The following is a 915,556-nucleotide window of genomic DNA, read 5'->3' as shown; positions in this document are numbered from 1 at the left end:
GGCATAGGCGAAGGCGGACAGCCCCAATGCCAGCGCGTGGGAACTCATGTGCCAGCCATCGGCCAGCACCGCCATCGAGTTGAACCACCAGCCGCCGCCGATCTCGACGACCATCATGGCCAGGGTGAGCCACATCGCGCGCCGCGCGCCACGCTCGGCCAGCGCATTGCCGCCGTCGAAGACGTGGGAATGCCGCCGATCGGCGGCCAGGACATCGAGTTGCATGCCGGCAAGGACCCCATTCGATTGATACCCCCCCAGGGTATATCATCCGGATCATGTCGCACACTTCCCACGCCAAGCAGGCATTGCTGAAACGCGTCCGGCGCATCGCCGGCCAGGTCGCCGCACTGGAGAAGGCGCTGCAGGCTGACGAGGACTGCGGCAAGGTGCTGGTTCAGATGGCCGCCGCCAAGGGTGCGATGCAGGGCCTGATGATGGAGGTGCTGGCCGGGCAGATCAGCGGGCACCTGGCCGATGAGGCCGATGCCGAGCGGCGGCGCCAGGAGGCGCAGGCGCTGGTCAAACTGCTGCAGACCCACCTGAAATAGCCGGGCGCGATGGCGCCTGCACGCGGGAACGGCGAGCCGGGCCGGTCCTGCCGCATGGCTTCCGTCGCGGCCATCGGCCCACATCGGCGCGCTGGCTGCCTCGCCGGCGAAGCCCGCGACGAGCCCCGCCGTCCGGAGCAGATGTTGCGTGCGGATTCCGCGCCGGTATTCCTCATGCAAGGCGACGGCATCGCGGTTGCGCGTCACGCCATGCGCCCTGGCCTTTTCGACGCAGCTCCGTCGCCGGCCGCGCATGCGACCTGCCGGCAACATGCCGTCTGCCGCCGCGGCCAGGCCGAGCGGGATCATTGAAGGTTGAAGGAAAGGCAGGAAACCACGGCGAACGAGCGCAGGAATTCCGCGGCATCGCCCCCCGATGCCCCGTAGCGTCTGGCGGCGAGGACGCCAGCCTGAAGGAACAGGCGATCATGCCGTGCGGCGACCGCATCCCATTGCCTGCCGGCAACGCCCCACGGCCGTGCCACGACGGCAGCAAACGGGCGATGCGGGGACCTGGTGCCGGAGGTGGGACTCGAACCCACACGCTTTTAAGGGCGGCGGATTTTGAGTCCGCTGCGTCTACCGATTCCGCCACTCCGGCGCGGCCGCGCAGTATAGCCCAGGCGCCTGCGCCGACAACATGCTGAATCGTTCAACGAGCCGTTGCCGAAAGTGCTTCCGGTGGGGGCCCATGGCGCTTTTATACTCAGACGTCGCAAGCATGAATGGGCAGGAAGGTCCGGATGGCGCTGCAAGGGTTGCGGGTGCTGGTGGTGGAAAACGACGAGATGAACGCCACGCTGCTGGAGCTGCAACTGGCCCAGTTCGGTGCCCAGGTCCTGGGCCCGGCGGGTACGGTCGCTGCGGCCCTGCAGCTGGCCGGCAGCGGCAATCCCGATCTGGCCGTCCTCGATTTTCGCCTCGGCGGCGGCGAGACCAGCGAGGCGGTGGCCACGCACCTGGTCACCGCCGGCATCCCGTTCGTGCTGGCCACCGGGCTGGCTGCCGATGCCCTGCCCCGCACCTTCGGTGCCGGCGTCGTGCTCGCCAAGCCCTACGACAGTGCCGAGCTGCGCCAGGCCCTTGTCGACGCCCTCGCCTGGCGCACGCCTTCGGCGAACTGACGGTCGGCATCCGCTTGCCGAGGCGAGGCCGCGACGCACGGCGATTTCCGTGCGGTCGCGGGTCGTGGGCGGCGGCATGCTGGCGGGCCGGCTTCCGGATACGGCCGTGCCGCTGAACGCGACAATCTCTTCCAACGTTCCGGACCGTCCCCGGTCTTGCCTGCAACCTTTGCTCCGGCCACCCCGGCACGTTCACGCACCCCGGCGCGGGAATGCGCCTGTCCGGACTCTGCGCTGCAAGGCTTCGCCCCCTCCAATACCGGCTCGACGATGGCGTTGCCCCGGCTTTCGCACCGGCGCACCAAGGCCCGGTAGTCCGCGCCCATGCCGGCGTCTGCCACCCGGCACGTCCCGACCCACGTACGGTCCTCGAGGCTGGCCGCATCCCGCCGCGCCCCTTTCCTCCAGGGCGGCGCGGCACGCCGCCGCCCTGGAGGAAGCTCAGCCCTTGCGCGCCCGCGCGAAGGCCTGGGCCAGGGCGTTGTCCGGAGGCGGTGCGGCGGTACGCGGCTTGCCGCCACCGTCACCGCCCGCGCCGCGGCCGGAAGTGCGCCCATCGGGGCGCGCACGGTCGGCCATGGGGCGCTCGCCCGCACGCGAGGTCGGCGCACCTGGCTCGTCGCTCATGCGCCGGGTCAGGGCGATGCGCTTGCGCGCCACGTCCACCTCCAGCACCTTCACCTTGACGATGTCGCCGGCCTTGACCACGTCGCGCGGATCCTTGACGTAGCTGTCCGACAACGCGGAGATGTGCACCAGCCCGTCCTGGTGCACGCCGATGTCCACGAACGCGCCGAACGCGGCGACGTTGCTGACCACGCCCTCCAGCACCATGCCGGGGCGCAGGTCCTTGATGTCCTCCACGCCCTCGGCGAACTGCGCGGCCTTGAACTCCGGGCGCGGGTCGCGGCCGGGCTTCTCCAGCTCCTTGAGGATGTCGCGCACGGTCGGCACGCCGAAGCGCGCGTCGGTGAACTGCTCCGGCTTGAGCGCGCGCACGAAGCCGCCGTCGCCGATCAGCGCCTTGATCGGCTTGCCGGTCGCCGCGACGATGCGCTCGACCACCGGATAGGCCTCCGGGTGCACCGCCGAGGCGTCCAGCGGCTCGTCGCCGTCGGCGATGCGCAGGAAGCCGGCGCACTGCTCGAAGGTCTTCTCGCCCAGCCGCGGCACCTTCAGCAGGTCCTTGCGGCGCTTGAACGGCCCGTTCTCGTCGCGATGGCGCACGATGTTCTCGGCCACTCCGGAGGAAAGCCCGGACACGCGCGCCAGCAATGCGGCCGAGGCGGTGTTGACGTAGACGCCGACGGCGTTGACGCAGTCCTCGACCCGCGCCTCCAGGGCGCGCGCCAGGCGGAACTGGTCCACGTCGTGCTGGTACTGGCCCACGCCGATGGCCTTGGGCTCGATCTTGACCAGCTCGGCCAGCGGATCCTGCAGGCGCCTGGCGATGGATACCGCGCCGCGCAGCGACACGTCCAGGCCGGGGAATTCCCGGGCCGCGAACTCGGAGGCCGAGTACACCGAGGCGCCGGCCTCGCTGACCACCACCTTCTGCAGCTTCAGTTCCGGCGCCGCCTTCATCAGGTCGGCCACCAGCCGGTCGCTCTCGCGGCTGGCGGTGCCGTTGCCGATGGCGACCAGCGCCACCGCGTGCCTGGCGCACAGCGCCTTGAGCACGGCCAGCGAACGGTCCCACTCGCGGCGCGGCTCGTGCGGATAGATGGTGGCGGTATCGACCAGCTTGCCGGTGGCATCGACCACGGCGATCTTGCAGCCGGTGCGGATGCCCGGGTCCAGCCCCAGGACCACGCGCGGGCCGGCCGGCGCGGCCAGCAGCAGGTCCTTGAGGTTGTCGCCGAACACGGCGATGGCCTCGGCCTCGGCCTTCTCGCGGGCCTGGTTGAACAGGTCCAGCAGCAGGTGCATGTGCAGCTTGGCGCGCCAGGTCAGGCGCGCGGCCTGCAGCAGCCAGGCATCGGCCGGGCGCCCGCGGTCGGCGACGCCGGCGCGTGCGGCCACCCGTCCCTCGGCCTGGCGGTGGCCGGCCTCGGGGTCGCCGCCCGGCTCCAGGTCCAGGTACAGCACCTCCTCGCGGCGGCCGCGGAACAGCGCCAGCAGGCGGTGCGAGGGGATCTTCGCCAACGGTTCGGCATGGTCGAAGTAGTCGCGGTACTTGGCGCCGGCCTCTTCCTTGCCCTCGGCCACGCGGGCCCGGATCATGCCGCACTCGCCCAGCCACTGGCGCAATTGGCCGACCAGCTCGGCATCCTCGCCCCAGCGCTCCATCAGGATCGCGCGCGCGCCCTCCAGCGCCGCCTTGGCGTCGGCCACGCCCTTGCCGGCATCGACGAAACCGGCGGCGAACGCCTCCGGCACCCGGGTCGGGTCCTGCAGCAGGCCGTCGGCCAGCGGCTCCAGCCCGGCCTCGCGGGCGATCTGCGCCTTGGTGCGGCGCTTGGGCTTGTACGGCAGGTACAGGTCTTCCAGCCGCGACTTGCTGTCGGCGGCGGCGATCTCGGCCGCCAGTTCGTCGCTGAGCTTGCCCTGCTCGGCGATGCTGGCCAGGATCGCGGCGCGGCGCTCCTCCAGCTCGCGCAGGTAGGTCAGGCGCACTTCCAGGTTGCGCAGCTGGGTATCGTCTAGGCCGCCGGTGACCTCCTTGCGGTAGCGGGCGATGAACGGCACCGTCGCGCCTTCGTCCAGCAACGCGACGGCGGCGTTGACCTGGGCGGGCTGGGCGCCGATCTCGGCGGCGATGGTCTGGGCGATCTGCTGGGCGAGCTTCCTGTCTTCTTGCATTGCGACAACCGGTACCACGGGAGGAAAGCCGCCATTCTGGCAGCCCCCTCCCCGGCACGCACCGGTTGACAGGCGCGTGCGGGCCGGTCCGGCCTCAGGCCGGGCGCTGGCGGTGACGGCGCAGGTGCTCGCGCACGCCGTCCTCGTCCAGGGTTTCCAGCGCCATCACCCGCAGTCGCGGGCCGCCATGCACCTGCAATCGCCGCTCCACGTAGATCTCCCGGCCGGCCTCGCCCTCGGTCATCGACTTGGTGAAGCCGTAGGGCATCACCCCCTTCTCGCCGTCCCGGCTGCCGCCCACGTAGAGCACGATCGACATGAATACACTCCCGTTCCAACTACGGAGGACAGGGTAGGCGAGCGATCGTTACAGCTGCATGCAAATTGCCTCAGCAGCCCGTAAAGCTCACGGCCGTTTCACCCTGGAGTGGGCCTGATGGGTTCATGGACCTGAAGAGCGGCTATCCCTTCTGGGCGGTCAGGAACGGCCTGATGCTGGCCTTCCCGCCCCTGGAACACGACCTCGCCTGCGACGTGGCGGTGATCGGCGCAGGCATCACCGGCGCCCTGGTGGCGGACGAGCTGGTCCGGCACGGCCACGATGTGGCGGTACTGGAACAGCGCGACGTCGGCTGGGGCAGCACGTGTGCCAGCACGGCGCTGCTGCAGTACGAGATCGACGTGCCGATGACCGGGCTGGCCGAGCGCCACGGCGAGGCGGCCGCGGCCCAGGCCTACCTGGCCTGCCTGCACGCCCTGGACGAGCTGGCCGAACGGGTCCGCCCGTTCCGCGACGTGGATTTCGCCCGTTGCCACAGCCTGTACTTCGCCAGCCGCGGGCGCGATGTCCCCGGCCTGGCCGACGAGCTCGCCCTGCGCCGGCGCCACGGCATCGCCGTGGCCGGGTGCGACCGCGGCGAGCTGCACGAGCGCTTCGGGGTGGCAGCGCCCGCCGGCCTGCTCAGCCGCGACGCGGCCCGGGTCGATCCGTACCGGTTGACCTACCGGCTGCTGGCGCGCTGCCGGCGCGCCGGTGCCCACGTCCACGACCGCACCGAGGTGGTGGAGGTGCGTCCCGGGCGCGGCTGCATGCACCTGCGCACCGCAGAGGGCGTGAACCTGCGCGCCGGCCACGTCGTGGTGGCGGCCGGCTACGCCGCCCAGCACTGGCTGCCGCGGCCGGTCGCGCGCAACCGCAGCAGCTATGCCTATGTCACCGATCCCCTGCCCGCCGCGCGGCTGGGCGCGCTGTCGCGGACCATGATGTGGGAGACCGCCCGGCCCTACCTGTACCTGCGCAGCACCGGCGACGGCCGCCTGGTGGTGGGCGGGGAGGACGATGCGGTGGACATCCCCGCGCGCCGCGACCGGCGCGTCGCGCGCAAGGCGGCACGGCTGGAACGCAAGCTCGCGCGGCGGTTGCCGGGACTGGAGGCGGAACCGGCCTTCGCCTGGGCCGGCACCTTCGCCGAGACCGATGACGGCCTGCCGTTCTTCGGCGCCCACCCCGCGCTGCCGCGACGGATCCTGTTCGCCATGGCCTACGGCGGCAACGGCATCACCTACAGCACGATCGGCGCCGGCATGCTGCGCGCGGCGATCGAGCGCCGCCGCCATCCGCTGGAACGCCTATTCGGCTTCGCCCGTCTCGGCTGAGCCGGCCCCGGGCCACCAGCCGCGCCCGATGAGTGCGTAGCGGTCGGCCGCGCGCTCGAACGGATTGCGCACGTGGGCCCCGCCGCACGCCAGGTACACCGGCACGAACAGCGGGCCGAGCACCAGGTACTGGAAGACATGGGCACGCTCGTGGTCGCCCAGCCGCACCCGCGGGTGGCGGCAGCGCCCCGCGCGGTGCTCGTAGGTCGCGCAGGCCATATCCAGGCTGGCGCCCTTGAGCAGGATCACGTTGCCCAGGGTCATCGCCCCGCCCGGCCCCCACGGCCAGTGCCGGAATACCAGCGCGCACTCGCGCGGCTGCCAGCCCACGCGCGCACCGGCGGCCATGCCAGCCACGCCCAGCAGCAGGCCGGCCAGCGTGTTCGGCAGGGTCCACAGCGCGCCCAGCACCTGCGCCGTGCGCAGGACGCTCAGGCGCATCGCCGCCGCTCCCGGCGCCGCCTCCGGTGCCGGATCGGCCCATGCCGGCACGCCGTCGCCAGGGAAAACGGAGGGGTGCCTGTCATCGTCGATACCCGTGGCGGCAAGCGCCGGCCTCAACCGTCGTGGCGGCGCAGCCAGGCGTGGATGGCCGGCGGCACCTCGCGCTGGGCGCGCCCGGAGACATAGATGCCGATGTGGCCGCCGCGAAAGCCCAGCTCGGCATAGTCGTCGCTGCCCACCAGTCCGCCCAGGGCACGCGAGGCGTCCGGCGGCACCAGGTGGTCCTGCTCGGCGTAGATGTTCAGGATCGGCATGTCCAGCGCCTGCAGATCGACCGCCTGCCCGGCGATGCGCACGTCGCCGGCGACGAAGCCGTTGTGCTGGTAGAAGGTCTGGATGAACTCGCGGAAGGCCTCGCCGGCCAGGTCGGGCGAATCGAAGATCCATTTCTCCATGCGCAGGAAATCCTCCAGCGCCTCGCGGTCGTCGAGGATGTCCAGCATGCCCACGTACTTCTGCAGGTTGAGCCGGAACGGCTTGAGCATCAGGTAGCTGGCATTCATCAGGTCGGCCGGGATGTTGCCCAGCGTGTCGACCATCAGGTCCGCGTCCAGCGCCCGTGCCCAGTGCCCGAGCATGTTGTCGGGGGTGTGGAAGTCCACCGGCGTGACCATGGTGACGAGGTTGCGCACGCGCGGGCGGCGCAGGGCCGCATAGCACAGCGCGAACACGCCGCCCTGGCAGATGCCCATCAGGTCGATCGCCGGCAACCCGGCATGGCGGCACAGCCAGCGTACCGCCCCGTCCAGGTAGCCCAGCAGGTAGTCCTCCAGGGTCAGGTAGCGCTCGGACCGGTCGGGATAGCCCCAGTCCAGCACGTACACGTCCTCGCCCTGCTCCAGCAGGCGCCGCACCAGCGAGCGGTCGGCCTGCAGGTCCACCATGTACGGGCGGTTGACCAGGGCATAGACGATCAGCAACGGCACCCGCGCGCTCGGCGGGCGCTCGCCGACGAAACGGTAGAGGACGACCTTGCCGTCGCGCCAGACTTCCTGGCGCGCGGTGGCGCCGTAGTCCACCTCGCCCACCTGCGCCAGCAGGCGCAACCCTTCGCCCAGTCGCCGCTGGGCCCGCAATGCCTCCGCCAGCAGGCGCTCGGGGTCCAGGTCCAGGGGGCCGTTCATGGCGCCGGCTTGCGCCGGGCCGGCCGGCGCGGCGCAGCCCCCTTGGGCGCCGCGGGCGGAACCGTCCGGCGCGTACGCCGCCGCGGCCTGGGCTCGGGCGGCGGCGGTGGCGGTTCGTTCCGTTCGAGCTGGTCGCGCAGGCGCCGCAGTTCGCGTTCCAGTTCGGTGATGCGCCGGTGCGCGCTGTCCATCTCGGTGCGGGTCGGCACGCCCAGCGGCTCGGCGATGCGTTCGACCTCGGCCTGGATGGCCGCGCGCAGGCGCATCTGCGCGTGGGCGAAATCGGCATGGGCCTGCTGGAAGCGTGGCGACAGCGCGACCTGGGCGTAGGCTTCCTCGGCCGCGTCGATCCACAGGTCGAACAGGGCGCGCACGCTGTCCAGCCGCGTGCCCGGTGCCTCGTGCTCGGCCAGGCGCCGCTCGAACAGGGCGAAGCCGGCCTCCAGCGCCTGCCGCAGCTGTTCCAGGTAGGCATCGGCCGCGGACTGGTAGGCCTTCTGCGCGTCGGCCAGGCGTTGCCAGCGCGCATGGTCGTTGCGTCCCAGCCCCAGTCCCGGCAGGTCCAGCCAGGGCGCGCCGGCGGCGCGCCATTGCGCCAGCCAGCGCGACATGCGTTCCAGCCAGGGGTCCCAGCTGGCCTGGCCGGCCTGGCCCAGCCAGCGCAGCCAGTCGGCCTCCTGGCCGCGCACCGCCTGGCGCCAGGCCGCGGCGATCTCGGCACCGGAAGCCTCGCGGCCGGCGAAGCGCGAGGCCACCTGCTGCATCAGCGCGAACCAGTGCGCGGCGGGCCCGCCCAGGCCCTCGGCGGCGGCCTCCGCCCCGGGCGTGCCGAGCTGCTGCAACAGCTCGCGCCAGGTCCGGAACATCGCCTCCCAGTCCGGCGCGCCTTCGCCCGCCGGTGCGGCGGCCGAAGGCGGCTCGCGCAACGCACTGGTCCACGCGCCCCAGTACTGGCGCGCGAGCGCTTCCCAATCGACAGGACCGTCGGATTCGTGGCTGGCCATCGTCACCCTCCCAGGCAGGCCTGCCCGATCATAGCAACCGTGGCCGCCATCACCACGTTCAGGGCTTGGGAATGTGCAGGGTCTTGCTGACCATCAGCGACCCGGACAGCGCGAACAGCAGGACCAGCGGGTGCAGCTGCCATGGCCCCAGCTGCCATTGTCCCCACCACAGCGCCTGGCCGACGTGGCCCCCCGCGGCGGCGGCGGCCAGCACCAGCACCAGCACCAGGCTGGTCGGGATCGGCGTGCCCTCGAAGTAGTGCACCTTGCCGTCCTCGCCGGCCAGGTCCTCGGCGGTGACGTTGTAGCGTGCCAGGCGGCTGACCCCGCAGCAGACGAAGTAGCTCAGCACCAGCCAGTCCCAGCCGCCGTCCATGCCGCAGGCATAGGCCAGCGCCGCCGGCGCCACCCCGAAGGAGATCACGTCGGCCAGCGAATCGAGCTCGCGGCCCAGCGTGGAGGAGGACTTGCGCCAGCGCGCCACGCGCCCGTCCAGGGCGTCGAACACGAACGCCAGCGGGATCAGCGCCATGCCCAGCAGCAGGTCGTGGCGCTGGCCTTCGTGGAGGAAGCGCAGCGCGGCGAACACCGCGCCGGTGCCGCAGAACGCGTTGCCCAGCGTGAACCAGTCGGCGAGCTGGAACTCGCGGAGCATCGAGAAGTGCCGTTTCATCGCAGGCCTGCATCCTTGGGGTGGCACAGGTTAGCGCGACACCGGCATGCGGGGGCGCAGCGCCCTGGCCATTTTTTCGCCAACCCGCGGGAGAGGACGCCGCCGCGCGGGTCGCGCGGATCTGTCCACAGGCTTGTCCCGCAATCATCCACACCGGCTGTGGAGAACCTCGCACGCCGCTGGCGAAAAAATCGCCACCGCAAAAGTCGTCCCTTGCCCATCAAGCGGTTGCGGTGCTTGTCCACAGCTTTGCCGGCGACGCATCCACACCGGCGGTGGACAACCTCACAGGCGCGAATACGACCAGGACACCATGTGCCCGTCGCGGTACGGCATGACCCCGTGGAACGGGCGCGGGTCCTCGTCGAACACCAGCGGCAGGAACTGGCGGTCGCCGTCCCACAGCGGCAGCTCGAGGATGCGCCCGCGCTCGACCCACTGCAGCGTGCCCTCGGGATTGGCGTGCAGCGGGGTGCCGGTGTAGCCGTCGATCAGGAACACGAAACCGAGCCAGTCCTCGCCATGCTTGCCGAAACCCGGCCAGCTGATCGTGCCGCGCAGGCGCATCGGCCCGCACTCGATGCCGGCCTCCTCGCGGATCTCGCGGCGCATCCCGGCCAGCACGTCCTCGTCGCGTTCGACCTTGCCGCCCAGGCCGTTGTACTTGCCCAGGTGCAGGTCGCCCGGGCGGGTGTTGCGGTGGATCATCAGGACCTGGCGGCGGTCTTCGGACAGCACGTAGCCGAGCGTGGCCACGATCGGGGTATAGGGCATCTTCTTCGGGTTTCCGGGAAAGCAGGGGCTGGCGCGGATCAGCGGCCCGGCAGGCCGCTCGCCAGCGGCATCGGGCTGGCATGCAGCGTGGCCACGCCGTGGCCGCGCTCGGCCAGGTATTCCAGCCACTTGCCCAGGAAGGTGTTCATGCGCATGCGGTGGCTGATCAGCTCGGCCGGCGGCGGGTACAGGCCGACCACGTCCTGCCAGCGGCGGCCGACGTAGCAGTGCGTGGTCTCGGCCTGGCGCGCGTCCCGGTACACGCGCACGTGCGCGGAGGGATCGGGCTCGCCGGTGACCGGATCGACCAGCTCGTAGGTCAGGCGCAGCTCCACCGTGTAGGCATGCTGCTCGATCACGTCCAGGCGCACGTCCAGGCCATCGCCGATCGAGGAGACATAGCGGCCCGCGGGCAGGCACGCCGGCGCGAACAGCCGGTTGATGTGCAGGAAGTTCTCCGCGTACAGCCCCATGAGCCAGCCGAAGCGGCTCAGGCGGGGAACGCGGCGGACCGGGGAGGTGGCGGATTCCATGCCCCCGATCCTACACGCTGCCCACCCCGTTGCTGCAAGCGCCGCTCAGAACATCTCCCGGCGCAGGCCGAGCGTGCCCAGCACCTTGCTGGAGATTTCCTCGATCGAGGTATGGGTGGTGCTCAGCGTGGGGATGCGTTCCATGCGGAACATCGTCTCGGCCGCGCCGACCTCGCGCCGGCAGGTCTCCAGGTCGGCATAGCGCGAGCCGGGGCGGCGCTCCTCGCGGATCTGGTGCAGGCGCTCGGGGTCGATGGTCAGCCCGAACAGCTTGTGCCGGTAGGCGCGCAGGCGCGGCGGCAGGCGGTCGGACTCCAGGTCCTCGTCGGTGAGCGGGTAGTTGGCCGCCTTCACCCCGTAGTGCAGCGCCAGGTAGATGCAGGTCGGCGTCTTGCCCGCCCGCGACACCGCCACCAGCACCACGTCGGCCTCGTCGTAGGTCAACGCGATGCCGTCGTCGTGGGTGAGCGCGAAGTTCATCGCGTTGATGCGGCGGTGGTAGGTGTCGAAATCGACGATGCCGTGCGCGCGGCCCACCTGCGACAGCCGCGGCGCGTTGAGCTCGCGCTCCAGCGGCTCGATGAACGGCGCGAACACGTCGAGCATCATCGCGCCGCTCTCGGCGATGATCAGGCTCAGTTCGGTATCAACGCAGGAATTGACCACGATCGGCCGCACCTGGTAGCGCTCGCCGGCGGCACGGATGCGCTCGGCCGCCGCGCGCGCCTTGGCCGGATCGTCGATGAACGGCATGCGGTCGGTGACGAAGTTGAACCCGTTGAACTGGGTGAGCAGGCTGTGGCCAATGGTTTCGGCGGTGATACCGGTTCCATCGGAAACGTAGAACACCGGCCGGATGGTGGTCATGGCCGAAGACTCCCTGTTTACGGGCTGAAAGCTTGATGCATCAAGCTTGTGCGGGTGGGATGCGCGCTGCATCATAACGGCTTCTTCCCATGGACGTGGCCTGCAGCCCGCCTCGGGCGATGGCCCAAACGGAGCATCGCGCTTGAACGAGAACATCCTCTGGCTGCACGAGCTTGGCCTGGGCGATCTCGCCCGCGTCGGCGGCAAGAATTCGTCCCTCGGCGAAATGATCGGCCACCTGGCCGAGCTGGGCGTGTCGGTTCCGGGCGGCTTCGCCACCACCGCCGAGGCGTTCAAGGCGTTCATCGCCTACAACGACCTGTCCAAGCGCATCTTCGACCGCCTGGCCACGCTGGACGTGGAGGACGTCGGCGCGCTGACCGCCGCCGGCAAGGACATCCGCGGCTGGGTCATCGACGCGCCGCTGCAGCCGGACCTGGACAAGGACATCCGCAGCGCCTACGCCCAGCTGTCGGCCGACAACGGTGGCGCCGACGTGGCCGTGGCGGTACGTTCCTCGGCCACCGCCGAGGACCTGCCCGACGCGTCCTTCGCCGGCCAGCAGGAGACCTTCCTCAACGTGACCGGTGCCGACGACGTCGTGCACAAGGTCAAGGAAGTGTTCGCCAGCCTCTACAACGACCGCGCCATCGCCTACCGCGTCCACCACGGCTTCAAGCACGAGGACGTGTTCCTCTCGGCCGGCGTGCAGCTGATGGTGCGCTCGGACGTGGGCGCCTCCGGCGTGCTGTTCACCCTGGACACCGAATCCGGCTTCCGCGACGTGGTGTTCATCACAGCCAGCTACGGCCTGGGCGAGATGGTCGTGCAGGGCGCGGTGAACCCCGACGAGTTCTACGTCTACAAGCCCACGCTCGAGGCCGGCAAGCCGGCGATCCTGCGCCGTTCGCTCGGCAGCAAGGCGGTGCGCATGGTCTATTCGGACACCCCCGGCGAGCGCGTGCGCATCGAGGACACGCCGGCCGAGCTGCGCAACCGCTTCTCCATCTCCGATGCCGATGTGCAGGAGCTGGCCAAGCAGGCGCTGGTCATCGAGAAGCACTACGGCCGGCCGATGGACATCGAGTGGGCCAAGGACGGCAAGAGCGGCAAGCTGTTCATCGTCCAGGCGCGGCCGGAGACGGTGAAATCGCGCGGCCATGCCACCCAGATCGAACGCTACACGCTGGACAAGCGCGGCCCGGTGCTGGCCGAGGGCCGTGCCATCGGCCAGAAGATCGGCGCCGGCGTGGCGCGCGTGGTGCGTTCGCTGGAGGACATGAACCGGGTCCAGCCCGGCGACGTCCTGGTCGCCGACATGACCGATCCGGACTGGGAGCCGGTGATGAAGCGTGCCGCGGCGATCGTGACCAACCGTGGCGGGCGCACCTGCCACGCGGCGATCATCGCCCGCGAGCTGGGCGTGCCGGCCGTGGTCGGCACCGGCAACGCGATGCAGGAGATCAAGGACGGCCAGGAAGTGACCGTCAGCTGCGCCGAGGGCGACACCGGCTACATTTACGAGGGCAAGCTGCCGTTCGAGCGCACCACCACCGACCTGTCGCACATGCCGCCGGCGCCGCTGAAGATCATGATGAACGTGGCCAACCCCGAGCGCGCGTTCGATTTCGGCCAGCTGCCCAACAACGGCATCGGCCTGGCACGCCTGGAGATGATCATCGCCAGCCACATCGGCGTGCATCCCAATGCCCTGCTGGAATACGACAAGCAGGACGCCGAGACGAAGAAGAAGATCGACGCCAAGATCGCCGGCTACAGCGATCCGGTGGGTTTCTACGTGGACCGCCTGGCCGAGGGCATCGCCACGCTGACCGCCTCGGTGCGGCCGAACCCGGTGATCGTGCGCCTGTCGGACTTCAAGTCCAACGAGTACGCCAACCTGATCGGCGGCGCGAACTACGAGCCGCACGAAGAGAACCCGATGATCGGCTTCCGCGGTGCCAGCCGCTACGTCGATCCGTCCTTCGCCGCGGCCTTCGGCCTGGAGTGCAAGGCCGTGCTGCGCGTGCGCAACGAGATGGGCCTGGACAACCTGTGGGTGATGATCCCGTTCGTGCGCACCCTGGAGGAAGGCCGCAAGGTCGTCGAGGTGCTCGAGCAGAACGGGCTCAAGCAGGGCGAGAACGGCCTGAAGATCATCATGATGTGCGAGGTGCCGTCCAACGCGCTGCTGGCCGACGAGTTCCTCGACATCTTCGACGGCTTCTCGATCGGCTCCAACGACCTGACCCAGCTGACCCTGGGCCTGGACCGCGACTCGTCCATCGTCGCCCACCTGTTCGACGAGCGGAACCCGGCGGTCAAGAAGCTGCTGTCGATGGCGATCAAGTCCGCGCGCGCCAAGGGCAAGTACGTGGGCATCTGCGGCCAGGGCCCGTCGGACCATCCCGACCTGGCGCAGTGGCTGATGGACGAGGGCATCGAGTCGGTCTCGCTCAACCCCGACACCGTGGTCGATACCTGGCTGCGGCTGGCCAAGAGCAAGGCCGGGGCTTGACGTCGCCTCGACCGCGCCGCGGTCAGCATGACGACCCACGCGGGGCCCCGTTTCGGCGGGGCCCCGCTTTTTCATCCCGCTCGTTCATCCCTCTCGTCCCCGCCCCCAAGGAGGCTGCCGTGAACCCGATCGCCATCGATTCCCTGCACTGGAAGCAACTGCTGCTGCTGTGGGGCCCCACCCTGCTCAAGGCCGCGCTGGTCCTGCTGATCGGCCTGTGGCTGGCACGCCGGCTCACCAACCTGCTGCCGCGGGCGCTGCTGCGCTTCCACATCGACACGATGCTGGGCGACTTCCTGCGCAACGTGGCCTACATCGCCGCCGTGGTGCTGGTGGTCGTCGCCACGCTGCAGCAGCTCGGCGTGGCCACCGCGCCGTTGCTGGCGGTGATCGGCACGGCCGGCCTGGCCATCGGCCTGGCGCTGAAGGATTCCCTGTCCAACATCGCCGCCGGCGTGATGCTGGTGACCCTGCGCCCGTTCCGCGAGGGCGATGCGGTCACCGTGGCCGGGCTGAGCGGCACGGTGACCCAGGTGGGCATCTTCCAGACCGTGCTGGAAGGGGCGGACAAGGAGATCCTGACCATCCCCAACAACCTGATCACCTCCGGCCCGATCACCAACCTGAGCACCCTGCCGCTGCGCCGCATCGCGCTGGTGGTGGGCGTCGGCTACGGCGACGACCTCGCCCGCGCGCGCCAGGTGGCGCTGGACGTGGTGCGCGCCGACGCACGCGTGCAGGCGAGCCCGGCACCCGGGGCCGCGGTCGACACCCTGGCCGACAGCAGCGTCAACCTGGCCATCACCTGCTACGTGGCGAACGCGGACTGGGCGGCGACGCGCGCGGAGCTGCTGGAGCGGATCAAGACCGGCTTCGACGCGGCCGGCATCAGCATCCCGTTCCCCCAGCGTGACGCGCACGTGTACCTCTACGGCGGCTCCGGCAAGCCGCTGGACGACGGGACGCTGGTGGCCGGCGGCCAGGCCGCCCTGCCCGATCCGCGCCAGGACGCCTGAGCAGGCCGGGGCCGGGACGGCCGTGCGGGCGGTTCAGTCCGCCGGCGCGGCCAGCCCGGCCAGCTCGCCCATGAAGTTGCGGTAGTAGCGCAGCTCCTCGATCGAATCGTGCACGTCGCTCAGCGCGGTATGCGAGGAGGTCTTGGCCACGCCCGCGGCGATCCCTGGCGCCCAGCGCCGCGCCAGCTCCTTGAGCGTGCTCACGTCCAGGTTGCGGTAGTGGAAATAGCGCTCCAGGCGCGGCATCAGGCGGTGCATGAAGCGCCGGTCCTGGCAGATGGAGTTGCCGCACATCGGCGAGGTGCCGGGCTTGACCCAGCGATCGAGGAAGGCCACGGTCATCGCCTCGGCCTGGGCGATGCCGACCTGGCTGTCGAGCACGCGCTGCCACAGGCCCGAGTGGCGGTGCTGGTGGCGGTTCCACTCGTCCATGGCCTGCAGCGTGTCCAGCGGATGGGCGATGGCCAGTTCCGGGCCCTCGGCGAGCACGTTGAGCTGCGCGTCGGTGACCACGGTCGCGATCTCGATGATCGAATCCCGGTCGGTGTCCAGCCCGGTCATCTCCAGGTCGATCCAGATCAGCCGATCATTGCCCATTGCCTTTCCCACCTCTGTCTCGCGCCGGCCAGCCGGCAAGCCCGACATGATAGCGCGGCGCCCACCTCAGGCCGGCGGCTCGGGCAGTGGCGCGCGCCCGCGCTTGCGCCGGAAATAGTTGCTCAGCCGGGTCCCGGCCGCCTCGGCGAGCACTCCGCCATGCACCTGCACGCGATGGTTGTGGCGCGGATCGGCGAGCAGGTCGAAGACGCTGCCGCAGGCGCCGGTCTTGGGATCGGCCGCGGCGTACACCACCCGCTGCAGCCGGGCGTGCACGATCGCCATCGCGCACATCGCGCACGGCTCCAGGGTCACGTACAGGGTGCAACCGACCAGGCGATGGTTGCGCAGCGCCTGGCCAGCCGCGCGCAGGGCCACGATCTCCGCGTGCGCGGACGGGTCGTGGCCGGCGATATTGTGGTTCCAGCCCTCGCCCAGCAGCTGCCCGTCCGGGCCCACCACGACCGCTCCGACCGGGATCTCGTCGAACTCGCGCTCGGCACGCTCGGCCAGCGCCAGCGCATGGCGCATCCAGCGCGCGTCGTCGGCCGCCTGCCGTTGCGGCGCCTGCTCGCTCAATGCGCCTCCGTGCGGGCGGCGAAGGCCTCGAACGCGGCCAGCGTGGCTTCGCTGACGTGGTGCTCGATGCCCTCCGCATCGCGGCGCGCGGTGTCCTCGTCCACGCCGAGCGCGCGCAGGAAGCGGTACACCGTCTGGTGGCGCTCGCGGCTGGCCTCGGCCAGCGCCTTGCCCTCCGGGGTGAGGAACACGCCGCGATACGGGCGCTGGATCACCCAGCCGCCCTGCACCAGCCGCTTGAGCATCTTGGCCACGGTCGGCTGGGCCACGCCCAGGCGCGCGGCGATGTCCACCTGGCGCGCTTCGCCGCCGTCGGCGAGCAGGTCGGAAATCAGCTCGACGTAGTCCTCGACCAGTTCCTGCCGGCGCGCCTGGCGTACCTGGCGGAAGCCCTCCGAATGCAGCCGGGCCTCGGGCAGGCCGGAAGCGGATGCATCGTCGGACTTTTCGTCTTTGCCCACGGACAACTCCTCGTAAATCGCGCGCGCATGATCGCCCAAGGCGATGGCGCCGGTCCAATCTGGGATCAATGGTTCGCCCCTGCTCAATGAGATAGCAATTGCTATATAGTGGCCGGGTCAACCCTCACCCGTTGCCATGAAGACCCCCGATTCCTCTCCTCCTTCCGCCACCCCGGCCTCGGCCCCAAGTACGGACTTCCGCAGCCTCGGCGAAATGAACGCCAGCGTCCCGGTGCCGGCCGCCGGCGGGGCGTGGTGGCGCAAGCTTCTGGCCTTCGTGGGGCCGGGCTACATGATCTCGGTCGGCTACATGGACCCGGGCAACTGGGCCACCGACCTGGCCGGCGGCTCGCAGTTCGGCTACCTGCTGCTGTCGGTGATCCTGCTGTCAAACCTGATGGCGATCCTGCTGCAGGGCCTGGCGGCGCGGCTGGGCATCGCCACCGGCCTAGACCTGGCGCAGGCCTGCCGCGAACGCTACGGCAAGGCCGCCAACGTGGTGCTGTGGCTGTTGTGCGAGGCGGCGATCGTGGCCTGCGACCTGGCCGAGGTGATCGGCACCGCGATCGCGCTGAAGCTTCTATTCGGCATCCCGCTGCTGGCCGGCGCGATCATCACCGTGGTCGACGTGCTGCTGGTACTGGTGCTCATGCATCGCGGCTTCCGCCGCCTGGAAGCGTTCGTCATCGCCCTGCTGACGGTGATCTTCGTGTGTTTCGCGGTGCAGATGGCGATGGCCGCCCCGCCGCTGCGCGACGTACTGGCCGGCTTCATCCCCAGCGCGCGCATCGTCACCTCGCCCGAGGCGCTGTACTTGGCCATCGGCATCGTCGGCGCCACGGTGATGCCGCACAACCTGTACCTGCACTCGTCCATCGTGCAGACCCGCGCCTACCCGCGCACCGACGCCGGGCGACGCTCGGCGCTGCGCTGGGCGACGCTGGACAGCACGGTCGCCCTGTCGCTGGCGCTGTTCGTCAACGCGGCCATCCTGATCCTGGCCGCGGCGGTGTTCCATACCCAGGGACGCACCGACGTGGCCGAGATCGAGCAGGCCTACGAGCTGCTGGCGCCGATGCTGGGCGTGAGCGTGGCGGCGACGCTGTTCGCGGTGGCCCTGCTCGCCTCGGGCATCAACTCCACGGTCACCGCCACGCTGGCCGGACAGATCGTGATGGAAGGCTTCCTGCACCTGCGCATCCCGGTGTGGGTGCGGCGCCTGCTGACCCGCGGTCTGGCGATCGTGCCGGTGGTGGTGGTCACCGCGCTCTACGGCGAGGGCGGCACCGCGCGGCTGCTGGTATTCAGCCAGGTGCTGCTGTCGATGCAGCTGCCGTTCGCGGTGATCCCGCTGGTGCACTTCGTCGGCGATCGCCGCCGCATGGGCGCGCTGGTGGCGCCGCGCTGGTTGCTGGCCCTGGCCTGGACGGTGGCCGGGATCATCGTGGTGCTCAACGTCAAGCTGTTGGTCGACACCCTGCGGATGTGAACCTCAGGCGGGCGGCACGGTGCGCTCGCCGGCCAGCTGCAGCCAGGCACGCGCGGCATGCGAGAGGAAGGCGCCGCGGCGCCAGATCAACGCCATGTGCCAGACCAGGTCGTTCTCGTCGAGCAGCACCCGCGGCAGGTGCTGCACGTGGCGCTCGGCGATCATCCGCGGCAGCACCGCCACGCCCATGCCGGCCGCCACCAGCGCGGCGATGAAGTAGATCTGGCTGCTGCGCGCCACCTCGCGCGGGGCGAACCCGTACTTGGCGCAGGCCGCGATGACACGCCGGTTCAGGGCGAAGCCGCGCTCGAACATGACGAAGGGCGCCTCGCGCAGGCTGTCCAGGCGCAACGAGGAGCTTCCGGCCAGCCGGTGCCCGGGCGGCAGCACCACCACCATCGGCTCGCGTCGCACCGGTTGCCACTCGAACTCGTCGCCCACCGGCAGCAGACTGCCGACCAGCTCGACGTCGCCGGCGCGCAGGCTGTCCTCGAGCGCCTGGCTGCCCAGTTCCAGCAGCCGCAGCTGCACGCCCGGGTAGCGCTCGCGGTAGGCGGCGAACAGCGGCGCGAACAGGATGTCGCTGCCCAGCAACGGCAGGCCCAGGTTGAGCTCGCCGCTGCGCAGGCCGCGCAGGTCGTCCAGCTCGGCCTCCAGGCTGTCGCGCTCGGCCAGCAGGGTCAGCGCGCGCCGGTAGATGATCTCGCCGGCCGGGGTCAGCCGTACCCCCTGACGGGAGCGATCCAGCAGCGGCAGGCCGGCCTGCTCCTCCAGCTGCTTCACCGTCTTGCTGATGTTGGGCTGGGTGGTGTGCAAGGTCTCGGCCGCCGCGGAAAAGCCGCCGCGCCTGACCACCTCCACCAGGGCCTTGAGCTGCTTCAGTTCCATTCCTAAATAGAATCCACCGAGTCACCAGGATTCATTTTACTTATGAAATGGCAGGCGCAATATACTGCTCCATGAACATACCTGATCGTTCTTTCCTGCGCCCGGTGATGCCGCTTGCGCGCCGCCACCTGCGCGGCAGCCGCGTGGCCCAGATCGCGCTGATCGTGCTGGTCTGGGGCGGCGCCGAGTGGGCGGTGCGCCGCTTCGACCTGCCGATCCCCTCGGGCATCCTCGGCATGGTCCTGCTGCTGGTGCTGCTGCTGCGGCACTGGCTCTCGCCCCATACCCTGACCCGCGGCGCCAACTGGCTGCTGGCCGAGATGCTGCTGTTCTTCGTGCCGGCCGCGATGATCCTGCTGGACAACCGGCAGATGCTCGGCTGGCTGGGCATCAAGCTGCTGGCCGTGGTGCTGGGCGGTACCGTGCTGGTGATGGCCAGCACCGCGCTGACCGTGGACCTGCTTTATCGCTGGAGTCGCCGTCGTGAACAGTGAACCGTTGATCCCGCTCATCCAGGGCATGGGCTGGCCGGTGTTCTGGGCGCTGGCCACCATCGCCGCCTACTACGCGGGCAAGGCCCTTTACGCGCGCTTCCACGCCACCCTGGTCTCGCCGCTGATCTTCGCGCCGCTGGTGCTGCTGTTGCTGGCCGTGCTACTGCATGCCAACTACCACGACTACACGCGTGGCACCCACTGGCTGATGGCCATGCTCGGGCCGGTCACCGTGGCCTTCGCCATCCCGATCTACCAGCAGCGCGAACTGATCCGCCGCCACTGGAAGATCCTCGGCGCCGGCGTGTTGGTCGGCAGCACCGTGGCCATCGTCAGCGCCTGGTACCTGTCCACGCTGCTGAACCTGTCCTCGGAACTGCGCCTGAGCCTGACTCCGCGCTCGATCACCACCCCGCTGGCGATGGAGGTGTCCGACGAGGTCGGCGGCGTCGCCGAGCTGACCGCCGTGTTCGTCATCCTCACCGGCATCTGCGGTTCGCTGGTGGGCCAGGTCATCCTCAAGGTGCTGCCGGTGAAAAGCTCCATGGCGCGCGGCGCGCTGCTGGGCATGGGCGCCCACGGCATGGGCGTGGCCAAGGCGCGCGAGATCGGCGACGAGGAAGGCGCGATCGCCGGCCTGGTCATGGTCATGGCCGGCCTGATCAACGTGATGGTGGCGCCGCTGCTGATCCGCCTGCTGTGAAGGCGTACGCCGCCGACGCGCAAAAAGGTGTTGGCAGATTCCGGGACCGCCTGTAGAATGCAGCCCATCCCAAGCGGGAATAGCTCAGTTGGTAGAGCACGACCTTGCCAAGGTCGGGGTCGCGAGTTCGAGTCTCGTTTCCCGCTCCAGATACATCACAAAGCCCCGCATGCGGGGCTTTGTTCTAGAGGCCGCCGCCGGCGGATCAGCTAGAGTCGCTCACCGGCCTGGTGGCAGAGTGGTTATGCAGCGGACTGCAAATCCGCGTACGCCGGTTCAATTCCGACCCAGGCCTCCAGACAGACCCCCGACGCGTCGGGGGTTTTTTGTTGCCGGCCCGGCGACGGAAGGCGGGTGCCCTCTTCCTCCGATGTCCGACGATCGCGGATCGGAGGCGAGTGCCAAGAGCGCGAATACCGAATGCATGGAGCCGGCGCACGCCGGAGCCAATCCTGCCCCGGCCCGCCTCCGAGGCCACCCAATCGGAGCCATCGACCTCCAGGCCGCCCGCAGCCGGATTGCGGTAGCGGTAGCCGCAGTCTCCCTGCCAGAGCGTCATCGCCACGCGCGCGGAGACCACTGCGTCCGATCCAGCCACGCACGTCTGATTGGCCATCGTCCAGCCCAGGACGTCCGTTTTTGCGGGAAGGGCACGAACGATTCGCCAGGCTCGGGAGTGGGCGCCAAGGCACGCCGGAACCGCTCCCGCCCCCGCTTCCGGAGGGCCGGTTCGCGGCATGGTGTAGCATGGACCCACAGGCCACCGCCTGTTCCGTGCGCTCCGCGCAGCCGCCCCGGCAGTTGCCCGATCCGCTCCCCCTTCATGCGTCACCCGCCCCACGCCGTACCGGGGAGGACGCCCCAACGGGAGCGCATCATGCCCGGCTACTCCGTACGCCACGAACAGGTCACCGTCGGCGGCCACCTCTACCGCCTGCGCGTGCTCAGCGACAGGCAGCAGTTCTCCGACCCGGACGGGCATGGCGCCCGCCTGGGCATTTCCTCGGCGCAATGGAGCCTGTTCGGCCAGCTGTGGCCGGCCGAGCGCCTGCTGGCGCAGGCGATGACGCAGTTCGACGTGCAGGGCAAGCGCATCCTGGAGCTGGGCTGCGGCATCGGCCTGGCGAGCCTGGTGCTGCAGCATCGCGAGGCCGACGTGGTCGCCTCCGATGTGCATCCGCTCGCCGAGCCGTTCCTGGCCTACAACGCCGCCCTCAACGCGCTGCCGGCCGTGCACTACCGCCAGCTGCGCTGGGACATGCCCTTGCCGACGCTGGGACAGTTCGACGTGATCATCGCCAGCGACGTGCTCTACGAGATCGACCACGCGCTGCTGCTCGCCGGCGTGGTGGAACGCCATGCGCTGCCCACGGCCGAGGTGGTGCTGACCGATCCCGGCCGCGGCAACAGCACGCGGTTCAGCCGGCTGATGGCCGACCAGGGATTCCACGCGCTCGAGGAACGCTGCCCGATGAACGACAAGGACCTCCCGCCCTTCCGCGGGCGCCTGCTGCGCTATGCGCGCGGTGCCAGCGCGTGAGCCGTGCCGGAGGGCCGGTCCAGTGCTCGTCCTGCGATGCGGTGTGCTGCCGGTTGACGGTGGTCCTGGACGAGGACGACCACGTACCGGCGCACCTGACCACCTACCTGCCCGGCGGCCTGCACGTGATGGCACGCGACGAGGAAGGCTGGTGCGTGGCCATCGACGGCGCGCACATGAATTGCGGCATCTACGGAAGCCGCCCCTCGGCCTGCCGGCGCTTCGTCATGGCCGGCCCCTACTGCAGAGCGGTACGCGAGGAATACGCCACATCGCGCGACCGCGACATTCGACTGAGTACCCCTTGAGGAGATGTCGTTGATGACCGGAAAAACCACGCCCAAGCCTGCGCAGAAGCAGGCGGCCCCCGCTCCCCGGCAGACCACCGGTCATTTCGGCGCTCCCGGCCAGCAGCGCGGCCTCACCCGCGAGCGCATCGCCGCCGATCTTGCCGCCTTCAGCAAGGCCGGCGGGGAAATCGAAGTCCTGGGCAACTCGCCGCTGCGCCAGACGCCGGCGAAGGCCGCGTCGCCGCGCAAGCGGCGCGGCGAAGGCCCGGCCACCGCCGACGCCGAGCCGGCAACGGCAGCGAAGGAATAACCGCGTCAACCATTCACGTTTCCCTCCCGTCCCAACGAGGTCCATCCTTGGCAAAGATCAATTATTCGTTCGAGAAGCGTCAGCGCGAGCTGGCCAAGAAAAAGCAGAAGGAAGAAAAGCTGGCCAAGAAGAAGGCCGCACGGGGCGACGACAAGCCCGCCGACGAGGGGAAGGCCCCGTCCGCGTGACTTGCGCGCAAGCGCGGTCGATGCCTGCCGGTTTCGGCATGCGTAGCCGATCGACCCGGGCACGTGCTGCCTGCCCGGTCGCATGGTTGCGCATGTCCAGGACGTGTCCACGAGAGTCAGAGTCCTGGGCGGGCCCGGGCCGCGATCGGCCCGGCCGGGGGTCCCGTACGCCGTGGATGCATGCCACATCCCTGATCGATGCTGTTCGTCGACGACGCACGGACGAGTGGCCCGGTGATCCCTCCGCCAGGAGGAAGCCCGGGTCCATGCGACTGCCTCGGTGGGGAAAGCCCCGGTCACGGCCTTTGGCGAACGCGGCCATGGACCGGCGCCGGCGCGGCCCCTGCTCGCGCTGCCCTCGGAGCGTGTCATGCACACCCGCAGTGCAGGGAAAGCGGCCGTGTCGCGCCCCCGTCGCGGGGCCCTGCGCGTCCTGCCGCCCGGTCGGATCCCCGGCCGCAGCGCCTGATGCGGGCAATGACCGCGGGCAACAAAAAAGCCCGGCATCAAGCCGGGCTTTTGTTCAGAAGACGGCGGCCCTCAGAGGACCTGCACGTTCTCCGCCTGCGGGCCCTTCTGGCCCTGGGTGACGGAGAAGGAAACCTTCTGGCCTTCCTGCAGGCTCTTGAAGCCCGAGGACTGGATGGCGCGGAAATGCACGAAGGCATCCGGCGCACCGTTGTCACGGGTGACGAAGCCGAAGCCCTTTGCATCGTTGAACCACTTCACGGTACCCGTTTCATTGTCGGACATGGAATTGCTCCTTGGTAATGGATGAAGCCGGCCGCACGGCGACCGGAGATGCTGGCTGCAAGGAGAAATTTAGGAAGCGGGTACAACGATGTAGTGAATGCTTGTCTACAGCATCAGGCCACGATTCAAGGTGACCCTTGTAACTCAGCCCGGCCACGGTATGCCCTGCACCGGGCGAAAGCAAATCCCGGGAATCCTGCGGTTCAGGAAACGTCGCGGCGGCGCATGGTCGCCCTCTCGACAATACCCGAACGATTCCTCCAGGCGACCGATATTCCGGCAGCCCATCAGCGGGTATCCCATGCGCGCGCGACCGGCGCCAGTGCGGCCGCGGTCGCCGGTACGGGCAGGCCGGCGCACGTGGCCACCGCATGCCAATGCTGACATACGCACGCATCGGACATCGCGGGGAACACGGGACAATGCCCGCCGGTCGAAGTCGACGACCGTTCTGCCTGCCGGATTCCCCGTTGCTGTCCGATGAAAACCGTCCGCGCCTGTTCGCAGGCCTGGGCACCCTCCTGATCATGGGCCTGCTGGCATCGCTGCTGCTGCGCCTGCCAGCGGCCTCCGGCCCGGCAGCCCGCGCCGGCGATACCGGCATGCGCCTGGTGCTGTTGCCGCCGCCACAGGTCGCGCCGCCGCCATCGTCGCCCCGCCCCGCCCTGCCGGTGCCGCCTGCCCCCACGCGATCCCGCCCGGACACCCTGCCTCCCCCCGCCCTCCCGAAACGGCATCGCCGGCCTCGCGGCTCTACACGTCGGACGGACGGATCCGCATCGCCGCGGATGCCAATGTCACCGGGTTGCCGCCAGGCACCGCACCCGGCCTGGAAAGCGCGCGCGACCAGGAGAAGGCGCGCCGCATCCTCGAACGTCCCGATCCGATCGACTACCACCCCACGCGCTTCGACAAGGACTGGAAGTCCGACGGCAACCTGTTCCAGCTCGCCGACCAGGCCCTGGGCGGGGCGATGAAGAAGCTCAAGGGCAAGCATGGCGGCGACCAGCCCGCCATTGCCCGGCCGCCGCCGCAGGTGCGCTTCAATCCGGCCCTGCACGAGCGCCAGGAGGACCTCGGCAGCGAAGCCACCGGCGATGCCTACAACGCCGCGCCGATCGCGTTCGAAAAAGCGCCCGACCTCAAGGGCGGCGCCAGCGCCGCCATCGTCGCGGCGATGGCCGAGCTGGAACGGGATTTCCCCGGCTGCGCCGCGCAGCGCAAGGCCTTGCTGGGCCCGGTACGAGAGCGCCTGCAGGCCCTGCAGCACATCGAGCACGCCTTGGCGCACGGCGCCGATCCGGTGATGGCCGAGCACCTGCTGCCGCAGCAGGCCGACCAGGCCTACGACATGGCCCGCCGGGCGCTGTGGTACGCCCGCGACCGGCTCGCGCGGGCGGCCACGTGCCGTGGCGGCGCCGGTGCCTAGCACGCCTCCTGCCACGGCACGCACGGGGAAAGCGAAGCCGCCCGGTCCCGCGGGGCGCGCGGCGCAACAGCGTGCGCATGGCGGTCGCGACGCGGCTGGCCGGGGTCTTTCGCCCATCGAGGGCGGCCGCGCCTCGGCCGCGTCGGCACGCCCCCAGAAACGACAAGGCCCCGCGGTGCGGGGCCTTGTCTTGAATACTGGAGCGGGAAACGAGACTCGAACTCGCGACCCCGACCTTGGCAAGGTCGTGCTCTACCAACTGAGCTATTCCCGCTCGGGAGCGCGAAATTCTACATGCGGCCGGCGAAGTGTCAACCGTTGCCGTCGGCCTTCTTGCGTGCCTGCACCAGCGCCTGCTCGTCGGCGCGCAGGCTCGGCCAGGCCGCGTGCAGGTACTGGAACCCGGACCACAGGGTGAGCAGCGCGGCCACCGCCAGCATCCAGTCGCCGACGTGGAACAGGTAGATGCCCATCCAGATCTGCCCGGTGGGTACCTGGCCAGGCGTCACCGAGTACAGCAGGCACAACAGGGCGACCATCTGCGCGGTGGTCTTGATCTTGCCGATCATGGCGACCTTCACCTTGGCGCGCTGGCCGATCTCGGCCATCCACTCGCGCAGGGCGGAAACGGCGATCTCGCGGCCGACGATCACCGCGGCCCAGAACGCCATCCACGGCGTGGGATGGCCCTGCACGATCAGGAACAGCGCCACGGCCACCATCAGCTTGTCGGCCACCGGGTCCAGGAACGCACCGAAGGCAGAACTCTGGTGGTAGCGCCGCGCGATCCAGCCGTCGAGCCAGTCGGTGATCGAGGCCAGCGCGAAGATCGCCGCGGAAGCGAAGTTGGTCCACCTGTAGGGCAGATAGAACACGACCACCAGCACCGGGATCATCACGATCCGCAGCAGGGTCAGCCAGGTGGGAATCGTCAGCTTCATCGCACGTCCTTACTCGCCCGCGGCGTCGGGCATGGGCAACCCATGCAGGTTAGCGTAGATGCGCGCGGCCAGGGCCGCGTTGATGCCTTCCACGCGCGCGATTTCGGTCTCGCCGGCGGCCTTGAGGCCGATCATGCCGCCGAAGTGCTTGAGCAGCGCGGCGCGCCGGCGCGGACCGATGCCGGGGATGTCCTCGAGCCGGCTGGTCATGCGTGCCTTCTGGCGTCGCGCGCGATGGCCGGTGATGGCGAAGCGGTGGGCCTCGTCGCGCACCTGCTGGATGAACTGCAGCGCCGGCGAGGCCGGGCCCGGGCGCAGCTCGCGTCCGTCCGGCAGCACCAGGGCCTCCGCGCCGGGCCGGCGCTCCTCGCCCTTGGCCACGCCGACCAGGGTGACGCCGTTGACGCCGAGGTCGGCGAGCACGTCCTCGGCCTGCCTGAGCTGGCCGGCGCCGCCGTCGATCAGCAGCACGTCCGGCAGCGGGCCGTCCTCCTCCACCGCGCGGCGGAAGCGGCGCTCCAGCGCCTGGTGCATGGCCGCGTAGTCGTCGCCGGGCTCGATGCCGGTGATGTTGAAGCGCCGGTACTGGCTGCTCACCGGCCCCTTGCTGTCGAACACCACGCACGAGGCCACGGTCAGCTCGCCGAGGGTGTGGCTGATGTCGAAGCATTCCACGCGCTTGACCGGCTCTTCCAGGCCGAGCATCTGCCGCATGGCCTCGCTGCGTGCCTGCTGGGCGTTGCGGCTGTCCAGTTCGCCGGCCAGGGTCATCTGCGCGTTGCGGCTGGCCAGGGCGACATAGCCGGCCCGTTCGCCGCGCACGTTCCATTTCAGCGCCACGCGGTGGCCCACCGAGGCGGCCAGCGCCGCCTCGATCAGCTCGGCCTCGGCGATCTCCCGGTCGAGCACGATCTCCGAGGGCGGCACGTGCTCGGCGTAGTACTGGGAGACGAACGCCCCGAGCACTTCCTCGGCGCTGTCCTCGCCGTTGGTCCTGGGGTAGAAGGCACGCGTGCCCAGGTTGCGGCCATCGCGGAAGGCCAGCAGCAGCACGCAGGCCTGGCTGCCCTGCATCGCACACGCCAGCACGTCCAGGTCGGCCGCACGGCCATCGACGAACTGGCGCGCCTGGATGCTGCGCAGCGAGGACAGCAGGTCGCGCAGGCGCGCGGCGCGTTCGAACTCCAGTTGCTCGCTGGCCGCCTGCATCGCCCCGGTCAGCTCGTCGGCAAGCTGGTCGCTGCGCCCCTCCAGGAACAGCGAGGCCCGGCGGACCGACTCGGCGTAGTCGGCCGGTTCCACCAGGCCCACGCACGGGGCGCTGCAGCGGCCGATCTGGTACTGCAGGCACGGCCGCGAGCGGTTGCGGAACACGCTGTCCTCGCAGCTGCGCAGGCGGAACAGCTTGTGCATGGCGTTGAGCGTCTCGCGTACCGCCATCGCGCTGGGATAGGGCCCGAAATAGCGCCCGGGCACCGCGCGCGGGCCGCGGTGGAAGGCGATGCGCGGCCACTGCTCGCGCGTCAGCAGCACGTAGGGGTAGCTCTTGTCGTCGCGCAGGGCCACGTTGTAGCGCGGAGTGAGCGACTTGATCAGCTGGTTTTCCAGCAGCAGCGCTTCGGCCTCGGTGCGGGTGACGGTGACTTCCATGCGCACCACCTGCGAGAGCATGGACATGATCCGCGCGCTCTTGGGGGTGCCGTTGAAGTAGCTGGAGACCCGGTTGCGCAGCGCCCGCGCCTTGCCCACGTACAGCAGGACGTCCTCGGCCGCGTACATGCGGTACACGCCCGGGGCGGTGCTCAGGTTGGCGGCGAACGCCTTTCCGTCGAATCCGTCTGCAGTGGCCGGGGTCATGCTTCGATCGTCACTTCGCTCAGCAGCCCGCTCGCGGGCTCGTAGCGAAGCAACATGTGGGCGTCGGTCTCGCTTATCCAGACCGCGTCCTCGCCGGCGGCCAGCCCGGTGGGCCCGTGCAGCGGCCGCGGCAGGGCCACCGTGGACAGCTCGCCGCCGCCCAGGCGCAGCACCCGCAGGCTGCCGTTGCCGGCATCGGCGATCCACAGCAGCGGGGCGGACGGGCTCAATGCCAGCGCCTGCGGGAACTGCAGGCTGGCCTGGTTGCGCGGGCCGTCGTCGTGGCCGAACTCCCAGTTGCTGCGCTGGCCCAGGGTCGTCTGCACCAGGTCGCCGGCCAGCTGCATGGTGCGCACCGAGGAGGACAGCGCATCGCCCACGTACAGGGCGTGCTGCACGGCCGCCAGCGCCCAGGGCTGGGCGAAGGCGGCCAGGTGGCCGCTGCCGTCGCGCGATTCCAGGGCGCCGCTGCCGGCGCGCCAGCCGAGCGCATGCCGGCCCAGGTCGTAGCCCCAGATCCGGTTGTCGCCGGCCATCGCCACCAGCAGCACGTTGCCGGCCAGCGCCAGGCCGGCCGGATGGTGCAGCGGCACCTGCGCCGGATCCTCGACCACGCCCTCGCGCGGCTCGCCCGGGCGGCCGTTGCCGACCAGCGTGGAGACCTGGCCGCTGCCCAGGTGCACGCGCCGCAGCGCATGGTTGCCGGTGTCGGCCACGTACAGCTCGCCGCGCGCCAGGGCCAGGCCCTGCGGCCGGTTGAAGGCGCTCTCCTCCGGCATGCCGTCGTTGAAACCGGCCACGCCGGTGCCGAACGTGCGCAGCACGCGTCCGCCCAGGGTGCACTCGAGCACGCGGTGGTGGCCGCTGTCGGCCACGTACAGGCGATCGCCAGCCACCGCCAGGCCGGCGGGAAAGCGCAGCGGGCGGCGCGCCTCGGCATCGAGCCCGCCCAGCGAGGCCAGTTCCTCGTCCAGGATCGGCGGCGCGCCGGCCACCAGGGCGTCCAGGGCGCGATCGAGCGGCTCGCCGTCGCCCACCAGCCGGCCGCGCTCGCGGCCGTCGGCGCCCAGCAGCAGCAGCGTCGGCCAGGCGTCGATGCCGAAACCGCGCCAGGCCTGCCAGTCCCGGTCCAGCACCGCCGGCAACGGGATGCCCTGCCGGCGCAGCAGGGCGAGCGACTGCACCGGCTCGCGCTCGAAGTCGAAGCGCGGGACCTGCACGACGATCGCCTGGACCGCACCGGGGTGCCGCTGGCACCAGCCGGCCAGTTCCGCGGCGCGCTGCATGCACCAGGCCGAGGCGGCGTTGACGAAGGCCAGCACCACCGGCCGCCCGCGCAGGTCGGCCAGGCGCAGGGGCCGGGCGTTGAGCCAGGTGCAGGTGGCCGGTAGTTCCGGTGCGTCGTCGCGTGGGGTATCCATGGCCGGGGATTATGCCGGATGCCCGGTGGCGGCGAGCCGGCGCACCGTGCCCGCGGCGGCGGCGTGCACGTCGCGCCAGGTGGTCTCGAAGGCCTCGTGGCCGCCGGCATAGGGATCGGCGATCTCGTCCGCGTCCGCCACGCCGGCCCAGGGCAGCCACAGCGATACCCCGGCGCGGGCGGTTGCAGGCCGCAGGCGCTGCAGGTCGTGCAGGTTCATGCGGTCGGCGCACAGGATCCAGTCGAAATCGAGGAAATCGCCGCGCCGCAGCTGGCGTGCGCGCAGCCCGGCGATGTCCACGCCATGGGCACGGGCACAGGCGATCGCGCGCCGGTCCGGCGCCTGGCCGACATGCCAGTCGCCGGTGCCGGCCGAATCCACTTCCACCCGCCCGGCCAGGCCAGCCGCCTGCAGGGCGTCCCGCAGCGCGCCCTCGCCCATCGGCGAGCGGCAGATGTTGCCCAGGCAGACGATCAACAGCCTCATGCGCGCCCGGCGAGGAAGGCCTTGGCCCGCGCCAGGTCCTCGGCGGTGTCGATGCCGGGCGGGAACGCGGCCGGTGTCAGTCCCACCGCGATGCGGTGGCCGGCCTCCAGCGCGCGCAGTTGTTCCAGCGACTCGACCTGCTCGAGCGCCCCAGGCGCCATCGCCGCGAACCGGCGCAGGAAGTCGGCGCGGTAGGCGTAGATGCCGATATGGCGCAGCCACGGCACCGGCGCCGGTGGCAGCACCGTGCGGTCGGCGGCGAAGGCGTCGCGGTGCCAGGGCACCGGCGCGCGGCTGAAGTACAGCGCATCGCCGTCGTGGCGGCGCACCACTTTCACCACGTTGGGATCGAACAGCTCCGCGCCGGTCTCCATCGGCGTGGCCAGGGTGGCCATGGCCGCGCCCCCTTCCTCCAGCAGGCGCGCCACCGCGCGGATGCCTTCCACCGGGGCGAAGGGCTCGTCGCCCTGCAGGTTCACCACCACGGTGGACGGGGCCCAGCCGGCCACCTCGGCACAGGCTGCCAGGCGGTCGGTCCCGGAGGCCAGGCCGGAATCGGTCATCGCCACGGCGACGCCTTCCATCCCGGCCACGGCCTCGGCGATGCGGGCATCGTCGGTGGCCACCCAGACCTGGGCGGCGCCGGCGGCGAGCGCGCGCTCGGCCACCCGCCTCACCAGCGGCAGGCCGCCGAGCAGCCGCAGCGGCTTGCCCGGCAGGCGCGTGGAGGCATGGCGCGCCGGGATGGCCACGACGAAGCCGGCCGGCCCGCTCATCGGCGGCCTCCGCCGGCGATCGGGCACGGGACGGGGAACGGTCGGATCTGCATGCCCACCTCTTCGGTCAGGAGTTCTCTTCCCGGAAAGCCGGTCGCCCGTGGCCACCGTTCCGGCGCATTGCCGGCATTTTACGGCGCCCCTCCCTCGACCGAGGTCCCGGCGCGGCGCGGGCGAAGGGGGACGCAAGCGCAGCAACGCCCCGTTCGCCGCCCGGCTCCCGGCAATGGCGCCGGATTCGCCGACAGCAACCGCCGCCATTGCCTGCTCCCCGGCATCGGCGCGGCGATCACGCCTTGGAGAGCTTGCCCAGCCGGTCCAGCACCGCGACCCAGAACGCGGCCGGCAGTTCGGCCTGCAGCGGCACCGCATAGCACCAGGCATTGGCGAACGCGGCGCACTTGACCGCGTCCTTCTCGGTCATCAGCACCGGCAACGCGCTGCCCAGGTCCAGGTCGGAGGGCTGGTAGCGGTGATGGTCGGGGAACGCGTGCGGCACCACCGCGATGCCCTTGTCGCGCAGCATCTGGAAGAAGCGCTGCGGATGGGCGATGCCGGCCAGCGCATGCACGCGCTGGCCGGCGAAGGCCGACAGCGGGCATGGCCGGCGCCCGTCCAGCGGCACCGCCGTGTCGATGTCCAGCGCCATCGGCCACTGGCCGAATTCGGGCTCCGCCAGGGCGGTGCCGGCACCGAGGTTGAGCACGTGGAAGTCGCAGTCCCGGGCGCGTGCGGCGGGTTCGCGCAGCGGTCCGGCCGGCAGCAGCCGGCCGTTGCCGTAGCGGCGCCGCGCATCCACCACCTCGATCTCCAGGTCGCGCGCCAGCCGGTAGTGCTGCAGGCCGTCGTCGCACACGACCACGTCGCAGCCGGCGTCCACCAGCGCGCGCGCGGCGGCGACGCGGTCGCGGTCCACCCGCACCGGCGCACCGGTCTTGGCGGCGATCAACACCGGCTCGTCCCCGCCCAGCGATGTCGGCGTGTCGGCCTGCACCCAGCGCGCCGCGTCGGCCTGCTCGCGGCCGTAGCCGCGGCTGGCCACGCCCGGCTTCCAACCGGCCTGCTGCAGGTGCTGCACCAGCGCGATGACCAGCGGGGTCTTGCCGGTGCCGCCCGCGGTGATGTTGCCGACCACCACGACCGGCACCGGCACCGCGATGCTGCGCCGCCAGCCGCGCCGGTACAGGCGCCGGCGCAGGCCGATCACGGCGCCGTACAGGCCCGCCAGCAGGCGCATGGCCAGCGGCACCGGGCCCTGGCCATACCAGTAGTCGGGCGCCTGCCGCCCCGTGGCCCGGCTCATGGGGCCGGCGCTTCCCGGAACTGCATGCCGTACAGGTGGGCGTACAGGCCGCCGCGCGCCAGCAATTGGGCATGGGTGCCCTGCTCCACCAGGCGGCCATGGTCGAGCACCAGCACCTGGTCGGCGTGCTCGATCGTGGACAGGCGGTGGGCGATGACCAGCGTGGTGCGGTCGGGCATCAGCCGCTCCAGTGCGTCCTGCACCAGCCGCTCGGACTCGTTGTCCAGCGCGGCAGTGGCCTCGTCGAGGATCAGGATCGGGGCGTCCTTGAGCATCGCCCGGGCGATCGCCAGGCGCTGGCGCTGGCCGCCGGACAGGCGCCCGCCCTTGCTGCCGATCGCGGCCTGCATGCCCTCGGGCAGGGTCTGCACGAACTCCATCGCGTTGGCACCGTGCACGGCGCGTTCCATGGCCTCGGCCGGGGCCTCGCGCAGCTCGCCATAGGCGACGTTGTCGGCCACCGTGCCGTCGAACAGCATCACCTGCTGGCCGACCAGGGCGATCTGCCGGCGCAGGTCGGCCAGCGGGTATTCCTCCACCGGGTGGCCGTCGAGCAGGATCTGCCCGGCTTCGTGCGCGTAGAAGCGCGGGATCAGCTTGACCAGGGTGGACTTGCCGCTGCCGGAACGACCGACGATCGCGGTCACCGTGCCCGGCCGGGCGACGAAGCTCACGTCGGACAGCGCCGGCTGCGTCGCCCCGGGATAGCGCGCGGTGACATGGCGGAACTCGACCAGGCCGTGCGCCCGCGCCAGCGGCCGGGTGCCGGCATCGCACTCGTCGTCCACGTCCAGCACCGCGAACAGCCGCTCGGCCGAGGCCACGCCACGCTGCAGCATGTTCTGCACGTTGGTCAGGTTCTTCAGTGCCGGGATCATGCCGATCATCGCGGTCATCAGCGCCACGAAACCGCCGGCGCTGAGGTGGCCGGACAGCGCCTGCCCGCCGGCCAGGTACAGCAGCAGCGCCAGGCCGACGGCGCCCATGATCTGCACCAGCGAGGAGGAGATGCCGCGGGTGGCCTCCACCTTCATGGCCAGCTCCAGGTTGCGGTCGGCCAGGGCCCGGTAGCGCTCCTGCTCCAGCGCCTGGGCACCGTAGATCTTCACTTCCTGCTGGTTGTTGAGCACCTCGTCGGCGGCCTGGAACAGCGCCGCGCTGCTCTCCTGGATGCGGTGGCTGACGCGGCGGTAGCGTCGCGCGACCTTGTTCATCACCCAGGCCAGCGGCGGGCCGAGCACCAGGATGGCCAGGGTCACCTGCCAGCTGGTGATCAGCATCACCACCAGCGCGGCGACAATCTGCAGGAAGTTCTGCAGCATCACCTTCATCGAGTCCACCGCGGCCTGGGCGACCTGGTCGCTGTCCGAGCCCAGCCGCACCAGCATCGCCGGCACCGGCTCGCTGTCGAAGCGCAGGCCCGGCTGGCGCAGGTACTTGCCCAGCACCGAGACGCGGAAGTCGCGGGCCACGCTGCGCGCGGCGCGGCCGATGCTGATGTCGGTCAGGTAGCCGGCCAGGCCGCGCAGCACGAACAGGCCGATGATCGCCAGCGGCAGCAGGAAGCTCACTTCGCGGTTCTTCTCCACGAAGGTGATGTTGATCACCGGCTCCATCAGCTTGCTGAAGGCGCCGCCCGCGGCGGCCTCCAGCACCATGCCGACCGCGGCCAGCACCAGCAGGGTGCGGTACGGCCGCGCGTAGGCCAGCAGGCGCCGGTACACCTGCAGTACCGGGGTCTTACCGATGCCGCGGCCGGGCTTGGCGCCGATGGCCTGCGCGTTCACGGCCGGGCCCCCGCGGCCGGCGCCTGCTCGGGCGCGGTGGCGATGGCGATGCGGCGGAAACCGAGCTGGCCCAGCGCGTCCTGGGCGGTCACCACCGCCTGGTAGGGCGTGCGCGCGTCGGCGCGCAGCAGCACGGTCTGGTCGCGGTCGCTGCCGGCCACCTCGGCCAGGGTGCGCTTGACCGATTCCACGTCGCCGCGCAATACCTCGCGGTCGTTGATGAAGTACTGCCCGTCCGCGTTGATCAGCACGCTCAGGGTACGCGGCGGTGCCGGCGTGTTGCGTTCGCTGGCGGTGGGCAGCTGCAGCTGCAGGGTCGAGCGCGCATCGAAGGTGGTGGTCACCACGAAGAAGATGATCAATACCAGGATCACGTCGATCAGCGGCACCAGCTCGATGCCCGGCTCATCGCCGGCGCCGTCGTTGCCGATGCGCATCAGGCGCGTCCCTTGGCCAGGCGCGCGTCGGCGGCAGCGGACGGCGGACGGGCCGCGGCACCGGCCTTGCCGCTTTCCATCGCGTCCAGCAGCGCCGTGGCCTCCTGCTCCATCTCCACCACGTAGCCGGCGATGCGGCCGCGGAAGTAGCGGTACATGATCAGCGAAGGCACGGCGATCACCATGCCGGCGGCGGTGCACACCAGGGCCTTGCCGATGCCGCCGGCCAGCTGGTTCACGTCGCCCACGCCGTGGTCGAGGATGCCCAGGAACATCTGGATCATGCCCACCACCGTGCCGAACAGGCCCAGCAGCGGGCCGGCCGAGGCGATCGTCCCCAGGGCGTTGAGATGGCGGTCCATGCGGTGGACCAGGTGCCGGCCGGTGTCCTCGATGCGCTCGCGCACCAGGTCGCGCGGCTTGCCGCGCACGTCCAGCGCCGCGGCCAGCAGGGCGCCCAGCGGCGAGCTGGCGCGCAGGGATTGGATATGCGAGGCATCCAGCCGGCCACGTACCGCCCAGTTGCGCACTTCCTGCCCCAGTCCCGGTGGCAGCACCTCGTTACGGCGCAGGGTCCACAGGCGTTCCAGGATGATTGCCAGCGCCAGCACGCCCAGCAGCACCAACGGCACCATCGGCCAGCCGCCGGCCTTGACCAGTTCCCACACGTCGCAAATCCTCCGGCCATGACGCCGAACCGATACCGGCCGATAGGATAGCAGCGCCACGCGCGGCTTCCGCATGCGCGACGGCGTCCCAGAGATGCGGGCGCCAGCGCCGGCGCTCGCGTACCTGCAGGCCCCGCGGCCCCAGCCAGACCCGCACCGCGCCGGAGGCGGCCGTGTCCAGCGTCTCGGCCCCGGCCCGCTGCCAGCGCTGCACCACCGCCGGGCGCGGATGGCCGAAGCGGTTGCCGTGGCCGGTGGAAAGCAGGGCCAGCCGTGTCCCGGTGGCCGCCACGAGGCCCGGCGTGGAGGCGCCGCCGCTGCCGTGGTGGGGCACCACCACGACCTCGGCACGCAGGTCCGCGGCCGCCGAGCGCAGCAGGCGCGCCTCGATCACCTCGCCGATGTCGCCGGTGAACAGCAGCGCACCGCCGGCCGTCTCCACCCGCAGCACGCAGCTGGATTCGTTGCCCAGGTAGGGAAAGCCGTCGCCCGGATGCAGGAACCGGAACCGCACCCCGTCCCAGGTCCAGCCCTGGCCGGCAAGACAGGCCTCGGCGCCCGCCACCGGCGAGCCGGCCGGTGCCAGCAGGCGGGCGGGCACGAATGCGCGCCGTACCGCTTCGAGGCCGCCGGCATGATCGGAATCGCCATGGCTGACGACCACCGCATCGAGCCGTGGCCGCGCCAATGCATGCAGCGCCGGCACCACCACCCGCTCGCCGGCGTCGAAGCCTTCCGGCAGCGCGGGGCCGGTGTCGTACAGCAGCGTGTGGCCGGCGGTGCGGACCACTACCGCCAGCCCCTGCCCCACGTCCAGCACGTGCAGGTCCACGCCACCAGGAGGCGGGGCCTCCGTGCGCGGCCACAGCATCGGCAGCCACAGCAGCACGGCCACGGGACGTGCGGGAATGCCGCGCGGCAGCATCAACCAGAACGCGCCGGCCATGGCCAGCAGCAGCGCCACGGTGCCGGACTCGGGCAGCCACCACAGCGCCGCCGGCGAATCGGCCAGGCGAGCGAACAGCGCCCAGCTCGGGGCAAAGCAGCGATCGGCCAACTGCCAGGCCCATGCCCCCGTACCGGGCACCACCGCCTCGAGCACCAGGCCCAGCAGCGACAGCGGCACCACCACCAACGACCACCAGGGGATGGCCAGCAGGTTGGCCAGCGGCCCGGCCACGGAGGCCTGCCCGAACAGGGCCACGGTCAGCGGCAGCAGTCCTACCGTGGCCACGCCCTGGGCGGAGAGGAAACCGCGCAGCCATCCACGCCATCCGGGCGTGCCGCCGCCGCCCGGCAGGCACCACACCAGCCAGGCCACCCCGGCGAAGCTGAGCCAGAAGCCCGCGGTGAGCAGGCCGAGGGGATCCACCAGCAGCAGGACGATCAACGCCAGCGCCAGTGCGTCGGCCACGCTGCAACGTCTTCGCGACACGCGCGCCAGGGCGGCCACGGCGATCATCAACACGGTGCGCACCGTGGGCAAGGCGAAGCCGGCGACCCCCGCATAGACGGCCGCGCCGGCCAGGGCCACGATCGCCATCGCCTGCGGGCGCGGCATGCGCCGCCCGCCCCGCCGCGCTGCCGACCATGCCCACGTGGGAGCCGGAGATCGCGATCAGATGGGTCAGGCCGACCGCTCGCAGGCGTTCCCAGTCGCGATCGTCGAGCTGGCGGGTATCGCCCAGCGCCAGGGCCTGCACGAAGCGCGCGCCGCCATCCGGGACCACCTGCGCGATCCGCGCGGCCATGCCCTCGCGCCAGGCGGTGAGGCCGGACGCCGGCGCCAGCCGCGATGCCGTGTCCGGCGCACGTACCGTGCCGCTTCCGGCCAGGTGCAGCGCCAGGGCCTGCCGTTCGGCGTCGTAGCCGCCGGGATTGGCAAGTCCGCGCGGGGCCCGCACGCGCAGGCGCAGACGCCAGCGCTCGCCCCCCTTCACCTGCATTCTCGGACCGGGCGACTGCGCGCCGTAATCGTCGTACCACGCCACCTGCAGGCGTCGCCCCCGCAGCGCAGGCGGCGTGGCCGGCTCGGACGCAACCGCCAGCAGGAAGCGCGTGCGCCGGGCCTGGTGGTCCGGCAGGTCCACGATGCGCCCGGCGACCTGGACTTCCCGTCCTTCCAATGCCGGCGGCACGTTCCGTTCCAGCGTCCACCCCGCGTACAGGCTGGCCCAGGCGCCCCCGCACAGGAACAGTGCGGCCGCGCACAGCCAGGATGTCCGGCCGCGTGCCATCCACCAACCCCACACGCCGGCCACGAACGCGGCCACGGCGGCCGGCCACGGCACCGCCCACGGCGCCCACAGCGCCGCGGTAGCTCCGGCCAGCAATGCTCCCGCCATGCCGATGCCCGGCTGTGCGAAGGCGCCGCCACCTTGGTGCAGCGGACCCACAGGCAGGAGACTCGGGAAAACAGGCAGGCGTGGCATCGATGCAGCCTGCATCACCGGTTGCATTCCCGTGCGCGCAATGCCCTCGCCGGGATGTGGGGAAACGCCGGCTGCCGCTATCGGCAAACGCCAAAGGGATCCGCTTCCTCATGCCCGGAGGTGGTGGTACCCCCACTGCGGGCCTACGGATATTGGCGGGGGGCGGCGATGCCTTCGGCACCCGGGATCATGGGTGAAGGCTGTGGTCCCGACGGCTTTCCATCTTCGGAAAGGGAGAGCGGCGACACGATCCAGCGCCCCTGAAAATCCTTGCGCTCTCCGAAAGCAGCTGCGCCGACGAACCAGAACCTCAGGCCAGTTCACGGGAATTACTCCCTCTGCCTAGCATTCATGAAGACAGCCATGTCGCCACCAGTAAAGGGGAAGGATGCGCACGCCCCTGGTCACTGACGACAAGACCACCTGACCGGGACGCCGGATAAAACATGCAACCCAATCGGGCAGGCAAACGCCACGATCGGAACGCGAGCTTTCCCCTGCTCCTTCCCAGTCGGCACGGATCCATCGCGGCGATCCCACGGGGTCCAACGCCCGGCATCGTCGCGGCATGTCCGGCGCACGGCACGAACGGCGATGGTCCTGCCCCTCTCCTCTATCCAATCTCTTCCGACCTCATGCCGGCGAAGCGAACCACTGCCGGAAACCGGCGATCGCCGCGGGCATCACGCCACGCGCGCGGGCAACCAGCCGGGCCTCGGCATCGCCCATCGCGCGCGGCCAATCGGCGCCCGAACACAGTGCGGTCGCCACGTCCGCGGCATCGAGCATGGCGAGATTGACGCCCAGGCCCACGGGGGGCATGAGGTGCGCCGCATCCCCGATGAGCGTGATGCCCTCCTTCGGCGTCCACCCGAAATCCGGGGGCAAGGCATGGATCGGTCGCGCCACGAAATCGCCGCATGCCTCCAGGAGCTGGCGCAGGTTGGCCGCCCAGTCCCGGTAGCGGGCCAGGACCAGTTCGCCCGCTCCCACGCGCTGGGTCCCACGCCCACGCGCTCCTCCGGGATTTTTGAGCGCGGCATAGACACAGATGCGCCCGCGTCCGTTGCGCTGGGCGAAGACCGCCTCCGGTCCGCCGAAGGCGAACAGCGCACCCCGGCCGACCAGATCATCCACCTGCCGCGACGGCGTCTCGATCCAGCCCTCGAAGAACGTGATGCCCGTATAGCGCAGCTGGATGCCGGTCAGGCACGCCCTGACCCGCGACCAGGCCCCGTCCGCCCCGACGACCGCGTCGGCCTCGACCTGCGAGCCGTCCGCGAAGTGCAATCCATGCTTGCGCGTAACGCCGACGTCGATACGGATCAGGCGGTGACCCCACTGCACCACCTTGGCGGGCAAGGCATCCAGCAACAGACTGCGCAGCACGCCGCGGTCGATTTCCGGCCGGTCCAAGTGCTCGTCGGGCCTGGGAGTACCGGCAATGGCTTGTCCGGAGAAGGGATCGACATTGCGCTCGCCCTGGTCCTCGTGGCGGGCTATCGCCCGGAACGCCTCGAGCAGGCCCGCACGCTCGAGCGCGACCTGCCCCTTGTCCTCGTGCAGGTCCAGGGTCCCGCCCTGCGTGCGGTGGGCGGCCGATGGATCGCGCTCGTACACCCGCACCCGGCAGCCACCGCGATGCAGAACGACCGCAGCAGTCAGCCCGGCAGGGCCACCCCCGACGACGACGACATCCGGACGGAAAGACATTGCGGGGACCTCCTGCGCGATTTACATTGGGTGCAATGTAATTTCCATCGGAGACAATGTAAATGCCCGAGAACACCGCCGGCCGCGCCCCGGCCGGAAACCCCGGCTTCCGCCTCAACGTGGTATCGCGCCAGCTCACCCGGTACTTCGACCGCCGCCTCGGCGAGCTCGGCGTCAACGTGTCCTACCTGCCGGTCCTGGGCGCGCTGCGCGAGTCCAAGCGCCTTTCGCAGAAGGAACTGGTCCAGGCCGGCCGTATCGGCCAGCCCGCTATGGCGCAGATGCTGGAACGGATGGTCAAGGAGGGCCTGCTGGTCCGCACGCCGGACGCCACCGATGGCCGCAAGGTCCTGTTCGGCCTGTCGAAAAAGGCTGAAACCAAAATGACGGACATCCGCTCGACGCTGGCCGACGGCAACGACCGGATCTTCTCCACGCTCGCGGACGCTGAATTCGAAGCGTTCATCGCGAGCCTGGAGAAGATCGAAGCCCGACTGGAAGCGCTTCTGGAAGCCGGGGAATAAGCGCGCTATCGCCGGGGGATTCCCAGGCACTCGCTCACTTGGACAATCGTGGACTCAAGGGCAACAAACACGTGAGTTTTCCAATAGCTGGCCATAGCCCCTCCTCCGAAAGACGCTCCGTCATTCCCACTCTGTCATCAACGGGCCTCGTAAGCCCATGTGATTAAATGGATTTTTCTGATCGACACAAACCATACCGTCGCCATCTACCGTCAAAATCAGGCGCTTAATGCTGGTGCGGGTGATGGAGCTCTTTTGCGAGGCGTCGATTCTTTCGGGCTCATAGTCAATCAATTTGCATCTTAGCGCAGCGTAGATTGCCTGAGACAACTGGATTCAACCATCAAACGGCTACACCGCGATTTCTCGACGCATGCCTCGATGCAATTTGGCTGCCGTAGACTCCGGGACACCGGCTTGATCCGCATAGCGCATCCAGTCTTCGACACGCTGATGGATGTCGGCCACGATGTCTCGCGCCTTCTTCGGCTTCATGCCGCAGAAGGCACCGAACGCAACCAGATCATCTATTTCGAAGTGATCGCGTTTGCCGTTGAGGCTCATCTGATGCTGGTGCGTCCAACTGCCTCCCGGGTTGTAGGCATAGCTCACATCGAATGCTGGCGAGAGTCGCCACTCGCCGCGGCGGTTCATCAGGAACGCAATGTTCTTGACGTGGTCGTCCTGGTTGCGGATCAGTGCGTTCAACACCGCCCGCCGGAACTGCTGTTCGATGTCCAAGGCAGGTAGAGCGAGGCGGCGGATCGTCTCCACCGCTTGCTCATAGGAATAGGCACCCGCCGCGTTGAAGTCGAAATGACGCATGGCTGCCAAGGATTGCATATGCAGCTTACGGCCTGCCGCATCACGGTCGAACCTGCGCGTCATGAAATGCGCGCGTCCACCTTCGCGATGGATCCGGCTCTGGCTCATGTCGATGCCGGCATCGACCGCCAACAGATAGAAGGCGTATTCGATCAGCCCGAAGCCTTGTGGGTCAGCCAGTTCCTTGTCGCGATTGTCGGCGATGCCGTCGAACTTCATCAGCCAGTAGGTGAAGCCCTCACCTGCCTTGACCTGGCCCGAGCGAAATTCCCCGGTCTTTTCGTTCCAGGCCAGCACCGCCTTGGCGCGTGCCCCGCCCGCAGAAGTCCCCACCCGCAGGATGTCTTCCAGCGCCTCCCGGTCGTCCTCGCCATGCAACGCGCCGGCAAGCCGTTCGCGATGGCTGAGCACGTCATTGGCCAGCCGGGTGAGCGCATCGATCTCGACCTTGCGTGACCGTCGCCCCCCCGCCCCAAGAGACGGATGGAACTCCAACGCCCCCATGCCCCGCGTGCCGATGTAGCACAACCGTTCCACCGGGTTGAAGCTGCTGGCTGCCCTGCCCTGCGTCACCAGCCACGCATCTATCAGGGCATTGCCGAACTTGTCCGGCAATGAGTCGGCCAGCAAACCAGGCAAGCCCTTGAATGCCTCTCGCGGCAAGCCGGGGAATTCGTAAGGATCGGACCCGAGCGGCATCGTCAACGGCGCCAGCTCGATCCGGCTTTGCGCAAAGTCGGGCATGTACTGGAACACCGCCAGTTGGCGATCTTCCAGCCAGCTCACCGCGCCGATCTCCTTGCCCCACAGACGGACGGTGGCATTGGTCACGCGTCGTCCTCCTCACCCCAGGCCCAGTCCGTGGCCTTGGCCGTCGTTGTGCTCTGCTCACGTGCACGGCGCCGTTCGCGGTCGCCATGGCGAATACGTTCGACCGGCCGGATATCCGGGTCTGGCAGGCATTCAAGCAGTCGCCCTTCCAGCCCCAGTACGCTCAACACTCGCAGCAACGTCTCCAGCGAGGTGTTCTCACCCGCTTCCAGACGTTTGACGCTGCTGATGGAAGCCCCCGACTCGCGCGCCACATGCGCCTGGGTCAGGTTCCTGCTCAGGCGCAACTTGGCAACCCGCATCCCCAAGGAATGCAGACTGGCTGCCAATGTAGAAGGCGAATTCTCATAATATTTCATATATGGAACCATATCACGCACATGCGCCAACAGTAGCTCTAATAAGAGCCTTTTACGAAGAATTAATTTAGTATCATATAAGAGCTATAAAATGCCATAATCCAGCGTTATAGCCCATATATGAACTTCAATTCCACTCCAGTAAGCGTACCTCTCGCGGCGTCGGACAACAGCCATACCGGCTGATCGCGTCGATTAGCGCCAGCGCCCGCGGGACCCAGGATCCACCGGACAGTGATGCCCGGACTTCATGCCCACAGCGTCCGACGATGCACGGACAACGATCCAGCCAACTTCGCCACGTTGCGCCAGACCTGCCTTGGCGGCAGGTGCGCACGCGAGGCCGCCTCTTCCACGGCCATCACGACGATGGGCACAGGCGCCTCGTCGAGTAGATGTGCCAGGTGCGGGGCAAATGGAGCAGGCACTTCGCCACTCGCCAGAACCTGCTCCAGCACCTCGGGCGCCAGTTCACGTGCATAGCTGACGCTCACCGTTTTGGCCGCCATCCACAGGCCGCGCTTCTTGTGCCTCGCCTGCGTATCGAGCTTGGGACTGTCCAAGCCCAGTACCGCCGTCACCTGCCCCACACGGTTGACACCAAGATCGCTCAGCGTGCCATTTTCCAGGCCGACCAGGGTCTGGCGAGACAGTCCGCTCAGGTGTGCCAACTGCGCCTGGGACAGGCCCAGCTCAGTGCGCCGGATCCGCACGGCATGGCCGATATCGATGAGGTTCATGGCAGACGCGATAGTTGGATGAAATGTCCAAAATTTTAGACATCATTCACCCACCTATCACCACCTGCAAGAAGGCAGATTTTTCAGTCCGTCCTCCCTATTTCGCTGCGATGGCTCTTATCTTGCCGAAATCTCTGGCAACTGGCGCTAATATCCTGGTAGGGCGTAACAGGGCGTAATGCACGTTACGACAGGGCACTACAGGGGATTCCATGGACGAGACACAACCGGACGGTTCGGCCACCGCTGCCGAGCTGAAAATCGACCTTACCCTGGCCGCCAAATTGAACTTGGCGGACTTCCAGAATGCGATCCCGCTGCTCCGGGATCTCTGGCTGATCAACGAGACCGACCAGACGCATGAGCAGGTCGAGTTGATCCTGACGTCCGATCCGCCCTTCTTGAAGTCGCGTCGTTGGCGGATCGACGCGCTGGCCGCGGGCTCCCGCTATCAGATCCGCGACCTGGATCTAAATCTGGACGGCGGATTGCTGGCGCGGCTAACCGAGGCCGAGACGGCCACGGTCTCGCTGGCCTTGCGCTCCGTGGGCGCGGATGCATCCACCCCGGCCCTTGCGCAGCGCGACAGCCATCTGGAGCTGCTGCCACGCAATCAATGGGGTGGCATCTCGCATCTGCCGGACTTGGTCGCCGCCTTCGTCCAACCCAACGATCCGGCCGTGGATCGGCTGCTCAAGCGAACCGCCGAGGTGTTGCGGCAGAATGATCGCAACCCCGCACTGGATGGCTACACCGGCGGTGCCAAACGCGCCTGGGAACTGGCCTCGGCCCTCTGGGGGGCCACTGCTGGTATGCAGTTGGACTATGCTCTGCCCCCGGCCAGCTTCGAGCAGTCAGGCCAGAAGGTACGCAGTCCCAGCCAGATCGAAAGCTCGGGCCTGGGGACGTGTTTCGACCTCACGTTGCTGTTCTGCGCCGCACTCGAGCAGGCAGGGTTGAACCCCCTGTTGGTCTTCACAGAGGGCCATGCCTTTGCAGGTGTCTGGCTGCAACCGGAGGAGTTTTCCAACACGGTCGTCGACGACGTGACCGCCTTGCGCAAGCGCCTCAGGCTCAAGGAACTGGTGCTGTTCGAGACCACCCTGATCACCCAGCGCCCCACCGTCCCTTTCAGCTATGCCACCGAACGCGGTGCTCAGCAGGTTGATGAATCTCAGGATGCGGGATTTCGCCTGGCCGTGGACATCCGCAGGGCGCGGCTGCAGCGCATCAAGCCATTGGCCAGTGCGGAGGCGGGAGTTGCTACGGCGTCGGACACCGAAGGGTCACCGTCCGCACCCGCCGTGCCAAAGATCGAAGACGCGCCTGACCTGCCCGACAACGCGCCGGCCAATGCGGAAGATGCCAGCCAGCTTGATCCCAAGGACCGGCTGCTGCGCTGGCAGCGCAAGCTGCTGGATCTGTCGCTGCGCAACAACCTGCTCAACTTCAAGGCCGGCAAGAAAGCACTCAAGCTGGAAGCGCCGGACCCTGGCGCGCTGGAAGACCTGCTGGCCAGCGGCCAGTCCCTGAAGCTGCGCCCGCGTCCGGACCTGATGGACGGTGCCGATCCGCGCGATCAGGCCATCTACGAGGCCCGCGAGCGCGAAAACGTGCGCTGGGCGCACGCGCTGGAAGCCCTGCAGAAACGCGAGGTTTTCGTTGGCGTTCCTGAAACCGAGCTCGATACACGTCTGACCGATCTGTTCCGCAGTGCCCGCACGACCTTGCAGGAAGGTGGTGCCAACACGCTGTATCTCGCCCTGGGCTTTCTGTCCTGGACCCGCGAAGACCGTGGCGGCCAACGCTATCGCGCCCCCTTGATCCTGGTGCCGGTCAGCCTGCAGCGTAAGAGTGCCCGTTCGGGCTTCACGCTCAGCCTGCATGACGACGAGCCCCGCTTCAATCCGACCCTGATCGAGATGCTGCGCCAGGACTTCGAACTGAACCTGAGCACGCTCGAGGGCGAACTGCCGCGCGACGATGCCGGCCTGGATATCGCCGCGGTCTGGAAGGCTGTCGGCCACGCCATCAAGGACATCAAGGGCTGGGAAGTGACCGAGGACGTGGTGTTGTCCATGTTCTCGTTCGCCAAGTACCTGATGTGGAAAGACCTGGCCGAGCACAGCGAACAGTTGCGCGAGAACCCGGTCGTGCGCCACCTGCTGGACACCCCGCGCGATGCCTATCCTCCGGGTGCTCCGTTCCCGCAAGTGCCCGAACTGGACCAACACTTCGACCCCAAGCAGGTGTTCTGCCCCTTGCCGGCGGATTCCTCGCAGTTGTCGGCCGTGCTGGCCGCCTCGCAGGGCAAGGACTTCGTCCTGATCGGTCCACCGGGGACGGGCAAGAGCCAGACCATCGCTAACCTGATCGCCCAATCCCTGGCACAGGGCCGGCGCGTCCTCTTCGTATCCGAGAAAATCGCGGCACTGGACGTCGTCTACCGGCGCCTGCGCGAAATCGGCCTCGGCGAGTTCTGCCTGGAGCTGCACTCGAGCAAGGCCCGCAAACTTGACGTACTGGCCCAATTGCAGTCCGCCTGGTCCAGCAGCGGCCAAGCCGACGCCGAGCAGTGGCGGGCAGAAGCCGACAAACTCAAACGTCTGCGCGATGCGCTGAACATCTATGTGGAACGCCTTCACCAGCGTCGCCGCAACGGCTTGAGCCTGTTCGATGCCATCGGCACCGTCAGCGCGGGACACGACGTCCCGATACTCGCCCTGGGCTGGCCCTCGGCCGATCAGCACGATCATGCGGGCATCGAACAGTTGCGCAACGCCGTGGACCGGCTGGAAGTCAATGCGCAAGCCATTGGCCATGCCGCGCTGGCGCAGCACCCCTTGGCGCTGGTTGGCCAGGGAGACTGGTCGCCCACTTGGCAGCAACAACTGATCGCCACTGCGCGTGATGTGCTTCCCGCCGCCCAGGCGACGATCGAATCCGCCCAGGCGTTCGTCCAGGCCATCGACCTGCCCTCGCCCACGTTGACGCCCGAAACCTGCGAAGCGCTGCTGCTGCTCGCTCAACGCCTGCCTTTGGCGGCGGGACATGATTGGCGCTTTGTCCTGCGGCCCGACGCACGCAGCCTGAGCCAACGCTTGCTGGAAGGTGCGGCACTGGTGCGCCGCCATGCGGAACTGAACATGCAGTTGTCCACGCCGTGGCCAACCTCTGTCATGACCGCCTGCATCGACGGGCTGGCCCTGCTCACCGAACATCGGCAGACTCATGGCGAGCTTAGCGAGCCCTGGCCGGTACGCATCACCGTCCAGCTCAACCAGGCAATAGGCCTGCTGACCCAGCTCAGCGAGCATCATGCTGCCCTGTCGGCTCCCTACGGCGAGACGATCGAACAGCTCGACGTCGCCCAGTTGCAGCAAATGTGGGAACAGGCCGAGCAGGCGTTCTGGCCAAAGTCGTGGCTGGGTAAACGCAAGGTCACAGCTCAACTGTCCAGCGCCACTACAGGCGGCTCGCAGCCAGACGTCGCCAACGATCTGCAGCATTGGAATGCCATCCGCGTCTTGCGCCAGCAGATCCAGGCCATCGCTCCAAGCGCGGAATGTGCGGACGTTTGGACGGGACTGGACACAGAACAGGACAAGGTGCGCACGGCCCTGCGCTGGCAAACCGCCCTGGCTGCCGTACGCGAAGGCCAGGCCTGGGAGGACGACGGCTTCGACGCCATCGCCAGCGGCCAATGCGGAGCCGCCCTGCAGGCCGATCTGCAGCGGGCACGGCGACTGCGGCAGCTCGATCAGGACATTGCGGCACAGGCATCGCTGGAAACGGCGACCGACGGCCTATGGGCAGGCCATGCCACGCAAGTCGACCGCCTGCGTGCGGCCCTCGACTTCCTTAGCGACTGGCGCAGCCATGCCCAGCAAGGTGCATTGGACGCCCATACCTTGGTTGAGGAAGGCGCTTGCGGCCCCACGCTGGCACGCGACCACCAGACGCTTCGCCAGCGAGCCGATACGGAACAGGCGCTGGCTGCCCTGGACGACTTGCGCGAGTCCACCGCAGGCTTGTGGAAAGGTCTCGCCACCAATCTGGATGACCTCGAACAGGCCTGCCAGCTCCGAGAGGATCTGGCAGCCGTGCTGGCCCGCCTGGCCACTACGCCCGAACAGATTTCTGCCTGCAAGGCACCGCTGCATACGTTATTGGGCGATGCCAATGCACTGCTGGAGCCAGGTGGTCGAATCGCGCTGGCCGGCGCCCGATATGTGGAGAAATGGGAACAGCTGCTACCCCGGCGCGAGGCACTCGCGACAACTGGACATTTTGCCGAGGCCGCCCAGACGCAGTGGCAGTCCATGTCACTCGACGGGCTGATCGAGCAAAGCCAGTCCATCGTGCGCGCCGAACACAGACTGCGCAGCTGGTGCGCATGGCGCCAGGCGCGCGACGAGGCGCTGGCACTCGGGCTGGCCACGCTGGTCCAGGGCATCGAGCAAGGCCAGGTCGGCCCGGACCAGGCACGCCGAACTTTCGAGACCAACTACGCACGCTGGTGGCTCAACGCCGTGGTCGATCACGAGCCGGTCATCCGCAGCTTCGTCAGCGCCGAGCACGAACAGCGCATCCGCGATTTCCGCGAGCTCGACGAGCGCTTCACCGCCCTGACCCGGGACTGGCTGCGCGCCCGCCTGTGCGCCGACCTGCCCTCGCAGGACAACGTCAGCCGCAACTCCGAATGGGGGCTGCTACGGCACGAGATGGGCAAGAAGCGTGCGCACCTGCCCTTGCGCGAACTGATGGCCCAGATTCCCGAGGCGCTGACCAAACTCACGCCCTGCCTGCTGATGAGCCCCCTGTCCATCGCGCAGTACCTGCAGGCCGGAGCCAACGCGTTCGACCTGGTGATCTTCGACGAAGCCTCGCAGATCCCAGTCTGGGATGCGATCGGCGCCATCGCCCGCGGCCGCCAAGTCGTCATGGTCGGCGACCCCAAGCAGTTGCCTCCGACTTCCTTCTTCGACCGCGCCGAATCCGGGCTGGACGACGAAGACGTCGAGGCCGACCTGGAGAGCATCCTCGACGAGTGCATCGGCGCGAATCTGCCGACACGAAATCTGAACTGGCACTACCGCTCCCGTCATGAAAGCCTGATCGCGTTCTCCAACCATGCCTACTACGACGGCGGACTGGTCACCTTTCCTTCCCCCGTCACCAACGATCGCGCGGTCAGCCTGCAGCCGATCTCAGGCACCTACCAGAAAGGCGGTACACGGACCAACCCGGCCGAAGCGAAGGCGCTGGTCGCCGACGTGGTGGCGCGCCTGACGGCGCCTGGCTTCCGCGAAAGCGGGCTCACGATTGGGGTAGTCACCTTCAATGCCGAACAGCAGAAGCTGATCGAGGACCTGCTCGACGAGGCGCGCCGCCAGGATCCAAGGCTAGAGCCCTATTTCGCCGAGAGCGAACTGGAGCCGCTGTTCGTCAAGAACCTGGAGAGCGTGCAGGGCGACGAGCGCGATCTCATCTATTTCTCCATCACCTACGGCCCGGACCCCGCAGGCCAACTGGCCATGAACTTCGGCCCGCTCAACCGTCAGGGTGGCGAGCGCCGGCTCAACGTGGCCATCACCCGCGCGCGTCATGAGTTGCGCGTGTTCGCCAGCTTCCGCGCGGAGCAGATGGATTTGGCGCGAACGCAAGCCATCGGCGTGCGCGACCTCAAGCACTTCCTGGAATTCGCCGAACGCGGTGCACGTGCGCTGGCAGAAGCCAACCGCGGCAGCCTGGGCGGCTTCGACAGTCCGTTTGAACAGGCCGTGGCCACCGCCCTGGCCCAGCGCGGCTGGCACGTCCAGCCGCAGATCGGCGCCTCTTCGTTCCGTGTCGACCTCGGCATCGTCGATCCCGACGCCCCCGGATGCTACCTGGCCGGTGTGGAATGCGATGGCGCCACCTACCACCGCAGCGCCACTGCACGCGACCGCGACAAACTGCGCGAGCAGGTTCTGCGCGGCCTGGGATGGGACATCGTGCGGGTCTGGTCCACCGACTGGTGGATCGATCCGGCCGGCACGCTCGACAGGCTGGATGCCCGGCTGCAAGCCGTGCTCACGGCCCAGCGCGAGCGGCGCGCCGAACAGGCCGAGCGCGAAGCCGAGGCCGAGCGCCTGGCGCAAGCGGCCATCGCGCAGGCCGTGGCATCGGTGACGAAGCCAGACGAGGAAACGGCGACCCCAGTCCAGGACGCGGCCCCGATCGCACCGGAAGTCCCGGCGACAGCTCCATCACAGCAAGTTGAGGAAGTCTTTGCTCGCCAGATCTCTGCGGGAGTAGCCCATGCCGATCCCGAAGAAACAACGCCACCGGAAGCCTCGCTCTATCGGATCACCGATCCCACCGAATTTGTCACCGGCGCCAATCCCGATCGCTTTTTCGACGGTGAGTACAACGACATCCTGTCGGCCATGATCGCTCACGTCGTCGATCAAGAAGGCCCCGTGCTCGACACGCTGCTGGCCCGTCGCATCGCCCGTGCCCACGGCTGGCTGCGCACGGGCGGACGGATCCGCGAGCGCGTGTTCCAACTTGCTCGGGCCCGCTATCGGACGACCGATGAAGAGGTCGGCACGTTCTACTGGCCCGAACATCTTGACCCTGCAACGGAACCGCCTTTCCGGGCGCCTGCCGACGAGGACAGCGTGCGGGCCGCAGACGAGATCAGCCTGCAGGAACTGACTTCGCTGGCCCGCACCGTGCTCATCCAGAGCGCGCAAGGCGAGCAGGTGTATTACGCGATGGCGCGCGCACTCGGACTGCAGAAGTTGGGCGCTGCGAGCCGGGCGCGTTTGGCGCTGGCCTTGCAATCCGTATCGCCCAGCCCGTGAGATGACGCTCCCGGCAGCCACCCAAGCCGATCTGTTTCGCCACGTCAGTGCGGAGAAGGCCGCTCTGTATCGCTGCGTCATGGATTGCTTCGCTGCAGCCAAGCGGCAGTTCCGGCTGCATCTTCGCCCCGACGAGGTACTGGAAGACGGCGACTGGTCGACATTGGCCAGCCCGGCCACGCCGCGGTTGGAAGAGATCCAAGCGGCTCTGGCGCAGTTGGCCGAATGGGGCAACCTCGAATCCCAGCCAGACACGGCCCGCGTCGCCAGCATCAGCGACTTCTACCGCGCGCGCTTCGTCTACCGGCTCTCGCTGGGCGGCGAGGCGGTGGAAGCCGCGCTGGCGACCTTCAGCCGCACGCTGCGTCGGCGTGCCGAACTGCAGAGCGTCGCGCTAGAGGACATCGCCCTGCGCCTGAAGGCTTTGCTGGCCCTGGCCGACAGCGCCGAACCCGATGCCGTCAAGGTGCACGAAACCCTGCGCGACCTGGTGCGCGTATTCGAGAGCCTGGCCGACAACGCGCAGGCCTTCATGGCCGGCGTCGCCCGCGGCATCGAATTGCAACAGGCCGACGCCGCGGCCGTGCTCGCCTACAAGAAGCGGCTGATCGACTACCTGGAGCGCTTCATCGGCGACCTGGTCGCGCGTTCCGGCGGCATCGCCCAGCACATTCTCACGCTGCAGCCGCGCATCGACACGCTGCTGTGGCTGGCCGCCCAGCGCCAGGCCCGCGACAGCGCGCCGGGCGACGAAACCGAACAACTCGATGCAATCACGCGCGGCTGGCAGGCCTGGCGCGAACGCTGGACGGGGCTGCGCCGCTGGTTCCTGGCCACCGGACACGCACCCGCGCAGTCCGAATTGCTGCGCGCCAAGGCACGCGCGGCGATCCCGCAGTTGCTGTCAGCCGTGGCCACGATCAATGAGCGCCGCAGCGGACGCAGCGACCGCTCTGCGGACTTCCGCATGCTTGCCGGCTGGTTCGCCGCCTGCGAGGACGATGCCCAGGCCCATCGCCTGGCGCGCGCAGCATTCGCGCTCAACCCGGCCCGCCACTTCTCGTTGAACCCCGAACTGGCGTCCGGGGCGCAGGACTTGCCCGCCAGCACGCCTTGGGCCGACGCGCCGCCGCTGCGCATCCATCCGCGCCTGCGCGAATACGGCCAGGCATCGCCACGCGGCGCACTGCCACGGGTGCAGGCGCGCGATGCCGAGCGCCAATTGCTCGCCGCCCGGTTGCACGAGGAACATGCGCAAATCGAAGCCGCTCGCCAGCGCCTGGCCAACGGCCGCAGCACGCGCCTGTCCGAGTTCGGCACACTCGACCCGCATGCCTTCACCCTGTTCCTCGGGCTGCTGGGCGAGGCGCTGACCGCGCAATCCTCGCCCGACGCCGAGGTGGACGTGCCCAGCGGCGACGGCCTGCTGCGCATCCGCATGCAGCCGCTGGCCGCGGACAGCCGGGCCACCATCCACACCGCCACCGGCGCGTTCAGCGGCCGCGACCACCTGATCACCATCACCCGCACGGACGCAACACCATGAGCCCCAGCGACAACCGCGCGAACAGCCACAGCATCGGCCGCCAGCAGGCCCGCCACCGCGACGACGAACGCCGCCAGGCGCTGCGCGCCCTGCTGATGTCGCCGCTGATGACCCCGGCGCACGAGGGCTTCGCCGCTGTGCGCCGCCACGCCGACGAGCTGCGCGCCTGGTTCGCGCGCGAGACCGGCTGGACGCTGCACATCGAGCGCGACTGCGCGCGCCTGTACAAGCGGCCGGCCGACCTGCGCGACGCCAGCCGCGGCCTGCCCGGTTACGACTACAGGCGCTACGTGCTGCTGTGCCTGGCCTGCGCAGTTCTCGAACGCGCCGACCCGCAGATCACCCTGCGTGTCCTCGGCGAGCGGCTGCTGACGCTGGCCACCGACCCCGCGCTGGAATCGCGCGGCTTTCGTTTCACCCTCGGCGCCGCGCACGAGCGCCGCGAACTGGTCGCCGTCTGCCGCAGCCTGCTGGAACTCGGCGTGCTGCAGCGCGTCGCCGGCGACGAAGAAGGCTACGTGCGCAGCAGCGGCGAGGCGGCCGAGGGCGCGGACGCCTTGTATGACGTGCGCCGCCGGGTACTGGCCGGGGTGCTCGCCGCGGTCCGTGGCCCGTCCACCTGGCCCGCCGAGCAGGCCCCGGTGGACCTGGACGCACGCCTGGCCTCGCTGGTCACCGAGCACCAGCCGGACAGCGAGGAAGGCCGGCGCACGGCTCTGCGCCACCACCTCGCGCGCCGCCTGCTGGACGACCCCGTGGTCTATCTGGATACCCTCGACGCCGAATTGCGCGCCTATTTCGTCAACCAGCGTGGCGCGATGGCCAGCCGCCTGTGCGAGGCCGCCGGTCTGATCGCCGAGCAGCGTGCCGAAGGCCTGGCCCTGGCCGACGAGGACGGCGAGCTGACCGACATCGCCATGCCCGCCGAAGGCACCGAAGCCCATGCCACCCTGCTGGTCGCCGAGTTCCTGTCCCGTCCGCGCGACGCCGCCGATGCGATCGGCCGCGAGGAAGTGGTGGCCTTCCTTGGCACCGCCCGTGAAGAACATGGCAGCTACTGGCGCAAATCGGCGCGCGAACCCGGTGCCGAACGCGAACTGGCCGACCTGGCACTTGAGCGCCTGCAGAAACTGCAGCTCGCGGCATGCGACGAGACCCACGTCCAGCCCCTGCCCGCACTGACGCGCTTCGCCCTGGGCGAGGCCGATATCCGCCAGCCGGCCGCGCCCGCGGCCGCCCATCCGTCCCTGTTCGAATGACCGACACCGCTCTCCCCACCCTGCCCATCCCCACCCTCGCACGCTGGCAGCCACTGCGGCTGGGGTTGGTCGAGCTGTTCCACTACGACAGCGAGGAGTTCTGGTTCCGCGACGGCCACCTGCTGCTGCGCGGCAACAATGGCACCGGCAAGTCCAAGGTGCTCTCGCTGACCCTGCCGTTCCTGTTCGACGCCCAGATCAAGCCCTCGCGCATCGAACCCGACGGCGACGCCAGCAAGAAGATGGCCTGGAACCTGCTGCTGGGCCGCCACGACCGCCGCATGGGCTACGCCTGGCTGGAGCTGGGCCGGCTCGGCGCCGACGGCCAGCCGCACTACCTCACGCTGGGCTGCGGGCTGCTCGCCGTGGCCGCGCGCCCCCAGGTCGACAGCTGGTTCTTCGTGCTGGAACAGCAGCGCATCGGCCAGGACCTCTGGCTGATGAGTCCTTCGCGTGTGGTGCTCACGCGCGAGCGCCTGCGCGACGCGCTGCAGGACCATGGGCAGGTGTTCGATACCGCAACCGCCTACCGACGCGCGGTCGACGAGCGTCTGTTCCACCTGGGGCCGCAGCGCTACACAGCGCTGATGGATACGCTGATTCAGCTGCGCCAGCCGCAGCTCTCCAAGAAACCGGACGAGACCAACCTCTCCAACGCGCTGACTGAAGCACTGCCGCCGATCTCCACCGACCTGCTGGCCGACGTCGCCGACGCCCTGAACCAGCTCGAGGAATACCGCCGCGAGCTGGAAGAATACGAGGCGCTGGAGCGCGCCGTCGGCCAGTTCAACCAGCGTTACCAGCGCTATGCCGCCACCCAGGCCCGGCGCCGTGCGCGCAGCCTGCGCAGCGCGCAGACCGGCTTCGACAACGCCAGCCGCGAACTCAACGAAGGCCGCCTCGCCCTTGAAACCGCACGCGCCGACGAAACCGGCGCGACGCAGGCGCAACAGCGGGCGGAAACCACGCTGGCCGGCCACCGCACACGGCTCGACGAGTTGCAGAACGACCCGGCCATGACCGACGCCAAGGCCTTGGACAAGGCGGCGGCCGATGCCGAGCGGCAGCAGCGCGACGCCGCGGATGCCCACACTGAACGGCAACGCCGACAGACCCGCTTCGAGCAGGAACAGCAGGCAACCCGGCAGCGTGCCCGGCGCGCCGAGGACGCGAGCCGCACACTGGCCGATACACGCACCCAGGCCAGCGAAGCAGCCGAAGCAGCCGGCCTGGCGCCCGACTACGGCGCCAGCCCGCTGGCCCACAACGAGGTGGCCACCTTGACGCCGTCGGCGCTGGCATCGGCACAGCAGGACCTGCGCCACGCCACCGCCGCCCGCCGCGAACAGGTCGCCCACCTGCAGCGCCGCTGCGAGGAAGCCGAGCAGGCGGCCCAGGCTCGGATCCGCGCGCAGGATGTGCGCGATGAACGCGCCGACGAGGCCGACGCCGCCGCCACCCGCCGCGAAGAGGCCGACGCCGCCGTCGAACAGCACGGCCAGCACTTGCTCGAAGCCTGGCAACAGCACCTGGATGGAGCGCAGCAGTTGCAGGTGCCCGACAGCGGCGACGTCCTCGAAACGCTGGCCGCCTGGACCGCGAGCCTGCACGGCGACAACCCCGCGCGCGCCGCCCTGCACCGCGCCCAGCAGGCCGCGAGCCTGCGGCTGGCCCAGCGCCAGGCCATGTTGCAGACCGAACAACAAGCCCTGGAACAGGAACAGGCCACGCTGCACGCGGAGCGCACGCGCCTGCAATCCGGCGAAGACGCCCTGCCCCCACCACAGGCATGGCGCGCGCCCGGCGCGCGGGAAGGCCGGGCCGGCGCGCCGCTGTGGCAACTGGTCGAATTCCGCCCGACGGTGGCGGCCGATCTCCAGGCCAGCCTCGAAGCCGCGCTGCAGGCCTCGGGCCTGCTCGACGCCTGGGTGACGCCCGACGGAGAACTGCTGGATTCCGGCGGCGCGCCCCTGCCGTACGATGTCCAGTGGCTGGTCCGGCCAGCGCACCGGGATTCGCTGGCCGCGTGGTTGCAGCCGGCGGCCCCGGCCGACACCACTTCGATGGTTTCCCCCGCCCTGCTGCAACGCCTGCTCGAAGGCGTCGCCTGCGGCGAGCAGGACGACCCGGGCGCCGAAGCCTGGATCGGACCCGGCGGCCGCTTCCGACTGGGCGCATTGGCCGGCGCCTGGCACAAGCCCCGCGCCGAGTTCATCGGTTACGCGGCACGCGCTGCCGCCCGCGCGCGCCGCCTGGCCGAGATCGCCCAGCGACTGGAGGAACTCGACCTAGCACATGCGCAGCTGCAGGCTGGCTCCGCCCAACTCGCTGCCGACCAGCGCCAGGCTGCCAGCGAATGGCAGTCCGCGCCCACCGACGACACCCTGCGCGCCGCGCACCTGCAAGCAAGCACGCGCGTGCGCGAGCTCGATGCGGCCAGGCTGCGCCTGGACCAGGCCGAGCATGCCCTGCGCAGTGCCATCCAGCAATGGGAAGCGGCCAGCCAGACCCTGGAACAGGACGCCCGGGATCTTGCGCTGCCGCCAGCGCGCGACGCCCTGCGCACCATCGATCGGGCGCTGCTCGCCTTCGGCGATCGGCTGCATGCGCTGACCAGTGCCGCGCGCGCCTGCCACGACGCCTTGGCCGAACACCGCCAACAAGTCGAACGCGAACAGCAAGCACGGACCGATGCCGAACACGCGACCGAGCAAGCGGCCGAACGCGACCTCCTGGCCGAAGAAGCCCGTATCCGCCTGCAGACGCTGCGTGAATCCGTCGGCGCCAAGGTCGAGGAACTGCAGCAGCGCATCCGCGATGCCCGACAGGCCGTCAGCAGTGCAGATCTGGAACTCAAGTCGAGCAACGAAGCGCTTCGCCTTGCAGGCGAAACGCGGGCCCGGGCCGAACAGAAAGTCGAGGCGGCCGACGCCATCCTGAGCGAGCGCATCGCCTCGCGCCAGCAAGCCATCGAGCACTGGCAGGGCTTCGCCGCCACCGGCCTGCTCGAAATCGCGCTGCCCGATGCCGAACTGCCGCCGCAGGCTGCGCCCTGGACCATCGAACCCGCCCTGGCCCTGGCACGCCGCGCCGAACAGGCGCTGCTGCAGGTCAAGGACGACGACGACGCCTGGAACCGCGTGCAGAACCAGGTGTCGCAGGACTACACCGAACTCGGCCGCGCGCTGGCCGCACTCAGCCACCGCGCCCAGGCCGAAACCAGCGATTTCGGCCTGATCGTCAGCATCGTCTACCAGAACCGGCCCGAGCGCCCCGACCAACTGGGCACGCGCCTGGCCAGCGAAATCGCGCAGCGCCGGGAACTGCTGACCGCCGGCGAACGCGAGGTGCTGGAGAACCACCTGCAGGCCGAAATCGCCAGCGCCATCCACAAGCTGCTGCGCGACGCCGAGCAACAGGTGCTGGCGATCAACGCAGAACTGGCCAAGCGCCCGACCTCCACCGGCGTGCGCTTCCGGCTGCTGTGGGAGACCCTGCCCGAAAGCGGCGATAGCGGCGCCCCGGTCGGCCTCAAGGCCGCCCGCCAGCGCCTGCTCAACACCAGCACCGATCTGTGGAGCGCCGAGGACCGCCGCGTGGTCGGCGAAATGCTGCAACAGCGCATCGCCGCCGAGCGCAGCCGCGCCGACGCCGACCAGGGCGGCAGCCTGCACGAACAACTGGCGCGCGCACTCGACTATCGCCGCTGGCACCGTTTCCGCGTCCAGCGCTGGGATGGACAATGGCGCCCGTTGTCCGGTCCGGCCTCCAGCGGCGAACGCGCCCTGGGCCTGACCGTACCGCTGTTCGCCGCCGTCTCCAGCTACTACTCCCAGGCCGGCCACGCGCATGCGCCGCGACTGGTGCTGCTCGATGAGGTCTTCGCCGGCATCGATGACGCCGCACGCCATCACTGCTGGGCGCTGATCCGCGAATTCGACCTCGACTTCGTGGTCACCAGCGAACGCGAATGGGCCTGCTCGGCCGAATTGCCCGGGGTGGCGATCGCCCAATTGCAACGCCACGAAGGCATCGACGCCGTGCACGTCTCACGCTGGACCTGGGACGGCCGCGCCAAACGCCAGGAACCCGACCCCGATCGCCGATTCCCGCCTGCCGCCTGATCTGCCCCACTTGAACCCGACCTGCATGTGCGCCGACGACACACTCTCATCCGATCCGCGCCTACAACGCCTGCTGGGCAACGACGCCCTCGCCACGCTGCGCCAGCGGCTGCGCCGCTACTTCGAGCGCATCGGCCCCGATGGCACCGCATCGACGCTGCGGCTGGACGGACTCGAACCCGCCGCACACCAAGCGCTCTGCCAAATGAGTGGCAGACCCGCACGACCGGCGCGCTCGATGACCCTGGACATTCGCCAACTGGACATGGCATTGCGCGAAGCCGGCCTTGCGAACTCACTGCGCGACGCCCTGGAACGCCTGGACGGTCCCATCGTCGACAAGACGCTGCAGCGCCTGGAACTGAAAGCACGCTGGGTCGCCGCGACCGCCTCGGTCGATGCGTGCCCACTGCTGCAGGATTGGTTGAACACATCGTCAGCCCCGCCGCTGCTCAAGCGCCTGAGTCGTGCCCCGGAAAATGCCATGCCATTGTTGAACGCCGCCGACAGCGTGCTGCGTGCCCTTCCAGGACAGGGGCAGCCCCGCTCACAATTGGCGGCCAGCCTGCTCGGCGACGCCCATGCCCTCGACGCTGGGCGACCGGTGGCCACCCTCGTGCTCGCCGCTTGGCGGCATTACGAACGGCAACACCCAACAAACCACGAAACCAGGGAGAACCCAGAAGATGCTCCAAAAGCAGAAGGCACGGAGGAGCGTCAACGCGACATCTGGGCACGTGCCGGCATCCTGGTCAACGAATTGGCCAGGCCCGCACTCTTCCTCAATCTGCCGGTGGCCACCTCCCAAGGAGCGCTGGGGCATCCAGGCGAACCGTCGTACATTTCGCTGCGGCAATTACTTCGAGCCAGCCCGATCTGGTCCGTCGCCGATCGCGTCGTCCATATCTGCGAGAACCCCAACTTCCTCGCCATCGCAGCCGATCAGTTGGGCGCTAGCTGCGCTCCACTGGTCTGCACGGACGGCATGCCATCGGCCGCGCAACGTATCCTGCTAGATCAATTGCAGGCCGCCGGCGCAAAGCTGCTCTATCACGGAGACTTCGATTGGCCGGGCATCGGCATCGCGAATTTCGTGATCCGCACCTGGAATGCAAACCCTTGGCGAATGAGTGCCCAAGACTACGAAGCTGCCGCAAGTTCCACTACACGCGTGAGGCATGAACTTGATGCCATACCTATCAACGCCGACTGGGATATTCATCTCGCAACCGCAATGCAGAACCGTGGCACTGCCATCGCAGAGGAAGCCGTAGCAACCATTCTGATTGAAGATCTACGCATACCGGGTCTGGCAGAAAGCTGATTGGCCTTCACCGGATTATGTCGATTCACCGATTATTTTCTCCAACCTGATGATCCACGCCATAGCACGACGACTTACGCTGGGGCCCTACCCGCCCACTCGATCATCAACGGGTCTCGTAAGTCCCTATGATTAAAGGGATCTACGATGATCGACATAAGCTTTACCGTCGCCATATACCGTCAAAAAACCGCGCTTAGAATTGGCGCGGGTTATGGAGCGATTTGCGCGGCGTCGACACCTTCTGGCTCATAGTCAATCAAGTTGCATCTTAGCGCAGCATAGATTGCCTGAGAACACCAACGTTCACTGCCGACATACAGACGCACTGCCCACAATCGGAACACCCCTATAAACGATATATCTGGGCGTCGGCTAAGCAATGACTACGCGCCGATTTCCCAACGCATAGCTCAATAGAAATCGGCTGTGTCAATTCTGAGACACCGGCCCTATCGGGCACAGGGCATCCGGTTTCGACAGACATCATGGATGCCAGCCAGGATGTCTCGGACCCTCTTCGATTTCGCACCACAGAAAACATCGAGCGCAACCAAGGTATCAAGATCAAATTTTATCGCGATTGCTGTGGGAACTCACCTGAGTATGGTGTTCCAGGGTCCAGAGTAAGGTTAAAAATGGCTTTCGGCGTACCAATGCGAAGCGCAAAACGGCCCCCTTAACTCTGGATTCCAGCGCTGTTCCAGATTTTGAGACTGCTTGCTAGACCGTGCCGGATTACTAGCATGCATAACTTGGCGGAGCAGCATAATGAATCCTCTGTGCACATCGGTCGACCAACGTTCATCGCAGAAATGGTCGGCGATAACCATCGTTAATACAGACATATAATCCATTTGTGGCGTCGGGATTCGAAGGTCACGCATAGGCGTATCCAGCGCTCGATCCAACACAAGCTTGTCAGGACGAATGTCGCCCAGCTCGCAAACGATTTCGGTAATAACGTCTTGCTCGATTCTTTTAGACTTCCCGAATTGGACATGAAACATCGGATGGAAAGCTGTCTGGTTCACCGAGTGCTCGAAGTCAAAATGCATTGTATCGAGAAGAGTCATCCTCAGGTACCCGTCGTCCGTCTTCCTGGTTGTCTCGTAGACTTCCAAATGAACTCCACCGCTGCTAAAGATGCCACCACTGAAATCAAAATGACCATCGATAAGGATGGCACGCCGAATACGGCTGTCCCGCCCCGTCTTTCTCAAGGGCGCATCCCAAAGTACGGCAGGCTTGTCAAAGGCAATGCACTTTCCACCTTCGCCGTCCGCATCTTCCTTCAGCACTGGCCAACGCGCCTTTGCATTTCGCTTCTGTATGATGACGTTGGCGGCTTTGTGCACATCGCTCAGATGCCGCTTGAACTTTGCGAAATCAGTCATCTCAGATACCTGCAAGTGGGCCAAGTTCGTCGAGCACTTCTTCCTTGATCTTTGCCTCACTCGCGCCGGAAGGGACCCAGTCTGGATTAGGTGCGGCCTGCCCCTGAGTAATCGCCTCGCCGGAAATCATACAAATGAAAGCCTGCACCGCGTGCTCATCGGGGTCTACTCGAGGCAGTTGAAGTGCTTGCAAATGTTCATGTTTAGTGATGTCGCCACCGACCTCATCTGCCAGGTCCACCAGCTTCGTGCGCCAGTAGTATGGCTCTACTTCAGAGAAAGGTCCGCTGTATCTGGCATATTCCAACACTTCAGTGAACGCTTCCCACTGGCTCGCGTCGCCAGGCATCACGTTCAAAAAGGCAGCCGCTCCCCTGCAAGTTAGGACTGGACCTGGGAACATCAAAATGTAGTTGAATAGCCAGTATCCCAACTGTGTCGCATACCGTTTGGCCTGAGAAATCAGATGCTCCGCGTCACCTTCTTCAGGCTTTGCGAAATAGACTAGATTTTGAGCGGCGTATCCGAGAAATTCGAACGATAGATTTTCATCGCCCAACACTGCGGCCAGAACTTCCGCCGGACTGTGCTTGGGACTTAGGAGCTCGGGCCTCGCTTCCAATGCAGCCTCAATTTTCTCGAACGCTTGGCTTATTGCAATAAGCCTTGGAACAAGATTCTCGCGACCTTCATCATCATCACTGACTAACGTCCTTGGGATCCAAATTGCGGATGCTCCATCACGGATCGTGCGCTGCAATTGAGGCAACATTGCTAGCCGGACGGCCTTGCCTCCCTTCTGATATCGGCAGACAGGCATTCCAATATCACGGAGAGCAGCCTTGTAGCTAGAGTGCGTCTCAAGCTCGGGCTGTCTTGCAAGATCTGTGTCTAGCAACACCAGATCGATCGCATGTTTGCCGATAGTTGTCTTCAAAAACTCGGCAAGCTGTCCTTCGATAGCCCCCCCCTCCTCATTTCTCTGCTGATCGGTCAGACTGACTTCATCTGGAGATAAAAACGTCAACCCTGTGCCCTCAGCATAGCTCTTGAATCTCTCAATCGCATCTTTCTGATCTTCAATGATCAAAACATTACACACTCTAGCCTCCTTTAATCCTTTGCTAGCGGAAATGAAGCTCTAAATGCTGTATTGAATCCTGAAGGAGGCGTCTTCATCAATTCGACCTTCCCCCCCACTCCCTCGATCACCCGTTTAATCACGGGCAGGCCAAGCCCCAAGCCAGAGTTGAGCGGGTTGGCATCATCTGCAGTCTCGGTGGTGGTGAACAACGGATCCCAAACACGATCCCGCAGGTACTCAGGAATCCCGATGCCATTGTCGGCACACACCAAGATATGGCGCGCAGCATCGTTAGTGGCATAAATCTTAATCTTGCGATCAGATGTCGTCGATCTCGCCACCAGAGCCTTCATAGCATTTGAGACCAAATTGATAGTCACACCGTGGTAGGCTGCAAGTGGAACACCCGGCCCTGCCAGCTTGGAGTTGGCATCGATCTCGATCTCGATCCCATGCTCCTTAGCCAGAGCTTCTACCGTTCTAATGACCACCGCCAGTTGCGAGCGGGCCTTGAACGGAGTCACCGTCATGTTCCGGGACGCACCAACAAATAGGCGCATGTACTCAGCTTGCTCGGCTAGCGCTTCCTCGTTGCGCAGAACAATCTCGGTTTCGCCTGCGATCTCAGGGTGCTTCTTCGCCAAACGCTGCAAGGTCTCTCCGACGCGATGGATTGCCTCCAGCGTCTTTTCAAATTCGTGTGTCATGAAACCTGCCATGACGCCCATGGTCGACATTAGCTCCAGAGACATTCTGATGCTCTTGTCGTATCCCTCTGCGATTGTTAGCTGTTCTTCGGCTTCTTCCAACTGGCGCAGCATGACGCGCTTATGGTCGAAGTTGATCTCCTGAGAGGATCGGATCTCAGAGATGGTTGCCGCCAATGCGGTCCTGGCCTTCTTTCGAGCCTCTTCCTCTCTTGCTGCCTCATCCTGTATGCGGAAGGATCGATCGAAGTGCGCGAGAGCTTCGACTGCAAATCGAACCAAATGCCACATCAGACGGTAGGCGCCGTTGTCGCGCAGTTGCTCACGATCCATGTTTGGCATCAGCCAACCGTCTTCCTCGTGGGAGTTGACCACCCCTTTTCGTGTAGCCACGTGAACCCGACCGATCAGTTGCGGAATTCTCGGAAGCGCCAGCATCGGATTGAGTCCGGGATTCTTCTTGGCCAAAGGATCCATCGGGTAGAACATTGGCGTAATGACAGATTGCCAGTTTCGTTCATTCACCGACTTGGACGACTCGATTGCTAGCCAGTCACTGTTCTCATCTGCATAGGCAGGCATTGCAAAGCCGTTGTCGACAACGGCGACGCCGGAATTGTCTTTGACCCATGTCATCGCTCGTCTACCGTTAACAGGGAGGTCGACGAACGTACCTTGGCGATTTGGGAAGAACCGGATATCGATAAAGATTGGGCTGTTCAAAGTGGCTGCCAACGGCAAGTGAGGTACTCCCTCCAACTCTGCAGGCAGGCCCCGCGCGTCCTTTTCTCCATCCACCTCAGACAGTGCCTTGGCGCTGTATGTCTTCGCGATTCTGTCGAGGCGGAACGATTTCTTCTCCACAGGCGTGCTCTGGCCCCTCCAGTAAACACGGAAGTCGACGACACCCTCGATATTGACGCTTACGCGGGCTCGCGCTACGTACCGGTTAAGGATTTGGCCAGCCAGCTCCACTTCATCGCCATCGCTCTCTTCGTCAGCGAAGTACACACGGAATCCGGGATCCTCTGCAGTGTCCGCGGCCGTGGCGAATTCAAACTCTGGTTGCTCAAGCCCTCCATCAGCCTTTACCAGTTTAAGAACGTCAGTACGAACCCTCGACACCGGCAAGTCCGAGACATGCTCCCGCAACTTGCGCATCGTCAACCGCGTACCTACCTGCTCGCCTCGTGTAGCTGCACGAACGGTGTACTGAATCTTGATGTCGGCGACATCGGCTTTCTTGGATATCTCGATCCAGTTAAATGTCGCCGTCAGCGTTGTCCGAGCGCCAGTTTTTGGATTCTCGGTCGTCGACTCGACAACTAGGACAGTACCAAGGAACCGAGCTGAAAAGCGGCCAACACCCTTTGAGCCTGCCATGTGTCGTTGATACAGCCGAGAATGGCGGCGTTTGACTTTGTTGGTACTGCTTACGACCATCCAGTTGTGAAGAAACTCAAGCTCGGTCAAACCGTGCCCGTCGTCAGACACGACGACCTCATCCGCGCCAATCTTGACTTCGCAATAAGATGCATCAGCGTCGTAGCTATTCTTAATCAGTTCCGCAAGCGCAATTTCCGGCTTACTGACCAATCGCTCACCCAGCTCTTCAAAAAGCGCAGCGCTGATGTGGAACTGGGCGGTTTTAACCTTGTTCGGATCGTCCTTTTTTTCCATAGCCTCTGCGCTCATATCCTGATGCCTCAATCCGGAAGTAAGTCGGCTAGTACAGTGTTGAGCTGGCGCACCTCAACCTTCTTCAGCCCATTCGAATGATGTACCAAGCGGCGTTCGAAGTCATAGGCTCGAAGGCCATTGAAAACTTGTTCAACAGCTTTGGGTCCTGCCGATTGATCAACCAACACCCCATAGACGGATCCAGCAGCAATCGCTCCGACATCGTTGATCAAGCTTTTGGGTCTCTTACCCGTGAAGCCTGATGCGAGCAGCAATGCCGGGACCGGATGAGGACGGTACCGCCACCATACGGCCCGACTTGTACAAGTACTGTACCGTCCCCATGACGACTCCGGGACACTAGCCAAATATCGCTGCAGCTGCGGGGACAGACGATCCTTGTCGCTACGAATCAGCCAGCAGCGCACACCTCGGCCAACAAAAAAATCATCAAAGGTCTGCGTATCCAGTCGTTGCACGTCCTCTCTTACAGCTCGGAGGGAAGTGACGCATGGCCGGACATCGACACCTTTTTTCAGTGAATGAAACAAACGCTCTTCTTCGGTCAGTACAAAGATATCTTGTCCGCCGGGGCTAAGTCCGCGAATACCCTTGCAGGACTGATCACCATCCCTGTAGCCGATGACATGAGACGTTGTTCCGGACGCTTTCCCGGAAACCCTAATCTTCCCATCACGAGTAATTGACCCGTACCTCCACTCTCCCGTCTTGACACTCTTATCAATAACAGTAATGGAGGCAGTGGTTAAAACTGTCGGAAAAATGTTTGACTCAAATCGATATACTGAGACACTCCAACCATTTGATCGAATGAAATCCCGAAGCTCGCTCGCACTTGGTCTAGACACCCATTCGTAAGGAATAACCTGAGCAACTAGACCATCCTCACTCGTCCGAAGAAGGGCCTGAGCTAAAAAAATGATGAATGCATTCGCAGTCTTCTTAAGCTTCGGCCCGCCATCATCAGCTATGGACCTGAGCGCAAAATCTCTCCACCCACCATCTAGGCCATGATGGCGTATATATGGCGGATTACCCACGCAAACTGAATAACCACTTTCCTTCCACGCGAGAGCGTCAGCGACCACTAGCTTTGCATTTTTCGGGAGCTTCGCAGCGTCAACCTTTGAACGATCGCACTCAATTCCTGTGTACTCCCCATACACGCCCGAAATCTGGCTAAATCGACCATCACCCGCACCAAGATCCAGCACGGAATCAAAGACCCCAATTTTCCGCACACCTGACACCAATGACCAAACAAGCCGAACAACGTCCGGGGGAGTTTCCACTTGGCAGCGTTTGAGATGTGTACTTTTCATTCTTAAAACATAATCACGCGGCTTTAATCGGAATATTTATTATAAACTTTGTTAGCCATCATGAATCCTTACTACTTAACAGCCGCCTTGGAAAACAGGAACCATATAAGGAAATAGCAAGAGAAAACCACATCACGCGGCGTTGTGTCCGACAGCTGAACAGCGGCCACCAACCTAACATGCCATCATAGCTCATAGGCTTGGCAGCGTCGAAGCATTGGACCGGTCAGCCTTCCGTAGAGGCTCGGAAACGGCAACTGATCGGCAAAGACCGAGGTATTTATGGAATCCTCAATTTGCCTTCAGGAACTCAGTCTTGTTCACGCCGCCCCGTTCTTGAATCCCCGATCCCCTGCCATGAACGCCTCCAGCATGTGCGGGATCAGCGTCACGGCATCGACAGTCTCGCCATACGCCTGCGCGTGCAGCGCGGCGTAGCGGTCGAGGTCGGCTTTCAGGCTGGCCGGGCAGGCAAAGGTCAGCTTGATGCTCTCGGTCTTGGGCAGCAGCCCCAGCCGCAGCTTTTTGGTCGTGCTCATCGTGAAGTCCCCCGATTGAAGAACAGCGGCTGGTACGGCCGCAGCACTAGATCCCGGTTGACGATGATGCGCACCGGCAGGCCCGGCCGCTCCGTCAGCGTGGGCTGGATGTTGAGGTTGCGCCGGGTCATCTCCTGGCCGACCTGATTGATGCTGTCCTGCGCGCTGTCGCGCCCGGCGACAATGATGCGATCGCCGTCCTGGCGGTTTTCCGGCGCGGCCAGCTCGGCGCCAACGCCCAGCAGCGTGGTCAGCATCGCACCGGAGAAAATGCGATCCCAATGCCAATCGACGCCATCCTCCAGGCCGGCATAGCCTGCCGGGTCGGTACCAGCCAGGTTGTCGAGCGTCAGCGAGGACGTGTCGGGCAGGATGATCCGATTCCAGACGACTTGAACGCGACTCTGCCCGTAGCTGACCTGGCTGTTGTAGCGGCCGAGGATGCGCGAGCCCTGCGGGATCAGCAGGAAGCGCCCGGTGGCTGTGTCATAGACCGGCTCGGTCACCGTGGCGATCACATCGCCCGGCAAGTCCGACTTGATGCCTGTGACCAGCGCCCCGGCGACCACCGTTCCGGCCATCACCTGATACGGCGATGCGGGCATTTGCAGGTTGCCGGAATTACGAGTTTCCGTGGTTACGGCTTGCTGGAACGCCTCTTTCTGGTCTTGCCTGTTCTGCACGGCCGTCGGGTCGGCGGGCTGGGCCGCCGTCGAGGCCTGCCCGCCCGCCATCGGGTCGAAGGCCGCATTGGCGGCGAAGTCCGGCGCGGCGGCCACCTGCGACTGCACCATCGGCGCGGCCTGCTGGGTGCCGGTGCGGAAGAATACCGACGACGCAGCCGCTTTCTCGGCCTCCTTCAACCGCGCCAAGCGTTCCGCCTCGGCCGGGTCGTGACCGGGGGCAGCGTAGGCGGCCACGGCCGGCTGCTGCGAGTTCACGATGGCCGGCCCAAGATCGCCCGGCAGCGGCGGCCCCAGCTCGGGCACGTCGGGGGGCAAGGTCGGCGGCAGCTTGGAATAGTCGGTCGGAAGCTGGTCGAGTCCTTCCGAGCGAGAAACGCGATCCACGTTGTAAAGCTCGGTCTGCTCGTTGGCCGCGCGCCGCTGCGGTTGCAACGACCACATCAGCGCGCCCAACACAGCGACCGACAGGCCGCCGGCGAGGATGGCCAGCGTGCGCCGGTTCAGCCGTGTGACCGGCCGAGGCTGGGCGCGCAGCGCCACCGCGTCGGGTTCGACCTTCGCCTGCGGCACGGCAACGTCGGGAGTGTCGTCCTGACTCATGGTCAGTTCCTCCGCGTGCCATCCGTGCGCTCGATGCGCACCACGTCGCCACCGTCCCCGCCCAAGCGCAGTTCAGCCGCACCGAACAGCCGATCGACGATGTAGTACGGCGAGCGGAAGCGGTAGTTCACCAGTTGCCCGTCGCCCTGCGCGCCGATGACGAACAGCGGCGGCAGCTCGCCTTGGGCGATGCCCGGCGGAAACTGGATATATACCTTTTCGCCGTCGTCGAAAGCGCGCAGCGGCTTCCACGGCGGATTGCTGCCGCTGATCGCGTAGCGGAAGCGGATGCGCTCAAGCGACAGGCCGGTATCGACCGGCGCGGTCGCCTGCGCGGCCTGCGCCTGGCGCTGCAAGGCAAGCATCCGATCTCTCGGGTAATCCCAGGACACCGATGCCATCCAGGCGCGTTCGGTCGAAGTCAGTTCCAGCAGGTACGTCCGGCGGCTGGTGGTGATGACCAGGTTCGTCTTCAACCCGGAACGGATCGGCTTGACCAGGACATTGATGCGCAGCTCTTCGCCGCTGCCGCTGGACGTGTCGCCGACGATCCAGCGCACGGTATCGCCGGCGGCGACCGTCACCAGTTCTTCGCCGGGCTGGAGCGAAACCACGGTGACGCGCCCCGGCGCGGCATAGACCTGATACAGCGCGCCGTCGGTGTACGGCCAGACTTGAATCGCGTTGACGTAGCCCTCGCGCGTGGGCGCAATGCGCGCCTCGGCATTGGCCTTCGATACGCGCACGGTTTCGTCGGCCGGCTCCGGCGCCGGCGGCGCTTCGTCCACCTCGGGCAGCGGTTTCAACTGCGCCGGCATCGGCAGCACCGTTGGCACCTCCACCACTTCGACCGGCTTGGGCGGTTCAGGCAACGGCTGGGCCTGCACGGGTTCATCGAGCGAAATGGTCGGCGGCGGCTTGCCCTGAGTGGCGCAGCCCGCCAGGACAAGAAGCATGAACGGCAAAGCGTAAAAGCGGAAAGGCAGGTTCATGGCTTGGCTCCTTCGGAAGAATCCAGCTCGCGGCTCCACGACAGGCCGTTGACGTAGATGCCCAGCGGGTTGTGGCGCAGACGTTCCTCGGTGCGCGGGGTTTGCAGCACGATGGACACCACGGCCGTCCACCGCTCCAGCCCGGCGGCCGCGCCATTGACGTAGCGGCGTTCCGTCCAGCGCACGTTGAAAGATGTGTCGCTGGCGCGCACGACACTGGTGATCTGCACCGTCACCGACTCGCGGCCGATGCGTGCGAACGGGTCGTTGGTGCGGGCGTGGTCGTTGAGCACGGCCGCGCCCCTGTCGGTGGTGTAGTCGTAGGCATCCAGCCAGTTCTGCCGCACCACGATGGGGTCGATGGACAGCGACCGAACCAGCGTGATGAAGCGCGCGATGTGGTGCGCCGTCTGCGCGTCGTTGGGCCGGTACGGCGTGGCCGCTTCACCCACTGCGCGTACCTGGCCGGCGTTGTCCACTTCCACTACATAGGGCGTCACGAAGGACTGCGCCGAACGCCAGACCAGGCCGCCGGCCATCAGCAGCGCCAGCGCCAGGCAGCCGAAGGCCATCAGACGCCAGTTCTTCGCCTGCACGCGGGCCGAGCCGATACGGTCGTCCCACACCTGCGCGGCGGCTTGATAGGGAGTGGCAGGCTGCGGCGTATCGGCATAGCGCACCTGCGGTCGCTTGAATCGCATGGTCGTCTCTCCTTATGAATCGGAATCGCGCAGGCTCGGGCCTTGCCCGGAGCCGCCACCATCGCCACCATCGCCACCGCGCAGCGTGTGAGCGGTGGTGGTCGCGGCATGGGTCATCTGCTGGCGGCGGTGCAGGCGCTTGGCCCAGGCCGGTTGCTTCTGCCCGGCGGTGGCCGGGGCATCGCCTTCGGCTGCGCTCCCTTGGGCGGCAGACGCGCTGGTTGCTGCGGTACCACCGCCAGAAGCCGGCGCCGCGCCATCGGCGCGGAAAGCGGCGGCTGTCCGATCTTTGAGCGAGCGCGCCCCGGCGGCGGCCTTCTGGCCGGCCGCCTGCGCGCCGGTCTTGGCGACGTTGCCCAGGCCCGCCATCGCGCCTTTGGCCCCGCCACCGGCTGCGGCGGAACCGGCCTGGAACGCCGAACGGGCACTGCCGGCCGTCGAGGCAGCAGCACGCGCACCGCTGCCAGCCAGCTTGGCGGCGGCCGGCGCCATACGCGCCCCGGCCATGACCGCACCGCCCACACCAGTCGCGGCGGCGCCAATGGCAACGCCCGTGCCAACAGCGCCGACAGCGGCACCGGCCATCGCGCCCGCGCCAAGCTGCGGCGCACCGGACACCAGGCCCGTGGCGATGCCTGGCCCGAAGATGCCCAGTGCCAGCAGCGCAAGCGAGGCGAGCATCACGACCAGGGCATGGTCGATGGACGGTTCATCCGGCACGGTCTGGAACTCGGCGAACAGGCCCGAACCGATGCCGACGATCACGGCCAGCACCAGTACCTTGACGCCAGACGACACCACGTTGCCGAGCACCTTTTCCGCGAGGAACGAGGTCTTGTTCCAGAGCGCGAACGGCACCAGCACGAAGCCGGCGAGCGTGGTCAGCTTGAACTCGATCAACGTGATGAAAAGCTGCACCGCCAGCACGAAGAAGCAGAGGATCACCACCAGCCAGGCGAGGAACATCACCACGATGGGGTCGATGTTCACGAACACCTCGGGGAACCCGGCCATGTCCCCGATCTGCTCCAGAATCGGCGCACCCGCGTCGATGCCGGTCTTCGCCAACCGCCCCGGTTGCAGGAAGTTCTCCATCGTGATGGCCGAGCCGGCGGCCGTCAGGCCCAGGCCGGCGAACGAGCGGAATACGATGCCGGCCAGCCAATTGAAGTTGCCGATGATGTAGGCGAAGGCACCGACGTAGAGCACCTTGCGCAGCAGCTTGGCGATCACGTCTTCGCCCTGGCCTGTGGCGTGGCTCATGGCCCAATACAGGCCGGCGATGGTCATGTCGATGACGATGAGCGTGGCGGTCAGGAACGCCACTTCGCCTTGCAGTAGCCCGAAGCCGGAGTCGATGTAGCGCGAGAACGTGTCCAGAAAGCGGTCGATGATGGTCACGTCGTTCATGGCGTGTCCTCGGATGCAGGCGAAGCCGGTGTTTCGCCGCCATCGGCGGGTTCATCGAAGCTCGGTGGAATCGGCGGCAGGTCTGCCAACGTCCGGTATTCATCCGGCCCGGTATGACCGGCGAAAAAGCACCGCCGGAACGCTTCGGCGGCAGCGCGGCAGGCGTCCTCGCCCACGGCTTGCCGGTCGGCTGCGCATTGCGTGCGCAGCGGCTTGAGCCGCGCGGGATCGGCGGTCAAGGCGTCGGCCAGGTCTTCGGCCTGCTGCTGGCCGCACGCGGTCAGCAGCAGGGCCAGCAGCGAAGCCGACAGGGCGAGGACGCATCGCATGGCTGTCTCCCGTCAGTTGGAATAGAAATCCACGCGCTGCGGCGTATACGGCGTGCCGGTGCCGAGGAAGCGCCGCCGCACTTCGCGGGCGCGCTCGGTGGCCGCCGCTTGCCGCGCCAGTTCTAGCGAGGCCGCACGGTCTTGCGTGATCTGGAGCTGCTGCGCCTGGATGGACTGCTTGGCCTGCAAGGCAAGGAGCTGGTTCGTCGCCTGCATCGCTTGCAGCGCGCCGGTGGCGGACTGGCTCTGGCTGACCAGATCGGCCAGCGCGCTTTCGTCTTGGGTCAGGTTCTGCGACACCTGGGCTTGCATCCGCATGGCGGTGTGCAGGCCGTTCAAGCTGTTCTGCCAGCGTTCGCGGGCGTCCTGCGCCATGCGGTCGCCGCTGACGGTGGCGGCGTACTGTTCGGGATACAGGCGCGCGAACTCCCGATCCATGCTCGTCACGTCGTAGGCCAGCCCCTGCGCCTCGGCGATCAGGCGTTCGGTGGTGGCAAGCGTTGAGCGCAGGCGGTTGACGATGTTGAAGTCCAGACGCGCCAGGTTGCGCGCCTGGTTCATCAGCATCTGTGCTTCGTTCTGGAGCTGGTTGATCTGGTTGTTGATCTGCTCCAGCGTGCGCACGGCCGTCAGCGTGTTCTGCACGAAGTTCGACGGGTCGAACACGGTGATGGCGGCCGCCGGCTGTGCGAGCATCAGCGAGACAGACAGCGCGGCAGCGAGCGAGGCGGACAGCAAACGGGGCTTGGTCTTCATGGTGAAACCTCCAGCGGTTGGACGTTGAGGAACGAAGCGGCCGCCGGTGCGGACGGCAGCAGGTCGGCGGCCCAATCAAGGCCGCGATGGCGCAGCCACGCGCCGGCGAAGCCGGGTGCGCCGGCCTGCGTCAGCACGCGGTCGATGTCGCGTTGGTCTTGCGGTGTGGATGCGCCCGCGAACGCGAGCGCGGCTGGCCCCAGGTCGAGGTCGAACAGGCGATTGCCGAGGCGCGATTGGTAGTAGTAGTCGCGCTTGGGCTGCGCGGTGGCGACGATTTCGATTTGCCGGCTGTTGAGGCCGAAGCCCTCGTAAATCGTGCGAATCTGCGGCTCGGTGGCCTGCGGGTTAGGTAAGAAAATCCTGCTCGCGCAGCTTTCGATGATTGCGGGCGCGATGGTCGAATCCTTGATGTCGGCCAGCGACTGCGTGGCGAAGATGACGCTGACGTTCTTTTTCCTGAGCGTCTTGAGCCATTGGCGGATGCGGGCCGCAAAGGACGGCTCATCGAGGAACAGCCACGCCTCATCGAGAATCAGCAGCGTGGGTGCGCCATCGAAACGCTCGTCGAAGCGGGCGAACAGGTAGCGCAGCACCGCTTGCACGGCGGCGGGGCTGTGCATCAGTTCTTCCATCTCGAAGCCCTGCACGTCGCCGAATCCGAGGCGGTCGGCGTCCGCATCCAGCAGCTTTCCGTGCGCACCGCCCAGGACATAAGGCGCGAGTGCCTGGCGCAGCGCGTTCGATTGCAGCAGCACGGAAAGCCCGGTCATCGTGCGCTGTTCCTGCGGCGCACCGGCGAGGCTGCCGAGCGCCGACCAGATGGCCACCTTCTCGTCCGGGCCGACGGTCACGCCTTCATGCAGCAGACGACCTTCCACCCATTCGGCGGCCCAGGAGCGGTAGCCCTCATGGTCGATGCGGGCGAGCGGCTGGAACGCGATGCCGCCATCGGCGCCGAGGTCGTAGTGCTCGCCGCCTAGGCCCAACACCGTCGCCCGCATGGATCGCCCCATGTCGAAGGCGAAGATCCGCGAGCCGGGGTAGCGCCGGAACTGCATCGCCAGGATGGCGAGCAGTACCGACTTGCCCATGCCGGTCGGCCCGGCGACCAGTGTGTGGCCCACGTCGCCGATGTGCGTGACCAAGCGAAAAGGCGTCGCGCCATCGGTGCGGGTGACGATCAGCGGCGGGCCGTCGAGGTGGTCGTTCTTCTCCGGCCCGGCCCATACCGCTGACAGCGGCATCATGTGCGCCAGGTTCAGCGTCGAGACGATGGGCTGGCGCACATTCGCATAGGCATTGCCGGGAATGGACGACAGCCACGCATCGACGGCATTGAGGCTCTCAGGGATGGTGACGAAGCCCCGCCCCTGGATGACGCGCTCCACCATGCGCAGCTTTTCGTCGGCCACGGCCGGGTCGTCATCGAGCACCGTCACCGTGGCGGTGAGGTAGCCGAAGGCGACCTGATCGCTGCCCAACTCTTGTAAGGCCGCGTCTGCGTCGGCTGCCTTGTTGCTGGCATCCGTGTCCACCAGGGGCGATTCCTGCTGGAAGATGGTTTCGCGCAGCAGCGCCACCACGTTCTTGCGCTTGGCGAACCACTGACGGCGCAGGCGGCCCAGCTCCTTTTCCGCCTCGGCTTTGTCCATGCAGACGAAGCGCGTACTCCAGCGGTAGCCAAAGCCCAGGCGGTTGAGGTCGTCCAGCAGGCCCGGCCAGGTCGAGGTCGGGAAGCCTCGTACCGACACCACGCGCAGGTGCTGGTCGCCCAGCATCGGCGCGAGGCCGCCGACCAGGGCGGAATCGGCCAGCAGCGCGTCGATATGAAACGGCACTTCGGGCACGCCCACGCGGTAGCGCCGCGCGGACACCGTGGCGTGCAGGTAGGTCAGCGTTTCGGCGTCATCGAGCCAGGCGATTTCCGGCATCACGCCATCGAGCAGATCGAACACCCGATCGGTTTCCGCCACGAAGGCATCGAGCCGTCCGCGCCAGTCCACGCCATCGCCAGGCGCGTGCTCGTAGAGCAGCTTGGCGGCGCGGGCGCGGGATTCCTCTGGCGGCAGGTAGGCCAGCGTCAGGTGATAGCCGCTCTCGAAGTGATGGCCGGACTCCTCCAAGGCAGAGCGGCGTTCCTCGTCCACCAGCCACGACAGCGGTTCGGGAAAGTCGGAATGCGGATAGTCCGCCGCTGGCCGGCGCTCGGCCTCGATGAACAAGGCCCAGCTCGAACCCAGGCGGCGCAGCGCGTTGTTGAGCCGCGCCGACGTGGCGATCAGTTCGCCTTGCGTGGCGCTGTCCAAGTCCGGCCCGCGAAAGCGAGCCGTGCGCTGGAAAGAACCGTCCTTGTTCAAGACGATGCCCGGCGCGATCAACCCGGCCCAGGGCAGCCAGTCGGCCAGCAGCGCGGGCCGCTGGCGGTATTCGGCAAGGTTCAGCATGGCATCCCTCTCACACGTCCAGCAGCGGCTTGTGCTTGATGTGCCGGGCGAAGACCGGCATGAACTGCGGATCGACGCGCGCGCCCCAGACGGCCAGCGAATGGCCGACGATCCAGAGCACCACGCCGGGAATCCACAGTTGCAGGCCCAGCCCGACGGCGGCGGCCAGCGTGCCGTTGGCGATTGCCACGGTGCGCGGCGCACCGCCCAGCAGGATCGGTTCGGTCAGCGAGCGATGCAGCGGGATCTCGAAGCCGGGCGCGAAACCCGGTGTGCCTTCGTTGACGGCACTCATACGACCGCCCCGCCGGAGAAGCTGAAGAACGACAGGAAGAAGCTCGAAGCCGCGAACGCGATGGACAGACCGAAGACGATCTGGATCAGCTTGCGGAATCCGCCGGACGTGTCGCCGAAGGCGAGCGCCAGGCCGGTGGCGATGATGATGATCACCGCCACGATGCGCGCCACCGGCCCCTGGATCGACTCCAGGATGGATTGCAGCGGCCCTTCCCAGGGCATCGAGGAACCGGCGGCCTGCGCCGTGCCGGCCGTCATCAGCATGATGGCCGCCAGCATCAGGCCCCGATGGGCAGGCCGGGCCAGGCGCCGCAGGCGTGCAAGGATGGGCGCCGGATTTACGGAAGTACGGAAAGCATGGGCGTGCGTCATGGCAGTTCTCCAGATTGGTCAGGGGACGGGAAAGGCGCAGCAGCGGCGGCTGCGAGGGAAACCGGCGGCAGTTCGGGAAACGGCGTTTCCAGCACGTCCGCCAGTTGGTAGCCGGCGGCGTCGAAGCCATTGAGGCGAGCGATGCTTTCGACGCGGCGCTTGCGGCCACGTCCGGCGATATGGATGACGACATTGACCGCCTCGGCGATCAGCGCACGCGGCGGGTTCACCGCGACTTCGAGAATCAGTTGCTCCAGCCGCAGCAGCGCGCCCAGCGCGGAGCCGGCGTGGATCGTGGCAATGCCGCCGGGGTGGCCGGTGCCCCACACCTTGATGAGGTCGAGGGCTTCGCCGCCGCGCACTTCGCCGACGATCACGCGGTCGGGCCGCAGGCGCATCGTGGCGCGCACCAACTCCTGCATCGACACCACGCCCGCACGGGTGCGCAGCGGTACATGGTCACGCGCCGCGCATTGCAACTCGATGGTGTCCTCCAGCACCAGCACGCGGTCGCCCGTCGCGGCAATCTCCGCCAGCAAGGCATTGGCGAGCGTGGTCTTGCCGCTACTGGTCGCGCCCGCGATCAGGATGTTCTGCCGCTCGCGCACGGCGCGGCGCAGGAAGTCCGCCTGGCCGGCGGTCAGGATGCCGTCGGCCACGTAGCGATCCAGGCCGATGATGCTCACGGCGCGCTTGCGCAGCGCGAACGCCGGGCCGGGCGCGGCAGGCGGCAAGATGCCCTCGAAGCGTTCGCCCGTCTCCGGCAGCTCGGCGGTCAGCAGCGGCTGGCCGCGATGCACTTCCGCGCCGACGTGCGCCGCGACCAGGCGGATGATGCGTTCGCCATCGGCTTCGGGCAGTTCGACGCCCAGCGGTGCGCGGCCCGACGACAGCCGATCCACCCATAGGGTGCGGTCGGGATTGAGCATGATTTCCACCACGTCCGGGTCTTCCAGCGCGGTGGCGATCAGCGGCCCCATTGCCGTGCGCAACATCTGGATGCGGCGATCTAGCGAAGTCGCGGACGACGAACGCGGTTCGGGTGGAAGTTGCGGAACGGCGCTCATGACGCACGCTCCGCGGTACGTTCATGGGCGGAAGACATTGCCGCTGCGTCATCCATCCGCATGGGGTCGGGGTGCAGTTCCTCCACCACATCGCGCACCAGGCTGCGCCCGCGCAGCAGGTGGCGGCCGAGCTGTTCGACGAACTGCTCGAAGCGCGCTTTGCCTTGGGCGCGGGCGGCGTCCTGATGGGCTTCGGGAACCGGCGTGCTGACGGTCAGGAAGTAGCGGATGAACAGCGCCAGGGTTTCGATCTGGATGTTCTGGTCGCGCTCCAGGCGCTCGGCCTGTCGCGACAGGCGATCCAGCCGTTTGGCGATCGCCGCCTCGCGCTGGTCGCCAGCGTCCGGTGACAGCCAGGACGCCAGCGCCGCCGCGACGATGGACGATTTGGACACGCCTTTCTTGGCGGCCAGCTCGTCCAGGCGCTTGGCGTGCTCGTGCTGGATGAACAGATTGAGGCGGTATTGGCTCATAAGTCGATTCCGTCGTTGGGGTTCAGCGATGCCAGCCGGGCCGTGCGCTGCATGGCCGGGTCGAGCTGGCCAGGGAGCGGCAGCGGCAGGTCGTCGTCGTCATCGAGCAGCCCCAGGTCGTTGCCTGACGACAGCGGTTCGGGGCTGTATTCGGTGACTTCGGTTAGCTCCGGCTGGCGGCGCGGGCCGCCGTCATCGGGGCCGCCCAAGGCATCGGCGGATACCGTGGCCGGCGCGGCGGGTACGGCAGGGATCGCCAGGCCGCTCCAGTCGTCGGGCCGCGATGGCGGCGCGTCGGCGTACTGCCCGGACGCCAGCACGGGCGACGGCAGTACGCGCTGCTTGAAATTGGCGTCGGCGTAGTAGCGCAGCTTCTTCGCCTTGATCGGTGCGACGCTGGACACCATCACCACGGCTTCATCGGGCGGAAGCTGCATCACTTCGCCCGGCGTCAGCAGCGGCCGGGCTGTCTCCTGCCGCGACACCATCAGGTGCCCCAGCCACGGTGCGAGCCGGTGGCCGGCGTAGTTGCGCTGCGCACGCAACTCGGTTGCCGTGCCCAGCGTCTCGGAAATGCGTTTGGCCGTGCGTTCGTCGTTCGTGGCGAACGTCACGCGCACATGGCAGTTGTCGAGGATGGAATGGTTCTGCCCATACGCCTTGTCGATCTGATTCAGGCTCTGCGCGATCAGGAAACTGCGGATGCCATAGCCCGCCATGAAGGCCAGCGCCGTCTCGAAGAAGTCCAGCCGCCCCAGCGCCGGGAACTCATCAAGCATCAGCAGCAGCTTGTGGCGGCGCGCGATGCCGTCGCTGCCATCCAGCGATTCGGTGAGCCGTCGCCCGATCTGGTTGAGGATCAAACGGATCAGCGGCTTGGTGCGCGAAATGTCCGAAGGCGGCACCACCAGATACAGCGACACCGGATGCTTGGACGCGATCAGGTCAGCGATGCGCCAGTCGCAGCGCGACGTGACTGCGGCCACGGTCGGATCGCGGTACAGGCCGAGGAACGACATGGCGGTGCTCAACACGCCGGAACGCTCGTTGTCCGACTTGTTGAGCACTTCGCGCGCAGCAGACGCGACAACCGGGTGCGGTGCGTCGCCCAGGTGCTTCGTCGTCATCATCCGGTGCAAGGTCAGCTCGAACGGGCAAGCCGGGTCGCTGAGGAAGTTCGCCACGCCGCGCAGCGTCTTGTCTTCGCCCGCGTACAGCACATGCAGGATCGCGCCGACCAGCAGCGCGTGGCTGGTCTTCTCCCAGTGGTTGCGCTTCTCCAGCGCGCCTTCGGGATCGACCAGGATGTCCGCGATGTTCTGCACGTCGCGCACTTCATGCGCGCCGCGCCGTACCTCCAGCAGCGGGTTGTAGGCCGCCGACTGCGCATCGGTCGGGTTGAACAGCAGGCAATGCGAGAAACGCGAACGCCAGCCGGCCGTGATCTGCCAGTTCTCGCCCTTGATGTCGTGGATGACGGCGGACGCAGGCCAGCTCAACAAGGTGGGAACGACCAGGCCGACGCCTTTGCCGCTGCGGGTCGGCGCAAAGGTCAAGACGTGTTCCGGGCCTTCGTGGCGCAGGTATTGGTCGCGGTGCAGGCCGAGGAAGACGCCGGCCGGCTGAGTCAGCCCAGCCTTGCGGATGTCGGCGGCATCAGCCCAGCGCGCCGAGCCGTAGGTCGTGACCAGCTTGGCCTGCCGCGAGCGCCACACCGACATGGCGATGGCGACCACCACGGCCAGCAGTCCGCTGCCGCCCGCAATCGCGCCGCCGGTGTCGAAGACATGCGGCGCATAGGCGTCGAAGAAGAACCACCACTCGAACAGCCGCCAAGGGTGATAAACCGGCGTGCCGAAGAAATCGAACCAGGGCGAGCCAAGGCGTAGCTGATAGCCCAGGGCGGCGGCTGTCCATTGCGTGGCACCCCACACACCGGCGATCACGATGCCGAAGACGGCGGCGATCTGCCCGAACAATACGCCCTGACCTTGCATAGACTGGCCTCCGATTCCTCTGCGCTGATTCCTCGTTCAAGCGCGGCACATGGACGTGCCGAATGACCTGAGAATCAGTGCCGGGTCAGTGCCGGTCAAAGACCGTTATCGGAAGAAAGGTCGAGTAATTGGAAAGAATTGGGGCTGCATCGCGCCAAAGAAAAACGCCGCAAGCGAAGGCGCGCTGCGGCGCGTCGGGCAGAAAATCAGAAGTTTCGTGGCGTATCGCCTGCGATCAGAACTTGGGCGGATTTTCCGGCGGCGTATATGGCGCCTTGCCGTCGCCATAGAACCGCTTGCGCGTGGCTTCGGCCACCCGGTTGCACAGCACGTCGCCCAGCGTGGCGCGATCAGTCTTGCATTGCTGGCGCAGCTCTTTCAGGCGCGAGGGATCGGACGCCAGTTCGTCAACGGTCGGCACGTTCTTGTTCTCTGGCGCTTCGTTCGGGCCGCAGCCAGTCAGTATCGCAGCCAACAAGAATGGGATGGTCTTCTTCATGGTTCGGCGTCCTCCAGGGAGTCGGGATCGTCGTCCGGTGTTGGCCCTGTGTCTTCCGGTGACTCGATGGCCTGTACGCGCTCGATGAAACGGGCCAGCGTTTCCGAAGGTTCGCTAACCAGGCGCAGCAGGTAGGTCGTGAGCATCGGCGAGCGGCCGACCAACGGCCGCGCGACAACGCCCTGTTCTCGGCTGGCCGCGATGTGCGCGGCGCCGGTTAGGCCCAATGCAAAGCCGGCCGAAACCAGCGCCATCATCAGGTCGCACGACACCACCCGCTCGGCCACCAGCGGTTCCATGTCCACGCGACGCAGCACGCGCTCGACCTGCCGCGCATGGCCTTCGCATGCCTGCTGATCGCACAGCACCAGCGGGTAGCGCAGCAGCTCTTCGAGCGGGATGCGTTTGTGGGCCAGCAAGGGATGCCGCGCGGGCACGGCCACCATCAGCGGATCGTTCCAGACGGGCATTGCAACGATGCCATCGCCGACTTCATCGGCACGGGCAAAGCCCACGTCGTACAGGTCGTCGTGCAGGCCCTTAATTTGTTGCGCCAGCGGCACTTCCGTCAGGCGGATTTCGACTTCCGGTTCTTCCTGCCGGCACAGCGCCAGCAAGGCGGGTAGCCGCGACGGCGTGATGCCGTCGGACAACGCGATGCGCAACTGGCCGTGGAAGCCGTTGGCGGCCGCCTTCACGCTGTCGCGCGCCTGCTGCAAAGCGGCGAAGACGCGCGGCACATGATCCAGGAACAGCTTGCCGGCGCGGGTCAGCCGCGTGCTGCGCGTGGTACGGGCGAACAGCACCACGCCCAGCTCTTCCTCCAGTTCCTTGATGGCTCGTGACAGCGGCGACTGCTCGATATGCAGTCGCTCGGCTGCACGCGCGAAGTGCAATTCTTCGGCAACGGCCAGGAAGCAGCGAAGGTGTCGTAGTTCCATCGCAACCCTCCGTGCTCGTCACGTTGCGTGTAGCGCCAAGCGCAAGGCTTCGCCGGCTTCGCGCAACGCCGTTTCCGCATCGGCGATGCGGTCTGCCATCAGCGTGAAGTCGTGAATCAGCCCGTCCCAGCGTTTGCAGTGAACCGGAACACCCGCTCGCCGCAGGGCGGCCCCGTAGGCTTCGCCCTCGTCGCGCAGCACGTCGTACTCGGCGGTAAAGATCGTCGCCGGGGTGACCCCGGCCAGATCGCTCTGAAGCAGCGGCGATGTGCGCGGATCGGCCGCCTGGTTGGTCACTGGCAGGTAGTGCCGCCGGAACCAGCGCATCATGTCCGCCGTCAGTAAGTAGCCGTTGGCGAACGCGGCGTGGGATGCGGATTCTCGGCTGAGGTCGGTGACCGGAAACAGCAGAAGCTGGTGTCGCAAAGCGATCTGCTCGCCACGCGCCCATTGCGCCACGACCGCTGCGAAGTTCCCGCCGGAGCTGTTCCCCGCCACCGCCAGGCGCGTGGCATCGCCCCCGAAGGACTCAGCGTGCCGGGCCACCCACGCCATGCTGTCCTGCGCGTCGTCCACGCCGGCCGGGAACGGCGCTTCGGGTGCCAGACGATAGTCCACCGACACCACGATGCTACGCGAATGGACGGCCAGACTGCGGCACACGCTGTCGGTCGTCTCCAGATCGCCGATGCAGAAGCCGCCGCCGTGGAAGAACACCGTGACCGGCTGCGGCCCGGCAGCCGCCGGGACGTACAGGCGTGCGCCGATGTCGCCTGCGTGTGTCGGGACGCGCCGATCCTCGACCCGCAGCGACCCGGTTCCCGCTGGAGGCGGGCTGGCCGGGATGGCGAACGCCGCACGCAGTTCGGCCGCGCTGATCCGGCGATAGTCGATGCCGGGATCGGCCTGATCGCGTGCATCGAGAAAGGCGCGAACCTGGGGATGCAAGGTCATGGCTGCGCCCCTTGCTCGGCTGTCGCCGGTGCGCCGAAGCGCATCGACGGCAGGCGTCGCTGCCAACCCAACGCCACCAGGGCCAATAGCGCCACCACCAGCCCGACCCAGGCCAGGCTGGTCAGGCCCCAGTGTGCGAGGCTGGCCGCCCCCAGCATCGAGCCGACGACCACGCCGGCATTGAAGGCCGCGATGTTCAGCCCGGACGCCACGTCCAGCGCCTGCGGCCGATGGCGGCGTGCCAGGCCCAGGATGCGCGATTGCAGCGGCGGAATGGCGCCGTAGGTGGTCAAGCCCAGCGCCATGACCAGGATCACCATCAACGCGAAGCTGTCCTGCGCCAAGCCGATCAGCGCCAGCACGGCAGCGATGCCCGCCAGCAGCCAGAGCGAGGCGCGATCCATACCGATGCGATCGGTCATCCGTCCGCCCACGACATTGCCGATCGCCGCGCCGATGCCATAGGCCAGCAGGATCACGCTCGCACCACGGATGTCGGTATGCGTCACCTGCAACAGCAAGGGTGTGATGAAGGTGTAGAGGACGAAGGCGCCGGTATAGGACAGCAGCGGCAGGCTGGCCCCCGCCAGCAGGCGGCGGTCGAACAGGACTGGTAACTGGCGCCAGCCTGGGCCGCTGCTGGCAATGTCGCCCGCGCCCGCAGGCATCCAACGGGCAACGCCCAGCACGCCCGCAAGTCCGCACAGCGCGATCAGCGCGAAGATCCACTGCCAGGGCAGCACGCTGCCCAGCCAGGTGCCCGCCGGCACGCCCAGCGCCATTGCCACGGTCACGCCGCCGAACACCAGCGACAGTGCCGCACCCGCTCGCTCTGGCGCGACCAGCCGCGTCGCCACACTGGACGCCACAGCGAAGAACACGCCATGCGCCAGACCCGACAGCAGGCGCGCCGCCAACAGCAGCGGTAGAGCGGTGGACAGCGCCGCCAGCACGTTGCCAGCGGTGAAGGCGAGCATGGCAACCAGCAGCAGGCGCTTGCGTGACCATCCCGACGCCAGCGCAGTCAAGATCGGCGCACCGATCACCACGCCGGCGGCATACAGCGTGACCGCCAGCCCCACTTGCGCGGCGCTCGCTTGCAGGCTGTCGGCCAGGGAAGCCGCCAGACCGATGCTGATGAACTCGGTGAAGCCGATGGCGAAGGCGCAAAGGGTGAAGACATAGATGGCAACGGGCATGTGGCGACTCCAGGGCGGGGCTCGTCGCCTGATGGCGTGACGAACGCAGTGATCCAGCCCTCATTCTGGAAAGGTCACATGCTTCCAAAAAGGAGTAGATTGGCTAAACATCTGTGATGGATCGGAATAAATGGCGATACGCAATCTGGATGATCTGACGGTGTTCCTGAAGGTCGTGGACTGCGGCGGCTTCTCGGCCGCTGCCCGCGCGCTGGACCTGGCACCGGCCACGGTGAGCAAGCAGATCGCACGCTTGGAACAGGCGCTGGGCGCGCGGCTGTTCGAGCGCAGCACGCGGCAACTGCGCATCACCGACGAAGGCCGAGCCGTCGCCGAGCGCGCCCGTCCCGCGTTGGCGCTGCTGGATGAGGCTGCCGATGTCGCCCGGAAAGGCGTGCAGACCTTGACGGGTACGCTGCGTATCACGGCGCCGGTGACGCTGGGCGCGCGTTACCTCGCGTCGGCGGCCGCCGCGTTCCGCGAGCGCCATCCGCAGCTTGGGTTCGACCTGCAATTGAGCGATCATGTCGTCAATCTCTACGACAGTGATCTCGACTTGGCGATCCGGGTTGGGCGGCTGGCCGATTCGCGTCTTTTCAGTCAACGGCTGGCACAGAACAGACGCATCTTGGTGGCGGCTCCGGCGTACCTGCGGCGCCTGGGCATCCCGGACCACCCACGTGAACTGCTGCGCTACCAATGCCTGCTGTTCGCCTACCCGGGGCTGCGTCCGCTCCGGTGGACGCTCAGGCACTCCACCCGGCGCGGTGCGATCGAGCAGGTGGAGTTGCCCGGTGAGCTGCGCAGCGACAATGGCGAAGCGCTGCGTACTTGGTGCCGGGCCGGCTTGGGCATCGCGCTGCGTGAGACCTGGGACGTGGCGGAGGAGCTGCGCAGCGGCGACCTGGTGCGCGTGCTCCCCGACTGGGCCGAACCCGCGGTGCCGATCCAGGCGGTACGCGTGCAGCGTGCGCCTGTCCCGCGCCGGGTCAGCGCGTTCGTGGAGTTTCTTGCCGGACAGTGGCGGCAGGCACCTTGGGAAGCCTGACATTCTCATCCCTCCATGTATCCATGCAGGTTTGAGCGCCACGGCTTTCTGGCCAGCACGGCAGCCATCGCCAACGCCGCAAACAACCAGCCGCTCCAAACCGTTCCCTGCATCCCTATTGCTTCGATGAAGCCGCCGCCGGCCGCCGCCCCCAGCACCACGCCGAGGTTGGCCGCCGAGACATAGAGGCTGGTGGCGAACTCGGGCGCATCCGGCGCCGCCGAGGTCATCCACATCTGGCTGACGATCAAACCGCTGGTGTGCGCCGCGCCCCACAGCAGGCAGATCGGCAGCATGGCCACGAACGACGGCGAAGCGAACAGCAGCAGCACGCCATAGGCGACTGCCAGCGCCACGGGGTAGCCCAGCACGGTCCAGGCGAGCCGGCGTCCCAGCGCGCGCCCGGCCAGCAGGTTGCCCAGCACACCGCCCACGCCGAAGACCGCCAGCAGCACGCTGATCGCCTCGCCACCCAGGCGCGCCTGCTGCGCCAGATATTCAGCGGCATAGCTGTAGACGGAGAACATGGCGGCGAACACGCACACCGCCATCGCGATCGACAGCCACACCGTCGGCCTGCGTAGAACGGCCAGCGGACGTCCCGGCATGGCCGCCTGCGCTTCGGGCCTGGATGGCAGCATGGTCCAAAGCCCGGCGGCAGCGATCAGGCTCATCGCCGCGCAGAAGTAGAACGCCGCCTCGTAAGACACCCTGGCCTCGATCCAGGTCGCCAGCGGGACGCCCAGCACCAGCCCCAGCGTGGTGCCGAGGAAGGCCATCGAGGTGGCGTGCGCGGCACGTTCCGGCGGGTACAGCGACACGGCCGCAGCGAAGGCCACCGAGAAGAACACCGGATGCAGCAGGGCCGACGGCACGCGCAGCACCATCAGCACCCCGAAGCTGGGCGCCCAGGCCGACAGCAGGCTGCACAGGCTGAAGACCAGCAACGAGCTGGCCAGCACCTTGCGCCGGTCGAAGCGAGACAGCCACAGCACCATGGCCGGCCCGCACACCGCGACCACGCCCGCGAACAGTGCGACCAGCCAACCCGCTTGGGCCACGCTGACGCCATGGCGCTGGACGATGGCCGGAAGGATGCCGACCACGCCGAACTCGACGGCATACAGGCTGAACAACCCCAGTGCGATGAAGAACAGTGCGCGCGCGCCGTTCATGGCTGCGCCTCTGTCTGCCGTTCGGGCGTGGTTGCCGGTCATGACCCGGCCGCATCCGCCGGAGCGGGAAAGCCATGCCGCCTGGCCGCCCACACCACCACCAGCGTCGCCGCCAGCAACCCCAGCAAGGCCGGTGCGAAGGCGCCGACGCCCAGCCGTTCGAGCAGCACGCCGCCGACGATGCCGCCACCGGCAATCGCCGTGTTCCAGGCGGTGACCAGCATGGACTGGGCGACGTCCGCCGCTTCGCCCGCCGTCTTGGCCAGGGCCGTCTGGAACAGCGTCGCGGCACCACCGAAGGCCAGGCCCCAGGCGGCCACCGCCACATAGACCACGACAGGCGCATCGCCCGCCACGGTGAGCGCCAGCGCGGATATCCCGAACACGACGGTGCTGGCGAGCGTCAGCACACGCAGATGGCGGTCGATCAGCACGCCGATGATCCAGATGCCCAGCAGCGAGGTCACGCCGAACACCAGTAGCACCAGGTCCGTGCGCTCGCCCATGCCCGCCGCCGCCAGGAACGGCGCGATGTAGGTATAGAGAATGTTGTGCGCCAGTACGAAGGCCAGCACCACGAACAGGACCGGGCGCACCCCGGCGATGGTGAAAACACGGCCCAGCGACAGCCGCTTGCCCGCCGCCTGCCCGGCGAAGTCCGGCACCTGGACGCGCACCCACACCATGAGCACCAGCGCCAACGCGCTCATGATGCCGAAGCACGTCCGCCAGCCGACCAGGTTGCCCAGGAAGGTGCCGGCCGGCACGCCCAGCGACAGTGCCAGCGGCGTGCCGACCATCGCAATGGCGATGGCGCGTCCCTTCTGGTGCTCGGGGACCATGCGCGCGGCATAGCCCGCCAGCAGCGCCCACAGCAGTCCGGCCGACACACCCGCCAGAAAGCGCGCCACCATCGTCAGGAGATAGCTGCCGGAGAACGTCGTGACGGTATTGGCGACGACGAAACCGGCAATGGCCGCCAGCAGCAACGGGCGGCGGCGCACGCCCTGCGTGGCGGCGGTCAGCGGAATCGCCGCCACCAGCGAACCGATGGCGTAGATCGTCACGGTCTGGCCGACCCAGGCTTCGGATACCGCCAATCCCTGCGCCATCTGCGGCAGCAGTCCGGCCGGCAGCGCCTCGGTCAGGATAGTGATGAAGGCCGCCGTCGCCAGGGCCAGCAGCGACGCCAGCGGCAGGCGGTCATGGGCAACGGCGCTCATCGTCCGGCCTCCCGCGCGGGTTGCACCGCGTCATCCTTGGCGCGGGCCACGACCACCTTGCCGGCCATGCCACCGCCTTCCACCAGCCGATGGGCTTCGATCAGGCGGGCCGCGTCCAGCGGATGCAGCACGTGGCTGGCGGTCGAGCGCAGCACGCCCGCGTCCACCAGCGCGGCCACTTCGTCGAGGATGCGGTGCTGCGCGACCAGGTCCGGCGTGCGGTACAGCGGACGGGTGAACACCATCTCCCAATGCAGCGACACGCTCTTGGCCTTGAACGGCGCTGCGTCCAAGCTGTCGTGGTCGTCGATGATCGCCAGCCGGCCCTGCGGCGCGATCAGTTCCGCCAGCTCATGCAGATGCTCGGCGGTGTGCGACAGCGCGGCGATGTGGGTGACCGGTGGCGCCGGCAATGCGCCGACCTGTGCCACCAGCGGCTGCCGGTGGTCGATGACATGGTGGGCGCCCAGGGCGAGGCACCAATCGCGGCTCGGCGCGCGCGAGGCCGTGGCGATCACCGTCAGGCCGGTCAGCCGCCGCGCGAGCTGGATCAGCATGGAGCCGACGCCGCCGGCGCCGCCCAGCACCAGCAGGCTGCCGGCATCGGCCGGCTTGCCGGGTGCCACCCCCAGGCGGTCGAACAGCAGTTGCCAGGCCGTCAGTGAAGTCAGCGGCAGCGCCGCCGCCTCGGCGAAGCTCAGCGTCCGGGGCATGTGGCCGACGATGCGCTCGTCCACCAGGTGGAACTGCGCATTGCTGCCGCTGCGATCGAAGGAGCCGGCGTAGTAGACCTGCTGGCCCGGCTGGAACAATGAGACCGCTTCGCCGACGGCGTCGACGATGCCCGCGGCATCCCAGCCCAGCGAGCGGATGCCATCGGGCACCGCGACGCGGCCGGCCCGGATCTTGGTGTCCACCGGATTGACCGAGACGGCATGCACCGCGACGCGCACGTCGTGCGGCCCCGGCTCGGGACGCTCGGTTTCGACATCGGTCAGGCAGTCGGGATCGTCCAGCGTGGAACCGCGGCGAAACGCGATGGCCGCCATGCGTGCGGGACTCGTCTTCATCACCGCACCTCCAGCGCGCCATAGACGGCATCGCGCAGGTCGGTGACGAAGCGGCCGGACATGTCTTCGTACAGCGTGTTGGTGAAGGCCACGACGCTCAGGCCCTGTGCCCGATCCACGAACCAGGAATGGCCGTAGGCGCCGCCCCAGCGCCAGGTGCCCACCGATTCCGGGGAAGCGGCCAGCACCGGGTCGCGCAAGACCGAGAATCCCAGTCCGAAGCCGAAGCCCGGCGCATCGGGCAGTTCCCGACCCTCCGTTTGATCCCGCGCCATCTCCACGATCCATTCGTTGGGCAGCAGCACACCGCAGCCCTGGCGCAAAGCTTCCAGCAGGCGCAGCAGGTCTTGCGCTGTCCCCGCCATGCCTGCACCGCCCGAAGGAAATGCCTGCGAATTGAAGATGCGGGACGGGTTGTAGGTGATGCCCGCGGCGCCCTCGAAGGCCGAGACCGTCTCCCCCTCGGCCAGCCGATGCGGCTGCGGCGCGTCGTTCACATAGGCGGTCGCCACGCGCTGGGGATCGCGCGCGACAAAGCCGGTATCGACCATGCGCAGCGGGCCGGTCACGAGCTGGCGCACCGCCTCGTCCAGCGGCATGCCGTGGACGCGCGCGATCAGCGCGCCCAGCACGTCCGTCGCCAATGAATAGCCCCAGGCCGTGCCCGGTTCGTACAGCAGCGGCACGCTGGCGAGGCGGCGCAGGTTCTCCTCCAGGCTGATGCCGGACGCATCCATACCGTCCGACACGCCGGCCCGTGCGTAGGGGCCGGCTGCGTCGGCCTCGAAGAAGCGGTAGCCGAGACCGGCCGTATGACTGAGCAGTTGCCGCACCGTGATGCGTGCCGAGCGGCCGTCGGCCAGCCGGGGTTGGAATTCGGGCAACCAGCGCTCGATGCCCGCGTCCAGGTCGAGCCGGCCTTGCGCCACCAGCACCAGGGCCGCAGCGGAGACGATGGGCTTGCTCACCGAGGCCAGCCGGAACACCGTCTCCAAGGTCATCGGCCGCGCGCTTTCGCGGTCGGCGAAGCCGGCGGCCTGCTGGTGGATCAGTTCGCCGTCACGCGCCACGAGGATGACGGCACCGACCAGCCGCTGGTCGTCGAGCGCCTGCTGCACGGTGTTGTGAATGCGCGTACCGAGGTGCGCCGGCGGAACGCCTTGGCGCAGGAAAAGTGGGGGATTCGTCATGGCAACTCGCTCGCCTCGATGAGTGAAGCCTTGACGATAGAAAGCCTGCAATTAAAGAAAAAGCAGGCTACAGTTCCTGTTTGTGCGGAGCTATGTGCCCGCAATAGAGGTGTGGAATGGACAGCCTGAACGGCTTCGTGGTGTTCGTGCAGGTGGCCGAGACGCGCAGCTTCGTCGCCGCCGGCCGGCTGCTGGGCGTGTCGGCCTCGGCCGTGGGCAAGAGCGTGGCGCGCCTGGAAGAGAAGCTGGGGGTACGCCTGTTTCACCGCAGCACGCGCAGCGTCACGCTGACCGCCGAGGGCGCGCTGTTCCTGGAACGCAGCCGCCGCATCCTGGCCGAGATCGAGGCGGCGGAACTGGAGTTGTCGCAAGCCACCGCCGCACCGCGCGGGCGCCTGCGGGTGAGCCTGCCGCTTGTCAGCTCGCTGGTGCTGCCGGTCCTCGGCGAGTTCATGCGCGAGTACCCCGAGATCGAGTTGGACCTGGACTTCACCGACCGGATGGTCGATGTGATCGAGGAAGGTTTCGACGCGGTGGTACGCACGGGCGAGCCGACCGACTCTCGCCTCACTGCGCGCAGGTTGGGCACCTTCCGCTCGGTACTGGTCGCCTCGCCTGGCTACCTGGAACTGCGGGGGACACCCCAAGTACCTGCCGATCTTCTGCTGCACACCTGCCTGCATTACCGCTTCCCCAACAGCGGCAAGCTGGAGACCTGGGCATTGCGACAGGAACCTGGCGCGCCGGAACTGCAATTGCCCACCTCGATGATCTGCAACAACATCGAGACGCGCGTGTGCTTTGCGCTGCATGGACTGGGGATCGCCTACCTGCCGGACTTCGCTATCCGCGAGCCATTGGCCGACGGCCGGCTTCAGCCCATCCTCGCTGACCATGTGGAGCGCGCCGGCGTCTTCCACGTGCTTTGGCCGGCGAGCAAGCACCCCTTGCCGAAGGTGCGGGCGCTGGTGGACTTCCTTGGCGCGAGGGTGTTTCCGGCCACCAAGAGCAAGACCCCGAGCCCCAGAGGTCAGCGCAGTCGATAACGAGACGTGGGCCATGCCGCCTCCAAAGTTCAGTGCTCTCGAACAGCGTTCGAGAGCACTGAACCTGCCCCCTCTCTGCGGTCGAGCCAGCCACTCCACAAGGTCAGCAGCAGACCGGCACCGACCATGATGGCGCCGACCCAAGGCGTCGCGCCTAGCCCCAGCCTGGATTCCGCCACCAGCCCGCCGATGACAGCGCCGAGCGCGATGCCGGCATTGGCGGCCGACACGTTGAGGGTGGAAGCGATGTCCACGTTGCCGGGCCGATGCCGCTGGGCGAGCTGCACGACGTAGAGCGCCAGGCCCGGCACGTTGCAGAACATGAGCGCGCCCAGCACGCCGAGCGTCAGGATCGCGCCGAGCATTGACGACGCGGTGAAAGTGAAGATCAGCAGCACCGCCGCCTGCGCACCGAGCATCAACGCCAGCGCCGGCACAACCTTCTTGTCGGAGACGCGTCCGCCAAGGAAATTGCCGACGATCACTGACACGCCGTAGAGGGCCAGCATCCACGCCACGCCGTTCGGGCCGAAGCCGGTGATGTCGGCCAGGATGCTGGGCAGATAGGCGAAGGCGACGAAGGTGCCGCCCCAGGCGCAGAAGTTCATGCCGAACGCGATCAGCAGGCGTCCGCTGCCCAGCACCTTGACCTGCTCGATGAGACTGCCGGCTGGCGCGATGTCGATCTTGCGCGGCAAGGTGGCTGCCATCGCCATCAGTGACACCAGACCGATGGCCGCAACGAACCAGTAGGACATCGGCCAACCCAGGCGCTGGCCGATGACGGTCGCAATCGGCACACCTGCCGCGACCGCGATCGTCAAGCCACCGAACACGATCGCCACCGCCGAGGCTCGCCGGTCTTCCCCCACCAGACTCGCGGCGATCGCGGCGCCGACGCCGAAGAAGATGCCATGCGGCAACGCCGAGACGATGCGCGCGACGATGAGGAATTCATAGCTCGCGCTCAACGCGGCCGCCGCATTGGCGAGGACGAACAAGGCCATCACCGCCAGCATCAGCGTCTTGCGCGACAGCCTTCCTGTCAGCGCCGCGAGGATCGGCGACCCAAAGCTGACGCCCAGCGCATAGCCGCTAACGACCAGCCCGGCGCGCGCCAGGTTGACCCCGAAATCTTCGGCGATCTGCGGCAGCACCCCGACGCTCGCGTACTCGGTGGTGCCAATGGCGAAGCCCCCGACCATCATGGACAACAAGGCGGGCAAGGTGCCGCGCTGGGTGGAAGCAGCCTGCATGAAACGCTCCGAATAGGTCTGATTGATCGACCTTTCCGAGCGTAGATGGAACGACTATGATGAAATAGATGCTCTAGTTCAATTCACCATTGAAATGGATTCCTTGAATGTCTCGGCAAAACATCAACCGCGCCTTCGAGATGGAAGTGTTCATCGCGGTGGTCGCGGCCGAAGGCTTCACTGCGGCCGCCGAGCCGTTGGGCATGACGGCCTCTGCCGTCAGCAAGCTCATCAATCGGCTGGAAACGCGCCTGGGGACAAAGCTGCTGCATCGCACCACGCGCAAGCTGCAACTCACGCCCGAAGGAAGTGCCTTCCATGAACGCTGCCTGCGCATCCTCGACGACATCGACTGCGCTGAGCACGAGGCCGCGCAGGTGGGATCGCCGCGCGGGCGCGTGCGGATCAACAGCCATGTGGCCTTCGGCGTCCATTACCTGCTGCCGCGCGTGCCGGAGTTTCTGGAACGCTACCCGGACGTGCAACTGGACGTGACGCTGAGCGACATCGTGGTCGATCTGCTGGACGACCGCAGCGACGTGGCGATCCGCACCGGGCCACTGCCGGACTCGCGGCTGACCCAACGGCGAATTGGCGCCAGCGGCCTGGTGGTGGTGGCCTCGCCCGACTACCTGCGGCGCACAAACACCCCCGAACGACCCGAAGACCTGCGCCAGCATCGGCGCCTGGGCTTCAACTACGCCCGGCATGTCGATGCATGGCCCTTCATCGACGGTGACGGCGCGCGGATCGCCATCGCACCGTCGGGCGACCTGCGCCTGGGCGACGGCGAGAGCATGCGCCAGATGGCGCTGGCCGGGGTCGGTGTGGCTCGGCTGGCGCGCTACCACGTCGGGGCCGATCTCGCCGCTGGCAGGCTGGTGGCCTTGCTGGAAAATTACGATGCTGGCGCCGTGGAAGACATCAATGCGGTCTTCGTCGGGCCCGGCCGCCATGTGCCCGCAAGAGTCAGGGTTCTGCTCGATTTCCTGGCCGAACGGGTTGCGCAGGATTTGGCTTGAAGCCTCGGCAGAACGGCTATCCGATGGTTGGCCCGCGCTGCCTTCCAATCTCCCACGACACCCCGCCGCCGCGCACCGTCGCGACGAGTTGCTGCCCCAGCCGCTGTTCGATCACCGGCCGCCATGGCACCAGACTGAATCCCATGCCGTCATCGAGCATTGCGTAACGCCCGCTGGCGAGCATGACGGAACGCCGGTAGATGCCGGCCACGCGCTGCCCTTCGGCTACCGGGCGATGCTCCAGGCCGGTTTCGGCAGCAATGTCCTTGGCGACCTGCGCCAGCTCCCGATTGCGCAGCGTGCCCAGCAGGTTGCGCGCCAGGATCACGCGCTGCCCACGCCGCTGCGCCAGCCCCTGTTCTTCGAGGAAGTCGGCTCGCTGCTGCATGGCCTGCTTCGCATCGCCGCCAAAGCCCAGGTCGCCCAGTCCACGGCCGCCGCCGATCAGTTGCTGGTCAAGCCAGGTCGCGCCGATCACGCGGGCCTGCCGCTCGATGGGAAGATGGGACTTCATTTCCACGGCCACGCCACCCAGGCGCTGCGCGTCGTACTGGCGGCCACGCACGGCCAGGTCGTCCGGCACCTTCCATAGCCCTTCGGCCACGCGCTCCACGATGCCTGCCCGGCGCAGGGCTTCCAGCCGCCGAACGTGGGCGGCGACAACCTCCTGCGGGTCGCGTCCGGGCTTGGCCCGGCCCTGTTCAATGGCCAAGTGATGATCGGCGCGGTACAGGCCATCGCTCGCCAGCGCAGTGATGTTCTTGTCGGCCGCACGCACGTCGGCCGAACCTTTCACCTCCACTACCGCGCCCGTAGGGTAGTTCGCCAGCTCGTCGCGGGGGTTCAGCGCGACGTAGTGGGCCTTGCCGTCCACACCGTCGATGACCAGATAGCCGCGGTCATGCAGCTCGTCGGCCAGCCCCTTGGCAGCCACGCGGCCGATGACGGTTCGGCCATCCTCACCCGGCTCGAACACCGCCAGCTCGCGCGGCTGACCGCTCATGGCCCGCTGCATGGTGCGGATGATGTCGCCACGCTCGCCCAGGCCGCGCAAGGTCTTCTCCGCGTCCGCATGGACAGCCCAGGTGCCGGGCTGCATCTCGTCGGCCAGGCCCAGGCGCTGCAAGCGTTGCAGGCGGCCGATCAGCAGCAGGCGCTGGCGTTGCAGCCGGGGTTCGTTGAAGCGTTCGACCTGCACCCGGCCATCCTCGCCGGCCTCGCGTTGCAGCGTGCGGTCGAGGCTTGTCCACCGCTCCTGTTCCACTTCGCGCCCCAAGGTTTGCTGGATCTCCAGTTCGGTGCGCGGCCCCAGCCATTCGGTCGCCAGTTCGGCAGCGCGATGGCGGAAGCCTTGGGCGATGTAGTCGCCCGCGATGATGAGATCTTTGCCGGTATCGTCGCGTCCGCGCACGATCAGGTGTGTGTGCGGGTTGTCGGTGTTCCAGTGATCGACCGCCACCCAATCCAGTCGCGTGCCCAGGTCGGCTTCCATACGGTTCACCAGATGCCGGGTGTAGGTGCGCAGGTCGTCCAGCTCGGCGCCGTCCTCCGGGGAGACGATGAAGCGGAAATGGTGTCGGTCGTCGGCGCAGCGTTCCTTGAAGGTATTGAGGTCGGCTTCGTCGGTCTGCGACCCGTAGGCCCGCCCAGGTTCGCCATCGCGGCCGGCGCCGTCGCGCTCGATGTAGCGCAGGTGCTTGGCGAGCGATTGCGGGCTGGCGTTGCGCTGTTTGACCAGCAGCGTCTTGATGGTCACGCGCCGCGACATGGGCGTGAGCTTCGCGCCCGCGAAGCGCGCCGCTGTGTGGCCGCGCCCGAGGCGCGAGCCTGGGCGCTGGCCAGCGCGTGCGCCGCTGCCGCTCGATGCGGGACGGCGCACCGAGGACTTGCCGCTGCTGGCTTTGCCCGCCTGCTTGAGCACCTTGGAGATGAAGCCCTGGCTCCGGTTCTTCGGGGCGCTGGGACGCACGCGGAAATCATCGTCGCGGCGGTCGGTCATGGTTGCACTCCCTGCAAGCTCTGGCGTGTCCGGTCGTGCGAAGCACGCGGACATGCTTGCATTGGCGCGGGCCTCGCGCCCCACGCGGCACGGCGGCGAAGCCGCTCCGTGCCGCGCCCCCCCATGTGCAGACAGGCTTTCGACGCGGCCCGGTGCCGCGTCCTTTTGTCTTGCCTTCCGCCTTTGCCCCTCGCTGGCGCTCCGGGCAGCGGCGGCCCTGCGACGCTGCTGCGCGAGCAGTCAGCGCGCCGGCGAACGCGGCGACGGCCACAGGCCGGGCGCGTTCGAGGCAAGACGCCTGCACATAGGAAGGCAGCGCAAAGTGCAGCGCGGATGCGCTGGCACTGCACGCGCGACGACACGCGGAGAACCACCGGATCGGCACGCCCGATGGCACGATGAGATGCACGGCAAAGTGCAGCGAATCGGTCGCCATCATGGGCGTGACTCCAGCCAGACCGGATGCGCAATGCCGATCACGGCGGACGCGCGCACCGGCCCGAAGTACCTGCTGTCGAACGACGCCGGGTTGGTCACACTGAGCAGGAACAGTTCGCCGGGTTGAAGGCGACGGCATTGCTGCCAGGATGGCAGCAGCCGGCCCCATCGGTCGGCAGGCAGCACGGCGGCCGAAGGCACACCGTCGATGCGGACGATGCGACCAGTGATGCACACCTCCTGCGGCGCGACGGCGCCCACGCGCTTGAGCAGCGGCACGCGCGCCGGCAGGTAGCCGCGCTGTGCGGCCAACGCGGCGGCATCTGGCGGCAGCGTGGTCAGCACGATGCTGTCCACGGACAACGGACGTGGCAGCGAGCCGTCACCGGGGCCCAGCGGATCGACGCGATACCAGCCGACCGCCACACTGTCGGACGGGTTGTAGATCAGGCGCGGCAGCGGATGCACGAAGGACGCCCAGGCCAGCGCAGCGAGGCCGCAGGCGGACAGGCCCGCCAGCACGATGCGAGCGCGCAGGCGCGAGCGAGGATGCGGCGCGGTGCCGGCAGCACAAGTGGCGGTCATGGCAGCGCCCTCCCGGTCAGCCAAGCGGCGTGCCGTTCGGTGGTGTACTCGGGCAGCGGCAAGCGCGCGGCGAGCCGATTTGCGAGCGTGCGCCAGTATGCGAGCGAGGCGCCGCCGGGCGCGATACCCAGCGCCTCGATGGCGTCGATGCGCTCCAGCACCGCGCGCACCTGGTTCTCGCCCTCGGCGTGCAACAACAGGCGCGCGCCCGGCTGCACGCCGGGGATGCGCTGCGCCGTATCGAGCGGTGTGCAAGCCTGCATCACCATGAGCTGCCAGCGCACAGTGCCGTAGTCGTTGGCTTGCCAGCGGATGCGGCAGAACATCGCGCCCGGCAGGAACACCGCGCAGCGCCGCCAGCGGTCGAGCTGGAGGGTGCGCGCGGGTTCACCGAAGCGCAGATAGAGCTTGAAACGCGGTTCGATGTAGGCCAGCGCCACGCGCGTCAGCGGCGCGCTGGCAGGCTGGCCGGCAGGTGCTGCGAGTGCAGCCGTGGCCGTGCCAGTGGCCGGCGAAGCGGATGCAGTCATGGTGTGTTCTCCCTGCGGTTCTCTGGAAACTCCCGCTCCAGCAGGCCACGCAGCAGGTCGGCCACGGTCACGCCTTGCGTGAAGGCTGATACCTTGATGCGCGCCCGCATCGCGGGCGTGATGTCGAGAGTGAGGCGAGCCGTGTAGAGGTCGCCCTTGCCCAGCGCATCGGCATCGCCCTGGCGAATCCACGCCTCGGCGTGCGGATTCGCGGGCGGACGCGCGCCGATGCCGACGCGCTTTGCGCGTGGTGGCGGCTTCGCTGTCATGACGGCCACCGCAGCAGTTCATCGACCAGCGCGGTGATTTCACGCGCGGCCGCGCTGTCCGGCGCCGTCTCGCGTGCAAGCCGACCAGCGGCCACGCTGTCGGCGAACACGATGCGCTGATGCACTTCCGCGCGCAGCGCAGGAAGCGGCTGGTCGGCGAGCGCCTGACGCGCTTCACGCCCGATCACGGTGGTGCTGACGCGCCGATTGATGACGAAGGCCGCGCGCAGCGCAGGCCGAAAGACTTGCGCCTCGCGGATCAGCGCCACCATCTCGGCGCTGGCCCACAGGTCGTAGGGGCTGGGCTGCACCGGGATCAGCACGCGCTCGGCCGCCAGCAGCGCGGAGCGCGCCAAGGCGGCGATGCGCGGCGGGCCGTCGATGATGACGTGATCGGCCCGCTTGGCGAGTTCCGGCGCCTCTTGGTGCAGCGTTTCGCGGGCGAGGCCCACGGCGCTGAACAGCCGTGGCAAGCCTTGCTGGCTTCGGCGCTGCGTCCAGTCCAGCGATGAACCCTGCGGGTCGGCGTCCAGCAGCATGACGTGCTGGCCGCGCATCGCCAGCTCGCCGGCAATGTGCGTGGCGAGCGTGGTCTTGCCTACGCCGCCTTTCTGGTTGAGCAGAGCGACGATCATGGCCTGGCCCTCCATGCTGGAAAGCCGGGCTTTTGCTGCTGCGTTTGTGGCCGCGTGGTGGTTGTCCACCGCAGCGGCGTTTCTCTACTAAAAGTTAGAGAAATGAAGTTAGGGAAGTTAGAGGGCGAGGAAACCCAGTGCTGGCGCGGGTTTGCGGTCGATCGGTACGCCTGATAGCACGATAGTCCCACGCCTGATAGCACGATACCCCGCACGCCTGATAGCACGACTCCATCCACAGGCTCTCCCGAAGTTATCCCCGTGCCGTCTGCGGCACGGGCCGGAACGTCAGCAGTTCCATGCCGTTGTCCGGCATCCGCTCGATGCCCAGGACGTAGCCGGGCAGCGACTGCCGTGCGACCAGCGCGCGCAGGTCGCAGGCGAAGTCGTAGGGCTTCGCGGTGCTGCCCGATTTCTGGTGCAGGTAGCGAAAGTCGAACTGCCAGCCGTGTTCCTGCTTGCCGCCATGCTTGCGCACCAGCCGGTACAACCACCGCTCGATGCCGCCGGTCAGCCGGAAATACGCCGGGTCGATGGTCAGCACCAGGGCGGCGTCGAGCACGCCGGCATAGAACCAGTCCGGCAGGATCAGCTCGATGCCCAATGGCGTGCCGCTGGCATCGGCCAGTTCCTTCCATTCGTTGATCCACGAAAAGCGGTGCAAGCGTCGCCCGGTCGTCTCGCGGATGGACGTGGCCACGGTGGTCGATTGCAGCCGGTCGAGCGCGGCCTTGAGGCGCTGGTAGTCGCGCAGCGACTTGCCGCGCCCGATGAAGCGCAGGATCTCGTAGGGCGTGGCGCGCATCAGCCGCGAGGGCCGCAGGCCCGCGTCCTTCGCTTCCACGATCTGCGAGGCCGCCCATATCAGCACGTCCGCATCCCAAATCGTGGCGATGCCGTGCTCCTGCGTGCCTTCCACGCGGATCGTGACGTTGCCCACGCGGAAGTCGATGGGCTTGACCCGCTTGGACTTGCCGAGCGAGAAGAACGGATAGGCCATCAAGTCCTGGCTGTCGCGCGGGGCCATGTCGCCCGGCAGGGCGCGGAACAGGTCGAGCTGTTCGCGCTCTGGCGCCGGCCGCTGCCGGAACGGCAGCGCGGGACTGGACATGACGACCGCCACCCGTGAACCGACGATCAGCGGCGATCACGGTAGTCACCCGCATGGCGCTCGGCGTACTCCGGGTCGGACGTGGCATCGAAACTGCGCGCATCCGCCCAGGCATCCAGGTCGGCTACCGCATACATGACGCGGCGACCGAACTTGCGGAACTTCGGGCCGCCGCCGATCACGCGCTGTTTCTCCAGCGTGCGAGGGCTGAGGCGCAGGTATTCGGCGGCCTCGTCGTTGGTCAGGTAGCGTTGGGGCTGCGCGGGCGCAGCGACGGCAGCGGCGGCAGCGGCGGCAGGCCGCAAGGGAGCGGGTCGCATCGTGTGAACCTCCATCGGTCGGCAAAGGCCGGTCACACAGCGCGACCGGATGGAGTCAGTCTCAAGAAAGCGGGGCTTCCCGTTCAGGGACGTTTTGCGGGGGGCGTGAAACGTCCCCCCTAATGCGACGAAGCCGGCGGAAGCTGCGCCAGGCGGCGATAGCCGCCGCGCATCAGCGCCTCGCCCCGGCGCACCAGACGGCGCACGCGGGCGCGCAAGGCGCTGTCGGCGTGCCAATCGGCCGCGACGGCGTCGGCACCGAACAGCCCTTCGGCCACCTCGCGCAGGGACGCGCCCGCCAGGGTGGCGTCCAGCGCCTGCAAGGTGTGCAGCTCCATCAGCGCGGCGGGCGTGGGACGGGAGCGGGCCGCCGCCGCAGGCACGGCGACGGTCGCAGCGGACAGCGCATCCAGCTCGGCCGCGAGCGTGCGATAGCGCGCGCAGGGCGTGGCGCAGGCGCGGGTGGCGTAGAGGTAGGCCATGCCGTCTTCCAGACCCGGCCCGAGGGCGAGCCGCATGCAGCAGCCGGGCCAGCGCGACACCAGCACCAGGCGCTTGCCGTCGTGGATCAGGTGCTTGCGGCCGGGGACGCGCCAGAACTCGAAGGCGTAGGCATCGGGCGGCGGATCGGCATCGGGATAAAGCTGCACCACCGCATCGTGATCGGGGAACCAGGCCGGATGCGCGTCGCGCGCATCCAAGGCCGGGTCTTCCAGCAGGCGCAGGCCCCAGGCGTGTGCCGCGTCCGGCCGGCGGCGACGGCGCAGCCAGTCGCGCCGGTAGTCGGGGTTGCGGCGCAGGTATTCCCAGGCCAGCTCGGGCCCATCAAGGTGCAAGACGTAGAGATACGCGGCGGTCGGATACCAGTGTTCAACGCTCGGGTCGGCCATGACGATGCCTCCTGACGGTCAGCAGGAACGTCGCCACGGTTTCGTGGTGCGGGAGCTATCGGTTCAACATCAAAACGTCATCGTGATCGGGTTAGGTTGTAGTGGTTGGTGTCAAGACCGATTGGCTCCGGTGCATTGCGAAAATCGTCTGAATGCGACGGCTGCACCGCCAGGAATTGACGGGCTGCATCGGACACCGTGCCGTAGACCGCGCCGAAGACCATGACTGTTTGCAGCAGAGTGATGCTGCTTCGGCGCAAGAGTGCGGTTTCAGACCGGACAGGTCTTGGGTAAGACTGACATAGTCACAATGCGCCCCGCGTGGCCTCGCAGTGCGGGCCTGCATCAGTCCGTGATCGAGCCGTTTTCCTGCGCCAGTCGGACGTACTCCGACAGCGGCCGTGTCGCCTGGAAGTAGCGATCGCGCATCACCGGCTGCTTGTTCGGCCCGACGATGCCGGCCAGGTCGGACAGCTTCGCCGTCCCTAGCGCAGGCCCCCCGATGCCAAGGTCGATCAGCCCGAAACTGGTATCGCCATCGATGGGATCGAGTTCGGACAGCAGCCAGGTGACATGCGCGTCCGGGGTGAACAGCCGCACCACCGGCAACGGGTCGATGGCCTGACCGGCGGCGCGGGCCTGGCCGTTGGCCAGCAGCCGGGCGCGCTCTTCATCGGTGATGAGCGGGTTCATGGCCGGCCTCGCTCCTCAAAGGAACGGAGCCGCCAAACCGCATCCCCGCTTGCGCACGAAACCACAGATACGCAAGCCCGCGAATCCGCGGAAGCACGAAGGCACGAACGTGCATGGGCGCAAGTCAGTAAAGACACGAACGCGGTTCCCCGGATTTGGCGCCATCCGCAGATGCGGATTTCCGTAAAGGCACGAAAGCGTAGAACATCACCAAATGAACACTATAGATTGTAGCCCTATAGGGCGCAATGGGCTGTCATCTTGGTTTTTGCGAGGAAACCATAGGTGGCGGCAGCGTACTCGTTGGCGAAGGCATTGAAGACGGTCAGGAAAGCGCGTGGCTTGAGCCAGGAAGCGTTCTCCGACGTGTCGAGCCGTACCTACATGAGTACCCTGGAGCGCGACCTGAAAAGCCCGACCATCAGCAAGTTGGCCGAGCTGTGCGAGGTGATGGAAGTCCATCCGCTCACGCTGCTGACGCTGGCCTATGCCGGCGATAGCACACAGCAGCTGGATAAGCTTTTGGTGCAGGTTCGACAAGAAATTGAGGGGCTCAGAATCCAGCGTGACTGACTGGTACGGCTAAGAGCAAGTCGGTGGTGGCGCTGTAAAAAGGGAAAGAGCACGCTCAGCTTGGCATCCGGTTGGACATGATGATCGTTAGCGCCGTCAGGATTCCCATGGGAGGGGGACAGTCATGATCAAAGGCATCGTCATCCAAGGCTACAAGAGCTTTCATCCGACAAGCCCTGTCAATATCGCGCTTGAGACAACGACACAGAAGCCGGTCTTCTTCTATGGCCTTAACGGCGCCGGGAAAACGGCGATTGGGGAAGTGATTCATGGTCGCAGCCTTGGAGGTGGTGGATTCCCTGCGTGCCGGATAGAGACGACGTTAGGCGGCCCCTTCCGTTATCTTGTCTACAACCACCATTTCGTGCAATCGGTGATCGGTGAAGCGGAGGGCATGCCCGGCATCTTCACCATCGGCGAGCTGGACACAGATACACAGAAGCAGATTGAAGAGCACGAGCGCTCGCTTCAGGAAGTCCGAAGCCTACGTGAGAACGCGCAACGAGATATCGGGCGCATCAACGGAGAACTCGAAACCGCGCTGAACGATGCCAAAGACTCTGTGTGGGTTACCTACAAGGCCCATGACAAAGGCGTGTTCGACAACTTTCTTACTGGATATGGCCGCGGCGCACAGAAGTTCTTCGATGATCTGCGCAAGCATGAAACGCCGGACGACGAGACTCTGGAAGGACTCGACAGCTTGGCCAAACGCTTGGCTGATATTTCAGGGGATGAGACGTCGAAAAGCACGCACCACCTTGCATTGGGCGCATTCCGGGCTATCGAGCAGGACGCCATATGGCAAGAGCGCATTGAAGTATCAGGCGAGAGTCGCCTTGCACCCCTCGTTGAGAAGCTAGGCAACGGCGACTGGGTGAGCAAGGGTCGTGCATTCGCGCACGAAGATCAGTGCCCGTTTTGCCAGCAGGGACTGCCCCACGGATTTCTGGACGACTTGGCCAAGCTCCTGGACGGAGACCGTCAACAGAAAATCGACCTTATCGATGCGCGCATCGTCGCTTACGAGGCCGCCATCCAGACGCTGCAGCCTGCTGTAGAAATAGCTCTGTCAGAACCGCTATCTGAAGAAACCGACCTGAAGGCGACTTGGGAGGCAACGCACGCCCTTCTGAAGGCGAACGTGGCCACGATGCGGTTGAAGCAGGCCACCCCATCGGAGCCGGTGGAGATTGCGCTCATCGACATGCAACCACTGCAGGTCTCCCTGTCCACGCTCAACTCCCGCATTGGCACGTTCAATCAGCGAATTCAGAACAAGGCCGCGGAGCGCACATCAATCCGAGCAGCATTCTGGAAATACATGTGCAGAGATCGGATCGAGGTCTATCGTGCCTATGACGCCCGAATTGCTCCGCTCAAGCAGCAATTGGAGGAAACAAGGGCTGCTGACAGCAACGCAGGAACGCTAGAGGCCGGCCATGTTGGGTCTCTGACCGAACTTCGCAAGAAGCAGGAAGGCGTGGACGCCTCGGTGGCCGCCATAAACGAGCGACTCAAGGGGTTGGGCATCGGCTCATTCTCGATCGCTCGCAAGCCAGGCGAAGGCAGCCTGTATTGCTTGGAGCGTCCTGCGCATGGCGAGAGCAGCGCTCAATCGCTGAGTGAAGGAGAGAAAACGCTGATTTCCTTTCTGTACTTCATCGAACTCCTCAAAGGGTCGAAGGAACAGGGGGCCGCGGTCGATCTCGGCAAGACGATCGTGGTGATCGATGACCGCGTAAGCTTCCCCGATCCGCAGACACCCCATAAGTAGAACTTTCTGGCATGTTTCCCCAGCCAGGAGGTTCCATGAAGAAGTCCCGTTTCACCGAGACCCAGATCGTCTCGATCCTCAAGCAGGCCGACGCCGGCGTGCCGGTCAAGGACATCTGCCGGCAGGCCGGCATCAGCGTGCCGACCTACTACAAATGGAAATCGAAGTACGGGGGCCTGGAGGCCTCGGAGCTGCGGCGGGTCAAGGACCTGGAAGCCGAGAACGCCAGGCTCAAGCGGATGTACGCCGAGCTGGCGCTCGACAACGCGGCGATGAAGGACCTGATCGCAAAAAAACTGTAGGGCCGGAGCAGAAGCGCGAGGCCGTGCGGTACCTGGTCGAGGTGCACGCGCGGCCCCTGAGCCGGTCCTGTGATTGCGTCGGGTTGTCGCGTGCGGCCTGGTATCAACCGCCGCTGCATTGGACCGTGCGCGACGCCGAGATCATCGCGGCACTGGCCGGGCAAGTCGAGAGTCGTCCGACGCGCGGCTTCTGGAAGTGCTGCAAGGTCCTGCGCCGTGCTCGGCCGGACTGGAACCACAAGCGAATCTACCGGGTGTACAAGGCCATGGAACTCAACCTCCGTCGCAAGGCCAAGCAGCGGCTGCCCAAGCGCGAACGCGTGCCGCTGTACGTCCCGCGCCTGCCAGACACCGTCTGGTCGGCCGACTTCATGGCCGATGCGCTGGCCTGTGGCCGTCGCTTCCGGACCTTCAACGTAGTCGACGACTTCAACCGCGAGGCGCTGCACATCGAGGTCGACACCTCGATCTCGTCCACGCGTCTGATCCGCATTTTTGAGCAGCTCAAGCGTGACCACGGCTTGCCGCAGGTCCTGCGCACCGACAACGGCCCGGAGTTCCTGGGCGAGACCTTCGTGCAGTGGGCCAAGCTCAACGGCATGGCCATCCGGTACATCCAGCCCGGCAAGCCCAACCAGAACGCCTACATCGAACGCTTCAACCGGACCTTCCGCGAGGAGGTCCTGGACCAGCACCTGTTCACCCGCCTCGACGACGTACGCGAGGCGGCGTACTGGTGGATGCTCGAGTACAACGAGGAGCGTCCCCATGACTCGCTCGGCGACATGACGCCGGTCGAGTACCGTCAAGCCGCCGAAGGTTCTACTTTTGAAATGTCTGCTTGACGGGGAAGCTTACGACCCGATCTCCAGCCTTTCCCACAATTTCGTCTACGACATCGCGTCGATGATCTGTCACGAACTCATCAAACCTCCTGGAGGGCAGAAAGTACGACAAGTCATCGTTCTGACTCACAACCTCTTCTTCCTGCACGAACTGGTCTATCAGATAGCTGGCAGCAAGCTGGCCAAGGCGGGCGAAAAATGCCAGTTGCTACGTGTGGTCAAGAGTGAGCACAGTCGAGTGGTGCCGATGGATGCCCGAGACTTTGCTAACGACTACGACGCGCTCTGGCATGTCATGCAGGATGCCAAAGAAGGATCGGCTCGTATCCAGGTGGTGCCCAATACCATGCGGTGCATCCTGGAAAACTTTTTTGCGTTCACAGGCAACACAAAGCAATTTGAAGAAGTCCTGAAGCAGCTGTCTCTGGAAGATGGCGCCTTCCGCCCATTGGAGCGGTTCTTGAATCGAGGATCACATAGGGACGAAACCAACATTGCCCACATCGACTGGGGACAGTTCGATATTGCCTACTACCTCGGAAAGCTGGAAGCCGTTTTCAAAGCCGCAGGTCATCCTGACCACTACCGTTTGAAAATGGGACTGCCAGAGCCCGGATAAATCCAAGAGACAACTCTGAGCGCAGCAAAAAGGGGCCGAAGCCCCAAGGTCAGAGCAAACCTCGCTCCGCAAACGATGTACTGGCAACGCCAGCGACGATGATGTGGTCCAGCGTACGTACGTCGATCAGCTCCAACGCTGCCTTGAGCTGCCGCGTCAGCGCCCTGTCCGCAGCGCTGGGCTCTGGATGTCCGCTGGGGTGGTTGTGTGCCAGGATCACTGCCGCCGCATTGGCCCGCAGCGCCTCCTTGACGACTTCGCGCGGATGCACGGATGCGCTGTCGATGGTGCCGCGGAACATCTCGGTGTACTCGATCAAGCGATGCTGGGTGTCGAGGAACAGAACGGCGAACACCTCATGCTCGAAGCCGGCCAGCTTGGCGTGCAGGTAATCCTTCACGACGGCTGGAGAACTGAACTCGGCTCCGCGCTGCATCTTCTGGTCAATGGCCTCGCGTGCCGCTTCAAGGATCTGTTCGACAGAAGCCAGCCGATAGCGGCCTTGAGTGTCGCGCACATGCAGCAGCGAATCGAACGAGGAAAAGGACAGTTGCGACATGATCGTGCTCCGGTTGCTCGGGCGGAATTGCCCGGAACCGTGGCCAGCACGGCGCAGCGCAAGCAGTCAGGGATCGAAGACGGCCAACCGGCCGCAAGCGTGCGAGCACGCGCAGTCATTGACGGCGAGAACGCCGTGATACGGTAAAGGGAACAGCAAGACCGCCCCTCCATCTCCAACGAAGAAGTGGAAGGCAAGCGCAGCGCGCAGGCCCGGATCAACGATCCAGGCCGAAGGCGTCAGCAACTGTCTTGAATGTCAAGCATGAAGGCTCGACAGCAATCGACGTTTACGTTCTGTCTTGACATTCGATCTCATACAGAACATCATTAGTTACATGAAGCGCGACAGCCGCCTATCTTCCGTCCTGCACGCACTGCTGCACATGGCTGAGCAGGAAGGCCCCGTCACTTCTGAAACCCTGGCTCAATGCTTGGGTACCAATCCCGTCGTCGTCCGGCGCACCATGGGGTATTTGCGAAAAGCGGGCATCGTCACTTCCGATCGAGGCCACGCGGGTGGATGGCGCATCCATGCCGACCTTGGCGCCGTCACCCTGCGCCAGTTGCACGAGGCGCTGGGCGAGCCGGCCATGTTTGCCATAGGCAATCGCAACGAAACACCGGAGTGCCTGGTCGAGCAATCGGTGAATGCCGCGCTCGAAGGCACGTTTGCCGAGGCGGAGGCGCTGCTGCTGAAGCGGTTCTCGGAAATCACCCTTGCCGATCTGGCCGCCGACTTCGCGCGCCGGCATGCGGCAGTACAACGCAAGAGGAGTTGACCATGCACCACGACGTCATCGTCATCGGAGGGAGCTATGCGGGAATGGCCGCCACCCTGCAACTGGTGCGTGCGCGCCGGTCTGTGCTGGTGATCGATGCGGGCGAGCGGCGCAACCGCTTCGCCGGCCATTCGCACGGGTTTCTCGGCCAGGATGGCGTTGCTCCCGGCGAGATCGCGGCGAACGCGCGCCGCCAGCTCGAAGCCTATCCGACGCTCTCCTGGCTTGAGGGCCGGGCTAAAGCCGTTACAGGGCAGGTGGACGAATTCACCGTCACGACGTCCGATGGCGTATCGCACCAAGGCCGCCGCATCCTGCTGGCCACCGGCGTGGCTGACCAGCTTCCTGCCATTGCAGGACTCGCCGAGCGCTGGGGCAAGGCGGTCTTCCATTGCCCGTACTGCCATGGGTACGAGCTCGGCCAGGGCCGCATCGGCATCATCGGCGCCGGACCGCTGTCCGTCCATCAGGCCGAACTGCTCACCGATTGGGGTGATGTGACCTTGCTCGTCAACGGTGCCGTGGAACTGAGTCAGGAGGCCAGGGCCACTCTGGAACGTCGGGGCGTGACGATCGAGGAGGCGCCCATCGACAGGATCGACGGGCATGCCGACGTGGCGATGACCGACGGACGGCTGTTGCCCTTTGCGGGCCTGTTCACGGCGACGCGCACTTCTCCTTCCAATTCCCTTGCTGAAGCGATGGGCTGCGCGCTGGAAGAAACGCCTATGGGCCTGCAGGTGCGCACCGATGCCGAGAGCAAGAGCTCGGTGTCCGGGATATTCGCCTGCGGCGATGTGACCCGGGTACCTCATTCAGTATCGCTGGCCGTGGGCAATGGCGCCATGGCCGGCGCCCAGGTGCACCGTTCGCTGCTCTGGCCGGGGACCGTCCAGCCCTTGCAAGAGCAAGCTGCCACCTCATGACCCCGTTTTCCGGCACGACCATCGTTTCTAGCTATGCTGAGAACGCCGCGCGAATGGTGCCCGGCCTGCGGGACTTGCCGAAGATGGCCGGCGCGCTGCTGGCCGAGCGTGTGCCGACCGATGCGCGCATCCTGGTGCTGGGTGCCGGCGGTGGGCTTGAGTTGAAGGGCCTCGCCGAGATGCAACCGGGTTGGCGCTTCGATGGCGTGGATCCGTCGGCCGAAATGCTCCAGTTGGCCCACCGACCCTGGGACCTCTCGCATCCCGTGCGCGCTTGCACGAAGGCTATATCGACACGGCTCCCATGGGACCGTTCGACGGCGCGACCTGCCTTCTGACGCTGCACTTTCTTCCGCGGGCCGAACGCCTGGAGACCTTGAAGCAGATGCACGTGCGACTCAGGTCCGGCGCTCCTCTGGTTGTTATCCATCACAGCTTCCCCAACGAAGGTCCGGACCAGGACAAGTGGCTCCAGCGCAACGCCGCTTACGCGGTCGCCTCCGGAATGCCTTCGGCGCAGGCCGAGAACATTCTGGCGCTCAAAGGGCGACTCCCCGTGCTCTCGCCGGAGCAAGACACTGATCTGCTCAGCGAGGCCGGATTCACGCACATCGAGTTGTTTTATTGCGCATTCACTTTCAAGGGCTGGGTCGCGTACAGGCGATGAACGACCGAGCCCCCCGGCCGCGTGGTGGCACGATGTCAGCCTCCGCATCGTCCTGGGCAGTTGCCGCCTTTTCTTTCCACGGCATGCCAGTTCTCACCATGGCATTCAGAATGATCAGCAGCTTGCGCATGCAAGCCACGATGGCGACCTTTTTGGGCTTCCCTGCCGCCACCAGCCGCTCATAGCAGGCTCGGATCAGAGGGTTGTGCCGCATGGCTACGATTGCCGCCATGTAGAGGGCGCTGCGCACCGTTGCCCGACCACCGCAGATCATGCGCTTGCCGCGTGACTGGCCCGAGTCCCGATTCATTGGCGCGACGCCGACCAGTGAGGAGATCTACTTGGCCTTGAGCTGCCCCAATTCTGGAAGCTCGGAGATCAGCGCAGCCGTAGTCGCCGGCCCAACGCCTTTGACGCTCTGCAAGAGCTTCGTCAGACTGGCTTGATATTTGGCGAGATGCGCTGCGATGCTCGCATCGATGTCCTGAACCTGGCGCTTCAGGATGTTCATCAGTTCGATGATCCCAGGCTGCACATCCGAGTGAGAGGCGTACTTGCGCTGACGTTCACTGACTTGCAAGCGGACAAGCTGCCTCCGGCGGGTCACCAACGCATGCAGGCGCTGCTGCGTCTCATCTGCCATCGGCTTGGTGAAGCGATCCCGGTCTGGGCGTTTGTCGATCACTTCGGCCAGCTCTGCCAGCATCAGCGCGTCAACGCGATCCGTCTTTGCCAGCCTGCCCATCGCCTTCGCGAAATCTCGCGCCTGTCTGGGATTGACTACCGCCACCCGGAATCCTGCGGCTTGCAGGGCGCAGGCACAGGCAAATTGGTAGCGGCCAGTGGCCTCCATGACGACGAGTGAAATTGGTTGTCTCCTCAGCACTGCCACCAGGGCCTGGTGGCCCTCTCGGTCGTTACTGAAAACGGTGGTTGCGCCATCCCTCCCAATGGCTACATCGAGTGTGTTCTTCGAGATATCGATACCGACGACTATTCCATTGGCCATGATCTCTATGTCCCATCCTTGCAAATGCGAATGTGGTTCCTGCAACTGTTCGGGCTTGCAGAGACCAGTCGCAGACATGCGCTCAGGACTGACGCACGGGCTTGGAAGCACCGAGGGATAACGAGCTACATGCTGCGGCCAATCACCGGTGCCAATCGGCACCGGGCGTAAACGGCACTCCGATCACGTGGAATGGAAGATACAAGGGATCAAAGCCGGATGGACGCGACTCGCAGAGGCGCGGGGCGAAAGCCCGCGAGCCCGACGGCGGAACGCCGGGAGGCTCCTTTCCTACGCTTGACCTTGCTCCAGCAAGTTGTCGCGATCGCCAGCGATAGCCACCATGACGTTCATTGCGAACACATGGAATCTGGACGATGACTGCCGACTCGGAACCGCTCAGGACCTCTGCACAACCCGCTGCCTCCCTGCCCCACCCTGGCGCCGAGCGATACGCCGAGCTTCCACAGTTCGCGAAGGGATCACCGCTCCCCTTTCGCCGCACGATCCGCCGCCGCGAACTGCATCAGATCGTGCCCTTGGCGGAAACCACCATCTACGAAATGGAGCAGCGCGGCGAGTTTCCCCGGCGCTTCCGGCTGACGCCGCGCTGCGTGGTCTGGGATCTGGAAGAAGTCGAAGCCTGGATAGAAGGCCGCAAGCAAGCCTCGCGATCAGCAGAGACCGATATATCGCCCGGCCCGGACGTGAGGCTGCGTCGGCACCGCCCTGTTCGATGAAACCGCCATCTGGCGTCCACGGCGACTACCCGGCATCCACCCTTCCCAGTTCTGCCCCTGGCAGCACTCGTGCCATCTGAGCCGCGGTAAGCGTGACCGCCGCATCGCGGTCCTGCGCCTCCCGGCTGAAGGCCAGCGCGACATGCCGAAGCCGACCCCAGCCCACCGTGGCGTCGGCACAGTCGCTGCCGGCCAGCCGGCGCAGCACCTCATCCTGCGCATCCAGCTCAGGATTCAGCGCATAGACCAGTGTGAAATCGTGAACCATCGCGATCGTTCCATTCGCTTGTATTGCCGTCACGTCATCGCACCTTGATCCGCGCCAGCACGTCCGCCAACTGACCACGATCCGCAGCGCGTTTGGCGGCCGTGCGCTGTGCCAGGTTGTGCAGCTTGCGCCGCACCCCGGGCAGATCGGCCGCATGGGCAAGGCCGATCAACCCGAAATCCGGCTGCTCATCCTCGACCGATTGCAGAAAGGCGCACGACGGCTCGTCCAGCCAATGGGCCACGCGCGCCAACAGACGTTCGCGGCTCTCCAGCAAGGCCGCCGCTTCAATGGGCTCAGACGTCATGCCCTTGAAGTGAGCGTCGAAGGTGGCCTCGAAATCCGCAGGTACGCGCGGCGCCAGCATTTCCCATGCTGGCTTAGGACTGCACGTCAGGTACACGAGAAAGGTCCGCCAAAGACCTGCATCCGCCCGCTCATCCTCCAGCAGCAAGCCCACGTCGAACAGATCGCGCGGATGCTGCCGCGACAATGCCGCTGCCAGCTTTCCGGCATACAGGTCGGCGAAATCCAGTACCTGCACTTCGGCGAAGCCGAACGCCTCCTCCACCTTCGGGCGCACGACCATGGCCCGCACCGGATGCACCGTCCCGCGCATCACCGGCGTCGTCTCAATCTGCACACGCGCTCGGCCGCGACTGGCTACCAGCCGGGTGACCGCCCCGCCTTCGCCCGCTGAAGCTTGCACCTGCAATTGCAGAGGCCGGGCGCGCATCACGTCGGCCAGTTGCCCGAGCGCTTCAGCGATCAGCTTCGCATCCTCGGCATAGTCGTGCACCGGCAGCCAGGCCAGGTCGATGTCCACCGACAGACGCGGCAGGTCATGCTCGAACAGGTTGATGGCGGTACCGCCCTTGAGCGCGAAGCGCGGCTCCTGGGCCAGCACCGGCAAGATTTCCACCAGCAGCCGCACACGGTCCGTGTAGCGCCGATCCCATCGATCAAGCAAGGTGCTCATCGAGGTCTCCTGGCAAGGTGATCTGGTAGGTCGGATGCAGGCGCCCGCCGGGCACCAGCGCACGCTTGCCCCGGCCCAGATCGACGCCATCCAACGGCACATGCGCCAGCCACGCATGCCGATGGCGATCGGCCAGCGCCAGGAACAGCCGCTTGGCCTTGATGCTGCGGCAGTGGCGCAGCAGCAGGCCGACCCGCTGCGGGCGCAGCGTGGTCATGGCCTGCATAAGCGCATCGGCCTCATAGACCCCAGCGGCATCCGATACGCCGTCGCACAGTTCCAGCATGGCCCGCTCAGGCGTCGAGCACACCAGGGCATCGACACCAGGCGCAGCAGAGTGCAAGGCCAGACCCACCTTGGATAGCGCCGTCTCGAAGACTTCCGCAGTGAAGGACACGGCCGGCAGATCGAACGGCCCCTTGCCTTGGTACTCGAAGCGCTGCTCCATGGGCAGCTTGTCGACCCAGCCCGGCGGCGGCACCGGCCCGTAAAGCGTGATCGTCCCGGCATCGCCCAGTCGCAAGTAGTGCTCGTGCCCTTGCAGAGCCAGAGCAAAGCGTCCCCCAACATGCAGCGGAACGCCCTCCCCGACCTGCAGGCTGCGGACCACCCCATCCCATTGCAGCCGCCCGCCCGCGCGCATGTAGACGCCACGCGCCGGCGACACCAGCCAGCCGCTGCCGACATAGCGCGCGACCAGGCTGTTGGAGTAGTCATGCGCGCGCAGCCAGCGGCTGGACACCAGGCGCGTATCGCCCAGTTCGGCCAGCAATCGGTTCAGTTTTCCTGAATTTTGAGCATCCATAGTGCTCAAATTATCAGTTTTATAAACCTTCGCCAAGGACCATGAGTTTGAAACTTCAGTAAAAAGATCATCCAGAGTGATCTTTTTCGGACAAATGCAAACCCCGGTCTGCCCACCAAAAGGGGTTCCAGTTAAGGTCATCATGCGCTCCTCCCTCACAAAGCCGGGCTGAGCACTGGGACCGACGCGTCCTCCGGCACCAGCTTCGGCACATGCGTGCGCCCATCGATCCATGCCTCCACCATGTCGGCCCACTCCTGGAGCATGTGCCGCCGCGGCCCGGCGTACTCGGCCTTGTTGTAGACCGACCGCGAAGTCCGGCTGCCTTCTTCGTGCGCCAGGCACTTCTCGATCCAGTCCCCATTGAAGCCCACCTCGTTGAGCAGCGTGGACGCGGTGCGGCGCAGGTCATGCACCGTGAATGGCTCCAACGGCAACCTGGCTTCCTTCGCGCGGGAGCCAATGAGTTGCGTCACCCGGTTGAGCGTTGCATGCGACATGCAGCGATCGGGGTCATAGCGGGACGGCAGCACGAATCGCGAGCCCGCTGCGCAGGTGTGCAGAGCCACGAAGATGTCCATCGCCTGCCGCGACAGGTAGACCACATGCGGCTTGCGCCCCTTCATCCGCACCTTGGGGATCGTCCAGGTGGCGTTCTCGAAATCCACTTCGTTCCAGGTCGCCTCGACCAGTTCGCTCTTGCGCACCATCGTCAGCAGGATCAGCCGCAAGGCCAACCGGATGGTCGGATAGGACGCGATGGTCTCCAGTTGATGGAAGGCCAGCCGGATCTCGGCGGGCGAGAGCGCCCGGTCCTTGGGAACGAAGGTCGCGATTGAGGCCGCCTTCACGTCGTCGGCCGGGTTGGCGAGCCGTTCGCCGTGCAGGATGGCGAAGGCATAGACCTGCTTCACGATGTCGCGGACGTGGATCGCCGTGGCCGGTGCGCCGCGCGCCTTCACCTTGTTGCACAGCGCCCGCAGGTCGTCGGGGGTGACTTCCCTCAGCTTGCGATTCTGGAAGACCGGCAGGATGTCGCGGTCGATGATGTGCTTGCGCATCGCCCGGGTGCTGTCGGCCATGCGGGCATCGGCCAGCCAGCGTTCCGTCATCTCGCCGAAGGTCCTGGCGGCCGTCAGCCGCCGTTTGGCCCGCTGTTTCTCTAGCGCCGGGGAATCGCCTTGAGCAACCGACCGCTTGGCATCGAGCAGCCGTTCTCGGGCCATGGCCAGCGACATGCCGGCCGGCCCGTACCGTCCGAGCGTGAGCGTCTCGCGGCGCCCGTTGAGACGGTAGTCGTAGCGGAAGGTGATGGTACCGGCGGTCGATACCGCCACGTACATGCCATCGCGGTCAAAAACCTTATAAATCTTGGACTTAGGCTTGAGATTGCGTAGTGCTGTGTCGGTGAGCATTGAGGGTGTTCCTCCTGTTCGTGACGGCTTTTACCGTCAGGGACCTGGAGACCCGTTGATGCTCGGAAAGCCGCATGAAATAAGCTTTCCTCAGGAGTTTTTTACCGTCAAAGACCGGTTCGGTCTCAATAGTAAACAGGAAGGTCTGGATCCGACCTCCGGGGGCTTACCGTCAGTTCTGTCGCCGACCCGTTCTGCTGGCCGGCGATAGTCACCGATAGAAAACATGACTTATACTTTTAAAATCAACAAGTTATGTCACTTCCATCGATACCTGGCGATAGCCCCCGAAAGACGTTCCGTCATTCCCACTCGATCGTCGCCGGCGGCTTGCCGGAGATGTCGTAGACCACCCGCGAGACGCCGCGCAGTTCGTTGATGATGCGGTTGGACACGGTGCCGAGCAGTTCGTACGGCAGCTGCGACCAATGCGCCGTCATGAAGTCGATCGTCTCCACCGCGCGCAGGGCGATCACCCATTCGTAGGCGCGGGCATCGCCGACCACGCCCACCGACTTGACCGGCAGGAACACCGCAAAGGCCTGGCTGGTCCGGTCGTACCAGCCGGACTTGCGCAGCTCGTCGATGAAGATGGCATCGGCGCGGGCCAGCAGTTCGGCGTATTCGCGCTTGACCTCACCGAGGATGCGCACGCCCAGGCCCGGACCGGGGAACGGGTGGCGGTAGACCATCTCGCGCGGCAGTCCCAGGGCCACGCCGAGGCGGCGCACCTCGTCCTTGAACAGCTCGCGCAGCGGTTCCACCAGTTTGAGCTTCATGTGCGCCGGCAGGCCGCCGACGTTGTGGTGGCTCTTGATGACGTGCGCCTTGCCGGTCTTGCTGCCGGCCGATTCGATCACGTCCGGGTAGATCGTGCCCTGTGCCAGCCAGCGGGCGTTCTCCAGCTTGGCCGATTCCTCGTCGAAGATCTCCACGAACAGGTTGCCGATGATCTTGCGCTTGGCTTCCGGGTCGGTCACGCCTTGCAGTGCCTTGAAATAGCGGTCGGCGGCGTTGACCCGGATCACCTTGACGCCCATGTGCTCGGCCATCGTGGCCATCACCTGGTCGCCTTCCTGCCAGCGCAGCAGGCCGGTATCGACGAACACGCAGGTCAGCTGCGTGCCGATGGCCCGGTGCAGCAACGCGGCCACCACCGAGGAATCCACGCCGCCGGACAGGCCGAGGATCACCTCGTCGCTGCCGATCTGCTCGCGCACGCGGGCGATCTGGTCCTCGATGATGTTGTCGGCGGTCCACAGGGTCTTGCAGCCGCAGATGTCCACCACGAAGCGGCGCAGCAGCGCCTCGCCCTGCCGGGTGTGGGTGACTTCCGGGTGGAACTGCACGCCGTACCAGTGCTTGTCCGGGTTGGCCATCGCCGCCACCGGAATGCGGTCGGTGTTGGCGGTGACGACGAATCCCGGCGGCACCTTCGCGACATGGTCGCCGTGGCTCATCCACACGTCCAGGCGCGGCTGCCCCTCGTGGTCGGACAATCCACCCAGCAGTGCATCCGGGGCGATCACCTCGACCACGGCATGGCCGAACTCGCGCTGGTCGGCCGCCTCGGTGGCGCCGCCCAGTTGCGCGGCCAGGGTCTGCATGCCGTAGCAGATGCCCAGGATCGGCAGGCCGCTGTCGAACACCTGCCGCGGTGCGGCCGGGGCATCGGGCTGGGTGGTCGATTCCGGGCCACCGGAGAGGATGATGCCCCTGGCACCGAAGGCGGCGATCTCGGCCGGATCGTGGTCCCAGGCCCAGATCTCGCAGTACACGCCGATCTCGCGGATGCGCCGGGCGATCAGCTGGGTGTACTGCGCGCCGAAGTCGAGGATGAGGATCTTGTCACTGTGCAGATCGGTCATTGGATCGGTTCAACCATGGGTCAATTGGGAGCGGAATCAACGGCGCGCTTCGGTCGCCATGCGGACGGCCAAGCCTGCCAGCACGGTGCCCATCAGCCAGCGCCGGGCGGCCATCATGCCGGGCGCGGCCAGGAACGCGACGATGCCGCCGGCGGTGACGGCGATCGCGGCATTAACAACGCCGATGCTTATCAGGATCTGCGTGGTCCCGAGCACCCGCGATTGCGCCGGCACGCTGCCACGATGCAGGTCGACGAACTGGAGGAGCAGGGACAAATACATCACCGCGATCCTGGGGTTGAGCAGGTTGGTCACCAGGCCCATCGCCAACAGCTTGTGCGGGCGGTCGACGGGCAGCGCCCGCACCTGGAATGGCGAGCGGCCGCCGGGCCGGATGGCCTGCCATGCCAGCCAGAGCAGGTAGGCAGCGCCGCCGATGCGCAGCGCATCGTAGGCATGGGGAACCGCCATCAGGAGTGCGGTGATGCCGAAGGCCGCGCAGAGCATGTAGAAGACGAAACCGAGAGTGACGCCGCCGAGCGAGATCCCCCCCGCCGTCCTGCCCTGGCAGATCGAGCGCGAGACGAGATGGAGCATGTGGGGACCGGGCGTGAGCACCAGGCCCAGGGCGATCAGCGAGAACCCCAGCAGAGTGGTTGTGTCCGGCATGGCGCGCTTAACCCAGTTCGCAGTGGCTCGACGGCGGATCGCAGGTCCCGGAGGCCCGCTACGAGAAGAGGGAAGCGTCACCGCTTCCCTCCCCCATGGCCGGATCAACCCATCCGGTAGTTCGGCGGTTCCTTGGTGATCTGCACGTCGTGGACGTGGCTCTCGCGCTGGCCGGCGCCGGTGATCTTGACGAACTGCGGCTTGCTGCGCATCTCTTCGATCGTGCCGCAGCCCACGTAGCCCATGGTCGCGCGCAGGCCGCCGATCAGCTGGTGGACGATGCCGCCGACCGGGCCGCGATACGGCACGCGCCCCTCGATGCCCTCCGGCACCAGCTTGTCGGCATCGCTGGCATCCTGGAAATAGCGGTCCTTGGACCCCTTCTCCATCGCCGCCAGCGAACCCATGCCGCGATAGCTCTTGTAGCTGCGTCCTTGGAACAGCTCGGTCTCGCCGGGCGATTCCTCGGTACCGGCGAACAGGCCGCCGATCATCACCGTGGACGCGCCGGCCGCCAGCGCCTTGCCGATGTCGCCCGAATAGCGGATGCCGCCGTCGGCGATCAGCGGAATGCGGTCCTGCAGCGCGTCGGCGACCATGCTCACTGCCGTCACCTGCGGCACGCCGACGCCGGCGACCACGCGCGTGGTGCAGATGGAACCGGGACCGACACCGACCTTCACCGCGTCGGCGCCGGCATCCATCAATGCCAGCGCGGCATCGCCGGTGACGATGTTGCCGCCGATCACCTGCACCTGCGGGTAGGTCTTCTTGACCCAGGCCACGCGGTCGATCACGCCCTGCGAATGGCCGTGGGCGGTATCGACGATGATCACGTCCACGCCGGCGGCCACCAGGGCCTCCACGCGCTGCTCGGTCTCGCCGCCCACGCCGACCGCGGCACCGACCATCAACCGGGTCGAGGCGTCCTTGGCGGCGTTGGGGTTGTCGGACTTCTTCTGGATGTCCTTGACGGTGATCAGCCCGCGCAGCTGGAAGTCGTCGTTGACCACCAGCACCTTCTCGATGCGGTTGGTGTGCAGCAGCTTGATCACTTCCTCCGAGGCGGCCCCCTCCTTCACCGTGACCAGCCGGTCCTTCTTGGTCATGATGTGGCGGACCGGATCGTCCAGCTCGGTCTCGAAGCGCATGTCGCGGTGGGTGACGATGCCGGCCAGCTGGCCATTGGTGTCCACCACCGGCACGCCGGAGATGTTGTGCGCGCGGGTCAGCGCCAGCACGTCGCGGATGGTGGTCTCGGGAGTCACGGTGAACGGGTCGCGGATCACGCCGGACTCGAACTTCTTGACCTTGGCCACCTGCGCGGCCTGCTGCTCCACGGTCATGTTCTTGTGGATGATGCCGATGCCGCCGAGCTGGGCCATGGCGATGGCCAGCCGCGATTCGGTCACGGTATCCATGGCCGCCGACACGATGGGTAGCTTCAGGTGCAGGTCGCGGGTGAGGCGCGTTCGGAGGTCGACGTCCTTGGGCAGGACGGTGGAATGCGCGGGGACGAGCGAGACGTCGTCGTAGGTCAGTGCTTCAGCCAGAATGCGCAGCATCGGCGTACCCGAATGTGGGGAAGCGGTGCATTTTAACCCGAAACGCGGGCCCCGGCACGTCCTATCCGATGCCCGCACCGTTTCGCCGGCGATACGCCGCGCGCGGCTCAGGCCCCCGCTTCGGCCGCCTCCAGCGTGTTCTGCATCAGCGTGGCCACCGTCATCGGCCCCACTCCGCCCGGGACCGGGGTGATCCAGCTCGCGCGCTGCGCGGCGGCGTCGAAACCGACGTCGCCGACCAGGCGCCCGTCCTCCAGGCGGTTGATGCCCACGTCGATCACCACTGCGCCCGGCTTGACCCATTCGCCGGGCACCAGGCCCGGCTTGCCCACCGCCACCACCAGGATGTCGGCCTCGCTCACTGCCCGGCGCAGCACCTCGCGCGGGGTGAACTTGTGGCAACTGGTGACGGTGCAACCGGCGATCAGCAGCTCCAGCCCCATCGGCCGGCCGACGTGGTTGGACACGCCGACGATGGTGGCGTTGCGGCCGCGCACCGGCTGGTCGGTGTGGGCCAGCAGGGTGACGATGCCGCGTGGCGTGCACGGGCGCAGGCCGAACTGGCGCAGCGCCAGGTGGCCGACGTTGGTGGGATGGAAGCCATCCACGTCCTTGCGCGGGTCGATCCGCTCGATCAGGCGGGTGGCGTCGGGGATGCCCGGCAGCGGCAGTTGCACCAGGATGCCGTGCACCTCCGGATCGGCATTCAGCCGATCGATCAGCGCCAGCAGCTCGGCTTCGGTGGTGCCCGCCGGCAAATCGTGGTCGTGGGCGACGATGCCCACCTTCTCGCAGGCGCGGCGCTTGTTGCGCACGTACACGGCCGAGGCCGGATCGTCGCCGACCAGCACCACCGCCAGGCCGGGTCGCGGCTTGCCGGCGGCGACGCGGGCATCGACCCGGACCTTGAGCTCGTCCAGCAGGCCCTCGGCGATCCGCCGGCCATCAAGGATGCGTGCGGGCAAGGCGTCGGCGGACTCGGAATCGCTCATCGTGGGGAAAGGGGATGACGGGGGAATGCCATTGTCGCCGAAGTGCGCCGCGGCGGCACCCACGAATGCCTGCGCACTGCGTGATATTCCAGGGAAAACTGCCGCGAAGGACTGCACGGGCCGGCCGCACGCACGCCCGCGATCGCGTCGTCGTGCTGCCGCAGCGCCTGGCCTGGCCATGCAAGCACCGGATGCCCGACGCCTGTCACCACGCCGACGTATTGCTCCCGCCTGCGCGAAATGCGTCGGGTATCGGTATTCCCGCCGATACGTCGCGGCCGGTGGCGGGCCGGTTCCCATGCATTCGCGCGAATGCGTTCCCGCCTCGGCGGATCGGGCAGCGCCCAGGTGCCGGCAGGCAATCGCCGGGATACGCCTCGGATTCGGCCCCTGGCGATGCCTGGCACCTTCCACCCCGGCCACCGACGCGCTCGCGTCTTCAGGTGTCGCCAGGCGTGCGCCACGGCCGAGCCGGCACGGGGTGATCGTGACGGCATCGGAGCCGGGCATCGATTGTCGCCGCCGGCCACGGGCACCGCCGCGATCCGGGCCTTCCAGGGAAAGCACCTCGGGAGACAGCATCGGGCACCGGCGTCCGGCATCGCCGACGCGACACATCGCAGTCCACGCCGCTCATCACCAAGGCGTAGCAGGACTTGGCCGCTCCGATCAGGGAAATCCGTGCTCATTGGACACGGCTACGGCCGCCGGTTCGCGGGTTCCGGCGGTCTGCGGCCCCCCGCTCCCTCGTCCAGGACCGGACATCCAGAACCGCTCTCCGGTACCCGTTCCCGCGGAGGTTTCCCGATGTTGAAGCGATCGATGATGGCGGCCATCCTGGCGATATCCTGCCTGTGCAACGCACAGGCGCAGGACCTGGATGCCGAGGCGAAGAAGAAGCTGGCCCTGGCCGGCGCGGCCGTCGGCAAGGCCATCCAGGCGCACGATATCGCCGCCCTGGAAAAGCTCTGGGCGCCCGGCTTCATCGTCAACGGACCCAACAACCGGGTACTTACCCGGGGCCAGGTCTTCGAGGCCATGAAGCGCGGCCAGCTGGACTACGAAGACGGCTACAGGACGACGCTGGAAAAGGTCGAGTTCTTCGGCAACGTCGCGGTCACGATGGGCGAGGACACCTACACCCCCGACTTCGGCCCCGAAAAAGGCAGGCTGCTGCATCGCCGATCGACCAACGTCTGGCAGTACACGGAGGGAGCCTGGAAGATGATCGCCCGCCAGGCCACCCTGTACGACCCGGCGGTGCAGCACTACTGAGGCGCAGGACCGCCATTGCGGCGCGTGCCCGAATGGCGGCGTGGGCGCTACTTGCCGCGGCGCTTGACGTGGCGGATCAGGCGCCGCTTGCGCTGCACCTGCCGCTCGGTCAGCTCGTTCTTCTTGCCCTCGTAGGGATTGGTCCCCTCGCGGAAGACGAAGCGCACCGGCGTGCCGACCAGCTTGAAGCGCTTGCGGAAGAAGTTCTCGAGATAGCGGCGATAGGACTCCGGCAACACCTTCAGGCGCGTGCCGTGGACGACGAAGGTGGGCGGGTTGCTGCCGCCCGGATGGGCGAAGCGCAGCTTGGACACGTGCCCGCGCACGCTCGGCGGCGGGTTGGCCTCGTAGGCCACTTCCAGCGCCTGGTTGACCTCGGAGGTGGAGAACTCGTGCGTGGCCGAGGCATGGGCGCGATGGATGGCCGCGAACAGCTCGCGCAGGCCCGAGCCGTGCAGCGCCGAGATGCGCGCCACCTCGGCCCAGTCGGCGACGAAACCGAGCTTGAGCCGCAGCTGCGCCTCGGCCTGCTCGCGCTGGTAATCGCTCAGCCCGTCCCACTTGTTGACCACCACCACCAGGGCGCGGCCGGCATCGAGCACCGCGCCCAGCACGGTGGCGTCCTGGTCGGTCACTCCCTCGCTGGCATCGAGCATCAGCACCGCGACCTGGCACTGCTCGATGGCCTGCATGGTCTTGACCACGCTGAACTTCTCCACCGCCTCTTCGACCCGCGCCCGGCGGCGCAGGCCGGCGGTGTCGATCAGCCGGTAGAGACGGCCATCGCGCTCCAGGTCCGCCGCGATCGAATCGCGGGTCGTGCCCGGCACCTCGGAGGCGATCATGCGCTCCTCGCCGAGCAAGCGATTCACCAGCGTGGACTTGCCCACGTTGGGGCGGCCGACGAAGGCGATGCGGATGCGCGCGGGATCGCCGTCGAGCACCTCGCCGCTGCCTTCTTCCGGCAGACACTCGACGACCTCGTCGACCAGGTCGTCCAGGCCCTGGCGATGGGCGGCCGACACCGCCAGCATCTCCGGGAAACCGTAGCGGGCGAACTCGGCGCGTGCCGCGTGCACATCGACCGCGTCGGTCTTGTTGATCAGCAGCAGTACCGGGCGCCCCAGGCGGCGCAACCAGACCAGGATCTCGTCGTCCAGGCTGGAGGCGCCCTCGCGGCCGTCGACCACGAACAGGATCAGGTCGGCCTCGGCCGCGGCTGCGCGCGCCTGGCGCGCAGTGGCGCCGGCCAGGCCCTCTTCCTCGCCGGCGATGCCGCCGGTATCCACCACCAGGAACGGATGCGCCTCGTCGAGACGGCATACCCCGTAGTTGCGGTCGCGGGTCACGCCGGGCTGGTCATGGACCAGCGCGTCGCGGGTGCGCGTCAGCGCGTTGAACAGGGTGGACTTGCCGACATTCGGCCGTCCGACCAGGGCGACCAAAGGCAGCATCGCGATCTCCCTCAGTTGCCCAGGCGGTAGGCAGCCAGCGTGCCCTTGGTGTTCTCCACCAGCAGCAATCCGTCCGCGGCGACCGGCTGAGCGGTCAGGGCCTTGCGGCCGATGCGCTCGCGCGCGGCGAGCGCGCCGTCGGACAGGCGCAGCCAGTGCAGGTAGCCCTTGTAGTCGCCGACCACGGCGTAATCGCCCTGGATGGCCACGCCGGTCAGCGTGCGCCTGGCGAGCGCCGGCTGCGACCACATCGGTGCGCCGCTGTTCTTGTCCAGGCCCCACACCGTACCGGCATTGTCGGCCACGACCACCAGGCCCGAGGACACGCCCACGCCGCCGGCGCCGCCGTGGTCGCGCACCCACATCACGCGGCTGCTCGGCCCTTCGATGGCCATGGTCTGGTTCTTGTAGCTGGTCGCGAACAGGGTGGTGCCGTCGAGCACCGGCGCGCCGTCCACGTCGGCCATGCGCTCCAGCTCGCTGCGGCCTTCCGGGATGCCCACGGCCTGCTCCCACAGCGAGCGCCCGTCCTGCATCGCCAGCGTGGTGACGGTGCCGTCGTCGTTGCCGATGAACAGCACGCCCGGCCCGGCGACGATCGGCGCATTGCCGCGTACCGTCAGCGTCGGCGCTTCCTGCTCATGGAACCAGCGCTGCTCGCCGGTGGCCGCGTCGAACGCGGTCACGCGGCCGTCGTTGCTGCGCACGAACACCATGCCCTGGGCGATGGCGGGCGCGGCGATGACTTCGTTGGGCACGTGCGCCACCCACTTCTGCTCGCCGGTGGCCGCATCCAGCGCGATCACCTCGCCGTTCAGCGCACCGATGGCCACCACGCCGTCGCCCACGCCGGGACCGCCGGCGAACATCGGCAACGGGCGCTTCTTCTCGAAGTTGCGCTGCTCCTTGCGCTGCAGCTTCTCCTGGCGCAAGCGCTGCTTGCGCGAGGCCTTGTCCTCCTTCGACAGGCCGGAGGCGCTTTCGCTCTCGACCTGGCTCGGCGCATCGTCCTTGCCGGCGGCCAGCTTCGCCTTGCGGACCTTCTTGGCCTCGTATTCCCAGATCTGCTTGCCGGTCTGCAGGTCCAGCGCCACCACCGTGTAGGAGGTGGCCGCGGCATACACGCGGCCGTCGGCCACGACCGGGTGCTGGCGCACGCCGATGCGGCGCTCGCCCTTGCCCAGGTCGACCGACCAGACCCTGTCCACCTTCACGGTGGGATCGAACTTGACCAGCTCGGCCGGCTCGGCCGCCTTCTTGGCGTCGGCGTCCTTGCTCTTGAACCAGCCCTTCATGGTGGTGCAGCCGGAAAGGGCCAGGCCCGCCAACGCCACCAGCGCCAGGCGCTTGAGCATGTCCTTGGATTTCATCGGTTCGGCTCCGCGGTTTCCGGCACGGTACCGCCGGCTTGCATCAGTTTCATTTCCAGCAGGCGCCGTTGCGGCGCTGCCACGTCCATCAGCGCCAGGGCCTTGGTGTAGGCCTCGCGGGCCTGGTCGCGCTTGCCCTGGGCGAACAGCGCATCGCCACGGATCTCGGTGCTGGCCGCATCGTCCTTGCCGGCCACGAGCTTGATCGCATCGTCGGTCTTGCCGGCATCCACCAGCAGGCGCGCCAGGCGCTGGTCGACCAGCACGCGTGCTTCGCCCTTGGCCTTCACCCCTTGCAGGGTCTTGATCGCCTCGTCGCGCTTGCCCGCCTCTACCTGCGCCTTGGCCAGGCGCAACGCGGCCAGGTCGGCATAGATCCCGACACGGCCCTGCTCGAGCTTGCCGAGGTTGCTGCCGGCCTGGTCGAGCTTGCCCGCGTCCAGGTCCTTGACGACCGCGGCGTAGGCGTCGTTGGCCTGCACCTGCTGCGACTGGTCGTGTTTGCGCCACCACTGCCAACCCAGGATGATCGCCAGGGCCAGCACGATGCCCCCGAGCAGGGCACCGCCGTTGTTCCTCAGCCAGGAGCGGACGCGTTCGCTTTGTTCGTGTTCGTCGAGCAGCTCGTCAATCGCCATGCGTATTCCCTGCCTCCGCGCGGAGGCGGAGACGATGCAGTCCATCGATGGTCAAAAAAACCGCGGCGCGCTAGTTGGAAGCCGGCACCACGGAACCATCAGAGGATACCGCAAACCGGGCCACGTTCGCGCGCCGGAACGGTGTGAGGTCTACCGTACTGCCGTCATGCTGAACCTCGACCGCCGAGGCATTGCCCAGCACGACACGGCCCACCTGCCCCGCCGTGTACTGGCGTTCCTCGCCCGCCTTGACCAGGGCCTTCTCCACCACCTGCCCGTCCTGCCCGGTGACCTGCACCCAGCTGTCGCCGCTGAACTCGAGCTTGAGCCCGGACGGCTCGGCCACGGCCGGGCGCACCGGCGTCAACGAGGCCACGTACGGCGGATTGACCTTGCGCGGGGTCTCGGCCGGCACGCGGGCCTCCTCCGGCGTCGATGCCGGCGGCGCGGGCACCGCTGCCTCGCGCGATCCCGGCATCACGTCCAGCGCGGCCGTGCGCAGCGCCTCGGCACCGAAGTGGTAATGCGCCGCATACCAGATCGGCACGACCAGCACCGCGGTGATCACCACGTAGACGGCGCGCCGCATGATGTTGTCGAACATCCACTTGGCGCGCGGGATGTGGCTGTGGCTGACGAGCTTCACCGGTTCGACTGGCGCGACGTGGGCCTGCGCCAGCAGCGGGCTCAGGTCCACGCCCAGCAGGCGCGCGTAGCTGCGCACCTGGCCGCGCACGAACACCGGCGCGCCCAGGCGCTGCCAGTCCTCCTGCTCCAGCGCGCGCACGACGTGCACGGGCATGTGCAGGCGGCCGGCGGCCTCCTCGATGCTCAGCCCCTGGGCCTCGCGGGCATCACGCAGAACATTGCCGCACCCTTTCGACTCGCCGAAAGCGCTCGGATTCGAATCGTTGCTCACTATCGGTCTTTCCCGGGATCAACGGCAGAAGAGTCCGCAAATTCCTTGCTTAGCCGCTGTTGGTAACGGGCGGCGGCTGCCTTGTCGCCGAGCCCACGTTCAATCTGAACGGCAAGTTGTAACACGGATGCCGTGGCCGGTGCAGCTGCCAATCTGCGTTCCGAGAACGCCCGGGCCTCCAGATAGCGTTCCTGGCGGTAGCGCAGGCGGGCCATCGACTCCAGCGCATAGGCGTTGCCGGGGTCGCCCTTGAGCGCTTCGCGCAGGTCGCGCTCGGCCCGCTCCACCTGGCCGGCCTGCAGCGAACAGCCGCCGGCATTGGCCTGCGCCGCGGCCGTGGCCCGGTAGTTGGGATCGGCCAGGGAGCGGTCGAACCACACCAGCGCCTCGGCCGGATAGCCGTTGGCGCACAGCCAGGCGCCATAGTTGTTGGAGACGTCGCCCTGCCCCGGGGCCAGCTCGGTGGCGCGCTTGTACTCGGCACCGGCGCGGGCCGAATCCCCCGACTGGTCGAGCACCACCGCCAGCACGGTATGTGCATCGACCGAGGCGGGATCGCGCCGCACGGCTTCTTCGGCGAGCTTGCGCGCCTGCGCCTGGTCGCCGCTGCGCAGGCGCTCCACCGCCAGCGCCAGCTGCTCCTGCGCCTGCATGCGGCGTTTGGTCGCCGCGTTGTCGCGCACGTCGTAGCGCGGCGCGACCGATTCGGTCTTGACGATCTTGCCGCGCTTGGGCGAGACGCCGCTGCTCCTGCAACCGGCCAGGCACAGGCCGAGCAGGAACACCACCGCGATCAGTACGGGATCAGGCCGCCGCATCCTGGCCGGCCTGGCTTTGCAGGTGCCGCTTGAACTCCGCCTGCCGGCGGGTGCGGTCCATCACCTGGCCCTTGAGCTGGCCGCAGGCCGCGTCGATGTCGTCGCCGCGCGTGCGCCGGACCATCGTCAGCACGCCGGCATCGAGCAGGATCTTCTGGAAGGCGCGGATCTGTTCTTCCCCGGCGCGCTCGTAGCGGGTGCCGGGGAACGGATTGAACGGGATCAGGTTGACCTTGCCCGAATCGCGCGCCTGCACCGCGTTGTCGAACTGGCGCATCAACCTGGCCAGCTGGCGGGCGTGCTCGGGCTGGTCGTTGATCCCCTTCATCAGGGTGTATTCGAAGGTCACCGATTCGCGGCGGTTGTTGGCACGCAGGTAGCGCGCGCAGGCCGCCATCAGCTCGGCGATCGGGTATTTCTTGTTGAGCGGCACCAGGGTCTGGCGCAGCTCGTCGTTGGCCGCGTGCAGCGACACCGCCAGCGAGACGTCGCTCTCGGCCGAAAGCCGGTCGATCATCGGCACCAGGCCGGAGGTGGACAGGGTCACGCGCTTGTTGGCCAGGCCGTAACCCAGGTCGTCGCGCATGATGCTCATCGCCCGCACGACGTTGTCGAAATTCATCAGCGGCTCGCCCATGCCCATCATCACCACGTTGGTGAGGCGGCGCTGCTGGTGCGGCACGTTGCCCAGGTGGCGTGCCGCGACCCACACCTGGCCGATGATCTCGGCGGTGGTCAGGTTGCGGTTGAAGCCCTGGGTGGCGGTGGAGCAGAAGGTGCAGTTGAGCCCGCAGCCGACCTGCGAGGACACGCACAGCGTGCCGCGGGTCTTGTCCGGGATGTAGACGGTCTCGATGGCGTTCCTGCCATCGGCGCCCATCGCCAGCAACCACTTGTGGGTACCGTCGGCGGAAGGCTTGTCGAACACCACGTTGGGGACGACGACCTCGGCATGCTGCTGCAGCTTGGCGCGCAGCGCCTTGCCCAGGTCGGTCATCTGCTCGAAATCGGTGACGTAGCGGTGGTGGATCCACTTCATCACCTGGTGGGCGCGGTAGCGCTTCTCGCCGAGGGTCTCCTCGAAGAAGTGCTCCAGCCCGGCGCGATCGAGATCGAGCAGGTTCTGGCGCGCACGCGGCGGCGCGGCGACCGCGTCGCCGGCCGGGGCCGAACCGGGAACCTGCACGATCTCGCTCACCGTCGCATCACCTCAGCGCGAGACCACGTCGGTGGCGGCGAAGAAGTAGGCCACTTCGTTGGCGGCGTTCTCGACCGAATCCGAACCGTGGGCGGCGTTGGCATCGATCGACTCGGCGAAGTCGGCGCGGATGGTGCCCGGCTTGGCCTGCTTGGGATCGGTGGCGCCGAGCAGCTCGCGGTGGGCGGCGACGGCGTTCTCGCCTTCCAGCACCTGGATCATCACCGGGCCGGAGGTCATGAACTTCACCAGCTCGCCGAAGAACGGACGCTCCCGGTGGACGGCATAGAAGCCCTCGGCCTCGCGCTGCGACAGCTGCTTGTAACGGGCGGCCACGATCTTCAGGCCGGCCTTCTCGAAGCGGCTGTAGATTTCGCCGATGACGTTCTTGGCGACGGCATCGGGCTTGATGATGGACAGGGTGCGCTCCAGCGCCATTTCAAAAGTCTCCGGGTGGTACGGGCCAGGCGGCCCGAAAGCTAACAACGAAAAACCCGCGTCGGGACGCGGGCTTGCGGCATATTTGTAGCGCAATGTTAACGCCGGGCCGCGACTTTTGCATCCCGCAGGCTGAACGATGCTGCAGTGCAGGATGGCATCGTGGGCGGCGCAGGACCTAGAATCAAACAATCGTTTGATTGATATTGCCCGGCATGAACAGGCCCGCCCACTTCTCGACCAAGGACCGCATCCTCAGCGCGGCCGAGGAACTGTTCGCCCAGCACGGCTTCGCCGGCACCTCGCTGCGCCAGGTCACCAGCCAGGCCGACGTCAACATCGCCGCGGTCAACTACCACTTCGGCTCCAAGGACAACCTGGTCAACGAGGTGTTCCGGCGGCGCATGGACGAGATGACCAGCGATCGCCTGGCGCGGCTGGAGCGGGCCCGGCAGGAACATCCGGGCGAACTGGGGCCGGTGCTGGCCGCCTTCGTCGAACCGGCGCTGGCGATGGCGCAGGACCGCCACAACGGCGGCGCCTTCGTGCGCGTGATCGCCCGTGCCTACGCCGAGAAGAACGACAACCTGCGCAAGTTCCTTTCCGACCATTACGGCCACGTGCTGCGCGAATTCGCCCGCGCGATCGCCGCCTGCCTGCCCGGGCTGAGCAAGGAAGAACTGTACTGGCGGCTGGACTTCCTGGCCGGCGCGCTCACCTACGCCATGGCCGACTTCGGCCTGATCAAGCGTCCGGCCGGGGTGAGCGAGGCCGACCACCGCGCGCGCGCCGCGCGCGAACTCATCCGTTTCGCCGAAGCCGGCTTCGTGTCCGCCCCGGCAGCCTGACCTGCACCACCACGAAACAACACCAACGAGGGTTCATCGCATGTCCAATACCCTGCTTGTCCGTCGCGTCGCCGTCCTCGGTGCCGGCGTCATGGGCGCCCAGATCGCCGCCCACCTGACCAATGCCGGCGTGGATACCGTGCTGTTCGACCTGCCCGCCAAGGAAGGTCCGGCCGACGGCATCGTGCTCAAGGCCGTCGCCAACCTGGGCAAGCTCAGCCCGGCGCCGCTGGCGAGCAAGGCGCTGGCCGAGGCCATCGTCCCGGCCAACTACGACTCCGGCCTGGACCTGCTGAAGGAATGCGATCTGGTGATCGAGGCGATCGCCGAGCGCATGGACTGGAAGCAGGACCTGTACAAGAAGATCGCCCCATACGTGGCCGAGCATGCGGTGCTGGCCTCCAACACCTCCGGCCTGGGCATCAACACGCTGTCCGACGTGCTGCCCGAGCAGCTGCGCCACCGCTTCTGCGGCGTGCACTTCTTCAACCCGCCGCGCTACATGCACCTGGCCGAGCTGATCCCGTCCAAGGCCACCGACAAGGGCGTGCTCGAGGGCCTGGAGACCTTCCTGACCACGACCCTGGGCAAGGGCGTGGTCTACGCCAAGGACACCCCGAACTTCATCGGCAACCGCATCGGCGTGTTCTCGATCCTGTCGGTGATCCACCACACCCAGCAGGCCGGCCTGGGCTTCGACGAGGTCGATGCGCTGACCGGCCCGCTGCTCGGCCGTCCCAAGTCGGCCACCTACCGCACCTCCGACGTGGTCGGCCTGGACACGATGGCCCATGTGGTCAAGACCATGCAGGACCTGCTGCCGGACGATCCGTGGCACAAGTACTTCGGCCAGCCGGCCTGGCTGCAGGCGCTGATCGCCAAGGGCGCGCTCGGCCAGAAGACCGGCGCCGGCATCTTCCGCAAGGTCGGCAAGGACATCCTCGTGCTCGACCTGGACAAGCAGGACTACCGTCCAGCCGACCGCCAGGCCGACCCGGAAGTGGTCGAGATCCTCAAGCTGAAGAACCCGGCCGAGAAGTTCGCCCGGCTGCGCGCCAGCGCGCACCCGCAGGCCCAGTTCCTGTGGGCGGTCTTCCGCGACCTGTTCCACTACACCGCCTATCACCTGGCCGACATCGCCGACACCGCGCGCGACGTGGACCTGGCCATCCGCTGGGGCTACGGCTGGAAGCTCGGCCCGTTCGAGACCTGGCAGGCCGCCGGCTGGAAGCAGGTGGCGCAGTGGATCGCCGAGGACATCGCCGCGGGCAAGGCGATGAGCGATGCCCCGCTGCCGCCGTGGGTGCTGGACGGCCGCGACGGCGTGCACTTCGCCGACGGCAGCTACAGCCCGACCAAGAATGCGATCGTGCCGCGCTCCTCGCTGCCGGTGTACAAGCGCCAGCGCTTCCCCGACCCGATGCTGGGCGAGACCTTCCCGCAGGGCGAGACCGTCTACGAGAACGAAGGCGTGCGCATGTGGACCGACGGCGACGGCATCGCCGTGGTCGGCTTCAAGACCAAGATGAACACCGTCTCCGATGCCGTGCTCAACGGCCTGCAGGAGGCCATCGGCATCGCCGAGCGCAAGTTCAAGGGCCTGGTGATCTGGCAGCATGGCGAGCCGTTCTCGGCCGGTGCCAACCTGGCCGCCGCGCTGGAAGGCCTGCAGGCCGGCAAGATCGCCGAGTTCGAGGCGATGGTGGCCAACTTCCAGCGCACCAGCCAGCGCATCAAGTATTCGCTGGTGCCGGTGGTGGCCGCGGTGCGCGGCCTGGCCCTCGGCGGCGGCTGCGAGTTCCAGATGCACAGCGCCAAGGCGGTGACCTCGCTGGAGAGCTACATCGGCCTGGTCGAGGCCGGCGTGGGCCTGCTGCCCGCCGGCGGCGGCCTGAAGGAGCTGGCGGTGCGCGCCTCCCAGGCTGCCGGCTCGGGTGGCGACGTGTTCGCCGAGCTGAAGAAGGTGTTCGAGACCGTGGCCATGGCCAAGGTGTCCAACTCGGCGGTCAATGCCAAGGAGCTGGGCCTGGTGCGCGGCGGCGACAAGGTGGTGTTCAATGCCTTCGAGCTGCTGTACATCGCCAAGGCCGAGGCCAACGCGCTGTACGAGGCCGGCTACCGGCCGCCGCTGCCGGCGCGCCAGATCCGCGTGGCCGGCGACGTCGGCATCGCCACCTTCAAGATGCTGCTGGTCAACATGCTCGAAGGCCGCTTCATCAGCGACTACGACTACGAGATCGCCACCCGCATCGCCACCGTGCTGTGCGGCGGCGAAGTGGACCGCGGCGCGGTGGTGGACGAGGAATGGCTGCTGACGCTGGAGCGTCGCCACTTCGTCGAGCTGGCCCAGCAGGAGAAGACCCAGGCTCGCATCGCCCACATGCTCAAGACCGGCAAGCCGCTGCGCAACTGAGGTTCGGGACCGGTCCGCCCCCGCCCGGGACGGACCCGCCGAATCCCCATCCCGAATCTCACATCCGGAGTTACCCGAAAATGACCAAGCAGATCCAGGACGCCTACATCGTCGCCGCCACCCGTACCCCGGTGGGCAAGGCGCCCAAGGGCATGTTCCGCAACACCCGTCCCGACGACATGCTCGCCCACGTGCTGCGCGCCGTGGTCGCCCAGGCCCCGGGCATCGACCTGGGCCGCATCGACGACGCCATCATCGGCTGCGCCATGCCCGAGGCCGAGCAAGGCATGAACGTGGCGCGCATCGGCGTGCTGCTGGCCGGCCTGCCCGATACCGTGGCCGGCCAGACCGTCAACCGCTTCTGTTCCTCCGGCCTGCAGGCGGTGGCGCTGGCGGCCGACCAGATCCGCCTGGGCAACGCCGACCTGATGCTGGCCGGAGGCACCGAATCGATGTCGATGGTGCCGATGATGGGCAACAAGGTCGCCCTCTCCCCGGCCGTGTTCAACGACGACCACGTCGCCATCGCCTACGGCATGGGCATCACCGCCGAGAAGGTGGCCGAGGAGTGGAAGGTCAGCCGCGCCGAGCAGGACGCCTTCGCCCTCGCCTCCCACCAGAAGGCGCTGGCCGCGATCGCCGCCGGCGAGTTCAAGGACGAGATCAGCCCGTACGAGATCGTCGCCCACCTGCCCGACCTGGCCGACGGCAGCGCGATCCGCCTGAAGAAGAAGCTGGCCGACACCGACGAGGGCCCGCGTCCGGACACCACGCTCGAGGGCCTGGCCAGGCTGCGCCCGGTGTTCCGCAACGGCCAGTTCGGCGGCACCGTGACCGCCGGCAACTCCTCGCAGATGAGCGATGGCGCCGGCGCGGTGCTGCTGGCCTCCGAGCAGGCGATCAAGGACTACGGCCTGACCCCGCTGGCGCGCTTCGTCAGCTTCTCGGTGGCCGGCGTGCGCCCGGAGGTGATGGGCATCGGCCCGATCGAGGCGATCCCGAAGGCACTCAGGCAGGCCGGCCTGACCAAGGACCAGCTGGACTGGATCGAGCTGAACGAGGCCTTCGCCGCGCAGTCGCTGGCGGTGATCCGCGACAGCCAGCTCGACCCGTCCAAGGTCAACCCGCTGGGCGGCGCCATTGCCCTGGGCCATCCGCTGGGCGCCACCGGCGCGGTCCGCACCGCCACGATCGTCCATGGCCTGCGCCGCCACCACAAGAAGTACGGCATGGTCACCATGTGCATCGGTACCGGCATGGGCGCGGCGGGGATCTTCGAGGCGCTCTGAACCCTTCCTCGCGCCCGCACGGCAAACACGGACAGGCGGCCCCCATGGCCGCCTGTTCCGTTCCGGAAGGACGGCGACGAGGAGCGCGCCGGCGTTCGGCAGAACGGATCCGATTCCGTCCACCCTCTGTTGCGGCACCTGCAAAACCTTGGCGAAGGCCGAGGTGCCGGCACGGATCTCCAGGCAGGCCGCATCCGGCAGGAGCGGACCCGCGAGACACCGACAGTTCCCCGGAAACGTTCGGCCACGGGAAGTCCACGGACCGGCAACTGCCGGACGCCAGCCGGCAGCAGGGCCGGTCCATGCGACGAGCCGGCCAGACAGGTCAAACCCCTCTTACCGGGTGGGCCTGGAAACGAAAAAAGCCGGCAACAAGGCCGGCTTTTTCATCTTCACGAAGTGGACTTCGTGGTGGGCGGTACAGGGATCGAACCTGTGACCCCTACCATGTCAATCGCGTTTCTGCTGCTTGTTAGACGCAGCGAAATTGCTAACGCCTTGATTCGAAAGCTATCACCTTCGACCATCTTCGATCAACTACCCGTCTGATTCGATCCTGGTTGCAGCAGAATTGCAGCAGGAATCAGCCCTCTGGCATTGGGTAGAGGAAGACGCGAATGGCATATTGCCCCTCATCTGACAGCCGCGTCCCGAACAGCTCGTCCACGGCCAATGGATAGGGCGTAACCCGGATCTCGGCTCGCACCTGTCGCCCCTGCAGCTTCAGGGAGTTTGCCAATGGCAGGTTGAAAAGCATGTTGAACTTCCGGAACCCAGGGACAAAAGGGAACGGTTCTTCATTCATCCTACCCCTAGCCTCTCCCTCGATATCAAAGAGCGAGTAGTCCGACTGGTTGCCAACCCATGTTGCAACAAGGCCAACTCCGTCGGATTTCATCAAGGCCCAGTTCCTTGCCAGGATCCGGCACAGTGCACGCAATCGCCGGAGGAAGGTGGCCATTTGCTCCACCATGAAAAGGTCTGAATCGTATTCCTCCCAAGTGATGTAGCCATGTCGAAACAGGGACCGCAACATCATTCTGGCGCGACCGAATGGCAACGCACGCCTGCCAGAAGTCCAGTGCTTGAGTTCGTCCACTTTGACCAGACTTGGTTGTTGCCGGGATCGGGCTCTGAGGCCCTGCAGGTTCAGTGAGGCCGGAAATGCCGCAGCCAGAAACACTTGCCTCGGCGCTGATCGATCAGTGCACGCCTTGCAGGTTTCATTCCATGGGATGAAACGATCAATTTTTCCGTTGCTGCCGAACCAGACCTTGCAGGCAGGGTTGGCATGCGCCCCTGCTGCACGGCATACGTTCCTGAGCATGGCTTGAACCTGCAATGTGCCTTGAACCAGTGGCATGACACCCCGTGTTCGCTCTAGGGCGCGTTCATCAGTGTTCTTGATGGTGTCTGCAAGCACTAGGCAGGCGAGATGCAATCCATAGGCCTCACGAATGGATGGTGACGTTATCTGTACCCCTGAAAGGGCTTCGTGCGCCAGAGAATCGAGTACGTGAAATGGCGTCATGGGTACTCCGGAGGAACAGGATTGAACAGGAACTACGATTTGCTTGAGCGTCTGTCCAGACTCGACGATGACGTTCTTGTGGGGGCCGAAGAAGTTGCCGAATTGCTTGGGGTCGCCAAGAAGAGCGTGCAACAGCGAGCCGTTCGCAACTTACCGCCTCCCGCAGACTTCACCCGACATCTTCGCTGGCGACTTGGAGCAATCCGCCAGATGACGCGGAATTCATAAGCGCGACCATCTGTTTGCGCAAGCACACGGATGATTGCCAGCTAGACAACCTCGCCCGGGATCCAAAGCCAAAAAACCGTCCATCGCCAAACTTTGCCTTACTGGGTATGGCAAAGATGGAAAGGCAATACGGAATAAAACTTCTAAATTCCGGGTAAATGCACCATCCAATCGCTCGGCGAGCGACGAGGCGTTTAGGTGCCCGCAACAAGGATTTGCGCAACCTGGCTCATTGTCCAATCCGTGTGCCTGACGCCGCGTAGTGGTGCCACTACGCGGCACCGGATGAAGGCCGCGCCAACCCAACAAGATCAACATCGTCGCCAGACAGGAAATCTCCGGTTTCCACACCCTTCCGCAGCGTTACTTGACCACCTGCGCCGGGCACAGCCAAGTGGTCAAGTAACGTGCGGAATCCAAATATGAGCTTTCCGAAACCCACATCCACAGTTACGGCGACCCAAAAGGACTATGTGCGCATTTTCATTCGGCGTCGGAAAGCGGCTGCTATCCGCTATCCAAACGCTGATGTCTTCGATCTGTTGCACAGGATGGTTGATGATTTGGTCGCCGACCGCTCGAAGCTCACCAGTTCGAGCTTTCGCAAATACCGGTCGGCCTTCCTCTGGTGCTTGATGAATTTGGCCGAACGGCAATCCGATCCGGTGTGGCGTGATTGGGTTCTTGATTTGAGGGCCACGCTTGCACGGGAAAGCCAGACCGGGGCACTCAAGCGATCCACCCGTACCTCATCCCAGAAGATGCGCGCGGTGTCGGCGGATATCGTGGATCGCATCAGGAACCATCTGCTGGAGAATCCGACCAAGTCCAGCCTGGCGCATCCAACCGCTTCGGCGATGACGATCCTGGATCTGTGTGGTATCCGGCCCTGCGAGTTGGAGGACATGGTCGTGACGGCCATCGGATCGGATGGTATCGATCTCGATGTGCGGACGGCCAAACACACGAATGGCAGGGGCGTGGCCGAGCGTCGGACCATTTCCCTGCGCGGCTTGACCGAGCTGGAGTTCCGTCTGGTCATGGCTTGGCCGGAACACCTGGCGGCGCTCGCCTCCGATTGTCCAGCTGGCAAGATCATCAGAAAGCTTGCGGCTTACTTCAAGGATGCCGGGCGGCGGGTCTTGGGAACCAAGGCGAAGACGCCCTGCTTCTACACCTTCCGCCATCAGGTTACAGCTGACATGAAATCGGTGGATTTCGTCTCGGTGGAAACCGGATCGGTTCTGGGGCATGCATCGGATCGAACCAATCAGGTCCACTATGCTCGCAAGGTGGCCGGCCGGGGCAAGGTGAAAGTGGTGCCTGATCCCAAGCTCGCAGCCAAGGTGCGGCAAAAGGCAAAGACCTTTGACGATCACAACCGTCCAAGGCGGGGCAAGACATGAGGAAGTTGCTGTTCCTGGCCTGCCGGGATTGAATGAGTACATGGATCTCATCGAAACCCAGATAGCCGAAGCCGCCATCGCCTATGCCAAGGCCAACCGCAAGCGGATCGCCCGCGAGCTGACCGACCCGGCGATCTACCAGCCGGAGGCCGAGCCGGTTTCGGTGTTCATGGCCGGTTCGCCCGGCGCCGGCAAGACCGAGGCGTCGATCGAACTGATCGGGCGATTCCCTGAGTGGCGCATCCTGCGCATCGACCCGGACGAGCTGCGCGAGTTGTTCCCTGATTACACCGGCGGCAATGCCTGGCTGTTCCAGCGGGCGGTCGCTCGTGTCGTGGACGCCGTGCTCGACCAAGCTTTCCATCGCCGACTCAGCTTCGTGTTGGATGGCACCTTCGCCAGCTACGAGGTGGCGCGCAAGAACGTGGAGCGGTCGCTGGAGGCAGGTCGTCGCGTGCAAATCCTCTATGTCTATCAGGAACCCTTGCTGGCCTGGGGCTTCGTGCAGGCCCGTGAGGCTGCCGAGGGGCGGCGGATCGAACCGGCGAACTTCATCGAGCAATATTTCGGGGCGCGGGAGGTGGTCAACCGGCTCAAGGGTGACTTGGGGCCGGCCATCCACGTGGACCTGCTGATGAAGAACAACGACAACAGCAACCGCTTCTACCGGGCGGGGGTGGATCGGATCGACTCGCACATTCCTGAACGGGTCGGTCGGGCAGAACTTGAGCGGCTGCTGGGTTTGGCTTAAATTGCGCCCATGTTCTCCCGCCTTTTCCCGTCCAAGCCCGCCAAGTCCAGCCCGTTCTCGGAATTCATCCGGACGGCGTCGGCGGCTGAAAAGAAGCGGGTCTATGCCGACGTGCTGAAAAAGGCCACCGAGCGCCAGAACCAAGTCGAGGCCAAGGCCGTCGCTGCCCGGTAAGCGGCCGGCCCCTTCGCTTCACGCGCCCTCTTGGCGGTTCAGTCCTGTTCTCCCTACTTGATCGCTGCCATGGGCGGATTCGTTGACACGTGTCAACGAATACTCCGCCTGTTGGATCAGGCCTCGGCCGCCTTTACGCCCCTGCTCACGGATCGCTGTCAGGCGTCCCGGACGGTGTCGGCTTGAGCAATTCCAACACCGCCTCGCGGCGCTTGGGCGGCAAGCCCCGGTAGCGGATCAGCAGTGTGCGTTCGGCGGCATTGCCGGCACGAAGCTCCGGGGTCGCCTCCTCCGGCTTGGCGGCCCCTGGATCGATTCCGCAGACCAGTTCGTCCAGCGAGCGTTGCAGGGTTCGGCTCAGCTCGGGCAGCAGCTTGAATCCGGGCGTTTCCCGTCCGTTCTCCCACGCCGATACTGAGGACTTGGTGACGCCCAGGGCGAAGCCGAGCTGCTCTTGGGTCAGGCCGGCGGCGATCCGCGCTTCGCGCAGCCTGTCACCAAAGGTTTTCATCGTCGTGGCCCGCCATCTGGAGAGTCCGACCAAAATATGGAGCGGCTTAACCTCTGTCGTGCGGAAGTGCTTGACTCTTATTGTTCGGAATATCAATACTCATTAGGTAAGGCATGGCAGGACATGTCTGCCGGTGACCTCGCCGGCCCATGAGGGCGGGATTCCGAATTCATTCGTCAAGACAGGAAGCAGCGACATGAGAACGAGTGCACTTGCCGTCGTGTTGATGGCTTTCGCCATATCCGGTTGCGGAAATGGCGCAGATGCCGGGAAGGCATCTCCCCTGGCACCTACCGGCGGAGGCGGGTTCAAGGTCAAGTGCGATTCGGTGGAGTCCTGCAAACGCGACTTGGAAAGCGACGACATCGCCTTGAAGCTCCACGCCAACCAGTTCCTGACGCAGCGGGAACTCATGGATGACTTCACGCAACGCACCCTGCACACGGAAAACGCGGAGTTCGAGCAGAGCCTGATCTATTGGCGGCACGCGACCCGGTTCTGCAGCGACAAGGATGCCGAGCGTGACCGGTGTGTCTCCATCGACAGCCCGGATGTGCCCGAAAAAATCAGGGAAGTCTTGAAGAAAGAGCTGGCCGAGGCGGCAGGACAGCCTCAAGGCTGAACATCGAGGATCGAAGAAGACAGGCAGGAGAAGTCACCATGCATGACCGCTACCAGTCCGGTTACAACGCTGGCCGATCTCAGGCCCAGGCCGACCAAACAATGCGTGATTTCCTTGCCCGGGAACGTGCCGCAGGACGTGGCCTGACGCCGGAAGGGATCACCTCGCTCTTCGTTCTGGCTCTTTGTGTTGCCATCCCCGTTGCCGTCGTAGGCGGATTGCGTGTTTGGCTAGGCGAATGGAGCTACTTCGTCGAGCATCCGATGGTTGCTAAGTGGGCATATGGTGTCGTCGCCGTCTTCCTGTTCAGCGCGTGCTATACCTTTCACAGGGTCATCCTCCGTCTTCTGGCGGCAGCCTTCTTCGCGCTGCTGTTCTTCGGATTCCTGGGTTGGATCGTCGTCCTCGTACTGGACGGCATCCATTGATGATCTGTTGGCCAATGAGTGAATGAGCAACCAATGACGACAATTCCTTTTCGCCTTCCTCCACCCCCGGATGCCTGCACATGGGAGGACGCGATTGCCAGTGGATTGGGCATTTATGCTGCCGGCAAACTTCCGCCCGGTGTCGAAGAGCGCGACTTCGATGACACCTGCGACAAGCCGGCGGAAGTGATCGATTTTGTCGCGCGCAAGCGCCTCCAGCCTGGAGCGCCGCCATGAAAGTTCTGGATATTGATGATCGATTCGGCATGCCCGACAGCGCCTTCCGTTCGGCGCAGGACTCGAATCCGTACTTCCGGACTGGCCTCTATGTCCCGACCCGACGCGAGGTGATGGAGCAGCCGTCGGAATGGCTGGCGCCGATCCTCATCGACTGGTTCTGGGAGTGCCCGGTTGAACTTATCCCCAGCGATGCACAGATCGTCGAAGTAAAGGCGATCTTACAGGCGCGTCCTGACGCCGATTCACCGGCGATTGCCGCGCTTGTTGCCGAGTGCGACGACTGCACCCGTTCTGGCCGGTAGTGCTCGGGGCGCCGAGTTATACAACAATCTCCCAATTTGTTGGATAACTCGGCACTGGAAATTTTCGGCGATATAAGTAGATTCGTTGCCATGAAGGCCATTGCGCACTCGACTCGCCTTTTCCTCGACTGCGAATGGGCGGACGAGGCTGGCCACCAACTGGTCAGCCTAGCGTTGGTCAGCGAGGATGGAGGACATCACTTCTACAGCGAAGTGGATCCGCTTCCGAGGCATCCAACAGATTGGGTGCGCGCCGTCGTATACCCGCTCCTGCAGCACGGCTACGCCACCCGACAGAAGGCAGACTTCACACGCGCCCTGCGCGCCTTCCTGGCCCGTTTCGATACACCGATGGTGCTGTTTGACCATGCCACCGATGGCATTCTGTTCGATCGTGCCTTGGCTGGTTTCGACCTTCCGGCGAACGTCATCGACAAGCTCGGGCTTGCCCCCTTCGTGACAACGATCTTGATCCAGGACGAGGGCGTGCGCGACCGGATCGAAGCCTATTTCCGTGAGCATCCTGATCAGGCGCGGCGTCGCCATGACGCCAGCGTCGATGCCGAGGCGTTGCGGTGGGTGTTCGTGACGGAATTGGAGAAGACACCATGACGGCCGCTGACCTAACGCTGTTCCTCGACTTCGACGGCGTGCTGCATCCGTTGTGGGAGCCGGCACCGTACAACGACTGGACCTTGGAGCGGATCCACGGCCCGAAGGCCTATGCAGGCCCCTTCTGTAATGACCCAGCGGTTCCTGCACAGGTCAGGCCGCTAAAGCATAAGCCTCGGCGGGTGTCTTCATGCCCAGCGCCTGGTGCGGGCGCCGGTGGTTGTAGAACTGGATCCAGTCGCCGATCACGCGGCTGGCGTGTTGCTGGCTTTCGAAGCGGTGCCGGTGCGCGCACTGCTCCTTCAACGTACGGATCACCCGCTCCACCATCCCGTTCTGCTGTGGGCAGTGCGGGGTGATGAATTCCTGCAGCAGCCCGTAGCTGCGCACCAGCCGGGTGTAGTTGCGGCTGGTGAACACCAGGCCATTGTCCGAGCGCAGCAGGAAGGGGCTCTGCACCCGTCCCAACGTTCCGAACCGGGCGATCAGCGCCTGCTCCAGCGCCGCGGCGGCGGTGCTGGCCTTGCCGCTGCGCGAGAGCTGCCAGCCGAGTAGCTGCCGGGTGTAGCAGTCGATCACCAGGGCCAGGGTCAGCCAGCCATCACGGCCACCCCAGATCCGACACAGGTCGGTCGCCCAGCGCTCGTCCGGGGCCTGCGCGACCGATGGCAACGCCTGGATCCGCGGGCGGGCGCCCACCGCCCGCTTACGAACCTGCCAGCCCATCAGCTGGAAGATCCGCTGCACCGTGTTCTTGTTCATATCCAGGAGGCCCGCCACCGTCCGGTAGCCGAACGACGGCTCGGCCTCGATCAAGGCCTTGATCGGCTCGGCGAGCTCCGGACGGACCTGCGGCGCTGCCTTGGTCGGCTTGTAATAGAGCGTTCGCCGCGCCACGCCGAACCATCTGCACAGCTTCACCATCGAGACCTCGAAGCCGTCTTCCCGCAGTCCCTGCTGGATCGTGACCATCAGGTCTCGTCCTTGCCCAACAGGGACTGCAATTTTTTTCGTGCGCGAAGCTCCAGCATGGCCTCGCCGTAGGCTTCCTGCAGGTCCTTGAGCTGCCGCTCGTACTGCTCCCGGACATCTTCGGGCTTGGCCCGAAGGGCGTTCTCCATGCCGCGCTTGCCCTCGTCGACCCAGCTCTCGATCTCCGACGGCGTCAGGTCGAACTGCCGGCTCGCCGCAGCCACCGTCGTCTTGCCCTGGATGATTTCCAGCACCAGCGCCGACTTCCGTCGGGCCGTCCAACGCTTGATCTCTTCGTCCATCACTTGGCTCATCGTGCTCTCCCTCAAAAGGTAGCACCTGAGCAGGAAATCACTGGGTCATTACAGCGATGTCGGCTGTCGGTGGTGCGGGGTGTGAAGCGGCCCTTGGCCTTGCCGCGCAGGCACTCCTCGCGCATCAGCCGGACCACGCGCTTGTGGCCCACCGCGTGGGCACAGGCGCGCAGCGCCCGCACCAGGCGCGGCCGCCCATAGGTGCCGCGGCTGCCGGCGTGGAGCATGCGCAGGTCGGCTCGCAGGGCCACTTCCGGGTCCGGACGATCCTTCCGGTGTAGCCAGTCGTGGAAGCCGGAGACCGAGACCGCGAGCAAGCGGCACAGCAACCGGAGCGGATAGCAAGTCCGTTCACGAGCGACGAAGGCGTACCTCACTTGGACTCCTTGGCGAAGAACGCCGTCGCTTTTTTTAGGATCTCGCGCTCCATCTTGAGCGTGGCGTTCTCGGCCCGCAGCCGGGCCAGTTCGCTCTCCATCTCATTGACCGGCTTGCGGCTGGGGGAACTGAGCGGCTGGCCGGCTCGGGATGCACCCAGCCAGTTGGCCAGCGTCTTGGCCGACATGTCCAACTGCCGGGCGGCCTTGGCTGGCCCGATCGACTCGGCCAGGGCGACGGCCTGGGCCTTGAAGTCGTCCGTGTAGCGACGACGGGAAATACGTTGCATGGAACCTCCAGGTTGCGATCAAAGTATCGCTTCCTGGCGTCCGCTCCTGGGGGACAGGTTCAGCCTGCATCCGGATCAGCGTTGGATGTCACGTCACTTGACCTCCCCGAGCAATTCGGGGTGCTTATCCAATACCTTGAGCAACTTCACCAGTGCCAGCGGCGGCTTGGTCTTGCCGTTCTCATAGCGGGAAAAAGCATTGACCCCACCACCGAAGATTTCCGCAGCCTGCTTCTGGTCCAGCTCCAGCTTCCTGCGAACCTTGGTGATGTAGGCCGGATCGACATAGGCGGCATTGACCTGGCGCTGGAACTGCCCGAGTAGCCCGCTGTAGCGGTCGCCATGCTCCCGGTCCAGCACGACCTCGCCGCAGGCCGGACAAAAGTCGCCGGTCACTGCCAGGATCGTGGTGGATTCACCCTTGTAGATGTAAGGCAGGTCGCGGGTGTCGTGGATCAGTTCGGCCGCGCCGCAGTTGGGACATTTCATGGTCACAGCTCCTTGAAGGAGACGATCAATACATCGTCGATGACGGTCAGCTTCAGATAGGCCATCGCGCCGCCGACGATCCTGGCGTGGTACACGTCCTGCCAAATGCGGTGGTCGGCGTGCGTGGTCATACTTTTGTGGAAATCCCGCGCCTCCAGCGCCAGCACGACTTCGCACATCCCCGCCATATCCTCGATGCCCAGTTCGCGCGCACCTTGGTAGGCACTGGCCGTGGCCCGGACCTGCCCGGCTTCGACCATGGCCTTCACTATCGACAGCTTGCAGTGGGGGTTCCCCTTTTCATGGCAAATATAACCTACTAGGTGAATTTGGCAAGTTGGTTGTTCAGTGGGGCTTGGGTTGGCACAGCTGGGGCCGCCACTGCTCGACCAGCGCCTCGAATTCGGTTCGGAAACCCAGCGCATCCGGGTAGTACGGATTGAGAGCAATGAAGGACAACATGCGGACCATGTCCCGCTTGATCTGTAGGTCAACACTCCACAGGTCCGTAGGATCGAAGCCACCGCAGCTTTCGGCGTTCCACCAGGACAACAGGAAATCCGCGCAGCGCCGGCTTTGGCCGGTGTCGTGTGAGGCGACCTCCAGCAGTCGATCCAAGGCGGCGCGGGTTTGGGGGTCGAGTTCGGTCATGGCCTTACCCCAGCTTCCTGGCCAACTCGCTGGCGATGGGATGGAAGTAGCGCTTGAGCATCTGCAGCGACATGTGCCCGGTGACCGCGGACAGTTCCAGCACGTTGCCCAGCTTGGGCGCGATGCGGCTGGTGGCCTCGTGGCGAAGGTCGTGGAAGTGCAGGTCGCCCAGTCCGGCGCGCACAGCGGCGCGGGTGAAGGACTGTTTGAGGGCCTCGCCGGTGACCGGGAATACGCGACCGGACGGATCGCGCGGCAGGTCCGCGAGCACCGCGGCCGCCCGCGACGACAGGGGCACGTCGCGGCCATGCCCGTTCTTGCTGTCGTCCAGACGCACGAAGCGTTCCTCAAGGAACACATCCGTCCATTTGAGCTGCAGCAGTTCCCCTCGGCGCATCGCCGTTTCGATGGCCATGATGACCAGCGGCTTCATCCACTCATTCCGGCAGCCGCCCGGCAACCAGGTACCCTCGGGCGTACGCTGGCTGAGTTCCAGTTCGGCCAACAGCCGCTGTTCCTCCTTCGGGGACAGCCGGCGCTTTCGCGGCTTGTTTTCCTTGGGGCGGCGGATCAGGGTGCAGGGGTTCTCCATGACGATGCCCCATTCCTTGCGCGCGATGTTGATCGCGTGGGAGATCAGGGTCAGGTCGCGGATCACGGTCGAGCCGGTGACCTCCTGCAAGCGGCAATCACGGAAGTCGGCGATGTCGGTAGGGCGCAGGTCGGAGAGGCGAATCTGCGCGATGGGGTAGCGCAGCAGGAACGCGATGCGGCTGGCCTCGGCATCGGCGCTTTTCTTGAGGGGTGAGACTTCCTTCCCGTAGCGGATCAGGATCTCGCCGAGGGTGAAACGCTCGGCTTGGCTGCGGTCACGGTAAACGCCACGCGCGATTTCGGATTCGATCTGGTTCGCCCAAGCCTGTGCATCAGCCTTGGTCTTGAAGGTGCGGCTGATGGGCGGGCGACCACGATGCCGGATCTGGGCCTGCCAGCCGCCGGGACGGGGGTGAAAACTTGCCATACATGCACTCCGGCTGCAGTTGCAGCAAAAATGCAGCAGGAAGTGATCGACAAGGGGGACAGTTAACGGCACTGAAGGCCGAAACGAGGGGCGATTGCGTGCAGCGCGCTGCAATTTTTGATGTGATCCGCACCAACCAAATCAACGTAATTCCTTGATTTGATTGGTGGGCGGTACAGGGTTCGAACCTGTGACCCCCACCATGTCAAGGTGATGCTCTACCGCTGAGCTAACCGCCCGGACACATCAAAATTTACAGCCTTTCGCCCTCTGGCACTTACCATGTCAAGGTAGTGCTCTACCGCTGAGCTAACCGCCCGTCTGCGCGACCGAATGATCGGTGCGAGGGCGCGCATTCTAGCCTGCCCGACGCCCCGGAATCAACACCTCAGGCGATCAGGCCGGCATCGCGCAATTGCCGCAACTGGTCGCGGATCCGCGCGGCATCCTCGAACTCCAGGTCGCGCGCGTGCTGGTACATCTCCTGTTCCAGCGCCTTGATCCTGGAGGCCAGCTGTGCCGGGTCGAGCATGCGGTAGTCCTCGGCCGGCTCGGCCACCCGCCGCGACTTGCCCTTGCCGGCCTTGCCGCCGCCGGCGGCCTCGGACACGGCCCCTTCCAGCACGTCGTTGATCGGCCGCGCCACCGACTTGGGCACGATGCCGTGCTCGGCGTTGTATTCGACCTGCTTCTGCCGGCGCCGGTCGGTCTCCTCGATCGCCGCCTGCATGGAACGGGTGATCCGGTCCGCGTACAGGATCGCCTTGCCACGCACGTTGCGCGCGGCGCGGCCGATGGTCTGGATCAGCGAGCCGGTCGAACGCAGGAAGCCTTCCTTGTCGGCGTCCAGGATCGCCACCAGCGATACCTCGGGCATGTCCAGGCCCTCGCGCAGCAGGTTGATGCCCACCAGCACGTCGAACTTGCCCAGGCGCAGGTCGCGGATGATTTCCACGCGCTCGACGGTGTCGATGTCCGAATGCAGGTAGCGCACCTTGATGCCGTGCTCGCCCAGGTATTCGGTCAGGTTCTCGGCCATGCGCTTGGTCAGGGTGGTGACCAGCACGCGGTCGCCCTGCTCGATGCGTGCGTTGCACTCGGACATCAGGTCGTCCACCTGGGTGGCGACGGGACGGATCTCCACCTCCGGATCGACCAGCCCGGTCGGGCGCACCACCAGTTCGGTGATCTCGCCGGCGGACTCGCGCAGCTCGTACGGGCCGGGGGTGGCCGAGACGTAGATGCTGCGCGGCGAGCGCGCCTCCCACTCCTCGAAGCGCAACGGACGGTTGTCCAGCGCCGAGGGCAGGCGGAAGCCGAACTCCACCAGCGTCTCCTTGCGCGAGCGGTCGCCCTTGTACATCGCACCGATCTGCGGGACGGTCACGTGCGACTCGTCCACCACCAGCAGCGCATCCGGCGGCAGGTAATCGAACAGCGTCGGCGGCGGCTCGCCCGGCGCCTTGCCGGTCAGGTGCCGCGAGTAGTTCTCGATGCCGTTGCAGTAGCCCACCTCGGCCATCATCTCCAGGTCGAACTGGGTGCGCTGCGCCAGCCGCTGCGCCTCCACCAGCTTGTTCTGCGCGTACAGCTGCTCGAGCCGGTCCTTCAGCTCGATCTTGATCGTGTCGATGGCGCTGAGCGTGCGCTCGCGCGTGGTGGCGTAGTGGGTCTTCGGGTAAACGGTGATGCGCGGCAGCTTGCGCAGCGTCTCGCCGGTGAGCGGGTCGAACAGGGTCAGCTGCTCGACGTCGCCATCGAACAGTTCGATGCGGATCGCCTCGGCATCGGATTCGGCCGGGAACACATCGACCACCTCGCCGCGCACGCGGAAGCTGCCGCGGTGCAGCTCGTACTCGTTGCGGGTGTACTGCAGCTCGGTCAGGTGGCGGATCAGCTGGCGCTGGTCGACGTGGTCGCCGCGCGAGAGGATCAGGCGCAGGGACAGGTAGTCCTCCGGCGCGCCCAGGCCGTAGATCGCCGACACCGTGGCCACCACCAGCGCATCCTTGCGCGAGAGCAGCGTCTTGGTCGCCGCCAGGCGCATCTGCTCGATGTGTTCGTTGATCGAGGAATCCTTCTCGATGTAGGTGTCCGACGAGGGCACGTAGGCCTCGGGCTGGTAGTAGTCGTAGTAGCTGACGAAATACTCCACCGCGTTGTGCGGGAAGAAGGACTTGAACTCCCCGTACAGCTGCGCGGCCAGGGTCTTGTTGGGCGCCATCACCAGCGTCGGCTTCTGGATCTGCTGGACGACGTTGGCGATGGTGTAGGTCTTGCCCGAGCCGGTCACGCCCAGCAGCGTCTGCTTGGCCACGCCCGCCTCGAAGTTGGCCACCAGTTTCTCGATCGCCTGCGGCTGGTCGCCGGCCGGCGCATAGGGGGAAACGAGCTGGAAGGTGTCGTTTTCGGTCATGACCATGGATATGGGGACGACACGCCAGTATGCCAGCAGGTCCCCACACGGCGACGGGCGCAACCCCTACCCTCCGTACAGGCGCACGCCGCTGCCGGCTTCAGGACAGGCCACCCAGGATCGCTTCCAGGCCAGGTGGGAGCCGATCCGTGCATCGATGCCAAACGGGAATGGGAGTCGTGGAACTCGTCGCCGCCATGGCCATCGTGGCCATCCTGGCGGGTATCGGCCTGCCCGCGTTCCACGGGAGCCTGCAGCACTACCGGCTCGCCACCGCCATGCACGAGATCGGCAGCCACCTCGCTGCCGCGCGCATGGCCGCGATCAGCCATGGCATGCCCGTCTCGTTCTGCCCGGCCGACGGCGACGGCGGGTGCCGGGGCGACTGGGAGTGGACCCGCGGCGCGCTGCTCTACCTGGATCCCGGACGCGCCAGCACCCCGGCCTCCCCCGCCCACGTCCTGCGCCAGACACTGCGATCGCCCCAGGGCGACCTGCAGATCCTCTCTTCCAGCGGTCGCCGTTCGGTGCGCTTCCAGCCCGATGGCCGCAGCGGCGGCAGCAACATCCGCTTCAGGTTCTGCCAGGGCGGGCGCCTGGTCGGCGAAGTGGTGGTCAACAACACCGGCCGGATCCGCTCGGCCCGGACCTCAGGCACCCAGCCTTGCGGCTGAAAGTTGGCCTCCAGGCCAGGGCCGGCCAAGCCAAGGCGGCAAGCGTACCCGTATCGCCTTCCTGGACGGGGACCGAGGCTGCACGAGGGCCGCTGGACACCAACCTCCCGGAACCCGGTCCTGTGCAGGGCGTGGGATTGGCTGGTCGCCTACCGTGCGCAGCGGATGAAGACGCACAGCCGGCCGGTGCCGATCAACGCCGAGGAGCCCAAGCTGCGGGTGGCGCAGGACGGCATACCGCTCACCCACGGAGCGCTCAGGTCTTTTTGGCAGCGCGTCTTCTTGGCAGCGCGTGATCACCATGGCGATCCGGAAAGGCGTGATCGTGCCGGAGCAGCGCTTGCCGAAGCATCGTGCATCACGGCTACACCGCGTACACGCGCAGACAAGCGCGACGGCGCGGGCTACGTAAATCCGGAGGTGACGGTGCGCTACGACCACTCTGTGCCGGTAGCGGCGGCTCCGAAGCTGCCGAGAACGAGGCGCGTGGACCCAGCTTAGAGACCGTGGAACATCGCAATTTTCCCGAGCATTTTCCCGCAGGCAAGAAAAAGGGCTTGCAGCGATGCTGCAAGCCCTTGATTTTTCTGGCGCCCGAAGTTGGACTCGAACCAACGACCCCCTGATTAACAGTCAAGTGCTCTAACCGGCTGAGCTATTCGGGCGGGGCGCGCATTGTAACGATCTTCCCCGAGCGCGTGCAAGCTTCCGACGCGCAATCACCAGCAGTCGGCGAGCGTGCCGCCGCTGGCGGTCTTCACGTTGGCCTGATTGATGGTCAGCGTGCCGCAGCTGTCGCTCAGCTGGGCGCCCGAAGGCGTCGCGGTGAGCGTGAACGTGGAGGCCGCCTGGTTCGACAGGGCAACGGTATAGCGCGCGCTGGAGGCCTCGCGGGGCGATGAAACCGAGGTCGCTCCCCCCGCCAGCTTGAACCCGGCATAGGTGTTGTTGATGGTGTGGAACCGCTCCGCCTGCCCCGCGTATTCGAGCATGTCCGCCTTCGCCTGGGCCCGGTAGGTACGCAGCACGTACCGGGTATAGGAGGGATAGGCGATGGCCGCCAGGATGGCGACGATCGCCACCACGATCATCAACTCGATGAGCGTGAATCCCCGGGCGCGCTCGCCCGGCCTTGCGATCTTCATGTGCGTCACCTCAATTGTCGCCACGACTGGCGTCCGCAGGGAGTGGAACTGGTCAGTCCGGTGGTGGTGCCGCTGGCCACGTTGACGATGGTGCAGGCACCGACTTCTTCCGTCTCTGTTTCCGTCTCGGTAGTCTTGTCGCGCAACCACCCCACCGAGGTGATCGGCGCGACGGTGTTGGAGCCGCCGGCAGTGCTGGAGTCGTTCACCTTGATGCCGCCGCAGTCCCCGGTACACACGGTGTTGCCATGCTCGTCCGTCAGCCCCGACAGGCTGCCGGCACCGGTCAGGGTACCCAGGCCGTATTCCCAGTTCTCGCCGCCACCGGCGCAATCGGATCCTTCCGTCGGCGTGTAGGTGGCGAAGTAGACGACACCGTTCAGGAGGTAGGGCGTGCCGATGAAGCGCTCGCCCGCAGCAACCCCGTTGGCCGCCAGATCCACATACCAGCCCCGGTTGCTCACATAGTTGACGGTGTCGCTGCTGACCGACCGCGTCTCGTAGCTGTTGGTGCTCGTCGTCGAGGCCATTGTCTGCCCCACCAGGCTGCCCCGCCCGGTCACCGCCGTGGACAGGTTGTCCCAGATGCCGTACAGGCTCTGGACCTGCAGGTTGGAAGCATCGCCGGACACGAAGTAGCGGCCGGTGCCGAAATAGACCATGACACCGCCGCTGGGCCCGTTGTTGAGCAGGATCTGGCCGGTGATCGGCTGCGCTGCGCCACTGGGGTCGACCGCCGAGAACAGCGGAGAGCCTCCCAGGGCGATCGACCAATCGGCCGGGTTCGCCGACGACAGGTCGAATTTCCACAGGTGTCCCTGCAGGTCGCCGGCATACAGGGTATCGGCCAGGCCCAGGGTGTTGGAAAGCGCGGCGGCAGCGACGTTGATGATGCCGTTGTGCCCGCCGTAGGTGGCCGCGTTGGCCGACAGCTTGCGGATCACCGCGCCGGTGGCCACGTCCACGACATAGAGCACGGCATTGCCGTTCGACGAATTGGCGCCGTTGCCGAATATGGTGACGAATCTCACGCCCGTGGCCGTCTTGACCGGCACCACCAGGGAGGTGCCGAGCACCTGGCCCAGGTCGGCGTCGTTGCGCCCCGACAGCTCCCACAGCACCTTGCTGGAACCGAAGCTCGTCGGGTCGGTCACGTCCAGTCCGAACACCGATCCCTGCGGAAGCGTGTCGGCGTTGGTGGTCGCCGCGCCGCCGGCCCCGGTGGAACCGACCAGGACCGTATGCCAGGCGCTGCCGAAATAGGCGTCGCTGAGCCGGACCGGACCGTCGACGAAGTAGCGATGGCTGTAGGAAGGATTGGCCAGCTCGCCCATGTGGCGCCAGGAGCTGCTCGGGATGTAGGCGAACAGTTCCTTGCCGCCGCTGGTTCCGGAGGTGCTGCCATTGAATGCATGCACCATGCCGTCGTTGGCACCCACGTAGACGGCCGGTACCCGCCCGGCCTTGCTGGTCAGGAACTGCTTGTAGGTGGTGGCCAGCCCGGACAGCGAGGTCTCGCTGCTCCAGGAACTTCCCCATCCGTAGTCGTCGGTGGGCAGGGCGATCACCGGCGTGGAGTTGACGATGTCGCCCAAGGGCGAGGAGCGCGTGCGGAAGTTGCCGTTGGACTGGCCCTTGAGATAGTTCACCAGGTCCGCGACCGTCTGCGTCCCCAGCCAGCTGCTGGTCGCGGCGTCGCCGGCCTTCAGCCCGAGCGAGGCGAACTGCGCGGTCGTCGTCCCCCCGGGAACATTGGTCGAGGTGAACGCGCCCGCGCTCACGGCCTGGGTGACGGTACCGGTGGTCGCATCGACCGTGGTGGGCGTCCAGCTGGCCACGATGTTGCGTTCGCTCCACAGCGTCGAGGCCATCTGGGTGCCCGCGCTCCACAACGTGCTGCCCGTCTTGGTGGAGGTGGCGACGACGTCGCCGATCCAGTCGTTGTTGTCGCCGGCCGAGAAGCTGGCCGCCACCGAGAAGGTGCCCGATTCCACGCTCGGCGAGGAGGCGCTGCCGGAAACCGAGGCCTTTGCCGCGGCCGCGCTCTCGAAGATCTCCTCCAGGCGCGACTTCAGCTCCGTCGGGTCGTGCGCGAGGAAGTAGCCGTCTGGCTCGCCGCTGGTCTTTGAATCCCACTTGCCTGCCACCGGCGTGCCCGTGGCATCCAGATCCTTGGGATTACCGTACTTGGCGGCATACCACAACGGATTCTGCAGGACTTTGGCCACCGAGCCGGAGCCGGCGGTGAACCGGTACACGACCGGCGTGCCCCAGCTACTGGATGGATTGGCGGAAGTGGTAATGATGGAACCATCATTATTGCCCGGACGCAGCAGGTCCCGCTTGGTGCCGTCGTTATTCGAGCCGGTGACGGTGAAGCCCGTCAACAAGGCGTTTCCGGCATAGGCCGAGAGGATCTCGACCCGCACCAGAACCTCGTTGCTGGCGACCGTCGTCGAGCTGCAGGCCGTCGAATTCGATCGCCAGCAGATGTTGCCGCCTCCGGTACCGCTGAACGAGCACTCGCTGCCCACGCAGAAGCTCATCATGGTGACCAGGTCGTTGTCGTGGTCGTTGCCCCACAACGAGTCCTCCCACACGAGCTTGTAGCTGCCGGAAACCAGGTTGTTGTTGCCCGAATACTTCAGATCGCGACCGTAGACATAGTAGGGAGAAACCGATGCCGTCGTGGGTCCGCCCGCCACGTCGCCGAGCGAACAGGTGCGCCAGCCCGAGGAGTTCGCATTGGCACTGCCGCTGTTGTTCGCCTGGCAGAGCGGCGACAGGGTGATGGTTCCCCCTCCCACCGGGATCTCGAAGCTGGGCAGGCTCTCGGCCATCTGCACCGCGTAGGTGGTCACCGTGTTCTTGTAGGCCGCGGTCTTTCCTTCGCTGCCGCCGACCAGATCCGGTCGCAGATCGGTGGTCGCCGCCGCATGGGCAAGGCCGGCCACCAGATAGCTGCCCTCGGTCGAGGGGGAGTCCGGGCATATGCCCAGCGCGTTGCCGAGCCCGCTCAGGCTCACGGCCTGGCAATAGTCGGCATAGGTATCGGCCAGGGCCGGTCTCTGGGACTGGTCGCGTCCGACGAAGACGCTGGTGCCATTGATGCCTTCCTTTTGGCCGACAGTGTTCGTCAGTGCCGCCACGGAACTGGTGAACTGTTTGACAGCTGGTACCGCATTGGCATCGAAGGACGGCAATCCCGAGGAAAGCACCAGGATGCTGCAGCTCGCGCAATAGGAATTGGTGCTGTAGGGATCCGTCCAGCTGACGTTGGTCGGCAATCCCAGGGCGGTATCGACGGAAGTCGAAGTACCGAAGGTCGCCGGTACCCCGCTTGCATCGTGTGCGATGTACCGCAGGGCCTCTGCGTACATTTCCGCGATCGGATTGCCCCAGGCACTGCAAGACTGGCCGCCGCTGCCACCCGGATCATTCAAGTAGCCATTGGCCCCGGATACCTGGCGATTGAGGATTCCGTAGTTGTTGCAATCCGACCAGACACTGCCCGACCACTTGTCGATCTTGAAGTTGTCCACCGTACGGACGATGCCCGGCTGCGAGGTGCCCCCGAGCTTCCAGCAGAACCGTCCGTCGTTGGTATTGACCTCGTCCCCGGTCGCGCACTGCGCGGTCGTCGAGTTCCCGGCGAACAGGCCGATGTTCCGGCGCAGCACGCCACCCGCGCGCGGCTGGTCGTAGGAACCGCTGATCAGGCCGAAGCGCAGCCGGCCGCTCTCGCCGTACTGCTGCAGCAGGCCTGCAGGCCGGTAATACGTATGCGTACCGTCGCTGTACGAACGACAGAACGATTCGCGCAGGGTTTCGTCGCTGTTGCCGCATACGTCCACGCGCGCGATGAGCGTCTCCTTCAGGCTTCTCGGATTGTCGCCCGAGCCCGTATTGCACTGCGATCCGGCCGTGGATGCCCATTCGGTGTACGTGCCCGACGCCACGCGTATCTGCGGGGTTCCGGAGAACGAGGCACTGCAGAACGAGGTCGCGCTGGTATACGGCGTGTACTTTCCAATGTCATCCTTGGAATAGGTCTTGACCCAGGCATGCAGGTCGTTGGGAATGTAGGCGCGCTCCAGGACGACGTCGGCAGCCGACGTTGTGCACTTCTGATTCCTTCCGCTGCCGGTACACGTCGTGGTCTCGATGGTGTCCGTGCTCCTCGTGCCGCCATAGAGCACCCAGCGCACCAAGTCCAGACGGCTCATCGCCACCCAGTTGAGGAAATTACCCGAGAAGCTGCCGGAGCACTGATGGTTCAAGATCCTGTTGCCATTGGCATCGGTACTGCCCCCCGATGCCACGGCGCTGGCCTTGAACACGTTGCTCGCATAGGAATAACACAGGTGCGAATCGAAATAGCCGGCATAGTCGAAGCCGTCGTTGTAGGTCGTATCGATGCGACCATCGCCGTCGAGGTCGGTGTAGTCGGAGTACGCCTTGTTGAACAGCTGCTCGTCGCGCGACATGACCAGCATCATCAGCGGCGGCTCGGTCTTGCCCAGGTACATCGGGCTCTGCTCGATGTTGTAGTCGGACGTGGCGGCCGAAAGCGGCAACCCGATGACGACCGCGATGGCCAGGGTAATGGCGATGGTCAGCCAACGGTCCCAGGCGCTCCAGCGGCGCACGGAAGCGGGATTGACGGAGCGAGTCTGGCTCATGGCAGGTATACCGTTTGGATGACGGCGGAAGCGGCGGCAGTGCCGGCGTCGCCGGTGTCGGTCGACAAGGCGGTGACTTCATAGGCGCTGCCCGCCGTGCTGAACGGGACTGTCGCGCCGAGGCCAATCCCGCTTCCGTTGGAAGCCGAGGTGATGCGGCGCACGTACTTGGCCGTCCCATCGGTCTGGGTCCCGGCCCAGTTCAGGGCGTCGAAGCTTGCGGCGCTGCTGTCGACCGCGTAGGCGCCATTGGCGGCCTTGACCTGCGATTCGACCTGCCGGACCAGCGCTTCGGCGTTCTGGAAGGCCTGGTCCGCGCGCAGGTAGTTCGCCGCCATGCGCTCCTGCATGGAGGCGATCTGCATGCCGATCAGGCCGAGCAGCGCCATGAGGATCAGCATGATCAAGGCCACGTACAGGGCCGCGCCGCCCTGTGCCTGTTTCCTGCCGCATGTCGGCAAACGGTTCGGATGTCTCATGTCGTCAGTTCCCATACAGCCGGTTGCGCAGGGTCACCGTGGTCTGGTACACGGTCCGCATCCGCCCGTCGGCCGGCGGCGTGAACCTCACGCCCTGTGCAACCAGTTCGTTGCCGGCTTCCGGCGCCTGGGCGGAAGCCGGATCCGGACTCGTCAGCAGCAGCCCCAGCTGCACCGACACCACGCGGCGCCAGGCCTTCTCCTTGTCCGCATCGGAGGCCTGGATGCCGCTGGCCGTGTCAAGACGCGCCACCGCACCGGTCGGGCTCGAGGCGGTCGTGCTGTCCTGTCCGTACAGGATCTGCATGTTTTCCACGCCCTCGACCAATTCCTCCTTGACGTAACTCACCGCGGCCGCCGCGGGCGCCGCGATGAAACGGACGCGGTACAGCGAAGGCCGGTTGGTGGAGGTGTTGAGGCCGACGTAATAGATCTCGCTCTCGGCGCGGTAGAGCAGCGCCCCCTGGTCGAAGGCAAAGCTCGCCGTGGTCGCCCCGGCGTTCAATCCGGTCGCCGCCCCTACCGCGACCTGGGAATTGCTGGCGGACTGGGCATGGAACACGGTCGCCGTGTCGCAGTTGGTCAGGCCAAACAGGCCCGGGTTGTCCAACCCGCCCTTGACCAGGTTCCAGTCGTCCGCCGTGGCCGCCAGCGCCAGGACCGGCGCTGCCCCCGTCGCCGCCGCGGCGATCGGCACGCCTTCGCCGTCCAGGTAGCGCAGCACCAGGATGTCGCTCCCGGCCACCCGGTTGTCGAGAATCGCGTCCCAGCCGGTGGGCAGCGCGCGATCGAGCGTTCCGCCCGTGGCAGGCGTCGCCGGCAACGTGACCGTGGCCGAGGCACTGGGCGCGGTATTGGCGGCCTCGTAGCCCTCGATGGCGTAGTTGAAGGCCAGCGCGGCCACGGGCGCGGTGCCGAAGGTGGTGTACTTGGCCAGGAAGGCCGTGGTGCCCGCGTCCTGCCCGAGGATCTGGTCGCTCTTGCATCCCATGTGGCCGGCCATGCGGATGTCGCGGGACAGGTAATCCACGGCGAAACGCCCGTTCTCCTGTACCCGCGCCAGGCCCTGCGACAGCGCATAGGCCGAACGCGATGCGATGAACACCTGCACCACGCCCAGCACCAGCACCAGGCCGATCAGCATGGCGATCATGAGCTCGATCAACGACAGGCCGCGTTGCCACGCCGCGTGCACGGTCCCGGTCCTCATAGCTCCGACTCCACCTTGAAGGTCAGGTCACCGGCCGACTCCGGGTTCCAGCGGTCGTCGTCCCAGTTCACGTCCACCGTCAGGGTCGGGGCGTTGTACTGGACCTTCGCCGTCGCCCCCCCGCCCAGGGCACGCCCCAGCTGGCACTGCCACTGGGTGCGGAAGGTGGCGGCCGAAACCGCACCCACGCCCGGCGTGCAGGCGGCGGCCGTGGTGGTGGCCGTGTAATCCCCCGTGTACGAGGCCACCTGGGCGCGATCGGAACGCACCTGGTCCATCAGCGTGTCGGCGAGGTTGATGGCCTGGGTGCGGTAGTTCGCGCTCTGGGTGAAGCGCACGTTCATGGTCTGCAGCATTGCCAGCCCGAGCAGGCCCACGGCCAGGACCAGCAACGCGATCAGCACTTCGATGAGCGTGAAGCCGGACTGCCGCCGTCCCGGCCGATACGCGGATGCCCGCCTCATTCGCACGTCCCCTTGGCCAATGTCGTGCTCCCGGTCGGGTTCACCGTCACGGTGCGCAGCAACGTGTCACCGGCGCGGCAATCGGCCGGCGTGATGGAGAACGACACCGCCGACGAGTCGGTACGCCGTCCGCGGCTGTCGAAGGCGACGATGCCGCCGGCGGGCCCCTGCGCGGTCACCCCGCTGTCGGGCGACACGTAGCGCACCACCGTCTCGCCGCTGTCCAGCACGCCGTTGCCGTTGCTGTCGTCCCAGACCAGCCAGCCGGAAGTCCAGTCGGTGCCGCACGCCGTGCCGTTCGCGGAGGCGCATACCCCCGCGCCCTGCGACGAGCGCACCGCCTCCGAACGCGCGAACGCAAGCGACCCGACGAGCGTGTTGACCCGCGTCGCCACGTGGTTGGACTGCAGCGTGTAGCGGAAGTTGGGGAATGCGATCGCCGCCAGCACGGCCAGCACCACCAGGGTGATCATCAGCTCCAGCAGCGTGAAACCGCCGCTTCCCCGCATCGAATCGCGCATGCGCAACATCCCCAGAAATCCCCGCGTAGCACCCTGCCCCGCCCCCGGCGGCATGGCAAGGGCAGCGAGGACAAGCGGTCGTTTGTTCCGACGAGCGCACCGGGCGGTGCGCCCGTCCATCTCAGGTCACGACCCGGTAGCAGGGCCGGTATTCGCCCGAGATCTTCATGCGGCGCTGCTCGACGAAGCTGCGCAGCAGCGCATCCAGGGACTGCATCATGTCCGGGTCGCCATGGATCAGGAACGGGCCGAACTGCTCGATCCGGCGCATGCCGTCCTCCTTGACGTTGCCGGCGACGATGCCCGAGAAGGCGCGCCGCAGGTCGGCCGCCAGGGCATGCGCAGGCCGGCCGTGGTGCAGATCCAGCTCCGCCATGCGCTCGTGGGTGGGCAGGAACGGCTGCTGGAACGCCAGCGGAATGTGCAGCGACCAGTTGAAATAGTAGGAATCCTTCTGTTCCTTGCGGTATTCGCGCACCCGCCGGATCCCCTGCGCCATGGCCCGGGCGACCTCGACCGGATCGCCGATGATGATGCGGTAGCGCTCGGCCGCCGCATCGCCCAGGGTGCCGCGGATGAAGCGGTCGATCTGCTCGAAGTACGGTGCGGCGATGGTCGGGCCGGACAGCACCAGCGGGAACGGGACGTCCTTGTTCTCCTCGCGCAGCAGGATGCCGAGCAGGTACAGGATCTCCTCGGCCGTACCGACGCCGCCGGGGAACACCACGATGCCGTGCCCGAGCCGGACGAACGCCTCCAGGCGCTTCTCGATGTCCGGCATGATCACCAGGTTGTTGACGATCGGGTTGGGCGATTCGGCCGCGATGATGCCCGGCTCGGTGATGCCGATGTAGCGCGTGTTGGTACGGCGCTGCTTGGCGTGGGAGATCGTTGCGCCCTTCATCGGCCCCTTCATCGCCCCCGGGCCGCATCCGGTGCAGATGTCCAGCCCGCGCAGGCCCAGCTCGTAGCCCACGTGCTTGGTGTACAGGTACTCGTCGCGGGAAATGGAATGCCCGCCCCAGCACACCACCAAGTTCGGATCCGAGGGCTGCAGGATGCGCGCATTGCGCAGCAGGCCGAAGATCGCGTCGGTGATGCCGTCGGAGGTCTCCAGGTCCAGGGCGCGCTCCGGCCCCAGGTCGATGGCCATGTAGGCCAGGTCGCGCACCACCGCGAACAGCAGGTCGGCCACGCCGCGGATGATCTCGCCGTCGACGAAGGCCATCGCCGGTGCGTTCGCCAGGTCCAGGCGTATGCCGCGATCGCGCTGGGTGACGTGGATGTCGAAGTCCGGATAGAGGTCGCGCGCCGCCCGCGGGTCGTCCGAGGAGCTGCCGCTGGTCAGCACTGCCAGCGCGCAGCGGCGCAGCAGCTCGTGCATGCCGCCGATGGATGCGTCACGCAGGCGCGCCACCTCGGCACGCGAAAGGATGTCCAGCCCGCCGCTCGGGTAGATCCGAGCGTCCACCACCGGCAGCGCCCTCGCCACCGCAACACCTTGGTCCATGTCGTACTCCGTGCATTTGGCATCCGACTTTAGCGCCGCGTCGCAAAAAAGAGAACGGCCGGGTTGCCCCGGCCGTTCTCGATGCCAGCTGACCGGGAACGGTCAGAACTGGTAGCGGAAGCCCAACTGCAGCGACCACTGCGACACACCGACATTGAAGCCGTCGGCATCGGCGTTGGCCGGCGTCGAGGCGCTGGTGTAGTTGTAGTTGTACACGTACTTGCCGTCGTAGATGCCCTGCAGCGTGGCCACCGACGCATCGGCATAGAAGCCGTAGTCGTAGATGCGGCCCCACTTCTTGTTCAGCAGGTTGCCCACGTTCTGGATGTCCACCCACAGCTCGGACTTGTGGCCCTTGAAGAAACCGGGCAGTTCCTGGCTGATGCGCACGTCGAAGGTGTTGATCCAGCCGGTGCGGAAACCGTTGGCCGGGGTGTAGCTACCGGCGTACTTGGCCACTTCCGGATGCGCTGCCAGCCAGTCGAAGAAGCGCTTCTCGGCGTCCGCGTTCGGGGTGAACTGGCCGGCGGCGGTCAGCGTGCCGAACAGCACGTCGCCCGGGCCCTTCGGCACGTACAGCAGGTCGTTGTAGGTCCGGCCGTCGCCGTTGGCGTCGCCGACGTACACATAGCTGAACGGGCGGCCGCTGCGACCTTCGTAGACCAGGCCTACGCTGGTCTGGTAGTCACCGAAGAACTTGTGCTTCCAGTTCAGCGAACCGGTCACGCGATCCTTGATCTCGTAGCGGGCCGTGGTCTCCACGTCGGCATTGGCGTCGAAGCCGTACTGGTAGCCCCAGCCGGAGCTGGCGGTGGAGCTGGTCAGCGGGCCGACTTCGGTGGCGTGGGTATAGGTGTAGCCCAGGTTCCACGACCAGTCGCTGCTCTCGCTCCAGGGCTTGCTCAGCGACACGGTGAACTGCTCGGTCTTGCCCTTGTCGGTGTTGTCGATCAGGTAGACGTCGCCGAACGCGGCATTGCGGTTGTAGCGGTTGTTGCCGGTGGCCCAGGCCTTGCCGGTCTGCGCCGGGTTCCAGTACAGGGCGCGGCCGTCGGGACCGTAGTAGGCCGGCTGCGGATCGGTGCCCGGCTCGGTGATCTGTCCGATGTTGAGGCTCTTGTAGAACAGGCCGTTCTTGACCTTGGTCACCAGCAGCTCGGCCGAACCGACGATGCCGTACCAGGGCAGCTCGTGGTCGAACGCCAGGTTGGCCTTGTACACCGACGGCAGCTTGAAGTCGTTGCCGACGAAGTTCACCGACTGGGTGGCCGCGCCCGGCACGGTCGGCACCGGCTGGTTGGAGCCGTCGGCGCTGAACGGCAGCGACGGGTTGTAGGCGGTATAGCTGTAGGCGGCGTAGTTGAAGCCGGTGTTGGAATAGCTGTTGCCGATCCACACCTGCGGCGCATCACCCTGGAACAGGCCGACGCCACCGCGCAGCTGGGTCGGGCGGGCGCTGTCGAAGGTGTAGTTGAAGCCGAAGCGCGGCTGGATCAGGAAGTCCTTCGAGAAGACCTTGCTGTTGTTGTAGCCGAAGTAGGCGGAAGCGGCCGCGTTGTAGGTCGGCTCCGGGCTCACGTCCGGACGATCGCCGCGCACGCCCAGGGTCAGGGTCAGGTTGCTGTTGACGTACCAGGTGTCCTGCAAGAACAGGCCCAGATTCTTGTTCTTGTAATCGGCCGCGATCGAGCCCGGATACACCTCGTTGTTGAGCTGGTAGCTGCTCCACTTGCCAGAGGCGAAATTATCCAGTCCGTAGAAGGTGTACACGCCCCAGGACCTGGCACCGTAGAAGTTGTAGATGTCGTTGGTGCTGTAGTCGACGCCGAACTTCAGGTCGTGGTCGCCGAGGGTCAGGGTGCCAGCGCCGTAGTAGTTCCAGGTCTTGGTCTGCAGGATGTTGTTCTGCGAGTTGACCTCGGTGCCCAGGTACAGCACGTCGCCGCTCGGGGCGGCCTCGGTACCGCCGAAATAGATGCCGATGCTGGGCGCGTTGGTCGGGACCACGCGGATGGCCGAGTAGTCGCGGTAGGACACCTTGAACTCGGTGGAGAAGTTGTCGGTCCAGTCGCTGAACAGCTGGCCGACGTAGCTCTCGACCTTCTTCTGGTGCTGGTACCAGTACGAGCTCAGCGAGGCCTGGCTGGAATTGCCCATGCCGTTGATGCGCAACTTGCTCTGGTCGAGCTTGCTGTAGCGGATGTTGGCGCGGTGGTTGTCGTTGATGTTCCAGTCCAGCTTCAGCGCATACTCTTCTAGGTCGGTGTTGCCGTTGCTGGACAGGCCGCCGGCGTCGAAGCCGTACACGTCCTTGGCGATCTGCTGGGCGCGCGCCACCTCGTCCATGCCGTACAGCGCGCCGGCCTTGCCGAGCGCGGTGCTGCCGAGGTCGGCGCCCGGGGCGGCCTGCTTGAACTTCTCGTAGTTGGCGAAGAAGAACAGCTTGTCCTTGACGATCGGGCCGCCGACGGTGGCGCCGTAGGTGTATTCCTTGGTGAAGCCGTTGAACTTCTTGTCGTAGTTGCCGCTGACCGGCGGGTTGTCGCCGAACCAGTCGCCGTCGCGGTAGCTGCCGTACACCGAGCCGTGGAACTCGTTCGTGCCGGACTTGGTGACCGCATTGACGGTGGCGCCGGACGCGCTGGCGACGCTGACGTCGTAGTTGGACAGGTTGATGTCGATCGCCTGGATCGCTTCCATCGACACCGGCTGGCGCCGGGTCGTCATGTTGTTGCCTTCCAGGCCGAAGGTGTCGCTGGCGGACACGCCGTCGATGTTGATCGAGTTGTAGCGCGGGTTCTGGCCGCCGGCGCTGATGGTGCCCGAGGCGCGGTCGATGAAGGCCACGCGCGGGTCCAGGCGCATGTAGTCCTGGATGTTGCCGTTGATCGACGGCAGCGCCTCGATGGTCTGCTGGCTGATGCTGGTGCCGGTGCCGGTCTTGGTGGAGCTGAACAGGTCCGAGTTGGCCAGGGCCACGGCGTTGACGGTGCCCAGCGTGGTGACGTCGCCGGTCAGCGCGGCATTGACGGTGTTGACCTGGTTCAGGGTCAGGTAGACGCCATCCTCGGTCTTGGTGCCCTCGCCCGACTTGGTGATGGTGATCGTGTACGGGCCGCCGACGCGCAGGCCGCGGGCGTTGTAGCGGCCGCTGGCATCAGTGACGGCACGGCTCACGGTACCCGACTCGGCGTGGGTGATCGTGACTTCAGCGCCGGCAACGGGCTGGCCGCCAGGACCGGTCACCTGGCCGCCGACACCGGCGGTGGTGCTCTGTGCAAACGCGGGAGCCGTGGCAAGAGCCGCGACGAGGCCAAGGGTGAGCTTGGACATCCGGATGCGACGGGGAGGGTGGTTCATGTTCGATAGCCTCGATGCGAATTGGCGTTGGCGGGTAACAGCAATGGCTTCCCGGCGCCCAGCTGGCGCCGGAATCGCTGCGATCTGAGTCTTCGTGGTCCTGGGTGCCGTGTGGCAATGCCGCCACGGTTAACAACAGGTTAACACGGTATCCGCCTTATGTGACGTGCAGGTGACATTTGACCTATCCGTCACGATTCGACAAAAAGAAGGCCTTCGATCAGCCTCCCATGCCCGGCAGGTGCAGGTAGGCACCCACCCCATCGAGGAACATCTGCACGGAGATGGCCACCAGCAGCATGCCCATCAGCCGCTCCAGCGCCGACAGCGCGCGGCTGCCCAGCAACCGGTAGAGCAAGGGCGCGGCGAACAGGATGGCCGAGGTGGCCCCCCAGGCCAGCAGCAGGGCCAGGCTCCAGTCCCACAGGCGCTCGGGCTCGTTGCTGCCCATCAGCATCACCGCCGCCATGCCCGACGGGCCGGCCACCAGCGGCACCGCCAGCGGCACGATGAAGGGCTCGCCGTCGGGCAGCTCGCCCATCACTCCCTCCGGACTGGGGAAGATCATGCGGATGCCGATCAGGAACAGGACGATGCCGCCGGCGATGGAGACCGATTCCTCGCGCAGGTGCATCAGCTCCAGCGCGTACTTGCCTCCCCACAGGAAGCCCATCAGCACCACCAGGGCGATGAACAGCTCGCGCGCCAGCACCACCCGCTGTCGCCGCGGCGGCAGCGACTTGAGCACGCTCAGGAAGATCGGGATGTTGCCCAGCGGATCGAGGATCAGGAACAGCAGCAGGGCGGCCGAGGCAATGGTCATGGGGGAAAACTCCGGATGTCGCCGGACGGCAACGGATCGGCGGCACCAAGCAGGGAAACGATGGCAGGGGCGCGCACGGCAGGATCGACCGCCTCGGCAAGGGGTTCGGCGAAGGCGCGCGCATGCAACGCGGTGCGCATCGGTCCGGGCCGCATCCCCAGCAGCCGTACGGGCGAATGCCGCAGCTCGGCCGACCAGGTGGCAAGCAACGCCTGCTGCCCGCCCTGGGCGACGCCGTACCCGCACCAGTATGCCTGCGCCATGCGGCCCGGGTCATCCATCACGAACAGCGCCGCCGGGCGAGTGCCCTGCTCCAGCAGCGGCAGGCAGGCCCGCGTCAGCCAGGCGCGGGCGGTGAGGTTCACGTGCAGCTCCCGGGCGAAGCGCAACGGGTCGGCCAGCGCCAGCGGCGTCATCCCCGCGAAGGCGGCGGCGCAGTGCACGATCCCGTCCAGGCGGCCGGGGCCGTCGGCCAGCTGCGCGGCCAGCCGGGCGTGATCCTCCACGCCGGCGCCGGCCAGGTCCATCGGCTGCAGCCAGGCCTGGCCACCGCGCGCGGCGATCTCGTCGTACAAGCGCTCCAGCCGGCCGCGGTGGCGCGCGAGCAGCACCAGCGTCGCGCCGGCGTCGGCGCAGGCAAGGGCGGTCGCGCGGCCGAGCCCGCCGGTGGCGCCGGTGACCAGCACGACCCGGCCGGCCAGGTCCGGCCCGGCCGGGCCGGACGCGCCGCCACGGCTCACGCCGGGCTGGCCTCGGCGACGATACGGGCCAGCTCGCCCGACTCGAACAGTTCCAGGGTGATGTCGCAGCCGCCGATCAGCTCGCCGTTGATGAACAGCTGCGGGAACGTCGGCCAGTTGGAATAGCGCGGCAGGTTGGCGCGGATCTCCGGCTCCTCCAGCACGTTGACGACGTACAGCCGCTCGCCCTCGGCGCCGGCCGCGCGCAGCGCGTGCACCGCGCGGCTGGAGTAGCCGCACATGGGGTATTCCGGGGTGCCCTTCATGAACAACACGAGCGGGTGGCCTTCGACTGCGGCCTGGATCTGTTCCATTACGGGCATGAAGACCTCCGGCGGGCGGCGCAAAACCGGACCGTCCCGGTCTCGGTTAGACTTTTCATCCTACCCCGACATTGTACGGCCGTGCGGCACTTCGCCCGCACGCGGCCGGCCGCCCCGTCTCCATGCCGTTGCCCAGTCCCGAACTGCCCTACTCCACCGCCGCGCTGGTGCCGGAGGTGTCCGCCGATGCCCTCGCCCAGCACCTGCAGCTCCATCGCCAGTGCGTGGACGCGATCAATGCGACCACGGCGGGCACGCCCCTGGCCGATGCCCCGCTCGAGGAGCTGCTCGCCCAGTGCCAGGGCCGGTTGTTCGAGCTGGCGGCGACGGCGTGGAACCACGACATCCATTGGCAGAGCCTGCGCGCGCGCGGCGGCGGCGAGCCGGGCGGCCGGCTGGGCAGCGAGATCGCCCGCCAGTTCGGCAATACCAAGAGGTTGCGCGCCGAGTTCGCGCGCGCCGCCGGGCGCCTGGACGGACCGGGCTGGCTGTGGCTGGTGCAGCGCCAGGACGCGACGTTGGCGGTGATCGCCACCGCGGCCTGCACGACCCCGGCCACCGGCAGCGACCAGGCGCTGCTGGCCTGCGACCTGTGGGAGCACGCCTACTGGCTGGACCACCCCGACGATCGCGACGCCTGCCTGGAAGGCTTCTGGCGCCACGTCAACTGGGATTTCGCCGCCTCGCGGATGCGCTGAGGCGCTTACTGCCGGCGAGCGCCCGGCTCAGGCGCGATCCCCGCCCAGATGCCGGATCACCGGTTCGACCTGCGCCTGCCGCTGCAGCGACCGGCCCACCCGCTGCAGCGCCGCGGCCAGGGCCGGCACCGCCTCCTCGCGCAGGGTGGCATGGCCGACCTTGCGTCCGGCGCGCGGCGATTTGCCGTAGTCGTGCCAGTGTCCGCCGGCCTCGGCCAGCACCGGTCCGGCCTCGGGCAGGTGACCCAGCCAGTTGAGCATGCAGGCGTGGCCGAGCATGCGGGTATCGCCCAGCGCCAGTCCGGCCACCGCGCGGACGTGGTTCTCGAACTGCGAGGTCTCCGCGCCCTCGATGGTCCAGTGGCCGGAGTTGTGCACCCGCGGCGCCATCTCGTTGGCCAGCAACCGGTCCGCGCACACGAACAGCTCCAGCGCGAACACTCCAACGTAATCCAGGTGCTCGGCCAGCCGCCGCGCATGGGCGACCGCCTCGGCCTGCAGGCGCTCGGGCTCGCCGGCCGGCGCCAGGCTGGCCGACAGCACGCCGTCCACGTGCCAGTTGCGGGTCAGCGGCCAGGCGCGGAACTCGCCGTCGGCGCCGCGCACGGCAACCACGCTCATCTCGTGGTCGAACGGGACGAAGGCTTCCAGCACCAGCCCGCTGCGCCCGGCCTGCGCGCCCAGCGCCTGCCAGGCCGCGTCGACGTCGGCCGGCGACTTGATCCGGAACTGGCCCTTGCCGTCGTAGCCGAAGCGCCGCGTCTTCAGCACCGCCGGCGTGCCGATCGTCGCCAGCGCGGCCTCCAGTCCGGCGCGATCGTCGATCGCGGCGAAGTCCGGCACCGGGATGCCGAGCTGGCGGAACATCGACTTTTCGGACACGCGGTCCTGGGCCACCGCCAATGCATGCGGGTTCGGCCGCACCGTCACCTGCGCGGCCAGTCGCTCGGCGGTGGCCGCCGGCACGTTCTCGAAATCGAAGGTCACCGCATCCACGCGCGCGGCGAACTCGGCCAGCCGCACGGCATCGTCGTACTCGCCGACGAGCAGGGGCGCCACCTGGCCGGCGCAGGCTTCCTGGGACGGATCGTAGACCAGGAACTTCAGCCCCAGCGGCACGCCCGCCAGCGCCAGCATGCGCGCCAGCTGGCCGCCGCCGAGGATGCCGATCGTCGTGATCTTCGCGGATGCGTTCATCGGCGCGGATCGTCCTGCGCCATGACCGCCTCGGTCTGGCGCTGGCGGAAGCCCGCCAGCGCGGCGGCGATGGCCGGATGGTCGCAGGCCAGCATCGCCGCGGCGAACAACGCCGCATTGGCGGCGCCGGCCGCGCCGATGGCGAAGGTCGCCACCGGGATGCCGGCCGGCATCTGCACGATCGACAGCAGCGAGTCCAGGCCGTTGAGCGCCCGCGACTGCACCGGCACGCCCAGCACCGGCACCGCGGTCTTGGCCGCCAGCATGCCCGGCAGGTGCGCCGCCCCGCCGGCGCCGGCGACGATCGCGCGCAGGCCGCGCGGGCCGGCCTGTTCGGCGTAGGCGAACAGGACATCGGGCGTGCGGTGCGCGGAAACCACCTTCACCTCGTACGGCACGCCGAGCGCGTCGAGCTTCTCGGCGGCGGCCTGCAGCGTCTCCCAGTCCGAGCGCGAACCCATCACGATGCCGACGAGCGGCGCGGCTTGATCGTCAGTCATGGCCGATCCAAAGGTCAAAGACGTATTCTAGCGGCCTTCCCTGCACGACGATGACCGGATGGACCGCAAACTGCTCGACCTGCTGTGCTCGCCCGACACCCGCCAGCCGCTGGCCCTGCTCGAACCGGCCGCGCTGGAAGCGCTCAACCGCGCCATCGCCGCCGGCCAGGTCAAGCGTGCCGACGGCAGTGCCCAGGCCGCGCCGCTGCGCGAGGCGCTGGTCACCCGCGACCGCAGGCAGGTCTTCCGCGTGGACGACGGCATCCCGGTGCTGCTGGCCGAGGAGGCCATCGCCACGGCCCAGGTGCCGGAATTCCCGGGCGCATGATCGCCGGCCTGGTGCCGCCCGCGGCCGCGACGGTGGCGGCCGATGTCGCCCGTGCATTGGCCGAGGACATCGGCAGCGGCGACGTCACCGCGGACCTGCTGCCCGACGTGCCGGAACAGGCCTACCTGCTGTGCAAGCAGGACGCGGTGATCGCCGGCCGCCCCTGGTTCGATGCCACCCACCGCGCGCTCGACCCGCAGGTGGCCATCGACTGGCGCATCGGGGAAGGCGACCGCGTCGCCGCCGGCACGGTGCTGGCCCTGCTGCACGGACGCAACCGCAGCCTGGTCAGCGCCGAACGCACCTCGCTCAACTTCCTGCAGACCCTGAGCGCCACCGCCACCACGACCGCGCGCCACGTCGCCGCCCTGGCCGGCACCCGCACGCGCCTGCTCGATACCCGCAAGACCCTGCCGGGCCTGCGCCTGGCGCAGAAGTACGCGGTGCGCTGCGGCGGCGGATACAACCACCGCATCGGCCTGTTCGACACGGTGATGCTCAAGGAGAACCACATCCGCGCGGCCGGCTCGCTCGCCGCCGCCGCGCAGGCCGCGCGCGCGCGCCATCCCGGCGTGCCGCTGGTGATCGAGGTGGAGACCCTGGACGAGCTGGAACAGGCCCTGTACGCGGGCTGCGAGCGCATCGTGCTCGACGATTTCCCCGCGGAGCTGCGGCGCCAGGCGGTGCGCATCGCCGCCGGCCGCATCCCGCTGGAGGTGTCCGGCAGCGTCGATCTGGCCGGCCTGCGGGCAATCGCCGAGGACGGCGTGGATTTCGTCTCCGTCGGCGCGCTGACCAAGCACGTGCAGGCCATCGACCTGTCGCTCAAGCTGGGTCCGCCGCCCGGCTGAAGGCTTCACGGACCGCAGCCGCCGCGCCTGCCACGCTGGCGGCCTCTCCCCGCGAGCCCGCCGTCCATGCCATCCCGTCGTTACCGCCGGCACCGGTTCCTGCCGCTGTGGCTGCTGGCCCTGGCGGCACCGGCCGCCGCCATGGAGGTGTGCGACCTGCCGCCGCGCTATGGCCTGTCGCAAAGCGCCGTCGCCATCGTGCGCAATGCCTGCGACCAGCACTGGCTGTGGTTCCGCCCGTTCATCGACCGCGACGGCCGCCTGGCGCGCCAGCGCGTGACCGAGGCCGAGAACGCAGCGCTGGCCGACGGGCAGCAGATCGCCTGGCAGCGCGTGGCCGGCTACTGGCGCGAGAGCGGCAACCTCACCCGCCTCTCCGGCACGCCGGGCGCGGCCGCGTGCAGCCAGCCGCCGGGCGCGCGCTATGCCGATGCCGACTGCCGCGCCTTCCTGCTCGACACGCCGTGGTCGGCCACCTTCGTGTCCTGGGTCATGGTGCGGGCCGGCATCGCCGGCTTCCCGGCTTCGCCACGGCACATGGACTACATCCGTGCCGCCTGGCGCAATGCCGCCGGCAGCCCGTACCGCATGGCCGATCCGGCGACGGAGAAGCCGGCCCCCGGCGATCTGCTGTGCTACGTGCGCAACCAGCAGCGCAGCTTCGGCTATGCCGGGCTCGCCGCCGCGCTGGGCGGGCGCGGGCCGGTGCCGCCGCAGTCGCATTGCGACATCGTCGTGGCCGCCAACGTCGGCGGCGACCGCACCCTGTACCTGATCGGCGGCAACGTGCTCAACGCGGTCACGCTGCGGATGCTGGAACTGGACCGCAGCGGGCGCCTGCTGCCGTGGGACGAGGACGCCACGCCACGCGACGAGGATGTGGATGCCTGCAGCCCGGCCAGCGAGGACGACTGCAGCTTCAACCGCCACGACTGGTCCGCCCTGCTCAAGCTCCAGGCCGGCGACGCGACACCGGTGCCCGAGGCCGTACCGGGCGCGCCCGAAACACCCGCGGCGCCCCCTGCCGCGCCCGTCGACGGTGCGCGTGTACAGTAGCGCCCATGCCCAGCCTGATCCTGATCATGATCGCCGGCGCGGTGGTGTTCGCCTGGTGGAACGCCGCACGTGCCGCCTCCGAGCGCGCCGAGGCACTGGGCCGCAATGCCTGCAAGGCGGCCGGGGTGCAATGGCTCGACCAGAGCGTGCATGCCACGCGCGTGCGCCTGTGCCGCCTGCCCGGCGGCCGCCTCGGCTTCGAGCGCAGCTTCCGCTTCGAGTACTCGCGCGACGGCGAGGACCGCCACAGCGGGCGGCTGGTGCTGCGCGGCGACGAACTGGTCTCCTTCACCGGCCCCAGCGAGGCCAGCGTGCTGGCCTGGCGGCCGCGCGGCGACGGGCAGACCATCGACCACGAGTGAGCGCCGCCGCCGCGGCCGGCGGACACGGCCAGGACTGCCGTCCGGTGGCCCGTAGCCGGGTCGAAAATCATCGCCACAGCCGGGCGGACACGCTGCAAGGACCCGCGGCAGGCAGCGGCGCCAATGCATGCGCCATCCTGCGCGCCCGGACGCCGTTTCCCCTGCGGACGACGCACCGGTACCCGGTACCCGCCCCCCGCTCCCGCACGCCTCAGCCAGGCCGGGGCGTGCCCGCCTGCGTGGTCACGAAGCCGGGCGCGTGCCCGCAGCCTACTTGACCACCCGCAGGAACGGCGGACGCTTGCCGCCGCTGCCTTCCTCGCCGGAAGGAGCGTTGCCCGGTGACGGCGGCGGGGCATCGTCGTTGGGCGGCTCGGTGCCGGTGCCCGGCACGTCGTCGGGCAGCGCCATGCCCTGCCCGGTCTCGCGCGCGTACACCGCCAGCACCGCGGCCATCGGCACGAACACCGGATAGCTCACCCCGCCGAAGCGCGCGGTGAATCCCACGCCCTCGTTGTCCATGGACAGGTGCACCACCGCCCGTTCGGCGATATTGAGCACCACGCGCCCGTCCTTGACCGCGCTGGGGGGCACCTGCACGCCCGCGATCCCGGCATCGACCAGGATGTGGGGCGTCATGCCGTTGTCGTTGATCCACTCCACCAGCGCCCGCAGCAGGTACGGGCGATGGCTGGTCATGCGCGAGAATTCTTCGTTCATGCGGCAAGTCTAACCGGGCCGCCGCGGCACCGGACCAGCGGCACCGGTTCCACGCCCCGTGCGTTGTTCAGATCGGCAGGTCGTGCAGCTTCTTTTCCTGCTCGGTCAGGCTGCGCACGAAGCCGGGATTGCGGAAGATGCGGTTGCCGTAGTCCTCGATGGCCTTGCCGTCCTTGGGCAGCCCCACGCCGAGCGCGTCCAGCCGCCAGATGATCGGCGCCATCGCGCAGTCGGCCAGGCTCATCTCCGGGTTGAGGAAGAACTTGCTGGCCTTGAACAGCGGCAGCGAGGCGGTGAGCAGCTCCTTCAGGCGCTTGCGGCCGGCCTCGGCCTGGGTCTTGTTGCCGAGCTGGATGGCCTGCACCTGCGGGACCCAGTCCACCTCGATGCGCAGCATCGCCAGGCGCAGGCGCGCACGCGAGAGCGGATCGACCGGCATCAGCGGCGGATGCGGGTAGCGCTCGTCCAGGTACTCGCTGACCACCGAAGCCGCGTACAGCACCAGGTCGCGCTCGACCAGGGTCGGCACCGACTGGTACGGGTTGAGGTCGATCAGGTCCTCCGGCGGGTTCTGCGGATCGACCGGCACCAGGTCGTAGGTGACGCCCTTGGCCGCCAGCACCAGGCGGACCCGGTGGCAGAGGACGTCGTCGGTGGAGGAAAACAGCGTCAGGGTATTGCGCATGCGTACACTCGCCGCCATTCAAGGCTCTCCAGCAGCCGGAATTCGCCGGCCGGACCGTGACCGCCAGCCCATCGCCGGCCGGTCGCCCTGCCGGAGTGTGCAATCCCCTGCCGGAAAAGCCAATACCGCCTGAATGCGCACTGGCACGGGGGTCACGCCACGTCCTTCCACCAGGCGCGCTTGAGCCGCCATGCCAGCGCCGTGAACGCCAGCAGGAACGCCACCACCCACGGGCCATAGCGGCGCCGCTGCAGGGCCGCCGGTTCGGCGGCATAGGCCAGGAAGTTGGTGATGTCGCGTACCGAACGATCGAATTCGGCGGGGCTCTGCGTGCCCGCCTGGACCAGCTTCAGCCCGACCACGGGCGGTTCCCCGCCCGGAACCCCGGCGCGGCCCGCCACCGGCTGCTGCACGCCCTGCAGGCTCCACAGCACGTTGGGCATGGCGGCATTGGCGAACACCGCGTTGTTCCAGCCCAGCGGCTGCGCCGGATCGGCATAGAAAGACTTCAGGTAGGTATAGATCCAGTCCTCGCCCCGCACCCGCGCCACCAGGCTCAGGTCCGGCGGGGCCTTGCCGAACCAGCCGGCGGCCTGCGCCGGCGGCATCGCCGAGACGATCGGCCCGCCCGCGGCCGCGCCGGCGAAGTCGAGGTTCTCCCGCACCTGGCGCTCGCTCAGGTGCAGGTCCTCGCCCAGGCGCGAGTAGCGCAGGTACTTGAGCGAATGGCAGCCCGAGCAGTAGTTCATGTACAGCCCAGCCCCGCGCTGCAGCGAGGCGCGGTCGCCGAGGTCGTTGCCGGCCGGCAGCAGCCGCGGCGCCGCCATCGCGATCGGCGTCCAGGCCAGGACCATGCCGGCCAGCATCCAGCGGGCGAACCGGCGCGGCTCAGCCATGGCCGACGATCCGGTCCGGCACCGGCCGGACCCGGTCGAGCCGGGTCCACAGCGGCATGGTGATGAAGAACGCGAAGTACAGGAAGGTCAGCAGGCGCCCGACCCAGGTTTCCCAGGCCGCCGTGCCCGGGCCCGAACCGATGATGCCCAGCCACACGAAGCACACCGCCAGCAGGGCCAGCATCGCCCGCGAGAGCCAGCCGCGGTAGCGGATCGAGCGCACCGGCGAGCGGTCCAGCCACGGCAGCAGGAACAGCACGGCGATCGCCGAGAACATCACGGCCACGCCCGCCAGCTTGTCCGGGACCACGCGCAGCATCGCGTAGTACGGGGTGTAGTACCACACCGGCTTGATGTGCTCGGGGGTGACCAGGCGGTTGGCCTCGGCGAAGTTGTCGTGCTCCAGGAACAGCCCGCCGAGGGCCGGGGCGAAGAAGATGATCGCGGCGGCGAGGGTCAGCAGCACGCCGGCGCCGACCAGATCCTTGAGCGTGTAGTACGGATGCAACGGGATGCCGTCCGCCGGCGCGGTGGCGCTCCAGCGGTTGCCCTTGGGGCCGGCCTTGATCTCGACGCCGTCGGGATTGTTGGAGCCGACCTCGTGCAGGGCCAGCACGTGCAGCCCGACCAGCGCCAGCAGCAGCAGCGGCAGGCCGATCACGTGCAGGGCGAAGAAGCGGTTGAGCGTGGCATCGCCGGGCAGGTAGTCGCCCATGATCCACTCGGTCAGGCCGTTGCCGACCACCGGGATCGCGCCGAACAGCGAGATGATCACCTTGGCGCCCCAGAACGACATCTGCCCCCACGGCAGCACGTAGCCCATGAAGGCCTCGGCCATCAGCACCACGTAGACCAGCATGCCCAGGATCCACACCAGCTCGCGCGGCTTGCGATAGCTGCCGTACAGCAGGCCGCGGAACATGTGCAGGTACACCACGACGAAGAACAGCGAGGCGCCGGTGGAGTGCATGTAGCGGATCAGCCAGCCCCACTGCACGTCGCGCATGATGTATTCGATCGACGCGAACGCCTCGCTTGCCGAGGGCTTGTAGTGCATGGCCAGGAAGATCCCGGTCAGCAGCTGGTTGACCAGGACCAGCAGCGCCAGCGAACCGAAGTAGTACCAGAAGTTGAAGTTCTTCGGCGCGTAGTACTCGCTGACGTGGCGCCGCCAGAACGGCAGCAGCGACGGGGCCCGGTCCTCGACCCAGCCGAGCAGGCCGCCGGTGCTGCGCTCAGGCGGCGCTGCCATGGTCGTGTCCTTCTTGGTGGCCATGCCCGGCGTGGGGATCCTCGCCGATCACCAGGGTATGCGCATCGCGGTAGTGGTGCGGCGGCACCACCAGATTGGTCGGCGCCGGCACGCCCTGGTAGACACGGCCGGACATGTCGAAGCGCGACTTGTGGCAGGGGCAGAAATAGCCGCCCTGCCAGTGCGCATCGAACGGTTCGGGGCGGATCTCGGCCATCATCTCCGGCGAGCAGCCCAGATGGGTGCACAGGCCGACCAGCACGGACACGTCCGGCCGGATCGAGCGGTACTCGCGGTTGCCGGCAAGCACGTAGGCCGGTTGCTGGTCGGCGTCGCGCGATTCGGGATCGCGCAGCTTCGGGTCCAGGCCATGCAGCACCTCCAGCATCGCCTTGGAGCGCCTGACCACCCAGATCGGCTGGCCGCGCCACTCCACGATCAGGCGCTGGCCCTCCCCGAGCTCGCCGATGTCCACCACCACCGGCGCGTTGGCCAGCCGGGTACGCACGCTGGGCGACATCGATTCGACGAACGGCACGGCGCCGAACCCGGCGCCCACCGCGCCGACCACGGCGGTGGTGGCCCCGAGGAAACGCCGTCGTCCCGCATCGGCAGGCCCGTTCACCCCGTCATTGGACATCCGGTACTCCGGTGCTCACCGGCTCCCCCATCGTCATGCTGCACCGCGGCAGCGGCTGGCCGATCGAGTGTAGCCAATGCGCATCGCCGCGGACAATCCGCGCGGCGGGTAGGTCCCCGGTTCAGCGCGCGCTGGTGAGCGCGTGGCGGTAGCGGTCGGCAAGCACGCCCACGCGCTGCACGTAGCGCTGGGTCTCGCTGTACGGGGGCCCCCCGCCGTACTTGTCCACCGCGCCCTCGCCGGCGTTGTAGCCGGCGGCGGCCAGGGTCAGGTTGCCGTTGAAGCGCCGAAGCAGCCACGCCAGGTACTGCACCCCGCCGCGGATGTTCTGCCCGGCATCGTAGGCATTGCCGACCCCGAACCGGGCCGCGGTCCCCGGCATCAGCTGCATCAGGCCCTGCGCGCCGGCGCGGCTCATCGCCATCGGGTTGTAGGCCGACTCGGCGTGGATGATGGCGCGCACGATCGCCTCCTCGACGCCGAACTCGCGCGCGGCCGCGGCGATCTCGCCGCGGTAGGCGGCGGTGTCGAGTCGCACCGAGCCGAAGTTCACGCCGGGGTTGGCGGCGCAGGCATAGCAGGTCTCGATGAAGCTGTAGTGGATGGTGCGCAGGTTCTCCACGCTCGCGACCTGGCGCGGCCGCGCGCTGGTGTAGTGGCGCACCCCGTCCTGCATGTAGGAATAGACCTGCCCCTGCACCCGCCGGCGCGGCGGCGGCGAGGCGGCCACCGGCACCGGTGCGACGGAGGTGTCCGCCACGGAGGCCGAGACCTCGGTGCTGGCCGGCACCGCACGCGGGGAAGGTGGGATCGCGGCGGCGGCGGCAGGCCGCGGCGCCGGGCTCGCCACGGCCACCGGCGCGCGCCCCGCGCGTCGATCGGGCGCGTACTGGCCCACCACGCTGCAGTGCGACCCTGCAACGCGCTTGCTCACGTAACTGGGAACCCCGTCCCCGCCGACGCACTTGTAGAGCGTCCCCGCGCAGGCGGGAAAGGCGAAGCACGCGGCGGCCAGTATCCCCAATGGCAGCAGCCCCCTCATGGGCCGGGAGTTTCCCCCACCCCGGCCGGCTTGCCAAGTGCGGCACCCTGCCGGCCGTGCCCGCAATCCCTATAATGCGCGGTCCATTCCCCAGCCCGCCTGGAATAAGCGCCATGCCCGGGACCACCCTGCATCCCCTGCCCTCGGCGGGTTCCGCCGTCGTTTCCCCGCCCGCCCCCGGCGCCGACCGGCCGCGCGGCAAGCTCTACATCAAGACCCACGGTTGCCAGATGAACGAGTACGACTCGGCGCGCATGGCCGACGTACTGGCGCAGGCCGAGGGCCTGGAGCTGACCGACAACCCCGAAGAGGCCGACGTGGTGCTGGTCAACACCTGCTCGATCCGCGAGAAGGCGCAGGAGAAGGTGTTCAGCCAGCTCGGCCGCTGGAAGGCGCTGAAGGAGGCCAACGCCGACGTCATCATCGGCGTCGGCGGCTGCGTGGCCTCGCAGGAGGGCGAAGGCATCATCAAGCGCGCGCCCTACGTGGATCTGGTGTTCGGCCCGCAGACCCTGCACCGCCTGCCCGAGCTGATCCGCGCCCGCCGCGCGCAGAAGAAGCCGCAGGTGGACATCTCCTTCCCGGAGATCGAGAAGTTCGACCGCCTGCCCGAGCCGCGTGCGGAAGGGCCGAGCGCGTTCGTCTCGATCATGGAAGGCTGCTCGAAATACTGCAGCTTCTGCGTGGTGCCCTACACCCGCGGCACCGAGGTCAGCCGGCCGTTCGAGGACGTACTGGTGGAGGTGGCGCAGCTGGCCGCGCAGGGCGTGCGCGAGGTCAACCTGCTCGGCCAGAACGTCAACGCCTACCGCGGCCCCTACGGCGAGGGCGAACTGGCCGACCTGGGCCTGCTGATCCGCACCATCGCCCAGATCGAGGGCATCGACCGCATCCGCTTCACCACCTCGCACCCGCTGGAGTTCAGCGACTCGCTGGTGGACGCCTACCGCGACGTGCCGCAGCTGGCCAACTTCCTGCACCTGCCGGTCCAGTCCGGCAGTGACCGCATCCTCGGCGCGATGAAGCGCGGCTATACCGCGCTGGAGTTCAAGTCGAAGATCCGCAAGCTGCGCGCGGTGCGCCCGGACATCTCGATCAGCTCGGACTTCATCGTCGGCTTCCCCGGCGAGAGCGACGCCGACTTCGACAAGACGATGAAGCTGATCGAGGACGTCGGCTTCGACCAGAGCTTCTCGTTCATCTACTCGCGCCGCCCCGGCACCCCGGCCGCGGACCTGCCCGACGACGTGCCGGCCGCGGCCAAGCACGCCCGGCTGGAGCGGTTGCAGGCCGCGATCAACGCCAACGCCGCGCGCATCTCGCAGGCGATGGTCGGCAGCGTGCAGCGCGTGCTGGTGGAAGGCCCCTCGCGCAAGAACCCCGACGAGCTGACCGGCAAGACCGAGAACATGCGCTCGGTGAACTTCCCCGGCAGCAAGCGTCTGGTCGGCCAGTTCGTCGACGTGGAGATCACCGAGGCGCTGAGCAACTCGCTGCGCGGGCGCGTACACCTGGACGCGGCCGACGGCGCGGACTGACCGCCGTCGTCCGCATGGCGCTGCCGTGCGGGCGTGCGGCAGCGCGGCTCAGGCCGCGGCCAGGAAATCCAGCAGGATGCGATTGAAATCGTCCGGCGACTCGATGTTGCAGATGTGGCGCCCGCCGACCTGGGCATAGCGGCCGCGGCCGACGCCGTCGGCCAGCGCCTGCAGGTCCGCCGGCGGGCATACCGGATCGTCGTCGCCGGCCAGGGCCAGCACCGGGTTGGCGATCGCGCCCAGGCGGTCGCGGAAGTCGGCCGTGCCCACGGCGTGGCAGCAGCCGGCATAGCCCTGCGGATCGGTGGCCAGGAACACGGCCAGGATCGCGTCCACCGCGGCGGCATGCGCCTGCACGAAGGCCGGGGTGAACCAGCGCTGGGCGGTGCCCTCGGCCAGCGGCGCCAGGCCGGCCTGGCGGACCTGGGCGATGCGCGCGTCCCAGCTTTCGGTGGTGCCGATCTTTGCCGCCGTCGCGCACAACGCCAGCCGGTCCACCCGGGCAGGCGCTTCCAGTGCCAGCCACTGGCCGGTCAATCCGCCGATGGACAGCCCGCAGACATGCGAGCGCTGCACCTCCAGCGCGTCCCACAGCGCCAGCACATCGCCGCCGAGCTGGTCGATCCCGTAGGACCCGGCCGGCGCGCCGGACAGGCCGTGGCCGCGCACGTCGTAGCGCAGCACGCGAAAGCGCGAGGACAGCGCCTGCACCTGCAGGTCCCACATGCCCAGGTCGGTGCCCAGCGAGTTGGAGAAGGTCAGCCACGGCGCGCCTTCGCTGCCGTCGATGCGGTAGTGCAGGCGATGGGTGGGAAGGTCGAGGAACGGCACGAGGACTCCTAGTCGGAACGGCGGAAAGGAATGCGGGCAAGCGGATGATGCCGGGCGGCAGCGACCGGGGCGGCGGCATCGCCGCGGCGACGGCCACTGCCGCCCGCGGCGATGCCCGCTGGCGTCGTCAGAGCCGCTCGATCGCCAGCGCCACGCCCTGGCCGCCGCCGATGCACATCGTCGCCAGGCCGCGGCGGCCGCCGGTCGCCTCGAGCTGGCGCAGCAGGGTCAGGGCGATGCGCACCCCGCTGGCGCCGAGCGGGTGGCCGAGCGCGATCGCGCCGCCGTTGGCGTTGACGTGCGCGGCATCGTCGGGCAGGCCGAGTTCGCGCAGGCACGCCAAGCCCTGCGCGGCGAAGGCCTCGTTGAGCTCGATGGCGTCGAAGTCGCCGATCCCCAGCCCCAGCCGCGCCAGCAGCTTGCGCGTGGCCGGCACCGGGCCCATGCCCATGTAGCCGGGCTCCACGCCGGCGCTGGCGAAGCCGAGCACGCGCGCGCGCGGCACCAGGCCGAGCCTGCCGGCCTGCTCGGCCGAGGCCAGCAGCAGCGCGCCGGCGCCGTCGTTGATACCGGAGGCATTGCCGGCGGTGACGGTGCCGGGCTGGCGGAAGATCGGCTTCAACCGCGCCAGCGCCTCGGCCGTGGTGTCCGGGCGCGGATGCTCGTCGCGGGTCACCTCGACGGTCTCGCCGCGGCGACGGCCGGGCACGGCTACCGGCACGATCTCGTCGTCGAAGAAGCCGGCCGCCTGCGCCGCGCCGGCGCGCTGCTGGCTGCGCAGCGCGAACGCGTCCTGGTGCTCGCGGGCGATGCCGTGGCGCTCGGCCACGTTCTCGGCGGTCTCGCCCATCAGCTCCACGCCGTACAGGCGCTTCATCTCCGGGTTGACGAAGCGCCAGCCCATGGTGGTGTCCTCGATGACTTGGTCGCGGGCGAACGGCGTGGACGCCTTGCCCATCACGTAGGGCGCGCGCGACATCGACTCGACGCCGCCGGCGATGGCCAGGCCGATGTCGCCGGTGCGGATCGCGCGCGAGATCGTGCCGATCGCGTCCAGCCCCGAACCGCACAGGCGGTTGACCGTGCTGCCCGGCACCGTCACCGGCAGCCCGGCCAGCAGCAGGCTCATGCGCGCGACGTTGCGGTTGTCCTCGCCGGCCTGGTTGGCGCAGCCGAGGCAGACCTCCTCCACCAGCGCCGGGTCCAGGTCCGGGTGCCGCGCCAGCAGCGCCTTCAGCGGCACCGCGCCGAGGTCGTCGGCACGGATGCCCGCCAGCGCGCCGCCGTAGCGGCCGAACGGCGTGCGCACGCCGTCGATGATCCAGGTCTCGCTCATCTCATGCTCCTCGGTCGGCCATCTCGAGCGGCAGGCCGGTCAGGCGCCGCAACTCGTCCAGGCCGACGCCGTCCACGGTCTCGATCACCCGCGCGCCGTCCGCGCCGACCGCGAACACGCCCAGGTCTGTGTACACGCGCGACACGCAGCGCAGCCCGGTCAACGGATAACTGCATTCGGCCACCAGCTTGCTCTCGCCGGCCTTGGTCAGCAGCTCCATCATCACGAACACCTGGCGCGCGCCGATCGCCAGGTCCATCGCCCCGCCGACCGCCGGGATGGCGTCCGGCGCGCCGGTGCTCCAGTTGGCCAGGTCGCCGTGCGCGGACACCTGGAAGGCGCCCAGCACGCATACGTCCAGGCGGCCGCTGCGCATCATCGCGAACGAGTCGGCGTGGTGGAAATAGCAACCGCCGGTCAGCAGCGTCACCGGTTGCTTGCCGGCGTTGATCAGCTCCGGGTCCTCCTGCCCGGGCGGCGGCGCCGGGCCCATGCCGAGCACGCCGTTCTCGCTGTGCAGGAAGATCTCCTTGTCGGCCGGCAGGTAGTTGGCGACCTTGGTCGGCAGGCCGATGCCGAGGTTGACGTAGGCGCCGTCCGGGATGTCGCGCGCCACCCGCGCGGCCATCGCGTTCCTGTCGAGCCGGGTGTAGTTCACTGCGTTCATGCCGCCTCCCCGTTCGCCGTGGCGACCACGCGCTGCACGAAGATGCCCGGGGTCACGATCGCCTCCGGGTCCAGCTCGCCCAGCGGCACCACCTCACCCACCTGGGCGATCGTGCAGTCGGCGGCCATCGCCATGATCGGGCCGAAGTTGCGCGCGGTCTTGCGGTACACCAGGTTGCCCCAGCGGTCGCCGCGGTGTGCCTTGATCAGCGCGAAGTCGGCGCGGATCGGGTATTCGAGCACGTAGTGCTTGCCGTCGATCTCGCGGGTCTCCTTGCCGGCGGCCAGCTCGGTGCCGTAGCCGGTCGGGGTGAAGATCGCCCCAAGACCATTCCCGGCGGCATGGATGCGTGCGGCCAGGTTGCCTTGCGGCACCAGCTCCAGCTCGATCTCGCCGGCACGGTAGGCGGCATCGAAGTGCTGCGAATCGGCCTGGCGCGGGAACGAGCACACGATCCTGCGCACGCGCTTGTGCTTGATCAGCGCCGCCAGCCCGGTCTCGCCGTTGCCGGCGTTGTTGTTGACGATGGTCAGCCCGCGCGCGCCCTGTTCGATCAGCGCGTCGATCAGCGCGTCGGGCATGCCGGCGGTGCCGAAGCCGCCGATCATCACCGTGGCGCCGTCGAAGATGTCGGCCACCGCCTCGGCGCACGATGGCAAGGTCTTGTCGATCACGTGGTTCGGGTCCTCTCCGGCCACCGGGCCGGTTGCTGGATGTTCGATGGGCGGGTGCACGCGACGAAACGCAGCCTCGTCGCATGGCCGCCCGGGACGGTCACGCTAGGCCGGCGAGCAAGCACCATGCAATCCGATTACCGGACAGATGACCGATAATCGGACCACGCTACAGAATGCCACCCGAGATGCCCGCCGGGACAGGACGAGGACGTCCTCATCCTTTGGTCGCATGTCGTGCCACGCATTGGTGTCCAGTGCGCCGGCGAGCGGGCTCGTTCCCGGGTATGCGCCGGACGTGCCGCCCGGGACTGTACCTGCCCGACCCGTCATCCCTTCCACGAGGATCCATGCCGCCATGACCATGCCCCCGAACAAGACCCGCCCCGCCGCGGCCGCAATGCCGAAGCGCAGCGGGCTGATGCAGGAGCTGACCGACCAGATCGAGGCGGCGCGGGGCGACCCGGATTTCATGACCTCGCTGGCGCGCGGGATGCTGGTGCTCAACGCGCTGTCGCAGCACGGGCGCGAGCTGACCGTCTCCCAGCTCAGCGAGGAGACCGGCCTGTCGCGCGCGGCCACCGGCCGCGTGGTGCACACCCTCACCCGGCTGGGCTACGTCGGCCAGCAGGGCCGCGGCCACGTGTTGCTGCCGCGGGTGCTGGGCATCGCCAGCGCCCATGCCTCCCGCTCGCCGATGATCGCCACCGCCCAGCCGGTGCTCGACGCGCTGCGCGACGCGGTGCACGAGTCGTGCTCGCTGGGCGTGCTCGACGGCGACGACCTGCTCTACGTCGCACGCGCCGAGACGGTACGGCTCATGTCCATCGGCCTGCGCGCCGGCAGCCGCCTGCCGGCCTACTGCACGTCGATGGGCCGGGTGCTGCTGGCGGAACTGGCACCGGCGGCGCGCGACGCCTACCTGCGGCGCAATCCGCCGCACCCGCGCACGCCGCGGACGGTGACCGACCCGGACGCGTTCGTCGAGCTGCTGCGGCGGGTACGGCGCGACGGCCATGCCCTGGTGGACCAGGAGCTGGAGATCGGCCTGCGCTCGATCGCCGTGCCGGTCAGGGGCCGCGATGGGCGGCTGCTGGCGGCGCTGAATATCGGTACCCAGGCCGGCCGGGTCAGCCTGCAGGCGATGCAGTCCACCCTGCTCCCGGCGCTGCAGGCGGCCGCCGTCCGGCTGGGACCGATGCTGGGTTGAGAGTGGCCAACGGCCTCGGGCAGTGATCGCCAAGCGCCCGACGACGGCCACGTGGATCGCGGGAGACGCGCTCGTCCGGTCCCGGTTGCCTCGTCATCACATCCACCTTGTTGCGCAGGCGTGGCGACCGCTTTCGTCGCGGCATCCGACTTCTTCCCAGGGCCGAGCATTCTTCCGGGTGGCGTGGGGGTGGCGAAGAATCGGAGCCCGAAGGTCGGTCCCGGCGAGCCGCAGCGGTGGACGATCACGCCGTCCTACGCGAGCGATATGCGGTCCCGGCCTCCCCGCATGGCGGCAGCGCTACGCGAGGGCGGCATGCCTGGCTGCAGGTATCCGCAGGATACGCACGACGCGGCACGCGCCGCCTCGCGCCATCCGGTCAGGCGCGCAGTTCCCGCTTGATCCGGGCCAGGTCGGTCTCGCTGTCCGCGAGCACGGCGTGTAGCCGCTCCATGCCTTCGAGCAGCGACTGCAGCGCAACCCGGCACTGGTCGGCGGCATCGCCGGCAAGCGACGCCAGGCGCGTCGCCAGCGCCTCCTTCAACGCGGCATGCAGCCGGGCGTAGTCGATATCGATGACCTCGCCCTCCAGCGTGACCGCGTCGTAGCCCACGCCCTCGCCCGGCTCGACCGGCGCGGCGACCACCTCGTCCTCCAGCGCATAGTCGCCCAGCACCTGCCGCCGTTCGCGCGCGAAGACCTGCGCCAACGCCGCGGATATCGTCCGGCTTACGGCCGCCGCTTCGCGCGCGGGCGCGTGGTCCTCCAGTGCCGCCAGCAATTCCGGGGCGAGGCTGCGCCAGCTCGTGGCGACCAGTCGCGCCTGCTGGTGGTCCAGTTGCTCGCAGGCCGCCTCCACGCCATCGCGCAGCGCCGCCAGGGAGGGCCGCAGCGTGTCCTGCAGGCCGCCGAGCACCGCCTCCTCCAGGTGGTGCAGCCGGATCTCGGCCGGCTTGCGCCGCTTGTAGGCCAGCGCCGGGGCGAGGATGGCCTGCAGCGCGGCGTACAGGTGGCCGAACCCGGCCGCGTCCAGCGCCTCGGGCAGCTGGTCCTGCAGGCGCGCCATGTACGCGGAGACCGACACCGGCGGCCACAGCAGCGCCGGGTCCAGCTCCAGGCTGGCCAGCTTCTCCCGCGTCCGTGCCGCGACGTCGGCCTCCTGCTGGGCGCGGTTGGCCGCCGTCTTGTTGCGCAGGACCTTGCGGATCTCGCCGTCGACCTCGTCTTCCTCGTAGACGTCGCTGCGGGTCAGCACCGGCAGCAGCGGCTTGTGGCGGTGCAGCTCGCGCGCCAGTTCGTCGAGCTCCTGCACCTGCCCGGGCGAGGTGGAACTGGTCAGCCAGAGCACGGCGTCGGCACTGTCGATGAAGCGCCGGGTCAGCGCCGCATTCTCCGGCGTGACCGAATGCAGCCCCGGCGTGTCCAGCAGCACCAGCCTGTCGCCCAGGCACACGCCCTGCAGGCGCGCCGTGGTCTCGGTCGCGCCCTCGGCGAAACGCTCCGCCGTCGCCACCAGGCGGCCGCCGTCGAGGTGGAAGTAGCCCACCGGCTTGCCGTGCGCGGCGAAGCGCTCGGCCAGGAAATTGCAGAACGCGCTCTTGCCGGCGTTGAACTTGCCGAACACCAGCACGACGACCTTGTCGTCGAGCGCATCGGCCAGGTCCTCGGCGGCGGCGAGCTGCGCTTCCTGCCGCATCCAGGCCTGGCGGCCGGCCTGCAGGCCGTCGTTGACGGCCTGCGCGCGTGCATGCAGGACGCCGCCTTCGCGCAGGCCGGCGAGCGCCAGGCGGCAGCCGTCGAGCGCGCGCTCCAGTTGCGCCAGCCAACCGTGCAGTTGGCCCAGGCTCCGCGCGATGTCGCGCGATGCGAACCCGGACGCCTCGACGCTCGCGATGAAGCGCCGTTCCGCGTCAGGCAAGCCGCTCATCGCGCGTCTTCCTCCAGCACGGCCAGCGCGGCCAGCGCACGCTCTACTGCCGTGACGGCGAGGTCGGCGGCGGCGATATCGCGCGCCAGTGCCTGCCGATCGTCCGACAGTTCGTAGTAATGCGCGAACTCCGCGCGCAGGCGTGCACTGCCTTCGGCCTCCAGGAACATCCGGCGCAGGTCCGCGCGGAACTTCACCGATACGCCCAGCACCGCCACCATCACCGTGTTCAGGCCGCGCGCCACGGTCTGCTGCGCTTGCGGCAGGCCGACGACGCCGTGGCCTGCCAGGAAGCTCTCGATCTCGATGCTGGCGCGCGAATAGGCGATCTGCACGCGCGCCCGCTCCCGCTTGGCCGCGGTCGCCCGGTACTTGTCGGCCGACGTATCCGGCGTGAGCGCATGGTCGGGACCGGGCACGTCCAGCGTCCGCTGCAGGTCGCCGGCCACCTTGGCGAACACCGCCGCCAGGCCGCGATCGAACGCCTGCCGCTGCTCGGCCTGCGTCCGCTGCAGCTCCGCCTGCCGCGTCGCCTGCATCGACCGGTACCGTTGCAGCGCGGCGCGGATCTCGCCGAGCAGCAGCGCGGCCTCGTGGCGCCGCGCCTGCGGCACTAGCGCCAGCGCCGCGTCCAGCCGGGCCTGCAGCGCCGGGATCCCGCTGCGCTCGCGCAGCAGTGCCTTGGCGCCCTCCACGCCCAGGCGGTGGCGCGTGGCGGAGACCGCCAGCAGCTCCAGTCCCGGCAGCTGCGCGCGGACGGCGTCGGCCACCTTGGCCAGCTGCGCCTCGTCGGCCGTCTGGTCCACCTGCGACAGCACGAACAGCGTCTGGCGCCGGGTCCGGGCCGCATCGTCACGCAACTCGGCCAGCAGGGCCCGTTCGGCGGCGTCCAGCTCGCCCTCCCGCGCGGCGTGCACGAACAGGCGGACATCGGATTCGCGCCACGCCGCACGCAGGGCCAGGCGGTCGTCGCCGGTGCCGACGTCCGCGTCGAGTCCCGGCGCGTCCAGCCATCGGACGCCCCGGTGCTCGTGCCCGGCCAGCGCGACCGTCTCGCGCCGGTCGGCCACGGCGAAGGCATCGTCGCCGACCAGCTCGTTCAGCAGGCGGCTCTTGCCGTGGTTGTACTTGCCGACCACGGTGACCACCGGCAGGCGCGCACCGGCGAGCACGCGCAGCCGCGCCAGGTCGCCGGCACGGTCCGGCAGGACGCCGAGCACGTCGCGCTCGGCCCGCTCGCGGGCGCTGCCGGTCGCCATCGCCGGCCTCAGGCGGTGGCGCGCTGGCGATGGACGAGCTGGTTGTCCTTGCCGTCCACCAGCGGGGTCAGCCTGAGGTCGAACTGGATGTCCTTGTAGGCATCCTGGTCGAAGCCGAGCTGCGCGCCGCCGGTCTTGTCCAGCACCTGCGGGATCAGGCCGTCGCGCGTGGCGAAGGCGAAGTCGTCCCAGATCAGCGGGTCGCCCTCGATGTTGAACTGGGTGGTCAGCTTGCGGAACGCATCGCTGGTGACGAAGTAGTGCACGTGCGCCGGGCGGTTGCCGTGGCGGCCCAGCTCGTTCAGCAGCTGCTGGGTGGCGCCGGCCGGCGGGCAGCCGTAGCCCACCGGCATCTTCGTCAGCGCTTCGTAGCGGCCCTGGGCATCGGTACGGATCGCGCCGCGCAGGTTGAACTCGCTCTGCGCGCCGGTCGGGTCGAAGTGCGAATAGAAGCCCTTGGAATTGGCGTGCCAGATCTCCACGATCGCGCCGGGCACGGGATTGCCGTCCGCGTCGGTGACGGTGCCGTGGATGCGCAGCGGGCCGGCGTCCGCATCCGGATCCTTGTCCATGCGCGCGCTGCCGTCCTGGACCGGGGCGCCGGCCACGTACAGCGGGCCCTCGATGGTGCGGGGCGTGCCGCCGGTGATGCCCGCCTGCTTGTCCTCCTCGTCCAGGCGCATGTCGATGTAGTGCTCCAGGCCCAGGCCGGCCGCCAGCAGCGCGGACTCGCCGTCCTGGCCGAGCTTGTTGAGGTAGTTGATGCCCGCCCAGATCTCGTCCGGGGTCAGGTCGAGTTCCTCGATGGTGCGGAACAGGTCGGAGACGATGCGGTGCACGATCTGCTTGGCGCGGGCGTTGCCGCCCTCGCCGTCGAGGTTGGCGATGACGCGCAGGAAGTCCTGCACGTCCTTGCTGTTGTAGATATCCACGCTCACGGTGTGTACTCCTCTTTGTCTTGCGGTTTGGCTGGACGGTGTCGACCGGGGACGCCCCCTCCCATGTCCGGAAGCATCACGCTGTCGGGTGGGCTGGCTCAGGTGTCGTCGTCGCGGACGGACGAGGGATGGCGGCACAGCGGCGTCACCGCGATCTTCATGTACGGGAACAGCGGCAGCCCGGTCAGGATGTCGTGCAGCTCCTGGACGCTGCCCACGTCGAACACGCTGTAGTTGGCGTACTCGCCGGCGACGCGCCAGATGTGGCGCCACTTGCCGCTGCGCTGCAGGTCCTGCGAGTAGGCCTTCTCGCGCGCCTTGATCTCGCTGGCGGTATCGGCCGGCATGTCCACCGGCAGGTTCACGTCCATACGCACTTGGAACAGCATGGTTCAGTCCTCCTTCTGGGCGGTGCCGACGGGCACCGCGATGCGGTCGCGATCGCGCCGGAATGCCTGCACGCGGTCCTCGTCCAGGACGATGCCCAGCCCCGGCGCGGCCGGGACGGCGAGCTGGAAGTCGGCGTAGCGCAGCGGTTCGGCGAGGATCTCCTCGGTCAGCAGCAGCGGCCCGAACAGCTCGGTGCCCCACTGCAGGTGGGGGAAGGTGGCGAACACGTGGGCCGAGGCGATGGTGCCCACCGCGCCTTCCAGCATGGTGCCGCCGTACAGCTCGATGCCGGCCGCGTCGGCGATGGTGGCCACCGCGCGCGCGGCGAACAGGCCGCCGGACTGCTCGATCTTGACCGCGAACACGTCGGCCGCGCCGCGCCGCGCCGCCTCGAACGCGCTGTCCGGGCCGGTCAGCGATTCGTCGGCCATCAGCGCGATCGGGAAGCGCCGCGCCAGCCGCTGCATCGCCAGCAGCGAGGCCACCGGCTGCTCGGCCAGCTCGCAGCCGGCATCGGCCAGCGCCGGCAGCGCGCGCAGCGCCTGGCTCTCGCTCCAGGCCATGTTCACGTCCACCCGCACCGCGGCCCGGTCGCCCAGCGCACGCTTGATCGCGGCGACGTGGGCGATGTCCTCGGCCGGCGTGCGACGGCCGATCTTGAGCTTGAACACCTTGTGCCGGCGCGCATCGAGCATGCGCTCGGCCTCCTCGATGTCGCGCGCGGTGTCGCCCGAGGCCAGCGTCCAGGCCACCGGCAGCGCATCGCGCACGCGCCCGCCCAGCAGTTCGGACAACGGCAGCCCGGCGCGCTTGCCCTGGGCGTCGAGCAGCGCGGTTTCCACCGCGCACTTGGCGAAGTGGTTGCCCTTGACCAGCTTGCCCACCTGCGCCATCGCCGCCTGCACCCGGCACGGGTCGGTGCCGACCAGCACCGGGGCGATGTAGCGGTCCACCACCAGCTTCATGCCTTCCGGGCTCTCCGGGCCGTAGGCAGTGCCGGCGATGGTGGTGCCCTCGCCCAGGCCGACGATGCCGTCCGAGCAGCGCACGCGCACCAGCATCAGGGTCTGGCCGTGCATCGTCGCCACGGACAGGCGGTGCGGGCGGATGGTGGGCAGATCGACGAGCAGGGTCTCGATCGATTCGATGGTGGTCATGCGGGTCCCGTGGTTCAGGAGGAAAGGGAGGCGGCCTGCCCGGCGGCGGCTGGTGCGCCGTCGCCGCGCTTGAACAGCTGGCTCAGGCCCATGATCAGCAGCGGCGTGGCCAGCGCGACGTAGGCGTTGTCCACGCCCCAGGGATTGCCGGCCAGGTACCAGCCGACGGTGGCCACCAGCGAGGCGATGATGCTGACGAAGGCGCCGGTGGCCGTGCCGAAGCGCGGCGCGTAGAACACCAGCAGCACCAGCACCGCCAGCGAGGCGCGCAGCGCCTTGCCGAGGAAGGCGATCATCAGCACCTTGGTGGACAGCAGCGCCAGCGCGATCGGCAGCAGGCCGACCACCAGCGTGGCGATGCGCACGAAGCGCAGCGACTTGCGGTCGTCCTGGCCGGGGTTGAAGTACGGGTCGTAGAAGTCGCGCAGCAGCAGCGTGGCCGAGCCCATGCTGACCGCGGAGATGGTGCCGAACAGCGAGCCGGCCAGGCCGGCCACCACCAGTCCCGCCGCCAGCCCATCCATCTGCCCGATCAGGCGCGGGAAGGCCTGGATCGACTCGATGCCCGGGAACAGCACCGCCGCGGACATGCCGATCAGCGCCGCGCAGATGCCGAACGGCACCATCAGCCCGGCGCAGTAGAAGCAGGCGCGCTGGGCCTTGCCGGCCACGCTCACCGCGTTGACCGCCTGGATCACGTACTGGGTGGAGAAGATCGAGCCGATGCCGGCGATCATCCAGGCCACGATCTGGCCCCAGCCCACCGCGGTCCAGTCGAACATCGCGGCCGGCAGCTGCTGGCGCAGCCCGGCGATGCCGCCCACCCGGCCCAGGGCGAAGGCCAGTGCGATCAGCACGCCCACGTACTTGAGCGAGGCATGGACGAAGTTGGTGTAGATCACCGAGCGCATGCCGCCGATGCTCACGTACACCACCGCCACCACGCCGACGATCACCGTGGCCAGCACCCGATTGATGCCCAGCAGCCCGGCCAGCACCGCGCCGCCGCTGGCATAGATGGACACGGCGACGATCTCCAGCGCGAAGATGGTGATCACCGAGGTGGCGATCCGGGTGCGCTCGCCGTAGTTGCTTGCCAGCACCCCGGAGATCGTGTTCAGGCCCAGCTGCTTGTAGCGCCGTGCCATCAGCCAGGCGAACAGGACGAAGCCCAGCGCCAGCGCGAACAGGTTCCAGGACGCGGAGATGCCGATCTGGTAGCCGGTCTGGGCAGTGCCGATGCTGACCGCGGTGCCGATGAACTCGGACAGCATCAGGAACCCGATCAGCGCCGCGGGGAAATGCCCGCCGCCGTCGGTGTAGGCACCGGACGAGCGCGCGTGGCGGCGTACCCAGAAGCTGATCGCCGCAAGCCCGACGACATAGAGGCCGGTGACCAGCAGGGCGCCTGTTGTGTTGGTCATCGACCCTCCGACATGACCGGGGTGGAGTCCGCCGGCACCCTGCGGGGCCGGTCGGCGTACCCGCGCAGGCTGCTATCGGCGCGGTGATGCGTCCAAGATCAAGTGGATCAATGCTTGATACCCTGAAAGTATGTTCTGGCCGGAAGCCGCTTGTTTTCTGGTTCTGCTTCGCTGCAACATGGCCTCGAAGGCATCATTCGACTTTGGTCTAAGCCCATGGATCTGCGCCAGCTGCGCTACTTCATCGCCGTCGCCCAGGAGCGCAATTTCACCCGCGCGGCCGAGCGGCTGCACATCGCCCAGCCACCGCTGAGCCGGCAGATCCAGCAGATCGAGGAGGAACTGGGTACCCGCCTGCTGGTGCGCAGCAGCCGCCCGATCCGGCTGACCGACGCCGGCCGGCTGTTCTACGAGGAGGCGCTGCAGGTACTGGGGCGGGTGGAACAGATGAAGGAGGCCACCCGCCGGGTCGGCCACAGCGAACGCCAGCTGCTGACCATCGGCTTCGTCGCCTCGCTGCTCTACGGCGGGCTGCCGCTGCTGGTGCGGCGCCTGCGCCAGCGGCGCCCGGACCTGGACATCCGCCTGGTCGAGATCATGTCCGGCGGCCAGAACGAGGAACTCAAGGCCGGGCGCATCGACCTGGGCTTCGGCCGCATCCGCAGCGACGACGACGCCATCGAGCGGCTGGTGCTGCGCGAGGAACGGCTGGTGGTGGCGCTGCCGACCGACCACCTGCTGGCGCGCGATGCCGATCCGCTGCCGCTGACGGCGCTGGCCGGCGAGAACCTGGTGGTCTATCCGAGCCGGCCGCGGCCCAGCTTCGCCGACCAGGTGCTGTCGCTGCTGCGCGACCACGGCGTGCGCCCGCTGGCGGTGTACGAGGTCAGCGAGCTGCAGATCGCACTGGGCCTGGTGGCCGCCGAGACCGGCGTGTGCGTCATCCCCGGCTCGGCCGGCAGCATGCGCCAGGAACTGCGCTACCGGCTGATCGACGATCCCCACGCCACCTCGCCGATCATCCTGAGCTACCGCCGCAGCGACGAGACCAGCCCGGTCGCGCTGCTGCGCCAGCTGCTGCTGCAGATGTACGCCGAGCCGCATCCGTGGCTGGCCAATTCCTACAGCCTGCTCGAAGGCGGCGCCGATCCCTGAGGCCTCAGTCCAAGCGCTTGCGGAAGCGCAGGATCGCCAGGGCCATCAGCACCGCGGTGAAGGCCAGCAGCGCCAGCACGTCGGCCCCCATCTCCCGCAGCCCGGCGCCGCGCAGCATCACCCCGCGGATCAGGCGCAGGAAGTGGGTCAGCGGCAACACCTCGGCCAGCCACTGCGCCGCCCGCGGCATGCCCGAGAACGGGAACATGAAGCCGGACAGCAGGATCGACGGCAGGAACACGAAGAAGGTCATCTGCATGGCCTGGAACTGCGACTTCGCCCGCGAGGAGATCAGCAGGCCCAGGGTCAGGTTGGCGGCGATCAACAGCAGCGAGACCAGGTAGACCTGCAGCAGGCTGCCGGCCACCGGCACCTGGAACAGCCACGTGCCCAGTCCCAGCACCACCGACGCCTGCAGCAGGCCGATGGCGACGTACGGCAGCACCTTGCCGACCATCAGTTCTGTACTGGTCAGCGGCGTGGCGATCAGCAGCTCCATGTTGCCGCGCTCGCGTTCGCGCACGATCGCCACGCCGGTGAACAGCACCATGGTCATGGTCAGGATCACCCCGATCAGGCCGGGCACGATGTTCAGTGCCGAGCGCCGCTGCGGGTTGTAGAAACCGACCACGCTGATCGGGCGCACGCTGGCGGCCTGGACCCCGCCGAACCCGGCCACCGGCATCTGCGCCAGCTGCGCGGCCGCGCTCTGCACCGCGTTGTCGCTGCCGTCCACCAGCACCTGCACCAGCTCGCGGCCCTCGCTGCGGCGGCGCTCGAAATCCGGCGGCACCACGATCCCCAGGCTGATCCGGCCGCGGCGCATGGCCTGCGTCAGCTCGTCGGGCGTGCGCGCGGCGAGCACCGGATCGATCACCGTGGTGGCCACCATGTCCATCACCAGCGCGCGCGAGCCGGCGGTGTTGGCCTGGTCGGCGATGCCGGTGGCCAGGTCGCGCAGGTTGGTGTTGATGGCGTAGCCGAACAGCAGCAGCTGGGCTACCGGGATGCCCAGGATCATGCCCAGGGTGATGCAGTCGCGGCGCAGCTGGCGCAGCTCCTTGAGCATCACCGCCCACAGCCGGCGCCAGCTCATGCCGGCGCCCCGGCATCGGCGCCGGCGCCGGGCCCAGGCCGCCCGTGGGTGGCGGCCACGAACACGTCTTCCAGGCTCGGCTCGGTGGCCTCGACCTGCCCCTCCACGCCGCCGTCGTGCAGGATCTCGCGCACGCGTGCCTGCACGTCGCCATGGCCGGGTTCGGCGAGCACGCGCAGGACGTTGCCGATCTGCGCCACGCTGACCACGCCCGCGGCACCGGCGAGCGCCTTCTGCGCCTGGCGCGGTTGCGGCGACTGGACCAGCAGCGTGCGCCCATCCAGGGCGGCGGTGAGCTCGGCGGGCGAGCCGTCGGCCACCAGCCGGCCGTGGTCGAGGATGGCGATGCGGTGGCAGCGCTCGGCCTCGTCCATGTAGTGGGTGGATACCAGCAGCGTGGTGCCGGCGTCGGCCAGGTCGAAGAGCTTTTCCCAGAAGTCGCGGCGCGATTCCGGATCGACCGCGCTGGTGGGCTCGTCCAGGAACAGCAGCTCGGGTTCGTGGATCACCGCGCAGGCCAGCGCCAGGCGCTGCTTCTGCCCGCCGCTGAGGGTGCCGGCCAGCTGGCGCTGGCGATCGCCCAGGTGGTACTGGTCCAGCAGGTCGGCGATGCGCGCGCCGGTCCGCGGCCGCGGCACGCCCTGCACCGCCGCCATGAACTCCAGGTTCTCGCGCACCGTCAGGTCCTCGAACAGCGAGAAGCGCTGGGTCATGTAGCCGATGTGCGCGCGCAGCTGCTCGGCCTGCTGCGGGATGCGCAGGCCGAGCACCTCGATCTCGCCCTCGCTGGGCGTGAGCAGGCCGCACAGCATGCGGATGGTGGTGGACTTGCCCGAGCCGTTCGGCCCCAGGAACCCGTACACCTGGCGGCGCGGCACCTGCAGGTCGACGTGGTCCACCGCCAGCAGCGGCCCGAAACGCCGGGTCAGCCCGCGCGCGCGGATCGCCACGTCGTCGCCGTCTGGCTCAGCGCGCGCCATCGCCATCGAACTCCACCCGCACCGGCACGCCGGCCGGCAGTTGCTGGCCGCCATCGAGCACGCTCACCTCGGCCAGGTAGCTCAGCCGCGCCGCATCGGTGCCGGTCAGCGCGTAGTACGGGGTGAACACCGGCTCGCTGCGGACCATGCGCACCCGGCCCGGCAACGGCCGCTCGCGGCCATCGACGTAGATGCGCGCCGCATCGCCCACCTGGACGCCGGCACGCAGCGGCTCGGGCACGTAGATGCGCGCATACGGCGCGTCGCCGACCAGCATCACCGCCAGGGCGGCGCCGACCGGGGCCTGGTCGCCGAGCCGGTACGGCAGGCTGTCCACCCGCCCGGCCCGCGGCGCCACCAGTGCCAGCTTGCCCAGCAGCACCGCCTGCGCCTGTGCCGTGGCCGTGGCCGCGGCGAGCGCCGACTCGGCCTGCGCGACCTGTTCGCTGCGGGTGCCCCGCTCCAGTTCGAGCAACGCCTGCGCGGCCGCCTGCACCTGGCCGCGCGCGGTCCCGGCCGCGGCGCGGGCACGATCGACGTCCGCGGCGGCCACCAGCCGGCGCTGGCCCAGCGGCTGCAGCCGCCGGTAATAGGCATCGGCGTCCTCGGCCTGGGCCCGGGCCGAGGCCAGGGCGGCGCGGGCCTGGGCGATCTCCTCGCGGCGCGGGCCGTTGCTGCGTTCGTCGAGCAGCTCGCGGCTCTGCCGGGCCTGCGCCTGCGCGGCCTCCAGTTGGGCCCGCGTGCGGGTGGGGTCGAGCTCCAGCAACGGCGTGCCGGCGCCCACCTGCTGGCCCTCGCGCACGTGGATGGCGACGATGCGCTCGTCGGCCGGCGCCGGCAGCGCGATGCGATCCCATTCCAGCGTGCCCAGGGCCTGCGGCGGCGCCTGCCTGCCGCAGCCGCCGAACAGGGCCGCCAGCAACCAGATGCCGGCGAGCGGCGCCCAGCGGCGATGCGCGGTATCGGCTTGCATCATTTCAGCTCCAGGCCACGATCGAGCAGGACCAGCGCATGGCGGCGCACGTCGTCCATGTCCAGGTCGGCGGCGCCGAACACCTGCCGCCAGATCGGTGCGCCGGCCGCGGGGAACATGGTCAGGCCGATCAGCGAGACCATCAGCAGGCGCGGGTCCAGGTCGCGGTTCATCCGCCCCTGCGCCTGCGCCCGGGCGAAGCGCCCGGCCAATGCCTGCGCCAGGGTCGGGGCGATGCGCTCGACCAGCAGCGCGCGCAGCGCCCCGCCCTCGCTGACCACCTCGCGTACCCACAGCGACGGCAGCCACGGGTTGTCGCGGATCATCGCGCACAACCCGTTGACCAGCGCCGCCACCGAATCGGCGACGTCATCGCCGGCCGCGATCACCGCGGCATGCATCGGTGCCAGCGCCGGCAGCAACCGTTCCTCGACCACGGCGTCGAGCAGCCGTTCGCGACTGCCGAAGTGATAGTGCAGCGTGGCCGGCGTCACCCCGGCATGGGTGGCGATGTGGCGCAGCGTGGCGCCGGAGATGCCGTGGCGGACGTAGCAGTCCAGGGCCGCCTGCAGCAGCGCGGCACGCTGGCCGGCCGCATCGGCGTCGGCGGCGAGCGGACGGCCGGGCCTGCGCCTGGCCGCCTTGGCGGGGCCCGCTGCAGTGGAAGATGGAGGAAGGGACTTGGCCATCCTCTTATTTAATTCATGGATTAATTAACTGTCAATCCGGGCCCGACGCAGCCTTCGCGACTCGACCTTCCTCGCGGCATCGTGTCGCCAGCGCACAGGCGACCGGCACCAACTGGCCACGTTGTCCGCGCTTCGATTGCCGGGACAACGCGCTGGCCTCGCCGCCTGCACTCTCTGTCAGATCCCTCCAACAGCCTTCTCCGGCGGCTCTCCCAGGCTGCTGTCCGGGCGGCGGCTTGCGGAAGCGAAGAACGCCGGATCGATCATCGCCGCTACCGTCGGCCCGCGCCCGGAAGACGTTCCCCGCAAGGGCATGCTGCTGCCCGGGGAAAATCCCGGAGGAGGCAACCCGCCTCCCGGCGAACGGCAACGCTCATGCCGGACGAGCCGGACGCCTCCGGTCGCGAAGCCAGGCCCCCGCGGACTTCTTCCTGCGCGACACGGCCGCCCTGGCCGACCGCGATGCCCTCGCGCACGTTTTCGCAATGCCGCCATCGCAGCTTCCACCCCACCGCCAGGAAGCTCGCATCGCGCCGTCGATCGACTCGGCATGCATCCGGATCCACGCAGCCGAATCCGGGAAAGAACCCACTCCAGGGAAGAACCCGCGCTGCTGCCTTCATCCCGCCTCCTCCGGCTCCAGGGAAGAACCCGCGCTGCTGCCTTCATCCCGCCTCCTCCGGTCGTGACCACACGGCCCGCCCGTCACCCGCCCGCCAGGCATCACGCCCGGCAGTGTTGCCTCCGCCCCTGCCTTGCCGTGCAATGGCCTGCCGCAACACGCAGGATCCGCATGACCGTGGAGATCAGCCGCGATACCCGCCTGTGCATGTCGCTGTCCGCACGCCCGGGCAACTTCGGCACCCGCTTCCACAACTACTTGTACCGGGCGCTGGGACTGGACTACGTCTACAAGGCATTCACCACGCGCGACCTGCCCGCGGCGATCGGCGGCATCCGCGCCCTGGGCATCCGCGGCTGCGCGGTGTCGATGCCGTTCAAGGAGGCCTGCATCCCCCTGCTCGACACGCTCGAGGCCTCGGCGGCGGCGATCGATTCGGTCAACACCATCGTCAACGACGACGGCGTGCTGCGCGGCTACAACACCGACTACAGCGCGGTGGCCAGCCTGATCGCCCGCCATGGCGTGCCGGCCGCCCTGCCGCTGGCAGTGCGCGGCAGCGGCGGCATGGCCAAGGCGGTGGCCTGCGCGCTGCGCGATGCCGGTTTCGACAATGGCCACATCGTCGCCCGCAACCCGGACAGCGGCCGGCGCCTGGCCGCCGCCAGCGGTTTCGTCTGGAGGCCGGACACCCGCGGGCTCGACGCGCGGCTGCTGGTCAACGTCACTCCGATCGGCATGGAGGGCGGCGCCGAGGCCGGGCAGCTGGCCTTCGACGCGGACGAGATCGGCCGTGCCGACTGGATCTTCGACGTGGTCGCCCTGCCCGCCGAGACCCCGCTGGTGCGCCGTGCACGGGCGCTCGGCAAGCCGGTGATCACCGGCGCCGAGGTGATCGTGCTGCAGGCGGCGGAGCAGTTCGTGCTGTACACCGGCGTACGCCCGGACGATGCGCTGGTTGCCGCGGCCGCCGCGCATGCGCGCGGCTGAAGCGTCGGCCCCCGCAACTGGCCGCCCCGCCACCCGCGCGCTACCCTTGGCTCCTCCTCCGACACCGCACTGGCGGGCGGCCGCGCGGCTGCCCCGCCGCCTTCCATGAGCAAGAGCGAACACCGCGACTTCACCCTCGAGCCCGCCGACACGGCACGCCTGGCCAACCTGGCCGGTCCCTTCGACGAGCACCTGCGCCAGATCGAGCTGCGCCTGGGGGTCGAGATCTCCAACCGCGGCAACGTGTTCCGGGTCAGCGGCCCGGCCGCCGCCGTGGACGCCGCCGAGCGCCTGCTGCATGCGCTCTACGAGGAGGCCGGCGACACCCCCCTGGACAGCCAGGCCATCCACCTGCGCCTGAGCCAGGCCAACGTCGAGCAGGTGGCCGAACGCGCCTACGAGGCGCAGGACGTGGCCATCAAGGTCAAGCGCGGCACCATCCGCGGCCGCGGCGCCAACCAGGCCCAGTACCTGCACCAGATCGCCACCCACGACATCAACTTCGGCATCGGCCCGGCCGGTACCGGCAAGACCTTCCTGGCCGTGGCCAGCGCGGTCGAGGCGCTGAACGAGGCGCGAGTGCAGCGCCTGATCCTGGTGCGCCCGGCGGTGGAGGCCGGCGAGAAGCTCGGCTTCCTGCCCGGCGACCTGAGCCAGAAGGTCGATCCCTACCTGCGCCCGCTGTACGACGCGCTGTACGAGATGCTCGGCGTGGAGAAGGTGGCCAAACTGCTGGAGAAGAACGTCATCGAGATCGCGCCGCTGGCCTACATGCGCGGGCGCACGCTCAACGACGCCTACGTGATCCTGGACGAGGCCCAGAACACCACCATCGAGCAGATGAAGATGTTCCTGACCCGCCTGGGCTTCGGTTCCACCGCGGTGATCACCGGCGACATGACCCAGATCGACCTGCCGCGCCACGTGAAGTCCGGGCTGAAGGACGCCATCGAGGTGCTGCGGGGCGTGGACGGGGTGAGCTTCACCTTCTTCGAGGCCCGCGACGTGGTCCGCCACCCGCTGGTGGCGCGCATCGTCACCGCCTACGACGCGCGCGACGCGCGCATCGCCGATGCAGGAGAAGCCCCATGACCCGCGGTCCCGTCCGTCTCGATGTCGGCGTCAGCTACGCCCTGCCGCGCGCCGGCCTGCCGGCCGCCGCCAGTTTCCGCAAGTGGGTGGCCGCCGCGCTGAAAGGCCGCATCCGCGAGGCCGACCTGGCCATCCGCCTGGTCGATGCCGACGAGGGCCAGGCGCTCAACCGCCACTACCGCGGCAAGGACTACGCCACCAACGTGCTCAGCTTCCCGGCCGAGGTGCCCGAGGGCCTGCCGAAGAACGTCAGGTTCCCGCTGCTCGGCGACCTGGTGATCTGCGCGCCGGTGGTGGCGCGCGAGGCCGCCGAACAGGGCAAGGCGCTGAAGGACCACTACGCCCACCTCACCGTGCACGGCGTGCTGCACCTGCTCGGCTGGGACCACGAGGACGACAAGGAGGCCGAGGCGATGGAACAGCTCGAGCGCGAGATCCTCGCCGACCTGGGCGTGGCCGACCCCTACGCGGGGGAGCGCTGATGCGGCTGCGCACCGCGGCCCGGGTCGTGCTGGGCCTGGGCCTGCCGGGCCTCGCCGCCGCCGCGCCGGGGCCGGACACTCCCGCCCCGGCGACCGCCGCGACCGGCCGCATCGACCTGGCCGCGCTGATCGAATGCCGCGGCCGCGAGGCCGACTTCCGCGCCCTGGCGCCGGTCCTGGCCGACCCGCTCAAGGCGGTGGCGCTGGGGTGGGATCCCCTGCCGCAGCAGAACCTGTTCATGAGCGAATACGCGCTGGCCGCGCCGATCCGCGTGTTCGGCCGGGAGACCTCGCACATTGCCTTCTCCGGGCCCAGCGTGATGGCGGTGCTCGACCTGCCCGACCCGCATCCGCTCGCCCGCGAGCTGGCGCTGGAGCAGGGCGTGGACGGCCCGGACAAGGTCATGTACGGCCGCGAGGTGCTCAGCCAGGACACCACCGACCCGGCCAGCGGCGAGCCGATGATCGAATCGATCGTGCTCAGCGTGTCCAACGTCAAGAGCCATCCCGGCAAGACCCTGGCCGGTTGCAGCTACAGCCTGGACCTGCCCTGACCGTGCCCGGCGCCGGCGCGCCGCGGCCGGGCTGGTAAACTTGCCCGACCGCCCGGCCGGTCCGGGCGATGCCCTCTTTCCCCTGATGTCAGAAGACGACAGTAGCCCCTCTTCCCAGGATCCCCAGGAAAAGCGACGTGGCTGGCTCGAGCGCCTGAGCGCCGCCTTTTCCAACGAGCCGCACAGCCGCGACGAACTGGTCGCGCTGCTGCGCACCGCCCAGCAGGACGGCCTCATCGCCGCCGACACGCTGCGCATGATGGAAGGCGCCATCGCCATCTCCGAGCTCACCGTGGGCGACGTGATGATCTCGCGCTCGCAGATGGTCTCCCTGCCGGCCGAGGCCGACCTGCACGCGCTGATGACCGAGGTGGTGGCCTCCGGCCATTCGCGCTTCCCGGTGCACGGCGAGAACAAGGACGAGATCCTCGGCATCCTGCTGGCCAAGGACCTGCTGCCGGGCATCGTCGCCGGCAAGCCGGCGCGCAACGTGCGCGAGCTGCTGCGCCCGGCGGTGCTGATCCCCGAGTCGAAGAAGCTCAACGTGCTGCTCAAGGAGTTCCGGCTCTCGCGCAACCACATGGCGATCGTGGTGGACGAGTACGGCGGCGTGGCCGGGCTGGTCACCATCGAGGACGTGCTCGAGCAGATCGTCGGCGAGATCGACGACGAGCACGACATCGCCGACGACGATGCGCGCCTGATCGCGGTGCAGTCCGACGGCCAGTACGTGGTCGATGCGCTGACCCCGATCGAGGACTTCGACGAGCGCTTCGGCGCCGACTTCCCCGACGACGAGTACGACACCATCGGCGGCCTGGTCACCGACGCCATCGGCCACCTGCCCGAGACCGGCGAGGAGCTGACCCTGGGCCGCTTCCTGTTCCGCGTCGCCCGCGCCGACTCGCGCCGGGTGCGCGCCTTCCACGTCACCGTGCTGCCGCCGGACGAGGACCAGGACTGACATGCCCGCTCTCCGCTGGCGCCTGGTGCTGGCGCTGCTGTGCGCATGCCTGGCGCCGGCCTTCGCCCGGGCGCAGGCCCAGGTGCCACCCGCCCCGCCCCGCATCGGGGTGATGACCATGCTTCCGGGCGAGGTGTTCTTCGAACGCTTCGGCCACGACGCGCTGGTGGTGGCCGACCCGGCCAGCGGCCTCGCCACGTCCTACAACTTCGGCTTCTTCGACCCGTCCGAGCCCGACTTCGTCGGCAACTTCGCCCGCGGGCGGATGATGTACTACCTGGTCGCCCTGCCGCTGGAGGAGGACCTGTCGCAGTACCGCGAGGCCGGCCGCGGCGTGCAGATCCAGTGGCTGGACCTGCCGCCGGAGCAGGCACGGGCGCTGGCCGCGGCGCTGGCCGAGCACGCCCGGCCGGAGAACGCGCGCTACCACTACGACTACTTCACCGCCAACTGCGCCACCAAGGTGCGCGACATGCTCGATGCGGCCATGGGCGGCGCGCTGCATGCGCAGCTGTCCGGCCCGGCACCGGGACAGACCTACCGCCGCGAGGCGGTGCGCCTGGCCTCGCCGGCGCCGTGGATGTGGATCGGATTCGACCTGGGCCTGGGCCCGTACGCCGATGCCCCGCTGACGCGCTGGCAGGACGGATTCATCCCGATGCGCCTGGCGGCGGACCTGGCCACCGCGACCAACCGCGACGGCCGGCCGCTGGTGCAGGCCACCGAGCAGTGGCTGCCGCAGCGCCTGGCCGCCGAACCGGCGGATCCGGCGCGCGTGCTGTGGCCGTGGGCGCTGGCCGGCCTGGCGCTGGCGGCCGGGATCGCGGCGCTGCGCCGGCGTCCGCGCCTGGTGGCGGCGCTGGCGCTGCCGTTGTGGAGCGTGTGCGCACTGGGCGGCGTGCTGCTGCTGTACCTGTGGGGCTTCACCGCGCACCAGGCCGCCTGGGCTAACCGCAACCTGCTGCTGCTCGATCCGCTGTGCCTGCCGGCGATCGGCGGGGCCATCGCCGTGCTGCGCGGGCGGCGCCCGGGACGCGGGTTCGGATGGCTGCTCGCGGCCATCGCGGTGCTCGCCGCACTGGCGCTGCCGGTGTACTGGCTGTCGCCCCGGCCCCAGGCCAACCTGCCGTGGATCGCGTTGCTGCTGCCGGTGCATGCGGCCCTGGCCTGGGTGCTGCGGCCGCGGCGCTTGCCCGCGCCGGTGCGCTGACCCACCATCGGCCCATGCCCGCGCCCGTCCCGCCCGCCAATCCGCCCAGCGTCGTCACCTGCGCGCACTACGACCCGCAGGGCCGGCGCCAGGACATCGCCTTCGACCAGATCAGCGACTGGCTGCAGCAGGCCGGCTTCGTCTGGCTGGGCCTGTACGAGCCCGACGATGCGGTGCTCGGCGCGCTGCGCGAGGAGCTGGGCCTGCACGAGCTGGCGGTGGAGGACGCGCGCAACGCCCACCAGCGGCCCAAGGTGGAGACCTACGGCCACACCCTGTTCACCGTGGTCCACACCGCCCAGCTGGTGGACGAGCGCATCCGCTACGGCGAGACCCACGCCTTCCTCGGCCCGCGCTTCCTGGTGACGGTGCGCCACGGCGCCTCGCTGTCCTACGCCACCGTGCGCGAGCGCATGGAGCGCGAACCGGCGCGCCTGGCCATGGGGCCGTGCTTCTGCCTGTACGCGATCCTGGACTTCGTCGTCGACAACTACCTGCCGGTGGTGGACGGCTTCCGCGAGACCCTGGAGGCCCTGGAAAAGGACATCTTCGCCGACAGCTACCGCCGCGGTACGGTGATCCGCCTGTACGAGCTCAAGCGCGAACTCAACAAGATGCGCCTGGCGGTGGCGCCGCTGCAGGACGTGCTTTCCCAGCTGCAGCGCAGCACCAACCCGCTGGTGTCGGAGGAAGTGCGGCCATACCTGCGCGACGTCCACGACCACGCCGTGCGCATCAACGATGCCATCGACACGCTGCGCGAGATGCTCGGCACCGCGCTGAGCGTGAACCTGTCGCTGGTCACCCTGGCGCAGGGCGAGACGGTCAAGCGCCTCGGCGCCTGGGCGGCGCTGCTGGCCGCCCCGACCCTGATCACCAGCTGGTACGGCATGAACTTCGCGCACATGCCCGAGCTCGGCGCCCGCTATGCCTACCCGATCCTGATCGGCGTCGTGGCCGCGACCTGCATCGGCCTGTACGCGCTGTTCAAGCGCGTGCGCTGGCTGTAGCCGCGTCCAGGCCCGCGCCGGGGCGCGCGGACGATGCCCGCCCCGCCCGTCCCCCGGCCTAGGCCACGTAGACCGTCTTGGTGTTGGTGAACTCGCGGATGCCCGGCTCGGCCAGCTCGCGGCCGAAGCCGGAGCGCTTGATGCCGCCGAACGGCAGGCGGATGTCGCTCTTGACGATGGCATTGACGAAGGCCGCGCCGCACTGCAGCTGCAGCGCCACCTTCTCCCCGCGCCGCGCATCGCCGCTCCACACGCTGCCGCCCAGGCCGTAGGTCGTGTCGTTGGCCACGCGCACCGCCTCGGCCTCGTCGCGCACGCGGATGACCGCCGCCACCGGGCCGAACAGTTCCTCGTCGTAGGCGGGCATGCCCGGCCCGACCCGGTCCAGGATCGAGGCCGCATAGCCGGCATGGCTGTCCTCCACCGGCGTGCAGCCCAGCAGCGGCAGCGCGCCGTTCTCGATGCTCTCCAGCACCTGGCGGTGCAGGCCGTCGCGCAGGTCGGCACGGGCCATCGGCGCCAGCGTGGTGGCCTCGTCCTCCGGATCGCCATACACGCGCGCCCTGGCCGCGGCGACGAAGCGCTCGACGAAGGCATCGGCCACCGCATCGACCACGATGAAGCGCTTGGCGGCGATGCAGGTCTGGCCGGCGTTGTCGAAGCGCGACTTCACCGCGGCGGCGACCGCGGCCTCCAGGTCCGCGTCCTCCAGCACCACGAAGGCGTCGCTGCCGCCCAGCTCCATCACGCATTTCTTCAGCGCCTTGCCGGCATTGGCGGCCACGGTCGCGCCGGCACGCTCGCTGCCGGTCAGCGTCACCGCGACCACGCGCGGGTCGGCGGTGACCTGCGCGGCCTGCTCGTTGTCGATGTGCAGCACGTCGAACACGCCCTCGGGCACGCCGGCCGCACGCAGCACCCCGGCGATGGCGTCGGCGCAGCGCGGCACGTTGGCCGCGTGCTTGAGCAGGGCGACGTTGCCGGCCATCAGCCCCGGGGCGAGGAAGCGGAACACCTGCCAGATCGGGAAGTTCCACGGCATCAGCGCGAACACGCAGCCCAGCGGCTGGTAGCACACGTAGCTGCCGGCGGCCTCGGTCTCGATCGGCTGCGGCGCCAGGTAGGCGGCGGCGTGGTCGGCGTAGTAGTCGCAGGCCTGGGCGCACTTCTCGATCTCGGCCAGCGCCTCGCGGCGCAGCTTGCCCATCTCGGCGGTCATCACCTGCTGGATGGCGTCGCGGCGCTGGCGCAGTTCGGCCGCGGCCCGCTGCAGGTACACGGCGCGGTCGCCGTAGGACAGCGCGGCCCAGGCCGGGAACGCGGCCGCGGCCGCGGCCAGCTTCGCCTCCACCGCCGCCGCGTCGATCAGGGTGAGGCGGTGTTCGACCTTGCCGCTGTAGGGGTTGACGGTCTCGACGGTGCGCATCGCGGTGGCTCCAGTGTCCGGTTGTCCGATGCGGGAGCCTAGCGCGCGCCAGGTTCAGGCGGTGTCAGGAGCCACCACCGGCCGTGGCCGCCTCGTCCGCCGCCCCATCCGCCGGCACGCCCCAGCCCAGGCCCAGGCTCTTCTGCAGGGCGACGTAGTCCACCAGCAGCTGCAGCTGCGCCTGCGCGGCGCCGTCCTGCGCCGACAGGCGCTGGCGCTGCACGTCCAGGGTATCGATCAGCGACGAGGCGCCGGCGGCATTGCGCTGTTCCATCAGCGCCGCCGCGCGCTCGGCCGAGGCCTGCGCCTGCTGCGCGCTGCCCAGCTGCCGGCGGGCGGCGCCGAAGCGCGACAACGCGCCGTTGGCGTCCTGCAGCGCGGCCAGCACCGCGCCCTGGTAGGCGGCCAGGCGCGCCTGGTTGCCGGCCCGCGCCTGCGCCACCTGGGCGCCGGCGCGGCCGAAGTCGAACACCGACCAGCGCAGCATCGGCGCCACCGCCCAGTTCACCGCGTCCGCCCCCAGGTCGCTGGCCGAGGTGGCGAACATGCCCAGCGAGCCCAGCAGGGTCACCTGCGGGAAATAGGCCGACAGCGCCTCGCCGATCTGCGCCGAGGACGCGGCCAGCTCGCGCTCGGCACGGCGCACGTCCGGGCGCCGCCGGATCAGCGCCGCCGCATCGTCCACCTCCACCCGCTGCGGCAGGGCCGGCAACGGACGATCCTCGGCGAACATGGCATCCAGCGCGCCCGGCTCGCGGCCGATCATCAGCGCCAGCTGGTCCAGCGCCACCTGCGCGTCCGCTTCCAGCTGCGGTACCACCGCCTCCTGCTGGTGCACCTGCGCCACCGCGCGTTCCACCTGCAGGTCCGAGTCGGCGCCGCGCTCGCGCCGCTGCCGGGTCAGCGCCAGGATGCGTTCGGCCCGCTCCAGGTTGTCGCGCGCGATCGCCAGCCGCTCCCGGTTGCCGCGGTAGCCCAGGTAGGCCTGCGCGACCTCGGCGGTGAGCTGCACCTGGGCATCGGCCAAGTCGGCCGCGCTGGCCTCGGCCTTGGCGCGCGCGCCCTCGGCGGCGCGGCGGCGGCGGCCGAACAGGTCCAGTTCCCAGCTGGCGTCGAAGCCGGCGTCGTACAGGTCCATGTCCATGTCCAGCGCCTGGGCGCGCTGGCGGATCGCCTGCGCGGCCTCGGCGCCGGCGCTGCCCTCGATCGCTTCGGCGACCTGGCCGGCGGTATCGCGCACGCTGTCCTTGGCCCAGTCCGGCGCGGTGGCGTGGCCGTAGACCGCGGTGGCGCCGATCGACGGCAGCATCTCCGCACGGCGCTGGCGCACCAGCGCGCGGGCGGCGCGCAGCTGCGCCTCGGCCGCATGCAGGTTGGGGCTGTTGGCCAGGGCCTGGTCGACCAGCCAGTCCAGCTGCGGGTCGTGCAGCTGCGTCCACCAGCGCTGCAGCGGCGGCGCGGCCACCACCGCCTGCGGGTCGGCGCGTACCAGCCGCGGCTGGGCCTGGGCCGATTCGGCCACCTGCGGCCGGACGTAGTCCGGCCCGAGCATGCAGCCGGCCAGGGCCGCCGGCAGTGCGCAGGCCAGGAGGAAACGGGTGCGGGAACGGGACATGGCCATCTCAGTGCATCGCGAGCGAGAGCTCGCCCTTGGGCAGCGGCTTGAGCAGGAACACCAGCGGCAGCGAGGCCACCACGATCATGCCGAAGATCCAGAACAGGTCGTTGTAGGCCATCACCAGCGCCTGCTGCTGCACCACCCGTGCCAGCTCGGCGACCGCGCGCACCGCCGCCTCGCCGCCGGAGGCCGACTGCAGCTGCGCGGTGAGGCCGCGCACCGCTTCCTGCGCCAGCGGCGAGTTGGCGGTGACCGCGCTGCCGATGTTGTCCAGGTGCAGCGCCATGCGCCGCTCCTGGAAGGTGGAGATCAGGGCCAGGCCGATCGAGCCGCCGAGGTTGCGCGCGGCGTTGAACAGGCCGGAGGCGTCGGCCGCATCCTCCGGCGGCACCGAGGAGATCGCCGCCTGGTTCAGCGCCATCAGCGCGAACGCCAGGCCGCAGCCCTGCAGCAGCTGGCCGATGACGAAGTGCCGGCCGACGCTGTCCGCGGTCAGGCTGAGGTTGACGAAGCAGGCCCCGGCGAAGCACAGCATGCCGGTCATGACCATGACCCGCACGTCGATGGTGGACAGCATCTTCGGCGTGAGCGGCATCAGCAGCACCGTCGGCAGGCCGGCCAGCAGCAGCACGTAGCCGGCCTGCTCGGTGTTGTAGCCGGCGATCATCGCCAGGAACTGCGGGATCATGTACATCACCCCGAACAGGATGATGCCGGTCACCAGCACCATCACGAACACCGCGGCGAAGCTGCGGTTGCGCAGCACCGACAGCCGGATCACCGGCTCGCGGCTGGTGACCTGGGCCAGCGCCAGCGCGGCGAAGCCCAGCAGCGACAGCAGGCTCAGGCCGACGATCATCCCCGACTCGAACCAGCGCTCGCGCTGGCCCTCCTCCAGCACCACGGTCAGCGCGCCCAGGCCGGTGCCCAGGCCGAAGATGCCCAGCCAGTCGGCGCGCAGCAGGCCCGGGAGGTTCATCTTCTCGTGGTGCAGGCCGAGCAGCAGCAACAGGATCAGCGCCGCGCACACCGGCACGTTGATGAAGAAGGCGTAGTGCCAGCTCAGGTTCTCGGCCAGCCAGCCGCCGAGCAGCGGGCCGATCACCGGGCCCAGGATCACGGTCATGCCGAACAGCGCGGTGCCCTGGGTCTGCTGCGACGGCGGCAGCCGGGTGGCGACGATGGTCAGCGCGGTGGGGATCATCGCCCCGCCGGTGAAGCCCTGGCCGATGCGGCCGAGGATCATCATCGTCAGCGAGTCCGACAGCCCGCACATCACCGAGAAGCCGGTGAACGAGATCGCGCAGATCAGCAGGAAGTTGCGCAGCCCCAGGGTGCGCACGAACCAGCCGGCCAGCGGGATCATCACGATCTCCGAGACCAGGTAGGCGGTGGAGATCCAGGTGCCCTCGGTGCCGCTGGCGCCGACCTCGCCCTGGATCGTCGGCAGCGCGGCGTTGACGATGGAGATGTCCAGCGTCGCCATGAACGAGCCGATGGTGCCGGCGGCCACCGCCAGCCAGGCCTCGGCCCCGGCCCTGGCCGGCGCGCGGCTACCGGGACTGGCCGCCGTTGCGCTCAACCGCCGCGCTCCGCCGGGGTCGCCGCGGCCGGCGGCTCGTCCTCGAGCGCGCGCTTCTGGTCCCTGGCCGAGCGCGTGTCCACGGTGACCTCCACCGACATGCCCGGCACCAGCACCTTGCGCGCGTTCTCGCCGGCCTGCACGCGGATGCGCACCGGCACCCGCTGCACGACCTTGGTGAAGTTGCCGGTGGCGTTCTCGGCCGGCAGCAGCGCGAACTGCGAGCCGGTGCCCGGCGAGATGCTCTCCACCTGCCCGCGCAGCTTCACGCCCGGCAGGGCATCGACCTTGATCTCCGCCGGCTGGCCCGGGCGCATCAGCCCGACCTGGGTTTCCTTGAAGTTGGCCGCCAGGTACAGCGATTCCACCGGCACCACGGTCATGGTGCGGGTGCCGGCGGAGACGAACTGCCCCACCTGCACGGTCTTGTCGCCGATGCGCCCGTCGATGCGCGCGCTCAGGCGGGTGTCGTCCACCGCGATGCGCGCCTGGTCGGCGTCGGCCTGGGCCTGCCTGAGGCCGGCGCGGGCCTGCTCGAGCTGGGCGCCGGCGGCCTCGATGCCGCTGTCGGCGCCGGCCAGCTGCGCCCGGGCCGCGTCGTACTGGGCCTGGGCCTGCTGCAGGTCGTGCTGCAGGCTCTCCTGGTGCTCGTGGGTGTCGGCCCCGGAAGCGGCCAGCGGCGCGAAGCGCGCCACCTCGGCCCGGGCGAACTTCAGGCTGGCATCGGCGGCGGCGACCTGCGTCTGCGCCTGCACGCGGCTGGACTGGCGCTCCTTCAGCGCTGCCTCGGCGGCGGCGATATCGGACTGGCGCACCGCCACCACGGCCTCGGCCTGGTCCAGCGTGGCGCGATAGGTGCGCTCGTCGATCTGCAGCAGCGGCTGGCCGGCCTTGACCCACTGGTTGTCCTGCACCAGCACCGCGGTCACGTAGCCGTTCACCCGCGGCGCCACCGCCACCGAATCGGCCTGCAGGTAGGCGTTGTTGGTCTCCTGCATGTAGCGCCCGACCAGCAGCCAGTAGGCGAACCACGCCAGCAGCGCGACCAGCACCACCACGCCGATGATCGCCAGCGTCCAGCGCACCCGCGGGTTCTTCAGCGGCGAGGGCCGGTCGCCGTCCTGCTTCGCTGCCGGGTCCTGCTGCGCGTTCGGGCTGCGACCGTCGGTGCGGTCGTGCGGGTCTTGGCTGGCCAATGTCGTCTTCCTGGTGGGGGGAACCGGATCGCGTGGCACGCATGCTGGCGCCGCCGTCGATCCGCGGGTGTGAAGGCATGTTGGCACGGCGCGCGGAACGGTCAAACCCCGCGCGGGCCGCCGCGCCGGTTCAGACGTTCAGCAGCAGGAACTCGCGCTCCCACGAGCTGATCACGCGGAAATAGGTCTCGTACTCCTTGCGCTTGACCGAGATGTAGGCGCGCACGAAGCGCTCGCCGAGGATCTCCTGCAGGTCCGCGCAATGCTCCAGCTTGTCCAGCGCCTCGCGCATCGAGCTGGCCAGGGCGTAGCCGCCGGCCTTGCAGTTGCCCGGGTTGGGCGCGGTCGGCTTGAGCTTGCCGCGGATGCCCAGCAGGCCGCAGGCCAGGGTGGCCGCCATCGCCAGGTAGGGATTGGCGTCCGAGCCGGCGAAACGGCTCTCCACCCGGGTGTTCTCGCGGCTGTCGTAGGGCACCCGCAGGCCGCAGGTGCGGTTGTCGTAGCCCCACTCCACGTTGCTCGGCGAGACCTCGCCGAACATCAGCCGGCGGTAGGAGTTGACGTTGGGGGCGAAGAACGCCATCGACATCGGCACGTACTTCTGCAGCCCGGCCAGGTAGTGGCCGAACAGCCGGGTGGATTCGCCCTGGTGGCGCCCGGCGAAGACGTTGCGCCCGTTCTTCAGGTCCACCAGGCTCTGGTGGATGTGCATCGCGCTGCCCGGCTCGTTCTCCATCGGCTTGGCCAGGAAGGTGGCGTACACGCCGTGGCGCAGCGCCGCCTCGCGCATCGCGCGCTTGAACAGGAACACCTGGTCGGCCAGCGCCATCGCGTCGCCGTGCAGGAAGTTGACCTCCAGCTGCGCCGCGCCGGACTCGTGGATCAGCGTGTCCACGTCCAGGCCCATCGCGTCGCAATAGTCGTACATCAGGTCCAGCACCGGGTCGAACTCGTTGACCGCGTCGATCGAGTACGACTGGCGCGCGGTCTCCGGGCGCCCCGAGCGGCCGGCCGGCGGCAGCAGCGGCAGGTCCGGGTCGGTGTTGCGCTGGACCAGGAAGAACTCCACCTCCGGCGCCACCACCGGCTTCAGGCCCTCGGCGGCGAAGGCGTCGAGCACCCGGCGCAGCACGTTGCGCGGCGCCAGCTCGTGTGGGGTGCCGTCGCGGCGGAAGCAGTCGTGGATCACCTGCGCGGTCGGGTCGGTCGCCCAGGGCACCATGCGCACCGTGTCCGGGTCCGGGCGCAGGCGCATGTCGGCGTCGGCCGGCGAGGTCAGGTCGTCGTAGTCGTCCGGGAACTCGCCGGTGACGGTGGTGGCGAAGATGCCTTCCGGCAGCCGCGTGCCGTAGTCGTGGGAGAACTTGTCGGCCGGGATGATCTTGCCGCGCGCGTGCCCGCTCATGTCGGGCACCAGGCATTCGACCTCGGTGATGTTGCGGTCCTTGAGCCAGCGCCGCAGCGCGTTCTCATCCTGTTGGGGGGCCGGTTCGGTGCGCTTGGCGGAAGACATGGTGGACTCAGCGTTTGTGTCTGTTGGATGCATAGAGACGGCATGCCTGGCCGAAGGCCTGGAAAATGCCGCGATTGAAGGGATCGCCGTGCAGCGCACCCCATTCCGGGTGCCATTGCACGGCCAGCAGGAAGCCCGGGCCGGCGCGGTGGAAGGCCTCGATCAGCCCGTCCGGCGCCACGGCCTCGACCACCAGCCCCGAGGCCAGTTCCTTGACGCCCTGGCCGTGGAGGGAATTGACGCGGTAGCGCGTGGTGCCGGCGATGTCGGCGAGCAGGCCGCCGGGAGCCAGCGCCACCTCGTGTGCCGGGGCGTACTGCACCGCGATCGGCGCGCGCGGATCCTCGCGGTGGTCGAGCATGCCGGGCAGCTCGTGCACGCGCTGGTGCAGGCTGCCGCCCAGGGCGACGTTGACCTCCTGGAAGCCGCGGCAGATGGCCAGCACCGGCAGTCCCATCGCCACCGCCTCGGGGATCAGCTCCAGGGTGCTGGCATCGCGCGCGGGATCGTGCGGGTTGTCTTCCCAGATGTCCTCGTCGCCGTAGTGGTACGGCTCGATGTTGCTCTCCGCACCGGTGAGCAGCAGCCCATCCAGGCGCTGCAGCCACTCGCGCACCGGGATCGGCGGCTTCATCACAGGCAGCAACACCGGCGCCACCCCGGCGGCGTCCACCGCCGCGCGCACGTACTCCTCCCCGGTGGTCAGCCAGGGATGCTGGTCGCGGACGATGCGGTCGGTCGGCAGGCCGACGAGAGGAAAGAGGGACATGGACGTGGGGACTGCTTGCAGGCGCACACGCTAATGCAGCCCCCCGGGCTTTACAACACGGCCGCGCCGGCGCTTCAGCCAATCACCACGCCGTCGTCAGCCGTTCCACACGCCCGCGGTGCTAGGCCCGCATCAGCGCCGCATCCAGCGCCGCGAGGCCGCCAGCGCCAGCACCGTCACCACCGCGGCCGCGGCCAGGTACCAGCCCACCGCCTGCAGGCCATAGCTGCCGGCCAGCTTGGTCGCCACGTACGGCGCCGGCGCCGCACCGATGATGCTGGCCAGGTTGAACGACAGCGAGGCACCGGTGTAGCGCACCTCCACCGGGTACATCTGCGCCAGCAGCGTGCCGCACGGGCCGTAGGTCAGGCCCATGGCGAAGAAGCCCACGCACAGGAACAGCAGCACCCAGCCCGGATGGCCGGCCTGGAACAGGCTGGAGAACACCAGGCCGAACACGAAGATCGCCACGCTGGCCACGATCATCGCCGTGCGCACGTCGCGACGGTCGCCGTACAGCGCCGACACCGGGATGCCGGCGGCGAAGAACAGGATGCCCACCATCTGCATCAGCAGGAAGGACTCCTTGTCGTAGCCCAGCGCGGTGGTGCCGTAGCCCAGCGCGAACACGGTCATCAGGTAGAACAGCACGAAGGTGGCGAACGCACCCAGCGTGCCCAGCAGCAGGGCGCCGCCGTGGTGCGAGACCACCGACCACATCGGCAGGCGCACCCGCGCGTTGGCGTCCAGCGCCTTCTGGAAATCCGGGGTCTCGGTGATCTTCAGCCGCACCCACAGGCCGGTGATCACCAGCGCCGCCGAGGCCAGGAACGGCACCCGCCAGCCCCACAGCAGGAACTGCTCGTCGCTCAGCGCCGCGCCCAGCAGCAGGAAGGTCGCCGCCGAGAGCATGAACCCCAGCGGCGCGCCCAGCTGCGGGAACATGCCGTACCAGGCGCGCTTGCCAGGCGGCGCGTTCTCGGTGGCCAGCAGCACCGCCCCGCCCCACTCCCCGCCCAGGCCCAGGCCCTGGCCGAACCGGCACAGGGCCAGCAGCGCCGCTGCTGGCCCTGTGCCGGTTCGGCCAGGCCCTGGCCGAACCGGCACAGGGCCAGCAGCGCCGGCGCCGCCACGCCGATCTGGGCGTAGGTCGGCAGCACGCCGATGGCCACGGTGGACAGGCCCATGGTCAGCAGCGCCGCCACCAGCGTGGCCTTGCGCCCGATGCGGTCGCCGAAATGGCCGAACAGCGCCGAGCCGAACGGCCGCGCGACGAAGGCCACGGCGAAGGTCGCCAGCGACTGCAGGGTGGCGGCACCGGCATCGCCGGCCGGGAAGAACAGGTGCGGGAACACCAGCACCGCCGCGGTGGCGTAGATGTAGAAATCGAAGAACTCGATGGTGGTGCCGATGAGGCTGGCCGTCAGCACGCGGGCGGGCGAATTGACGGGGCGGGCGACGGCGGCGGCGGCGGAAACACTCATCGTGGACGGAAGCCTGGCGGACAAGGCGACCGATTCTGGCAAAGGATGCGGCCGGCCGCGACGGTTGCGTGGGAAATGATCGGCCTGCGGCCGGCCGCGACGCGCCCGCGGCGGCGCTATGGCACCCTGATCGCTCCTTCCTTTTTCCCGATCCCGGTCCGTGACGCCCGATCCGCGCAGACGTCAGTTGCAACGCATGAAATGGATCGCCCTGGCCCTGCTGGTGCTGATGCTCGCCGGCTTCGTGGCCAGCCACCTGCTCGGCCGCCAGGGCCCGTGGGCCTGGGTCGCCGCGTTCTGCGAGGCCGGCACCGTCGGCGCGCTGGCGGACTGGTTCGCCGTGGTGGCGCTGTTCCGCCGCCCGCTGGGCCTGCCGATCCCGCACACCGCGATCATCCCGCGCAACCGCGACCGCATCGCCGACAGCCTGGCGACGTTCGTGCGCGACCACTTCCTGGAGCCGCAGCTCGTGCTGGCGCGGCTGGAGGCGCTGGACCCGGCTGCGCGCCTGGGCGAATGGCTGGCCCGCCCCGGCCGCTCGCGGCTGCTCGCCGAGATGGCCCGCACCGGCGCGCGCCAGGCGCTGGATTTGCTCGACGAGGACGCCGTGCGCCGCAACATCCAGGCCTTCGTGATCGAGCGCCTGCGCCGCTGGGACGCCGCTGCCACCGCCGGCGACGTGCTCGGCCTGCTCACCGCCGACGGCCGCCACCAGCGCCTGCTGGACGAGGCGCTGCAGCGCCTGGCGCGCCACCTCGACGACGCTGCGGTGAAGGAACGCGTGTCGGCGATGCTGGTGCGCTACGCGCGCCGGGAATGGCCCAAGCTGGTCGGCACGGTGGACTGGGTCAAGCCGGTGGACGGCATCGCCGACGCGCTGGCCGAGCGCATCGCGCACGCGGTGATGGACGAACTCGACCAGGTGCTGTCCGAGCCGGACCACCCGCTGCGCCAGGACTATGCCCGCTGGCTGTCGGCCTACATCGCGCGCCTGCACGAGGATCCGCAGGTCATCGCCCGCATCGAGGCGATCAAGCAGCGCCTGATCGACCAGCCCAGCGTGCAGGAGTACGTGCAGGGCCTGTGGGAACAGATCCGCGCCGCGCTGCGCGCCGACCTGGGCCGCGAGGACGGCGTGCTGGCCACCCAGCTGCAGCACTCGCTGGCGGCGCTGGGCCGTACCCTGGAGCAGGATCCCGCGCTGCGCCAGGCGCTCAACCAGCACCTGCTGGCCGGCGCCGCGCACCTCACCCGGCGCCTGCGCGAAGGCGTGACCGAGCACATCTCGCGCACGGTGAAGTCCTGGGACGAGCGCCAGCTGTCCGACGAACTGGAACTGGGCGTGGGCCGCGACCTGCAGTACATCCGCTACAACGGCACCCTGGTCGGCGGCCTGATCGGCCTGGCCCTGCACGCCATCAGCCTGTGGTTGTAGGCGATCGCGGGTTGCTGCCGGCCGGCGCCGGCACGGCAACTCAGGGTACCGCCGCGCCTCCGCTCGATCCCAGGTTCCGCTGCAGGAAGGCCAGCAGCCGGACATAGAACTCGCGCCGATGCGGCTCGGTATAGAAGCCGTGGCCTTCGGTCGGGTAATACAGCGTCTCCACGGGTACACCGGCCCGCTTCAGGGCCGCTTCCATGCGCCGGGTATGCTGGATCGGCGCGCGCTCGTCCTTGCCTCCGGCGGCGAGGAAGACCGGCACCTTCACCTTGTCGGCGAGATTGACCGGGGAAACCGCCGCCAGTGCATCGCGCGGTCCGAGCCACTCGCGCAGGTAAGCCTCGCCGGTGCCGCGCCGCTGGATGTCGCCGGTGACGTACATCGACGGCAGGTCGTACACCCCCACGTAGCCGGCCGCGCAACGGTACAGCGCCGGTTCGCGCACCACGCCCATCAGTGCGGCGTACCCCCCATAGCTGGCACCGTACAGGCAGATGCGCCCCCGATCGGCGATGCCCTCGCTGATTGCCCAGCGGGTGGCATCGGTGACGTCGTCCTGCATGGCCTGCCCCCACTGGCGCGCGCCGGCGGACTGGAACGCCTGACCGTAGTTGCCCGAGCCGCGGAAATTCACCTGCAGCACCGCATAGCCGGCGCTGGCCAGCAATTGCGCTTCGTCGTCGAAATGCCAGGTGTCGGCGATGCCGAACGGACCGCCGTGCGGCAACACCACCATCGGCAGGTTGTGCCCGTCACTGCCGTGGGGCAACGTCAGGAAGCCACGCAGGGCAACGCCGTCGCGGGCAGTCAGCGAAAAAGGCCGGACCTGGGCCATCCGTGCCGGATCGAACCATTGCTTGCGCCCGACCAGGAACTGGGCCTTCTTGGCCTGGTTGTCGAAAACGTAGAAGTCTCCCGGGCCCGAGCCCGACCAGGTGTTGACCAGCATCAACCGACCGTCGCGGGTCATGGACGTGACCACCACGCCCTGTCCGGGGAAGGCGGCCTCGAGATTTCGGTACAGCCTGGCCTGTGACGAATCCGCGTCGATGAACAACGTGCGCGGCCGGTCGGCCATCACCAGCATGCCCACCGGAACATGCGTACCGGGTTCGTAGAGGATGCGGGCGGGGTCGGCCACGGCATCGCGCAGGACAACCTTGCGGGTGTTGTTGACCGTGTCCCAGGCCACGATCGCATCCGGGCCTTCCGGCTGACCCACTTGCAGGTAGGCGATCCGCCCGTCCGCGGAAAAACCGACGGGATGCTCGAAGTGGCCGTCATCCTTCTCGCTGTTGATGCGGCGCCAGTCCTCTCCTTCGCGGGCCCGGTAGTACAGGACGTTGCCGTTGTCGGCATCGTAACCGTCGGCGAAGCGGATCTGGCCGGCATCGTCCACCGAGAAGCGTGCATTGATCACAGGCGAACGGGCAATCACGCTGCGCCGGCCGGTGGTCACGTCCAGCCGTTCGGCCCGGCTGTAGACGTCCTTCTCGCTGAACGGCCAGACCGAAATCACCACGAAGCGCTCGTCGCCGTGCACCTCGTCCTCCAGGAAGGCGGCCACGTCCTCGGCCTTCTTGACCTGGATGTGCGAGCCGGTGTTGCCGGCCACCCGGTATCCCACCAGCAGGTCGGCGCCACTGCCGTCCGCGCGGATGGTGTACAGCTCGCCATTGGGACGGGGCTGGTCCAGTGCCCCCTGCTTCTCGGCCAGCCCGATCAGCAGGCGGTCGGCACTGACCCAGCTGAAATCGTCCACGTGGCTATTGCTGCCGACGCCGAACGTACCGGTGACCTGGTTGTCTGCGCGGCGGATGATGACCAGCCCGGTACGGTCCTCCAGCGGTACGCTGGCCGCGTAATACTCGCCGGTCGGCGATAGCTTGATCTCGTTGAAACTGTCGTGGCGGATGTACGGATCCACGTCCGGTACCGCCCACGCCCATGGGCACGCCAGGACCAGCAGCAGGCCCCACGTCCTCGCTCTTGCGATCATTCCCTTTCCCCCGTTCCGGGCGTCCGCGCCCGGCCGGATTATCCGGGCGGGCAGTGGCCGGTCACAAGCCCGTCCGGGTCAAACCGTGGGCGACCGCGTCTTTTGCGCCTGCACCACTTCGTGCACGAACTGCAGCTTGGCCACCACCGCCGCCGGCATCACGAACGGGTAGAAGTCGTTGACGCCCATGCTGCGCGAGAGCTCGTTGAGCACGCCGGTCAGGCGCACCCAGTCGTTGATGCATTCCAGGAAATGGGCCGCGTCCGGCGCGTCGGGGTCGTACAGCGCCGGCGCGGTGAAGGGCCGGTATTCCAGCTCGGTGTCGGCCAGCTGCAGGCCATAGGCGTTGGCCGTGGCGATGGTGTCGTCGATGTGCAGGTAGTGCGCCCAGGTCTCGGCCCAGTCCTCCCAGGGATGCATGCTGGCGTAGGCGCTGATGAAGTGCTGCTCCCAGTCCGCCGGCGCGCCCTGGTCGTAGTGCCGCTGCAGCGCCTGCGCGTAGTCGGCGCGCTCGTCGCCGAACAGGCCGCGGAACGGCGCCAGCCAGGGCGTGCCGGCCACCAGCAGGTCCCAGTAGTAGTGCCCGATCTCGTGGCGCAGGTGGCCCAGCAGCGTGCGGTACGGCTCGTGCATGGCGGCGCGGGCCTTCTCGCGCACGGCATCATCGGCCTCGGCGACGTTCAGGGTGATCACGCCGTCGGCGTGGCCGGTGAGCACCCGCGGCTGCCCCGGTACGTCGGCCAGGAAATCGAACACCACGCCGTGCGCGGGATCCTCGTCCAGGCGCGAGCGGAACGGCAGGCCCATCGCCAGCAGCGCCGATACCAGGCGGCGCTTGGCCAGCTCGATCCGGCCCCACTGCGCGGCCCGAGCCGGGTCGGACAGGTCGGGGATGGTGCGGTTGACCGCGCAGGCCACGCACAGCCGGCGCGCCACCAGCGGCTGGCCGTCGGGGCCCTTCGGCATCAGCTCCGGCGCCTGCGGCAGCAGCCAGTTGCATGCCGCGGCGGTATCCAGGTTGGCGCAGCGCCGGTAGGCGCGGCCCGGGTTGTCGCCGGTGGCCGCGCGCCACGTCCCGTCCTGCTGCGGATCGACGACCACCACCTCGCCGGCCACCGGATCGAAGCCCAGTTCGCTGCCGCAATTGAGGCAGCGGCTGTTGCGGAAGAACACCGGGCGCCCGCAGCGGCACACGAAGCTGCGCTTCAGGGCCGGCTCCAGGCCGGGGATGGGGGCGTGCTGGCAGGTCATGGACAGGAGCCGTGGTGATGATGCCCGGCATTGTCCGGCCCGCCGCGTGGGCGGCGGGCGAAGAAGCTCAGCGCGCCTGCAGCCGCCAGGCGCGATGGATGCGCGGGTTGCGCTCGAAGTCCGGGTCGAGGGTCCGCGGGCTGATCTCCTCGCAGCGGGCGAATCCGGCCACGCCGTCCTCGTCCAGGCGGAAGCGGCGGAAGTTATTGGAGAAGTACAGCACGCCGCCGGGCGCCAGGCGCGCCACCGCCGCGCGCAGCAGGCGCAGGTGCTCGCGCTGCACGTCGAAATCCTCGGCGCGGGCCGAGTTGGAGAACGTCGGCGGGTCGCAGAAGATCACGTCGAAGCGTTCGCGCTCGGCCTCCAGCCAGCGCAGCGCGTCGGCCTGTACCAGTTGGTGCGCCTGCCCGCCCAGCCCGTTGAGCGCGAGGTTGCGCGCGCACCATTCCAGGTAGGTGGCCGACAGGTCCACGCTGGTGGTCCGCGCCGCGCCGGCCACCGCCGCCTCGACGCTGGCCGCGCCGGTGTAGCAGAACAGGTTGAGGAAGCGCTTGCCCACGGCCTCGCGCGCCATCCGCGCGCGCAGCGGGCGATGGTCGAGGAACAGGCCGGTATCGAGGTAGTCGAACAGGTTCACCTGCAGCCGCGCGCCGTGCTCGCGCACGACGATGAATTCCTCGCGCTGCTGGAAACGGCCGTACTTGCTGCCGCCCTTGCCGCGCGAGCGCGCCTTGACCGCCACCCGCTCGGCCGGCACCGCGAACACCTCGCGCGCGGCGGCCAGCAGGTCGCCGAGGCGGCGCCGCGCCGCGTCCTGGTCGATGCTCGCCGGCGCGGCGTATTCCTGCACGTGCAGGAAGGTGCGCGCGGCACCGCCGTCCTCGAGGTACACGTCGATGGCCGCGGCGTATTCGGGCAGGTCGGCGTCGTAGGCGCGGAAGCAGGTGACGGCCTCGCGCTCGCGCCACTTCTTCAGTTTCTGCAGGTTCTTGCGCAGGCGGTTGGCGACCATCTGCGCGCCCTCGCCCAGCGCGCGCGGCGCGGCCGGCTCGCGCGCCGGCGGCGCGACCGGGTCGCAGACGATCAAGGCGCATTCCAGCGCGCCGTTGAACATGCGGTACTTCCTGGTCGCACGCAGGCCAGTGGCGTAGGCGAGCTCGTCGTCGCCGCACAGCAGGCTGGCGCGCCAGGCCGGCACGGCGCGGCGCAGGGCGTCGCCGAGCGTGCGGTACAGCGCGGGATCGGCGGCCAGGCGCGCGTCGTAGGGCGGATTACAGACCACGCTGCCGGTGGCCACCCCGGCCGGCGCCTGCAGCGTGGCCACGTCGCGGCATTGCAGCTGCAGCGCGGCGGCCACGCCCGCCGCCTCGGCGTTGGCACGGGCGCCGTCCAGCGCGGCCGCGTCGATGTCGCTGCCGAAGAACACCGGCCTCAGTGCCGCCAGCCCGGCTTCGGCACGCGCCTGCGCCTCGGCCAGCAACGCATCCCAGCCCGGCAGGTCGAAGCCCTTCCAGCGCGTCGGCACCAGGGCGGGCCGGGCGCCTGCGGCGGGATCCGCATGGCGCAGGCCCGGGGCGACCGCGGCCGCCATCAGCGCGCCTTCGATCAGCAGCGTGCCGCTGCCGCACATCGGGTCGAGCAGGCCGCCGCCGTCGGCATAGCGCTGCGGCCAGCCGGCACGCATCAGCACCGCCGCGGCCAGGTTCTCCTTCAGCGGCGCCTCGTGCGCGGCCGCACGCCAGCCGCGCTTGTGCAGCGAGCCGCCGCCCAGGTCTACCGACAGGGTGGCGCGGCCCTTGCGCAGCGACAGGTTCAGGCGCAGGTCCGGGTGCTCCACGTCCACCGACGGGCGCTCGAATCCCTCGGCGCGCATGCGGTCCACCACCGCGTCCTTGATCCGCTGGGCGGCGAAGCGGGCGTGGGTGATGCCCTCGCCGGACACGTGAGCGTCCACCGCGAGCGAATCGCCCTCGGCCAGGTGCTCCGGCCACGGCAGCGCGTTCACGCCGGCGTACAGGGCGGCCTCGTCCGGGCAGTCGAACGTGGCCAGCGGCCACAGCGCGCGGCTGGCCAGGCGCGACCACAGCACCACGCGCTGGGCGTCACGCAGCTCGCCGTCGGCGTTGACGCCGGCGACGGTGGCGGTGGCATGCGCCACGCCGAGCGCGAGCAGCTCGTCGGCCAGCAGGTATTCCAGGCCCTTGGCGCAGGAGACGAAGAACTTCATGGGCTATCCGGGCAGGCGCCGCCTGGGGGGAACGGCGGGCGCATCAGGGCGGTGCGGCGGACGGGACGCCGCGCGGGGGCGCCATGTTCGGCCATCGCGCCGGGCTTTGCCAGTACGGGCCTCACCACGGCGCCAGCCGCGGCGCGTCGGCGTCCAGGTCCAGCCGATGGGTGGGATGCAGGCGCTGCAGCAGCATATCGTCGTGGCAGACCACCACCAGCGCGCCCGGATAGCCGTCCAGCATCGTTTCCAGCGCCTGCCGCGACGGCAGGTCGAGATGGTTGAACGGCTCGTCGAGCAGCAGCAGTTCCGCCGGCGCGCGCGCATGCACCGCGCAGGCGAGCGCCAGCTTCAGCCGCTCGCCGCCGCTGAGCGCGGCCGCCGGTACCCGCAGCGCCTCGCGCGGCAGGCCGAGCTGGGTCAGGCGCAGGTGGCGCTCGGACTCGGCCAGGCCGGGATGGGCGGCGGCAAGCAGCTCCAGCGCGGTGCGGCCGCCGTCGAGGTCGGCGAGGCGCTGGTCCAGCCAGGCGCGGGCGCCGATGCGGGTGCACGTCCCGGCCACCGGCGCCAGGTGGCCGGCCAGCACCTTGAGCAGGGTGGACTTGCCGCTGCCGTTGCGGCCGGTGACGGCGATGCGCTGGCCCGGCGCGACGACCAGGTCGAAGGCGTGGCCGGCGTGCGGGCCGAACGGCAGCTGCACGCCCTCGAGCACGGCCACCCGCCGCCGCGCCGCGGGCAGCGGCGGCCACAGCACCACCGGGATCTCGGGCAGCACCTGCGCGGCCGCCTCGCGCACTGCGGCGCGCTGCACCTCCACGGCGGCGTCCAGCCGGCGCTGGCGGGCGCCGGCCGACACCTCGCTGCGCGCCTTCGCCAGCCCGAGCAGGATCGGCGCCTGGTTGGCATGCCGGGCATCGCGGCGCGCACCGGCCTGGCGCTGCTGCGCCCGTTCCAGCGCCTGCCGTCGCTCGCGCTCGCCCTGCCGCGCTTCGTGCCTGCGTCGTGCCAGGGCTTCGCGCGCGAGGGCATCGGCCTGCGCGGCGGCTTCGGCGTGCGCGGCATGGCCGCCGCCGGTGATGCGGATGCCGCGCGGGGTGAGCTCGACGATGCGTGCCATGTCCTCGAGCAGCGCGCGGTCGTGGCTGACCAGCAGCAGGCCGCCGCGCCACTGCGACAGGCGCTCGCGCAGGGCGTCGCGGCCGGCGCGGTCGAGGTGGTTGCTGGGCTCGTCGAGGATCAGGAAATCGGCCTCGGCCAGCCAGGCGCCGGCCAGCGCCACCCGCATCGCCTCGCCGCCGCTCAGGGCGGCGACCGGATGCTCCGGCGGCCACGCCGGCAATCCGTGTTCGCGCAAGGTGCGTGCGAACTCGCCGCGCAGGTCCCAGCGCTCGCCGACGCGGGCGAAATCGTCCGGCTCGCAGCCACCGGCCTCGATCCGCGCCAGCGCCGCGAGCGTGGTGCCGATGTCGGCCAGGTCGGCCAGGGTGCTGCCGGCCGCCACCGCGACCTGCTGCGACAGGTAGTGCACGCGGCCACGGCGCCGGCAACTGCCGCGCGTGGGCGCCAGTTCGCCGGCGAGGATGCGCGCCAGCACGCTCTTGCCGACGCCGCTGCGGCCGACCAGGCCGGTCGGCTGCGCGTCGAGGTGGAGATCGATCTCGGGGAACAGCCACCTGCCCTCGGGCAGGCGATGGGCGACGCGTTCGAGCGTCAGCGACGGAGCGTGCATGCGGGCCTCCTGATGCCATGACGGGACGCGATCCGGCGGGCGGATCGGTTCGACAGGCCGTCGAGCGACGGCGGGCATCAGTGGCGCATCGGCGTGGACACTCCTGAAAGTGGCGAACAGTCTACCGCGGCGATCGGCAACCTGCGCTTGACGGCGCGCGATCTACAGCGATTCCAGCAGTTCGCCGAAGGCGCGGGCACAGGCCTCGACATGATCGGCGAGCCGGTGCGTGTCCTTGAGCAGCAGCAGGCGGTCGCCGCGCGCGCGCGCCCAGTCGATCACGCCCTGCACCGGGATCAGTTCGTCGTCCCAGGCGTGCACCACCGAGGTCGGGACCGCCGCTGCGTCCAGCGCCGGCATCGGCCCCATCGCGGTCGGCGGCACCATCAGGAACAGGCCGCGCACCGGCACGTCCAGCGACACCCGCGCGGAGATGTAGGCCCCCAGGCTGGAACCGGCCAGCACCACCGGCCCGCGCGCGGCGGCGTCGCGTGCGATGCCGAGCAGGCGCTGCAACCGCGCCGGCACGTCGCCCACCGCGCTGACCTCGCCGCGCGCGTCCAGGTCGGTGTAGTCGGGACGCTCCTGGGTCCAGCCGAGGGCCTCGGCCACCGTCGCCAGCGCGGTCACCTTGGTCGCTTCCGGCCCGCTCTCGAAACCGTGGGACAGGATGCAGTGGCCGCGACTCATCGGGGATCTCCGGAACGCGATGCACGCGCCGCGTGCGGGGGCGCAGATGCTAGCATCCGCGCATGCCCGCCGCGCCACCGATCCGCCTGGAACCCCTGCCCTACGAACCGCACCTGGCCCGGCGCGACCCGGCGCTGGTCGACCTGGTGGTGATCCACTGCACCGAGCTGCCCGACCTGGCCACCGCGCGCGAGTACGGCGAGCGCGTGCTCTACGGCGACGGGACCGGCAACAGCGGCCACTGGTACATCGACCGCGACGGCAGCATCCACCAGTACGTTGCGCCCGAGCACATCGCCCACCACGTGCGCGGCTACAACCCGCGGTCGGTGGGCATCGAACTGGTCAACCGCGGGCGCTTCCCGGACTGGTTCGATTCGCGCCACCAGGCAATGGAAGAGCCCTACGCCCAGGCCCAGATCGATGCCCTGCTGGCCTTGCTGTGCTGGCTGCCGGCGCGCCTGCCCAACCTGCGCCACATCGCCGGGCACGAGGCCCTGGACACCGCGCGGGTGGCGGCCAGCGACGATCCCGCGCGCGAAGTGGCGCGCAAGCGCGATCCCGGCCCGCTGTTCCCCTGGCCGCGCGTGCTGGCCGGGGCGCCGCTGCGCCCGCTGCCGGCTCAGTGCGACGGCAGGTAGTTCTTCTCGCCGGCCGTCACTGCCAGGTCCAGCCGGTTCCCCGGCGGCGCCAGCGGGCAGACCACGTAGGGACTGATCGCGCAGGGCGGGTTGACGGTGCGGTTGAAGTCCAGCACCACCTTGCCCCCGCGCGGCAGCTCGCTGCGCAGGTAGCGCGCACCGCCGAAGGTCTCCGTGCCGCTGGTGCGGTCGGTGAACAGGAAGAACAGGTGATGCCCGTCCTCGTCGAGCACGGGCTGCAGGCGGAAGGTCTGGCCCTCGCGCACGAATACGGCTTCGCCGGGCACTTCCACGGCCTGCGGCGTGGCCACCGAGGTCAGCAGCGTCAGCGGGCGCGCCGGGGTGAAGGGATGCCAGTCGGCCTCGATGCGCCAGTCCGGATCCACCTCGAAATGGGCGATGCCCTTGAACCCGCGGCGCGCCGGCGAATCCGGATCGCGCACGCGCCAGCCGAAGCTGCTGGGACCGAGCCGCACCACGTAGAACTGCACCTGCCCCCACTCCACCCCATGGCTGCGCAGGTGGTCGGGTTGCCATTCCAGTTCGCCCCGCTCGAATGCGGTCCCGTCCACCTTCACCGGGGCCTGCGCCACCAGCCCCAGCCGGCCGTCGGCCTGCAGGGTGAGCACGCCCAGGTGATCGGGACCGGCGGGCAGCACCACGTCGTTGTCAGGATCGCGGCCGATGCGGTAGCGGCCCGGGCGCAACCGGCCGGCACCGACGTAGCTCAGCCAGCCTTCGGGCGCGCGCAGGCGCTCCATCCGCGCCCGGCGCCACTGCGCGATCTCGCGGGCATAGGCCAGGCGCCCGTCGCGGTCGCCGCTGCCGTCCTCGCTCAACGAAGCCCCCGAACACGCGGCCAGCCCCGAGGCCAGCCCCAGCGCGCACAGGCACAGCCAGAAATTCCGCATGCACACCTCTTGCCCTACGCACATGCGATCCCTGCAGGCGATTCGGTCCTCTCCCATGGCCGAGGCGGGCATTATCCGGGCGCCGCGCATGCCACGGGTGAAGGAAGGCATGCTTCCGTGACCCAGCGCAGGATTCGATCCCGACCGGCTCAGCCGCCCTGCTCCAGGCGCCGGCGCAGGTTGAGCAGGATCGCCGCGGTCGCCCCCCAGATGCGCGCCCCGGGCCAGGCGTACTCCAGCACGCGCCGCGGGCGGCCGCGGAACTCCACGTCCACGCTGCGCAGGTTGCCCGGGTCCATCAGGTAGGCCAGCGGCACCTCGAACACCTCGGCCACCTCCGAGGGCGAAGGACGGGCGACGAACCGCGGGTCGATCACCCCGACCACCGGCACCACGCGGAAGCCGCTGACGGTCATCAGCGGGTCCAGGTACCCCAGCGGCGCGACCTGCTCGGCCGGCAGCGCGATCTCCTCGCGGCTCTCGCGCAGCGCGGTGGCCACGGCATCGGCATCGCCCACATCGCGCCGCCCGCCGGGGAAGCTGACCTGGCCGCCATGGTGGCGCAGCGCCGCGTTGCGCCGGGTCAGCACCACCTGCGTCCCCTGCGGCCGCGGCACCAGCGCGGCCAGTACCGCGGCCTCGGCCGGCGGCGCGACGGCGGCCAGATCGACCAGTTCCTCGTGGTTCCAGCCCGGGCCGGCCGGTGGCGTGTCCAGCGGGTGCAGGGCGCGGCGCAGGCGCTCCCCTTCCGGCAGCCAGAGCCCGTCGCGCTGCGGCAATACCTCCATGACCCGGCGGCGCTCGGCCTGGCTCATCGCCGGCCACTCCGCGATCTCGGCCGCGCTGCGCCGACAGCCGGCACACAGTCCCGCCCCGTCCAGGCGACAGACACCGATGCAAGGCGTGAGGGGAGCAACAAGGCAGGTCTCCATGATCCGTGGCCGTAGCCTAGCGCGCCACGCCGGGGAAAGGGCCGGCGGAACGCCGCTGCGACCTCGTGTCTCCCCCTGAAACGAGAACGCCGGCCCCCCGAAGGAGGCCGGCGTCGGCATGTCGCTGGCGTCCGGCTTACTTGACGCTGACCACCTTGATCTCGAACTGCACCGCCACGTTCGGCGGGAACGGCGTGCGCGGATCGGCGCCGTAGGCCTTGTCCGGCGGCAGGGTCACTTCCCACTTGGAACCGGCCGGCATCTGCAGCAACGCCTCGCGCATGGCCGGCATCTCGATCTCGCTGAGCTTGATCGAGGGGATCTGCTGGGCCGGGCGGGCCTGCTCCGGACGCTGGCCGTACGGGAACGGACCGGCCACTTCCAGCGCCAGGGTGCTGGCCTGGGTCGGCTTGGCACCGGTGCCGTTCTCCAGCACCTTGTAGGCCACGCCGTTGGGCAGGGTCTTCACGCCGGCCTGGGTCTTGTACTGCGCGACGAACTGGTCGCTCTTGGTCTTGTTGTCGGCGGCGGCCTTGTCGTATTCGGCCTTGGCCTGCTGGGCACGGGTCTGCTCGCGCTTCTGGAAGGCCTCCACCGCCGGCTTGAGCTGGTCGGCGGTGATCGCCGGCTGCTTCTTGGCGTAGGCATCCTGCAGGCCCTTGATGACCGAATTGATGTCCAGCTGCTCGCCGCGGGCGGTCAGTTCGGCCAGGTTGTTGCCGTAGTCGTAACCGAAGTAGTAGCTCAGCTTGCCCTTCTCGGACGTGGTGTCCTGGGCGAACGCAGTGCCCGTCAGGGCCAAGGCCGCGACGGCGACCGCGATAGAACGCAACTTCATTGATTCCTTCTCCAGGGTGGTGGCACAGGACGGAGGCTGCCGCCTGAGATGACGCGTTAGGATAGCCGCCGCAACGGGAAGCCCGCCACTGACGTGCAGCTTGTGACAAGCCGGCGCGGCCGGAGTTCCCGGGCCGACGTTCTTCACTTTCGCCACCACGGGAGCCGCCACCATGTCCGAAAGCCCAGTCACCGTCAACGATCACGGCCCGGTGCGCCAGATCACCGTCGACCGTCCGGACAAGCTCAACGCCCTGGACCGCGACACCCTGCTGGCGCTGGAAACGGCCTTCGCCGATGCGGCCGCGGCCGAGGACGTGCGCGTGGTGGTGCTGACCGGCGCCGGGCCAAAGGCCTTCGTCGCCGGGGCCGACATCGCCGGCATGCACGGCATGGATCCCGGCCAGGCCTATGCCTTCGCCAGCCTCGGCCAGCGGGTGATGGACCGCATCGAGCACATGCCCAAGCCGGTCATCGCGATGATGAACGGATACGCACTGGGCGGCGGCCTGGAACTCGCCCTGGCCTGCCACCTGCGCGTGGCGGCGGCCTCGGCCAGGCTCGGCCAGGCGGAAATCAACCTCGGCCTGATCCCCGGCTTCGGCGGCAGCCAGCGCCTGCTGCGCCTGGTCGGCCGCGGCGCCACCCTCGAGCTGTGCCTGCTCGGCACGGCCGTCGATGCCCAGCGCGCCTACCAGCTCGGCCTGGTCAACCGGGTGGTGGCCGACGAGGCGCTGCACCAGGCGACTTTCGACATCGCCGCGCAGCTGGCCGCCTCGGCGCCGCTGGCCCTGCGCGGCATCCTGGACACGGTGCTCGCCGGCGGCGAGGGCCCGCTGGAGCAAGGACTGGCGCTGGAACGGGCCCGCTTCGGCCTGCTCTTTGCCAGCGAGGACAGCCGCGAAGGCACTGCCGCCTTCCTGGAACGGCGCAAGCCGCAGTTCCGCAACCGCTGAGCCGATGGCACCGATGCCCCCCGACCATGATCGTGCCGCCCTGGCCGTGCGCCTGCTCGCCCTGCTGGAGCAGGACGACGTCGATGCCGCCCTGGCCGCCGGGCTGATGGACTACCGCCCGCAGGCCGGCGACGCCGCGCTCGATCCACGCCTGCCCGCGGCGCTGGCCGCGGCACAGCAACGCCTGCGCCAGGCCTGGGCGGCCCGGGACCGCTACCGCCAGCACCAGCTGCGCCAGGCACGCCGTGCCGCCGAGCGCGAGGCCCGGCGCCGCGCCGCCGCACCGCCGCCCGCCGTGGCCGGCACGGCCGCCTTGCCACCGGCGGTGGCCGCCGCGCTGGCACGCGCCAAGGCCCGCGCCGGGATCGCCAAGCCATGAGCCCGTCCCGGAACGGTACCGCCACGCGCAGCCGCAACAGCCTGCTCACCCGCGACCAGATCCACGAACTGTTCGCCCGCCTGCGCGAGCTCAACCCGCACCCGACCACCGAGCTGGAATACCGCACCCCCTTCGAGCTGCTGGTGGCGGTGATGCTGTCCGCGCAGGCCACCGACGTCGGCGTCAACAAGGCCACGCGCAAGCTCTACCCGGTGGCCAGCACGCCGGCCGCGATCCTGGCGCTGGGCGAGGACGGGCTGAAGCGCTACATCGCCACCATCGGCCTGTACAACGCCAAGGCCAGGAACGTCATCGCCACCTGCCGCATCCTGCTGGAGAAGTACCACGGCGAGGTGCCGCGCGATCGCGCCGCGCTGGAGGCCTTGCCTGGCGTCGGCCGCAAGACCGCCAACGTGGTGCTCAACACCGCCTTCGGCGAACCCACCATCGCGGTGGACACGCACATCTTCCGCGTCGCCAACCGCACCGGCCTGGCCCCGGGCAAGGACGTGCGCACGGTCGAGGACAAGCTGATGAAGGTGGTGCCGGAGGAATTCCGCCAGGACGCCCACCACTGGCTGATCCTGCATGGCCGCTACGTGTGCAAGGCGCGCAAGCCGGATTGCCCGCGCTGCGTGATCCGCGACCTGTGCCGGTATCCGGACAAGACGCCGGCCTGAGCCATCGCGCCCCGGTAGCGCCGCGGTGCCAGCGACGCCCCGGAGCTGTCATGGCCTGCACCTGTCACGTCCCGCCCCTGTCTTCGGCCCTCCCCGGCCCCGCTCCGGCTGGCCGGCACCTTGCAAGCACGCCTCGTCTTCCACGGCACGCCTGGCGCGGGTTTTGCCAACACCCCTCGCCCGGCTGCCAACGCGGGGCGTGACCGGGAGCGATGCGATGCCGCGATGCCGGACGAGCATCGTTCCACGGCACGCCCCGCGCGGCGGCGACGGGCCTGGCCTGGCTGTCGGGACGAATCGATGCGGGTAACCCATGGCAGCGCGGCCGCCGAGCCGCGCAGGCGGGAACCCTGCCACCCGGATTCGGACACCGGTGCAGCGCGTCTTCCGGCACCGAAGAGATACCTCCGGCAAGAGATCCCCTGGCCAGGGGCCACGTCGCCGGGCAACCGGGGTGGCCGGTACCCGGGCATCGGCGGCGCCCTGGAATTCCGGCACCGCGAACCGACCGCCTGCCGGCGGCGCCGATGCGCCATCGAACCCGCGCCATCACCGGATCCCGGCGCCGCGCATCGTGGATGCCCGACCGGAGCACGCGCAAACGCCGGACACGAAAACGGCGGCGAGGTGCTGCCTCGCCGCCGCCGGTAGGCCACGAACCTGCAGGAATCAGAAGCTCAGGTCGCCCCAGACGCCGAATTCCTTGGTCTCGTCGTCCTTGCTGCTGTTGTTGTCCTGGTGCGTGTACTTGTACACGGTGGCCAGCTTCAGGTTCTTGAACACCGGGAACTCGACGCCGAGGTTCCAGTACTTGTCGGCCAGCGTCGGGTCCAGGGTCTTGCTCAGGTCGGTCTTGTCGTAGCGGGCGAAGGCGTTGATGCCCTTGTCGCCCAGCGCCACGCTGCCCCACAGCGACCAGCCGCTGCTCTTGTCGCTGGCCACGGTCAGCACGTTGTTGAGGTTCTTGGCCTGGAAGTACTCGCCACCCAGGCGGAACGCCGGGCTGGCATAGGCCACCATGACGTCGCCGCGGGTGTAGGTGTGGTCGGCGTCGGTGACGTCGGTCTCCTTGCCCAGCTTGCCGGAGTAGCCGCCCACGGCGACGGCGAAGTTGGCGTTGGGCTGGTAGGCGACGCGGCCTTCCACGTCCATGCCCTTGCCGCGTGTCGGGTTCTTGTAGCCGGCGCCGTTGACCACCGAGGCGGCGTAGTTGAACTGCGTGCCCAGGTCGCCGGAAGCGTGCAGGCCCCAGTCGGCGGAGTTGCCGTACTTCAGGCGGTCGGTCAGGGTGTTCTCGACGTAGCGGTAGCCGTAGAACTTCTCCACGTACCCGATCCACGGCATGCCCGCCGCACCGATCTTGAGCACGAAGGCCTTGTCGAACGCACCCTGCACATAGGCGTTCTTGACGAACAGCTCGGTGCTGGAAATCGCCGAGCTGTACTGGAAGTCGGTGGTCAGGTTGGCCGACCAGATGTCGTTGAACTTGTGGTCGACGGTCAGGTAGAAGCGCTTGACGTCCACGCCGGTGCCGCTGGCCGAGGTCTTCTGGCCGTTGCTGGTCTTGTCGATGTTGCTCAGGTCGAAGAACATGCGGCCGCCGACCTTGGTGTCGTTGACGAACTTGGCCAGCGAATCGACCTTGCTGGCCGAGGTCTGCGCCGCCTCGATCGCCTGTGCCTGGGTCACGTTGACCTCGGACTGGGCATCGGCCTGGGCCTGCTGCTGTTCGGACTGGGCCTGCAACTGCTGTACCTGGCTCTGCAGGGCGGCGATCTGCGCCTGCAGTTCGCGCAACTGGGCGGCGGTGACGGCCGGGGCCGCCGGCTGGGCGGCCTGGGCATACGAGGAAACGGCCAGGCCGAGGCCGGCCATGACCGCCGTGGCGAGCAAATGAGAACGCATCTGGAATTCTCCGGGTGATGATCTTCAGGGCAAACGCCACGCGCAGACGGGCCTGCTCGAGCGATTTGTGAAGATTCCGTCAGCTCCGTGACGGTCACGGGTCAGGCGTCTGACAGAAAAAAGACAGCCGCCCGGGACGGGCTGTCACCGGACTGTCATCCACCGTTCTTCAAAGCATCACGAAGCCGGCATGCAATGGGCGGATCGTCGGCAATGGCGCCGGCGCACCACCCTGCAGGAGCTTTCCGTGATCCATTCGCTCAAGACCCGTCTGGTCGCCGGCATCGCCGCGGCCTCGTTCGCGCTGGTCGCCCAGGCTGCCGATGTCACCGGCGCCGGGGCATCCTTCATCTTCCCGGTCATGTCCAAGTGGTCGGCCGACTACGCCGCCGCGACGGGCAAGCAGGTCAACTACCAGTCCATCGGCTCGGGCGGCGGCATCGCCCAGATCAAGGCGGCGACGGTGGACTTCGGCTCCTCCGACGCGCCGCTCAAGCCCGAGGAGCTCGCCGCCGCCGGGCTGGCCCAGTTCCCGTCGGTGATCGGCGGCGTGGTGCCGGTGGCCAACGTGCCGGGCCTGCAGCCGGGTGCGCTGCGCCTGGACGGCAAGGTGCTCGGCGACATCTTCCTGGGCAAGATCACCCAGTGGAGCGATCCGGCGATCGCCGCGCTCAACCCGTCGCTGAAGCTGCCCGAGCTGAAGATCACCGTCGTCCACCGCTCCGACGGTTCGGGCACCAGCTTCAACTTCACCAACTACCTGTCCAAGGTCAACGCCGAGTGGAAGGCCAAGGTCGGCGAAGGCACCAGCGTGCAGTGGCCGGCCGGCATCGGCGGCAAGGGCAACGAGGGCGTGGCCGCCTACGTCAAGCAGATCCGCGGCGGCGTCGGCTACGTCGAGCTGGCCTATGCGCTGCAGAACAAGATGGCCTACGCCGCGATGAAGAACGCCGCCGGCCAGTTCGTGCAGCCCAGCGACGCCAGCTTCGCCGCGGCCGCCGCCTCGGCCGACTGGGCCCACGCCCAGGACTTCAACCTGGTCATCACCAATGCCCCCGGTGCGCAGTCCTGGCCGATCACCGCCACCAACTTCATCCTGATGCGCAAGAGCCCGAAGAACGCGACCAGCGCCAAGGCCGCCAAGGAGTTCTTCACCTGGGTGTACGCCAAGGGCGATGCCCAGGCCAAGGCGCTGGACTATGTCCCGCTGCCGGAGCCGCTGGTCAAGCAGATCGAGGGCTACTGGGCCACCCATCTGAAGTATTGATGCCGGAGACTCTCTCCCTCCGGAATCGACAGGCGCGGATCCTCCCGGATCCGCGCTTTTTTTGCACAGGGCGATGCGCGCGCGGCCTGGCCGCAGAAACCCGGCGCATGGTCACAAGGGTGTAACAAAAACATCATTTCATGACGTCATCCGCCGGAAGACACTCCGGCCCGTATCCCATGGAGCCATCCCGATGAACCTGCATCCGGCACGCATCACCCTCCTGTCCGTCGCCCTGGTCGCCGCGCTGGCGGCGTGCAAGCCTTCCGGCGACAGCACCACCGGCGCGCCCGCGGCCGGCGCCGCGGCCGCCGACGGCAGCTCCCAGGCCGCCACCGCCGTCATCTCCGGTGCCGGCGCCTCGTTCATCTATCCGCTGGTGTCCAAGTGGTCGGCCGACTACAACACCGCCACCGGCAACAAGATCAACTACCAGTCGATCGGCTCGGGCGGCGGCATCGCCCAGATCAAGGCCGGCACGGTGGACTTCGGGTCCTCCGACAAGCCGCTGGACAGCAGCGAGCTGGCCGAGGCCGGCCTGGCGCAGTTCCCCTCGGCGATCGGCGGCGTGGTGCCGGTGGTCAACCTCGAAGGCCTCCAGCCCGGCCAGCTGCGCCTGACCGGCGCGCTGCTGGCGGACATCTTCCTGGGCAAGATCACCCAGTGGAACGACCCGGCCATCGCCGCGCAGAACCCGGGCGTGACCCTGCCCAACGTCAAGATCAACGTGGTGCACCGCTCCGACGGCTCGGGCACCAGCTTCAACTTCACCAACTACCTGTCCAAGGTGAGCCCAGACTGGAAGAGCAAGGTCGGCGAAGGCACCTCGGTGCAGTGGCCGGGCGGCGTCGGCGGCAAGGGCAACGAGGGCGTGGCCTCGTACGTGCAGCAGATCAAGGGCTCGGTGGGCTACGTCGAGCTGGCCTACGCGCTGCAGAACAAGATGACCTACACCGCGCTGCAGAACGCCGCCGGCGAGTTCGTGCAGCCCAGCGCCGAGAGCTTCGCCGCCGCTGCCGCCTCGGCCGACTGGGCCCACGCCCAGGACTTCAACCTGGTCATCACTAATGCCCCGGGCGCGCAGTCCTGGCCGATCACCGCCACCAACTTCATGCTGGTGCGCAAGCAGGCCAAGGACCCGGCCCATACCCAGGCCACGCTGGACTTCTTCAAGTGGGCCTTCGAGCACGGCCAGGAGCAGGCGCGCGAGCTGGACTACGTGCCGCTTCCCGACGCACTGGTGCAGCAGATCGAGGCCTACTGGTCGACCGAGCTGAAGTGATCCCCGCCACGCCCACCCTCCGAGGTGGGCGTCGTCTTCCGCACCCGGGCCGTCCCCCATGAACGCCACCCTCATCCCCGAAGCGATCACCGCGCCCAGCGGCCGCGACCTGCGCGACGCCCGCGCCGACCGCTGGTTCCGCTGGGCACTGGTGGCCACCGTCGTGTTCGTCCTGCTCGCCCTGGCCAGCGCTGCGCTGTCGATGCTGTGGGGCGGGCGCCAGGCCCTGCAGATGCAGGGCCTGAGCTTCTTCTATTCCACCGAGTGGAACCCGGTGGAGAACAAGTTCGGCGCGCTGGCCCCGATCTACGGCACCCTGGTGACCTCGCTGATCGCCATGGTCATCGCCGTGCCTGTCAGCTACGGCATCGCCTTCTTCCTGACCGAGGTGTCGCCGCGCTGGCTGCGCGGCCCGGTCGGCACCGCCATCGAACTGCTGGCCGGCATCCCCTCGATCATCTACGGCATGTGGGGCCTGTTCGTGCTGGTGCCGGTGATGACCGAGTACGTCACCCCCTGGCTCAACGACCACGTCGGCACGCTGCCGGTGATCGGGCGCCTGTTCCAGGGCCCGCCGCTGGGCATCGGCATCCTGACCGCCGGCTTCGTGCTGGCGATCATGGTGATCCCGTTCATCTCCTCGGTCATGCGCGAGGTGTTCATGACCGTGCCGACGCGGCTGAAGGAATCGGCCTACGCGCTCGGCTCCACCCGCTGGGAGGTGAGCTGGGACATCGTCCTGCCCTACACCCGCTCGGCGGTGATCGGCGGCGTGTTCCTCGGCCTGGGCCGGGCGCTCGGCGAGACCATGGCGGTGGCCTTCGTGATCGGCAACAGCGTGCAGCTGTCGGCCTCGCTGCTGGAGCCGGGCACCACCATCGCCGCGCTGATCGCCAACGATTTCGGCGAGGCCACCGAGACCTACCGCTCGGCGCTGCTGGCGCTGGGCTTCGTGCTGTTCATCGTCACCTTCATCGTACTGGCGGCGGCGCGGCTGATGCTGCAGCGCCTGTCCCGCCGGGAGGGCAACTGACATGTCCGCCGCCGTCTCCCAACGCCTGTACAACCGGCGCCGCGTGGTCAACGTGGTCGCCCTGCTGCTTTCCTGCGCGACCGCCGCGTTCGGCCTGTTCTTCCTCGGCTGGATCCTGTGGACGCTGCTCGCCAAGGGCCTGGCCGGCATCGACTGGAACCTGTTCACCAGGATGACCCCGCCGCCGATGCAGGAAGGCGGCCTGGCCAACGCCTTCTTCGGCAGCGCGGTGATGTGCGGGCTGGCCATCGCCATCGGCACGCCGCTGGGCATCGCCGCCGGCACCTGGCTGTCCGAGTACGGCAACGCGCGCAAGGCCGGCACGGTGGTGCGCTTCGTCAACGACATCCTGCTGTCGGCACCGTCGATCGTGCTCGGCCTGTTCATCTACACCCTGTACGTGATGCAGACCGGCGGCAGCTTCTCGGCCTTCGCCGGCGCGCTGTCGCTGGCCTTCATCGTGCTGCCGGTGGTGGTGCGCACCACCGACGAGATGCTGCGCCTGGTACCGGTGCAGATGCGCGAGGCCGCGCTGTCGCTGGGCATCCCGCAGTGGAAGGTGATCGTGCAGGTGCTCTACCGCAGCGCCGCGGCCGGCATCGTCACCGGCGTGCTGCTGGCCCTGGCGCGCATCTCCGGCGAGACCGCGCCGCTGCTGTTCACCGCCTTCGGCAACCAGTACTGGAACAGCAACGTGTTCCGCCCGATGGCCTCGGTGCCGGTGGTGATGAACCAGTTCGCCGGCAGCCCGTACGAGAACTGGCAGGTGCTGGCCTGGGCCGGCGCCCTGGTGCTCACCGTGTTCGTACTGCTCGTCAGCCTGGGCGCACGCGCCCTGCTGTTGCGCCACAAGACCCCCAACGATTGATTCCTTCGGACATCGTCATGAACGACCTTACCCAGGGTGCCCCGGTCCAGCGCATCGCCGTCACCGAGCGCTCCCCGCTGGCCGATGCGCCGGTCAAGCTCGCCGCGCGCGGGCTGGACTTCTACTACGGCCAGTACCACGCGCTGAAGAACATCAACCTGGAGATCCCGGAAAAGCGCGTGACCGCGCTGATCGGCCCGTCCGGCTGCGGCAAGTCCACCCTGCTGCGCGTGTTCAACCGCATCTACGCGCTGTATCCCAAGCTGCGCGCCACCGGCGAGGTGCTGCTGGACGGGGAGAACATCCTCTCGCCCAAGTACTCGCTCAACCAGCTGCGCAGCCGCGTGGGCATGGTGTTCCAGAAGCCGGTGCCGTTCCCGATGACGATCTTCGAGAACGTCGCCTATGGCATCCGCCACCACGAGAAGCTGTCCAAGTCCGAGATGAACGACCGCGTCGAGCAGGCCCTGCGCCAGGGCGCGCTGTGGGACGAGGTCAAGGACAAGCTGGGCCAGAGCGCGCTGGGCCTGTCCGGCGGCCAGCAGCAGCGCCTGTGCATCGCCCGCGCGGTCGCCCTGCGTCCGGACGTGCTGCTGCTGGACGAGCCGACTTCGGCGCTGGACCCGATCTCCACCAGCCGCATCGAGCAGTTGGTGGAGGAACTCAAGAACGCCTACACGATCGTCATCGTCACCCACAACATGCAGCAGGCCGCGCGCGTGAGCGACTACACCGCCTTCATGTACCTGGGCGACCTGATCGAGCACGATCGCACCGAGGTCATCTTCTCGCAGCCGTCCATGAAGCAGACCGAGGACTACATCACCGGACGCTTCGGCTGATGGGCCGCACCTAGCCAATGCCCGTCGGCGGCGGACGCCGGCGCGGACGCCCGCCCCGGATGGTCGGGCCAGGGCATCCGCAAGCCGCAGCACCTGCCGGGACGACGGCAGGGCCCGCTCCACGAGATACGAGAAACCGAAGCACCCCGCTTCCACCGCAACGACCGACACGGCCGAAAACTAAAGGTTCGATACGCCATGACCGCCACGCCCACCGACCACATCGTGAAGAGCTACGACGAGGAGCTGCAGCGCCTGACCGGGGAGATCGTCCGCATGGGCGAGATGGCCGTCGCCCAGCTGGAGGCCGCGCTGGACGTGGTCGAGCGCCGCGACGACAACGCCGCGCGCCGCATCATCGCCAACGACGAGGCCATCGACGCGCTGGAAGGCTCGATCAGCCACGACGTCATGCTGCTGGCCCTGCGCGGGCCGATGGCGCGCGACCTGCGCGAGATCCTGGTGGGCCTGCGCGTGCCGGCCGACATCGAGCGCGTCGGCGACTACGCCGCCAACGTGGCCAAGCGTTCCATCGCCCTGAACACCGCCCCGCCGATGCCGCAGATCCTGGGCCTGCGGGCCCTCGGTGAACTGGCCGCCCAGCAGGTGCGCGGCGCGCTGGCCGCCTACCAGTCGCGCGACGTGGAAGCGGCGCTGAAGGTGCGCGACGCCGATGCCCGCCTGGACGCCCTGTACACCGCGCTGTTCCGCGAGCTGCTGACCTACATGATGGAGGATCCGCGCAGCATCACCCCGTGCACGCACCTGCTGTTCATGGCCAAGAACCTCGAGCGCATCGGCGACCACGCCACCAACATCGCCGAGAACGTCTGGTTCCTGGTGAACGGCGACCAGCCGCTGCCGCCGCGCGAGAAGCGCGACGAGACCAGCACCACCGGCTCTCCCTGAGGCCTCGTGCCGCCTCGTGTCGCCGCATGACATTCGCGACACAAAATCGTGGCAAAACTTAATAGGCGATTCACCCGCTGTCTTCTAGCGTCGAAGCCACGCAGGATGGTCCTGCATGCAAGGAGATGCACGATGAAACGACTGATCGCCCCGCTGATGGCCGCCTCGCTGCTGGCGGCCGGCCTGGCCACCGCCGCGCCGCAGGATCCGCCGCCCGATCGCCAGAAGCAGGGCCAGGATTCCCCGCAGCACGCGCAGCCGCAACAGCAGCAGCGTCCCCAGGGCCCCGGACAGGCCCAGCCGCATCCCTCGGCGCCGCCGCAGGCCGCCCATCGCCAGCCGCCGCGCCGGGGCGACAAGCTGCCGCCCGACCAGCGCGGCGCCCTGGTCAACGACTACCGTGCGCATGGCCTCAAGCGCCCGCCGCGCGGCCACCAGTGGCGCAAGGTGGACGACCGCTACGTGCTGATCGCCGTGGCCACCGGCGTCATCGCCAACGTCATCGCCAACGGCCGCTGAGCCGACCCGATGCCGGCCGGCCACACGCCGGCCGGCATCGCCGCTTCAGGGGCGGGGCCGGCACCCTCTGCTACCCTATCGCCCATGTCAGATACCCTTTCGCCCGAAGCGCCCGCGGCCCCCAATCCCCTGATGGCGCGGCGTTTCCGCGGCTACCTGCCGGTCGTGGTCGACGTGGAGACCGGCGGTTTCGACTGCAGCCGCCATGCCCTGCTGGAGATCGCCGCCGTCCCCGTCGAGATGGACGCGCAAGGCCTGCTGTATCCCGGCCAGACCCATGCCGCGCACGTGATTCCCGCCGAGGGGCTGGAGATCGATCCCAAGTCGCTGGAAGTGACCGGCATCGTCCTCGACCATCCCTTCCGCCTGGCCAAGCCCGAACGCGAGGCGCTGGACCACATCTTCGCCCCGGTACGCGCGGCGGTGAAGAAATACGGCTGCCAGCGCGCGATCCTGGTCGGCCACAACGCGCATTTCGACCTCGGCTTCCTCAATGCCGCGGTCGCCCGTACCGGCCACAAGCGCAACCCGTTCCACCCCTTCAGCGTGTTCGACACGGTCACGCTCGCGGGCGTGGCCTACGGCCAGACGGTCCTGGCGCGCGCCGCGCAGGCCGCCGGCCTGGGCTGGGACGCGGCCGAGGCGCACAGCGCGGTCTACGACACCGAGCAGACCGCCCAGCTGTTCTGCAAGATCGCCAACGCCTGGCCTCGGCATCCGCAAGGCGACTAATGCGTCCTCCGGATTCCTTGGGACGCAGGCCGGCGGAACGATCGGCGGCATTTCGATCGTGAGAAGCCGAGGACGGCGAGCAAACAGGCACCACGATTCGCGCAACACGGCTTCGGGCACCTGCACCGACCCTCCTGGACATCACTGCCCTTGACCAGGAATGGCGCGACCTTCACGGGAACGTTGGGCATGCCCGAGCCGCGGCAGATGAAGCGTGCGCCCCCTTATTCAGCAGTGCCGGACGGGTACACTGCAGTTGACCACGGTAAAGTTCGGCCCTTGTAGCGCACCAGGCCTTTCCCAGGTGGCGAACCACGGGCGCCCCGGGGGCGCGCACGAAGTCACGGATAGAGTTGTGCAGCCTGCTGCGCGAGATTCCAGCTTCACCGCGTAGTCGCGCGCGGCAGCAGTTTGCCGCTTCGTGACCCGGTCAGCGTCGGGACCGTCATGCGTAACCCGGTCAGCAACATGTCAAGCCGACAATTCATTCTGGACCGCGGCCGTCATGCCACCGGCGCGGCAGCCCACTCCACGCGCGCCTCGAGCCCGCCTTCGAGGCGATTGTTCAGGCGGAGGACCGCGCCGTCCTTCTCCGCGAGCGCGCGGGCGATCGTGAGCCCCAGTCCGGCGCCGCCGGTCTGCCGCGAGCGCGAGGTCTCCAGCCGCACGAACGGATCGAACACCGCCTCCAGCTGGTCTGCCGGCAATCCCGGCCCGCGGTCGCGGACCGACACCACCACCCAACCATCGCACCACGTCGCGGCGACCCGGGCGCAACCACCGTACTTGAGCGCGTTGTCGACCAGATTGGAGAACAGCCGGTGTACGGCCAGCGGCCTGAGCATCAGTACCGCGCCACAGCCCTGTTCGAACACGGCGTCACCACCGCCATCGGCGGCGTCGGCGACCACGCTTTCCAGCAACGAATCCAGATCCAGTGCCATCGGTTGCTCGGACGACTCGGCGCTGCGAGCCAGTTCCAGTCCCTCCTTGATCAGAGCTTGCATCGCCGCCAAATCGGCGACCAGGCGTTCGCGTAAGGCCTCATCGGACACATTCTCCAGGCGAAGCCGCAGCCGTGTCAGTGGAGTCTGCAGGTCGTGGGTGATCGCCGCCAGCATCTGCGTGCGTTCGCCCAGGTGGCGCTGCAGGCGCTGTTGCATGGCGTTGAAAGCCATCGCCGCGTTGCGCACCTCGGTCGGCCCCTTGACCGGCATCGGCTCGCGCTGCAGATCGCGCCCGAGCGCTGCGGCGGCGCCGGATAGGCCCTTGAGCGGCGCGCTGGCGATGCGCGATACCGCATACGCCAGCAGCGCTATGGCCACCGCCAGTAGAGTCAGAAACAGCGGATCGACCGGTGACAGGCGATTGCGCATCACCGGCGGCGATTCCAGGCCCAGGCGCAGCGGAGTTCCGTCGTGCAGCCACAGCAACACCAACCGGCACTCTGGCGGCGGCAGCTCCGCTTCCTCGCCTCTGTCGCGCTCGCCTGCAGCGGCTCGGCGGGCGCCCGGCGGCGGCAGGAAGTCCGGCAATCGTGGCGCGCATTGGCGGTAGCCGGCGTGCTCCACTCGCGCCTGCGCCAACAGCCCGCCACGCGCAGCCAGCAGCGCGGCGAAATCGGCATCGCCGCCATGCCCACGCGCATCGGCCTGCGCCGGGCGCACGCCGGGCCCGCCCAGATCGAGCAGCTTGGCGCGCAGTTCCGGGGGCGTCCCGTCCAGCAGTTCGACATAGCCCTGCAGGCGGTCGGCGGTACGCGCCATCTCCTGCCGCTCGAAGTCCTGCCGGCGCTTGGCATTGGCCAGCAGCGTGGCGACCACCGCGGCGGCCAGCATACCTAGCAGCAGGATCAGGAACAGCCGCCCGGCCATCGACGACAGGTAGCCGCGCAGGCGCCTCATTCCAGCGTCACCGTCGCCGCCAGCACATAGCCCTCGTTGCGCACGGTCTTGATCAGGCCGCCGGCATCGCCCAGCTTGTGCCGCAGGCGACTGATCTGCAGGTCGATCGCCCGCTCCTGCGCTTCGTACTGGCGGCCGCTGCTCAGCACCACCAGCTGCTCGCGGGTGAGCACCTTGTTGGCCCGGCCGGCGAACACCCGCAGCAGGCGAAACTCGGCGCCGGACAGCACCACCACCCGGCCGGCGGGATCGACGAGGTGGCGGTGCTCCAGGTCGAAGGTCCAGCCCTCGATGCGCGCGCGGCGCACCGCCAGCGGTTCCAGGTTGGCGGGCAGCGCCTCGGTCCGGCGCAGCACGTTGCGGATGCGCGCCAGCAGCTCGCGCGGCTCGAACGGCTTGGGCAGGTAGTCGTCTGCACCCATTTCCAGGCCGAGTACTCGGTCGATCGGCTCGGAGCGGGCGGTGAGCATGATCACCGGCGTGGCCGAGCGCGCGCGCAGGTCGCGGCACAGGGTCAGGCCGTCTTCGCCCGGCAGGTTGAGGTCGAGCACGATCAGGTCCACGTGCTCGCGCTCCAGCACCTGGCGCATCTGCGCGCCGTCGCTGGCAGTGCCGACCTGGTAGCCGGCGCGGCCGAGCTGCTCGGCCAGCAGGGTGCGGATATCGACGTCGTCGTCGACCACCAGCAGGCGGTGCATCGTCTGTTCTTCCGTCATGCGGCGATGATCCATCCTAGCCGATCGCCGCGCGCTTCCCGGCGCATGTCGGCACGTATCGGCCGGCGCCGCCGAAACATTGCGACACATCCGGCAGCGCGCCCGATACATGCCGATACACGCCATGCATTGAGGCAGGCGCACCGCGCCGGCCAGACTTGTCGCCGACGCCGCACGACGCGGCCCAGCGGACAGGTCCAGCCCAGTGAAACCCCGTTTGCCCAAGAGCCGGCGCGGCCGCATCGCGCTCGCGATCGCCGTCGTGCTGCTGATCGTGCTGCTGGTGCTGTGGTGGCTAAAGCCGTCGCCCCCCCCTACCCTGGCGTCCTCGCCGGTGACCCGTGGCGACGTCGAGCAGACGGTCGAGGCAACCGGCACGATCAAGCCGTCGCGGCTAGTCAGCGTCGGCGCACAGGTGTCCGGCCGGATCGAGTCGCTGAAGGTCGGGCTCGGCGACCAGGTCAAGGCCGGCGACCTGATCGCCGAGATCGATTCGCGCACCCAGCTCAACACCCTCAAGAGCGCCCAGGCCGCGCTGCAGAACGCGCGCGCCAGCCGCGACGCGCAGGTCGCCAACCTGCGCGCCTACGAACTGGCGTTCAAGCGCCAGCAGCGGATGCTGGCCGCCGAGGCGACCTCGCAGGCCGACTACGACAGCGCCCGCGCCACCCTGGAGGCCACCCGCGCGCAGATCGCCGCGCTCGACGCCACCATCGCCCAACAGCAGACCACGGTGGACACCGCGCAGACCAATCTCGGCTACACCCGGATCACCGCGCCGATGGACGGCACTGTGGTGGCGGTGGTGTCCAAGCAGGGGCAGACGGTCAACGCCAACCAGAGCGCGCCGACCATCGTCATGCTCGGCGACCTGGACACGATGACGGTGTACGCCGAGATATCCGAGGCCGACGTGGTCAAGACCCGGGAAGGCCAGCAGGTGTACTTCACCATCCTCGGCAACCCGGACAAGCGCTACGCCAGCACCCTGCGCGACATCGCCCCGGCACCGGAATCGGTGACCGACGAGGACAGCAGCTCCTCCAGCAGCAGTTCCTCCAGCACCTCCACCTCGAGCACCGCGATCTACTACAACGGCCTGTTCGACGTGGACAACGCCGACCACGCGCTGCGCACCTACATGACCGCGCAGGTGAGCATCGTGCTCGGACAGGCCCGCAACGTGCTGACCATTCCCTCGGCCGCGCTCGGCGCCAAGGGCAAGGACGGCAGCTACACGGTGCAGGTGGTGTCCGCCGATGGCCGCCCGCAGCCGCGCAAGGTCGTGGTCGGCCTGGACAACAACGCCAGCGCCGAGATCAGGAGCGGCCTGAGCGAAGGCGAGCGGGTGGTGGTCGGCGAGGCCACCGCCGCGACCCGCGCCGAGTCCGCGCAGAAGAACCAGCAGCGCCGAGGCCCCGGCGGCCCGCCGCCGATGATGTGAGAGGCGCAGCCATGAGCCAAGCACTGCTGCAGCTGCGCGACCTGCGCCGCGAGTTCCCGGCCGGCGACCAGACCCTGGTCGTGCTCGCGGACATCGACCTGGACATCGCCGCCGGCGAGATGGTGGCGATCGTCGGCCAATCCGGTTCGGGCAAGTCCACGCTGATGAACATCCTCGGCTGCCTGGACCGGCCCAGCGGCGGCAGCTACCGCGTCGCCGGCCGGCAGACCGGCGCGATGTCGCCGGACGAGCTGGCCGAGCTGCGCCGCGAGCACTTCGGCTTCATCTTCCAGCGCTACCACCTGCTGGGCGACCTGGACGCCATCGGCAACGTCGAGGTGCCGGCGGTCTACGCCGGCATGCCCGGCCCGGCGCGCACGGCGCGCGCGCGCGAGCTGCTGCGCCGGCTCGGCCTGGCCGACCGCACCGGCCATACCCCCGGCCAGCTGTCCGGCGGCCAGCAGCAGCGCGTGTCGATCGCACGCGCGCTGATGAACGGCGGCGAGGTGATCCTGGCCGACGAGCCGACCGGCGCGCTGGACAGCCGCTCCGGCGAGGAGGTGATGGCGATCCTGGGCGAACTGCACGCCGAGGGCCACACCATCATCATCGTCACCCACGACATGGCGGTGGCCCGCCACGCCCAGCGCATCATCGAGATCCACGACGGCCGGATCGTCGCCGACCGCGCCAACCCCGGTGCCGGCACCGACGTCGCCGGCCGGCGCCGGCCCGAACCGCCGCCCGCCGGCGGCAGCCACTGGCAGGCGCTGCGCGACCGCTTCGTGGAGGCGTTCCGGATGGCGCTGCTGGCGATGAACGCGCACCGCCTGCGCACCTTCCTGACCATGCTCGGCATCATCATCGGCATCGCCTCGGTGGTGTCGGTGGTGGCGCTGGGCAACGGCTCGCAGCAGCAGATCCTGTCCAACATCTCCGCGCTGGGCACCAACACCATCGAGGTCTATCCCGGCAGCGGCTTCGGCGACATGCGCTCGGGCCGGGTGCAGACGCTCAAGGCCGGCGACGCCATCGCGCTGGCACGGCAGAGCTATGTCGACAGCGCCACCCCCAACGTCTCCACCTCGGTGACCGCGCGCCATGGCAGCCAGTCCGCGACCGCGCAGGTCAGCGGCGTCGGCGAGCAGTACTTCCGGGTCAAGGGCCTGAAACTGAGCGAGGGCGCGTTCTTCGGCGCCGAGGCGGTATCGTCCATCCAGCAGGTCGCGGTGATCGACCAGAACACCCGCGCGCAGTTCTTCGCCGACACCCGGCAGAACCCGATCGGCCAGGTGATCCTGCTCGGCAACGTACCGGTGCGCGTGGTCGGGGTGGCGCAGAAGCAGACCACCGGCTTCGGCAGCAGCTCCTCGCTCAGCATCTGGGTGCCCTACACCACCGCGATGTCGCGCATGCTCGGGCAGCACTACCTCTCCAGCATCACCGTGCGCGTGTCCGACGACACCCCGATGGACGCCGCCGAGCAGGCGGTCACGCGCCTGCTCAGGCTGCGCCACGGCAGCGAGGATTTCTTCCTCAGCAACAGCGCCGAGATCCGCGAGACCATCGAGCAGACCACGCAGACGATGACGCTGATGATCGGCGCGATCGCCGCCATCGCGCTGGTGGTCGGCGGCATCGGGGTGATGAACATCATGCTGGTGTCGGTGACCGAGCGCACCCGCGAGATCGGCGTGCGCATGGCAGTGGGCGCGCGCCAGAGCGACATCATGCAGCAGTTCCTGATCGAGGCGGTGCTGGTGTGCCTGCTCGGCGGCCTGCTCGGCATCGGCCTGGCGCTGGCGCTGGGCCGGGTGTTCGCCGCCGCCGGCGGCAGCTTCGGCATGATCTTCTCGACCGGCTCGATCGTCGCCGCCTTCGCCTGCTCCAGCCTGATCGGCGTGGTGTTCGGCTTCCTGCCCGCGCGCAACGCCGCGCAACTCGACCCCGTGGAGGCCCTGGCCCGCGAATGAACCGCTCCCTCCCCCTCCTCCCCGCGATCGCGGCGGTCCTGCTGGCCGGCTGCGTCAGTACCGGCCAGTACCGCGCCGCTCCGATCGCGGTCGCCTCCGCCTACGGCCGCGGCGACGCCGCACGCAACACGCCGGAACAGGCGCTGGCGCTGCAGGCCAGCTACCCTGCCCACGACATCGCCGCCGATGCCTGGTGGCGCGGCTTCGGCGACGCCCGCCTGGACCGCATGGTCCAGCAGGCGCTGGCATCCAACAGCGACCTCGCCGCGGCCGGGCTGGCCCTGCGCAAGGCCCGCCTGCAGGCGGGCCTCGCCGAGACCGAGCTATGGCCGACCGCCAGCGGCAGCGTCGCCGGCTCTGGCAGCCGCGCCACCGACCGCCACGACGCGTTCGATCGCAGCTACTCCGCCAGCGTGTCGCTGGACTGGGAGATCGACCTGTGGGGCAAGCTGCGCGCACAGCGCGACGTGGCCCAGTGGGAGGCGGCGGCCACCGACCAGGACCGCGAGAACACCGCGCTGGCACTGGTCGGCGAGGTCTGCAGCGACTACTGGCAGCTGGCCTACCTCAACCAGAGCATCGCCGCCGGCGAACAGAACCTGCAGCGGCTGGAGAAGACCCTGCAACTGGTGCAGGTGCAGTTCGGCGCCGGCGATGTCTCCAGGCTGGAACTGCGCGAGGCCGAGCAGAACCTTGAGAGCCAGCGCACCGCGCAGAGCGCGCTGCTGCAGCAGCGGGTGGAAGTGCGCAACGCGATCGCCGTGCTGCTGGACGGCCAGCCATGGCCGCAGGCCGACGAGCCGCAGGACCTGGACGCCGCGTCCAGCCCGGCGCTGGCCGCGGGCGTGCCGGCCGAGCTGCTGGCGCGGCGCCCGGACCTGCGCGCGGCCGAACTGCGCCTGCGCGAATCACTGGCGCAGATCAAGGCCACCGCACGCAGCTACTACCCCGCGCTCAGCCTCACCGGCGCGATCGGCGGCAGCAGCACGGCGTTGTCGGACGTGGTGCGCAATCCGGTCGCCACCCTCGGTGCCGGCCTCACCCTGCCCTTCCTGAACCTGCATCGGGCGCGGCTGGACACCCGCATCGCCGGCACCGACTACGAGATCGCCGCCACCCAGTTCCGCACCACGCTCTACACCGCGCTCAGCGAGGTCGACAACGCACTGTCGGCGCGCGAGCAGCTCGCCGCGCAGGTGGAATCGGCGAACAGGTCGTACCAGGCCGCGCGCGATGTCGAGCGCATGTACGAGGTCCGCTACCGCAGCGGCGCATCCGACCTGCGCACCTGGCTGGACGCGCAGCAGACCCTGCGCGAGTCGGAGCTGGCGCTGGCGCTGGCACGGCGGCAGCAACTGGTCGCCGACGTCACCCTGTACCAGGCGCTGGGCGGCAGCGCAGCCGAATTGAAGCCACCTGTAGCAGCGACTTCCGTCGCGATGAGGCCTTACTGGTAGAACCCTCGCGACGGAAGTCGCTCCTACAGCACTTCTATGGGGGGGGGGCTGCGATGCCGCCGGCAGCTCACGCGCGCTGCCGTACTGCCTCGAACAGGGCCACGCCCGCGGCCACCGAGACATTCAGGCTCTCGATCGCGCCCGGCATCGGGATGCGCACCAGGCCGTCGCAATGCTCGCGGGTCAACCGGCGCAGGCCCTCGGCCTCGCTGCCCAGCACCAGGGCCACGTTGCCGGTCAGGTCCAGCGCATACAGGCTCGGCCCCATCTCGCCGGCCAGGCCGTAGATCCACACGCCCTGCTTCTGCAGCTCCTTCAGGCAGCGCGAGAGGTTGGTCACCGCCACCACCGGGATACGGTCCGCGGCGCCGGCCGAGGTCTTGCGCACGGTGGCGTTGACCGGCGCGGACTTGTCCTTGGGAATGACCACCGCGGTCGCCCCGGCGGCGGCGGCGCTGCGCAGGCACGCGCCGAGGTTGTGCGGGTCCTGCACGCCGTCGAGCACCAGCAGCAGGGCCTTGCCTTCGGCCTGCTCGACCAGGCCGGCCAGGTCGTGCTCGTCGAAGGTCTGCACGGCGGCATAGCGCGCGGCCACGCCCTGGTGGCGCACCGCGCCGCCGACGCCGTCCAGTGCCTGCGCGTTGACCCGGCGCACCTCGATGTCCTTGCGCAGGGCCTCGGCCTCGATCTCGGCCAGCCGCGGATTCTTGCTGCCGGCCTCGACCAGCACCTCGCGCACGTGCTCGGCATCGTTCTCGATGGCGGAGGCGACGGCATTGACGCCGACCACCCACTGGTTCTGCTTGCTCATGTGGCGCCGCGCCGGAAATGGAAAGGAGGAAATGGTAGGCGCTGCGACCGGCCAGGACCAGCACGGGGGCAACGTGCCGCGCCTGCCCGCGACAGGGGAAGCACGGCGATGCCCCATCCAGTGCGCGCCGGTACCTCGTCCTCCCGCGATTGCACGCCGTCCACGCATCGTTGCGCGGCATGCCGGCGGGACATCCGGTGCGACGTTGCAGCGGCGCCGTCCGTACGTCCATCCGAACGGCAAGGTAAGGCAAGGCGTCACTGCGGCTCGCAAACCGGGATCGTCCACCGCGCCGCAAGCGTCACCGCCACCTTGCCCCTGTCCACCGACCGGGAACGCGTCGGCCTCGTTGCCGGCACCTGGGAACGCGGATCGCAGCGGGAGGCATCCATGCTCCCTGCAAGCGCACGGCCCCCTGCAGGCGCACGGGCCAGGAACGCGTTGATCGCCCATTTCGGCACCCGATGCCGCGGACCGCCACAGGAGCGTCTACGGCCCTTCAGGTGTACGGCCCAGGAACGAGGCCTCGGCACCGAGGCTGCCTGGCGGGCAACGTGCAGGCCTACCGCGGCGCACAGGCATTGCGGATGTGCCTGCAGCGGCCGTCCGGAGCGCAGCCGCCCGACGAAGCGACATGGCACGCCCGGGAAGCCCTGCATCGCCCGCACAGCCAATCCACGGGAACAGACCGCCAGGCCCAAGGCGACGACACCGGCTGCCGTCGCCTTGGCGGCCGCTACCGCAACACCGCAACCGTGGCCGCCGGCGCGCGCGGCTCACCGCCGCCTGGCGCGTCCACCCGAGCGGGGCTTGTCGCGCGGCGGCAACGGCGGCGTGCCGTCCTCGGCGTCGAGTTGCTCCACCAGCCTGAAGTCGATCTTGCGCTCCTCCATGCTGGCCTTGAGCACCAGGATGCGCACCTTGTCGCCGAGCCGGTACTCGTGGCCGCGGCGCTCGCCGCTGAGCGTCTTGCGGATCGGATCGAACTGGTAGTAGTCGTGCGGCAGCTGGGTCACGTGGACCAGGCCGTTGACCTTGGACTGGTCCAGCTCCACGAACAGGCCGAAGCCGGTGACGCCGCTGATCACGCCGTCGAACTGGCCGCCGACGTGCTTTTCCATCCATGCGGCGCGGTAGCGCTCGTCGACCTCGCGCTCGGCCTCGTCGGCACGGCGCTCGCGCTCGGAGCACTGCAGCGCCAGCGTGGCCATCTCGTGGGGCGGGTAGCGGTACTTCTCCGGCCGGCCGCCGGTCAGCGCGTACTTCAGCGCGCGATGCACCAGCAGGTCGGGATAGCGGCGGATCGGCGAGGTGAAGTGGGCATAGGCGTCCAGCGCCAGGCCGAAATGGCCGCTGTTGTCCGGCGAGTACACCGCCAGCGACTGGCTGCGCAGCAGCACCGACTCGATCAGCGCCGCGTCGGGCCGCTCGCGCACCTTCTTGAGCAGCTTGGTGAAGTCGCCCGGCTGCACCTTCTCCCACGACGGCATGGTCAGGTTGAATTCCTTGAGGAATTCGAGCAGGTCGGCGTACTTGCTCTCCGGCGGGCGCTCGTGGACGCGGAACGGCGCCGGGATGTGTGCCTTGAGCAGCCCGCGCGCGGCCTCGACGTTGGCCGCGATCATGCATTCCTCGATCAGCTTGTGCGCCTCGTTGCGCACCAGCATGCCGGCCTGGGTGACCTCGCCGCGGTTGTCGAGCACGAAGCGCACCTCCGAGCTCTCGAACTCGATCGCGCCGCGCCGCGCGCGCGCCTTGGCCAGCACCTTGTACAGCGCATGCAGCGCCTCCAGCTGCGGCAGCCGCTCGCCGACGGCAGCCCGCGCCCCCGGGTCCTTCTCGCCGACCGCCTGCCATACCTGCTCGTAGGTCAGCCGCGCGTGCGAGCGCATCACCGCCTCGTAGAACTTCGACTGGGTGACCTCGCCCTCGCTGCTGACCTGCATGTCGCAGACGAAGCACATGCGGTCCACCTGCGGGTTGAGCGAGCAGATGCCGTTGGACAGCGTCTCCGGCAGCATCGGCACCACGAAGCCGGGGAAGTACACCGAGGTGGCGCGCTTCTGCGCCTCGTCGTCCAGCGGCGTGCCGGGGCGCACGTAGTGCGACACGTCGGCGATGGCCACCACCAGCCGGTAGCCCTGGCGGTTGCGGATGCGGAAGCCCTGGCGGTTGCTCTCGCAGTAGACCGCGTCGTCGAAGTCCTTGGCGTCGGCGCCGTCGATGGTCACCAGCGGCAGGTCGCGCAGGTCCACGCGCCCGCCGATCATCGACGGCTCCACCGTCAGCGGCACCGCCGCGGCCTCGTCCAGCACCTCCTGCGGGAACTCGTAGGGCAGCTCGTGGCCGTGGATGGCCGTCTCCACCACCAGCGACGGGGTGAGCTTGTCGCCGAGCACGGCGATGATGCGGCCGATCGGCGGGCGCCGCGCGTCCGGCGCCTGGGTGATCTCGCACACGACCAGCTGGCCGTCGCGCGCGCCGCCGATGCCGTCCTGCGGCACCTGCACGTTGCGCTGGATGCGGCGGTCGTCGGGCACCACGAAGGCAATGCCGCCCTCCAGGCCGAAGCGGCCGATCAGCCGGTGCACGCCGCGCTCGAGGATGCGCGACACGCTGCCCTCGCGGCGCCCGCGCCGGTCGATGCCGGTGACGTTCACCAGCACGCGGTCGCCATGCATGACCTTGCGCATCTCGTACGGCGGCAGGAACAGGTCGTCGCCACCGTTGTCCGGGCGCAGGAAGCCGAAGCCCTCGGGGTTGGCGATCACCACGCCCGGGATCAGGTTGACCTGCTCCACCGGCGCGTAGCCGCCGCGGCGGTTGCGCACCACCTGGCCGTCGCGCAGCATCGCGCTCAGGCGCCGCGACAGGGCCTCGAAACGGTCCGGCTCGGTGAGTTCCAGCTGCTCGGCCAGGTCCTCGGCGGTCTGCGGGCCGTCGCACTCGTCCAGCAGCTTGAGGATCGCTTCGCGGCTGGCGATGGGATTCTCGTAGCGCTCGGCCTCGCGCGCGGCGTACGGATCGGCGAATTCGGGCGTGGCCGGCGCAGGCCGGGCCGGGCCCCGGCGCGGCGCCTGTGCAGCGCGGCCCGGCGCGGGGCCGCGCGGACGACGGCCGCCGGACGGTGCCGGCTGGGCCGGCGCTTCGGGCATCCACGGCGGCAATGCCGGCTTCTTCTTCCTGCCGCCGTCCTTTCTGGCGGCCCCGGCCGGCGCCTTGGCCTTGTCGGGTGCGGCCTTGCGCGGTTGCTTGGCGGGCACCTTCGCCGCCGGCGTGTCGCCGGGCTTGCGGGTGGACGTGCGGGCCGGCTTGGCCTTCCCGGTAGGGGTCTTCTCATTCATGCCGCCATGGTAACCCTGCCTGGCATGCGGATCGCTCACGCCCCCGCCACCGCGTCCACCGCGAGGGGCGTTGACAAGGCCGCCGGCGATCCGCAGAATGCGCGCCCTGCGATGCCCAGGTGGCGGAATTGGTAGACGCACTAGTTTCAGGTACTAGCGGGTAAAACCGTGGAGGTTCGAGTCCTCTCCTGGGCACCAATCGCAACGATCAGAAGACCCCGCGCAAGCGGGGTTTTCGCTTTTCCGGCCGGCGCGGACGCAAGCATCGCCGGGCTGTCCGGCGCGCGCACGTTTTCGTTGACAAGCCCCGCCCGGCCCCACATAATTCTTTGCCTGAGTCGCCCAGGTGGCGGAATTGGTAGACGCACTAGTTTCAGGTACTAGCGGGTAAAACCGTGGAGGTTCGAGTCCTCTCCTGGGCACCAACGACTCAAGACGATCAAACCCGCGCAAGCGGGTTTTTTCATGCCCGTCGTCCACGCGGCACGCCGCCGGCGAGGCCACCGCGGCACTGCGCCGCCCCGCATGGAAAGCATGAAAAACCCCGCCGTGGCGGGGTTCTCGTCGGTTGGCCGATGCACCGGCAGCCATCGCCGGGCGCGGCGCGATTCAGTGCCCGCCGCCGCCCGCCGAGCCGGCACCGGCGCCGAACGGCGGCTTGGCCAGCCACAGCAGGCTGATGATGATCAGGAACGTCCAGCCGAGCAGGTGGAAGATGTCGTTGAAGCCCATCTGCGAGGCCTGGTGGTTGATCATCGTGTTCACCAGCGCGGCGCCATGTTGCACGTCGCCCTGCCCCATCGTCTGCAGCTGGTCCTCCACGCCGGGCACGTAGGCCGAGATGTGCTCGGTCAGGTCGGCGTGGTGGATCTGCGTGCGCCGCGTCCACAGGTAGGTGGTCAGCGACGCGGCGAAGCTGCCGCCCAGGGTGCGCAGGAAGGTGGCCAGGCCCGAGCCGGCGGCGATCTCGCGCCCGTCCAGGTCCGACAGCAGGATCTGCAGCACCGGCATGAAGAACAGCGCCACGCCGATGCCCTGGATCAGTTGGATCTCGGCGATGTAGCCAAAGTCCACGTCGAGGTTGAAGCCCGAGCGCACGAAGCTGGTCGCCGACAGCACCAGGAACGCCACGCTGGCCAGCATGCGCAGGTCGAAGCGGCTGGCGTACTTGCCGACGAACGGGGTCATCAGCACCGGCAGGATGCCGATCGGCGCGGTGGCCAGGCCGGCCCACAGCGCGGTGTAGCCCAGGTCGCGCTGCAGCCACTGTGGCACCAGCAGGCCGACGCTGAAGAACGCCGCGTACGCCACCACCATGGCCAGGGTACCGGCGCGGAAGTTGCGGTGGCGGAACAGGCGCAGATCGACGATCGGGTCCTTGTCGGTCAGCTCCCAGATCAGGAACACGGCCAGGGACACCGCCGAGATGCAGGCGAGCACGACGATGAAGGTGGAATTGAACCAGTCCTCGTCGTTGCCCAGGTCCAGCACCACCTGCAGCGCGCCCACGCCGATCACCAGCGTGACCAGGCCGACATAGTCCATGCGCGGGCGCTCGGTCGGCTCGGGCCGGCCGCGCAGCTGGCTGCCGACCACCATCGCCGCGAAGATGCCCAGCGGCACGTTGATCAGGAAGATCCATTCCCAGCTGTAGTTGTCGGTGATCCAGCCGCCCAGGATCGGCCCGGCGATCGGCGCCACCACCGTGACCATCGCCAGCAGCGCCAGCGCCTGGCCGCGTTTCTCGCGCGGGTAGATCGACACCAGCAGGCTCTGGGTGATCGGGTACATCGGCCCGGCGACCACGCCCTGGATGGCGCGCGAGACCACCAGCATGCCCATGCTCTGCGCCAGGCCGCACAGCAGCGAGGCGGCGGCGAAGGCCAGCGTCGCCCATACGAACAGCTTGGTCTCGCCGAAACGGCGGCTCAGCCAGCCGGTCAGCGGCAGCGCGATCGCCGTGCTCACCGCGAACGAGGTGATCACCCAGGTGGCCTGCTGCGAGCTGGCTCCCAGGTTGCCGGCGATGGTCGGCAGGGACACGTTGGCGATGGTGGTGTCCAGCACCTGCATGAACGAGGCCATCGCCAGGCCCAGCGTGCACAGGCCGATGCTGGGCGGCAGGAACGGCTTGGGCGCGGCGGGAGCTTGTGCGGACATGGGCGATCAACCGGCCTTGGCGGCGGAGGCGGGCAGGTTCTCGTGGATGATCTTCTCGATCAGCTCATCGGCGTCGTGCAACTGCTTGGCGTACACGCCGGTGGCGTAGACCTCGCCGCTCACCGGCTTGCCCGGCAGCACCGTGCCCTGCTGGTCGTGCAGGTTCACCTTGACGCGCATCGACAGGCCGATGCGCAGCGGATGCTCGGCCAGCTGCTTCGAGTCGATCTGGATGCGCACCGGCACGCGCTGCACGATCTTGATCCAGTTGCCGCTCGCGTTCTGCGCCGGCAGCAGCGAGAACGCGCTGCCGGTGCCGAGGCCGAGGCTGACGATGTGGCCCTTGAAGGCCACCGCCCCGCCGTACAGGTCCGACTCCAGCTCGACTTCCTGGCCCAGGCGCATGTGGCGCAGCTGGGTCTCCTTGAAGTTGGCATCGACCCAGACCTGGTCCAGCGGCACCACCGCCATCAGCGCGGTGCCCGGCTGCACCCGCTGGCCGACCTGCACCGAACGGCGGGCGACGTAGCCGCCCACCGGCGCCACGATCTCGTCGCGCACGCTGGCCAGGTAGGCCTGGCGCAGCTGCGCGGCGGCGGCCTGGACGTCCGGCTGGGTCGCCACCACGGTGTCGTCCACCAGCGCGCGGTTGCGCTCGACCTGCTCGCGCGAACCGCTGACCGCGGCCTCGGCGGCGGCCAGCTCGTCGCGGGCGTGGGCCAGTTCCTCGGCGCTGATCGCGCCGGAGGCGGCCAGGTCCTTGCGCCGGGCGAAGTCGGCACGGGCACGCTGCAACGCCACCTGGCGCGCGTCCAGGTCGGCCTGGGCGCCCTCCACGCTGCGGAACAGGCCGCGTACCTGGCGCACGGTGCGGGCCAGGTTGGCCTGGGCCTGCTGCAGGGCGACCTGGGCATCGGCCGGGTCCAGCTGCACCAGGGCCTGGCCGGCCTCCACGAGCATGCCGTCGTCGGCGCCGATGCCGATCACCGTGCCGGCGGTGAGCGGGGTGATCTGCACCTGGTTGCCCTGCACGTAGGCGTCGTCGGTCTCCTCGTGCCAGCGCCCGGCCAGGAAGTACCACAACACGAACACGACCAGCGCCAGCACCACCACGACGGCAAGCAGGCGCAGCAGGAAGCCCCGGCGGCTCTTCTTCGGGGTGACGGAATCGGGGGTGAGGGTTTCGCTCATTGGGGATGTCTCAGGAATTCGGGAGATCGTCGTGTGCGGCCGGGGCCTGTGCCATGCCGGCCGGGTCGTAGCCGCCGCCGAGGGCGCTGGTCAGCTGGACCGCGGCCAGCCGCGCCTCGGACTGGATCCTGGCCAGTGCCTGCTGCGCCGACAGCACCTGCTGTTGCGCGGACAACACGTCCAGGTAGTTGCCGATGCCGGCCTTGTAGCGGCGCTGGGCCAGCGCGAAGGCGGCCTGGGCAGCGTCCAGCGCCGACTGCTGCGAGGCCGTCTGCGCCTGCAGCGACTGCAGCGCGGTGACCTGGTCGGCGACCTGGCGCAGGGCCTGCACCAGGGTACGGTTGTAGTCGGCCACGGCCAGGTCGTAGTCGGCATCGCGCCCGGCCAGGCCGGCGCGCAGGCGGCCGGCGTCGAACAGCGGCAGGCTGAACGCCGGGCCGATGTAGGCGAAGGTGGAGGCGGCCTCCAGCAGGTCGCCCACGTTCTTGTTCACCACGCCGCCGAGCGCGCTCAGGTTGAAGCTCGGGTAGAACTGCGCCTTGGCGGCCTTGATGCCCTGTCCGGCGGCCTCCACGCGCCAGCGCGCGGCGACCACGTCGGGGCGGTGGCCGAGCAGCTCGCTGGGCAGTACCGATGGCAGGCCGGGCGCCTGCAACCCGGCCAGCGCCGGGCGCTCGATGCCCAGGCCGCGGTCGGGCCCCTGCCCGAGCAGGGCGGCCAGGGCGGTGCGGGCCTGGTCCATGGCCTGGTGGGCCTGCTGCAGCTGCTGCTGGGCCGCCGGGACGCGGCCCTGCGCCTGGCGCAGCTGCAGGTCGTTGTCGATCCCGGCGTCGCGGCGCTGGCGGGTCAGCGCCAGCACGCCGTTGGAACGCTCGAGGTCCTGCTCGGCGATGTCGGCCTGGCGCCATGCCAGATCCAGCTGGACATAGGCCTGCACCACGGCCGCGGCCAGGTCCAGGCGCGCGGCCTGGGCATCGACCTCGGCCGCCCGGCTGCGCCCCACCGCGGCCTCCCAGGCGGCGCGCTTGCCGCCCCACAGGTCCACGCCATAACTGAAGCTCACCATGGCCTGGGCGGTGCCGGCGTAGTGGCCGCCCATTTCCGAGCCGACCATCGATTCGGGCAGGCGCAGGCCGGTGTAGCCGGCCGACACGCCCAGGCTCGGGCCGCGCTCGGCATCGGCCTGGCCGGCGCTGGCGCGTGCCTGCGCCAGGCGCGCGTCGGCCACCGCCAGGTCGGGCGAGCCGCGCAGCGCCTCGTCGACCAGCTGGTCCAGTTGCGGGTCGCCCAGGGCCTTCCACCACTGGGCCTGCGGCCAGGCGGCCGGGCTCAGCGTGGCACCGGCCAGGCGCTGCTGGCCGTGCAGCGTGCCGGCGTCGAGCAGACGCCCCTGGGGCGACAGGCCGCGGCTGCTGGCGCAGGCGCCCAGGGCCAGGGCCAGCGCGGCCAGGGCCAGGGGCCGCAGCGGCAGGCGCGGCGATTTGCGGGAAAGAGGATGGGTCATGGGGTGTTGAGCGAATCGCGGACGCGGGAAAGGAGGGAAATCAACTGGTCCTGCTCGGTCTCGGACAGGTCGTGCATGGCATGGGCCATGGCCTCGTCGCCGATCTGCATCAGTCGCTGCCACAGGGCGCGGCCCTCGTCGGTCAGCACGATCTGCAGCGCGCGCCGGTCCTGGGCGTGGGGTTCGCGGCGCACGCAGCCCAGCGCTTCGAGGCGGTCCAGCAGCCGGGTGACGGCGCTGGGGGTCTGGTCGATGGCCAGGGCCAGTTCGTTGGCGGTGCACGGCGACATGCGCGCGAGCATCTTCAGGCCGACATAGTGCTGGAATCCCAGCTCCAGCCCCTGCTCGGCCAGCAGCTTGTCGAGCAGGCGCACCATGCCGTCGCGGACCTGGCGCATCAGCAGGCCCAGGTTCGGCGGGAACGCCGCGACGGGATCGGGAAGCGGGCAATGGTTCATGGGTGCGGCATTTTCTTCCAGAAGGGATATTTGTCAATGAAAATATTTCCCTCGCAAGCAGTACCCTGTGTTCCATCGGCGCCTTCGGCTTGGCATCCCCGACCGCATCCGGATAATCGGGACCCTTTGCGGCGCGCCCGGCGCGCCCGTCCCACAGGTGGTACCGCATGAACCAGCTTCCCCCGCATTCCTCCTTCCACGGCTTCGAGCAGCTGCCGCTGCGCGAGTACGCCGAGCGCGCCTACCTGGACTATTCCATGTACGTGGTGCTCGACCGCGCCCTGCCGTTCATCGGCGACGGCCTCAAGCCGGTGCAGCGACGCATCGTCTACGCGATGAGCGAGCTGGGGCTCAACGCCGCCGCCAAGCCGAAGAAGTCCGCGCGCACGGTCGGCGACGTGATCGGCAAGTACCACCCGCACGGCGACAGCGCCTGCTACGAGGCCCTGGTGCTGATGGCGCAGCCGTTCTCCTACCGCTACCCGCTGATCGACGGCCAGGGCAACTTCGGCTCCACCGACGACCCCAAGTCGTTCGCGGCCATGCGCTATACCGAGTCCAAGCTGACCCCGATCGCCGAGGTGCTGCTCGGCGAGCTCGGCCAGGGCACCACCGACTGGTCGCCCAACTTCGACGGCACCCTGGAAGAGCCGACCTGGCTGCCGGCGCGGCTGCCGCACCTGCTGCTCAACGGCACCACCGGCATCGCGGTGGGCATGGCCACCGACGTGCCGCCGCACAACCTGGGCGAGATCGTCAGCGCGCTGATCCGCCTGCTCGACGATCCCGACGCGAGCGTCGCCGACCTGTGCGAGCACGTGCGCGGCCCGGACTACCCGACCGCCGCGGAGATCATCACCCCGGCCGCGGACCTGCGCGCCATGTACGAGAGCGGCAACGGCAGCGTGCGTGCCCGCGCCACCTGGCTCAAGGAAGGCGCCAACATCGTCGTCAACGCCCTGCCCTACCAGGTCTCCCCGTCCAAGGTCATCGAGCAGATCGCCGCGCAGATGCGCGCCAAGAAGCTGCCGTGGCTGGAGGACATCCGCGACGAATCCGACCACGAGAACCCGGTGCGGGTGGTGATGATCCCGCGTTCCAACCGCGTGGATGCCGAGCAGCTGATGGGCCACCTGTTCGCCACCACCGACCTGGAGCGCAGCTACCGGGTCAACCTCAACATCATCGGCCTGGACGGCAAGCCGCAGGTCAAGAACCTGCGCCAGCTGCTGGCCGAATGGCTGCGCTTCCGCAGCGACACCGTCACCCGGCGCCTGCGCCACCGCCTGGACAAGGTCGACCGCCGCCTGCACCTGCTGGAAGGTCTGCTGGTCGCCTTCCTCAACCTGGACGAGGTGATCCGCATCATCCGCACCGAGGACGAGCCGCGGCCGGCGCTGATCGCCCGCTTCGCCCTGTCCGAGGAGCAGGCCGACTACATCCTGGAGACGCGCCTGCGCCAGCTCGCGCGCCTGGAGGAGATGAAGATCCGCGGCGAGCAGGATGCCCTGGCCAGCGAGCGCGAGCAGATCCTGGCCGTGCTCGACAGCAAGGCGCGGCTGAAGAAGATGATCAAGGACGAGCTGCAGGCCGACGCCAAGAAGTTCGGCGATGCGCGCATGTCGCCACTGGTCACGCGCCAGGCGGCGCACGCCATCGACGAGACCGAACTGGTGCCCAGCGAGCCGGTCACCGTGGTGCTCTCGGAGAAGGGCTGGGTGCGCGCGGCCAAGGGCCACGACGTGGACGCGGCCGGCCTGTCCTACCGCGAGGGCGACGGGCCGCTGGCCGCGGTGCGCTCGCGCAGCAACCAGCAGGTGGTGTTCCTGGACTCGGAGGGCCGCAGCTATTCCACCGCCGCGCACACCCTGCCCTCGGCGCGCGGCAACGGCGAGCCGCTGACCGGGCGCTTCTCGCCTCCGGCCGGCGCGGCGTTCCGGGCCCTGGCCGCCGGCGAGAACGACACCCGCCTGGTGCTGGCCTCCAGCCACGGCTACGGCTTCCTCACCCGCTTCGAGAACCTCACCGGCCGCAACAAGGCCGGCAAGGCCGTGCTCAACCTGTCCACCGGCGCGCAGGTGCTGCAGCCGGCGACGGTGGCCGCGGTGGACAGCGACCGCATCGTCGCGGTGACCAGCGCCGGCAACCTGCTGGCGATCCCGGCCAGCGAGCTGCCGGAGCTCGAGCGCGGCAAGGGCAACAAGATCATCGACATCCCGCGGGCCAAGCTGGCGACCGAGCGCGTGGTCGCGGTGGCCGCCGTGGCCCCGGGCCAGACCCTGCAGGTGAAGAGCGGCGCGCGCACGATGGGCCTGTCGTTCAAGGACCTGGACGAGTACGTGGGCGCTCGGGCCACGCGCGGGCGGCTGCTGCCGCGCGGCTGGCAGAAGGTGGACGGACTGGATGTGCAGTAGTTCATCCAACGGGTGCGCGGCGGCGCGGCCGGTACCGCCGTCGCCGCCCGTATGCGTGGCGCGGCAGAAGGTGGATAGGCTCGATGTCCGGTAGCCGTCCCGGGGCCTGCGTGGCGCCGAGCCCGGCACGGCCCCCGTGCGTCGGCGCGAGACGGGCGATGGCGTGGCCGGCCGCCCGCTCGCAGCCCCGCTGTCGCGGCCCTCGCCGCGGACCGGTCCGGTATCCCGGCGCCGCGACGGCATCCCGCCGGGTCGCGGCCACCACTATTGCCATAGCGACGGCCGGCTGAACCATGGACGCCACCTTCTGGCAGGACTGCTGGCAACGCGGCGACATCGGCTTCCACCAGCCGCGCGTGCTGCCGTTGCTGCAGAAGCACTGGCCCACGCTCGGCCTGGCGGCCGGCAGCCGGGTGCTGGTGCCGTTGTGCGGCATGTCGCTGGACATGCACTGGCTGGCCGCGCAGGGGCATCGCGTGCTCGGCGTGGAGCTCTCCGCGCTGGCGGTGGAACGGTTCTTCGCCGACGCCGGGCTGGCGCCGCAGCGGCATGCGAGCCGGCTCGGCGAGCACTGGCGCGCCGGCGCCATCGAGATCGTCCAGGGCGATGCCTTCGCCCTGACTGCCGCCGACCTGGCCGGTATCGCCGGCGTCTACGACCGCGGGGCGATGGTCGCGCTGCCGCCGGGGCTGCGCCGGCGCTACGTGGACACGGTCTACGCCGCCCTGCCCGCCGGCTGCCGCGGCCTGCTGCTCACCCTGGAATACCCGCCGCACGAGATGGCCGGCCCGCCGTTCGACGTCGGCGCCGCCGAGGTGCGGGAGCAACTGGCGGACTGGTCGCCCGAACTGCTGGAACGGCGCGACCTGCTGGCCAGCGAGGCGCGCTACCGCGAACGCGGCCTGTCGGCGATGGCCACCGGCGCCTATCGCCTGCTGAAGCGGCCGCACGCGCGCTGAACCGCGCGCGGCGGGGCACCCCGCCGGTCAGTCGCCGGACACGCCGCCGTCGCCGATCTTCGAGGTCTGGTACAGCGCCAGGCCGATGCGCTCGATCAGCGAGAGCTGCTTCTCCAGCCACCAGGCATGGTCTTCCTCGGTGTCCTTGAGCTGGGCGACCAGCACGTCGCGGCTGACGTAGTCGCCCAGCGACTCGCACAGCTTCACGCCCGCGGCGAGGTTGGCGCGCACCTCGTACTCGGTGTCCAGGTCCTTGCGCAGCATCGCCGGCACGTCCCAGGCCGGCTCGAACGGCAGCGGCCGCATGTCCGGCCGGCCCTCGAGGAACAGGATGCGGCGGATCAGCGCATCGGCATGCTGGGTCTCTTCCTGCATCTCGTGGTCGATGCGCGTGTAGAGCGTCTTCAGGCCGAGATCGTCGTAGCGGCGGGAATGGACGAAGTACTGGTCGCGGGCGGCGAGCTCGCCGCGCAGCAGGCGGTTGAGGCAATCGAGGATTTCCGGCTGGCCTTTCATCGGGGGCGCTCCTGGTTCGCGATGGAGCCCATGGTGCCCCATCCGCCACGGCGATGATCTAATCGGAATCAGTTTCACTCGCTGTCCGGATGGCGGCGCCCGGAGGCGTGGCCTGCACCGAAATCGGCCATGAACACGGGACCCGAATATGACGCGGGCGCCACCGCCGTCGCGCCGGATCGGGCCATCCTATGACGCCGCTCCCCACTGCAGCTGCCAACGAATGCGCTTGCCCCCCCTTCCCGCCCTGCTGTTCCTGGCCCTGGCCTGCCTGTCGGTGCAGGACGGTGCCGGCGCGGCGGCGCCCCCCTTCCCGCCCTGCTGTTCCTGGCCCTGGCCTGCCTGTCGGTGCAGGCGCCCGCACGCGCCGCCGCGCCGGCACCGTCCTGCACCGCGCAGGCCCGTCCGGGCGACGACCTGCAACATGCCCTCGACGCGCTGCCCGCCGGACGCGGGACCGCTACCCTGTGCCTGGCCGCCGGCGAGTACCCCATCGACCAGCTGCTGCACATCGACCGTGATGGCGTGCGCCTGCGTGGCACCGGCGCGGACACCGTGATCCGCATGCGCGACGGCGTGCAGCAGCCGCTGATCGTGGTCGGCGACTACCTGCACGAGGCCCCGGCCGGGCCGATCCGCGACGTGGCCATCGAGGACCTGCAGCTGGTCGGCGGCAAGGCCGAGCACGAGTTCATGCCCGAGCGGCCCTACCTGAGCAACAGCGCGGTGGTGATCCGCGCCGGCCAGCAGGTGCGCCTGGCCGGGCTGACGGTCAGCCGCTGCCGCAGCGCCTGCCTGCTCAGCGAGCGCGACAGCCACGACCTGGTGTTCGAGCGCAACGACGTCTCGCAGGCCGACTGGGACGGCGTGTCGTTCAACCGCACCGCCAAGGTGCGCCTGCTCGACAACCACATCCACGACAACGTCGCCGCCGGCATCACCACCGAGCACCTGGAGGACAGCGAGATCCGCGGCAACACCCTGGAGAACAACGGCAGCCAGGGCATCTACCTGGCCGATGCGCGCCGCAACCGCATCGTCGACAACCGCTTCGCCGGCAACAAGTCCGCCGGCGTGTTCCTGGCCTGCTCGATCCGCTACCGCACGCCGGAGATCCTGTGCTGGGACAACAGCATGAGCCAGGACAACCTGTTCGAGCACAACCAGTTCCAGGGCAGTCCCTATACCTTCACCATCGGCGTGGACCGCGCGGCCAACTGCAAGGGCGGCGATTTCAAGCCCAACCTGTGGCGCGACAACCCAGCCGACGCCTCCGGCTTCAATCCGCCGGTGGACGTGTACGGCAGCTGCGTCAGGAGCGAGTGAGGCCGGTTGCGCCCCCCGTGCCGTCCGGTGGGCCGGCCATCGGCACGAAGCCCGGCGTGGCGCGGACGCGGTCCAGCCAGCGCAGCACCGCCGGCCAGGCCGACAGGTCGAAGCCGCCGTCCCCGGCGCAATGGGTGTAGGCGAACAGCGCGATGTCGGCCACGCCGTAGTCCGTGCCGGTGAACCAGGCGTGGTCCCGCAGGTGCTCCTCCATCACCGCCAGCGCCGCGCCCCCGCGCTGCAGCAGGCCGGGCAGCTCCGCCCGGCGCGGGGAATCCCCGGGCGTCCACAGCCGGATGAAACGGGCCACCGCGATGCCGGGCTCGTGGCTGTACTGCTCGAAGAACATCCAGCTCAGGGCCTGTGCCCGCGCCCAGGCATCGGCCGGCAGCAGTGGCGTGGCATCGGCCAGCCAGCACAGGATCGCGTTGGATTCGGTGAGGATCCGGCCGTCGCCGCGCACCAGGACCGGCACCTTGCCGTTGGCGTTGAGCGCCAGGAAGGCCGGCGTGCGGGTCTGCCCCGCCACGCTGTCGGTCTCCACCCAGCGGTAGGGCCGGCGCAGTTGCTCCAGCAACAGGCGCACCTTGTAGCAGTTGCCCGAGCGGGACATGCCGTGGACGGTCACGGGAACGGAAGCATCGTTCATGGGGAAGGGACCTCATCGGATCCGCAGGGAGCGGCCGGCGCGCGCGCCGGGCGCGCTGGGCGCCGGGCCGGGGAGGCGCGCCCCGGCCCGACGGGCGTCACGAAGCCAGCGCCTGCTCGTGCACGCCGGCCACCGCGCGGCCGGACGGATCGGCCATCCTGGCGAAGCTGGCATCCCAGGCGATCGCCGCCGGCGAGGAACAGGCGATGGACTTGCCGCCCGGCACCGTCTCGGCCGCGGCCGGGCTCGGGTAGAACGACTCGAACACCGAGCGGTAGTAGTAGGCCTCCTTGGTCTGCGGCGGGTTGACCGGGAAGCGCTTGTCGGCGGCTGCCAGTTCGCGGTCGCTCACCTGCGCCTCGGCATGCGCCTTGAGCCCGTCGATCCAGCCGTAGCCGACGCCGTCGCTGAACTGCTCCTTCTGCCGCCACAGGATCGACTCGGGCAGGTAGCCGTCGAACGCGGCGCGCAGCACGCCCTTCTCCATCCGCTGCGGGCCATCGCTGCCCTTGAGCACCATCTTGTACCTGGCGTCCATCTTCATCGCCACGTCGAGAAACTCGCGGTCCAGGAACGGCACCCGCGGCTCCACGCCCCAAGCCATCATCGACTTGTTGGCGCGCAGGCAATCGTAGTTGTAGAGCGTGTCGAGCTTGCGCACCAGTTCCTCGTGGAACTCGCGCGCGTTCGGCGCCTTGTGGAAGTACAGGTAGCCGCCGAAGATCTCGTCGCTGCCCTCGCCGGAGAGCACCATCTTCACCCCCATCGCCTTGATCCGCCGCGCCAGCAGGAACATCGGCGTGGAGGCGCGGATGGTGGTGACGTCGTAGGTCTCGATGTGGCGGATCACCTCCGGCAGCGCGTCCAGGCCTTCCTCGAAGGTGTATTCGAAGCCGTGGTGCACGGTGCCCAGCGACTCGGCGGCGACCGCGGCGGCGGCCAGGTCGGGCGAGCCCTTCAGGCCGATGGCGAAGGAATGCAGGCGCGGCCACCAGGCCTCGGTCTGGCCTTCGTCCTCGATGCGGCGGCGGGCGTAGCGCGCGGCCACCGCGGCGACCAGCGAGGAATCCAGGCCGCCGGACAGCAGCACGCCGTAGGGCACGTCGGTCATCAGCTGGCGATGCACCGCCGCCTCGAAGGCCTCGCGCAGTTCGGCCGGCGACACCTCCACGCTCTCCACCGCGTCGTAGCTGCGCCACGGGCGCTCGTAGTACCGGGTCAGTTCGCCGGTGGCGCTGTCGTACCAGTGGCCCGGCGGGAACTGGGCCACGTCGGCGCAGCTGTCGGCCAGCGACTTCATCTCCGAGGCCACCCGCAGGCGCCCTTCGCGGTCGTGGCCCCAGTACAGCGGGCACACGCCGATCGGGTCGCGGGCGACGATGACCCGGCGCGCGGCCCGGTCCCACAGCGCGAAGGCGAAGATGCCGTTGAGCCGGTTGAGGAACGAGGCCGGCTCGTCCTCCCGGTACAGCGCGTTGATCACCTCGCAGTCCGAGCCGGTCTGGAACGCATAGGGCTGCTTCAGCTCGGCCTTGAGCTGCTTGTGGTTGTAGATCTCGCCGTTGACCGCCAGCGCCAGCTGCCCGTCCTCGGACAGCAGCGGCTGCGAGCCGCCGGCCGGGTCGACGATGGCCAGGCGCTCGTGCACGAGGATGGCGCCGTCGTCGACGTACACGCCGCTCCAGTCCGGGCCGCGGTGGCGCTGGCGTTGCGAGGCGTCGAGCGACTCGCGTCGCAGCAGCTGCAGGTCGTCGCCGGGCTGCAGGTCGAAGATGCCGAAGATCGAACACATGGGGGAAGACTCCTGGCGGTAGTGGGAAATCTGCTTGTCCCGGCCGGGCCGGGGAACTGGACGGAGGAACGGTTCGGAAAGGATCGATTGGCCGCCGGGGCACAAAAAAACCCGCATCGGGCGATGCGGGTTTTCGGTGAGCCTGGCGTTGTTGCTGGTTTACGCCCGGTTTCGCCCCCGCATCGCGCGCACGCGATTGTTCGCCGCATTGTTGTTGCGGTTGACGTTGTTCGCGTTGCGGGTGGCGGAGCGGACCATGGGGCGACCGTACCGGGCCGGCGCCGGCTTTGCAACAGTTGCAGCGACAACCATCGCCGTGGCGCGAGCGTGCCCCGTCGCGCTCAGGCCAGCAGCCGCTCGACCAGGCGCCCGTACAGGGCCGGCAATGCCTCCAGGTCGGCCACGCGCACGTGCTCGTCGACCTGGTGGATGGAGGCGTTGACCGGGCCGACCTCGATGCATTGCGCGCCGAGCGGGGCGATGAAGCGCGCATCGGAAGTGCCGCCGCCGGTGCTTTCCTCCGGCGCCGCGCCGGCGAACCCGCCCAGCACCTCGCGCGCCACGCTGCGCAACCTGCCTTCCGGCGTGTAGAACGGCTCGCCGCTGCGGTGCCACGCCAACGCGTAGTCCAGGCCGTGGCGGTCGAGCAGTGCGGCGATCTCCCGCTCCAGCGCCGGCGCATCCCAATGCGGGGTGTAGCGCAGGTTGAACAGCACCTGCAGCTCGCCGGGGATCACATTGTTGGCGCCGGTGCCGGCGTGGATGTTGGAAACCTGCAGGCTGGTCGGCGGGAAGCTCTCGTAGCCCTCGTCCCAGACGCGCGCGGCCAGTTCGGCCAGCGCCGGCGCGGCCAGGTGGATCGGGTTGCGCGCCTTGTGCGGATAGGCCACGTGTCCCTGCACGCCCTTCACCGTCAAGGCACCGGACAGGCTGCCGCGGCGCCCCACCCGCAGCAGGTCGCCCAGCCGTTCGGTCGAGGACGGCTCGCCGGTGATGCACCAGTCGATGCGCTGGCCGCGCTCGGCGAACACGCGCGCGACATGGCGCACGCCGTCGATCGCATCGCCTTCCTCGTCGGAGGTCAGCAGCACGGCCAGCGTGCCCGGATGGTCGGGATGGGCGGCGGCGAAACGCTCGGCGGCGACCACGAACGCGGCCACGCTGCCCTTCATGTCGGCCGCGCCGCGGCCGTACAGCACGCCGTCGCGCACCTCCGGCACGAACGGATCGCTGCGCCAGGCCGCGCGCGGGCCCGGCGGCACCACGTCGGTATGGCCGAGCAGCACCAGCACCGGCCCGCCCTCGCCGTGCGTGGCCCACAGGTTGTCGACCGCACCGAAGCGCAGCGTCTCGCAGGCGAAGCCGGCCTTCTCCAGCCGCGCGGCGATCAGCGCCTGGCAGCCGGCATCGTCCGGCGTCACCGACGGGCGGGCGATCAGTTCGCGGGCAAGTTCGAGGACATCGCTCATCGGGCGGCACCGTCTCCAGGGGCGGCCATTATCGACGCTCGGGGCCGCGCTGGCGGCAGCGCAGGGAACCGGGGCCGGTCGGTCAGCCGAAGAAGCGGCTGGGTGGCTGGCCGAGCTGGCGACGGAACATCGCGGTGAACGCGCTGGGGCTGTCGTAGCCCAGGGCCAGGGCCACGTCGATGACCTTCTCGCCGGCCGCCAGCCGCTCCAGCCCGCGCAGCAGCCGGACCTGCTGGCGCCATTGGCCGAAGCTCATCGCCAGCTCGCGCCGGAACAGCCGCTGCAGGGTCCTGGCATCGTGGCCCAGGCGCGCGGCCCAGTCCGCCAGCGTGGAAGGATCGCCCGGCCGGGCCTCCAGCGTCCGGCAGATCTCCTGCAGGCGCGGATCGGTCGGCTCGGGCAGGTGCAGCGGCAGCGCCGGCAGGGTCTGCAGTTCGTCCAGGACCAGCTGCATCACCCGGCCGTCGCGCGAGTCGGGCGCATGCGTCCACGCGATGCGCGCCGCCGCATGGATCAGCTCGCGCAGCAGCGGCACCACCTCCACCACCGCCGGCTGCGCCGGCATGTGCGCGACCGCCCGCGGCCGCACGTAGAGGCTGTGCATGTGCACCTCGCCGATGCAGCGCAGGCCGTGCTCGATGCCGGCCGGCATCCAGATCGCACGCGTGCTCGGCACCACCCAGCGACCATGCCCGGAGCCGACCACCATCAGCCCGCGCACGGCGTGGATCAGCTGGTGGCGGGCATGCCGGTGCGGCGCCACCACCGCGGCGGACGGGTAGACGGTCACCCGGCACACCACGTCGGCGGGGGCGTGGTCGATGGCGTGCAGGGTGGCGAGGCGGGCGGCGCCGCTTTCTCGACAGCTCATGTCCATTGCGCGCAGGAAGGGCGGCCGGCGCCAGCCTACCATGCCGCTCCCGCGCGTTCCGAGCCGTTGCCGATGTCGAGCCAGAGCCCTGCCATCCCCGTTTCCGCCGGCCGGCCGGTCGCCACCGGCGTGCTGGCCGCGATCACCTGCTCGCACATGATCAACGACATGATGCAGTCGCTGATCCTGGCGATCTATCCGATCCTCAAGGGCGAGTTCCACCTCAGCTTCGCCCAGATCGGGCTGATCACGCTGACCTACCAGGCCACCGCCTCGCTGTTCCAGCCGCTGGTCGGGCTGCGCACCGACCGCCGGCCGGCGCCCTATTCGCTGCCGGCCGGCATGGGCGCCACGCTGTGCGGGCTGCTGCTGCTGGCGTTCGCGCCGAACTTCGCGCTGGTGCTGGTCGCCGCCGGCCTGGTCGGCGTGGGCTCGGCCGTGTTCCACCCGGAGTCGTCGCGGATCGCGCGGCTGGCCTCCGGCGGCCGCCACGGCCTGGCGCAGTCGGTGTTCCAGGTCGGCGGCAACACCGGCACCGCGATCGGGCCGGTGATCGCCTCGGCGGTGATCGTGCCGCACGGCCAGCACGCCGTGGCCTGGTTCGCCGGCGCGGCGCTGCTGGGCATGGGCCTGCTGTCCTGGGTCGGCCACTGGTACGCGCTGCACCTGCAGGTCCGCCATCGGGCCGCGCAGCCGGCCGATGCGCACGCCGGGCCGCCGCGCCGCACCGTCGCCTGGGTGATCACGGTGCTGCTGGTGCTGATCTTCTCCAAGTACTTCTACATCGCCGGCATCAGCAGCTACTACACGTTCTACCTGATCCACCGCTTCGGGGTGTCGGTGCAGAGCGCGCAGATGCACCTGTTCGCGTTCCTGGCGGCGGCCGCGGTCGGCACCCTGGCCGGCGGCCCGATCGGCGATCGCATCGGCCGCAAGCCGGTGATCTGGGCCTCCATCCTCGGCGTGGCCCCGTTCGCGCTGGTGCTCCCGCACGTGGGCCTGCAGGCGACCACGGTGCTGACGGTGCTGATCGGGCTGGTGCTGTCCTCGGCGTTCTCGGCAATCCTGGTGTACGCGCAGGAACTGATGCCGGGCCGGATCGGCACCGTGTCCGGCCTGTTCTTCGGCTTCGCCTTCGGCATGGGCGGGCTGGGCGCGGCGGTGCTGGGGGTGCTGGCCGACCACCACGGCATCGAGGCGGTCTACCGCTGGATGGCGTACCTGCCGCTGCTGGGCATCGTCGCCGCGCTGCTGCCCGCCGGACGCGCGGGGGCGACCGCGACCGCCGCCGCTCCCGGCCTCAGCCGGTCCCGAAGCGCTTCTTGAAGCCGTTGTCGGAGAAGCCCTGGGTGAGCACGCCGTCGTCGGTGACCACCACCGGCCGGCGGATCAGCTGCGGGTGCTCGCGCAGCAGCAGCTTCCACTCGGCCTCGCTGCCGGGCGCCTTGCGGCTGTCCGGCAGCTGGCGCCAGGTGGTCGAGGACTTGTTGACCAGCGCGTCGAAGCCGCCGGCCTTGTGCGCCCATTCCACCAGGGTCTCGGGGCTGGGCTTGGCATCGCGGTAGTCGACGAAGGTGTACGGCACGCCGAAGCGGTCCAGCCACTTGGTCGCCTTCCGGCAGGTGTCGCAGTTCTTCAGGCCGTAGAGCGTGGTCGTCATCGCCGGCCTCAGTCCGCCAGCCCGCGCAGCAGGTCGTTCACCGAGGTCTTGGCCCGGGTCTTCTCGTCCACCTGCTTGACGATCACCGCGGCATACAGCGCATGGCTGCCGTCCCTGGCCGGCAGCGAGCCGGACACCACCACGCTGCCCGGCGGCACGTAGCCGTAGGAGATCTCGCCGGTGGCGCGGTCGTAGATGCGGGTGGACTGGCTGAGGAACACGCCCATGCCGATCACGCTGTGGTGGCCGACGACCACGCCTTCGACCACTTCCGAGCGCGCGCCGATGAAGCAGTGGTCCTCGATGATGGTCGGGCTGGCCTGCAGCGGCTCGAGCACGCCGCCGATGCCGGCGCCGCCGGACAGGTGGCAATGCCTGCCGACCTGGGCGCAGGAGCCGACCGTGGCCCAGGTGTCCACCATCGTGCCCTCGCCCACGTAGGCGCCGATGTTGGTGAAACTCGGCATCAGCACCACGTCCCTGCCGAAGTAGCTGCCGCGGCGGGCGACGGCGCCCGGCACCACGCGCACGCCGGCGGCGCGGAAGCGGAACTCGTCCCAGCCGGCGAAGCGCGATTCGACCTTGTCCCAGAACGGCGCCGGCGCGGCCTCGATCACCGCCATGTCGTTGACCCGGAAGTACAGCAGCACCGCCTTCTTCAGCCACTCGTTGACTTTCCAGGCGCCCTCGCCCGCCGGCTCGGCCACGCGCAGCTGGCCGCTTTCCAGGCCGGCGATCGCCTGTTCGACCGCCGGCCGGGTCGAGCCTTCGATCTCGGCGACGGTCAGGGCGGCGCGGCGTTCGAAGGCGTCCTCGATGACGGCCCTCAGGGCGGCGGTGTCGGTGGCGGGTTTCTCGGACATCAGGACAGGTCTCCAGGCTTTCTCTCGGGTTCCAGGCACGCCAGCAGCGCCTCGCTCAGCGCTTGCCGGTCGGCGGCCGACAGCGGCCGGTCGTGCCCATCGGTGATCTCGAAGCGGTCTTCGGCGCGCTCGCCGAAGGTGGCGATGCGCGCATCATGCACGCGGATCTGGCGCAGGCGCAGCACCTGGGCGACATCGGCCAGCAGGCCGGGGCGGTCGGGCGCCACCAGGTCCAGCCGCGTGCCCTGCCCGCCGGGGGCGTCGCCCAGTTCCACCCGCGGGGCGAAGTGGAAGTGGCGCAGCTGCCGCGGCAGCATCCGCCGGGCCGGGCGCAGCCGCGCCAGGTCGCCGGCCAGCGCCTCGTAGAGGGCGTCCTGCAGGGCCTGCGGGTCGCCCGAGGCGTAGCCCTCGGCCGGACTGACCTCGAAGGTATCGAAGATGGCGCCCAGCGGGGCGTCCAGCACGCGCGCGTGGTGGATGCGGTAGCCCTTGCGGTCCACGGTCATCACGATCGCGGCGAACAGGCCGTCGCGGTCGGGCGAATACACGAACACCTCCAGCGCGTCGTCGCCCGGGGCGACCGGCCGCACCTTCACCAGGGTCTGGCCGTGCGCCACCTCGGTCAGCGCCGCGGCCTGCCAGGCCAGCTGCTCCGGGCGCAGGCGCAGGAAGCTCTCGTCGGGCATGCCGGCGAACTGGCGCTCGACGGTGGCGTCGTCGAAGCCGCGCTGGCGCAGCAGCGCGCGCGTGGCCTCGCGCGCCTCCTGCAGGCGTTCCTGCGCGCCCTGCATGCGCTCCAGGCCTTCGCCCAGCGCCCGGCGGGTGGCGAAGTACAGGTCGGCCAGCAGCCGGTCCTTCCAGGTGTTCCAGAGCTTGGGGCTGGTGCCGGCGATGTCGGCGCAGGTCAGCAGGTACAGGTAGTCCAGCCGCTCGCGGGTGCCGACCAGCTGGGCGAAGGCGTGGATCACCCGCGGATCGGAGATGTCCTGCTTCTGCGCGGTGACCGACATGCGCAGGTGGTGCTCCACCAGCCACGCCACCAGGTCGGTGTCGGCCGCGCCCAGGCCGTGCGCCAGGCAGAATTCGCGCGCATCGGCCATGCCCAGCTCGGAATGGTCGCCGCCGCGTCCCTTGGCGATGTCGTGGAACAGGCCGCCCAGCAGCAGCAGCTCCGGCTTGCGCAGGCGCGGCCAGACCTCGTGGGCGATGGAGAAGTTGTCGTTGGCGCGCGGCTGCGCGAAACGCGCCATGTTGCGCAGCACGACCAGGGTGTGCTGGTCCACGGTGTAGACGTGGAACAGGTCGAACTGCATGCGCCCGGACACCCGCGCGAAGGCCGGGATCCAGCGCGCCAGCACGCCCAGCCGGGCCATGCGCACCAGGGTGTCCACCGGATGCGGGCCGCGCAGCAGCGCGATGAAGTCGGCGCGGGCCGCGGCGTCGGCGGCCGGGTATTCGGGCAGGCCCGGCAGCGCCTCGGCCAGTGCGCGCGCGGTCAGCGAATGCAGTCCGCGCACGTCCTCGCGTCCGGCCCAGGTGGCGAACAGGGCGAACACCCGGCGCGGATCGCGCCCGGGCCAGTCCGCGTCGTCGGCCGCCAGGTAGCCGCGCCGCAGCGAGAAGCCGCCGCCCAGCGGCACCGGCACCGCCTCGCCCTCGAAGTGCTCCTCGAACCGCTGCAGCAACCGGTCGCCGATGCGGCGCACGATCGCGGTGGAGCGGTAGAAGCGCTGCATCATCTTTTCCACGCCCAGGCTCTGGGCGTCGTCGGCAAAGCCGAGCCGGTCGGCCAGCGCCTTCTGGTAGTCGAAGCGCAGCCGCTCCTCGGGCCGGCCCGCGACCAGGTGCAGGCCGAAGCGCAGCCGCGCCAGCACGCGCCGCTCGCGACGCAGCGCGGCGGCCTCGTCGCGTCCCAGGTAGCCGCGCCCGACCAGCGACTGCATGAGGCTGGAACCGTAGGTGCGCAGCGCCATCCAGCCCAGGGTGTTCAGGTCGCGCAGGCCGCCCGGGCCGTCCTTGATGTCCGGTTCGAGGTTGTCGGTGATGTCGCCGAAGCGCGCGTGCCGGGCGAGCAGTTCCTCGCGCTTGGCGAGGAAGAAGTCGCGCGGCGGCCAGACGCGTTCCGGCGCGATGGCCGCGGCCAGGCGCTCGGCGTCGCCGGGCGCGGCCGCCACCGGCCGCGCCTCGATCAGCGCGGTCATCACCGTCTGGTCGGCCGCCGCCGCGGTGCACTGCGCCGGCGAGCGCACCGCGTGGCTGACCGGCAGGCCGGCATCCCACAGCAGCGCGAACAGCCGTGCCAGCCCCGCCTCCCCGGCCTGCTGGGCCGGGACGTCGGCCAGCACCAGCACGTCGATGTCCGAACGCGGGAACAGTTCGCCGCGGCCGTAGCCGCCGACCGCGAACAGCGACAGGCCGGCGGCCTCGCCCACGCAGCGCCGCCATGCCGCCTGCAGCAGCCGGTCCACGCCGCGCGCGCGCAGCGCCAGCAGGCGCTCCACGTCCAGGCCGTGGTCGTAGCGGCGCGACAGCCGCGCGTCCATGTGCTGCAGGCTGCGACGCAGGCTCGCCGCCCAGGCGGCATCGCCGGCCGGTCCGGCGCCGGCGGCCTGCGGTTCGGGGGTCACGCGGCGGCGCGTTCGCGCGCGGACAGGGTCATCACTTCCACCCCGTCCTCGGTCACCGCCACCATGTGCTCCCACTGGGCGGACAGCTTGCGGTCCTTGGTGACCACGGTCCAGCCGTCGGGAAGCACGCGGGTGTAGCGGCTGCCCTCGTTGATCATCGGCTCGATGGTGAAGGTCATGCCGGGCTTGAGCAGCAGGCCCTCGCCGGGACGGCCGTAGTGCAGCACCTGCGGCTCGTCGTGGTAGACCGTGCCGATGCCGTGGCCGCAGTACTCGCGCACCACGCTGAAGCGCTGGCCCTCGGCGTATTCCTGGATGGCATGGCCGACGTCGCCCAGGGTGGCGCCCGGGCGGACCGCGCGGATGCCGCGCCACATCGCCTCGTAGGTCGCATCGACCAGGCGCTTGGCCATCACCGAGGGCGTGCCGACGTAGTACATGCGGCTGGTGTCGCCGTGCCAGCCGTCCTTGATGACGGTGACGTCGATGTTGATGATGTCGCCGTCCTTGAGCACCTTGGCCTCGCTGGGGATGCCGTGGCAGATGACGTGGTTGACCGAGATGCAGGTCGTCTTCGGGTAGCCGTGGTAGCCGACGTTGGCCGGGATCGTGTGCTGCACGTTGACGATGTGGTCGTGGCAGATGCGGTCCAGCTCCTCGGTGCTCACGCCGGGGCGCACGTGCGCCTCGACCAGGTCCAGCACTTCGGCGGCCAGGGCACCGGCCACGCGCATCTTCTCGATTTCTTCGGGGGTCTTGAGCTTGATTGCCATGGCGGGATTATCGCGCAATCGGCGGGGGATCGGACCCAGATGGCGTCATCCGGCCGCGAAGCAAGGCCCGCCCTGCCCGGATTTGCGCGCCGTGGCAGCCGAACCTATAATGGCGCGCTTGCCGGTCCGCCGGCATCGCCAACGCCGGGCGTCACCGGCGAATCCACACCTGCCGCCCCATCCCGTGCCGGGGTGCCCGCTTCCACCAGGAACGGGTTCGGCCACGGAGGCGCCAGGGAGGTCCAACCCCGGAATTGCGTGCGCCGCCCCGCGCGAGTCTTCTCGCCCCGGCCCGCACACCCACGACGCACGGCGCCCGAGACGACGGCCGCGCGCGAGGCGATTCCACCATCGCAGGAGTATTGCAATGCCCCAGATCACCATGCGCCAGATGCTGGAAGCCGGCGTCCACTTCGGCCACCAGACCCGCTACTGGAACCCCAAGATGGCTCCGTACATCTTCGGCGCCCGCGGCAAGATCCACATCATCAACCTCGAGAAGACCGTGCCGGCCTTCAACGACGCGATGAACTTCCTGTCCGGCGTGGCCCAGAAGCGCGGCACCATCCTGTTCGTCGGCACCAAGCGCAGCGCGCGCGAGGCGATCAAGGAAGAGGCCGAGCGTTGCGGCATGCCGTTCATGACCCAGCGCTGGCTGGGCGGCACCCTGACCAACTTCGCCACCGTGAAGAAGTCGGTCGCCCGCCTGAAGGAGCTCGAGGCCGCCGAGACCGACGGTACCTTCGACAAGCTGGTCAAGCACGAGGTGCTGTCGCTGCGCCGCGAGCGCGACAAGCTGGAGGCCTCGCTGGGCGGCATCAAGGAGATGAACCGCCTGCCCGACGCCCTGTTCGTGATCGACATCGGCCACGAGGACATCGCCGTCAAGGAAGCCAAGAAGCTGGGCATCCCGGTCGTGGCCGTGGTCGATACCAACTACGATCCGGAGCTGGTGGACTACGCGATCCCGGGCAACGACGACGCCATCCGCGCCGTGCAGCTGTACGCCCGCGCCGCCGCCGATGCCGTGCTGGAAGGCAAGGCCGCCACGCCGAACGCCGCCACGGTGACCGAGGAAGAGTTCGCCGAGGCCGGCAGCGAGGACGACAAGGCGCCCCGCCGCGCCCCGAAGAAGGGCAAGAAGGCCGAAGAAGCCGCCGAATAAGGCGTCATCGGCCTGCCATGCGGCCATGCGACAAGGCATGGCCGCGTCTTTTCCCGCCGTCCGCCGGCGCCGTGTGGCGCCGCGACGCACCCGGGGGCCCGGCCTCCCGGCGACGGGACCAATTCCGCTATATCCGAGGTTTTTCAAGCATGGCTGAGATCACTGCTTCCCTGGTCAAGGAACTGCGCGAGCGCACCGGCGCCGGCATGATGGAGTGCAAGAAGGCGCTCACCGAGAACAACGGCGACATCGACGCGGCGGCCGAGTCGCTGCGCAAGTCGGGCCTGGCCAAGGCCGACAAGAAGGCCAGCCGGGTGACGGCCGAGGGCCGCATCGTCAGCGCCCAGGACGGCGGCAAGGCGGTGCTGGTCGAGGTCAACTCCGAGACCGACTTCGTCGCCAACGACGGCAACTTCAAGGCCTTCGCCGATGCCGTCGCCGCGGCCGCCCTGGCCTCCGGCGCCGACGACATCGACGCCCTGAAGGCCGCCAAGCTGCCCTCCGGCGAGACCGTCGAGGAAGCCCGCGCCGCCGTCATCGCCAAGGTCGGCGAGAACGTGCAGGTGCGCCGCCTGGTGCGCGTGGAGACCAGCGGCGTCGTCGGCGCCTACGTGCACGGCGGCAAGATCGGCGTGCTGGTCGAGCTCAACGGCAGCGACGCCGAGCTGGCCCGCGGCCTGGCCATGCACGTGGCGGCGATGAACCCGCCCTACAACAAGGCGGCCGACGTGCCGGCTGAGTTCCTGGAGAAGGAAAAGGAAATCGCCCTGGCGCAGATGTCTGACAAGGAAAAGGCCAAGCCGGCCGAGATCCTGGAGAAGATCATCAAGGGCAAGGTCGACAAGATCGTCCACGAGAACACCCTGTACGGCCAGCCGTACGTGCTGGACACCAACCAGACCGTCGAGCAGGTGCTCAAGGCCGCCGGCGCCGACGTGGTCGGCTTCCAGCGCCTGGCCGTGGGCGAAGGCATCGAGAAGGTGGTCGAGGACTATGCCGCGGAAGTGATGAAGCAGGCCGGCCTGGCCTGATCCGTCGCGCCCGTCAGGACAGGAAGGAGGCCGCGCAAGCGGCCTCTTTTCGTTTTACTCCCGAGGCACCCGGAAGCGTGCCCGCACGGGTGGGCCGCGATGCCCGTCGCGGCCGCGGGCCACGGCCTATGGCCGCCCCTTTTGGTCTAGAATTCCCGGCGTTTGTCCACTGCCGAGGTCCCCATGTCCCAGCTCGCCTATCGCCGCATCCTGCTCAAACTGTCCGGCGAGGCGCTGATGGGGGACGAGGACTACGGCATCGACCCGAAGGTCATCCACCGCCTGGCCCACGAGATCATCGAGGTCCAGGAGGCCGGCGCCGAGATCGCCCTGGTGATCGGCGGCGGCAACATCTTCCGCGGCGCCGGCCTGGCCGCCGGCGGCATGGACCGGGTGACCGGCGACCAGATGGGCATGCTGGCCACGGTGATCAACGCCCTGGCCATGCAGGACGCGCTGGAGAAGCTCGGCGCCAAGGTGCGGGTGATGAGCGCGCTGAAGATCAACGACGTGTGCGAGGACTTCATCCGCCGCCGCGCCATCCGCCACCTGGAGAAGGGCCGCATCGCGATCTTCGCCGCCGGCACCGGCAACCCGTTCTTCACCACCGATTCCGGCGCCGCCCTGCGCGCCATCGAGATCGGCGCGGACCTGCTGCTCAAGGCCACCAAGGTCGACGGCGTGTACGACAAGGATCCGAAGAAGCACGCCGACGCGGTGCGCTTCGACTCGCTGACCTACGACGAGGTGATCCGGCGCGGGCTGGAGGTCATGGACACCGCGGCCTTCGCCCTGGCGCGCGACAGCGACCTGCCGCTGCGCATCTTCGACATGGGCCATGCCGGCGAGCTGCTGCGCATCCTGCGCGGGGAGAACATCGGCACCCTGGTCAAGGGCCGCGGCTGAACCCGGCCTGCGGGCAGGCACGCGCCCGCGCGCAGGGGCCAAGCCGGCGCCGGGCCCGGCTATAATCGTCCGATTCTGCAACAGCCCAGGATTCCGGCGATGCTCAACGACATCAAACAAGACGCACAGGCCCGCATGACCAAGAGCATCGAGGCGCTGCGCCATTCGCTGGTGAAGGTGCGCACCGGCCGCGCTTCCACCGGCCTGGTCGATTCCCTGCGGGTGAGCGCCTACGGCGGCGACGTGCCGCTGTCCCAGGTCGCCTCGGTCGCCGTCGGCGACGCCCGCTCGCTGGTGATCACGCCGTGGGACCGCGCCATGGTCGGGGTGATCGAGAAGGCCATTCTGGCCTCCGACCTGGGCCTGACCCCGAACACCGCCGGCACCACCATCCGCCTGAACCTGCCGGCCCTGACCGAGGAGCGCCGCCGCGAGCTGGCCAAGGTGGTCGCCGCCGAGGGCGAGGACACCAAGGTCGCCATCCGCAACATCCGCCGCGATGCCAACCAGCAGGTCAAGGACCTGCTCAAGGACAAGGCCGTCACCGAGGACGAGGTACGCCGCTCCGAGGACGAGATCCAGAAGATCACCGACAAGGCGATCAAGGACGTGGACGACGTGGTCAAGGCCAAGGAACAGGAGCTGATGGCGGTCTGAACCCCGGGCCGTCGTCCATGTCCGCAGTGTCTTCCCTGCCCCGCCACGTCGCCATCGTCATGGACGGCAACGGCCGCTGGGCGCAGCAGCGCCGGCGTCCGCGCGCCATCGGCCATCGCGCCGGCGCGCGCGCGGTCAACCGCACCATCGACTTCTGCCTGGAACGCGGCGTGGAGGTGCTGACCCTGTTCGCGTTCTCCAGCGAGAACTGGGGCCGGCCGGCCGGCGAGGTCGACGCGCTGATGAAGCTGTTCCTGGGGGCGCTGGACCGCGAGGTCGACGACCTGGCCCGGCGCGGCGTGCGCATCCGCTTCATCGGCGAACGCGAGCGCTTCGCGGCGGACATCGTCCAGCGCATGGACCGGGCCGAGCGCACCACCGCGGCCAACGCCGCGCTGAACCTGGTCATCGCCGCCAGCTACGGCGGCCGCCAGGACATCGCCCAGGCCGCGCGCAGCCTGGCCCGCGACGTGGCCGCCGGCCGCCTGGCCCTGGACGCCATCGACGAGGAGGCGGTCGCCGCGCGCGTGGCCCTGGCCGACCTGCCCGCCCCGGACCTGTTCATCCGCACCGGCGGCGACATGCGCATCAGCAACTTCCTGCTGTGGCAGCTCGCCTACGCCGAACTCTGGTTCACCCCGGCCTTGTGGCCCGACGTCGATGCGACCATCCTGCAGCAGGCGCTGGACGCATTCGCCCGCCGCGAACGCCGCTTCGGCCTGACCAGCGAACAGATCGCCGCCCAGGCGACGGAGACCCCTTCCGCATGACCCGTACCCGCGTCATCGCCGCGCTGATCATGGCGCCGGCCGCCATCTGCGCGATCCTGCTGCTGCCCTCGGCCTGGCTGGCCGCGCTGTCGGCGATCGTGTTCCTGACGGGCCTGTGGGAGTGGCTGAAGCTCTCCGGCGTCGCCGACAGCCTGCAACGCACCGTACTGCTGACCCTGAACGTGCTGCTGATGGTGCTGCTGGTATGGGGCGATGCCGGCTCGCTGGTACTGCTGCAGCTCACCACGCTGGTCGGGATCGGCTGGTGGCTGCTGGCCGCGGCCTGGCTGCGCCACTACGAATTCGGGGCCGTGCCCACGCCTGCCTCGCGGATCTGCAAGCTGGTCGCCGGCACGCTGGCGATCGTGCCGGCCTGGACCGCCCTGCTGGTGCTGCATGCCGACCCGCACAACGGCCCGCGCTGGCTGCTGACCGCGCTGACCATCGTCTGGGCGGCCGACTCGGGCGCCTACTTCACCGGCAAGCACTGGGGACGGCGCAAGCTCGCCCCGCGCATCAGCCCCAACAAGACCTGGGCCGGCGTCGGCGGCGGCCTCGTCGCCGGCCTGCTGGCCGCGCTGCTGTTCGGCTGGATCGCCGGCGTGGCCCTGCCCAAGGTACCGGCGCTGCTGCTGACGGCGGCGGTGACCGTGGCCGCCTCGGTGCTGGGCGACCTGTTCGAGAGCCTGGTCAAGCGCCATGCCGGGGCCAAGGATTCCAGCCACCTGATCCCCGGCCACGGCGGCGTGCTCGACCGCGTCGACGGCGTGCTGGCCGCCCTGCCGGTGTTCGCCATCGGCAAGGAAATCCTCGGGTTCTGACCATGTCCGAGCAACCCGCCATGCGCCGCGTCGCGGTCCTGGGTGCCACCGGCTCCATCGGCGGCTCGGCGCTGGACGTGATCGCCCGCCATCCCGGGCGCCTGCAGGCCACGGTGCTGGCCGCCGGCCACAACGTGGAGGCGCTGCTGGCCCTGTGCCGGCGCCATCGTCCCGTGCACGCCGCGATCGCCGACGAGGCGCTGTTCGCCGCCCTGCGCGACGGCCTGCGCGAGGCCGGGCTGCCGACCCGGCCCCATGCCGGGGCCGCCGCGATCGAGGCGCTGGCCGCGGGCCCGGAATGCGACACCGTGATCGCGGCCATCGTCGGCGCCGCCGGCCTGCCGTCCACGCTCGCCGCGGCCCGTGCCGGCAAGCGCCTGCTGCTGGCCAACAAGGAATCGCTGGTGCTGGCCGGCGAGCTGCTGATGCGCATGGCCGCCGCCCATGGCTGCGAGATCGTGCCGATCGACAGCGAGCACAACGCCATCTTCCAGTGCCTGCGCTCGAGCCGCTCCAGCGCGGAAGTGCGCAGGATCCTGCTGACCGCCTCGGGCGGCCCGTTCCGCGGCCGTACCCGCGCCGAGCTGGCCGACGTCACCCCGGCCCAGGCGGTGGCGCATCCGCGCTGGTCGATGGGCCCGAAGATCTCGGTGGACTCGGCCACGCTGATGAACAAGGGCCTGGAAGTCATCGAGGCCCACCACCTGTTCGCGATGGAACCGGCGCGCATCGAGGTGGTCGTCCACCCGCAGAGCCTGGTGCACTCGCTGGTCGAGTTCATCGACGGTTCCACATTGGCGCAGCTGGGCCTGCCGGACATGCGCACCACCCTGGCGGTGGGCCTGGGCTGGCCGGAGCGCATCGAATCGGGCGTGGCCGGGCTGGACCTGGTGCGCCAGGGCCGCCTGGACTTCGAGGCCCCGGACACCGAGGCCTTCCCCTGCCTGCGCCTGGCCTGGCAGGCGATGCAGGCCGGCGGCACCGCCCCGGCGGTGCTGAACGCGGCCAACGAAGTGGCCGTTTCAGCCTTTCTTCAGGGCCGGATCGGTTTCCTAGCCATCCCGACGCTGGTCGAATCCACCCTGGCCGCGCTTCCGGCGGCCCCGGCGGAGGACCTGCCGGCCCTGCTGGCGGCCGACGCGCGCGCCCGCCACTTCGCCGAACGTGCCATTGCCTCGCACTCAACCCGCGCCTGATCGCCGCCTGACGGACCACACACATGGGTGATTTCATCGGTTCGGTGTGGTGGATGATCGTCAGCCTCGGCGTGCTGGTCACCTTCCACGAGTTCGGCCACTTCTGGGTGGCGCGCCGCTGCGGGGTCAAGGTGCTGCGCTTCTCGGTGGGCTTCGGCAAGGTGCTGTGGAGCCGCCGCGACCGCCACGGCACCGAGTTCGCCGTCTCCGCGCTGCCGCTCGGCGGCTACGTGAAGATGCTCGACGAGCGCGAGGGCAACGTCCACCCGGCCGAGCGGCCGCTGGCCTTCAACAACAAGTCGGTATGGCAGCGCATCGCCGTGGTCGCCGCCGGGCCGGTGGCCAACCTGGTGCTGTGCGTGGCGCTGCTGTGGGCCATGTTCGTGGTCGGCCGCCAGGACTACTCGGCCACCGTCGGCGACGTGCAGGGCATGGCCGCCGAGGCCGGCCTGCACCCGGGCCAGCGCATCCTCGCCGTGGACGGCCGCAAGGTGTCCAGCTGGAGCGAGGCCAGCATGGCGCTGACCACCGCCGCGATGGACGGCCACGATGCCCGCCTGTCCGTCGAGGACGGCCCGGGCGTGGATGTCGAGCGCGTGCTGCCGCTCTCGCGCCTGCCGCAGGGATTCGACGAGACCCGCGTGCCGACCCTGGCAGGACTCGGCTGGCGCTTCCAGCAGGCGCCGGCCGTGGTCTCCAAGGTCGTGGACGGGGCCCCGGCACAGGGCGTGCTGCGGGCCGGGGACCGCATCGTCGCCATCGACGGCCATCCGGTCGGCGGCGCCGACCAGGTGCAGCCGCTGGTCCAGGTCCTGGGCCAGGCCGGCGGCGGCATGGTCGACGTGATCCGCGATGGCGCGCGCCTGGCGCTGGAGCTGGCGCCGCGCCGCGGCGACGACGGCGCCTGGCAGATCGGCATCGGCATGGCCGCCGGCCCGGCGCCGGCCTACGACGCGCGCATCCAGCACGGCCCGCTGGCCGCGATCCCCGCCGCGTTCAGGGAGACCGGGCGGCTCGCCGGCGACTCGCTGGGCATGATGGGGCGGATGGTCACCGGCCACGCCTCGGTGCGCAACATCTCCGGCCCGGTCACCATCGCCCGGGTCGCCAACGCCTCGGCCGAGCGCGGCCTGGACTGGTTCCTGTACTTCCTGGCGCTGATGTCGCTGAGCCTGGCGATCATCAACCTGATGCCGATCCCGATCTTGGACGGCGGACACCTGCTGTATTACCTTATCGAATTGGTCAAGGGCAGCCCGCTCAGCGAGCGCGCCATGATCGCCGGGCAGTACGTGGGCCTGGCCATCGTGGCGGGCCTGATGGGACTGGCGTTCTACAACGACATCCTCGGCCTGGTCGCACGATGAATCCGGCCATGACAACCCCAGCGCTGTCGTCGTCAAACGCCGGCACTCCCGCAACAGACAAGAACCATCCAACCGGACGTGACATGACGCGATACCCCACCCGCCGCCTGCTTGCCCTCGCTCTTGTCGCCGGTCTGAGTCTGCCGGCCCTCGGCCAGGCGGCGGAACAGCCCTTCGTGGCCAGCGACATCCGCATCGACGGCCTGCAGCGCATCGCCGCCGGCACCGTGTTCACCTACCTGCCCATCGAGCGCGGCGACACCGTGGACGAGGGCAAGGTCGGCCAGGCCATCCGCGCCCTGTACAAGACCGGTTTCTTCGAGGACATCGAGCTGGACCGCCAGGGCGACATCCTGGTGGTCAAGGTCAGGGAGCGCCCGGCCATCAACAAGCTCACGGTGACCGGCAACAAGGACATCAAGAGCGAGGAGCTGCTCAAGGGCCTGAACGACATCGGCCTGAGCGAGGGCGGCACCTTCGACCGCCTCAGCCTGGACCGCGTCACCCAGGAGCTGGTCCGCCAGTACAACAACCGCGGCAAGTACAACGTCCAGATCACCCCGACGGTGAGCCCGCTGGACCGCAACCGCGTGGACGTGGCCATCGCGATCAAGGAAGGCAAGGCCGCCAAGATCCGCCACGTCAACCTGGTCGGCACCGAGAAGTACCTCAACGAGGACATCCTCGACCAGTGGGAGTCCAAGGAGCACAACTGGAAGTCCTGGTACAGCCGCGACGACCAGTACTCCAAGGAGAAGCTCTCCGGCGACCTGGAGAAGCTCAATTCCTGGTACCTGGACCGCGGCTACATCGACTTCAACATCGATTCCACCCAGGTCGCGATCAGTCCCAGCAAGCAGGACATGTTCATCACCGCCGGCGTGACCGAGGGCGAGAAGTACAAGATCTCCGAGATCAAGGTCACCGGCGACACCGTCCTGCCGCAGGAGCAGGTCGAGAAGATGGTGATCCCCAAGGCCGGCGACACCTTCTCGCGGGTGCTGCTGGAGTACAGCTCCGACGCCATCACCAACACCCTGGCCAACATCGGCTACGCCTTCGCCAAGGTGAACCCGATCCCGACCCCGGACCGCGCCAACCACACCGTCGCCATCAACCTGCAGGTCGTGCCCGGCCCGCGCGTGGCGGTGCGCCGCATCCTGTTCAAGGGCAACAACCGCACCTCCGACGAGGTCCTGCGCCGCGAGATGCGCCAGTTCGAGGACACCTGGTACTCGCAGGCCGCGATCGACCGCTCCAAGGTGCGCCTGCAGCGCCTGGGCTACTTCGAGAGCGTGGACGTGCAGTCCCAGCCGGTTCCGGGCAGCAACGACCAGGTCGACGTGGTCTACAACGTCAAGGAAACCACCTCGGGCAGCTTCACCTTCGGCCTGGGCTATTCGCAGACCTACGGCGTGACCACCTCGGTGCAGCTGTCGCAGAACAACTTCCTCGGCGGCGGCAACCGCGTCTCGGTGGAGGCCTCGCGCAGCAGCTACCTGGAGCGCTACGCGTTCTCCTACACCAACCCGTTCTTCACCGACGACGGCGTCTCGCTGGGCTACAACCTGGCCTGGCGCAAGCTGGACTACTCCGACTTCAATACCGCCCAGTACAACAGCACCAACGGCTCGGCGCAGGTGGTGTTCGGCGTGCCGATCACCGAGAACGACGCGTTCTCGCTGATGTTCGGCATCGACAGCAACCAGATCACCACCTACGCCGGTTACACGCCGCAGGCGATCATCGACTACATCAACGCCATGGGCCAGCGCACGTTCCACGCCTGGCGCACCGAGATCGGCTGGGCGCGCGACACGCGCAACGACTACTTCATGCCGACCCGCGGCATGTACCAGCGCATCGGCGTGGAAACCACCCTGCCCGGCTCCACCGCCGAGTACTACAAGGTCAACTACCAGATCTCCAAGTACTGGCCGATCATCCCCTCGCTGGTCATCAACACCCGCTTCGAACTGGGCTACGGCGACGCCTACGGCAAGGACAAGACCCGCGACATCTGCGGCTCGGTCGACGACGGCGCGTATGTCGCCGCCGCCTGCGACGGCACCAACCTGATCCGCACGGTCACCGCCAAGGGGCTGCCGTTCTTCGAGAACTTCTACGCCGGCGGCACCAACTCGGTGCGCGGCTTCGAGGACAACACCCTCGGCCCGCGCTCGGAGGCGACCACCTACTACTACAAGGGCCAGCCGCTGGGCGGCTCGGTGAAGACGGTCGGCTCGATCGAGGCCTACTTCCCGCGCCTGTTCAACAGCCCCTCGGCGCGCATCTCCGCGTTCGTGGACTTCGGCAACGTGTTCGACGGCTGGAGCAACGTCAAGGCCAACGAGCTGCGTGCCTCGACCGGCGTGGCGCTGCTGTGGCGCGCGCCGGTCGGCCCGATCTCGATCAGCTACGCGATCCCGCTCAAGAAGAAGGACGGCGACGAGATCGAGCGCCTGCAGTTCACCTTCGGCGGCCAGTTCTGACCACGGCGGCCGGCGACACCGCATCTCCAGCAGGCCCGGCATGTCCGGGCCTGCTGCATTGCGGGTTCGTGGCATCGGCCGCGCACGGTAGAATCGCGCGGTGAATACCGACACCCTCACCGCCCGCGCGATCGCCGAGCGCTTCGCCCTGCAACTGCAGGGCGACGGCGACACGGTCGTTCGCGGCGTGGCCACCCTCGCCCACGCCGGGCCCGACCAGCTCGGCTTCCTTGCCAATCCCCACTACCGCCACCAGCTCGCCGAGACCCGCGCCGGCGTGGTGGTGGTGCGCGCCGACGACGCGCCGCTGGTGCCGGGCACGGCGCTGGTCGCACGCGACCCGTACTCGGCCTTCGCCCGCATCGCCGCGCTGTTCGACGTGGCCCCGGCGCGTCCGCCCGGCATCCATCCCAGCGCCGTGATCCACCCGCAGGCACGCGTGGCCGCCAGCGCCCACGTCGGGCCCAACGTCGTCGTCGGCGCGCGCAGCACCATCGGCGAAGGCGTCTTCCTCGGCCCGGGCTGCACCATCGGCGAGGACTGCAGCGTCGGCGACGGCTGCGAACTCATCGCCCGCGTCAGCCTGGTGGTGCGCGTGCACCTGGGCGCGCGCGTGCGCATCCACCCCGGGGCCGTGCTCGGCGCCGACGGCTTCGGCCTGGCGATGCAGGACGGCCACTGGATCAAGGTGCCGCAGCTCGGCGGGGTGCGCGTGGGCGACGACTGCGAGATCGGCGCCAACAGCTGCATCGACCGCGGCGCGCTGGAGGACACCGTGCTCGAGGAGGACGTGCGCCTGGACAACCTGGTGCAGGTCGCCCACAACTGCCACGTCGGCGCGCACTCGGCCATGGCCGGGCAGGTCGGCGTGGCCGGCAGCACCCGCATCGGCCGCTATTGCATGTTCGGCGGCCAGGTCGGCATCGCCGGCCACCTGGAAATCTGCGACCGCGTGGTCGTGCTGGGCAAGTCGCTGGTGGGCGGATCGATCCGCGAGCCGGGCGAATACTCGGCCAGCCTGCCGGCGGTCGAAAGCCGCGCCTGGCGCAAGATCGCCGCCCGCCTGCGCCAGCTCGACTCGCTGGCCCGCCGGGTCATCGCCTCCGCATCCAAATAACGAACGACATGACCTCCATCCAACTGCCCGTCACCATCGACCAGATCCGCAAGCTGCTGCCGCACCGCTACCCGTTCCTGCTGATCGACCGCATCATCGAGCTGGAACCGATGCAGCACATCCGCGCCTACAAGAACGTCAGCCAGAACGAGCCGTTCTTCCAGGGCCATTTCCCGGACCGGCCGATCATGCCCGGCGTGCTGATCATCGAGGCGCTGGCCCAGGCCGGCGGCATGATCAACCTGCTCTCGCGCGAGGTGCCGACCATGCGCACGTTCTACATGGCCAAGGTCGAGGGCGCGCGCTTCAGCAAGATGGTCACCCCGGGCGACCGCCTGGACCTGGACGTGACCCTCAAGCGCACCATCCGCAACGTCGCCTTCTATCATGGCGTGGCCACCGTGGACGGCGAGGAAGTCGCCTCCGCCGACGTGGTCTGTGCCGAGGACAACAACTGCTGATCATGGCCGAGACCTCCATCCATCCCACCGCGCACGTCGATCCCGGCGCCCGGCTCGGCGAAGGCGTGCAGATCGGCGCCTTCACCCTGGTCGGCGCGGACGTGGAGATCGGCGACGGCACCCGCATCGGTCCCCACTGCACCATCGACGGCCCCACCCGGATCGGGCGCGACAACCGCTTCGTCGGCCACGCCGCCATCGGCGGCGATCCGCAGGACAAGAAGTACGCCGGCGAACGCACCGAACTGGTGATCGGCGACGGCAACCTGTTCCGCGAGTTCATCACCATCAACCGCGGCACCGGCGGCGGCGGCGGCGTGACCCGCATCGGCGACGACAACTGGATGCTGGCCTACACCCACATCGCCCACGACTGCCTGGTCGGCAACCACTGCATCTTCTCCAACAACACCACGCTGGCCGGCCACGTCCACGTCGAGGACTGGGTGATCATCAGCGGCTTCTCCGGCGCCCACCAGTTCTGCCGCATCGGCGCCCACGCCTTCCTCGGCATGGGCGCGCTGACCAACGGCGACGTGCCGCCGTTCACCATGGTCGGCACCGACGCGCTGGGACGCCCGCGCGGCATCAACAGCGAGGGCCTGCGCCGGCGCGGCTTCGATGCCGAGCGCATCGCCGCGATCAAGCGCGCCTACCGCACCCTGTACGTGGCCGGCCTGCCGCTGGCCGAGGCCAAGCTGCAGCTGGCCGAGCAGGCCAAGGCCAGCGAGGACGTCCGGCGCATGCTCGACTTCATCGAACACGCCGAGAGGCCGCTGCTGCGATGAACGGCGCGAGCCGGGTCCCGGCCGCCAGCACGGGTCCGGACGGCATGCCGCCCGGATCCGCCGCCCCGTCCCCCGGTCCAGGAATTGGGGACCCCGGCACCGGCGCGCCGCGCTTCGTGCTGTGCGCCGGCGAATCCTCCGGCGACCTGCTCGGCGCCGGCCTGATCGAGGGCCTGCGCGAGCGCTGGCCGCAGGCCCGCTTCGCCGGCATCGGCGGCGACGCCATGCGCCGCGCCGGTTGCGAGACCTGGTTCGATGCCAGCGAACTGGCGGTGATGGGCCTGGCCGAGGTGCTGCGCCACCTGCCGCGCCTGCTGCGCCTGCGCCGCGAATTCCGCGAGCGGGCGCTGGCCTGGCGCCCGGACGTGTTCGTCGGCATCGATGCGCCGGACTTCAACCTCGGCGTGGAACGCTGGCTCAAGCAGCGCGGCGTGCACACCGTGCACTACGTCAGCCCGTCGGTGTGGGCCTGGCGCGAGAAGCGCGCCGAGAAGATCGGCGCCAGCGCCGACCGGGTGCTGTGCCTGTTCCCGATGGAACCGCCGATCTACGCACGCCACGGCATCGACGCGCGCTTCGTCGGCCACCCGATGGCCGATGCCATCCCGCTGCGGCCCGACCCGGCGGCCGCGCGCCGGGCGCTGGGCCTGCCCGAGGGCGTGCCGGTGCTGGCCGTGCTGCCCGGCAGCCGCCTCGGCGAGGTCTCGCGCCTGGCCCCGGATTTCCTGCAGGCCGCCTGGCAGGTCTCCGAACGGCTGCGCGACCTGCACGTGGTGATCCCGGCCGCCAACGCCGACTGCCGCGCCCTGCTGGCCGAACGCCTCGCCGGCTCGCCGCTGGCCTCGGCGCGCACCCACCTGCTCGACGGCCAGGGCCGCACCGCCATGGCCGCCGCCGACGTGGTGCTGCTGGCCTCCGGCACCGCCACCCTGGAGGCGATGCTGCTCAAGCGGCCGATGGTGGTGGCCTACCGCGTCTCGGCGGCCACCTACCGCATCGTCAAGGCCCTGGGGTTGATCAAGGTGGACCGCTTCGCCCTGCCCAACCTGCTGGCCGGGCGCGACCTGGTGCCGGAGCTGATCCAGCACGCATGCACGCCCGAACGGCTCGCCGCCGCGGTGCTGCACTGGTTCGAGCATCCCGAGGCGGTGGCCGCGCTGCAGCCGGCCTACCGGCGCGTGCACGAGGAACTGCGGCGCGATGCCTCGCGCCAGGCCGCCGCGGCGGTGGCCGAACTGGTGGGGCCGCCGGCCGGGGCAGGCGCGTAGGCCATGCGTGCCTCACGTTCCCCGGCGCGGGCGCCGCGCCCGCAGCCCTCGCTGTTCGCCGAGGCGCACTCGCCCGTGCCCGGTTGCCCGCCGCTGTGCGCCGGAGTTGACGAGGCCGGCTGCGGGCCGCTGGCCGGCCCGGTGGCGGTGGCGGCGGTGGTGTTCGACCCGGCGCGGCCGCGCATCAACGGCCTGGACGATTCCAAGCAGCTCAGCCCGGCGCGCCGCGAGGTGCTGTACGAGCGCATCGTCGAGCGCGCCCTGGCCTGGCAGGTGGTCCTGGTCGAGGCCGCCGAGATCGACCGCATCAACATCTACCAGGCGCGCGTGCTGGGCATGCGCCGGGCGGTGGAAGGGGTGGCCCATGTCGCCGGGTTCGCCCGCATCGACGGCAACTTCGTGCCCAAGGGCCTGCCCTGCCCGGCCGAGGCGCTGATCGGCGGGGATGGCCTGGACCGGGCGATCATGGCCGCCTCGATCGTGGCCAAGGTCACTCGCGACCGCATCATGCTGCAGTTGCACGAGCGCTATCCCGGCTACGGCTTCGACGCCCACAAGGGCTACTCCACGCCGGTCCACCTGGCCGCGCTGGCGCGCCTGGGGCCCTGTCCGGAGCACCGCCGCAGCTTCGCCCCGGTGCGCCGCGCGCTCGGCCTGGAGGTCCCGGAAGAGGTCGTGCTGCCGCTGCAGGGCACGCTGGCCTGAGCCGCACGGCGCGGCTGTCAAGCCTTGTCCCCTCCGGGAGCGGGGGCTAACCTGCCCGGTCATCGCACTGGCCCGGCATGTCCACCACGTCCCGCTTCGTCCATCTCCACGTCCACACCGAGTACTCGATGGTGGACTCGACCATCCGCGTGCCCGAGAAACCGGACTACGCCGACCCGGCCAAGGCCAAGCGGCCCAACCTGGTCAGCCGCGCGGTCGAGCTCGGCCTGCCGGCGCTGGCCGTCACCGACCTGAACAACCTGTTCGCGCTGGTGAAGTTCTACAAGGCCGCGCAGGCGGTGGGCATCAAGCCGATCGCCGGCGCCGACCTGCTGGTGGCCGACGGCGACGAGGCGCCGTGGAAGCTGACCGTGCTGTGCCGCAACCGCGAGGGCTACCTGAGCCTGTCGCGCCTGCTCACCCGCGCCTGGCTGGAGGGCCAGCGCAACGAGGGCGGCGTGGCGGTGCAGGCGCAGTGGCTGCGCGAGGGCCATGCCGACCTGTTCGCCCTGGCCGGGCGCGAGAGCCTGGCCGGACGGCTGTTCGCCGACGGTCGCCACGAGCTGGCCGAGCAGCACCTGGCCGACTGGCAGAAGCTGTTCGGCGACGGCCTGCACCTGGAGCTGACCCGTACCGGCCGCGACGGCGAGGAAGCGTTCAACCAGTTCGCGCTGCACGCCGCCGGCCTCCGCGGGCTGCCGGTGATCGCCAGCAACGACGTGCGCTTCCTGTCGCCGGAAGGCTTCGACGCCCACGAGGCGCGCGTATGCATCGCCTCCGGGCGCGTGCTCGACGACCCCAAGCGCCCGCGCGAATACAGCCGCGAGCAGTACCTGAAGTCGCAGCAGGACATGGTCGAGCTGTTCGCCGACATCCCCGACGCGATCGACAACACCGCCGCCCTGGCCCAGCGCTGCAACATCGAGATGCGCCTGGGCACCTACTTCCTGCCGCAGTATCCGGTGCCCGACGAGGAGACCCTGGACAGCTGGATCGTGCGCCAGGCCAGCGAGGGCCTGGAGCAGCGCCTGGCCACCCATCCGCTGGCGCCGGGCAAGACCCGCCAGGACTACGTCGACCGGCTCAAGTTCGAGCTGGACACCATCATCAAGATGGGCTTCCCCGGCTACTTCCTGATCGTCTCGGACTTCATCAAGTGGGGCAAGGCGCACGACATCCCGATCGGCCCGGGCCGCGGTTCCGGCGCCGGCTCGCTGGTGGCCTGGGCGCTGAAGATCACCGACCTGGACCCGCTGCCGTACAACCTGCTGTTCGAGCGCTTCCTCAACCCCGAGCGCGTGTCCATGCCCGACTTCGACGTCGACTTCTGCATGGACCGGCGCGACGAGGTGATCGACTACGTCGCCCGCAAGTACGGCCGCGACAAGGTCAGCCAGATCGTCACCTACGGCACCATGGCGGCCAAGGCGGTGGTGCGCGACTGCGGCCGCGTGCTCGGCTTCCCGTACGGCTTCGTCGACGGCGTGGCCAAGCTGATCCCCAACATCCTGGGCATCACCCTCAAGGACGCGCTGGGCAAGGGCAAGGAAGGCCCGGATTCGGAAATGGCCTCGGCCGACCTGATCGCCCGCTACGGCAGCGAGGACGACGTCCGCGACCTGATCGACCTGGCGCTGCAGCTGGAGGACCTGACCCGCAACACCGGCAAGCATGCCGGCGGCGTGGTGATCGCGCCGACGCCGCTGAGCGAGTTCTGCCCGCTGTGCGCCGAGCACGACGAAGGCAACCTCGGCAAGAACCCGATCACCCAGTTCGACAAGAACGACGTGGAATCGGTGGGCCTGGTCAAGTTCGACTTCCTCGGCCTGCGCACGCTGACGATCATCGACTGGGCGGTGAAGTCGATCAACCGGCGCATGCAGCGCGAGGGCAAGCCGGCGGTGGACATCAGCGCCATCCCGCTGGACGACGTGGAGGTCTACCGCGACATCTTCGCCGCCGCCAACACCGGCGCGGTGTTCCAGTTCGAATCCTCGGGCATGCGGCGCATGCTCAAGGACGCCCGCCCCGACCGCTTCGAGGACCTGATCGCGCTGGTGTCGCTGTACCGGCCGGGCCCGATGGACCTGATCCCGGACTTCATCGCGCGCAAGCACGGCCAGCAGGAGGTCATCTACCCCGACCCGCGCACCGAGCCGATCCTGGCCGACACCTACGGCATCATGGTGTACCAGGAGCAGGTCATGCAGATGGCGCAGATCGTCGGCGGCTACTCGCTGGGCGGCGCCGACCTGCTGCGCCGCGCGATGGGCAAGAAGGTGCCGGCCGAAATGGCCAAGCACCGCGAGATCTTCCGCGAGGGCGCGGCCAAGGGCGGCGTCGGCCAGGCCAAGGCCGACGAGATCTTCGACCTGATGGAGAAGTTCGCCGGCTACGGCTTCAACAAGTCGCACGCCGCCGCCTACGCCCTGGTCAGCTACCAGACCGCCTGGCTCAAGCGCCACTACCCGGCCGAGTTCATGGCGGCCACGCTGTCCTCGGACATGGACAACACCGACAAGGTGGTGGGCTTCCTGGCCGAGGTGCGCCACCTCGGCCTGGACATGCGCCCGCCGCGGGTCAACGACTCGGCCTGGATGTTCGAGGCCGCCGACGCGCGCACCATCCAGTACGGCCTCGGCGCGATCAAGGGCGTGGGCCGCGGCGCCTGCGAGGCGGTGGCCGAGGAGCGCCGGAGCAACGGCCCCTACACCTCGCTGCTGGACTTCTGCACGCGCACCGCCGCGGCCCGGCTCAACCGCCGCACCCTGGAGGCGATGGTCAATGCCGGCGCGCTGGACGGGCTGGCCAGCAACCGCGCCACCCTGATGGCGCAGCTGCCGGAAGTGCTCAAGGCCACCGAACAGATGGCGCGCGAGCGCGAGGCCGGGCAGAACTCGCTGTTCGGCGACTTCGACGAGGCCACCCCGACCCTTCAGGTGGACCTGCCCGAGTGCCCGGAATGGCCGCTGGGCCAGGTGCTGGCCGGCGAGCGCGAGACCCTGGGCCTGTACCTGAGCGGCCATCCGTTCGACCCCTACCAGGCCGAGGTGAAGGAACTGGTCGGCTGCGACCTGGGCGACCTGGACCGGATCTGGACCTCGCAGCCGTCCGGCGAGAAGCGCGGCTGGCGCCCGGAGGTGCAGGCGATCCTGGCCGGCCTGGTGGTCGGCGTGCGCCGCAAGGGCGACAGCCAGGTGTTCGTGCAGATGGAGGACGGGCGCGGGCGCATCGAATGCAGCGCCTTCGCCGACAACCTGGCCGAGTTCGGCCACCTGCTCACCAAGGACCGCATCCTGGTGGTCAAGGGCGGCCTGCGCGAGGACGAGTTCAACGGCGGCTACAGCCTGCGCATCCGCCAGTGCTGGGACTACGAGCAGATCTGCGCCGAGAACGCCCAGCGGCTGATGCTGCGCCTGGACCTGCGCGGCGAACGCGCCTGGCCGCGGATCGAGGCGCTGCTGGCGCGCCACCGGCCCGGCCGCACGCCGCTGCGCCTGGACCTGCTGCTGGACTCCCCGCACGGCGGGGTGGCCGGCATGATCGACCTGGGCGGCGAGCACGCCGTGCGCATCGCCCCGCCGCTGATCGAGGCCCTGCGCGCGGACCCGGCCGTGCGCACGCTCAAGGTGAAGTACGCCCCGCCGTGGGCGCACTGAGCCCCGCACGCCCGCGTACGGGGCGGCGGCGGAGGTTCGGCTACACTTCCCCACTTTGGTTCAACACGGCCCAGCGATGAATCCGAACTACCTCGACTTCGAACAGCCGATCGCCGACCTGGAGGCCAAGATCCAGGAGCTGCGCAGTGCCAGCACCGGCCCGGCGGTCAACGTCGACACCGAGGTCAGGACGCTGGAGGAGAAGCTGCGCAAGCGCACCGCGCAGATCTTCCGCGACCTCACGCCCTGGCAGGTCTCGCAACTGGCGCGCCATCCGCAGCGCCCCTACACCCTGGACTACCTGCGGGTGATGTGCGACGAGTTCCAGGAGCTGGCCGGCGACCGCGCCTATGCCGACGACAAGGCCATCGTCGGCGGCCTGGCCCGCATCAGCGGCCGCCCGGTGGTGGTGGTCGGCCACCAGAAGGGACGCGACACCAAGGAGAAGATCCGCCGCAACTTCGGCATGCCCAAGCCCGAGGGCTACCGCAAGGCGCTGCGGCTGATGAAGCTGGCCGAGCGCTTCCGCCTGCCGCTGCTGACCTTCATCGACACTGCCGGCGCCTGGCCGGGCATCGATGCCGAGGAGCGTGGCCAATCCGAGGCGATCGCGCGCAACCTGATCGAAATGGCCGAGCTGAAGATCCCGGTGATCTGCACCGTGATCGGCGAGGGCGGCTCCGGCGGCGCCCTGGCGATCGGCGTCGGCGACCGCACCCTGATGCTCGAATACAGCACCTATTCGGTGATCACCCCGGAAGGCTGCGCCTCGATCCTGTGGAAGACCGCCGACAAGGCCAAGGACGCCGCCGAGCAGCTCGGCATCACCGCCCGCCGCCTGAAGGACCTGGGCCTGGTCGACAAGGTGGTACGCGAGCCCACCGGCGGTGCCCACCGCAACCCCACGCAGATGGCCCGGCGCCTGAAGACCGTACTGCTCAACGAGCTGGATGCCCTGGCCGGCCAGCCTGCCGAGGCGCTGGTGCAACACCGCTACGAGCGCCTGCGCGGCTACGGCGCCTACGAGATCCTGCCGGTACCGCCGGCCGCGAGCGCAGGCTGAAGCGGTAGCCGTCGCTGTCGGGGCGTTCCCACCGCGAACGCCCCATTCCTCCCCGATCCGCACGTCCGCTGGCGCCGGCGCCCGGCGCGGCGGCGCATCGCACCGGATGCCATCGCTCACGGGAGGCGGCAAGCGGGCGGGCTACCGCCGGCCGCGAGCCCAGGCTGAAGCGATGGCCGTTCCTGTCGGGCCGTGTTCCCACCGGGAACGCCCCATTCCTCCTCGATATGGACGTCCGCAGGCGCCGTCGCCCGGCCGCGGCGGTGCATCGCACCGGATGCCGTTGCTCACGGAAGGCGGCAAGCGGCCGGGCTACCGCCGGCCGCGAGCGCAGGCTGAAGCGATGGCCGTTCCTGTCGGGGCGTTCCCACCGGGAACGCCCCATTCCTCCTCGATCTGCACGTCCGCCGGGCGCACGGCGCGGCGGTGCGGCGGCGCATCGCACCGGACGCCGTTACTCACGGAAGGCAGCAAGCGGGCGGACGAGTCTTCCCTGGCCTCCAGCAGCTGACTTCCGGCGCGGCCTGCGGGTCACGTCGGCGGGCCGCTGCGCCGATCCGCCCTTCCCGCGGGAATGCCCGCTTGCGGCAGCCACGCGCTGGAACGAGCAGGTTTCCTGCTCCCTGGCCGTCGCCCGGAATGGGACCGGACCTCGAAGCGGAGGGATCGCTACCAGCGCGTCGCGTACGGCAAGCACCCGCTTCCCGCGCCACGCCTGGCCGGACGAATGCCCGGGACCGCGTAGCCGCCCGGATGACGATCGAGGCGGCGGTCTCCTGATCCAGCGACATCCCCACGCCAATCGCGCGGGAAACGGGATCCGGAAAAAGCGGAACCGCCGATGCCGGAGCGGCACGCTCAGGCGTCGTCCGTCTCCGGAAAAGGACGAGCCGAAGCGGCACTGTCAAACCTGCCCGCGCCGGGTTCTTCGTTCGCCACCAGCAATCCGGCCGCGGTGAAGGCGGCCAGGACGCGCTGCGAGGTGATCAGCGAGATCGCATGGCCGCGCTGCGCCGCCGCCCGATGCAGGACGCGGCCATCGAGCCCGGAACCGGCATCCAGCAGCGACGGCAACAGGCGCAGGGCGATCAGCCGTGCCGAGGTCACCCGCAGGCCGGCATTGCGCAACACCTGCGCATGCGAACAGGGTGCCGGCCGATCCGCAGGCAGCGGCCAGGAAGGATGCGGCCCGCTCATGGTTCCGGGCGCCGCCACAGCCAGACCGCCACGCATGCCATGCAGGCGACGATGATCGCCACGCTCGGCCGGTGCGGGATGGTCGCGACCGCGATGACGGCGGCCAGGGTCATCGATGCCGTCGCCGCCCACTTGGCCCGGCGCGGCAGCATGCCGGCCTGCCAGTGCCGCAGCAGCGGACCGAAGACGCGGTGGCGCAGGATCCACGCATGCAGCCGCGGCGAGCTGCGTGCCGCGGCCCAGGCCGCCAGCAGCACGAACTCGGTGGTCGGCAGGCCGGGCGTGACCACGCCCACGAACGCCAGGCCCAGGCTCAGCACCGCCAGCACCCGCAGCAGGTGGCGACGCCATCCGTGCAACGGGGGCGGCACGGAGGCGGGCAGCGGTGGGGCTTCGTCCTGGTCCATCAGGGCACGATCCCGCAGCCGAGTCGGTCTGCCGTGGCCGGGGCCCGCACGCACCGGCGTATGCGCGCCCGCCCTGCAACCAGCCCCATGCCCGCTGCACGCGCAGTGGCTTGGAACGATGCACGCGGACGTCGCGACCGGGCCGCCGCGCCGCTGGGGCAGGACTGGCCCGCCGCAGGCGCCAGGCCGCCGTGGCACGAGGTTGCCCGGTGCCGGACGGGGACGCCCGGCATTGGCCATACCTTCGCGGCAACGACCGGTTCCATGCGCTCAGGCCAGGGCGAATTCCTGGGCGACGTAGCCGTGCACGGTGGCGAACGCCTCCTCGGCCGCGCGGATCGTCTCCGCCTCCTGGCCCGGGGACAGGCGCACCTCATCCAGCGCGCCGGTGAACTCGCGCCAATGCCGGGCCACGCCGTCGGGATGGGTGGCCAGGTGGCGCGCACCGAACCCGCCATCCAGGCCGAGCCGCTGCACCGCCAGCTTGTACAGGATGCTGCCGCCGACATTGGAGCCCTCGGCCACATACAGCCATCCCAGCGCGGTCGGCAGCGCGATGCCGGCGGCCACGCGCGGTGCATCGTCCGCCGCCGGCAGCGACTGACCGAGATCGTCCAGGTCATGGGCGATCTTCGGCAGGCGGCGGCGACCGGTCAGGTCGGGCAGCAACGCCGCCAGTTCCGGGCTGGCATACAGCGCGTCGATGTCGCGATGGAAGCGGTACTGCACGCGCAGGAACTTCGCGAAGTTCTCGCGGCTAGCGAAGATGTCGCCGGCCATGATGGTCTTGTCCAGGACGTCGTGGGTGGCGCGGGTGGCCGCCTTCAGCCTCTGGCTGCGGCGCTCTTCGAGGGAGGTTTCGATATCGGTCATGGTCATGGTGGTTCGTTCGTCGGATGGAGCGGGCGTCACGCCGGCGCCCTCCGGGGACATCCCGATCGGCAGTCGCCGGGTCCGCGATGCCATGCCGGCCGGGGGATGGCATGACGATCGTGGCGTCGGTACGCGGGTCGGCGGGCCCTGCGGCGGGCGACCGGCCCCGCGCTCGGCGGATGGACCTGATCCGGCAGGCGTCGGAATCCTTCAACAAAATGAGAATGTATCTCATTAGATGTTGTGCCCGATGACGAAAAATTGCAATCCGTCTCCGGCACGCAAGGTCACCGCCGACACCCGGTGCCGGGAATCGCGATCGAAGCGGGGTTCCGCCCCGGCATGCGTGCCGGCACCGGCGGTGCGGTCCTCGAGCGATCGGCCTTGGGGCGATCCCAGATGCACGCGACGCCCAGCGGCAGCGGCCATGGATCCGCATTACCCGGGCCAACGCAGGCCGGGGCTCGAACGGTGCGGACCGTTGCTGTGCACCAGCGGCGCCGGCCGCATGGCGCAGGCCCAGGGGCGTTCCGGGCGACCGCCTTCGCTGCCCGTGGATCCCACCGGACAGGCAGCTGGAACCGGAGCGCGATCCACGAGGCGCATCCGGCGCGGCGTGCCGGGGATTTGCTGTATCGCCATCGGGAATATCGCCACCGGGACGGGGCGTGTATCCCCGGCGTGCACGGTCGCACCCATCTCACCGTCCGTGACCCCGCAGCTGGCATTGCCGGAGCACCGGTAGTGATGCCGGCTCCCCAGAACCGGCGACCTCGGCGGCAGTCGCCGGAGAATGTCATTGCCTCCCCGACGACACGCCGCCGACCTCTACCGCCAGACCGAGGCAACGGTGGCGCTCGCGCGCTGCGCCCGCCGCTGCCGCCGCGCCGGCCAACGGTGCTGGGCAAGGCCGGATCCGCATCCGGGCAACGCGGACGTGCCGGGGCGCCGGCGGGCCCGTCGCCGCGAACCCGGCGAATCGATGCGGCACCTCCGGCACCGCTGCGCGGCCACGCATCCGCCACGCACCGGCGCCGTTGCCGGCTCAGAACGGCTCAGAACGGCTCAGAACGGCTCAGAACGGCTCAGAACGGCTTCATGATCACCAGCCACACCACCACGATCAACAGCAGCACCGGCAGTTCGTTGAACACCCGCAGCGCCCACTCCGGCGGCAGCGCGCGGCCCTTGTCCACGCCCTTGAGCCAGCGCCCGGCGATGATGTAGTCCGCCAGCATCAGCACGACCAGCAGCAGCTTGGCATGCATCCAGCCGGTGCCCGGGCCGACCATGGTCGGGAAGTCCGGCAGCACGCGGTAGCCCAGCCACAATGTCAGGCCGCACAGGAACGCCAGCCCGAACATGATGTGGCCGAAGCGGTACAGCCGCCGCCCCATCAGCACCAGGCGCGCCTGCACCTCGGCCGCGCCGCCGGCCTGGACGAGGTTGATCAGGATGCGCGGCAGGTAGAACACCGCCGCCACCCATGCCATCACGAACACCAGGTGGAAGGTCTTGATCCACAGGTACAGGGTCATGGGCGCTGCCGCTCCGTCACATTAGGATGGGCGCCATTCTCGCCCGAGCCGTGCCGCCCGTACATGGACAAGACCTACGACGCCGCCTATTTCCGCCACTGGTACCGCGACTCCGGGCTCGGCGATGCCGCGCGCCTGCGGCGCAAGGTCGCACTCGCGGTGGCGATGGCCGAGTACTGGCTGCAGCGCCCGCTGCGCACCGTGCTGGACGTGGGCTGCGGCGAGGGCGCGTGGCGCGCGCCGCTGCTCGCGTTGCGCCCGCGCGCGAAGTACCTGGGCTTCGACAGCAGCGAATATGCCATTGCCCGCTACGGGCGCCACCGCAACCTGCACCCGGCGCGGCTGGGCGACTTCGCCTGGCTGCGCCCGTGCGCCCCGGTGGACCTGCTGGTGTGCGCGGACGTGCTGCACTACGTGCCCGGCGCCGAGCTGCGCCGGGCCCTGCCCGGGCTGGCCGAACTGTGCGGCGGGGTCGCGTTCCTGGAGACCTTCGCCGAGGAAGACGCCTTCGTCGGCGACCATGCCGGTTTCCAGCACCGCTCCGCGACGTGGTACCGGCGCCGGTTCGCCGCCGCCGGCTTCACCGGCGTCGGCACGCATTTCTGGCTGGGCCCGACCCTGGGCGGCGAGGCGGCCGAACTGGAACGCGCGGCACACTAGTCCCCATTAAGGTGCAAATGCACCATGTTCGGCTATGCTGCGCCACAGCATCGCGTCTCCAAGGAACGGCTCCATGCTCTACCAGCTCCACGAGCTGACCCGCACGCTGATGGCGCCGTGGGTGCACCAGGCCCAGGCCAATGCCCGCATCTTCGCCGACCCCAACAGCTGGTGGTCCACGCTGCCGGGCGCCGAGCGCATCGCCGCCGGCAGCGAGCTGCTGCACCGCCTAGGCAAGGACTACGAGAAGCCCGCCTGGGCCCTGGACGACGTGGAGGTGGACGGCAACCCGCTGCCGGTGATCGAGCAGGTGGTGCTGGCCAAGCCGTTCTGCCGGCTGCTGCGGTTCAAGCGCTTCAGCGACGACGCCGCCACCGTGGCCCGGCTCAAGCAGCAACCGGCCGTGCTGGTGGTGGCGCCGCTGTCGGGGCATCACGCCACCCTGCTGCGCGACACCGTGGGCACGCTGCTGCGCGACCACAAGGTCTACGTCACCGACTGGATCGACGCGCGCATGGTCCCAGAACGGGAAGGCCCGTTCGGCCTGGAGGACTACATCGCCTACGTGCGCGAATTCATCCGCCTGGTCGGCGCGCAGCAGCCGCAGGTGCACGTGGTCAGCGTGTGCCAGCCGACGGTGCCGGTGCTGGCCGCGGTATCGCTGATGGCCGCCGCGGGCGAGCGCACGCCGGCCTCGCTGGTGATGATGGGCGGGCCGATCGATGCGCGCCGCAGCCCCACCGCGGTCAACAACCTGGCGACCGAGAACCCGCTGTCCTGGTTCGAGAACAACCTCATCCACGCCGTGCCGCTGCCCTACCCCGGCCATGGCCGGCAGGTGTACCCCGGCTTCCTGCAGCACGCCGGCTTCCTGTCGATGAATCCCAGCCGCCACCTGAAATCGCACTGGGACTTCTACACCGACCTGGTCCGCGGCGACCTGGAAGACGCGCAGGCGCACCGCCACTTCTACGACGAGTACAACGCGGTGCTGGACATGCCGGCGCAGTACTACCTGGACACCATCCGCGTGGTGTTCCAGGACTTCCTGCTGCCGCGCGGCAGGTGGGACGTGGGCGGCGAGCGGGTGCGCCCGGCGGCGATCCGCGACAGCGCCCTGCTCAGCATCGAGGGCGAGCTGGACGACATCGCCGGCCTCGGCCAGACCGAGGCGGTGCATGCGCTGTGCAGCGGCGTACCGGAGGCCCTGCACCGCCATATCGTGGTCGAGGGCGCCGGCCACTACGGCATCTTCAGCGGCCGGCGCTGGCGCGAGGGGGTCTACCCGCAGGTGCGCGAGTTCATCGCCTCGCGCCACGTCGCCCCGGCCAGGAAGCCGCGTGCCCGGCGCATCCCGCGCCCGACCGCCTGAGGCGGCCGCTCAGGCCCGTGACTCGCCCAGCTGCACCAGCAGCTGCTTGGCCAGCAGGCCGTGCAGGTGGCCGATGCCGCGCACCAGGTGCAAGGTGGCGAACAGCAGGATCACCCCGGCGATCGGCGTCAACACCGCCAGCGCCGGCATCGTGGCCAGCAGGTCGACGTCGTCGTGCCAGAAGCCGAAAACGTGGCTGCCCAGCAGGCTCAGCGGCGACAGGATGAAAGCGATCGATATCGACAGCAGCGTCACCGCGATGGTGAAGTAGGCGATCCCCAGCGGCAGCATCAGCAGGAAATACAGCAGCGTGCTCCAGGTCCGCGGATCGGTGAAGATCGCGCCGATGCGCGCCAGCCAGGGTCGCTCGCGTTCGGTGTAGACCGGCCGGCGCGGCATGCGCACGCCCAGCAGGGCCTCGACGATGCGTCCTTCCACCAGCGCCAGCAGCCGGGTGGAACCCAGGAACAGTACCAGCAGCGGCACGCCGATGATCAGCACCAGCAGCGGCAGCGAGAGGCTGGCCCCGGTCACCACCCAGGTGAAGTAGAAGATGCCGGTGGCCAGCGACAACAGCATGTAGAACAGCGCGCCGTAGGTGCGCGGATCGGCGGCCACGCCGAAGAACTTGCCCAGCACCGATTGCCGGCGCGGCGGCAGCGGCGGGCGCAGCGCGCGCGTCACCGTCACCTCGGTCTGGCGGTAGATGTCGGCCACCTCTTCCGGCGCGCCGTAGCTGCCGGCCACCGCGGCGATCACCTCGGCCTCGCTCCTGCCGGCCTGTTCGGCCAGTTCGGAGCGCAGGTATTCCTCGGCGTCGTACATCGCGTCCTGGATCATCGCCGGATCGGCACCGGCCAGCGCCTGGCGCAGCTGCGCCAGGTATTCGGGGATGGAGGTCGGCAACGGCCGGCCTGCGCTTGCTTCGGTATTCATTCGGGTACTCCCTGCAGGACGGAATCGACGGAATCGCGGGTGGCGCGCCAGGCGGCAATCCATTGCCGCAATGCCTGGCGCCCTTCATCGGTGATGCGGTAGTAGCGACGCGGCGGCCCGGACAGCGAGGGCTCGACATGGCTGAGCAGCAGGCCGGCGCCTTCCAGGTTGCGCAGCACCGGGTACAGCGCGCTCTGCTTGCCGCTCAGCACGCCCTCGCCCACCCGCTCCAGGCGCTTGGCGATCAGGTAGCCGTACAGCGGCTCGCCGGCCTGCGCCAGCACCGCCAGCAGTGCCAGCGACACGGTGCCGGCGCTGAGCTCCTTCTGGAACTTGCGCAGCTGGATGTCGTCCTCGCCCATGCCTGTCCTCCTCGTCGAGGACACACTATTGCGAAGTTCGGTATAGCGGATGTGCCGATAGTCACTGCGACTGGCGCCAGCCCCGGCCGAACCGCCAGAATCGCCCGTCCCTCCCTGCCCCGGAACGCCGATGACGCCCCGTGCCGCCCTGCTAGCCCTGGCCCTGCTGCCGCTGCTGTCCGCCACCGCCCAGGCCGCCGTGCCGGCCCGGCCCTACCGCAGCCCGCAGCAGATCATCGACGCCGCACCGGCATCCGCCTGGCGCACTCCGGACCCGGCCAACCTGCTGTACCTGGACCTGGACACGCCGGCGGGCACCGGCGGCCGGGTCATCATCGAACTGGCCCCGCAATTCGCGCCCGCCCATGCCGGCAACATCCGCACGCTGGCGCGCGAGGGCTTCTGGGACGGCACCAGCATCTACCGCGCGCAGGACAACTTCGTGGTCCAGTTCGGCGACGCCGACGGCGAGGATCCGGCCAAGGCCAAGCCGCTGGGCAGCGCCAGGACCCACCTGCCCGCCGAGTTCCACCGGCCCGCCGCCGGCCTGGCGTTCGACCGCCTGCCCGACAGCGACGGCTGGGCGCCGCAGGTCGGCTTCGTCGACGGCTTCGCCGCCGCGCGCGACCCGAAGGCCGGCACCGCCTGGCTGGCGCACTGCTACGGCACCGTCGGCGCCGGCCGCAACAACGCCGACGACAGCAGCATCGGCGCCGAGCTGTACGTGGTCATCGGCCAGTCGCCGCGGCAGCTGGACGACAACATCACCGTGGTCGGCCGCGTCCTGCAGGGCATGGAGCTACTGAGCACGATCCGACGCGGCCCGCCGCCGATGGGCTTCTACGACGACCCGGCCGAGCGCACGCCGATCAGGTCGATCCGCCTGGCCAGCGAGGTCCCCGTCGCCGAGCGCACGCCGCTGCAGGTGCTGCGTACCGACACCCCGGCCTTCCGCGACGCCGTCGAGGCGCGGCGCAACCGGGTGGACGACTTCTACAAGCGCCCGGCCGGCCACATCGACCTGTGCAACGTGCCGGTGCCGGTGCGGAGCACCCCGGCCGCCGGCTGAGCCGGCTCAGCGGGCCTTCTGGCTGAAGGCCACGCTGCCCAGGATCAGCACGCCGGCCAGCAGCATCGTCCAGGTCAGCGGCTCGCCCAGGATCGCCCAGGCCAGCAGCGCGCCGAACACCGGGATCAGGTAGGTCACCGTGGACGCGCGCGCCGGACCGATGCGCTGGATCAGCCGGTAGTACACCAGGTAGGCCAGCCCGGTGCAGACCACCCCGAGCGCGGCGGCGCTGCCCCAGGCGGCGGCCGACGGCGGCGTGGCCGGCCAGTGCGTGAACGCCAGCGGTGCCAGCAGCAACGCGCTGCAGCCCAGCGTGGCCGCGGCCGAACCGGCGGCGGGCAGGTCGGCCAGGTGGCGTTTCACCAGGTTGTAGCCGATGCCGTACAGCAGCGAAGCGGTGGCACCGGCGAAGGCGGCCGGACCGACGCTCAGTCCGGACGACTTCCCGGTGGCCAGCACCAGCACGCCGACGAAGCCGACCAGCAGCGCGACCGCGCGGCGCATGCCGATCCGCTCGCCGAAGAACACGAACGCGACCAGCGCGGTGAACAGCACCGTCATCGCGTTGGTGATCGCGCCGATGGCCGCCGGCGCACGCTGCGCGCCCCAGGCGAACAGCAGGAACGGCAGTGCCGAGTTGATCACGCCGATCGCCGCCAGCGCCGGCCAGCGCCGCGGCGGGAACCGGGCACGCGCGAGCCACAGCCACGGCATCAGTACCAGCGCGCCCAGGGCCAGCCGCACCTCCACCAGCGCATATGGCCCGAACTGCGGCGCGGCCACGCGCATGAACAGGAACGAGCAGCCCCAGACGATGCCGAGCGCGCCCAGTTCCAGGCAGGTGCGCCAGTCGCGCGCGGCCGCGGCCGGTGCCGACGAGGCGCTCACGACCGCACCCCGGCAGCAGGAAAACGCAAGCGGGTACGCGTGTGCATGGGACGGCAGGCGAGGAACGAAGACATGGCATCGGCACGCGGGAGAAGGAGGGCGCCCAGCATCCGGCCGGTGGCCGGGCACGACAAGCGCGTAGTATCGCGGCAAGCCACAAATCCGGTTCATGCCTCGATGTCCCTGCGCCCGACCCTGCTGCCCGCGCTGGGCGTGTTCGCCGCCGCCGCGCGCCACCAGAATTTCGCCCGTGCCGCCGAGGAACTGCACCTCACCGCCAGCGCGGTCAGCCATCACGTGCGCAAGCTGGAAAGCGCCCTGGGCGTACGCCTGTTCCAGCGCCATGCGCGCGGCGTGCTGCTGACCCCGCAGGGGCGCCAGCTTGCCGACGCGGCCAACGGCGCCATGGGCGACATCGCCTCGGTCGCCGACGACCTGCAGGCCGTGCCCGCCGGCCTCACCCTGCGGGTGAGCACCCTGCATTCGCTCGCCTACTGCTGGCTGCTGCCGCGGCTGCCACGCTTCTGCCGGGCCCATCCCGGCATCCGCATCGAGCTGGAGACCTCACACACGCTGGTGCACTTCGACGAGGACGGCCCGGACCTGGCGATCCGCCACGGCCTGGGCCACTGGCCCGGGCTGAACGTCGTGCCGCTGATGGAGGACGAGATGTTCCCGGTGGCCTCGCCGGCGCTGCCGGGCGTGTCCGGCCTCCGCGATGTCCGCGACATCCCGCGCCTGCCGCTGATCGAGGACATGTGCGAACAGGGCTGGCGCGACTGGTTCCGCCATGCCGGCCTGCGCGGCCAGCGGCTCGGCGCGATGCACAGCTTCAACGACAGCACCGAGGCGATGCGCGCCGCCGTGTACGGCCTCGGCGCGGTGCTGGCACGCAAGCACATCGCCCTGCCCTATCTGCACCGCCACGAACTGGTACGCCTGCCCGGTCCGGTGATGAAGGCACGCTTCGGCTACTACATCGTGCACTCGGCGCATCGCGCGCCGAGCCCGGCCGCGCGGCTGTTCATCGACTGGCTGCATCGCCAGGCGCTGGACGAGCGCCCCCCGGTCCCGGCGCAGCCAGCGGCGTTGCCCGGCCGCGACGCGCCCGACGCACCACGCCGGCGGCCCCGCCGGCGCTCGCCGGCCGCGCAGGCGGTCTGACCGTTCAGACCAGCGTGGCCAGCGCCGAACGGTCGAAGTCGTGCAGGTCGGCGGTATCGCCGTCGCGAACCTTGGTGACCCAGTGCGGATCGGCCAGGATCGCCCGGCCCACCGCGATCAGGTCGAATTCCTCGCGCTCCATGCGCCGCACCAGCTCGTCCAGCCCGACCGCGTGCGAATGCTCGCCGGCGAAGGCGCCGAGGAAATCGCCCGACAGGCCCACCGAGCCGACCGAGATGGTCGGCGCGCCGGTGAGCTTCTTCGCCCAGCCGGCGAAATTCAGGCCCTGCTCGCCGTCGACCTGCGGGAACTCCGGCTCCCAGAAGCGGCGCTGCGAGCAGTGCAGGATGTCGGCACCGGCCTCCACCAGCGGCACCAGCCACTGCGCCATCTCCTCGGGCGTGGCGGCGAGCTTGGCCTTGTAGTCCTGCTGCTTCCACTGGCTCACCCGCAAAAGGATCGGGAAATCCGGCCCCACCGCCGCGCGCACCGCCTTCAGTACCTCGGCGGCGAAGCGCGCGCGTTCGCGCAGCGTCGCCCCGCCCCAGGCGTCGGTGCGGCGGTTGGTCACCGCCCAGAAGAACTGGTCGATCAGGTAGCCGTGTGCGCCGTGGATCTCGGCCACGTCGAAGCCGAGCCGCCGCGCATCGGCGGCGGCGCGGGCAAAGGCGGCGATGGTGTCGGCGATGTCTTCCTCGCTCATCGCCACGCCGTTCGGATCGTCCGGGCCGTTGATGCCCGACGGGCTTTCCACCGGCACCGGCGGCGCCCAGCCGCTGTTGCCGCGGGTGGCGCCGGTATGCCACAGCTGCGGGCCCATGCGGCCGCCGGCAGCATGCACCGCCTCGATCACCCGCTGCCAGCCGGCCAGCGCGGCCTGCCCGTGGAAGAACGGGATGTCGGGCTCGTTGCGCGAGGCCGGACGGTCGATCACCGTCCCCTCGGACAGGATCAGGCCGACGCCGTCCTCGGCGCGGCGGCGGTAGTACGCGGCCACGTTCGCGCCCGGCACGCCCCCGGGCGAGAAGCAGCGCGTCATCGGCGCCATCACGATGCGGTTGGGCAGCGCCAGCGACTTGTGGCGGAACGGGCGGAACAGGATGTCTGATACGGATGCGGACACGAATGCGCTCGTTGCCGTGGAGGGATCCCGAAGCATAGGCGTGGCCAGGGAAGAAGTAAGGCCGGATACGGCCATGCCGGCGGAATGCACCGGTCCAAATCCGCATGGTGTTCACCTGCCGCCTGCTACGGTCGAGCCCTCGCCACGATGGATGCCCGCCATGCCCACGCTGCACCTGCGCATCACCGGAACCGAAGACGACGTCCGCGCCTATACCGACCTGCTCCAGGGCACCGAGGGCATCGAGCACGTGGAGGAAGTAGCCGACCTGATGCCGCACATGGACGACGACGATTCCAGCTCGGCCGGCCTGAGCGACGACATCGGCCCGGGCACGCACCTGCTGGAGATCGTGTTGCCCGAACGCAAGGACGAGCGGGTGCGCGAGGCGGTCGAGACGCTCGCCATCCGCCTGGGCCTGGTGGTGGAGTTCGAGGACGACGACGAATGAAGCCGCGCCAGGACGCGGCGCCGGATCCGCCGCCAGGTGCAGGTACCGGGCCCGGCTAGATAACGGCCACGATCCCTGGTCCGTGGCTGCACTCAGCCCGCGGCGGCGACGAAGCCGCCGGTCTGCCGCGCCCACAGGCGCGCGTACAGGCCGCCACGCCGGAGCAGCTCGGCATGGGTCCCGGTCTCCACCACGCGGCCTTCGTCCATCACCACCAGCCGGTCCATGCGCGCGATGGTCGAGAGCCGGTGGGCGATGGCGATCACCGTCTTGCCGGCCATCAGCGTGTCCAGGCTGTCCTGGATCGCCGCCTCGACCTCCGAGTCCAGCGCCGAGGTGGCCTCGTCCAGCACCAGGATCGGCGCGTCCTTGAGCAGCACGCGGGCGATGGCGATGCGCTGGCGCTGGCCGCCGGACAGCTTGACCCCGCGCTCGCCGACATGGGCCTGGAAGCCGCGCCGGCCCTCGCCATCGACCAGCGTGTCGATGAAGCCGTCCGCCCGCGCCCGGGCCACCGCCTCGCGCAGCTGCGCCTCGCTGGCGTCGGGGCGGCCGTACAGCAGGTTGTCGCGGATCGAACGGTGCAGCAGCGAGGTGTCCTGGGTGACCACGCCGACCTGCCTGCGCAGGCTCTCCTGGGTGACTCCGGCGATGTCCTGGCCATCGACCAGGATGCGCCCGCGCTCCAGGTCGTACAGCCGCAGCAGCAGGTTGACCAGGGTGGACTTGCCGGCGCCCGAGGGGCCCACCAGGCCGATCTTCTCGCCGGGGCGCACCTGCAGGTCCAGCCCGGCGATCACTCCGGCGCGCCTGCCGTAGTGGAAATGGATGTCCTCGAAGCGCACCTCGCCGCGCGCCACCACCAGCGGCCGTGCATCGGCGCGGTCCTGCACGGTCAACGGCTGGGCGATGGTCTGCATGCCGTCCTGCACCGTGCCGATGTCCTCGAAGATGCCGTTGACCGTCCACATGATCCAGCCGGACATGTTGTGGATGCGGATCACCAGCCCGGTGGCCACGGTGATCGCGCCGACGCTGACCTGGCCGCGGCTCCACAACCACAGCGCCAGCGCGCAGGTGCCGGCGATCAGGAAGCCGTTGAGGATCGCGATGGACGTGTCCAGTGCCGTGGTCAGCCGGGTCTGCGCGCGGTGCCTGACCGCCAGCTCGTCGATGGCCTCGCGCACGTAGGCCTGTTCGCGGCCGGCATCGGCGAACAGCTTGAGCGTGGGGATGTTGGTGTAGCCGTCGACGATGCGCCCCATCGCCCGCGAGCGCGCATCCGAGGCGATCCAGGCACGGGTCTTCATCCGCGGCACGAAGTAGGCCATCAGCGCTACGTAGGCCAGCAGCCACAGCGCCAGCGGCGCCATCAGCCACGGATCGGCGCGGCCGAACAGCCACAGCGCGCTGCCTGTGTAGACCACGATGTACCAGAGCGCATCGACCATCTGCACCGCCGACTCGCGCAGCGAGGTGCCGGTCTGCATCACCCGGTTGGCGATGCGCCCGGCGAAATCGTTCTGGAAGAACGCCAGGCTCTGCCGCACCACGTAGTTGTGCATCAGCCAGCGCGCGCGGTTGCTGAGCCCGGGCACGATGGCCTGGTTGACCAGCAGGTTGTGCAGGGCGGTCAGCAGCGGCCGCGCCACCAGCACGATGGCGGCCATCCACAGCAGCTCGCGGCCGTGGCGGGCGAAGAAGTCCGGCCCCGGCCGCCCGGCCACCATGTCCACGATGCGGCCGAGGAAATCGAACATCGCCACTTCCACCAGCGCCAGCGCCAGGCCGGCCACCAGCGTGGCCAGCAGCAACGGCCAGATCGGACGCAGGTAGTGCAGGTAGAAGCGCCATACCGATCGTGGCGGCATGCGCGTTTCGGTCCTGGGGAAGACCTCGATCAGCGATTCGAACCAGCGGAACATCGGCGGGCGGAGCGAAGGGAAGAGCCGGAGTATCGCATCCGCCGCCGCCGTGCCCGGTCACGGGGGTCGCCGCGGGTGCGCCGGGGCAGCTGTAGGAGCGGCATAAGCCGTCAGGGCTTTGCCGGACCCGATTGGCGTCGAATGCCGCCCTTGCGCCTTTCCACCCGATGCCCTCCCCGCCAAGGCGGGAAACGCTTTGCGGGAGCCAAATGGCGGGTTATCCCGTGCCATGCCGCGGCACTGGCTCAAGTCGCCGGGTCCCCCCGCCTGACGAGCCATTCGGCGCATAAGCTGCGCGGGGACCTGGCACTGGCCAAGCTGCTGGAGGACTTCGAGATCCCCAAGGTGACCGCGGTGCGTGCGGCCCAGGCCGCCGCCGCGTTCGATTCGGTGAAAAGCCGTGGGGACGGGGGCCGGTTTCGACACGAACCCTGGCAGTGCGCGCCAACCGGGTGCCGGCAAGGCCCTCGCGGCGTGAGCCGCTCGCGCAAGGCCTCAGCCGCGCAGCCGCTCCAGCTGCGTCTGCAGCGTGACGACCTTGGCGCGCAGGTCGGCGTTCTCCTTCTCCAGCTCGGCCACGCGCTTGCGCAGTGCCTTCGCATCCATTGCCTCGTCGACGGATTCGCCCTCGGCCCGCGGCTTGCGCCGGGACTCGCGCACGCGCCGGGCCGCCTGCTTCAGCTCGTCCTTGCCGGCGATCGCCGCGGCGCGCTGCTCTTCCTCGGGCAGCGTCGCCACCGCGGCGGCGGCATTGATCGAGATCGCGCCGGCGCGGACCGCCTCCACCACCTCGGGCGCGGCCTGGGCGTGGATGCGCTCGATCATCACCACCTGGTTGCTGCTCAGGCGCGCCTCGCGTGCCAGTTCCGCGCGGCTGATCGGCGGCACGTCGTCCCACGGCGGGAGATCGTCGGTCGCCGTATCCGGCGCGGCCGTGTCGGCGGCCTGCGGATCGGCCGCCTGCTGCGCGCACAGGGCGGCGGCTTCGGCAGCGAGCTGCTCGTGCTTGCGCCGGCTCAGGATCTCGCGCTTGCGCAGCGCCAGCACGCCGCGCTGGAAGTCCGACACGCTGCGCCGGCCCAGGTGCTGCTCGATCATCCACAGGTGCACGTCCTCCATCGACTGGAAGCGGGTGTTCTGCACGGTGCGGAACGGCAGCCCGTGCGCGCGGCAGATGCCGTAGCGGTTGTGGCCATCGACCAGGATGTCTCCCCACAGCACCAGCGCATCGCGGCAGCCCTCGGCCAGCAGGCTGCGCTCAAGCGCCTCGTGTTCGTCGGGCGTCAGCGGGTCGATATAGGCCTTGAGTTCTTCGTCTACTACGATGTCCATGGAGTCGGCGGTGCAACGGGGGGCGCGCATTGTAGAGCGCCGTTCGCCGGCCGGGACCGCCATTCCGCACGGCAGTGCCGCCCGTTCGAGCGATGCGCTTGTACCGGTGCCAGCCCCCATCCCGGAAACCTCGGGCGCGCCCCGGGCCGACCGGCGATCCATGCCCCGGGACACCGCCTCCACGGCCGGCGTCGCGCCGGCGTCGGCGCATCCGTCGGGCATCGCCTCCCCGATCCGCCCATGGCGAGGCGATGCCGAGCCGTGGCCACGATCTCGATGCATGCCGTCGCCGGCGCTCCGCCCCCGCGGCGCCGATTCCGAGCGGACCGGCCACGACCCGCGCGATCCTGGCTGCGATCGCCGCCGCATACCGGCTTGGCCGAAGCCGCGGCACCGTCGCAATCCCGCCCCCCCCAGACAAGGCGGCTTTCCCGTCCAAGACGCGGAAGCCGCCGCCGCGTGCGCAAACCTGCGCGGTGTGACCTTCGCCCTCAGGTCCCGCACGCTGGGAGAGTGCGCAGGCCGCCACCCGCCGCGGTGCGGGCGGCGGCCCGATAGCCGCACTCGCGACCCGGGCCGCGGACGACACGCCCCCCGCGCCATGGCGGCGGTGCGGGGCCGCCTGGCTACGGCGCCGGCAGCGGCGTCAGCACCAGGTCCTGGAAGTCGAAGCTGAAATCGGTCAGCGGCGACACCGGCTGCATGCGCACCTCGCGCACCTTGCCGTCCGGATCCAGGGCGAAGGCGACGAAGGCATCGGCGTTGAGCGTGCGATCGTCCCAGCGCACGATGAAGGTGTCGTGCTGCCAGTGTTCCAGGGTGCCGGCCAGCAACGGCGTGTGCGCGAACTGCATGCGCAGCCGGCCGCCTTGCGCCGCGATGCGCACCTCGCCGTACCACGGGTCGCGGTAGGTGGCGGCGTAGCCGGCCAGCGGCAGCGAGGGCTTGCTGCGGGCGTCGCGCGCGGCCAGGTGCTTGCGCCAGCTGTCGTCGGCATTGTCCTGCGCCTTGGCCACCGACTTGGCGTAGGCCTCCACCCAGTCGGTCCGCGGCGCGTCCAGCAGGGCATCCAGCACGGTGTAGGTGACGGCGTTGAAGGCCGCGCCGACTTCCTGGTTGGTCAGCACGATCACGCCGATGTGCCGGTCCGGCAGCAGCGTCAGCCGCGAGACCATGCCCGGCCAGCCGCCGGTGTGCCAGACCAGTTTCTGGCCGCGGTAGTCGCTCAGGCTCCAGCCCTCGCCGTAGCCGGCGAAGTTGGGGGTGGCCGGCGCCAGCTCGGGCACCGACGGCCGCGCGATCGGCACCGGGGTGATGACCGACCACATCTCGCGCTGGCGCTCGGCGCTGAACAGCGTCCTGCCGTCGGGCAGCGTGCCGCCGGCCAGCTGCACGTTCATCCACTTGGCCATGTCGTGGACGCTGGAATACAGGTCGCCGGCGGCCCGGTTGTTGGACCAGCTCATGCGCTGCACCGGCTTGAGCTCGCTGAAATCGGCCTTGGCGTGGCCGACCGCGGGCTGGTCGGCCGGTCCCACCTTGTCGTTGAAGCGGGTGCCGGACATGCCCACCGGGTCGAGGATGTGCTGCTGCACGAAGTCCACGTAGGACTGGCCGGAGACCTGCTCGATCACCTTCTGCGCCACCGCGTAGAGGATGTTGTCGTAGGCGTAGCGGTCGCGGAAGCCGTTCTTGAGCGGCACGTGCGCCAGCTGCCCCACCACCTGGTCCACGCTGTAGTCGCTCGGCGGCCAGAACAGCAGGTCGCCGGCGCCCAGGCTCAGGCCGGACCGGTGCGCCAGCAGGTCGCGGATGCGCATCTCCCCGGTCACGTAGTCGTTGGACATGCGGAACCCGGGCAGGTGGTCGACCACGCGGTCGTCCATGCGCAGCTTGCCCGCGTCGGCCAGGATCGACAGCGAGGCGGCGGTGAAGGCCTTGGTGTTGGAAGCGATGGCGAACGGCGTGGTCGCGGTCACCGGCTCGGGCTTGCCGATCTCGCGCACGCCGTAGCCCCGTTCCAGGACGATCTGGCCGTCCTTGACGATGGCCACGGCGATGCCGGGCACGTCGAAGGTCTTGCGCACGCGCTCGACCTGCGCGTCCAGCTCCTGCAGCTGCGGCGGCAGCGGTTCCTGCGCCCGTGCCGCCATGCATGCCACCATCATCATCACTCCCGCGCCGAACCTGACCAAATCGTTGCTCCCGGTGGAACCGTGTTGGATGAAGGGTCCCGCCGGCTCAGGCCAGCGGCTGCGGCGAGACCAGGACCCCGTTGGCATCGGCATAGAGCCAATGCCCGGGAAGGAAATCGATGCCGGCGAACGACACGGGCACGTCCACCTCGCCCAGGCCGCGCTTGTCGGTCTTGCGCGGGCACGCGGCCAGCGCCTGCACCCCGAGCGGCAGCTCGGCCAGCACCTCCACGTCGCGCACGCAGCCATGGATCAGCAGGCCCGACCAGCCGTGCTCGACGGCGTTGCCGGCGATCTGGTCGCCGAGCAGCGCGCAATCCAGCGCACCGCCGCCGTCGACGACGATCACCCGCCCGCCGCCGGGCGCGCCGGCCAGCTCGCGCACCCGCGAGTTGTCGCGCGGGGCGCGCACCGTGACGATCATGCCCGCGAACGCGGTGCGGCCGCCGAAGCTGCGGAACAGCGGTTGGGCGACGGCCGCCTCGGGATGGGCATCGCTCAGGTCGGGGGTGCTCCAGGTCACGGAAACCTCGCAGGGTGGCGTGCCGCGATGGTAACGCGCCGGCCCCGGACTTCGCCCGCGCCCTGCCGCCCGGCCCGGCGGGCGCGCCCGGGCACGGCACACCGGGTACATGAGCTGGTCCAACAACCGGGCCACCGGCGCCCCGGGCACACCGGGCACACCCGATGCCCGGATGCCCGGATGCCCGGACGCCCCGATGCCCCGATGCCCCGATGCCCGGACGCCCCGATGCCCCGATGCCCCGATGCCCCGATGCAAGGATGCAAGGATGCAAGGATGCAAGGATGCAAGGATGTCCTCAGCGCGTGCTGGCGCCACCTCTACTCACGCGTCGCCGCAACGCGGCCATGACTATGACGATCGCAGGCAACATCCTGGCCAGCACCCGGGGAGCCAAGATCCTGCTGGCGCGCGACGCACGGACTGGACGATGCGCGGCGCCGCGGACGAATGGAAAGCGCGCACGAATGGACAGGACGAGAACAGCGCATCCCGGCCGATGTCGCGCCGCGAACGTCGAGCCCCACGCCGTGCGCCACGCCTGTCGATCCGCGCCCGGCACGGCCATCCCCGCACGCGGCCCATCCGCACAAGACAGGCGGCCCGATCCACCCGGCCGCGCCGGCGCCGGCCGAATTGACCGCGCCGCGGATGCGCATGCGAATGGGCACGCGAATGCGCTTCCCTGTCCTGCGCACCGCGGCACCAGGCCATGGGCACGCGCGATGTCCGCTTCCTCCTCCGGCCTTCGTCCCGGTTGCGCCGGGTCCTGGCGCGATCCCCGCTGGCACAATGGATCCCCGGCCCTGCACGACACCGCCACATGACCGACCTGTTCGATCCGCCCGCGCCTTCGATCGACGGCATCCACGTCGGCATCGGTGGCTGGACCTACGCGCCGTGGCGCGGCGGTGTGTTCTATCCGCCCGGGCTGGTGCAGCGCCGCGAGCTGGAATACGCCAGCCGCCACGTCGGCGCCATCGAGATCAACGGCACCTGGTACGGCCAGCAGAAGCCGGCGATCTACGCCGGCTGGCGCGAGCAGACCCCGGAGGGCTTCGTGTTCACCGCCAAGGCGCCGCGCCGCATCACCGCGGCCCGGCGCCTGGCCGGCAACCGCGCCCAGGTGGAGGACTTCGTCGCCGGCATCGCCGCGCTGGGCGACCGCCTGGCGGTGCTGTCCTGGCAGTTCGAGGACCGCGCGCGGCTGGATGCAGACGATTTCGCCGCCTTCCTGGAACTGCTGCCGGCCCGGGTCGAGGGCCGGCGCCTGCGCCACGCCATCGAGATGCGCGTGGCCGGCTTCTGGACCCCGGAATTGCTGGCCCTGGCACGGCGCCACGGCATGGCACTGGTCTATACCGATTCGCCCGACCATCCGTCCTGGGCCGACCTCAGCGCCGACTTCGTCTATGCGCGGCTGATGCGCAGCGCGCCCGGCATCGCCACCGGCTACCCGGAGCCGGCGCTGCACGACTGGGCGCGGCGCCTGCGGTGCTGGCGCGCCGGTGCCGACCCGGCCGAGCTGCCGCACCTGGCCGCGCCCGCCGACGGCCGGGCGCGGCGCGAGGTGTTCGCCTTCTTCATCGCCGCGGCCAAGCAGCACAACCCGGCCGCGGCCATGCGCCTGATCGAGCTGCTGCGCAGCGGTGCCTGAGCTGCCGCCGGCGCGGCGATCGGCGACAATGCGCCGATGCCCCACGACACCCGCCGCATCGCCCTGCTGCAGACCCATTTCTGCGTCCTGCTGTGGGGGCTCACCGCCATCCTCGGCAAACTGATCACCCTGCCGGCACTGGCGCTGGTGTGGTGGCGGATGCTGCTGGTGGTGGCCACCCTGGCGCTGGTGCCGCGGACCTGGCGCGGGCTGGTCGCGCTGCCTCCGCGCCTGCGCTGGGGCTACGCCGGCGTGGGCATGCTGGTGGCGCTGCACTGGCTGACCTTCTACGGGGCGATCAAGCTGGCCAACGCCTCGGTGGCCGCCACCTGCATCGCCCTGGCACCGGCGTTCACCGCGGTGATCGAGCCATGGATCGCCCATCGCCCGTTCCGCCCGCGCGAGCTGGCCTTCGGCATCGCGGTGCTGCCGGGCGTGGCCATGGTGGTCGGCGGCGTGCCGCACGGCATGCGCGTGGGCGTGATCGTCGGCGCCTGCTCGGCCCTGCTGGTGGCGGTCTTCGGCTCGTTGAACAAGCGCCTGGCCGGCGATGCCGACGCGCTCACCGTGACCGCGCTGGAGTTGGGCGCGGGCACCCTCACGCTGACCGCGCTGGCGCCGCTGCTGCCGTTCGTGCTGCCGCTGCTGGCCTCCAGCCCGTGGGTGCTGCCGGACCGGCACGACGCGGCGCTGCTGCTGGTGCTGGCCCTGGCCTGCACCCTGCTGCCGTTCGCCCTGGTGCTGGTGGCGCTGCGCCTGCTCAGCGCCTACAGCGTGCAGCTGATCACCAACCTGGAACCGGTCTACGCCATCGCCCTGGCCGCGCTGCTGCTGGGCGAACAGCGCGAGCTGACGCCGATGTTCTACCTGGGCGTGGCGATCATCCTCGCCGCGGTGTTCGTGCAGCCGCTGCTGGAGCGCTGGCGCCGCGGCGCGGCGCCCGTCGCCGGGCGCTGAGCCGCCCGCGCCGCGGATGCGGCGGCCCGACGGCGTACCGGCGTGCGGGCCGCGGCCGGCCGCACGCCAAGAGGCGCGACCTCAGTCGCGCGGGCGCGGCGGGCCCTTGCGCGGCGGCCTCGGACCGGCCGGGCGGCGCGGATGCGACGCATGCCCCGGCGCCTCGTCCTCGCGCGCATCGGCACCGACCTTGCGCATCTGCAGCTGCTGGCCGGAGACCCACACCTTCTTCAGGTGCTGCAGGATCTCGCGCGGCATCTCCGCCGGCAGGTCGAGCACGGAATGGTCGTCGTGGATGTCGATGCGGCCGATGTAGCGCGCCTCCAGCCCGGCCTCGTTGGCGATCGCGCCGACGATGTTGGCCGGCTTGACCCCGTGCACGTGGCCGACCTCGATGCGGTAGGTCTCCATGCCGAACTCCGGCGCCTCGCGCGGGGTGCGCGGCGCCTTGTCGGCCGCGGCGCGGGGCCGCCGTGGCGCCTCCCCGTCGTGCGCGGCGGCAGGGCCGCCCTCGGCACGCGGCGCGCGCACCGGACGCTCGCGCGGGCCGGCGGCGGCGTGCTCGCGGCGCGGCGGGCGCTCGCCGCTGGAGACCGCCGGACGCTCGCGGTGCACCGGCTCGGCCGTCTTCAGCAGGAACGGCGCGCCGCCCTGCGCCATGCGTGCCAGCGCCGCGGCGATGTCGGCCGGCGGCACGTTGCGCTCCTGCTCGTAGCGGCGCACCAGGCCGCGGTAGAACTCCAGGTCCTCGGCGCCGAGCGCGGCATCGATGCGCTCCAGGAACCGGGTCACGCGGATGTCGTTGACCGCGTCCACGCTCGGCAGCGCCATCTCCTCGATCGGCTGGCGGGTGGCGCGCTCGATCTGGCGCAGCATGCCCTTCTCGCGCGGGGTGACGAACAGGATCGCCTCGCCGCTGCGACCGGCGCGGCCGGTGCGGCCGATGCGGTGCACGTAGCTCTCGGTGTCGTAGGGGATGTCGTAGTTCAGCACGTGGCTGATGCGCTCCACGTCCAGCCCGCGCGCGGCCACGTCGGTGGCCACCAGGATGTCGAGCTTGCCGTCCTTGAGCTGCTGGATGGTCTTCTCGCGCTGGGCCTGCTGCATGTCGCCGTTGATCGCCGCGGCGGCCAGGCCGCGCGCGGCCAGCTTGTCGGCCAGCTCCTCGGTGGCGGCCTTGGTGCGGGCGAACACGATCATCGCGTCGAACGGCTCGACCTCCAGGATGCGGGTCAGCGCATCGAGCTTGTGCAGGCCGCTGACGTACCAGTAGCGCTGGCGGATGTTGGCCGAGGTCGTGGTCTTGGCGGCGATGGTGACTTCCACCGGCTCGCGCAGGTGGGTCTGGGCGATGCGCCGGATCTGGGTCGGCATGGTCGCCGAGAACAGCGCCACCTGGCGCTGCTCGGGCAGCGCAGCCAGCACCTTCTCCACGTCGTCGATGAAGCCCATGCGCAGCATCTCGTCGGCCTCGTCGAGCACCAGCGCCGACAGCCCGGACAGGTCCAGGGTGCCGCGGTCGAGGTGATCGATCACCCGGCCCGGGGTGCCGACCACGACCTGTGCGCCGCGGCGCAGCGCCGCCAGCTGCGGCCCGTAGGCCTGGCCGCCGTAGATCGGCAGCACGCGGAAGCCCGGCAGGTGCGCGGCATAGGTCTGGAAGGCCTCGGCCACCTGGATGGCCAGCTCGCGCGTGGGTGCCAGCACCAGCACCTGCGGCGTGGTGCGCGCCAGGTCCAGGCGCGAGAGCAGCGGCAGCGCGAACGCGGCGGTCTTGCCGGTGCCGGTCTGCGCCGTGCCGAGCACGTCGCGGCCCTGCATCAGCGCGGGAATGGTGGCCGCCTGGATCGGCGAAGGGGTTTCGTAGCCGACATCGGCGACCGCGCGCATGACGGGCTCGGCCAGGCCGAGGTCCGCGAAACGCGGCGGCACGGGGGTATCTTGGGACATGGGGACTCCGGAGGCACCGCCGCGAACGGGCGGGCAAAGATCCGTTATTGTGCCGGGCCGAGGGCCCGCTGTCGAAAACCGCCGCGGACGCCGTTCAGCCTGCCGCGCCCGGCGCGCACCGACGATCATGCCAGGGGCATCGAAATGCCTGCCTTCTCTCCGCCGCCATCGGCCGCCACCGCCTGCCCGTCCGGGCGGCGCGGCGGTGGCCGCTGGCGGCGCGGCTGGCGGGCACTGGCCCTGCTGGCCGCGCTGGCGTCGGGCCCGCTCGCGGCCGGGCCGACCCAGCTGCCGCTGCGCAGCTACGACCAGGACGGCGGGCTGACCACCCTGTCGGTGACGCGGCTGGGGCTCGATGGCGACGGCGACCTGTGGGTCGGCACCGAGATGGGCCTGTACCGCTACGACGGCCTGCGCTTCGTCGATGTCGGGCCCGACCAGGGCTTCGCGGTCTCGGAAGTGGTCGCGCTGGCCGACGGCGGCGAGCGCTTCTGGGTGGCCACCCGCGCCGGCCTGCAGTACCGGCATGGCCAGCGCTTCCGCACCGTGGCCGGTGCGACCGGTCCGATCCGCGCCGACCGGGGCCAGACCCTGGCCCCGCGCCCGGACGGCAGCCTGCTGCTGGTCTCGGGCCGGCGCCTGTGGCGGCTGTCGCCGCGAGCGGCGCCGGAGGCCGCCGGCTGGACGCTGGCGCCGGCCTTCACCCCCGCGCAGGTGCGCCAGCACCCGTCGCTGGCGCAGGTATCGGCCGTGTTCGCGCACGGCGACACGCTGTGGATGGGCTGTGGCCAGGCGGTCTGCCGGGTGCAGGGCGAGCGGATCGAGGTATTCGGGCCGGGCCAGGGCGTGCCGGCCGGCGACTGGCGGGCGTTCGCCGCCACCCGCGACGGCAGCCTGTGGGTGCGCAGCCCGCGCGCCCTGCGTCGCCTTCCCGCCGGCCAGTCGCGGTTCCTCGACCAGGACATCCCGGCCGGCAAGGGCGACGTGGCGGCCAGCAGCCTGGACATGGTCGAGGACCCGGCCGGGCGCCTGCTCACCCGCGACGCCCAGGGGCTGGCGCGCTGGGACGGCCGCCTGTGGGAACACTTCGGTACCGACGAGGGCATCCCCGACGTCGGCCTCTCGGCGCTGGCGCGCGCCCGCGACGGTTCGATCTGGCTGGGCACGTTCGGACGCGGCCTGCTGCACTGGGACGGCTACGACCGCGTCGAGAACTGGTCCTCGCGCCAGGGACTGGGCAGCCCGCTTACCTGGTCGCTGGCGCGGGTGGACGCCGATCATGTGTGGATCGCCCACGAACAGGGCGGCAACGTCATCGATGTCCGCGACGGCACGGTGCATCCCTGGCCGCTGCAGCTGGCCCCGCCGCTGCAGGCGCGCACGCTCGTGACCGACGGCCGGGGCCGGGTCTGGGTATTCCTGTTCGACGGCCGGATCCTGCGCTACGACGGCACCGACGGGCGCACCGTGGCGGTGTCGCGGGTGCCGGACTTCGTGCGTACCGGCTTCCGCGACCGGGCCGGCCGGGTGTGGGCCGCCGGCATCGACGGCCTGTACCGGGTCGGGGACGATGGCCAGGCCCGCCGCGAGGCGCCCGGCGTGATCCCGCCCGGCATGTGCTCGGACCTGGCCGAGGACGACGGCGGCACGCTGTGGGCCGCATGCAGCAGCGGCCTGTACCGGCGCGCGCCCGAAGGCCCCTGGCGGCGCGTGGACGTCGTGTCCGCCGGCGCCTCGCCCGAGGGCTACGAGCATGTCGCCGTGGCCGCCGACGGCCGGGTATGGCTCAGTTCCACCGAGCCGGGACTGTACGAGGGCCGCATCGAAGGCCCGCGGCTGCGCCTGGCGGCGGTGACCGACCCGCTGCTGGCCACCAGCCGCTTCTATTTCCTGCGCCTGGACCGCCAGGGCCGGGTGTGGGCCGGCGGCGGCCATGGCGTGGACGTGCTCGACCACGACCACTGGACGCGCCTGACCCGCAGCGACGGCCTGGTGTGGAACGAGATGGACCACAACGCGTTCCTCGCCGACGACGACGGCAGCGTCTGGCTGGGCACGGCCAACGGCGTGTCGCGGCTGCTGGCGCCGGACGCGCTGCTGCGCTCGCGCACGCCACAGCCGCGCATCCTGTCGCTGCGCTACGGCCAGGCCGTGCTCGATCCGGCACGCGCGCACACGCTCGCCGCCGGCCGCCCGCTGGACCTGCGCCTGGGCGCCCTGGGCAACGAGACCGGACGCCCGCTGCAGTTCCGCTATCGCCTGCTGGGACTGGACCAGGACTGGATCCAGACCGATACCCCGGTGCTGCGCTACCCGCCGCTGGCACCGGGGCGATACCGCTTCCAGCTGCAGATCCTCGATGTCGACCGGCGTGCCCTGTCGCCGCTGCTGGGCTTCGGGCTGGACCTTCGTCCCCCCTGGTGGGGCAGCGCCTGGGCCCGGGCCATCGCCGCGTGCCTCGTCCTGCTGCTCGTCGCCGGCCTGTGGCGCTGGCGCCACCGCCACCTGCTGGCACGCAACCGCCGCCTGGAGCAGGCGGTCGCGGCGCGTACCGCCGAACTGGAACAGGAGAAGCGCGAGCTGGAACGCACCCAGCGGCAACTGCGCCACCAGGCCACCCACGACGAGCTGACCGGCCTGCCGAACCGACCGGCGATCATGCAGGAACTGCGCGCACGCCTGGCCGCCGGCGACCCGGGCGTGGCGGTGGCCCTGATCGACATCGACCACTTCAAGCGCATCAACGACCGCTATGGCCACCTGGCCGGCGACCAGGTGCTCGCCGACCTCGGCCAGTGGCTGGCCCGCCACGCCCCGGACGGCTGCCGCATCGGCCGCTACGGCGGCGAGGAGTTCCTGCTGCTGTTGCCGGCCGCCGATGCCGGGCAGGCCCTGGCGGTGCTGCATCCGTTCCGGCAGGCGCTGTCGCGCGCCGTGCATCCCCGCCAGAGTCCGTCCGAGGCGGTCACCTGCAGCATGGGCATGGCCTGGGCCGAACCGGGCACGCCGGTCGAACGGTTGCTGGAACGCACCGACCGCCGGCTCTACCGCGCCAAGGGCCGTGGCCGCGACCACCTGGTCGCGGACGGCGACTGAGCGCGACGCCACGCGCGGCGGGCCACCGGACTGCGGGCCCGCCCGGACCCGCCGCGGGAGGATAATCGCCGTCCCGCTCCTTCCCGTCCCCGCCCGCCATGCAGACCCTGGATTTCGAACTGGACCGCGACTTCGTCGAACTCAACCAGCTGCTCAAGCTGGCCGGCATCGCCGACAGCGGCGGCCAGGGCAAGGCGATCGTGGCCAGCGGCGCGGTGTACGTGGACGGGGCGCAGGAACTGCGCAAGACCGCCAAGATCCGCGCCGGCCAGGTCGTGGAGCTGGACGGCATGCGCATCCGCGTGGTCGCCGGCTGCCTCCCCCGCCTCCTCCGCCGCGCGCCCGGCAGCTTGCCGGTGCCGGTGCCGGTGCCGGTGCCGCCGTGGGCGTGGGCGTGGGCGAACACGATCACGCGTCGTACGGCTCGGCCCCGAGGATGCGCGCCGGCCTCCACGGGAACCGGTGACCCAACGCGCCGACGGCACGGATGGCATCCGCAGGAGCGGCGCATCGGCGGCGGGATCGCCCGCTTCGAGCGCGGGCGATCGCATCGCTCAGGCCGACGGCCGCCGTTCCTGGATATCCAGCTGCGACGGCCGCGGGTAGTACACCGGCGAGGTCAGGTCCACGCCGGCCTCGGCGAACACCGCCTGCACGTTGAAGCGCAGGTCCGAGTAGATGTACGGCAGCCGCAGCGGCTTGCGGGTGTAGGCATTGAGCTCGTAGCGCGCCACGGTGTTGTCCAGGCCCACGTGCATCACGTACGGCGCCGGGGTCTGCTCCAGTTCCGGCGTGCGCCGCACCGCCTCCATCAGCAGCGGCTCGATCTTGGCGAACGGCACCTGGTAGCCCAGCGCCACCGGCATGTGCAGGATCACCCCGTCGCCGGCCGCCATGCCGCTGTAGTTGACCATCTGCCCGGCCAGGATCTGCGCGTTGGGGATGGTGACGATCTCGTTCTGCGGGGTCTGCACGCGGGTCAGCAGCAGGCTGCGCTCGATCACCCGGCCCTCGGTCTGGGCGATGCGCACGTAGTCGTCCACCCTGTACGGGCGCATGTAGGTCAGCACCACGCCGGAGACGATGTTGCCCACCGCCGAGGACGAGCCCAGCGACACCAGCACGCCGAGGAACACCGAGATGCCCTTGAACGCGCCGGAGCTGGACGCCGGCAGGTACGGGAAGATCACGATCACCAGGAACACGATCACCAGCATCTTGGCCAGCTGGTAGGTGGGCTCGGCCCAGTCCGGGTGGAACCCGCGGAAGCGCACGTTGCCCAGCGAGACCTGGTGGAAGAAGAAGTGGACGCCGCGCAGCAGCACGCGCACCACCAGCACCGCGAACACGATGAACAGCAGCTTGGGGATGTAGCGCACCACGCCCAGCGCGACCTCGGCCATCGGGTCGGCGATGGCGTCGAGAAGCTGGGTCTCCATCAGCTGGGTGGACGGGAAGAAGTGCAGCGCCACGATCAGCCACACGCCCAGCATCCACAGCGCGCCCAGCCAGCGCACCCCGGCCAGCAGCGTGCGCAGCAGGGCCACGATGCGGTCCTCGCCCAGCAGCACCACGCGCTGGAAGCGGATGTCGCGGATGCGCGTGCCCTTCCAGTCGCGCACGCGCCCGCTGAACTTCTCCAGCCCCTTCCACCATGCCCAGATCAGGAACGCGGTGACCGCCAGCGCGCCCAGCGCATACAGCAACGGCAGCCAATCCGACGGCGACAGCCAGCTCTTCCAATTCTTCACGACGATCCCGCGATGCCTGCGCGACGCCTGCCTGCGCGCGCTTCCGTGGCCGATTCTAGTGGCCGTCCCGCCGCGACCGGGTCAATGCCCGGTCAACGCCTGCCGGCGGGCGTGTCAGTGGAGCTGCGCACCGCGCTGGGTCAGGTGCGCGGCGATGGCGCGCTTGAACGGCGCCACGCCGTTGGCCAGGCGCAGCGCGGCGTTGCGCAGCGCGCGCGCCGGCAGGCGATCGTCGGTGTAGAGCGCGGCGATGGCGTTGGTGGCCTCGTACAGCGGCCGGGTGGCGCGCCGGTGCGCGCGTTCGTAGCCGGCCAGCAGCGCCGCGTCGGCGATGTCGCCGCCACCGCGGGCCGCGGCCAGCAGCGCGCGCGACAGCCGCTCCTGGCTCTGCAGGCCGAAGTTGAAGCCGTGCGCGGTGACCGGGTGCATGCCGACCGCGGCATCGCCGATGAGCGCGTAGCGCGGCCCGACGAAACGGTGGGCGTAGACGCCGACCAGCGGATAGGCATGACGGCTGCCCTCCTGGGTCATCGGCCCCAGCCGGTGCTCGAACAGGCGGGTGATGGCGGTGCCGAAGGTCGCCTCGTCCATCGCCAGCAGCGTCTCCACCGCCCGCGGCGGCAGCGTCACCACCGCGCCGGCGCGCTCGCCGTTGAGCGGCAGCAGGGCCAGGGTCTTGCCGTAGCCGAACCATTCCCAGGCAGCATGGTGGTGCGGCAGCGCGTGGCGCATGCGGCACACCAGCATGGTCTTGCCGAAATCGCGCATCTGCGCGCCGATGCCCATCATCCGGCGGGTGCCGGAGAAGCGGCTGTCGGCGGCGACCACCAGCCGCGCCGACAGCACCCGGCCGTCGGACAGCGTCGCCTCGGTGTGGGTCGGGCCCGGCGCCAGCGCGGTGACCGCGCACCCGTCCAGCAGTTCCAGGCCGGCCTGGCCCTGCACGGCCTGCCAGGCGCTGCGGCGGATCAGGTGGTTGGGCACCAGCCAGCCCAGGTCGCCGCCCTGCCGCTGCTGCGCGGCGAAGGTCAGCGCAAACGGCGAGGAACCGTTCATCACCCGCGCATCGCGCAGCGCGGAGATGTCCTCGACGGGCAGGAACGCCCACTGGCCCAGCCGCTCCATGATCGCGCGCGAGGCATGGGTCAGCGCGATCTCGCGCCCGTCGAAGACGGGCTCGGCCAGCGCCGCGCGCGGCTGCGGGTCCACCAGCGCCAGCGAAAGGCCCGAGCCGGCCAGCGAACGGGCGAAGCTCAGGCCCACCGGGCCGGCGCCGACGACGAGTACATCCACCTTCTGCATGCGTAGTTCCGTGTTCCCTGCGATGGCGGCGCAGCCTAGCGTGCCGGCCGGCGCGACATGTTGATCTGGATCAGCCCGCGGCGGCCAGCAGCGACCACAGCAGCAGCACCACCCCGACCATCGACACCGCCCAGATGGCGCTGCGCAGGTACGGGATGCCGGCCGCGTAGACCGGCACATAGGCCAGCCGCGCCCAGAAGTACAGCTGCACGGCCAGCGCGCTGCGCCCGTCCTGGGCGCCGGCGAACATCACCGCCAGCACCGCCGCGGCGAACAGCGGGAAGGTCTCGCGGTAGTTGGCCCAGGCCCGCTCCAGGCGCCCGGCCACGCCTTGCAGCGGCGCGACCGCGCCATCGCGCGGGCCTGCATTCCAGGCCGCTCCGCGCTGGCGGGTGGCCATCACCGAGGCCAGGCCCAGTTGCAGCAGGCCCAGCACCATCGCCCAGCCCAGCATCCTCAATTCGATCGCCATGCGCTTCGTCTCCGTTGTCGCCGGTCGCCGCGCTCAGGAACGCGGCGGGACCCGCAGGTTGTAGCCGGACAGGCGCCAGACCTTGTCCTCGTCCAGGCGGAAGGACACCAGCTCGCGCACCGGCCGTGGCGCGTTGGCGAAGCGGGTGGCGAAACTCACGTTGACGTACAGGCCCTCCGGCACCTGCGCGCCGGGCCCGAAGCGGGTCCGGCTCACCGAGGCCTGGCCACGGCCCACCAGCGCGCCGACCTGCGCCCGCGCCTGCTGCACCGCCGCCAGGAACGCCTCGCGCGTGACCGCCTTGCGCACCACCGGCGAGGCGCCGTCCCACAGCGCCGCGACCTGGCCGCCATCGATCATCTGCGCCGCCTTCAGCGCCGCGCGGGTCATTTCCGCGTCCTGGCGCTGCAGCGCCGCCTGCTGGCCGGCCGTGGCCGCGCCGCCGGCCGCCGGTACCGCGACCCGGGCCGGCGCAGGCGTGGACGGGGCCTGCGCCGGTGCCAGCACGGGCAACACCAGCAACACGCAGGCGGGCAGCAACAACGGGCGAATCGGGCGCATGGCGATAATGGTCGGGCCGTCGAGGGCGCGAGTCTAGCGGGCCGCGCGGGACGGCCGCGTGCACGCCCTCAGCCGCCCGGGGCCGGCGCGGATGCCGGGACGGCGGCGGACGCGGGCGCCGCCTCGGTCGTGCCGGCCACCGCATGCACCGGCCGCGGCAGCGCCAGCGGATCGTCGGCCTCGGCCAGCGGGCTCTCCTGCGGGCAGCCCGGATCGGGAAAGCCGAAGCGCTGCTTGAGGGCCTGGCCGCAGGTGGTGACCGCGTCCACGTCGGCCTGCTCCTTGCGGCACTGGCGCTCGAAGGCGGCCAGGAAGGCGTCCTTGCGGCGCACGAAATCCTCGCCGCACTTGCGCATCTGGCGGATCCGGTCGAGGTCGTCCTGCACGGCGTTGGTGCCGTCCAAGCCGTATTCGCGCAGTTCCTCGTGGGTGAGCAGGCGCACGCTGCGGTTGGGCACGGTCATCATCAGGTCGGCCACCGCCACCGCCACGCCGTTGCGCTGCAGGTAGTCCTTGACGTTGGCGTAGACCTCCTGCAGCTCGCGGTTGAGCTCGGCGCGCGAGGTGGCGGTGGAGCTGATGCGCATCATCCGGTGGATGCCGACCTGGCCGGCGATCAGCCGGTTGTCGCCGGCGGCGAGCACGAACACGCAGGCGCTGTGGCAGATCGAGCCCTCGCGCACCCATATGGTCCAGCCCGACTCGCCGATGGCGTCGCCCGCCCGCACCGCCGACTCGACCTGGCCGCCGCTGGAGTCCAGGTCGAGGATGCGGTGGTCGATGTGCGCCGCGTCGGCCAGCAGCGCCACCCGGCGCACCAGCTCGGCGAAGCCGTCGTTGATCTTGCCGGCGTAGCGCAGCCGCAGCAGCCCGCCGTCGGCGCACGGCGCGAGCGCATCGTGCAGGGTGTCGTGGTCCAGCGCCGCCACCGCGGTGCCGTCGCCGCCGTCGCCGGTGTAGTCGGTGGCGCAGGATATCCAGGCCTGGCCGTTCTGCAGCTCGGCCGCCGGCCATTGCCCCTTGTCGGCGGCCGGCAACGGAGCCGGGGCCGGCACCTGCATGTCGATGGACACCATGTGGTCGCCGTCCACCGCCGCCTGGGCGAGGACCCCGGCCGGGGCCGGCGTTTCCGGCGTGCGCGAACAGGCCGCCAGCAGCGCGAGCAGGCACGACAGCCAGCGGGACCAGCGGGAAAAGCACATCGGCAGGGCGGCCACGGAGAAGATGCGGGCAGTCTAGTGCCGCCGCATCCGGGCGGACGCAATCCCTCCTGAATCCGCCAGGCCCATGTCCGGAAACGGCCAGTGCCGCCCGCGACGGCGGCATAGACTGCCGGCCATGGACGCCTCCGCCCTGCCCGACCGCTCCGTCTGCGAACGTGCCCGCCTGGCCCGCGACGCGCGCTTCGACGGCCTGTTCTTCACCGCGGTGCGCAGTACCGGGATCTACTGCCGCCCGGTATGCCCGGCCCCCGCGCCGCGCCCGGACAACGTGCGCTACTACCCCAGCGCCGCGGCGGCATCCGCCGCCGGCTACCGCCCGTGCCTGCGTTGCCGCCCGGAACTGTCGCCGCCGGCCTGGCAACGCCATGACGAGGCCGCCCTGCGCCAGGCACTGGCGCTGATCGGCGAAGGCGTGCTCCAGGACGGCGGCATGGCCGGGCTGGCGGCCGGGGTCGGCGTCGGCGCGCGCCAGCTGCAGCGGATCTTCGTGCACCGGCTCGGCGCCACGCCGGTGCAGGTGCACGCCACGCGCCGGCTGCTGCTGGCCAAGCAGCTGCTGACCGAGACCGCGCTGCCGGTCACCCAGGTGGCCCTGGCCGCCGGCTTCAACAGCCTGCGCCGCTTCAATGCCGCGTTCCTGGCCGGCTGCGGGATGCCGCCCACGGCCCTGCGCCGGCAGCGACCGGCCATCCCCGGGCACCGGGAGGGGCTGGTGCTGCGCCTGGCCTACCGCCCGCCGCTGGATTTCCCCGCGCTGCTCGCATTCCTGCGCCGCCGCGCCATCCCCGGCATCGAGCGCGTCGGCAGCGACCGCTACGAGCGGGTCGTGGCGATAGGCGACCGTGCGCTCACCCTGTGCGTGCAGGCCGTACCGCGCCGCGACGAGCTGCGCCTGCACATCGGCGGCGTGCCCGATCCCCGCGCCATCCCGGCGCTGGTGCGGGGCGTGCGCCGGCTGTTCGACCTGGATGCCGATCCCGCCGCGGTGAACGCCACGCTCGCCGCCGACCCGCTGCTGGCGCCCTCCGTGCGGGCCCGGCCCGGCCTGCGCGTACCCGGGGCCTGGGACGGCTTCGAGATCGCCGTGCGCGCGGTGCTCGGCCAGCAGGTCTCGGTGGCCGCGGCGACCACGCTGGCCGCACGCCTGGTCGAACGCCATGGCCGGCCGCTGGCCGCCGCGGCGCCGGGGCTGGACCGCGCCTTCCCGACCCCGGACAGCCTGCACCAGGCCCCGCTGGAGGCGCTGGGGCTGCCGCGCAGCCGCGCCGCCACGCTGCGCGCGCTGGCGGCGGCCTGCGCCGACGGCAGGCTGGACCTGCGCGGCGGCCAGCCGCTGGAGCGGCTCGTCGCGGCCTGCAGCGCCCTGCCCGGCATCGGCGAATGGACCGCCCACTACATCGCCCTGCGCCTGGGCGAGCCGGACGCCTTTCCCGCCGCCGACCTGGTCCTGCGCCGCGCCCTCGGCGCCGGCGGTCCGCTCACGGCGGCCACGGCCCAGGCCCGCTCGCAGGCCTGGCGCCCGTGGCGCGCCTATGCCGTGCTGCACCTGTGGCACGGCGTTCCCGATTCCGTGCCGAGGAACCTCGCATGAACCCGTCCCTGTACTACGACCGCTTCGACAGCCCGGTCGGCCCCCTGGTCCTGGCCATCGACGGCGCCGGCCTGCGCCACGTCGTGTTCGAGCACGCCCGCCATGCGCCGGACATGACCGGCTGGAGGCACGACCCGGCGGCGCTGGCGCCGTTTCGCGACCAGTTCCTGGCGTTCCTGCACGGCCGCCGTCGCGACTTCGACCTGCCGCTGGCGCCGCAGGGCACGCCGTTCCAGCACGAGGTGTGGCGGGCATTGCGGCAGGTGCCCTTCGGCGCCACCACGAGCTACGCCCAGCTGGCCGCGCGGATCGGCCGCCCGGCCGCGGTGCGCGCGGTCGGCGCGGCCAACGGCCGCAACCCGCTGGCCATCGTGGTCCCCTGCCATCGCGTGATCGGCCGCGACGGCCGGCTGACCGGGTTCGCCGGCGGCCTCGCCGCCAAGGCCACGCTGCTGGCGCTGGAAGGCCACGCCCTGCAGCACGCCGCCGCCGCGGCGACGGCCGCCACCCACTGCCGCTGACCGACCCGCGGGCGTCATCCACGGCCGCTATCATCGGCGGCCATGACATCCCCCCGTTTCCTGGCGGGCGCGGCCTGCGCCCTGCTGCTGGCCGCCTGCGCCACGCCGTCCCGGCCGCCCGTTTTGCCACTGCCCGCCGCGGCCACGGCGATGCCGGCCGGGACGCCGCCGGCCACCGTGCTGCTGGTCTCCATCGACGGGCTGCGTGCCGACGCGGTCACCGCCGCGCAGGCGCCGAACCTCGCCGCGCTGGCCGCTGGCGGGGTGCGTGCGCGCTGGATGACCCCGTCCTATCCGTCGCTGACCTTCCCCAACCACTACACGCTCGTCACCGGGCTGCGCCCGGACCACCACGGCATCGTCAACAACGCGATGCACGACGACGCACTGGGCGAGTTCAGCCTGACCGACCGCCAGGCCGTCGGCGATGGACGCTGGTGGGGCGGACAGCCGCTGTGGGTGGGCGTGATCCAGGCCGGTGCGCGCGCCTATACCTGGTCCTGGCCCGGCAGCGAGGCCGCCATCGACGGCGTGCGCCCCACCCGCTGGCAGCCCTTCGATGCCCGCGTGCCGATCGACGCCCGGGTCGACCAGGTACTGGGCTGGCTGCGCGAGCCGCCGGGCGAACGGCCGCGGCTGGCGACCCTGTATTTCGACCAGGTCGATCATGCCGGCCACGAGCATGGCCCGCAGTCGCCCGAGTACGCGCAGGCGGTGCGCGAGGTGGACGCCGGCATCGGCCGGCTGGTCCGGGGCCTGCATGCGGCCGGGCTGGAGGAGGCGGTGGACGTGGTCGTCGTGTCCGACCACGGCATGGCCACCGTGCCCGCCGGCCAGGTGATCGCGGTGACCGACATGGTGCCGGCCGCCGTCGCCGCGGCGGTCTCGCCGGGCCAGTCGGTCGGCTTCCGGCCGCTCCCCGGCCGCGAGGCCGACGCCGAGCGCGCCCTGCTCGGTCGCCACGCCCACTACGCCTGCTGGCGCCGCGGCCAGCTGCCGGCGCGCTGGCACTACGGCACCGATCCGCGCATCCCGCCGATCGTGTGCCAGATGGACGAAGGCTGGGACGCGGTGAAGCCGGACCTGGCGGCCCGGCGCCTGGCCGCCGGCACCGTGCGCGGCTCGCACGGCTACGATCCGGCGCTGCCCTCGATGCGCGCGGTGTTCATCGCCCGCGGGCCCTCGTTCGCCCGCGGCCTCGTGCTGCCGGGATTCGACAACGTCGACGTCTACCCGCTGCTGGCCCGGCTGCTGCAGATCCCGGCGGCCCGCAATGATGGCGATCCCGACCGCCTGCTGCCCGCGCTGACGCCGTCGCTGCGCGGGGACGCCGCCGCTGGGGATGGCCATCGCGGCGGCAAAAAAAACGCGGCGCAAGCGCCGCGTTCTTGACCCAAGGGGCAATGCCCGGCTCAGCCGGCCTTGGCGACCGTCTTCTTGGCCACGGTCTTCTTGGCGGCCTTGACCACGGTCTTCTTGGCCACCGGCGCGGCGGCACCCACGGCCACCTTGCTCACCACGTGGCGGCGGGCGTTGCCGTAGCTGGAGCTGTAGCGCTTGCCCTTGGCGGTCTTGCGGTCACCCTTACCCATTGCGATTACTCCTGAAAATAGCTGGTGGACTGGTCCGCGCCGCTCCGGCCAGCGAAGCGCGCGAGGCCTGGAAGACTACCACATGCCCCCGCCGCCCCGGCCTGCGCGGCCGTTCAGTGGGCGCACTGCGGACCGTGCACGTGGCCGTGGTTCAGGCGCAGGTTGAGCAGGTGCGCGGCGCCCACCAGCATGCCGCCGAGCGTCATCACCAGCGCGTGCGGCCAGCGCGAAGCGTGCAGCGGCGGGTACAGCACGCCCGCCCACAGCAGTGCCAGCCCGAGCACCAGCACGCCGAGGGCGCGGAAGGTGCGGTGGTGCCGGTAGCTCCAGCCCAGGCTGCACAGGCCGAGGCCGCTCACGAACGCCACGAATCCGATCTCCAGGCCATCGTCGAGCAGGAAGGCCAGCCCCAGCGAGGGCAGCAGCGCCAGCAGCATCGGCAACGCCGCGCAATGCACCGCGCACAGCAGCGAGCCGGTGGCGCCGAAGCGATCGAGCCAGTGCGACAGGGAACGGGAGCGCGATGGGGGCATGACGTCTGGCAGGTGGGCAACCGGATATGAAATATCATAACATGTTGGAAATCCGTGGGAGCCCCGGCCGCCTCGCCCTCCCCGGTTCCCCTTTACCAGCAAGGTTTCCCACATGCGATCCCATCCCCCCGTCATCCGCCGTTCGTTGCTGTCGCTGTCCCTGGCCGCGCTGGTCGCGCCGCTGGCCGCCCAGGCCCAGGAGGCCCCGCCGGCCACCGATACCCGCCACGCCGACACCCACGCCAACCGCCATGCCAAGGACCTGGACGCGGTGATCGTCACCGCCAGCCCGCTGCGCGACGCGGCCAATGCCGTCAGCCGGCCGGTGGAAGTGCTCGGCGGCGAGCGCCTGGACGAGGCCCGCGGCGCCGGCGCCAGCCTCGGCGAGATCGTCTCCACGCTGCCCGGCGTGCAGAGCTCCAACTTCGGCCCCGGCGTGGGCCGGCCGGTGATCCGCGGCATGGACGGCCCGCGCGTGGCCGTGCTCAACGACGGCCTGTCCAGCCAGGACGTCTCCACCGTCAGCCAGGACCACTCGCCGGCCGTGGAACCGTTCCTGGCCGACCAGATCGAGGTGCTCAAGGGCCCGTCCACCCTGCTGTACGGCTCCGGCGCCATCGGCGGCGTGGTCAACGTGGTCGACGGGCGCATCGCCGAGACCCCGGTCGATGGCTTCAGCGGCCGCGTCGAGGCCCGCTTCGACGGCGGCGACAAGGACGGCAACACCGACATGTTCCGCGTCGATGCCGGCAACGGCAGCGGCCTGTCGATGCACGCCGACGGCGTGTACCGCAATGCCAAGGACTACGACACCCCGCGCGGGCGCCAGGACAATTCCTTCATCGACACCAAGTCCGGCTCGGTCGGCACCTCGCTGTCGGGCGACTGGGGCTTCGTCGGCGTGTCGGCCTCGCGCTTCCACGACAACTACGGCAACCCGGGCGAGCCCGGCGACCTGGCCGAGGGCGAGCGCGGGGTGTGGCTGCAGATGCACCAGGACCGCTACGAGCTCAAGGGCGGGCTGAACGACCCGTGGGGCGAAGGCAGCTCGCTGCGCTACAGCTTCGGCCACACCAAGTACGAGCACATCGAGTTCGAGGGCGACGAGGTCGGCACGTCCTTCAGCAAGAACGCCAACGAGGGCCGCATCGAGGCGGCGTTCAGCGCCGGCGGCTGGAAGAGCGCGATCGGCCTGCAGGGCGCCGATTCCACCTTCGAGGCCGAGGGCGAGGAATCCTTCGTGCCGCGCACCGACACCAAGTCGCTGGGCCTGTTCGCGGTCGCCCGCAACGAGTGGGGCCCGCTGCAGGCCGAGTTCGGCGCGCGCGTGGACCAGGTCAAGTACGACACCGCCACCGGCATCTCCCGCGACTTCCACCCGGGCAGCGTCTCGCTCAGCGGGGCCTGGCGCTTCAACCCGAACTGGCGCCTGACCCTGAACCTGGACCACGCCGAGCGCGCGCCGGCCGAGGAGGAACTGTTCGCCGACGGCCCGCACATCGCCACCCTCGCCTACGAGGTCGGCAACGCCGACCTGAAGAAGGAGGCCGCCAACCAGATCGAGCTGGGCCTGAACTACCAGAGCGACTGGGTGGACGCCAAGCTCTCGGCCTACTACAACCGCTACAACGACTTCATCTACCTGGTGGACACCGGCGAGGGCTGGTACTGGGACGAGGAGGACGAGGACCTGCCGATCCGCCAGTGGAGCCAGGCCGACGCCCGCTTCCACGGCCTGGAAGGCGAAGCCACCTTCCACCTGGCCAACAACGCCAACGGCGCCTGGGACCTGCGCGTGTTCGGCGACACCGTGCGCGGCAAGCTCGCCGACGGCGGCAACCTGCCGCGCATCGCGCCCTCGCGCGTGGGCGCGCAGCTGCGCTGGGAGAACAACGCCTGGCGCGCCTCGCTGGGCGCCACCCGGGTCAACAAGCAGGACAAGGTCGCCGAGAACGAGACCCCGACCGCCGGCTACACCATGGTGGACGCGCACGTGGCGTACCACATCGATGCCGGGCGCACCTCGTGGGAGGTGTTCCTGGACGGCAACAACCTGACCGATCAGGTCGGCCGCGTGCACACCTCGTTCCTCAAGGACGACGTGATCCTGCCCGGCCGCAACGCCTCCTTCGGCGTGCGCCTGTTCTTCTGACCGCCCCTGCGGCGGCGATCCAAGGGGCGCGGCGCCAAGGCCGCGCCCCTTTTCGTTGGCTCCGCCGGCACCGTCGCGCAACCCGGCCACGGCCATGTACCCGCCGCGCCGGCCTGCGGCGGCCGGGCCGGCCGGCAATCGGCCAATCCGGCGGCGGTGCCTCATCCCGGCATCCCATCCCGGCATCTCACCGGCATTTCGTCCCGGCATCGCCGCGACGGCGCTAGCCGGCACCGGCTGCCGCGGTGCCGGCTAGCCGTGCTGGCGGAAGACCCACTCGCGGATCGGCTCGATCGTGTAGGCGATGCGCCAGGTGTTGCGGTGGCCGCTGGCGCCGGCACTGGAGTCGCCCCTGGGGATCACCGTGCCCTTGGCGAAGGTCACGTAGTTGATCGGGCTGCCCTCGGCGTCGATCTTCTCGAACGCGGCGCGGAACTGCGCCGCATCCCAGGTGCCGTCCCAGGTCGCACGGCTGATCCTGGCGCCCTCCTTTTCCAGCACCGCGGTGATCGCGTTCTCGCCCGGGAAGGCCTTGCTATCGTCCTGCGAGACCAGGATCCACAGCTTCTGCGAGGCGAGCGGCTTCACCAGCGCCGGGTCCCACTGGCCGGCGACCAGGAAGGACGCGGCGAAGAACCCCGGATATTTGATGTCCATCGCGATCGACATCATGCAGCCGCCGGACTGGCCGGTGGTGTACAGGCGCGTACGGTCGATGCTGTACTCATCGGCCAGCGCCTTGATCAGGTCGATGGTGGTATCGAGCGCGTTCGAGGTGTGCGAGTCGTCGTCGGCGATGATCTCGGGATACTGCGGCGCCAGCACGAAGCACGGGCGCCGGGCCTGGTTCTCCGGGCTCGCCCACACCACCGCGCCCAGGCCCTGGTACAGCGTGGTGCGGGTCACGTCGCTGGTGGCGCCGGCGTCGTGCATGAACAGCACCAGCGGATAGGACTTCCTGGCGTCGTAGTCCTTGGGCACGAACAGGTTGTAGCGCAGGGCGCGGCCGGTCTTCGCGTCCTGGAACTCGAGCTGGCGGAAGTCGTCGACGATGAGGTTTGCCACCTGCGTGGTGGCCAGTGCGGCGCCGCTGGCGGCGATGCTCCGGCCCGCTTCCGTCCTGACCGTCCCGGCCTGCACGACCTCCGCCTGCGCCGTCCGGTAGACGGTGTCGTAGGTGGGGATGTCGCCGGCCTTGCCGGGACCGCCGCCGGGACCTCCCGGGCCGCCCCCTGCACCGCCCGCGCCCCCTGCACCGCTCCCGGCACTGCCCGGGCCCGCGCCGCCGCCGGCCCCGGGGAGCTTCTCGGCCAGCGCCGCGTTCTCGTCCTCCGGCGAGAGCGCCACGATGACGAAGCGGCCGGCGGCCGCGCGGTCGGCCGGATCGGCCGAGGTGCTGGCATAGGCACCGGTCACGGTGCGGCCCTGGACACGGAAGCTCGCCGCCGACAGCCCTGCGCTCTCGACCGGGGTGTCGTATTCCACGGCGACCGCGACCAGGCGGATGCCGTCGCCGAATACCCGGGTGATGGCGGTGGCGCTGCGGGCGTGGCCGCTGCCGCCGCGGGCCAGGGCGGGAGCCCCGACGGCCAGCAGCGTACCGAGGCCGGTGGCCAGGACCAGGACGTCGCGACGGGATGGCATGGAGGGTTCTCCTTGGCTTTTGGGGATTCAGGGACCAGGTGCGCGCAGTTGCTGCAGCCGGGCAACGATCGCGGCCGCCGCGATCTCCGCGGCGCCCTTGGCATATGCGGAATTGCGTTCCTCGTAGGTGAAGCGGTCGTAGCTGGACGCATCGGGCAGGTACTTGGCGGCACCGTCGACCATCGTCGCCACGAGGGTATGGGCATATGGCGAATCCGCGCGGATCCGCGCGCCGACGCTCGCGGCCAGTTCCGGTTGCAGGCCGACCAGCACCGCCTCGCCCAGGCGTACCAGCACCACCGGTAGCGCGACCGCGGGACCGGGTTCGTAGCGGTACGCGGTGACCGGGCCGGACGGCGTGCTGCGTGCACGCCCCTGCGAAGGCACGTCCACCTGCATGCGCTCCACGCCCAGGCCCGGCACGGAACGGGAGCCGGTCGCGATCCCGTCGGCGAGCTGCACGACACTGCCGCCCAGGCGCTCGCCCAGCAGGTCCAGCAGGACGAAGCCGGTCTCGTGCAGGTCGATGCGCCCCGGCTTGCCCGCCGCATCGACGACGTGGCGGCTGGCCTGGAACATGGGCGCCTGGTCGCCGGCCGCGCCGACCAGGAACAGCGCCACCGTGCCGTCGCCGTAATGCGCCTCGACCCGCCGGGAAGCCGCGCCGGCCAGGTCGGCCGAGATCAGCCGCCCGCCTTCGGCACGCTCGGAAGCGTCCATGACCGACGGCTGCACCGCGAAGTTCATCATCACCGCCAGCGGCTTGCCGTCGCGGCCGTCGATGCGCAGCACGCCCAGCGCGGGATCGGCGAAGCCGGCCTCGTCGGTCCCCAGCCACCAGCCCTGCGGCGTGGCCACGTCGCGGTTGACGCTGGTCCGGCTGACGCCGGTGGCCATGCCCAGCCGGGCCGGCTGCAGGGTGGCCACGGCACGCGTGGCCGCGGTGCGCAGCGCCGTCTCGAACGCAAGCAGGGCGGCCTGGTTGCGCGCCACGTCCGTGCCCGGCGGCAGGTGCTCGCCCACGAACACGTGCGGCGCGGAGAAGGTATGGCCGGCGCAGACGATGGCATCGTCGGCCGCGACCCCGGCGACCTCGGCGAGGATCGCCTTCAGGCCACCGATCATGTCCTCCGGGATCGAGGTCAGGTCGACCACCGCGACGGCGATCCGCCGTCCGCCCTGCTCCAGCAGCAGCACGCGCGTGGCGAGCGGGTCGTGCTGGCCGGCGAAGCCGTCCAGCGGGAACAGCGTGTCGGCGAACACCACGTCCGCACGCCCCGCGCCGGCCCGGAAGACCGCGGGCCGCGACGCCTGGCCCCGCGCCAGGGCCGGTGCCAGCCACGTGGCCACGCCCGCCCCCAGGCCGGCCATCAGGAATTCCCGTCGCGACGACATCTCTGCTTCCTCCGCCATCCCTGCCCTGGAAAAACCGCCGGCGGGCCACGTCTCGAAGTCGTCCGTCGTGGCCGGCCGCAACCGGTGCCGCCGCGCCGCCACCGGACGCCTACGGCCGGACCGGATACGCGACGACCGGCGCCCCGCCGCCCCAGGCCGGGGCGGCTTCGGCATGGCCGCAAGAACGGCATCGGCCACGCGGCGGCGTGGCAGCAAGGATTGCACATCGCATCTGGCACGCGCGTGTCCGGCGGTGTCGCCCGCGGCAAACCGGCCTCCGGCCGCCGCAGCGCGGCGTGTCCATGCACGGTCCCTCGCATCGGAACCGCGACACGCGACTACCGCGATGACGATGCGATATGCGATGGCCGGGCACGTGCCGGCCGCGCCGGCAAGACCGGGGCGATCAGTCGCCCGCGCACTCGGCGCACAGCCCGTGCACCTCGAGCGTCTGCGCCTGCGGCCGGAAGCCCAGCGCCTTGGCGCGCTTTTCCAGCTGCGAGACCACCTCGCGGTCCTCCAGCTCCACCGCGCTGTGGCACTGGTCGCAGATCAGGAACGGCACCGAATGGCGGGCGCTGGAGGGATGGTGGCAGGCGACGAAGGCGTTGACCGAGGACAGCTTGTGGACGAAGCCGTTGGCCATCAGGAAGTCCAGCGCGCGGTACACCGTCGGCGGCGCATCGGCGCCCACGCCCTTGCCTTCGCGCACCCATTCCAGCAGGTCGTAGGCCTTGACCGGCTTGCCGGCCTCGGCGATCAGGCGCAGCACGTTGGCGCGGATCGGGGTCAGGCGCAGGCCGCGGTCGCGGCAGGCACGCTCGACCGCCGCGACGAAGCCGGCGGCATCCTCGACATGGTGGCGCGGGTCGGTGCAGGCGTGCAGCGTGGACATGGAGCCCTCCTCAGACGGTGGCGTCTTGTGCCTTGATGAGTGCCGCGTCGATGCGTTTCAAGGCCACCTCGCGGCCGGCCAGGTAAACGGTATGGCCGATGTCGGGGCTGACCTGGGTGCCGGTGATCGCCACCCGCAGCGGCTGGGCGACCTTGCCCATGCCCAGGCCCAGGGCCTCGGCGACGTCGTGCAGCACCGCCGCCACGGCCTCGACGGTCCATTCCGGCAGCTGTGCCAGGCGCTCGCGGGCCGCGCGCAGCGGCGCCGCCGCGGCCTGCCTGAGGTGCTTGGCCACCGCGGCCTCGTCGTAGACCTCCAGCGGCCGGTACCAGACCACCGCCTTCTCGGCCATTTCCTTCAGCGTCTGGACGCGCTCGCGCAGCGCCACTACCACGTCCTCCGGCGCCGGGCCGGTGGCCGGGTCGATGCCCAGCTTCTCCAGCTGGTACACCAGCTGCGGGGCGATCGCCGCCGGGTCGTCCTGCTTGAGGTAGTGCTGGTTGACCCAGCCGAGCTTGGCCATGTCCAGGCGCGAGGCCTTGGAGTTGCAGTCGCGCACGTCGAACAGCTCCACCAGCTCGGCGCGGCTGAAGATCTCCTGGTCGCCGTGCGACCAGCCCAACCGCGCCAGGTAGTTGATCAGGGCGTCGGGCAGGTAGCCGGCGTCCTTGTACTGCATCACGTCGGCCGCGCCGGTGCGCTTGGACAGCTTGGCGCCGGCCTCGTCCAGGATCATCGGCATGTGGCCGAAGGCCGGTACCGGCGCACCGATGGCCTGGTACAGGTTGATCTGGCGCGGGGTGTTGTTGATGTGGTCGTCGCCGCGGATGACCTCGGTGATGCCCATGTCCCAGTCGTCCACGACCACGGCGAAGTTGTAGGTCGGGTAGCCGTCCGGGCGGAAGATCACCATGTCGTCCAGTTCGGCGTTGGCGATCTCGATGCGGCCCTTGATCAGGTCGTCGAAGGCCACCACGCCCTCGGTCGGGTTCTTGAAGCGGATCACTCGGTTGGGATCGTCGCGGTACGGCAGGCCCAGCTCGCGCGCGGCGCCGTTGTAGCGCGGCTTCTCCTGCTTCGCCATCGCCGCCTCGCGCATCGCCTCGAGTTCTTCCTTCGTCTCGTAGGCGTAGTAGGCCTTGCCCTCGGCGATCAGTTTCTCCGCGACTTCCTTGTAGCGGGCGATGCGGTCGGTCTGGTAGATCGGGCCCTCGTCGTAGTCCAGGCCCAGCCAGTCCATCGCCTCCAGGATCGCGTCGATCGCCGCCTGGGTGCTGCGCTCGCGGTCGGTATCCTCGATCCGCAGCACGAACTGGCCGCCGTGGTGGCGCGCCTCCAGCCAGCAGTACAGCGCGGTGCGCGCCCCGCCGATATGCAGGTAGCCGGTGGGACTGGGGGCGAAGCGGGTGCGGACGGTCATGACGGTGCGGGGAGATGGGATCGGGGCATTTTACCCCGCTCCCTCTCCCCCGACGGGATCGCCCTCTGCGGCGGGGCCGCCTCGCGTCCTGACGCCCAGACCGGTTCCGCGCCGGGCCGAGACCGGCGTCCCCGGCCCGGCGCCATGCATCGCCGGCCCCGTCCTGCCGCGACGCCATTCATCTTCGACGCGAACGGCCGGCTGGAATGCCGCGCACCCGCGAATGCGCCTGGAACGATGGAACACATCCTGGCCGAGCCTGCCGACGCTCTCCGGATCGGCTCGTTTTCCGACTGCCGTGGCCGTGGCCGTCGCCGCCGATCCCTGCATGCCTCCCGCACTGCGCGCTTGACCGGCCGCGCGCCCGGCGGCCATGGCCGGGTTGCCGGCCCCGAGCGGCCGGCACGCGCGGGCGGCTCATTCCAGCAGCGCTTCCGCCGCCATGTTCTCCACGGTCACGATGCGGAAGCGGGTCGGCCGGTCGAGTTCGGACGGCACCGCCTCGCCGCAGGCGTGCAGCAGGTGGCGCAACGCGGCCAGCGCCTGCGCCTCCGGATCCTGGTCGATGACCATGACGATCTCGCCGGCGGCCATCATCTGCGCGTGCTCGCGGGTGGCGCCATGTCCCACCCACACCGGCCAGCGCTCGAACTGGCGTTCATGCAGCGCGCGGCGGATGCCTTCGCTGGCCGAACCGGTGCTGTAGATGGCGACGATGTCCTCGTGCCGGGCGAGCGCCTGGCGCGTCTGCTCGTAGGCCAGGTCCGCCCGGTTGCGGTTCTGGTCCGGAAGCTCGACGGTGAGTTCCGGGAAACGCTCGCCCATGACCTGGCGAAACCCCGCCACGCGTTCGATGTGGTCGCGATAGTCCATCGAGGTCACCGACAGCAGCACCCTGCCCGGCCGATGCACGAAGCGGCCGAGCAAGCCGGCCGCGGTACGGCCGACCATCGTGTTGTCGATACCGGCATAGGCGTGGGGACCGATGCCGCTGATGTCGCTGCCGATCGTCACCACCGGCACCTGGCGGGCCTGCAGCTGGCGCAGGCTGGCGCGGACCAGGTCCACGTCGCGCGCGGTGATCACCAATCCGGAACGCGGATATGGCGGATGGCGCAGGAACTCCAGCAGCGCCGCCTCCTCGCCTTCGTGCCAATACACGCGGTGCACCGAGATGCGCGGGCCGATCAGCTGCGCGGAAGCCACGAACGCGCGATCCAGCCGGCGGAAATGCGGAACGTCGAAATCCGGCAGCACCACGTCGAAATGCAGCACGCCGTGGTTCGCGTCCGGCAGGGTGCGGCGCACGTTGAGCCGGCGCGCCGCCTCGATCACCCGCCGTCGCAGGGCATCGGAAACGCTGCCGCGTTCGTTGAGCACGCGATCGACGGTACTCGGGCTGACGCCCGCCTGTTCGGCGATTTCGGGGATGCGCGGGAAGCGGCGATGGCGGCGGGTCGGGGAATCGCTCATGCCGCGGATGTCGGCAACCAGACGGGAACGCCGCGCATCATGCCATCCGTTGCGCCCTTCGGACAAAAAGGGCCGCCCCTCCCGGGCGGGAGGGGCGGCCCATTCTTCGCTTCGCGGTTGCGCCGGGTTAGCGCGGCAAGGCGTAGGCGATCACGTAATCACCCCGGTCGGGCGACTGGCGCGCGCCGCCGGCGGTGATCACGATGTACTGCCGGCCGGTCTTCGGCGAGACATAGGTCATCGGCCCGCCCTGGCTTCCCACCGGCAGCCGCGCCTTCCAGATCTCCTTGCCGGTCTGGCTGTCCCAGGCGCGCAGGTAGAAGTCCTGGGTGCCGGCGAAGAACACCAGCCCGCCCTGGGTGGCCAGCGTCGGCCCCAGCGTCGGCATGCCGACCGGGATCGGCAGGCCCATCCTGATGCCCAGGGGACCGGTGTCCTTCACCGTGCCCACCGGCACCTGCCAGACGATCTTGCGCGTGGTCAGGTCCACCGCCGAGAGGGTGCCGAACGGCGGCTTCTGGCAGGGAATGCCCAGCTTGGACAGGAAGCGCTGGCGCATGGCGCCGTACGGGGTGCCTTCCATCGGCACCGCGCCCATCTCGATGCCGCTGGCGTTCTTGGGCATCTGGTCGCGCGGGATCTCGTAGTTGAACAGGCCCAGGCGCATGTCGTTGACGAACATGTAGTGGGTGGTCGGGTCCACCGACACGCTGCCCCAGTTCATGCCGCCCAGCGAGCCGGGCATCTGCAGCGACGGGTCCAGCCCCGGCGGGGTGTACACGCCCTGGTGGCGCATGCCCTTGAACTGGATGCGGCACAGCATCTGGTCGAGCAGGGTCGCGCCCCACATGTCCGATTCGGTCAGGGTGGCGTTGCCGAACGAGGGCATGCCTACCGAATACGGCTGGGTCGGCGAGTAGCGCTCGCCCGGCAGGTCGCCCTGCGGCACCGGCTTTTCCTCGACATCGGCGATCGGCTTGCCGGTGCGGCGGTCGAGCATGAAGATCATGCCCTGCTTGCTGACCTGCACCAGCGCCGGCAGCGTGCCGCCCTTGCCGTCGGGCACGTCGTACAGCAGCGGCTGCGCCGGCAGGTCGAAGTCCCACAGGTCGTGGTGGGTGGTCTGGAAGTGCCAGCGCGGGCGACCGGTGGCCAGGTCCAGGGCGACGATCGAGGAGCTGTACTTGTCCTCCTCGGGCGTGCGCTGGGCGCCGTAGAAGTCCGGCGTGGCATTGCCGGTGGGCAGGTACACCAGGCCAAGCTGCGGGTCGTAGGACATCGCCGCCCACACGTTGGGCGAACCACGGGTATAGGTCTGCCCTTCCGGCGGCTGGCCGGTGATGGCGGCATTGCCCGAATCCCACGCCCACACCAGCTTGCCGCTGTGCACGTCGAAGGCGCGCACCACGCCGGAAGGCTCGCTGGTGGACCAGTTGTCGGCCACGCGGCCGCCGACGATCACCAGGTTGCCGGCCACCAGCGGCGCGGAGGTCTGCTGGTACCAGTCATCGCCCATCGCCCCCATGCCGACCGAGAGGTCGACGGTGCCGGCGTTGCCGAAGTCAGCGCAGGCCTTGCCGGTATCGGCATCGATGGCGATCAGGCGCGCATCGATGGTCGGCATGAACAGCCGCCGCCGGCACGCCGGCGCCTCGCTCACGGCCGCGGCAGCGGCCGGAGCGGGTGCAGCCGCGGTCCCGGCGGCCGCGGCGTCGGCGCCGTCCTCGTAGTAGCCCAGGCCGCGGCAGCGCTGCCAGCTCGGGGCCTTGGCATGGGCGTCGTACTTCCAGCGCTGTTCGCCGGTGTCCACGTCGAACGCCAGCACCTTGCTGTAGGCGGTGCATACGTACAGCGTGTCGCCGATCTGCAGCGGGGTGTTCTGGTCCTCGGCGCCGGCGCCGGTGCTCTGCGGCACATCGCCGGTATGCGCGGTCCAGGCGACCTGCAGGTTCTTGACGTTGTCGCGATTGATCTGGTCCAGCGCCGCGAAGCGGGTGCCCTGCTTGGTATTGGCCCAGGCCTCCCAGTTCGTCTGCGCGGCGCCCTTGGCCACCGGCACCAGCGGCCGGTCCTTGCCGTCAGCGATGATCGGGCGCAGCACGAAGGCCGAGCCCAGCGTCGCCAGCAGCGCGACGAACAACGCGCCACCGACCAGGTAGCCGCCCTTGCCGGCGGTACGCCCGCCGGTGCGGCACAGCGCCGGCCAGGCGAAGGCCACCAGCATCGCCAGCACCGCCGGCATCACCAGCCGCGAGACCTGCGGCCAGAAGGCCAGGCCGGCATCGGCCAGCGCCCAGACCACCGTGGCCACGAACGCCACGCCGTAGACCACGGCACCCGAGCGGCGCCGACGCACCAGCAGGATGCCGGCCACCAGCGAGGCAAGGCCCATCAGGACGAAGTAGGCGCTGCCGTGCAGCATGACCAGCCTGGCGCCGCCGACGGCCAGCGCCAGGCCGAACAGCGCGACCAGGACACCCACGAGGCGCGGGTATATCCGGTCACGCAATGGGGATATCGATATGTTTTCCATGGTTCTGCCTTTTTCGACGAATTTGCAGGAATCGAGCCGGAAGCCGGTGGGCGCGGGTCGTCAGAATGCCACCCGGACCTGTACGCCGGCGGCCAGCACGTTGGCCGTATCGAGGTGGCGGAAGGCGCCGGGCTTGACCACGTATTGCAGGTCCGGGCGGACCGACAGCCACGGGCGTACCTGGAACCCGTAGGCCAGTTCGTACAGCTGCTCGGCGGAATTGAGCGCCCAGTCCGGATCGTCGACCGCACCGGCATCGCCCAACAGCCGCTGGTAGGCATTGAGGTGGCGGTTGACCGAGGCGCGCACGTAGCCGAAGGACAACCTGTCCTGCGGCCGCGACGCGAACAACCCCTGGTAGACGAAGCCGGTCGATGCCCAGCGATGGATCACCGCGGTCTGCTGGGATTGCGCGGTGTAGTTGAGGAACAGGCTCAAGCCGCCATCGACGGCATTGCGGGTCACCTTCTGGTCGAACATCGCGTATCCGCCTTCGCGGTGATCCGCCATCCGGACCGGCAAGCCCAGGGCGGCGTCGCCGGCGCGGTCGCCGACCATGCGGGTATCGGAGGTGTCGTAGTAGTAGCCCACCTTGTAGTGGCCCGGATACTGGCCGGCGATGCGCGGCGCCCATTCGAACTCGACCGGATACAGGTGGCCGGTCGTGCCCTGCACGTCCAGCCGCCACCGGTTCCGTTCCAGGTTGTAGCCGGTGTTGACCAGCACCATCGCCGCGCGCAGCGTGGTGTCCTCGGTCGGGTGCCAGGTCACGTGCGTGGCCCAGCGCGCGCGCGGCCAATTGGTCCAGCCGGCGCTGGTGGAAAGCGAGATCGGGTGCGCGCACAACGCGGCATTGACGAAGTTCGTCATGATCTGGTTGATGCCGAAATCGTTGCCGAACACGTAGTAGCCGGCCTTCCAGTTCAACTTCCTGTCGAAGAAGTTCTGGTCGTAGCTCAACTCGCTCAGGCGGGTGAACTGGTCGCTGTAGATTTCCTGGATCGGCATGTAGTCGTTGCCGCCCAGCTCGTTGGACGTGCTCAGGCCGCGGCGATCGTTGACGGTCAGGTGGAAGCGGCCGTCGCCCCAGAAGGAGGTCAGCTTGCCCATGTCCAGATCGACGCCGACCTGGGTCTGGTAGGCGTTGCGCGCGCCCCGGTCCAGGCCGCCGTGGACGACGCCCATCGCTTCGTCGATGAAGCTGCCGCGCAGGTCGATGCCGTCGGCATGGAGTTCGCTGCGCCGCCCGCCCCAGTCGCCGGTCAGGGTCTTGCCGGTGAACGGGTCCTGGGAAGATGCCGGTTCCGCGGCGGGGGCGGAATCGGCGGTTGCCGCCAGCGCCGCCCACGGCGACGACAGCACCAGGCTTCCTGCCCACGCAAGCATCAGGCGCCGCTGGCGGAGTCCGCCGCGCCCATGGGAAATGTTTTGCATGTGTACCTCGCCTCGGCACGGCCGGACCGGTGCCAGCGGTCCACGGCATGCCTCAGCCACGTTCGGGGTCAATAACGCGGAGCACGACGGCATTGCCGGGGCTCCCACCGTCGGAAGCTGCGGCAATTGGTCGCAATCTTCCGGATGCGGCCATTCTAGCGACGGCCCCCCTGGTGGCTCGCGCATTGACGTAATTACGTCAAAAACGCGCCGCCACGCGCGGATCGCCATGCCCGCCGGCGCCGCACCGTACACTGCCGCCCCATGAACTACCGCCACGCCTTCCATGCCGGCAACCACGCCGACGTGCTCAAGCACGTCGTGCTGCTGGCGCTGACCGACGCACTCGCGCGCAAGGACACCCCGTTCTTCGTGCTCGACACCCACGCCGGGCGCGGCCGCTACCTGCTGGCCGGCGAGGAAGGGCGCAGGACCGCCGAGGCCGAAGGCGGCGTGCTGAGGCTGGCCGGCGAGGCCGGCCTGCCCGGCGCCATCGAGCGCTACCTGCGTGCGGTGCAGGCCGACAACCCGGTCGGCGCCCTGGTCACCTACCCCGGCTCGCCGCTGCTGGTCGCCCGGGCCATGCGCGCCCAGGACCGCCTCGCCGCCTGCGAGCTGCAGCCGGAGGAAGCGGCGCAGCTGAAGGCGCTGTTCGCCGGCGACCGGCGCGTGCAGGTGCAGGCCGGCGACGGCTACGACGCCATCCGGGCGCTGCTGCCGCCGCGCCCGGGCGGCACCCGCATCGGCCGCGGCCTGGTGCTGATCGACCCGCCCTACGAGACCCAGGACGCCGAGTACCCGCGCATCGTCGCCGCCCTGGGCGAGGTGCTGGCACGCTGGCCGCAGGCGATCTGCGCGGTGTGGTACCCGATCAAGCAGCGCCGCAGCCTGCTGCCGTTCTTCCGCAAGGTCGCCTCCCTGCCGGCCTGAGCCCGTCGCCGCATACGCCTGCGTATCGGCGGATCCACGCAAAACCCGCTTTGCCGGGCTTCACCCGGTGCATCCCGGGCGGTGCGAGAATCGCGAGGTCACGTTCTCGTGAGACTGCCGCCCATGGCGACCCGCAACCGCATGCCCCCGTGGCATGAAACCTTCGTCCTTCGCGACAAGCGCGAGTTGCTGCTGCGCCCGATCCGGCCGGAAGACGCCGAACCGCTGCAAGGCGTGTTCCCGCTGTTCGGCCCGGAGGAGGTGCGCGACCGGTTCCTGCACGCGGTCGGCGAGCTCACCCCGGACATGGCCGAGCAGCTCACCCGGCCCAGCCCCAAGACCGGGATCACCCTGGTCGCGGCCGAGCCGCTGCCGCCGGGCGAGGCGGTGGTCGGCGCGATCGCCCGTGCCAGCCTGGTGCCGGGCACGCGCGAGGCGGAGTTCGCGATCCTGATCAGCCGCTTCCTCGCCGGCCAGGGCCTGGGCCGGCAGCTGATGCGCAAGCTGGTCAAGTGGGCGCGCGGCAAGTACCTGGACCGGCTCTACGGCGACGTCGCGGTGGACAACGAACCGATGCTCAAGCTGGCCTCCTCGCTGGGCTTCCGGCGCATGCCGCGCCCGGGCGATGCCGGGCTGGTGCGGGTCAGCCTCGACCTGGCCGGCTGAGCCGCCCGGGCCCGCCGCGGGCGCTCTGGTAAAATTCGCGGTTCCATGCCGACACTTCCCCTTTCCCCGCCGCCGCTGCCGCGCGCCGGCCAGCTGCGCGCCTGGTGGCGCGCGCCCGCATCCCCGACCGCCCTGGCCTGGCACATCGCCCGCGCCGCGGCCGCCCATGCCGGCCCGCTGCTGGTGGTGGCCCGCGACAACCAGAGCGCGCGCCAGCTGGAATCGGACCTGGGCACCCTGCTCGGCGATGACGCCTCGCTGCCGGTGCTGGCCTTCCCCGACTGGGAAACCCTGCCTTACGACCGCTTCAGCCCGCATCCGGAGATCGTCTCCCAGCGCCTGGCCACCCTGCACCGCCTGCCCACGCTGGAGCGCGGCATCGTGGTGGTGCCGGTGCAGACCCTGCTGCAGCGGCTGGCGCCGCTGCGCTACGTGGTCGGCGGCAGCTTCGACCTGAAGGTCGGCCAGCGCCTGGACCTGGACGCGGAGAAGCGTCGCCTGGAGAACGCCGGCTACCGCCACGTGCCGCAGGTGATGGACCCGGGCGACTTCGCCGTGCGCGGCGGGCTGCTGGACGTGTTCCCGATGGGCGCCGCCGCGCCGCTGCGCATCGAGCTGCTGGACACGGACATCGACTCGATCCGCGAGTTCGACCCGGAATCGCAGCGCTCGCTGGACAAGGTCCAGGCGGTGCGCATGCTGCCCGGCCGCGAAGTGCCGATGGACGAGGCCAGCGTGCAGCGCGCGATGGACACCCTGCGCGAGCGCTTCGACGTGGACACGCGCCACAGCGGCCTGTACCAGGACCTCAAGGCCGGCCTGGCGCCGGCCGGCATCGAGTACTACCTGCCGCTGTTCTTCGAGCCGGGCCGCGACGGCGCGCCGGCCACCGCCACGCTGCTGGACTACCTGGACGCCTCGACCCTGTCGCTGATCGCGCCCGGCGCGCCCGAGGCGGCCGCCGCGTTCTGGGCGCAGACCCAGAACCGCTACGAGCAGCGCCGCCACGACGTGGAGCGCCCGCTGCTGCCGCCGGCCGAGCTGTACCTGCCGCCGGACGCGCTGCGCGAGCGCCTCAACCAGCGCGCGCGCATCGAGGTGTGGCCCGCCGACCATGCCGACATCGACAAGGCCCACGCCCTGGGCGACCAGCCGCTGCCGGCGCTGCCGGTGGCCGCGCGCGAGGGCGCGGAGAATGCGCTGGCCGGCTTTTTGGCCCATTACCCGGGCCGGGTGCTGATCGCCGCCGACAGCGCCGGCCGCCGCGAGGCGCTGCTGGAAGTGCTGGCCGCGGCCAAGTTGCAGCCGCAGACCGTGGCCGGCTTCCCCGCCTTCCTGGCCGAGGATGCGCCGCGCCTGGCCATCGCCGTGGCACCGCTGGAGGATGGCTTCGCGCTGGACGCGCCGCGCATCGCCGTGCTCACCGAGCGCCAACTGTTCCCCGAGCGTGCCAGCCAGCCGCGCCGCCGCGCCCGCGCCGGGCGCGAGCCGGAAGCGATCATCCGCGACCTCGGCGAGCTGACCGAGGGCGCGCCGGTCGTCCACGAGGACCATGGCGTGGGCCGCTACCGCGGGCTGGTGGCGATGGACGTGGGCGGCATGCCCGGCGAGTTCCTCGAGATCGAGTACGCCAAGGGCGACCGCCTGTACGTGCCGGTCGCGCAGCTGCACCTGATCAGCCGCTACTCCGGCGCCTCGCCGGAGACCGCGCCGCTGCACTCGCTCGGTGGCGAGCAGTGGACCAAGGCCAAGCGCCGCGCCGCCGAGAAGGTGCGCGACGTGGCCGCCGAGCTGCTGGAGATCCAGGCGCGGCGCCGTGCCCGCGCCGGCCTGGCGTTGGACGTGGACCGGGCGATGTATGAGCCGTTCGCCGCGACCTTCCCGTTCGAGGAGACGCCCGACCAGCTGGCCGCCATCGATGCCACCCTGCGCGACCTGGCCAGCAGCCAGCCGATGGACCGCGTGGTGTGCGGCGACGTCGGCTTCGGCAAGACCGAGGTCGCCGTGCGCGCCGCCTTCGCCGCCGCCAGCGCCGGCAAGCAGGTCGCGGTGCTGGTGCCGACCACGCTGCTGGCCGAGCAGCACTACCGCAACTTCCGCGACCGCTTCGCCGACTGGCCGCTCAAGGTCGAGGTGCTGTCGCGCTTCCGCACCAAGAAGGAGATCGAGCACGAGCTGCAGCGCGTGGCCGCCGGCGAGGTCGACGTGATCGTCGGCACCCACCGCCTGCTGCAGCCGGACGTGAAGTTCAAGGACCTGGGCCTGGTCATCGTCGACGAGGAACAGCGCTTCGGCGTGCGCCAGAAGGAGGCGCTCAAGGCGCTGCGCGCCAACGTGCACCTGCTGACCCTGACCGCCACGCCGATCCCGCGCACGCTCAACATGGCCATGGCCGGGCTGCGCGACCTGTCGATCATCGCCACCCCGCCGCCGAACCGGCTGGCGGTGCAGACCTTCGTGGTGCCGTGGGACGACGCCCAGTTGCGCGAGGCGTTCCAGCGCGAGCTCGGCCGCGGCGGCCAGCTGTACTTCCTGCACAACGACGTGGAGAGCATCGGCCGGATGCAGCGCCAGCTGTCCGAGCTGGTGCCCGAGGCGCGCATCGGCGTGGCCCACGGGCAGATGCACGAGCGCGAGCTGGAGCGGGTGATGCTGGATTTCCAGAAGCAGCGCTTCAACGTGCTGCTGGCCACGACCATCATCGAGTCGGGCATCGACATCCCCAACGCCAACACCATCATCATCAACCGTGCCGACAAGTTCGGCCTGGCCCAGCTGCACCAGCTGCGCGGCCGCGTCGGCCGCTCGCACCACCGCGCCTACGCCTACCTGCTGGTCCCGGACCGGCGCGCGATGACGCCCGACGCGGAGAAGCGCCTGGAGGCGATCGCCTCGATGGACGAGCTCGGCGCCGGCTTCACCCTGGCCACCCACGACCTGGAGATCCGCGGCGCCGGCGAGCTGCTCGGCGAGGAGCAGAGCGGGCAGATGGCCGAGGTCGGCTTCAGCCTGTACACCGAGCTGCTCGAGCGCGCGGTGCGCAGCATCCGCCAGGGCAAGCTGCCGGACGTGGACGCCGGCGAGCAGGCGCGCGGTGCCGAGGTTGAGCTGCACGTGCCGGCGCTGATCCCGGAGGACTACCTGCCCGACGTGCACACCCGCCTGACCCTGTACAAGCGCATCTCCAGCGCGCGCGACGACGAGGCGCTGCGCGAGCTGCAGGTGGAGATGATCGACCGCTTCGGCCTGCTGCCGGACCCGGTCAAGCACCTGTTCGCCCTCGCCGAGCTGCGCCTGCAGGCGCAGGCGCTGGGCATCCGCAAGCTGGACCTGGGCGAGAACGGCGGGCGCATCGTGTTCGAGGCGCAGCCGCAGGTGGACCCGATGGCGGTCATCCAGATGATCCAGAAGCAGCCCCGGCTGTACGCGATGGACGGCCCGGACAAGCTGCGCATCCGCCATCCGCTGCCCGATCCGGCCGAGCGCTTCAGTGCCGCGCGGGCGATCCTGCTGACGCTGTCCAAGGCCTGACCCCGGTCCGGCCGCCTGGCGAAGGCAGCCGGACCATCGCCCGCGCACCGCTCGTCCCGAATGCACCCGACCCTGTCCCTGGAAGCGCTGGCCGTCGCCCTCGACGAACGCGACGGCGACACCCGCGCCCACTGCGAGCGCGTCGCCGGGCTGGCCGGCCGGCTCGGCCGGCGCTGCGGCCTGCCCGACGATGCGCTGGCCCGGCTCGTCGTGGCCGCGCGCTTCCACGACATCGGCAAGATCGGCGTCCCCGACGCGGTGCTGCACCGGCCCGGGCGCCTGCACGGGCACGACTGGCAGGTGATGCAGTCCCATGCCGTGCGCGGCCAGCGCATCTTCGCCGCCACCGCGCACCCGTGGGCGGACGAGATCGGCCGGCTGATCCGCCACCACCACGAGGCGCTGGACGGCAGCGGCTACCCCGACGGCCTGCGCGGCGCCCGGATCGGCCTGGGCCTGCGGATCCTGCGCATCGCGGACTGCTACGACGCCATGGTCAGCCACCGCCCCTACGGCCGCGCCCATGCCCACGAGGAGGCCATGGCCGTGCTGCACGGCGACGCCGGCCGCCGGGTCGATGCGGCGGTACTGGCCGAGTTCGAGGCGATGCTTGCCCCGGCCCGGGCGACGCGCACGCCGCCCGGGCCGGCCTGATCACCAGATCTCCACCCGCTCGCCGGCCGGGCGCACCATCGCATCGCCGGCCTTGCACTGGAACGCCTGGGCGAATGCCGGCAGGTTCGAGGGGGCACCGTCGGCGCGGAACTTCGCCGGCGCATGCGGATCGGTGTTGATGCGCACCTTGAGCTCGTCGGGCGTGTAGTTGCGGCGCCAGACCGTGGCCCAGTTGAGGAAGAAGCGCTGGTCCTGGGTGTAGCCGTCGATGCTGCGGTTGGCGCCGGGGTCGGCGCGCAGCGCCTGCTGCAGGGCGTCGTAGGCGATGGTGAGCCCGCCCAGGTCGCCGATGTTCTCGCCCAGGGTCAGGCGCCCCTTCACGTGCACGCCCGGCAGCGCCTCGTAGTCGTCGAACTGCGCCACCAGCTTGTCGGTGCGCGCATCGAAGCGCTTGCGGTCTTCCGGCGTCCACCAGTTGTCGAAATTGCCCTGCGCATCGAACTGGCTGCCCGAGTCGTCGTAGCCGTGCATCATCTCGTGGCCGATCACCGCGCCGATGCCGCCGTAGTTGAGCGCGGGATCGGCATCGGGATCGAAGAACGGCGGCTGCAGGATCGCCGCCGGGAACACGATCTCGTTGCGGGTCGGGTTGTAGTAGGCGTTGACCGTCTGCGGGGTCATGTGCCACTCGCCCTTGTCCACCGGCTTGCCGATCTTGTCCAGCCGGTAGCGCGCATTGAACGCCTGCGCGGCCTGCACGTTGGCCAGGTAGCCGGTGGCATCGGTCCGCAGCCCACTCCAGTCGCGCCAGCGGTCCGGGTAGCCGATCTTCGGGGTGAAGCTGGCCCACTTCTCCAGTGCCCGCTGGCGCGTGGCCGGGCTCATCCAGTCCAGCTTCTCCAGCCGCGCCTTCAGCGCTTGCGACAGGTTGCCCACCAGCTGCTGCATGCGCGCCTTGGACTCGGGCGGGAACGCGTCCTGCACGTAGAGCTGGCCCAGGCCCTCGCCGACCGCCTCGTTGACCGCGCCGAGCACGCGCTTCCAGCGCGGCAGCATCTCCTTTTGCCCGCGCAGGGTGCGCGCGCGGAAATCGAAGGCGGCCTGCTCGAAATCGCTGGACAGGTACGGGGCGGCATCGTCGAGGGTGTGGAAGCGCAGGTACGCCTGCCAGGTCGCCATCGGCGTGTCGGCCAATGCGCCGTCCAGCTCGGCGAAGAAGCCGGGCTGGCCGAGCGAGAACTTGTCCGCCGCCGGCACCTGCAGGACGTCGAAGAACGCGGCCCAGTCGAAGTGCGGGGTGATGCGCCCGGCCTCGGCCGCGCTGACCGGGTTGTAGCGCTTGGCCGGATCGCGCAGCTCGATGCGCGAGAGCGAGGCCCGGGCCAGGCGCGTCTCCAGGACCAGCACCGCCCGGGACAGCGGCTCGGCCTGGTGCGCGGGCACGCCGGACAGCGCCAGCAGGCGCGCGATGTAGGCCGTGTAGGCCTGGCGGATGTCGGCCTTGTCGGCGTCGAGGTAGTAGCCCTTCTCGGGCAGGCCCAGGCCGCCCTGGCCGGCGTAGGCGATGACCTGCGAGGAATCCTTGTAGTCGGCATTGCCGCCGAAGGAGAACAGGCCGCCGCGCCCCTGCGCGTACTCCGTGCGCAGCCAGGCGACCAGTTCCTGCGGCGTGCGCAGCGCGGCGATGGCCTGCAGCTGCGGCTGCAGCGGCGCCAGGCCGGCGCGGTCGATCGCCGCCTGGTCCATGCCGGTGCGCCAGAAGTCGGCGATCTTGGCCTCGACCGTGCCGGGCGCGGCGTGGCCGGCGGCGGCATGCTCGACCAGCGCATGCTGGATGGCCAGCGAGCGCTCGCCGAGGAGCTCGAAGCTGCCCCAGGTGGTGCGGTCGGCCGGCACCGGATTGGCCGCCAGCCACTTGGCGTTGACGAAGCCGTCGAGATCCCGGCAGGCGGGAATCGCCGGATCCAGGTCGCCCGGCTGCAGCACCGCGCTGGGCAGCGGCGCATCCTCGGCGCGGGCGGGGAACGCGATCGCGGCGGCGATCGCCACGGCCAGGGGAAACAGCGCGGGAAGCCTCATGGACGAACTCCTGGGATCGATGCAAACGGCCAGCGTAGGCGATCGACGGCCGCGACGGAACCGGGCCCGGTCACGACGGCGCGTCGTCCAGCCGTGCTCGCTGCCGCCATTGCCATTGCCGCCGCTGGCCGGTGCGGAGGGTGCGATGCCGCACTGGCCACCGGCGCGGCGTGATGCCCGACGTGGCGGACCGGCGCAACGGATCGTCCCGGACGCCGCGATGGCAACCGGCCCGCAGGGCACCGCATACTCCGCCGCAGGCATCGGCACCGCACCGCCGCACCCACCTGCCGCTGCCCCGATGTCCGACGCAGCCACCTTCCCCCATCCGCGCAGGGATCCCCGATGGCCAGCACGCCCGCCAGCAAGCCCGCCTCCTACAACACCGTCGCCAAGCTGTTCCACTGGATCATGGCCGCCATCATCATCACGGCCTGGATCATCGGCTTCTACAGCAGCCACTTCCTCAGCTACGCCGATCCGGGCTCGCACAAGGCCGACGTGATCACGCTGCACAAGGAAATCGCCAGTACGGTGATGTTCCTGGCGACCTTGCGGCTGCTGTGGCGGCTGGGCCACCCGGTACCGGACTTCCCGCCGAGCATGGGCCCGCTGGTCCAGGCCGCGGCCCATGCCGGCCACGTGCTGCTCTACGTGCTGATGCTGGCCGTGCCGATCAGCGGCTGGGCCTACAGCTCGGCGGCCGGCTATGCGGTGCCGGTGGCCTGGCTGTTCCACCTGCCGGCCCTGGTGGGGCAGCAGGACGAGGCGCGCCTGGCCGTGTTCGGCAAGGTCCACGTCTACCTGGCCTGGACCTTCGGCCTGGTGATCGTCGGCCACGCCTTCATGGCGTTCAAGCACCAGTACGTGGACCGCGACGGCACCCTGGACAAGATGCTGTTCCGTCGCCGCGCCTGACCCGCCGGCGCGGCCGCGGATGCGGGCGCGCCCTGCCCCGGGGCGCCCGGCCTCAGCCCTTGGCCTTGCCCTGGTTGGCCACCGCCTCGGCGGCCTTGCGCGCCGCCTCCGGGTCGCCCAGGTAACGGAACGACTGCACCTCCAGCGCTTCGTCCAGCTCGAACAGCAGCGGGATGCCGGTGGGGATGTTCAGTTCCAGGATCGCCTCGTCGGAGATGCGGTTGAGGTACTTGTACAGCGCGCGCAGCGAGTTGCCGTGGGCGGTGACCAGCACCGTCCTGCCGTCCTTGAGCTGCGGGGCGATGGCGTCGTGCCAGTACGGCAGCACGCGCTCGAGCGTGGTGGCCAGCGACTCGGTGTCCGGCAGCGCGCGCCGGTCGAGCCCGGCGTAACGGCGGTCGTGCACCGGGTGGCCCGGGTCGTCCAGCGGCATCGGCGGCGGCGGCACGTCGTAGGAGCGGCGCCAGATCTTGACCTGGGCCTCGCCGTGGCGGGCGGCGGTCTCGGCCTTGTCCAGCCCCTGCAGGGCGCCGTAGTGGCGCTCGTTGAGCCGCCAGCTCTTGTAGACCGGGATCCAGTCCTGCTCCAGCTCGGCCAGCGCGCCCTGCTGGGTGTGGATCGCGCGGCGCAGCACCGAGGTGTGGGCCACGTCGAACTGCAGGCCCTCGGCCTTCATCAGCGCACCGGCGGCCGCGGCCTCGGCGCGGCCCTGGTCGGTCAGGTCCACGTCCACCCAGCCGGTGAAGCGGTTGGCCAGGTTCCACTGGCTCTGGCCATGGCGCAGCAGTACGAGTTTGCGGCTCACAGGGATCTCCGGGATCTGAACGGGAAACGATGCCCACGATTGTAGCCGCAGCCCGCCTGCACGCCGGGCATGCGGCCGGCGCGCGATGATGGCCGCATGGACAAGCCCGGTTCCTGGTTCGGCGATTGGGACGGCACGCCCGCCCGGGCGCGCGAACTGCAGCGCGCCCTGGCCGCGCAGGTGCGGCTGGAGGACACCTGGCCGCGGCCGTTGCGCACGGTGGCCGGCTTCGACGTCGGCTTCGAGGACGACGGCGCCACCACCCGCGCGGCGGTGGTGCTGCTCGATGCCGAAAGCCGCGCGCTGCTGGACAGCCGCGTCGCGCGCGTGCCCACCACCATGCCGTACGTGCCCGGCCTGCTCAGCTTCCGCGAGCTGCCCGCACTGATGGCGGCGCTGGACCTGCTCGGCCGGCGCCCGGACCTGGCCTTCGTCGACGGCCAGGGCATCGCCCATCCGCGCCGGCTCGGCATCGCCGCCCACTTCGGCCTGGCCAGCGGCCTGCCCAGCCTGGGCGTGGCCAAGAAGCGCCTGGCCGGCCAGTTCGAGGAACCGGGCCCGGAGCCGGGCTCGCACACGCCGATCCTGCTGCACGGCGAGCAGGTCGGCTGGGCGCTGCGCAGCAAGCGCCGCTGCAATCCGCTGATCGTCTCGCCCGGCCATGGCGTCTCGCTGGACGGGGCACTGGCGTTGACCGAACGTTTCCTGGCCGGCTACCGCCTGCCCGAGCCGACCCGCCTGGCCGATCGCCTCGCCTCGCGCCGTGGCGAGATGCCCGATACCGCCGCCGACCTGTTCCCGCCACCGGCGTCGTGAACCGCCGCGCCGCGGCATCGCTGCAACGATCCGTGCCGCCCCGCGTCTGGGTGCCCGCCGCGCATCGTGCGATGCTGCGCGCGATCAAGCCGGAGACCGCCATGAGCCAGATCATCGCCCCGCGCATCCACGACATCGGCGGGCTGCAAGTGCGCCGCGCCGTGCCGACCCTGCAGGCGCGCAGCGTCGGCCCGTTCGTGTTCGTCGACCACATGGGGCCGGCGGTGCTCGCCCCCGGCCACGGCATCGACGTGCGCCCGCACCCGCACATCGGCCTGGCCACCGTCACCTTCCTGTGGGAGGGCGAGATCGGCCATCGCGACAGCCTCGGCTCGGACCAGGTGATCCGGCCCGGCGACGTCAACTGGATGACCGCCGGCCGCGGCATCGCCCATTCCGAGCGCACCCCGCAGGACGAACGCGCCCACGCCAACCCGCTGCACGGCATGCAGACCTGGGTGGCACTGCCGCGGGCGGCCGAGGAGACCGCGCCGGCGTTCCACCACTTCGCCGCCGAACGCCTGCCCTCGCAGCGCCGCGGCGGCGCCTGGCTGCGGGTGATCGCCGGGCGCGCCTACGGCGAGGAATCGCCGGTGGCGGTATTCGCCGACACCCTCAACGTGGCCATCGACCTGGCCGCCGATGCGGAGATCGACCTGGATGCCGGCCATGCCGAGCGCAGCCTGTACCTCCTCGACGGCCAGGCCCAGCTCGACGGCGTGGACATCCCGGCCCGCCACCTGGTCATCCCCGACCGCGGCGCGCGGGCGCGCCTGCGCGCGCTGACCCCGGTGCGGGCGATGCTGATGGGCGGCGAACCGCTGGACGGCCCGCGCCACCTGTGGTGGAACTTCGTGTCCAGCTCCAGGGAGCGCATCGAACAGGCCAAGGCGGACTGGCAGGCCGGCCGCTTCGGCACCATCCCCGGCGACGACAGCGAGTTCATCCCGTTGCCGCCCACGCCCGCGCCGCCGCCGGTGGACTATCCCTGAGGACGCGGGACGGCGCGGGCGTTGTCCGCCGGCCGCGCTTCATGGCGTGATATGCGTCACACCCCACTGCCGCGAAAGGATCCCCCGCATGGAAACGAGCAAGCGACTGGCCGCCGAGTTCCTCGGTACGTTCTGGCTTGTCCTGGGAGGCTGCGGCAGTGCCGTGCTGGCCGCCAAGTTCGGCGGCGACGGCAATCCCCTGGGCATCGGCTTCGTCGGCGTGGCCCTGGCCTTCGGCCTGACCGTGCTGACCGGTGCCTATGCCTTCGGCCACGTCTCCGGCGCCCACTTCAACCCCGCCGTCAGCGTGGGCCTGTGGGCCGGCGGCCGCTTCCCCGGGCGCGACGTGGTTCCGTACGTCGTGGCCCAGGTGCTCGGCGGCCTGCTGGCCGGGTTCGTGCTGCTGCAGATCGCCCGCGGCCAGCCCGGCTTCGCCATCGATCCCGGCGCCGCCGGCGCCTTCGCCAGCAACGGCTACGGCGAGCGCTCGCCCGGCGGCTACGCGCTGGGGGCGGCGTTCCTGTGCGAGGCCGTGCTCAGCGCGTTCTTCGTGGTGGTGATCATGGGCTCGACCCACGGCAAGGCGCCGGCCGGCTTCGCCCCGATCGCCATCGGCCTGGCGCTGACCCTGATCCACCTGATCAGCATCCCGGTCACCAACACCTCGGTGAACCCGGCGCGCTCCACCGCGGTGGCGGCGTTCGTCGGCCCGGCCGCGCTGGGCCAGCTGTGGCTGTTCTGGGTGGCGCCGCTGATCGGCGGCGCCCTCGGCGGCATCGGCTACCGCTGGATCGCGCCGTTGAAGGACTGAGCCGGGGCCGGCCAGCCGCGGGGTTGCCCTCGCCTCGCGGCGTCGCCATTTGCCATGCCCGGCCGGCTTGGCTATGTTGCGGCGCGAGATGACCGGTGCGGGGAGCGCCGGTCTTCGCGGGCCGCCCGTGGCCTGTCCATCATCCGTCCAGAGGGGATCCACGCATGAAACCCGTCGTCATCCGCCGTTCCCTCGGCCTGGCGCTGCTGTTGTCGGCAGCCGGCCCGGCCGCCGCCCAGACCGATTTCGACTGCCCGCCGCTGCCGCCCGGTTCCGGCCTGCAGTGGCAGAAGCTGTCCGGCGAGGATTTCCTGTCGTGCAAGGCCCTGGACGCCGACGGCCACCAGGCGCTGGGCGTCATGCTCAGCCGGCGCGATCCCAAGCTGAGCCTGACCCGCGACCACCGCGCCGAGCGCGGGCAGATCGAGGAGGAGAAGTTCTACTGGTACGTGCCCGACCTGGCCGGGCTGGAGAACGACAACTCGAACCAGCGCGTGGCCTCGGTCGACCTCGGCAAGAAGCGCTACGCCCAGATCTGGATCGACGCACGCGACGCCGCCGACCGGCAGAACCTGCAGGCCCTGGCCGAGCGCCTGGACCTGGCCGGCGCGCGCACGCAGGTCGCCGGCAACTGAGCCGCGGCGGGCCGGGGGGCCGCCCCGGCGGGCGGCGCGCCCGGCACCGCGGCGTCCAGCGGCCGCCGCTTGCACCGCCGGACGGAACCGGCCGCCTCAGAAGCGCCCTTCCTGGAAGTCCACGAACGCCTGCATCAGCTCCTGGCGGGTGTTCATCACGAACGGGCCGTGGCGTACCACCGGCTCGCGCAACGGCCGGCCGGCGACCAGAATCAACCGGGTCCCGGCCGCGCCGCCCCGCAGCGCCAGCTGCGCGCCGCCGCCCAGCACCGCCAGCTGCCCGGACGCGACCCTGCGCGCGTCCGCGCCCTGGCCGATCGCCGCCTCGCCCTCGAACACGTAGGCGAAGGCGTTGTGGCCCTCCGGCAGCACGTACTGCCAGGCCGCATCCGGCGCCAGGGCGATATCCAGGTACAGCGGATCGGTGGCCGGCTGGCGGATCGGACCGGCCACGCCGTCGACGTCGCCGGCGATCACCTTGATCTCCACCCCGGCCGCCGGGCGCGCCAGCGGGATCCGCTCCGGCGCGAATTCCTGGTACTTCGGCGCGGTCATCTTGTCCTTGGCCGGCAGGTTGATCCACAGCTGGAAGCCGCGCATCAGGCCCGACTCCTGCTCGGGCATCTCCGAGTGCACCAGGCCGCGCCCGGCGGTCATCCACTGCACGCTGCCCGGGGTGAGCAGGCCCTCGTGGCCATGGTTGTCGCGATGGCGCATGCGCCCGTCGATCATGTAGGTGACGGTCTCGAAGCCGCGGTGCGGGTGCTCGGGGAAGCCGGCGATGTAGTCCTGCGCCCGGTCGGTGCCGAACTCGTCCAGCAGCAGGAACGGATCCAGGTCCGGCAGGCCGGGCGAGCCGATCACGCGGTTCAGGCGCACGCCGGCGCCGTCGGAAGTGGGCATGCCGGGCACGGTGCGCAGCACCCGGGTGGCGTTGTCCTGGACGGGAGGGGTCATGGCGGTTTCCTTGCCTCGGCGATGGGATGAACCGGCAACATGGGTGCCGTCCGCCTCCCCGGCAACCGCCGCGATTGCAACCTTTCGTTGCATGGGCAGGACGCGTACCGGCCAGCAGGCGCCAGGAGCGCCGCCCCCGCCATGCGACCAAAGTTCTACGGATCCACCGGACAGCAGCATTGACCCACCGGCGCTGGCACGAGACGCTTCGGGTCGTCTTACAACAAGGGGATGGGTCGATGAAAGGATTTGCCAGATTCGGCTGGGCCGTGCTCGCCCTGGTGGGCGCGTTCTGCCTGGGCACCATCGCGCTGCGGCGGGGCGAACAGATCAATGCCCTGTGGATCGTGGTGGCCGCGGTCTCGATCTACCTGATCGCCTATCGCTTCTATGGCCTGTTCATCGCCAACAAGGTGATGGAGCTCGATCCCACCCGGGCCACCCCGGCGGTGCTCAACAACGACGGCCTGGACTACGTGCCCACCAACAAGCACGTGCTGTTCGGCCACCACTTCGCCGCCATCGCCGGCGCCGGCCCGCTGGTCGGCCCGGTGCTGGCCGCGCAGATGGGCTACCTGCCCGGCCTGCTGTGGCTGGTGGTCGGCGTGGTGTTCGCCGGCGCGGTGCAGGACTTCATGGTCCTGTTCCTGTCCGAGCGCCGCAACGGCCGCTCGCTGGGCGACATGGTGCGCGAGGAGATGGGCCAGGTGCCCGGCACCATCGCCCTGTTCGGCGCCTTCCTGATCATGATCATCATCCTGGCGGTGCTGGCGATGGTGGTGGTCAAGGCGCTGGCCGAGAGCCCGTGGGGCATGTTCACGGTGATCGCGACCATGCCGATCGCGATCCTGATGGGCGTGTACATGCGCTACATCCGCCCCGGCAAGATCGGCGAGATCTCGGTGGTCGGCCTGATCCTGCTGCTGCTGGCGATCTGGTACGGCGGCAAGGTCGCCGCCGACCCGGTGTGGGGCCCGGCCTTCACCTTCACCGGCGTGCAGATCACCTGGATGCTGATCGGCTACGGCTTCGTCGCCTCGGTGCTGCCGGTGTGGCTGCTGCTGGCCCCGCGCGACTACCTGTCCACCTTCCTCAAGATCGGCACCATCATCGCCCTGGCCATCGGCATCCTGATCGTGATGCCGGAGCTGAAGATGCCGGCCCTGACCCAGTTCGCCCACAGCGGCGACGGCCCGGTGTGGAAGGGCGGCGTGTTCCCGTTCCTGTTCATCACCATCGCCTGCGGCGCGGTGTCCGGCTTCCACGCGCTGATCTCCTCGGGCACCACGCCCAAGCTGCTCGCCAACGAGGGCCACATGCGCTACATCGGCTACGGCGGCATGCTGATGGAGTCGTTCGTGGCGGTGATGGCGCTGGTGGCCGCCTCGATCATCGAGCCGGGCGTGTACTTCGCCATGAACAGCCCGGCCTCGGTCGTCGGCAGCGACGTGGCCGCGGTCGCCGCCAAGGTCAGCGAATGGGGCTTCGCGATCACCCCCGACATGCTGGAGGCCACCGCGCGCGACATCGGCGAGCACACCATCCTGGCCCGGGCCGGCGGTGCGCCGACGCTGGCGGTGGGCATCGCCCAGATCCTGCACCACGTGCTGCCGGGCGAGGACACCATGGCGTTCTGGTACCACTTCGCGATCCTGTTCGAGGCGCTGTTCATCCTCACCGCGGTGGATGCCGGCACCCGCTCGGGCCGCTTCATGCTGCAGGACCTGATCGGCAACTTCGTGCCGTCGATGCGGCGCACCGAATCGTGGACCGCCAACATCATCGCCACCGGAGGCTGCGTGGCGCTGTGGGGCTACCTGCTCTACACCGGCGTGGTCGATCCGTTCGGCGGCATCCAGACGCTGTGGCCGCTGTTCGGCATCTCCAACCAGATGCTGGCCGGGATCGCGCTGATGCTCGCCACCGCGGTGCTGTTCAAGATGAAGCGCGACCGCTACGCCTGGGTCGCCGCGGTGCCGGCGCTGTGGCTGCTGATCTGCACGACCTACGCCGGCCTGATCAAGATCTTCGATTCCAACCCGGCGCAGGGCTTCCTGGCGCAGGCGCACAAGTTCCAGGCCGCCATCGCCAGCGGCACGGTCACCGCGCCGGCCAAGAGCGTGGCGCAGATGCACCAGATCGTGGTCAACGCCTACGTCAACACCGGCCTGACCGTGCTGTTCCTGTTCGTGGTGCTGGCGGTCCTGGTCTACACGATCCGCACCATCGTGGTGGCGCGCCGCAACCCGCAGCGCACCGATCGCGAGACGCCCTACGTGGCCCTGCAGCCGGGCCAGGCACAGGAGGTCTGAGCATGGGCACCGCGCTCGTTCCGGCCAGCTACTACCAGGTGCACCTGCGGGTGTGGCGGCGCTTGGTGCAGACCGCGCGGCTGTGCTGCGGCATCCCGGACTACGACAACTACGTCCGCCACATGGGCGAGAAGCACCCGGACCGGCCGGTCATGGACTATCCGACCTTCTTCCGCGAGCGCCAGGAGGCGCGCTTCGGCGGTGGCAAGGGATTCCGCTGCTGCTGAGGACAGGCCGGCCGGGCCCGGTCGTGCGAAGGGCGCCCCGCGGGGCGCCCTTCTTCTCTTGGCGGACTTCTCTTGGCGGCACGGTCAAAGCACGGCCACGCAGGCACGCCCGCGGGCCGGTTGCTCGTCCGTTCGCCCGGGCGGCACGCTCACCCCGGCAGGCGATCGCCGGTGAAGCGATAGCCCAGCAGGGTGCGCACCAGCAGTTCCACCTGCACCGCATCGCGTGCATCCACCTGCAGCACCGGTGCCGCATAGCCGCGTGCCAGCAGCCGCTCGCGCACGTCGGCCAGGTGGAAATCCGGCACCTGGTCGCCATGGGTGATGCCGACCACGAAGCTCGCGTCCGGCGCCAGCTGCGAGAACTCGCTGAGCATCTCCGGCAGGTCGACGCCGGCATCCGGTTCGGCGGCATTGGCGAGCACGACGATGCCCATGGCGCCCTCGCAGACGATGGGCCACATGAAATCCAGGTAGCGCTGGCCGGGCACGCCGTACACGTGCAGCAGCTCGCCGTCGCCCAGCTCGACGCTGGCGTAGTCCAGCGCCATGGTGCTGGTGCGCTTGCCGTCCACGGCCTCGTCCATGGGCATTTCCGTGCTGACCGGTTCGCCGTCGCAGATCGCGCCGATCGCGGTGGTCTTGCCGGCGCCGACATGGCCCACGAACACCAGCTTGTTCTGGTAGGCCGGCGCGGTGTCAGTCATGCGCGGCCGGCTCCTGCAGGATCTCCCCCAGCTGGCGCGCGCCGTCGCGCACGGCCACCAGCACCGCGCCGAGGCTGGCTTCCGGCCCGGCCAGCGCGGCCAGGGTGAACGGGCGCCCGGCCAGGATCCGCACGAACACCATGTTGCCGGCCGGCGTGCACACGGTGGCGTAGTCCGCCGGCGCGACGTCGAGCTCGCGGACCACGGTCTCGCCCAGGGTGAGGAAGGAATTGGACATGGCCGACAGGCGCCGGGGATCGGCCGGGACCCGGCACCAGTCGGCCACCGTGCGCCCTTCCGAGGTGGACAGCAGCAGCAGGCGCAGCGCCGGGCAGCGCGCCTGCAGGCGGCCGAACACGGCCTGGATGGCCGCCACCGGGTAGACCCGCCCGGCCGGCCTCGCCGCCATGGTCTGCATCACCTTTTCGACCGTACGTTCTTCCATCGCCTTGCGTATGCCTCGTGTGCGCGTACCCGGCTCACCCGCCGGCCAGGGCGCGCAGGGTGATGCCCACCACGTAGGCCAGGTAGGTGCCGGTGGCGTAGCCCATGGTACCGAGCACCACGCCGACCGGTGCCAACGCCGGATGGAAGGCCGCGGCCACCACCGGCGCCGAGGCCGGGCCGCCGATGTTGCTCTGCGAGCCGATGGCGAAATAGAAGAACGGCACCTTCAGCAGGCGGCCCAGCGCCCACAGCAGCACGATGTGCACCAGGATCCAGACGACTCCCAGCGCGAACAGCCACGGCCGGTCGAGCAGCGCCAGCAGGTCCATCTGCATGCCGATGCAGGCGATCAGGAAATACAGCAGCAGCGAGCCGAGCTTGGAGGCGCCGGCGCCGTCGAGCGTGCGCGCGCGGGTGAAGCTCAGGCCCAGGCCGATCGTGGTGGCGATCACCACCACCCACACGAACGGCGCGTCCAGGCTGAACTGCGACGCCCAGGCCACGTTCGTCCCGAACCAGGCCGCCAGCGGCGCGGCGATGGCGTGCGACAGCCCGACCGCGCCGAAGGCCACCGCCACGATCAGCATCAGGTCGGTCAGGCTGGCCACGCGCTCGTGCTCGGCCTGGAAGCGCGCCACCCGCTCCTGCAGCGCATCCAGGCCGGAGGTATCCGCGCCGCTGCGCGCGTCGATGGCCGGCGCGCGCGCGGCCAGGAAGATCAGCAGCGCCATCCACACGTAGCCCACGCCCACGTCCACCACCGCGAACTGGCCGAAGGTGGTGGCGTTGACCTGGAACACCTCGCGCATGGCCAGCATGTTGGCGCCGCCGCCGATCCAGCTGCCGGCCAGCGCGGCCATGCCGCCCCAGGTATCGCCCGCCACCGTGGACGGATGCAGCCACTTGAACAGCAGGAAGGCGACCACCGCGCCGAGCATGATGCTGAAGGACGCGCCCAGGTACATCGCGATGATCTTCGGCCCGAGCCGCAGCATGCCCTTGAGGTCGACCGTGAGCGTGAGCAGCACCAGCGCCGCCGGCAGCAGCACGTCGCGCGCGATCGGGGCGTAGAGCCGGGTGTTCTGGCCATCGATCAGGCCGACGGTGTTGTAGACGCCGGGGATCAGGTAGCACAGCAGCAGTGCCGGCACGAAGGTGTAGAAGCGCTTCCAGAAGCCGGACGTGCGCGCCGAGGTCCAGAACACCGCGCCGAGGGTGGCGGCGATCAGGCCGAAGACGACGATGTCGTTCTGGATCAGGGCGTGGGACACGGGTACGGCGGCATCGGCAGGCATCGGCGGTCACTCGGGAACGGTCAAGGAAGGAACGCGCGGCGGCACCGCGCTTGCATGCCACCGCGGCACACGAGGGAACGCCGCGCATCGCGCGGCGTTCCCGGTTCACCGCGTCACTGGCCGATGTGCTGCTTCAGCCAGGCGTTGACCGTGTCGTGCCACAGGATCGAGTTCTGCGGCTTGAGCACCCAGTGGTTCTCGTCCGGGAAATACAGGAACCGGGACTCGATGCCCTTGCGCTGGGCCGCGGTGAACGCGGCCAGGCCCTGCTCGACCGGGATGCGGAAGTCCTGCTGGCTATGGATGACCAGGATCGGCGCCTTCCAGTCCTTGACGTGGTCGATCGGGTTGAACTTCTCGTAACCGGCCGGGTTCTGCCACGGCGTGCCGCCGTTCTCCCACTCGCTGAACCACAGCTCCTCGGTGCTGTAGCCCATCATCCGGTTGTCGAACACGCCATCGTGGTCGACCAGGCACTTGAACGCCGGGTTGCCGTCCTTGTCGAACCAGTTGCCGGCCAGCCAGTAGGTCATGTAGCCGCCGTAGCTGGCGCCGAGCGCGCAGGCCTTGTCGCCGTCGAGGAAGCCGTACTGCTTCTGCGCCGCGTCCCAGCCCTTCTTCAGGTCCTCCAGCGGGCGGTCGCCCCAGTGCTGGCTGATCGCGTCGGTGAAGGCCTGGCCGTAGCCGGTGGAACCGTGGAAATCGATCATCACCACCGCATAGCCCTGGCCGGCGTAGGTCTGCGGGTTCCAGCGGTAGCTCCAGCCGTTGCCGAAGCTGCCCTGCGGGCCGCCGTGGATCAGGAACGCCACCGGATACTTCCGGCCGGGCTGGTAGTTCCACGGCTTGACCACGTAGCCGTGCACGGTGTCGCCGTTCCAGCCCTTGAAGTCGAACTGCTCGAAGTCGCCGAAGGCCACCTCCGGCAGCACCTCGCCGGTGGCCGGCGTGATCGCGCGCAGCGGCGCCTTGGCCTCGGCGTCGGTCACCAGGATCTGGTCGCCGCTGTTGAGCGAATTGCGGGTGAAGGCCAGGGTCGGCCCGGCCGCCACCGGCGAGCCCACGCTGCCGTCGCCGACCAGCTGCTCGACCTGGCCGCTGGCGATGTCGATCTTGAACAGCGGATGCTGGCCCATGTCGTCGGCGGTGGTGTACAGGAACCGGCCGTCGGCCGACAACGCCAGGCCCCCGGCCGAGCGATCCCAATCCGGGTCGATCTCGTGCGCCTGGCCGCTGGCCAGGTCCAGCGCCATCACCGCGAAGCGGTCGGCCTCGAAGCCGGGCCGCTTCATCGCGGTGTAGTACAGGGTCTTGCCGTCGGCGCTGAACAGCGGGGTGGCATCCCAGGCCGGGTTGGCCGCGGTCAGGTTGACCGGCGCACCGCGGCCGTCGGCGTCGATGCGGTACAGGTCGAAGTTGGTCGACCACGGTTCCTCGCGCCCGGCGATGCGCACGCTGGCGACCAGCGACTTGCCGTCCGGCGCCCAGGTGTAGTCCTCGCTGCCGCCGAAGGGCTTGGACGGGATGTCGCCGCCCAGCGTCGCGCTGACCGCCGAGGCGCCGTCCACCGGCTTGCCGCCGGCGGCCGGCAGCGGCGCGACGAACAGGGTGTTGCGGCGGCCGTCGTTCCAGGTGTCCCAGTGGCGCACGAACAGCGAATCGAACACCTTGCCGCTGGACTTGGCATGCTCGGCCGCTTCCAGCTTCTGCCTGGTGCAGGCCAGGTCGGAACCGCAATCCTGGAAGACGCCGGCGCTGAAGGCGACGCGGTCGCCCTGCGGGGCGACGTGGTAGCTGTCCACATCGACGGCGAAATCGGTCAGCTGCCGGGGCTGGCCGCCATCCAGGGCGATGGCGTACAGCTGCTGGCTGCCGCCCTTGGCGCTGAGGAAATAGACCGTGCGTCCATCCGGGGAAAGGGAGGGCGAATTGACGTTCCAGCCTTCCGGCGTGAGCCGGCGCGGCGGGCGGGCATCGCGCGTGCGCAGGTCGCGCACCCACAGCCCGGTGCTGGCCTTGGTCACCTCCGCGTCCATCACCCGCCGGGCGAACACCAGGGTGCCGCCATCCGGCGTGAGCGTGGGCGCGGACACGCGGTCGAGCTTGACCATGTCGTGCACGTCGAAGCCGCGGGTGGCGGCGGTGGCCGAAGTCGCGGCCATCAGGCACAGCGGCAGCAGGGCGTGGCGCAGGTTCATCGAAGCTCCCCGAACTGGAAAACTCCCGATGGTAGGCGTACGCAGGCGCGGCGGCAAAGGCAGGAAGTCACGCGCACCGCGTGCCGGGGGTGGCGCTGCCGCGAAACGTCCGGCGCGCGCGTGGAGCATTCCACGCGCCTCGCGCACCCGGGCCGGGGGAAGCCCGTGCCGGGCCAAAGCCCACGCGGGGCCACGGGCCCGCGCCCGACAGCGGCCTGCCCCCGTCGCCGCCCGATGGACGGCCATGGACGCGGATCGGGCCGCCTACGCGGCGCCCGGCCACCCCGGGTGCACGCCCCGGGCCGGGACCGACACGACGCCGGGAATCCTCACCCCATCCGCTCGCCCTTGCGTCCGGCCCGGTACAGCAGCCAGCCGACCACCGCCAGCACCAGCAGGCCCACCCACTGGTTGAGCTGCAGCACCTGCGGCAGCGCCAGCACGTCGGCACGGCCGGACACCACGATCGGGATCGCGATGGCGATGCCCATCAGCGCTTCGCCGGTGATCAGCCCGGCCGAGAACAGCACGCCCGGGCGATGCACCCGGTCGCGCCCCTCCTCGTCGTCCGGGCGGAGCCTGTGGAAGCGCTCGACGAAATGGGCGATCAGCCCGCCGATGAAGATCGGCACCATCAGCTCCAGCGGCAGGTAGATGCCGATCGCCGCGGCCAGCACCGGCACCCGGAAGCGCGCGCCGCGCTGCTTGAGCTGCTCGTCCAGGGCGATGATGGCCGCGCCGATCACCGCGCCGATGGCGATCATCGTCCACGGCAGCTGGCCGCCGAACAGGCCGCGCGCGACCGAGGCCATCAGCGTGGCCTGCGGCGCCCCCAGCGACTGCGGGTGCTCCGGCGTGGCCGGGCCGATGCCGTAGGCCTGCGACAGCAGGTTCAGCACCGGCGCCATGATCAGCGCGCAGGAGAACGCGCCGATGCCCAGCATCAGCTGCTGCTTCCACGGCGTGGCGCCCACCAGGTAGCCGGCCTTGAGGTCCTGCAGGTTGTCCCCGCCCACCGAGGCCGCGCAGCACACCACCGCGCCGATCATGATCGCGGCCACCGCCCCGAGCGGCGCGCCGCCGGCACCGACCGGCACCACGCCCTGCTTGCCCAGCAACAGCAGCAGTACCGCCGAGGCGAACAGGATGGTGGAGATGGTGATGCCCGATACCGGGTTGTTGGACGAACCGATCAGCCCGGCCAGGTAGCCGGACACCGACACGAACAGGAAGCCGGCCACGATCATGATGACCGTCATCGGGATGGACACGTGCCACAGCCCGACGATCTCCTGGTACAGGCCCAGCAGCGGCAGGGTGAACAGCACCAGCGCGATGATCATCCACTTCATCGGCAGGTCGCGCTCGGTCTCGGCCAGCGCTTCGCCGCCGCTGTTCTTGCGCGCGGCCGCCAGGCCGGACCTGATGCCGCCCAGCAGCGACTTGCGCAGCGAGAACAGCGTCCACACGCCGCCCACCAGCATCGTGCCCACGCCCAGGTAGCGGACCTTCGCGCTCCAGACGGCGAAGGCCGCGTCGGCCGCCGAGGCCCCGGCTAGCTGCCCGGCCAGGGCCGGGTCGGTACCGGCGAAGAACGCCTGGTACAGCGGGATGGCGATGTGCCAGGACAGGATCGAGCCGGACACCACCACGATGCCCACGTTGAGCCCGACGATGTAGCCCACGCCCAGCAGCGCCGGCGACAGGTTGGTGCCGAGGTAGGCGGTGACCCGGGAGCTGCCGACGTAGGCCGCCTGCGCCCAGGTGTCCGGGATCACCCGCAGGCCGCTGGCCGCGGCCAGCTTGACCAGCGCGCCGATGCTGCCGGCGACGGCGAGGATCTTCAGCCCCGGGCCCGGGTTTTCGCCGGCCTTGAGCACCTCGGCCGCGGCCTTGCCCTCGGGGAACGGCAGCGGCTCCTCGACGATCATCGAGCGCCGCAGCGGCACCGAGAACAGCACGCCCAGCAGGCCGCCCAGGCCGGCGATGCCCAGCACCCACCAGTACTTGAAGTCCGGCCAGTAGCCCATGATCACCAGCGCCGGGATGGTGAAGATCACCCCGGCGGCGATCGACGAGCCGGCCGAGGCACCGGTCTGGACGATGTTGTTCTCCAGGATCGTGCCGCCGCCGAGCAGGCGCAGCACGCCCATCGAGACCACCGCCGCGGGGATCGCGGTGGCGATGGTCAGGCCGGCGAACAGGCCCAGGTAGGCGTTGGCCGCGGACAGGATCACCGCGAGCACGACGGACAGGATCACGGCGCGCAGCGTGAGCTGGCGCGGGGCAGGTTGGTTCATGGGAGTCCTGCAGGCAAAAATTCGTTCACACGCTATCGCCCGGAATCATGCAAGTCCAGCGACGTGGGCTGGCACGGCTCCCAGTTCCCGTTGCGGCAAGCCACATTCCAAGGTAGCCGCGCGACGTAGCCGTTGAACAGACGAACCACACGACTGAACAAGTGCTTCTGAGGTCACTGATTCAGAGCTTGCGCGCCACAACAGCAACCCAGGGCAACTTAGACTTATTTCTGCATTACTATCATCTCGATGTAATCTTCAAGCTTGTCGTGCCAAAGCCGAACGCATCGCATCAAACATTAGGCTCAGAATCCCGGCCACACGTCACTTGATCAAGGGAATAAACTAAATACAAAGTTTCTAAACTCACCGTCGGCCCGATGTTATCGACAATTAAGCACCTGACAAACCTCGCAACACGCGCGCAATACCCCACACACGTAACAACAAATAAGTTATATTTTCAAAATCACGTAATCTCGGCCCAGTCAACATAATTCCTATACTTCCAGCCATAAGGAGGAAGCAAAAGAAACTATCCCGAGTTACCGAATCAATTCGCGGGCATCGACAGATAAACCGGATCTCCATATATAAGGATATTAGCATGAATTTGTTCTCAAGGGCATCGACTCTCGCCCTGCTCTTTTTATCAACCTTCGCAGCGCAGGCAAAGGACATGGTTGTCTTTTGCAATGACTGCTCTACATTATCTCAGTTCGAAGCCGCCGCCCGAGCAGAATCAGCTGCTTGGTACGGCGAACACACCATACTTGCCGTAAATCCAAATACAAAATATTCCATTCGAATATACCTCAATCACATTAGAGGAACGTCTGGTGGCGGCACAGGAGTTCCGGCCTCCATTTCCGGCGATTCACATCTCAATTCAGTGCCAGCCGGAAGCATAATATCGCTGTCAAACGACACAAAACAAGCCGCGACCACAAAACAGCCTATGACCACTACATCCGGAACAGGCGACCAATGGCAGTCAAGCTTCGAAAATATATCAACTGAAGAAGAAGCCGAAATAAATACCATAATCGAAGTCACCAAACAAGACTCCATAATAGTTCTATCACAAAATGCATATTTTGAATCATTCGCCTAAAGAAACGAACCCGCTGTATCTAACGACATATGGGCAGCTCTTACAGAAAAGTATGGGCCAACATGGGCAGGCAAAGGTCTTAGAGATGCATTTATAAAATTGCTGCAAAATAGAGCAAAAAAATATTTCGGCCGCGACAGCAGAGTATGTGCAATATTTAACAATGGAGACAGCGCGTGCTTTGAAATCAACTTCTCTGCGCCTAGCGGCGACACCTATATTGAGGGAACAGCCAGAACTGCAACCGGGGAGAACGTTTCCGGATATGGCGGCGGCGGAGATTCTCTCACCGTTATTAATGACCCGCCCAATGTAGCCTATGGCGCTCGGGGAAGTGACGGTGGACCAGGAGAAATCTGGCTATTCTGCGCCCGGCAAGGCCGCCAGATTGTAACATGCTGGATACAGAGGATGTAATACATGAAATACATAAAGCCAATCCTATTTTTAGGATATTCCATAATTCTTGTAGGAGCATCCTGGCTCGTTAGTGGCGCATACGAGGAAGCCAAACTTGAAGGAAAAAATGCGGCGATGCAGTGGCTTAACCTTTACATGATTACCAAACAAAAAGATGGCACACCCAGATCTCCAGAGGAAATAGGCGCCATTGTAAACGCTCAATTCTCAAATATGACACTTTCACTGAAGACATATTATGGACAAATCCCGGAAGACAGCACAAAGAAAAAAATAATAGATAATTCAAAATTAATATCGTCCAGAAGTGATGCCATCGAGGATAATGAGATGACTCATGACCATGTAAAGTCATCCATGGCGGTCATCAGATGCTTAGCCAATCTTAGATCTCCCCGAGATACACCAAACTGCAGATAGTGAATGAGAGAGGGAGAGGAGAGAGCCTCTCCCTTTCTCCTACTCACTTAATGCTGCCCCCTCAACTACTACCGCGATATAATTCAATATTCATTCACCTCCAGTCAACGATTTGTCTAATATGCGAAGCAATCCGCATGTTCGCCAACCCAGCGCCCCAGCTCGCAGATCTTCACCAGCTGGCACATCAGATCCATGAGCTTGCCGGTCATGTGGATTTGCTTGCCCGTGCCCCCAAGTCCGTATCAAGCCTAGCGATCAAGCACCCCATATACACGCACTCGACGGAACAGTTGCCGGCCTAGATAAATTAATCTTTGATCTCCAGTCAGTATCTTTACACCAAGCAAACTTGCTGCACAGCAAGTTATCAATGGCCAGCGACGACCGCCGCCAGGTAGCGCGGCTCGCGGTCTCAGATTCAACAGTTAAGGCGCCAAGCTAATGCCTTGCTGTGATCCATCACCACGTGATCCTTTGCTAGGCGCGGGTGTTGCCACAGGAGCCGCAGGACTCGCCCCCACCTGTTCGCCGCCACTTGCAAGCCGGATACTCGCGCTTTTGCCAGACCGCCTCCATGTCCGCCATTGCTCCGGTCGCTCCGCACGACGATTTCCTCGGCCACCCCAAGGGCGTCTACGTCTGCTTCTTCACCGAGATGTGGGAGCGCTTCTCCTTCTACGGCATGAAGGCGTTGCTGCTGCTCTACCTCACCAAGTACCACCTGTTCGGCGACGACGCCGGCTACGACCTGCTGGGCGCCTACGGCGGGCTGGTGTACTGCATCCCGGTGTTCGGCGGCCTGCTCGCCGACCGCTGGCTGGGCATGCGCAAGGCGGTGGTGTTCGGCGGCGTGCTGCTGGTGCTGGGCCATCTTGGCATGGCCTTCGAGGGCCATGCCGCGCGCCATGTCGATGGACGGGTGGTACGCGACACGACCGCCCTGGCCTGCACCTATGTCTCGCTGGCGCTGATCATCGTCGGCGTCGGCTTCCTCAAGCCCAACATCTCCACCATCGTCGGCAAGCTGTATGCGCAGGACGACCCGCGCCGCGACTCCGGCTTCTCGCTGTTCTACGCCGGCATCAACCTGGGCTCGCTGTTCGCTTCGGTCGTGTGCGGCTTCATCGGCGAGGCCTACGGCTGGAAGTACGGTTTCGGCGCGGCCGGTATCGGCATGCTGCTGGGATTGGCGATGTTCCTGTGGGGGCAGAAATACCTCCATGGCCACGCCGAGCCGCCGCATCCGCCGGCATTGCGCGTGCGCGTGGCCGGGGTGCCGCGCGAATGGCTGATCTACGCGGTGGCCATGGCCGGCGTGCTGCCGGTGGCCTGGCTGATGTGGGCCGCCGCCAACGGCGCCTTCGCCCTGGGCGGGGAGATCTCGCTGGCCCTGCTGTTGATGCTGCTCGTGCTCGGCGGCGTGCTGGCGTGGTTCGCCTGGTTCACCGGCACCCGGTGCACGCCGGAGCAGCGCCGGCAGATGATCGCGCTGATGGTGCTGATCTTCATGGCGCTGGCCTTCTTCACCCTGTACGAGCAGACCTACGGCTCCTGGGTGACCTTCACCGACCGCCTGCTGACCAAGGACATCGTGCCGGCCCTGGTGATCCGCGAGGGCACGCCGCTGCCCTGGTCGATCCTTTCGCTGCTGCTGGCGCCGGCCGGCTTCGTGGTCGCCGCGCAGTTGTCGGACCGGCGCCCCGGCTCGAGCGCGCCGCGCCACGTGTTCCTCGGGGTGAGCGCGCTGATGCTGGTGTTCCTGCTGCGCGACTGCCTGGTGCTGCCGCAGACCGCCGGCTCGCTGACCTACCTCGGCGCCCTGTTCCTGGTGCTGCTGGCGCCGCTGTTCTCCGCCCTGTGGGGCTGGCTGGACCGGCGCGGGCTCGACCCCTCCAAGCCGGCCAAGTCGGCGCTGGGCCTGGCCCTGGCCGGCGTGTCGTTCGTGCCGCTGGCGCTGGCCGCGCAGCAGGCCGGCGCCAGCGGCATGGCCAGCGTGTGGTGGCTGGTGCTGGCCTACCTGGTGCTGGAACTGGGCGAGATGTGCCTGTCGCCGGTCGGCCTGTCGGCGGTCACCCAGCTGGCGGTGCCGCGCGTGGTCAGCCTGATGATGGGCACCTGGTTCCTCGCCACCGCCTTCTCCGAGGCCCTGGCCGCGCTGCTGGGCAAGCTGGCCGCGATCGAGGTCCCCGAGGGCCAGGCCCTGAACGTGGCCGAGGCCGCCGCCCGCTACGCCCACCTGTTCTGGCTGCTGACCTGGATCGGCCTGGGCTGCGGACTGGCCGCGTTCCTGGCCACCCCGTTGTTGCGCAGGATGATGGCGCCGGCGCGTTGAATCCCTACGACGGCGTGGCCCAATGCCGGGAGCGCGCGCCATGGCTGAATGCCGGCCCGCCCATCCAGGCCCGGCAGGAACGCGGCGACGCCGCGCCCGGGTCGGGCAGGCTAACGTAGCCGCGTCCCCACCCGCCTGCTCCCGATGCGCGCGTTCTGGATCCTGCTGTCCGAGCTGGGCAACAGCACGTGGCTGTTGCCTTCCGCCACGTTGATCGCCCTGTCGGGCGGTGTCGGCGGCTGGCTGCCGTGGCCCGCCGTGCGGCGCTGGCTGGGGGCGACTGCGCTGGTCGCGTTGGTGGTGCTGGCTTCCAAGATCGCGTTCCTGGGCTGGGGCATCGGCTCGGCCGCCCTGGATTTCACCGGTTTCAGCGGCCACGCGGCCATGGCTGCCGCGATCTATCCACCGCTGCTGGCATGGCTGGGACAGGCCCTGCTGCCGGGCCGCCGGCCCTGGCCCGGCGCGGTGCTCGGCGCGCTGCTGGCGGCCCTGGTCGCCGCCTCGCGCGTGCCCCTGCATGCCCACTCCGTGTCCGAGGTCGTGTCCGGCGCCCTGCTGGGCGCTGCCGCATCCGCCTTCGCGCTGCGCCGGCCGCTGCCCGCCCTGCAGCGGCGCGGCGTCGGCTACCTGGTTCTCGCCGGCGTGCTGGCCGCGGTGCTGCTGCGCCAGGCCCCGCTGCCCAGCAGCCACCACCTGGTCGTCAGGATCGCCCAGTGGATCTCCGGGCACGAACAGGTCCACCAGCGCGCATCGCTGGGTTCCTGACGAACACCGCATCCGCCCACGCCCCCATGGCTATGCCGCTGCCTCAACCGGCCGCGGCCACCCGGGCGACCAGCGCCGGCGCATGCGTGGCGTGCGCCCGGCCGAAGCCCTGGTCGCCGTGCCAGCGCCAGGCGCTCTCGATGATCGTGTCCAGGTCCGTCCACAGCGGGCTCCAGCCCAGTCCCCGGCGCGCGCGCCGGCTGGAGGCCACCAGGCTGTCCGGATCGCCCGGCCGCCGCGGTGCGACTTCGTAGTCGACCCGCTGGCCGGTCACCCGCTCGACCGCCGCGATCACCTGGGCCACCGAGAAGCCCTGGCCGTTGCCCAGGTTGAAGGCATGCGCGCCCGGACGCGTCTCCAGGTGCGAGAGCGCCAGCAGATGGGCCTGGGCCAGGTCCTCCACGTGCACGTAGTCGCGCACGCAGGTGCCGTCGGGCGTGGCGTAGTCGTCGCCGAACACCTTGAGCGGCGCGCCCGTGCCCAGCACCGACTTGAGCACGTTGGGAATCAGGTGGGTCTCGCACAGGTGGGCCTCGCCCAGGCACCCGTCCGGCGTGGCGCCGGCCGCATTGAAGTAGCGCAGCGTCACCGAGCGCAACCCGTAGGCCTGCGCCGCATCGGCCAGGATGCGTTCGACCATCAGCTTGCTGGCGCCGTAGGGGTTGATCGGCGCCTTGGGATGGTCCTCGTCGATCAGCGGCGCCTGCGGATGGCCGAATACCGCCGCGGTGGAGGAGAACACCAGCCGCTCCACCCGGTGCCGCCGCATGGCCTCCAGCAGGTTCAGCGTGCCGGTCACGTTGTTGGCGTAGTAGGCGTACGGGTCGGCCACCGATTCACCGACCAGCGAGCGCGCGCAGAAATGCATCACCGCATCGAACCGCCGCGCGGCGAACACGGCCTCCAGCGACTCCGGCTGCAGCAGGTCCGCCTCCACCAGTTCGCCCCATTGCACCGCCTCGCGGTGGCCGGTGGACAGGTTGTCCAGCACCGTCACCGCGTGCCTGCGCTCGCTCAGCCAGCGCACCATGTGGCTGCCGATGTAGCCGGCGCCGCCGCATACGAGAATTTCCATCGTCGCGTTCTTCCTTCGGGCTTGAAAGGAAGAACGCGATCGAGGTCGCGAACAGGCAACGGTTGCCGCACCCGCCGAGTCAGCCCAGGTGGGACTGCCAGCTTTCGACACATTCGGCGATCGACCGGTGCACCCGCTCGAAGTCGTCCATTTCCCCGCGGTAGGGGTCCGGGATCTCCCGGGAGGCCAGCCACCGGCCGAGCAGGCACGCCCGGCCGGTGGCCTCGGGCGCCATGCGAGTGACGCCGAGCAGGTGGGCCTGCTCCATGGCAAGGACCAGGTCCGCTTCGTGCAGCATGGCCCGCGCCAGCTGGCGGGCGCGGTGGCCATCGTCGTGCAGCCCATGGCGCCGCAACACACGCAAGGCACGCGGGTCGATGGGCTCCCCGACCAACGCGGCGAGCCCCGCCGACCGGACATCCACGCCCGCGGCCGCGTGGCGCCGCCACAGGATCGCCGCCACGGGGCTCCGGCATACGTTGCCGGTGCAGACCAGCAGGATGCGGCGGAACATGCGGCGTGCCCGTCCGCGCGCGGCTCAGAACGGAATATCGTCGTCGGCGAAATCGTCGGCCGGCGGGCTCGCCGGCTGCGGGGCCGGGGCGGACGGGCGGCGCGCGCCGTAGTCCTGGCCGCCGCCGCCCTGCTGGCGTGGCGGAGCCGAGCGCTGCGGGCGCTCGCCACCGCCATAGCCGCCGCCACCCGCACCACCACCGCCCTCGCCGCGGCCGCCGAGCATCTGCATCTCGTTGGCGACGATGTCGGTGCTGAACTTCTCCACCCCGTCCTGGCCGGTGTACTTGTCGTAGCGCAGCTCGCCCTCGACGTAGACCTGGGATCCCTTACGCAGGTACTCGCCGGCGATCTCGCCGAGCTTGCCGAAGAACACCACCCGGTGCCATTCGGTGCGCTCCTGCTGGTTGCCCTCGCGGTCCTTGCGCACCGAGGTGGTGGCCAGGCTGATGCGGGTCACCGCCATGCCGCTCTGGGTGTACTTGGTGTCCGGGTCGTTGCCCAGGTTGCCTACCAGGATGACTTTGTTGACGCCGCGTGCCATGGGTTCCTCCGAAGGGCAAGCCCGCGGGAGCGCGGACCGAAACACATCGGATTATAACGGCGCCCCGGCCGCCATCGGCAGCCCGCCTGCACGCGGGTAGGACTAATCCAGCGAGGGCCACCTATAATCGCGGCACGTTCCTGGCTGATTCCGCATGACCCTCGCCGAAGACTTCCGCCCCGCCTTGGGCCTGCCGCAGATCCAGGCGCTCGCCGCCCCCGACATGGCCGCCGTGGATGCGCTGATCCGCCGGCGCCTGGCCTCGGACGTGGTGCTGATCAACCAGATCGCCGACCACATCGTCTCCGCCGGCGGCAAGCGCCTGCGGCCGATGCTGACCGTGCTGGCCGGCCGTGCCTGCGGCGCCGGCGGCCCGGCCCACCACCAGCTGGCGGCGATCGTCGAGTTCATCCATACCTCCACCCTGATCCACGACGACGTGGTCGACGAATCCGATCTGCGCCGCGGCCGCAGCACCGCCAACGCGCTGTGGGGCAACGCCGCCAGCGTGCTGGTCGGCGACTTCCTGTATTCGCGCAGCTTCCAGCTGATGGTCGAGCTGGACAGCATGGCGGTGATGCGCATCCTCGCCGACACCACCAACCGCATTGCCGAGGGCGAGGTGCTGCAGCTGCTGCACGTGCGCAACCCGGACACCGACGAGGCCGCCTACCTGCGCGTGATCGAGCGCAAGACCGCGGTGCTGTTCGCCGCCGCCACGCGCCTGGGCGCGCTGCTGGGCGGCAGCGACGCGGCCACGGCGCAGGCCCTGCACGACTACGGCCTGAACCTGGGCTACGCCTTCCAGATCGCCGACGACGTGCTCGACTACACCGCCGATGCCGCCGAGCTGGGCAAGAACCTCGGCGACGACCTGGCCGAAGGCAAGGCCACGCTGCCGCTGATCCACGCCGTGGCCCACTCCGCGCCCGATGTCCGCGAGCGGCTGAAGGCCGCGATCGTCGCCGGCGACACCGGCGCGATGCCCGAGGTCGTGGCCGCGATCCGCGCGACCGGCGGGCTGGACTACAGCCACAATCGCGCGGTCGAGTTCGCCGATGCCGCGATCGGCGCGCTGGACGGGCTGGCCGAGGACGAATACGTCGATGCCCTGCGCGGCCTCGCCCGCTATGCGGTGGAACGCAACCACTAGGGTTCCGGGCTGCAAGCACGCCGGATTCATGATCGAGCGCATCCCGGCGATGCACGCCGGCGAGATGACTACTGGACCGCCCCTGCGTCCCTTGGAGCGGGCACCCCGCTCTCCCGACCGTTCACCCCGCCTCCTGCCGTCCATCGCCCTGACCCGTCTGGCGGCAGAGAGGCCCCCGGCGCCGGCATGCCATGCCGACATGGCGAATCGACCCCGCACCGCCCAATACCGGCGGTCCCGTCCCGGCCCACCAGGCGAATCGTTCGATCCAAGTACGGCGCATGGGCCGACGTCCGCAGCCCGCAGGCCCCGGTCGGTGCGGTGGCCTCGCACCGGCGCTTGCCGACCGGCGCCCCGCCGGCATCGCAGGCCGGCTCCCGCGAAGCCCCCGGCCCGGCGGCTACTTGTCGCAGCCCACCAGGCGGATCGTCTGGCCCGGGTGCAGTGCATAGGCCGGCGCCCGCAGGCCGTTGGCCTTGGCCAGCGCCTTGGTCTCGCACTGGTACTTGCCGGCGATGCGTCCCAGGGTGTCGCCCTTGGCCACCTTATAGCTGCGCGCCTGCGCGGCCTTGGGCTTGGCAGAGACCGGCTTGCCGGTGGCCACGGTGGTGGGCACGCCGACCGGGGCGGCATCGCCCACCGAGACGCTGCCGCTGTAGTCCGGCGCCGGCGCGCGCACGATGGCGGCGTTGATGTCGGCGGTCACCAGGGTCCGCGCCATGTCCGCGCGCGGCCCCTTGACGCAATAGCGGTTGTACAGCCCGACGATGCGGGTGGTGGCGTTGATCACCGTGCCGGCCGGGATCCAGCCGTCGGCGTCGTAGCGCGGGTTGAGGTTGCGCAATGCGCGCATGTAGCCGTCGCGCGTGCCGGCGTTGCCCAGGCAGATGGTCAGCTCGTAGATCGTGGTCGAGCGCGCCAGCCTCAGGGTCGCCGGCTGCGCACTGATCCGCGGGAACTCCACGCCGTACTCGTGCGGGTGCAGGAAGATCCACGCCGCGGCGATCACCATCGGCACGTAGTCCTTGGTCTCGCCCGGGAACTGGTTGTAGACCGACTCGTCCCAGAAGCTGCGCCCGCCGTTCTGGTTGTACACGCGCGCCGCCCGTCCCTCGCCGCCGTTGTAGGCGGCCAGGGCCAGCTCGATGCTGTTGTTGAGCTGGCCCATGCGCTCGTTGAGGTACATGGCGCTGGCCTCGGCGGCGCTGCGCGGGTCGAGGCGGGTGTCGAAGCCGCTTTCGTCCTGGCCGAGCCCGAAGCGGCGGCCGGTGGCCGGCATGAACTGCATCAGCCCGGCCGCACCGACCCGCGAGCTGACATGCGCCTTGCCGTTGGATTCCTTGGCCATGATGCCGAACAGCAGCGCCTCGGGCAGCCCGCGCTTCTGCCACTCCGGCCACATCACCGCGCGCAGGTTCTCGTAGTTCTCGTAGCTGGTCAGCAGCGCCGGGCGCATGTCGGTGAGCCAGCGGCGGATGCCGGCCTGGATCGCCGGGTTGTACTGCACCATGCCGTCGAAGGCGTGGCGGTTGTCGTTGAGCAGGCCGGCCGCGCGCGCCGCCTCGGGCACGTCGGCGACCAGCGGGTTGGCATGGTCGTCGTCGGCTTCCAGCAGGCCGTCGCCGTCCTCGTCCTCGCCGGTACCCGCGGCCGCGTCGGCCTGGGCCTTGAGCAGGCGCTTGTAGCCGGCCAGCATCGTGCCGACCTCGCAACCGCGCTGCTTGATGCAGGCGTCGACCACGTCCTCCATGTCTTCCAGCGCCGCGTCCGCCTCCGGCTGGCCCTTCGGGTCGGCGTTGGCGATCAGGGTCAGCCCGCTGGAATAGCGCTTCTCCGCCGCATCCATGCGCTGCTGGAGCGCGGCGATGGCCGCCTGGTCGCGGGCCGAGACGCGTGCCGCATGGGCCGGAGGGACGATCGACAACAGCGCCGGGATGGCCAGCAACGGCCAGGCGCGCAACACGCGAACCGGAAGCGACATCGGAACACACGGCGGCAAGGAAGCCAGCAGGGTAGCGGCCGCCCGCCCCCGGCGGCAAGGCATCGCCCGGGGACGGACAGCCCTCGTTAGAATTGCCCGACTCCTCCCTGCGGAAGCCCCGATGGACCCGATCCTGCTCGGCAAAGGCATCACCGACGACATCCCCGTATTCCTGCAGCCGGGCTACGGCAACCGCCACGGCCTGGTGGCCGGCGCCACCGGCACCGGCAAGACGGTGACCCTGATGACGCTGGCCGAAGGCTTCTCGCGCATCGGCGTGCCGGTGTTCATGGCCGACGTCAAGGGCGACGTGGCCGGCCTGGCGGTGCCCGGCACGGCCAGCGACAAGCTGCTGGCGCGGGTGAAGGAGATCGGGGCCGAGGACTGGGCGCCGGCGGCCGATCCGGTGGTGTTCTGGGACCTGTACGGCCAGCTCGGCCATCCGGTGCGCACCACGGTCAGCGAGATGGGCCCGACGCTGCTGGCGCGCATCCTCGAGCTCAACGACACCCAGGCCGGCGTGCTGGACATCGTGTTCAAGGTCGCCGACGACCGCGGCCTGCTGCTGCTGGACCTGGACGACCTGCGCGCCCTGCTCGCCCTGGTGGTGGACAACCGCCAGGAGATCTCCACCGGCTACGGGCTGGTGTCCAGCCAGTCGGTGGCCGCGATCCAGCGCGCCCTGCTGCGCCTGTCGCAGGACGGCGGCGAGGGCTTCTTCGGCGAGCCGGCGCTGGAACTGGCCGACATCATGCGCACCACGCCGGATGGACGCGGGGTCATCGGCATCCTCGCCGCCGCGCAGCTGGTGCTCAAGCCGCGCCTGTACTCCACCTTCCTGCTGTGGCTGCTGTCGGAGCTGTTCGAGCGCCTGCCGGAAGTGGGCGACCTGGACAAGCCCAAGCTGGTGTTCGTGTTCGACGAGGCCCACCTGCTGTTCGACGACGCCCCGCCGGCGCTGGTGCAGCGCATCGAGCAGGTGGTGCGGCTGATCCGCTCCAAGGGCGTGGGCGTGTACTTCTGCTCGCAGTTCCCGGACGACGTGCCGTCCAACATCCTCGGCCAGCTCGGCAACCGCGTGCAGCATGCGTTGCGCGCGTTCACCCCGCGCGACCAGAAGGCGGTGAAGACGGCCGCGGAGACCTTCGTGCCCAATCCGAAGATCGACGTGGCCAAGGCGATCGCCAGCCTCGGCACCGGCGAGGCGCTGGTCTCCACCCTGCAGGACAAGGGCGTGCCGATGCCGGTGGAACAGACCCTGATCCTGGCCCCGCGCTGCCGCATGGGCGCCATCAGCGACGCCGAGCGCGCCCAGGTGCGCGCGGCGAGCCCGATCGGCGGCAAGTACGATACCCCGGTCAACCGCGAGTCGGCGGCGGAAAAGCTGGCCGCGCGCGCCGGCGAGCAGGCGCAGCAGGCCAAGTCGGGCCCGGCGGCGCAAGACGGGGCCGGCAGCGGCTTCGGCCAGGCGGTCAAGGACGTGCTGCTGGGCACGCAGCGGCGCCAGGGCCTGCTGGAAACGATGGCCAAGCAGACCACCCGCACCGTGAGCAGCCAGATCGGCCGGCAGATCGTGCGCGGGCTGCTCGGCGGGCTGTTCGGCGGCAGCAAGCGCTGACCGTCCCGCGCGCCTCCCGGGCCGCGGCGATTGCGCCGATTGTGTCTTCGCCGACACAATCGGCCACATCGAGAGCCGGGGGACCCGCCATGGAAGACCGACTGCGGCCACGTCCGGCCGCGCGCCGGGCCGATGCACCGGCGCCGTTCTGGACGCGCATCCGCGCCAATGCGCTGTATCCGTTCCAGGGAGCGGCGCTGTGGTCGCTGATCGCGTTGAGCCTGTGCACGCTGCTGGGGATGCTGCCGGGCCTGGTCGGCCTGTGCCTCGGCCTGGTCACCGCCGTGGCCATCTACAAGTACGCCTTCGAGATCCTGCGCCACACCGCCAACGGCCTGCCCGGCGCGCCCGAACACGGCTTCGAGGTGGAGACCGGGACCATCGTTCGCCTGGTCGGGTTGATGCTGGTGCTCGGCCTGGTCGTCGGCTTGACCCTCGTGCTCACCCGCAGCGCCGCCCTCACCCTGCTCGTGCTGGCGGCCCTCGTGCTGCTGCAGCCCGGCGCGCTGATCTCGCTGGCGATGGACGGTTCGCTGCGGCGCGCCCTGAACCCGGCGGTTCCGCTCGGCCTGGCCACGCGCATCGGCTGGCCGTACCTGGCGGCCTTCGGCCTGCTGTTCGTCATCCAGGCGAGCGCGGCCAGTGCCGGCCACTGGTTGCGCGGCGTGCTGCCGCCGGTGATCGGCGACCTGCTGGTGGCGGCGGTGTCGATCTGGGGCCTGTTCGCCACCTTCCACCTGATGGGTTACCTCGTCTACCAGTATCACGAGGTCCTCGGCTTCGAGCCGGCCGGGCTGGACCGGACCGGCCGCCACGATCCGGACCAGCGCCTGCTGGACGAGGCCGGGGCGCAGGTGCGTGCGGGCCGCAACGACACCGCATTGGACATGCTGCGTGCGGAAGTGCGCTCGCGCGCGGTGTCGCTGCAGGTGCACGAGCTCTACCACCGCCTGCTGCGCCAGGGCCGGCACGCCGATGCGCTGCGCGACCATGCCCGCCAGTACCTCGCGCGCTTGCTGGCCGAGCGCCAGGAACGGCAGGCGCTGGCGCTGCTGCGCGCCATGCTCGACACCGATGCGGACTTCGTGCCGGCCCAGGAAACCCAGGCCCTGGCGCTGGTGGAGCGGGCCCGGCTCGGCGGCCAGTTCCAGCTGGCCACCGACCTGTTGCTGGCGATGGGCCGGGCCTGGCCGCGCTCGCCGTTGCTGGCCCAGTGGCGATTCGAGGCGGCGGTGCTGCTGGCCGAGCGCTTCGGCCGCGACGAGCAGGCCCGCGAGCTGCTGCAGCAGGCCCTGCTCGCCGCGCCGTCCGACGACCTGCAACGGCGCATCGCCGCCGCGCTCCAGGCATTGCCGCCGCCACGCGCGCCAGCGCCCGCGGCCTGAACCGGCTTCAGCCATTGTCGAGCAGGAAACGAGCCTTGGCCGCCTGCGGCTGCTCGGAGAAACACTGCGCCACCCGCCCCAGCAGCCTGGGCCACAGCCCGGCGCGATCGGCAGCCTGCGGCGAGCTGCTGCAGCAGGCCCTGCTCGCCGCGCCGTCCGACGACCTGCAACGGCGCATCGCCGCCGCGCTCCAGGCCTTGCCGCCGCCACACGCGCCGGCGCCTGCGGCCTGAACCGGCTTCAGCCGTTGTCGAGCAGGAAACGGGCCTTGGCGGCCTGCGGCTGCTCGGGGAAACACTGCACCACCCGCCCCAGCAGCCGGCGCCGGGCAGCGCCGGCCATCGCCTCGTCCTGGCGCAGCGCCAGGCCGAACCAGGCTTGGGCCAGTCCGGCGCGGTCGGCAGCCTCGTCCGGTATCGCTTGCAGCACGGCCTCGGCGTCGGCCAGGCAACCGAGCCCGGCCCAGCACCGCGCCAGGGCCAGGCAGGTGCCCGGCGATGGCGGCTGGCCGTTTCGGGCGAGCTCGTCCAGCACCTCGCGCTGGACCTGCACCTGGGCCGCATCCGTCGCCGGCAATGCCAGCAGCTGCAGCGCCCGTTCGCGCCGCGCCAGCCGGTGGCCGGCGTTGCCGGCCACCTGCCAGCGTGCCTGCACGACCTCGAAGCGCCCCGGGCACTCGCTTTCCAGCTCGGCCAGCACGCGCTCGGCCTCCAGGTTGTGCATGCGGCCAAGGTAGGCCTGCGCGCGCTCCCAGCGATCGTCGGTGGCACCGGCGCGGTCTTCCTCCATGAAGGCCGGGCGGGTCTGGCGCGCGGCCACGAGCGCGGCGCCCATCACCGCCCCGGCGGCCAGGCCACCGGCGTGGGCATCGAAGCCGATGCCTCTTTCGTCGCTGAACAACAGGTTGTACAGCTCCCATCCCAGCCAAGCCGGGAGCAGCACCAGCGCCGGCGCACGCACGTAGTCGAACACCACGCCGAACCAGTAGAAGAAGCGTACCGGGCGTCGCCCCCAGACCACGCAGAACGCCCCCATCAGCGCCGCGATGGCGCCTGAGGCCCCCAGCCCGCCGCCGGCCTGGCCCCAGCGCCACCACAATGCCGCCGCGCTGGAGGCGAAGGCGCCCAGCAGGTAGACGGCCAGCAACCGCCATGGGCCGATCGCCCCTTCCAGCAGCAGGCCGATGGCGACCAGGAACAGCATGTTGCCGACCAGGTGGCCGAGCCCGCCGTGCAGGAAGGCCGAGGCCAGCATCCGTCCCGGCGCGATCTCGGAACTGCGCAAGGTATGGCGCAGGGTGAACACCCGCCCCAGCAGTGCGTCGTAGCGCGGACGCAGGCGCGACCATGCCTGGCTCTGCTGCGCATCGTCGAACAAGGCACCGCCGACCAGTGCCCGGCGGAAGGCCGGGTCGTCGAGCGTGCGCGCCTGTACCCAGGCCTGGCGCGCCTCCCCGGGCACGTCGTCCAGCTCGGCCAGGGCGGCGGATTGGCCACGCTGGCGCAGGTAGCGGCCGTAGGCCGGCAGTTCCAGCGCCCCCAGCCCCGAGGTGGCGTAATAGGCCCGCGCCTGCCCCAGCAACGGGGGATCGCCCGACTGCCAGCCGAAGAACACCGCCACGTTGGCCAGCACCAGCAGCATCGTCATCCACGGGAACGTGGCGCGGTCGAGCGGCTTGTGCAGGGGCAGGATGAACATCGGCCACGGTCCTTGTCGTCGTGCCCGGCCAGCTTGGGCGAAGCCTCGGCGACAGGCAACCGGCGGCGCGCTAGGATCGTGCGCCCGAGGCCGACACACCGTATCCGCACCATGAGCCGCTGGCGTCCCCCGCAACCGAAGAGCACCGCCCTGATCACGCCCGAAGGCCACGAGCGCCTCAAGCGCGAGCTGGACGAGCTGTGGCGGCTGCGGCGCCCGGAGGTGGTCAAGGCGCTGGCCGCCGCCGCCGCCGAGGGCGACCGCTCGGAGAATGCCGAATACACCTACCGCAAGAAGCAGCTGGGCGAGATCGACCGGCGCGTGCGCTACCTGAGCAAGCGGCTGGAGAACCTGCGCGTGGTGGACACGGTGCCGACCGACCCGGATGCCGTGTTCTTCGGCGCCACGGTGGAGCTGGAACACGTGGAGACCGGCGAGATCTCGCGCTACCGCATCGTCGGCCCGGACGAGACCGACGCCGAGCACGGCTGGATCAGCATCGACTCGCCGATGGCCCGTGCGCTGCTGAAGAAGCGCGTGGACGACGAGTTCGAGGTCGAGCTGCCCGGCGGCCGCCACGGCTTCGCCATCGTGTCGGTCGACTACCCGGGCTGAGCGCCGCCAGCGGCGGCAGGCCTACTCGTCGTCCGCGTCCTCGTCGCCGACAGGACAGCCTGCACCTTGGCCTTGTGCGACTTGACATAGGCCACGTTGGCCGGCGTGGTGCCCCTCATCGCCGCCGGCGACGCCGGCAATTGCGCCGCGACGCCCGCACGCATCAGCGCGAGCACCGCGGCGGCGTAGTCGCGTGCGGTGAACCCATGCCGGGCCAGCACGCCGGCCAGGCGCGGGTCCGCGGCCAGGAGGGTCCTGGCCAGCGCGTCCAGGCTGTCCAGCCGGGAAACCTCCGCCAGCGGGATGCCGGTGTGGATGCCCAGCGCCTTGCCGTCCTTCGCCGTGCCCTGCAACCGGCCCAGCAGGTCATCGCCAAGCACCACGCGGCCGATGGCCTGCTCGTCGGCGGCCGGCATGGCGCCTGTCTGCGCCTGCGCCGACAGGGAGCCGGCCATGACGCCCGCAAATACCGCGGCAGCCAGCAAATGGCGCAAGCCGGACAGACCGGCACGGGCGAGGCGATGCAACGTCGGCTTCATGGCTCCAGGCTCCTTGGCACGGGTATCGGTGGCAGCTTGGTAGCACACCCGCGTGAATTCCAGGGCCTCATTCCAGCGATGCGACATCGCCCCCGAGGCACGGGGCGCTCCGTCACGGGACAGGCGGCGCTTGGCAGCACGCCTCCTCCATGGATCACGTGCCTCGACCGGGCACCCGCATGCCCGGCGGGGCCTACAGTACCTTCAGGTCGATCGGCCGCCGCTCGGCCACCGGCGGCGCCACGCCGACCGCGTCGCCGAACAGGTCGTGCTCGTCGGCATCGGTGATCTCGACATCGACGAACTGGCCGACCTGCAGGCGCATTTCATCGGCGTTCTGGATGTGCACCAGGCCATCGATCTCCGGTGCGTCGGCCTGCGAGCGCGCCACCGCGATGCCATCCTCGATCGCATCGACCAGGCACTGCTGGGTGCTGCCGACCTTGGCCTGCAGCTTGGCCGCCGAGATCGCGGCCTGCCTGTCCATGAAGCGCGCCAGCCGCTCCTGCTTCACCGCTTCCGGCACCGGGTCCGGCAGCGCGTTGGCCGCGGCGCCGTCCACCGGCGAATAGGCGAACGCGCCGACGCGGTCGAGCTGCGCGGCGTCGAGGAAGTCCAGCAAGGCCTCGAACTCGGCCTCGGTCTCGCCGGGGAAGCCGACGATGAAGGTCGAGCGCACGGTGATCTGCGGGCACAGCTCGCGCCAGCGCAGCACCCGCTCCAGGGTCTTGTCCACCGCGCCCGGGCGCTTCATCAGCTTGAGGATGCGCGGGCTGGCGTGCTGGAACGGGATGTCCAGGTACGGCAGCACCTTGCCCTGCGCCATCAGCGGGATCACCTCGTCCACGTGCGGATACGGGTAGACGTAGTGCAGCCGCGTCCACGCCTCCAGCTCGCCCAGGCCCTCGCACAGCGCCTTCATCCGCGTGGCGTATTCGCGGCCGCGCCAGGTACCCGGGGCGTAGCGGCGGTCCACGCCGTAGGCGGACGTGTCCTGCGAGACCACCAGCAGTTCGCGCACGCCGCCCTTCACCAGCCGCTCGGCCTCGCGCAGCACCTCGTCCACCGGCCGCGACACCAGGTCGCCGCGCATCGACGGGATGATGCAGAAGCTGCAGCGGTGGTTGCAGCCCTCGGAGATCTTCAGGTAGGCATAGTGGCGCGGGGTCAGCTTGATGCCGTAGTTGGGCACCAGGTCCACGAACGGGTCGTGCCGGGGCGGCAGCGCCGCGTGCACCGCGGCCATCACGCTGTCGTAGTCCTGCGGGCCGGACACGGCGAGCACGTCCGGGTACTGCTCGCGGATCATCCCGCCGCGCTTGCCGAGGCAGCCGGTGACGATGACCTTGCCGTTCTCGTTCATCGCCTCGCCGATGGCCTCCATCGACTCCTCGACCGCCGAGTCGATGAAGCCGCAGGTGTTGACCACCACCACGTCGGCCGCGTCGTAGCTGGGCACGATGTCGTAGCCCTCCACCCGCAGCTGGGTGAGGATGCGCTCGGAATCGACCAGGGCCTTCGGGCAGCCGAGGCTGACGAAGCCGACCTTGGGGTTGTGCAGGGACATGATGCGCGCGCCTGGGCAGGGCCTGGGTGGGCGGCGGATGATACCAGCCCCGCCTGTCCGGCCCGTCATCGCCGGTTGCCGCGGACCGGCGACAATAGGGGCCCTTCATCGCACCAGGAGACGAGCCATGGGCCAGTGGATCACCCTCGACACCGCACACGGGCCGGTCTCGGCCTGGCAGGCCTTGCCGGCCGGCACGCCGAAGGCCGGGCTGGTCGTCATCCAGGAGATCTTCGGCGTCAACGCCCACATCCGCCAGGTTGCCGACCGCTACGCCGCGCTCGGCTATGCGGTACTGGCGCCGGCCTTCTTCGACCCGGTGGAGAAGGACGTGGAACTGGGCTACGACGAGGAAGGTTTCCGTCGCGGCCGCGAACTGGTCGGCGCGCTGGGCATCGACGCCGCCGTGGACATCGTCGCCGCCGCCAGCGACCGCCTGAAGCACGATACCGGCGTGGACAAGGTGGGCGCGGTCGGCTACTGCTGGGGCGGCACGGTGGCGATGCGCGCCGCGCAGATACTCGGCCTGCCGGCCTCGTGCTACTACGGCGCGCGCGACGTGAACTACCTGGACCAGCCGTTCAAGGCGCCGGCCATCTTCCATTTCGGCGAACACGACACCTCCATCCCGGCCGCGGCGGTGCAGGCCCACCGCGAGAAACTGCCGCAGATGGCGGTGTACACCTACCCGGCGGGGCATGCCTTCAACCGCGACGTCGATCCGAAGGCCTACGACGCCGCCAGTGCCAAGCTGGCCCTGGAGCGCACCTTGGACTTCTTCGCCAAGACCCTGGCGTGAGCGGCTTCGCGCTGGACCAACGGCTGGCCGCCGACAGCCTGTTCCTCGCCGACGGGCCGCTCTCGCAGGTCCGGCTGATGGACGACGCGCGCTGGCCGTGGATCGTGCTGGTACCGCGCGTGGCCGGCGCCAGCGAATGGATCGACCTGGACGGCGGCCAGCAGCGCCTGCTGCTGGCCGAGATCAACCAGGTCTCGCAGCTGCTGCGTGCCGAACCGGGCGTGGACAAGCTCAACCTGGGGGCGCTGGGCAACATCGTGCGCCAGCTGCACGTGCACCTGGTCGGGCGCCACCAGGGCGACGCCGCCTGGCCCGGCCCGGTCTGGGGCAGCGGCCCGATGCGGCGCTTCGGCGCGGACGAGCGCGAGGCCCGTGTCGCGGCATGGCGCCAGCGGCTACGATAGCGGCCTCTCCCGCTACCCTGCCCGCCCGATGCGATCCAACATCGTCGCCGCCATCATCCTGATCCTGGTCGGCCTGTTCCTGCTCGCCAGCAACCTCGGCTGGACCAACCTCAGCCTCGGCCGCCTCATCGCCACCTGGTGGCCGGCGATCCTCGTGGCCGTCGGCATCGGCATGCTGTTCGGCCGCGGCAAGTAGCACTGCGCAAGAAGCCCGCGTCGCCGCGGGCTTCTCCGGTATTGCGGCCAACGTGCCGCCCTGCTCAGGTGCGCGGCAGGGTCACGCCGCGCTGCCCCTGGTACTTGCCGCCGCGGTCCTTGTAGGAGGTCTCGCACACGTCGTCGTCGTCGGCCTTGTAGAACAGCATCTGCGCCACGCCCTCGTTGGCGTAGATGCGCGCCGGCAGCGGCGTGGTGTTGGAGAACTCCAGGGTCACGTGGCCTTCCCACTCCGGCTCCAGCGGGGTGACGTTGACGATGATGCCGCAGCGCGCGTAGGTGCTCTTGCCCAGGCACACCACCAGCACCTCGCGCGGGATGCGGAAGTACTCCACCGTGCGTGCCAGGGCGAAGCTGTTGGGCGGGATGATGCACTCCTCGCCCACCACGTCCACGAAGCTCTTCGGATCGAAGTGCTTGGGATCGACGATGGTGGAGTTGATGTTGGTGAACACCTTGAACTCGCTGGCACAACGCACGTCGTAGCCATAGCTGGAGGTGCCGTAGCTGACGATGCGCTGGCCCTGGACCTGCTTGACCTGCCCGGGCTCGTACGGCTCGATCATGCCGTGCTGCTCGGCCATCCGGCGGATCCAGCGGTCGCTCTTGATGCTCATGGAATGTCCTGCGTGGAGGCGCGGCGGCCAGGCGCCGGGAGTCTAGCAAAGCGCCCCGGTCACAGCAGCGTCGTGGCGATCGGGATGGATGCGCGCGGCCGGCGCGCCAGCGCCTCGGCCAGCTGCGCGGCCGCGGCCAGGTAGGCCTGCGCGGCGGCCGAGTCCGGCGCGGCGACCACCACCGGCGCCCCGGCATCGCCCTGCTCGCGGATGGCGATGTCCAGCGGCAGCGAACCCAGCAACGGCACCCCGTACTGTTCGGCCATGCGCTCGCCGCCGCCCTCGCCGAACAGGTGCTCGGCATGGCCGCAGTGCGAGCACACGTGCACCGCCATGTTCTCCACGATCCCGAGCACGGCCACGTTCACCTTCTCGAACATCTTCAAGGCCTTGCGCGCATCGAGCGTGGCGATCTCCTGCGGCGTGGTGACGATCACCGCCCCGGCCACCGGGATCTTCTGCGCCAGCGTCAGCTGGATATCGCCGGTGCCCGGCGGCAGGTCCACCAGCAGGTAGTCCAGGTCGCCCCACAGGGTGTCGTTGAACAGCTGGGTCAGCGCCGAGGTCGCCATCGGACCGCGCCAGATCATCGGCGTGTCCGGATCGATCAGCAGACCGATGGACATCGCTTCGATCCCGAACGCACGCAGCGGCTCGATCGACTTGTTGTCCGGGCTCTCCGGCTTGCCCAAGAGGCCGAGCATGGCCGGCACGCTCGGCCCGTAGATGTCCGCGTCGAGCACCCCGACCCGCGCCCCCTGCGCGTGCAGTGCCAGCGCCAGGTTCACCGCGGTCGTGGACTTGCCCACCCCGCCCTTGCCCGAACCCACCGCGACGACGTTGCGGATGCGCGGGTGCGGCGAGAGGCCGGGCTGGACGGCGTGGGTAGGAACACGCAACGGATTGATTGACGACATAAATGACTCGTACTGCCAACGCAGGCCCAATTATGCGTTAGGTCCTGTCTGCACGCAGGTAATACCTATGTATCGACGAGTAGCAGGCCCGCATGACCTTCGACACCCTGCCAACGCCGGCATACAAGGCTATCTTGTGGACACGGCCCCGACCGGGCGTCCATTGCAAACCAAATGAACAACACACCCAAGACCCTCCTGCTGTCCCTGGCCGTCATGGCCGCCCTGGCCGGCTGCAAGAAGCCCGAGCAGGCGCCTGCCGCCGATGGCGCCGCCAAGGCCGATGCGCCGGCCTCCCACGAGCTGAAGATCGACGAAAGCCAGCTGCAGCCCTACAGCGCGTTCAAGCCCGAGGACCTGGATCCGTCCAAGAACGCCTGCACCGACTTCAACGGCTACGTCAACGGCAAGTGGCTGGCCGCCAACGAGATCCCGTCGGACCGCACCAGCTGGGGCGCGTTCAACATCCTCGACGAGCGCTCCACCCAGATCCAGCACCAGTTGGCCGAGCAGGCCGCCGCCGATCCGCAGGCCACCGGCGTGGAGAAGATCGTCGGCGACTTCTGGGCCACCGGCATGGACGAAGCCAAGGTCAATGCCCAGGGGATCACCCCGCTCAAGTCCGACCTGGATGCGATCGATGGTTTGAAGGATGGCCCGTCCATCGTCGCCTATCTGCGCGCCAGCGCGGCCAAGGGTGACAACTTCCTGTTCGGATTCAGCCCCGAGGCCGACTTCAAGAATTCGGACGTGAACATGGCCTATGCCTCGCAGGGCGGCCTGGGCCTGCCGGACCGCAGCTATTACGTGGACAAGGACAAGGCCGACAAGCTGGCCGCCTACCAGGCGCACGTGGCCAAGGTGCTGGAGCTGTCCGGCGTACCGGCGGCCGATGCACAGACCCAGGCCAAGGATGTCGTCGCGTTCGAGACCCGCCTGGCCAAGGTCTCCAAGTCCAGCGAGGAGATGTCGCGCGACGTATCGCTGTTCTACAACCCGGTGACCCCGGCCGAGGCCGACAAGCTCACCCCGAACTTCTCCTGGACCGAGTTCTTCACTTCGCAGGGCGTGGCGGTGCCGGAGAAGTTCTCGCTGGCCATCCCGGCGTTCCACGAGGAGGTCAGCAAGGCGCTGGCCGATACCGATCCGGCAGTGTGGCGCGCCTACCTGCGCTTCCATACCGTCGACGAGGCCTCGCCGTACCTGAGCGATCCGTTCGTGCAGGAAAGCTACGCCTTCTACGGCAAGACCCTCAACGGCCAGAAGGAGATCAAGCCGCGCTGGAAGCGCGTGCTGGGCACGATCAACGCCGATGCCGGCGAAGCCATGGGCCAGCTGTACGTCAAGACCGCCTTCCCGGCCGACGCCAAGCAGAAGATGGAGGTGCTGGTCGGCAACCTGCGCGATGCGCTCAAGGCGCGCATCGAGAAGCTGAACTGGATGAGCGAGGAGACCAAGCAGAAGGCCATCGCCAAGTGGAACACCTTCACTCCGAAGATCGGCTATCCGGACAAGTGGCGCGACTGGGCCGGCCTGCAGACCAGCCGTGACAGCTACTGGGCCAACGTGGCCGCCGCGCAGGAATTCAACTACAAGTGGGAGCTGTCCAAGATCGGCAAGCCGGTGGACAAGACCGAGTGGGGCATGACCCCGCAGACGGTCAACGCCTACTACAACCCGATGCGCAACGAGGTCGTGTTCCCGGCCGCCATCCTGCAGCCGCCGTTCTTCGACCCCAATGCCGACGCGGCCTTCAACTACGGCGGTATCGGCGCGGTGATCGGCCACGAGATGACCCACGGCTACGACGACCAGGGTTCGCGCTTCGGGCCGACCGGCAACTTCGAGAACTGGTGGACGCCGGCCGACAGCAAGAACTTCCAGGCGCTGACCGGCAAGCTGGTCAAGCAGTTCGACGGCTACAAGGTCGACGGCCAGGCGGTCAACGGCAAGCTGACCCTGGGCGAGAACATCGCCGACCTGGGCGGCATCAACACCTCCTACGATGCGATGAAGAAGGCCACGAGCGGCCAGGCCGACCCGATGGTGGACGGCAAGACCCGCGACCAGAACTTCTTCATCAACTGGGCCACGGTGTGGCGCAGCAAGTACACCCCGGAGAACGCCAAGGTCCGCCTGACCACCGATCCGCATGCGCCGGCGCAGTTCCGTGCGATCGGCGCGCCGTCGAACATGCCGGCCTTCGCTGCCGCCTTCCAGTGCAAGGCGGGCGACCCGATGGTCCGCGGCGGCGACCAGCAGGTCGTGATCTGGTAAACGCCAGGGTACGGCTGGCATCCGAGGAAGGCCCGGTCTGCGACCGGGCCTTGGGTTCGGGTTCGGGTTCGGGTTCGGGTTCGGGTTCCGGGTTCCGGGTTCCGGGTTCCGGGTTCCGGGTTCCGGGTTCCGGGGTTCCGGAGGTTCCGGGGCCGGTGCAGGCGTATGCGAAGGCCGGTCCGGGAAGAAGTCCGCTGGCGCGCCACGTGGCTTTGCGTCCCTGCCAGCGGGGATCGACCACGGCACGCCGCCGGTGCAGACCGCCGCATCGCGACCGCCGCCGGGCATGGACCGAAAGTCCGATTGGCGCGCCGACGGCCAGCATCGATAATCCGGCCACTCCACTTCATTCGGTAGACCACATGTCCGAGATCGTCATTGCAGGCGCCATGCGCACCGCCATCGGTTCGTTCCTGGGCCAGTTCACCGACGTGCCCACGCCGGTCCTGGGCGCGAGCGCCATCGGCGCGGCCCTGACCCAGGCCGGCATCGCCGCGAGCGAGGTGTCGGAGGTGATCATGGGCTGCGTGCTGCCGGCCAACCTCGGCCAGGCCCCGGCACGCCAGGCCGCCATCGCCGCCGGCATTCCGGTGTCCACCGGCGCCACCACCATCAACAAGGTCTGCGGCTCGGGCATGAAGGCGATCATGTTCGGCCACGACCTGATCAAGGCCGGATCGGCGACGATCGTGGTCGCCGGCGGCATGGAGTCGATGACCAACGCGCCGCACATGATCCCCCACTCGCGCACCGGCCACCGCTACGGCAATTTCCAGGCCGTGGACCACATGGCCTGGGACGGCTTGACCAATGCCTACGACGGCGAGCCGATGGGCGTGTTCGCCGAGGCCACCGCGGCCAAGTACGGCTTCAGCCGCGAGGACCAGGACGCCTACGCGATCGAATCGGTCAGGCGCGCCCAGGCGGCCCAGGCCGGCGGCGCATTCGCCGGCGAGATCGTCCCGGTCAAGGTCGCCACCCGCAAGGGCGAGGTGGAGTACGCCGCCGACGAGCAGCCCGGCCGCTCGGACGTCGCCAAGATCCCGGCCCTGCGCCCGGCATTCCGCAAGGACGGCACCGTGACCGCCGCCAGCTCCTCCAGCATCTCCGACGGCGCCGCCGCCACCGTGCTGCTGTCGGCGGAGGAGGCGGCGCGGCGCGGCCTGGCGCCGCTGGCGCGGATCGTCGCCCACGCCACCCATTCGCAGGCACCGGAGTGGTTCACCACCGCGCCGATCGGCGCGATCCGCGCCCTGCTGGACAAGACCGGCTGGACCCTGGACCAGGTGGACCTGTTCGAGATCAACGAGGCCTTCGCCGTGGTCGCGATGGCGCCCATCCGCGAGCTCGGCATCCCGCACGACAAGGTCAACGTCAACGGTGGCGCCTGCGCACTGGGGCATCCGATCGGCGCCTCCGGCACGCGCCTGGTGGTGACCTTGCTGAACGCCCTGCGCAGTCGCGGGCTCAAGCGCGGAATCGCGTCCCTGTGCATCGGCGGCGGCGAAGCCACGGCCATTGCCATCGAATTGATCTGAAAGCGTTTGATGCGTGTTTCACAAAAATGAATGCGCATCCGCTTGACAGCCCCGGCGGGGTTGTCATCATGTGCCCCGACGCGTGGTTACGCGTTGCCTAAAACCAACGACGAGGAATGATCACAATGAGCATCAACAAGCTGCTGATCGCGATGGCCCTGGGTCTGGCCCTGGCTGCGTGCTCGAAGCAGGAGCAGGCCCAGGACGCTGCCGCTTCCGCCGACCAGGCTGCCACCGACGCCCAGGCCGCTGCCGACCAGGCTGCTGCCGCCGGCGCCCAGACCGCTGACGCTGCCCAGCAGGCCGCCGACACGGCTGCCACCGCTGCCGACACCGCTGCTACCGCTGCCACCGACGCTGCCGCTGCCCCGACCGACGCCGCTGCCGACAAGGCTGCCGACGCCGCCAAGGCTGCCGACGACACCGCCGGCCAGGCCAAGGACGCTGCCGAAGCCGCCAAGAAGTAATCACTTCTCGGGCTTCGCATGTCGAAAGGGCCGCCGGGAGACCGGCGGCCTTTTTTTGTGCCCGCGTTTCGTCGCCATGCTCCCGGAGCCCATGGTCGGCACGTCGCACCGCGTTGATGCGCGAGCGTCCCCTGTTCCCGTATCGTTGGCGGCATCCGCCATCACACCCGAGGGAACCGGAATGAAGCCGAGTACGTCTGCCGGATTGATCGTCGCGCTGCTGGTGTCCGTGGCGGCCTGCAAGGGACCGGAAGCCGACCGCGCCCGCCAGGATGCGAAGCAGGCCGTGGACAGCGCCGCCGAAGCCACCCGTGCGGCCGCCGAGCAGGCCGAAGCCGATGCCCGCGCCGCCGCGGACAAGGCCGCCACGGATGCCCACGCTGCCGGCGAGACCCTGCACGCGCAGGCCAGCGACACCGCCGACAGGGCCGGGGAAGCCGTGCAGCGGGCCGCGGCCGACGCGAGCCAGGCCAACGCCGATGCGGCGCACGACGCAGCCGACCATGCCCAGGCAGTGGCCGACAAGGCACGCAAGCGCGCAGACGCGGACCAGGACAAGCGCTGAAGAATCCGGACGGGCACGGCACGGCCCGCCCCGCCGCCGTTCACTGCGGCAGCGCGCGTTCCAGCCACGCCGCATCGACCTGCTCCGGTGGCAAGGTGCCCCAGGCCCAGCCGTGGCCGCCCCCCAGGCGGCTGGCCACGAAGGCGTGCGCCAGGGGGCTGGAAGCGCGCAGCAGCTGCGCCGCCTGCAGCAGCGCCGCGGCGGTCTCGCAGAAGCGGCGCGCCCCGGCCTCCTGCGGGGTATCGGCGGCGGCGTCCCATGCCGCGAGCGCGGCATCGAATCCCGGATCCAGGCCGGCGGCCGAGGCCAGTTCGTTGCGCAGGGCCTGGCCGGCCGCCGGCTCGCGCTGCAGCGCACGCAGCACGTCCAGGCATTGCACGTTGCCGCTGCCCTCCCAGATCGAGTTGAGCGGTGCCTGCCGGTACAGCCGCGGCAGGATGGACTCCTCCACGTAGCCGGCCCCGCCGAGGCACTCCTGGGCCTCGTTGACGAACGCCGGGACGCGCTTGCACAGCCAGTACTTGCCCAGGGCCGTGGCCACGCGCGCGAACGCCGCCTCGGCCGGGTCCTCCGCCGCCCGGTCCACCGCCCGCGCCACGCGCAGGACCAGGGTGGTGGCCGCTTCCGATTCGATCGCCAGGTCCGCCAGCACGTTGCGCATCAGCGGCTGCTCCACCAGCGGCCGGCCGAAGGCACTGCGGTGGCGCGCGTGGTGCACGGCCTGGGCCAGCGCCATGCGCATCTGCGCGGCGGCGCCGATCATGCAGTCCAGCCGGGTCAGCATCACCATCTCGATGATGGTGGCCACCCCGCGTCCCTCCGCCCCGACCGGCCAGGCCTGCGCGCCGCAGAACTCCACCTCGCTGGAGGCGTTGGCCCAGTCGCCGAGCTTGTCCTTCAGCCGCATCAGCCGGAACGCGTTGCGGCTGCCGTCCGGCAGGTGCCGCGGCAGCAGGAAGCAGCTCAGCCCGGCCGGGGCCTGCGCCAGCACCAGCCAGGCATCGGACATCGGCGCCGAGAAGAACCACTTGTGCCCGACCAGGCGATAGCCCTCCCCGCAGGGCTCGGCCCGGGTCGTGTTGGCGCGCACGTCCGAGCCGCCCTGCTTCTCGGTCATGCCCATGCCCAGGGTGATGCCGGCCTTGTCCGCGGCCGGCACGTCGCGCGGGTCGTAATGGGGCTGGCTGGCCCGCCGGGCCCAGTCGGCCAGCTCGGGGAAACGGCGCAGCACCGCCACGCCGGCATGGGTCATGGTCAGCGGACAGCTGGTGCCGGCCTCGGCCTGGTGATGGAGATAGCTCAGCGCCGCGCGCGCCACGTGCGCGCCGGGCTGCGGCGCATGCCAGGACAGGCCGGCCACGCCATGGCCGACGGCCACCTCCATCAGCCGGTGATAGGCCGGGTGGAACTCCACGCGGTCGATGCGATGGCCGTAACGGTCGTGGGTACGCAGGCGCGGCCGGTCGCGGTTGGCATCGAAACCGATGCGGTAGAGCTCGCCACCGGCCAGCGCGCCGTACTCGGCCAGCCGAGGCACCAACGCCTCGCCGCCCTGCCGGGCCACGCCTTCGCGCAACACGACGTCGTCCGCCCACAGGTCGCGGTCCTCGAACGGCGGCGGCTGGTTGGCGACCTGGTGGGTTTCGAACGCGGGCAAGGACGACATCGGCGGCTCCCGGGGGGACGGAGAAGGTTCGCGGGCCACTGTGTCGTCGCGGGATTTCGCGCCCGGGACCGCGCGACCGGAACCGAGACACTGCCGCGGCGACGAGACCCGACGCGCGAGTGTCGACCCGTGCGGCCCATCCGCCACGCCGCGGCGCAGCAAACCCACCGGTGCCGGTGGTTCAGCCGCGCCCGGCCTCGTCGCGCTTGGCCTGCCGCCACAGCGCTTCCTGCGCGTCCGGCGACAGCTGCGCCAGCAGGGTGCCCCGGGCGGCCGCCAGCGCCTCCATCGCACGGAAACGGCGCTCGAACTTGAGGTTGGCCCGGCGCAGGGCCGCGCCGGTGTCCACGCCCAGCCGGCGTGCCAGGCGCGTGCACACGAACAGCACGTCGCCGATCTCGTCCTCCAGGCGGTCGCGGTCGGCGGCTTCTTCGCCGGCGGCCAATTCGGCGCGGACCTCGGCCACCTCCTCCTCCAGCTTGTCGAGCACCGGCGCGGCGGTGGTCCAGTCGAAGCCGACGCGGGCCGCGCGCGCCTGCAGCTTGGCCGCCCGCTGCCATTCGGGCAGGCCGCGGGCGATGCCGGCCAGCGCGGAGGTGTCGGTCTCGCCCGCGTCGCGGCGCTCGCGCTGCTTGATCGCCTCCCAGCTGGCCGCCACCGCCTCGGCGTCCTCGGCCCGCGCCTGGGCGAACACGTGCGGATGGCGCCGCACCAGCTTGTCACCGATCGCGGCGACCACGTCGTCGAAATCGAAGACGCCGCGCTCGGCGGCCATGCGGGCATGGAAGACCACCTGCAGCAGCAGGTCGCCGAGTTCGCCCTTCAGGTCGTGCAGGTCGCCGCGGTCGATGGCGTCGGCGACCTCGTAGGCTTCCTCGATGGTGTACGGGGCGATGCTGGCGAAATCCTGCTGCAGGTCCCAGGGACAGCCCTGCTCGGGGTCGCGCAGGCGCGCCATGATCGCCAGCAGGCGGTCGATGCCGTGCGGATCGTGCGGATCATCGCCCGAGGACGCGCTCATGGCGCGGGCAGCCAGTCGCGCCAGGGCAGGCCCGGATCGCCGAGGGCGATGAAGGCGCCGTTGACCAGGGTCGGGCGGCGGTTGTAGCGGAACGGCTTGCCGGTTTCCAGTGCCAGCACCGTGCCGCCGGCGGCCTGCAGGATGCACTGGCCGGCGGCGGTATCCCATTCGCAGGTGGCGCCGAAGCGCGGGTACACGTCGGCATCGCCCTGGGCGATGCGGCAGTACTTGAGCGAGGAACCCTCCGGCAGGCGCTGCACCTGCCCCATGTTGGCGATCATCGCGTCGGTCTGCACGCCGTGCGCGGTGCGGCTGGTGGTGACCCGCAGCGGCGCCGTGGCCGGGATCCGGGTGCGCAGCACGGTGTCCTTCTGGCCGTCGCGACGGCAGGCCTGCTCGCCGCGGATGGCGTACCACAGGCAGTCCTCCACCGGCGACTGGATCACCGCGAACACCGGGGCGCCCTGGTGCACCAGGGCGATGTTGACGCTGAACTGGTCGCTGCGCCGGACGAACTCGCGGGTGCCGTCCAGCGGATCGATCAGCCAGTAGCTGCTCCAGTGGCGGCGCACCTCCCACGGCTGCTTGGCCGATTCCTCCGAGACGATCGGCAGGTCCGGGGTCAGGCGCGCGAGCGCGTCGAGGATCACCTTGTTGGCATTGCGGTCGCCGGCGGTGACCGGACTGTGGTCGGCCTTGTACTCGACCTCGAAGGGCGTGCGGTACACGTCCAGGATGGCCTGCCCCGCTTCCCGGGCGATCGCGATGACGGTCTCGCACAGGTCGGGCGTGATCCGGATCATTGCGGGTGTTCCAGCCATTCCCGGGCGATGAACAGCGCCGCCAGCGAGCGCCCCTCGGAGAAGTCCTCGCGCAGCATCAGCTTGTCCAGCTCGGCCAGCTTCCATGGCACCACGTCCAGCGGCTCGGGCTCGTCGCCGGCGAGCTTTTCCGGATACAGGTCGCGCGCCAGCACCAGCCAGGAGGTGTGGGTCATGTAGGTCGGCGCCAGGGTCATCGCGCGCAGCACGTCCAGCCGCCGCGCGCCGTAGCCGGCCTCCTCCTTGAGCTCGCGGTCGGCCGCCTCGGCGGGGGTCTCCTCGCCGTCGATGCGGCCCTTGACCAGGCCCAGCTCGTAGCGCTCGGTGCCGGCGGCGTACTCGCGCACCAGCAGCACCGTCCGGGCATCCAGCATCGGCACCACCACCACCGCGCCGCGGCCCTGCGCCTTCTGCCGGTAGTACAGGCGGCGCTCGCCGTTGGAGAACTCCAGGTCCAGTTCCTCGACCAGCGGATCCGGCGGCTTGCCGCCGCGGCTGCGCACGTCGTGGATGATGGGAAGCGGGTGGCTCATGGCCGCGCCCCGCCACCGACGGCGGGGCCGGCCGATACAATGCGCGGATGGGAAAACTTCGTATTCATGTGCCCGGAATGCTAGCAGACCGCGGCGACGCGGACGCGTCGGCCAGGCGATCGGAGACGCATCCATGCGCCTGACCCGCAGCCATGTCGCCATGCCCCTGCAGGTCGGGGCCGAGCTGGCCCTGCCCGAGGATGCCCTGCACCACCTGGTGCGCGTGCTGCGCCTGCGCGAGGGCGATGCCTGCGTGCTGTTCAACGGCGACGGCCAGGACTACGCCGCCGTGCTGGTCGCCATCGGCAAGCGCGAGGCCACGGTGCGCATCACCGGTGCGACGCCGCGGCCCAGCGAATCCCCCCTGGCGATTACCCTGGTCCAGGGCATCGCCCGCGGCGAGAAAATGGACCTGATCCTGCAGAAGGCTACCGAGCTGGGGGTGGCCGCGATCGTCCCGGTCACCGCCGAGCGCACCGAGGTGAAGCTGGATGCCGTACGCGCGGCCAAGCGCCTGGCGCACTGGAACGAGGTGATCGTCGCGGCCTGCGAGCAGTGCGGCCGCGCATGCCTGCCGCGGCTGGAGCCGCCGCAACCGCTGGCCCGCGCGCTGGCGAGCCTGCCCGCCGCGGCGCTGGGCCTAGTGCTTGACCCGAACGGGCAGCACCGCCTGGGCGGGCTGGAGGACGCGAGCGCCGGGCGCCCGCTCGCGCTGGCGATCGGCCCGGAAGGCGGCTGGGCCGCCGGCGACCTGGCGGTGCTGGCCGGTGCCGGTTTCCAGGGCCTGCGGCTGGGCCCGCGCATCCTGCGTACCGAGACCGCCGGGCTGGCCGCGATCGCGGCCCTGCAGGCCCGCTTCGGCGACCTGGCCTGAGCCAGCCCCCGGACCCGGCCCCTGGCGGTCGGCAGGGCCGGATCAGCCGGCGTGGCCGCCGGCGGCGACGATGGCGCTTTCCAGCACATCCAGGTCCGGCAGCAGGGCGCTTTCCTCGCCCAGCAGCACGCGCATCTGCGCGCCGGCCGGCAACGTCTCCTCGGACGCGTCGGCAAGCAGGCCCTCGCGCGGGACCGAGATCAGCTGCGGGAAGGCTTCGGACAACAGCGCGAAATAGGGCAGCTCGGGGTGGTTGCCCAGCGCCTTGAGCACGATCACCTTGTTGACCCCGAGCACCGGCTCGGCCCCCAGCCCGGTGAAGCGGCCGAAGGCCACCAGCGGCACCTGCCAGCCCTGCCAGGCGATCCGGCCGACCAGCCACGGCGGCGCGCCGGGCACCGGCTCCACCGGTACCCGCGACATCACCTCGGCGACGATCGCGTTGGGCAACAGCAGGCGCTCGCGGCCGCTCTGGACCAGGACTGCGCGGATTTCGTCGTGGCTGGCGTAACTCATGATCCGGTTCCGAAAGAAGAAAGGCTCAGGCGCCCCAGCGCTCGCCGAGCAGCGCGGCCAGGCGGGCCGGCTCGCCCTGCGAAGCGCCGCGCTGGGCCAGGCGGTTGGCCGCACCGGGGTCGTAGCAACCGTCGCCGCCCTGCCCGGCCACCAGCGCGCCCTGCTCGCCGAGCGCGGCCACGGCCTCGACCCGGGCCGGGTCGGCGCCGCTGAGCAGGACCACGGCGCTCTCCTGCGGCGGCAGCGCGGCCAGCAGCGCGGCGCGGTCGCCGCCGGCGACGAAGGCCACCGTGCCGGCGCTGCAATCCACGCCGGTCGCATCGTCCAGGACATAGGCATGGCCGGCCTGTGCCTGGCCGCCGGCCACCGCCAGCTCCACCGGCAGCGGCGAGATGCGGGCGATCTGGCGCACCAGGTTGGCGTACTGGCCGCCGTTGAGATGCATGGCCACCAGCACCGGCCGCGGGAAGGTGGACGGCAGCGCCGCCAGCACGCGGCGCACCGCATCCGGGCCGCCCAGGCCGGCCATCAGCAGCACCGCGCCGCCGACGGGCGCGGTCCGCGTCGCCGCCGCGTCTTCGTCGGACACGCCGGCCGCAGGCGCGGGCAGGGACCGGGATTCGGAGGGCGCGCGCGGCGGGAGGACGGTTGCTGCCTCCTCCGCCGCTACGGAGGACCCGGCCCCTGCGTCCACGGTAGCTGCGTCGCCTGCCGCGACAGGAGACTCGTCCCCTGCGTCCGGCGCATCGATGTCCACCAGCGACAGGCCCTCGAGCGAGATGTCGGCCAGGGCGCTGGCATCGGGCTTGGCGGGCGCCGGTGCGATCAGCGGTTCGTCGACCAGCGACCAGCGGCTCCACGCCGGCTCGGCACCGGCATCTGCCACGGCGGGCGGCTCGGTGGCGGACGGCTCCATCGTCGCGGTGGCCGATGCTGCCGCGACGACGGTTTCCTCCGCCACGTGCCGCGGCTCCGCGGCCGGGGCCTGCGCCAGCAGTTCCTCCAGCCCCGGGACCGCCTCGGAGCCGGGTGTCGGCGCGGGGACGCCGGGAATGCCCTGCGCTTCGTCGGGAACCCCGGCATCCGCACCGGCCTGGTCCAGATAAAGGCCATCGCCCGGCAGTTCGTAGGAAAGATCGTGCGCCTCGTCCAGGTGCGGCTGCAGCGGCGCGTGCGCATGCAGCTGTTCCGGTGCCGGCGGCAGGCCCGGTTCGGGCAGCGCGCCGGCATCCTCGTCGGGCTCGCGGCCGGGGGGCAGCACGTCGTCGCTGCCGCGCAGCTTGGCCAGCAGGTGCCGCGCCCAGCGCTGCATCTCCCAGCCCTCGCGCTGCGCGACCAGCTCGGCCTCGTCGAAGATCACCGTCAGGCCGGGCGTGGTGAAGGCCGGCTGCAGCCGCTCCAGCGCATCCTCCACGGCCGGCTCCAGCGCGATCATCACCGCCACCGGGTTGGCCTCCAGCAGCGACTGGGCGTCCACTTCGGCGGGCTCGTCCTCCAGCACCAGGCTGGCGCCGGCCTGCACCAGCGCTTCGCGCAGGCGCTCGCGGGCCGCGCCCGGGCGGGCGAGCAGGGCCACGGCCACGTCGTCGGATCGGATTTCACTCGCGGACACGGGCGATCCCCAGCAGGTCGTAAACGTTCCTCATCAGGTCCAGTTCCTGGTAGGGCTTGCCGAGGTAGCGCTGCACGCCGATATCGAAGGCGCGCTGGCGATGCTTCTCGCCGCTGCGCGAGGTGATCATCACGATCGGCACGTCCTTGTAGCGCGGGTCGGCGCGCATCGCCGTGGCCAGCTCGTAGCCGTCCATGCGCGGCATCTCGATATCGAGCAGCATCAGGTCGGGCACCCGTTCTTCCAGCCGCTCCAGCGCCTCCACGCCGTCGCGGGCGGTGGCCACTTCCAGGTTGTGGCGCTCGAGCACGCGGCCGGTGACCTTGCGCATGGTCAGCGAGTCGTCCACGACCATCACCAGCGGCACGTGCCGGGCCTCGACCTGGGTGCCGGCCTCGACCACCGGTGCCTGCGGCTGGCGCAGGTAGCGGCGCACCAGCGGCGCCACGTCGAGGATGACCACGACGCTGCCGTCGGCGGTGATGGTGGCGCCGTACACGCCCGGGATCGAGGCGATCTGCAGGCCCACCGGCTTGACCACGATCTCGCGGTTGCCGAGCACCTGGTCCACCGCCACCGCCACCCGCATGTCGCCGGCGCGCACCAGCAGCAGCGGCACCTGCGGCAGGCCCTCGGCGCGGGCGGGCGCCAGGCCGAGCAGGCGGCCGAGGTCGTGCAGGGCGTATTCCTCACCGCCGTAGTGGTAGCTGCCCTCGCCGGCGCTGTAGCGGTCGCGGCCGATGCGGCCGATGCCGCCGACCGAGGCCACCGGCACCGAGAACACGGTCTCGCCGATGCGCACGAACACCGCCTGGGTGACCGCCAGGGTCTGCGGCAGGCGCAGCACGAAGGTGGTGCCCTTGCCCGGCGTGGAGACGATGTCCACCGAACCGCCGAGCTGGCGCAGTTCGTTGCGGACCACGTCCATGCCCACGCCGCGGCCGGCCAGCTGGCTGACGGTGTCGGAGGTGCTCAGGCCGGAAGCGAAGATCAGGGCATCGACCTGGGCATCGCTCAGGACGGCATCGGCTGCGACCAGGCCGCGCTGTTCGGCACGGCGCCGGATGGCGGCGCGGTCCAGGCCGGCGCCGTCGTCGGACACCTCCAGCACCACTTCCGAGCCTTCGCGACGCAGGCGCAGGGCGATGGTGCCCTGCTCGGCCTTGCCCGCGGCCTGGCGCCGCGGCGGCGCCTCGATGCCATGGGCCACCGAGTTGCGCAGCATGTGCTCGAGCGGGCCGACCATGCGGTCGAGCACGCTGCGGTCCAGTTCGCCGTGCGTGCCTTCCAGGGTCAGCTGCACCTGCTTGCCCTGCTCGTCCGCGGCCTGGCGCACGACACGGCGCAGGCGCGGCACGACCGAATCGAAGGGCACCATGCGGGTGAGCATCAGCCCTTCCTGCAGGTCGGAGCTGACGCGCGACTGCTGCTGCAGCAACGTGTCGTACTGGCGCGCCAGGTCGTCCAGCACGCCCTGCAGGCCGCCGAGGTCGGCCGCGGACTCGTTCAGCGCACGGCTGAGCTGCTGCAGCGTGGAGAAGCGGTCCAGCTCCAGCGGATCGAATTCCTGGCTGGCCGCGTCCTGCTCGCGCTGGTAGCGCGCGACGATCTGCGCCTCGGTCTCCAGGTCCAGGCGGCGCAGCTGGTCGCGCAGACGGATGTTGGTGCGTTCGAGCTCGCCCAGCGCGCCGCGGAAGGCACCCAGCTGCTGCTCCAGGCGCGAGCGGTAGATCGCGACCTCGCCGGCGTAGTTGACGAGGTTGTCCAGCAGGTCGGCGCGCACGCGCACCTGGTCCTGCGTGGCGCGGGCGGCACCCTCCTCGCCGGCGGCCGTCGCGGCCTCCGGCACCGGGGGGCTGAAGCCGTCGCCGCCGGCGGCGGGCACCATGCCCAATGCGTCGGCAGGCAAGGCCGCCGGTGCCGCGGCCGGCGCGGGCGGCTCGACCGCGGCCGGCACGGCCGGCTCCTCGTCCGCCACGCTCGGCGGCGGCAGCTGGCCCTGGGCACGCGCCTCCAGCTGGGCGATCAACGCGAGCGGCATGGCCACCGCACGATGGGCGCGGGTACGCAGCAACTGCTGGTTGAGGTGGTCGAAACTGCGTTCCAGCAGGCGGATGTCCGCGGCCGCCACCGGCGCGGTGCTGGCCGCCAGCAGTTCCAGCAGCGACTCGGTGGTGTGGGCGAGCGCGCCGATGGCCTCGATGCCGACCATGCGCGCACCGCCCTTGAGCGTGTGCAGTTCGCGCTGCAGGCCAGCGATGCCCTCCGGGTCGTCCGGATGCTCGCGCAGCTCGGCCAGCAGGCGGTCGCTGGTGTCGAGCAGGTCGCGGCCTTCCTCGACGAAGATGTCCACCAGCTCGCGGTCGTATTCGCCGAAGTCCATGGCGGTGTCCTCCTCCGCCATCCCGGCGGAGACCGGGGCCGTGTCCGTTGCCCCGGGTGCGGCGACGGCTGCCGTCGTCTGCGACGGCTGTTCGTCCGTCGCCCGGGACACGTCCGCCGCGGGCACGTCGGATTCGCCGCCGGTCGCCGTTGCGTGTTCTTGCGCGGAAGCATCAGATTCCGGTTCCGGAACGCGGGCAGTGGCCTCGTCGGCGGCCAGCGATGCCGCAACCGGCGCGACCGGCGCCTGTTCCGCGGCCGGCGGCGCGTCGTGTCCGGAGGACGCCGGCTGCACGCCCGTATCCGGTACGAGGGCGGCGTCCACGGCGCCATCCTGGGGGTTCACGTCCAGCGTGGCATCCGCGCCTGGCGCCACGGTGCCAGGCGATGCGACCGTCGGTTCCGTATCGGAAACGGCTTCGGCTTCGTCCTGCGCAGCGACCTCCTCCGGCGCCTGTCCGGAGGGGACCGCCGATTCCGCGGCCACGCCGATCTCGGTCCCGGTGCCAGCGGAAGCGCCGGCCGCGGCGAACGCGGCTTCGACCGTGCCGGGCAAGTCCGACGCCGAAGCCACTTCGGTTCCGGTTCCGGAATGCGGCAGCGGCGCTTCGGCGTCCCGGGTCGCATCGGCCTGCTCGTCCGTTCCGGATTCGACCGGGATGTCCTCGGAGATCACGTCTTCCTGCGCGCCGGTGGCGAGCCAGGAGTCCTCGACCACGTCGGCGGCGGCCGCGTCGTCCACCGGCACGGCATCCACCGGGGCCGGGGCCTCCGGCGCGGTTTCGGTGTGCATTCCGGCGCCCCCCGTGACGGCCGCCCGCACATCGCCGTCCGCGGCGTCCGGCGTGGCTTCGCCGGCGGTTCCGGCGATCTCCGGCAGTTCCTCGGATGTACCGGGGCCGGCATCGGGCGTGCCCGCCACCGGCGCGTCCGGCCCCGCCGCCGTGGCATCCGCGGCGGCGGCCTCGTGCACCGCCGCTGCGGCTTCCTGGAGCGGCTCCGCGCCGCCCACCTCGTCGCTCCGCTCCGGGCCGGTGGCGACAGGTGCCGAGATCTCGGGGACGGCCTCGACCGGCGGCGGCGCCGGCGCTTCGCCGCTGTCGCCGCTCGACGGATGGGCGGCCTGCGCCACCTCGGTCTCCACCGGTGCCGGGATCGCCACGTCCTGCGCCGCGATCTCTTCGCCCTCGGCCAAGCGGCCGGACGAGCCATCGCCCGCCGCTGCAGCCACGCCATCGGCCCCGGACGCGACCGACGCCGTTTCGGGGGCCGCAGGCACGGCATCGAGATAGGCGCTGAGGTCGAGGGAGGACAACGGCACCTCGGCCGACGCTTGCGTGCCGGTTTCCTCGCCGGGAACCGCCGCAGGCGACACTGGCACCGGCTCGTCCTCGGGCTCGATCGGCAACGGCGGCCATGCCGCCTCCGGCAGGCTCGCCGCCAGCGCCTGCAGGCGCCCGCCCAGTTCGCCGAAGAACGGCACCGTCGGCTCGGGCTGGCGCAGGCGCTCCATGGTCCGCGCCACCGCATCGGCAGCCTCGCCGAGCAGGGCCAGCGCCGCGGCATCGGGGACCACGCCGGCGCCCAGGGCACGCTTGAGATAGGCCTCGGACGGACCGGTGACGGCCTGGATCTCAGGCACGTCGGTCATCGCGAAGGCACCGTTCATGGTGTGGAAGGCGCGCAGCAGCGCCTCGTCGGCGGGCGTCGGCGCGGTCCGCGCGCGATCGAGCCACTGGCGCACCGTCGCCAGGTGGGTGGCGACCTCCGATTCCAGGATCTCCAGCAGCACCGCATCCACCGAGGCGGGCGTGCCCTCACCTGCCGTGCTCCCCTCGTCGTCCGCCGCCGGGGCGGCCGGGACCTGGAGGGTTTCGGCTTCAGGCCCGGCCACGGCGGCCGGCGGCTGGTACCAGGCCTCCTCGCCGGCGGCGATCCGCTCGGCCACGGCCTCGATGCCGGGCAGGTCGGCGCCGACGCGGCCGTCGCCGCGCAACGCGGCGTTGAGTTCGGGCAGTGTCTGGCGGGCCAGCTCCACCATCGCCAGCACCGCGGGGCTCGGCGGCCGGCTGCCGTCGAGCACGCGGTTCAGCATGCCCTCGATCTTCCAGCTGAATTCGCCGAGCAGGCGCGCGCCGACCAGGCGGCCGCTGCCCTTGAGGGTATGGAAGATGCGGCGTACCGGGCGCAGGCGCTCCATGTCGCCCAGCGATGCGCGCCATTGCGGCAGCAGCACGTCCAGGTTGCCCAGTTCCTCGTCGAACTCCTCCAGGAACACCTCGCGGATGTCCTCGTCGACGCCGCTTTCCTCGAAGCCGCCGTCCAGCACGACGACCGGTGCGGCCGGGGCCGCCGCGACGACGGCCGGAGTGTTGGCTGCTACCGGGGCCTGGACGACGGGCGCCTGCGGTTCCGGCACGGCAGGCGCGGGCATTGCCGCGTCGGGCACGAAGCGGGCGGCGGCCTCGTCCAGTTCCGCCATGAACGCCGCATGCGCCGCATCGTGGTGTTCGTCGCCGCCGGCCGCGACTGCGTCGGCCGGTGCCGTCGCCGCATCGCCGGCGGATGCCGGATCCACGGACGACGCCGGGCTGGCCGGAGCGTCGCCGGCCACGACGGGTGACGCCGCATAGGTCATGGAGATGGCGAACGTCGTCGCCGGTGCGGCGGGGAAGGCTGCTGCCTGCTTGGCGGCCACGGGGTCGAAAGAACTGGCCGAGTCCGCGGCAGCCGCGGCGGACGGCAGTGCTTCGGAGGAAGCCGCGGTGTCCGGGGCCACGGCGGCGGGCACTTCGTCCGCCGGGACGGCCACGCCGTCCTGCTCGGCGGCGACCGGATCGAAGGGATTGACCGGCCCTGCCTCGATCGCGGACGGCGGCGGCACGGTCGAATCGGCATCCGACGAAGCCGGCGCCTCCTGCGACGGCGGCAGGTCGAACACGATGTCCGGATGGCGGCTGGCGAAATCGCCCTGCTCGGCCAGTACCGGGTCGAACGTCGCCACCGGCGTCGGGGCGACCGGCTGCACCTGCACCGGCGGCGCCTGCACGGCGATCGGCTCGGGCACGACCGGGAACGGTGGCGCTTGGCCGGTGTCGCCGTGGGCCAGCGGCGTTCCCTCGGGCGTGGCGGCAGGCACGGGCGCGGCATCGCCTTCGCTTGCCTCGTGCCCGGTCTCCGGTGCCGGTGCTTCCGGCACCGGCCAGTAGCGCAGGGCTTCCAGGCTGGAGCGGGCGATCTCGAGGATCTCCTCGCCGCCCGGGCGCCGGTCGCGCAGTGCTTCCAGGTAGTACTCCAGGCTGGCCATCGCGTCGGCCAGGGTGTCGAGCTGGCGGCTGCCGGGCACGCGCCCGCGCCCGATCAGCTCGACCTGCACGTAGCGGGCCACGCCTTCGACCAGGATGGCCGGCTCGGGCAGCTGCAGGATGCGCAGCGCGCCGGCCACGTCGTCCAGCAGCGCCGGCACCGGCGCCAGGCGCGCGTGGTTCCAGTTGGTCTCGATGAAGGCCACGAAGTCCTCGCGGGCCTTGCCGAAGTTGGCGATGGCCTCCTGCGCCAGCGCCTCCACGGTGCGCCGCAGCTCGCCGCTGGCCGCCTCCTCCTCCACCCCGGCGACGTTCTCCAGGCGGGAGGCCTGGTCGTCGAGCGAGGCGTCCACGTAGAGCAGCGCGCCGGCGATGTCCAGCAGCAGGCCCTCGTCCACCGGGCGCTGCCCGGCCACGATCGCGGCCAGGGCGTTGCGCTGCTGTTCGACGATCGCGCGCGCCCCGCCCAGCCCCATCATCCCCAGGGTCTCGGCGACGTTGCCCAGGTCGCCGACCTGGGCCTGCAGCGCCGCCGTCTGGCCGCCCGTGCGCAGGTGCAGGTCGAGCGCATCGCGGATGCGCAGCAGTTCTTCCTTGACCGCGCTGCCCACGGTGGACAGCAGCTCGCGGTTGCGGCCGCTGACGCTGCCGCGCGCATGTTCCAGTTCGCTCTCGCTGGCCCCGGTCGCGTCCGGATCGAAGGCCAGCAGCGCCTTCTCGTTCAGGCCCGGCTCGCCGCGCGCGGCGCGGATCTCGTTGAGCAGCGGCAGCAGCACGATCGGGATGTCGCGGTGGCCCTCCTGCAGGCGCTCCAGGTAGTCCGGCAGGATGACGATGCCGCGCATCAGCGTGCCGCAGGCCTCGTCGCGCTCGCGCGCCTGCCCGTCGGCCAGCACCTGCGCCAGCCGCTCCAGTTCCTCGGCGACCATGGCCGGCGCCTGCAGGTCGAGCATGCGCAGGGTGCCGCGCGCCTGGTGCAGCAGGGCCACGCAGGCCTGCATGTGCGCCACGCCGCCTTCGTCGGCGAAGGCCTCGGCCTCGCTGCGGGCCTGCAGCAGCAGCTCGTCCAGCTCGGGCTTCACCCAGCCCAGCGCGGCATGGTTCATCGCATCGCGCAGCGCGTTCATCGGCATCCTCCCGTGGCCGCGGGGGACGTGCGGTGCCCGGCGGCGGGCGGCATTGGCATGTACTGCTTCATGGACGAGGTCCTTTCACCCGGTGCCCGTCAGGCCGGCAGCTTGAAGTCGGCGACCGAGCGGCGCAGGTCCGCCGCCAGTTCGGCCAGGCGGCCGATGGACTCGGCCGTCTGCCCGGCGCCGCGCGAGGTCTGCGCGGTGATCTGGCGGATCACGCCCATGGTCTGGGTGATGTCGGTGGCCGCCTCGGACTGCTGGTTGGCGGCAATGGAGATGTTGCGGATCAGGGTGTTGAGCGCGTTGGACACGCGCTCGATCTCGGTCAGCGCGGTGCCGGCGTCCTCGGCCAGGCGCGCGCCGGAGACCACTTCCGAGGTGGTCTGTTCCATCGAGCTGACCGCCTCGTTGGTATCGGCCTGGATCGCCTGAACCAGGCCCTCGATGCGCTTGGTCGCCCCGGAGGTGCGTTCGGCCAGGCGCTGCACTTCGTCGGCCACGACCGCGAAACCGCGGCCGGCCTCGCCGGCCGAGGCCGCCTGCACGGCCGCATTGAGCGCCAGGATGTTGGTCTGCTCGGAGATGTCGTTGATCAGTTCCACGATCGAGCCGATCTCCTGAGAGGATTCGCCCAGGCGCTTGATGCGCTTGGAGGTCTCCTGGATCTGGTCGCGGATCTGGTCCATGCCCTGGATGGTCTGGCGCACCACGCCGGCACCCTCGGCCGCGATCTGCACCGACTTCTGCGCCACGTCCGCCGACTCGCTGGAGTTCCTGGAGACCTGCTCGATGCTGGAGGCGATCTGGTTGATGCGCTCGGAGGCGGAGGTGATCTCGTTGGCCTGGTGGTCGGAGGCCTCGGCCAGCTGGGTGGCGGTGGACTGGGTCTCCTGGGTCGAGGCCGCCACCCGCACCGAGGTGTCGTTGATCGTGGTCACCAGGTTGCGCAGCTCGTCCACGGCGTAGTTGATGGCGTCGGCGATGGCGCCGGTGATGTCCTCGGTCACCGAGGCCTTCACCGTCAGGTCGCCTTCGCCGAGCGAGCTGATCTCGTCGAGCAGCCGCATGATCGCCTGCTGGTTGCGGCTGTTGGATTCCACCTGCAGCTGGTAGCGCGCCTCCTGCTCGCGGCTGCGCGAGCGCACCGTGCCCCAGACGAAGCCGATCAGCGAGACCAGCAGCAGGACGCCGGACGCCACGCCCAGCCAGATGTTCGGGAACGGGCGGGTGTTGCGGATCGAACCGAGCGCGGAGAACGCATCGAACAGTTCGCGGCTGGACTGCAGCATGCGGTCCGAGCCGGACGCCAGCGCCACCGCCGAGGCCTGCGCGGCGAAGAGCTTGCCGGAATTGGCCACGATCGCGTCCAGGTCCTTCTTCATCGCGTCCCACTGCTTCTGCGCCTGCTCCAGCGCGGCCAGCGCGGCGGGGTTGCGCACCGGGCTGATGCCCAGCTCCTGGTTGCCCTGGCGCAGGCCGTCCAGGACCTGGCCGAACACCACCGAGTCGCGGCCCAGCGCGTCGCCGGCCGCCGCCGCGGCGGCGCCGCCGGCGCGCATTTCAGTGATGCGGCGGGACATGGTGCCGGCCAGCACCACCTGCTGCAGGGCGCTGTAGACCTGCGAGGCCGGCGCACCGCTGGCCGCCATGGCACGCACCACCTCGTTGAGCTGCGCCTGCAGGCCGGCCACGTTGCCGACGAAGCGGTCGGCATTGCCGGCCAGGCCCAGCACCGCCTGCTCGCTCTGCTCGACCTGGACCGCGTTCTTGCCCAGCGGCGTCCAGGTGGACACCAGCTTGCCGACCTGCGAGGCCACCGTCTGCTCGCCGCCGAAGCGGGTCTGCAGGTCGGCCACGGTCTTCTCGATGCGCGCGTGGGTGGCCTTGAACGCGGTGAAGGCCTCGGCATTGCCGTCGACGGCGTCACGGCCCTGGTTGGCCAGCTGCTGCGACAGCACCTGCAGGTCGGCCGCTCCCGTGCCGCCGCCGGCCAGGCGGCCGGCCTGCCAGGTGGACACGGCGGTATTGGCCGCGAACACGACCAGCGAGATCGCCAGCAGGACCAGCCAGAAGTTGACCCTCGCGCCGCCGAGCTTGTTGCGGCCGGCGGCTTCCGGAGTGTTGCTCATCGTTGGACCTCGTCAATGCGTGGTGGGCCGCTCAGGCGGCGGCCTGCCGGAATTCGGGCGTACGCGAAAGCAGCGACAGCGAGAACACGCCCCAGTCGTGGTCCTCGCCGCGGAAAGCGCGGTCGATGAAGTGCGCATAGCGGCCGCGCGCGACTGCATCGGGCGCCACCGCGTCGGCCTGCGGGAAACTGCGCTGGCCGTACAGCTCTTCGATGGTCAGGGCGACGTCGCCGCCGGCCTGGCGCACGATCAGCACGCGCTGGCCTTCCTGCAGCGCGGTGCGCTGGCCCTCGAGGAACTGCTTGAGGTCGATCACCGGGAACAGGTTGCCGCGCAGGTTGCCCACCCCCAGCAGCCACGGCTGCGCGCACGGTACCGGCGTGACCGGCGGCATCGGCACGATCTCGGCCACCTCGCGGAAGTCCGACACCAGGTGCATCTGGCCGATGCGGTAGCCCACCCCGCGCCACAGGTCGGCGGCGAAGCGCTTCTCCGGCAGCTGCACAGAATGCGCCAGCGCACGCTGCTGGTAGTCCTCCAGGACGTCGAAGGGCGAGCGCATCAGGCGCCCACCAGGCTCTGCACGCGCTCGAGGAACTCCTGCTCGCGCGGCGGCTTGACGATGTAGTCGCTGGCGCCCTGGCGCAGGCCCCAGGCCTTGTCGGTGTCCATGCCCTTGGTGCTGATGATCAGCACCGGGATGTGGCGGGTGCCCTCGTCGCGCGCCAGCGTGCGGGTGGCCTGGAAGCCGCTCATGCCCGGCAGCACCACGTCCATCAGCACCAGCGCCGGCGCCTGCCGGCGCGCCAGGTCCAGGCCGTCCTCGGCGTTGTCGGCCGCCAGCACTTCGTGCCCAGCCTTCTCCAGCCACTGGGTGAAGACCGCCCGGTCGGTGGGCGAATCCTCGATCAACAGGATACGAGCCATGCCTTACCCCCTTTGGTCAGGCTTCAAGCGTGCGCATGCACGCCGACATGCGTGCGGATGGCGTCCAGCAGTTCCTCGCGGGTGAACGGCTTGGTCAGGTACTGCTCGGAACCGACGATGCGGCCGCGCGCCTTGTCGAACAGGCCGTCCTTGGAGGACAGCATGATCACCGGGGTGGACTTGAACTCGCGGTTGTTCTTGATCAGCGCGCAGGTCTGGTAGCCGTCCAGGCGCGGCATCATGATGTCCACGAAGATGATCTGCGGGTGCTGGTCGGCGATCTTGGCCAGGGCCTCGAAGCCGTCGGTCGCGGTGACGACCTCGCATCCCTCCCGTTTGAGCAGCGTTTCGGCGGTGCGGCGGATGGTCTTCGAATCGTCGATGACCATTACCTTCAGCCCTGCGAGCTCCCCGCCCGCAGCAATGTGATCAGTCATTCCGGCTTTCCCCAAGGCACGCGACGCACCTACGGTCGGCGCCACTACGGGGTGCATGTATACCGCAAGGCCCGGCGCGGCTGTCAAGGTGGCCCTCCAGCTGAATGCCCGCCGGCCATCGAGTGTGAACGGAAGCACATTTCGTGCGCAACGGCACCCGGAAATCCGGCCGCCGCGCATCGGCCGTTGCCGACGCCCCGGCCGCCCGGGATGGGCGCAGGTCCGGGCGGGGCGCTACCATCGTCGCCCTTCCCTATCCCCCGGTTTGTGCCATGCCGCTCGACGTCATCGTGGTGATGGATCCCATCGACCACATCAAGATCGCCAAGGACACCACCTTTGCCATGCTGCTGGAGGCGCAGCGGCGCGGCCATCACCTGCACTACGTGCGCCCGAGCGGGCTGGCGTTGCGCGGCGGCGCCGCGGTGGCCACGGTCGCGCCGCTGCGGGTGCGCGACGACAAGGCCGGCTGGTTCGAGCTGGGCGACTTTTCCGAGCTGGCGTTCGGCCCCGGCCAGGTGGTGCTGATGCGCAAGGACCCGCCGTTCGACGGCGAATTCCTCTACGACACCCAGATCCTCACCGTGGCCCAGCGGGCCGGGGCCGAGGTGGTCAACGACCCGCAGGGGCTGCGCGACTTCAACGAGAAGCTGGCCGCGCTGCTGTTCCCCCAATGCTGCCCGCCGACCCTGGTCAGCCGCGACGCGGCGGCACTGAAGGCCTTCGTCCACGAGCACGGCCAGGCGGTGCTCAAGCCGCTGGACGGCATGGGCGGGCGCTCGATCTTCCGCAGCGGCACCACCGATCCCAACCTGAACGTGATCCTGGAGACGCTGACCGACGGCGGGCGCAAGCTGGCGCTGGCGCAGCGCTACCTGCCGCAGATCAAGGACGGCGACAAGCGCATCCTGCTGATCGACGGCGAGCCGGTGGAGTACTGCCTGGCGCGCATCCCGCAGGGCGACGAGTTCCGCGGCAACCTGGCCGCCGGCGGCCGCGGCGAGGGCCGGCCGCTGTCCGAGCGCGACCGCTGGATCGCCGCCCAGGTCGGCCCGGAGATGAAGCGCCGCGGCATGCGCTTCGTCGGCCTGGACGTGATCGGCGACTACCTGACCGAGGTCAACGTCACCAGCCCCACCTGCGCGCGCGAGCTCGATGCGCAGTTCGGCATCAACATCGCCGGGCGCCTGTTCGACGCGATCGAGGCCGGCCCGGCCCGATGAGCGCGGCCCCGCACGCCCCGCGCGTCGGCGAGGAGCAACGCCTGCGCGCCACCCTGGTGCTGTCGGCCCTGGTGTGGGCGATCGTGATCCTGGGCGTGGGCTTCACCGTGGCCGACAAGGCGCCGCTGGTGCCGACCCTGGACGTGATCTTCAGCCAGACCAGTACGCCGCTCACCCCGAAGCAGGCCGACTTCCTGGCCCAGGCCAACCAGGCCGGCGGCGGCGACCACGACAAGGCGCTGCGCCCGCGCGACAGCCAGCCCGGCGTGGTGCCGCAACCCGATGCCGGGTTGGCGCCGCAGCCGCAGCGCGCCCAGGCGGCCGCGCCGGCGCCGCCCGCCGCCGCCCGGGTCATCGCCAGCACGCGCGGCGAGGATGCGATGCCGCAGGCCCGGCCGGAACCGCCGCTCGAGCCGGTCACCGCCGCGCAGAGCGCGCGCGAGCGGCGCGACGCCGAGATGGCGCGCCTGGCCGCGGAGGTGCACCTGCAGTCCGAGCAGTACGCCAAGCGCCCCAACCGCAAGTTCGTCTCGGCCAGCACCCGCGAGTACGCCTATGCCAACTACCTGCGCGCCTGGGTGGACCGGGCCGAGCGGGTCGGCAACCTGAACTATCCCGACGAGGCGCGGCGCCGGCGCCTGGCCGGCCAGGTGGTGATCAGCGTCGGCGTGCGCCGCGACGGCAGCGTGGAAAGCGCGCGGGTGCTGCGCTCGTCCGGCATTCCGCTGCTGGACGATACCGCCCTGCGCGTGGTGCGCCTGGCGCAGCCGTTCCCGCCGCTGCCGCGGACCGACGATGGCGTGGACATCCTGCAGGTCACCCGCACCTGGGTGTTCCTGCCCGGCGGCCAGCTGCGCGACGACCGCTGAAACGCGGCGCCGCACGCGCCTGCCCGGTCGCCACCGCCTTCGCCGGCGCACCGCCGCTATCCACGATCTTCAGCGCCGCCACGCAGGGGAAATCCCGCTGCCCGTCTTCGTGGCCGGTTCCTCATGGTGGGCCTGCAACGAACGGCCGGGCGCGGGCCGGCAGGCGCGCGCGCTCGACTGCGTCCAGTGCCCACTCCAGGGTCGGTCGTGCGCGACCGCCTGCCGCGCCGCATCGACAGCATCGACAGCACCGACAGCACCGGCCGTATCGCGCCCGTCGCCGCGGCGATGCGGCAGGCCACCTGGCCGTCGCCGGGATCGGACACGCCTGGCCGCCGGCCGGCGGCCACTTGGCGATGAAGTGCGGGGGTCACGCGTGCGCGGCACCCGGTTCCGGCGCGGCGGCGATGCGTGCGGCGATGGCGTCGCCGATCTGGGCGGTACCTGCCCGGCCGCCCAGGTCGGGCGTGTGCGGGCCGTGCTCGAGGACGTGGGCGATCGCATCGAGGATGGCGGCGGCGGCGCGGCGGTGGCCTTCGGCGCCGGCGCCCAGGTGTTCCAGCATCAGCGCGACCGACCAGATCTGGCCGATCGGGTTGGCGATGCCGCGCCCGGCGATGTCCGGGGCCGAGCCGTGCACCGGCTCGAACAGGCTCGGGAAGCGCCGCTCCGGGTTGAGGTTGGCCGAGGGCGCGATGCCGATCGTGCCGGTGCAGGCCGGCCCCAGGTCGGACAGGATGTCGCCGAACAGGTTGGAGGCCACGACCACGTCGAACATGTCCGGGTGCTGCACGAAGTGCGCGCACAGGATGTCGATGTGGTACTTGCGCGTGGCCACGTCCGGGTACTCGGCGGCGATCGCCTGCAGGCGCTCGTCCCAGAACGGCATGGTGACGGAGATGCCGTTGGACTTGGTGGCCGCGACCAGGTTGCGCGCCGGACGGCGCCGCGCCAGCTCGAAGGCGTAGCGCAGGATGCGGTCGGTGCCGTGGCGGGTGAACACCGATTCCTGGATCGCCATCTCGCGCTCGGTGCCGGCGAACAGGCGGCCGCCGACGTTGGAGTACTCGCCCTCGGTGTTCTCGCGCACCACCAGGAAGTCGATGTCGCCCGGCGCGCGCCCGACCAGCGGGCACGGCAGTCCCGGCATCAGCCGCACCGGCCGCAGGTTGACGTACTGGTCGAACTCGCGGCGGAAGGTGATCAGCAATTCCCACACCGCGATGTGGTCCGGCACGATATCCGGTGCGCCGACCGCCCCGAATAGGATCGCGTCGTGCCCGCCGATCTGCGCCTTCCAGTCCGCCGGCATCATCCTGCCGTGGCGCTGGTAGTAGGCGCTGCTCCAGTCGAAGGCGTCGAGCTGCAGCGGGATGTCGAAGCGGCGGGCGGCGGCGTGCAGGGCCTTGAGCCCTTCGGGCATGACCTCCTGGCCGATGCCGTCGCCGGGGATCACTGCGATGCGATGCGCGTGGGACATGGACGGGCCCTGGTGGAGAACTGTCCCGATGGTAGGAAGCGAGGCATGCGGCGGGCAATTGGCCATTGGCCCAACGCGGCTTGCGCGGTTTCGAAGGCGCGGCTTGTGCGCCGTCGAAACCCGGTACGGCCGGAGGCCCCAATCCACCGTGGCGGCCTCGCCCGCGCAGTATTCGTACCGCGCCGATTGCGCCGGATGTCGGCGCCAGGCGTGCCGACATCCGGCGCATCGCCCAGGCGTCGCGCAATTCCGGCGAACGCCGGCGCAGGTGCGGATCGAGCCTGGCGACAATGCCGTCCGGCACCCCGCCGATGACGGAATCGGCCTCGATCATGCGGCAGATCGCCGAGGCTCCTGCCCCGTACCGCGTGCGCAGGCACCGGCCCGGCCGCCCGGTGCAGCGCCCGCGAGATCGCGGTGGCGCTCCCCGTTCGACGACGTCCTCGCCCAGCAGCGCCTCGCCCCTCCCCTGCGATTGCCGCAGGCCGTGGTCGCGCGGCACCACGACCACCCGCCGGTCCGCGCCGCAAGTGCGCGCGGCCGGGCCGTCCAGCGGCTTGGTGACGCCACCACGCCGACGCCGGACCGGTCTTCGCGCAGCGCCTGCACGGTGTCGTGTCCGGTACGTCCTGCCGGGACAGGCGCGCGCCACGGTGCCGGGCGAGGAAACGGGCGAGCCGCTCCGGCCGCCACGGCGCCCGCATCGAGGCATTGGCCAGCCCCCGTGCCTGCGCACACCGGCATGGTCGCCGGGCTCGGCATCGGACTCGTCCATGCCGGCCAGCAAGGCGCGCATGGCGCAGCAGGGCCTCGCCCGCCGCACTCACCACCACGCCGTTGAAGCGCAGTCCCGGCAGGTCCACGCCTCATTGCCGTTCCAACGGGCGAGGTGCCGGCTGGCGGCCGACGACAGCGACCGGTGCGCGGCAGCGGCGGCGCGGGAGAGGCGGCTCGATTCCGCCACCCGCACGAACAGGGCCAAGGAAGCGATATCCGGCAACATCGACGGTGGCCCGGAGCGGCGGGGGCCGACGACCATGCCGGGCCGGCCTGCGCCGGCGGCCGGCCCGCTCAGCGCGCCGCGCGCGCGGCCTGCTGTTCTTCCAGGGTCAGGGCGACGTTGTCGCGCAGGTAGGCCGGCTCGGCCAGTTCCGGGGCCACCGCCTGGCCGCGGGCGAAGGCCGGGGCGGCCAGCGCCAGCAGGTCGGCCGCGTGCGGCAACGCCGTGGCGTCCACGCCGGACAGGCGCGGCTGCAGCCGGGTCGCCAGCCGGCCGCCCACCGCGGCGAAGCCGGTGCCGATGCCATGGCGCGGGGCACCGTCGTCCGGCAGCGCATAGTCGTCCGGGGCCAGCACCCGTTCGCGGCCGAGCGCCGCGAGCGTGTCGCCCTCGCGCAGGAACTCGCCGACGTAGACCTCGTCCATGCGGGCGTCGATGGCGGCCAGCACGTGCGTGGCCGCGGCCGGGGCCTGCCGTGCCAGCACCGCCAAGGTCGACACCGGCACCAGCGGGATGTCCAGCGCCAGCGCCATGCCCTGGGCCAGGGCGATGCCCAGGCGCACGCCGGTGAAGGCGCCGGGCCCGCGGCTGACCGCGATGGCGTCGAGCTGGCGCTTGCCGATGCCGGCCTGCGCCAGCAGCGCCTCGGCCCAGGGCAACACCAGTTCGGCATGGCGGCGCGGGGCGATCTCGAAGCGCTCGACCACCTGCCCGCCCGCCTGCACGGCGACGGAGCAGGCTTCGGTGGCGGTCTCGATGGCGAGCAGGTTCATGGCGGCGCGGCGGGAAAACGAACGCGGCAGCTTAGCACCCGGGCCCCGCCGGGCCGTCGCCGCCGTCCTCGCCGGCGGCCGGCTCCGCGGCCGGCGCGGCACCGAAGAACGCCTGCACGTCGGCCAGTGCGCGGGTGCGCGCGAACGGCGGCAGCGACTCCAGGAAGGTGCGTCCATAGCCGCGCGAGGTCAGGCGCGGATCGCACAGCACCAGCACGCCGCGGTCGGACTCGCTGCGGATCAGCCGGCCGGCGCCCTGCTTGAGCGCGATCACCGCCTGCGGCAGCTGCTCGTCGCGGAACGGATTGCCGCCGGCGCGGCGCACGGCCTCCAGCCGCGCCTCGTGCACAGGATCGTCCGGCGCGGCGAACGGCAGCTTGTCGATGGCCACCACGCTGAGCGCCTCGCCGGCCACGTCGATGCCCTCGCGGAACGCCGCCGTGCCCAGCAACACGCCGTTGCCGGAGGCACGGAAGGCCTCCAGCAGGGCCGCGCGCGGGGCCTGGCCCTGGACGAACAGCGGCCACGGCCCGTCCTCCAGGGCGGCGGCGGCCTCGCGCAGGGCGCGATGCGAGGCGAACAGCACGAACGCCCGTCCCTGCGAGGCCTCCAGCACCGGCCACAGCGTGCGGATCAGCGCTTCGCCGTAGCCGCGCGCATTGGGATCGGGCAGGCCCGGCGGCAGGTAGCACAGGCCCTGGCGCGGCCAGTCGAACGGACTGGGCTGCAGCAGCGTGGCCGGATCGAGCAGGCCCAGGCGGCGGGCGACGTGGTCGAAGCCGCCGCCCACGGCCAGCGTGGCCGAAGTGAACACCCAGGCCGCGTGCGAGCGTTCGCGGTGCTCGCGCAGCGGCGCGGACACGTCCAGCGGCGTGCGCTGGCAGCGGAAGCCGCGCGCGGTCAGTTCGTACCAGCGCACGTCGGGGGAGGCATCGACGACGTCCTCCGGCAAGGCATCGAAGTCCGGCAGCGCCGCTTCCGCCTCCTCGCCCAGCCAGCGGCCGAGCCGTGCGCGCGCCTCGCGGGTGCGCAGCGCGCAGGCCTCCAGCCCGGGCGCGGCGGCGCGCACGCCCTGCAGCGCCTGGTCGAGCGTGGCCAGCGCCTCGCCGAGGCGCTCGAAGCCCGCGGCCACCGCCGGCAGCGCCAGCGCCCGCCATTGCGTGCCGCGTACCGGCAGCGCCGCCATGGCCGTGCGCAGCTCGCGCAGGGCCTGGTCCAGCTGCTGCGCTGGCGCGGCCAGCACCGCGCCGGCACCGGCCACGCCGCGCGCCTCGGCCAGGCAATCGCGCGCCAGCTCCTGCCACTGGCGCATGCCGAAGCCCTCGCCGAAGAACTGCGCGGCCAGCTCGGGCAGTTGGTGGGCCTCGTCGACGACGAAGGCCTCCGCCCCGGGCAGGATCTCGCCGAAGCCTTCCTGCTTGAGCGCCAGGTCGGCCAGCAGCAGGTGGTGGTTGACCACCACCAGGTCGGCGGCCTGCGCCTGCTGGCGCGCCTGCACGACGAAGCATTCGCTCCAGAACGGGCATTCCCCGCCCAGGCAGTTGTCGACCGTGGAGGTGACCTGCAGGCGCAGCGGCGAATCCTCGGCCAGGTCGGCCAGCTCGGCCATGTCGCCGCTGCGCGTGGCACCGCTCCAGGCGACGATGCGCTGGAAGCGCGCCGCCTCCTCGGCGCTGGCGAAGCGCGGCTCGCCGCGCGCCTGCGCCAGCCGGTAGCGGCACAGGTAGTTGGCGCGCCCCTTCAGCAACGCGCTGCGCACGCCGACGCCCAGCGCCGCGCGCACCCGCGGCAGGTCTCGGTGGTAGAGCTGGTCCTGCAGCGCGCGGGTGCCGGTGGAGACGATGGTCTTCATCCCCGACAGCAGCGCCGGCACCAGGTAGGCGTAGGTCTTGCCGGTGCCGGTGCCGGCCTCGGCCAGCAGTGTGTCGCGCTGGTCGAAGGCCTCGGCGATCGCCGCGGTCAGGTGCAGCTGCGCCGCGCGCGGCACGAACCCGTCCAGATGGCGGGCGAGCGCCCCGCCCTCCTCGAGCGCCTCGCGGGCGGCATGGGCTAGCAGCGACATGACGGGGACGGCCGCGGCGCACCCGGCCGCCGCCGCAGGCAGCGTCCGGTCCTGCACCTTGCCCAGCGGCCACAGTACGCCATCGGCGGCGCTCAGTAGCGCTTGATGCCCGGCACCGTGCAGCCTTCGATCTGGGCATGCGCCGAGGCGGCGTTGACGGTCTGGCCCAGCGCCAGGCGGGCCTGCTCGATCGTGGCCCAGTGGCGGCGGCACAGTGGCCCGGTCTTCGAGCCCAGCTCGATGGCGCGCCGGGCGAAGCGTTCGGCGCTGCCGAAGTCGCCGGCCAGCAACGCGGTCTCGGCGCGTTCCTGCAGCAGCGCCGGATCGTCCGGGGCCAGCTGCAGGGCCTGGTCCAGCGCGTGCGCGGCGCCGGGGACGTCGCCGGCCCTGCGCCGCGCCGCGGCGGTGGCGCGCAGGTCGTCCACTTCCGGGTCGCGCAGCGGCTGCACGGTCAGTTCGGTGTCGTCGGCGCCGCCGATCGCGTCCACCGCCGCCAGGCGCTGGGCCGGGCTGACCGCCGGCACCGCAGGGGCCGGCGGCGGGGGCGGTGCCGGCGTGGCGCAGCCGGCCAGCAGGACGCACAGCGCGGCGGTCAATGGAAACGGGCGGATCGGGGCGTGGGGGAGGGAGTCTGCGCGGGGGCCGCGGCGGGCGCGGCCGGTTCGCCGCCGCCATTGTCCTCCTTGCGCCGCCCGGCGCCGAACCAGCTGCGCCAGCCGCCGCCCTCCTGTTGCGCCTCCTGCGGGGCCTGGCCGTCCTCCGGTGCCGGTTCGGCCGGCTGGCAGGGCGCATACGGCGGGACGAAGCCGACCACGAACGGGAACTGGCGCGCCCCGGGGCAACCGGCGTCGGTGCTGTTGTAGCCGGTCGGCGCCACCCACTGCCAGTCCAGCCCCTTGCCGCTCACCCGCAACGGCGCGCTGGGCAGGCGCGAGAAGATGCCCGACCACACCTGCATCGCGCCGGTGGCGCCGTACAGGCCGGTCTGCTCGTTCTGGTCGTTGCCCATCCACACCACCGCGAGGTGGTCGCCGGTGTAGCCGGCGAACCAGCTGTCGCGGCTGTCGTTGCTGGTGCCGGTCTTGCCCGCCGGCGCCAACCGGCCCAGGCCGTTGCTCAGCAGCTGGTGGCCGGTACCGCCGGTGACCACCTGCTGCAGGGCGATGCCGATCAGGTTGGCGGCGATGGAATCGCCCTCCTGGGCCGCGGCCGGGGTCTTGTCGTAGCGCTTGAGCAGCTTGCCATCGGTCGAGAGCACGCCGCGCACCGCATGCAGCGGCTGGATCTCGCCGCCGGAGGCGAGGAACTGGTACAGCTGGGCCATCGCGTACGGGCTCTGGTCGGTCGCGCCCAGGATCAGCGCCGGGTTGGGATCGGCCTTGATCCCGGCGAGCACGTGGATCAGCTCGGCGACGCGCTCGGGCCCGACCTGCATGCCTACGCGCACCGTGGCCTGGTTCAGCGAATGGGCCAGCGCATCAACCAGGCGCACCTGGCCGCGGCTGCGGTGGTCGGAGTTGTCCGGCGACCAGGTGCGGCCGCGCCCGAGCTGCACCGTCACCGGGCTGTCCTCGACCCAGCTGGCCAGCGACCAGCGGTCCGGTTGCGCCAGCGCCAGCAGGTAGACGAAGGGCTTGAGCAGCGAGCCCAGCGGCCGCTGCGCCTCGACCGCGCGGTTGAAGCCCGGGGTGGCGACGTCGCGGCTGCCGACCACGGCCAGCACGTCGCCGTTGTGCACGTCGGTGAGCACCAGCCCCGCCTGCAGCGGCGGGCGCTTCCTGTTTTCCAGCGACTTGATCGTGCGCGTGACCGCGCCTTCGGCATAGGCCTGCGCCGCCGGCGACATGCCGGTCAGCACGCTCAGGCCGGCGCCCTGCAGGGCATCTTCCGGGTAGTCGTGGGCGAGTTGGCGGCGCACCAGGTCGACGTAGGCCGGGAAACGGTTGGCGGCGACCAGGCCGGGCACCGCCGGCACTTCCAGCGGTGCGTCCAGCGCGCGCTTGTAGTCGGCGTCGTCGATGAGCTTGTTGTCGTGCAGCTTGCCGAGCACGAAGTCGCGGCGCTCCCTGGCGCGCTCGGGGTTGCGCCGCGGGTCGTAGTAGGACGGGCCCTTGACCATGCCGATCAGCATCGCCACCTGCTCGGTGGTCAGCGAGCCCAGGTCGCGCCCGAACCAGAACTCCGACCCGGAGGCGACGCCGCGGATCGCCTGGCTGCCGCGCTGGCCCAGGTAGACCTGGTTGAGGTAGGCCTCCAGGATGGTGCGCTTGTCGTAGCGCGCCTCCAGGATCAGCGCGTAGAGGATCTCGTTGAACTTGCGGGTCAGGGTCTGCTCGCGGCCGATGCCGAGCAGGCCGCTGCGCGCCAGCTGCTGGGTCAGCGTGCTGGCGCCCTGGCGCACATGGCCGCCGCTGCGCAGCGCCACCCAGCCGGCGCGCACGATGCCGCTCAGGTCGATGCCGTGGTGGGTGGCGAAATCGCGGTCCTCCACCGCCTGCAGGCCGGTGACCAGCAGGTCGGGCACCTCGTCCAGCCGCACCAGGCGGCGCTCCTCCTGCTTCTGCCCGTACAGCGTGGCGATGCGCGCCGGGTCCAGGCGCGCGGCCTTGAGCGCCTTGCGGCTGCCGGCATCGCGCAGCGACGCCACGCGCTCGCCGGAAAGCTGCACCTCGATCCGCTGCGGCGCGATCCTGCCGTCCACGTCGATGTAGCCGCGGCTGGCGATGACGAAGCGCCCGCCGTCGGCGGCGTAGGTGCCGGCCAGCTTGCCCTGGCCGTCGCCGCGGTAGGAGGCCGCGTCCAGCTCGGTCCGCAGCGTGGCCGCGTCCAGCGCCTTGCCCGGCGCCAGCACCAGCGGCCGCGCGTACACGCGCGTGGGCACCTGCCAGCGCAGTTCGCCGAAGCGCACCGTGACCTGGTGGTTGAGGTAGAGCGTGTAGGGGATCAGGAAACCCAGCAGCAGCGCCAGCGCCGCCAGCCCCCAGGTCGCCAGGCGGACGCGCCAGTCCGGACCTTCGTCCGCGCCGTCGTCGGCGTCGTCCAGCTCTTCGGGGTCGTAATCGTAGCGTCGGGGCACGGGGATGCGAGAATGTCGAGTCGGGCGAGTCTAGCGCAGTGCCAACGGCGCCGCGGCGCGGCCGCCCTCCGATTTAAGCTGGAGTTGCACCTGGATGCCGATGTCCCTGGCCGAAGCGCGTTCCCTGCTGCTGCGCCTGTCCGGCCTGGCCCGCCGCACAGTCTCCAGCCTGCGCGCCCGCGGCTGGCGTGCCACCTGGGCGCGGATCCGGATACGCCTGCGGCCGCCGCCGGCGCCGGTGTCGGCCCCGCTCGAGCTGCCCGCGCCACAGCCGTTCGCGCCGTTCGCGGTACCTTCCAGCGACGCGCCGCTGGCCAGCATCGTCATCCCGGTCTACAACCACTGCCGCCATACCCTGGCCTGCCTGCGCGCGCTGGCCGCGCACCCGCCGGCGGCGGCCTGCGAGATCCTGGTGGTCGATGACGGCAGCAGCGACGAGACCGCCGCATGGATGGCGGCCATCGCCGGCCTGCGCTACCACCGCCGCGCCGCCAACGGCGGCTTCATCGAGACCTGCAACGACGGCGCGCGCCTGGCCCGCGGCGACTACCTGGTACTGCTCAACAACGACACCGTGCCGCAGCCGGGCTGGCTGGACGCGCTGCTGGCGACCTTCCGCCAGTGCCCCGGGGCCGGCATCGTCGGCGCCCAGCTGCTGTACCCGGACGGGCGCCTGCAGGAGGCGGGCGGCGTGCTGTTCGCCGACGGCAGCGCCTGGAGCTACGGCCGCTTCGAGTCGCCGGACGACCCGCGCTACGCCTGCCTGCAGGCAGCCGACTACGTCTCCGGCGCGGCCCTGGCGATCCCGCGCGCCCTGTTCGCCGCGCTCGGCGGCTTCGACACCCGCTACCGCCCGGCCTACTACGAGGACACCGACCTGGCCTTCGCCGTGCGCGCGGCCGGCCACGCGGTGCTGGTGCAGCCAGCCGCGCGCGTGGTCCACGACGAGGGCACCAGCCACGGCACCGACACCGGCAGCGGCCTGAAGGCCTACCAGGTGCGCAACCGCGCGGTGTTCGCCGCCAAGTGGCGGGCGGCGCTGGCCGCGTTCCCGGCGCCGGGCAGCGTGCCCTCCCCGGCCCTGCGCCATCGCCACCAGCGCCAGGTCCTGGTGCTGGACGAGGCGGTGCCGCAGGTGGACCGCGACTCGGCTTCGCTGCGCCTGTTCAACCTGATCCGGCTGCTGCAGTCCGAGGGCGCCCACGTGGTGTTCGTGCCCACTGCGCGCGAGCACGGCGGCCGCCATACCCGCGCGCTGCAGGCGATCGGCGTGGAGGTCTGGTACGCGCCGTGGCTGAAGGGCCTGGGTCCCTGGCTGCGCGAGCACGGGCCGCGCTTCGCCGTGGCCATGACCGTGCGCCACCACGTCACCGCCGAGTGCCTGCCGCTGCTGCGCCGCTACGCTCCCCAGGCCAGGCGGGTGTTCGACACGGTGGACCTGCACTACCTGCGCGAGCGCCGCGGCGCCGAACTGGCCGGCGACGAGGCCGCCCTGCGTGCCGCGCTGCAGACACGCCAGCGCGAGCTGGCGCTGATGCGGCAGGTGGACTGCACCCTGCTGGTCAGCGACGCCGAGCGCCGGCAGCTGGCGCAGGACGCGCTCGGCGTGGCCACCGCCCTGGTCTCCAACCTGCACGAGCCTGCCGGGGGCGGCCTGCCCTGGGCACAGCGCCGCGACCTGGTGTTCGTCGGCGGTTTCGGCCATCCGCCCAATGTCGATGCACTGGACTGGTTCACCGCCGAGGTGCTGCCGCGCATCCGCGCCGCGGCGCCGGACATCCGCCTGCACTGCATCGGCGCGGGCACCCCGCCGCAGGCGCTGGGCGAGCGCCTGCGGGCCGATCCGGGCGTGGTGCTGCATGGCCAGGTCGCCGATCTGGCGCCGTGGATGGACCGGGTGCGCGTGTGCGTGGCGCCGTTGCGCTTCGGGGCCGGGGTCAAGGGCAAGATCAACCTGAGCATGGCCCACGGCCAGCCGGTGGTGGCCACGACCTGCGCGGCCGAAGGCATGCACCTGCGCGACGGCGAGGACGTGCTGGTCGCCGACACCGCCGAAACGTTCGCCACCGCGGTGTTGCGCCTGTACGGCGACGAGGCGCTGTGGCAGCGCCTGGCCGCGGGCGGCCGCGCCAACGTGCTGCGCTATTTCTCGCCGGAGGCCGCGCGCGCGACCGTGCGCCGGGTGTTCTTCGACACCTGAAGTCGCGGCCACGGCCTGCGCGGCCGAAGGCATGCACCTGCGCGACGGCGAGGACGTGCTGGTCGCCGACACCGCCGAAGCGTTCGCCACCGCGGTGTTGCGCCTGTACGGCGACGAGGCGCTGTGGCAGCGCCTGGCCGCGGGCAGCCGCGCCAACGTGCTGCGCCATTTCTCGCCCGAAGCCGCGCGCGCGACCGTGCGCCGGGTGTTCTTCGACGCCTGAAGTCGCGGCAACCCCACGCGCCGCCGGGCATGCGCCCGGCACGCGGCCGGGACGACCCGACCCGGTCGGGCCGAGTCGGGCCGGAACGATCCTCCACGTCGAAGCGCCCTGGCCGCTTGCCGCGCGCCTGGATCGATCAAGCCGATGCCGTGCGGGCTGATCGGCCACGGATGCGGCGCGATGTGGCTGACGCGCGCAAGCCCGGCAGCGCCGAAGCCGAAGCCGAAGCCCATGCCCATGCCCATGCCCATGCCGACGAGCAGGATCTCCGGGCATGGCCGATCGGCGATCGATCGATGCCGCGGCCTGGCCGGCGCCGTTGCCGCCGTCTCAGGGCGTGGCCCGGCCCACGCGCCGCTCGAAGGCCGCCAGTTCCGGGGTCGCGGCATCCAGCGCGCGGGCCTGCTGCACGGCCTGGCGGGCGAACTTCAGGTCGCCCGCGCCCAGCCGTTCCTGGCCCACGGCGATCCAGCGCTGGGCCAGGCGCCGGCGCGCCTCGCGCACGCCCGGGGCCGAGGGCGCCAGCCAGCCCCAGGTGTCCAAGCATGCGCCGGCGGCACGCACGCGGTTCTCGCGCAGCGCCTGCTCGAAGCATTGCCGGGTCTGCGGCACGATGCGCGCCGCGGCGCGCCGCACCCGGGGGTCGTGCGGCGCCAGCGCCTGCGCCTCGCGCAGCTTGTCGTAGGCGCTGGCGCCGGGCGGGGTGAGCCAGTGGCCCTGGGCGCCGGCGTGGTCCAGTTCGGCCAGCACGCGTTGCAGTTGCCGCTCGCGCTCGGCCGGGGCCAGGCGGCTCTGCATCGACGCCTGCGCCGCGTGGCTGCGCTCGATGGCCTGGCGCGCATCGGCCAGCCCCGGTGCGTCCGCATCCAGGGCCTGGGCGCGCTCGAACAGGCGTGCGGCGCGGGCGAAGTGGAAATCCGCCGCCTGCCGCGCCGCCTCGGCGGCATAGGCGCCGGCGGTGCGCTGCACGCCCTGGGCGGCCATCGGATCGTCCGGCACCGCGGCGTGGAGGCGCCCGAAGGCCGCCGCGGCGGCATCCAGCCGGCCCAGGCGCAGGTCGCGCTCGGCCTGGCGCAGGCGCGCGGTCAGCTCGGTGCTGAAGGCCGCCTCGGTCTCGGGCAGGTCGTAGTGGCCGGGATCGTAGCCGCGGGCGCGCGCCAGGGCGGCGGCGGCCGCGCCGAGCTCGCCGGAACGCAGGTCGGCACGGGCGCGCTGCAGCAGGTCGGCCAGGGCGTCCTCGCGCCCCTCCAGCGCCGCGGTGCGATCCGGTTCGATCGCCAGCACCTGCTGGTACAGCGGCAGGGCGCTGTCGGGCGTGCCGTCCAGCCGTCCCTCGGCCCGGGCACGGGCGGCCTGCGCCAGCAGTTGCTCGACCTGGGCGTGGCCGCTCTCGGCCGCGCGCACCCGCGCGGCGACGGCCTGCACCTGCGGCTGCGGCATCTGCAACTCGGTGGCCAGCTGCAGGTCGGTACGGGCGCGGCGGTAGTCGCCCTGCTGCAGCGCCGCCTGCGCCTGCGCCAGCGCGGCCTGGCCGGTGCGAGCCAGGCCCTGGCCGGGCTCGGGGCGGTCGGCGTCCAGCGCCTGGGCCGCCTCGAACAGCTCGCGCGCGCCCTGGCCGTCGCCGGGCGAGCTGAGCCGGCCGGCGCGCAGGGCGGCATTGCCGGCCTCGAGCAGTTGCTGGATGCGGGTATCGGGCCAGATCCGGTCGGCCAGCGGCTGGCGGAACGCCACCACCAGCACCGCCAGCACCAGGGCGGCCGCCAGCGTCCAGCGCCATACCCGGCGCCGGCGCCACCACGGGACGTCGCCGGCGTCGTCCAGGCGCGGGGAAGAAGGCGGCGGTCGGGAAGCGGGGAGATTCACCGCGGAAGCTTAGCCCTGCCGGCACCGCGGCGGGCGCACGCCGCGCTCACCCGAGCCGGCGCGCCTGTTCCACGCCCGGCAGCGCGTCGATCTTGCCCAGCAGCGTGGACAGCTGGCCGTAGTCGCTCACCTTCAGCCGCAGGTGCACGCTGACCCGCCCGCTGTCGTGCAGGGGACGGCTGTTCATCTCCAGCACGTGCGCCTCCTCCTGCGCGATCAGCGTGGTGATGTCCTTGAGCAGCCAGCGCCGGTCCAGGCCGACCACCGCCACGTCGGCCTCGTAGCTGCTGCCGGGGCGGCCCCACTCTACCGGCAGCACCCGCTCCGGATGCAATGCCGCCAGGCGCTGGAAGGCGCTGCAGTCGGGCCGGTGCACGCTGACCCCGCGTCCGCGCGTCAAGTAGCCGGCGATCGGTTCGCCGGCGACCGGATGGCAGCAGCGCGCCAGTTGCACCAGCAGGTTGCCCACGCCCTCCACGGTGAAGCCGGACTTGCCCAGCTCGGCGTCGCGCCGCGCGGTGGGCCGCGGCAGCGGCGGCGCCTCGGCCGGCTCGCTGCGGGCCTTCTCCGCCTCCAGCAGGGCGCGGCTGACCTGGTTGGGACCGGTGTCGCCCAGCGCCACCTGGATGTACAGGTCCTCCACGCTGTCGGCGTGGAAGCGTTCGGCCATCGGCGCCAGGTCGGCCTGGGCCAGGCCCAGGCGCTTGAGTTCGCGCTCCAGCAGCTCGCGTCCGGCCTGCACGTTGCGCGCGCGGTCGAGTCTGTGGAACCAGGCGCGCACCTTGTCGCGCGAGCGGGCACTGGCCAGGAAGCCGTTGGCCGGCAGCAGCCAGTCGCGGCGCGGGTCCGGCTCCTTGCCGGTCAGGATCTCGACCCGGTCGCCGCTGTGCAGGCGGTAAGTGAGCGGCACGATGCGCCCGTCCACCTTGGCGCCGCGGCAGCGGTGGCCGACCATCGTGTGCACGTGGTAGGCGAAGTCCAGCGGCGTGGCTCCGCGCGGCAGGTCGATGACCTCGCCCTTGGGGGTGAGCGCGTAGACGCGGTCCTCCACCAGCTCGGCATCCAGCGCATCGGCCAGCTCGCCGGCACCGCCGTCGTGGGCCTGTTCGAGCAGCTGGCGCATCCAGGTGATCTTGCGGTCGAAGGCCTTCTCCGCGCCGCGCGCGCCTTCCTTGTAGCGCCAGTGCGCGGCGACGCCGAGCTCGGCCTGGGCATGCATCTCGAAGGTGCGGATCTGCACTTCCAGCGTGCGCCCCTCCGGGCCGACCACGGCGGTGTGCAGCGAACGGTAGTCGTTGGCCTTGGGCCGGGCGATGTAGTCGTCGAACTCGCTCGGGATCGGCGCCCACAGCGCATGCACCACGCCCAGCGCGGCGTAGCAGGCGGCCACGTCGTCGACCATGACCCGCACCGCACGCACGTCGTAGAGCTCGTCGAAGGCCAGGTGCTTCTTCTGCATCTTCCGCCAGATGCTGTAGATGTGCTTGGGCCGGCCGCTGACCTCGGCATGCAGGCCGTGCTCGGCCAGGGCGCGGGCGAGCTGGTGCTTGACCGATTCGATGTAGTGCTCGCGCGCCAGGCGCTTCTCGTCCAGCTCGCGGGCGATGTGCTTGTAGGTGTCCGGCTCGAGGAAGCGGAACGCCAGGTCCTCCAGCTCCCACTTGAGCTGCCAGATGCCGAGGCGGTTGGCCAGCGGCGCGTGGATGTCGCGGGTGAGCTGGGCCAGCGCGCGGCGCGAGGGGCCGTCCGGCTCGCGCGTGGCCGCGCGCATGCGCGCCAGCTGCCGGGCCAGCAGGATCGGCACCACGCGCAGGTCCTGGACGATGGCCAGCAGCAGCCGGCGCAGGCCCTCGCTGTTGCGCCCCGCCTCGCGCCCGGCATGCAGCGCCCAGACCTGCTCGGCCGCGTCCTGGCCCTCGAGCAGCCCGTCCAGCGCGCGGGCGCGCGCCGCCGCGCCCAGCGCCAGCGCATCGCGGCGCGCGCGCAGGCCCGGCAGGTCGAACAGCAGCGCCGCCAGCAGCACGGTCTCGTCGGCCGACAGCAAGGCCAGCGCGTCGAGCGTTTCGGCCAGCACCGGCCACGGCAGGCGCGGCGCGTGGTCGGTGCCGGCGTCCTGCCACAGCGCCGCCAGCGCCTGGCGCAGGACCGGTGACAGCGACGCCAGCGCGGGGCGCTGCAGCAGCGCGTTCAGGTCGGTAGGTTCGGAAGCACTCACGGTCGGATCATGGTGGCGGCCGTCCGGTCCGCCAAGGGTTGCGAATACACTAGCGCCAATCCCGTCATGGAACCGTCCCCATGCCCGCGCTTCGTACCCCGCGCCTCCTGCTCGCCACCGCCCTCGTGCTGGCCTGTGCCCCGCCCGCCCTCGCCCAGCGCGCCGTGACCGGCGACCTGCAGGCACAGATGACGCCGCAGGAATTCCGCGCCGCCGGCCTGGACAAGCTGAGCCCGGCCGAGCTGGCCGCGCTCAACGCCTGGCTGCAGGGCAAGGTGGCCGACGCGTCGGCGCAGGCGGCCGAGCAGGCCCGCCGCGAAAGCGCGCAGGCACTGGCCCAGGCCAAGGAGCAGGGCCGCCAGGAGGTCATCACCAAGAACCGCGGCTTCTTCGACTTCGGCTCCAGCGAGCCGATCGAGAGCACGCTGTCCGGGCGCTTCGACGGCTTCGGCAAGGGCAAGCACTACGTGCTGGCCAACGGCCAGGAATGGGAACAGACCGAGGCGGCGAGCCTGGACGGCGTGCACCTGGTCGATCCCAAGGTGAGCATCCGTCCGGGCCTGATGGGCGTGTGGTACATGCGCGTGGACAAGTACAACACCCAGGCCAAGGTGCGTCGCATCAAGTAGGCGCGCGCCCGTGCCCCACGTGCCGGCCGGCCTGGCGGGCGGATGGCTCGGCGCCGTCCGTCGCCGCCTACGTGGCGCCGACGGCTGGCTGATCGTGCTGGGCGTGCCGGTCGGCCTGGCGGCCGGCCTGCTGGCGGTGCTGCAGAGCGGCCTGGCCCATGCCCTGCAGGCGCGCCTGTTCGGCCTGCAGGGCGACGTGCGCCTGAGCTCGGTCGCGCACCTGGGCCTGCCGGCGCTGCTGGTGGTGCCGCTGGGCGGCCTGCTGGTCGGGCTGGTCACCTGGTACGCCGGGCGGGGCAACCGCCACCTGGTCGATGCGGTGGAAGCCAACGCCCTGCACGGCGGGCGCATGTCGATGCGCGACAACCTGGTGGTGATGGTGCAGACGCTGTGCTCCAACGGTTTCGGCGCGTCGGCCGGTCTGGAGGCGTCCTATACCCAGATGGGCGCCGGCAGCGGCTCGCAGCTGGCGCAGGCGCTGCGCCTGCGCCGTGCCGACACCCGCACCCTGGTCGGCGCCGGGGCCGCCGGCGCGATCGCCGCCGCCTTCGGCGCCCCGCTGGCGGGCGCGTTCTACGCCTTCGAGATCGTGATCGGCGCCTACGCGCCGGCGGCACTGGCCCCGGTGGCGATGGCCGCCCTGGCCGGGGCCTTCATCGCCCAGGCGCTCGGTGCGCCGCCCTACCTGCTGCCGGCCGCCACCGCCTTCGACCTGGGCGCGCGCGACTACGTGCTGTTCGCCGTGGTCGGGCTGGCCAGCGCGCTGGTGGGCATCGGCATCATGCGCCTGATCACCGGCATCGAGCAGCTGGCCCAGCGCACGCGGTTGCCGCCCTGGGCCAGGCCGGCCGCCGGCGGGGTGCTGCTGATCCCGCTGGCGATGATCACCCCGCAAGTGCTCTCCGCCGGCCATGGCGCCCTGCACGTGGACCTGACCACCCACCTGCCGCTGGCGTGGATCGCCCTGCTATTGCTGCTGAAGTGCCTGGCCTCGGGCATCTCGCTGGGCTTCGGCTTCCGCGGCGGGCTGTTCTTCGCCTCGCTGTTCATGGGCACGCTGGTCGGCGCCCTGTGCGCCGGGCTGATCAACCTGGCCGCCGGCGCGCAGGTGATCGACGTCACCGCCGCCGCGCTGGCGGGCATGGCGGCGCTGGCCGCCTCCATCGTCGGCGCGCCGATGACCATGGCCATGCTGGTGCTGGAAGGCACCCACGACTTCGTGCTGTCCAGCGCGGTGATGGCCGCGGTGCTGGTCTCGGGCACCACCACGCGCCAGCTGTTCGGCTACTCGTTCTCCACCTGGCGCATGCACCTGCGCGGCGGCACCATCACCAGCCCGCGCGACGTCGGCTGGGTACGCAGCCTGAGCGCCGGGCGGATGATGCGCCGCGACGCCGGCACCCTGCCCGCCGCCGCCACGGCCGAGCAGTTCCGCCAGCGCTTCCCGCTGGGCTCGTCCACGCGCGTGGTGCTGCTCGACGCGCAGGGCCGCTATGCCGGCATCGTGCCGGTGGCGCGGCTGTACGCGCCCGACGTCGCGCCCGGCGCGGTCGTCGGCGAATTCGCCGGCAACCGCGACCAGGTGCTGGCCGCGGACATGGACGTGCTCGAGGTGCTGCGCCGCTTCGACGCGACCCAGAGCGACGAGATGGCGGTGGTCGATGCCGGCCACCGGGTGCTGGGCGTGCTCTCGGAAGCGTTCGTGCGCAAGCGCTACGCCGAGGAACTGGACAAGCGCCAGCGCGAGATGATGGGCGAGCGCGTGGACGAGGCGGACGGCGAGGACAGCGCGGCGCGCTGAACCGCCTCAGTCCAGCGCCGCCAGCCGCTGCGCCAGCTTCTTCGGCGACACCCCGCCGCGCGCGCCCAGTTCCTGGGCGAACAGCGACACGCGCAGCTCCTCCAGCTCCCAGCGCAGCGCCTGCCAGCCCGGGCGCGCCAGCCGGCCGTCGACGGCGGCGTCGGCCAGCGCGTCGGCGAACGGCTTGAGCTCGAGCATGCGCTGCTGGTCGCGGGTCGGGTCGCGCTTGGCGCGTTCGGCGCGCAGCACCATCGCCTTGAGGTAGCGCGGGAACTGCGACAGCGCCTCGGCCGGGGTCTCGCGCAGGAAGCCCGGATGCACCAGCGCCGCCAGCTGCGCCTGCATGTCGTCGAGGTTGCCGCGCGCCCAGCCCATCAGCGGGGCGTCCAGCGCCGGCTTCACCTCGGCCACGCCGGCCATGATCTTCTCGGCCAGCTGCAGCCGCGCCATCGCCTCGCCGAACAGGGCCTTGCCGGCGGCCTCGCGGCGCTGCTCGAACGCGGCGCGCTCGCGGATGCCGCCCAGGCCCTCGGCCAGCACCGCGTTGAGCGCGGCATCGACCAGGTCGCCACGCAACCGCTCCTGCGACTCGATCGCCGCGTACAGCAGCCCGGTCTTGGGCGACACCGGCAGCTGCTTGCGCGCCTGCTTGATGCGGTCGGCCAGCGCGATCTCCAGCAGGCGGCGCACGCCGCGCGGATGCGCCTCGGCCGCCTCGGTACGGTCGGCGAAGATGCGCAGCGCGGCGGCATCGCCCCCGTTTTCGGACGCGGTATCCACCAGCGCCGGATACGCCGGCACGCCGGCCTCGCCGGGCACCTGTTCGGGGATGGCCGCGGCGGGGAAGTCGCGCAATCCCTCGGCCGCCAGCTCGCGCCCGGCGCGCACCGCGAACGCCTGCCCGGCACGCTCGCCGAAGCGCGCACGCAGCGCGTCGAGGTCGCGCGATTCGGCCAGCACCTGGCCCTGCGCGTCGCGCAGGCGCAGGTTCATGCGCAGGTGCGGCTCCAGCGCGGCCTCGTCGAAGTCGGTGGCGGCCACCGGCGCGCCGGTGGCGCGCGAGAGGAACCGCGCCAGTTCGCCGCGGATGTCGTCGGCGCTCGGCTGCGGGAACGCCTCGAAGAACGCGCGGCCGAAGTCCGGTGCCGGCACGTAGTTGCGCCGCTGCGCCTTGGGCAGGCTGCGGATCAGCTCGGACGCCTTCTCGGCGACGAAGCCCGGCGCCAGCCACGACAGCCGCGCCGCATCCAGCGCGCCGAGCAGGTGCAGCGGCACCTCCAGGGTCACGCCGTCGTCGGCCGCGCCCGGCTCGAAGCGGTAGTGCAGCGCCAACCGCGCATCGCCCAGCGCCAGGTACTTGGGATAGCGGTCGGCCTCGCTGCCCTCGCCCGGCAGCAGGTCGGCCTGCGACCAGCGCAGCGTGCGCCGCTGCTCCTCGGGCAGGGTCTTCCACCAGGCATCAAGCTGGGCGGCGGAATGGATCTGCGCCGGCACCCGGTCCAGGTACCAGCGCGCCTGCCAGTCCTCGTCGGCGACGATGCCGGCGCGGCGCAGCTTGGCCTCCTCCTCGCGCGCGCGCTCGAGCACCTTGAGGTTGTCGGCGAGGAAACCGGCGCGGGTGTCGATCTCGCCGGTGACCAGCGCCTGGCGCACGAACAGGTCGTGCGCGCCGGCCGAGTCGATGGTGCCGTAGCGCACCGGCTTCTTCGGCGCCAGCACCAGCCCGAACAGGCTGATCTGCTCGGAGGCGACCACCTGCCCCTGCGCGCGCGACCAGTGCGGGTCGAAATGCTTGCGCGCCAGCAGGTGCGGCAACTCGGCGATGGCCCAGTCCGGCTCGATCGCCGCCAGGGTCAGGCCCCAGACCTTCTGCGTGTCCAGCAGCGTGGCGGCCAGCACCCACGGCGGCGGCTTCTTGGCCAGGGCCGAACCGGGGAACGGCAGGAAGCGGCGCTGGCGCGGGGCCTGGAAATCGCCCTTGTCGGTGCGATGGCCGAGCTGGGTGGGCAGGCCGGCGATCAGCGCGCGATGCAGCGCCTGGTAGGCGGCGGCGCGCACGCGCTCGCCGATGCGCGGGGATTGCTCGGAATCGGCTCCGCCTTCGCGAACGGCAACCTCGGCGGTTCGACCACCGCCAGTGGCCACCGGACCACCGACGGTCGCGTCGCCAGTGCCGGGCGCAGGCGCACCCGGCTTTCCCTTCGCCTCGCGCGCCAGCCGCGCGGCGCGGTGCAGCTGGCCACGGGTCAGCCGCGCCTTGGCCTCACCGCCGGCCGGCGGCGACGGTGCGCCATCCAGCAACGGCTCCAGCGATGTCGCCGGCGCCTCCTCCTGCCAGCCCTGTTCCTCGCACAGCACGCGCAGCTGGCGGTGCAGCTCGCGCCACTCGCGCATGCGCAGGAAGCCGAGGAAGTTCTTCTGGCACCAGTCACGCAGCTTCGACTGGGTCAGGTCCTCGTGCGCCTGGCGGTAGCCTTCCCACAAGCGCAGGATGCCGACGAATTCCGAGCGTGCGTCGGCGAACCTGGCATGGGCGTTGTCGGCGGCCTCGCGCGCTTCCGGCGGGCGCTCGCGCGGGTCCTGGATGCCCAGGAACGCGGCGATCACCAGCATCGGCCGCAGGCAGCCGTGCTGCTGCGCCGCCACCAGCATCCGCGCCAGCTTCACGTCCACCGGCAGGCGCGCCATCTGCCGGCCGGTCTCGGTGAGCTTGCGCAGGCCGTGGCGGTCCGGCTCGCCGACCGCGCCCAGCTCCACCAGCTGCTGCCAGCCATCGGCCACCGCGCGTTCGTCCGGCGGTTCCAGGAACGGGAAGTCCTCGATCCGCCCCAGCCCGAGCTGCAGCATGCGCAGGATCACCCCGGCCAGCGAGGCGCGGCGGATCTCCGGGTCGGTGAACGCCGGGCGCGCCTGGAAATCGGCCTCGGCGTACAGCCGGTAGCACACGCCCTCGGCGATGCGCCCGCAGCGGCCGGTGCGCTGGTTGGCGCTGGCCTGGCTGATCGGCTCGATGTGCAGCCGGTCGAGTTTCTGGCGCGGGCTGTAGCGCTTGACCCGGGCGTAGCCGGGATCGACCACGTAGCGGATGCGCGGCACCGTCAGCGAGGTCTCGGCGACGTTGGTGGCCAGCACGATGCGCCGCTGCGGGCCGGGGTTGAACACCCGGTCCTGCTCCTTCGCCGACAGCCGCGCGTACAGCGGCAGCACCTCGGTGGCGCGGTACTTGCGCCGCTCCAGTGCCAGGTGGGCATCGCGGATCTCGCGCTCGCCGGGCAGGAACACCAGCACGTCGCCACGCCCGTCCTCGCGGGTGATCTCGTCCACCGCCGCGACGATGGCGTCGTTGACCGTGCGCTCGCCCTCGCGCGTCTCGCCCTCGGCGTCGGTGTCGCCTTCCAGCGGCCGGTAGCGCACCTCCACCGGCCAGGTACGCCCTTCCACGCCGACCACCGGGGCATCGCCGAAGTGGCGGGCGAAACGCGCGGTGTCGATCGTCGCCGAGGTGACGATCAGTTTCAGGTCAGGACGCCTTTCCAGCAGCCGCTTGAGATAGCCGAGCAGGAAGTCGATGTTGAGGCTGCGCTCGTGCGCCTCGTCGATGATGAGCGTGTCGTAGGCCGACAGCCATTTGTCCGAGGCGATCTCGGCCAGCAGGATGCCGTCGGTCATGAACTTGATGCGGCTGTCCTCGCCCACCTTGTCGGTAAAACGCACCTGGTAGCCCACCGCTTCGCCCAGCGGCGAATGCAGTTCCTCGGCCACCCGCGCGGCCACCGCGCGCGCGGCGATGCGCCGCGGCTGGGTACAGCCGATCATCCCCGCCGTACCGCGCCCGGCGGCCAGGCACAGCTTGGGCAGCTGCGTGGTCTTGCCCGAGCCGGTCTCGCCGGCGATCACCACCACCTGGTGCTCGCGGATCAGCGCGGCGATGCGTTCGCCCTCGCGCGCGATCGGCAGCGCCTCGTCCAGGGTGACCGCGGGCACGCTGCGCGCGCGCGCCTCGCGCCGGGCATGCGAGGCGGCCAGGGCCTGCTCGAAGCGTTCGCGCAGGCCGGCATCGCCCGGCCGCGCATGCCAGCGCGACCACAGGCCGAGCAGGCGGCCGCGATCGCGGCTCATCGCGCCGTCGATGGAGGTCCGGGCATCCCGCAATCGGGCCAGAAGGCTTGCTTCGATAGATCCCATCAATCGTTTTGCCGTAAAGATCGAATTTCCAAAATCGTTCGCTGCCGTCTATGGTGGATTCCACCCATCCGCTCCAGAGGCAACGCCATGGCCAAGCTCAAGAACCCCGGCAAGAAAACCTCCGCCAAGGCGCTGGCGGCCGCCGCGCCTTCCGCGCCGAACATCGATATCGGGATCAGGACCGGCGATCGCAAGAAGATCGCCGACGGTTTGTCGCGCTACCTGGCCGACGCGTTCACGCTGTACCTGAAAACCCACAACTTCCACTGGAACGTGACCGGCTCGATGTTCAACTCGCTGCACACCATGTTCGAGGAACAGTACACCGAGCAGTGGGGCGCGCTGGACGACGTCGCCGAGCGCATCCGCGCCCTCGGCTTCAACGCGCCCGGCTCGTACCAGGAGTTCATCAAGCTGACCTCGATCCCCGAGGAACCCGGCCTGACCGACAGCGCCGACTGGCGCGAGATGGTACGCCAGCTGGTCGCCGGCAACGAAGCGGTGTGCCGCACCGCGCGCGCGGTGCTCGACACCGCCGACGAGGCCGACGACGCCCCCACCGAGGACCTGATGACCCAGCGCCTGCAGACCCACGAGAAGTACGCCTGGATGCTGCGCTCGCTGCTGCAGTAGAGCCCCTTCGGGCTTCGCGCCTGCGGCTTTGCCGGGACAAGGCACACGTCGTCCCCTCTCCCGCATCGGCCGGGGGGACGACGCTTCCCCATTCCCCGGGGCTGGTATCCGGTCTCCATAATGGCAAAAGCCTGTACTCGGCAGGCAGCGGGCATCTGCCGGAGGGAAAGTGGGATCGATCTACTTCGTGGTGGCACTGGGCGCCGTCGTCGCCGGCTTCGTGCAGGGGCTGTCGGGGTTCGCGTTCGGCCTTGTGGCCATGTCCTTCTGGGCCTGGGTGCTGGATCCCAAACTCGCCGCCACCCTGTCCGTGTTCGGCGCACTGACCGGACAGATCGTCGCGGCCTTCTCCGTGCGCCGGGGATGGGACGTCAAGCGGCTGCTGCCGTTCGTCCTCGGGGGCCTGCTCGGGATTCCCCTCGGGGTGGCCCTGCTGCCCAGGCTGGACATGAACTGGTTCAAGCTCATCCTCGGAGCCCTGCTGGTGCTCTGGTGCCCGGCCATGCTCCTGTCCAGGCGGTTGCCCAGGGTCTCCGCAGGCGGAACCCCGGCCGATGGCGTGGTCGGATTGGCCGGCGGCATCATGGGAGGGCTGGGCGGCTTCACCGGAACGCTGCCGACCTTGTGGTGCACCCTGCGCGGCTACGAGCGCGACGTGCAGCGCTCGATCATCCAGAACTTCAACCTGTCGATGCTGCTGGTGACCATGGCCACCTATGCAGGCTCCGGCATCGTCACCCGCGACATGCTGCCCATGTTCGCCATCGTCGCTCCGGCCATGCTGGTGCCGACCTTCCTCGGCACGCGCCTTTACATCGGCATCAGCGACGCTCGCTTCAGGCAGATCGTCCTGGGCCTGCTGACCGCTTCCGGCGTTGCCCTGCTGGCCTCGTCCCTTCCCCGGCTGGCGGGCTGGCGCTGAGCGGCGGTGCCTGGACAGGCGGGGAGGAAAATCGGCGATGCGACGAAAAGACCGTCGCTCCCGACGATCCCCACCCGCGACACCGCACATGCGGCCACTTCCTACAGCAGCGCAGGAACATCCCCGGCCGGCGGCGACCCAGCGCGCAAGCCGGGCGGCTTGACCCGCGCGGTATCCTAGGCCGATGCCTTCCCCCGCCCACGAACTGCTGAAGCGCGTCTTCGGCCACGACGACTTCCGTGGCCCGCAGCAGACCATCGTCGAGCATGTCGCCGCCGGCAACGATGCCCTGGTGCTGATGCCCACCGGCGGCGGCAAGTCGCTGTGCTACCAGGTGCCCTCGCTGCTGCGCGCGGGCACCGGCATCGTCGTCTCGCCGCTGATCGCGCTGATGCAGGACCAGGTCGAGGCCTTGCGCCAGCTCGGCGTGCGCGCCGAATACCTCAACTCCACCCTCGACGGCGAGACCGCGATGCGGGTCGAGCGCGAACTGCTGGCCGGGGAGCTGGAGCTGCTCTATGTCGCCCCCGAACGGCTGCTGACCCCGCGCTTCATGTCGCTGCTGGACCGCAGCCGCATCGCCCTGTTCGCCATCGACGAGGCCCACTGCGTCTCGCAGTGGGGCCACGACTTCCGCCCCGAATACCGCCAGCTCACGGTGCTGCACGAACGCTGGCCGCAGGTGCCGCGCATCGCCCTGACCGCCACCGCCGATCCGCCGACCCAGCGCGAGATCGCCGAACGCCTGGACCTGGAGCACGCCGAGCACTTCGTCAGCTCCTTCGACCGGCCCAACATCCGCTACACCGTGGTGCAGAAGGACAACGCGCGCCGCCAGCTGCTGGACTTCCTGGCCGGCCACCGCGGCGAGGCCGGCATCGTCTACGCCATGTCGCGGCGCAAGGTCGAGGAGACCGCCGACTACCTCGCCGCGCAGGGCTTCAACGCCCTGCCCTACCACGCCGGCCTGCCGGCGCAGGTGCGTGCCGCCAACCAGCGCCGCTTCCTGCACGAGGACGGCATCGTCATGTGCGCCACCATCGCCTTCGGCATGGGCATCGACAAACCGGACGTGCGTTTCGTCGCCCACCTGGACCTGCCCAAGTCGCTGGAAGGCTATTACCAGGAGACCGGCCGCGCCGGCCGCGACGGCGAGCCGGCCGAGGCGTGGCTGTGCTACGGCCTGGGCGACGTGGTCCTGCTCAAGCAGATGATCGAGCAGGGCGAGGCCGGCGAGGACCGCAAGCGTCTGGAGCGGCGCAAGCTGGACCAGCTGCTGGGCTACTGCGAATCCATGCAGTGCCGGCGCCAGGTGCTGCTGGCCGGTTTCGGCGAGACCTACCCCCATGCCTGCGGCAACTGCGACAACTGCCTCACCCCGGCCGCCGCCTGGGATGCCACCGTGCCGGCGCAGAAGGCGCTGAGCTGCGTCTACCGCAGCGGCCAGCGCTTCGGCGTCAACCACCTGATCGAGATCCTGCGCGGCAGCGAGAGCGAGAAGGTGCGCCAGTTCGGCCACGACCGGCTCAGCACCTGGGGCATCGGCCGCGACCTGACCACCGCCACCTGGCGTGGCGTGTTCCGCCAGCTGGTCGCCGGCGGCCTGCTGGCGGTGGACGCCGAGGGCCACGGCAGCCTGCGCCTCACCGACGGCAGCCGCGAGGTCCTCAAGGGCCGGCGCCAGATCATGCTGCGCCGCGAAGCGCCGTCGTCGGCCTCGCACGAACGCGGCACCCGGCCACGCAGCGGCCTGTCGGTCGCCCCGCAGGACCTGGCCCTGTTCAACGCCCTGCGCAACCTGCGCGCGGACCTGGCGCGCGAACAGGGCGTGCCGGCCTTCGTCATCTTCCACGACAGCACCCTGCGCAACATCGCCGAACAGCGGCCCACCGCGCCGGAGGCGCTGGCCCGGGTGGGCGGCATCGGCGGCACCAAGCTGGAACGCTACGGCCAGCGCCTGCTCGAGGTGGTCCGCGAAAATGGCTGAATGCAGCTGCATGTGCCGGTTCCGCAACGAAAATCCGCCGCCGACGACAGCACCGGTTCAAGCGTCCGTTGCTAACGTGGCCCGATCCGGCGAGCATCGCCGGCATGCCTTGGAGATCAGCATGAATCGCGTCCACTTCGCCCTGATCGGCCTGTTGCTCGCCGCGCCCGCCTGGGCCCAGGACACCGTCTCCACCGCCGCCCAGGCCACGGGCGACAGTGCCGCCACGGACGGCAGCGGCCTGGACCTGAGCGTGCCGGACTCGCCGATCCGCTACCGCAACGAGTCCGGCCACGCCGGCGACCCGCCCGGCACCTGGTACGGCGACACCAGCGGCGTCCCTGCCTCCAAGCAGACGCCGGCCGTGCAGAACGCACAGGCCCAGGCCGAGGCCTGCCAAGGCCAGCTGCATGGCGCCGTCTCCGCCGGCATGGGCTACTCGCGGCGCGGCGGCAACAGCAACTGGCAGGCGGCGAACCTGAATTCCTGCAAGACCTACTACGACGACGACGGCAACGCCCACCAGATCGGCGTCAGCATCAGCGTCGGCAAGGAATCCGGCCCCGGCTACTTCGGCGGCCCGTTCGGCCCGCGCTGGTGACACATGGCGGCCCGATCGCCGGATAGCCCGGCGGCACGCAAACACGAGAAAGGCGCCGGAAGGCGCCTTTCTTCGTAGCGGCGGGTGACCGGCCATCTCCCTCCCCGCATGTCCGGATGACGGAGCGCACCCGGTTCCACGGAGAACCCCACGCCACTACGCGGGTGCCTGGATCTGGATGGTGGGTCGTGTCGGAATCGAACCGACGACCAGCGGATTAAAAGTCCGATGCTCTACCGACTGAGCTAACGACCCGGTGCCGAGGCGGCGCGGAAGGGGCAGACATGCCCGCCGGCCTGATGCCGGGTCAGGCATTCTACCCCAGCCCGGCAAGTGGACGAAATCAGGCGTAGCGCGTCGGGTCGGCGATGCCGGCGCTGGCGAAGCCGTCGGCACGCAGCCGGCAGGCGTCGCAATGGCCGCAGGCGCGGCCCTGCGCATCGGCGCGGTAGCACGAGACGGTGAGCCCGAAGTCCACGCCCAGGCGCACGCCTTCGCGCGCGATGTCGGCCTTGCTCAGGTACTGCAGCGGGGCATGCACGTGCAGGCCGGCACCCTGCACGCCGGCCTTGGTGGCCAGGTTGGCCAGCCGCTCGAAGGCGGCGACGAATTCCGGCCGGCAATCGGGATAGCCGGAATAGTCCACCGCATTGACCCCGCAGAACAGGTCGTTGGCGCCCAGCACCTCGGCCCAGCCCAGCGCCAGCGACAGCATGATGGTGTTGCGGGCGGGCACGTAGGTCGAGGGGATGCCCTCGCCGCCGGCCTCCGGCACCTCGATTGCGTCGGACGTCAGGGCCGAGCCGCCGATGCTGCGCAGGTCCACGTCCACGATCTTGTGCTCGGCCACCGCGGCCGCCTGTGCCACGCGGCGGGCGGCGTCCAGTTCGGAGGTATGGCGCTGGCCATAGCGCACGCTCAGGGCATGCACCTGGAAACCCTGTTCCTGGGCCATGGCGACGACGACGGCGGAATCCATGCCCCCGGACAGCAGCACGACTGCTTTCTTCATTGGTTGAAGCCGTAATTCGTTGTAGGGAAAGAGGAGTGAAGCCACGGGCCGCCGTCGCGATGGAGCGATCGGCCCTCGCTCAGCGCCCGGGCTCGTCGTTCCAGAGCAGCTTGTGCAGCTGCAGCTGGAAACGCACCGGCAGGCGGTCGGCCACGATCCAGTCGGCCAGCTCGCGCGGGGACACCTGGTCCTTGCTCGGCGAGAACCACACCGTGCAGGTGCGGTCCAGGCGGTGCTCGGCCAGCACCTCGCACGCCCAATCGTAATCCTGGCGGCTGCACAGCACGAACTTGACCTGGTCGCGCGCGGTCAGCAGCGGCAGGTTCTCCCAGCGATTGCGATGCGCCTCGCCCGAACCGGGCGTCTTGACGTCGACCACGCGCGAAACCCGCGCATCCACCGCCGACACGTCCAGGGCGCCGGAGGTTTCCAGCGACACGTCCAGCCCGGCATCGCACAGCCGGCGCAGCAGGACCAGGCAGCGCTTCTGCGCCAGCGGCTCGCCGCCGGTCACGCATACATGGCGCACGCCATGGCCGACGACCTCGGCCACCAGGTCGTCGATATCGCGCCACTGGCCGCCGTGGAAGGCGTACTCGGTGTCGCAGTAGCGGCAACGCAGCGGACAGCCGGTCAGGCGCACGAACACGGTCGGCCAGCCCGCACTCTCCGCCTCTCCCTGCAGCGACAGGAAGACCTCGGTGATCTTCAGCCGCGGCAAGGGCGACTGGACGATCTCGCTGGGCGTGGCGGCGGTGCTCATGCAATGTCGGCGGGAAGGAAAAACGAATACGGCGCCGCTCGCGCGACGCCGACGATCGGGCCGGACCCGGCACGACTCAGTGCAGCTGGCCGATCTTGATCGCCTGCAGGCGATCCTGGGCCACGCGCGCCGCGTCGGTGTTCGGATATTGGGTGATGACCTGCTGCAGGACCTGCTCGGCAGGCTGGTTCTTGCCTTCCCCATACAGGGACAGGCCCAGCTTGAGCATGCCACCGGAGGCCTTGTCGTGGGTCGGGTAGCGTGCCAGCAGATCGCGGAACTGCGCCTCCGCCAGCTGGAAATTGCGGGTGGCGTAATAGCTTTCGCCCAGCCAGTACAGCGCGTTGGGCGCGTAGACGCCATTGGGATACTGGTCCAGGAATTGCTGGAACAGCTGCGCCGACTCGTCGTACTTGCCGTTCTTGAGTGCGTCGAAGGCGACGTTGTAGGCACCGCGCTCGTCCGCGGCCGCTGCCAGGGAACCGGCATCGCCGTGGACCGCGGGAGCCGTCTCGCCGGTCGCGGAGGCGGCGGCCTTGGCCGCCGCGGGCTTGGCTGGCGCGGGCGGAGCCACCGCCGGTGCACCTGCCCCCCCTTCCAGCCGGTTCAAGCGGCCGTCCAGGTCCAGGTACTGGTCCTGCATCTGCTGCTTGAGCTGGTCGTTCTGGTGTTGCAGATCCTCGATGGTGCCCTGCTGGGCGCGGACCTGGTCGCGCAACTGCTGGATCTGGTTGAGCAGCTCCATGTTGGCCTGGCCATTGTTGGCCTGTGCCTCCAGCGCGGCCACGCGGTCGGCAAGGCTGGCGCGCTGCGCCCATGCCGGTGCGGCGGCCACCAGGGCCGCCGCAACGAACATCGTCGATAGCAGACGAAGACGCATGGATTACTGCGCCGTGTACACGATCTCGACGCGACGGTTCTTGGCCCAGCAGTCCTCGTTGGACTCGGTGCAGACCGGACGCTCCTCGCCGTAGCTGACTTCGGTCAGCTGGCTGGCCGAACCGCCGTTGGCCTGCAGCGCCGAGGACACCGCGTTGGCACGACGCTCGCCCAGGGCCTGGTTGTAGGCACGGCTGCCGCGCTCGTCGGTGTTGCCCTGCAGGGTGATGCGCGAGGACGGGCGGTCACGCAGGTACTTGGCATGGCAAGCCATGATGGCCTGGAACTCCGGCTTCACGTCGTCCTTGTCGAAGTCGAAGTAGACGACGCGCTGACGCAGGCAGGCATCGGTGTCCAGGTCGCCCGGACCGTACAGGCCGGAGGTGGACGGACCGGTGGACTGGCTCGGACCGGTGTAGGCGGGCTCCGCCGGCGGCGGGGTCTCCTTCACCTTCTTCGAACAGCCGGCGAGGACGGCAACAGACATCATCGAAACAAGCAGAACACGGGTGGACTTGTTCATGGCGATACCTTTGATGGCTCCTAGGCCAAGGGTGGATTGACGCAGCAAAATATTAACATTTACCGAGCGGTCCGGTACGGCGACCACGCGGGTTCTCTCACGTCGCCGTCGGCCAGCACGAGCCTCTGCCGCACCCGGCCGTCGGCGGACACGACGTACAGGACGCCGCGGCCTCCTTCCCGGGCTGCGTAGATGATCATGCTGGCATTGGGCGCGAAACTGGGGGACTCGTCGAGCGAGCCCGGGGACAGCGTGCTCCAGCGCGGGGAGCCGAGGCTGCTGTCCATCATGGCGATCTTGTAGGTGTTGCCGGCCCCCTGCGCCACGGCGAGCTTCTTGTCGTCGTAGGACACGGTGGCCTTGGCGTTGTAGTTGCCCTGGAACGTCACCCGGCTGGCGCCGCCGCCGGAGGCGGAGACCTTGTAGATCTGCGGGCGGCCGCCACGGTCGGAGGTGAAGTAGATGCTGGTGCCGTCCGCGCTCCACACCGGTTCGGTGTCGATGCCGTAGTTGTTGGTCAGCTGGGTGAGCTGCTTGCTGCCCAGGTCCATCACGTACAGCTCGGGGTTGCCGCTGCGCGAGAGCGACATGGCCAGCCTGCGGCCGTCCGGCGAGAACGCCGGGGCACTGTTGATGCCGCGGAAACTGGCCACCAGTTCGCGCCCGCCGGTGGCGATGTCCTGCACGTAGATGGCCGAATTGCCGCGCTCGAAGCTGACGTAGGCCAGCTTCCTGCCGTCCGGGCTCCACGCCGGCGACAGGATCGGCTCGGCCGAGCGGACGATGGTCTGCGGGTTCCAGCCGTCCGAGTCGGCCACCATCAGCGCGTAGCGGATGTTGTTGCCGGTGCCGACCGCGGTCACGTAGGCGATGCGGGTCCAGAACGCGCCACGCACGCCGGTGATCTTCTCGTAGATCGCGTCGGCCATCTGGTGGGCGACGTCGCGCATCGCGCTGGCGCGGGCGGTCAGTGCCAGCCCGAGCAGGCGGTTGCCCGAGGCCACGTCGAACATCTCGTACTCGACCCGGTAGGCACCGGCGCCGGCGTCGAGCACGCGCCCGACCACGATGTAGTCCTGCTTGAGCGCGCGCCAGGTGGCGAACTGGATCTCGCTGCCGCGCGTCGGGCGCTCCACGATCTGCGCTTCCGGCAGCGTGCGGAACTGGCCGGAACGGTCCAGGTCGGCGCGCACCACCGCCGCCACGTCGGTCTCCGGCGCGGCCGCCGAGCCCTGGTAGGGCATGGGCACGATGGTGATGGGCGTGGCCGAGGCATTGCCGCCCACGATGTCGATTTCCAGCCCCTTCTGCTGGGCCTGGGCGGCGAACGGCAGCAGGAGCGCGGCAAGGACGAGGACAAGCCAGTGCGGCAGTTTCTTCATGGATCTCTCGAACGGTAGGAAAGCGGTACCGAGCACCCTTAACAGGCACCGAGTGAACATTTTCGCAATCATGAACGAAGGCGGCGTGAAAACCCGATGACCGGGGCGACAGCGGCGATCAGCGGTCCTGCGCGGTGAAATGGAAGGTCAGGTCGCGCTGGAACACCGATTCGAAGCCCCGGTAGGGCAACGGCTGCGCACGCAGCACCGCCGCCTCGACGGAACGCTTGCCGGCATCGTCGTAGGGACAGCCGGCCGCGACCTTGGCCTCGATCACCTGCCCGCCCGGCAGCTGGCGGATGTTGACCGTGCACTTCTGCCCCAGCGGCACCGAGTCCGGGCGCACCCATTGCGCCAGCACCGCGGCCTGGATCGCCGCGGCGTAGCGCGCGGCCAGGTCGGTGTTGGTGCCGCCCTGCCCCGGCGCCGGGCGCGCCGCGGACTGGCCCGCGCCGGATGCGGCGGCGGCCGCCGCCGAGGCGGTGGTGGAAGCCGCGCGCGCCTTGGCGTCGGCCAGTTGCTTGAGGCGCTGCTCGGCCAGCTGCGCCTCCTTCTCGGCCTGGGCGCGGGCCTGGCGGATCTGCGCCAGCTTCTTCTCGCGCTCGGCCTGGGCGGCCGCCTGCGCCTGCTGCTCGGCGATCTTCTTCTGCTGTTCTTCCTGCTGCTGCCTGGCCAGGCGCTGCTTCTGCTCGGCCTCCTGCTGGCGCTGGCGTTCGGTCAGGTCGATCTGTTCCTGGCGCCGCTTGGCCTCCTGCTCCTTCCGGGCGGTCTCCTGGGAGATGGCCAGCGCCTTGACCTCGTCCTGGTCGGTTTTGTCGGGCTGGGCCACGCGCTCCTGGGCCTGTGGCTGCGGCTTGGTCTGGGCGTCCTGCGGGCGCGGCTCGGGCACCGGCTGCGGTGGCGGCACGGTGTCTTCCTCGGCCGGCTCGGGCAGCGGCGCGGGGACCGGCGGCGGCGCGACCGCGGACTGGGCCGCCTGCGCCAGCGCCTGGCGGGCGGACCGGGCCTCGGCCGCGGACACGTCCATGCTGGCCTCGATGGTCGGATCGCCGGCGGCCGGCTCGACCTGCCGCTGCGGCGACCACATCCAGGCCAGCAGGAACACCGCCAGCACCAGCAGGTGGACCAGCAGCGCGAGCGCGATCGCCCGGCCCCAGCCGCCCTCGCGCGGGGCTTGCAGCGGTAGCGCGTCAGCGTGCATTGCCACCGGCGTCGGAAATCAGGCCGACCTTTTCCACCTTGGCCGCCTTCAGCGCGTCCAGCGCGTCCATGACCTTCTGGTAGGGCACGGCCCGGTCGGCGGCGACGATTACGCGCGCGTCCTTGTCCTGGGCCACGATCGCGGCCAGGTGCTGCTCCAGCTGGTCGCGGTCCATCGGCTGCGGCGACTTGGCGTCGGGCAGCTTGAGCGCCAGCGCGCCCTGGCTGTCCACGGTCACGGTGATCGGGTCCTGCTTGCTTTCCAGCGCCTTGGCGCGGGAATTGGGCAGTTCCACGTCCACGCTCAGGGTCAGCAGCGGCGCGGTGACCATGAAGATGATGAGCAGCACCAGCATCACGTCGATGTAGGGCACGACGTTGATCTCGGACTTGAGCTTGCGCCGCTTGCGGTAGGAGATGGTGGAGATCATGGGGACTCCCGGGTCCGGTGGACCGGCGGCTTATTCCTCGGCCGCACCCTGGCGCTGCAGGATCGAGCTGAACTCGTCGGCGAAGGTCTCGTAGCGCATGGCCAGGCGCTCGACGTGGCTGGTGAAGCGGTTGTAGGCCCAGGTCGCCGGGATGGCCACGAACAGGCCGATGGCGGTGGCGATCAGCGCCTCGGAGATGCCCGGGGCGACCGAGGCGATGCCGGCCTGCTCGCCGCTGCTGACCATGTCGTGCATGGTCACCATGATGCCGAACACGGTGCCGACCAGGCCCACGTACGGGGCGTTGGAGCCGATGTTGGCGAGCAGTTCGACGCTGCGCTCCAGCTGCCCCATCTCGCGGGTGAAGGTGGCGCGCATGGCGCGCTGGGCACCTTCGAGCTGGGCGTTGGCGTCCACCCGGCGGCGGTCGCGCAGGCGCGAGAACTCGCGGAAGCCGGACTCGAAGATCGCCTCCATGCCGGTGACCACACGGTTGCGGTCGGCCGCGGCGGCGTAGAGCTTGCCCAGGTCGGCGCCGGACCAGAAGCGGCCCTCGAAGTCGTCGGCCTCGCGGTCGGCCTGCTTCAGCGCGCGGGTCTTGCGGAAGATGATGACCCAGCTGACGAACGAGCCGACCAGCAGCAGCACGACGATGATCTTGACCGGGATGCTGGCGCGGACGACCAGGTCGAGATAGTTGATTCCGCCGTGCGCCGCGGTGGCGGCGGTCTGGGCGGCGGCACTGGTGACTTCCGGCGGCAGCGATTCCACCACCGTGTCCTGCAGGGCCAGCAGCGTAGCGATCATCCTTCGTTCCTCAGGGTTCGACTTCTGTGTTTTCCAGGGACTTCAAGCGTTCGTACAGCGCATCGACGATGCCGCGCGGCCGGAACGTGGAGGCCGACAGCGCCCCCAGGCGGACCTCGGCGCTGGCCAGCAGCTCGCCGTCGCGGCGCACCGACTGGGCGAACACCAGGCTGGCGCGGCGGCACGCGGTGAGCGCCACGCCCAGCTCCAGTGCATCGTCCAGGCGCGCCGGGCGCAGGAAATCCAGGCGCATGGAGCGCACGACGAAGACCATGTCGTGCTCCCGCCGCAGCGATTCCTGGCCGTAGCCCAGTGCGCGCATCCATTCGGTGCGGGCCCGTTCCATGAAGGCCACGTAGCGGGCGTGGTAGACCACCCCGCCAGCGTCGGTATCTTCCCAGTAGACCCGTGTCGGCCAACTGAATGGGGACTCACTCATCGGCATCCTCCGCGAACAGGCCGGGCGGCGGCACCCGCGGGCGCAGGCCCAGGTGGCGATACGCCTTCTGCGTGGCCATGCGGCCACGCGCGGTGCGCGCCAGGAACCCCTGCTGGATCAGGTACGGCTCGATCACGTCCTCGAGCGTGCCGCGTTCCTCCGACAGCGAGGCCGCCAGCGACTCCACGCCGACCGGACCGCCGTCGAAGTGGTCGATGATGACGCCGAGCAGGCGCCGGTCGAGCTCGTCGAACCCCTCCGGGTCGACCTTGAGCATGGCCATGGCCGCCTGCGCGACCTCCGCGTCGATGTGGCCGCCGGCCCGGACCTGGGCGTAGTCGCGCACCCGCCGCAGCAAGCGGTTGGCGATGCGCGGGGTGCCGCGCGAGCGGCGCGCGATCTCCCCCGCTCCTTCGGCGCTGCAGTCGATGCCGAGGATGGCCGCCGAGCGGCGCACGATGCGGGTCAGCTCCTCGGGCGAATAGAACGCCAGGCGCTGGACGATGCCGAAGCGGTCGCGCAGCGGCGCGGTCAGCAGGCCGGCGCGGGTGGTGGCGCCGATCAGGGTGAACGGCGGCAGGTCGATCTTGATCGAGCGCGCGGCCGGGCCGTCGCCGATCATGATGTCGATCTGGAAATCCTCCATCGCCGGGTACAGCACCTCCTCCACCTGCGGGGAGAGGCGATGGATCTCGTCGACGAACAGCACGTCGTGCGGCTGCAGGTTGGTCAGCAGCGCGGCCAGGTCGCCGGCCTTCTCGATCACCGGGCCGGAGGTGACGCGCAGGGCCACCCCGAGCTCGTTGGCGATGACGTGGCTGAGCGTGGTCTTGCCCAGCCCCGGCGGGCCGAAGATCAGCACATGGTCCAGCGCCTCGCCGCGGCTGCGGGCGGCCTCGATGTAGATCGACAGCTGCTCGCGCACGGGCACCTGGCCGAGATAGTCGGCCAGCCGCTTGGGCCGGATGCTGGCCTCGGCCGCGGAATCCTCGCCGGTGGCGGTGCTGTCGATGATGCGGTCCATGGAGCCGGGGCGGCGGGAATCGTGCGAAGGGGCCAAGCGCGCATAGTATCGGCCCTGCGCGGCGCCGGCGCCATCGCCGCGCTCAGATCTCCACCTGCGCCCCGAGCTCGACCAGGCGGTTGCCGGGGATGCGGAAGAACGCGGTGGCCGGGGCGGCGTTGCGGTGCATGAACGCGAACAGCTTGTCGCGCCATACCGGCATGCCGCGCTTGGGACTGGCCACCACCGTCTCGCGGCTGGCGAAGTAGGTGGTGTCCATCGGATCGAAGCTGATCCCGCCGTGGTCGCTGGCGCGGGTCAGGGCCAGCGGCACGTCCGGGGTCTCCATGAAGCCGAAGCGCACGATCACCCGGTAGAAGTTGTCGCCGATGGCCTCGATCTTCAGCCGCTTGTGGTTGCTGACGTAGGGCACCTGCAGGGTCTCCACGGTCAGGAACACGTTGCGCTCGTGCAGCACCTTGTTGTGCTTGAGGTTGTGCATCAGCGCGTGCGGCACCACCATCGGGTCGGCGGTCATGAAGATGGCCGTGCCCGGCACCCGCGCCGGCGGCGCCAGCATCAGCCCGGGCAGGAAGCTGTTCAGGCGGATGCCGTCCTTGCGGATCTCCTCGCCCAGCAGCTCGCGCCCGCGCCGCCAGGTGCGCATCAGGGTGAACACCACCACCCCCAGCACCAGCGGGAACCAGGCGCCCTGCAGGATCTTGGCGCCGTTGGCGATCACGAACGCCAGCTCGATCACGAAGAACACCACGCACAGCGGCAGCACCCAGCGCCGCCACTTCGGCCACAGCGCGCGCGCCACCAGTGCCAGCAGCAGGGTGTCGATCAGCATGGTCATCGACACCGAGATGCCGTAGGCCACCGCCAGGTTGGCCGAGCTGCGGAACGCCAGCACCAGGGCGATGACCAGCACCGCCAGCAGCCAGTTGATGCCCGGCACGTAGATCTGGCCGATGGTGTCGTGCGAGGTGTGCTTGACCAGCATGCGCGGGATGTAGCCCAGCTGCATGGCCTGGCGCGAGACCGAGTAGGCGCCGGTGATCACCGCCTGCGAGGCGATCACCGCCGCCAGCGTGGCCATGACGATCATCGGGTACAGCGCCCAGCCCGGGATCGCCTCGAAGAACGGGTTGGCCACCGACACCGGGTGGCGCAGCACCAGCGCGCCCTGCCCCAGGTAGTTCAGCAGCAGGCACGGCAGCACGAACCAGTACCAGGCATGGCGGATCGGCCGGGCGCCGAAATGGCCCATGTCCGCGTACAGCGCCTCGCCGCCGGTCACCGCCAGCACCACCGCGCCGAGGATGAAGATGCCGTGCCAGCCGTGGTCGAGGAAGAAGCGCACCGCCCACCACGGGTTGAACGCCTTGAGCACCTCCGGCGCCTGCACCACGTTCCACACGCCCACCGCCGCCAGCGCCAGGAACCACAGCGTCATGATCGGACCGAACACCTTGCCGACCTTGGCGGTGCCGAAGCGCTGCGCGGAGAACACCAGCACCAGCACCGCCACCGTGATCGGCACCACGAACGGCCCCATCCGCGGCGCGGCCACCTGCAGGCCCTCGACCGCGCTCATCACCGAGATCGCCGGGGTGATCACCCCGTCGCCGAAGAACAGCGAAGCGCCGAAGATGCCCAGCGCCCCGACCACGTAGGCCGAGCGCGAGCCGCGGCGCAGGGTGCGCTGGGCCAGCGCCATCAGCGCCATGATGCCGCCCTCGCCCTCGTTGTCGGCGCGCATGATGATGGTCACGTACTTGAGCGTGACCACGATCATCAGCGACCAGAACGCCAGCGACAGCACGCCCAGCACCGTGTCGTGGTCGCTGGCCAGGCCGTAGTGCGGCGAGAACGCCTCCCTGATGGTGTACAGCGGGCTGGTGCCGATGTCGCCGAACACCACGCCGATGGCGCCCACGACCAGGGCCAGCCCGCTGCCTTCGGGGACGTGGGAGGGGGAAGCGTTGCCGTTGGCGGAAGCGGGGGCGGACGTCATGACGGAGGCAGGGTATCCCCGGTGGGGGTGAACATGAAGACGCCGGCGCCGCTCAGCGCAGCGCGGCCTGCAGGGCCTTGCGGATCACGGCGGCGACCTCGTCGCCCTCGGCGGCGGCGTCGCGGGCCATGCGCGCGGCCTCGGCCGGCTTGTAGCCCAGCTGCTGCAGGGCCTCGGTGGCCTCGGCGACCGGGTCGTGGGCGCCGCGCGGCAGGCCGGGGCCGCCGCCGGACAGCTCGGCGGCGCGGTCGCGCAGCTCGACCACGATGCGCTCGGCGGTCTTCTTGCCGATCCCCGGGATCCGGGTCAGCGCGGTCACGTCGCCGGCCTGCACCAGGCGCGCGAACTCGTCCACGCTGACCCCGGACAGGATCGCCAGCGCGATCTTGGCGCCGATGCCGGACACCTTCTGCACGTCGCGGAACAGCCGCCGCTCGCCCTCGCGCAGAAAGCCGTACAGCGACACGCTGTCCTCCTTCTGCGCATAGTGGGTGAACAGCGTCACCTCGCGACCGAGGTCGGGCAGGTCGTAGAAGGTGCTCATCGGCGCCTCCAGTTCGTAGCCGACGCCGCCGACGTCGATCACCAGCCACGGCGGCTGCTTGTAGGCGAGGATGCCGCGCAGGCGTCCGATCATGGCGCTACCTCCGGGAAACGGGAAACGGCCGGCGGGCGGCCGCGGGAAAGGCCGGCGATCATCGCTTCCGGCTCCAGGCCTGGCGCGGGTCCACGCCGAGGCGGCCGGCCGTGGCGCGCACGTGCGCATGGGTGATGGCGACCGCCAGCGCGTCGGCCGCATCGGCCTGCAGCCTGCCCTGCAGGCCGAGCATCAGCCCGACCATGTGCTGGACCTGCTCCTTCTCGGCGCCACCGCGGCCGACCAGGGCCAGCTTAATCTCCTTGGCGGCGTATTCGTGCACCGGCAGGTCGCGCAGCACCACGGTGCAGATCGCCGCGCCGCGCGCCTGGCCGAGCTTGAGTGCGGACGCCGCGCTCTTGCCCACGAACACTTCCTCGATGGCCACCTCGTCGGGGCGCCAGGCCTCGACCAGCGCGCCCAGCCCTTCGGCCAGCAGGCGCAGGCGGCCGGCGAAGTCCGCCGCCCCCAGCAGCACCAGCGGCTGGTGGTGGACGTGGCACGGCCGGCCGGCCGCATCCACGTCGATGATCCCCACGCCGGTGCGCTGCGAGCCGGGATCGATGCCGAGGATGCGGGTCACCGGATCCTCCCGGGCGCGCCCGCGCGCGCCGGCGCCCGTGTCGGCAGGCCCGGTGCGCAGCGACCGGCCATGCCTGCCGCCGGGGACCTCAAACCGCTTCCAGGGACGCCTGCTCGACGTTGGAGTAGACGTTCTGCACGTCGTCCAGGTCCTCGAGCGTGTCCAGCAGTTTCTTGACCTGCAGGGCGGCCTCCCCGTCCACGACGATGTCGTTGTCGGCGCGGTAGGTGACCTCGGCGTGGTCCGGCGGCAGCTGGGCGGCCACCATGGCGGCCTTGACCGTCTCGTAGTTATCCGGATCGGTGATCACGTCGATGGCGCCGTCCTCCGGGTACACCACCACGTCGTCGGCGCCGGCCTCGATCGCGGCCTCGGTGATGCGGTCCTCGTCGGCGCCGGGCGCGTAGCTGAGCACGCCCAGGTGCTTGAACATGAAGGCCACCGAGCCCTCCGTGCCCATGTTGCCGCCGCTGCGCGAGAACGCGTGGCGCACGTCGGCGACGGTGCGCACGCGGTTGTCGGTCAGGCAATCGACGATCACCGCCACGCCGCCGGGGGCGTAGCCCTCGTAGCGCACGTGTTCGTACTCCACGCCCTCCAGCTCGCCGGTCGCCTTCTTCAGCGCCCGCTCGATCACGTCCTTGGGCATGTTGACCGCCAGCCCCTTGTCGATGGCGCTGCGCAGGCTCGGGTTGTTGGCCGGATCGCCCCCGCCCGGCCCGCGCGCGGCGACGTTGATCTCGCGGATGATCTTGGTGAAGATCTTGCCGCGCTTGGCATCCGAGGCGTTCTTGCGCGCCTCGATCGAAGGACCTCTGCCCATGGTGTTTCCCGGGTGGAACGAATGAATGACGGGGCGGGATTTTACCCGATCGCCGTACCGGCACGCCGCCGCCGGCTCAGCCGGCCTCGAAACGGCCGTGGCGCAGGAACGCCACCACCTGGCGCGCCGCCTGCGGCGAGGTCAGCAGGCCGGCGTGGCCGACGGCGACGCGGCAGTGGTCGGCCAGGCCCGGCCAGCGGGTCTCGGCCAGGCCCACGGTGCCGTCGGAGATCTCGCCCAGGTCGGCCAGCAGCCGGCCCAGCCCCGCCGCGCGCGTGCCGGCGACCATGCCGACCGGCACCGGCAGCGGATCCGCCGGCAGTCCGGTATCCACCAGGCACGCCCCGGCCCGGCCGAGCAGGCGCGCGCCCCAGGCGTTGCGTGCCAGCGCGGCCGCGGCGGCACTGCCGCACAGCGGGCTGCCCAGGCACACCACCCGCGCCACCGGCAGCGCCGGTTCGAGCGCCAGCGCCCGCAGCGCCACGATCCCGCCCAGGCTGTGCCCGACCAGCGCCGGCGGCGCACTGGTCCAGTCCCGCAACCGCTCGACCAGCGACCTGGCCGCCGCCTCGGGGCCGTCGGCCGCGCTGCGGTAGCCGAACCGCCGCGGCGCGAACCCGGCGCGGCGCAAGCGCCAGGCCAGCGGCCCCAGCCAGGCGGCGCTGTTCCACAGCCCGTGCAGCAGCAGCACCGGCGGAAGGCCTGCCTCCGGACGGTCGGCACCGGCGCCGCGAGCCGGACGTTCCACGCCGTCGCCGGGCACGCTCATCGGCCGGCCGGGCGACGCAGGATGAATTCCAGGTCGCGCACGCGGCCGACCGGGAACTCGTAGCTGCCGACCCGGGCGAAGCCGTGGCGGGCGTAGAAGCGCTGTGCGCCGAAGTTCTGCGACCACACGCCGATCCACAGCGTGCGCGGCCCCTCGCGCTGCAGCCAGGCCATCGCCGTGGCGAACAGGCGCGAGCCGAGCCCGCCGTTCTGCTCGCCGGCGCGCACGTACAACCGCTTCAGTTCGCCGTCGCCCTCGGCCACGTCCGGATGCGGCAGCCCGGCCGGGCCGGCCACCGCGTAGCCGATCGCCCGGCCATCGCGTTCGGCCAGCCACACGCCATAGGCCGGGTCGCCGGCCAGCTCGGCCTGCCCGTCCACGGTGTAGGCCAGCGCCAGGTAGTAGGCGAGATCCTCCGGCGGATACAGGTGGCCGAAGGTTTCCACGAAGGTGTCGGTCGACAGGGCCGCGAGTATCGCGGCATCGGCGCGTACCGCGCGACGCAGGCTCACCGGCGCGCTCATGCGGCGCCGGCCCCGGCGTTGCCGGCGGTCACCCGGCCCCACCCGCGAAGGCGCGTGACCTGCCGCGGGCGGGAACGGCCGCGGCCGCGCCGGCGCGCGGCCACGGGCCTGGCCTCACTGCGCCGCCGGCGCATCCTTGGGCCGCACCATGATGTGCACCTCGGCCAGCTGCGCGTCCGGGATCGGCGAGGGCGCGTCGGTCATCAGGCACTGCGCCGAGGTGGTCTTCGGGAACGGGATCACGTCGCGGATCGACTCGGTGCCGGAGATCAGCGCGGCCAGGCGATCGATGCCGAAGGCGATGCCGCCGTGCGGCGGGGCGCCGTAGTTGAGCGCGTCGAGCAGGAAGCCGAACTTGGCGCGCGCCTCCTCGGCGCCGATGCCGAGCAGCTCGAACACCGCGCTCTGCATCTCCGGGCGATGGATGCGGATCGAACCGCCGCCGATCTCGTTGCCGTTGAGCACCATGTCGTAGCCGCGCGACACCGCGGTGGCCGCGTGCGCCTTGAGCTCGGCGATGTCGTCCACCGCCGGCGCGGTGAACGGATGGTGCAGGGCGACGTAGCGCTGCTCGGCCTCGTCCCATTCGAACATCGGGAAATCGGTGACCCACAGCGGGCGCCAGCCCTCGGCGACCAGGCCGAATTCCTTGCCCGCCTTCAGGCGCACCGCGCCCATGAACTCGGACACCTTCACGTACGGGCCGGCACCGAAGAACACGATATCGCCCGCCTGCGCGCCGACCCGGGCCAGCAGCGCGGCGAAGGCGTCCTCGGCGAAGAACTTGGCGATCGGCGAGGTGACCGCGCCGGCCTCGTCGATCTTGGCGTAGGCCAGGCCCTTGGCGCCGAACTTCGCGGCGTGGGCGGCGTAGTCGTCGATGTGCTTGCGGCTCAGGCTGGCGCCGCCGGGGATGCGCAGCGCGGCCACGCGCCCGCCCTCGCCGCCGGCGGCGTCGCTGAACACCTTGAAGCCGCTGTCCCGGACCAGCTCGGCCACGTCCACCAGCTCCAGCGGGTTGCGCAGGTCCGGCTTGTCCGAGCCGAAGCGGCGCATCGCCTCGGCCCAGGTCATGCGCGGGAACGGATCGGCCAGCGCGATGCCGGCGACCTCGGCGAACACCTCGCGGATCATCGCCTCCACCGTGTCCTGGATGTCGCGCTCGTTGACGAAGGCGAACTCCATGTCCAGCTGGGTGAATTCCAGCTGGCGGTCGGCGCGCAGGGCCTCGTCGCGGAAGCAGCGCGCCACCTGGTAGTAGCGATCGAAGCCGGCGATCATCAGGATCTGCTTGAACAGCTGCGGGCTCTGCGGCAGCGCGTAGAACTCGCCGTCGTGCATGCGCGCCGGCACCAGGAAGTCGCGCGCGCCTTCCGGGGTGGCCTTGGTCAGGATCGGCGTCTCGATGTCCTGGAACTCGCGCTGATCCAGCCAGTGGCGCAGCGCGCGCACCAGCTTCACCCGGGTGCGCTGCATGCGCTGCATCTCCGGGCGGCGCAGGTCCAGGTAGCGGTAGCGCAGTCGGGTCTCCTCGCTCGGGTTCTCGTGGGCGTGGAACGGCAGCGGCGCGGCCTTGTTGAGCATGGTGATGCGGGTGGCGATCACCTCGACCTTGCCGGTCTTCATCTTGTCGTTCACCGCCTCGCGCGCGCGCACCACGCCTTCGACCTGCAGCACGTCCTCGTAGCCGAGCGAGGCGGCCACCGCGAACACCTCGGGGTTGGACGGCTCCACCGTCACCTGGACGATGCCCTCGTGGTCGCGCAGGTCGATGAAGCACACGCCGCCGAGGTTGCGGGCCACGTCGGTCCAGCCGGCCAGGGTGACGGTCTGGCCGATCAGCGTCTCGTCGATCTGGCCGCAGTAATGGGTACGCATGGACATGGAACGCTCCGCAGGAAAACCCGGCGACATCCGCGCCGGCAAGCCGGATATTGTGCGGCGCGGGCGCCGGGCGGGCAAATGGCGGCCATCACCTGGCGTTCGGGCGGCCGGCGGCCTAATTTGTCGGACCTGCCACATGGACGACGGATCCTCCCATGCGCCTGACCTCCTTCCCGCTGCTTCCCGCCTCCCTGCTGCCGGCCCTGGCCCTGCTCGCCCTGGCCAGCCTGCCCGCCCCCGCCCCGGCCGCGCCCGGCGATGCCGGCCTGGTCTGCTCCAGCAACGACCGCAACCCGCACCAGTGCACCACCCCGTTCCGGGGCCCGGCGCGGCTGGTGGAGAACCTCTCCAGCACCCGCTGCATAGAGGGCAGCAACTGGGGCAGCCGCCCAGGCCGCCCGCCGCGAACTCGCCGCGGCAGCCGTCGTTGACCCAGACCTCGCCGCGGCGCGACCGGCATGGCGGCCCCCGTCACCTGCAGCAGCGACGACAACCGCCAGCACGTGTGCGGCTGGGACCGGCGCTGGGGCCGCCCCTACCTGGTGCGGCAGCTGTCCAAGACCCGTTGCGTGGAAGGCCGCACCTGGGGCTACGACGGCCGCGGCCTGTGGGTGGACGACGGCTGCCGCGGCCAGTTCGCCGGCCGTTGACTCCCGCGCCGCGCTGCGTTCGGAGGCCGTCTTCGCCGAAGCGGCACCTGAGCCGGGTGCCGGCATCCGGGTCCAACGCCTCCTGCCGGCGGGTCGGCCGCCGGCATCGGCTCCGCTCATGTGTCGGGCGGGCCGCGCGGCCCTGCTGGCCGCGCAGACCCGGCGCGTCGCCCGGCGAGCCCGGCCCTTCATGTGGGAGACGGCATGGCATGGCGTCGCGACCGGCCGTGAGGGACACCGCCATGCCTGACCGCGCGCCGCCCCCTCCACCTCGTCGCCTCTAGTCGCGGCTCACGGGTGCGAATCGCGGCTCATGGGGTCATGGGGTCATGAGGTTGTGGGGTCGTGGGGTCGTGGGTTGCCGGGCCATCGGCCCGGCCCAGGCATGACGGTCGGCCGCCGCAGGTCCGGGCGTCCATTGCGAGTGCCCATGACCCTGTCGTCCCGGCTCCAAGGCCCGCGATCGATGCCAGGGCCCCGCTGCACTGCATGGGTTGCGGACCTGTGCGAAAGCCCGGCCACGGGAGGAACCCCCACCGCGGAGAAACACGGGTAGCGAGCCACTCCCGCCGCAGACGCGCGAATGCGACGAGCTCTCCGGCCTGGGACGGGAATCGCTCGATCACGCCGCGTGGCTCGCAGTAAGCCGCGATGCCGCCATGCCCCGGGCACGCGACCGCATCCCGCGCGGCCTGGCCTGGCCTGCGGCAGCGCTCAGCCTTCGTCCATCAACGCCAGCCAGGCCTGCTCGGCCTGGGCCAGCTGCGCCGCCGCCGCCTCGCGCTGGCGGCCGAGATCGGCCAACCGGCCGGCATCGGCGAACACCGCCGGGTCGGTCATGTCGCGATCCATCGCGGCAAGCCGTTCCTCCAGCTCGCCCACGCGCTTTTCCGCCTCGGCCAGCTTGTAGGGATTGGCCGGCTTGCGCCCCGCCTTGTCCGGCGCCGGGGCCGGGGCCACCGGTGCCGCCGCCGGGGCGGCCGCGCCCTTCTGCTTGGTGCCCTGCGCCCCGGGCCGGCTGCGCAGCCAGGCGGCGTACTGGTCCAGGTCGCCGTCGAACGGCTCGACCACGCCGTCGGCCACGCGCCAGAAGGTGTCGCAGACCAGGCCGATCAGGTGGCGGTCGTGGCTGACCATGACGATGGCACCGTCGAAATCGCTCAGTGCCTCGGCCAGTGCCTCGCGCATCTCCAGGTCGAGGTGGTTGGTGGGCTCGTCGAGCAGCAGCACGTTGGGCTGCTGCCAGGCGATCAGCGACAGCGCCAGGCGCGCGCGCTCGCCGCCGGAGAAGCCGTCGATGGACTCGAAGGCACGGTCGCCGGGGAAGTTCCACTTGCCGAGGAAATCGCGGAACGCCTGGTTCGGGGTATCCGGCGACAGCTCGCGGAAGTGGTCGATCGGCGACTGGCCCTCGTTGAGCGACTCGACCGTGTGCTGGGCGAAGTAGCCTATGCGCAGGTCCGGGTGCGCGCTGCGCTCGCCGGCCACCGGCGCCAGTTCGCCGACCAGGGTGCGCACCAGCGTGGTCTTGCCGGCGCCGTTGGGGCCGAGCAGGCCGATACGGTCGCCGGCCTCCAGGCCGAAGCCGACGTCGTGGAGGATGACGGCGTCGGCGCCGTAGCCGGCATCGACATGGTTCAGCCGGATCAGCGAATGCGGCAGTTTCGCCGGCTCGGCGAACTCCACGCGGAATTCGCGCTCGGCGCGCACCGCCTCGGTGCCGGCCAGCTTCTCCAGCCGCTTCATCCGGCTCTGCGCCTGCTTGGCCTTGCTCGCCTTGGCCTTGAAGCGGTCGATGAAGCTCTGCAGGTGGGCGCGCTCGGCCTGTTCCTTCTCGTGGGCGATCTGCTGCTGGCGCAGCTGCTCGGTGCGCTGGCGCTCGAAGTCGGTGTAGCCGCCCACGTACAGCTTGGCGCCGCCGCCGTGCAGGTGCAGGGTATGGGTGGCGACGTTGTCGAGGAACTCGCGGTCGTGGCTGATCAGCAGCAGCGTGCCCGGGTACTTGAGCAGCCACTGCTCCAGCCACAGCACCGCATCCATGTCCAAGTGGTTGGTCGGCTCGTCGAGCAGCAGCAGGTCCGAGGGCATCATCAGCGCGCGCGCCAGGTTCAGGCGCACCCGCCAGCCGCCGGAGAACGCCGACACCGGCCGGTGGTGCGTATCGGCCGCAAAGCCCAGGCCGTGCAGCAGCTTGCCAGCGCGCGCCTCGGCGTCGTAGCCGTTGAGCTCGGCCAGCTTCTGGTGGGCGTCGGCGACGGCCTCCCAGTCCTCGCGGGCGGTGGCCTCGGCTTCCTCGCGCAGCACCTTGGCGATCACCTCGTCGCCGCCGAGCACGAAGTCGATGGCCGGATCGGGCAGTGCCGGCGTCTCCTGCGCCACCGAGGCGATGCGCACCTTGCCCGGCAGGTCGATGTCGCCCTGGTCGGGCTCGATCTCGTGGCGCACGGCGGCGAACAGGCTGGACTTGCCGGCACCGTTGCGGCCGACCACACCGACGCGGTAGCCGGCGTGCAGGGTCAGGTCGACGTTGGACAACAGCAGCCGCTCGCCGCGGCGCAGGGCGAAATTGCGCAGGGAAATCATGGGAAGGACATCGAGGCAGACGGGAGACCGCGCTCGGGCGCGGCAAGAGCGCCATTCTAGCGGGCGCGGCGCGGGGCGTCGCCGTGCCGCCGCGGACGAGCGCGTCGTCGCCGCCTAGCAGCATGTTCCTGCCCCCCGGCGCAGCCGGCCGTCGCCGGCAAGATCGTGAGGGCGAGCCGCCCCGGAGCGCGCCCGGCAGGTCCATTGCGGGGACAACGGGGGAAGCGACCTGTCGGCCAGGCGCGGGACAGGCCCGAGCGCCGGCCGCGGGCCTGTCGGCCCGGCCGGCTTGTCGGCCGTGCGCCTGGGCGGCATGGCTTCGCCTTCGCCGATGCCTTCGTCGGGATGCGGATCGGCCGGCGGCCGCGCGCGGCCTACACCACGGCGGTAGTGGAACGCGCCACGACCGGAACTGCCTGTCGAGGGGGGCGTTCCGGGGGGAAGACCGGCACAGATCGACCGCTTCCCCCGCAGGTGCCGGCCATAGAACCAACCTCCATGCCGACATGCCCGACGTTCATGGGTGGAACCGCTGCCACTCTTAAATAATGCGCCGACGCATCCCCCGAGCCAGCCTGAACCGCAGCCCGCTTTCAGTGGAAACCTTGTTTGACCGGAAGGTTAAGAGGGTGTTATTCGGGACGCGTATCACCCATTCCGGAGCAAGCAAGAAGATGAACCGCCACACCTCCCGGCTGGCCACCGCCATCGCCGCCGCCCTCGTCCTGCCCGCCACCGCCTTCGCCCAGGACGCTGCCGGGGACAAGGCCAAGACCCTGGATACCGTGATCGTGACCGGTACCCACGTGTCCAACCGCACCGTGGCCGAATCGCAGTCGCCGATCGACATCGTCACCCCGCAGGCGCTGCAGGCCACCGGCTCGACCGAGCTGGCCACCGCGCTCTCGCGCGTGCTGCCCTCGCTCAACTTCCCGCGCCCGGCGCTGGTGGACGGCACCAGCGGCGTGCGCCCGGCCCAGCTGCGCGGGCTGTCGCCGGACCAGGTCCTGGTCCTGGTCAACGGCAAGCGCTACCACTCCTCGGCCGCGATCAACCTCAACGGCAGCATGGGCCGCGGCTCCTCGGCGGTGGACCTGAACACCATCCCGATCGCGGCCATCGAGCGCGTCGAGGTCCTGCGCGACGGCGCCTCGGCCCAGTACGGCTCCGACGCCATCGCCGGCGTGATCAACATCGTGCTCAAGGGCTCGGGCCAGGGCGGCAGCCTCGGCGTGGGCTACGGCAAGTACTCCGCCGGCGACGGCTCGCAATACCAGCTCTCCGGCGACACCGGGGTGAGCTTCGGCGACGGCCGCGGCACGCTGCACGTGGCCGGGCAGATCGACAAGCAGAACGAGACCAACCGCTCCGGCGCCTATGCCGGCACCACGCCCGATACCGGCAACTACCCGGCGGTGGGCCAGAAGGCCTTCGTCATCGGCGATCCCAAGGTCCAGGCCGAATCGGTCTCGGCCAACGGCCAGTTCCAGTTCTCCGACGCGGTCACCGGCTATGCCACGGCGCTGGCCAGCAACCGCGACATCGACTCCTTCGCGTTCTACCGCTCCAAGAACTACAACAACCAGACCGCGCTGCTGGCGCAGTTCTACCCGGACGGTTTCGTGCCGGTGATCAACCAGTACTCCAAGGACCGCACCCTGCTGGCCGGCCTGAAGGGCACCACCGCCGGCGGCTTCACCTGGGACGTGAGCTACAACTACGGCTACAACAAGATCGACTACAACACCCGCAACACCATCAACTTCGATCTCGGCGCGGACAGCCCCACCCGCTTCTACGATGGCGCGCTGGAGTACACCCAGAACGTGCTCAACGCCGACTTCACCCAGCCGCTGGACTGGGGCCTGGCCTATCCGGTGACCTTCGCCTTCGGTGCCGAGTACCGCCAGGAGAAGTGGAACCAGTCGCCGGGTGCGGCGGGGTCCTACTACGGCGGCGGCGCGCAGGGCTTCCCGGGCTTCACCCCGGCCAACGCGGTCCACGCCGACCGCCACAACTACGCCGTCTACGCCGGCCTGGAAGCCGACCTGACCGACAAGTTCTCCGCCGGCCTGACCGGCCGCTACGAGGACTATTCGGACTTCGGCAGCAAGACCTCCGGCAAGCTGTCGCTGCGCTACGCGTTCACCGACAAGGTGGCCCTGCGCGCCACCGTGTCCAACGGCTTCCGTGCCCCGTCGCTGGCCCAGCAGAGCTTCCAGTCCATTTCCAGCATCATCAGCGACGGCGTGTTCTACCAGAGCGGCACGTTCCCCGCCTCCAGCGCCGCGGCGATCGCGCTCGGCTCCAAGCCGCTCAAGGCCGAGACCTCCACCAACTACAGCCTGGGCCTGGTGCTGCAGCCGACCGACCAGTTCTCGCTGACGGTGGATGCCTACCAGATCAGGATCGACGACCGCATCCTGCTGTCCTCCAACGTGACCACCAACGCGGCGGCCAACGCCCTGCTGTCCTCGCTGGGCATCAACAACGTCAGCTCGTTCCGCTACTTCACCAACGCGGCCGACACCCGCACCCGCGGCGTGGACGTGGTGGGCACCTACACCATCCCGTTCGCGGCCAGCTCGCTGAACCTGAGCGCCAGCTACGGCTACAGCAAGACCGAAGTGCAGAAGCTGGACGCCTCGCCGAGCGCGCTGACCGACCTGGGCATCACCACCTCGCTGGTGGCCCGCGACGAGATCGGCCGCCTGGAGGACAGCTTCCCGAAGGACAAGGCGGTGCTGAGCGGCACCTGGTCGGCCGACCACTGGGAACTGGGCCTGACCGCGACCCGCTACGGCGAGTTCACGGTGCGCAACGCGACCGATCCCACCCGCGACCAGACCTTCGACGCCAAGTGGATCGTGGACGCCTCGGCCAGCTACAAGCCGACCAAGCAGTGGACGCTGACGCTGGGCGCGGACAACGTGTTCGACACCTATCCGGACAAGAACATCTATCTCAACTCCACCAGCGGCGTGTTCCCGTACAGCAACTACTCGCCGTTCGGCTTCAACGGCGCCTACGTGTACGGACGGGTCAACTACACCTGGTGACGCCCGGCGCCACCAGGCGTGATCCACCGACCCCGGCCATGCGCCGGGGTCTTTTTTTCCGCCATTTTCCGCATCCTTGGCGGCGCCTCCAGGGCGGCGCGGTTTGCGCAAGCGCACGACGATCGGCGAAACTCGAACCCCGTTCCCCCCGGATCCTCGATGCACCACGACTCCAGCCTCATCGACATCATCGCCGTCGGCCTGGCGCTCGCCTTCGCGCTGGGCGTGGCCGCCAACAAGCTGAAATTGTCGCCGCTGGTGGGGTATCTGGTCGCAGGCGTGCTGGTAGGACCGTTCACGCCCGGCTTCGTGGCCGACCAGCACCTGGCCAACCAGCTGGCCGAGATCGGCGTGATGCTGCTGATGTTCGGCGTGGGCCTGCACTTCTCGCTGCGCGACCTGCTGGAGGTCAAGGCCATCGCCATCCCCGGCGCGATCGGCCAGATCATCGTCGCCACGCTGCTGGGCTGGGGCCTGGCAGCAATGATGGGCTGGCCGACGGTACAAGGCATCGTGTTCGGCTTCTCGCTGGCCACCGCCTCCACCGTGGTGCTGCTGCGGGCGATGGAGGAGCGGCGCCTGCTGGAGACCCAGCGCGGCAAGATCGCGGTGGGCTGGCTGATCGTGGAGGACCTGGCCTGCGTGCTGGCGCTGGTGATGATGCCGGTGCTGGCCGGACTGTTCGGCGATGCCGCCGGGCAGGCCGAGCACAGCGTCGGCAGCGTGCTGGCCAGCATCGGCTGGACCTTCGTGCGCCTGGGCCTGTTCGTGGCGGTGATGCTGCTGGTCGGCCGCCGGGTGATCCCGTGGATGCTGGAGAAGGTCGCCGCCACCGGCTCGCGCGAGCTGTTCACCCTGTCGGTGCTGGCCATCGCCCTGGGCGTGGCGTTCGGCTCGGCGCTGCTGTTCGGCGTGTCCTTCGCGCTGGGCGCGTTCTTCGCCGGCGTGCTGCTCAACGAGTCCGAGTTCAGCCACAAGGCGGCCAACGACTCGCTACCGCTGCGCGACGCGTTCGCGGTGCTGTTCTTCGTCTCGGTGGGCATGCTGTTCGACCCGCGCATCCTGATCGCGCATCCCTGGCAGGTGCTGGGCACGGTGACGATCATCATGCTCGGCAAGTCGGCGGCGGCGTTCTTCATCGTGCGCGCGTTCGGCCATTCCAAGGGCACCGCGCTGACCATCTCCGCCTCGCTGGCGCAGATCGGCGAATTCGCCTTCATCATCGCCGGCCTCGGGGTGAGCCTGAAGATCCTGCCGGCGCAGGGCCAGGCGCTGGTGCTGGCCGGCGCGCTGATCTCGATCATGCTCAACCCGCTGGTGTTCGGCCTGCTCGACCGCTGGATGGCGCGCCATCGCGTGGAACCGCTGGCACCGGCCGAACCGGAACTGCCGCCCGGCCCGTCGCTGGACCTGCACGACCACGCCATCGTGATCGGCTACGGCCGCGTCGGCAGCGAACTGACCCAGGTGCTGCGCGAGCGCGGCGTGCCGGTGCTGGCCATCGACGACAACCGCGAGCACGTCGCCAAGGCGCACGCGGCGGGCATCCCGGCGATCCGCGGCAGCGCCGCCGCCGATGCGGTGCTGGCCGAGGCGCATCCGGAACGGGCCAAGATCGCGATCCTGGCCATCCCGCAACCGCTGGTCGCCGGCGAGGCCCTGGCCAAGCTGCGCGCCCTGAACCCGACGCTGACCCTGCTGGCGCGCGCGCACAGCGATGGCGAGGTCCGCCATCTGCTCGAGCACGGCGCCGACGGCACGGTCATGGCCGAGCGCGAGCTGGCGTATTCGCTCGCCGAGATGGTCATGTCCACGCCGCCGTATCGGGCCATGCGCATCGGCACGCCGCCGGCGCCGCACCCGGCGCCCTCCACGTCGCCCTGATGCGCGCTGGCGCATCATGCGGCGCGTCTGATCCCCTCGATCCCGGGTGAGCGTCCGCCGCGGCATCGCCGCGGCCGCCCTCGCGTCGCCCCATCCGTGCCGGGCATCCACGCCCGCATCCGTTCCCGTTTCCCCAACCGGAGATTCCTGACCCCGGCCCATGCACAATTCCTCGCCTCTTCCCCCTACCCCCGCCCCGCACGCCTCCACGCCCGAAAGCCGCTTCCTGCGCCTGATCGCGATCATCGCCACGATGGGCGCGCTGGCCTTCGGCTACGACACCGGCGTGATTTCCGGCGCGCTGCCCTTCATGACCCAGGACAAGGCCCACGGCGGCCTGTCCCTGGTGCCCTTCACCGAGGGCCTGGTCGCCTCCGCGCTGGTGTTCGGCGCGGCGTTCGGTTCGTTCTTCAGCGGCCACTTCAGCGAGACCTACGGCCGTCGCGACACGCTCAAGGGCGTGGCCGTCATCTTCGTCATCGGTTCGTTCGGCACCGCGCTGGCACCCAACGTGGAGGTCATGGTGGCGATGCGCTTCGTCCTCGGCCTGGGCGTGGGTGGCGCTTCGGCGGTGGTGCCGGTGTTCATCGCGGAAATGGCCGCGCCCGGCAGGCGCTCGCGGCTGGTCACCCAGAACGAGCTGATGATCGTCAGCGGCCAGTGCCTGGCCTACGTCTGCAACGCGGTGCTGGCGCACGCCTCCGACCACCCGGGCATCTGGCGCTACATGCTGGCCCTGGCCGCGATCCCCGCGGTCCTGTTGTGGGTGGGGCTGTTGTTCGTGCCCGGCTCGCCGCGCTGGCTGGCCGCGCGCGGCCGCGTGGACGATGCGCGCGGGGTGCTCGACCGCATCCGCCACGACCCGGCCCAGGTCGAGCGCGAACTGGCCGAGATCACCGCCGAGAACGAGGCCGAGCACGCCCAGGCGCGCTGGCGCGACATCGTCGGCGAGCGCTGGATCCGCGTGGTGCTCGGCATCGGCATCGGCCTGGGATTCGTGCTGCAGTTCACCGGCGTCAACGCCTTCATGTACTTCACCCCGATCATCCTGAAGTCCACCGGCCTGGGCACCAATGCCGCGCTGACGGCCACCATCGGCAACGGCGTGGTGGCGGTGATCGCCACCCTGCTCGGCATCTGGCAGATCGGCCGACACGGCCGTCGCCCGATGCTGATTACCGGCCTGTGCGCGGTGATCGTCACCCAGCTCTCGCTGGGCGCGGTGCTGCAGTGGGTGCCCGCCTCGCCCCTGCAGAGCTACCTGGCGCTGGGCTGCATCCTGGTGTTCCTGTTCTTCATGCAGATGCTGATCGCGCCGGTGTACTGGCTGCTGATGTCCGAGCTGTTCCCGCTGCGCGCGCGCGGGCTGGTCACCGGCCTGGCGGTGGCGATCCAATGGATCTTCACCTCGGTCGTCTCGTTCCTGTTCCCGATCCTGCTGGATCGCTTCGGCTACGGCACCTTCTTCGTGTTCGCCGCGATCAACGTGCTCTCGCTGCTGTTCGTGGTGGCTTTCGTGCCGGAGACGCGCGGCAAGTCGCTGGAGAAGATCGAGGCCTACCTGAAGGATCGCCACAGCCTGGACGCGGCCTGAGCCGGCCCGGGCACGAGGGCGCGGCACTCGCCGCGCCGCGCGGGGTGATCCACCGTCAGGCGGCCGCCGCCAGCGCCCGGTCCAGGTCGGCGAGCAGGTCGTCGATGTGCTCGATGCCCACGCACAGGCGCACGGTGTCCTCGCCCACCCGGCCTGCTCCAGTTCCTGCGGCGACAGCTGGCGGTGGGTGGTCGAGGCCGGATGGGTGGCCAGCGAGCGCGTGTCGCCGATGTTGACCAGGCGGGTGAACAGCTGCAGCGCGTCGAGGAAGCGGGCGCCGGCCTCGCGCCCGCCGGGCAGGCCGAAGGTCAGCAGTCCCGAGGCGCCGCGCGGCAGGTACTTGCGTGCCAGCGCATGCTCCGGATGGTCCTCCAGGCCGGCATAGGCCACCCACGCCACCCGCGGATGGGCCTGCAGGTGGCGCGCCACCGCCAGGGCGTTGGCGCTGATGCGCTCCATGCGCAGCGCCAGGGTCTCGATGCCCTGCAGGATCAGGAACGCATTGAACGGCGAGAGCGCCGCGCCGGTATTGCGCAGCGGCACCACCCGCGCGCGGCCGATGTAGGCCGCCGGGCCCAGCGCCTCGGTGTAGACCACGCCGTGGTAGCTCACGTCCGGCTCGCTCAGGCGCGGGAAGCGCGCCTTGTGCGCGGCCCACGGGAACCGCCCGGAATCGACGATCGCCCCGCCGAGGCTGTTGCCATGCCCGCCCAGGTACTTGGTCAGCGAATGCACCACGATGTCGGCGCCGAAGTCGAAGGGCCGCAGCAGGTACGGCGAAGGCACGGTGTTGTCAACGACCAGCGGCACGCCGTGAGCATGGGCGACCTCGGCCACCGCGGCGATGTCGGTGACGTTGCCCAGCGGATTGCCGATGGATTCGACGAACACCGCCTTGGTGCGCGCGTCGATCAGGCCGGCGAACGCGTCCGGCTTGCGGTAGTCGGCAAAGCGCGTGTGGATGCCGAACTGCGGCAGCGTGTGCGCGAACAGGTTGTAGGTCCCGCCGTACAGGGCGCTGGCCGAGACGATGTTGTCGCCGGCCTCGGCGATGGTCTGGATGGCGTAGGTGATCGCCGCCTGTCCCGACGCCAATGCCAGCGCGCCGATGCCGCCCTCCAGCGCCGCCACGCGCTGCTCGAGCACGTCCGTGGTCGGATTCATGATCCGCGTGTAGATGTTGCCCGGCACCTTCAGGTCGAACAGGTCGGCGCCATGCTGGGCGCTGTCGAAGGCGTAGGCCACGGTCTGGTAGATCGGCACCGCCACCGCGTGCGTGGTCGGGTCGGGCGAATAGCCGGCATGCACGGCCAGCGTCTCGGGCTTCCAGGTCTGATCGGTCATGCGCGGGCTCCCACATCGGAGGCCCGACAATAGGACGGCCGCGGCCGGCGTGGACGCCCGCCCGCGCGATCGGCCGATGACGCCGCGCCATGAACTCATGCGCGGGCGACATGAGGCGGCTTCGCGGGCGCGCCGGACCCGGCGGGAACCTGTGGTGCCGGCCGCCGGAAACGAAGATCCCCGGGCCTGGAAGGCCCGGGGATCCGGTTGAAGCCCGACGGCAATGCCGCGGTCGGCCGGTCAGCCCTTGTGGAACACCAGCTGGCCGTTCTCGGCATCGACCTTGACGGTATCGCCGCCGACGAACTCGCCGGCGAGGATGCGCTGGGCCAGCGGGTTCTCCAGCTGGTTCTGGATCGCGCGGCGCAGCGGGCGCGCGCCGTAGACCGGGTCGAAGCCGACATTGCCCAGCAGTTCGTAGGCCTTGTCGGACAACGCCAGCTTGAGGTTGCGCTCGGCCAGGCGCTTCTCCAGCCCGCGGATCTGGATGCGGGCGATCTCCTTGATCTGCACCTTGTCCAGCGGGTGGAACACGACGATGTCGTCCAGGCGGTTGATGAATTCCGGGCGGAAGTGCGCCTGCACCACGCCCATCACCGCGGCCTTCATCTGGGTATAGGCCTCCGCGCTGTCGTCGCCGCCCATCTCCTGGATCTGGTGCGAGCCGAGGTTGGAGGTCATCACGATGACGGTGTTGCGGAAGTCCACCGTGCGGCCCTGGCCGTCGGTCAGGCGGCCGTCGTCGAGCACCTGCAGCAGGATGTTGAACACGTCCGGATGCGCCTTCTCGACCTCGTCGAGCAGGATCAGCGAATACGGCCGGCGGCGCACCGCCTCGGTCAGGTAGCCGCCCTCCTCGTAGCCGACATAGCCCGGAGGCGCACCGATCAGGCGGGCCACGGAGTGCTTCTCCATGAACTCGCTCATGTCGATGCGGATCATGGCATCGCTACTGTCGAACAGGAACTCGGCCAGCGCCTTGCACAGCTCGGTCTTGCCCACGCCGGTCGGGCCCAGGAACAGGAACGAGCCGGACGGACGGTTGGGATCGGCCAGGCCGGCACGCGAACGCCGCACCGCGTCGGACACCACGCGGATGGCCTCCTCCTGGCCGACCACCTTCTCGTGCAGCACGTCCTCCATGCGCAGCAGCTTGTCGCGCTCGCCCTCGAGCATCTTGCTCACCGGGATGCCGGTCCAGCGGCTGACCACCTCGGCGATCTCCTCCTCGGTCACCCGGTCCTGCACCAGCTTGAACTCGCGGTGCTCCACCGAGTTGGCCGCGGCCAGCTGCTTCTCCAGCTGCGGCAGCACGCCGTACTGGATCTCGCTCATCTTGTTGTAGTCCTGGCGGCGCTGGGCGGCCTCCAGCTCGACCTTGGCGTGCTCGATCTGTTCCTTGATCTTGGTGGCGCCCTGCAGCTGCGCCTTCTCCGACTTCCACACCTCGTTGAGGTCGAAGAACTCGCGCTCGAGCTTGTCGATCTCGCTTTCCAGGTCGGCCAGGCGCTTCTTGGAGGCCTCGTCGTGCTCCTTCTTCAGCATCTCGCGCTGGATCTTGAGCTGGATCAGCCGCCGCTCCAGGCGGTCCAGCTCCTCCGGCTTGGAATCGATCTCCATGCGGATGCGGCTGGCGGCCTCGTCCATCAGGTCGATGGCCTTGTCCGGCAGCTGGCGGTCGGTGATGTAGCGGTTGGACAGGGTGGCGGCGGCGACGATCGCCGGGTCGGTGATCTCCACGCCATGGTGCACCGCGTAGCGCTCCTTCAGCCCGCGCAGGATGGCGATGGTGTCCTCCACCGTCGGTTCGCCGACGAACACCTTCTGGAAGCGGCGCTCCAGCGCGGCGTCCTTCTCGATGTACTTGCGGTACTCGTCCAGGGTGGTGGCGCCGATGCAGTGCAGCTCGCCGCGCGCCAGCGCCGGCTTGAGCATGTTGCCGGCATCCATCGCGCCCTCGGCCTTGCCGGCGCCGACCATGGTGTGCAGCTCGTCGATGAACAGGATGATCTGGCCCTCGCTCTTGGCCAGGTCGTTGAGCACGGCCTTCAGGCGCTCCTCGAACTCGCCGCGGAACTTGGCGCCGGCGATCAGCGCGCCCATGTCCAGCGCCAGCACGCGCTTGCCGCGCAGCCCTTCCGGCACCTCGCCCTTGACGATGCGCTGGGCCAGGCCCTCGACGATGGCGGTCTTGCCCACGCCGGGCTCGCCGATCAGCACCGGGTTGTTCTTGGTCCGGCGCTGCAGCACCTGGATGGTGCGGCGGATCTCCTCGTCGCGGCCGATCACCGGGTCGAGCTTGCCGCTCTCGGCACGCGCGGTGAGGTCAACGCAATACTTCTCCAGCGCCTGGCGCTGGTCTTCCGCATTCTCCGACTGCACGCTTTCCCCTCCCCTGATCTTGTCGATGGCGGCCGTGATCCTGTTCTTGTCGGCGCCAGCCGCGCGCAGCGCCAGGCCCAGCGGGCCGTTGTCCTCCACCGCCGCCAGCACGAACCATTCGCTGGCGATGAAGGCATCGCCGTGCTGCTGGGCCAGCTTGTCGGTGAGGTTGAGCAGGCGGTTGAGGTCGTTGCCGATGGACAGGTTGCCCTCCTGTCCGGAGACCTTGGGCAACGCGTCCAGCGCCTGGTCCAGGCGCTCGCGCAGCAGCTGCACGTTGACGCCGGCCTGGGTCAGCAGCGGCCGGGTGCTGCCGCCGGACTGGTCCAGCAGCGCCACGAACACGTGCACCGGCTCGATGATGTTGTTGTCGCGGCCCACGGCCAGCGACTGCGCGTCGGCCAGCGCCTGCTGGAAACGCGAGGTGAGCTTGTCCATTCGCATGGGGTTGAATCCTCGAATCAAGGCCGGCGATGGCCGGCTGGTCTGCCCTTCAGATGGGCGCGCCCCGGCCAGTTTCAAGCCCCGATGAGACGGGAAAACCGGCCAGGCCAGCCCTTCCAACCGCGCCGAGCCTAGCCGGCGCCGGGCGCAGGCGGCGTGACGGCCCGGTCATCGCGGCACTTCGCCGGGCTGCGGTTCGGCCTGCAGGAACGGCAGCAGCACCTGCAGGAAGGCCTGCGGCTGCTCGATGGCCGGCCCATGCCCGGCATCGGCGACCAGCGCCAGCCGCGCCCCGGGAATCCAGGCGGCGAAGTCGCGGCCGTTGGCCAGCGGCACCAGCCGGTCCTGCGCGCCCCACACGACCAGCACCGGCAGCTTCAGCCCGGCCAACGCCGGGCGGTCGAGGAACACCGAATCGTCCCCGCCCAGGTTCTTCCAGAAACTGTCCTGGGTGTATTGCGCGCCCTCGGCCAGGCGCGCGCGGAAGGCCTGCTCGGCCACCTCGGCGGTGACGATGCCCGGATCGTGGAAGACGAACCGCGACAGCCCTTCGCGCACCGAATCGCGCGACAGCACCGGCAGCACCGCGGCGGTACCGGCCTGGCCCGGCACCGGCTTCATCGACGGATGGCCGGCGGCATCGACCAGCACCAGCCGCTGCGGCAGCGGGTATCCCGCCTGCCCCGCGCGCACCGCGTACAGCCCAGCGATCCAGCCGCCCAGCGACTCCCCGGCCAGGTCGAAGCGGGTCACGCCGCGCTCGCGCAGGAACCCGCCGAGCATGTCCACCCAGGTCGCCGGGCCGTAGTTGATCAGCGGCTTGGCCGAAGCGCCGAAGCCGAGCTGGTCCGGCGCCAGCACCCGGTAGTGCTTGGCCAGCTCCGGGATCACTGTGCCCCAGTCGAAGCCGGCGCTGCTGCCCAGCCCGTGCAGCAGCACCAGCGTCGGGCCCTGGCCGACGTCGTAGTAGCGGATGGTCTGCCCGTACACCTGCGTGGTCTTCATCTGCGGCAGGTCCGTCCACCACGGCGCGTGCACCGGCGAGGCGGCCTGCGCGATTCCGCTGGCCAGCAGCCACAGCACCACCATCCACAACCCGCGCAGGCGGCGCGAAGCCATCCGAATCCCGTCATGCCTCATGTCCGCTCTCCCATCGAGGGAACGTCGCCGGATGCCGGCGTGCGCTGCAGCGACAGCAGCCCCATGATCGCCGCCAGCGCCACGTAGGCGCCGGCGAACTGCCAGCTGATGACCCGCGCCACGCCCTGGAGCTGCCAGGGCAGGTAGATCCCGCCGCGCGGATCGACCGAGTGGATCAGCCCGAACAGGGTCAGCCCGGCGGCTACCAGCAGCACGCCGGCGGCACGGCGCAGGCGGCCGTCGACCATGGCCGCCACCGCGGCGATCCACAGCATCGCGGTGATGATGAAGCCATTGCCCAGGGCGAAGATCACCGCCAGTTCCGGCAGGCCCTGGCCATCGAGCGCGGTGCTCAGCTCGGCGAGCTTGTCGGGGGCGATCCAGCCCGGCGCCTTGATCGCCAGCAGGTAGGCCACCGACGGCAGGAAGCCCAGCACCATCGCCCCGGCATGCTGCCTGGGCGTGGCCTGGAACGCCTGCGTGGTGATGTCGATGGCGACGTAGACGATGATCGGCGCCAGCACCGCCAGCGGCAGCCACTGCACCAGCCCGGAGATCACCCCGAGCATGCCGCCGATGCCGACGAACAGCCCGGTCAGCAGGGTGTAGCCGCTGCGCGCACCCATGTGCTTGTAGGCGGGCTGGCCGATGTACGGCGTGGTCTGGGCGACGCCGCCGCAGACGCCGGCCACCAGCGTGGCGAAGGCCTCCACCAGCAGGATGTCGCGGGTGCGGTAGTCGTCGCCGGCCGCGCGCGCGCTTTCGCTGACGTTGATGCCGCCGACCACCATCAGCAGGCCGAACGGCAGCAGCAGCGGCAGGTACGGCACGGTGGCCGGCAGCCCTTCGACGAAGCCCAGGCTCGGCCACGGCACCACCACCTGCGGCGGCGTCCACGCCGGCAGCGCGAAGCCCGGCGCGCCCAGGCCCAGCAGGCCCAGGCCGTAGTACAGCGCAGTGCCGAACACGAACACCACCAGCACCGCCGGCAGCTTCACCGGCAGCCGGCCCTTGGCGACCAGCACGTACAGCAGCAGGCCCAGCGTGACCAGGCCGACCACCGGCGAGCGCAGCGCCTCCACCAGCGGCAGGAAACCCATCAGCACCAGCGCGATGCCGGCGATCGAGCCCAGCAGCGCGGCGCGCGGCAGCGCCCGCGTCACCGCCTCGCCGAAGAACGACAGCACCAGCTTGAGCACGCCCATCACCACCAGCGAGGCCATGCCCAGCTTCCAGGTCGCCAGCGCCGCCGCCTGCGGCTCCAGCCCCTGCGCCTTGAACGCGGCGAACGCCGGCCCCAGCACCAGCAGCGCCATGCCGATGCTGGTGGGCGCGTCCAGCCCCAGCGGCATCGCGGTGACGTCCTCGCGCCCCGTGCGCGCGGCCAGCCGCCGCGCCATCAGCGTGTACAGCAGGTTGCCGACCAGCACGCCGAGCGCGGTGCCGGGGAACATGCGCCCGAACACCACGTCGGCCGGGAACTGGAACATCCCCACCAGCGCCATGGCGATGAAGCCGAGGATCGACAGGTTGTCGACGACCAGGCCGAAGAAGCCGTTGAGGTCGCCGGCGACGAACCAGCGCGGGCGTGCGGGCGCAGTGGATGAAATGGGCATGCGGGCGGGATGAGCGGGGGAGAAACCGATGTTAGGCCGGCCCGATGCCGCTGCCTATCCATGCCGGCACTCGCCCGACACGCATGCCGGCGTGTTCAGGGGTACCGGGATCGAATCGATCACAGCGGCGCCGGAACTGCCGTGGAAGCGACTTCTTCGCGATGGGCCTTGCCGGTACCTGAGTTGGCGTCGAGTGTCAGTCCCTGCACTTCTACCAGACGTCATCCCCGCGAAAGCGGGGATCCAGTGCCTTGCCGCGGCACAGGCTCAAGTCGCTGGGTCCCCGCCTTCGCGGGGACGACGGTCGATTGGCGCGACAACTGACGGTTGGTGCCAATCAGGTACCGGCAAAGCCCATCGCGACTGAAGTCGCTCCTGCAGCTCGCGTCGAAACATTCCCGCACCCGCCAGGATCACTTCTTCAGGAAGTTGTCCGCCAGCAGGTCCTTGACGTCGCCGGCGCGGCCGCCGAGCAGCGCCTTGACCGCATACAGCGCGGTGCCGGCCACCTGCGAGAACTCCACCTCCGGCGGCATCACCAGTTCGGTCGGGCTGGTATGCGCATCGAGCAGCGCCGGGCCCGGCTGGGCCAGGAAGTCCTGCACCGCCGCCTCCAGCTCCTCCGGGCGGGTGACCGTGCGGCCATGGAAGCCGATCACCTCGGCCAGGCGGCCGAAGTCCGGGTTGAGCAGGTCGGTGTAGTTGTCCAGCAGGCCCTCGACCTTCTGCTCCAGCTCGACGAAGTTCAGCGAGCTGTTGTTGAACACCACCACCTTGATCGGCAGCTTCTCCTGCACCGCGGTCAGCAGGTCGCCCAGCAGCATCGCCAGGCCGCCGTCGCCGGACAGCGAGATCACCTGCCGGCCCGGGAACGCCTTTTGCAATCCCAGCGCCTGCGGCATCGCGTTGGCCATCGTGCCGTGCAGCAGGCTGGTGAGGGTGCGGCGGCGGCCGTTGCTGCGGATGTGGCGCAGCAGCCACACCATCGGCGAGCCGCCGTCGGCGGTGAACAGCGCATCGTCGGCGGCATGGCGGTCGAGCAGCGCGGTCAGGTGCTGCGGGTGGATCAGCTCGCCCTCGCCGGGCTGTTCCTCCTTGGCGCGCTTTTCCATCGCCTTGTCGCGGTGCTTGATGCATTCGTCGAGGAACGCGGTGTCCTCGCGTTCGGCCAGCAGCGGCAGCAGTGCCTGCAGCGTCGGCGCGATGTCACCGACCACGCCCAGCTCGACCGGATGGCGACGACCGAGATGGCTGCCGTCGCGGTCGACCTGGATGATCGTCGCCTTGTCCGGGTAGTACTGGCCCCAGGCGAAGTCCGCGCCGAGCAGCAGCAGCGTGTCGCAGGCCATCAGCGTGTGGAAGCCGGACTCGATGCCGAAGATCCCGGTCATGCCCATGTTGTACGGGTTGTCGTGCTCGACGAAATCCTTGGCGCGCGAGGTGTGCGCCACCGGCGCCTTGAGCCTGGCCGCCAGTTGCACCAGCAGGTCGTGCGCGTGCTCGCAGCCGGCGCCGGCGTAGATGCCGATCTTGACGGCCTTGCCCAGCAGCTCGGCGATGCGCTGCAGTTCGGCATCGGACGGACGCAGCACCGGCTGCGCGTAGTGCACCGAGAACGGCAGGTCGTGCTTGACCTCGGCGCGGCTGATGTCCGCCGGCAGGATCACCACCGCCACGCCGCGGCGGCTGATCGCAGCCTGGCAGGCCAGCGCCACCACCCGACGCGCCTGCTCGGGGCTGTACACCTGCTCGCAGAACACGCTGCAGCTGGAATACACCGCCTTGAAGTCCACCTCCTGCGGGAACTCCATGCCCAGCTCCGGCGTCACCACCTGGCTGGCGATCAGCACCATCGGCGCGCGGTTGCGGTTGCTCTCGAACACGCCGTTGATGAAGTGCAGCCCGCCCGGTCCGCAGGACCCGGCACAGGCGGTGAGGTTGCCGCCGACCAGCGAGTCCGCGCCGGCGGCGAAGGCGGCCACCTCCTCGTGGCGCACGTGGATCCACTCGATCTCGCTCTTGTGGATGGCGTCGGTGACGTGGTTCAGGGTGTCGCCGACGATGCCGTAGCAGTGCTTGACGCCCGCGGCCTGCAGGGTTTCGACGACGATCTCGGCAACGCGCTTGGCCATGGTGGTGGTTCCGTGGGGAGAACCGACAACCTAGGCCGGGCCAGGTAAGCCCGGCGTCCATGTCCGGTGAGGCCGGCGTTCACGCCGCCCGGCGACGGGGCGGCACGGGGCGGCACAGGCGAGTGTTGCCCCGGACGCGGGCGGTCAACCTTGCCGGCGAGGACCTGCGCATCACGCGCGTTCGCGAGCCCGCGCGCCGCCACGACCTGTGGCCAGCCCTCCGTGGCCAAGGTCGCCGGCCAAGATCGCGGATGTCCCCCGGCGTCTGGCCGTCGGTTTCCGGGCAGGCATCGGCGGCCACCCTTCCCGATCCCCCGCCCACGCCCGCGGCCGAGCCATGCATCGCGTACCGGGCGGCCCGGCGCTGTCCGCCGCCGATGCCGCGGACGTCCGCTTGCGGACATCGGACATCCGGAATCGGACGGGATTCCCCGGGCGATAGGCCCGGCCCGCTTGGCCCCATCCGGGCCCGGGCCGGATGCCCGCGCGCGATGCCGTGCCACCGCCGGCCGCAAGATCCCGACCGGGACGCCGCGCGAAGCCTCGTGGCTCCTGGCTTCGTGTGCCCCGCCAGGGGATCTCGGCCGCCACTTCGAAGCGCTCCTTTGCGGCAACACGACCGGCCGGCGTGCGGCATCGGGCCTCCCCCTGAGGCAGGCGCGGCGCGGGCAGCCGGCCGCTGGCACGGTACCTGCGTCCTGCAGCGCATCCTCCGCCGTACAGGACGCCATGAAGACCTCCCTGCCGCTCGCTTCCCTCGTGCTCGCCTGCGCCCTGGGCGCCGCTCCCGCTCATGCCGAAGACCTGATGGACATGCTGCGCCTGGCCGTGGCCAACGATCCCACCCTGGCCCAGGCCGACGCCACCAAGCGCGCCACCGACCAGGGCGTGGCGATCAGCCGTTCGGCGCTGCTGCCGCAGGCCACGCTGACCCAGCAGTTCACCGACGCCCGCGGCGGCGACCTCGACGACCGGCTCGGCCACCAGCGCGAACGCGACCTCGGCGGCACGGTGACCCAGACGCTGTTCAGCCTGCCCGACATCGCCACCCTGCGGCAGGCGCGGGACTCCGCCGCGGCCGGCGAGCAGAGCCTGCGCGCGGCGCGCCTGGACCTGTACATGCGCGTGGCCCAGGCCTACTTCGACGTGCTCGTCGGCCAGGACAACCTGAAGACCTACGAGGCCTACGAGGACGCCTACCGGCGCGAATACGAACAGACCCGGGTGCGCTTCGAGCAGGGCCTGTCGGCCGAGGTCGACATGAACCAGGCCAAGGCCTACTACCTCAGCATCCGCTCCCAGCGCATCGGCGTGGAGAACAACCTGGAGGCCGCGCGGCGCGCCCTGGCGAAGATCGTCGGCCGCCCGCCCGCGGCCTTGGCCACGCTGCGCGAGGATTTCCCCATGCGCATGCCCGACCCGGGCGACGCCGACGCATGGGTGGCGCTGGCCGAGCAGAACAGCCCGGACATCGGCGCCGGCAACGCGGACCTGCGCGCCTCCGAGCACGCGGTGACCGCCGCGCGCGGCAACCACCTGCCCACGCTATCGGCCAGCTTCAGCTATGGCCGCACCGGGGCCTGGTACACGCGCTCGGCCAGCGACCCCAGCTACGGCCGCGATGCGGCCGCGGTCGGCCTGGTCGTCAGCCTGCCGCTGTACAGCGGCGGCCTGACCCATGCCCAGGTCCGCCAGGCGCTGGCCCAGCGCGATGCCGCCGCCGATGCCCTGGAGATCGCCCGGCGCCAGGCCGAATACGAGGTACGCGTCTACTACAAGGCGCTCGAGCAGGGCGTGGCGCAGGTGGAAGCGGCCCGCCAGGCGACGGTCGCCGCGCGCGATTCGACGCGCTCGATGCAGATGGGCTACGAGATCGGCACGCAGAGCCTGACCAACCTGGTGGTGGCGATCGGCACCCTGGCCGACGCCCAGAGCCAGTACTCCAGCGTGCGCCACCAGTTCGTGCTCAACCTGCTGGCGCTCAAGCAGGCCGCCGGCGTGCTGGCGCCGTCGGACCTGGAGGAGATCAACCGCTGGCTGACGGACAATCCGGCGAGCTGAAGGCCGCCGGGACCGCACGCCGGCGACGCGCTCCGCACCGGCGCGTTCGCTCGCGCCAAGGCGCCCGCTGGCCAACGGTGGGCAGGCGCGCATGCGTCGCCGCCATGTCCCGGCCGATACGGGACGCACGCACCGGACGGTCGTTCGCCGCGGAGGGCGCGGGCCGGTGCATCCGGGCGTCCGGGGCGCCTGCCCGGCGCCGGTGCCGGCTCAGAACGACACCTCGACCGCCTGCCGCGACCACAGCACCGACTGGTGGCCGGTGGCCTGCTTCCACGCCAGCCGGATCGCCTCGATGTCGTTGCGCCACTGCGGCGTGTCCTCGTGCAGGATCACCAGCACCTTGGTCGCCAGCCGGTTGGGCTCGGCGGCACCGCGGAACAGCCACTGGCCGTAGGCGTCGAACACGGTCAGCCCGTCGGGAAAGCGCGGCGTGACCTCCTTGTCGAGGAACGCGCGCCACTGCGCCTCGCCGATCCGCTCGGTCTGCGGGCGATCGGCCGGCCCGCTCTCCTCGCCGACGCCGAAGTACAGCTCGCTGCGCACCCAGCCGTGCGCCTCGGCCGGGCGGGCGGCATCGCCCTGCAGCGCGGCGGTGGGACGGGCCGGCGCGGCGGCCGGCGGCAGGCCGGCGCAGGCGGCCAGCGACAGGCTCGCGGCCAGCACCAGGGTGCGGATCGTCTTCATCGATACGGTTCCTCGAAGTTGCTGCTGGGGACGTACATGAGCATCGGGCATGGCGTGATGGCGAGCACGCACGGCCCGCGACTCGTGCGGGACGGAATGCGCGGATACTATATCGCTCCATCCGGATGGATATGACCGACATTTCCCGGATGCTTGCGGCCCCCGCCGTGCACCGTGTGCAGCGGCCGGGCCGGTTTCCCAGGAGAGAGAGCCGATGCACCACGCCCTACCCGCCACGCTCGGCGGCGCCATCGCCCTGGCGCTGGCGCTGCCCGCCCCGGCCCAGCAGGCCGCCGCCGATACCGCCACGCTGGACACGGTGATCGTCACCGGTACCCGTGCCAGCGACCGCACCGTGCTCGAGTCGACCTCGCCGGTGGACGTGCTCACCGCCGAAGACATCCGCCGGGCCGGCGTGGTCGACGGCGAGCTGGGCAGCGCGCTGCAGGCGCTGCTGCCCTCGTTCAACTTCCCGCGCCAGTCCAACTCCGGCGGCGCCGACCACGTGCGCGCCGCGCAGCTGCGCGGGCTGTCGCCGGACCAGGTGCTGGTGCTGGTCAACGGCAAGCGCCACCACACCTCGGCGCTGGTCAACACCGACAGCAAGATCGGCAAGGGCGCCACGCCGGTGGACTTCAACGCCATCCCGATCAGCGCGATCAAGCGCATCGAGGTGCTGCGCGACGGTGCCGGCGCGCAATACGGCTCGGATGCGGTGGCCGGGGTGATCAACATCATCCTCGACGATGCGCCCGAAGGCGGTGCGTGGGAGGCCAGCTTCGGCGCCAATCACACCGACGTGGAACCGATCCACCGCGAGCTCACCGACGGCCAGACCAGCTACCTGTCCGGCAAGGTCGGCACCGCGCTCGGCGACGAGGGCGGTTTCCTGCGGGTCGGCTTCGAACTGAAGAACCGCGAGCCGACCAACCGCGCCGGCTACGACCAGATCCCGCCGTGGGAGCAGACACCGGCCAACCTGGCGCTGCAGGGCAAGCGCAACTACGTGCTCGGCGACGGCAGGTCCAAGGACCTCAACGCCTGGATCAACGGCAAGCTGCCGTTCGGCGCCACCAGCGAGTTCTACTTCTTCGGCACCTACAACCAGCGCGACACCCAGGGCGCCAACTACTTCCGCTATCCCGACGGCGAGGCCAACTGGCCCGAGGTCTACCCCGACGGCTACCGCCCGGTGTCGCTGGGCGAGAACCGCGACGTGCAGGCGGTGGCCGGCGCACGCGGGCAGTGGGGCGAGTGGGCCTACGACGCCAGCCTGGACTACGGCCGCAACGACTTCACCTACCGGCTGAAGGATTCGCTCAACGCCTCGCTCGGCCCGTCCAGCCCGACCCGCTTCAAGACCGGCGACTACGCCTTCGACCAGGGCGTGGCCAACCTGGACCTGAGCCGGGTGTTCGAGGCCGCCGGCACCCGCCACACCCTGGGTACCGGCGTGGAAGTGCGGCGCGAGCAGTACCGCACCCACGCCGGCGACCCGGCCAGCTACGCCGCCGGCCCCTACACCGACCGCCCGACCGGCTCGCAGGCCGGCGGCGGGCTGACCCCGCAGGACGCAGCCGACCTCTCGCGCGAGGTCGCCAGCGCCTACGCCAGCGTGGCCAGCCAGTTCGGCGAGAAGTTCTCCACCGACATCGCCGCGCGCTACGAGCACTACCAGGACTTCGGCAGCCAGTGGACCGGCAAGCTCGCCGCGCGCTACCAGTTCGCCCCGGCGTTCGCGCTGCGCGGCGCGGTATCCAACAACTTCCGCGCGCCGTCGCTGAGCCAGATCGGCTACGAGGCCACCTCCACCGGCTACGACGCCGCCGGCCAGCTGCTGCAGGGCCGCCTGCTGTCGGTCAACAACCCGATCGCGCGCGCGCTCGGCGCCACCGACCTCAAGCCGGAGAAGTCGCGCAATGTCAGCCTGGGCTTCACCAGCCGCATCGGCGACCACTTCGACCTGTCGCTGGACCTGTTCCGGATCGACATCGACGACCGCATCGCGCTGTCGGAGGACATCACCGGCGACGCCCTGACAAGCTTCGTGCAGGACAACTTCGGCGTGGCCGGCGTGCAGAGCGCCAGCTTCTTCGTCAACGCCGCCGACACCCGCACCCGCGGTGCCGAGCTGGTGGCCAACTGGCGCGGCTGGGTGGCCGGCGGCGACATCCTGGTCACCGGCACCTGGGCCTACGCCAAGACCGAGCTGAAGAACGTGGTCGCCACGCCGTCGGCGCTGCTGGCGCTGGACCCGGACTACGTGCTGTTCGGCGTGGAGGAGAGCAACACCCTCACCGGTGCCACCCCGCGCACCCGCGCCGGCCTGGCGGCCGCCTGGAACGACGAGCGCTGGACGCTGTCCTCGCGGCTGAGCCGCTACGGCAGCGTCACCCGCGTGTTCGACTTCGGCGACGGCTACGTCCCGCGCCAGACCTACGGCGCCGAGTGGCAGCTGGACCTGGAGGCCGAGTACCGCTTCACCCCGCAGTGGAGCGTGGCCGTGGGCGGGGTCAACGTCACCGACAACTACCCGGACAAGTCCGACCAGGACATCTACTACTACGGCAACCTGCCCTACGACGTGCTCTCGCCGATCGGCAGCAACGGCGCCTACTGGTACGGCCGGGTGCGCTACACGTTCTGATCGCCGGCCGCTGCCGGCGGGGCATCGACGCACGATGCCCCGCCGCGGCCACGGCTGCGGCCGGCCGGAGGTTTCGCGGACGCGCCTCCTGCCGCCGCGCGCGATGGCCGGCCGGCCTGCACCATCGCCATCGCCTGCACCATCGCCATAACCGTTCTCTCACGCCGGCCATGACAAGGTCGGCGCCATGGCTCCCGACCCCTGCCCCGGCCATCCTCCCCTGCTGGATGCCGACTGTGCCCTCTTCCTCGACGTGGACGGCACCCTGCTCGATTTCGCCGATCGTCCCGACCGGGTACGTCCCGCGGCCGGGCTGGGCGACATCCTCGCCCGCCTCCACCGGCGCCTGCACGGCGCCCTGGCCCTGGTCAGCGGCCGCCCACTGGCCGAGCTGGACCGCCTGTTCGCCCCGCTGGTGCTGCCGGCGGCCGGCCTGCACGGCCACCAGCTGCGACCGACGCCCGAGATCGAGGCCACGCCGCCGGACGAGGTACCCGATGCGCTGCACGCGCTGCATGCCCAGGCCGAGCGCTTCGCCGCGCAGCACCCGGGCGTGCTGGTGGAGGACAAGGGCGCCGGCCTGGCGTTGCACTGGCGGCGCTGCCCGGAATCCGGCGCGGACGTGCAGGCGTTCGCGCGCCAGTACCTCGGCCAGCTCGAGGGCTACCGGCTGCAGCCGGGCGACCATGTCGTGGAATTCGTGCCCAGCGGCTGCGACAAGGGCGCCGCGCTGCGCGCGATGATGGACCGGCCGCCCTTCGCCGGGCGCGTGCCGGTGTTCGTCGGCGACGACCTCACCGACGAGTTCGGTTTCGCCGCCGCCAACGCCCTGGGCGGCTGGAGCGTGCGCGTCGGCCGCCGCCTGCCCACCGCCGCCACCTACGGGCTGGACGAGGTGGCCGCCGTGCACGCCTGGCTGCAGGAGCAGGCCGATGGCTGATCCGCGCCCCGCAGCCGATCCCGCCGCGCCCGACGCGACCACACCCCACCGCCCCCCGGAGCCCGATCCGTCCATGCCCCAGGCCAACCTCGAACTCGGCGTCATCGGCAACGGCAGTTTCGGCGCGCTCGTGGACACCCTCGGGCGCGTGGTGTGGAGCTGCATGCCGGCCTTCGACGGCGATCCCGCCTTCTGCGCCCTGCTGTCCCCGCGCGATCAGGCCGGCGGCGACTTCACCATCGAGCTGGAGGATTTCGCCGCCGGCGAACAGCACTACATCACCAACACCGCGATCCTGCGCACCGTGCTGCGCGACAGCCACGGCGGCGCGGTGGAGATCGTGGACTTCGCCCCGCGCTGGCGCGAGAACGGGCGCTTCTACCGCCCGGTCAGCATCATCCGCAAGGTCACCCCGCTGGCCGGCAGCCCGCGCATCCGGGTGCGGGCGCGGCCGCTGGCCGACTGGGGCGCGCGCCGGCCCGACGCCACCTGGGGCAGCAACCACATCCGCTGGATGCTGCCGGATTTCACCCTGCGCCTGACCACCGACGTGCCGGTGCGCTTCGTGCGCGAGGCCACCCCGTTCGTGCTCGCCCATCCGGTGCACCTGGTGCTGGGCGTGGACGAGCCGCTGCAGCGGATCATCTCCGAGTACGTGCACTACGCGCACATGCGCACCGAGGACTACTGGCGCGACTGGGTGCGCAACCTGTCCATCCGCCTGGACTGGCAGGACGCGGTGATCCGCAGCGCGATCACCCTCAAGCTGTGCCAGTACGAGGACAGCGGCGCGATCATCGCGGCGATGACGACCTCGATCCCCGAGGCGCCGGGCAGCGAGCGCAACTGGGACTACCGCTACTGCTGGCTGCGCGACGCGGCCTTCGTGGTGCGCGCGCTCAACCGCCTGGGCGCGACCCGCTCGATGGAGACCTTCATCGCCTACATCTTCAACATCGCCAGCGCCGACGGCACCCTGCAGCCGCTGTACGGCATCAACTTCGAGGAGCAGCTGCACGAGGACACGGTCGATTCGCTGGAAGGCTACCGCGGCATGGGCCCGGTGCGGCGCGGCAACCTGGCCTGGATCCAGAAACAGCACGATGTCTACGGCAGCGTGATGCTGGCCTCCACCCAGCTGTTCTTCGACCAGCGCCTGAAGGATCCCGGCGATGCGGCCACCTTCGCCCGCCTGGAGCCGCTGGGCGAACGCGCCGTCGCCCTGTTCGACGTGCCCGACGCGGGCCTGTGGGAATTCCGCGGCCGCGCCGAGGTGCACACCTACACCGCGGCGATGTGCTGGGCCGCCTGCGACCGCCTGGCCAAGATCGCCGGCCGGCTCGGCCTGGGCGAGCGCGCGGCCTACTGGCGCGGCCACGCCGACGCGATCCGCGCGCGCACCCTGGAAGCGGCCTGGAACCCGCAGCTGGGGCACTTCGTCGATACCTTCGACGGCCAGGGCCTGGACGCCTCGCTGCTGCTGCTGGCCGACGTCGGCTTCATCGAGGCCGACGACCCGCGCTACGTGGCCACGGTGGAAGCCATCGGCACCACCCTCAAGCACGGCGACCTGCTCTACCGCTACATCGCCCCGGACGACTTCGGCACGCCGGAGACGAGCTTCACCATCTGCACGTTCTGGTACATCGACGCGCTGGCGGCGATCGGGCGCAAGGACGAGGCGCGCGAACTGTTCGAACGCATCCTGGCGCGGCGCAACCACCTCGGCCTGCTGTCGGAGGACATGGCCTTCGCCGCCGACGGCGATGCCTGGGGCAACTTCCCGCAGACCTATTCCCACGTCGGCCTGATCATCGCGGCCATGCGCCTGTCGCGCAGCTGGAAGGAGGCGTCATGAGTCGCCTGGTGGTGGTCTCCAATCGCGTCGCCACGCCGGGCGAGGCCCGTGCCGGCGGCCTGGCGGTGGGCCTGCTCGCCGCGCTGAAGGAACGCGGCGGGCTGTGGTTCGGCTGGAGCGGCAAGAGCACGCGCAGCGAACCCAGCGGCCGCCTGCACGAGCAGGTGGAAGGCAACATCCGCTACGTGACGATGGACATCGCCAAGCCGGACCTGGACGCCTACTACAACGGCTTCTCCAACCGCACGCTGTGGCCGCTGCTGCACTTCCGCCTGGACCTGGTGGACTACGACCGCGCCACCCGCGAGGGCTACCGCAAGGTCAACGCGCTGTTCGCCGAGAAGCTGGCGCCGATGCTGCGCGAGGACGACACCGTCTGGGTGCACGACTACCACCTGATCCCGCTGGGCTCGCTGCTGCGCGAGCGCGGCTTCGGCGGCAAGATCGGCTTCTTCCTGCACGTGCCGATGCCCTCGGCGGACATGCTGCAGGCGCTACCGGACAACGAGCGCCTGTTCACCGGCCTGTACGCCTACGACCTGGTCGGTTTCCAGACCCAGCGCGACGTGGACCGCTTCCAGGCCTACGTGCGCCTGTTCGCCGGCGCGCACATCCTCGAGGACGGCTGGCTCGAGGTCCCCGGCGGGCGCCGCCTGCGCTCGGCCGCCTTCCCGATCGGCATCGACACCGGGCTGATCGCCCGCCAGGCGCGCACCGCCGCGACCAAGCCGGCGGTACGCGACCTGCAGCAGAGCCTGCGCGGGCGCCAGCTGGCCATCGGCGTGGACCGGCTGGACTACTCCAAGGGCCTGCCCGAGCGCTTCCTCGGCTTCGAGCGCTACCTGGACCGGCACCCGGACCAGCGCGGCAGCCTGACCTACCTGCAGATCGCCCCGCTCTCGCGCGTGGACGTGGCCGCCTACCGCGCCCTGCGCAACCTGCTCGAGCAGACCGCCGGGCACATCAACGGCGGCCACGCCGAGCCGGACTGGACGCCGCTGCGCTACGTCAACCAGAACTTCGCCCACAGCACCCTGACCGGCTTCTACCGCGCCGCCGCGGTCGGCCTGGTGACGCCGCTGCGCGACGGCATGAACCTGGTGGCCAAGGAATACGTGGCCGCGCAGGATCCGGAGGATCCCGGCGTGCTGGTGCTGTCGCTGTTCGCCGGCGCCGCCGACGAGATGAAGGGCGCGCTGCTGGTCAACCCCTACGACCTGGACGGCGTGGCCGATGCCATCGCCACCGCCGCGACCATGTCGCGCGCGCGCCGGATCGAGCGCTGGCAGGGCATGATGCAGCACCTGCGCGAGCACGACATCAGCCGCTGGCGGCGCGACTACCTGCAGGCGCTGGAACGGGCCTGAGCGCCGCTGCGCGGATGGCGGCTCAGCTGGTGATGGTCTGGGTCAGCGCTTCCCAGCTGGGCGGTGCCGGCCACGCCGGCTCCTGGTTGCCCTCCATCACCCGGCGCAGGTCGCGCGGGTCGATCTGCGGGGCCAGCACGTGCACCATCTCCAGCGCGTAGTCGCGCAGCACGCGCTCGCGCGGCAGCACCGCCCAGGCGATGCACTCGGCGATCTCCGCCGGTGCCGGCCAGGCGCGCAGGTCCGCATCGACGGCGCTGAGCGCCATCTCGGCGACCACGCCCACCCCCACCCCGGAGCGCACGTAGGTCTTGATCAGGTCCGCGTCCAGCGCGGTCAGGGCGATGTCCGGCACCAGCCCGGCGCGGGCGAAGGCGCGCTGCAGCGAGGATTCCGGGCGCACCGAGGAGTCGTAGCTGACCAGCGGATGCGCCGCCAGCGCGCGCAGGTCCGGCGCCTGGCCCCGGTCCAGGGCGTGGCCGCGCGGCACCACCACCAGCCGCCGCCAGCGGTACAGCGGCACGGCGATGCCGGCCGCCGGCGCGTCGCCGGAGGTGCTGACCACGGCGATGTCGGCCTCGCCCTGGCCGAGCAGGTCCAGGGCGGCGGCCTCGCCGGCCTGCTGCAGGTGCACGCTGACCTGCGGGTAGCGCTGCTTGACCCGGGCCACCGCCGGCGGCAGCACGAAGCGCGCCTGGGTGTGGGTGGTGGTCAGGATCAGCTGGCCCTGGCTCTCGCGGCGCTGGTTGGCGGCGTAGGTGCGGATGTTGTTGGCCTCGGCCAGCACGATGCGGGCGCGGGCGATCACCTCGCCGCCGGCCGGGGTCACCGACTCCAGGCTGCGCCCGCGCCGCACGAACAGCAGGAACCCCAGTTCGTCCTCCAGCTGCTTGAGCTGCTTGGACAGGCCGGGCTGGGTCGCATGCACGTGCGCGGCGGCCTGGGTGATGTTCAGGTCGGCATCGGCGATGGCCACCAGGTAGCGGAGTTGGGTCAGGGTCATGGCGTGGCGGGAGCGGCGGCGGGCAGGGTCCGATTCTGGGACAGTTTTCCTTCTCCGCTCATAACCTGATGGAATTTACTGGGTGCATGTCGTTATTTCCTGCGGTTATTTGACGGGGTTAGGGTCGGCGGCGAGAGGACGGCCCCGCCGTCCACGACGGTTCCTTACGGCACCGGCCGCCATGCTCGGCCGGCCCGTTTCTCCTGGAGATCCCCCATGGCCATCTACGACAGCATCCTCGACACCATCGGCCGCACCCCGGTCGTCAAGCTCAACCGCCTCGCCCCGGAGGGCCGCGAGGTCTACGTCAAGGTCGAATCCTTCAACCCCGGCGGCTCGGTCAAGGACCGCCTGGCCCTGGCAATCGTCCTGGACGCCGAGCAGCGCGGCCTGCTCAAGCCCGGCGACACGATCGTGGAGGCCACCTCCGGCAACACCGGCGTGGCGCTGGCGATGGTCGCTGCCGCGCGCGGCTACAAGTTCGTCGCCACCATGGTGGAGACCTTCTCGGTCGAGCGCCGCAAGCTGATGCGCGCCTACGGCGCCAAGGTGATCCTGACCCCGGCCGCCGAGCGCGGCACCGGCATGGTGCGCAAGGCGAAGGAACTGGCCGCCGAGCACGGCTGGTTCCTGGCCAGCCAGTTCGCCAACCCCGCCAATCCCGCCTACCACCGCAATACCACCGGCGCGGAGATCCTGCGCGACTTCGCCGGCCGCCGCCTGGACCACTTCGTCAGCGGCTGGGGCACCGGCGGCACGCTCACCGGCGTGGGCCAGGTGCTGCGCGTGGCCCGCCCGGACACGAGGATCATCGCCACCGAGCCGGCCGCCGCGGCGCTGCTGGAGGGCAAGGAATGGCAGCCGCACAAGATCCAGGGCTGGACCCCGGACTTCGTGCCCGAGGTGCTCGACCGCAGCGTCTACGACGAGGTGCTGCCGATCGGCGACGACGAGGCGATCGCCACTGCGCGCCGGCTGGCGGCCGAGGAAGGCATCTTCGTCGGCATCTCCGCCGGCGCCACCGTGGCCACCGCGCTGAAGGTCTCGGCCGCGGCCGAAGCGGGCGCGGTGACCCTGGCGGTGCTGCCCGACACCGGCGAGCGCTACTTCTCCACCCCGCTGTTCGCCGACGTCAACGAGGGCAGCGACGAGGACTGGCTGGCCGGCCTCTGAAGCGGCCAGGCGACACCGGCAAGAAGCCGCCTGCGGGCGGCTTCTCCGTTTTCCCTTTACGGTGCCGGCCCCCTGTTGCTGCCATGATGCCGCCGGCGCGGAAGGCCGCGGCGGAAGGAGGCCGGGCACGATGACCATCGAACTGTGGCGGGGCGACATCACCACCTTGCGCGTGGACGCGATCGTCAACGCGGCCAACCCGGCGCTGCTCGGCGGTGGCGGCGTGGACGGGGCGATCCACCGCGCCGCCGGCCCGCGGCTGCTGGCCGCCTGCCGCGCCCTGCCGGAAGTGCGCCCCGGGGTGCGCTGCCCGGTCGGCGAGGCGCGCGCCACGCCCGGCTTCGACCTGCCTGCCGCGCACGTGATCCATACCGTCGGCCCGGTCTGGCACGGCGGCAACCGCGACGAGCCGGCGCTGCTGGCCCGCTGCTACCGCAACGCGCTGGCACTGGCGGCAGAGCTGGATGCCGCCTCCATCGCCTTTCCCGCGATCAGCTGCGGCGTCTACGGCTATCCGCCGCCGGCGGCCGCGCACATCGCGGTGGCCGCCGCCCGGCATTGGCAACAGGCGCGTGCCCTGCCCCGCGACATCGTGCTGGTCGCCCACGACGACCTCGTCCTGCAGGCGCTGGAGCAGGCATTGCGGCAGGCCGCCGCCCCCGAAGCCTGAGGTAGGACAGCCGCACCGCCGGTCGTGAACGGATGCATGCCTTTGTCGTCCGCCCGGATCCGTCGCCCGGAAGAAGGGACGGTTCATGCGAAGTTGCCTGGCCTGCCGGGCACCTTCGCCTCGCTCCAGTCGCCCGTGCGTGCGGGGGAAGACCGGCCGGCAACGGGCCGGATTCCCCGTGTCCGCGCGGAGGCACGATGGCCGTCGCCCTGGCGCCATCCGGGCCCGGATTCGACATGCCCGGATCCGGGCGGCGCCCTGCAAACACAGCGGCCACGCGCCCCGGCCGCGAGCGGCAGGTGTCCGGATCGCTGGTCTTGCCGGCCGGGCGCCGCCGTCACCGGTGGCCCTGGCGGACGACGGCGCCACCGCGCCGCCATGATCGCGGCACCGGATCGCGAGCCGGCGGACGCCGGCCGATGCGCACGGCCTGCGTGTCCTCCGCCTGCCGTCTGGCCTATGCTCGGCCAGGCCCGCCGGCGCCCAGTCGCCGCCATTGCCGGGCGACCGCGCCGCCACCTCGCCTTCCGCCGTACCGACCGCACGAGGAGAGACCGATGACCCGCCTGACCGCCAGGGACTTCCAGCCCGAGCTGCTCGAGCTGTACGACTACTACGTGCACGGCCGCATCGGCCGTCGCGAATTCCTCGATCGCGCCGCCGCCTTCGCCATCGGCGGCATGACCGCGGCCACCCTGCTCGCCTCGCTGAGCCCGGACTACGCCCTGGCCCAGCAGGTGGAATTCACCGATCCGGACATCCTGCCCGAGTACATCGAGTACCCCTCGCCCAACGGCCACGGCCAGGTCCGCGGCTACCTGGTCAAGCCGGCCAAGGCCACGGGGCCGGTCGCCGGGGTGGTGGTGGTGCACGAGAACCGCGGCCTGAACCCGTATATCGAGGATGTCGCCCGGCGCGTGGCCAAGGCCGGCTTCGTCGCCCTGGCGCCGGACGGGCTGAGCTCGGTCGGCGGCTATCCCGGCAACGACGACAAGGGCCGCGAGCTGCAGGCCAAGGTCGATCCGCAGAAGCTGATGAACGATTTCTTCGCCGCGGTCGAATACCTGATGCACGGCCCGCTCACCGGCGGCAAGGTCGGCATCACCGGCTTCTGCTACGGCGGCGGCGTGGCCAACGCGGCGGCGGTGGCCTATCCCGAACTCCGCGCCGCGGTGCCGTTCTACGGTCGCCAGCCCAGGGCCGAGGACGTGCCGCGCATCCGTGCGCCCCTGCTGCTGCACTACGCCGAGCACGATCCCGCCATCGACGCCGGCTGGCCGGCCTACGAGGCGGCGCTGAAGCAGGCCGGCAAGACCTACCAAGCCTATATCTATCCCGGCACCAACCACGGCTTCCACAACGACTCCACCCCGCGCTACGACGAGGCCGCCGCCAAGCTCGCCTGGGACCGCACCCTCGCCTGGTTCCGGCGCTACCTGGCCTAGCCTGCCGGGCTGCCGAACCGGCAGGCCCCTTGGTGGGCGGTCGCCATATCTGGCGGCCGCCCATCGCCCCCCCCATCGGGAAGACCCAGGCAGGTGATCGATGCCCGATGGTTGCTCGCGCGCGGCCTCGATGTGGGGATGCCGTCCCAGGGGTCGGCTCTCTCCGCTGCAGGATCCCCGCGACGGTGCCGCGCCGGGCGGCACGCCCGCTCACGATGGCAGTCGCCGGCACGGGGCCGGCGTCCCGTCATGGCAACGGGCAGGTGCGGCTCGGCTTTTCCAACGCCCCAGCGCGGCCAATCCTTTTTCCTGACGCACTCGAATACCGCATGCGGGGACCGCGGCCCATCAAGACGGTGCACGCCGGCCGAGCCGACCCGCATCGGCGCCACCGCGGCGAATCCCCGAACGCAGGACGCTGGCACGGGGCCGGCGTCCTGTCATGGCAACGGGCAGGCGCGGCTCAGCCCTTCCACTGCCCCAGCGCGGCCAGGCCGTTCTCCTTGGCGCGCTCGTACACGGTCTGCTGGGCCTTGGCGTAGTTGCCCTTCATGTCCTTGGCCCACAGCTTCAGCGCGGCCTGCTGCATCGCGCGGCCGTAGGAGAAGCTCAGCGGCCACGGCAGGTTGCCGAGCTGGTTCATCGCGTTCAGGTGCGCGGTGGACTGCTCGTCGCTCTGGCCGCCGGACAGGAACACGATGCCCGGCAGGATCGCCGGCACGGTCGACTTCAGGCACATCACGGTGGACTCGGCCACTTCCTCCACGTCGGCCTGCTCCTCGCAGCCCTTGCCGGAGATCACCATCGACGCCTTGAGGATGGTGCCCTCCAGCAGCACGTTCTGCTCGTACAGGGCGCCGAACAGCGCGCGCAAGGTGGCCTCGGTGACCTCGTAGCAGGTCTCGATGTCGTGGTCGCCGTCCATGATCACTTCCGGCTCCACCATCGGCACCAGGCCCTGCTCCTGGCAAGCGGCGGCGTAGCGCGCCAGCGCATGCGCGTTGGCCTCGATGCAGGTGCCGGTGGGGATGTCCTCGCCGATGTTGATGACCGCGCGCCACTTGGCGAAGCGGGCGCCGAGCTTGTAGTACTCCTCCAGGCGCGCGCGCAGGCCGTCCAGGCCCTCGGTGACCAGCTCGCCGGGGAAGCCCGCCAGCGGGTGGGCGCCCTTGTCCACCTTGATGCCCGGGATCATGCCGTGCTCGGCCATGTACTTCGGGAACGGCACGCCGTCCTTGGTGGACTGGCGGATGGTCTCGTCGAACAGGATCGCGCCGGCGATGTAGTCGCCCAGCTTGGGCGTGGTGAGCAGCAGCTCGCGGTAGGCGCGTCGGTTCTCCTCGCTGTTCTCGATGCCCACCGACGCGAAGCGCTTGGCGATGGTGGCGGTGGATTCGTCGATGGCGATGATGCCCTTGCCCGGCGCGACCATGGCCTGGGCGGTTTCTGCGAGCTGCTCGATACTCATTGGCGTCCTTCTGGGTCGTGATGATGCCGGCGGATGGCGCGATTATAGCCGCCGCACCCGCGCCGGACGTCGAGGGTCCTGTCGCCCGTCACGTTGGAAACGGATACATCCGGCCGCCGGTCGCGTTCGCGGCGGAACATCCGTGCCCGCCCCGTGCGCGCCGCGCGCAGGCGCTGCGTCAGAGCTCGCCCGGCCCGAAGGCCTCGCCGTCGGCCTCCACCTGCAGCAGGCGCAGGGTGTTGGTGGCGCCATGGGCCTGCATGCGCTCGCCGCTGGTGAACACCACGCGCTGCCCCGGCTGCAGGCGGCCGGCCTCGACCAGGCGGCGCACGGTGCCGCGCGCGGCCTCGCGCGGGCTCTGGCCACGGCTGTCGAAATCGATGGGGAACACGTCGCGCATCAGGCTCATGCGCCGGCGCGCGCCACCGTCGTGGGTGAAGGCATAGATCGGCACCGCGGCGCGGAAGCGCGACAGGAAGCGCGGCGTGCCACCGGATTCGGTCAGCGCCACCACCGCGCCCAGTTCGATGTGCTCGGCCAGGAACATGGTGGCCATGGCGATGGCCTGATCGGCCCGCTCCAGTCCACGCTTGGCCTGTTCGAAATCGGTGTCGGCCTCGAACTGGCGCTCCGCTCCCAGGCAGATGCGCACCATCGCCTCCACCGCGCGCACCGGCCAGGCACCGGCGGCGGTCTCGGCCGAGAGCATCACCGCATCGGTGCCGTCGATCACCGCGTTGGCCACGTCCAGCACCTCCGCGCGCGTGGGCATCGGGCTTTCCACCATCGACTGCAGCATCTGCGTGGCGGTGATCACGACCTTGTTCTGCGCCAGCGCCTCCTTGATGATCTTCTTCTGCAGGCCGGGCAGCTCGGCATCGCCGATCTCCACGCCCAGGTCGCCGCGCGCGACCATGACCACGTCGCTGGCGGCGACGATCCGCTCCAGGTTGGCCACCGCCTCGGTACGCTCGATCTTGGCCACCAGCGCGGCCTGGCTGCCGCGGCGCCGCGCCAGCTCGCGCGCCTCGGCCATGTCGGTGGCGTCGCGGCAGAAGGAGACGGCGATGAAGTCCACGCCAATCCCGGCGGCGATGCCGATCAGCTCGCGGTCGCGCTCGGTCAGCGCGCCCAGGGACAGCCCGCCGCCGCGCTTGTTCAGGCCCTTGCGGTCGGACAGCACGCCGTCGTTGAGCACGGTGGTGACCACCCGCGCGCCCTCCACGCGCTCGACCTGCAGCTGCATCAGGCCATCGTCGAGCAGCAGCACGTCGCCGGGCACCAGGTCCGCCGGCAGGCCCAGGTAGCTCACCCCGACCTGGGTCGCATCGCCCGGCGGGCAGCCGGCCTCGGCCACCAGGTCGAAGCGCGCGCCCTGCCGGAGCCTGGCCTTGCCCCCGGCGAAGCGCTCGATGCGGATCTTCGGCCCGGGCAGGTCGGCGAGGATGCCCACCTCGATCCCGAGCCGCGCGGCTGCGGCCCGCACGTGCTCGGCGCGGCGCACCTGCTCGGACGGGTCGCCATGGCTGAAGTTCAGGCGCACGGCGTTGACTCCCGCGCGCAGCAGCGCCTCGAGCACCTCCGGCGCGTCGGTGGCGGGGCCCAGGGTGGCCAGGATGCGGGTGCGGCGCAGTTGTTCGCTCATCTCTCGCGGTCGTCGGTGTCGATCCGCGCGAACGCTAGCACATCGCCACTTTCACGCCGGCCGTGGCCGCCATCGCGATGCCGCGGCCACGAGCGCCGGCACCGCCAGGCGGTGCCCGAAGCAGGGAACGGGCGACCCGCGCCTGGCGGGGCGAAGGAATGGCGCGGCCAGACCTGCCGCCGCAGGAGGCGTCGCACATCTGAAGTTGAATCCGGCCGCCCCGCGGTTCTCGGGCTCGGGCACCTCCGCCGCAGTGGCCGCGGTCCTCAGCCGCCGAGCGCGTCCACCAGCTCGGCGGGCGAGGCCACCAGCGTGCGCGCGCCGGCCGCGCGCAGCTCGTCGGCGCCGCCGAAGCCCCACAGCACGCCGATGCAGTCCATGCCGTTGGCGCGGGCGCCGTCCACGTCCATGCGCCGGTCGCCGATCATCACCGCCTGCGCCGGCGCCAGGGCGAGGCGCCGCAGGGCCTCGGCCACCAGGTCGGGCTTGTGGCGCAGCCTGCCGTCCTCGCTGGTGCCGACGATGGTGTCGAACAAGCCGTCCACGCCCAGCGCGGCGGCGATGCCCGGGTAGAGCCGGCACGACCGCCAGCCCTCGGCGTCGTAGCGCTGCTTGTACAGCGCGACCGCGCGATCGGCGGCCGCCGCATCGCCGCCGAACAGCTGGTCGAAGGTGTCCTTAAGCGGCGGGCCGATCCACGGCTTGACCTGCGCCGGCGTCGGTTCGGGACGGCCGCTGTGGACCAGCGCGTACTGCACGCACGCCACGATGCCGGCCTCCGAATCGATCAGCGTGCCGTCCATGTCGAAGAACAGCGCGCGGGCGGTCACGAGCCGCGGGCCTCCAGCGCGGCCACCGCCGGCAGGGTCTTGCCTTCCAGGAACTCCAGGAACGCGCCACCGCCGGTGGAGATGTAGCCGATCTGCTTGGCGATGCCGAACTTGTCCACCGCGGCCAGGGTGTCGCCGCCACCGGCGATGGAGAATGCCGGCGAATCGGCGATGGCGCGCGCCACCGCCTCGGTGCCCTTGCTGAAGGCCTTGAACTCGAACACGCCCACCGGCCCGTTCCACACCACGGTGCCGGCCTTGGCGATCAGCCCGGCGTAGCGCGCGGCGGTCTTCGGGCCGATGTCCAGGATCAGGTCGTCGCCGGCCACGTCGCCGGCAGCCTTCACCGTGGCCTCGGCGTCGGGCATGAACTGCTTGGCCACCACCACGTCCTCCGGCAGCGGGATCTCCGCGCCGCGCGCCTTGGCGCGGGCCACGATCCTGCGGGCGGTCTCGACCAGGTCGGGCTCGCACAGCGACTTGCCCACCGGCAGCCCGGCCGCGGCCAGGAAGGTGTTGGCGATGCCGCCGCCGACGATGAGCTGGTCGACCTTGTCCACCAGGTTGGTCAGCAGCTCCAGCTTGGTGGAGACCTTGCTGCCGGCGACGATCGCCAGCAGCGGCCGCGCCGGGTGGTCCAGCGCCTTGCCCAGCGCGTCCAGCTCGGCCATCAGCAGCGGGCCGCCGGCGGCCACCTTGGCGAAGCGGATCACGCCGTGGGTGGAGGCCTGGGCGCGGTGCGCGGTGCCGAAGGCATCCATCACGAACACGTCGCACAGCGCCGCGTACTTGCGCGCCAGCGCCTCGTCGTCCTTGGCCTCGCCGACGTTGAAGCGCACGTTCTCCAGCAGCACGATCTGGCCGGGCTTGACGTCCACGCCGTCCACCCAGTCCTTGACCAGCGGCACCGCCACGCCCAGCAACGCGGTCAGGCGCTCGGCCACCGGCTCCAGCGAATCCTCCGGGTTCCACTCGCCTTCCTTGGGACGGCCCAGGTGCGACATCACCATCACCGCCGCGCCCTGCTTGAGCGCCCGCTTGAGGGTGGGCACCGAGGCGAGGATGCGCTGTTCGGAGGTGATCTGGCCGTTCTCGATCGGCACGTTCAGGTCCTGCCGGATCAGCACGCGCTGGTTGGACAGGTCCAGATCGGTCATGCGGACGATGGTCATCGTGGTTCTGGCTCGTTCGTGAGGGATGGGCAGGTGCTCCGCCTCCGTGGACAGCGGACGTGGCGCCGGATCCTGCGACCTGCGCCGGCGCAGCAATGGCGCCATTGTCCGGGGTTCGGCACAGGGCGGCAAACCCGTCCGCCGCGTGCCGGCCCGGGTGGCCGGCGGCGCGGGCCAGGCGCATGCCCCGCGCTGGATGGCGGGCACCGGCGGGCTAGCGCGGCGGACCGGCGTCGGCGGCGTGGCACAGCAGGCTCGACGCAAATCCGGCCACCGTCAGCGCCCCGGCCAGCAGCAGCGCCCACAGCCGCCAGGTTTTCCAGTCGCGCCGGGCTGCCCGCGGCTGCACGGCGGCCTCGCCCCCCCGGGCCGATCGGTCACGTCCTGTGTCGGAGCGCACGGTATCCCGCGGCCAGGATCCGGCTGCCGGCGATGGCAGGGGGCCATGGCGATCGCCGGCACATGGAGCGCAAAAAGGAAAGGCGCCCGCGGGCGCCTTTCCGGAATATCGCGGACGGCGGCCGGTCAGCCGGCGACGACCTTGGCGATCTCCAGGCACTTGTTGGAGTAGCCCCACTCGTTGTCGTACCAGCTCACCAGCTTGACGAAGGTGTCGTCGAGCTGGATGCCGGCGTCGGCGTCGAAGATCGAGGTGCGCGCGTCGCCGCGGAAGTCGGTGGCCACCACCTTGTCCTCGGTATAGCCGAGGATGCCCTTGAGCGCGCCTTCGCTCTGCGCCTTGATCTCGGCCTTGATCTGCTCGTAGGTCGCCGGCTTCTCCAGCTCGGCGGTCAGGTCCACCACCGACACGTCCGAGGTCGGCACGCGGAAGCTCATGCCGGTCAGCTTCTTGTTCAGCGAGGGGATCACCTTGCCCACCGCCTTGGCCGCGCCGGTGGAGGACGGGATGATGTTCTCCAGGATGCCGCGGCCGCCGCGCCAGTCCTTGTTGGACGGGCCGTCGACGGTCTTCTGGGTGGCGGTGGCGGCGTGCACGGTGGTCATCAGGCCGCGCTTGATGCCCCACTTGTCGTGGATCACCTTGGCCAGCGGCGCCAGGCAGTTGGTGGTGCACGAGGCGTTGGAGACGATCGTCTCGCCGGCGTAGGCGGTGTGGTTGACGCCATAGACGAACATCGGCGTGTCGTCCTTGGACGGGGCCGACATGATGACCTTCTTGGCACCGGCATCGATGTGCTTCTGCGCGGTCTCCTTGGTCAGGAACAGGCCGGTGGACTCGATCACCACCTCGGCGCCGATCGCGTCCCACTTCAGGTTGGCCGGATCGCGCTCGGCGGTCAGGCGGATGCGCTGGCCGTTGACCACCAGCTGGCCGTCCTCGATGGCGACCTCGCCCTTGAAGCGGCCATGCACCGAGTCGTACTTGAGCATGTACGCCAGGTAGTCCGGCTCGAGCAGATCGTTGATGCCCACGATCTGGATGTCCCCGCCGAAATTCTGCACCGCCGCGCGCAGGACATTGCGGCCGATGCGACCGAAACCGTTGATGCCAACCTTGATTGCCATGTCCAGGATCTCCTGCAGCCGCGGCGCGGCGGTCGTAAAAGGGAGCGCAATTCTAGCAGGGCGCTCCGGAGGGTCCCGCCAAACTGAGCGACAACTGACCGCACCCCCGGGTTTGATCTGGATCAAGGTCCGGTTCGTTAAGGAATCGGTAAAGTGCGCGCCATCCAACCGACCCACGAGAGTCATCATGAGCAAGAACGTTTCCCTCATCGCCGCCGGCCTGGCCGCTGCCATCGCGTTTTCCGCCGCTCCCGCCATGGCCCAGTCCAAGGGCGACTGGACCGTCGGCGTCGGCGTGGGCCAGGTGGCCCCGAAGTCCGACAACGGCTCGCTGGTCAACGGCACCCTGCCGGTGCGCGTGGGCAACGACGTCCAGCCGACCTTCACCGGCGAGTACTTCGTCGCCAACAACCTCGGCATCGAGGTCCTGGCGGCCACCCCGTTCAAGCACGACATCAGCATCCGCGGCCTGGGCAAGGTGGGCTCGACCAAGCACCTGCCGCCGGTCCTGTCGCTGCAGTACCACTTCAACACCGACAGCCGCTTCTCGCCGTTCGTGGGCGTGGGCGTGAACTACACCAAGTTCTTCAGCACCGACACCAAGGGCGCGCTGGAAGGCACCAAGCTGCGCCTGGACGACTCGTGGGGCGTAGCGGTGCATGCCGGCTACGACATCCAGCTGAGCGAGAAGGGCGCCCTGCGCCTGGACGTGCGCTGGGCCGACATCGACACCAAAGCCAAGCTGGACGGCACCAAGATCGGCACGGTCAACGTCGACCCGTTCGTGTACGGCGTGGCCTACGTCTTCAAGTTCTGAGCCACGCGCTCGCCTGAAACGCGGTCCCGCAACGGGCGGAAGGATCTCCTTCCGCCCGTTTTCGTTGCACCGCCGGCCACCGGTTCAGCGCCCTGCGGGTATCGCCACCTAGAATGGCGCGATGAACAAGACACTCTCCCTGCTGCTCGCCGGCGCGCTGCTCGCCGCCCCGCTCCATGCCCTTGCCTGGGGCGCCCAGGGCCACCGCCTGGTGGCCGAGATCGCCGAGCGCGAGCTCACGCCCGGGGCGCGTGCGCAGGTGGCGCAGCTGCTGGCCGGCGAGCCCGACCCGACCCTGGCCGGCGTGGCGTCCTGGGCCGACGAGCTGCGCCGCGACGATCCGGACCTGGGCAAGCGCACCGCACGCTGGCACTTCGTCAACATCGGCGAGTCCGGCTGCAACTACGATCCGCCGCGCGACTGCCCGGACGGCAACTGCGTGGTCGAGGCGCTGAAGACCCAGGCCGCGCTGCTCGCCGACCGCAGCCAGCCGCTGGCGGTGCGCCGCCAGGCGCTGAAGTTCGTGGTGCACTTCGTCGGCGACATCCACCAGCCCATGCATACCGGTTACGCCCACGACCGCGGCGGCAACGACTACCAGGTGCAGTTCGACGGGCGCGGCACCAACCTGCATGCGGTGTGGGACAGCGGCATGCTCTATGCCCAGCACCTGGACGATGCCCAGTACCTGCAGCGCCTGCTGGCCCTGCCCGCGCCGGCGCCGGACCGCGGCCCGGCACTGCCGCCGCCTGCCGCGCAGTGGGCCGAGGCCTCGTGCCGCATCGCCACCGCGCCCGGCGTGTACCCCGACGGCCACGTGCTGCCGCCGGACTACGCCGCGCGCGAACGGCCGGTGGCCGAAGCGCAGCTGCGCCTGGCCGGCGAGCGCCTGGCCGAGGTGCTCAACGCCGCGCTCTCCGCGCCCGCGCCGGAGTCCCCGCCCCAGGAGAAATGACATGGCCCGTGCCCCCGAAGTCCTCGCCTTCCTCCATCCGGACAGCCACACCTTCAGCTACCTGGTGGGCGATCCGGCCAGCGGCCGCGCCGCGGCGATCGATGCCGCGCTGGATTTCCACCCGGAGCACGGACGCATCGGCACCGCGCCGGCGCAGGCGCTGGTCGAGGCGGCCGCGCAACGCGGCTGGCAGGTGGACTGGCTGCTGGAGACCCACGCCCACGCCGACCACGTCTCCGCGGCGCGCTGGCTGAAGACGCGCTGGCCGCAGGCGCGGCTGGGCATCGGCGCCGGCATCGTCGAGGTGCAGCGCGCGTTCCGCGAACGCGGTGCGCTGCCGGCCGGGGTCGCCACCGACGGCTCGCAGTTCGACGTGCTCTTCGCGGCGGAACAGGCCTTCGCCGTCGGCGAGGTGCCGGCGCGCGTGATCGCCGTGCCCGGCCATACCGGCGATGCCGTGGCCTACCTGGTCGGCGACGCCCTGTTCCCGGGGGACTCACTGTTCATGCCCGACGGCGGCACCGCCCGCTGCGACTTCCCCGGCGGCGACGCGGCCGCGCTCTACCGTTCCATCCAGCGGCTCTATGCCCTGCCCGAGGCCACCCGCGTGTTCGTGTGCCACGACTACGGCCCGGGCGGGCGCGAGGTCGCCTACCAGAGCAGCATCGGCGAGCAACGGCGCGCCAACGTCCATGTCCGGGCCGATACGCCGATGGAGGAATTCGTCCGCCGCCGGCGCGAGCGCGACGCGCGCCTGCCGCCACCGCGGCTGATGACGCACGCGGTGCCGCTCAACCTCGCCGGCGGGGCCCTGCCCGGGGCATGAAGGCGCGCGCCTGCACGGCACCGTGACCGTCTCCGCGCGAGGCTGGCTTCCCCTTGCCCAGGACCATCGCCATGAAGCGCTACCGCAAGCAGGATTTCCCCGTGGAGGACGTGCGCCGCTTCCTGGAGCCGGGGCCGGTGGTGCTGGTGGCCTCGCAGTGGCGCGGCGAGCGCGACATCATGACCATGGGCTGGCACATGGTGCTGGAGTTCTCGCCCTCGCTGCTGGCCTGCTGCATCTCGCGCGGCGACCACAGCCATGACCTGGTGCGCGCCAGCGGCGAATGCACCATCAACCTGCCGACCGTGGACATCGTCGATACGGTGGTGGGCATCGGCAACTGCAGCGGCACCGAAGGCGACAAGTTCGCCCGCTTCGGGCTGACGGCCGAGCCTGCCGCGGTCGTGGCGGCGCCGCTGATCGCCGAATGCCACTCCGGCTTCGAGTGCCGCCTGCACGACGACAGCCTGGTCGATCGCTACGACCTGTTCGTGTGGGAAGTGGTGCGTGCGCACGTGGCGCCGCGCCCGGCGATCCCGCGCACTGTGCACTACCGCGGCGACGGCCGCTTCATGGTGTCTGGCCCGGACATCTCGCGGCGCCGGCTGTTCCGGCCGGAAATGCTGTAGGCAGGCCGCGGCGCGGCCTCCCCCGCCGCGGCGGGCGCCGGACCGTCAGCCGCCTCCGCGCCGGCGCACCCGTACCGTGCCGTGGCGGATCTCGAAGGTGAAGGCGTACTCCAGCGTCACCGGCACCGGTTCCGTGGCGAGCGCGTCGGCGCAATCGCCGGGATCGGGCGGCACCGCCTGCCCGTCCGGATAGCGGCACCAGGCGGCCGGCCGGTAACGCCAGCCGGCCACCGCGGCCAGCGTCGCCGCCACCAGGTCGGCATGGGCCGGGTCCGCGCCGGCTTCGCAGCCGGCGCGATCGTCCAGCGGCCGGACCCACAGTACCTGCCCCTGCGCATCGATGGCCACGCGCGCGCAGACCGTGGTCGGCGCCAGCTCGCGGCGCAGTCCGTCGCCGGCAAGCGACGGTTCCGTGCCCTGCAGCAGCACCGGCATCCGGAATGCCGAGCCGGGCCGCGGTTCGTAGGGCTCGACGGACGCCGCACCCTCGCCACTGCCCGGCGCCAGCAGGCGCTGCTCGACATGGCGGTCGCTGGTCTCCACCGGCACCGGCGCGTGTGCGCACCCCGCCAGCAGGACCGCGAGACCCGCGGCCCGCGTTGCCCGGCCCATCGCCCTCACCGGATCGCACCGGCGCAAGCGTCCGCAGCGCCGGCGGAAGCGGCGCCCGGCCGGCACCCGGACGGCCCGTTCCACGCCAGGCCGCCGGCGTGGGCCGGCGCGGATGCGTCCCCCTCGGCCTCGAAGGTCACCGGCACCCGCACCCGTCCGGCCACCGGCTTGCCGTGCCGTCGCGCCGGGACGAACCGCCAGCCACGCGCGGCGTCCAGCACCGCGGCGTCGAACACGCCCTGCGGCCGGCTGGTCTCCACCTGCCAGGCCGTCGGCCGTCCCCGTGCATCGATGTCGACCAGCACCACCACCTCGCCACTGATGCCCTGTTCCACCGCCTGCTTCGGATAGCGCGGCGGCTTGAGCGCCTTGTCGGACTCATCAACGGTGGCCGGCGTTGCCGCCGCGGCAGCGTGGCCCGGGGCGGCCGGCTGCTGGGCCCAGGTGGCGCAACCGAAGGTGGCGGCCAGGCCGGCGGCGAACAGGCGTGCCGCCCGCAGGCGGCGCGGAGACGGCGGGCGGTGCTTCAACATGGCGAGGCGCTCCTTCAACGGATGCGGGCAGGTCCAGTGGCAGGCCACCGGCAGGTACTCCGGCACGATCGAGGCGGCCTTGAGCAATGCCGCGCCATAGGCGCGCGGCGTACACCGCAGGCGGGCGATGACGAGCGCATCGCAGGCCAGCTCCTGGTCGCGGCGGAAACGCCGCATGGCCGCGTGCATCAACGGGTTGAACCAGTGCAGGCAGAGCAGCAGCGCCGCCAGCGCGTGGGCCCACAGGTCGCCGCGCTGCAGGTGGGCCCGTTCGTGGGCCAGCACCAGGTGCCGCTCGGCCGGTGAGTAGCGGATGGCGAAATCGGCCGGCACCACGATGCGCGGGCGCAACAGGCCGATGGCCGCCGGCAGGCCCGCCGTCGCCGCGGCGGCGCGGAAGAGCCGCCCACCCAGCGCATGCAGCGGCCCCAATGCGCGCTGGAAGCGGTACTGGCGCCAGGCCAGCAGGCCCGCGCAGGCCAGTGCGCCGCCCAGCCAGGCCAGCAGCAGGAACGACGGCCACCCGGTCGCCGCGCCGGTGCCATCGGGTTCCCACATTCCCAGGTCGATCCGTGCCAGCGATACCGCCGCCGGCCCATCGATACCGGCGGGCGGCAGCAACGCGCCGGCCACGGCCGCGGGCACGCAGGCCCACGCCAGGTAGGCCGCCCGTGGCCCGCAACGTCCGCGCAACCCGCTGCTCGCCGCCCAGGCCAGCGGGGCGGCCACGCCGCTGGCGAGCAGCACCCGGACCAGCGCGGCGCAGGCGGCTTCAATGCCCATCGTCGAGTTCCTCGAGCAACCGCCGCAACTCGGCGATGTCCTCGCGCGAGAGCCGGCCGCGCTCGCCGAAGTGCGCCACCAGCGGCGCCACCCGCCCACCGAACAGACGGTCCACCAGTCCCTCGCTCTGCTGGCCCAGCCACTCCTCGCGTACCAGCACCGGCGAATAGAGATAGCGCCGCCCGTCCCGGGTCGCGCGGATGGCGCCCTTGGTGAGCAGCCGGTTGAGCAGCGTCTTCACGGTGGCGGGCGCCCAGCCGGTCCCGGCCAGCGCCTGGACGATCTCGTCGGCACCTCGCGGGTGCGCCTGCCACAGCACCGCCATCACCTGGGCTTCGGCCTCGGTCACTTCCATCGTTTACACCCGTAATCGGAACGACTCGATTACACCCGTAAACGCAAGCCGGGGTCAAGCGGTCCGTGCCGTGCGCGTGCATACCCGGTGCCCGGCGGCAGGCGGCAGGCGATGAACTCGAGGAGCGTCCCGGCGGACGTGGCGCCCCACCCCGCCCGGTTCGAGAGCGGCCCGGGCCTTGCACGCAGCCGGCGGCGCCTACCGGTCCGGCGCCGCCGGCCCCCCGGCCGGACCGTCACTCCTCCGGGTGCAGCAACCACTCCCGGTCGAATACGCGCCCGTTGGAAACCACGGTACGCACCTGGGTGGTGGCGCTGATGTCCTGCAACGGGTTGCCTTCCACGAGCACGATGTCGGCCAGCCGCCCGGCTTCCAGCGTGCCCGCGTCCAGGCCCAGCAATTCGGCCGGGACGGCGGTGGCCGACTGCAACGCCTGGAACGGGGTCAGGCCGGCATCCACGTAGGAGGCGATCTCGGCATGCAGATTGATCGCGATCGGGGTGTCGGTGCCGGCCGCGATGCGCCCGCCGGCATCGAAGATCGCCTTGATCCCCTGCGCCGTGCCGGCCATCGTGTCCTTGAACCGGGCCGGCACCGCGGCGGTCCTGCGGATGCCTTCCTGTGCCCAGTGCGGGTAGAGGCCGATGCGCGGATCCTCGCGCAATTGCGGATGCTTCTGCAGGAAGCCCGCCAGCGCGCCGAAGTTGGTCGGGGTCAGCGGCCGTTCCGTTTTCCCGAACAGGTCCACCACGTCCTCGTAGACGCGCCCGAGCGAGGCCTGCTTGGGCGAATAGCCGCGCCGGCTGGTCGCGCCCATGTGCTCGGTGTTGTCCACGCCGACGAAGGCCGCCGGATAGATCTCGTGGGTCGTCACCGGCACGCCCATCTCCTCGTGCGCGAACTGCACCAGGCGCTGCTGCTGCAGGTCCGGCAGGCGCACGTAGCTCTTGAGCAGGTCGTACTTCAGCGCCTTGGAGCGCGCCAGCTCCTTTTCCAGGTGTGCCGGACCCGACAGGGCGGTGCCCATCTTGTAGTAGACCCGCTGCCATTCCAGCAGGTGGCCGGTGGCGTACATGCGCGGGCCGATGCGCACGCTGGCTTCGCTGGCCTCGCGGTCCTCCACGCCGTGGTACGGCTGGTCGCCCGGGTTGCGCACCGTGGTCACGCCCCAGGCCAGCCAGCCGCGGTGCATGGCCTCGCCCAGGTCGCGCATCGGGTGGGCGTGGAATTCGATCAGGCCCGGCATGGCAGTCAACTGCGGGGCCTCGACGACGCGGGACGCGCCCTGGTGGCGCGCCGGGTCGTGCGGGCCGATCCAGCTGATGCGGTTGCCGTCCACCACGATGTCCACGTCGTCGAGCAGCCGGTCGTGGCGCCCGTCGAACGCATGACCGGCATGGACCACGACGCGTCCCCCGGGGATAGCCAGGGTGTAGTCCAGGTCCAGGGGCACCGGCGTGATCCTGCCGGTCTCGATGTCCACGGTCTTGAGCGTGTCGTTGGACTGGAACAGCAGCGTCCTGGAATCCGCCGCCCAGCTCGGCGAATGGGCCATCTCGCCGGTCACGCTGCGCGGCGGTCCCAGCGGCTCGCCCTTCGGGGAGACCGGCCATACCCGCAGCTCGCCTTCGTAGATCGCCGCCATCTTGGTCCCGTCCGGCGACCAGACCGGTCCCGCGCCGCCGCGGGTATCGATGGACAGGTTGGGCACCGGCACATGCCAGGCCGATTCCCCGCTGCCGTCGGCCTCGATCACGAACACCTGGTTGGTGCCTTCGCGGAAACTCTTGGAATACGGCAACGACAACGACAGCGCAATCCGCTTGCTGTCCGCGGACCAGCTCGGCCTGCCGGGCTGTCCGAGCGAGGGCTGCAGGCGCGTGACGGCCCCGGTGTCCACCTCGACCACGCACAACCCGGCCACGCCCCACATGCCGTCGACATCGATGAAGGCGATCCGCCTGCCATCCGGCGACCACACCGCCTCCAGCGGCTGGGTGTCCATCCGGGTGAGCTGGCGATCCTCGCCCGTCGCCAGGTCGCGGATCCAAAGCTGCTGCAGGTTGCCGCCCTTGTCGGAGGAATACACCAGCCTGCCGCCGTCCGGCGACCAGGCCGGATCGACCTCCATGTAGCGGTCGTCGGTGAGCTTCTCCGGCGCGCCGCCGACCGGCATCAGGTACAGGTCGCCGAGGGCGACGAAGGCCACCTGCCTGCCGTCCGGCGACAGGGCCGGGCGCACGATGCCGAGCGCCCGGCGCGGCGCGCGCGCATCGAAGTCGCGCCTGGCATGGACATACTCGGGCTTCTGCGCCTGCAAGGTCGCCTGGAACGCGATCACCCGGTCATCGCCGCGGCCGGCGCGGCGATGGATGCGGCCGTCGGCCACGTAGTACATCGCATCCGCCGGCCGCCAGGACACGCGGAAAGGGAACACGTTTTCTTCGCCGGTAACGCGCTTGCCGTCCACTTCCAGCCAGCTGCGCCCCTGGTCCTGGACCACGTAGGCCAGCTCTCCCCGGGGGCTGTAGGACGGCGCGTCGATACCGCCCTGCGACGTGCGCAATTGCCGCTCGCCGCCGTCGGCCAGGGTCGTCTCCCACAATCCCGCCACGCCGTCCCGCGTGCTCGAATAGGCGATGCGCCCGCCGTCGGGCGACCACGACGGCATGCGGTTCTCGGCGTTGCCGCGGGTGACCTGCCGCACCTCGCCGCTCGCCACGTCGATGGTCCAGATGCCGTAGCTGCTCCGGCCCGGCGTCCCGCGATCGGACGCGAACGCGATCGCGCGGCCATCGGGCGACCATGCCGGCTCGCGGTCGTCGAAGGGCCCCCAGGTCAGCTTGCGTCGGTCGCTGCCGTCCGGCGCGATCGTCCACAGGTCGTAGCCACCGTCGCGGAACGCGAAATAGGCGATCCGCTTGCCGTCCGGCGACCAGGCCGGCTGGCGGGCATCATTGAACAGGTCGGTGATGCGGCGCGCGGTCCCGCCGCCGGCGGGCACGATCCACAGGCTGCCCTGCAGGTCCACGGCCAGCCATTTGCCATCCGGCGATGCCGACACCGACATCGAGGTGCCCTGGTGGACCTGGATATCCACCTCGCGCCCGGCTGGCGCCTGCATCGGTTCCGCCACCGCCACCGCCGCTGCCGCTGCCGCCGGCGCCAGTACCAGCGCCACGGAAGCGCCCAGGACGGCACCGCGGATATCCTTCAGCCACGACTTGGTCGCCTTCATCCTGTTCTCTCTCCATGGAAAATCGGATCGCAATGACGTTTCCCGCCGGCGAAGGTCACCAGCCGATGGCATAGCCCGCGCGCCGCGGATCGGCACCCGCCGACAAGGTGCCGTGCGCCGAATCCACCAGGATGCCCTGCATGCCACCCACTCCCGGGGTGAAGGCGTCGAGTATCTTCACCGCGTGTCCCCGGTCCTTCAGGCCCTGGACCGCAGCCGCCGGGAATCGCGATTCGAGCGCGACTTCGATCGCCGCGCCGGGCTTGTAGAAACTGGGTTCCGCATCCACGCGCAGGCGCGGGGCCTCGATCGCCTGCTGGATGTCCAGGCCGAAGTCGAGCACGTTGACGATCCCCTGGAACTGGGTCTGGCCGATGCTCTCCCCGCCCGGCGTGCCGATCGCCAGGACCAGCCGCCCGTCCTTCATGACGATGATCGGCGAGTTGTTCAGCAGGGGCACCTTGCCGGGCGCCAGCGCATTGACGCTGTCCGCGTAGGGCGCGGTGGAGCCCAGGCGCATGCCGTTGTTGAACAGCAGGCCGGTATCGCCGACCACCACGCCAGCGCCGAACCCGCCGCCCACCGTCGGCGTGCACACCACCGTGTTGCCGTGCGCGTCCACGATCGAGAAGCTGGTGGTGTCCGGATCGCCCGGGTAGGCCTCCGGCAGCGGACGCGGCGAGTTCCGCACGGCCATGGCGACCCGGGACCGGTCCGGCGGATCGCCGGCCGGCGGATAGGCGATGGCACGATCCGGCGAGATGAGGCCGCGCCGCTGCGCCGCGTACGCCTTGGACAACAGGCCGTCCCAGGGAACGTCGACGAAACGCGGGTCGCCGACGTACCGGTAGATGTCGGCCTTGGCCACCTTGATGCTCTCGGCGATCAGGTGCAGCGTCCGTGCGCTCTGGAATCCCGACGCGCGCAGGTCGAAGCCCTCGATCAGGTTGAGCTGCATCAGCACCTCGATACCGCCACGCGTGCTGTCGCCGTTGGCGTAGACGTCGTAGCCCCGGTAGGTGGTGTGCAGCGGCGCGCTCCAGCGGGGACGGTAGTCGGCCAGGTCCTGCCGGGTGATCAGGCCGCCTTCGCGACGGAAGAAGGCATCGATCTCCGCGGCGATGTCGCCCCGGTAGAACCGGTCCATGGCTGCCTTCAGCGCCTGCTGGCGCGATCTGCCCGCCGCCAGCACCTGCTGCTCGGCATCGACCAGTTTCTGCAGCGTCGCCGCGTAGGCGGGCTGCCGGAACACCTCGCCGACCTCCGGGACCCGGCCGCCGGGCAGGAACACCGCTGCCGTCGTCGGGAACCGTTCGATCTGGGCCCGCTGGTGCTGGATGCTCGCCACCAGGGAGCGGTTGGCGGGATGGCCGTTGCGCGCGTAGTCGATGGCCGGCGCCATGACCTGTGCCAGGCTCATCGTGCCCTGCCGGTCCAGCAGGTCGATCAGGCCGCCGATCACCCCCGGCGGCATCGACGCCAGCATGCCGTAGTCGCGCTGCGCCGCCCCCATGCTCCCCGGCTTGACGGCCAGCGGCGCGGCGGCGTGCATCGCCAGCGAGAGGACCTGGCCCTTGTCCTTGTCGAAGTAGACGAGGTAGCCGTTGCCGCCGATGCCCGAGCTTTGCGGCTCGACCACGTTGAGCGTGGCGGCGACCGCGACCGCGGCATCGGCCGCGTTGCCGCCCTCGGCCAGCACGCGGGCGCCCGCCGCCGAGGCCAGCGGGTTGGCGCTGGTCACCAGGCCGTGGATGCCGGGCACCGGAGGCCGGTAGGAGGACAGCCCGGCATGGGACGCCGAGTCCCCGGTGTCCTGGGCCTGGCCCGCCCAGGGAAGCAGGGCGATGCACGAGCACACCAGCATCGCGGCCGTCCAGGCCCGCCTGCCGATGCGGGCCACGGCCCGGGATGCCGGCCGATTCGACATGTGCGCGCCCTCAATATCCATCGACGAAACGCCCCCTTCGCGGATCCGCGCCCCCTTCCAGGTGATCGCCCGCCAGCTTGATCACCACCGGTGCCGAGGCATTGCTCCACGGCCCGCGCACGGTCACCACGTGTCCCTTGGCCTGCAGGGCCCGGGCGACCTCCTCGGGAATCCGGTTCTCCAGGCTCATGTCGCCCGCCTTGTAGTCGTGGGTGCCGAAGGAGGCATACAGCGCGTTGGTCTGGAAGCGCGGCGCCTCCACCGCCTGTTGCGGCGTCATCCCGAACACGATCATGTTGAGGATCACCTGCAGCATGGCCTGGTCCTGGTTGTCCCCGCCCGGCGTGGTGACCGCGAACACCGGCTCTCCGTCCTTGAGGATCAGGGTCGGGCTCAGGGTGACGCGAGGCCGCTTGCCCTTCTCCAGCACGTTGGGATGGCCGGCCTGCACCACGAAGGACTGAAGCCGGCTGCCGAAGGCGATGCCGGTGTCCCCGGCCATCACCATCGGCGACCAGGCCCCGCTCGGCGTGGCCGAAAACACGTTGCCCGCCGCATCCACCACCGCCACGCAGGTCGTGTCCTTGACGTCGACATGCCCCAGGTCCTCGCCCGGCAGGGGGCCTCCGTAGCCCGGGATGTCGCCCGGCTGCGAGCGCAGCGAGGCCTTGTCCGGATCGATCAGCGCGCGACGCGAGGCGGCGTACTGCTTGGACAGCAACTCGGCCTCGGGAATGCGCGCGAAGTGGGGATCGCCGTAGTACTTGTCACGATCGGCGAAGGCCAGCTTCGCCGCTTCCGCCAGCGTGTGCAGGTACTGGGGCGAATTGTGGCCCATCGCCTTCAGGTCGTAGCCTTCCAGCAGGTTGAGGGCTTCGAGCATGACCGGGCCCTGGGTCCAGAACCCGGGCTTGAGTATCTCGTAGCCGTGGAAGGTGGTGCCGCGCGGCCGGTCGACCTCCGCCTTGAACGCGGCGATGTCCTCATAGCGCACCAGGCCGCCGTTGTGCTCGGAGAACTCGCCGATCTTCCGGGCGACCGGCCCGCGATAGAAGTAGTCGCGGACGGCATCTATCCGCTTCTCCCGGCTCCCGCCCGCGGTCCTTTCCGCCTCGGCCATGGCGCGAAGCGTGGCGACCAGCTGCGGCTGGCGGAAGATGTCGCCCGCCTTCGGCAGGTTCCCGTCCTTCTGGAAGAAATAGGACACCGATGCCGGCCAGCGGCGCAGCATGGGGGCATCGCGTGCGAGCGTGGAAGCCAGTATCTCGGTGGTCGGGAACGCGCCCGCCAGCTCGATCGCAGGCGCGGCGACCTCGGCGAAGCTCATGGTGCCGTACTGGCGCAGGGCCAGCAGGACGCCATCGACCATGCCGGGCGTGGTCGTGGCCAGGATGCCCTGCGACGGGATCGGCGGCTTCCTGTCGGCATGCTCCCACGGCAGCAGCGGGCGATGGGTATAGAAATCGACGGTCGCCAATGCCGGCGCCGTGCCCACGCCCGAAATCACCGTCGTGGGCCGGCCCTTGAGCTTGATCAGCACGGGCATTTCCCCGCCCATGCTGAAGTGGTCCTCCTCCGTCACCGCGGCCGCCAATGTCGCCGCCACGCCGGCATCCACGGCGTTGCCGCCGGCGCGCAGCATGCGCAGTCCGGCCTCGGTCACGAAATTGTTGCCGCCGGCGACCATCGCGTGGACGGTGCGCACCTGCGGGAACATGGTGGCTTCGGACGTGTCCTCCGCGCCGGCCCGCACCTGCTCGGGGAAATCCAGCGGCGGCGGAGCGGCCCGCTGCGCGCCGGCCAATGGGGCGAGCGCCAGTGCCGACATCGCCAGCAGCGGCAACATCCCCTTTTTCAGTTTCCCGATACCCATGCCGATTGACTCCTGACGTGTTCACCCAGGACGCCCGCCGCGTGCCTCCCTCCGGCTGCACCGGAGGGGGGACCCGGCGGGCATCGCCCACCTTCGATCACCAGGTCTTCTGGAGCGTGACGTAGTAATAGGCCCCGTACGGCTCGTAGAGGCTGGCCAGGTAATCGCCGCTCGAGTTGAGGGGCGGATCCTTGTCGAACAGGTTGCGCGCGCCGACCTCCACCGAGAATCCCTTCAGGAAATCCTTGGAGAAATCGCGCTTGACCGACAGGTTCCACCGCTGGGTCGAGGGCACCACGAAGTCGCTGCCGTCGGCGTACAGGCCATACACGACGCTGTCGATGTACTGGTCGCGCACCCGCACCGTCCAGTCGTCGTACTTCCACACCAGGGTGGCGGTCGCCCGCCATTCCGGCTTGACCCCGACGTTGTTGCTGTACATCCCGACGAGATTCTTGGCACCGATCGCCGAGATCATCAGATTCAGCAGCCCGGCATCGATCGCGGACTGGACCGCCGCCTCCTCGTTGGTGGGATCCTGCGAATAGCTCTTCAGCTGCGCGGCATTGACGGTCAGCGAGAAGTCGCCCCACCGGGTGTTCTGCAGGCGCCAGCCGAGGTTGTAATCGATGCCCTTGGCATTGATCGGGTTCATGTTGGTGTAGGTGGCGGTGACGTAGTCCACCTCGCCTACCGGCGCCAGGCCCGATCCGGCGAACTGATCGATGTCGGCCTGGCTCGGCGCGAACCTCACCACGTTCGGATTGGACGTGCCCTCCACCACCCGTAGGTAGGCGTCGTAGTACAGCGCGTTCTGGTCGTTGAGCATCCCGATCGGGTTCTCGATCTTGATCCGCCACCAGTCCATGCCGAAGGTGAACTTGCCGAACCGCTCGGGGATGAACGTCGGCTCGAACACGAAGCCGTAGGAATAGTTCTTGGACAACTCGGGCTTGAGGTTCTGGTTGCCGGAGCGGACCGAACGGATGGAATAGGTCTGGCTCACGCCCGTGCCGGGCAACGTGTTGGCCGAATCGCAGGCGAGATAGTTGGAATAGGCGCCCTTGGCCACCAGCGCGGAGCAGCGCACCGCGTCGTCGTAGCTGTTGAACCGGTACAGCACCGAGGAGTTCACCAGTTCCAGGTTCGGCGCCTTGAACCCCTCGGATACCGAACCCCGCAGCAGCAGGCTGTCGAACATCTTCCAGGCCAGGGCGAACTTGGGCTTGGCGACATCGCCCACGTCGTTGTAGTTGTCGTAGCGGCCGGCCACCTGCAGGTCCAGGGACTTCACCAGCGGGATGTTCTGCTGGTCGGATACCAGCGGTACCGCCAGTTCCACGAAGGCCGACTGCACGTTGCGGCTGCCGTAGGAATCGGGGGTGGAGCTGTGGCCGAAGAAGTTGCTGTCGTACACGGTGCCGGTATACCAGTCGGTGTACGTGTAGGTGCCGTCGATGATCGGGTCGCGGTTGTCCCGGAGCGATTCGTAGCGGTATTCCACGCCGGCGGCCATGCCGATCTCGCCGGCATACCAGGACACCAGGTCGGGCCGATTGATCTTGAAGTCCCACAGCGCCAGTTCCGCCGTGTCGCGCCGGTGGGTGTGCACCATGAAACTGGACGCGTCGCTGGGCGTGGTGTCGCCGGTGCTCGTGCCGCCGCCGTTGAACGGATTGTAGGCACCGCTGTTGACCGCATCGACGAACTTGGTCACGTCCACGCCGACCATGTCGTCGTCGGCATGCGACTTGGACCACAGCAGCGCCGATTCCCAGTTCCAGCCGTTGTCCGTCCACCCGCGCAGGCCGAGCAGGGCCCGGGCCTGGTAGTTGTCCACGCGCACCGGACGGGTGCCGGCATCGGCGAAGAGGTAATTGGAGATCCGGATGGCGTCGGATCCCGCCGCCAGCCCGGCGGGCACGGTATCGACCGAGGCATCGATGTAGGTCGGCTGGGTCGTGCTGGTGGTCGCATACCCGATCCGCGACTCGGATCGCGCCTGGTAATAGGCGAGTTCGCCGAACAGCTGGACGCTGTCGGTCAGGTCGAAGCGCATGTTGCTGAAGAAGCTGCCGCGGTCGATGGCCGGCGACAGGGTCACGCCCGGCACGGCGTTCGGATCGGCGAGCACCGCGGGCGTCGCGCCGGTCACGACGCTGCCGTCCGCGCCGATGGTGTAGTAGGCCGATCCCGTCTTGGTGCCGTCGATGAACCGCTCCAGGCGGCCGTAGGGCGTCGTCGTGCTCAGGCCGCTGTCGGTGCCTCCGGGGACGAGGGATCCGTCGGCCCGCCGGGTACGCCCGGATGTGGCCGTGTACCACTGGTCGCTGTTGTATTGCGCCGTGCGGTGGGTGAGGCCATACATCACCGAGATGTTGCCGCGGCCCTCGGCGAAATCGTGTCCGAAATAGCCGTTGAGCTGGAAATCCTCGCGATGGCTGCCGGACACGGTGCCGTATTCGAACTGCACGCCGCCACCGTCCGGCAGGTTCTGGCGGGTGACGATGTTCACCACGCCCGCGATGGCGTCCGAGCCGTAGATGGCCGCGGCGCCGTCGAGCAGCATGTCCATGCGCTCCAGGCCGAACATCGGAATGGCATTGGAGTTGTAGGTGGTGGTGGAGATGGCGCCGTCCACCGTGGCGGTGGTGGGATGGATGACGCTGCGACGGCCGTTGATCAGCAACAGGGTATTGGAGGCGCCGATGCTGCGCAGGCTGATCGAGCCGATGTCGCCGCGCGCCGCGTTGCTGTTGCCGCCGCCGAGCCAGGTCGGGTTCCACGTCACGTCGCCCATCTGCGGCAGGCTGCGGATCAACTCGTTGCCGTCCGTGGCTCCCGTGGCCGCCACCTGTTCGCTGTCCAGCGAGATGACCGGCACCGCGGCCTGCGCGCCGCCTCCGGCGATCTGCGAACCGACGACGGACACCGTGTCCAGCTGCTTGGCGGAACCGCTGCCCTTGTGCGCCTCGCCGGTCGCCGGCGCTTGCGTTTGCGTATCGGCTGTCTGCAGGCCGGGGCCGGCCGATGCCGGATCGGCCCCCGTGTTCGTATCCGCATAAGCGCATACCGAATGGAGTATTCCGGCCAGGGCCAGCGACAGGGCCTTGGGAGAACAGAAACCACCTCGATCGATCAGACGAGTGCTACTAGAAGCACAGCAATGCTTGCTCATGAGTCTGGAGTCCCCGAAATATGGCGGGCCCGCGGCTCCATTGCGGAGCGCGACACGGCCAACTGCCATGCAATCCCAAATGCCTGTCCCGGCATCACCCAGCCATCCGGGAAAATCCGGATGGCGTGCATTTGAGACTACGTCCCGAGGGGGACCGATGACGCGAGAACACGGGTAGGCCTGAAATCCGTGGGTAGGCGGAGGCCTGGTCGGGGGTGGGATGCCCGGACGGAATGTCCGTCGGGCACGTGGCAGGAATCCACGGGATCTATAAAGAATCGGCCACCCGGATCAACGGGTGGCCGATCGGAAAAACGATCCGGCTGGACACCGGATCATTACGGAACTGTCAGCTCAATTCCCTGGCCGCCTTCACCACGTGCGCGGCGGTGATGCCGAAATAGGCGAACAGCTGTTCGGCCGGAGCGGAAGCGCCGAAGGTGTCGATGCCGACCACCGCGCCGTCCAGGCCCACGTACTTGCGCCAGAAATCGGTCACGCCCGCCTCCACCGCCACGCGCTTGCGCACCGCCGCCGGCAGCACCGATTCGCGGTAGGCCGCGTCCTGGCGGTCGAACACGTCGGTGGACGGCATCGACACCACGCGCGTGGCGATGCCTTCGTCCTGCAGCGTCTGCCGTGCCTGCATCGCCAGGCCGACTTCCGAGCCGGTGGCGATCAGGATCACCTGCGGCGCACCGCCCTCGGCTTCGGCGAGCACGTAGCCGCCGCGCTCGATGGCCTTGACCTGGCCTTCGCTGCGCGCCTGGTGCGGCAGGGTCTGGCGCGAGAACACCAGGCAGCTGGGACCTTCGCCGCGCATGATCGCCGCCTTCCACGCCACCGTCGATTCGACCGCGTCGCACGGGCGCCAGACGTCGTTGTTGGGGATGTAGCGCAGGCTGGCCAGGTGCTCGACCGGCTGGTGGGTCGGGCCGTCCTCGCCCAGGCCGATCGAGTCGTGGGTGTAGACGTGGATCGCATGGGCCGGGATCAGCGCGCTCATGCGCACCGCGTTGCGGGCGTAGTCGGAGAACACCAGGAAGGTGGCGTCGAACGGCAGGAAACCGCCGTGCAGCGCCAGGCCGTTGGCGATGGCGCTCATGCCGAACTCGCGCACGCCGTAGTGCACGTAGTTGGCGGCGCCGTCGTCGCCGGTGACCGATTCGGCGCCCTTCCAGGTGGTGAGGTTGGAATGGGCCAGGTCGGCCGAGCCGCCGATCAGCTCGGGCAGCAGCGGGGCGAAGGCGCCGATGGCGTTCTGCGAGGCCTTGCGCGAGGCGATCGACGGGCCGTCCAGCTGCACCTGGGCGATGACCGCGTCGGCGCGGTCGGCGAAGTCCTCGGGCAGTTCGTCGCGCAGGCGGCGGGCAAGCTCGCCGGCCAGCTCCGGATAGTGGTGCGCGTACTTCTCGTACAGGCGCTCCCATTCGGCCTGGCGCAGCGTGCCGGCGCCGTTGGCGCGCCAGCCGTCGTAGATGGCCTGCGGGATCTCGAACGGGCCGTAGGGCCAGTCCAAGGCCTTGCGGGTGGCGGCCAGCTCGTCCGCACCCAGCGGCGCACCGTGGCTGGACTCCTTGCCCGCCTTGTTCGGCGAACCGAAGCCGATGGTGGTGCGGCAGCACACCAGCGTCGGCCGGTCCTCCTCGGCGATCGCCGTCTCGATGGCGGCCTTGATCGCCTCGGCATCGTGGCCGTCGACCCCGCGGATCACCTGCCAGCCGTAGGCCTCGAAGCGCTCCGGGGTGTTGTCGGTGAACCAGCCGGCGGTGTCGCCGTCGATGGAGATGTGGTTGTCGTCCCAGAAGCAGGTCAGCTTGCCCAGGCCCCAGGTGCCGGCCAGCGAGGCCGCCTCGTGGGAGATGCCTTCCATCAGGCAGCCATCGCCCAGGAACACCCAGGTGCGGTGGTTGACCACGTCGTACTCGGGGCGGTTGTAGCGACGCGCCAGCAACTTCTCGGCCAGCGCGAAACCGACCGCGTTGGCCAGGCCCTGGCCGAGCGGGCCGGTGGTGGTCTCCACCCCGGGCGTGTCGCGGCGCTCGGGATGGCCCGGCGTCTTGCTGTGCAACTGGCGGAAGTGCTTCAGGTCGTCCAGCGACAGGGCATAGCCGGACAGGTGCAGCAGCGCGTACTGCAGCATCGAGCCGTGGCCGTTGGAGAGCACGAAGCGGTCGCGGTTGGCCCAGTGCGGGTCGTTGGGATTGTGGCTGAGGAAGTCGTTCCACAGCACTTCGGCGATGTCGGCCATGCCCATGGGCATGCCGGGATGACCGGAATTGGCGGCCTGCACCGCATCGGCGGCGAGGAAGCGGATGGCGTTGGCGAGCTGGCGGCGGGTGGGAGCGGACATGGGACTCGGCGGGCAGTGGCGGCGGACGGCGCAGGACGCGCCTGAGTCCGCTAGTTTCCCACACTCGTCCGGGGCGGACACGGCACGGGCGCCGTTCAGCCGAACGTCGCCCCGCGCCGGCGCCGCCGCGCCCGTTCGTCGTCGATGGCCTGCGCCATGCGCCGCGCCGCCCAGGCGTCCTCGACGATCAGCGCCACGCGGTTGCGCTCCAGGCGCTCGAACAGCGTGGCCGCCGCCGCGATCGCGAACATCTTAAGCGGGATCTCGAAGCGGCTGCCGTCGCGGCCGTGCACCGAGAACAACGCCACGCCCTGCGGCGAGCGCGTGGAGCGCTGCACGCCGATGGAGGCCCGCTCCATCTGCGCATGGGCCATCGCGTGCCAGGCCAGCCCGCAGCGGTAGCGCAGCGCCAGGGCCCCGACCTCCAGGCGCAGCGAGAACAGCAGGGCGAAGGCCGCCACCACCATCGTCACCGTGGCCGCCACGCACGCGGCACTGCCGCGCACCGGCCCGGCCGACGCCAGCGTCCACAGCACGAGCGTGCCCAGGCAGAGCAGGACGAACACCGGATGACCGACGCGCACGCCGTAGCCGCGCGGGGAGACGGTATCGGTCGCGACCTGCGGCCGGGCCCTTCCCGGCCGGCCGGGCATCAGCCCTCGTCCTCGCCCTTGGACACCAGCGTGGCCAGCACCAGGTCGCCGGTGACGTTGAGCGTGGTGCGGCACATGTCCAGGAAGCGGTCCACGCCGAGGATGATGCCGATGCCCTCGGCCGGCACCCCGACCATCGCGCAGATCAGCGCCACCACCGGCAGCGAGCCGGCCGGCACGCCGGCGGTGCCGATGCCGCCGAGGATGCACACGAACATCACCATGAACTGCTGGCCGATATCCAGTTCCACGCCGAAGAACTGCGCCAGGAACAGCACGGTCACGCCCTCGAACAGCGCGGTGCCGTTCTGGTTGGCGGTCGCCCCGACCGTGAGCACGAAGCGCGAGACCTTGCTGGGCAGGTGCAGGTTCTCGTCGGCCACGCGCAGCGAGGTCGGCAGGGTGGCGTTGCTGGAGGCGGTGGAGAAGGCCATCACCATCACCTCCTGCACCTTGCGGAACCAGTCCAGCGGCGACCAGCCGGCCCAGCGCACGGCCAGCGAATAGACCACGAACATGTGCAGGGCCAGTGCCAGCACCACCACGCCCACGTAGGCGCCGAGCTTGATCAGCAGCTCCCAGCCGAACAGCGCGGCCAGGTTGAACATGAAGCAGAACACCGCGTAGGGCGCCAGCCGGATCACCAGCCCGATCAGCGTCATCGAGATCTCGAACAGGCCCTCGACGGCGCGCTTGAAGGTGCCGGTGCTGTCGGTGTTGGTCAGCACCAGGCCGATGCCCACCATCAGCGCGAAGAACATCACCGCCAGGATCTCGTTGTTGCTGGCCGCCGCGAACACGTTGTCGGGCACGATCGACAGCAGCATGGACACGCCGCTGGGCGTGCCGTTGCCCTGGTTGGCGCCGATGATCGCGTGGGCGCGCTCGGCACCGGCGGCGAGCATCTGCTGGGCGGCGGCCGGATCCACGCCGGCGCCGGGGCGCAGCCAGTTCACCAGCACCAGGCCGATCACGACCGCGATGCCCGAGACCAGCACCGTATAGCCCAGCGTGCGCCAGCCGATGCGGCCCAGCGCGCGGATGTCGCCCATCTCGGCCACGCCGACCACCAGCGCCGAGAACAGCAGCGGGATCACCAGCATGAAGATCAGCCGCAGGAACAGCGTGCCGGCCGGCTGGGTGAGGGTGCGGGTGAGCCATTGCACCCAGGGCGCGTCCGCACCAGCGGTGGCGTGCACGACCAGCCCGAACAGCAGCCCGGCGGCGAAGCCGATGGCCATCTTCAGGTGCAGCGGGATCTTCTTCGCGACGGTCTCGGACATCTGCGGCTCGGCTTGGGGGCGTGAAGCCGAGCTTAACAAAATCGCCCCGCCGCTCCGGGCGCGACCGGGCAGGCGCCTCAGTCGCGCGGATACAGCGGCGGCAGCACGTCGCGCGACGGCCTGGCGGCCTTCGTCGCCGGGGTGCGCCAACGCGGTCCGCCGGCGAAGGCACGGCGCAGGCGGTCGCGCGCGGCGGCCACGTCCTCGCCGCGCCAGCGCGCACGTTCCAGCAGGTCCAGCGCTGCCTGCTGCTCCGGATCGGCCAGCTGCGCGCGCACCGCCTTCGCGCTGGTGGCCGGCACCGGGGCCAGCCGCCGCAGCAGATGGCCGATCTCGTCCAGGGCACCGATGTCCAGCGCGCGGCGCAACTCGCCCGCCGCCGGTGCCGGCGACGCGGTGCCGGCGGCGGGGACGGCGGTCGGCGACGCCCTGCGCCGCCAGGCCCATCCCGCCCCGCATGCCGCCAGTGCCAGGAGCGCCAGCGCCGCGGCGATCCAGCGATACCGGTGACCGAATGCCGCGGCGGGCGGCGCGCGGGCGGGCACGTCCCGCGCCGGTGCCGTCGCCCCGGCAGGCGGGGCCGGCGCCGGCCCCGCGCCGGCAACGGCGCTGCCGGGCCCGACGGCCAGTTCGAACGCCGGCAACGTCGCCCGGCGGGCCTGGCCGGCGTCCACGTCCCACCAGTCCAGCGCCATCGCCGGGATCGCCAGCGTGCCCGGCGCATCCGGGACCACCGCGTAACGTCGCGTCACCGTCAGCACCGGCACGGCCGCATCGAAACGCTCGTCGTATTGCTCCGGTTCCGGGAACACCTGCGCCCCGGCCACCTTTGGCACCGGCAGCCCCGGGAATTGGCTGTGCACGGCGCCGCGGGCCACCGCCCGCACCGTCAGGGTGAATGCCTGCCCGGCCGCGATCCGGTCCGGGCGGGCGCCGTCGTAGCCGAGCTGCAGCCCGTGCAGCGGCAACCACGGCACCGGCGCGGACGCGGGCTGCGCCTTCACCGCGAGCGTGCGCGCCGCACTGGCGGCGGCGACGCGCCCGTCCCCCGCCCCGCCGCCGAAGAAATCGTCGAACGGATCGCCGGCCACGCGTCCCTGGAAGCGGGCCGGCGGCACGGTCAGGCTGCCGCTGCGCTCGGGAATCAGCAGGAAACGCCGCTCGACCATGTTGTAGCGGCGGCCGTTGACTTCGCGCACGTCGTTGCGGTCCTCGCCCACGCGCTGCAGCGACGCCCCGGCCGGAGCATCCAGGTCGAGTTCCCCCGACGCCAGCGAGGTGGCGTAGTACAGCCGCACCACCACGCCCACGCTCTGCTGCACGTAGGGCGTGGCGTCGTCCACCGCGGTCTCCACGAACACGCGCCCGCCGGCGGTCGCGCTGCCGGCCGGCGGCGCGGCGCCGACCTTGAGCAGCAGCGGCGCGGTGTATTCGCCGCCCACCGCCACTGCCGGCACGGTCAGCTCGCCGCTGCGCTTGGGCGTCAGCTCCACCCCGTACAGCGAGGTGCTGTTGACCGTGCCGTTGGCCACGCTCACCTGGCGGCTGGAGCGGGTGGCGCCGACATCGAAATCGCGGCCCAGCGCGGAGAAGTCCGGCGCCGGGCCGGCGCGGTCGGTCTCGACGTTGAGGGTGACGGTGCCGCCCAGCGCCACTTCGCTGCGGTCCAGCCACGCGCGCACCGCCGCCGGCGCGGCCAGCGGCCAGGCCAGCACCAGCAGGAAGAGCCAGGCCCACGGGGCGGGACCGCGCTTCATGGCCCCTCCTGCTGGCGGCGCCGGTACTCGAGCTCGAACTTGTTGCGCAGCAGGCTGCCCGGATCATCGGGGATGCGCCGCAGCCAGGCCTCGTTGGCCTGGCGGCGCTCGCGCTGTTGGGCGCTCTCGGGCGCGGCGTGCTGCTGCTGGCCCTCGCCCTGCCCGCCATCCTGCTTGCGCGCCTGCGCGTCGGCCAGGGCCTGCTGCATGCGCTGGCGCTGTTCGGCGTCGGCCTGGCGCTGGTCGTGTGCGTCGGCCGGCTTGGGCTGGCCGTCCTTGCCGGAGGGCTGGCCGGCTTCGCGCCTGCCGTCCTGGCCGGGCGGATGGGCGCCTTCGGCACCGGAGCCGCCGGGCGTGGGCTGCGGCTGCCCGCCGCCGGAGGGCGGTGGTTTCTGGCCCTGCTTTCCTGGCGAGGCCTGCGGGTTCTGTTGGCGTTGCTGCTGCTCGCGCTTGCGCGCGGCCTCGACCGCGGCCCGGTTGGCGATGGCATCGGCCATGCCCGGATGGTGCGCCAGCGCCTGGTCGTAGGCGTGCAGCGCCTGGTCGTAGTGCCCCTGGCGGGCCAGCGCATTGCCGAGGTTGTACCAGCCCTGGTCGCTGTCCACCCTGGAAAAATCCGCCTGCGCGGCGGCGTAGTCGCCCTTGCGGTAGGCCTGCACGCCGCTGGCCAGGCGCCGCTGCTGCACCTGGTCGGCCCGACGCCACCAGGTGCCGCCCGGCTCGGCGGCGTGGGCCGGCGCCGGCATCGCCAGCGGCAACGCCAGCACCAGCACCATGGCCGCCAACCCGGCGCGGCGCCGGAAGGCGAGCAACCCGAGCAGCATCAGCGGCGGCAGCAGCCAGTAGCCCTCGTCGCGCCAGGCGTTGCCGCTGCGCGCATGCCCCTCGCCCTCGTCGGAAGCCGATGGCGAAAGCACGCCCAGGGCATGCAGGTCGCCATCGCCGGCCTGCAGGCGCGCGTAGCGGCCCCGGCCGTCGCGGGCAAGCGCGGCGAGCGAGGACTCGTCCAGGCGCGCCTCGGCCAGGCTGCCGGCGGCATCGCGATAGGCCGCGCCCTGCGGCGTCCCCAGGCCCAGCACCGAGGTCGCATAGCCCTGCGCGGCGGCCTGGCGCGCGGCGGCGCGCGCGTTCCCGTCGGCATGGTCGGTGACCAGCAGGATGCGCCCGTGCGGGAAGCCGGCCTGGCGCATCAGCTGCGCCGACCAGGCGATGGCGCGGTCGGCGCGCTGGCCGTCCACCGGCATCACCGCCGGCGAAAGCGCATCCAGGAACACCGCCACGTTCGCGGCATCGTCGGTCAGCGGCGCCACGGTGAAGGCCTCCTCGGCCCACGCCACCAGGGCCACCTCGCCGCCTTCGCGCTCGCGCAGCAACGTGGCCAGCTTGGCACGCGCCTGCAACAGGCGGGAAGGCGGCAGGTCGCCGGCCTGGGTGGCCGAGGAGAGGTCCAGCGCGATCACCAGCGGCGTGCGCACCTGCCACATCGGCTGGGCCTCCTGGCGCCAGGCCGGTCCGGCCAGCGCCAGCACCGCCAGCACATGCGCCAGGCACGCCAGCAGCAGCCCGGCCAGCGATGCGCGCCCGCCGCCGACCAGCACGTGCGGCGCCAGCGCGGGATCGACCGCGCCGCGCCACACGTCGGCGCGGCGCTGGCGCCAGCGCCACAACGCCACGCCCGGCAGCAGCGCGGCCAGCGCCCACAGCCATTCCGGGCGCAGGAAATGCAGCGCGTGCAGGAAGCCGTTCACCGCCGCCTCCCCGGGACCAGGAACGCGAGCCAGCCCAGTGCGAAGGCCGCGCCCAGCGGCCACGCATAGCGCTCGATGCGCGGACGCACCTGCGGTCCCTCGCTGCGCACCGGCTCGAGCCGGTCCAGCTCGGCATAGATCCCGGCAAGCTGGGCGGTGTCGCGCGCGCGGAAGAAGCGCCCGCCGGTGGTCTCGGCGATCTTGCGCAGGGTGTCCTCGTCCACCGGGTCGTCGCCCCCGCCGCTGACCGGGATCCCGAACAGGGAAAAGCCGCCGCCGTCGCCGCCCAGGGCCACCGTGTAGACGCGCACGTGCTCGTCGCGCGCCAGCTCCGCCGCGCGCAGCGGGTCGAGCACGCCGGCGGTGTTGACGCCGTCGGTCAGCACCACCAGCACGCGCTCGCCCTGGGCCTGCTCGCGCAGGCGCTTGACTGCAAGGCCGATGGCATCGCCGAGCGCGGTCTCGCGCCCGGCCAGGCCGACCACGCTGTCGCGCAGCTGCTCGCGCACGCTTTCCAGGTCGGCGGTCAGCGGCGCCAGCACGTAGGCGCCCTGGCCGAACACCAGCAGGCCGACGCGATCGCCCTGGCGGCGATCGAGGAAGTCGGCCAGCACCGCCTTGGCCGCAGTGAGCCGGTCGACCACGCGCCCGCCCAGCTGCATGTCCGGCTCGCTCATGCTGCCGGACAGGTCCACCGCCAGCATCATCTGCCGCGCCTGCCGCGGCGGCGCCACCGGCTCGCCCCACTGCAGCGGCCGCGCCAGCGCCGCGCACAGGCACGCCCAGGCCAGCCACGCCAGCACTCCGGAAAGATCGAAACCGCCGCGCAGCGCGCCGCCCTCGGCGATGGCGCGGATGCGCCCGGCATAGGGCACGCGCAGCGCCGGCACGCGGCTGCGCCAGGCCGGCAGCCAGCGCATCAGCACCGGCAGCGGCAGCACCAGCCAGGCCCACGGCCAGGCGAAGTCCTGCCGCAGGTCGATCGTCGCCAGCCAGGCCTGCAGCGCGTTCATCGGCGCCCCGCCATCAGCTGGACGAAGCGCGCACGCGCCGGTACGCGCGCGGCCTCGCCCTCGGCGGCGGCGACGTCCGCGCGGAAGCCGCCGTCGAGCAGCACCTTGCCGGGCCCCTCGCTGAAGGCGTGGCCCTTGCGTCCGTCGAGGAACCGCAGCCAGGCCTCGCCCTGCAGGCGGTCGGCCGCCGGATCCACCCGCCGCGCCGCGCGCCGCAGCAGGGCCGATGCGGCCGCCAGGCGCGCCACCGGCGTGGAGGCGTCCTGCCAGGCGGCATCGAACAACGCCTGCCATTGCGCCAGGCGCCGCTGCCGGCGCCGCCACCACACCGCGGCCGCGGCCAGCACCGCCACCAGCAGCAGCGCCAGCCCCCACCAGCCCGGCGCCGGCGGCCACCAGGACGGCGCCGGCGGCAGGTGCACGTCGCGCAACGGCAGCGAGGAGGCATTCATCGCGATGCTCCCATGGCCCGCGGCAGGCGCCAGGCATCGGCGGCGTCCGTCGTGGACAGCACGCCGACCTGCACGCCGCGCGCCGGCAGGGTATCGCGCAGCCGCTGCAGCGGGGCGACGAAGGCAGCCTCCCAGCGCGCGCGCACCGCCGGCGCCTTCAGGTCCAGGACCAGGCGATTGGCCCCGGCCAGGAATGGCAGGCTCGCCCGCGGCGGCTCCAGTTCCAGGGGATCGACCAGCAGCACCACCCGCACCTGCGCGTGCGCCGACAGTGCCGACCACTGGGCGTCCGGCACCCGCGCCGCGCCGGCGGGATCGGCCAGCACCAGCAGGCGCGAGCCCGGCCGCAGCAGGCGCCGCGCCCGCGCCAGCGTCGCCTCCAGGTCCGGCGCCGGCGCCCCCGGCGCGCCGTACCAGCGCACCAGCGCCTCCAGCACCCGCACTACCCCGCGCATGCCCGAGGCCGGGGCGACCGCCGGCTCCATCGCGCCGCTGCGCAAGGCGCCGATGCGATCGCCCTCGGCCAGCGCCACCCAGGCCGCCACCGCCGCCGCGCGCGCGGCCTGCACCGACTTGAAGCGCGTGCGCGTGCCGAAGTACAGCGCCGGCGAGGTATCGGCCACGATCAGGCTGAGGCGCTCGCGCTCGGCCTGGAACAGTTTGGTGTGGGTACGGCCGCTGCGCGCGGTCAGGCGCCAGTCGATGTGGCGCACGTCGTCGCCGGCGACGTACTCGCGCGACTCGGCGTATTCCATGCCGCGCCCGCGCAGCGCCGAGGGCGCCGGCCCGGACAGGCCATGCTGGCCGCGCCGGGCCTGCCCGGCCTTGCCGCCCAGGCTGCGCAGGGCAAGCAGTTCGGCCAGGGTCGGGCGCACGCCGTCGCCGGCGGCCGGCTCGCCTTGCGCGCGTGCGATGGGGTTCTGCGCGGGCATCGACGGCTCCGCCATCAGGGCAGCGGCACCCGCTCCAGCAGGGCATCGACCAGGCGGCCACCGTCCCAGCCTTCGGCCATGGCCTCGTAGCTGGGCAGGATACGATGGCGCAGCACGTCGGGCGCGACCGCGCGCACGTCGTCCGGCGTCACGTAGTCGCGGCCGGCCAGCCAGGCGCGGGCCCGCGCGCAACGCTCCAGGGCGATGGAACCGCGCGGGCTGGCTCCCCAGGCGATGCGCCGGGCCAGCTCCGGGTCGTAGCGGGCGGCATCGCGCGAGGCCAGCACCAGCTCGACCAGGTAGCGTTCCAGTTCCGGGGCCATGTGCAGTTCCAGCACCGCCCGCCGCGCGGCGAACACGTCCTCCAGCGACAGCCGCTGCGGCGCCGCGGCCGGGCGCGACTCCAGCAGGCCGAGGGCCTTCTCGCGCGCCAGCTTGAGAATGCGCGTCTCGGCCGAGGCGTCCGGATAGCCGATCTTCACGTACATCAGGAAGCGGTCCAGCTGCGCTTCCGGCAGCGGGAAGGTGCCCTCCTGCTCGATCGGGTTCTGCGTGGCCATGACCATGAACAGCTTGGGCAGCGCGTAGGTCTGGCGACCGGAGGTCACCTGGCGCTCGCCCATGGCCTCCAGCAGTGCCGACTGCACCTTGGCCGGCGCCCGGTTGATCTCGTCGGCCAGCAGGATGGAGTGGAAGATCGGCCCCGGCAGGAACTCGAAGCGGCCTTCCTGCGGGCGCCACACCTCGGTGCCGGTCAGGTCCGCCGGCAGCAGGTCCGGAGTGAACTGGACCCGGGCGAAGTCGGCCTCCAGCCGCACCGCCAGCGCACGGATCGCGGTGGTCTTGGCCAGGCCCGGCGCGCCCTCGACCAACAGGTGGCCATCGGCCAGCAGTGCGGTCAGCAGGCGCTCGACCAGCGCCTCCTGGCCGACGATCTCGGCCGAGAGCGCCTCGCGCAGGCGGATGAACCCCGAACGCAGGTGCTGCGTATCGACGGCGGCGGGGACGGCGGGCACTTCGACGGGCGGTTGGGTATCCATGGCGCCATTTGACTCGGCAAGGGGCGGTTGGTTCAACCCGCTCTGTTACGCGGCAAGGCGCAGCGGGCGGCCATCAACGCAACGGGGCCGCCCGAAGGCGGCCCCGTCCGTAGGTCCACGCGATGCGCGGTTGCGGCTCAGTTGCCGCCCGGCCGCTGCGCCACGCGCATGATCTTGGGGGTGACGAACACCAGCAGCTCGGCCTTGTCCTTGCTCTTGCCGCGCTTCTTGAACAGGTTGCCGAGGAACGGGATGTCGCCCAGGAACGGCACCTTGGAGATGCTCTCGCGGTCGGTGAACTCGTACACGCCGCCGATCACCACGGTCTGGCCGTCGTCCACCAGCACCGCAGTATTGATCTCGCGGCGGTTGATGACGGGCACCTGGCCATAGTCGCCCAGGTCCAGGTACGAATCGACCTCGTCCTTGTTGACCTTCATGTTCAGGAACACCCGGTCGTCGTTGGTGATGGTCGGGGTGACGTCCAGCTCCAGCATGGCTTCCTTGAACTGCACGTTCGGCGTGGCGGCGGTGCCGGCGGTGCCACCGGTGATGGTGACGTAGCCGACTTCCTTGCCCTGCTTGATGTGCGCCTCGCGCTGGTTGGAGGTCACCAGGCGCGGGTTGGAGAGCACTTCGCCGCGTCCCTCTTCCTGCAGCGCGGACAGTTCCAGGTCCAGGTTGAAGTTCTTGCCGAGCAGCGTGTAGGCCAGGCTCGGGACCGAGGTCCCGGTCGTGTAGGTACCGGCCGGCAGGCTCACGTTCAGGCCGCGCGTCGCCGCGGTGCCGCCGCCGACCGCCGAGCTGCCGACGGTGGCCACGTTGTCGCCGTAGGTGTGGGTGCCGCCGATGCCGAACTTGGCGCCCAGGTCGCGGGCGAAGGTGTCGGTGGCGATGACGATGCGGCCCTCGATCAGCACCTGGTCGACCGGGCGGTCGATGTGCGAGATCAGCTCGCGCATCTGCGCGACCTTCTTCGGGATGTCGCTGATCATCAGCGTGTTGGTGCGCTCGTCGGCGACGATGCGGCCGCGCGGGGACAGGAAGCCGTTGTCGTTCTGGCCGCCGCTGCCGCCACCGTTGCCGCCGCTGCCGCCGATCCCCTTGGCCTCGGTCAGCGCCTTGTAGATGGCGTTGGCCGAGTGGTAGTTGACGCCGATGTAGTCGGTGATGGTGTCCTCGCGGTTCTCGATGGCGATCCGCGCGTCTTCCTTGTCCTGCTCGTACTTGGCCAGCTCCGGCTGCGGGGCCACCCACACGACGCTGCCGTCGCGGCGCTTGTCCAGGCCCTTGGCGCGCAGCACGATGTCCAGCGCCTGGTCCCACGGCACGTTGATCAGGCGCAGCGTGACGTTGCCCTGCACGGTGTCGGAGGCGACGATGTTGAGGTTGGATTCCTCGGCGATCAGCTGCAGCACCGTGCGCACCGGCACGTCCTGGAAGTTGAACGTCACCGGCTTGCCGGTGTAGCCGCGCGCGGCCACCTTGGCCGCCGCCTGCTGCACGCTGGAGCCGCTGACCGCCCCGGTGGCGGCGACGCCCCGGCGCGGCGACACCTCGACCACGTACTCGTTGCCGCTCTGGTAGGCCAGCGACTCGAAGTCCGTGTTGGTGCGCAGCACCAGCTGCGTGCCCTTGCCTTCCGGGCGGGCATCGATGCGCTGCACCGGCGTGGCGAAATCGGCCACGTCGATGGGCTTCTGCCACTGTGCCGGCAGCGAGGCGTTGCCGACGTCGATCACCACGTCGCGGCCCTGGTTGCGCAGGTCCGGGGCAGCGCCGCTGCCGTCGAACTGCAGGACCAGGCGGCCGGCGCCGTCGTCGCCGCGCTTGAAGTCGATCTTCGACACGCTCACCCGCGAGGCGGTGGCGGGCTGGCCGCTGACCACGGCGGGCAGCGGCGACTGGGCCTGGGCCCAGAGCGGAGCCACCAGGGCCATGGCCAGGACCAGTCCGGCCACGCGGGCGCGGGCCATCGCCGGACGCCGGGCGGGAGGCAGGCGCAGGGCTTCGTTGCAAGTCATCGTGCTATCCCCCAATCCAATCATTGTTCATCCAGCGCCAGCGAAGCCGGCCTTTCCAGCCAGCCGCCCGCCCCATCGGACACCAGCTCCACCAGCTCGATGCCGTCCTCGCGGACTGCCGTCACCCGGCCATCGTTCTGCCCCATGTAGATCCCCGGCCGCACCCGGTAGGTCACCTTGTCCGGCGCCATCACCAGCCCGGTCAGGCCGGCGCCCTTGCCGAGCGTACCCACCATCTTCAGGCTGTCCAGCGGATAGGCTTCCAAGGGTTCCTTGCGCCGGTTCGGGTCCGGGCGCAGGCCGCTGCCGTCGTCCGGATTGGTCCAGGCATCGCTGAACGGGTCGCGCAGGCCCTGTGCGGAATACTCGAAGGTCTCGAACTGCTGCATCACCGGCAGCGGCTCCAGCGGCGGCGCCGGGCGCGCGCGCACCTCGGCCACCCAGGCCTTCAGGTTCGGCGCATCGCCGGGCGTGCTGGTGATGCCGCGGGCGCAGCCGCCGGCCACCAGCACCAGTCCCGCCAGGAGCAGGCCCCGGGAAGAACGCGAGCCGATCATGCCGCACCTCCCTTGCCGGCCGGCTTCTTGGCCTCGGCCGCGGCCTTCTCCTGCGCGGCGGTTTCGTCGTCGTCCAGGTAGCGGTAGGTCTTGACCGTGCCCGACAGTTCCAGGTCGCCGCTGCGCCCGGTGATCCCGCTCTTGGGATCCTTGGGCTTGAGGTTGATGTCGTGCATGGTCAGGATCACCACGCGCGGCAGCGAAGCCACGCCGCTGACGAAGGCGCCGAACTGGTGGTAGCTGCCGACCATGCGCAGCGCGATCGGCTTCTCCGCGTAGAACTCGCGCGGGGTCTCCGGGCCGGGCTGGAACAGCTCGTTGGCCAGGCCGCTGGAAAGCGCGGTCTGGGAGATGTCGATGATCAGGTCGGGCATCTCGGTCTTGCTGGGCAGCTGGCGCAGCATCTGCTGCAGCGCCTGCTCCATCTGCGCCAGCTGCTGCTTGAGCGGCTCCAGGTTGACCGCGCGTCCCTGTTCCTTCTCGAACGTGGCGCGCAGGTCGGTCTCCTTCTGCTCCAGGCCGGCCAGGTCCTCGCGCTCGCCGCGGATCAGCAGGAACCAGGCCATGACCACGATGAACAGGCCCACCAGCACGCAGAAGACGAGCTTGGCCTGCTGCGGCCAGCTGCCGATGTTGTTGAAATCCAGGTCGCTGATCTTGAATTTCTTGGCGCTCATGACGCATTCCCCTGCGCCGCGGCCTGGCCCTGCGGCGGGGTCTTCCCGTCGTCGGCCTTGGTCGCATTCGGATTGGACAGGTGCACGCTGAGGGTGAACACGTAGGGCAGCGACTTCAGGTCGCGCAGGGTCGCCCCGTCGCCCTTGTCGGCGCCCTTGGCCTCGATGATCGAGAGCTCCGGCTGGGTCATCCAGCCCGCCCCCTCCAGGTTGCGCATGTAGGTGCTCACCCGCGCGTTGGACTGGGAACGGCCCTGCAACGTGAGGATGTCGCCTTCCTGCTTGAGCGAGGTCAGCACCACGCCGTCGGGAATCGTGCGCACCAGCGAATCGAACAGGTGCACCATCTGCGAGCGGTTGGACTGCAGCTCCTCGATGACCTTCTTGCGCGCCAGCAGGCGGTCGCGCTGCTTGTCGAGCTGGTCGATCTCCTTGTTCTGCGCCTGCACCTTCTCGATCTCGGCCTGCAGGAACGCGTTGCGCTCGTTCTGGCCGTCGATCTGGCGGTCGTAGTAGAACCAGATCAGCGCCGAAAGCACCACGCCGGCCACCGCCGACAGGCCGAGCATCGTGTAGAACTCGCGCTGGCGCTGCTTGCGGCGCTCGGCGCGCCACGGCAGAAGATTGATCTTTGCCATCAGTCGAAGCTCCTCAGCGCCAGGCCGGTGGCGATCATCAGCGCCGGCGCGTCCTGCGCCAGTGCCTGGGCCTGCACCTTCTGGCCCAGGGTCATCTGGGCCAGCGGGTTGGCGACCACGGTCGGCACGCCCAGTTGCTCCTCGACCATCTCCGGCAGCCCGGCGATGGAGGCGCAGCCGCCGGCCAGCACGATCTGGTCGACGCGGTTGAACTCGCTGCCGGCGTAGAAGAACTGCAACAGGCGGCTGATCTGCTGGACCGTCGCCTCCTTGAACGGCTCGAGCACCTCGGCCTCGTAGTTCTCAGGCAGCCCGCCCTGGCGCTTGGCCATGCCGGCTTCCTCGTAGGTCAGCCCGTAGCGGCGCATCACCTCGTCGGTGAGCTGCTTGCCGCCGAAGATCTGCTCGCGGCTGTACAGGCTGCGGCCGCTGCGCAGGACGTTGAGCGTGGTCATGGTGGCGCCGATGTCCACCAGCGCGACCACCGCCTCCGGCGCCAGCGCCAGGTCCTGGGCGACCAGGCCGAAGGCGTTCTCGATGGCGAAGGCCTCGATGTCGATCACCTTGGCCACCAGCCCGCCCAGCTCCAGCGCGGACTGGCGCAGCTCGACGTTCTCCGAGCGCGACGCGGCCAGCAGCACCTGCACCATCTCGGGGTTGTTGGGGATCGGGCCGAGCACCTCGAAATCGAGGTTCACTTCCTCGATCGGGTACGGGATGTAGTTGGCGGCCTCCAGTTGGACCTGGGCCTCCATGTCGTCCTCGTCCAGGTCGGCCGGCATCGGGATCTGCTTGATGATCACGGCCGAGCCGGCCACCGCGGCCGCGGCGTTCTTGGCCTTGCTGCCCGAGCGCGCCAGCGCGCGACGGATCGCCTCGCCCACGGCCTCGACCTCGACGATGTTCTTCTCCACCACCGCATTGGGCGGCAGCGGCTCGACCGCGTAATGCTCCACGCGGTAGCGGTTGCCGCTGCGCGAGAGCTGCAGCAGCTTGACCGCAGTCGAACTGATGTCGACGCCGATCAACGGCGTCTGACTCTTGGGTATGAGCCCCACGGTAACTCCCCTTGCCGACGGGCACTACGAACTGGAATACGCATTCAGCGCCCGCGCATTAATAACGAGATCGCCGGATTTGGCAATCCCCGACACCCCAAGCCGGGATCCCCGTCCCGTCCTGGAAGCCGGATACCCCAACCCCCAATCCCCCGATTCGCCGGCACGGCCACGGCCGCGCCGGGCGTCATCTATACTCTGCGGCCGGAAAATTCGCAATCGGAACCCGTCGATGCCCCGTCTCCGCCGTTGGCTGCGCTGGCTGGCAGCCACGTTCGTCGTTCTCGTCCTGCTCGGGTGCCTGGCGGCCGGCGGCCTGTACTACGTCGTCGCCTCCAAGCTGCCGGACGTGCAGTCCCTGCGCAAGGTCGAGTGGCAGGAGCCGATGTACGTCTACGCCAGCGACGGCCAGCTGATGGCCGTGTTCGGCGAGATGCGGCGCTATCCGGTGGCCATCGACCAGGTGCCCGAGCGCCTGAAGCAGGCCTTCCTGGCCACCGAGGACGCGCGCTTCTACGAGCACGGCGGCGTGGACTACAAGGGCATCGCCCGCGCGGTCTGGCTGCTGGCCACCACCGACGCCAAGCGCGTGCCCGGCGGCTCGACCATCACCCAGCAGGTCGCGCGCCAGTTCTTCCTGAGCTCCGAGTACAGCTACACCCGCAAGCTGGCCGAGATCCTGCTGGCGCGCAAGATCGAGAGCGAGCTGAGCAAGGACGAGATCCTCGACCTGTACTTGAACAAGACCTTCTTCGGCAACCGCGCCTACGGCGTGGCCGCCGCGTCCGAGTACTACTTCGGCAAGTCCCTGGACCAGCTCGACCTGGACGAGATGGCCTCGCTGGCCGGCATCCCCAAGTTCCCCTCCAGCGGCAACCCGATCAGCAACCCCGAGCGCGCCCGCGAGCGCCGCGACTACTACGTGCTGCAGCGCATGGCCGACCTGGGCTTCGTCACCCAGGCCGAGGCCGACGCCGCCAAGGCGGTGCCGATGCATGCGCGCCCGCACGAACCGCCGGTGCAGGTGGACGCGCCCTACGTGGCCGAGATGGTGCGCCAGGAGATGATCGCCCGCTACGGCGGCGACGTGCTCGACCAGGGCTACCGGGTCACCACCACGATCGACGCCCGGCTGCAGGCCGCGGCCGAACGCGCCGTGCGCGACGGCCTGCTGCTGTACGACCACCGCCACGGCTGGCATGGCGCGGAACGCCACTTCGACCTGGCCGCCGACGCCACCGCGGCCGGCATCGCCGCGCAGCTGGCCGGCATTCCTTCCCAGGCCGGGCTGATGCCGGCCATCGTCGCCGCGACCGCCAGCGACGGCGGGGCGCGGGTGGTACTGGCCGACCGCCGCGAACTGGACCTGACCGCCGCCTCGAGCAAGTGGACCGGGCGCACCCCGGCCGCATTGCTCAAGCGCGGCGACCTGGTGCGCGTGCGCGCCGGCGAGGAGCGCATGAAGGAACCACAGTGGGTGCTCGACGAACTGCCGCGCGCGCAGGCCGCACTGGTGTCCCTGGATGCGGACAGCGGCGCGCTCAAGGCGCTGGTCGGCGGCTTCAGCTATGCCGGCAACAAGTTCAACCGCGCCACCCAGGCCCGGCGCCAGCCCGGTTCGAGCTTCAAGCCGTTCGTCTATGCCGCCGCCTTTGACAAGGGCTTCAACCCGGCCTCGATCGTGCTCGACGCCCCGGTGGTATTCCGCGACCGTCGCGGCAAGACCTGGTCGCCGCAGAACGACGGCGGCGGCTTCCGCGGCCCGATGCGCCTGCGCGAGGCGCTGGTGCAGTCGCGCAACCTGGTCTCGGTGCGCCTGCTCGATGCCATCGGCGTGGACTACGCGCGCAAGTACATCAGTCAGTTCGGCTTCGACGAGGCCGAACTGCCGCCCAATCTGTCGATGTCGCTGGGCACCGCCTCGCTGACCCCGCTGTCGGTGGCGCGCGGCTACGCCACCTTCGTCAACGGCGGCTCGCGCATCACCCCCTGGTTCATCGACAAGGTGAGCGACCGCGACGGCAAGCCGGTGTTCCAGGCCACCCCGGAAATGGCCTGCCGCAGCTGTGTCGGCACGGCTGCCGGCAACGCACCGCAGGCGCCCGAGAACCAGGTGGTGGACGGATTCAACTTCGGCAGCGCGACGCCGCCTGCGGCGGCCGGCGCCGCCACGGCCACCGTGCCGGCACCGACGCCGACACCCGCGACGACCGCACCGGGCTCCGCCGCGCCGCGCGCGATCGACCCGCGCACCGCCTACCAGCTGGTATCGATGATGCGCGACGTGGTCCAGCGCGGCACCGGCACCGCCGCCAAGGTGCTCGACCGCGCGGACGTGGGCGGCAAGACCGGCTCGACCAACGACCACCGCGATGCGTGGTTCTCGGGGTTCGGCGCGAACTACGTGACCACGGTGTGGGTGGGGCGCGACGACTTCCAGTCGCTGGGCTACCGCGAGTACGGCGGCAAGGCCGCGCTGCCGATCTGGATCGACTACATGCGCGTGGCGCTCGAGGGCCAGCCGCTGGCCGGCAACGATCCGCCGGCGGACATGGTCCAGGCCACGCTCAACGGCGCCACCGAGTGGGTCAAGGCCGAGGACCTGGACCGCCTGCAGCAATACGACGCCACCCAGCAGGATGCCCAGGACGAGCAGCAGGCCTTCGACATTTTCTGAACCGGCCCGGCGCGCGCCACGGACGGCGGCGCGCCCCGTCCCCGGGACCGGCACGGTCATGCAGGCGCCAGCGGGCCTGCGCTACATTGCCTGCTGGCACCATGCAAGGGGGACGATCGCCATGCACCGCGCCCGGCAACACGTCGAGATCCGCACGCGCGAGCGCCGCCACCGCGTCGCCCACGAGGCCGCCCGGCTGATGAGCGAGAGCGGCATCCACGACTACCACCAGGCCAAGCTCAAGGCCGCCAGCCGGCTGGGCATCCACGACGACGCCTCGCTGCCGCGCAACCGCGAGATCGAGCAGGCATTGCGCGAGTACCAGCGCCTGTTCGCCGGCCCCGGCCATGCCGGCGACCTGGTGCAGCGCCGCCAGGCTGCCGCGCGCGCCCTGGAGTTTTTCGCGGTGTTCTCCCCGCGGCTGGTCGGCCCGGTGCTGGACGGCACCGCCGACGCCAACGCGCCGGTGCTGCTGCAGCTGCACAGCGACGATGCCGACGCGGTGCAACGCTTCCTGGAGGAGCACCGCATCCCGGCCGAGTCGCGCGCGCGACGCCTGCGTCTGGACCGCAGCCGTACCGGCGACTTCCCGGTGTGGCGCTTCAGCGCCGAGGACCTGGTCTTCGACCTGACCGTGCTGCCCTACGACGCCCTGCGCCAGGCCCCGCTCTCGCCCGTCGACGAGAAACCGATGCCGCGCGCATCGCTCGCGCAGCTGCGCCAGTTGCTCCAGGACGGGGAGCCGCCCGCCGGCGATACGGCGCGTATTCCGGCGCCCGGCTAGCGGGGCGGCGCCTCTCGCTTCGCCCTGCCGCCGCGGCCCGGCCGCCCCGGATTGGTCGCCGTGGGTCGGCCGTTCGCGGGCATTCGCGCATCGTGCAGGCAGCCGCCGGAACGGATCCGGCGACCGGCGCCCATCCGCAGGCCCGGCCCGGAAGGCGCACCCGGTAGAAATAGTCGAAGTGGCCAAATCCGGCCGAATGCAATGCCCTCTTCCTCCTGACCGGACATGCCCTGCCTTGCCGGGCGCGACTGCTGACCGGACCGACCCGGCGCGCGAGGCACTGGAGCTCGCGCCCCGCACCTGCCGGTCGCGCCCCTGGCGGCTCGCCCGCACACCGCGCACGATCGCATCCGCATTTCGGCTCGTTCGGCGATCCCGCCGCGGACACCTCCCGCTCTCCCCGCAAGCCCGGACGACGCTACTCCCGGAAGGGAGCAACCGACACGGTTGCACGGGGCGCAGCCGCGGCTTGCCGGCACGTGCCCCACTGCCCGCGTTACCTGCCCGGGCCTGCCGGCGGCCGGCCATACCCATGCGATACCGCCCGAGGCGATGCCTCCCGGCGAGGGACACCCTGCAGAGGCACCCGTCGCCGGGCGCCAGCCCGCCTTCGGCCGCCGGGAAACCACGTGCGCGGCCGGAGACACGCCGCTTTCCCCGCGATGCCCACGTGGTGTTCCAGAAACGACGAAGCCGCGGACCAGCCGCGGCTTCGCAGGAACGGACGACAGCGCGTCGGGACTCAGCGCTGGTCGGCGGGCGTGTAGTCGCGCACGCCGGCACCGGTGTAGACCTGGCGCGGGCGGCCGATCTTCATTTCCGGGTCGACCTGCTGTTCCAGCCAGTGCGACACCCAGCCGGACGTACGGCCCAGCGCGAACATGACCGTGAACATCTCGGTCGGGATGCCCAGCGCCTTGTAGATGATGCCGCTGTAGAAATCGACGTTCGGGTACAGCTTGCGGGCGACGAAGTAGTCGTCCTTCAGCGCGGCCTGCTCCAGCTTGACGGCCACATCCAGCAGCGGATCGGTGACGCCGAGCTGGCCCAGCACCTTGCGGGTCATCTCGCCGATGACCTTGGCGCGCGGGTCGAAGTTCTTGTAGACGCGGTGGCCGAAGCCCATCAGGCGGAAGCCGGAGGTCTTGTCCTTGGCCTTGAGCACGGCGGACTCGACATTGTCGGCGCTGCCGATCTGCTCGAGCATCTTCAGCACCGCCTCGTTGGCGCCGCCGTGGGCGGGGCCCCACAGCGCGGTCACGCCCGCGGCCACGGAGGCGTACGGGTCGGCACCGGTCGAGCCGACCATGCGCACGGTCGAGGTCGAGGCGTTCTGCTCGTGGTCGGCGTGCAGGATGAACAGCAGGTCCAGCGCCTTGACCACCGCCGGGCTCACCTCGTACTTGCCGTCGGCCGACTCGAAGGTCTGCTTCAGGAAACGGCTGACGTAGTCCAGCGAGGTGTCCGGGCTGTTGGCCGGCAGGCCCTGGCCATGGCGATAGATCAGCGCCGACAGCGTCGGCACCTTGGCGATCAGGCGCACGGCGGCCTGGTAGCGCTGCTTGGCGTCGGCCAGGTCCAGCGAGGCATGGTATTCGGCCGCCAGGTGGGCGATCGCCGCGGCCAGGATCGCCATCGGGTGGGCATCCTGGGCGAAGCTGGAGATCAGCGTGTTGATCGCGGCGGAGACGGGGGCCTCGCGCGCCAGCTCGGCGTCGAAGGCCTCGAGCTGGGCGGCGGACGGCAGCTCGCCGTTGAGCAGCAGGTAGGCGACCTCGACGAAGCTGGACTTCTCGGCGAGCTGGTCGATCGGGTAGCCGCGGTACAGCAGCACGCCCTTGTCGCCATCGATGTAGGTGATCGCGGACTTGCAGCTGGCCGTGGCGGTGAAGCCGGAATCGTAGGTGAAAAGCCCCGTTTCCTTGGTCAGCTTGGAGATATCGACGCAATCGTTGCCCAGGGTGGGCTTGATCACGGGAAGGGCGACGGCTTTGTCGCCCGCGGTGAGGGTGACCTGATCAAGATCGGACACAGCGAACTCCTCGTGGAAGTCGCCTGCGCGGCATGTGCGACAGGCGCGGTGACAAGTCCATGGCCGTGCCATGGATCGCGCCATTATCGCATAGCAGCATAACCGCCGCCTTAGACTGAAGTCGTATTCACCCGGGGCCGCCTTGCGACTAGACGGCCTTGCCGCACCCCGCCCGTAAACGCAAAACGGCCGCGACTGGCGCGGCCGTCCTGTGCCACAGCGGAAGATCCGTCAGCGCGCGTAGCGCTTCTGGAACTTGTCGATGCGGCCGCTGGTGTCGATCACCTTGTGCTTGCCCGTGTAGAACGGATGCGAAGCGGAGGAGATTTCCACCTTGACCAACGGGTACTCCTGACCGTCCTCCCACTTGACCGTCTCCTTGGACGTCATCGTGGAGCGGGTCAAGAACTTGAAATCGGAGGTCACGTCGTGGAACACGACGTCGTGGTAATCAGGATGGATGTCGGCCTTCATGGTCGCGCACCGTTCAATTGCGACTGGACAAGCCGAGGATTATAGACAGGCCTGCCGGGTCCGTGCAAGCCCGGCAGGTCCGCGCACTCAGGCACCGACGGCGGCGGCCACCCGCGCCTCGAAGGCGTCCTGGCGATAGCGCACCAGCATCGCCGCATTGTCCGGCCGCCCGGTCTGGCGGTTCCAGTCGACCACGGTGGCGCCGCGGGTGAGGCGGCCATCCAGCTCGACCTGCAGCGGGCGCTCCTGGATTTCCTCGGCGTGCCCGGGGTCCAGCGCCAGCGCCATGGCCAGCGCGTCGGCGGCGAACCACAGCTCCCCGCGCCCGTCCTCCGACCACAGCCGGGTCTTGCGCGAGATCAGCTCGTAGAAGCGCGCGCGCGCGTCGTCGGCGGCCAGCCAGCGGTTGACCCGGCGGTGCGGCAGGCCATGGGCCAGCGTCGCCTCCCAGTCGGCCAGCTCGTAGCGCGGGAACGCCGACAGCACGATGTGCGCGGCCTCCGGGTCGAAGGCGATGTTGAACTCGGCCACCGGGGTGATGTTGCCGTGGCCGTGGATCGCCCCGCCCATCACCACGAAGCGCGCCACCCGCTCGGGCAGCGTGGGATCGAGCTTCAGCGCCAGGGCGATGTTGGTCAGCGGACCGAGCGCCACCAGCAGCAGGCGCCCGGCATGGACATGCGACAGCCGCAGGATCGCCTGCGCCGCGTGCTCGGCCTCGGCCTGGCGGGCCGGCGCGGGCAGGTCCACGTCGCCGAAGCCGTCGCGGCCGTGCACGTGGGCCGCATCCTCGGCCGGCAGCACCAGCGGGCCGGGACAGCCGGCGAACACCGGCACGTCCTCGCGCCCGGCCACCTCGCACAGCTTGAGCGCATTGCGCACGGTGTATTCCAGGCCGACGTTGCCGGCGGCGATGGTCAGGCCGACCACGTCGTGGCGGCGGTCGTCGAAGGCCATCAGCAGGGCCAGGGCGTCGTCGACACCCGGGTCGGTGTCGATCAGTAGCGGGATCTTCTGTTCCATCTCGTCGTCGTCGTTCGTATCGGCCGCCGAGTCTGGCATTGGCGGCCCGGGCCAGGCAACGCGCCGCCGGCGGCGTTCAGGCGGCGGCGTAGCGGGCGGCGCTGCCGACCCAGCGCTCCACCAGGCGTCCGGCCAGCTCCGGCGCGCCGGCCAGCATCTGGTCGGCCAGCGCGTGCACCTGCGGCAGCAGGTCGATGTCGCGGGCCAGGTCGGCGATGCGGAAACTGGCCAGGCCGGTCTGGCGGGTACCCAGCAATTCGCCCGGGCCGCGCAGTTCCAGGTCCTTCTCGGCGATGACGAAGCCGTCGCCGGTCTCGCGCAGGGTCTGCAGGCGCGCGCGCGCCATCGCCGACAGCGGCGGCTGGTACATCAGCACGCAGGTCGATGCCGTCGCTCCGCGCCCGACCCGGCCGCGCAACTGGTGCAACTGGGCCAGGCCCAGGCGCTCGGCGTTCTCGATGATCATCAGCGAGGCGTTGGGCACGTCCACGCCGACCTCGATCACCGTGGTGGCCACCAGCAGGTCGGTGTCGCCGCGCTTGAAGGCCTGCATCGCGCGTTGCTTGTCGGCCGCCTTCATGCGCCCGTGCACCAGGCCCACGCGCAGCTGCGGCAACTGCGCGGCCAGGGCCTCGGAGGTGGCCTGCGCGGCGCTGGCCACCAGTTCGTCGCTTTCCTCGATCAGCGTGCACACCCAGTAGGCCTGGCGCCCCTCGGCACAGGCCGCGCGGATGCGCTCGACCAGCTCGCCGCGGCGCTCGGCGCTGATGACGATGGTCCGCACCGGCGTGCGCCCGGGCGGCAGTTCGTCGATGGCCGACACGTCCAGGTCGGCATAGGCGGCCATGGCCAGGGTGCGCGGGATCGGCGTGGCGGTCATCACCAGCTGGTGCGGCACGCCATCGCGCTTTTGCCCCTTGTCGCGCAGCGCCAGGCGCTGGTGCACGCCGAAGCGATGCTGCTCGTCGACGATGGCCAGCGCCAGGCGATGGAAGTGCACGCCCTCCTGCATCAGCGCATGGGTGCCGACCACCACCTGGGCGCGGCCGTCGGCGACCTGCGCCAGGACCTCCCCGCGCGCCTTGCCGGTCACCTTGCCGGCCAGCCAGGCGACGTTGATGCCGAGCGGTTCCAGCCAGCCGCGCAGGTTGGCCAGGTGCTGCTCGGCCAGCAGTTCGGTCGGCGCGGCCAGTGCCGCCTGCGCGCCCTGCTCCACCGCCAGCAGCGCCGCCAGCGCGGCGACGACGGTCTTGCCGCTACCTACGTCGCCCTGCACCAGCCGCATCATCGGCTGCGGCCGCGCCAGGTCGCGGCGGATCTGCGCGAACACGCGCTCCTGCGCGCCGGTGAGGCGGAACGGCAGCCGCCCGCACAGCGCCTCGGCCAGGCGCCCGGGAGGATCGATCGCCATCGCCGGCCAGCGCTGCGCCGCCAGGCGCTGGCGGCGCAGGCTGAGGTGGTGGGCCAGCAGCTCCTCCATCACCAGCCGGCGCAGGGCCGGATGGCGGCCTTCCAGCAGCGCCGCCACGTCGGCATCGGCGGGCGGACGGTGGGCGGTGAGCAGGGCTTCGCGCAGCGGCGGCAGGCCGGCGCGGGCCAGCCAGTGCGGCGGCATCAGCTCGAGCAGGCCGCCTTCGGGGAGGCGATCCAGCGCCTGCCCGATCAGCCGCCGCAGGGCGACCGGGCCGATGCCCTCCACGGCCGGATAGACCGGATCCAGGCGCTGCCCGAGCGCCTCGTCCTCGTCCTCGCCCAGCACCCGGTAGCTTGGATGCACCATTTCCAGGCCGTGCTGGCCGGGCTTGGGCGTGCCGTAGCAGCGCACCCGCGCGCCGACCGCGAACTGCGCGACCTGGGCGGCGCGGAAATGGAAGAAGCGCAGCACCAGCGTGGCGTGCGACGCATCGGCCAGCGCCACCCGGAGCATCGGCCGGTAGCGGAAACCGCGCTCGATCGCCTGCACCCGCCCTTCCACCTGCGCCGGCACGCCCGGCCGCAGGGCGGCGATGGGTTCCAGCCGGGTGCGGTCCTCGTAGCGCAGCGGCAGGTGCAGCCACAGGTCCTGCAGGGTGAGCAGGCCGCGCGCGGCCAGCTTGGCGGCGATGCCCGGGCCCACGCCCGGCAGGGAGGTCAGTGGCGCCCGGCCGGCCTCGGCCAGCACGGGCGCGGGCGGCGGCCTGCGCGGCATCGCGTCAGTCGAGCACCATGGTCGCTTCGACCTCGAAGCGCGCGCCCTTGGGCAGGGCCGCGACCTGGATGGTCGAGCGGGCCGGGAACGGCGCCTTGAAGTAGTCCTGCATCACCGCGTTGACCTGCGCGAATTCGCCCAGGTCGGTCAGGAACAGGCCGACGCGGACCATCTTCTCCAGCGAGCCGCCGGCCGCCTCGGCCACTGCCTTGAGGTTGTCGAACGCCTGCCGCGCCTGCGCCTCGATGCCGCCGGCGACCAGCTCGCCGGTGGCCGGGTCCAGCGGGATCTGGCCGGAGAAGTACACGGTGCCGCCGGCCTTGACCGCCTGCGAATACGGGCCGATCGCGGCCGGGGCACGGTCGGTGTGGATGATGTCGGACATGGAAGACTCCGCGGTCTCGGGAATGGGGCCGACCATTCTATCGGCCCGGCCCGCGTGGCGGCCGCCCGGCGCTCATGCGGACTGCTGGCGGCGCACGCTCTGCACCACGTGCAGGCGGCGCAGCCGGCGCATCACCTCGGCCAGGTGGTTGCGGTCGCGTACCTGGACGGCGAAGCGCAGCACCGCGGCATTGACGTCGCGGTCCAGGTAGTCCACCCGCTCGATGTTGGACTGGCTCTGGGCGATGGCCGCGGCCAGCTGCGCCAGCACACCGGTGCCGTTCTCCACCTCCACCACCAGCGAGCTGTCGTAGTCGCCCTTGACCTCGTTGTCCCAGCCGATCGGCACCCAGCGCTCGGGCGATTTGCGCAATTCGGCCAGGTTGGGACAGTCCAGGCGGTGCACCACGATGCCCTTGCCGGCCGTGTGGTAGCCCATGATCTCGTCGCCGGGGATCGGCTGGCAGCAGTTGGCGAAGGTGATCACCCCGCGCTCGCTGCCGTCGATCAGGATCTTCTCGTGCGAGTGGCCCGCATGCAGGCCCGGGCGCAGCTCGGCGCGCGCCAGCAGCGCCTGCGCGGCCTGGTTGGGCATCCAGTTGCCCAGCGCCACGTCGGCCAGCAGTGCCTCCAGGCGCGGGTACTTGTGCTCGGCCAGGAAGGCGTCCAGCCGCCCCTTGGGCAGGCGGTCGAGCGAGGAATCCATTTCCTCCAGCGCGCGGTCGAGCATGCGGTGGCCGAGCTGCACGGCATCCTCGTGCTCGAGCTGCTTGAGCTGGTGGCGGATGGAGGTACGCGCCTTGGAACTGACCACGAACTCCAGCCACTGCGGCTTGGGCGTGGCCGACTTGGCGGTGATGATCTCCACCGTCTGCCCGCTCGACAGGCGCGTGCGCAGCGGCACCAGCTTCTTGTCCACGCGCGAGGCCACCGCGCGGTTGCCGACGTCGGTATGCACCGCGTAGGCGAAGTCCAGCGCCGTGGAATTCTTCGGCAGCGCCAGGATCTTGCCCTTCGGCGTGAACAGGTAGACCTCGTCGGGGAACAGGTCGACCTTGACGTTGTCGAGGAACTCCAGCGAGGAATCGGCGGCGCGCTGCGACTCGATCAGCTCCACGATCCAGGCGTGGGCGCGGCTCTGCGCGCTGTTGGGCGCGTCCTCGCCGAGCTTGTAGGTCCAGTGCGCGGCCACGCCGCGCTCGGCGATCAGGTCCATCTCCTCGGTCCGGATCTGCACCTCGATCGGCGAGCCGTAGGGACCGAACAGCACGGTGTGCAGCGACTGGTAGCCGTTGGCCTTGGGGATGGCGATGAAGTCGCGGAAGCGCCCGTCCAGCGGCTTGAAGGTGGCGTGCACCGCGCCCAGGGCGTGGTAGCAGTCCGGCACGCTGCCCACCACCAGGCGGAAGCCGAACACGTCCATCACCTGGTCGAAGCTCTTGTTCTCCTCGCGCATCTTCGTGTAGATGCTCCAGGGCGTCTTGATCCGGCTGATCAGGCGGTGCTGCAACCCTTCCCGGGCCAGGCGCTGGGACAGCATCACCTCCACCTGCGCCATCGCCTCGCGCCGCACCACCGGCTGGCTGCGGATGTGCTTTTCGATGATCGCGTGGCGCCACGGGTGCAGCGCGCGGAAGCCCAGGTTCTGCAGCTCGGACTTGACCAGGCTCATGCCCAGGCGCTGGGCGATCGGCGCGTAGATGTCCAGCGTTTCGCGGGCGATGCGTTTGCGGGCCTCCACGCTCTGCGCGCCGAGCGTGCGCATGTTGTGCAGACGGTCGGCCAGCTTGATCATGATCACGCGCAGGTCGCGCGACATCGCCAGCAGCATCTTGCGGAAGCTTTCGGCCGCCGCTTCCTGGCGGTCGCGGAACTTGAGCTTGTCCAGCTTGGTGACGCCGTCCACCAGCTCGGCCACGGTCTCGCCGAACTCGGCGGCCAGTTCCTCGCGGGTGAGCGGGGTGTCCTCAATGGTGTCGTGCAGGATCGCCGCGATCAGCGCCTCGGCGTCCAGCCCCAGTTCGGCCAGGATCCGCGCCACCGCCACCGGATGGGTGATGTACGGCTCGCCGGACTTGCGGGTCTGGCCGGCGTGCGCGGCGGCGCCGACCTCCCAGGCGCGGCGCAGGCGCCGGAGCTGCTCGGCCGGCAGGTAGGCGGCGGCACGCTCCAGCTCGAGCACATAGTCGGGCACCGCCTCGCCGGGGGACGAAACGGCCGGTGCGCTTGCCTGGGCGGACGGGCCTGGGTTCATGATCGAAGCCTATGACAGCGGCGTTGCAGCGGCAAACCCCGCATGCAAAACAGCCCGCGCAAGGCGGGCTGTCGCGGAGGACGGATCCGGACGCGGATCAGTCGTCGTTCTTGGACATGTCCTCGTCGGCCACCACCTCGGCGGCGGCCCACTCCAGCGCCTCGCGCTCGGCGCGCTCGCGCTCGGCCTTGTCGACCTCGTCGATCAGGGTGTTGTCCACCTTGCGCGCGGCGATCTCGCGCAGGGCCAGCACGGTCGGCTTGTCGTCGTCCTCGCTGTTGTCCAGCAGCGGCGGCACGCCGTTGGCCAGCTGGCGGGCGCGGCGGGAAGCCATCACGACCAGATCGAAACGGTTGTTAACGACTTCCAGGCAGTCTTCTACGGTGATGCGGGCCATGCGGGCTCCCGGCGACCCGGGCGGGCCGCTCGAACGAATGGAGGAAAGGGTGCCGATTGTAGCGGCACGGGAGCTGAACGATCAAGCCCGCGCGCCGACGTTCCTTTTCCGATCAAACGGTTGCGGCCGGATCGTCGCTCAACAGGGCACGGATCAGGCCGGCGCGCCGCTGCTGCTGCACCGCCCGGCGCAAGCGGCTGGCGATGAAGATGGCGCACATCTCGTCCACCGCCCGGTCGAATTCCTCGTTGACGATGAGGTAGTCGAACTCGTCGTAGTGGGACAGTTCCTCGTGGGCGGCGGCCAGGCGCCGCTGAATCACCGCCTCGCTGTCCTGCCCGCGCTTGCGCATGCGCTCCTCCAGCGCCCGGCGCGACGGCGGCAGGATGAAGATGCCCACCGCGTCGGGCACCTGCGCGCGCACCTGGCGCGCGCCCTGCCAGTCGATCTCCAGCAGCACGTCGCGCCCGGCCGCCAGCTGCGGCTCCACCGACTGGCGGGCAGTGCCCTTCCAGTCCTCGTGGACCTTGGCGTACTCGAAGAAATCGCCGGCGCCGATCATCCGCTCGAACTCGGCGGAGGTGACGAAATGGTAGTGCCGCCCCTGCACCTCGCCCGGTCGCGGCCCGCGCGAGGTGAAGGAAATGGACAGGCAGATCTCGGGATCGCGCGCCAGGGCGGCGTTGACGATGCTGCTTTTGCCCGCGCCCGAAGGGGCGGCGACGATGTACAGGGTGCCTCGCATCGCAGGTCCGAGTATGGCCGGGGCGGCGCACCATACCAGCCCTGGCCGTGACGGCAAGCGATGGCGGCGCATCCGGAACCGGGGACCAGCGGCCACCCGGCAAGGCGGCGCATTGTAGCGCGCCCTACTCGATGTTCTGCACCTGCTCGCGGATCTGGTCGATCAGCACCTTCAGCTCCACCGAGGCGTTGGAGGTGCGGCTGTCCACCGACTTGGAGCCCAGGGTGTTGGCCTCGCGGTTGAACTCCTGCAGCAGGAAGTCCAGGCGCCGGCCGACTGGCTCCCGCTGGCGCAGCACGCGGCGGATCTCGGTAATGTGGCTGCCCAGCCGGTCCAGCTCCTCGTCCACGTCCAGCTTCTGCAGCCACAGCACCAGTTCCTGCTCGGCGCGGCCGGGATCGACCGGATGCGGCAGGTCGGCCAGGCGCGCGGCGAGCTTGGCGCGCTGGCCCTCGCGGATGGCCGGGATCAGCTCGCGCACCGTCGCGGCGATGGCGGCAATCGCATCCACCCGCTCGGAAATGGCGGCGGCGAGCTTGCCGCCCTCGCGCTCGCGCGCGGCGACGAACTGCTCCAGGACCTCGTCCAGCAGCGCCAGGGCCTCGGCCTGCAGCGCGGCGGCATCGACCTGCGCGCCCTGCAGCACGCCCGGCAGCTGCAGCAGGTCGGCGAACTGCACGCGCAGGTGCGGGAACTTCGCGTCCAGCCGCGCCGCCAGCTCGCCCAGCTGCGCCAGCAGCGGCTCGTTCACCGCCAGCGAGGTCGCCACCTCGGGCGCACGCAGGCGCAGGACCAGGTCGAGCTTGCCGCGGCTGGTGCGCGCGGCGACGCGCTCGCGCAATTGCGGTTCGATCGCGCGCAGCTCCTCGGGCAGGCGCACCCCCACTTCCAGGAAGCGGTGGTTGACCGAACGCAGCTCGCAACCGAGCGTGCCCCAGGGCGTGGTGCGCTCGCCACTGGCGAAGGCGGTCATGCTACGGATCATGCAGGTTCCACGGCGTGCGAAACCGCAAATGGTACCCTAGGCGGCCATCGAGCCTGCCGGGCAGGGGCCGCGATCCGTCCGCGCGAGGGCGGATTCCCGCCTCGCCCCGCCAGGCCCGGCACTTAACTCCCAGCCACCCCGGAAGCCGGCCTTCGACCTGCCGCTCGGACCTCATGCCCAGTGCAATCCACGGATCCAGAATGCCCTCCTTTTCCCGTCCCAGCGGCCGCACGGCCGATCAGTTGCGCCCCGTCGCCATCGAGCGCGCCTTCACCCGCCACGCCGAAGGCTCGGTACTGGTGAGCTTCGGCGATACCCGGGTGCTGTGCACCGCCAGCATCGACAACAAGGTGCCGGCGTTCCTGCGCGGCAAGGGCGAGGGCTGGGTGACCGCCGAGTACGGCATGCTGCCGCGCGCCACCCACACCCGTTCCGACCGCGAGGCCGCGCGCGGCAAGCAGGGCGGGCGCACGCTGGAGATCCAGCGCCTGATCGGCCGCGCGCTGCGCGCCTGCGTGGACCGCAAGGCGCTGGGCGAGCGCACTATCACCCTGGACTGCGACGTGCTGCAGGCCGACGGCGGCACCCGCACCGCCGCGATCACCGGCGCCTACGTGGCGCTGGTGGACGCGGTGAACCTGCTGCGCAAGCGCGGCGACATCAAGAAGCACCCGCTGGTCGGCGCGGTGGCCGCGGTCTCGGTCGGCGTCTACCGCGGCGTGCCGGTGCTGGACCTGGACTACGCCGAGGACAGCGACTGCGACACCGACATGAACGTGGTCATGAACGACGGCGGCGGCTTCATCGAGCTGCAGGGCACTGCCGAGGGCCACGCCTTCCGCCGCGACGAACTCGACGCGCTGCTGGCGCTGGCCGAGCAGGGCATCGGCGAGCTGTTCGCCGCCCAACAGGCCGCGCTGGCGGCATGAAGCGCCGCATCGCGCTGACCACGCTGCTGGTGGCCGACTACGACGCCGCCATCGCCTGGTACACCCGCGCGCTCGGCTTCCACCTGCTGGAGGACCGGGACCTGGGCGGCGGCAAGCGCTGGGTGGTGATCGGCCCGGGCGATGCACAGGACGCGGCGCTGCTGCTGGCCCAGCCCGGCGACGAGCGCCAGCGCGCGCGCATCGGCGACCAGACCGGCGGCCGCGTGGACCATTTCCTGTACACCGACGACTTCCACCGCGACCACGCCGCGATGCTGGCGCAGGGCGTCGAATTCCTCGAAACCCCGCGCCAGGAGGCCTACGGCACGGTGGCGGTGTTCCGCGACCTGTACGGCACCCGCTGGGACCTGCTGGAACCGAAACGATGAAGAAACTGGTACTGGCCAGCGGCAACGCCGGCAAGCTGGAGGAACTGCGGGCGATGCTGGCCGCGCTGCCGCTGCAGATCGTGGCGCAGGGCGAGCTGGGCGTGGAGGACGTGCCGGAAACCGGCCTGACCTTCGTCGAGAACGCGCTGATCAAGGCCCGCCACGCCACCGCGGCGACCGGCCTGCCGGCGCTGGCCGACGACTCCGGGCTGATCGTCGATGCGCTCGGCGGCGCGCCCGGGCTGTACAGCGCCCGCTACGCCGGCAGCCCGACCGATGCCGCCGCCAACAACGCCAAGCTGCTGCAGGCGATGCGCGACATCCCCGCCGACCGCCGCCAGGCGCGCTTCTACGCGGTGATCGTGCTGCTGCGCCATCCCGAGGACCCGCAGCCGCTGATCGCCGAAGGCAGCTGGGAAGGCGAGATCACCTTCGCCCCGCGCGGCAACGGCGGCTTCGGCTACAACCCGGTGTTCCTGGACCCGGCCCATGGCCTGACCGCCGCGGAGATGAGCGCCGAGCTGAAGAACGAGCTCAGCCACCGCGGCAAGGCGCTGGCGGCGCTGGAGAAGCGCCTGGAGCCCTTCCTGGGCCTGTGAACGCCGATCCGCGCCATGGCGGGCTGCGCCTTGGGTGACGGCTTGCCAGGCGCCCTCCCCGCCCCCACCGTGCCCGCATGCTGATCCCGCCGCCCCTGTCGCTGTACGTGCACCTGCCCTGGTGCGTGCGCAAATGCCCGTACTGCGATTTCAACTCGCACGCGGCCAAGGGCGCGCTGCCGTTCGACGACTACGTCGATGCGCTGATCCGCGACCTCGACTTCGACCTGCCGCTGGTCTGGGGCCGGGTGGTGCATTCGGTGTTCTTCGGCGGCGGCACGCCCAGCCTGTTCCCGCCCGAGGCGATCGATCGCTTCCTGCAGGCAGCCAGCGCGCGGCTGCGCTTCGCGCCCAACCTCGAGATCACCCTGGAGACCAACCCCGGCACCGCCGAGCACGGCCGCTTCGACCGCTACCTGGCTGCCGGCGTGAACCGCCTCAGCTTCGGCATCCAGAGCTTCGACGACGCGGCGCTCCAGCGGCTGGGCCGCATCCACGACAGCGCGCAGGCCGAAGCCGCGGTCAAGCTGGCCCAGGACGCCGGCTACGACAACGTCAACATCGACCTGATGTACGCGCTGCCGCAGCAGACCCTGGCGCAGGCCGAGGCCGACCTGGAACGCGCCTTCGCGCTGCAGCCCACGCACCTGAGCCACTACCAGCTGACGCTGGAGCCCAACACCGTGTTCTTCGCCCGGCCGCCGCAGGGCATCCCCGATGAGGACAGCGCCTGGGACATGCAGGAACGCTGCCAGGCGCGGCTGGCGCAGGCCGGCTATGCGCAGTACGAGGTCAGCGCCTATGCCCGGCCGGGGCGGCGGTGCGCGCACAACCTCAACTACTGGACCTTCGGCGACTACCTGGGCATCGGCGCCGGCGCCCACGGCAAGATCAGCTCCGGCGCCGACCAGTCGATCCGGCGCCGCTGGAAGCTCAAGCACCCGCAGCAGTACCTGGCCCATGCCGGCACCGCGCAGGCCCTCGGCGGCGACGAAGTCCTGCCCGGCGCGCGCCTGCCGTTCGAATTCATGCTCAATGCGCTGCGCCTGAATGCGGGGTTCGGTCTGCGCGATTTCGAGGCGCGCACCGGCCTGCCGCGCCAGGCCATCGCCGCGCAGCTGGAACTGGCGCGGGCGCGCGGCTGGCTGGAAAGCGCCGACGGGCAGTGGATCGTGCCCACCGAGCTGGGCCGGCGCTTCACCAACGACGTGATCGAGCTGTTCCTGGCCTAGCCCGGCGCCGGCCTGCGGCAGGCCACCTTTGTACGCGGCCGTAAAAAACGTGCAACATTGCCCAAAACAGGGGGTTCGATAGGGATGTCATCGACCAAACCGCTGGACCCGGCCGTGCCCGCCACGCCGGCCGCCACACAGCTCATGCCGCGCGCACGCGAGATCCTCCAGGTCCTGGCCCAGGACGTGGAACAGGCGCTGGCGGGCGTGCTCGAACGCACTCCCGGCGCGTTGGAACGGGAGCTGTTCGAGGCCGCCGAACGCGCCCGCAACAGCCAGGTGCAGGCCGACATCTACACCGAAAGCCGCGCGCTGAACGGGGCCGGGCCGGTGTTCGCCCGCCGCTTCCTGGACACCTTCCTGCCACCCCTGCTGGCGCTGCGGCGGATCGTGCCCGAGCCGATCGAGCGCACGGCCGGCGCCGGTGCCGACGCCTTCACCCTGACCCTGGTGGAGGACAAGGACGTCGACCGCGACATCGTGCTGCACGATATCGCCCGCCGCCTGCTGGCGGTGCGGCTCGACGAGCTGCATCTGCTGGGACAGCGCTTCGGCGTGCTGGACGGCGCGGCCGCCTTCGAGGTCGAGCAATTGCCGCTGGCGCCGCTGGCGCTGATCGGCGCCCTGCGCAATGCCGGCCAGGCGCTGCAGATCGGCGTAGCGACCCAGCTGCAGCTCTACCGCGTCTTCGAACGCCTGCTGCTGCCCGAGTACGGCCGCCTGCTCCAGCTCGCCAATCGCCGGCTGGATGCGGCCGGCATCCTGCCCGGGCTGGTGTACCAGCCGCATCTGGCACGCACCGCCGGGCCACGCCCGCATGCCGCGCCGGCGCCCACGCCGACCGGGGAAGTGCCGCCCAGCGATCGCGAGGCCGTCCAGCGGCCGTTGACCCGATGGTCCAGCCCACCGGCCGGCGGGGGGAGCAGCTGGGCCTCGGCGTTGTTCGCCGGCACTGGCGGCAATGCCCCGGCGCCTGCCCCCGATCCCGGCAGCCACGGATCCGAGGGCGGCATCGCCCCGGGGATGCATGCCGGCGCGGCCGATCCCCATCCCGGCTCGAGCGGAAACGGGCCTGGCCCCGGCTTCCCGGCCGGCGCCTCCGGCGATCGCCCGGGTGGGTGGAACCCGGCCCCGATGCCCACGGCCGGGTCGACCGGACCTGCCGGTAACGCCCCCGCCTCGCCGCTGGCCACGCTGCAGGGCCTGCTGCAGGCGGCGCGCCAGCACACGCCCCAGGCCGGGCTGTCGCCGGGCGGCGCCACGCCGCCGGGCGCCGTCGTGGCGGCCTATGCCGAGGTGAACGGCGTGCTGGGCGAATTGCAGGCCAGGCCACCGGCCGGCAGCGACATCGCCGGCATCCGCCAGGCCCTGCTCGACGCCCTGCAGGCCCGCCACGGCAAGCCGGCGGCGCTCGCCCCGCGCGATGCCGACACGTTCGACCTGCTCGGCCTGCTGTTCGCCAGCATCCTGCGCGAGGTGCGCGCCGGTTCGCCGGCGCGCCAGCTGCTGGACGAGCTGCAGGTGCCGGTGGTGCGCGCCGCGCTGGGCGACCCCGCCTTCTTCGTGCGCGACCAGCACCCGGCCCGCGAGCTGCTCAACAACGTGGCCGAGGCCGGCGCCACCTGGGCCGGCGAGGACGAGACCGACCCGCAGACCCTGGTCCGCCTGGAACAGGCCGTGCAGCGCGTGGTCAAGGACTACGACGGCGACGAGGCGGTGCTGGAGGCGGCCAACCGCGAGATCCACCGCCATGCCCAGGCGCAGGCGCGCAAGGCCGAGGTCACCGAGCGCCGCCACGTCGAGGCCGCGCGCGGCAAGGAACGCCTGGACATGGCGCGGCAGAGCGCCACCGCGGCGGTCGAGCGCGGCATGGAAGGACGCGACGTGCCGCGTTTCGTGCAGTCGCTGCTGCGCCAGGCCTGGGCCGACGTACTCACCCTGACCGTGCTGCGCCATGGCGAGCGCTCGCCCGAGTGGCAGGCCCGCGACGAGGCCACCCGGCGCATCGCCGAAGTCACCGCCGCCGGCGGCGCCCCCGACCTGGCGCTGGGCACCCAGGTCGAGGAGGCGCTGCTGCAGGTCGGCTACCACCGCGACGAGGCCGGCGCGATCGCCCGCCGCCTGTCCACGCCCGGCGGCGAGGACGAGGCGACCTCGCGCACCGAGCTGGCCGCCAAGCTCAAGGCGCGCACGCGGCTGGGCGAGCAGCAGGCCGAAGCCGGGCGCAAGCCGGCGCTGGCCCCGCGCACCGCCGCCGAACAGGCGCTGCACGGCCAGTTGCGCGTGCTGCCGTTCGGCACCTGGTTCGAATTCACCACCAACCAGCAGGGCGATTTGCGACGCCAGCGCCTGTCCTGGTACAGCCTGATCACCGATAATGCGTTGTTCGTCAACCAGCGCGGACAGAAGGCGACCGAGATGACCCTCGACGCCCTCGCCCGGCTGATGGCCCGCGGGCAGGCACGCATCGTCACCGAGGAACGCGCGCGCCTGATCGATCGCGCCTGGCAGGCCACGGTACGCATGCTGCGCAACCTGGCGGGCCAGGCGGACAACGACAAAGAGAGTGCGTCATGATCCAGGACACCCGCCGCAGCCCACGCCGCCAGTTGGACGTACCGGTCCCCGTCCACGACGTGGTCGCCGGCAGGACCATGGGCCACATGATCAACGTCTCCCAGGGCGGCCTGTTGCTGCTGGCCCAGGTGCCGCTGGTGGACGATGGCCTGTACCAGGCGCGCTTCGCGCTTCCTGGCACGGACGACGCCGCCGAGGAGAGCTTCGACGTCGGCCTGCACCTGATGTGGAGCACGCCGGCACGCACGCCCGGCCAGCTCTGGGCGGGATTCCGCTTCCTGACCATCGACCCGGCCCAGCGCGAGCGCCTGAAGGCCTGGACCGAAGGCGCCTGACCGCGGCGCCGGCCGGCGCCGCCTGCGGCACAATGATGGCTTTCCGTTGCACGCCGAGCCTGCCATGTCCGTCCAAGATCCCGCCGCCCTGTATCCCGCCCACCTGGCCGTGCTCGCCCGACGCGCCGACGAGGCCCTCGCCCGCGGCGGTTTCGACCACCTGGTAGTGCCTTCGGGCACGCTGCACTACCAGCTGTTCGACGATCGCGACTACCCCTTCGCGGTGAACCCGCAGTTCAAGGCCTGGCTGCCGCTGACCGGCGTGCCGGACAGCTGGATCGTCTACACCCCGGGCAAGCGCCCGCAACTGGTGTTCTGCCAGCCGCGCGACTACTGGCACGCCGTGCCGGACGCGCCCAGCGGCTGGTGGGTGGAGCATTTCGACATCCACATCGTCCGCACGCCCGAGGAAGCGCTGCCGCTGCTGCCCGCGCAGGCGCAACGCTGCGCGATCCTGGGCGAGGCCGCCAGCGCCCTGGGCGCGTTCGTGCCCAACAACCCGGCGCCGGTGATCGACTACCTGGAATACCACCGCGCCTTCAAGACGCCCTACGAACTGGCGCTGATGCGCCAGGCCCAGGTGCTGGCGGTACGCGGCCACCGCGCCGCCGAGGCCGCCTTCCGCGAGGGCCGCAGCGAGTTCGACATCCACATGGCCTACTGCACCGCGGTCGGCCAGGACGCCAACGGCCTGCCCTACGGCAACATCGTCGCCTTCGACCGCCATGCCGCGGTGCTGCACTACACCGAGATGCAGACCGTGCGGCCGGCATCGCCGCACAGCTTCCTGATCGACGCCGGCGCCTCCCGCGCCGGCTATGCCGCCGACATCACCCGCACCTACGCCGCCGACACCACCGGCGAGTTCCAGGCCATGATCGACGCGGTCGATGCCGCGCAGATCCGCCTGGGCCAGGCGGTGCGCGCCGGCTACGACTACAGGCAGCTGCACATCGACGCGCACCTGGCGCTGGCCGCGGTGCTGCACGAGTTCGGGGTGATCACGGTGACCCCGGAACAGGCGCTGGCCAGCGGCGTCAGCGGCGCCTTCTTCCCGCACGGCATCGGCCACCTGCTCGGCCTGCAGGTCCACGACGTCGGCGGCTTCGCCGCCAGCGACCGCGGCGGGCGCATCGAGCGCCCGGCCGGGCATCCCTACCTGCGCCTGACCCGGGTGCTCGAACCGGGCATGGTGGTGACCATCGAGCCCGGCATCTACTTCGTGGACATGCTGCTGGACGAGGTCCGCAAGGCCGGCCACGCGCACATGGTCGACTGGGACCGCGTCGCCCGGTTCCGCCCCTACGGCGGCATCCGCATCGAGGACAACGTGGTGTGCACCGAGGACGAACCGGAGAACCTGACCCGGCCGGTGTTCGCCGCCGCCTGAGCCGGCACCCGCTGCTCCCGGCCCTCGCGCGAGGGCCGGACCGGCGCATTGCGCGTGCCACCCGCGCGGAGGAAGCTGGACGCCCCTTCCCACGTCCCGCGCCATGACCGCCACCACCGTCGCCGCCCTGCAACTGGGCACCTCCCCCGCCGGCACCGCCGCCACCCTGGAACGCATCCTCGCCCACGAGGCCGCCATCGCCGCCAGCGGGGCGCGGCTGGTGGTGATGCCGGAGGCGCTGCTCGGCGGCTATCCCAAGGGCGAGACCTTCGACACCTACCTGGGCTACCGCCTGCCGGCCGGGCGCGAGCGCTACGCTCGCTACCATGCCGCGGCCATCGACCGCGACGGCTCGGACACGGCGGAACTGGCCGCACTGTCGCGGCGCACCGGCGCCAGCCTGGTGGTCGGGGCGATCGAGCGTGCCGGCGCCAGCCTGTACTGCAGCGCCCTGTTCTTCGATCCGGAAGCCGGCCTGGCCGCGGTGCACCGCAAGCTGATGCCCACCGCGACCGAACGCCTGGTATGGAGCCAGGGCGATGGCTCCACCCTGCCGGTCGTGGCCACCGCGGCGGGCCGCGCCGGCGCGGCGATCTGCTGGGAGAACCACATGCCGCTGCTGCGCATGGCGATGTACGCCAAGGGCGTGCAGATCTGGTGCGCGCCCACCGTGGACGAGCGCGAGATCTGGCAGTGCTCGATGCGCCACATCGCCCACGAGGGACGCTGCTTCGTGATCAGCGCGGCGCAGTACCAGCCCTCGCCCGAGGACCTGGGCATCGCCTGCCCGCCCGGCTGGGAACCGCAGCGCCCGCTCATGCGCGGCGGCTCGCTGATCGTCGGCCCGCTGGGCGAGGTGCTGGCCGGCCCGCTGTACGGCCAGGAAGGGCTGGTGAGCGCCAGCATCGACGTGGAGACCCTGGTGGCCGCCCGCTACGACCTGGACGTGAGCGGCCACTATGCGCGCCCGGACGTGTTCCGCCTGGAGGTGGACGAACGCCCGAAACCGGCGGTGGCCTTCCGCGACTGAGGCGGCGCCTCAGCGCGACGCCATGAACGCCTCGATCTCCTCGGCGCTGCGCGCCAGCCCCGGGGTCAGCAGCTCGTGGCCGTCCTCGGTCACCGCCACGTCGTCCTCGGTGCGGATGCCGATGCCGCGCCAGCGCGGGGCCACGGTGGCCTCGTCCGGGCGCACGTACAGGCCGGGCTCGATGGTGAACACCATGCCCGGCTCGAGCAGGCGCGACTGGCCGTCGATGCGGTAATCACCGACGTCGTGCACGTCCAGCCCGAGCCAGTGCCCGGTCTTGTGCGGATAGAAGCGGCGATAGCCGCCCTCGGCCAGGTGCTCCTCGAGCGTGCCGCGCAACAGCCCCAGCTGCAGCAGCCCGTCGGTCAATACCTCCACCGCGGCCGCGTGCACCTGCTCGTAGGCGTTGCCGGGACGCACCTGCGCCAGCGCCGCGGCATGCGCGCGCCCCACCAGCGCATGCAGGGCACGCTGCTCGGCACTGAAATACCCGTCCACCGGGAAAGTGCGGCTGATATCGCCCGCATAGCCCCGGTACTCCCCACCGGCATCCACCAGCACCAGCTCGCCGGACCGGCACACGGCATCGTTGGCGCGGTAGTGCAGCACGCAGGCGTTGGCGCCGGCGGCGACGATGCTGCCGTAGGCCGGCCAGCCGTCCGCCGCACGGAACTCGCGCTCGATCTCGGCCTGCAGCACGTACTCGGGCACGCCCGGGCCGACCGCGCGCATCGCCGCCTGGTGGGCGCGCACGCTGATGCGGCCGGCCTGGCGCATCAGCGCCAGCTCGGCCGGCGACTTGAACAGGCGCTGCTCGTGCAGCAGCAGGCCCAGCTCGAGGAATTCGTGGGGCGCCGGAGCGCCGTTGCGTCCCTGCGCCCGCGCCTGCCGCACCCAGCCGATCAGCTTGCGATCGAAGTCGGCGTCGCGGCCGAAGTGGTAGTGCACCCGGCCGCGGCCTTCCAGCAGCCCGGGCAGGATCTCGTCCAGGTCGTCGATGGGATAGGCATCGTCCATGCGGTAACGGGCGACCGCCCCCTCCGGCCCCTCGCGCGGGCCGTCCCAGGCCTCGCGCTCGGGATCGCGCTCGCGGCAGAACAGGATCGCCTCGCCGTGGCGGCGGCCGGGGATCAGCACCAGCACCGCGTCCGGCTCGGGAAAGCCGCTCAGGTACCAGAAATCCGAGTCCTGGCGGAACGGGTAGCAGGTATCGCCGCTGCGCACGCGCTCGGGCGCGGCCGCCACCACGACGATGGCCTCCTCGCCGGCCGCCTGCATCAACTGCCGGCGCCGCTGCGCGTATTCGCGCGGGCCGATGCCGGTGCCGGGCCGCATCAATTCAACCGTTGCCGGTGGCGCGCCGCCAGCACGCAGTCGTTGTGCAGCAGCAGTACCGCCACGCGCACGAATTCCTCGATCTCGGCCAGCGCCGACTCCTCGTCCTCGCTGCCCTCGAATTCCTGCCCGGCCGCCTGCGCCAGCTTGGCCAGGTCCTGCAACGCCTCCTCGCCTTCCTCGGACAAACCGGGGTGCTGGCCCGCCGCCAGGCCGAAACCGCCCAGGAAACCGCGGCACCACTCGAACAGCGCCTCGGCGCGCTGGTTCAGCGGCGCGTCCTCGCCGGGCAGCAGCAGCTGGAAATCGAAATCGCGGTCCTCCAGCTGCCGCGCCGTCTCCTGGCGCAGCCGCTCCAGCGCATCGTCGCCGGCGGGCACCGGCAGGCTCTCGTCGGCCATCACCTTGCCCGGCCAGCCGGCGACGTCGGCACCGCCTCCGGCCAGCCAGCCGCCGAGCGCACCGTGCAGTTCGGCGGCGGTGGTCGCCAGGCCCAGGCGGCGCGCGCCCTGCTCGACATCGGTGGCATCGGGGAGTCGGGTCATCGGGAAGGTCCGTTGCGATGGAAGGCGCCCGCAGGGCGCGGCGGCAAAGTGTAGCAACGCCCTGGCACCGGCTCCGTGCACGATGTTTCCCGTGCCCTCGGCCGCGCCGCGGCCATGCCACCGCCGCCGTCTTGACCGTGGTCGATGGGCCTGCCTATCGTGGCGGCCATGGACACCGCCGATTCCCTCGCCCGCATCCGTGCCCTGGCGGCCCGCGTGGAAGCCCTGGCCGAACGCGTGCAGCGCCTGGGCGAGGAGAACCGCAGCCTGCGCCAGCAGCAGGAACAGCTGGTGCAGGAACGTTCGCAACTGCTGAGCAAGAACGAGGCGGCGCGCTCGCGGGTGGAGGCCATGATCACCCGGCTCAAGTCCCTGGAGCAGCACACGTGAGCGAACCGGTCAGCGTCCGCATCCTGGACCGCGAGTACACCGTCGGCGTCGAGGCGGAGGAACGCGAGAGCCTGCTGGCCGCGGCACGCCTGCTCGATGCGCGCATGCGCGAGATCCGCAGCGCCCACCGCATGGCCGCGCTCGACCGCGTCGCGGTGCTGGCCGCACTCAACCTGGCCCACGAGCTGCTGGGCGTGCGCGAGCAGCACGGCCGGCTGGAATCGGCGCTTTCAACGACGCTGGACGAACTGGACCGCCGCCTGGACGGCGCCGAGCGCAGCCTGGGCTGAATACGCGGCCTGCACGCGCATGAACCCCGCCTCCGCAACGGCCCCTGCGGGCTGGTCAGACGCGTCGTCCCCGCTATAATGGCCCTGCGTTCTCTGCCGTGAGCGACAGCGGGCAAAACATTCGCCTTGTCCCTTAACAACGACACGGGGTGCGTGACGAAACCGGGTGTGCATGTCTGCCTTGCAGCGGAAAGCCCGATGGTTTCCCAGCGCTCCCACTTGAACCCCGGGTTCAAGGTCGTTTCGCCCGCATCGTCATGGCGGAGAATGTCATCTTCCGGAAACGGCGCCCCAGTGGCGCCGTTTCTTTTGGTTCTCTTCCCTCCGTTTCGGTCCGGCCCGCGCCCGTCATCCGCGGCGGACCTGGCGAGCGCATCGCCGCGTCGCCTGGCCGCTGACGCGGGACGATGCTTGCGGGCCTACCGCACCTGCAGCGCATGACAGGGCGAGCGCCGCGATGCGGCGCACGACCGCCGGCCGCAACCCCCTTCATGTGCACCCCGGAACGCTCGCCGATCGCTCCGCCTTCCATCGCCGGCCTCGCCCTACAATGGCGCGGTTTCCACCGCCGGAGCGGCCCCCATGAGCCAGCAACGCACCGAGCTGCGCCGGCAGTTGCGCCAGCGCCGCCGCGACCTGCCGGCGCTCGCGCGCCTGGCGGCGGCCGATGCCCTGGCCGAGCGCCTGCTTGCGCTGCCGTTCGCACCCGCGTCCGGCTTCGTCGCCGGCTACTGGGCCAGCGACGGCGAGATCGCGCTGCACCGCTGGCAGCTGCGCCTGCCGACCACCCTCACCTACTGCCTGCCGGTGCTGGCCGAGGACACCACGCTGCGCTTCGCACCGTGGCGGCCGGGCCAGCCGCTGGCCGGCAACCGCTTCGGCATCCCCGAGCCGGACGTCGCCGCCGAAGCGCTGCTCCGGCCCGAGGAGATGGCGCTGGTGGTGTTGCCGCTGGTCGGCTTCGACACCGCCTGCGCCCGGCTGGGCATGGGTGGCGGCTGGTATGATCGCAGCTTCGCTTTCCGCCACCACCGCGCCGCGCCGCCCTGGCTGGTCGGCGCCGCCTTCTCCGTGCAGCAGGTCGAACCGGCGCTGCCGTGCGCAGACTGGGACGTGCCGCTGGACGCGATCTGCACGGACCTTGCCACCTTCCTGCCCCCTCCCCGATGAGCGCACGCACCCGCTACTGGCTGATGAAGTCCGAACCGGACGCCTTTTCCATCGACGACCTGCAGCGCGTCGGCACCGAGCCCTGGAACGGCGTGCGCAACTACCAGGCGCGCAACTTCATGCGCGACGGCATGAAGCCCGGCGACGGCATCGCGTTCTACCACTCCAACTGCAAGCTGCCGGGCATCGTCGGCCTCGCCCGCGTGGCCAGCACCGCCTACCCGGACGACACCCAGTTCGACCCGGCATCGGACTACTACGACCCCAAGGCCACGCGCGAACAGCCGCGCTGGTTCCTGGTGGACGTGGCGTTCGAGCGCAAGCTGGCGCGGACGATCCCGCTGGAGGAGATCAAGCGCCATGCCGACGCGCTCGGCGAGGGCTTCTCGCTGACCGCGCGCGGCAACCGGCTGTCGGTGTTCCCGGTGACCGCCGCGCAGTGGAAGCTGCTGCTGTCGCTGGAATGACCGGCGCCCCTGACGTGGCGCCCGGGGCGCGCCCCCGCGGCCGGGCTGCCCTGTCCCGGCCGATGGCGGCCGAGGCCGCGTTCCCCTCGCGCGATGGCGGCACCGGCCGCTGCACTCATCCATCCCTCCGACATCCGGAATTCCCATGAGCGAAGCAAAACGGCTGGCCGCCGAGAAGGCCATCGAGTTCGTCGAGGACGGCATGGTCGTCGGCGTCGGCACCGGCTCCACCGTGGCCTACTTCATCGATGCGCTGGCGCGGATCAAGGACCGCATCGACGGGGCCGTGTCCAGCTCCGAGCAGAGCACGGCGAAGCTGAAGGCACACGGCATCGAGGTGCTCGACCTCAACGCCACCGGCACCCTGGCGCTGTACGTGGACGGCGCCGACGAGTGCGACCCGGGCAAGTGCCTGATCAAGGGCGGCGGTGCCGCGCTGACCCGCGAGAAGATCGTCGCCGAGGCCAGCAAGACGTTCGTGTGCATCGTCGACCCGAGCAAGCAGGTGCCGGTGCTGGGCCGGTTCCCGCTGCCGGTGGAGGTCATCCCGATGGCACGCAGCCTGGTCGCGCGCGAGATCCTCGCCCGCACCGGCGGCCAGCCGGTCTGGCGCGACGGCGTGGTCACCGACAACGGCAACGTGATCCTGGACATCCACCACCTGTCGATCACCGACCCGGTGGCGCTGGAACGCGAAATCAATCAGATCCCCGGCGTGGTCACCGTCGGCCTGTTCGCGCGCCGCCGCGCCGACGTGGTGATCGTCGGCGGCGAGCCGCCCGTCGTGCTGGACTGACCGCCGGCGCGATCCGGCCCGGCGCGCGGCCAGGCCGGATCGCCGATGCCTGCCCTGCCCCGGCAGGCATCGACTTGCGCCTGGCACCCTGCCGTTATAACTTCCGGCATAACACGCCTGCCAGGTGCCGCACCATGAAGCTCAAGATCACCGCCATCGGCAATTCCGCCGGCCTCATCCTGCCCAAGGAACTGCTGGCCCGGCTGCACGTGGAGAAGGGCGACGAGCTGTACGCGGTGGAAACCCCGGACGGCATCCGCCTGACCACCTACGACCCGGAACTGGCCGCGCAGATGGAGGTGGCCGAACAGGTCATGCGCCAGCGTCGCACCCTGCTGCACAAGCTGGCCGGGAGTTGAGCGGTGATCGCCTGGATCGGGCGCGCGCTGGCGCTGGCCATCCACGACCGGCAGCTGGCCGAGCATGGCGGCAGCCCCGGCGTGCGTGACGAATCGCTACTGGAATCGGCGCTGGCCCGGCCTCAGCAACGGCACGCCTATGGCGACCCGCCGCCGGACCTGGCCGACCTCGCCGCCAGCCTGGCCTTCGGCCTGGCACGCAACCACCCGTTCATCGACGGCAACAAGCGCACCGCCGCGGTCGCCTGCGAAACCTTCCTGCTCCTCAATGACGCGCACCTGCACGCCAGCGACTCGGAGCTGTACCCGCTCTACCTCGCCCTCGCCGAAGGCCACCTGCCCGAAACCGACTTCGCCGCGTGGCTGCGGCCACGGCTGGTCACCGAAGCACGATCCGTGCAGGAACCCCGCGCGTCCTACGCCAGCCGCCGTTGAGTCGCCGGCTTTTCGCGATACCGGAAAGGCTTCTCCTGCCCTCGGCCATGTCGTCGATGAACCGGCATCGCCTTGCGAGGGGGCTTCATTCTTTCCGGCCATGCCCAGGACGCGGCCGAACAGGCCAGAACGTAGCGGGAAGCGGGACAGGAACCGCGCCGTCAGGGTCGACTCACGCCTTGCCCGGGTTCGCGGCGGCCAGGGCGTGGATGACCTCGCGCACCGCCTTGCGGCTTGCCAAGGGCAACTTCAGGTAGACGTCGATGGCGACACGATCGTTGGCATCGTTCACCGGCGGCCACGACGACCGCGGCTCGGACACCCGCTCCCGCGTCGGCCTGCGCCCGTAACGCAACGTCTGCGCGTCCGTGCCCAGCAGCCCGGCCAATGTCTCCAGCTTGTCCTGCTCCGGGATCGACAGGCCGATCAGCCAGCGCCGCACGCCCTGGTAGCTCACCGGGCTTCCGGGATACTGCAGGTTGAACAGCTTCTCCAGCACCGACGGCTTCGGCTCCATCCCGGAGGCGGCCATCGCGGCCTTCAGACGCTCGGAGAACTGCTGCTTCTCATCCATGTGGCTACGTTGAAGCGCCACTTGCCCCACGTGTTGAACTTCACTTCAGTTTGATATTGAATCGCCGGTTAAATTCCTGGACCGACGAGTCATGCCCAAGTCACTGCTGGAAGCGCTGCCGGAGATCGTCAAGGAGGGGCGCCGGGAGGCCGAGCGCATCCTGGAAGGGTTGGAAGGACGGCAGCGCGTGGCGCTGCAGACGCGCGAGTGGGTGCTGCCGTCCAAGGACAGCGCCGAGGCCGACTGGATCGCGGCGCAGGCGCGCCGGGCCCGCCTGCAGGCCGGCGCGGAAGCGCCCTGGCACAACCGCCTGATCTACGGCGACAACCTGCTGGCGATGGCCGCGCTGCTGGCCGGCGACGCCACTACGCCCAGCCTGCGCGGCAAGGTGGACCTGATCTACATCGACCCGCCGTTCGACTCCAAGGCCGACTACCGCACCAAGGTCACCCTGCCCGGCGTGGAGCTGGAGCAGCGGCCGACGGTGATCGAGCAGTTCGCCTATTCGGATACGTGGTCGGATGGGACGGCGTCGTATCTGAAGATGATCGTGCCGCGGCTGGTGCTGATGCGGGAGCTATTGGCCGATACCGGATCGATCTATGTACATCTGGATTGGCATGTAGGGCATTACGTTAAAATCGCACTGGACGATATTTTGGCCGGCGGATTCAACTCTCGATCGCAACACCCAAGGTTGTGAAGAGGCCCAGGCGACCTGACCTGAGCAGCTTCACCGCCAAGTGGAGTTGCCCATGGCCAATGGCCGCCTGAACCAGCACGAACGATATCGCATCCACGCCTTGCATGAAGCCGGCTGTTCCCTTCGCGGGATCGCGTTTGCTCTGGATCGTGCGCCCAGCACGATCAGCCGCGAGTTGCGGCGCAACAGCCCTGGTCGGTGTTACGACCCTGCCCAGGCACAGCGGATCAGTGACCATCGCCGTTCACAGGCCAGCCGTCGCAAACGCATCGGCCCGGAGCACATCGCGCGGATCGAAGCGTGCCTTCGCGAAGACTGGAGCCCGGAGCAGGTGGCAGGCGCCACCGGACTGGCGAGCCACGAGTGGATCTATCAGCACATCTACGCAGAACAGCGGCGCGGGGGCACCCTGTTCAAGACCTTGCGCCGCCGTCGGCGCCAGCGCCGCAGGCGTGGGATGCGCGATGGCCGGGGCCAGCTTCGGCACCGCCGCAGTTGGCGTGAACGCCCTGCAGTGGTCGAACAGCGCTCCCGCCTGGGCGACTGGGAGATCGACTCGATGCACGCCTCGAGCGGCAAGACGGTTGTGGTGACCATGACCGAACGACGCTCCCGGCTCCACCTGCTGGCCAAGTCGGTCGATCGCACGGCCGAGAACGTAATGCGCGCCATCGTCGGCAGGTTGGGCCGCGTACGCGATGGCGTGCATACGCTGACCGCCGACAACGGCAAGGAGTTCGCCGAACACCAGACCATCGCTGCCTCCCTGCAGGCAGATGTCTACTTCGCCGATCCGTACTCGGCCTGGCAGCGTGGCAGCAACGAGAACGCCAACGGACTGACCCGACAGTACCTTCCACGAGGCATGGACTTCGCGGCCATCACCGATGAACAATTGCGCTGGGTCGAGCAACGGCTCAACACGCGACCACGCAAGACACTAGGATTCAAGACGCCCCTCGACGTCTTCGTCAAGGAGTTCAGCAATTGTGTTGCGAATCAAAGTTGAATTCGCCGCCAAGGAAAACTTCGTCAACGAAATAATCTGGAAACGAACCTCGGCACACAGCGATGCGAAAGAGTTCTCATCCGTCCACGACACTCTTTATTTCTACACCAAGAACCAAGCAAACCGGTTCTTTGAGAAACAGTACGAACCGCACAATACGGATTACGTCGCTTCCAAGTATCGGCACACGTCAGCCGATGGTCGCCTCTATCGAAAAGACAACCTGACGGCCACCGGTCTCCAAGGGGGGGGTTACGACTACGAGTGGAACGGCGTTCGCCGGGTATGGCGCTGTCCGCCTACGACCATGCAGCGTCTTCAAGACGAAGGAAGGATCTCCTATACGAGGAACGGGGTTGCCGAATATATCCGCTATCTGGATGAAAGCCTCGGAAGCCCAGTCAGCGACCTGTGGAGCGATATCCCGCCGGTGAACAGTCAGGCCGATGAAAGAATCGACTACGCTACTCAGAAGCCGGAGAGGCTGCTAACACGGATCATTGAAGCATCCTGTACCAAGCGCGGGCTGGTCGCCGACTTCAACGGCGGCTCCGGCACCACCGCCGCCGTCGCCGAGAAGCTCGGCCGTCGCTGGATCACCACCGACCTGGGCAAGCCGGCGTGCATGATCACCCGCAAGCGGCTGATCGACCAGGGCGCCAAACCCTTCCTCTACCAGGCCATCGGCGACTACCAGGTGGAGGCCGCGCGCAGCCACCTGGGGCGCAGCTTCCGCATCGGCGACCTGTCGGCCATCGTGCTGTCGCTGTACGGCGCGCTGCCGCTGCCGGCCGAGGACAACCCGCTGCGCAACCTGGGCCAGTCCGGTTCGGGCACGCTAGTGCTGGTGGATTCGCCCAACAAACTCACCGGCACGGCCACGCTGCGCCGGGCCATCGCCCAGCGCGACAGCCTGCTCGGCGGCTGGGACAAGGTGGTGGTGCTGGGCTGGAACTTCGAGCCGTCCATCGGCCACGACATCGCCGCGCTGAACGACCCGCGCCTGGAGGTGCTGGTGATCCCGCCGGACCTGCTGGACCGCCTGAAGAAGAAGGGCAACAGCGTGGACAAGCTGCGCGGGCAGATCCGCTTCTCCAGCCTGCAGTACCTGACCCTGGGGCCGGTGCAGCGCCTGCCGGCCGGCGACGGCGAGCGCCTGCGGGTGCCGCTGCGCAACTACGTGCTGCTATCGCCGGATGCGATCAGCCTGGACGAGCCCAACCGGCTGAAACTGCAGCAGGCGATGAACGCCGATCCGCTGGCGCTGATCGAGTACTGGGCGGTGGACCCGGACTACGACGGCCAGGTGTTCCGCTCGGTGTGGCAGGACTACCGCGGCAACACCGACAACGACGGCGACCCGCTGCGCGTGGTGGCGCTGGCCGAGTTGGACCTGCCGCGCAAGCCCGGCCCGCGCACGGTCTGCGTGCGCGCGGTGGACGTGTTCGGCTTCGAGGCCGAGGCGGTGCAAATCATCGGGGAACCGGCATGAGCGCGGCCCCGCTGCTGCCGCTGGCCACCGCCCTCACCCGCTACGCCAACCTGCTCGCCGAGGGGCTGGAGGACGGCAGCGCCGCCCTGTACGAAGCGGTCACGCCGACCACGGCCGAGCTGCTGCGCTGGTGGTTCGGCGAGGAGGCCTGCCAGGCGCGCGCAATCAACTTCCACGCCGGCCAGCGCCAGGCGATCCTCAATGTCATCGTCGCCCACGAGGTGCTGGGCGTGACCTCGCTGGCCGACCTGTACCGCCAGGTGTGCGCCGACGCGCTGCTGGAAGGCACGCTGCTGGCCGACATTTCCCAGCCCAAGCACGCCCATCCCAAGTACTGCCTGAAGATGGCCACCGGCACCGGCAAGACCTGGGTACTGCAGGCGCTACTGGTATGGCAGCTGCTCAACAAGACCGCCGCGCTGGATGCCGGCGTGGACGATCCGCGCTTCACCCGGCGCTTCCTGATCGTGGCGCCGGGCCTGATCGTCTACGACCGCCTGCTCGATGCCTTCCTCGGCAAGGAGCGCGAGAGCGGGCGTGCCGGCGACCGCGATTTCGCCAGCGCCGACCTGTCGGTGTTCGCCGAGCTGTTCCTGCCGCCAGCGCGGCGCGAGCGCGTGTACCAATTCGTGCGCGGCAATGTCTGCACCAAGGCCGAGATCGGCCTGAAAGCGACCGGCAACGGCATGATCGCGGTGACCAACTGGCACCTGCTCAGCGATGCCGGCGAGGAGATCGAGGAGCTGGAAGAGATCGAGGCGCCCGGCGTGGCGCCCGATCCGCAGGCCGTGGTGGCCGGCGTACTGCCGCTCACGCCCGGGCGCGCCACCGGCAACAGCCTGGACGTGCTGGACCGGCGCTGGCAGCGCGGCAACGTGCTGGCGTTCCTGGCCGAGCTGCCGGACCTGATGGTGTTCAACGACGAGGCGCACCACATCCACGAGGTCAAGGGCGGCGGCGACAGCACCGAGGTGGAATGGCAGAAGAGCCTGTCGCGCATCGCGCAGGACAAGGGCCGGCGCTTCGTGCAGGTGGACTTCTCGGCCACGCCGTACAACGACGTCGGCGGCGGCAGGAACAAGCGCAAGGCGTACTTCCCGCACATCGTGGTCGACTTCGGCCTCACCGACGCGATGCGCCAGGGGCTGGTGAAGTCGCTGGTGCTGGACCGGCGCAAGGAGATCGGCGCGCTGCCGCTGGAGTTCAAGGCCGAGCGCGACGAGGCCGGCAACCCGATGCTGTCCGAAGGCCAGCGCATCATGCTGCGCGCCGGCCTGCAGAAACTGCGCCGGCTGGAAGCCGACTTCACCCGGCTGGACCCGCAGCGCCATCCGAAGATGCTGGTGGTGTGCGAGGACACCACAGTGACGCCGCTGGTGGCGCAGTTCCTACAGGACGAGGGCCTGGGCGAGGACGACGTGCTCAGCGTGGATTCCGGCAAGAAGGCCGAGCTGGGCGAGAAGGACTGGATCCCGCTGCGGCAGAAGCTGTTCAGCGTGGACAGGCACGCCCGGCCGCGCGTCATCGTCAGCGTGCTGATGCTGCGCGAAGGCTTCGACGTCTCGAACATCTGCGTGATCGTGCCGCTGCGCTCGTCGCAGGCGCAGATCCTGCTGGAACAGACCATCGGCCGCGGCCTGCGATTGATGTGGCGCGACCCGGAATACACCGACATCAAGCGCGAGAACCGCGAGCGCCTCAACCGCGGGCAATCGCCGGAAAGCCTGATCGACGTGCTCTCGATCGTCGAGCACCCGGCCTTCCAGGGCTTCTACGACGAGTTGATGCGCGAAGGCCTGGCCGGCACCACCGGCGACGAGGACGAGGACCAGAGTCCCACCGGCGACCAGGTGCAGGTGGGCCTGCGCGAGGACTGGAAAACCTACGATTTCGCCCTGCCCTTCATCCTGCGCGAGGCCGACGAGACGGTGGAACGCCTGCCCATCGACGTGCACGCGCTGGCACCGTTCACCGCGATGGACCGACGGGCGCTGGCCGGCCTGCTCGGCAAGGGCGACACCTTCACCTCGCAGGACCTGCAGAGCAGCACGCTGTTCGGCGACTACTGCGTCGATGGCGCAACGATGAACGTGAGTGGCTACAACGAGCTGCTCTCGCGCCTGACCTTCCGCATCAGCCGCCTGCTCAGCGAGCCGGTCAAGGCCGGCGGGCGGCGGGTCGCCGAGCACCTGGCCAAGCCCTACCTGCAGGTGGATACGGTGATCCTGGCCGCGGCGCTGGACGAGTACATCCGCGAGCGGCTGTTCGGCGCCGGCTTCGAGCCGTTCGAGGACGAGCAGTGGCGGCTGCTGCTGTTGCAGCCGGTGGTGGACCACCTGGTGCGGGTGTTCGGGCTGGCGCTGGTCAGGAGCGAGGACCGCACCGTGAGCGGCAGCATCGAGGTCGTGCACCGCCGCCTGTCCGAGGTGCGCCAGCTGCCGATGCGCGAGGGCCATTCGATGGCGGTGTCCAAGTGCATCTACCTGCGCCAGGGCTGGCCGGCGCGCAACGGCGGGCTGGAACGGGCGTTCATCGAATGGGCCGAGGCCGACGCCGGCATCGAGGCGTGGTGCAAGGTCAGCGAGTACCGCCACGACTTCGTGCGCCTGCGCTACGTGCGCGACGACGGCATGCCCGGTTTCTATTTCCCGGACTTCCTGGTGCGCACCGCCGATGCCATCTACCTGGCCGAGACCAAGGGCCAGCAGCAGACCACGCATCCCAACGTGCAGCGCAAGCTCAAGGCCGCCACCACCTGGTGCGCGCGCATCAACGAACTGGCGCCCTACGACCGCGGCGGACGCCAGTGGCACTACGCGCTGGTGGGCGAGTCGCTGTTCGACGATTGGCGGCGCAACGGCGCGCGGCTGGGTGAGTTGCTGGAGTTCTCGAAGATCCGCCCGGCGATCACGACGCAGGCGCAGGGGGAGCTTGGCCTGTAAAGCCCCCCACAGCACTTCCGAAGGGCGCGACGGACTCCGGCAGCGGCGGCTATCCGGCCGGAGTCTTTTGCAGCGCGTCGATCAGCTCGCCCACCAGCGCGCGCCGCTTGGGCGGCAAGGCCAGGAACGCCTGGATCACGGCGCGCTCGCGCGGGCCGATGTCCGGCCATTGCAGGCGGGCATCGGCCACGCGGGTGCGCGCCGGGGAACCGAAACGCAGCACCTGCGGTTCCACCCCGTAGAGCTGGGCCAGCACCTGCAGCTTGTCCTGCTCCGGGATCGCCTTGCCGCCCAGCCAGCGCGAGGCGGACTGGAAGGTGATGGAGCGGCCGCGGTAGCGCGAGTTGAAATGGGCCAGCAATACCGAAGGGCGCGGCTCGTAACCGGCCGCGCGCATGGCCTCGGCCAGCCGCCGCGAGAATTCCTGGCGCTCGTCGCTCATGGCCCGCAACGTTACGGAGCCCACGAGCGCCGGATTCACCTTACACTTTCAACCATATTAACTTATCGAGTAAACGACTCCACTGCCGTCCCCCAGGCGTCGCGAAGGAAGCGCACATGCCTTGTTGCCCCATGCCCCATGCTCCGGCCGGAACGCCCCGCGATCCCCAGGCGTCCTACCGGGACCTCGACTACACCGGCCACTATCGCGGGCTGCTGGCGCTGCATGCCCGGCCGCAGGAGGCCGTCGCCGAGCTGTACCTGTTCCGGTTCTGGTTGGCCCACCGCGCGCTGGCCCACGCCGGTGCCGGGACGACGCAGCCGCTGCTGCCGCGCCCATGCGTGCCGCAGGCGGATGCCGGCTGGATCGAGCATGCCCTGGGCGGGGCCTGGATCGTCGACCTGGTGGAAAGCCGCTGCGACCTGTACGACCGCTTCTTCCTGCTCGGCCGGCGGCCGGAGGACCCGCTCGGGCTCGATGCCGCCACCCTGGCGATCGCCTGCCAGCTGTTCGCCCTTCCCGACCCGGCGATGCTCGCCTGGCTGCGCCGGGAAACCCGTTGCCAGTTCCAGTCGCTGCTGCAGGCGGCGCGCATCGCCGCCCCGCCCTCTTGACGCCACCGCCGCGTTCCCCGATGGTGCCCGCCCATATGCCGTTGCCGCCGATCGCCATGACACACCTGACGCGCCTGCTCCTCGCCTGCTCCCTTGTCGTCCTGTTCGGCGGCTGCGCCAGCGCCGGCGGGCACTGGGTGGAACTGGACGGGCACCGCTACACGGTCGAGCTCGCCCAGGACGACGCCACCCGCGCGCAGGGCCTGATGTTCCGCGACAGCATGCCCGCCGACCACGGCATGCTCTTCGTGCACGATTACCAGGAACCGCAGGCGTACTGGATGAAGAACACCAAGATCCCGCTGGACATCCTGTACTTCGATAACGGCCGCAAGCTGGTGGCCCAGCAGCGCAACGTGCCGCCGTGCTCGGCCGGCGACGCCTGCCCGATCTACCCGAGCAACGCGCCGGCACGCTATGTCCTGGAGCTCAATGCCGGCCAGGCCGACGGCATCGGCCTGAAGGACGGCACCGAACTGCGGTTCGGCCCGGCGATCCCGAAGCTGCCCTGACGGCCGCCCGGCGCCGGCGCTTGAAGCCGGCGCGGTTTGCCCCCAGTCTGGCGGGCATGGAATCACCGGTTCTGCTGCCCGACTGGGACGCCCTGAGCACGCTGGACGATGCGGCGGTGCCGCTGCTGGGCAGCGCCCTGCTGATCGCCCGCGACGAATATCCTGACCTGGACGCGGCCCGCTACGAGCAGCTCCTGCAGGCCCATGCCGACCACCTGCGCAACGAGGTCGAGTCCATCCCGCAGCCGCCGCTGAAGATGGCCGCGATCAACCGCCACCTGTTCGACGAGCTGGGCTACGCCGGCGACCACGACGAGTACTACGACCCGCGCAACAGCTACCTCAACGAGGTGTTCGAGCGCCGCCGCGGCAACCCGATCTCGTTGGCGCTGGTGCAGATGGAGGTGGCGCGCCGGCTGGGCGTGTCGCTGGACGGGGTGTCCTTTCCCGGCCATTTCCTCGTGCGCCTGCCGGTGGACGACGGATTGCTGGTGATGGATCCGTTCAACGGCGGCCGCCCGCTGGGCGTGGACGAACTGCGCGAGCGCGCGCGCCCGCACCTGGGCGGGCAGGTGCCCGACGACGGCATGCTGCTGAAGATCCTCGATCCCGCCCCGCACCGGGCGATCCTGGTGCGCATCCTGCGCAACCTGCACCGCAGCTACGCCGAGTGCGAGCAGTGGGAACGCGCCGCGCGCAGCGCCGACCGCATCCTGCGCCTGGCCCCGGACCAGGCCGACGCCCTGCGCGACCGCGCCCTGGCCTACCTGGCGCTGGGGCACGAGGCCGGCGCCGCCGACGACCTGGCGCGCTACCTGCAACGGGCGCCGCAGGCCGACGATGCGGAGGCGCTGCGCGAGCGGCTGATCGAACTCAACGGCCGGCGCCCCCACCTGCACTGAGCGGAGAGATCCCGATGGCCAACGATTCCACCGACAAGCTGGCCGTCCTGGTCGATGCCGACAACGCCCAGCCCAGCATCGCGGCCGAACTGCTGGCCGAGATCGCCAAGTACGGCACCGCCACGATCAAGCGCGCCTACGGCGACTGGACCACGCCCAACCTCGGCGGCTGGAAGGAAACGCTGCACGACCTGGCGATCCAGCCGGTCCAGCAATTCCGCTACACGGTCGGCAAGAACGCCACCGACTCGGCGCTGATCATCGATGCGATGGACCTGCTGCACGGCGGCCAGGTCGACGGTTTCTGCCTGGTGTCCTCCGACAGCGACTTCACCCGCCTGGCCACGCGCATCCGCGAATCGGGGCGGTCGGTGTACGGCTTCGGCGAGCGCAAGACGCCCAAGCCCTTCGTCGCCGCCTGCGACCGCTTCATCTACACCGAGATCCTGCGCGAACGCCCGGAAGGGGCGAGCGGCACCGGGCCGGCCGTGGCCACCGCCGAGCCGGCCGGGACGCGTCCGCTGCGCTCGCTGCTGGCCACCGCGGTGGATGCCACCGCGCGCGACGACGGCTGGGCGCCGCTGTCGGCGGTGGGCGCGCTGCTCACCAAGGCCGACTCGGCCTTCGACCCGCGCAACTACGGCTTCAGGAAGCTCGGCGACCTGGTGCGCGCGCAGCCGTACCTGGAGGTCAAGTCGGTGCCCTACGGCGACGGCTCGCCCAACGCGAACCTCTTCATCCGCCAGCGGCAGAAGTGAGCCGACGCCGGCTCACTTGACCTGCACCATCTCGAAATCGTCCTTGGTGGCGCCGCAGTCCGGGCAGGTCCAGTCCTCGGGCACGTCTTCCCAGCGCGTCCCCGGCGCGATGCCTTCGTGCGGCAGGCCCTCGGCTTCGTTGTAGAGGAAACCGCAGACCACGCACATCCAGGTGCGCCAGGGCGTTTCAGGGGTATCGGTCATGGCCGTTCATGCTGGAAGGAATGCGCATTGTCCCATCCTGGGCCGGCAGGCAGGAAGCCGCTGCCGGATCAGGTGCCGGGCGCCTGCTCCAGCCGGTACACCGGATACAGGTCCAGCTCGCGTTCCCACGAGGGATGGCGCCTGATGAAGAACGCCAGGCGCGCGCGCGGGTCGGCGGCGAAGGCCGGGTCCTTCAGCTTCGCGGCGAACTCGGCGGCCAGCGCCGGATCGCGCAGCTGCTCGCGCGCCACGTCCTCGGCGACGTAGGACTCCATGTACTCCTTGGCCTCGAACATCGCGTTGAACTGGCCCCAGGCGAGCAGCGAGTCCGGCGCGGCCGGCTCCAGCAGCGCCACCACAAGCCGCGCCAGCGGCTGGTCGCCGGGCACGAACAGCGCGCCGGCCACCAGGTCGGCCCGTTCCGGCCGCCATCCGCCCTCGGCCTGCAGGCGCTGGCGCCCTTCGAACGGCGCGGCGGCGAACACGGCCTTGCTCATCCGCCACGCCAGCACGGGCTGCCCTGCCAGGGCGTGGTCGATGCGCCGGTAGGCGATGCCGTGCAGGTCCAGCAACGGCTGCACGCGGTCCGCCTGCGCGGCGGGAACCAGGTAGCCGGCCGCGGGCACGGTCGCGGTCACCGCCGGCACCAGCGTCTCGTACAGCGGCACCTTCCACACCTGCGGCACATGCTCGTCGTAGCGGATGTACTCGGTGCCGGACACCTCCGACGTCGCGTGGACGTAGGCATAGCCCGGGAAATCGATGGTCCGCGCCCGGTCGGTGGTCTTCCAGTCCAGCGCCAGCGGCTGGCCCGCCAGCCGGGCCGAACGCGCGTCGGCGGCGTGCGCGACGCTCCGCCATGTGGCGCCGTGGTGGGCGGCGTCGGCCATCAGGTCGACGATGAAGTCGCGGGTGATGCGCACCCGCGTGGGATAGTCCTTCCACGAGTGGGTCTCCACCAGCACCGCGAAGCGGTTGCGCAACTGGAAGTAGCCGGTGGAGAAGCGCGGTTCGTAGACGTTGGCGGCGAAGCCCGAGGACGGGTCGTCGCGACGGCGGAAGGTCGGGTACCACGGCAACGGCTGCGCGCCCTGGGCGCGCAGCGCGCCGAGCAGGCGCGTGCTCAGCGCCCGGCCCTGCGCGGCCAGCCCGGCATCGCCTGCATGCAGCGGCTCGATCTGCACCGCCACGTCCGGCCGGAACTGGGCGCCGTCGGTAGTGTGCAGGTCGGCCACCAGGATCGGGTCCCACCGGCGCAGCAGGCCCTGCATCGCCCGCATCTCCGGCGCGTCGAGCTTCATGTAGTCGCGGTTGAGGTTGTAGTTCTGCGCGGTCGAGCGCCGCCCCATCTCCTGCGGGCCGCGCTGGTTGGGCCGGTTCCAGGCGCCGAAGCGCTCGTGGCCGTCCGCGTTGAACACCGGCACGAACAGCAGCACGGCCTTGTCCAGCGCGCCCTTGGCCGCCGTTCCGTCGAGCATCTGGCGCAGGGCGAGGAAGCCGGCATCCTTGCCCTCGATCTCGCCGGCATGGATGCCGCCCTGCACCAGGACCACCGGCAGGCCGCGCGCCTGCGCCGCGGCCGGGTCCAGCGCGCCGCTGCGCGAGGCCACCAGCAGCCACAGCGGCCGCCCCTCCGGCGAGGTACCGAAGGACTGGCAGCGCACCGCCTCCGGATGCGCCGCGGCGAAGGCCTGGCACAGCGTCCCGACCTCGGCGTAGCGGCCGGTCTGGACGTAGCCGCTGCGCTCGCCCTCGGTCACCAGCGCATCCTGCGGCGCCGCCCAGGCCGATGACACCAGTACCGCCGCCGCCAGGGCGACGACGCGGGCACGCAGCCCCCCATGCAGCGGCGTGCCGACCCGCGTCACTCCAGCGCCGCCTTCACGGCTTCGGGATCGGCGGCGTTCTGCACTGTCTCCAGCAGGCGCACGACGTTGCCGCCGAGGATGCCGTCGATCTGCTTCTCGTCGTAGCCGGCATCGAGCAGGCGCTGGGTGACCTTGGGCAACGCCGCGATGTCGTCGTAGCCGTCCACGCCGCCGCCGCCGTCCCAGTCCGCGCCCAGGCCGACGTGTTCGGGACCGGCCACCTCGATGATGTGCAGGACGTGCTTCATGTAGTCGTCGAACGTGGCGCGCTTGATCCCGTACTTGGCGTCGAGGGCCTTGCGCCTGGCCATCAGCGACTTGCGCTGCTCGGGCGTCATCGACTTGCGCTCGCCCATGGACTGGAACAGCGCCTTCATCTCCTCCTTGTAGGCGTCGCTGGCGTTGACCGGGACCAGGTAGCCGCTGAGCGAATTGACCTGGATCACCCCGCCGTGCTCGGCCAGCGTGCGGATGCGCGCATCGTCGAGGTTGCGCGGGTGCGCGTTGACGTCGAAGGCGGCGGTGTGGGACAGGATGATCGGCGCCTTGGACAGCGCGATCATCTGGTCGAACACGTCGTTGGACGCGTGCGACTGGTCCAGGAGGATGCCCAGCTTGTTGGCCTGCTCGACCAGCTTGCGCCCGGCCGGGCTGATGCCGTGCCATTCCGGGCCCTTGGGATCGGTGGAGGAATCGGCGAAATCGTTGTTGGTGGTGTGCACCAGGCTGAGCATGCGCAGGCCCTGCTGGTAGTAGAAGCTCAACAGGCTCGGATCGTACTCGAGCGGGTAGGCGTTCTCCATGCTGATGTAGACCGAGCGCTTGCCGGCGGCCTTGATCCGCGCCGCGTCCTCCGGCCGGGTGGCGAGCTCGAACGTGTCGGCATGGCCGGCCACCATCTCGCGGATCTCCGACAGGCGCCGCAGGCCGAAGTCGCGCGCATGCAGGTTGCCGGCCGCGTCGCGCGGGCCCTGGCCGGTGTAGACGGCCCAGAAGCCGCCGTCCAGGCCGCCCTCGACCATGCGCGGGTAATCCACCTGGCTGCCGTCGTCGGCGTAGCTGTGGCGGTCGGCGATGTCCCAGCCCGGCCGGGAGAACAGCGCCGGCGTGTCCAGGTGCGTGTCCAGGTTGAGCGCGCGGCGATGGATCGCCATCGCCTTCTCCGATACGCCGTCCGGCGCGACAGCCGCGGTGGCCGCGGCGGCGGGTGGGGGCTGGCCGGTCGCGGCGTCGGCGTCGGTGACGTGCGGTGCCTGCGAACAGGCGGCCAGGGCACAGGCCGAAGCCAGCGCCAGGGCCAGGATGCGGGGGTTCATGCGGCAAATCTCCTCGTGGAACGGACGGGCCGGGACGACCGGCGGCATGCGCCCGGCAGGTGCGCGCCCGGGCGCGCACCCGCCGTATCAGTCCCGCTCCCCCGGTCAGAAATCGTAGCTGACGGTCAGGCGGGCGTAGCGCGGGGTCTGGGTGAAGATGGCCGCGCCGTACAGCGGGTTCGGCGTGCCCGGCGCCGATTCGGAGCGGGCATACAGGTACGTGGGCCGCTGCTGGTTGAACACGTTGAACACGTTGAGGTTGAAGGCCAGCTTGCCCTCGCCGAAGGACGGCTTGTAGGTCAGCCCCAGATCCAGCGGGAAGGTCCACGGCAGGCGCCCCTGCTTGCCCGGAGGCGAAGGCTTGCCGTCGCAGAAATGGTAGGAGCCACCGTAGCCGGCCGGATCGGTGTCCGGCGAGCCGTCCGCCAGCGGCGGGTAGTTGTCGCCGTAGTAGTAGCTCAGGCAGGTCTTGGGCGCGCCGGACACGACGTTCACGTTGCCCGAGACACCCCACTCCGGGCTGATCTGGTAGTAGCCGAAGGCCTTGAACTGGTGGGTGTGGTCGTTGGACTGCGGGCCGTTGAAGTTCTCCATCAGTGCCGGGTGGTCCCAGCTCTGGGTGGTGGACACGCTCAGCTGGCCCTGGTCCACGCCCACGGTCTCGCCGTTGTTGCGGTACAGGTCCGAGCGCAGCTGGCCCTCGGTGGTGCCGTAGCTGCGCGAGAACACGTAGCTGAGCTTGGTGTACCAGGTACCGTCGAACGGCCGTTCCAGGGTGAACTCGGCGGCGTAGTAGTTGCGCTTGAGCTCGGGGAAGCCCATCTGCTCGCGGGTCAGCGTGACCTGGTGGTACTGCCCGTCGGTGCCGAGCAGGTTGAACGTGTTGGTCTTGCCGGGGTTGATCAGGATGCCGGTGACGTTCTGGTCGCTGATCTCGAAGCCGGCGGCCTCCGCCGCCTGCACCAGCGCGGTGTTGTCGAAGTTGTAGTCGTCGATGGCCGCCTTGAGCGTGCGGTAGGTCAGGCGCGTGCCGAACACCCACTGGCCGTTCTCGCCGAAGACCTTGTTGAAGCCGGCGATGAACTCGTCCTGGTGCTCGGCCTCCAGGTTCTTCACCGCGGCGGTCCGGTAGTCCTTCTGCCCGCCGAAGTTGGCGTTGGCCGATACCGGCGGCGCCATCTGGGTCAGCCCGGTCGGATAGCCGTTGGCGTCGATGCCGCTGTAGGTGTAGTAGGTGGAGGTGGACAGCGAGGTGTTGGTCAACCCGCCCGGCCCCAGCGGCAGGCCCAGGTAGTAGCGGCCGACGTCGCCGTAGACCTTGAAGGACGAGTCGCCGAACACGTCCCAGCTCACGCCCAGGCGCGGCGCCCACTGCGGCGAGGTCAGCTTGATGTAGGCATCGCCATCGGGGTTGTAGTTGGTGAACTGGTCGTTGCGCAGGCCCAGCGACAGCAGCACCTTGTCGTTGACCTGCCACTTGTCCTCGATGTACTGGGCGCGCTGCTTGGCCTGCAGCGAATACAGGCTGTAGCTCACGTTCTGGATGACGTAGTAGCCGCCCTGGCCGTTGGCGAAGTTGCCCGGCCCGGGCACGCCGCGCGTGCCGTCGGCACGGGGTGCGCCGCTGAGCTGCTCGTAGGGGCTGGCGGTCCAGCCGTAGGTCCACGAATACCCCGGGCCCGAGCTGGCGCTGCCCAGGTCGATCGCGCGGGTGTTCATGTCGTCGATGCCCACGTCGATGCTGTGGTCGCCCAGGCGCCAGTTGAGGTTGATGCGCCAGTTGTTCTTGACGTAGCGGCGGTCGTCGGACGACAGCGCGGTCACCGTCTGGCCGTTGCCGATGGCCTGCCCGCCGGTGATCGCCGGGTTCTGGTACTCGGTGCCGGTCACGTACGCCAGCGACGAGTCGTAGTTCAGCGGCTGGTTGTAGTTGGGCGATTCCATGCGCCCGTACATGCCGGTCAGGGTGATGTTGTCGCCGAAGTAGCCGGTGTACTTGCCCGAGAACAGCTTGCTGCCGGTCTCGGTGTCGTTGGCCGGCGCCAGGTAGGTGCCGCGCTCGCGATCGGCGTAGTCGTAGCGATAGATCGCGCCGGAGGTCTTGTACTTGTCCTGCGCGCCGGTCAGCTCCAGGAAGTGGTTGTCGGTGATGTTCCAGTCCAGCTTGGCGTACCAGCGCGGCTCCTTGTTGGTGTAGTCCACGTAGGGCGCGGCGGTGTCGGTGACCGCGTTGAGGCGGTCGCCGGTGGTGCGCGCCAGCTCGGCGGCGACGAAGAAGAACAGCTTGTCCTTGACGATGGGGCCGCCCGCATAGGCGCTGTAGACCAGCTTGTCGGCCTTGTTCTCGCTGTTGGGGCGGTACAGCGCGCCGGCCGGCGCATTGGCCGGATAGCCGTTCTTGTAGTACAGGTCGCGCGCGTTCGCACGCAGCGAATCCGGCTCCCAGATGAAGGAACCGCCGAACTTCCAGTCGTTGGTGCCGCGCTTGCCCACCTGGTTGATCACGCCGCCGTTGGAACGGCCGTACTGGGCGCTGTAGCCGCCGGTGTAGATCTCCTGCTGGTCGATGGCGCCATAGGGCAGGGTCAGGCCGCCGAGCCCGCGATACGGGTCGGTGGTGTTGAAGCCGTTGAGGTAGTAAGCGTTCTCGCTGGCGGCCGAGCCGCCGAAGCTGACCAGCGAGCTGCCGCTGTCGCTGATGTAGCCGCCGCTGTTGTTGACCACGCCCGGCGCCAGCAGCGCGATGGCCTCGGCCGAACGGGCGATCGGCAGCTGCTGCAGCTGTTCGGCGGTGATGACGGTGCGGCTGTCGACGCTGGCCACGTCGATCTTGGGCACGCTGGCGGCCGAGACCTGCACCGCGTCCAGCGTCCTGGCGCCGCCGGCCGCACCGAAGCCGATCTCGGTGCCCGCGCCGACCACGATGGAGACGTTCTCGCGCGTTTCCACCACCTGGCCGTCGCGCTTGAGGGTGACCTTGTAGGTGCCCAGCGGCAGGTTGCCGAGGGTGTAGCGGCCGCGGTCGTCGACCCTGGCCTCGCGGCTGAAACCGCTGGTGTTCTCCACCAGCACGGTTTCGCCGGCCTGGGCGCCGGCCACCGTGCCGAAGATGCTGCCGGTGGTGGACTGGGCATGGGCGCCGCTTGCGGCCAGGGCGAGCGCCAGGGCCAGGGCATTGCTGCGCAGGATGCGTCTCATCAGGTATCTCCCCGAAATCGGAACAGGAAAAAAGAAAACAGGAACGAACGGGAACGTGGCAGTCGGCTCCCCCAGCCGCCGGTGGAAACATCCACCGCTGCCGCCCGCGCCGGGAAATGGCCATGGGCCATCACCACATGCACTGCGGCTCCCGATCCTAGGGAGGCGCCGCCGCGCTGGCACCCACCCGGGCGGGTGGGTGCGACAGGCACGGGTAGGCGCCGGTTGTCCCCATGGGAGGCGGCGCGGGACAATCGGTGTCCGGCCTCCGCGGCCCTCGCCTGCCATCCACAAGGGATTCCCCGATGAACCACACCCGCTCCCACGCCCTGTTCGCCCGCGCCCGCGCGCTGCTGCCCGGCGGGGTCAACTCGCCGGTGCGTGCATTCGGCTCGGTCGGCGGCGAACCGTTCTTCGTGGCCCGGGCCGACGGCCCGTACCTGTTCGACGTGGACGGCAACCGCTACATCGACTACGTCGGTTCGTGGGGGCCGATGATCGCCGGGCACAACCACCCGGCGGTGCGCGAGGCGGTGGAGAAGGCGGTGCGCGACGGCCTGTCCTATGGCGCCCCATGCCCGGCCGAGGTGACCATGGCCGAGACCATCACCCGCCTGGTGCCGTCGTGCGAGATGGTGCGCATGGTCAATTCCGGCACCGAGGCGACGATGTCGGCCATCCGCCTGGCGCGCGGCGCCACCGGCCGGCCGTGCATCGTCAAGTTCGAGGGCTGCTACCACGGCCACGGCGACTCGTTCCTGGTCAAGGCCGGCAGCGGCATGCTGACCTTCGGCACGCCGACCTCGCCGGGCGTGCCCGCCGGGCTGAGCGAGCTGACCGCCACCCTGCCCTACAACGATGCCGAGGCCGCCTCCGCGCTGTTCGAGCAGATCGGCGACAGGATCGCCTGCGTGATCGTCGAACCGGTGGTCGGCAACGCCAATTGCATCCCGCCGCGCCCGGGCTTCCTGCAGCACCTGCGCGCGTTGTGCACGCGCCACGGCGCGCTGCTGGTGCTGGACGAGGTGATGACCGGCTTCCGTGTCGCCCTGGGCGGAGCCCAGGCCTACTACGGCATCACCCCGGATCTGACCACCTTCGGCAAGGTGATCGGCGGCGGCATGCCCGTCGGTGCCTACGGCGGCCGCCGCGCGCTGATGGAGCAGATCGCCCCGGCCGGGCCGATCTACCAGGCCGGCACGCTCAGCGGCAATCCGGTGGCCATGGCCGCCGGCCTGGCGATGCTCGAACTGGTGCAGGCGCCGGGCTTCCACGAGCGCCTGGCGGCCACCGCCGCCGCGCTGTGCCAGGGGCTGGAGGATGCCGCCCGCGCCGCCGGCGTGCCCTTCAGCACCAACCAGGTCGGCGGCATGTTCGGCCTGTTCTTCACCACCGCCAAGGTGGAGACCTATGCCCAGGCCACCGCCTGCGACACCGCCGCCTTCGCGCGCTTCTTCAACGCCATGCTCGAGCGCGGCGTGTTCTTCGCCCCGTCGGCCTACGAGGCCGGGTTCGTGTCCAGCGCGCACGACGACGCGGTCATCGAGACGACACTGGCGGCCGCGCGCGAGGCATTCCAGGTGATGGGCGGTCACGGAACGGAGACCCGGGCGGCCAACGAAGCTTAACGGCGTCTTTACACGGGGCGGCACTTGTCATAGGTTTACAACAAGCGTCCAGGGATGGGCGAGGGTGGGGACCCTGGTCACACAGGTTCCGGACCTGCCGCGGCAGGGGGGACCTGGAAGCCGTTTTCGTCCTGGCAGCGTCATGCCGGGCCGCAACCTTGATCGTGACAGCCCCCATGTTCAAGAACGTTGCCCTGCTTTCCCCCCGCACCGCCCTGGCGGCGACACCGCTTGCCGTCGACTGGCTGCTGGCGACCAAGCTCGACCCGCCGCCGCAGCGGATCACCGCGGTGTCGCGCACGACCCTGCTCGGTCGCCTGGACGAAGGCCTGGCCCTGCCGCTGACCCTGCTGCTGGCGCCTCCCGGCTACGGCAAGACCACCACCCTGGCGCAATGGTTCGCACGGCTGCGCCAGCGCGAGGACCTGCTGACCGTGTGGCTGTCGCTGGACGAGGACGATGCCGAGCCGGCCACGCTCGCCGCCTACCTGACCGCCGGCCTGGTCAGCGCCGGCCTGGAGCCCACCCCGGCCCTGCTCGCGCTGCTGCGCCCGGCCGCCGACATCGGCGCGGCCGAACTGGCCGGCACCCTGATCAACGCCATGCGCGGCGCGGGCCGGCGCATCGCCCTGGTACTCGACGACTACGACCGTGCCCAGTGCCCGGCCACCGACGAGCTGCTCAGCCGCCTGATCGTCCATGCCGGCAACCACCTGCACCTGCTGCTGGCCACCCGGCGCGCGCCGGCCCTGCCGCTGGCACGGCTGTCGGTGCATGGCAACCTGCTGCGGCTCGGGCCCGCCGACCTGGCCATGGACGAGGCCGAAGCGGGCCAGTTGCTGGGGCCGCGCACCTCCCCCGAGGTCGTGCGCCAGGTGCGCCAGCGCACCGAGGGCTGGGCGGTGGCACTGCACCTGGCTTCGCTGTGGGCCGCCGACGACGATCGCCGCCAGGACGAGATCGCGCGGTTCTCCGGACGTTCGGCCGGCATCGCCGCCTACCTGACCGAACAGGTCGTCGACGGCCTGGACCAGGAACTGCGCCGCTTCCTGCTCCACACCTGCCTGCTCGCGCGCTTCGATACCGCGCTGGCCAATGCCATGCGCGGACGCGGCGACAGCGGCGAGCTGATGACCCGCCTCGGGCATTTCATGGGCCTGCTGATCCCGCTCGATGGCGAGCACGAGTGGTTCCGCTACCACCCGCTGTTCGCCGAGTACCTGCAGCAGCGCCTGGAGCACAAGGAGCCGGCGATCATCCCGCAGCTGCACCGGCGTGCCGCCCACTGGCTGGACGTGCACGGCGACGTCGGCGAGGCGGTCCGCCACGCCTGCCTGGCCGGCGACATCGCGCTGGCCGCGGACATCGTCGCGCGCGCCGGTGGCTGGCAGCTGCTGCTGGACCACGTGCCCTCGCAGGTGCGCGGGCTCATGCGCCATTTCCCGCCGGCCGCGGTGCGCGACACCCCGGTGCTCAACCTCACCCAGGCCTATCTGCACATGAAGCTGGGCGAGTTCGCGCCCGCCCGCACCCTGCTGGAGCGCTTCCGCCATTTCGATGCGAACGAGCGCGCCGCCTGCGAGCGCGACTACACCATCGTCGCCGCGTTGCTGCGCGACCTGCTCGACGAGATCTGCGCCAAGCCGCACGGCACGAGCCAGGTCGTGGCCCAGGCCGAAGCCCTGGACGCCGGCGATGCCATCGGCCGCGGCACGCTGCTGTGCATCGCCGCCTCCAGCGCGCTGGGACGCGGCCAGTTCGCCCAGGCCACGGAGCTGGCCGGGCACGGCCAGGCCTGGATGCAGCAGGCCGGCAACGCGATCGGCGTGGGCTGGGCACTGACCCAGCTGGGCCAGGCCTGCTTCTACCGCGGCGAGCTGGACCATGCCGAGACCCTCTACCGCCAGGCCCTGGCCGTGGCCGACCACCGCCAGGGCGCGGGCGCGGTGCTGGCCGCCTGCGGCCGCTGCCTGCTGGCCCGCCTGCAGTGCGAGCGCGGGCGCTACGACGAGGCCGCCGACCTGCTCGAGCCCGCGCTCGCGTTCCTGCAGCGCCACGACGGCTGGCTGGACGTCTTCGTGGCCGGCTACGAGACCGCCCTGGCCCTGGCCCGGCAGCGCGACCGCAGCGGACGCACCGCCCTGGCGCTGCTCGACGAGGTGGACGCCTTCGCCCATCGCCGCCACCTCACCCGCCTGGCCGACCTGGCCGGTGCCTGGCGCGTCCATGTCGCCCTGGAACTGCCCGAGCACCCGGCCGTGGATACGCTGGTGGCCCGCTGCGGCGGCGAGGAGGCCTGGCAATACGCCCTGGACCATGCCCATGGCTGGCGCACGGCCGCGGCCCTGGGGTTCGCCCTGGCCGACTGGCATGCCCGCGCCGGCCGCAGCCAGCAGGCCCTGCAGCTGCTGTACGCGATCGAGCAGCAGGCGCTGGCACGCGATGACCGCCACCACCTGGTACGTGCCCGGGCGCGGCTGGCCCTGGTGCTGCAGCAGCGCGGCGAGGCCGACACCTCGATGGCGCCGCTGCGCCAGGTGCTGGACCAGATCGCCACGACCCTGGGCTGGCACGCGGTCGCCGAACTGGGCCTGCCGGCCAAGGCGATGTTGCGCGTGGCGCGCCAGAACGACCCGGAGATCGGCGCAGGCACCACCCGTGCCTATACCGTGCAGGCCCTGCTCGACCGGCTGCAGGACGACGAGGCGGCCGCCAGCGAACTGTTCAGCACGCGCGAGATGGAGGTCCTGGTGGAACTGGCGCGCGGCTGCGCCAACAAGCAGATCGCACGCCGGCTGGGCCTGTCGGAGAACACCGTCAAGTTCCACCTGAAGAACATCTACCGCAAGCTCGAGGCGGACAGCCGCGAGGCGGCGCTGGCCGCGGCGGCGCGCCAGGGCCTGGTCCGGCCCTGAACGACGCCCGGAAACGACGAGGCCCCGCCGACGCGCCGGCGGGGCCCCGGTGACGCGCTCGCCCGGCTCAGCCGAAGACGAACTTGCCGTGCATCATCGCCGCATGGCCGGGGAAGGAGCAGAAGAACGTGTAGTCGCCGCCCTTGGCCAGCTTGGCGGTGGAGAACTTGACGGTGGTGGACTCGCCGCCGCCGATCACCTTGGTATGGGCGATTACCCGCGCATCGGCCTTGGGCAGGTAGCTGTCGGCCAGGCTGGCGCGCATGCCGGCGGAGGACACGGCCTGGTAGTCGGCGGTCTTGGTCAGCACCCAGTTGTGGCCCATCACGTTGGCCGCCATCTTGCCGGAATGCTTGAGGGTCAGGCTGACCTCGGTGCAGTCGCCGGCGACCTTGATCTCGGACTTGTCGAATTTCATCTGGTCGTTGCCGTCGATGGTTACCGCACAGGTCTTGGCCCAGGCGGCGGGCGCGAACAGCAGGAAACACAGAACCAGCAGGACAGAAGACAGCTTCACGACGACACGCTCCAGAACGTAGGGAAGAAAGGACAGGAGGCGGATTCAGCGCATTCCCGGCAGCGGCCAAGATGCACCAGGACGGCGTTTTCCGATAGCGGCGCGAGGCCGGGAACCGGCCGGATCCGCCGTCCGCGCCACGATCACGGACGCACGGCGACCACCTCGATCTCCACGCGGAAGGCCGGGTTGCCCAGCGCGGCGATCTGGAAGGCCGAGCGCGCCGGCAGGTTGGGCTGGTTGGCCGCCTTGCCGAAGAACTGGGTGTAGCCCTCCATGAAGCCGGCGAAATCCATCTTGCCTTCGGTCTCCGGCCCGCCCACGAGGAAGGCCTGCATCTTGACCACGTCCTTCATGCCCAGGCCCAGCGACTCGAGCTGCTTCTGGATCTGGGTGAGCACGCTGATGGTCTGGGTCTTGGTATCGCCGTAGGCCTCCAGCGAGCCCTTGGGCGCCTCCGGGTTGGCCACGCCCGGCACCTTGCCGCTGAGGTAGATCGTGGTCTTGCCGGCCGGCACCTCCACCGCCGTGGCGATGGGGAAGTCGCTGCCGGGAACGCCGTGGCGGACCACGTCGGCCGCGCAGGCCAGGCCGGGCAGCAGGATGGCGGCCAGCAGCGCGCCCCGCACGAGGGAGGAAGGAATCATCGCGTCGTTCTCCAGGAATCGAGGGACATTGGAAGCCATCAGTGGCGCAGCGCCTTGACGTCGGCCTCGCCGATGCGGTCGGGATAGGCGTTGCCGAAATGGGTACGCACGTAGTTCACCACCTCGGCCACCTGCTGGTCGTTGAGCATATCGGCGAAGCCGGGCATGGCGCCATGGCCGTCGAGCACCATCATCGCCACGTACGGGCCGGCGCCGAGCTTGGGGTTGTCGGCCAGGGCGGGATATTCGCCGGCGCCGACGGCCCCCTGCCCCGCGGGCATGTGGCAGCCCTGGCAGATGCTGGCGTACACCACGTCGCCATGCACCTGCGAGAACACGGTCGGCGGGAACAGCGGGGTGGCGTCGGAAGTCTGGGCATGGGCCCCGACCAGCATCGGCGGCGCCACCAGCACCGCCACGGCGGCCAGGGTCGCGCCGACCAGGGCGGCACGCAGACGGGAACGGACGTTCATGCGCGACCTCCGGCCAGGACCTTGCGATGGAGACGACGGATCACGTCGTGCGCCGAGAGGATGGCGCCCTCCTGCCAGGCCGGGATGTAGGAGATGTGCTCGCCGGCCAGGGCGATGCGGCCGTCGATCTGGCACAGCGTGCCGTAGTACTGCTCGCGCAGCTTCTCGGTCCACTGGCCGAAGCAGCCATGGGTGAACGGCACCCGGTGCCAGGCCACCGAGACGCCATTGTCGAACTCGGCGGGATATTGCGGGTGCAGCTGGCTGCCGTATTCGACCGCCTTGCGCACGCGCTCCTCCGGCGTCATCGAGGTGAACTGGTAGGCGCCCAGGCCCCAGACATAGCCGCCCAGCAGCACGCCCTTGCCCGAGCTGTGGTAGCCGGTGCTGGGGTAGCTGATCTGGGTGATCGGCAGGTCGGTGTAGCTGATGCCGCCGTAGATGGCTTCGTCCTCCTCCCAGAAGCGGCGCTTGAACTGCAGGCCGAACTTCACCGAGGCGGCATACGGCAGCTTGCCGATGGCCTCGACCATGGGATCGCTGACCTGCACCGGGATGCGGCTGAGCACCGACAGCGGGATCGTGCAGATGCACCAGTCGGCCTTGGCCACGTGCTCGCTGCCGTCCTGCTCATAGACCACGCTGACGCCGCGGCCGTCCTGGTCGATGCGGGTGACCTTGGCGCCGTATTCGATCGCCCCTTCCAGCTGCCGGCCGAAGGCCTTGCCGATCTGGTCCATGCCGCCCACCGGCTGGAACATGGTGGTCTGCATCTCGTAGTTGTTGCCGGCCGCCAGCGAGCCCCACAGGCGCGACTGCAGCACCTCCGCCAGGCCCAGCGGCTCGGAGAACTCCGGCTTGCCCGACAGGCCGCCGCCCGGGTACTTGGCGAACCCGCGGCGGGTACTGCTGGCCTCGCCCTTCACGTAGCCGAAGTTGCGGTCCAGCGCACCCCAGCTGCGCAGCGATTCGAGCAGGATCTCCTGGTCCTCCTTGCCGACCGCCTGGTCCAGGGCATGCTGCTGGGTGCACTTGGCCAGCAGCTCGGCGACGTGGCCCTTGTAGTCGGCATCGATGTCGCGGAAACGCTGCGGCTTGCCGCCGAAGGCCTTCGTGCTGTGCAGCAGCGCGTTGTAGTTGACCTGCACGAACGATTCCAGCGGCACGCCGAATTCGCGGCAGTAGGCCAGCACGCCCCGATGGTGGTGGGGGATGCGCCACGGGCCCGGATTGATGTACAGGTCCTTGTCGAACTGGCAATGCTGGGTGTAGCCGCCCAGCTCGGTGTAGGTGTCCCCGCCGTGGATGCTCCAGTTGCGGCCGCCGGGACGGCGGTTGAACTCCAGCACCTTCACCTTGTAGCCGGCCTTGCGCAGCTCGTAGGCCGAGGCCATGCCGGCCAGGCCGGCGCCGAGGATGAGCACGGTGGCGCCCTTCGGATCCCCCTCCAGCCGGACCGGCCCGGTGTAGCTGGACTCGGCGGCCATGCCCAGGCTGCTCATCGCCTGGTACATCATCGCGCCCCCGGCGGCCAGCCCGATGCGGGTCAGCAGCTGGCGGCGGGTCATCGTCCCACTGTTTCTGGCTTGCATAACACTCCTCGCGGACAACCGTCGGCCGATGCGCGATCCGCCGATCCGCAGGCGACATTAGCGCCTGCCGGTTCACCCCGGACCGGCGTGACGGGTAGGTCGCCGCCGCACGGGTAGGCGGTTCGGCGGACCCACCCGTGGCGGCAAAAAAAAGACCGCCCGGCCGTCCCCGGCCAGGCGGAAGAAAGCGGACAGAGAGCGCATCCGCCGGCCGGCGGCACATCCGCGCGCCGGCCACAGGACAACAGGACTTTGATATGACAGTGGACTGCTCTGGCCCGACTACGGGAAGCCGCGCCCGGGGAAGCCGCCGGCAGCCTGGTCAAGCCGGCGTCATCGCCCGCCAGTGAGATCGGCCGGAAGGCGGGGACAGGAACATACGCCGGGCGCCCCTGGCGCACGTAGGAGGCGACGCCGTCCTACGCCCCACTCGCCCTCCCCCTTTCCAGCGAACGCCGCCAACCAGGTTCGCAGGCCGGCCCCTTGTACCGGCCTCGCTTCGGACGGGCCTCGGCCGTCGTCGAGGGCCCGTCGTCGATCGCCGCCGGTCAGGCCATTACCAGCGGACCCGGACCTTGGCGTACCAGTGCGCGCCGAAGTAGCCGACCGGGCTGCCGGACAGGTAGGCGCTGTTGGCATTCTGGTAGTTGGCCACGTCGTAGTTCCAGACGCTGGCAGGGATCTTGTCCGGGTACTTGTTGAAGATGTTGTCGGCGCCGATGCTGACCGTGACCATCTCGGTCGGCTTGAACGCGATGTCGAGGTTGGTCAGCGCCATCACGCCGATCTCCTCCTTCACGTACTCGGTGCCGCCGATCGTCTTCACCGGCGGGGTCAGCCCGGCGGCCAGGTATTCGGCGGCCAGCGTGCCCTGGTAGCCGGTCAGGTCCTGCTTGCCGTAGACCTGCTCGGCCACGGTGATGGCGAACTTGCCGACGTTGATGGTCGCGCCCAGGTTGAGGCGGTACTTCGGATAGTTGTGCTCGATGTCGTAGATGTTGAGGTCGGTGAACAGCGGAATGCTCTCGAAGCCCGGCGCACGGCCGGCACGGGTGACTTCGGTCTTGCTGTAGTTGGCCGCCAGGTTCCAGTCGATCGTGCCCCAGTCGAACTCGGTGAGGTAGTTGGTCACCAGGTCGATGCCGGTGGTCTTGGTGTCCAGCACGTTGCTGAAGAAGCTCAGGTCGATGTTGGCGCGCGCGGTCTGGTCGATGGTGCCGCCCGCCGCGGTCGGGTTGTCCCACTGCGAGATGAAGCCGCCGGCCACCAGCGCCTCGCCCAGGATCTGGTTGTAGGTGGCGTCGGGGATGCCGTCGCCGTCGGTGTCGGCCGGATCGGGCAGCAGCTCGTTCCACGAACCGGTGGTGCGCCCGGTCACGGTGTTGGCGCTCTGCGCGGTGGAATACGCGAAGGACCCCATGTAGGTGCGGTCCTTGATCCTGATCTGGTACGCGTCCAGGGTCGCGCTCAGGTTCTTGATCGGGTTGAACACGAAGCCCAGCGAGAAGTTGGTGCTGGTCTCCGGCTTCAGGCCGCTGCCGACGGTGGCCGCCGCGAGCGTGGCGTTGGCACCGGTCGGGGACACCTGGATGGCCGAGTAGTAGTTCTCGCCCATGGTCGGGGCGCGGAAGCCGGTGCTGGCCGTGGCCCGGATGGCGAAGGCGTCGGTGAAGTCGAAGCGGGTGGTCAACTTGCCGATGGTCTTGCTGCCGAAATCGCTGTAGTCCTCGTAGCGCACCGCGCCGTCGACCAGCCAGTGCTCGGTCGGGTTGAGCACCACGTCGGCGAACACGGCGTAGCTGTGGCGCGAATAGTCGTTGGCGACCGAGGGGCTGTAGCCGGGGAAGGACGAGGCGCCGGCGCCGTAGTACGAGGTCGGGTCGCCGGCGGAGATGCCGTAGGTGTCGCGGCGGTATTCCGCGCCGGCGTTGAAGGTCAGCGGCGAGGACAGGCCCACGTCGAAGTTCTTGGTCACGCTGAAGTTGGTGTCCCACTGGCTGGCGGTGAACGCGCCGTCGTAGAAGTCCACCGGCGAGGTGCCGTAGTCGTTCCACAGGCTGAAGTTCATCGAGTGCCGCGTGTACACGTCCATCTTGTTGCGGCCGTATTCGGTGGAGGCATCCCACATCCAGCCGTCGCCGAACTCGCCCTTGAAGCCGGCGGTGAGGTCGAAGTCCTCCTCCTCCGAGGCCTCCGTGGGGTTGAAGCCATACGGGTACATGTGGGTGACCGCGCCGGTCGACGGGTCGGTATAGCCGCCGTCCTGCGATGGGCGACGGTAGTTCTCCTGCGACTCGGCGCTCTTCTTGCCGTAGCTGCCGAAGGCGTAGAACTCCACGCCGTTGTCGAAGTAGTAGCCGGCGTTGAACATGCCGATCTTGCGCTTCACGATCGGCGGGTTGTTCCACGCGTTCAGGTTGGGGAAGCGGCCGTTGAGGGTGGCGCCCTGGTCGTTGGCGATGTAGCCCAGCAGCGCGCTGCGGCCGTGCGCGTTGGCGTAGGCCTCGCAGGCAGCGACATCGGCCAGGCAGTTGGCGTAGCTGGTAGGCGAAAGGCGATAGACCGTCTGCCGGTTCTCCACCTCGGCGCTGACGTTGAAGTAGCCCTTCTCGTTGCCGAAGCCGAAGTTGCCGCTGAACTGCGGGTCGCGGCCGCCACCGTCCTTGTAGCCGGAATAGCTGGCCTCGACCTCGCCCCCCTTGTAGTCCTTCTTGAGGATGATGTTGACCACGCCGGCGATCGCGTCGGAGCCGTACAGCGCCGCGGCGCCGTCGGTCAGCACCTCGATGTGGTCGATCGCCCCTTCGGGGATGAACGACAGGTCGGTGGTCTGCGCGCCGTTGCTGACGTTGGCGTTGGAGGTGACGTGGCGGCGCTTGCCGTTGACCAGGATCAGGGTGTGGTTGGGCGACAGGTTGCGCAGCGACGCGGTCAGGGTCTGGCTGGCCATGTCGCCGCCGGTCTGGTTGGCGTTGAACGAGGGCGCCTGGGTGGCCAGGGCGTTCATCAGGTCCGTCGCCGAGGACTGGCTCAGCTTCTCGGCGCTGATCAGCTGGATGGGTGCCGGGCTGTCGGTCACCGCCATGTTGGCCCGTCGCGTGCCGGTGGAGATCACCGACACGGTATCCAGGGTCTTGGCCGTGTCGTCGCTGGAGGCGCTTTGCGCCAGTGCCTGCCCGCCGAGGCCGGCACCGCCCACCAGGATCGCCAGCGATGCCGCCGGCAGCGATGTCATTCCCCGCAATGCGATGGCCAACGAACTTGCCAGACGACCCTGCCTGATGTCGATGCGCTTTTGCATGGTGTTCCCTTTGTCGAAGGTGGTGAGGAACCGCGAGAGATGGAGCGCTGTCCTCCGGCCGGGGCCGGACGTTCCCGGGGAATTACGTTAACCATCCGTTAGGCGCCCCCGGCGCGGCCGGGCGGGTAGGTCCCCCCGGGACGGGTAGGTCGGGTGTTAACGTGTTCCCGCCCGTCCCCGCGGAGCGACGCCATCCCTCCGATCCCGCACATCGCCCTGGTGCTGTTCGATTTCGACGGCGTGCTGGCGCGCTACGAGCGCGGCCGGCGGGTGGCCCGGCTGGCCGCGGCACTGGAGCGCGAGCCGGCGGCGGTGTGCCGGGCCCTGTTCGATTCGGGCCTGGAGGACCGCTACGACGCCGGGCAGGTGGCCACCGCGGACTACCTGGCCGAGCTCGGCACGCGGCTCGGGCACGCTCCCCTCGATGCGGCGCTGTGGCTGGCGGCCCGGCGCGAGGCCACGGCCACCGATCCCGCCGCGCTGGCGCTGGCCGCGCGGGTGGCCGCCACCGGCCGCCAGGTGGCGGTGCTGACCAACAATGGCCCGTTGCTGGCCCCGCTGGCAGGCGAACTGCTGGCCCCGGCGCTGCCGGGAATGGAGGAACGGGTGCTGTGCAGCGGCGCGCTGGGCCTGCGCAAGCCCGATCCGCGTGCCTACCTGGAGGCGCTGCGCCGGCTGGGCGCGGCCCCGCACCGGACCCTGTTCGTCGACGATGTGTTCGCCAACGTCCGCGGCGCCCGTCAGGCCGGCCTGCACGCCGACAGCGTGCGCGATGCGCGCGCGCTGGGCCGGCTGCTGCGGCGCTACCGGGTGCTGTGAGCGCGCACGCCAAACGACGCGGCCCGGGAGATCCCGGGCCGCGTCAGGTGCATGCGCCGCCGGTGCCCGGCCTCAGCCGGCCAGGTAGGCGTCGACCGAACGGGACAGCCGCTGCAGGCCTTCGGCCACGTCCGCATCGCCGATGTTCAGTGCCGGCACGAAGCGCAGCACGTCCGGGCCGGCCTGCAGGAGCAGCAGGCCCTGCGCGGCGGCGATGTCGAGGATGGCGCCAGCCTTGCCGGCGTGCGCCGAGGACAGCACCGCGCCCAGCATCAGCCCGCGCCCGCGCACCTGGGAGAACACGCCGGTGCGGGCGCCGATGGTCTCCAGCCCCTCGCGCAGGGCCTGCGACTGGCACGTCACGTTGTCCTCCAGCCCGGGCGCCTGCAGCAGGCGCAGTACCGTGCGTGCCACCGCCGCCGCCAGCGGATTGCCGCCGAAGGTCGTGCCGTGGGCGCCGTACTGCATCACTTCGGACACCTTCGGCCCGGCCAGCATCGCCCCGATCGGGAAGCCGCCGCCCAGCGCCTTGGCCAGGGTGACGATGTCCGGCACCACCTCGTCCTGCCAGAAGGCGAACAGGGTGCCGGTGCGGCCCATGCCGCACTGGATCTCGTCGAGCACCAGCAGCGCATCGAAGCGGTCGCACAGCGCGCGCACCTGCTGGAGGAAGCCCGGCGCGGCCGGCACCACCCCGCCCTCGCCCTGCACCGGCTCGAGCATCACCGCAGCCACGTCGCCGCCGGCCATCGCCTGCTCCAGCGCCGCGGCATCGTTGTAGTCCACGTAGCGGAAGCCACCGGGCATCGGCTCGTAGCCGGCCTGGTACTTGGGCTGGGCGGTGGCGCTCAACGCCGCGGCGGTGCGGCCGTGGAAGCTGCCCCTGAAGGTGACGATCACGCGCTTTTCCGGCGCACGGCCCTGCGCGCTGGCCCACTTGCGCACCAGCTTGATCGCCGCCTCGTTGGCCTCGGTGCCGGAATTGCACAGGAACACGCGGCGGGCGAAGCGCGAGGCCTCCACCAGTTCCTCGGCCAGGCGGATCGGCGGCTCGCTGTAAAACACGTTGCTGGTGTGCCAGAGCTTGCCGGCCTGCTCGGTCAGCGCCGCGACCAGCGCCGGATGGCAGTGGCCCAGCCCGCACACGGCGATACCCGCGGCGAAGTCCACGTACTCGCGGCCGGTGCTGTCCCACACGCGCGAACCCAGGCCTCGCTCGAGGATCATCTCGCGCGGGTGGTAGACGGGCAGGTAGTACTGCTGGCCGGTGGCGACCAGGGCATCGGCGGCGCCGGTGGACGGCGTGGGGGCGTTCATGGGGCGGGACATCTCGGGCTCGACACCGGCACCTGCCGGCGACGCACATTATCGGCCGATGCCGGAGCCACCGCCATGGCAGCGGCCGGGCCGGCCACGGGAGCGCGACGGCGGCCGGCCTCCTGCCCGGCTGTCGTCCAAGCCCCGGCCCGTCCCCAGTCCTCCCTCACTGACCGCGCTCACGCCACGGCCGCCGCCACGCCAGCGCAGGCACGCCGGAAGGGGGCAGCCATGCAAGGCGAGTCGAGGCACGCCCGGCCAGGCGTGACCGCGGCCGGACTCAATCGAGGAACAGGTCCGGCAGCAGCGGCGTGGACGGATCCACTGCGTAGCCGGACAGGTCGGTGACGCCGGCCTGCGCCAGCACCTCGTCGTCGATCAGGAAGTGGCCGTGGAAACCGGCGGCCGGCCGGGTCAGCACTGCGTGGGCGGCGTCGGCGACGATGTCCGGGCGGCGGCCGTTGGCGGCGGATACGCCCGGGATCATGTTCATCGCGTCGGTGGCGATCAGGGTGCACGGCCACAGGGCGTTGACCGCCACGCCCTGCGGGCCGAACTCGGCCGCCAGGCCGAGGGTGACCAAGCTCATGCCCGTCTTGGCCAGGGTGTAGGCGGTATGCGGCCCCCACCACTTCGGCTCCAGCGAGGGCGGCGGCGCCAGGGTGAGGATGTGCGGATCCGGCGCCTGCAGCAGGTGGGGCAGGCAGGCCTGCGCGCACAGGAAGGTGCCGCGCGCGTTGACCTGCTGCATCAGGTCGAAGCGCTTCATCGGCGTGTCCAGCGTGCCGCGCAGCCAGATCGCGCTGGCGTTGTTGACCAGGATATCGATGCCGCCGAAGGCATCGACGGTGGCGGCCACGGCCGCCTGCACCTGCGTCTCCTCGCGGATGTCGCACCTGAGCGCCAGGGCGCTGCCGCCGGCCTGTTCGACCGCCGCGGCGGCGCTGTGGATGGTGCCGGGCAGCCTCGGGTTCGGCACCGACGACTTGGCGGCGATGGCCACGTTGGCGCCGTCGCGCGCGGCACGCACGGCGATGGCCAGGCCGATGCCGCGCGAGGCGCCGGTGATGAACAGGGTCTTGCCGGCCAGCGTCGTCATGTCCTCTCCTCCTCCGGTACGGGTCAGGGCCGAGGGCCGCGGCCCTCGTTGTCCCGCCAGTGCAGCACGCGCCGGGTCACGAAGCGGTAGACCGGCTTGCCGGTGGCGAACCACAGCGCGCGCACCCACGACGGGCGCTGCAGCACGCGCCGTTCCACCGGTGTGAGCCGCTGCGGGCAGTAGGTGCGCTTGTGCTTGAGCAGGTGGCGCAGGTCCTCGCGCGCGAGCAGGCGCAGCCACGGCGAGCGCGGGTTGCCGCGCACCGCCAGCTGGAAGTCGATCAGGCCCGGCGCGCCATCGGCCAGGACCAGCCAGTTGGCCTCCTTGGCCAGGTCGTTGTGGGCGATGCCGCGCCGGTGCAGCTGGCCGAGCAGGTGCCGGGCCGCACGGAAATAGGCCGCGTCGCCGTGCGGCGGCCGCTGGTACATCGCCGCCCCGTCCAGGTAGGTGCGGTCCAGGCAGCGGCCATCCCAGCGCAGCAGCCGCGGCGTGGACGGGATCCCGTCCAGCCCGCGCAGCGCCCGCGCCTCGCGCGCGGCCAGCCAGCGCGCCAGCGGCCGCGCCCACCACGGCGCGGCGCCCAGCTCGCGGCGGATGAAACCGCGGCCGTCCTCCTCCAGGTGCAGGATGCGGCCGAAGCTGTCCGACTTCAGCGGCTCTCGGCAGGCAGGGCGATCCGGGTGCATGGCCCATTGTAAGGAGCGCGCATGCGCCGGTGGATTATCCTGTGTGGATGACTCCCGTCGCCCCCGCTGCCGCGCCGATGCCGGCCCTGCCCTTCGCCGCCGTCCTGTTCGATTGCGACGGCGTGCTGGTGGATTCCGAGCCGATCACCCTGGGCGTGATGCGCGACGTGTTCGCCGAACATGGCTGGGAGATGAGCCAGGCCGAATGCACGGCGCGCTTCCTCGGCCGCCAGCTCAGCGACGACGCGGCCGACATCGAGCGCCATACCGGCGTGCCCTTCCCCCGGCTGCAGGCCGCCTTCCGCGCCCGCCGCGACGCCGCCCTGGCCGCGCGCGTGCGCCCGATCGACGGCATCGCCGAGGTGCTGCCGGTGCTGTACCGCGCCTATGGCGGGCGCATCGCCTGCGCCTCCGGCTCGGACCGCGGCAAGCTCGACGTGATGCTGGGCACGGCCGGGCTGGCACGCTGGTTCGAGGGCGGGCGCCTGCTCAGCGGCACCGAGATGCCCCGCGGCAAGCCGGCGCCGGACGTCTACCTCGCCGCCGCGGCCGCGCTGGGCGTGGCCGCCGCCGACTGCGCGGTGGTCGAGGACACCCGCACCGGCGCGACCGCCGGCCTGACCGCCGGCGCCACGGTGTTCGGCTACTGCCCCGGCGGCCCCGGCCACGATTCGGCGCGGCAGCTGCGCGAGGCCGGCGTCCGGCACCTGTTCCACGACATGCGCCAGCTGCCGGCCCTGCTCGGGGTGGCCGGCTGAACGCTCCGCTCAGGTCGCCGCGCGGGACCGGCCTGTAAAATCGGCCGATGGACGCTGCCTGGATCACCGCCACGCTGGACTGGATCTCCCGCCATCCCGTGCTGGCGGGCGTGGTCATCTTCGCCATCGCCTTCAGCGATGCGGTCATCCTGCTCGGCGCGCTGGTGCCGGCGCTGCCGCTGCTGTTCGCGGTGGGCGTGCTGATCGGGCTGGGCGAGATCTCCGGACCCTATGCCGTCGCCGCCGCCGCGCTCGGCGCCTTCGCCGGCGACGGGCTGAGCTACTGGGTCGGCCTGCGCTGGGGCGACCGGCTGCGCGGAATCTGGCCGTTCGCACGCTACCCACAGTTGCTCGGCCGCGGCGAGGTGCTGTTCCGGCGCAACGCCTTCAAGAGCATCCTGATCGCCCGCTACGTCGGCGCGGTGCGCCCGTTCGTCCCGGCCATCGCCGGCATGGCGAAGATGCCGTGGCGGCGCTACGTGGTCGCCAGCGGCCTGGCCTGCCTGTCGTGGGCACTGCTCTTCCTACTGCCCGGCTGGGTGCTGGGCAAGGCCTACGACGCGGTGGCGGCGGTGGCCGGACGCCTGTTCCTGGTGCTGGGCCTGCTCGGCGTGCTGCTGGGCCTGGCCTGGGCGATCGTGCTGTACGCGTACCGTTGGTCGGCCATCCACCTGGATGCCCTGCTGGCGCGGATCCTGGCCTGGTCGGGACGGCACCCGGTGCTGGGACGCTATACCGCCGCGCTGTTCGACCCGCGCCGGCGCGAGGCGGTGCCGCTGGCCACCCTGGCGCTGATGCTGCTGGTGCTGGGCTGGGGCTGGTTCGCGCTGCTGATGGTCGTGCTCGCCAAGGGCGAACCGCTGGCGCTGGACCTGGCCGTGCACCAGGCCATGCTCGGCCTGCGCAACCCGCTGGCCGACTACCCGATGGCCGCGCTGGCCTCGCTGGGCGACTGGCAGATCCTGCTGCCGGCGATCGCCGCGGCCATGGGCTACCTGCTCTGGCGGCGGCGCTGGAACGCGGTGCTGCACTGGCTGGCGGCCCTGGGCTTCGGCCTTGCGCTGACCAAGCTGCTCAGCCTCGGCGTGCACGTGGTCCGCCCGCCGGCGGCCAGCAGCGGCTTCGGCTTCCCGTCGGTGGCGGTCACCATGGCCACCATCACCTTCGGCTTCTTCGCCGTGCTGGTGGCGCGCGAGCTGCCCGGCCGCAACCGGGTCTGGCCGTACCTGGTGGCCGGCCTGGTGGCCACGCTGATCGGCTTCGCCCGCCTCTACCTGGGCGCGCACTGGCTCAGCGACGTGATCGGCGGCATGCTGTTCGGCATCTTCTGGCTGCTGCTGCTGGGCATCGCCTACCGGCGCCGCTTCCACCGCTCGTTCTGGGTCAAGCCGGTGTCGTGGCTGTTCTACGGCACCTTCGTGCTGGCGGCGATGCTGCTGGCCCCGCGCGACCTGCCGCGCAAGCTGGCCAAGTTCGAACCGCCGGCGCCGCCGCCGGTGGCGATGGAGATGGCGCGCTGGTGGCAGGCCGACTGGCGCACCCTGCCCTCGCGCCGCAACGAGTTCGACGACGACCAGCGCTGGCCGCTGGACGTGCAGGTCGCCGGGCCGCTGGCACCGCTGCGCGCGCGCCTGCAGGCCCGGGGCTGGCGGGTGCAGCCGCAGGCCGGCTGGGAACAGGCGCTGGGCCTGCTCGACAGCCACGCCACGCCCGCCACCAGCCCGGTGCTGCCGGCGACCCTGGACACCCAGGTCGAGTCGCTGCTGATGCTGCGCCCCGGCGCACACCACGGCGAGCAGTACGCGCTGCGCCTGTGGCCCGCGCCGGTGCAGTTGCAGCCGGGTGCCCAGCCGCTCTGGCTGGGCACGGCACAGACGCTGCGCTACGACCGCCACCTGCACCTGCTCGGCCTGTGGCTGCCGATGCGCGAGGCCGATCCGGCGCTGGACGCGGTGCAGGCGGCGCTGGCCGGCCTGCCGCAACGGCGCGAATTCAACCCGGTCGGCGGCATCGGCGTGCTGCGCCTGCGCACCGACGCCCCCGGCGCGGACGAGGCCGCGCCGCTTCCCTGACCGCCCTGGTTGGGCCTTCGCTTCAGCCGAGCCAGCCCAGCAGCAAGTCCAGGCGCCGGTGCGGATCGTGCTCCTGCAGCAGGCTCAACCGTTGCGGTTCTTCCAGCGGCAGCAGCTCGGCCAGGCGCCAGCCGACCCAGGCGGCCCGGTCCAGCAGCACCGGCGATGCCGCGGCGAACTCGCCGCCGGCCTGCTCGCGGATGCGGTCGAGCACGGTGGCCAGCAGGCCGTGTTCCGGCCGCAACTCGTCGTCCGCATCCGGTACGCACCAGGCCACTTCGGCCATCACCAGGCCGTTGTCGCGCACCCGCGTGCGGCGCACGCGGAAACGCCGGTGCCCGCGCAGATGCAGCACCAGCACGCCGTCGCCGCCGGTATCGAAATCCTCGATCCGCGCCTCCGTGCCCCAGGCCGCGGGCAGCGCCGGCGATCCGGTCTCGCCCCCCTGCAGGATCAGGCAGACACCGAAGCCGTGTCCGCCGCGCCCGCACTCGCGCACCATGTCCAGGTAGCGCCGCTCGAACACGCGCAACGACAGCCGAGCGCCCGGCAGCAGTACGTGATGGAGCGGGAAGATCGGCAGCGTGACATCGAGCGGATCAGCCATGTGCATCGCGTCATGCTCGCACAACGCGGCCGGCAGGGTCGATTCCGGGCCAGGCGCTACACTGAACGACCCGACTCCGCCACGACCCCGCCATGCTCCGACACCGGTTGTCCGCCCTGCCGCGCGCGTTCGCCGGCCGCACTCGCGTGACCCTTGTGCTATGGAGCGGCGCGGCCGCGGTGGGGCTGGTGGCGGTCCTGCTGGCGCAGGCCTCTAGCTGGGCGTCGGCGGGCTTCCTGTCGCTGCAGGCCCGCTACCGATGGAGCCCGCTGCTGCTGGTGCCGCTGGGAGGCATGGCCGTATTGTGGATGATGCGCCGGCTTGGGCGCGGCGCGGAAGGCAGCGGCATTCCCCAGGCCAAGGCGGGACTGATGCTGGCCGACAGGCCGACATCGGTAGGTCGATTGCTGTCGGCGCGCATCGCGATGGCCAAGTTCATCGGTATCGTCGGAGGACTGGCCAGCGGCTTCGTGCTTGGCCGCGAAGGCCCCACCGTGCAGATCGGCGCCAGCATCATGTATGGCATGCGCCGTTTCGTACGGGACGACTCGGCCGCGCTGCGCCGCCAGTTGATCCTCGCCGGTGGCGCGGCCGGCATTGCTGCTGCCTTCAACACCCCGCTGGGCGGAATCGTGTTCGCCTTCGAGGAAATGGCGCGCTCGGTGGAGGAACACACCTCCGGCAAGGTGATCGGCGCGGTCATCCTCGCCGGCGTGGTGGCGCTGGCGCTTCAGGGCGATTACCTGTATTTCGGCCGGATCAGGGTCTCGGGCTTCAGCGGCTCCGTCGTGGCACCGATGCTGTTGATCGGCATCAGCGCCGGCCTGGTGGGGGGGGCCTTCGCCTGGGCGTGCGTCCACATCGGCCGATGGATGCCCGCGCCGGTCGCGGCCTGGCGTCACCGTCATCCCTACCTGTTCGTGGGCGCCTGTGGCCTGGTGATCGCCCTGGCCGGACTGGTGGCGCCGATCCACGGATCCGGTGCCGAGATCACCAGCGCGGCGATCGATTCCGGTCGCGCCCTGCCCTGGTACTACCTGCCGATGAAGTGGTTGGGCCTGCTGGCCACCTTCGCCACCGGGCTGCCCGGCGGCATCTTCGCGCCCTCACTTTCCATGGGTGCGGGCCTCGGCAGCTGGTTCGTTCCGCTTTTCGCGCCGGGACTGGCGATCAAGCTGATGGCCATCGGCATGGCGGCGATGCTGGCGGCGGTGACCCGGGCCCCGCTGACTTCCGCCGTGATCATGATCGAGATGACCGATGGCCATGCGATGGTCATCTCCATCCTCGGCGCCAGCCTGATCGCCGCCTCCGTGGCGCGTCTGTTCGGCGTTCACCTCTACCAGGACCTGGCCGAGGCCGCCATCCGCGCGGTAGCGCCCGACGAGCGGCAAGGCCGCGACTGACGGCCTCACGCCGAGGCCAAGGCCGCGACGAAGCGCCGCGGCGCACCCTCGAAGCCACCGTTGGACATGAACACCACCGCGTCGCCGGGCATCACGATGCGGCCCAGATCGGCCAGCAGCGCGTCCACGCTCGGCACCGAATGACCGTCGCCGCGCAGCGCGTCCACCACCTTGTCGGCATCCCAGGCCAATTCGGGGCGATGCAGGAACACCACCACGTCGGCCAGGTCCAGCGACGGCGCCAGCGCGGCGGCGTGCGCGCCCAGGCGCATGGAATTGCTGCGCGGCTCCATCGCCACGACGATGCGCCGCCCCGGACCGACCCTGGCGCGCAGGCCGGCCAGCGTGGTGGCGATCGCGGTCGGGTGATGGGCGAAGTCGTCGTACACGTCGATGCCGGCGTGGTGGCCAACCAGTTCCAGCCGCCGCTTGACGCTGTGGAAGCGCGCCAGCGCCGTGATCACCTCGGCCGGCTCCACGCCCACCGCGTGCGCGGCGGCCAGCGCCGCCAGCCCGTTCATCACGCTGTGGCGGCCGAGCAGCGGCCAGCGCACGGTGCCGAGTTCCACGCCCCGATGCAGCACGACGAACGCGCTGCCATCGGCGTCCAGCAGGCGCGCGCTCCAGTCGAAGCCGGCGCCGCCATCGGCGCGGGCGAGGGCCACCGAGGCATCGTCCAGGCCGAAGGTCTCCACCGGGGTCCAGCAGCCCATCGCCAGCACCTCGGCCAGGCGCGCGTCCTCGCCGTTGACGATCAGCCGGCCATTGCCCGGCACCGTACGCACCAGGTGGTGGAACTGGCGCTGGATCGCGGCCACGTCCGGGAAGATGTCGGCATGGTCGTATTCGAGGTTGTTGAGGATGGCGATCCTCGGCCGGTAGTGGACGAACTTGCTGCGCTTGTCGAAGAACGCGGTGTCGTACTCGTCGGCCTCGACCACGAACTCGGCGCCGTCGCCGAGCCGCGCCGACACACCGAAGTCCTCCGGCACGCCGCCGACGAGGAAGCCCGGCGCGCGCCCGGCCGTCTCCAGCAGGAAGGTCAGCAGCGTGGTGGTGGTGGTCTTGCCGTGGGTGCCGGCCACCGCCAGGGTGGTGCGCCCGGGCAGCACGCGCTCGGCCAGCCACTGCGCGCCGGAGGTGTAGCGGCGGCCGTCGTCGAGCACCGCCTCCACCGCCGGGTTGCCGCGCGAGAGCGCATTGCCGACGAGGACGTCGTCGCAGTCGGCCGAGATATTGCCGGGCAGGTAGCCCTGCTTCAGCGCGATGCCCAGGGTTTCCAGCTGGGTGGACATCGGCGGGTAGATCGCCTGGTCGCTGCCTTCGACCTCGCAGCCGAGTTCGCGCGCCAGCGCCGCCACGCCGCCCATGAAGGTGCCGGCGATTCCGAGGATGTGGATCTTGCTCATGCGCCGATTGTCGCCGATCCGGCCGCCGGCGACGCTTCCGTCGTGTAGGGCCCGCCCCTACCCGACGCGGGGGAACCTCCGATAGGGCCATCGGCCCGTTGCCCGGAGAATGGACCCCGCCAGCCGCAGCCGTCTGATCCGGTCCTACTCCCCAAGAGGCCCATCCCCAATCACAGACAGCTCACGCTGCGGGGCCCTGAGCAAGCCCTCCGGCTGGCGTCTCTTCTCCCCGAGAGGCACGAAGCCCCCGCCAGTGGCGGGGGCTTCGTGTTTGCGCGGCCGGCAGCGCCGGCACGCCGCCTTCAGTGCTTGAGCGCCGCCAGGATGCGGGTGGTCACCTCGTCCAGCTCGCCCACGCCATCGACGCGGGTGAGGATGCCGCGCCCGGCATAGAACCCGCTGACCGGCTCGGTGGCGTCATGGTAGACCTGCAGGCGCTTGCGCACCGATTCCGGATTGTCGTCGGCACGGCCCTCGGCCTTGGCACGGCCGGCGATGCGCTCGACCAGCAACTCGGTCGGCACGTCCAGCTGGACCACCGCGTCCAGCGGCTGGCCCAGCCGGGCCAGCAGGCCGTCCAGCGCATGGGCCTGGGCCACGTTGCGCGGGTAGCCGTCGAGGATGAAGCCGTTGGCGCAGTCCGCCCGCCCCAGGCGCGACTCCAGCATGCCCAGCAGGATGTCGTCGGACACCAGGTCCCCGCGCGCCATCACTTCCTTGGCCTGCTGGCCCAGGGCGGTGCCGGCGGCCACTTCGGCGCGCAGCAGGTCGCCGGTGGAGATGTGCGGAACCTGCAGTTTTTCCTTGAGGCGTGCCGCCTGGGTGCCCTTGCCCGAACCGGGCGGCCCCAACAGAACCAAACGCATCGACGTGACTCCTTAAATGGTGCTGGGTGAACGATCCGGCGGACCGCCGGACCGACCGGTCCACATCCGCCGTGCTGCCGTCCAGCTTACCGCATCCGCCGGATCAGCCGCCGCAGCGCCCCTGCAGCTCCAGCTGCGCGGTATAGAGCGGCACCTCGCCGAGCTTGCCGGCCGCGGCGGCCTGCCGTGCCTGCTCCAGGTAGACCCGGGTCTGGCCCTGGCCGTCCGGCGCCTGCTGGTTGTCCTTCGGCCGGCGCCACACCTTCACCACCGCCATGCGCGCCGGACAGGCGGCATCCGGTACGCGCACCAGGTCGTTGAGCTTCCAGCCGGCCGCCACCGAAGGCTGCGCCTGCGCGGCATCGACGAAGCGGGCGCGCGGCTGGCAGGTGGGTGAGGTCCGTACGGCATTGAAGCGGTACGGATCGGCCGCATCGCCGGTGAACACACCCTCCAGGCGCACGCAGGCCTCGGGGATCTGGCGCAGGGTGTGCACCGCGCCCACCGCCTGCGCCGCCCCGACCGGGCGCTGGATTTCGGGTGCCGGCTCGGCCGCCACGGCGGCGGCGACCACGGCCTGGGCCATGACGGCCATTGCAAGCGATTTGCCCCACATGCGCGATCTCCTGTCCGAATCTGGCGGCAAGGCTGGCACCGGGCGCCTGAACACCGCGCCAAACCCCGCCGGCGGTGCGCCGGCCCGGGCCCTGCGGGTAAAATGCCCGTCCTTTCCACCCTCACGCATCGGAGCCCACCCATGGGACTGGAGCTGGTCAGCGCCGGCAAGAATCCGCCGGACGAAGTCAACGTCATCATCGAGATCCCGAAGGATTCCGACCCGGTCAAGTACGAGGTGGACAAGGACAGCAGCGCGATCTTCGTCGATCGCGTGCTGGCCACCCCGATGCGCTACCCGGCCAACTACGGCTACATCCCGCACACCCTGTGCGGCGACGGCGACCCGGTCGATGCGCTGGTGCTGCTGCCGCTGCCGCTGGTCACCGGTTCGGTGATCAAGTGCCGCCCGGTCGGCGTGCTGCGCATGAGCGACGAGAAGGGCAGCGACGAGAAGCTGATCGTGGTCCCGCTGGCCAAGGTCTACCCGGACTACGCGCAGATCGCCGATATCGACCAGGTCGATCCGCACTGGCTGGCCCGCATCGGCCACTTCTTCGAGCACTACAAGGACCTGGAGAAGGGCAAGTGGGTCAAGCTCGACGGCTGGGGCAATGCCGCCGAGGCCAAGCAGGTCATGATCGATTCGATCGAGCGCTACGGCGCGCCGATCGACTGATCGCCCGGCCATCCGGCCAGCCATTGGCCCGGGTGGCCACGATTTCGCGATCCAGGCCACGGACATGTCAGTGGCCTGCGGCCTTCCCGCAAGGCCGCCCCTGATTGGGTCATCTGCACCTCGCAAGGTCGGCCCGACCCGAAGTGGACCGGGCAATCTGCCGTCGCGCCTGCACTGACCATCCCCCCACTTCCCCAACAGACACGACACGGCGCTATTGCCTGCCCTGCCGTCCGCTTGGCTCGAACCCGGCCCCGTGGATCCGGCTTCTCTTCTCCTGTCTCCTGCGTTTCCTGTCTCCTGCGTTTCCTGTCTCCTGCGTTTCCTGTCTCCTGCGTTTCGATCCAACGGGAAAGATGACACGACGGTGGACTGATACGCGATTCCTGGCGTGACGCACGACGATACCGTTCGCACGTGACCTTCGGTCTCTTGCTGCGCCCAGGAGAAGTCCTTCGTCCTTGCCAAGCCCAGGGGATTTCCTCCCAATCCATGGCCAGCAATGGATCAACGGCCGGCAACGAAACAAGGCCGGTTCCCGGCCCGGCCCGAATCCGGCCCGGCAGCGACCCGAGACCACGCGAACGGGCCGCACCGACACAAAGGCCCTCGCAGCCGTTGCCGGAGAAGGAATCCCGTCGATCCCCATGATGGCGCGGGCGAGTTGATTGCCAGGTCCGAACTTCGACGAAATCCGGCTTATGCGAGCCGGGCAAATACCGTCATCCGGATATCCACAGACGGATATCCGCAGAATCACTTTGTCCTCTAGCCCCATGATCAGGGCCAGGCCGCCGCAAGCCGATCGGCGATCGGCGATCGGCGATCGGCGATCGCCGCAAAGCTACATCCGGTCATCACCGAGCGAGGAGATGCCCATCCTCCACGCGAATCGGATATCACACGCGACACTTCTACTGATTGTCACGGCATAGACACATTTCATGCCAATGACAATGCCCGCACGCAATGGTGCACATGACGGCAATAGCCTGACGTAACACTTCGTTAACTTCGCGCTCAGACCGGCTTCATCTCCGGTCGACCCACAGCGCCATGCCTTCCCCTGCGGAAGCATGGTCTCCTTCGAGTATCGACAAGGGGACTCAGTCCACATGAAGCAACCACGCAACATCCTCCTAAAGCGCAGCGCGCTGGCCCTGATGCTGGGTACCTGCCTATCGCAAGGCGCTGCCTGGGCACAGAGCACGTCGGGCGACATCATCGGCAGCGTCAGCAGCAGCGAGGCCGGACAGAAGGCCGTCATCAAGAGCCTGAGCTCCGGCGTGACCCGCGAGACCACCGTAGGCAACGATGGTCGCTTCCGCGTTCCCGCCCTGCCGATCGGCCAGTACGAGGTGACCGTAGGCGGCCACACCGCCACCGTGAACGTGGTCGCCGGCCAGGCGACATCGGCCAATTTCGCCGAGGCCACGAGTCTGGACAGGATCGTGGTCAGGGGCACCGGCGGTCCGAACGCCATCGACCTGAGCAGCGTGGAATCGCGCACCACCTTCACTGCCACCCAGCTGAACGAGCTGCCGATCCCGCGCGACATCACCTCGGTTTCGTTGTTGACGCCCGGCACCGTGGCCAGCAGCGGCTATTTCGGCAATGCCTCCTTCGGTGGTGCTTCCGCCGCCGAGAATAGCTACTACGTCGATGGCTTCAACGTCACCAACCTGTATGACAGCCTGTCGTTTTCCCAGGTTCCTTATCAGGCGATCGACCAGCTCGATATCCAGACCGGCGGTTATGGTGCCAAGTACGGTTTCTCCACCGGTGGCGTGACAAGCGTCAACATCAAGCGGGGCACCAACGAGTGGAAGGGCGGTTTCAGCTGGACTGGCGCCCCCGATTCGCTCAGCGACAACGTGGGTAAGGTCTACCGCAATGACGGCGAGATCTTCCGCAATTACGAAAACAACTACAGCGCGTCCAACGTCTATTCGGCCTGGGTAGGTGGTCCGCTGATCCCGGACAAATTGTTCGTGTTCGCACTGGGGCAGTTCACCGACAGCCACACCACCTCGTATGGCGGCCGTTCCAGTACCAGCGACACGTCCACCTCTACGTCCGCCTACGATTATGCTGGCAAGACGCCCTACCAGCTGCTCAAGCTCGACTGGTACCTCAACGACTGGAACCACCTCGAGTACACCGGCTTCCGCAACCACAGCCGCTACGCCTACAACTACTACACTGCCAACTACAACCTGGATACCAACGACGTATCCAAGACCCAGTACCTGGGCCAGCTGGTCGGCAAGAGCGGTGGCCAGACCGACATCTTCAAGTGGACCAGCAACCTGACGGACAACCTGACGGCCACGCTGCAGTACGGCCAGATGCGCAACCGCAGTTCGCAGTTCACCATCAGCCCCGACGGCGTCGAAAGCTACTACGACGGCGACATCAACGGTGCCGCAGGCGCCTGCCCGTATGTGTACTCGTACGTGACCGGTTCGCAGCTCGGCTGTGCCGTCACCAGCAGTGTGGGAATCTACGGGGGCCACAACGAACGCGACGGCGGCAAGCTCGATTTCGAATGGCAGCTGGGCGACCACAAGATCAGCTTCGGCTACAGCGACGAGACCTGGAAGTCCAAGCAGGGCGAGTCCTACTCGGCCGGCGCCTACTGGGTGATCCGCCCTACCTACACCTACCTCATCAACTACCGCACCGGCGGCAGCGTAGAGATCAAGCAGAAGTCCTGGTACATCGACGACCACTGGCAGATCACCGACAACTTCATGCTGTACTACGGCATCCGCAACGACTCGTTCAACAACAAGAACTCCAGCGGCATCACCTTCGTCAAGCAGGACAACATCTGGCAGCCCCGTGTAGGGTTCTCATGGGATCTGTCCGGCAATGGCGACAGTAAGCTGTTCGGATCGCTGGGGCGTTATTCCCTGCCTATTGCCGCAAACGTTGCCCTGCGTGCTGCAAGTGCTTCGTACTACACCGTCAACTACTACACCTACAGCGGCGTAGACTCCGTTACCGGTGTTCCCAACGTAACCGGCTCGTTTGCCAACGGCGCCTATGATTCGGTCTATAACGGTGAAAACGGCACCGTGCCTGATGCTAAGGCCGTGGCCAGCAAGGGGCTAAAACCCTACACGCAAGACGAGGCAATCCTTGGCTATCAATACAAGACCACCTCAGACCGTGATTTTCTCGATGCCTGGACATTAGGTATTAAGGGCACGTATCGTCGCATCAACAACGTGATCGACGATACTTGCGATTCACGTGCAATCTACAACGCTGCCACCGCTGCCGGTTACGACCTATCCAACTGGGACGACGAATGGACCGTCCCCGGCAACCTTCCCGGCTGCTGGTTGTATAACCCCGGCAGCAGTCTGACGGTAACGATGGATGTGGACGGCGACGGTACTGCCGACACGATCACCGTGCCGGCCAGCGAATTGGGTCCGAAGGCCAAGCGCTACTATAAGGCCATCACGCTTAGCGCCGACAAGCAGACCGATAAGTGGCAAGCGAGCATCAATTACACTTGGTCGAAGCTCAACGGCAACTACGAGGGTCTTGTCAAGAGCACCAACGGACAAGACGACACCGGCACAACTTCGGACTTCGACTTCGCCGAAATCATGTACGGCTCTGATGGCTACCTGTTTAATGACCACCGCCATAGCCTGAAGGCCTACGGGGCCTACAAGTTCTCGCCCGAGTGGCAGGTTGGCCTGGACCTGCAGGTCCAGTCGGGTTCACCGATCAGCTGTTACGGCGGCGGCACCGGGACCTTCGACACAGAATATGGCTATGGCGGCACTTTCCACTACTGCAATGGCGAGATTGCCAAGCTCGGCACCGCTGGACGCACGCCTTGGACCTACAACCTGAGCGCCAATGCGGTCTATCGTCCATCTTGGCTCAATGGCCTGAGTGTGCAGCTATCGGTCTTGAATATCTTCAATAATGTCAAGCCGTTACAAGTCTACGAGCAGACTGACAACACCACCTACGGTTACATCTACAACAACTACAAGGTAGGAAAGTACTACACCACGCCGCGCTACGCGCGTATCCAGGTGCAATACGACTGGTAATCCCGGTTTGGCGCTACATTGCCATCCGCAACAAAAAAGGCCCCTGGAACTTCCAGGGGCCTTTTTTTCATCCAATTTCGCCGGGAGTGACCAGGCCAGCATGTGATTCCCGAATGACGGCATCTTCCCACCAATTTCCCAGTCTAAGCTGGACCTATAACAACTAGATCCATCGTTCTCTCTCCCCTGCCGCTGCCCCGTCAGCGGCATTTTTTTGCCCGGTGCCTGGACCGCATGCCCCTCGCGTCCACTCACCGGACAGCGCGACGCAACCTCCTGGCCCCGTCTCCTGGCACCGGGCCGCTAGTGCAGCGAGACATCCAGCGCCTGCAGCCGTTGCAGATCCGCCGCGCCGGCGACCATCTGCTGGCGGAGCACCGGGGCGGCACTGGCAACCAGCGCCCGCGCGGCAGCTTTTTCGCCGTTGGCCAGTTCCGCCTCGGCCAGCGACAGGCGCAGCTTGGCCAGCGGCAACCCGGCCGGGTCCAGGCGTCCGGCCGAGCGGGACACCAGGTCCTTCCACGCCGCCTCGGAAGCACCGGTGCGGCCGGCGCGCGCGTCGATGCCGGCCTGCAGCGCCTGGCCGCGGTCGCGCAGCATGGCATCGTCGCCATCCAGTCCTGCCAGGGCATCGTCCAGCAGGTGCTGGGCCCGGTCCAGCTCGCCCAGGTGCAGGTGCAGTTCCGCCTGCCCCATCTGCTGGACGCGCAACAGCGGCGTGCCGGCCGGCAGCAGCCGCTTGAGGCCCTCCTCGGCATGGTCCATCAACGGCCGTCCCTGCGCGAGGCGTCCGTCGCGCATCAACAAGCGTCCCAGATTGGCTTCGACGGTGAGCGTGGCACGCGCCTGGTCGCCGAACAGGTCGCGGCGCAGGCGCAGCGATTGCCGGTACAGCGACTCCGCCGCAGGCACGTCGCCACGGGCCTCGGCAAGGGTCGCCATGTTGTTGAGCAGGATGGCGTGGTCCTGGGTGCCCTCGCGTCCGGCAATGCGCAGTTGCGCCAGCGCCTGTGCATAGTGCTCGGCCGACAAGGGCATGTCGCCCAGGTCCTGGTAGGCGCCGGCCAGTTCCATGTAGGTCATCACCAGGCCATCGGAGCCCTCGCCATAGAGCTGGCGCGCGAGCGGGAGCTGGCTCTCCAGCAACGCGATCCCCTCGCGCAGGCGCCCCTGGCTCAGTATCACCCGCGCCAGGTCATAGCTGGCGCCCGCATAGCGTTCGCTCCGGCTGCCATACCGGGCGAGGACGTCGGTACGCTCCTGGCGCAGCATTCCCTCGGCGACGGCGTATTGCCCGCGCGCGCGCGCGACCAGGGCCAGGTTGTGCAGGATGTCGCCCGCGTAGTTGCGGTCGTTGGCACCGTCCCTGTCCGCCTGCGCCCGACGCAGGGCCAGCGCGGTGCGCAGCTCGCGCTCGGCGGCGTCCAGCTGGTCATCCTGCTGCAGCGCCAGGCCCAGTACGTTATGGGCGCCGGCGATGGCGTCGCCGTCCCGGGCGCGCTCGGCCAGCGCCAGTGCGTGCCGGGCCGGCACCAGCGCCTCCCGGCCGCGGCTCTGCCGGCTCAACAGCAGCGAAAGGTCATGCAACGCGGCCGAGGCCTGCAGCGGATCGTCCACGCCGGGAGCCTGCAGTTCCGCGGCGGCCCGGCGCAGCAATGGCTCGGCCCGGGCGGTCTGGGTCAGGTTCATGTAGGCACGCCCGATCACCGCATGCAGGCGTGCGCGGGCGGCCGGCGAAATGGCGGGATCCTCGTCGATATGGCGCGCGCCGGCATCCAGCACGTCGCGTGCGCTGATCTGCTCGGCGCCGCGCGAGGCGCGAAGCTTCGGGTCGGCGGCATTGAAGGCGGAGACCAGGAAGTCGCTGATCCCGGTCGCCGCCTCGGCCTGCGCGCGGGCCTCGTCGCGGGCACGCTGCAGGCCCACGATGAAGCCGCTTCCCATGGTCAGCATCACCCCCGCGGCCACTACGGCCCGCCAGTGCCGGCGGACATGGCGCCGCGCGCGGTAGAGGCGGCCGCCGGCCCGGGCCAGCACGGGGGCATGCGCCAGGTGGCGGCGGATGTCCTGCGCCAGCTCGGCCACACTGCCGTAGCGATCGCGCGGATCGATGCGGCAGGCCTTGGCCACGATGGCGTCCAGGTCGCCCGCCAGCCGGCCGCGCCAGCGACACTGCGTGCCCGCCAGCCGCGACGGGGACGGCAACGATGCCTGCGAGGCCTGCAGATCACGCGCCACCGGCACGTCGGCCAGCAGCTCCAGCAGCACCACGCCCAGGCTGAACACGTCGCCGGCCGTGCCCACGTGGGTCCCGGCCAGCAGCTCCGGGCTGGCGTAGGGAACCGTGCAGTATTTCAGGCGGTCGTCGGCCGAGCCGCCGTCCATCAGCCGGGCGATGCCGAAGTCGAGCAGGACCGGGTCGCCGTCCGCGCGCACCAGGACGTTGGCCGGCTTGATGTCGCAGTGCAGGACCAGCTGTGCGTGCGCGGCCTGGACCGCCTCGCACACCTTCAGGAACAGCGCCAATCGGGCGTCCAGGCCGACGCGTTCCTCCTGCACGTAGCGGTCGAGCGTGCGCCCGTCCACGTACTCCATCACCAGGTAGGGCTGGCCCGCCGGGGTGGTGCCGCCGTCGTACAGGCGGGCGATGCCGGGATGGCGCAACGATGCCAGGATCTGCCGCTCGGCGGCCAGGCGCTGCGAAGTCCCGGCGTCGGGCCATCCGCGCAGCAGCTTGATCGCGACCTGCTGCCGGTACAGGGCATCGGCACGCTCGGCGGCGAACACGCTGCCCATGCCGCCACTGGCCAGGTGCCGGGTGAGCCGCCAATGGTCGATCCGGTCGCCGGCCTGCAATTCCGGCCCGGCCACGCGCGCCAGCATCTCGTCCACCCGGTGCGGGACGCCGCCCATCTGCACCGTCTGCGCCGACAGCAGCGCCAGCGCTTCCGCGACGACGACCGGATCCCCGCTGAGCTGCTCGAGCGCCTGGCGCCAGCGCGCCTCGGGCAGCTCGCACACGGCCTCGAACAGGCGCCGCACCTGCCGCCAGGTCTCGGGATCCTGGCTCATGCCGGCGTCTCGTCGAGATAGCGCTTCAGCCAGGCACGCCCGATGCGCAGGTCGCGTTCCACGGTCGGTACCGAGACCTCCAGCACGGTCGCGATCTCGGCATGGTTCATGCCGCCGAAATAGGCCAGCTCCAGCGCCCGCGACGCCCGCGGATCCAGCCGGGCGAAACGCTCCAGCCCCTCGTGCAGCGCCAGCACCTGGTAGTCGGCCGTCGGCGAGGTCCCGGCCGGCAACGCCAGGTCCGCCTGCGACAGCGTCACCCGCAGCGCGCCGCCGCCGCGCTTCTGCGCCAGGCTGGCACGCGCGTGGTCGACCAGCACCGAGCGCATCTTCAGCGCGGCCAGGGCGAAGAAGTGCAGGCGGTCGCGGTACTGCGTCCCCGGCCCCATCATCCGCAGCAACGCCTCGTGCACGAGCACGGTCGGCTGCAGCAGCACGTCCCCGCGCGATGCCGCCATGCGCGATGCCGCCATTTCCCGCAACACGTCGTAGACCGCCTGGAGCACGGCATGGTCCTCCGGCTGGCGGCCGTTCCAGTCGCACAGCAACCGGGTGACCTCCGTGCCGGAAGGCAGGCGGAACTCGTCTTGCTCGCGGTCCCGGGACTCGCCCGGCACCGCCCTGTCGTGATGCATCCCCCTCTCCCGGCCTGCATGGCCCCGACAATGCAACGCCGATGTCATGGCCAATCCTTCATCGACGCCGCGCATTCCCGCCATTTCGACGCCACGACGGCCACGCGCGGCGCTTGATTGCGCCTGCAACCGTGCCGCAACGGCGCGGCCTGCGGGCGCGCTGCCCATTTTACCCGCAGCAGGGCGTTGACAATCGGGAAACCCCGTGCTTAACCTCGCTTCCCATGAAGTCCAGCCGCACCCTCTTCGACCACTGCCAGCCCGCACCGACCGGTGCGTGCGCGGCTGCGTCGATTCTCGTCCTCGTACTTATTAGCTCGCCAACCGGTGCGGGACGAATGAGCGTGTAAGCAGCAAAAGCACACACGATTCGAACAGACCCCGCACCGGCAACGGCGCGGGGTTTCGCGTTTCAGGGGTCCACAAAAGTTTCCACTGTCATGAACCAGACCGCTTCCGCACATCGCCAGGCATCCCCGCCCTGCAACCCGCAGGCCGGCTCCCGTGCCTGCCCGTCCCCCGCCAAGCCCTGCCTCCAGCCGGCCCGTGACGCCACGGCCGGTTGATCCACATTTCCCAAGGAATCCAAGACCATGACCCAGCACGACCATTCCCATCCCACCATCGCCGTCGTCGGCTACGGCAGCCAGGGCCGCGCGCATGCCATGAACCTGCGCGAATCCGGTTTCGACGTGGTGGTCGGCCTGCGCCCGGGCGGCAAGACCGAGGCCCAGGCCAAGGCCGACGGCTTCCTGGTCAAGACCCCGGCCGAGGCGGTCAGGAACGCGGACCTGGTCGCCGTGCTGACGCCGGACATGGTACAGAAGAAGCTCTACGAGGAGGTGCTGGCCCCGAACATGAAGCACGGCGCCTGCCTGCTGTTCGCCCATGGCCTGAACGTGCACTTCGGCATGATCAAGCCACGCGAGGACCTGGACGTGGTGATGGTGGCGCCGAAGGGCCCCGGCGCGCTGGTGCGCCGCGAGTACGAGATCGGCCGCGGCGTGCCGTGCGTGTGGGCGGTCTACCAGGACAAGACCGGGCACGCCCGTGACCTGGCCCTGGCCTACGCCGCCGGCCTGGGCGGCGCCCGCGCCAATCTGATCGAGACCACCTTCAAGGAAGAGACCGAGACCGACCTGTTCGGCGAGCAGGCGGTGTTGTGCGGCGGCGCCAGTTCGCTGGTGCAGGCCGGCTTCGAGACCCTGGTGGAAGCCGGCTACCAGCCGGAGATCGCCTACTACGAGGTGCTGCACGAGCTGAAGCTGATCGTGGACCTGTTCTACGAGGGCGGCATCACCCGGATGCTCGAGTTCATCTCCGAGACCGCCCAGTACGGCGACTACGTCAGCGGCCCGCGGGTGATCGACGCCTCCACCAAGGCGCGCATGAAGGACGTGCTGACCGATATCCAGGACGGCACCTTCGTCAAGAACTGGGTGGCCGAGTACGAAGCCGGCCTGCCGAACTACAAGAAGTACAAGCAGGCCGACATGGACCACCAGATCGAGCAGGTCGGCAAGAAGCTGCGCGCCAAGATGGTGTGGCTCAACAAGGACGCCGCCAAGCCCGACAGCCAACAGGCCGCGTAAGCCGCGGCTCCCCCACCCACCCCGAGGTCGCCACGAGAATGAACACCACCGCACAGGCCCGTCCGCGCAACGGCGCGCGCTGGCTGACGCAGGCCCTGGAAGCCGAAGGCGTCGACACGCTGTTCGGCTATCCGGGCGGCACCATCATGCCGTTCTACGACGCACTGGTGGATTCGAAGCTGCGCCACATCCTGGTACGCCACGAGCAGGGCGCGGCGCTGGCCGCCAACGGCTATGCGCGTGCCTCCGGCAAGGTCGGCGTGTGCGTGGCGACCTCGGGCCCGGGGGCGTCCAACCTGGTCACCGGCATCGCCGACGCCATGCTCGATTCGGTGCCGATGGTGTGCATCACCGGCCAGGTCGGCACGCCGCTGCTGGGCACCGATGCGTTCCAGGAGCTGGACGTGTTCGGCATGACCCTGCCGATCGTCAAGCACAGCTTCCTGGTGCGCACGGTGGACGACCTGCCGCGGGTGGTGACCGAGGCGTTCCGCATCGCCCGCGAGGGCCGCCCCGGGCCGGTGCTGATCGACCTGCCCAAGGACGTGCAGGTGGCCGATGCCTCGCACCTGCCCGATCCGGCACCGGCGGCGGTGGCCGCCGCGCCGGCACCGGAGGACGCGCGCCTGGCCGAGGCCATCGGCGCGATCGCCGGCGCGGAGAAGCCGGTGATCTACGGCGGCGGCGGCATCGCCCTGGCCGATGCGGTGGATGAGTTCCGTCAGTTCGTCGATGCCACCGGCATCCCCACCGTGCTGACCCTGCGCGGCCTGGGCGCGCTGCCGGCCAGCCACCCGCGCTACCTGGGCATGCTGGGCATGCACGGCACCCGCGCGGCCAACATGGCGGTGCAGGAGTGCGACCTGCTGATCGTGGTCGGCGCGCGCTTCGACGACCGCGCCACCGGCAAGCTCGCCGAGTTCGCCCCGTTCGCCCGCGTCATCCACCTGGACGCCGACGCCTGCGAGATCTCCAAGCTGCGCACCGCCGACATCGCCGTGCCCGGCGACGTCGCCACCGGCCTGAAGGCGCTGGCCGGCGCGCGCTGGTTCGACACCCTCGGCGCCGCCGCCGAAGCCTGGCGCAGGCGCTGCGCCGACAACCGCAACCGCTTCGGCGCCCGCTACGACGCGCCGGGCAAGGACATCTACGCGCCGGCCCTGCTCAAGCGCCTGAGCGAGCTGGCGCCGGCCGATGCGATCGTCGCCTGCGACGTCGGCCAGCACCAGATGTGGGTGGCCCAGCACTGCCGTTTCTCGCACCCGCGCAACCACCTGACCAGCGGCGCGCTGGGCACCATGGGCTTCGGCCTGCCGGCGGCGATGGGCGCGCAGGTCGCCTGCCCGGAGCGCACCGTGGTGCTGGTCAACGGCGACGGCGGCTTCATGATGAACGTGCAGGAGCTGGCGACCATCGCGCGCCTGCGCCTGCCGATCAAGATCGTGCTGCTGGACAACGCCTCGCTGGGCATGGTGCGCCAGTGGCAGGAGCTGTTCTTCGCCGAGCGCTACAGCGAGATCGACCTGTCCGACAACCCGGATTTCGCCGCGCTGGCGCAGGTGTTCGGCATCCCGGCCCGGCACATCGACGCACGTGCCGACGTGGACGCGGCGCTGGCCGCGCTGCTGGCCGAACCGGGCCCGGCACTGCTGCACGTGAGCATCGACGCGCGCGCCAACGTGTGGCCGCTGGTGCCGCCCAACACCGCCAACAGCACCATGCTGGAATCCAATCCCGCGCACGCGACCGTTCGCCAGGAGGCTCCCCATGCGATTCCGGCTTGACCTGGTGCTGAAGCCGGCCGAAGGCGCGCTGCTGCGCGTGCTGGGCATGGTCGAACGGCGCGGCTTCCGCACCGTGGCCATCGACGGCCGCCCGGCAGCGGCCGACGCCGGCCGCTGGCACCTGCGGCTGGAGGTGGAAGGCCAGCGTCCCGGCGAGAGCCTGCGCCACCAGTTGGAGAAGATCTACGACTGCGAGTCGGTGCAGGTCACCGAGTTGCCCGCCATCGCCACGGAGGCCGCCGCGTGAACGTCCAGCGCGCCCATGCCGTCACACCGGCCCGCGTCCGTTCCCGGATGCCGGCCCGGAGGCGACTTCTCGCACGGGGGTATCTTCTTCCCCGCCCCGCGTCACGGGCCCGGCGCCATGGCTGACACGGCTCCCGGCGGCACCCAGGAAAGCGACGTAGGCGACGTAGGCGTCTCGGTCGCCGACGTGCTGGCCGCGCAGGCCCGCCTGCGCCGCTACCTCACCCCCACGCCGCTGCACTACGCCGAGCGTTTCGGCGTGTGGCTGAAGCTGGAGAACCTGCAGCGCACCGGCTCGTACAAGGTGCGCGGCGCGCTGAACGCGATGCTGGCCGCACGCGAGCGCGGCGACGAGCGCCCGGTGATCTGCGCCTCGGCCGGCAATCATGCCCAGGGCGTGGCCTGGTCGGCCTACCGACTGGGCATGCAGGCGATCACGGTGATGCCGCTGGCCGCGCCGGCGACCAAGATCGCCGGCGTGCAGCACTGGGGCGCCACCGTGCGCCTGCACGGCAACAGCTACGACGAGGCCTACGCCTTCGCCCGCGAACTGGCCGCGCAGAACGGCTACCGCTTCCTGCCCGCGTTCGACGATCCGGACGTGATCGCCGGCCAGGGCACCCTCGGCATCGAGATCGCCCCGCATGCCCCGGACGTGGTGATCGTGCCGATCGGCGGCGGCGGCCTGGCCTCGGGCGTGGCGCTGGCGCTGAAGTCGCAGGGCGTGCGCGTGGTCGGCGCCCAGGTCGAGGGCGTGGATTCGATGGCGCGCGCGATCCGCGGCGACGTGCGCGAGATCGATCCGGTCGCCACCCTGGCCGACGGCGTCAAGGTCAAGATCCCCGGCTTCATCACCCGCAGGCTGTGCACCAGCCTGCTCGACGACGTGGTCATCGTGCGCGAGGCCGAACTGCGCGAGACCCTGGTGCGGCTGGCGCTGGAGGAGCACGTCATCGCCGAGGGCGCCGGCGCGCTGGCCCTGGCCGCCGGGCGCCGCGTCGCCGGCCGGCGCAAGTGCGCGGTGGTGTCCGGCGGCAACATCGATGCGGCGGTGCTGGCGCGGCTGCTGTCCGAGGTGCGGCCACGGCCGCCGCGCAAGCCGCGCCGGCGCCACCGCGAGGGCCCCGCCCTTGACCGAACGGCGCATATCGCACCGCCCCCCGTTTCGCCCACAATTCCCGCAACGCCCGCCAAGCGCGACGAACGCGCCCACGCCCCTGCAGTAGAGGAGATCCTCTGGTGAACACGCCGATCCAGAACCCGCGAATCCGAATCTTCGACACCACCCTGCGCGACGGCGAGCAGTCTCCGGGCTGCAGCATGTCCCCGCAGCAGAAGCTGGTGATGGCGCGCGCGCTCGCCGAGCTCGGCGTGGACATCATCGAGACCGGCTTTCCCGCCAGCTCGCAGTCCGACCGCGAGGCCACCGCGGCCATCGCCGCCGAGCTGCGCCAGACCACCCTGGCCGTGCTCTCGCGCTGCCTGTCCGGCGACATCGAGGCCTCCGCGCGCGCCCTGGAGGGTGCGGCCCGGCCACGCCTGCACGTGTTCCTGTCCACCAGTCCGCTGCACCGCGAGCACAAGCTGCGCATGAGCAAGGAGCAGGTGCTGGAGTCGATCGGCCGGCACGTGGCGCTGGCGCGCGGCTACGTGGACGACGTGGAGTTCTCCGCCGAGGACGCGACCCGCACCGAGGAGGACTACCTGATCGAGGTGGCGCGCGCGGCCATCGCCGCCGGCGCCACCACCATCAACCTGCCCGACACCGTCGGCTTCACCACGCCGGAGGAGATCCGCGGCATGTTCCGGCGGGTGATCGCCGGGGTGGCCGACCTGCCCGGCGCCGACCGGGTGGTGTTCAGCGCGCACTGCCACAACGACCTGGGCCTGGCGGTGGCCAACTCGCTGGCCGCCATCGAGGGCGGCGCCGGCCAGATCGAATGCACCATCAACGGCATCGGCGAGCGTGCCGGCAATTGCGCGCTGGAGGAACTGGTGATGGCGCTGAAGGTGCGCAACGCCTTCTACGCGCACGACACCGCCATCGATACCCGCCGCATCGTGCCGGCCTCGCAGCTGCTGCAGCGCCTGGTCGGCATGCCGGTACAGCGCAACAAGGCGGTGGTCGGCGCCAACGCCTTCGCCCACGAGTCGGGCATCCACCAGCACGGCATGCTGCGCCACCGCGGCACCTACGAGATCATGCGGCCGGAGGACGTGGGCTGGGAGTCCTCGCAGATGGTGCTGGGCCGCCACAGCGGCCGCGCCGCGGTCGAGGCGCGCCTGCGCGCGCTCGGCTACTGGCTGGAGGACGAGGAGCTGAAGGTCGTCTTCGAGCAGTTCAAGGCCCTGTGCGAGCAGCAGCGCGTGGTCACCGACGCCGACCTGCGCACCCTGATGCAGGGCGCCGGCGACAGCCAGGGCTACCGGCTGTCGTCGATGACGGTCAGCAACGTCGGCCAGCAGGGCGACAGCGGCGGCCGCGCCAGCGCGCGCGTGGAGCTGTCCGACCCGGACGGCCAGCGGGTGAGCGAGACCGCCGAGGGCGACGGCCCGGTGGACGCCCTGTTCGCGGCGCTGGCCGCGGCCACCGGCGTGCAGCTGGTGCTGGACAGCTACCAGGTCCACAGCGTGGGCATCGGCGCCGACGCGCGCGGCGAGGCCAGCCTCAGCGTCAGCCACGCCGGCGTCGCCCACGAGGGCACCGGCACCAGCGCGGACATCATCGAGGCCAGCGCCCTGGCCTGGCTGGACGTGGCCAACCGCCTGCTGCGCCAGGGCCAGCCCGAGGCCCGCGAGAGCGACGCGGTGACCGCATGAGCCTGGACAGCGACCGTCCCGTGCCGGCCGCCGGCCAGCACTGGGACGCCCACGGCTACGCCACCCACGCCGGCTTCGTGCCGGCACTGGGCGACACCGTGCTGGCCCTGCTGCAGCCACGGCCGGGCGAGCGCATCCTCGACCTGGGCTGCGGCGATGGCGTGCTGAGCGCGCGCCTGGTCGCCGCCGGTGCCCGCATCGTCGGCGTGGATGCCTCCCCGGAGCTGGTCGACGCGGCGCGCGCCCGCGGCGTGGACGCGTACGTGGCCGACGGCCATGCGCTGGACTTCGACGGCGGCTTCGATGCCGTGTTCAGCAATGCCGCGCTGCACTGGATGCGCGCGCCTGACGCGGTGCTGCACGGCGTGCACCGTGCGCTGCGCCCGGGCGGCCGCTTCGTCGCCGAGATGGGCGGCCACGGCAATGTCGCCGCGATCGTCACCGCGATCCGCGCGGCCATGCGCCTGCACGGCCTGCCCGCATCGCCGTTCGCCTGGTTCTTCCCGACCGCCGCCGAATACGCGCATCGGCTGGAACGGCACGGCTTCCGCGTCGAGGCCATGGCCCTGGCGCCGCGACCCACGCCGCTGCCCACCGGCCTGGCCGGCTGGCTGCGCACGTTCGCCAATCCGTTCCTCGCCGGCCACGACGATGCCGTCGCCGAGCGGGTGCGCGACACCGCCATCGAACTGCTCGCCCCGGTGCTTCGCGACGCCTCCGGCCACTGGACGGCCGACTACGTGCGCCTGCGTTTCCACGCCACCCGCATCGCCTGAGCGATGCCGCGCCTTCCAAGCAAATTCCGCAAGGTCATTGCCCCATGAGCCCAGCCCCCCGCACCCTGTTCGACAAACTGTGGGACGCGCACGTCGTCGTCCCGGAAAGCGAGACCGCCCCGGCGGTGCTGTACATCGACCTGCACCTGATCCACGAGGTGACCTCGCCGCAGGCCTTCGCCGAGTTGAAGTCGCGTGGCCTGCGGCCGCGCCGCCCGGACCGTACCAAGGCGACGATGGACCACTCCACCCCGACCCTGCCGGCCGGCCCGGACGGCAGGCTGCCGTACTACACCGAGGCGTCCGAGAAGCAGGTCGAGACGCTGGCGGACAACTGCCGCGCCTACGGCATCGAGCTGTTCGACATGGCCTCGCCCGACCGCGGCATCGTCCACGTCATCGCCCCGGAGCAGGGCTTCACCCAGCCGGGCATGACCATCGTCTGCGGCGACAGCCACACTTCCACCCACGGCGCGTTCGGCGCGCTGGCCTTCGGCATCGGCACCAGCGAGGTCGGCCACGTGCTGGCCACGCAGTGCCTGCTGCAGCGCAAGCCCAGGACCATGGCGGTCACCGTGGACGGCACGCTCGCCCCGGGCGTGGGCGCCAAGGACGTGGTGCTGCACGTGATCGGCCTGATCGGCGTCAACGGCGGCACCGGCCACGTCATCGAGTTCCGCGGCAGCGCGATCGAGGCGATGGACATGGAATCGCGCATGACCCTGTGCAACATGTCCATCGAGGCCGGGGCGCGCGCCGGCATGGTGGCGCCGGACCAGGTCACCTTCGACTACGTCGCGGCCACCCCGCGCGGGCCGAAGGGCGACGATTTCGACGCCGCCGTCGCCTACTGGAAGACCCTGCGCAGCGACGACGGCGCGACCTTCGACGCGCAAGTGCGGGTCGATGCCGCCGACATCCGCCCGACCCTGACCTGGGGCACGCATCCGGGCACGGCCATCGCCATCGATGCGCCGGTCCCGGCGCCGGCCGACGCCGCCGCGCGCAAGGGCCTGGACTACATGCACATGACCCCGGGCCACGCCGTCGCCGGCACGCCGGTGGACGTGGTGTTCGTCGGCTCGTGCACCAACGGCCGCCTGCGCGACATGCGCGACGTGGCCGCGGTGCTGAAGGGCCGCAGCGTCGCCGCCGGCGTGCGCATGCTGGTGGTGCCGGGCTCGGAGATCGTCAAGCGCCAGGCCGAGGCCGAGGGCATCGACGCGATCGTGCGCGCCGCCGGCGCGGAGTGGCGCGAACCGGGCTGCAGCATGTGCATCGCCATGAACGGCGACCTGGTCGCGCCCGGCCAGCTGGCGGTGAGCACCTCCAACCGCAACTTCGAGGGCCGCCAGGGCCCGGGTTCGCGCACCCTGCTGGCCTCGCCGCTGAGCGCGGCGTGGGCGGCGGTGAACGGCCACGTGGCCGATCCGCGCGAGCTGTTCGCGGTGGCGGAGGATGCCGCCTGATGCCCACCGAGATCACCCCCATCGAGGCGGCCATCGCCTTCGACGCCTCCGTCGCCGGGGCGCGCAGCCAGCGCCGGCAGGACCGTCCGTTGCCGCCTTCCACTCCCTCCCCCGCGCGAGGCACGCCTGCCATGTCCGGCTTCACCACCCTGGTCTCGCGCAGCGTGGTGCTGCGCCAGACCAACATCGACACCGACCAGATCATCCCCGCCCGGTTCCTGTCCACCACCGAACGCAAGGGCCTGGGCAAGCACGCCTTCAACGACTGGCGCCGCCAGGCCGACGGCGCGCCGAACCCGGACTTCGCCTTCAACCAGCCCGGAAACGCCGGCCGCTCGATCCTGCTGGCCGGGCGCAACTTCGGCTGCGGTTCCTCGCGCGAGCACGCGCCGTGGGCGCTGACCGACCTCGGCCTGCGCGCGGTGGTGTCCAGCCAGATCGCCGACATCTTCCGCAACAACAGCCTCAAGAACGGCCTGCTGCCGATCGTGCTGGCCGAGGACGACGTGCAGGCGCTGATGGCCCGGCCGGACGACGAGCTGACCATCGACGTGGCCGCGCGCGAGCTGCGCACCCCGGACGGGCGCGTGTACGCCTTCCCGCTGGATGCCTTCGCCCAGACCTGCCTGCTGCAGGGCGTGGACGAGCTGGGCTACCTGGCCGCGCGCCTGCCCGACATCGAACGCTACGAGAACCTGCACCAAGGAAACCCGCATGCACGCTGACATCGTCGTCCTGCCCGGCGACGGCATCGGCCCGGAGATCACCGCCGGCGCCGTGGCCGTCCTGGAAGCCGTGGCCGAACGCCACGGCCACGATTTCGCCTTCGCCGAGCACGATATCGGCGGCATCGCCATCGACCGCGCTGGCGTGCCGCTGCCCGATGCCACGCTCGCGGCGGCCAGGGCCGCCGACGCGGTGCTGCTCGGCGCGGTCGGCGGGCCGAAGTGGTCCGACCCGAATGCCAAGGTGCGCCCGGAACAGGGCCTGCTGGCGATCCGCAAGGCGCTGGGCCTGTTCGCCAACCTGCGCCCGGTCAAGCCGCACAAGGCCGCGCTCGGCGCCTCGCCGATCAAGCCCGAGCTGCTGGAAGGGGTGGACATCGTGGTGGTGCGCGAGCTGACCGGCGGCATCTACTTCGGCGACAAGACCCGCAGCGCCACCGATGCCAGCGACCTGTGCCGCTACACCATGGCGGAGATCGAGCGCGTGCTGCGCAGCGCGTTCCGCCTGGCCCGCGGCCGCCGCGGCCACCTGACCTCGGTGGACAAGGCCAACGTGCTGGAGACCTCGCGGCTGTGGCGCGACGTGGCCACCCGCATCGGCCGCGAGGAGTTCCCGGACGTGGCGCTGGAGCACCAGCTGGTCGACTCGATGGCCATGCACCTGCTGGCCAAGCCGCGCGCCTACGACGTGATCGTCACCGAGAACATGTTCGGCGACATCCTCACCGACGAGGCCTCGATGCTGGCCGGCTCGCTCGGCCTGCTGCCCTCGGCCTCGCTGGGCGAGGAAGGCAAGGTCGGCATCTACGAGCCGATCCACGGCTCGGCGCCGGACATCGCCGGCAAGGGCATCGCCAACCCGTACGCCACCATCCTCAGTGCGGCGATGCTGCTGCGCCATTCGCTGGGCCTGGACGCGGAAGCGCGCGAGGTGGAAGCCGCGGTCGATGCGGCGCTGGACGCGGGCGTATTCACCGCCGACCTGGCCGGCCCGGGCCGCGGCGTGTCCACCGACGCGGCCACCGCGGCGGTCCTCGCGCGCCTGCCCCGGGGCTGAGCCGCCGGCACCGGCGGCGCGCTCAGCCGCCCGGCCCGTGCCCTTCCACCCGGATCCGGTCGCGGCCCTCGCGCTTGGCGCGGTAGAGCTGGCGGTCGGCCGCCTCCAGCAGGTCGCGGCGGTTGCAGCGCTCCGCCCCGTACCACGCCAGGCCCACGCTCACCGTGCAGTGCACCGGGCCCGCGCCGGTGACCACCTGGATGGCCCGGATCCGCTGGCACAGGCGCTGCAGCAGGACCTGCACCTGGCCCGCGTCGAGGCCGGAAAGCATCAGCAGGAACTCCTCGCCGCCCTGGCGTGCCGCGAACACGCGGCCGTCGCCCAGCCCCGCCAGGATCGTGCCGATCCGGCCCAGCACCTCGTCGCCCACGCCGTGGCCGTAGGTGTCGTTGATGTGCTTGAAATGGTCGATGTCCAGCAGCGCCACGGCCAGGGCCATGCCCTGCTCGGCCTGGACCAGGCGCCGGCGCAGCTGGCGCTCGGCCTCGCGCCGGTTCGGCAGGCCGGTCAGCGCATCGTGGCCGGCCTGGTATTCGAGCTGGCGCACCAGCGCCTCGCGCTCGCGGCTGAGCACCTCCAGCGAGCGGTTCTTGGTGCTCAGTTCCAGGGTGCGCGCGTCGATCTCCGCGTTCAGCCGGCGCTGGCGCTGGCGGAACGCGGACACGCGCAGCAGGTACAGCCCGGCCAGCACCAGCGCCGCCAGCGCGCCGGCGAGCCAGTGCACCCAGCCGCGCTGCCACCACTGCGGCCGCAGGTACCAGTCCAGCGCGGCCTGGCCGACATGGCGCTGCTGGCGCCAGTCCAGCGGCAGCGCCATGGCCTGCACCTCGAAGCGGTAGCGGCCCGGCGGCAGGTTGGTGTAGATCGCCCGGGTCGCCGTGCCGGCATCCACCCAGCCGTCCTCGAAGCCGCGCAGGCGGTAGCGGTAGCGCACCTTGGCCGGGGCGCGGTAGTCCAGGCCGGCATAGTCGATGGCGATGCGGCGGACATCGCCGCGCAGCACCTGCCCGGGAGCCACCGGCTGGCTGCCGCCATCGACCGCCACCGCCTCGATCACCACCGGCACCGCCGGAGCGTGCTCGGAGGAGACCTGCCCGGGCGAGATCACCCCGAGCCCGGCCGAGGTCGGCACCAGGATGCGGCCATCCCGGATGACCCAGCCGGCCGGCTGGCTGCTGCCGTTGGCCTGGCTGCCCGGCAGGCCGTCGCTGGCATCGAGCACGTCCACCGCCAGCATCGCCCGGCGGCCGGCATCGACCTCGTCGAACTGCGCCCGGGCGATGCGGAACACCCCGCGGTTGCTGGTCAGCCACAGATAGCCGTGGCCGTCGTCCATCACCCGGAACACCGCATCGCGCGGCAGGCCGACGCGATGGTCGTAGATGCGGAAGCGGCCGCGCCGCAGCCGCAGCAGGCCGCGGTCGCTGGCCACCCACAGGCTGCCGTCCGCGTCGCGCAGGAAATCGAAGGCGTTCTGCGCGGGGAAATCCGCATCGGGGCGCCAGTAGTGGACCTTCCCGCCCGCCGTCCGCCAGGCCATGCCCTGGTCCGTGCCGATCCACAGGGTGCCGTCCGGCTCGCGGTACAGGGCCAGCACCATGGCCTCGGGCAGGCCGTCGCCGGGGCCGTAGGCGCGCACCCGGCCGTCCTGGTAGCGCGCCAGCCCGGTGACGGTGCCGATCCACAGCCCGTCCGGATCGACGGCCAGCGAACGGACCATCAGCGAATCCAGGCCCTGGGCCGTGCCGATCCAGCCGGAGACGCGGCCATCGGCCTGCACCCGGGCCACCCCGGCATCGTAGGTGCCGGCCCAGACGCCGCCCCCGGTGGCGGCCGCGGCCAATGCCAGCACCGAGGGTTGGCGCTGGCCGCCGTCCGGCAGCAGGTGCACGGGGGCCACGTGGCCGCCGCGGATGTGGTCCAGGCCGGCGGCCTGTCCCACCCACACCGTGCCGTCGCCGGTCTGGGTGACCGTGCGCACATAGTCCGAACCCAGGCCGTCCTCCCGGGTGATGCCGCGGGCCACGCCTTCCATGATCCGCACCAGCCCCTGGTTGGTGCCGGCCCAGACCACGCCGTCGTCGCCGGCCAGCAGGGCCGGGCTGACCGCGCCCGGCAGCTTCATGACCTGTTCCGTACCGTCCGGGGCACGCCGCACCAGCGTCCCGGAATTGAAGGCCAGCCACAGGTTGCCGCGCAGGTCGCGCACCGCCGCGTCGATGCGCTCGCCCGGATGCAGGTGCTGGCTGCAACCCGCGTCGCGGCAGACCCAGCCGCCGTCGTCGGTGGACACGATCACTTCCCCGTCGCCGCCGGCCACCATCGCCCGCACGCCATGAAGCCCTGCCGACGCCATCGGCCACGCCCGCGCCGGGCCGCCGGCGCGCGGCAGCAGGTGGATGCCCGCCTCGGTGCCGACCAGCAGGCCCTGCCCGCGCTCCAGCAGGGTGCGGATGGGCCGCGCCGGCAGGCCGCGCCCTTCGATCTTGGCGGACCGGCCGCCGGCATCGATCCGGTACAGGTCGCGCCGCGAGGCCAGCCACAGCGCGCCGTCGCGGTCGCGCTGCAGGGCATCCACCGGCAGGTGCCGCACCCCGGCATCGCCCAGCTGCGACCAGCGCCCGCGGGCATAGCGGTACACGCCGTTGGCCACGGTGCCGACCAGCATGCCGCCGTCCGGGTCCGGCTGCATCGCGAACACGCCGGAGACCTCGAGTCCCGACGTGTTCTGGCGGTCGAACGCCTTGAACTCGCGCCCGTTGAAATGGGCCACGCCTTCCCAGGTGCCGACCCACACCAGCCCGGAACGGTCCTGGGCCACCGCATTGACCAGGTTGTGCGGCAGGCCGTCGTCCATGGACCAGCGCGAGACGGTATAGGCCGCTGGTGGCTGCGGCATCGCCCGGGCGGGCGCCATTCCCCCCGCCAGCAGCACCAGCGCCAACGCGTACCCCCCGTGCAACCGCCGCCGAGCGGACGGAGCGCCCCCTTCCATAGAGTTCCCCTGATGCCTGCTACTTCCGCCCCTTGTTCGACGGATGGCCCAATCTATCACCCCGTTGGCATGCGTTCGTGGCACGATGACGGCACGCGCCCATTACAAAACCAATGGGTATAGTATTGAGCCATGTCCAGCCACTCTCCCGCTCCCGTCCATCCTCCCCGCAGCAACGGTCCCGGCCGGCCCAGGGACATGGGCAAGCGCAATGCGATCCTCGAAGCGGCGCGCCGCCTGTTCTTCGGCCAGGGCTTCGGCGGGGTGAGCATGGACGCGATCGCCGCCGAGGCGGGGGTTTCCAAGCTCACGGTCTACAGCCACTTCGGCGACAAGGAGTCCCTGTTCTCCGAAGCCGTGCGCGCGCAGTGCAGCGTGATGATGCCCGACACGCTGTTCGTGCAGCCGCCGCAGGGCTCGCTGGCCGAACAGCTGGAGATCATCGGGCAGGCCTTCCTGCGCATGATCTGCAGCCCCGCCGCGGTATCCACGCATCGCATGATGCTGATCCCGGGCACCGGCGACGAGCAGGTCCGGCGCATGTTCTGGCAGGCAGGCCCGGCGCGGTTGCAGCAGGTGATGGCCGAGTTCCTGCAGGGATACGTGGACCGCGGCGAGCTGGTCATCGACGACGTCGCCCTGGCCGCCTCGCAGTTCTTCAGCCTGCTCAAGGGCGAACTGTATTCCGGCCTGCTGTGCGGGCTGGCCTGCGACCCGGATCCGTCCGCCGTCCAGGCGCACGTGCGCGCCAGCGTGCGCTTCTTCCTGCGTGCCTATGCCCCGGAATGAACCGGCCGGCGGCCGTGGTGACTTCCGGCACTTCGGCCGGCGCGCCCGCGCCGCGATGCTGGGCACCGCGTTCTCCGGCCGTGGCCCGCATTACCGGATAAAATGCCCGCCCCACCGCGTTGGATGACCCGACCATGACGATCGACTTTGCCCAGGCCCGCGAGAAGATGGTTGAACAGCAGGTACGTCCCTGGGACGTGCTGGACGTGCGCGTGCTGGAAGTGCTGGCGCGCCTGCCGCGCGAGCTGTTCGTGCCCGAGGCCTACAAGGCGGTCGCCTACGCCGACCTGGAGATCCCGCTGGGCGACGGCCAGAAGATGATGAAGCCGGTGGTCGAGGGCCGCATGCTGCAGGCGCTGGCACTGCAGCCCGGCGACGACGTGCTGGAGATCGGGACCGGCAGCGGTTTCGCCACCGCCTGCCTGGGCGCGCTGGCGCGCGAAGTGGTGAGCCTGGAGATCGATCCCGCCCTGGCCGACGCCGGCCGGCGCAACCTTGCCCTGGCGCGCGCCGACGCCAACGTCCGCGTCGAGGTGGCCGACGCATTGGCCTGGCAGAGCGAGCGCCGTTTCGACGCGATCTGCGTGACCGGCGCGGTCGACGTGGTGCCCGATTCGCTCGTCGCGCTGCTGCGCCCCGGCGGCCGCCTGTTCGTGGTCCGCGGCCGCCAGCCGGCGATGGAGGCGGTGCTGGTCACCGCCGGCGTCAACGGCACGGCCGTCGAATCGTTGTTCGAGACCGACCTGGACTATCTGCGGGGCGCCTCCCCCGTGCCCCGGTTCCACTTCTGACTCCCCAAGGAAGCCCCATGATCCGCCGATCCCTCGTCATTGCGCTCGCGGCCGCCCTGTCGCCGCTGTCCGCCCAGGCAGCCGACCTGATGCAGGTCTACGAAATGGCCCGCAATGGCGACCCGCAGCTCGCCGAGGCCGAATCCACCCGCCTGTACAACAAGGAAGGCGCGGTACAGGCGCGCGCGGCGCTGCTGCCCCAGTTGGACGGTTCGGCCTCGCTGAGCCGCTCGCGTACCGAATACGAGGGCATCAGCGGCACCAGCACCAGCAAGAGCCGCAGCTACGGCATCAATGCCAGCCAGACCCTGTTCAACTGGTCGCAGGTCTCGCAGCTGCGCGCCCAGCGCGCGATCAGCAAGGCCGCCGACTTCACCCTCAGCGCGGCCAACAACGACCTGATCGTGCGTACCTCGGCGGCCTACTTCAACGCCCTGGTGGCGATCGAGTCGCTGGCGGCCGCGCAGACCAACGAGGCGGCGGCCAAGAAACAGTTCGACTACGCCGACAAGCGCCTGGAGGTCGGCCTGGCGCCGATCACCGACGTGCACGAGGCCCGCGCGCAGTACGACCAGGCGCGTGCGGACACGATCACCGCACGCAACACCCTGGCCGACGCCTACCAGGCGCTGGCCGAGATCACCGGCCAGCCGGTGCGCGACCTGAAGGCCCTGCCGGACGATTTCCATCCGCAGGTGCCGGCCGGCTACGAGGACGCCGACAAGCTGGTGGCCGAGGCGGCGAGCGACAACCCCTCGCTGACGGCCCAGCAGCTGCAGGTGCAGGCGGCCGAGTCGAGCGTGGCCGCCGCCCGTGCCGGCCACTACCCGACCCTGTCGCTGAGCGGCAGCCTGGGGCGGAGCAACAGCTGGGGCAGCACCGCCAGCTCGAGCACCAGCTTCAGCACCAGCGGCCGCGACATCGACAGCAACCAGATCGGCGTGACCCTGAGCGTGCCGATCTTCTCCGGCGGCGCCACCCAGTCCGCGGTGCGCCAGGCGCTGGCCAACCGCGACATCGCCCAGGACACCTACGAGCAGCAGCGCCGCGCCCTGGACCGCAACGTGCGCAACTACTACCAGACGGTAGTGCAGGGCATTTCCGAAATCGAGGCGCGGCGCCTAGCATTGGTCTCGGCCCAGGCCGCCTACGATGCCTCCCAAGTGGGCCTGGAAGTGGGTACCCGCACCGTGCTGGACGTGGTGCAGAACCAGAATGCGCTGTTCTCGGCCCAGCTGAACTATGCCCAGGCCAAATATACGTTCCTGCAGAACCGCCTGCTGCTGGCCCAGGCCATCGGCAAGCTGGATGCAGAGCAGTTGCAGGACGTCAACCGCCTGCTCACCGCCGATGCCGAGGCCAAGCTGGCCGATCCCACGGTCCTGCGCCAGTAAGGCCGGCGAGGCGGGCAGCATCGCCTCGTCGTGCGAAGCGGGCCTGCGGGCCCGTTTCGCGTTTGTGGCTGTCGCGTCCTGCGCTTCCGGAGGCCGGCGTGTACGCCGCGCGCTCAGCCGTCGCTGCGCGGCGGCAGGTCCGGTTCCACCAGGGCCAGGGTACGCTCCAGCGCGCCGCGGCCGGCCTCGACCAGGGCGCAGCCGGCACGTGCCATCGCGCGGCGACGCGCGGGATCGGCCAGCAGCGCGGCCATGGCCCGTTCCACCCCGTTGGCGTCCTCGCACACCGCGATCGCGTCGGCCTCGCGCAGGCGCCGCGAGATCTCCATGAAGTTGTGCAGGTGCGGCCCGGTCACCGCCGGGGTCCCCACCGCCGCCGGCTCGAGCAGGTTGTGCCCGCCGATGTCCTGCAGGCTGCCGCCGACGAAGGCCACCTGGGCGCAGGCGTAGAACGGCATCAGCTCGCCCAGGGTATCGACCACGAACACGTCGATGTCGTCCCCGGGCCAGCGCGCGCGGCTGCGCGTGGCCACCCGCAGTCCCTGCTCGCGCGCCTGCGCCTCCACCTTGGCGAAACGCTCGGGATGGCGCGGGGCCCACAGCAGCAGCAGGTCGGGCCAGCGCACCCGCAGCTGGCGGTGGATGCGCAGCACCGCGGCTTCCTCGCCCTCGTGGGTGCTGGCGGCGATCCACACCGGACGCGCGGCCGGCACCCGGGCGCGGAACGCGGCGACGAACCCGTCCAGCCCCGGCGGCGCGTCGATGTCGAACTTGAGGTTGCCCAGCGACCGCACCTGGCCGGGGCGGGTGCCCAGCTCGACGAAGCGCGCCGCATCCTCGGGCGATTGCGCGGCCACGCAGCGCAGGGTGCGCAGCGCGCGGCCGATCAGCGGGCGCAGCAGCCGGTAGCCGCGCAGCGAGCGTGCCGACAGGCGCGCATTGAGCACGTACACGGGAATGCCGCGGTCGCGGCAGCCGAACAGCATGTTCGGCCACAGCTCGGTCTCCAGGATCAGCCCCAGCCGCGGCCGGAAATGCTCCAGGAAACGGCGTACGCCGCCGGGCACGTCGTAGGGCAGGTAGACGTGGTCCACGTCCTCGCCCCACAGCGCGCGCACCCGCTCCGAGCCGGTCGGGGTGATCGTGGTGATGACCCAGCGGATGTCCGGGCGCAGGCGGCGCAGCGCGTTGACCAGCGGCGCGGCGGCGTTGACCTCGCCCACCGACACCGCGTGCAGCCACGCGCGCGGACGCCCCTGGGCCTGCTGGTAGGCGGCGTAGCGCTCATCCCAGCGCTGGAAGTACTCGCGCACGCGGAAGCCGCGCCAGATCAGGTGGTACAGGGTGATGGGCAGGAGCAGGTACAGCACGGCCGAATACAGGCCGCGCAGCAGCCCCTCGACGGGATCGGTGCGCATCGGCACAGGATAGCGGAAGCGTCCGCGGCGGCCGGCACCCGCGGCATATCCCGGCTCATCCCTTAGAATCGGCGCATGTCCGATCCCGCCGACACCGCGCGCCGCCCGTCGCTGCGCGACCCGCGCCACTGGCCCTCGTTCCTGGCCCTGGTGCCGGCGCTGCTGGCCGCGCGCCTGCCGTGGCTGGCGCAGCGCGCGCTCGGCCGCGGCGTGGGCTGGCTGGCGCTGCGGCTGATGGCCACGCGCCGGCGGGCGGCGCGGGTCAACCTGGCGCTGTGCTTCCCCGAGCGCGACGCGGCCTGGCGCGAGCGCCTGCTGCGCGACAGCTTCGATGCGCTGGGCGTGGGCGTGTTCGAGTTCGCGCGCGCCTGGTGGGGCAGCCTGGGCCCGATCCGCGGGCGCGTGCACCTGGAAGGGCTGGAGCACCTGCAGGCGCTGCGGGCGCAGGGCCGCGGCGCGCTGCTGGTGTCCGGCCACTTCACCACGCTGGAGATGTGCGGCCGGCTGCTGTGCCAGCACGTGCCGCTGGCCGGCATGTACCGGCGCTACCGCAACCCGGTCACCGAGTGGGCGGTCAAGGCCGGGCGCCTGCGCTACGCCGAGGCGATGTTCGCCAACGAGGACGTGCGCGGCGCGCTGCGCCACCTCAAGCGCGGCGGCTTCCTGTGGTATGCGCCGGACCAGGACATGCGCGGCAAGGACACCGTGTTCGCGCCGTTCTTCGGCATGCCGGCGGCCACGATCACCGCCACCCACGAGTTCGCCCGCATCACCGGCTGCGCGGTGGTGCCCTACTTCCACCGCCGCGAGGGCGGCCGCTACGTGCTGCGCATCGCCCCGCCGCTGGAAGACTTCCCGTCCGCCGACGTGGCCGCCGACACCGCGCGGGTCAACGCCGCGATCGAGCAGATGGTGCGCGAGGCGCCGGCGCAGTACCTGTGGATCCACCGCCGCTTCAAGCGCCAGCCCGGCGGGCGCAGCCGCTTCTACGAGCGCGGCGCCGTCCCGGGCTCGCCCAGCAGCGCGCCGGCGTACAGCCCGGCCAGCAGCACCAGCACCCCGCCCCAGAAGCTGGAATAGAACGCCAGGTGGGTGTTGAGCGGGAACACCGTCACCGCCAGCGCCAGCATCGCCGGCCGTGCCCGCTCGCGTGCCGCGGCAGCGGCGTGGCGCCAGGCGCGCCAGGCCATGGCCGCGCCGGCCAGCCACAGCAGCAGGCCGACCACCCCGGTCTCGGCCAGCACCTCCAGCACCAGCTGGTGCGCATGCAGCGCCGGGCCCTCGCCCCAGGCCGCGCCATGGCCGTGCAGCGGGTCGCAGGCCGGGAACGCCTCGCGGAAGCCGCGCGCGCCGACGCCGTTGAGCGGGTGGTGCTCGATCATGCAGCCGGCCGCGCCCCAGATCTGCGCACGCCCGGACAACGCCGCGTCCACCCCCGCCTCGCCGCCGCCGAAGGCCAGTGCCGTGCGCGCGAAGCGCTGCTGCAGCTGCGGCGAGACCGCGGTCAGTGCGGCCAGCGCCAGCACCGCGGCCAGGCCGAGCACCGCCAGGCGGCGCCAACCCAGCGCACGCCAGCCCGTCACCAGCAGCACCAGCGCATAGGTGATCCACGAAGCGCGCGAGCCGGCCAGCGCGATCACCACGCCAAGCAGGGCGGCGGCGGCCAGCCACGCCAGCACGCCGTAGCGCCGCAGCAGCGGCCACAGCAGGAACGGCGACAGGCTGGACAGCACCTGGCCCAGCTTGGGATTGCACGGCCCCAGGAACCCGCTCAGGCGGTCGGCGGCCGCGATCTCGGCCGCCGAGCAGATGCCGTGCCCGCTGAGCCCCCACTTGAGGCGATCCAGCGCCCAGAACAGCACGCTGGTGCCCGTGGCCGCCTGCACCAGCGCATCGAGCGTCCAGATCGCCACGATCCAGCCCAGGCCGGCGAAGGTCAGCCGGCGCCGCGCCGGGCCGGCCACCGCCAGCGCCGCCAGCCACAGGAACGGCAGGTAGCGCAGGCCCGCGGCGGCCTTGGCCCAGGCGCGCGCGCCGTCCACGGCATCCGGCGCGGACAGCAGCTGCGGCAGCCAGTAGGCCAGGAACAGCACCCAGGTCAGCGCCAGCGCGGGCACGCCCAGCCCGCTGCGGCGACCGTGCAGGCATCGCCAGGCCAGCGCCGCCACCATGGCCAGCGACCCCAGCGACAGCAGGCCCTCGGCGATGCCCGGTGCCGGCCATGCGGCGACGAAGGCCAGCACCCAGATCGGGGTCCAGCGCCAGGCGCGGTCCTGCATGTCCGGGGCCGCGGGAAGCTCAGCGGGAGAGTTCGTCATAGACCGCCAGGGTGGCCTGCTGCATCGCGCGCAGCGTGTAGGGAATGTCGGACGGCGGCGGCGGCGGGGCCGACAGCACCGCGCGCGCCCGGTCCAGCAGCGCGTCCTGCGCGAACGGCGCCACCGCGCCCGCCGGCTGCAGCTGGCCGAGCAGTTCGCCGACGCCGCCGTGCGCCCAGCCCAGCACCGGCCGGCCCACCGCCAGCGCCTCGATCACGGTGCGGCCGAAGGCCTCGGGCTTGCGCGACAGCTGCAGCACCAGGTCGCAGGCCGCATACGCCTCGGCGATGCGCGCGGTGGCCGGGGTGAAGGCCACCGCGGCGGCCACGCCCAGGCGCGTGGCCTCCTGTTGCAGTTCGCGCAGGTAGGCCTCGCGTCCCGGTTCGACGGCGCCGGGCAGCCACAGGCGCGCATCCAGCCCGCCGGCCCGCAGCCCGGCCAGCAGGCGCAGGCCGTCGGCATGGCCCTTCAGGCGCGTGCCGCGGCCGGGCAGCAGCAGCCACGGGCCGTCGCCGGCCAGGGCCGGCGCCTGCGTCGCCGCCCAGGCGCGGGCACCGGGATCGGGAAGGCCGCGGCGCGGGAACTGCGCCAGGTCGATGCCGCGCGGGATGACCCGCAGGCGCGCCGGATCGAGCGCCGGATAACGCGCCAGCACGTAGTCGCGCACGGTCTGCGAGACGCAGATCACCCGTTCGCCGCGGGTCATGATGGCGCTGTAGCGGCCGGGCGAATTGAGCCCGTGCACGGTGGTGACGAAGCGCGGCCGGCGCGGCGCCGGCAGGCCACGCAGCGCCCACCCGCCGATCCAGGCCGGCAGGCGCGAGCGTGCGTGGACGATGTCGGCCCCCAGGCCGGCCAGGTGCCGGCGCAGCACCGGCACCTGGCGCAGGGTCAGCGGCGACTTGCGGCCGATGTCCAGCGTCAGGTGCTCGGCGCCGCTCTCCAGCAGCTCCGGCACCAGGCGCCCGCCGGCGGAAACGACCACCGCGCGGTGGCCGGCCCGCACCAGCGCCGCGGCGATCTCCAGGGTGGAACGTTCGACGCCGCCGGCGTGCAGTGCCGGCAGCAACTGCACCACGGTCAGCCGGCGCACGGCCGGCTCAGTCGACCAGGACGTACACGGCGCCGCAGTACGGGCACTGGGCCTGGCCGTCCGGTTCGTCCTCGATCGGCAGGTACACGCGCGGGTGCGAGTTCCACAGCGCCATCTCCGGCGTCGGGCAGCTCAGCGGCAGGTCGCTGCGGTGCACGGTGTAGCGCTTCTCGGCATTGGCGGGCGCGGTGGCGATCTGGCTCATGGCGGGTGCGGATGGAAAGGGCCGCGCAATTCTAGCGCAGCCCGGGGCCGCGGCCGCCGTCACGTGTCCTCTGCATCGCCAGGCCGTAGAATTCCGCGACGGTCGCGTGTCGGGCCGTATCCCCCCGTTTCCCACTTCTCCCATGTCTTCCGCTCCCCCCTCCCAGCGGCGTGCCTGGGCCGGCGTCTATGCGCTGGCATTGTCCGCTTTCGTCTTCAACACCAGCGAATTCGTGCCGGTCGGCCTGCTGACCGACATCGCCACCAGCTTCCACATGCCGGTCACCCACGTCGGCCTGATGCTGACCATCTATGCTTGGGTGGTGGCGCTGACCTCGCTGCCGTTCATGCTGCTCACCCGGCGCATGGAGCGGCGCAGCCTGCTGATGGGCATCCTGGTGGTGTTCATCGCCGCGCACGTGCTGTGCGGGGTGGCCAACAGCTTCCCGATGCTGGTGGCCGGGCGCATCTGCATCGCCTTCTCGCACGCGGTGTTCTGGTCGATCACCGCGTCGCTGGCGGTGCGCATCGCGCCGCCGGGCAAGCAGGCGCAGGCACTGGGCCTGCTCTCGGCCGGCACCTCGATCGCGATGGTGCTGGGCATCCCCACCGGCCGGGTGATCGGCGATGCCGTCGGCTGGCGCATCACCTTCCTGTCCATCGCCGTGGTCGCCGCGCTGGTGCTGGTGGCCCTGCGCCTGCTGCTGCCGCCGTTGCCGGCGCAGAAGGTCGGCTCGCTGGCGAGCCTGCCGATCCTGTTCCGGCGCAAGGTGCTGATCGCCCTGTACGTGCTGACCACCCTGCTGGTGACCGGGCATTTCACCGCCTACAGCTACATCGAGCCGTTCGCCCAGCAGGTGGCCGGCCTGAGCCCGCGCCAGACCACCGCGCTGCTGCTGGTGTTCGGCGGCATGGGCATCCCCGGCACGATCCTGTTCGGGCGCTGGTACACGCGCCACTCCAACGTCATCTTCGTGGCCTCGGTGGCGCTGGTCGCCGGCAGCCTGTTCGCGCTGGCCGGCGCGGAGGCCCACCTCGGCACCCTGATCGCGCTGAGCGCGGTGTGGGGCCTGGCGATCATCGTGTTCGGCCTGGCGATGCAGGCGCGCGTGCTCGAGCGTGCGCCGGAGGCCACCGACGTGGCCATGTCGATCTACTCGGCGATCTACAACGTCGGCATCGGCGGCGGCGCGCTGCTCGGCAGCCAGGTCAGCGAGCGGATGGGGCTGCGCGACGTCGGTCTGGTCGGCTGCGTGCTGGCGGTGGCCGGCCTGCTGGTGACCTTCTGGATCGTGCGCCGGCGCCCGGACGTGGGCATGCCGGTGGCCCCGGGCGCACCGCGCCCGGACGCGGACGCACCGCCCGGCGTGTGGCGGCGCTGGCGCGAGAAGTACGAGCACCTGATGCGCTGACCCCACCCTGCTGCCGGCCGGCATCGCTGGCCGGCGGCGACGCGGGCGGGAAGCGCATGCGCCGTGGCCCGGCCCGCCGCGGCACCTGTCGGCCACGTACGGGAAGCCGCGCCAGCGATACCGCGCCGGCCATTCCCCGCCCTGCCCCGCCGCCACGGCAGTTGGGCCGCATCCGTACGGTCCAGGGTCGCTGACCTTGCCGGGCGATCCCTGGCTTCCACCGCCATCCGCCGATCACGGCCAGCGGCGGCGCATCGCGGGCACCCGCGGCACGGCTCCCGGCTCGCGGCACTTTCGCTCTGGAAGGGACGGGCAACACCCGCTGCACGGCGTCCGGCGGCCGGACGCGACGTGCGGAAGGAACGCTATGCCGGCATCGCGACGGCACGCCTCGGCGGGATCGACCGCGAGCCCGCCCTCCTCCGCTGGTAGTTCCCGCCTGCGCGCGGACCCGGCCTACCTCGGAAGACGTATCCGTTTCGGGGGCGCATCCATCGCACCTGACGCCAGCGCCCGCGCCGTCCCACGGTCGGCATGCGCCGCGCCATCGGCTTCCGGCCCACGCCGCGCCACCGGTGGGCCGGCGGCGCGGGCGCCTGCCTCAGTCCGCCTTCTCGGCCTCGCGCTGCTTGCGCAGCTGCGCATCGACCGCGGCGATGGCGGTCATGTTGAGGATGCGCCGCGAGCTGGCACTGGTGGTGAGGATGTGCGCCGGCTTGGAGATGCCCATCAGGATCGGACCGATGGCCACCGAGTCGGTGAACACGCGCACCAGGTTGTAGGCGATGTTGGCCGCCTCCAGGTTGGGCAGCACGAACAGGTTGGCGCGGCCCTTGAGGGTGGTGTTGGGCATGATGCGCTGGCGCAGCGCCTCGTCCCAGGCGGTGTCGCCCTGCATCTCCCCGTCCACATTCAGGCGCGGGTTGCGCCGGCGCAGGATCTCCAGGACCTTGCGCATCTTTTCCGCCTCCGGCGAGTCGTGGCTGCCGAAGTTGCTGTGCGAGAGCAGCGCCACGTTCGGCTCGATGCCGAACAGCTTCATGCGGTAGGCGGCCTGCAGCGTGGCCTCGGCCAGCTGCTCGGCCGACGGGTCGTCCTGCACGTGGGTGTCGACGAAGAAGAACACGCCCTTCTGGTTGATGATGCCGGTCATCGCCGAGGTCGAGCTGACCCGCGGTTCCAGCGGCAGCACGCTGCGCACGTAGCCGAGCTTCTTGTGGAAGCGACCGACCACGCCGGACAGCAGCGCGTCGGCCTCGCCGCGCGCGACCATCACCGCGGCGATCAGGGTCGGGCGCGAGCGCATCAGGTTCTTGGCCGCGGCCACGGTCACGCCGCGGCGCTCGGTGAGGGCGTGGTAGTACTGCCAGTAGTCGTTGAAGCGCGGGTCGTCGAGGATGTTGGTGATCTCGAAGTCCACGCCGGCCTGCATGCGCAGGCCCAGGCGGCGGATGCGGGTCTCGATCACCTCCGGGCGACCGATCAGGATCGGGAACGCCAGGCCCTCGTCGACCACGTTCTGCACCGCGCGCAGCACCACCTCCTCCTCGCCCTCGGCGTAGACCACGCGCTGACGATCGCGACGGGCACGGTCGTACACCGGCTTCATGAACAGGCTGGTGCGGTAGACGAACTGGCCGAGCTTGTCGCGGTAGGCGGCCATGTCGGCGATCGGGCGCGTGGCCACGCCCGAATCCATCGCCGCCTGCGCCACCGCCGCCGACAGCTCCACCAGCAGGCGCCGGTCGAACGGGCGCGGGATCAGGTAGTCGCGGCCGAAGCTGGGCGTCTCGTCGCCGTAGGCCATCCCCAGGTCGGACGCCTCGCGATGGGCCAGCGCGGCGATCGCCCGCACGCAGGCGATCTTCATTTCCTCGTTGATCGCGGTGGCGCCCACGTCCAGCGCGCCGCGGAACAGGTACGGGAAGCACAGCACGTTGTTGACCTGGTTCGGGTAGTCCGAACGGCCGGTGCCGATGATCGCGTCCGGGCGCACCGCGCGCGCCATCTCCGGCATGATCTCCGGGGTCGGGTTGGCCAGCGCGAAGATCACCGGGTCCGGCGCCATGGTCTTGACCATGTCCGCGGTCAGGATGCCCGGCGCGGACAGGCCCAGGAAGATGTCCGCGCCCGCCACGATCTCGGCCAGGGTGCGCTTGTCGGTGTCGCGCGCATAGCGCGCCTTCTCCGGGTCCAGGTCGGTGCGGCCGGTGTGCAGCACGCCGTCGCGGTCGTAGGCCAGGATGTTCTCCGGCTTCAGGCCCAGCGAGACCAGCATGTTCACGCAGGAGATGCCGGCCGCGCCCATGCCGGTGGTGGCCAGCTTGACCTCGTCCAGGCGCTTGCCGGTGATCTCCATGGCGTTGAGCACCGCCGCGCCGACGATGATCGCGGTGCCGTGCTGGTCGTCGTGGAACACCGGGATGTTCATGCGCTCGCGCAGGGTGCGCTCGACGTAGAAGCACTCCGGCGCCTTGATGTCCTCCAGGTTGATGCCGCCGAAGGTCGGCTCCAGGCTGGCGATGATGTCCACCAGCTTGTGCGGATCCTGCTCGTTGACCTCGATGTCGAACACGTCGATGCCGGCGAACTTCTGGAACAGCACGCCCTTGCCTTCCATCACCGGCTTGCCGGCCAGCGGGCCGATGTTGCCCAGGCCCAGCACCGCGGTGCCGTTGGAGATCACCGCCACCAGGTTGCCGCGCGCGGTCAGCGCGCTGGCCTGCTGCGGGTCCTCGACGATCGCCTGGCAGGCATAGGCCACGCCGGGCGAGTACGCCAGCGACAAGTCGCGCTGGGTCAGCATCGGCTTGGTCGCCACGACCTTGATCTTGCCGGCCGGCGGCTGGCGATGGTAGTCGAGGGCGGCTTGCTTGAAATCTTCGTTGGACATCGCGGCGAAAGACCCAGGGAACAGAGGAAGGGATTCTAAACCCGGCATCCGCAACGATCCGGGAGCGGGCCGGTGAAACGGCAACGCCGGCACGGGGCCGGCGTTGTGGATCGGGAAGCGGGCAGGTCAGTCCGGGCTCTTGTCGTCGACCGGGATGCCGGCGGCCACGACCGCCTCGGGCAGCTCGTGCGAGGTGTCCACGCCGGCCAGGGCGCGGTCGAGCTTGGCGTGGTCCAGCGACTTCTCCCAGCGCGAGACCACCACCGTGGCCACCGCGTTGCCGATGAAGTTGGTCAGCGAGCGGCACTCGCTCATGAAGCGGTCCACGCCCAGGATCAGCGCCATGCCCGCCACCGGCACCTCCGGCACCACCGACAGGGTCGCCGCCAGGGTGATGAAGCCGGCACCGGTCACGCCGGCCGCGCCCTTGGAGCTGAGCATGGCCACCAGCAGCAGGGTGATCTCGTGGCCCAGGGTCAGGTGGGTGTTGGTGGCCTGGGCGATGAACAGCGCCGCCAGGGTCATGTAGATGTTGGTGCCGTCCAGGTTGAAGGAATAGCCGGTGGGCACCACCAGGCCGACCACGGTCTTGGAGCAGCCGGCCTTCTCCATCTTCTCCATCAGCGAGGGCAGCGCCGACTCGGACGAGGACGTGCCCAGTACCAGCAGCAGCTCGGCCTTGAGGTAGCGGATCAGCTTGAGCACCGAGAACCCGCACAGGCGCGCGACGAAGCCCAGGATCACCACCACGAACAGCAGCGAGGTGAGGTAGAACGAGCCGACCAGCCAGGCCAGGTTGACCAGGGTGCCGATGCCGTACTTGCCGATGGTGAAGGCGATCGCGCCGAACGCGCCGACCGGGGCGGCCGCCATCAGGATGTGCACCAGGCGGAACACCGGCGCGGTCAGCGCCTCCAGCAGGTTGAGCACCGGCCGGCCACGATCGCCCACCAGCGCCAGCGCGATGCCGAACAGCACCGCCACGAACAGCACCTGCAGGATGTTGTCGCCGACGAACGGGCTGATCAGCGTCTTCGGGATGATGTCCATCAGGAAGCCGGTCAGGGTCATCTCGTGCGACTGCGCCACGTAGCTCTGCACCGCGCTGGCGTCGTGCTCGCTCAGGTCCACGTTCATGCCCGCGCCCGGCTGCACCACGTGCGCCACGATCATGCCCACGATCAGCGCCAGGGTGGAGAAGAACAGGAAGTAGACCATCGACTTGGCGAACACCCGCCCGACCGCGCGCAGGTGGGTCATGCCGGCGATGCCGGTGACGATGGTCAGGAAGATCACCGGGGCGATGATCATCTTCACCAGCTTGATGAAGGCATCGCCCAGCGGCTTCATCGCCTCGCCCCAGGCCGGCTCGAAGTAGCCGAGCAGCGCACCGACGACGATGGCGACCACCACCTGGAAATAGAGGTGGCGGTACAGCGGACGGGAGGAAACGGCCCGTTGGGGGGCGGCAGGAACGTGCATGGAGGAACTCCGGAACGGAAATGCCCGCGGGGCGGGCCACCGCGGATTCTGACGCGTCCGCCGGGGCGCGACCGATAACTCATTGGTCTTACATCGCCCCGTCCGCGGCCTGCGGACGACTCCGGCGGACGCCGCCCGCGACGACGGCCAGGCTAATTCATTGGTCTAAACACCGGGCCCGGATCATGGTCATCGGCGCAACACATCTTTAACATGCCGGGCGCAGGCCGCTGCCGCGACGGCACCGGCCGCCATTTCTCCTGGATCCAAGAGGTAACACCCATGCGCCGTTCCCTGATCGCCACCGCCCTGTGCCTGGCCATGGCCGCACCGGCGGTCCACGCCGCGCAGGAAGGCAGCTTCGACAAATGGCCGGTCAGCTTCGACACCGGCAATGGCAACGTATTCTCCTTCACCGGCAACTTCGCCTACGACTACAACGACTTCTCCGGCGACAGCCGCCTGGAGGACAAGGACTTCATGCGCCGCAAGGAATTCGGCGCCACGCTGAAGAAGGACGGCGTCTACGACGCGATGGTCTACTTCGACTTCCAGACCCACACCTGGCTGGACGTGTACCTGCGCATGGAGACCAAGGCCCTGTTCGGCAAGGACGTGGGCAAGATCCGGGTCGGCTACATCAAGACCCCGGTCGGCATGGACGGCCTGACCGCCTCGCGCTCGGTGTCGATGCAGGAGCTGTCCCTGCCCAACCAGGCGTTCTACGCCGGGCGCCGCACCGGCGTGGAGTGGAGCCAGGAGAAGCCGCACTGGTTCGCCCAGGTCGGTGCCTACGGCGGCAAGGACCTGCAGGGCGACAACCCCGGCACGATGCAGGCCGCGCGCTTCGTCTGGAACCCGGTCAAGGGCAAGGACGAGGTGATCCACCTGGGCCTGGCCGCCTCGGTGGAGAATCCGCGCGGCTGGCAGGACGGCCTCGGCGTGAGCCACCCGGCGCAGGTGCGTTTCCGCTCGCGCCCGGAAGCCGGCCTGACCGACATCCGCCTGATCGATTCCGGCGCCCTGCTCGACGCCGACCACATCGTGCGCACCGGCCTGGAAGGCGCCTGGTCGCGCGGCCCGCTGTACCTGCAGGGCGAAGCGCTCAATGCCCGCGTCAGCCGCAGCAACGGCCAGCCGGACTACCAGGGCAACGGCCAGTACGCGCAGCTCGCCTGGGCGCTGACCGGCGAGAGCCATCCCTACGCCGGCGGCGTGTTCTCCAACATCAAGCCGACCCACGGCTACGGCGCGGTCGAGCTGCTGGCCCGCTACAGCCGCCTGGACCTGGACGACGGCAGCGTGGAGGGCGGGCGCCAGCACGACTGGACCTTCGGCGCGAACTGGTACCTGACCACGCACTTCAAGTTCCAGGCCAACTACGTGCGCGCCAACGCCACCCGCGCCGGCGTGCACACCACCCCGGACATCGTCGAGCTGCGCGCCCAGGTCCAGTTCTGACCTGCGCATCGGCGTGACCCTGCGGCGGGCTCCCGGGCGACCGGGAGCCCGTTCGCGTCATGGGCAACGTCTCGCCGGGCCGTCGGCACGCGCGGCCGGCGCCCACCGCATTGCCCGACCGGCGTCCTCGCGCGCCGGGGCGCCAGACCGCGGCCACCGCGCCGCCTGCGCGGACCGGCGGTCCCGCATCGCCGCGCCCGCCTTCGGCCGTTCCGCGGCCAGGCCCTAGACTGTTGGCGATGCTCCGCTACCGCCTCCTCCGCCAACCCGTCCCGACCGTGCTGCTGGTGGTCGGCGGCATGCTCGCGTGCATGTGGCTCGGCGGGCGCCTGGGCCAGCACCACGCCCTGGCCGGCGAGAGCGCCCAGGTCCGCCAGCAGCTGGCGCTGTACTCGCAGGCGCTGGAACAGCGCGTGGACCGCTACCGCACCCTGCCGCAACTGCTGGCGCTGGATCCGCAGCTGCAGCACGCCCTGGCCGGGCCGCTGGACGAGGCCGCGCGCCATGCGGTCGACCTGCGGCTGGAACGCGCCAACGCGGTGACCCGCTCCTCCACCCTCACCCTGATCGACCGCCGCGGCATCGCCATCGCCGCCAGCAACTGGGCCAGCCCGCACAGCAACGTCGGCGAGGACTACAGCTTCCGCCCCTACGTCACCGAGGCGCTGGCGTCCGGCAGCGGCCGTTTCTACGGCATCGGCATGACCACCGGGGTGGCCGGCTATTTCCTGTCGCAGGCCATCGTCGATGCCCACGGCCGGCGCATCGGCGTGGTGGTCATCAAGATCGAGCTGGCGGCGCTGGAGCGCGAATGGCTGGACACCACCGACACGGTGCTGGTCAGCGACGGCCACGGCGTGGTGTTCCTGTCCAGCGCCCCGGCATGGCGCTACCGCCTGCTGCGCCCGCTCGATGCCGCCGACCGCCGCGACATGGCCGCCACCCGCCAGTACCTGCACCAGTCGCTGCGGCCGGTGGACCGCCAGGCCCTGCGGCACGTGGAAGACGGCGAGCTGGTGCGCGTGCGCCAGCCGGCGATGCCCGGCACCCTGCTGTGGCTGAGCCTGGCCCTGCCCGAGCCCGGCTGGCACCTGCACCTGCTGCACGACGCCGGCGCGATCACCAGTGCCACCCGCAGCGCCGCCCTGGCCGCCGGCGGCGGCTGGCTGGCGCTGGCCTTCCTGGCCCTGTTCGTGCAGCAGCGCCGCCACCTGGCGGCGCTGCGCCGGCGCAGCCGCGAGGAACTGGAAGGCCTGCTCAAGCAGCATGCCCAGGAGCTGCGCACCGCCCAGGACGGCCTGGTCCAGGCCGCCCAGCACGCCGACACCGGCCTCAGCCGCAGCCTGGAACACCTGCCGCAGGGCGTGGTCATCATCGATGCCGAACTGAACCTGGTGGCGTGGAACTCGCGCTACGTGGAGCTGTTCCGCTTCCCGCCCGAACTGGTGCAGGTGGGCCGCCCGATCGAGGACCTGTTCCGCTACAACGCGCGTCGCGGCCTGCTCGGCCCCGGGCCGATCGAGGACGCCATCGCCCGCCGCCTCAACCACCTGCGCAGCGGCAACCCGCACCTGCGCGAGAGCGAGAAGGAGGACGGCACGGTGCTGGAGATCCGCGGCAACCCGCTGCCCGACGGCGGCTTCGTCACCAGCTACGCCGACATCACCAGCTACAAGAACGCCGCGCGCGAACTGCGCTCGCTGGCCGACGCGCTCGAGCACCGCGTCGAGCAGCGCACCCGTGACCTGGAGGCCGCCAAGCGCGAGGCCGAGGCCGCCAACCGCTACAAGACCCGCTTCGTCGCCTCGGCCGTGCACGACCTGCTGCAGCCGCTCAACGCCGCGCGCATGTTCGTCTCGGCGCTGCGCGGGCGTCTGCAGGACGGCGAATCGCGCCAGCTCGCCGAGCACGTGGACAACGCCCTGCACGCCCAGGACGCCATCCTCAACAGCCTGCTGGACATCGCCCGCATCGAGTCCGGCGCGCTGGCCACCCACGTGCACGACTTCCCGCTGGAACCGCTGCTGGAGGCGCTGGCCCAGGAGTTCGGCATCGTCGCCGCGTCGCGCGGCCTGCGCCTGGAGCACGTGGCCACCGCCGCGGTGGTGCGCAGCGATCCCACTCTGCTGCGGCGCATCCTGCAGAACTTCCTGTCCAACGCGATCCGCTACACCCGCCGCGGCCGCCTGCTGCTTGGCTGCCGCCGCCTCGACGGGGCGCTGCGCATCGAGGTGCACGACCAGGGCCCGGGCATTCCCGAAGGCCTGCAGCAGGAGATCTTCGAGGAGTTCCGCCGCCTCGACGACGGCGTCGCCGCCGACCGCGGCGCCGGCCTGGGCCTGGCCATCGTCGAGCGCATCGCGCGCCTGCTCGGCCACCGCATCGGCCTGGCCTCGCGCCTGGGCCGCGGCAGCACGTTCTCGGTGACCGTGCCGCTGGGCGATGCCGCCGCCGTGGCGCCGGCCGTGCCCGCGGCCGAGGCCGCCGCCGATGGCGACGACGATCCGCTGCTGCGCGGCCGCCGCCTGTGGTGCATCGACGACGACCCGCGGGTGTGCCAGGCCACGCGCGCCCTGTTGCAGCGCTGGGGCTGCACGGTCGGCCTGGCCGACGGCCCCGCCGCCGCCCGCGCCGCCGCCCGCGCCGGCCAGGCCCCCGACCTGGTGCTGCTGGACGTGCGCATGGGCGCGGTGCACGGGCCGGAGCTGTACCGGCAGCTGTGCGCGCTGTGGCAGGCCGAGCCCCCGGTCGTGCTGGTCACCGCCGAGCGCGACGCCGCCCTGCGCGAACGCGCGCGCGCCCAGGGCTGGGGGTTCCTGGCCAAGCCGGTCAAGCCGTCGGCCTTGCGGGCGCTGGTCAGCCAGTTGCTGCTGCGCCACCGCGGCGGCTGAGCGCGCCTACGGCAACGGCGCGTCCAGCCCGCCCTCCGGCTCCAGCGCCTTCACCAGCACCGCCGCCTGGGTGCGGCTGTGGCAGCCCAGCTTCCTCAGGATCGCGGTGACGTGCACCTTCACCGTGTTCTCGGCCAGGCCCAGCTGGTGGGCGATCTGCTTGTTGAGCAGGCCGTCGGCCAGGCTCAGCAGCACCCGGAACTGCTGCGGGGTGAGCTGGGCGAAGCGCGCCGCCAGCTCGGCGTCGAGCTCCGAACGCTCGGCGGTCAGCGCCGGGAACCAGCGCCCGCCGTCCAGCACCTGCAGCACCGCGTCCCCGATCTGCGCCGCCGGCGCGGACTTGGGGACGAAGCCGGCCGCGCCGAACTGCTGGGCGCGGCGCACCACCCGCGGGTGGTCGTTGGAGGAGATCATCAGCACCGGCACGTCCGGGTGCTCGCCGCGCACGTTGAGCAGCTCGGAGAAACCGTGCGCACCGGGCATGGCCAGGTCCAGCAGCACCAGGTCCGCCTCCGGGCGCGCCGCCAGGGCGTCGTTGAGCGCCGCGGCGGAAGCGGCCTCGACCACCTCCGCGCCGGGGATGCGCTCGCGCAGCGCGTGCAGCAGCGCCGCCCGGAACAGCGGGTGGTCGTCGGCGATGACAAGCAACGGCGTCATGCGCGCAGTGTGTCACGCGGCCCCGGCTCAACGCCGGCGGCCACGCCCCCGGGGGGCGGCGGCCGCCTCTTCCTGGCGCTGGGCCAGCTTGCGCGCGGCCGCGTCCAGCTCGGCGCGCAGCTTGCGGTAGCTGGCCAGCCGCGCCGGTGCCAGCGAGCCGGCCGCGATCGCCGCCTGCACCGCGCAGCCCGGCTCGCCCTGGTGCGCGCAGTCGCGGAAGCGGCACTGCGCGGCCAGCGCCTCGATGTCCTCGAAGCCGCCGTCGGCCAGCGTCTCCTCGCCGGTCGGCTTGAGTTCGCGCATGCCGGGCGTGTCGATCAGGCAGCTGCCGTCGGCCAGCGCGAGCAGCGCGCGGTGGGTGGTGGTGTGGCGGCCGCGCGAATCGCCGCGGCGCACCGCCGCGGTGCGCATGCGCTGCTCGCCGAGCAGGGTGTTGGTCAGGGTGGACTTGCCCACGCCCGAGGACCCGACCAGCGCGATGGTGCGCCCGGGACCGAGCCACGGCGCCAGCGCGGCCTGCACCGCCGCCGGGTCGCGCGCGTCCAGCGCGCGCGCGGCCACGCCGAGCCCGGCCACCTGCGCGAGCGCGGCCGCGGCGTCGGCGCCGAGGTCGGCCTTGGTCAGCACGATCACCGGCTCGGCCCCGCCGCTGCCGACCAGCAGCAGGTAGCGCTCGAGCCGGCGCGGGTTGAAATCGTCGTCCAGGCCGGTGACCACGAACACGGTGTCGACGTTGGCCGCGATCACCTGCTGGTGGTAGTGCTCGCCGGCCGCGCCGCGCTTGATCGCACTGCGCCGCGGCAACAGCGCGACGATGCTGCCGCCGGCGACCAGCACCCAGTCGCCGACCGCGGCGCGCTCGTGCGCCGGGAAGCGCGGGCGCTGCCAGGCCGCCGGCGATTCCACCCGCAGCGCCTGGTCGGCGCCGCCGGCCACGGCGTAGCCGGTCCGGTGCTGCTCGACCACCCGCGCCGGCACCGCACCGGGATGGCCGGCCAGCGCCCGCGCCCAGGCCGGATCGGCGGGCGCGCCGGGCCACGGCCAGCCAAGCGCCTGCAGGGCGGTGAAGTCGATGTCGTCCGGGTCCATGGCGCCATTCTATCCGGGTGCCCGCCGGGGCCTGCCGGTCCGCCGCATTTGAGCTACCATGCGCCAATTCACGCCCCTGAATGGCACCACCGAAAATGTCAAGCCCGTCGTCGTCGTCCAAACCGCTCGCCACCCGCGAGCGCCTGTCGGAAGTGCGTTACGAGATCCGCGGCGAACTGGCACGACGAGCCCGCGAGCTGGAGGCCCAGGGCCGCAAGCTGATCAAGCTCAACATCGGCAACCCGGGCAACTTCGGCTTCCGCGCGCCGGCGCACCTGCAGCACGCGATCGCCGACGACATGAACCGCACCGACCCGTACACCCACCAGCAGGGCCTGCCGGTGGCGCGCGAGGCGCTGGCCGCCCACTACGCCCGGCGCGGCACGCCCGACGCCACGCCCGAGCGCATCTTCGTCGGCAACGGCGTGTCCGAACTGATCGACCTGGCGCTGCGCGCCCTGCTCAACCCGGGCGACGAGGTGCTGGTGCCCTCGCCGGACTACCCGCTGTGGTCGGCGGCGACCATCCTCAACGACGGCCGCCCGGTGTACTACACCTGCGACCCGGCCAACGGCTTCCTGCCCGACCCGGCCAAGATCGAGGCGCTGGTGTCGCCGCGCACCCGCGCGATCGTGCTGATCAACCCCAACAACCCCAGCGGCGCCAGCTACCCGCGCGAGCTGCTCGAGCGCATCGTCGCGATCGCCCGCAAGCACGACCTGCTGCTGATGGTGGACGAGATCTACGACCAGATCCTCTACGACGGCGCCCAGTTCGTGCCGGTGGCGCCGATCGCCGGCGACCATCCGTGCCTGACCTTCAGCGGCCTGAGCAAGGTGCACCGCGCCTGCGGCTGGCGCGTGGGCTGGGCGGTGCTGTCCGGGCGCCAGGACCTGGTCGGTGACTTCCGCAACGCCATGGACCTGCTCGGCGCCCTGCGCCTGTGCGCCAACGTGCCCGGCCAGTACGCCATCGAGGCGGCGGTGAACGGCCCGGACACCATCTCCGCGCTGTGCGCGCCGGGCGGGCGGCTGTATGAGACCCGCCGCGCGGTGATCGAGGCCTGCGCCGCCAGCGAGCACCTGGAGGTGGTGGCCCCGTCCGGCGCGCTGTACGCCTTCCCGGGCGTGGTCGGCCCGGCCGCGCGCGGCTTCGACGACCACGACTTCGCGCTGGAGCTGATGGAGGAGGAAGGCGTGCTGATCGTGCCGGGCTCCAGCTTCAACGTGCCCTACCGCAACCACTTCCGCGTGACCCTGCTGCCGGAGGCCACGGTCATGCGCGAGGTGTTCGCGCGCATCGACCGCGCGCTGTCGCGCCGCGCCGAGGCCAACACCAAGGTGGTCCCGCTCAAGCCGCGCGCCGCGGTGGCCTGACCCGGGCGCATGGGCCTGCGCTACCTCGCCCTGGGCGATTCCTACACCATCGGCGAGGGCGTGGCGCCGGCCGAGCGCTGGCCGGACCAGCTGGCCGGCCTGCTGCGCGGCCACGGCCTGGCCCTGGACCCGCCGCACATCGTCGCCACCACCGGCTGGACCGTCGCCGAGCTGCAGGCCGGCATCGACGCGGACGCCCTGCGGGGGCCGTTCGACCTGGTGAGCGTGCTGGCCGGCGTCAACGACCAGTACCGCGGCCGTCCGGCGGCGGCCTATGCCGCCGACTTCACCGCGCTGGTCGAACGCGCCGTCGCCTTCGCCGGCGGCCGTCCCGCGCGGGTGCTGGTGCTGACCATCCCCGACTGGGGCGTGACGCCCTTCGCCGCCGCCCAGGGCCGCGCCCCGGCCACCATCGCCGCCGAGCTGGACGCCTACAACGCCCTCGCCGCCGCGCAGGCCGCGCAGGCCGGAACGCGCCTGGTGGATATCGCGCCGGTGGCGCGGCAGCGGGGCGCGGAAGGGGCCATGCTGGCCGGCGACGGCCTGCATCCGTCCGGCGCCATGCATGCGCTGTGGGCGGCGCTGGCCCTGCCCCACGCCCGCGCGGCGCTGGGATGAACCCGACCCAGGCCGGCCGCGGCGACATTCCCGCCCACGCACTGCCGGCCAAGCGCGCCGCCCGCATCGCTGCCGCCTTCGCCCCGGCGTGGCCGTTCGGCAACCGCTACGACCAGTGCTACGCCCGCCTCAAGCTGGGTACCGATCCGCTGTATCCGGGCGTGCTGGCGGCGCTGCGCGGCAGCAGCGCCCCGTTGCTGGACCTGGGCTGCGGCCTGGGCCTGCTCGCCCACGCCCTGCGCGACGACGGCCAGGCCCTGGCCTATCGCGGCGTGGACCTGGATGCGGCCAAGATCCGCCGCGCCGCCCGGGCCGCCGAACGGGCGCGGCTGGCACAGGTCGCCTTCGCGCGGATGGACCTGGCCACGACGCTGCCCGCCCACCGCGGCAGCGTGGCCGTGCTGGACGTACTGCAGTACCTGTCGGCGGAGCGCCAGCACGCACTGGTCGCGGCGCTGGCGGCGATGCTGACGCCCGGTGCGCGCCTGGTGATCCGCACCGGCCTGCGCGAGACCAGCGCGCGCAGCGGCTTCACCCGCCTGGCCGACCGCCTGGCCCATGGCGTGGGCTGGATGCAGGTACGCCCGCGCCACTTCCCGGACCGGCAGGAACTGGCAGGCGCCCTGGCCGACGCCGGGCTGCGGGCCCGCTTCGCCCCGTTGCGCGGCCGCACCCCGTTCAACAACTGGCTGGTCGTGGCCGAGGCCCACGGCGAACGCTGACTCGGGACATGCACGCGGTGCGTACCGCCTGCCGGACCGGACCACGCGCCGCATACGCGCTCCCTCCTGCTGCACGGCCGTCTCTTGCTGCCACCCGGCCTGCGGACGGCCCCCGCCGATCATCGGCCGGGCCTTCCCTCCGCCATTGCCTGCCGCCCCTCGCCCCCCTGGTGGACTCCGCGATCGGATCCAGGATGGCCGACACCGCCAAGGGGGCGGGCGCGGTCCGCCCGGCGCCGCCGCCGGCAACCCGGCGCGCCACGCGGGCCACGGCGTTGCCCGGTCCCGGCGGCCGAGTTCGCCCCACTCCAACGCCCTCCAAGCGCACGGGGATGCCGGGATCGGATGTGGATCGGGACCTCCCGTACCTGGCGGATGCCGGCCGCCACTCCCCCCGGCACAGCAGGCCCGGCCCGGCAGGAACGGGGCCGGCCGGGCGACGCCGACGTCATTGCTCCGGGACGACCGTCTCCAGCCCGCGCTTGCGCAGGATGCCCAGCACCGCGCGCAGGATCTGCGGATTGTGGCCATGGGCGGCGCCCTCGTGCAGCAGCACGATGGCGCCCGGGCGCAGGTCGCGCGCGATGCGTGCCACCACCTGTTCCGGCACGCAGTCGACACCGTCGTAGCCGCGCGCGCTCCAGGCGACCCGCTGCAGCCCATGGCGGCGCAGCGCCGGGGCCACGAACGGGTTGGTCATGCCCACCACCGAGCGGAACCAGCGCGGCGGCCGCCCGGCCAGCGCCGCGAGCACGGCCTGGGCCTGCCCCACCTCGGCGGCCATGCGCCGCGGGCCCAGCAGCCAGAACCAGGCCTGCGGATGGTGCTGGCTGTGGTTGCCGATGCCGTGGCCGCGACGCACGATCTCGCGCACCAGTGCCGGCCGTGCCGCGGCGCGTTCGCCGACCAGGAAGAAGGTCGCGCGGGCGCCGTGCGCATCGAGCAGGTCCAGCAGCAGCGGCGTGTCGTCGGAAGGGCCGTCGTCGATGGTGAGCCAGACCTCGGGCCGGGCCGGGTCCAGCCGCGCCAGCACCGGCGCGTAGAAGCGCGAGCGCGGCAGGAACACCGGCACCACGAAGCAGGCATGCGAGGCGAACATCGCCACCAGCCCCGGCAGCCAGCCCGCCCACAGCCAGACCGCGGCCACCGCCGCCTGCGAGGCGGCCAGCCAGCCGACCCAGCGCCAGGGCCGGGCGGGAATGCGATGCAGCGTTTCCGGGCGGGTCATGCCCCATGATCGCACGCTGCGTAGAATGGACGACCCACTCCCATCGCCACCCACCATGAGCCTCGATCCCGCCCTGCGTTCGCGCATCGAATCCCTGCTGCAGTCCAACCGCGTGGTGCTGTTCATGAAGGGACAGCCGTCGATGCCGCAGTGCGGTTTCTCGGCCAAGGCGGTGTCCGCCCTGGACGGCCTCGGCGTGGACTACGCCTCGGTCAACGTGCTGGCCGACCCGGAGATCCGCGAAGGCATCAAGGCCTACGGCGACTGGCCGACGATCCCGCAGCTGTACGTGGACGGCGAGCTGGTCGGCGGCAGCGACATCGTCCTGCAGATGGCCGCCAGCGGCGAGCTGAGCCAGCTGCTCGGCCTGCCCGCGCCGGACCGGACCCCGCCGGCGATCACCATCACCCCCGCCGCCGCGGAAATGCTCAAGGGCGCGCTGGCCGAGGCGCCCGGCAGCGCCCTGGCGCTGTCCATCGACGCGCGCTTCCAGCCCAACTTCCAGCTGGTGCCGGCCGATGCCGCCGCCATCGCCACCGAATCCAACGGCGTGCGCGTGCAGTTCGACCTGGCCAGCGCGCGCCGCGCCGACGGCATCACCATCGACTGGGTGGACGACATCCGCGGCCGCGGCCTGGCCGTCGACAATCCCAACGCCCCCAAGGCGGTCCCGGACATCGCCCCGCGCGAGGCCGACGATGCGGTCAAGGCCGGCACGCTGACGCTGGTGGACGTGCGCCCGGCCGACGAGCGCGCCATCGCCGCGGTGGGCGTGCCGTTCCGCACGTTCGACGGCGAGGGCCGCGCCGAACTGGAAGCGCTGCCCAAGGACACGCCGCTGGCGTTCCTGTGCCATCGCGGCGGGCGCAGCCTGCAGGCCGCCGAGCACTTCCGCGGGCTGGGCTTCACCGACGTGCGCAACGTCGCCGGCGGCATCGATGCCTGGTCGGACCAGGTGGACAGCAGCGTGCCGAAGTACTGAGCCGCGGCGGTGCGCCCGGGCCCGGGGGCACCGCGAATGCGGTGCTCGGGGCCCACGGATCCCTGGCATCGGCCGGTGTGCCGGGGTTCTAAGCCATCGTCATGGAAGCCCTTTCCATGAGGGCATGCCGGACGAAGGCATGCCGGCCCGTCCTTCCGGGCGCGCCGCATGCGGGCCCGCCGTAGCCGGCCCGGCCCAGGCATCGCGCATGCCCACTCGATGGGAGACGACGGCACCGGCGCCATTCGAGCCGGCCATGGACGCCGCGGCACCGCCCGACCTGCGACCCCGGATCGATCCCGACGGCAGGTTCGCCGGGACCGGTCGGCCCCGGGGCCTGGCCTTGGAACCCGCACCGGACTGTCGGCACCCACCGGGCCATGTGAAGGCCCCCGCAGCATCCGCCGCCGCTGCCAATCCCCTCGGAGCCGCACCGGCCGGCACGCGACACGCCCCCTGCGACCACGCCACGACAGGCCCCTTCGCAATGCCCCAGGGCAGTGCTGCGTCGGGCCCTAGCCTCGGGGGGGCCAGGGCCCACCGCCCGATTCAACCGGTGAAGCCGTCCTCGTCCTAGCCTCGGGAGGGCCAGGGCCTACCGCCCGACTCAGCCGGTGAAGCCGCCCTCGTCGAGGAAGCGCTGCTCCTCCGGCGTGGTCTGGCGCCCCAGCGCCGCGTTGCGGTGGGGAAAGCGGCCGAAACGCATGATGATGTCGCGGTGCAGCAACGCCCATTCGTCGGCGCTGTCCCCGGGCAGGGTGCGGTGCAGTTCCACCGACAGGGCCTGGTCGGCCGGGTCCTCGGAATGCTCGAAGGGCAGGTAGAAGAACATCCGCAACGATGTCTCCATGGCGCGGTCGTGGCCGGCCGCCAGCGCCTGACGCGCGTAGTGGCGAGCCAGGCCGTCGGCGGCCCAGGCGTGGGCGCTGTCGCGATAGCAGTTGCGCGGGACCTGGTCGAGCAGCACCAGCAACGCCAGCGCCCCTTCCGGCGTGTCCATCCAGGCCTCGTACTCGCGCCGGGCGGCGGCGTGGTGGGCCGCCAGGAAACGCTCGCGCAGTTGCGCATCGAAGCCGTCGTCGCGCACGAACCAGCGCGCCGGGCCGGCGTGGCGCCAGAACGCCAGGAGCTCTCGGGCCAGTGTGTCCATTCGGCATCTCCTGGGCGGCGGGGATCGTGGAGGATGCCAGCAAGGACGCACGCCATGCGCGCTGCATTGCAGCATGCCACGCCGGCGACTCCCCTCTAAGCTGGCCGATACCCCCTCCTACGCTGCCGCCCGCATGGCCCTGCGCTGGTACTTCGACTTCGTCTCGCCGTTCTCCTACCTGCATCGCCAGCGCCTGCGGACGCTGCCGCAGTTCGGGCGGATCGAGGCGGTGCCGATCCTGTTCGGCGCGCTGATGGACGAACGCGGCATCCGCGCGCCGGCCAGCCTTCCGGGCAAACGGCTGTTCATCTACCGCCAGGCGCAGTGGCAGGCCGAGCGCGACGGCATCGCCCTGCACTTCCCGCCGGCACACCCGTTCAATCCCCTGCCGGCCCTGCGCCTGTGCCTGGCGGCCGGGGCCAGCGACCAGGCCATCGACCGCATCTTCGAGCACATCTGGCGCCACGGCCTGGCCGCCGACAGCGCGCAGGCGCTGGCGCCGCTGGCGCGGGCGCTGGGCATCGAGGACGTCGAGGCCGCCCTGGCCGCGCCCGGGGTGAAGGCCGCGCTGCGCGCGAACACCGCCCAGGCGCTGGCCGCCGGGGTGTTCGGGGTGCCGACGCTGGAGATCGACGGCGAGCTGTTCTGGGGCAACGACAGCCACGCGCTGATGCAGGCGGTGCTGGACGATCCGGCCCTGCTGCAGCGGGGCCAGTGGGCACGCCTGGCCGGCCTGCCCGAGGGACTGCCACGCACCACGTGAACCGCGGCGCCGGCGACCCGGCACCGCACGAGGACCACACCGTTTTTCCCAGGGGAGAGCATCCATGCGCATCGGAATCGTCGTCGACTCGGCCTGCGACCTGCCGCCGGACTACATCGAACGCCACGGCATCGTCATGCTGCCGATCAGCGTGCGCATCGGCGAGACCGTGCTGGCCGACCATCGCGACGAGCAGGCCACGCTGAGCTTCCTGCACTCGGACGTGGCCAAGCGCGCGGCCGAGGCCGAGACCATCCCCTATACCGCCCAGCAGATCCGCGACCTGTTCCTGCAACGGCTGGTGATCGACTTCGACCACGTGTTCTGCACCACCATCAGCAGCACGCGCAGCCCGATCTTCGACAACGCCACCCAGGCCAGCTTCGCCATCCTCAACGACTACAAGCCGGTGCGCCAGGCCGCCGGCTACACCACGCCGTTCGCGCTGCGCGTGGTGGACAGCCGCAACCTGTTCGCCGCCCAGGCGGTGCCGGCGGTGGAGGCCGTGCGCCTGCGCGAGGCCGGCGCCAGCGTGCAGGCCATCCGCGAACGGATGGAGCACGTGGCCGACCACCTGCACGGCTACCTGGTGCCCCGCGACCTGTACTACATCCGCGCGCGCGGGCGCGCCAAGGGCGAGCGCAGCGTGGGCCTGCTCAGCGCCGCGCTCGGCTCGGCACTGGACATCAAGCCGATCCTGCACTGCCACCGCGGCCAGACCGCGCCCGTGGCCAAGGTCAAGGGCTTCGAGCAGGCCAGCGAGCATCTCTTCGGCGCGGTCGCCAAGCGCGTGCGCCACGGCCTGGTGACGCCGGTGCTGTGCGTGTCCTACGGCGGCGAGCTGTCCGAGCTGCAGGCGCTGCCCGGCTACCGCGAACTGCGCCTGACCTGCGCCGAGCACGACGTCGAACTGCACGAGAGCGTGATGAGCCTGACCGGCATGATCAACGTCGGCAAGGGCGCGGTGGCGGTGGGCTACGCCGATGTGCCGCACGCGATCGACTGAGCCGGCGGTGCCGGCGATGGCGCCAGCTGCTAGGCTTTAGCCAGTTCAATCCGAGCATCGCCATGGCCGTCACCTATTCCATCAGCCTTCCCAACCCGCAACAGGCACGCGGCGCCGACGCCGCCTTCAGCTTCACCGCCAACGGCGCCGAGGCGTTCGCCGAGCAGTTGCAGCGGGCGCTGAGCGACCCGGCCTGGTTCGAGCGCTGGCGCAACGCCCAGGCCGAGCCGGACGAGGTCGACCCCGCGCTGGGCGCCACCGATGCCGATGCCAAGGTCAGCGGCAGCCAGGCCGACCTGCGCATCAACCTGCTGGCCACCACCACCTTGCCGGGCGAGATCGTGCGCCACCGCATGGACCTGCTCGCCGGCAAGGGCTGGGAACTGCGCAACGTGCGCTGAGCCCGTACCGGGCAGTCCCGGCTCCCGGGGCAAGAAAGGGCGCGACCCGACGGCCGCGTCCTTCGTCTCTTCCGCGCCGGCGCCGGCCGCACCGGCCTCAGCCGCGGCGCCCGCCCTGCGGACGCGCGGCCACCACCGCCTCGACCACGTTGCGCGGCGCCTCGGCGTAGCGCTTGAACTCCATCGAGTACGAGGCGCGCCCCTGGGTCATCGAGCGCAGCGTGGTGGAATAGCCGAACATCTCCGCCAGCGGCACCTCGGCGCGGATGGCCTTGCCGCCGCCGCCGGCGATCTCGTCCATGCCCTGCACCAGCCCGCGCCGCGAGGACAGGTCCCCCATCACCGTGCCGGCGTATTCCTCCGGCGTCTCCACCTCGACCGCCATCATCGGCTCCAGCAGCACCGGGCCGGCGCGCTTGCAGGCCTCGCGGAAGGCGAAGATCGCCGCCATCTTGAAGGCCAGTTCGGAGGAGTCCACGTCGTGGTAGGAGCCGAACACCAGGTGCGCCTTGACGTCCACCACCGGGTAGCCGGCCACCACGCCCTCGCCCAGCGCCTCGGTCACGCCCTTTTCCACCGCCGGGATGAACTCGCGCGGGATCACGCCGCCCTTGATCTCGTCGAGGAACTCGAAGCCCTTGCCGGCCTCGTTCGGCTCCACGGTGAGCACCACGTGGCCGTACTGGCCCTTGCCGCCGGACTGGCGCACGAACTTGCCTTCCACGTCCTTGGCGGTGCCGCGGATGGTCTCGCGGTAGGCCACCTGCGGCCGGCCGACGTTGGCCTCCACGCCGAACTCGCGGCGCAGCCGGTCGACGATGATCTCCAGGTGCAGCTCGCCCATGCCGCCGATGATGGTCTGCCCGGACTCCTCGTCGCTGCGCACCCGGAAGGACGGATCCTCCGCGGCCAGCCGCGCCAGCGCCAGGCCCATCTTCTCCTGGTCGGTCTTGGTCCTGGGCTCGATCGCCTGGGCGATCACCGGCTCGGGGAACTCCATGCGTTCCAGGGTGATCACCGCGGCCGGATCGCACAGGGTGTCGCCGGTGGTGACGTCCTTCAGGCCGACGCAGGCGGCGATGTCGCCGGCGCAGATCTCGTCGATCTCCTGGCGCTCGTTGGCGTGCATCTGCACGATGCGGCCGATGCGCTCGCGCTTGCCCTTGACCGGGTTGTAGACGCTGTCGCCCTTGCGCAGCACGCCCGAGTACACGCGCACGAAGGTGAGCTGGCCGACGTAGGGATCGGTCATCAGCTTGAACGCCAGCGCCGAGAACTTCTCGTTGTCGTCGGAATGGCGCACCGCCGGGCGGCCGTCCTCGTCCAGGCCCTCCACCGGCGGCACGTCCACCGGCGAGGGCAGCAGCTCGACCACCGCGTCGAGCATGCGCTGCACGCCCTTGTTCTTGAACGCGCTGCCGCACAGCATCGGCTGGATCTCGCCGGCGATGGTGCGCGCGCGCAGGCCGGCGGTGATGTCGTCCTCGTCCAGGTCGCCCTGTTCGAGGTACTTGTCCATCAGCACCTCGTTGGCCTCGGCCGCGGCCTCGACCATGTGGCTGCGCCATTCGCGCGCGCTGTCCACCAGCTCGGCGGGGATGTCCTGGTAGCCGAAGCGCATGCCCTGGGTGGCCTCGTCCCAGACGATGGCCTTCATCCGGCGCAGGTCGACCACGCCGGCGAAACCTTCCTCCGCGCCGATCGGGATCACCACCGGCACCGGGTTGGCGCCGAGCCGGTCGACCATCATCTGGCGCACGCGGAAGAAATCCGAACCGACGCGGTCCATCTTGTTGACGAAGGCGATGCGCGGCACCTTGTACTTGTTGGCCTGGCGCCACACCGTCTCGGACTGCGGCTGCACCCCGCCGACCGCGTCGTAGACCATCACCGCACCGTCGAGCACGCGCATGGAGCGCTCCACCTCGATGGTGAAGTCCACGTGCCCCGGCGTGTCGATGATGTTGATCCGGTGCTCGGGCAGGGACTGGTCCATCCCGCGCCAGAAGCAGGTGGTGGCCGCCGAGGTGATGGTGATGCCGCGCTCCTGCTCCTGCGCCATCCAGTCCATCACCGCCGCGCCGTCGTGCACCTCGCCGATCTTGTGGCTCACCCCGGTGTAGAACAGGATGCGCTCGGTCGTGGTGGTCTTGCCGGCGTCGATGTGCGCGGAGATGCCGATGTTGCGGTAGCGTTCGATCGGAGTGTGGCGGGCCATGGCCATGCCTGCGTTTGCGGGAAGCGAAGGCGCACACGTTAGCGCCGGCGGCCGCGGCGGTGGCGTGAACGCTGCGTTCCACGCCACCGCGCCGGTCCGGATGCCCGCTCAGGCCTTCAGCGCCGCCGCGTGGTGGGCGATGTGCTCGCCGATGAAGCTGGCGATGAAGTAGTAGCTGTGGTCGTAGCCGGGCTGCATCCGCAGCAGCAGCGGATGGCCGGCGGCCTCGGCGGCGGCCTGCAGCAGCCACGGCCGGAGCTGGCCGTCGAGGAACTCGTCGTCCTGGCCCTGGTCGATCAGGATCGGCAACTTTTCCGCCGCGGTAGCGATCAGCTCGGTGGCATCCCACGCCTTCCATGCCTGGCGGTCGGGGCCGAGATAGGCGGTGAACGCCTTTTCCCCCCACGGCACCTGCGAGGGCGCCGCGATCGGTGCGAACGCCGACACGCTGCGGTAGCGCCCGGGATTGCGCAGCGCGGCCACCAGCGCGCCGTGCCCGCCCATCGAATGGCCGCTGATCGCGCGCGCCTGACTGGCCGGGAACTGGGCCTCCACCAGCGCCGGCAGCTCGTGGGCCACGTAGTCGTGCATGCGGTAGTGCCGCGCCCACGGCAGGGCGTCGGCATCGACGTAGAAGCCGGCACCCTGGCCCAGGTCGTAGCCTTCCGCATCGGCCACGCCTTCGCCGCGCGGGCTGGTGTCCGGCGCCACCAGGATGATGCCGTGCTCGGCGGCGTAGCGCTGCGCGCCGGCCTTGGTGATGAAGTTCTGCTCGTTGCAGGTCAGGCCCGAGAGCCAGTACAGCACCGGCAGCCGGGTACTGCCTTCCGCCTGCGGCGGCAGGTAGATGGCGAAACGCATCTGGCAGCCCAGCGCGGTGGAGCGATGCGACCACACCTCCTGGCGGCCGCCGAAGCAGGCATGCGATTCGATCTTCGCCGGCGGTTCGGCCGCGCTCGCCGCCGCGGTGCCGCCGGCACCCGGCGCTTCCCCGCCTGGCCGGACCGGGGGAGCGTCCTGCCCGGAACCGGGCTCGTAGTCGAGCTGGTAGACCAGCGTGCCGTGGATGTCCATGCCGTCGGTCTTGCGCACGCGCCGCGCCCAGAGGCGGCTGAACACGGCCTCCAGCACGTCGGCCGGGCCGCGGGCGAGGATCTCGTCGATATGGGCGGTGTCCCGCCCGTCCGGGAAGATCAGCTCGAAGTCCGCGTCGTCGATCTGGAAGAGGTCGTAGAGGGAGTTGCGTGCGCCGTCGATGACCTGGATGTTCTTCATGTTCGAGAGCCTTCTCCTGTGCGCGGCATCACCGCGCCGTTGTGGATGACATCGTCCCGCCGTTGCCGCGATCCGGTCGCGGCCGGTATCCGGCTGGCGGCCCGGTTGCGGCGGCCGCCGCTTCGTCCGACCGCCGCCGGCAACCGCCGTGCCGGCATGGCCAGGGCACTTCGGGCGATCGCGGTCGCAACGGCATCGCGCCGGCTCCGAACGCCGGATCCGTGCGCCTGCAGAGCGCGGACATGGCGGACGCGTTCGGGCCGGCCCATGCCTCAGTAGTGGACCACCGAACGGATCGACCTGCCTTCGTGCATCAGCTCGAAGGCGGTGTTGATATCGTCCAGCGGCATGGTGTGGGTGACGAACGGCGCCAGTTCGATCTCTCCCCTCATCGCGTCCTCGACCATGCCCGGCAGCTGCGTGCGGCCCTTCACCCCGCCGAAGGCGGTGCCCAGCCACCTGCGGCCGGTGACCAGCTGGAACGGGCGCGTGCTGATCTCGTGGCCGGCGCCGGCCACGCCGATGATTACCGACTGGCCCCAGCCGCGGTGCGCGCATTCCAGCGCCGCGCGCATCACGTTGACGTTGCCGATGCACTCGAAGCTGTGGTCCACGCCCCAGCCGGTCATCTCCACGATCACCTGCTGGATCGGCGTGTCGTGCTCCTTCGGGTTGACGCAGTCGGTGGCGCCGAACTGGCGCGCCAGCTCGAACTTAGACGGGTTGGTGTCGATGGCGATGATGCGCCCGGCCTTCGCCTGGCGCGCGCCCTGGATCACCGCAAGCCCAATGCCGCCCAGGCCGAACACCGCCACCGAGTCGCCTTCCTGCACTTTCGCGGTGTTGTGCACCGCGCCGATCCCGGTGGTCACGCCGCAGCCGAGCAGGCACACGTGCTCGGGGTTGGCCTGCGGGTTGATCTTCGCCAGCGACACCTCGGCCACCACCGTGTACTCGCTGAAGGTCGAGCAGCCCATGTAGTGGTACACCGGCTCGCCGTTGTAGGAGAAGCGGCTGGTGCCGTCGGGCATCACGCCCTTGCCCTGGGTGGCGCGCACCGCCACGCACAGGTTGGTCTTGCCCGACTTGCAGAACAGGCACTGCCCGCACTCGGCGGTGTACAGCGGGATCACGTGGTCGCCCGGCGCGACCGAGGTCACGCCCTCGCCGACCTCGACCACGATGCCGGCGCCCTCGTGGCCGAGCACGGCCGGGAACAGGCCTTCCGGGTCGTCGCCGGACAGGGTGAAGGCATCGGTGTGGCACACGCCGGTATGGGTGATCTTCACCAGCACCTCGCCGGCCCTGGGCGGGGCGACGTCGATCTCGACGATCTTCAGCGGTTCGCCTGCGGCGAAGGCGACGGCGGCACGGGACTTCATGGCGTTTCTCCGGGTCATGGGGTCCGGCCGGGGCCGGAAACGGTCGAGGGTCGAATCACTTCAGGTAGGAGCGCACCAGCGCGGTCATCTCGGCCACCCGTTCGGCACGGCCGGCCTCGTCGGCGGCGGGCTGGCCGAAGGTCTCGCGGACATGGGCCTCCAACACCTCGGACATCAGCCCGTTGACCGCGCCGCGGATGGCGGCGATCTGCTGCAGCACCGGCGCGCAGTCAGCACCGGCCTGCAACGCGCGCTCCAGCGCATCGCACTGGCCGCGGATGCGCCGCACCCGCGCCAGCACCCGCTTCTTCTCCTGCGGCGAATGCGGCATTGCGTCCTCCTGATACTGAGGGGGAGTATAAAGCGCCGGCGACGAAAAAGCCCGGCCTCCTGCGAGACCGGGCTTGCGGGGCACACACGATGGCTCAGTCGGCGGATCCGGGCTTGCGCGGCGGAGTGCCGGCCGGACGCTCGAATCCCTTGGACGCCAGGCACTGGTCCAGTTGCTGGCGCTGCGCGTCGGACAACCGGGGGCCGACCTCACGCCCGCCGGCGCCGCGTCCGCCAGGACCGGCCTGCTCCCCGTCCGGCGGGGCCTTGGCACCGTCCTTCGGATCGTGGCCGCCGGCCGGCGGCGTCGGCAGGCCGAGCGAAGCCGCACAGGCCTGCAGCGCCGCCTCGAACTTGGGGTCGTGGTGCCGCGGCGGTCCGGCCGGCGGCTCGAAGCCCTTGCCGCTCAGGCACTGGTCCAGCTGCTGGCGCTGCTCGTCCGACAGCCGCGGGCCGGGATCGTGCCCGCCAGGTCCCTGCTCGTCGGGACCGCGTCCACCGCGCCCACCGGGACCGCCGTGCCCGTCATGCGGCGGCGGTCCCTTCGCCCCCTCCTCCGGATCGTGCGGCGGCGGCAGGGTGACGCCGAGCGAGGTGGCGCATTCCTGCAGCGCCGCTTCGAACTTCGGGCCGTGGTGCCGCGGCGGGGCGCCCTCGGGATGCGCGAAACCCTTGCCCGCCAGGCACTGGTCCAGCTGCTGGCGCTGTTCGTCCGACAGCCGCGGGCCGGGATCGTGCCCGCCAGGTCCCTGCTCGTCGGGACCGCGCCCACCGGGACCGCCGTGCCCGTCATGCGGCGGCGGTCCCTTCGCCCCCTCCTCCGGATCGTGCGGCGGCGGCAGGGCGACGCCGAGCGAGGTGGCGCATTCCTGCAGCGCCGCTTCGAACTTCGGGTCGTGGTGCCGCGACGGGGCGCCCTTGGGATGCGCAAAACCCTTGCCCGCCAGGCACTGGTCCAGCTGCTGGTGCTGCGCTTCCGACAGCCGCGGACCGGGATCGCGCTCGCCGGAGCCGTCCTGCCGGTCATGCGGCGGCATCCCCTTCGCCCCTTCCTCCGGGCCACGCGGCGGTACCGGCAACGCGATGCCGAGCGAGGTGGCGCATTCGTGCAGCGCCGCTTCGAACTGCGGATCGTGGTGGGGGTGCGGCGGCGGCATCGGCCTGTCCGGCGGTGGCATCGGCCAGCCGCCGCCCGGGGCACGCGGGGTGGCGCACCCGCCCAGCACCAGCGCCGCGGCCATGCCCGCCACGATGGCCAGGGGGCGGGTGCGCCCCGTTCTCGTTCCTGCGGTTCTCTTCATTCGTCGGACCCCTTGAGGTTTGTCGTGGGTGGAAAGACGGCGCCCCCAGCGCCGCCGGAACAGGGATTCAGGCCGCGCGGTTGCCAGTGACGACCGCCGACTGGACGACCTCGTCGACGACCGCCTGGAACCGGGCCAGGAACTGGCCGCGCGCCTCCAGGAAGTGGCGCCGGGCGCCGTTCGAGCAATCCGCGCGCCGGGCCTCGTCCATGCCCAGCGCCGCCTCCACCGCGCGTTCGATCCCCACCGGCGCCACGTAGTGACGGGGCACCATCCCCTCCTCGCGCACCCGCTGCACCGGGATGTGGATCCCGAGCCCGGGTGGCACCAGCTCGGTCATCGGTTCGGCCCGCGTGGTCAGCACGATCGCGCCCACGCTCATGGCCTCCATCAGGTAATGGCCGTAGCCCTCCGCCTCGGACGGGCAGATGTGGAACAGGTGCGCGTTCTGCAGCGTGCGCAGCTCGGCATCGTCCAGGTAGGCGATGCGATGGTCGATGTTGGCGGCGCGCACCGGCACCTCGGCCATGCGCGGATGCTGCACCACGGTGAGCATCGGCCATTCCGGGTGGCCCAGCCAGGCATCCAGCAGTACCCGCGTCCCCTTGGCCCGGCTGCGCCCGGCCAGGTGGAAGAAGGCCGGCCGGCGCGGCACCTGCGCCTGCAGCCGGTCCTCGCTGGTGAACCCGATGTAGTCGGTGCGGCAGCCCAGCCCGGCGAACAGGCGCTCGGCATGCCGGGTCTTGCACAGCACCCGCTCGAACGCGGGCAGCAGCGGGCGCCACTTGTCCAGGAACCATTCCGGGTTGGGCACCAGCAGGTTGTGGCGGGCCAGCGGCAGGCAGCGCGGGTAGACCCGCTCGGAGAACACCTGCACGTCCGCCGGCCCGCGCCAGCGGCCTTCCATGGCCAGCCGCGCCTGCAGCAGGGCCTTGCCGGCCCCGCCGCTGCCGAAGCCGACGCTGTCCACGTGGCCGTAGGCGTGCAGTGCGTCGGCCATGATCGCCATGTCCCGGCTGAGGCCCACGCCATTGTCGCGGCTGACGATACGGATCCAGGGGGAAGAGGCGGACATGGGGGACTGGCCGGAGGAGAGGGGCGCTAGCTTGGCGCCCCGACTTACCGGCGCGTTGGCGTCCCTTGGCGTGCCCGCAGCACGCGTCGCCATCCTTTGACAATAACTGCGGCTAAGATGCTTCCCGGGTTTTTCCGTCTGGTCTGCATTGCATGAACGACACATCCGCCCGCCTGCTCGTCGTCGACGACGATCCGGACCTCCGCCGGCTGATCGGCGACTTCCTGGCCCAGCATGGCTACGAGGTACGCACTGCCGAAACCGTGGCCGCCATGCGCGAATGCATGACCGATTTCACGCCCGACCTGGTGGTCATGGACGTGATGATGCCCGGGGAGGACGGCCTGAGCGCCATCCGCCAGCTGCTGAGCGAACGCAACCCGCCGGCCGTGATCATGCTCAGCGCGCTCGGCAGCGACACCGACCGCATCGTCGGGCTGGAAGTGGGCGCCGACGACTACCTGTCCAAGCCCTGCAACCCGCGCGAACTGCTGGCGCGCGTGCGGGCATTGCTGCGCCGCAGCCGGCCGGCCGCGGCCAGCCCGGACAACCATGGCAACGTCTACGAATTCGGCGGCTGGCAGCTGGACGTGGTGCGGCGCGACCTGCGCGACCCGGACGGGGTGGTCATCAACCTCTCCGACGGCGAGTTCGCCCTGTTGCGCAGCTTCGTCGAGCATCCCCAGCGCGTGCTCAGCCGCGACCAGTTGCTGGACCACGCGCGCGGCCGCGACGCGGACGTGTACGACCGCGCCATCGACAGCCAGATCAGCCGCCTGCGCCGCAAGATCAACAGCCGCGGCCATGCCGAGCTGATCCGTACCGTGCGCAACGAGGGCTACATGCTGCTGCCGACGGTCAACCGGCCGTGACAGGCCGGCCGCGCACCGGCCTGTCGCTGTTTGCCCGCACCTTCCTGCTGCTGATCGTCTCGCTGCTGGTGGCGCAGGGCATCGGCCTGGCCCTGCTGCTCACCCGCACCGCCCTGCGCCCGCCGCGCTTCACCCTGACCGAGGTGGTGGCGCTGCTGTCCAGCCGCATCCCACCCAGCGACAGCAAGCTCAAGGTCACCACCACGGCCACGCCGCCGGTGCCGCCGCACGGCGGCGGCTACCGCGCCGACGCCGGCATGCAGCGGATCCTGGCCGAATGGCTCGACCAGCCGGTGGCGACGGTGCGCTTCTACGTCAGCACGCCGACCGCCCTGCCCTGGAACATGCCGCTCATGGACGGCCCGGCCACGGCCCCGGCCGGCCCCGGCGACGATGGTCCGATCCGCCGCGGCCCCGGACCGGATGGCGGCCCGCCCTTCGCGCATCCCCACCCCGAGGACACCCTGGCCGACCGGCAGGGCCCGGGCGGCCCCGATGCCGGCCGGCGGCCGCCGTTCTCGCTGCCGCCGATGGGGCCGGGGGCGACCCTGCGCGGCAACTTCGTCGCCGCCGCCCGCAGCGCCGACGGCCGCTGGCGGGGGGTGGAGTACCACGACACCGCGCCGGCGGCCTTCATCCGCCACCAGGTGTTGTTGCTGCTGCTGCTCGGCGCCCTGGCCATGCTGCCGCTGGCCTGGTGGTTCTCGCGCGCCCTGGCCGCGCCGATCCGCCGCTTCGCCGAGGCCGCCGACCGCCTGGGGCGCGACCCGCACGCCCCGCCGCTGCCGACCAACGGCGCCGCCGAGCTGGCCCAGGCGGCGGCCTCGTTCAACACCATGCAAGGACGCATCAACCGCCTGCTGGACGAGCGCACGCAGATGGTCGGCGCGATCGCCCACGACCTGCGCACGCCGCTGGCGCGGCTCAGCTTCCGCCTGGACGGGCTGCCGACCGACCAGCGCGACAAGGCCGACGCCGACATCGAGGAGATGAAGAACATGATCTCCGCGGCGCTGGATTTCCTGCGCAACCAGGCCAGCCCGCACAAGCGCCAGCGCCTGGACTTCGGCCTGCTGGTGGAAAGCGTGGTGGACGGGATGACCGACATGGGCCGCGACGTTACCCTGGACGGCCAGGCCGGCGCGGTGCTGGCCGGCGACCCGGACGGCCTGCGCCGGGTGATCGCCAACCTGGTCGAGAACGCGCTCAAGTACGGCCACCGCGCGCGCCTGTCGCTGCACAACCAGGGCGATCACTGCGAGCTGTGGGTGGACGACGACGGCCCGGGCGTGCCGGAAGGCATGCAGGAACGGCTGCTGCTGCCGTTCGTGCGCGGTGAGGCCTCGCGCAATCGCGACACCGGCGGCATCGGCCTGGGCCTGTCGGTGGCCCACGACGTGGTGCTGGCCCACGGCGGCGAACTGCACCTGGTCAACCGCCCCGAAGGCGGCCTGCGCGCGATCGTGCGCCTGCCGTGCGAACCGGCCACGAAACAGGCCGCGAACCAGGCTCCCCCGCCTCAGTAGGCGAAGTCCTCGAACACCCGGTCCACGTCGCCGCGCCACGGCCCTTCGAACAGGTCCAGCTTGACGTCGGCCGGGGTGCGGCCGCTGCCGGCGATGCCCAGCAGCGGCGCCAGGTAGGCGCTCTCGTCGTTGCCCTCGGCATCGCGGCAGGCGCGCCGGCGCAGGCCTTCGGCGGAGATCTCCAGCGCACGCACGGCCAGCTCGCGCACCGTGCCGTTGCGGAAGGGCAGCGCCAGCCCCTGCCTCGGCACGCCATCGCGCAGCGCGTGGCGCTCGGCGAGGGTGAAGTCCTTGACCAGGTCCCAGGCCGCCTCCAGGGCCGCGCCGTCGTACAGCAGGCCGACCCAGAACGCCGGCAGCGCGTACAGGCGGTCGGCGGTACCGGCATCGGCACCGCGCATCTCCAGGTACTTCTTCAGCCGTACCTCGGGGAACGCGGTGGTCATGTGGTCGGACCAGTCGCGCAGGGTCGGCAGCTGGCCCGGCAGCGCCGGCAGGCGCCCGGCCAGGAAGTCGCGGAAGCTCTGCCCGGCCACGTCCAGGTAGCGCCCGTCGCGGGCGACGAAGTACATCGGCACGTCCAGCAGGTAATCCACGTAGCGCTCGAAGCCGAACCCGTCCTCGAACACGAAGTCGAGCATGCCGGTGCGACCGGCGTCGGTGTCGGTCCAGATGTGCGAGCGGTACGAGCGGTAGCCGTTGGGCCGCCCCTCGGTGAACGGCGAATCGGCGAACAGCGCGGTGGCCAGCGGCTGCAAGGCCAGCGAGGTGCGGAACTTCTTCACCATGTCCGCCTCGCTGCCGAAGTCCAGGTTGACCTGCACCGTGCAGGTGCGGGTCATCATGTCCAGGCCCAGCGACCCGACGCGCGGCATGTAGTCGCGCATGATCCGGTAGCGCCCCTTGGGCATCCACGGCATGTCCGCGCGCGCCCACTTGGGCTGGAAGCCCATGCCCAGGAATCCCAGGCCGAGCGCGTCGCCCACTTCCTTCACCTCGGCCAGGTGGACCTCGATCTCGGCGCGGGTCTGGTGGACGTTCTCCAGCGCCGCCCCGGACAGTTCCAGCTGGCCGGCCGGCTCGAGCGTGACCGAGGCGCCGTCGCGGAGCAGGGCGATGACACGCCCGTCCTCGCGCTGCGGTTCCCAGCCGAAGCGCACCAGCCCTTGGAGCAGCGCCTCGATGCCGCGCTCGCCGTCGAAGGCCGGCGGACGCAGGTCGTCGCGGCGGAAGCCGAACTTCTCGTGCTCGGTGCCGATGCGCCACTGCGCGGCCGGCCGTGCGCCGGAGGCGATGGCCTCGACCAGCTGGCGGCGGTCGGTGATCGGGGTATCGGCGACGTGGCTGGGACTCGACAAGGTGCGGCTCGCATGCAGGGGACCGGCGGGAACGGCCCCGCACGGGCTGGCGACTATACCGTGGCCCCGGCCGCCGCCACATCCACGCCGGCGGGATCGCTGTATTCCATTGCCGCCACGCCCGTGCGGGAAAACGAGAATCAAGTCGGCGTCCCGGCGGCCGCCCGGCTAGGCTTTGCGCCATGGACTACCCGCATCGCCATCATCACCAGGAAGTGCACTACGCCCAGCGCGCCGGCTGGCTGCGCGCGGCGGTGCTCGGCGCCAACGACGGCATCGTCTCCATCGCCGGCCTGGTGGTGGGCGTGGCCTCCAGCCACGCCTCCTCCACCGCGATCCTCGCCACCGGCATCGCCGGCACCGTGGCGGCGGCCATGTCCATGGCCGCCGGCGAGTACGTCTCGGTGCAGACCCAGGCCGATACCGAGAAGGCCGACCTGGAGAAGGAGAAGCACGAGCTGCACCACAATCCGGAAGCGGAGCTGGAGGAGCTGGCCGCGATCTACCGCCAGCGCGGCCTCTCGCCGCGGCTGGCCTCCGAGGTGGCGCGCGAGCTGAGCGCGCACAACGCCCTGGCCGCCCACGCCCGCGACGAGCTCGGCATCACCCACACCCTGCGCCCGCGCCCGGTGCAGGCGGCCCTGGCCTCGGCGGCGGCGTTCTGCAGCGGCGCGTTGCTGCCGATCGGCGCGGCGCTGTACGCGCCGGCGCGCTACGTCGGCGAGGTCACCACGATCGTCACCCTGGCCGGGCTGAGCATCACCGGCGCGCTGGCCGCCCATGCCGGCGGGGCGCCGCCGCTGCGCGGCGCGGCGCGGGTGGTGTTCTGGGGCGCGCTGGCGATGGCCGCCGCCAGCCTGATCGGGCGCCTGTTCGACGTGCGGGTGACCGGCTGACCCGACGGCCGCGGCGGCGACACCGGCGGGAAACCGCGAACGCGCGACGGACTACGGGGCGGACGCGCTCTCCAGGCCCAGCCAGGCGGCGACCACGCCCCCGGCTTCCTCCACGCCGATCTTCGACTCGGCCGAGAAGGCCTGCACCGTCACTCCGTCGCCGAAGCGCGCGGCCAGCTCCTTCCTGGCCTGCTGCAACGCCTGGGCCTGCTGGCCGCGGCCGAGCTTGTCGGCCTTGGTGAGCAGGCCGTGCGCGGGCAGGCCGCGCTCGACCGCATAGGCGAGCATCTGCAGGTCGTAGTCCTTCAACGGATGGCGGATGTCCATCACCACCACCAGCCCGGCCAGCGCGTGGCGGGTGCGGAAGTAGCGGTCGATGAAGGCCTGCCAGTGCACCTGCAGTTCCGGCGGCACCTTGGCGTAGCCGTAGCCGGGCAGGTCCACCAGGTGGCGCCCGGGTTCGACCTCGAAATAGACCAGCTGCTGGGTGCGCCCCGGGGTCTTGGACACGCGCGCCAGCGCGTTGCGCCGGGTCAGCGCGTTGAGCGCGCTGGACTTGCCGGCGTTGGAGCGCCCGGCGAAGGCCACCTCGCGGCCCTCGTCCGGCGGCAACTGGCCGGCGTTGTGGGCGGAAAGCAGGTAGCGGGCGCGTTCGAGGGGCAGGGGCATGGCGGCGGGCCGGACATCGGAGGCCGGCCAGTGTATGCCATGCCCGGCGGCGGCCCGGCCCGGGGCGCTTCCGGTTTGACCCTTGCTGCGGCGCCGCGGAATAATCGGGCGGCCCTGCCAGGAACGCCCGGCGCGGCGCCTTCCGAGCCGGAGCTCCCGCATGCCACGAGGTCTGATCGTCCCCGCCGTAGGCCTTGCCCTGGCCGGCCTGGCCTTCGCCCTGGCGCGGGCACAGAGCACGGCCATCCCGGTGCCGGACGCGGCGCCGGTGCAGGTCGCCTCGCTGGATGTCAGCCTGGCCGGCACGCGGCCGGGCGATCCCGCCGCCGGCGAGGCCAAGGCCGCGACCTGCCTGGCCTGCCACGGCCCGGACGGCAACTCGCCGATCGACATGTACCCGCGCCTGGCCGGCCAGAGCGAACGCTATGTCGCCGAGCAGCTGGCGCTGATCGCCAACGGCCGGCGCCACGGCGGCATGACCGCGGTGATGCTGCCGTTCGTGCAGGACCTGAGCGCGCAGGACATGCGCGACATCGGCGCCTGGTACGCCGGCCGCCACGGCGAGGCCGGGGTGGCCGAGGACACGGCGATCGCGGAAGGCCCGTATGCCGGCATGAAGCTGCACCAGGTCGGCGAGCGCCTGTACCGCGGCGGCGATGCCGCGCGCGGATTGCCGGCGTGCCTGGCCTGCCACGGGCCGGCCGGCGCGGGCAACCCCGCCCCCCCGTGGCCGCGCATCGGTGGCCAGCATGCGGCCTACGCGGCCCGGCGCCTGGAGGAATACCGTGCCGGGGCGGACGGCCCCGGCGCCGCCGACACGCCCGCCTTCGCCACCATGCACCAGGTGGCGCGCACCCTGACCGACCAGGAGATCCAGGGCCTGTCCGCCTACCTGCAGGGCCTGCACGACCGCCACGAGGACCTGGCCCACGCCCCGGCGGCACCTTGAACCGCCCGGCGACGGTCTACCATGGCCGCCCGCATTCCTTCGTTCATCCCGCCCGCCGGCCGTTGCCGGTGTCTTCCGTCACTGGAGTTGCAATGAAGTTCCTCCCGCACCTGCTGCTGTTGTTGCTGGCCCCGCTGTCGGCCCTGGCCGCCGCGCCGGCCCCGCTCAAGGAAGGCGTGGACTACACGCTGATCGACAAGGCCGGTCCCTTCGCCCCGCTCGACGGCCGGATCGAGGTGGTGGAAGTGTTCGGCTACAGCTGCCCGCACTGCGCCCACTTCGCACCGGCCTTCGATGCCTGGGCCGCGCGCCAGCCCAAGGACGTGCGCGTGACCCTGGTACCGGCCGCATTCGGCGGGCCGTGGGATGCCTGGGCGCGCGCCTACCTGGCCGCCGACGAGCTGGGCATCGCCAAGCGCAGCCACGCCGACGTGTTCCGCGCCGTGCACGAAACCCAGGCCCTGCCGCTGAACCCGACCCCGGACGAGCTCGGCACCTTCTACGCCGGCTACGGCGTGAGCGCCGCGCGCTACGTGGAAACGCTGCGCGGGGCCAAGGTGGAACAGCGCTTCAACCAGGCCCGCGACTTCGCCGTGCGCACCCAGGTGCCGGGCACGCCGGCGATCATCGTCGACGGCAAGTACCTGGTGCGCGGGCGCGACTTCGACGAACTGCTGCGCAACACCGACCTGCTGGTCGCGCGCGAGCGCGCCGCCCACCGCTGACGGCGCCACGCCCGCTTTCCCGGACCGACCGCGCCCCGGCCACATGCGGCCCGCCTTCAGCCGGGCGTGTCATCATGTCGGCCCGGGCCGGACCGGCCATGTTCCCGTTGCACGGAGATCCCCACCGATGAAGATCCGCCTCGCCCTGGCGCTGACCGCGCTCCTGCCGATCCTGGTGGCCTGCAAGGCCCAGGACGGCAGCGCAGACACCGCCGCCGCCCTCGCTCCGACCCCGGCCGAGCAGCCGGCCGCACCGGCCGCCGAGTCCGCCCCGGCCAGCACCGGCGACGCCGCTGCGGCGACCGATGCCGGCCAGGCCGGCACGCCTGCGCCTGCCGAGGCGCCCGCCCCCGCGCCGGCCACCTCGCGCACCCCGGTCGGTCCCGAGCCGGTCGCCGGCACCGACTACGAGGTGATCGAGAACGGCCAGCCGTTCCAGCCGGCCGCCGGCAAGATCGAGGTGGCCGAGGTATTCAATTTCGTCTGTCCCGCGTGTGCCCGCTTCCAGCCAGTCATCGAGCCGTGGAAGGCCGGCCTGCCCTCCGACGTGAGCTTCGTCTACGTGCCGGCCCTGTTCGGCGGTACCTGGGACGACTACGCGCGCGCGTTCTACGCCGCCCAGACCCTGGGCATCGAGGACAAGACCCACGATGCGATCTACAAGGCCATCCACGTGGACCAGACCCTGAAGGGCGAGCTCGGCCACGATTCGGTGCAAGACATCGCCAACGTGTACGCCAAGCTCGGCGGCGTGGACGCCAAGCAGTTCGCCGACACCATGGCCAGCTTCGGCGTGTCCGCCCGCACCAGCCGCGCCAAGCAGTTCGCCGTGCGCAGCAAGATCACCGGTACCCCGTCGCTGATCGTCGGCGGCAAGTACCTGGTCAAGGGCCGCAGCTACGACGACATGCTGCGCATCGCCGACCACCTGATCGCGCGCGAACGGGCCAGCGCCACCCACTGATCCCGCGGCAAATGTCGTGAGCCTCGCCCCCACCCCGACGCGTACCCTGCGGCTGATGACGGCCAACATCCAGGCCGGCTCGACCACCCGCCGCTACAGCGACTACGTGACCCGCAGCTGGTCGCACGCGCTGCCGGCCGGGCACAAGCGCGCCAGCCTGGACGCCATCGCCCACCTGGCTGCCGGGCGCGACATCGTGGGGCTGCAGGAGGCCGACCCGGGCAGCCTGCGCTCGGGCTTCACCAACCAGACGCACTACCTGGCCGAGCAGGCCGGCTTCAACTACTGGACCCACCAGCCCAACCGGCGCATGGGCGGGGTGGCCTCCAGCGCCAACGGCCTGCTCAGCCGGCTCGAGCCGGTGGAAGTGCGCGACTACGCCCTGCCCGGCCGCATCGGCGGGCGCGGCGTGCTGCTGGCGCGCTTCGGCGACGGCCCGCAGGGGCTGGCGGTGGCGGTGGCGCACCTGTCGCTGGGCGCCAGTTCGCGCAAGCCGCAGCTGGACTTCATCGCCGAGCTGCTCTCGGACTATCCCAACGCGGTGCTGATGGGCGATTTCAATTGCCGCGCCGAGCAGCCGGAGATGCAGGCGCTGTACCGCCAGACGCGGCTGCTGCCGCCGGGCTGCATCGTGCCCTCGTTCCCGAGCTGGCAGCCGCAGAAGGCGATCGACCACATCCTGATCAGCGACAGCCTGCGCACCGTGGACACCCGCGCCATGCCCGCGCTCAATTCCGACCACCTGGCCATCGCCATGAACGTGGAAGTGCCGGCCGCGGCCCTGCGCGAGGTCTGAGCGCCGATGCGGTCGCGGCCTGCGCGACGGGATCCCGGCAGGCCGGCCACCGCGGCGACCACGGCCCGTTCATTCTCCCCCTGCCCATAATTCCGACCATGATCCGTCGCGTCGCTTCCCTGTTGCTGCTCGCCCTGCTGCTGGCCGGTCCGGCCGCCGCGCAACCGGCACCTGCCGGCCTGGACGCGCTGCGCGCGGCCTTCCAGGCCGCCGATGCCGGCACCCTGGACGATGCCGGGCTGGCCGCCTACGCCAACCACCCGCTGTACGGCTGGCTGCAGCTGGCGCGCATGCGCCGCAACCTGGACGCGGTGGACGATGTCCAGGCGCGCGCGTTCCTGGCCCGCTACGGCGGCCAGCCGGCCGGCGAGGCATTCCGCCCGCTGTGGCTGGCCGCGCTGTCCAGGCGCCAGGACTGGCCCGGCCTGCTGGCGGCGTGGAAGCCGACCCAGAACACGGCGCTGCGCTGCGCCCGGCTGCAGGCGCTGCAGGCCACCGGCAAGGCCGACGCGCAATGGAACGAGGAGGTGCAGGCGCTGTGGCGAGATGCCGGCAAGTCCCTGCCCGACGGCTGCGACGCGGTATTCGCCGCCTGGCAGGCCCAGGGCGACCTGACCGACGCGCTGCGCTGGCAGCGGCTGGAAGCGGCCGCCGAGGCCGGGGACGCGGCGGTGATGCGGGCCGCCGCACGCGGCCTGTCCGCGCCCGCCGACCAGGCCCAGGCCGCCGCCTATGCCGCCTTCATCGCCAGCCCGGCCACCACCTCGCCGCAGGAATGGCCGGCCACCGCGCGCAGCCGGCGCATTGCCGTGGCCGGGTTGAAGCTCCTGGCCCGCAACAACCCGGACCAGGCCGAGGCACGGCTGCCTCAGGTGGCCCGGGCGCTGCAGCTGGACGACGCCCAGCAGGGCCAGGTGCTCTACCAGGTGGCGCTGTGGACGGTGGCCTCGTACCTGCCCGATTCGGCGCGGCGGCTCGCCGCGGTGCCGGCGGCGGCGTGGGACGAGCGCCTGCACGAGTGGCAGGCGCGCGAGCGATGGCGCGCGGCGACTGGCCGGCCGCGCTCGCCGCGATCCGGCGCATGCCGGCGGCCCAGCGCGGCGATCCACGCTGGCAGTACTTCGAGGCGCGCCTGGCCGAGAAGACCGGCGATGCCGCCACCGCGGCCCGCCTGTACCGTGCCGCGGCCACCTCGCCCACCTTCCACGGCTTCCTCGCCGCCGACCGTAGCGGCCAGCCCTATGCGCTGTGCCCGTGGACGCCGGACGACAGCGACCGCGACAAGGCGGCGGTGGCGCGCGATCCGGGCCTGGCGCGGGCGCTGCTGCTCTACCAGGTCGATCGCGCCGGCTGGGCGGTGCTGGAATGGAACGCGGCGATCGCCGACTTCGACGACACCCGCCGCCGGCTGGCGGTGGAGGCGGCGCAGGACGTGGGTTGGTTCGACCGCGCCGTGTTCGCCCTCGGCAAGACGCCCGCCGGCCAGGCGCGCCCGGACGAGCTGCGCCTGTACGCGCTGCGCTTCCCGCTGCACCACGACGCCACCATCCGCCGCGAGGCCGCACGCAACGGACTGGACCCGGCCTGGGTCGCTGCCGAGATCCGCGCCGAGAGCGTGTTCAATCCCAACGCGCGCTCCCCGGCCAACGCCATGGGGCTGATGCAGGTGGTTCCGGCCACCGGCGCGCAGGTGGCGCGCCGCATCGGCGTGGCCGGCTACGCCGGCGCGGCGAGCCTGTACGACCCGGACATCAACATCGCCATCGGCAGCGCCTACCTGCGCCGGCTGCTGGACAAGTACGCCGGCCAGCCGTACATGACCATGGCCGCCTACAACGCCGGCCCGGCGGCGGCGGCACGCTGGCAGGGCCAGCGGCCCTCGCACGACCCGGACTTCTGGATCGAGACGATCACCTACAAGGAGACCCGCGACTACGTCGCCCGGGTACTGGCCTTCAGCGTGATCTACGACTGGCGCCTCAACGGCGACGCGCTGCCGTTGAGCGACCGCATGGTCGGCACCCTCAACGACGCCCGCCATGCCTTCGCCTGCCCGCCGGCGGCGACCGGCACCACGCTCTAGGGCAGCAGTTCCCGCGCCTTGTTGTGCGGCGCAGCAGGCACGGCTAAGGTCGGGGCATGCCACCGCCCGGAGCCGCGATGTCGTCCGTCCCCTTCGATGCCGTCGAGCATCGGCCGCCCGCCGCCCGCCTGGGACTGCTGGCGCTGCAGCACGTGCTGGTGATGTACGCCGGCGCAGTGGCGGTGCCGCTGATCGTCGCCAGCGCGCTCGGCCTGGCGCGCGCCGACACCGCCTTCCTGATCAGCGCCGACCTGTTCTGCTGCGGCCTGGCCACGCTGGTGCAGAGCGTCGGCCTGCCGGGGCTGGGCATCCGCCTGCCGGTGGTGATGGGGGCCACCTTCGCCGCGGTGGGCCCGATGATCGCCGTGGCCGGCGCGCCGCACCTGGGCCTGCCCTACGTGTTCGGCGCCTACTTGGTGGCCGGTGCCGCCGGCGTGCTGGCCGCGCCCTGGATCGGGCGGCTGCTGCGCCTGTTCCCGCCGGTGGTCACCGGCACGGTGGTGGCGGCGATCGGCCTGACCCTGCTGGCGGTGGCCATCGACTGGGCCGCCGGGGGCGCCACGGCGCCCGACTACGGCGCGCCGCGCCACCTGGGCATCGCCGCGCTGGTGCTGCTGGCGGTGCTGGCCCTGCTGCGCCATGCCCGCGGCTTCGTGGCCAACATCAGCGTGCTGCTGGGCCTGGTGCTGGGCATGGCCGTGGCCGCCGCGGCCGGCCAGGTGGACCTGGCCGGGCTGGCGCAGGCGGCCTGGCTGGCGCCGGTGCGCCCGTTCCACTTCGGCCTGCCGCGCTTCGACCTGTGGGCGTGCCTGACCATGTGCGTGGTGCTGTTCATCGTGTTCGTGGAGTCCACCGGCATGTTCCTGGCGCTGGGCGAACTGGTGGAACGGCCGGTGGACCGCCCGGCGCTGGTGCGCGGGCTGCGCGTGGACGGGCTGGGCATGATGCTGGGCGGGGTGTTCAACGCCTTCCCCGACACTTCCTATTCGCAGAACATCGGCCTGGTCGGGCTGACCGGCGTGCGCAGCCGCTGGGTATGCGCCCTGGCCGGCGCACTGCTGGTGCTGCTCGGCCTGATCCCCAAGCTCGGGGTGCTGGCCGCGGCGATCCCGCCCAGCGTGCTCGGCGGCGCCGGGCTGGTGATGTTCGGCATGGTCGCGGCCAACGGCATCCGCACCCTGGCGCGGGTGGACTTCGCCGGCGACCGCCGCCACAACCTGGTGATCGTGGCGGTGAGCCTGGCGCTGGCGCTGGTGCCCACCGCCTCGCCGCACTTCTTCGACCACCTGCCGGCGGCGCTGGCACCGTTGCTGCACAGCGGCATCCTGCTGGCCACGGTCGCCGCGGTGGCGCTGAACCTGTGGTTCAACGGCCTGGGCGACCCTCCGCGGCAGCCGCGCTGAAACCGGCCGCGGCCGCGGCCGGCGCTACCATGGACGGCCGTTACTGCCCGCTGCCCGCATGAAAACCTATCTCGTCGGCGGCGCCGTGCGCGATGCGCTGCTCGGCCTGCCCCCCGGCGACCGCGACTGGGTCGTGGTCGGCGCCACCCCGCAGCAGATGCTCGAGGCCGGCTACCGCCCGGTCGGGCGCGACTTCCCGGTATTCCTGCACCCGGACACCCACGAGGAACACGCGCTGGCACGCACCGAGCGCAAGTCCGGGCAGGGCTACCGCGGCTTCGTGGTGCACGCCGATCCGGCGGTGACCCTGGAGCAGGACCTGCAGCGCCGCGACTTCACCCTCAACGCCATCGCCCGCGACGAGGCCAGCGGCGAGCTGGTCGATCCCTACGGCGGCGTGCGCGACATCCAGGACCGCGTGCTGCGCCACGTCGGCCCGGCCTTCGTCGAGGATCCCCTGCGGGTATTGCGCGCGGCGCGCTTCATGGCGCGACTGGCGCCGCTGGGCTTCACCGTGGCCGCCACGACGATGGAGCTGATGCGGCAGATGGCCGCCAGCGGCGAGCTGGACACGCTGGTGCCCGAGCGGGTGTGGCAGGAGCTGCGCAAGGCATTGGCCGCGGCGCGGCCGTCGGCGTTCCTGCACACGCTGCACGAGGCCGGCGCGCTGGGCGCGATCCTGCCGGAGGTGGAGGCGCTGTACGGCGTGCCGCAGCGCGCCGACTACCACCCGGAGATCGACACCGGCCGCCACCAGGAACTGGTCAGCGACATGGCCGCGCGGCTGGCGCCGGGCGACGACCTGGTCGGCTTCGCCGCCCTGACCCACGACCTGGGCAAGGCCCTGACCCCGCGCGCGCAGTGGCCACGCCACGTGATGCACGAGCAGCGCGGGCTGAAGCCGCTGGCCGCCCTGTGCGAGCGGCTGAAGATTCCCAACGAGCATCGCCAGCTGGCCGCCATCGCCTGCCGCGAGCACCTCAACGTCCATCGCCTGGCCGAACTGCGCGACGCCACCGTGCTGGAGCTGCTCGAACGCTGCGATGCCTTCCGCCGCCCCGAGCGCATCGCGCGCCTGGCCCGGGTGTGCGAGGCCGATGCGCGCGGCCGCGGCGGCGACCTGGCCGGCCGCACCTATCCGCAGGGCCCGGAACTGGTACGCCTGCATGCGGCGGCGGCGGCGGTCAATGCCCGCGACCTGGCCGGCCGGGGGCTGCAAGGCCCGCAGATCGGCCAGGCCCTGGCGAAGGCCCGGATCGCCGCGATCGGCCAGGCCCGCACCCTGCCGCGGACCTGAAGCCCGGGGAAGGCCGGAGCCGCAGTTGCCGGCCGGGCAAGGCGGCCGGATCGGGCAGGCTCAAGCGGCCGCTTCGCCCTGCCCGGCGATCCAGGTGTGGCGGGCGTGCAGGGTCTCGTCCAGCAGCACCAGGTCGGCCTGCAGGCCCGGCGCGATGCGCCCCAGGCGGTCGTCCAGCCCCAGGCACTGCGCCGGATACAGCGAGGCCATGCGCGAGGCCTCGGCCAGGTCCACGCCCAGCCAGGCCACCGCGTTGCGCACCGCGGTGGCCATGTCCAGCGCCGAGCCGGCCAGCGCGCCGGCGCTGTTGCGGATCACCCCGTCCACGTCGGTGACCACCTCGCCGTTGAGCACGTAGCTCTTCTGCTCCGAACCGACCGGCGGCATCGCATCGGTGACCAGCAGCACCTTGCCGCGCGGCTTGGCCGCCAGCGCGATGCGCAGGCTGGCCGGGTGCACGTGCACGCCGTCGGCGATGATGCCCAGCCAGGTACCGGCATCGTCCAGCGCCGCACCGACGATGCCCGGCTCGCGCCCGACCAGCTGCGACATCGCGTTGAACAGGTGGGTGAAGCCGCGGATGCCGGCGGCGACGCCGGCGCGCGCATCCTCGTAGGTGCCGGCGCTGTGGCCGGCGAAGACGATCGCGCCGCCGTCCACGAGCTTGCGGATGTCCTCCAGCGGCACCACCTCCGGCGCCAGCGTCACCAGGGTGACGCCGTTGCCCAGCGAGGTGTCCACCGCGATCTCGTGCGCATCGGGCAGGCGCAGCTTGCTGGCATCGTGCGTGCCGCGGCGCACCGGGTTGATGTACGGCCCTTCCAGGTGGATGCCGAGCAGGCCCGGCACGCCCTGCGCCAGCGCCTGGCGCGTGGCGTCCACGGCCGTGGCCATCTTCGCGGCGGTGTCGCTGATCAGCGTGGCCAGCAGGCCGGTGGTGCCGAAGCGGCGGTGCGCGCGGGCGATGGCGGCCAGGCCCGCGGGGGTGGGGTCGTTGTTGAACAGGACCCCGCCGCCGCCGTTGACCTGGATGTCGATGAACCCCGGCAGCAGGGTGCCGGCGCCCAGGTCGAAGCGCGCGTCGGCGGCGGCCACGCGCGGGTCGCCGGCGGCGACGATGGCCTGGATGCGGCCGTCGGCCAGCAGCAGCGCGGCCTCCTCGCGGAAGCCGTCGTCGGTGAGGATGCGCCCGCCGTGCAGCGCCAGGGTCTTGCCTGCAGTGTTCATACGGTCTCCGTGACCTTGTTCAGATGCGGCGGCACGTCGGGGTTGTAGCCGCGCCGCAGCGCCAGCGCGTTCACCGCGCGATAGAAGCTCTGGATCGCCAGCAGCGGCGCGCAGGCCGGATCGGGCGCGGCGGCCAGCGGCAGGTCGCCGCCGGCGCCGGCCAGCCATACCGCCGCCCCGCGCCGGCGGAATTCCTCGGCCAGCGCGCGCGTGCCCAGCCCTGTCTCGTCGGGCTGGGCGAAGGCCAGCACCGGGAACCCCGGCCCGACCAGCGCCATCGGCCCGTGCTTGACCTCGGCCGAGCTGTAGGCCTCGGCATGCAGGCCGCTGGTTTCCTTGCACTTGAGCGCGGCCTCCTGGGCCACCGCCAGGCCCAGGCCGCGGCCGAGCACGAACAGGTTGCTCGCCCCGGCCAGCCCGTCCACCAGCGAATGCCAGTCCAGCGTCCAGGCCTGGCGCAGCGCCTGCGGCAGGGCGTCGAGCGCGCCGATCAGCGCCGGGTCCTGCTTCCAGTGCGCGGCCAGCTGCAACAGCGCCGACAGCGAGGCGATGTAGCTCTTGGTCGCCGCCACGCTGCGCTCCGGGCCGGCGCCGAGCGGGATCACCGTGTCGGCCAGCGCCGCCAGCGGCGAGTCCTCGACGTTGACCAGCGCCACCACGTGCGCTCCGGCGGCCTTGGCCGCCTCGGCGTTGCGCAGCAGGTCCGGGCTCTTGCCGGACTGGGAGATCACCAGGTACAGCGCACCGGCCAGGCGCAGCGGCGCCTCGTAGACCGAGCCGACCGAGGGCGAGGCCGAGGCGGTGACGATCCCGAGCCGGGTCTCGAACAGGTACTTGCCGTAGGTGGCGGCATGGTCGGAGGAACCGCGCGCGCAGGTGGCGATGAACGGCGGCGGCGCGGCGCGCAGCTCGGCCGCCAGGCGCTCGACCACGGCGCGGTTGCGCGCGAACTGGGCGGCGACCACGTCGGCCGCCTGCGCGGCCTCGCGGAACATCAGGGTCTGGTCTTCGGCGGGCAGGTTCGGCATGACTCAGGACGACTCCTTGGAAGCGGGATGCACGCGCCGCGGCTGCACCGGCGCGGTGGAACCGCGCACCACCAGCTGCGGCACGAAGCCACGGTTGCGCAGCGCCTCGGCGTTCTCGTCGTAGGCATCGGAATGGAGCTGGGCGATCAGCAGCCGCGCGGCGTGGCGGGCGATGTCCTCGGTGGCCTGCTTGGCGGTGGTCAGCGCCGGCCACGACTGGCGCGAGAACGGGCTGTCCTCGAAGCCGGCGATGGACAGGTCGTAGGGCACGTTGAGCCCGGCCGAGCGCGCCGCCGCGAGCACGCCGGCGGCGATCTCGTCGTTGCTGCCGAAGATCGCGGTAGGCGGCTCGCGCAGCGCCAGCAACCGGCGCGCGCCGCGGAAACCGTCGTCGAAGGTGTAGTCGCCGGGCACCACCAGGTGCTTGTCCGGCTCGATGCCGTAGTCCTTGAGCGCGGCCACGTAGCCGGCATGGCGCTCGCCGCTGGAATGGTGCTGCGGGCCGCCCCAGAGGAAGCCGATGCGCTGGTGGCCGAGCTGGATCAGGTGCTCGGTGATCTCGTAGGCGGCATCGCGGTCGTCCACGAACACGCACGGGCCGTCCTGCGGATCCTCGGTCCCGGCGACGATGCGCACGGTGCGGATGCCGCGCGCGGCCAGCTTGGCCACCAGCTCGCGGTTCTCCGACATCGGCGCGGTGAGCACCAGCCCGGCCAGGCGCGAACGCTGCACCCACTCGGCCAGCTCCTCGGCCAGCAGCGGCGAGGAGCCGTCGCACGGATGGATCTGCAGGCCGAAGCCGGTCTCGCGGCACGCGGCCAGCACGCCGTTCTGGATGCCGATGATGTGGTACGGGTTGGGGTTGTCGTAGACCAGGCCGATCACGAACGGCGTGCCGCTGCGCAGGTTGCGCGCCGACGGATCGGGCTCGTAGTCCAGCTCGGCGATCGCGCGCAGCACCCGCGCGCGGGTGGCCTGCATCACCGACGGCTCGTTGTTGATCACGCGCGAGACCGTCTTGAGCGAGACCTTGGCGCGTTCGGCGACGTCCTTGATGGTGGGTCGGCGCATCGGATTCCCCGGCTTGTCGGAAACGGCGGCCATGGCCTCAGCGCCCCGCCGGCGCCAGGCCGACGCGGTGGCCGCGCAGCGAGTAATAGAGGATGTACAGGTAGCACGGCACCATCAGCGCGGCGAACACGAGCTGGAAGTCGAAGTGCTGCTTGAGCACGGCGAACGCCTGCGGAATGATCGCGCCGCCGGCGATGCCCATCACCAGCAGCGCCGAACCGGTCTCGGTGAAGCGCCCGAGCCCGCGGATGGCCAGCGGGAAGATCGCCGGCCACATCATCGCGTTGGCGAAGCCCAGCGCCGCCACGAAACCGACCGACACGTAGCCGTGGGTGAGCAGCGCACCGACGGAAAACACCATGCCCAGCACCGCCGACACGCTCAGCCAGCGCTCCTGCGAGAACACGCGCGGGATCAGCGCCAGGCCGGTCAGGTAGCCGACCAGCATCGCCGCCAGGGTGAAGGAGGTGAACAGCTTGGTCTGGTCCAGCGGCAGGTCGAAGCCGTGGCCGTAGGTGCCGATGGCATCGCCGGCCATCACCTCCACGCCCACGTACACGAACAGGCACAGCACGCCCAGCCACAGGTGCGGGAACTGGAAGATGCTGGTGCGCGCGGCCGCGCCCGGCGCCGCGGCCGGGGTGGCGTTGGCCTCGGCTGCCTTGAGCTCGGGCAGGGGCGAGAACAGCACGCCGACCGCCACCACCAGCACCACGCCGGCCATCACCAGGTACGGGCCGTGGATCTTGGCGGCGAACTGGCCGAGCAGCAGCGCCTTGCCGGACGCGTCGGCGGCGGCCACCTGCGCGGACAGGTCGCCGATGCCGTGCAGCACCACCGTGCCGATCATGATCGGCGCCAGGATGCCGGCGAACTTGTTGCAGATGCCCATCAGCGCGATGCGCCGCGCCGCGCTCTCGTGCGGGCCGAGGATGCTGATGTACGGGTTCACCGCGGTCTGCAGCAGCGCCAGGCTGCCGCCGATCACGAACAGCCCGCACAGCGCCCCGGGATACCAGCGCTGGGTGGCGAACTGGCCGAACATCGCCGCGCCCACCGCCATCACCACCAGGCTCAGCGCCAACCCCTTCTTCATGCCGGTGCGCTTGAGGATCCACGAGGACGGCAGCGCCAGGAAGAAGTAGGACAGGTAAAACACCATCAGCACCAGGAACGCGTTGACCTCGTCGAGATCGAAGGCCAGGCGCACGAAGGTGATCAACGGGCCGTTGATCCAGGTGAAGAAGCCGATGATGAAGAACAGCAGGCCGACGATGGCAAGCGAGGCGGCAGGGCTGGCGGAACGCGGGCTGGACATGGACGGCAGGCTCCGGTGGCGGGTTCTGGGATCGGCTAGCGTCGCAGCTCGGCGACGAAGTCGTAGTAGTCGTTGTGGCAGTAGGTATCGGTGAGCTCGATGGCGCTGCCGTCGCGCGCGTAGCCCACCCGCACCACGTGCAGGATGGCCTCGCCCACGCGCATGCCCAGGTGGTCGGCCAGGCGCTGCGGCAGGTTGATGGCGCGGAAGTACTGCAGCGCGCGCACCACCGGCTGGCCGCGGCCGTCCAGGTAGGCGTAGAGGGAATCGCCCACCGCCGCCGGATCGGGCACCACGTCGCGCGGCAGCACCGCCTGCTCGTAGGCCATCACCCGGCCGTCGGCGCTGCGCAGGCGGGTGAGCGCGGCCACCACCGCATCGGGCGAGAGCCCCAGGCGCAGGATCTCCTCGCCGTGCGCCGGGCGCAGGCGCTGCTCCAGCCAGCGCGTGCCGGGGGCGAAGCCCTTGTGGCGCAGGGTCTCGCTGAAGCCGGTCAGCCCGCCCAGGTGGTGCTCGATCTGCGAGGAGATGAAGGTGCCGGCGCCCTGGCGGCGCACCACCAGCCCCTGCTCCACCAGCGCATCGACGGCCTGGCGCAGGGTGACCCGGGAGATTCCCAGGCGCTCGCACAGCGCGCGCTCGGCCGGCAGGGCCTCGCCGCTGCGCCAGGCGCCCTCGCGGATCGCCTCGGCCAGGCGCGTGGCCAGCTGCAGGTACAACGGTGTCGCGGCCGCGGGATCCAGCGCGAGGTCCGCCACCCGCGGATCGAGTTCCTTCTTAGACCGAACCATTTCCCCGCCAGCCCCGTATTCGTCCTATCCAATATAGGACCAATCGAGCGCGTGTGCACCTGGCGACGTCACAACCGCAGGTACAGCCCGCGCCGGTCCATCCACCAGCCCACCGCCCAGCACAGCAGCGTGTAGGCCAGCGCGCACAGGAGCGAGCCGAGGGCGCCGGGCGAGAGCGCCTGGAACACGCGGATGCCGATCCAGTCGTACAGGCCCATGCCCGCGCCGGCCGGCACCATCTGCAGGGTCACCACGAACAGCTCGGAGAACAGGTAGATCGCCAGCGGGTTGCGGCCGAGCACGGTGAAGAAGCCGCTGCCGGCCACGTGGCCGCGCAATTCGATCCACCACACCAGTGCCCCCAGGATCAACAGGTCCAGGCCCACCGTCACCGCCACGAACGAGCCGGTCCACAGTTTCTTGGCCACCGGGAAGAACGGATGCCAGGCCAGCGCCAGCCCCACCAGGACGAGTCCGGCCAGCAGCAGCCGCCGCACCGCCGCCGCGTTCTTGCCCTGCCGCTGCAGGAAGCGGCCGACGAGATAGCCCGCCAGCACGTTGACCGTGGCCGGCAGCGTGCCCAGCAGGCCTTCCGGGTCGAAGCCGCCGTCCCTGCGGTACAGGTGCTCCGGCCCGAACAGCCACAGGTCCAGGCGGGTGCCGGCATTGCCGAGCCGGTCGAGTTCCAGCCCCGGCTGGCCGAAGGCGTACAGGATCGCCCAGTAGCCCAGCAGCATCGCCGCGCACAGCCACGGCAACGCCCGCACCGGCAGCCAGCGCACCAGCACCGCCGCCAGCAGGTAGCACAGGCCGATGCGCTGCAGCACGCCCATCACCCGGGTGTCGGCGAAGGCGTTGAAGCCCCAGTCCCCGTCCGGCAGGCGGTGCACGAACGGGTACCAGTACATCAGGAACCCGCACAGGAAGATCAGCGCCGCGCGCTTGCCGACCTTGCGCAGGTACGGCCCGGCCGGCGTGGCCGTGGCGTTGCCGAGCGCGAAGCTCATCGCGCTGCCCACCGCGAACAGGAACGAGGGGAACACCAGGTCGGCAGCGGTGAAGCCGAACCACCGGGCGTGCTTGAGGATCGGATAGGCCGGCGCACCTGCCCCGGGCGTATTGACCAGGATCATCAGGAAGATGCTCAGGCCCCGGAACACATCCAACGAGAGGAAGCGTTCCTTCTTCTTGGGCTGATTAAGCTCGACGGTGCTCATGGGTTCTCCAGCGAATCGACGGGGCAACGTGGCCATCCACGCGGGCAGGGCGGCGTAGCCGCCGATACCACGGGATCGGCCATTCGCAGATCATCCAGACGGATCACGATGCGTCCAGGCGGGCCAGCAGGCGGCGGATCAGGCCGGCAGGATCGTCAGGCACCGTCGCCGCGGGTATGTCCTCGCGCCCGACCCAGGCCCATTCCCAGTCGCGGACCTGGGCCTCGAATGCCTGCTGGTCGAAGGCTTCACCGGCCACCTCTGCCCGGCGCAACCCGGCAAAGAACCTCTGCCAGCGCGGCAGATAGAAGCCGGCATACATGCCCTGCCAGGCCTTGGAGGCATAGTCGGCCAGGTTGCCCTCGCCTCCCCATACGCTGACCTGTGCACGGGCGTTGGCCAGGTAGTAGCGGCGCAACGCGGCATCGTCGCCGGCATAGTCGGCGGCCTGCCGCATCCAGGTACCCAGGCTCTCCTGCTGGCCACCGGCAAGCGTGTCCAGGCCGCGGACCAGGGCTTCCACCCGGGCAACGACATGGTCGCCTCCGACGATGTCGCCGCGCTGGTAGGCCTGCACGCCCTGCACCAGGAGGGCATCGACCTGCAGGCTCAGGTACTGGCGCGCGTATTCCACCAAGTCCTGGCGGAACAGCGGCGCATCCTGGTAATGGCCGGCCTGGGCGAGCAGCGCGTCGAGGGCCTTGCGCAGGCGCGGCAGGTCGTCCGGCCGGTCCTCGAAACCGGTCACTGCCGTGGTCGGGCGCTTGAACAGCAGATAGGCGCCCGCCTTCTTGTTCCACCAGCGCGGCGACCAGTAGCGGGTGCGGTAGACCGCCGCGTCCAGGTCGTCCCAGGCGGCCAGCAATGCGGCATCGACGTGGCCGTAGCGGCTGCGCAGGTAGTGCTCCAGCCATTGCGGCCAGGGCAGCTGCGGCCCCTCCCACGCCAGCGAATACAGGTATTCGTAGACCACTGAATTGCTGTGCAGGCCCTCGGGAAACACGCCGAAACCGGCGAGGTTGCCGTGTCCCCGGTCGGCCAGCAGCGCTTGCAGGTCGCGGCGGTAGAACTGGAAGTCACCGTAGACGGGATTGCTGCCGCCATAGTTGTGCACGTAGCCGTAGATCCACTGCTTCCCGTCGAAGGCCTGGGAGGCCTTCCAGGTACCCGGATAACGGTCGTTGCCGATGTCCAGTACCAGCATGCGATCGTCGGGCACGCGGCTCAGGAAGGCAGCGATGGCCCCGGGCTGCCAGAACTCGCGGTCGGCACCGAACAGCCATCCCTGCATCACCCAGGTCGCCTTCGGGTTGACCTGGCTGATGGAGCGGTAAATCGCATCGCCGTACTGGGCCAGCCGGGCATCGCGCCTTGCCGCGGGGACGGCCTTGGCCCTGGCCGCTTCGGTGTTGGCGGTGCTGTCGCCGTACTGGGCCGCGGCCACGTCGCTGCCGTCGTCGGCCACCGGCGGCAGCATCTCGTTGAAGGCGTCGGCCAGGTAGAACTCGCCCTCGCCATAGGCCTGGGCATACAGCTCGATGAAACGCCTGGCGATGCGGGCGAACAGCGGATCGCCCGGATCCAGCCAGTAGGTCTCGTGGAAGCCCTCCCAGGCACGCATGCGGTAGATGCGTGCCCGCGGATGCGCCTGCGCGAACGCCTTGGGCACATAGCCGGCGAAGGCCGGCAGCACCGGCTTCATGCCCAGCTCGCGCATACGCGCCAGGATCTTCTTCTGCAAGGCCTGCTTTTCGTCGATCCATGGCTGCGGCAATGGCGCGCGATACCCCTCGATGTTGCCCATGCGCTGCCACGGCGTGAATGCCGGACCGGAGAAGTAATCGGCCAGATCCGCATCGGCCAGGCCGAATTCGCGCCACAGTCGTTGCCAGATCGCCTCCTGGCCCTCCATCGCCAGAGGCATGTCGATGCCGTGCAGGGCCATCCAGTCGATCTCGCGTTCCCAGCGCGACCAGTCCCAGAACGGCGTCGTGTAGCCGTAGGTGCAGGTATTGAGATAGGCGCGATGGAGGAATGGCGTTGCCACGCGCGTGCCGTCATGGTCGGCAAAGCGTGCGGGCAGCGCCACCCGCCGTCCTTCCCAGCTCACATCGGCGGCACCGATGGATTGCAGATAGGCATAGGCGCCATGGGCCAGGGCGATCGCATCGGAACCATCCACCGCAAGCCGTCCCCCGCGGGCCTGCACGCGGTACCAGGGCCCCGCAGGACTATCCGGCGGATCGACCTGCTCCAACCCGACCGCCGCCGCCTGCGGCCCGAAACTGCGCTCGAGCACACCGCGCGCTGCATCCGTGGCAGGCGACGCCTGGGCAAGGGCATGGACCAGCCCGGTCGCCATCACCAGCGCCAGCATCGGCATGCGCATGTTCCGACTCATCGTTCCCATCTTCGTCCCCGGACCGGAAGCCAAGCAGGCGGGACCGCGCGAACGGCCCCGCCCATGCATTCCTACAGCAGGTTCCACTGCGCCGTCAGGTAGTAGCTGCGGCCGGTCACCCCGGTCATCTGCCAGACGTCGCTGACCTGGTAATAGGCCTTCTCCTTCTGGTTGGTCAGGTTGACCGCCCCCAGGGTGAAGCTCAGCTTGTCGTTGGGACGGAACCCCAGGGCCGCGTCCAGCTGGGTCCGCGCTTTCATCACATGGCCGGCATAGGCGAAGAAGCTGTCCGCACTGGTCTGGTAGTACTCGCTGCGGTGCGTCGCCGACACGCGCGCGCTGAACATCCTGTTCTCCCAGTAGCCGGTCAGGTTCCAGGTCTTCTCCGACAGGTTGCTGATCACGTAGTCTTCCTTGAAGCTCGGAATCACCCGGGTGAAGTTGGCGGTAAAGCCGAACCCCGGCAGCGGCAACCAGGCATCCAGCGACTGGGTCCAGGCCAGCTCGTAGCCCTTCAGGCGGTTGGTGTCGTCGGCGTTGAGGGTCTGGCTGAACTCGTAGGCCTCGCCGTTGCTGCCCATGCATTCGCCGGCCGAGTTCTGGCTGATCGACACGCCGTTGTAGCTGGACAGGCAGAAGTTGCTGCGGTTGTAGGTGCCGTTCTTGATCGCCTTGTAGAACCCGTCCACCGAGAGCGAGCCGCCCTCGTAGTACCACTCCAACGCCAGGTCGGCCTGGTTGGCGGTCATGGCCTTCAGGTCGGTCTGCCCGAGCGAAACCTCGTGCGTGAGCACGTTTCCTGCGCCGTAGGCGGTGGCTTCGCTGCTGGCGATGGCCGTGCTGCTGGTGAGGATCGGGCGCACCAGGACCTTGGCCGCGGAGGCGCGCAACAGCAGGCTGGGCGTCAGTTCCAGCACCAGGTTCGCGCTCGGCAGCCAGTTGCTGTAGCGGTAGGTCGAGTCCGAAACGCCCTCGATGTTGTAGACCTCGCCCTCGTCCAGGTCGGATTCGGATGTGAGATAGGTCTTGGTGTCGCGCTTGGTGTTCTCGTAGCGCATTCCGACGTTACCGCGCAGGCGCATCGACCCGATGTCCGTATCGATGTTGGCCATGGCATAGCCGGACCAGATGTCGTTGGTGATGTAATAGCTGCTCTGCGGCACGAACAGGCTCGGCACATCGACGCCCTCGGCGGCGAGCGCGGCCCGGTAGGCACTCAGGCTCGGGATCACGAAGGCATGCTGGATGTCGTACATGCCGCCGAGGAAGTCAGTCACGCTTTCGCCGGTATCGGCCATCGAGGGCAGCGCCGACAGGTCGGTCACGTCGGTAAGGCGGTCGTGGCGCCAGATGTCGCGATACAGCGTTTCTCGCCGGTACTTGGCTCCGACCTTGATCGAGTCCAGCCACCCCCAGCCCAGCCAGCGCAGGCCGTCGAGCTGCAGCGAGTCCTCCTGGTTGCGCAGACGCTTGATCGCCCCGTTGGGATACTGGTTGCGCCCGCCTTCCGCGGTCGCCGCGTCGTACAGGCCACCGTCGAGCAGATCGTTGGACACGGTGAACGAAGGGCTCGAGGGATTGCTGATGTCCAGGACGCTTGAACCTACCGGAACACCGACGATCACCGCCGCCTCGCTCTCGTGGGTCTTGCCCAGGGCATGGTTGGCCGCGCCGGTCACCGTCCAGGCATCGCCCTTCCACTTGAAATCGTAGGTCGCCATCTCCGAGAGCCAGTTGTGCTCTTCGTACTGGCGATTGTTTTCCAGCGTGTAGTTGTCGGCCTGCACGCGCGTGGCGTAGCCATTGGCCGCATCCAGCACGGTCTCGCTGCCGCCGCTGAGCAGGAACACCTGCTGCTTGATGTCGTTCTCGGTCTTGTCCTTGCTGTAGATCCAGCTGAGTCCCATCTCCAGCTGGTCGCTGGGCGCCCACTGGATCGCGCCGTTGAACATCTTGCGGGTGGTGTCGCGGTCGATACGCCGGTAGCGAGTACGCGTGGGCATCACCACCGACTCGCCGTCGTACGTGCCGGTGCCCCACCGATCGATCCAGAAGTAGTCGGCGCGGTCCTTGAGCTTCTGGTAGCCGGCATTGAGGAACACCCCGAGCGCGCCGTCGCCCACCTTGAACTGGTCGATGTAGCTGCCGACCAGCTTGCCGGTCGGGCTGCCGCCCACCGAGTCCGAATACTGGCCGGTCGCCGACACGAGCAACTTGCGCTCCTTGTAGTCCAGGGGCTTGATGGTGTCGATGTTGACCGTGCCGGACAGGCCGCCGGCATCCATGTCAGCGGTCGGCGACTTGATCACCTGGATGCCCGCCGCCAGTTCCGGCTGGATGATGTCGTAGCGGAAACCGTCGGTGAAATCCGCGCTCTTGAAGGTCTGGCCATTGATCGTGGTCATCGCGTACTGCGGTCCCAGGCCACGCACGCTGATGGTCGAGCCGCGGCCGTTGATGCTGGAGATCTGCACGCCCGGAATGCGCTGGATCGCCTCGGCGATGTTCTCCGAGGGGAACTTGCCGATGTCCTCGGCGGACACGCCATCGGACACGCGGGTGTCGTCGCGCTTCTTGTCCAGGGCGGTGATCAGGCTCTGCTGGTAGGAACTGGTGACGGTGACGGCATCGAGCTGGGCGATCTTGTCGCTCTTCGCGGCATCGTCGCCGGAAGGGGCCTGGTCGCCCTGGGCCTGCTGGGCCAGCGCGGGCGCGGCGGCCAGGGCAAGGAGAGAAGTGACGATGGAGCGGGTCAGCACGCTGCGCGGGGTACGGGGGAGGGCGGAACGATGCATATGGCTATCCTGGATTGAGATGGCTGGTGAACCCGGACATACGATCGATTCCACAGGCCTGGCACGGACCGCCGACCGAGTCCGCTGGACCCATGGCCGGCTCCCCACTTTGCCTCTATCCGTCCCGGCACTCGGGCCGCCTGGCGATCGATCGGACCACGCAAATTGGATACATACCAATTGCGTGATCCGATTCTTATGGTCCTAAAAAGATCATGTCAACAGACCGCTCGCGGTTGTCCTGGCGTCATCGCGTGTCGCACCATCCTGGTACAAGATTTTCAAAAAATTAAATTAAAAATCAAAAATTTGTAAAAATTGGTGCAACGACGACAAAGCCCGGGGCCCTTGCTCACGCGCACCGTTGTCATCGGCCCGCTGAAACGGATCCGGTCCGCATCAATACCAATTCTCCAAGCCATCGTCGGAAGCGGGCCGAAGTCGGGGCCAAACCATCCGCCATTGGCCTTGCACGGGGATTCCTCGCCTTTCCACGAGGCGGCCAAGCAGTCATACGACTTTCGGCGCACCCCGTTGACATCGTTGTCAAACTGTCATCAAACTCGGCCCACGCCATCGGCCCTATGCGCCGAAAGCTCAACGAGAAGGGGCAATGCACGTGGCTTCCGACGTCGTCGCGCACCACCCGCGGGCTGCCGCCCGTCCGCCCGCCTTCCTGGCGGCGGACGTGGGAGGCACGCATGTCCGCGTCGGACGCATCACCGCCGCCGACGGCCAGCAGCCCGTCCAGGTCCAGCAGTACCGCAAGTACCGTTGCGCGGATTTCCCGTCGCTGGCGGCGATCCTGCTCGACTTCCTCGACGGGGACCACGCCGTCCACGACTGCGTGATCGCCAGCGCCGGCTTCGCCCTGCAGGACGGCACCGTGATCAGCGCCAACCTGCCCTGGCCGCTGTCGTTGCAGGGCCTGCGCCGGGAGCTGGGCCTGGATTCGGTGCACCTGGTGAACGATTTCGAGGCCGTCGCCTATGCGGCCACCCACGTCGGCGACAGCCAGGTGCTGCAGCTGGCCGGGCCCGAACACGGGGCCGGCGGTCCGGCGCTGGTGCTGGGGCCGGGGACCGGCCTGGGCGCGGCGGTCTGGATCCCCACCGCGAACGGTCCGGTCGTGCTGCCCACCGAGGCCGGCCAGGCCGCCCTGGCGGCGACCACCGACCTGGAGATGGCCCTGGTCCGGCGCCTGCACCGGCAGCATCGCCACGTCAGCGTCGAGCATGCGCTGTCGGGACCGGGCCTGCTCAACCTGTATCGCGCCCTGGCCGGGGAGCGCGGCCAGGCGGCGGTGCTCGATACGCCCGACGACATCAGCGCCGCCGCGCTGGCCGGCAGCGATCCGCTGGCGGTGGAGACCCTGCAGGTGTTCTGCGGACTGCTCGGCAGCGTCGTCGGCGACATGGCCCTGCTCTACGGCATCCAGCGCGGAATCTATCTCGCCGGCGGCATCCTGCCCAAGATCGCCCCGTTCCTGGCCGCCAGCGATTTCGTCGCGCGCTTCCTGGACAAGGGCCCCATGCGCGCGGCGCTGGAACGCATCCCGGTCAGGCTCGTCGAACACGGCCAGCTCGGCGTGCTCGGTGCCGCCCACTGGTTCATCGACAGATATTCGGATGGGGACCGCGCTCCGGCACGGTAGAGCACGCACACCCGGCACGGCCCCCGTCCCGTACCGGAACCACCACACGGCGCTCCGTCGCCGGCCACCGTATGTAAGTGATGAGGAGAGACATCATGAAGCATCGCAAGACCCTCCTGTCGGCGGCGATCGTCAGCTGCCTGTCCTTCGCCGCACAGGCCCAGGACGCGTCATCCACCCAGCAGGCGACCGACCTGGACACGGTCCAGGTCACCGGCATCCGCGGCTCGATGGAGAAGTCGCTCGATAGCAAGCGCGACGCCGGCTCGCACGTCGAGGTCGTCACCGCCGAGGACATCGGCAAGCTGCCGGCCAAGAACGTCGCCGACACCCTGCGCGAGCTGCCCGGCGTGAACATCAGCTCCTCCAGTGCCAGCGAGGGCGGCTTCGACGAGGCCGACCGCGTCAGCCTGCGCGGCACCTCTCCCAGCCTCACCCAGACCACGATCAACGGCCATGGGGTGGCCACGGGCGACTGGTTCGTGCTCAGCCAGGTAAGCACCGTCGGCCGCAGCGTGAGCTATTCGCTGCTGCCCTCGGAGATCGTCGACCAGGTAGTCGTGCACAAGACCTCCGAGGCCAAGCTGGTCGAAGGGGGCGCCACCGGATCGATCGACATCATCACCCGCAAGCCGCTGGAATTCGCCGACACGTTCACCGCGGAAGGCTCGGTGGGCGCGGTCTATTCCGACCTGCCCAGCGATACCAAGCCCCAGGTCAGCGTCCTGCTGAACTGGAAGAACGATGCCAACAACCTGGGCGTGACGGTGCAGGGCTTCAAGGAGGAACGCAGCCTGCGCCGCGATGGCCAGGAAGTGGTCGGCGGCTACGTGCCCGTTCCCGCGGTCAAGGGCGATGGCGTGACGCCGACGGCGGTCGCCCAGGCCAACCCCGAACTCGTGGGCCTGCTCTACCCGAACGAGATCGGCGCGGTGCTGTTTACCCAGGAACGCGAGCGCAAGGGCGGCACCATCGATATCGAGTTCAAGCCCACGGACACGCTGACGCTGGACCTGAATGGCTTCTACTCGAAGATGAGTGCGGACAACTACAACCGCAATTACATGATGTGGGCGAGCAACGCCCTGGCCAACGACGCCACCTTCTCCGACTACACGGTCAAGAACGGCGTCATCACCAACGGCACCCTGACCGGCGGCACCGGTGCGTACGGCGTCTACGACATGATCTCGCGCCCCGGCGCCAGCTCGCAGACCTACTACACCGCGTTGAACGCCGACTGGAAGCCCGCCGACAACCTGGAGTTCAAGTTCGAGGGCGGCACCAGCCAGGGACGCGGCAAGAGCCCGACCCAGAACGTGGCCGAGATCGGCACCCAGGTCGGCGCGGGTGCAAGTTGGCAGATGAACGGTATCGGCAAGGCCATCGACTGGGGAATGGGGGACGGCAACAGCTACGGCGACGTCGCCACCGCCGACCCGGCCTCGGGATGGATCTTCGGCGGCCAGGACATCGACGTGATGGACAAGGAGAACTGGTTCACTGCCGACGGCAGCCTGTTCAACACCGACGGCGTGCTGAGCTCGCTGGACTTCGGTATCCGCTATGCCGAGCACAACCGCCACAACGACTACGAGATCGCGCAAGGCCCGAACTGGGCGACCGCCTGGAACGACCCTTCCGCCTTCCCGACCGACGTGGCCCACTATCCGAGCGATTTCGGCAATGGCGTGGGGGGCAACGTGCCGTCCAACATCTTCTACTACACCGCCAGCCAGCTCGCCGCCTACAACGCGCAATACGCCGACCGCGACTATCCCGAGCGCTTCTACTTCTCCGACGTCTACGGGGTGAAGGAGAAGAACTATGCCGCGTACGTGCAGGCCAACTTCGAGGGCGATGCATGGAGCGGCAACATCGGCCTGCGCTACGTCAAGACCAACAGCGACATCCGCTACAACCAAGCGCTGGCGGTGGACTCGGGCATCCCCGGCGCCATCACCGGTTCGGCCTTCGGCGACTACCTGCCGGTCACCGTGGACAACGACTACAGCAAGCTGCTGCCCAGCGCCAACATCAAGTTCGACCTGGCCAAGGACCTGGTCGCGCGCGTTGCCGCGTCGCAGACACTCACCCGCCCGGACTACTCCGCGCTGGCCGGCTCGCTCTCGCTGGATGACCTGACCCATACCGGCAGCGGCGGCAATCCCAAGCTCAAGCCGCTGGTGTCCTCCAACTTCGACGCGTCGCTGGAATGGTATTTCGCCCCGCGTGCGCTGCTGGCCGGCAGCGTGTTCTACATGAAGATGAAGGACTACGTGGACGTCGGCGGCAGCCAGGTCATCCAGTACAAGGACCAGCAGGCCAGCCACGCTGCCGGCACCGACGTCTACTCGGCCTACACCGTCACCGTGCCGGTCAACACCGATGCCAAGGTCAAGGGCGTGGAACTGACGTACCAGCAGCCCCTCGGCGAGTTCTTCGGCGTCAACCTCAACTACACCTACGCCGATGGCGACACCGATACCGGCACGCCGGTCTTCGGGACCTCGAAGAACACCTACAACGCCGCGGCCTACTTCGAGAACGACCGTTTCAGCGCCCGCGTGTCCTGGAGCTACCGCGACAAGTTCTATGCCGGCGCCAGCCGTGCCACACCCTACTACCAGGACGATTTCGGCACGCTGTCGGCCTCGCTGGGCTGGAAGATCAACGACACCCTGTCGATCACCCTCGACGGCCTGAACCTCAACAATCCCAAGTACAAGTACTACACCGATACGGATGTGGGCTACCTGCCCTACGCGATCTACTCCAACGGTCGCCAGTACTATCTCAACCTGCGCGCCAGGTTCTGAGCGCCCGGCGGGCCCGGGAAGAAGCTGGGTCCGCCCAGCCATAGGCTCATGCTGTTGCCGGCCCCCACCCGCGGGGCCGGCCTCTTTTCACGCCAGACCGGGAGAGACGACCCTTGGCCCCGATCCGTCACGCGTCCCTGGCCACCTCGCTGCTGTGGGTTGCATCGCTGTTCGTGCTTCCGGCATTGGCCACCGCGGCCGCGCCACCCGAGGTGCCCGTCATCCCGGAACCTGCGAAGGTCACGGCCGGCACGGGTCATTTCGTCCTGTCCAGCGATACCCGGGTCGTGGCAGACAGCCCGCAGGCAGGCCGCGTCGCCGCCCAGTTCGCCGAGCTGATGCGCAGCAGCGGCTTGCCGGTTGCCGCCGGCGCGTCGTCGGCCGGCGACAGTCTCGTGTTCGAACTGGTGGCTCCTGCCGCCCTGCCCGGCGCCGGCCCTGAAGGCTACGTGCTGCATGTCGCCGCACACCGGACCAGCGTGCGCGCCAGCGACGAGCGTGGCCTGTACTACGGCGCGATTACCCTGTGGCAACTGGCCGGCGCCGCACCGGCGGGTACCGGCGATGCCTCGCGCATGCTGGCCGCGACCACCATCGAGGACGCGCCGCGCTTCGCCTGGCGCGGCTTCATGCTCGATTCGGCCCGCCATTTCCAGAGCGTCGAGGAGGTCGAGCGCGTGCTCGACATCATGGCGCTGCACAAGCTCAACACCCTGCACTGGCACCTGACCGACGACCAGGGCTGGCGCATCGAGATCCCGCGCTACCCGAAGCTGACCGAGGTCGGCGGCTGCCGCGTGCCGGCCGGCGATGCCGGCATCGGCGCCGACGGCAAGCCGGTGCCGTATTGCGGCTGGTACACCCAGGCCCAGATCCGCCAGGTGATCGCCTACGCCGCCGCGCGCCACATCACCATCGTCCCCGAGTTCGACGTGCCCGGCCATGCCACCGCCGCCATCGCCGCCTACCCCCGGCTCGGCGTCACCGGCAAGCCGCTGGCCGTGTCCAACGAATGGGGCGTGAACTCGAACCTGTTCAACGTCGACGAATCCACGCTGCGCTTCCTGGAGGACGTGTTCACCGAGATCGCCGCGCTGTTCCCCGGCCCGTACGTGCACGTCGGCGGCGACGAGGCGGTGAAGGACCAATGGCTGGCCTCGCCGCGCGTGCAGGCGCGGATGAAGGCGCTGGGCATCAAGGACGTGGCGCAGCTGCAGAGCTACGTCATCAAGCGCATGGAAAAGACCCTGGTCGCGCACGGCAAGCGCCTGATCGGCTGGGATGAGATCCTCGAAGGCGGGCTGCCGGCCGAGGCGACGGTGATGTCCTGGCGCGGCATCGAGGGCGGCATCGAGGCCGCGCGCCAGGGCCACGACGTGGTGATGTCGCCGTCCTCGGAGCTGTACCTGGACTACCTGCAGACCGACCTGCCGGGCGAAGCGCCGGGCCGGCCCGCACTGATCCCGCTGCAGCAGGTGTACGCGTTCGAGCCGGTGCCGGAGGCACTGGACGCGGCGCAGCGGCGGCACATCCTCGGCCTGCAGGCCAACCTGTGGACCGAGCACACGCGCACCTTCGCGCGCCTGCAGCACGAGATGCTGCCGCGCCTGGCCGCGGTCGCCGAGACCGGCTGGAGCCCGCGCGAGCGCAAGGACTACGCCAGCTTCCTGCAGCGCTTGCCGACCCATTTGCAGCGTTACGCCAGTCTCGGCATCGGCTACGCCCGCACGCCGTTCGACGTGAAGGCCACGATCGAGGGCGACCGCGCCACCGGCACCGCCACGGTCGCACTCTCCAACCCGCTCGGCTATCCGGTGCATTACACGCTCGACGGGAACGTGCCGACGCCGGCATCGCCGACCTACGCCGCGCCGCTGGCGCTGCGCCTGCCCGCCACGCTGAGCGCAGCGGCCTTCGCCGACGGCCGCGCGCTCGATGCGCCGCGCACGTTCCGCGTCGACGCCGCCGCCCTGCTCGAACGCGACAGCCAGCGGCTGTCCACCTGCCCCGGCAGCGGCACGCTGGTGCTGCGGCTGGAGGACGACGGCCCGCGCGAGGGCGATCGCGCCATCTTCAACGCCGACATCTTCAAGCCGTGCTGGGCGTGGAAGCAGGCCGACCTGGACGGCATCGCGGCGCTGCGCGTGCGCGCCGGGCGCATCCCCTACTACTTCCAGCTGGCCCACGACGAACCGGCACGCACCTTCGAGCCGGCCACCACGGCGCACGGCGAGCTGCTGCTGCGCGCCGACGCGTGCACCGGCGAACCGCTGGCGCGCGTGCCGCTGCCGGCCGAGCCCGGTGCCGACGGTTTCGCCACGCTCGACGTGCCGCTGCCGGCCGCGCTCGCCGGCCGCCACGACCTGTGCGTGAGCTTCAGCGGCGACACCCGGCCGACGATGTGGGTGCTGGACCGGATGACGCTGGAACCGGTCGGCCGCTGAGGGCGGCACCCCGTCCCCGCAGGCGGGCGGCCATTCGGCCGCCCGTCGCTTCAGCGCCGTCGCGCCCGCTGCCACCGCCACAGCAGATCGCGCAGCCACGGCCAGCCCGCCGTGGCCGCTCCCAGGGCGATGCCCAGCGCATCGGCCAGCACATCCATCGGGTCGGCCATGCGCGTGGTGGTGAATGCGCCCTGCGCGATCTCGATGCCGATGCCGAGCAGCACCAGCAGCGCCGCCGCGCGCCACCAGCCGCGCCGGCCGTCGAACACCTGCACCGCGCCGGCCATCAGCACGAGGAAGCCGGCGACGTGCTCGACCTTGTCGCCGCCTTCGGGCACCTGCGGCAGGTCCGGCCCCGGCAGCAGGCAGACGGCCACCGCCGCCGCCACCGCCAGCCACCACAGCCCGGCCCACAGCCATGGCCGGGCGAACGGCCGCACCGGCAGCAGCGCGCCCGCACCGGGACGGATCACAGCCGCCAGGTCAGGTCGCCGACGGCAAAGGCGGCGTCCATGTCCACGCCGCGCACGAAACCCATCGCCTGGAAGCGCTCGCCCATCTCCGAGGGCAGGGTCAGCTGCTTGAACTGCCCGCGCAGGCGCAGGCGCGCGGCCTCGTCGGCGGCGCGCCCCTCGGCTGCCTGCAGCAGCGCATCGATGCCGCAGCCGAGCAGGAAGCTGGACTGGGTGCAGTAGCCGGCCAGCTCGAAGCCGGCATGGGTGCCGGCCTCGGCCAGCGCGGTGAAGTCCACCGAGGCGGTCAGGTCCTGCAGGCCCGGCCAGCGGTACACGTCGGCATGCATGTGGTGGCGATAGAACGCGCGCAGCGTGCCATCGCTGCGCTCGGGCAGGTAGAACTCGCGGCGCGGGTGGCCGTAGTCCAGGAACAGCATCGCGCCATTGCGCAAGCCGCCGGCCACCGCCTGGATCCAGTACGGCAGCTGCGGCAGCACTTCGGACCGGTAGCCATCGGCTAACGGCTCGCCCAGCTCGCGCTCCAGGTGGCGTACCGCCGCGCTCACCAGCGGATCCGCCGGTGCCTGGCCGCGGGTGAAGGCTCCCTCCCCGTCCAGCCGCACCGTCTCCTCGTAGACCTCGCCCTCGCGCAGCGAAAAGCGCGTGACCGGCAATGCGTCGATCACCTCGTTGGCGAACACCATGCCGTCCCATTCTTCCTCGAACGGCCGGTCCGGCCATTCCAGCAGCTCGAACACCGGCGGGATCAGCGAACGCCCCAGGCGCTCGCGCTGGCGCTGGCGCAGGTCGGCGCTGGGTTCGAGGATGGCGTAGCGGTCCGGCAACGCGTCCAGCTCCAGCAGGCGCTTGAGCATGACCTCGGCGAAGGCGCCGCTGCCGCCGCCGAGCTCGAGCATGCGCGAGTCCGGGCCCAGCCCGCGCAGCACCGGCGCCACCGCGTTGGCCACCGTGGCGGCGAACAGCGGGCCGATCTCCGGCGCGGTGACGAAGTCGCCGGCCTGGCCGAACTTGTGCGCGCCGGCGCTGTAGTAGCCCAGTCCCGGCGCATACAGGACCAGCTCCATGAAGCGCGAGAACGGCAGCGCGCCGCCGTTGGCCATGATCTCGGCGCGGATGTGGGCGGCCAGGCGGTCGCTGTGGGCCAGCGCCTCGAAATCGGGAACGGGAAGCTCGGAATGCATGGGACCGGCACAGCGTGGACAATGCCCGACAGCATAGCCGAGCGGAGATTCCTGCATGCCCGACGCCTCGCCCGTCGCCCTGGTCACTGGCAGCGCCCATCGCATCGGCGCGGCCATCGCGCGCCACCTGCATGCCCACGGCTATCGCCTGGTCCTGCACGCGCACCGCTCCGGCCAGGCGCTGCAGCAGCTGGCCGATGCGCTGAACGCGCATCGCGCCGATTCGGCCGCCACGCTGCTGGCCGACCTGCGCGAGCCCCAGGCCCCGGCGGGCCTGGTGGCCGGCGCCGCCGCATGCTTCGGCCGGCTCGACGCCCTGGTCAACAACGCCTCCAACTTCTTCCCCACGCCGGTCGGCCAGGCCACTGCCGACCAGTGGGACGCGCTGTTCGCGGTCAACGCCCGCGCCCCGTTCCTGCTGATGCAGGCCGCGGCACCGTACCTGCGCCAGCACGACGGCGCGATCGTGAACATCACCGACGTGCACGCCAGCCATCCGATGCGCGAGCATCCCGCCTATTGCGCGGCCAAGGCGGCACTGGCCAGCCTGACCGCCTCGATGGCCCTGGAACTGGCTCCGCGGGTGCGGGTCAACGCCGTCGCCCCGGGCGCCATCCTGTGGCCGGAGCACGGCAAGAGCGAAGCCGCCAAGCAGGCCGCGCTCGACCGCACGCCGCTGCGTCGCACCGGCCGTCCCGAGGAAGTCGCCGAGGCGGTGCGCTGGCTGCTGTCCGCGGCCGGCTACGTCACCGGCCAGACCCTGGCGCTGGACGGCGGCCGCTCGCTCGACTGAGATTTCCTCCCCCATCGCCGGGAATGGACTCGGGCCTGGCCGGTGGCAGACCGTGGCACCTGGCGGCAGTCAGGCGCTCGGGGCCGGCGTCGCGGCGGGCGGCCACAACCGGCCTACGCGGCCAGCTCGACCACCTCGAGGGCCCGGCCGAAATCCGGATGCGCGCGCCACAGCTGCGCCAGCGTACGGCCGCTGAGCGGATCGACGAAGTCCGGCGCGATCTCCGCCGCCGGCCGCAGCACGAAGGCATGGCGGAGCTCGGGCCGCGGGATGCGCAGGTGGCCCGGGCCGTCGATGATGCGGTCGCCGTAGAACACGATGTCCACGTCCAGGGTGCGGCTGGAATAGCGCGGCTGGCTGCGGTCGCGGCCTTCGGCATCCTCCAGCGCATGCAGCCACGCATCCAGGGCCTGCACGTCCAGCCCGGTATGCAGGGCGACGGCGTTGTTGACGAAGTCCGGGCCGTCGAACCCGACGGCGGCGGTGCGGTAGGCGCTCGACGCGGTGACCGGGCCGAAGCGCTGGCGCAGGGCCTGCACCGCGCGCCCCAGGTGGTGCGCCGGCTGCAGGTTGCTGCCCAGGCTGAGGATGACATCGACCATGGCCCGTCTCGCGGCGGCTCAGTCCACCGTGTCGCGCACGCGCGGCGCCGCCTGGCTCGCGGCCGGCGCCAGCGTGTCGCCGACCGCGCGGAACACCCGGCGCATCTCCAGCGGCTTGGTCAGCACGTGCACGGCGATGTCGTCGGGCAGGTGCTCGCGCTGCAGCGGCGCGCCCACGTCCTCGAGCACGATGGCCGGACCGCGGTAGCCCATTTCCGCCACGGTCAGCAGCAGGCTCACCGCCGACAGCAGGATGATGTCGGCATCGACGATCATCAGGTCGGGCAGGTCGTCCTTGCGCACGTGGCGCAGCGCGGCCGCCCCGTCCCCTGCCAGCAACGGGCGGTAGCCCTGGCTTGACAGCGCGTTGCCCAGCAGCGACAGCCGCGTGGCCTCGCCGTCGACCACCAGGATGCGCTGGCCGTTGCCGAACGGCACCGGCGTGAATTCCTCCACCGGACCGGTGGCCGGCTGCTCCGGCAGGAACATGTCGAAGCGCGTGCCCTTGCCCGGCTCGCTGTACACCTCCATGCGCCCGCCATAGGACTCGATGATGCGCTTGCACGAGCTCAGGCCCAGCCCGGTGCCGTCGGGCTTGGTGGTGAAGAACGGCGTGAACAGGCGCTGCAGGGTCTGCGGGCTCATGCCGATGCCGGTGTCGATGACGCTGAAGCACACCGCGTCGTTGCCGTCCTGGTCCACCGCCGCCACCGCACCGAGGGTCAGCTCGCCGCCCTCGGGCATGGCCTGGATGGCGTTCAGGCCGAGGTTGAGCAGGCATTGCTGCAGCTCGGTGTAGTTGGCCTGCACGGCCAGGTCGCCATCGGGTACGTCCAGGTGCAACTGCACGCCGCGCGGTACGCTGCTGCCCAGCAGCAGCTGCACTGCCTGGAACAGCGAGGCCACCGACACCCGTTCGCTGTCCTTGCGCGAACCGCGCACGAACGACAGCATCGACTCGGCCATCTCGTGCCCGCGCCGGCCGCATTCGGCGATCACGTTGGCGAGCTGGCGCAGCTGCGGATCGTCGGACCGGCTCTTGAGCAGGTCCGGCACGATCAGCAGCGGCTGCAGGATGTTGCGCAGGTCGTGGCTCAGCCCGGCAGCCAGCAGCGCCATGCTTTCCAGGCGCTGGGCACGGATCAGCTCGCGCTCCACGCGCTGGCGCTCGACCTCGTTGCGGACCTCGCGGATCGCGCGCGCCACCGCCGACGGCAGCCGGGTCGGATTGTGCTTGATGATGTAGTCGGCCGCGCCCTCGCGCAGCGCCTCGACCGCGGTCTCCTCGCCCATGGTGCCGGACACGAAGATGAAGGGCACCGGCGGATGGCGATCGCGCACCATCGCCAGCGCCTCGTAGCCGGAGAAGCCGGGCATGCTCAGGTCGGAAAGCACGATGTCCGGGCCGAAGCGCTCCAGCGCCTCGTGCAGGTCCTCGCGGTTGTCCACGCGCCGGAACGTGGCCTGCAGCCCGGATTCCAGCAACTGGTCGCACAGCAGCTCCGCATCCTCGGCCGAGTCCTCGACCAGCAGGACATTGATCGGCCCCAGCGGTGGCCCGTTCAGCGGCATGGCAGGCCTTACTCGCCCTCGGGCGCTTCGTTGATCACCGCCCAGAACGTGCCCAGGGTCTTGACCGCGTTGAAGAACTGGTCGATGTCCACGGGCTTGACCACGTAGGCGTTCACGCCCAGGTCCCAGCTGCGCGCCAGGTCGCTCTCCTCGCGCGAGGAGGACAGGATCACCACCGGCATGCGCTTGAGCGAGTCCTCCGCGCGGATCTGCTTGAGCACCTCGAGCCCGTCCATGCGCGGCATCTTGATGTCCAGCAGCAGGACCGCGGGCACGCCCTCGACGCGGTCGGCGAACGCGCCGCGACGCAGCAGGTAGTCCATGGCTTCCACGCCGTCCTCGACGTGGACGATCGGGTTGGCCAGCCGGGCCTCGCGCAGCGCGTCGATGGCCATCTCCGCATCGGCAGGACTGTCTTCGGCAAGCAGGATGGTACGGATGGCGGTCATGCGGTCGTCGGCTCTCGTTGTGGCGCGTCCAGCGCGGGAGGAAGCGTGAAATGGAAGGTGGCGCCCTTGTCGGGCTCGGCCTCGGCCCAGATGCGCCCGCCGTGGCGGCTGAGCACGCGGCGCACGCTGGCCAGGCCGATGCCGGTGCCGGAATACTCGCTGGCCTTGTGCAGGCGCTGGAACACGCCGAAAAGCTTGCCGGCATAGGCCATGTCGAAGCCGGCGCCGTTGTCGCTCACCGTGAACAGGTGGCTGCCGTCGGGCTGCTGGCGGTAGTCCACGTGGATTTGCGCCACGTCGCGCTTGCCGCTGTACTTGACCGCGTTGCCCAGCAGGTTCTGCCACACCTGCCGCATCATGTTCTCGTCGGCGACCACCACCGGCAGCGGCGCGATGTGCCATTCCACGCGGTGGTGCCCGTCGTCGCTCTCCTCGATCTGCGAGTCGAGCATGGACCGGGTCTCGGCCACCATCGACTGCATGTCCACCGCCTGCAGGCGCAGCGCGCTGCGTCCCAGGCGCGAGTAGACCAGCAGGTCGTCGATCAGCGCGGCCATGCGCTGGGCCGAGCTGGAAATGACCTGCATGTAGTGCTGGCTCTTCTCGTCGGCCGCCTCGCCCAGGTGGCGGCCGAGCTTGTCCACGAAACCGGAGATGTGGCGCAGCGGCGCGCGCAGGTCGTGCGATACCGAGTAGCTGAAGGCCTCCAGCTCGCGGTTGACCTCCGAGACCTGCTCGACCTTGCCCTCTAGCTGGCGGTTGAGCCGCTCGATCTGGTGCTGCGCCGCCTTCTGCACGGTGACGTCGCTGACCGTCATCAGCACCACGCGGTCCTCGCTGTCGGGCAGCGGCATGCGCCGCGCGTTGAGCAGCATCGTGCGCGGCACGCCGTCGGCGCCCTTCTGCGCATGCTCGTAGTCCCACAGCTCGCGGCCACGCAGCATCACGTCGGCCAGGCGCTGGCGCACCACCGGATCGGCCCAGGCCCCCTTTCCGACCTTGTCCAGGGTCAGGCCGCTGGTCTCGTCCTCGAGCCCGTACAGTTCGGCGAAGGCAGGGTTGTACATGAGCAGGTTCTGCTTGCCGTCGAGCAGCACGATCGGCTCGCGCACGGTCTGCAGCACCGCGGTCGCACGGGCGCTGGCGCGCAGCAGCGAGCGCTCGACCTCCAGGCGCTGGCCGATCTGGCGCCGCAGCAAGCGCACGATGGCGAACAGCAGCAGCAGCTGCACGCCCATTGCCACCCAGCCCAGGATGTTGGCCCACCAGCGCATGCGCTCGGCGCGCTGGGTGCGCACTTCCAGCAGCCGGTCCTCGCGCGCCAGCAGCGTGCCCGCCAGCGGGCGCAACGGGTAGCGCGTGGCCATGTCCTCGGCCAACATGCGCGCCTGCTCCGGCTCGTTGCGGTGGCTGGCGACCTCGCGTGCCAGCTCCAGCCGGCGCCGGATCGTCACCTGCAGCTGGCCGATCTCGTTCTGCTGGTCGGGGTTGTCGCGCACCAGCTGCGAGAGCACGTCGATGTTCTGGGCCAACGACGCCTCGCCCTCGGCGACGCGCGTGCGCAGGCTGGGCGCGCTGATGCCCAGCGCCATGGCCAGCGTCGCCGACTCCACGTCGCGCACGTCGGCGACCACCTGCTGCAGGACCGCCTGCACCTTCTGGGTATGGGTCACCCAGGACGCCGCCTCCAGGCTCTCGCGCGTGACCTCGCGCAGGAACAGGTACGGCACCACGACGATCAGGAATACCAGCAGCACGAGCAGCGGCAGGCGCAAGCCGCTCCAGATGTCCTGCCGTGGTGATTCGACCGACGGAACCAAGCCCTGCCCCTCCTGACGACACGCAGGCCGCGCGAGCGGCCTGCCGCCGAACGCCCTATGCGGTCGGGCGAATCATCTTACGTGAGTTGCCACGAAAGGCCACCCCCGCGGCACTCAGGCGCCGGAGGGCGCCCGCGGAAATGCCGACCCGGACAGGCCGGCCCGGGCCAGCAGGGCCATGGCGTGGCGGCGCAGTTCGACCCGGCCGCCTTCGGAAAGTCCCTGGCCGCAGGCAGCCAGCACCCGTTCCAGGCGCAGGCGGAACTGCTCGCTGCCGATGTCGGCGTGTTCGGCCAGCAGCGTCCACAACGCGATGTCGAGCTGGATCAGCGCGGGCTCGACCTGGCCCACATCCCGGCCGGCCGCTTCCGGAAGAATGCGTCCGTCGCCGGAGAGATGTACCGAAAGAGAGGGAAGATCCAAGCGAGGGAACTCCTGGCCGGGCGCGTCACCACCATGGTGCCGGACCGGACGATCATTAGACTGCGCGCGATTGTCTGCGTGCCGCCGTCCAGGAACCGTGAGGAACGTTCAGGGGCGATCCGGGGCCGGGGCGGGCGTTTCGGGCGGGGTCGCGCCGGGCAGGTACGATTCCACCAGGTCGAACAGGCGATCGTAGAAGGTCGCATCCTGGATGGTGCTGCTGGCGACCTTGACCAGCGAATCGTCGCTGCTGCCGACCGGCAGCGAGATCGAGCCGAGCACGCTCACGCCCACGCTCGCCGAGGTGGCGTTCTTCTTCAACGCATACCGGTCCCGCAGCGCGCTGGCGAACACCCAGCTGTGCCCGGCGTCCTGGGCCATGCAAGAGAGGCGGATGTCCAGCTGCTCGTGCATGTCGTCCTTGGGCTGGAAATTCTTCGAGCCCTCCACCGTGTCGGCGGTGGCCTTGCCGACCACGTAGCCCTGGCTGAGCAGCGCCCGGCGCCCGGCCTCGCAGGCCTGGTCCGGGGTCACCGCCACGCTGCGCGAATAGGTCTGGGTGGAAGAGAAGGACTCGCGCATGACCAGGTCGTTGGCCTGGCGGGTGGCACAACCGGCCAGCCCCGCCCCGGCCGCCACGGCCAGGGCCAGGGCCAGCCAGCTGAAACAACGCGACGGATTCATGCGGCGTCACCGCGACACGGAAGGGAGGAGGCGAAGGGTAGCGCCATGGCGTGGTGCCGGGATGAAGGAAACGCATCCGCACGCCGGTTCCCGGCCCGAACGGGCCGGGAACGGAAGGACTCAGTCGGCCCAGCGGCCTGGCGCGGTCGACTGCGGCAGCACCTGGGCGGACAGCGGCACGTCCTTGTCCAGCAACTGCACGGCATCGGCCAGGATCGCCGCCGACTCGTGCAGCAGGGGATCCGGGCGCTGGTCGGCCAGCTTCTCGCGGGCGGCATCCTTGGCCACGTCGCGCTCGCTGGCGGCCAGGCCGTCGTCGTCGGCGTCCTCGGCCAGCGGATCCAGCGGCAGGCCGAGCTTCTTGCGCGTGGCCTGGCGCTCCTTGCGCTGGGTGTCCTGCTTCTCGCGCTCGGCGCGGCGCTGGGCCTCGTTGAGCACGACGTACTTCTTGGCCGCTTCCTCGCGGAACTGGCGCACGTCCTGCTCCCACCACTGGAATTCCATGTCCTGGGCCACGCGCGCCTGGTGCAGGGCGTCCAGGCGCGGCAGCAGCGGCGCGAAATTGCCGTACTGCACGTGCGGCACCGCGCCGATGCGGGTCCACGGCAGGGCGTTGTCGTAGGTGCTCTCGCCGAACTGGGTGGCGTCCACGCTGGCCGGGAAGGCGATGTCCGGGGTGACGCCCTTGACCTGGGTGCTGGAACCGCTGATGCGGAAGAACTGGGCGATGGTCAGCTTGACCTGGCCGAAGCGCGCGCCTTCCCGGCCCGGCCAGCGGTCGAGGTCGACGATGTTCTGCACCGTGCCCTTGCCGAAGCTGTCCTCGCCGATCACCAGGCCGCGGCCGTAGTCCTGGATGGCGCCGGCGAAGATCTCCGAGGCGCTGGCCGAACCGCGGTTGATCAGCACCGCCAGCGGCCCGTCCCAGGCGACGGCGGGATTGCTGTCGCCGTTGACGGTGACCCGCCCGCCCGATTCGCGCACCTGCACCACCGGCCCCTGCTCGACGAACAGCCCGGTCAGCTCGATGGCCTCGTCCAGCGAGCCGCCACCGTTGTTGCGCAGATCCAGCACCACGCCGTCGACCTTGTCGGCCTTGAAACCGGCAAGCAGCTTGGCCACGTCGCGGGTGGCCGAGGCGTAGTCGGTGACGCCGCGGCGGCGGGCGTCGAAATCCTGGTAGAAGCCGGGCAGCTTGATCACGCCGATGCGGCGCTGCGGGGCCTCGCCCGCGGCCGGCAGGGTGATGGTCTCGCCCTTGGCGGCCTGCTCGGACAGGCGCACCTTCTGCCGGGTCAGCACCAGCATGCGGTGCGAGCCGTCCAGGCCCGCGGCGGCCGGGATGTACTCCAGGCGCACCTCGGTGTTGGCCTTGCCGCGGATCTTGGCCACCACGTCGTCGATGCGCCAGCCGATCACGTCCTCGATCGGGCCGGACCGGCCCTGCCCCACGCCGACGATGCGATCGCCCGGCTTGAGGGTGCCGTCCATCGCCACCGGACCGCCGGGGATCACCTCGCGGATGACCACCTCGTCGTCCTGCTTCTGCAGCTGGGCGCCGATGCCTTCCAGCGACAGCGACATCTGCTGGTTGAAGTTCTCGGCGGTGCGCGGGTCGAAGTAGTCGGTGTGCGGGTCGACCGAGTTGGCATAGGCTTCCATGAAGATCTGGAAGACGTCCTCGCCCTTGAGCTGGGCCATCGACTTGGACAGGTTCTGGTAGCGCTTGTCCAGGGTCTTGCGGATGTCGTCGGGCTTCTTGCCCGCCAGCTTCAGGCGCAGCCAGTCGTTCATCACCGACTGCCGCCACAGCCCGTCCAGGGCCTTGTCGTCCGCTGCCCACGGCGCATCCTTGCGGTCGTAGTAGAAGCGCTCGTCGCCGTTGAAATCGAAGTTGGCGCTGGCCAGCAGCTTGCGCGCGTACGCGACCCGGCCGTTGACCCGGTCGCGGTAGACGGCGAACACCTGGAAGGCCGGATCGAGCTGGCCGCTGCGCACCGCATCGCCGATCTTGGCCTGCAGCGGCGCGAAGCGGTCGATGTCGGCCTGGGTGAAGAACTGCTTGCCCGGGTCCAGCGCCTCCAGGTACTTCTTGAAGACGTAGGTCTGCATCGGCCCGTCGAGCGGGCGCGGGCGATAGGCGTAGCGGCTGTCCGAGAGCAGGCCGTAGACGAGCTTGGACGTGGTCGCCTGGTCGGCCGAGGCCGTCAATGGCAGGGTCGGCGCATCGGCCAGGGCCGGTGCCAGCGGCACGGCGAGAACCAAGGCCAGCAGGGGAGCCTGCAGCAGGCGGGGCATGCGGTATTTCATCGGGTCACTCTCGGCACCGGGCCGTGGGGGTAAGCATGGGCGATTGGACAGGACGACAGTGCCCAAAGTTGCGACGCTTGTCATCCATGCCTGTGGTCACAGGCTAGCCATGCCCCCGTAGGAAAACGTGAATGGGCATGCACGGGCGACGGCGCCCCGGCGCCGGACAGGCGGGTGGGCGGTCAGGCGCCCACTCCCGCGCCGGCGGCCTGGCGGTCGGCATGGTAGGACGAGCGCACCATCGGCCCGGACGCCACGTGGGAAAAGCCGAGCGCGTCGCCGTACTGCTCCAGCGCCTTGTACTCCTCCGGGGTCCAGTAGCGCAGCACCGGATGGTGATGGGCACTGGGCTGCAGGTACTGGCCGATGGTGACCATTTCCACGTCGTGCGCGCGCAGGTCGCGCAGCGTGGCCTGCACCTGCTCCAGGGTCTCGCCCAGGCCGAGCATGATCCCGGACTTGGTCGGCACCTCCGGGTGCTGCGCCTTGAACTGCTTCAGCAGGGCCAGCGACCACTGGTAGTCCGCGCCCGGGCGCACGTTGCGGTACAGCTCCGGCACGGTCTCGATGTTGTGGTTGAACACGTCCGGCGGGCTTTCGGCCAGGATCTCCAGCGCGCGCTCCATGCGGCCCTTGCCGCGGAAGTCGGGGGTGAGGATCTCGATGCGTGTGCCCGGCGACTGAGCGCGGATCGCGGCGATGCAGTCGACGAAGTGGCGGGCGCCGCCGTCGCGCAGGTCGTCGCGGTCCACGCTGGTGATGACCACGTACTTCAGGCCCATGTCGGCGATGGTCTGCGCCAGGTGCGCCGGTTCCTCGGCATCGGGCGGCTTGGGCCGGCCGTGGGCGACGTCGCAGAACGAGCAGCGCCGCGTGCACACCTCGCCGAGGATCATGAAGGTGGCGGTGCCGTGGCCGAAGCACTCGTGGATGTTCGGGCAGCTGGCCTCCTCGCACACCGTGACCAGCCGGTTGTCGCGCAGCTTGGCCTTCAGCGCCTGCACCGCGTTGCCGGAGGGGATGCGCACGCGGATCCACGAAGGCTTGCGCAGCACCGGCGCATCGACGAACTGCACCGGCGAACGGCTGATCTTGTCGCCGGCCAGCTGCTTGGCGCCCTGCTCCAGCGACGCCGGCGGCGCGCCTTCGGCGACGACCTGCAGGGGGATGGCACGGGAGGAGGACTGGCTCACGTCGGTCACCGGTGGAGCGGCCTAGGCCGCGATGGAAAGATCGGGCAGTGCCGGGTCGGGCCGCAGGACCAGCCCGAACTGGCGGGACATCTGTTCCAGCAGCACCGGCTTGACCGCATCCAGCCCGGACGGACCGCCCAAGTCTAGCACCGAGGTCATGCGCAGGCCGGCGTAGCCGCAGGGGTTGATGCGATGGAACGGCTCCAGGTCCATGGCCACGTTGAAGGCCAGCCCGTGGAAGGTGCGGCCGTGGCGCACGCGCACGCCGAGCGAGGCGATCTTGGCCCCGGCCACATACACGCCGGGCATGCCGGCCTGGCGTTCGGCCCCGATGTTCCACTCGGCCAGCGTGTCGATCACGGTCTGCTCGAGCTTGCACACGTAATCGCGCACGCCGATGCCGAGCCGGCGCAGGTCCAGCAGCGGATAGGCCACGATCTGGCCGGGGCCGTGATAGGTCACCTGGCCGCCGCGATCGACGTGGATCACCGGGATGTCGCCCGGGGCCAGCACGTGCTCGGGCTTGCCGGCCTGGCCGAGGGTGAACACCGGATCGTGCTCGACCAGCCAGACCTCGTCGGGCGTGGCTTCCTCGCGCGCATCCGTGAAGCGCTGCATGGCGTGCCACACCGGCGCATAGGGCTGGCGCCCCAGGTCGCGCACGATCGCCTGCCGGTTCCCGGCACCAGCGTCCGTCGCCGGGCAGGCGCCGGCCGCCGGCGCGGTCACAGCGTCCACTTCACTTCCGGGTGGGCACGCAGCGCGCGGTGGGCGGCGTCGTACTGCTCGCGGCTGTCGGCCTGGAACACCAGGCGCACCGAAACGTACTTGCCGTTGGACGAAAGCCGGGTACCGGTGTGTTCCTCGAGGACCTTCACGCCGGTGCCGGCCAGCAGCCGGGGCAGTTCCTGCTCCAGGCCCGCATTGGCCGAGCCCATCGCGCTCAGCTCGAAGGTGCCGGGAAACTGGAAGCCGTGTTCGGGATTGTCGGACTTGATCTCCATGCCCGCATTATCGGGGCGGGCGCCGCCAAACCCAAGCGGCGGGCGGGCGCCGTACCGGCCACCCGCCGTCCGCGTGCCGCGCCTACTTGGCCAGCTCGATCATGTTCGAGGACACCCAGCCCTTGTTGCCGAGCTCGTCCTCCACTTCGAACATGGTGCCGTCCTTGTTGCCGGTGGGATACAGCAGCATGCCCGGATCGATCTCGCGCACCGCCTTGCCGGTGCCCTTGGCGTTGGCCAGCAGCCGGCCCGGCCGGGTCGCCCGGTAGGCCTGCTTGACGTTGGCCGCCGAGGCGTTGTCCGGCAGGCCGCCCAGCTGGCCGACGATGTCGGTGTAGGCCTGCAGGTAGGCCAGGGTGATCACCTGGCCCAGCTCGGTGTTGGCGTAGCCGCCCACCCCCGCCGCGCCGAAGCCGCCGCCGCTGAACAGCCCGCCGCTGGCGCCCCACCCCAGGTCGGTCTTCTTGGCGGTGCCCTCGGCCATGGCGACCTGCTCGGACGAACGCACGTCGGTGACGGTCAGCACCACGTCGGCGGTCTTGCTCTTGAGGTTGATGCCGCTGGCCAGCGCTCCGGCACGGCCGCCGATCAGGCCGCCGATGATCCCGCCGATGGCATTGCCGCCGGCGTTGTTGTTCTGCGCGATCAGGTCCGGGACCATCACGTAGTCGGCCGCCTTGATCTGGCCCTTGCCGATGTTCGATTGCGCGCGCAGGTCGCCGCTGGAGGCCAGGCCACGCTCGTACTGGGCGGCGGCCATGCCGGCGCCGCGGTCCACCAGGGTGAAGCAGCGCGACTTGTTGACGAACACCTTGATCAGCTTGGACGGCGCCGGCAGCTGCTGGCCGGTCCACCAGTTCACCGCATCCTCCGGCTCGATCACCGAGATGCTGCCGAGCGGCTTGGCGCATACCGGGATCTGGGCCTCCCCCTGCTTGCGCTGCTCCTGCGCCGTGCCCTTGCTGCCGAACATGTCCTTGAGCCCGGCCGATGCCGGGGCGCTGACCAGACAGGCGGCCAGCGCGGCGCCGGCCGCCAGGACACCGGTACGTGACATCCAGTTCTTCATGATGACGTGATCCTTGCCAATGATTTCCACCGAAGCGCCCTTCGTGGGCCCTTCCCCCGCCACGGTCCGTGGCCCGGCCCGCGGCCGTGAACGCACGATAACCGAAACACCGCGACACCCACCACCGGCGTCCGCGGGGCGGCGGGCAGGCCACGCCGAGGCGACATCGGTGCCGGCGTTCCGGCTGTCCGCCAGCATCAACGCAACGGCCACGCCAGCGCGGACAGCCAGCCCTTTCTTCGTGGCGCCGCGGGTGGGCGGCATCCCGGACGTTCGGTGTAATGCCGACAGCCTGGCCGCCCTGCGGGCCGAACTCGACGGCGGGAGCGCGGCACACCGGGCACTCCGCGTACCGGCCCGCGGTGGGAAAGCGCCTCCCGGGACCCGCGGTGGCGGGTACGCGCCGCGCAAGACGAAGCGCCCGGGACTTCAGGCACCGCCGCGGCAGGCCTCCTTCGACGACAGCAAGCGCTCGCCCGTGCAGTCGGGCCACGGCTCCGCCCGGGCCATGCCCTCCGCGGGATTGGACGCACCCGCGGGATGGTCCTGCCCGGCATCGCCGGCGCCCAAGCCGGCGGACTTCTGGCAGCATGTGACCATTTGTTGCGGCAACGGATGCCGTCGGGAATGCCCATGCCGAGCCTGCCCTCTTCCTCCCGCTGGATCCTCGCCTTCGGCGCCGCACTGTCCGCACCGGCGATGGCGGCCTCGCAATGTCCGCGCAGCGCCCTGGACGACCATCCGCCGACGGTCAATTTCCGCGTGGACAACGACCTGTTCGGCGGCGAGGACCAGGACCAGGGCTACACCAACGGCGCGGAACTGAGCTTCGTCTCGCCGAACCTGTACGACTACACCAGCGATCCGTGCCTGCCGCGGCTGGCGCGCTGGTTCAACCGCCACCTGGAGCGCCTGCATCCGGGCGAATTCCAGCAGCAGAACATGGTGTTCGGCATCGCCCAGGGGCTGTTCACGCCCAAGGATCCCACCCGCCACGACCTGATCCGCGACGACCGCCCCTATGCGGCGGTGCTGCTGGCCTCGTTCGGCTACAACGCCCGCAACCAGGACCACCTGCGGACCAACCAGCTGCAGCTGGGCATCGTCGGGCCGGCCGCGCTCGGCCGCCAGGCCCAGGACCTGGTCCACAAGATCACCGGCAGCAAGAAGTTCGAGGGATGGGGCAACCAGCTGCACGACGAACCGGTGTTCCGGCTGGTGCACGAACGCATGCGGCGCTGGCCCGGCGACGGCACCGTCAACGCCGCCGGCTGGGGCTGGGATGCGATCAGCCACTGGGGTGGCGCGCTCGGCAACCTGGGCACCCATGCCAACGTCGGCGGCGAGGTGCGCTTCGGCTGGAAGCTGCCCGACGACTTCGGCAGTTCCCCGTTGCGGCCGGCCGGCGAAAACACCGCCCCGTCCGGACAGTCGCGCGGCAGCGGCTGGTCGGCGCACCTGTTTCTGACCACCGACGCGCGCTGGGTACTGCGCGACATCACCCTTGACGGCAACACCTTCCGCGACAGCCACAGCGTCCACAAACGCCCGTTCGTGGCCGACATCGGCTACGGCCTGGCGATCTGGCGCGGCCACTGGAAGTTCGCCCTGGCGCGCTACCACCGCACCCGCGAGTTCGACGGCCAGCTGCAGACGCCGGTGTTCGGCAGCTTCACCGTCAGCCGCATGCTGTAACCGGACGGCCCGGCAGGGGCCGCCCCGGCGCTGGCTCAATGGCGCAGGATCAGGTCGGTGATGATCCCGGTGGCGATGGCCACCATCAGGAAATCGCCGCGATCGTCGCGCACCCAGCGGTATCCCGGCGGCGGCGGGCGCAGGCGGTGGGAACGGTAGTCGCTCACCACGTAGACCGGACCGCGGTAATGGTCGCCCCGGTGCCAGCGCGGCGGCGGCGGTGCGGGCCGGTAGACCACCCGCGGCGGCGGCGCCGGCCGGTAGTGAGCAGGCGGCGGGCCGTGGCGCGGACCGCGGTCGTGGCGGTCGCCCCGGTCGTGGGAAGGACCATGGCGATCGCGGCCATCGTCGTAGCGGTCGGGGCCGCCGGCGGCCAGCGCCGGGGCGGCGGCGGCCAGGGCCAGGATCGAGCCGAGCAGGGTCGGAAGCAGTCGCGGAAGGGGCATGTCGACTCCGGGGTCTTGGGGAACGGCTCCATATTGCCCGGCGTGACTGAACGAAATTTCGCTGGAACCGCTTGCAACACGGCGACACGCCCACAGCTCGGCAACGCATTCATCCACGGTTGCCTGCGCCCCCGGCCGCGGCCCGGCGGGTGCTGCCGCTATAATCGCGCCATCCCTTTTCCTGCCAGCTCCGCCGCCCGGTGCGGACGGGGCCGGCCTGCGCTACGGAGCCTGCATGTCGTCCCAGTACATCTACACCATGAACCGCGTGTCCAAGGTGGTCCCGCCGAAGCGGCAGATCATCAAGGACATCTCGCTGAGCTTCTTCCCCGGCGCCAAGATCGGCCTGCTCGGCCTGAACGGCGCCGGCAAGTCCACCGTGCTCAAGATCATGGCCGGCGTGGACACCGACTTCGAGGGCGAGGCGCGGCCGCAGACCGGCATCAAGGTCGGCTACCTGGCACAGGAACCCGAGCTCAACCCGGAGCACACCGTGCGCCAGGCGGTGGAGGAAGGCGTGGGCGACGTGCTGCAGGCCCAGGCCGCGCTGGAGAAGGTCTACGCCGCCTACGCCGAGGAAGGCGCCGACTTCGACGCGCTGGCCAAGGAGCAGGAGCGGCTTGAGGCCATCCTGGCCGCCGGCGATGCGCACACGCTGGAGCAGCAGCTGGACATCGCCGCCGACGCGCTGCGCCTGCCGCCGTGGGACGCGGTGATCGGCAACCTGTCCGGCGGCGAGAAGCGCCGCGTGGCGCTGTGCCGGCTGCTGCTGCAGAAGCCGGACATGCTGCTGCTCGACGAGCCGACCAACCACCTCGACGCCGAGTCGGTGGAATGGCTGGAGCAGTTCCTGCACCGCTACACCGGCACCGTGGTGGCGGTCACCCACGACCGCTACTTCCTCGACAACGCCGCCGAGTGGATCCTCGAGCTCGACCGCGGCCGCGGCATCCCGTGGAAGGGCAACTACACCGAATGGCTGGTGCAGAAGGAAGACCGCCTGAAGCAGGAAGAGAACCAGGAGAAGGCGCGGCAGAAGGCGATCCAGAAGGAACTGGAATGGTCGCGCCAGAACGCCAAGGGCGGCCGCTCCAAGGGCAAGGCGCGCCTGGCGCGGCTGGAGGAACTGCAGTCGGTCGACTACCAGAAGCGCAACGAGACCAACGAGATCTTCATTCCGCCGGGCGAGCGCCTGGGCAACTCGGTGGTCGAGTTCAAGCACGTCTCCAAGCGCTTCGGCGACCGCCTGCTGATCGACGACCTGAGCTTCATCGTGCCGCCGGGCGCGATCGTGGGCATCATCGGCCCCAACGGCGCCGGCAAGTCCACGCTGTTCAAGATGATCACCGGGCAGGAGAAGCCGGACTCGGGCGAGATCGTGACCGGCCCGACCGTGAACCTGGCCTACGTGGACCAGAGCCGCGGCGCGCTGACCCCCACCAACACCGTGTTCCAGGAAGTCTCCGGCGGCCTGGACATCCTCAACATCAACGGCGTGGAGATCCAGTCGCGCGCCTACATCGGCCGCTTCAACTTCAAGGGCACCGACCAGCAGAAGCTGGTGGGCAGCCTGTCCGGCGGCGAGCGCGGCCGCCTGCACATGGCCAAGACCCTGCTGCAGGGCGGCAACGTGCTGCTGCTGGACGAACCGTCCAACGACCTGGACATCGAGACCCTGCGCGCGCTGGAAGACGCGCTGCTGGAGTTCCCCGGCAACACCTTCGTGATCAGCCACGACCGCTGGTTCCTGGACCGCATCGCCACCCACATCCTCGCCTTCGAGGGCGACTCGCACGTGGAGTTCTTCCAGGGCAACTACCGCGAGTACGAGGAGGACAAGAAGCGCCGCCTCGGCGACGACGCCGGCCCGAAGCGGCTGCGGTTCAAGGCGCTGAAGTAAGCCTCGCTGGCCGGTGCGCGTGGACCGTGCGCACCGGCATCAGGCAGGCCGCGGGCCGGCCAGCATGGCGAGCGTGCCTGCGCGATCAGCGGAACGGCACGCGCTCGAAACCGAAGGTGCTGAAATGCGTGATCCGCGACGGATACAGGATGCCGTCTGGGTGGTCCACCTCGTGCTGGACCACGCGCGCTCGACCTGGTCGACCTCGCCCACGCTGCGGCAGGCTATTCGCGGCCGGGATATCACCGATCTCCGGGATGGCAGGATGCTTGAGGCAGCCCTATAGTCGTGCCCTGCCCGCCAGACCCGCAGAGCATGTATCCCCCGACCCCCGTGCCTGGCACGCCGCTGTTGCCCACGCCCGTGCTGGTCGTGGAGGACGAGCCGGTATTCCAGCAACGCATCCTGCGCATCCTGCTGCAACTGGGTTACGAGCAGGAAGCCCTGTGCATGACCGGCACCCTGCGAGCTGCCCGGGATCTGCTGGCTCAGGATCCGGTGTCGTTGGCCCTGATCGACCTGGGATTGCCTGATGGCTCGGGGATCGAGCTGATTTCCGAGCTGCGCCAAGACGATCCGGCCGTGGGCATCCTAGTGATTTCCGCCTGGAGCACCCAGGGGGCCATCCTGGAGGCGCTCAAGGCCGGCGCAACCGGCTACGTGCTCAAGGAGCGCGAAGACATCGAAATCTCGCTGGCCATACGCAGTGTCCTGCGCGGCGGGGCACCGATCGACCCGTTCATTGCCCGCGACCTGATCACCGAACTGCACCCGCCCCTGGCCGATGGCGCACCCATGGACTCCGCGCACGCCGGCTTGCTGAGCGCACGGGAAGGGCAGATCCTCCGCATGATCGCCGACGGACTGGCCAATCGCGAAGTGGCCGGGCAGCTGCATATCTCCCGCCATACCGTCGAATGCCATATCAAGCACATCTACCGCAAACTGGCCGTCTCCTCGCGCACCCAGGCTATCCACGAGGGGCGCACCCTTGGCTTGTTGCGCTGATCGCATGGGGCTGGATGCTGCTGGCGCTGGCGATGACCGGCCCGGCCGCGGCCGCCACGCAGGCGCCCGCCGCGCCAGGCCCCGCGGTCCCTTGCAGCGCTCGACTGCTGTCCATCGAGGCGTCCAAGGCCTTGGACGATGGCCGCACCCCGATCTCGGGCTGGCAGCCAATCACCCTGCCTGACTACTGGGGCACCCGCTGGCCGGGGTTTTCGGGGCAAGCCTGGTACCGCATCCAGTGGCAACCAGCCTGCCTGGATGAGCACGGCTCGCCCCGGCCGCTGGCCCTGTTGGTCAAGTGGATCAGCCTGGCCGGGCGCATCCAGCTGGGCCCCTCCCTGCTGTGGCAGGACCGCTACCAGCAGGAGCCGCTGACCCGCAGCTGGAACATGCCGCGCTACCTGCAGCTGCCCTCCGGCGAGGTTCATCCCGGGGTCAACACCGTGTGGATTCGGGTCACCGGGGTGACCGCACAGAACCCGGGGCTGGGACCGGTCCTAATCGGCGATCCGGCCACCCTGCAGGACCTGCAGGATCGCAAGACCTGGAACCAGCGCACCGCACTCACGCTGAGTTTGGCCATCACCTTCTGCCTGGGTTGCACCTTCACATGCATCTGGTTGTGGCGGCCCTCGCAGAAACTGGCGCTGTGGCACGCCCTGCAGTCGTTTTCCTGGGTGTTTTTCGGCTGGACGATGCTGGCCACCACGCCGTGGCCGTTTCCCACCTCGCTGGGCATGGCCCGGGCCAGCAACATGGGCCTGGTGATCTTCCTGGCCTGCTTCTGCATGTTCGGCTGGGAGCTAGTCGGCGGTGCGCGGCGGCGCTGGAGCAAGGCCCTGCTGTGGGGACATGCCGCAGTGCTGATGGTGGCCTCCGCCTGCATCCCAGCCACCGTATTACCCGCGCTCCAGCGCTGGACCAGCGCCTCCCAGGTCGGCCTGCTCATGCTGATCGCCGTGCAATTCATCGTGCTGGCCATCCAGCGCCCGAGCCTGGAACGGGTGCTGTTTGCCCTGTGCATGCCGGCCTGCATCGTGGCCGCCACGCATGACGCCCTGGCAATCAGTGGACACCTGCAGAGTGACAGTCCGGCGTACACCATTTATGCCAGCCTTGCCTCCACCGTCCTCACCGCGCTGTTGCTGGGGCGGCGCGCGGCCCACAACGTCACCCGCATCGAGCGCTTCGAGGAAAAGCAGCGCCTGGCCATCGCCCAGGCCTGCGAGGAGCTGGGCCAGACGCTTGAACACAAGCACAGTCTGGCCATGAGCAACCTGCAGCTGCAAGAACGCCTGCAGCTGGCCCATGACCTGCACGACGGCCTGGGCGGGCAGATCGTGCGCTCCATTGCCATCGCCGAGCGCGATGCCACCGCGTCCTTGCGCCAGGGCGCGCTGCTGGCCTCGCTGAAGATCATTCGCGACGACCTCCGGCAGATCATCGACCAGGGCACCGGCCTGTCCAACCAGCCACCGGATACGCCCACCCGGTGGCTGGCCCCCTTGCGGCACCGTTTCATGGGCATGCTGGAAGAATTCGGCATCGCCCTGGACTGGGAGGTCCCCAGCCAGTGGACATGGATACCCTCCGCGGCCCAATGCCTGGCCCTGACCCGGTTCCTGGAAGAAGCTCTGACCAACGTGATCAAGCACAGCCGGGCGCACACCGCCCGAGTCAGCCTGGGCCAGCAGGCGACAACCGGCGAGCTGGTGCTGAGCGTTGAGGACGATGGCATGGGGTTCGACCCAGATGCCATCTGCCAGAACAGCCTCAACGTGGGCATGCAGAGCATGCACAGCCGCCTGGCCCGGATCGGCGGACAGGTGGAGGTCACATCGCGCAGCGGCCGCACCCGTGTGGCCGCCCATCTGCCGCCCCCCTTCGCCTAGGACCTGTCATCAATTGAGCAAGATGGCTGAGGCGATCCAGTAGATCGCGCCGAGGAAGTTGCAGGCGGTCTTGTCGTAGCGGGTGGCAATGGCCCGGTACTGCTTGAGTTTGGCAAAGAAGTTCTCGATCAGGTGCCGATCCTTGTACAGCGCCCGGTCCTAGTCTCGCTGCACTTTGCGCGTTGGATGGGAAGGGATGACGATCTGCGTCCCCTGCCGCTGCATCGGCTCAATGACCCGTGCCCTGGCGTCGTAGGCTCGGTCAGCGAGCAAGGCTCCGACCGACACTGCTGGTAGTAACGCATCGGCACCTTCCAGATCCGAAGCCTGGCCAGCGGTCAGATGAAAGGCCACCGGATTGCCCAGTGCATCGACCACCGCGTGGATCTTGCTGCTCAGTCCGCCGCGGCTGCGTCCGATGGCCTGTGGCGCCCCCTTTTACCCCGGCGCTGTGTTGATGCGCCCGGACGATGGTGCTGTCGATCATTGCGTATTCGTTGTCCGCGTCCTGCGACAAGGCTTCGAACACCCGTTGCCAGACCCCGGCGCGGCTCCAGCGGCTATGCCGCAGGTGGATCACGCGGAAATCGCCGAACCGTTCAGGCAGATCCCGCCAGGGAATGCCGGCCCGATAGCGGTAGAGGACGGCCTCGACAAACAGCCGGTTGTCCTTGGCAGTCACACCCACATGGCCAGCCCGGCCGGGAAGCAGATCGCGGATACGATCCCATTGATCGTCTCGCAGGGCGTAGCGGCGTGCCATTGCGCGGGGGAGGTCGGAAGGGGGCGACAAGCATCGCCCATCTGGGCAATTGATGACAGGCCCTAGGTCAGGGCTGCCTGAAGGGCCGCCCGCCAAATACCCAGATTCGGTGATAGGCAAGCTAATGCCTGTTCACTTTAATACAGGACGCGTCAAGACCCTGCCGTCCTGATGCTTTCCTTCTGGTCAGGATTCCATTTCATGAAAGATCCCCACGTTGTCACGCACCCATGCGTGTCCGCTGCCGCGCGTGCGCGCTGGATGCTAGCCCCTTTGGCGCTGGCCCTGTCCACCAGCCTGGCCATGCCGGTGGCTCATGCCCAACAGGCCCCCGCGCCTGAGTCCGCCGCCCATGCTCCCTTGCAGATCAGTGCCATCCACATCCAGGGCGCCAGCGCCCACCCCGCGCAAGGGCTGGACACTGCCAGCCTGCAGGCCCGGGCCAATCAGGCCCTGAGCCAACTGTCAGGTGGCCACTTGCCCGCCCAGGTCACGCTCGCCCAGCTCAAGGGTATTGCCGATGAGCTGACTCGCATGTACCAGCAGGCCGGCTTTCTGGTGGCCCGCGCCTACGTGCCGGCGCAGAAAATCGGTGCCGATGGCAGCGTGCGCATCGACATCGTCGAAGGCACCGTCGGCAAGGTCACGCTGGAAGGCAACACGCGCTATGCCGATGATCTGCTGCTGGCCCCGGCCCTGGGCCTGCAAGGCGCGGTCCTGCGCCAGCAGGACCTGCAATCAGCCCTGTTGCGGCTGGACGACCTGCCCGGGGTGACCGTCACCTCCCTGCTCAAGCCCGGCGCCCTGCCCGGCCAGACCGATGTGGTCCTGCAGGCGCATCAGTCCAATCCGGTGCAGTACAGCATCGGCGCCAACAACTACGGCACCGATTCCACCGGCCGCTACCGCGCACAGGTGGGACTGGACTGGAACAGCCCGCTGGGCCTGGGCGACCACCTGGGGGCGGCTGCCGCCTACGCCATCGACCCGTCCAGCAGCTGGCTTGGCAACCTCAATTACTCCATCCCGATACAGATGGTGGACGGGCTGTCGGCGTCGGCCAGCTACACCCGCAGCCGCATCTCGCTGGATACCGGCGCGTTTGCCGCCCTGGGGCTGCAGGGCCCCACCTCGCAGACCAGCCTGGGCCTGGACTGGACCTTCCTGTACATCCCGCAATGGCGCGGCCAGAGCTGGCTGCACCTGGTGCATGAGACTTCCAGCCTGGAGGCGCTGGGCATCACCCTGTCCAAGCAGGATTTCGATGTGGCCGAAGCCGGCATAAACCTGCGCCATGTGTCCCCGGCCCAGCACGCCATCGACGTGGTCCAGCTCAGCCTGCGCCAGGCCCTGCACGATGGCTCCCAGGCCACCGATTACCTGTACCCGGCCCACAACCGCCACTTCCTGCTGGCCCGCCTGAACTATGCACGCCTGCAGGGGCTGACCCCCACCCAGCGGCTGAAGTTCAGTTTCGACGGCCAGTACACCCGCGATGCGCTGACCCCGCTGGAACAGTTCTCGCTGGGCGGCCCTACCAGCGTGCGCGCCTTCTCCCTCAGCGAGGCGCTGGGTGACCGCGGCTTTTCCAGCAGCCTGGAATACCAGGTCGATGGCCCGCGCAGTGCCTCGCCGCTGGGCGGACGCTCATGGAACCAGTTGGTCACCTTCAATGCCTTCTATGACTACGGCCGGGTGTATCCCAACCACGCCAACCGGCTTGCCTATCCGGCGGTCACCACCTTCCAGGGCCCTGGCGCGGGCATGACCGTGCACCTGCCGCACGGCCTGTCGCTGGACCTGTCGGCCGCCAAGTCCACCGGCAGCACCGACCCAGACGACGGCAAGAACGTCCGCTACTGGGCCAGCGTCGGCTTCACTTTCTGATCTGGGGACTCCACACATGAACTTTATCTATCGCCTTGTTTTCAATCGCGCCCTGGGCGTGCTCCAGACCGTGTCCGAACTGGCCACCCGCAGCACCGGCGGCGGCGGCGTGCGCGCCAGCGCCCATCCGCTGGCCCTGAGCCTGCTGTCACTGTGCGTGGGCTGGTCGCTGACCGCACCGGCCAGGGCCGCTACGACCCTGCCGGCATTGACCTCGATGAACGGCGTCGACTCCGTCATCAGTAGCAGCAACGGCACCATGACGGTCAAGCAGACCGCGGCCAAGGCCGTGCTGAACTGGGACAGCTTCAATGTCGGCAGCGACGCCAAAGTGGTGTTCAACCAGCCCGGCACCAGCTCGGTGGCCCTGAACCTGGTCAACGCCAGCAACGGCATCAGCACCATCAGCGGCAAGCTGACCGCCAACGGCAACATCTTCCTGATCAATACCGCCGGCATCCTGTTCGACACCGGTTCCACGGTAAATGTGGGTGGGCTGGTCGCCAGCTCGCGCACGCTAGTCGCGCAACCCACGTCCGACGATGGCGTGGGCACCTACAGTTTCGTCCCGACCGGTGCGGCAACGGGCTCGGTGGTCAACAAGGGTACTATCACGGTCCGTGATGGCGGCGGCGTGGCCCTGCTGGGCACGACCGTGACCAACAAAGGCACCATCACCGCCGATGGCGGCAACGTGTCGCTGCTCAGCGGCGGCCAGATCAACGTCAGCATGGATGCCAGTGGTGCATTGACGGGCACCGTCGTTGACACGATGGGAGGTGCGATAAGCCTCACCAACGATGGCACCATCACAGCCCATGGCGGCAGCATCTCGATGCAGGCCAACGGCGGACTGGCCATCACCGATGGGATGATCAACAACCACGGCCTGCTGGATGCCTCGGGCGTGACCACCTCCGGTGGCAGCGTGACCCTGACTGCCACCGGCGCAAGCATTACAGGCGGCACGATCGACGTTTCGGGCGCTGGCGCAGGCGGCCAGGCCACGCTGACGGCCACCGGGGGTGTTTCCATCGACGACATCAATGCCTCGGGCACCGGGTCCGGCGGTTCAGTCACTATCACAACAACCGATTCCCCCATCACCGTGAGCGGCCGCATCGCCGCCACCGGCGCCGCAGACTCGACTGGCGGCATCACGCTGGTTTCCGCGTATGGCATCGATATCGATGCGCCCATCACCACCACGGGTCTGCTGACGCTCCAAGCTACCAAGGGTTCCCTGATCAACGCCAATGCAGACGTCAGCAGCGGGGCTTTCCTGCTCAATCAAGGCTACTGGTGGCAAAACAGCAGCAGCTTGCCGGCGTTCTCCACCGGTGATTTCGAGATCGCCGGTGGCAGCTTCCTGCGCGTGCTGGGCGGTGATGGCAGCACGGCCTCGCCCTGGCAGGTAGCCGATATCTATGGCCTGCAGGGCATGGCTGGCCAGTGGATGAGCAGCAACTTCACCCTGGCCAACGACATCGATGCCTCCAGCACCGCCACCTGGAACGACGGCTTAGGCTTCGACCCCATCGGATCCTCGCAAAGCGGGTTTGCCGGCACCTTCGATGGGGCCGGCCACACCATCACCGGGCTGACCATCGACCGGTTCACATATAACATCGGCTTGTTCGGCACCATCGAGAGTACCGCCAGCGTCGGCAACCTGACCCTGGCCAACGTCGATATCACCGGCAGCCAAAGTACGGGGGCATTGGCAGGCTTCAGTGCCGGCACCATCGACAACGTGCAGGTCAGCGGCACCGTCAGCGGCCAGAACCAGACCGGCGGACTGGTCGGCTCCATCTTCGGGCAAAACGTCACCACCACCGATGCCAGCGGCACCGTCACCACGCTCGCCACCGGCAATGTCTCCAACAGTTCATCTACGGCGGACGTGACGGGCGGTCAGTACACCGGCGGCCTGGTCGGCATTAACATTGGTGGCAACCTGAGCCATGTGTCGGCCAGCGGAAACGTGGCCGGGTACCAAAATCTGGGCGGTCTAGTCGGGCTTAATCAAGGCTCAAACTTCACCACCACCACCTACGACCCCGGCACCGGGGCGGTCACCCAGGTGGCGGACACCCATCAGGGCAACATCACCGACGCCCAGGCCAGCGGTGATGTGAGCTCTATCGATGGAGTCCTTGCTTCCCGGGTCGGGGGACTGGTCGGCGCCAACACTGACGGCAACCTGGATTCGGTGTCAGCCAGCGGCCATGTGACTTCCACCAGTGATCTTACGGGTGGACTGATCGGTTACAGCGAAGGCCGCGGCAGGGTAACCACCAAGAAATACAACACCAGCAGCGGCGCGTTGACGGACATGACCGTCGAGGCCAGCGGCATCATCAGCCATGCCACCGCCACCGGTGATGTTTCCAGCAGCGCTTACAGCGTGGGCGGGCTGGTAGGCTATTTCAACGGCGGGTTCATCACCGACAGCCATGCCAGTGGCGCGGTAGCGGGAAATAAGTCTGTGGGCGGGCTGGTGGGCGAAGGCCATGGCAACGCCAGCTACGGTGCCACCACCCAAACCACCATTTACGCCCCCACCGGTGTCACCACCCAGACAGTGACCCAGGACACGAGCTATGACATCGCCAACAGCGATGCCAGCGGCAACGTGACCGCCTGGGGAACGGCAGATGCCTCCCAGGGGCAGGCTGCCAACGGCGAAAATGCAGGCGGACTGGTGGGCGATGCCGGATATCTGGTCATTACCGGCAGCCATGCCAGCGGCGATGTGAGCGGCGGGACAGCGGTGGGTGGCCTGGTCGGACATTTGTATGGAGCCAGCTACACCCACAACTATGCTTCGACGGGCTCCACGTTCTACGCTGCAGCCTTGGTTGATGCCAGCTACGCCACCGGGACGGTGACCGCCAATGGTCACAATGGCCAATCTGTCGCCGGCGGACTGGTGGGGGGCATGGATAGCGGCAACATCACGGCCAGTTATGCCACTGGCGCGGTGACCGCCCTCAAGGACACCACCGAGCAGGACGATTACATCGCCGCCGCCGGCGGACTGGTGGGCATGGTGGTGGGCGAAAACACTACCACCACCTATAGCGGGACGAGCACGATCCAGACGACTGCCGGCGGCTCGATCACAGGCAGCTATGCCACCGGCACGGCAACGGCCACCGGCGATACCACCGATGGCCACACCTTGGTGTTGGCCGGCGGTCTGGTGGCCGACCTTGGCCCCAGCACCACCCTCAGCGGCAGCTTCGCGACCGGGGCGGTCAGCAGCGCGGGCATTGCCGGCGGACTGGTGGGCTACGGCTTGAGCCAGCCGGACACCACGACTACTAACAATTCCAGCACGGATAGCAGTTCCGGGGCCACCGTAATCAAGGACAGCTATGCCAGCGGCGCAGTCAGCGGCGGCCTGACCGCCGGCGGACTGGTGGGATACAACGGGGCCCAGATTGTGGACAGCTATGCCACCGGCGCGGTCAGCGCCGCGGCCAGCGGTGTCACCGTGGGCGGCCTGGTGGGCATCAACGGCGACTCCAGCGGCACCGGGCTGCCGAGCGCCTTCGTGGTCAGCGACGCTCCGTCGGTAGTACTTGGCTCGATCACCGCCAGCTTCTACGCCACCAGCGATGCCAGTGGCGCGGCCATCAACAGCGGTCTGGATACCGTGGGCAGCGGCAATGGCACGGTGGACAGCTTCAGCGGTGGCAAGAGCTGGGATGGCTTGACCACCCTGTCCACCTTCACCGATGCCGGCTGGGATATCGACGCCACCGGTGGCACCAGCGCCACCTGGCGCCTGTATGCCGGCAACACCTCGCCGCTGCTGCGCAGCTTCCTGACCGCAGTGACCCTGGATACCAGCGCGACCAGCGACAGCAAGACCTACGATGGCAGCGTGGCTACCACCACCGGCAGCTACACCGCCGGCACGGATGTGGATACCAGCCTGGTGCTTGGCAATGTCAGCTACACCACCACCAGCAAGAACGCCGGCACCTACAGCGTGGCCGACGGCACCCTGCTGAGCAGTGGCAGCCTGTATTCCACCCAGCTGGGCTACGACATCATCGAGCAAGGCGGCAGTGACGCCACGCTGACCATCACCCCCAAGGACCTGACCGGGCTGATCATCGCTGCCGACAAGACCTACGACGGCAGCACCGGTGCCACCACGTCCGGCACCCTGGACGGGCTCATCGAAGGTGACCAGGTCAGCCTGGCCACCTCCGGCAGCTTTGCCGACAAGAACGCCGGCACCGGCAAGACGGTGAATGTCACCGGCACCCTGTCCGGCGCCGATGCCGGCAACTACGTGCTGGATGCCAACGCCACCACCCTGGCCACCATCGACCCCAAGGCACTGACCATCACCGCCGCCGACGCCAGCAAGACCCAGGGCCAGACCGCCCAGCTGGATGACTACAGCGTGGATGGCCTGGTGGACGGCGATGCGGTCACCAGCGTGAGCCTGGACAGCGATGGCACCCCGGCCGGGGCAGCCGCCGGCAGCTACACCATCACTGCCAGCAACGCTGCAGGCGACGGACTGGGCAACTACGTGATTGCCTATGTGGGCGGCACCCTGACGGTGATCCCGTCGCAAGCCGGCGGCGGTGGCGACACCGGCGGTGGTACGGGCGGCGGCTTCCCCGGTGGCGACCTGCCGTCCGGCACCCTGCCTTGGGCCAGCAGCGCCCTGGCCGCCAGCCGATCCCCAGTCCTGGACCCGTCCGGGCAGTCGACAGGCGGTGGAACGCAAGGTGGCCCGGGCCAGGCTCCGGCTTCTCGATCGGATGGAAGCTCCATCCAGATTTCCGCTGGCGGCATTCACCTGCCCCCGAACCAGTGCAATCCGGACCACGGACATCCCTGCCTGACCATGCGCTAGGGCCGCGACAAGCATGGACACGGACAGGGCGCCTACGGGCGCCCTGTCCGCATTTGCGCCCATGGCCGAACGCGCCCGGCCCCCTTCCAACGAGGCATCAATCCCCGGGCACGGCCGCCAGAAACGCCTCGAGCAATGCGCCGCGATAGCGCCCTTGGTGCCAGCAGTACCGACAAGGTCCGCTGCAAGGCCAGGAACGGGGTCGACAGGATGACCAGCGGACCCGCAGCCACCGCATCGTCCACGGCAGTGCGTGGCAGGCAGGCAATGCCCAGCCCGGCAGCCACCGCCTGTTTCACCGCCTCGGCCTGATCAAGCTCCAGCAGTCCGGCCGGGGGCGGCGAAAGCGTCAGCGCCTGCTCGCTCAATGCGCGGGTGGCCGAACCCGGCTCGCCAGACCACCAGCGGGTCCTGCCGCCACAGGCGCACCTCCAGTGCGGCATGCAAGACCGAGCCTTCCACACACAGCCCACGTCCAGCGCGTGGTCCAGCACGGCCCGGGCGATGGCCTCGGTATTGCCTACTTGCGGGCGCATCAATACATGCGGGCGTTGCCGCAAAAAGCCGCCCAACAATTCCCCCACCCGATAGTCGCCCACGGCTTGCCGGCGCCGATGCGCAACTGCCCGCGCAAGGTGGCCGCACCCACGGCCGATGCCCGCTCCAGCTCGGCATAGCGCTCCAGCAGCTCCCGGGCCAGCGGCAACAGCTCGCGCCCGTAAGCGTTCACCCGCAGCCGCTCACGGATGCGGGTCGAACACCGGCGCACCACAGGCGCTCCATATCGGTCAAGGCCATGCTGGCAGTCGACTGGGTCACATGCAGCCCGGAAGCGGCGGCCCGCAAGCTGCCCTGCGCCACCACCTGCATGACCAGTTCGAGCTGACACGGGCTGACATGGATCATCAGAAACTCTTGCCGCCCATCTAAAAATCCAAAGTTTTCTTATCGATAGATCCGAGGACGGAGCGTGTCCTTCGCGGCCACCGGAATCTTCACCACTGCCGACGATCTCTACCGCTTCGACCGGGCGCCGTACGGCGAGCGCCTGCTGCGCGCGGATACGCGGCGAACGATGCTGCAGGTACACGCCGCGGCCTACGGCTATGGCTGGGGCGTGGAGGACTGGGCGATTCCCGATGGGCGTACTGTTGCCGGGGGTTTCCCATACCGGCAGCGTTCCGCGGTACCAGAGCTACTACCTGCGCTCGGAACCCCACCAGGATTGCGTGATCATCCTCGACAACTTCTGGCAGGGTTCCTTGGTGGTGGCGATGGGCAAGGACCTGATGGAAGTGCTCAACGGCAAGCCGATGCAACCGGCGCAACGCAGCCTCGACGACCTGCTGACGCCCATCGCGTACCGCCAGGGACTGGATGCGATGACCGCCGCCTACGAAGGCCTGGGCAAACGTGCCGACGAATACGACCGCAGCGAGCGAGCATTGAATGCGCTCGGGTACAAGTTTCTGGCAGACAAGCCGACGATCGCCGTGCGCGTATTCCAATGGGCCGTGGCGTCTTATCCGGATTCCGCCAATGCCCACGACAGTCTCGGCGAGGCATATCGAGCGGTGGGCCGCCTGGACGATGCGCGCCGCAGCTACCAGGCGGCCCTGAAACTCGATCCAGCCAGCAAGAGCGCCCGTGCCGCGCTGGCCGAATTGGCGGCGGGCGGGCAGCCGGACTAGGCACGGCCCCGTCGTATCCGAGCCGCGGGAACCTTCACCCGAGGTGACTGCCAGCCCCCGCGCGGGTGCCGCCTGCGCGGGAGCGGCCCATCCGCGGGTACCTGGTTCGAAACTGCCCCGGCACGCCTATTGCGCGTAGGGCGAGGCCAGCACCTGCGGCTCGCGGGCCAGGGCCGCGCCGAGGCGGTCCAGCACCAGGCGCACGTAGATGTTGGCGCCGAACTGGCGGTAGTCGCGGGCATTGTTGAAGCTCATGCGCCCGCCCAGGAACAACTGCGGGGCCACCTGCCACTCGGCCGCGCCGGAGAGGTTGTAGGACACGCCGGTGCGGTTCTGGCCGTCGTAGACCGGCGCGACGTACTCGCTGGTCAGGCCCAGCAGCGCGGCGATGGAGGCGGCATCGTAGGCGGCCTGTTGCAGGGTGGCATCGGTCGGGAAATACGGCGTGGCATCGGTGCGGAAGTGCTGCACGCCGACGCTGGCGTCCACCCGCCAGTTCACCTTCTGCCCGGCCGAGCGCCCGCTCCAGTGCACCGGGAAGCCCAGGTCGAAGTACTGCTGCGGGCTGAAATAGCCGCCATGGCCGTAGGTGTAGCCGCTGAGGTTCTTGTCGTACTGCATCGCCGTCAGGTTGACGCCGGCGGTCAGCGACTGGTTCTCGGTCTGCAGGGCGTGCACGTAGAAGCCCAGGTCGACCTGGCGGTGGTCGTTGTCGGCCACGTTGCGCCCGGTGATCCGGTGCGCGGCGAGGTTGACGTAGCCGCCGAGCAGGCCGTTGTCCAGCGTGCCGGAGACCGAGGCGCCGTTGCTGGTCACCCCGCCCCACTCGCGGCCGGTGCGGGGGTCGCGGGTGCCGGCGAAGGACAACACGCTGTCGCTGACTGCGCGACGCGAGGCCTCGGCCGTCCAGGTGAACAGCCGCCCGGCCTGGCCGCGGTAGCCGACGCCGCCGACCACGTTGCTTTGCTGGAAGCCCAGCGGGGTGGTGCCCACGTCGGCGCTGAAGCCGCCGTTGCGGTAGCTGAGCGCGACCCCGACCCCGGTGTCGTCCTGGCTCATGCGCCGCGAGCCGTTGCCGGCCGCGGCCATCGAGTACATCGCGTCGCGGAACTGGACCGGGGTGAGGGTGGCGGCGCTGCTGGCGGCCAGCGACTTGAGCATGGCCGCCGAGGTCGCATCCAGGTCCGCCGCGATCGAGCTGTCGCCCAGCACCTGGGTGGCGATGGTGCCGATGCTCAGCGACGACACGTCGTGGCTGAGCAGGTACTGCGACAGCGGCGCGGCGTACAGCGCGTCCAGCGCCGCCTGCCGGCGTTCGGCCGTGGTATCGCCCTCGGCCTCGTTGTACAGGGTCTGGAAGGCACCCGAGGCCACCGCCGCGTCGTAGATGAAATTGCGCGTGGCGGTGCTCTCGCCTTCGGTCAGCAGCCCCTGGTAGAGCGTGGAACCGACCAGGGTGTCGATCTTGGTGGCGTCGGCCGCCAGGGCGTCGGCGAGCGCGGCGGCCGGGCCGGCGCCGAAGCGGCTGGCCCGGGAATAGTCGGTTCCCACGGCCCCGGCATCGACCAGGGTCGGGGTGATGCCGACGCCGAGCTTGCCCTCGCCCACCGCGAATTCGGCCTGGATCGGCATCTCGATGTCGTCCAGCCGCCCCAGCCCCGACTCTCCGTCGCGGCTGCGGTAGGCCGCGCCGCCGGCGACCTGGCTGCTGGCGGCGGACTGCACCTGGCGCAGTTCGTCGACCAGGCTGTCCTGGACCGGCGCGCCGGCCGGAGTCCCGACGGAGGCGGGAACGGCGGATGGCACCAGGACGTCGGCGGCCACCGGCCGGCTGCGCGCGGTGCGCGGGGTCGCCGGTACCGGCAGGGCCGCGGTCCCGGTGGAGGAAGCGGCCACCGGGGCCGGCAGCCCGCCGTCGGCGGTGTATCCGCCGGCCGGCGGGAGCGATGCCGCCGCGGCGACGGGGGGCAGGCCCGCGCCCGCCAGCCCGGCCGGCGCGGAGATCACCGCCGCCGACACCGGCACGCCGCCGGTCATGCCGGCGAAGGGATTGAGCGGCCGCCCCGATGCCCCCACGGCGGTGCCGCGCGCGGCCGGCAGGCCGTTGTCGGCGGCACCGCCCTGGCGTTGCTGCGCCACCAGCGCGGCGCGGAAGTACTGCGCCGCCTTGCGGTCCTTGCCGGCGGCGCGGTACATGCGACCGGCCGCGGCGAGAACGTCCGGCGAATCGGGCGCCTGGGCCAGGGCACGGTCGAGGTAGGCCTGCGCGCTGCGCAGGTCGGACTGGGCCGCGGCGGCGTTGGCCGCGGCCACCAGGGTGTCGAGGTCGGCAGGCTGGCGCTGCAGTACCTGGCGGTAGATCGCCAGCGCCTGGCCCTGGTCGCCCGCGCTCGAATACAGCCGGGCCAGGGCGGACAGCACCTGCGGATCCTGCGGTTGCTGCGCCAGCAGCGGGGCGAGGATGTCGTAGGCGCCTTCCAGGTTGCCCAGCTCGCGCAGCGCATCCACCTGGCGCAGGGTGTAGCCGGTGCGCAACTGGTTGTAGCGCGAGAGCTGGTCCGGGGTCATCGTCAGGGCCTGCAGCTGGCGCAGCACCGCGGCCAGTTCGGCATCCTGGTGGGCCCGCAGCAGCACGCCGGCGTAGAGCAGGCGGTCCTCGGTATCGACGTTGCCGCCGGCCACCAGCCGCTGCGCCAGCACCAGCGCGCGCTGGACGTTGCCGGCATCGGCCCAGGCACCGGCCAGGGCGGCCAGCAACGCGGGCTGGTCGAGCCGGTCCGACAGCGAGGATTCGGTACGCGACAGCAGCAGCTGCGCCTCGGCGAGGCGGCCCTGCGCCTGCAGCTGGCGTGCCTGGCGCGCCTGCAGCTCGATCCAGGCGCTGTCGTGCAACCGGTTCATCGCCTCGTCGCGCGAGGCCGCCGGGATGCGCTCCAGGCTGGCGTAGGCACCGGCCCAGTCGCCGGCCTGCTCGGCCAGCAGGGCATTGGCGTACAGCGCCTCGGGCATGTCGCCGTGCACCGCCAGCAGGCCGTCCATGACGCTGCGCGCCTGGTCCGGGCGACCGGACTGCTGGTAGAGCCGGGCCAGGTCCAGGCGGATCCAGGGATCGCCCGGCTGCTCGACCATCGCGGCCTCCAGTTCGCGCTGCGCGGTGGCGGCATCGCCCTCGGCCAGGGCCTGGCGGGCGGCGGCGCGACGCGCGTTGGATTGCAGCCGGGTCTCGCCGCCGGCCTGGGCACGGGCGCTGGCCGGCAACCGCGAGAAGTAGCGGTTGGCTTCGTCCAGGCGGCCCTGGCGGCTGTACAGGTCGGCCAACCCCTGCAGCGCGCCGGTGTTGTCGGCGTCCAGGGCCAGTGCCGCGCGATAACCGGCTTCGGCGGCGGCAGGATCGCTGGCCGCCTGCAGCCCGGCCAGCACGACATGGCCGGTGGGCTCGCGCGGCTGCAGCGGCAATGCCTGGCGCAGCAGCGCCTGCGCCTGATCGGTGTCGCCGGCCTCGGCCCGCGCCTGGGCCTGCTGGAGCAGTTGCCAGTAGCGCGCCGAATCGTAGGCGGACTTCCACTTGCCGTCGCTGGCCGCCGCCTGGCGCAGCAGTTCCTGCGCCTCGGAGAAACGCTTCTGCCGCAGGCGTACCGAGCCCAGGCCGCCGAGCGCCTCGGCATCGCGCGGACGGTCCTTGAGCACCTGCAGGAATAGGCGCTCGGCCCCGGCCAGGTCGTCGCCGTTGAGCGCCTTGAACCCCTCGCCCAGCCGCTCGGCGTTCTGGTCGCGGGCACCGCCGGCGGCCGCCTGCCGGCCCAGTGCATCGAGCTTGGCCTGGACTTCGCCGTCGCCGGGGCTGCCCGCCAGGTAGGCCTGGTAGAGGCCCGCATCGCCGCTGCGGGCATCCAGCCACAGCAGTGCCTGGCGCCAGCCGCGCCGGGCCGGGCCCGCCGCCGCGCCCTGCCCGGCCAGCGCCTGCAGTTGGGCGATGCCTTCGCGCCGGGTCGGCTCGCGGTAGGTCAGCACCTGCGCCAGCGCCAGCGCGACCGCCGTGTCGTTCGGGCGTGCCGCGTGCAGGCCGGCCAGCCCGGTACGGGCCTTGTCCCAGCCCGCCGGGGTGCCGGCCAGCGCCTGGTAGTACTCCAGGGCCAGGTCGGCCGGCGGCGCGTGGCCGTTGAACAGCGCCTCGTAGCTGCGCACCGCATCGGCATAGCGGCCGGCCGCGGACGCGCGCCGGGCATTGGCCAGGTTGGCATCGCCGCCGGCGGTACCGCCTTCGACCGCCACCCGGAGCCGCTGCGTCTGCGGCGCACCGGGATGCCGGGCCTGCAGCAGTTGCAGGCGCTGCCGGGCCTGCTGGGCGTGGCCCTGGGCCAGGTCGATCATGCCCAGCCCCAACAGCGCGTCCGGCTGCGCCGGATCCACCGCCAGCAGCTTGCGCCAGACGTCGGCGGCCAGGTCGTCGCGGCCCTGGTCGTGCCAGTAGTTGCCCTGGTTCACCAGCTGCTGGGTGGCGCCGGACTGGGCGAAGGCCGGCGCCAGCACGCACAGGTCCAGCAGGCCGGCCAGGTACAGCGGTTTCAGCTTGTCGCGGAACATGCATCTCTCCAGGCGGGCAGCAATTGCCCGTCGGTGGAAAATCGGTAGCGCCCCTCGCTCCAGCCCTTGCCGAACAGCACCAGGGCGCGCTCGTAGTACGGCAGCGCCTCGGCGGCGCTGCCGCTGGGAAGGGCATTGCGTTGCGAGGCCAGCAGCGCGCCCTCGCCGAGGGCATCCAGGTACGGCAGCAGCGCGGCGGCGAAGCCGGCCGGCGCGCGCCCGCTGCCGGCGCCGTTGCGGGTGTCCACCTTCTCGGCCAGGTAGCCCTGCGACTTGAGCATCTGCTGCGGTCCGGACAGGGCCGCCAGCAGGCCCGCGCGCAACGGGTCGGCCGCGGCGGTCATCCCCGCCCACAGGTAGACGCGGATGGCGTCGTAGCTGCCCATGGCGCCGTGCGCCGGGTCGTTCACGAAGGCCTTGCCGTCCCACAGCGTCCAGTCCGGGACGAAGCCTACCGGTGCGCTGTCGTGGATCATGCGCGCGGCGCGCGTGGCCACCCCGGCCCAACCGCCCTGCGGATCGACCGCGGCGAAGCGGCGCAGCAGCGGCAGCGGCAGGTAGCTGGGGTTGAGCGTGGCATGCGGCCCATCCACGAAGCCGGCCGCGCCGGGCAGCACCATCCGCCCCAGCCCTGGCAGCTCGGCGGTCTCGCGCGCACGGACCAGGGCCAGCTTCTGCAGGCCGGCATGGCTGTAGCCCGGGCGATGCCACAGCCTGCCGGCCTCGACCAGGGCATAGGCTTCCCACAGGTCGGCATCGGAGGCGCTGTTGGCGTCGAGCACGCCCCACTGGCCCGCCGCGTTCTGCCCCCACAGCCACGCCGGCAGGTTCTGGTCCGGCCGCCCCCCGCTGAGATTGTGGCGCGACCAGTCGAGCACCTTCTCGAACAGGACCGCGTCGTTGGCCAGCAGCGCGAAGAACATCGCATAGGCCTGGCCCTCGGAGGTGGAACGCTTGTCGGGCGTGGCGAGGTCCACGACGCGGCCGTCGTCCTGGACATGGCGGGCGACGAAGGAACGCCATTCCGGCCAGTCGCGGCAGGCCGGCTTGGGGCCCATGCCGGCAGCGGGGGCCGCCACCGGCCTGGATGCCGCCGCCGCGGGCGCGTCCTCGGCATCGGCGTCCTCGCCGGAGAAGGCGCAGGCGTCCAGCAGCGGCAGCAGGCCCAGCCCGCCGAGCATCCACAGCACGCGGCGGCGGCCGGCGGGCATCGCTGTACGCATCGCGTCCTGGCTCATGGCCGTTCGTCTCCCTCTCCGGACAGCATCCGCGCGCGCGAGTGCCGCAGCAGCACGAAGCGCGCGCCCAGGGCGAGCAGCAGGCACAGCAACACCACGCCCAGGGCCAGCCACAGCGGATGCTGGGAGAAGTACCAGCGCAGCCAGGTCGGCCAGGGCAGATGCCCCACATAGTAGGTCTGGTTGCCCGCCACCGAGGTGATCTTGCCGTCGCGCAGCAGCACCAGGCTGCCCTGCACCTGCTTGAGCTGGTCCGGGTCGTCGAGCGCGACGGCCAGGGCGCCGACGTTTTCGGCCTGGTTGGCCATCACCGCGACCACGCTGCGGTGCGCGGCCAGCGGCGACTCGAAGCCCATCAGCACCACGTCGCCCGGCCCGGGCGTCACCGACACGTCGGCCAGGGTCGGCAGGTCGGTGCGGCGGGCATCGAAGGACAGGAAGCCGGGGAAGCGCTCGAGCAGCCAGTCGCTCAGGCTGAACCGGCGCGCCCGGTCGTCGCCGCCCAGCGGCAGGCGATCGCTCCACTGGCGCAGCAACGGCTGCGCGTCGCGCGAGCCGAATACCAGCAGGTCGCTGTCGGCATGGGCGCCGACGTCCGCCGCCGCCACGACCTCCACCCGCAACGCGGGATAGCCCGTGGCCGCGCCCATCCGGCCCATCGCCCACAGCACGTTGGCCACGTCCGAATCGTTATAGCCGTCGGGCATCACCACGGTCGTGTCCGCCAGGTCGGCCAGGCGCGTGAACGGGTAGCCGGCGTTGGCGAAGGCCGCCAGGTTGGGCATGGCCATGTAATGGTGGAAGCTGCTCAGGTCGATCGTCGAATCGGCGTCGATGGCACCGGACACGTCGGGGAAGGTGTTCTTGCACTCCTGCGCGCGCGGCCGGTCGAAGAAGAAATGGAAGCGCAGCTGGCTGTCGGGCGAGAACGCCCCGGTCGGCAGGGTCAACCGTTGCTCCACCGGCATGCGCCCGCGCGGCGAGGACAACTGGTTCCACCACTGCAGCGGCAGCGAGTTGGCATAGGGACGCCCGTTCAGCGGCAGGGTCGCCACGAAGGTGTCGTTGACGCTGAGGTTGAGCGCGGACTGGTTCTCCTGCCCGGGTACCGTGTAGCGGTACTTGAGCGTCATCGGGATGCCGTCGCGGCGCCAGGTGAACAGGTCGGGCGGCAGCCGCAGGCCGAGCCGGATCACGTCCGGGTGGTAGCCGCTCACGCTCAGCCGGCTGCCCTCGGAAAGCAGGTCGCGGAAATGCACCGGATGCGTGCCGGGCACCCAGTTCGGCGCATCGTAGGGGCGGCGCCTGGCCGGCTCGTCCAGCCGCGAAACCAGCGCGCGCGTACCGCTCATCGGCGTGCGCAGCGCCAGCGCGGTGGCGGCGGCGACCAGTTCGTCCGGCGTGCGTCCCAGCACCAGCAGCAGCTTGCCGGCATGGTCGTTGGGATTGGGCGCGACCGCGATGGTGGGCCCGGCCAGGGTGCTGGCCAGCGACGGCAGCTGGCCGGCGAGCGCGGCCGGCAGCGTCGCCGGCGTGGCGAACACCACGGCGTTGCCCGAGGCCGGCAGCAGGCCGATGGCCACCGGGAAGGCGGCGCCGCGATAGCCGGCCAGTGCCCCCAGCCAGGAGGTGACGATGCCGGCCGCGCGCACCGTGCGCATGTCCGGGTGCTGCGGGAAGAACACCGGCAGGCTCAGGTGGCGCGTGTCGCGCGGATCGAAGAACGGCGCCGGCAGCAGCGCCAGGTCGTCGGCCAGCGGCAGCGGCAGGGTGTCCAGGGTCAGGCTGCTGGCGGTGTCGATGTTGGCCCACAGGCTGGTGTGGTCCGGGTCCTCGCATTCGCGCGAGTAGTGGCCGATCAGCTGCACGTCGAGCTGGTTGTAGGCGCTGACCAGCACCGGGTTGATCGGCACGTCCGCCTTCAGCCGCTGCCCGGCGGTTTCGCGCGGGGTCGGCAGGGTGGCCACGGTGACGCCGTTGACCGTCACCTTCAGGTGCGACAGGTCCGGCAGCAGCGCCGGGGAATAGCTGTATTCCAGGTGCAGGGTCGCGCCCTGGACCAACTCGTCCAGACGCACGCTGAAGGGCACGCCCACGCCGCTCTCCAGGCCGCGCAAGGTGGCCTCGTAGTTCATGCCGAGCTGGCGCAACGTGACGGTGCGCGAGGACACCGTCCCGGCCTCCGCCGCAGGCGCCTGGGCCACCGGCACGATGGGCTGGCCGGCGATGACCGGGACGGCACCGTCCTGGGCATGGGCCAGGCCGGCGACGGAAGCGACGAGACAGGCCAGGCCGGCCACGAGCACACGCATGGGACGCGATTCCCTGTTCGATGAGCGGGACACTTGGTTCACGATGCCTTTCCCCGTCCGGTACCGGCGTAGCCGCCGCCAACGCTCTCGGCGATGTGGCGGCCGAGGCGATGGAAGCCGCGCAGACTGGTCGCGGCGACATCGCCGAGCGCGCGCCAGAAGGATTCCTTCTCGTGCACGCCCCACAGCGACACCCACACGTCCGCCCGCGCGAACGTGGAGGCCACCAGCCAGCGCTGCTGGTCGACGTCCAGCTCGCCGAACTTCAGCCCCAGCTCGGTGCCGCTGCGGCGGCGGACCACGGCCGGCAGGCGTCGCTCGATGCCGCGGTGGGTCAGCCCCACTTCCAGCGCCTGGCCTTCGGCCAGCGCCGCCGGCGCGGCGACCGACACGCCCATGCCGCCCGAGGAGAAATCGACGGTGCGGCAATCCACCGCTTGCCCGTCGCCGGCATAGAGGACGACCGGGATGTCCAGCGGCACCCGCGGCGTCTTGCGCACCTGGCGATGTTCGCTGGCGGTGGCGATGGTCGCGCCCAGGATCAGCACGTTGTACAGGGTCCAGGCCAGGTTGAACCAGACCGTCTGCACCTCGCCCACGCTTTCCGGCGCCAGCAGGCGCAGGATGCCGGCGGCGATGCCGGCCAGGTTCAGCACCATCAGCAGCAGGTAGGGCCGGGCGATCTGCGCATCGAAGTAGCCGCGCTCCACCAGGCCGCCCTTGGGCGTCACGTTGAACTTGCCCAGGCGCGGGTTGAGCAGCGCCATCCAGGTCGGGCGCAGGATGTACCAGGCCAGGGTGGTCTCGTAGACCTCGTTCCACAGCGGATGGCGGAACTTGCCCTGCATGCGCAGGTTGGTGACGCCCGCCTGCAGCACGTGCGGGAACGCATAGGCGACGATCATCAGGGCCGAGGCATGGATCACGTGGGCGCCGAAGAACAGGTAGGCCAGCGGCGCGGTCAGGTAGACGATGCGCGGCAGGCCGTAGAAGAAGTGCAGCATCGCGTTGAAGTAGCACAGCCGCTGCGACAGGCGCAGGCCGCGCCCGCCCAGCGGATTGTCCACGCGGAAGATCTGCGCCATGCCGCGCGCCCAGCGGATGCGCTGGGCCACGTGCGCGGACAGGCTCTCGGTGGCCAGCCCGGCGGCCTGCGGGATGGCGATGTAGCCGCTGCGGTAGCCGGCGCGGTGCAGCTTGAGCGCGGTGTGCGCATCCTCGGTGACCGTGTCGGTGGCCACGCCGCCGATCTCGGCCAGCGGCGCGCGCCGGATCACCGCGCACGAGCCGCAGAAGAAGGTCGCGTTCCACTGGTCGTTGCCATCCTGCAGCAGGCCGTAGAACAGCTCGCCCTCGTTGGGCACGCGCCGGTAGGTGCCCAGGTTGCGCTCGAACGGGTCCGGCGAGAAGAAGTAGTGCGGCATCTGCATCACCGCCAGCTTCGGGTCGCGCAGGAACCAGCCCATGGTCACCTGCAGGAACGAGCGCGTCGGGATGTGGTCGCAATCGAAGATCGCCACGTACTCGCCGCCGGTGCGCTTGAGCGCGGCGTTGATGTTGCCCGCCTTGGCGCCAGCGTTGTCGCTGCGGGTCAGGTAGTTCACCCCGGCCTGCTCGCAGAACTCGCGGAACTCGTCGCGGCGGCCGTCGTCGAGCACGTAGACGTTGATCTTGTCGGCCGGCCAGTCGATCACGGTGGCCGCCAGCACGGTGTCGCGCACCACCGACAGCGGCTCGTTGTAGGTGGGGATGAACACGTCCACCGAGGGCCATTGCGCCTGGTCCTGCGGCAGCGGCAGCGGGCTGCGCCGCAGCGGCCACAGCACCTGGAAATAGCCCAGCACCAGCACCAGGAACGCGTACAGCTCCGCCGCCAGCAGGCCCAGGCCGAGGGTCAGGTCGACGAAGCTGCCCACGCCGACGGTCTGGGTCAGGCGCCACCAGATGTAGCGCGAGGACACCGCCACCGAGATGGCCATCATCACCAGCGCGGAGATCCTGCCGGCGCGCCGGCGCAGGACCAGGGCGACGATGAACAGCGCCAGCGAGAACAGGGTCTGCTGGAGCACGTCCATCGGCACGGCGACCACGAACACCAGCAGGATGGCCGCCAGCAGCCACAGGGACCAGGAGACCAGGCGGATCGACAGGGACGTGCTGGACAGGGGGGGCGTGGCGAGGCTCATCAGGGGTTTCCGGGGTCCGGCAGGGCGCAAGTCAGGACGCACGACGTCCCGGATACGACGAGGTCAGTGATTGCCCAGGACCCTTCTCAGCGGCGAGGAAGTCTCCACGGGCGGCGCGGCCTGCAGCAGGCGGCGGAACAATGCCTGCAGCGGCGTGGACGCGGCGTCGGCAGGCGCCGCCGCGGTCGCCTCCGGCTCCTGCGGACGGACCGGCACCGCAGGCGGCGGCGGGACTCCCGCGCCGGCGGGACGCACGCCCTCGCCCGCCGGCGCGGCCGGCGCCGGACGGGCCGGCGCTTCGTCCGCGGCCGGCGGGACGGGCGCCGCGCGCAGCCGCGATGCCGGGCCGGGGCCCAGGTCCCGCGAGAAATCGCGGTAGGTGGACGCCACGCCGCCGAACCGGGAGAACAGCCCGCGGATGTCGTCGTCGCCCTGGGGGGCGGGAACTTGCTTGTCGTCGTCTTCGCTCATCAACTGATTGCCTCGTCGTTGCGCGGTGCCTCAGGCCCCGCGCGCCAGCACGAACCGGCGCATGTCCCGCGATTGCGGCGGCACCGCCTTCACCGCCAGTCCGGCGAGCAATCCCTGCTGTTCGAACCAGGCCTGGTAGACACCCTGCAGGAATCCGTCTGCCCAGTCGCCCTCCAGGGCGACATTGATCGGCGGGGCCAGGTGCACGATCCCGACCCGGCCGGGCTCCTCCTCGAAGCTGCAGCGCCCCCAGCCGATCGCCTGCCATTGGCGGTTGGCCGCCTGTTCCAGCTCGGCCAGCGTGGCGCATGCGCCCAGGACACGGTCGCGCCCGAAGCGCAGGCCGATGCGGGCCAGCAGGTCGAGCATCTCGCGCTCGTCCAGCTCGCCGGCGAACTCCTCGCCCATGGCGCGGACGAACCCCAGCCACTGGGGCGAGCAGGCGCGCCTGCGCAGATCATCGACCACATCCTGGGGACCCATCGGCGCGTCGCCCTCCTCCAAAGAGACTGGTCAAACAAGTACCACGCCAATCGCACGGCGCACTGTCGATCTGCGTTATCGCCCGCAAATTGTGACGCAAATCGCACACAAAGCCCAACCGCCTGCGCATCGCGGCGTGGGCGCCGCGTCAGTGGGTCGCACCCGCGGGCACTCCGAACACCTGGCGCAGGTAGGCCAGGTAGCCGGGGTCGTCGCACATGCTCTTGCCGGGCGAATCGCTGAGCTTGGCCACCGGCTGGCCGTTGCAGCGGACCATCTTGATGACGATGTTCAGAGGCGTCGGGCCCAGGTCGTTGGTCAGGTTGGTGCCCACGCCGAAGGCGACCTGGCAGCGCGTGCGGAAGTGGGCGTACAGCTGCATCACCTTGCCGATGTCCAGGCCGTCGCTGAACACCAGCACCTTGCCGCGCGGGTCCACGCGGTTGCCGCGCAGGTGCGCCAGGATCCGCTCGCCCCACTCGAACGGGTCGCCCGAGTCGTGGCGCATGCCGTCGAACAGCTTGCAGAAATACAGGTCGAAATCCTGCAGGAACGCATTCAGCCCGACCACGTCCGACAGGGCGATGCCCAGGTCGCCGCGATATTCCTTGGCCCAGGCCTCCAGCGCGGCGACCTGCGAATCGCGCAGGCGCGGGCCCAGCGCCTGGAAGGCCTGCAGCCACTCGTGCGCCATCGTGCCCAGCGGCGTCATCCCGTACAGGCGCGCGAAATGCACGTTGCTGGTGCCGACGAACTGCGCGCCCAGCTCGCGCTGCAGGGTCAGCAGCAGTTCGCCGTGCCACTGCCGGGAATAGCGCCGGCGGGTGCCGTAGTCGGCGATGCGGCAATCGCCGTAGCCGTGGGTGTCCTTGAGCTGGGCGATCTTGGCCGACAGGCGCCGCCGGCCCTCGTCCTCCAGCGAGCGCAGGTCGCGCGGCTGGCGGCGGAACCAGACCTCGCTGATGATCGCCAGCAGCGGCACCTCGAACAGGATCGTGTACAGCCACGGCCCCTCGATCTCCAGCTCGATCTCGCCGGGCGAAGTGGCCGAGGCCTGCAGGCGCACGTACTTGCGGTCCAGGTGGAACAGGCCGAGGAAATCGACGAAGTCGGGCTTGATGAAGCGCAGCCCGCGCAGGTAGTCCAGCTCCTCCGGGCGGAAGTACAGCGAACACAGCGCGTCGATCTCGTCGCTGATCTCGTCCAGGCACGAGGCCAGGTCCACGCCCGGGGTACGGCAGCGGAAGCGGTACTGGACCTGGGCACCGGGATACTGGTGCAGCACGGCCTGCATCATCGTGAACTTGTACAGGTCGGTATCGAGCAGGGAATCGATGATCATCGCGGGGCCGCCGAGGCGCGTAGGTTGGCGGCCAGGATAGAAGCGATCCTGGCCGCCAGGTGTGCACAGATGGCCACCGCCACGCCGGCCTGCACCGGCAGGCTGCGTCGCGGGGCCTCGAACTTGCGGAAGTAGCGCCACAGGCCGCGGTGCTTGTGCCATTCCACGAACAGCGGCACCGAGGCGCTGGACACGCCGCGCACGTGGACCACGCGCAGCCCGTTGGCGATGCCGACGAAGGCGCCGGCCTGGCGCGCGCGCCGGCACAGGTCCAGGTCCTCGGCGTGCAGGCGGTAGCCCGCATCCCAGCCGCCGAGGCGATCGAACAGCGCGCGCGGCAACAGCATCAGCGCGCCGGAGATCGCCGGTACCGCCTGCAGCGCGCTGCCGTCGGCGGCCAGCGCCAGGTCCGCGCCGCGCCGCGGCGAGAGCAGCATCGCGGCGAAGTCCGGGTCGCGCCGGCGCACCGCCGGATCGGGCCGTCCGGCCTCGTCCACCTGCTCGGCACCGAGCAGCGCCTCGCCCTGGCCGGCCGCCAGCCCGCACAGGTGCGCCAGCGTGTTCTGCTCGACCATCAGGTCCGGGTTGACGAAGGCCAGCCACGGCGCGTCCGAGGCCGCCGCACCCTGGTTGCAGGCCGCGGCGAAGCCCGGGTTGTCGGGATTGGCGATGAACTTCACCCGCGGATCGGCGATGGCGTGCTGCTGGGCGACGGCCACGCTGTCGTCGTCCGAGCCGTTGTCCACCACCCGGATCTGGGCCACGCCGGCGGCCGCGCGCAGGCGGCCCAGGCAGGCGTCGAGCGTGGCGCCGCTGCGGTAGGTCACGACGACGGCGGCGATGCGGGGCTCTTCCATGCCGCGATTATCGCGGTTGTGCGCCTGGCGCAGAAGTTCGGCGTGCATGGCGGCGCCCGGCCCGGGCGTGCATAATGCGCGCCCCGTGCCTGCGTCGGCCCCGTGCCGCGCACCGCGGTCCGCGGATCCCTTCCGCGGCACGACATCATGACGGCCAGCGCCTTTCTTCGTCCCACGCTGCCCCGCACATTCCGATGCCGCCTTCGCCCCGGCGAAACGCGCGCCTCCCGACGGCCCGGCAGCGCCGTCTCCAGGGCCGGCTCCCACGCCGGACGAGCTCCCGAAACGCCACCGCGCTGGTCTAGACCAGCCCCCGCCGCCCGCACGCCGCCACACCGCCATGCGCGCGTCCGCCCGCTCGCCACCGGGGTCCTGCCATGAACGACACCCACCTGATGCACGGCCTGGGCGCGGCGGCCATCGCCGCCGACTGGCCGGCGCTGCGCGAGGACGAGGTCGACCGCGTGCTGGCCCGTGCCGGCCTGCCCGGCGTGCTGCGCGGCCTGCGCTGGCACAGCCCGCGGCCGTTCTCCGCCGCCGCCGCCGCGGACACGCGCCTGGGCACGCTGTTCGTCAAGCGCCACCACCGGCGCCTGCGCGACGTCGCCACGCTGGCCGAGGAGCACCGCTTCATCGAACACCTGCGTGCGCGCGGCCTGCCGGTACCCGCGCTGCTGCGCGATGGCGGCGGGCACAGCGCGTTCGCCGATGGCCACTGGACCTACGAGATCCAGCGCGCCGCCACCGGCGAGGATCTGTACCGCGACGCTCCCTCCTGGACCGCGTTCCGCGCACCGGCGCATGCCGAGGCCGCCGGTGCCATGCTCGCGCGCCTGCACCGCGCCGCCGCCGGCCATCCCGCCGCGCCGCGCTCCACCTCGCTGCTGGTGGGCAACCTGCGCCTGTTCGGCCAGGCCGATCCGCTGCAGGCGATCGTGCGCGACCTGCCGCGGCGGCCCGCGCTGGCCCGGTGGCTGGCCGGGCGCGACTGGCGCGCGGAACTGGCACGCCACCTGCTTCCGTGGCATGCCGGCGCCCGCGAGGTCCTGGCAGCGCCGGCAGCGCTGTGGACGCACGGCGACTGGCACGCCTCCAACCTGCTGTGGCACACGGGCGCGACCGGAGCCGCGCAAGTCTCGGCGGTACTCGACTTCGGCCTGGCCGACCGCAGTTTCGCCCTGTACGACCTGGCCATCGCCATCGAGCGCAACCTGGTGCCGTGGCTGGCGCTGGACGACGGCCATGCGGCCGTGGCCGAACTCGACCAGCTCGATGCCCTGCTGCACGGCTACGCCGCGGTGCTGCCGCTGGAGGCGGCCACGCTGCGCGCCCTGGCCGCGCTGCTGCCCATCGCCCATGCCGACTTCGCCCTGAGCGAGGTCGAGTACTACGCAGGCATCACCGGTTCGGACGCCCACGCCCGCATCGCCTGGGAACGCTACCTGCTCGGCCACGCCGACTGGTTCGCCGGCGCGCAGGGCCAGGCCCTGCTGCGGCACCTGGCACGCCGTGCCGCGCAGGCGCCCTGACACGCGCCTGCATCCATTCCTTCTTCCTTCGTCCCATCACCCGAGGCAACCCATGTCCCTTGCACGCATGACTCCCGCCCCCTTGGCACTGGCCCTGGCCCTGGCGCTCGGCCTGAACGGCCATGCCCGCGCCGACGACGCCGCGGCGCAGGCGGCCGCGACGCAGGCATCGCCGTCGCCGGTGCAGCTCGATACCGTGGACGTGCGCGGCCGCCGTGCCGGCCGCACCGACCTGGGCGGCTTCGGCGAGGCATCCCTACTCGACACCCCGGCCGCAGTCGCGGTGATCGACCGCCAGCTGCTCGACGACCGCCAGGCCCGCGTGCTCGCCGAGGTGCTGCGCAACGACGCCTCCAGCGGCGAGGCCTACGCGCCGATCGGCTACTACGGCAACTGGTCCATCCGCGGCTATTCGCTCAACGCCGCCAACAGCTACCGCATCGACGGCATGACCGTGGTCGGCGAGCAGGAGGTGGCGCTGGAGAACAAGCAGCAGGTGCAGGTGCTCAAGGGCCTGTCCGGCCTGCAGTCGGGGGTGAACGAACCGGGCGGCCTGGTCGACTACGTCACCAAGCGCCCCGAGCACGTGCGCAGCCTGACCCTGGGCACCGACGACCAGGGCGGGCGCTACTACGCCGGCGACTGGGGCGACTGGTTCGGCCCGGAGCGCCAGTTCGGCCTGCGCGTGAACGCCGCGCACGAGGACATGCGCAGCTACGTGGACCACGCCGACGGCCACCGCAACTTCCTCTCGCTGGCCGGCGACTGGAAGATCGCCGGCAACCAGCTGCTGCAGCTGGACGTGGAATACCAGGACCGGGCGCAGCGCTCGGTGCCCGGCTACCAGCTGCTCGGCGGCAGCGTCGTCCCGCACGACATCGACGTGCACCGCCTGCTCGGCTACCAGCCCTGGGCGCGCCCGGTGGACATGGCCGCGCTCAACGCCCAGGCCCGCTACCGCTACAGCTTCGGCGACGCCTGGAGCGCGACGCTGGCCGCCTCGCACAGCCGCGTGGTGATCGACGACTTCTCCGCCTTCCCGTGGGGCTGCTACGGCGCCGCGAGCTGCGCGGGCATCGACGTGGCCAACTTCTTCGGCAGCGACGGCGCCTACGACGTGTCCGACTACCGCAGCCCCGGCGACACGCGCCGCGCCGACCAGGTGAAGGCCAGCCTCGAGGGCACGTTCGCCACCGGCGCGGCCAGCCACCAGCTCACGGCCGGCGTGGACTGGCTGCACCGCACCGTCGATCGCCACGGCTCGATCAACGAATGGGTCGGCACCGCCGGCATCGATGCCGATCCGCCGGTGTTCGCGCCGGCCGACGACGCCGAGCTCGGCCCCAAGGTTCGCCGCCTGGACGCGGTGCAGAAGGCACTGTTCGCCAGCGACCGCATCGGCCTGGGCGAGGCCTGGCAGCTGCTGCTCGGGGCGCGCCAGGTCCGCTACGACGAGCGCGTGCGCGACCGCGACGGCGCGATGACCCGCCATACCCGCCGCAGCGACCTGCTGCCGCACGCTGCGCTGCTGTTCAAGCCGGCCGCGGACGTGTCGCTCTACGCCAGCTTCTCCAAGGCGATCGCGCCGGGCACCGAGGCGGCCTGGTTCGCCAGCAACGCCGACGAGATCCTGCCGCCCACCACCGCCTACCAGCGCGAGATCGGCGCGCACGTGCAGCGCGGCGGCGTGCTGCTGGGTGCGGCCCTGTTCGACATCCGCCAGGCCTACCAGTTCGCCCAGCCGCAGGCCGACGGCTCGTTCCTGTACGTACAGCAGGGCCGGCTGCACAACCGCGGCATCGAGCTGTCCGCCAGCGGCGAAGTGGCCGACGGGCTGACCCTGTGGACGTCGCTGGCCGGCATCCGCGCGCGTACCGAGGACACCGGCGTGGCGGCCTACGCGGGCCACCAGGCCCTGAACGTGCCGCGCCTGCGCGGCAGCGTGCAGGCCAGCTGGGCCGTGCCCGGCGTCGAGGGCCTGGCACTGCTGGGCGGGGCACAGTATTCGGCGCGCAAGTACGCCGACCGCACCGGCGAGGTCGATGTCGGCGGCTACACCGTCTACAACCTGGGCGCGCGCTACGCGGTTCGGCTCGGCAGCGTGCCGACCACCTGGTGGCTGTCGGTGGACAACCTCACCGACAAGTTCTACTGGCGCGACACCGGCGATTACCTGGGCGACGTGTACCTGTTCCCGGGCGCGCCGCGCAGCGCCCGCCTGTCGGTGCGCTTCGACTTCGACTGACCGCCTTGCGGGTGCGTACGCCACCCGGGAGCGCGATCGCCAAGCGCCCCTGGTGGCGCATCCCGACCCGGGCGGCGCCACCGGCCCAGCCACACCTGCCAGGCCGTTTCCCGGCCCGGCAACCGCAAGAACGGCATCGTGGCGGACCCGCAGGCCCCGCGCCTCCCGGCGGCCCTCCCTTCCCCGCGACACGACGCGCCACCGCGCCCATCATTCCCTTCACCATGTCCTCTATCGAAATCATCGCCGTCCTGGTCAACGTGCTCGGCGTCTGGCTGACCGCCCGCCGCATCCGCTGGTGCTGGCCGGTCGGCGTGGTCGCGGTGTTGCTCTATGCCTGGCTGTTCCACCAATGGAAGCTGTACTCGGACATGCTGCTGCAGTGCGTGTACGCGGTACTGCAGGGCTATGGCTGGTGGCAATGGAGCCGCGGCCGCCTGGCCGACGGGCGCATCGCGCCGACCGCGCTGCCGCGGCCGGAAATGCTGGCCTCGCTGGCGGCCGGCACGCTGGGCGCCATCGTCCTGGGCGTGGTCATGCACGCCTGGACCGATGCCGCCCTGCCCTGGGTGGATGCCACGCTCACCGCCTTCAGCCTGGTCGCCAGCTTCTGGGCGGCACGCAAGCGCATCGCCAGCTGGACCCTGTGGATCGTGCTCGACAGCGCCTACGTCGCCCTGTTCGCGTACAAGGCGCTGCCGCTGACCGCCGCCCTGTACGCCGGCTTCGTCGGCCTGGCCGTGTACGGCCTGCGCAGCTGGCGCGCCGAACGCCGGGCAGCCGCCGGTGCGGCCTGATCCCGGCGCCGCGGCCCGCCCCGCTACCATGGCGGCGACGCGGCCCTCCCGCCGCGACGGAATGCCCGTGGTCCCCCATCGCCAGCACGCCATCGCCGCCTCCCTGCTCGCCGGCATCGCCGCCGGCGAATGGGGCCCGGACCAGCGCCTGCCGGTGGAGCGCGAACTGGCCGAACGCTACGGCTGCACCCGCATCACCCTGCGCCAGGCCCTGCAGCAGCTGGAAGCGGAGGGCCGCATCTACCGCGAGAACCGGCGCGGCTGGTTCGTCAGCCCGGCGCGGATCCGCTACGACCCCACCTCCATCGCCGGCTTCATGCAGTACGTGGCCGCGCAGGGCCGCATCCCGCGCACCGAGCTGCTGTCCGCCCGGCGCCAGCCGGCCGGCGCCGACCTGGCCGCGCGCATGGCGCTGGCCACGCCGCAGGAGCAGGTATTCGTCCTGCACCGCCGCCGCTGGATCGACCGCCGCGCCGTGCTGCTGGAGACCAACGTGCTGCGCACCGACTGGGCCCCGGCCCTGCTCGACCACGACCTGGCCGGCTCGCTCGGCGCCGTGCTCGACGCCATGGGGCTGCACCTGGCCCGCAGCCGCCTGAGCCTGTTCCCCGCCGCCCTCGACGCCCGCCAGGCCACCCTGCTGCACTCCACCGCCGGCGCGCCCTGCCTGCACCTGCAACGCCTGAACTACGACGTCGACGACCGCATCGTCGAACTGGACCTGGAATCGTGGCGCCACGACGCGCTGGAAGTCGGGGTGGATGTGGTGGCGACCAGTTCTCATGGCCCGGCCAACACGGCCTTTCAAGAAAAATAGATTGATCACAATTAAGGTAACAACGCACCAATCTCAACCGGCTTGAATACTATGATGATCCAGCCGACAATCAATTGGTTGCCGGGGATTGCGTCAAGAAGGTTACGCCCGTCTTCCAAGCGCAACACGCCGAATGCAGAATATTGCAATGAGACAGAAATCCACAAATTGCGCATTTATTTTCCAATATTAATTATCAATAGCACCCTGAAAACAAAATAATAAATTCCAACTGGATAATAAATCTCAACTGGAGATAACAATGGGACGGTCATGGAAAGATCTGCATAGTAGTAGCCTAATTTTGTTGTGGGCAATATCGATTGCAGCGCAAGCACAGAGCCCGATCCCAGCCTATTACGAGCGCGTCAAGGCCTATACGGATGTTAAGTCGCTAAGCGATGCCCCTTTCGGCGAACGAATGAGTTTCTACAAGGGTGAAATTTCCTTCTTCCAGACCGATCTTACGCTATTGGGGAATGGCCCAGATATTATTGTCGCGCGTAGCTTCAACCCGATGGAAGAACCGATCCCAAGCAGTCCGCCAGGCTTCGGCGATTGGAGCATCAATATCCCACGCATGATGACTCGTAGCCCATCGCACGACCTGTGGACGAATCCGAGTGGCAACGGGCGTTGCACTGGCTTTTCTACAGGCGTCGCACTTACGGCACACGTGCCAGCGAATTTTTGGTGGAATGGCTACCAATTTATAGATATCGATGGACAAACCCGGGAAATAATCAAACGCGTACCAAGCAGTCCAGCAGCGCCGGGAGGCGTCGATGCCAACTTTCCGGCATTGACCACGGATAACTGGCAATTCGGGTGCCTGGCGAACACGGCCAACGCTACAGAGGGCGAAGGCTTTCTGGCCGTCGCGCCAAACGGTACCCGTTACTGGTTCGATTGGCTGGTGTTGAGTCGCGGCTATTCGCTGGAAGAAAGCCCCATCGGCAGTAAGCCGGCGGTCCACGACAACATCTACAACGCGATGCTGCTGGTCACTCGCATCGAAGACCAGTTCGGCAACTACCTGGTCTATGCCTACGATAATGATCGATTACTTTCCATTACCGCAAGTGATGGCAGATCGGTGAACTTCAGCTGGGATGCAGGAGCCAACAGAATCTTGCGGATGAGCGTCGCCAGCCGCATCTGGAGCTATACTTATAATAGTGGTTCATTGTCTTCGCTCACGTTGCCTGACGGCACCGCGACAACGTTCGATCTGGCTAGTTTCAAAACCACGCTTGGCTGGCAGAATGACGGTGCCTGTGGCGAAATAACCAGTTACGAGAATGCACCGATCTCCGGCTCGATGACGCTACCCTCCGGCCTGTCCGGTACTTTCACTGTGCAGGAAAAGTCGAAAGGCCGATCGAAGGTGCCTTACATCTGCAATCTCGACCTGAGCGGCACCTATCATATGGCGATTCCCGCGACTTACACTTCGCTATCGTTGCTAAGCCGCGTCTACTCGGGACCGGGCATCAATGCCGTGTGGACGTATGCCTACGGTCCGCTCAACGCTAGCTGGGACACGGCTTGCGGCAGCAATTGCACCACAACCGTCACGGTGGACGAGACCCGTCCGGAGGGCGTAGTCAAACGCTACACCTACAGCAACGAATGGAGCGCCTATGAAGGCAAACTGCTGTCCGTAGAAGAAATCTCCGGGAGCGCCGGCGGCACAAGGCTGACGACGTACGTCTATGCATCGACCTCGGGCATGCCATATCCCGATAAGGTCGGGCAGGCACTGACGCATGGCGTGTTATCCAATACCGCTCCCCTGCAAACATTGTCACCGCTGCGCCAGCAGGTGATTGCACAGGATGGCCAGGATTTCGTCCGTGCGGTTGATGTATTCGATGCCTTGGGGCGACCGCTGCAGATCACCAAACACAGCGAGCAGGTGCCATGAGGATCAGGCAAATGGAGGAAGCCGACGCTCGCGTGCATGCATCGCCGATAACACCGGCGGGAAATCAGTATTTCTACTGGATCCGGAAGTGTCTGTACCAGTTTGCTCTATGCATCCTGTGGCTGGCTTCGTACCCGATAGCGGCACAGACGACGACAGCCGCGCCACAGAGCGTATGTCTAGATTGCGATGGCAGCGACCCACCAGCGGCAAAAGTGTACGGCGCTACGTATGTGAGCCAATCGGTGCCAACCAGCCTGCAGGCTGGACAGACGTCGTCTGTGACGATCAGTTTCAAGAACACGGGCAGTCTGGTCTGGGCCGCTTCCGCCGTGGCGCTGGGTACGACGAGCACGGCTTGGGGCGTGAGCCGAGTCGCACTGCCAGGCAACAGCACGAGCCTGAACGCAATTGCGACCTTGACGTTCACCGTAACGGCGCCAAGCACCGCGGGGATTTATACCTTTCAATGGCAGATGGTCAATGAAAACGGCACGGGCTGGTTCGGCGAGCCCTCGCCGAACGTGACCATTCAGGTCACAGAGCCACCCGTCGACAACGCCGAATACGTAAGCCAGAGCGTACCGGCGAGCCTGACCGCGGGTCAGGTGGCTACGGTCAGCATGCAGATGAAGAACACGGGGACGACAACCTGGACGACCGGGCAGAATTACCGGTTCGGGTCGTCCAATCCTATCGACAACCTCACCTGGGGCCTGGACCGGCTCGAGCTGCCCGGCGATGTGGCTCCCGGACAGACGGTGACGTTCAACTTCGATATTACTGCGCCCGTCACCACCGGCAACTACGACCTGCAGTGGCGGATGGTGCGCGAAGGCGTAGCCTGGTTCGGCGATCCCACAACCAACGTGAGCGTCGCGGTGACAGCGCCATTGCCGGCTGATCCTCCGCCGACGAGCGATCCACCGCCGGCCTCGCCGACGAGCAGCTACAGCCAGGTCGAGGAGATCACCTACTACGACGACACGACCCATTGGGTGCTCGGGCAAGTGGCCCAGCGCAAGATCAACGGGATCGTGGTGGAGGCCACCACGTTCGACACGGCCACCGCCCAACCGTTGACGCAATCGACCTACGGCAAGCTGCGCCAGACGGTGACCTACAACGCCGACGGCACGGTGGCCACGGTGAAGGACGGCAACAACAACGTCACTACGCTGGCGAACTGGAAACGCGGCATCCCCCAGGCCATCACCTATGCCGACGGCACCACGCAATCTGCGGGAGTGGACGACAACGGCTGGATCACCTCGATCACCAACGAGATGGGCAGCAAGACTTGCTACGCCTACGACGCGATGGGCCGGATCAGCCAGATCACTTACCCCTCGGAAACCCAGGTCGGGGCATGCGACACCTCGCACTGGAATGCCACCGTGCAGACGTTCGAGCCCGTCAACGGCAGCGAGTACGGGTTGCCGGCAGGCCATTGGCGCCAGACCGTCGCCACCGGCAATGCGCGCAAGATCACCTATTACGACGCGCTGTGGCGGCCACAGCTCACGCGGGAGTACGACGCGGCCGACGAGACCGGCACGATCCGTTTCCAGCGCTTCGCCTACGACCATGAAGGTCGAGTGACGTTCGCTTCCTATCCGGGCAGCAGCGACAGCCTGAGCACCGGCACCTGGACCGAGTACGACGCGCTGGGCCGGGTGACCGCGGTGGCCCAGGACAGCGAGCAGGGTCTGCTGGTCACCACCACCGAGTACCTGGCCGGGGCCCAGACCCGGGTGACGAACCCGCGCGGGCAGCAGACCACTACCCGGTACATGGCCTACGATCAGCCCACCACCGACTGGCCGGTGGCCATCAGCAGCCCGGAGGGAGCCACCACCGAAATCGTGCGCGACGCGTTCGGCAAGCCGATGACGATCGCTCGCCGCAACGACGATGGCAGCCTGTCGCTGACGCGCCGTTACGTCTACGCATGGGACCAGAGCCTGTGCAAGGCGATCGAACCGGAGACCGGCGCCACGGTTTTCTACAACGATGGCGCGGACAACCTGTCCTGGTCGGCCGGCGGGCTGGACCTGCCGTCCACCGCGGACTGCAACTTCGGCGAAGCCCAGTCCAGCGGCCGGCTGGTGGGTCGCACCTACGATGCCCGCAACCGGCTGCTGACCCTGAACTTCCCGGACGGCCGGGGCAACCAGACCTGGACCTACACGGCCGACGGCCTGCCGGCGACGATCACGACGAGCAATGCCCCCGACGATCAGCAACGGGTGGTCAACGCCTACAGCTATAACGGACGGCGCTTGCTGACGGGAGAAAGCAGCAGCCAGCCCGACTGGTACATCTGGAGCCTGGGCTATGGCTACGACGCCAATGCCCACCTGAGCGTGCAGACGTATCCGACCGGCCTGCAGCTGGACTATGCCCCCAATGCGCTGGGCCAGCCGACCCGGGCGGGCAGCTATGCCACCGGGGTGAGCTACTTCCCGAACGGGGCGATCGCGCAGTTCACCTACGGCAACGGCATCGTGCACACGATGCAGCCCAACGCCCGGCAGCTGCCGGCGCGCAGCACCGACAGCGGCGTGCTGGACCTGGGCTACGGCTACGACGGCAACGCCAACGTCGCCCAGATCACCGACTACGTCGATGGCCGGCAGACCCGGACGATGAGCTACGACGGGCTGGACCGGCTGATCCTGGCCACCAGCCCCATGTGGGGAACGGCCAGCTACGCCTACGACGTGCTGGACAACCTGACCCACGTGGCGGTGGGCGCCTCGAACAACCTGGCCGCCCGCGACCAGGCCTACTGCTACGACGGCCACCATCAGCTGACCAACGTCAAGACGGCCAGCTGCGACGGCGCCACGGTGATCGGGCTGGGATACGACCTGCAGGGCAACCTGAGCAACAAGAACGGCCAGGTCTACGGCTTCGACTACGGCAACCGGCTGCGCGAAGTGACCGGCCAGGAGTACTACCGCTACGACGGCCAAGGGCGGCGGGTGCTGTCCTCCAACCCGGCACTGGGGAATTACTTATCGATCTACAGCCAGGCCGGACAAATCCTGTATCAGCAAGACAGCCGGGCGCCTAAGACATCAGCCATTGAAAACATCTATCTGGGCGGTAGCCTGGTTGCTATCCGCGAACGGGATTGGAGCAATGATGTCGTAACCATCAAGTACCAGCACACCGATGCATTGGGCAGCCCAGTGGTAGTGACCGACACGGCCGGCAACGTGCTCACCCGGACGGAGTACGAACCGTATGGGCAACAGACGAACCGGCCGATCACGGACGGAGTGGGCTACACCGGGCACGTGCAAGACGCGGCGACCGGGCTGGTGTATATGCAGCAGCGCTACTACGATCCCACTATCGGGGCATCTCTCAGCGTTGATCCTGTCACCGCTTATGACAATGGCGATATGCGGTTTTTCAATCGCTACGCGTATGCCTTCAACAACCCTTACAAGTTCACCGATCCAGATGGCCGATGCCCTTCTTGTGCGGGGGCAGCAATCGGCGCTGGCTTGGATTTTGTAATTCAGGTCGCTGAGATTGGGATGGGAACCCGTACTGAGATTGATGGGACGAGCATTCTGATCTCGGCTGGAACTGGCGCTCTTGGTGTAGGGCTTGCAGGAAAGGTAGGGCGAATTGGGGGGTTGCTTGTTGACGTAGCTATGAGTGCGGGCTCCACAGCAGCCAAGGGAGAAGAGGTCACTGTTGGTGGAGTAGTTGCCGACGTGGCGTTCGGTCGAGCAGGCGGTGCGGCTGCGGAACGTGCAATCGTTAAGACGGCTGAGCATAAGGTTGCTCAGCGACAAGCAAACCGGCTTGAACGAATAGGCAACAAGCCTGGCGCGAGAAATGCACAGCAAGAGCGTGCCCGTACGGCTGGACCTGCCCTGCAAAGAAGTGTAGAGCAGAAAGCTGCGCAAGCAGGTGTAGTGTCATCGGGCGTGGGGTCAGCCGTAGAGAAGCAAGTTGAGCGCAAGATCGACGAGGAGAAGTTACGATGACCCCGTCGTCTGCTGCTGTTCTCGTGTTGGCTGTCGCATGTGCCTACTCGAATGCGCTCTTCCTGCCGAATCCGAAGAAGGTTCTTAAGGCGCGTGATGCAAGATCCATAGGGATAGTGGTTTGCGTTGTGGTGACAAATTTAGTGCTTTGGTATTTGACGGAGTTCGATCCGCTAATTTGTCTGCTGGTGTGGTTGCCAGCAATCGCTGGGATAACTGCGGCTTGGTTGCTTCGCGGGAGTAGAAATGGCGGGAGGTAATTGCAGTAACGGTTCCAGGTTCACTTCCTGATCGCCCATGAAAAACAAGGCCCGCATCCGCGGGCCTTGTCGTTGTTGCGGTGTGCGTTGGCTCAGAACCCGCACCTGCTGATGCCGTGCCGGTAGTCGTGATCCCACGCCATGCGCCGCGACGCCTGCATGGCGCGTGCGGTGAACGCATCGATGCTGTCGCCGCCGTGCTGCCGCAGCCACGCGCTGCCGGCGTCCTGCGCGTCGGCAAATCCTTCCACGCCGAACTCGCGCCGCTCGACCGTGCCGCCGTCGGCGCACAGCGTCAGCCGCCACCCGACCACCGGCGGCGGGATCGGCGCCAGCGGTTCCCCGTGCACCGCGAGCCAGGCGTCTTCCATCATCCGCGTGATCGAATCCGCGTCGCGCTGCCTGCGGATCGGATCGATGATGAAAGCGTGGCGCGGCGTGGTCATGGAGTGTGGTCCGGTTGGGGTGATGGCGATGCGGCTACCGATCCAGCGGCGCGACGAACGCCCGCGCCTTGTCGGCGTCGGCCGTCCACCGCGAGCTCTGGTTGGTGCGCCGGCAAATGTCGTGGACACGTTGCCCGAAACAACGCCGGGTCTTGTCGAGGTTGAAGTCCCTGATGTGAGCCAAATCGTTCGCGGTGATACTGACTTTTATGCGGGCGGATTCAACTCTCGATCGCAACACCCAAGGTTGTGAAGAGGCCCAGGCGACCTGACCTGAGCAGCTTCACCGCCAAGTGGAGTTGCCCATGGCCAATGGCCGCCTGAACCAGCACGAACGATATCGCATCCACGCCTTGCATGAAGCCGGCTGTTCCCTTCGCGGGATCGCGTTTGCTCTGGATCGTGCGCCCAGCACGATCAGCCGCGAGTTGCGGCGCAACAGCCCTGGTCGGTGTTACGACCCTGCCCAGGCACAGCGGATCAGTGACCATCGCCGTTCACAGGCCAGCCGTCGCAAACGCATCGGCCCGGAGCACATCGCGCGGATCGAAGCGTGCCTTCGCGAAGACTGGAGCCCGGAGCAGGTGGCAGGCGCCACCGGACTGGCGAGCCACGAGTGGATCTATCAGCACATCTACGCAGAACAGCGGCGCGGGGGCACCCTGTTCAAGACCTTGCGCCGCCGTCGGCGCCAGCGCCGCAGGCGTGGGATGCGCGATGGCCGGGGCCAGCTTCGGCACCGCCGCAGTTGGCGTGAACGCCCTGCAGTGGTCGAACAGCGCTCCCGCCTGGGCGACTGGGAGATCGACTCGATGCACGCCTCGAGCGGCAAGACGGTTGTGGTGACCATGACCGAACGACGCTCCCGGCTCCACCTGCTGGCCAAGTCGGTCGATCGCACGGCCGAGAACGTAATGCGCGCCATCGTCGGCAGGTTGGGCCGCGTACGCGATGGCGTGCATACGCTGACCGCCGACAACGGCAAGGAGTTCGCCGAACACCAGACCATCGCTGCCTCCCTGCAGGCAGATGTCTACTTCGCCGATCCGTACTCGGCCTGGCAGCGTGGCAGCAACGAGAACGCCAACGGACTGACCCGACAGTACCTTCCACGAGGCATGGACTTCGCGGCCATCACCGATGAACAATTGCGCTGGGTCGAGCAACGGCTCAACACGCGACCACGCAAGACACTAGGATTCAAGACGCCCCTCGACGTCTTCGTCAAGGAGTTCAGCAATTGTGTTGCGAATCAAAGTTGAATTCGCCGCGCATGTCTTTTTAAGTGTTGGCGCTAAGCAAAAGTTCTGGCGAAAGGTGGCTCACGCTGACGTTGTGGGCGAGGTAGATGTCTTATTCAGGAACAGTAGTGATTACGGCAAGTCAAAGCAGAAGACGTCGAACAATTGGTTCGTTTGGCAAATCGATGGCCCTTACATGCATGTCGGCGCATTGTCTGGCCCTTACCGAAATGCGGAAGTCGGAGTTGTAGTGCCCCCTGACAGCTTGGTGTATCGGATGAATAGCGGGACTTATGACTTCTTTTACCCGGAGCCGGAGTGATCCAGTGAAGAGCGATTGAAGCCCGCTTCGGCGGGCTTTTGCTGCCAGTTCGGTCGGGGGTGAAGCAACTGCGATAGCCGGGGGCGGATTCAACTCTCGATCGCAACACCTACCTCAGGGTCAGGTTCACTTTCTGATCGCCCATGACGCACAAGGCCCGCATCGCTGCGGGCCTTGTTGTTTGCGGGGTTGTGGTGCGCGGCTACTGAGGACGCTAAGCGGCTGAAGGCGTTTGAATCTGGAGAACGGATAAAGGAGCCAGAGGAAATATCCGATGGCCATCGACGGCCCGGAGGAGGCCACCACCGAAATCGTGCGCGACGCGTTCGGCAAGCCGACGACGATCAGCTGCCGCAACGGACCCGGCTGCGTCTGCAACGCCAACGCCGGCCAGATCCCGGGTGTGCGAGGAATGCCCGCATCCCGTTCTTCTATTCTATTCCGCCGCCCCATCGAACAATTCGCCCTGCGGATCCTGTGGCGGTTGCGCGGCGAACTGCTGCGCGAGCAATTCGCGCTCGGCGTGCAGGGGGTCGCGCATGAGGAAGGCGGCCAGGCGGGCGTGCCAGGCCGGCCAGCGCGCGGCCAGGGCGTCCAGGTCGCCGTCGGCCGGGCCGCCCTCGCCGCTGCGGGCGACGAAGGCGGTCTCGCACAGCACGTTGCGCCAGCCCAGACCGGCCAGGCGCAGGCTCAGGTCCACCAGGGCGCCGTACCAGGAGCCGTAGCTGGCCGTGTCCAGGCCGCCGGCCCTGGCGCGGGCGCGGCCCCGCAGGAGCACGGCGTGGGCGACGGCATTGGGCAGTTCCGGATGCACCGGCGGCAACATGGCACAGGCGGCGGCCAGCCGGGCCGGTTCGTCCGGCACCGGGTTGATCTCGCCCAGCCGGGGCCAGGCCGCGGTTTCGCCGGCGTTGCTCCACGGCGTGGCGGTGGCGATGGCGGCATCGCGCGCCAGGCAGTCGGCCAGCCGCTGCAGCCAGCCCGGCAGCGGGCGCGCGTCGGGGGCGAGCACGACCACGTCCAGCGCGCCGCAGGCACCCAGCATCTGGTCCAGGTGCGCGACCTCGCCCACCGCGCGCTCGCGCCGGCTGTAGGTGGCCTGCAGCCGGGTGCGAGCGAGCCAGCCGTCGATCACCGCGCGGGCGCGCGGACCGGCCTGCGCATCGTCGCCCAGCCACACCCGCGTGCCCGCGGGGGTGGCCTGCTCCAGCGCCCCCAGGCAGGCATCCAGCGCGGCATCGTCCACGCATGCCGGCAGCAGCACGATCGGCAGGGACGCGTTCACTGCCGGACGGGGTTGCGGATGGGGTCCATCGCGCGGAAACGCTGGCCGTACTCGTCGGTCAGGTCGATGGCCTCCTGCGGGTTGCGCACCAGGGTGGGCGTGAGCAGCACGATCACCTCGTTGCGGCGGTGGCTCTGGGTCTTCTGCCCGAACAGCGCGCCGACCACCGGCAGGCGGCTGAGGAACGGCAGGCCGGAGGAGCCGTCGGTGGTGCTGTCGTCGATCAGCCCGGCCAGCATCACCGTGTCGCCGGCGCGCACCGCGGCCTCGGTCTGCATGCGCCGGGTGTTGATGCGGTAGTTGCCGTACTGGTCGCGGTCGCCCTCCGGCGCGCTGATCTCCTGGACGATGTCCAGGAACACCATGCCGTCGCGGGTCACCCGCGGGCGCACCTTGAGGATGGTGCCGGTCTCCAGGTACTGCACGCTGGTGTAGGTGTTGTCGCCGATGGTGGAGACCGAGGTCGAGTTGACTGGGATCCGGCTGCCGACGTTGAGCGTGGCGGTGGCGTTGTTGCGCACGAACAGCGAGGGGGTCTGCAGCAGGCGCACGTTGGAGACCTTGTCCAGCGCGCTGATGATCGCCGCCGCGTTTTTGCCGAGGAAGGTCCAGGCGGCGCCGTCGCCGGTGACCTTGCCGGCGATGTCGCCCCAGATGCTGCGGCCGGCGGCGCTGGGCAGGCCGGCGCCGCTCATGCCGATGGCGCTGCTGCCGTCGCTCGCGCCATCGACCGCCTGTTCGAAATACCAGTTCACGCCGTAGCTGAGCTCGCCGGTGAGCGCCACCTCGGCCACCTGTGCCTCGATGTGCACCTGCAGCGGCATCACGTCGAGCTTCTCCACGACCTCGCGGATCGAGCGCCAGGCCTGCGGCGTGGACCGCACCAGCAGGGTGTTGGTCTCCTCCACCGCCGACACGCCGACGCGGTCGCCGTCCACTTCCAGGGTGACGCTGCCGTTGCCGCTGCCGCGCTGGGGCAGCGCCAGGCTGCCCTCGCCCAGGCCGCCGCCGGTAGAGGTGGAACCGGACGTGGAGGACGCCCCGCCGGTACCCAGGCCACTGGCGGACAGGCCGCCGTCGCGGCTGCCGTCGCCGCCGCCCGCGTTGCCGCCGTCCAGTTGCACCGGGGTGGCCCCCGGCGCCAGCGCTGCGGCACCGTCGCCACGGCCGCTCCCGCCGGCGCCGAACACCTCGCCCAGCCGGTCGGCCAGTTCGCGCGCCTTGACGTACTTGAGCTCGTAGGAGAACAGGCGGCTGCCGCCGCCGGCACCGTCGATGCGCTCGAGCCAGTCGCGGATCTGGTCCAGGTAGCGTGCCTGCGGGGTGATCACCATGATCGCGTTGGCGTTGTCCAGCGGCATGAAGCGCAGCATGCCGGCGCTGGGCGTGCCGCTGTTGGCGCCGAACACCTTCTCCAGGTCCGAGGCCACGCGCTCGGCGCGCCCGCTCTGCAGCGGGAACACGCCCACCGACATGCTCGCCATCCAGTCCACGTCGAACACGGCGATGGTGCGCAGGTAGTTCTCCAGTTCGGCGCGGGTGCCGGCCACGGTGATGACGTTGCGGCCGTTGTCGACGTTGACGATGGCGTTGGGCCGCGCGTACGGCTCGAGCACCTTCTTCATCTCGGTGGCGGAGATGTAGCGCAGCGGCACCACGCGCGCCTCGAAGCCGCGCGCGGCCGCGGCCGGGGCGGTGCTGGGCGCGACGTTGCCGGCCACCGCCTGGTCGGCCGGCACGATGTTGTAGCGCCCGCCGCTGAAGACCATGCGCGCGTTGTTCCAGCCCAGCACCATCTCCAGCAGGTTCAGCGCCTGCGCCGGCGAGACCGGGTTGGGCGTGGCCAGGGTCACGGTGCCCTGCACCCCCGGGGCGATCACGTAGTTCTGGCCGAGCAGGTCGCCGAGGATCGCCTTGACCACCGCCTGCACCGACTCGCCCTCGAAATTGAAGGTGGCCGTGCCATTGCCCGCGGTCGCCAGCGACGGCGGGCGCCGCGCGGCGGCCGCGCGGTCGATCACCTCGCCGTTGCCGCGCCGGATCAGCGGCTGCAGCGCCGCCGCCTCGTCCTGGCTGTCCCGCTCCACTTGCGCACGCGTGTCCAGCGTGGCCGCCGGTGCCGGGTGGCGCTGCACCGTCGGCGGCGGGGTGCTGGCGCAGCCGGCGAGCAGGCCGATCAGCAGCGGGAAGGAGACGATGCGTCGCTTCATGCGGTCACTCTCGATCATGGACGGGGGGCCACGCCACCGGCCTGTTGCTGCATCTGCTGGCGGCGCGCGCGGATGCGCTCGCGGATGGCATCCAGGGTCTGCGGGTCCGGCGCCGGGGCCGCCTGGCCGGGGGCCTGGCCGGGAGCCCGGTCGTTCGCCGGTGGCGGGGTCCCGCCGGACACCGGCGGCCGCGACGGGCCGCCAGGTGCGGGCGCGCCCGCTGCGGCCGCAGGAACCGGAGCGGGGCCTGCAGGCGCCGACGGCGCCGCGCCGCCCGGGCCCGCAGGCGTTCCCTGCCCGTCGAACACCTGCAGCACCAGGGTCTGCACCCCGCCAGGGCCCTCGACCGTGGCCTGGCGCGGTTGCAGGTCCAGCAGGCGCCAGCCTCCCTGTGCCTCGCCCTGTAGGCGCAGGCGCAGCGACTGGCCCTGCCCGGTGGTCAGGGTCGCCAGCGACAGCTGCGGCGTGATCAGCACGCCGGTCAGGCGCGGTACCTCGGCCGGGGCCTGGCCGGCCTGTCCGCCCAGGAAGAACGGATGCGGGCGCCGGTCGGGCGCGAACAGCGGGCGCGCGGCGATCCCGGCGTAGTCGGCGTCCGGCCGCAGCGGCGCGGCGAGCGCCGGCGCCAGTCGCGGCAGAGCGACGGCCCCGCGCTCGGCCGGGAGCGGGGGCGAGGCGAGCCTGGTACCCATGCCGGCCAGCGCCAGCGCCCAGGCCAGCGCGGCCCAGGTCGCCAGCGCCGCCGGCAGCAGCACGCGCCAGGCCGGCGCTTCAAGGCGCATGGTCGTCGCCTCCCGGGGGAACCGGCGCCGGCGCCGCGGCCGGGGCCAGGTAACCGGCCAGCACGAATTCCGCATCCAGGCCGCCGTCCTCGGTACGGCCGGGGCCGCCGCCCGCGCCGCGCACGGCCAGCACGTTCAGGTCGTCCACGAACAGGCGCGGGGTCCCGCCTTCCAGCGCGTACAGCACCTGCGCCAGTTCCGGCGTGCCGCAGCGCAGGCGCACCTGCACGGCCACCCGGGTGAAGCGCTCGCGTTGTTCCGGGGGCAACGGCGACCGGTTGCTGACCTGGCAGCTGCGGTTGCCGGGACTGGCCGTGGCCACGGCCGCCTCGAGCCGCTGCACCAGCGCCGCCGAAGCCAGCTCCGCCGAGGTTTCCGGCAGGAATCCCGGTTGCCCGTCCAGGGCCCGGCGGGTCCCGGCCAGGGCCGCGGCCACCGCCCCGGCCTGGTCCAGCTGCGCCTGCATGCGCTGCTGCCGCGCCTGCAGCGCGGCGATTTCCGCATCGGCGGTACGCAGCGGCACGGTGAACGCGGGATGCACCGTCGTCAGGTAGGCCAGCGCCAGCACGGCCAGCAGCAGGCCCAGGGCCAGCCAGCGCTCGCGCTCAGGGACGGGCGTCGCCATCGGCGGCCTCCCCGGGACGATCGCCGGGCCCGAGCTGGGCGACGAGGGTGAAGCGGTCGCGGCCGGCGCCGTCGCCCTGCAGCACGCCGGTCAACGCCGGCTTGTGCCACAGCGGCGAGCCTTCCAGCCGGCCGACCAGCGCCGAGGCCTGCGCGCTGGTGCCGATGAGCTGCAGCTGGCCGCTCTCCAGGGCGAACTTCTCCAGCACGGTGTCGTCGGGCAGGCGTCGGGTCAGTTCGTCCCAGACCGCGATGGCCGGCGGTCGCGCGGCGCGCTGGCGGTCGAGGAAGGCCGCGCCGTCCACCAGGTCGGCCAGCTGCTGGCGCTCGGCCGCGACCTGGCGTGCCCGGGGTGCCTGCGCGGCGATCGCCGCGCGCAACGCCGCGGCGGCCTGGTGGCGGTTGTCGAGCAGCCTTGCGCCGGCCAGCGCCAGCAGCACGAGCGCCAGCGCCCACAGGCCCCACTGCCAGCGCCGCGTCGGATCGCGACGGCGATGGCGCTGCGCCGGCGGCAGCAGGTTCACGCCGAGCGGGTGGCCCTGCGCGTCGGCCGCGTCCACGCCGGACAGCGTGTCGGCCCAGCCGTCGAGCGCCGCCAGGGCCCGTTCCAGGCCATGCCGCGGCACGACCACCAGCTCGACCTCGACCTGGCCGCCAGCGAGCGGGCACAGCACGCGCGCGGCGTATTCGACCTGGGTCGGCGCGAACGGCGTCTGCCGATCGATCTCGAAGCGCACCACGTCGCCCAGCCGCGGCACCGCGGCGGCCGGCAGGCGCAGCGTGCGCCGCAGCACCTGCTCGTGCGCGAGCACCAGGTACCAGGGCAGCACCGCGGCGGCACCGGCCTGGCGTGCCGGCGGCGCCACCGGCCAGGGCAGGCACTGCGGCGCATCGACCTGCTCGTCGTGCTGGCGCGCCAGATACAGGCTGTCCTGGCCCCGCCACAGCAGCAGCCGCGCCGGGGCCAGTTGCCCGCGCCAGCGCGCCGGCACCCAGGCCAGCAGCGCACGCCGCCACCAGGCCAGCCATCCCTGTCCGCGCAGGCCGCCCTGTCCGAGGCGATCGCGCATGTCCTGAAGCACGCTCATTCCGCCGCCATCCCCTCTTCCCAACGCAGCACGGTATAGGCCGCCCCGCCTGCCGGCGATCCCCCCGGGCGCACCACCGCGCGAAGTTCGGCCATGCCGCCGCGCGCGGTCCGTGCCCTGCTCCGGATACTAAGCGGTGGGCCGGAAGGATCGAAAGCCGCGCCCGCCGGCGCGCCGCTGCCGGGCATGGCCGCCTCCCGGCGGCGCGCGAGCACCGCCTGCGCATCCACGCCCAGCGCGGCGAGCACCGCCTCCGGGGCGAAGGCCGAATCCGGGCGCGAGCGTCCTGCGAACACGGTCACGTCCTCGCGCAGCCGCGCGTAAAGCGCCGCGTCCATGCCCAGCACCCGCTGCACCTCGGCCACGCTCTGGAAGGGCGCGTTGGCCGGGCCGTACGGCAGGCCGGCGGCAGCGTAGTCGCGCGCCTCGCCCGCGGCACCGGCCTGGCCGAGGTCGTCGGCATCGCGCCAGTCCACGATCGCCCCTGCCACCCGGTCGGCCTGCGCCGGCGCCGCCCCCTCGGCACGTGCGAGCGCGGCCAGCAGCGCGCGGTCGGCCAGGTTCAGGTCCACCTTGCCGCTCTCGGCCACCAGCCGCAGTTCCACCTGCGAACCGTCGAAGGTCCAGGGATACAGGCGCCCGTCCGCCACCCAGGCCGGCCGCGCGGGCGTGCCGCGCAGGCGCGAGAGGGCGTACTCCAGGCCGGCGCGGGCATGCTCGGCGGCCAGCGCGCCGTCGTCCTGCACCGTCGCGCCCATCGCTTCCACCCGCGCGGTCAGGGCGAAGGCGCCGACCAGCGCGGTGAGCAGCACCACCAGCCACAGCACCAGCACCAGGGCGGCGCCGCGGGCACGGTGCGCGGTCACGGGCGCACCTGGCTGTTGCCGCCCTGCGGCAGGTTCACCACCAGCCCGGGCCACGGACCGCCGTCGGCTGCCGTGACCGCCACGGACACCTGCAACGGCAGGCGCCGGGCATCGTCCCAATGGTCGCGCCACGCCCCGAGCACGCCGGTGGCCGGGTCCACACCGCGATAACGGAAGGCGACCTGCGCCAGCCCGTCGGCCAGCAGGTCCGGCGTGCCGTCCGGTACGGGTGCCCGGGCCTGGGCCGCGCCGGGCGGCAACAGCGCCAGGGCCAGGCGCAACCGCTGCCGGGGCGCCTCGCCGTCCACCTCCAGCGCGTGCACGTAGGGACCGCCGTGGCCCAGGTAGGACGGCAGGTCGGCGACGAAGCGCATCCGCTGCGGCTCGCCGACGAAGCGCTGCGGTTGACCGGTGGCCGGATCGACCTGCATCGCCAGCGGCTGCGCCGCGGCCAGGTGCCGGCGCAGGAAGCCTTCCACGGCGCGGATGCGCTCGTTGCGCGTCGCCAGGGCCTCGCCGCGCTGGCTCACCGCCATGGCCGCGCGTACCGTAGCGAAGGCCAGCGCCAGCCCGGCCGCCAGCAGTACCGTCGCCAGCAGCACCTCGATCAGGGTGAAGCCGGCCGCGCGGCGGGCGACGGCGGTCACGGCACGGCCTCGGCGGTCGCGTCGGCCGCGGCCAGCCGCAGGCTGCGCCAGTGCAGCGCCTGTCCGGCCTGCTCGCCCCAGCGCACCTGCAAATCCAGTTGCAGCAGCCGCGCCGCGCCCGGTGCCGGGGGTGCGCCGGATTCGGCGTAGGAGACGATGGCCAGTTGCCAGCGGTAGCGGCCCTGCTCGAAATCGCCGTCGCGGCGGCCGGGGCGCAAGGCGATGTCGGTACCCAGCGTGGCCAGCAGCGACTGCGCATGCAGGGCGGCGCGACCGGCGTCGTCCGCGCCGCGGATCTGGCGCGCCGCACCGGACAGCGTGCCCAGCAGCAGGGTCAGCGCCAGCGCCAGCACGGCGAAGGCGACCACCACCTCGATCAGGGTGTAGCCGCGCTGTCCCCTCATGGCGCCGCCACCGGCGCCACGCGCACCTCGCCGGTCATCCAGGCCACGTCCACGCGCCAGCTCGCCTGGCGCAGCGCCAGCTCGATGCGCCCGCCGCTGGATGCCCCGTCCGGGAAGAACACGATGCTGCCGCTGCCTTCGCGCGGCTGTACCTGGCGCGCGCCGGTGAAGCGCAGGCGCATCCCTTCCGGCAGGCGGCCGCGATGGCCGTTGGCGCCCCGCCAGCGGCCATCGCCCAGGTCCAGCTCGAAGCGCTGCACCTGGCCGCTGGCCAGGGCGCGGACCCGGGCGAAGCGCAGCTCGGCGCCCACCTGGCGCGCCGCCGTGCGCAGGCGCGTGCCGTCCAGGCCGCCGTGCAACGCCGCCGCGGCCAGGCCCGCCATGGCGGCCACCAGCACGATCACCAGCAGCATCTCCAGCAGCGTCACGCCCGCCGCTGCCTGCCGCCGAGGCGGGCGCCGACGGCACGACGCGGCACGGGCGGGCATGGCGTCCATCCTGTTCAATCGTTGTGGACGTCCGCGTCGTAGCTGCTGCCGCCGGGCTGGCCGTCCTTGCCCAGGCTGGTCAGCTCGAACGGCCGGCCCTCGTCGCCGGGCACCTTGTATTCCACCGGCCGCCCCCACGGGTCGTTGAGCTCGGCCGGCTTGGCATAGGGGCCGAGCCAGCCGGCCACGCCGCCCGGCGCGGCGACCAGGTCCTCCAGCTTGCCCGGCAGGCGTCCGGTATCGAGCTGGTAGTTCTCCACCTTGCCGGCCAGGGTCTGGATCTGCGAGCGCGCCAGGTTCGCCTTGCCGCGGTCGGCGCCGCCGAGCACGCGGCTGCCGACCAGGGTCAGCACCGCGCCGATCAGCACGATGACGATGATGATCTCCAGCAGGCTCATGCCGGCCTGGCGTGCCGGCGACGGCGAACGGGTCGTGGAATGCGGACGGGTCATTGCGGGATTCCTTCGGGTGGCAGGGGTTCCGGGACGGGAAACGGGGCGACCGGCCGGGCGCCGCTGACGGCGAGGCTGCATGGCATTGCCGCCCGGTGGTGGTGCCCGCCGACGGGAAGAGGACGATGGCATGGCTCAGCCCACCGCATTGGTCAGGTCGTACAGCGGCACCAGCACCGCCACGATCACGGTGCCGACCACCGCGGCCAGCACCAGCGTGATCGCCGGCACCAGCGCGGACAGCAGGCGATCGATCAGGCGCGCGCTGTCCTGCTCGAAGGTGTCGGCGGTGCGCAGCAACATGGCATCGAGGGTGCCGGATTCCTCGCCGACCTGGATCATCTGCAGCGCCAGCCGCGGGAAGCGCGCCTGCCGCGACAATGCCGCCGACAGCCCGCGGCCGTTGCGCACGGCCTCGGTGGCCTCGCCCAGGTCCGCGGCCAGCGCCCGGTTGCCCAGCACGTTGCGGGCGATGCCCAGCGCGGCGAGCAGCGGCACGCCGTTGCGCAGCAGCGTGCCCAGCGTGCGCGCCAGGCGCGCGGTCTCCAGCCGTGCCAGCAACGGCCCCAGCAGCGGCCGGCGCAGCAGCCAGGCATCGAATGCGGCGCGGAACCCGGCGTTGCGGCGGAGCCGCTCGAACCCGAGCACAGCCAGTGCCGGGACCGCCAGCAGCAGCGGCCACCACTGCCGCACGAACAGGCCCAGCGCCAGCACTGCGCGGGTGAACCACGGCAGCTGCACGTCCAGGCTCTCGTACATCTGCGCGAACTGCGGCACCACGTAGCCGAGCAGGAACATCAGCGCCAGCCCGACCACGGCCAGCAGGATCGCCGGGTAGACCAGCGCGTTCACCACCCGTCCCTGCAGCTCGCGGCCGCGCTCCAGGTACTCGCCCAGGCGCTGCAGCGTGGCGTGCAGGCTGCCGCCGGCCTCGCCGGCGCGCACCAGGTTCACGTACAGGCGCGAGAACGTGCCGTGCTGGCGCTCCAGCGCCGCCGACAGCGACACGCCGCCGCGTACCTGGTCGCGCACCGCCACGATCGTACGGCGCGCGCGCGCATCCTCGGGCAGGTCCGTCAGGATGCCCAGCGCACGGTCCAGCGGCTGCCCGGCCGCAAGCAGCGTGGCCAGCTGCTGGGTGAACTCCACCAGCGCCGCGCCGCGCAGCCCGCGCCGGCGCAGCAGCGCCTTCCAGCCGGGGCCGTCCTCGCCGTGGGCCGGCCGCGCCTCCACCGGCAAGTGGCCCTGCTCCTGCAGCCGCGCGGCCACCTCGGCGTCGCTGGCCGCCTCCATCTGGCCTTCCAGCATCTCGCCGTGGGCGTCGATGGCTTTGTAGCGATACAGGGGCATCAGAGCCTGGACTCGGAAATCGAAGGAAATCGAACACCGCCGTCCCCGCGCAGGCAGGGACCCAGTGCCTTCGTGCTTTTGCGCGCAAGTCGCTGGGTCCCCGCCTGCGCGGGGACGACGATTGAAACGTAATCGTCGTCGACTACCCCACTATCTCCGGCCACAAATCGTGCCAATAGGGATTGCGTTCCTCGATCAGCCGTATCTTCCATGCCCTGTTCCACCGCTTCAGTCGCTTCTCGTGGACGATCGCCGCCTCCATGGTCGGATGCAATTCGTACCAGACCAGCCGTTGCACCCCGTAGCACTGAGTGAACCCCGGTGCCACATGCTGCCGATGCTGCCAGATGCGGGCGACGAGATTCGATGTGACACCCACGTACAGCGTTCCGTTGCGTTTGCTGGCGAGGATGTAGGTCGCCGGTTGTTTTTCCATGAATCGCATTCCCTTGCGAAATTCCAAGGCGCTGGGTCCCCGCCTGCGCGGAGAAGACGGTCAAGTCGCGGTCTTCCGTCGTCCCCGCGCAGGCGGGGACCCAGCGCCTTTCACGACGGACACAGGAAAGCGACAGCATGCTCATCCCTCCTCCGTCACCCGCAGCACTTCCTCGAGGGTGGTCTGCCCGGCCAGCGCCTTGGCCAGGCCGTCCTCGTACATGGTGCGCATGCCGGCCGCGCGGGCGATGCATTCGATCTCGCCCATGCCGGCGCGTTGCATCACCGCGCGGCGCAGTGCGTCGTCCATCACCAGGAATTCCATGATCGTGGTGCGGCCCAGGTAGCCGGTCGGCGCCAGTGCCGAGGGCTGCGGCCGGTACAGGAAGATCTCGCCCTCGGGCTGCAGCCGGCGCAGGCCGAACTTCTCGATCTGCTCGGGCGTGGCGGCGTAGCGCTGCGCGTGCACCGGCTCGAGCCGGCGCACCAGGCGCTGGGCCAGGATGCCGTTGACGGTGGAGGTCAGCAGGTAGTCCTCCACGCCCATGTCAAGCAGCCGGGTGATGCCGCCGGCGGCGTTGTTGGTGTGCAGCGTGGACAGCACCAGGTGGCCGGTGAGCGCGGACTGGATGGCGATGCGCGCGGTCTCCAGGTCGCGCATCTCGCCGATCATGATGATGTCCGGGTCCTGGCGCACGATCGAGCGCAGCGCGTTGGCGAAGTCCAGGCCGATCTGCGGCCGCGCCTGGATCTGGTTGATGCCCTCGATCTGGTACTCGACCGGGTCCTCGACGGTGATGATCTTGACGTCCGTGGTGTTGAGCTGGCTCAGCGCGGTGTACAGCGTGGTGGTCTTGCCCGAACCGGTCGGGCCGGTCACCAGCACGATGCCGTGCGGCATCTCCAGCACCTTGCGGAACTGCGGCAGGAACGCCTCGGTGAAGCCCAGCCGCTCGAAGTCGAACACCACCGTCTGCCGGTCGAGCAGGCGCATCACCACGCTCTCGCCGTGCGCGGTGGGCACGGTGCTCACGCGCAGGTCCAGCTCCTTGCCCTGCACCCGCAGCATGATGCGGCCGTCCTGCGGCAGGCGGCGCTCGGCGATGTTGAGCCGGGCCAGGATCTTGACGCGGCTGATCACCGCCGCGGTGAGGTCGGCCGGCGGGCTCTCCCCGTCCACCAGCACGCCGTCGACGCGATAGCGCACCTTGAGCCGGTTCTCGAACGGCTCGATGTGGATGTCCGAGGCGCGCAGTTCGACCGCGCGCTGGATGACCAGGTTGACCAGGCGGATCACCGGCGCCTCCGATGCCAGGTCGCGCAGGTGCTCGATGTCGTCCTCGCCGCCGTCCTCGCGCTCGGCGCCTTCGACGATCGCGCCCATCGCACTGCGGCCCTGGCCGTACCAGCGCTCGATCACATCGTCGATCTCCGAGCGAAGTCCGACCTGCGGCCGCACCTGCAGCCCGGTGGCCAGCCGCACCGCCTCGATCGCATAACCGTCGTGGGCGTCGGCCATCCACAGATCGAGGGTATCCGCGTGCACCGCCAGCGGGCACAGGTGGAACTGCTTCATGAAGCGCAGCGACAGGGTGGCCAGTTCCGGCACCGTGTCCGGCGCGGCCTCGGGCAGCTGACGCGCCCCCAGCAGCGGCACCGCCAGCACCTGCGCGGAGGTCTCGGCCTGGTCGCGCTCGGACAGCAGGCCCAGCCGCACCAGCAACGGCAGCAGCCCGCCCCCGGATTCGGCCTGCAGCTGGCGTGCCCGGGCCAGGTCGCCGGCGCGCAGGCGCCCGCTCTCGAGCAGGGCATCGAGGATGCTCGCCTCCAGGGCATGTTCGTCGACGATGGGCCGGGCCAGCACGTTCAATCCATTTTCCTGTGCGTCGTGCCGGACTTTAGCAGTTGGTGGCACGCGTTCTCCGGCCACGATCACGCTCATCGCATCAAACCGCGATGTACTTCGCCGTTAGCCCGATCCCGCCCGCACCAAGGTCGCGTCGCCGTTGGCATCCTGGGCGAACGACGCGCCCTGTCTGCCCATGATCGCTTCCAGACGGGAGCTGCCACTGGCGATGGCGTAGACGTCGGTACGGCTGGACTGCCCGCTCAGCATTGCCAAGGTCCGGTTGCCCGTGCCGTCATAGCCGTGGTTCCACACGATGTTCGAGGCCGTGCTCGTCTGCTGCAGCCGCGACAATGCCGGTTCGTATCGCGCGGTCCCGGATCGTCATATCCAGGGACGGCATGAAAAATACTCGACCTGACATCGTCCTTGCCTTCCTATAGATCTTTCCACACGCTTGCAGCATCTCTAGGCGGATTATTTACAAGCAACTTCAATGCTTCACGATCACTAATTGGCCCAATAATTTTATGCGATTGAATATCAACTTTCATCCAGCCATCCGGATCACCTCGGAACGTCGCATTCCTCCAGGCCAGGATATAACGATCGTTCCAACCAATTCTTTCAATAGAACCTTCCAAAACTCCACCACCTTCCGGCTGCTCACCTGACCGCATAATCAGATAAGTGGATTGGTCGTCCACCTGGCACAGCGCGTAATACGAGTCAATATTCCGGCACCCCGCATTGAATGGATTCAAATCGCAGCCAGCCATAGCCACCGAAAGCAGTAGTATCAAAAATATTCTCATGGCGCTCTACCCGACTCAATCCACCAGTAAATCTGACTCATATTGCCCATTGGCCCGAACGTTGAACGACTCCAATCAGGTGCAACACCATAGGCAAAAGATCGAAAGCTAGATGTGTTTTGCAACAAAAAAATAACGTTGTTAGCATCAAGGGGAGTAATGTCTATTCGATAGCTTCCAACAAATTGCTCCGTAGGATTGAGCCCAGCCTTGATAAGACCGGAAAGCCCAAATTTAGCGGCGTAGTTATTCACCCCTTGCAATGGCGCACATGGATCAGAATTTTTCTTGTGTAATAGAGCCCTTGCTGCGTTTACGCTCGGTGCGCCCATCATCTCATTTACCTGACTCGTTCCTGGCCCGAATGTCCGATCAGTCGGACCTGTTCCGGTTAGCCAGTCCCATGTCATCCCTATGGAGCCTAGCCAATCCAATCCGAGCGGATCGATATTGCTGATCGGATTCCCCCCGACATAGGCATACGTATTCACCCCACCCGCCAGCCCGATCGGATCGCTCTGCAGGTAGCGTCCGCTGTTATCGTCGTACTCGCGGTAGCCGTTGTGCCACAGGTCGCTCTCGCTGTCGTAGTACTGCCCCGGGTAGCCCAGGTTCAATCCGCCAATGCCGTCCTGCACCAGCGTGCGCGCGAACGCCTGGTTGCTCGCCCGCCACACCACCGCCTTGCCGGCGTTCGTCACGATCTCCGGCCGGCCCAGGTGGTCGTCGTGCACCCAGTAGACCTGCCCGCTCCTCACCAGTCCCACCAGTCGCCCCCCGAAATACAGGTAGTCGGTCCACACGTCGCCGGCATCGGCGTGCTCGGACAGCAGCTGGTTGCCCGCCGCATGCACGTAGCGTACCCCGCCCTGGGCACTCTTCCAGCTGCGTTCGCCCTCGGCGTTGGTCGTATAGGCAAATGCCCCGGCCGCGCTCGTCACCGAGGCCAGCCGGCCCAAAGGATCGTAGGCCAGCGTGCGGCCATAGGCCTCGGTCGCACGGCCGTTGGCATCGTAGCTGAACGACGCGCTCTGCCCACCCGTGATCGCCTCCAGCCGGGAACTGCCACTGGCGATGGCGTAGACGTCGGTCCGGCTGGACTGCCCGCTCAGCATCGCCAAGCTCCGGTTGCCCGTGCCGTCATAGCCGTAGTTCCACACGATGTTCGCGGCCGTGCTCGTCTGCTGCAGCCGCGACAATGCGTCGTACCCATAGGCCTGCGTGGCTGCGGTGTTGACCGCGTCGGTCAGCGCGGTGATCCGGTCGTCGGCATCGTAGCCATAGGCCAGGTCCTGCACGCTGGTGCTGCCGTCCTTGACGGCCAGGCCGGTCAGTCGCCCATCCGCATCGAATGCGAAGGTCTGTGCCAGGCCGTTGCCATAGGTCCACGCCGTGGCCGTGCCGAAGGGCGCGTACGTTGCCGCCGCGACCACGCTGGTGGTGGCCCCGTTGACATTGACGGTCATGGACGTGGCCTGCCCGTGGGCATAGCCGTAGCCCACAGCATGGCCGTCCGGGTAGGTGATGGCGCTGGGCCGGCGCAAGTCGTCGTAATAGAAATAGGCCGTATAGCCGGTCTGCACCCCGTTGCCCGTCACCCATTCCGTCTTCGTCGCCGGCAGGCCGTCGGGGGTATAGGTGTAGGTCGTCTGGCTGTCGCCCGGGGCCGACGTCGCGCAAAGCCGGCCCTTGCCATTGGTACAAGTGTCATAGACATAGGTGAGCGCTTGCCCACCCGCGCTCGTGCCGGTCAGGCGGCCCAGGCCATCGTAGGCATAGGTGGTGGCGGTGCCGTCTGCGGCCGTGGAGGACATCGCCAATCCACCGCTGTACTGATAGGTGGTGGTACCCGTATCCGGGCTCGTCCGCCACCAGACCTGACCCAGGCCATCGACGCCATAGCCGGTGGCGAGCCCGCGTGGATCGGTCACCTGGACAAGCTGGCCGACGGCGTCGTAGGCATAGTGGACCTGCCCTCCGAGTGCGTCCTGGACCTGGACGACACGGCGATGGCGATCACGGGCCAGCGTGGTCGTGTTGCCCAGCGAATCCTGCGTGGTCAGCAGGTCGCCATTGGCATCGTAGGTGTAGCGGTAATTCTGCCCATTGTTGCCGCGCTGGGCCTGCACGAGCCCGCCTGCATCGTAGTCGATGTAGGACTGGGCCACGGTGGTATAGGACCAGCTCACGCTGATGCCGCCGCCGTTCTCGAGACAGGCTTCCGACAAGGGGTTTTTCTTGCAGTACGCATCGATCACAGTGACCAGGGTCCCGTCCTGCCGTGACGTAGACGTGACCTGGCCCAGCAGGTTCCTGGAATAAAGCAGGCGCTGACCCTTCGTGGAACTGCCATTGCTCACGCTGGCGCTGGCAAGCCACTTCGGATTACGGGCGTAGTAGTCGTAGCTGATCTGCTGGCCGTCGGGCGCGGTACTGGACACCAGGTTCCCCGCCCCGTCATAGGCAAAGACATAATCCTGGGTACCGCCGTTGAAATACGTCCGGCGCAACGTCATGCGACCCATGCCATCGTAGCCGAACGTGGTGACGTCGCCATTGGGGCCCGTCACCTGCCCCGGCTGGCCCAGCGCCGTGTAGCTGGCATAGGTCGTGGCATGGCCCAGTCCGTTGCTCTCGGACAACAGATTCCCCGACCCGTCGTACTGGCGCGTGACCGTGTCGCCGCTACCTGGTACGGGGCCATCGACGGTCTCGCTGGCAACGAGGTGGTTGCCAGCGACAGCGTAGTCGTACGTCGTCGCCAGGGCCTGTCCGTTCGTGCCGATGGACGTCCTGTTGACCTGGGCAATGCTCGCCAGCAGCCGGGCCCGTTCGTCCCCGTCCGGGTAATAGCTGAAGTTGGTCTCGCTGACGGGCACATCCGTCGAACTGCCAAAAACCTTGATGGTGTTCAGGCGTGCGATGTGGTCGGCATCCCAGGCGTACTGGGTGATCTGTTGCTGGTCGGTCTCGCCATTGGGGCCGATGCCCGCGATCTTCTGGGTCAACCGGTTGTAGGCGTCGTAGGTGTAGTCGGTGGTGACGCCGTTGGCGTCGATCTCGTAGTCGACATTGCCGTTGCCGTCGTACGCGGTGTACTTGCCGCCGGCCGGACAGATGCTGCTGGCAGGGCGCTCGACGCCAATGATTTGGGTGGTACCACCGATTTCCGCGAGTTCGTAGTGCGTCACCTGACCCAATGCGTTGGTAACGTCGACCGAATCGGTGCCGTAGACGAAGGAACTGCGATCGATGCTGCCGTCGCTGCCGAGGCCGGAAGACTTCACCCGTCCGTCGCTGTAATACTCGTACTTGCTGTAGCGAGTGCCATCGATGGTGATGCCGGTCAGGCCGCCCGGCTGCGCGGAATCCTCGTAGAGATAGCCGCGCGTCCCCAACGAATCCGGATAGGTGACCGCCGACAGGTAGCCAGGGCTGTAGGTATAGGTGTAGACCTTGCCGGCGGGATCGGTAATGGTCGCGACCCGCCCCGAAGACCAGGTCAGTCCTATGGACTTGCCCGAGGTGTGGGTGATGGTCGTGACCTGGTCGTTGGTGTACGCGTAGGTCATTCCGATCCCGCGCTCGTCCACGATGCTCAGCGGACGGCCCTGGCTGTCGTAGGTATCGGTCGAGCCGTCCCGATTCGTCAATACCCAGTTCGTTCCACTTTGGACCAGGACATCGCCGTCGTCATCCTTCCACACCCCGGACGCATCTTGACTGAACGTAACTCCATAGCCGCTGGCCCGATAGGCATATATATGGGTCAAAGCCAGCGAACCGTGCGAGCACGACGTCGCACCACTCATCTTGCCGATGCAAATCGCCGATCCGTAAACGAACGTCAGGGTGTATTCCAGACTGGAAGTCCATCGGTACCCAAAAATCCCGTACTTGGTTACGCCCTTGTCGTACAGCCGAAGCAATCCAAACGAAAGAGCATCCTTACCCACGACGAAATCCGTCTCGGGCTTGATCTTGTTGCCGGTAGCGATGACCACCGGTTGGCTGGTGGTCTGTTGCTTTGTCTTGCAGGGATCTTCTTCTTCCGTCTGGATTTTCTCGGCCAGCCGGCTATCCGTTTTCCCAGGGGCGTCACCGATGCTCCCGCCTCCCCGAGGCTCTGCAGGCGTATCACTTTCCGGCGCACCGCTGTATGTGCACACCAGCCCTGTGGTCACGCCGACCACACCTTCCGCCGAAACTGTTCCGGTCCTGGTCGTACAAACTTGGATGACCATTGCATCCGCATGGCCAACCATTCCCAGCCCCACGAACAGCAAGGCTCCCACCCACGGCAGGCGCCGCAATCCCTCACCCCCTAAATCGCCCCAGGACATCATTAACCTCAGTTGAATGGTCCGGAACGGATTCCTACAGGTCTCCTGCCAGCAAGTCAACCTTGCAACTTGGGAAACGATTTCGCAGGGTGGCGTGGGTCACAAATCAAGGCGAGGGACAGTATTGATTTCCAAGATGTGGTCCTGGAGAGAACGCTCACCATCTGCCACGCCACCGCCCCCCCCTCCAACGCGAGCACACCGGCCATCAATGCGGTGGCAACCCTGCTCCGGGTCAGAGGGGCCTGACGAGACATCCCCTGTCCGCCATCATTCCTGCGAAACGGCAATCTACAGCGCCTTCAGGTTGCCCATGTCCACCGCCAGGGCGAGCCGGCCGTCCAGTCCGCGGACACCCAGCTCAGGTTGAGCCTGCGCGGAGGGCGCGCGGGGTACGGCATGAGGATGGTGACGCAGTCGTCGGCAGTGGTCAGGCTGGTGACACCTTCGGGCGCGCCGCTGGGGAAGTGAGCGGACAGCCCGCCGTCGCCTGGCCGTGGGCCATCGGCGCGGCGCAGCGCCAAGAGCGCAACGGCAGGCCCATTCGCAACACATCAGACCTGGCCGCGCTCGCTTCGCGAAACCGCGATGCGGGTTCCGGTGTGCGCGGAACCCGCATCGGCGGATCACGGGCCGGCTACTGCCGCGCGCTCAGGCTGACGCCGCTGTAGGCCGCGGCGCCCACCAGCTTGATGTAGTAGGTGCCGGCCTGGGCCGCGTCGAACCGCACCGTCTCGCTGTTGCCGGCGCGGGTGGACCTGGCGTCGTAGTCGGTCGTGGTCGGCGCCTTGCCGAAGCCGACGTAGACCGAGACGTCGCCGCTGCCGCCGTAGGTGAGGATGCTCAGCGTCTTTCCGGCCTCGGCCTGGAAGCTGTACAGCGTCTCGCTGCCGGCGGCCCCGGACAGGCCGGACACCACCGCCTTGTTGGCCAGCGGGATCGCGGCCGGGCCGCAGTCCCCGGTGCACGGTTCGCTGCCGACGGCGGCCTCCACCGCGGCGGCGGCATCGACGATGCCGGCACCGATCGGCTGGCTGGCGGACGGCGCCACGCTGGGTACGTGCGCGGTGGCCTGCAGGATGTCCAGCACCTCGGTCGGGGTCAGCAGCGGCAGGCCCGCGTCCAGCCGCGCGCCCTGCATCAGCGCCACCACGCCGGAGACGTGCGGCGCCGCCTGCGAGGTGCCGGCGTAGCCGCCGTAGGAATACGAGCTGGTCGGCGAGGTGGTGCCGTTGTTCAGCGCCTGCCAGACGAAACCGTCGTAGGACGTCGTGCCCGACGCGGCGTCGTTGGCGTACACGCCGCCGCCGGGCGCGGCGATCTTCACGATGGCGCCGTAGTTGGAGTAGTACGCGCGCCGGCTGGTCACGCCGGTGGCGGCCACGGCGATCGCGCCGGGGCAGCTGGCGGGCGAATAGTTGGCCGCGTTGGCGCCGCTGTTGCCGGCCGAGACCACCACCACCGCACCCAGCGCATTGGCCTGGGCGATGGCCTGGGCCTGCGGATCGTCGGCCGGGCAGGCGCCGCTGCCGCCCAGGCTCAGGTTGATGACCTGGGCCGGGTGGGCATTGGCGGGCACGCCGTCGACCTGGCCGCCGGCCGCCCACACGATCGCATCGTTGATGTCGCTGTCGTAGCCGCCGCAATGGCCGAGCACGCGCACCGGCAGGATCTTGGCGTTGTAGGCGATGCCGGCCATGCCGACGCCGTTGTTGGTCAGCTCGGCGCCGGCGGTGGAGGCCACGTGGGTACCGTGCCAGGAGCTGTCGTCCGGCGGGTTGGCGGCGTTGGTGCACTCGCTCAGCCACGGCTCCTCCGTGGTCCAGTCGCCGAGGTCCCAGCCGCCCGGGGCACGCCCATCGCTGTCGCGCCCGGACACGAAGCTGTCGGTGATGAAGTCGTAGCCGGCGTCGGCCAGGGAAGTGTCGATGTCCGGGTGGGCGGTGATGCCGGTATCCAGCACCGCGATCACGATGCCGTTGCCGTCGGCCAGGTCCCAGGCGTTGGCCACGTTGGCACCGCCGGCGTTGGCCGAGCCGTAGTAGGTGGCGGCCCCGTCGGGAGCCTTCAGGTGCCACTGGTACTGGCCGAAATAGGGATCGCTGGGAGTGAAGGTGGCCGGCGCCAGCTTGGCGGCGGCGATGTCGCGCACCGGGCGGCGCAGGTGGTCGATCGCCACCTTGGCCACCGTCGGATCGGCGGCGACCTGGCGCATGAACGCCTCGGCCGCGACGCGATCGAGCTTGCGCGACACGCGCACCAGGTCGCTGCCGCCGGCCAGCTTGCGCAGGTAGCGGGTCGTCACCGGCAGGGACTTGCCTGTCGGCTGCGTGCGCGCCAGCACGGCATCGAGGTTCTTCTCGATCAGCGCGCCCTTGTTCCTGGCCGCCGTGCCCTCCTTGTAGGTGATGATGAAGCGCCCGAAGAACGGCTGTTCGTCCTCGCCCCCCAGGAAGGAACGGGCCGGATCCGGCGGCAGGACCTTCTCGGCCGCCACCGCACCGAACGAGGCGACAAGGGTGCCCAGCAGCATCGCCGCCGCGCCGGTACGTAGTGTGTTGATGGTCATCTCCAATGCTCCATGTGAAAGAACGGTAGTCCGGTATCACTCCTGCACGTGCCACTCCTGCACTGCTGCCACTTCCGATCGACCCGCTTTTGCCGCTTCTCCATGCATGCCGTCTGCCGGTTTCCCGGCGTCACCAGCCGAAGCCGGCACCCACGCCGACCGACTTGTCGTCGCCGCTGAACGCGCCGCCCAGGGTCACCGTGGCGCGCTCGCTGATCGCGCGCTGGTAGCCCAGCGACAACGCCGATTGCCCGCTCTGGAAGCCGACGCCGACGCCGACCCGGTTCTGGGTGCGGATGCCGGCCGCGCTGGTGGCCATGTTCAGCATCGCCGCGTTCATCGCGCCCTGGCGGTCGATGCGGCGGTCGGTGCGGCGCAGCCGGTCGTCGATCTCGCCCTTGTACATCTCGAAGCTGTCGCTCAGCGCGCCGAAGCGGCTGTCGGCGTAGCTGTTGGCGCTGGACAGCATCTGCTCGTCGGCCGCGCGCATCTGTTGCACGTTGACCGCGTCGGTATCGGCACTGCCGGCGGCGACGTTGGCGACCTGGCGTTCCTGGCCGACCGCTCCCACCGATACCGTGTTGGCGCGATCGGCGAGCGAGCCCTGGCCCAGGGCGACTGCGCCTTCTGCCGTCACGCTGGCGCCCTGGCCAATGGCGGTGCCGGAGGTCGCGGTGACGCTGGCCCCCTGGCCGACGGCCGTTCCAGACGCCGTGGTGACGCTGGCGCTTTCGCCCACCGCCACCGCGTTGGTCGCCTCGGCACCGACGTGGGTGTTGGCGCCATAGGCCGTGCTGCCGTCGGCATCGACCCGGGCATTGCTGCCGTAGGCCGTGTCGTTCGGGCCATGGGCATAGGCGTTGGTGCCGACCGCGCTGCCGCTGGCGTGGTTGGCGCGGGCGCCCTCGCCGTAGGCGGTGCCTTCGCCGGCCTCGCTGGCCGCCCGGCTCGTGCCGCCGGCGCCAGCGGCAATGCCGCCGCCGAGCGCGGTGACCTGCGTATCCAGCGCCGCCAGCGCCGCGCCCACGTTGTCGTAGCTGGTGCCCTGGATCACGTAGCTCGGCGCGACGAACGCCCCCTGCGCGCCGAGGCCCGCCCCGCCGCCGAGCAGGGCGGCGATGTTGCCCAGCGACTGGAACAGCTGTCCGCCGTTGATGGCGTCCAGGCTGCCCAGCGCCACCGCCCCGGCCGCCACGTTGCCCAGGCGCGTGCCGTGCAGGCCGGACAGGGTCAGGCTGTCGCGATCCGCGTCGTCGTAGGCGACCGCGTTGGCGACGACACCCTCGACCGAACCGATGCGGCCGTCGATGTCGCTGACCCGCGATTCGACCGCCCCCACGCGCTGGTTGGTGACGTACAACTGGCCGCCGGTGATCGCATCGGTACTGCCCTCGGCCACGCGACCGGCGCCGACGTTGACGATGCGGCGGGTCGCCGGCGCGTCGGCACCGTTGCCGCCGCCGACGGAGACGACGTTGGCCTCGGTGGCCCGGGCGCCGGCGCCGAGGGCGACACTGTTGGCACCGGAAACGCCGGCGCCTGCACCGATGGCGATGCTGCCCGTGCCATTGCTGGCGAAGGCGCCATAGCCGATGGCCACGCCATTGCTGGCGGTGATCGAGGTTGCGCGTCCGATCGCGGTGCTGTTGGCGGCCCGCGCGGAGCTGTCCGCGCCGATCGCGGTGGCGCCGGTGGCAGTGGCGCTGGCGCCGCTGCCCAGCGCACTGGAACGGGCGCCGCTGGCGGACGCGCCGGAACCGGCGGCCACGCTCTCCTCGCCGCTGGCCGTGGCCACGCCGGCGCCGTTGGCCTGGAACCCCGCGCTCGTCGCCTCGACGGTGGCGGCCACCGCATCGAGCTGCGACTTGTTCACCGCGTCGGTCTCGCCGACCGCGTCGGCCACGTTGACGATGCGGCGCGTGGCCGGCGAGGTGGTGCCGTCGCCGCCGCCGACCGAGACCACGTCGGCCTCGCTGGCGCGCGAACCGGCGCCCAGCGCCACGCTGTTGGCGCCGTTGGCCCAGGCCGAGGCGCCCAGCGCGGTGGCGTTGACGCCGCCGTAAGCATACGAGTCCTGGCCGATGGCAGTGGCGCCCTGCGAGGTGGCCCAGGCGAACTGGCCCAGCGCGGTGGCCTGCGCGGCGGTCGCCCAGGCGGTCGCGCCGACCGCGGTGGCATCCTCGCCGGTGGCGCGCGCACTGGCGCCGACGCCGGTGGCATAGGCGCCGCTGGCGGTGGCGCCATACCCGAGTGCGCTGGCGTAGCGGCCCGAGGCCAGGCTGCCCCAGCCCAGCGCCGCGGCGTAGTCGCCGCCGGCGTCGGCGCCGTAGCCGAGCGCGGTGGTACGCACGCCGCCGGCGCTGCTGAACGCCCCCAGCGCGGTGCCGTAGTCGCTGTCCGCCGCGCTGCCGTAGCCGACCGCGGTGGACTGCAGGCCGGCGGCGGTGGCACCGGCGCCGGTGGCGGTGGCGAACGCGCCGGAGGCTTCGGCACCGGCGCCGAAGGCGCTCGCCCCGGCGGCGCTCGCGGTGGTGCTGCGGTCGAGCAGCACGTTGCCGTCCTCGTCGGTGTAGTACAGCGCGCCGCCGACCGCGGTGGCCGACTCGGCCGAGGCGGTGGCGTTGTAGCCCGAAGCAGTGGCGTAGCGGCCGATCGCCAGCGCACCGCTGCCGATCGCGCTGGCACCGGTCTCGTAGGCGCTGGCGGCCTCGCCGATCGCCGTGGCGTAGTCGCCATCGACATAGGCACCGACATCGCTGCCAGCGCCGCCGGAGGCCTGGAAGTACTTGCTGGTGGCCTGCGCCACCTCGGCCACGGCGTTGAGCTGGTCCAGGTTCACCGCGTCGGTGCCCTCGGTGCCGGCGGCGACATTGGCGATCTGGCGTTCGGCACCGGCATCGCCGACCGACACGGTGTTCTCGCGGTCGGCCACCGAACCGGCGCCCAGCGCCACGCTGTTGGCCGCTCCCGCCAGGGCACTTTCGCCCACGGCGGTGGCACTTCCGGCATCGGCCCAGCTGTTCCAGCCGAGCGCGGTGGCGTAGTCCTGGGTGGCCCATGCGCCGGCGCCGAACGCCGAGGCGCCCGTCCCGGCGGCCTGGGCCGGGATCAGGCCGAAGAAGGTCGATCCGCCCACCGCGACGCTCTCGTCGCCGCTGGCCTGGCTGGACTCGCCCACCGCCACCGCACCGGAACCGGAGGCGTTCGCCGAGGCGCCGACCGCGGTGGCGTAGTCGCTCGCGGCGGAGGCGCCATAGCCCAGGGCCGAGGCGAGGAAGCCGCCGGCCGCGCTGTAGCTGCCCAGCGCGGTCGCTCCCTGGCCGCTGGCCTCGCTGCGGAACCCGGTCGCGGTGGCCTGCGTTTCCGAGGCGAGCGCCTCGCTGCCGCTGGCGGTGGCATAGGCGCCGGAGGCTTCGGCACCGGCGCCGGTGGCGCTGGCGCCGATCTCGCTGGCCAGCGCACCGGCCCCGAGGGCGATGCTGGTCTCGCCCAGCGCCTGGCTGTCCAGGCCGAGGGCCACCGCCCCCACGTCCGTGGCCAGCGCATTGAAGCCCACCGCGGTGGCGTTGTCGGCGAAGGCGGTCGCGCCGCTGCCCAGCGCGATGGCGCCGTTGCCGATGGCATTGCTGGCCTCGCCGGCCGCCAGCGCGTTGTCGCCTTCCACATAGGCGCCGGCATCGCTGTCGTCGCTGCCGGAGGCCTTGAAGTACTTGTCGGTGGTCGCCGCGGCCGCCGCCACTTCCTGCAGCTGCGCCACGTTCACCGCATCGGTGGCTTCGGTACCGGCGGCGACATTCGTGATCTGGCGTTCGGCCCCGGCGCTGCCGACCGAGACGCTGCGGTCGCGCTCGGCCACCGCGCCGGCACCGAGCGCCACCGCATTGGCACCGCTCGCCGCCGCGCCGGCGCCGATGGCGATGGCGCTCTCGGCATCGGCCAGCGTGTTGGTACCCAGGGCGATGGTGTTGACGTCGTTGGCCAGTGCCTGGAAACCGCCGGCGAAGCTGTAGTTCGCATAGCCGAACGCACCGCGGCCGATCGCCACCGCGCTCGTGCCGGGTGCCCAGCTGTCGTAGCCGATCGAGGTGGCGCCGCTGCCGCTGGCCCACGCACCGGCACCGAACGCCGAGGCGTTGATGCCCGTGGCCCAGGCGCTGGCGCCGAAGGCGCTCGCCCCGTCCTGCGTCGCCCACGCATAGGCGCCCACCGCGCTGCTGTCCCCACCGCTGGCCCAGGCGTCGTCGCCGATGGCGGTGCTGTAGCTCCCGCTGGCGCGGGACTTGTAGCCGCCGGCGAAGCTGCGATCGCCGGTGGCCTGCGCACCGTAGCCGAACGCGTTGCTGACCTCGCCGGTGGCCTGCGCTCCGGCACCGACGGCCGTAGCGCCCTCGGCCGCCGTGGTGCCGGTCAGCACCGGCCTGCCGTCTTCGTCGACGATCGGCGAGTTGTACTGGTCGTAGGCCTGGCCCTGGCCGCCGATGGCGGTGGCACTGGTACCCGCGGCCGAACTGGCGCGGCCCATCGCCACGCTGTCCTCGCCCAGGGCCAGCGCGGCGTTGCCGAACGCCGCGGCGCCGTCGCCGTAGGCACTGGCCACCGCGCCGGCGGCTACCGCACCGTTGCCCTCGGCATAGGCGCCCAGTCCGTTGTCCGCGTCCGCCGATGCCTGGAAATACTTGCCGGTGGCCTGCGCCACGCCGGCCACCTCCTGCAGCTGCGCCACGTTCACCGCATCAGTGGCTTCGGTACCGGCGGCGACATTCGTGACCTGGCGCTCGCTGCCCACGTCGCCGACCGACACCGTGTCGGCCCGGTTGGCGGTGGAGTTGGCGCCGAGGGCGACGCTGTTGGCCCCCAGGGCGGTGCTGTAGTAGCCGATCGCGGTGCTGTCGGCGCCGCTGGCCCACGACTCGGCGCCCAGCGCGGACGCATTCGTTCCCGGCGCATAGGCGAAGTAGCCGATCGCCGTGCTCTCCGCCCCGGCCGCCTCCGACAGGGTGCCGGCGGCCAGGCCGTAGTCGCCGGAAGCGATCGCGCCGGCACCCAGGGCCGCGGCGGCCTCGCCGCTGGCCTGCGTGGACACGAACAGGCCCCAGCCGGGGATCAGGTCGACCGGCCCGCCGATGGCGACGCTGCTGGTGCCCGACGCGGTGCTCTGGGTCCCGACCGCGGTCGCATAGTCGCCCACCGCATTGGCCACCGCACCGAACGCCGAGGCCTGCGCGCCCGGCGCATAGGCGCCCACGCCGAATGCCGAGGCGGCGAACCCGCCGGCGTCGGCGCTGGCGCCGACCGCGGTCCCGCCCACGCCGGCGCTGGTCGCGCCGGTCTCCACCGGCACGCCGCCGCTGGTGATCAATGCATTGCCGTCCTCGTCCACCGCGTTGCCGCCCACCGCCACGCTGCCGGGACCGGTGGCCTGGGCGTTGTTGCCGAAGGCGGCGCTGTTCTGGCCGCTGGCCAGTGCGTTGAAGCCCACCGCGGTGGCGTTGTCGGCGAAGGCGATCGCGCCGCTGCCCAGCGCGATGGCGCCGTTGCCGATGGCATTGCTGGCCTCGCCGGCGGCCAGCGCGTTGTCGCCTTCCACATAGGCGCCGGCATCGCTGTCGTCGCTGCCCGATGCCTGGAAATACCGGCCGGTGGCCTGCGCCACATCGGCTACCGCCTGCAGCTGTGCCACGTTCACCGCGTCGGAGGCTTCGGTACCGGCCGCGACATTCGTGACCTGGCGCTCGCTGCCCGCGTCACCGACCGACACGGCGTTCTCGCGCCCGGCCACGGAGCCGGTGCCCAGCGCAACCGCGCCCTTGGCCGAGGCGACCGCGTCGGCGCCCAGGGCCAGCGCGTCCGTTGCGGTCGCGCTGGAGAAGTTGCCGAGCGCGGTGCTGTTCAGGCCAGCCGCATAGGCCGCGCCGCCCACCGCGGTGGCGTAGTCGCCGGACGCCTCGGTCGGCAGCAGGCCCCAGAAGGCGCCGCCCACCGCGACGCTGTTGTCGCCGCTGGCGATCGCGTTGGAGCCCAGCGCGGTGGCGTCGTCGTGGCTGGCCAGCGCACCGAAACCGACGGCGGTGGCGGACGCTGCGCCGGCCAGCGCGCCATAGCCGAGCGCCGTGGCCCCGAAGCCGGTGGCGGCGCTGTAGCCGCCATAGGCCGCGGCACCGTCGGCGCTGGCCTCGGCGCGGAAACCGCCCGCCGTGGATTGCAGCCCCGAGGCCACCGCCTCGCTGCCGGTGGCGGTGGCGTAGGCGCCCCCGGCGACGGACCCCGCCCCGATCGCGGTGGCACCGCTCTCCCCGGCGCGGGTGCCGGCACCGATCGCCACGGCCTGGTCGCCCGCGGCCGTGGCCCCGCTGCCGACCGCGACGGCGCCTTCGCCCGCGGCCTTCGCACTGCCGTCGACCACGCATTCGTCGACCAGGCCGCTGGCCAGGACCACGCACGGCTTGTTGCCACCGACTTCCACCGATTGCGCCGCCGCCGGCGGCATCGCCGAGCCATAGCCGGCCAAGGCCAGCACCAGCGCCACCGGCAGCGCCGCCCGCGTCCCGACCGCGCTGCCCTGCCCGCCGCGTCCGTCCGATGCCTTCCCCCGCCCGGACGCCAGTTCCGATGCCACGATCCACTGGCCCAGCGCGCGATTCCACACCTTGCGATAAATCCGGTTCATCGACTGCTCCTTGTTGGGAAGGCTGTGTTTTCTGGAACTAGAAACACGCATTTCCGGCCGATCACGTCCTGCATGGCCTGGAATCCGGTGGCGCTTCGCGGGGGAAGGAACGGGTCCTCGGCAACGGCCGAAGATCGAACCTGAACGCCAATAAACTGTCGAATGGAGACGCTTGTTAGCAGTCGATGACAAATCGAGTCAAGTTTTTGTCACTTTGTGACATTCATCACACGAATTTCGGACATGATCCGAAACGCCACCCAAGATCCATGGAAGATCTGCAAACGCGCAGCCAACAGCCAGCTATTGCAAAAACCTTGGCATCCGCGCCCAGCTGCCTCGGGGCGGCGCCAGGCAAAAAAAATCCCGCCAACGCACGCGTTGGCGGGATCCGTCGCTTCCCCGGGCCGGATCAGGCGCTCAGGCCACCCATACCCGTGCATTGCGGAACATGCGCAGCCAGGGCGAGTCGGCCGGCCAGTCCGCCGGTGCCCAGCTCAGGTTGAGCGTGCGCGGGGTGCGCTCGGGATGCGGCATGAGGATGGTGACGCGACCGTCGGTCGTGGTCAGGCCGGTGATGCCTTCGGGCGAGCCGTTGGGATTGAGCGGATAGGCCGTCGCCGCCTGGCCGTGGCCATCGACGTAGCGCAGCGCCACGCGCGCGGCGGCCTGCTCGACCGCACTGGCGAACTCGGCCCGGCCCTCGCCGTGGGCCACGGCCACCGGCAGGCGCGCGCCTTCCATGCCGCGCAGGAAGATCGAGGGCGATTCCACCACTTCCAGCAGGGCCGTGCGTGCCTCGAACTGCTCACTGCGGTTGCGCACGAAGCGTGGCCAGCCGTCGGCGCCGGGGATGATCTCCTTGAGCTGGCTGAGCATCTGGCAGCCGTTGCACACGCCCAGGGCGAAGCTGTCGCTGCGGGCGAAGAACGCGGCGAACATCGCGCGCAGCGCCGGCCGCTCCAGGACCGAGGTCGCCCAGCCGCGGCCGGCGCCGAGCACGTCGCCGTAGCTGAAGCCGCCGCACGCGGCCAGGCCGCGGAAACCGGCCAGGTCCACGCGCCCGGCGACCAGGTCGCTCATGTGCACGTCGAAGCTGTCGAAGCCGGCGCGCTCGAACGCGTTGGCCATCTCGATCTGGCCGTTGACGCCCTGCTCGCGCAGGATCGCCACCTTCGGCCGCGCCCCGGTGGCGACGAACGGCGCGGCCACGTCCTCGGCCGGATCGAAGGTCAGGCGCGGCTTCAGCCCCGGCGCGGCGAAATCGCGCGCCGCCGCGCGCTCGGCATCGGCCGCCTCGGGGTTGTCGCGCAGCTTCTGCATGGCGTGGCTGACCGACCACCACGCGTCGAACAGCTCTTCCCAGCGCCACTCGGCCAGCACGTCCTGGCCCTCGATGACGCGCACCACCGGCGCGGTGGTCGGCCGTGCGATGCGCTGCGCGCATTCGGTCAGCGCATGGCGCTCGACCAGGTCGGCGAACGCGGCGCGGTTCTCGCCGGCCACCTGCACGATCGCGCCCAGCTCCTCGTTGAACAGGGCGCGGAACGGATCCTCGCCCCAGCCGTCCAGGCCGATGTCCAGGCCCAGGTGCGAGGCGAAGGCCATCTCGCACAGCGCGGCGAAGGCGCCGCCGTCGCTGCGGTCGTGGTAGGCCAGCAACAGCCCGTCGCGGCGCGCATCGCGCACCAGCTCGAAGAAGCCGCGCAGGCGCTGCGGGTCGTCCAGGTCCGGCACCGGCCCGGCGAACGCGGGCAGCGCGCCTTCGCCCGGGTGCACCTGCGCCAGCACCGAGCCGCCCAGGCGCTGCTTGCCGGCGCCCAGGCCGATCAGCCACAGGTCGGTATCGGCCTCGCGCGCGAGCAGCGGGGTGAGCTGGGTGGACGCATCGGCGACCGGTGCGAAGGCCGAGACCACCAGCGACACCGGCGAGACGCTCCTGTGCGCCGGCGCGGACGCAGGAGCGGCGTCCGAAGCGCCGCCATCCCATTGCGCCTGCATGGACAGCGAGTCCTTGCCGACCGGGATGGCCAGGTCCAGGTCGGGGCACAGCGCCATGCCCACCGCGCGGACCGCGTCGTACAGCAGCGCGTCCTCGCCGTCGAACCCGGCCGCGGCCATCCAGTTGGCCGACAGCTTGACCGTGTCCAGGGTCTCCACCGGCGCGGCGCACAGGTTGGTGATCGCCTCGCCCACCGCCATGCGCGCGGCCGCCGCCGAATCCAGCAATGCCAGCGGCGCGCGCTCGCCGATCGCCATCGCCTCGCCGGCCACGGTGTCGAAGCCGGCCAGGGTGATGGCGCAATCGGCCACCGGCAGCTGCCACGGGCCGACCATCTGCTCGCGCGCGGTCAGCCCGCCGACGCTGCGATCGCCGATGGTGACCAGGAAGCTCTTGGCCGCCACGGTGGGATGGGCCAGCACGCGCAGGCCGGCCTGGTGCAGTTCCAGGCCGCGGGTGGCCAGCTCGGGCCAGTGCGGCGCCGGCGGATGGACGGTATCGCGGTGCATCTTCGGCGGCTTGCCGAACAGCACGTCCATCGGCAGGTCGATCGGGTGAGCGGAGGCGCTTGCGCCCCCCCGGTCCGCGCCTTCGCCAACGCCCGCAGGCTGCGCCTGGGGGCCGGATACCGGGATTTCCGCCTGCGCGGCACTGCCGCGCAGGTCATCCGGACGCCCGGCGCGCTGTGCCGGGCCGGGAAGGGCCCCGTGCACAACACTGCCGCGCTGTTCGTCCAAATCCCCACCGTGCGGCGCAGGGCCGGAAAGGGCCTCATGCGCAACACCGCCCCCCTGCCCGTCCGGATCCCCACCGCGCGGCGCCGGGCCGGGCACGTCGTCGCGCGCGCCACTGCCGCCGTAGACGCTCGCCACGGTCGCGCCGTACCCGGCCACCAGCCGCTGCTCGGCGGTGGCCACGCCGACCGTGGCGAACGGGCAGCGCTCGCGCTCGCAGATCGCGGCGAACTCGGCCAGCCGCGCCGCCGGGACACCGAGCACGTAGCGCTCCTGCGATTCGTTGCACCACAGTTCCAGCGGCGACAGCGAGGGATCGTCGCTGGGCACCTTGTCCAGGTCGATCACCCCGCCCACGCCGGAATCGTGCAGCAGCTCGGGGATGGCGTTGGACAGGCCACCGGCACCGACGTCGTGGAAGAAGTGGATGGGGTTGTCCTCGCCCAGCGCCACGCAGCGGTCGATGACCTCCTGGCAGCGCCGCTCCATCTCCGGGTTGTCGCGCTGCACGCTGGCGAAATCCAGGTCCTCGGCGCTGTCGCCGGAGGCCACCGAACTGGCCGCGCCGCCGCCCAGGCCGATCAGCATCGCCGGACCGCCGAGCACGATCACCGCGTCGCCGGGCTGCAGCTTGATCTTCTGCACCTGCACCCGGTCGATCGCGCCGATGCCGCCGGCCAGCATGATCGGCTTATCGTAGGCGCGCACCAGGCCCGGCGCCTGCGCCAGCTCGAAGCTGCGGAAGTAGCCGAGCAGGTTGGGCCGGCCGAACTCGTTGTTGAAGGCGGCACCGCCGAGCGGGCCGTCGAGCATGATCTCCAGCGCCGGCGCCATCCGCGGGTTGAGCGCACGCGGCGCCTCCCAGGGCTGCGGCAGGGTCGGGATGCGCAGGTGCGAGACGGTGAAGCCGGTCAGCCCGGCCTTGGGCTTGCCGCCGCGGCCGGTGGCGCCCTCGTCGCGGATCTCGCCGCCCGCGCCGGTGGCCGCGCCCGGGAACGGCGCGATCGCGGTGGGATGGTTGTGGGTCTCGACCTTGATGCAGAACGCCGAGCCGGTCACCGGCTCGGCCCGGTAGCGGCCGCTGGCCGGGTCGGGCCGGTAGCGCGCCGCCGGCAGGCCCTCGACCACCGCGGCGTTGTCGCTGTAGGCGCTGAGCGTGTGCTGCGGGGTGTGCTGCTGGGTGTTCTTGATCATGCGGAACAGCGAGCGGTCCTGTTGCTTGCCGTCGATGGTCCAGCTGGCGTTGAAGATCTTGTGCCGGCAGTGCTCGGAGTTGGCCTGCGCGAACATCATCAGTTCCACGTCCGAGGGATCGCGGCCCAGCGCGGCGAAGCGTTCGCGCAGGTAATCGATCTCGTCGCCCGCCAGGGCCAGGCCCAGGCGCACGTTGGCCTGCTCCAGCTCCGCCAGGGAAATGCGCTGCAGCGGCTTGCGCGGCGGCGCGGCGAACAGCGCCTGCGCCGCCGCATCCGAATCGAGCAGCGACTGGGTCATCGGGTCGTACAGCAGCCTGGCCAGCGCCGCCTGGGCGGCGGCATCGTCCGGCCAGCCGGCCAGGTCCAGGCGCATGCCGCGCTCGACCCGGGCCACCGCCACGCCGGCACCGGCGATCAGCTCGGTGGCCTTGCTCGACCACGGCGAGCGCGTGCCCAGGCGCGGCACCACCCAGCGCGACACCGCCCCGGCCTCGCGCGCGGCCGGCTCGGGACGGGCCTCGAGGATGCGCTGCAGGGTGGCCAGGTCGGGCGCCTGGCCCAGGCGTGGCTGGATGAAGAAGACCTGCCAGGCGCCGGCGATGTGCAGCCCGGGGGCGATGGCGTGGAGGCGGGATTCGAGCCGGGTGCGGCGGAACGGCGACAGGGCGGAAGCGCCCTCGAGGACGATCATGTCCGGGAAACCGTGGCAGATGACGGGCCCGCCATTGTACCGGAGCGGCCCGCCGGGCCGGCCGGGCGCCGCAAACGCGAAGGCCGCCCGGAGGCGGCCTTCGCATCGTCGCGGCGTTGCCAAGGGCTCAGCGCGAGCCGCCCTTGCCGGCGGCGGCACGCTTGTCCAGGGCCTCGCGCAGCTTGTCCGGGGGCAGGTAGCCGCCCAGCTGAGTGCCGTCCGGGCCGAAGATCGCCGGCGTGCCGTTCACGCCCAGGCGCTCGCCCAGGGCGTACTCCATGTTCACCGGATTGGTGCAGCTGCGCGCGGTCACGCTGCCGTCCTGCTTGGCCTGGGTCAGCGCCTGCTTGCGGTCCGACGCGCACCACACCGAGACCATGTCCTTGTAGTCCTGGCTGCCCAGGCCCATGCGCGGATAGGCCAGGTATTCCACGGCGATGCCCTGGCGGTTGTACTCGGCGATCTCGCTGTGCAGCTTGCGGCAGTAGCCGCACTCGATGTCGGTGAACACCGACACGGTGTACTTCGGGTTGGGCGGGGAGAACACGATGCGCTCGGACGCCGGCACCGCCGCCAGCGCCTTGCGCCGGTAGGCCAGCAGGCCTTCGCTGGAGGCGAACTGGCGCTCGCGCAGGTCGAAGGGCTGGGCCTGCATCAGGTAGCGGCCATCGTCGGACACGTACAGCACCTGCCCGCCGACCACGACCTCGCGGAAGCCCGGGAACGGGGCCGCGCCCATGTAGTCCGGCTTGAACTTGGGATCGAGCGCCGCCAGCGCGGCGCTGACGCGCGCATCGGCGCCGGCATCGGCCGCGGGGGCCGCGGTGGCGGACGGGGCGGGCGCGGCCGGTTGGGCGCAGGCGCTCAGGCTGGCGGCGCCCAGCAGGGCGAACACGGCGGAACGAAGCATGGGGGCATCCCGAAGCAGCGGAAAACGTCGGGGATTCTCGCACAGCGCGGATGAAGCGGCTCCAAGTGGTCCAGAGGCCCGGGACCCCGGGTCCGATCCCGGTGCCGGGCCGGCGGCAGGTACCGGCGTCGCCATGAAGGGATCGCGCGACCGACGGCGGCGGGGATGGCTGCTGCCCTGCCCGGCCTGTCGAATGTCCATCCGCCCGCCCCGGACCGTCCGCCACCTGCCGCTGCCGGCAGGAATCAAGACGAGGCGATGGCTTTCCGGCGGCTCCGTGCCGCGACCGCGGCCACTGGCGCGGGCTGCCCGACGAAGGGCCAGGCACCGAACATGCGCAACTGGCCGTGATGCGCGCCATGAGCACCCGGCCCCGCGCCATCCGCCGCCATCCATGACAGTGCCCAGGCCGCGGAATGGCCGACCCATCCACCCTGCACCGGAACGCGCTGCCGCGCCCGCGGCCTCACCCCCGCGGGTGGTGTCTGGCGTGCAGCTGCTGCAGGTGCTGGCGCGCCACCAGGGTGTAGATCTGGGTGGTGGACAGCGAGCTGTGGCCGAGCAGCATCTGCAGCGCGCGCAGGTCGGCGCCGTGGTTGAGCAGGTGGGTGGCGAAGCTGTGGCGCAGGCCGTGCGGGCTGACCTTGGCCGGATCGATGCCGGCCACCGCGGCATAGCGCTTGACCAGCACCCAGAACCGCTGCCGGCTCAACGGCTGGCGCGCCGGGCCGATGAACAGCGGCACGCTGCCGTCGCCGGCGGCCGGCACCGCCTTGCCGCCGGCCAGGCGCGGGCGGGCCTGTTCCAGGTAGCGCTGCAGCCAGTAGCGCGATTCCTCGCCGACCGGCACCAGGCGGTCCTTGCTGCCCTTGCCGGTCACCCGCAGCACGCCCTGGCGCAGGTTGAGCGCGCTGGCCGGCAGGCCGACCAGCTCGCTCACGCGCAGCCCGGCCGCGTACATCAGCTCGAGCATGGTGCGGTCGCGCAGGCCCTCGTCGGTGGCCACGTCCGGGCTGGCGAGCAGCGCCTCGATCTGGCTCTCCGACAGGGCCTTGGGCAGCGCCCGCGGCAGGCGCGGCGGCTCCAGCAGGGCGGTGGGATCGTCGCGGCGCGCGCCGCGGCGCAGCTGCCAGCCGTAGAACGCGCGCAGGGCCGACAGCAGGCGCGCATTGCTGCGCGGGGTGTAGCCGTGGCGGGTGCGCCAGGCCAGGTAGTCGAACAGGCCGGCCCGGTCGAGCGCGGCCAGCCCGCCGTCGCGGCCGTCGCGCCAGCGGGCCAGGCCCTCCAGGTCGCGGCGGTAGCCGGCCAGCGAGGCCGCCGCCAGGCCCTGCTCGGCCCAGATCGCATCGAGGAAGGCGCCGATCGCCGCGCCGTCGTCGTCGCGCAGCGGCGGCAGCGCGGTGACGAGCATGCGCCGCTCGGCGGGCGTGGTGCAGTCGGACATGGCGTCATGCTACGCCAGCCCCGCTTATGCTTGCGGCAATGCCCGACGCCCCGCCCCCGCGCGCCCTGGTCGGTCGGCGCCTGCTGGCGCTGGCCTACGACCTGTGGCCGGCGCTGGCGCTGTGCCTGGCGCTGTCGCTGGGCTTCACCCTGGCCTACCTCGGCGCCGGGCACGGCGCCCGCGAGAACATCCCGCCCTTCAGCGCCTGGCAGTGGGCGCTGTGGCTGGCCTGCTGGGGCGTGGTCGGGCTGTACGCCACCTGGAGCTGGGGCCACGGCGGCCAGACCCTGGGCATGCGCCCGTGGCGGCTGCGCCTGGTCGCGCCGGACGGCACCGCCCCGTCGCGGCTGGCGCTGTGGCGGCGCTACGCGATGGGCACGCTCTCGCTGCTGGCCGGCGGCGCCGGCTTCTGGTGGGCCTGGCTGGACCCGCAACGGCTGGCCTGGCACGACCGCTTCAGCCGCACCCGCTTGCGCCTGGAGCCCGCGGCCCGGGGCGGCGGCAAGGCCGGCTAGCCGACCTTGCGCCTGAAGATCCAGCCGGACACGGCCAGCATCACCGCTGGCGGCAAGGCGTAGGCCAGCCGGTAGTCGAAGCGCAGCGCCCCGGCCATGCGCCCGAAGAACAGCTGCAGCAGCCAGAACGCCAGCGCGAACAGGATGCCCAGGAACAGGCGCTTGCCCATGCCGCCGCTGCGCAGCGCGCCGAACGCGAACGGGACCGCGGCCAGGCACAGCGCCAGCACGTTGAGCGGGTAGAACCAGCGCCCCCAGTACTGTTCCTCGTAGTCGCGCGCGTCCAGGCCGTTGCGCTGGCGGTAGACGATGCTCTGGTGCAGCTCGCGCGCGCTCAGGTTGCGCGGCCGCGCCAGCGCCGCGGCCAGGGCGGCCGGGTCCAGGCGCGAGGACCACACTTCGTCGTCCACGGTCTGCCGGCTCACCTGGTCGGTGCCGAAGGTGTCGCGCCGGACCTGGTGCAGCGCCCAGCCGCCGTCCTGGTGAACGGCAGTGGCGGCATGGGTGATGGTCTCCAGGCGCCCGTCCTCGCCCACCTGGTACAGGCGCACGTCGGTGAGCTGCAGCGAACGGCTGCCGTCCGCGCCGGCGCGCTCCTCGCCTCCCTGGGCATTGAGGAAGATGTCGCCCTCGCGCGCCCACAGCCCGGAATAACGGGCCGAGGCCATGTTGGTGTTGTACTTGGCGTTGGCCTTGAGCATGTCGCCGCGGTCCTGCGCCCACGGCGCCAGGGTCTCGCCGTCGAGCACCATCAGCGCGGTGAGCAGGGCGATGGTGGCCACCACCGACAGGCCGATGCGCCGGCGCGAGATGCCCAGCGCGCGCAGCGCGGTCAGCTCGGAGGTGGCCGCCAGCTGGCCCAGGCCCATCAGCGCGCCGATCACCGCCGCGGTGGGGAACAGGTTGTAGGCGGTGCGCGGCACGCCGTAGGCGATGTAGGCCACCGCATGGGCGAAGGTGTAGCTGCCCTTGCCGATGTCCTTGAACTGGTCGCTCACGCCCATCATCACGAACAGGCCGATGAGCACCGCCCAGGTCACCAGCACGGTGAGCAGCACCGAGCGGCCGACGTACAGGTCGTGCAGGCGGGGACGCCAGATCATCATGCCGCCCTCCGCGGCCGGCCGAGGCGGCCGTCGCGTGCATACAGCCATACCGACAGCGCCAGCAGCGGCAACGTCAGCCACCACAGGCCCAGCGGCGCCGGGATCTTGCCGTGCGCCAGCCACTGCGCGCCGAGCATGGTCAGGTTGGTGGCCACCAGGTAGGCCAGGAACGCCACCATCATCCGCCCGTAGCGCTGCTGGCGCGGCGAGCTGCGCGACAGCGGCAGGGTCAGCAGGGCGAAGGCCAGGGCCAGCAGCGGCGGGGCGATGCGGCGCTGCAGCTCGGCCTGGGCCTCCGGCCGGGCGTCGCCGAACAGGCGCGGCGTGGACAGCATCTCCGGGTCGTTCTCGTCCTGGCTGGGACGGCTGTCCGGCAGGGCGACCTCGTTGTCGCCGTAGCGCATCACCCGGTAGTCCAGGCCGGCGCCGTCGGCCGGCGCGTTGACCCGGTAGCCGTCCTCCAGGCGCAGGTAGCGCTGCGCCTTGCCCTCGAAGTACATGTGCCCGCGCTGGGCGGTGACCACGTCGATGCGCCCGCCCTGGTTGCGCTGCATGAACACGTGGCCCATCTGCCGGCCGTCGGGCGAGACGCTGGCCAGGTAGACGATGCCGCCGTTGGACATCGTGGTGAAGGTACCCGCCTCCAGCCCGGCGATGACCACGCTGCGGTTGGCCTGCTCGACCATCGCCTCGGCGGTGCGGTTGGCCCACGGCCCCAGCCACAGCGAGCTGGCCGCCACCAGCGCCACCACCGGCACCACCAGCATCAGGATCGGGCGCAGCAACCGCGCCGGCCCCACGCCGATGGACATCAGCACCGCCATCTCCGAATCGCGGTACAGCCGCGCCAGCGCCAGCAGCAGGCCCAGCAACAGCGCCAGCGGCAGGATCAGCGGCAGGTAGGTGACGAACTGCAGGCCCAGCTGGGAGAACATCAGGCTGGCCGGCAGGCGCCCGTCGGCGATGTTGCCGAGGATGTCCACCAGCACGCCGCCGGTGCCGACGACGACCAGCACCACCAGCGTGGCGGCAAAACTCTGGACGAAATCGCCCAGCAGGTATCGATCGAGCTTCGGCATGGGGGAGGGCTTGTTCTAGACTGTCCTATCTGCTCGCGGCGCGCCGAAGCGTGGCACGACTGGCGTAAACGGTCCGCGATTGTACGGTTTTTGCCTACGGAATCTGTCCAATGTCCCTGGAATTCACCCTGAACCACGAGGCGGCGGCCACCGCCCAGTCCGATTGCGTCGTGGTCGGCGCCTTCGCCGACAAGTCCCTGCCCCCCGCCGCGCAGGCGCTGGACGCCGCCAGTGGCGGGCGCCTGTCCGCGCTGCTCGCGCGCGGCGACGTGTCCGGCCGCGCCGGCGCCACCGCCCTGCTGCCGGACCTGCCCGGCGTGGCGGCCCCGCGCGTGCTGGTGGTCGGCCTGGGCGATCCGGCCCGCTTCGGCGTGGCCGCCTACCTCAAGGCGGTGGGCGATGCGGTACGTGCGCTGAAGGGCGGCCCGGCCGCCGGCGCGCTGCTGACCCTGACCGAGCTGGTGGTGCCCGGCCGCGACGCGGCCTGGAACCTGCGCCAGGCGGCGATCGCCGCCGACTACACCGCCTACCGCTATACCGCCACGCTCGGCCAGAAGAAGCCCCAGGCCGCCACCGGCCTGCGCACGCTGGCCCTGGCCGGCACCGATGCCGCCGCGCTGGCACTGGGCCAGGCGTTCGCGGCGGGCGTGGAATTCGCCCGCGAGCTCGGCAACCTGCCGCCCAACATCTGCACCCCGGCCTACCTGGCCGAGCAGGCCCGCGCCTTCGCCGATGGCCGCGACGGGGTCGAGGCCGAGATCCTGGACGAGGCGCAGATGCAGGCGCTGGGCATGGGCGCGCTGCTGGCCGTGGCGCGCGGTTCGGCCAACCGCCCGCACCTGGTCGTGCTCAAGTGGAACGGCGGCGGCGACGCCCGGCCCTACGTGCTGGTCGGCAAGGGCATCACCTTCGATACCGGCGGCGTCAACCTGAAGACCCAGGGCGGCATCGAGGAAATGAAGTTCGACATGTGCGGCGGCGCCAATGCGCTGGGCACGGTGGTGGCCGCCGCCCGCGCGCGGCTGCCGGTCAACGTGGTCGCGGTGGTGCCGGCGGTGGAGAACGCCATCGATGGCAACGCCTACCGTCCCTCCGACGTGATCACCTCCATGTCCGGCAAGACCATCGAGGTCGGCAACACCGACGCCGAGGGCCGCCTGATCCTGTGCGACGCGCTGACCTACGCGCAGCGCTTCGCGCCGGCCGCGCTGGTCGACCTGGCCACCCTGACCGGCGCCTGCATGGTCGCGCTGGGCCACCAGGCCACCGGCCTGATGAGCAAGCATGACGACCTGGCCGGCGAGCTGTTGGCCGCCGGCGAGCACGTCCACGACCGCGCCTGGCGCCTGCCGCTGTGGGACGAGTACCAGCCGCTGCTGGATTCGACCTTCGCCGACGTCTACAACATCGGCGGCCGCTGGGCCGGGGCGATCACCGCCGGCTGCTTCCTGTCGCGCTTCACCGAGGGCCAGCGCTGGGCGCACCTGGACATCGCCGGCAGCGCCAGCGACGAAGGCAAGCGCGGGATGGCCACCGGCCGCCCGGTCGGCCTGCTGACCCAGTGGCTGCTGGACCGCACCGGACACGGGGCGGCGTGACCGTCGCCCCGTGGATGCCCGCGCGCACATGAGCCTGGTTCGCGAAATTTTCCTCTGATCCCTTCCCGATGCCCCGCGCCGACTTCTACCTCATCGCCAAGCCGCGCTTCCTGCAGCAGCCCCTGCGGCTGGTGTGCGAGCTGGCGCGCAAGGCCCACGACAGCGGCCAGCCCACCCTGATCCTGGCGCGCGATGCCGCCCAGGCCGAGGAGCTGGACGACCTGCTGTGGGCCTTCGACCCGGACGCCTACATCCCGCACCAGATCGCCGGCATGGACGAGGACGACGACATCACCCCGGTGCTGATCGCCACCCCCGAGCACGATGCGCCGGCGCGGCCGATGGTGATCAACCTGCGCGATGCCGCCTTCGCCGGCCCGTGCGAGCGGGTGCTGGAGGTGGTGCCGGCCGACCCGGCCGCGCGCGAGCCGTTGCGCGCACGCTGGAAGCAGTACAAGGCCGGCGGCTACGACCTCAACAAGTACGACATGTAGTCCGTCCGCCGCCCATGCGCCTGCTCATCGCCTTCCTCCTGCCCTGGCTGCTCTTCTTCACCATCGGCCGCCCGTTCGCCGGGTTGCTGTGCCTGGTCCTGCAGATCACCGTGCTGGGGTGGATCCCGGCCGCGATCTGGGCGGTCTACGCCCTGGGCCAGTACCAGACGGACCAGAAGATCCGCCGCGCCCTGAATTCCTGACTTCCCTCGCGGCCCGCCGCACCCTTGCCATGACCGAACTCGCTTCCAGCTACGACCCCAAGTCCTTCGAATCGCGCCTGTACGCCGAATGGGAGGCCGCCGGCGACTTCAAGCCCTCCGGCGCCGGCACGCCCTACACCATCCTGCTGCCGCCGCCGAACGTGACCGGCACGCTGCACATGGGCCACGCCTTCCAGCAGACGCTGATGGACGCGCTGGTGCGCTACCACCGCATGCGCGGCTACGACACGCTGTGGCAGGTCGGCAGCGACCACGCCGGCATCGCCACCGAGATGGTGGTCAGCCGCAACCTGGCCGCCGAGGGCAAGGGCGAGACCCGCGACTCGCTCGGCCGCGAGGGCTTCATCGCCAAGGTCTGGGAGTGGAAGGCGCAGTCCGGTGACACCATCGAACGGCAGATGCGCCGCCTGGGTACCTCGGCCGACTGGTCGCGCAGCACCTTCACCATGGACGAAGGCCCCTCGAAGGCGGTGGTCGAGGCCTTCGTGCGCTGGCACGAGCAGGGCCTGATCTACCGCGGCCAGCGCCTGGTCAACTGGGACCCGGTACTGAAGACGGCGATCTCCGACCTGGAGGTGGAGAACGTCGAGGAAGACGGCTTCCTGTGGTCGATCCGCTACCCGCTGGCCGACGGCGCCAGCTACGAGCACGTCGAGGTGGACGCCGACGGCAACGAGGTCCTACGCGAGCGCCGCGACTACCTGATCGTCGCCACCACCCGCCCGGAGACCCTGCTCGGCGACACCGCGGTGATGGTGCACCCGGACGATGCGCGCTACGCCGGCCTGGTCGGCCAGGCCGTGACCCTGCCGCTGACCGGCCGCCGCGTGCCGATCATCGCCGACGACTACGTCGACCGCGCCTTCGGTACCGGCGTGGTCAAGGTGACCCCGGCGCACGATTTCAACGACTACGCCGTCGGCGTGCGCCATGCGCTGCCGATGATCAACCTGTTCACGCCGGAGGCCGCGCTCAACGACAACGCTCCCGAGCGCCTGCGCGGGCTGGACCGCTATGCCGCGCGCAAGGTGGTGCTGGAGGAGCTGGAGGCGGCCGGCCTGCTGGTCGAGGCCAAGCCGCACAAGCTGCAGGTGCCGCGCGGCGACCGCACCGGCCAGGTGATCGAGCCCTACCTGACCGACCAGTGGTTCGTGAAGATGGACGGGCTGGCCAGGCGCGGGCTGGAGCTGGTCGAATCCGGCCAGGTGAAGTTCGTGCCGCCGAACTGGATCAACACCTACCGCCACTGGATGGAGAACATCCAGGACTGGTGCATCAGCCGCCAGCTGTGGTGGGGCCACCGCATCCCGGCCTGGTACGACGAGGCGGGCAACGTCTACGTCGGCCGCAGCGAGGACGAGGTGCGCCGGCGCCACGGCCTGGGCAGCGAAGTCGTCCTGCGCCAGGACAGCGACGTGCTGGAGACCTGGTTCTCCTCGCAGCTTTGGCCGTTCTCCACGCTCGGCTGGCCCGATGCCGACGCGATGGCCGCGCGCGGCTTCGACCGCTACCTGCCCTCGGACGTGCTGGTCACCGGCTTCGACATCATCTTCTTCTGGGTGGCGCGCATGATCATGGCCACCGACAGCTTCACCGGGCGCATCCCGTTCAAGGACGTCTACATCACCGGCCTGATCCGCGACGCGCAGGGCCAGAAGATGTCCAAGTCCAAGGGCAACGTGCTCGATCCGCTGGACATCATCGACGGCATCTCGCTGGACGCGCTGCTGGACAAGCGCACCCACGGCCTGATGCAGCCGAAGCTGGCCGAGAAGATCGCCAAGGCCACGCGCAAGGAATTCCCGGACGGCATCATCGCCCACGGCGCCGACGCGCTGCGCTTCACCATCGCCGCGCTGGCCGGCCACGGCCGCGACATCAAGTTCGACCTCGGCCGCGCCGAGGGCTACAAGAACTTCTGCAACAAGCTGTGGAACGCCAGCCGCTTCGTGCTGATGAACACCGGCGGGGCCACGTTCGCCGGCGCGCCGCAGCCGCGCACCGATGCGGAGAAGTGGATCCTGTCGCGGCTGGCCGCCGTGGTCGCGCAGGCGCAGGAGCAGTTCGCCGCCTACCGCTTCGACCTGCTGGCGCAATGCCTGTACGAGTTCGCCTGGAACGAGTTCTGCGACTGGTTCGTCGAGCTGGCCAAGCCCGCGCTGCAGGGCGAGGACACCGCGGCGGCCGATTCCACCCGCCACACCCTGCTGTACGTGCTCGAGGCGCTGCTACGCCTGCTGCACCCGCTGACCCCGTTCATCACCGAGGAACTGTGGCGCAGCGTCGCCCCGCGCCTGGGCATCGCCGGGCGCACCGTCTCGCTGCGCCCGTATCCGCAGCCGGCCGACTTCGCCGGGCAGGACTACGCCGCCGCCGAGGCCGACGTGGAATGGCTCAAGGCAATGGTGTCGGCGCTGCGCCGCGTGCGCAGCGAGCTGCAGGTGTCGCCGGCGCGGCAGGTCGCCCTGCTGCTGCAGGCCGGCACCGCGGCCGACCGCGCCCGCGTCGCGCGCTTCGATGCGCCGCTGCGCTTCCTGCTGCGGCTCGACTCGGTGCAATGGCTGGCCGAGGGCGCGCAGGCGCCGGCCGCGGCCGCGGCGGTGGTCGGCGAACTCCGGCTGCTGGTGCCGCTGGAGGGCCTGGTGGACCTCGACGCCGAGCGCGCGCGCCTGGACAAGGAGATCGCCCGCGTGTCGGCCGAGAAGGACAAGAGCGAGGCCAAGCTGGGCAAGTTCACCGACAAGGTGCCGGCGGCGGTGGTCGAGCAGGAGCGCCAGCGCCTGGCCGACTGGAGCACGCAGCTGGCCGGCCTGCGCGAGCAGCGGGCCCGCCTCTGAGCCGGCGCGGCGCCCGGATCCCGCCGCCGGTGGCGATGGCGCTGTGCGCGGCCATCGCCTGGGCGGCGGCACGCATCGCACCCCCCCGCCTCGCGGACATGCCGATACCGGCCGCATTCGGCGCGGCGCTGGTCGCCGCCGGCATCGCGCTCAACGTGCTGCCCAAGCTGCACTTCCGCCGCGCCGGTACCCCGGTCAACCCGCTGCGCCCGCAGGCCGCGACGCGGCGGGTGGAGAACGGGCTGCACCGCTACTCGCGCAATCCGATGTACCTGGGCCACGCGCTGATCCTGCTCGGCCTGGCGATGCTGTTGCGCAATGCCCTCGCCCTGATCGTCGTGCCGGTGTACATGACGTACGTGACCCGCTTCCAGATCCTCGCCGAGGAACGCGCGTTGCGCGCACGCTTCGGCGCCGCCTACCTGGACTACTGCCGGCGCGTGCGGCGCTGGCTGTAGCCATGTCGGCGACCGTCTTCGCCCTGGTACTGCTGGCCGCCGCGCTGCATGCCGGCTGGAACGCGGTGGTCAAGAGCGGCCCGGACAAGCTGCTGGCCACCACCCTGGTCACCGGCGGCGCGGCGCTGATCGCCGCGGCGGCGCTGCCGTTCGTGGCCGCGCCCGCGGCATCGAGCTGGCCCTGGCTCGGGGTCTCGGTGGTGCTGCAGGTCCTCTACTACGTGCTGGTCGCGCTGGCCTACCGCAGCACGGACATGGGCGTGGCCTATCCGCTGATGCGCGGCAGCGCGCCGCTGCTGGTCGCCCTGGCGGCCGGCGCCGCCTTCGGCGAACGGCTCGCGCCCTTCGCGTGGGCGGGCATCGCCCTGCTGTGCGGCGGCATCCTCGGCATGGTGCACGGGCACCGCAGCCGGCGGCTGGTGTTGCCGTTGCTCAACGCGGCGGTGATCGCCCTGTACACGCTGGTGGACGCGGCCGGCGCGCGCCGCTCGGGCAGCCCGGTCGGTTACGCGTTGTGGCTGTTCCTGCTGTCGGGACTGCCGCTGCCGCTGTGGGCGCTGGTCCGGCACCGCGCCGCGCTGGCCGGCTTCGCCCGCGACGACTGGCGCCAGGGGCTGCTCGGCGGCCTCGGGACGGTCACGGCCTATGCCATCGCCCTGTGGGCCATGACCCGTGCGCCGGTGGCGATGGTCGCCGCGCTGCGCGAGACCTCGATCCTGTTCGGCATGCTGATCGCCACCGCATTCCTGCACGAACGGCCCACGCGCGCCCGCCTGGTGGCGGGCACGCTGATCGCGGCCGGCGCGGTGGTGCTGCGGCTGGCCTGAGCGGCGCTCAGTCCAGGGCGTCCAGCCCCAGTTCCATGGCCATGACGATCGCGTCCTCGCGGCCGTGCTCGGCCGGGTAGTAGCGCGGCCGGCGACCGATCTCGTTGAAGCCTTCGGCGTGGTACAGCGCCAGCGCATGGGCGTTGGACGGGCGCACCTCCAGGTACACCTGCGCGGCCCCGCGTTGCCGGGCCAGTGCCACCAGGGCGCGCAGCAATCGCCGGCCGAGCCCGCGCGACTGGCAGGCGGGATCGACGCAGACGTTGAGCACGTGCGCCTCGCCGGCGGCGACGCTGAGCATGCCGTAGCCGACCAGCACGCCGTCGCGCTCCATCACCCGGCCCGGGTAGCCGGCCTGCAGGCAGTCGCGGAAGATCCCGCGCGTCCACGGGAAGGGATAGGCGCGCCGTTCCACCGCCATCACCGCGTCCAGGTCGGCCTCGCGCATCGGCCGCAGGACCACGGCCGGCTCGCCGGCGGCGGCCGCGACGCTCATCCGGCCGGCCTCGCCCGGCGCAGCGCACGCAGCCGCGGCCACAGTGCGCGCTTGGCGGCGGGATCGGCGCGCAGGTCGGCCAGCGAACAGGCCTGCAGCAGCGCCTGCACCTGCGGATCGGCGGGGCCGCGGCCGCTGGCGCGCAGCAGGGCGATGTGCAGGCGATCGGGCAGGCGCATCGCCGCGCCGCCGCGCCCCGCGTCCGGCGCATGCCGCAGCGGCGTGCTGGCCGGGGCCGGCGGTGCGCGCCGCACCGGCGCGGCCGGGGACGCGGCTGTGCGCGTCGCCGGCCGGGAGGGAGCCGCCGTATCGACGGCGTCGGCGACCGGCGGCGCCAGCGGCACCGCCTCGGGGCTCAGGTACACCACGTGCCCCATCGCCTGCAGCCACGCCAGCTGCTGCGGCGACCAGGGCATGCCGGCGCCGGCCGCGCTCATGCGCCCTCGGGCACCTTGCGCCAGCGCCGGTACAGCCACAGGCCGGGACCGGACAACGCGTAGACCACGCCCACCGCCAGCAGCGTGCGCGGCAGGTCGATGACCAGGATCGCCAGCACGATCGGCACCAGCGCCAGCCCCACGAACGGCACGCGCTCGGCGCGCGGGCCGTGGCGCGGGCCGCCCTTGAAGCTCCAGAAGCGGATGCGGCTGACCATCAGCAGGCCCGAGACGATGGTCACCGCCAGCGCCACGTAGCGCAGCTCGTCGCCGCTCCAGCCGAGCTTGCCGTCGGCGAAGGCCCAGACGAAGGCCATCATCAGCCCGGCCGCCGCCGGGCTGGCCAGGCCGACGAACCAGCGCTTGTCGACCACGCCGACCTGGGTGTTGAAGCGGGCCAGGCGCAATGCGGCGCAGGCCGCGTACAGGAACGCCGCGGCCCAGCCGACCCGGCCCAGCGTGGGCCCGTCCAGGCGCAGCGACTCCAGCGACCAGTGGTACATCACCAGCGCCGGGGCCATGCCGAAGCTGACCAGGTCGGCGAGCGAGTCGTACTGCACGCCGAACTCGCTGCTGGTGCCGGTCAGCCGCGCCACCCGGCCGTCCAGGCCGTCCATCACCGCCGCCACGAACACGGCGATGGCGGCGTGCACGAACTGGTCGTTGGCCGCGGCGATGATGGCGTAGAAGCCGGCGAACAGGCCACCGGTGGTGAACAGGTTCGGCAGCAGGTAGATGGCACGCGGACGCGCGCGGTTGGGCAGAGGATCCATCGGCGCAGTTTACCTCGCCGCCCCGGCCGGACCAGCGTCCGGTTTCCGCCGTGCCGGGGTTGCCAGCCCGGCCGGGGGGTGGTGCAATCCCGCGGTCTTCCGCCCCGGCCCGACGTCCATGCGCCCAGTTCTGCCGCTCTGCCTGCTCCTGCTCGCCGTCGCCGGTCCCGCGGGGGCGGTCAAGATCTACCAGTGGAAGGACGCCCAGGGCGTGACCCACTATTCGGAGAACCCGCCCGCCGGCCAGGCCTACCAGACCCGCCAGGTCGGCGGGAACGGCGGCGCCTCGGTGCCGCAGGCCGGCCAGCCCGACGCCGCGGCCGAATCGCCGCAGTGCCAGACCGCGCGCAAGAACCTGGAGGTGCTCGCCGGCGACGGCAAGGTCGTGCAGCGCGGCGAGGACGGCCAGCCCACCGGCAAGCCGCTGGACGATAGCGAGCGCAGCGCGCAGAAGAACCTGGCCGAGGCCGCGGTCAAGGCCTACTGCAAGGCGTCGTAGGCACGCCGCGGGGCCGCTGCCGCCGGCGCGCGAAGCGCCGGGATCCCGGGACGGGGCGCGGTGCGGCAGAATAGCGGTTTCCTCTAGACCGCCGATCCCGTCATGCGTCTGTCCCAGTTCCACCTGCGCACCACCAAGGAAACCCCGGCCGACGCCGAGCTGGTCAGCCACCAGCTGATGCTGCGCGCCGGCATGATCCGCAAGCTGGCCTCGGGCCTGTACACCTGGTCGCCGCTGGGCCTGCGCGTGCTGCGCAAGGTCGAGCGCATCGTGCGCGAGGAGATGAACCGCGCCGGCGCGGTCGAGCTGCTGCTGCCGACCATCCAGCCGCGCGAGCTGTGGGACGAGAGCGGGCGCTGGGAGAAGTTCGGCGAACAGTTGCTCAAGATCAAGGACCGCAAGGACCAGGCGTTCTGCTACAGCCCCACCGCCGAGGAGGCGATCACCGATTTCGCGCGCCAGGAGCTGTCCAGCTACAAGCAGCTGCCGGTCAACTTCTACCAGATCCAGACCAAGTTCCGCGACGAGATCCGGCCGCGCTTCGGGGTGATGCGCGCGCGCGAGTTCCTGATGAAGGACGCCTACTCGTTCCACCTGGGCGACGCCGACCTGGCCCGCGAGTACGAGAACATGAAGGCCGCCTACGTGCGCATCTTCACCCGGCTGGGGCTGGAGTTCCGCGCGGTGCAGGCCGATTCCGGGGCGATCGGCGGCGACGCCTCGATGGAGTTCCAGGTACTGGCCGCCTCCGGCGAGGACGCGCTGGCCTTCTCCGATGCCTCCGACTACGCCGCCAACGTCGAAGCCGCCGTGGCCGCCGAGCCGGGCCCGCGCCCGGCCGCCGGCGAGGCCCTGCGCCGGGTCGAGACCCCGGTGCAGAAGACCTGCGAGGAGGTCGCCGCGCTGCTGGGCATCCCGCTGGCGCGCACGGTCAAGACCCTGGCGCTGGTCGATGGCGAGGGCCGCTTCGTGCTGGCCCTGGTGCGCGGCGACCACGAGGCCAACGAGGTCAAGCTCGCCAAGGTGCCGGGCATGGGCGAGTTCCGCATGGCCGGCGAGGCCGAGATCGCCGAGCACCTGGGCAGCGAACCCGGGTTCCTCGGCCCGATCGGGGCGAAGAAGCCGGTCCGCGTGGTCGCCGACCGCGAGGTTGCGGCACTGGCCGATTTCGTCGTCGGCGCCAACGTGCCCGGCTTCCACATCGCCGGGGTCAACTGGGGCCGCGACCTGCCCGAGCCGGAGGTGGTGGCCGACATCCGCAACGTGGTGGCGGGCGACGTGGCCCGCGACGGCGGCTGCATCCGCCTGGCGCGCGGCATCGAGGTCGGCCACGTGTTCCAGCTCGGCCGCAAGTACACCGAGGCGATGAAGGCCACGGTGCTCGACGAGAACGGCAAGGCCGTGGTCCCGGCGATGGGCTGCTACGGCATCGGCATCTCGCGCATCGTCGCCGCGGCGATCGAGCAGAACCACGACGAGCGCGGCATCGTCTGGCCCGAGGCGATGGCGCCGTGGACCGTGGCGGTGTGCGTGATCAATCCCAAGCACGACAAGGCGGTGGCCGAGGCCGCCGAGACCCTGCTCGGCGAGCTGCAGGCCGCCGGGCTGGACGCGGTGCTCGACGATCGCGGCCTGCGTCCCGGCCCGATGTTCGCGGACATGGAGCTGATCGGCATCCCGCACCGGGTGGTGGTCTCCGAGCGCGGCCTGGCCGCGGGCACCTACGAATACCGCGCGCGCGGCGCGGGGGAATCGGAAAACCTCGACCACGGCACCCTGCTCGAACGCCTGGACGCCTGATCCGGCCCGGGCCGGTGCCGACGAGAAGCCGCCTCCGGGCGGCTTCTCGCTTTTGCGGCATCGTCCTGTCGATCATCGGCCGGGAACCGCGCGCGATAGGCGACATCCCCGCGACCGGTCGTTGCGCCCACTTTTGAATACCTGGCGACCGCCGCGATTACCTCGAAGGCAAAGGCCGCGATCCAAGCGGAACATACCGGCCATTCGCACCGTTTTCCGACATCGGCGATATCGAATCCGGCCGCCGCGGACCACCGGGAAATCCTGCCGGGATTTGCCGGCCACGATTTTCATTTGTTTTGGACAATAGCCGCGCTTATTATCCGCACACGCCAGGGAATGGCATTTCCACCCCTTTATCATTCCAGCGGAGTTTCGATGAGCATCGACCTGACCAGCCTTTCGCCCCGTGAATTGAGCAGCCTGATCAAGACTGCGCAGAAGCGCCAGGCCACCATCGCCAAGCGCGTTCCCATCGCCAAGATCCGCGCCAAGATCACCAAGATGGCCAAGGCCGAGGGATATTCCATCGAGGAGCTGTTCGGCGCCGAAGTACCCGCCCGCGGCCGCCGTGCCGCGACCAAGGCCGCCAAGCCCGCGCGCAAGCTCGGCAAGGTCGCCCCGAAGTACCGCAACCCCGCCAATCCCAAGGAAACCTGGACCGGCCGCGGCAAGCATCCGCGCTGGCTGGCCGAGAAACTGACGGCCGGCAAGAAGGTCACGGATTTCCTGATCAAGAAGTGATCGGCCGCGCCAGGCCATGTCCCGCGACGCCGGCCCCGTGCCGGCGTCGTCGTTTCCGGGCCAGGCGGTGCCGGCGGATCACAGGTTCTTGCGTGCCGGGACCAGCAGGTTCCCGAACAGCAGCCCGGCGACCAGCGCCATCACCACGTTGGTCACCGCCAGCACCGCCGACTGGCCGATGTGCACGTCCTGCTGCTGCACCAGGTTGAGCAGGCCGCGCAGGCTGGTGCTGCCGGGCACCAGCATGATGATGCCCGGCAGGCGGATCAGCGCCCCCGGGCGCTGGATCACGCGCCCGAACAGGTTGCCGGCCGCGGTGGAGGTCATCGCCGACAGGAACACGCCGGACGGGCTGCCCCAGGCCTCGCCGGCATAGCGGGCGATGACGTAGCTGAGCATCGCCGCCGCCATCACCCACGGATAGTCGCGCCGGCTGGCCTTGAACAGCACGGCGAAGGCGTAGGCCGACACGCACAGCGCGGCCCATTCCAGCCAGGGCTCCTGCACGTGGCTGGCGCGCACGTGCGGGACCAGGCCCAGGATCCGCGCCAGGGTCACCGCGATCACCGCGCCCACGGTGAGCTTGAGCACCACCGTCAGCGCCCCGGCGAAGCGCGCGGTGCCCGAGACCCAGTGCTGGCTGGCCAGCTCGTTGACCGCGTTGGTCAGCGACATGCCCGGCAGCAGTACCACCAGCGAGGCAATGATCACCGTGTTGAGGTTCAGCGGCCCCACCCAGGTGGCCACCACCGCGGCCACGAAGCCGGCCAGCAGGGCCGCCAGCGCCTCGCAGGCCTCGCGCGTGGCCGGGCGCCGGTCGGTGTACTGCACCAGCAGGCCGATCAGCAGGCCGATGCCGCCGGCGGTGCCCAGGTCCAGCCACGGCAGCCGCCACAGGCCGGCGACCCCGGCCGCGGCCAGGCCGTAGGCCAGCACCTGCATCGCGTTCTCGCCGCGGCTCGGGCGCCGGTCCAGCCGGCGCAGCGCGGTCTGGCCCTGGGCGATGCTCATCCGCCCGTTGGCCACATCGTCGGCGATGCGGTCGGCCATGCTGAGCTTGTAGAGGTCGTTGTCGCCCGGGGCCAGGCGGATCACCCGGGTGATGTCGGAGGAGCCGATCGCCTTGGTCGGGTCGCTGAAGCTCAGGATCAGACCGGTCGGGTTGGACCAGGGCTCGCAGTCCAGGTCCAGCTGCTGCGACAGCGCGACCACCGCCGCTTCCAGGCGCTGGGCGGTGGTGCCGTAGCTGTGCAGGCGCCCGGCGATCTCGCAGACGAAGGCCACGCGCTGGGCGTAGGTGGCGCGGGAGGACGGGCGGACGGACGCGGTGGCTGGCATCGGCGAAGCGGGAGGCAGGGGAAGCGCGCACCGCGCGGCCGGGCAAGTGTAAAGCGTCCGCGGCGGGCCGCCACGACGCCGCATGCACCTGGCCCGCAAACGGAACGGGTATGCTCCGCCGTGCGATGACCCCGACCTCCGCGCCCACCATCGAACTGGACCCGCACGACCCCAGTCGCGCCGTCCTGGCCGGCTGCTGGACCCTGGATACCGCGCTGCAGGCCGTGCACCGCCTTTCGGCGCTGCCTGCCGGCGTCAGGCGCCTGGATGCACGCCAGGTGGAGCGGCTCGATTCGGCCGGCGTGCTGGCGCTGCTGCGCCATGCCCACCGCGCCCACATGGACGGGGACGCCCTGCAGTTCCGCGACGACCACGCCGCGCTGGTCGCCAGCATCGAGGAAGTCGCCGACGCACGCCCGCCGGCGGCCCGCGACTACGGCATCCGCGCCGCGGTCGCGCGCCTGGGCCTGGCCGTGTGCACGCTCGCCCAGGACCTGGTCTCGCTGGCCGGCTTCCTCGGCGAGAGCCTGGTCAAGCTGGGCCGGCTGGCCCTGCATCCGCGCCGCTTCCGGCTTACCTCCACCGTCGCGCACATGGAGCAGGTCGGCCTGGACGCGGTGCCGCTGGTGGTGCTGCTGTCCTACCTGATCGGCGCGGTGATCGCGTTCCTCGGTTCGACGGTGCTGCGCGATTTCGGCATGGAGATCTACGTGGTCGAGCTGGTCAGCATCGCCACGCTGCGCGAACTGGCGGTGCTGCTGACCGCGATCGTGCTGGCCGGCCGCACCGCCAGCGCCTTCACCGCGCAGATCGGCTCGATGCAGGCCAACGAGGAGATCGACGCCATCCGCACCCTCGGCCTGGACCCGATGGAACTGCTGGTGCTGCCGCGGCTGGTGGCGCTGATGCTGACCCTGCCGCTGCTGACGTTCCTGGCGATGCTGGCCGGGCTGGCCGGCGGCCTGACCGTGGGCGTGCTGGACCTGGACATCCCCGCGCAGATGTACCTGGCGCGGATGCACGACACGATCGAGCTGCGGCACATGCTGGTGGGGCTGTCCAAGGCGCCGGTGTTCGCCCTGGTCATCGGCCTGATCGGCTGCCTGGAAGGCTTCCGGGTCACGGGCACGGCACAGTCGGTGGGCGAGCGCACCACCTCCAGCGTGGTGCAGTCGATCTCGCTGGTCATCGTCATCGACGCGATGGCCGCGATCTGGTTCATGCACATGGACTGGTGACCATGGGAACGCGAACGATGCAACGGCGCAGGATCAGCAGGGCCGGCCCCCCGTCGCCGGCCGGGGAGCACGCACCGTGAATACCCCCCGCCCCCTCGGCGAGCACACCGACGACGAGCCGGCCATCCGCGTGCGCGGGCTGGTCAACCGCTTCGGCGAGCAGGTCGTGCACGAGGACCTGGACCTGGACGTGCGCCGCGGCGAGATCCTCGGCGTGGTCGGCGGCTCGGGTACCGGCAAGTCGGTGCTGATGCGCTCCATCCTCGGCCTGCACCGCCCCGACGCCGGCCACATCGAGGTGCTGGGCGTGGACACCGGCACCGGCGACGAAGGCGCGCGGGCGCACATCGAGCGCAACACCGGCGTGCTGTTCCAGGATGGCGCCCTGTTCTCCTCGCTCACCGTCGGCGAGAACGTGGAAGTGCCGCTGAAGGAGCACCACCCCGAACTGCCCGACACCTGGCGCTACGAGCTGGCGCTGCTCAAGGTGAAGCTGGCCGGGCTGCCGGCCGGCGCGATCGCCAAGCTGCCCTCGGAGCTGTCCGGCGGCATGCGCAAGCGCGCCGGCCTGGCGCGGGCGCTGGCGCTGGACCCGCCGCTGCTGTTCCTGGACGAACCCACCGCCGGCCTGGACCCGATCGGCGCCACCGCCTTCGACCAGCTCACCCGCACCCTGCAGCAGGCCCTGGGCCTGACCGTGTTCCTGATCACCCACGACCTGGACACGCTCTACGCCATCTGCGACCGCGTGGCCGTGCTCGCCGACCGCAAGGTGATCGCGATCGGCCCGCTGGCCGAGATCGAGAACATCGACCACCCGTGGATCCAGGCCTACTTCCACGGTCCCCGTGCCCGCGCCGCGCGCCAGGCACAGCACGACCATCCCGAGATCGCCTGACGGACGGACATGGAAACCAAAGCCAACTACGTGCTCATCGGCACCTTCACCATCGTGGTGGCCATCGCCCTGCTGCTGTTCGCGCTGTGGGCGGCCAAGTACTCCTCCGACCGCAGCTGGCAGAACTACCGGGTGGTGTTCCGCGAGGCGGTGACCGGCCTGTCCGAAGGCAGCCCGGTGCAGTACAACGGCATCTCGGTGGGCTCGATCACCCGCCTGCGCCTGGCGCCCAACGACCCGCGCCAGGTGATCGCGCTGATCCGCGTGGACGCGAGCACGCCGATCAAGGTGGATACCCGCGCCAAGCTGGGCATCACCAGCCTGACCGGGCCGACCATCATCCAGCTCTCCGGCGGCACCCCCGGCTCGCCCAACCTCGTCGACGTGGACAAGAGCACCGAGCCGACCATCCAGACCTCGCCCTCGGCGCTGCAGAACATCGCCGACATGGCCAACCGCGTGGCCGCGCGCATGGACGAGGTGCTCAGCGACCAGAACATCGCCGCGATCAACGACACGCTCAGGAACCTGCAGACGATCAGCGGCAGCATCGCCAATCGCGAGGAGGGCGTGCAGGCGCTGCTGGTCAGCGCGCGCGATGCCGCGCGCAACCTCGATGCCACGCTGACCACCACCAATGGCACGATGCAGGCGCTGGACCGCAACCTGGTGCAACGCCTGCCGCCGATCCTGGACAAGCTCGACGCCTCCCTGGCCAAGCTCGACTCGGCGGCCGGCAACGCCGATGCGATCCTCGGCGAGAACCGCGCGGCCATCAACAGCTTCGCCAACGACGGGCTGGGCCAGCTCGGCCCGACGCTGACCGAGCTGCGCGGCCTGATCCGCGACCTGCGCCAGATCAGCGACCGCCTGGACAACAACCCGGCCCGCTACCTGCTCGGTCGCGACGCCCCCAAGGAGTTCGAGCCGAAATGAAGCTGCCCCTCGCCCGCTGGTCGCTCGCCCTGCTGCTGTTCCCGTTGGCCGCCTGCTCGATGCTGGCCGGCGGCCGGAGCGCACCCACCACGTTGTACGCCCCGCAGGTACACGTCGCTCCCGATCCGTCCTGGCCGCGGGTCGACTGGCAACTGGTGGTCGCCAAGCCCACCGCGACGCGCCTGGTGGACAGCGCGCGCATCCTGGTACGCCCGACGCCGGACGAGATCCAGGTCTATCGCGGCGCGGCCTGGGTGCAGCCGGCCACCGACATGCTGCAGGACACCCTGCTGCGCGGCCTGGAGGACTCCGGCAGGATCACCGGCGTGGCCGCCACCGCGACGGGCATCCGCGCGGACTATCGGCTGGTGCTGGACCTGCGCCGCTTCGAATCGGACTACGCCGGCGCGGCCGTGCCCGCGGCCACGATCGAGGCCAACGCCAAGCTGATCCATGCCGCCGACCAGCGCATCGTCGCCACCCGCAACTTCGTGCAGGCGGTGCCGGCCACGTCCACCGACACGGCGGCCGTGGTCCGCGCCTTCGAGCAGGCGCTCGGCCGCATCGCCCCGGACATCGTCGGCTGGACCCTGGCCGCCGGCCAGGCCGACGCGCAACGCCCGGGTACCTCCCCGGTGGCGCCGGGCGGCCCTACCCCCTGACCCCAGCGCCACTGCGCAGCCCGATCAATCCAGCCAGCGGAAGGTCAGGTTGACGCGCTCGCCGACCGGGCGGACAGTGCGCGGCAGCGCGTGCTGGTACAGCGCCTGGGTGCGCCCGCCCATCAGCAGCAGGTCGCCCGGCCCCAGCACCAGCTCGCGGCGCAGCGCGTGGTCGTCGCGGCGGCGGAAGGCGAACCGGCGCGGCGTGCCCAGGCTCAGCGAGGCGATCAGCGGCTCGGGCCCCAGTTCGCGTTCGTCGTCGCTGTGCCAGCCCATCGCATCCTGGCCGCCGCGGTAGCGGTTGAGCAGCACGCTGTTGAAGCGGCCGCCGGTGAAGGCCTGCAGCCGCGCGCGCAGGGCCTGCAGCGCCGGCAGCCACGGCTGCGGCACGAAGCGGGCACCGGAATAGCGGTAGGTCGCGTCCGGATCGCCGATCCAGCAGCTCAGCCGCGGCGAATCCACCCAGCGGCCGAACATGCGGATGCGGTGCACCTCCCACGGCACGCGCGCGCACAGGTCGCGGTACAGGTCCAGTGCCGCCGCCGGCGCCAGCCAGCCGCGGTGCCAGCGCACGTCCGCCTCGGGCAGCTCGATCCGCATGCGGGGACTATAGCCGCCCGGGTTCGATACGCCGGTGTACGGAAGATTGCCCTGCCCCGCACAAACCCCGAAAATGCCGGCAGCCATCGAGCCAACCGGGAGTGGAGCCAATGTCGGGAACCGAGGACACCGTCGAGCGCGACGTGATGGAGTACGACGTCGTCACCGTGGGCGCCGGCCCGGCGGGACTGGCGTTCGCCATCCGCCTCAAGCAGCTCGATCCCGACATCTCGGTGTGCGTCATCGAGAAGGCCAGCACCGTCGGTGCGCAGATCCTGTCCGGCGCGGTGATCGAGCCCGGCCCGCTGGACGCACTGCTGCCGGGCTGGCGCGACGCGCCGCCGCCGATCTGCGTGCCGGCCACCGAGGACGAGTTCTGGTACCTCACCCGCGACGGCGGCCACAAGTTCCCGATGATCCCGCCGGGCATGCACAACCACGGCAACTTCATCGTCAGCCTGGGCGCGATGTGCGCCTGGCTGGCCCCGCAGGCCGAGGCGCTGGGCGTGGAGATCTACCCCGGCTTCGCCGCCGCCGAGACCCTGCACGACGCCGACGGCAAGGTCGTGGGCGTGCGCATCGGCGACATGGGCGTGGCCAAGGACGGCTCGCACAAGCCCGGCTACACGCCCGGCATCGATATCCGCGCCAAGGTCACCGTGCTCGCCGAAGGCGCGCGCGGCCACCTGACCAAGCGCCTGGTCAAGCGCTTCGCCCTGGACGCGGGCAGCGACCCGCAGGCCTATTCCATCGGCATCAAGGAGCTGTGGCAGGTGCCCGAGGGCCGGGTGCAGCCGGGCAAGATCGTGCACAGCTTCGGCTGGCCGGCCGACAGCCACACCTACGGCGGCAGCTTCCTGTACCACCTGGACAAGGACCGCATCGCCCTGGGCTACGTCAGCGGCCTGGACTACCGCGACCCGGAATACAAGCCGTGGGAGGCCTTCCAGCAGTGGAAGAACCACCCGCTGGTCAAGTCGCTGCTGGAAGGCGGCTCGATCCTTTCGGCCGGCGCGCGCGCCATCGTCACCGGCGGCTGGCAGTGCCTGCCGAAGGTGGAGATGCCCGGCGCCCTGCTGATCGGCGACACCGCCGGCCTGCTCAACGTGCCCAAGGTCAAGGGCACCCACCAGGCGATCCGCAGCGGCATGCTCGCCGCCGAGCACCTGGTCGCCACCGGCCTGGCACCGGAAGGCTTCGACGCCCGCCTGCGCGACTCGGAGGTGGTGAGCGAGCTGCGCCAGGTCCGCAACGTCAAGCCGGGCTTCAAGAAGGGCCTGTGGTTCGGCCTGGCCAACGCCGCCTGGGAGACCCTGACCAAGGGCGCCTCGCCGTGGACGCTGAAGGTGACGCCGGACTGGTCGTCGCTGGACAGGGTCGGCGAACACGAGGAACCCCGGCGCGACTACGTGCAGCGCACCCTGCCCCCGCGCGACCGCCTGGCCGGCGTCTACTTCGCCGCCACCGAGCACGACGAGGACCAGCCGGTGCACCTGCACGTGCAGGATCCGTCGATCTGCGTGACCCGTTGCGCCGAGGAATACGACAATCCCTGCACCCGCTTCTGCCCGGCGGCGGTCTACGAGATCGTGGAGGATGCCGCCGCCGAACACGGCAAGCGCCTGCAGATCAACGCCGCCAACTGCGTGCACTGCAAGACCTGCGACATCAAGGACCCCTACCAGATCATCGACTGGGTGACGCCGGAGGGTGGTTCGGGGCCGAATTACCAGAACCTCTGAGCGCGAGTTGATGCCATCGCCCACGCATGCGCTCTACCTCGTCCTGCGCGCCGCATTCCGGCGCGTGCCCATGGGGGAAGGCATGCGCGATCGCCTGCGCAGCTGGTTCCTGCGTCGCAATGCGTCCTGGGTCCCCCCGCCCCCCAAGGGACGGACCGTGGAACGCGCCGCGCCGCGCCGCCCTTATGTGCGTAGCGATACGGCAGCCGTCGGCCACACGCCATACCGCCGTACACCGCTGCCGGAACCGATGCCGGCCACGCTGGTCGCGTTCTACCTGCCCCAGTTCCATGCCATCGCTGAAAACGACGCGTGGTGGGGAAAGGGATTCACCGAATGGCGCAATGTCACCCGGGCCCTGCCCCAGTTCGAAGGACATTGCCAACCCCGGCTGCCGGGCGACCTGGGCTTCTACGACCTGGGCGAGGGCTCCGGCACCTTGCGCGAACAGGCGCGCCTGGCCCGCGAATATGGAATCGGGGCCTTCTGTTTCTACTTCTACTGGTTTGCGGGCAAGACCCTGCTCGAGCGCCCACTGGAACGGTGGCGTGACGACCGGACGATCGATCTTCCCTATTGCCTGTGCTGGGCCAACGAGAACTGGGCGCGGCGCTGGGATGGACGCGACGACGACCTGCTCATCGAACAACAGCATGGCGCCGAGGACGACGAAGCCTTCATCGCCCATGTCGCCCCCTACCTGAGGGACGAACGCTACCTGCGCGTCGATGGCAAACCGGTATTGCTGGTGTATCGCCCGTTGCTGATGCCGGACCCGGCGACAACGGCTTCGCGCTGGCGCCAATGGTGCCACGACAACGGCATCGGTGATATCCATCTCGCCTATGTCCAGAGTTTCGAGCGTCCGGACCCGGCCGAGATCGGTTTCGACGCCGCGGTGGAATTCCCGCCCAACATGAGCTCGCCCGCGTCGATCGCCGCACGCCAGCGATTGATCAATCCCGAATTCCGGGGCGAGGTGCTGGACTGGCGGTCATTGGCGCTGCAGGCGGCCAGCCGGCCGTTGCCCGACTATCCGTTGTATCCCGGCGTCAATCCCGGCTGGGACAACGAACCGCGACGCCCCGGCAAGGGCCGGATCTATCTCCATGCATCACCGCGGGGTTATGGCGACTGGCTCTCGGCCACGCTCCACGGGCGACTCGCGCACCTCGCGCCCCGGCAGCGCATGGTTTTCATCAATGCCTGGAACGAATGGGCGGAAGGGGCCGTACTCGAACCCGATCGTCGCCTGGGACATGCATGGCTCGAACAGACCCGCAAGGCACTGCAACCGAGAACCGTGCATTCGTCGCCCCGTGTCGCCGCCATCGTCCATGCCTGGTACCTGGACATCCTTCCCGGCATCGCCAAGCGTCTGGAGGCATGCGCCATGCTGCGCGTGGTGGTCACCACGGCACCGCATCTCGCCGATCGGGTTCGCGCGATCATGGCCGGCCATGCGCTGGAGTGGGAAATCAGGCTGCACGAGAACCGCGGCCGCGATGTCCTGCCGTTCCTCCACGAGGCCGACCGGCTTTACGAGGAGGGAATCGACATCGTCCTGAAGCTCCACACCAAGAAGACCACGCATCGCACCGACGGCGAACAATGGGCAAACGACCTGCTGGACGGCTTGATCCCCGGCCACGGCCTGGACACCGTCACCGGCGTTTTCGCGACGAACAGGAATCTCGGCATATTGGCACCGGAGGGCCATCTGCTGCCCGTACACGAATACGTCGGCGCCAATTCAGACGTACTGGACTACCTGTCGGTACGGCTTGGCGTCGAGCCTCCCGGCAAAGATGCCATCTTCCCGGCAGGGAGCATGTTCTGGGCACGGCTTGAGGCGTTGCGCCCCTTGCTCGACGCCCACCTGTCCCCGGAGGAATTCGAACCGGAACACGGGCAGATCGACGGCACGCTCGCCCATGGCATCGAGCGGTTCATCGGAGGGATCGCCGCCGCAGCCGGCTTCGAGAGCGGCGACATGGAAGGCATTCCGCCGCGCGGTATCGAGGGCCGGCCATATCGCTATGCCCGGCGCTCGCCCTGAGCCTTACACCAATTCGACGCCCGTCCGCGAACGAAGGTCCTCTTCGCCCACGCCCGGCGCCAGCTCCACCAGCTTCAGGCCCTCCGGGGTCACGTCCAGCACCGCCAGGTCGGTGACGATGCGGTCGACCACGCCCACGCCGGTCAGCGGCAGCGTGCATTCGGGCAGGATCTTCGGGCTGCCGTCGCGGGCCACGTGCTCCATCAGCACGACCACGCGCTTGACGCCGGCCACCAGGTCCATCGCGCCGCCCATGCCCTTGACCATCTTGCCGGGCACCATCCAGTTGGCCAGGTCGCCGCGGTCGGTCACCTGCATCGCGCCGAGGATGGCCAGGTCGATGTGGCCGCCGCGGATCATCGCGAACGAATCGTGGCTGCCGAAATAGCTGGCCCCCGGCCGCGCGGTGACGGTCTGCTTGCCGGCGTTGATCAGGTCCGCGTCCACCTCGTCCTCGGCCGGGAACGGGCCGATGCCGAGCAGGCCGTTCTCCGACTGCAGCCATACGTCCACGCCCGCGGGGATGTGGTTGGCCACCAGCGTGGGCAGGCCGATGCCGAGGTTGACGTACATGCCGTCTTCCAGTTCGCGCGCGGCGCGGGCCGCCATCTGGTCGCGTGTCCAGGCCATCTCAGTTCTCCTGCGCACGCACGGTACGCTGCTCGATGCGCTTTTGCGGATGCGCGTTGACCACGATGCGATCCACGTAGATGCCCGGCAGGTGCACCTGGTCGGGATCGATGTCGCCCACCTCGACCAGTTCCTCCACCTCGGCGATGCAGGTCTTGCCGGCCATCGCGCAGGCCGGGTTGAAGTTGCGTGCGGTCTTGCGGAACACCAGGTTCCCGGCGGCATCGGCCTTCCACGCCTTGACCAGCGCCACGTCGGCCACCAGCGCGGTCTCCAGCACGTACTGGCGCCCGTCGAACTCGCGGGTCTCCTTGCCCTCGGCCACCACCGTGCCGTAGCCGGTGGCGGTGTAGAACGCCGGGATCCCGGCACCGCCGGCGCGCAGGCGCTCGGCCAGCGTGCCCTGCGGGTTGAATTCCAGCTCCAGCTCGCCGGAGAGGAACTGGCGCTCGAATTCCTTGTTCTCGCCCACATAGGACGAGATCATCTTGCGGATCTGCCGGGTCTCCAGCAGCAGGCCCAGGCCGAAGCCGTCCACGCCGGCGTTGTTGGAGATCACCGTCAGGTCCCTCACGCCCGAATCGCGCAGGGCCTCGATCAGGGCCTCGGGGATGCCGCACAGGCCGAAGCCGCCGACCGCCAGAACCTGGCCGTCGGCGACCACGCCGGCCAGGGCCTGCCTGGCGTCCGGTTGCAGCTTCGGACTGCGTTTCGTGGAAGACGCTGGATTCATCGCGATTGTCCCTGTTCGACAAGACAGGGCGATTCTAGCCGCCGGAGGCGCATGCGGCCCTTGGACTTTGGTTCACCCCCGCGCATGCCAAGCCGGTTTGCAGACCACTAGAATGGGCACACATTTCTCCAATGGACTGCCATGACCTTGCCCGCCTTCAAGGCCTACGACATCCGCGGCCGCGTGCCCGACGAGCTCAACGCCGACCTGGCGCGCCGCATCGGCGTGGCCCTGTCCGACCAGATCGGCCCCGGCGCCGTGGTCGTGGGCCACGACATCCGCCTGAGCAGCCCGGAACTGCAGCACGCGCTCACCGACGGCCTGCGCAGCGTCGGCCGGGAGGTCATCGACATCGGCCAGTGCGGGACCGAGGAGGTCTACTTCCAGACTGCGCACCTGAAGGCCGCCGGCGGCGCCATGGTCACGGCCAGCCACAACCCGATGGACTACAACGGCATGAAGCTGGTGCGCGAGCAGGCCAAGCCGATCAGCTCCGATACCGGCCTGTTCGCCATCTCCGATGCGGTGGAGGCCGACACTCGGCGGATCGGGCCGCCGACCGCTCCGGAGATCGAGCAGCACGACAAGTCCGCCTACATCGAGCACCTGCTCGGGTACGTGGACCTGGCTTCGCTCAAGCCGCTCAAGCTGGTCGTGAACCCGGGCAACGGCGGGGCCGGGCCGGTGGTCGACCTGCTGGCCAGGCACCTGCCGTTCGAGTTCGTGCGCCTGTTCGCCGAGCCGGACGGGCATTTCCCCAACGGCATTCCCAACCCGCTGCTGCCGGAGAACCGGGCCGCGACCTCGCAGGCCGTGCTGGAACACGGCGCGGACCTGGGTATCGCCTGGGACGGCGATTTCGACCGCTGCTTCTTCTTCGACCACGAAGGCAACTTCATCGAGGGCTATTACCTCGTGGGCCTGCTGGCGCAGTCGATCCTGGCCAAGCACCCCGGCGGCAAGATCGTGCACGACCCGCGGCTGGTGTGGAACACCGTGGAGATGGTCGAGCAGGCCGGCGGCGTGCCGGTGCTGTGCAAGAGCGGCCATGCCTTCATCAAGGAGAAGATGCGCCAAGTCGATGCCGTCTATGGCGGCGAGATGAGCGCGCACCATTATTTCAAGCATTTCTCCTACTGCGACTCCGGGATGATCCCGTGGCTGCTCATCGCCGAGCTGGTCAGCACCAGCGGCCGCTCGCTGGGCGACATGGTCGCCGACCGCATCGCGCGTTTCCCCTGCAGCGGCGAGATCAACTTCAAGGTCGCCGATGCCAAGGCCGCGGTGGCGCGGGTCATGGATCACTTCGCACCGCTTTCCCCTGCCCTCGACCATACCGACGGCGTGAGCGCGGACTTCGGCGACTGGCGCTTCAACCTGCGCAGCTCCAACACCGAGCCCCTGCTGCGGTTGAACGTCGAGTCGCGCGGCGACCGGGCACTGATGGAAACCCGGACGCGGCAAATCTCCGAACTCATCCAGAAATAAGACAAGGACATCATGAGCAAGCTCACGCCCGTCATCCTCTCCGGCGGCTCCGGCACGCGGCTGTGGCCGCTGTCGCGGGAAATGTACCCCAAGCAGTTCCTGCCGCTGGTCGGGGAGAAGACCATGCTGCAGGCCACCTGGCTGCGGGTCGCGCCGCTGGCCGGCACAGGGCCGATCGTGGTGGCCAACGAGGAACAGCGCTTCGTCGCCGCCGAACAGCTGGCGCTGGTAGGCGGGCACGCCTCGGCGATCCTGCTCGAGCCGGCCGGGCGCAACACCGCCCCGGCCATCGCCGTGGCCGCACTGGAGGCCACCCGCGACGGCGGTGATGCGCTGCTGCTGGTATTGCCCTCGGACCACGTGATCCGCGACGAGGCCGCCTTCCGCCAGGCGGTGGTGGTGGCCACCGCCGCGGCCGAGGCGGGCAAGCTGGTCACCTTCGGCATCGTGCCTACCCAGCCGGAAACCGGCTACGGCTACATCAAGGCCGCTGCCGGCGAAGGCGTACGCGCGGTGGAGCGCTTCGTCGAGAAGCCCGACCCGGCCACGGCGGAACGCTACGTGGCATCGGGCGAGTATTTCTGGAACAGCGGCATGTTCCTGTTCAAGGCCTCGCGCTATCTGCAGGAACTGGAGCAGTACCAGCCGGCCATGCTCGAGGCTTGCCGCCAGGCCTGGCAGAAGGCCAAGCGCGACCCGGACTTCGTGCGCCTGGACAAGGCCGCCTTCGCGGCCAGCCCGTCCGATTCGATCGACTACGCGGTGATGGAGAAGACCCACGACGCTACCGTGCTGCCGCTGGATGCCGGCTGGAGCGACGTCGGTTCCTGGTCGTCCCTGCGCGAGGTCTCGCCCATGGACGAGGCCGGCAACGCCCACCACGGCCAGGTAATCGCCATCGACTGCCACGACACCTATGCCTACGGCGACAAGCTGATCGCGATGATCGGCCTGGACGACGTGGTGGTGGTGGAGACCCCCGACGCGGTGCTGGTGGCCAAGGGCGAGCGCACCCAGGAAGTGAAGGACGTGGTGGCCCGGGTGAAGGCCGCCGGCCTGCCGCAGGCCACCTGGCACCGCAAGGTCTACCGACCGTGGGGCGCCTACGATTCCATCGACAACGGCGAGCGTTTCCAGGTCAAGCGCATCACGGTCAAGCCCGGCGGCACGCTGAGCCTGCAGATGCACCACCACCGCGCCGAGCACTGGATCGTGGTCAGCGGCACCGCCGAGGTCACTCGCGGCGACGAAGTGCTGCTGCTGACCGAGAACCAGAGCACCTACATCCCGCTGGGCGTGACCCATCGCCTGCGCAATCCCGGCAAGCTGCCGCTGGAGCTGATCGAGGTGCAGTCCGGCAGCTATCTGGGCGAGGACGACATCGTGCGCTTCGAGGATACCTACGGGCGGACCTGAGCCTCGTCTTTCTTTTCCGCTGCGGGGCGGGCACCCTCGGAAGGTGCCCAGGCCGCCCCGGACCTGATCCGGAGGCGGATCGGGAGACGCGCCGAACCTCACTCTCGTCATTTTGCGAACACGCCCCCTGTCCAGGGGAAACCTCCATTCGTCGCTCCCGCACAAGCGGGGCCTCCGGACGTTGCCGTGATCGGCACGAAAGTCCTTGGATTGGGGGCTGTTCGATTTGCGAAAGGCACTTTCCCTCGTTCGCGGGATGACGGAACAGAGGCGTGGAGTTCGGCACACAGGCCTCTATCCGGGTTCCGAGGCAGTCCAGGCACGCCGGGAAGCTCACGCGCCGGGCATTGACTGTCCGACGCCCGGAGGTTTCCTGGGCAGCAGTTGCACCCGATGGGAAATGACGAATCCCGCCTTCCCTGGCAAGGCAGCCGCACGTTTACGACGGATCGCCAGATCCGATGTCGCCTCGGCCAGCCCGCGCCGGCAACGGCGATGCCGGCACTCAGTCCCGCCGATCCATCCCGCCGATCACCCGCCTCAGCGCATCGCGCCAGTCCGGCAGTGCGATGCCGAAATCCTCGCGCAACCGGGTCGTATCGAGACAGGACCAGGCCGGCCGGCGCGCCGGCGTCGGATATTGCGCGGTCGTGATCGGCAGCACCGGCGGCGCCCTGGCCAGTACGCCCTGCGCCACGGCCTCGGCGAAGATCGCCTCGGCGAAGCCATGCCAGGTAGTCTGCCCCAGCGCGGTCAGGTGCCAGGTCCCGGAAAGGCCACGCGGATGCGCCAGCGCCCGGGCGGTGACGTCGGCGATCAATGCCGCCGGCGTCGGCGTGCCGACCTGGTCGGCCACCACCTTCAACTCCTCGCGCTCGGCGCCCAGGCGCAGCATGGTGCGCAGGAAGTTGCTGCCATGGCTGGCATACACCCACGCGGTGCGGAAGATCAGGTGGCGGCCACCGGCGGCGCGGATCGCCTGCTCGCCCGCCAGCTTGCTGGCCCCGTACACGCTCAGCGGCGCGGTCGCATCGTCCTCGCGATACGGATGCGTGCCCTGGCCGTCGAATACGTAGTCCGTGGAGTAGTGCACCAGCGGCACGTCGTGGCCGGCACACCACTGCGCGATGACGGCAGGGGCCTCGGCATTGGCGGCGAAGGCGGCCTCGGGCTCGGATTCGGCCTTGTCCACCGCCGTCCAGGCGGCGGCATTGACCACGGTCTTCGGCTGCAGGCGGTCGAGCAGGGCCGGCAGCGATGCCGGATCGGCGAAGTCGGCCACCTCGCAACGCGTGCCCTCGGGCAGCTGTCCCGAGCGGGTCGTGCTTGTCACCTCGCCCAGTGGCGCCAGCGCGCGCCGCAATTCCCGGCCGACCTGGCCATTGCCACCGAGGACCAGCACGCTCATGGCGTGTAGACCGGCAGGCGGTCCTCGGGCACGTCCTCCAGGAACGGCGAGACCGCGTCCTTCGCCGACAGCACCGGATCGCCGATGGGCCAGTCGACGCCGACGCTGGCATCGTTCCAGCGGATGCCGGCATCGGCCTCCTTCACGTAGACCTCGGTGCACAGGTAGCTGAACAATGCCCGCTCGGACAGCACGGCAAAACCGTGGGCGAATCCTTCCGGGATCCAGAACTGGCGCTTGTTCGCGGCACTGAGAATTACCCCGGTCCACCTGCCGAAGGTCGGCGAACCGCGGCGGATGTCAACGGCCACGTCGAACACTTCCCCTTCCAGCACGGTCACCAGCTTGCCCTGCGGCCGCGGCCACTGGTAGTGCAGCCCACGCAGCACGCCCCTGGAGGAGGACGAGACATTGCTCTGCACGAACCGATCCGGCAGCCCGAGCTCACCATAGCGCTGCGCGTTCCAGGTCTCGTAGAAGAACCCGCGCTCGTCACCGAACACGGCCGGTTCGACCACCACGCACCCGGGCAGCTCGGTCTGGACGATCTTCATCAGTGCACCACTCCTCGTTGGGCCAGCTGCATCAGGTAGCGGCCATATCCGTTCTTGGCCAGGGGTGCCGCCAGCCGCTGCAGCTGTTCGGCATCGACCCAGCCGTTGACAAAGGCGATCTCCTCCGGGCAGCACACCTGCAGGCCCTGGCGCTGCTGGATGGCGCCGATGAAGTTGGACGCGTCCAGCAGCGATTCGTGCGTGCCCGTGTCCAGCCAGGCATAGCCACGACCGAGCGTTTCCAGGTACAGCTCGCCTGCCTCCAGGTAACAGCGGTTGAGGTCGGTGATCTCCAGCTCGCCGCGCGGCGAAGGCTTCAGCCCGGCGGCGTAGTCCGCGGCCCGCCCATCGTAGAAATACAGGCCGGTCACCGCATAGTTCGAGCGCGGCTGCACCGGCTTTTCCTCGATGCCGACCACCTTGCCGCCGGCATCGAACTCGGCCACGCCATAGCGTTCCGGGTCGTTGACCCAGTAGCCGAACACGGTGGCGCCGTCGGTGCGCGCATCGGCACGCTTGAGGGTCTGGGTCAGGCCCACGCCATGGAAGATGTTGTCGCCCAGCACCAGGCAGCTGGGCTGGCCGGCGAGGAAGCCGCGGCCGATCAGGTAGGCCTGCGCCAAGCCATCCGGAGAAGGCTGGACGGCGTACTCGATCCGCATGCCCCACTGGCTGCCATCGCCCAGCAGGTGCTGGAACAGCGCCTGTTCGTGAGGCGTATTGATGACCAGCACCTCGCGGATGCCCGCCAGCATCAGCACGCTGAGCGGGTAGTAGATCATCGGCTTGTCGTACACCGGCAGCAGCTGCTTGCTGACGCCACGGGTGATCGGATACAGCCGGGTGCCGGAACCGCCGGCCAGGATGATGCCCTTGCGTCGTGTCATCGGGTATGTCCTTGAAGCATGCGGGAAGATTCGCACTCTCTCGTCATTCCCGCGATAGCGGGGATCCAGAGACGTCGCTTCCCGAGAATTGTGCGACGGCCTTGACGGAAGACACTGGAGGGTCAACCGTTCGACTGCTGAAGAAGCCTCGCACTTCCGCAGGAGTACGCCTCACGCCGCGGTGCCGATGCGCTCGAGCCGATAGCTGCCATCCAGCACCCGGTTCACCCAGTCCTGGTTGTTCAGGTACCAGTCCACCGTGGCGGCGATGCCCTGTTCGAATGTGTGCTTCGGCTCCCAGCCCAGTTCGTTCTTGAGCTTGGAGGCATCGATGGCATAGCGGCGATCATGGCCGGGCCGGTCGGCGACGAAGGTGATCTGGCTCGAACGCGGCTTGCCATCAGCGCGTGGGCGACGCTGGTCGAGCAGATCGCAGATGGCGCGTACCACCTCGATGTTCTGCCGCTCCGAATTGCCGCCGACATTGTAGGTCTCGCCCACGGCGCCCTTGGCCAGCACGGTACGGATCGCCTCGCAGTGATCGGCCACGTACAGCCAGTCGCGCACCTGCTTGCCGTCGCCGTAGACCGGCAGGGGCTCGCCAGTCAGCGCCTTGGCGATCACCAGCGGGATGAGCTTCTCGGGGAAGTGATAGGGGCCGTAGTTGTTGGAGCAGTTGGTGGTCAGCGTGGGCAGGCCGTAGGTATGGTGGAACGCCCGCACCAGGTGGTCGGAGGCGGCCTTGGAAGCCGAATACGGCGAGTTGGGGGCATACGGCGTGGTCTCGGTGAACTTGCCGGTCTCGCCCAGCGTGCCGTAGACCTCGTCGGTGGATACGTGCAGGAAGCGGAAGGCGTCCTTCGCCTCGCCCTGCAGGCCCTTCCAGTAATCGCGTACGGCCTCCAGCAGGCCCAGCGTACCGACCACGTTGGTCTGGATGAACGCACCCGGCCCATCGATGGAGCGATCCACATGGCTCTCGGCAGCGAAGTTGACCACGGCGTCGGGCCGATGCTCGGCAAGCAGGCGCGAGACAAGCGCGCGATCGCCGATATCGCCGTGCACGAACACATGGTCCGGATTGCCTTCAAGCGAAGCCAGCGTATCCAGGTTGCCGGCATAGGTCAGTACATCCAGATTTATCACGCGGATGCCCCGGGCGACCGCCTCCAGCACGAAATTACCGCCGATGAAACCGGCTCCGCCGGTCACGAGCCAGGTTGTCACTCTCGTCATCCCATGTCGTTCATATTGTCGATGCTGCATAATTGTGCCGAGCGGGTCTATGGTCCAGTCTAAGGGAAGGATCATGTCCCAATGACGCTATCAGGTCGCGTACGGGGACGGCCCAATCGGGTCCTGCCGACACTCGAGCATCCGGTCGCCAGTGCGCAAAAGGACGCTTACATCTGCTCCACGAAGCCGCTTGGTTACCGGGACCTGAGCGCACCACTACGGAAATAGTCTCCACCACCATGCCTTCGCCCGACTTCACCCCCGGCCACGCACTCTGCATCGACCTGGATGGGACATTGCTGCGAACGGATCTGCTTCACGAGTCCGTTCTCGCACTTCTCTCATGCAACCTGCTGTACGCGTTTCTTCTCCCGTTCTGGCTGCTGAAGGGCAAGGCAGGGTTCAAGCGTGAAATCGCGCGCAGGGTGGCGATTGCACCCGCGAGCCTGCCCTACGACGAGCGCATCGTCGATTTACTGCGCACCACGGCGCAGCGGCCACGCGTCCTGTGTACCGCCTCTGACCTGCTGCTCGCCGAGCCCATCGCCCGGTACCTGGGACTGTTCGATGAAGTCATCGCCAGCGACGGGCATACGAACCTGGGTGGCAGCGCGAAGGCCGCGGCGCTCGTGCAACGCTACGGCGAACGTGGATTCGATTATGCCGGCAATGCCCCCGTGGACCTGAAGGTATGGGCACATGCCAACGGGGCCATCGTGGTCGATGCTGCTGAAAGTCTTGCCCGCGATGCCGCCAGGACGGGCAGCCAAGTGAGGGCGCACCTGCCTCGATCCCGTCCCGGCCTGCGTGTCTGGGCTAAGGCGCTGCGCCTGCACCAGTGGCTGAAGAACCTTCTGGTGCTTGTCCCGCTGCTGGCCGCACACCGCTTTCTCGACCCCACCGCGATTTTGCTCGCCACCGGTTCCTTCGTGGCGTTCGGCCTGTGCGCATCGGGTACCTACCTGCTCAACGACCTGCTCGATCTCACCCCGGATCGCCTGCACCCGCGCAAGCGCAGACGCCCGTTCGCCGCTGGCACCCTGCCGATCAGGCATGGCTTGCTGGCGTTGCCACTGCTAGTGATGGCCGGCTTCGTGATCGCACTTGCCATCGGCCCGGGATTCGCATTGGCCCTGCTGGCGTATTGCGCGATGACACTGGGCTATTCCTTCAAGCTCAAGCGCATCGTCATGGTCGACGTGGTGATGCTGGCCGCGCTTTATACCGTCCGCATCGTCGCCGGTGCCGTGGCCATCAACCAGCCGCTGTCGTTCTGGCTATTGGCATTCTCGATGTTCATCTTCCTCAGCCTGGCTCTCCTCAAGCGCTATACCGAACTCGATTCGGCGCGCAACAGCGGCAAGGAGAAGGCTGCCGGCCGTGGCTACGGCACCGCCGACCTACCACTGCTGCAGTCGCTCGGTGCCGCCTCCGGCTACATTTCGGTGATGGTGCTGGCCCTGTACATCAACAGCCCGGAAAGCCTCAGGCTCTACTCGCGGCCGCAGGTATTATGGCTGCTGTGCCCGCTACTGCTGTACTGGGTCAGCCGTGCCTGGATCATCGCCCACCGTGGGCGCATGCACGACGACCCGGTGGTGTTCGCCGCCACGGATCACGGCAGCCAGATCATCGGCCTGCTGTTCGTGTTCGTCGCCCTGGTCGCGCTGTGAGCCGGGCAGAAGACGAATCCTGGGGCCGCTTCCCCCGAGGGGGCGACCAGCGCCACCTCTGGCTGCACGATCGCAATGCTGCGCTGTCGCGCCCCGATTCCGGCAGCATGCTCGTGCGCGGTAACGGCCGCAGCTACGGCGACAGTTGCCTCAACCCTGGCGGCACCCTGCTGCACGCACGGCCAATGGACCGCTTCATCGCCTTCGATCCCGGCAGCGGCCTGTTGCGCTGCGAATGCGGAGTGACCCTGTCAGAAGTCATCGACTTGGTGCTGCCCCAAGGCTGGTTCCTGCCGGTCACGCCGGGCACGCGTTTTGCCACCGTCGGCGGTGCCATCGCCAACGACGTGCACGGCAAGAACCATCACTCGATGGGCAACTTCGGCCATCACGTCCGCCGGATGGAACTGTTGCGCAGCGATGGCACGCGTCTGGAGCTTTCGCCGCAGGCCGACGATGACCGATTGTTTGCAGCCACTATCGGCGGGCTTGGCCTGACCGGGCTGATCACCTGGGCCGAAATCCAATTGCGACGCGTGCCCGGCCCCTGGCTGGAAAGCGAATCCATCCGCTTCGGCAATCTCGACGATTTCTTCACGTTGTCCGCCGAGTCGGCGCGTACCTGCGAATACACCGTGGCCTGGATCGACTGCCTAGCCAGCGGCAAGCGACTCGGCCGTGGCCATTTCCTGCGCAGCGACCATGCTGCCTCCATCGCCGAAGAATGTCCCCGGGTACGCGACTCGCACCGGGTGATGCCGTTCACTCCACCATTCTCGCTGGTCAATCCGCTCAGCCTGCGCGCCTTCAACACGCTGTACTACTGGCGCCAGCCCCGGCGATGCAAGCGCGCCATTTCTCACTACCAGTCGTACTTTTACCCGCTGGATGGCATTGGCCACTGGAACCGCATGTACGGCCCGCGCGGTTTCATGCAGCACCAGTGCGTGCTCCCGCCAGCAACCGCGCGTGAGGGCGTTGCCGCCCTGCTAAGGGAGATCGCCCACAGCGGACAAGGGTCGTTCCTTGCCGTGCTCAAGGAGTTCGGCACCATTGCCTCGATCGGGATGTTGTCGTTCCCGCGTCCGGGCACCACGCTGGCACTGGATTTTCCCAACGGCGGACCGGATGTATTCCGCCTGCTCGATCGGCTCGATGCCATCGTCGCCGAAGCCGGCGGGGCGATCTATCCGGCCAAGGATGCACGCATGTCCCCTGCTGTATTCCGTGGCGGCTATCCTCGCCTTCAGGAATTCTGCCAATACGTAGATCCCGCTTTTTCATCCGGCCTCTGGCGCCGGCTCACGGAGCACCCATGCAACGTATCCTGATCATCGGCGCAACGTCCGCAATCGCTGAAGCGGTGGCGCGTGGCTACGCCCGGCGCGCGGCTGCCCTGATGCTGGTTGGCCGCAATCCAGAACGCGTGCAAGTCATTGCCGATGACCTGGCCACACGCGGGGCACATGCCGTCCACGCCTGGGTCATGGACGTCAACGATACCGCCGCCCATGCAGGCATGTACGAGGCTGCGGTGCAGGCACTTGGTGGGATCGACGTCGTACTGATCGCGCATGGCACCCTGCCCGATCAGGCCGCCTGCAATACCTCGGTAGACCTCTCCCTGCGCGAATTCATGACCAATGGAACGTCCACCATTGCTTTGTGCGCGCTGCTGGCGGAGAAACTGGAACGCGGTGCCTCACTGGCCGTGATCTCATCGGTGGCCGGTGACCGCGGCCGTGCCAGCAACTACCTCTATGGAAGCGCCAAGGCCGCGGTCAGCACCTACCTGAGCGGTCTCGGCCAGCAGTTGCGACCGGCCGGCATCAATGTACTGACCATCAAGCCGGGCTTCGTCGATACCCCGATGACTGCCGCCTTCCGTAAGGGGCCGCTGTGGGCACGGCCCGAGACGGTGGCGCGGGGCATTATCCAAGGAGTGGAAAAGCGCAGGGCCGTCATCTACCTGCCTTGGTTCTGGTGGGGCATCATGCAAGTGATCAAGCACATCCCCGAGTCCATCTTTCGTAGGCTCAAGTTGTGAAACGGCTGACCCTTGCCGGGCTCTACGCCGCATTCGCCGTGTTCGCGACCTTGGTGAATATCGGGACTCAGTGGACAGCACTGCGCCTGTTGGGCGGTGCCACCTTTGCGGTGTATGTCGCGATGGCGGCCGGCACTGCCACCGGCCTGGTCGCAAAGTACGTTCTGGACAAGCGCTGGATCTTCCGCTTCGTCACGCGTAGCCGTTCGCATGACGTATCGCTGTTCGCCCTCTATGCCGTCATGGGCGGCGCGACCACCTTGATATTCTGGGGTACCGAACTGGCATTCAACCACCTGTTCGGAAGCGAAGCGATGCGCTATGTCGGGGCCGTCCTGGGCTTGGCTGTCGGCTATCTGACCAAGTACCACCTCGACAAGCGCTTCGTCTTCACGACTCCGGCGGTTTCGACGCGGGGACCGGGCTGACCGGCACTCCACCGTCATCGATGGCGGTGATCCCATCGAGACGGTCCAGTGCTTCCAGCCTGAGGTCGAGCCGGCTGCCCGATTCGTGCCAGTAGCGGAATTCCACCGGCTGTATCTCTTGATCCGGATTGATGGTGAAGCGCAGGACCAGGGGACCATTCCGGGTTACCGGCTGCTCGACGATGACCTTCTCTCCCACCGCGACATCCAGTACGCCGGCGTTGGGGGTTGCGGCCTTTTCCAGTCCATCCACGCGCCATCGCACCTGGTAGATGCCACGTTCCAGTTCAAGATAGGGCCCCCAGATAGCGAATCCCCGCGGCGCATTAGGTCCGATCCGGAACAGGCTCCCGTCGGCGTCCTCACGGACGACGCCCGGATCGGCGATGGACAAAGCCGGGCCCAGCAGCAGTGCTTGCCTCCAGGGAGCCGGAAGCGCTGCACCAGCCGGCATCCACGCACGCAGGAATGTGCCAGGGACGAGCCAGACGTGCCGGCCGTCCTCCAGTCGCGCGACCGCGGAAGTCATCTCGGCTTGGGCCAAGCCGCTGCCGGCGAAGAGCACTGGCTTGGAGCCATCAGGAGGACGCTCTGCCGATACCAGGGTATCCCTTGACGGGTTCCGATCCAGCAGCAGGCCCGCTACGGTCCGGTCCATCTGGAAGCCACCCGCGGGAACCTTCTCCAGAAAACGAGATAAGCCGACTTCGGTAGCCATGTCGCTTATACCGGGATCACGACGAAGGCTATCGTGGACGATCGTCGCCACGGTCATGGGCTTATCGATGACCATTCCCAGCGTGGAGGCCAGCGTGCACAGTACGAGCCCAGCGACCAGGCCTCGCTGACGCTCCATCGAGTCCTGGCCAAGGCGGTCGCGCCAAACGACCAGCGCAAACGGCACGAACATAGCGATGATGAACGGGAAGCCGATGTATACCGACAGCTCGGCCTTGGAGTCGGCCGCTGCCAGCAGATTGAATAGCAGCCAGGGCGCATAGGCCACCCACCCCACAAGTGGAATGCTTGAGCGGACCACCAACGCCAACGCCATCGACAACACCAACGGATACCAGATGAACCTGCAGTTCTGGAAGAAGTAGAACGCCCGCCGCAGCAATGTCCCCGGGGTCAGATGGGAGAAAGCGGGATTGCCTATGTACTGCGTCCGCAGAAGTCCCTGTGCATCGAAAAGCAGGTTCTGCACAACGATCGCCGCCACGCCCAGCACGAGCCCAAGAGCTGCCAGCCGCAACGCCATCCTGACATCGGACCGCGTCGGACCGGTATCACCGGCTCGCCAAGCGCGCAGCCAAAGCCAGGACGCCACCGAAAGGAAGCCCAAGGCTGCCTGCAAGCCGCCATCCTCGCGCACGCCGGCCGCCGCCGCGACGCAGACTAGGGCACTAGCCCGGTGGCCACTCGCCCAGGCGATCAACGCCAGGTTCACCAGGACGGGGATCATGATCTCGAAGTGCGGATATGCCCAGCACATCAGGACTTGGCCACTGAATGTCGTGGCCAGCAGCATCGCCAGGCAGAGCCCCATCGAGCTGGCCATCTGGCGCCGGGTGGCCGTGCGGCGCAACCAGTAAACGCCGAACCCGCACGGTGCCAGGACCATGGCGGCATACATCGCCCCCTGAGTAAGCTGGTACCAGCGCACCGTCCCCATGTCCGTCGCCACGCTCAACATCGAAAGCAGGCTGATCAGGGGAGAAACATGGATATCGAAGAAGCTATGCGAGACCTGGATGGCGTCCGGATTGGCGGGGACCAGTCCGGCATGATAGGCAATTGAGGCCAACCAACTCGCATCCAGCAGGTAGGGGCCTCGCGAATAGAAGTGGTTCCATATGAAGTTGGACTGGAAGACGCCGGCCATCGCGCCACAAGCGAGCGCCAGCGCGAACCAGCCCCAGCAGGCGATCCGCCTGTCGCACGCCAGGTTCACCGTGCGCCTCCCTTGGCTGTCCTTTCCAGGATCGTCAGCAGTCCTGCCGCCGCATCCCGCCATGCGAAGCCCTCGACCCGCTCACGCGCGCGTGCAGCAAGCTGTTCTCGCAGTTCGGTGGCTCCAGCGATTTCCAGCATCGCCTCCACCCACTGCTCCGCATCATGCGGGTCGGCGAACAGTGCACACCCCTCCAATGTTTCGGTCATGGCCGGCCTGCGGCTGCAAATACTGGGTGTTCCCAACAGTGCTGCCTCCAACGGAGGCAAGCCGAATCCTTCGTACAGGCTGGGAAATACCATCGCAAGTGCGCCAGCGACCAGCAGTCCCGCCTGGTCGTCGGGAAGACGCCCGGCAAACACCAGCCGGTCCACAATCCCCAGTTCTTCGGCCAAGGGCAGGCACGCACCGTTATCGCCGATTAGCACCAGCGTCAGGTGGGAACAACGCGGATCTGCCAATGCCCTCAGCACGACTTGCAGGTTCTTGTGCTGATCGAACGAGCCCAGATACGCAAAATACGGCTCCGCAGGAATTCCCGGCGCACCAGGCACTTGCGCTACCGGCAACCGCGTGACGCCGTTGTAGACCACGTCGACATGGCCATCGATGCCCAGCAGGCGGGTTATATCCTTCGCGCTGGAATAGCTGATCGTCACGATCCTGTCTGCCTGTCGCGCGATGCGCGCATAGCGGCCCGACCACTCCTGCACGATCTCCTCGGGGAATTCTTGCTGGAAGAGCAGGGGAATGACGTCATGGACCATGACCACGCTGGGGTGGGGAAGGACCTCCGGGCACCAGTGGATGGACGAGTAGAAGTACACGATCCGTCCATCCTGCCTCCCCGGCGTGGACGATGCCTCGAGCCTGCGCAAGGCGTCGAGCTGTTCGCGGCTGACGCGACCGATACCACGATTGTCCCGCAGCGGTCCACGCGCGAACCGGACCTTCAGCCCGCCCAAACACAGGTCCTCGAACTCGTCGTCGGATGCCTCCACCGCGACGTCGCGATGCACCTGCGCCACGCCGACGTCCGCTTTCAGGGAATGTCTCAAGCCCAATTTTGGCATGGCTACCCCGGGTTTGCGTCCGATCAGTCCGAGGGCAAAGCGCTTGATCCAGCGCACCGGCGCCGTGATGCGCCAGGACGTGCTCGCGTGCAAGGCATCGCGTTCGCGCTGGAGGTGGTTGCAATAGGCCTCAAGCGATTGAATCTGATCGCCAGCGCGGGAAAGATCGAGTCGGCTGCCCTGCAAGGCGGACTCCTGCTTGGCGATGCGTTCCGCCTGCTGCAAGCGGACCTGGTCGTTTGCCGCCAGCGCCTGCTGCAGCGCCTCGATCTGTTCGCGGGCCTCGCGTGCGGTTCCGGACTGTCCCTCAAGCATTCTTTCCAACGACTCGACGCGCTCGACCTGCGAACGGGATTGCGCCAGTTCCGCATGGGCCTGTGCGAGCCTCCCCTGAAGCCCGGCAACCATGCGCCCGGCCTCACGCCCCGTCTCACGGGCCGCCATCACGCGCCCTTCGGCCAGTTGCAGCATACGCTCGGCCTCCTCAAGCCTGCCGGACAGGCGATCGACATCATGGGCCAAACCATCCCGCTGTTCGCGCATCGCGCCACACCAGACCGCAAGCATCTCGATCTGCCGCAATGCGCGAACCGACGACGACTCCTTCCCATCTCCGGCGGTCGCCGTCCCCCCGGTTCGTGCGCACAAATCTTCGATCGCCAGGGTCAATGCATCCAGCTCACCCGCTGTCTCGCCCAGCGCCTGCCGCAGATCCTCCACGAATACCTGATTCGCGCGACGGCTGAAACTGAAGCCATCGAACACATTCGGCGGACAGTCGATATGGTCCGCCAGCTCCGGATGAGCATCGGAAACGTAATACCGGTTGAGACCGTCGAAATAGCAGAACCTGTATCCCTTCGCCAGCAACAGAGGTTCCCATTGGTCATGGGATTTTTCCTGGCTCAGCGGCAGCGTGCTCTCGACCACGACCACCCAGGGCCGCACCGGGGAATCGTACCAACCCTCCAGAACGTCACATTCGGCGCCTTCCACGTCGATCTTCATCCAGTGCACCTGGTCGAAGGCCAGCTGACCGAAAAGTGCATCCAGTGTGATGACCGGCACGAGCCGTTCAACCGCGGCAAACCCTTCTGATTTGTGCCGCTCCGCAATATCCTCATCCAAGGTGGACAGGCCGGTATCGGGAAATTCATAGAAGCTCAGCAGACCATCTTCCCGGCCAAGCGCGGCGTTGACCAGCAGTTCGTCCGGCCGATCCTGGCCGATCAGCGTCGCATACTGCTGCGTCGGTTCCACGTGCACCCCGCGCCAACCACGCTCGTAGAAGGCCCGGCTGACCGAATCCACTACGGGGTGCTGCGCTCCCACATCGATGTAATGCCCGTCTTGGATGGAGCCAAGAGCGCGCCAGAGGATCACATCTTCGAAGTTCTGGGCGTATGAAATGAACATCTTGGCCACCTCAGCCATTGCCGGCAGCATCAATGCGGAACTCCGCATGCATGAAGCTGCTGCCGATGAAGAAATCCTTGTCGGCATTGACCACGTCGAAGACCAGCGCATTGTCGGTCCACTCATAGTTGTGCTCGAGATGCGTGTCCGAACTCACCAGTGCTGGCGAAAACGAATACGATCCCGGCCCCAAGGTGCAATCGAAGGCCAGCACGAACCGGACATGTGAACTGGCCGCCACTCCCTTCAGCGTCTGTCGTGTGTGCCAGGTGTTAGAACCCCACACGATGTGACCCAGCCGGTCTCGCAGCATGAAGCCCAACACCAATTCCGGAACATCGCTTTCCACCTGGACTTCGGCGACGAGCTCCAGCGCCTGACCCACCCGGGCAAGCCGGATCTCCTCGCCGCTAGTCGCATCGCGCAGGGACAACCCGGTCACCCTCGCTTCGCCCGTCCCACTGCGCGTGAACAGCCAACCGTCCTTCTCGCGGCGCTGCTCCACGGTGAGACTCGAGTTTTCCTTGGCAGCCATCAGCGCGTTGTAGTAATCGGCCACCTCGTCCGGAGCGCCGTCCTTGATAACCGAACCGGCCGACAGGAGGACAGCTCGGTCGCAAAGCGTGCGCACGTCGTCCATGCTGTGACTGACGAACAACAGCGTGGTTCCCTCTTCGCGGAATCGTCGCATCCTGCTGAAGCTCTTGTGCTGGAAATAGCTGTCGCCCACGCTGAGAGCCTCGTCGACGATGAGGATGTCCGGGCGAATCGCGGTGGCCACGGCGAAGGCCACGCGCATCTGCATGCCACTGGAATACGTGCGTACCGGCTGGTCGAAATAGTCGCCGATCTCGGCGAAGGCCTCGATCTCTGGCATCACCTGTTGCATCTGCTCCTCGCCATGGCCCATCAGGCCACCGGCGTGCATCGCGTTCTGGCGCCCGGTCATCTCCTGGTTGAAACCCATGCCGAGCTCCAGGATCGCCGCGATCCGGCCATGGTGGACAGCCTGGCCCTCAGTCGGCATCGTGGTTCCCGTGATCACCTTGAGCAAGGTGCTCTTGCCCGATCCGTTCTGGCCGATGATGGCCAAAGCTTGCCCGCGCTCCACCGAGAACGATACATCGCGGAGCACCCAATGCTCTTCCCGCGGGTGAATCGGCAACCCCATCCAGGAACAGAACCGGCGCCACTCCCCACCCCAGTTCCGGTAAGCCTTCCCGAGATGCCTGACTTCGATGGCCGCGCTCACAGTACATCCACCATTTCGACCACCGCCTTGCGGAACAGAAACAGTGCGAATGACATGATCAGTAGCGAAACGACACACAGGTCGGCCAGGCTGGACAGCGGCGGCGGTGTATTGAATACGAGCACGTTCTGGTAACCGGTCACCAGCGGGTACAGCGGATTGAGCTTGAAATAGTGTTGCAGCCGCTCCGGCAGAATGGAAAGCATGTAGACAACAGGGGTCAGCCAGAACAGGGCCTGCATCACCACGGGTACCACCTGTCCCGTATCGCGAATGAATACATTCAAGGTAGCCAGCAGCAATCCGATAGAACAGGCAAACAGAAGATTGACTGCCACCAGCAACGGCAGCCACAGGACCTGTATGCCCGGCATATGTCCCAGCAATGCGAACACCAAGAATACGGCAGCGATCAGGAGTAGGTTGTTCACCAGCACATAGCCGGCCGAAATGACCGGCAAGCAGATCCTCGGGAAGGCCATCTTCTTCATCAACCCGGCGTTATCCACGAACAAGGTGACGAAGCGGGTGATCACATCGTTGAACAGGTTCCAGGCAATCGTTCCGGACATCAGGTAGAGGGCATACGCATACTTGTTGTCGATACCCGGAAGCTTGGCAGACAGAATCTCCGAAAGGATCAACGAAAAGATCAACACCTGCGCCAGCGGGTGGATGATCATCCACAGGCCGCCCAGCTTGCTGCGAACAAAGCGCAGCCGCAGCTCGTTCCTGATGGAGGACAGAATGAAGAATCGGTAGGTCCAGATTGCGGTCAGCATGAGCAGGAGCCGTCGTTGCCGTGGAGGGGGCCGGCGGATGCCGGGACGCTGAGCCGCCACAGACGCTCGTGCACGACCGCGGCGACTGCTGCATCGCCGAGCCGGGCCTGAACCGCCTGGCGCCCCCCTTCTCCGATGCAGCGTGCAAATTCGGGATCATCGACCAGGCGCCTCATCCACGAGGCCGCCTGGTCGATATCCGGTTCGGCCCAGGTAGCGCCCTGGGCATGCGGGTACTGGCCCGGCTGCACCGGCACCCGGGTACAGCCAACCAGGCACGCGCTCGATCCATCCATGTAATCGAGATTGCCCGACCATGCCGTGGCCACCACGGGCTTCCCCCGTGCCATCATTTCGGCCATTCCGAGACCAAAGCCTTCTGCCCGGTGCAGGGACACGTAGGCGTCGGCGCGCCACTGTAGGGCCTCGAAACGGGGCGCGTCGAGCACCTGGTCACGCAGAATCACCCGGGCGTCGCCATCGCGCTGCACGAACAGTGGTGCGAGCTGCCCGCGATCCGGAGCGCCGTTGCTGCTCTTGACAAGCAGCTGGACATCATCGCGCCCCCTCGGGAAAGCCTGCTGAAACGCCTGGATCACTGCGGCAGGATTCTTGCGGGCAACCCCGGAACTCACGTCGAACGTGAACAGGAAAGTGAAAGCCCGCGGATCCAGGTCGAAGGCAGAACGATCGTCAAGGTGGCGAATGCCCCCGGTCCCGACCGGATGAGGCACCACCACAACCGGCTTGCGGGTTGCCTGCCGGACGACATCGGCCACGAACGTCGATGCGACCCATATCTCGTCCACCCGATCCACCGCCCAGCGCCATGCTGGAGGCATCACATCCAGTTCCCAGAACCACAACCCGATCCGGTATGTACCGCCTGCCAGCGGCAATTCGTCCAAGTGATCCGGGTTCACGACCACGAGGTCCACTAATGGCCGATCACCTTCGATATCACCCAGATCTGCTGCTGCATCCTGGTGCGAGGTCGGGATGCCGGCGTCGACAGCATGGACACGATATCCCGCACGTGCCAAGGCCGCGGCATAAAGCCGCGCACTCTGGCCCAGACCGAACTGTTTGCGGAAGAAGCCGTGCACGGCCACGACCGGCGCCCCGTCAGGATTCCGGGGGCAGGGAACGCGCCATGGAAGAGGCGAATGTCCGGCGGGCGGCAATTTTCGAAACGACAGCTCGCGCCGCGCCCGGGCCTGGTCCAGCCGCCGTGCCACGGCGCGTGGATAACGTAGCAGGTCAAGCATCAACGGCGACCCGCAGGCTCGGCCACGATCGGGTCGTCCTGCGTGGCCAAGTGGGACAACGCCACGGCAAGGTCCGCCTTCAGATCACCCGTGTCTTCCACTCCCACGCTCAACCGCACTAAAGCATCCGAGATGCCCAGCTTCTCGCGCCGCTCTATGGGCACTGATGCATGCGTCATCACCGCCGGGTGATTGACCAGGCTTTCCACGCCGCCGAGCGACTCGGCCAGCGTGAACAGCTCGGTGCGCTCGCAGAAGCGCTTGGCGGCCTCGAAGCCGCCCTTGAGGACGATGGAGACGATGCCACCGAAGCCCTGCATCTGCCGCTTGGCAAGTTCATGCTGCGGGTGCGAGGCCAGCCCCGGGTAGATCACCTTCTCCACTGCCGGGTGCTGTTCCAGCCACTGCGCCAGCGCCATCGCGTTCTCGCAATGAGCGCGCATACGCAGCGGCAAGGTCTTCAGGCCACGCAGGGCGAGGAAGCTGTCGAACGGGCCCTGGATGGCGCCGACCGAGTTCTGCAGGAACGCCAGCCGGTCGGCCAGCTCCGCATCGTCACCGACCACGGCGATGCCGCCGACCATGTCCGAGTGGCCGTTGAGGTACTTGGTGGCCGAGTGCACGACGATGTCCGCGCCCAGCTGCAGCGGGCGCTGCAGCATCGGCGAGGCGAAGGTGTTGTCCACCACGACCAGCAGGCCGTGGCGGTGGGCGATGGCGGCGATCGCGGCGATATCCACGATCTTGAGCATCGGGTTGGTGGGCGTCTCGATCCACACCATCTTCGTCGCAGGCCGGATCGCGGCCTCGAAGGCGGCGGGATCGGTGAGGTCGACAAAGCTGAAATCCAGTCCCGCGCTGCGCCGGCGCACGCGCTCGAACAGGCGGAAGCTGCCGCCGTACAGGTCGTCCATGGCGATGACGTGGTCGCCGCTGTCGAGCAGTTCGACCACCGTGGAGGTGGCGGCCATGCCCGAGGCGAAGGCGAAGCCGCGGCTGCCGCCTTCCAGTGTCGCCACGCAGCGCTCGTAGGCGAAGCGGGTCGGGTTCTGGGTGCGCGAGTACTCGAATCCCTGGTGCTCGCCCGGGCTGGACTGGGCATAGGTCGAGGTGGCGTAGATCGGGGGCATCACCGCCCCGGTGCTCGGATCAGGCGACTGGCCGCCGTGGATCGCCAGGGTCGCAAGCGCGAGCGCGCGCTCGCCGTCCTGGCTGCGATTGCTTGGGTCCGACATGGATGCTTCCGTCTGGTACGACCGGGGATTCTAGCAACGTTGACACTGAACCCCCGCTCCTACCCCTCCCTGCAACTGAACGACATGAGGCAACACCGGGCCTGGACATCCTTACGACGCGTCGCCCGGCGTACCCGCACGCTGACGGCACGCGGCGACGCAGGCCATCGTGCCTGCCCGGGGCCGGACACGGCGATGGGCCCGCGCAGGCGTCGTGGCACAGCCTACGGCTGCGGTGGCACCTGGTGTGCGCCCCCGATCACGATTGTCGTGGCATCCGGGGGCATGGCCGCGGCCTGCGGCCGTGGAGTCGGGCGCGTGGCCTCGACCCACGTGCGATGGATGTCGGGAGCCTGGCCCGGCCGTCGGCCCGCGCGGCCAATGCCGGACAAGCATCACTGCACGCGGCGGCGCAGGTAGTTGAGCAGGTCGATGCGGGTGATCAGGCCCAGGAACTGCGGCCCGTCCATGATGATCGCCACTTGGCCACGGTCGAACACCGGCAGCAGGGCCTCGATCGGCGACTTGACGTCGAGCCGGTCGAGCTTGCTGACCATGGCCGTGGAAACCGGGTCGCGGAAGCGGGCCTCGTCGCCGTAGACGTGCAGCAGGACGTCGCTTTCATCGACGATGCCGACCAGGTCGTCGCCTTCCATGACCGGCAGCTGCGACACGTCGTACAGCTTCATGCGCTGGTAGGCGGTGGTGAGCAGGTCGTTGGGGCCGACGATCACGGTATCGCGCTGGCTGTACGGGCGCAGGATCAGGTCGCGCAGGTCCCCATGCTGCGGCCGCGCCAGGAAGCCGTTGTCGGCCATCCAGTAGTCGTTGTACATCTTGGACAGGTACTTGTTGCCGGTATCGCACACCGGCACCAGCACGCGCTTGGGTTCGGTCTGCTCGCGGCAGTACCTCAATGCCGCGGCCAGCAGCGTACCGGTGGAAGAGCCGCCAAGGATCCCCTCGCGCGCCAGCAGCTCGCGCGCGGTGTGGAAGCTCTCGGCGTCGCTGATCGCGTAGGCCTTCGATACCCGGCTGAAATCGGAGATCGGCGGCAGGAAGTCCTCGCCGATGCCCTCCACCAGCCAGCTGCCGGACTTCTCGCTGAGCGTGCCCTCGTTGATGTACTGGGCCAGGATCGAGCCGACCGGGTCGGCCAGCACGATCTCCGTGTCCGGCGACAGCCGGGCGAAGGCGCGCGACAGGCCGGTCATGGTCCCGGAGCTGCCGCAGCCGACGACCACCGCGTCCAAGCGCCCGTCCAGCTGCGCCAGGATTTCCGGACCGGTGCCGAACTCGTGCGCCGCCGGGTTGTCCGGATTGCCGAACTGGTTGATGAAGTACGCCCCGGGCGTGTCGGCGGCGATCTTGGCGGCCAGGTCCTGGTAGTACTCCGGATGGCCCTTGGCCACGTCCGAGCGGGTCAGCACCACCTCGGCGCCCATCGCCTTGAGGTTGAAGATCTTCTCGCGGCTCATCTTGTCGGGCACCACCAGGATCAGCCGGTAGCCCTTCTGCTGGGCGACCAGGGCCAGCCCGAGGCCGGTATTGCCGGCGGTGCCCTCCACCAGCGTCGCGCCGGGCGCGATGTCGCCGCGCTGCTCGGCCGCCTCGATCATCTTCAGGCCGATGCGGTCCTTGATCGAGCCGCCGGGATTGGCGTTCTCCAGCTTGAGGAACAGCTGGCACAGGCCGGTATCGAGGTGCTGGGCCTGGACGATCGGCGTCTGGCCGATCAGTTCGAGTACGGAGGAATGGATGGTCATGGCAGCGGGAACGGCGCCGCTGTCGCGGCTGGACGCCCATTATCGACGGCCCGGCCGGCCAAGTCAGCGCATGACCTCATGCCGCACGGTCATGTACCGGGACAAGATCGGCGCGGACGGCAGGCGGCCGACGAGGTATCCGCCTGCGTCCGCGACGAGCAAAACCGGTCGCTAGTGCTTGCGCTCGGAGTACATGCGCAACAAGCGCTGCTTGGCCTGGAGCTTTTCGCGCTTCATCTGGGCCAGCGTGTCCGCATCGATCGGCAACACGCCAAGTTCGGCATCCATGCACTTCTTGTCCAGCGTCCTGTGGTGATGGTAGAGCTTGCGGAACGCGGGGTCGGATTTCGTCAGGGACTCGATTTCGGACGGGGACTGCCCTTCGAACATGATGGACCTCCTTCAGGCACAGACAAGAACGCCCCGGCCAGGGGCTCGGGGCGTCACAGGGAGAAGGAACCGGACCGGCGCGGCGGGCAACGAGCCTGCCACCTGCACTGCCCGCGGCAGCGGGCGGAATTGAGCGGGTTCACGCCAGCGCAGCATCGGCCGGATCCTCCGTCATTCCCGGCGGGCGAAGTCCCGCCGGACTTCCGACCCTACGCCTGCCTCCGGCGGCCGGCAAGGGCCCGGCGCGCATTCAGCGCGATGGCCGCATTCGCATTCAGCGCGGCGGCAGCAAGGTCAAGACGGTCGCTGCCAATTCCTTTCCAATCAATAGGATGCACGACGCTCCTCGCTCAGGGCGAGACCACCACGCTGGCCTTGGACGCACCCTTCTTGCCGGAGACACTCAAACGCGAAGCGGCCACGCCACCGGCCACCAGCGCGTCCTTCAGGGCCTGGGCACGCTTCTGCGCGGCGGCCGCATCGTCCGCGTAGGCCTCGATGCGCACCTTGCCCTTGGCCCCGATCTGCAGGTACTGGGCCAGCGCCTTGCCCTGGTCCTTGCCCGAGGCCGACAGCCCGGACCCGCTGAACGCGGCCGCGGCGAAGGCGAAGGTCTCGCCCCGCGCGTCGAAGTTCGACGGCGGCAACTTGGCTCCCGATTCCAGCTCGGCTTCCTCGCGGGCCAGCCGGGCCGCCTTCTGCTGGGCGGCGCCGAGCCGGGCGGTCTGCTTGCCGGCCGCCTGGTCCAGGGCCTGCTGGGCATCCTGGCGCGCCTGGGCCTCGTCGGCGGCCTCCTGGCGCAGGCGCTCGGCCTCCTCGCTCTGGATCTGGGCCTGGACGCGCAGGCGCTCGGCTTCCTGCCGGGCGCGGGCGACCTCCAGCTGCGAGGCCTTCAGCAGCAGGTCGCTGCGCTTGGCCTCCAGCGCGTCCAGCTGCTGGCGCAGGACCGCGGTGCGCGCGGTCGTCTCGGCGATGTCCACCCGGCGCTCGGCCAGGTAGCGGGCATCGTCCAGGTCGCGGCGCTTGGCATTGGCGAAGGTGGCCACGGCCTGGCGCGCCATCAGCTGCTCGTAGCGCGCCTGGTCGGCGGTCTGGGCGTCGGCCTGCAGCGCGTCCAGGCGCTGGTTCAGCTGGGCCACCTCCGGGTCCGGGGCGGCCAGGGCGGCGAGCGGCAGGGCGGCGAGCACCGCCAGGGGCAGGATCCGCGAACGCAGGGACAGGGCGCTCATTGGGCGGCTCCCGTGCCGACCAGCTTCTGCAGCTGCTGCACCTCGTTGCGGCGTTGCGCCAGCTGCGCGGCCACCGCGGCCTGGTCGCTGCGCGCCCGGGCCAGGTCGGCGTCGGCCGCGGCGCGCAACGCGATGCCCGGGGCCTGCTTGCGCTGGCGGCGGTCCTGCGCGGCGCTCTGGGCGGCCTGCAGCTCCTGCCGCGCCAGCGCCAGCAGATCCGGGGCGTACTGGTCGGCATCGGCGTCGGCGGCGCGCTGGACGGCCTGCTGGGCCGTGTCCAGCTCGGGCAGCGGGGCCTGCTGGGCCTGCAGCGGCGCAACCGCCAGTGCATACGCGCACGCGATCACATACAGGGGACGGCGCAATTGTGCGAAGCTAGATTTCATTGGGGAGCTGTGCTGGAAGTCCTGGCGCGGCCATTGTCGGAAGCGGAGGCGGCCCTTGCAACGGGCGGCGGCCGCGGAATTGGGGAACCGTTGCGCGATGGATATCGGCTATTTCCTGAAACTGATGACCGAGAAGAACGCCTCGGACATGTTTCTGACCACCGGGGCACCGGTCTACATCAAGATCGAGGGCAAGCTCTACCCGCTGGGCTCGACCGGCCTGCCGCCGGGCATGGTCAAGAAGATCGCCTACTCGCTGATGGACGAGGGCCAGGTGCCTCAGTTCGAGCGCGAGCTGGAGATGAACATGGCCATCGCCCTGCCCGACGCCGGCCGGTTCCGCATCAACGTGTTCAAGCAGCGCGGCGAGGTCGGCCTGGTGATCCGTGCGATCCGCAGCAAGATCCCGACCATCGAGGAGCTGAACCTGCCGCAGGTGCTCAAGGACGTGATCATGACCCCGCGCGGCCTGGTGCTGGTGGTCGGCTCGACCGGCTCGGGCAAGTCCACCTCGCTGGCCTCGATGATCGACCACCGCAACAGCACCACGGCCGGGCACATCCTCACCATCGAGGACCCGATCGAGTACCTGCACCGCCACAAGATGTCCATCGTCAACCAGCGCGAGGTGGGCCTGGACACCCATGCCTTCCACAACGCGCTGCGCAACGCCATGCGCGAGGCGCCGGACGTGATCCTGATCGGCGAGATCCTCGACGCGGAGACGATGGAATCGGCCATCGCCTTCGCCGAGACCGGCCACCTGTGCCTGGCCACGCTGCACTCCAACAACGCCGACCAGACCATCGAGCGCATCCTCAACTTCTTCCCCGAGAGCGCGCACAAGAACATCCTGATGAACCTGTCGCTGAACCTGCACGCGGTGATCTCGCAGCGGCTGGTCAAGGGCGTGGACGGGCGGCGGCGCCCGGCCACCGAGGTGCTGATCAACACGCCGATGATCCGCGACCTGCTGCGCCGCGGGCAGATCCACGAGATCAAGCCGGCGATGGAGGCGTCGCTGGAACAGGGCATGGAGACCTTCGACCAGTGCCTGTTCCGGATGGCCAAGCAGGGCATCATCGAGCAGGAGGAGGCGTTGCGCGCGGCCGATTCGCGCGATGGCCTGGCCCTCAAGTTCCGGCTGTCCGAGGGCGGTTCCGGCGAGCTGGACCCCTACTCGGACTTCAACCAGCAGGCCGCGCCGGCGATCACCCACGGGTTCGGCTGATCCCGCGGTATCGCGCCGGGCATCAGCCGGGCACGACCACGCGCTGCTCGATCGCGCCGAACGGCGAGGTCCCGTCGTCCAGCACCAGCTCGATCGCGATCGTGTCGCCCGGGCGCAGCCACGGCGTGGACGGGCGGCCGTCGCGCAGGGTCTCGATGGTGCGCTGCTCGGCCAGGCACGAGGCACCACGGGAGATGTCGTGGTTGGCCACGGTCCCGGCGCCGACCACGGTGCCGGCGACCAGGCCGCGGGTGCGGGCGGCGTGGGCGATGAGCCGGTCGAACCCGAACTGCATGTCCTGGCCGGCCTCCGTCATCCCCAGCAGGGCACCGTTGACGCGCACGCGCATCGCGCCGTGCAGGCGCCCGTCGCGCCAGGCCGGGCCGAGCTCGTCCGGGGTGGCCAGCACCGGCGACAGGGCCGAGCGCGACTTGGACTGGACGAAGCCGAAGCCCTTGGCCAGCTCGGCCGGGATCAGCGCGCGCAGCGACACGTCGTTGAGCAGGCCGACCAGGCGGACCTGGTCCAGGGCGCGCGCCGGCGACACGCCCATCGCCACGTCGCCGGTGACCACCGCCACCTCCGCTTCCAGGTCGATGCCGTGGCCGGGGTCGGGCAGCACGATGGCCTCGCGCGGGCCGAGGAAGGCGCCGCTGCCGCCCTGGTACATCAGCGGGTCCTCGTACAACGCCGGCGGCATGGCCGCACCGCGGGCGCGCCGGACCCGTTCCACGTGCGGCAGGTAGGCGCTGCCGTCCAGGAATTCGTAGGCACGCGGCAGCGGCGCGGCCAGGTCCTGCACCACCAGCGGGAAGGCCTGGGCGCAGCGGCCGGCCTCCAGGGCCGCGGCCAGCGCCTGCAGGGCCGGGGCGAGCGCGTCCCAGTCGTCCAGGGCGGCCTGCAGCGTCGGCGCGATGGCCCCGGCCGCCACCGCGCGCGCCAGGTCGCGCGAGACCACCAGCAGCCGGCCGTCGCGGCCGTGCCTGAGCGATGCGAGCTTCAACGGCCACCCTTCTGCATGAACCGCGTGCATTGTCCCGGTCGCAGGCCACTGCGACCAAGCTGCGCTGCCGCATGCACTGGCGCTACAATGCTCCGGTCTGCCAGCGCTCGTCCGTTTCCCCGGGCCTGTCGGCGCCCGTTCCGGGCCGCCGCCCCTCCGACGCCAGTGGCCATGCATTCCGGTCTGCGCATCCGCGCCGGCCGAGCCTTCGTTCGTACGCGCGGTTCAAGGGAACGCGGCGAACTGCCGATGTCGCCAGGCGCCTGCCTGCGCCGGCATCGCCCTCCCTTTCTGGAGCCATTGATGTCCTTCGAATCCCTGGGCCTTGCGCCCACCCTGCTGCGTGCCCTTTCCGAACAGGGCTACGACACCCCGACCCCGATCCAGCAGCAGGCCATCCCGCTGGTGCTGGAAGGCCACGACCTGCTGGCCGGCGCGCAGACCGGTACCGGCAAGACCGCCGCCTTCGGCCTGCCGCTGCTGCAGCACTTGGCCGCCACCCCCAACCGCAGCCACCGGCCGCGGGCGCTGGTGCTCACCCCGACCCGCGAGCTGGCGGTGCAGGTGCACGACAACCTGCGCGCCTACGGCAAGTACCTGCGCGTGCCGTCCACGCTGATCTACGGCGGCGTGGGCATGGGCAACCAGCTGACCGCGCTGCGCCGTGGCGTGGACCTGCTGGTGGCCTGCCCGGGCCGGCTGATCGACCACATCCAGCAGCGCAGCGTGGACCTGTCCGGCGTCGAGGTGCTGGTGCTGGACGAGGCCGACCGCATGCTGGACATGGGCTTTTTGCCCTCGATCAAGCGCATCCTCGCGGTGCTGCCCAAGCAGAACCGCCAGACCCTGCTGTTCTCGGCCACCTTCGCCGAGCCGATCCGGCAGCTGGCGCTGGAATTCATGCACGACCCGCGCGAGGTGATGGTCACCCCGAAGAACACCGTGGCCGATACCATCGCCCACCGCGTGCATCCGGTCGACGGCGGCCGCAAGCGCGAACTGCTGCTGCACCTGCTGGCCAGCGCGCCCGGCGTGCAGACGCTGGTGTTCGCCCGCACCAAGCACGGCAGCGACAAGCTGGCGCTGTTCCTGGAGAAGTCCGGCATCCGCGCCGCGGCGATCCACGGCAACAAGAGCCAGGGCCAGCGCCAGCGCGCCCTGGGCGACTTCAAGTCCGGCCGGGTGCCGGTGCTGGTGGCCACCGACATCGCCGCGCGCGGCATCGACATCGACCACCTGCCGCGGGTGATCAACTACGACCTGCCGATGGTGGCCGAGGACTACGTGCACCGCATCGGCCGCACCGGCCGCAACGGCGCCCAGGGCGAGGCGATCTCGCTGGTGGCCCAGGACGAGGCCAAGCTGCTGCGCCAGATCGTGCGCCTGCTCAACCAGGACATGGACATCCGCGACGTGCCCGGCTTCGAGCCGCAGGTGCCGATCCGCTGGGGCAACAGCGCCCCGGGCAAGGCCGAGCAGCCCGGTGGCGTGCGCCCGCCGCGCAAGCGTGCCCGCCGTCCGCACCCGCCCGTCGAGGGCCAGCGCCGTCCCGCCGCGCACGCCAGCGCCAAGCCGGCCGGCGAGCGCCGCGGCAACGGCGGTCCGCGTCCGCAGGAGACGCGGCGTCCGGCCGAGCGCCAGGCCCGGCGCGACCACCGCCAGGCCTGAGCGCCGCCGGCGTCAGCCGCCAAGCAGCGCGGTGCTGCGCTCGATGCGCTCGCGATAGGCATCGAGCACCCCGGCGGTCAGGCCGATGTAGCGCTCCAGGTCTTCCCAGCGCCGGCCCTCCGGCGCCGAGGCTGGCATACACGCCCCATGGCGACACGGAGCCCCCCGGTCCCGCCCGCTCCGTACAATGGCAGCCATGGACATTTTCAAGGTCTTCACCCTGGAAGCCGCGCATCGGCTGCCGAACGTGCCGGCGGGGCACAAGTGCGCGCGCCTGCACGGCCATTCGTTCCGGGTCGAACTGCATCTGCGTGGCGAGGTCGGCGAGGACAGCGGCTGGGTGATGGATTTCGGCCAGGTCAAGGCGGCCTTCCAGCCCCTGTACGACCAGCTGGACCACCACTACCTCAACGAGATCGAGGGCCTGGAGAACCCCACCAGCGAACGGCTGGCGATGTGGATCTGGCAGCGCCTGAAGCCGGCCCTGCCGCTGCTGGCCGAGGTGGTGGTGCACGAGACCTGCACCTCCGGCTGCCGCTACCGCGGCTGAACGTCCGCAAGGCCGCCCCCACTCCCTGTTGCACTGCAGCAGGAATTGGGTATGCTGCATCCCAACAGCCATGACACGACGTGTCTGGCGCACAGCGTTTTGCATGGGTCCCTCCCCCCGTGCAGACCCGGACCCGACAGATCCCTCCCTCTGTCGGGTCCTTTTTTTATGGCATCCGAAATTCGCAATGGCGACAGGCATCCGCCGGTAAGCGGCGGCTTGCGTCGCCGTCGCCGGGGCACCAGATCGGGACCCGGGGCACCTTGGCTCATTCCCCGCCGGCGCCGGCCCGGGTCCTGCCGCCGTTGCTTCCGGCCGGGGCCAAGCCCTGCCGCGGCTGCCGGAGCCGGCGCGCTTCAAGCCAGCGCATGCGGCATTGCCGGAAGGATGGCCGGCTCGTGCCCTCCCTCGCCCGCTCACGGACGAACGGTCCGGCGCGGGATTCCCGCTCCGCGCCGCTTTCCCATCCGGAACCGGCATGCCGGAACGTCTTCCCCGGCCCTACTGCCTGCAAGTCTCGCCGGCCCTGCCGTCTGCAGTACCGGCGTTCCGCCAGGACGATGCCCCGACCAGTCGCAGCCCCGCCCCGGCCAGAGGAGGCGGCCGCCGCTGCCGTCCCTGCTCGACCACCGGGAATGGCCCTAGAATCGCGTCATGTCCTTCGCCTCTTCCCCGCTCGCCGGCGGCAAGCCGGAACAGTACGCGCAGCTGGCCGACCAGGCCCGGGCCCTGGTCCACGGCGAGCGCGACCGCATCGCCAATGCCGCCAATCTCTCGGCCCTGGTCTACCACGCGCTGCCGGACCTGAACTGGGTCGGCTTCTATTTCTTCGACGGCCACGAGCTGGTGGTCGGCCCGTTCCAGGGCCTGCCTGCCTGCGTGCGCATCCCGCTGGACAAGGGCGTGTGCGGGGCCGCCGCGCGCAGCCGCCAGACCCAGCGCATCGAGGATGTGCACGCCTTTCCCGGCCACATCGCCTGCGACGCCGCGTCGCGTTCGGAGCTGGTGGTGCCGCTGGTCCGCCACGGTGAGCTGGTCGGCGTGTTCGACCTGGACAGCCCGGTGCCGGCCCGCTTCGACGCGCAGGACCAGCAGGGTCTGGAAACGATCGCCGCCGCCTTCGTGGACGCGCTGGCGTGAACACCGTCGGCCTGCGCAACATCGGCCCCAAGAGCGCGGCCTGGTTGCGCCAGGTCGGCATCCGCAGCCAGGCCGATCTGGTCGCCGCCGGGCCGGTCGGCGCCTTCCTCAAGGTGCGCCGGGCCGGCTTCCGGCCCAGCCTGAACCTGCTGTACGCGCTGGAAGGCGCACTGCTGGACTGCCATTGGCAACAGGTGCCCGAGCCGCGCCGGCAACAGCTGGTGGCCGAATACGAAGCCGCCGCCGGGCAGTCGCCTGCGGCGCAGGCACGGCCGGCCGGCGATCCAGCGCGCGCCCGCGACGACGATGGCGATGGCGCCGATGCCGACGGCGGGTTCCTGCCGGTGGAACCGGCGCACGACGATCCGGCGGTCGCGGATTGAAACCGCGCATTGGTCGCCGCGCGGCCATGCCGTAGACTGGCACGCACTTTCTGGTGACCCCGGCCCTGCCGGGGTTTAAACGGGAAGCCGGTGACGCGTCCGGTACGGGCGCCATGCCGGCGCTGCCCCCGCAACGGTAGGTGGGACAAGTCCGGACAACAGGCCACTGTGCGATGCACGGGAAGGCGTCCGGACGGGAAGGTGCATCCTTCCGCCCGCAAGCCCGGAGACCGGCCAGGAAGGCGACCGGTTGCGATGCGGCGGGCATGGCGGCGGCAGTCCGTCGTGCGTGCACGCCTTCCTGCCCGTCGTCTCCTTCCCGGCAACCGCCTATCCCCTGCTGTGGGCGGTGCGCGGGCGTGCGTGCCGCCGGGAGTTCCCACGATATGAAGCTGCACCTGCTTTCCGCCGCGGTCGCCATCGCGATCCCCGGCGTGGCGCTGGCCGACGGGGCCGCCGCCGACCTGGATCCGGTGGTGGTCACCGCCACCCGCACCCCCATCGCGCTGGAGGACAGCCTCGCCCCGGTGCAGGTCATCGACCGCGCCGACATCGAGGCCAGCCAGGCCCTGTCGCTGATGGACCTGCTGCGCGGCCGCGCCGGGGTGGACATCGTCAACCAGGGCGGCCTGGGCAAGCTCAGCTCGATCTTCCTGCGCGGGGCCGGTTCGTCGCAGGTGCTGGTGCTGGTGGACGGCGTGCGCGTCGGCTCGGCCACCAGCGGCCTGGCCGCGATCCAGGACCTGCCGCCGGCCCAGATCGAACGCATCGAGATCGTGCGCGGGCCGGCCTCGAGCCTGTACGGTGCCGACGCGGTGGGCGGCGTGATCCAGATCTTCACCCGCCAGGCCGGCCCCGGGCTGGCGCAGGACCTGAGCCTCGGCGGCGGCAGCCATGGCCTGCGCCAGGCCAGCGCCGGCTTCTCCAACCGCGGCGAGCGCGGCTGGCTGGCGGTGCACGGCGCCTGGCAGGACAGCGACGGCATCGACGCCTGCCGCGGGTCGGCGGCGCTGTTCGCCGGCTGCTACGTGGACGAGCCCGACCGCGACGGCTACCGCAACACCTCCATCGGCGTCCGCGGCGGCTACGCCCTCGGCGACACCGTCAGCGTCGAGGGCCAGGTGCTCCATGCCGCCTCGCGCAACTGGTACGACGGCAGCGCCTATGCCGGCAACCTGTCCGACAACCGCCAGCAGGTGGCCGGCGGCATGCTGGCCTGGCGCCCGGACGCGCGGGTGACGGTCACCGCGCGCGTCGGCCGCAACGAGGACGACGCCGACGTGTACTGGGATGCCAGCCACGATGTCCGCCAGCGCGTGCCCGTGGCCGTCTACGACACCCGCCGCGACACCGCCTCGCTGCAGGGCGACTTCGCCGCGACCGCCGACCAGCTGCTCAGCGCCGGCGTGGACTGGCAGCGCGACCACGTCGATGCCACCACTGCCTACGACGAGTCCAGCCGCCGCAACACCGGCGTGTTCGCCCAGTACCAGGGCCGCTTCGGCGCGCACCAGCTGCAGGCCAGCGTGCGCGAGGACGACAACGAGCAGTTCGGCCACCATGCCACCGGCACGCTGGGCTACGGCTTCGCCTTCGGGCCGGGCTTCCGGCTGACCGCCAGCGCCGGCACCGGCTTCCGCGCCCCGACCTTCAACGACCTGTACTACCCCGGCTTCAGCAACCCGGCGCTCAAGCCGGAGAAGTCGCGCAGCGCGAACCTGGGGCTGGCGCAGTACGGACAGGGCTGGAATTGGAGCTTCAATGCCTATCGCACGCGCATCGAGGACATGATCGGCTACGACGGCGCCTACAACATCGTGAACATCGACAAGGCGCGCATCCGCGGCGCCGAACTGGCCGGTGCGGTGAAGCTGGCCGGCTTCGACGTCGCCGCGCAGGCCAGCTGGACCGATGCGCGCAACGACAGCGACGGCGCCAACCACGACAACTGGCTCGCCCGCCGCGCCCACCTGGGCGGGCGCCTGGACGTGGACCGCGGCTTCGGCCCGCTGCGCCTGGGCATCACCGCCAACGGTGCCGGCCACCGCTTCGACGATGCCGCCAACAGCGTGCGCCTGGCCGGCTACGGCACCGTGGACCTGCGGGTGGAATACGCATTGACGCCGGCATGGGCCCTGCAGGCACGGGCCGCCAACGTGTTCGACCGCCGCTACGAGACCGTGGCCTGGTACAACCAGCCCGGCCGCGAGTACCAGCTGACCCTGCGCTACCAGGGCCGCTGACCGGCGCAGCCTGCCTTCCCCTTCGCTACCGGCGAAGGGAGCGCGGGCCATGCCTGGCGCCGTACACGTGCGGCGCCGATCTTCCGGCCTGCCTGGCGCACGCCAGGCAGGCCGGGCTAGCCTTGCGGGTACGAAGCCGGCGGGATCGGCACCACCATCGGCGTGGCGGTCACCGGATCGGGAACCACCAGCGAGCGGATGCCGAACACCGATTCGATGACCGGCGCCGTGATGACCTGCTGCGGCGTACCGGCGGCCACGATCGCGCCGGCCTTCATCGCGATGACGTGGTCGGCGTAGCGCGCGGCCTGGTTGAGGTCGTGCAGCACCATCACCAGGGTGCGGCCGCCGTCGCGGTTGAGCCGGCGGCACAGCTCCAGCAGCTCGTACTGGTGGGCGATGTCCAGGAACGTGGTCGGCTCGTCGAGCAGCAGGATCGGCGTCTCCTGGGCGATGGCCATCGCCAGCCACACGCGCTGGCGCTGGCCGCCGGACAAGGCATCCACCAGCTGGTCGGCCAGCGCGTCCACCTGGGTCCGGCGCATCGCCTCGGCCACCGCGCGCTCGTCGCGCTCGGACCACTGCCGCAGCAGGGTCTGGTGCGGGAAGCGCCCGCGCGCCACCAGGTCGGCCACGCAGATGCCCGGCGGCGCCACCGGCGACTGCGGCAGCAGGCCGAGCATGCGTGCCACCTCGCGGGTCGGATAGTCGCGGATGTCGCGCCCGTGCAGCAGCACCCGCCCGGCCTGGGGCACCAGCAGCCGCGCCAGTGCGCGCAGCAGCGTGGACTTGCCGCAGGCGTTGGGGCCGACGATCACGGTGACCTTCCCCGCCGGGATGTGCACGTCCAGCCCGTGCACCACCTGGCGCGATTCGTAGGACAGGGTGAGCTTCTCGCCGACCAGCGGCGCGGCGGACGCGCCCGCGCGTTCGTGCGTCATCGTTGCATCCTCATGCCCTGCGCGGCCGGGTCAGCAGCCACATCAGGTAGATCCCGCCCACGATCCCGGTGACCCGGCCGATCGGCAGCACCAGCCGCCCCGGCAGCGCCTGGGCCAGGGTATCGGCGAGCAGCAGCAGGCAGGCGGCCATCGCCGCCGATCCCAGCACCGGCAGGCGGCCGCCGCGGCACAGCCGCGCGGCCAGTTGCGGGGCGGCCAGCGCCACGAACGCGATCGGCCCGGCGGCGCCGGTGGCCAGCGCCGCCAGCAGCACGCCGCAGGCGATCGCCGCCAGGCGCGTGCGTTCCACCGCCACGCCGAGCTGGCGCGCCATGTCATCGCCCATCTCGATCAGCTCCAGGCGCCGCGCCAGCACCTGCACGCACGGCAGCAGCAGCGCCACGCCGGCCAGCACCGGCAGCACGTGCTGCCAGCCGCGCGCTTCCAGCGAGCCGGCGCGCCACAGGTTGGCCGTCACCGCGTTGTCGAGGTCGCCCTTGACCAGCATCAGGCCGTTGAGGGCATCCAGGATCGCGCCGATGCCGACGCCGACCAGCACCAGCCGGTAGCCGCCGCTCACCCCGGCGCGCAGCGACAGCAGGTAGACCAGCACCGCGGTGGCCAGGCCGCCGGCGACCGCGGCCAGTGCCACGTGAACCACGCCCTGGTCGAACAGCACGATCTGGGCGATGGCGCCGGTCGCCGCGCCGACGGTGAAGCCGATCACGTCCGGCGAGCCCAGCGGGTTGCGCGACACCGACTGGAACACCGCGCCGGACACGCCCAGCGCGGCACCGGCGAACAGCGCGGTCAGCGCGCGCGGCAGGCGGATGTCGAGCACGATGCGGTCGGCGATGCCGCCATCGCCGCGGCCGAGCAGCGCATCGAGCACCTGCTGCGGCGCCAGCGCCATGCGCCCGGCCAGCAGTTCGCACGCCACCAGCGCCAGCGCCAGCAGCACCAGCACCGCGGCGACGAGCCAGGCGCGCGGGTACACCACCAGCGAATGGCCGCCGCGGTGCCAGACCCGGTTCGCGCCGGTGCGGGCCGGCAGCGTGCTCACAGGCGCGCGATCCGGCGGCGGCGCGCCAGCGCCACGAAGAACGGCCCGCCCAGCAGGGCGGCCATGATGCCCACGCCGATCTCGTCGGGCCGTGCCACCACCCGGCCCAGGGTGTCGGCCGCCACCAGCAGGATCGCCGCCACCAGCATCGAGTACGGGATCAGCCAGCGGTGTTCCGGCCCGACCACCCGCCGCGCCAGGTGCGGGGCGGTCAGGCCGATGAAGCCCAGCGGCCCGGCCGCGGCAGTGGCGGCCCCGGAGAGCACCACCACCGCCAGCATGGCCAGCACCCACACCCGGGCCGGGTGGGCGCCCAGCGCATGGCCCAGGTCCTCGCCCAGCATCACCGCGTCCAGCGGCCGCGCCAACGCCAGCGCCAGCGCCGCGCCCGCCGCGGTGGCCAGCGCCACCGGCAGCAGCACGCCTTGGCCGCGTCCCTGCAGCGAACCGACCGCCCAATGGCGGAACTGGTCGAACACCGCATCGTCGCTGTTGACCAGGACCAGCTGGGCCAGCGCCTGCAGCACCACCGTCAGCGCCACCCCGGCCAGCACCAGCCGCACCGGGTCGATGCCGCGCCGCGCCCCGCCCAGCAGGTAGACGCCCACCGCGGCCAGGGCCGCGCCGGCCAGCGCGAACCACAGGTAGCCGGTGATGTCGGTGACGCCGAACACCGCCACCGCCACCACGATCGCGGTGGCCGCACCGCCGTTGACGCCGAGCAGGCCGGGGTCGGCCAGCGGGTTGCGCGTCAGCGCCTGCATCACCGCCCCGGCCGCGCCCAGCGCGCAGCCGGCGACGACGGCCACCAGGGTGCGCGGGATGCGCAGCATGCGCACCAGCAGGTGGTCGCTGTCGGCCGGGTCGAAGGCATGCACCGCCTGCCAGGTCGTGGCCAGCGGGACATCGCGCGTGCCGATGCAGAAGCTGGCCACCACCAGGGCCGCCAGCACCGCCAGGCCCAGCAGCAGGCCGTTGCGGCGACGCCGGTGCCGCGCCCGCGGCGACGGGCGCGCACGCTCAGTGCGCATGGTCCCCGGCGCCAGTGCCGCGAGCCTGCCCGCGCCGCCGGTTCATTGGCCGAACTTGGCGACGATGCCGTCGACGATCTCGGTCGCGCTGAAGTAGTCGATCCGGAACGAATCGCGGCCCAGCCCGTAGACCTGGTGCGCGCGCACCGACGGCAGGTTGGCCAGCAGGGGATCGTCGACGAACTTGCGGGTCCCGTCGTCGTCGACGCTGAGCAGGAAGGTGGTGCGCGCGGTGAGCCGCGGCAGGTTCTCGTACGGCGCCCAGACGAAATCCTTGCGGCCGCCGGCGTTGTTGGTCTGCCAGGACGGGTCCGGCTCCTCGATGTCGAACCCCAGGGCCTGCAGCAGGCGCCCGTGGGCGCTCTCGTGGGTGGCGATCGGGTTGCCCATGCCGGGGCCGTTGAAGCTGATGATGTCGGTCTGGCCTTCCGGCGGATGGATCTTCGCCCGGGCCTCGGCGACGTGCCGGTCGAAGGCGGCGATGCGCGCGGCGGCCTGCTGCTCGTGGCCGGTGGCGCGGCCCAGTTCGACGGCCAGTTCCTGCCAGGTCTTGTCGCCGTAGTCGAGCACGATCGTCGGGGCGATCTTCTTCAGTTCGGCCAGCTGCGCCATGGCCGAATCGTTGCCGGTGCGGGCCACCACGATCAGGTCCGGCTTGACCGCATAGGCGGCCTCCAGGTCGATGTTGCCGACCGGCCAGACGTTCTCCACCCCGCGCTGCGTGGCCACCTCGTTCCATTGTGCGAAGAACTGGTTCTTGGCCGTCGATGCACTGGCCGCCACCGGTGCGTCGATCGCCAGCAGGGTGCCGGTGATCGCCACCGAGGTGGACAGGATGCGCTGGGGCGGGCGCGGGATCGCGGTCGTGGTGCCGTCGGCGTTGGCGAAACTGCGCCATGCCGCGGCCGGTGCCACCGCTGCCGCGGCCTTGCCGGCGTCGCGGTCGGTGCCGCCGCAGCCGGCCAGCACCATGCCCAGGAGACCGACGGCGAACCCACCGAATACGCGCTTCACTACCGACACCTCGTCCATCCGACAGGGAAATGATTATCGCCCACAGTGTGCCCGATCCGCCGCCCGGACGGCAGCGGACCGGGCGGCGGTGCGCCATGCACGGTGCCGCGGCCGGGCCGGCCGCGGCACGGGCTCACTGGGCCCGGGGCGTGATGCGGGTGATGCGGTCGCCCTGGGGATCGTCCTCGCCGCGCGACTTGTTGATCAGGAACACGTCGCCCTTGCCGTCGGCCGCGACATGGTTGGGGTAGGTGCCGCCGTCGAGGTTGGCGACGATCCGGCCCTGCGCATCCACCACCGTGACCGTGCCGGCAGCGCGGCTGGCGACATAGGCCAGGCGGTGGACCGGGTCGTAGGCCACGCCCAGCGCGCCGGCACCGACGTAGACGTCGTGCAGCACGCGGCCGCTGGCCACGTCCACGATCAGCAGGTTGTCGCTGCTCTGCGATACCGCCAGCAGGTGGTGCGCGGCCGAATCGTAGGCCACGCCGATGGCGCCCTGGGTGCCTTGCAGCGGGATCACCTTGTCGACCTTGCCGGTGGGCCCGTCGATGACCGCGGCCTCGGCGCTGCGCAGGCTCACCGCGTACACCTTGCCGGTGGCCGCATCCAGCGACAGCGAGACCGGCGCGAACGTGCCGCCGGCCGTGGCGGAGGCCACCGGGATGTTGGCCAGCGGGGCGAGCTTGCGGGTATCGAAGACCGCGATGTAGTCCTCGCCCACGGCCGACACGTAGGCGCGGCCGCGCGCCGCGTCGACCACCACGTCGCGCGAATGCGGCACGGCGCCGACCGGGAACTGCTTGACCAGCTTCAGGTCGGACTGGCGGTATACCGCCACCGTATTCTGGCGGGTATTGGTCACCCAGACGTTGCCGTGCGCATCGTCCACGGCAACGCCGTAGACCGCGTACACGCCCGGCTCGCGTGCGCCCTGCCGGCCACCGGCGGCCGGACCGTCCTCGCCGTCGCCTTCGCGCGGCTGCACCGGCGCCGGCTGCGGGGCGACCTGGGCCAGGATGTCCAGGCTGCGCGGATCGACCTTCAGCAGCGCCGACTGGCTGACCGGGGGCCGCCCGACCGCGCTGGTGACGAACACCGCGTTGCCCTTGGCGCTGTAGGCGGACTGGTACAGGCCCTGGACCAGCTTCCTGGAGACGACCTCGAAGCCGCCCTGGCCCGACAGCGGCACCTGCTTGGAGATCTTCAGCTGCAGCGGCGACAGGCCCTCGGCGGTGCCGTCGGCCGCCACCGTCACCGGATAGGCGCCCAGGCCGGCGTCGGCCGGAACCACCAGCGTGCCGGCGAACTTGCCCTCGCCGTCGGCGACGTAGGGCTGGGCGTTGAGCGCGGCGCCGCCGGCGGACAGGGTGATCTTCTGGCCCGGCTTGAAGCCGCTACCGGCCACCTCGACGGTCGCACCGGCCAGCACCACCGGCGCGGTGACGCGCACCGCCGGGCCGGACGGGCCGCCGCGGCCGGGCGCCTGCTGCGCCAGCGCCGTGCCGATGCAGCCGGCCAGCGCCAGTCCCAGCAGGGACGTGCTCAGCCACCGGGAGGAAGGTGAAGCGTAAGAACGGAGTTTCATGGTTGGAACCTCTTCAAGGGGCGCCGGGAGCGCCGTTGCGATCTGCCTGGGATGAGGAGCTGCCTTGGCAACAGGGGATGGAACGAACAGCGACGGACCGGTTCACGGTGAATGCGGGGGCACGGCCGGTTGCGGCAGTGCGCTTCCGGCCTGCGGCCATGGCCGCCAGCGCGGAGCGGGACGTGCGTCCAGGCACCGCTGCAGTGCGGCGCTGGCACCGGACCCGTCGGCGGCAGCGGCCTGCGGGTGGATGCTGCCGGCCCACAGCAGCGCCTGGGTGACCTGGTTGAGTACGTCCGGTCGCTGCGCGAACGGAGCCAACCGGCGCAGCTCGGCATGCGTTGCCGGTCCCTGCGCCAGACGCCGCAGCAGCGGACCGCACAGCTCGGCCGGCACCTGCACCGGGCCGATGCGGGTATCGAGCACCAGCCCACCGGCGGGCGGCGACCCCGGCGCGGCGATCCACGTCAGCGCATCCAGCGCGGCCAGGTGCGCGGTGGTGTCGAGGGCGGCGCCGCCGCGCTGGAACAGGTCGCGGCGCAGGCTCTGGTGGCGCGCGGCATCGCGCACGGTCTCGGCCAGCGCCGGCGTGGTCGCCTCGCGCAGCAGCGGCAGCGCATTGCCCGGCACCGACAGCGCGTCGATGTTCTCGATCGGCGTGGCGCTGCCGATCCACTCGGCGTCGGCGTCGGCGAACGCCCGCATGACCTCGGCCGCGTGCAGCGGCTGCCAGTGCCCGGCGAGGAACTCGTGCGCCAGTTGCTGCGGCGATTCGGCCATCATCGCCTGCAGCTGGCGCGCCAGCCCGGGATGCTCGGCGAACAGCCCGGCACCGGCCGCGGCCAGGCGGCGGGCGAACGCCAGCGCCTGCGCTGCGCGCTCACCGGCATCGCCGGCGCAACCGGCGGCGTACTCGCGCAGCAGGCGCTGCAGCGCGGCCAGCACCGAGGCGCCGGGATGGCTCATGTAGCTGACCATGGCCAGCCCGCCGGGGCGCAGCAGGTCCACCGCCAGTGCGGTGGCGGCCTGGCGCGTGGCATCGGCAATCCACGACCACATGCCGTGGCTGACCACGAAGTCGAAGCTGCCGCGCGCCAGTGCGGCGGACGGATCGGCCACATCGCCGTGCACGAAGCGCACGTTGTCCAATCCCACGGCGGCGGCCAGTGCGCGCGCGGCGGCGATGTGCGCAGGGTCCAGGTCCAGGCCGACGAACTCGCCGTGCGGGTGCAGCGCCGCGGCCACCACCAGGTTCAGGCCGTCGCCGCAGCCGAGTTCGGCCTGGCGGAAGGCGCGGGCCGGATCAGGCGCGTGCCGGCCCAGGGCGATGGCCACCGCGTGCAGCCAGCCCGGCATGGTCTCACGATGGAAACGGCCGGGGTAGGCGACATCGACCGCATAGTCCCGGCCTTCGCCGCGGCCGTCTGCGCTCATGATCGCGCATCGCCGCTGTGGTCGGGGATGCCGGCCACCACGTGCAGCGCGTACAGCAGCGAGGCGCGCAGCATCGGCCCGTGCCCCAGGCCGGGAAATTCGCGGTACTCGACGTCCAGCCCGGGCAGCGCACGCAGCCGTTCGGACAGCTGGAATGCCGAGTCCGACGGCACGCAGGCCACGCAGCGCAGGTGCGCGGCCCGGCGCGGATCGCCGGCCGCGCGGCCGGCCTGCTCGGGATGGCGCTCCACGCCGCCGAGCATCACCAGCACGCGCGCGCGCGCATCGGCGTGGTGGTCGAAGAAGCCCCGCTCCGGTTCGCCCAGCAGGTAGCCCTCGGCCCACCACAGCGACGGGCTGGCCGGCGCATAGGTGGCGAAGGCGCCGTCGCCGGCATACAGCGCGTGCAGCGTGAACAGCCCGCCGAACGAGTGCCCCCACAGCGAGCGCTGCCGTGCATCGAGCGGCGCGCGCCGTTCTACCTCGGGCCGGATCAGCGTCTGGATGGCATCGAGGAACTCCGCCGCGCCGCCGCCGGCCAGCGCGGCCTGTTCGCCCTCGCCGCGCAGCGCCGCCACCGGCGTGTAGTCGCGGGTGCGCGCGGCGGTGTCCACGCGCTTCTGGTTGTCGTAGCCGATGAACACCAGCACCTGCGCACGCACCTGGGCCAGCTCGTCCAGCAGCGCATCGTCGAATTCCATCAGCGCCGCATTGCCGTCGAGCATCCAGAACGAGGGAAAGCCGCCGGCCGGCGGCGCCGCCCTGGGGATGCCCAGGTTGACGCGCCAGCTGCGCGTGCCGTCAGCACTGGCGACGACGAAGCGCTCGAAGCGGTACTGCGCGGCCGTGTGCTCGGCCACGGTGGGGCCGATCTCGCGCTGGAAGTCGCGCCGCTGCGCCAGCGCCTGCGGCGAGGCGGACAGCAGCGACAAGGCCAGCACACCCGACAGCAGGGGCAGGGACGCGATGTCCCTGCCCCTGCGGCGATCGCGTGGAACGGATGGCTTCACTCGACGCCCCGTATCAAAACCCGAAGCTGAGCGTAGCCCAGTAGGCGCGCCCCGGCTCGTTGTAGGTCGCCGCGCCGGCACCGCTGCTGTTGGCCTCGCGGAACAGGCGCTTGTCGAGCAGGTTGTTGACGCCGGCACCGAGGCTGACCTTCGGGGTGATGCGGTAGCGCGCGCTCACGCCCCAGATCTCGTAGGGCTTGCGCTTCTGCCGCAGCAGGTCGCAGGCGGCGGCGGTGGCGCCCTCGCAGCGATCGTCGTTGTTGACGTTGTTGAGCGCCGGTTCCTGCTCGCCGTAGAACGTGCCGGTCAGCAGCAACGTCAGGTTCTCGGTCGCGCGCCAGTCCAACGAGGTGTTCACCGTGTACTCGGGGATCACCGACAGCGGCTGGCCGGTCTCCTTGTTCTTGTTCTCGATCATGTAGGTGACGTTGGTGTTCCACTTGAGCACGCCGCCGCGCTCGCCCAGCAGCGGAATGTTGACGTTGCCCTCCAGGCCCCGCACCACGGCCTTGGGCGCGTTCTCCCACTTGAAGACCCACGAGCACACGCCGGCGCTGGTGCAGGACGTGGTGCCGACCGGCACGAAGCCGGCCTGGATCTTGTTCTTGTAGTCGTTGTGGAAGTAGGTCAGCGAGGCGTGGTAGCCATTGTCCGGCGCCCATTCGATGCCGATTTCCTTGTTGACGCTGGTCTCCGCGGCCAGGTCGGCATTGCCCTGCACGTAGCACCCGCCTCCGCCGGCGGCCGAGCTGGGGTAGTTGGTCGGGCAACCGTTGCCCCGGGTGTAGTACAGGTAGTTCGGGTTCGACTGGTACAGGTTCGGCGCCTTGAACGCACGCGCGATGCCGCCCTTGACCAGCCACTGCTCGGCCAGCTTGAACTGCGCGTTCAGGCTCGGGCTCAGGTTGTTGCCGAACTGGCTGTGATGGTCGAAGCGAAGGCCCGGGGTGAGGATCCAGCGGTCGCCCAGGTAGATGTTGTCCTCGACGAATACCGCCGAGGTCTGGGCATCGACCTTGCCGCCGCCGCGGTCCTCGTCCAGCCCCGGGATGCCGCCGCCGTTGCTGGCCGACTGGGTGACCGAGAACGGGTCCTCGAGGCGGCTGTCCAGGTACTCGAAGCCGAAGGTCCACACGTTCTCGGTTCCACCCAGCGTGGTCGGAACGTTCACCTCGCCATCGGCCTGGTAGTTGCGCAGGCGCGAGGTCGACCAGCCGGTGGCGGTGTTGATGCTGCCCTCGCCGCTACCGGCCAGGCCTTCGTTGAGCCGGGTGTTGTTGGTGCCTTCGTAGCCCAAAGTCAGGCGCGAGGTGACATCGCCCCAGCGGCCGCGATGGGTGATGCCGCCGCTGCTGCGGTACAGGCGGTTGGTCTCTGCACCCTCGTTGGCCAGTTCCGTCAGCAGAGCGGTACCGGCGTTGCTGACGGCGCGGTCGCCGGCGTAGATGTTGCCCTGGCGGCTGAAGCCGGCCTCGAACTCGACCACCTGGTCGGCGGTGACGTCCCAGCGCAGCAGGCCGTTGACGTCCTTGTTCTTGACGCCCTCGCGCCCGGCCGGCGGCGTGGTGCCGGCCGAATAGTCCGCGTTGAGGTCCAGCGAGTCGGCATCGGTCTTGTTGATGTTGCCGTACAGGCGGAACGACAGGGCGTCGCTGAGCGGCCCGCTCAGGGTGAAGCCGGCGCGTTCGCTGCCGCCTTCGTCGCCATGCTCGGGAACCAGGCCATACAGGGTGACCGTGCCGGTCAGGTCGCCGGTAGGCTTCTTGGTGATGATGTTGATCACACCGCCGGCGGCGCCGGAGCCGTAGCGCGCCGCGGCCGGCCCGCGCAGCACCTCGATCCGCTCGATCGCCTCGGCCGGCACCCAGTTGGTATCCCCGCGAGTGTTGCGCTCTCCGCTGCGACCCATGCGGATCGAGTCGCGCGAGCCGACCCGCTTGCCATCCACCAGCACCAGGGTGTTCTCCGGGCCCATGCCGCGGATGTCGATCTGGCGGTTGTTGCCGTACTGGCCCGAGGCGCTGTTGCCGGACAGGTTGATGCCGGGCATGCGCCGCAGGATGTCGGAAATGTCGTTGGCGGGTGGAAGCTGCTCGATGTCCTCGGCGGTGATCGTCGAGGTGCCCAGCGCCTGGCGCGCGATCTGCGCGGCGGTGACGTGCACGGTGTCGAAGTCGGTGGCCTCGTTGCGGCCCCGCTCGTGGCCGCCGCGGCGGCGATCGCCACGATCACGATGGCGGCGCCCCTGGTCCTTGTCGTCGCGGCGCTCGGATTGCGCCTCGGTATCGTCGTTGCTCGCCTGCTGCGCCGCCGCCGGCGCGGCGATCGCCAGCGCCACCGAGAGAGCCAGCGTATTGGCCGCGAAGAAACCCGACAGGCACTGGCCCGCCCTGGAAATGGTCATGTCGACGTGTCCTTTTGGAAGAAATCGGTTGCGCGCAGCACGGTGCTGCGCCGGCCTCTGGCAGCGGGCTGGAGGCGTCAATCGGATGGCCCGGTCCCCACGAAACGGATTCGTCACCGGCCTTAATCCGCAGTATACCCAAATGAGATCGATTATCACAAGCGATTGCGCACGCCACGCGACTGGACCTGGTTCTGCCCTCCTAGCTGGTTGTCGCCTACACGACGCTGGCGGCCACACCGTCACGCGTGTGCACGCCGCGCCTTGTCCGGCGGAAGCCTCGCCTGGCCCGCACGCGCATCGGCTCCGGGCAACACCGGAAGGAAAGACCGGAGGCGAGGTGCGAGGTGCGAGGTGCAGATGCCGAATGCCGAATGCCCGTGCCGAATGCCCGTGCCGAATGCCCGTGCCGAATGCCCGTGCCGGTGCCGGTGCCGGTGCCGGTGCCGGTGCCGGGTGCCGGGTGCCGGGTGCCGGGTGCCGGGTGCCGGGTGCCGGGTGCCGGGTGCCGGGTGCCGGGTGCCGGGTGCCGAGTGCCGAGTGCCGAGTGCCGAGTGCGGAATGCGGAATGCGGAATGCGGAATGCGGAATGCGGCAAATGATGAGCCGCCGTCGCGATGCTGCGTGCAGGTATTTCCAAGTACTCGCCGTAAGCGGCGAATCAACGATCCGTGCACTGTCCGCCACCACGTCGGCGACAGACCGGCATGGATGCGGGGTGGATGGAATCGACGCTCCAGCCTCCGGGATTCCATCCCCGCTTCCTACTTCCTACTTCCTGCTTTCGCTTTCGCTTTTCGCTTTTCGCTTTTCGCTTTCGCGATGGGAGCCTAGGCCTTGCCGATCCCGGCGCTGGTCCCAGTGTTGACGTTGGTGTTGGTGGCGGGCAACACGAGCAACTCGCGCAGGTCGTCCACCACGGCCAGGGCGCCGGCGGCGGCCAGGTCCATGCCGCGTGGATAGCCGTAGCGCACCAGCACCAGCGGCATGCCCGCGTCGTGGGCGGCGGCCGCGTCGGTGGCCGAGTCGCCGACCATCAGGCACGCCGCCGGCACCAGGCCCTGGGCCTGGGCCAGGTGCCGCAACGGCACGCCGCTGGGCTTGCGCTCGGGCAGGCTGTCGCCGCCGAGCCAGGCCGCGAAGAAGCCGTCCAGCTGCAGGTGGCGCAACAGCGGTTCGACGAAGCGCGACGGCTTGTTCGTGCATACCGCCAGGCGCGCGCCGCGCGCGTGCAGGCCGGCCAGGGCCTCGCGCACGCCCGGATAGACGCGCGGCGCCAGCAGCAGGCATTCGCCGTAGTGGCGCATCATGTCCGGCATCACCCGATCGATGTCGACGTCCGCGCCGGCGTGGGCGAAGGCCTGCTCCACCAGCCGGCGCACGCCGTCGCCGATCCAGCCACGCACCGTCGCTTCCGGCACGCGCGCCTGGCCCCATTGCGCCAGCGTGCGGTTCATGGCCTCGGCGATGTCGGCCGCGCTGTCCACCAGCGTGCCGTCCAGGTCGAAGATCACCAGCGGGTAGGGATAGGCCATCGCGTGCAACCGGCTGCAGGACAAGCCCGCCATTGTAGTGCCGGGGCCGCGCCCCGCCCTGCCCCGCGCCACCGCCTCAGGGCAGCAGGCGGCCGCTGTCCGGGTCGTAGCGCCAGGTCTCCACGACCCCGCCGAGCCGGGCGCGGATGAGGCCGGCGGCGAGATCATCCTCCACCCGCACGCCGATCGGCGCGGCGCCGTCGCAGGCCACCTGCGCCCCGTGCGCGAAGCCGCCTTCCTCGGCCGGGGTGATGCGGCAGGCGCGCCCGCGTGCATCGGCCAGGGTCAGCGCGCCGTCCTTGCCGATAGTGTGGCGGTAGACCGGCCGTCCCAGGCGATCGATCGTGATGAAGGTCTCGCCGGCGCCGAACTCGCGGTCCGGTGCCGACAGGCGCTGGTAGGAGACGCGATTGCGGCGCGGCGTGCCGGCCTCGTCCAGGTAGTAGTGCGCGATCTGGGTACCGGCCACGTCGGGCCAGCGCATGTGCATGTGCACGTGGGCCGGCGCATCGCGATGGCCGCCCGGGTCGTTGGTGTCGAAGCCCATGATGTGGATCGTGCCCAGCTTCTCCTCCTCCACCTTGCGCCCCAGGCCGAGGACGCGGGCGGCCTCGCGCATGGCGAATTCCAGCTGGGTGGCGGCCAGGCGCGCCGGCATCGGGCCACCGCCGCGCTGGGCGCGATAGTCGCCGTCGCGGCGCAGCGGGTCGTCGTGCTCCAGGCGCAGGATCAGGCCCGGCTCGGCGATCCGCGTGCTCAGCTCGGCGGCGTCGGTACGGTCGCCGTCCTGGGGCGGCAGCACCAGCACGAGCGCGCCGTCCTGCTGCTGCAGCGCCAGGTCCTCGTAGCCGAGCAGTGCGCGCCGGTAGGCGGTACCGGCACGGTCGAAGTGCAGTTCCAGCTGCCGCTGCCGCGGCACGTGCAGGTCGAGCACGGTCTCGCGCGGGTTGTCCTTCTCGAACGCGGGGTCGTGGCCCTGGCGGCAGGCCGGGCACGATGCCGCACGCAAGGCGGGCACGCCGGTGCCGTCGCCGCGCTTGACCAGGCGCACGGCCAGGTGGACGGTGCCGTCCTCGACCGCGGCCGGCGGTGCCTCGGCCGCCGCAGCCGTGGTCCAGGCCAGCGCCAGCAGTGCCAGCGCGCCGGCGCGCCGCGCGGCGGCCGCGGTGCGCGCGGGCAAGGTGTCGATGGCCATACTCATCCCTTGGGGTGCCAGCTGAAGCCGAGCCACAGCGTGGAGCCGACCGGGAAGTAGTTGTTCACGTAGGCACGGCCCGGGCCCTGCTTGATGACGAACGGCTCGCGGGTCAGGTTCTGCGCCTGGAACATCACGTCCCAGGCCGGATTGACCGCGTAGCGCAGCTGCAGGTCGAGCTGCTGCCGCGGCTCGGCGTACAGGTCGCGCTCGGCGGTGTCGCTGCTGGCCACCTGCAGCGCGCGGCCGATCCGGTTCCACGACACGCGCGCCTCGAACGGCCCGCGCAGGTAGAACACGGTGGCGTTGGCGATGTAGTCCGGCTGCTGGATCAGCCCGCTGCTGCGACGCGTGGCCGCGGCGCCGTCGGCGATCGCGGCATCGCTGGCGGGGATGTCGAACTCGCCGTCGAGCAGGGTCAGGTTGGTGCTCAGGCCCAGGCCCTTCAGCGCCGGCGGCAGGAACTCCAGCGCGCCGGTGACGTAGTTCAGCTCCAGGCCGCGCACCTTGCCGCGGGCCGAGTTCATCGGGGTGCTCTCGGTGACGTCCTGGTAGAGCACGCCGTTGTAGGTGGTCGGTTCGCCGGCGCGCACCGCGGTGAAGATCTCGTTGCGGATCTTCTTCTGGAACGCCGCCGCCGAGACCAGGCCGCCGTCGGGCAGGTACCACTCCCAGGACAGGTCCAGGTTGAGCGACTGGCGCGGCTTGAGGTCGGGGTTGCCGCGGCTGATGGCCAGGGTGTCGGCGCTGGTGACGCTGTAGCTGGTGGTGGCCGCGTACTGGCCGTAGTCCGGCCGGCCGATGGTCTTGCTCACCGCCGCGGTCAGGCGCGAATCGTCGTTGAGCCGCCAGGTGACCAGGGCCGAGGGCAGCATGTGCGTATAGCCGCCCTGGCGCTTGTCCGGCGAGTACAGGCTCGGCTGGCTCGGGTCCTGCACCGACCAGGTGGTCACGTCCACGTCGGTGCTGTCGTAGCGGAAGCCGGCCACCGCGTACAGGCGCTCGCTGCGGAACACCGCCTCGGCATAGGCGCCGGTCACGGTCTCCACGTCCTTGAAGTCGCCGCTGTAGTCGTCGGCGGTGCGGTCGGCCTCGGCCAGCCACTCGGGGTGGTTGGCGATCAGCGCGGCGGCCTTGGCCGGATCGACCACGAAGTACGGGATGCCGCTCATCACCGTACTGCTCCAGCGGCCACCGTAGATGTAGTCGGTCAGCCCGCCGATCGCCACCTGCGAGGCGGCGTCCTTGGCATACCACTCGCGGTAGGTCTGGTCGTTGGTCAGGCGCGTGCGCGTGTGCGCCCAGCCGAAGCGCGCGCCCAGGCCCTCGTCGTCGGCCTGCGCGTTGAGCGACAGGTTGCCGGCCAGGTAGCCGACGGTGGATTCGGAACGGCGGTCGATGTTGCGCAGGTAGTACAGGTCGTAGGAGTCCGGATCCAGCGCGCGCGCGGTGGACGGGTAGTCCAGCACCACCTTGCCGCCGTCGATGGTGTAGCCGTAGCCGTAGTCGGCGGCGTTGGTGTTGGTCTTGGTGCCCGGGGTGATGTCCGAGGCCCACTTGTACATGTCGCGGGTCAGGTCGCTGGTGGCCTTCGACCAGGAGGCGGTGAAGTCCAGGTGCACCCGCTCGGCCGGCTGGAACGCGCCCTTGAGGGTGGCGATGGAGGTCTTGCGCTCCTGCGGCTGGTAGACGATGCCCTGCTGGAAGCGTCCGGACGCGACGCTGCCGCCGTCGGCCGTCACCGCGGTCGGCGCGCCGCCGGGCAGCGCCAGCTGCTCGCTGCGCAGTTCCTCGTCGGTGTCCTCGTAGTGGCCGGCGAACAGCGACAGCTCGCCGCCGTCCTCGAACTGGTATTCGACCTTGCCGTTGACGCCCTTGCGCGTGCGCTCGTCCTGGAAGCGGTATTCCTGCGGCCGCACCGGCACCAGGATGCCATCGCGCGACTGGTCGGCGAACGGCGTGGTGCCGCCGCTGGCGGTGTAGTAGGTCCAGCCGCTGGCATCGTCGCCCGGCAGCTGGCTGTGCGAGGTGGACCACAGCTTCTGCCAGTCGGCCGAGACCACCACGCCGAGCTGGCCGCGATCGCCGAACACCCTGGAGGCGGTCATGTTGGCCTTCTGCGAGGGCTTGTCGCCCTCGACGAAGCCGCCGGCGCTGGAGGCATGGCCGAGCGCGCCGTTGACCACGATGAAGCCGTCGGGGTTGTCGAAGGCGCTGCGCGTGACCAGGTTGACCTGGCCGCCGAGGCCGTGCGGGTCGTACTCGGCGGTCAGCGTCTTGACCGCCTGGATGCTCGACACCATCGGCGAGGGCAGCTGGTCCAGGCGCGCGCCGCGCACGTCGGTCTCGCTGCTGGCCAGCGGCACGCCGTCGATGGTGATCAGGTTGTACTTGGGATCCAGGCCGCGGATGGTGACGCGCTCGTACAGGTCGCGGTTGCGCGAGGTGTCCATGCCGGCGACGGTGGACAGGCCGACGATGCGGCGCGCGGACTCGACGATGCTCAGGTCCGGCAGGCTGCCGATGTCGTCGTCGCTGACCGCGTCGATCACCACGTTGCTGTCGCGCTTGGCGTCCACCGCGGCGGTGGCGGCGGCCCGGTAGCCGGCGACCTGCACGGCATCCAGGGTCTTGGCTTCGTCCCGGGGCGGCGCATCGGCGGCGGGATCGGGCGCGGGCTCGGCGGCGTGGGCCGCCAACGGGCAGGCGGAAAGCAGCAGCAGGCGGATCGCTGCGCACAGCGGGCGTTGCAGGGTGGCCATGGCGTTGGATCGGTGTGGGAGGAGAGCGCCTTCGTCCCCGGAAGGCAGCCCCGCAATCTAGCGACACCCGATGACACGCCGGTTTCAGATACCGGCGCGGCCGCTCACGGCGCGTCGAACAGTTCCGGCTGCGCCACGCCCGTATCCGCGGACGCGTCCAGGAACCCGGCCAGGCCCACGCCGACCAGGCGGTAGCGCGTGTCCGGCGGCAACTCCACCCGCGCGCGCATCGCCTGCGCCAGTTCGCCCAGCTCCGCGCCCGTGCGCGGCATGCGTTCGGGCGTGAGGCTGCGGGTGAGGGTCCGGAACTGCGCGGTCTTGAGCTTGAGCACGACCGTGCGCGGCCGCCGTCCGGCATGGCGCGCGGCGGCCTGCCAGGTCTTGTCCGCCAGCTGCCGGATCGGCGCTTCCAGCGCCTCCAGCGGCAGGTCCTCGGCGAAGGTGTCCTCCGAGGACACCTGCTGCACCTCGCGGTGCGGCTGCACCGGCCGCTCGTCGATGCCGCGCGCGCGCTCGTACAGGCCCTGGCCGAAACTGCCGAAGTGCGCCTGCAGCTCCTGCAGCGGCCGCTCGCGCAGCTGGCCCACGGTGGCGATGCCCAGGTGCGCCAGCCGCGCCTCCATCACCTTGCCCACGCCCGGCACGCGCCCGACCGGCAGGCCGGCCAGGAACGCCTGTACCCGCACCGGCGCCACCACGAGCTGGCCGTCGGGCTTGCGCCAGTCCGAGGCGATCTTGGCCAGGAACTTGTTGGGCGCGATGCCGGCCGAGGCGGTCAGCCCGGTCTGCTCCAGGATCTGGGCGCGGATGCGCGTGGCGATGGCGGTGGCGCTGCCCAGCGCCTGCTTGGGCACGGTGACGTCGAGGAAGGCTTCGTCCAGCGACAGCGGCTCGACCAGGTCGGTATGGCCGAGGAAGATCTCGCGGATCTGCCGCGACACCGCCTTGTAGCGCGGGAAATCCGGCGGCACGAACACCGCGTCCGGGCACAGCCGCTCGGCGCGCAGCGCCGGCATCGCCGAACGTACCCCGAACCGGCGCGCCTCGTAGGAGGCCGCGCACACAACCGAGCGCGCGCCGCGCCAGGCCACCACCACCGGCCGGCCGCGCAGCGCCGGGTCGTCGCGCTGCTCCACGGAGGCATAGAACGCATCCATGTCCACATGGATGATCTTGCGCATGGAAGGCGACCCTACGGCAGCGAACGGCATGGCGCCCATGATACGGCGCGATGTCGCACCATCCGCGATTTCCGCCGCCGTTTCAGCAGGATAGGCGCGCACGCGGCGCGACCGTGCGGCGCCGTATCGGCCATCGCCATTTGCCGGTGGCGATGGCGGCGTGCACGCTTGCAGGTCCATCGTTCCCTTGCTGCAGGCATCTCCCTTGACCGAACAAGCACGTCCCCACGCCTATTCCCGCGAGCAATTGCTGGCCAGCGCCCGCGGCGAGCTGTTCGGCCCCGGCGCCGCGCGCCTGCCCGACGATCCGATGCTGATGTTCGATCGCATCACCGAGATCCGCGAGGCCGCCGGCGAGCACGGCAAGGGCATCGTCCGCGCCGAGCTGGACGTACGCCCGGACCTGTGGTTCTTCGGCTGCCATTTCCACGGCGACCCGGTGATGCCCGGCTGCCTGGGCCTGGATGCGATGTGGCAGCTCACCGGCTTCTTCATGACCTGGAGCGGCGCGCGCGGCCGCGGCCGCGCCCTGGGCTGCGGCGAGGTCAAGTTCACCGGGCAGGTGCTGCCGCAGGCCCGGCTGGTGGAATACGAGATCCACATCAGCCGCATGATCAACCGCAAGCTGGTGATGGCCGTGTCCGACGCGCGCATGCGCGTGGACGGCCGCGAGATCTATACCGCCAAGGACCTGCGGGTGGGCATGTTCACCTCCACCGACAGTTTCTGAGCCGGCCCGCGCGGGCCGGCCTCCCTGCCCGCGCCCGGCCGCGCGCGCCAGGCGGTATGCACGCGGACGAATAACTTTCCCGGATCACTTCTTCTCGCGATGGGCATGCCCGTCGTCGTGGCCATCGACGCCCGCATGCGCGTGGACGGCCACCGGATCTATACCGCCAAGGACCGGCGGGTGGGCATGTTCACCTCCACCGACAGTTTCCGAGCCGGCCCGCGCGGGCCGGCTCCCCGCCCCGCGCCCCGCCGGGCGCGCCAGGCGGCGTGCACGCGGCCGGATGGCTTTCCCGGATCACTTCTTCTCGTGATGGGCATGCTCGTCGTCGTGGCCGGCGGCCGCGGGCCTGGACGGCGGATGCGCCGGGCGCTCCGCCGGTGCGGCGGCGGGCCGCGGCGGCGTGTGCGGGGCCGCCGGCGCCACCGCCGGGCGTGCGGGCGACGGCGCCCGCTGCGGCGGTGTCCCGCCGGGACGGCCGGCGCCGGGGCCCTGGCCGCCATGCGGCCGCGCGGCCCCCGTTTCCGGCGACGATCCGCCCGGATTGCCGGGCGCGGACGGCGGGCGGTGCGGAGCGCCTTGGCCAGGCGACGGCGCAGTGTTCTGTCCGGCACCCGGGGGCAGGTGCAGGTCGGGACCGCGACGTACGGGCGACGCCGGGCGCGGTCCGGCTCCAGAACCGGCGCCGGGCCGCACCGGTGCCGGCGGACGCGCCCCGTTCCCCGGACGGTCACGGCCGGGCGGGCCTCCCGCATTGCCGGGACCGGCGTGCGCCGGCGGCCGCGGGCCCTGTCCCGACGCTTGTCCCGGCCTTGGCCCCTGTCCTTGTCCCTGCCCCGGCCTTGGCGGCAACGGCCTGGCCGGACGGGTCGGCCGGGCCGGATGCGGCGCCGGGCGGAAGTCGCGCCAGCGGTTGCGCTCGCGGTACCAGGGCCGGTCGCGGTAGTGGCCGGACCAATACAGGTCGAAAGCGAAGGCCAACACCGGCAGGCCCAGGTCCGGGCCGTAGTCGTAGACGTCCACCACCTCGCCGGCATCGTCGTAGCCGATCAGGTCCGCCGACATCCAGCCGCGCACGTCGCGCCACTGCACGTCGCACCAGGACCAGTCGCCGACGCAGCCGTAGATCTCCAGCGCATCGCCCACTGGCACGGTGGCCACGCGCGGATAGCCCGCGTCCGGCCCGGCCCGCAGGTTGGCGCTGACCAGCGCGTGGCCGAACCAGCTCTGCGCCTGCGCGGCGGGCGCGGCCGCGCATGTCGCCAGGATGCCCGCCAGGATCCATCGTCTCATCGCTCTCTCCCTAGGCGCCCGGCCACCCGGACATGGGCACCAGCATGCCGCATGTCCGTGTCGGCACGGCATCAACCGGCCATGCCGCTGTGCCGCAGCAGCGCGTCCAGGTCCGGTTCGCGCCCGCGGAACGCCCGGAAGTTCTCCGCGGCCGGACGGCTACCGCCACGCGCGAGGATCTCCTCGCGGAACCGGGCGCCGGTCGCGGCCAGCTGGTCCGGCGCCTCCTCGAAGGCGGCGTAGGCGTCGGCGCTGAGCACCTCGGCCCACTTGTAGCTGTAGTAGCCGGCCGCGTAGCCGCCGGCGAAGATGTGGCTGAACTGGTGCGGGAAGCGGTTCCACGCCGGCGGCAGGTTCACCGCCACCTCGGCGCGCACCGCGTCCAGCAGCGCCAGCACGTCCTCGCGCGCCGGATCGAAGCCCGTGTGCAGCTGCATGTCGAACAGTGCGAACTCGAGCTGGCGCACGGTGAACATGCCGCTCTGGAAGTTCTTCGCCGCCAGCATGCGGTCGAACAGGTCGCGCGGCAGCGGTTCGCCGCTGTCCACGTGCGCGGTCATCGCCTGCACCCGCGCCCATTCCCAGCAGAAGTTCTCCATGAACTGGCTGGGCAGCTCCACCGCGTCCCACTCCACGCCGTTGATGCCGGCCACGCCGAGGTCGCCGACCTCGGTGAGCAGCTGGTTCAGGCCGTGGCCCATCTCGTGGAACAGGGTGATGACCTCGCGGTGGGTGAAGGTGGCCGGCCGGCCGTCGCCGCCCTTGCCGAAGTTGCACACCAGGTAGACCAGCGGCGTCTGCATGCCCGAGGCGCGGTCGCGGCGGTTGCGGCAATCGTCCATCCATGCCCCGCCGCGCTTGCCCTCGCGCGCGTACAGGTCCAGGTAGAACTGGCCGACCAGGGTGCCGTCCGCGCGTTCGAGGCGGAAGAAGCGCACGTCCGGGTGCCACACCGGCGCACGGTCGGGCTTGACCTGCAGGCCGTACAGGTCGTGGATCAGCCCGAACAGGCCGGCCAGCACCTTCGGTTCGGTGAAGTACGGCTTCACCTCCTGCTCGGAGAAGCGGTAGCGCGCCTGCTTGAGCTTGTCGCTGGCGTAGGCCAGGTCCCAGGCCTCGACGTGCTCCAGGCCGAGATGCTCGCGGGCGAAGGCCTCCAGCTCGTCGCGGTCGCGGCGCGCGTGCGGCAGGGCGCGTGCGGCCAGGTCGCGCAGGAAACCGAGCACCTGGGCAGGACTTTCGGCCATCTTGGTGGCCAGCGAATACCCGGCGTAGTCGGCGAAGCCGAGCAGGCCGGCCAGCTCGGCACGCAGGGCGAGGAGGCGCCGCATCACCGGGGTGTTGTCCAGCTCGGGATTGCCGCCCAGTTCCGAGGCGCGCACGAAATAGGCGCGGCACAGCTGCTCGCGCAGCGCGCGGTCGTCGGCATGGGCCATCACCGGCAGGTAGCACGGCATCTGCAGGGTGAGTTTCCAGCCAGGCTTTCCGTCCTTCGCGGCCGCGGCCTTCGCCGCCGCCAGCACCTCGGCGGGAATGCCGGACAGGCGCGCCTCGTCCTCCACGTACAGCGCATAGGCGTCGGTGGCGTCGAGCACGTGCTCGGAGAACTTGGCCGACAGCGCCGACAGCTCTTCCTGGATCGCGGCGAAGCGCGCCTTGCCGGCCGCGTCCAGCTCGGCGCCGCCGAGGCGGAAATCGCGCAGCGCGTTATCGACGATCCTGCGCCGCGCCCCGGAATAGCCCGCCCATTCCGGCCCCGCCTTCAGCGCCTTGTACTGCGCGTACAGCGCCAGGTTCTGGCCGAGCGCGCTGGAGAAGCGGCTGACCTTGGGCAGGTTGGCGTTGTAGGCCTCGCGCATCGCCGGGGTATTGGCTACGGCCTGCAGGTGGCCCACCTGGCCCCAGGCGCGCCACAGCTTCTCGGTGGCATCGTCGAGCGGCTCGACGAAACCGTCCCAGGTCGCCGGCGCCACCGTCTCGGCGCGTTTCACCGCCGCCTCGGCCTGCGCCAGCAGCGTGTCGATGGCCGGGCCGACGTGCTCGGCGCGGATCTCGTCAAAGCGCGGCAGGCCGGAGAAGTCGAGCAGTGGGTTTTCGATCATGGCAATCCCGCGAACAGGTGTTGGGAAGGAATGCGGTCTCAGGCGCCGCCGTTCAAGTCGGCGACCGGCAACACCAGCGGCGCGTCGCCGGCGACCGCGGCGGCGACGATGGCGTCGGCCCCGGCCACGTCGATACCCTGGCGCGCGTACCAGTCCGGGTTGTAGTAGCTGTGGGCGTAGCGCTCGCCCGAGTCGCACAGGATGGTGACGATCGAGCCGCCGCGGCCTTCGGCCTGCATCCACTGCGCGGCCACCAGCACGCCGGCGAAGTTGGTGCCGGTGGAGCCGCCCACGCGCCGGCCCAGGCGGGCGCTGACGTAGCGCATCGCCGCCAGGCTCAGCGCGTCGGGCACCTTGGTCATCGCGTCGATGCAGGTGGGGATGAAGCTGGGCTCGTAGTGCGGCCGGCCGATGCCCTCGATGCCCGAGCCGCACGGCAGCACCAGCTCCGGCGTCGGATGGCCGGCGATGGCGTTGCGGTAGCAGTCGAAGAACACCGAGGTCTCCGGGTCCGCGCACAGCACGCGGGTGGCGTGGCGGCGATAGCGCACGTAGCGGCCCAGCGTGGTGCTGGTGCCGCCGGTACCGGGGCTGCACACGATCCAGGCCGGCTCGGGATGCTGCTCGGCCTCCATCTGCCGGAAGATCGACTCGGCGATGTTGTTGTTGGCGCGCCAGTCGGTGGCGCGCTCGGCGTAGGTGAACTGGTCCATGAAGTGGCCGCCGCTCGCGCGCGCCATCTGCGCGGACACCTCGTTGATCGCGCCGGCCTCCTCGACCAGTTCGCAGCGCCCGCCCTGGAACTCGATCGCGGCGATCTTGTCCGGCGAGGTGCAGGCCGGCACCACCGCGACGAACGGCAGCCCCAGCAGCCGGGCGAAATAGGCCTCCGACACCGCGGTCGAGCCGCTGGAGGCCTCGATCACCGGCGCGCCCTCGCGCAGCCAGCCATTGGCCAGCGCGTACAGGAACAGCGAGCGCGCCAGCCGGTGCTTGAGGCTGCCGGTCGGGTGGCTGGATTCGTCCTTGAAGTAGAAGTCGATGTCCGGGAACCCGGGCAGCGACAGCGGGATCAGGTGGGTATCGGCCGAACGGTTGAAGTCGGCCTCGATCTTGCGGATGGACTGGGCCACCCAGTCGCGGGAATTCATCGACAACGGCTCGCGGCAACACGGCGGGAAGCGCGCAGTATCGCGCATCCCGCCACCCCCGCGCCGCCGTTCAGGCGGCCACGACGCTGAAGCCGGCGTCGGCCACCGCCTCGCGCAGCGCCGCCGGGCCGGTCCTGGCGGCGTCGTAGTCCACCGCCACGCGCCGGGCCGGACGTTCGACCCGGGCGGCCTGGACGCCGTCGGTGGCCTCCAGCACGCGCTTCAGCCGCGCCGAGCAGCCGTCGCAGGTCATGCCGTCCACGGTGAATTCGATGTGTTGCATGGGGCGTCTCTCCTGTCTTTCAGGGGCCGGCATGCGGTCGGGCCGCGCCGGCGGGGGAAGGTGCGCCGGGAATGGCGCGGTCCGCGTGCCCGAGCAGCACCGCCGAAGGACGATGGCCACTGACGGCGTGGAAACACGTGCCGCGGCGTCCGACCGTCGCGCCCGGTGCCGGGACCGGGCGCACGCAGGCCACCTGGCGCGGCAACATGCGCCGTACCCGGGCGACGCCGCGCTCGGCCGGCTTCGGCCACCGGCGTCGCCGCCGGCAGCCATGCCCGCGGGGCACGGGGACGTCGCCAAGAAGCACGTGGCCGGCGGGCTTCCCCGGGCGATGCCCGCGGAGTCGGCCGGCTCCGGGAAACGTGTGCCGCGGAAGGAAGCCGCGCGGCGTGCCCTGCCGCGACGCGCAGTCGCCGGCCATCGCCGGCGCACTCGCGCGGCACGGCACGGCGGACGGGCCAGCGCACGGATTCGCGTCACGATCCGCTCGCCACGGGATGGGCCGTCACCGCGTCCCGGCGGGAGCCGGCAACGCCGGGCCCCGGCGCCACCCGCGGCGGGTGCCAGCGGTTCAGCCACAGCGAGCTGGCCACCACCGACACCGAGCTGAGCGCCATCGCCGCGCCGGCCAGCACCGGGTTGAGCAGGCCGAAGGCCGCCAGCGGCAGGCCGAGCACGTTGTAGACGAAGGCGAAGAACAGGTTCTGGCGGATCTTGCGCACGGTCGCGCGCGACAGGCCGATGGCGATGGCCACGCCGCGCAGGTCGCTGCCGACCAGCACCACGTCGGCGGCTTCGATGGCGATGTCCGCGCCGGCGCCGATGGCGAAGCCGACGTCGGCCGCGGCCAGCGCCGGGGCGTCGTTGATGCCGTCGCCGGCCATGCCCACCGCGCCCGGATGCGCCTGCTGCAGGCGCCGCACCTGCGCGGCCTTGTCCTGCGGCAGCACCTCGGCGGCGAAATCGGCGATGCCGGCCTCGCGCGCGATCGCGGCGGCGGTGTGGCGGTTGTCGCCGGTCAGCATCGTCACCCGCACGCCGAGCGCCTGCAGCTGCCGCACCGCCGCGCGCGCGTCGGCGCGCAGGCGGTCGGCCACCGCCAGCCAGCCGAGCAGCGCGCCGTCGCGGACCACGCCGACCACGGTCTGGCCGCCGGCCTGGGCCGCGCGCGCGCGATCGTCGAGCACCGCGTCCGCCGGCATGCCGCACAGCCCCGCCACCCAGCGCGGCGCGCCGAGCGCGACCTCGCGACCGGCCACGCGCCCGCGCACGCCGTGGCCGGGCACGTCGGCGAAATCCTCCAGCGCCGGCACCGCGACGCCCGCCCCGGCCGCATGCTCGCGCACCGCGCGCGCCAGCGGATGCGCCGAGCCGGCCTCCAGCGCGGCGGCCAGCCCCAGCAGGTCGCCCGCCGCCGTGCCCGCCGCCGGCAGCAGCGCGACCACGCGCGGACGGCCCTCGGTCAGGGTGCCGGTCTTGTCCACCACCAGCGTGTCCAGCGCGCAAGCGCGTTCGAGCACCTCGGCATTGCGGATCAGGATGCCGTGGCGCGCGCCGACGCCGGTGCCGACCATGATCGCGGTCGGCGTGGCCAGGCCGAGCGCGCACGGGCAGGCGATCACCAGCACCGCCACCGCATGCACCAGCGCGGTGGCGAAGGTTCCGCCCAGCGCCCAGGTGGCGGCGAAGGCCACCGTGGCGATGGCCAGCACCGCCGGCACGAACACCGCGGCGATGCGGTCGGCCAGCTTCTGGATCGGGGCGCGCGAGCCCTGCGCCTCGTCCACCATGCGCGCGATCCGCGCCAGCAGCATGTCCGCGCCGACGCCGGTGACGCGCGCGCGCAGCATGCCGCCCTGGTTGACGGTGCCCGCGTACAGCGCATCGCCGGGCGCCTTGGCCACCGGCATCGATTCGCCCGAGAGCATCGATTCGTCGACGCTCGAGCACCCGCCCAGCACCTGCCCGTCCGCCGCCACGCGCGCGCCGGCGGCGACCACGAGCACGTCGCCGGGCGCAAGGCCGGCGGCATCCACCTCGACCACCTGCCCGTCACGCTCGACCCGGGCGCGCGCCGGCGCCAGTTGCAGCAACGAGCGCACCGCCGCCGTGGTCCGCTGCCGGGCGCGCGCCTCGAGCAGGCGCCCGAGCAGCACCAGGGTGACGATCGACGCGCTGGCCTCGAAATACACGTGCTGCCCGTGCAGGCCGACCACCGTGACCACGGTGCTGTACAGCCAGGCGATGCCGGTGCCGAGCGCGACCAGCACGTCCATGTTGGCGCTGCCGTTGCGCAGCGACTTCCAGCCGGCCACGTAGAAAGGCGCGGCGATCCACAGCTGCACCGGCGTGGCCAGCGCCCACTGCAGCCAGCGCGGCAGCTCGGCGTGCATGCCGGCGTGGCCGCCGCCACCGAACATCATGGCCATCTGCGCCAGCAGCGGCAGGCTCAGTGCCGCCGACAGCACGAACATCGCGCGCTGCCGGCGCCAGGCCGTGCGCTCGGCGGCCTCGCGCGCGGCCAGCGCGGCGGCGCCGGGGATGCCGGCCTCGCGGGCGCCGAAGCCGGCCTTGCCGATGCGTGCCGCAATCCCGGCCGGGTCGATCGCGCCGGGCAGGTAGTCCACCTGTGCCCTCGCCGAGGCCAGGTTGACGCGCGCGGCCAGCACGCCCGGCGCCTTGCCGAGCACGCGCTCGATCGAGGCGGCGCAAGCGGCGCAGGTCATGCCGTCGATGTCGAAATCGGCGCGCGCCGGCTTCACCGCGTAGCCGGCCTTGCCGATGCGCTCGACCAGTCCGGCCACGCTGGCCTGCGCCGGGTCGTAGTCGATGCGGGCGCGCTCGCCGGCGAAGTCCACCTGCGCCCGCACGCCCGGCGCGCGGTTCAAGGCGCGCTCCAGCCCGCTCGCGCAGGCGGCGCAGCGCATGCCGCCGATCGGCAGCTCGATGCGCGCGGCGCTCATCGCTTCGCCTTGCCGCTGGGCTTTGGCGTGGTCCTGTCGCTGGGGCCGGGATGGCCGCATACCGGCACCGGGGCGCCCTCGGCATGGATGCGGCCGAGGATCGGGCAGGCCTGCGGGTCGCCTTCGCCGGGGCAGGCGGCCACCAGCGCGGCCAGCGCGTCGCGCATCGCCGTCATCCGTGCGATGCGCGCATCGAGTTCGGCCAGCCGCGCCTGCGCCTGGCGGCGGATGCCGTCCACGCCATGCTCGGGGTCGGCCTGCAGCCGCAGCAGGCCGGCGATGTCCTCCAGGCTGAAGCCCAGCTCCTTGGCCCCGCGCACGAATCGCACCCGGCCCACGGCGTCGCCGTCGTATTCGCGATAGCCGGAAGGGCGCCGCCGCGGCGCCGGCAGCAGGCCCTGGCGTTCGTACCAGCGCAGCGTATCCGGCGACACCCCGGTGGCGCGGGCGAGGGTGCCGATGGTGAAGCTGCGGGCGGTCTTCGGGTCCATGGCGCGCAGCCTAAACCCTGGAGCCGGCTCCAGGGTCAAGCATCGCGGCCGCGGCGTTCAAGCGCCGTTTCCGCTTGTCCTGCGCGGGCATGCGGTGCTTGCCCGGCGCGGCCGGCTTCGTGGTTCAATGGCGGCATGTCGCCGTTCCCGCTGCTGCTGCGCCTGCTGCTGTGCCTCTGCCTCGTGCTGAACGGGCCGGCGGCGCTGGCGGCCGCGCCGATGCCGGGCGATGCGATGCCGGCGCACGCGCACGGCATGGCCGCCCTGGACGAGGATGCGGATTGCGGGCATGCACCGGCGGCCATGCCGATGCCAATGCCGATGCACCACGCCGCGGGCACGGCGATGGCCGGCCACGGCCACGACTGCTGCGATCCCGGCCAGCCCCCGCATCCGGACGGCCTCCACTGCCCGCATCCCTGCCACGCCGTCGGCGCCTCGGTCGCCGTGCTGCCCGCGCTGCCGGTGCTGGCCGCCATGCGCCCCTTGCCGACCCGCTTCGCCAGCGTCCATGCCGCATCGGCGTCGCCGCCACGCGTGCCCCTGCACCGCCCGCCCATCGCCTCGGCCTGATCGCCCGCCTCCTTGCGGAGGCTGTTGCCGGCGCGTCGTGAAGACGCACCGGTGCCCGTGTTCGCCGTGCGCGTCGTACCGCCCCTCGCATCTTCGCGCCGGCCCGATCAGGTCAACCCCATGTCCCGCATTCCCGATTTCCCGCGGCAGCCTGCGCGCCGCCGCTTCGTCCAGGGGCTCGCGCTGGGCGGCATCGCCGCCGGCCTCGCCCCATGGATGCGCCCGGCCTTCGCCGCCGGCACGCCATCCAATGCCTTCTCGCCCGCGCCGGAACTGGCCGGCACCGGCTTCGACCTCGCCATCGGCCGGAGCCCGGTCAATCTCACCGGCCGCCCCCGCCCGGCCGTCACCGTCAACGGCAGCCTGCCCGCGCCGATCCTGCGCTGGCGCGAGGGCGATACCGTCAGCGTGCGCGTGGCCAACACATTGCCCGATGCGGTCACCTCGCTGCACTGGCACGGCATCGTGCTGCCCGCCGACATGGACGGCGTGCCGGGCATGAGCTTCGACGGCATCGCCCCGGGCGAGGCGTACCTGTACCGCTTCGAGGTGCGCCAGGCGGGCACCTACTGGTACCACAGCCACTCGATGTTCCAGGAACAGGCCGGACTGTACGGCGCGCTGGTCATCGATCCGCGCGAGCCGCCGCCCTGCCGCTGGGATCGCGAGCACGTGGTCCTGCTGTCGGACTGGACCGACCTGGACCCTGACGCGCTGTACGCCCGGCTCAAGAAGATGCCCGCGTACGACAACCGCCACCAGCGCACCGTGGGCGACTTCGTCCGCGACGCGCGCCGAGACGGCCTGCGCGCCACGCTGGCCGACCGCGGCATGTGGGGACGCATGCGGATGACGCCCACCGACCTGTCCGACGTCGATGCCGGCACCTACACCTACCTGGTCAACGGCCTGCCGCCGGCGGCGAACTGGACCGGCCAGTTCCGCAGCGGCGAGCGCGTGCTGCTGCGCCTGATCAACGGCTCGGCGATGACCTATTTCGACGTGCGCATTCCCGGCCTGAAGATGACCGTGGTCGCCGTGGACGGGCAGTACGTGCATCCGGTGACGGTGGACGAGCTGCGCATGGCCGTGGCCGAGACCTTCGACGTGATCGTCGAGCCGTCCGGCCAGGATGCCTTCACCGTGTTCGCCCAGGACATGGGCCGCACCGGCTACGCCCGCGCCACCCTGGCCGTGCGCCCGGGGCTGGAAGCGCCGGTGCCGGCGCTCGATCCGCGCCCGATCCTGACCATGGCCGACATGGGCCACGACATGGGCGCGATGGCCGGCATGCCCGGCATGGCGCACGACACGACGAATCCCGCCTCGCTCCACGACGCCACCGCGCAGGCCGGCGCGATGCCGGCGATGGACCACGGCGGCATGCAGCACGGCGGCATGGCGATGCCCGGCATGGACGCCGCGATGGATCACGCCACGATGGACCATGCCGGCATGGCGATGGCGGGCATGGCCCCGGCCGCGATGCATCCTGCGGGGACGCCCGGCACGACGGCCGCCGCCGGCGCCCTCGCGCTGCCCGCCGGCGTCCATCGTCCGGCCAGCGAGCGCCACAACCCATTGGTGGACATGCGCAGCGACGCCACCGCCCCGCGCCTGGACGACCCGGGCGTCGGCCTGCGCGGCAACGGCCGCAAGGTGCTGACCTATGCCGACCTGCACAGCCTGTTCCCCGACCCGGACGGGCGCGAACCCTCGCGCCAGATCGAGCTGCACCTGACCGGGAACATGGACAAGTTCGCCTGGTCCTTCGACGGCATCCCGTTCGCCGGTGCCGAGCCGCTGCGGCTGAACTACGGCGAGCGCGTGCGCATCGTGCTGGTCAACGACACGATGATGAGCCACCCCATCCACCTGCACGGCCTGTGGAGCGACCTGGAGGACGCGGACGGCGCCTTCCAGGTCCGCAAGCACACCGTGGACATGCCGCCGGGCACGCGCCGCAGCTACCGTGTGCGCGCCGACGCGCTCGGCCGCTGGGCCTGGCACTGCCACCTGCTGTTCCACATGGAAGCCGGGATGATGCGCGAGCTGCGCGTGGAGGACGCCGCATGAACGCCTCCCGCCACGCGCTGGCCATCGCATTGGCCGCAATCCTCGGCATCCCGGCGCATGCCGCCCACGCGCAGGCCATGTCCGCCATGGACATGCCGGCCATGAGCAGGCCGGCGATGGACATGCCGACCATGCCCGCCATCGATCCGGATTGCCCCCCCGAACATGCCGCAATGGGTCACTGCGTGCCGAAGTCCTCCACATCGCAACCCATGCCCGTCGATCCGGCCTGTCCACCCGAACACGCCGCGATGGGCCACTGCGTGCCGAAGCCGGGCGCGACCATGCCATCCACGCTGCCGCGCACGCCGATCCCGCCCCCCACCGACGCCGACCGCGCCGCCGCGTTCCCGGTGCTGTCGCATGGCGCGATGGTGCACGGCGCCACGACCCGGCATTACGTGCTGCTCGACCGGCTGGAGACCTGGAACGCCGATCCCGGCCGCGGCCAGGCCTGGGAGGGCAGCGCCTGGATCGGCGGCGACATCGACCGGCTGTGGCTGCGCAGCGAGGGCGAGCGCGTCCGCGGCCGGCTCGCCGCGGCCGACCTCGAAGCGCTGTACGGCCACGCCGCCGGCCCGTGGTGGGATGCGCTGGTCGGCGTGCGCCTGGATGACGGTCCCGGCGGCATGCCGTCGCGGCAATGGGCCGCGTTCGGCGTGCAGGGGCTAGCCCCCTACAAGTTCGAGGTCTCGGCCACCGCCTACCTCGGCAGCGGCGGCCGTACCGCCGCCCGGTTCGAGACCGACTACGACGTGCTGCTGACCAACAGGCTGATCCTGCAACCGCGCGTGGAAGCGTGGTGGCACGGCCGGACCGATCCGGCCACGCGCACCGGGGCCGGCCTGTCCTCGGTCGAGGCCGGCCTGCGCCTGCGCTACGAGATCACCCGCCGGTTCGCGCCCTATCTCGGCGTGGTCCACGCGCGCCGCTTCGGCGATAGCGCCGACCTGGCCCGCGGCGACGGCGAGCGCGCGCGCGACACGCGCTGGGTGGTCGGCGTGCGCGTCTGGTTCTGACTCGGCGCCAGGGCGCCGGCGCACGACGTGCCCGGCGCCCTTAGAATCCGTGCATCCCTTGCGCCCCTGAATCCGAGGCACCCCATGACGCTCAGCTCCCTCCAGCACCAGCCCGGCGTGGCCGCCGAACGCGCGCCGGAAACCGCCGGTTTCGTCTTCAACCACACCATGCTGCGGGTCAAGGACATCGCCGCATCGCTGGATTTCTACACCCGCGTGCTCGGCTTCCGCCTGATCGACCAGCGCGACTTCCCCGAGGCCGAGTTCAGCCTGTACTTCCTGGCGATCCTGCCGGCCGACGCTGCCATTCCCGAGGCCGACGCCGAGCGCCGCGTGTGGATGGCCGGAATCCCCGGCGTGCTGGAACTGACCTTCAACCACGGCACCGACACCGAGCCCGGCCCGGTCTACCACAACGGCAACAGCGAGCCGCGCGGCTTCGGCCACATCTGCGTGTCGGTGCCGGACGTGACGGCCGCCTGCGCCCGCTTCGAGGCGCTGGAGGTGCCGTTCCAGAAGCGCCTGAGCGACGGGCGCATGAAGGACATCGCCTTCATCAAGGATCCGGACGGCTACTGGGTGGAAATCATCTCCAACACCCGCTACGACCGTCCCTGAGCGACAGGGCACCGCCGCGGCCGTGCGAGCACGTGGAGCCGGCCCAGCGCCGGGATGCGCCCCCCGCCGGTCGCCGGTCAGCGCAGGCGGAAACCCACCGTGCCCAGGCCGTCGGCGCGCACCAGGACGGAATCGCCGGCCGCCACCGGAATCGCCGCCGTCACCGCGCCGGCCAGCACCAGGCTGCCGGCCGGCAGGGCCTGGCCGCGCGCGCCCAGCATGTTGACCAGCATCGCCACCGCCCTGGCCGGGTTGCCGAGCACCGCCGCGCCGGCCCCCACCTCCATCACCTGGCCGTTCTTCTCCAGCACCACGCCGAGGGTCTCCAGGTCCAGCCCGGCCACCGGCACCGGCCGCGAGCCGACCGCATAGTGCGCGGCGGAGGTGTTGTCGGCGATCACGCTGGGCAGGTCGAACTTGAAGTCCCGGTAGCGCGAGTCGATCAACTCGATCGCCGGCAGCACGAAGGCGGTCGCGGCGAGCACCGCCGCCTCGTCGCAGCCCGGGCCGCGAAGCTCGCGCGCGGTGACGAAGGCGATCTCCGCCTCGACCTTGGGATGGATGAGCGCCGCGGCCGCGACCGAGCCGCCGTCGTCGACCGCCAGCTCGTCGGTCAGAAACCCGTAGATCGGCGTTTCCACGCCCATCTGCTTCATCTTCGGGTACGAGGTCAGGCCCATCTTCATCCCGGTGATGCGCAGGCCGCGTGCCTGCTGCAGGTCGCGCAGCGCTTCCTGGACGTCATAGGCGCGCTCGACGTCGATCCAGGGATTGTCCGCGGTGACCATCGTCACCTCGCGCACTTCGCGGCGTGCCGCGTCGAGCCGTCCGGCGCAGGCCTGCACGGCCTCGCGGTCGGCGCCGCTCATGCCGGCACCTGCAAGGCCGCGGCGTCCTTGCGCCGGTCGAGCAGGTCCAGGGCGACATCGACGATCATGTCCTCCTGGCCGCCGACCATGCGCCGCCGGCCCAGTTCGACCAGGATGTCCACGGTATTGAGCCCGAACTTGCGGGCCGCCACCTCGGCGTGGCGCAGGAAGCTGGAATAGACCCCGGCATAACCCAGCGCCAGGGTCTCGCGGTCCACCCGCACCGGGCGGTCCTGCAGCGGGCGCACGATGTCGTCGGCCGCGTCCATCAGCCTGTACAGCTCGCAGCCGTGGTTCCAGCCGAGCTTGTCGGCCGCGGCGATGAACACCTCCAGCGGCGCGTTGCCGGCACCGGCGCCCATGCCCGCCAGGCTGGCGTCGATGCGGTCGCAGCCCTCCTCCACCGCGACGATCGAGTTGGCAACGCCCAGGCCGAGATTGTGGTGCGCATGCATGCCGGTCCGGGTCCGCGGGTCCAGCACGTCCTTGAACGCGCGGAAGCGCTCGCGGATGTCCTGCATGTTCATCGCCCCGCCCGAGTCCACCACGTACACCGTGGTCGCGCCGTAACTCTCCATCAGCTTGGCCTGTTCGGCCAGCTTCCGCGGCGTGGTCATGTGGCTCATCATCAGGAACCCGACCGTGTCCATGCCGAGCTTGCGCGCGTACTCGATGTGCTGGCGGGAGATGTCGGCCTCGGTGCAGTGGGTGGCCACGCGCACGATGCGCGCACCGGCGTCGTAGGCGGCCTTGAGATCATGGATGGTGCCGATGCCGGGCAGCAGCAGCGTCGCCACCTTGGCATGCTTGACGGTCGCGGCCACCGCCTCGATCCATTCCACGTCGCTGTGGGCGCCGAAGCCGTAGTTGAAGCTGGAGCCGCGCAGGCCGTCGCCGTGGGCGACCTCGATGGAATCCACTTTCGCCTCGTCCAGCGCGCGGGCGATGTCGATCGCGTTCTGCACGCTGTACTGGTGGCGCACGGCATGGTTGCCGTCGCGCAGGGTCACGTCGGAGATGTAGAGCTTCTTGTTCGGGTCGGGAGCCATGGGATCGTCCTCGGTGCTCAGGCCGCCTGCGGCAGCAGGCGGGTCTCGGCCAGGCGCTCGGCGCAGGCCAGGGCGGCGCTGGTCATGATGTCCAGGTTGCCGGCATAGGCCGGCAGGTAGTGCGCCGCGCCCTCGACCTCGATGAACACACTGGTCTTGAGCCCGCTGCGCAGGCCCAGGCCGGGCACGTTCACCGGCCGGTCGGCCGGGATAAGGTCGAACTGCACCTGCTGCTTGAGCCGGTAGCCCGGCACGTAGGCCTGGACCTCGGCGACCATGCGCGCGATCGAGCGCGCGATCGCGTCCTGGTCGGCCGGATCGCTCAGCGTGTACACGGTGTCGCGCATCAGCAGCGGCGGGTCGGCCGGGTTGAGCACGATGATCGCCTTGCCGACCCGCGCCCCGCCGACCTCCTCCAGCGCCTTGCTGGTGGTCTCGGTGAACTCGTCGATGTTGGCGCGGGTGCCGGGACCGGCGGACCGGCTGCTGATCGAGGCGACGATCTCGGCGTAGTGCACCGGCGCCACCCGCGACACCGCCGCCACGATCGGCACCGTCGCCTGGCCGCCGCAGGTGACCATGTTGATGTTGGGCGCATCCAGCTGCGCGTCCAGGTTCACCACCGGCACCACGAACGGCCCGAGCGCCGCCGGGGTCAGGTCGATCACCTTGATGCCGTGCTTGCGCAGCGCGCGGTCGTGATCGGGATGCGCGCCGGCGCTGGTGGCGTCGAAGACGATGCGGATGTCCTTGAAGCCCGGCAGCGCCAGCAGGCCGTCGATGCCCTCGTGGGTGGTCGCCACGCCCAGCCGCGCCGCGCGCGCCAGGCCGTCGGACCTGGCATCGATGCCGACCAGCGCGGCCATCTCGATGTTCCGGCCATGCCGGAGGATCTTGATCATCAGGTCGGTGCCGATGTTGCCCGAGCCGATGATGGCTGCCTTGACGCTCATGGGTATTCCTCCTGGAGTGGGAAGGGGTGCGGGAAGCACGCCATCAGGTGAAGCGGACGCTGGCGCTGCCGATGCCGCCGATGCGCACGCGCAGCCGGTCGCCGGCCGCGACCGGGCACAGCGGCACCAGCGCCCCGGAAAGGACCACCTCGCCGGCGCGCAGCGGGATGCCGAATCCGCCCAGCCGGTTGGCCAGCCAGGCCACGCACGCGGCCGGCGAGCCCAGCGCCGCGGCACCGGCGCCGGTGGCGGCGAGTTGGCCGTTCTTCTCCACGACCATGCCGCAGGTGCCCAGGTCGATGCCCAGCGGCGAGACGCGCTCGCGGCCGAGGACGAAGGCGGCGGCCGAGGCGTTGTCGGCCACGGTATCGGCGATGGATATCTTCCAGTCGGCGATGCGCGAGTCGACGATCTCGAAGCACGCCGCCAGGGCGCCAGTGGCGGCCAGCACGTCGTGCGCGGTGATGCCCGGACCGGCCAGGTCGCGCTCGAGGATGAAGGCGATCTCGCCCTCGATGCGTGGCGCGATCATGCCGGCCAGCGGGATCGACGCCCCGTCCTCGTGCCCCATCGCGTCGGTCAGGGTGCCGAAGTCGGGCTGGTCCACGCCCAGCATGCGCTGCACGGCCGCGCTGGTCAGCCCGATCTTCCGGCCGACGACGCGCTCGCCCTCCTCCAGGCGCAGCCGCAGCAGGTGCTCGGAGATGGCATAGGCCGTCTCGATCGTCATCCCGTCCACGCGCCCGGCCAGCGGCGCGACCGGCGTGGCGCTGCGCAGCGCCCGGTGGAGGACGTGCGCCCACTGTTCCACCGGGGTCGGGCCCGTCATGCCGGGTCGCTCCTGAGCCGGTCGCCGACCGCGAAGCGGGTCGGCGGCACCTCCTCGACCATCACCCGGACGGTCTGAAGCGGCGCATCGAGGGTATCGGCGGCCAGCCTGGCCACTTCGCGGATGAAGCGCTGGATCTTGTCCTCGTCGCGTCCCTGGACGAGGGTCACATGGATGATGGGCATGGGGGATCTTTCCTTCAGGTCAGTTCGACGCCGCGCGTCTCCGGCAGGAACAGCGCCACGATCAGCGCGGCCAGGGCGAAGAAGCCGGCGGTGGCGGCCAGGCCGATGCCCACGCCGTAGCCATTGGCCAGGAAGCCGATCAGCGCCGGGGCGATGGCGGCGATGGCGCGGCCGCCGTTGTAGACGAAGCCCTGCGCGGTGGCGCGCACGCGCGTGGGGAACAGTTCGGCGAAGGTCGGCGCGAAGCCGCTGTAGAAGCCGGTGCCGAAGTAGGCGACGACGATGCCGAAGACCATCAGCACCGCCGGCTGCTTGAGGATGGCGAACACCGGCACCGCCAGCGCCGAGCAGACGAAGAACAGGATGAAGGCCTTCTTGCGGCCGATCACGTCGGCGATGTAGCCGAAGGTGATGTAGCCCAGCGCGGCACCGACCTGCATGATCACGATCCACACCGTGGACTTGACCAGGTCCAGGCCCGGCCCGCCCGCGGCCACCGGCGTGGCCAGGTAGGTCGGGATCCAGGTGAACAGGCCCCAGTAGCCGCACATCGCCGCCGTGGTGAAGGCCAGGCCGACGAAGGTGTTGCGCGCGTGGCCGGTGAACAGGGTGCGGATGGTCTCGCCGAACCCCATGCGGCGCTCCTGCCGGGCCCAGATCTCCGGCTCCTCCACATGCCGGCGCACGTAGAAGCCCAGCAGCGCGGGCACCAGGCCGGCCACGAACACCCAGCGCCAGCCGCCCAGCGGGACGATCACCGCCGCCAGGATCGCGGCGATGGCATAGCCGGCCGCGAACGCGCTCTGCACCCAGGCCATGACCTTGCCGCGATGGCGCGCCGGCCAGGTCTCGGACACCAGCGCGGAGCCTGCCGACCATTCCCCGCCCACGCCCAGGCCGACGATGATCCGGAACAGCATCAGCTGTCCCAGGCTGTCGGACAGGCCGCACAGGGCGGTACCCACCGAATAGCAGATGATGCTCAGGATCATCGAGCGCGCGCGGCCGATGCGGTCGGCCAGGTAGCCGAACACCAGGCCGCCGCCGGCGGTGGCCAGCAGCGTGGCCGACACCACCATGCCTGCCGCGGACTTGTCGAAACCCAGGTCCGCGCCGACATGCTTGATCACCATCGCGAACAGCATCAGGTCCATCACGTCCAGCGCCCAGCCCAGGTAGGCCGAGCCGAACGTGTGCCATTGCTGGCGGGTGGCACCCTGCCACCAGCGGTCGTTGCCAAGGGCTTGCTGCTGAAGCGGCCGTATCTGCGCCATGGGGCATCCCCTCCCGAGGGATCGATATACATGTTTCGATGAACGATACCAATGTATCGTACATGCGGTAATACCGGATGAAACACCCGTACCATGGTCTAGTGTATCGATCATCGATACAAAACGTATTACTTTCGGTAAACCAAGGAGGCTTCCCCATGCCCGTGCTCTCGCTCCGCCTGTACGAAGACCGGCTGCCGGCCGGCTGCCCGCCGGTCTTCCTGCCCCATGTCCCGCGCGCGCTCTACGTCCGCGAGGGCGGCCTGATGGCCGACGACGCCAGTGGCGGCCGCCTGCTCGACACCGACCAGGGCCACGTGGTGGACGGCACGCTGGTCCTGCGCAACGACGCCGCGCCGACCCTGCTGTGGCGATGGGAGCTGGACCTGGCCGAGCGCCCGGCCACGGCGGCCCTGCCCTCGGCACCGGCCACGACCAGCAGGCTGCTGCTCGAGTCGCCGGTGGACCTGGACCCGCGCTTCGACTGGCTGATGCGCTGCGACTGGGTGGCGTTCCCGCCGGGCGGCGTGGCCTTGACCCATGTCCACCAGGGCCCCGGCATCCGCGTCGTGCATCATGGCCAGATCGCCATCGAGACCCTCGGCCAGCGCCATGTGCACGAGGCCGGAGAGGCCTGGTTCGAGCTGGGTCACGCGCCGGTGCTGGCCCCGACCACGGAAGCCGGGCCGACCGCCTTCGTGCGCTGCTTCCTGCTGCCGCGCCCGCTGAAGGGGCTCAGCTCGATCCGCTACGTCCGCGCGGAGGACGCCGGCGCCCCGAAGACGCAGCGCTACCGCGTGTTCGCCGAACGCTTCATCGCCCTGCCGGCGATCTGAGCTGTCACGGCTGGCGAGACGCCGGGCCGGCGCTGGGTTAGCCTAGTCGGCCCGTCCCCGCTTGCTGGCCATGACTGCCGATACCTCCACGCCCGCCACGCCCGACGCGCCCGCCGGGCTTCCGCCCGGCGAGAACGCCATGCCGGTGGCGATCGTCTCGCTCAAGATCATCGAGGCGCTGGTCGCCTCGCCGACGGGGCTGGGCGTGACCCAGCTCGGCCAGCAGCTGGGCATGCCCAAGGCGCGCATGCATCGCCACCTGGCGGCCCTGCGCGAGCATGGCTACGTGGTCCAGGATCCACGCACCAGCGCCTACCAGGTCGGCTGGCAGCTGTACCTGCTCGGCCAGTCCTGCAGCCGGCACTTCAACATCATGACCCTGGCCAAGCCGTCGATGCAGGCACTGCGCGACCGGATCGGCCAGACCGTGGTGGTCTCCAGCTTCAGCGGCACGGAAGTGGCGGTGATCGACCTGCTGCGCGGTACCGCGCCGGTGGAGATCAGCCTGCGTCCCGGCACGCGCTTCCCCTTCAACGCGGTGGCGCAGGGCAAGGTGGTCCTGGCCTTCGGCCCGGAAAGCGTGCTGCAGCAGACCCTGGCCGCCCCGCTGCCACGGCTGACCCAGCGCACCATCACCGATCCGGAGCGGCTGCGCAGCGAGGTGGACCTGGTGCGCCGGCGCGGCTGGGCCGACGCTCCCGAAGAGCTCTACACCGGCATCAACGCCCTGGCCGCGCCGCTGCTGCAGGCCGACGGCAGCCTGTTCGGCACCATCGCCATCGTCGGCTCGATCCATTTCCTGCCGTCCGAACCGGACCCGGCCAACGTCGATGCCCTGCGCGAGACCGCCAGCCAGATCTCGGCCGCACTGGGCTATCGCGGTTGAAACGCCCGGCCTCCGGCAAGCCGGGCAGCCGCGCCCTCCCGCTCCCCGGCGGGCGATAGCGAAGCCACGGAAAGCCGGAAGCGGCGCGATCGTTGCCGCATCGGCACCGTGCCCACCCGTGCTGCCGGCGGGCCGCGGTCCCGGCCGGTCGCGTTCCGGCATGCCGCGGGCACCGGCCCGGCGATTCACGACACCGGCTGCTCGCGGCGGATGCGCGCGGTCTCGGCCTCCAGCAGCTGCGGGTGCAGGTCGAACTGGTCGGACAGCAGCAGTTCGCGCGCGGCCGGCTTGACCTCGATGCGCTCGACCTGCAGCAGGTCGCCGTCGCGGAACAGCTCGATGTAGCTGTCGAGCACGCCCGACAGCGTGCCCTGGGCGGTGTCCGGGGCGGCCAGCACCAGCTGCAGGCCCAGCGAGCGCAGGTAGCCGGTGATCGCGCGCGCGTTCTGCGCGTCGATCTTGTCGCCGAACTCGTCGAGCAGGATCAGCCCCAGCCCGCCCGGGTGCGCCTCGCTCTTGCCGTAGGCCGCCGCCAGCGCGGCGCCGGCGATCACGTACAGCGGCGCGCGGTGTTCGCCGCCGGAACCGGAGCGCATGCGGTCGCTGAGCGAGCCGATGACGCGGTCCTCCTGGCGGATCTGCACCTCGAAGCGGAAGAAGCGGCGGTAGTCGTCCAGCGGCGAGGTGGCCAGGCCGCCGGCGCTGGCGCTGTCCTCGACCAGCTCGCGGAACGCCGGCGGCACCTGCCCGGCGCTGCCGAACAGGGTGTCCTCCCCGCCCAGGTCGGCGGCGCGCTGGATGAAGCGGTGCAGCGCCTGGTACTCGGGCACCACCTCGTAGTGGAACTGGTAGCGCTCGTTGTTGGAGAACGCCGGGCTGGCGCGCAGGGTGCGGTTGAGCGTGGCGATCTGCTGCTTCAGGCGCACGAAGTTGTCGTACAGCGCCGAGGCCACGCCGCTGCGGAAGGTGTCCACCGCGGTGGCGTAGGCCTGCTCGGCCTCGGCGCGGTGCTGCACCAGCTCGGTGTCGCGCAGGCGCTGCAGGTCCTCGTGCAGCAGCGTGCGCGCGGCGCGCCAGTCGGCGGCGTCGAAGTCCGGCGCCAGGCCGTGGTCGCGCGCGTACTGGGCCAGCGCGCTCCACGCCTCCGGCAGCAGCCGCGACAGCTGCGCGTCGGCGTCGCGGGCGCGCTCCTCGCAGCGCTGCGCGCGTTCCTCCAGCGTGGGCAGCTTGGCGTCCAGTTCCTCGCGCAGGCGCTCGACGCGGTTGGCGTCCACCTCCGGGTCGGCGAAGGCGGCCACCGCCTGCCGCGCGACCTTGTCCTGCTCGGCGCGCAGGCCCTCGAGCAGCTGCTCGCCGCGCGCCAGTGCGCCGGCGGCCTCGCGCTCGTCGCCGACGCCGGCCTCCACCTGCTGCTGCACCGCCGCCAGGGATTCCTGCAGGCCGCGCACCTGCTCGCCCAGGCGCAGCAGGTCCGGATCCTGTCCTTCCTCCTGCCCGGCCTGCAGCGCGTGCAGGTGCGACAGCGCCTGGCGGTGGCGCAGCAGCAGCGCATGCATGGCACCGGCCACCGCCTCGGCGTCGCCGAGCTGGGCCAGGCCGTGGCGCGCGGCCTCGGCGCGGCGCGCCAGCGGTTCCAGCCGCTGCACCTCGCGCCCGGCCTCCTCCAGTTCCTCGTGCAGGATGCGCGCGCGCTCGCGCTGGTCGCCGGCGCCGATGCGCAGTTCGGCCGGCCCGGGCAGGCGGCGGCGCTCGATGCCGCCGCCCTTGGCGACCAGGCCGTCGCGGGTCAGGCCCTGGCGCGAGCGCACCAGCTCGGCCTCGCTGTCCACGCAGCGCAGCTCGCCGAGCTGGCGGCGCAGGTAGGCCACCGCGTCGGCGTCGCCCTCCACGAGCGCGGCCACGCTGCCGTCCTCGGGCCGCCCGCCGCGGCGCTCGCCGTGGCTGGACAGCGCCAGCTTGACGCCGTACACGGCGCGCGCGCCCTGCAGCGAGCGGTACAGCCTGACCGCCTGCTGTTCCTGCGCGGCCGGCACCAGCAGCGCCTCGACGTGGCTGCGCAGGTAGGCCTCGATCGCCGGCTGCCAGGCTACGTCGGCGATGCGCACCAGGTCGCACACCGGGCGCGCGGCGATGCCGGCGTCCTGCAGGTAGTTCATCAGCCGCGCCACGTCGGCGCGCAGCTCGGCCTGGCCGGCCTGCACCCGCGCCTGGTTGCGGCGCGCGGTGTCGCGGCGCTCGCGCGCCTGCTGCAGCGCGCCGTGCAGCTGGTGGGCATGGGCGGACACCGCGGCCACCACCGGCGCGGCAGCGGCCAGCGCCTGGCGCACCTGCGCGTGCAGCGTGTCCGCCGCCAGCGGCAGCGCGGCCTCGGCCGCGGTGGCCTGCAGCTGCGCGGCCCAGTCGCGCCACGGGGCGCTGGCGCGCGCCAGCGTGTCGGCCGGCAGGTCCGGCAGGTCCAGCGCCTGCGCGGCGGCCAGCTGGTCGCGGGCGAAGCCGACCTGGCGGCCCAGTTCCTGGCCGATCTGCGCCAGCTCGGCGCGGTCGCGCCCGGCCAGTTCGTCGTAGGCGGCGCGGGCGCCATAGCCGTCGCTGCCCTGCAGGCGGGCGCGGGCCTGTTCCAGCTCGGCCTCCACCGCCTGCCGCTCGCCGCGGGCGGTGGCCAGGCGGTGGCGGGCGTCGGCCAGCGCCAGGGTGGCCGCCTCGCGCGCCTGCTCGGCCAGCTCGACCTGCTCGCCGAGCAGGTCGCGGCGGTACTCGGCCGCCAGCGCGCGGCCGGAGGCGGCGCGCACCGCCTGGGCGGCGATCCGGCCGTACTGCTGCTCGGCCGCCTCGGCCTCGCCGATGCGTCGCTCGACCTGCTCGATCTTCTCCTTGATCAGGCGGAAGCTCTCCAGCAGGCCGCGGAAGCGGGCGATGTCGGTGGGCCGGTCCTCGGCCACCAGGGTGCGCACGAACAGGTCCACGTCCTCCACGCGCTGCAGGTTGAGCGCGTTCTGGAACGCCTTGCGGTAGGCGGCCAGATCCGGCTGCGCGGTGGGCGCGGCGCGCAGGCGCAGCAGCAACTCGCGCAGGAAGCGCTCGGCGTTGGGCGGGAACTCGGCCTTGCCGCCGGCGGCCTTGCAGCGCTGCGAGGCGAGCTGGCGGAAGGTGGTCCAGGCCAGCGGCAGCTCCGCATCGCCCTGGCGCTCGAGATGGTCCTCGCGCGCCAGCGCCACGCCGGGCAGCAGGTACAGGCCGTGAATGCGGTGCTCGGGCTCGTCGACCGATGCGCCCAGGCCGATGCCGGCGGTGAGCGTCTCGCCGCTGTCGCTGTCGCGGAACACCAGGCTGATGTAGGTGGTGGCGGTGCGGCGCTTGCGCCCGCCCTCGCCCGGGCGGTAGGTGCCCAGGCAGTAGTCGCGGATGGTGCGCGCGCGGGCGCTGCCGCCGGCCTGGGCGTTGAAGCGGATGCGGCTGCGGTCGCCGCCGAGCAGGACGATCTGCAGCGCATCCAGCAGCGCGCTCTTGCCGGCGCCGTTGGGCGCGATGATGGCGCTGGTCGCGTCCAGCTCCAGGGTCTGCGCCTCGAACAGGAAGAACTGCACCAGGTGCACGCGTTCAAGCTGCTGCATCGTCGTCCTCCAGGCCGGTGTCGATGTCGGCGGCAACGACGTCCGCGCGCGGGCCGTCGGCGTCGGGATCCTCGTCCTCCTCGTCGTCGCGGTTGTGCTGGTCCAGCCGCTGCAGCCAGGCCTCGCCGACGATCTCCACGATCGCCGGGCGCACGCGCAGGTGGAACGGCTGCGCCTCGTCAGGCTCGGATTCCACCAGCCGCACGCAGCCCCAGCGCCGCAGGGTGCGGGCCAGCGCGCGCAGCGTGCCGACCTCGGGCATCGGCCGGCCGGTCAGTTCCGGATAGGCCTGCTGCAGTTCGGGCAGCTCCACCACCGCCTCGCCCTGGTCCTCGATGCTGCCCTCGCGCATGGCCGCATCGAAGCGCTGGCGCAGCACCAGCAGCAGCAGGGTCTCCTCCAGCGACACCGGCACGCCCTCGCCGTGGGTGGGCAGCGCGACCACGTAGCGGTAGTGCGCGTTGCGCTCCAGGCGGATGCCCAGCGGCGCCAGCGCGGCGACGAAGTCCTCGAAGAATTCCTCGACGATGCGGTAGGCCACCCGCGCGTTGCGGTCGGCCGAGTACAGCACCTGCTCGACCACCAGCCGGTAGGCGGTGCGTTCGAAGTCGGCCTCGGTGTACAGGCCGGAGGCCTGGCTCAGGGTTTTCCAGCTGCGTTTCATGCGGTCTTGCCGATGCGGTGGAGGACGAAGCGCGGGGCGCGCAGGAAGTCGTTGTCGTCGGTCGCGCCGGCCAGCTCGACGGTGAAGCCGCGCAGCAGCCGGCCGAGCGGATCCTCGCGGCGCAGCCCGCCGGCGCGGTGGCTGCGCAGGGCGGCGGTGAGCAGGCACTGGTAGGCGCGCAGGTCGCCGATGCTGGCGATGGACAGCGCCTGCGAGTCCACCCGGTCGGCGCCGTCGAGGTGGCGGCCGACATAGCGCGCCATGTCCTCGGGGGTGACCAGCCGCGCACGCTTGATCCGCCGCAGCAGCGCCAGCCGCGCCAGCTCCCGCCCACCCCCGAGCAGCTGGCGCGGCTGGCGCTGCGCGCGATCGGCGCCGGGCGGCGCTGCGGGGCGCGCAGGCGCTCGGCGTCCATCAGCGCGCCGGGCGCCACCGCCAGGCGCAGGGCCTCGGCCGGCGCGGTCTGGGCGCCGCGGCAGGCGCGGCGCAGCAGCGCGTCGAGCCGGTCGGGCGCGCGCAGGCGGTAGTCCAGGAACGCCAGCGCGCGGCGGTTGGCCTGGCGGATGTCCTCGTCCAGGCGCTGCAGGTAGTCCTCGATGCGGTCGATCTCGCCGAGCCGGCGCAGGCTGCGCGACAGCCGCGCCCGCGCCCGTGCCTCGTCGCCGCCGGTGGCGTGCTCGCGGTACCAGGCGGTGAGCGCCTCGGCGCGCCCGCCAGCCTCCAGCGCGCGCGCCATCGACAGGATCGCGCTGCGCCGCGCCAGCGGGTGGTCGGCCTTGTGCAGTTCGGCGTAGTCGCCGATGAAGAACTCGGCGACGTAGCGCTCGAACCACTGCCGCGCGAACTGCGCGGTGCTCTCGGCGCGGCTGAGCTCGGGCATCAGCTCGCGCACCTGCAGGCTCATCGACGACAGCGCCACCAGCAGCCGCCGCGCCTGGTCGGCGGCCTCGTCGAGCACGTCGCCGCCGGCGCGGCCCTCGACCACCTGCTGCAGCTGCAGCTCGACCGAGCGCATGCGCGCGGACACGTAGGTCGGCCCGCGCTCGGCGAACTCCACCAGGGTGGACAGCAGCTGCGCCACCGCCGGCACCATGCTGGCCATCTCGCGCGCGCCGATGCGCTCCTGGCGCAGCCAGCCGGCGCTGCGGAAGCGCTCGTAGATGGCGTTGGCACGCGCGGCCAGCGGCGCGTCGGGCGCGGTGCCGTCCTCGTCCTGCCACGGGTCGTCGGTGAGCAGGTAGCGCTCGAACGCGGCGACGATCTCGCGGCGCTGGAAGCCGTGGCTGGGCGGCACCGGCGCGTCCGGGCCGAAGTACTCGTCGAACAGCCGGCACAGCAGCCGCCAGTAGTGCTCGCGGTTGGGCGAGGCCAGCGGGCCGAACACGCCCTCGGGCACGAGCGCGAACAGCGAGGGCGTGGCGGTGGAAGTCGTCGAAGGGTCCAGCACGAAGATCCGGGCGGCAAAAACCGCTACTTTAGCCGGATCGGCCGGTCCGGGCCCGCCGGCGCCACGGCCCGGCGCCGCAGCGGCCGGCGCGGCTACTCCACCGTCACCGCCTTGGCCAGGTTGCGCGGCTTGTCCACGTCGGTGCCGCGCGCCAGGGCGACGTGGTAGGCCAGCAGCTGCACCGGGATGGTGTGCACCACTGGCGAGAGCAGGCCGGCGTGGCGCGGGGTGCGGATCACGTGCACGCCCTCGGAGGCGCTGAAATTGCTGTCCTGGTCGGCGAACACGAACAGCTCGCCGCCGCGCGCGCGCACTTCCTGCATGTTGGATTTCACCTTCTCCAGCAGGCTGTCGTTGGGGGCGATGACCACCACCGGCATGCGCTCGTCCACCAGCGCCAGCGGGCCGTGCTTGAGTTCGCCGGCCGGGTAGCCCTCGGCGTGGATGTAGGAGATCTCCTTGAGCTTGAGCGCGCCTTCCAGGGCGATCGGGTAGTGCAGGCCGCGGCCGAGGAACAGGGCGTTGTCGCGCTGGGCGAAGCGCTCGGCCCAGGCCACGATCTGCGGCTCCAGGTTCAGCGCGTGCTGCACGCTGCCGGGCAGGAAGCGCAGTTCCTGCAGGCACGCCGCCTCGCGCTCGCCGTCCACGCGCCCGTGCAGCCGGCCCAGCGCCACCGCCAGCTGGAACAGCACGGCCAGCTGGGTGGTGAAGGCCTTGGTCGAGGCCACGCCGATCTCGGCGCCGGCGCGGGTGTAGCAGACCAGTTCGCTGGCGCGCGGGATCGCGCTCTCGGGCACGTTGCAGATCGCCAGGGTATGGCGGTGGCCCAGCGCCTTGGCGTGCTTGAGCGCCTCCATCGTGTCCAGGGTCTCGCCGGACTGGGAAATGGTCACCACCAGGTGGTCGGGGTTGGCGTAGGCGCTGCGGTAGCGGTACTCGCTGGCGATCTCCACCGCGCACGGCAGCCCGGCGATGGCCTCGATCCAGTAGCGCGCGGTCAGGCCGGCGTAGTAGCTGGTGCCGCAGGCCAGGATCTGCACGCCCTCGATGCCGGCCAGCACCTGCGCCGCCTCGCGCCCGAACAGCGTGGCCGGGAAGCCGCCGGCGTCGATCGCCGCCTCGATGGTGTCGGCGATGGCGCGCGGCTGCTCGTGGATCTCCTTCTGCATGAAGTGGCGGTACGGGCCCAGTTCCAGCGAGGCCAGCGACACGTCCGAGACGTGCGCCTGGCGCTGCACCGGGCGGTCCTCGGCATCGAAGAAGCGCACCTCGCGCAGGCGGATCTCGGCGGTGTCGCCCTCCTCCAGGTAGACGATGCGGCGCGTGGCCTGCACCAGCGCCGACACGTCCGAAGCGACGTAGTTGCCGTCCTCGCCCAGGCCGACCAGCAGCGGGCAGCCCTGGCGCGCGCACAGCAGCCGGTCCGGCTCACGGGCATCGACCACCGCCAGCGCGTAGGCGCCGGTCAGCTCCTTGATCGTGCGCTGCAGCGCCACGCGCAGCTCGCCGCACTCGCCCAGGTGGTGGTGGATCAGGTGGGCGATGACCTCGGTGTCGGTCTGCGACTCGAACACGTAGCCCAGCGCCTTGAGCCGCTCGCGCTGCGCCTCGTGGTTCTCGATGATGCCGTTGTGCACCAGCGCCACGCCGTGGCTCACGTGCGGGTGGGCATTGGCCTCGGTCACCCCGCCGTGGGTGGCCCAGCGGGTGTGGCCGATGCCGAGCGTGCCGTGCAGGCGTTCGGCCAGCGCGGCGTGTTCCATCTCCGCGACCCGGCCGATGCGGCGCACGCGGTGGATCCTGCCGTCCTCGACCACGGCCAGCCCGGCCGAATCATAGCCGCGGTATTCCAGGCGCTTGAGGCCCTCGATCAGGAAGGGAACCACATCGCGATCCGCGATCGCGCCGACGATGCCGCACATGGGCCGATGTCCTGCAATGGGAAGCGCGGCATTTTATCCGTGTCCGATCCTGTCCACCGCCTGTCCACTGCCCGGCACCGGGCGGACACGGTGTCCGCGCCCTGTCCGCGGACACGCCGGACACCGCGTCCGCCCGGTTGGCGTCAATGGAATCAATGGCTTGCCGTTGGCACGCAACCTGCGATGAACGGGGCAACCTTCCTCGAGACCCGCCATGATCCGCGACACCTCCGCCCAGGACCAGGTCCTCGCCGCTCCCGCCAACGCACGCTGGAAACGCTGGCTGTGGCCGGCCGCCGCCGCGGTCGTCCTGCTTGCCGGTGCCGGCTGGGCGGTCTCCGGCTGGCTCGGCGGGGCACGCTCGATCGGCGCCGACCGCGTGCGCATCGCCACCGTCAGCCGCGGCGACCTGGTGCGCGACATCGCCGCCGATGGCCGCGTCATCGCCGCCAACAGCCCGGTGCTGTACGCCATCTCCGCCGGCACCGTGGACCTGAAGGTGGTGGCCGGCGACGTGGTCAAGCAGGGCCAGGAGCTGGCGGTGATCGACAGCCCGGAACTGCGCAGCAAGCTGGCCCAGGAAGAGGCGACGCTGGCCGGCCTGGAGGCCGAGGCCAGCCGCGCCGCGCTGGATGCCACCCTGGCCCGCGCCGAGGCCGGCAAGCTGACCGACCAGGCCCAGATCGAACACCAGGCGGCCGCGCGCGACCTGCAGCGCTACCAGCGCGGCTTCGACGGCGGCGCGGTCGCCCAGGTCGACCTGGCCAAGGCCCAGGACGGCCTGAAGAAGGCCGACATCGAGCTGCAGCACGCCAGCCAGGATGCGCGCCTGAAGAGCCAGGCCGGCGAACTGGACGCGCGCAACAAGCGCCTGCTCGCCGACCGCCAGAAGTCGGTGGTGGTCGAGGTCCAGCGCCAGGTCGATGCACTCACCCTGCGCGCGCCCTTCGACGGCCAGGTCGGCCAGGTGCAGGCGGTGCCGCACACCCAGGTCGCCGCCAACGCGCCGGTGCTGGGCGTGGTCGACCTGTCCAAGTTCGAGGTCGAGATCAAGGTGCCGGAGAGCTTCGCCCGCGACCTGGCCATCGGCATGCCGGCCCAGCTCACCAGCGGCAGCGGCGAGCCGTTCCCCGGCGAGATCTCGGCGGTGTCGCCGGAAGTGGTCAACGGCGAGGTCACCGCGCGCATCCGCTTCTCCGACAAGCAGCCGCCGGGCCTGCGCCAGAGCCAGCGCATGAGCGCGCGGGTGCTGCTGGGCACGCGCAAGAACGTGCTCAAGGTCGAGCGCGGCCCGTTCGTGGAGCAATCCGGCGGCCGCTATGCCTACGTCATGGACGGCCACAACGCGGTGCGCCGGCCGGTGCAGCTCGGCCTGTCCAGCCTGGGCGAGGTCGAGATCCTGTCCGGCCTGCAGCCCGGCGACCGCGTCGTGGTGTCCGGCAGCGACCTGTTCGGCGACGCCGAGCGGGTGAGGATCAGCCGATGATCCGCGCCGCCCCGCTTCCACCCCGGAGCGCCAGCGCCCCGCCAAGGCAATGCGTTCTCTCCCGCCCACCGGCCCACCGGCCGTACCGCTCCCGGGTGGCTTTCTCTGCGCTGTTCCCCTCCCTTGCCTCCACTGCTTCCATTGCCCACGAAGGAAACCGACATGCTTGAGATGCGCCAGGTATCCAAGGTCTACCGCACCGAACAGGTGGAAACCCACGCCCTGCGCCAGCTGGACCTGCACGTGAAGGAAGGCGAGTTCGTCGCCGTCACCGGCCCGTCCGGTTCCGGCAAGACCACCTTCCTCAACATCGCCGGCCTGCTGGAGACCTTCACCAGCGGCACCTACCTGCTCGATGGCCAGGACGTGAGCCACCTCGGCGACGACGCCCGCTCGCGCCTGCGCAACGAGAAGATCGGCTTCATCTTCCAGGGCTTCAACCTGATTCCCGACCTGAACCTGTTCGACAACGTGGACGTGCCGCTGCGCTACCGGCGCATGCCCGCGGCCGAGCGCAAGGCGCGCATCGAGGACGCGCTGGGCAAGGTCGGCCTGGGCTCGCGCATGCACCACTACCCGGCCGAACTGTCCGGCGGCCAGCAGCAGCGCGCGGCCATCGCCCGCGCCCTGGCCGGCAGCCCGCGCCTGCTGCTGGCCGACGAGCCGACCGGCAACCTGGACACGCAGATGGCACGCGGCGTGCTGGAGCTGCTGGAGGAGATCAACGCCGCCGGCACCACGATCGTGATGGTCACCCACGACCCGGAGCTGGCCGCGCGCGCGCAGCGCAACGTGCACATCGTCGACGGCCAGGTCACCGACCTGGTGCGCGAGCCGGTGCTGGTGGAGACCGAGACCGTGATCGTGCAGACCTCTCCCCGGCCCTGAGGCACGCCCATGCTCGCCTACTACTTCCGCCTGGCCCTGCGCAGTTTCCGCCGCAACAAGGTGCTGACCGTGCTGATGGTGCTGGCCATCGCGCTGGGCATCGGCGCCAGCATGACCACGCTGACCGTGTTCCACGTGCTGTCCGGCGACCCGATCCCGGGCAAGAGCGAGCGTCTGTTCCGGGTCCAGCTCGATCCGGAGACGAAGGATGGCTACAAGCCCGACCAGGAGCCGCAGCGCGACCTCACCCGCTTCGACGCCGAGGAGCTGCTGCGCCAGCACAAGGCCAAGCGCCAGGCGCTGATGACCGGCGGCGGCGGCGCGGTGGAGCCGGAGAACAGCACCCTCAAGCCGTTCGTGCTGAGCATGCGCTACACCAGCGCCGACTTCTTCCCGATGTTCGACACGCCCTTCCTCGCCGGCCGGGGCTGGACCCGGGCCGACGACGATGCGCATGCGCGGGTGGCGGTGATCACCCGCAAGCTCAGCGAGAAGCTGTTCGGCACCGACGACAGCGTCGGCCGCCAGGTGCGCGTGGAAGGCAACGGCCTGCGCATCGTCGGCGTGCTCGAGGACTGGGACCCCAAGCCGCACTTCTACGACGTCAATGTCGGCCGCTACAACGCCGACGAGCAGGTGTTCGTGCCGTTCACCACGGCGATGGACCTCAAGCTCGGCCGCAACGGCAACATGAACTGCTTCGGCCGCGAGGTCGTCAACGACACCCTGGCGGTCAACGCACCCTGCGCCTGGCTGCAGTACTGGGTGGAACTGGACAGTGCCGGGCAGGCCAGCGACTTCAAGGCCTACCTGGACAACTACTCCGAGCAGCAGCGCGCGGCCGGCCGCTTCGAGCGCCCGGCCAACACCCGCCTGCGCGACGTGATGGCGTGGCTGGACTACAACCGGGTGGTGCCGAGCGACGTGCGCCTGCAGATGTGGCTGGCCTTCGGCTTCCTGCTGGTGTGCCTGGTCAACACCATCGGCCTGATGCTGGCCAAGTTCCTGCGCCGCAGCGGCGAGATCGGGGTGCGCCGCGCGCTCGGTGCGCGCCGGCTGGAGATCTTCAAGCAATGCCTGGTCGAGGCCGGCACGATCGGCCTGGCCGGCGGCATCCTCGGCCTCGGCCTGGCCGAGCTGGGCCTGCTGGCGGTGCGCCATCGCCCGACCGGCTACGCGCAACTGGCGCACCTGGATGCCTCGATGCTGCTGCTGACCTTCGCGCTGGCCATCGTCGCCAGCCTGCTGGCCGGCACCCTGCCCGCCTGGCGCGCGATGCAGATCACCCCGGCCGTGCAACTCAAGTCGCAGTAAGCCGCCCAGACCCTCCGGAGACATCCATGGAAATCCGTCCGATCCTTTCCTCGCTGCGCCGCCATCGCACCGCCGCCGCGCTGATCGTGCTGGAGATCGCGCTGAGCTGCGCGATCGTGAGCAACGCGCTGTTCCTGGTGGCCCAGCGCGTGGAGGCCCTGCACCGGCCCAGCGGCATCGCCGAGCACGAGCTGCTGCAGATCCGCCTCGGCGGGGTCGGCACGCAGGCCGATGCCGACGCCCGCAGCCGCGAGGACCTGGCCGCGCTGCGCGCGGTGCCGGGCGTGGCCAACGCGGCCATCGTCAACCAGGTACCGTTCCAGCACGGTTCGTGGAACACCTCGCTGTCCAACACGCCCGACCAGGAAGTGCCCACCCTCAATGCGGCCCAGTACATGGTCACGCCCGGCACGCTGGACACCTTCGGCCTGAAGCTGGCCGCCGGCCGCGACTTCAACGCCGAGGAGTACAAGGACGGCTCGATCCTGGAGCAGGCCACCGACATCAAGAGCCTGAGCGGCCCGATCATCGTCAGCGAGACGACGGCCCGCAAGCTGTTCCCGGACGGTGGCGCCAACGCCGCCATCGGCCGCACCGTGTACATGGCCAACATCCCGCTGACCATCGTCGGCGTGGTGCAGACGCTGACCCGGCCCAACGACGGCAACGGCGAGTGGAACGACTCCATGCTCCTGCCGATCCGGCTCAACTACGACATCGGCGGCTTCTATCTGGTGCGCGTCACCGACCCGGCGCGCCGCGCCGAGGTGCTCAGGAACGCGGTCGCGGCGCTGGAGAAGGTCGATCCCAACCGCCTGGTGCTCGACCAGCAGCCCTACGACGACATCCGCAACGACTACTTCGCCAGCGACCGCGACATGATCGGCCTGCTGATCGCGGTCAGCGTGCTGCTGCTGGCGGTCACCGCGCTGGGCATCGTCGGCCTGGCCAGCTTCTGGGTCCAGCAGCGCACCAAGCAGATCGGCATCCGCCGCGCGCTCGGCGCCACCCGGAGCCAGATCCTGCGCTACTTCCAGACCGAGAACCTGCTGCTGGCCACGGTCGGCATCGCCGCCGGCATGGTGCTCGCCTACGCCATCAACCAGCTGCTGATGAACAAGTACGAGCTGCCGCGCCTGCCGCTGTACTACCTGCCCATCGGCGCGGTGCTGCTGTGGCTGCTGGGCCAGCTGGCCGTGCTCGGCCCGGCGCGCCGCGCCGCGGCGGTGCCGCCGGCGGTGGCCACGCGCAGTGCCTGACCGCCGACCGAAGGAACCCTGCCATGAAAGCCCTTCCCATCGCCCTGTCCGCCCTGCTGCTGGCACTGCCGGCCGCCCGGGCCGCCACCGTCACCCACCACGCCTCCAGTTCGCACCACAGCCACCTGCGCGTCGACGACGACACCCTGGACTGGCAACGCGACGGCCGTGCCCTGCGCCTGCACGACACCGGCGCCGGGGTGGCGGTGACCGCGGTGCAGCCGGACGGCTGGCTGGGACTGCACGACGGCGATGTCATCGCCGCCGTCGACGGCCGCGCGACGTCGCGGATCGCGCAGATGCGCCAGCAGCTGGCCGGCCTCGGCGACCAGGCGGCGCGACTGGCCGTGCGTGCCGCCGGCGGCGCCCGGCGCGAGGTGCGCCTGGCCCACGACGACTATGCGCCGTGGCTCCCGGGCGCGCCGATGCCGGTGCCCCCGGCGCCACCGGCGCCGCCCGCCCCTCCGGTCCGTTGACGCGGGATCGCCGATGTTCGCCTACTACCTGCAACTGGCGCTGCGCAGCCTGCGCCGCAACCGGGCGCTGACCGCGCTGATGGTGCTGGCCATCGCGGTCGGCATCGGTGCGGCGATGACCACGCTGACCGTGTTCCACGTGCTCTCCGGCGACCCGATCCCGGGCCGCAGCGACCGCCTGTTCTACGTGCAGACCGACCCGCGCCCGCTCGGCAGCTACCGCCCCGGCGATCCGCCGTCCCCGCAGATGACCCGCTACGACGCGGAAACCCTGCTGGCGCAGAAGCGTGGCAAGCGCCAGGCGATGATGTCGGCCGGCTCGGTGGCGATCGAGCCGGACACGCAGGGGCTGACCCCGTTCAACGCCGAGGCGCGCTACACCTCGGCCGACTTCTTTCCGATGTTCGGCGTGCCGTTCGCGCAGGGCCGGCCCTGGACCGCGGCCGAGGACGAGGCCCATGCGCGCGTGGCGGTGATCAGCCGCGCGCTGGCCCGCAAGCTGTACGGTGCCGGCGCGGCGGTCGGCCGCACCCTGGCGCTCAACGGCACCGGTTTCCGCGTGATCGGCGTGCTCGACGGCTGGAACCCGAACCCGCGCTTCTACGACCTGACCAACCAGCAGTACGGCGAGGTGGAGGACGTGTTCGTCCCGTTCTCCACCTCGCGCGACCTGCGCATGGGCGCGACCGGCAGCCTGAGCTGCTGGGGCAGCGCGAGCGCGGACGATCCGGAAGGCGACTTCGGGCGCGACGCGCGCTGCGCGTGGGTGCAGTACTGGGTGGAGCTGGCGGACCCGGCGCAGGCCGGCGACTACCGCGCCTACCTGGCCAACTACGCCGGCCAGCAGCGCGCCGCCGGCCGCTACCAGCGGCCCGCCAACGTCGCCCTGTACGACGTGATGGGCTGGCTGGACCACAACCAGGTGGTACCGGCCGACGTGCGCCTGCAGCTATGGCTGGCCCTGGCCTTCCTCGGCATCTGCCTGCTCAACACGGTGGGCCTGATGCTGGCCAAGTTCCTGCGCCGCAGCGGCGAGATCGGGGTGCGCCGCGCCCTGGGCGCGACCCGTCGCGCGATCCTCGCCCAGTGCCTGGTCGAGGCCGGCATGGTCGGCCTGGCCGGCGGCATGATCGGCCTGGCCCTGGCCGGCGCCGGCCTGTGGCTGGTACGCCGGCAGCCGGCCGACTATGCCCCGTTCGTGCACCTGGACACGCCCATGCTGCTGGCGACCTTCTGCCTGTCCATCGCCTGCAGCCTGGCCGCCGGCCTGCTGCCGGCGCTGCGCGCGATGCACATCGCGCCGGCCATCCAGCTCAAGTCGCAGTGACGCGCCCGCGCGCCTTCCGGAGACGACCATGCAACTGCGCCCCATCCTGTCCACCCTCGGCAAGCATAAAATCGCCTCGCTGCTGATCATTCTGGAGATCGCCGCGAGCTGCGCGATCGTGTGCAACGCGCTGTTCCTGGTCGGCGAGCGCATCGCCCGGGTGCAGCGCCCGTCCGGCATCGACGAGACCCACCTGGTCGCGGTCAAGACCAACGCCGTGAACCGCGACGACGATGCGGTGGCCGTCACCCGCGCCGACCTGGATGCCCTGCGGGCACTGCCGGGCGTGCGCTCGGCGGCGATCGTCGGCATGGTGCCGTTCGGCAGCTCCAGCTGGAGCAGCGGCATCAAGCTGGCGCCCGACCAGGACGGCAGCTCGGCCAACGCGCCCAACTACATGGTGGGCGAGGACGGGGTGCGCACGCTCGGCCTGCAGCTGGTGGCCGGCCGCGATTTCGCCGCCGACGAATACGTCGACACCGCCGGCGTCAGCGACGACGCGCTGGTCTTCCCGTCGGTCATCCTCAGCCAGCCGCTGGCCCATCGGCTGTTCCCGGACGGCCAGGCAGTGGGCAGGTCGATCTACGTGTTCGGGTCCACCCCGCACCGGGTGGTGGGCGTCGTGGAACGGCTGGTGCGCCCGCGCGACGACGACCGGCCGGCCACCTACGGGGACGCCATGCTATTCCCTGGCCGGCCCAGCTACGTCGAGGGCACCTACCTGCTCAACGTCGCCGACCCGGCGCGCCGCGAGGCGGTGCTGGAGGCGGCCAAGCAGGCGCTGGCCGCGCACGGCCCGCTGCGCATCCTCAGCCAGCGCCAGAGCATCACCCTGGAGGCCCTGCGCCAGCGCTACTACCGCGCCGACCGCGCCATGGCCTGGCTGCTGTCGGGCGTGAGCGGCCTGCTGTTGCTGGTCACCGCGCTGGGCATCGTCGGCCTGGCCAGCTTCTGGGTGGCCCAGCGCACCAAGCAGATCGGCATCCGCCGCGCCCTCGGCGCCACCCGCGGCGACATCCTGCGCTACTTCCAGACCGAGAACTTCCTGCTGGCCGGCATCGGCATCGTGCTGGGCATGGTGCTGGCCTACTCGCTCAACCTGCTGCTGATGAGCCGCTACGAGCTGCCGCGCCTGCCGTGGTTCTACCTGCCACTCGGCGCGGCGCTGCTGTGGGGCCTGGGCCAGCTCGCCGTGCTCGGCCCGGCGCGCCGCGCCGCCGCGGTGCCGCCGGCGGTGGCCACGCGCACGACGTGATCGCGCCCTGCAGCGACGCCCTCCTTCGCCCCTGTCCGGAGTCCCGATGTTCAGCTACTACGTGCACCTGGCCATCCGCAGCCTGCGCCGCAACCCGGTCCTGACCACCCTGATGGTGCTGTCGATCGCGATCGGCATCGGCGCGACCATGACCACGCTGACCGTGTTCCACATCCTGTCCGGAGATCCGCTGCCGGGCAGGAGCCGGCAGATATTCATCCCGCAGCTGGACCCGCGCCCGGACAACCAGCCCGGCCAGCATCCTTTCGACAAGCTGGACTACACCACCGCCATGGACCTGTGGCGGGCGCGACGCGCGGACCGCCAGGCCGTGGTGGTGGACAGCCAGGTCAAGCTGCGCGCGCCCGAGACGGGCCGCCCGGCGCTGATGCTGCAGATGCTGTCCACGGATGCGGACTTCTTCCCGATGTTCCAGGTCCCGTTCGCCTACGGCAGCGCCTGGAACGCGCGCGACGACGAGGACCGTGCCCGGGTCGCGGTGATCTCGGCCGACCTCAACGACACGCTGTTCGGCGGCCGCGACAGCGTCGGGCGCAGCCTGCTGGTGCGCGGCAGCGCGGTGCGGATCGTCGGCGTGCTCGGGCGCTGGCGGCCGTCGCCGCAGTTCTACACGCTGGCCGGCGGCGGTTTTGCCCATGGCGACACCGCGGAGTTCTATGCCAGGCCGCAGGACGTGTTCATGCCGCTGTCCACCAGCCTGGAGGTGAACGGCGACCACTTCCAGCCCTGGACGTGCTTCGCCAAGCCGTCGATGCCGTTGAACCTGCCCAGCGCCCCGTGCGTGTGGCTGCAGCTGTGGGTGCAGCTGGAAACGCCGGCCAAGGTCGCCGGCTACCGCCGCTTCCTCGCCGACTACGCCGCCCAGCAGAAGGCGTCCGGGCGCATCGGCCGCAGCGACACCGCCGCGCTGCTGTCGTTGCCGCAATGGCTGGACCACAACCGGGTCGTGCCCGGCGACGTGCGCCTGCAGAGCTGGCTGGCCCTGGCCTTCCTCGGCCTGTGCCTGTTCAACACCGTGGGCCTGCTGCTGGCCAAGTTCCTCCGGCGCGGCGGCGAGATCGGCGTGCGCCGCGCGCTGGGCGCGTCCAGGCGCGCGATCGTGGCCCAGTGCCTGACCGAGGCGGGCCTGATCGGCCTCGTCGGCGGGACCCTGGGATGGCTGCTGACCCTGCTGGGCCTGTGGGCACTGCGCCAGCAGCCGGTCGCCTACGCCGACCTGGCCCACCTGGACGTGTGGACCTTTGCCGGCACCTTCCTCATGGCGCTCGCCTGCAGCGTCGCCGCGGGCCTGTTCCCCGCCTTCCGCGCCAGCCGCATCGCACCGGCGATGCAACTGAAGACATTGTGAGGCCGCCCATGCACCTGGACATCAAGCCCATCTTCTCCGCGCTGGGACGCCATCGCATCGCCACCGCGCTGATCGTGATGGAAATAGCGCTGGCCTGCGCGGTGTTGTGCAACGCCGCGTTCCTCATCGGCAACCGCCTGGCCCTGGTGAGGCTGGACAGCGGCATCGACGAGGCATCGCTGGCTACGGTCGTGCTGTTCGGGTGCGACGAGTGCAGCAACACCGACCTCAATGCCCGCGTACTCGGCGCGCTGCGCCGGATCCCCGGCGTGCGCGCGGCCGGCACCGTCAATACCGTGCCCTTCGCCCCGCCCGCGGGCAACAGCGGCATCTGCCTGGACCAGGCGTGCCACCACGTCGGCGGCGCCGTTCCCCACTTCTACCTGGCCGACCCGGGCGCCGTCGATGCCCTGGGACTGCGGCCCTCGGAGGGGCGCCCGTTCTCCGACGACGATTACCAGGCGGTCGAGGGCTTCATGCCCACGTCCGCCGGCGTGTGGATCACCCGCGCGCTGGCCGACCACCTCTGGCCCGGCCAGCCCGCGCTGGGCAAGGAATTCTGGGCCGATGGGCACTTCCACGTCGTCGGCGTGCTGGAACACCTCGCACGCCCCGACCCCGGCCGCAGCGAAGACGGGGCGGCAGGCGGCGACTGGTCGGTGGTGGTTCCGGTCCGCGAGGAGTCGCAATCGGGCATCTACGTGCTGCGTGCCGATCCCCGCGACATGCCGCAGGTGGCCATGGCCGCGCGCACGGCCATGGCACGCGACGTGCCCGAAGCCGTGCTGGATGGCGAGTACAGCAGGCCTGTCGGCGAACTGCGCCAGCGCTACTTCCAGGGCGACCGCACCATGGCGTGGCTGCTGCTGGCGGTGATCGCGGCGATGCTGCTGGTCACCGCGCTGGGCATCGTCGGCCTGGCCAGCTTCTGGGTGGCCCAGCGCACCCGCCAGATCGGCATCCGCCGTGCACTCGGCGCCACCCGCGGCGACATCCTGCGCTACTTCCAGACCGAGAACTTCCTGCTGGCCGGCGCCGGCATGGCGCTCGGCATGGTGCTGGCCTACGCCGGCAACCAGTGGCTGATGCGCCACTTCGAGCTGCCGCGCCTGCCGTGGTTCTACCTGCCGCTCGGCGCGGCGCTGCTGTGGGGCCTGGGCCAGCTGGCCGTGCTCGGCCCGGCGCGCCGCGCCGCCGCGGTGCCGCCGGCGGTGGCCACGCGCAGCACCTGAGGACCGATGCCATGCCGACCGCCTGCCCGCCCATCCGGGCCATGACCAAAGCCCGCCCGGCCTGCCTGCTGGCCGCCGCCCTGCTGTGCGGACACGCGTTTGCACGGCCGTCCGCGCCGGCCGATGCCGACCTGCAGGCCACCATCGCCGATCTGGACGAGGCCGTGTTCGATGCCTTCAACCGGTGCGCCGACCCGGCCGAGCTGCAGCGCCACGCCGGCTATTTCGACCCGGGCGTGGAGTTCTACCACGACACCGGCGGGGTGACCTGGACCCGCGAGGCGATGCTCGCCAACACCCGCCGCCATGCCTGCGGCCGCTACACCCGCGAGCGGGTGCCGGGCACGCTGCAGGTGTATCCGGTACCGGGCTTCGGTGCGATCGCGCAGGGCCGGCACCGCTTCTGCCAGTCCGATACGCACACCTGCGACGGCCTGGCAGACTTCGTCATCGTCTGGCGCCTGCGCGAGGGGCGGTGGCAGATCACCCGGGTCCTGAGCTTCGGCCACCGCACCGCCCGCGACTAGCCGCTACGATGGCCCATCCCGGCGAGCCCATCCCATGCCCCAGATCCTGATCATCGACGACAACCCGGCCGTGGCCACCGCGCTGGAAGTGCTGTTCTCGCTGCACGACATCGAGACCGCCCACGCCGCCTCGCCCCAGGAAGGCCTGCACCTGCTCGATACCCAGCCGTTCGACCTGGTGGTGCAGGACATGAACTTCACCGCCGACACCACGTCCGGCGAGGAAGGCCAGGCCCTGTTCCGGCGGATCCGCGAACGCCATCCGGACCTGCCGGTGGTGCTGCTCACCGCCTGGACCCACCTCGACGCGGCGGTCGACCTGGTCAAGGCCGGCGCCGCCGACTACCTGGGCAAGCCCTGGGACGATGCGCGCCTGCTGACCACGGTCAACAACCTGCTGGAACTGTCCGAGGCGCGCCGCGAGCTGGAGCGCCGGCGCGGGCGCGAATCGGCCGAGCGCCAGCGCCTGGCCGAGCGCTACGAGCTGCGCGGGGCGGTATTCGCCGATCCGGCCAGCGAGCGCGCCTTCGCCCTGGCCTGCCAGGTGGCGCGCTCGGAACTGCCGGTGCTGATCACCGGCCCCAACGGTGCCGGCAAGGAGAAGATCGCCGAGGTCATCCAGGCCAATTCGGACGTGCGCCGCGGCCCGTTCGTGACCCTGAACTGCGGCGCGATCCCGGCCGAACTGATCGAGGCCGAGCTGTTCGGCGCCGAGGCCGGCGCCTACACCGGCGCCAACAAGCCGCGCGAAGGCAAGTTCGAGGCCGCCGACGGCGGCACCCTGTTCCTGGACGAGATCGGCAACCTGCCGCTGGCCGGACAGATGAAGCTGTTGCGCGTGCTCGAGACCGGGCGCTTCGAGCGCCTGGGTTCCAACCGCGAACGCCAGGTCAAGGTGCGGGTGATCAGCGCCACCAACGCCGACCTGCCGGCGATGATCCGCGACGGCACCTTCCGCGAGGACCTGTACTACCGCCTCAACACGGTGGAGATCGCGCTGCCGCCGCTGGCCGACCGCCCGGGCGACATCCTGCCGCTGGCACTGCATTTCCTGGGCGGGCGCAAGCCGCTGGCCCCCTCGGCACGCCAGGCGCTGGCACGCCACGCCTGGCCGGGCAACGTGCGCGAGCTGCGCAACGCGATCGCCCGCGCCGAGCTGCTGGCCGGCGGCGAGCACATCGAGGCCGGCGACCTCACCCTGCCGCGCCCGACCGGCGCGCCGGTGCGCCCGGCCACGGCCACGGCCGCCGCCGAGCCGGACCGCGCGCGGATCGAGCAGGCGCTGGCCGATGCCGGCGGCGTGGTCGCCCAGGCCGCCACCGAGCTGGGCATGAGCCGGCAGGCGCTGTACCGGCGCATGGAACGCTTCGGCCTGGCGCCGCGCTGAGCACGACGATGCGGCGCTCGTTCACCTTCGCCCTGTTCCTGCGCCTGCTGCCGGTGCTGGTGCTGGCCGCGGCGCTGCCCTGGCTGGTGGCGTACTGGCTCAACCGCGGCTGGGAGGTGGTGGGGTTCTCGGCGCCGGTGCTGCTGGCGCTGATGTGGTGGACCCTGCGCCGGGCCACCGCGCCGATGCGGGCGCTGTTCCGCGCCCTGGCCGGGGCCACCGGCTCCTACCGCGACGGCGAATACAACTTCGGCGTGCACTGGCACGGCGACGACGAGCTCGGCCAGCTGGTGCGCGCCCACGGCGAGCTCGGCGAGGTGCTGCGCCAGCAGCGCCAGGGCCTGGTGCAGCGCGAGCTGCTGCTGGACACGATGATCCAGAACACGCCGGTGGCGATGCTGCTGGTGGCCGCGGGCGGCGACGGCAAGCGCCGCGTGGTGTTCTCCAACCTGGCCGCACGCAGGCTGCTGCATGGCGGCTGGAAGCTGGAAGGCGAACGCATGGAGGACCTGGTCGCGCACGCGCCGGAGGCCATGCGCGAGGCGCTGGACCGTGGCAACGACGGCCTGTTCTCGGTCCCCGGCGCGGACAACGGCGAGGAGGACGAGCAGACCTGGCACCTGGCCCGGCGCCAGTTCCAGATCAACGGCCGCCGCCACGAACTGCTGCTGCTGCGCCGCATGACCAGCGAGCTGCGCCGCCAGGAAGTGCAGACCTGGAAGAAGGTGATCCGGGTGATCAGCCACGAGCTCAACAACTCGCTGGCACCGATCGCCTCGCTGGCCCACTCCGGCCAGGAGCTGCTGCGGCGCGAACGCACCGAGCGCCTGGGCGAGCTGTTCGCCACCATCGAGGAGCGCGCCCGCCACCTGGAGGGCTTCGTGCGCGGCTACGCGCGCTTCGCCAAGCTGCCGGCGCCGCAGCTGGAATCGCTGCGCTGGGAAAGCTTCGCCCACGGCCTGCAGCAGCACATCCCGTTCGTGCTGGACAACCGCGCCGGCGACATCGTCACCCGCGCCGACCCGGCCCAGCTCGGCCAGGCGCTGCTCAACCTACTCAAGAACGCCAAGGAGGCGGGCGACGGCGGCGAGGTGGTGATGCGCCTGTCGCGCCAGCCGCAGCACCTGCGCGTGGACGTGCTCGACCGCGGGCCGGGCATGAACGAGGCGGTGCTGCACAACGCGCTGACCCCGTTCTATTCGACCAAGCGCAACGGCACCGGGCTGGGCCTGGCGCTGACGCGCGAGATCGTGGAAGCGCACGGCGGGCACATCTCGCTGCGCAATCGCGAAGGGGGCGGCCTGTGCGTGAGCCTGTCGCTACCGATGGACGACGGCACGCCCCAGGCCGCCTGAGGCTCAGCCGCCGGCCGCGCCCGCGCGGGCGATGCCGGCACCAGGCTGGGCCTGGCGCTTACGCGCGAGATCGTGGAAAGCGCACGGCGGGCACATCTCGCTGCGCAATCGCGAAGGGGGCGGCCTGTGCGTGAGCCTGTCGCTACCGATGGACGACGGCACGCCCCAGGCCGCCTGAGGCTCAGCCGCCGGCCGCGCCCGCGCGGGCGATGCCGGCACCAGGCTGGGCCTGGCGCTTACGCGCGAGATCGTGGAAAGCGCACGGCGGGCACATCTCGCTGCGCAATCGCGAAGGGGGCGGCCTGTGCGTGAGCCTGTCGCTACCGATGGACGACGGCACGCCCCAGGCCGCCTGAGGCTCAGCCGCCGGCCGCGCCCGCGCGGGCGATGCATTCCACCTCGACCGCCGCGCCCAGCGGCAGCCCGGCCACCACCGCGGCGGTCCGCGCCGGCAGGCGGCTGGTCTCGAAGTAGCCCGCGTACACGCGGTTGAACACGGCCCAGTTCGCCGCGTCGGTGATCAGGGCGGTGCATTGGCCGACCTGGTCGAGCCCGGAACCGGCGGCGCGCAGCTGCGTGGACACGTTGTCCATCGCCTTGCGCACCTGCGCCTCGAAGTCGGCCAGCGGCTTGCCGTCGGCCCCCAGGCCGAGCTGGCCGGACACGTACAGCACCTCGCCCAGGCGCACCACCGGCGAATACGGCGAGGTACTGGCGGGATCGCGATGGTAGGCCAGCCCCGCCTGCGCGGCGTGGGCGGGCAGGACGGCGGCGGCCAGCAGGAGGGGACACAGGCACGACACGGCATGGCGCAGGAGCGACATCGGACACCTCGGATATGTGGGGGCTGCAGACCCCGCCCCGCCGGCGTGCCCCCTACCTTAACCCCTGCACCGGGGCGGGGTCTGCAGCACGGGCCACGGTACCGGCCATGCCGCGGCCGAACCACCCGCACCGGGACCGCACGGCGACAGCTTCCGGGCCGGCCGGCCCGCCGTGGAGGTCGCGCCTGCCTGGCGCCACCGCATCGGCAACCGCAGCCAGCACAATCCGCAGGCCCGGTTCTGGCGGTGGGGCCGCGGCACATGGCCGCCGAGGTGGGGCAGGCCCAGCTCGTGCTCGCGGCGTCCGGCTTCGCCTTCCCTCCCGGCGGTCCGGCCGCGCCGCGCCGGTCCGGATCCGGCGCACCATCCACGGGGAATACGCAGGAGGCGTGCGGGCCGGGACGCCGGCGCGCCACTGCCAGGATGCATCACGCCGTACGGAACATCTCAGCCCTTCTTCGCCGGACGGCTCCAGCCCTCGATCGTGGCCTGCCGTGCCCGCGCCACGGTGAGCTGGCCGGCCGGGGCCGGCCGGGTCAGCACCGAACCGGCGCCGATGGTGGCGTTCTCGCCCACCTCCACCGGTGCCACCAGCGCGCTGTTGGAACCGATGAAGGCGCCATCGCCGATCACCGTCTGCCACTTGTTCACCCCGTCGTAGTTGCAGGTGATGGTGCCGGCGCCGATGTTCACCCCGGCGCCCACCGTGGCATCGCCCAGGTAGGTCAGGTGGTTGGCCTTGCTGCCCACGCCCAGGGTGGCCTTCTTGGTCTCCACGAAATTGCCGACGTGGACGCCATCGGCCAGCACCGTGCCGGGACGCAGCCGCGCGAACGGGCCGATCTGCGCGGCGCCCTCGGTCACCACGCCCTCCAGATCGCAGTGCGCGCGCACCACGGTGCCCGCCGCCAGGGTGACGTCCTTGAGCCGGGTGAACGGACCGACCTGGACGCCGTCGCCGAGCTCGACCCGCCCCTCCAGCACCACGTCCACGTCGATGCGCACGTCGCGCCCGACCGTGACCGTGCCGCGCTGGTCGTAGCGGCCCGGGTCGGCCAGGTGCGCGCCCTGCAGGCAGACCTCGCGCGCCGCGCGCTGCTGCCAGGCGCGTTCCAGCCGCGCCAGCTGCCAGGGATCGTTCGCGCCCTCGGCCTCGACCGGATCGGCCACCCACACCATCTCGGCCGGGGTGAACTCCTCGGCGGCGAAGGCGAACACGTCGGTCAGGTAGTACTCGCCCTGGGCATTGGCGTTGGACAGGCGCGCCAGCCAGGCGCGCAGCGCGGTCGACTCGGCGGCGATGATGCCGGTGTTGACGGTGTGGATCCGGCGCTGCGCCTCGTCGGCATCCTTCTGCTCGACGATCGCGGCGACCTTGCCCTGCACGTCGCGCAGGACGCGGCCGTAGCCGGTGGGATCGGCCAGCTCGGCGACCAGCACGGCCAGCCGCCCCGGGGCGTGCAGCAGCGGCTGCAGGGTCGCCGGCCGCAGCAGCGGCACGTCGCCGTAGAGCACCAGCACGGTGGCATCGTCGGGCACGCCGTCGATCGCCAGCCGCACCGCATGGCCGGTGCCCAGGCGCCGGTCCTGTTCCACCCAGCGCAGGTCCGGCGCGTCGGCGAAGGCGGTGCGCACCGCCTCGCCGCCGTGGCCGTAGACCACATGGATGGCCTGCGGCTGCAGGGCGCGGGCGGTATCGACCACGTGCGCCAGCATCGGCCGCCCTGCCACCGGCTGCAGCACCTTGGGCAGGGCGGACTTCATCCGCTTGCCTTCGCCGGCGGCGAGGATGATCACGTGCAGGGGCAGGCTCATGGACGGTACCGTCGTTGCGGAAAGGACCGGATTCTAGCCGCGCGCCCGGTTAGCATGGCGTCCTTTGCCAGGACGACCCGCATGGCCCTGCTGCGCCAAGGCAGCCAATTCCTCGTCATCGGCCTGCTCCAGCTGGTGCTGGACTGGGGCCTGTTCGTGGCCGCCAGCGCGCTGGGCGTGGCGGTCGCGCCCGCGAACCTGGCCGGCCGCGTCGGCGGTGCCCTGCTCGGGTTCTGGCTCAACGGCCGCTTCACCTTCGCCGAGCGCGTCGGCGGCAAGCTGGACTGGCGCCACTTCCTGCGCTTCTGGATCGCCTGGGCCGTCCTGACCGCCCTGAGCACCTGGCTGGTGGCTGCCACCGCGCACGCCTTCGGCCTGCACTGGGCCTGGCTGGCCAAGCCCGTGGTCGAGGGCGTGCTGGCGGTGCTGTCGTTCTTCGTCTGGCGCCAGCTGGTGTTCCGCTGAGCCGGGATCGCCGATGCCTGGCCTGGTGCCGTCCCGATAGTCTTTCCCGGGAGTGCCGAGGCCGCCCGCAGGCGTGGGACGGCAAGCGGATCCCTCCCGCGAAAGGCACGACAGAGGCGTCGTCTTCGCGCCTGTTCCGCGTGGCCACCCAGGTTCCCGTCTGCGCCGGATCCACGGGGCGGCCCTGCCGGCGCCTAGCGCGACGGCGGCAAGCTGCACCGGCGTCACTTCCCGCGTTTGCGGATCGCCCGGGCCTCCTGACCGCCCCGTGCAGCCCCTGGCTGGTGGTGCCGCCGCGCACGCCTTCGCCCTCCATTGGGCCCGACCAGCTCAACCCGTGGTCGAAGGCGCCGCGCGCGGCGGCGGCATGCTGTACTGGCGACACTTCCCGCGCTTGCGGATCGCCCGGGCCTCCCGGCCGCCTCGTGCAGTCTCTGGTTGGTGGCGCCCTCGCGCATGCCTTCGGTCCTCCGCTGGGACTGACTGCCCAACCCGTGGTCGAAGGCGCCGCGCGCGGCGGCGGCAAGCTGCACCGGAGTCACTTCCCGCGCTTGCGGATCGCCCGGGCCTCCCGGCCGCCCCCGTCTAGCCCCTTGGCTGATGGCGCCGCGGCGCGCGCCTTCGACTCTCCGCTGGGCCCGAATGCCCAGCCCGCGGCCGAAGACACCGCACGCGGCGGCGGCAAGCTGCACTGGCGTCACTTCCCTTGCTTGCGGATCGCCCGGGCCTCCCGGCCGCCCCGTGCAGCCCCTGGCTGGTGGCGTCCCCGCGCATGCCTTCGGCCCTCCGCTGGGACTGACTGCCCAACCCGTGGTCGAAGGCGCCGCGCGCGGCGGCGGCATGCTGTACTGACGACACTTCCTGTGCTTGCGGATCGCCCGGGCCTCCCGACCGCCCCGTGCAACCCCTGGCTGGTGGCGCCGCCGCGCACGCCTTCGCCCTCCATTGGGCCCGACCAGCCCAACCTGTGGTCGAAGGCGCATTGCGCAGCACATGCCTTCGGCCCTCCGCTGGCCGCACTGGCCACCCGTGGTCGAAGACGTGCTGGCGGTGTGTCGCGGCAGCGGGCGAGGATGCCTTCCCTCGCCGCGTGCTTCCGCCCGTGCGCTGTCCGGGAATCCGCGCTGCCTGGCGCGATCCGCTCTCCGTCCCGGAAGACCTCGGTTCGGGTTTGGATTCGCGACGGCATCCGCCGGCAACAAGCCATGCGCGGGCACGGTGAATCGGCGGGACTCGCCCGCCTGCGCCACCGCCAATCCGGCGTTCCGGGCGCGCATTCCGGCGTACGCGGATCCCCGCGGCAAAAGCGGCCAGGAAAACAAAACGCCGGGACAAGCCCGGCGTCTGGCGGATACGGCGGCGGCGGCCGGCCTCAGTGCCGCAGGTTCTTGCGCAACCGCTCCAGCGCCTGCAGCTGCACCACCGCCTCGGCCAGCTTGGCCTCGGCCTCGGCCACGTCCACCGCCTCGCTGCGGTTGGCGAGGATGCGCTCGGCTTCCTCCTTGGCCTTGCGCACCGCGACCTCGTCGATGTCCTGGGCGCGCACGGCGGTGTCGGCCAGCACCGTCACCACCTGCGGCTGCACCTCGAGGATGCCGCCGGAAATGGCGAAGTCCAGCTGCTCGCCCGCGGCGGTGGTCACCACCACCTTGCCGGGCTTGAGCCGGGTGATCAGGGGAGCGTGCTGGGGGGCGATGCCCAGTTCGCCCAGCTCGCCGGTCGCCACGACCAGGGTGGCTTCGCCCTGGTAGATCGCGCGCTCGGCGCTGACGATGTCGCAACGGATGGTGGACATGGTTTCCTCGTCTGCTCGGAAACGGGATTGGTGATTGGTGATCGGCCGGGGCACGCCCCCGCGCCGACCAGACCACCCCACTACCCGCTCGTTCGGATCACGTACTGCGAATCACCGCCCGCCGCTTACGCGGCGAGCTTCTTGGCCTTCTCGACGGCCTCGTCGATGGTGCCGACCATGTAGAACGCCTGCTCGGGCAGGTGGTCGTACTCGCCGTCGACGATGCCCTTGAAGCCGCGGATGGTCTCCTTCAGCGGCACGTACTTGCCCGGCGAACCAGTGAAGACCTCGGCCACGTGGAACGGCTGGCTGAAGAAGCGCTCGATCTTGCGCGCCCGCGACACCGACTGCTTGTCTTCCTCCGACAGCTCGTCCATGCCCAGGATCGCGATGATGTCCTTGAGCTCCTTGTACTTCTGCAGGGTCTGCTGGACGCGCTGGGCGGTGTCGTAGTGCTCGTTGCCGATCACCAGCGGATCCATCTGGCGGCTGGTCGAGTCCAGCGGGTCCACTGCCGGGTAGATGCCGAGCGAGGCGATCTGGCGGCTCAGGGTAACGGTGGAATCCAGGTGCGCGAACGTGGTGGCCGGGGACGGGTCGGTCAGGTCGTCGGCAGGCACGTACACGGCCTGGATCGAGGTGATCGAACCGTTCTTGGTCGAGGTGATGCGCTCCTGCAGCGCGCCCATCTCCGAGGCCAGGGTCGGCTGGTAGCCCACCGCCGACGGCATGCGGCCGAGCAGCGCGGACACCTCGGTGCCGGCCAGGGTGTAGCGATAGATGTTGTCGATGAACAGCAGCACGTCCTTGCCCTTGCCGTGCTCGTCCTTCTCGTCGCGGAAGTACTCGGCCATGGTCAGGCCGGTCAGGGCCACGCGCAGGCGGTTGCCCGGCGGCTCGTTCATCTGGCCGTAGACCATCGCCACCTTGTCCAGGACGTTGGAGTCCTTCATCTCGTGGTAGAAGTCGTTGCCCTCGCGGGTACGCTCGCCCACGCCGGCGAACACCGACAGGCCGCTGTGCGCCTTGGCGATGTTGTTGATCAGCTCCATCATGTTGACGGTCTTGCCGACGCCGGCGCCGCCGAACAGGCCGACCTTGCCGCCCTTGGCGAACGGGCACATCAGGTCGATCACCTTGATGCCGGTCTCCAGCAGCTCGGTGGAGGAGGACTGGTTCTCGTAGGACGGCGCCTCGCGGTGGATCTCCCAGGTCTCCTTGGCCTGCACCGGGCCGGCCTCGTCCACGGGCTGGCCGAGCACGTTCATGATGCGGCCCAGGGTGCCCTGGCCGACCGGCACGGAGATGCCGCGGCCGGTACCGGTCACCTGCATGCCGCGCTTGAGGCCGTCGCTCACGCCCAGGGCGATGGTGCGCACCACGCCGTCGCCCAGCTGCTGCTGGACTTCCAGGGTCAGGCCGGCTTCGTCGACGATCAGCGCGTCGTAGATTTCCGGCACCTCGGCGCGGGGGAATTCGACGTCGACGACGGCGCCGATGATCTGAACGATCTTGCCCTGACTCATTGCTGCAATCCTCTGGATTCTTGATGCCTGAATGGGGGTATGGAGGGACACCGGGCGGATCAGACCGCCGAGGCGCCGCTGACGATCTCGGTGATTTCCTGCGTGATCGCCGCCTGGCGGGCCTTGTTGTAGACCAGGCTCAGCGTGTCGATCAGCTTGGTGGCGTTGTCGCTGGCGGCCTTCATCGCCACCATGCGCGCCGCGTGCTCGGACGCCACGTTCTCCAGTACCGCCTGGTAAACCAGCGACTCGATGTAGCGGGTCATCACGTGCTCGAGCACCGTGGCCGGGTCGGGCTCGTAGATGTAGTCCCAGTCGTGCGCGGACACCGACTCGGACACCGGCAGCGGCAGCAGCTGCTCGACGCTGCCCTTCTGCACCATGGTGTTCACGAAGCGGTTGTAGACCAGGTACACGCGGTCCAGCCGGCCCTCGATGTAGGCGTCGAGCATCACCTTGACCACGCCGATCAGCTGCTCGACCTGCGGCACGTCGCCCAGGTTGGCGACGCTGCCGACGACATCGACCTTGACGTGGCGGAAGAACGCGCCGGCCTTCTGGCCGATCGTCACCACCTCCACGCCCGCGCCCTGCTGCTGGCGCTGGTGGATCTCGCCGAGTAGGCGGCGGAACAGGTTGTTGTTCAGGCCGCCGGCCAGGCCGCGGTCGGAGGACACCACGATGTAGCCCACGCGGCGCACGTCCTGGCGGCTGACCAGGAACGGATGCGGGTAGTCGGTGCTGGCCTGGGCCAGGTGGCCGATCACCTGCTTCATCGCCTGCGCATACGGGCGCGAGGTCTTCATCCGGTCCTGCGCCTTGCGGATCTTGGAAGCCGAGACCATTTCCAGCGCGCGGGTCACCTTGCGGGTGTTCTGCACGCTCTTGATCTTGGTTTTGATTTCGCGTCCGCCTGCCATTTCTCGCTCCGCTCGCGGTGATTCGTGATGGGTGGTGCGTGGATCCGGGACCGCGGGCGCCTCGCGCGCCGCTCACCGGCCCCGGACCACGGCGCCCTTACCAGGTACCGGTGCTCTTGAACTCTTCGATGCCCTTCTTGAAGGCGGCCTCGATCTCGTCGTTCCAGGCGCCGGTCTGGTTGATCTTCTTCACCAGCTCGCCCTGGGTGTTGTCGAAATGCGCGTGCAGGCCGGCCTCGAAGGCGCCGATCTTGGCCACCGGCACGTCGTCCAGGTAGCCCTCGTTGACCGCGTAGATGGACAGCGCCTGGTTGGCGATGGACATCGGCGCGTACTGCTTCTGCTTCATCAGCTCGGTGACGCGCTGGCCGCGCTCGAGCTGCTTGCGGGTGGTCTCGTCCAGGTCCGAAGCGAACTGGGCGAAGGCCGCCAGCTCGCGGTACTGCGCCAGCGAGATGCGGATGCCGCCGGACAGCTTCTTGATGATCTTGGTCTGCGCCGCGCCGCCGACGCGCGAGACCGAGATGCCGGCGTTCACCGCCGGGCGGATGCCGGCGTTGAACAGGTCGGTCTCCAGGAAGATCTGGCCGTCGGTGATCGAGATCACGTTGGTCGGCACGAACGCGGACACGTCGCCGGCCTGGGTCTCGATGATCGGCAGCGCGGTCAGCGAACCGGTCTGGCCCTTGACCTCGCCGGCGGTGAACTTCTCCACGTACTCCTCGGACACGCGCGCGGCGCGCTCGAGCAGGCGCGAGTGCAGGTAGAACACGTCGCCCGGGTAGGCCTCGCGGCCCGGCGGGCGGCGCAGCAGCAGCGAGATCTCGCGGTAGGCCACGGCCTGCTTGGACAGGTCGTCGTAGATGATCAGCGCGTCCTGGCCGCGGTCCATGAAGTACTCGCCCATGGTGCAGCCGGCGTAGGCGCTGATGTACTGCAGCGCGGCCGACTCGGAAGCGGTGGCGGCCACGACGATGGTGTGGGCCAGGGCGCCGTTCTCCTCGAGCTTGCGCACGATGTTGGCGACCGTGGAGGCCTTCTGGCCGATCGCCACGTACACGCACTTGATGCCGGTGTCCTTCTGGTTGATCACCGCGTCGATGGCCAGCGCGGTCTTGCCGGTCTGGCGGTCGCCGATGACCAGCTCGCGCTGGCCGCGGCCGATCGGGATCATCGCATCGACCGACTTGTAGCCGGTCTGCACCGGCTGGTCGACCGACTTGCGCCAGATCACGCCCGGCGCCACGCGCTCCACCGGCGCGGTCAGCTTGGCGTCGATCGGGCCCTTGCCGTCGATCGGCTCGCCCAGCGGGTTGACCACGCGGCCCAGCAGCTCGGGGCCGACCGGCACCTCGAGGATGCGGCCGGTGGTCTTGGCCACGTCGCCCTCGCGTACGTGCTCGTACTCGCCCAGCACCACGGCACCGACCGAGTCGCGCTCCAGGTTCAGGGCCAGGGCGAAGGTCGGCGCGCCCGACGGCGCGGACGGCAGCTCGATCATCTCGCCCTGCATCACGTCGGCCAGGCCGAAGATGCGCACGATGCCGTCGGCGATGCTGGTGACGGTGCCTTCGTTGCGGGTCTCCGCGGCCAGCTTGACCTTCTCGATGCGGTTCTTGATCAGTTCGCTGATTTCGGAGGGGTTGAGCGTGGTTGCCATGTTGGTTTCCTGTAGGACGGGCAGGGCCCGCCATGTCGAAGTCGGCGGGACAAGGCCCGCCCTACATTGCGAATCAGTCCGCCAGCGACGCCTGCAGGCGCGCCAGCTTGCCCTTGACCGAGCCGTCGATGACCGTGTCGCCGGCGTCGATGACCGCCCCGCCGATCAGCGAGGGGTCCACCGCGGTGTCCACCTTGATCTCGCGGCCCAGGCGGCGCTCGAGCGCGGCCACCAGCCGGTCCAGCTCCTCCTGCGACAGCGCGGCGGCCGAGGTCACCTTGGCGTGCACCACGTGCTCGGCCTCGGCGCGCAGCGCCTCGTAGAGCGCGGCGATCTCCGGCAGCAGCGCCATGCGGCCGGCCTGGGCGAGGATGTCCAGGAAGCGGCGGTAGTGGCCGGCCACGCCCTCGGGCACGACCAGGTCCACGGCCTGCGCGCGGCTCAGCGCCGGGCTCAGCAGCAGGCGCATGACCTGCGGGTCGGCGGCGATGCGTGCCGACTCGGCCAGCGCGCCGGACCACGCGGCAAGGGCGCCCTCGTCGCGCGCCACGGCGAAGGCCGCGCGGGCGTAGGGTCGGGCAAGAGTGAGGGCCTGGGTCATCGGGTGAACTCCTGGAAACGGTCGGCGGGCATCGGGCGGGCGGCCAGCGGGCGGCGCATCGCGCCTGACCGGCGGCCGGCCACGTCAGATCTCCGCGGCCAGCTCGTCGAGCAGCGCCTTGTGGGCGTTGGCGTCGATCTCGCGCCGGATCAGCTTCTCGGCACCGGTCACCGCCAGCGTGGAGACCTGCTTGCGCAGTTCCTCGCGGGCGCGGGTGGCGGCGGCCTCGATCTCGGCGCGGGCCAGATCCTTCTGCCGGTTCGCCTCGGCGATGGCCTCGTTCTTGGCCGCCTCGACGATCTGGTTGGCGCGCGCGTGGGCCTGGTCGATGATCTCGTTGGCCTTGATGCGCGCGTCCTTCAGGGTCTCGTTGACCTTTTCCTGGGCCTGCGCGAGATCCTTCTGGCTGCGGTCGGCAGCGGCCAGCCCTTCGGCGATCTTCTGCTGGCGCTCCTCGATGGCCTTCATCAGCGGCGGCCAGATCTTGGTCGCGACGAGCCAGATCAGGCCGGCGAATGCCAGCGCCTGGGCAAAGATGGTCAAGGTGATGTTCATGGGTCGCTCGGTCGTTGCTTGGGGTGGAGACGCCGCCGCGGCGGCGTCCCCGGTCCTTCATCCGCGTCCCGGGCGCGGAAGCCCGGGACCGTCGGTCGCCGGGATCAGCCCTGCGACAGCTGCTGGATGAACACCTGCGCCAGCGGGTTGGCGAAGGCGAACAGCAGGCCGACGGCGACGCTGATGATGAACGCGGCGTCGATCAGGCCGGCGGTGATGAACATGCGGACCTGCAGCACCGGGATCAGCTCAGGCTGGCGGGCCGAGGACTCCAGGAACTTGCCAGCCATGATGGCCAGACCGAGGCCGGCGCCCAGCGCGGCCAGGCCGATCATGATGCCGACGGCAAGGACGGTGGAGCTCTGGACTTGGGCGAGGTTGGTCAGGACGGCGAGGTACATGATGGTCTCCAGAAACGAAAGTTGCTTGAGGTTATGAAGCGGATGAAGGGTTGGAACGGTTGGAACGTGGAAGCGGGTGGAGCGTGGCTCAGTGGCTGTCTTCGGCCAGGCTGAAGTAGACGATCGACAGCATCATGAAGATGAAGGCCTGCAGCGGGATGATCAGCAGGTGGAACAGCATCCAGCCCAGGCCGAACACGCCGCCGGCGAACATGCCGGCCACGCCGGCGCCGCCCAGCATCCAGATCAACAGGAACACGATCTCGCCGCCGAACATGTTGCCGAACAGTCGCATGGCCAGCGAGACCGGCTTGCTCAGCCACTCCACGAGGTTGAGCAGCAGGTTGAACGGCATCAGCCACTTGCCGAACGGCGCGGTCAGGAATTCCTTGCCCAGGCCGAGGAAACCCTTGGAGCGCAGCGAGAAGAACAGGGTCAGGAAGAACACGCTGATGGACAGGCCGAGCGTGGCGTTCACGTCGGCGGTCGGCACCGGCTTCCACGCATGCACGCCCAGGCCCAGCTCCAGCGGCTTGACGAAGATGTCGACCGGGATCAGGTCGATCAGGTTCATCATCAGGATCCAGAAGAACAGGGTGATCGCGATCGGCGTGACCAGCTTGCTGGTGCCGTGGTAGGTGTCGCGCGCCTGGCGGTCGACGAACTCCAGGCAGATCTCCACGAAGGCCTGCCACTTGCCCGGCACCCCGGAGGTCGCCTTGCGCGTGCCCAGCCAGAACGCGAACACCATGACCAGGCCGGCCAGCAGCGCCATGATCAGCGTATCCAGGTGGATCGCCCAGAACGAGCTGCCTTCCCGCAACTGCCAGGTCAGGTTGTTCAGGTGATGCTGGATGTAGGTGGTAGGAGTCAGAGCCTCGCCCGCCATGTGTCCGGAACCTTCTGTTTGGATCAACGCCTGGCCAAGGCCAGAACCTGGAAAATCAAGCCGACGGCCACGCCCGCCAGCATCGGAACGATCGGCAGGTGCCACGCCAGCAGCCCCGCCGCCAGCACCACGATGAGCAGCACCCACTTGAAGGCCATGGCCAGCACCAGCCGCAGCACGGCCGACCCGGCCGCCTGCACGCCGCCGCCCAGCGCCACCCAGGCCGCCGCGCTGCCACCGACCACGGTCGCCCAACCTGCCAACAACGCGGCTGCCGCATGGCGGGGGCTCACGGCCAGGAAGGCCAGCGCAAGCACGAGCACCGCCCCTGCCGGGTACAGCGCCGCGCGCAGCATGAGCCGCCGACCTGAGTCAACGGAATTCAGCACCACGTGATTCCTGAATTGGCTTTACTTGAGAAGTGCGGAGGCCAGTAGGCGCCTCATCGAGCTGCAGAAGTATAGCAATCACGGCATTTGTCCGACAACCGCGAGCGTGGTCCATCGCCGGAAAACGCCTTCCGCCGCGTGAAAACGATTGCATCGTCGCGGAACTTTTCCGGCCGGGGGCAGTCACAGGAACAGGTCTGTCCTTCCTCGTCGACAGCTCCTTGTGGCAGGCCTCTTGCGGAGTGCCCCGGGCGACCGGGGCGCTCCTTTTTTTGCGCCGCCGCACGTATTCGCGCAGGCGGCGACGGCCACGCTCCATCCACATGGATGAACCGTTTCATGCCGTGCCGCCATATTTCACGGGGTGGGGACAGTACGGCTGCGGATAGTGAAGGCACATCGCACGACGCGATACCGCTTTTGCCTTGATGGAGACGACCGATGAAGAATCCCCTGCTGTTCGCTGCCCTGCCCTGCGCCATCGCCGCCGGCATCGCCGCCCTGCCCGCGCATGCCGAGGACGGCGATGACCGCTTCGTCCTGCGCCTGGGCGCGATGTACGCCGATGGCAGCATCAAGCCCAACGCCAGCGGCGAAGTCGCCGACTATCCGCTCGACTGGTCCGGCAAGCTGGGCTTCGGCAGCCGCAAGGTCTCGCCGCGGGTGGATGGCGTGTTCCGCCTGTCCACCCGCCAGCGCCTGATCTTCGACTACTTCCAGTACAAGAAGCACGACGGCCTGGCCTGGTCCGACGCCAGCGAGATCCTCGGGCAGGACCTGTCCGGGGCGGCGAGCCTGCGCTACGGCGGCAAGTTCCAGCTGGCCAGCCTGGTCTACGACTATTCCGTGGTGGATACGCCCAATTTCTCGATGGGACTGGAGCTGGGCGGCGAGTGGGCCAAGCTCGGCCTCGACGCGCACGCGCATGCCGACGTGAACGGCGTGGCGGGCGTGGACGGGCCCTACGACTACACCGCGCGCTGGTCCGACGACGGCATCGCACCGGTGGTCGGCGTGCGCTTCTCCGGCAAGGCCGGCGAGCACGTGCGCCTGAACCTGCAGGCACAGTACCTGGACGCCAGCTGGGGCAGCTTCGACTACGACGGCAAGATCAAGCGCGCCAACGCCAACGTCGAGTACATGTTCACCGACAACTTCGGCGCCTTCGTCGGCTACGACTACTTCAAGGTCAACTACGAGGACCACGACCACGGCGCGAACTATGGCGCCGACCTGAAGTTCCATGGTCCGACCGCCGGCGTGACGCTGGCCTTCTGACGGCATCGCACCGGGCGCGGTTGCGCCATCGGCGTACGCAGGGAGGCAGCCACGGCCGCCTCCCTGCGCTTGTCCGCCTTTCCGCCTCCCGCGGCACGGGCGCCGCGCCGATCCGCTTCCCGGTCGCGCCTGCCGCCGCCATCGGCATGCGGGCGGCAACGACACCATCGATTTCCTCTATCCCACCGGCCCGGCGGGCATCCCTGCCGCCTGCGGGCCCGGGAGCACGGGCCCGGGTCTACGGCGTGGCGGGGGGCGGCGCGAACAGCTGCGAGGCGACGCAGACATAGTCGGCCAGCGGCATCTCGCCGACCTGCGCACGGCGCCGATCCACCTGCTCCGGTGCCTCCATCGGCTTGGGGACCCACTTGCCGTCCACCGCCAGCAACTGGCTGCCGTAACGCTGCGGCTTGCCCTGGTTCACCAGCACGCGATCGGTCAGCAGGACGTATTCGTTCGAGGTGATCCCGCCGCTGCACACGAGCGGCGAGAGCTTCTCCAGCACCTGGGCCTGGAAGGCCGGATCGCGATCGGCATGCTGCACCAGCAACCACGCCGCCGCCACGCCGTCGGCGCCGACCTCGGCCGCGGTGGGCAGGCCATCGTGCTCGGCGACGATCCGCTTGATCTGCGGCAGGTTCGCCGCATCGACCTCCAGCATCCTCTGTATTTCCGCCTGCGACCAGCCGCCGCTGCGCGCCTGCTGGTCGACCCGTGCCATGTCCAGCAGTTGCTGCCGCAGCGCCGGCGCGCCCGGCGGACCGGCATCGGCCTGGGGCGCGGCGCGCTCGGCCGAGGGCTTGCCGTGCAGGCGCACGAATTCGGCCGCCGAAGGGCACTGGGCCAGCGCCGCGGCAAGTTTGGGATCGTCTTCCTGTGCCCACGCCGGCAGCGCCAGCAACAGCAGTGCGACACCCAGGCCCTTGCGCATCACGCCACCATCCCGACGGGTCGTCATCGAAGGCACGCAACATAGCCGGTCGATGGATCGCCACCAAGCGCGTCCCGGACACGACGACGCCCCGGCGGGCGGGGCGTCGTGCTCAGTCACCGCGAGCGGCGGTCACTTCTTCTTGGGGATGTACAGATCGGTGATCGAACCGTCGTAGATCTCCGCGGCCATCGCCACCGACTCGCTGAGGGTGGGATGGGCGTGGATGGTGTGGCCGATGTCGCCGGCCTCGGCACCCATCTCGATGGCCAGGCCGATCTCGGCCAGCAGGTCGCCGGCGTGCACGCCGACGATGGCGCCGCCGATCACCCGGTGGGTGGCCTCGTCGAAGATCAGCTTGGTGAAGCCCTCGGTGCGGCCCAGCCCGATGGCACGGCCGCTGGCCGCCCACGGGAACTTGGCCACGCCGACCTTCAGGCCCTTGGCCCTGGCCTCGTTCTCGGTAACGCCGATCCAGGCGATCTCCGGATCGGTGTAGGCCACCGACGGGATCACCCGCGCCACCCACTCGTGCTTCTCGCCGGCGGCGACCTCGGCCGCGAGCTTGCCCTCGTGGGTGGCCTTGTGCGCCAGCATCGGATTGCCGACCACGTCGCCGATGGCGAAGATGTGCCCGACATTCGTGCGCATCTGCCGGTCCACCGGGATGAAGCCGCGCTCGGTCACGTTCACGCCGGCCTTGTCGGCGCCGATCTTGCCGCCGTTGGGCGCGCGCCCCACCGCCACCAGCACGCGGTCCCAGGTGCCCGATTCCAGCGCCGGCGCGGCCCCTTCCTCGGCGGCGAGGAAGTGCACGGTGATGCCCTTCTTGCCGGCCTCGACCTTGTCGGCCTTGGTCTTGAGGTGGACCTCGACGCCCTGCTTCTTGAGGCGGTCGGCCAGCGGCTTGACCAGGTCCTTGTCCGCGCCCGGCATCAGCTGGTCCATGAACTCGACCACGGTGACCTGCGCGCCCAGCGCCGAATAGACCGTGGCCATCTCCAGGCCGATGATGCCGCCGCCGACCACCAGCAGCTTCTTCGGCACCTCGGCCAGCTCCAGCGCATCGGTGGAATCCATCACCCGCGGATCGTCCCACGGGAAGTTGGGCAGCTTCACCGCCTGCGAGCCGGCGGCGATGATCGCCTGCTCGAAGCGCAGCAGCTGGGTATTGCCGTCGTCGCCGACGATCTCCAGCTCGTGCGGCGAGACGAACGTGGCCACGCCCTGCACGGTGCGCACCTTGCGCTGCTTGGCCATGCCGGCCAGGCCCCTGGTGAGCTGGCCGACCACCTTTTCCTTGTACTCGCGCAGCTTGTCCAGGGCGATCTTCGGCTTGCCGAACTCCACGCCGAACTCGCCGGCGTGCGCGGCCTGCTCGATCACGTCGGCGGCGTGCAGCAGCGCCTTGGACGGGATGCAGCCGACGTTGAGGCACACGCCGCCGAGCGCGGCGTAGCGCTCGATGAGCACCGTATCCAGGCCCAGGTCGGCGGCGCGGAAGGCGGCGGTGTAACCGCCGGGGCCGGCGCCGAGCACGACGATGCCGCACTCGATGTCGGCGCTGCGGCCGGTGGCCGGCAGCGCCTTGGCCGCCACCGCCGGGTCCGGGGCGCGGTGCGAGGGCGTCACCGGCGGCCTGTGCTCGGGGACCTCGATGCCCTTGGCCGGCTCGGCGGCCTTGGCGGCGGGCGCATCGCCGGCACCCTCGGTCTCCAGCAGGGCGATCACGTCGCCCTCGGACAGGTGGTCGCCAAGCTTGACCTTCAGCTCCTTGATCACGCCGGCGGCGGCCGAGGGCACTTCCAGCGTGGCCTTGTCCGATTCCAGCGTCACCAGGCCCTGGTCCTTGGCGACGGCGTCGCCGGGCGCGACCAGCACTTCTATCACCGGCACGCCGCTGTAGTCGCCGATGTCCGGGACCTTGACCTCGATTACCGCCATGGGGCTTCTCCTGTTGGCCCGCGCCGTCGGCGGCGGGCATTGCTGCTGTTCTTGGAAGCGGCGCCGGATGCTGTCCGGCGCGCGCGAAGGATCGCGCCGCCGGTTACAGCAGCACGCGGCGCATGTCCGCCAGCACCTGCGACAGGTAGGTGGTGAAGCGCGCGGCGGCGGCGCCGTCGATGACGCGGTGGTCGTAGCTCAGCGACAGCGGCAGCAGCAGCTTGGGCTGGAACTGCTTGCCGTCCCACACCGGCTGGATCGAGGACTTGGACACGCCCAGGATCGCCACTTCCGGCGCGTTGACGATCGGGGTGAACGCGGTGCCGCCGATGCCGCCGAGCGAGCTGATCGAGAAGCAGCCGCCGCTCATCTCGGCCGGGCCGAGCTTGCCCTCGCGCGCCTTCTTGGCCAGCGCGCCGGTCTCCTCGGCGATCTCGAACACGCCCTTGCGGTCGACGTCGCGGATCACCGGCACCACCAGCCCGTTGGGCGTGTCGGCGGCGAAGCCGATGTGGAAGTACTTCTTCAGCGTCAGGTTCTCGCCGGCCGCGTCGAGCGAGACGTTGAAGTCGGGGAACTGCTTGAGCGCCGCGGCGCTGGCCTTGATCAGGAAGGCGAGCATGGTCAGCTTGACGCCGCTCCTGGCCTTCTCCTGCTCCTTGTTGAGCTGCACCCGCAGGGCTTCCAGCTCGGTGATGTCGGCCTGCTCGAACTGGGTGACGTGCGGGATCATCGCCCAGTTGCGGGCGAGGTTGGCGCCGGAGATCTTCTTGATCCGCGACAGCGGCTTGACCTCGACCTCGCCGAACTTGGCGAAGTCCACCTTCGGCCACGGCAGCAGGTTCAGGCCGCCGCCGGCCGCCGGCGACGCGGCGGTGCCGCCACTGGCGCCGCCGGACAGCACGCCCTTGACGAACTTCTGCACGTCCTCGCGGGTGATGCGCCCGCCCTTCTCGCTGCCGCCCACCTGCGCCAGGTCCACGCCCAGCTCGCGCGCGAAGGCGCGCACCGCCGGGCTGGCATAGGGCACCTTCGACGGCAGCACCGCATCGGCATCGAACTTCACCGGCGGGGTGCTCGGTGCGCCGGCCGCGGGTGCGCTGGCCAATGCGTCCTCCTGGGCGATCTCGCGCCGGGCCAGGCGATCGGGCACCTGCGCCGCCTCGGCGGTCGGCGGCACCTCGGCGCCGGTCTCGCTGGCGCGCACCTGGGTGGCGGCCGCGGCACCGGCATCCGGGACGACCAGCGCGACCACGTCGCCCTGCGAGAGCGCGTCGCCGACCTTGACCTTCACCGCCTTGACGATGCCGGCCACCTGCGAGGGCACCTCCATCGTCGCCTTGTCCGATTCCAGCGTGACCAGGCCCTGGTCCTTCTCGACCCGGTCGCCGACCGCGACCAGCACCTCGATCACCGGCACGCCGTGGTAGTCGCCGATGTCGGGCACGCGCGCCTCGACCTCGCCCTCCCCCGTCGCACCGGTACGGCTGGCCGCAGCCGGCGCCGCCTTGGCGGGCGTGGCCTTGGCCGGTGCATCCTGGGCCGCGGCAGGTTTCGCCGCCGGCGCGGCAGCGGCGGCAGCGTCGGCCTCGACGACCGCGACCACGTCGCCCTGCGAGAGGGTGTCGCCGACCTTGACCTTCAGCTCCCGGACCACGCCGGCAACGTCGGACGGCACTTCCAGCGTGGCCTTGTCCGACTCCAGCGTGACCAGCCCCTGGTCCTTCTCGACCCGGTCGCCGACCGCGACCAGCACCTCGATCACCGGCACGTCGTGGTAGTCACCGATGTCGGGGACGCGTGCTTCCTTCAGATCGGCCATGCGGGGACTCCGGGGTTGCAGATGGGAAGCGGCTATTTTGGCGGCCAGCCGCGCCAGCGCCAACCGTTGCCGACGATATTTTCCGCGCCGGCCTGCCGCGGGCGCTCAGTACGCCGGCGCACGGTACGCGCCGGCCACCGTGATCCAGGGCGCCAGCACCTGCCAGGCCTGCCGCAACCGGGCCATGTCGAAGGCCGCATTGGCCGCGCTGGTGGAGGGCAACGCATGGACCGGCGGCAGCGGCCCGGGCCAGTGCGGCTGCACGAAACGCTCGAACGCGCGGGCGGCGAGGCCGCCATTGCAGGCGATGGCCGCCAGCGACGGCAACCCGGCGGCGCACGCCGCCAGCGGATTGGGCTCGGCGCTGGCGGCCACGATCGCGCTGTCCAGGCTGCCGCGACGGCGGCAACGCGCGATCACGTCCCACAGGCCGATCCCGCTCCGTTGCAGCGCGTCCAGGCGCGCCTCGTAGGGCAGTCCGGGATCGAAACCCGCCAGCTGCGCCATCAGCGGCCAGAACCGGTTGCGCGGATGGGCGTAGTAGCGCTGCGCCTGCAGCGAGGCGGTGCCCGGCATGGAGCCGAGCACCAGCACGCGGCAATCGGGCGCGATCCGCGCAGGCAGGCCATGCAGCAGTTCCGTGCCCGTCACGCCACGGGCACCTGCGTGAACGTGCCGGCGCGCGCAAACCGCGCCGCCGCGGCGATCGCCGCATGGCTGCCTGAACGGCTTTCGCGCCCAGGCCCCCTGCGTCGGATGCGATTCATGCGGCCGCTCCTAGCGTGGGCCCCGCCTCTCGCAAGTGGCATTACGCAAAACCGAGGAGTCATCATCATGAAGTCCATCAAGATCCTGGGCCTGGCCGCCGCGACGGCGGCCGCCGTCGCCACCGTTCCCGCCGCCTTCGCGCAGGAGGCCGCACCGGCCGGCGCGCAGCAGGACATCTACGGCAAGCCGGTGAGCAACGATACCGCCTCCGGCAAGCACTGGGCCGTGGTCGGCGGGGTCACCCTGCTGCAGCCCAAGGACGATGCGGCCGCGGGCATCCGCAAGCTCGACGGCGACGTGGCACCCACCGTCAGCGCCAGCTACTTCTTCAACGACAACTGGGCGGTGGAACTGTGGGGCGCGGCCGACAAGTTCGACCACCGCGTCAAGGGCGATGCCGGCAAGATCGGCACCGTGCGCCAGCAGCCGGTCGCACTCAGCGCCCAGTACCACTTCGGCCAGGCCGACAACACCTTCCGCCCGTTCGTCGGTGCCGGCTACTACGAATCGCGCTTCAGCGACGGCAAGATCGCCGGCCTGGACGAGGACGAGATCGGCCTGGACAAGGCCAAGGGCGCGATCGGTACCGTCGGCGTGGACATGAACATCAATTCCACCTGGTTCGCGCGCGTGGATGCGCGCTACCTGCACGCCCGCCCCGAGCTCGAGGTGGCCGGCACCGGTACCGGCGAGAAGCTGAAGCTGGATCCGTGGACGGTCGGCGTGGGCGTGGGCGCGCGCTTCTGAGCCGCCTGGCCGGCGCGGACCGCTCGACGACGACGGGCCCCGCGGGGCCCGTCGTCGCGTGCGCGGCGGCTCAGAACGCCGGCAGCACCGCGCCGTGGTACTTCTTCTCGATGTAGATGCGCACCGCCGGGCTGGTCAGCGCCTGGGCCAGCTTCTGGATGCGCGGGTCGTCCTTGTTGTCCGGGCGCGCCACCAGGTAGTTCACGTACGGCGAATCCTTGCTCTCGATGGCCAGCGCATCGCGGGTCGGGTCCAGGTCCGCGTCCAGCGCGTAGTTGGTGTTGATCAGCGCCAGGTCCACCTGGCCGAGCACGCGCGGCAGCATCGCCGAATCCAGCTCGCGGAACTTCAGGTGGCGGGGATTGGCGACGATGTCCTGCTGCGTGGCCATCGCGTCCTTGGGATCCTTCAGCGCGATCAGGCCGGCCTTGTCGAGCAGGATCAGCGCGCGCGAGTTGTTGCTCGGATCGTTGGGGATGGCCACCTCGGCGCCGTCGGGCAGGTCGGCCAGCGACTTGTAGCGGCGCGAGTAGGCGCCGAACGGCTCGATGTGCACGCCGACCACCGGCACCAGGTCGGTGTGGTGGTCGGCGTTGTACGCGGCCAGGTACGGCTCGGTCTGGAAATAGTTGGCGTCGATGCGCTTCTGCGCGACCTGGTCGTTGGGCTGCACGTAGTCGTTGAAGATGCGGATGTCCAGGCGGATGCCCTCGCGCTCCAGCGCCGGCTTGACCACCTCCAGGATCTCCGCGTGCGGCACCGCGGTGGCGGCCACCGTCAGCGTCTGGCCGCGCGTGTCCTGGCCGGCGTCGCCGCAACCGCCGAGCACCGCCGCGACCAGGGCGAGTGCGACCACAAGGGGAAACCTGTTCATCGGGCAAATCTCCAGCCGGCCATGTCCGGCCGGCGAATGACGGGGGAAGGAGGAACGCCGGTCAGCGCCGGCTGTAACGGGCGACCAGGCGGTCGCCCAGCATCTGCAACACCTGCACCAGCACCAGCAGCAGCACCACGGTCACCAGCGCCACGTCCGTGTGCGAGCGCAGGTAGCCCTCGCGGTAGGCGACATCGCCCAGGCCACCGGAGCCGATCGCCCCGCCCATCGCGGTGAAGCCGATCAGGGCGATGGTGGTGACCGTGGCGCCGGCGACCAGCGCCGGCCGCGCCTCCGGCAGCAGCACGCGCCAGACCAGCTGCCAGGTGGTGGCGCCCATCGCCTGGCTGGCCTCGATCACGCCGCGGTCGACCTCGCGCAACGCCGTCTCCACCAGCCTGGCGTAGAACGGCGCCGCGCCCACCACCAGCGGCAGGATCGCGCCGCGCACGCCCAGCGAGGTGCCCATCACCCACAGGGTCAGCGGGATCATCGCGATCATCAGGATGATGAACGGGATCGAGCGCAGCAGGTTGACCGCCAGCGCCAGCGCCCCGTGCAGCGCCGGGCGGCGACGGAAGCGCGGCGAATCGCTGAGGAACAGGGCCACGCCCAGCGGCAGGCCGGCCAGCAGGGTCAGCGGCAGCGACCCGGCCAGCATCAGCAGGGTGTCCACGCTGGCGCGGCCGATGTCGGCCCACTTGGCCGCGTCCAGGTTGTGGAAGAAGCCTTCGGCGGCGGCGAGGATCATGGGCGCAGTACCTCCACGGCGACGCCGGCATCGGCCAGCCAGGTGCAGGCCTGCTGCGCCTGCTCGCCGGACAGGGCCACCACGACCTGGCCGTAGGGCGTGTCCTTGATGCGGTCGATGCGGCCGGACAGGATCGAGAAATCGACGCCGCAGGCGCGCGCGGCCTCGGCCAGCAGCGGCTCGAAGGTCTGCTGGCCCAGGAAAGTCAGGCGCACGATGCGCCCGGGCACCTGCGCCAGTGCCGGCAGCAGGGCCTCGTCGCCGCCATCCTCGCGCACGAAGCGGCGCGTGGTCGCGTGTTGCGGATGCAGGAACACCTGCGCCACCGGCCCGGTCTCCACCAGCCGGCCGCCGTCGAGCACGCCGACCCGGTCGCACACCCGCCGGATCACCTCCATCTCGTGGGTGATCAGCACGATGGTCAGGCCCAGTTCGCGGTTGATGCGGTCCAGCAGCGCCAGCACCGAGGCGGTGGTCTGCGGGTCCAGCGCGCTGGTGGCCTCGTCGCACAGCAGGATGTCCGGGCCGGTGGCCAGGGCGCGGGCGATGCCGACGCGCTGCTTCTGCCCGCCGGAGAGCTGGGCCGGGTACTTGCCGGCGTGCTCGCCCAGGCCGACGCGCTCGAGCAGCTCGTCCACGCGCGCGCGGATGCGCGGGCGCGGGGCGCCGGCCAGCTCCAGCGGGAAGGCGACGTTGCCGGCCACGGTGCGCGAGGACAGCAGGTTGAAATGCTGGAAGATCATGCCGATGCGCCGGCGCAGCGCGCGCAGGCCGGCCGCGTCGAGCGCGGTGACGTCCACCCCGTCGATGCGCAGGTGGCCGCCACTGGGCTCCTCCAGGCGGTTGACCAGGCGGATCAGGGTCGACTTGCCGGCCCCGGAGTGGCCGACGATGCCGAACACCTCGCCCCGCTCCACGCGCAGGTCGAGCGGGTGCAGGGCCACGACCTCGCGGCCGTCCACCCGGTAGGCTTTGCGCAGTTGTTCGAACTCGATCACACCGGCACGGGCACGGGAAAACCGCAAAGCCTACCAGCGTCCGCGCGCCCCTGCCGGCCGGGACGGAAGCACGTCATGCCGTTCCTTCATGAAGGCGGTTCACGGCGACGGTTCGGGCGGCGGCGGGCTCACCCCGCGCACCCGCTCGCGGTGCATCAGGTACAGGCCGCTGGCGACGATGATCGCCGCGCCCAGCCAGGTGGCCCGGTCGGGCAGGACCTGCCACAACAGCCAGTCCCAGGCCAGCACCCAGACCAGGCCGGTGTACTCCAGCGGCGCCACCATCGATGCCTCGCCGTACTGGAAGGCCCGGGTCAGCGCCACCTGGCCCAGTGCCCCGGCCAGGCCCATGCCGGCGATCAGCCAGCCGTCGCGCGCCTGCAGCGGCGCCCAGTGCGGCCAGGCCAGCACGCCGGCACCCACCGCCATGATCGCCAGGAACCCCACCACCATCGACTGCGGCGTGTCGGTGCGCGCCAGCAGGCTCACCAGCACCGAGGCCACCGCGTAGGACAGCGCCGCCAGCAGCACCATCAGCCCCGGCAGGAACGCGAAGCCCTGCGCCCCCGGGCGCAGCACCACGATCACCCCGGCCAGCCCCATGAGGATGGCGATCCAGCGGCGCGGGCCGATGTGCTCGCCCAGCAACGGCACCGACAGCGCCGCCACCAGCAGCGGCGAGACGAAGTAGATCGTGTAGGCGGTGGACAGCGGCAGCCGGCGCAGGGCGAACACGAAGCAGGCGATCATCGCCACGCCCAGCGCGCCGCGCAGCAGGTGCAGTGCCCAGCGCCGCGGCACGATCGAGCGCACGCCGGCGCCGGCCACCACCCAGGCCAGCACGAACGGCAGCGAGGCCGCGCCGCGCAACGCGGTGACCTGCATCACCGGATAGCGCGCCGCCAGCAGCTTCATCGCCGTGTCCATCAGCGAGAACGCGGCGACCGCGCCCAGCATCCAGGCGGCGGCGCGGGCGGGATGGCGTACGGGAGTCATGCGCCATTATCGCCGCACGGCGACCGCGCCCGGCAGGCCCGATAGACTGTGCGCTTCCGCAACAGGCCGCACACGGGAGTAGCCATGCCTTCCTTCGACGTCGTCTCCGAAGTGGACAAGCACGAATTGACCAACGCGGTGGACCAGGCCAACCGCGAACTGGCCACCCGCTTCGACTTCAAGGGCGTGGATGCCAGGTTTTCACTGGAGGACGACAAGCTGATCACCCAGTCCGCGCCCAGCGACTTCCAGCTCAAGCAGATGGGCGACATCCTGCGCCAGCGCCTGGCCGCGCGCGGCATCGATTTCCGCTGCCTGGAATTCGGCGAGGTGGAGACCAACCTGGCCGGTGCGCGCCAGAAGATCACCGTGCGGCAGGGCATCGAGCAGAAGGTGGCCAAGCAGATCGCCGCCAGGATCAAGGAGGCCAAGCTCAAGGTCGATACCCAGATCAACGGCGACAAGCTGCGGGTGACCGGCAAGAAGCGCGACGACCTGCAGGACGCCATCGCCCTGCTGCGCAAGGCCGAGTTCGAGGTGCCGCTGCAGTTCGACAACTTCCGCGACTGAGCCGCGGCAATGCCCGCCCCCCCGCCACGCCACATCGGCATCGTCGGCTGCTCGGCCGAGGGCGCCGCGCTCTGCTACCGGACCATCTGCGCGGAAGGGGCATCGCTGCTGGGCCCGCACGCCCATCCCGAGGTGTCCCTGCATACCGCCTCCCTGGCCGCTTACGTGGAGTGCCTGGAGCGCGGCGACCTGGACGGCGTCGCGGCGCTCATGCTGGCCTCGGCACGCAAGCTCGCCGCGGCCGGTGCCGATTTCCTGGTCTGCCCGGACAACACCATCCACCAGGCCTTCGACCGCGTCGCGGCCGCCTCCCCGCTTCCCTGGCTGCACATCGCGCGGGTCGTCGCCGTGCAGGCACGGGCCCGGGGCTTGCGCCGCCTCGGCATCCTGGGAACCCGCTGGCTGGTGGCCAGCGACGTCTATCCCCAGGCCCTGCGCGCCCTCGGGCTGGAGCATGTCCGCCCGACCGAGGCCGAGCGCGACGAGATCGGCCGGCTGATCATGGACGAGCTGGTCAACGGGATAGTCGAGCCGGCCACCGTCGCCCGTTTCCAGGCGGTGATCCGCCAGTTCAGGCAGCGCGGCTGCGATGCCGTCATCCTCGGGTGCACGGAGATCCCGCTGATCATCCACGACGGCAACTCCGATCTTCCCACCCTGGATTCCACGCGCCTGCTCGCCCGCGCGGCCCTGCACAGGGCGGTCGAACCGCACCGTGCCGCGTGACCATCGCCCTGCGGCGCCTTCTTTTCCCCGGTCGATTCCCATCATGGATACCCTGCCTCCCCTTCCCGACGCCGGCCTCGACGAGGCGTCGGTACTCGACGCCACCCGCCGCTGGATCGAGCGCGCGGTGATCGGCCTGAACCTGTGCCCGTTCGCCAAGGCGGTGTACGTCAAGCAACAGGTGCGGCTGGTGCTCAGCGACGCCACCACGCCCGAGGCGCTGCTCGAGCAGCTGGCCGAGGAACTGGTGCTGCTGCGCGATACCCCGGCCGAACGGATCGACACCACCCTGATCGTGCACCCGCGCGTGCTCGGCGACTTCCTCGAGTACAACGACTTCCTCGACAACGCCGATGCCGCGGTGGAGGCGCTGGACCTGCAGGGCATCCTGCAGGTGGCCAGCTTCCACCCGCACTACCAGTTCGCCGGCAACGCGCCCGAGGACATCGCCAACTACACCAACCGCGCGCCGTTCCCGACCCTGCACCTGCTGCGCGAGGACAGCGTCGAGCGCGCGGTGGCCGCCTTCCCCGATCCCGACGTGATCGTGGAACGCAACATCGCCACGCTGGAGGCGCTGGGCCTGGACGGCTGGAACCGGTTGATGTCGCCCGAAGGCGCGTCGCGCGACCACTGAGCCATGACGCTCGTACCCGCCATCGCGCCATGGGACCCGCAGCCGCTGCGGGAGCGGGTGATCCTGGTCACCGGCGGCGCCCAGGGCATCGGCCGCGGCATCGCCCAGGCGGTGCTCGGTGCCGGCGGCCGCGTGCTGATCGGCGACCTGGACGTGGCGGCCGGACGCGCCTGCCTGCAGGAATGGCAACGGCCGGACCAGGCAGCATTCCGCCGGCTGGACGTCGCCAGCGAACGCAGCGTCGCCGCCTTCGCCCGGACCGCGCTGGAGACGTTCGGCCGCATCGACGGGCTGGTCAACAACGCCGGCATCGCCGATCCGCATGTCGCGCCATTGCCGCGGCTGGAATGGAGCGAATGGAACCGGCGGCTGTCCTCGCTGCACGGCGCCTTCCTGTGCAGCAAGCACGCGCTGCCGGCGCTGGAGCGCAGTCCCGGCGGCGGCGCCGTCGTCAACATCGCCTCCACCCGCGCCTGGCAGTCCGAGCCGCACAGCGAGGCCTACGCCGCGGCCAAGGGCGGGCTGGTGGCCTTCACCCATGCGCTGGCGCTGAGCGCGGGGCCGGCGGTGCGGGCCAACAGCATCAGCCCCGGCTGGATCGCCACCGAGGCGTGGCAGTCGCCGGCGCGGCGACGCAGGCCCAGGCTGTCGCGTGCCGACCACGCCCAGCATCCGGTCGGCCGCGTCGGCACGCCGGAGGACATCGCCACGCTGGCGGTGTACCTGCTGGCGCCGGCGCTGTCCGGGTTCGTCACCGGCCAGGACTTCGTCGTCGATGGCGGCATGACGAAGAAGATGCAGTACGTCTGAGCAGGCGAGGTCGTTGCGATCGCCCGCAGGGGCGCCGCAATCCGAGGCCATGCGCGGTGCGTGGTCGAAACGCTTGATCGAATCGCCTCGATCGCCGGCCTTCCCAGCCACATCGACACGGGCCCGCACCTGGATGCCGCATCCGGCCGTGCGCCGGCCGGAGCCATCGCCCGGCGCGGATCAATGCATGCGCCCGGGCGTGGCGCGCCCGAACCGTGCGCCGCGGCCTCAGCCGGCGCGCAGCCGCGCCTCCAACAGCTGCCGCGCCTCGTCGAGCGAGGCGAGGACGCGATGGCCGAGCGCGCGGGTAGCCGCGTCCGGTGCCAGCAGGTCCGGCACCTGGATCACGGTCATGCCGGCGGCCAATGCGGCACGCACGCCGGTGGGCGAATCCTCCAGCACCAGGCAGGCGCCCGGCGCCACCTGCAGGCGGCTCGCCGCCAGCAGGTAGACGTCCGGCGCCGGCTTGGGCCGGACCACGTCGCTGGCGGTGCACACCGCGTCGAAGTAGGGCAGCAGCCCGGCCATGCGCAGCTTGTGCAGCGCGCGCCCGCGCAGCGAGGAGGTCGCCACCGCGCGCGGGATGCCGTGGGCGGCGAGCAGTTCGAGCAGCGCGCCGATGCCGGGCCGGCGCGGGATGCCGCTGTCCTCCAGAATGGCGTCGTAGAGCGCGTAGCTGCGTGCCAGCAGCGCCTCGGCGGCGGCGTCGCCGACGCGCGTGCCGAGCATCCGCCGGCAGGTGGCGTCGTCGCGGCCGACCATCTCCAGCCAGCATCCCGGGGCGATCGCCAGGCCGAGTTCGGCGGCCGCGCGTGCCAGGCACTCGCGGATGATGCGCTCGCTGTCGAGCATCAATCCGTCCATGTCGAACACCACCGCCCCGGGCACGGACGCGAGCGGCGCAGCCGCGGCGGCGGCGCTCACGGCGAGAACAGCCGCAGGCGGTCGTCCTCGCCGAGCACGCGCCACTGGCCGGCGGCCAGGTCGTCCAGCGCCAGTCCGCCGATGCGGCTGCGGTGCAGCGCCTGCACGTGGTTGCCGACCGCGGCGAACATGCGCCGCACCTGGTGGTAGCGGCCCTCGTGCAGGACCAGCCGCGCCCGGCGCGAATCCAGCGGCGCCATCTGCGCCGGCAGCAGCGGCGTCTGCTCGCCCTCCAGCAGCAGCGTGCCGCTGGCGAAGATGGCCGCCTCGTCGCCGCGCAGGTCCCCGGCCAGGCCGGCCTCGTAGACCTTGGGCAGCTTCGACTTGGGCGCGATGATCCGGTGCAGCAGCGCGCCGTCGTCGGTCAGCAGCAGCAGGCCGCTGGTGTCGCGGTCCAGGCGCCCGACCGTGGACAGGACCGGCGAGCGCAGGCGGAAGCGCGCAGGCAGCAGGTCGTAGACCAGGCGGCCGGCATCCTTGGTCGAGCAGGTGTAGCCGACCGGCTTGTGCAGCATCAGCAGCAGGCCCGGCGGCGGATCCAGCGGTTGCCCGTCCAGGCGGATGCGGGCCGGGTCGCCCACCTCGTCGTCGCCGTAGAGCACCTCGCCGTCCACGTCGGTGACCGCGCCCTCGCGCAGCAGCGCCTGCACCTGCTTGCGGCTGCCGTAGCCGAGGTTGGCCAGGTAGCGCAGCAGCTTCATCGCCGGCCCCCTGCGCGGGTGGCGACCAGGGCCTTGTAGCCGTCGCGCTCGGCCAGCACCTTCACCTCGGCGAAACCGGCGGCCAGCGCCTGCTCGTAGGGCAGGTGGCGATTGGCCACCAGCCACAGCCGCCCGCCCGGGCGCAGTGCGGCCGCGGCCGCGGCGATGAACGCCTGGCCGATCTGCGGCCGGCCGTCGCGGGCGGCGCCATGGAACGGCGGGTTGCTGACGATGAAGTCGTAGTCGCGCGCCGGCAGGCCGGCGGTGACGTCGGCCCAGTGCAAGCCCAGCGCGCGCGTGCCGGCCCACGGCGCGAGGTTGCGCTCGGCCAGCGCCAGCGCGCGGCGCTCGGCCTCGTACAGGTCCAGCGCGGTGATCGCCGCGCAGCGTTCCAGCAGCTGCGCGGCGAGGAAGCCCCAGCCGCAGCCCAGGTCCGCGCCGCGTCCGGCGAGCGTGTCCGGCAGCTGCTCGGCCAGCAGACGCGAGGCCGGATCGACGCGGTCCCAGGCGAACACGCCGGGCCGGCTGAGGAAGCGTCCGTCCAGGATCGGCCGCGGCGCGTCCAGCGCGCGCCAGGCCTCGACCAGGGCCGGGTCCGCGGGCGCGGCCAGCGGCGCGGTCCAGTACACCCGGCAGTGGGACTTGGTCAGGGTACCGGCCAGCGGCGCCAGCCGCGCCAGGTCGGCCTCGCCGGAACGCGCGCCCTCCGCATTCGCCTGGCAGGCCACCACCACGCCGCCGGGCGTGGCCAGCGCCACGGCCCGGGCCAGCAGCGCGCGGGCCTCCTCGCGCTGGCGCGGCGGCAATACCAGCACCAGCGGATGGCCCGCGCCGTCCGGGCGCGGCGATGCGTCCCCGGCGATGGGCGCCAGTCCCTCGCGGCGCAGCGCCTCGGCCGCCGGGTACCAGTCCTGCTCGCACAGCACCGGCCCGCGCGCCTGCTCGCGCAGCGGCCAGCCGGCGCGCGCGCGCAGGAACAGCGCGGTCCCGTCGGGCCAGCGCAGCGCGCCGGTGGCGAAGGGCAGCAACAGGGTCTGGAGCGGGGCATCCTGGACGGCGGGCATGACGGACGATGGCGGCGACGGCGCACAATTCTAGGGCCTGCGGGGCCGGCGGCCACGTCCGTGCCGGTCGCCGCCGGTCTTGGCCGGGCCGACAACGACCGCGCCCGCCAAGCGTTGCGCGGGCCCGGCGGCCTGGAGCACCCGTCTCGGCGGGATACGGCGCCCGAGTGCGCTGGGCCGTTCGCGGCGGGAACGAAAGCATCCGGCCACGGCTCGGGCGCGTTCCGGCCTGTCGTCTCGCCGCTCAGTCGCCCGCCGCCGGCACCACCCGCCACACCGCGTTGCCGACGTCGTCGGCCACCAGCAACGCGCCGTCGCGCGCCTCGGCGACGCCGGCCGGACGCCCGCGGGCATTGCCCTTGCCGTCCAGGAAGCCGTCGAGCACGGTCCGCGCCGGCCCGGACGGGCGCCCATCGCGGAACGGCACGAACACCACCCGGTAACCGGCCGGCGGGCGCCGGTTCCAGGAACCGTGCTCGCCGACGAACGCCCCGCCGCGGTAGCCGGCCAGGCGCTGGCCGCGGTAGAACGCCAGCCCGAGCGGCGCCACGTGGGCCCCCAGCCCGTAGTCGGGCACGATCGCGCGCGCCACCACGTCCGGCCGCGGCGGCTGCACCCGTGCATCCACGTGGCGGCCCCAGTAGCTGTAGGGCCAACCGTAGAAGCCGCCTTCGCGCACCGAGGTGAGGTAGTCCGGCACCAGGTCGCTGCCGAGCTCGTCGCGTTCGTTGACCACCGCCCACAGCTGGCCGCTGTCGGGCTGCCAGTCCAGCCCGACCGGATTGCGCAGGCCGTCGGCCCAGGTGCGGATCGCGCCGCTGCCGGCATCGATGGCCAGGATCGCCGCGCGCCCCAGCTCGGCCTGCATGCCGTTCTCGGCGACGTTGCTGTTGGAACCCACGCCCACGTACAGGGTGCGGCCGTCGGGGCTGGCCAGCAGGCTCTTGGTCCAGTGGTGGTTGATGCCGCCGGGCAGGTTGGCCACGAAGCTCGGCTTGGCGTTGATCCGGGTCTGCCCGGCCTCGTAGGGAAAGCTGACCAGCGCGTCGGCGTTGGCCACGTACAGGCGGTCGCCGACCAGGGCCATGCCGAACGGCGAATACAGGCCGGTGAGGAACTGGCTGCGCAGTTCGGCCACGCCGTCGCCGTCGGCATCGCGCAGCAGGGTGATGCGGTCCGCGCTGGGCGTGCGCGCGCCGGCCTTGCGCATCACCGCCGCGGCGACGCGGGCCTTCAGGCCGTCCTCCTCGCCGGCGCTGGCCGGCGCATTGCTCTCGGCCACCAGCACGTCGCCGTTGGGCAGCACGTACAGCCAGCGTGGATGGTCCAGGCCGCGGGCGAAGGCAGCCACCGCCAGGCCGGCGGCCGCGCGCGGGCCGTCGTCGCCTTGCCAGGGCCGCGCCGGCGCGACGTCGACGGTGGGAATCAGCCGGTGGACCGGCGGCGGCAGCACCGGGTCCGGGCCGGAGCCCTGCTCGATGCTGTAGCGGGCGGTGTCGCCGCAGGCGGCGAGCAACAGCAGGAGGACGGACAGCAGTGGCCAGCGCGGAAAACAGGACATCGGGGCGATCTCGGGGAGGGACCTGCCGCCATCATGCCTTCCACGCAGCGGCGCCGGCACGGCGGCACGCCCGGCTGCGACCCCGGTCACGGCCTCGACGGCAGCACCCGGACCTCCTCGATCGCATCCAGCCACACGTGGTGCTGGATCGCCGGCTCGTCCAGGTCGTCCAGGCGCAGCAGGCCGTTGCTGCCCTCGTGCTCGTCGGCATCGCGGAACATCTGCAGGGTCGGCTGCACCGGCACCACCCCGAGCACGCGGCTGCCGTCGGTCTGCACCACCTCCACCCGTGCGCCTTCGCGCAGCAGCGGCAGCAACGCCTCCATGGCCTCGATGCGGGCCTGCTCGGTCTGGACGCGGGGAGCGTACTGGGTCATCGCGGTTCTCCGGTTGCGGGGGCCGGCAACGCTAGCCCGCCCTGCGTGAAGGATGCGCGCGGATTCAGCCGGGCACGGCCGCATCGACGACGCCGCGGATCGCGGCCACCAGCTGGGCGATGCTGTACGGCTTGGCCACGTAGCCCTGGAAGCCGGAGGACAGCGCACGCTGGCGGTCCTCCTGGCGCGCCAGCGCGGTCACCGCCAGCGCCGGCAGCGCACCCGCGTCCAGGCCCAGTTCCTCGCGCACGGTCCGGACCAGGCCGTAACCGTCCATGCCCGGCATGCCGATATCGGTGGCGAGCAGGTCGAAGGGGGCCTGGTCGTCGTCGCCGAGCAGCGCCAGGGCCTCGGTGGCCGAGCTGGCAGCCACCACCCGCGCGCCCTGCTCCTCGAGCATGCGGCACAGGTAGTCGCGCACTTCGGCCTGGTCGTCCACCACCAGCAGCCGCAGCCCCTGCAGCGGCTGGCCGTCCTCCATCGGGGCCTCGGCCAGCGGCGCGTCCGCGACCGGCGCCGGCACGCCGGCGTGCGCGGGCAGGTGCACCACGAACGTCGCGCCCTGCCCGGTGCCGGCGCTGTGCGCGCCGACCTTGCCGCCGTGCATCTCCACCAGCTGCTGGACGATGGCCAGGCCCAGGCCGAGGCCGCCGTGGCGGCGCGTGCTGGAGGCATCGGCCTGGCGGAAGCGGCTGAACAGGTGCGGCAGGAATTCGGCGCTGATGCCGTCGCCGTCGTCGCGCACGGAAATGCGGTAGCCGGACGGCTCGTCGTCGACGACGACCTCCACGTGGCCGCCGGACGGGGTGAACTTGAGGGCATTGGACAGCAGGTTGCCGAACACCTGCTGCAGGCGCACCGCATCGCCGAGCACCGGGCGCACGCCGCCGTCGCCGCGCAGGCTCAGCTGCTGCCCGCCCTCCTCGGCGATCGCGGCCTGGGCGGCGACCACCTCGCGCAACTGCGCCGACAGGTCGAGCGTGACCAGCTCCAGGCTGACCTTGCCCAGCAGCATGCCCGACAGGTCGAGCATGTCCGAGATCAGGCGCCGCTGCGCGCGGGCACTGGCGGCGATCGCGCCCAGCCCCTTGCGGCTGGGATCGTCGGCGGCCACGCGCTGCAGCAGCAGGTCGCTCCAGCCGAGGATGGTGGTGAGCGGGGTGCGCAGCTCGTGCGACAGGTTGGCCAGGAACTCGTCCTTGAGCCGGGCCATGCCCTCGGCCACGTTGCGCGCGGTACGCTCGGACTCGAGCAGCTGCTCGCGCGCCATCTCGATCTCGCGGCGCTCGGTCACGTCCAGGCCGCAGCCGGCCAGGCCGATGAAGCGGCCCTCGACCGAGTGGCGCGGCGAACCGTCCATCTCCAGCCAGCGCCACTGCCCGTCCCGGCGCCGGCCGCGCACCAGCGCGTGCATCGGCCGGTGGTCGCGCAATGCGCCGTCCAGTTCGAAGCGGAACGTGGCCAGGTCGTCCGGATGCACCAGTTCGGTCCACGCCACGTCCTCGCGGCGACGCCCGAAGAACGCGACGAAGGCGACATTGACGAAGCGCAGCGCGCCGGTCTCGTCGATCACCCACACCGGCATCGGCAGGGCGTCGGCCAGCGCGCCGAAGCGGCTCTCGCTCTCGGCCAGCGCGCGCTCCATGCGCTTGCGCTCGGTGATGTCCACGAAGGTCACCGCGATGCGGTGCTCGTCGTCCTCGCCCAGCCGGCACAGGTGCACCTGGTGCCACAGCCCGCCCAGGCGGGAGGGCAGTTCGCCCTGGATCGGCTCGGGGCTGGCATCGGCCTCGGCCAGCACCGCCAGCCAGGGCGCGGCCTGCTCGCCGAGCAGCTCGCCCAGCCGCTGCCCGACCACGTCGCCGAGCCGGGTCTGGCGGGCGAAGGCCGGATTGGCATCGACGATGCGCGCGTCGGTGGGCCGGCCCGCGGCATCCAGGCACAGTTCCAGCACGCATATGCCCAGCCCGGTGCGCGCGAACAGCTGCGCGTGGTCCAGCGGGGACCGCGGATCTGCACGTGGCGCCGAAACGGAAGAAGACGCGTTCAAGAGGGCAGTACCGGTAGGGGGAGGACCTGGCGTGCCGCCTGCGTTGGCCGAAGGCCGTCCTGGGTCGCCGCAAGCAGGGTATCTTCGGGAGCCGTGTCCGGCGCGTCAAACCGGCAGCCGCCGGGCCGTCGCCGCCTCGCCGCCTCGCCGCTGAACGGGCGGCGCGGCGGACCGCATCCGCCGCTTGCCCGCACGCGCGCAGGCGCCACACTGCCACCCATCCATCGATGGAATCCCAGGAGGTGCGCTCATGAACATCGTCTCCCGCGGGCGCTGGCCGGCGATCCTGTGCGGCCTGTTGCTGGCCGGCAGCGTCGTCGCCGCGCCGCGTACGGTCACCGACCCGGCCGCGCCCCGTGCCCTGCCCGCCGAAGGCCCGGTCCAGGTGAGCTGGACCGACCCGGCCCAGTTCAGCGAGATCGCCCAGAGCCGCAACCGCTGGCAGGCCGAGCGCGGCGACTGGGTGCAGGACCTGGCCAAGTACCTGCGCAAGCAGGCCACGGCCCGGTTGCCGGCCGGCGAGACCCTGGCCGTGACCATCACCGACATCAAGCGCGCCGGCGACTACGAGCCATGGCGCGGCCCGCGCATGGACGACGTGCGCATCATCCGCGACATCTACCCGCCGAAGATCCGCCTGCGCTACACCGTCAGCGGCGCCGATGGCCAGGTGATCGACCAGGGCGAGCCGACGCTGACCGACCTGGGCTTCATGTACGGCAACGTCGGCACGATCGGCGATTCCGATCCGCTGCGCTACGAGAAGGCGCTGATCGACGGCTGGCTGCGCAAGGAGTTCCCGAAGCAGGGGACCCGGCGCTGAATCCGCACCACGCCGGCGCCGGCCGGGCACCGGCGTCCGGCCGCACTTTCAGCCGAGGTACTGGCGCGGCACCCGCTTGAGCCCGCACAGCAGGCGGTAGGCGCTGGTCTGGCAGCGCGCGGCCAGGGCGTCGGCGCGCGGCGCCTCGCCCCACAGCTGCACCGGCGTGCCGATGCCGGCCTGCGGATGCCCGTCCAGGTCGACGGTGAGCATGTCCATGGACACGCGCCCGATCACCCGCCCCGGGCGGCCGTCGATCAGCACCGGAGTGCCGTTGGGCGCGAACTGCGGGTAGCCGTCGGCATAGCCGATGGCGACCACGCCCACGCGGGTGGGTTGCGGGGCGACGAAGCGCGCGCCGTAGCCCAGCGGCTCGCCCGCCTCCAGCACGCGGGTGGCGAAGATGCGCGACTGCAGCGTCATCACCGGACGCAGCGTGCCCGGCAGCGGCGTGCCTTCCGGGAACGGATTGGCGCCGTAGAGCATCAGGCCGGGCCGCACCCAGTCGCTGCGCACCTGCGGCCAGCCGAGCAGCGCCGGCGAATTGCACAGGCTGGTCTGCCCGGCCAGCCCGGCGGTGGCCGCGGCGAACACCTGCGCCTGCTCGGCGGTGCGCGGGCTTTCCAGCTCGTCGGCGCGCGCCAGGTGGCTCATCATCACCAGCGGCGCCAGCTGCGGCAGCGCCGACAGGCGCGCATGGGCGGTCCGGAATTCGGCCGGCGACAGCCCCAGCCGGTGCATGCCGCTGTCCAGCTTGAGCCACACGTGCAGCGGCTGGGTGGCGCGGGCAGCGAACTGCGCCACCGCCTCCACCTGCCACGGCGCGCCGACCGCGGTCCACAGGTCGTGGGCCTGGATCAGCTCCAGTTCGCCGGCCTCGAAGAAGCCCTCCAGCAGCACGATCGGCGCGCGGATGCCGGCCTGGCGCAGTTCCAGCGCCTCCTCGATGCAGGCCACGGCGAACCCGTCGGCCTCGCCCTCCAGCGCCTGGGCGCAGCGCACCGCGCCGTGGCCGTAGGCATCGGCCTTGACCACGGCCAGGGCCTTGCCGCCGCCCAGCTCGCGCGCCAGGCGATAGTTGTGACGCAGTGCGTCCAGGTCGATCAGCGCGCGTGCGGGGCGCATTCCAGTGACTCCTGCGCGGCGATGGCGCGATGGGTGTAGCGGGAAATGTCCAGGCCTTCGCTGCTGATGCGCGGCCGGGTGCCGGCCACCAGGTCGGCCAGGTAGTGGGCCGAGCCGCAGGCCATGGTCCAGCCCAGCGTACCGTGGCCGGTGTTGGTGTAGAGGTTGGCGTAGGCAGTGGCGCCCACCACCGGCGTACCGTCCGGGGTGGCCGGGCGCAGGCCGCACCAGAACTCGGCACGCGCCAGCTCGCCGCCGCGCGGGTACAGGTCGGCGACCACGCGCTCCAGGGTCTCGCGCCGTGCCGGCGGCAGGGACAGGTCGAAGCCGGCCACCTCGGCCATGCCGCCCACGCGGATGCGCGTGTCGAAGCGGGTGATGGCGACCTTGTAGCTCTCGTCCAGGATCGTGGACACCGGCGCCATGCGCTCGTCGGTGATCGGGACGGTCAGCGAATAGCCCTTGAGCGGGTACACCGGCAGGCGCAGGCCCAGCGGCGCCACCAGCGCCGGCGAGTAGCTGCCCAGCGCCAGCACGTAGCGGTCCGCGGTCTCGACGCGGCCATCGATGCGCACGCCGGTGATCCGGCGGCCGTCGTGCTCCAGCGCCTGGATGTGCTGGCCGAAGCGGAATTCCACGCCCGCCTGCGCGGCCATCGCCGCCAGGCGCTGGGTGAACAGGCGGCAGTCGCCGGTCTGGTCCAGCGGCGTGCGCAGCGCGCCGACCATGCGCACCGGCGCATCGGCCAGGGCGGGCTCCAGCCGGGCGATGCCGGCCGCGTCGAGCAGCTCGTAGGGAACGCCGTACTGCTCGAGCACGGCGATGTCCTTGGCGGCCGCGTCCAGCTGCTGCTGGTTGCGGAACAGCTGCAGGGTGCCCAGCGCGCGGCCCTCGTACTGGATGCCGGTCTGTTCGCACAGCTCGTGCAGGCACTGGCGGCTGTACTCGGTCATGCGCACCATGCGCGCCTTGTTGACGGCGTAGTGCCCGGCCGTGCAATTGCGCAGCATCTGCCACAGCCAGCGGTACTGCAGCGGATCCAGGCCCGGCTTGATCGCCAGCGGCGCATGGCGCTGGAACAACCACTTGATGGCCTTCAGCGGCATGCCCGGTGCCGCCCACGGCACCGCATAGCCGAAGGACAGCTGGCCGGCGTTGCCGTAGCTGGTCTCCAGCGCCGCGCCGGGCTGCCGGTCCACCACCACCACCTCGAAGCCGGCCTTGGCCAGGTACCACGCACTGGTGGTGCCGACCACGCCGCTGCCCAGGACCATCACGCGCATGTTCGTTATCCTCGCGGGAAGTTTCCCTGGCTTGGCACGAAGACAGGCCAGGATCGGCGCAGTATAAGAAGCAACATCCGGGTTTTTCCCCTGAATTTCACATCGATTCCAGGGAAAACATCCGCCCATCGCCCACCCGGCATCGCCACCATGAACCAACGCCCGCGCAAGCTGGACAAGATCGACCGCCGCATCCTGCGCATCCTGCAGGAGGAAGGCCGCATTTCCTTCACCGAACTGGGCGAGCGCGTCGGCCTGTCCACCACGCCCTGCACCGAGCGCGTGCGCCGGCTGGAGCGCGAGGGCGTGATCACCGGCTACCACGCGCGGCTGGACCCGCAACAGCTCGGCGCCAGCCTGCTGGTGTTCGTGGAGATCTCGCTGGCCTACAAGTCCGGCGACATCTTCGAGGAATTCCGCCGCGCCGCGCTGCACCTGCCCAACGTGCTCGAATGCCACCTGGTCTCGGGCGACTTCGACTACCTGCTCAAGGCGCGCATCAGCGAGATGGCCTCCTATCGCAAGCTGCTCGGCAGCACCCTGCTGGCCCTGCCGCACGTGCGCGAATCCAAGAGCTACATCGTCATGGAAGAGGCCAAGGAGACCCTGGCCCTGCCGATCGCCGACTGAGCCGGCGCGCGGGTCACGGCAGGCGGTAGTGCAGCGTGTAGCGATGCGTGCCGCCGTCGACGGCGATGTCCAGCGTGCCGGCGATGCCCTGCAGGGCCCCGGTGCCGCTGTCCGGCACGATCTGCACCTGCAGGCTGGCCGCGCCGCGGTCCATCACGCCGCGGTGGACGAGCAGGAAGCCGCCCCGGCGCCCGTCCAGCGTGCCGTCGACGTGTTCCATCGCCACATAGGCGGCCGAGCCCGGCACGCCGCCCGCGCCGGTCAGCATCGTGCCCGTGCCCTGCGCCTGCAGCCCGCCTGAATACCGCTTGTCGATGTGCATCCGGCCGATGCCCGCGCCCGCCTGGCCGGGGTCCGGTTGCAGCGCCACCGTGAAGGTCCCGCTCGCCTCGTGCATGTTCGCCTCGTGGATGTCGGAAGAGACCGGCAGCGCCCGTGCCGTCGGCGCCGGAACGACGCCGGCCACGACCAGGCCGGCGACGACTACCGCCCACGCGTGGCGCGCAGGATGCCGGACGCCGCCGTTGACGGCGATGCAGTCCCGGGGCGTCATGGCTTGGCGGGCGGCACCGTGCCCTGGATGCGCTGGCCGTCGCCGCTGGGCACGGTGTCGTAGTAGCGGCCGGTACGCGTGTCCTGCACGCGCCCCGCCCCGGCCTGGCGCATCGCCGGCAGGCGCCGGCCCTGCCGGTCGTAGACGGTGACGTAGGGCGGCGTCGCCTTCCCGGTGGCGCCGGTGTCGTTGCCGCGGCCCGCGTCCTCCACCGGCGAGCGTGCCGGGGGCACCTGGCGCGGGGCCGTCTGCGGCGCGGTCACGGTGGTGGTCGAACGGGTCTGCAGCGGCGAAGCCGGCGCCGGCGTGAGCTCCTGGCCGGCCGGCGACTTCGCCGCCGCGATCCCGCAGGACGCCAGCAGGGCGAGCACCAGCAGGTGCCGCCTCCGGATCGATCGCATGCGCTGCCTCCCGCGGCCGGTGCCGCCGTGTCTCGAATCCCGATCATGCCGTCGATGCCTTGCCGTGGCCAGCTTGCGGCACCATGTCTTCATCCCGTGCACAGGAACGCCGCCATGCCCAGCTTCGATCTCGCCCCGCCCACGCCCGCCCAGTATCGGTCCCTGGTCGCCGGCCTGGACGAGGAGGAAAAACGCGTCCTCCTCCACCACGGCACCGAAGCGCCGTTCTGCGGCATGTTCCTGGACAACAAGCGCGAGGGGATCTACTGCTGCCGCCTGTGCGGCCTGCCGCTGTTCCGCTCCAGCGCCAAGTTCGATTCCGGCACCGGCTGGCCCAGCTTCTTCGCCCCGGTGGACGAGGCCTACATCCGCCGCATCACCGATACCAGCCACGGCATGGTGCGCACCGAGATCGTCTGCGCCCGCTGCGGCAGCCACCTCGGCCACGTATTCCCGGACGGGCCGCCGCCCACCTTCGAGCGCCACTGCCTCAATTCGGTCTGCCTGCAGTTCGTCGCCGCGGGCCAGCCCCTGCCCGACCCGCTGCACCGCGGCGGTGCCGAGGCCGGCGTGGCCGGCTGAGCCGGCGGTACCACCGGCTCGCCTACAATGGCCGGCCCTCTTTCCCTACAGGAACCGCCGTGTCCCGCAATTCCAAGGCCAAGCGCGACCAGCGCAAGAAGCTGCAGCCCCGCCGTCCGTTCGCCCGCCTGGGCCGCGAGGTCCCGGTGACCAACCATGCCGTGCTGCGCGACGGCGACGGCCAGGTGGTCGCGGCCATCGGCCTGCAGTCCCCGGGCGAATGGCTGCTGGCCATCGGCGGGCAGACCATGGGCTCGGCGGAGGACCCGGTGCCGATGCTGGCCATGCTCCAGCACCTGGCCAACGTGCAGAACCAGGACGGCAAGGCACTGACCCTGGAGTATTCGGACACCCTCACCCGGTTGCTGGCCGCGGCCGCCGAGGATGCCGGCCGCGGGGCCGAAGAGCACCTGGCCGCGCTGGTCGCCGAATTCGAGCAGGAGCAGGCGGCGGCGGACACGGACACGGACACGGACACGGACACGGACGACGATGCCGATGCCGATGCCGACGCGGACGCGACGGCCGGCGACGGCGAAGCAAGCGCGCCGGACGCGGGCGACGCCGCGCACGACCCGGCGGCGCCCGACCGGGGCTGAACCCGTGGCGGTGTATCTGGACGACACGGTGCATCCCTGGCGCGGCGAGCGCTGGGGTCACCTGCTCGCCGATACCCTGGAGGAACTGCACGCGATGGCCGAATGCCTGGGGATTCCGCGCCGGGCATTCCAGAACAAGCGCAGCGGCGCGCACTACGACGTGCCCGCGCGCCTGCGCGACAAGGCCGTCGCCCTGGGCACCGTCCCGGTCTCGCGCCATACCGACCGCGAGCGGCTGCGGGCCCTGATCGCCAACGCACGCCGACAGGCCCGCGACGGCCATCCCTGAATCCGCGGCTGCGCGCGGACTTGCGTTCTTGACGCCTGCTGGACCGCGCCGGTGGGATCCTGCACGCATCGGCCGGGACCCTGTCCGGCCGCATTGTCGGAGGAGTCCCCCATGCATCTTCCCTTCCTTGTCGCCCGGCGCGGCCTGCGCGCCGCATTCGTCGCGCTCGCGCTGCTGGCCTGCACCGCCGCGGGCGCCGCGCCGCCGGCCACCACCGCTGCCGCACCGCAGCGGATCGGCATCATCGGCGCCGGGCACATCGGCAGCACCCTGGCGGCCCATTGGGTCGCGGCCGGCCACGAGGTGATGCTCTCGTCCCGCCATCCCGAGCAGTTGCGGGCCCTGGCCGCGCAACTGGGGCCGCGCGCGCATGTCGGCACGCCGGCCGAGGCCGCCGCCTTCGGGCCGGTGGTCCTGGTCTCGGTGCCGTACGGCGCCCTGCCCGGGATCGGCCAGTCGCTGGCGCCGCAGCTGGCCGGCAAGGTGGTCCTGGACACCGGCAACCCCTATCCGGGGCGCGACGGCGCCGTGGCCGAGCAGGCGCTGCGCGAAGGCACCGGCATCGCCTCGCAGCGCTTTCTGCCCGGCACCCACCTGGTCCGCGCGTTCAACACGCTCGCTGCCGGCGACCTGCGCGCCCAGGCCCATCGCACCGATCCGGTCGCGATCCCGATCGCCGGCGACGACGCCCATGCCCTGGCGGTCGCCTCCGCGCTGGTGCGCGACGCCGGCTTCGCCCCGGTGGTGGCCGGGGGCCTGGCCCAGGCATCGCGTTTCGACCCGGGCACGCCGGTGTTCCTGCAGGTGATGGACGCCGCGCAGATGCGCCGCGCCCTGGACCAGGCACGATGACGCGGAGGATTCGCCCATGGCTTCCCGTATTTCCCGCCGCCGCGTGCTCGGCTGGGGCGCCGGCCTGATGGCCGCCGGCATCGTCCCGGCGGCCGCGGCCGCCGTGCCCGCGCCGCAGGCCCTGCACTTCGCCGACGACGGCACCATCCCCAACAGCCGCCTGCCGCTGCTGCTCTACCGGCACGCCTTCGCGTCCGGCGGCAGCGCCGGGGCGGACTGGCTGCAGGCGCGCTTCGCCGAGAACGGCTGGACCAACAGCTGGCGCTGGACGGTGTACCCGTTCCACCACTACCACAGCAACACGCACGAGGTACTCGGCGTGTTCGCCGGCACCGCCACCCTGCAGCTCGGCGGCGAGGCCGGGCGCGCGGTGGACGTGGCGGCCGGCGACGTGATCGTCATCCCGGCCGGCGTGGGCCACAAGCGCCTGCGCTCGAGCCCCGATTTCGAGGTCGTCGGCGCCTATCCCGACGGCCGCAGCCCCGACCTGATGCGCGGCGAGCCCGGCGAACGCCCGGCCGCCGATGCGCGCATCGCCGCGGTGCCGGTGCCTGCCCGCGATCCGCTGCTCGGCGCCGACGACGGCCTGCGCCGCCTGTGGCGCTGAGCGGCGCTCAGAACGCGTCGCTGCCCGGTCGGATCTCCACGTCCAGCAGCGTGCACAGCGCCGCCATGGCCTCGTCGTCGCGCGACAGCGCGATCCAGCCGGCCAGGATGTCCTCGCCGGTGTTCCAGTTCCACAGCGTGTAGCCGTGTTCGCGCAGGCGGTCGTAGGCGATCGCCATCAGCGCGGGGACGTCCTCGACGGCGAGGAACTCCTCGTCGTCGACGTCCCCGCCCCAGTCGATGCGCAGGTTCCAGCGTGCGGCCAGCTCGTCGATCGCCTGCACGAACGTCGCGGTGTCCTGCGCCTCCACGTGGAAGCCGGCGCGCCAGTCGATGGCCTCGTCCAGCGCCCGCAGCCAGCCATCGTCGCCGGTATCCAGGGACAGGCCCTGGGCCTCCATGGCCTCGCGCCAGGCATCGAACTGGGCCAGGGCACCGGCCTCGTCGCCCGGGTTGACCAGCAGCAGCAGGTTCCACACCAGCGCCGAACGGTCCTCCGGATCAAAATCGGGCAGGTCGTCGTCCAGATCGTAGTCGGCACTGTTGTCGGGCATGGGCGTCCTCGGCTGCCAGGTCGTGCCATTGTCGCCAGTCGGGCAGGCATCGCCAAGGCGCCGTTGCTATGCTTGCCGCCCTGAAGGACGCCCCTCCCGGCGCCACGCCCGCGACAGGCCCCATGAGCGATACCCCGCCCGACCACCTGGCGATCGACCCGCGCAGCCCGTTCCACGATGCCGACGCCCTGTCGCGCGGGGTGGGCGTGCGCTTCAACGGCATCGAGCGCGACAACGTCGAGGAATACAGCGCCAGCGAGGGCTGGATCCGGGTGCAGGTGGGCCGCGCCCGCGACCGCCGCGGCAACCCGATGACGATGCGGATCACCGGCAAGGTCGAGCCGTACTACCTGGACAGCGCCGGACCGGCCGATTCCGGACCGGCCGATTGACGTGCCGCGCCGGGCGCGCACGCTCCGGCGCCAGGCGCTCGCCGCCCTGGTGGTCGCCGGCGGACTCGCGCTCGCCTTCGCACTGCTGCGCTATGCCCACCTGGACAACCGCGTGCTGCGCTGGACCCATGGCCTGGCCCCGGGCAACGAGTGGAACCGGTCGCGCTGGCGCGGCGCCAGCCTGTGGCTGCCGGGCTACGAGTACGACATCTACGCCCGCCAGGTGGACGTGGACGACAACCTCTCCGGCCTGGACTACGACGAGGAGAACGGCCGCCTGCTGGCGGTGGTCAACCGCCCGGCGCAATTGCTCGTCCTCGACGAACGCGGGCGCGTAAGGCAGCGCCACCGCCTGCGCGGCGCCTCCGACGTGGAAGCGGTCGCCTGGCTCGGCCACGACCGGGTGGCGCTGCTGCAGGAAGGCCGGCGCTCGATCCTGGTCGTCGAGCTGCCCCGTGCCGACGGCCAGGACATCCACGTCCAGGACGCACGCACCATCCCGCTGGTGCTCGACGCCGGCGGCAACGACGGCCCGGAAGGCCTGGCCTACGATGCTGCCGGCGACGTGCTGTACATCGCCAAGGAACGCGATCCCACCGCGCTGTACACGCTGCACGGCGTCCTCGGCAAGGGCGCCCTGCGCCAGGAGGACCGCAGCGACTGGTTGGCCTCGCTGGGGTTCGCCACCGACATCTCCAGCCTGGACTTCGACCCGCGCAGCCGCCACCTGCTGCTGCTCAGCGACGAATCGCAGCTGATGGCGGAACTGGACAGTGACGGCCGGCCGGTCAGCTGGCGGCCGCTGGCCACGTCCGGCCTGCACCTGCCGGTGCCGCAGGCCGAAGGCATCGCCGTCGACCCGCGCGGCACCGTGTACGTGGTCAGCGAGCCGAACCTGTTCTACCGCCTGCGCCCGGCGACGGCCGTGTCGGGTGGCCGTCACGCCGCCCCTTGAGGCCGGCCCCGCAGGTCAGCTGCGGCGACGCGCCTCGATCAGGTCCAGGTTGCGGATCAGGCGCCGCGATACCTCGTCGGAAATGCGGCGCTGGCGCGCCAGCCGGAACAGCTCGTCGCGTTCGGCCTGCAGACCCGCACGCCGGTATTGCGCGATCGCCTCTTCGAGCAGTCGTGCCTGTTCCGGGTCGGTCTCGGTACGTTCCACCCGGTCCAGGTGGCGCTGGTAGAGCTGGCTGACGCGGCTCGCCGCCTCGTTGTAGATCTCCACCTGCACGCCGCGCTCGACCAGCTGCTGGCGCAGCTTCTCCACCGCGGTCAGCGCCGCCTTGGACGATTCGCGTTCGGCCACGTCCTCCTCGGCACGGTGCTCGGGCTCGTCGGGCAGCTTCAGGTCGCGCAGCAGCCGCGGCAGGACCAGGCTGGCGATCAGCAACGACACCAGGATCACCGCCGCCGCCAGGAAGATGGTCAGGTCGCGCGCCGGGAACGGCGAACCGCCGGGCACCACCAGCGGCAGCGTCAGCACGCCGGCCAGGGTGATCGCGCCGCGCACGCCGGCCAGCGAGGTGGCCACCAGGATCCGCCACGATGGGCTGATGGCCTGCTCGCCGCGGTAGCGGGCCTTGAGCAGGTTCCAGCGCAGCGACAGCCACACCCACAGGAACCGCAGCGCCGCCAGGCCGGCGTTGATCGCCACCACGTAGACCAGCAGCCACCAGGGCGACAGGTGCCCGGTCTGCTCCATGCTGTGGATGGCGCGTTCGACGATGCCCGGCAGCTGCTCGCCCAGCAGCACGAACATGATGCCGTTGAAGGTGAACTGCACGGTGTCCCACACCGCCGAGCGCTGCACGCGGGTGCTGCCGGCGGCACGGCCGCTCAGCTCGACATAGCTCATCGTGATGCCGGCCGAGACCGCGGCGAGGATGCCGGAGGCACCGAACGCCTCCGCCAGCAGGTAGGCCGCGAACGGGGTCAGCAGGTTGACCAGGATCGCCGCGCCCGGCTCCTCGCCGAACCGGCGCCAGATGGTGCGCTGGACCAGGCTCACCCCCACCGTCGTGCCCACCCCGAGCCCCAGCCCGACCAGCGCCACCCACAGGAACGTCAGCGAGGCCGAGGCCAGCGAGAAGGTGCCGGTGAGCACCGCGGCCACCGCGAACTGGAAGCACACCAGGCCGGATGCGTCGTTGAGCAGCGACTCGCCCTCCAGGATGTGCATCAGCCGCTTCGGGATCGGCACGCGCGAGGCGATGGCGGACACCGCCACCGGATCGGTCGGCGAGACCACCGCCGCCAGCGCGAAGGCCACCGCCAGCGGCATGGCCGGGATCATCCAGTGGATCAGGAAGCCCGCGCCGAGCACGGTGAAGATCACCAGGCCGAAGGCCAGCTCCAGGATCGCGCCCTTGTCGCGGAACAGGCCCTGCTTGGGGATGCGCCAGCCATCCAGGAACAGCAGCGGCGGCAGGAACAGCAGGAAGAACAGCTCCGGATCCAGGTCGTAGCCCTTGTTGAACACGCCGGCGATCACCGCGCCCAGGCCGATCTGCACCAGCGGCAGCGGCAGGGAGAACGGCACGATGCGCACCAGATAGCCGCTGACCGCCACGGCCAGCAACATCGCCAGAACTACGTCGATCGAATGCATGCCTCGTCCATTTCAAGCATGGCCCGGCCAGCCGCCTTGCGCGGCCCGCAGGACAACGGGAAGAGGCAAAAGAAGACCCGATGGACGCCGACTTGTCCAGTCCCGCGTTCCGCCAGGACCCGTGCATCGGCGCGATGGCACCCCGCGCAGCCCCTCAGTCCCGCCGCATCCGCTGCAGCCAGGCGCGGAAATCGCTGCGCATGGCGGGCGTCAGCGCGTGGCCGGCGTCGTAGGCTCGCAGCTCGTGCGCGATGCCGAAATGGGCCAGGCGCGCGGCGGAACGCTCGGCCAGCGCGAACGGCAGCTTGTCGTCGCGCCGACCGTGCATCACCAGCGCCACGGTTGTGTGGCTGCCGACGTCGGCCGGAACCTGCGGTTCGATCTCCGGCAGGATGCGCCCGGACAGGATCGCGAACCCGGCCACGCTCGCCGGCGCGGTCAACCCGACGCTGGCGCTCATGATGCCGCCCTGGCTGAAGCCGGCGATCACCGTCCTGGCCGGCGCGATGCCCAGTCGCGCCTGTTGCGCTGCGACGAAGTCGATCAGCAGGCGGCGGCTGGCCTCGGCCTGCGCTGGATCGATCACCGGACCGTCCGGGCCGAACCGCACCTGGAAGAACCCGTAGGCACCGGGGGCGAAGGTCAGCGGCCCGCGCGGCAGAATCACGTGCTGGTCCGGCGCCTGCTCCAGCGCCAACTCGCCCAGGCTGCGCTCGTCGGCCCCCACGCCATGCAGCAACAGCAGCAGGCCGCGCGGCGTGCCCTGGGCCGGGCGTTCGACGAATGTGAGGCGCGCGCTGCTCATGCCGCCTCCTCCATGCGCGGGGCGCCGTCGAAACGGTAGATGTCCATGGCGAGGAACCCCATGTCCACGCCGGCGTCGATGCGGCGTGCACCGAGGCTCTCGCCACCGGCGGCCCCCATCGCAAAGTACAGCGGCAGCAGGTGCTCGTCGGTGGGATGGGCGTGCTCGGCGAAAGGCGCCTGGCGGCGATAGTCCACCAGCGCGGCGATGTCGTCCCCGGCCAGCCTGTGCTCGAACCATTCGATGAACGGGCGCACGTACGGCGCCTCGTTGGCGGGCGAATACCCGCCCCGCCAGTCGTGCAGGTTGTGGGTGATGCTGCCCGAACCGATCAGCAGCACGCCCTCGTCGCGCAACGGCGCCAGGGCGCGGCCGAGCGCGAGCTGGTGGGCCGGCCCCAGCTCGGGCTGGATCGAGAGCGGCACCACCGGGATGTCGGCCTGCGGATAGAGGAAGCGCAGTGGTACCCACACGCCGTGGTCCAGGCCGCGCTGCACGTCCAGGTAGGGCTGCAGGCCGGCGTCGTCCAGGCGGCGACGGACCTGCTCGGCCAGGGCCGGGGCGCCGGGGGCCGGGTACTGCAACGCGTACAGCGCCGGCGGAAAGCCGCCGAAGTCGTGCACGGTCTGCGGTCGCGCGGCTCCGCCCACCAGCGGGCGCCGGCCCAGGTAATGCGCCGAGGCGACCACGATTGCCCGCGGCCGGGGTATCGCCGCCGCCAGTTCGGCCAGGCGCGGACCGACCGCGCCGGGCTCCAGCGCGGTCATCGGCGAGCCGTGGGAAATGAACAGGGCAGGAAGACGGGACATGACGCGCTCCTCGAATTGGTGGATGCAAGCGCAGGACGGCATCGCATCGAGTGCCGCCTGCAGCCAGGACGTTGCCGCCTACTTCGCGGCCGGCCTCAGCGCGAAGGCGCCTTCGCCGAGCAGGGCCGAGACGATCAGCAACAGCGCCCATACCGCCGGATATTCCCAACCGCCGCCGGCATTGGCGAACCCGAAGCCGTTGGCTCCGTGCACGGCCGCGATGGTCCCCAGCAGCAACGGCACGCCGAGCAGGCCCAGCCACCGCGACCAGAGGCCCAGCACCAGCACCACGCCCAGGCCGAGTTCGGTCGCCATGACGAGATAGGCCAGTCCTCCTGGCAGGCCCAGTGACTGGAAGTACGCCACCGTCCCGGCGGGAGTGAACACCAGCAGCTTGGTCAGGAAGTGAAGCAGGAACAGCACGCCCAGCGTGATGCGCAGCAAGGCGGCGCCATAGGCGGAAAGACGGTAGGCAGCGACGTCGGTCATGGCGAGCTCCGTTGGAAGGGATCGGCATAGACTATTCCTCCGTTTTAAGGGATAAATATCTACACCATCCATTGTTTGTTTCATTACTGGAAATAAATGGACACTCTCGAAGCCATGCGCGTGTTCGTGACCGTGGTCGAGCGCAACGGGTTCAGCGCCGCTGCCGACGCACTGGACATGTCCACCGCCAGCGTCACCCGCCAGGTCGCGGCACTCGAAAAGCGCCTTGGCACGCGCCTGCTGAACCGCACGACGCGTCGCGTAGGCCTGAGCAGTGCGGGATCGGGGTATTACCAGCGTGCGGTGGAGCTGCTGGGGGAGCTGGCGGAGCTGGAGGCGGCGGTGGGGGCGCAGGCGCTGGCGCCGGCGGGG

At 70.2% G+C, this 915,556-nt stretch carries 764 protein-coding genes, 9 tRNA genes, 1 other RNA gene, 17 pseudogenes and 1 riboswitch (1 of these 792 cut by a window edge); of the genes and pseudogenes, 317 read left to right on the top strand and 474 right to left on the bottom strand.

The features are described from left to right. On the bottom strand, positions 1-225 hold the 5' end (the start) of the coding sequence (gene dmeF / locus BN3794_RS07150) for a CDF family Co(II)/Ni(II) efflux transporter DmeF (protein WP_066095349.1). 741 nt of this gene lie to the left of the window's left edge; 225 of the gene's 966 nt are visible here — the first part of the coding sequence; its start codon is at positions 223-225; its stop codon lies beyond the left edge, outside the window. A 53-nt stretch (positions 226-278) separates the two neighbouring features. Between dmeF and BN3794_RS07145 the strand changes: the two genes are divergently transcribed. Further along, the gene (locus BN3794_RS07145) at positions 279-551 is read left to right on the top strand and encodes a metal/formaldehyde-sensitive transcriptional repressor (RefSeq protein ID WP_066095347.1); all 273 of its coding nucleotides are present in this window, start codon (positions 279-281) and stop codon (positions 549-551) included. A gap of 54 nt (positions 552-605) precedes the next feature. Continuing rightward, positions 606-863, top strand: coding sequence for a hypothetical protein (locus BN3794_RS16315; protein ID WP_147675688.1), 258 nt, complete (start codon positions 606-608; stop codon positions 861-863). Positions 864-1,065: 202 nt separating this feature from the next. On the opposite strand, the gene BN3794_RS07140 is transcribed toward BN3794_RS16315, so the two are convergent. After that, a tRNA-Leu gene (locus tag BN3794_RS07140) sits at positions 1,066-1,152 on the bottom strand. A 142-nt stretch (positions 1,153-1,294) separates the two neighbouring features. Between BN3794_RS07140 and BN3794_RS07135 the strand changes: the two genes are divergently transcribed. Further along, a complete protein-coding gene (locus tag BN3794_RS07135; protein ID WP_066097134.1) occupies positions 1,295-1,675 on the top strand; it encodes a response regulator in 381 nt (126 codons plus the stop codon). Positions 1,676-2,116: 441 nt separating this feature from the next. On the opposite strand, the gene BN3794_RS07130 is transcribed toward BN3794_RS07135, so the two are convergent. Together BN3794_RS07130 and BN3794_RS07125 are read right to left on the bottom strand one after the other, a co-directional pair. Further along, on the bottom strand, positions 2,117-4,477 hold the full coding sequence (locus BN3794_RS07130; protein WP_066095344.1) for a Tex family protein: 2,361 nt from the start codon (positions 4,475-4,477) through the stop codon (positions 2,117-2,119). Positions 4,478-4,571: 94 nt separating this feature from the next. Next, complete coding sequence (locus BN3794_RS07125; RefSeq protein WP_066095341.1) at positions 4,572-4,796, bottom strand: hypothetical protein; 225 nt, start codon at positions 4,794-4,796, stop codon at positions 4,572-4,574. A gap of 125 nt (positions 4,797-4,921) precedes the next feature. Between BN3794_RS07125 and BN3794_RS07120 the strand changes: the two genes are divergently transcribed. After that, the gene (locus BN3794_RS07120; protein WP_066095339.1) at positions 4,922-6,133 is read left to right on the top strand and encodes an NAD(P)/FAD-dependent oxidoreductase; all 1,212 of its coding nucleotides are present in this window, start codon (positions 4,922-4,924) and stop codon (positions 6,131-6,133) included. On the opposite strand, the pseudogene BN3794_RS07115 reads toward BN3794_RS07120, so the two are convergent. The 7 genes and pseudogenes from BN3794_RS07115 to ppsR form a co-directional block, all read right to left on the bottom strand. Then, positions 6,040-6,574, bottom strand: a pseudogene (locus BN3794_RS07115) (hypothetical protein). The gene BN3794_RS07120 and the pseudogene BN3794_RS07115 sit on opposite strands and share 94 nt — an antisense overlap. A 116-nt stretch (positions 6,575-6,690) precedes the next feature. After that, positions 6,691-7,761 carry a class III poly(R)-hydroxyalkanoic acid synthase subunit PhaC gene (locus tag BN3794_RS07110; protein ID WP_066095336.1) on the bottom strand — a complete coding sequence of 357 codons (1,071 nt, stop codon included), beginning with the start codon at positions 7,759-7,761 and terminating at the stop codon, positions 6,691-6,693. Further along, a complete protein-coding gene (phaE, locus tag BN3794_RS07105) occupies positions 7,758-8,765 on the bottom strand; it encodes a class III poly(R)-hydroxyalkanoic acid synthase subunit PhaE (protein WP_078059636.1) in 1,008 nt (335 codons plus the stop codon). The genes BN3794_RS07110 and phaE overlap by 4 nt, the downstream gene beginning before the upstream one ends. A gap of 58 nt (positions 8,766-8,823) precedes the next feature. Beyond that, positions 8,824-9,438 (bottom strand): CDP-alcohol phosphatidyltransferase family protein, encoded by a 615-nt coding sequence (locus BN3794_RS07100; protein WP_066095331.1) that lies wholly within the window; start codon positions 9,436-9,438, stop codon positions 8,824-8,826. A 285-nt stretch (positions 9,439-9,723) separates the two neighbouring features. Continuing rightward, positions 9,724-10,212, bottom strand: a complete 489-nt coding sequence (locus tag BN3794_RS07095; RefSeq protein ID WP_066095328.1) for an NUDIX hydrolase — start codon at positions 10,210-10,212, stop codon at positions 9,724-9,726. A gap of 38 nt (positions 10,213-10,250) precedes the next feature. Beyond that, positions 10,251-10,745 (bottom strand): DUF1249 domain-containing protein, encoded by a 495-nt coding sequence (locus BN3794_RS07090; protein WP_066095325.1) that lies wholly within the window; start codon positions 10,743-10,745, stop codon positions 10,251-10,253. A gap of 45 nt (positions 10,746-10,790) precedes the next feature. Beyond that, on the bottom strand, positions 10,791-11,612 hold the full coding sequence (gene ppsR / locus BN3794_RS07085; protein WP_066095323.1) for a posphoenolpyruvate synthetase regulatory kinase/phosphorylase PpsR: 822 nt from the start codon (positions 11,610-11,612) through the stop codon (positions 10,791-10,793). Positions 11,613-11,754: 142 nt separating this feature from the next. Between ppsR and ppsA the strand changes: the two genes are divergently transcribed. Then, on the top strand, positions 11,755-14,130 hold the full coding sequence (gene ppsA / locus BN3794_RS07080) for a phosphoenolpyruvate synthase (protein WP_066095320.1): 2,376 nt from the start codon (positions 11,755-11,757) through the stop codon (positions 14,128-14,130). A 119-nt stretch (positions 14,131-14,249) separates the two neighbouring features. Next, a complete protein-coding gene (locus tag BN3794_RS07075; RefSeq protein ID WP_066095317.1) occupies positions 14,250-15,146 on the top strand; it encodes a mechanosensitive ion channel family protein in 897 nt (298 codons plus the stop codon). A 33-nt stretch (positions 15,147-15,179) separates the two neighbouring features. Here the strand turns inward: BN3794_RS07075 and orn are convergent, their stop codons facing one another. The 3 genes from orn to mntR all read right to left on the bottom strand — a co-directional run bounded on the left by orn (position 15,180) and on the right by mntR (position 16,783). Continuing rightward, positions 15,180-15,743, bottom strand: a complete 564-nt coding sequence (orn, locus tag BN3794_RS07070) for an oligoribonuclease (protein WP_066095314.1) — start codon at positions 15,741-15,743, stop codon at positions 15,180-15,182. Positions 15,744-15,809: 66 nt separating this feature from the next. Beyond that, entirely contained in the window at positions 15,810-16,322 is a 513-nt protein-coding gene (gene tadA, locus BN3794_RS07065; RefSeq protein ID WP_268872074.1) for a tRNA adenosine(34) deaminase TadA, read from the bottom strand. Further along, a complete protein-coding gene (gene mntR / locus BN3794_RS07060; protein WP_066097127.1) occupies positions 16,319-16,783 on the bottom strand; it encodes a manganese-binding transcriptional regulator MntR in 465 nt (154 codons plus the stop codon). The genes tadA and mntR overlap by 4 nt, the downstream gene beginning before the upstream one ends. 136 nt (positions 16,784-16,919) lie before the next feature. Between mntR and BN3794_RS07055 the strand changes: the two genes are divergently transcribed. Beyond that, the gene (locus BN3794_RS07055; RefSeq protein WP_066095311.1) at positions 16,920-18,272 is read left to right on the top strand and encodes an Nramp family divalent metal transporter; all 1,353 of its coding nucleotides are present in this window, start codon (positions 16,920-16,922) and stop codon (positions 18,270-18,272) included. Positions 18,273-18,275: 3 nt separating this feature from the next. Here BN3794_RS07055 and BN3794_RS07050 read toward each other — a convergent pair whose 3' ends face one another. Continuing rightward, positions 18,276-19,160 carry a LysR family transcriptional regulator gene (locus tag BN3794_RS07050; protein ID WP_066095308.1) on the bottom strand — a complete coding sequence of 295 codons (885 nt, stop codon included), beginning with the start codon at positions 19,158-19,160 and terminating at the stop codon, positions 18,276-18,278. Positions 19,161-19,231: 71 nt separating this feature from the next. On the opposite strand from BN3794_RS07050, the gene BN3794_RS07045 reads away from it, so the two are divergent. The 8 genes from BN3794_RS07045 (at position 19,232) to BN3794_RS16680 (ending at position 22,685) form a co-directional block, all read left to right on the top strand. Next, the gene (locus BN3794_RS07045; protein WP_078059635.1) at positions 19,232-19,654 is read left to right on the top strand and encodes a CidA/LrgA family protein; all 423 of its coding nucleotides are present in this window, start codon (positions 19,232-19,234) and stop codon (positions 19,652-19,654) included. Next, positions 19,644-20,357 (top strand): LrgB family protein, encoded by a 714-nt coding sequence (locus tag BN3794_RS07040; RefSeq protein ID WP_236493196.1) that lies wholly within the window; start codon positions 19,644-19,646, stop codon positions 20,355-20,357. The genes BN3794_RS07045 and BN3794_RS07040 overlap by 11 nt, the downstream gene beginning before the upstream one ends. A gap of 73 nt (positions 20,358-20,430) precedes the next feature. Beyond that, positions 20,431-20,506: transfer RNA gene (locus BN3794_RS07035), tRNA-Gly, on the top strand. Positions 20,507-20,581: 75 nt separating this feature from the next. After that, positions 20,582-20,655 (top strand) — tRNA-Cys (locus BN3794_RS07030). A 579-nt stretch (positions 20,656-21,234) separates the two neighbouring features. Then, entirely contained in the window at positions 21,235-21,897 is a 663-nt protein-coding gene (locus BN3794_RS16605) for a class I SAM-dependent methyltransferase (protein ID WP_066095299.1), read from the top strand. Next, complete coding sequence (locus BN3794_RS07020; protein ID WP_066095294.1) at positions 21,894-22,205, top strand: YkgJ family cysteine cluster protein; 312 nt, start codon at positions 21,894-21,896, stop codon at positions 22,203-22,205. Before BN3794_RS16605 ends, BN3794_RS07020 begins: the two co-directional genes overlap by 4 nt. A gap of 4 nt (positions 22,206-22,209) precedes the next feature. Beyond that, a complete protein-coding gene (locus tag BN3794_RS07015; protein WP_147675686.1) occupies positions 22,210-22,497 on the top strand; it encodes a hypothetical protein in 288 nt (95 codons plus the stop codon). Positions 22,498-22,544: 47 nt separating this feature from the next. Beyond that, complete coding sequence (locus BN3794_RS16680) at positions 22,545-22,685, top strand: hypothetical protein (protein WP_187128043.1); 141 nt, start codon at positions 22,545-22,547, stop codon at positions 22,683-22,685. A 540-nt stretch (positions 22,686-23,225) separates the two neighbouring features. Here BN3794_RS16680 and cspE read toward each other — a convergent pair. Further along, the gene (gene cspE, locus BN3794_RS07010; RefSeq protein ID WP_066095288.1) at positions 23,226-23,438 is read right to left on the bottom strand and encodes a transcription antiterminator/RNA stability regulator CspE; all 213 of its coding nucleotides are present in this window, start codon (positions 23,436-23,438) and stop codon (positions 23,226-23,228) included. A gap of 805 nt (positions 23,439-24,243) precedes the next feature. Between cspE and BN3794_RS07005 the strand changes: the two genes are divergently transcribed. After that, on the top strand, positions 24,244-24,867 hold the full coding sequence (locus BN3794_RS07005) for a hypothetical protein (protein ID WP_066095285.1): 624 nt from the start codon (positions 24,244-24,246) through the stop codon (positions 24,865-24,867). Positions 24,868-25,065: 198 nt separating this feature from the next. Here BN3794_RS07005 and BN3794_RS07000 read toward each other — a convergent pair. From BN3794_RS07000 to BN3794_RS06945, 12 genes and pseudogenes are all read right to left on the bottom strand, one after another. After that, a tRNA-Gly gene (locus BN3794_RS07000) sits at positions 25,066-25,141 on the bottom strand. A gap of 37 nt (positions 25,142-25,178) precedes the next feature. After that, positions 25,179-25,808: a CDP-diacylglycerol--glycerol-3-phosphate 3-phosphatidyltransferase gene (gene pgsA, locus BN3794_RS06995; RefSeq protein WP_066095283.1), complete on the bottom strand. Its 630-nt coding sequence runs from the start codon at positions 25,806-25,808 to the stop codon at positions 25,179-25,181. 9 nt (positions 25,809-25,817) lie between these two features. Further along, a complete protein-coding gene (gene uvrC / locus BN3794_RS06990; protein ID WP_066095280.1) occupies positions 25,818-27,665 on the bottom strand; it encodes an excinuclease ABC subunit UvrC in 1,848 nt (615 codons plus the stop codon). Continuing rightward, entirely contained in the window at positions 27,662-29,086 is a 1,425-nt protein-coding gene (locus BN3794_RS06985; protein ID WP_066095278.1) for a hypothetical protein, read from the bottom strand. The genes uvrC and BN3794_RS06985 overlap by 4 nt, the downstream gene beginning before the upstream one ends. Before the next feature lie 9 nt (positions 29,087-29,095). Further along, positions 29,096-29,572 (bottom strand): low molecular weight protein-tyrosine-phosphatase, encoded by a 477-nt coding sequence (locus BN3794_RS06980; protein WP_066095275.1) that lies wholly within the window; start codon positions 29,570-29,572, stop codon positions 29,096-29,098. Beyond that, complete coding sequence (gene kdsB / locus BN3794_RS06975; protein WP_066095272.1) at positions 29,569-30,348, bottom strand: 3-deoxy-manno-octulosonate cytidylyltransferase; 780 nt, start codon at positions 30,346-30,348, stop codon at positions 29,569-29,571. Before kdsB ends, BN3794_RS06980 begins: the two co-directional genes overlap by 4 nt. Positions 30,349-30,637: 289 nt before the next feature. Next, positions 30,638-31,651, bottom strand: a complete 1,014-nt coding sequence (lpxK, locus tag BN3794_RS06970; RefSeq protein WP_066095269.1) for a tetraacyldisaccharide 4'-kinase — start codon at positions 31,649-31,651, stop codon at positions 30,638-30,640. Continuing rightward, positions 31,648-33,399, bottom strand: coding sequence for a lipid A export permease/ATP-binding protein MsbA (gene msbA / locus BN3794_RS06965; protein ID WP_236493222.1), 1,752 nt, complete (start codon positions 33,397-33,399; stop codon positions 31,648-31,650). The genes lpxK and msbA overlap by 4 nt, the downstream gene beginning before the upstream one ends. A 35-nt stretch (positions 33,400-33,434) precedes the next feature. Continuing rightward, the gene (locus BN3794_RS06960; protein ID WP_066095265.1) at positions 33,435-33,875 is read right to left on the bottom strand and encodes an ExbD/TolR family protein; all 441 of its coding nucleotides are present in this window, start codon (positions 33,873-33,875) and stop codon (positions 33,435-33,437) included. Continuing rightward, entirely contained in the window at positions 33,875-34,543 is a 669-nt protein-coding gene (locus tag BN3794_RS06955) for a MotA/TolQ/ExbB proton channel family protein (protein WP_066095262.1), read from the bottom strand. The genes BN3794_RS06960 and BN3794_RS06955 overlap by 1 nt, the downstream gene beginning before the upstream one ends. After that, a pseudogene (locus BN3794_RS06950) lies at positions 34,437-36,888 on the bottom strand (DNA internalization-related competence protein ComEC/Rec2). Before BN3794_RS06950 ends, BN3794_RS06955 begins: the two are co-directional and overlap by 107 nt. Before the next feature lie 720 nt (positions 36,889-37,608). Next, on the bottom strand, positions 37,609-38,688 hold the full coding sequence (locus tag BN3794_RS06945; protein WP_066095259.1) for an FAD-dependent oxidoreductase: 1,080 nt from the start codon (positions 38,686-38,688) through the stop codon (positions 37,609-37,611). Between the two features lie 62 nt (positions 38,689-38,750). Between BN3794_RS06945 and BN3794_RS06940 the strand changes: the two genes are divergently transcribed. Further along, positions 38,751-39,212, top strand: a complete 462-nt coding sequence (locus BN3794_RS06940; RefSeq protein WP_066095256.1) for a MarR family winged helix-turn-helix transcriptional regulator — start codon at positions 38,751-38,753, stop codon at positions 39,210-39,212. Positions 39,213-39,563: 351 nt separating this feature from the next. Here the strand turns inward: BN3794_RS06940 and BN3794_RS06935 are convergent, their stop codons facing one another. From BN3794_RS06935 to BN3794_RS06925, 3 genes are all read right to left on the bottom strand, one after another. Then, positions 39,564-40,868 (bottom strand): type II toxin-antitoxin system HipA family toxin, encoded by a 1,305-nt coding sequence (locus BN3794_RS06935; protein WP_066095253.1) that lies wholly within the window; start codon positions 40,866-40,868, stop codon positions 39,564-39,566. Continuing rightward, positions 40,865-41,227, bottom strand: coding sequence for a helix-turn-helix domain-containing protein (locus BN3794_RS06930; protein ID WP_160330901.1), 363 nt, complete (start codon positions 41,225-41,227; stop codon positions 40,865-40,867). Before BN3794_RS06930 ends, BN3794_RS06935 begins: the two co-directional genes overlap by 4 nt. 248 nt (positions 41,228-41,475) lie before the next feature. Beyond that, positions 41,476-41,967 (bottom strand): helix-turn-helix transcriptional regulator, encoded by a 492-nt coding sequence (locus BN3794_RS06925; protein ID WP_066095246.1) that lies wholly within the window; start codon positions 41,965-41,967, stop codon positions 41,476-41,478. 212 nt (positions 41,968-42,179) lie between these two features. On the opposite strand from BN3794_RS06925, the gene BN3794_RS06920 reads away from it, so the two are divergent. Genes BN3794_RS06920 through BN3794_RS06900 form a run of 5 tightly spaced genes read left to right on the top strand, consistent with a single transcriptional unit; the run spans position 42,180 to position 57,071 of the window. Continuing rightward, the gene (locus BN3794_RS06920) at positions 42,180-48,818 is read left to right on the top strand and encodes a DUF3320 domain-containing protein (protein ID WP_066095243.1); all 6,639 of its coding nucleotides are present in this window, start codon (positions 42,180-42,182) and stop codon (positions 48,816-48,818) included. 1 nt (position 48,819) lies between these two features. After that, the gene (locus BN3794_RS06915; protein ID WP_066095240.1) at positions 48,820-50,364 is read left to right on the top strand and encodes a TIGR02677 family protein; all 1,545 of its coding nucleotides are present in this window, start codon (positions 48,820-48,822) and stop codon (positions 50,362-50,364) included. Continuing rightward, positions 50,361-51,623, top strand: coding sequence for a TIGR02678 family protein (locus BN3794_RS06910; protein ID WP_066095237.1), 1,263 nt, complete (start codon positions 50,361-50,363; stop codon positions 51,621-51,623). The genes BN3794_RS06915 and BN3794_RS06910 overlap by 4 nt, the downstream gene beginning before the upstream one ends. Beyond that, entirely contained in the window at positions 51,620-55,747 is a 4,128-nt protein-coding gene (locus BN3794_RS06905) for a TIGR02680 family protein (protein WP_066095235.1), read from the top strand. The genes BN3794_RS06910 and BN3794_RS06905 overlap by 4 nt, the downstream gene beginning before the upstream one ends. A gap of 10 nt (positions 55,748-55,757) precedes the next feature. Further along, entirely contained in the window at positions 55,758-57,071 is a 1,314-nt protein-coding gene (locus tag BN3794_RS06900; protein ID WP_078059632.1) for a TIGR02679 family protein, read from the top strand. A gap of 632 nt (positions 57,072-57,703) precedes the next feature. Here BN3794_RS06900 and BN3794_RS16305 read toward each other — a convergent pair. The 21 genes from BN3794_RS16305 to BN3794_RS06815 form a co-directional block, all read right to left on the bottom strand. Continuing rightward, on the bottom strand, positions 57,704-58,468 hold the full coding sequence (locus tag BN3794_RS16305) for a hypothetical protein (protein ID WP_147675685.1): 765 nt from the start codon (positions 58,466-58,468) through the stop codon (positions 57,704-57,706). Position 58,469: 1 nt separating this feature from the next. Next, a complete protein-coding gene (locus tag BN3794_RS16300) occupies positions 58,470-59,570 on the bottom strand; it encodes a hypothetical protein (protein WP_147675684.1) in 1,101 nt (366 codons plus the stop codon). Between the two features lie 11 nt (positions 59,571-59,581). Further along, positions 59,582-61,954, bottom strand: coding sequence for a sensor histidine kinase (locus tag BN3794_RS15860; protein WP_078059631.1), 2,373 nt, complete (start codon positions 61,952-61,954; stop codon positions 59,582-59,584). 11 nt (positions 61,955-61,965) lie between these two features. After that, positions 61,966-63,282: an Eco57I restriction-modification methylase domain-containing protein gene (locus BN3794_RS16295; RefSeq protein WP_147675683.1), complete on the bottom strand. Its 1,317-nt coding sequence runs from the start codon at positions 63,280-63,282 to the stop codon at positions 61,966-61,968. A 320-nt stretch (positions 63,283-63,602) separates the two neighbouring features. Further along, on the bottom strand, positions 63,603-63,821 hold the full coding sequence (locus tag BN3794_RS06895; protein ID WP_066095232.1) for a DUF2274 domain-containing protein: 219 nt from the start codon (positions 63,819-63,821) through the stop codon (positions 63,603-63,605). Continuing rightward, positions 63,818-65,107 carry a TraB/TrbI/VirB10 family type IV secretion system protein gene (locus BN3794_RS06890; protein ID WP_066095229.1) on the bottom strand — a complete coding sequence of 430 codons (1,290 nt, stop codon included), beginning with the start codon at positions 65,105-65,107 and terminating at the stop codon, positions 63,818-63,820. The genes BN3794_RS06895 and BN3794_RS06890 overlap by 4 nt, the downstream gene beginning before the upstream one ends. Before the next feature lie 2 nt (positions 65,108-65,109). Then, on the bottom strand, positions 65,110-66,099 hold the full coding sequence (trbG, locus tag BN3794_RS06885; RefSeq protein ID WP_078059630.1) for a P-type conjugative transfer protein TrbG: 990 nt from the start codon (positions 66,097-66,099) through the stop codon (positions 65,110-65,112). Next, positions 66,096-66,800 carry a conjugal transfer protein TrbF gene (gene trbF, locus BN3794_RS06880; RefSeq protein ID WP_066095223.1) on the bottom strand — a complete coding sequence of 235 codons (705 nt, stop codon included), beginning with the start codon at positions 66,798-66,800 and terminating at the stop codon, positions 66,096-66,098. Before trbF ends, trbG begins: the two co-directional genes overlap by 4 nt. Positions 66,801-66,812: 12 nt before the next feature. Further along, a complete protein-coding gene (trbL, locus tag BN3794_RS06875; protein ID WP_066095220.1) occupies positions 66,813-68,210 on the bottom strand; it encodes a P-type conjugative transfer protein TrbL in 1,398 nt (465 codons plus the stop codon). After that, on the bottom strand, positions 68,207-68,539 hold the full coding sequence (locus BN3794_RS06870) for a hypothetical protein (RefSeq protein WP_066095217.1): 333 nt from the start codon (positions 68,537-68,539) through the stop codon (positions 68,207-68,209). The genes trbL and BN3794_RS06870 overlap by 4 nt, the downstream gene beginning before the upstream one ends. A 12-nt stretch (positions 68,540-68,551) precedes the next feature. Continuing rightward, entirely contained in the window at positions 68,552-69,295 is a 744-nt protein-coding gene (trbJ, locus tag BN3794_RS06865; protein ID WP_045880922.1) for a P-type conjugative transfer protein TrbJ, read from the bottom strand. Beyond that, positions 69,292-71,742, bottom strand: coding sequence for a conjugal transfer protein TrbE (trbE, locus tag BN3794_RS06860; protein WP_066095214.1), 2,451 nt, complete (start codon positions 71,740-71,742; stop codon positions 69,292-69,294). The genes trbJ and trbE overlap by 4 nt, the downstream gene beginning before the upstream one ends. Positions 71,743-71,752: 10 nt before the next feature. Continuing rightward, positions 71,753-72,037: a VirB3 family type IV secretion system protein gene (locus BN3794_RS06855; RefSeq protein ID WP_066095211.1), complete on the bottom strand. Its 285-nt coding sequence runs from the start codon at positions 72,035-72,037 to the stop codon at positions 71,753-71,755. Further along, positions 72,034-72,411 carry a TrbC/VirB2 family type IV secretion system protein gene (locus BN3794_RS06850; protein WP_066095208.1) on the bottom strand — a complete coding sequence of 126 codons (378 nt, stop codon included), beginning with the start codon at positions 72,409-72,411 and terminating at the stop codon, positions 72,034-72,036. Before BN3794_RS06850 ends, BN3794_RS06855 begins: the two co-directional genes overlap by 4 nt. Continuing rightward, the gene (gene trbB, locus BN3794_RS06845; protein WP_425476709.1) at positions 72,408-73,406 is read right to left on the bottom strand and encodes a P-type conjugative transfer ATPase TrbB; all 999 of its coding nucleotides are present in this window, start codon (positions 73,404-73,406) and stop codon (positions 72,408-72,410) included. The genes BN3794_RS06850 and trbB overlap by 4 nt, the downstream gene beginning before the upstream one ends. A 68-nt stretch (positions 73,407-73,474) precedes the next feature. Further along, positions 73,475-73,951, bottom strand: a complete 477-nt coding sequence (locus BN3794_RS06840) for a ribbon-helix-helix protein, CopG family (RefSeq protein WP_066095202.1) — start codon at positions 73,949-73,951, stop codon at positions 73,475-73,477. Further along, positions 73,948-75,948, bottom strand: coding sequence for a conjugal transfer protein TraG (locus BN3794_RS06835; protein WP_066095199.1), 2,001 nt, complete (start codon positions 75,946-75,948; stop codon positions 73,948-73,950). Before BN3794_RS06835 ends, BN3794_RS06840 begins: the two co-directional genes overlap by 4 nt. Positions 75,949-76,183: 235 nt before the next feature. Next, a complete protein-coding gene (locus BN3794_RS06830) occupies positions 76,184-76,447 on the bottom strand; it encodes an EexN family lipoprotein (protein ID WP_066095196.1) in 264 nt (87 codons plus the stop codon). Further along, positions 76,444-77,388: a LysR family transcriptional regulator gene (locus BN3794_RS06825; protein WP_066095193.1), complete on the bottom strand. Its 945-nt coding sequence runs from the start codon at positions 77,386-77,388 to the stop codon at positions 76,444-76,446. Before BN3794_RS06825 ends, BN3794_RS06830 begins: the two co-directional genes overlap by 4 nt. An 18-nt stretch (positions 77,389-77,406) precedes the next feature. After that, positions 77,407-78,342: an alpha/beta hydrolase gene (locus BN3794_RS06820; protein WP_066095191.1), complete on the bottom strand. Its 936-nt coding sequence runs from the start codon at positions 78,340-78,342 to the stop codon at positions 77,407-77,409. Further along, positions 78,339-79,541 (bottom strand): MFS transporter, encoded by a 1,203-nt coding sequence (locus BN3794_RS06815; RefSeq protein WP_066095188.1) that lies wholly within the window; start codon positions 79,539-79,541, stop codon positions 78,339-78,341. The genes BN3794_RS06820 and BN3794_RS06815 overlap by 4 nt, the downstream gene beginning before the upstream one ends. A gap of 130 nt (positions 79,542-79,671) precedes the next feature. Here BN3794_RS06815 and BN3794_RS06810 point away from each other — a divergent pair, with 130 nt between their 5' ends. Next, a complete protein-coding gene (locus BN3794_RS06810; protein ID WP_066095183.1) occupies positions 79,672-80,589 on the top strand; it encodes a LysR family transcriptional regulator in 918 nt (305 codons plus the stop codon). Between the two features lie 5 nt (positions 80,590-80,594). Here BN3794_RS06810 and BN3794_RS06805 read toward each other — a convergent pair whose 3' ends face one another. Genes BN3794_RS06805 through BN3794_RS06790 form a run of 4 tightly spaced genes read right to left on the bottom strand, consistent with a single transcriptional unit; the run spans position 80,595 to position 85,247 of the window. After that, complete coding sequence (locus BN3794_RS06805; RefSeq protein WP_201455260.1) at positions 80,595-81,806, bottom strand: MFS transporter; 1,212 nt, start codon at positions 81,804-81,806, stop codon at positions 80,595-80,597. Next, positions 81,803-82,987, bottom strand: coding sequence for an MFS transporter (locus BN3794_RS06800; protein ID WP_066095178.1), 1,185 nt, complete (start codon positions 82,985-82,987; stop codon positions 81,803-81,805). The genes BN3794_RS06805 and BN3794_RS06800 overlap by 4 nt, the downstream gene beginning before the upstream one ends. Further along, complete coding sequence (locus BN3794_RS06795; protein ID WP_066097119.1) at positions 82,984-84,036, bottom strand: zinc-binding alcohol dehydrogenase family protein; 1,053 nt, start codon at positions 84,034-84,036, stop codon at positions 82,984-82,986. Before BN3794_RS06795 ends, BN3794_RS06800 begins: the two co-directional genes overlap by 4 nt. Before the next feature lie 20 nt (positions 84,037-84,056). Further along, a complete protein-coding gene (locus BN3794_RS06790; protein ID WP_066095176.1) occupies positions 84,057-85,247 on the bottom strand; it encodes a serine hydrolase domain-containing protein in 1,191 nt (396 codons plus the stop codon). A 116-nt stretch (positions 85,248-85,363) separates the two neighbouring features. Here BN3794_RS06790 and BN3794_RS06785 point away from each other — a divergent pair, with 116 nt between their 5' ends. Beyond that, a complete protein-coding gene (locus tag BN3794_RS06785) occupies positions 85,364-86,293 on the top strand; it encodes a LysR family transcriptional regulator (protein WP_066095172.1) in 930 nt (309 codons plus the stop codon). A 29-nt stretch (positions 86,294-86,322) separates the two neighbouring features. Here BN3794_RS06785 and BN3794_RS06780 read toward each other — a convergent pair whose 3' ends face one another. After that, positions 86,323-87,549, bottom strand: a complete 1,227-nt coding sequence (locus BN3794_RS06780) for an MFS transporter (protein WP_201455259.1) — start codon at positions 87,547-87,549, stop codon at positions 86,323-86,325. A 107-nt stretch (positions 87,550-87,656) separates the two neighbouring features. On the opposite strand from BN3794_RS06780, the gene BN3794_RS06775 reads away from it, so the two are divergent. Then, positions 87,657-88,571 carry a LysR family transcriptional regulator gene (locus BN3794_RS06775; protein WP_066095170.1) on the top strand — a complete coding sequence of 305 codons (915 nt, stop codon included), beginning with the start codon at positions 87,657-87,659 and terminating at the stop codon, positions 88,569-88,571. A gap of 16 nt (positions 88,572-88,587) precedes the next feature. Here BN3794_RS06775 and BN3794_RS06770 read toward each other — a convergent pair whose 3' ends face one another. The 9 genes from BN3794_RS06770 to BN3794_RS06730 form a co-directional block, all read right to left on the bottom strand. Next, positions 88,588-90,570, bottom strand: coding sequence for a relaxase/mobilization nuclease domain-containing protein (locus tag BN3794_RS06770; protein WP_066095167.1), 1,983 nt, complete (start codon positions 90,568-90,570; stop codon positions 88,588-88,590). A 435-nt stretch (positions 90,571-91,005) separates the two neighbouring features. Beyond that, positions 91,006-91,593 (bottom strand): S26 family signal peptidase, encoded by a 588-nt coding sequence (locus BN3794_RS06765; RefSeq protein WP_066095164.1) that lies wholly within the window; start codon positions 91,591-91,593, stop codon positions 91,006-91,008. After that, positions 91,590-92,123 carry a DUF2840 domain-containing protein gene (locus BN3794_RS06760; protein ID WP_066095162.1) on the bottom strand — a complete coding sequence of 178 codons (534 nt, stop codon included), beginning with the start codon at positions 92,121-92,123 and terminating at the stop codon, positions 91,590-91,592. Before BN3794_RS06760 ends, BN3794_RS06765 begins: the two co-directional genes overlap by 4 nt. Beyond that, on the bottom strand, positions 92,120-92,392 hold the full coding sequence (locus tag BN3794_RS06755; RefSeq protein ID WP_066097113.1) for a chromosome partitioning protein ParB: 273 nt from the start codon (positions 92,390-92,392) through the stop codon (positions 92,120-92,122). The genes BN3794_RS06760 and BN3794_RS06755 overlap by 4 nt, the downstream gene beginning before the upstream one ends. Then, positions 92,389-93,027 carry a ParA family partition ATPase gene (parA, locus tag BN3794_RS06750; protein ID WP_066097109.1) on the bottom strand — a complete coding sequence of 213 codons (639 nt, stop codon included), beginning with the start codon at positions 93,025-93,027 and terminating at the stop codon, positions 92,389-92,391. The genes BN3794_RS06755 and parA overlap by 4 nt, the downstream gene beginning before the upstream one ends. A gap of 253 nt (positions 93,028-93,280) precedes the next feature. Then, positions 93,281-94,138: a replication initiator protein A gene (locus BN3794_RS06745; protein ID WP_066095159.1), complete on the bottom strand. Its 858-nt coding sequence runs from the start codon at positions 94,136-94,138 to the stop codon at positions 93,281-93,283. Positions 94,139-94,164: 26 nt separating this feature from the next. After that, positions 94,165-94,458 (bottom strand): helix-turn-helix transcriptional regulator, encoded by a 294-nt coding sequence (locus BN3794_RS06740; RefSeq protein ID WP_066095156.1) that lies wholly within the window; start codon positions 94,456-94,458, stop codon positions 94,165-94,167. A gap of 119 nt (positions 94,459-94,577) precedes the next feature. Further along, positions 94,578-95,348, bottom strand: coding sequence for a DUF2285 domain-containing protein (locus BN3794_RS06735; protein ID WP_066095154.1), 771 nt, complete (start codon positions 95,346-95,348; stop codon positions 94,578-94,580). 345 nt (positions 95,349-95,693) lie between these two features. Next, positions 95,694-96,041 (bottom strand): DUF2958 domain-containing protein, encoded by a 348-nt coding sequence (locus BN3794_RS06730; protein WP_066095152.1) that lies wholly within the window; start codon positions 96,039-96,041, stop codon positions 95,694-95,696. A gap of 285 nt (positions 96,042-96,326) precedes the next feature. Here BN3794_RS06730 and BN3794_RS06725 point away from each other — a divergent pair, with 285 nt between their 5' ends. From BN3794_RS06725 to BN3794_RS15840, 4 genes are all read left to right on the top strand, one after another. Further along, positions 96,327-96,614, top strand: coding sequence for a helix-turn-helix domain-containing protein (locus BN3794_RS06725; RefSeq protein WP_078059628.1), 288 nt, complete (start codon positions 96,327-96,329; stop codon positions 96,612-96,614). Between the two features lie 124 nt (positions 96,615-96,738). Continuing rightward, positions 96,739-98,391, top strand: a complete 1,653-nt coding sequence (locus tag BN3794_RS06720; RefSeq protein WP_078059627.1) for an AAA family ATPase — start codon at positions 96,739-96,741, stop codon at positions 98,389-98,391. A 35-nt stretch (positions 98,392-98,426) separates the two neighbouring features. After that, positions 98,427-99,538, top strand: a protein-coding gene (locus BN3794_RS15845) for an IS3 family transposase (RefSeq protein WP_187128042.1) whose coding sequence is annotated in 2 segments (ribosomal slippage) — positions 98,427-98,679 and positions 98,679-99,538 — 1,113 coding nt in all. Because the reading frame shifts where the segments join, the coding sequence is not laid out codon by codon here. Next, complete coding sequence (locus BN3794_RS15840; RefSeq protein WP_078059626.1) at positions 99,522-100,157, top strand: AAA family ATPase; 636 nt, start codon at positions 99,522-99,524, stop codon at positions 100,155-100,157. The genes BN3794_RS15845 and BN3794_RS15840 overlap by 17 nt, the downstream gene beginning before the upstream one ends. A gap of 49 nt (positions 100,158-100,206) precedes the next feature. On the opposite strand, the gene radC is transcribed toward BN3794_RS15840, so the two are convergent. Further along, positions 100,207-100,716 carry a RadC family protein gene (gene radC / locus BN3794_RS06705; protein WP_066095144.1) on the bottom strand — a complete coding sequence of 170 codons (510 nt, stop codon included), beginning with the start codon at positions 100,714-100,716 and terminating at the stop codon, positions 100,207-100,209. A gap of 337 nt (positions 100,717-101,053) precedes the next feature. Here radC and BN3794_RS06700 point away from each other — a divergent pair, with 337 nt between their 5' ends. The 4 genes from BN3794_RS06700 to BN3794_RS17045 are packed head-to-tail and all read left to right on the top strand — an operon-like array spanning position 101,054 to position 103,090. Then, positions 101,054-101,497 carry an Rrf2 family transcriptional regulator gene (locus tag BN3794_RS06700; protein WP_066097101.1) on the top strand — a complete coding sequence of 148 codons (444 nt, stop codon included), beginning with the start codon at positions 101,054-101,056 and terminating at the stop codon, positions 101,495-101,497. Between the two features lie 2 nt (positions 101,498-101,499). Next, positions 101,500-102,423: an NAD(P)/FAD-dependent oxidoreductase gene (locus BN3794_RS06695; RefSeq protein WP_066095141.1), complete on the top strand. Its 924-nt coding sequence runs from the start codon at positions 101,500-101,502 to the stop codon at positions 102,421-102,423. Beyond that, positions 102,420-102,761, top strand: coding sequence for a class I SAM-dependent methyltransferase (locus BN3794_RS17050; RefSeq protein ID WP_425476701.1), 342 nt, complete (start codon positions 102,420-102,422; stop codon positions 102,759-102,761). The genes BN3794_RS06695 and BN3794_RS17050 overlap by 4 nt, the downstream gene beginning before the upstream one ends. After that, positions 102,728-103,090, top strand: a complete 363-nt coding sequence (locus tag BN3794_RS17045; protein WP_425476700.1) for a class I SAM-dependent methyltransferase — start codon at positions 102,728-102,730, stop codon at positions 103,088-103,090. The genes BN3794_RS17050 and BN3794_RS17045 overlap by 34 nt, the downstream gene beginning before the upstream one ends. A gap of 70 nt (positions 103,091-103,160) precedes the next feature. Here BN3794_RS17045 and BN3794_RS06685 read toward each other — a convergent pair. Beyond that, a pseudogene (locus BN3794_RS06685) lies at positions 103,161-104,099 on the bottom strand (IS110 family transposase); the annotation flags it as partial. A gap of 377 nt (positions 104,100-104,476) precedes the next feature. Here BN3794_RS06685 and BN3794_RS17010 point away from each other — a divergent pair. Next, positions 104,477-104,839: a helix-turn-helix transcriptional regulator gene (locus tag BN3794_RS17010; protein ID WP_078059625.1), complete on the top strand. Its 363-nt coding sequence runs from the start codon at positions 104,477-104,479 to the stop codon at positions 104,837-104,839. Between the two features lie 25 nt (positions 104,840-104,864). On the opposite strand, the gene BN3794_RS06680 is transcribed toward BN3794_RS17010, so the two are convergent. The 8 genes from BN3794_RS06680 to folD all read right to left on the bottom strand — a co-directional run bounded on the left by BN3794_RS06680 (position 104,865) and on the right by folD (position 113,400). After that, positions 104,865-105,107, bottom strand: coding sequence for a transcriptional regulator (locus BN3794_RS06680; protein WP_066095138.1), 243 nt, complete (start codon positions 105,105-105,107; stop codon positions 104,865-104,867). 34 nt (positions 105,108-105,141) lie between these two features. Next, on the bottom strand, positions 105,142-106,086 hold the full coding sequence (locus tag BN3794_RS06675; protein ID WP_066095136.1) for a nucleotidyl transferase AbiEii/AbiGii toxin family protein: 945 nt from the start codon (positions 106,084-106,086) through the stop codon (positions 105,142-105,144). Further along, positions 106,070-106,891, bottom strand: coding sequence for a type IV toxin-antitoxin system AbiEi family antitoxin domain-containing protein (locus tag BN3794_RS06670; protein WP_066095133.1), 822 nt, complete (start codon positions 106,889-106,891; stop codon positions 106,070-106,072). The genes BN3794_RS06675 and BN3794_RS06670 overlap by 17 nt, the downstream gene beginning before the upstream one ends. Positions 106,892-107,046: 155 nt before the next feature. Then, positions 107,047-108,306: a tyrosine-type recombinase/integrase gene (locus tag BN3794_RS06665; RefSeq protein WP_066095130.1), complete on the bottom strand. Its 1,260-nt coding sequence runs from the start codon at positions 108,304-108,306 to the stop codon at positions 107,047-107,049. Positions 108,307-108,608: 302 nt separating this feature from the next. Further along, positions 108,609-110,174, bottom strand: coding sequence for a glutamine-hydrolyzing GMP synthase (gene guaA, locus BN3794_RS06660; RefSeq protein ID WP_066095127.1), 1,566 nt, complete (start codon positions 110,172-110,174; stop codon positions 108,609-108,611). Positions 110,175-110,210: 36 nt separating this feature from the next. Continuing rightward, positions 110,211-110,843 carry a LysE family translocator gene (locus tag BN3794_RS06655; protein WP_066095125.1) on the bottom strand — a complete coding sequence of 211 codons (633 nt, stop codon included), beginning with the start codon at positions 110,841-110,843 and terminating at the stop codon, positions 110,211-110,213. A gap of 104 nt (positions 110,844-110,947) precedes the next feature. Next, positions 110,948-112,408, bottom strand: coding sequence for an IMP dehydrogenase (gene guaB, locus BN3794_RS06650; RefSeq protein ID WP_066095122.1), 1,461 nt, complete (start codon positions 112,406-112,408; stop codon positions 110,948-110,950). 107 nt (positions 112,409-112,515) lie between these two features. Next, positions 112,516-113,400 carry a bifunctional methylenetetrahydrofolate dehydrogenase/methenyltetrahydrofolate cyclohydrolase FolD gene (folD, locus tag BN3794_RS06645; protein WP_066095119.1) on the bottom strand — a complete coding sequence of 295 codons (885 nt, stop codon included), beginning with the start codon at positions 113,398-113,400 and terminating at the stop codon, positions 112,516-112,518. Positions 113,401-114,207: 807 nt separating this feature from the next. On the opposite strand from folD, the gene BN3794_RS16600 reads away from it, so the two are divergent. Further along, positions 114,208-114,675 carry a nuclear transport factor 2 family protein gene (locus tag BN3794_RS16600; RefSeq protein WP_160330900.1) on the top strand — a complete coding sequence of 156 codons (468 nt, stop codon included), beginning with the start codon at positions 114,208-114,210 and terminating at the stop codon, positions 114,673-114,675. A gap of 47 nt (positions 114,676-114,722) precedes the next feature. Here the strand turns inward: BN3794_RS16600 and der are convergent, their stop codons facing one another. The 7 genes from der to ndk form a co-directional block, all read right to left on the bottom strand. Further along, entirely contained in the window at positions 114,723-116,129 is a 1,407-nt protein-coding gene (gene der / locus BN3794_RS06635) for a ribosome biogenesis GTPase Der (RefSeq protein ID WP_066095113.1), read from the bottom strand. Positions 116,130-116,140: 11 nt separating this feature from the next. Continuing rightward, positions 116,141-117,484, bottom strand: coding sequence for an outer membrane protein assembly factor BamB (gene bamB, locus BN3794_RS06630; RefSeq protein ID WP_328585348.1), 1,344 nt, complete (start codon positions 117,482-117,484; stop codon positions 116,141-116,143). A gap of 11 nt (positions 117,485-117,495) precedes the next feature. Next, positions 117,496-118,137 (bottom strand): YfgM family protein, encoded by a 642-nt coding sequence (locus tag BN3794_RS06625; protein WP_066095108.1) that lies wholly within the window; start codon positions 118,135-118,137, stop codon positions 117,496-117,498. Positions 118,138-118,207: 70 nt separating this feature from the next. After that, positions 118,208-119,056, bottom strand: a complete 849-nt coding sequence (locus BN3794_RS06620) for a helix-turn-helix domain-containing protein (RefSeq protein ID WP_066095104.1) — start codon at positions 119,054-119,056, stop codon at positions 118,208-118,210. Beyond that, positions 119,056-119,874, bottom strand: coding sequence for a type IV pilus biogenesis/stability protein PilW (gene pilW / locus BN3794_RS06615; RefSeq protein ID WP_066095101.1), 819 nt, complete (start codon positions 119,872-119,874; stop codon positions 119,056-119,058). The genes BN3794_RS06620 and pilW overlap by 1 nt, the downstream gene beginning before the upstream one ends. Beyond that, entirely contained in the window at positions 119,861-121,072 is a 1,212-nt protein-coding gene (gene rlmN / locus BN3794_RS06610) for a dual-specificity RNA methyltransferase RlmN (RefSeq protein ID WP_066095098.1), read from the bottom strand. Before rlmN ends, pilW begins: the two co-directional genes overlap by 14 nt. Before the next feature lie 12 nt (positions 121,073-121,084). Next, positions 121,085-121,510, bottom strand: a complete 426-nt coding sequence (ndk, locus tag BN3794_RS06605; RefSeq protein ID WP_066095095.1) for a nucleoside-diphosphate kinase — start codon at positions 121,508-121,510, stop codon at positions 121,085-121,087. A 215-nt stretch (positions 121,511-121,725) separates the two neighbouring features. Here ndk and BN3794_RS06600 point away from each other — a divergent pair, with 215 nt between their 5' ends. The 3 genes from BN3794_RS06600 to BN3794_RS06590 all read left to right on the top strand — a co-directional run bounded on the left by BN3794_RS06600 (position 121,726) and on the right by BN3794_RS06590 (position 126,060). After that, entirely contained in the window at positions 121,726-122,358 is a 633-nt protein-coding gene (locus BN3794_RS06600) for a TetR/AcrR family transcriptional regulator (RefSeq protein ID WP_066095089.1), read from the top strand. Positions 122,359-122,398: 40 nt separating this feature from the next. Further along, the gene (locus tag BN3794_RS06595; RefSeq protein WP_066095087.1) at positions 122,399-124,771 is read left to right on the top strand and encodes a 3-hydroxyacyl-CoA dehydrogenase/enoyl-CoA hydratase family protein; all 2,373 of its coding nucleotides are present in this window, start codon (positions 122,399-122,401) and stop codon (positions 124,769-124,771) included. Positions 124,772-124,851: 80 nt separating this feature from the next. Beyond that, complete coding sequence (locus BN3794_RS06590; protein WP_066095084.1) at positions 124,852-126,060, top strand: acetyl-CoA C-acyltransferase; 1,209 nt, start codon at positions 124,852-124,854, stop codon at positions 126,058-126,060. Between the two features lie 583 nt (positions 126,061-126,643). Here BN3794_RS06590 and BN3794_RS16285 read toward each other — a convergent pair. Further along, a complete protein-coding gene (locus BN3794_RS16285; RefSeq protein ID WP_147675680.1) occupies positions 126,644-127,723 on the bottom strand; it encodes a hypothetical protein in 1,080 nt (359 codons plus the stop codon). Positions 127,724-128,241: 518 nt separating this feature from the next. On the opposite strand from BN3794_RS16285, the gene BN3794_RS06580 reads away from it, so the two are divergent. The 3 genes from BN3794_RS06580 to BN3794_RS16675 are packed head-to-tail and all read left to right on the top strand — an operon-like array spanning position 128,242 to position 130,150. Further along, positions 128,242-129,225 (top strand): hypothetical protein, encoded by a 984-nt coding sequence (locus BN3794_RS06580; RefSeq protein ID WP_147675679.1) that lies wholly within the window; start codon positions 128,242-128,244, stop codon positions 129,223-129,225. Positions 129,226-129,265: 40 nt separating this feature from the next. Continuing rightward, a complete protein-coding gene (locus BN3794_RS06575) occupies positions 129,266-129,976 on the top strand; it encodes a zeta toxin family protein (protein WP_066095073.1) in 711 nt (236 codons plus the stop codon). Between the two features lie 9 nt (positions 129,977-129,985). Next, positions 129,986-130,150: a hypothetical protein gene (locus BN3794_RS16675; protein ID WP_187128041.1), complete on the top strand. Its 165-nt coding sequence runs from the start codon at positions 129,986-129,988 to the stop codon at positions 130,148-130,150. Between the two features lie 145 nt (positions 130,151-130,295). Here the strand turns inward: BN3794_RS16675 and BN3794_RS06570 are convergent, their stop codons facing one another. Then, positions 130,296-130,661, bottom strand: a complete 366-nt coding sequence (locus BN3794_RS06570) for a helix-turn-helix domain-containing protein (RefSeq protein WP_066095069.1) — start codon at positions 130,659-130,661, stop codon at positions 130,296-130,298. A 196-nt stretch (positions 130,662-130,857) separates the two neighbouring features. Here BN3794_RS06570 and BN3794_RS06565 point away from each other — a divergent pair, with 196 nt between their 5' ends. From BN3794_RS06565 to BN3794_RS06555, 5 genes are all read left to right on the top strand, one after another. After that, on the top strand, positions 130,858-131,283 hold the full coding sequence (locus BN3794_RS06565; protein WP_147675678.1) for a hypothetical protein: 426 nt from the start codon (positions 130,858-130,860) through the stop codon (positions 131,281-131,283). A gap of 38 nt (positions 131,284-131,321) precedes the next feature. Further along, positions 131,322-131,711: a hypothetical protein gene (locus BN3794_RS16280; protein WP_147675677.1), complete on the top strand. Its 390-nt coding sequence runs from the start codon at positions 131,322-131,324 to the stop codon at positions 131,709-131,711. A 33-nt stretch (positions 131,712-131,744) separates the two neighbouring features. Beyond that, on the top strand, positions 131,745-131,948 hold the full coding sequence (locus tag BN3794_RS16275; RefSeq protein ID WP_147675676.1) for a hypothetical protein: 204 nt from the start codon (positions 131,745-131,747) through the stop codon (positions 131,946-131,948). Continuing rightward, a complete protein-coding gene (locus BN3794_RS06560; protein WP_078059623.1) occupies positions 131,945-132,253 on the top strand; it encodes a hypothetical protein in 309 nt (102 codons plus the stop codon). Before BN3794_RS16275 ends, BN3794_RS06560 begins: the two co-directional genes overlap by 4 nt. 90 nt (positions 132,254-132,343) lie before the next feature. Continuing rightward, positions 132,344-132,865 (top strand): 3'-5' exoribonuclease, encoded by a 522-nt coding sequence (locus tag BN3794_RS06555; RefSeq protein ID WP_066095061.1) that lies wholly within the window; start codon positions 132,344-132,346, stop codon positions 132,863-132,865. A gap of 153 nt (positions 132,866-133,018) precedes the next feature. On the opposite strand, the gene BN3794_RS06550 is transcribed toward BN3794_RS06555, so the two are convergent. The 10 genes from BN3794_RS06550 to uvrB all read right to left on the bottom strand — a co-directional run bounded on the left by BN3794_RS06550 (position 133,019) and on the right by uvrB (position 139,395). Next, positions 133,019-133,837 carry an IS3 family transposase gene (locus tag BN3794_RS06550; RefSeq protein ID WP_160330897.1) on the bottom strand — a complete coding sequence of 273 codons (819 nt, stop codon included), beginning with the start codon at positions 133,835-133,837 and terminating at the stop codon, positions 133,019-133,021. Beyond that, positions 133,837-134,151 carry a DUF1153 domain-containing protein gene (locus BN3794_RS06545; protein ID WP_066097095.1) on the bottom strand — a complete coding sequence of 105 codons (315 nt, stop codon included), beginning with the start codon at positions 134,149-134,151 and terminating at the stop codon, positions 133,837-133,839. The genes BN3794_RS06550 and BN3794_RS06545 overlap by 1 nt, the downstream gene beginning before the upstream one ends. An 11-nt stretch (positions 134,152-134,162) precedes the next feature. Then, complete coding sequence (locus tag BN3794_RS15825) at positions 134,163-134,528, bottom strand: IS3 family transposase (RefSeq protein ID WP_147675675.1); 366 nt, start codon at positions 134,526-134,528, stop codon at positions 134,163-134,165. Beyond that, positions 134,525-134,818 carry a transposase gene (locus tag BN3794_RS06535; RefSeq protein ID WP_066095054.1) on the bottom strand — a complete coding sequence of 98 codons (294 nt, stop codon included), beginning with the start codon at positions 134,816-134,818 and terminating at the stop codon, positions 134,525-134,527. Before BN3794_RS06535 ends, BN3794_RS15825 begins: the two co-directional genes overlap by 4 nt. A 93-nt stretch (positions 134,819-134,911) precedes the next feature. After that, positions 134,912-135,307, bottom strand: a complete 396-nt coding sequence (locus BN3794_RS06530) for a type II toxin-antitoxin system MqsA family antitoxin (protein ID WP_066095051.1) — start codon at positions 135,305-135,307, stop codon at positions 134,912-134,914. Between the two features lie 2 nt (positions 135,308-135,309). Then, positions 135,310-135,618, bottom strand: a complete 309-nt coding sequence (locus BN3794_RS16830; protein WP_268872077.1) for a type II toxin-antitoxin system MqsR family toxin — start codon at positions 135,616-135,618, stop codon at positions 135,310-135,312. Positions 135,619-135,652: 34 nt separating this feature from the next. Further along, complete coding sequence (locus tag BN3794_RS06520; RefSeq protein WP_066095048.1) at positions 135,653-135,958, bottom strand: DUF7673 family protein; 306 nt, start codon at positions 135,956-135,958, stop codon at positions 135,653-135,655. Positions 135,959-135,962: 4 nt separating this feature from the next. After that, positions 135,963-136,979: a site-specific integrase gene (locus BN3794_RS06515; RefSeq protein WP_066095045.1), complete on the bottom strand. Its 1,017-nt coding sequence runs from the start codon at positions 136,977-136,979 to the stop codon at positions 135,963-135,965. 164 nt (positions 136,980-137,143) lie between these two features. Then, positions 137,144-137,218: transfer RNA gene (locus BN3794_RS06510), tRNA-Val, on the bottom strand. Positions 137,219-137,367: 149 nt separating this feature from the next. After that, positions 137,368-139,395, bottom strand: a complete 2,028-nt coding sequence (gene uvrB / locus BN3794_RS06505; RefSeq protein WP_066095042.1) for an excinuclease ABC subunit UvrB — start codon at positions 139,393-139,395, stop codon at positions 137,368-137,370. 179 nt (positions 139,396-139,574) lie between these two features. Here uvrB and BN3794_RS06500 point away from each other — a divergent pair, with 179 nt between their 5' ends. Then, positions 139,575-140,069, top strand: a complete 495-nt coding sequence (locus BN3794_RS06500) for a GspH/FimT family pseudopilin (RefSeq protein ID WP_160330896.1) — start codon at positions 139,575-139,577, stop codon at positions 140,067-140,069. 588 nt (positions 140,070-140,657) lie between these two features. On the opposite strand, the gene BN3794_RS06495 is transcribed toward BN3794_RS06500, so the two are convergent. From BN3794_RS06495 to grxD (BN3794_RS06440), 12 genes are all read right to left on the bottom strand, one after another. Then, positions 140,658-140,734, bottom strand: a tRNA-Asn gene (locus BN3794_RS06495). 54 nt (positions 140,735-140,788) lie between these two features. Then, on the bottom strand, positions 140,789-141,214 hold the full coding sequence (locus BN3794_RS06490) for a type IV pilin protein (RefSeq protein WP_066095036.1): 426 nt from the start codon (positions 141,212-141,214) through the stop codon (positions 140,789-140,791). A gap of 5 nt (positions 141,215-141,219) precedes the next feature. After that, positions 141,220-145,896 (bottom strand): pilus assembly protein, encoded by a 4,677-nt coding sequence (locus BN3794_RS06485; RefSeq protein WP_066095033.1) that lies wholly within the window; start codon positions 145,894-145,896, stop codon positions 141,220-141,222. Beyond that, entirely contained in the window at positions 145,893-146,375 is a 483-nt protein-coding gene (locus BN3794_RS06480; RefSeq protein ID WP_078059620.1) for a pilus assembly PilX family protein, read from the bottom strand. The genes BN3794_RS06485 and BN3794_RS06480 overlap by 4 nt, the downstream gene beginning before the upstream one ends. Before the next feature lie 4 nt (positions 146,376-146,379). After that, on the bottom strand, positions 146,380-147,585 hold the full coding sequence (locus BN3794_RS06475) for a PilW family protein (RefSeq protein ID WP_066095026.1): 1,206 nt from the start codon (positions 147,583-147,585) through the stop codon (positions 146,380-146,382). Further along, on the bottom strand, positions 147,582-148,049 hold the full coding sequence (pilV, locus tag BN3794_RS06470; RefSeq protein WP_066095023.1) for a type IV pilus modification protein PilV: 468 nt from the start codon (positions 148,047-148,049) through the stop codon (positions 147,582-147,584). Before pilV ends, BN3794_RS06475 begins: the two co-directional genes overlap by 4 nt. Then, positions 148,046-148,570: a GspH/FimT family pseudopilin gene (locus BN3794_RS06465; RefSeq protein WP_160330895.1), complete on the bottom strand. Its 525-nt coding sequence runs from the start codon at positions 148,568-148,570 to the stop codon at positions 148,046-148,048. The genes pilV and BN3794_RS06465 overlap by 4 nt, the downstream gene beginning before the upstream one ends. 121 nt (positions 148,571-148,691) lie before the next feature. After that, complete coding sequence (gene ppnN, locus BN3794_RS06460; protein ID WP_066095017.1) at positions 148,692-150,080, bottom strand: nucleotide 5'-monophosphate nucleosidase PpnN; 1,389 nt, start codon at positions 150,078-150,080, stop codon at positions 148,692-148,694. A 102-nt stretch (positions 150,081-150,182) separates the two neighbouring features. After that, positions 150,183-153,413, bottom strand: coding sequence for a TonB-dependent receptor (locus BN3794_RS06455; protein ID WP_066095015.1), 3,231 nt, complete (start codon positions 153,411-153,413; stop codon positions 150,183-150,185). A gap of 247 nt (positions 153,414-153,660) precedes the next feature. Then, positions 153,661-154,263, bottom strand: coding sequence for a YhgN family NAAT transporter (locus BN3794_RS06450; protein ID WP_066095012.1), 603 nt, complete (start codon positions 154,261-154,263; stop codon positions 153,661-153,663). Next, on the bottom strand, positions 154,260-155,003 hold the full coding sequence (locus BN3794_RS06445; protein WP_147675674.1) for an SDR family NAD(P)-dependent oxidoreductase: 744 nt from the start codon (positions 155,001-155,003) through the stop codon (positions 154,260-154,262). The genes BN3794_RS06450 and BN3794_RS06445 overlap by 4 nt, the downstream gene beginning before the upstream one ends. Next, a complete protein-coding gene (gene grxD, locus BN3794_RS06440) occupies positions 155,000-155,326 on the bottom strand; it encodes a Grx4 family monothiol glutaredoxin (RefSeq protein ID WP_066097086.1) in 327 nt (108 codons plus the stop codon). The genes BN3794_RS06445 and grxD (BN3794_RS06440) overlap by 4 nt, the downstream gene beginning before the upstream one ends. A gap of 122 nt (positions 155,327-155,448) precedes the next feature. Between grxD (BN3794_RS06440) and BN3794_RS06435 the strand changes: the two genes are divergently transcribed. Beyond that, complete coding sequence (locus tag BN3794_RS06435; protein WP_066095009.1) at positions 155,449-156,024, top strand: Fe-Mn family superoxide dismutase; 576 nt, start codon at positions 155,449-155,451, stop codon at positions 156,022-156,024. A gap of 27 nt (positions 156,025-156,051) precedes the next feature. Here BN3794_RS06435 and BN3794_RS06430 read toward each other — a convergent pair whose 3' ends face one another. Together BN3794_RS06430 and purE are read right to left on the bottom strand one after the other, a co-directional pair. Beyond that, a complete protein-coding gene (locus BN3794_RS06430) occupies positions 156,052-157,203 on the bottom strand; it encodes a 5-(carboxyamino)imidazole ribonucleotide synthase (RefSeq protein ID WP_066097083.1) in 1,152 nt (383 codons plus the stop codon). A gap of 14 nt (positions 157,204-157,217) precedes the next feature. Continuing rightward, on the bottom strand, positions 157,218-157,721 hold the full coding sequence (purE, locus tag BN3794_RS06425; RefSeq protein WP_066095005.1) for a 5-(carboxyamino)imidazole ribonucleotide mutase: 504 nt from the start codon (positions 157,719-157,721) through the stop codon (positions 157,218-157,220). Between the two features lie 58 nt (positions 157,722-157,779). Here purE and BN3794_RS06420 point away from each other — a divergent pair, with 58 nt between their 5' ends. The 4 genes from BN3794_RS06420 (at position 157,780) to BN3794_RS06405 (ending at position 160,318) form a co-directional block, all read left to right on the top strand. Next, complete coding sequence (locus BN3794_RS06420; RefSeq protein WP_066095002.1) at positions 157,780-158,049, top strand: Trm112 family protein; 270 nt, start codon at positions 157,780-157,782, stop codon at positions 158,047-158,049. Continuing rightward, positions 158,046-158,900, top strand: coding sequence for a carboxylating nicotinate-nucleotide diphosphorylase (nadC, locus tag BN3794_RS06415; protein WP_066094999.1), 855 nt, complete (start codon positions 158,046-158,048; stop codon positions 158,898-158,900). Before BN3794_RS06420 ends, nadC begins: the two co-directional genes overlap by 4 nt. Positions 158,901-158,966: 66 nt before the next feature. Then, positions 158,967-159,956, top strand: coding sequence for a DUF2272 domain-containing protein (locus BN3794_RS06410; RefSeq protein WP_066094996.1), 990 nt, complete (start codon positions 158,967-158,969; stop codon positions 159,954-159,956). A gap of 5 nt (positions 159,957-159,961) precedes the next feature. After that, positions 159,962-160,318 (top strand): DUF3301 domain-containing protein, encoded by a 357-nt coding sequence (locus tag BN3794_RS06405; protein ID WP_066094993.1) that lies wholly within the window; start codon positions 159,962-159,964, stop codon positions 160,316-160,318. Between the two features lie 270 nt (positions 160,319-160,588). Here BN3794_RS06405 and BN3794_RS06400 read toward each other — a convergent pair whose 3' ends face one another. The 6 genes from BN3794_RS06400 to BN3794_RS06375 form a co-directional block, all read right to left on the bottom strand. After that, a complete protein-coding gene (locus BN3794_RS06400; protein ID WP_066094990.1) occupies positions 160,589-161,038 on the bottom strand; it encodes a ClpXP protease specificity-enhancing factor in 450 nt (149 codons plus the stop codon). A 67-nt stretch (positions 161,039-161,105) separates the two neighbouring features. Then, positions 161,106-161,741, bottom strand: coding sequence for a glutathione S-transferase N-terminal domain-containing protein (locus tag BN3794_RS06395; RefSeq protein WP_066094987.1), 636 nt, complete (start codon positions 161,739-161,741; stop codon positions 161,106-161,108). A gap of 134 nt (positions 161,742-161,875) precedes the next feature. Continuing rightward, positions 161,876-162,619: a cytochrome c1 gene (locus tag BN3794_RS06390; RefSeq protein ID WP_425476699.1), complete on the bottom strand. Its 744-nt coding sequence runs from the start codon at positions 162,617-162,619 to the stop codon at positions 161,876-161,878. Next, complete coding sequence (locus BN3794_RS06385; protein WP_066097080.1) at positions 162,612-163,871, bottom strand: cytochrome b; 1,260 nt, start codon at positions 163,869-163,871, stop codon at positions 162,612-162,614. Before BN3794_RS06385 ends, BN3794_RS06390 begins: the two co-directional genes overlap by 8 nt. Next, entirely contained in the window at positions 163,855-164,511 is a 657-nt protein-coding gene (gene petA, locus BN3794_RS06380; RefSeq protein ID WP_066094981.1) for a ubiquinol-cytochrome c reductase iron-sulfur subunit, read from the bottom strand. Before petA ends, BN3794_RS06385 begins: the two co-directional genes overlap by 17 nt. A gap of 121 nt (positions 164,512-164,632) precedes the next feature. Beyond that, positions 164,633-165,553: a lytic transglycosylase domain-containing protein gene (locus BN3794_RS06375; RefSeq protein ID WP_066094978.1), complete on the bottom strand. Its 921-nt coding sequence runs from the start codon at positions 165,551-165,553 to the stop codon at positions 164,633-164,635. Between the two features lie 113 nt (positions 165,554-165,666). Between BN3794_RS06375 and miaB the strand changes: the two genes are divergently transcribed. Further along, complete coding sequence (gene miaB / locus BN3794_RS06370; protein WP_066094975.1) at positions 165,667-167,091, top strand: tRNA (N6-isopentenyl adenosine(37)-C2)-methylthiotransferase MiaB; 1,425 nt, start codon at positions 165,667-165,669, stop codon at positions 167,089-167,091. Between the two features lie 48 nt (positions 167,092-167,139). Here the strand turns inward: miaB and pcaD are convergent, their stop codons facing one another. The 4 genes from pcaD to BN3794_RS06350 form a co-directional block, all read right to left on the bottom strand. Then, on the bottom strand, positions 167,140-167,922 hold the full coding sequence (gene pcaD / locus BN3794_RS06365; RefSeq protein ID WP_066094972.1) for a 3-oxoadipate enol-lactonase: 783 nt from the start codon (positions 167,920-167,922) through the stop codon (positions 167,140-167,142). 127 nt (positions 167,923-168,049) lie between these two features. Next, positions 168,050-169,258 (bottom strand): 3-oxoadipyl-CoA thiolase, encoded by a 1,209-nt coding sequence (pcaF, locus tag BN3794_RS06360; protein WP_066094970.1) that lies wholly within the window; start codon positions 169,256-169,258, stop codon positions 168,050-168,052. Position 169,259: 1 nt separating this feature from the next. Further along, the gene (locus BN3794_RS06355; protein WP_066094967.1) at positions 169,260-169,925 is read right to left on the bottom strand and encodes a 3-oxoacid CoA-transferase subunit B; all 666 of its coding nucleotides are present in this window, start codon (positions 169,923-169,925) and stop codon (positions 169,260-169,262) included. Next, entirely contained in the window at positions 169,922-170,599 is a 678-nt protein-coding gene (locus tag BN3794_RS06350; RefSeq protein ID WP_066097077.1) for a 3-oxoacid CoA-transferase subunit A, read from the bottom strand. Before BN3794_RS06350 ends, BN3794_RS06355 begins: the two co-directional genes overlap by 4 nt. Before the next feature lie 358 nt (positions 170,600-170,957). Between BN3794_RS06350 and BN3794_RS06345 the strand changes: the two genes are divergently transcribed. Further along, on the top strand, positions 170,958-171,809 hold the full coding sequence (locus tag BN3794_RS06345) for an IclR family transcriptional regulator domain-containing protein (RefSeq protein WP_425476698.1): 852 nt from the start codon (positions 170,958-170,960) through the stop codon (positions 171,807-171,809). Between the two features lie 379 nt (positions 171,810-172,188). Here the strand turns inward: BN3794_RS06345 and BN3794_RS06340 are convergent, their stop codons facing one another. The 6 genes from BN3794_RS06340 to BN3794_RS06315 form a co-directional block, all read right to left on the bottom strand. Further along, positions 172,189-173,736: a dynamin family protein gene (locus BN3794_RS06340; protein ID WP_066094964.1), complete on the bottom strand. Its 1,548-nt coding sequence runs from the start codon at positions 173,734-173,736 to the stop codon at positions 172,189-172,191. Then, positions 173,733-174,995, bottom strand: coding sequence for a GTPase (locus tag BN3794_RS06335; RefSeq protein ID WP_066094961.1), 1,263 nt, complete (start codon positions 174,993-174,995; stop codon positions 173,733-173,735). Before BN3794_RS06335 ends, BN3794_RS06340 begins: the two co-directional genes overlap by 4 nt. Before the next feature lie 8 nt (positions 174,996-175,003). Next, positions 175,004-175,933, bottom strand: a complete 930-nt coding sequence (gene catA, locus BN3794_RS06330; RefSeq protein ID WP_066094955.1) for a catechol 1,2-dioxygenase — start codon at positions 175,931-175,933, stop codon at positions 175,004-175,006. Positions 175,934-176,031: 98 nt separating this feature from the next. Beyond that, positions 176,032-176,322, bottom strand: coding sequence for a muconolactone Delta-isomerase (gene catC / locus BN3794_RS06325; RefSeq protein ID WP_066094953.1), 291 nt, complete (start codon positions 176,320-176,322; stop codon positions 176,032-176,034). A 3-nt stretch (positions 176,323-176,325) separates the two neighbouring features. After that, positions 176,326-177,480, bottom strand: coding sequence for a muconate/chloromuconate family cycloisomerase (locus tag BN3794_RS06320; RefSeq protein ID WP_066094950.1), 1,155 nt, complete (start codon positions 177,478-177,480; stop codon positions 176,326-176,328). Between the two features lie 14 nt (positions 177,481-177,494). Then, complete coding sequence (locus BN3794_RS06315; RefSeq protein WP_066094948.1) at positions 177,495-178,904, bottom strand: sodium:solute symporter family protein; 1,410 nt, start codon at positions 178,902-178,904, stop codon at positions 177,495-177,497. 216 nt (positions 178,905-179,120) lie between these two features. On the opposite strand from BN3794_RS06315, the gene BN3794_RS06310 reads away from it, so the two are divergent. After that, a complete protein-coding gene (locus BN3794_RS06310) occupies positions 179,121-180,059 on the top strand; it encodes a LysR family transcriptional regulator (protein WP_066094945.1) in 939 nt (312 codons plus the stop codon). Positions 180,060-180,063: 4 nt separating this feature from the next. Here the strand turns inward: BN3794_RS06310 and BN3794_RS06305 are convergent, their stop codons facing one another. The 4 genes from BN3794_RS06305 to BN3794_RS06290 are packed head-to-tail and all read right to left on the bottom strand — an operon-like array spanning position 180,064 to position 183,797. Beyond that, complete coding sequence (locus tag BN3794_RS06305) at positions 180,064-181,155, bottom strand: ABC transporter permease (RefSeq protein WP_066094942.1); 1,092 nt, start codon at positions 181,153-181,155, stop codon at positions 180,064-180,066. Then, on the bottom strand, positions 181,152-182,099 hold the full coding sequence (locus tag BN3794_RS06300) for an ABC transporter ATP-binding protein (protein ID WP_066097071.1): 948 nt from the start codon (positions 182,097-182,099) through the stop codon (positions 181,152-181,154). Before BN3794_RS06300 ends, BN3794_RS06305 begins: the two co-directional genes overlap by 4 nt. Positions 182,100-182,121: 22 nt before the next feature. Continuing rightward, the gene (locus BN3794_RS06295; RefSeq protein ID WP_066094939.1) at positions 182,122-183,111 is read right to left on the bottom strand and encodes an HlyD family secretion protein; all 990 of its coding nucleotides are present in this window, start codon (positions 183,109-183,111) and stop codon (positions 182,122-182,124) included. Then, positions 183,108-183,797 carry a TetR/AcrR family transcriptional regulator gene (locus BN3794_RS06290; RefSeq protein WP_066094936.1) on the bottom strand — a complete coding sequence of 230 codons (690 nt, stop codon included), beginning with the start codon at positions 183,795-183,797 and terminating at the stop codon, positions 183,108-183,110. The genes BN3794_RS06295 and BN3794_RS06290 overlap by 4 nt, the downstream gene beginning before the upstream one ends. Before the next feature lie 793 nt (positions 183,798-184,590). Between BN3794_RS06290 and BN3794_RS06285 the strand changes: the two genes are divergently transcribed. The 7 genes from BN3794_RS06285 to BN3794_RS06255 all read left to right on the top strand — a co-directional run bounded on the left by BN3794_RS06285 (position 184,591) and on the right by BN3794_RS06255 (position 190,721). Next, positions 184,591-185,409, top strand: a complete 819-nt coding sequence (locus BN3794_RS06285) for a shikimate 5-dehydrogenase (RefSeq protein WP_066094935.1) — start codon at positions 184,591-184,593, stop codon at positions 185,407-185,409. 105 nt (positions 185,410-185,514) lie between these two features. Next, on the top strand, positions 185,515-186,501 hold the full coding sequence (locus BN3794_RS06280) for a PhoH family protein (protein WP_066094932.1): 987 nt from the start codon (positions 185,515-185,517) through the stop codon (positions 186,499-186,501). Then, complete coding sequence (gene ybeY, locus BN3794_RS06275; RefSeq protein ID WP_066094929.1) at positions 186,498-186,983, top strand: rRNA maturation RNase YbeY; 486 nt, start codon at positions 186,498-186,500, stop codon at positions 186,981-186,983. The genes BN3794_RS06280 and ybeY overlap by 4 nt, the downstream gene beginning before the upstream one ends. Continuing rightward, positions 186,983-187,537 carry a hypothetical protein gene (locus BN3794_RS06270; protein ID WP_066094926.1) on the top strand — a complete coding sequence of 185 codons (555 nt, stop codon included), beginning with the start codon at positions 186,983-186,985 and terminating at the stop codon, positions 187,535-187,537. The genes ybeY and BN3794_RS06270 overlap by 1 nt, the downstream gene beginning before the upstream one ends. An 85-nt stretch (positions 187,538-187,622) precedes the next feature. Continuing rightward, positions 187,623-188,501: a CorC family transporter gene (locus BN3794_RS06265; protein ID WP_066094923.1), complete on the top strand. Its 879-nt coding sequence runs from the start codon at positions 187,623-187,625 to the stop codon at positions 188,499-188,501. A 1-nt stretch (position 188,502) separates the two neighbouring features. Next, positions 188,503-189,711 (top strand): lipoprotein N-acyltransferase Lnb domain-containing protein, encoded by a 1,209-nt coding sequence (locus BN3794_RS16825; RefSeq protein ID WP_147675672.1) that lies wholly within the window; start codon positions 188,503-188,505, stop codon positions 189,709-189,711. 14 nt (positions 189,712-189,725) lie between these two features. Beyond that, on the top strand, positions 189,726-190,721 hold the full coding sequence (locus BN3794_RS06255) for a magnesium and cobalt transport protein CorA (RefSeq protein WP_066094920.1): 996 nt from the start codon (positions 189,726-189,728) through the stop codon (positions 190,719-190,721). 58 nt (positions 190,722-190,779) lie between these two features. On the opposite strand, the gene BN3794_RS06250 is transcribed toward BN3794_RS06255, so the two are convergent. The 7 genes and pseudogenes from BN3794_RS06250 to BN3794_RS06220 form a co-directional block, all read right to left on the bottom strand. Beyond that, entirely contained in the window at positions 190,780-192,147 is a 1,368-nt protein-coding gene (locus BN3794_RS06250; protein ID WP_066094917.1) for an NAD-dependent succinate-semialdehyde dehydrogenase, read from the bottom strand. Positions 192,148-192,211: 64 nt separating this feature from the next. After that, complete coding sequence (locus BN3794_RS06245) at positions 192,212-193,762, bottom strand: efflux transporter outer membrane subunit (protein WP_066097063.1); 1,551 nt, start codon at positions 193,760-193,762, stop codon at positions 192,212-192,214. 7 nt (positions 193,763-193,769) lie between these two features. Next, positions 193,770-195,347, bottom strand: coding sequence for an MDR family MFS transporter (locus BN3794_RS06240; RefSeq protein WP_066094914.1), 1,578 nt, complete (start codon positions 195,345-195,347; stop codon positions 193,770-193,772). Next, on the bottom strand, positions 195,344-196,543 hold the full coding sequence (locus BN3794_RS06235) for an HlyD family secretion protein (protein ID WP_066094911.1): 1,200 nt from the start codon (positions 196,541-196,543) through the stop codon (positions 195,344-195,346). The genes BN3794_RS06240 and BN3794_RS06235 overlap by 4 nt, the downstream gene beginning before the upstream one ends. Positions 196,544-196,673: 130 nt before the next feature. Beyond that, positions 196,674-198,056, bottom strand: a complete 1,383-nt coding sequence (locus tag BN3794_RS06230; RefSeq protein WP_066094908.1) for a glutamine synthetase family protein — start codon at positions 198,054-198,056, stop codon at positions 196,674-196,676. 7 nt (positions 198,057-198,063) lie between these two features. After that, a complete protein-coding gene (locus BN3794_RS06225) occupies positions 198,064-198,825 on the bottom strand; it encodes a gamma-glutamyl-gamma-aminobutyrate hydrolase family protein (RefSeq protein ID WP_066094905.1) in 762 nt (253 codons plus the stop codon). 132 nt (positions 198,826-198,957) lie between these two features. Continuing rightward, positions 198,958-200,309, bottom strand: a pseudogene (locus BN3794_RS06220) (MFS transporter). A gap of 196 nt (positions 200,310-200,505) precedes the next feature. Between BN3794_RS06220 and BN3794_RS06215 the strand changes: the two are divergent. Next, entirely contained in the window at positions 200,506-201,744 is a 1,239-nt protein-coding gene (locus BN3794_RS06215; protein WP_066094902.1) for a DUF445 domain-containing protein, read from the top strand. Between the two features lie 40 nt (positions 201,745-201,784). On the opposite strand, the gene BN3794_RS06210 is transcribed toward BN3794_RS06215, so the two are convergent. The 5 genes from BN3794_RS06210 to BN3794_RS06190 form a co-directional block, all read right to left on the bottom strand. Beyond that, a complete protein-coding gene (locus tag BN3794_RS06210; RefSeq protein ID WP_078059617.1) occupies positions 201,785-203,749 on the bottom strand; it encodes an alpha/beta hydrolase family protein in 1,965 nt (654 codons plus the stop codon). Between the two features lie 78 nt (positions 203,750-203,827). Further along, positions 203,828-205,000, bottom strand: a complete 1,173-nt coding sequence (locus BN3794_RS06205; RefSeq protein ID WP_066094898.1) for a zinc-binding metallopeptidase family protein — start codon at positions 204,998-205,000, stop codon at positions 203,828-203,830. Positions 205,001-205,067: 67 nt separating this feature from the next. Continuing rightward, positions 205,068-207,227 (bottom strand): bifunctional 23S rRNA (guanine(2069)-N(7))-methyltransferase RlmK/23S rRNA (guanine(2445)-N(2))-methyltransferase RlmL, encoded by a 2,160-nt coding sequence (gene rlmKL / locus BN3794_RS06200; protein ID WP_066094895.1) that lies wholly within the window; start codon positions 207,225-207,227, stop codon positions 205,068-205,070. Positions 207,228-207,348: 121 nt separating this feature from the next. Then, positions 207,349-208,956 (bottom strand): ABC-F family ATP-binding cassette domain-containing protein, encoded by a 1,608-nt coding sequence (locus BN3794_RS06195; RefSeq protein WP_066094892.1) that lies wholly within the window; start codon positions 208,954-208,956, stop codon positions 207,349-207,351. A gap of 162 nt (positions 208,957-209,118) precedes the next feature. Beyond that, complete coding sequence (locus tag BN3794_RS06190) at positions 209,119-209,646, bottom strand: alpha/beta hydrolase (RefSeq protein ID WP_066094889.1); 528 nt, start codon at positions 209,644-209,646, stop codon at positions 209,119-209,121. A gap of 62 nt (positions 209,647-209,708) precedes the next feature. Here BN3794_RS06190 and BN3794_RS06185 point away from each other — a divergent pair, with 62 nt between their 5' ends. Continuing rightward, on the top strand, positions 209,709-210,287 hold the full coding sequence (locus BN3794_RS06185) for an N-acetylmuramoyl-L-alanine amidase (protein ID WP_066094886.1): 579 nt from the start codon (positions 209,709-209,711) through the stop codon (positions 210,285-210,287). On the opposite strand, the gene BN3794_RS06180 is transcribed toward BN3794_RS06185, so the two are convergent. The 3 genes from BN3794_RS06180 to BN3794_RS06170 form a co-directional block, all read right to left on the bottom strand. Next, positions 210,269-211,198 (bottom strand): DUF1684 domain-containing protein, encoded by a 930-nt coding sequence (locus tag BN3794_RS06180; protein WP_066094883.1) that lies wholly within the window; start codon positions 211,196-211,198, stop codon positions 210,269-210,271. The genes BN3794_RS06185 and BN3794_RS06180 overlap by 19 nt on opposite strands. A gap of 149 nt (positions 211,199-211,347) precedes the next feature. Continuing rightward, the gene (locus BN3794_RS06175; protein WP_066094880.1) at positions 211,348-212,130 is read right to left on the bottom strand and encodes a CoA pyrophosphatase; all 783 of its coding nucleotides are present in this window, start codon (positions 212,128-212,130) and stop codon (positions 211,348-211,350) included. Positions 212,131-212,266: 136 nt separating this feature from the next. Further along, the gene (locus BN3794_RS06170) at positions 212,267-212,968 is read right to left on the bottom strand and encodes an FKBP-type peptidyl-prolyl cis-trans isomerase N-terminal domain-containing protein (RefSeq protein ID WP_066094877.1); all 702 of its coding nucleotides are present in this window, start codon (positions 212,966-212,968) and stop codon (positions 212,267-212,269) included. Between the two features lie 172 nt (positions 212,969-213,140). Between BN3794_RS06170 and BN3794_RS06165 the strand changes: the two genes are divergently transcribed. Genes BN3794_RS06165 through nth form a run of 3 tightly spaced genes read left to right on the top strand, consistent with a single transcriptional unit; the run spans position 213,141 to position 214,982 of the window. Continuing rightward, positions 213,141-213,923 carry an enoyl-CoA hydratase/isomerase family protein gene (locus BN3794_RS06165; RefSeq protein ID WP_066094874.1) on the top strand — a complete coding sequence of 261 codons (783 nt, stop codon included), beginning with the start codon at positions 213,141-213,143 and terminating at the stop codon, positions 213,921-213,923. 13 nt (positions 213,924-213,936) lie between these two features. Next, a complete protein-coding gene (locus tag BN3794_RS06160) occupies positions 213,937-214,302 on the top strand; it encodes a hypothetical protein (RefSeq protein ID WP_066094871.1) in 366 nt (121 codons plus the stop codon). Continuing rightward, entirely contained in the window at positions 214,299-214,982 is a 684-nt protein-coding gene (gene nth / locus BN3794_RS06155) for an endonuclease III (RefSeq protein ID WP_066094869.1), read from the top strand. Before BN3794_RS06160 ends, nth begins: the two co-directional genes overlap by 4 nt. 669 nt (positions 214,983-215,651) lie before the next feature. Here the strand turns inward: nth and BN3794_RS06150 are convergent. Next, positions 215,652-216,887 (bottom strand): porin, encoded by a 1,236-nt coding sequence (locus BN3794_RS06150; RefSeq protein ID WP_066094866.1) that lies wholly within the window; start codon positions 216,885-216,887, stop codon positions 215,652-215,654. A gap of 247 nt (positions 216,888-217,134) precedes the next feature. Between BN3794_RS06150 and pstS (BN3794_RS06145) the strand changes: the two genes are divergently transcribed. The 8 genes from pstS (BN3794_RS06145) (at position 217,135) to rnt (ending at position 224,339) form a co-directional block, all read left to right on the top strand. Beyond that, on the top strand, positions 217,135-218,154 hold the full coding sequence (gene pstS / locus BN3794_RS06145; protein WP_066097057.1) for a phosphate ABC transporter substrate-binding protein PstS: 1,020 nt from the start codon (positions 217,135-217,137) through the stop codon (positions 218,152-218,154). A gap of 193 nt (positions 218,155-218,347) precedes the next feature. Then, positions 218,348-219,436 carry a phosphate ABC transporter substrate-binding protein PstS gene (pstS, locus tag BN3794_RS06140; protein WP_066094863.1) on the top strand — a complete coding sequence of 363 codons (1,089 nt, stop codon included), beginning with the start codon at positions 218,348-218,350 and terminating at the stop codon, positions 219,434-219,436. 58 nt (positions 219,437-219,494) lie between these two features. Continuing rightward, positions 219,495-220,469: a phosphate ABC transporter permease subunit PstC gene (pstC, locus tag BN3794_RS06135; protein ID WP_066094860.1), complete on the top strand. Its 975-nt coding sequence runs from the start codon at positions 219,495-219,497 to the stop codon at positions 220,467-220,469. Between the two features lies 1 nt (position 220,470). Beyond that, the gene (gene pstA, locus BN3794_RS06130; protein WP_066094857.1) at positions 220,471-221,337 is read left to right on the top strand and encodes a phosphate ABC transporter permease PstA; all 867 of its coding nucleotides are present in this window, start codon (positions 220,471-220,473) and stop codon (positions 221,335-221,337) included. A gap of 17 nt (positions 221,338-221,354) precedes the next feature. Continuing rightward, the gene (gene pstB / locus BN3794_RS06125) at positions 221,355-222,179 is read left to right on the top strand and encodes a phosphate ABC transporter ATP-binding protein PstB (protein ID WP_066094852.1); all 825 of its coding nucleotides are present in this window, start codon (positions 221,355-221,357) and stop codon (positions 222,177-222,179) included. A 198-nt stretch (positions 222,180-222,377) separates the two neighbouring features. Next, the gene (gene phoU, locus BN3794_RS06120; RefSeq protein ID WP_066094849.1) at positions 222,378-223,088 is read left to right on the top strand and encodes a phosphate signaling complex protein PhoU; all 711 of its coding nucleotides are present in this window, start codon (positions 222,378-222,380) and stop codon (positions 223,086-223,088) included. A gap of 132 nt (positions 223,089-223,220) precedes the next feature. Continuing rightward, positions 223,221-223,607: an RcnB family protein gene (locus BN3794_RS06115; protein WP_066094846.1), complete on the top strand. Its 387-nt coding sequence runs from the start codon at positions 223,221-223,223 to the stop codon at positions 223,605-223,607. Between the two features lie 84 nt (positions 223,608-223,691). Then, entirely contained in the window at positions 223,692-224,339 is a 648-nt protein-coding gene (gene rnt, locus BN3794_RS06110; protein WP_066094843.1) for a ribonuclease T, read from the top strand. A gap of 503 nt (positions 224,340-224,842) precedes the next feature. Here rnt and BN3794_RS06105 read toward each other — a convergent pair. Next, entirely contained in the window at positions 224,843-226,243 is a 1,401-nt protein-coding gene (locus tag BN3794_RS06105; RefSeq protein ID WP_066094840.1) for an ATP-binding protein, read from the bottom strand. Beyond that, entirely contained in the window at positions 226,240-226,959 is a 720-nt protein-coding gene (locus BN3794_RS06100) for a response regulator (protein ID WP_066094838.1), read from the bottom strand. Before BN3794_RS06100 ends, BN3794_RS06105 begins: the two co-directional genes overlap by 4 nt. Before the next feature lie 205 nt (positions 226,960-227,164). On the opposite strand from BN3794_RS06100, the gene BN3794_RS06095 reads away from it, so the two are divergent. The 3 genes from BN3794_RS06095 to BN3794_RS06085 are packed head-to-tail and all read left to right on the top strand — an operon-like array spanning position 227,165 to position 231,833. After that, on the top strand, positions 227,165-228,403 hold the full coding sequence (locus BN3794_RS06095) for an efflux RND transporter periplasmic adaptor subunit (RefSeq protein WP_078059616.1): 1,239 nt from the start codon (positions 227,165-227,167) through the stop codon (positions 228,401-228,403). A gap of 11 nt (positions 228,404-228,414) precedes the next feature. Next, complete coding sequence (locus BN3794_RS06090; protein ID WP_066094832.1) at positions 228,415-230,376, top strand: MacB family efflux pump subunit; 1,962 nt, start codon at positions 228,415-228,417, stop codon at positions 230,374-230,376. Continuing rightward, entirely contained in the window at positions 230,373-231,833 is a 1,461-nt protein-coding gene (locus BN3794_RS06085) for an efflux transporter outer membrane subunit (protein WP_066094829.1), read from the top strand. Before BN3794_RS06090 ends, BN3794_RS06085 begins: the two co-directional genes overlap by 4 nt. 67 nt (positions 231,834-231,900) lie before the next feature. Here the strand turns inward: BN3794_RS06085 and rlmB are convergent, their stop codons facing one another. Both rlmB and rnr read right to left on the bottom strand, forming a co-directional pair. Next, positions 231,901-232,644, bottom strand: coding sequence for a 23S rRNA (guanosine(2251)-2'-O)-methyltransferase RlmB (gene rlmB, locus BN3794_RS06080; protein WP_066094826.1), 744 nt, complete (start codon positions 232,642-232,644; stop codon positions 231,901-231,903). A 776-nt stretch (positions 232,645-233,420) separates the two neighbouring features. Beyond that, complete coding sequence (rnr, locus tag BN3794_RS06075; RefSeq protein ID WP_328585347.1) at positions 233,421-235,799, bottom strand: ribonuclease R; 2,379 nt, start codon at positions 235,797-235,799, stop codon at positions 233,421-233,423. A 302-nt stretch (positions 235,800-236,101) separates the two neighbouring features. Here rnr and BN3794_RS06070 point away from each other — a divergent pair. Further along, a tRNA-Leu gene (locus BN3794_RS06070) sits at positions 236,102-236,186 on the top strand. 142 nt (positions 236,187-236,328) lie between these two features. Beyond that, positions 236,329-236,413: transfer RNA gene (locus BN3794_RS06065), tRNA-Leu, on the top strand. 184 nt (positions 236,414-236,597) lie between these two features. Here the strand turns inward: BN3794_RS06065 and BN3794_RS06060 are convergent. The 4 genes from BN3794_RS06060 to BN3794_RS06045 are packed head-to-tail and all read right to left on the bottom strand — an operon-like array spanning position 236,598 to position 241,301. Then, a complete protein-coding gene (locus BN3794_RS06060) occupies positions 236,598-238,148 on the bottom strand; it encodes a DHA2 family efflux MFS transporter permease subunit (RefSeq protein WP_066094823.1) in 1,551 nt (516 codons plus the stop codon). A 6-nt stretch (positions 238,149-238,154) separates the two neighbouring features. After that, positions 238,155-239,339, bottom strand: a complete 1,185-nt coding sequence (locus tag BN3794_RS06055) for an HlyD/EmrA/EmrK family protein (RefSeq protein ID WP_066094820.1) — start codon at positions 239,337-239,339, stop codon at positions 238,155-238,157. 10 nt (positions 239,340-239,349) lie between these two features. Beyond that, entirely contained in the window at positions 239,350-240,843 is a 1,494-nt protein-coding gene (locus BN3794_RS06050) for an efflux transporter outer membrane subunit (protein ID WP_066094817.1), read from the bottom strand. Further along, positions 240,840-241,301, bottom strand: a complete 462-nt coding sequence (locus BN3794_RS06045) for a MarR family winged helix-turn-helix transcriptional regulator (protein WP_066094814.1) — start codon at positions 241,299-241,301, stop codon at positions 240,840-240,842. The genes BN3794_RS06050 and BN3794_RS06045 overlap by 4 nt, the downstream gene beginning before the upstream one ends. Before the next feature lie 167 nt (positions 241,302-241,468). Here BN3794_RS06045 and parC point away from each other — a divergent pair, with 167 nt between their 5' ends. Together parC and BN3794_RS06035 are read left to right on the top strand one after the other, a co-directional pair. Continuing rightward, positions 241,469-243,715, top strand: a complete 2,247-nt coding sequence (gene parC, locus BN3794_RS06040) for a DNA topoisomerase IV subunit A (RefSeq protein ID WP_066094811.1) — start codon at positions 241,469-241,471, stop codon at positions 243,713-243,715. Between the two features lie 293 nt (positions 243,716-244,008). Continuing rightward, the gene (locus BN3794_RS06035) at positions 244,009-244,674 is read left to right on the top strand and encodes a thiopurine S-methyltransferase (RefSeq protein ID WP_066094808.1); all 666 of its coding nucleotides are present in this window, start codon (positions 244,009-244,011) and stop codon (positions 244,672-244,674) included. A gap of 27 nt (positions 244,675-244,701) precedes the next feature. Here BN3794_RS06035 and bfr read toward each other — a convergent pair whose 3' ends face one another. Beyond that, positions 244,702-245,190, bottom strand: coding sequence for a bacterioferritin (gene bfr, locus BN3794_RS06030; protein WP_066094805.1), 489 nt, complete (start codon positions 245,188-245,190; stop codon positions 244,702-244,704). Positions 245,191-245,457: 267 nt separating this feature from the next. On the opposite strand from bfr, the gene BN3794_RS06025 reads away from it, so the two are divergent. Then, positions 245,458-246,516: a right-handed parallel beta-helix repeat-containing protein gene (locus BN3794_RS06025; RefSeq protein ID WP_066094802.1), complete on the top strand. Its 1,059-nt coding sequence runs from the start codon at positions 245,458-245,460 to the stop codon at positions 246,514-246,516. Here the strand turns inward: BN3794_RS06025 and BN3794_RS06020 are convergent. The 4 genes from BN3794_RS06020 to BN3794_RS06005 all read right to left on the bottom strand — a co-directional run bounded on the left by BN3794_RS06020 (position 246,503) and on the right by BN3794_RS06005 (position 251,297). Beyond that, positions 246,503-247,165 carry a glutathione S-transferase family protein gene (locus BN3794_RS06020; protein WP_066094799.1) on the bottom strand — a complete coding sequence of 221 codons (663 nt, stop codon included), beginning with the start codon at positions 247,163-247,165 and terminating at the stop codon, positions 246,503-246,505. The two genes, BN3794_RS06025 and BN3794_RS06020, sit on opposite strands and share 14 nt — an antisense overlap. A 97-nt stretch (positions 247,166-247,262) precedes the next feature. Next, on the bottom strand, positions 247,263-248,957 hold the full coding sequence (gene asnB / locus BN3794_RS06015) for an asparagine synthase B (RefSeq protein WP_066094796.1): 1,695 nt from the start codon (positions 248,955-248,957) through the stop codon (positions 247,263-247,265). Positions 248,958-249,298: 341 nt separating this feature from the next. After that, on the bottom strand, positions 249,299-250,426 hold the full coding sequence (dapE, locus tag BN3794_RS06010; RefSeq protein ID WP_066094793.1) for a succinyl-diaminopimelate desuccinylase: 1,128 nt from the start codon (positions 250,424-250,426) through the stop codon (positions 249,299-249,301). Positions 250,427-250,508: 82 nt separating this feature from the next. Continuing rightward, the gene (locus BN3794_RS06005) at positions 250,509-251,297 is read right to left on the bottom strand and encodes an AraC family transcriptional regulator (RefSeq protein ID WP_236493193.1); all 789 of its coding nucleotides are present in this window, start codon (positions 251,295-251,297) and stop codon (positions 250,509-250,511) included. A 72-nt stretch (positions 251,298-251,369) separates the two neighbouring features. Between BN3794_RS06005 and BN3794_RS06000 the strand changes: the two genes are divergently transcribed. Beyond that, positions 251,370-252,623, top strand: coding sequence for an MFS transporter (locus tag BN3794_RS06000; protein ID WP_066094790.1), 1,254 nt, complete (start codon positions 251,370-251,372; stop codon positions 252,621-252,623). On the opposite strand, the gene BN3794_RS05995 is transcribed toward BN3794_RS06000, so the two are convergent. From BN3794_RS05995 to map, 4 genes are read right to left on the bottom strand one after another with little or no spacing between them, the layout of a single operon-like run. After that, complete coding sequence (locus tag BN3794_RS05995; RefSeq protein WP_066094787.1) at positions 252,598-252,957, bottom strand: arsenate reductase; 360 nt, start codon at positions 252,955-252,957, stop codon at positions 252,598-252,600. The two genes, BN3794_RS06000 and BN3794_RS05995, sit on opposite strands and share 26 nt — an antisense overlap. An 8-nt stretch (positions 252,958-252,965) precedes the next feature. Continuing rightward, positions 252,966-253,820, bottom strand: coding sequence for a 2,3,4,5-tetrahydropyridine-2,6-dicarboxylate N-succinyltransferase (dapD, locus tag BN3794_RS05990; protein WP_066094784.1), 855 nt, complete (start codon positions 253,818-253,820; stop codon positions 252,966-252,968). Then, positions 253,820-256,447 (bottom strand): [protein-PII] uridylyltransferase, encoded by a 2,628-nt coding sequence (gene glnD / locus BN3794_RS05985; RefSeq protein WP_066094781.1) that lies wholly within the window; start codon positions 256,445-256,447, stop codon positions 253,820-253,822. Before glnD ends, dapD begins: the two co-directional genes overlap by 1 nt. Then, entirely contained in the window at positions 256,444-257,220 is a 777-nt protein-coding gene (map, locus tag BN3794_RS05980) for a type I methionyl aminopeptidase (RefSeq protein ID WP_066094778.1), read from the bottom strand. The genes glnD and map overlap by 4 nt, the downstream gene beginning before the upstream one ends. Before the next feature lie 367 nt (positions 257,221-257,587). Here map and rpsB point away from each other — a divergent pair, with 367 nt between their 5' ends. The 16 genes from rpsB to BN3794_RS05900 all read left to right on the top strand — a co-directional run bounded on the left by rpsB (position 257,588) and on the right by BN3794_RS05900 (position 276,686). Beyond that, positions 257,588-258,385 carry a 30S ribosomal protein S2 gene (gene rpsB / locus BN3794_RS05975; protein WP_066094775.1) on the top strand — a complete coding sequence of 266 codons (798 nt, stop codon included), beginning with the start codon at positions 257,588-257,590 and terminating at the stop codon, positions 258,383-258,385. A 149-nt stretch (positions 258,386-258,534) separates the two neighbouring features. Continuing rightward, positions 258,535-259,416, top strand: coding sequence for a translation elongation factor Ts (gene tsf, locus BN3794_RS05970; RefSeq protein WP_066094772.1), 882 nt, complete (start codon positions 258,535-258,537; stop codon positions 259,414-259,416). A 183-nt stretch (positions 259,417-259,599) separates the two neighbouring features. Then, positions 259,600-260,322, top strand: a complete 723-nt coding sequence (pyrH, locus tag BN3794_RS05965) for a UMP kinase (protein ID WP_066094769.1) — start codon at positions 259,600-259,602, stop codon at positions 260,320-260,322. 99 nt (positions 260,323-260,421) lie between these two features. Next, positions 260,422-260,979 (top strand): ribosome recycling factor, encoded by a 558-nt coding sequence (gene frr / locus BN3794_RS05960; RefSeq protein WP_066094765.1) that lies wholly within the window; start codon positions 260,422-260,424, stop codon positions 260,977-260,979. Further along, positions 260,976-261,749, top strand: a complete 774-nt coding sequence (gene uppS, locus BN3794_RS05955) for a polyprenyl diphosphate synthase (protein ID WP_066097050.1) — start codon at positions 260,976-260,978, stop codon at positions 261,747-261,749. Before frr ends, uppS begins: the two co-directional genes overlap by 4 nt. Then, positions 261,746-262,570: a phosphatidate cytidylyltransferase gene (locus BN3794_RS05950; RefSeq protein ID WP_066094762.1), complete on the top strand. Its 825-nt coding sequence runs from the start codon at positions 261,746-261,748 to the stop codon at positions 262,568-262,570. The genes uppS and BN3794_RS05950 overlap by 4 nt, the downstream gene beginning before the upstream one ends. Before the next feature lie 2 nt (positions 262,571-262,572). Continuing rightward, on the top strand, positions 262,573-263,766 hold the full coding sequence (locus BN3794_RS05945; protein WP_066094759.1) for a 1-deoxy-D-xylulose-5-phosphate reductoisomerase: 1,194 nt from the start codon (positions 262,573-262,575) through the stop codon (positions 263,764-263,766). 23 nt (positions 263,767-263,789) lie between these two features. Next, entirely contained in the window at positions 263,790-265,133 is a 1,344-nt protein-coding gene (gene rseP / locus BN3794_RS05940) for an RIP metalloprotease RseP (RefSeq protein ID WP_066094757.1), read from the top strand. An 83-nt stretch (positions 265,134-265,216) separates the two neighbouring features. Beyond that, positions 265,217-267,625, top strand: coding sequence for an outer membrane protein assembly factor BamA (bamA, locus tag BN3794_RS05935; RefSeq protein ID WP_066094754.1), 2,409 nt, complete (start codon positions 265,217-265,219; stop codon positions 267,623-267,625). A 100-nt stretch (positions 267,626-267,725) separates the two neighbouring features. After that, complete coding sequence (lpxD, locus tag BN3794_RS05930) at positions 267,726-268,742, top strand: UDP-3-O-(3-hydroxymyristoyl)glucosamine N-acyltransferase (protein WP_066094751.1); 1,017 nt, start codon at positions 267,726-267,728, stop codon at positions 268,740-268,742. 8 nt (positions 268,743-268,750) lie between these two features. Then, the gene (fabZ, locus tag BN3794_RS05925) at positions 268,751-269,203 is read left to right on the top strand and encodes a 3-hydroxyacyl-ACP dehydratase FabZ (RefSeq protein WP_066094748.1); all 453 of its coding nucleotides are present in this window, start codon (positions 268,751-268,753) and stop codon (positions 269,201-269,203) included. 2 nt (positions 269,204-269,205) lie between these two features. Beyond that, positions 269,206-269,991, top strand: coding sequence for an acyl-ACP--UDP-N-acetylglucosamine O-acyltransferase (gene lpxA / locus BN3794_RS05920; RefSeq protein WP_066094745.1), 786 nt, complete (start codon positions 269,206-269,208; stop codon positions 269,989-269,991). Beyond that, complete coding sequence (gene lpxB / locus BN3794_RS05915; RefSeq protein WP_425476697.1) at positions 269,988-271,259, top strand: lipid-A-disaccharide synthase; 1,272 nt, start codon at positions 269,988-269,990, stop codon at positions 271,257-271,259. Before lpxA ends, lpxB begins: the two co-directional genes overlap by 4 nt. 3 nt (positions 271,260-271,262) lie before the next feature. Continuing rightward, positions 271,263-271,964: a ribonuclease HII gene (locus BN3794_RS05910; protein WP_066094742.1), complete on the top strand. Its 702-nt coding sequence runs from the start codon at positions 271,263-271,265 to the stop codon at positions 271,962-271,964. 77 nt (positions 271,965-272,041) lie between these two features. Next, positions 272,042-275,623 carry a DNA polymerase III subunit alpha gene (gene dnaE, locus BN3794_RS05905; protein ID WP_066094739.1) on the top strand — a complete coding sequence of 1,194 codons (3,582 nt, stop codon included), beginning with the start codon at positions 272,042-272,044 and terminating at the stop codon, positions 275,621-275,623. A gap of 76 nt (positions 275,624-275,699) precedes the next feature. Then, on the top strand, positions 275,700-276,686 hold the full coding sequence (locus BN3794_RS05900) for an acetyl-CoA carboxylase carboxyltransferase subunit alpha (protein WP_066094736.1): 987 nt from the start codon (positions 275,700-275,702) through the stop codon (positions 276,684-276,686). Between the two features lie 858 nt (positions 276,687-277,544). Here the strand turns inward: BN3794_RS05900 and BN3794_RS05895 are convergent. The 4 genes from BN3794_RS05895 to BN3794_RS05880 form a co-directional block, all read right to left on the bottom strand. Beyond that, complete coding sequence (locus BN3794_RS05895) at positions 277,545-277,883, bottom strand: hypothetical protein (protein WP_066094733.1); 339 nt, start codon at positions 277,881-277,883, stop codon at positions 277,545-277,547. Further along, positions 277,880-278,290: a YbaN family protein gene (locus BN3794_RS05890; RefSeq protein ID WP_066094730.1), complete on the bottom strand. Its 411-nt coding sequence runs from the start codon at positions 278,288-278,290 to the stop codon at positions 277,880-277,882. Before BN3794_RS05890 ends, BN3794_RS05895 begins: the two co-directional genes overlap by 4 nt. A 270-nt stretch (positions 278,291-278,560) precedes the next feature. Continuing rightward, positions 278,561-279,169 (bottom strand): biliverdin-producing heme oxygenase, encoded by a 609-nt coding sequence (locus BN3794_RS05885; protein ID WP_425476696.1) that lies wholly within the window; start codon positions 279,167-279,169, stop codon positions 278,561-278,563. Between the two features lie 1,079 nt (positions 279,170-280,248). After that, the gene (locus tag BN3794_RS05880) at positions 280,249-280,701 is read right to left on the bottom strand and encodes a CopD family protein (protein ID WP_066094727.1); all 453 of its coding nucleotides are present in this window, start codon (positions 280,699-280,701) and stop codon (positions 280,249-280,251) included. A 63-nt stretch (positions 280,702-280,764) separates the two neighbouring features. Here BN3794_RS05880 and BN3794_RS05875 point away from each other — a divergent pair, with 63 nt between their 5' ends. Beyond that, the gene (locus tag BN3794_RS05875; protein WP_066094723.1) at positions 280,765-281,361 is read left to right on the top strand and encodes a class I SAM-dependent DNA methyltransferase; all 597 of its coding nucleotides are present in this window, start codon (positions 280,765-280,767) and stop codon (positions 281,359-281,361) included. A 34-nt stretch (positions 281,362-281,395) separates the two neighbouring features. Further along, complete coding sequence (locus BN3794_RS05870) at positions 281,396-282,733, top strand: polyhydroxyalkanoate depolymerase (RefSeq protein ID WP_187128040.1); 1,338 nt, start codon at positions 281,396-281,398, stop codon at positions 282,731-282,733. 9 nt (positions 282,734-282,742) lie between these two features. Here the strand turns inward: BN3794_RS05870 and BN3794_RS17040 are convergent. From BN3794_RS17040 to BN3794_RS05860, 3 genes and pseudogenes are all read right to left on the bottom strand, one after another. After that, a pseudogene (locus BN3794_RS17040) lies at positions 282,743-282,853 on the bottom strand (sensor domain-containing protein); the annotation flags it as partial. Further along, positions 282,830-283,573, bottom strand: a pseudogene (locus BN3794_RS05865) (sensor domain-containing protein); the annotation flags it as partial. The pseudogenes BN3794_RS17040 and BN3794_RS05865, both read right to left, overlap by 24 nt. Positions 283,574-283,665: 92 nt before the next feature. Further along, positions 283,666-284,031, bottom strand: a complete 366-nt coding sequence (locus BN3794_RS05860; RefSeq protein WP_066094714.1) for a PadR family transcriptional regulator — start codon at positions 284,029-284,031, stop codon at positions 283,666-283,668. 130 nt (positions 284,032-284,161) lie between these two features. Between BN3794_RS05860 and BN3794_RS05855 the strand changes: the two genes are divergently transcribed. Further along, positions 284,162-285,100 carry a peptidylprolyl isomerase gene (locus BN3794_RS05855; protein ID WP_066094711.1) on the top strand — a complete coding sequence of 313 codons (939 nt, stop codon included), beginning with the start codon at positions 284,162-284,164 and terminating at the stop codon, positions 285,098-285,100. A 6-nt stretch (positions 285,101-285,106) separates the two neighbouring features. Here the strand turns inward: BN3794_RS05855 and BN3794_RS05850 are convergent, their stop codons facing one another. Next, positions 285,107-285,988, bottom strand: a complete 882-nt coding sequence (locus BN3794_RS05850) for a DMT family transporter (protein ID WP_066094709.1) — start codon at positions 285,986-285,988, stop codon at positions 285,107-285,109. 177 nt (positions 285,989-286,165) lie between these two features. Here BN3794_RS05850 and BN3794_RS05845 point away from each other — a divergent pair, with 177 nt between their 5' ends. Then, a complete protein-coding gene (locus BN3794_RS05845; RefSeq protein ID WP_066094706.1) occupies positions 286,166-287,152 on the top strand; it encodes a LysR substrate-binding domain-containing protein in 987 nt (328 codons plus the stop codon). A 4-nt stretch (positions 287,153-287,156) separates the two neighbouring features. On the opposite strand, the gene BN3794_RS05840 is transcribed toward BN3794_RS05845, so the two are convergent. After that, entirely contained in the window at positions 287,157-288,275 is a 1,119-nt protein-coding gene (locus BN3794_RS05840; protein WP_201455258.1) for an NADH:flavin oxidoreductase, read from the bottom strand. Positions 288,276-288,435: 160 nt separating this feature from the next. Here BN3794_RS05840 and BN3794_RS05835 point away from each other — a divergent pair, with 160 nt between their 5' ends. After that, on the top strand, positions 288,436-288,726 hold the full coding sequence (locus BN3794_RS05835) for a hypothetical protein (RefSeq protein WP_066094699.1): 291 nt from the start codon (positions 288,436-288,438) through the stop codon (positions 288,724-288,726). A 92-nt stretch (positions 288,727-288,818) separates the two neighbouring features. On the opposite strand, the gene BN3794_RS05830 is transcribed toward BN3794_RS05835, so the two are convergent. The 4 genes from BN3794_RS05830 to rraA form a co-directional block, all read right to left on the bottom strand. Then, positions 288,819-290,651, bottom strand: coding sequence for an ABC transporter ATP-binding protein (locus BN3794_RS05830; protein ID WP_066094695.1), 1,833 nt, complete (start codon positions 290,649-290,651; stop codon positions 288,819-288,821). Positions 290,652-291,146: 495 nt separating this feature from the next. After that, positions 291,147-291,983: a plasmid replication/partition related protein gene (locus BN3794_RS05825; protein ID WP_066094692.1), complete on the bottom strand. Its 837-nt coding sequence runs from the start codon at positions 291,981-291,983 to the stop codon at positions 291,147-291,149. A 626-nt stretch (positions 291,984-292,609) separates the two neighbouring features. Next, positions 292,610-294,154, bottom strand: coding sequence for a serine hydrolase (locus BN3794_RS05820; RefSeq protein WP_066094689.1), 1,545 nt, complete (start codon positions 294,152-294,154; stop codon positions 292,610-292,612). 70 nt (positions 294,155-294,224) lie between these two features. Next, the gene (gene rraA, locus BN3794_RS05815) at positions 294,225-294,701 is read right to left on the bottom strand and encodes a ribonuclease E activity regulator RraA (RefSeq protein ID WP_066094686.1); all 477 of its coding nucleotides are present in this window, start codon (positions 294,699-294,701) and stop codon (positions 294,225-294,227) included. An 823-nt stretch (positions 294,702-295,524) separates the two neighbouring features. Here rraA and BN3794_RS05810 point away from each other — a divergent pair. Together BN3794_RS05810 and BN3794_RS05805 are read left to right on the top strand one after the other, a co-directional pair. Next, positions 295,525-296,358 carry a DUF72 domain-containing protein gene (locus BN3794_RS05810; RefSeq protein WP_066094683.1) on the top strand — a complete coding sequence of 278 codons (834 nt, stop codon included), beginning with the start codon at positions 295,525-295,527 and terminating at the stop codon, positions 296,356-296,358. Positions 296,359-296,394: 36 nt separating this feature from the next. Continuing rightward, entirely contained in the window at positions 296,395-297,315 is a 921-nt protein-coding gene (locus tag BN3794_RS05805; protein ID WP_066094680.1) for a DMT family transporter, read from the top strand. A gap of 81 nt (positions 297,316-297,396) precedes the next feature. Here the strand turns inward: BN3794_RS05805 and BN3794_RS05800 are convergent, their stop codons facing one another. Further along, positions 297,397-299,265 carry a DEAD/DEAH box helicase gene (locus BN3794_RS05800; RefSeq protein WP_066094677.1) on the bottom strand — a complete coding sequence of 623 codons (1,869 nt, stop codon included), beginning with the start codon at positions 299,263-299,265 and terminating at the stop codon, positions 297,397-297,399. Positions 299,266-299,409: 144 nt separating this feature from the next. Here BN3794_RS05800 and BN3794_RS05795 point away from each other — a divergent pair, with 144 nt between their 5' ends. Next, positions 299,410-302,361: a ligand-binding sensor domain-containing diguanylate cyclase gene (locus BN3794_RS05795; protein ID WP_066094674.1), complete on the top strand. Its 2,952-nt coding sequence runs from the start codon at positions 299,410-299,412 to the stop codon at positions 302,359-302,361. A 98-nt stretch (positions 302,362-302,459) separates the two neighbouring features. Beyond that, positions 302,460-302,672: pseudogene (locus BN3794_RS15810) on the top strand (RNA-binding S4 domain-containing protein); the annotation flags it as partial. A gap of 243 nt (positions 302,673-302,915) precedes the next feature. Here BN3794_RS15810 and BN3794_RS05790 read toward each other — a convergent pair. From BN3794_RS05790 to BN3794_RS05770, 5 genes are all read right to left on the bottom strand, one after another. Then, entirely contained in the window at positions 302,916-304,112 is a 1,197-nt protein-coding gene (locus BN3794_RS05790; protein WP_066094671.1) for a mechanosensitive ion channel family protein, read from the bottom strand. A 114-nt stretch (positions 304,113-304,226) separates the two neighbouring features. Continuing rightward, a complete protein-coding gene (ubiM, locus tag BN3794_RS05785) occupies positions 304,227-305,414 on the bottom strand; it encodes a 5-demethoxyubiquinol-8 5-hydroxylase UbiM (protein ID WP_066094669.1) in 1,188 nt (395 codons plus the stop codon). 70 nt (positions 305,415-305,484) lie between these two features. Continuing rightward, positions 305,485-305,886: an MAPEG family protein gene (locus BN3794_RS05780; RefSeq protein WP_066094666.1), complete on the bottom strand. Its 402-nt coding sequence runs from the start codon at positions 305,884-305,886 to the stop codon at positions 305,485-305,487. 33 nt (positions 305,887-305,919) lie between these two features. Further along, the gene (locus tag BN3794_RS05775; protein WP_066094663.1) at positions 305,920-306,447 is read right to left on the bottom strand and encodes a DUF4019 domain-containing protein; all 528 of its coding nucleotides are present in this window, start codon (positions 306,445-306,447) and stop codon (positions 305,920-305,922) included. A 68-nt stretch (positions 306,448-306,515) separates the two neighbouring features. Continuing rightward, positions 306,516-307,649: a COG3904 family protein gene (locus tag BN3794_RS05770; protein ID WP_066097042.1), complete on the bottom strand. Its 1,134-nt coding sequence runs from the start codon at positions 307,647-307,649 to the stop codon at positions 306,516-306,518. A 136-nt stretch (positions 307,650-307,785) separates the two neighbouring features. Here BN3794_RS05770 and BN3794_RS05765 point away from each other — a divergent pair, with 136 nt between their 5' ends. The 3 genes from BN3794_RS05765 to BN3794_RS05755 are packed head-to-tail and all read left to right on the top strand — an operon-like array spanning position 307,786 to position 311,174. Continuing rightward, positions 307,786-309,261, top strand: a complete 1,476-nt coding sequence (locus BN3794_RS05765; RefSeq protein ID WP_066094660.1) for an AlkA N-terminal domain-containing protein — start codon at positions 307,786-307,788, stop codon at positions 309,259-309,261. Beyond that, positions 309,258-309,782 carry a methylated-DNA--[protein]-cysteine S-methyltransferase gene (locus BN3794_RS05760; protein ID WP_066094657.1) on the top strand — a complete coding sequence of 175 codons (525 nt, stop codon included), beginning with the start codon at positions 309,258-309,260 and terminating at the stop codon, positions 309,780-309,782. The genes BN3794_RS05765 and BN3794_RS05760 overlap by 4 nt, the downstream gene beginning before the upstream one ends. Positions 309,783-309,824: 42 nt before the next feature. After that, positions 309,825-311,174 carry an alkaline phosphatase family protein gene (locus BN3794_RS05755; RefSeq protein WP_078059609.1) on the top strand — a complete coding sequence of 450 codons (1,350 nt, stop codon included), beginning with the start codon at positions 309,825-309,827 and terminating at the stop codon, positions 311,172-311,174. Between the two features lie 20 nt (positions 311,175-311,194). Here the strand turns inward: BN3794_RS05755 and BN3794_RS05750 are convergent, their stop codons facing one another. After that, positions 311,195-311,374 carry a 30S ribosomal protein THX gene (locus BN3794_RS05750; protein ID WP_066094653.1) on the bottom strand — a complete coding sequence of 60 codons (180 nt, stop codon included), beginning with the start codon at positions 311,372-311,374 and terminating at the stop codon, positions 311,195-311,197. Positions 311,375-311,487: 113 nt separating this feature from the next. Further along, positions 311,488-311,907, bottom strand: coding sequence for a MerC domain-containing protein (locus BN3794_RS05745; RefSeq protein WP_066094650.1), 420 nt, complete (start codon positions 311,905-311,907; stop codon positions 311,488-311,490). Positions 311,908-312,019: 112 nt separating this feature from the next. On the opposite strand from BN3794_RS05745, the gene BN3794_RS05740 reads away from it, so the two are divergent. After that, the gene (locus tag BN3794_RS05740; RefSeq protein WP_066094647.1) at positions 312,020-314,059 is read left to right on the top strand and encodes a TonB-dependent receptor; all 2,040 of its coding nucleotides are present in this window, start codon (positions 312,020-312,022) and stop codon (positions 314,057-314,059) included. A 252-nt stretch (positions 314,060-314,311) separates the two neighbouring features. Here the strand turns inward: BN3794_RS05740 and BN3794_RS05735 are convergent, their stop codons facing one another. The 7 genes from BN3794_RS05735 to BN3794_RS05705 all read right to left on the bottom strand — a co-directional run bounded on the left by BN3794_RS05735 (position 314,312) and on the right by BN3794_RS05705 (position 324,781). Continuing rightward, a complete protein-coding gene (locus tag BN3794_RS05735; RefSeq protein ID WP_066094644.1) occupies positions 314,312-315,703 on the bottom strand; it encodes a carboxylesterase family protein in 1,392 nt (463 codons plus the stop codon). A gap of 27 nt (positions 315,704-315,730) precedes the next feature. Then, the gene (locus tag BN3794_RS05730; RefSeq protein WP_078059608.1) at positions 315,731-317,098 is read right to left on the bottom strand and encodes a hypothetical protein; all 1,368 of its coding nucleotides are present in this window, start codon (positions 317,096-317,098) and stop codon (positions 315,731-315,733) included. A 406-nt stretch (positions 317,099-317,504) separates the two neighbouring features. Further along, positions 317,505-317,993 (bottom strand): transcriptional repressor, encoded by a 489-nt coding sequence (locus BN3794_RS05725; RefSeq protein WP_066094639.1) that lies wholly within the window; start codon positions 317,991-317,993, stop codon positions 317,505-317,507. A 10-nt stretch (positions 317,994-318,003) separates the two neighbouring features. Further along, positions 318,004-319,413: a glutamate--tRNA ligase gene (gltX, locus tag BN3794_RS05720; RefSeq protein ID WP_066094636.1), complete on the bottom strand. Its 1,410-nt coding sequence runs from the start codon at positions 319,411-319,413 to the stop codon at positions 318,004-318,006. Between the two features lie 417 nt (positions 319,414-319,830). Continuing rightward, positions 319,831-320,886: a LacI family DNA-binding transcriptional regulator gene (locus BN3794_RS05715; RefSeq protein WP_066094633.1), complete on the bottom strand. Its 1,056-nt coding sequence runs from the start codon at positions 320,884-320,886 to the stop codon at positions 319,831-319,833. Between the two features lie 127 nt (positions 320,887-321,013). Then, a complete protein-coding gene (locus BN3794_RS05710) occupies positions 321,014-323,368 on the bottom strand; it encodes a membrane-bound PQQ-dependent dehydrogenase, glucose/quinate/shikimate family (protein WP_236493192.1) in 2,355 nt (784 codons plus the stop codon). 111 nt (positions 323,369-323,479) lie between these two features. Next, entirely contained in the window at positions 323,480-324,781 is a 1,302-nt protein-coding gene (locus BN3794_RS05705) for a carbohydrate porin (protein WP_222705348.1), read from the bottom strand. A 336-nt stretch (positions 324,782-325,117) separates the two neighbouring features. Between BN3794_RS05705 and BN3794_RS05700 the strand changes: the two are divergent. The 4 genes and pseudogenes from BN3794_RS05700 to BN3794_RS05685 form a co-directional block, all read left to right on the top strand. Next, a pseudogene (locus BN3794_RS05700) lies at positions 325,118-325,780 on the top strand (23S rRNA (adenine(2030)-N(6))-methyltransferase RlmJ); the annotation flags it as partial. Between the two features lie 126 nt (positions 325,781-325,906). Then, positions 325,907-326,449, top strand: a complete 543-nt coding sequence (locus BN3794_RS05695) for a GNAT family N-acetyltransferase (RefSeq protein WP_066094626.1) — start codon at positions 325,907-325,909, stop codon at positions 326,447-326,449. A 45-nt stretch (positions 326,450-326,494) separates the two neighbouring features. Continuing rightward, complete coding sequence (gene mfd / locus BN3794_RS05690) at positions 326,495-329,980, top strand: transcription-repair coupling factor (protein WP_066094621.1); 3,486 nt, start codon at positions 326,495-326,497, stop codon at positions 329,978-329,980. A 60-nt stretch (positions 329,981-330,040) separates the two neighbouring features. Further along, positions 330,041-330,634, top strand: coding sequence for an HD-GYP domain-containing protein (locus BN3794_RS05685; protein WP_066094619.1), 594 nt, complete (start codon positions 330,041-330,043; stop codon positions 330,632-330,634). On the opposite strand, the gene BN3794_RS05680 is transcribed toward BN3794_RS05685, so the two are convergent. Next, the gene (locus tag BN3794_RS05680) at positions 330,635-332,674 is read right to left on the bottom strand and encodes a M13 family metallopeptidase (RefSeq protein ID WP_066094616.1); all 2,040 of its coding nucleotides are present in this window, start codon (positions 332,672-332,674) and stop codon (positions 330,635-330,637) included. It abuts the gene before it with no gap. 345 nt (positions 332,675-333,019) lie between these two features. Here BN3794_RS05680 and BN3794_RS05675 point away from each other — a divergent pair, with 345 nt between their 5' ends. Beyond that, positions 333,020-333,592: a cytochrome b gene (locus BN3794_RS05675; protein WP_066094613.1), complete on the top strand. Its 573-nt coding sequence runs from the start codon at positions 333,020-333,022 to the stop codon at positions 333,590-333,592. A 52-nt stretch (positions 333,593-333,644) separates the two neighbouring features. On the opposite strand, the gene gpmA is transcribed toward BN3794_RS05675, so the two are convergent. Beyond that, on the bottom strand, positions 333,645-334,397 hold the full coding sequence (gpmA, locus tag BN3794_RS05670) for a 2,3-diphosphoglycerate-dependent phosphoglycerate mutase (protein ID WP_066094611.1): 753 nt from the start codon (positions 334,395-334,397) through the stop codon (positions 333,645-333,647). 96 nt (positions 334,398-334,493) lie between these two features. Here gpmA and nfi point away from each other — a divergent pair, with 96 nt between their 5' ends. The 4 genes from nfi to BN3794_RS05650 all read left to right on the top strand — a co-directional run bounded on the left by nfi (position 334,494) and on the right by BN3794_RS05650 (position 337,651). Further along, on the top strand, positions 334,494-335,213 hold the full coding sequence (nfi, locus tag BN3794_RS05665) for a deoxyribonuclease V (protein ID WP_066097040.1): 720 nt from the start codon (positions 334,494-334,496) through the stop codon (positions 335,211-335,213). 101 nt (positions 335,214-335,314) lie between these two features. Next, complete coding sequence (locus tag BN3794_RS05660) at positions 335,315-336,205, top strand: pirin family protein (RefSeq protein WP_066097037.1); 891 nt, start codon at positions 335,315-335,317, stop codon at positions 336,203-336,205. Positions 336,206-336,293: 88 nt separating this feature from the next. Next, positions 336,294-337,016 carry an aquaporin Z gene (gene aqpZ, locus BN3794_RS05655; RefSeq protein ID WP_066094608.1) on the top strand — a complete coding sequence of 241 codons (723 nt, stop codon included), beginning with the start codon at positions 336,294-336,296 and terminating at the stop codon, positions 337,014-337,016. Positions 337,017-337,180: 164 nt separating this feature from the next. After that, complete coding sequence (locus tag BN3794_RS05650) at positions 337,181-337,651, top strand: hypothetical protein (protein ID WP_066094603.1); 471 nt, start codon at positions 337,181-337,183, stop codon at positions 337,649-337,651. Positions 337,652-337,747: 96 nt separating this feature from the next. On the opposite strand, the gene BN3794_RS05645 is transcribed toward BN3794_RS05650, so the two are convergent. Continuing rightward, positions 337,748-338,608, bottom strand: a complete 861-nt coding sequence (locus tag BN3794_RS05645; RefSeq protein ID WP_066094600.1) for a pirin family protein — start codon at positions 338,606-338,608, stop codon at positions 337,748-337,750. 239 nt (positions 338,609-338,847) lie between these two features. On the opposite strand from BN3794_RS05645, the gene BN3794_RS05640 reads away from it, so the two are divergent. Together BN3794_RS05640 and BN3794_RS05635 are read left to right on the top strand one after the other, a co-directional pair. Next, a complete protein-coding gene (locus BN3794_RS05640) occupies positions 338,848-340,920 on the top strand; it encodes a carbon starvation CstA family protein (protein WP_066094597.1) in 2,073 nt (690 codons plus the stop codon). Between the two features lie 2 nt (positions 340,921-340,922). Next, positions 340,923-341,147 (top strand): YbdD/YjiX family protein, encoded by a 225-nt coding sequence (locus tag BN3794_RS05635; protein ID WP_066094594.1) that lies wholly within the window; start codon positions 340,923-340,925, stop codon positions 341,145-341,147. A gap of 149 nt (positions 341,148-341,296) precedes the next feature. Here BN3794_RS05635 and BN3794_RS05630 read toward each other — a convergent pair whose 3' ends face one another. The 5 genes from BN3794_RS05630 to BN3794_RS05610 all read right to left on the bottom strand — a co-directional run bounded on the left by BN3794_RS05630 (position 341,297) and on the right by BN3794_RS05610 (position 348,094). Then, complete coding sequence (locus BN3794_RS05630) at positions 341,297-341,854, bottom strand: GTP-binding protein (RefSeq protein WP_066094591.1); 558 nt, start codon at positions 341,852-341,854, stop codon at positions 341,297-341,299. Continuing rightward, positions 341,847-342,299, bottom strand: coding sequence for a roadblock/LC7 domain-containing protein (locus BN3794_RS05625; protein WP_066094587.1), 453 nt, complete (start codon positions 342,297-342,299; stop codon positions 341,847-341,849). The genes BN3794_RS05630 and BN3794_RS05625 overlap by 8 nt, the downstream gene beginning before the upstream one ends. Before the next feature lie 34 nt (positions 342,300-342,333). Next, positions 342,334-343,596 (bottom strand): DUF819 family protein, encoded by a 1,263-nt coding sequence (locus BN3794_RS05620; protein WP_066094585.1) that lies wholly within the window; start codon positions 343,594-343,596, stop codon positions 342,334-342,336. Positions 343,597-343,709: 113 nt separating this feature from the next. After that, entirely contained in the window at positions 343,710-345,794 is a 2,085-nt protein-coding gene (locus BN3794_RS05615) for a S9 family peptidase (protein ID WP_066094580.1), read from the bottom strand. A gap of 329 nt (positions 345,795-346,123) precedes the next feature. Then, the gene (locus tag BN3794_RS05610; protein ID WP_066094578.1) at positions 346,124-348,094 is read right to left on the bottom strand and encodes an OPT family oligopeptide transporter; all 1,971 of its coding nucleotides are present in this window, start codon (positions 348,092-348,094) and stop codon (positions 346,124-346,126) included. 607 nt (positions 348,095-348,701) lie between these two features. On the opposite strand from BN3794_RS05610, the gene BN3794_RS16260 reads away from it, so the two are divergent. The 4 genes from BN3794_RS16260 to BN3794_RS05600 all read left to right on the top strand — a co-directional run bounded on the left by BN3794_RS16260 (position 348,702) and on the right by BN3794_RS05600 (position 353,148). Beyond that, positions 348,702-349,208, top strand: coding sequence for a hypothetical protein (locus BN3794_RS16260; protein ID WP_147675665.1), 507 nt, complete (start codon positions 348,702-348,704; stop codon positions 349,206-349,208). 420 nt (positions 349,209-349,628) lie between these two features. After that, positions 349,629-350,048 carry a hypothetical protein gene (locus tag BN3794_RS16255; protein ID WP_147675664.1) on the top strand — a complete coding sequence of 140 codons (420 nt, stop codon included), beginning with the start codon at positions 349,629-349,631 and terminating at the stop codon, positions 350,046-350,048. 577 nt (positions 350,049-350,625) lie between these two features. Continuing rightward, on the top strand, positions 350,626-352,383 hold the full coding sequence (locus BN3794_RS05605) for a peptide MFS transporter (RefSeq protein ID WP_066094574.1): 1,758 nt from the start codon (positions 350,626-350,628) through the stop codon (positions 352,381-352,383). A 144-nt stretch (positions 352,384-352,527) separates the two neighbouring features. After that, complete coding sequence (locus BN3794_RS05600) at positions 352,528-353,148, top strand: phosphatase PAP2 family protein (RefSeq protein ID WP_066094571.1); 621 nt, start codon at positions 352,528-352,530, stop codon at positions 353,146-353,148. Between the two features lie 43 nt (positions 353,149-353,191). On the opposite strand, the gene galE is transcribed toward BN3794_RS05600, so the two are convergent. The 3 genes from galE to ssb form a co-directional block, all read right to left on the bottom strand. Beyond that, entirely contained in the window at positions 353,192-354,223 is a 1,032-nt protein-coding gene (galE, locus tag BN3794_RS05595) for a UDP-glucose 4-epimerase GalE (protein WP_066094569.1), read from the bottom strand. A 79-nt stretch (positions 354,224-354,302) separates the two neighbouring features. After that, complete coding sequence (locus BN3794_RS05590) at positions 354,303-354,737, bottom strand: low molecular weight protein-tyrosine-phosphatase (protein WP_066094566.1); 435 nt, start codon at positions 354,735-354,737, stop codon at positions 354,303-354,305. A 24-nt stretch (positions 354,738-354,761) separates the two neighbouring features. Beyond that, entirely contained in the window at positions 354,762-355,280 is a 519-nt protein-coding gene (gene ssb, locus BN3794_RS05585) for a single-stranded DNA-binding protein (RefSeq protein WP_066094563.1), read from the bottom strand. Between the two features lie 154 nt (positions 355,281-355,434). Here ssb and BN3794_RS05580 point away from each other — a divergent pair, with 154 nt between their 5' ends. Next, positions 355,435-356,433 carry a polyprenyl synthetase family protein gene (locus tag BN3794_RS05580; protein WP_066094560.1) on the top strand — a complete coding sequence of 333 codons (999 nt, stop codon included), beginning with the start codon at positions 355,435-355,437 and terminating at the stop codon, positions 356,431-356,433. A 400-nt stretch (positions 356,434-356,833) separates the two neighbouring features. Here the strand turns inward: BN3794_RS05580 and BN3794_RS05575 are convergent, their stop codons facing one another. Next, positions 356,834-358,414, bottom strand: a complete 1,581-nt coding sequence (locus BN3794_RS05575; protein ID WP_066094557.1) for a transglycosylase SLT domain-containing protein — start codon at positions 358,412-358,414, stop codon at positions 356,834-356,836. A gap of 121 nt (positions 358,415-358,535) precedes the next feature. Between BN3794_RS05575 and BN3794_RS05570 the strand changes: the two genes are divergently transcribed. The 3 genes from BN3794_RS05570 (at position 358,536) to BN3794_RS05560 (ending at position 361,650) form a co-directional block, all read left to right on the top strand. After that, complete coding sequence (locus BN3794_RS05570) at positions 358,536-360,032, top strand: helicase HerA-like domain-containing protein (protein ID WP_066094555.1); 1,497 nt, start codon at positions 358,536-358,538, stop codon at positions 360,030-360,032. An 89-nt stretch (positions 360,033-360,121) separates the two neighbouring features. Next, entirely contained in the window at positions 360,122-361,417 is a 1,296-nt protein-coding gene (locus tag BN3794_RS05565; RefSeq protein WP_066094551.1) for a hypothetical protein, read from the top strand. 35 nt (positions 361,418-361,452) lie between these two features. Then, entirely contained in the window at positions 361,453-361,650 is a 198-nt protein-coding gene (locus BN3794_RS05560) for a hypothetical protein (RefSeq protein WP_066094549.1), read from the top strand. 7 nt (positions 361,651-361,657) lie between these two features. Here BN3794_RS05560 and BN3794_RS05555 read toward each other — a convergent pair whose 3' ends face one another. After that, entirely contained in the window at positions 361,658-363,115 is a 1,458-nt protein-coding gene (locus tag BN3794_RS05555; RefSeq protein WP_066094545.1) for a rhomboid family intramembrane serine protease, read from the bottom strand. Positions 363,116-363,226: 111 nt separating this feature from the next. On the opposite strand from BN3794_RS05555, the gene greB reads away from it, so the two are divergent. After that, the gene (gene greB, locus BN3794_RS05550; protein WP_066094542.1) at positions 363,227-363,730 is read left to right on the top strand and encodes a transcription elongation factor GreB; all 504 of its coding nucleotides are present in this window, start codon (positions 363,227-363,229) and stop codon (positions 363,728-363,730) included. On the opposite strand, the gene BN3794_RS05545 is transcribed toward greB, so the two are convergent. Together BN3794_RS05545 and rimO are read right to left on the bottom strand one after the other, a co-directional pair. After that, positions 363,718-364,356 (bottom strand): hypothetical protein, encoded by a 639-nt coding sequence (locus tag BN3794_RS05545; protein ID WP_147675663.1) that lies wholly within the window; start codon positions 364,354-364,356, stop codon positions 363,718-363,720. The genes greB and BN3794_RS05545 overlap by 13 nt on opposite strands. Before the next feature lie 106 nt (positions 364,357-364,462). Continuing rightward, complete coding sequence (gene rimO / locus BN3794_RS05540; RefSeq protein WP_066094535.1) at positions 364,463-365,836, bottom strand: 30S ribosomal protein S12 methylthiotransferase RimO; 1,374 nt, start codon at positions 365,834-365,836, stop codon at positions 364,463-364,465. Positions 365,837-365,963: 127 nt separating this feature from the next. Here rimO and BN3794_RS05535 point away from each other — a divergent pair, with 127 nt between their 5' ends. The 3 genes from BN3794_RS05535 to BN3794_RS16250 are packed head-to-tail and all read left to right on the top strand — an operon-like array spanning position 365,964 to position 367,235. Then, the gene (locus tag BN3794_RS05535; protein WP_066094533.1) at positions 365,964-366,635 is read left to right on the top strand and encodes a dienelactone hydrolase family protein; all 672 of its coding nucleotides are present in this window, start codon (positions 365,964-365,966) and stop codon (positions 366,633-366,635) included. Then, complete coding sequence (locus tag BN3794_RS05530) at positions 366,632-367,039, top strand: HIT domain-containing protein (protein ID WP_066094531.1); 408 nt, start codon at positions 366,632-366,634, stop codon at positions 367,037-367,039. The genes BN3794_RS05535 and BN3794_RS05530 overlap by 4 nt, the downstream gene beginning before the upstream one ends. A 28-nt stretch (positions 367,040-367,067) precedes the next feature. Next, positions 367,068-367,235 carry a LiaI-LiaF-like domain-containing protein gene (locus BN3794_RS16250; RefSeq protein ID WP_147675662.1) on the top strand — a complete coding sequence of 56 codons (168 nt, stop codon included), beginning with the start codon at positions 367,068-367,070 and terminating at the stop codon, positions 367,233-367,235. 64 nt (positions 367,236-367,299) lie between these two features. On the opposite strand, the gene dcd is transcribed toward BN3794_RS16250, so the two are convergent. Next, positions 367,300-367,872 (bottom strand): dCTP deaminase, encoded by a 573-nt coding sequence (dcd, locus tag BN3794_RS05525; protein WP_066094527.1) that lies wholly within the window; start codon positions 367,870-367,872, stop codon positions 367,300-367,302. A gap of 59 nt (positions 367,873-367,931) precedes the next feature. Further along, entirely contained in the window at positions 367,932-368,789 is an 858-nt protein-coding gene (gene apbC, locus BN3794_RS05520; protein ID WP_066094524.1) for an iron-sulfur cluster carrier protein ApbC, read from the bottom strand. Positions 368,790-368,963: 174 nt separating this feature from the next. On the opposite strand from apbC, the gene BN3794_RS05515 reads away from it, so the two are divergent. The 4 genes from BN3794_RS05515 to BN3794_RS05500 all read left to right on the top strand — a co-directional run bounded on the left by BN3794_RS05515 (position 368,964) and on the right by BN3794_RS05500 (position 373,636). Next, a complete protein-coding gene (locus BN3794_RS05515; RefSeq protein ID WP_066094521.1) occupies positions 368,964-371,066 on the top strand; it encodes a M13 family metallopeptidase in 2,103 nt (700 codons plus the stop codon). Between the two features lie 362 nt (positions 371,067-371,428). Then, complete coding sequence (locus tag BN3794_RS05510) at positions 371,429-372,604, top strand: thiolase family protein (protein ID WP_066094518.1); 1,176 nt, start codon at positions 371,429-371,431, stop codon at positions 372,602-372,604. Between the two features lie 125 nt (positions 372,605-372,729). Further along, positions 372,730-373,071, top strand: a complete 342-nt coding sequence (locus BN3794_RS05505; protein WP_066094515.1) for a hypothetical protein — start codon at positions 372,730-372,732, stop codon at positions 373,069-373,071. 181 nt (positions 373,072-373,252) lie between these two features. Continuing rightward, entirely contained in the window at positions 373,253-373,636 is a 384-nt protein-coding gene (locus tag BN3794_RS05500; protein WP_147675661.1) for a hypothetical protein, read from the top strand. A gap of 40 nt (positions 373,637-373,676) precedes the next feature. On the opposite strand, the gene BN3794_RS05495 is transcribed toward BN3794_RS05500, so the two are convergent. From BN3794_RS05495 to nudE, 4 genes are all read right to left on the bottom strand, one after another. Continuing rightward, complete coding sequence (locus BN3794_RS05495) at positions 373,677-375,302, bottom strand: acyl-CoA dehydrogenase family protein (protein WP_066094509.1); 1,626 nt, start codon at positions 375,300-375,302, stop codon at positions 373,677-373,679. Between the two features lie 181 nt (positions 375,303-375,483). Then, positions 375,484-376,323, bottom strand: a complete 840-nt coding sequence (gene mazG / locus BN3794_RS05490; RefSeq protein ID WP_066094506.1) for a nucleoside triphosphate pyrophosphohydrolase — start codon at positions 376,321-376,323, stop codon at positions 375,484-375,486. Next, positions 376,320-377,126, bottom strand: a complete 807-nt coding sequence (cysQ, locus tag BN3794_RS05485; RefSeq protein WP_066094503.1) for a 3'(2'),5'-bisphosphate nucleotidase CysQ — start codon at positions 377,124-377,126, stop codon at positions 376,320-376,322. Before cysQ ends, mazG begins: the two co-directional genes overlap by 4 nt. Continuing rightward, complete coding sequence (gene nudE / locus BN3794_RS05480; RefSeq protein WP_066094501.1) at positions 377,123-377,677, bottom strand: ADP compounds hydrolase NudE; 555 nt, start codon at positions 377,675-377,677, stop codon at positions 377,123-377,125. Before nudE ends, cysQ begins: the two co-directional genes overlap by 4 nt. Before the next feature lie 133 nt (positions 377,678-377,810). On the opposite strand from nudE, the gene BN3794_RS05475 reads away from it, so the two are divergent. Next, complete coding sequence (locus BN3794_RS05475; RefSeq protein ID WP_066094497.1) at positions 377,811-378,551, top strand: 16S rRNA (uracil(1498)-N(3))-methyltransferase; 741 nt, start codon at positions 377,811-377,813, stop codon at positions 378,549-378,551. A 42-nt stretch (positions 378,552-378,593) separates the two neighbouring features. Here BN3794_RS05475 and BN3794_RS05470 read toward each other — a convergent pair whose 3' ends face one another. The 7 genes from BN3794_RS05470 to BN3794_RS05440 form a co-directional block, all read right to left on the bottom strand. Next, positions 378,594-379,067 carry a chemotaxis protein CheW gene (locus BN3794_RS05470; RefSeq protein ID WP_066094494.1) on the bottom strand — a complete coding sequence of 158 codons (474 nt, stop codon included), beginning with the start codon at positions 379,065-379,067 and terminating at the stop codon, positions 378,594-378,596. Between the two features lie 25 nt (positions 379,068-379,092). Next, the gene (locus BN3794_RS16820) at positions 379,093-380,679 is read right to left on the bottom strand and encodes a chemotaxis protein CheB (RefSeq protein WP_236493191.1); all 1,587 of its coding nucleotides are present in this window, start codon (positions 380,677-380,679) and stop codon (positions 379,093-379,095) included. Further along, positions 380,666-387,493, bottom strand: coding sequence for an Hpt domain-containing protein (locus tag BN3794_RS05460; RefSeq protein WP_066094489.1), 6,828 nt, complete (start codon positions 387,491-387,493; stop codon positions 380,666-380,668). Before BN3794_RS05460 ends, BN3794_RS16820 begins: the two co-directional genes overlap by 14 nt. Before the next feature lie 98 nt (positions 387,494-387,591). Further along, positions 387,592-389,628 carry a methyl-accepting chemotaxis protein gene (locus BN3794_RS05455; protein WP_066094486.1) on the bottom strand — a complete coding sequence of 679 codons (2,037 nt, stop codon included), beginning with the start codon at positions 389,626-389,628 and terminating at the stop codon, positions 387,592-387,594. A gap of 31 nt (positions 389,629-389,659) precedes the next feature. After that, positions 389,660-390,190 carry a chemotaxis protein CheW gene (locus tag BN3794_RS05450; RefSeq protein WP_066094483.1) on the bottom strand — a complete coding sequence of 177 codons (531 nt, stop codon included), beginning with the start codon at positions 390,188-390,190 and terminating at the stop codon, positions 389,660-389,662. Beyond that, positions 390,190-390,555, bottom strand: a complete 366-nt coding sequence (locus tag BN3794_RS05445) for a response regulator (protein WP_066094480.1) — start codon at positions 390,553-390,555, stop codon at positions 390,190-390,192. Before BN3794_RS05445 ends, BN3794_RS05450 begins: the two co-directional genes overlap by 1 nt. 23 nt (positions 390,556-390,578) lie before the next feature. Next, positions 390,579-390,992 carry a response regulator gene (locus BN3794_RS05440; RefSeq protein ID WP_066094476.1) on the bottom strand — a complete coding sequence of 138 codons (414 nt, stop codon included), beginning with the start codon at positions 390,990-390,992 and terminating at the stop codon, positions 390,579-390,581. Between the two features lie 272 nt (positions 390,993-391,264). Between BN3794_RS05440 and gshB the strand changes: the two genes are divergently transcribed. Further along, on the top strand, positions 391,265-392,215 hold the full coding sequence (gshB, locus tag BN3794_RS05435) for a glutathione synthase (RefSeq protein ID WP_066094473.1): 951 nt from the start codon (positions 391,265-391,267) through the stop codon (positions 392,213-392,215). After that, positions 392,212-393,084 carry an energy transducer TonB family protein gene (locus tag BN3794_RS05430; RefSeq protein ID WP_066094470.1) on the top strand — a complete coding sequence of 291 codons (873 nt, stop codon included), beginning with the start codon at positions 392,212-392,214 and terminating at the stop codon, positions 393,082-393,084. The genes gshB and BN3794_RS05430 overlap by 4 nt, the downstream gene beginning before the upstream one ends. A gap of 370 nt (positions 393,085-393,454) precedes the next feature. Here the strand turns inward: BN3794_RS05430 and BN3794_RS05425 are convergent, their stop codons facing one another. The 5 genes from BN3794_RS05425 to mrcB all read right to left on the bottom strand — a co-directional run bounded on the left by BN3794_RS05425 (position 393,455) and on the right by mrcB (position 401,475). After that, a complete protein-coding gene (locus BN3794_RS05425; protein WP_066094466.1) occupies positions 393,455-394,564 on the bottom strand; it encodes a tartrate dehydrogenase in 1,110 nt (369 codons plus the stop codon). Positions 394,565-395,635: 1,071 nt separating this feature from the next. Then, complete coding sequence (gene tsaB / locus BN3794_RS05420) at positions 395,636-396,337, bottom strand: tRNA (adenosine(37)-N6)-threonylcarbamoyltransferase complex dimerization subunit type 1 TsaB (protein ID WP_066094463.1); 702 nt, start codon at positions 396,335-396,337, stop codon at positions 395,636-395,638. A gap of 31 nt (positions 396,338-396,368) precedes the next feature. Continuing rightward, complete coding sequence (gene yoaA, locus BN3794_RS05415) at positions 396,369-398,399, bottom strand: DNA repair helicase YoaA (RefSeq protein WP_066094460.1); 2,031 nt, start codon at positions 398,397-398,399, stop codon at positions 396,369-396,371. A 92-nt stretch (positions 398,400-398,491) separates the two neighbouring features. Next, on the bottom strand, positions 398,492-398,995 hold the full coding sequence (locus BN3794_RS05410; RefSeq protein ID WP_236493190.1) for a tetratricopeptide repeat protein: 504 nt from the start codon (positions 398,993-398,995) through the stop codon (positions 398,492-398,494). After that, positions 398,992-401,475 (bottom strand): penicillin-binding protein 1B, encoded by a 2,484-nt coding sequence (gene mrcB, locus BN3794_RS05405; protein ID WP_066094457.1) that lies wholly within the window; start codon positions 401,473-401,475, stop codon positions 398,992-398,994. Before mrcB ends, BN3794_RS05410 begins: the two co-directional genes overlap by 4 nt. A 94-nt stretch (positions 401,476-401,569) precedes the next feature. On the opposite strand from mrcB, the gene BN3794_RS05400 reads away from it, so the two are divergent. Together BN3794_RS05400 and BN3794_RS05395 are read left to right on the top strand one after the other, a co-directional pair. Further along, the gene (locus BN3794_RS05400; protein ID WP_066094454.1) at positions 401,570-403,675 is read left to right on the top strand and encodes a glycosyltransferase; all 2,106 of its coding nucleotides are present in this window, start codon (positions 401,570-401,572) and stop codon (positions 403,673-403,675) included. A gap of 1 nt (position 403,676) precedes the next feature. Continuing rightward, a pseudogene (locus tag BN3794_RS05395) lies at positions 403,677-403,898 on the top strand (glycosyltransferase); the annotation flags it as partial. 330 nt (positions 403,899-404,228) lie between these two features. Here BN3794_RS05395 and BN3794_RS05390 read toward each other — a convergent pair. Both BN3794_RS05390 and BN3794_RS05385 read right to left on the bottom strand, forming a co-directional pair. After that, positions 404,229-405,719: a hypothetical protein gene (locus BN3794_RS05390; protein ID WP_066097030.1), complete on the bottom strand. Its 1,491-nt coding sequence runs from the start codon at positions 405,717-405,719 to the stop codon at positions 404,229-404,231. An 88-nt stretch (positions 405,720-405,807) separates the two neighbouring features. After that, the gene (locus tag BN3794_RS05385) at positions 405,808-407,976 is read right to left on the bottom strand and encodes a bifunctional (p)ppGpp synthetase/guanosine-3',5'-bis(diphosphate) 3'-pyrophosphohydrolase (protein ID WP_066094448.1); all 2,169 of its coding nucleotides are present in this window, start codon (positions 407,974-407,976) and stop codon (positions 405,808-405,810) included. Between the two features lie 80 nt (positions 407,977-408,056). On the opposite strand from BN3794_RS05385, the gene BN3794_RS05380 reads away from it, so the two are divergent. After that, positions 408,057-408,605, top strand: a complete 549-nt coding sequence (locus BN3794_RS05380) for a hypothetical protein (protein WP_066094445.1) — start codon at positions 408,057-408,059, stop codon at positions 408,603-408,605. Between the two features lie 10 nt (positions 408,606-408,615). Further along, positions 408,616-410,406 carry a chloride channel protein gene (locus tag BN3794_RS05375; protein ID WP_066094442.1) on the top strand — a complete coding sequence of 597 codons (1,791 nt, stop codon included), beginning with the start codon at positions 408,616-408,618 and terminating at the stop codon, positions 410,404-410,406. Between the two features lie 6 nt (positions 410,407-410,412). Here BN3794_RS05375 and hrpA read toward each other — a convergent pair whose 3' ends face one another. Then, a complete protein-coding gene (gene hrpA, locus BN3794_RS05370) occupies positions 410,413-414,525 on the bottom strand; it encodes an ATP-dependent RNA helicase HrpA (RefSeq protein ID WP_425476695.1) in 4,113 nt (1,370 codons plus the stop codon). A gap of 153 nt (positions 414,526-414,678) precedes the next feature. Here hrpA and BN3794_RS05365 point away from each other — a divergent pair, with 153 nt between their 5' ends. The 4 genes from BN3794_RS05365 to BN3794_RS05350 all read left to right on the top strand — a co-directional run bounded on the left by BN3794_RS05365 (position 414,679) and on the right by BN3794_RS05350 (position 418,734). Then, on the top strand, positions 414,679-415,224 hold the full coding sequence (locus BN3794_RS05365; RefSeq protein WP_066094437.1) for a Dps family protein: 546 nt from the start codon (positions 414,679-414,681) through the stop codon (positions 415,222-415,224). A gap of 169 nt (positions 415,225-415,393) precedes the next feature. Continuing rightward, on the top strand, positions 415,394-416,146 hold the full coding sequence (locus BN3794_RS05360; protein WP_066094435.1) for a sulfite exporter TauE/SafE family protein: 753 nt from the start codon (positions 415,394-415,396) through the stop codon (positions 416,144-416,146). Between the two features lie 184 nt (positions 416,147-416,330). After that, positions 416,331-418,133 carry a DNA helicase RecQ gene (recQ, locus tag BN3794_RS05355; RefSeq protein WP_066094433.1) on the top strand — a complete coding sequence of 601 codons (1,803 nt, stop codon included), beginning with the start codon at positions 416,331-416,333 and terminating at the stop codon, positions 418,131-418,133. A 121-nt stretch (positions 418,134-418,254) separates the two neighbouring features. After that, a complete protein-coding gene (locus BN3794_RS05350; protein WP_066097025.1) occupies positions 418,255-418,734 on the top strand; it encodes a hypothetical protein in 480 nt (159 codons plus the stop codon). 179 nt (positions 418,735-418,913) lie between these two features. On the opposite strand, the gene BN3794_RS05345 is transcribed toward BN3794_RS05350, so the two are convergent. From BN3794_RS05345 to aspS, 18 genes are all read right to left on the bottom strand, one after another. Next, positions 418,914-418,989: transfer RNA gene (locus tag BN3794_RS05345), tRNA-Lys, on the bottom strand. Positions 418,990-419,077: 88 nt separating this feature from the next. Then, entirely contained in the window at positions 419,078-419,791 is a 714-nt protein-coding gene (gene queC / locus BN3794_RS05340) for a 7-cyano-7-deazaguanine synthase QueC (RefSeq protein WP_268872073.1), read from the bottom strand. Between the two features lie 34 nt (positions 419,792-419,825). Next, positions 419,826-420,509 carry a 7-carboxy-7-deazaguanine synthase QueE gene (gene queE, locus BN3794_RS05335; RefSeq protein WP_066094427.1) on the bottom strand — a complete coding sequence of 228 codons (684 nt, stop codon included), beginning with the start codon at positions 420,507-420,509 and terminating at the stop codon, positions 419,826-419,828. Between the two features lie 76 nt (positions 420,510-420,585). Beyond that, positions 420,586-421,389 (bottom strand): tol-pal system protein YbgF, encoded by an 804-nt coding sequence (gene ybgF, locus BN3794_RS05330; RefSeq protein ID WP_066094424.1) that lies wholly within the window; start codon positions 421,387-421,389, stop codon positions 420,586-420,588. 3 nt (positions 421,390-421,392) lie between these two features. Further along, positions 421,393-421,911 (bottom strand): peptidoglycan-associated lipoprotein Pal, encoded by a 519-nt coding sequence (gene pal, locus BN3794_RS05325; RefSeq protein WP_066094421.1) that lies wholly within the window; start codon positions 421,909-421,911, stop codon positions 421,393-421,395. 59 nt (positions 421,912-421,970) lie between these two features. After that, on the bottom strand, positions 421,971-423,293 hold the full coding sequence (gene tolB, locus BN3794_RS05320; protein ID WP_066094419.1) for a Tol-Pal system beta propeller repeat protein TolB: 1,323 nt from the start codon (positions 423,291-423,293) through the stop codon (positions 421,971-421,973). Positions 423,294-423,411: 118 nt separating this feature from the next. Next, positions 423,412-424,494 carry a cell envelope integrity protein TolA gene (tolA, locus tag BN3794_RS05315; RefSeq protein ID WP_066094416.1) on the bottom strand — a complete coding sequence of 361 codons (1,083 nt, stop codon included), beginning with the start codon at positions 424,492-424,494 and terminating at the stop codon, positions 423,412-423,414. Beyond that, positions 424,484-424,924 carry a protein TolR gene (gene tolR / locus BN3794_RS05310; RefSeq protein ID WP_066094413.1) on the bottom strand — a complete coding sequence of 147 codons (441 nt, stop codon included), beginning with the start codon at positions 424,922-424,924 and terminating at the stop codon, positions 424,484-424,486. The genes tolA and tolR overlap by 11 nt, the downstream gene beginning before the upstream one ends. Before the next feature lie 30 nt (positions 424,925-424,954). Beyond that, entirely contained in the window at positions 424,955-425,731 is a 777-nt protein-coding gene (gene tolQ, locus BN3794_RS05305; protein WP_066094410.1) for a protein TolQ, read from the bottom strand. A gap of 10 nt (positions 425,732-425,741) precedes the next feature. Next, a complete protein-coding gene (ybgC, locus tag BN3794_RS05300) occupies positions 425,742-426,176 on the bottom strand; it encodes a tol-pal system-associated acyl-CoA thioesterase (protein WP_066094407.1) in 435 nt (144 codons plus the stop codon). Next, on the bottom strand, positions 426,163-427,194 hold the full coding sequence (gene ruvB, locus BN3794_RS05295; protein ID WP_066094404.1) for a Holliday junction branch migration DNA helicase RuvB: 1,032 nt from the start codon (positions 427,192-427,194) through the stop codon (positions 426,163-426,165). The genes ybgC and ruvB overlap by 14 nt, the downstream gene beginning before the upstream one ends. An 82-nt stretch (positions 427,195-427,276) precedes the next feature. Further along, entirely contained in the window at positions 427,277-429,193 is a 1,917-nt protein-coding gene (locus BN3794_RS05290; protein ID WP_066094401.1) for a potassium transporter Kup, read from the bottom strand. A 52-nt stretch (positions 429,194-429,245) separates the two neighbouring features. Then, entirely contained in the window at positions 429,246-429,830 is a 585-nt protein-coding gene (ruvA, locus tag BN3794_RS05285; protein WP_066094399.1) for a Holliday junction branch migration protein RuvA, read from the bottom strand. A gap of 58 nt (positions 429,831-429,888) precedes the next feature. Further along, positions 429,889-430,413: a crossover junction endodeoxyribonuclease RuvC gene (gene ruvC / locus BN3794_RS05280; RefSeq protein ID WP_066094396.1), complete on the bottom strand. Its 525-nt coding sequence runs from the start codon at positions 430,411-430,413 to the stop codon at positions 429,889-429,891. An 88-nt stretch (positions 430,414-430,501) separates the two neighbouring features. Beyond that, positions 430,502-431,236 (bottom strand): YebC/PmpR family DNA-binding transcriptional regulator, encoded by a 735-nt coding sequence (locus BN3794_RS05275; RefSeq protein ID WP_066094393.1) that lies wholly within the window; start codon positions 431,234-431,236, stop codon positions 430,502-430,504. A 76-nt stretch (positions 431,237-431,312) separates the two neighbouring features. Continuing rightward, a complete protein-coding gene (locus tag BN3794_RS05270) occupies positions 431,313-432,005 on the bottom strand; it encodes an alpha/beta hydrolase (RefSeq protein WP_078059605.1) in 693 nt (230 codons plus the stop codon). Next, positions 432,002-432,529: a GNAT family N-acetyltransferase gene (locus BN3794_RS05265; protein WP_066094390.1), complete on the bottom strand. Its 528-nt coding sequence runs from the start codon at positions 432,527-432,529 to the stop codon at positions 432,002-432,004. The genes BN3794_RS05270 and BN3794_RS05265 overlap by 4 nt, the downstream gene beginning before the upstream one ends. 114 nt (positions 432,530-432,643) lie before the next feature. Further along, entirely contained in the window at positions 432,644-434,407 is a 1,764-nt protein-coding gene (gene aspS, locus BN3794_RS05260) for an aspartate--tRNA ligase (RefSeq protein WP_066097020.1), read from the bottom strand. Between the two features lie 161 nt (positions 434,408-434,568). On the opposite strand from aspS, the gene BN3794_RS05255 reads away from it, so the two are divergent. Together BN3794_RS05255 and BN3794_RS05250 are read left to right on the top strand one after the other, a co-directional pair. After that, positions 434,569-434,844: a DUF3011 domain-containing protein gene (locus BN3794_RS05255; RefSeq protein WP_066094387.1), complete on the top strand. Its 276-nt coding sequence runs from the start codon at positions 434,569-434,571 to the stop codon at positions 434,842-434,844. A 27-nt stretch (positions 434,845-434,871) separates the two neighbouring features. After that, positions 434,872-435,063, top strand: coding sequence for a DUF3011 domain-containing protein (locus BN3794_RS05250; protein WP_066094385.1), 192 nt, complete (start codon positions 434,872-434,874; stop codon positions 435,061-435,063). A 714-nt stretch (positions 435,064-435,777) separates the two neighbouring features. On the opposite strand, the gene BN3794_RS05245 is transcribed toward BN3794_RS05250, so the two are convergent. After that, complete coding sequence (locus BN3794_RS05245) at positions 435,778-437,646, bottom strand: ABC-F family ATP-binding cassette domain-containing protein (protein WP_066094382.1); 1,869 nt, start codon at positions 437,644-437,646, stop codon at positions 435,778-435,780. Positions 437,647-438,320: 674 nt separating this feature from the next. Between BN3794_RS05245 and BN3794_RS05240 the strand changes: the two genes are divergently transcribed. The 3 genes from BN3794_RS05240 to BN3794_RS05230 all read left to right on the top strand — a co-directional run bounded on the left by BN3794_RS05240 (position 438,321) and on the right by BN3794_RS05230 (position 444,183). After that, a complete protein-coding gene (locus BN3794_RS05240; RefSeq protein WP_066094379.1) occupies positions 438,321-440,705 on the top strand; it encodes a TonB-dependent receptor plug domain-containing protein in 2,385 nt (794 codons plus the stop codon). Positions 440,706-440,864: 159 nt separating this feature from the next. Beyond that, a complete protein-coding gene (ybaL, locus tag BN3794_RS05235; protein WP_066094376.1) occupies positions 440,865-442,589 on the top strand; it encodes a YbaL family putative K(+) efflux transporter in 1,725 nt (574 codons plus the stop codon). Between the two features lie 160 nt (positions 442,590-442,749). Further along, positions 442,750-444,183, top strand: coding sequence for a sugar porter family MFS transporter (locus tag BN3794_RS05230; protein WP_066094373.1), 1,434 nt, complete (start codon positions 442,750-442,752; stop codon positions 444,181-444,183). Between the two features lie 55 nt (positions 444,184-444,238). Here BN3794_RS05230 and BN3794_RS05225 read toward each other — a convergent pair. From BN3794_RS05225 to BN3794_RS05205, 5 genes and pseudogenes are all read right to left on the bottom strand, one after another. Then, positions 444,239-445,527 (bottom strand): annotated as a pseudogene (locus BN3794_RS05225) (O-acetylhomoserine aminocarboxypropyltransferase/cysteine synthase family protein). 240 nt (positions 445,528-445,767) lie between these two features. After that, positions 445,768-448,353: an ATP-dependent chaperone ClpB gene (gene clpB / locus BN3794_RS05220; RefSeq protein ID WP_066094370.1), complete on the bottom strand. Its 2,586-nt coding sequence runs from the start codon at positions 448,351-448,353 to the stop codon at positions 445,768-445,770. A gap of 168 nt (positions 448,354-448,521) precedes the next feature. Further along, positions 448,522-449,472, bottom strand: a complete 951-nt coding sequence (locus BN3794_RS05215) for an alpha/beta fold hydrolase (protein ID WP_066094367.1) — start codon at positions 449,470-449,472, stop codon at positions 448,522-448,524. A gap of 17 nt (positions 449,473-449,489) precedes the next feature. Next, positions 449,490-451,109 (bottom strand): hypothetical protein, encoded by a 1,620-nt coding sequence (locus BN3794_RS05210; RefSeq protein WP_066094364.1) that lies wholly within the window; start codon positions 451,107-451,109, stop codon positions 449,490-449,492. Between the two features lie 413 nt (positions 451,110-451,522). Further along, entirely contained in the window at positions 451,523-453,241 is a 1,719-nt protein-coding gene (locus tag BN3794_RS05205) for a thiamine pyrophosphate-dependent enzyme (RefSeq protein ID WP_066094361.1), read from the bottom strand. A gap of 729 nt (positions 453,242-453,970) precedes the next feature. Here BN3794_RS05205 and BN3794_RS05200 point away from each other — a divergent pair. Beyond that, positions 453,971-455,302 carry a TolC family outer membrane protein gene (locus tag BN3794_RS05200; protein WP_066094358.1) on the top strand — a complete coding sequence of 444 codons (1,332 nt, stop codon included), beginning with the start codon at positions 453,971-453,973 and terminating at the stop codon, positions 455,300-455,302. A 210-nt stretch (positions 455,303-455,512) separates the two neighbouring features. On the opposite strand, the gene BN3794_RS05195 is transcribed toward BN3794_RS05200, so the two are convergent. Beyond that, a complete protein-coding gene (locus BN3794_RS05195) occupies positions 455,513-455,989 on the bottom strand; it encodes a DUF3574 domain-containing protein (protein ID WP_066094355.1) in 477 nt (158 codons plus the stop codon). A 214-nt stretch (positions 455,990-456,203) separates the two neighbouring features. Here BN3794_RS05195 and BN3794_RS05190 point away from each other — a divergent pair, with 214 nt between their 5' ends. From BN3794_RS05190 to otsA, 4 genes are all read left to right on the top strand, one after another. Next, a complete protein-coding gene (locus BN3794_RS05190) occupies positions 456,204-458,636 on the top strand; it encodes a TonB-dependent receptor plug domain-containing protein (RefSeq protein ID WP_066094352.1) in 2,433 nt (810 codons plus the stop codon). A gap of 187 nt (positions 458,637-458,823) precedes the next feature. After that, a complete protein-coding gene (gene otsB, locus BN3794_RS05185; RefSeq protein WP_066094349.1) occupies positions 458,824-459,576 on the top strand; it encodes a trehalose-phosphatase in 753 nt (250 codons plus the stop codon). Positions 459,577-459,649: 73 nt separating this feature from the next. Then, positions 459,650-461,434, top strand: a complete 1,785-nt coding sequence (locus tag BN3794_RS05180; RefSeq protein WP_066094346.1) for a glycoside hydrolase family 15 protein — start codon at positions 459,650-459,652, stop codon at positions 461,432-461,434. Then, on the top strand, positions 461,431-462,801 hold the full coding sequence (gene otsA / locus BN3794_RS05175) for an alpha,alpha-trehalose-phosphate synthase (UDP-forming) (RefSeq protein ID WP_066094343.1): 1,371 nt from the start codon (positions 461,431-461,433) through the stop codon (positions 462,799-462,801). The genes BN3794_RS05180 and otsA overlap by 4 nt, the downstream gene beginning before the upstream one ends. 22 nt (positions 462,802-462,823) lie before the next feature. Here the strand turns inward: otsA and BN3794_RS05170 are convergent, their stop codons facing one another. Continuing rightward, positions 462,824-463,804 (bottom strand): LysR family transcriptional regulator, encoded by a 981-nt coding sequence (locus tag BN3794_RS05170; protein WP_066094342.1) that lies wholly within the window; start codon positions 463,802-463,804, stop codon positions 462,824-462,826. A gap of 216 nt (positions 463,805-464,020) precedes the next feature. Here BN3794_RS05170 and cysK point away from each other — a divergent pair, with 216 nt between their 5' ends. The 3 genes from cysK (at position 464,021) to yghX (ending at position 467,092) form a co-directional block, all read left to right on the top strand. Further along, positions 464,021-464,977: a cysteine synthase A gene (gene cysK, locus BN3794_RS05165; protein ID WP_066094339.1), complete on the top strand. Its 957-nt coding sequence runs from the start codon at positions 464,021-464,023 to the stop codon at positions 464,975-464,977. Positions 464,978-465,107: 130 nt separating this feature from the next. Next, positions 465,108-465,647, top strand: a complete 540-nt coding sequence (locus BN3794_RS05160; RefSeq protein ID WP_066094337.1) for an O-acetyl-ADP-ribose deacetylase — start codon at positions 465,108-465,110, stop codon at positions 465,645-465,647. Between the two features lie 557 nt (positions 465,648-466,204). Continuing rightward, positions 466,205-467,092 (top strand): YghX family hydrolase, encoded by an 888-nt coding sequence (gene yghX, locus BN3794_RS05155; protein WP_066094334.1) that lies wholly within the window; start codon positions 466,205-466,207, stop codon positions 467,090-467,092. A gap of 463 nt (positions 467,093-467,555) precedes the next feature. Here the strand turns inward: yghX and BN3794_RS05150 are convergent, their stop codons facing one another. The 6 genes from BN3794_RS05150 to gap all read right to left on the bottom strand — a co-directional run bounded on the left by BN3794_RS05150 (position 467,556) and on the right by gap (position 473,734). Continuing rightward, positions 467,556-468,560 carry a class I fructose-bisphosphate aldolase gene (locus BN3794_RS05150; RefSeq protein WP_066094331.1) on the bottom strand — a complete coding sequence of 335 codons (1,005 nt, stop codon included), beginning with the start codon at positions 468,558-468,560 and terminating at the stop codon, positions 467,556-467,558. 178 nt (positions 468,561-468,738) lie between these two features. After that, positions 468,739-470,205, bottom strand: a complete 1,467-nt coding sequence (pyk, locus tag BN3794_RS05145; RefSeq protein ID WP_066094328.1) for a pyruvate kinase — start codon at positions 470,203-470,205, stop codon at positions 468,739-468,741. A gap of 266 nt (positions 470,206-470,471) precedes the next feature. Continuing rightward, entirely contained in the window at positions 470,472-471,035 is a 564-nt protein-coding gene (locus BN3794_RS05140; RefSeq protein WP_066094325.1) for an HAD hydrolase-like protein, read from the bottom strand. Then, positions 471,032-472,207, bottom strand: coding sequence for a phosphoglycerate kinase (locus BN3794_RS05135; RefSeq protein WP_066094322.1), 1,176 nt, complete (start codon positions 472,205-472,207; stop codon positions 471,032-471,034). Before BN3794_RS05135 ends, BN3794_RS05140 begins: the two co-directional genes overlap by 4 nt. Positions 472,208-472,421: 214 nt before the next feature. Then, positions 472,422-472,607, bottom strand: a complete 186-nt coding sequence (locus BN3794_RS17035; protein WP_425476694.1) for a DUF3999 family protein — start codon at positions 472,605-472,607, stop codon at positions 472,422-472,424. A 125-nt stretch (positions 472,608-472,732) separates the two neighbouring features. Then, positions 472,733-473,734, bottom strand: coding sequence for a type I glyceraldehyde-3-phosphate dehydrogenase (gap, locus tag BN3794_RS05130; RefSeq protein ID WP_066094319.1), 1,002 nt, complete (start codon positions 473,732-473,734; stop codon positions 472,733-472,735). 187 nt (positions 473,735-473,921) lie between these two features. Between gap and BN3794_RS05125 the strand changes: the two genes are divergently transcribed. The 4 genes from BN3794_RS05125 (at position 473,922) to BN3794_RS05110 (ending at position 476,961) form a co-directional block, all read left to right on the top strand. Further along, a complete protein-coding gene (locus BN3794_RS05125) occupies positions 473,922-474,551 on the top strand; it encodes an OmpW/AlkL family protein (RefSeq protein ID WP_066094317.1) in 630 nt (209 codons plus the stop codon). 121 nt (positions 474,552-474,672) lie between these two features. Further along, positions 474,673-475,506: a S1/P1 nuclease gene (locus BN3794_RS05120; RefSeq protein WP_066094314.1), complete on the top strand. Its 834-nt coding sequence runs from the start codon at positions 474,673-474,675 to the stop codon at positions 475,504-475,506. A 1-nt stretch (position 475,507) separates the two neighbouring features. Beyond that, positions 475,508-476,332, top strand: a complete 825-nt coding sequence (locus tag BN3794_RS05115; RefSeq protein ID WP_066094310.1) for an MBL fold metallo-hydrolase — start codon at positions 475,508-475,510, stop codon at positions 476,330-476,332. 71 nt (positions 476,333-476,403) lie between these two features. Continuing rightward, the gene (locus BN3794_RS05110; RefSeq protein ID WP_066094307.1) at positions 476,404-476,961 is read left to right on the top strand and encodes a flavin reductase family protein; all 558 of its coding nucleotides are present in this window, start codon (positions 476,404-476,406) and stop codon (positions 476,959-476,961) included. Between the two features lie 45 nt (positions 476,962-477,006). Here BN3794_RS05110 and BN3794_RS05105 read toward each other — a convergent pair whose 3' ends face one another. The 21 genes from BN3794_RS05105 to BN3794_RS05005 form a co-directional block, all read right to left on the bottom strand. After that, on the bottom strand, positions 477,007-477,504 hold the full coding sequence (locus BN3794_RS05105) for a hypothetical protein (protein ID WP_236493188.1): 498 nt from the start codon (positions 477,502-477,504) through the stop codon (positions 477,007-477,009). 74 nt (positions 477,505-477,578) lie between these two features. After that, positions 477,579-478,889 (bottom strand): TonB family protein, encoded by a 1,311-nt coding sequence (locus tag BN3794_RS05100; RefSeq protein WP_066094303.1) that lies wholly within the window; start codon positions 478,887-478,889, stop codon positions 477,579-477,581. Further along, positions 478,879-479,244: a BlaI/MecI/CopY family transcriptional regulator gene (locus BN3794_RS05095; RefSeq protein ID WP_066094300.1), complete on the bottom strand. Its 366-nt coding sequence runs from the start codon at positions 479,242-479,244 to the stop codon at positions 478,879-478,881. Before BN3794_RS05095 ends, BN3794_RS05100 begins: the two co-directional genes overlap by 11 nt. Before the next feature lie 235 nt (positions 479,245-479,479). Continuing rightward, complete coding sequence (locus tag BN3794_RS05090) at positions 479,480-482,482, bottom strand: amidohydrolase family protein (RefSeq protein ID WP_066094297.1); 3,003 nt, start codon at positions 482,480-482,482, stop codon at positions 479,480-479,482. Positions 482,483-482,537: 55 nt separating this feature from the next. Further along, a complete protein-coding gene (gene ggt / locus BN3794_RS05085) occupies positions 482,538-484,346 on the bottom strand; it encodes a gamma-glutamyltransferase (protein WP_160330892.1) in 1,809 nt (602 codons plus the stop codon). A 73-nt stretch (positions 484,347-484,419) separates the two neighbouring features. Continuing rightward, positions 484,420-486,282: a gamma-glutamyltransferase family protein gene (locus BN3794_RS05080; protein ID WP_078059603.1), complete on the bottom strand. Its 1,863-nt coding sequence runs from the start codon at positions 486,280-486,282 to the stop codon at positions 484,420-484,422. 97 nt (positions 486,283-486,379) lie between these two features. After that, positions 486,380-489,214: a TonB-dependent receptor plug domain-containing protein gene (locus tag BN3794_RS05075; protein ID WP_066094287.1), complete on the bottom strand. Its 2,835-nt coding sequence runs from the start codon at positions 489,212-489,214 to the stop codon at positions 486,380-486,382. Positions 489,215-489,809: 595 nt separating this feature from the next. Continuing rightward, positions 489,810-491,813 carry a transketolase gene (tkt, locus tag BN3794_RS05070; RefSeq protein WP_066094285.1) on the bottom strand — a complete coding sequence of 668 codons (2,004 nt, stop codon included), beginning with the start codon at positions 491,811-491,813 and terminating at the stop codon, positions 489,810-489,812. A gap of 95 nt (positions 491,814-491,908) precedes the next feature. Then, positions 491,909-492,466, bottom strand: a complete 558-nt coding sequence (locus BN3794_RS05065; RefSeq protein ID WP_066094283.1) for a hypothetical protein — start codon at positions 492,464-492,466, stop codon at positions 491,909-491,911. Then, complete coding sequence (locus BN3794_RS05060; RefSeq protein ID WP_066094280.1) at positions 492,466-493,749, bottom strand: dicarboxylate/amino acid:cation symporter; 1,284 nt, start codon at positions 493,747-493,749, stop codon at positions 492,466-492,468. The genes BN3794_RS05065 and BN3794_RS05060 overlap by 1 nt, the downstream gene beginning before the upstream one ends. Before the next feature lie 77 nt (positions 493,750-493,826). Continuing rightward, positions 493,827-495,506 (bottom strand): BatD family protein, encoded by a 1,680-nt coding sequence (locus BN3794_RS05055; RefSeq protein WP_066094278.1) that lies wholly within the window; start codon positions 495,504-495,506, stop codon positions 493,827-493,829. Continuing rightward, on the bottom strand, positions 495,503-497,254 hold the full coding sequence (locus tag BN3794_RS05050; RefSeq protein ID WP_078059601.1) for a tetratricopeptide repeat protein: 1,752 nt from the start codon (positions 497,252-497,254) through the stop codon (positions 495,503-495,505). The genes BN3794_RS05055 and BN3794_RS05050 overlap by 4 nt, the downstream gene beginning before the upstream one ends. Then, entirely contained in the window at positions 497,251-498,267 is a 1,017-nt protein-coding gene (locus tag BN3794_RS05045) for a vWA domain-containing protein (protein ID WP_066094275.1), read from the bottom strand. The genes BN3794_RS05050 and BN3794_RS05045 overlap by 4 nt, the downstream gene beginning before the upstream one ends. After that, on the bottom strand, positions 498,264-498,719 hold the full coding sequence (locus BN3794_RS05040) for a DUF4381 family protein (RefSeq protein WP_066094270.1): 456 nt from the start codon (positions 498,717-498,719) through the stop codon (positions 498,264-498,266). The genes BN3794_RS05045 and BN3794_RS05040 overlap by 4 nt, the downstream gene beginning before the upstream one ends. After that, a complete protein-coding gene (locus BN3794_RS05035; protein WP_147675658.1) occupies positions 498,716-499,651 on the bottom strand; it encodes a DUF58 domain-containing protein in 936 nt (311 codons plus the stop codon). The genes BN3794_RS05040 and BN3794_RS05035 overlap by 4 nt, the downstream gene beginning before the upstream one ends. Positions 499,652-499,665: 14 nt before the next feature. Continuing rightward, entirely contained in the window at positions 499,666-500,691 is a 1,026-nt protein-coding gene (locus tag BN3794_RS05030; RefSeq protein WP_066094260.1) for an AAA family ATPase, read from the bottom strand. 137 nt (positions 500,692-500,828) lie between these two features. Beyond that, positions 500,829-502,715 carry a type IV pilus secretin PilQ gene (locus tag BN3794_RS05025; protein ID WP_066094257.1) on the bottom strand — a complete coding sequence of 629 codons (1,887 nt, stop codon included), beginning with the start codon at positions 502,713-502,715 and terminating at the stop codon, positions 500,829-500,831. Between the two features lie 20 nt (positions 502,716-502,735). Next, entirely contained in the window at positions 502,736-503,272 is a 537-nt protein-coding gene (locus BN3794_RS05020; protein ID WP_066094255.1) for a pilus assembly protein PilP, read from the bottom strand. After that, complete coding sequence (locus BN3794_RS05015) at positions 503,269-503,949, bottom strand: type IV pilus inner membrane component PilO (protein ID WP_066094252.1); 681 nt, start codon at positions 503,947-503,949, stop codon at positions 503,269-503,271. Before BN3794_RS05015 ends, BN3794_RS05020 begins: the two co-directional genes overlap by 4 nt. Beyond that, positions 503,946-504,587: a PilN domain-containing protein gene (locus BN3794_RS05010; protein WP_066094249.1), complete on the bottom strand. Its 642-nt coding sequence runs from the start codon at positions 504,585-504,587 to the stop codon at positions 503,946-503,948. Before BN3794_RS05010 ends, BN3794_RS05015 begins: the two co-directional genes overlap by 4 nt. Then, positions 504,587-505,645 carry a pilus assembly protein PilM gene (locus BN3794_RS05005; RefSeq protein ID WP_066094247.1) on the bottom strand — a complete coding sequence of 353 codons (1,059 nt, stop codon included), beginning with the start codon at positions 505,643-505,645 and terminating at the stop codon, positions 504,587-504,589. The genes BN3794_RS05010 and BN3794_RS05005 overlap by 1 nt, the downstream gene beginning before the upstream one ends. A 232-nt stretch (positions 505,646-505,877) precedes the next feature. Here BN3794_RS05005 and BN3794_RS05000 point away from each other — a divergent pair, with 232 nt between their 5' ends. After that, positions 505,878-508,322, top strand: a complete 2,445-nt coding sequence (locus BN3794_RS05000) for a penicillin-binding protein 1A (RefSeq protein ID WP_066094244.1) — start codon at positions 505,878-505,880, stop codon at positions 508,320-508,322. Between the two features lie 121 nt (positions 508,323-508,443). Further along, the gene (locus tag BN3794_RS04995) at positions 508,444-509,106 is read left to right on the top strand and encodes a hypothetical protein (RefSeq protein ID WP_066094240.1); all 663 of its coding nucleotides are present in this window, start codon (positions 508,444-508,446) and stop codon (positions 509,104-509,106) included. Between the two features lie 742 nt (positions 509,107-509,848). Here BN3794_RS04995 and BN3794_RS04990 read toward each other — a convergent pair. The 9 genes from BN3794_RS04990 to BN3794_RS04950 form a co-directional block, all read right to left on the bottom strand. Beyond that, positions 509,849-511,138 carry a citrate synthase gene (locus BN3794_RS04990; protein WP_066094236.1) on the bottom strand — a complete coding sequence of 430 codons (1,290 nt, stop codon included), beginning with the start codon at positions 511,136-511,138 and terminating at the stop codon, positions 509,849-509,851. A gap of 231 nt (positions 511,139-511,369) precedes the next feature. After that, a complete protein-coding gene (locus tag BN3794_RS04985) occupies positions 511,370-511,612 on the bottom strand; it encodes a type B 50S ribosomal protein L31 (protein WP_066094233.1) in 243 nt (80 codons plus the stop codon). A gap of 87 nt (positions 511,613-511,699) precedes the next feature. Next, the gene (locus BN3794_RS04980) at positions 511,700-512,635 is read right to left on the bottom strand and encodes a nucleoside hydrolase (RefSeq protein ID WP_066097015.1); all 936 of its coding nucleotides are present in this window, start codon (positions 512,633-512,635) and stop codon (positions 511,700-511,702) included. Positions 512,636-512,711: 76 nt separating this feature from the next. Further along, a complete protein-coding gene (gene recG, locus BN3794_RS04975) occupies positions 512,712-514,823 on the bottom strand; it encodes an ATP-dependent DNA helicase RecG (RefSeq protein ID WP_066094230.1) in 2,112 nt (703 codons plus the stop codon). Between the two features lie 4 nt (positions 514,824-514,827). Further along, positions 514,828-515,208, bottom strand: a complete 381-nt coding sequence (locus BN3794_RS04970) for a RidA family protein (RefSeq protein ID WP_066094227.1) — start codon at positions 515,206-515,208, stop codon at positions 514,828-514,830. Positions 515,209-515,280: 72 nt separating this feature from the next. Further along, positions 515,281-517,461, bottom strand: coding sequence for a RelA/SpoT family protein (locus tag BN3794_RS04965; RefSeq protein ID WP_066094224.1), 2,181 nt, complete (start codon positions 517,459-517,461; stop codon positions 515,281-515,283). Between the two features lie 97 nt (positions 517,462-517,558). Beyond that, on the bottom strand, positions 517,559-517,858 hold the full coding sequence (gene rpoZ / locus BN3794_RS04960) for a DNA-directed RNA polymerase subunit omega (protein WP_066094221.1): 300 nt from the start codon (positions 517,856-517,858) through the stop codon (positions 517,559-517,561). Between the two features lie 112 nt (positions 517,859-517,970). Then, positions 517,971-518,603 carry a guanylate kinase gene (gene gmk, locus BN3794_RS04955; protein WP_066094218.1) on the bottom strand — a complete coding sequence of 211 codons (633 nt, stop codon included), beginning with the start codon at positions 518,601-518,603 and terminating at the stop codon, positions 517,971-517,973. 124 nt (positions 518,604-518,727) lie between these two features. Beyond that, positions 518,728-519,588 (bottom strand): YicC/YloC family endoribonuclease, encoded by an 861-nt coding sequence (locus BN3794_RS04950; protein ID WP_066094215.1) that lies wholly within the window; start codon positions 519,586-519,588, stop codon positions 518,728-518,730. 200 nt (positions 519,589-519,788) lie between these two features. On the opposite strand from BN3794_RS04950, the gene rph reads away from it, so the two are divergent. The 8 genes from rph to BN3794_RS04910 all read left to right on the top strand — a co-directional run bounded on the left by rph (position 519,789) and on the right by BN3794_RS04910 (position 528,069). Further along, the gene (gene rph, locus BN3794_RS04945) at positions 519,789-520,517 is read left to right on the top strand and encodes a ribonuclease PH (RefSeq protein WP_066094212.1); all 729 of its coding nucleotides are present in this window, start codon (positions 519,789-519,791) and stop codon (positions 520,515-520,517) included. Beyond that, entirely contained in the window at positions 520,514-520,906 is a 393-nt protein-coding gene (locus tag BN3794_RS04940; RefSeq protein ID WP_066094209.1) for a VOC family protein, read from the top strand. The genes rph and BN3794_RS04940 overlap by 4 nt, the downstream gene beginning before the upstream one ends. Continuing rightward, complete coding sequence (rdgB, locus tag BN3794_RS04935; RefSeq protein WP_066094204.1) at positions 520,903-521,505, top strand: RdgB/HAM1 family non-canonical purine NTP pyrophosphatase; 603 nt, start codon at positions 520,903-520,905, stop codon at positions 521,503-521,505. The genes BN3794_RS04940 and rdgB overlap by 4 nt, the downstream gene beginning before the upstream one ends. 77 nt (positions 521,506-521,582) lie before the next feature. Then, positions 521,583-522,737 (top strand): radical SAM family heme chaperone HemW, encoded by a 1,155-nt coding sequence (gene hemW, locus BN3794_RS04930; protein ID WP_066094201.1) that lies wholly within the window; start codon positions 521,583-521,585, stop codon positions 522,735-522,737. An 84-nt stretch (positions 522,738-522,821) separates the two neighbouring features. Continuing rightward, on the top strand, positions 522,822-525,314 hold the full coding sequence (locus BN3794_RS04925; RefSeq protein ID WP_066094198.1) for a DUF1631 domain-containing protein: 2,493 nt from the start codon (positions 522,822-522,824) through the stop codon (positions 525,312-525,314). Beyond that, on the top strand, positions 525,311-525,649 hold the full coding sequence (locus BN3794_RS04920; RefSeq protein ID WP_066094195.1) for a PilZ domain-containing protein: 339 nt from the start codon (positions 525,311-525,313) through the stop codon (positions 525,647-525,649). Before BN3794_RS04925 ends, BN3794_RS04920 begins: the two co-directional genes overlap by 4 nt. Positions 525,650-525,713: 64 nt before the next feature. Further along, a complete protein-coding gene (pepQ, locus tag BN3794_RS04915; protein WP_066094192.1) occupies positions 525,714-527,039 on the top strand; it encodes a Xaa-Pro dipeptidase in 1,326 nt (441 codons plus the stop codon). A 103-nt stretch (positions 527,040-527,142) separates the two neighbouring features. After that, a complete protein-coding gene (locus tag BN3794_RS04910; RefSeq protein WP_066094190.1) occupies positions 527,143-528,069 on the top strand; it encodes a carbon-nitrogen hydrolase family protein in 927 nt (308 codons plus the stop codon). 9 nt (positions 528,070-528,078) lie between these two features. Here the strand turns inward: BN3794_RS04910 and BN3794_RS04905 are convergent, their stop codons facing one another. Next, a complete protein-coding gene (locus tag BN3794_RS04905; RefSeq protein ID WP_066094187.1) occupies positions 528,079-529,404 on the bottom strand; it encodes an aminopeptidase P N-terminal domain-containing protein in 1,326 nt (441 codons plus the stop codon). Then, the gene (locus BN3794_RS04900) at positions 529,404-529,949 is read right to left on the bottom strand and encodes a UPF0149 family protein (RefSeq protein WP_066094184.1); all 546 of its coding nucleotides are present in this window, start codon (positions 529,947-529,949) and stop codon (positions 529,404-529,406) included. The genes BN3794_RS04905 and BN3794_RS04900 overlap by 1 nt, the downstream gene beginning before the upstream one ends. Before the next feature lie 168 nt (positions 529,950-530,117). Between BN3794_RS04900 and BN3794_RS04895 the strand changes: the two genes are divergently transcribed. The 8 genes from BN3794_RS04895 (at position 530,118) to BN3794_RS04860 (ending at position 533,856) form a co-directional block, all read left to right on the top strand. Beyond that, positions 530,118-530,339, top strand: coding sequence for a TIGR02449 family protein (locus BN3794_RS04895; RefSeq protein ID WP_066097012.1), 222 nt, complete (start codon positions 530,118-530,120; stop codon positions 530,337-530,339). Then, positions 530,336-530,629, top strand: coding sequence for a cell division protein ZapA (locus BN3794_RS04890; RefSeq protein ID WP_066094181.1), 294 nt, complete (start codon positions 530,336-530,338; stop codon positions 530,627-530,629). The genes BN3794_RS04895 and BN3794_RS04890 overlap by 4 nt, the downstream gene beginning before the upstream one ends. A gap of 87 nt (positions 530,630-530,716) precedes the next feature. Then, positions 530,717-530,900, top strand: a non-coding RNA gene (gene ssrS / locus BN3794_RS04885) — 6S RNA. Between the two features lie 311 nt (positions 530,901-531,211). Next, positions 531,212-531,799, top strand: coding sequence for a 5-formyltetrahydrofolate cyclo-ligase (locus BN3794_RS04880; RefSeq protein WP_066094178.1), 588 nt, complete (start codon positions 531,212-531,214; stop codon positions 531,797-531,799). Further along, the gene (locus BN3794_RS04875) at positions 531,796-532,266 is read left to right on the top strand and encodes an EVE domain-containing protein (protein WP_066094174.1); all 471 of its coding nucleotides are present in this window, start codon (positions 531,796-531,798) and stop codon (positions 532,264-532,266) included. Before BN3794_RS04880 ends, BN3794_RS04875 begins: the two co-directional genes overlap by 4 nt. Before the next feature lie 145 nt (positions 532,267-532,411). Further along, positions 532,412-533,062 carry a ribose-5-phosphate isomerase RpiA gene (gene rpiA / locus BN3794_RS04870; RefSeq protein WP_066094171.1) on the top strand — a complete coding sequence of 217 codons (651 nt, stop codon included), beginning with the start codon at positions 532,412-532,414 and terminating at the stop codon, positions 533,060-533,062. Between the two features lie 134 nt (positions 533,063-533,196). Next, complete coding sequence (locus BN3794_RS04865) at positions 533,197-533,421, top strand: AbrB/MazE/SpoVT family DNA-binding domain-containing protein (protein ID WP_066094169.1); 225 nt, start codon at positions 533,197-533,199, stop codon at positions 533,419-533,421. A gap of 3 nt (positions 533,422-533,424) precedes the next feature. Next, a complete protein-coding gene (locus BN3794_RS04860; protein ID WP_066094167.1) occupies positions 533,425-533,856 on the top strand; it encodes a type II toxin-antitoxin system death-on-curing family toxin in 432 nt (143 codons plus the stop codon). A 172-nt stretch (positions 533,857-534,028) separates the two neighbouring features. On the opposite strand, the gene BN3794_RS04855 is transcribed toward BN3794_RS04860, so the two are convergent. After that, positions 534,029-534,430, bottom strand: a complete 402-nt coding sequence (locus tag BN3794_RS04855; RefSeq protein WP_066094164.1) for a hypothetical protein — start codon at positions 534,428-534,430, stop codon at positions 534,029-534,031. 91 nt (positions 534,431-534,521) lie between these two features. On the opposite strand from BN3794_RS04855, the gene BN3794_RS04850 reads away from it, so the two are divergent. From BN3794_RS04850 to BN3794_RS04835, 4 genes are read left to right on the top strand one after another with little or no spacing between them, the layout of a single operon-like run. After that, positions 534,522-535,133: a DNA methyltransferase gene (locus BN3794_RS04850; RefSeq protein ID WP_066094161.1), complete on the top strand. Its 612-nt coding sequence runs from the start codon at positions 534,522-534,524 to the stop codon at positions 535,131-535,133. A gap of 52 nt (positions 535,134-535,185) precedes the next feature. After that, a complete protein-coding gene (locus BN3794_RS04845) occupies positions 535,186-536,142 on the top strand; it encodes an IS30 family transposase (RefSeq protein WP_066093824.1) in 957 nt (318 codons plus the stop codon). Further along, positions 536,123-537,634, top strand: coding sequence for a DNA methyltransferase (locus tag BN3794_RS04840; protein WP_201455257.1), 1,512 nt, complete (start codon positions 536,123-536,125; stop codon positions 537,632-537,634). Before BN3794_RS04845 ends, BN3794_RS04840 begins: the two co-directional genes overlap by 20 nt. Continuing rightward, positions 537,631-540,576, top strand: a complete 2,946-nt coding sequence (locus tag BN3794_RS04835) for a DEAD/DEAH box helicase family protein (protein ID WP_066094155.1) — start codon at positions 537,631-537,633, stop codon at positions 540,574-540,576. The genes BN3794_RS04840 and BN3794_RS04835 overlap by 4 nt, the downstream gene beginning before the upstream one ends. Before the next feature lie 49 nt (positions 540,577-540,625). Here the strand turns inward: BN3794_RS04835 and BN3794_RS04830 are convergent, their stop codons facing one another. Then, entirely contained in the window at positions 540,626-541,018 is a 393-nt protein-coding gene (locus BN3794_RS04830) for a hypothetical protein (RefSeq protein WP_066094152.1), read from the bottom strand. 131 nt (positions 541,019-541,149) lie between these two features. On the opposite strand from BN3794_RS04830, the gene BN3794_RS04825 reads away from it, so the two are divergent. From BN3794_RS04825 to BN3794_RS04810, 4 genes are read left to right on the top strand one after another with little or no spacing between them, the layout of a single operon-like run. Beyond that, complete coding sequence (locus BN3794_RS04825) at positions 541,150-541,632, top strand: hypothetical protein (protein ID WP_066094149.1); 483 nt, start codon at positions 541,150-541,152, stop codon at positions 541,630-541,632. Between the two features lie 56 nt (positions 541,633-541,688). Beyond that, positions 541,689-542,144: a DUF192 domain-containing protein gene (locus tag BN3794_RS04820; RefSeq protein WP_066097009.1), complete on the top strand. Its 456-nt coding sequence runs from the start codon at positions 541,689-541,691 to the stop codon at positions 542,142-542,144. A 20-nt stretch (positions 542,145-542,164) separates the two neighbouring features. Further along, positions 542,165-543,046 carry a SirB1 family protein gene (locus tag BN3794_RS04815; RefSeq protein WP_066094145.1) on the top strand — a complete coding sequence of 294 codons (882 nt, stop codon included), beginning with the start codon at positions 542,165-542,167 and terminating at the stop codon, positions 543,044-543,046. Between the two features lie 14 nt (positions 543,047-543,060). Continuing rightward, on the top strand, positions 543,061-543,804 hold the full coding sequence (locus BN3794_RS04810) for an NYN domain-containing protein (RefSeq protein WP_066094142.1): 744 nt from the start codon (positions 543,061-543,063) through the stop codon (positions 543,802-543,804). Positions 543,805-543,816: 12 nt separating this feature from the next. On the opposite strand, the pseudogene BN3794_RS04805 reads toward BN3794_RS04810, so the two are convergent. From BN3794_RS04805 to BN3794_RS04790, 4 genes and pseudogenes are all read right to left on the bottom strand, one after another. Next, positions 543,817-544,061: pseudogene (locus tag BN3794_RS04805) on the bottom strand (rubredoxin). 15 nt (positions 544,062-544,076) lie between these two features. Continuing rightward, positions 544,077-545,843 (bottom strand): M14 family metallopeptidase, encoded by a 1,767-nt coding sequence (locus tag BN3794_RS04800; RefSeq protein WP_066097007.1) that lies wholly within the window; start codon positions 545,841-545,843, stop codon positions 544,077-544,079. A 29-nt stretch (positions 545,844-545,872) separates the two neighbouring features. Continuing rightward, positions 545,873-547,192, bottom strand: coding sequence for a dipeptidase (locus BN3794_RS04795; RefSeq protein WP_066094136.1), 1,320 nt, complete (start codon positions 547,190-547,192; stop codon positions 545,873-545,875). 105 nt (positions 547,193-547,297) lie between these two features. Continuing rightward, positions 547,298-550,390, bottom strand: a complete 3,093-nt coding sequence (locus BN3794_RS04790; protein WP_066094133.1) for a TonB-dependent receptor — start codon at positions 550,388-550,390, stop codon at positions 547,298-547,300. Positions 550,391-550,695: 305 nt separating this feature from the next. On the opposite strand from BN3794_RS04790, the gene hemL reads away from it, so the two are divergent. Together hemL and BN3794_RS04780 are read left to right on the top strand one after the other, a co-directional pair. Beyond that, on the top strand, positions 550,696-552,018 hold the full coding sequence (hemL, locus tag BN3794_RS04785) for a glutamate-1-semialdehyde 2,1-aminomutase (RefSeq protein ID WP_066094129.1): 1,323 nt from the start codon (positions 550,696-550,698) through the stop codon (positions 552,016-552,018). Between the two features lie 176 nt (positions 552,019-552,194). Continuing rightward, entirely contained in the window at positions 552,195-554,933 is a 2,739-nt protein-coding gene (locus BN3794_RS04780) for a winged helix-turn-helix domain-containing protein (protein ID WP_066094126.1), read from the top strand. 67 nt (positions 554,934-555,000) lie between these two features. On the opposite strand, the gene azu is transcribed toward BN3794_RS04780, so the two are convergent. From azu to BN3794_RS04755, 5 genes are all read right to left on the bottom strand, one after another. Continuing rightward, a complete protein-coding gene (azu, locus tag BN3794_RS04775) occupies positions 555,001-555,450 on the bottom strand; it encodes an azurin (protein ID WP_066094123.1) in 450 nt (149 codons plus the stop codon). A 143-nt stretch (positions 555,451-555,593) separates the two neighbouring features. After that, positions 555,594-556,097, bottom strand: a complete 504-nt coding sequence (locus BN3794_RS04770) for a RidA family protein (protein ID WP_066094120.1) — start codon at positions 556,095-556,097, stop codon at positions 555,594-555,596. 38 nt (positions 556,098-556,135) lie between these two features. Then, positions 556,136-556,570: a c-type cytochrome gene (locus tag BN3794_RS04765; RefSeq protein ID WP_066094117.1), complete on the bottom strand. Its 435-nt coding sequence runs from the start codon at positions 556,568-556,570 to the stop codon at positions 556,136-556,138. After that, entirely contained in the window at positions 556,567-558,138 is a 1,572-nt protein-coding gene (locus tag BN3794_RS04760; RefSeq protein ID WP_147675655.1) for a flavin monoamine oxidase family protein, read from the bottom strand. The genes BN3794_RS04765 and BN3794_RS04760 overlap by 4 nt, the downstream gene beginning before the upstream one ends. A gap of 580 nt (positions 558,139-558,718) precedes the next feature. Beyond that, positions 558,719-561,397: a TonB-dependent receptor plug domain-containing protein gene (locus BN3794_RS04755; protein ID WP_066094110.1), complete on the bottom strand. Its 2,679-nt coding sequence runs from the start codon at positions 561,395-561,397 to the stop codon at positions 558,719-558,721. Positions 561,398-561,655: 258 nt separating this feature from the next. On the opposite strand from BN3794_RS04755, the gene BN3794_RS04750 reads away from it, so the two are divergent. Further along, on the top strand, positions 561,656-562,282 hold the full coding sequence (locus BN3794_RS04750; RefSeq protein WP_066097004.1) for an HAD family hydrolase: 627 nt from the start codon (positions 561,656-561,658) through the stop codon (positions 562,280-562,282). Positions 562,283-562,354: 72 nt separating this feature from the next. Here the strand turns inward: BN3794_RS04750 and BN3794_RS04745 are convergent, their stop codons facing one another. From BN3794_RS04745 to BN3794_RS04735, 3 genes are all read right to left on the bottom strand, one after another. Then, positions 562,355-563,599, bottom strand: a complete 1,245-nt coding sequence (locus BN3794_RS04745) for an acetylornithine transaminase (RefSeq protein ID WP_066094106.1) — start codon at positions 563,597-563,599, stop codon at positions 562,355-562,357. Positions 563,600-563,879: 280 nt separating this feature from the next. Next, positions 563,880-564,698, bottom strand: a complete 819-nt coding sequence (locus BN3794_RS04740) for an SDR family oxidoreductase (protein ID WP_066094103.1) — start codon at positions 564,696-564,698, stop codon at positions 563,880-563,882. 23 nt (positions 564,699-564,721) lie between these two features. Then, entirely contained in the window at positions 564,722-565,384 is a 663-nt protein-coding gene (locus BN3794_RS04735) for a protein kinase family protein (protein ID WP_066094101.1), read from the bottom strand. Positions 565,385-565,431: 47 nt separating this feature from the next. On the opposite strand from BN3794_RS04735, the gene BN3794_RS04730 reads away from it, so the two are divergent. Beyond that, complete coding sequence (locus tag BN3794_RS04730) at positions 565,432-566,142, top strand: HAD family hydrolase (RefSeq protein WP_236493186.1); 711 nt, start codon at positions 565,432-565,434, stop codon at positions 566,140-566,142. A 47-nt stretch (positions 566,143-566,189) separates the two neighbouring features. Continuing rightward, complete coding sequence (locus BN3794_RS04725; RefSeq protein ID WP_066094096.1) at positions 566,190-568,214, top strand: bifunctional DedA family/phosphatase PAP2 family protein; 2,025 nt, start codon at positions 566,190-566,192, stop codon at positions 568,212-568,214. A 22-nt stretch (positions 568,215-568,236) separates the two neighbouring features. On the opposite strand, the gene BN3794_RS04720 is transcribed toward BN3794_RS04725, so the two are convergent. Continuing rightward, complete coding sequence (locus BN3794_RS04720) at positions 568,237-568,821, bottom strand: LON peptidase substrate-binding domain-containing protein (RefSeq protein WP_078059694.1); 585 nt, start codon at positions 568,819-568,821, stop codon at positions 568,237-568,239. Between the two features lie 107 nt (positions 568,822-568,928). Between BN3794_RS04720 and BN3794_RS04715 the strand changes: the two genes are divergently transcribed. Next, on the top strand, positions 568,929-570,227 hold the full coding sequence (locus BN3794_RS04715) for a chloride channel protein (RefSeq protein WP_066094090.1): 1,299 nt from the start codon (positions 568,929-568,931) through the stop codon (positions 570,225-570,227). 5 nt (positions 570,228-570,232) lie between these two features. On the opposite strand, the gene mpl is transcribed toward BN3794_RS04715, so the two are convergent. The 3 genes from mpl to BN3794_RS04700 form a co-directional block, all read right to left on the bottom strand. Further along, entirely contained in the window at positions 570,233-571,636 is a 1,404-nt protein-coding gene (gene mpl / locus BN3794_RS04710; RefSeq protein ID WP_066094088.1) for a UDP-N-acetylmuramate:L-alanyl-gamma-D-glutamyl-meso-diaminopimelate ligase, read from the bottom strand. A gap of 302 nt (positions 571,637-571,938) precedes the next feature. After that, on the bottom strand, positions 571,939-572,502 hold the full coding sequence (locus tag BN3794_RS04705; RefSeq protein ID WP_066094084.1) for an adenylate kinase: 564 nt from the start codon (positions 572,500-572,502) through the stop codon (positions 571,939-571,941). A 103-nt stretch (positions 572,503-572,605) separates the two neighbouring features. Continuing rightward, entirely contained in the window at positions 572,606-573,097 is a 492-nt protein-coding gene (locus tag BN3794_RS04700) for a hypothetical protein (protein ID WP_236493214.1), read from the bottom strand. Between the two features lie 162 nt (positions 573,098-573,259). Here BN3794_RS04700 and ppa point away from each other — a divergent pair, with 162 nt between their 5' ends. Together ppa and BN3794_RS04690 are read left to right on the top strand one after the other, a co-directional pair. Beyond that, a complete protein-coding gene (gene ppa, locus BN3794_RS04695; RefSeq protein WP_066094079.1) occupies positions 573,260-573,796 on the top strand; it encodes an inorganic diphosphatase in 537 nt (178 codons plus the stop codon). 1,115 nt (positions 573,797-574,911) lie between these two features. Beyond that, positions 574,912-577,878 carry a TonB-dependent receptor gene (locus BN3794_RS04690; RefSeq protein ID WP_066094076.1) on the top strand — a complete coding sequence of 989 codons (2,967 nt, stop codon included), beginning with the start codon at positions 574,912-574,914 and terminating at the stop codon, positions 577,876-577,878. 303 nt (positions 577,879-578,181) lie between these two features. Here the strand turns inward: BN3794_RS04690 and BN3794_RS04685 are convergent, their stop codons facing one another. Together BN3794_RS04685 and BN3794_RS04680 are read right to left on the bottom strand one after the other, a co-directional pair. Beyond that, positions 578,182-580,950 carry a serine/threonine-protein kinase gene (locus BN3794_RS04685; RefSeq protein ID WP_066094073.1) on the bottom strand — a complete coding sequence of 923 codons (2,769 nt, stop codon included), beginning with the start codon at positions 580,948-580,950 and terminating at the stop codon, positions 578,182-578,184. Next, positions 580,947-581,585, bottom strand: a complete 639-nt coding sequence (locus BN3794_RS04680) for an ECF-type sigma factor (protein ID WP_160330890.1) — start codon at positions 581,583-581,585, stop codon at positions 580,947-580,949. The genes BN3794_RS04685 and BN3794_RS04680 overlap by 4 nt, the downstream gene beginning before the upstream one ends. Positions 581,586-582,178: 593 nt before the next feature. On the opposite strand from BN3794_RS04680, the gene ilvC reads away from it, so the two are divergent. The 9 genes from ilvC to leuB all read left to right on the top strand — a co-directional run bounded on the left by ilvC (position 582,179) and on the right by leuB (position 592,054). Beyond that, positions 582,179-583,177: a ketol-acid reductoisomerase gene (ilvC, locus tag BN3794_RS04675; protein ID WP_066094070.1), complete on the top strand. Its 999-nt coding sequence runs from the start codon at positions 582,179-582,181 to the stop codon at positions 583,175-583,177. 38 nt (positions 583,178-583,215) lie between these two features. Further along, entirely contained in the window at positions 583,216-584,961 is a 1,746-nt protein-coding gene (gene ilvG / locus BN3794_RS04670; RefSeq protein WP_066094067.1) for an acetolactate synthase 2 catalytic subunit, read from the top strand. Continuing rightward, positions 584,945-585,208, top strand: a complete 264-nt coding sequence (locus BN3794_RS04665) for an ACT domain-containing protein (RefSeq protein ID WP_066094062.1) — start codon at positions 584,945-584,947, stop codon at positions 585,206-585,208. Before ilvG ends, BN3794_RS04665 begins: the two co-directional genes overlap by 17 nt. 117 nt (positions 585,209-585,325) lie before the next feature. Then, a complete protein-coding gene (locus BN3794_RS04660) occupies positions 585,326-586,450 on the top strand; it encodes a threonine dehydratase (protein ID WP_066094059.1) in 1,125 nt (374 codons plus the stop codon). Then, positions 586,447-588,027: a 2-isopropylmalate synthase gene (locus BN3794_RS04655; protein ID WP_066094055.1), complete on the top strand. Its 1,581-nt coding sequence runs from the start codon at positions 586,447-586,449 to the stop codon at positions 588,025-588,027. Before BN3794_RS04660 ends, BN3794_RS04655 begins: the two co-directional genes overlap by 4 nt. Next, positions 588,024-588,803, top strand: a complete 780-nt coding sequence (locus tag BN3794_RS04650) for a class I SAM-dependent methyltransferase (protein ID WP_066094050.1) — start codon at positions 588,024-588,026, stop codon at positions 588,801-588,803. Before BN3794_RS04655 ends, BN3794_RS04650 begins: the two co-directional genes overlap by 4 nt. A gap of 44 nt (positions 588,804-588,847) precedes the next feature. Next, a complete protein-coding gene (leuC, locus tag BN3794_RS04645) occupies positions 588,848-590,272 on the top strand; it encodes a 3-isopropylmalate dehydratase large subunit (RefSeq protein WP_066094047.1) in 1,425 nt (474 codons plus the stop codon). Positions 590,273-590,403: 131 nt separating this feature from the next. Next, positions 590,404-590,997 carry a 3-isopropylmalate dehydratase small subunit gene (gene leuD / locus BN3794_RS04640; protein ID WP_066096999.1) on the top strand — a complete coding sequence of 198 codons (594 nt, stop codon included), beginning with the start codon at positions 590,404-590,406 and terminating at the stop codon, positions 590,995-590,997. Next, positions 590,987-592,054, top strand: coding sequence for a 3-isopropylmalate dehydrogenase (gene leuB / locus BN3794_RS04635; protein WP_066094045.1), 1,068 nt, complete (start codon positions 590,987-590,989; stop codon positions 592,052-592,054). Before leuD ends, leuB begins: the two co-directional genes overlap by 11 nt. A 22-nt stretch (positions 592,055-592,076) precedes the next feature. Here the strand turns inward: leuB and BN3794_RS04630 are convergent, their stop codons facing one another. Then, on the bottom strand, positions 592,077-594,971 hold the full coding sequence (locus tag BN3794_RS04630; RefSeq protein WP_078059693.1) for a ligand-binding sensor domain-containing diguanylate cyclase: 2,895 nt from the start codon (positions 594,969-594,971) through the stop codon (positions 592,077-592,079). Between the two features lie 210 nt (positions 594,972-595,181). Here BN3794_RS04630 and BN3794_RS04625 point away from each other — a divergent pair, with 210 nt between their 5' ends. The 3 genes from BN3794_RS04625 to BN3794_RS04615 all read left to right on the top strand — a co-directional run bounded on the left by BN3794_RS04625 (position 595,182) and on the right by BN3794_RS04615 (position 598,023). Continuing rightward, the gene (locus BN3794_RS04625) at positions 595,182-595,838 is read left to right on the top strand and encodes a TetR/AcrR family transcriptional regulator (protein ID WP_066094042.1); all 657 of its coding nucleotides are present in this window, start codon (positions 595,182-595,184) and stop codon (positions 595,836-595,838) included. 134 nt (positions 595,839-595,972) lie between these two features. After that, on the top strand, positions 595,973-596,629 hold the full coding sequence (locus tag BN3794_RS04620; protein ID WP_066094039.1) for a protein-L-isoaspartate O-methyltransferase family protein: 657 nt from the start codon (positions 595,973-595,975) through the stop codon (positions 596,627-596,629). Positions 596,630-596,646: 17 nt separating this feature from the next. After that, on the top strand, positions 596,647-598,023 hold the full coding sequence (locus BN3794_RS04615) for a TolC family outer membrane protein (protein WP_066094036.1): 1,377 nt from the start codon (positions 596,647-596,649) through the stop codon (positions 598,021-598,023). A gap of 113 nt (positions 598,024-598,136) precedes the next feature. Here the strand turns inward: BN3794_RS04615 and waaA are convergent, their stop codons facing one another. Then, the gene (waaA, locus tag BN3794_RS04610; protein ID WP_066094033.1) at positions 598,137-599,441 is read right to left on the bottom strand and encodes a lipid IV(A) 3-deoxy-D-manno-octulosonic acid transferase; all 1,305 of its coding nucleotides are present in this window, start codon (positions 599,439-599,441) and stop codon (positions 598,137-598,139) included. 75 nt (positions 599,442-599,516) lie between these two features. Between waaA and BN3794_RS04605 the strand changes: the two are divergent. Beyond that, positions 599,517-600,431, top strand: a pseudogene (locus BN3794_RS04605) (LpxL/LpxP family Kdo(2)-lipid IV(A) lauroyl/palmitoleoyl acyltransferase); the annotation flags it as partial. On the opposite strand, the gene BN3794_RS04600 reads toward BN3794_RS04605, so the two are convergent. Genes BN3794_RS04600 through BN3794_RS04590 form a run of 3 tightly spaced genes read right to left on the bottom strand, consistent with a single transcriptional unit; the run spans position 600,428 to position 603,057 of the window. Next, positions 600,428-601,759, bottom strand: a complete 1,332-nt coding sequence (locus BN3794_RS04600; RefSeq protein WP_066094030.1) for an O-antigen ligase family protein — start codon at positions 601,757-601,759, stop codon at positions 600,428-600,430. The pseudogene BN3794_RS04605 and the gene BN3794_RS04600 sit on opposite strands and share 4 nt — an antisense overlap. Next, positions 601,740-602,852, bottom strand: coding sequence for a glycosyltransferase (locus BN3794_RS04595; protein WP_066094028.1), 1,113 nt, complete (start codon positions 602,850-602,852; stop codon positions 601,740-601,742). Before BN3794_RS04595 ends, BN3794_RS04600 begins: the two co-directional genes overlap by 20 nt. 7 nt (positions 602,853-602,859) lie before the next feature. Beyond that, a complete protein-coding gene (locus BN3794_RS04590; RefSeq protein WP_066094025.1) occupies positions 602,860-603,057 on the bottom strand; it encodes a zinc-finger domain-containing protein in 198 nt (65 codons plus the stop codon). Between the two features lie 142 nt (positions 603,058-603,199). Here BN3794_RS04590 and BN3794_RS04585 point away from each other — a divergent pair, with 142 nt between their 5' ends. Continuing rightward, positions 603,200-604,468, top strand: a complete 1,269-nt coding sequence (locus BN3794_RS04585) for a sugar transporter (RefSeq protein ID WP_078059593.1) — start codon at positions 603,200-603,202, stop codon at positions 604,466-604,468. A gap of 601 nt (positions 604,469-605,069) precedes the next feature. Here BN3794_RS04585 and BN3794_RS04580 read toward each other — a convergent pair. Further along, positions 605,070-607,361, bottom strand: a complete 2,292-nt coding sequence (locus BN3794_RS04580) for an NADP-dependent malic enzyme (RefSeq protein WP_066094023.1) — start codon at positions 607,359-607,361, stop codon at positions 605,070-605,072. Positions 607,362-607,487: 126 nt separating this feature from the next. After that, the gene (locus BN3794_RS04575; protein ID WP_066094022.1) at positions 607,488-608,843 is read right to left on the bottom strand and encodes a dicarboxylate/amino acid:cation symporter; all 1,356 of its coding nucleotides are present in this window, start codon (positions 608,841-608,843) and stop codon (positions 607,488-607,490) included. A 282-nt stretch (positions 608,844-609,125) separates the two neighbouring features. Between BN3794_RS04575 and BN3794_RS04570 the strand changes: the two genes are divergently transcribed. Next, entirely contained in the window at positions 609,126-610,304 is a 1,179-nt protein-coding gene (locus tag BN3794_RS04570) for an OprO/OprP family phosphate-selective porin (RefSeq protein ID WP_066094020.1), read from the top strand. Positions 610,305-610,534: 230 nt separating this feature from the next. Next, the gene (locus tag BN3794_RS04565; protein WP_425476708.1) at positions 610,535-613,195 is read left to right on the top strand and encodes a hybrid sensor histidine kinase/response regulator; all 2,661 of its coding nucleotides are present in this window, start codon (positions 610,535-610,537) and stop codon (positions 613,193-613,195) included. A gap of 6 nt (positions 613,196-613,201) precedes the next feature. Here BN3794_RS04565 and BN3794_RS04560 read toward each other — a convergent pair whose 3' ends face one another. Next, positions 613,202-613,852, bottom strand: a complete 651-nt coding sequence (locus BN3794_RS04560; RefSeq protein ID WP_066094015.1) for a LuxR C-terminal-related transcriptional regulator — start codon at positions 613,850-613,852, stop codon at positions 613,202-613,204. Between the two features lie 27 nt (positions 613,853-613,879). Then, positions 613,880-614,941 carry a ribosome small subunit-dependent GTPase A gene (rsgA, locus tag BN3794_RS04555; protein ID WP_066094012.1) on the bottom strand — a complete coding sequence of 354 codons (1,062 nt, stop codon included), beginning with the start codon at positions 614,939-614,941 and terminating at the stop codon, positions 613,880-613,882. Positions 614,942-615,036: 95 nt separating this feature from the next. On the opposite strand from rsgA, the gene BN3794_RS04550 reads away from it, so the two are divergent. From BN3794_RS04550 to BN3794_RS04540, 3 genes are read left to right on the top strand one after another with little or no spacing between them, the layout of a single operon-like run. After that, positions 615,037-616,317, top strand: coding sequence for a pyridoxal phosphate-dependent aminotransferase (locus tag BN3794_RS04550; RefSeq protein ID WP_066094009.1), 1,281 nt, complete (start codon positions 615,037-615,039; stop codon positions 616,315-616,317). A gap of 9 nt (positions 616,318-616,326) precedes the next feature. Then, positions 616,327-616,935 carry an SGNH/GDSL hydrolase family protein gene (locus BN3794_RS04545; RefSeq protein ID WP_066094005.1) on the top strand — a complete coding sequence of 203 codons (609 nt, stop codon included), beginning with the start codon at positions 616,327-616,329 and terminating at the stop codon, positions 616,933-616,935. 41 nt (positions 616,936-616,976) lie between these two features. After that, positions 616,977-617,657: a methyltransferase domain-containing protein gene (locus tag BN3794_RS04540; protein ID WP_147675732.1), complete on the top strand. Its 681-nt coding sequence runs from the start codon at positions 616,977-616,979 to the stop codon at positions 617,655-617,657. A 448-nt stretch (positions 617,658-618,105) separates the two neighbouring features. Here BN3794_RS04540 and BN3794_RS04535 read toward each other — a convergent pair whose 3' ends face one another. Beyond that, a complete protein-coding gene (locus BN3794_RS04535; RefSeq protein ID WP_066093999.1) occupies positions 618,106-618,885 on the bottom strand; it encodes a polysaccharide deacetylase family protein in 780 nt (259 codons plus the stop codon). 55 nt (positions 618,886-618,940) lie between these two features. Between BN3794_RS04535 and grxD (BN3794_RS04530) the strand changes: the two genes are divergently transcribed. Next, entirely contained in the window at positions 618,941-619,867 is a 927-nt protein-coding gene (gene grxD / locus BN3794_RS04530) for a Grx4 family monothiol glutaredoxin (protein ID WP_066093995.1), read from the top strand. Between the two features lie 607 nt (positions 619,868-620,474). Here grxD (BN3794_RS04530) and BN3794_RS04525 read toward each other — a convergent pair. Beyond that, complete coding sequence (locus BN3794_RS04525; RefSeq protein WP_066093992.1) at positions 620,475-621,017, bottom strand: DUF924 family protein; 543 nt, start codon at positions 621,015-621,017, stop codon at positions 620,475-620,477. A 133-nt stretch (positions 621,018-621,150) separates the two neighbouring features. Between BN3794_RS04525 and BN3794_RS04520 the strand changes: the two genes are divergently transcribed. From BN3794_RS04520 to BN3794_RS04510, 3 genes are all read left to right on the top strand, one after another. After that, positions 621,151-621,780 (top strand): 2-hydroxychromene-2-carboxylate isomerase, encoded by a 630-nt coding sequence (locus tag BN3794_RS04520; RefSeq protein ID WP_066093989.1) that lies wholly within the window; start codon positions 621,151-621,153, stop codon positions 621,778-621,780. A gap of 64 nt (positions 621,781-621,844) precedes the next feature. Next, positions 621,845-622,786, top strand: a complete 942-nt coding sequence (locus tag BN3794_RS04515; RefSeq protein WP_066093985.1) for a DegV family protein — start codon at positions 621,845-621,847, stop codon at positions 622,784-622,786. Between the two features lie 62 nt (positions 622,787-622,848). Next, positions 622,849-623,187, top strand: a complete 339-nt coding sequence (locus BN3794_RS04510; RefSeq protein WP_066093982.1) for a hypothetical protein — start codon at positions 622,849-622,851, stop codon at positions 623,185-623,187. A gap of 97 nt (positions 623,188-623,284) precedes the next feature. Here BN3794_RS04510 and fusA read toward each other — a convergent pair whose 3' ends face one another. From fusA to BN3794_RS04480, 6 genes are all read right to left on the bottom strand, one after another. After that, positions 623,285-625,405: an elongation factor G gene (gene fusA, locus BN3794_RS04505; protein WP_066096992.1), complete on the bottom strand. Its 2,121-nt coding sequence runs from the start codon at positions 625,403-625,405 to the stop codon at positions 623,285-623,287. Between the two features lie 108 nt (positions 625,406-625,513). Beyond that, entirely contained in the window at positions 625,514-626,338 is an 825-nt protein-coding gene (gene fghA / locus BN3794_RS04500; RefSeq protein ID WP_066096989.1) for an S-formylglutathione hydrolase, read from the bottom strand. Between the two features lie 614 nt (positions 626,339-626,952). Continuing rightward, positions 626,953-628,062 carry an S-(hydroxymethyl)glutathione dehydrogenase/class III alcohol dehydrogenase gene (locus tag BN3794_RS04495; RefSeq protein WP_066093979.1) on the bottom strand — a complete coding sequence of 370 codons (1,110 nt, stop codon included), beginning with the start codon at positions 628,060-628,062 and terminating at the stop codon, positions 626,953-626,955. A 55-nt stretch (positions 628,063-628,117) separates the two neighbouring features. Continuing rightward, positions 628,118-628,393, bottom strand: coding sequence for a formaldehyde-responsive transcriptional repressor FrmR (gene frmR / locus BN3794_RS04490; protein WP_066093976.1), 276 nt, complete (start codon positions 628,391-628,393; stop codon positions 628,118-628,120). A 94-nt stretch (positions 628,394-628,487) separates the two neighbouring features. Beyond that, positions 628,488-629,693, bottom strand: a complete 1,206-nt coding sequence (locus BN3794_RS04485) for a hypothetical protein (RefSeq protein ID WP_147675653.1) — start codon at positions 629,691-629,693, stop codon at positions 628,488-628,490. A gap of 67 nt (positions 629,694-629,760) precedes the next feature. Next, the gene (locus BN3794_RS04480; protein WP_066093970.1) at positions 629,761-630,768 is read right to left on the bottom strand and encodes a glycosyltransferase; all 1,008 of its coding nucleotides are present in this window, start codon (positions 630,766-630,768) and stop codon (positions 629,761-629,763) included. Positions 630,769-630,920: 152 nt separating this feature from the next. Here BN3794_RS04480 and BN3794_RS04475 point away from each other — a divergent pair, with 152 nt between their 5' ends. Both BN3794_RS04475 and BN3794_RS04470 read left to right on the top strand, forming a co-directional pair. Beyond that, the gene (locus BN3794_RS04475) at positions 630,921-631,640 is read left to right on the top strand and encodes a response regulator (RefSeq protein WP_066093967.1); all 720 of its coding nucleotides are present in this window, start codon (positions 630,921-630,923) and stop codon (positions 631,638-631,640) included. Continuing rightward, positions 631,637-633,166: an ATP-binding protein gene (locus BN3794_RS04470; protein WP_066093964.1), complete on the top strand. Its 1,530-nt coding sequence runs from the start codon at positions 631,637-631,639 to the stop codon at positions 633,164-633,166. The genes BN3794_RS04475 and BN3794_RS04470 overlap by 4 nt, the downstream gene beginning before the upstream one ends. Here the strand turns inward: BN3794_RS04470 and BN3794_RS04465 are convergent. Next, on the bottom strand, positions 633,160-634,542 hold the full coding sequence (locus tag BN3794_RS04465; RefSeq protein ID WP_425476707.1) for a glutamate--cysteine ligase: 1,383 nt from the start codon (positions 634,540-634,542) through the stop codon (positions 633,160-633,162). The two genes, BN3794_RS04470 and BN3794_RS04465, sit on opposite strands and share 7 nt — an antisense overlap. A 164-nt stretch (positions 634,543-634,706) precedes the next feature. On the opposite strand from BN3794_RS04465, the gene BN3794_RS04460 reads away from it, so the two are divergent. Further along, positions 634,707-635,420 (top strand): VIT1/CCC1 transporter family protein, encoded by a 714-nt coding sequence (locus tag BN3794_RS04460; RefSeq protein WP_066093959.1) that lies wholly within the window; start codon positions 634,707-634,709, stop codon positions 635,418-635,420. 51 nt (positions 635,421-635,471) lie between these two features. On the opposite strand, the gene yihA is transcribed toward BN3794_RS04460, so the two are convergent. Beyond that, positions 635,472-636,089 (bottom strand): ribosome biogenesis GTP-binding protein YihA/YsxC, encoded by a 618-nt coding sequence (yihA, locus tag BN3794_RS04455; protein ID WP_066093957.1) that lies wholly within the window; start codon positions 636,087-636,089, stop codon positions 635,472-635,474. 160 nt (positions 636,090-636,249) lie between these two features. On the opposite strand from yihA, the gene BN3794_RS04450 reads away from it, so the two are divergent. The 7 genes and pseudogenes from BN3794_RS04450 to BN3794_RS04420 all read left to right on the top strand — a co-directional run bounded on the left by BN3794_RS04450 (position 636,250) and on the right by BN3794_RS04420 (position 644,306). Beyond that, complete coding sequence (locus BN3794_RS04450) at positions 636,250-637,038, top strand: c-type cytochrome (protein ID WP_066093954.1); 789 nt, start codon at positions 636,250-636,252, stop codon at positions 637,036-637,038. Positions 637,039-637,130: 92 nt separating this feature from the next. Beyond that, positions 637,131-637,763, top strand: coding sequence for a thiol:disulfide interchange protein DsbA/DsbL (locus BN3794_RS04445; protein WP_066093952.1), 633 nt, complete (start codon positions 637,131-637,133; stop codon positions 637,761-637,763). 127 nt (positions 637,764-637,890) lie between these two features. Next, positions 637,891-638,727, top strand: coding sequence for a thiol:disulfide interchange protein DsbA/DsbL (locus BN3794_RS04440; RefSeq protein ID WP_066093950.1), 837 nt, complete (start codon positions 637,891-637,893; stop codon positions 638,725-638,727). Between the two features lie 52 nt (positions 638,728-638,779). After that, on the top strand, positions 638,780-639,523 hold the full coding sequence (locus tag BN3794_RS04435) for an endonuclease/exonuclease/phosphatase family protein (RefSeq protein WP_187128052.1): 744 nt from the start codon (positions 638,780-638,782) through the stop codon (positions 639,521-639,523). A 98-nt stretch (positions 639,524-639,621) separates the two neighbouring features. Further along, positions 639,622-641,606, top strand: a pseudogene (locus BN3794_RS04430) (lytic transglycosylase domain-containing protein). 77 nt (positions 641,607-641,683) lie between these two features. Beyond that, on the top strand, positions 641,684-643,009 hold the full coding sequence (locus tag BN3794_RS04425; RefSeq protein WP_066093947.1) for a nucleobase:cation symporter-2 family protein: 1,326 nt from the start codon (positions 641,684-641,686) through the stop codon (positions 643,007-643,009). A 58-nt stretch (positions 643,010-643,067) separates the two neighbouring features. Beyond that, entirely contained in the window at positions 643,068-644,306 is a 1,239-nt protein-coding gene (locus tag BN3794_RS04420) for a multifunctional CCA addition/repair protein (protein ID WP_066093944.1), read from the top strand. Between the two features lie 60 nt (positions 644,307-644,366). Here BN3794_RS04420 and nagA read toward each other — a convergent pair whose 3' ends face one another. From nagA to BN3794_RS04380, 8 genes are all read right to left on the bottom strand, one after another. After that, entirely contained in the window at positions 644,367-645,533 is a 1,167-nt protein-coding gene (gene nagA / locus BN3794_RS04415) for an N-acetylglucosamine-6-phosphate deacetylase (protein WP_066093941.1), read from the bottom strand. Continuing rightward, positions 645,530-646,561, bottom strand: coding sequence for an SIS domain-containing protein (locus tag BN3794_RS04410; RefSeq protein WP_066093938.1), 1,032 nt, complete (start codon positions 646,559-646,561; stop codon positions 645,530-645,532). The genes nagA and BN3794_RS04410 overlap by 4 nt, the downstream gene beginning before the upstream one ends. Positions 646,562-646,564: 3 nt before the next feature. After that, the gene (locus tag BN3794_RS04405) at positions 646,565-647,632 is read right to left on the bottom strand and encodes a LacI family DNA-binding transcriptional regulator (RefSeq protein WP_066093934.1); all 1,068 of its coding nucleotides are present in this window, start codon (positions 647,630-647,632) and stop codon (positions 646,565-646,567) included. Between the two features lie 37 nt (positions 647,633-647,669). After that, entirely contained in the window at positions 647,670-648,950 is a 1,281-nt protein-coding gene (locus BN3794_RS04400) for a sugar MFS transporter (protein WP_066093930.1), read from the bottom strand. 35 nt (positions 648,951-648,985) lie between these two features. Then, on the bottom strand, positions 648,986-649,708 hold the full coding sequence (locus BN3794_RS04395) for a GntR family transcriptional regulator (protein WP_187128051.1): 723 nt from the start codon (positions 649,706-649,708) through the stop codon (positions 648,986-648,988). 101 nt (positions 649,709-649,809) lie between these two features. After that, positions 649,810-650,958: an acyltransferase family protein gene (locus tag BN3794_RS04390; RefSeq protein ID WP_066093926.1), complete on the bottom strand. Its 1,149-nt coding sequence runs from the start codon at positions 650,956-650,958 to the stop codon at positions 649,810-649,812. 103 nt (positions 650,959-651,061) lie between these two features. Then, complete coding sequence (locus BN3794_RS04385) at positions 651,062-653,359, bottom strand: alpha-N-acetylglucosaminidase (RefSeq protein ID WP_425476693.1); 2,298 nt, start codon at positions 653,357-653,359, stop codon at positions 651,062-651,064. 71 nt (positions 653,360-653,430) lie between these two features. Continuing rightward, positions 653,431-656,154, bottom strand: a complete 2,724-nt coding sequence (locus BN3794_RS04380; RefSeq protein WP_066093923.1) for a TonB-dependent receptor — start codon at positions 656,152-656,154, stop codon at positions 653,431-653,433. A 613-nt stretch (positions 656,155-656,767) separates the two neighbouring features. Here BN3794_RS04380 and glk point away from each other — a divergent pair. From glk to BN3794_RS04365, 3 genes are all read left to right on the top strand, one after another. Further along, positions 656,768-657,808, top strand: coding sequence for a glucokinase (glk, locus tag BN3794_RS04375; protein WP_066093920.1), 1,041 nt, complete (start codon positions 656,768-656,770; stop codon positions 657,806-657,808). 95 nt (positions 657,809-657,903) lie between these two features. Continuing rightward, a complete protein-coding gene (locus tag BN3794_RS04370; protein ID WP_066093917.1) occupies positions 657,904-660,627 on the top strand; it encodes a TonB-dependent receptor in 2,724 nt (907 codons plus the stop codon). Between the two features lie 113 nt (positions 660,628-660,740). Further along, positions 660,741-663,071: a family 20 glycosylhydrolase gene (locus tag BN3794_RS04365; RefSeq protein ID WP_425476692.1), complete on the top strand. Its 2,331-nt coding sequence runs from the start codon at positions 660,741-660,743 to the stop codon at positions 663,069-663,071. A 50-nt stretch (positions 663,072-663,121) separates the two neighbouring features. Here the strand turns inward: BN3794_RS04365 and BN3794_RS04360 are convergent, their stop codons facing one another. Both BN3794_RS04360 and BN3794_RS04355 read right to left on the bottom strand, forming a co-directional pair. After that, positions 663,122-663,544 carry a VanZ family protein gene (locus tag BN3794_RS04360; protein WP_236493185.1) on the bottom strand — a complete coding sequence of 141 codons (423 nt, stop codon included), beginning with the start codon at positions 663,542-663,544 and terminating at the stop codon, positions 663,122-663,124. Next, positions 663,541-664,728 (bottom strand): class I SAM-dependent methyltransferase, encoded by a 1,188-nt coding sequence (locus BN3794_RS04355; RefSeq protein WP_066093915.1) that lies wholly within the window; start codon positions 664,726-664,728, stop codon positions 663,541-663,543. Before BN3794_RS04355 ends, BN3794_RS04360 begins: the two co-directional genes overlap by 4 nt. A 55-nt stretch (positions 664,729-664,783) precedes the next feature. On the opposite strand from BN3794_RS04355, the gene BN3794_RS04350 reads away from it, so the two are divergent. After that, positions 664,784-665,521 carry a pteridine reductase gene (locus tag BN3794_RS04350; protein WP_066093912.1) on the top strand — a complete coding sequence of 246 codons (738 nt, stop codon included), beginning with the start codon at positions 664,784-664,786 and terminating at the stop codon, positions 665,519-665,521. Positions 665,522-665,634: 113 nt separating this feature from the next. Here BN3794_RS04350 and folK read toward each other — a convergent pair whose 3' ends face one another. The 11 genes and pseudogenes from folK to BN3794_RS04295 form a co-directional block, all read right to left on the bottom strand. After that, positions 665,635-666,123, bottom strand: coding sequence for a 2-amino-4-hydroxy-6-hydroxymethyldihydropteridine diphosphokinase (gene folK / locus BN3794_RS04345; protein WP_066093909.1), 489 nt, complete (start codon positions 666,121-666,123; stop codon positions 665,635-665,637). An 18-nt stretch (positions 666,124-666,141) separates the two neighbouring features. Beyond that, positions 666,142-667,695 (bottom strand): response regulator, encoded by a 1,554-nt coding sequence (locus tag BN3794_RS04340; protein WP_066093905.1) that lies wholly within the window; start codon positions 667,693-667,695, stop codon positions 666,142-666,144. Positions 667,696-667,703: 8 nt separating this feature from the next. Further along, positions 667,704-668,144, bottom strand: a complete 441-nt coding sequence (locus BN3794_RS04335; protein ID WP_066093902.1) for a response regulator — start codon at positions 668,142-668,144, stop codon at positions 667,704-667,706. After that, a complete protein-coding gene (locus BN3794_RS04330; protein ID WP_066093899.1) occupies positions 668,141-669,964 on the bottom strand; it encodes a sensor histidine kinase in 1,824 nt (607 codons plus the stop codon). Before BN3794_RS04330 ends, BN3794_RS04335 begins: the two co-directional genes overlap by 4 nt. A gap of 114 nt (positions 669,965-670,078) precedes the next feature. After that, the gene (locus BN3794_RS04325; RefSeq protein ID WP_147675651.1) at positions 670,079-670,387 is read right to left on the bottom strand and encodes a hypothetical protein; all 309 of its coding nucleotides are present in this window, start codon (positions 670,385-670,387) and stop codon (positions 670,079-670,081) included. Between the two features lie 120 nt (positions 670,388-670,507). Then, positions 670,508-671,071, bottom strand: a pseudogene (locus BN3794_RS04320) (DUF2242 domain-containing protein); the annotation flags it as partial. Between the two features lie 120 nt (positions 671,072-671,191). Continuing rightward, the gene (locus BN3794_RS04315) at positions 671,192-673,369 is read right to left on the bottom strand and encodes a carboxy terminal-processing peptidase (protein ID WP_425476691.1); all 2,178 of its coding nucleotides are present in this window, start codon (positions 673,367-673,369) and stop codon (positions 671,192-671,194) included. A gap of 194 nt (positions 673,370-673,563) precedes the next feature. Then, complete coding sequence (gene lipA, locus BN3794_RS04310) at positions 673,564-674,574, bottom strand: lipoyl synthase (protein WP_066096977.1); 1,011 nt, start codon at positions 674,572-674,574, stop codon at positions 673,564-673,566. 21 nt (positions 674,575-674,595) lie between these two features. Further along, positions 674,596-675,312: a lipoyl(octanoyl) transferase LipB gene (gene lipB, locus BN3794_RS04305; protein ID WP_066093889.1), complete on the bottom strand. Its 717-nt coding sequence runs from the start codon at positions 675,310-675,312 to the stop codon at positions 674,596-674,598. Continuing rightward, entirely contained in the window at positions 675,300-675,578 is a 279-nt protein-coding gene (locus tag BN3794_RS04300; RefSeq protein ID WP_066093886.1) for a DUF493 family protein, read from the bottom strand. Before BN3794_RS04300 ends, lipB begins: the two co-directional genes overlap by 13 nt. A gap of 82 nt (positions 675,579-675,660) precedes the next feature. Beyond that, positions 675,661-676,647 carry a CsgG/HfaB family protein gene (locus tag BN3794_RS04295; protein ID WP_425476690.1) on the bottom strand — a complete coding sequence of 329 codons (987 nt, stop codon included), beginning with the start codon at positions 676,645-676,647 and terminating at the stop codon, positions 675,661-675,663. A gap of 633 nt (positions 676,648-677,280) precedes the next feature. On the opposite strand from BN3794_RS04295, the gene BN3794_RS04290 reads away from it, so the two are divergent. After that, positions 677,281-678,342, top strand: coding sequence for a lipid A deacylase LpxR family protein (locus tag BN3794_RS04290; protein WP_236493184.1), 1,062 nt, complete (start codon positions 677,281-677,283; stop codon positions 678,340-678,342). A gap of 35 nt (positions 678,343-678,377) precedes the next feature. Here the strand turns inward: BN3794_RS04290 and BN3794_RS04285 are convergent, their stop codons facing one another. Next, positions 678,378-678,788 (bottom strand): RcnB family protein, encoded by a 411-nt coding sequence (locus BN3794_RS04285; RefSeq protein ID WP_066093879.1) that lies wholly within the window; start codon positions 678,786-678,788, stop codon positions 678,378-678,380. Between the two features lie 235 nt (positions 678,789-679,023). On the opposite strand from BN3794_RS04285, the gene ettA reads away from it, so the two are divergent. From ettA to BN3794_RS04270, 3 genes are all read left to right on the top strand, one after another. Further along, positions 679,024-680,688, top strand: a complete 1,665-nt coding sequence (gene ettA, locus BN3794_RS04280; RefSeq protein ID WP_066093874.1) for an energy-dependent translational throttle protein EttA — start codon at positions 679,024-679,026, stop codon at positions 680,686-680,688. 315 nt (positions 680,689-681,003) lie between these two features. Beyond that, the gene (locus BN3794_RS04275) at positions 681,004-681,696 is read left to right on the top strand and encodes a response regulator transcription factor (protein ID WP_066093871.1); all 693 of its coding nucleotides are present in this window, start codon (positions 681,004-681,006) and stop codon (positions 681,694-681,696) included. A 14-nt stretch (positions 681,697-681,710) separates the two neighbouring features. After that, positions 681,711-683,588, top strand: coding sequence for a sensor histidine kinase (locus tag BN3794_RS04270; RefSeq protein WP_078059591.1), 1,878 nt, complete (start codon positions 681,711-681,713; stop codon positions 683,586-683,588). A gap of 9 nt (positions 683,589-683,597) precedes the next feature. On the opposite strand, the pseudogene BN3794_RS15790 reads toward BN3794_RS04270, so the two are convergent. Further along, positions 683,598-684,351 (bottom strand): annotated as a pseudogene (locus tag BN3794_RS15790) (IS5 family transposase). 201 nt (positions 684,352-684,552) lie between these two features. On the opposite strand from BN3794_RS15790, the gene BN3794_RS04260 reads away from it, so the two are divergent. Beyond that, positions 684,553-686,238 (top strand): ShlB/FhaC/HecB family hemolysin secretion/activation protein, encoded by a 1,686-nt coding sequence (locus tag BN3794_RS04260; protein WP_066093865.1) that lies wholly within the window; start codon positions 684,553-684,555, stop codon positions 686,236-686,238. 16 nt (positions 686,239-686,254) lie between these two features. Further along, a complete protein-coding gene (locus tag BN3794_RS04255; RefSeq protein WP_066093862.1) occupies positions 686,255-691,123 on the top strand; it encodes a two-partner secretion domain-containing protein in 4,869 nt (1,622 codons plus the stop codon). A 32-nt stretch (positions 691,124-691,155) separates the two neighbouring features. Here BN3794_RS04255 and BN3794_RS16975 read toward each other — a convergent pair whose 3' ends face one another. The 3 genes from BN3794_RS16975 to BN3794_RS16965 all read right to left on the bottom strand — a co-directional run bounded on the left by BN3794_RS16975 (position 691,156) and on the right by BN3794_RS16965 (position 692,029). Then, a complete protein-coding gene (locus tag BN3794_RS16975; protein ID WP_328585346.1) occupies positions 691,156-691,566 on the bottom strand; it encodes a LysR substrate-binding domain-containing protein in 411 nt (136 codons plus the stop codon). Positions 691,567-691,658: 92 nt separating this feature from the next. Next, the gene (locus BN3794_RS16970) at positions 691,659-691,853 is read right to left on the bottom strand and encodes a hypothetical protein (RefSeq protein ID WP_328585342.1); all 195 of its coding nucleotides are present in this window, start codon (positions 691,851-691,853) and stop codon (positions 691,659-691,661) included. Further along, positions 691,850-692,029 carry a helix-turn-helix domain-containing protein gene (locus tag BN3794_RS16965; RefSeq protein WP_328585341.1) on the bottom strand — a complete coding sequence of 60 codons (180 nt, stop codon included), beginning with the start codon at positions 692,027-692,029 and terminating at the stop codon, positions 691,850-691,852. The genes BN3794_RS16970 and BN3794_RS16965 overlap by 4 nt, the downstream gene beginning before the upstream one ends. A gap of 323 nt (positions 692,030-692,352) precedes the next feature. Between BN3794_RS16965 and BN3794_RS04245 the strand changes: the two genes are divergently transcribed. Then, positions 692,353-692,814 (top strand): tetratricopeptide repeat protein, encoded by a 462-nt coding sequence (locus BN3794_RS04245; RefSeq protein ID WP_160330889.1) that lies wholly within the window; start codon positions 692,353-692,355, stop codon positions 692,812-692,814. Positions 692,815-692,940: 126 nt separating this feature from the next. On the opposite strand, the gene BN3794_RS04240 is transcribed toward BN3794_RS04245, so the two are convergent. From BN3794_RS04240 to BN3794_RS04205, 8 genes are all read right to left on the bottom strand, one after another. Next, on the bottom strand, positions 692,941-697,398 hold the full coding sequence (locus tag BN3794_RS04240) for a cellulose biosynthesis protein BcsC (RefSeq protein WP_066093856.1): 4,458 nt from the start codon (positions 697,396-697,398) through the stop codon (positions 692,941-692,943). Further along, positions 697,380-698,636 carry a cellulose synthase complex periplasmic endoglucanase BcsZ gene (bcsZ, locus tag BN3794_RS04235; RefSeq protein WP_244943654.1) on the bottom strand — a complete coding sequence of 419 codons (1,257 nt, stop codon included), beginning with the start codon at positions 698,634-698,636 and terminating at the stop codon, positions 697,380-697,382. Before bcsZ ends, BN3794_RS04240 begins: the two co-directional genes overlap by 19 nt. Continuing rightward, entirely contained in the window at positions 698,633-700,948 is a 2,316-nt protein-coding gene (gene bcsB / locus BN3794_RS04230) for a cellulose biosynthesis cyclic di-GMP-binding regulatory protein BcsB (RefSeq protein WP_066093853.1), read from the bottom strand. Before bcsB ends, bcsZ begins: the two co-directional genes overlap by 4 nt. Positions 700,949-700,986: 38 nt before the next feature. Further along, positions 700,987-703,134, bottom strand: a complete 2,148-nt coding sequence (gene bcsA / locus BN3794_RS04225; protein WP_066093850.1) for a UDP-forming cellulose synthase catalytic subunit — start codon at positions 703,132-703,134, stop codon at positions 700,987-700,989. A 63-nt stretch (positions 703,135-703,197) separates the two neighbouring features. Next, positions 703,198-703,605 carry a hypothetical protein gene (locus BN3794_RS04220; RefSeq protein ID WP_066093847.1) on the bottom strand — a complete coding sequence of 136 codons (408 nt, stop codon included), beginning with the start codon at positions 703,603-703,605 and terminating at the stop codon, positions 703,198-703,200. Between the two features lie 30 nt (positions 703,606-703,635). Continuing rightward, positions 703,636-704,088 carry a cellulose biosynthesis protein BcsD gene (gene bcsD / locus BN3794_RS04215; protein ID WP_066096967.1) on the bottom strand — a complete coding sequence of 151 codons (453 nt, stop codon included), beginning with the start codon at positions 704,086-704,088 and terminating at the stop codon, positions 703,636-703,638. Between the two features lie 148 nt (positions 704,089-704,236). Continuing rightward, positions 704,237-705,430 carry a nicotinate phosphoribosyltransferase gene (pncB, locus tag BN3794_RS04210; RefSeq protein ID WP_066093844.1) on the bottom strand — a complete coding sequence of 398 codons (1,194 nt, stop codon included), beginning with the start codon at positions 705,428-705,430 and terminating at the stop codon, positions 704,237-704,239. Continuing rightward, positions 705,427-706,287 (bottom strand): glycosyltransferase family 2 protein, encoded by an 861-nt coding sequence (locus tag BN3794_RS04205; RefSeq protein WP_066096964.1) that lies wholly within the window; start codon positions 706,285-706,287, stop codon positions 705,427-705,429. The genes pncB and BN3794_RS04205 overlap by 4 nt, the downstream gene beginning before the upstream one ends. A gap of 377 nt (positions 706,288-706,664) precedes the next feature. Between BN3794_RS04205 and BN3794_RS04200 the strand changes: the two genes are divergently transcribed. The 4 genes from BN3794_RS04200 (at position 706,665) to BN3794_RS04185 (ending at position 711,675) form a co-directional block, all read left to right on the top strand. Beyond that, positions 706,665-707,816: a phosphotransferase enzyme family protein gene (locus tag BN3794_RS04200; RefSeq protein ID WP_066093841.1), complete on the top strand. Its 1,152-nt coding sequence runs from the start codon at positions 706,665-706,667 to the stop codon at positions 707,814-707,816. Between the two features lie 52 nt (positions 707,817-707,868). Then, entirely contained in the window at positions 707,869-710,061 is a 2,193-nt protein-coding gene (locus BN3794_RS04195; RefSeq protein WP_066093839.1) for a TonB-dependent siderophore receptor, read from the top strand. A gap of 224 nt (positions 710,062-710,285) precedes the next feature. Further along, complete coding sequence (gene pnuC / locus BN3794_RS04190) at positions 710,286-710,858, top strand: nicotinamide riboside transporter PnuC (RefSeq protein WP_066093836.1); 573 nt, start codon at positions 710,286-710,288, stop codon at positions 710,856-710,858. A gap of 67 nt (positions 710,859-710,925) precedes the next feature. Further along, positions 710,926-711,675: a UTRA domain-containing protein gene (locus BN3794_RS04185; protein ID WP_147675648.1), complete on the top strand. Its 750-nt coding sequence runs from the start codon at positions 710,926-710,928 to the stop codon at positions 711,673-711,675. A gap of 11 nt (positions 711,676-711,686) precedes the next feature. Here BN3794_RS04185 and BN3794_RS16595 read toward each other — a convergent pair whose 3' ends face one another. Continuing rightward, positions 711,687-711,851 (bottom strand): hypothetical protein, encoded by a 165-nt coding sequence (locus tag BN3794_RS16595; RefSeq protein WP_160330888.1) that lies wholly within the window; start codon positions 711,849-711,851, stop codon positions 711,687-711,689. Between the two features lie 245 nt (positions 711,852-712,096). Here BN3794_RS16595 and BN3794_RS16240 point away from each other — a divergent pair, with 245 nt between their 5' ends. Together BN3794_RS16240 and BN3794_RS04180 are read left to right on the top strand one after the other, a co-directional pair. Further along, entirely contained in the window at positions 712,097-713,602 is a 1,506-nt protein-coding gene (locus BN3794_RS16240; RefSeq protein WP_160330887.1) for a hypothetical protein, read from the top strand. A gap of 11 nt (positions 713,603-713,613) precedes the next feature. Further along, on the top strand, positions 713,614-717,612 hold the full coding sequence (locus tag BN3794_RS04180; RefSeq protein WP_160330886.1) for an RHS repeat domain-containing protein: 3,999 nt from the start codon (positions 713,614-713,616) through the stop codon (positions 717,610-717,612). Between the two features lie 352 nt (positions 717,613-717,964). Here BN3794_RS04180 and BN3794_RS04175 read toward each other — a convergent pair whose 3' ends face one another. Further along, positions 717,965-718,318: a hypothetical protein gene (locus tag BN3794_RS04175; protein WP_066093827.1), complete on the bottom strand. Its 354-nt coding sequence runs from the start codon at positions 718,316-718,318 to the stop codon at positions 717,965-717,967. 305 nt (positions 718,319-718,623) lie between these two features. On the opposite strand from BN3794_RS04175, the gene BN3794_RS04170 reads away from it, so the two are divergent. Then, positions 718,624-719,580 (top strand): IS30 family transposase, encoded by a 957-nt coding sequence (locus BN3794_RS04170; RefSeq protein WP_066093824.1) that lies wholly within the window; start codon positions 718,624-718,626, stop codon positions 719,578-719,580. 737 nt (positions 719,581-720,317) lie between these two features. On the opposite strand, the gene BN3794_RS04165 is transcribed toward BN3794_RS04170, so the two are convergent. From BN3794_RS04165 to xerD, 21 genes are all read right to left on the bottom strand, one after another. Next, positions 720,318-721,166 (bottom strand): glycosyltransferase family 2 protein, encoded by an 849-nt coding sequence (locus tag BN3794_RS04165; RefSeq protein ID WP_066093821.1) that lies wholly within the window; start codon positions 721,164-721,166, stop codon positions 720,318-720,320. Further along, entirely contained in the window at positions 721,163-723,376 is a 2,214-nt protein-coding gene (gene gspD, locus BN3794_RS04160) for a type II secretion system secretin GspD (protein ID WP_078059691.1), read from the bottom strand. The genes BN3794_RS04165 and gspD overlap by 4 nt, the downstream gene beginning before the upstream one ends. A gap of 14 nt (positions 723,377-723,390) precedes the next feature. After that, positions 723,391-724,158, bottom strand: coding sequence for a hypothetical protein (locus BN3794_RS04155; RefSeq protein ID WP_066093814.1), 768 nt, complete (start codon positions 724,156-724,158; stop codon positions 723,391-723,393). Continuing rightward, on the bottom strand, positions 724,148-724,783 hold the full coding sequence (gene gspM, locus BN3794_RS04150) for a type II secretion system protein GspM (protein WP_066093811.1): 636 nt from the start codon (positions 724,781-724,783) through the stop codon (positions 724,148-724,150). Before gspM ends, BN3794_RS04155 begins: the two co-directional genes overlap by 11 nt. Continuing rightward, positions 724,764-725,870 carry a PilN domain-containing protein gene (locus BN3794_RS04145; RefSeq protein ID WP_066093808.1) on the bottom strand — a complete coding sequence of 369 codons (1,107 nt, stop codon included), beginning with the start codon at positions 725,868-725,870 and terminating at the stop codon, positions 724,764-724,766. Before BN3794_RS04145 ends, gspM begins: the two co-directional genes overlap by 20 nt. Beyond that, positions 725,867-726,736, bottom strand: coding sequence for a type II secretion system minor pseudopilin (locus tag BN3794_RS04140; RefSeq protein ID WP_066093805.1), 870 nt, complete (start codon positions 726,734-726,736; stop codon positions 725,867-725,869). Before BN3794_RS04140 ends, BN3794_RS04145 begins: the two co-directional genes overlap by 4 nt. Further along, on the bottom strand, positions 726,733-727,383 hold the full coding sequence (locus BN3794_RS04135; protein ID WP_066093800.1) for a prepilin-type N-terminal cleavage/methylation domain-containing protein: 651 nt from the start codon (positions 727,381-727,383) through the stop codon (positions 726,733-726,735). Before BN3794_RS04135 ends, BN3794_RS04140 begins: the two co-directional genes overlap by 4 nt. Beyond that, positions 727,380-727,787 carry a type II secretion system protein XpsI gene (xpsI, locus tag BN3794_RS04130; RefSeq protein ID WP_066093797.1) on the bottom strand — a complete coding sequence of 136 codons (408 nt, stop codon included), beginning with the start codon at positions 727,785-727,787 and terminating at the stop codon, positions 727,380-727,382. Before xpsI ends, BN3794_RS04135 begins: the two co-directional genes overlap by 4 nt. Then, positions 727,784-728,275 (bottom strand): type II secretion system protein XpsH, encoded by a 492-nt coding sequence (gene xpsH, locus BN3794_RS04125; RefSeq protein ID WP_066096961.1) that lies wholly within the window; start codon positions 728,273-728,275, stop codon positions 727,784-727,786. The genes xpsI and xpsH overlap by 4 nt, the downstream gene beginning before the upstream one ends. A 14-nt stretch (positions 728,276-728,289) precedes the next feature. After that, positions 728,290-728,727, bottom strand: a complete 438-nt coding sequence (gene gspG, locus BN3794_RS04120; RefSeq protein ID WP_066093795.1) for a type II secretion system major pseudopilin GspG — start codon at positions 728,725-728,727, stop codon at positions 728,290-728,292. A gap of 135 nt (positions 728,728-728,862) precedes the next feature. After that, on the bottom strand, positions 728,863-730,077 hold the full coding sequence (gene xpsF, locus BN3794_RS04115) for a type II secretion system protein XpsF (protein WP_066093792.1): 1,215 nt from the start codon (positions 730,075-730,077) through the stop codon (positions 728,863-728,865). Positions 730,078-730,219: 142 nt separating this feature from the next. Next, positions 730,220-730,513, bottom strand: coding sequence for a GIY-YIG nuclease family protein (locus tag BN3794_RS04110; RefSeq protein ID WP_066096959.1), 294 nt, complete (start codon positions 730,511-730,513; stop codon positions 730,220-730,222). A 141-nt stretch (positions 730,514-730,654) separates the two neighbouring features. After that, positions 730,655-732,376 carry a type II secretion system ATPase GspE gene (gene gspE / locus BN3794_RS04105; RefSeq protein ID WP_425476706.1) on the bottom strand — a complete coding sequence of 574 codons (1,722 nt, stop codon included), beginning with the start codon at positions 732,374-732,376 and terminating at the stop codon, positions 730,655-730,657. 105 nt (positions 732,377-732,481) lie between these two features. Further along, complete coding sequence (locus BN3794_RS04100) at positions 732,482-732,712, bottom strand: hypothetical protein (RefSeq protein ID WP_066093785.1); 231 nt, start codon at positions 732,710-732,712, stop codon at positions 732,482-732,484. Between the two features lie 83 nt (positions 732,713-732,795). Continuing rightward, positions 732,796-733,173 carry a hypothetical protein gene (locus tag BN3794_RS16235; RefSeq protein ID WP_147675646.1) on the bottom strand — a complete coding sequence of 126 codons (378 nt, stop codon included), beginning with the start codon at positions 733,171-733,173 and terminating at the stop codon, positions 732,796-732,798. Next, entirely contained in the window at positions 733,170-737,516 is a 4,347-nt protein-coding gene (locus tag BN3794_RS04095) for an RHS repeat-associated core domain-containing protein (RefSeq protein WP_160330884.1), read from the bottom strand. Before BN3794_RS04095 ends, BN3794_RS16235 begins: the two co-directional genes overlap by 4 nt. Positions 737,517-738,153: 637 nt before the next feature. After that, entirely contained in the window at positions 738,154-740,085 is a 1,932-nt protein-coding gene (locus BN3794_RS04090) for a S8 family serine peptidase (RefSeq protein WP_066093779.1), read from the bottom strand. 130 nt (positions 740,086-740,215) lie between these two features. Then, a complete protein-coding gene (locus BN3794_RS04085) occupies positions 740,216-746,752 on the bottom strand; it encodes an ESPR-type extended signal peptide-containing protein (protein ID WP_066093776.1) in 6,537 nt (2,178 codons plus the stop codon). Positions 746,753-747,172: 420 nt separating this feature from the next. Further along, positions 747,173-751,375, bottom strand: a complete 4,203-nt coding sequence (gene purL / locus BN3794_RS16810) for a phosphoribosylformylglycinamidine synthase (protein WP_066093773.1) — start codon at positions 751,373-751,375, stop codon at positions 747,173-747,175. A gap of 127 nt (positions 751,376-751,502) precedes the next feature. Further along, entirely contained in the window at positions 751,503-752,285 is a 783-nt protein-coding gene (locus tag BN3794_RS04075) for a DsbC family protein (protein WP_066093770.1), read from the bottom strand. Between the two features lie 466 nt (positions 752,286-752,751). Beyond that, entirely contained in the window at positions 752,752-753,729 is a 978-nt protein-coding gene (xerD, locus tag BN3794_RS04070; protein WP_066093767.1) for a site-specific tyrosine recombinase XerD, read from the bottom strand. Between the two features lie 38 nt (positions 753,730-753,767). Here xerD and BN3794_RS04065 point away from each other — a divergent pair, with 38 nt between their 5' ends. Then, entirely contained in the window at positions 753,768-754,244 is a 477-nt protein-coding gene (locus tag BN3794_RS04065; protein ID WP_078059585.1) for an RDD family protein, read from the top strand. Here the strand turns inward: BN3794_RS04065 and lptG are convergent. Next, positions 754,241-755,398 carry an LPS export ABC transporter permease LptG gene (gene lptG, locus BN3794_RS04060; RefSeq protein ID WP_187128039.1) on the bottom strand — a complete coding sequence of 386 codons (1,158 nt, stop codon included), beginning with the start codon at positions 755,396-755,398 and terminating at the stop codon, positions 754,241-754,243. The genes BN3794_RS04065 and lptG overlap by 4 nt on opposite strands. Then, positions 755,347-756,429, bottom strand: a complete 1,083-nt coding sequence (gene lptF / locus BN3794_RS04055) for an LPS export ABC transporter permease LptF (RefSeq protein WP_066093761.1) — start codon at positions 756,427-756,429, stop codon at positions 755,347-755,349. The genes lptG and lptF overlap by 52 nt, the downstream gene beginning before the upstream one ends. A gap of 110 nt (positions 756,430-756,539) precedes the next feature. Between lptF and BN3794_RS04050 the strand changes: the two genes are divergently transcribed. From BN3794_RS04050 to BN3794_RS04025, 6 genes are all read left to right on the top strand, one after another. Next, entirely contained in the window at positions 756,540-758,027 is a 1,488-nt protein-coding gene (locus BN3794_RS04050) for a leucyl aminopeptidase (RefSeq protein ID WP_066093758.1), read from the top strand. Between the two features lie 68 nt (positions 758,028-758,095). Further along, positions 758,096-758,521 (top strand): DNA polymerase III subunit chi, encoded by a 426-nt coding sequence (locus tag BN3794_RS04045; protein ID WP_066093755.1) that lies wholly within the window; start codon positions 758,096-758,098, stop codon positions 758,519-758,521. 14 nt (positions 758,522-758,535) lie between these two features. Next, positions 758,536-758,724, top strand: coding sequence for a YqaE/Pmp3 family membrane protein (locus tag BN3794_RS04040; protein ID WP_066093752.1), 189 nt, complete (start codon positions 758,536-758,538; stop codon positions 758,722-758,724). A gap of 29 nt (positions 758,725-758,753) precedes the next feature. Further along, positions 758,754-761,582, top strand: a complete 2,829-nt coding sequence (locus tag BN3794_RS04035) for a valine--tRNA ligase (RefSeq protein ID WP_066093749.1) — start codon at positions 758,754-758,756, stop codon at positions 761,580-761,582. A 98-nt stretch (positions 761,583-761,680) separates the two neighbouring features. Next, positions 761,681-762,040, top strand: a complete 360-nt coding sequence (locus tag BN3794_RS04030) for a methyltransferase family protein (protein WP_328585340.1) — start codon at positions 761,681-761,683, stop codon at positions 762,038-762,040. A 2-nt stretch (positions 762,041-762,042) separates the two neighbouring features. After that, entirely contained in the window at positions 762,043-762,867 is an 825-nt protein-coding gene (locus tag BN3794_RS04025; protein ID WP_066093740.1) for an EamA family transporter, read from the top strand. A 7-nt stretch (positions 762,868-762,874) separates the two neighbouring features. Here the strand turns inward: BN3794_RS04025 and rimI are convergent, their stop codons facing one another. The 3 genes from rimI to pssA are packed head-to-tail and all read right to left on the bottom strand — an operon-like array spanning position 762,875 to position 764,573. Further along, positions 762,875-763,363 (bottom strand): ribosomal protein S18-alanine N-acetyltransferase, encoded by a 489-nt coding sequence (gene rimI, locus BN3794_RS04020; protein WP_066096953.1) that lies wholly within the window; start codon positions 763,361-763,363, stop codon positions 762,875-762,877. Then, positions 763,360-763,800: a hypothetical protein gene (locus BN3794_RS04015; RefSeq protein ID WP_066093737.1), complete on the bottom strand. Its 441-nt coding sequence runs from the start codon at positions 763,798-763,800 to the stop codon at positions 763,360-763,362. The genes rimI and BN3794_RS04015 overlap by 4 nt, the downstream gene beginning before the upstream one ends. Then, on the bottom strand, positions 763,797-764,573 hold the full coding sequence (pssA, locus tag BN3794_RS04010; protein ID WP_066093734.1) for a CDP-diacylglycerol--serine O-phosphatidyltransferase: 777 nt from the start codon (positions 764,571-764,573) through the stop codon (positions 763,797-763,799). Before pssA ends, BN3794_RS04015 begins: the two co-directional genes overlap by 4 nt. Before the next feature lie 118 nt (positions 764,574-764,691). Here pssA and BN3794_RS04005 point away from each other — a divergent pair, with 118 nt between their 5' ends. From BN3794_RS04005 to BN3794_RS03995, 3 genes and pseudogenes are all read left to right on the top strand, one after another. Beyond that, the gene (locus BN3794_RS04005) at positions 764,692-765,072 is read left to right on the top strand and encodes a DUF4124 domain-containing protein (RefSeq protein ID WP_066093731.1); all 381 of its coding nucleotides are present in this window, start codon (positions 764,692-764,694) and stop codon (positions 765,070-765,072) included. 102 nt (positions 765,073-765,174) lie between these two features. Beyond that, positions 765,175-766,872 (top strand): proline--tRNA ligase, encoded by a 1,698-nt coding sequence (locus tag BN3794_RS04000; protein WP_066093728.1) that lies wholly within the window; start codon positions 765,175-765,177, stop codon positions 766,870-766,872. Positions 766,873-767,250: 378 nt separating this feature from the next. Beyond that, positions 767,251-767,613: pseudogene (locus BN3794_RS03995) on the top strand (H-NS histone family protein); the annotation flags it as partial. An 81-nt stretch (positions 767,614-767,694) separates the two neighbouring features. Here the strand turns inward: BN3794_RS03995 and BN3794_RS03990 are convergent. Beyond that, positions 767,695-768,954, bottom strand: a complete 1,260-nt coding sequence (locus BN3794_RS03990; RefSeq protein ID WP_066093722.1) for a threonine/serine exporter family protein — start codon at positions 768,952-768,954, stop codon at positions 767,695-767,697. 125 nt (positions 768,955-769,079) lie between these two features. Between BN3794_RS03990 and BN3794_RS03985 the strand changes: the two genes are divergently transcribed. The 4 genes from BN3794_RS03985 (at position 769,080) to BN3794_RS03970 (ending at position 772,688) form a co-directional block, all read left to right on the top strand. Then, positions 769,080-770,192 (top strand): ABC transporter permease, encoded by a 1,113-nt coding sequence (locus tag BN3794_RS03985; protein WP_066096950.1) that lies wholly within the window; start codon positions 769,080-769,082, stop codon positions 770,190-770,192. A 76-nt stretch (positions 770,193-770,268) separates the two neighbouring features. Then, complete coding sequence (locus BN3794_RS03980) at positions 770,269-771,090, top strand: ABC transporter ATP-binding protein (protein WP_066093720.1); 822 nt, start codon at positions 770,269-770,271, stop codon at positions 771,088-771,090. 9 nt (positions 771,091-771,099) lie between these two features. Further along, positions 771,100-772,026, top strand: a complete 927-nt coding sequence (locus tag BN3794_RS03975; protein WP_066093717.1) for an MlaD family protein — start codon at positions 771,100-771,102, stop codon at positions 772,024-772,026. Further along, complete coding sequence (locus BN3794_RS03970; RefSeq protein ID WP_066093714.1) at positions 772,023-772,688, top strand: ABC-type transport auxiliary lipoprotein family protein; 666 nt, start codon at positions 772,023-772,025, stop codon at positions 772,686-772,688. Before BN3794_RS03975 ends, BN3794_RS03970 begins: the two co-directional genes overlap by 4 nt. 24 nt (positions 772,689-772,712) lie before the next feature. On the opposite strand, the gene BN3794_RS03965 is transcribed toward BN3794_RS03970, so the two are convergent. Beyond that, positions 772,713-773,288, bottom strand: a complete 576-nt coding sequence (locus tag BN3794_RS03965) for an alpha-ketoglutarate-dependent dioxygenase AlkB family protein (RefSeq protein ID WP_066093711.1) — start codon at positions 773,286-773,288, stop codon at positions 772,713-772,715. A gap of 110 nt (positions 773,289-773,398) precedes the next feature. Here BN3794_RS03965 and BN3794_RS03960 point away from each other — a divergent pair, with 110 nt between their 5' ends. Together BN3794_RS03960 and BN3794_RS03955 are read left to right on the top strand one after the other, a co-directional pair. Next, positions 773,399-775,030: an electron transfer flavoprotein-ubiquinone oxidoreductase gene (locus BN3794_RS03960; RefSeq protein ID WP_066093708.1), complete on the top strand. Its 1,632-nt coding sequence runs from the start codon at positions 773,399-773,401 to the stop codon at positions 775,028-775,030. A 10-nt stretch (positions 775,031-775,040) separates the two neighbouring features. Further along, entirely contained in the window at positions 775,041-777,089 is a 2,049-nt protein-coding gene (locus tag BN3794_RS03955) for a glycoside hydrolase family 99-like domain-containing protein (protein WP_066093706.1), read from the top strand. Positions 777,090-777,092: 3 nt separating this feature from the next. Here the strand turns inward: BN3794_RS03955 and BN3794_RS03950 are convergent, their stop codons facing one another. Beyond that, entirely contained in the window at positions 777,093-777,719 is a 627-nt protein-coding gene (locus BN3794_RS03950) for a CoA transferase subunit B (protein ID WP_066093704.1), read from the bottom strand. 1 nt (position 777,720) lies between these two features. Then, positions 777,721-778,452, bottom strand: a complete 732-nt coding sequence (locus BN3794_RS03945; protein WP_066093701.1) for a CoA transferase subunit A — start codon at positions 778,450-778,452, stop codon at positions 777,721-777,723. Between the two features lie 141 nt (positions 778,453-778,593). Here BN3794_RS03945 and BN3794_RS03940 point away from each other — a divergent pair, with 141 nt between their 5' ends. Together BN3794_RS03940 and BN3794_RS03935 are read left to right on the top strand one after the other, a co-directional pair. Next, a complete protein-coding gene (locus BN3794_RS03940; protein WP_066093698.1) occupies positions 778,594-779,940 on the top strand; it encodes a phosphohexomutase domain-containing protein in 1,347 nt (448 codons plus the stop codon). 12 nt (positions 779,941-779,952) lie between these two features. Further along, positions 779,953-781,356 (top strand): mannose-1-phosphate guanylyltransferase/mannose-6-phosphate isomerase, encoded by a 1,404-nt coding sequence (locus tag BN3794_RS03935; protein ID WP_066093695.1) that lies wholly within the window; start codon positions 779,953-779,955, stop codon positions 781,354-781,356. 505 nt (positions 781,357-781,861) lie between these two features. On the opposite strand, the gene rfbD is transcribed toward BN3794_RS03935, so the two are convergent. The 4 genes from rfbD to rfbB all read right to left on the bottom strand — a co-directional run bounded on the left by rfbD (position 781,862) and on the right by rfbB (position 785,432). Beyond that, positions 781,862-782,764, bottom strand: a complete 903-nt coding sequence (gene rfbD, locus BN3794_RS03930) for a dTDP-4-dehydrorhamnose reductase (protein WP_066093692.1) — start codon at positions 782,762-782,764, stop codon at positions 781,862-781,864. Beyond that, positions 782,761-783,318 carry a dTDP-4-dehydrorhamnose 3,5-epimerase gene (gene rfbC / locus BN3794_RS03925; protein WP_066093690.1) on the bottom strand — a complete coding sequence of 186 codons (558 nt, stop codon included), beginning with the start codon at positions 783,316-783,318 and terminating at the stop codon, positions 782,761-782,763. The genes rfbD and rfbC overlap by 4 nt, the downstream gene beginning before the upstream one ends. Further along, entirely contained in the window at positions 783,318-784,205 is an 888-nt protein-coding gene (gene rfbA / locus BN3794_RS03920; RefSeq protein ID WP_066093688.1) for a glucose-1-phosphate thymidylyltransferase RfbA, read from the bottom strand. The genes rfbC and rfbA overlap by 1 nt, the downstream gene beginning before the upstream one ends. 171 nt (positions 784,206-784,376) lie before the next feature. Then, positions 784,377-785,432 (bottom strand): dTDP-glucose 4,6-dehydratase, encoded by a 1,056-nt coding sequence (gene rfbB, locus BN3794_RS03915; protein ID WP_066093685.1) that lies wholly within the window; start codon positions 785,430-785,432, stop codon positions 784,377-784,379. Positions 785,433-785,719: 287 nt separating this feature from the next. Between rfbB and BN3794_RS03910 the strand changes: the two genes are divergently transcribed. The 4 genes from BN3794_RS03910 to BN3794_RS03895 are packed head-to-tail and all read left to right on the top strand — an operon-like array spanning position 785,720 to position 789,589. Beyond that, positions 785,720-787,114, top strand: a complete 1,395-nt coding sequence (locus BN3794_RS03910) for a UbiA family prenyltransferase (protein ID WP_066096947.1) — start codon at positions 785,720-785,722, stop codon at positions 787,112-787,114. Next, positions 787,111-788,445 (top strand): FAD-binding oxidoreductase, encoded by a 1,335-nt coding sequence (locus BN3794_RS03905; RefSeq protein WP_066093683.1) that lies wholly within the window; start codon positions 787,111-787,113, stop codon positions 788,443-788,445. Before BN3794_RS03910 ends, BN3794_RS03905 begins: the two co-directional genes overlap by 4 nt. Then, complete coding sequence (locus tag BN3794_RS03900; RefSeq protein WP_066093680.1) at positions 788,430-789,161, top strand: SDR family oxidoreductase; 732 nt, start codon at positions 788,430-788,432, stop codon at positions 789,159-789,161. The genes BN3794_RS03905 and BN3794_RS03900 overlap by 16 nt, the downstream gene beginning before the upstream one ends. Next, complete coding sequence (locus tag BN3794_RS03895) at positions 789,158-789,589, top strand: GtrA family protein (RefSeq protein ID WP_201455256.1); 432 nt, start codon at positions 789,158-789,160, stop codon at positions 789,587-789,589. Before BN3794_RS03900 ends, BN3794_RS03895 begins: the two co-directional genes overlap by 4 nt. Here the strand turns inward: BN3794_RS03895 and BN3794_RS03890 are convergent. The 10 genes from BN3794_RS03890 to BN3794_RS03845 all read right to left on the bottom strand — a co-directional run bounded on the left by BN3794_RS03890 (position 789,552) and on the right by BN3794_RS03845 (position 802,340). Further along, positions 789,552-791,543 (bottom strand): hypothetical protein, encoded by a 1,992-nt coding sequence (locus tag BN3794_RS03890; RefSeq protein ID WP_066093677.1) that lies wholly within the window; start codon positions 791,541-791,543, stop codon positions 789,552-789,554. The genes BN3794_RS03895 and BN3794_RS03890 overlap by 38 nt on opposite strands. Next, positions 791,540-794,062 carry an FkbM family methyltransferase gene (locus BN3794_RS15775; protein WP_078059584.1) on the bottom strand — a complete coding sequence of 841 codons (2,523 nt, stop codon included), beginning with the start codon at positions 794,060-794,062 and terminating at the stop codon, positions 791,540-791,542. Before BN3794_RS15775 ends, BN3794_RS03890 begins: the two co-directional genes overlap by 4 nt. After that, positions 794,043-795,284, bottom strand: a complete 1,242-nt coding sequence (locus BN3794_RS03880; RefSeq protein WP_066093673.1) for an ABC transporter ATP-binding protein — start codon at positions 795,282-795,284, stop codon at positions 794,043-794,045. Before BN3794_RS03880 ends, BN3794_RS15775 begins: the two co-directional genes overlap by 20 nt. Further along, positions 795,281-796,066, bottom strand: coding sequence for an ABC transporter permease (locus tag BN3794_RS03875; RefSeq protein ID WP_066093669.1), 786 nt, complete (start codon positions 796,064-796,066; stop codon positions 795,281-795,283). Before BN3794_RS03875 ends, BN3794_RS03880 begins: the two co-directional genes overlap by 4 nt. Next, a complete protein-coding gene (locus tag BN3794_RS03870) occupies positions 796,060-797,334 on the bottom strand; it encodes a glycosyltransferase (RefSeq protein WP_078059583.1) in 1,275 nt (424 codons plus the stop codon). The genes BN3794_RS03875 and BN3794_RS03870 overlap by 7 nt, the downstream gene beginning before the upstream one ends. Further along, complete coding sequence (locus BN3794_RS03865; protein WP_066093661.1) at positions 797,334-798,569, bottom strand: cystathionine gamma-synthase; 1,236 nt, start codon at positions 798,567-798,569, stop codon at positions 797,334-797,336. The genes BN3794_RS03870 and BN3794_RS03865 overlap by 1 nt, the downstream gene beginning before the upstream one ends. A 395-nt stretch (positions 798,570-798,964) precedes the next feature. Then, positions 798,965-800,335: a pyridoxal-phosphate dependent enzyme gene (locus tag BN3794_RS03860; RefSeq protein ID WP_066093657.1), complete on the bottom strand. Its 1,371-nt coding sequence runs from the start codon at positions 800,333-800,335 to the stop codon at positions 798,965-798,967. A 171-nt stretch (positions 800,336-800,506) separates the two neighbouring features. Next, a complete protein-coding gene (locus BN3794_RS03855; RefSeq protein WP_066093654.1) occupies positions 800,507-800,725 on the bottom strand; it encodes an HP1242/YdcH family protein in 219 nt (72 codons plus the stop codon). A gap of 350 nt (positions 800,726-801,075) precedes the next feature. Further along, complete coding sequence (locus BN3794_RS03850; protein WP_066093651.1) at positions 801,076-801,954, bottom strand: coiled-coil domain-containing protein; 879 nt, start codon at positions 801,952-801,954, stop codon at positions 801,076-801,078. Continuing rightward, positions 801,951-802,340, bottom strand: a complete 390-nt coding sequence (locus BN3794_RS03845; RefSeq protein ID WP_066093648.1) for a DUF4398 domain-containing protein — start codon at positions 802,338-802,340, stop codon at positions 801,951-801,953. The genes BN3794_RS03850 and BN3794_RS03845 overlap by 4 nt, the downstream gene beginning before the upstream one ends. Before the next feature lie 97 nt (positions 802,341-802,437). Between BN3794_RS03845 and BN3794_RS03840 the strand changes: the two genes are divergently transcribed. Next, a complete protein-coding gene (locus tag BN3794_RS03840; protein ID WP_066093645.1) occupies positions 802,438-803,571 on the top strand; it encodes a PilT/PilU family type 4a pilus ATPase in 1,134 nt (377 codons plus the stop codon). 22 nt (positions 803,572-803,593) lie between these two features. Here BN3794_RS03840 and BN3794_RS03835 read toward each other — a convergent pair whose 3' ends face one another. Next, complete coding sequence (locus tag BN3794_RS03835) at positions 803,594-804,574, bottom strand: fumarylacetoacetate hydrolase family protein (RefSeq protein ID WP_066093642.1); 981 nt, start codon at positions 804,572-804,574, stop codon at positions 803,594-803,596. Positions 804,575-804,877: 303 nt separating this feature from the next. Here BN3794_RS03835 and BN3794_RS03830 point away from each other — a divergent pair, with 303 nt between their 5' ends. Further along, the gene (locus tag BN3794_RS03830) at positions 804,878-806,242 is read left to right on the top strand and encodes a DEAD/DEAH box helicase (protein WP_066093638.1); all 1,365 of its coding nucleotides are present in this window, start codon (positions 804,878-804,880) and stop codon (positions 806,240-806,242) included. A gap of 12 nt (positions 806,243-806,254) precedes the next feature. Here BN3794_RS03830 and BN3794_RS16920 read toward each other — a convergent pair whose 3' ends face one another. Then, a complete protein-coding gene (locus BN3794_RS16920) occupies positions 806,255-806,380 on the bottom strand; it encodes a hypothetical protein (protein ID WP_268872071.1) in 126 nt (41 codons plus the stop codon). Positions 806,381-806,429: 49 nt separating this feature from the next. On the opposite strand from BN3794_RS16920, the gene queD reads away from it, so the two are divergent. The 4 genes from queD (at position 806,430) to btuB (ending at position 810,558) form a co-directional block, all read left to right on the top strand. After that, on the top strand, positions 806,430-806,792 hold the full coding sequence (gene queD / locus BN3794_RS03825; RefSeq protein ID WP_187128038.1) for a 6-carboxytetrahydropterin synthase QueD: 363 nt from the start codon (positions 806,430-806,432) through the stop codon (positions 806,790-806,792). A gap of 654 nt (positions 806,793-807,446) precedes the next feature. Further along, a complete protein-coding gene (locus BN3794_RS03820; RefSeq protein ID WP_066093633.1) occupies positions 807,447-807,932 on the top strand; it encodes a GAF domain-containing protein in 486 nt (161 codons plus the stop codon). Continuing rightward, on the top strand, positions 807,929-808,315 hold the full coding sequence (locus tag BN3794_RS03815) for a TfoX/Sxy family protein (RefSeq protein WP_066093630.1): 387 nt from the start codon (positions 807,929-807,931) through the stop codon (positions 808,313-808,315). The genes BN3794_RS03820 and BN3794_RS03815 overlap by 4 nt, the downstream gene beginning before the upstream one ends. A 34-nt stretch (positions 808,316-808,349) precedes the next feature. Beyond that, a riboswitch (cobalamin riboswitch) is annotated at positions 808,350-808,567 on the top strand. A gap of 134 nt (positions 808,568-808,701) precedes the next feature. Next, a complete protein-coding gene (gene btuB / locus BN3794_RS03810; RefSeq protein WP_066093628.1) occupies positions 808,702-810,558 on the top strand; it encodes a TonB-dependent vitamin B12 receptor in 1,857 nt (618 codons plus the stop codon). 116 nt (positions 810,559-810,674) lie between these two features. On the opposite strand, the gene BN3794_RS03805 is transcribed toward btuB, so the two are convergent. The 12 genes from BN3794_RS03805 to dinB form a co-directional block, all read right to left on the bottom strand. Beyond that, positions 810,675-811,499, bottom strand: a complete 825-nt coding sequence (locus BN3794_RS03805; RefSeq protein WP_066093625.1) for an ABC transporter ATP-binding protein — start codon at positions 811,497-811,499, stop codon at positions 810,675-810,677. 10 nt (positions 811,500-811,509) lie between these two features. Next, on the bottom strand, positions 811,510-812,562 hold the full coding sequence (locus BN3794_RS03800; RefSeq protein ID WP_147675644.1) for a FecCD family ABC transporter permease: 1,053 nt from the start codon (positions 812,560-812,562) through the stop codon (positions 811,510-811,512). Further along, positions 812,559-813,593 (bottom strand): FecCD family ABC transporter permease, encoded by a 1,035-nt coding sequence (locus BN3794_RS03795; RefSeq protein ID WP_078059582.1) that lies wholly within the window; start codon positions 813,591-813,593, stop codon positions 812,559-812,561. Before BN3794_RS03795 ends, BN3794_RS03800 begins: the two co-directional genes overlap by 4 nt. A gap of 42 nt (positions 813,594-813,635) precedes the next feature. Then, entirely contained in the window at positions 813,636-814,607 is a 972-nt protein-coding gene (gene fepB / locus BN3794_RS03790; protein WP_201455255.1) for a Fe2+-enterobactin ABC transporter substrate-binding protein, read from the bottom strand. Between the two features lie 133 nt (positions 814,608-814,740). Next, entirely contained in the window at positions 814,741-816,195 is a 1,455-nt protein-coding gene (locus BN3794_RS03785) for a YncE family protein (RefSeq protein WP_066093620.1), read from the bottom strand. A 102-nt stretch (positions 816,196-816,297) separates the two neighbouring features. Beyond that, on the bottom strand, positions 816,298-817,629 hold the full coding sequence (locus tag BN3794_RS03780) for a class I SAM-dependent methyltransferase (RefSeq protein ID WP_066093615.1): 1,332 nt from the start codon (positions 817,627-817,629) through the stop codon (positions 816,298-816,300). Next, positions 817,626-818,570, bottom strand: a complete 945-nt coding sequence (locus tag BN3794_RS03775) for an alpha/beta hydrolase (protein WP_236493179.1) — start codon at positions 818,568-818,570, stop codon at positions 817,626-817,628. The genes BN3794_RS03780 and BN3794_RS03775 overlap by 4 nt, the downstream gene beginning before the upstream one ends. Positions 818,571-818,652: 82 nt before the next feature. Further along, positions 818,653-821,043, bottom strand: a complete 2,391-nt coding sequence (locus tag BN3794_RS03770; RefSeq protein WP_147675643.1) for a TonB-dependent siderophore receptor — start codon at positions 821,041-821,043, stop codon at positions 818,653-818,655. 830 nt (positions 821,044-821,873) lie between these two features. Continuing rightward, positions 821,874-822,578 (bottom strand): phosphoglycolate phosphatase, encoded by a 705-nt coding sequence (gph, locus tag BN3794_RS03765; protein WP_078059580.1) that lies wholly within the window; start codon positions 822,576-822,578, stop codon positions 821,874-821,876. 76 nt (positions 822,579-822,654) lie between these two features. Next, positions 822,655-823,773: a hypothetical protein gene (locus BN3794_RS03760; RefSeq protein ID WP_066093612.1), complete on the bottom strand. Its 1,119-nt coding sequence runs from the start codon at positions 823,771-823,773 to the stop codon at positions 822,655-822,657. 2 nt (positions 823,774-823,775) lie between these two features. Next, positions 823,776-826,535, bottom strand: a complete 2,760-nt coding sequence (locus BN3794_RS03755) for a TonB-dependent receptor (protein ID WP_066093608.1) — start codon at positions 826,533-826,535, stop codon at positions 823,776-823,778. A gap of 104 nt (positions 826,536-826,639) precedes the next feature. After that, entirely contained in the window at positions 826,640-827,716 is a 1,077-nt protein-coding gene (gene dinB, locus BN3794_RS03750) for a DNA polymerase IV (RefSeq protein WP_066093605.1), read from the bottom strand. Between the two features lie 205 nt (positions 827,717-827,921). On the opposite strand from dinB, the gene fabA reads away from it, so the two are divergent. Next, entirely contained in the window at positions 827,922-828,446 is a 525-nt protein-coding gene (fabA, locus tag BN3794_RS03745) for a 3-hydroxyacyl-[acyl-carrier-protein] dehydratase FabA (RefSeq protein ID WP_066093602.1), read from the top strand. A 297-nt stretch (positions 828,447-828,743) separates the two neighbouring features. On the opposite strand, the gene BN3794_RS03740 is transcribed toward fabA, so the two are convergent. The 6 genes from BN3794_RS03740 to BN3794_RS03715 all read right to left on the bottom strand — a co-directional run bounded on the left by BN3794_RS03740 (position 828,744) and on the right by BN3794_RS03715 (position 836,729). Beyond that, a complete protein-coding gene (locus BN3794_RS03740) occupies positions 828,744-829,739 on the bottom strand; it encodes an SH3 domain-containing protein (RefSeq protein WP_066093599.1) in 996 nt (331 codons plus the stop codon). Between the two features lie 71 nt (positions 829,740-829,810). Next, the gene (locus tag BN3794_RS03735) at positions 829,811-831,838 is read right to left on the bottom strand and encodes a M3 family metallopeptidase (RefSeq protein ID WP_066096934.1); all 2,028 of its coding nucleotides are present in this window, start codon (positions 831,836-831,838) and stop codon (positions 829,811-829,813) included. 41 nt (positions 831,839-831,879) lie between these two features. Further along, positions 831,880-832,992, bottom strand: a complete 1,113-nt coding sequence (locus BN3794_RS03730) for a PLP-dependent cysteine synthase family protein (RefSeq protein WP_066093596.1) — start codon at positions 832,990-832,992, stop codon at positions 831,880-831,882. A gap of 70 nt (positions 832,993-833,062) precedes the next feature. Continuing rightward, entirely contained in the window at positions 833,063-833,275 is a 213-nt protein-coding gene (locus BN3794_RS03725) for a heavy-metal-associated domain-containing protein (protein WP_066093593.1), read from the bottom strand. 476 nt (positions 833,276-833,751) lie between these two features. Next, complete coding sequence (locus BN3794_RS03720) at positions 833,752-836,238, bottom strand: heavy metal translocating P-type ATPase (RefSeq protein WP_078059578.1); 2,487 nt, start codon at positions 836,236-836,238, stop codon at positions 833,752-833,754. Further along, a complete protein-coding gene (locus BN3794_RS03715; RefSeq protein ID WP_078059577.1) occupies positions 836,235-836,729 on the bottom strand; it encodes a heavy metal-responsive transcriptional regulator in 495 nt (164 codons plus the stop codon). The genes BN3794_RS03720 and BN3794_RS03715 overlap by 4 nt, the downstream gene beginning before the upstream one ends. Positions 836,730-836,864: 135 nt before the next feature. On the opposite strand from BN3794_RS03715, the gene BN3794_RS03710 reads away from it, so the two are divergent. The 4 genes from BN3794_RS03710 (at position 836,865) to gloA (ending at position 841,015) form a co-directional block, all read left to right on the top strand. Next, complete coding sequence (locus BN3794_RS03710) at positions 836,865-837,302, top strand: CopL family metal-binding regulatory protein (RefSeq protein WP_066093590.1); 438 nt, start codon at positions 836,865-836,867, stop codon at positions 837,300-837,302. Positions 837,303-837,422: 120 nt separating this feature from the next. After that, positions 837,423-839,378: a copper resistance system multicopper oxidase gene (locus BN3794_RS03705; protein WP_066093587.1), complete on the top strand. Its 1,956-nt coding sequence runs from the start codon at positions 837,423-837,425 to the stop codon at positions 839,376-839,378. Next, positions 839,375-840,397: a copper resistance protein B gene (locus BN3794_RS03700; RefSeq protein WP_066093584.1), complete on the top strand. Its 1,023-nt coding sequence runs from the start codon at positions 839,375-839,377 to the stop codon at positions 840,395-840,397. The genes BN3794_RS03705 and BN3794_RS03700 overlap by 4 nt, the downstream gene beginning before the upstream one ends. Before the next feature lie 84 nt (positions 840,398-840,481). Next, a complete protein-coding gene (gene gloA, locus BN3794_RS03695; protein WP_066093581.1) occupies positions 840,482-841,015 on the top strand; it encodes a lactoylglutathione lyase in 534 nt (177 codons plus the stop codon). A 77-nt stretch (positions 841,016-841,092) separates the two neighbouring features. Here the strand turns inward: gloA and dmpH are convergent, their stop codons facing one another. From dmpH to BN3794_RS03665, 6 genes are read right to left on the bottom strand one after another with little or no spacing between them, the layout of a single operon-like run. After that, positions 841,093-841,884 (bottom strand): 2-oxo-3-hexenedioate decarboxylase, encoded by a 792-nt coding sequence (gene dmpH, locus BN3794_RS03690; protein ID WP_066093578.1) that lies wholly within the window; start codon positions 841,882-841,884, stop codon positions 841,093-841,095. Further along, positions 841,881-842,933 (bottom strand): 4-hydroxy-2-oxovalerate aldolase, encoded by a 1,053-nt coding sequence (dmpG, locus tag BN3794_RS03685; RefSeq protein WP_066093575.1) that lies wholly within the window; start codon positions 842,931-842,933, stop codon positions 841,881-841,883. The genes dmpH and dmpG overlap by 4 nt, the downstream gene beginning before the upstream one ends. A gap of 17 nt (positions 842,934-842,950) precedes the next feature. Then, positions 842,951-843,886: an acetaldehyde dehydrogenase (acetylating) gene (locus tag BN3794_RS03680; RefSeq protein ID WP_066093573.1), complete on the bottom strand. Its 936-nt coding sequence runs from the start codon at positions 843,884-843,886 to the stop codon at positions 842,951-842,953. A 43-nt stretch (positions 843,887-843,929) separates the two neighbouring features. After that, positions 843,930-844,715, bottom strand: coding sequence for a fumarylacetoacetate hydrolase family protein (locus tag BN3794_RS03675; RefSeq protein ID WP_066093570.1), 786 nt, complete (start codon positions 844,713-844,715; stop codon positions 843,930-843,932). Next, positions 844,712-844,900 (bottom strand): tautomerase family protein, encoded by a 189-nt coding sequence (locus tag BN3794_RS03670; protein WP_066093567.1) that lies wholly within the window; start codon positions 844,898-844,900, stop codon positions 844,712-844,714. The genes BN3794_RS03675 and BN3794_RS03670 overlap by 4 nt, the downstream gene beginning before the upstream one ends. A 14-nt stretch (positions 844,901-844,914) precedes the next feature. Beyond that, positions 844,915-846,174 (bottom strand): MFS transporter, encoded by a 1,260-nt coding sequence (locus BN3794_RS03665; protein WP_066093564.1) that lies wholly within the window; start codon positions 846,172-846,174, stop codon positions 844,915-844,917. Positions 846,175-846,332: 158 nt separating this feature from the next. Here BN3794_RS03665 and BN3794_RS03660 point away from each other — a divergent pair, with 158 nt between their 5' ends. Both BN3794_RS03660 and BN3794_RS03655 read left to right on the top strand, forming a co-directional pair. After that, complete coding sequence (locus tag BN3794_RS03660; protein WP_066093561.1) at positions 846,333-847,010, top strand: hypothetical protein; 678 nt, start codon at positions 846,333-846,335, stop codon at positions 847,008-847,010. 70 nt (positions 847,011-847,080) lie between these two features. Next, entirely contained in the window at positions 847,081-847,896 is an 816-nt protein-coding gene (locus BN3794_RS03655) for an IclR family transcriptional regulator (RefSeq protein ID WP_066093558.1), read from the top strand. A gap of 185 nt (positions 847,897-848,081) precedes the next feature. Here the strand turns inward: BN3794_RS03655 and BN3794_RS03650 are convergent, their stop codons facing one another. The 5 genes and pseudogenes from BN3794_RS03650 to glmS all read right to left on the bottom strand — a co-directional run bounded on the left by BN3794_RS03650 (position 848,082) and on the right by glmS (position 855,540). Continuing rightward, positions 848,082-851,507: an SbcC/MukB-like Walker B domain-containing protein gene (locus BN3794_RS03650; RefSeq protein WP_066093555.1), complete on the bottom strand. Its 3,426-nt coding sequence runs from the start codon at positions 851,505-851,507 to the stop codon at positions 848,082-848,084. After that, complete coding sequence (locus tag BN3794_RS03645) at positions 851,494-852,171, bottom strand: DUF4194 domain-containing protein (RefSeq protein ID WP_066093552.1); 678 nt, start codon at positions 852,169-852,171, stop codon at positions 851,494-851,496. Before BN3794_RS03645 ends, BN3794_RS03650 begins: the two co-directional genes overlap by 14 nt. Further along, positions 852,168-852,434 carry a hypothetical protein gene (locus BN3794_RS16805; RefSeq protein WP_236493177.1) on the bottom strand — a complete coding sequence of 89 codons (267 nt, stop codon included), beginning with the start codon at positions 852,432-852,434 and terminating at the stop codon, positions 852,168-852,170. Before BN3794_RS16805 ends, BN3794_RS03645 begins: the two co-directional genes overlap by 4 nt. Positions 852,435-852,592: 158 nt before the next feature. Next, positions 852,593-853,465, bottom strand: a pseudogene (locus BN3794_RS16800) (Wadjet anti-phage system protein JetA family protein); the annotation flags it as partial. Positions 853,466-853,710: 245 nt separating this feature from the next. After that, a complete protein-coding gene (gene glmS / locus BN3794_RS03635; protein WP_066093549.1) occupies positions 853,711-855,540 on the bottom strand; it encodes a glutamine--fructose-6-phosphate transaminase (isomerizing) in 1,830 nt (609 codons plus the stop codon). Positions 855,541-855,754: 214 nt separating this feature from the next. On the opposite strand from glmS, the gene BN3794_RS03630 reads away from it, so the two are divergent. The 12 genes from BN3794_RS03630 to BN3794_RS03575 all read left to right on the top strand — a co-directional run bounded on the left by BN3794_RS03630 (position 855,755) and on the right by BN3794_RS03575 (position 869,415). After that, positions 855,755-857,026 (top strand): efflux RND transporter periplasmic adaptor subunit, encoded by a 1,272-nt coding sequence (locus BN3794_RS03630; protein ID WP_066093545.1) that lies wholly within the window; start codon positions 855,755-855,757, stop codon positions 857,024-857,026. Between the two features lie 162 nt (positions 857,027-857,188). Next, positions 857,189-857,914 carry an ABC transporter ATP-binding protein gene (locus tag BN3794_RS03625; RefSeq protein WP_066093541.1) on the top strand — a complete coding sequence of 242 codons (726 nt, stop codon included), beginning with the start codon at positions 857,189-857,191 and terminating at the stop codon, positions 857,912-857,914. Positions 857,915-857,923: 9 nt separating this feature from the next. Beyond that, the gene (locus tag BN3794_RS03620; RefSeq protein WP_066093538.1) at positions 857,924-859,228 is read left to right on the top strand and encodes an ABC transporter permease; all 1,305 of its coding nucleotides are present in this window, start codon (positions 857,924-857,926) and stop codon (positions 859,226-859,228) included. A gap of 26 nt (positions 859,229-859,254) precedes the next feature. After that, positions 859,255-860,487, top strand: a complete 1,233-nt coding sequence (locus BN3794_RS03615) for an ABC transporter permease (protein ID WP_066093536.1) — start codon at positions 859,255-859,257, stop codon at positions 860,485-860,487. 23 nt (positions 860,488-860,510) lie between these two features. After that, positions 860,511-860,963, top strand: coding sequence for a PDZ domain-containing protein (locus tag BN3794_RS03610; protein WP_066093533.1), 453 nt, complete (start codon positions 860,511-860,513; stop codon positions 860,961-860,963). Positions 860,964-860,976: 13 nt separating this feature from the next. After that, a complete protein-coding gene (locus BN3794_RS03605; RefSeq protein ID WP_066093530.1) occupies positions 860,977-862,290 on the top strand; it encodes an ABC transporter permease in 1,314 nt (437 codons plus the stop codon). Between the two features lie 28 nt (positions 862,291-862,318). Continuing rightward, positions 862,319-863,545 (top strand): ABC transporter permease, encoded by a 1,227-nt coding sequence (locus BN3794_RS03600; protein WP_066093526.1) that lies wholly within the window; start codon positions 862,319-862,321, stop codon positions 863,543-863,545. A gap of 46 nt (positions 863,546-863,591) precedes the next feature. Beyond that, complete coding sequence (locus BN3794_RS03595; RefSeq protein WP_066093524.1) at positions 863,592-864,914, top strand: ABC transporter permease; 1,323 nt, start codon at positions 863,592-863,594, stop codon at positions 864,912-864,914. Positions 864,915-864,928: 14 nt separating this feature from the next. Beyond that, positions 864,929-866,146 (top strand): ABC transporter permease, encoded by a 1,218-nt coding sequence (locus BN3794_RS03590; protein ID WP_066096931.1) that lies wholly within the window; start codon positions 864,929-864,931, stop codon positions 866,144-866,146. A gap of 41 nt (positions 866,147-866,187) precedes the next feature. Then, positions 866,188-866,673: a nuclear transport factor 2 family protein gene (locus tag BN3794_RS03585; protein ID WP_187128037.1), complete on the top strand. Its 486-nt coding sequence runs from the start codon at positions 866,188-866,190 to the stop codon at positions 866,671-866,673. A 34-nt stretch (positions 866,674-866,707) separates the two neighbouring features. Then, positions 866,708-868,060, top strand: a complete 1,353-nt coding sequence (locus tag BN3794_RS03580) for a sigma-54-dependent transcriptional regulator (RefSeq protein WP_066093519.1) — start codon at positions 866,708-866,710, stop codon at positions 868,058-868,060. 8 nt (positions 868,061-868,068) lie between these two features. Continuing rightward, entirely contained in the window at positions 868,069-869,415 is a 1,347-nt protein-coding gene (locus BN3794_RS03575) for a sensor histidine kinase (protein ID WP_066093516.1), read from the top strand. A gap of 359 nt (positions 869,416-869,774) precedes the next feature. Here the strand turns inward: BN3794_RS03575 and BN3794_RS03570 are convergent, their stop codons facing one another. Together BN3794_RS03570 and glmU are read right to left on the bottom strand one after the other, a co-directional pair. Continuing rightward, positions 869,775-870,239: a RidA family protein gene (locus tag BN3794_RS03570; protein WP_066093512.1), complete on the bottom strand. Its 465-nt coding sequence runs from the start codon at positions 870,237-870,239 to the stop codon at positions 869,775-869,777. 447 nt (positions 870,240-870,686) lie between these two features. Continuing rightward, positions 870,687-872,054, bottom strand: a complete 1,368-nt coding sequence (gene glmU / locus BN3794_RS03565; protein ID WP_066093509.1) for a bifunctional UDP-N-acetylglucosamine diphosphorylase/glucosamine-1-phosphate N-acetyltransferase GlmU — start codon at positions 872,052-872,054, stop codon at positions 870,687-870,689. Between the two features lie 81 nt (positions 872,055-872,135). Here glmU and BN3794_RS03560 point away from each other — a divergent pair, with 81 nt between their 5' ends. Continuing rightward, entirely contained in the window at positions 872,136-872,519 is a 384-nt protein-coding gene (locus tag BN3794_RS03560) for a GtrA family protein (RefSeq protein WP_066093505.1), read from the top strand. 1,372 nt (positions 872,520-873,891) lie between these two features. On the opposite strand, the gene BN3794_RS03555 is transcribed toward BN3794_RS03560, so the two are convergent. The 9 genes from BN3794_RS03555 to BN3794_RS03515 form a co-directional block, all read right to left on the bottom strand. After that, positions 873,892-874,314, bottom strand: coding sequence for a F0F1 ATP synthase subunit epsilon (locus BN3794_RS03555; protein ID WP_066093503.1), 423 nt, complete (start codon positions 874,312-874,314; stop codon positions 873,892-873,894). A gap of 125 nt (positions 874,315-874,439) precedes the next feature. After that, positions 874,440-875,840 (bottom strand): F0F1 ATP synthase subunit beta, encoded by a 1,401-nt coding sequence (atpD, locus tag BN3794_RS03550; protein WP_066093500.1) that lies wholly within the window; start codon positions 875,838-875,840, stop codon positions 874,440-874,442. A 59-nt stretch (positions 875,841-875,899) separates the two neighbouring features. After that, complete coding sequence (atpG, locus tag BN3794_RS03545; protein ID WP_066093498.1) at positions 875,900-876,760, bottom strand: F0F1 ATP synthase subunit gamma; 861 nt, start codon at positions 876,758-876,760, stop codon at positions 875,900-875,902. Positions 876,761-876,857: 97 nt separating this feature from the next. Then, positions 876,858-878,420, bottom strand: a complete 1,563-nt coding sequence (atpA, locus tag BN3794_RS03540; protein WP_066093495.1) for a F0F1 ATP synthase subunit alpha — start codon at positions 878,418-878,420, stop codon at positions 876,858-876,860. 73 nt (positions 878,421-878,493) lie between these two features. Further along, complete coding sequence (locus BN3794_RS03535) at positions 878,494-879,021, bottom strand: F0F1 ATP synthase subunit delta (protein WP_066093492.1); 528 nt, start codon at positions 879,019-879,021, stop codon at positions 878,494-878,496. 84 nt (positions 879,022-879,105) lie between these two features. Further along, entirely contained in the window at positions 879,106-879,576 is a 471-nt protein-coding gene (locus BN3794_RS03530) for a F0F1 ATP synthase subunit B (protein ID WP_066093489.1), read from the bottom strand. A 104-nt stretch (positions 879,577-879,680) separates the two neighbouring features. After that, entirely contained in the window at positions 879,681-879,977 is a 297-nt protein-coding gene (gene atpE / locus BN3794_RS03525; protein WP_066093486.1) for a F0F1 ATP synthase subunit C, read from the bottom strand. An 88-nt stretch (positions 879,978-880,065) separates the two neighbouring features. Then, a complete protein-coding gene (gene atpB, locus BN3794_RS03520) occupies positions 880,066-880,866 on the bottom strand; it encodes a F0F1 ATP synthase subunit A (RefSeq protein ID WP_066093484.1) in 801 nt (266 codons plus the stop codon). 23 nt (positions 880,867-880,889) lie between these two features. Continuing rightward, entirely contained in the window at positions 880,890-881,255 is a 366-nt protein-coding gene (locus BN3794_RS03515; protein ID WP_187128036.1) for a hypothetical protein, read from the bottom strand. A 441-nt stretch (positions 881,256-881,696) separates the two neighbouring features. Between BN3794_RS03515 and BN3794_RS03510 the strand changes: the two genes are divergently transcribed. Continuing rightward, positions 881,697-882,533 carry an outer membrane protein gene (locus BN3794_RS03510; protein ID WP_066093478.1) on the top strand — a complete coding sequence of 279 codons (837 nt, stop codon included), beginning with the start codon at positions 881,697-881,699 and terminating at the stop codon, positions 882,531-882,533. Between the two features lie 238 nt (positions 882,534-882,771). Here BN3794_RS03510 and BN3794_RS03505 read toward each other — a convergent pair whose 3' ends face one another. From BN3794_RS03505 to BN3794_RS03490, 4 genes are all read right to left on the bottom strand, one after another. Then, complete coding sequence (locus BN3794_RS03505; RefSeq protein ID WP_066093475.1) at positions 882,772-883,464, bottom strand: DUF6624 domain-containing protein; 693 nt, start codon at positions 883,462-883,464, stop codon at positions 882,772-882,774. A gap of 132 nt (positions 883,465-883,596) precedes the next feature. Continuing rightward, positions 883,597-885,408, bottom strand: a complete 1,812-nt coding sequence (gene lpdA, locus BN3794_RS03500) for a dihydrolipoyl dehydrogenase (RefSeq protein ID WP_066093472.1) — start codon at positions 885,406-885,408, stop codon at positions 883,597-883,599. Positions 885,409-885,511: 103 nt separating this feature from the next. Beyond that, complete coding sequence (locus BN3794_RS03495) at positions 885,512-887,230, bottom strand: dihydrolipoyllysine-residue acetyltransferase (protein WP_066093469.1); 1,719 nt, start codon at positions 887,228-887,230, stop codon at positions 885,512-885,514. A 105-nt stretch (positions 887,231-887,335) separates the two neighbouring features. Then, positions 887,336-887,881, bottom strand: a complete 546-nt coding sequence (locus BN3794_RS03490) for a DNA-deoxyinosine glycosylase (protein ID WP_066093466.1) — start codon at positions 887,879-887,881, stop codon at positions 887,336-887,338. Between the two features lie 183 nt (positions 887,882-888,064). Here BN3794_RS03490 and BN3794_RS03485 point away from each other — a divergent pair, with 183 nt between their 5' ends. Next, positions 888,065-888,745 carry an OmpW/AlkL family protein gene (locus BN3794_RS03485; protein WP_066093463.1) on the top strand — a complete coding sequence of 227 codons (681 nt, stop codon included), beginning with the start codon at positions 888,065-888,067 and terminating at the stop codon, positions 888,743-888,745. A gap of 70 nt (positions 888,746-888,815) precedes the next feature. On the opposite strand, the gene BN3794_RS03480 is transcribed toward BN3794_RS03485, so the two are convergent. From BN3794_RS03480 to BN3794_RS03465, 4 genes are all read right to left on the bottom strand, one after another. Then, the gene (locus tag BN3794_RS03480) at positions 888,816-889,619 is read right to left on the bottom strand and encodes a MetQ/NlpA family ABC transporter substrate-binding protein (protein WP_066093460.1); all 804 of its coding nucleotides are present in this window, start codon (positions 889,617-889,619) and stop codon (positions 888,816-888,818) included. 61 nt (positions 889,620-889,680) lie between these two features. Continuing rightward, positions 889,681-890,370 (bottom strand): methionine ABC transporter permease, encoded by a 690-nt coding sequence (locus BN3794_RS03475; protein WP_066093457.1) that lies wholly within the window; start codon positions 890,368-890,370, stop codon positions 889,681-889,683. Then, on the bottom strand, positions 890,367-891,368 hold the full coding sequence (locus BN3794_RS03470; RefSeq protein WP_066093454.1) for a methionine ABC transporter ATP-binding protein: 1,002 nt from the start codon (positions 891,366-891,368) through the stop codon (positions 890,367-890,369). Before BN3794_RS03470 ends, BN3794_RS03475 begins: the two co-directional genes overlap by 4 nt. 99 nt (positions 891,369-891,467) lie before the next feature. Then, on the bottom strand, positions 891,468-892,364 hold the full coding sequence (locus BN3794_RS03465) for a DMT family transporter (RefSeq protein ID WP_066093451.1): 897 nt from the start codon (positions 892,362-892,364) through the stop codon (positions 891,468-891,470). Positions 892,365-892,448: 84 nt separating this feature from the next. Between BN3794_RS03465 and BN3794_RS03460 the strand changes: the two genes are divergently transcribed. Genes BN3794_RS03460 through BN3794_RS03445 form a run of 4 tightly spaced genes read left to right on the top strand, consistent with a single transcriptional unit; the run spans position 892,449 to position 895,107 of the window. Next, complete coding sequence (locus BN3794_RS03460) at positions 892,449-892,934, top strand: YajQ family cyclic di-GMP-binding protein (RefSeq protein ID WP_066093448.1); 486 nt, start codon at positions 892,449-892,451, stop codon at positions 892,932-892,934. A 9-nt stretch (positions 892,935-892,943) separates the two neighbouring features. Further along, positions 892,944-893,660: an aspartate/glutamate racemase family protein gene (locus BN3794_RS03455; RefSeq protein ID WP_066093445.1), complete on the top strand. Its 717-nt coding sequence runs from the start codon at positions 892,944-892,946 to the stop codon at positions 893,658-893,660. 43 nt (positions 893,661-893,703) lie between these two features. Beyond that, positions 893,704-894,297, top strand: a complete 594-nt coding sequence (locus tag BN3794_RS03450; RefSeq protein WP_066093442.1) for a DUF1415 domain-containing protein — start codon at positions 893,704-893,706, stop codon at positions 894,295-894,297. Between the two features lie 3 nt (positions 894,298-894,300). Next, positions 894,301-895,107, top strand: a complete 807-nt coding sequence (locus tag BN3794_RS03445; RefSeq protein WP_066093438.1) for an SDR family oxidoreductase — start codon at positions 894,301-894,303, stop codon at positions 895,105-895,107. 228 nt (positions 895,108-895,335) lie between these two features. On the opposite strand, the gene BN3794_RS03440 is transcribed toward BN3794_RS03445, so the two are convergent. The 6 genes from BN3794_RS03440 to BN3794_RS03415 form a co-directional block, all read right to left on the bottom strand. After that, the gene (locus BN3794_RS03440) at positions 895,336-896,031 is read right to left on the bottom strand and encodes an HAD family hydrolase (RefSeq protein WP_268872070.1); all 696 of its coding nucleotides are present in this window, start codon (positions 896,029-896,031) and stop codon (positions 895,336-895,338) included. After that, entirely contained in the window at positions 896,028-896,732 is a 705-nt protein-coding gene (locus tag BN3794_RS03435; protein WP_066093436.1) for a pseudouridine synthase, read from the bottom strand. Before BN3794_RS03435 ends, BN3794_RS03440 begins: the two co-directional genes overlap by 4 nt. Continuing rightward, the gene (locus BN3794_RS03430; protein ID WP_066093433.1) at positions 896,729-897,796 is read right to left on the bottom strand and encodes a class I SAM-dependent methyltransferase; all 1,068 of its coding nucleotides are present in this window, start codon (positions 897,794-897,796) and stop codon (positions 896,729-896,731) included. Before BN3794_RS03430 ends, BN3794_RS03435 begins: the two co-directional genes overlap by 4 nt. A gap of 244 nt (positions 897,797-898,040) precedes the next feature. Next, the gene (locus BN3794_RS03425; protein WP_066093430.1) at positions 898,041-899,357 is read right to left on the bottom strand and encodes a PQQ-dependent sugar dehydrogenase; all 1,317 of its coding nucleotides are present in this window, start codon (positions 899,355-899,357) and stop codon (positions 898,041-898,043) included. Positions 899,358-899,443: 86 nt separating this feature from the next. Beyond that, positions 899,444-899,734, bottom strand: coding sequence for a DUF3247 family protein (locus BN3794_RS03420; protein WP_066093427.1), 291 nt, complete (start codon positions 899,732-899,734; stop codon positions 899,444-899,446). Positions 899,735-899,798: 64 nt separating this feature from the next. After that, positions 899,799-901,784 carry an ATP-binding protein gene (locus tag BN3794_RS03415; RefSeq protein WP_066093424.1) on the bottom strand — a complete coding sequence of 662 codons (1,986 nt, stop codon included), beginning with the start codon at positions 901,782-901,784 and terminating at the stop codon, positions 899,799-899,801. Positions 901,785-902,034: 250 nt separating this feature from the next. On the opposite strand from BN3794_RS03415, the gene BN3794_RS03410 reads away from it, so the two are divergent. Further along, positions 902,035-902,607 carry a DUF3016 domain-containing protein gene (locus tag BN3794_RS03410; protein ID WP_066093421.1) on the top strand — a complete coding sequence of 191 codons (573 nt, stop codon included), beginning with the start codon at positions 902,035-902,037 and terminating at the stop codon, positions 902,605-902,607. Positions 902,608-902,655: 48 nt separating this feature from the next. Here the strand turns inward: BN3794_RS03410 and alr are convergent, their stop codons facing one another. Then, positions 902,656-903,732, bottom strand: coding sequence for an alanine racemase (gene alr / locus BN3794_RS03405; protein ID WP_066093418.1), 1,077 nt, complete (start codon positions 903,730-903,732; stop codon positions 902,656-902,658). Next, positions 903,711-905,015, bottom strand: a complete 1,305-nt coding sequence (locus BN3794_RS03400) for a D-amino acid dehydrogenase (protein WP_066093415.1) — start codon at positions 905,013-905,015, stop codon at positions 903,711-903,713. Before BN3794_RS03400 ends, alr begins: the two co-directional genes overlap by 22 nt. Positions 905,016-905,165: 150 nt before the next feature. Here BN3794_RS03400 and BN3794_RS03395 point away from each other — a divergent pair, with 150 nt between their 5' ends. Further along, entirely contained in the window at positions 905,166-905,645 is a 480-nt protein-coding gene (locus BN3794_RS03395; RefSeq protein WP_066093412.1) for a winged helix-turn-helix transcriptional regulator, read from the top strand. A gap of 13 nt (positions 905,646-905,658) precedes the next feature. On the opposite strand, the gene BN3794_RS03390 is transcribed toward BN3794_RS03395, so the two are convergent. Continuing rightward, positions 905,659-906,042 carry a DUF3224 domain-containing protein gene (locus BN3794_RS03390; protein ID WP_066096923.1) on the bottom strand — a complete coding sequence of 128 codons (384 nt, stop codon included), beginning with the start codon at positions 906,040-906,042 and terminating at the stop codon, positions 905,659-905,661. A 152-nt stretch (positions 906,043-906,194) separates the two neighbouring features. Beyond that, the gene (locus BN3794_RS03385; protein WP_066093409.1) at positions 906,195-906,599 is read right to left on the bottom strand and encodes a hypothetical protein; all 405 of its coding nucleotides are present in this window, start codon (positions 906,597-906,599) and stop codon (positions 906,195-906,197) included. 114 nt (positions 906,600-906,713) lie between these two features. On the opposite strand from BN3794_RS03385, the gene msrB reads away from it, so the two are divergent. The 5 genes from msrB (at position 906,714) to BN3794_RS03360 (ending at position 909,528) form a co-directional block, all read left to right on the top strand. Next, positions 906,714-907,181 carry a peptide-methionine (R)-S-oxide reductase MsrB gene (gene msrB / locus BN3794_RS03380; protein WP_066093406.1) on the top strand — a complete coding sequence of 156 codons (468 nt, stop codon included), beginning with the start codon at positions 906,714-906,716 and terminating at the stop codon, positions 907,179-907,181. Positions 907,182-907,240: 59 nt separating this feature from the next. Next, a complete protein-coding gene (locus BN3794_RS03375; RefSeq protein ID WP_066093402.1) occupies positions 907,241-907,780 on the top strand; it encodes a hypothetical protein in 540 nt (179 codons plus the stop codon). A gap of 4 nt (positions 907,781-907,784) precedes the next feature. Further along, on the top strand, positions 907,785-908,069 hold the full coding sequence (locus BN3794_RS03370; protein ID WP_066093398.1) for a DUF4031 domain-containing protein: 285 nt from the start codon (positions 907,785-907,787) through the stop codon (positions 908,067-908,069). A 111-nt stretch (positions 908,070-908,180) separates the two neighbouring features. Continuing rightward, on the top strand, positions 908,181-908,921 hold the full coding sequence (locus tag BN3794_RS03365) for an NADPH-dependent F420 reductase (protein ID WP_066093394.1): 741 nt from the start codon (positions 908,181-908,183) through the stop codon (positions 908,919-908,921). A gap of 16 nt (positions 908,922-908,937) precedes the next feature. Continuing rightward, positions 908,938-909,528, top strand: coding sequence for a cupin domain-containing protein (locus BN3794_RS03360; RefSeq protein ID WP_066093390.1), 591 nt, complete (start codon positions 908,938-908,940; stop codon positions 909,526-909,528). A gap of 7 nt (positions 909,529-909,535) precedes the next feature. Here the strand turns inward: BN3794_RS03360 and BN3794_RS03355 are convergent, their stop codons facing one another. Next, positions 909,536-910,081 carry a DUF6630 family protein gene (locus BN3794_RS03355; RefSeq protein ID WP_066093387.1) on the bottom strand — a complete coding sequence of 182 codons (546 nt, stop codon included), beginning with the start codon at positions 910,079-910,081 and terminating at the stop codon, positions 909,536-909,538. A 122-nt stretch (positions 910,082-910,203) separates the two neighbouring features. Here BN3794_RS03355 and BN3794_RS03350 point away from each other — a divergent pair, with 122 nt between their 5' ends. Together BN3794_RS03350 and BN3794_RS03345 are read left to right on the top strand one after the other, a co-directional pair. Further along, a complete protein-coding gene (locus BN3794_RS03350; RefSeq protein ID WP_066093384.1) occupies positions 910,204-910,473 on the top strand; it encodes a DUF3297 family protein in 270 nt (89 codons plus the stop codon). Between the two features lies 1 nt (position 910,474). Beyond that, positions 910,475-911,428: an SdiA-regulated domain-containing protein gene (locus BN3794_RS03345; protein WP_066093381.1), complete on the top strand. Its 954-nt coding sequence runs from the start codon at positions 910,475-910,477 to the stop codon at positions 911,426-911,428. A 15-nt stretch (positions 911,429-911,443) separates the two neighbouring features. Here BN3794_RS03345 and BN3794_RS03340 read toward each other — a convergent pair whose 3' ends face one another. From BN3794_RS03340 to BN3794_RS03325, 4 genes are all read right to left on the bottom strand, one after another. After that, entirely contained in the window at positions 911,444-913,081 is a 1,638-nt protein-coding gene (locus BN3794_RS03340) for a Na+/H+ antiporter (protein WP_066093379.1), read from the bottom strand. Positions 913,082-913,235: 154 nt separating this feature from the next. Beyond that, positions 913,236-913,886 (bottom strand): alpha/beta hydrolase, encoded by a 651-nt coding sequence (locus tag BN3794_RS03335; RefSeq protein ID WP_066093376.1) that lies wholly within the window; start codon positions 913,884-913,886, stop codon positions 913,236-913,238. Further along, positions 913,883-914,695, bottom strand: a complete 813-nt coding sequence (locus BN3794_RS03330) for a dioxygenase family protein (RefSeq protein ID WP_066093373.1) — start codon at positions 914,693-914,695, stop codon at positions 913,883-913,885. The genes BN3794_RS03335 and BN3794_RS03330 overlap by 4 nt, the downstream gene beginning before the upstream one ends. Positions 914,696-914,773: 78 nt before the next feature. Further along, positions 914,774-915,184, bottom strand: a complete 411-nt coding sequence (locus BN3794_RS03325) for a DoxX family protein (RefSeq protein ID WP_066093369.1) — start codon at positions 915,182-915,184, stop codon at positions 914,774-914,776. A gap of 96 nt (positions 915,185-915,280) precedes the next feature. Here BN3794_RS03325 and BN3794_RS03320 point away from each other — a divergent pair. Beyond that, positions 915,281-915,556: helix-turn-helix domain-containing protein (locus BN3794_RS03320; RefSeq protein WP_147675641.1), on the top strand; the 276-nt coding region annotated here is incomplete at its 3' end.

Source organism: Xanthomonas massiliensis (assembly GCF_900018785.1).
GTDB lineage: Bacteria > Pseudomonadota > Gammaproteobacteria > Xanthomonadales > Xanthomonadaceae > Xanthomonas_B > Xanthomonas_B massiliensis.
This window is presented reverse-complemented; position numbering and strand designations above follow the sequence as displayed.

What these genes read in the sequence shown, in the direction of transcription:
- BN3794_RS07145 (WP_066095347.1), top strand. Translation starts at nt 279, where the DNA reads ATGTCGCACACTTCCCACGCCAAGCAGGCATTGCTGAAACGCGTCCGG.
- BN3794_RS16315 (WP_147675688.1), top strand. Translation starts at nt 606, where the DNA reads ATGGCTTCCGTCGCGGCCATCGGCCCACATCGGCGCGCTGGCTGCCTC.
- BN3794_RS07135 (WP_066097134.1), top strand. Translation starts at nt 1,295, where the DNA reads ATGGCGCTGCAAGGGTTGCGGGTGCTGGTGGTGGAAAACGACGAGATG.
- BN3794_RS07130 (WP_066095344.1), bottom strand. Translation starts at nt 4,477, where the DNA reads ATGCAAGAAGACAGGAAGCTCGCCCAGCAGATCGCCCAGACCATCGCC.
- BN3794_RS07125 (WP_066095341.1), bottom strand. Translation starts at nt 4,796, where the DNA reads ATGTCGATCGTGCTCTACGTGGGCGGCAGCCGGGACGGCGAGAAGGGG.
- BN3794_RS07120 (WP_066095339.1), top strand. Translation starts at nt 4,922, where the DNA reads ATGGACCTGAAGAGCGGCTATCCCTTCTGGGCGGTCAGGAACGGCCTG.
- BN3794_RS07110 (WP_066095336.1), bottom strand. Translation starts at nt 7,761, where the DNA reads ATGAACGGCCCCCTGGACCTGGACCCCGAGCGCCTGCTGGCGGAGGCA.
- phaE (WP_078059636.1), bottom strand. Translation starts at nt 8,765, where the DNA reads ATGGCCAGCCACGAATCCGACGGTCCTGTCGATTGGGAAGCGCTCGCG.
- BN3794_RS07100 (WP_066095331.1), bottom strand. Translation starts at nt 9,438, where the DNA reads ATGAAACGGCACTTCTCGATGCTCCGCGAGTTCCAGCTCGCCGACTGG.
- BN3794_RS07095 (WP_066095328.1), bottom strand. Translation starts at nt 10,212, where the DNA reads ATGCCCTATACCCCGATCGTGGCCACGCTCGGCTACGTGCTGTCCGAA.
- BN3794_RS07090 (WP_066095325.1), bottom strand. Translation starts at nt 10,745, where the DNA reads ATGGAATCCGCCACCTCCCCGGTCCGCCGCGTTCCCCGCCTGAGCCGC.
- ppsR (WP_066095323.1), bottom strand. Translation starts at nt 11,612, where the DNA reads ATGACCACCATCCGGCCGGTGTTCTACGTTTCCGATGGAACCGGTATC.
- orn (WP_066095314.1), bottom strand. Translation starts at nt 15,743, where the DNA reads ATGGGCAATGATCGGCTGATCTGGATCGACCTGGAGATGACCGGGCTG.
- BN3794_RS07055 (WP_066095311.1), top strand. Translation starts at nt 16,920, where the DNA reads ATGAAGACCCCCGATTCCTCTCCTCCTTCCGCCACCCCGGCCTCGGCC.
- BN3794_RS07050 (WP_066095308.1), bottom strand. Translation starts at nt 19,160, where the DNA reads ATGGAACTGAAGCAGCTCAAGGCCCTGGTGGAGGTGGTCAGGCGCGGC.
- BN3794_RS07045 (WP_078059635.1), top strand. Translation starts at nt 19,232, where the DNA reads ATGAACATACCTGATCGTTCTTTCCTGCGCCCGGTGATGCCGCTTGCG.
- BN3794_RS16605 (WP_066095299.1), top strand. Translation starts at nt 21,235, where the DNA reads ATGCCCGGCTACTCCGTACGCCACGAACAGGTCACCGTCGGCGGCCAC.
- BN3794_RS07015 (WP_147675686.1), top strand. Translation starts at nt 22,210, where the DNA reads ATGTCGTTGATGACCGGAAAAACCACGCCCAAGCCTGCGCAGAAGCAG.
- cspE (WP_066095288.1), bottom strand. Translation starts at nt 23,438, where the DNA reads ATGTCCGACAATGAAACGGGTACCGTGAAGTGGTTCAACGATGCAAAG.
- pgsA (WP_066095283.1), bottom strand. Translation starts at nt 25,808, where the DNA reads ATGAAGCTGACGATTCCCACCTGGCTGACCCTGCTGCGGATCGTGATG.
- uvrC (WP_066095280.1), bottom strand. Translation starts at nt 27,665, where the DNA reads ATGACCCCGGCCACTGCAGACGGATTCGACGGAAAGGCGTTCGCCGCC.
- BN3794_RS06985 (WP_066095278.1), bottom strand. Translation starts at nt 29,086, where the DNA reads ATGGATACCCCACGCGACGACGCACCGGAACTACCGGCCACCTGCACC.
- BN3794_RS06980 (WP_066095275.1), bottom strand. Translation starts at nt 29,572, where the DNA reads ATGAGGCTGTTGATCGTCTGCCTGGGCAACATCTGCCGCTCGCCGATG.
- kdsB (WP_066095272.1), bottom strand. Translation starts at nt 30,348, where the DNA reads ATGAGCGGGCCGGCCGGCTTCGTCGTGGCCATCCCGGCGCGCCATGCC.
- lpxK (WP_066095269.1), bottom strand. Translation starts at nt 31,651, where the DNA reads ATGAGCCGGGCCACGGGGCGGCAGGCGCCCGACTACTGGTATGGCCAG.
- BN3794_RS06960 (WP_066095265.1), bottom strand. Translation starts at nt 33,875, where the DNA reads ATGCGCATCGGCAACGACGGCGCCGGCGATGAGCCGGGCATCGAGCTG.
- BN3794_RS06945 (WP_066095259.1), bottom strand. Translation starts at nt 38,688, where the DNA reads ATGTCTTTCCGTCCGGATGTCGTCGTCGTCGGGGGTGGCCCTGCCGGG.
- BN3794_RS06940 (WP_066095256.1), top strand. Translation starts at nt 38,751, where the DNA reads ATGCCCGAGAACACCGCCGGCCGCGCCCCGGCCGGAAACCCCGGCTTC.
- BN3794_RS06930 (WP_160330901.1), bottom strand. Translation starts at nt 41,227, where the DNA reads ATGAAATATTATGAGAATTCGCCTTCTACATTGGCAGCCAGTCTGCAT.
- BN3794_RS06925 (WP_066095246.1), bottom strand. Translation starts at nt 41,967, where the DNA reads ATGAACCTCATCGATATCGGCCATGCCGTGCGGATCCGGCGCACTGAG.
- BN3794_RS06920 (WP_066095243.1), top strand. Translation starts at nt 42,180, where the DNA reads ATGGACGAGACACAACCGGACGGTTCGGCCACCGCTGCCGAGCTGAAA.
- BN3794_RS06915 (WP_066095240.1), top strand. Translation starts at nt 48,820, where the DNA reads ATGACGCTCCCGGCAGCCACCCAAGCCGATCTGTTTCGCCACGTCAGT.
- BN3794_RS06910 (WP_066095237.1), top strand. Translation starts at nt 50,361, where the DNA reads ATGAGCCCCAGCGACAACCGCGCGAACAGCCACAGCATCGGCCGCCAG.
- BN3794_RS06905 (WP_066095235.1), top strand. Translation starts at nt 51,620, where the DNA reads ATGACCGACACCGCTCTCCCCACCCTGCCCATCCCCACCCTCGCACGC.
- BN3794_RS16305 (WP_147675685.1), bottom strand. Translation starts at nt 58,468, where the DNA reads ATGACTGATTTCGCAAAGTTCAAGCGGCATCTGAGCGATGTGCACAAA.
- BN3794_RS15860 (WP_078059631.1), bottom strand. Translation starts at nt 61,954, where the DNA reads ATGAGCGCAGAGGCTATGGAAAAAAAGGACGATCCGAACAAGGTTAAA.
- BN3794_RS16295 (WP_147675683.1), bottom strand. Translation starts at nt 63,282, where the DNA reads ATGAAAAGTACACATCTCAAACGCTGCCAAGTGGAAACTCCCCCGGAC.
- BN3794_RS06895 (WP_066095232.1), bottom strand. Translation starts at nt 63,821, where the DNA reads ATGAGCACGACCAAAAAGCTGCGGCTGGGGCTGCTGCCCAAGACCGAG.
- BN3794_RS06890 (WP_066095229.1), bottom strand. Translation starts at nt 65,107, where the DNA reads ATGAGTCAGGACGACACTCCCGACGTTGCCGTGCCGCAGGCGAAGGTC.
- trbG (WP_078059630.1), bottom strand. Translation starts at nt 66,099, where the DNA reads ATGAACCTGCCTTTCCGCTTTTACGCTTTGCCGTTCATGCTTCTTGTC.
- trbF (WP_066095223.1), bottom strand. Translation starts at nt 66,800, where the DNA reads ATGCGATTCAAGCGACCGCAGGTGCGCTATGCCGATACGCCGCAGCCT.
- trbL (WP_066095220.1), bottom strand. Translation starts at nt 68,210, where the DNA reads ATGAACGACGTGACCATCATCGACCGCTTTCTGGACACGTTCTCGCGC.
- BN3794_RS06870 (WP_066095217.1), bottom strand. Translation starts at nt 68,539, where the DNA reads ATGCGATGCGTCCTCGCCCTGTCGGCTTCGCTGCTGGCCCTGCTGCTG.
- trbJ (WP_045880922.1), bottom strand. Translation starts at nt 69,295, where the DNA reads ATGAAGACCAAGCCCCGTTTGCTGTCCGCCTCGCTCGCTGCCGCGCTG.
- trbE (WP_066095214.1), bottom strand. Translation starts at nt 71,742, where the DNA reads ATGCTGAACCTTGCCGAATACCGCCAGCGGCCCGCGCTGCTGGCCGAC.
- BN3794_RS06855 (WP_066095211.1), bottom strand. Translation starts at nt 72,037, where the DNA reads ATGAGTGCCGTCAACGAAGGCACACCGGGTTTCGCGCCCGGCTTCGAG.
- BN3794_RS06850 (WP_066095208.1), bottom strand. Translation starts at nt 72,411, where the DNA reads ATGACGCACGCCCATGCTTTCCGTACTTCCGTAAATCCGGCGCCCATC.
- trbB (WP_425476709.1), bottom strand. Translation starts at nt 73,406, where the DNA reads ATGTTGCGCACGGCAATGGGGCCGCTGATCGCCACCGCGCTGGAAGAC.
- BN3794_RS06840 (WP_066095202.1), bottom strand. Translation starts at nt 73,951, where the DNA reads ATGAGCCAATACCGCCTCAATCTGTTCATCCAGCACGAGCACGCCAAG.
- BN3794_RS06835 (WP_066095199.1), bottom strand. Translation starts at nt 75,948, where the DNA reads ATGCAAGGTCAGGGCGTATTGTTCGGGCAGATCGCCGCCGTCTTCGGC.
- BN3794_RS06830 (WP_066095196.1), bottom strand. Translation starts at nt 76,447, where the DNA reads ATGAAGAAGACCATCCCATTCTTGTTGGCTGCGATACTGACTGGCTGC.
- BN3794_RS06825 (WP_066095193.1), bottom strand. Translation starts at nt 77,388, where the DNA reads ATGGAACTACGACACCTTCGCTGCTTCCTGGCCGTTGCCGAAGAATTG.
- BN3794_RS06820 (WP_066095191.1), bottom strand. Translation starts at nt 78,342, where the DNA reads ATGACCTTGCATCCCCAGGTTCGCGCCTTTCTCGATGCACGCGATCAG.
- BN3794_RS06815 (WP_066095188.1), bottom strand. Translation starts at nt 79,541, where the DNA reads ATGCCCGTTGCCATCTATGTCTTCACCCTTTGCGCCTTCGCCATCGGC.
- BN3794_RS06810 (WP_066095183.1), top strand. Translation starts at nt 79,672, where the DNA reads ATGGCGATACGCAATCTGGATGATCTGACGGTGTTCCTGAAGGTCGTG.
- BN3794_RS06805 (WP_201455260.1), bottom strand. Translation starts at nt 81,806, where the DNA reads ATGACCGGCAACCACGCCCGAACGGCAGACAGAGGCGCAGCCATGAAC.
- BN3794_RS06800 (WP_066095178.1), bottom strand. Translation starts at nt 82,987, where the DNA reads ATGAGCGCCGTTGCCCATGACCGCCTGCCGCTGGCGTCGCTGCTGGCC.
- BN3794_RS06795 (WP_066097119.1), bottom strand. Translation starts at nt 84,036, where the DNA reads ATGGCGGCCATCGCGTTTCGCCGCGGTTCCACGCTGGACGATCCCGAC.
- BN3794_RS06790 (WP_066095176.1), bottom strand. Translation starts at nt 85,247, where the DNA reads ATGACGAATCCCCCACTTTTCCTGCGCCAAGGCGTTCCGCCGGCGCAC.
- BN3794_RS06785 (WP_066095172.1), top strand. Translation starts at nt 85,364, where the DNA reads ATGGACAGCCTGAACGGCTTCGTGGTGTTCGTGCAGGTGGCCGAGACG.
- BN3794_RS06780 (WP_201455259.1), bottom strand. Translation starts at nt 87,549, where the DNA reads ATGCAGGCTGCTTCCACCCAGCGCGGCACCTTGCCCGCCTTGTTGTCC.
- BN3794_RS06775 (WP_066095170.1), top strand. Translation starts at nt 87,657, where the DNA reads ATGTCTCGGCAAAACATCAACCGCGCCTTCGAGATGGAAGTGTTCATC.
- BN3794_RS06770 (WP_066095167.1), bottom strand. Translation starts at nt 90,570, where the DNA reads ATGACCGACCGCCGCGACGATGATTTCCGCGTGCGTCCCAGCGCCCCG.
- BN3794_RS06765 (WP_066095164.1), bottom strand. Translation starts at nt 91,593, where the DNA reads ATGACCGCCACTTGTGCTGCCGGCACCGCGCCGCATCCTCGCTCGCGC.
- BN3794_RS06760 (WP_066095162.1), bottom strand. Translation starts at nt 92,123, where the DNA reads ATGACTGCATCCGCTTCGCCGGCCACTGGCACGGCCACGGCTGCACTC.
- BN3794_RS06755 (WP_066097113.1), bottom strand. Translation starts at nt 92,392, where the DNA reads ATGACAGCGAAGCCGCCACCACGCGCAAAGCGCGTCGGCATCGGCGCG.
- parA (WP_066097109.1), bottom strand. Translation starts at nt 93,027, where the DNA reads ATGATCGTCGCTCTGCTCAACCAGAAAGGCGGCGTAGGCAAGACCACG.
- BN3794_RS06745 (WP_066095159.1), bottom strand. Translation starts at nt 94,138, where the DNA reads ATGTCCAGTCCCGCGCTGCCGTTCCGGCAGCGGCCGGCGCCAGAGCGC.
- BN3794_RS06740 (WP_066095156.1), bottom strand. Translation starts at nt 94,458, where the DNA reads ATGCGACCCGCTCCCTTGCGGCCTGCCGCCGCTGCCGCCGCTGCCGTC.
- BN3794_RS06735 (WP_066095154.1), bottom strand. Translation starts at nt 95,348, where the DNA reads ATGGCCGACCCGAGCGTTGAACACTGGTATCCGACCGCCGCGTATCTC.
- BN3794_RS06730 (WP_066095152.1), bottom strand. Translation starts at nt 96,041, where the DNA reads ATGAACCCGCTCATCACCGATGAAGAGCGCGCCCGGCTGCTGGCCAAC.
- BN3794_RS06720 (WP_078059627.1), top strand. Translation starts at nt 96,739, where the DNA reads ATGATCAAAGGCATCGTCATCCAAGGCTACAAGAGCTTTCATCCGACA.
- radC (WP_066095144.1), bottom strand. Translation starts at nt 100,716, where the DNA reads ATGTCGCAACTGTCCTTTTCCTCGTTCGATTCGCTGCTGCATGTGCGC.
- BN3794_RS06700 (WP_066097101.1), top strand. Translation starts at nt 101,054, where the DNA reads ATGAAGCGCGACAGCCGCCTATCTTCCGTCCTGCACGCACTGCTGCAC.
- BN3794_RS06695 (WP_066095141.1), top strand. Translation starts at nt 101,500, where the DNA reads ATGCACCACGACGTCATCGTCATCGGAGGGAGCTATGCGGGAATGGCC.
- BN3794_RS17050 (WP_425476701.1), top strand. Translation starts at nt 102,420, where the DNA reads ATGACCCCGTTTTCCGGCACGACCATCGTTTCTAGCTATGCTGAGAAC.
- BN3794_RS17045 (WP_425476700.1), top strand. Translation starts at nt 102,728, where the DNA reads ATGGGACCGTTCGACGGCGCGACCTGCCTTCTGACGCTGCACTTTCTT.
- BN3794_RS17010 (WP_078059625.1), top strand. Translation starts at nt 104,477, where the DNA reads ATGACTGCCGACTCGGAACCGCTCAGGACCTCTGCACAACCCGCTGCC.
- BN3794_RS06680 (WP_066095138.1), bottom strand. Translation starts at nt 105,107, where the DNA reads ATGGTTCACGATTTCACACTGGTCTATGCGCTGAATCCTGAGCTGGAT.
- BN3794_RS06675 (WP_066095136.1), bottom strand. Translation starts at nt 106,086, where the DNA reads ATGAGCACCTTGCTTGATCGATGGGATCGGCGCTACACGGACCGTGTG.
- BN3794_RS06670 (WP_066095133.1), bottom strand. Translation starts at nt 106,891, where the DNA reads ATGGATGCTCAAAATTCAGGAAAACTGAACCGATTGCTGGCCGAACTG.
- BN3794_RS06665 (WP_066095130.1), bottom strand. Translation starts at nt 108,306, where the DNA reads ATGCTCACCGACACAGCACTACGCAATCTCAAGCCTAAGTCCAAGATT.
- guaA (WP_066095127.1), bottom strand. Translation starts at nt 110,174, where the DNA reads ATGACCGATCTGCACAGTGACAAGATCCTCATCCTCGACTTCGGCGCG.
- BN3794_RS06655 (WP_066095125.1), bottom strand. Translation starts at nt 110,843, where the DNA reads ATGCCGGACACAACCACTCTGCTGGGGTTCTCGCTGATCGCCCTGGGC.
- guaB (WP_066095122.1), bottom strand. Translation starts at nt 112,408, where the DNA reads ATGCTGCGCATTCTGGCTGAAGCACTGACCTACGACGACGTCTCGCTC.
- folD (WP_066095119.1), bottom strand. Translation starts at nt 113,400, where the DNA reads ATGAGCGATTCCGAGTCCGCCGACGCCTTGCCCGCACGCATCCTTGAT.
- BN3794_RS16600 (WP_160330900.1), top strand. Translation starts at nt 114,208, where the DNA reads ATGTTGAAGCGATCGATGATGGCGGCCATCCTGGCGATATCCTGCCTG.
- der (WP_066095113.1), bottom strand. Translation starts at nt 116,129, where the DNA reads ATGCTGCCTTTGGTCGCCCTGGTCGGACGGCCGAATGTCGGCAAGTCC.
- bamB (WP_328585348.1), bottom strand. Translation starts at nt 117,484, where the DNA reads ATGCTCAAGCGCCTGGCGCTGGTGGCGTTGGCGGGCCTGGCCCTTTCC.
- BN3794_RS06625 (WP_066095108.1), bottom strand. Translation starts at nt 118,137, where the DNA reads ATGGCGATTGACGAGCTGCTCGACGAACACGAACAAAGCGAACGCGTC.
- pilW (WP_066095101.1), bottom strand. Translation starts at nt 119,874, where the DNA reads ATGCGGCGGCCTGATCCCGTACTGATCGCGGTGGTGTTCCTGCTCGGC.
- ndk (WP_066095095.1), bottom strand. Translation starts at nt 121,510, where the DNA reads ATGGCGCTGGAGCGCACCCTGTCCATCATCAAGCCCGATGCCGTCGCC.
- BN3794_RS06600 (WP_066095089.1), top strand. Translation starts at nt 121,726, where the DNA reads ATGAACAGGCCCGCCCACTTCTCGACCAAGGACCGCATCCTCAGCGCG.
- BN3794_RS06595 (WP_066095087.1), top strand. Translation starts at nt 122,399, where the DNA reads ATGTCCAATACCCTGCTTGTCCGTCGCGTCGCCGTCCTCGGTGCCGGC.
- BN3794_RS06590 (WP_066095084.1), top strand. Translation starts at nt 124,852, where the DNA reads ATGACCAAGCAGATCCAGGACGCCTACATCGTCGCCGCCACCCGTACC.
- BN3794_RS06580 (WP_147675679.1), top strand. Translation starts at nt 128,242, where the DNA reads ATGAGCTTTCCGAAACCCACATCCACAGTTACGGCGACCCAAAAGGAC.
- BN3794_RS06575 (WP_066095073.1), top strand. Translation starts at nt 129,266, where the DNA reads ATGGATCTCATCGAAACCCAGATAGCCGAAGCCGCCATCGCCTATGCC.
- BN3794_RS16675 (WP_187128041.1), top strand. Translation starts at nt 129,986, where the DNA reads ATGTTCTCCCGCCTTTTCCCGTCCAAGCCCGCCAAGTCCAGCCCGTTC.
- BN3794_RS06570 (WP_066095069.1), bottom strand. Translation starts at nt 130,661, where the DNA reads ATGAAAACCTTTGGTGACAGGCTGCGCGAAGCGCGGATCGCCGCCGGC.
- BN3794_RS06565 (WP_147675678.1), top strand. Translation starts at nt 130,858, where the DNA reads ATGAGAACGAGTGCACTTGCCGTCGTGTTGATGGCTTTCGCCATATCC.
- BN3794_RS16280 (WP_147675677.1), top strand. Translation starts at nt 131,322, where the DNA reads ATGCATGACCGCTACCAGTCCGGTTACAACGCTGGCCGATCTCAGGCC.
- BN3794_RS16275 (WP_147675676.1), top strand. Translation starts at nt 131,745, where the DNA reads ATGACGACAATTCCTTTTCGCCTTCCTCCACCCCCGGATGCCTGCACA.
- BN3794_RS06560 (WP_078059623.1), top strand. Translation starts at nt 131,945, where the DNA reads ATGAAAGTTCTGGATATTGATGATCGATTCGGCATGCCCGACAGCGCC.
- BN3794_RS06555 (WP_066095061.1), top strand. Translation starts at nt 132,344, where the DNA reads ATGAAGGCCATTGCGCACTCGACTCGCCTTTTCCTCGACTGCGAATGG.
- BN3794_RS06550 (WP_160330897.1), bottom strand. Translation starts at nt 133,837, where the DNA reads ATGGTCACGATCCAGCAGGGACTGCGGGAAGACGGCTTCGAGGTCTCG.
- BN3794_RS06545 (WP_066097095.1), bottom strand. Translation starts at nt 134,151, where the DNA reads ATGAGCCAAGTGATGGACGAAGAGATCAAGCGTTGGACGGCCCGACGG.
- BN3794_RS06535 (WP_066095054.1), bottom strand. Translation starts at nt 134,818, where the DNA reads ATGCAACGTATTTCCCGTCGTCGCTACACGGACGACTTCAAGGCCCAG.
- BN3794_RS06530 (WP_066095051.1), bottom strand. Translation starts at nt 135,307, where the DNA reads ATGAAATGTCCCAACTGCGGCGCGGCCGAACTGATCCACGACACCCGC.
- BN3794_RS06520 (WP_066095048.1), bottom strand. Translation starts at nt 135,958, where the DNA reads ATGACCGAACTCGACCCCCAAACCCGCGCCGCCTTGGATCGACTGCTG.
- BN3794_RS06515 (WP_066095045.1), bottom strand. Translation starts at nt 136,979, where the DNA reads ATGGCAAGTTTTCACCCCCGTCCCGGCGGCTGGCAGGCCCAGATCCGG.
- uvrB (WP_066095042.1), bottom strand. Translation starts at nt 139,395, where the DNA reads ATGACCGAAAACGACACCTTCCAGCTCGTTTCCCCCTATGCGCCGGCC.
- BN3794_RS06490 (WP_066095036.1), bottom strand. Translation starts at nt 141,214, where the DNA reads ATGAAGATCGCAAGGCCGGGCGAGCGCGCCCGGGGATTCACGCTCATC.
- BN3794_RS06485 (WP_066095033.1), bottom strand. Translation starts at nt 145,896, where the DNA reads ATGAGCCAGACTCGCTCCGTCAATCCCGCTTCCGTGCGCCGCTGGAGC.
- BN3794_RS06480 (WP_078059620.1), bottom strand. Translation starts at nt 146,375, where the DNA reads ATGAGACATCCGAACCGTTTGCCGACATGCGGCAGGAAACAGGCACAG.
- BN3794_RS06475 (WP_066095026.1), bottom strand. Translation starts at nt 147,585, where the DNA reads ATGAGGACCGGGACCGTGCACGCGGCGTGGCAACGCGGCCTGTCGTTG.
- pilV (WP_066095023.1), bottom strand. Translation starts at nt 148,049, where the DNA reads ATGAGGCGGGCATCCGCGTATCGGCCGGGACGGCGGCAGTCCGGCTTC.
- BN3794_RS06465 (WP_160330895.1), bottom strand. Translation starts at nt 148,570, where the DNA reads ATGCGCGATTCGATGCGGGGAAGCGGCGGTTTCACGCTGCTGGAGCTG.
- ppnN (WP_066095017.1), bottom strand. Translation starts at nt 150,080, where the DNA reads ATGGACCAAGGTGTTGCGGTGGCGAGGGCGCTGCCGGTGGTGGACGCT.
- BN3794_RS06455 (WP_066095015.1), bottom strand. Translation starts at nt 153,413, where the DNA reads ATGTCCAAGCTCACCCTTGGCCTCGTCGCGGCTCTTGCCACGGCTCCC.
- BN3794_RS06450 (WP_066095012.1), bottom strand. Translation starts at nt 154,263, where the DNA reads ATGACCATTGCCTCGGCCGCCCTGCTGCTGTTCCTGATCCTCGATCCG.
- grxD (WP_066097086.1), bottom strand. Translation starts at nt 155,326, where the DNA reads ATGCCCGTAATGGAACAGATCCAGGCCGCAGTCGAAGGCCACCCGCTC.
- BN3794_RS06435 (WP_066095009.1), top strand. Translation starts at nt 155,449, where the DNA reads ATGCCGTTGCCCAGTCCCGAACTGCCCTACTCCACCGCCGCGCTGGTG.
- purE (WP_066095005.1), bottom strand. Translation starts at nt 157,721, where the DNA reads ATGACTGACGATCAAGCCGCGCCGCTCGTCGGCATCGTGATGGGTTCG.
- BN3794_RS06420 (WP_066095002.1), top strand. Translation starts at nt 157,780, where the DNA reads ATGGACCGCAAACTGCTCGACCTGCTGTGCTCGCCCGACACCCGCCAG.
- nadC (WP_066094999.1), top strand. Translation starts at nt 158,046, where the DNA reads ATGATCGCCGGCCTGGTGCCGCCCGCGGCCGCGACGGTGGCGGCCGAT.
- BN3794_RS06410 (WP_066094996.1), top strand. Translation starts at nt 158,967, where the DNA reads ATGCCATCCCGTCGTTACCGCCGGCACCGGTTCCTGCCGCTGTGGCTG.
- BN3794_RS06405 (WP_066094993.1), top strand. Translation starts at nt 159,962, where the DNA reads ATGCCCAGCCTGATCCTGATCATGATCGCCGGCGCGGTGGTGTTCGCC.
- BN3794_RS06400 (WP_066094990.1), bottom strand. Translation starts at nt 161,038, where the DNA reads ATGAACGAAGAATTCTCGCGCATGACCAGCCATCGCCCGTACCTGCTG.
- BN3794_RS06395 (WP_066094987.1), bottom strand. Translation starts at nt 161,741, where the DNA reads ATGGCGGCGAGTGTACGCATGCGCAATACCCTGACGCTGTTTTCCTCC.
- BN3794_RS06390 (WP_425476699.1), bottom strand. Translation starts at nt 162,619, where the DNA reads ATGGCTGAGCCGCGCCGGTTCGCCCGCTGGATGCTGGCCGGCATGGTC.
- BN3794_RS06385 (WP_066097080.1), bottom strand. Translation starts at nt 163,871, where the DNA reads ATGGCAGCGCCGCCTGAGCGCAGCACCGGCGGCCTGCTCGGCTGGGTC.
- petA (WP_066094981.1), bottom strand. Translation starts at nt 164,511, where the DNA reads ATGTCCAATGACGGGGTGAACGGGCCTGCCGATGCGGGACGACGGCGT.
- BN3794_RS06375 (WP_066094978.1), bottom strand. Translation starts at nt 165,553, where the DNA reads ATGAGGGGGCTGCTGCCATTGGGGATACTGGCCGCCGCGTGCTTCGCC.
- miaB (WP_066094975.1), top strand. Translation starts at nt 165,667, where the DNA reads ATGCCCGGGACCACCCTGCATCCCCTGCCCTCGGCGGGTTCCGCCGTC.
- pcaF (WP_066094970.1), bottom strand. Translation starts at nt 169,258, where the DNA reads ATGAGCGAGACCTGGATCATCGACGGCGTGCGCACGCCGTTCGGCCGC.
- BN3794_RS06355 (WP_066094967.1), bottom strand. Translation starts at nt 169,925, where the DNA reads ATGAACGCAGTGAACTACACCCGGCTCGACAGGAACGCGATGGCCGCG.
- BN3794_RS06345 (WP_425476698.1), top strand. Translation starts at nt 170,958, where the DNA reads ATGACCATGCCCCCGAACAAGACCCGCCCCGCCGCGGCCGCAATGCCG.
- BN3794_RS06340 (WP_066094964.1), bottom strand. Translation starts at nt 173,736, where the DNA reads ATGAGCGGCTTGCCTGACGCGGAACGGCGCTTCATCGCGAGCGTCGAG.
- BN3794_RS06335 (WP_066094961.1), bottom strand. Translation starts at nt 174,995, where the DNA reads ATGGCGACCGGCAGCGCCCGCGAGCGGGCCGAGCGCGACGTGCTCGGC.
- catC (WP_066094953.1), bottom strand. Translation starts at nt 176,322, where the DNA reads ATGCTGTTCCAAGTGCGTATGGACGTGAACCTGCCGGTGGACATGCCG.
- BN3794_RS06320 (WP_066094950.1), bottom strand. Translation starts at nt 177,480, where the DNA reads ATGACCACCATCGAATCGATCGAGACCCTGCTCGTCGATCTGCCCACC.
- BN3794_RS06315 (WP_066094948.1), bottom strand. Translation starts at nt 178,904, where the DNA reads ATGACCAACACAACAGGCGCCCTGCTGGTCACCGGCCTCTATGTCGTC.
- BN3794_RS06310 (WP_066094945.1), top strand. Translation starts at nt 179,121, where the DNA reads ATGGATCTGCGCCAGCTGCGCTACTTCATCGCCGTCGCCCAGGAGCGC.
- BN3794_RS06305 (WP_066094942.1), bottom strand. Translation starts at nt 181,155, where the DNA reads ATGAGCTGGCGCCGGCTGTGGGCGGTGATGCTCAAGGAGCTGCGCCAG.
- BN3794_RS06295 (WP_066094939.1), bottom strand. Translation starts at nt 183,111, where the DNA reads ATGATGCAAGCCGATACCGCGCATCGCCGCTGGGCGCCGCTCGCCGGC.
- BN3794_RS06290 (WP_066094936.1), bottom strand. Translation starts at nt 183,797, where the DNA reads ATGGCCAAGTCCCTTCCTCCATCTTCCACTGCAGCGGGCCCCGCCAAG.
- BN3794_RS06285 (WP_066094935.1), top strand. Translation starts at nt 184,591, where the DNA reads ATGACCGTGGAGATCAGCCGCGATACCCGCCTGTGCATGTCGCTGTCC.
- BN3794_RS06280 (WP_066094932.1), top strand. Translation starts at nt 185,515, where the DNA reads ATGAGCAAGAGCGAACACCGCGACTTCACCCTCGAGCCCGCCGACACG.
- ybeY (WP_066094929.1), top strand. Translation starts at nt 186,498, where the DNA reads ATGACCCGCGGTCCCGTCCGTCTCGATGTCGGCGTCAGCTACGCCCTG.
- BN3794_RS06270 (WP_066094926.1), top strand. Translation starts at nt 186,983, where the DNA reads ATGCGGCTGCGCACCGCGGCCCGGGTCGTGCTGGGCCTGGGCCTGCCG.
- BN3794_RS06265 (WP_066094923.1), top strand. Translation starts at nt 187,623, where the DNA reads ATGTCAGAAGACGACAGTAGCCCCTCTTCCCAGGATCCCCAGGAAAAG.
- BN3794_RS16825 (WP_147675672.1), top strand. Translation starts at nt 188,503, where the DNA reads ATGCCCGCTCTCCGCTGGCGCCTGGTGCTGGCGCTGCTGTGCGCATGC.
- BN3794_RS06255 (WP_066094920.1), top strand. Translation starts at nt 189,726, where the DNA reads ATGCCCGCGCCCGTCCCGCCCGCCAATCCGCCCAGCGTCGTCACCTGC.
- BN3794_RS06250 (WP_066094917.1), bottom strand. Translation starts at nt 192,147, where the DNA reads ATGCGCACCGTCGAGACCGTCAACCCCTACAGCGGCAAGGTCGAACAC.
- BN3794_RS06245 (WP_066097063.1), bottom strand. Translation starts at nt 193,762, where the DNA reads ATGTCCCGTTCCCGCACCCGTTTCCTCCTGGCCTGCGCACTGCCGGCG.
- BN3794_RS06230 (WP_066094908.1), bottom strand. Translation starts at nt 198,056, where the DNA reads ATGTCTTCCGCCAAGCGCACCGAACCGGCCCCCCAACAGGATGAGAAC.
- BN3794_RS06225 (WP_066094905.1), bottom strand. Translation starts at nt 198,825, where the DNA reads ATGTCCCTCTTTCCTCTCGTCGGCCTGCCGACCGACCGCATCGTCCGC.
- BN3794_RS06215 (WP_066094902.1), top strand. Translation starts at nt 200,506, where the DNA reads ATGAAATGGATCGCCCTGGCCCTGCTGGTGCTGATGCTCGCCGGCTTC.
- BN3794_RS06210 (WP_078059617.1), bottom strand. Translation starts at nt 203,749, where the DNA reads ATGATCGCAAGAGCGAGGACGTGGGGCCTGCTGCTGGTCCTGGCGTGC.
- BN3794_RS06205 (WP_066094898.1), bottom strand. Translation starts at nt 205,000, where the DNA reads ATGACCTGCCAGCACGCCCCCATCCCCGGCCTGGAGCCGGCCCTGAAG.
- rlmKL (WP_066094895.1), bottom strand. Translation starts at nt 207,227, where the DNA reads ATGAAGTTCTTCGTCTCCTGCGCCAAGGGCCTGGAATACCTGCTGGCC.
- BN3794_RS06195 (WP_066094892.1), bottom strand. Translation starts at nt 208,956, where the DNA reads ATGCACGCTCCGTCGCTGACGCTCGAACGCGTCGCCCATCGCCTGCCC.
- BN3794_RS06190 (WP_066094889.1), bottom strand. Translation starts at nt 209,646, where the DNA reads ATGAGTCGCGGCCACTGCATCCTGTCCCACGGTTTCGAGAGCGGGCCG.
- BN3794_RS06185 (WP_066094886.1), top strand. Translation starts at nt 209,709, where the DNA reads ATGCCCGCCGCGCCACCGATCCGCCTGGAACCCCTGCCCTACGAACCG.
- BN3794_RS06180 (WP_066094883.1), bottom strand. Translation starts at nt 211,198, where the DNA reads ATGCGGAATTTCTGGCTGTGCCTGTGCGCGCTGGGGCTGGCCTCGGGG.
- BN3794_RS06175 (WP_066094880.1), bottom strand. Translation starts at nt 212,130, where the DNA reads ATGGAGACCTGCCTTGTTGCTCCCCTCACGCCTTGCATCGGTGTCTGT.
- BN3794_RS06170 (WP_066094877.1), bottom strand. Translation starts at nt 212,968, where the DNA reads ATGAAGTTGCGTTCTATCGCGGTCGCCGTCGCGGCCTTGGCCCTGACG.
- BN3794_RS06165 (WP_066094874.1), top strand. Translation starts at nt 213,141, where the DNA reads ATGTCCGAAAGCCCAGTCACCGTCAACGATCACGGCCCGGTGCGCCAG.
- BN3794_RS06160 (WP_066094871.1), top strand. Translation starts at nt 213,937, where the DNA reads ATGCCCCCCGACCATGATCGTGCCGCCCTGGCCGTGCGCCTGCTCGCC.
- nth (WP_066094869.1), top strand. Translation starts at nt 214,299, where the DNA reads ATGAGCCCGTCCCGGAACGGTACCGCCACGCGCAGCCGCAACAGCCTG.
- BN3794_RS06150 (WP_066094866.1), bottom strand. Translation starts at nt 216,887, where the DNA reads ATGCGTTCTCATTTGCTCGCCACGGCGGTCATGGCCGGCCTCGGCCTG.
- pstS (WP_066094863.1), top strand. Translation starts at nt 218,348, where the DNA reads ATGAACCTGCATCCGGCACGCATCACCCTCCTGTCCGTCGCCCTGGTC.
- pstC (WP_066094860.1), top strand. Translation starts at nt 219,495, where the DNA reads ATGAACGCCACCCTCATCCCCGAAGCGATCACCGCGCCCAGCGGCCGC.
- pstA (WP_066094857.1), top strand. Translation starts at nt 220,471, where the DNA reads ATGTCCGCCGCCGTCTCCCAACGCCTGTACAACCGGCGCCGCGTGGTC.
- pstB (WP_066094852.1), top strand. Translation starts at nt 221,355, where the DNA reads ATGAACGACCTTACCCAGGGTGCCCCGGTCCAGCGCATCGCCGTCACC.
- phoU (WP_066094849.1), top strand. Translation starts at nt 222,378, where the DNA reads ATGACCGCCACGCCCACCGACCACATCGTGAAGAGCTACGACGAGGAG.
- BN3794_RS06115 (WP_066094846.1), top strand. Translation starts at nt 223,221, where the DNA reads ATGAAACGACTGATCGCCCCGCTGATGGCCGCCTCGCTGCTGGCGGCC.
- rnt (WP_066094843.1), top strand. Translation starts at nt 223,692, where the DNA reads ATGTCAGATACCCTTTCGCCCGAAGCGCCCGCGGCCCCCAATCCCCTG.
- BN3794_RS06105 (WP_066094840.1), bottom strand. Translation starts at nt 226,243, where the DNA reads ATGAGGCGCCTGCGCGGCTACCTGTCGTCGATGGCCGGGCGGCTGTTC.
- BN3794_RS06100 (WP_066094838.1), bottom strand. Translation starts at nt 226,959, where the DNA reads ATGACGGAAGAACAGACGATGCACCGCCTGCTGGTGGTCGACGACGAC.
- BN3794_RS06090 (WP_066094832.1), top strand. Translation starts at nt 228,415, where the DNA reads ATGAGCCAAGCACTGCTGCAGCTGCGCGACCTGCGCCGCGAGTTCCCG.
- BN3794_RS06085 (WP_066094829.1), top strand. Translation starts at nt 230,373, where the DNA reads ATGAACCGCTCCCTCCCCCTCCTCCCCGCGATCGCGGCGGTCCTGCTG.
- rlmB (WP_066094826.1), bottom strand. Translation starts at nt 232,644, where the DNA reads ATGAGCAAGCAGAACCAGTGGGTGGTCGGCGTCAATGCCGTCGCCTCC.
- rnr (WP_328585347.1), bottom strand. Translation starts at nt 235,799, where the DNA reads ATGCCCGAAGCGCCGGCCCAGCCGGCACCGTCCGGCGGCCGTCGTCCG.
- BN3794_RS06060 (WP_066094823.1), bottom strand. Translation starts at nt 238,148, where the DNA reads ATGTCCGCACAAGCTCCCGCCGCGCCCAAGCCGTTCCTGCCGCCCAGC.
- BN3794_RS06055 (WP_066094820.1), bottom strand. Translation starts at nt 239,339, where the DNA reads ATGAGCGAAACCCTCACCCCCGATTCCGTCACCCCGAAGAAGAGCCGC.
- BN3794_RS06050 (WP_066094817.1), bottom strand. Translation starts at nt 240,843, where the DNA reads ATGACCCATCCTCTTTCCCGCAAATCGCCGCGCCTGCCGCTGCGGCCC.
- BN3794_RS06045 (WP_066094814.1), bottom strand. Translation starts at nt 241,301, where the DNA reads ATGAACCATTGCCCGCTTCCCGATCCCGTCGCGGCGTTCCCGCCGAAC.
- parC (WP_066094811.1), top strand. Translation starts at nt 241,469, where the DNA reads ATGAACCAGCTTCCCCCGCATTCCTCCTTCCACGGCTTCGAGCAGCTG.
- BN3794_RS06035 (WP_066094808.1), top strand. Translation starts at nt 244,009, where the DNA reads ATGGACGCCACCTTCTGGCAGGACTGCTGGCAACGCGGCGACATCGGC.
- bfr (WP_066094805.1), bottom strand. Translation starts at nt 245,190, where the DNA reads ATGAAAGGCCAGCCGGAAATCCTCGATTGCCTCAACCGCCTGCTGCGC.
- BN3794_RS06020 (WP_066094799.1), bottom strand. Translation starts at nt 247,165, where the DNA reads ATGAACGATGCTTCCGTTCCCGTGACCGTCCACGGCATGTCCCGCTCG.
- asnB (WP_066094796.1), bottom strand. Translation starts at nt 248,957, where the DNA reads ATGTGTTCGATCTTCGGCATCTTCGACCTGCAGCCCGGCGACGACCTG.
- dapE (WP_066094793.1), bottom strand. Translation starts at nt 250,426, where the DNA reads ATGAGCGATGTCCTCGAACTTGCCCGCGAACTGATCGCCCGCCCGTCG.
- BN3794_RS06005 (WP_236493193.1), bottom strand. Translation starts at nt 251,297, where the DNA reads ATGAGCTGTCGAGAAAGCGGCGCCGCCCGCCTCGCCACCCTGCACGCC.
- BN3794_RS06000 (WP_066094790.1), top strand. Translation starts at nt 251,370, where the DNA reads ATGTCGAGCCAGAGCCCTGCCATCCCCGTTTCCGCCGGCCGGCCGGTC.
- BN3794_RS05995 (WP_066094787.1), bottom strand. Translation starts at nt 252,957, where the DNA reads ATGACGACCACGCTCTACGGCCTGAAGAACTGCGACACCTGCCGGAAG.
- dapD (WP_066094784.1), bottom strand. Translation starts at nt 253,820, where the DNA reads ATGTCCGAGAAACCCGCCACCGACACCGCCGCCCTGAGGGCCGTCATC.
- map (WP_066094778.1), bottom strand. Translation starts at nt 257,220, where the DNA reads ATGGCAATCAAGCTCAAGACCCCCGAAGAAATCGAGAAGATGCGCGTG.
- rpsB (WP_066094775.1), top strand. Translation starts at nt 257,588, where the DNA reads ATGCCCCAGATCACCATGCGCCAGATGCTGGAAGCCGGCGTCCACTTC.
- tsf (WP_066094772.1), top strand. Translation starts at nt 258,535, where the DNA reads ATGGCTGAGATCACTGCTTCCCTGGTCAAGGAACTGCGCGAGCGCACC.
- pyrH (WP_066094769.1), top strand. Translation starts at nt 259,600, where the DNA reads ATGTCCCAGCTCGCCTATCGCCGCATCCTGCTCAAACTGTCCGGCGAG.
- frr (WP_066094765.1), top strand. Translation starts at nt 260,422, where the DNA reads ATGCTCAACGACATCAAACAAGACGCACAGGCCCGCATGACCAAGAGC.
- BN3794_RS05950 (WP_066094762.1), top strand. Translation starts at nt 261,746, where the DNA reads ATGACCCGTACCCGCGTCATCGCCGCGCTGATCATGGCGCCGGCCGCC.
- BN3794_RS05945 (WP_066094759.1), top strand. Translation starts at nt 262,573, where the DNA reads ATGTCCGAGCAACCCGCCATGCGCCGCGTCGCGGTCCTGGGTGCCACC.
- rseP (WP_066094757.1), top strand. Translation starts at nt 263,790, where the DNA reads ATGGGTGATTTCATCGGTTCGGTGTGGTGGATGATCGTCAGCCTCGGC.
- bamA (WP_066094754.1), top strand. Translation starts at nt 265,217, where the DNA reads ATGACGCGATACCCCACCCGCCGCCTGCTTGCCCTCGCTCTTGTCGCC.
- fabZ (WP_066094748.1), top strand. Translation starts at nt 268,751, where the DNA reads ATGACCTCCATCCAACTGCCCGTCACCATCGACCAGATCCGCAAGCTG.
- lpxA (WP_066094745.1), top strand. Translation starts at nt 269,206, where the DNA reads ATGGCCGAGACCTCCATCCATCCCACCGCGCACGTCGATCCCGGCGCC.
- lpxB (WP_425476697.1), top strand. Translation starts at nt 269,988, where the DNA reads ATGAACGGCGCGAGCCGGGTCCCGGCCGCCAGCACGGGTCCGGACGGC.
- BN3794_RS05910 (WP_066094742.1), top strand. Translation starts at nt 271,263, where the DNA reads ATGCGTGCCTCACGTTCCCCGGCGCGGGCGCCGCGCCCGCAGCCCTCG.
- dnaE (WP_066094739.1), top strand. Translation starts at nt 272,042, where the DNA reads ATGTCCACCACGTCCCGCTTCGTCCATCTCCACGTCCACACCGAGTAC.
- BN3794_RS05900 (WP_066094736.1), top strand. Translation starts at nt 275,700, where the DNA reads ATGAATCCGAACTACCTCGACTTCGAACAGCCGATCGCCGACCTGGAG.
- BN3794_RS05895 (WP_066094733.1), bottom strand. Translation starts at nt 277,883, where the DNA reads ATGAGCGGGCCGCATCCTTCCTGGCCGCTGCCTGCGGATCGGCCGGCA.
- BN3794_RS05890 (WP_066094730.1), bottom strand. Translation starts at nt 278,290, where the DNA reads ATGGACCAGGACGAAGCCCCACCGCTGCCCGCCTCCGTGCCGCCCCCG.
- BN3794_RS05885 (WP_425476696.1), bottom strand. Translation starts at nt 279,169, where the DNA reads ATGACCATGACCGATATCGAAACCTCCCTCGAAGAGCGCCGCAGCCAG.
- BN3794_RS05880 (WP_066094727.1), bottom strand. Translation starts at nt 280,701, where the DNA reads ATGACCCTGTACCTGTGGATCAAGACCTTCCACCTGGTGTTCGTGATG.
- BN3794_RS05875 (WP_066094723.1), top strand. Translation starts at nt 280,765, where the DNA reads ATGGACAAGACCTACGACGCCGCCTATTTCCGCCACTGGTACCGCGAC.
- BN3794_RS05870 (WP_187128040.1), top strand. Translation starts at nt 281,396, where the DNA reads ATGCTGCGCCACAGCATCGCGTCTCCAAGGAACGGCTCCATGCTCTAC.
- BN3794_RS05860 (WP_066094714.1), bottom strand. Translation starts at nt 284,031, where the DNA reads ATGGGCGAGGACGACATCCAGCTGCGCAAGTTCCAGAAGGAGCTCAGC.
- BN3794_RS05855 (WP_066094711.1), top strand. Translation starts at nt 284,162, where the DNA reads ATGACGCCCCGTGCCGCCCTGCTAGCCCTGGCCCTGCTGCCGCTGCTG.
- BN3794_RS05845 (WP_066094706.1), top strand. Translation starts at nt 286,166, where the DNA reads ATGTCCCTGCGCCCGACCCTGCTGCCCGCGCTGGGCGTGTTCGCCGCC.
- BN3794_RS05835 (WP_066094699.1), top strand. Translation starts at nt 288,436, where the DNA reads ATGCCCACGCTGCACCTGCGCATCACCGGAACCGAAGACGACGTCCGC.
- BN3794_RS05830 (WP_066094695.1), bottom strand. Translation starts at nt 290,651, where the DNA reads ATGTTCCGCTGGTTCGAATCGCTGATCGAGGTCTTCCCCAGGACCGAA.
- BN3794_RS05825 (WP_066094692.1), bottom strand. Translation starts at nt 291,983, where the DNA reads ATGGACATCGTAGTAGACGAAGAACTCAAGGCCTATATCGACCCGCTG.
- BN3794_RS05820 (WP_066094689.1), bottom strand. Translation starts at nt 294,154, where the DNA reads ATGATGATGGTGGCATGCATGGCGGCACGGGCGCAGGAACCGCTGCCG.
- BN3794_RS05810 (WP_066094683.1), top strand. Translation starts at nt 295,525, where the DNA reads ATGACCGACCTGTTCGATCCGCCCGCGCCTTCGATCGACGGCATCCAC.
- BN3794_RS05805 (WP_066094680.1), top strand. Translation starts at nt 296,395, where the DNA reads ATGCCCCACGACACCCGCCGCATCGCCCTGCTGCAGACCCATTTCTGC.
- BN3794_RS05800 (WP_066094677.1), bottom strand. Translation starts at nt 299,265, where the DNA reads ATGTCCCAAGATACCCCCGTGCCGCCGCGTTTCGCGGACCTCGGCCTG.
- BN3794_RS05795 (WP_066094674.1), top strand. Translation starts at nt 299,410, where the DNA reads ATGCCTGCCTTCTCTCCGCCGCCATCGGCCGCCACCGCCTGCCCGTCC.
- ubiM (WP_066094669.1), bottom strand. Translation starts at nt 305,414, where the DNA reads ATGCAGAAGGTGGATGTACTCGTCGTCGGCGCCGGCCCGGTGGGCCTG.
- BN3794_RS05780 (WP_066094666.1), bottom strand. Translation starts at nt 305,886, where the DNA reads ATGGCGATCGAATTGAGGATGCTGGGCTGGGCGATGGTGCTGGGCCTG.
- BN3794_RS05775 (WP_066094663.1), bottom strand. Translation starts at nt 306,447, where the DNA reads ATGCGCCCGATTCGCCCGTTGTTGCTGCCCGCCTGCGTGTTGCTGGTG.
- BN3794_RS05770 (WP_066097042.1), bottom strand. Translation starts at nt 307,649, where the DNA reads ATGTGCTTTTCCCGCTGGTCCCGCTGGCTGTCGTGCCTGCTCGCGCTG.
- BN3794_RS05765 (WP_066094660.1), top strand. Translation starts at nt 307,786, where the DNA reads ATGGACGCCTCCGCCCTGCCCGACCGCTCCGTCTGCGAACGTGCCCGC.
- BN3794_RS05760 (WP_066094657.1), top strand. Translation starts at nt 309,258, where the DNA reads ATGAACCCGTCCCTGTACTACGACCGCTTCGACAGCCCGGTCGGCCCC.
- BN3794_RS05755 (WP_078059609.1), top strand. Translation starts at nt 309,825, where the DNA reads ATGACATCCCCCCGTTTCCTGGCGGGCGCGGCCTGCGCCCTGCTGCTG.
- BN3794_RS05750 (WP_066094653.1), bottom strand. Translation starts at nt 311,374, where the DNA reads ATGGGTAAGGGTGACCGCAAGACCGCCAAGGGCAAGCGCTACAGCTCC.
- BN3794_RS05745 (WP_066094650.1), bottom strand. Translation starts at nt 311,907, where the DNA reads ATGCCCCCATCGCGCTCCCGTTCCCTGTCGCACTGGCTCGATCGCTTC.
- BN3794_RS05740 (WP_066094647.1), top strand. Translation starts at nt 312,020, where the DNA reads ATGCGATCCCATCCCCCCGTCATCCGCCGTTCGTTGCTGTCGCTGTCC.
- BN3794_RS05735 (WP_066094644.1), bottom strand. Translation starts at nt 315,703, where the DNA reads ATGCCATCCCGTCGCGACGTCCTGGTCCTGGCCACCGGCCTCGGTACG.
- BN3794_RS05730 (WP_078059608.1), bottom strand. Translation starts at nt 317,098, where the DNA reads ATGTCGTCGCGACGGGAATTCCTGATGGCCGGCCTGGGGGCGGGCGTG.
- BN3794_RS05725 (WP_066094639.1), bottom strand. Translation starts at nt 317,993, where the DNA reads ATGTCCACGCTGCACGCCTGCACCGACCCGCGCCACCATGTCGAGGAT.
- gltX (WP_066094636.1), bottom strand. Translation starts at nt 319,413, where the DNA reads ATGACCGTCCGCACCCGCTTCGCCCCCAGTCCCACCGGCTACCTGCAT.
- BN3794_RS05715 (WP_066094633.1), bottom strand. Translation starts at nt 320,886, where the DNA reads ATGAGCGATTCCCCGACCCGCCGCCATCGCCGCTTCCCGCGCATCCCC.
- BN3794_RS05695 (WP_066094626.1), top strand. Translation starts at nt 325,907, where the DNA reads ATGGCGACCCGCAACCGCATGCCCCCGTGGCATGAAACCTTCGTCCTT.
- mfd (WP_066094621.1), top strand. Translation starts at nt 326,495, where the DNA reads ATGCCGACACTTCCCCTTTCCCCGCCGCCGCTGCCGCGCGCCGGCCAG.
- BN3794_RS05685 (WP_066094619.1), top strand. Translation starts at nt 330,041, where the DNA reads ATGCACCCGACCCTGTCCCTGGAAGCGCTGGCCGTCGCCCTCGACGAA.
- BN3794_RS05680 (WP_066094616.1), bottom strand. Translation starts at nt 332,674, where the DNA reads ATGAGGCTTCCCGCGCTGTTTCCCCTGGCCGTGGCGATCGCCGCCGCG.
- BN3794_RS05675 (WP_066094613.1), top strand. Translation starts at nt 333,020, where the DNA reads ATGGCCAGCACGCCCGCCAGCAAGCCCGCCTCCTACAACACCGTCGCC.
- nfi (WP_066097040.1), top strand. Translation starts at nt 334,494, where the DNA reads ATGGACAAGCCCGGTTCCTGGTTCGGCGATTGGGACGGCACGCCCGCC.
- BN3794_RS05660 (WP_066097037.1), top strand. Translation starts at nt 335,315, where the DNA reads ATGAGCCAGATCATCGCCCCGCGCATCCACGACATCGGCGGGCTGCAA.
- aqpZ (WP_066094608.1), top strand. Translation starts at nt 336,294, where the DNA reads ATGGAAACGAGCAAGCGACTGGCCGCCGAGTTCCTCGGTACGTTCTGG.
- BN3794_RS05650 (WP_066094603.1), top strand. Translation starts at nt 337,181, where the DNA reads ATGAAACCCGTCGTCATCCGCCGTTCCCTCGGCCTGGCGCTGCTGTTG.
- BN3794_RS05645 (WP_066094600.1), bottom strand. Translation starts at nt 338,608, where the DNA reads ATGACCCCTCCCGTCCAGGACAACGCCACCCGGGTGCTGCGCACCGTG.
- BN3794_RS05640 (WP_066094597.1), top strand. Translation starts at nt 338,848, where the DNA reads ATGAAAGGATTTGCCAGATTCGGCTGGGCCGTGCTCGCCCTGGTGGGC.
- BN3794_RS05635 (WP_066094594.1), top strand. Translation starts at nt 340,923, where the DNA reads ATGGGCACCGCGCTCGTTCCGGCCAGCTACTACCAGGTGCACCTGCGG.
- BN3794_RS05630 (WP_066094591.1), bottom strand. Translation starts at nt 341,854, where the DNA reads ATGACTGACACCGCGCCGGCCTACCAGAACAAGCTGGTGTTCGTGGGC.
- BN3794_RS05625 (WP_066094587.1), bottom strand. Translation starts at nt 342,299, where the DNA reads ATGGAAGAACGTACGGTCGAAAAGGTGATGCAGACCATGGCGGCGAGG.
- BN3794_RS05620 (WP_066094585.1), bottom strand. Translation starts at nt 343,596, where the DNA reads ATGCCTGCCGATGCCGCCGTACCCGTGTCCCACGCCCTGATCCAGAAC.
- BN3794_RS05615 (WP_066094580.1), bottom strand. Translation starts at nt 345,794, where the DNA reads ATGAACCTGCGCCACGCCCTGCTGCCGCTGTGCCTGATGGCCGCGACT.
- BN3794_RS05610 (WP_066094578.1), bottom strand. Translation starts at nt 348,094, where the DNA reads ATGAACCAACCTGCCCCGCGCCAGCTCACGCTGCGCGCCGTGATCCTG.
- BN3794_RS16260 (WP_147675665.1), top strand. Translation starts at nt 348,702, where the DNA reads ATGAATTTGTTCTCAAGGGCATCGACTCTCGCCCTGCTCTTTTTATCA.
- BN3794_RS16255 (WP_147675664.1), top strand. Translation starts at nt 349,629, where the DNA reads ATGAAATACATAAAGCCAATCCTATTTTTAGGATATTCCATAATTCTT.
- BN3794_RS05605 (WP_066094574.1), top strand. Translation starts at nt 350,626, where the DNA reads ATGTCCGCCATTGCTCCGGTCGCTCCGCACGACGATTTCCTCGGCCAC.
- BN3794_RS05600 (WP_066094571.1), top strand. Translation starts at nt 352,528, where the DNA reads ATGCGCGCGTTCTGGATCCTGCTGTCCGAGCTGGGCAACAGCACGTGG.
- galE (WP_066094569.1), bottom strand. Translation starts at nt 354,223, where the DNA reads ATGGAAATTCTCGTATGCGGCGGCGCCGGCTACATCGGCAGCCACATG.
- BN3794_RS05590 (WP_066094566.1), bottom strand. Translation starts at nt 354,737, where the DNA reads ATGTTCCGCCGCATCCTGCTGGTCTGCACCGGCAACGTATGCCGGAGC.
- ssb (WP_066094563.1), bottom strand. Translation starts at nt 355,280, where the DNA reads ATGGCACGCGGCGTCAACAAAGTCATCCTGGTAGGCAACCTGGGCAAC.
- BN3794_RS05580 (WP_066094560.1), top strand. Translation starts at nt 355,435, where the DNA reads ATGACCCTCGCCGAAGACTTCCGCCCCGCCTTGGGCCTGCCGCAGATC.
- BN3794_RS05575 (WP_066094557.1), bottom strand. Translation starts at nt 358,414, where the DNA reads ATGTCGCTTCCGGTTCGCGTGTTGCGCGCCTGGCCGTTGCTGGCCATC.
- BN3794_RS05570 (WP_066094555.1), top strand. Translation starts at nt 358,536, where the DNA reads ATGGACCCGATCCTGCTCGGCAAAGGCATCACCGACGACATCCCCGTA.
- BN3794_RS05565 (WP_066094551.1), top strand. Translation starts at nt 360,122, where the DNA reads ATGGAAGACCGACTGCGGCCACGTCCGGCCGCGCGCCGGGCCGATGCA.
- BN3794_RS05555 (WP_066094545.1), bottom strand. Translation starts at nt 363,115, where the DNA reads ATGTTCATCCTGCCCCTGCACAAGCCGCTCGACCGCGCCACGTTCCCG.
- greB (WP_066094542.1), top strand. Translation starts at nt 363,227, where the DNA reads ATGAGCCGCTGGCGTCCCCCGCAACCGAAGAGCACCGCCCTGATCACG.
- BN3794_RS05545 (WP_147675663.1), bottom strand. Translation starts at nt 364,356, where the DNA reads ATGTCGCATCGCTGGAATGAGGCCCTGGAATTCACGCGGGTGTGCTAC.
- rimO (WP_066094535.1), bottom strand. Translation starts at nt 365,836, where the DNA reads ATGTCCCTGCACAACCCCAAGGTCGGCTTCGTCAGCCTCGGCTGCCCG.
- BN3794_RS05535 (WP_066094533.1), top strand. Translation starts at nt 365,964, where the DNA reads ATGGGCCAGTGGATCACCCTCGACACCGCACACGGGCCGGTCTCGGCC.
- BN3794_RS16250 (WP_147675662.1), top strand. Translation starts at nt 367,068, where the DNA reads ATGCGATCCAACATCGTCGCCGCCATCATCCTGATCCTGGTCGGCCTG.
- dcd (WP_066094527.1), bottom strand. Translation starts at nt 367,872, where the DNA reads ATGAGCATCAAGAGCGACCGCTGGATCCGCCGGATGGCCGAGCAGCAC.
- apbC (WP_066094524.1), bottom strand. Translation starts at nt 368,789, where the DNA reads ATGTCGTCAATCAATCCGTTGCGTGTTCCTACCCACGCCGTCCAGCCC.
- BN3794_RS05515 (WP_066094521.1), top strand. Translation starts at nt 368,964, where the DNA reads ATGAACAACACACCCAAGACCCTCCTGCTGTCCCTGGCCGTCATGGCC.
- BN3794_RS05510 (WP_066094518.1), top strand. Translation starts at nt 371,429, where the DNA reads ATGTCCGAGATCGTCATTGCAGGCGCCATGCGCACCGCCATCGGTTCG.
- BN3794_RS05505 (WP_066094515.1), top strand. Translation starts at nt 372,730, where the DNA reads ATGAGCATCAACAAGCTGCTGATCGCGATGGCCCTGGGTCTGGCCCTG.
- BN3794_RS05500 (WP_147675661.1), top strand. Translation starts at nt 373,253, where the DNA reads ATGAAGCCGAGTACGTCTGCCGGATTGATCGTCGCGCTGCTGGTGTCC.
- BN3794_RS05495 (WP_066094509.1), bottom strand. Translation starts at nt 375,302, where the DNA reads ATGTCGTCCTTGCCCGCGTTCGAAACCCACCAGGTCGCCAACCAGCCG.
- mazG (WP_066094506.1), bottom strand. Translation starts at nt 376,323, where the DNA reads ATGAGCGCGTCCTCGGGCGATGATCCGCACGATCCGCACGGCATCGAC.
- cysQ (WP_066094503.1), bottom strand. Translation starts at nt 377,126, where the DNA reads ATGATCCGGATCACGCCCGACCTGTGCGAGACCGTCATCGCGATCGCC.
- nudE (WP_066094501.1), bottom strand. Translation starts at nt 377,677, where the DNA reads ATGAGCCACCCGCTTCCCATCATCCACGACGTGCGCAGCCGCGGCGGC.
- BN3794_RS05475 (WP_066094497.1), top strand. Translation starts at nt 377,811, where the DNA reads ATGCGCCTGACCCGCAGCCATGTCGCCATGCCCCTGCAGGTCGGGGCC.
- BN3794_RS05470 (WP_066094494.1), bottom strand. Translation starts at nt 379,067, where the DNA reads ATGAGTTACGCCAGCCACGACGAAATCCGCGCAGTCCTGGTCCAGAGC.
- BN3794_RS05460 (WP_066094489.1), bottom strand. Translation starts at nt 387,493, where the DNA reads ATGAACGCGCTGCGCGATGCGATGAACCATGCCGCGCTGGGCTGGGTG.
- BN3794_RS05455 (WP_066094486.1), bottom strand. Translation starts at nt 389,628, where the DNA reads ATGAGCAACACTCCGGAAGCCGCCGGCCGCAACAAGCTCGGCGGCGCG.
- BN3794_RS05450 (WP_066094483.1), bottom strand. Translation starts at nt 390,190, where the DNA reads ATGCGCTCGCCCTTCGACGTCCTGGAGGACTACCAGCAGCGTGCGCTG.
- BN3794_RS05445 (WP_066094480.1), bottom strand. Translation starts at nt 390,555, where the DNA reads ATGGCTCGTATCCTGTTGATCGAGGATTCGCCCACCGACCGGGCGGTC.
- BN3794_RS05440 (WP_066094476.1), bottom strand. Translation starts at nt 390,992, where the DNA reads ATGACTGATCACATTGCTGCGGGCGGGGAGCTCGCAGGGCTGAAGGTA.
- gshB (WP_066094473.1), top strand. Translation starts at nt 391,265, where the DNA reads ATGCCGCTCGACGTCATCGTGGTGATGGATCCCATCGACCACATCAAG.
- BN3794_RS05430 (WP_066094470.1), top strand. Translation starts at nt 392,212, where the DNA reads ATGAGCGCGGCCCCGCACGCCCCGCGCGTCGGCGAGGAGCAACGCCTG.
- BN3794_RS05425 (WP_066094466.1), bottom strand. Translation starts at nt 394,564, where the DNA reads ATGTCCCACGCGCATCGCATCGCAGTGATCCCCGGCGACGGCATCGGC.
- tsaB (WP_066094463.1), bottom strand. Translation starts at nt 396,337, where the DNA reads ATGAACCTGCTCGCCATCGAGACCGCCACCGAAGCCTGCTCCGTCGCC.
- yoaA (WP_066094460.1), bottom strand. Translation starts at nt 398,399, where the DNA reads ATGTCGCTGCTAGCCCATGCCGCCCGCGAGGCGCTCGAGGAGGGCGGG.
- BN3794_RS05400 (WP_066094454.1), top strand. Translation starts at nt 401,570, where the DNA reads ATGCCGATGTCCCTGGCCGAAGCGCGTTCCCTGCTGCTGCGCCTGTCC.
- BN3794_RS05380 (WP_066094445.1), top strand. Translation starts at nt 408,057, where the DNA reads ATGCCCGCGCTTCGTACCCCGCGCCTCCTGCTCGCCACCGCCCTCGTG.
- hrpA (WP_425476695.1), bottom strand. Translation starts at nt 414,525, where the DNA reads ATGAGCCGCGATCGCGGCCGCCTGCTCGGCCTGTGGTCGCGCTGGCAT.
- BN3794_RS05365 (WP_066094437.1), top strand. Translation starts at nt 414,679, where the DNA reads ATGGCCAAGCTCAAGAACCCCGGCAAGAAAACCTCCGCCAAGGCGCTG.
- recQ (WP_066094433.1), top strand. Translation starts at nt 416,331, where the DNA reads ATGCCTTCCCCCGCCCACGAACTGCTGAAGCGCGTCTTCGGCCACGAC.
- BN3794_RS05350 (WP_066097025.1), top strand. Translation starts at nt 418,255, where the DNA reads ATGAATCGCGTCCACTTCGCCCTGATCGGCCTGTTGCTCGCCGCGCCC.
- queE (WP_066094427.1), bottom strand. Translation starts at nt 420,509, where the DNA reads ATGAGCACCGCCGCCACGCCCAGCGAGATCGTCCAGTCGCCCTTGCCG.
- ybgF (WP_066094424.1), bottom strand. Translation starts at nt 421,389, where the DNA reads ATGCGTCTTCGTCTGCTATCGACGATGTTCGTTGCGGCGGCCCTGGTG.
- pal (WP_066094421.1), bottom strand. Translation starts at nt 421,911, where the DNA reads ATGAACAAGTCCACCCGTGTTCTGCTTGTTTCGATGATGTCTGTTGCC.
- tolB (WP_066094419.1), bottom strand. Translation starts at nt 423,293, where the DNA reads ATGAAGAAACTGCCGCACTGGCTTGTCCTCGTCCTTGCCGCGCTCCTG.
- tolA (WP_066094416.1), bottom strand. Translation starts at nt 424,494, where the DNA reads ATGCACGCTGACGCGCTACCGCTGCAAGCCCCGCGCGAGGGCGGCTGG.
- tolR (WP_066094413.1), bottom strand. Translation starts at nt 424,924, where the DNA reads ATGATCTCCACCATCTCCTACCGCAAGCGGCGCAAGCTCAAGTCCGAG.
- tolQ (WP_066094410.1), bottom strand. Translation starts at nt 425,731, where the DNA reads ATGATCGCTACGCTGCTGGCCCTGCAGGACACGGTGGTGGAATCGCTG.
- ybgC (WP_066094407.1), bottom strand. Translation starts at nt 426,176, where the DNA reads ATGCCGATGAGTGAGTCCCCATTCAGTTGGCCGACACGGGTCTACTGG.
- ruvB (WP_066094404.1), bottom strand. Translation starts at nt 427,194, where the DNA reads ATGGACCGCATCATCGACAGCACCGCCACCGGCGAGGATTCCGCGGCC.
- BN3794_RS05290 (WP_066094401.1), bottom strand. Translation starts at nt 429,193, where the DNA reads ATGACGTCCGCCCCCGCTTCCGCCAACGGCAACGCTTCCCCCTCCCAC.
- ruvA (WP_066094399.1), bottom strand. Translation starts at nt 429,830, where the DNA reads ATGATCGGACGCCTGCGCGGCATCCTCGCCTACAAGCAGCCGCCGTGG.
- BN3794_RS05275 (WP_066094393.1), bottom strand. Translation starts at nt 431,236, where the DNA reads ATGGGCAGAGGTCCTTCGATCGAGGCGCGCAAGAACGCCTCGGATGCC.
- BN3794_RS05270 (WP_078059605.1), bottom strand. Translation starts at nt 432,005, where the DNA reads ATGAGCGTGCCCGGCGACGGCGTGGAACGTCCGGCTCGCGGCGCCGGT.
- BN3794_RS05265 (WP_066094390.1), bottom strand. Translation starts at nt 432,529, where the DNA reads ATGAGCGCGCCGGTGAGCCTGCGTCGCGCGGTACGCGCCGATGCCGCG.
- aspS (WP_066097020.1), bottom strand. Translation starts at nt 434,407, where the DNA reads ATGCGTACCCATTACTGCGGCCAGATCGACGAGACGCTGATCGGCCAG.
- BN3794_RS05255 (WP_066094387.1), top strand. Translation starts at nt 434,569, where the DNA reads ATGCGCCTGACCTCCTTCCCGCTGCTTCCCGCCTCCCTGCTGCCGGCC.
- BN3794_RS05250 (WP_066094385.1), top strand. Translation starts at nt 434,872, where the DNA reads ATGGCGGCCCCCGTCACCTGCAGCAGCGACGACAACCGCCAGCACGTG.
- BN3794_RS05245 (WP_066094382.1), bottom strand. Translation starts at nt 437,646, where the DNA reads ATGATTTCCCTGCGCAATTTCGCCCTGCGCCGCGGCGAGCGGCTGCTG.
- BN3794_RS05240 (WP_066094379.1), top strand. Translation starts at nt 438,321, where the DNA reads ATGAACCGCCACACCTCCCGGCTGGCCACCGCCATCGCCGCCGCCCTC.
- ybaL (WP_066094376.1), top strand. Translation starts at nt 440,865, where the DNA reads ATGCACCACGACTCCAGCCTCATCGACATCATCGCCGTCGGCCTGGCG.
- BN3794_RS05230 (WP_066094373.1), top strand. Translation starts at nt 442,750, where the DNA reads ATGCACAATTCCTCGCCTCTTCCCCCTACCCCCGCCCCGCACGCCTCC.
- clpB (WP_066094370.1), bottom strand. Translation starts at nt 448,353, where the DNA reads ATGCGAATGGACAAGCTCACCTCGCGTTTCCAGCAGGCGCTGGCCGAC.
- BN3794_RS05215 (WP_066094367.1), bottom strand. Translation starts at nt 449,472, where the DNA reads ATGGCTTCGCGCCGCCTGCGCGGGTTGTGGATGGTGGTGCTGTGGCTG.
- BN3794_RS05210 (WP_066094364.1), bottom strand. Translation starts at nt 451,109, where the DNA reads ATGCCCATTTCATCCACTGCGCCCGCACGCCCGCGCTGGTTCGTCGCC.
- BN3794_RS05205 (WP_066094361.1), bottom strand. Translation starts at nt 453,241, where the DNA reads ATGGCCAAGCGCGTTGCCGAGATCGTCGTCGAAACCCTGCAGGCCGCG.
- BN3794_RS05200 (WP_066094358.1), top strand. Translation starts at nt 453,971, where the DNA reads ATGAAGACCTCCCTGCCGCTCGCTTCCCTCGTGCTCGCCTGCGCCCTG.
- BN3794_RS05195 (WP_066094355.1), bottom strand. Translation starts at nt 455,989, where the DNA reads ATGAAGACGATCCGCACCCTGGTGCTGGCCGCGAGCCTGTCGCTGGCC.
- BN3794_RS05190 (WP_066094352.1), top strand. Translation starts at nt 456,204, where the DNA reads ATGCACCACGCCCTACCCGCCACGCTCGGCGGCGCCATCGCCCTGGCG.
- otsB (WP_066094349.1), top strand. Translation starts at nt 458,824, where the DNA reads ATGGCTCCCGACCCCTGCCCCGGCCATCCTCCCCTGCTGGATGCCGAC.
- BN3794_RS05180 (WP_066094346.1), top strand. Translation starts at nt 459,650, where the DNA reads ATGCCCCAGGCCAACCTCGAACTCGGCGTCATCGGCAACGGCAGTTTC.
- otsA (WP_066094343.1), top strand. Translation starts at nt 461,431, where the DNA reads ATGAGTCGCCTGGTGGTGGTCTCCAATCGCGTCGCCACGCCGGGCGAG.
- BN3794_RS05170 (WP_066094342.1), bottom strand. Translation starts at nt 463,804, where the DNA reads ATGACCCTGACCCAACTCCGCTACCTGGTGGCCATCGCCGATGCCGAC.
- cysK (WP_066094339.1), top strand. Translation starts at nt 464,021, where the DNA reads ATGGCCATCTACGACAGCATCCTCGACACCATCGGCCGCACCCCGGTC.
- BN3794_RS05160 (WP_066094337.1), top strand. Translation starts at nt 465,108, where the DNA reads ATGACCATCGAACTGTGGCGGGGCGACATCACCACCTTGCGCGTGGAC.
- yghX (WP_066094334.1), top strand. Translation starts at nt 466,205, where the DNA reads ATGACCCGCCTGACCGCCAGGGACTTCCAGCCCGAGCTGCTCGAGCTG.
- BN3794_RS05150 (WP_066094331.1), bottom strand. Translation starts at nt 468,560, where the DNA reads ATGAGTATCGAGCAGCTCGCAGAAACCGCCCAGGCCATGGTCGCGCCG.
- pyk (WP_066094328.1), bottom strand. Translation starts at nt 470,205, where the DNA reads ATGAGCGAACAACTGCGCCGCACCCGCATCCTGGCCACCCTGGGCCCC.
- BN3794_RS05135 (WP_066094322.1), bottom strand. Translation starts at nt 472,207, where the DNA reads ATGACCATCGTCCGCATGACCGATCTGGACCTGTCCAACCAGCGCGTG.
- gap (WP_066094319.1), bottom strand. Translation starts at nt 473,734, where the DNA reads ATGGCAATCAAGGTTGGCATCAACGGTTTCGGTCGCATCGGCCGCAAT.
- BN3794_RS05125 (WP_066094317.1), top strand. Translation starts at nt 473,922, where the DNA reads ATGAGCAAGAACGTTTCCCTCATCGCCGCCGGCCTGGCCGCTGCCATC.
- BN3794_RS05120 (WP_066094314.1), top strand. Translation starts at nt 474,673, where the DNA reads ATGAACAAGACACTCTCCCTGCTGCTCGCCGGCGCGCTGCTCGCCGCC.
- BN3794_RS05115 (WP_066094310.1), top strand. Translation starts at nt 475,508, where the DNA reads ATGGCCCGTGCCCCCGAAGTCCTCGCCTTCCTCCATCCGGACAGCCAC.
- BN3794_RS05110 (WP_066094307.1), top strand. Translation starts at nt 476,404, where the DNA reads ATGAAGCGCTACCGCAAGCAGGATTTCCCCGTGGAGGACGTGCGCCGC.
- BN3794_RS05100 (WP_066094303.1), bottom strand. Translation starts at nt 478,889, where the DNA reads ATGGGCATTGAAGCCGCCTGCGCCGCGCTGGTCCGGGTGCTGCTCGCC.
- BN3794_RS05095 (WP_066094300.1), bottom strand. Translation starts at nt 479,244, where the DNA reads ATGGAAGTGACCGAGGCCGAAGCCCAGGTGATGGCGGTGCTGTGGCAG.
- BN3794_RS05090 (WP_066094297.1), bottom strand. Translation starts at nt 482,482, where the DNA reads ATGAAGGCGACCAAGTCGTGGCTGAAGGATATCCGCGGTGCCGTCCTG.
- ggt (WP_160330892.1), bottom strand. Translation starts at nt 484,346, where the DNA reads ATGCTGGTGTGCTCGTGCATCGCCCTGCTTCCCTGGGCGGGCCAGGCC.
- BN3794_RS05080 (WP_078059603.1), bottom strand. Translation starts at nt 486,282, where the DNA reads ATGGGTATCGGGAAACTGAAAAAGGGGATGTTGCCGCTGCTGGCGATG.
- tkt (WP_066094285.1), bottom strand. Translation starts at nt 491,813, where the DNA reads ATGTCCGCTCCCACCCGCCGCCAGCTCGCCAACGCCATCCGCTTCCTC.
- BN3794_RS05065 (WP_066094283.1), bottom strand. Translation starts at nt 492,466, where the DNA reads ATGCCCGGCCGGCCGGGAAGGGCCCGGCCGCAGGTCGCGACCGATACC.
- BN3794_RS05060 (WP_066094280.1), bottom strand. Translation starts at nt 493,749, where the DNA reads ATGTCCGAGACCGTCGCGAAGAAGATCCCGCTGCACCTGAAGATGGCC.
- BN3794_RS05055 (WP_066094278.1), bottom strand. Translation starts at nt 495,506, where the DNA reads ATGAAGCGCGGTCCCGCCCCGTGGGCCTGGCTCTTCCTGCTGGTGCTG.
- BN3794_RS05045 (WP_066094275.1), bottom strand. Translation starts at nt 498,267, where the DNA reads ATGAACGCGCTGCAGGCCTGGCTGGCGACGATCGACCTGCGGCAGGAC.
- BN3794_RS05040 (WP_066094270.1), bottom strand. Translation starts at nt 498,719, where the DNA reads ATGAATGCCTCCTCGCTGCCGTTGCGCGACGTGCACCTGCCGCCGGCG.
- BN3794_RS05035 (WP_147675658.1), bottom strand. Translation starts at nt 499,651, where the DNA reads ATGCCCGCGCAGAACCCCATCGCACGCGCGCAAGGCGAGCCGGCCGCC.
- BN3794_RS05030 (WP_066094260.1), bottom strand. Translation starts at nt 500,691, where the DNA reads ATGGATACCCAACCGCCCGTCGAAGTGCCCGCCGTCCCCGCCGCCGTC.
- BN3794_RS05025 (WP_066094257.1), bottom strand. Translation starts at nt 502,715, where the DNA reads ATGACTTGCAACGAAGCCCTGCGCCTGCCTCCCGCCCGGCGTCCGGCG.
- BN3794_RS05020 (WP_066094255.1), bottom strand. Translation starts at nt 503,272, where the DNA reads ATGATCGGCTCGCGTTCTTCCCGGGGCCTGCTCCTGGCGGGACTGGTG.
- BN3794_RS05015 (WP_066094252.1), bottom strand. Translation starts at nt 503,949, where the DNA reads ATGAGCGCCAAGAAATTCAAGATCAGCGACCTGGATTTCAACAACATC.
- BN3794_RS05010 (WP_066094249.1), bottom strand. Translation starts at nt 504,587, where the DNA reads ATGGCAAAGATCAATCTTCTGCCGTGGCGCGCCGAGCGCCGCAAGCAG.
- BN3794_RS05000 (WP_066094244.1), top strand. Translation starts at nt 505,878, where the DNA reads ATGCCCCGTCTCCGCCGTTGGCTGCGCTGGCTGGCAGCCACGTTCGTC.
- BN3794_RS04995 (WP_066094240.1), top strand. Translation starts at nt 508,444, where the DNA reads ATGCACCGCGCCCGGCAACACGTCGAGATCCGCACGCGCGAGCGCCGC.
- BN3794_RS04985 (WP_066094233.1), bottom strand. Translation starts at nt 511,612, where the DNA reads ATGAAGGCCGACATCCATCCTGATTACCACGACGTCGTGTTCCACGAC.
- BN3794_RS04980 (WP_066097015.1), bottom strand. Translation starts at nt 512,635, where the DNA reads ATGGAACAGAAGATCCCGCTACTGATCGACACCGACCCGGGTGTCGAC.
- recG (WP_066094230.1), bottom strand. Translation starts at nt 514,823, where the DNA reads ATGCCGCGCAGGCCGCCGCCCGCGCCCGTGCTGGCCGAGGCCGGCCGG.
- BN3794_RS04970 (WP_066094227.1), bottom strand. Translation starts at nt 515,208, where the DNA reads ATGTCCGACATCATCCACACCGACCGTGCCCCGGCCGCGATCGGCCCG.
- BN3794_RS04965 (WP_066094224.1), bottom strand. Translation starts at nt 517,461, where the DNA reads ATGAACCCAGGCCCGTCCGCCCAGGCAAGCGCACCGGCCGTTTCGTCC.
- rpoZ (WP_066094221.1), bottom strand. Translation starts at nt 517,858, where the DNA reads ATGGCCCGCATCACCGTAGAAGACTGCCTGGAAGTCGTTAACAACCGT.
- gmk (WP_066094218.1), bottom strand. Translation starts at nt 518,603, where the DNA reads ATGCGAGGCACCCTGTACATCGTCGCCGCCCCTTCGGGCGCGGGCAAA.
- BN3794_RS04950 (WP_066094215.1), bottom strand. Translation starts at nt 519,588, where the DNA reads ATGATCCGTAGCATGACCGCCTTCGCCAGTGGCGAGCGCACCACGCCC.
- rph (WP_066094212.1), top strand. Translation starts at nt 519,789, where the DNA reads ATGCCCTCCTTTTCCCGTCCCAGCGGCCGCACGGCCGATCAGTTGCGC.
- BN3794_RS04940 (WP_066094209.1), top strand. Translation starts at nt 520,514, where the DNA reads ATGAAGCGCCGCATCGCGCTGACCACGCTGCTGGTGGCCGACTACGAC.
- rdgB (WP_066094204.1), top strand. Translation starts at nt 520,903, where the DNA reads ATGAAGAAACTGGTACTGGCCAGCGGCAACGCCGGCAAGCTGGAGGAA.
- hemW (WP_066094201.1), top strand. Translation starts at nt 521,583, where the DNA reads ATGCTGATCCCGCCGCCCCTGTCGCTGTACGTGCACCTGCCCTGGTGC.
- BN3794_RS04925 (WP_066094198.1), top strand. Translation starts at nt 522,822, where the DNA reads ATGTCATCGACCAAACCGCTGGACCCGGCCGTGCCCGCCACGCCGGCC.
- BN3794_RS04920 (WP_066094195.1), top strand. Translation starts at nt 525,311, where the DNA reads ATGATCCAGGACACCCGCCGCAGCCCACGCCGCCAGTTGGACGTACCG.
- pepQ (WP_066094192.1), top strand. Translation starts at nt 525,714, where the DNA reads ATGTCCGTCCAAGATCCCGCCGCCCTGTATCCCGCCCACCTGGCCGTG.
- BN3794_RS04910 (WP_066094190.1), top strand. Translation starts at nt 527,143, where the DNA reads ATGACCGCCACCACCGTCGCCGCCCTGCAACTGGGCACCTCCCCCGCC.
- BN3794_RS04905 (WP_066094187.1), bottom strand. Translation starts at nt 529,404, where the DNA reads ATGCGGCCCGGCACCGGCATCGGCCCGCGCGAATACGCGCAGCGGCGC.
- BN3794_RS04900 (WP_066094184.1), bottom strand. Translation starts at nt 529,949, where the DNA reads ATGACCCGACTCCCCGATGCCACCGATGTCGAGCAGGGCGCGCGCCGC.
- BN3794_RS04895 (WP_066097012.1), top strand. Translation starts at nt 530,118, where the DNA reads ATGGACACCGCCGATTCCCTCGCCCGCATCCGTGCCCTGGCGGCCCGC.
- BN3794_RS04880 (WP_066094178.1), top strand. Translation starts at nt 531,212, where the DNA reads ATGAGCCAGCAACGCACCGAGCTGCGCCGGCAGTTGCGCCAGCGCCGC.
- BN3794_RS04875 (WP_066094174.1), top strand. Translation starts at nt 531,796, where the DNA reads ATGAGCGCACGCACCCGCTACTGGCTGATGAAGTCCGAACCGGACGCC.
- rpiA (WP_066094171.1), top strand. Translation starts at nt 532,412, where the DNA reads ATGAGCGAAGCAAAACGGCTGGCCGCCGAGAAGGCCATCGAGTTCGTC.
- BN3794_RS04865 (WP_066094169.1), top strand. Translation starts at nt 533,197, where the DNA reads ATGAAGCTCAAGATCACCGCCATCGGCAATTCCGCCGGCCTCATCCTG.
- BN3794_RS04855 (WP_066094164.1), bottom strand. Translation starts at nt 534,430, where the DNA reads ATGGATGAGAAGCAGCAGTTCTCCGAGCGTCTGAAGGCCGCGATGGCC.
- BN3794_RS04850 (WP_066094161.1), top strand. Translation starts at nt 534,522, where the DNA reads ATGCCCAAGTCACTGCTGGAAGCGCTGCCGGAGATCGTCAAGGAGGGG.
- BN3794_RS04845 (WP_066093824.1), top strand. Translation starts at nt 535,186, where the DNA reads ATGGCCAATGGCCGCCTGAACCAGCACGAACGATATCGCATCCACGCC.
- BN3794_RS04835 (WP_066094155.1), top strand. Translation starts at nt 537,631, where the DNA reads ATGAGCGCGGCCCCGCTGCTGCCGCTGGCCACCGCCCTCACCCGCTAC.
- BN3794_RS04830 (WP_066094152.1), bottom strand. Translation starts at nt 541,018, where the DNA reads ATGAGCGACGAGCGCCAGGAATTCTCGCGGCGGCTGGCCGAGGCCATG.
- BN3794_RS04825 (WP_066094149.1), top strand. Translation starts at nt 541,150, where the DNA reads ATGCCCCATGCTCCGGCCGGAACGCCCCGCGATCCCCAGGCGTCCTAC.
- BN3794_RS04820 (WP_066097009.1), top strand. Translation starts at nt 541,689, where the DNA reads ATGACACACCTGACGCGCCTGCTCCTCGCCTGCTCCCTTGTCGTCCTG.
- BN3794_RS04810 (WP_066094142.1), top strand. Translation starts at nt 543,061, where the DNA reads ATGGCCAACGATTCCACCGACAAGCTGGCCGTCCTGGTCGATGCCGAC.
- BN3794_RS04795 (WP_066094136.1), bottom strand. Translation starts at nt 547,192, where the DNA reads ATGAACCCCCGCATCCTGGCCCTGGCGCTGGCTTCGGCCTGTGCCCTG.
- BN3794_RS04790 (WP_066094133.1), bottom strand. Translation starts at nt 550,390, where the DNA reads ATGAGACGCATCCTGCGCAGCAATGCCCTGGCCCTGGCGCTCGCCCTG.
- hemL (WP_066094129.1), top strand. Translation starts at nt 550,696, where the DNA reads ATGAACCACACCCGCTCCCACGCCCTGTTCGCCCGCGCCCGCGCGCTG.
- BN3794_RS04780 (WP_066094126.1), top strand. Translation starts at nt 552,195, where the DNA reads ATGTTCAAGAACGTTGCCCTGCTTTCCCCCCGCACCGCCCTGGCGGCG.
- BN3794_RS04770 (WP_066094120.1), bottom strand. Translation starts at nt 556,097, where the DNA reads ATGATTCCTTCCTCCCTCGTGCGGGGCGCGCTGCTGGCCGCCATCCTG.
- BN3794_RS04765 (WP_066094117.1), bottom strand. Translation starts at nt 556,570, where the DNA reads ATGAACGTCCGTTCCCGTCTGCGTGCCGCCCTGGTCGGCGCGACCCTG.
- BN3794_RS04760 (WP_147675655.1), bottom strand. Translation starts at nt 558,138, where the DNA reads ATGACCCGCCGCCAGCTGCTGACCCGCATCGGGCTGGCCGCCGGGGGC.
- BN3794_RS04755 (WP_066094110.1), bottom strand. Translation starts at nt 561,397, where the DNA reads ATGACATCGCTGCCGGCGGCATCGCTGGCGATCCTGGTGGGCGGTGCC.
- BN3794_RS04745 (WP_066094106.1), bottom strand. Translation starts at nt 563,599, where the DNA reads ATGAACGCCCCCACGCCGTCCACCGGCGCCGCCGATGCCCTGGTCGCC.
- BN3794_RS04740 (WP_066094103.1), bottom strand. Translation starts at nt 564,698, where the DNA reads ATGACGACGCTGGCCGGCAAGACCCTGTTCATCACCGGCGCCTCGCGC.
- BN3794_RS04735 (WP_066094101.1), bottom strand. Translation starts at nt 565,384, where the DNA reads ATGCACCCGGATCGCCCTGCCTGCCGAGAGCCGCTGAAGTCGGACAGC.
- BN3794_RS04730 (WP_236493186.1), top strand. Translation starts at nt 565,432, where the DNA reads ATGACTCCCGTCGCCCCCGCTGCCGCGCCGATGCCGGCCCTGCCCTTC.
- BN3794_RS04725 (WP_066094096.1), top strand. Translation starts at nt 566,190, where the DNA reads ATGGACGCTGCCTGGATCACCGCCACGCTGGACTGGATCTCCCGCCAT.
- BN3794_RS04720 (WP_078059694.1), bottom strand. Translation starts at nt 568,821, where the DNA reads ATGGCTGATCCGCTCGATGTCACGCTGCCGATCTTCCCGCTCCATCAC.
- mpl (WP_066094088.1), bottom strand. Translation starts at nt 571,636, where the DNA reads ATGAGCAAGATCCACATCCTCGGAATCGCCGGCACCTTCATGGGCGGC.
- BN3794_RS04705 (WP_066094084.1), bottom strand. Translation starts at nt 572,502, where the DNA reads ATGCGTTTGGTTCTGTTGGGGCCGCCCGGTTCGGGCAAGGGCACCCAG.
- BN3794_RS04700 (WP_236493214.1), bottom strand. Translation starts at nt 573,097, where the DNA reads ATGGCCGTCATGGCCCAGGCCGTGGTCGCCGCCGCCGTGGCGGCCGAG.
- ppa (WP_066094079.1), top strand. Translation starts at nt 573,260, where the DNA reads ATGGGACTGGAGCTGGTCAGCGCCGGCAAGAATCCGCCGGACGAAGTC.
- BN3794_RS04690 (WP_066094076.1), top strand. Translation starts at nt 574,912, where the DNA reads ATGAAGCAACCACGCAACATCCTCCTAAAGCGCAGCGCGCTGGCCCTG.
- BN3794_RS04685 (WP_066094073.1), bottom strand. Translation starts at nt 580,950, where the DNA reads ATGAGCCAGGATCCCGAGACCTGGCGGCAGGTGCGGCGCCTGTTCGAG.
- BN3794_RS04680 (WP_160330890.1), bottom strand. Translation starts at nt 581,585, where the DNA reads ATGCATCACGACAGGGCGGTGCCGGGCGAGTCCCGGGACCGCGAGCAA.
- ilvC (WP_066094070.1), top strand. Translation starts at nt 582,179, where the DNA reads ATGACCCAGCACGACCATTCCCATCCCACCATCGCCGTCGTCGGCTAC.
- ilvG (WP_066094067.1), top strand. Translation starts at nt 583,216, where the DNA reads ATGAACACCACCGCACAGGCCCGTCCGCGCAACGGCGCGCGCTGGCTG.
- BN3794_RS04665 (WP_066094062.1), top strand. Translation starts at nt 584,945, where the DNA reads ATGCGATTCCGGCTTGACCTGGTGCTGAAGCCGGCCGAAGGCGCGCTG.
- BN3794_RS04660 (WP_066094059.1), top strand. Translation starts at nt 585,326, where the DNA reads ATGGCTGACACGGCTCCCGGCGGCACCCAGGAAAGCGACGTAGGCGAC.
- BN3794_RS04650 (WP_066094050.1), top strand. Translation starts at nt 588,024, where the DNA reads ATGAGCCTGGACAGCGACCGTCCCGTGCCGGCCGCCGGCCAGCACTGG.
- leuC (WP_066094047.1), top strand. Translation starts at nt 588,848, where the DNA reads ATGAGCCCAGCCCCCCGCACCCTGTTCGACAAACTGTGGGACGCGCAC.
- leuD (WP_066096999.1), top strand. Translation starts at nt 590,404, where the DNA reads ATGTCCGGCTTCACCACCCTGGTCTCGCGCAGCGTGGTGCTGCGCCAG.
- leuB (WP_066094045.1), top strand. Translation starts at nt 590,987, where the DNA reads ATGCACGCTGACATCGTCGTCCTGCCCGGCGACGGCATCGGCCCGGAG.
- BN3794_RS04630 (WP_078059693.1), bottom strand. Translation starts at nt 594,971, where the DNA reads ATGGCGCCCGCCCGGGCGATGCCGCAGCCACCAGCGGCCTATACCGTC.
- BN3794_RS04625 (WP_066094042.1), top strand. Translation starts at nt 595,182, where the DNA reads ATGTCCAGCCACTCTCCCGCTCCCGTCCATCCTCCCCGCAGCAACGGT.
- BN3794_RS04620 (WP_066094039.1), top strand. Translation starts at nt 595,973, where the DNA reads ATGACGATCGACTTTGCCCAGGCCCGCGAGAAGATGGTTGAACAGCAG.
- BN3794_RS04615 (WP_066094036.1), top strand. Translation starts at nt 596,647, where the DNA reads ATGATCCGCCGATCCCTCGTCATTGCGCTCGCGGCCGCCCTGTCGCCG.
- waaA (WP_066094033.1), bottom strand. Translation starts at nt 599,441, where the DNA reads ATGCGCACCGATCCCGTCGAGGGGCTGCTGCGCGGCCTGTATTCGGCC.
- BN3794_RS04600 (WP_066094030.1), bottom strand. Translation starts at nt 601,759, where the DNA reads ATGACGAACTCTCCCGCTGAGCTTCCCGCGGCCCCGGACATGCAGGAC.
- BN3794_RS04590 (WP_066094025.1), bottom strand. Translation starts at nt 603,057, where the DNA reads ATGAGCCAGATCGCCACCGCGCCCGCCAATGCCGAGAAGCGCTACACC.
- BN3794_RS04585 (WP_078059593.1), top strand. Translation starts at nt 603,200, where the DNA reads ATGTCTTCCGCTCCCCCCTCCCAGCGGCGTGCCTGGGCCGGCGTCTAT.
- BN3794_RS04580 (WP_066094023.1), bottom strand. Translation starts at nt 607,361, where the DNA reads ATGTCCAACGAAGATTTCAAGCAAGCCGCCCTCGACTACCATCGCCAG.
- BN3794_RS04575 (WP_066094022.1), bottom strand. Translation starts at nt 608,843, where the DNA reads ATGCACGTTCCTGCCGCCCCCCAACGGGCCGTTTCCTCCCGTCCGCTG.
- BN3794_RS04570 (WP_066094020.1), top strand. Translation starts at nt 609,126, where the DNA reads ATGCGCCGTTCCCTGATCGCCACCGCCCTGTGCCTGGCCATGGCCGCA.
- BN3794_RS04560 (WP_066094015.1), bottom strand. Translation starts at nt 613,852, where the DNA reads ATGACGCCGTTGCTTGTCATCGCCGACGACCACCCGCTGTTCCGGGCG.
- rsgA (WP_066094012.1), bottom strand. Translation starts at nt 614,941, where the DNA reads ATGGACCCGGACGACATCGACTTCACCGCCCTGCAGGCGCTTGGCTGG.
- BN3794_RS04550 (WP_066094009.1), top strand. Translation starts at nt 615,037, where the DNA reads ATGTCAAGCCCGTCGTCGTCGTCCAAACCGCTCGCCACCCGCGAGCGC.
- BN3794_RS04545 (WP_066094005.1), top strand. Translation starts at nt 616,327, where the DNA reads ATGGGCCTGCGCTACCTCGCCCTGGGCGATTCCTACACCATCGGCGAG.
- BN3794_RS04535 (WP_066093999.1), bottom strand. Translation starts at nt 618,885, where the DNA reads ATGACCCGCCCGGAAACGCTGCATCGCATTCCCGCCCGGCCCTGGCGC.
- grxD (WP_066093995.1), top strand. Translation starts at nt 618,941, where the DNA reads ATGAGCCTCGATCCCGCCCTGCGTTCGCGCATCGAATCCCTGCTGCAG.
- BN3794_RS04525 (WP_066093992.1), bottom strand. Translation starts at nt 621,017, where the DNA reads ATGGACACACTGGCCCGAGAGCTCCTGGCGTTCTGGCGCCACGCCGGC.
- BN3794_RS04520 (WP_066093989.1), top strand. Translation starts at nt 621,151, where the DNA reads ATGGCCCTGCGCTGGTACTTCGACTTCGTCTCGCCGTTCTCCTACCTG.
- BN3794_RS04515 (WP_066093985.1), top strand. Translation starts at nt 621,845, where the DNA reads ATGCGCATCGGAATCGTCGTCGACTCGGCCTGCGACCTGCCGCCGGAC.
- BN3794_RS04510 (WP_066093982.1), top strand. Translation starts at nt 622,849, where the DNA reads ATGGCCGTCACCTATTCCATCAGCCTTCCCAACCCGCAACAGGCACGC.
- fusA (WP_066096992.1), bottom strand. Translation starts at nt 625,405, where the DNA reads ATGGCCCGCCACACTCCGATCGAACGCTACCGCAACATCGGCATCTCC.
- BN3794_RS04495 (WP_066093979.1), bottom strand. Translation starts at nt 628,062, where the DNA reads ATGAAGTCCCGTGCCGCCGTCGCCTTCGCCGCAGGCGAACCGCTGAAG.
- frmR (WP_066093976.1), bottom strand. Translation starts at nt 628,393, where the DNA reads ATGCCGCATTCGCCGCAGGAGAAGAAGCGGGTGCTGGCGCGGGTGCGG.
- BN3794_RS04485 (WP_147675653.1), bottom strand. Translation starts at nt 629,693, where the DNA reads ATGAAGAGAACCGCAGGAACGAGAACGGGGCGCACCCGCCCCCTGGCC.
- BN3794_RS04480 (WP_066093970.1), bottom strand. Translation starts at nt 630,768, where the DNA reads ATGTCCGCCTCTTCCCCCTGGATCCGTATCGTCAGCCGCGACAATGGC.
- BN3794_RS04475 (WP_066093967.1), top strand. Translation starts at nt 630,921, where the DNA reads ATGAACGACACATCCGCCCGCCTGCTCGTCGTCGACGACGATCCGGAC.
- BN3794_RS04460 (WP_066093959.1), top strand. Translation starts at nt 634,707, where the DNA reads ATGGACTACCCGCATCGCCATCATCACCAGGAAGTGCACTACGCCCAG.
- yihA (WP_066093957.1), bottom strand. Translation starts at nt 636,089, where the DNA reads ATGCCCCTGCCCCTCGAACGCGCCCGCTACCTGCTTTCCGCCCACAAC.
- BN3794_RS04450 (WP_066093954.1), top strand. Translation starts at nt 636,250, where the DNA reads ATGCCACGAGGTCTGATCGTCCCCGCCGTAGGCCTTGCCCTGGCCGGC.
- BN3794_RS04445 (WP_066093952.1), top strand. Translation starts at nt 637,131, where the DNA reads ATGAAGTTCCTCCCGCACCTGCTGCTGTTGTTGCTGGCCCCGCTGTCG.
- BN3794_RS04440 (WP_066093950.1), top strand. Translation starts at nt 637,891, where the DNA reads ATGAAGATCCGCCTCGCCCTGGCGCTGACCGCGCTCCTGCCGATCCTG.
- BN3794_RS04425 (WP_066093947.1), top strand. Translation starts at nt 641,684, where the DNA reads ATGTCGTCCGTCCCCTTCGATGCCGTCGAGCATCGGCCGCCCGCCGCC.
- BN3794_RS04420 (WP_066093944.1), top strand. Translation starts at nt 643,068, where the DNA reads ATGAAAACCTATCTCGTCGGCGGCGCCGTGCGCGATGCGCTGCTCGGC.
- nagA (WP_066093941.1), bottom strand. Translation starts at nt 645,533, where the DNA reads ATGAACACTGCAGGCAAGACCCTGGCGCTGCACGGCGGGCGCATCCTC.
- BN3794_RS04410 (WP_066093938.1), bottom strand. Translation starts at nt 646,561, where the DNA reads ATGCCGAACCTGCCCGCCGAAGACCAGACCCTGATGTTCCGCGAGGCC.
- BN3794_RS04405 (WP_066093934.1), bottom strand. Translation starts at nt 647,632, where the DNA reads ATGCGCCGACCCACCATCAAGGACGTCGCCGAACGCGCCAAGGTCTCG.
- BN3794_RS04400 (WP_066093930.1), bottom strand. Translation starts at nt 648,950, where the DNA reads ATGTCCAGCCCGCGTTCCGCCAGCCCTGCCGCCTCGCTTGCCATCGTC.
- BN3794_RS04390 (WP_066093926.1), bottom strand. Translation starts at nt 650,958, where the DNA reads ATGAGCACCGTCGAGCTTAATCAGCCCAAGAAGAAGGAACGCTTCCTC.
- BN3794_RS04385 (WP_425476693.1), bottom strand. Translation starts at nt 653,359, where the DNA reads ATGAGTCGGAACATGCGCATGCCGATGCTGGCGCTGGTGATGGCGACC.
- BN3794_RS04380 (WP_066093923.1), bottom strand. Translation starts at nt 656,154, where the DNA reads ATGCATCGTTCCGCCCTCCCCCGTACCCCGCGCAGCGTGCTGACCCGC.
- glk (WP_066093920.1), top strand. Translation starts at nt 656,768, where the DNA reads ATGCACGTGGCTTCCGACGTCGTCGCGCACCACCCGCGGGCTGCCGCC.
- BN3794_RS04370 (WP_066093917.1), top strand. Translation starts at nt 657,904, where the DNA reads ATGAAGCATCGCAAGACCCTCCTGTCGGCGGCGATCGTCAGCTGCCTG.
- BN3794_RS04355 (WP_066093915.1), bottom strand. Translation starts at nt 664,728, where the DNA reads ATGCATTCCGAGCTTCCCGTTCCCGATTTCGAGGCGCTGGCCCACAGC.
- BN3794_RS04350 (WP_066093912.1), top strand. Translation starts at nt 664,784, where the DNA reads ATGCCCGACGCCTCGCCCGTCGCCCTGGTCACTGGCAGCGCCCATCGC.
- folK (WP_066093909.1), bottom strand. Translation starts at nt 666,123, where the DNA reads ATGGTCGATGTCATCCTCAGCCTGGGCAGCAACCTGCAGCCGGCGCAC.
- BN3794_RS04340 (WP_066093905.1), bottom strand. Translation starts at nt 667,695, where the DNA reads ATGCCGCTGAACGGGCCACCGCTGGGGCCGATCAATGTCCTGCTGGTC.
- BN3794_RS04335 (WP_066093902.1), bottom strand. Translation starts at nt 668,144, where the DNA reads ATGACCGCCATCCGTACCATCCTGCTTGCCGAAGACAGTCCTGCCGAT.
- BN3794_RS04315 (WP_425476691.1), bottom strand. Translation starts at nt 673,369, where the DNA reads ATGCCCCGCCTGCTGCAGGCTCCCCTGCTGGCCTTGGTTCTCGCCGTG.
- BN3794_RS04300 (WP_066093886.1), bottom strand. Translation starts at nt 675,578, where the DNA reads ATGGAGATCAAGTCCGACAATCCCGAACACGGCTTCCAGTTTCCCGGC.
- BN3794_RS04295 (WP_425476690.1), bottom strand. Translation starts at nt 676,647, where the DNA reads ATGAAGAACTGGATGTCACGTACCGGTGTCCTGGCGGCCGGCGCCGCG.
- BN3794_RS04290 (WP_236493184.1), top strand. Translation starts at nt 677,281, where the DNA reads ATGCCGAGCCTGCCCTCTTCCTCCCGCTGGATCCTCGCCTTCGGCGCC.
- BN3794_RS04285 (WP_066093879.1), bottom strand. Translation starts at nt 678,788, where the DNA reads ATGCCCCTTCCGCGACTGCTTCCGACCCTGCTCGGCTCGATCCTGGCC.
- ettA (WP_066093874.1), top strand. Translation starts at nt 679,024, where the DNA reads ATGTCGTCCCAGTACATCTACACCATGAACCGCGTGTCCAAGGTGGTC.
- BN3794_RS04275 (WP_066093871.1), top strand. Translation starts at nt 681,004, where the DNA reads ATGTATCCCCCGACCCCCGTGCCTGGCACGCCGCTGTTGCCCACGCCC.
- BN3794_RS04270 (WP_078059591.1), top strand. Translation starts at nt 681,711, where the DNA reads ATGCTGCTGGCGCTGGCGATGACCGGCCCGGCCGCGGCCGCCACGCAG.
- BN3794_RS04260 (WP_066093865.1), top strand. Translation starts at nt 684,553, where the DNA reads ATGAAAGATCCCCACGTTGTCACGCACCCATGCGTGTCCGCTGCCGCG.
- BN3794_RS04255 (WP_066093862.1), top strand. Translation starts at nt 686,255, where the DNA reads ATGAACTTTATCTATCGCCTTGTTTTCAATCGCGCCCTGGGCGTGCTC.
- BN3794_RS16975 (WP_328585346.1), bottom strand. Translation starts at nt 691,566, where the DNA reads ATGCCGCACTGGAGGTGCGCCTGTGGCGGCAGGACCCGCTGGTGGTCT.
- BN3794_RS16965 (WP_328585341.1), bottom strand. Translation starts at nt 692,029, where the DNA reads ATGATCCATGTCAGCCCGTGTCAGCTCGAACTGGTCATGCAGGTGGTG.
- BN3794_RS04240 (WP_066093856.1), bottom strand. Translation starts at nt 697,398, where the DNA reads ATGTTCCGCGACAAGCTGAAACCGCTGTACCTGGCCGGCCTGCTGGAC.
- bcsZ (WP_244943654.1), bottom strand. Translation starts at nt 698,636, where the DNA reads ATGAGCCAGGACGCGATGCGTACAGCGATGCCCGCCGGCCGCCGCCGC.
- bcsB (WP_066093853.1), bottom strand. Translation starts at nt 700,948, where the DNA reads ATGCGTGTGCTCGTGGCCGGCCTGGCCTGTCTCGTCGCTTCCGTCGCC.
- bcsA (WP_066093850.1), bottom strand. Translation starts at nt 703,134, where the DNA reads ATGAGCCTCGCCACGCCCCCCCTGTCCAGCACGTCCCTGTCGATCCGC.
- BN3794_RS04220 (WP_066093847.1), bottom strand. Translation starts at nt 703,605, where the DNA reads ATGAGCGAAGACGACGACAAGCAAGTTCCCGCCCCCCAGGGCGACGAC.
- bcsD (WP_066096967.1), bottom strand. Translation starts at nt 704,088, where the DNA reads ATGGGTCCCCAGGATGTGGTCGATGATCTGCGCAGGCGCGCCTGCTCG.
- pncB (WP_066093844.1), bottom strand. Translation starts at nt 705,430, where the DNA reads ATGATCATCGATTCCCTGCTCGATACCGACCTGTACAAGTTCACGATG.
- BN3794_RS04205 (WP_066096964.1), bottom strand. Translation starts at nt 706,287, where the DNA reads ATGGAAGAGCCCCGCATCGCCGCCGTCGTCGTGACCTACCGCAGCGGC.
- BN3794_RS04200 (WP_066093841.1), top strand. Translation starts at nt 706,665, where the DNA reads ATGAACGACACCCACCTGATGCACGGCCTGGGCGCGGCGGCCATCGCC.
- BN3794_RS04195 (WP_066093839.1), top strand. Translation starts at nt 707,869, where the DNA reads ATGTCCCTTGCACGCATGACTCCCGCCCCCTTGGCACTGGCCCTGGCC.
- pnuC (WP_066093836.1), top strand. Translation starts at nt 710,286, where the DNA reads ATGTCCTCTATCGAAATCATCGCCGTCCTGGTCAACGTGCTCGGCGTC.
- BN3794_RS16595 (WP_160330888.1), bottom strand. Translation starts at nt 711,851, where the DNA reads ATGCGCAATTTGTGGATTTCTGTCTCATTGCAATATTCTGCATTCGGC.
- BN3794_RS16240 (WP_160330887.1), top strand. Translation starts at nt 712,097, where the DNA reads ATGAGTTTCTACAAGGGTGAAATTTCCTTCTTCCAGACCGATCTTACG.
- BN3794_RS04180 (WP_160330886.1), top strand. Translation starts at nt 713,614, where the DNA reads ATGGAGGAAGCCGACGCTCGCGTGCATGCATCGCCGATAACACCGGCG.
- BN3794_RS04175 (WP_066093827.1), bottom strand. Translation starts at nt 718,318, where the DNA reads ATGACCACGCCGCGCCACGCTTTCATCATCGATCCGATCCGCAGGCAG.
- BN3794_RS04170 (WP_066093824.1), top strand. Translation starts at nt 718,624, where the DNA reads ATGGCCAATGGCCGCCTGAACCAGCACGAACGATATCGCATCCACGCC.
- gspD (WP_078059691.1), bottom strand. Translation starts at nt 723,376, where the DNA reads ATGAAGCGACGCATCGTCTCCTTCCCGCTGCTGATCGGCCTGCTCGCC.
- BN3794_RS04155 (WP_066093814.1), bottom strand. Translation starts at nt 724,158, where the DNA reads ATGCGCCTTGAAGCGCCGGCCTGGCGCGTGCTGCTGCCGGCGGCGCTG.
- gspM (WP_066093811.1), bottom strand. Translation starts at nt 724,783, where the DNA reads ATGGCGACGCCCGTCCCTGAGCGCGAGCGCTGGCTGGCCCTGGGCCTG.
- BN3794_RS04145 (WP_066093808.1), bottom strand. Translation starts at nt 725,870, where the DNA reads ATGAGCGTGCTTCAGGACATGCGCGATCGCCTCGGACAGGGCGGCCTG.
- xpsI (WP_066093797.1), bottom strand. Translation starts at nt 727,787, where the DNA reads ATGAGGGGACAGCGCGGCTACACCCTGATCGAGGTGGTGGTCGCCTTC.
- xpsH (WP_066096961.1), bottom strand. Translation starts at nt 728,275, where the DNA reads ATGCCCGCCCGTGCCGCGTCGTGCCGTCGGCGCCCGCCTCGGCGGCAG.
- gspG (WP_066093795.1), bottom strand. Translation starts at nt 728,727, where the DNA reads ATGACCCGTCCGCATTCCACGACCCGTTCGCCGTCGCCGGCACGCCAG.
- xpsF (WP_066093792.1), bottom strand. Translation starts at nt 730,077, where the DNA reads ATGCCCCTGTATCGCTACAAAGCCATCGACGCCCACGGCGAGATGCTG.
- BN3794_RS04110 (WP_066096959.1), bottom strand. Translation starts at nt 730,513, where the DNA reads ATGGAAAAACAACCGGCGACCTACATCCTCGCCAGCAAACGCAACGGA.
- BN3794_RS16235 (WP_147675646.1), bottom strand. Translation starts at nt 733,173, where the DNA reads ATGAGAATATTTTTGATACTACTGCTTTCGGTGGCTATGGCTGGCTGC.
- BN3794_RS04095 (WP_160330884.1), bottom strand. Translation starts at nt 737,516, where the DNA reads ATGTCCTGGGGCGATTTAGGGGGTGAGGGATTGCGGCGCCTGCCGTGG.
- BN3794_RS04090 (WP_066093779.1), bottom strand. Translation starts at nt 740,085, where the DNA reads ATGACCATCAACACACTACGTACCGGCGCGGCGGCGATGCTGCTGGGC.
- BN3794_RS04085 (WP_066093776.1), bottom strand. Translation starts at nt 746,752, where the DNA reads ATGAACCGGATTTATCGCAAGGTGTGGAATCGCGCGCTGGGCCAGTGG.
- purL (WP_066093773.1), bottom strand. Translation starts at nt 751,375, where the DNA reads ATGATCGTCCTCGAGGGCGCTTCCGCCCTGTCGCCGTTCCGCCGCACC.
- BN3794_RS04075 (WP_066093770.1), bottom strand. Translation starts at nt 752,285, where the DNA reads ATGCTTCGTTCCGCCGTGTTCGCCCTGCTGGGCGCCGCCAGCCTGAGC.
- xerD (WP_066093767.1), bottom strand. Translation starts at nt 753,729, where the DNA reads ATGTCCGACTGCACCACGCCCGCCGAGCGGCGCATGCTCGTCACCGCG.
- BN3794_RS04065 (WP_078059585.1), top strand. Translation starts at nt 753,768, where the DNA reads ATGCCCGACGCCCCGCCCCCGCGCGCCCTGGTCGGTCGGCGCCTGCTG.
- lptG (WP_187128039.1), bottom strand. Translation starts at nt 755,398, where the DNA reads ATGGCTGTATGCACGCGACGGCCGCCTCGGCCGGCCGCGGAGGGCGGC.
- lptF (WP_066093761.1), bottom strand. Translation starts at nt 756,429, where the DNA reads ATGCCGAAGCTCGATCGATACCTGCTGGGCGATTTCGTCCAGAGTTTT.
- BN3794_RS04050 (WP_066093758.1), top strand. Translation starts at nt 756,540, where the DNA reads ATGTCCCTGGAATTCACCCTGAACCACGAGGCGGCGGCCACCGCCCAG.
- BN3794_RS04045 (WP_066093755.1), top strand. Translation starts at nt 758,096, where the DNA reads ATGCCCCGCGCCGACTTCTACCTCATCGCCAAGCCGCGCTTCCTGCAG.
- BN3794_RS04040 (WP_066093752.1), top strand. Translation starts at nt 758,536, where the DNA reads ATGCGCCTGCTCATCGCCTTCCTCCTGCCCTGGCTGCTCTTCTTCACC.
- BN3794_RS04035 (WP_066093749.1), top strand. Translation starts at nt 758,754, where the DNA reads ATGACCGAACTCGCTTCCAGCTACGACCCCAAGTCCTTCGAATCGCGC.
- BN3794_RS04030 (WP_328585340.1), top strand. Translation starts at nt 761,681, where the DNA reads ATGCCGATACCGGCCGCATTCGGCGCGGCGCTGGTCGCCGCCGGCATC.
- BN3794_RS04025 (WP_066093740.1), top strand. Translation starts at nt 762,043, where the DNA reads ATGTCGGCGACCGTCTTCGCCCTGGTACTGCTGGCCGCCGCGCTGCAT.
- rimI (WP_066096953.1), bottom strand. Translation starts at nt 763,363, where the DNA reads ATGAGCGTCGCGGCCGCCGCCGGCGAGCCGGCCGTGGTCCTGCGGCCG.
- BN3794_RS04015 (WP_066093737.1), bottom strand. Translation starts at nt 763,800, where the DNA reads ATGAGCGCGGCCGGCGCCGGCATGCCCTGGTCGCCGCAGCAGCTGGCG.
- pssA (WP_066093734.1), bottom strand. Translation starts at nt 764,573, where the DNA reads ATGGATCCTCTGCCCAACCGCGCGCGTCCGCGTGCCATCTACCTGCTG.
- BN3794_RS04005 (WP_066093731.1), top strand. Translation starts at nt 764,692, where the DNA reads ATGCGCCCAGTTCTGCCGCTCTGCCTGCTCCTGCTCGCCGTCGCCGGT.
- BN3794_RS04000 (WP_066093728.1), top strand. Translation starts at nt 765,175, where the DNA reads ATGCGTCTGTCCCAGTTCCACCTGCGCACCACCAAGGAAACCCCGGCC.
- BN3794_RS03990 (WP_066093722.1), bottom strand. Translation starts at nt 768,954, where the DNA reads ATGCCAGCCACCGCGTCCGTCCGCCCGTCCTCCCGCGCCACCTACGCC.
- BN3794_RS03985 (WP_066096950.1), top strand. Translation starts at nt 769,080, where the DNA reads ATGACCCCGACCTCCGCGCCCACCATCGAACTGGACCCGCACGACCCC.
- BN3794_RS03975 (WP_066093717.1), top strand. Translation starts at nt 771,100, where the DNA reads ATGGAAACCAAAGCCAACTACGTGCTCATCGGCACCTTCACCATCGTG.
- BN3794_RS03970 (WP_066093714.1), top strand. Translation starts at nt 772,023, where the DNA reads ATGAAGCTGCCCCTCGCCCGCTGGTCGCTCGCCCTGCTGCTGTTCCCG.
- BN3794_RS03965 (WP_066093711.1), bottom strand. Translation starts at nt 773,288, where the DNA reads ATGCGGATCGAGCTGCCCGAGGCGGACGTGCGCTGGCACCGCGGCTGG.
- BN3794_RS03960 (WP_066093708.1), top strand. Translation starts at nt 773,399, where the DNA reads ATGTCGGGAACCGAGGACACCGTCGAGCGCGACGTGATGGAGTACGAC.
- BN3794_RS03955 (WP_066093706.1), top strand. Translation starts at nt 775,041, where the DNA reads ATGCCATCGCCCACGCATGCGCTCTACCTCGTCCTGCGCGCCGCATTC.
- BN3794_RS03950 (WP_066093704.1), bottom strand. Translation starts at nt 777,719, where the DNA reads ATGGCCTGGACACGCGACCAGATGGCGGCCCGCGCCGCGCGCGAACTG.
- BN3794_RS03945 (WP_066093701.1), bottom strand. Translation starts at nt 778,452, where the DNA reads ATGAATCCAGCGTCTTCCACGAAACGCAGTCCGAAGCTGCAACCGGAC.
- BN3794_RS03940 (WP_066093698.1), top strand. Translation starts at nt 778,594, where the DNA reads ATGACCTTGCCCGCCTTCAAGGCCTACGACATCCGCGGCCGCGTGCCC.
- BN3794_RS03935 (WP_066093695.1), top strand. Translation starts at nt 779,953, where the DNA reads ATGAGCAAGCTCACGCCCGTCATCCTCTCCGGCGGCTCCGGCACGCGG.
- rfbD (WP_066093692.1), bottom strand. Translation starts at nt 782,764, where the DNA reads ATGAGCGTGCTGGTCCTCGGTGGCAATGGCCAGGTCGGCCGGGAATTG.
- rfbC (WP_066093690.1), bottom strand. Translation starts at nt 783,318, where the DNA reads ATGAAGATCGTCCAGACCGAGCTGCCCGGGTGCGTGGTGGTCGAACCG.
- rfbA (WP_066093688.1), bottom strand. Translation starts at nt 784,205, where the DNA reads ATGACACGACGCAAGGGCATCATCCTGGCCGGCGGTTCCGGCACCCGG.
- BN3794_RS03900 (WP_066093680.1), top strand. Translation starts at nt 788,430, where the DNA reads ATGCAACGTATCCTGATCATCGGCGCAACGTCCGCAATCGCTGAAGCG.
- BN3794_RS15775 (WP_078059584.1), bottom strand. Translation starts at nt 794,062, where the DNA reads ATGCTGCCGGCAATGGCTGAGGTGGCCAAGATGTTCATTTCATACGCC.
- BN3794_RS03875 (WP_066093669.1), bottom strand. Translation starts at nt 796,066, where the DNA reads ATGCTGACCGCAATCTGGACCTACCGATTCTTCATTCTGTCCTCCATC.
- BN3794_RS03870 (WP_078059583.1), bottom strand. Translation starts at nt 797,334, where the DNA reads ATGCTTGACCTGCTACGTTATCCACGCGCCGTGGCACGGCGGCTGGAC.
- BN3794_RS03865 (WP_066093661.1), bottom strand. Translation starts at nt 798,569, where the DNA reads ATGTCGGACCCAAGCAATCGCAGCCAGGACGGCGAGCGCGCGCTCGCG.
- BN3794_RS03860 (WP_066093657.1), bottom strand. Translation starts at nt 800,335, where the DNA reads ATGACCATCCATTCCTCCGTACTCGAACTGATCGGCCAGACGCCGATC.
- BN3794_RS03855 (WP_066093654.1), bottom strand. Translation starts at nt 800,725, where the DNA reads ATGTTCGAAGGGCAGTCCCCGTCCGAAATCGAGTCCCTGACGAAATCC.
- BN3794_RS03850 (WP_066093651.1), bottom strand. Translation starts at nt 801,954, where the DNA reads ATGAGCGCCCTGTCCCTGCGTTCGCGGATCCTGCCCCTGGCGGTGCTC.
- BN3794_RS03845 (WP_066093648.1), bottom strand. Translation starts at nt 802,340, where the DNA reads ATGAAATCTAGCTTCGCACAATTGCGCCGTCCCCTGTATGTGATCGCG.
- BN3794_RS03840 (WP_066093645.1), top strand. Translation starts at nt 802,438, where the DNA reads ATGGATATCGGCTATTTCCTGAAACTGATGACCGAGAAGAACGCCTCG.
- BN3794_RS03830 (WP_066093638.1), top strand. Translation starts at nt 804,878, where the DNA reads ATGTCCTTCGAATCCCTGGGCCTTGCGCCCACCCTGCTGCGTGCCCTT.
- BN3794_RS16920 (WP_268872071.1), bottom strand. Translation starts at nt 806,380, where the DNA reads ATGCCAGCCTCGGCGCCGGAGGGCCGGCGCTGGGAAGACCTGGAGCGC.
- queD (WP_187128038.1), top strand. Translation starts at nt 806,430, where the DNA reads ATGGCAGCCATGGACATTTTCAAGGTCTTCACCCTGGAAGCCGCGCAT.
- BN3794_RS03820 (WP_066093633.1), top strand. Translation starts at nt 807,447, where the DNA reads ATGTCCTTCGCCTCTTCCCCGCTCGCCGGCGGCAAGCCGGAACAGTAC.
- btuB (WP_066093628.1), top strand. Translation starts at nt 808,702, where the DNA reads ATGAAGCTGCACCTGCTTTCCGCCGCGGTCGCCATCGCGATCCCCGGC.
- BN3794_RS03805 (WP_066093625.1), bottom strand. Translation starts at nt 811,499, where the DNA reads ATGACGCACGAACGCGCGGGCGCGTCCGCCGCGCCGCTGGTCGGCGAG.
- BN3794_RS03795 (WP_078059582.1), bottom strand. Translation starts at nt 813,593, where the DNA reads ATGCGCACTGAGCGTGCGCGCCCGTCGCCGCGGGCGCGGCACCGGCGT.
- BN3794_RS03785 (WP_066093620.1), bottom strand. Translation starts at nt 816,195, where the DNA reads ATGAAACTCCGTTCTTACGCTTCACCTTCCTCCCGGTGGCTGAGCACG.
- BN3794_RS03780 (WP_066093615.1), bottom strand. Translation starts at nt 817,629, where the DNA reads ATGAGCGCAGACGGCCGCGGCGAAGGCCGGGACTATGCGGTCGATGTC.
- BN3794_RS03770 (WP_147675643.1), bottom strand. Translation starts at nt 821,043, where the DNA reads ATGACCATTTCCAGGGCGGGCCAGTGCCTGTCGGGTTTCTTCGCGGCC.
- gph (WP_078059580.1), bottom strand. Translation starts at nt 822,578, where the DNA reads ATGGCCTATCCCTACCCGCTGGTGATCTTCGACCTGGACGGCACGCTG.
- BN3794_RS03760 (WP_066093612.1), bottom strand. Translation starts at nt 823,773, where the DNA reads ATGGCCATCGACACCTTGCCCGCGCGCACCGCGGCCGCCGCGCGGCGC.
- BN3794_RS03755 (WP_066093608.1), bottom strand. Translation starts at nt 826,535, where the DNA reads ATGGCCACCCTGCAACGCCCGCTGTGCGCAGCGATCCGCCTGCTGCTG.
- dinB (WP_066093605.1), bottom strand. Translation starts at nt 827,716, where the DNA reads ATGCGCAAGATCATCCATGTGGACATGGATGCGTTCTATGCCTCCGTG.
- BN3794_RS03740 (WP_066093599.1), bottom strand. Translation starts at nt 829,739, where the DNA reads ATGAGACGATGGATCCTGGCGGGCATCCTGGCGACATGCGCGGCCGCG.
- BN3794_RS03730 (WP_066093596.1), bottom strand. Translation starts at nt 832,992, where the DNA reads ATGAATTCCCGCGACTGGGTGGCCCAGTCCATCCGCAAGATCGAGGCC.
- BN3794_RS03725 (WP_066093593.1), bottom strand. Translation starts at nt 833,275, where the DNA reads ATGCAACACATCGAATTCACCGTGGACGGCATGACCTGCGACGGCTGC.
- BN3794_RS03720 (WP_078059578.1), bottom strand. Translation starts at nt 836,238, where the DNA reads ATGAGCGCCGCGCGCATCGAGCTGCCGATCGGCGGCATGCGCTGCGCC.
- BN3794_RS03715 (WP_078059577.1), bottom strand. Translation starts at nt 836,729, where the DNA reads ATGGACCCGAAGACCGCCCGCAGCTTCACCATCGGCACCCTCGCCCGC.
- BN3794_RS03710 (WP_066093590.1), top strand. Translation starts at nt 836,865, where the DNA reads ATGTCGCCGTTCCCGCTGCTGCTGCGCCTGCTGCTGTGCCTCTGCCTC.
- BN3794_RS03705 (WP_066093587.1), top strand. Translation starts at nt 837,423, where the DNA reads ATGTCCCGCATTCCCGATTTCCCGCGGCAGCCTGCGCGCCGCCGCTTC.
- BN3794_RS03700 (WP_066093584.1), top strand. Translation starts at nt 839,375, where the DNA reads ATGAACGCCTCCCGCCACGCGCTGGCCATCGCATTGGCCGCAATCCTC.
- gloA (WP_066093581.1), top strand. Translation starts at nt 840,482, where the DNA reads ATGACGCTCAGCTCCCTCCAGCACCAGCCCGGCGTGGCCGCCGAACGC.
- dmpH (WP_066093578.1), bottom strand. Translation starts at nt 841,884, where the DNA reads ATGAGCGGCGCCGACCGCGAGGCCGTGCAGGCCTGCGCCGGACGGCTC.
- dmpG (WP_066093575.1), bottom strand. Translation starts at nt 842,933, where the DNA reads ATGGCTCCCGACCCGAACAAGAAGCTCTACATCTCCGACGTGACCCTG.
- BN3794_RS03680 (WP_066093573.1), bottom strand. Translation starts at nt 843,886, where the DNA reads ATGAGCGTCAAGGCAGCCATCATCGGCTCGGGCAACATCGGCACCGAC.
- BN3794_RS03675 (WP_066093570.1), bottom strand. Translation starts at nt 844,715, where the DNA reads ATGACGGGCCCGACCCCGGTGGAACAGTGGGCGCACGTCCTCCACCGG.
- BN3794_RS03670 (WP_066093567.1), bottom strand. Translation starts at nt 844,900, where the DNA reads ATGCCCATCATCCATGTGACCCTCGTCCAGGGACGCGACGAGGACAAG.
- BN3794_RS03665 (WP_066093564.1), bottom strand. Translation starts at nt 846,174, where the DNA reads ATGGCGCAGATACGGCCGCTTCAGCAGCAAGCCCTTGGCAACGACCGC.
- BN3794_RS03660 (WP_066093561.1), top strand. Translation starts at nt 846,333, where the DNA reads ATGCCCGTGCTCTCGCTCCGCCTGTACGAAGACCGGCTGCCGGCCGGC.
- BN3794_RS03655 (WP_066093558.1), top strand. Translation starts at nt 847,081, where the DNA reads ATGACTGCCGATACCTCCACGCCCGCCACGCCCGACGCGCCCGCCGGG.
- BN3794_RS03650 (WP_066093555.1), bottom strand. Translation starts at nt 851,507, where the DNA reads ATGCAGCAGCTTGAACGCGTGCACCTGGTGCAGTTCTTCCTGTTCGAG.
- BN3794_RS03645 (WP_066093552.1), bottom strand. Translation starts at nt 852,171, where the DNA reads ATGAAACGCAGCTGGAAAACCCTGAGCCAGGCCTCCGGCCTGTACACC.
- BN3794_RS16805 (WP_236493177.1), bottom strand. Translation starts at nt 852,434, where the DNA reads ATGGCGCGCTATGTCGGCCGCCACCTCGACGGCGCCGACCGGGTGGAC.
- glmS (WP_066093549.1), bottom strand. Translation starts at nt 855,540, where the DNA reads ATGTGCGGCATCGTCGGCGCGATCGCGGATCGCGATGTGGTTCCCTTC.
- BN3794_RS03630 (WP_066093545.1), top strand. Translation starts at nt 855,755, where the DNA reads ATGATCCGCGACACCTCCGCCCAGGACCAGGTCCTCGCCGCTCCCGCC.
- BN3794_RS03625 (WP_066093541.1), top strand. Translation starts at nt 857,189, where the DNA reads ATGCTTGAGATGCGCCAGGTATCCAAGGTCTACCGCACCGAACAGGTG.
- BN3794_RS03620 (WP_066093538.1), top strand. Translation starts at nt 857,924, where the DNA reads ATGCTCGCCTACTACTTCCGCCTGGCCCTGCGCAGTTTCCGCCGCAAC.
- BN3794_RS03615 (WP_066093536.1), top strand. Translation starts at nt 859,255, where the DNA reads ATGGAAATCCGTCCGATCCTTTCCTCGCTGCGCCGCCATCGCACCGCC.
- BN3794_RS03610 (WP_066093533.1), top strand. Translation starts at nt 860,511, where the DNA reads ATGAAAGCCCTTCCCATCGCCCTGTCCGCCCTGCTGCTGGCACTGCCG.
- BN3794_RS03605 (WP_066093530.1), top strand. Translation starts at nt 860,977, where the DNA reads ATGTTCGCCTACTACCTGCAACTGGCGCTGCGCAGCCTGCGCCGCAAC.
- BN3794_RS03600 (WP_066093526.1), top strand. Translation starts at nt 862,319, where the DNA reads ATGCAACTGCGCCCCATCCTGTCCACCCTCGGCAAGCATAAAATCGCC.
- BN3794_RS03595 (WP_066093524.1), top strand. Translation starts at nt 863,592, where the DNA reads ATGTTCAGCTACTACGTGCACCTGGCCATCCGCAGCCTGCGCCGCAAC.
- BN3794_RS03585 (WP_187128037.1), top strand. Translation starts at nt 866,188, where the DNA reads ATGACCAAAGCCCGCCCGGCCTGCCTGCTGGCCGCCGCCCTGCTGTGC.
- BN3794_RS03580 (WP_066093519.1), top strand. Translation starts at nt 866,708, where the DNA reads ATGCCCCAGATCCTGATCATCGACGACAACCCGGCCGTGGCCACCGCG.
- BN3794_RS03575 (WP_066093516.1), top strand. Translation starts at nt 868,069, where the DNA reads ATGCGGCGCTCGTTCACCTTCGCCCTGTTCCTGCGCCTGCTGCCGGTG.
- BN3794_RS03570 (WP_066093512.1), bottom strand. Translation starts at nt 870,239, where the DNA reads ATGTCGCTCCTGCGCCATGCCGTGTCGTGCCTGTGTCCCCTCCTGCTG.
- glmU (WP_066093509.1), bottom strand. Translation starts at nt 872,054, where the DNA reads ATGAGCCTGCCCCTGCACGTGATCATCCTCGCCGCCGGCGAAGGCAAG.
- BN3794_RS03560 (WP_066093505.1), top strand. Translation starts at nt 872,136, where the DNA reads ATGGCCCTGCTGCGCCAAGGCAGCCAATTCCTCGTCATCGGCCTGCTC.
- BN3794_RS03555 (WP_066093503.1), bottom strand. Translation starts at nt 874,314, where the DNA reads ATGTCCACCATCCGTTGCGACATCGTCAGCGCCGAGCGCGCGATCTAC.
- atpD (WP_066093500.1), bottom strand. Translation starts at nt 875,840, where the DNA reads ATGAGTCAGGGCAAGATCGTTCAGATCATCGGCGCCGTCGTCGACGTC.
- atpG (WP_066093498.1), bottom strand. Translation starts at nt 876,760, where the DNA reads ATGGCAGGCGGACGCGAAATCAAAACCAAGATCAAGAGCGTGCAGAAC.
- atpA (WP_066093495.1), bottom strand. Translation starts at nt 878,420, where the DNA reads ATGGCAACCACGCTCAACCCCTCCGAAATCAGCGAACTGATCAAGAAC.
- BN3794_RS03535 (WP_066093492.1), bottom strand. Translation starts at nt 879,021, where the DNA reads ATGACCCAGGCCCTCACTCTTGCCCGACCCTACGCCCGCGCGGCCTTC.
- BN3794_RS03530 (WP_066093489.1), bottom strand. Translation starts at nt 879,576, where the DNA reads ATGAACATCACCTTGACCATCTTTGCCCAGGCGCTGGCATTCGCCGGC.
- atpE (WP_066093486.1), bottom strand. Translation starts at nt 879,977, where the DNA reads ATGTACCTCGCCGTCCTGACCAACCTCGCCCAAGTCCAGAGCTCCACC.
- atpB (WP_066093484.1), bottom strand. Translation starts at nt 880,866, where the DNA reads ATGGCGGGCGAGGCTCTGACTCCTACCACCTACATCCAGCATCACCTG.
- BN3794_RS03510 (WP_066093478.1), top strand. Translation starts at nt 881,697, where the DNA reads ATGAAGAATCCCCTGCTGTTCGCTGCCCTGCCCTGCGCCATCGCCGCC.
- BN3794_RS03505 (WP_066093475.1), bottom strand. Translation starts at nt 883,464, where the DNA reads ATGCGCAAGGGCCTGGGTGTCGCACTGCTGTTGCTGGCGCTGCCGGCG.
- lpdA (WP_066093472.1), bottom strand. Translation starts at nt 885,408, where the DNA reads ATGGCGGTAATCGAGGTCAAGGTCCCGGACATCGGCGACTACAGCGGC.
- BN3794_RS03495 (WP_066093469.1), bottom strand. Translation starts at nt 887,230, where the DNA reads ATGGCCGATCTGAAGGAAGCACGCGTCCCCGACATCGGTGACTACCAC.
- BN3794_RS03485 (WP_066093463.1), top strand. Translation starts at nt 888,065, where the DNA reads ATGAAGTCCATCAAGATCCTGGGCCTGGCCGCCGCGACGGCGGCCGCC.
- BN3794_RS03480 (WP_066093460.1), bottom strand. Translation starts at nt 889,619, where the DNA reads ATGAACAGGTTTCCCCTTGTGGTCGCACTCGCCCTGGTCGCGGCGGTG.
- BN3794_RS03475 (WP_066093457.1), bottom strand. Translation starts at nt 890,370, where the DNA reads ATGATCCTCGCCGCCGCCGAAGGCTTCTTCCACAACCTGGACGCGGCC.
- BN3794_RS03465 (WP_066093451.1), bottom strand. Translation starts at nt 892,364, where the DNA reads ATGACTCCCGTACGCCATCCCGCCCGCGCCGCCGCCTGGATGCTGGGC.
- BN3794_RS03460 (WP_066093448.1), top strand. Translation starts at nt 892,449, where the DNA reads ATGCCTTCCTTCGACGTCGTCTCCGAAGTGGACAAGCACGAATTGACC.
- BN3794_RS03455 (WP_066093445.1), top strand. Translation starts at nt 892,944, where the DNA reads ATGCCCGCCCCCCCGCCACGCCACATCGGCATCGTCGGCTGCTCGGCC.
- BN3794_RS03450 (WP_066093442.1), top strand. Translation starts at nt 893,704, where the DNA reads ATGGATACCCTGCCTCCCCTTCCCGACGCCGGCCTCGACGAGGCGTCG.
- BN3794_RS03445 (WP_066093438.1), top strand. Translation starts at nt 894,301, where the DNA reads ATGACGCTCGTACCCGCCATCGCGCCATGGGACCCGCAGCCGCTGCGG.
- BN3794_RS03435 (WP_066093436.1), bottom strand. Translation starts at nt 896,732, where the DNA reads ATGAAGCTGCTGCGCTACCTGGCCAACCTCGGCTACGGCAGCCGCAAG.
- BN3794_RS03430 (WP_066093433.1), bottom strand. Translation starts at nt 897,796, where the DNA reads ATGCCCGCCGTCCAGGATGCCCCGCTCCAGACCCTGTTGCTGCCCTTC.
- BN3794_RS03425 (WP_066093430.1), bottom strand. Translation starts at nt 899,357, where the DNA reads ATGTCCTGTTTTCCGCGCTGGCCACTGCTGTCCGTCCTCCTGCTGTTG.
- BN3794_RS03420 (WP_066093427.1), bottom strand. Translation starts at nt 899,734, where the DNA reads ATGACCCAGTACGCTCCCCGCGTCCAGACCGAGCAGGCCCGCATCGAG.
- BN3794_RS03410 (WP_066093421.1), top strand. Translation starts at nt 902,035, where the DNA reads ATGAACATCGTCTCCCGCGGGCGCTGGCCGGCGATCCTGTGCGGCCTG.
- alr (WP_066093418.1), bottom strand. Translation starts at nt 903,732, where the DNA reads ATGCGCCCCGCACGCGCGCTGATCGACCTGGACGCACTGCGTCACAAC.
- BN3794_RS03400 (WP_066093415.1), bottom strand. Translation starts at nt 905,015, where the DNA reads ATGCGCGTGATGGTCCTGGGCAGCGGCGTGGTCGGCACCACCAGTGCG.
- BN3794_RS03395 (WP_066093412.1), top strand. Translation starts at nt 905,166, where the DNA reads ATGAACCAACGCCCGCGCAAGCTGGACAAGATCGACCGCCGCATCCTG.
- BN3794_RS03390 (WP_066096923.1), bottom strand. Translation starts at nt 906,042, where the DNA reads ATGCACGAGGCGAGCGGGACCTTCACGGTGGCGCTGCAACCGGACCCC.
- BN3794_RS03385 (WP_066093409.1), bottom strand. Translation starts at nt 906,599, where the DNA reads ATGCGATCGATCCGGAGGCGGCACCTGCTGGTGCTCGCCCTGCTGGCG.
- msrB (WP_066093406.1), top strand. Translation starts at nt 906,714, where the DNA reads ATGCCCAGCTTCGATCTCGCCCCGCCCACGCCCGCCCAGTATCGGTCC.
- BN3794_RS03365 (WP_066093394.1), top strand. Translation starts at nt 908,181, where the DNA reads ATGCATCTTCCCTTCCTTGTCGCCCGGCGCGGCCTGCGCGCCGCATTC.
- BN3794_RS03360 (WP_066093390.1), top strand. Translation starts at nt 908,938, where the DNA reads ATGGCTTCCCGTATTTCCCGCCGCCGCGTGCTCGGCTGGGGCGCCGGC.
- BN3794_RS03355 (WP_066093387.1), bottom strand. Translation starts at nt 910,081, where the DNA reads ATGCCCGACAACAGTGCCGACTACGATCTGGACGACGACCTGCCCGAT.
- BN3794_RS03350 (WP_066093384.1), top strand. Translation starts at nt 910,204, where the DNA reads ATGAGCGATACCCCGCCCGACCACCTGGCGATCGACCCGCGCAGCCCG.
- BN3794_RS03340 (WP_066093379.1), bottom strand. Translation starts at nt 913,081, where the DNA reads ATGCATTCGATCGACGTAGTTCTGGCGATGTTGCTGGCCGTGGCGGTC.
- BN3794_RS03335 (WP_066093376.1), bottom strand. Translation starts at nt 913,886, where the DNA reads ATGAGCAGCGCGCGCCTCACATTCGTCGAACGCCCGGCCCAGGGCACG.
- BN3794_RS03330 (WP_066093373.1), bottom strand. Translation starts at nt 914,695, where the DNA reads ATGTCCCGTCTTCCTGCCCTGTTCATTTCCCACGGCTCGCCGATGACC.
- BN3794_RS03325 (WP_066093369.1), bottom strand. Translation starts at nt 915,184, where the DNA reads ATGACCGACGTCGCTGCCTACCGTCTTTCCGCCTATGGCGCCGCCTTG.